577 protein-coding genes, 6 tRNA genes, 1 rRNA gene, 2 pseudogenes and 2 riboswitches are annotated in these 715410 nt (G+C 74.2%); of the genes and pseudogenes, 362 read left to right on the forward strand and 224 right to left on the reverse strand.

Going from position 1 to position 715410, the window contains the following annotated elements; all coding sequences use genetic code 11:
• Nucleotides 1–81, forward strand: a 5S ribosomal RNA gene (gene rrf / locus NHH00_RS21240); the annotation flags it as partial.
• 277 nt (nucleotides 82–358) lie between these two features.
• Here the strand turns inward: rrf and NHH00_RS12270 are convergent.
• The 5 genes from NHH00_RS12270 to NHH00_RS12290 all read right to left on the reverse strand — a co-directional run bounded on the left by NHH00_RS12270 (nucleotide 359) and on the right by NHH00_RS12290 (nucleotide 5831).
• Nucleotides 359–1330 carry an alpha/beta hydrolase gene (locus NHH00_RS12270; RefSeq protein ID WP_253052542.1) on the reverse strand — a complete coding sequence of 324 codons (972 nt, stop codon included), beginning with the start codon at nucleotides 1328–1330 and terminating at the stop codon, nucleotides 359–361.
• On the reverse strand, nucleotides 1327–2286 hold the full coding sequence (locus NHH00_RS12275; RefSeq protein ID WP_253052544.1) for a zinc-binding dehydrogenase: 960 nt from the start codon (nucleotides 2284–2286) through the stop codon (nucleotides 1327–1329). The genes NHH00_RS12270 and NHH00_RS12275 overlap by 4 nt, the downstream gene beginning before the upstream one ends.
• 74 nt (nucleotides 2287–2360) lie before the next feature.
• Nucleotides 2361–3071, reverse strand: coding sequence for a maleylpyruvate isomerase N-terminal domain-containing protein (locus NHH00_RS12280; protein ID WP_253052546.1), 711 nt, complete (start codon nucleotides 3069–3071; stop codon nucleotides 2361–2363).
• A gap of 61 nt (nucleotides 3072–3132) precedes the next feature.
• A complete protein-coding gene (gene metX / locus NHH00_RS12285; RefSeq protein ID WP_374614901.1) occupies nucleotides 3133–4392 on the reverse strand; it encodes a homoserine O-acetyltransferase MetX in 1260 nt (419 codons plus the stop codon).
• A 101-nt stretch (nucleotides 4393–4493) separates the two neighbouring features.
• Nucleotides 4494–5831, reverse strand: a complete 1338-nt coding sequence (locus NHH00_RS12290; protein WP_253052548.1) for a bifunctional o-acetylhomoserine/o-acetylserine sulfhydrylase — start codon at nucleotides 5829–5831, stop codon at nucleotides 4494–4496.
• A gap of 375 nt (nucleotides 5832–6206) precedes the next feature.
• Between NHH00_RS12290 and NHH00_RS12295 the strand changes: the two genes are divergently transcribed.
• On the forward strand, nucleotides 6207–7628 hold the full coding sequence (locus NHH00_RS12295; protein ID WP_253052550.1) for a C40 family peptidase: 1422 nt from the start codon (nucleotides 6207–6209) through the stop codon (nucleotides 7626–7628).
• Nucleotides 7629–7714: 86 nt separating this feature from the next.
• The gene (locus NHH00_RS12300) at nucleotides 7715–10957 is read left to right on the forward strand and encodes a cell wall-binding repeat-containing protein (RefSeq protein WP_253052552.1); all 3243 of its coding nucleotides are present in this window, start codon (nucleotides 7715–7717) and stop codon (nucleotides 10955–10957) included.
• A 114-nt stretch (nucleotides 10958–11071) separates the two neighbouring features.
• On the opposite strand, the gene NHH00_RS12305 is transcribed toward NHH00_RS12300, so the two are convergent.
• On the reverse strand, nucleotides 11072–11575 hold the full coding sequence (locus NHH00_RS12305) for an inorganic diphosphatase (protein ID WP_034655165.1): 504 nt from the start codon (nucleotides 11573–11575) through the stop codon (nucleotides 11072–11074).
• Between the two features lie 159 nt (nucleotides 11576–11734).
• Between NHH00_RS12305 and dacB the strand changes: the two genes are divergently transcribed.
• On the forward strand, nucleotides 11735–13234 hold the full coding sequence (gene dacB, locus NHH00_RS12310; RefSeq protein WP_308202302.1) for a D-alanyl-D-alanine carboxypeptidase/D-alanyl-D-alanine endopeptidase: 1500 nt from the start codon (nucleotides 11735–11737) through the stop codon (nucleotides 13232–13234).
• Between the two features lie 10 nt (nucleotides 13235–13244).
• Here the strand turns inward: dacB and NHH00_RS12315 are convergent, their stop codons facing one another.
• Entirely contained in the window at nucleotides 13245–13667 is a 423-nt protein-coding gene (locus tag NHH00_RS12315) for a type II toxin-antitoxin system VapC family toxin (RefSeq protein WP_253052554.1), read from the reverse strand.
• Nucleotides 13664–13897: a type II toxin-antitoxin system VapB family antitoxin gene (vapB, locus tag NHH00_RS12320; RefSeq protein ID WP_253052556.1), complete on the reverse strand. Its 234-nt coding sequence runs from the start codon at nucleotides 13895–13897 to the stop codon at nucleotides 13664–13666. Before vapB ends, NHH00_RS12315 begins: the two co-directional genes overlap by 4 nt.
• Nucleotides 13898–13978: 81 nt before the next feature.
• Here vapB and NHH00_RS12325 point away from each other — a divergent pair, with 81 nt between their 5' ends.
• The 20 genes from NHH00_RS12325 to mshA all read left to right on the forward strand — a co-directional run bounded on the left by NHH00_RS12325 (nucleotide 13979) and on the right by mshA (nucleotide 36724).
• A complete protein-coding gene (locus NHH00_RS12325) occupies nucleotides 13979–15178 on the forward strand; it encodes a zinc-dependent metalloprotease (protein ID WP_253052558.1) in 1200 nt (399 codons plus the stop codon).
• Between the two features lie 4 nt (nucleotides 15179–15182).
• Nucleotides 15183–16325 carry a tRNA lysidine(34) synthetase TilS gene (gene tilS / locus NHH00_RS12330; protein ID WP_253052560.1) on the forward strand — a complete coding sequence of 381 codons (1143 nt, stop codon included), beginning with the start codon at nucleotides 15183–15185 and terminating at the stop codon, nucleotides 16323–16325.
• A gap of 5 nt (nucleotides 16326–16330) precedes the next feature.
• A complete protein-coding gene (hpt, locus tag NHH00_RS12335) occupies nucleotides 16331–16885 on the forward strand; it encodes a hypoxanthine phosphoribosyltransferase (RefSeq protein ID WP_047233909.1) in 555 nt (184 codons plus the stop codon).
• A 201-nt stretch (nucleotides 16886–17086) separates the two neighbouring features.
• Complete coding sequence (ftsH, locus tag NHH00_RS12340; protein ID WP_253052562.1) at nucleotides 17087–19189, forward strand: ATP-dependent zinc metalloprotease FtsH; 2103 nt, start codon at nucleotides 17087–17089, stop codon at nucleotides 19187–19189.
• Nucleotides 19189–19848, forward strand: coding sequence for a GTP cyclohydrolase I FolE (gene folE / locus NHH00_RS12345; RefSeq protein ID WP_253052564.1), 660 nt, complete (start codon nucleotides 19189–19191; stop codon nucleotides 19846–19848). The genes ftsH and folE overlap by 1 nt, the downstream gene beginning before the upstream one ends.
• A gap of 64 nt (nucleotides 19849–19912) precedes the next feature.
• Nucleotides 19913–20797 (forward strand): dihydropteroate synthase, encoded by an 885-nt coding sequence (folP, locus tag NHH00_RS12350; RefSeq protein ID WP_253053625.1) that lies wholly within the window; start codon nucleotides 19913–19915, stop codon nucleotides 20795–20797.
• A 128-nt stretch (nucleotides 20798–20925) separates the two neighbouring features.
• Complete coding sequence (gene folK, locus NHH00_RS12355) at nucleotides 20926–23649, forward strand: 2-amino-4-hydroxy-6-hydroxymethyldihydropteridine diphosphokinase (protein WP_253052566.1); 2724 nt, start codon at nucleotides 20926–20928, stop codon at nucleotides 23647–23649.
• A complete protein-coding gene (locus tag NHH00_RS12360) occupies nucleotides 23649–24158 on the forward strand; it encodes a DUF3180 domain-containing protein (protein WP_253052568.1) in 510 nt (169 codons plus the stop codon). The genes folK and NHH00_RS12360 overlap by 1 nt, the downstream gene beginning before the upstream one ends.
• 72 nt (nucleotides 24159–24230) lie before the next feature.
• Nucleotides 24231–24749, forward strand: coding sequence for a PH domain-containing protein (locus NHH00_RS12365; protein WP_253052570.1), 519 nt, complete (start codon nucleotides 24231–24233; stop codon nucleotides 24747–24749).
• Nucleotides 24746–26356: a PH domain-containing protein gene (locus NHH00_RS12370; RefSeq protein ID WP_253052572.1), complete on the forward strand. Its 1611-nt coding sequence runs from the start codon at nucleotides 24746–24748 to the stop codon at nucleotides 26354–26356. Before NHH00_RS12365 ends, NHH00_RS12370 begins: the two co-directional genes overlap by 4 nt.
• Nucleotides 26353–27360, forward strand: a complete 1008-nt coding sequence (locus NHH00_RS12375; RefSeq protein ID WP_253052574.1) for a Rossmann-like and DUF2520 domain-containing protein — start codon at nucleotides 26353–26355, stop codon at nucleotides 27358–27360. The genes NHH00_RS12370 and NHH00_RS12375 overlap by 4 nt, the downstream gene beginning before the upstream one ends.
• Nucleotides 27357–28373 carry a pantoate--beta-alanine ligase gene (gene panC / locus NHH00_RS12380; RefSeq protein ID WP_253052576.1) on the forward strand — a complete coding sequence of 339 codons (1017 nt, stop codon included), beginning with the start codon at nucleotides 27357–27359 and terminating at the stop codon, nucleotides 28371–28373. The genes NHH00_RS12375 and panC overlap by 4 nt, the downstream gene beginning before the upstream one ends.
• Before the next feature lie 53 nt (nucleotides 28374–28426).
• The gene (gene panD, locus NHH00_RS12385; protein WP_253053637.1) at nucleotides 28427–28894 is read left to right on the forward strand and encodes an aspartate 1-decarboxylase; all 468 of its coding nucleotides are present in this window, start codon (nucleotides 28427–28429) and stop codon (nucleotides 28892–28894) included.
• Nucleotides 28891–30591, forward strand: coding sequence for an L-aspartate oxidase (locus NHH00_RS12390; protein WP_253052578.1), 1701 nt, complete (start codon nucleotides 28891–28893; stop codon nucleotides 30589–30591). Before panD ends, NHH00_RS12390 begins: the two co-directional genes overlap by 4 nt.
• Nucleotides 30592–30731: 140 nt before the next feature.
• The gene (nadC, locus tag NHH00_RS12395) at nucleotides 30732–31688 is read left to right on the forward strand and encodes a carboxylating nicotinate-nucleotide diphosphorylase (protein WP_253053639.1); all 957 of its coding nucleotides are present in this window, start codon (nucleotides 30732–30734) and stop codon (nucleotides 31686–31688) included.
• Between the two features lie 198 nt (nucleotides 31689–31886).
• Nucleotides 31887–33347, forward strand: a complete 1461-nt coding sequence (gene lysS / locus NHH00_RS12400) for a lysine--tRNA ligase (protein ID WP_253053641.1) — start codon at nucleotides 31887–31889, stop codon at nucleotides 33345–33347.
• A gap of 26 nt (nucleotides 33348–33373) precedes the next feature.
• Nucleotides 33374–33553, forward strand: a complete 180-nt coding sequence (locus NHH00_RS12405) for a hypothetical protein (RefSeq protein ID WP_253052580.1) — start codon at nucleotides 33374–33376, stop codon at nucleotides 33551–33553.
• A 175-nt stretch (nucleotides 33554–33728) separates the two neighbouring features.
• Nucleotides 33729–34064, forward strand: a complete 336-nt coding sequence (locus NHH00_RS12410; protein WP_253052582.1) for a histone-like nucleoid-structuring protein Lsr2 — start codon at nucleotides 33729–33731, stop codon at nucleotides 34062–34064.
• A gap of 137 nt (nucleotides 34065–34201) precedes the next feature.
• On the forward strand, nucleotides 34202–35398 hold the full coding sequence (locus NHH00_RS12415; protein ID WP_253052584.1) for a lactonase family protein: 1197 nt from the start codon (nucleotides 34202–34204) through the stop codon (nucleotides 35396–35398).
• Between the two features lie 69 nt (nucleotides 35399–35467).
• The gene (mshA, locus tag NHH00_RS12420) at nucleotides 35468–36724 is read left to right on the forward strand and encodes a D-inositol-3-phosphate glycosyltransferase (RefSeq protein WP_253053643.1); all 1257 of its coding nucleotides are present in this window, start codon (nucleotides 35468–35470) and stop codon (nucleotides 36722–36724) included.
• 25 nt (nucleotides 36725–36749) lie between these two features.
• Here the strand turns inward: mshA and NHH00_RS12425 are convergent, their stop codons facing one another.
• Nucleotides 36750–37196: a nitroreductase family deazaflavin-dependent oxidoreductase gene (locus NHH00_RS12425; RefSeq protein ID WP_253052586.1), complete on the reverse strand. Its 447-nt coding sequence runs from the start codon at nucleotides 37194–37196 to the stop codon at nucleotides 36750–36752.
• A gap of 124 nt (nucleotides 37197–37320) precedes the next feature.
• Between NHH00_RS12425 and NHH00_RS12430 the strand changes: the two genes are divergently transcribed.
• The gene (locus tag NHH00_RS12430) at nucleotides 37321–38058 is read left to right on the forward strand and encodes a phosphoglyceromutase (protein WP_253052588.1); all 738 of its coding nucleotides are present in this window, start codon (nucleotides 37321–37323) and stop codon (nucleotides 38056–38058) included.
• A gap of 172 nt (nucleotides 38059–38230) precedes the next feature.
• Here the strand turns inward: NHH00_RS12430 and phoU are convergent, their stop codons facing one another.
• Entirely contained in the window at nucleotides 38231–38914 is a 684-nt protein-coding gene (gene phoU, locus NHH00_RS12435) for a phosphate signaling complex protein PhoU (RefSeq protein ID WP_053370239.1), read from the reverse strand.
• A 218-nt stretch (nucleotides 38915–39132) separates the two neighbouring features.
• On the opposite strand from phoU, the gene NHH00_RS12440 reads away from it, so the two are divergent.
• The 6 genes from NHH00_RS12440 to pstB all read left to right on the forward strand — a co-directional run bounded on the left by NHH00_RS12440 (nucleotide 39133) and on the right by pstB (nucleotide 45498).
• On the forward strand, nucleotides 39133–40431 hold the full coding sequence (locus NHH00_RS12440) for a sensor histidine kinase (protein WP_253052590.1): 1299 nt from the start codon (nucleotides 39133–39135) through the stop codon (nucleotides 40429–40431).
• On the forward strand, nucleotides 40428–41132 hold the full coding sequence (locus tag NHH00_RS12445) for a response regulator transcription factor (RefSeq protein ID WP_253052592.1): 705 nt from the start codon (nucleotides 40428–40430) through the stop codon (nucleotides 41130–41132). The genes NHH00_RS12440 and NHH00_RS12445 overlap by 4 nt, the downstream gene beginning before the upstream one ends.
• 321 nt (nucleotides 41133–41453) lie before the next feature.
• Nucleotides 41454–42593 carry a phosphate ABC transporter substrate-binding protein PstS gene (gene pstS / locus NHH00_RS12450; RefSeq protein WP_253052594.1) on the forward strand — a complete coding sequence of 380 codons (1140 nt, stop codon included), beginning with the start codon at nucleotides 41454–41456 and terminating at the stop codon, nucleotides 42591–42593.
• Between the two features lie 113 nt (nucleotides 42594–42706).
• Entirely contained in the window at nucleotides 42707–43720 is a 1014-nt protein-coding gene (pstC, locus tag NHH00_RS12455; protein WP_253052596.1) for a phosphate ABC transporter permease subunit PstC, read from the forward strand.
• The gene (gene pstA, locus NHH00_RS12460; protein WP_253052598.1) at nucleotides 43720–44703 is read left to right on the forward strand and encodes a phosphate ABC transporter permease PstA; all 984 of its coding nucleotides are present in this window, start codon (nucleotides 43720–43722) and stop codon (nucleotides 44701–44703) included. The genes pstC and pstA overlap by 1 nt, the downstream gene beginning before the upstream one ends.
• 15 nt (nucleotides 44704–44718) lie before the next feature.
• Nucleotides 44719–45498: a phosphate ABC transporter ATP-binding protein PstB gene (gene pstB, locus NHH00_RS12465; protein ID WP_047233890.1), complete on the forward strand. Its 780-nt coding sequence runs from the start codon at nucleotides 44719–44721 to the stop codon at nucleotides 45496–45498.
• 100 nt (nucleotides 45499–45598) lie between these two features.
• Here the strand turns inward: pstB and NHH00_RS12470 are convergent, their stop codons facing one another.
• Both NHH00_RS12470 and NHH00_RS12475 read right to left on the reverse strand, forming a co-directional pair.
• Nucleotides 45599–46126: a septum formation family protein gene (locus NHH00_RS12470; protein WP_253052600.1), complete on the reverse strand. Its 528-nt coding sequence runs from the start codon at nucleotides 46124–46126 to the stop codon at nucleotides 45599–45601.
• Between the two features lie 108 nt (nucleotides 46127–46234).
• Complete coding sequence (locus NHH00_RS12475) at nucleotides 46235–46741, reverse strand: hypothetical protein (RefSeq protein ID WP_253052602.1); 507 nt, start codon at nucleotides 46739–46741, stop codon at nucleotides 46235–46237.
• Nucleotides 46742–47054: 313 nt separating this feature from the next.
• On the opposite strand from NHH00_RS12475, the gene NHH00_RS12480 reads away from it, so the two are divergent.
• The 3 genes from NHH00_RS12480 (at nucleotide 47055) to ispF (ending at nucleotide 48954) form a co-directional block, all read left to right on the forward strand.
• Nucleotides 47055–47537 (forward strand): CarD family transcriptional regulator, encoded by a 483-nt coding sequence (locus NHH00_RS12480; RefSeq protein WP_024841917.1) that lies wholly within the window; start codon nucleotides 47055–47057, stop codon nucleotides 47535–47537.
• A 95-nt stretch (nucleotides 47538–47632) separates the two neighbouring features.
• Nucleotides 47633–48412 (forward strand): 2-C-methyl-D-erythritol 4-phosphate cytidylyltransferase, encoded by a 780-nt coding sequence (gene ispD, locus NHH00_RS12485; RefSeq protein ID WP_253052604.1) that lies wholly within the window; start codon nucleotides 47633–47635, stop codon nucleotides 48410–48412.
• Nucleotides 48409–48954: a 2-C-methyl-D-erythritol 2,4-cyclodiphosphate synthase gene (gene ispF, locus NHH00_RS12490; protein WP_253052606.1), complete on the forward strand. Its 546-nt coding sequence runs from the start codon at nucleotides 48409–48411 to the stop codon at nucleotides 48952–48954. The genes ispD and ispF overlap by 4 nt, the downstream gene beginning before the upstream one ends.
• A gap of 2 nt (nucleotides 48955–48956) precedes the next feature.
• Here ispF and NHH00_RS12495 read toward each other — a convergent pair whose 3' ends face one another.
• Nucleotides 48957–49535 carry an LpqN/LpqT family lipoprotein gene (locus NHH00_RS12495; protein ID WP_253052608.1) on the reverse strand — a complete coding sequence of 193 codons (579 nt, stop codon included), beginning with the start codon at nucleotides 49533–49535 and terminating at the stop codon, nucleotides 48957–48959.
• 164 nt (nucleotides 49536–49699) lie between these two features.
• On the opposite strand from NHH00_RS12495, the gene NHH00_RS12500 reads away from it, so the two are divergent.
• A complete protein-coding gene (locus NHH00_RS12500; protein ID WP_253052610.1) occupies nucleotides 49700–50338 on the forward strand; it encodes a TetR/AcrR family transcriptional regulator in 639 nt (212 codons plus the stop codon).
• A gap of 28 nt (nucleotides 50339–50366) precedes the next feature.
• Here NHH00_RS12500 and NHH00_RS12505 read toward each other — a convergent pair whose 3' ends face one another.
• Entirely contained in the window at nucleotides 50367–51788 is a 1422-nt protein-coding gene (locus NHH00_RS12505; RefSeq protein ID WP_253052612.1) for a D-arabinono-1,4-lactone oxidase, read from the reverse strand.
• A gap of 44 nt (nucleotides 51789–51832) precedes the next feature.
• Here NHH00_RS12505 and NHH00_RS12510 point away from each other — a divergent pair, with 44 nt between their 5' ends.
• From NHH00_RS12510 to rlmB, 3 genes are all read left to right on the forward strand, one after another.
• Complete coding sequence (locus NHH00_RS12510) at nucleotides 51833–53113, forward strand: alanine racemase (RefSeq protein ID WP_253052614.1); 1281 nt, start codon at nucleotides 51833–51835, stop codon at nucleotides 53111–53113.
• Between the two features lie 91 nt (nucleotides 53114–53204).
• Nucleotides 53205–54635 carry a cysteine--tRNA ligase gene (gene cysS / locus NHH00_RS12515; protein ID WP_253052616.1) on the forward strand — a complete coding sequence of 477 codons (1431 nt, stop codon included), beginning with the start codon at nucleotides 53205–53207 and terminating at the stop codon, nucleotides 54633–54635.
• A gap of 230 nt (nucleotides 54636–54865) precedes the next feature.
• On the forward strand, nucleotides 54866–55873 hold the full coding sequence (gene rlmB / locus NHH00_RS12520) for a 23S rRNA (guanosine(2251)-2'-O)-methyltransferase RlmB (protein WP_253052618.1): 1008 nt from the start codon (nucleotides 54866–54868) through the stop codon (nucleotides 55871–55873).
• 57 nt (nucleotides 55874–55930) lie between these two features.
• On the opposite strand, the gene NHH00_RS12525 is transcribed toward rlmB, so the two are convergent.
• The 5 genes from NHH00_RS12525 to NHH00_RS12545 form a co-directional block, all read right to left on the reverse strand.
• Entirely contained in the window at nucleotides 55931–57196 is a 1266-nt protein-coding gene (locus NHH00_RS12525) for a DUF4032 domain-containing protein (RefSeq protein ID WP_374614917.1), read from the reverse strand.
• A 111-nt stretch (nucleotides 57197–57307) separates the two neighbouring features.
• Nucleotides 57308–58978 (reverse strand): discoidin domain-containing protein, encoded by a 1671-nt coding sequence (locus NHH00_RS12530; RefSeq protein ID WP_253052620.1) that lies wholly within the window; start codon nucleotides 58976–58978, stop codon nucleotides 57308–57310.
• A gap of 221 nt (nucleotides 58979–59199) precedes the next feature.
• Nucleotides 59200–60324 carry an ABC transporter ATP-binding protein gene (locus tag NHH00_RS12535; protein WP_253052622.1) on the reverse strand — a complete coding sequence of 375 codons (1125 nt, stop codon included), beginning with the start codon at nucleotides 60322–60324 and terminating at the stop codon, nucleotides 59200–59202.
• A gap of 250 nt (nucleotides 60325–60574) precedes the next feature.
• Entirely contained in the window at nucleotides 60575–61441 is an 867-nt protein-coding gene (otsB, locus tag NHH00_RS12540; protein WP_253052624.1) for a trehalose-phosphatase, read from the reverse strand.
• Complete coding sequence (locus NHH00_RS12545) at nucleotides 61438–62931, reverse strand: alpha,alpha-trehalose-phosphate synthase (UDP-forming) (protein ID WP_253052626.1); 1494 nt, start codon at nucleotides 62929–62931, stop codon at nucleotides 61438–61440. The genes otsB and NHH00_RS12545 overlap by 4 nt, the downstream gene beginning before the upstream one ends.
• A gap of 161 nt (nucleotides 62932–63092) precedes the next feature.
• Between NHH00_RS12545 and NHH00_RS12550 the strand changes: the two genes are divergently transcribed.
• From NHH00_RS12550 to NHH00_RS12565, 4 genes are all read left to right on the forward strand, one after another.
• Nucleotides 63093–64814 carry a serine/threonine-protein kinase gene (locus NHH00_RS12550; RefSeq protein ID WP_253052628.1) on the forward strand — a complete coding sequence of 574 codons (1722 nt, stop codon included), beginning with the start codon at nucleotides 63093–63095 and terminating at the stop codon, nucleotides 64812–64814.
• A gap of 75 nt (nucleotides 64815–64889) precedes the next feature.
• Nucleotides 64890–65462, forward strand: a complete 573-nt coding sequence (locus tag NHH00_RS12555; RefSeq protein WP_253052630.1) for a hypothetical protein — start codon at nucleotides 64890–64892, stop codon at nucleotides 65460–65462.
• Nucleotides 65463–65565: 103 nt separating this feature from the next.
• A complete protein-coding gene (locus NHH00_RS12560; RefSeq protein ID WP_253052632.1) occupies nucleotides 65566–66420 on the forward strand; it encodes a DsbA family protein in 855 nt (284 codons plus the stop codon).
• 93 nt (nucleotides 66421–66513) lie between these two features.
• Nucleotides 66514–66589 (forward strand) — tRNA-Thr (locus tag NHH00_RS12565).
• 149 nt (nucleotides 66590–66738) lie between these two features.
• Here NHH00_RS12565 and NHH00_RS12570 read toward each other — a convergent pair.
• Nucleotides 66739–67605 (reverse strand): SGNH/GDSL hydrolase family protein, encoded by an 867-nt coding sequence (locus NHH00_RS12570; protein WP_374614921.1) that lies wholly within the window; start codon nucleotides 67603–67605, stop codon nucleotides 66739–66741.
• Nucleotides 67606–67727: 122 nt separating this feature from the next.
• The gene (locus NHH00_RS12575; protein WP_308202325.1) at nucleotides 67728–68387 is read right to left on the reverse strand and encodes a uracil-DNA glycosylase; all 660 of its coding nucleotides are present in this window, start codon (nucleotides 68385–68387) and stop codon (nucleotides 67728–67730) included.
• 243 nt (nucleotides 68388–68630) lie between these two features.
• Here NHH00_RS12575 and NHH00_RS12580 point away from each other — a divergent pair, with 243 nt between their 5' ends.
• From NHH00_RS12580 to NHH00_RS12595, 4 genes are all read left to right on the forward strand, one after another.
• On the forward strand, nucleotides 68631–68951 hold the full coding sequence (locus NHH00_RS12580) for a DUF3263 domain-containing protein (RefSeq protein WP_253052634.1): 321 nt from the start codon (nucleotides 68631–68633) through the stop codon (nucleotides 68949–68951).
• 79 nt (nucleotides 68952–69030) lie between these two features.
• Nucleotides 69031–69684 (forward strand): LytR C-terminal domain-containing protein, encoded by a 654-nt coding sequence (locus NHH00_RS21100; protein WP_253052636.1) that lies wholly within the window; start codon nucleotides 69031–69033, stop codon nucleotides 69682–69684.
• Between the two features lie 181 nt (nucleotides 69685–69865).
• Nucleotides 69866–70069 (forward strand): cold-shock protein, encoded by a 204-nt coding sequence (locus tag NHH00_RS12590; RefSeq protein ID WP_205206970.1) that lies wholly within the window; start codon nucleotides 69866–69868, stop codon nucleotides 70067–70069.
• Nucleotides 70070–70088: 19 nt separating this feature from the next.
• Nucleotides 70089–71588: a phytoene desaturase family protein gene (locus NHH00_RS12595; protein WP_253052638.1), complete on the forward strand. Its 1500-nt coding sequence runs from the start codon at nucleotides 70089–70091 to the stop codon at nucleotides 71586–71588.
• Nucleotides 71589–71674: 86 nt separating this feature from the next.
• Here NHH00_RS12595 and NHH00_RS12600 read toward each other — a convergent pair whose 3' ends face one another.
• Entirely contained in the window at nucleotides 71675–73132 is a 1458-nt protein-coding gene (locus tag NHH00_RS12600) for a glycoside hydrolase family 15 (RefSeq protein WP_253052640.1), read from the reverse strand.
• A 300-nt stretch (nucleotides 73133–73432) separates the two neighbouring features.
• Between NHH00_RS12600 and groL the strand changes: the two genes are divergently transcribed.
• The 8 genes from groL (at nucleotide 73433) to NHH00_RS12640 (ending at nucleotide 81582) form a co-directional block, all read left to right on the forward strand.
• Complete coding sequence (gene groL, locus NHH00_RS12605) at nucleotides 73433–75058, forward strand: chaperonin GroEL (RefSeq protein ID WP_253052642.1); 1626 nt, start codon at nucleotides 73433–73435, stop codon at nucleotides 75056–75058.
• Nucleotides 75059–75258: 200 nt separating this feature from the next.
• Complete coding sequence (locus NHH00_RS12610) at nucleotides 75259–75561, forward strand: urease subunit gamma (protein ID WP_253052644.1); 303 nt, start codon at nucleotides 75259–75261, stop codon at nucleotides 75559–75561.
• Nucleotides 75562–75611: 50 nt separating this feature from the next.
• Nucleotides 75612–76064, forward strand: a complete 453-nt coding sequence (locus tag NHH00_RS12615) for an urease subunit beta (protein ID WP_253052646.1) — start codon at nucleotides 75612–75614, stop codon at nucleotides 76062–76064.
• Nucleotides 76065–76067: 3 nt separating this feature from the next.
• A complete protein-coding gene (locus NHH00_RS12620; protein WP_253052648.1) occupies nucleotides 76068–77786 on the forward strand; it encodes an urease subunit alpha in 1719 nt (572 codons plus the stop codon).
• A 2-nt stretch (nucleotides 77787–77788) separates the two neighbouring features.
• Nucleotides 77789–78697, forward strand: a complete 909-nt coding sequence (locus NHH00_RS12625; RefSeq protein WP_253052650.1) for an urease accessory UreF family protein — start codon at nucleotides 77789–77791, stop codon at nucleotides 78695–78697.
• 4 nt (nucleotides 78698–78701) lie between these two features.
• A complete protein-coding gene (gene ureG, locus NHH00_RS12630; protein ID WP_253053650.1) occupies nucleotides 78702–79508 on the forward strand; it encodes an urease accessory protein UreG in 807 nt (268 codons plus the stop codon).
• A gap of 21 nt (nucleotides 79509–79529) precedes the next feature.
• Entirely contained in the window at nucleotides 79530–80534 is a 1005-nt protein-coding gene (locus tag NHH00_RS12635; RefSeq protein ID WP_253052652.1) for an urease accessory protein UreD, read from the forward strand.
• A gap of 1 nt (nucleotide 80535) precedes the next feature.
• Nucleotides 80536–81582 carry an energy-coupling factor ABC transporter permease gene (locus NHH00_RS12640; protein WP_253052654.1) on the forward strand — a complete coding sequence of 349 codons (1047 nt, stop codon included), beginning with the start codon at nucleotides 80536–80538 and terminating at the stop codon, nucleotides 81580–81582.
• 127 nt (nucleotides 81583–81709) lie between these two features.
• Here the strand turns inward: NHH00_RS12640 and NHH00_RS12645 are convergent, their stop codons facing one another.
• Entirely contained in the window at nucleotides 81710–82204 is a 495-nt protein-coding gene (locus NHH00_RS12645; protein WP_253052656.1) for a GNAT family N-acetyltransferase, read from the reverse strand.
• A gap of 418 nt (nucleotides 82205–82622) precedes the next feature.
• On the opposite strand from NHH00_RS12645, the gene urtA reads away from it, so the two are divergent.
• The 7 genes from urtA (at nucleotide 82623) to uca (ending at nucleotide 92640) form a co-directional block, all read left to right on the forward strand.
• Nucleotides 82623–83888, forward strand: coding sequence for an urea ABC transporter substrate-binding protein (gene urtA / locus NHH00_RS12650; RefSeq protein ID WP_253052658.1), 1266 nt, complete (start codon nucleotides 82623–82625; stop codon nucleotides 83886–83888).
• A 190-nt stretch (nucleotides 83889–84078) separates the two neighbouring features.
• A complete protein-coding gene (gene urtB, locus NHH00_RS12655; RefSeq protein WP_155097878.1) occupies nucleotides 84079–84963 on the forward strand; it encodes an urea ABC transporter permease subunit UrtB in 885 nt (294 codons plus the stop codon).
• On the forward strand, nucleotides 84960–86195 hold the full coding sequence (gene urtC / locus NHH00_RS12660) for an urea ABC transporter permease subunit UrtC (protein ID WP_253052660.1): 1236 nt from the start codon (nucleotides 84960–84962) through the stop codon (nucleotides 86193–86195). Before urtB ends, urtC begins: the two co-directional genes overlap by 4 nt.
• Nucleotides 86192–87136 (forward strand): urea ABC transporter ATP-binding protein UrtD, encoded by a 945-nt coding sequence (urtD, locus tag NHH00_RS12665; protein WP_253052662.1) that lies wholly within the window; start codon nucleotides 86192–86194, stop codon nucleotides 87134–87136. Before urtC ends, urtD begins: the two co-directional genes overlap by 4 nt.
• On the forward strand, nucleotides 87136–87828 hold the full coding sequence (urtE, locus tag NHH00_RS12670; RefSeq protein WP_253052664.1) for an urea ABC transporter ATP-binding subunit UrtE: 693 nt from the start codon (nucleotides 87136–87138) through the stop codon (nucleotides 87826–87828). The genes urtD and urtE overlap by 1 nt, the downstream gene beginning before the upstream one ends.
• Nucleotides 87829–87948: 120 nt before the next feature.
• Nucleotides 87949–88647 (forward strand): GntR family transcriptional regulator, encoded by a 699-nt coding sequence (locus NHH00_RS12675; protein ID WP_155097874.1) that lies wholly within the window; start codon nucleotides 87949–87951, stop codon nucleotides 88645–88647.
• A 207-nt stretch (nucleotides 88648–88854) separates the two neighbouring features.
• Nucleotides 88855–92640 (forward strand): urea carboxylase, encoded by a 3786-nt coding sequence (gene uca / locus NHH00_RS12680; RefSeq protein WP_253052666.1) that lies wholly within the window; start codon nucleotides 88855–88857, stop codon nucleotides 92638–92640.
• Between the two features lie 22 nt (nucleotides 92641–92662).
• Here the strand turns inward: uca and NHH00_RS12685 are convergent, their stop codons facing one another.
• The 4 genes from NHH00_RS12685 to NHH00_RS12700 form a co-directional block, all read right to left on the reverse strand.
• A complete protein-coding gene (locus NHH00_RS12685) occupies nucleotides 92663–92956 on the reverse strand; it encodes a WXG100 family type VII secretion target (RefSeq protein WP_237840153.1) in 294 nt (97 codons plus the stop codon).
• Nucleotides 92957–93079: 123 nt separating this feature from the next.
• The gene (locus NHH00_RS12690; protein WP_253052668.1) at nucleotides 93080–93811 is read right to left on the reverse strand and encodes an HD domain-containing protein; all 732 of its coding nucleotides are present in this window, start codon (nucleotides 93809–93811) and stop codon (nucleotides 93080–93082) included.
• Between the two features lie 247 nt (nucleotides 93812–94058).
• A complete protein-coding gene (locus NHH00_RS12695) occupies nucleotides 94059–95753 on the reverse strand; it encodes a sensor histidine kinase (protein WP_253052670.1) in 1695 nt (564 codons plus the stop codon).
• The gene (locus tag NHH00_RS12700; RefSeq protein WP_253052672.1) at nucleotides 95750–96487 is read right to left on the reverse strand and encodes a response regulator transcription factor; all 738 of its coding nucleotides are present in this window, start codon (nucleotides 96485–96487) and stop codon (nucleotides 95750–95752) included. The genes NHH00_RS12695 and NHH00_RS12700 overlap by 4 nt, the downstream gene beginning before the upstream one ends.
• A gap of 117 nt (nucleotides 96488–96604) precedes the next feature.
• On the opposite strand from NHH00_RS12700, the gene NHH00_RS12705 reads away from it, so the two are divergent.
• Complete coding sequence (locus tag NHH00_RS12705) at nucleotides 96605–97852, forward strand: winged helix DNA-binding domain-containing protein (RefSeq protein WP_253052674.1); 1248 nt, start codon at nucleotides 96605–96607, stop codon at nucleotides 97850–97852.
• 60 nt (nucleotides 97853–97912) lie between these two features.
• Here the strand turns inward: NHH00_RS12705 and NHH00_RS12710 are convergent, their stop codons facing one another.
• Entirely contained in the window at nucleotides 97913–98512 is a 600-nt protein-coding gene (locus NHH00_RS12710) for an NYN domain-containing protein (RefSeq protein WP_253052676.1), read from the reverse strand.
• Nucleotides 98513–98604: 92 nt separating this feature from the next.
• On the opposite strand from NHH00_RS12710, the gene NHH00_RS12715 reads away from it, so the two are divergent.
• A complete protein-coding gene (locus NHH00_RS12715; protein ID WP_253052678.1) occupies nucleotides 98605–99363 on the forward strand; it encodes a type 1 glutamine amidotransferase in 759 nt (252 codons plus the stop codon).
• A gap of 77 nt (nucleotides 99364–99440) precedes the next feature.
• On the opposite strand, the gene NHH00_RS12720 is transcribed toward NHH00_RS12715, so the two are convergent.
• The 7 genes from NHH00_RS12720 to NHH00_RS12750 all read right to left on the reverse strand — a co-directional run bounded on the left by NHH00_RS12720 (nucleotide 99441) and on the right by NHH00_RS12750 (nucleotide 111646).
• Nucleotides 99441–100244 carry a PspA/IM30 family protein gene (locus NHH00_RS12720; protein WP_253052680.1) on the reverse strand — a complete coding sequence of 268 codons (804 nt, stop codon included), beginning with the start codon at nucleotides 100242–100244 and terminating at the stop codon, nucleotides 99441–99443.
• Nucleotides 100245–100342: 98 nt separating this feature from the next.
• Nucleotides 100343–102391, reverse strand: a complete 2049-nt coding sequence (locus NHH00_RS20735; protein ID WP_308202304.1) for a TPM domain-containing protein — start codon at nucleotides 102389–102391, stop codon at nucleotides 100343–100345.
• A gap of 142 nt (nucleotides 102392–102533) precedes the next feature.
• The gene (locus tag NHH00_RS12730) at nucleotides 102534–104732 is read right to left on the reverse strand and encodes an adenylyl cyclase (protein WP_253052682.1); all 2199 of its coding nucleotides are present in this window, start codon (nucleotides 104730–104732) and stop codon (nucleotides 102534–102536) included.
• 407 nt (nucleotides 104733–105139) lie between these two features.
• A complete protein-coding gene (locus NHH00_RS12735) occupies nucleotides 105140–106819 on the reverse strand; it encodes a DNA repair helicase XPB (protein ID WP_253052684.1) in 1680 nt (559 codons plus the stop codon).
• A 105-nt stretch (nucleotides 106820–106924) separates the two neighbouring features.
• On the reverse strand, nucleotides 106925–109408 hold the full coding sequence (locus NHH00_RS12740; RefSeq protein WP_253052686.1) for a helicase-associated domain-containing protein: 2484 nt from the start codon (nucleotides 109406–109408) through the stop codon (nucleotides 106925–106927).
• Nucleotides 109409–109524: 116 nt separating this feature from the next.
• A complete protein-coding gene (locus tag NHH00_RS12745; RefSeq protein ID WP_253052688.1) occupies nucleotides 109525–110478 on the reverse strand; it encodes a hypothetical protein in 954 nt (317 codons plus the stop codon).
• 229 nt (nucleotides 110479–110707) lie between these two features.
• Nucleotides 110708–111646 (reverse strand): NAD-dependent epimerase/dehydratase family protein, encoded by a 939-nt coding sequence (locus NHH00_RS12750; protein ID WP_253052690.1) that lies wholly within the window; start codon nucleotides 111644–111646, stop codon nucleotides 110708–110710.
• Between the two features lie 120 nt (nucleotides 111647–111766).
• On the opposite strand from NHH00_RS12750, the gene NHH00_RS12755 reads away from it, so the two are divergent.
• The 4 genes from NHH00_RS12755 (at nucleotide 111767) to NHH00_RS12770 (ending at nucleotide 117172) form a co-directional block, all read left to right on the forward strand.
• The gene (locus NHH00_RS12755) at nucleotides 111767–112495 is read left to right on the forward strand and encodes a TetR/AcrR family transcriptional regulator (protein WP_253052692.1); all 729 of its coding nucleotides are present in this window, start codon (nucleotides 111767–111769) and stop codon (nucleotides 112493–112495) included.
• Between the two features lie 120 nt (nucleotides 112496–112615).
• Nucleotides 112616–112999, forward strand: coding sequence for a cold-shock protein (locus NHH00_RS12760; protein WP_253052694.1), 384 nt, complete (start codon nucleotides 112616–112618; stop codon nucleotides 112997–112999).
• A 1-nt stretch (nucleotide 113000) separates the two neighbouring features.
• Entirely contained in the window at nucleotides 113001–114029 is a 1029-nt protein-coding gene (locus NHH00_RS12765) for a DUF3027 domain-containing protein (RefSeq protein ID WP_253052696.1), read from the forward strand.
• Entirely contained in the window at nucleotides 114026–117172 is a 3147-nt protein-coding gene (locus tag NHH00_RS12770; RefSeq protein ID WP_253052700.1) for a sacsin N-terminal ATP-binding-like domain-containing protein, read from the forward strand. The genes NHH00_RS12765 and NHH00_RS12770 overlap by 4 nt, the downstream gene beginning before the upstream one ends.
• On the opposite strand, the gene NHH00_RS12775 is transcribed toward NHH00_RS12770, so the two are convergent.
• Nucleotides 117148–117411: a DUF2530 domain-containing protein gene (locus tag NHH00_RS12775; protein ID WP_253052702.1), complete on the reverse strand. Its 264-nt coding sequence runs from the start codon at nucleotides 117409–117411 to the stop codon at nucleotides 117148–117150. The genes NHH00_RS12770 and NHH00_RS12775 overlap by 25 nt on opposite strands.
• Before the next feature lie 447 nt (nucleotides 117412–117858).
• Here NHH00_RS12775 and NHH00_RS12780 point away from each other — a divergent pair, with 447 nt between their 5' ends.
• From NHH00_RS12780 to NHH00_RS12805, 6 genes are all read left to right on the forward strand, one after another.
• A complete protein-coding gene (locus NHH00_RS12780; protein WP_253052704.1) occupies nucleotides 117859–119373 on the forward strand; it encodes a sugar transferase in 1515 nt (504 codons plus the stop codon).
• Between the two features lie 40 nt (nucleotides 119374–119413).
• Nucleotides 119414–120160 (forward strand): hypothetical protein, encoded by a 747-nt coding sequence (locus NHH00_RS12785; RefSeq protein ID WP_253052706.1) that lies wholly within the window; start codon nucleotides 119414–119416, stop codon nucleotides 120158–120160.
• An 85-nt stretch (nucleotides 120161–120245) separates the two neighbouring features.
• Entirely contained in the window at nucleotides 120246–121721 is a 1476-nt protein-coding gene (locus tag NHH00_RS12790; RefSeq protein ID WP_253052708.1) for an NCS2 family permease, read from the forward strand.
• A gap of 9 nt (nucleotides 121722–121730) precedes the next feature.
• Nucleotides 121731–123086: a mannose-6-phosphate isomerase, class I gene (gene manA / locus NHH00_RS12795; RefSeq protein ID WP_253052713.1), complete on the forward strand. Its 1356-nt coding sequence runs from the start codon at nucleotides 121731–121733 to the stop codon at nucleotides 123084–123086.
• An 86-nt stretch (nucleotides 123087–123172) separates the two neighbouring features.
• Nucleotides 123173–123631, forward strand: a complete 459-nt coding sequence (locus NHH00_RS12800; RefSeq protein ID WP_253052715.1) for a MarR family winged helix-turn-helix transcriptional regulator — start codon at nucleotides 123173–123175, stop codon at nucleotides 123629–123631.
• The gene (locus NHH00_RS12805; protein WP_253052717.1) at nucleotides 123628–124974 is read left to right on the forward strand and encodes an MFS transporter; all 1347 of its coding nucleotides are present in this window, start codon (nucleotides 123628–123630) and stop codon (nucleotides 124972–124974) included. The genes NHH00_RS12800 and NHH00_RS12805 overlap by 4 nt, the downstream gene beginning before the upstream one ends.
• A 107-nt stretch (nucleotides 124975–125081) precedes the next feature.
• Here NHH00_RS12805 and serC read toward each other — a convergent pair whose 3' ends face one another.
• A complete protein-coding gene (gene serC / locus NHH00_RS12810) occupies nucleotides 125082–126224 on the reverse strand; it encodes a phosphoserine transaminase (RefSeq protein WP_253052719.1) in 1143 nt (380 codons plus the stop codon).
• A 252-nt stretch (nucleotides 126225–126476) separates the two neighbouring features.
• Between serC and NHH00_RS12815 the strand changes: the two genes are divergently transcribed.
• From NHH00_RS12815 to NHH00_RS12825, 3 genes are all read left to right on the forward strand, one after another.
• Complete coding sequence (locus NHH00_RS12815; RefSeq protein ID WP_253052721.1) at nucleotides 126477–127187, forward strand: metal-dependent transcriptional regulator; 711 nt, start codon at nucleotides 126477–126479, stop codon at nucleotides 127185–127187.
• Between the two features lie 167 nt (nucleotides 127188–127354).
• A riboswitch (cyclic di-AMP (ydaO/yuaA leader) is annotated at nucleotides 127355–127515 on the forward strand.
• 2 nt (nucleotides 127516–127517) lie between these two features.
• Entirely contained in the window at nucleotides 127518–128318 is an 801-nt protein-coding gene (locus tag NHH00_RS12820) for a C40 family peptidase (protein WP_253052723.1), read from the forward strand.
• 186 nt (nucleotides 128319–128504) lie between these two features.
• A complete protein-coding gene (locus NHH00_RS12825; RefSeq protein ID WP_253052725.1) occupies nucleotides 128505–129452 on the forward strand; it encodes a universal stress protein in 948 nt (315 codons plus the stop codon).
• Nucleotides 129453–129536: 84 nt separating this feature from the next.
• On the opposite strand, the gene NHH00_RS12830 is transcribed toward NHH00_RS12825, so the two are convergent.
• From NHH00_RS12830 to ddaH, 5 genes are all read right to left on the reverse strand, one after another.
• Nucleotides 129537–130388: an ABC transporter permease gene (locus tag NHH00_RS12830; RefSeq protein WP_253052727.1), complete on the reverse strand. Its 852-nt coding sequence runs from the start codon at nucleotides 130386–130388 to the stop codon at nucleotides 129537–129539.
• Nucleotides 130388–131389: an ATP-binding cassette domain-containing protein gene (locus tag NHH00_RS12835; RefSeq protein WP_253052729.1), complete on the reverse strand. Its 1002-nt coding sequence runs from the start codon at nucleotides 131387–131389 to the stop codon at nucleotides 130388–130390. The genes NHH00_RS12830 and NHH00_RS12835 overlap by 1 nt, the downstream gene beginning before the upstream one ends.
• A 262-nt stretch (nucleotides 131390–131651) precedes the next feature.
• Nucleotides 131652–132935, reverse strand: a complete 1284-nt coding sequence (locus tag NHH00_RS12840) for an aminotransferase class I/II-fold pyridoxal phosphate-dependent enzyme (protein WP_253052731.1) — start codon at nucleotides 132933–132935, stop codon at nucleotides 131652–131654.
• Between the two features lie 10 nt (nucleotides 132936–132945).
• Nucleotides 132946–134205, reverse strand: a complete 1260-nt coding sequence (rocD, locus tag NHH00_RS12845) for an ornithine--oxo-acid transaminase (protein ID WP_308202306.1) — start codon at nucleotides 134203–134205, stop codon at nucleotides 132946–132948.
• The gene (gene ddaH, locus NHH00_RS12850) at nucleotides 134202–135116 is read right to left on the reverse strand and encodes a dimethylargininase (protein ID WP_253052733.1); all 915 of its coding nucleotides are present in this window, start codon (nucleotides 135114–135116) and stop codon (nucleotides 134202–134204) included. The genes rocD and ddaH overlap by 4 nt, the downstream gene beginning before the upstream one ends.
• A gap of 305 nt (nucleotides 135117–135421) precedes the next feature.
• Here ddaH and NHH00_RS12855 point away from each other — a divergent pair, with 305 nt between their 5' ends.
• A complete protein-coding gene (locus NHH00_RS12855) occupies nucleotides 135422–136318 on the forward strand; it encodes a PadR family transcriptional regulator (protein WP_253052735.1) in 897 nt (298 codons plus the stop codon).
• Nucleotides 136319–136460: 142 nt separating this feature from the next.
• Here the strand turns inward: NHH00_RS12855 and NHH00_RS12860 are convergent, their stop codons facing one another.
• The 4 genes from NHH00_RS12860 to NHH00_RS12875 form a co-directional block, all read right to left on the reverse strand.
• A complete protein-coding gene (locus NHH00_RS12860; protein ID WP_253052737.1) occupies nucleotides 136461–137009 on the reverse strand; it encodes an SRPBCC family protein in 549 nt (182 codons plus the stop codon).
• Nucleotides 137006–137947 carry a hypothetical protein gene (locus NHH00_RS12865; protein ID WP_253052739.1) on the reverse strand — a complete coding sequence of 314 codons (942 nt, stop codon included), beginning with the start codon at nucleotides 137945–137947 and terminating at the stop codon, nucleotides 137006–137008. The genes NHH00_RS12860 and NHH00_RS12865 overlap by 4 nt, the downstream gene beginning before the upstream one ends.
• 39 nt (nucleotides 137948–137986) lie before the next feature.
• Nucleotides 137987–138481: an OsmC family protein gene (locus tag NHH00_RS12870; protein ID WP_253052741.1), complete on the reverse strand. Its 495-nt coding sequence runs from the start codon at nucleotides 138479–138481 to the stop codon at nucleotides 137987–137989.
• Nucleotides 138482–138587: 106 nt separating this feature from the next.
• The gene (locus NHH00_RS12875) at nucleotides 138588–139994 is read right to left on the reverse strand and encodes an NAD(P)/FAD-dependent oxidoreductase (RefSeq protein WP_253052743.1); all 1407 of its coding nucleotides are present in this window, start codon (nucleotides 139992–139994) and stop codon (nucleotides 138588–138590) included.
• A gap of 222 nt (nucleotides 139995–140216) precedes the next feature.
• Between NHH00_RS12875 and NHH00_RS12880 the strand changes: the two genes are divergently transcribed.
• Both NHH00_RS12880 and NHH00_RS12885 read left to right on the forward strand, forming a co-directional pair.
• On the forward strand, nucleotides 140217–141056 hold the full coding sequence (locus NHH00_RS12880; RefSeq protein WP_253053661.1) for a thymidylate synthase: 840 nt from the start codon (nucleotides 140217–140219) through the stop codon (nucleotides 141054–141056).
• A gap of 5 nt (nucleotides 141057–141061) precedes the next feature.
• Entirely contained in the window at nucleotides 141062–141661 is a 600-nt protein-coding gene (locus NHH00_RS12885) for a dihydrofolate reductase (protein ID WP_308202307.1), read from the forward strand.
• A gap of 68 nt (nucleotides 141662–141729) precedes the next feature.
• Here NHH00_RS12885 and uriH read toward each other — a convergent pair whose 3' ends face one another.
• Nucleotides 141730–142680 carry a uridine-preferring nucleoside hydrolase UriH gene (uriH, locus tag NHH00_RS12890; protein WP_253052745.1) on the reverse strand — a complete coding sequence of 317 codons (951 nt, stop codon included), beginning with the start codon at nucleotides 142678–142680 and terminating at the stop codon, nucleotides 141730–141732.
• A 119-nt stretch (nucleotides 142681–142799) separates the two neighbouring features.
• On the opposite strand from uriH, the gene NHH00_RS12895 reads away from it, so the two are divergent.
• A tRNA-Arg gene (locus NHH00_RS12895) sits at nucleotides 142800–142872 on the forward strand.
• Between the two features lie 33 nt (nucleotides 142873–142905).
• Here the strand turns inward: NHH00_RS12895 and NHH00_RS12900 are convergent.
• Genes NHH00_RS12900 through NHH00_RS12910 form a run of 3 tightly spaced genes read right to left on the reverse strand, consistent with a single transcriptional unit; the run spans nucleotide 142906 to nucleotide 144375 of the window.
• Nucleotides 142906–143067 carry a hypothetical protein gene (locus NHH00_RS12900; RefSeq protein WP_253052747.1) on the reverse strand — a complete coding sequence of 54 codons (162 nt, stop codon included), beginning with the start codon at nucleotides 143065–143067 and terminating at the stop codon, nucleotides 142906–142908.
• A gap of 3 nt (nucleotides 143068–143070) precedes the next feature.
• Nucleotides 143071–143277, reverse strand: a complete 207-nt coding sequence (locus tag NHH00_RS12905; protein ID WP_253052749.1) for a hypothetical protein — start codon at nucleotides 143275–143277, stop codon at nucleotides 143071–143073.
• A gap of 39 nt (nucleotides 143278–143316) precedes the next feature.
• Nucleotides 143317–144375 (reverse strand): hypothetical protein, encoded by a 1059-nt coding sequence (locus tag NHH00_RS12910; protein ID WP_253052751.1) that lies wholly within the window; start codon nucleotides 144373–144375, stop codon nucleotides 143317–143319.
• A gap of 799 nt (nucleotides 144376–145174) precedes the next feature.
• On the opposite strand from NHH00_RS12910, the gene NHH00_RS12915 reads away from it, so the two are divergent.
• Together NHH00_RS12915 and NHH00_RS12920 are read left to right on the forward strand one after the other, a co-directional pair.
• Nucleotides 145175–149260 carry a hypothetical protein gene (locus NHH00_RS12915; RefSeq protein WP_374614944.1) on the forward strand — a complete coding sequence of 1362 codons (4086 nt, stop codon included), beginning with the start codon at nucleotides 145175–145177 and terminating at the stop codon, nucleotides 149258–149260.
• Between the two features lie 434 nt (nucleotides 149261–149694).
• Nucleotides 149695–149934 carry a hypothetical protein gene (locus tag NHH00_RS12920; RefSeq protein ID WP_253052753.1) on the forward strand — a complete coding sequence of 80 codons (240 nt, stop codon included), beginning with the start codon at nucleotides 149695–149697 and terminating at the stop codon, nucleotides 149932–149934.
• A 133-nt stretch (nucleotides 149935–150067) separates the two neighbouring features.
• Here NHH00_RS12920 and mscL read toward each other — a convergent pair whose 3' ends face one another.
• The 3 genes from mscL to NHH00_RS12935 all read right to left on the reverse strand — a co-directional run bounded on the left by mscL (nucleotide 150068) and on the right by NHH00_RS12935 (nucleotide 151885).
• Nucleotides 150068–150535 (reverse strand): large conductance mechanosensitive channel protein MscL, encoded by a 468-nt coding sequence (gene mscL, locus NHH00_RS12925; protein ID WP_253052755.1) that lies wholly within the window; start codon nucleotides 150533–150535, stop codon nucleotides 150068–150070.
• Between the two features lie 157 nt (nucleotides 150536–150692).
• Complete coding sequence (locus NHH00_RS12930) at nucleotides 150693–151421, reverse strand: SAF domain-containing protein (protein ID WP_253052757.1); 729 nt, start codon at nucleotides 151419–151421, stop codon at nucleotides 150693–150695.
• Nucleotides 151422–151579: 158 nt separating this feature from the next.
• A complete protein-coding gene (locus tag NHH00_RS12935) occupies nucleotides 151580–151885 on the reverse strand; it encodes an FmdB family zinc ribbon protein (protein WP_253052759.1) in 306 nt (101 codons plus the stop codon).
• Between the two features lie 166 nt (nucleotides 151886–152051).
• Here NHH00_RS12935 and NHH00_RS12940 point away from each other — a divergent pair, with 166 nt between their 5' ends.
• The gene (locus NHH00_RS12940; RefSeq protein WP_374614947.1) at nucleotides 152052–154715 is read left to right on the forward strand and encodes a penicillin acylase family protein; all 2664 of its coding nucleotides are present in this window, start codon (nucleotides 152052–152054) and stop codon (nucleotides 154713–154715) included.
• A 536-nt stretch (nucleotides 154716–155251) separates the two neighbouring features.
• Here NHH00_RS12940 and NHH00_RS12945 read toward each other — a convergent pair.
• The gene (locus tag NHH00_RS12945) at nucleotides 155252–155884 is read right to left on the reverse strand and encodes a 5-formyltetrahydrofolate cyclo-ligase (protein WP_253052761.1); all 633 of its coding nucleotides are present in this window, start codon (nucleotides 155882–155884) and stop codon (nucleotides 155252–155254) included.
• Nucleotides 155885–156063: 179 nt separating this feature from the next.
• On the opposite strand from NHH00_RS12945, the gene NHH00_RS12950 reads away from it, so the two are divergent.
• The 5 genes from NHH00_RS12950 (at nucleotide 156064) to NHH00_RS12970 (ending at nucleotide 163072) form a co-directional block, all read left to right on the forward strand.
• Nucleotides 156064–158310, forward strand: a complete 2247-nt coding sequence (locus NHH00_RS12950; RefSeq protein ID WP_253052763.1) for an NTP transferase domain-containing protein — start codon at nucleotides 156064–156066, stop codon at nucleotides 158308–158310.
• Between the two features lie 73 nt (nucleotides 158311–158383).
• The gene (locus NHH00_RS12955; protein ID WP_253052765.1) at nucleotides 158384–160840 is read left to right on the forward strand and encodes a GH36-type glycosyl hydrolase domain-containing protein; all 2457 of its coding nucleotides are present in this window, start codon (nucleotides 158384–158386) and stop codon (nucleotides 160838–160840) included.
• A 132-nt stretch (nucleotides 160841–160972) separates the two neighbouring features.
• Nucleotides 160973–161623, forward strand: coding sequence for a GNAT family N-acetyltransferase (locus NHH00_RS12960; RefSeq protein WP_253052767.1), 651 nt, complete (start codon nucleotides 160973–160975; stop codon nucleotides 161621–161623).
• Between the two features lie 61 nt (nucleotides 161624–161684).
• Nucleotides 161685–162935, forward strand: a complete 1251-nt coding sequence (locus NHH00_RS12965; protein WP_253052769.1) for a hypothetical protein — start codon at nucleotides 161685–161687, stop codon at nucleotides 162933–162935.
• Nucleotides 162936–162999: 64 nt separating this feature from the next.
• Nucleotides 163000–163072 (forward strand) — tRNA-Ala (locus tag NHH00_RS12970).
• Nucleotides 163073–163175: 103 nt separating this feature from the next.
• On the opposite strand, the gene NHH00_RS12975 is transcribed toward NHH00_RS12970, so the two are convergent.
• The 8 genes from NHH00_RS12975 to NHH00_RS13010 form a co-directional block, all read right to left on the reverse strand.
• Complete coding sequence (locus tag NHH00_RS12975; protein WP_253052771.1) at nucleotides 163176–164537, reverse strand: hypothetical protein; 1362 nt, start codon at nucleotides 164535–164537, stop codon at nucleotides 163176–163178.
• A 236-nt stretch (nucleotides 164538–164773) separates the two neighbouring features.
• Entirely contained in the window at nucleotides 164774–165448 is a 675-nt protein-coding gene (locus NHH00_RS12980; protein WP_253052773.1) for a Pr6Pr family membrane protein, read from the reverse strand.
• Nucleotides 165445–166332, reverse strand: a complete 888-nt coding sequence (locus tag NHH00_RS12985) for a hypothetical protein (RefSeq protein WP_253052775.1) — start codon at nucleotides 166330–166332, stop codon at nucleotides 165445–165447. The genes NHH00_RS12980 and NHH00_RS12985 overlap by 4 nt, the downstream gene beginning before the upstream one ends.
• A 1-nt stretch (nucleotide 166333) precedes the next feature.
• Nucleotides 166334–167395: a hypothetical protein gene (locus NHH00_RS12990; protein WP_253052777.1), complete on the reverse strand. Its 1062-nt coding sequence runs from the start codon at nucleotides 167393–167395 to the stop codon at nucleotides 166334–166336.
• Complete coding sequence (locus NHH00_RS12995; RefSeq protein WP_253052779.1) at nucleotides 167392–168846, reverse strand: hypothetical protein; 1455 nt, start codon at nucleotides 168844–168846, stop codon at nucleotides 167392–167394. Before NHH00_RS12995 ends, NHH00_RS12990 begins: the two co-directional genes overlap by 4 nt.
• The gene (locus NHH00_RS13000; RefSeq protein WP_253052781.1) at nucleotides 168843–169679 is read right to left on the reverse strand and encodes a hypothetical protein; all 837 of its coding nucleotides are present in this window, start codon (nucleotides 169677–169679) and stop codon (nucleotides 168843–168845) included. Before NHH00_RS13000 ends, NHH00_RS12995 begins: the two co-directional genes overlap by 4 nt.
• Nucleotides 169676–170353 (reverse strand): hypothetical protein, encoded by a 678-nt coding sequence (locus NHH00_RS13005; RefSeq protein WP_253052783.1) that lies wholly within the window; start codon nucleotides 170351–170353, stop codon nucleotides 169676–169678. The genes NHH00_RS13000 and NHH00_RS13005 overlap by 4 nt, the downstream gene beginning before the upstream one ends.
• Complete coding sequence (locus NHH00_RS13010) at nucleotides 170343–171116, reverse strand: hypothetical protein (RefSeq protein WP_253052785.1); 774 nt, start codon at nucleotides 171114–171116, stop codon at nucleotides 170343–170345. The genes NHH00_RS13005 and NHH00_RS13010 overlap by 11 nt, the downstream gene beginning before the upstream one ends.
• 212 nt (nucleotides 171117–171328) lie before the next feature.
• On the opposite strand from NHH00_RS13010, the gene NHH00_RS13015 reads away from it, so the two are divergent.
• Together NHH00_RS13015 and NHH00_RS13020 are read left to right on the forward strand one after the other, a co-directional pair.
• A complete protein-coding gene (locus NHH00_RS13015; RefSeq protein ID WP_253052787.1) occupies nucleotides 171329–172519 on the forward strand; it encodes an OmpA family protein in 1191 nt (396 codons plus the stop codon).
• Nucleotides 172520–172866: 347 nt separating this feature from the next.
• Nucleotides 172867–174225, forward strand: a complete 1359-nt coding sequence (locus NHH00_RS13020) for a hypothetical protein (RefSeq protein ID WP_253052789.1) — start codon at nucleotides 172867–172869, stop codon at nucleotides 174223–174225.
• On the opposite strand, the gene NHH00_RS13025 is transcribed toward NHH00_RS13020, so the two are convergent.
• Complete coding sequence (locus tag NHH00_RS13025) at nucleotides 174117–174605, reverse strand: hypothetical protein (RefSeq protein ID WP_253052791.1); 489 nt, start codon at nucleotides 174603–174605, stop codon at nucleotides 174117–174119. The two genes, NHH00_RS13020 and NHH00_RS13025, sit on opposite strands and share 109 nt — an antisense overlap.
• Before the next feature lie 192 nt (nucleotides 174606–174797).
• On the opposite strand from NHH00_RS13025, the gene NHH00_RS13030 reads away from it, so the two are divergent.
• The 4 genes from NHH00_RS13030 (at nucleotide 174798) to NHH00_RS13045 (ending at nucleotide 178003) form a co-directional block, all read left to right on the forward strand.
• Nucleotides 174798–175631: a helix-turn-helix domain-containing protein gene (locus NHH00_RS13030; RefSeq protein WP_253052793.1), complete on the forward strand. Its 834-nt coding sequence runs from the start codon at nucleotides 174798–174800 to the stop codon at nucleotides 175629–175631.
• A gap of 418 nt (nucleotides 175632–176049) precedes the next feature.
• Nucleotides 176050–176439, forward strand: a complete 390-nt coding sequence (locus NHH00_RS13035) for a hypothetical protein (protein WP_253052795.1) — start codon at nucleotides 176050–176052, stop codon at nucleotides 176437–176439.
• A gap of 88 nt (nucleotides 176440–176527) precedes the next feature.
• On the forward strand, nucleotides 176528–176893 hold the full coding sequence (locus NHH00_RS13040) for a hypothetical protein (RefSeq protein WP_253052797.1): 366 nt from the start codon (nucleotides 176528–176530) through the stop codon (nucleotides 176891–176893).
• A 252-nt stretch (nucleotides 176894–177145) separates the two neighbouring features.
• A complete protein-coding gene (locus NHH00_RS13045) occupies nucleotides 177146–178003 on the forward strand; it encodes a formylglycine-generating enzyme family protein (protein WP_253053685.1) in 858 nt (285 codons plus the stop codon).
• An 82-nt stretch (nucleotides 178004–178085) separates the two neighbouring features.
• Here NHH00_RS13045 and NHH00_RS13050 read toward each other — a convergent pair whose 3' ends face one another.
• Complete coding sequence (locus tag NHH00_RS13050) at nucleotides 178086–178583, reverse strand: DUF4190 domain-containing protein (RefSeq protein ID WP_253052799.1); 498 nt, start codon at nucleotides 178581–178583, stop codon at nucleotides 178086–178088.
• 189 nt (nucleotides 178584–178772) lie between these two features.
• Between NHH00_RS13050 and NHH00_RS13055 the strand changes: the two genes are divergently transcribed.
• Together NHH00_RS13055 and NHH00_RS13060 are read left to right on the forward strand one after the other, a co-directional pair.
• Nucleotides 178773–180401 (forward strand): hypothetical protein, encoded by a 1629-nt coding sequence (locus tag NHH00_RS13055; RefSeq protein WP_253052801.1) that lies wholly within the window; start codon nucleotides 178773–178775, stop codon nucleotides 180399–180401.
• A 109-nt stretch (nucleotides 180402–180510) separates the two neighbouring features.
• Complete coding sequence (locus NHH00_RS13060) at nucleotides 180511–182031, forward strand: family 20 glycosylhydrolase (protein ID WP_253052803.1); 1521 nt, start codon at nucleotides 180511–180513, stop codon at nucleotides 182029–182031.
• A gap of 4 nt (nucleotides 182032–182035) precedes the next feature.
• On the opposite strand, the gene NHH00_RS13065 is transcribed toward NHH00_RS13060, so the two are convergent.
• The gene (locus tag NHH00_RS13065; protein ID WP_253052805.1) at nucleotides 182036–183814 is read right to left on the reverse strand and encodes a dolichyl-phosphate-mannose--protein mannosyltransferase; all 1779 of its coding nucleotides are present in this window, start codon (nucleotides 183812–183814) and stop codon (nucleotides 182036–182038) included.
• Between the two features lie 34 nt (nucleotides 183815–183848).
• Here NHH00_RS13065 and rsmI point away from each other — a divergent pair, with 34 nt between their 5' ends.
• Complete coding sequence (gene rsmI, locus NHH00_RS13070) at nucleotides 183849–184739, forward strand: 16S rRNA (cytidine(1402)-2'-O)-methyltransferase (protein WP_253052807.1); 891 nt, start codon at nucleotides 183849–183851, stop codon at nucleotides 184737–184739.
• 19 nt (nucleotides 184740–184758) lie between these two features.
• Here the strand turns inward: rsmI and NHH00_RS13075 are convergent, their stop codons facing one another.
• Entirely contained in the window at nucleotides 184759–185358 is a 600-nt protein-coding gene (locus NHH00_RS13075; RefSeq protein ID WP_253052809.1) for an isochorismatase family protein, read from the reverse strand.
• A gap of 131 nt (nucleotides 185359–185489) precedes the next feature.
• On the opposite strand from NHH00_RS13075, the gene NHH00_RS13080 reads away from it, so the two are divergent.
• The 6 genes from NHH00_RS13080 (at nucleotide 185490) to NHH00_RS13105 (ending at nucleotide 191264) form a co-directional block, all read left to right on the forward strand.
• Nucleotides 185490–185870, forward strand: a complete 381-nt coding sequence (locus tag NHH00_RS13080; protein WP_253052811.1) for a lactococcin 972 family bacteriocin — start codon at nucleotides 185490–185492, stop codon at nucleotides 185868–185870.
• 95 nt (nucleotides 185871–185965) lie between these two features.
• Nucleotides 185966–188023, forward strand: a complete 2058-nt coding sequence (locus NHH00_RS13085) for a hypothetical protein (RefSeq protein WP_253052813.1) — start codon at nucleotides 185966–185968, stop codon at nucleotides 188021–188023.
• Nucleotides 188024–188025: 2 nt separating this feature from the next.
• Nucleotides 188026–188703 carry an ATP-binding cassette domain-containing protein gene (locus NHH00_RS13090; protein WP_253052815.1) on the forward strand — a complete coding sequence of 226 codons (678 nt, stop codon included), beginning with the start codon at nucleotides 188026–188028 and terminating at the stop codon, nucleotides 188701–188703.
• Nucleotides 188704–188771: 68 nt separating this feature from the next.
• On the forward strand, nucleotides 188772–189398 hold the full coding sequence (locus NHH00_RS13095) for a ScbR family autoregulator-binding transcription factor (RefSeq protein WP_253052817.1): 627 nt from the start codon (nucleotides 188772–188774) through the stop codon (nucleotides 189396–189398).
• A gap of 78 nt (nucleotides 189399–189476) precedes the next feature.
• A complete protein-coding gene (locus NHH00_RS13100; protein WP_253052819.1) occupies nucleotides 189477–189941 on the forward strand; it encodes a MarR family winged helix-turn-helix transcriptional regulator in 465 nt (154 codons plus the stop codon).
• Between the two features lie 138 nt (nucleotides 189942–190079).
• Nucleotides 190080–191264: an aminotransferase class I/II-fold pyridoxal phosphate-dependent enzyme gene (locus NHH00_RS13105; protein WP_047232459.1), complete on the forward strand. Its 1185-nt coding sequence runs from the start codon at nucleotides 190080–190082 to the stop codon at nucleotides 191262–191264.
• Here the strand turns inward: NHH00_RS13105 and NHH00_RS13110 are convergent.
• Nucleotides 191248–192057 (reverse strand): SDR family oxidoreductase, encoded by an 810-nt coding sequence (locus NHH00_RS13110; protein ID WP_253052821.1) that lies wholly within the window; start codon nucleotides 192055–192057, stop codon nucleotides 191248–191250. The two genes, NHH00_RS13105 and NHH00_RS13110, sit on opposite strands and share 17 nt — an antisense overlap.
• A 276-nt stretch (nucleotides 192058–192333) precedes the next feature.
• Between NHH00_RS13110 and NHH00_RS13115 the strand changes: the two genes are divergently transcribed.
• The 6 genes from NHH00_RS13115 (at nucleotide 192334) to NHH00_RS13140 (ending at nucleotide 200389) form a co-directional block, all read left to right on the forward strand.
• Nucleotides 192334–193602, forward strand: coding sequence for a PQQ-dependent sugar dehydrogenase (locus NHH00_RS13115; RefSeq protein ID WP_253052823.1), 1269 nt, complete (start codon nucleotides 192334–192336; stop codon nucleotides 193600–193602).
• Nucleotides 193603–193974: 372 nt separating this feature from the next.
• The gene (locus NHH00_RS13120) at nucleotides 193975–195246 is read left to right on the forward strand and encodes a G5 domain-containing protein (RefSeq protein ID WP_253052825.1); all 1272 of its coding nucleotides are present in this window, start codon (nucleotides 193975–193977) and stop codon (nucleotides 195244–195246) included.
• Nucleotides 195247–195382: 136 nt separating this feature from the next.
• Nucleotides 195383–196102 (forward strand): hypothetical protein, encoded by a 720-nt coding sequence (locus tag NHH00_RS13125; protein ID WP_253052827.1) that lies wholly within the window; start codon nucleotides 195383–195385, stop codon nucleotides 196100–196102.
• A 76-nt stretch (nucleotides 196103–196178) separates the two neighbouring features.
• Nucleotides 196179–197972 (forward strand): methionine--tRNA ligase, encoded by a 1794-nt coding sequence (gene metG, locus NHH00_RS13130; RefSeq protein ID WP_253052829.1) that lies wholly within the window; start codon nucleotides 196179–196181, stop codon nucleotides 197970–197972.
• A 2-nt stretch (nucleotides 197973–197974) separates the two neighbouring features.
• The gene (locus tag NHH00_RS13135) at nucleotides 197975–199036 is read left to right on the forward strand and encodes a TatD family hydrolase (protein ID WP_253052831.1); all 1062 of its coding nucleotides are present in this window, start codon (nucleotides 197975–197977) and stop codon (nucleotides 199034–199036) included.
• Between the two features lie 186 nt (nucleotides 199037–199222).
• Nucleotides 199223–200389 carry a ubiquitin-like domain-containing protein gene (locus NHH00_RS13140; protein WP_253052833.1) on the forward strand — a complete coding sequence of 389 codons (1167 nt, stop codon included), beginning with the start codon at nucleotides 199223–199225 and terminating at the stop codon, nucleotides 200387–200389.
• Nucleotides 200390–200453: 64 nt separating this feature from the next.
• Here the strand turns inward: NHH00_RS13140 and NHH00_RS13145 are convergent, their stop codons facing one another.
• Entirely contained in the window at nucleotides 200454–200840 is a 387-nt protein-coding gene (locus NHH00_RS13145) for a VOC family protein (protein ID WP_253052835.1), read from the reverse strand.
• A gap of 143 nt (nucleotides 200841–200983) precedes the next feature.
• Here NHH00_RS13145 and NHH00_RS13150 point away from each other — a divergent pair, with 143 nt between their 5' ends.
• The 5 genes from NHH00_RS13150 to NHH00_RS13175 all read left to right on the forward strand — a co-directional run bounded on the left by NHH00_RS13150 (nucleotide 200984) and on the right by NHH00_RS13175 (nucleotide 206211).
• The gene (locus NHH00_RS13150) at nucleotides 200984–201994 is read left to right on the forward strand and encodes a helix-turn-helix transcriptional regulator (RefSeq protein WP_253052837.1); all 1011 of its coding nucleotides are present in this window, start codon (nucleotides 200984–200986) and stop codon (nucleotides 201992–201994) included.
• Between the two features lie 362 nt (nucleotides 201995–202356).
• Nucleotides 202357–203736 carry a transglycosylase family protein gene (locus tag NHH00_RS13155; RefSeq protein WP_308202309.1) on the forward strand — a complete coding sequence of 460 codons (1380 nt, stop codon included), beginning with the start codon at nucleotides 202357–202359 and terminating at the stop codon, nucleotides 203734–203736.
• Between the two features lie 115 nt (nucleotides 203737–203851).
• Entirely contained in the window at nucleotides 203852–204790 is a 939-nt protein-coding gene (rsmA, locus tag NHH00_RS13165) for a 16S rRNA (adenine(1518)-N(6)/adenine(1519)-N(6))-dimethyltransferase RsmA (RefSeq protein ID WP_253052839.1), read from the forward strand.
• Complete coding sequence (locus NHH00_RS13170; RefSeq protein ID WP_253052841.1) at nucleotides 204787–205737, forward strand: 4-(cytidine 5'-diphospho)-2-C-methyl-D-erythritol kinase; 951 nt, start codon at nucleotides 204787–204789, stop codon at nucleotides 205735–205737. The genes rsmA and NHH00_RS13170 overlap by 4 nt, the downstream gene beginning before the upstream one ends.
• Before the next feature lie 60 nt (nucleotides 205738–205797).
• The gene (locus NHH00_RS13175) at nucleotides 205798–206211 is read left to right on the forward strand and encodes a hypothetical protein (protein WP_253052843.1); all 414 of its coding nucleotides are present in this window, start codon (nucleotides 205798–205800) and stop codon (nucleotides 206209–206211) included.
• On the opposite strand, the gene NHH00_RS13180 is transcribed toward NHH00_RS13175, so the two are convergent.
• The gene (locus NHH00_RS13180; RefSeq protein ID WP_253052845.1) at nucleotides 206208–207230 is read right to left on the reverse strand and encodes an acetylxylan esterase; all 1023 of its coding nucleotides are present in this window, start codon (nucleotides 207228–207230) and stop codon (nucleotides 206208–206210) included. The two genes, NHH00_RS13175 and NHH00_RS13180, sit on opposite strands and share 4 nt — an antisense overlap.
• Before the next feature lie 258 nt (nucleotides 207231–207488).
• Here NHH00_RS13180 and NHH00_RS21105 point away from each other — a divergent pair, with 258 nt between their 5' ends.
• The 6 genes from NHH00_RS21105 to NHH00_RS13210 all read left to right on the forward strand — a co-directional run bounded on the left by NHH00_RS21105 (nucleotide 207489) and on the right by NHH00_RS13210 (nucleotide 215766).
• Nucleotides 207489–209486 carry a DUF1349 domain-containing protein gene (locus NHH00_RS21105; protein ID WP_253052847.1) on the forward strand — a complete coding sequence of 666 codons (1998 nt, stop codon included), beginning with the start codon at nucleotides 207489–207491 and terminating at the stop codon, nucleotides 209484–209486.
• A 260-nt stretch (nucleotides 209487–209746) separates the two neighbouring features.
• Nucleotides 209747–210889 carry a LacI family DNA-binding transcriptional regulator gene (locus NHH00_RS13190; protein WP_253052849.1) on the forward strand — a complete coding sequence of 381 codons (1143 nt, stop codon included), beginning with the start codon at nucleotides 209747–209749 and terminating at the stop codon, nucleotides 210887–210889.
• Complete coding sequence (locus NHH00_RS13195; RefSeq protein ID WP_253052851.1) at nucleotides 210886–212517, forward strand: FAD-dependent oxidoreductase; 1632 nt, start codon at nucleotides 210886–210888, stop codon at nucleotides 212515–212517. The genes NHH00_RS13190 and NHH00_RS13195 overlap by 4 nt, the downstream gene beginning before the upstream one ends.
• A gap of 51 nt (nucleotides 212518–212568) precedes the next feature.
• The gene (locus tag NHH00_RS13200) at nucleotides 212569–213915 is read left to right on the forward strand and encodes an ABC transporter substrate-binding protein (RefSeq protein WP_253052853.1); all 1347 of its coding nucleotides are present in this window, start codon (nucleotides 212569–212571) and stop codon (nucleotides 213913–213915) included.
• A 2-nt stretch (nucleotides 213916–213917) separates the two neighbouring features.
• The gene (locus NHH00_RS13205; RefSeq protein ID WP_253052855.1) at nucleotides 213918–214805 is read left to right on the forward strand and encodes a carbohydrate ABC transporter permease; all 888 of its coding nucleotides are present in this window, start codon (nucleotides 213918–213920) and stop codon (nucleotides 214803–214805) included.
• A complete protein-coding gene (locus NHH00_RS13210) occupies nucleotides 214795–215766 on the forward strand; it encodes a carbohydrate ABC transporter permease (protein WP_253052857.1) in 972 nt (323 codons plus the stop codon). The genes NHH00_RS13205 and NHH00_RS13210 overlap by 11 nt, the downstream gene beginning before the upstream one ends.
• A 10-nt stretch (nucleotides 215767–215776) precedes the next feature.
• Here the strand turns inward: NHH00_RS13210 and NHH00_RS13215 are convergent, their stop codons facing one another.
• Nucleotides 215777–216949: a WXG100 family type VII secretion target gene (locus tag NHH00_RS13215; RefSeq protein ID WP_253052859.1), complete on the reverse strand. Its 1173-nt coding sequence runs from the start codon at nucleotides 216947–216949 to the stop codon at nucleotides 215777–215779.
• Between the two features lie 130 nt (nucleotides 216950–217079).
• Here NHH00_RS13215 and NHH00_RS13220 point away from each other — a divergent pair, with 130 nt between their 5' ends.
• Nucleotides 217080–218954, forward strand: a complete 1875-nt coding sequence (locus NHH00_RS13220) for an ABC-F family ATP-binding cassette domain-containing protein (RefSeq protein ID WP_253052861.1) — start codon at nucleotides 217080–217082, stop codon at nucleotides 218952–218954.
• 19 nt (nucleotides 218955–218973) lie between these two features.
• On the opposite strand, the gene NHH00_RS13225 is transcribed toward NHH00_RS13220, so the two are convergent.
• On the reverse strand, nucleotides 218974–219459 hold the full coding sequence (locus NHH00_RS13225) for a MarR family winged helix-turn-helix transcriptional regulator (RefSeq protein ID WP_253052863.1): 486 nt from the start codon (nucleotides 219457–219459) through the stop codon (nucleotides 218974–218976).
• Between the two features lie 118 nt (nucleotides 219460–219577).
• Between NHH00_RS13225 and NHH00_RS13230 the strand changes: the two genes are divergently transcribed.
• Nucleotides 219578–220180, forward strand: coding sequence for an NADPH-dependent F420 reductase (locus NHH00_RS13230; RefSeq protein WP_253052865.1), 603 nt, complete (start codon nucleotides 219578–219580; stop codon nucleotides 220178–220180).
• A gap of 108 nt (nucleotides 220181–220288) precedes the next feature.
• On the opposite strand, the gene NHH00_RS13235 is transcribed toward NHH00_RS13230, so the two are convergent.
• The 9 genes from NHH00_RS13235 to NHH00_RS13275 all read right to left on the reverse strand — a co-directional run bounded on the left by NHH00_RS13235 (nucleotide 220289) and on the right by NHH00_RS13275 (nucleotide 229536).
• On the reverse strand, nucleotides 220289–221308 hold the full coding sequence (locus tag NHH00_RS13235; RefSeq protein WP_253052867.1) for a TetR/AcrR family transcriptional regulator C-terminal domain-containing protein: 1020 nt from the start codon (nucleotides 221306–221308) through the stop codon (nucleotides 220289–220291).
• Nucleotides 221309–221444: 136 nt separating this feature from the next.
• The gene (locus tag NHH00_RS13240) at nucleotides 221445–222272 is read right to left on the reverse strand and encodes an ABC transporter permease (protein WP_253052869.1); all 828 of its coding nucleotides are present in this window, start codon (nucleotides 222270–222272) and stop codon (nucleotides 221445–221447) included.
• Nucleotides 222269–223216, reverse strand: a complete 948-nt coding sequence (locus NHH00_RS13245; protein ID WP_253052871.1) for an ATP-binding cassette domain-containing protein — start codon at nucleotides 223214–223216, stop codon at nucleotides 222269–222271. The genes NHH00_RS13240 and NHH00_RS13245 overlap by 4 nt, the downstream gene beginning before the upstream one ends.
• A gap of 218 nt (nucleotides 223217–223434) precedes the next feature.
• Nucleotides 223435–224808: an MFS transporter gene (locus NHH00_RS13250; protein ID WP_253052873.1), complete on the reverse strand. Its 1374-nt coding sequence runs from the start codon at nucleotides 224806–224808 to the stop codon at nucleotides 223435–223437.
• 62 nt (nucleotides 224809–224870) lie between these two features.
• A complete protein-coding gene (locus NHH00_RS13255; protein WP_205207463.1) occupies nucleotides 224871–225371 on the reverse strand; it encodes a MarR family winged helix-turn-helix transcriptional regulator in 501 nt (166 codons plus the stop codon).
• 473 nt (nucleotides 225372–225844) lie between these two features.
• On the reverse strand, nucleotides 225845–227053 hold the full coding sequence (locus tag NHH00_RS13260; RefSeq protein ID WP_253052875.1) for an ABC transporter permease: 1209 nt from the start codon (nucleotides 227051–227053) through the stop codon (nucleotides 225845–225847).
• Nucleotides 227050–228030 (reverse strand): ABC transporter ATP-binding protein, encoded by a 981-nt coding sequence (locus tag NHH00_RS13265; protein ID WP_253052877.1) that lies wholly within the window; start codon nucleotides 228028–228030, stop codon nucleotides 227050–227052. The genes NHH00_RS13260 and NHH00_RS13265 overlap by 4 nt, the downstream gene beginning before the upstream one ends.
• A gap of 105 nt (nucleotides 228031–228135) precedes the next feature.
• On the reverse strand, nucleotides 228136–228822 hold the full coding sequence (locus tag NHH00_RS13270; protein WP_253052879.1) for a hypothetical protein: 687 nt from the start codon (nucleotides 228820–228822) through the stop codon (nucleotides 228136–228138).
• 111 nt (nucleotides 228823–228933) lie between these two features.
• On the reverse strand, nucleotides 228934–229536 hold the full coding sequence (locus tag NHH00_RS13275) for a TetR/AcrR family transcriptional regulator (protein ID WP_253052881.1): 603 nt from the start codon (nucleotides 229534–229536) through the stop codon (nucleotides 228934–228936).
• 252 nt (nucleotides 229537–229788) lie between these two features.
• Between NHH00_RS13275 and NHH00_RS13280 the strand changes: the two genes are divergently transcribed.
• The 10 genes from NHH00_RS13280 to NHH00_RS13325 all read left to right on the forward strand — a co-directional run bounded on the left by NHH00_RS13280 (nucleotide 229789) and on the right by NHH00_RS13325 (nucleotide 240107).
• Nucleotides 229789–229860, forward strand: a tRNA-Gln gene (locus NHH00_RS13280).
• Nucleotides 229861–229890: 30 nt separating this feature from the next.
• On the forward strand, nucleotides 229891–231567 hold the full coding sequence (gene glmU, locus NHH00_RS13285; RefSeq protein ID WP_253052883.1) for a bifunctional UDP-N-acetylglucosamine diphosphorylase/glucosamine-1-phosphate N-acetyltransferase GlmU: 1677 nt from the start codon (nucleotides 229891–229893) through the stop codon (nucleotides 231565–231567).
• 68 nt (nucleotides 231568–231635) lie between these two features.
• Nucleotides 231636–232619, forward strand: coding sequence for a ribose-phosphate diphosphokinase (locus NHH00_RS13290; RefSeq protein ID WP_253052885.1), 984 nt, complete (start codon nucleotides 231636–231638; stop codon nucleotides 232617–232619).
• A 26-nt stretch (nucleotides 232620–232645) separates the two neighbouring features.
• A complete protein-coding gene (locus NHH00_RS13295) occupies nucleotides 232646–233242 on the forward strand; it encodes an SIMPL domain-containing protein (protein WP_308202310.1) in 597 nt (198 codons plus the stop codon).
• A gap of 91 nt (nucleotides 233243–233333) precedes the next feature.
• Nucleotides 233334–234062: a GOLPH3/VPS74 family protein gene (locus NHH00_RS13300; protein WP_253052889.1), complete on the forward strand. Its 729-nt coding sequence runs from the start codon at nucleotides 233334–233336 to the stop codon at nucleotides 234060–234062.
• 315 nt (nucleotides 234063–234377) lie between these two features.
• Nucleotides 234378–234974, forward strand: coding sequence for a 50S ribosomal protein L25/general stress protein Ctc (locus NHH00_RS13305; RefSeq protein ID WP_253052891.1), 597 nt, complete (start codon nucleotides 234378–234380; stop codon nucleotides 234972–234974).
• A gap of 152 nt (nucleotides 234975–235126) precedes the next feature.
• Complete coding sequence (pth, locus tag NHH00_RS13310) at nucleotides 235127–235729, forward strand: aminoacyl-tRNA hydrolase (RefSeq protein ID WP_253052893.1); 603 nt, start codon at nucleotides 235127–235129, stop codon at nucleotides 235727–235729.
• A 114-nt stretch (nucleotides 235730–235843) separates the two neighbouring features.
• Nucleotides 235844–237010, forward strand: a complete 1167-nt coding sequence (locus NHH00_RS13315) for a glycosyltransferase (protein ID WP_253052895.1) — start codon at nucleotides 235844–235846, stop codon at nucleotides 237008–237010.
• Entirely contained in the window at nucleotides 237007–238908 is a 1902-nt protein-coding gene (locus tag NHH00_RS13320) for a polysaccharide biosynthesis tyrosine autokinase (protein ID WP_253052897.1), read from the forward strand. The genes NHH00_RS13315 and NHH00_RS13320 overlap by 4 nt, the downstream gene beginning before the upstream one ends.
• The gene (locus NHH00_RS13325; RefSeq protein ID WP_253052899.1) at nucleotides 238905–240107 is read left to right on the forward strand and encodes a glycosyltransferase; all 1203 of its coding nucleotides are present in this window, start codon (nucleotides 238905–238907) and stop codon (nucleotides 240105–240107) included. Before NHH00_RS13320 ends, NHH00_RS13325 begins: the two co-directional genes overlap by 4 nt.
• Here NHH00_RS13325 and NHH00_RS13330 read toward each other — a convergent pair.
• From NHH00_RS13330 to NHH00_RS13350, 5 genes are read right to left on the reverse strand one after another with little or no spacing between them, the layout of a single operon-like run.
• On the reverse strand, nucleotides 240061–241245 hold the full coding sequence (locus tag NHH00_RS13330; RefSeq protein WP_253052901.1) for a glycosyltransferase: 1185 nt from the start codon (nucleotides 241243–241245) through the stop codon (nucleotides 240061–240063). The genes NHH00_RS13325 and NHH00_RS13330 overlap by 47 nt on opposite strands.
• A complete protein-coding gene (locus NHH00_RS13335; protein WP_253052903.1) occupies nucleotides 241242–242273 on the reverse strand; it encodes a glycosyltransferase family 4 protein in 1032 nt (343 codons plus the stop codon). The genes NHH00_RS13330 and NHH00_RS13335 overlap by 4 nt, the downstream gene beginning before the upstream one ends.
• Nucleotides 242270–243442, reverse strand: coding sequence for a glycosyltransferase family 4 protein (locus NHH00_RS13340; protein WP_253052905.1), 1173 nt, complete (start codon nucleotides 243440–243442; stop codon nucleotides 242270–242272). The genes NHH00_RS13335 and NHH00_RS13340 overlap by 4 nt, the downstream gene beginning before the upstream one ends.
• The gene (locus NHH00_RS21110; protein ID WP_253052907.1) at nucleotides 243439–244848 is read right to left on the reverse strand and encodes an O-antigen ligase family protein; all 1410 of its coding nucleotides are present in this window, start codon (nucleotides 244846–244848) and stop codon (nucleotides 243439–243441) included. The genes NHH00_RS13340 and NHH00_RS21110 overlap by 4 nt, the downstream gene beginning before the upstream one ends.
• On the reverse strand, nucleotides 244845–246848 hold the full coding sequence (locus NHH00_RS13350; RefSeq protein WP_253052909.1) for a glycosyltransferase: 2004 nt from the start codon (nucleotides 246846–246848) through the stop codon (nucleotides 244845–244847). The genes NHH00_RS21110 and NHH00_RS13350 overlap by 4 nt, the downstream gene beginning before the upstream one ends.
• Before the next feature lie 167 nt (nucleotides 246849–247015).
• Between NHH00_RS13350 and NHH00_RS13355 the strand changes: the two genes are divergently transcribed.
• Nucleotides 247016–247972, forward strand: coding sequence for a glycosyltransferase family 2 protein (locus NHH00_RS13355; RefSeq protein WP_253052911.1), 957 nt, complete (start codon nucleotides 247016–247018; stop codon nucleotides 247970–247972).
• On the opposite strand, the gene NHH00_RS13360 is transcribed toward NHH00_RS13355, so the two are convergent.
• From NHH00_RS13360 to NHH00_RS13380, 5 genes are all read right to left on the reverse strand, one after another.
• Nucleotides 247946–249046: a hypothetical protein gene (locus NHH00_RS13360; protein ID WP_253052913.1), complete on the reverse strand. Its 1101-nt coding sequence runs from the start codon at nucleotides 249044–249046 to the stop codon at nucleotides 247946–247948. The two genes, NHH00_RS13355 and NHH00_RS13360, sit on opposite strands and share 27 nt — an antisense overlap.
• Nucleotides 249043–250074: a glycosyltransferase gene (locus NHH00_RS13365; RefSeq protein ID WP_253052916.1), complete on the reverse strand. Its 1032-nt coding sequence runs from the start codon at nucleotides 250072–250074 to the stop codon at nucleotides 249043–249045. The genes NHH00_RS13360 and NHH00_RS13365 overlap by 4 nt, the downstream gene beginning before the upstream one ends.
• On the reverse strand, nucleotides 250071–250901 hold the full coding sequence (locus NHH00_RS13370; RefSeq protein ID WP_253052918.1) for a polysaccharide deacetylase family protein: 831 nt from the start codon (nucleotides 250899–250901) through the stop codon (nucleotides 250071–250073). Before NHH00_RS13370 ends, NHH00_RS13365 begins: the two co-directional genes overlap by 4 nt.
• Nucleotides 250898–251599, reverse strand: a complete 702-nt coding sequence (locus NHH00_RS13375; protein WP_253052920.1) for a hypothetical protein — start codon at nucleotides 251597–251599, stop codon at nucleotides 250898–250900. The genes NHH00_RS13370 and NHH00_RS13375 overlap by 4 nt, the downstream gene beginning before the upstream one ends.
• A gap of 82 nt (nucleotides 251600–251681) precedes the next feature.
• Nucleotides 251682–253073: a hypothetical protein gene (locus NHH00_RS13380; RefSeq protein WP_253052922.1), complete on the reverse strand. Its 1392-nt coding sequence runs from the start codon at nucleotides 253071–253073 to the stop codon at nucleotides 251682–251684.
• Nucleotides 253074–253301: 228 nt separating this feature from the next.
• Between NHH00_RS13380 and NHH00_RS13385 the strand changes: the two genes are divergently transcribed.
• Nucleotides 253302–257822: a LamG-like jellyroll fold domain-containing protein gene (locus NHH00_RS13385; protein WP_253052924.1), complete on the forward strand. Its 4521-nt coding sequence runs from the start codon at nucleotides 253302–253304 to the stop codon at nucleotides 257820–257822.
• A gap of 9 nt (nucleotides 257823–257831) precedes the next feature.
• Here NHH00_RS13385 and NHH00_RS13390 read toward each other — a convergent pair whose 3' ends face one another.
• The 7 genes from NHH00_RS13390 to NHH00_RS13420 are packed head-to-tail and all read right to left on the reverse strand — an operon-like array spanning nucleotide 257832 to nucleotide 265363.
• Nucleotides 257832–259040 carry a GNAT family N-acetyltransferase gene (locus NHH00_RS13390; protein ID WP_253052926.1) on the reverse strand — a complete coding sequence of 403 codons (1209 nt, stop codon included), beginning with the start codon at nucleotides 259038–259040 and terminating at the stop codon, nucleotides 257832–257834.
• Nucleotides 259037–260278, reverse strand: a complete 1242-nt coding sequence (locus NHH00_RS13395; RefSeq protein WP_253052928.1) for a GNAT family N-acetyltransferase — start codon at nucleotides 260276–260278, stop codon at nucleotides 259037–259039. Before NHH00_RS13395 ends, NHH00_RS13390 begins: the two co-directional genes overlap by 4 nt.
• Complete coding sequence (locus NHH00_RS21115) at nucleotides 260275–261489, reverse strand: glycosyltransferase family 4 protein (protein ID WP_253052930.1); 1215 nt, start codon at nucleotides 261487–261489, stop codon at nucleotides 260275–260277. The genes NHH00_RS13395 and NHH00_RS21115 overlap by 4 nt, the downstream gene beginning before the upstream one ends.
• Nucleotides 261486–262472, reverse strand: coding sequence for a glycosyltransferase family 2 protein (locus NHH00_RS13405; RefSeq protein WP_253052932.1), 987 nt, complete (start codon nucleotides 262470–262472; stop codon nucleotides 261486–261488). The genes NHH00_RS21115 and NHH00_RS13405 overlap by 4 nt, the downstream gene beginning before the upstream one ends.
• Nucleotides 262469–263311 carry a hypothetical protein gene (locus NHH00_RS13410; protein WP_253052934.1) on the reverse strand — a complete coding sequence of 281 codons (843 nt, stop codon included), beginning with the start codon at nucleotides 263309–263311 and terminating at the stop codon, nucleotides 262469–262471. Before NHH00_RS13410 ends, NHH00_RS13405 begins: the two co-directional genes overlap by 4 nt.
• Entirely contained in the window at nucleotides 263311–264147 is an 837-nt protein-coding gene (locus tag NHH00_RS13415) for an ABC transporter permease (RefSeq protein WP_253052936.1), read from the reverse strand. Before NHH00_RS13415 ends, NHH00_RS13410 begins: the two co-directional genes overlap by 1 nt.
• A 1-nt stretch (nucleotide 264148) precedes the next feature.
• Nucleotides 264149–265363, reverse strand: coding sequence for an ABC transporter ATP-binding protein (locus tag NHH00_RS13420; RefSeq protein ID WP_253052938.1), 1215 nt, complete (start codon nucleotides 265361–265363; stop codon nucleotides 264149–264151).
• Nucleotides 265364–265538: 175 nt separating this feature from the next.
• Between NHH00_RS13420 and NHH00_RS13425 the strand changes: the two genes are divergently transcribed.
• Nucleotides 265539–268916 carry a hypothetical protein gene (locus NHH00_RS13425; RefSeq protein WP_253052940.1) on the forward strand — a complete coding sequence of 1126 codons (3378 nt, stop codon included), beginning with the start codon at nucleotides 265539–265541 and terminating at the stop codon, nucleotides 268914–268916.
• A gap of 26 nt (nucleotides 268917–268942) precedes the next feature.
• Here the strand turns inward: NHH00_RS13425 and NHH00_RS13430 are convergent, their stop codons facing one another.
• Nucleotides 268943–270016, reverse strand: coding sequence for a glycosyltransferase family 4 protein (locus NHH00_RS13430; protein WP_253052942.1), 1074 nt, complete (start codon nucleotides 270014–270016; stop codon nucleotides 268943–268945).
• A 179-nt stretch (nucleotides 270017–270195) separates the two neighbouring features.
• On the opposite strand from NHH00_RS13430, the gene NHH00_RS13435 reads away from it, so the two are divergent.
• Nucleotides 270196–271389 carry a glycosyltransferase family 4 protein gene (locus tag NHH00_RS13435; protein ID WP_253052944.1) on the forward strand — a complete coding sequence of 398 codons (1194 nt, stop codon included), beginning with the start codon at nucleotides 270196–270198 and terminating at the stop codon, nucleotides 271387–271389.
• Here NHH00_RS13435 and NHH00_RS13440 read toward each other — a convergent pair.
• Nucleotides 271370–272086 carry a phosphatase PAP2 family protein gene (locus tag NHH00_RS13440; RefSeq protein WP_253052946.1) on the reverse strand — a complete coding sequence of 239 codons (717 nt, stop codon included), beginning with the start codon at nucleotides 272084–272086 and terminating at the stop codon, nucleotides 271370–271372. The genes NHH00_RS13435 and NHH00_RS13440 overlap by 20 nt on opposite strands.
• Nucleotides 272087–272420: 334 nt before the next feature.
• Here NHH00_RS13440 and mfd point away from each other — a divergent pair, with 334 nt between their 5' ends.
• A complete protein-coding gene (gene mfd, locus NHH00_RS13445; RefSeq protein WP_253052948.1) occupies nucleotides 272421–276167 on the forward strand; it encodes a transcription-repair coupling factor in 3747 nt (1248 codons plus the stop codon).
• 7 nt (nucleotides 276168–276174) lie between these two features.
• On the opposite strand, the gene NHH00_RS13450 is transcribed toward mfd, so the two are convergent.
• A complete protein-coding gene (locus NHH00_RS13450; protein ID WP_141390373.1) occupies nucleotides 276175–276393 on the reverse strand; it encodes a PLD nuclease N-terminal domain-containing protein in 219 nt (72 codons plus the stop codon).
• A gap of 363 nt (nucleotides 276394–276756) precedes the next feature.
• On the opposite strand from NHH00_RS13450, the gene NHH00_RS13455 reads away from it, so the two are divergent.
• From NHH00_RS13455 to NHH00_RS13505, 11 genes are all read left to right on the forward strand, one after another.
• Complete coding sequence (locus tag NHH00_RS13455) at nucleotides 276757–278961, forward strand: carbohydrate-binding module family 20 domain-containing protein (protein ID WP_253052950.1); 2205 nt, start codon at nucleotides 276757–276759, stop codon at nucleotides 278959–278961.
• 175 nt (nucleotides 278962–279136) lie between these two features.
• Nucleotides 279137–283219: an endo-1,4-beta-xylanase gene (locus tag NHH00_RS13460; RefSeq protein WP_253052952.1), complete on the forward strand. Its 4083-nt coding sequence runs from the start codon at nucleotides 279137–279139 to the stop codon at nucleotides 283217–283219.
• 131 nt (nucleotides 283220–283350) lie between these two features.
• Nucleotides 283351–284073: a MazG family protein gene (locus NHH00_RS13465; RefSeq protein WP_253052954.1), complete on the forward strand. Its 723-nt coding sequence runs from the start codon at nucleotides 283351–283353 to the stop codon at nucleotides 284071–284073.
• A 206-nt stretch (nucleotides 284074–284279) separates the two neighbouring features.
• A complete protein-coding gene (gene eno / locus NHH00_RS13470; protein WP_253052956.1) occupies nucleotides 284280–285566 on the forward strand; it encodes a phosphopyruvate hydratase in 1287 nt (428 codons plus the stop codon).
• Between the two features lie 558 nt (nucleotides 285567–286124).
• Entirely contained in the window at nucleotides 286125–286637 is a 513-nt protein-coding gene (locus NHH00_RS13475) for an FtsB family cell division protein (protein ID WP_253052958.1), read from the forward strand.
• A 41-nt stretch (nucleotides 286638–286678) separates the two neighbouring features.
• Nucleotides 286679–287206: a DUF501 domain-containing protein gene (locus NHH00_RS13480; protein ID WP_253052960.1), complete on the forward strand. Its 528-nt coding sequence runs from the start codon at nucleotides 286679–286681 to the stop codon at nucleotides 287204–287206.
• A gap of 21 nt (nucleotides 287207–287227) precedes the next feature.
• Nucleotides 287228–288262, forward strand: coding sequence for a Ppx/GppA phosphatase family protein (locus NHH00_RS13485; RefSeq protein ID WP_253052962.1), 1035 nt, complete (start codon nucleotides 287228–287230; stop codon nucleotides 288260–288262).
• Between the two features lie 200 nt (nucleotides 288263–288462).
• Nucleotides 288463–288795: a PadR family transcriptional regulator gene (locus NHH00_RS13490; protein WP_253052964.1), complete on the forward strand. Its 333-nt coding sequence runs from the start codon at nucleotides 288463–288465 to the stop codon at nucleotides 288793–288795.
• Nucleotides 288795–290204, forward strand: coding sequence for a hypothetical protein (locus tag NHH00_RS13495; RefSeq protein ID WP_253052966.1), 1410 nt, complete (start codon nucleotides 288795–288797; stop codon nucleotides 290202–290204). The genes NHH00_RS13490 and NHH00_RS13495 overlap by 1 nt, the downstream gene beginning before the upstream one ends.
• A gap of 188 nt (nucleotides 290205–290392) precedes the next feature.
• On the forward strand, nucleotides 290393–291877 hold the full coding sequence (locus NHH00_RS13500; protein ID WP_253052968.1) for an NAD(P)/FAD-dependent oxidoreductase: 1485 nt from the start codon (nucleotides 290393–290395) through the stop codon (nucleotides 291875–291877).
• A gap of 154 nt (nucleotides 291878–292031) precedes the next feature.
• Nucleotides 292032–292105, forward strand: a tRNA-Leu gene (locus NHH00_RS13505).
• A 6-nt stretch (nucleotides 292106–292111) separates the two neighbouring features.
• Here NHH00_RS13505 and NHH00_RS13510 read toward each other — a convergent pair.
• The 3 genes from NHH00_RS13510 to NHH00_RS13520 all read right to left on the reverse strand — a co-directional run bounded on the left by NHH00_RS13510 (nucleotide 292112) and on the right by NHH00_RS13520 (nucleotide 294192).
• Nucleotides 292112–292513, reverse strand: coding sequence for a VOC family protein (locus NHH00_RS13510; protein WP_253052970.1), 402 nt, complete (start codon nucleotides 292511–292513; stop codon nucleotides 292112–292114).
• 111 nt (nucleotides 292514–292624) lie between these two features.
• A complete protein-coding gene (locus NHH00_RS13515) occupies nucleotides 292625–293269 on the reverse strand; it encodes an alpha/beta hydrolase (RefSeq protein ID WP_253052972.1) in 645 nt (214 codons plus the stop codon).
• Nucleotides 293266–294192 carry a VOC family protein gene (locus tag NHH00_RS13520; protein ID WP_253052974.1) on the reverse strand — a complete coding sequence of 309 codons (927 nt, stop codon included), beginning with the start codon at nucleotides 294190–294192 and terminating at the stop codon, nucleotides 293266–293268. Before NHH00_RS13520 ends, NHH00_RS13515 begins: the two co-directional genes overlap by 4 nt.
• Nucleotides 294193–294280: 88 nt before the next feature.
• Nucleotides 294281–294405, forward strand: a riboswitch (TPP riboswitch).
• Here NHH00_RS13520 and NHH00_RS13525 point away from each other — a divergent pair.
• The 3 genes from NHH00_RS13525 (at nucleotide 294396) to NHH00_RS13535 (ending at nucleotide 296822) form a co-directional block, all read left to right on the forward strand.
• Complete coding sequence (locus NHH00_RS13525; RefSeq protein ID WP_253052976.1) at nucleotides 294396–295148, forward strand: TenA family protein; 753 nt, start codon at nucleotides 294396–294398, stop codon at nucleotides 295146–295148. Its footprint overlaps the riboswitch before it by 10 nt.
• A 104-nt stretch (nucleotides 295149–295252) precedes the next feature.
• Nucleotides 295253–295741: a helix-turn-helix domain-containing protein gene (locus NHH00_RS13530; RefSeq protein WP_308202311.1), complete on the forward strand. Its 489-nt coding sequence runs from the start codon at nucleotides 295253–295255 to the stop codon at nucleotides 295739–295741.
• Between the two features lie 103 nt (nucleotides 295742–295844).
• Complete coding sequence (locus NHH00_RS13535; RefSeq protein ID WP_253052978.1) at nucleotides 295845–296822, forward strand: DUF6882 domain-containing protein; 978 nt, start codon at nucleotides 295845–295847, stop codon at nucleotides 296820–296822.
• 96 nt (nucleotides 296823–296918) lie between these two features.
• On the opposite strand, the gene NHH00_RS13540 is transcribed toward NHH00_RS13535, so the two are convergent.
• From NHH00_RS13540 to NHH00_RS13560, 5 genes are all read right to left on the reverse strand, one after another.
• Nucleotides 296919–297524, reverse strand: coding sequence for a ClpP family protease (locus tag NHH00_RS13540; RefSeq protein ID WP_087469679.1), 606 nt, complete (start codon nucleotides 297522–297524; stop codon nucleotides 296919–296921).
• Complete coding sequence (locus NHH00_RS13545; protein WP_253052980.1) at nucleotides 297524–298195, reverse strand: ClpP family protease; 672 nt, start codon at nucleotides 298193–298195, stop codon at nucleotides 297524–297526. The genes NHH00_RS13540 and NHH00_RS13545 overlap by 1 nt, the downstream gene beginning before the upstream one ends.
• A 93-nt stretch (nucleotides 298196–298288) precedes the next feature.
• Nucleotides 298289–304309, reverse strand: a complete 6021-nt coding sequence (locus NHH00_RS13550) for an Ig-like domain-containing protein (RefSeq protein WP_253052983.1) — start codon at nucleotides 304307–304309, stop codon at nucleotides 298289–298291.
• 224 nt (nucleotides 304310–304533) lie between these two features.
• Complete coding sequence (locus tag NHH00_RS13555; RefSeq protein WP_253052985.1) at nucleotides 304534–304782, reverse strand: hypothetical protein; 249 nt, start codon at nucleotides 304780–304782, stop codon at nucleotides 304534–304536.
• Nucleotides 304779–305393 carry an ArsR/SmtB family transcription factor gene (locus NHH00_RS13560; RefSeq protein WP_253052987.1) on the reverse strand — a complete coding sequence of 205 codons (615 nt, stop codon included), beginning with the start codon at nucleotides 305391–305393 and terminating at the stop codon, nucleotides 304779–304781. Before NHH00_RS13560 ends, NHH00_RS13555 begins: the two co-directional genes overlap by 4 nt.
• 122 nt (nucleotides 305394–305515) lie before the next feature.
• On the opposite strand from NHH00_RS13560, the gene NHH00_RS13565 reads away from it, so the two are divergent.
• Nucleotides 305516–306361 (forward strand): oxygenase MpaB family protein, encoded by an 846-nt coding sequence (locus tag NHH00_RS13565; RefSeq protein WP_253052989.1) that lies wholly within the window; start codon nucleotides 305516–305518, stop codon nucleotides 306359–306361.
• A 49-nt stretch (nucleotides 306362–306410) separates the two neighbouring features.
• Here the strand turns inward: NHH00_RS13565 and NHH00_RS13570 are convergent, their stop codons facing one another.
• Nucleotides 306411–306950 (reverse strand): MarR family winged helix-turn-helix transcriptional regulator, encoded by a 540-nt coding sequence (locus NHH00_RS13570; RefSeq protein WP_253052991.1) that lies wholly within the window; start codon nucleotides 306948–306950, stop codon nucleotides 306411–306413.
• Between the two features lie 104 nt (nucleotides 306951–307054).
• Between NHH00_RS13570 and NHH00_RS13575 the strand changes: the two genes are divergently transcribed.
• The gene (locus NHH00_RS13575) at nucleotides 307055–308287 is read left to right on the forward strand and encodes an MFS transporter (RefSeq protein ID WP_253052993.1); all 1233 of its coding nucleotides are present in this window, start codon (nucleotides 307055–307057) and stop codon (nucleotides 308285–308287) included.
• 48 nt (nucleotides 308288–308335) lie between these two features.
• On the opposite strand, the gene NHH00_RS13580 is transcribed toward NHH00_RS13575, so the two are convergent.
• Entirely contained in the window at nucleotides 308336–308818 is a 483-nt protein-coding gene (locus tag NHH00_RS13580; protein ID WP_253052995.1) for a MarR family winged helix-turn-helix transcriptional regulator, read from the reverse strand.
• A 113-nt stretch (nucleotides 308819–308931) separates the two neighbouring features.
• Here NHH00_RS13580 and NHH00_RS13585 point away from each other — a divergent pair, with 113 nt between their 5' ends.
• On the forward strand, nucleotides 308932–312126 hold the full coding sequence (locus tag NHH00_RS13585; protein ID WP_253052997.1) for an efflux RND transporter permease subunit: 3195 nt from the start codon (nucleotides 308932–308934) through the stop codon (nucleotides 312124–312126).
• 627 nt (nucleotides 312127–312753) lie between these two features.
• Here the strand turns inward: NHH00_RS13585 and NHH00_RS13590 are convergent.
• Genes NHH00_RS13590 through NHH00_RS13605 form a run of 4 tightly spaced genes read right to left on the reverse strand, consistent with a single transcriptional unit; the run spans nucleotide 312754 to nucleotide 316806 of the window.
• Nucleotides 312754–313455 carry a response regulator gene (locus NHH00_RS13590; protein ID WP_253052999.1) on the reverse strand — a complete coding sequence of 234 codons (702 nt, stop codon included), beginning with the start codon at nucleotides 313453–313455 and terminating at the stop codon, nucleotides 312754–312756.
• Complete coding sequence (locus NHH00_RS13595) at nucleotides 313452–314951, reverse strand: ATP-binding protein (RefSeq protein ID WP_253053001.1); 1500 nt, start codon at nucleotides 314949–314951, stop codon at nucleotides 313452–313454. Before NHH00_RS13595 ends, NHH00_RS13590 begins: the two co-directional genes overlap by 4 nt.
• On the reverse strand, nucleotides 314948–315820 hold the full coding sequence (locus NHH00_RS13600; protein ID WP_253053003.1) for an ABC transporter permease subunit: 873 nt from the start codon (nucleotides 315818–315820) through the stop codon (nucleotides 314948–314950). Before NHH00_RS13600 ends, NHH00_RS13595 begins: the two co-directional genes overlap by 4 nt.
• Complete coding sequence (locus NHH00_RS13605) at nucleotides 315817–316806, reverse strand: ABC transporter ATP-binding protein (protein ID WP_253053005.1); 990 nt, start codon at nucleotides 316804–316806, stop codon at nucleotides 315817–315819. The genes NHH00_RS13600 and NHH00_RS13605 overlap by 4 nt, the downstream gene beginning before the upstream one ends.
• Before the next feature lie 388 nt (nucleotides 316807–317194).
• On the opposite strand from NHH00_RS13605, the gene NHH00_RS13610 reads away from it, so the two are divergent.
• The gene (locus NHH00_RS13610) at nucleotides 317195–318088 is read left to right on the forward strand and encodes a Bax inhibitor-1/YccA family protein (RefSeq protein WP_253053007.1); all 894 of its coding nucleotides are present in this window, start codon (nucleotides 317195–317197) and stop codon (nucleotides 318086–318088) included.
• A gap of 2 nt (nucleotides 318089–318090) precedes the next feature.
• The gene (locus tag NHH00_RS13615) at nucleotides 318091–318609 is read left to right on the forward strand and encodes a hypothetical protein (RefSeq protein ID WP_253053009.1); all 519 of its coding nucleotides are present in this window, start codon (nucleotides 318091–318093) and stop codon (nucleotides 318607–318609) included.
• Between the two features lie 82 nt (nucleotides 318610–318691).
• Here NHH00_RS13615 and NHH00_RS13620 read toward each other — a convergent pair whose 3' ends face one another.
• Nucleotides 318692–319393: a DUF5701 family protein gene (locus NHH00_RS13620; protein ID WP_253053011.1), complete on the reverse strand. Its 702-nt coding sequence runs from the start codon at nucleotides 319391–319393 to the stop codon at nucleotides 318692–318694.
• A gap of 125 nt (nucleotides 319394–319518) precedes the next feature.
• Between NHH00_RS13620 and NHH00_RS13625 the strand changes: the two genes are divergently transcribed.
• Nucleotides 319519–320928 (forward strand): cystathionine beta-synthase, encoded by a 1410-nt coding sequence (locus tag NHH00_RS13625; protein WP_253053013.1) that lies wholly within the window; start codon nucleotides 319519–319521, stop codon nucleotides 320926–320928.
• 101 nt (nucleotides 320929–321029) lie between these two features.
• On the opposite strand, the gene NHH00_RS13630 is transcribed toward NHH00_RS13625, so the two are convergent.
• The 3 genes from NHH00_RS13630 to NHH00_RS13640 form a co-directional block, all read right to left on the reverse strand.
• Nucleotides 321030–321728 carry a hypothetical protein gene (locus NHH00_RS13630; RefSeq protein WP_253053015.1) on the reverse strand — a complete coding sequence of 233 codons (699 nt, stop codon included), beginning with the start codon at nucleotides 321726–321728 and terminating at the stop codon, nucleotides 321030–321032.
• A 69-nt stretch (nucleotides 321729–321797) separates the two neighbouring features.
• On the reverse strand, nucleotides 321798–322388 hold the full coding sequence (locus NHH00_RS13635) for a TetR/AcrR family transcriptional regulator (RefSeq protein WP_253053017.1): 591 nt from the start codon (nucleotides 322386–322388) through the stop codon (nucleotides 321798–321800).
• A complete protein-coding gene (locus NHH00_RS13640; protein WP_253053019.1) occupies nucleotides 322381–323274 on the reverse strand; it encodes an alpha/beta fold hydrolase in 894 nt (297 codons plus the stop codon). Before NHH00_RS13640 ends, NHH00_RS13635 begins: the two co-directional genes overlap by 8 nt.
• A gap of 138 nt (nucleotides 323275–323412) precedes the next feature.
• Here NHH00_RS13640 and NHH00_RS13645 point away from each other — a divergent pair, with 138 nt between their 5' ends.
• Nucleotides 323413–323823 carry an FKBP-type peptidyl-prolyl cis-trans isomerase gene (locus NHH00_RS13645; RefSeq protein ID WP_047232052.1) on the forward strand — a complete coding sequence of 137 codons (411 nt, stop codon included), beginning with the start codon at nucleotides 323413–323415 and terminating at the stop codon, nucleotides 323821–323823.
• 64 nt (nucleotides 323824–323887) lie between these two features.
• Here NHH00_RS13645 and NHH00_RS13650 read toward each other — a convergent pair whose 3' ends face one another.
• The gene (locus NHH00_RS13650) at nucleotides 323888–325102 is read right to left on the reverse strand and encodes a class I SAM-dependent methyltransferase (RefSeq protein WP_253053021.1); all 1215 of its coding nucleotides are present in this window, start codon (nucleotides 325100–325102) and stop codon (nucleotides 323888–323890) included.
• A gap of 156 nt (nucleotides 325103–325258) precedes the next feature.
• Between NHH00_RS13650 and NHH00_RS13655 the strand changes: the two genes are divergently transcribed.
• Together NHH00_RS13655 and NHH00_RS13660 are read left to right on the forward strand one after the other, a co-directional pair.
• Nucleotides 325259–326653: a DUF2252 domain-containing protein gene (locus NHH00_RS13655; RefSeq protein ID WP_253053023.1), complete on the forward strand. Its 1395-nt coding sequence runs from the start codon at nucleotides 325259–325261 to the stop codon at nucleotides 326651–326653.
• A gap of 30 nt (nucleotides 326654–326683) precedes the next feature.
• Nucleotides 326684–327055 (forward strand): SelT/SelW/SelH family protein, encoded by a 372-nt coding sequence (locus NHH00_RS13660; protein WP_253053025.1) that lies wholly within the window; start codon nucleotides 326684–326686, stop codon nucleotides 327053–327055.
• A 4-nt stretch (nucleotides 327056–327059) separates the two neighbouring features.
• Here the strand turns inward: NHH00_RS13660 and NHH00_RS13665 are convergent, their stop codons facing one another.
• Complete coding sequence (locus tag NHH00_RS13665; protein ID WP_047232055.1) at nucleotides 327060–327440, reverse strand: DUF5997 family protein; 381 nt, start codon at nucleotides 327438–327440, stop codon at nucleotides 327060–327062.
• A gap of 54 nt (nucleotides 327441–327494) precedes the next feature.
• Here NHH00_RS13665 and NHH00_RS20755 point away from each other — a divergent pair, with 54 nt between their 5' ends.
• From NHH00_RS20755 to NHH00_RS13685, 4 genes are all read left to right on the forward strand, one after another.
• Nucleotides 327495–328379: a LysR substrate-binding domain-containing protein gene (locus NHH00_RS20755; RefSeq protein ID WP_308202312.1), complete on the forward strand. Its 885-nt coding sequence runs from the start codon at nucleotides 327495–327497 to the stop codon at nucleotides 328377–328379.
• Between the two features lie 103 nt (nucleotides 328380–328482).
• Nucleotides 328483–328869 (forward strand): ArsR/SmtB family transcription factor, encoded by a 387-nt coding sequence (locus NHH00_RS13675; RefSeq protein ID WP_253053027.1) that lies wholly within the window; start codon nucleotides 328483–328485, stop codon nucleotides 328867–328869.
• Nucleotides 328866–329522: an SRPBCC family protein gene (locus NHH00_RS13680; RefSeq protein ID WP_253053029.1), complete on the forward strand. Its 657-nt coding sequence runs from the start codon at nucleotides 328866–328868 to the stop codon at nucleotides 329520–329522. The genes NHH00_RS13675 and NHH00_RS13680 overlap by 4 nt, the downstream gene beginning before the upstream one ends.
• Before the next feature lie 164 nt (nucleotides 329523–329686).
• Nucleotides 329687–330538 carry a phosphatase PAP2 family protein gene (locus tag NHH00_RS13685; protein WP_253053033.1) on the forward strand — a complete coding sequence of 284 codons (852 nt, stop codon included), beginning with the start codon at nucleotides 329687–329689 and terminating at the stop codon, nucleotides 330536–330538.
• 19 nt (nucleotides 330539–330557) lie between these two features.
• Here NHH00_RS13685 and NHH00_RS13690 read toward each other — a convergent pair whose 3' ends face one another.
• From NHH00_RS13690 to NHH00_RS13705, 4 genes are all read right to left on the reverse strand, one after another.
• Complete coding sequence (locus NHH00_RS13690; protein ID WP_439159171.1) at nucleotides 330558–331409, reverse strand: CPBP family glutamic-type intramembrane protease; 852 nt, start codon at nucleotides 331407–331409, stop codon at nucleotides 330558–330560.
• Nucleotides 331410–331461: 52 nt separating this feature from the next.
• Nucleotides 331462–332298 carry an aldo/keto reductase gene (locus NHH00_RS13695; protein WP_253053035.1) on the reverse strand — a complete coding sequence of 279 codons (837 nt, stop codon included), beginning with the start codon at nucleotides 332296–332298 and terminating at the stop codon, nucleotides 331462–331464.
• Nucleotides 332299–332430: 132 nt separating this feature from the next.
• Nucleotides 332431–333111, reverse strand: a complete 681-nt coding sequence (msrA, locus tag NHH00_RS13700) for a peptide-methionine (S)-S-oxide reductase MsrA (RefSeq protein WP_253053037.1) — start codon at nucleotides 333109–333111, stop codon at nucleotides 332431–332433.
• A gap of 145 nt (nucleotides 333112–333256) precedes the next feature.
• Nucleotides 333257–334051 carry an SDR family NAD(P)-dependent oxidoreductase gene (locus NHH00_RS13705; protein ID WP_253053039.1) on the reverse strand — a complete coding sequence of 265 codons (795 nt, stop codon included), beginning with the start codon at nucleotides 334049–334051 and terminating at the stop codon, nucleotides 333257–333259.
• Nucleotides 334052–334248: 197 nt separating this feature from the next.
• On the opposite strand from NHH00_RS13705, the gene NHH00_RS13710 reads away from it, so the two are divergent.
• The 3 genes from NHH00_RS13710 (at nucleotide 334249) to ilvA (ending at nucleotide 338172) form a co-directional block, all read left to right on the forward strand.
• Nucleotides 334249–335490, forward strand: coding sequence for a cystathionine gamma-synthase (locus NHH00_RS13710; protein ID WP_253053041.1), 1242 nt, complete (start codon nucleotides 334249–334251; stop codon nucleotides 335488–335490).
• Nucleotides 335491–335614: 124 nt separating this feature from the next.
• Nucleotides 335615–336910: an AI-2E family transporter gene (locus NHH00_RS13715; RefSeq protein WP_253053043.1), complete on the forward strand. Its 1296-nt coding sequence runs from the start codon at nucleotides 335615–335617 to the stop codon at nucleotides 336908–336910.
• A complete protein-coding gene (gene ilvA, locus NHH00_RS13720) occupies nucleotides 336907–338172 on the forward strand; it encodes a threonine ammonia-lyase (protein WP_253053045.1) in 1266 nt (421 codons plus the stop codon). The genes NHH00_RS13715 and ilvA overlap by 4 nt, the downstream gene beginning before the upstream one ends.
• Nucleotides 338173–338256: 84 nt before the next feature.
• Here ilvA and greA read toward each other — a convergent pair whose 3' ends face one another.
• Nucleotides 338257–338739 carry a transcription elongation factor GreA gene (greA, locus tag NHH00_RS13725; RefSeq protein WP_047232065.1) on the reverse strand — a complete coding sequence of 161 codons (483 nt, stop codon included), beginning with the start codon at nucleotides 338737–338739 and terminating at the stop codon, nucleotides 338257–338259.
• A 299-nt stretch (nucleotides 338740–339038) separates the two neighbouring features.
• Complete coding sequence (locus NHH00_RS13730; protein WP_253053047.1) at nucleotides 339039–339473, reverse strand: DUF4307 domain-containing protein; 435 nt, start codon at nucleotides 339471–339473, stop codon at nucleotides 339039–339041.
• Between the two features lie 196 nt (nucleotides 339474–339669).
• Between NHH00_RS13730 and mca the strand changes: the two genes are divergently transcribed.
• From mca to NHH00_RS13745, 3 genes are read left to right on the forward strand one after another with little or no spacing between them, the layout of a single operon-like run.
• Nucleotides 339670–340611, forward strand: coding sequence for a mycothiol conjugate amidase Mca (mca, locus tag NHH00_RS13735; protein ID WP_253053049.1), 942 nt, complete (start codon nucleotides 339670–339672; stop codon nucleotides 340609–340611).
• Nucleotides 340608–341000 (forward strand): hypothetical protein, encoded by a 393-nt coding sequence (locus tag NHH00_RS13740; RefSeq protein ID WP_253053051.1) that lies wholly within the window; start codon nucleotides 340608–340610, stop codon nucleotides 340998–341000. The genes mca and NHH00_RS13740 overlap by 4 nt, the downstream gene beginning before the upstream one ends.
• A 2-nt stretch (nucleotides 341001–341002) precedes the next feature.
• On the forward strand, nucleotides 341003–341809 hold the full coding sequence (locus NHH00_RS13745; protein WP_253053053.1) for a carbon-nitrogen hydrolase family protein: 807 nt from the start codon (nucleotides 341003–341005) through the stop codon (nucleotides 341807–341809).
• A 13-nt stretch (nucleotides 341810–341822) separates the two neighbouring features.
• Here the strand turns inward: NHH00_RS13745 and trhA are convergent, their stop codons facing one another.
• Nucleotides 341823–342530, reverse strand: coding sequence for a PAQR family membrane homeostasis protein TrhA (gene trhA, locus NHH00_RS13750; RefSeq protein WP_290445446.1), 708 nt, complete (start codon nucleotides 342528–342530; stop codon nucleotides 341823–341825).
• A gap of 363 nt (nucleotides 342531–342893) precedes the next feature.
• On the opposite strand from trhA, the gene NHH00_RS13755 reads away from it, so the two are divergent.
• From NHH00_RS13755 to NHH00_RS13765, 3 genes are all read left to right on the forward strand, one after another.
• Entirely contained in the window at nucleotides 342894–343655 is a 762-nt protein-coding gene (locus NHH00_RS13755) for an isoprenyl transferase (RefSeq protein ID WP_253053055.1), read from the forward strand.
• Nucleotides 343656–343715: 60 nt separating this feature from the next.
• Complete coding sequence (locus NHH00_RS13760; RefSeq protein WP_253053057.1) at nucleotides 343716–344261, forward strand: MarR family winged helix-turn-helix transcriptional regulator; 546 nt, start codon at nucleotides 343716–343718, stop codon at nucleotides 344259–344261.
• A gap of 69 nt (nucleotides 344262–344330) precedes the next feature.
• Nucleotides 344331–345539, forward strand: a complete 1209-nt coding sequence (locus tag NHH00_RS13765; RefSeq protein ID WP_374614998.1) for a glycerate kinase — start codon at nucleotides 344331–344333, stop codon at nucleotides 345537–345539.
• 47 nt (nucleotides 345540–345586) lie between these two features.
• Here the strand turns inward: NHH00_RS13765 and NHH00_RS13770 are convergent, their stop codons facing one another.
• The gene (locus NHH00_RS13770) at nucleotides 345587–346798 is read right to left on the reverse strand and encodes an AAA family ATPase (RefSeq protein ID WP_253053061.1); all 1212 of its coding nucleotides are present in this window, start codon (nucleotides 346796–346798) and stop codon (nucleotides 345587–345589) included.
• 211 nt (nucleotides 346799–347009) lie between these two features.
• Here NHH00_RS13770 and NHH00_RS13775 point away from each other — a divergent pair, with 211 nt between their 5' ends.
• A complete protein-coding gene (locus NHH00_RS13775) occupies nucleotides 347010–347666 on the forward strand; it encodes a manganese efflux pump MntP (RefSeq protein WP_253053063.1) in 657 nt (218 codons plus the stop codon).
• A gap of 85 nt (nucleotides 347667–347751) precedes the next feature.
• On the opposite strand, the gene NHH00_RS13780 is transcribed toward NHH00_RS13775, so the two are convergent.
• The 4 genes from NHH00_RS13780 to NHH00_RS13795 are packed head-to-tail and all read right to left on the reverse strand — an operon-like array spanning nucleotide 347752 to nucleotide 353183.
• Complete coding sequence (locus tag NHH00_RS13780; protein ID WP_087469635.1) at nucleotides 347752–348159, reverse strand: RidA family protein; 408 nt, start codon at nucleotides 348157–348159, stop codon at nucleotides 347752–347754.
• A gap of 56 nt (nucleotides 348160–348215) precedes the next feature.
• Complete coding sequence (locus tag NHH00_RS13785) at nucleotides 348216–349589, reverse strand: alanine racemase (protein ID WP_253053064.1); 1374 nt, start codon at nucleotides 349587–349589, stop codon at nucleotides 348216–348218.
• A 52-nt stretch (nucleotides 349590–349641) separates the two neighbouring features.
• Nucleotides 349642–351354 (reverse strand): N-acyl-D-amino-acid deacylase family protein, encoded by a 1713-nt coding sequence (locus tag NHH00_RS13790; protein ID WP_253053066.1) that lies wholly within the window; start codon nucleotides 351352–351354, stop codon nucleotides 349642–349644.
• A complete protein-coding gene (locus NHH00_RS13795) occupies nucleotides 351351–353183 on the reverse strand; it encodes a beta-N-acetylhexosaminidase (protein WP_253053068.1) in 1833 nt (610 codons plus the stop codon). The genes NHH00_RS13790 and NHH00_RS13795 overlap by 4 nt, the downstream gene beginning before the upstream one ends.
• Nucleotides 353184–353458: 275 nt before the next feature.
• On the opposite strand from NHH00_RS13795, the gene NHH00_RS13800 reads away from it, so the two are divergent.
• The 5 genes from NHH00_RS13800 to NHH00_RS13820 all read left to right on the forward strand — a co-directional run bounded on the left by NHH00_RS13800 (nucleotide 353459) and on the right by NHH00_RS13820 (nucleotide 360396).
• On the forward strand, nucleotides 353459–354490 hold the full coding sequence (locus NHH00_RS13800) for a LacI family DNA-binding transcriptional regulator (RefSeq protein ID WP_253053070.1): 1032 nt from the start codon (nucleotides 353459–353461) through the stop codon (nucleotides 354488–354490).
• Nucleotides 354491–354982: 492 nt separating this feature from the next.
• A complete protein-coding gene (locus NHH00_RS13805; protein WP_253053693.1) occupies nucleotides 354983–356677 on the forward strand; it encodes a glycoside hydrolase family 13 protein in 1695 nt (564 codons plus the stop codon).
• Between the two features lie 123 nt (nucleotides 356678–356800).
• Nucleotides 356801–358201, forward strand: a complete 1401-nt coding sequence (locus NHH00_RS13810; protein ID WP_253053072.1) for an ABC transporter substrate-binding protein — start codon at nucleotides 356801–356803, stop codon at nucleotides 358199–358201.
• 159 nt (nucleotides 358202–358360) lie between these two features.
• Nucleotides 358361–359326: a carbohydrate ABC transporter permease gene (locus NHH00_RS13815; RefSeq protein ID WP_374615002.1), complete on the forward strand. Its 966-nt coding sequence runs from the start codon at nucleotides 358361–358363 to the stop codon at nucleotides 359324–359326.
• Nucleotides 359323–360396, forward strand: coding sequence for a carbohydrate ABC transporter permease (locus NHH00_RS13820; RefSeq protein ID WP_253053074.1), 1074 nt, complete (start codon nucleotides 359323–359325; stop codon nucleotides 360394–360396). The genes NHH00_RS13815 and NHH00_RS13820 overlap by 4 nt, the downstream gene beginning before the upstream one ends.
• A 115-nt stretch (nucleotides 360397–360511) precedes the next feature.
• Here NHH00_RS13820 and NHH00_RS13825 read toward each other — a convergent pair whose 3' ends face one another.
• Complete coding sequence (locus NHH00_RS13825) at nucleotides 360512–361543, reverse strand: DUF2804 domain-containing protein (protein ID WP_253053076.1); 1032 nt, start codon at nucleotides 361541–361543, stop codon at nucleotides 360512–360514.
• 204 nt (nucleotides 361544–361747) lie between these two features.
• Between NHH00_RS13825 and NHH00_RS13830 the strand changes: the two genes are divergently transcribed.
• Both NHH00_RS13830 and hemQ read left to right on the forward strand, forming a co-directional pair.
• Entirely contained in the window at nucleotides 361748–362977 is a 1230-nt protein-coding gene (locus tag NHH00_RS13830) for a ferrochelatase (RefSeq protein ID WP_253053078.1), read from the forward strand.
• A 43-nt stretch (nucleotides 362978–363020) separates the two neighbouring features.
• The gene (gene hemQ / locus NHH00_RS13835) at nucleotides 363021–363755 is read left to right on the forward strand and encodes a hydrogen peroxide-dependent heme synthase (protein ID WP_253053080.1); all 735 of its coding nucleotides are present in this window, start codon (nucleotides 363021–363023) and stop codon (nucleotides 363753–363755) included.
• Nucleotides 363756–363876: 121 nt separating this feature from the next.
• Here the strand turns inward: hemQ and NHH00_RS13840 are convergent, their stop codons facing one another.
• Nucleotides 363877–365754, reverse strand: coding sequence for a M48 family metallopeptidase (locus tag NHH00_RS13840; protein WP_253053082.1), 1878 nt, complete (start codon nucleotides 365752–365754; stop codon nucleotides 363877–363879).
• A gap of 138 nt (nucleotides 365755–365892) precedes the next feature.
• On the opposite strand from NHH00_RS13840, the gene NHH00_RS13845 reads away from it, so the two are divergent.
• Nucleotides 365893–366723, forward strand: a complete 831-nt coding sequence (locus NHH00_RS13845; RefSeq protein WP_253053084.1) for a tryptophan-rich sensory protein — start codon at nucleotides 365893–365895, stop codon at nucleotides 366721–366723.
• Between the two features lie 84 nt (nucleotides 366724–366807).
• On the opposite strand, the gene NHH00_RS13850 is transcribed toward NHH00_RS13845, so the two are convergent.
• The 3 genes from NHH00_RS13850 to NHH00_RS13860 all read right to left on the reverse strand — a co-directional run bounded on the left by NHH00_RS13850 (nucleotide 366808) and on the right by NHH00_RS13860 (nucleotide 369915).
• Entirely contained in the window at nucleotides 366808–368136 is a 1329-nt protein-coding gene (locus NHH00_RS13850) for a Glu/Leu/Phe/Val family dehydrogenase (protein WP_374615006.1), read from the reverse strand.
• A gap of 86 nt (nucleotides 368137–368222) precedes the next feature.
• Entirely contained in the window at nucleotides 368223–369029 is an 807-nt protein-coding gene (locus NHH00_RS13855) for an aldo/keto reductase (RefSeq protein ID WP_253053085.1), read from the reverse strand.
• Between the two features lie 136 nt (nucleotides 369030–369165).
• Complete coding sequence (locus NHH00_RS13860) at nucleotides 369166–369915, reverse strand: helix-turn-helix transcriptional regulator (RefSeq protein WP_253053087.1); 750 nt, start codon at nucleotides 369913–369915, stop codon at nucleotides 369166–369168.
• A 53-nt stretch (nucleotides 369916–369968) separates the two neighbouring features.
• Here NHH00_RS13860 and NHH00_RS13865 point away from each other — a divergent pair, with 53 nt between their 5' ends.
• Nucleotides 369969–373601, forward strand: coding sequence for a bifunctional proline dehydrogenase/L-glutamate gamma-semialdehyde dehydrogenase (locus NHH00_RS13865; RefSeq protein WP_253053089.1), 3633 nt, complete (start codon nucleotides 369969–369971; stop codon nucleotides 373599–373601).
• A 23-nt stretch (nucleotides 373602–373624) separates the two neighbouring features.
• Here NHH00_RS13865 and NHH00_RS13870 read toward each other — a convergent pair whose 3' ends face one another.
• The 7 genes from NHH00_RS13870 to NHH00_RS13900 all read right to left on the reverse strand — a co-directional run bounded on the left by NHH00_RS13870 (nucleotide 373625) and on the right by NHH00_RS13900 (nucleotide 381910).
• On the reverse strand, nucleotides 373625–374821 hold the full coding sequence (locus NHH00_RS13870; protein WP_253053091.1) for a DNA glycosylase AlkZ-like family protein: 1197 nt from the start codon (nucleotides 374819–374821) through the stop codon (nucleotides 373625–373627).
• A 79-nt stretch (nucleotides 374822–374900) separates the two neighbouring features.
• Nucleotides 374901–375917, reverse strand: a complete 1017-nt coding sequence (locus NHH00_RS13875) for a LacI family DNA-binding transcriptional regulator (protein WP_141389217.1) — start codon at nucleotides 375915–375917, stop codon at nucleotides 374901–374903.
• A gap of 55 nt (nucleotides 375918–375972) precedes the next feature.
• Nucleotides 375973–377508 (reverse strand): glycoside hydrolase family 1 protein, encoded by a 1536-nt coding sequence (locus tag NHH00_RS13880; protein ID WP_253053093.1) that lies wholly within the window; start codon nucleotides 377506–377508, stop codon nucleotides 375973–375975.
• Nucleotides 377509–377647: 139 nt separating this feature from the next.
• Nucleotides 377648–378568 (reverse strand): carbohydrate ABC transporter permease, encoded by a 921-nt coding sequence (locus NHH00_RS13885; protein WP_253053095.1) that lies wholly within the window; start codon nucleotides 378566–378568, stop codon nucleotides 377648–377650.
• On the reverse strand, nucleotides 378565–379689 hold the full coding sequence (locus NHH00_RS13890; RefSeq protein ID WP_253053097.1) for a carbohydrate ABC transporter permease: 1125 nt from the start codon (nucleotides 379687–379689) through the stop codon (nucleotides 378565–378567). The genes NHH00_RS13885 and NHH00_RS13890 overlap by 4 nt, the downstream gene beginning before the upstream one ends.
• 123 nt (nucleotides 379690–379812) lie before the next feature.
• On the reverse strand, nucleotides 379813–381147 hold the full coding sequence (locus NHH00_RS13895; RefSeq protein ID WP_253053099.1) for an ABC transporter substrate-binding protein: 1335 nt from the start codon (nucleotides 381145–381147) through the stop codon (nucleotides 379813–379815).
• A gap of 262 nt (nucleotides 381148–381409) precedes the next feature.
• Nucleotides 381410–381910, reverse strand: coding sequence for a DUF2505 domain-containing protein (locus NHH00_RS13900; RefSeq protein WP_253053101.1), 501 nt, complete (start codon nucleotides 381908–381910; stop codon nucleotides 381410–381412).
• Nucleotides 381911–382065: 155 nt separating this feature from the next.
• Here NHH00_RS13900 and NHH00_RS13905 point away from each other — a divergent pair, with 155 nt between their 5' ends.
• Nucleotides 382066–383547, forward strand: a complete 1482-nt coding sequence (locus tag NHH00_RS13905; protein ID WP_253053699.1) for a sensor histidine kinase — start codon at nucleotides 382066–382068, stop codon at nucleotides 383545–383547.
• Nucleotides 383548–383728: 181 nt separating this feature from the next.
• On the opposite strand, the gene NHH00_RS13910 is transcribed toward NHH00_RS13905, so the two are convergent.
• Nucleotides 383729–383977: a WhiB family transcriptional regulator gene (locus tag NHH00_RS13910; RefSeq protein WP_021481972.1), complete on the reverse strand. Its 249-nt coding sequence runs from the start codon at nucleotides 383975–383977 to the stop codon at nucleotides 383729–383731.
• 237 nt (nucleotides 383978–384214) lie between these two features.
• On the opposite strand from NHH00_RS13910, the gene NHH00_RS13915 reads away from it, so the two are divergent.
• Nucleotides 384215–384676, forward strand: coding sequence for a hypothetical protein (locus tag NHH00_RS13915; RefSeq protein ID WP_253053103.1), 462 nt, complete (start codon nucleotides 384215–384217; stop codon nucleotides 384674–384676).
• A gap of 14 nt (nucleotides 384677–384690) precedes the next feature.
• Here NHH00_RS13915 and NHH00_RS21120 read toward each other — a convergent pair whose 3' ends face one another.
• The 5 genes from NHH00_RS21120 to NHH00_RS13940 form a co-directional block, all read right to left on the reverse strand.
• A complete protein-coding gene (locus NHH00_RS21120; RefSeq protein WP_253053105.1) occupies nucleotides 384691–389103 on the reverse strand; it encodes an FtsK/SpoIIIE domain-containing protein in 4413 nt (1470 codons plus the stop codon).
• A gap of 113 nt (nucleotides 389104–389216) precedes the next feature.
• Nucleotides 389217–391751: an ABC transporter permease gene (locus NHH00_RS13925; RefSeq protein WP_253053107.1), complete on the reverse strand. Its 2535-nt coding sequence runs from the start codon at nucleotides 391749–391751 to the stop codon at nucleotides 389217–389219.
• A gap of 23 nt (nucleotides 391752–391774) precedes the next feature.
• Complete coding sequence (locus NHH00_RS13930) at nucleotides 391775–392596, reverse strand: ABC transporter ATP-binding protein (protein ID WP_253053109.1); 822 nt, start codon at nucleotides 392594–392596, stop codon at nucleotides 391775–391777.
• A gap of 248 nt (nucleotides 392597–392844) precedes the next feature.
• Entirely contained in the window at nucleotides 392845–393588 is a 744-nt protein-coding gene (locus tag NHH00_RS13935) for a response regulator (protein WP_253053111.1), read from the reverse strand.
• The gene (locus NHH00_RS13940; RefSeq protein WP_253053113.1) at nucleotides 393585–395147 is read right to left on the reverse strand and encodes a sensor histidine kinase; all 1563 of its coding nucleotides are present in this window, start codon (nucleotides 395145–395147) and stop codon (nucleotides 393585–393587) included. The genes NHH00_RS13935 and NHH00_RS13940 overlap by 4 nt, the downstream gene beginning before the upstream one ends.
• A gap of 104 nt (nucleotides 395148–395251) precedes the next feature.
• Here NHH00_RS13940 and NHH00_RS13945 point away from each other — a divergent pair, with 104 nt between their 5' ends.
• Both NHH00_RS13945 and NHH00_RS13950 read left to right on the forward strand, forming a co-directional pair.
• The gene (locus NHH00_RS13945) at nucleotides 395252–395935 is read left to right on the forward strand and encodes a response regulator transcription factor (RefSeq protein WP_031316534.1); all 684 of its coding nucleotides are present in this window, start codon (nucleotides 395252–395254) and stop codon (nucleotides 395933–395935) included.
• A gap of 44 nt (nucleotides 395936–395979) precedes the next feature.
• Nucleotides 395980–397311 carry an ATP-binding protein gene (locus tag NHH00_RS13950; RefSeq protein WP_253053115.1) on the forward strand — a complete coding sequence of 444 codons (1332 nt, stop codon included), beginning with the start codon at nucleotides 395980–395982 and terminating at the stop codon, nucleotides 397309–397311.
• 24 nt (nucleotides 397312–397335) lie between these two features.
• Here the strand turns inward: NHH00_RS13950 and NHH00_RS13955 are convergent, their stop codons facing one another.
• A complete protein-coding gene (locus NHH00_RS13955; protein WP_253053117.1) occupies nucleotides 397336–397857 on the reverse strand; it encodes a GtrA family protein in 522 nt (173 codons plus the stop codon).
• A 139-nt stretch (nucleotides 397858–397996) separates the two neighbouring features.
• Between NHH00_RS13955 and NHH00_RS13960 the strand changes: the two genes are divergently transcribed.
• The 4 genes from NHH00_RS13960 to NHH00_RS13975 all read left to right on the forward strand — a co-directional run bounded on the left by NHH00_RS13960 (nucleotide 397997) and on the right by NHH00_RS13975 (nucleotide 404150).
• The gene (locus NHH00_RS13960; RefSeq protein ID WP_253053119.1) at nucleotides 397997–399238 is read left to right on the forward strand and encodes a 5-(carboxyamino)imidazole ribonucleotide synthase; all 1242 of its coding nucleotides are present in this window, start codon (nucleotides 397997–397999) and stop codon (nucleotides 399236–399238) included.
• The gene (gene purE, locus NHH00_RS13965) at nucleotides 399235–399774 is read left to right on the forward strand and encodes a 5-(carboxyamino)imidazole ribonucleotide mutase (RefSeq protein WP_253053121.1); all 540 of its coding nucleotides are present in this window, start codon (nucleotides 399235–399237) and stop codon (nucleotides 399772–399774) included. Before NHH00_RS13960 ends, purE begins: the two co-directional genes overlap by 4 nt.
• Nucleotides 399775–399903: 129 nt before the next feature.
• A complete protein-coding gene (locus tag NHH00_RS13970; protein WP_253053123.1) occupies nucleotides 399904–402009 on the forward strand; it encodes an acyltransferase family protein in 2106 nt (701 codons plus the stop codon).
• Between the two features lie 104 nt (nucleotides 402010–402113).
• Nucleotides 402114–404150, forward strand: coding sequence for an acyltransferase family protein (locus NHH00_RS13975; protein ID WP_253053125.1), 2037 nt, complete (start codon nucleotides 402114–402116; stop codon nucleotides 404148–404150).
• Nucleotides 404151–404153: 3 nt separating this feature from the next.
• On the opposite strand, the gene NHH00_RS13980 is transcribed toward NHH00_RS13975, so the two are convergent.
• The 4 genes from NHH00_RS13980 to NHH00_RS13995 form a co-directional block, all read right to left on the reverse strand.
• Nucleotides 404154–405602, reverse strand: coding sequence for an LCP family protein (locus NHH00_RS13980; protein WP_253053127.1), 1449 nt, complete (start codon nucleotides 405600–405602; stop codon nucleotides 404154–404156).
• A gap of 4 nt (nucleotides 405603–405606) precedes the next feature.
• Nucleotides 405607–406902, reverse strand: coding sequence for an LCP family protein (locus NHH00_RS13985; RefSeq protein ID WP_253053129.1), 1296 nt, complete (start codon nucleotides 406900–406902; stop codon nucleotides 405607–405609).
• Between the two features lie 101 nt (nucleotides 406903–407003).
• Nucleotides 407004–407408, reverse strand: a complete 405-nt coding sequence (locus NHH00_RS13990) for a DUF2304 domain-containing protein (RefSeq protein WP_253053131.1) — start codon at nucleotides 407406–407408, stop codon at nucleotides 407004–407006.
• Between the two features lie 12 nt (nucleotides 407409–407420).
• Entirely contained in the window at nucleotides 407421–408143 is a 723-nt protein-coding gene (locus tag NHH00_RS13995) for a glycosyltransferase family 2 protein (RefSeq protein ID WP_253053133.1), read from the reverse strand.
• A 140-nt stretch (nucleotides 408144–408283) separates the two neighbouring features.
• Here NHH00_RS13995 and NHH00_RS14000 point away from each other — a divergent pair, with 140 nt between their 5' ends.
• The 4 genes from NHH00_RS14000 to NHH00_RS14015 all read left to right on the forward strand — a co-directional run bounded on the left by NHH00_RS14000 (nucleotide 408284) and on the right by NHH00_RS14015 (nucleotide 413888).
• A complete protein-coding gene (locus NHH00_RS14000) occupies nucleotides 408284–408880 on the forward strand; it encodes an acyltransferase (protein WP_253053135.1) in 597 nt (198 codons plus the stop codon).
• Nucleotides 408877–409977 carry a DegT/DnrJ/EryC1/StrS family aminotransferase gene (locus tag NHH00_RS14005; RefSeq protein ID WP_253053137.1) on the forward strand — a complete coding sequence of 367 codons (1101 nt, stop codon included), beginning with the start codon at nucleotides 408877–408879 and terminating at the stop codon, nucleotides 409975–409977. The genes NHH00_RS14000 and NHH00_RS14005 overlap by 4 nt, the downstream gene beginning before the upstream one ends.
• Entirely contained in the window at nucleotides 409977–410963 is a 987-nt protein-coding gene (locus NHH00_RS14010) for a Gfo/Idh/MocA family protein (protein ID WP_253053139.1), read from the forward strand. Before NHH00_RS14005 ends, NHH00_RS14010 begins: the two co-directional genes overlap by 1 nt.
• Before the next feature lie 126 nt (nucleotides 410964–411089).
• A complete protein-coding gene (locus tag NHH00_RS14015; protein WP_253053141.1) occupies nucleotides 411090–413888 on the forward strand; it encodes an FG-GAP-like repeat-containing protein in 2799 nt (932 codons plus the stop codon).
• A gap of 12 nt (nucleotides 413889–413900) precedes the next feature.
• On the opposite strand, the gene NHH00_RS14020 is transcribed toward NHH00_RS14015, so the two are convergent.
• Nucleotides 413901–415880 carry a SpoIID/LytB domain-containing protein gene (locus tag NHH00_RS14020; protein WP_253053143.1) on the reverse strand — a complete coding sequence of 660 codons (1980 nt, stop codon included), beginning with the start codon at nucleotides 415878–415880 and terminating at the stop codon, nucleotides 413901–413903.
• A gap of 151 nt (nucleotides 415881–416031) precedes the next feature.
• On the opposite strand from NHH00_RS14020, the gene NHH00_RS14025 reads away from it, so the two are divergent.
• The 9 genes from NHH00_RS14025 to NHH00_RS14065 all read left to right on the forward strand — a co-directional run bounded on the left by NHH00_RS14025 (nucleotide 416032) and on the right by NHH00_RS14065 (nucleotide 426351).
• On the forward strand, nucleotides 416032–416487 hold the full coding sequence (locus NHH00_RS14025; protein ID WP_253053145.1) for a GtrA family protein: 456 nt from the start codon (nucleotides 416032–416034) through the stop codon (nucleotides 416485–416487).
• 2 nt (nucleotides 416488–416489) lie between these two features.
• On the forward strand, nucleotides 416490–417452 hold the full coding sequence (locus tag NHH00_RS14030; RefSeq protein WP_253053147.1) for a glycosyltransferase family 2 protein: 963 nt from the start codon (nucleotides 416490–416492) through the stop codon (nucleotides 417450–417452).
• A complete protein-coding gene (locus NHH00_RS14035; protein WP_253053149.1) occupies nucleotides 417449–418696 on the forward strand; it encodes a glycosyltransferase family 4 protein in 1248 nt (415 codons plus the stop codon). The genes NHH00_RS14030 and NHH00_RS14035 overlap by 4 nt, the downstream gene beginning before the upstream one ends.
• A complete protein-coding gene (locus NHH00_RS14040) occupies nucleotides 418693–419850 on the forward strand; it encodes a glycosyltransferase (protein ID WP_253053151.1) in 1158 nt (385 codons plus the stop codon). The genes NHH00_RS14035 and NHH00_RS14040 overlap by 4 nt, the downstream gene beginning before the upstream one ends.
• A gap of 122 nt (nucleotides 419851–419972) precedes the next feature.
• Nucleotides 419973–421049 (forward strand): hypothetical protein, encoded by a 1077-nt coding sequence (locus NHH00_RS14045; RefSeq protein ID WP_253053153.1) that lies wholly within the window; start codon nucleotides 419973–419975, stop codon nucleotides 421047–421049.
• A 35-nt stretch (nucleotides 421050–421084) separates the two neighbouring features.
• On the forward strand, nucleotides 421085–422272 hold the full coding sequence (locus NHH00_RS14050; protein ID WP_253053155.1) for a glycosyltransferase: 1188 nt from the start codon (nucleotides 421085–421087) through the stop codon (nucleotides 422270–422272).
• On the forward strand, nucleotides 422269–424053 hold the full coding sequence (locus tag NHH00_RS21125; protein ID WP_253053157.1) for an ABC transporter ATP-binding protein: 1785 nt from the start codon (nucleotides 422269–422271) through the stop codon (nucleotides 424051–424053). Before NHH00_RS14050 ends, NHH00_RS21125 begins: the two co-directional genes overlap by 4 nt.
• An 82-nt stretch (nucleotides 424054–424135) precedes the next feature.
• Complete coding sequence (locus NHH00_RS14060) at nucleotides 424136–425200, forward strand: glycosyltransferase family 4 protein (protein WP_253053159.1); 1065 nt, start codon at nucleotides 424136–424138, stop codon at nucleotides 425198–425200.
• The gene (locus tag NHH00_RS14065) at nucleotides 425197–426351 is read left to right on the forward strand and encodes a glycosyltransferase family 1 protein (protein ID WP_253053161.1); all 1155 of its coding nucleotides are present in this window, start codon (nucleotides 425197–425199) and stop codon (nucleotides 426349–426351) included. Before NHH00_RS14060 ends, NHH00_RS14065 begins: the two co-directional genes overlap by 4 nt.
• Before the next feature lie 25 nt (nucleotides 426352–426376).
• Here the strand turns inward: NHH00_RS14065 and NHH00_RS14070 are convergent, their stop codons facing one another.
• Nucleotides 426377–427573, reverse strand: coding sequence for a glycosyltransferase (locus tag NHH00_RS14070; protein ID WP_253053163.1), 1197 nt, complete (start codon nucleotides 427571–427573; stop codon nucleotides 426377–426379).
• Nucleotides 427574–427635: 62 nt separating this feature from the next.
• Nucleotides 427636–428721 carry a non-hydrolyzing UDP-N-acetylglucosamine 2-epimerase gene (gene wecB, locus NHH00_RS14075; protein ID WP_253053165.1) on the reverse strand — a complete coding sequence of 362 codons (1086 nt, stop codon included), beginning with the start codon at nucleotides 428719–428721 and terminating at the stop codon, nucleotides 427636–427638.
• Nucleotides 428722–428937: 216 nt separating this feature from the next.
• Here wecB and NHH00_RS14080 point away from each other — a divergent pair, with 216 nt between their 5' ends.
• From NHH00_RS14080 to NHH00_RS14155, 16 genes and pseudogenes are all read left to right on the forward strand, one after another.
• Nucleotides 428938–430206: a cell wall-binding repeat-containing protein gene (locus tag NHH00_RS14080; RefSeq protein WP_253053167.1), complete on the forward strand. Its 1269-nt coding sequence runs from the start codon at nucleotides 428938–428940 to the stop codon at nucleotides 430204–430206.
• Between the two features lie 68 nt (nucleotides 430207–430274).
• Nucleotides 430275–431372 carry an acyltransferase gene (locus NHH00_RS14085; protein ID WP_253053169.1) on the forward strand — a complete coding sequence of 366 codons (1098 nt, stop codon included), beginning with the start codon at nucleotides 430275–430277 and terminating at the stop codon, nucleotides 431370–431372.
• 114 nt (nucleotides 431373–431486) lie between these two features.
• Nucleotides 431487–433628, forward strand: coding sequence for a cell wall-binding repeat-containing protein (locus tag NHH00_RS14090; RefSeq protein ID WP_253053171.1), 2142 nt, complete (start codon nucleotides 431487–431489; stop codon nucleotides 433626–433628).
• Between the two features lie 287 nt (nucleotides 433629–433915).
• A pseudogene (locus tag NHH00_RS14095) lies at nucleotides 433916–434788 on the forward strand (acyltransferase family protein); the annotation flags it as partial.
• A gap of 131 nt (nucleotides 434789–434919) precedes the next feature.
• A complete protein-coding gene (locus tag NHH00_RS14100; RefSeq protein ID WP_253053173.1) occupies nucleotides 434920–435840 on the forward strand; it encodes an SGNH hydrolase domain-containing protein in 921 nt (306 codons plus the stop codon).
• 121 nt (nucleotides 435841–435961) lie between these two features.
• Nucleotides 435962–437272, forward strand: a complete 1311-nt coding sequence (locus NHH00_RS14105; RefSeq protein WP_253053175.1) for a nucleotide sugar dehydrogenase — start codon at nucleotides 435962–435964, stop codon at nucleotides 437270–437272.
• Nucleotides 437273–437410: 138 nt separating this feature from the next.
• Nucleotides 437411–438370, forward strand: a complete 960-nt coding sequence (locus tag NHH00_RS14110; protein ID WP_253053177.1) for a glycosyltransferase family 2 protein — start codon at nucleotides 437411–437413, stop codon at nucleotides 438368–438370.
• Entirely contained in the window at nucleotides 438367–439200 is an 834-nt protein-coding gene (locus NHH00_RS14115) for a glycosyltransferase (RefSeq protein WP_253053179.1), read from the forward strand. Before NHH00_RS14110 ends, NHH00_RS14115 begins: the two co-directional genes overlap by 4 nt.
• 3 nt (nucleotides 439201–439203) lie before the next feature.
• Nucleotides 439204–441264 (forward strand): DUF6541 family protein, encoded by a 2061-nt coding sequence (locus tag NHH00_RS14120; RefSeq protein ID WP_253053181.1) that lies wholly within the window; start codon nucleotides 439204–439206, stop codon nucleotides 441262–441264.
• Nucleotides 441265–441362: 98 nt separating this feature from the next.
• Nucleotides 441363–442550 (forward strand): UDP-galactopyranose mutase, encoded by a 1188-nt coding sequence (glf, locus tag NHH00_RS14125; RefSeq protein ID WP_253053183.1) that lies wholly within the window; start codon nucleotides 441363–441365, stop codon nucleotides 442548–442550.
• On the forward strand, nucleotides 442547–443410 hold the full coding sequence (locus NHH00_RS14130; protein WP_253053185.1) for an ABC transporter permease: 864 nt from the start codon (nucleotides 442547–442549) through the stop codon (nucleotides 443408–443410). Before glf ends, NHH00_RS14130 begins: the two co-directional genes overlap by 4 nt.
• An 11-nt stretch (nucleotides 443411–443421) precedes the next feature.
• Nucleotides 443422–444168, forward strand: coding sequence for an ABC transporter ATP-binding protein (locus tag NHH00_RS14135; RefSeq protein WP_253053187.1), 747 nt, complete (start codon nucleotides 443422–443424; stop codon nucleotides 444166–444168).
• The gene (locus NHH00_RS14140; RefSeq protein WP_253053189.1) at nucleotides 444165–445835 is read left to right on the forward strand and encodes a glycosyltransferase; all 1671 of its coding nucleotides are present in this window, start codon (nucleotides 444165–444167) and stop codon (nucleotides 445833–445835) included. The genes NHH00_RS14135 and NHH00_RS14140 overlap by 4 nt, the downstream gene beginning before the upstream one ends.
• Nucleotides 445835–446731 (forward strand): glycosyltransferase family 2 protein, encoded by an 897-nt coding sequence (locus NHH00_RS14145; RefSeq protein ID WP_253053191.1) that lies wholly within the window; start codon nucleotides 445835–445837, stop codon nucleotides 446729–446731. Before NHH00_RS14140 ends, NHH00_RS14145 begins: the two co-directional genes overlap by 1 nt.
• On the forward strand, nucleotides 446728–447978 hold the full coding sequence (locus NHH00_RS14150; protein WP_253053193.1) for an acyltransferase family protein: 1251 nt from the start codon (nucleotides 446728–446730) through the stop codon (nucleotides 447976–447978). The genes NHH00_RS14145 and NHH00_RS14150 overlap by 4 nt, the downstream gene beginning before the upstream one ends.
• Nucleotides 447975–450197 carry a hypothetical protein gene (locus tag NHH00_RS14155; RefSeq protein ID WP_253053195.1) on the forward strand — a complete coding sequence of 741 codons (2223 nt, stop codon included), beginning with the start codon at nucleotides 447975–447977 and terminating at the stop codon, nucleotides 450195–450197. Before NHH00_RS14150 ends, NHH00_RS14155 begins: the two co-directional genes overlap by 4 nt.
• A 10-nt stretch (nucleotides 450198–450207) precedes the next feature.
• Here NHH00_RS14155 and NHH00_RS14160 read toward each other — a convergent pair whose 3' ends face one another.
• Nucleotides 450208–451047, reverse strand: coding sequence for a glycosyltransferase family 2 protein (locus NHH00_RS14160; protein ID WP_253053197.1), 840 nt, complete (start codon nucleotides 451045–451047; stop codon nucleotides 450208–450210).
• A complete protein-coding gene (locus NHH00_RS14165) occupies nucleotides 451044–451610 on the reverse strand; it encodes a GtrA family protein (protein ID WP_253053199.1) in 567 nt (188 codons plus the stop codon). Before NHH00_RS14165 ends, NHH00_RS14160 begins: the two co-directional genes overlap by 4 nt.
• An 83-nt stretch (nucleotides 451611–451693) precedes the next feature.
• On the opposite strand from NHH00_RS14165, the gene NHH00_RS14170 reads away from it, so the two are divergent.
• The 3 genes from NHH00_RS14170 (at nucleotide 451694) to rfbB (ending at nucleotide 454715) form a co-directional block, all read left to right on the forward strand.
• The gene (locus NHH00_RS14170; RefSeq protein WP_253053201.1) at nucleotides 451694–452698 is read left to right on the forward strand and encodes a glycosyltransferase; all 1005 of its coding nucleotides are present in this window, start codon (nucleotides 451694–451696) and stop codon (nucleotides 452696–452698) included.
• Nucleotides 452695–453654, forward strand: a complete 960-nt coding sequence (locus NHH00_RS14175) for an NAD-dependent epimerase/dehydratase family protein (protein ID WP_253053203.1) — start codon at nucleotides 452695–452697, stop codon at nucleotides 453652–453654. Before NHH00_RS14170 ends, NHH00_RS14175 begins: the two co-directional genes overlap by 4 nt.
• 65 nt (nucleotides 453655–453719) lie before the next feature.
• A complete protein-coding gene (gene rfbB / locus NHH00_RS14180; RefSeq protein ID WP_253053205.1) occupies nucleotides 453720–454715 on the forward strand; it encodes a dTDP-glucose 4,6-dehydratase in 996 nt (331 codons plus the stop codon).
• Nucleotides 454716–454749: 34 nt separating this feature from the next.
• Here rfbB and NHH00_RS14185 read toward each other — a convergent pair whose 3' ends face one another.
• Both NHH00_RS14185 and NHH00_RS14190 read right to left on the reverse strand, forming a co-directional pair.
• A complete protein-coding gene (locus NHH00_RS14185; RefSeq protein ID WP_253053207.1) occupies nucleotides 454750–455376 on the reverse strand; it encodes a dTDP-4-dehydrorhamnose 3,5-epimerase family protein in 627 nt (208 codons plus the stop codon).
• Between the two features lie 2 nt (nucleotides 455377–455378).
• Nucleotides 455379–456890, reverse strand: coding sequence for a DUF2142 domain-containing protein (locus NHH00_RS14190; RefSeq protein WP_253053209.1), 1512 nt, complete (start codon nucleotides 456888–456890; stop codon nucleotides 455379–455381).
• A 73-nt stretch (nucleotides 456891–456963) separates the two neighbouring features.
• Between NHH00_RS14190 and rfbD the strand changes: the two genes are divergently transcribed.
• Nucleotides 456964–457812, forward strand: coding sequence for a dTDP-4-dehydrorhamnose reductase (rfbD, locus tag NHH00_RS14195; RefSeq protein ID WP_308202313.1), 849 nt, complete (start codon nucleotides 456964–456966; stop codon nucleotides 457810–457812).
• A 28-nt stretch (nucleotides 457813–457840) separates the two neighbouring features.
• Here the strand turns inward: rfbD and rfbA are convergent, their stop codons facing one another.
• From rfbA to NHH00_RS14210, 3 genes are all read right to left on the reverse strand, one after another.
• A complete protein-coding gene (rfbA, locus tag NHH00_RS14200; RefSeq protein WP_253053213.1) occupies nucleotides 457841–458704 on the reverse strand; it encodes a glucose-1-phosphate thymidylyltransferase RfbA in 864 nt (287 codons plus the stop codon).
• A 45-nt stretch (nucleotides 458705–458749) separates the two neighbouring features.
• Complete coding sequence (locus NHH00_RS14205; protein WP_253053215.1) at nucleotides 458750–459418, reverse strand: class I SAM-dependent methyltransferase; 669 nt, start codon at nucleotides 459416–459418, stop codon at nucleotides 458750–458752.
• 85 nt (nucleotides 459419–459503) lie between these two features.
• Nucleotides 459504–460307 (reverse strand): TIGR03089 family protein, encoded by an 804-nt coding sequence (locus tag NHH00_RS14210; RefSeq protein WP_253053217.1) that lies wholly within the window; start codon nucleotides 460305–460307, stop codon nucleotides 459504–459506.
• A gap of 179 nt (nucleotides 460308–460486) precedes the next feature.
• Between NHH00_RS14210 and NHH00_RS14215 the strand changes: the two genes are divergently transcribed.
• The 3 genes from NHH00_RS14215 to NHH00_RS14225 all read left to right on the forward strand — a co-directional run bounded on the left by NHH00_RS14215 (nucleotide 460487) and on the right by NHH00_RS14225 (nucleotide 466071).
• The gene (locus tag NHH00_RS14215) at nucleotides 460487–460816 is read left to right on the forward strand and encodes a WhiB family transcriptional regulator (RefSeq protein WP_275892227.1); all 330 of its coding nucleotides are present in this window, start codon (nucleotides 460487–460489) and stop codon (nucleotides 460814–460816) included.
• A 133-nt stretch (nucleotides 460817–460949) separates the two neighbouring features.
• Entirely contained in the window at nucleotides 460950–464315 is a 3366-nt protein-coding gene (locus tag NHH00_RS14220; protein ID WP_253053219.1) for a glycosyltransferase, read from the forward strand.
• A 4-nt stretch (nucleotides 464316–464319) separates the two neighbouring features.
• Nucleotides 464320–466071, forward strand: a complete 1752-nt coding sequence (locus tag NHH00_RS14225) for a DUF5719 family protein (protein ID WP_253053221.1) — start codon at nucleotides 464320–464322, stop codon at nucleotides 466069–466071.
• 13 nt (nucleotides 466072–466084) lie between these two features.
• Here NHH00_RS14225 and NHH00_RS21130 read toward each other — a convergent pair whose 3' ends face one another.
• Nucleotides 466085–466663, reverse strand: coding sequence for a metallopeptidase family protein (locus NHH00_RS21130; protein WP_308202314.1), 579 nt, complete (start codon nucleotides 466661–466663; stop codon nucleotides 466085–466087).
• Between the two features lie 113 nt (nucleotides 466664–466776).
• On the opposite strand from NHH00_RS21130, the gene NHH00_RS14235 reads away from it, so the two are divergent.
• Genes NHH00_RS14235 through NHH00_RS14245 form a run of 3 tightly spaced genes read left to right on the forward strand, consistent with a single transcriptional unit; the run spans nucleotide 466777 to nucleotide 468831 of the window.
• Nucleotides 466777–467130 carry a DUF3499 domain-containing protein gene (locus NHH00_RS14235; RefSeq protein ID WP_047232115.1) on the forward strand — a complete coding sequence of 118 codons (354 nt, stop codon included), beginning with the start codon at nucleotides 466777–466779 and terminating at the stop codon, nucleotides 467128–467130.
• A gap of 43 nt (nucleotides 467131–467173) precedes the next feature.
• Nucleotides 467174–468646, forward strand: coding sequence for a phosphomannomutase/phosphoglucomutase (locus NHH00_RS14240; RefSeq protein WP_253053223.1), 1473 nt, complete (start codon nucleotides 467174–467176; stop codon nucleotides 468644–468646).
• Nucleotides 468643–468831, forward strand: a complete 189-nt coding sequence (locus NHH00_RS14245; protein ID WP_253053225.1) for a Trm112 family protein — start codon at nucleotides 468643–468645, stop codon at nucleotides 468829–468831. The genes NHH00_RS14240 and NHH00_RS14245 overlap by 4 nt, the downstream gene beginning before the upstream one ends.
• Nucleotides 468832–468959: 128 nt before the next feature.
• Here the strand turns inward: NHH00_RS14245 and NHH00_RS14250 are convergent, their stop codons facing one another.
• The 3 genes from NHH00_RS14250 to NHH00_RS14260 all read right to left on the reverse strand — a co-directional run bounded on the left by NHH00_RS14250 (nucleotide 468960) and on the right by NHH00_RS14260 (nucleotide 472262).
• Complete coding sequence (locus NHH00_RS14250; RefSeq protein ID WP_253053227.1) at nucleotides 468960–469907, reverse strand: glycine betaine ABC transporter substrate-binding protein; 948 nt, start codon at nucleotides 469905–469907, stop codon at nucleotides 468960–468962.
• A 127-nt stretch (nucleotides 469908–470034) separates the two neighbouring features.
• Nucleotides 470035–470904 (reverse strand): ABC transporter permease, encoded by an 870-nt coding sequence (locus NHH00_RS14255; protein ID WP_253053229.1) that lies wholly within the window; start codon nucleotides 470902–470904, stop codon nucleotides 470035–470037.
• Complete coding sequence (locus NHH00_RS14260) at nucleotides 470901–472262, reverse strand: quaternary amine ABC transporter ATP-binding protein (protein ID WP_253053231.1); 1362 nt, start codon at nucleotides 472260–472262, stop codon at nucleotides 470901–470903. The genes NHH00_RS14255 and NHH00_RS14260 overlap by 4 nt, the downstream gene beginning before the upstream one ends.
• A 579-nt stretch (nucleotides 472263–472841) precedes the next feature.
• On the opposite strand from NHH00_RS14260, the gene ahcY reads away from it, so the two are divergent.
• From ahcY to NHH00_RS14285, 5 genes are all read left to right on the forward strand, one after another.
• Complete coding sequence (gene ahcY, locus NHH00_RS14265; protein WP_253053233.1) at nucleotides 472842–474404, forward strand: adenosylhomocysteinase; 1563 nt, start codon at nucleotides 472842–472844, stop codon at nucleotides 474402–474404.
• Nucleotides 474405–474439: 35 nt separating this feature from the next.
• Nucleotides 474440–475057 (forward strand): hypothetical protein, encoded by a 618-nt coding sequence (locus NHH00_RS14270; RefSeq protein WP_253053235.1) that lies wholly within the window; start codon nucleotides 474440–474442, stop codon nucleotides 475055–475057.
• Between the two features lie 133 nt (nucleotides 475058–475190).
• Nucleotides 475191–476708: a sensor histidine kinase gene (locus NHH00_RS14275; RefSeq protein WP_253053237.1), complete on the forward strand. Its 1518-nt coding sequence runs from the start codon at nucleotides 475191–475193 to the stop codon at nucleotides 476706–476708.
• Between the two features lie 115 nt (nucleotides 476709–476823).
• Nucleotides 476824–477483, forward strand: a complete 660-nt coding sequence (locus NHH00_RS14280; RefSeq protein WP_253053239.1) for a response regulator transcription factor — start codon at nucleotides 476824–476826, stop codon at nucleotides 477481–477483.
• Between the two features lie 142 nt (nucleotides 477484–477625).
• Nucleotides 477626–479020, forward strand: coding sequence for an acyltransferase family protein (locus NHH00_RS14285; RefSeq protein WP_253053241.1), 1395 nt, complete (start codon nucleotides 477626–477628; stop codon nucleotides 479018–479020).
• A gap of 21 nt (nucleotides 479021–479041) precedes the next feature.
• Here the strand turns inward: NHH00_RS14285 and NHH00_RS14290 are convergent, their stop codons facing one another.
• Nucleotides 479042–479860 carry an RDD family protein gene (locus NHH00_RS14290; protein ID WP_253053243.1) on the reverse strand — a complete coding sequence of 273 codons (819 nt, stop codon included), beginning with the start codon at nucleotides 479858–479860 and terminating at the stop codon, nucleotides 479042–479044.
• Nucleotides 479861–479949: 89 nt separating this feature from the next.
• On the opposite strand from NHH00_RS14290, the gene NHH00_RS14295 reads away from it, so the two are divergent.
• Nucleotides 479950–480939 (forward strand): stage II sporulation protein M, encoded by a 990-nt coding sequence (locus tag NHH00_RS14295; protein ID WP_253053245.1) that lies wholly within the window; start codon nucleotides 479950–479952, stop codon nucleotides 480937–480939.
• A gap of 94 nt (nucleotides 480940–481033) precedes the next feature.
• On the opposite strand, the gene NHH00_RS14300 is transcribed toward NHH00_RS14295, so the two are convergent.
• The 7 genes from NHH00_RS14300 to NHH00_RS14325 all read right to left on the reverse strand — a co-directional run bounded on the left by NHH00_RS14300 (nucleotide 481034) and on the right by NHH00_RS14325 (nucleotide 488314).
• Nucleotides 481034–482335, reverse strand: a complete 1302-nt coding sequence (locus NHH00_RS14300; protein WP_253053247.1) for a winged helix DNA-binding domain-containing protein — start codon at nucleotides 482333–482335, stop codon at nucleotides 481034–481036.
• A 7-nt stretch (nucleotides 482336–482342) separates the two neighbouring features.
• The gene (locus tag NHH00_RS20770) at nucleotides 482343–482465 is read right to left on the reverse strand and encodes a hypothetical protein (RefSeq protein WP_255318720.1); all 123 of its coding nucleotides are present in this window, start codon (nucleotides 482463–482465) and stop codon (nucleotides 482343–482345) included.
• 64 nt (nucleotides 482466–482529) lie between these two features.
• Nucleotides 482530–483822: a DUF58 domain-containing protein gene (locus NHH00_RS14305; RefSeq protein WP_253053249.1), complete on the reverse strand. Its 1293-nt coding sequence runs from the start codon at nucleotides 483820–483822 to the stop codon at nucleotides 482530–482532.
• Between the two features lie 10 nt (nucleotides 483823–483832).
• Complete coding sequence (locus tag NHH00_RS14310; protein WP_253053701.1) at nucleotides 483833–484807, reverse strand: AAA family ATPase; 975 nt, start codon at nucleotides 484805–484807, stop codon at nucleotides 483833–483835.
• Nucleotides 484808–485031: 224 nt separating this feature from the next.
• Nucleotides 485032–486276, reverse strand: a complete 1245-nt coding sequence (locus NHH00_RS14315; RefSeq protein ID WP_253053251.1) for a DUF4350 domain-containing protein — start codon at nucleotides 486274–486276, stop codon at nucleotides 485032–485034.
• A complete protein-coding gene (locus tag NHH00_RS14320) occupies nucleotides 486273–486947 on the reverse strand; it encodes a DUF4129 domain-containing protein (protein WP_253053253.1) in 675 nt (224 codons plus the stop codon). Before NHH00_RS14320 ends, NHH00_RS14315 begins: the two co-directional genes overlap by 4 nt.
• On the reverse strand, nucleotides 486944–488314 hold the full coding sequence (locus NHH00_RS14325; RefSeq protein ID WP_253053255.1) for a DUF7544 domain-containing protein: 1371 nt from the start codon (nucleotides 488312–488314) through the stop codon (nucleotides 486944–486946). Before NHH00_RS14325 ends, NHH00_RS14320 begins: the two co-directional genes overlap by 4 nt.
• 237 nt (nucleotides 488315–488551) lie before the next feature.
• Between NHH00_RS14325 and mtrA the strand changes: the two genes are divergently transcribed.
• The 8 genes and pseudogenes from mtrA (at nucleotide 488552) to NHH00_RS21245 (ending at nucleotide 499421) form a co-directional block, all read left to right on the forward strand.
• Nucleotides 488552–489235 carry an MtrAB system response regulator MtrA gene (mtrA, locus tag NHH00_RS14330; protein ID WP_253053257.1) on the forward strand — a complete coding sequence of 228 codons (684 nt, stop codon included), beginning with the start codon at nucleotides 488552–488554 and terminating at the stop codon, nucleotides 489233–489235.
• On the forward strand, nucleotides 489232–491067 hold the full coding sequence (gene mtrB, locus NHH00_RS14335; protein WP_308202315.1) for an MtrAB system histidine kinase MtrB: 1836 nt from the start codon (nucleotides 489232–489234) through the stop codon (nucleotides 491065–491067). Before mtrA ends, mtrB begins: the two co-directional genes overlap by 4 nt.
• Complete coding sequence (locus NHH00_RS14340; RefSeq protein ID WP_253053259.1) at nucleotides 491064–492809, forward strand: LpqB family beta-propeller domain-containing protein; 1746 nt, start codon at nucleotides 491064–491066, stop codon at nucleotides 492807–492809. Before mtrB ends, NHH00_RS14340 begins: the two co-directional genes overlap by 4 nt.
• Before the next feature lie 151 nt (nucleotides 492810–492960).
• Complete coding sequence (locus tag NHH00_RS14345; protein ID WP_253053261.1) at nucleotides 492961–493809, forward strand: ComF family protein; 849 nt, start codon at nucleotides 492961–492963, stop codon at nucleotides 493807–493809.
• Between the two features lie 194 nt (nucleotides 493810–494003).
• Nucleotides 494004–494657 (forward strand): ribosome hibernation-promoting factor, HPF/YfiA family, encoded by a 654-nt coding sequence (hpf, locus tag NHH00_RS14350; RefSeq protein ID WP_253053263.1) that lies wholly within the window; start codon nucleotides 494004–494006, stop codon nucleotides 494655–494657.
• A 231-nt stretch (nucleotides 494658–494888) separates the two neighbouring features.
• On the forward strand, nucleotides 494889–496121 hold the full coding sequence (locus tag NHH00_RS14355) for a winged helix-turn-helix domain-containing protein (protein WP_253053265.1): 1233 nt from the start codon (nucleotides 494889–494891) through the stop codon (nucleotides 496119–496121).
• A gap of 240 nt (nucleotides 496122–496361) precedes the next feature.
• Nucleotides 496362–498857: pseudogene (gene secA, locus NHH00_RS14360) on the forward strand (preprotein translocase subunit SecA); the annotation flags it as partial.
• Nucleotides 498858–499208: 351 nt separating this feature from the next.
• On the forward strand, nucleotides 499209–499421 hold the full coding sequence (locus tag NHH00_RS21245) for an SEC-C metal-binding domain-containing protein (protein WP_445292767.1): 213 nt from the start codon (nucleotides 499209–499211) through the stop codon (nucleotides 499419–499421).
• Nucleotides 499422–499517: 96 nt separating this feature from the next.
• Here the strand turns inward: NHH00_RS21245 and NHH00_RS14365 are convergent, their stop codons facing one another.
• Together NHH00_RS14365 and NHH00_RS14370 are read right to left on the reverse strand one after the other, a co-directional pair.
• The gene (locus tag NHH00_RS14365) at nucleotides 499518–500114 is read right to left on the reverse strand and encodes an Rv3235 family protein (protein WP_253053269.1); all 597 of its coding nucleotides are present in this window, start codon (nucleotides 500112–500114) and stop codon (nucleotides 499518–499520) included.
• Nucleotides 500115–500142: 28 nt separating this feature from the next.
• Entirely contained in the window at nucleotides 500143–501159 is a 1017-nt protein-coding gene (locus NHH00_RS14370) for a LysM peptidoglycan-binding domain-containing protein (RefSeq protein ID WP_253053271.1), read from the reverse strand.
• A gap of 170 nt (nucleotides 501160–501329) precedes the next feature.
• On the opposite strand from NHH00_RS14370, the gene NHH00_RS14375 reads away from it, so the two are divergent.
• Nucleotides 501330–501869, forward strand: coding sequence for a hypothetical protein (locus NHH00_RS14375; RefSeq protein ID WP_253053273.1), 540 nt, complete (start codon nucleotides 501330–501332; stop codon nucleotides 501867–501869).
• 77 nt (nucleotides 501870–501946) lie between these two features.
• On the opposite strand, the gene NHH00_RS14380 is transcribed toward NHH00_RS14375, so the two are convergent.
• The gene (locus tag NHH00_RS14380) at nucleotides 501947–502162 is read right to left on the reverse strand and encodes a helix-turn-helix domain-containing protein (protein ID WP_087472469.1); all 216 of its coding nucleotides are present in this window, start codon (nucleotides 502160–502162) and stop codon (nucleotides 501947–501949) included.
• Nucleotides 502163–502288: 126 nt separating this feature from the next.
• Between NHH00_RS14380 and NHH00_RS14385 the strand changes: the two genes are divergently transcribed.
• From NHH00_RS14385 to NHH00_RS14395, 3 genes are read left to right on the forward strand one after another with little or no spacing between them, the layout of a single operon-like run.
• The gene (locus NHH00_RS14385) at nucleotides 502289–502990 is read left to right on the forward strand and encodes a hypothetical protein (RefSeq protein WP_253053275.1); all 702 of its coding nucleotides are present in this window, start codon (nucleotides 502289–502291) and stop codon (nucleotides 502988–502990) included.
• A complete protein-coding gene (locus NHH00_RS14390; RefSeq protein WP_253053277.1) occupies nucleotides 502987–504363 on the forward strand; it encodes an AAA family ATPase in 1377 nt (458 codons plus the stop codon). Before NHH00_RS14385 ends, NHH00_RS14390 begins: the two co-directional genes overlap by 4 nt.
• 4 nt (nucleotides 504364–504367) lie before the next feature.
• Nucleotides 504368–504898, forward strand: a complete 531-nt coding sequence (locus tag NHH00_RS14395) for a DUF6912 family protein (protein WP_253053279.1) — start codon at nucleotides 504368–504370, stop codon at nucleotides 504896–504898.
• A 58-nt stretch (nucleotides 504899–504956) separates the two neighbouring features.
• Here the strand turns inward: NHH00_RS14395 and hisN are convergent, their stop codons facing one another.
• From hisN to NHH00_RS14415, 4 genes are all read right to left on the reverse strand, one after another.
• On the reverse strand, nucleotides 504957–505751 hold the full coding sequence (hisN, locus tag NHH00_RS14400) for a histidinol-phosphatase (RefSeq protein WP_253053281.1): 795 nt from the start codon (nucleotides 505749–505751) through the stop codon (nucleotides 504957–504959).
• Nucleotides 505752–505807: 56 nt separating this feature from the next.
• Entirely contained in the window at nucleotides 505808–506881 is a 1074-nt protein-coding gene (gene rsgA, locus NHH00_RS14405) for a ribosome small subunit-dependent GTPase A (RefSeq protein WP_253053283.1), read from the reverse strand.
• Nucleotides 506881–508236, reverse strand: a complete 1356-nt coding sequence (gene aroA / locus NHH00_RS14410; protein ID WP_253053285.1) for a 3-phosphoshikimate 1-carboxyvinyltransferase — start codon at nucleotides 508234–508236, stop codon at nucleotides 506881–506883. Before aroA ends, rsgA begins: the two co-directional genes overlap by 1 nt.
• Nucleotides 508237–508307: 71 nt before the next feature.
• Entirely contained in the window at nucleotides 508308–509000 is a 693-nt protein-coding gene (locus NHH00_RS14415; protein ID WP_253053287.1) for a DoxX family membrane protein, read from the reverse strand.
• A 293-nt stretch (nucleotides 509001–509293) separates the two neighbouring features.
• Here NHH00_RS14415 and NHH00_RS14420 point away from each other — a divergent pair, with 293 nt between their 5' ends.
• Nucleotides 509294–510007 (forward strand): sigma-70 family RNA polymerase sigma factor, encoded by a 714-nt coding sequence (locus tag NHH00_RS14420; protein WP_253053289.1) that lies wholly within the window; start codon nucleotides 509294–509296, stop codon nucleotides 510005–510007.
• Nucleotides 510004–510342 (forward strand): mycothiol system anti-sigma-R factor, encoded by a 339-nt coding sequence (gene rsrA, locus NHH00_RS14425; RefSeq protein WP_253053291.1) that lies wholly within the window; start codon nucleotides 510004–510006, stop codon nucleotides 510340–510342. Before NHH00_RS14420 ends, rsrA begins: the two co-directional genes overlap by 4 nt.
• Before the next feature lie 106 nt (nucleotides 510343–510448).
• Here the strand turns inward: rsrA and NHH00_RS21230 are convergent, their stop codons facing one another.
• Nucleotides 510449–510523, reverse strand: coding sequence for a 50S ribosomal protein bL37 (locus NHH00_RS21230; RefSeq protein ID WP_099052597.1), 75 nt, complete (start codon nucleotides 510521–510523; stop codon nucleotides 510449–510451).
• A 186-nt stretch (nucleotides 510524–510709) separates the two neighbouring features.
• Between NHH00_RS21230 and NHH00_RS14430 the strand changes: the two genes are divergently transcribed.
• From NHH00_RS14430 to NHH00_RS14440, 3 genes are all read left to right on the forward strand, one after another.
• Entirely contained in the window at nucleotides 510710–511639 is a 930-nt protein-coding gene (locus tag NHH00_RS14430) for a DUF4097 family beta strand repeat-containing protein (RefSeq protein ID WP_253053293.1), read from the forward strand.
• Nucleotides 511639–512238, forward strand: a complete 600-nt coding sequence (locus NHH00_RS14435) for a PadR family transcriptional regulator (RefSeq protein WP_253053295.1) — start codon at nucleotides 511639–511641, stop codon at nucleotides 512236–512238. The genes NHH00_RS14430 and NHH00_RS14435 overlap by 1 nt, the downstream gene beginning before the upstream one ends.
• Before the next feature lie 70 nt (nucleotides 512239–512308).
• A complete protein-coding gene (locus NHH00_RS14440) occupies nucleotides 512309–513112 on the forward strand; it encodes a DUF4097 family beta strand repeat-containing protein (protein WP_253053297.1) in 804 nt (267 codons plus the stop codon).
• A 73-nt stretch (nucleotides 513113–513185) separates the two neighbouring features.
• Here the strand turns inward: NHH00_RS14440 and NHH00_RS14445 are convergent, their stop codons facing one another.
• Entirely contained in the window at nucleotides 513186–513788 is a 603-nt protein-coding gene (locus NHH00_RS14445) for a GDSL-type esterase/lipase family protein (protein ID WP_253053299.1), read from the reverse strand.
• A 113-nt stretch (nucleotides 513789–513901) separates the two neighbouring features.
• Nucleotides 513902–514816 carry an aldose 1-epimerase family protein gene (locus tag NHH00_RS14450; RefSeq protein WP_253053301.1) on the reverse strand — a complete coding sequence of 305 codons (915 nt, stop codon included), beginning with the start codon at nucleotides 514814–514816 and terminating at the stop codon, nucleotides 513902–513904.
• A gap of 108 nt (nucleotides 514817–514924) precedes the next feature.
• Between NHH00_RS14450 and NHH00_RS14455 the strand changes: the two genes are divergently transcribed.
• The gene (locus NHH00_RS14455) at nucleotides 514925–515920 is read left to right on the forward strand and encodes an aldo/keto reductase (RefSeq protein ID WP_253053303.1); all 996 of its coding nucleotides are present in this window, start codon (nucleotides 514925–514927) and stop codon (nucleotides 515918–515920) included.
• 189 nt (nucleotides 515921–516109) lie between these two features.
• Here NHH00_RS14455 and NHH00_RS14460 read toward each other — a convergent pair whose 3' ends face one another.
• From NHH00_RS14460 to NHH00_RS14470, 3 genes are all read right to left on the reverse strand, one after another.
• Nucleotides 516110–519934 carry a multifunctional oxoglutarate decarboxylase/oxoglutarate dehydrogenase thiamine pyrophosphate-binding subunit/dihydrolipoyllysine-residue succinyltransferase subunit gene (locus NHH00_RS14460; RefSeq protein WP_308202318.1) on the reverse strand — a complete coding sequence of 1275 codons (3825 nt, stop codon included), beginning with the start codon at nucleotides 519932–519934 and terminating at the stop codon, nucleotides 516110–516112.
• A 349-nt stretch (nucleotides 519935–520283) separates the two neighbouring features.
• Nucleotides 520284–521486, reverse strand: a complete 1203-nt coding sequence (locus NHH00_RS14465; protein ID WP_253053307.1) for a sensor histidine kinase — start codon at nucleotides 521484–521486, stop codon at nucleotides 520284–520286.
• On the reverse strand, nucleotides 521483–522286 hold the full coding sequence (locus NHH00_RS14470; protein WP_253053309.1) for a response regulator transcription factor: 804 nt from the start codon (nucleotides 522284–522286) through the stop codon (nucleotides 521483–521485). Before NHH00_RS14470 ends, NHH00_RS14465 begins: the two co-directional genes overlap by 4 nt.
• Nucleotides 522287–522436: 150 nt before the next feature.
• On the opposite strand from NHH00_RS14470, the gene NHH00_RS14475 reads away from it, so the two are divergent.
• The 4 genes from NHH00_RS14475 (at nucleotide 522437) to NHH00_RS14490 (ending at nucleotide 526409) form a co-directional block, all read left to right on the forward strand.
• Nucleotides 522437–523813 carry a hemolysin family protein gene (locus tag NHH00_RS14475; RefSeq protein ID WP_253053311.1) on the forward strand — a complete coding sequence of 459 codons (1377 nt, stop codon included), beginning with the start codon at nucleotides 522437–522439 and terminating at the stop codon, nucleotides 523811–523813.
• Nucleotides 523810–524853 carry a hemolysin family protein gene (locus NHH00_RS14480; protein WP_253053313.1) on the forward strand — a complete coding sequence of 348 codons (1044 nt, stop codon included), beginning with the start codon at nucleotides 523810–523812 and terminating at the stop codon, nucleotides 524851–524853. Before NHH00_RS14475 ends, NHH00_RS14480 begins: the two co-directional genes overlap by 4 nt.
• 132 nt (nucleotides 524854–524985) lie before the next feature.
• Nucleotides 524986–525795, forward strand: a complete 810-nt coding sequence (locus NHH00_RS14485) for a M15 family metallopeptidase (protein ID WP_253053315.1) — start codon at nucleotides 524986–524988, stop codon at nucleotides 525793–525795.
• Between the two features lie 50 nt (nucleotides 525796–525845).
• Nucleotides 525846–526409: a hypothetical protein gene (locus NHH00_RS14490; protein ID WP_253053317.1), complete on the forward strand. Its 564-nt coding sequence runs from the start codon at nucleotides 525846–525848 to the stop codon at nucleotides 526407–526409.
• Between the two features lie 36 nt (nucleotides 526410–526445).
• Here NHH00_RS14490 and NHH00_RS14495 read toward each other — a convergent pair whose 3' ends face one another.
• Together NHH00_RS14495 and NHH00_RS14500 are read right to left on the reverse strand one after the other, a co-directional pair.
• Nucleotides 526446–527078, reverse strand: coding sequence for a CYTH domain-containing protein (locus tag NHH00_RS14495; protein ID WP_253053319.1), 633 nt, complete (start codon nucleotides 527076–527078; stop codon nucleotides 526446–526448).
• 108 nt (nucleotides 527079–527186) lie between these two features.
• Nucleotides 527187–527259, reverse strand: a tRNA-Arg gene (locus NHH00_RS14500).
• 150 nt (nucleotides 527260–527409) lie between these two features.
• On the opposite strand from NHH00_RS14500, the gene argS reads away from it, so the two are divergent.
• From argS to nucS, 29 genes are all read left to right on the forward strand, one after another.
• The gene (argS, locus tag NHH00_RS14505) at nucleotides 527410–529095 is read left to right on the forward strand and encodes an arginine--tRNA ligase (RefSeq protein ID WP_253053321.1); all 1686 of its coding nucleotides are present in this window, start codon (nucleotides 527410–527412) and stop codon (nucleotides 529093–529095) included.
• Nucleotides 529092–530480, forward strand: coding sequence for a diaminopimelate decarboxylase (gene lysA / locus NHH00_RS14510; protein ID WP_253053323.1), 1389 nt, complete (start codon nucleotides 529092–529094; stop codon nucleotides 530478–530480). Before argS ends, lysA begins: the two co-directional genes overlap by 4 nt.
• A 316-nt stretch (nucleotides 530481–530796) precedes the next feature.
• Nucleotides 530797–531879 carry a heme/hemin ABC transporter substrate-binding protein gene (locus tag NHH00_RS14515; RefSeq protein WP_253053325.1) on the forward strand — a complete coding sequence of 361 codons (1083 nt, stop codon included), beginning with the start codon at nucleotides 530797–530799 and terminating at the stop codon, nucleotides 531877–531879.
• 68 nt (nucleotides 531880–531947) lie between these two features.
• The gene (locus tag NHH00_RS14520; RefSeq protein ID WP_290445496.1) at nucleotides 531948–533021 is read left to right on the forward strand and encodes a FecCD family ABC transporter permease; all 1074 of its coding nucleotides are present in this window, start codon (nucleotides 531948–531950) and stop codon (nucleotides 533019–533021) included.
• Nucleotides 533018–533839, forward strand: a complete 822-nt coding sequence (locus tag NHH00_RS14525; protein WP_253053327.1) for a heme ABC transporter ATP-binding protein — start codon at nucleotides 533018–533020, stop codon at nucleotides 533837–533839. The genes NHH00_RS14520 and NHH00_RS14525 overlap by 4 nt, the downstream gene beginning before the upstream one ends.
• Nucleotides 533836–535221 (forward strand): hypothetical protein, encoded by a 1386-nt coding sequence (locus tag NHH00_RS14530; protein WP_253053329.1) that lies wholly within the window; start codon nucleotides 533836–533838, stop codon nucleotides 535219–535221. Before NHH00_RS14525 ends, NHH00_RS14530 begins: the two co-directional genes overlap by 4 nt.
• Nucleotides 535218–536603, forward strand: a complete 1386-nt coding sequence (locus NHH00_RS14535; RefSeq protein ID WP_253053331.1) for a hypothetical protein — start codon at nucleotides 535218–535220, stop codon at nucleotides 536601–536603. The genes NHH00_RS14530 and NHH00_RS14535 overlap by 4 nt, the downstream gene beginning before the upstream one ends.
• A 164-nt stretch (nucleotides 536604–536767) precedes the next feature.
• Nucleotides 536768–538150, forward strand: a complete 1383-nt coding sequence (locus NHH00_RS14540) for an HtaA domain-containing protein (protein ID WP_253053333.1) — start codon at nucleotides 536768–536770, stop codon at nucleotides 538148–538150.
• A gap of 8 nt (nucleotides 538151–538158) precedes the next feature.
• Entirely contained in the window at nucleotides 538159–539439 is a 1281-nt protein-coding gene (locus NHH00_RS14545) for a WxL protein peptidoglycan domain-containing protein (RefSeq protein ID WP_253053335.1), read from the forward strand.
• Between the two features lie 175 nt (nucleotides 539440–539614).
• A complete protein-coding gene (locus tag NHH00_RS14550; protein WP_253053337.1) occupies nucleotides 539615–540955 on the forward strand; it encodes a homoserine dehydrogenase in 1341 nt (446 codons plus the stop codon).
• Complete coding sequence (thrC, locus tag NHH00_RS14555; protein WP_253053339.1) at nucleotides 540955–542058, forward strand: threonine synthase; 1104 nt, start codon at nucleotides 540955–540957, stop codon at nucleotides 542056–542058. The genes NHH00_RS14550 and thrC overlap by 1 nt, the downstream gene beginning before the upstream one ends.
• On the forward strand, nucleotides 542058–542984 hold the full coding sequence (thrB, locus tag NHH00_RS14560; protein ID WP_253053341.1) for a homoserine kinase: 927 nt from the start codon (nucleotides 542058–542060) through the stop codon (nucleotides 542982–542984). The genes thrC and thrB overlap by 1 nt, the downstream gene beginning before the upstream one ends.
• A 261-nt stretch (nucleotides 542985–543245) precedes the next feature.
• Nucleotides 543246–545384 carry a transcription termination factor Rho gene (gene rho, locus NHH00_RS14565; protein WP_253053343.1) on the forward strand — a complete coding sequence of 713 codons (2139 nt, stop codon included), beginning with the start codon at nucleotides 543246–543248 and terminating at the stop codon, nucleotides 545382–545384.
• Between the two features lie 166 nt (nucleotides 545385–545550).
• Nucleotides 545551–545769 (forward strand): 50S ribosomal protein L31, encoded by a 219-nt coding sequence (gene rpmE, locus NHH00_RS14570; protein ID WP_253053345.1) that lies wholly within the window; start codon nucleotides 545551–545553, stop codon nucleotides 545767–545769.
• Between the two features lie 162 nt (nucleotides 545770–545931).
• On the forward strand, nucleotides 545932–547035 hold the full coding sequence (gene prfA, locus NHH00_RS14575) for a peptide chain release factor 1 (protein WP_253053347.1): 1104 nt from the start codon (nucleotides 545932–545934) through the stop codon (nucleotides 547033–547035).
• Entirely contained in the window at nucleotides 547028–548017 is a 990-nt protein-coding gene (prmC, locus tag NHH00_RS14580; protein ID WP_253053349.1) for a peptide chain release factor N(5)-glutamine methyltransferase, read from the forward strand. Before prfA ends, prmC begins: the two co-directional genes overlap by 8 nt.
• On the forward strand, nucleotides 548014–548718 hold the full coding sequence (locus tag NHH00_RS14585) for an L-threonylcarbamoyladenylate synthase (protein ID WP_253053351.1): 705 nt from the start codon (nucleotides 548014–548016) through the stop codon (nucleotides 548716–548718). The genes prmC and NHH00_RS14585 overlap by 4 nt, the downstream gene beginning before the upstream one ends.
• Nucleotides 548715–549971, forward strand: a complete 1257-nt coding sequence (locus tag NHH00_RS14590; protein WP_253053353.1) for an MraY family glycosyltransferase — start codon at nucleotides 548715–548717, stop codon at nucleotides 549969–549971. The genes NHH00_RS14585 and NHH00_RS14590 overlap by 4 nt, the downstream gene beginning before the upstream one ends.
• Nucleotides 549968–550450 (forward strand): hypothetical protein, encoded by a 483-nt coding sequence (locus NHH00_RS14595; protein WP_253053355.1) that lies wholly within the window; start codon nucleotides 549968–549970, stop codon nucleotides 550448–550450. The genes NHH00_RS14590 and NHH00_RS14595 overlap by 4 nt, the downstream gene beginning before the upstream one ends.
• Before the next feature lie 229 nt (nucleotides 550451–550679).
• Nucleotides 550680–551474 (forward strand): F0F1 ATP synthase subunit A, encoded by a 795-nt coding sequence (gene atpB / locus NHH00_RS14600; protein WP_253053357.1) that lies wholly within the window; start codon nucleotides 550680–550682, stop codon nucleotides 551472–551474.
• 110 nt (nucleotides 551475–551584) lie between these two features.
• Entirely contained in the window at nucleotides 551585–551821 is a 237-nt protein-coding gene (locus NHH00_RS14605; RefSeq protein ID WP_047232897.1) for an ATP synthase F0 subunit C, read from the forward strand.
• Nucleotides 551821–552420: a F0F1 ATP synthase subunit B gene (locus NHH00_RS14610; RefSeq protein WP_253053359.1), complete on the forward strand. Its 600-nt coding sequence runs from the start codon at nucleotides 551821–551823 to the stop codon at nucleotides 552418–552420. Before NHH00_RS14605 ends, NHH00_RS14610 begins: the two co-directional genes overlap by 1 nt.
• The gene (locus NHH00_RS14615; protein WP_253053361.1) at nucleotides 552420–553235 is read left to right on the forward strand and encodes a F0F1 ATP synthase subunit delta; all 816 of its coding nucleotides are present in this window, start codon (nucleotides 552420–552422) and stop codon (nucleotides 553233–553235) included. The genes NHH00_RS14610 and NHH00_RS14615 overlap by 1 nt, the downstream gene beginning before the upstream one ends.
• A 109-nt stretch (nucleotides 553236–553344) precedes the next feature.
• Complete coding sequence (gene atpA / locus NHH00_RS14620) at nucleotides 553345–554976, forward strand: F0F1 ATP synthase subunit alpha (RefSeq protein ID WP_253053363.1); 1632 nt, start codon at nucleotides 553345–553347, stop codon at nucleotides 554974–554976.
• Nucleotides 554977–554978: 2 nt separating this feature from the next.
• Nucleotides 554979–555875 (forward strand): F0F1 ATP synthase subunit gamma, encoded by an 897-nt coding sequence (locus tag NHH00_RS14625; RefSeq protein ID WP_253053365.1) that lies wholly within the window; start codon nucleotides 554979–554981, stop codon nucleotides 555873–555875.
• A 91-nt stretch (nucleotides 555876–555966) separates the two neighbouring features.
• On the forward strand, nucleotides 555967–557448 hold the full coding sequence (atpD, locus tag NHH00_RS14630) for a F0F1 ATP synthase subunit beta (RefSeq protein WP_253053367.1): 1482 nt from the start codon (nucleotides 555967–555969) through the stop codon (nucleotides 557446–557448).
• Nucleotides 557449–557581: 133 nt separating this feature from the next.
• Entirely contained in the window at nucleotides 557582–557848 is a 267-nt protein-coding gene (locus NHH00_RS14635; RefSeq protein WP_047232903.1) for a F0F1 ATP synthase subunit epsilon, read from the forward strand.
• 13 nt (nucleotides 557849–557861) lie between these two features.
• Nucleotides 557862–558278 (forward strand): DUF2550 domain-containing protein, encoded by a 417-nt coding sequence (locus NHH00_RS14640; protein WP_253053369.1) that lies wholly within the window; start codon nucleotides 557862–557864, stop codon nucleotides 558276–558278.
• A 64-nt stretch (nucleotides 558279–558342) separates the two neighbouring features.
• On the forward strand, nucleotides 558343–559038 hold the full coding sequence (gene nucS, locus NHH00_RS14645; protein WP_253053371.1) for an endonuclease NucS: 696 nt from the start codon (nucleotides 558343–558345) through the stop codon (nucleotides 559036–559038).
• A gap of 99 nt (nucleotides 559039–559137) precedes the next feature.
• Here nucS and NHH00_RS14650 read toward each other — a convergent pair whose 3' ends face one another.
• The gene (locus NHH00_RS14650) at nucleotides 559138–562518 is read right to left on the reverse strand and encodes an MGH1-like glycoside hydrolase domain-containing protein (protein WP_253053373.1); all 3381 of its coding nucleotides are present in this window, start codon (nucleotides 562516–562518) and stop codon (nucleotides 559138–559140) included.
• A gap of 186 nt (nucleotides 562519–562704) precedes the next feature.
• Between NHH00_RS14650 and NHH00_RS14655 the strand changes: the two genes are divergently transcribed.
• The 14 genes from NHH00_RS14655 to nrdF all read left to right on the forward strand — a co-directional run bounded on the left by NHH00_RS14655 (nucleotide 562705) and on the right by nrdF (nucleotide 579909).
• Nucleotides 562705–563436 carry a TetR/AcrR family transcriptional regulator gene (locus tag NHH00_RS14655; protein ID WP_253053374.1) on the forward strand — a complete coding sequence of 244 codons (732 nt, stop codon included), beginning with the start codon at nucleotides 562705–562707 and terminating at the stop codon, nucleotides 563434–563436.
• Complete coding sequence (locus NHH00_RS14660) at nucleotides 563433–564482, forward strand: YndJ family protein (protein ID WP_253053376.1); 1050 nt, start codon at nucleotides 563433–563435, stop codon at nucleotides 564480–564482. The genes NHH00_RS14655 and NHH00_RS14660 overlap by 4 nt, the downstream gene beginning before the upstream one ends.
• Nucleotides 564479–565000: a DUF1990 family protein gene (locus tag NHH00_RS14665; RefSeq protein ID WP_253053378.1), complete on the forward strand. Its 522-nt coding sequence runs from the start codon at nucleotides 564479–564481 to the stop codon at nucleotides 564998–565000. The genes NHH00_RS14660 and NHH00_RS14665 overlap by 4 nt, the downstream gene beginning before the upstream one ends.
• A gap of 80 nt (nucleotides 565001–565080) precedes the next feature.
• Nucleotides 565081–566358 carry an N-acetylglucosamine-6-phosphate deacetylase gene (locus tag NHH00_RS14670; protein WP_253053379.1) on the forward strand — a complete coding sequence of 426 codons (1278 nt, stop codon included), beginning with the start codon at nucleotides 565081–565083 and terminating at the stop codon, nucleotides 566356–566358.
• Between the two features lie 297 nt (nucleotides 566359–566655).
• On the forward strand, nucleotides 566656–567711 hold the full coding sequence (locus tag NHH00_RS14675) for a LacI family DNA-binding transcriptional regulator (protein ID WP_253053381.1): 1056 nt from the start codon (nucleotides 566656–566658) through the stop codon (nucleotides 567709–567711).
• 72 nt (nucleotides 567712–567783) lie between these two features.
• Nucleotides 567784–569085, forward strand: coding sequence for an ABC transporter substrate-binding protein (locus NHH00_RS14680; RefSeq protein ID WP_253053383.1), 1302 nt, complete (start codon nucleotides 567784–567786; stop codon nucleotides 569083–569085).
• Nucleotides 569086–569186: 101 nt separating this feature from the next.
• Complete coding sequence (locus NHH00_RS14685) at nucleotides 569187–570176, forward strand: carbohydrate ABC transporter permease (RefSeq protein ID WP_253053385.1); 990 nt, start codon at nucleotides 569187–569189, stop codon at nucleotides 570174–570176.
• A complete protein-coding gene (locus NHH00_RS14690) occupies nucleotides 570176–571099 on the forward strand; it encodes a carbohydrate ABC transporter permease (RefSeq protein ID WP_253053387.1) in 924 nt (307 codons plus the stop codon). Before NHH00_RS14685 ends, NHH00_RS14690 begins: the two co-directional genes overlap by 1 nt.
• A gap of 77 nt (nucleotides 571100–571176) precedes the next feature.
• A complete protein-coding gene (gene yicI / locus NHH00_RS14695; RefSeq protein WP_253053390.1) occupies nucleotides 571177–573474 on the forward strand; it encodes an alpha-xylosidase in 2298 nt (765 codons plus the stop codon).
• A gap of 158 nt (nucleotides 573475–573632) precedes the next feature.
• Nucleotides 573633–575123 (forward strand): GH1 family beta-glucosidase, encoded by a 1491-nt coding sequence (locus NHH00_RS14700; protein WP_308202320.1) that lies wholly within the window; start codon nucleotides 573633–573635, stop codon nucleotides 575121–575123.
• A gap of 752 nt (nucleotides 575124–575875) precedes the next feature.
• Nucleotides 575876–576121, forward strand: a complete 246-nt coding sequence (gene nrdH / locus NHH00_RS14705; RefSeq protein WP_047232913.1) for a glutaredoxin-like protein NrdH — start codon at nucleotides 575876–575878, stop codon at nucleotides 576119–576121.
• Between the two features lie 81 nt (nucleotides 576122–576202).
• Entirely contained in the window at nucleotides 576203–576634 is a 432-nt protein-coding gene (nrdI, locus tag NHH00_RS14710) for a class Ib ribonucleoside-diphosphate reductase assembly flavoprotein NrdI (RefSeq protein ID WP_205205938.1), read from the forward strand.
• Nucleotides 576631–578790, forward strand: a complete 2160-nt coding sequence (gene nrdE, locus NHH00_RS14715; protein ID WP_440674301.1) for a class 1b ribonucleoside-diphosphate reductase subunit alpha — start codon at nucleotides 576631–576633, stop codon at nucleotides 578788–578790. Before nrdI ends, nrdE begins: the two co-directional genes overlap by 4 nt.
• A 138-nt stretch (nucleotides 578791–578928) precedes the next feature.
• On the forward strand, nucleotides 578929–579909 hold the full coding sequence (gene nrdF / locus NHH00_RS14720; RefSeq protein WP_253053393.1) for a class 1b ribonucleoside-diphosphate reductase subunit beta: 981 nt from the start codon (nucleotides 578929–578931) through the stop codon (nucleotides 579907–579909).
• Between the two features lie 78 nt (nucleotides 579910–579987).
• Here the strand turns inward: nrdF and NHH00_RS14725 are convergent, their stop codons facing one another.
• The 3 genes from NHH00_RS14725 to NHH00_RS14735 all read right to left on the reverse strand — a co-directional run bounded on the left by NHH00_RS14725 (nucleotide 579988) and on the right by NHH00_RS14735 (nucleotide 582236).
• On the reverse strand, nucleotides 579988–580827 hold the full coding sequence (locus tag NHH00_RS14725) for an alpha/beta fold hydrolase (protein ID WP_253053395.1): 840 nt from the start codon (nucleotides 580825–580827) through the stop codon (nucleotides 579988–579990).
• Between the two features lie 19 nt (nucleotides 580828–580846).
• Nucleotides 580847–581413 carry a DJ-1/PfpI family protein gene (locus NHH00_RS14730; RefSeq protein ID WP_253053397.1) on the reverse strand — a complete coding sequence of 189 codons (567 nt, stop codon included), beginning with the start codon at nucleotides 581411–581413 and terminating at the stop codon, nucleotides 580847–580849.
• 82 nt (nucleotides 581414–581495) lie between these two features.
• Nucleotides 581496–582236: a GntR family transcriptional regulator gene (locus NHH00_RS14735; RefSeq protein WP_253053399.1), complete on the reverse strand. Its 741-nt coding sequence runs from the start codon at nucleotides 582234–582236 to the stop codon at nucleotides 581496–581498.
• 185 nt (nucleotides 582237–582421) lie between these two features.
• Here NHH00_RS14735 and NHH00_RS14740 point away from each other — a divergent pair, with 185 nt between their 5' ends.
• From NHH00_RS14740 to NHH00_RS14770, 7 genes are all read left to right on the forward strand, one after another.
• On the forward strand, nucleotides 582422–583690 hold the full coding sequence (locus NHH00_RS14740) for an iron-containing alcohol dehydrogenase (protein WP_290445369.1): 1269 nt from the start codon (nucleotides 582422–582424) through the stop codon (nucleotides 583688–583690).
• Entirely contained in the window at nucleotides 583687–585162 is a 1476-nt protein-coding gene (locus tag NHH00_RS14745; protein ID WP_253053403.1) for an NAD-dependent succinate-semialdehyde dehydrogenase, read from the forward strand. Before NHH00_RS14740 ends, NHH00_RS14745 begins: the two co-directional genes overlap by 4 nt.
• A 141-nt stretch (nucleotides 585163–585303) precedes the next feature.
• On the forward strand, nucleotides 585304–586656 hold the full coding sequence (locus tag NHH00_RS14750; protein ID WP_253053406.1) for an extracellular solute-binding protein: 1353 nt from the start codon (nucleotides 585304–585306) through the stop codon (nucleotides 586654–586656).
• Nucleotides 586657–586660: 4 nt separating this feature from the next.
• Entirely contained in the window at nucleotides 586661–587599 is a 939-nt protein-coding gene (locus tag NHH00_RS14755) for a carbohydrate ABC transporter permease (RefSeq protein WP_253053408.1), read from the forward strand.
• Nucleotides 587599–588489 carry a carbohydrate ABC transporter permease gene (locus tag NHH00_RS14760; protein ID WP_253053410.1) on the forward strand — a complete coding sequence of 297 codons (891 nt, stop codon included), beginning with the start codon at nucleotides 587599–587601 and terminating at the stop codon, nucleotides 588487–588489. The genes NHH00_RS14755 and NHH00_RS14760 overlap by 1 nt, the downstream gene beginning before the upstream one ends.
• Entirely contained in the window at nucleotides 588489–589556 is a 1068-nt protein-coding gene (locus tag NHH00_RS14765) for an ABC transporter ATP-binding protein (RefSeq protein ID WP_253053412.1), read from the forward strand. The genes NHH00_RS14760 and NHH00_RS14765 overlap by 1 nt, the downstream gene beginning before the upstream one ends.
• Nucleotides 589556–590632, forward strand: a complete 1077-nt coding sequence (locus tag NHH00_RS14770) for an ABC transporter ATP-binding protein (RefSeq protein ID WP_253053414.1) — start codon at nucleotides 589556–589558, stop codon at nucleotides 590630–590632. The genes NHH00_RS14765 and NHH00_RS14770 overlap by 1 nt, the downstream gene beginning before the upstream one ends.
• A gap of 84 nt (nucleotides 590633–590716) precedes the next feature.
• On the opposite strand, the gene NHH00_RS14775 is transcribed toward NHH00_RS14770, so the two are convergent.
• On the reverse strand, nucleotides 590717–591277 hold the full coding sequence (locus NHH00_RS14775; RefSeq protein ID WP_253053416.1) for a phosphoribosyltransferase: 561 nt from the start codon (nucleotides 591275–591277) through the stop codon (nucleotides 590717–590719).
• Nucleotides 591278–591425: 148 nt separating this feature from the next.
• Complete coding sequence (locus NHH00_RS20780) at nucleotides 591426–592397, reverse strand: FKBP-type peptidyl-prolyl cis-trans isomerase (RefSeq protein ID WP_308202321.1); 972 nt, start codon at nucleotides 592395–592397, stop codon at nucleotides 591426–591428.
• A 202-nt stretch (nucleotides 592398–592599) separates the two neighbouring features.
• On the opposite strand from NHH00_RS20780, the gene NHH00_RS14785 reads away from it, so the two are divergent.
• The 3 genes from NHH00_RS14785 to NHH00_RS14795 all read left to right on the forward strand — a co-directional run bounded on the left by NHH00_RS14785 (nucleotide 592600) and on the right by NHH00_RS14795 (nucleotide 594656).
• A complete protein-coding gene (locus NHH00_RS14785) occupies nucleotides 592600–592905 on the forward strand; it encodes a hypothetical protein (RefSeq protein ID WP_047232918.1) in 306 nt (101 codons plus the stop codon).
• A gap of 33 nt (nucleotides 592906–592938) precedes the next feature.
• On the forward strand, nucleotides 592939–593790 hold the full coding sequence (locus tag NHH00_RS14790; RefSeq protein WP_253053419.1) for an alpha/beta hydrolase: 852 nt from the start codon (nucleotides 592939–592941) through the stop codon (nucleotides 593788–593790).
• Nucleotides 593791–593867: 77 nt separating this feature from the next.
• On the forward strand, nucleotides 593868–594656 hold the full coding sequence (locus tag NHH00_RS14795; RefSeq protein WP_253053423.1) for an alpha/beta fold hydrolase: 789 nt from the start codon (nucleotides 593868–593870) through the stop codon (nucleotides 594654–594656).
• A gap of 46 nt (nucleotides 594657–594702) precedes the next feature.
• Here the strand turns inward: NHH00_RS14795 and NHH00_RS14800 are convergent, their stop codons facing one another.
• Both NHH00_RS14800 and NHH00_RS14805 read right to left on the reverse strand, forming a co-directional pair.
• Nucleotides 594703–595149 carry a hypothetical protein gene (locus tag NHH00_RS14800; protein ID WP_253053425.1) on the reverse strand — a complete coding sequence of 149 codons (447 nt, stop codon included), beginning with the start codon at nucleotides 595147–595149 and terminating at the stop codon, nucleotides 594703–594705.
• A 3-nt stretch (nucleotides 595150–595152) separates the two neighbouring features.
• Nucleotides 595153–596577, reverse strand: coding sequence for a hypothetical protein (locus tag NHH00_RS14805; RefSeq protein WP_253053426.1), 1425 nt, complete (start codon nucleotides 596575–596577; stop codon nucleotides 595153–595155).
• Between the two features lie 375 nt (nucleotides 596578–596952).
• Here NHH00_RS14805 and NHH00_RS14810 point away from each other — a divergent pair, with 375 nt between their 5' ends.
• From NHH00_RS14810 to NHH00_RS14820, 3 genes are read left to right on the forward strand one after another with little or no spacing between them, the layout of a single operon-like run.
• Nucleotides 596953–598161 carry a hypothetical protein gene (locus NHH00_RS14810; RefSeq protein WP_253053427.1) on the forward strand — a complete coding sequence of 403 codons (1209 nt, stop codon included), beginning with the start codon at nucleotides 596953–596955 and terminating at the stop codon, nucleotides 598159–598161.
• A complete protein-coding gene (locus NHH00_RS14815; protein ID WP_253053428.1) occupies nucleotides 598158–599195 on the forward strand; it encodes a hypothetical protein in 1038 nt (345 codons plus the stop codon). The genes NHH00_RS14810 and NHH00_RS14815 overlap by 4 nt, the downstream gene beginning before the upstream one ends.
• A 20-nt stretch (nucleotides 599196–599215) precedes the next feature.
• Complete coding sequence (locus NHH00_RS14820) at nucleotides 599216–600163, forward strand: tetratricopeptide repeat protein (protein ID WP_253053430.1); 948 nt, start codon at nucleotides 599216–599218, stop codon at nucleotides 600161–600163.
• 241 nt (nucleotides 600164–600404) lie between these two features.
• Here NHH00_RS14820 and glgB read toward each other — a convergent pair whose 3' ends face one another.
• On the reverse strand, nucleotides 600405–602636 hold the full coding sequence (gene glgB / locus NHH00_RS14825; RefSeq protein WP_253053432.1) for a 1,4-alpha-glucan branching protein GlgB: 2232 nt from the start codon (nucleotides 602634–602636) through the stop codon (nucleotides 600405–600407).
• Between the two features lie 88 nt (nucleotides 602637–602724).
• On the opposite strand from glgB, the gene NHH00_RS14830 reads away from it, so the two are divergent.
• The 9 genes from NHH00_RS14830 to NHH00_RS14875 all read left to right on the forward strand — a co-directional run bounded on the left by NHH00_RS14830 (nucleotide 602725) and on the right by NHH00_RS14875 (nucleotide 615825).
• Nucleotides 602725–603741: a LacI family DNA-binding transcriptional regulator gene (locus tag NHH00_RS14830; RefSeq protein ID WP_253053434.1), complete on the forward strand. Its 1017-nt coding sequence runs from the start codon at nucleotides 602725–602727 to the stop codon at nucleotides 603739–603741.
• A gap of 169 nt (nucleotides 603742–603910) precedes the next feature.
• Nucleotides 603911–605212, forward strand: coding sequence for an ABC transporter substrate-binding protein (locus NHH00_RS14835; RefSeq protein ID WP_253053436.1), 1302 nt, complete (start codon nucleotides 603911–603913; stop codon nucleotides 605210–605212).
• A 79-nt stretch (nucleotides 605213–605291) separates the two neighbouring features.
• On the forward strand, nucleotides 605292–606230 hold the full coding sequence (locus tag NHH00_RS14840; RefSeq protein ID WP_253053437.1) for a carbohydrate ABC transporter permease: 939 nt from the start codon (nucleotides 605292–605294) through the stop codon (nucleotides 606228–606230).
• A 47-nt stretch (nucleotides 606231–606277) separates the two neighbouring features.
• Nucleotides 606278–607144, forward strand: a complete 867-nt coding sequence (locus tag NHH00_RS14845) for a carbohydrate ABC transporter permease (protein ID WP_374615086.1) — start codon at nucleotides 606278–606280, stop codon at nucleotides 607142–607144.
• Nucleotides 607141–609660 carry a glycoside hydrolase family 2 protein gene (locus NHH00_RS14850; RefSeq protein WP_253053440.1) on the forward strand — a complete coding sequence of 840 codons (2520 nt, stop codon included), beginning with the start codon at nucleotides 607141–607143 and terminating at the stop codon, nucleotides 609658–609660. The genes NHH00_RS14845 and NHH00_RS14850 overlap by 4 nt, the downstream gene beginning before the upstream one ends.
• Entirely contained in the window at nucleotides 609657–610937 is a 1281-nt protein-coding gene (locus NHH00_RS14855) for an AGE family epimerase/isomerase (RefSeq protein ID WP_253053442.1), read from the forward strand. Before NHH00_RS14850 ends, NHH00_RS14855 begins: the two co-directional genes overlap by 4 nt.
• A complete protein-coding gene (locus tag NHH00_RS21135; protein ID WP_308202322.1) occupies nucleotides 610934–612820 on the forward strand; it encodes a PfkB family carbohydrate kinase in 1887 nt (628 codons plus the stop codon). Before NHH00_RS14855 ends, NHH00_RS21135 begins: the two co-directional genes overlap by 4 nt.
• Before the next feature lie 280 nt (nucleotides 612821–613100).
• A complete protein-coding gene (locus NHH00_RS14870) occupies nucleotides 613101–614372 on the forward strand; it encodes a cellulase family glycosylhydrolase (protein WP_253053444.1) in 1272 nt (423 codons plus the stop codon).
• Between the two features lie 106 nt (nucleotides 614373–614478).
• Nucleotides 614479–615825, forward strand: coding sequence for a cellulase family glycosylhydrolase (locus NHH00_RS14875; RefSeq protein ID WP_253053446.1), 1347 nt, complete (start codon nucleotides 614479–614481; stop codon nucleotides 615823–615825).
• A gap of 99 nt (nucleotides 615826–615924) precedes the next feature.
• On the opposite strand, the gene NHH00_RS14880 is transcribed toward NHH00_RS14875, so the two are convergent.
• The 3 genes from NHH00_RS14880 to NHH00_RS14890 all read right to left on the reverse strand — a co-directional run bounded on the left by NHH00_RS14880 (nucleotide 615925) and on the right by NHH00_RS14890 (nucleotide 621467).
• The gene (locus NHH00_RS14880; protein WP_253053448.1) at nucleotides 615925–617490 is read right to left on the reverse strand and encodes an aminoglycoside phosphotransferase; all 1566 of its coding nucleotides are present in this window, start codon (nucleotides 617488–617490) and stop codon (nucleotides 615925–615927) included.
• 81 nt (nucleotides 617491–617571) lie between these two features.
• Complete coding sequence (gene treS / locus NHH00_RS14885; RefSeq protein ID WP_253053451.1) at nucleotides 617572–619365, reverse strand: maltose alpha-D-glucosyltransferase; 1794 nt, start codon at nucleotides 619363–619365, stop codon at nucleotides 617572–617574.
• Nucleotides 619362–621467: an alpha-1,4-glucan--maltose-1-phosphate maltosyltransferase gene (locus NHH00_RS14890; protein ID WP_374615064.1), complete on the reverse strand. Its 2106-nt coding sequence runs from the start codon at nucleotides 621465–621467 to the stop codon at nucleotides 619362–619364. The genes treS and NHH00_RS14890 overlap by 4 nt, the downstream gene beginning before the upstream one ends.
• A gap of 170 nt (nucleotides 621468–621637) precedes the next feature.
• On the opposite strand from NHH00_RS14890, the gene glgP reads away from it, so the two are divergent.
• Complete coding sequence (gene glgP / locus NHH00_RS14895; RefSeq protein ID WP_253053453.1) at nucleotides 621638–624235, forward strand: alpha-glucan family phosphorylase; 2598 nt, start codon at nucleotides 621638–621640, stop codon at nucleotides 624233–624235.
• A 54-nt stretch (nucleotides 624236–624289) separates the two neighbouring features.
• Here the strand turns inward: glgP and NHH00_RS14900 are convergent, their stop codons facing one another.
• Nucleotides 624290–625342, reverse strand: a complete 1053-nt coding sequence (locus NHH00_RS14900; RefSeq protein WP_253053456.1) for a zinc-binding dehydrogenase — start codon at nucleotides 625340–625342, stop codon at nucleotides 624290–624292.
• A 114-nt stretch (nucleotides 625343–625456) separates the two neighbouring features.
• Here NHH00_RS14900 and NHH00_RS14905 point away from each other — a divergent pair, with 114 nt between their 5' ends.
• Nucleotides 625457–627016 carry an FGGY-family carbohydrate kinase gene (locus NHH00_RS14905; protein ID WP_253053458.1) on the forward strand — a complete coding sequence of 520 codons (1560 nt, stop codon included), beginning with the start codon at nucleotides 625457–625459 and terminating at the stop codon, nucleotides 627014–627016.
• 63 nt (nucleotides 627017–627079) lie between these two features.
• Here NHH00_RS14905 and NHH00_RS14910 read toward each other — a convergent pair whose 3' ends face one another.
• From NHH00_RS14910 to NHH00_RS14920, 3 genes are all read right to left on the reverse strand, one after another.
• Nucleotides 627080–628354 (reverse strand): RuBisCO large subunit C-terminal-like domain-containing protein, encoded by a 1275-nt coding sequence (locus NHH00_RS14910; protein WP_253053460.1) that lies wholly within the window; start codon nucleotides 628352–628354, stop codon nucleotides 627080–627082.
• Nucleotides 628351–629202, reverse strand: coding sequence for an HAD family hydrolase (locus NHH00_RS14915; protein ID WP_253053462.1), 852 nt, complete (start codon nucleotides 629200–629202; stop codon nucleotides 628351–628353). The genes NHH00_RS14910 and NHH00_RS14915 overlap by 4 nt, the downstream gene beginning before the upstream one ends.
• Before the next feature lie 79 nt (nucleotides 629203–629281).
• Nucleotides 629282–630214 carry a hypothetical protein gene (locus tag NHH00_RS14920; protein WP_253053465.1) on the reverse strand — a complete coding sequence of 311 codons (933 nt, stop codon included), beginning with the start codon at nucleotides 630212–630214 and terminating at the stop codon, nucleotides 629282–629284.
• Between the two features lie 246 nt (nucleotides 630215–630460).
• Here NHH00_RS14920 and NHH00_RS14925 point away from each other — a divergent pair, with 246 nt between their 5' ends.
• On the forward strand, nucleotides 630461–631966 hold the full coding sequence (locus tag NHH00_RS14925) for an FGGY family carbohydrate kinase (RefSeq protein WP_253053467.1): 1506 nt from the start codon (nucleotides 630461–630463) through the stop codon (nucleotides 631964–631966).
• Between the two features lie 62 nt (nucleotides 631967–632028).
• Here NHH00_RS14925 and NHH00_RS14930 read toward each other — a convergent pair whose 3' ends face one another.
• Nucleotides 632029–633705, reverse strand: a complete 1677-nt coding sequence (locus NHH00_RS14930) for a glycerol-3-phosphate dehydrogenase/oxidase (RefSeq protein WP_253053469.1) — start codon at nucleotides 633703–633705, stop codon at nucleotides 632029–632031.
• Nucleotides 633706–633906: 201 nt separating this feature from the next.
• Here NHH00_RS14930 and NHH00_RS14935 point away from each other — a divergent pair, with 201 nt between their 5' ends.
• From NHH00_RS14935 to NHH00_RS14945, 3 genes are all read left to right on the forward strand, one after another.
• Nucleotides 633907–634680: a triose-phosphate isomerase family protein gene (locus NHH00_RS14935; RefSeq protein WP_253053471.1), complete on the forward strand. Its 774-nt coding sequence runs from the start codon at nucleotides 633907–633909 to the stop codon at nucleotides 634678–634680.
• A gap of 134 nt (nucleotides 634681–634814) precedes the next feature.
• Nucleotides 634815–635687 (forward strand): class II fructose-bisphosphate aldolase, encoded by an 873-nt coding sequence (locus NHH00_RS14940; RefSeq protein ID WP_115942919.1) that lies wholly within the window; start codon nucleotides 634815–634817, stop codon nucleotides 635685–635687.
• Nucleotides 635684–636442, forward strand: a complete 759-nt coding sequence (locus tag NHH00_RS14945; protein ID WP_253053473.1) for an HAD-IA family hydrolase — start codon at nucleotides 635684–635686, stop codon at nucleotides 636440–636442. Before NHH00_RS14940 ends, NHH00_RS14945 begins: the two co-directional genes overlap by 4 nt.
• A 65-nt stretch (nucleotides 636443–636507) precedes the next feature.
• Here NHH00_RS14945 and NHH00_RS14950 read toward each other — a convergent pair whose 3' ends face one another.
• The gene (locus NHH00_RS14950) at nucleotides 636508–637242 is read right to left on the reverse strand and encodes a GntR family transcriptional regulator (protein ID WP_253053475.1); all 735 of its coding nucleotides are present in this window, start codon (nucleotides 637240–637242) and stop codon (nucleotides 636508–636510) included.
• Nucleotides 637243–637560: 318 nt separating this feature from the next.
• On the opposite strand from NHH00_RS14950, the gene NHH00_RS14955 reads away from it, so the two are divergent.
• Together NHH00_RS14955 and NHH00_RS14960 are read left to right on the forward strand one after the other, a co-directional pair.
• Nucleotides 637561–639732, forward strand: a complete 2172-nt coding sequence (locus tag NHH00_RS14955; RefSeq protein WP_253053477.1) for an alpha-ketoacid dehydrogenase subunit alpha/beta — start codon at nucleotides 637561–637563, stop codon at nucleotides 639730–639732.
• A gap of 20 nt (nucleotides 639733–639752) precedes the next feature.
• Nucleotides 639753–641168, forward strand: coding sequence for a dihydrolipoamide acetyltransferase family protein (locus NHH00_RS14960; protein WP_253053479.1), 1416 nt, complete (start codon nucleotides 639753–639755; stop codon nucleotides 641166–641168).
• 163 nt (nucleotides 641169–641331) lie between these two features.
• On the opposite strand, the gene NHH00_RS14965 is transcribed toward NHH00_RS14960, so the two are convergent.
• From NHH00_RS14965 to glgX, 5 genes are all read right to left on the reverse strand, one after another.
• The gene (locus tag NHH00_RS14965) at nucleotides 641332–642711 is read right to left on the reverse strand and encodes an iron-containing alcohol dehydrogenase (RefSeq protein WP_253053481.1); all 1380 of its coding nucleotides are present in this window, start codon (nucleotides 642709–642711) and stop codon (nucleotides 641332–641334) included.
• Nucleotides 642708–643586 carry an HAD-IIA family hydrolase gene (locus tag NHH00_RS14970; RefSeq protein WP_253053491.1) on the reverse strand — a complete coding sequence of 293 codons (879 nt, stop codon included), beginning with the start codon at nucleotides 643584–643586 and terminating at the stop codon, nucleotides 642708–642710. Before NHH00_RS14970 ends, NHH00_RS14965 begins: the two co-directional genes overlap by 4 nt.
• Before the next feature lie 153 nt (nucleotides 643587–643739).
• Nucleotides 643740–644909, reverse strand: coding sequence for a hypothetical protein (locus NHH00_RS14975; protein ID WP_253053493.1), 1170 nt, complete (start codon nucleotides 644907–644909; stop codon nucleotides 643740–643742).
• Between the two features lie 58 nt (nucleotides 644910–644967).
• Complete coding sequence (locus NHH00_RS14980) at nucleotides 644968–646722, reverse strand: FAD-binding dehydrogenase (RefSeq protein WP_253053495.1); 1755 nt, start codon at nucleotides 646720–646722, stop codon at nucleotides 644968–644970.
• An 84-nt stretch (nucleotides 646723–646806) separates the two neighbouring features.
• Nucleotides 646807–649077 (reverse strand): glycogen debranching protein GlgX, encoded by a 2271-nt coding sequence (gene glgX / locus NHH00_RS14985; protein ID WP_253053724.1) that lies wholly within the window; start codon nucleotides 649075–649077, stop codon nucleotides 646807–646809.
• A gap of 204 nt (nucleotides 649078–649281) precedes the next feature.
• Between glgX and NHH00_RS14990 the strand changes: the two genes are divergently transcribed.
• The 3 genes from NHH00_RS14990 (at nucleotide 649282) to NHH00_RS15000 (ending at nucleotide 653399) form a co-directional block, all read left to right on the forward strand.
• On the forward strand, nucleotides 649282–650097 hold the full coding sequence (locus tag NHH00_RS14990; protein ID WP_253053505.1) for an electron transfer flavoprotein subunit beta/FixA family protein: 816 nt from the start codon (nucleotides 649282–649284) through the stop codon (nucleotides 650095–650097).
• Between the two features lie 13 nt (nucleotides 650098–650110).
• Nucleotides 650111–651118 carry an electron transfer flavoprotein subunit alpha/FixB family protein gene (locus tag NHH00_RS14995; protein ID WP_253053507.1) on the forward strand — a complete coding sequence of 336 codons (1008 nt, stop codon included), beginning with the start codon at nucleotides 650111–650113 and terminating at the stop codon, nucleotides 651116–651118.
• A 145-nt stretch (nucleotides 651119–651263) separates the two neighbouring features.
• Nucleotides 651264–653399, forward strand: a complete 2136-nt coding sequence (locus NHH00_RS15000; RefSeq protein WP_253053509.1) for a PhoX family protein — start codon at nucleotides 651264–651266, stop codon at nucleotides 653397–653399.
• A 96-nt stretch (nucleotides 653400–653495) separates the two neighbouring features.
• On the opposite strand, the gene NHH00_RS15005 is transcribed toward NHH00_RS15000, so the two are convergent.
• Nucleotides 653496–654542 carry an aminoglycoside phosphotransferase family protein gene (locus NHH00_RS15005; protein ID WP_253053511.1) on the reverse strand — a complete coding sequence of 349 codons (1047 nt, stop codon included), beginning with the start codon at nucleotides 654540–654542 and terminating at the stop codon, nucleotides 653496–653498.
• 220 nt (nucleotides 654543–654762) lie between these two features.
• Between NHH00_RS15005 and NHH00_RS15010 the strand changes: the two genes are divergently transcribed.
• Together NHH00_RS15010 and mnmA are read left to right on the forward strand one after the other, a co-directional pair.
• Nucleotides 654763–656046 carry a cysteine desulfurase family protein gene (locus NHH00_RS15010; RefSeq protein WP_253053513.1) on the forward strand — a complete coding sequence of 428 codons (1284 nt, stop codon included), beginning with the start codon at nucleotides 654763–654765 and terminating at the stop codon, nucleotides 656044–656046.
• Nucleotides 656043–657221: a tRNA 2-thiouridine(34) synthase MnmA gene (gene mnmA / locus NHH00_RS15015; RefSeq protein WP_253053515.1), complete on the forward strand. Its 1179-nt coding sequence runs from the start codon at nucleotides 656043–656045 to the stop codon at nucleotides 657219–657221. The genes NHH00_RS15010 and mnmA overlap by 4 nt, the downstream gene beginning before the upstream one ends.
• Here the strand turns inward: mnmA and NHH00_RS15020 are convergent.
• Nucleotides 657194–657622 carry an ester cyclase gene (locus NHH00_RS15020; RefSeq protein ID WP_253053517.1) on the reverse strand — a complete coding sequence of 143 codons (429 nt, stop codon included), beginning with the start codon at nucleotides 657620–657622 and terminating at the stop codon, nucleotides 657194–657196. The genes mnmA and NHH00_RS15020 overlap by 28 nt on opposite strands.
• A gap of 173 nt (nucleotides 657623–657795) precedes the next feature.
• Here NHH00_RS15020 and NHH00_RS15025 point away from each other — a divergent pair, with 173 nt between their 5' ends.
• The 4 genes from NHH00_RS15025 to NHH00_RS15040 all read left to right on the forward strand — a co-directional run bounded on the left by NHH00_RS15025 (nucleotide 657796) and on the right by NHH00_RS15040 (nucleotide 663041).
• Nucleotides 657796–658845, forward strand: coding sequence for a hypothetical protein (locus NHH00_RS15025; RefSeq protein ID WP_253053519.1), 1050 nt, complete (start codon nucleotides 657796–657798; stop codon nucleotides 658843–658845).
• A gap of 169 nt (nucleotides 658846–659014) precedes the next feature.
• On the forward strand, nucleotides 659015–659794 hold the full coding sequence (locus NHH00_RS15030; RefSeq protein ID WP_253053521.1) for an HAD family hydrolase: 780 nt from the start codon (nucleotides 659015–659017) through the stop codon (nucleotides 659792–659794).
• Nucleotides 659791–662268 (forward strand): glycoside hydrolase family 65 protein, encoded by a 2478-nt coding sequence (locus tag NHH00_RS15035; RefSeq protein WP_253053523.1) that lies wholly within the window; start codon nucleotides 659791–659793, stop codon nucleotides 662266–662268. The genes NHH00_RS15030 and NHH00_RS15035 overlap by 4 nt, the downstream gene beginning before the upstream one ends.
• A gap of 446 nt (nucleotides 662269–662714) precedes the next feature.
• Entirely contained in the window at nucleotides 662715–663041 is a 327-nt protein-coding gene (locus tag NHH00_RS15040; RefSeq protein ID WP_253053525.1) for a hypothetical protein, read from the forward strand.
• A gap of 7 nt (nucleotides 663042–663048) precedes the next feature.
• Here NHH00_RS15040 and NHH00_RS15045 read toward each other — a convergent pair whose 3' ends face one another.
• Nucleotides 663049–665268, reverse strand: coding sequence for a prolyl oligopeptidase family serine peptidase (locus tag NHH00_RS15045; RefSeq protein WP_253053527.1), 2220 nt, complete (start codon nucleotides 665266–665268; stop codon nucleotides 663049–663051).
• Between the two features lie 209 nt (nucleotides 665269–665477).
• On the opposite strand from NHH00_RS15045, the gene adhE reads away from it, so the two are divergent.
• Nucleotides 665478–668222, forward strand: coding sequence for a bifunctional acetaldehyde-CoA/alcohol dehydrogenase (gene adhE, locus NHH00_RS15050; RefSeq protein WP_253053529.1), 2745 nt, complete (start codon nucleotides 665478–665480; stop codon nucleotides 668220–668222).
• 207 nt (nucleotides 668223–668429) lie between these two features.
• Complete coding sequence (locus NHH00_RS15055) at nucleotides 668430–670658, forward strand: hypothetical protein (RefSeq protein ID WP_253053531.1); 2229 nt, start codon at nucleotides 668430–668432, stop codon at nucleotides 670656–670658.
• On the opposite strand, the gene NHH00_RS15060 is transcribed toward NHH00_RS15055, so the two are convergent.
• Nucleotides 670637–671311, reverse strand: coding sequence for a response regulator (locus NHH00_RS15060; protein ID WP_253053726.1), 675 nt, complete (start codon nucleotides 671309–671311; stop codon nucleotides 670637–670639). The two genes, NHH00_RS15055 and NHH00_RS15060, sit on opposite strands and share 22 nt — an antisense overlap.
• A 101-nt stretch (nucleotides 671312–671412) precedes the next feature.
• Nucleotides 671413–672636 carry a sensor histidine kinase gene (locus NHH00_RS15065; protein WP_253053533.1) on the reverse strand — a complete coding sequence of 408 codons (1224 nt, stop codon included), beginning with the start codon at nucleotides 672634–672636 and terminating at the stop codon, nucleotides 671413–671415.
• 196 nt (nucleotides 672637–672832) lie between these two features.
• Here NHH00_RS15065 and NHH00_RS15070 point away from each other — a divergent pair, with 196 nt between their 5' ends.
• Together NHH00_RS15070 and ligA are read left to right on the forward strand one after the other, a co-directional pair.
• Nucleotides 672833–673417: a M15 family metallopeptidase gene (locus NHH00_RS15070; protein WP_253053535.1), complete on the forward strand. Its 585-nt coding sequence runs from the start codon at nucleotides 672833–672835 to the stop codon at nucleotides 673415–673417.
• A 317-nt stretch (nucleotides 673418–673734) separates the two neighbouring features.
• Nucleotides 673735–676200, forward strand: a complete 2466-nt coding sequence (gene ligA, locus NHH00_RS15075; RefSeq protein WP_374615073.1) for an NAD-dependent DNA ligase LigA — start codon at nucleotides 673735–673737, stop codon at nucleotides 676198–676200.
• Nucleotides 676201–676234: 34 nt separating this feature from the next.
• Here ligA and NHH00_RS15080 read toward each other — a convergent pair whose 3' ends face one another.
• The 3 genes from NHH00_RS15080 to NHH00_RS15090 form a co-directional block, all read right to left on the reverse strand.
• Entirely contained in the window at nucleotides 676235–677140 is a 906-nt protein-coding gene (locus NHH00_RS15080; protein WP_253053537.1) for a dihydrodipicolinate synthase family protein, read from the reverse strand.
• A gap of 35 nt (nucleotides 677141–677175) precedes the next feature.
• Complete coding sequence (locus NHH00_RS15085; RefSeq protein WP_253053539.1) at nucleotides 677176–677841, reverse strand: ThuA domain-containing protein; 666 nt, start codon at nucleotides 677839–677841, stop codon at nucleotides 677176–677178.
• A 70-nt stretch (nucleotides 677842–677911) separates the two neighbouring features.
• A complete protein-coding gene (locus tag NHH00_RS15090) occupies nucleotides 677912–679093 on the reverse strand; it encodes an ROK family transcriptional regulator (protein WP_253053541.1) in 1182 nt (393 codons plus the stop codon).
• 409 nt (nucleotides 679094–679502) lie between these two features.
• Here NHH00_RS15090 and NHH00_RS15095 point away from each other — a divergent pair, with 409 nt between their 5' ends.
• The 16 genes from NHH00_RS15095 (at nucleotide 679503) to NHH00_RS15170 (ending at nucleotide 711517) form a co-directional block, all read left to right on the forward strand.
• Nucleotides 679503–681023: a sugar ABC transporter ATP-binding protein gene (locus NHH00_RS15095; protein WP_253053543.1), complete on the forward strand. Its 1521-nt coding sequence runs from the start codon at nucleotides 679503–679505 to the stop codon at nucleotides 681021–681023.
• Nucleotides 681020–682060, forward strand: a complete 1041-nt coding sequence (locus tag NHH00_RS15100) for an ABC transporter permease (RefSeq protein WP_374615076.1) — start codon at nucleotides 681020–681022, stop codon at nucleotides 682058–682060. The genes NHH00_RS15095 and NHH00_RS15100 overlap by 4 nt, the downstream gene beginning before the upstream one ends.
• A gap of 102 nt (nucleotides 682061–682162) precedes the next feature.
• On the forward strand, nucleotides 682163–683230 hold the full coding sequence (locus tag NHH00_RS15105; RefSeq protein WP_253053545.1) for a substrate-binding domain-containing protein: 1068 nt from the start codon (nucleotides 682163–682165) through the stop codon (nucleotides 683228–683230).
• A 135-nt stretch (nucleotides 683231–683365) separates the two neighbouring features.
• Nucleotides 683366–684538, forward strand: a complete 1173-nt coding sequence (locus NHH00_RS15110; RefSeq protein WP_253053547.1) for a Gfo/Idh/MocA family protein — start codon at nucleotides 683366–683368, stop codon at nucleotides 684536–684538.
• 278 nt (nucleotides 684539–684816) lie between these two features.
• On the forward strand, nucleotides 684817–689799 hold the full coding sequence (locus NHH00_RS15115; protein WP_253053549.1) for a ThuA domain-containing protein: 4983 nt from the start codon (nucleotides 684817–684819) through the stop codon (nucleotides 689797–689799).
• Between the two features lie 256 nt (nucleotides 689800–690055).
• Nucleotides 690056–690784 carry a hypothetical protein gene (locus NHH00_RS15120; RefSeq protein WP_253053551.1) on the forward strand — a complete coding sequence of 243 codons (729 nt, stop codon included), beginning with the start codon at nucleotides 690056–690058 and terminating at the stop codon, nucleotides 690782–690784.
• A 41-nt stretch (nucleotides 690785–690825) separates the two neighbouring features.
• The gene (locus NHH00_RS15125; protein WP_253053553.1) at nucleotides 690826–691827 is read left to right on the forward strand and encodes a sugar phosphate isomerase/epimerase family protein; all 1002 of its coding nucleotides are present in this window, start codon (nucleotides 690826–690828) and stop codon (nucleotides 691825–691827) included.
• 275 nt (nucleotides 691828–692102) lie between these two features.
• Nucleotides 692103–693350 (forward strand): Gfo/Idh/MocA family protein, encoded by a 1248-nt coding sequence (locus tag NHH00_RS15130; RefSeq protein WP_253053555.1) that lies wholly within the window; start codon nucleotides 692103–692105, stop codon nucleotides 693348–693350.
• Nucleotides 693347–695020: a sugar ABC transporter ATP-binding protein gene (locus NHH00_RS15135; protein WP_253053557.1), complete on the forward strand. Its 1674-nt coding sequence runs from the start codon at nucleotides 693347–693349 to the stop codon at nucleotides 695018–695020. Before NHH00_RS15130 ends, NHH00_RS15135 begins: the two co-directional genes overlap by 4 nt.
• Nucleotides 695017–696063 carry an ABC transporter permease gene (locus NHH00_RS15140; protein WP_253053568.1) on the forward strand — a complete coding sequence of 349 codons (1047 nt, stop codon included), beginning with the start codon at nucleotides 695017–695019 and terminating at the stop codon, nucleotides 696061–696063. The genes NHH00_RS15135 and NHH00_RS15140 overlap by 4 nt, the downstream gene beginning before the upstream one ends.
• The gene (locus NHH00_RS15145) at nucleotides 696060–697142 is read left to right on the forward strand and encodes an ABC transporter permease (RefSeq protein ID WP_253053570.1); all 1083 of its coding nucleotides are present in this window, start codon (nucleotides 696060–696062) and stop codon (nucleotides 697140–697142) included. The genes NHH00_RS15140 and NHH00_RS15145 overlap by 4 nt, the downstream gene beginning before the upstream one ends.
• 127 nt (nucleotides 697143–697269) lie before the next feature.
• A complete protein-coding gene (locus NHH00_RS15150) occupies nucleotides 697270–698499 on the forward strand; it encodes a substrate-binding domain-containing protein (protein WP_253053572.1) in 1230 nt (409 codons plus the stop codon).
• Between the two features lie 235 nt (nucleotides 698500–698734).
• Nucleotides 698735–699634, forward strand: a complete 900-nt coding sequence (locus tag NHH00_RS15155) for a sugar phosphate isomerase/epimerase family protein (RefSeq protein ID WP_253053583.1) — start codon at nucleotides 698735–698737, stop codon at nucleotides 699632–699634.
• A gap of 105 nt (nucleotides 699635–699739) precedes the next feature.
• Nucleotides 699740–705322, forward strand: a complete 5583-nt coding sequence (locus NHH00_RS15160) for a ThuA domain-containing protein (protein ID WP_253053593.1) — start codon at nucleotides 699740–699742, stop codon at nucleotides 705320–705322.
• A gap of 111 nt (nucleotides 705323–705433) precedes the next feature.
• Entirely contained in the window at nucleotides 705434–706324 is an 891-nt protein-coding gene (locus tag NHH00_RS15165) for a hypothetical protein (protein ID WP_253053595.1), read from the forward strand.
• A gap of 201 nt (nucleotides 706325–706525) precedes the next feature.
• Nucleotides 706526–711517, forward strand: a complete 4992-nt coding sequence (locus NHH00_RS15170; protein WP_253053605.1) for a ThuA domain-containing protein — start codon at nucleotides 706526–706528, stop codon at nucleotides 711515–711517.
• 81 nt (nucleotides 711518–711598) lie between these two features.
• Here NHH00_RS15170 and NHH00_RS15175 read toward each other — a convergent pair whose 3' ends face one another.
• Nucleotides 711599–712204 (reverse strand): GNAT family N-acetyltransferase, encoded by a 606-nt coding sequence (locus NHH00_RS15175; protein WP_253053615.1) that lies wholly within the window; start codon nucleotides 712202–712204, stop codon nucleotides 711599–711601.
• Nucleotides 712205–712285: 81 nt separating this feature from the next.
• Between NHH00_RS15175 and NHH00_RS15180 the strand changes: the two genes are divergently transcribed.
• Nucleotides 712286–713080, forward strand: coding sequence for a LamB/YcsF family protein (locus NHH00_RS15180; RefSeq protein WP_253053617.1), 795 nt, complete (start codon nucleotides 712286–712288; stop codon nucleotides 713078–713080).
• A complete protein-coding gene (locus NHH00_RS15185; RefSeq protein ID WP_253053619.1) occupies nucleotides 713077–714906 on the forward strand; it encodes a 5-oxoprolinase subunit B/C family protein in 1830 nt (609 codons plus the stop codon). Before NHH00_RS15180 ends, NHH00_RS15185 begins: the two co-directional genes overlap by 4 nt.
• Nucleotides 714907–715410 lie beyond the last annotated feature (504 nt).

Genomic DNA, 715410 nt, shown 5'->3' on the forward strand with positions numbered 1-715410 from the left:
ATACCGAACCCGGAAGCTAAGCCCTTCAGCGCCGATGGTACTGCCCTGGAGACGGGGTGGGAGAGTAGGACGCCGCCGGACAACCCTTCACCGAAGGCCCACCCCACACGGGGTGGGCCTTCGGCATACCCAGACCCAGACCCAGACCCAGACCCAAACCCGGGCCGAGACAGAACCCCCTCCCGCAAGACAGAACCCGGCCACGCCAGGTAGAGCCACGGTCACGCGAGGTAGAGCCACGGTCACGCGAGGTAGAGCCCTGGTCGGTCGAGGTTGAGCCGTGGTCGGCCGAGGTAGAGCCCTGGTCGCGTGGGGTAGAGCCGTGGTTCTTGGGCTGGACGCCGTGTGGTCGTCGACGTCAGGCCCACCCGTAGGCCGCCGACCAGCGCACGATCTCCGTGAAGAACCGTGCCCGCGGCTCCGGGGCGGAGAGGGAGAGGTCGTGCATCCCTCCGGGGATGCGGACGATCGTGACGACCTGGCCCAGGTGCGCAGCGCGGCGCGCCAGCGGCTCGACGTCGAGCACGATGTCGGCGGAACGCATGTCCTCGGACCAGCGGGTGCTGAACAGCGACTTCTCGGCGAGGAGCACGAGCACGGGGCAGTCGATGGCGAGCCCGGCTGCGACGCGAGCATGGCCGGAGATGACGGCACGGAGCCAACCGGCGCGGACGGGGAACGACGGGACGGGGCGCCAGGCGTCGTCGATCATCCAGGTGCCGTCGTCGCGGTCGCGCAGCGTCCGGGCGTAGTAGCCGGGGTCGACGTTCGGCAGCGGCGTGCGGGGCTGGAAGCGTGCGAGCTGGCGGATCGCGGGGCCCGAGACGGTCCGGGCGACCGACGATCCCTGGAGCTCGAGCCACGGGCTGTTGAGCACGAGCCCCCGGACGGCGCCCGGGTGCCGGTGCGCCCAGAGCGCCGCGACGAGCCCTCCGGTGGAGTGACCCATGAGCATGATCGCGGCGTGCGCGCCGAGGTCCGCCCGGACGACGTCGAGCGCGGCCGCGATGTCGGCGTCGTACTCGGTGAGGTGGTCGGCGTACCCGGGCGTCTGGTGGGGGCGCAGGCTGCGCCCGTACTTGCGGAGATCCACGGCGTAGAACGCGGCGCCGAGCGCGCGCCACGTCTCGGCGAGCTCGGTCTGGAAGAAGTAGTCGCTCCAGCCGTGGACGTACAGCACGGCGCGCGCCGGTCGGATCGGCTCGTCGGTCGCCGGAGCGTGGCGCACGACGGTCACGACGACCTCGCCCTCGTCGTCGGGTTCGAGCTGGACCGTGCGCTGCTCGTACCCGGCGCCGAGGACGTCCGGGCCCCAGTCCGACGACGTCACGGCGTGAGCACCACCTTGCCGAACTGCTCCCCGGCGGCGAGTCGGGCGAGGCCGTCGCGAGCCCGGGTCAGGGGCAGCACCTGGTCGACGACGGGCCGCACCTCGCTCCGGGCGAGAAACCGGAGCAGCGCCGCGAGGTCGTCGCGCGTGCCCATCGTCACGCCCTGGATGCGGATCTCGTGGAAGAACACGCGGGTCAGCTCGGCCGGTGACGCGTCGCCGCTGGTCGCCCCGGCGACGACGACGGTCCCGCCCGGGCGCACCGAGCGCAGCGAGTGGCGCCAGGTCGCCTGGCCCACGGTCTCGACGACGACGTCCACCGGCGCGGGAAGCCGGGCGCCGGGCTCGAACGTCGCCGCGGCCCCGAGCCGGGCAGCACCGGCGCGCTTGCCCGCCGAACGGGAGGTCACCCACATCTCGAGTCCCGCGGCGGCACCCAGGGCGACGGCCGCCGTCGCGACCCCGCCACCCGCACCCTGGACGAGGACGCGGTCCCCGGGTGCGGCACCGCCGGCGGTGAACAGCATGCGGTACGCGGTGAGCCAGGCCGTCGGTACGCACGCGGCCTCGACGAAGGTCAGCTCCGACGGCTTGGGCACGAGGTTGTGGGTCGGGACGGCGACGCGCTCGGCGAGCGTGCCCGGATAGCGCTCGGACAGGAGCGACCGGCGCTCGGTCGGTCCGACGCCGTGCCCGTCCGCGCCCACCACCGCGTGCACGACGACCTCGCTGCCGTCGGGCGCGACGCCCGCCGCGTCCGTCCCGAGGATCATGGGGAGCCGGTCGGCGGGCAGCCCGACGCCGCGCAGCGACCAGAGGTCGTGGTGGTTGAGCGATGCCGCACGCACGTCCACGGTCGTCCAGTGCTCGCGGGCGTCGGGTTCGGGGCGCTCCTCGACGACGAGCCCGGCCAGGGGGTCGTCGGGGTCGAGGTGGTCGGCGTAGGCGGCGAGCATGCCCCCAACCTACGGTCCGGCCAGCGCCGTAACCACGGGAGGCCGCGTGCCGCGCGTCACCCGCCCGGGAGCGGTCAGAGGAGCGGGAGCATCCGGCCGAGGTCGGGCACCGCCTCGGAGGTGTGCACCGGCTCCAGGGCGTGCGCGAGCTCGTCGACGTCGTAGGGGACGCGGCCGCACGCGACCCGCAGCCAGAGGCGGGCGTCGTGCACCTCGAGCGCCCAGCCGCCGCGCGTGACGACGACGCGCAGCAGCTCGGCCGCGACGGCGTCGAGCGCGGCACGGTCCACGGGGTCGGCCGGGACGCCGGGGAACGTGCGGGCGAGGTCGTCGGCGTGCACGACGAGCTCGAGGACGCGCGAGCGCACCATGTCGAGGAGCGTGATGGGCCCCCGTCGCGCCTGCACGACGCGCTCGTCGGCGAGGTCGTCGAGACGCGCGAAGCCGGCGGCGGCGAAGGCCTCGACGTGCCCGAGGCGGTCGTCGGCGATCTGCTCGTCGAGGGCGCGCGTCGCGTGCTCGATCTCCTCCGCGCGCTCCGGGTACGTGCCGAGGTACTCGGCGAGCGTGAGGGGGACGGTCCCGGCGGGTACCGGCCCGCACAGCGCGAGGGTCTCCATGACGCGGCCGAGATGGGTGACGAGCTCGCCCACGGTCCAGCCGTCGAGCACGCTCGCCCGACCGGCGTCGCGGTCCAGCTCGTCCCCGAGGTCTCGCAGCCACCGGTCGAGCCGGTCCCACTGGGCGCGCAGGTGCTGGGCCGCCTCGGTCACGTCGCTGTCCATCTCCTCATCGTGCCAGGACGGCGCGGGCACGCCCGCCACGGCGCCATCCCGTGGACGGTCCTCAGTCGCGGACGCCGGCCCGTTCCCCGAGGAAGTCGGCGACGATCGGGCCGAGCTGGTCGAACTCGATGAGGAACCCGTCGTGCCCGAAGTCGCTCGTGAGCGTCCGCATCGGCTCGGCTCCGGGGATGCCGGCCGCGATGCGCGCGCAGTCGGCGGGGAGGAAGAGCCGGTCGGTGTCGACCGCGACGACGAGCGCGTGCGCCGTGACCTGGGCGAGCGCCGCCTCGACGCCGCCGCGGTCGCGCCCCAGGTCGTGCGTGAGCATCGACTCCGTGAGCACGACGTACGAGTTGGCGTCGAAGCGCCGCGCGAGCTTGTCGCCGTGGTGGTCGAGGTACGACTGCACCGCGTAGCGCCCGTCGGTGAACGGGTCCTCGCCGCCCTGCGGGAGGCGGCCGAACCGGTCGTCGAGCTCGCGCGCGGACCGGTAGGTGGCGTGCGCGATCTGCCGGGCGATGCCGAGGCCGACGTGCGGGCCCTCGCCGTCCGCGGCGTCGTAGTAGTCGCCGCCGCGGAAGCCGGGGTCGGCACGGATGGCGCCGAGCTGGGGGTGCGCCCACGCGATCTGGTCGCCGGTGGTCTGCGCGGTCGTGGCGATCGCGGCGAGCGAGACGACGTCGATCCCGGCCTCGGGGCCGAGGAGCGCCCACTCGAGGACGCGGTGCCCGCCCATCGACGCGCCGACGACGAACGCCCAGGACGAGATGCCGAGCGACCGCGCGAGCTCGATCTCGACGGCGACCTGGTCGCGGGTCGTGACGCGCGGGAAGCGGCTGCCCCAGGGGAGCCCGTCGGGCGCGGTGGACGCCGGGCCCGTGGTGCCCTGGCACCCGCCGAGCACGTTGGGCGCGACGACGAACCAGCGGTCGGTGTCGATCGGCGCGCCGGGTCCGACGAGCGACTCCCACCAGCCCGCGGTGGCGTGACCCTCGCCCGCGGGGCCGCTGACGTGGGAGTCGCCGGTGAGGGCGTGCAGGACCAGGACGGCGTTCGACCCGTCCGGTGCGAGCGTGCCCCACGTCTCGTACGCGACGCGGACGTCGGGCAGGCGGGCGCCGGACTCGAGGTCGAACGTGCCGACGTCGGCGAAGCGCCGTCGTCCGGCCGGGTCGCCCTCGCGCCACGCTCCCGTCGCCGGGACCGGAGCCTTCACCCGGGCGCGGGACGGCGCGACCCCGTGACCCGCCGCGGCGTCCGCGCGGGGACCGCGCGGACCGTCGGGGGCGGGGGAGAGGAGGTCGTCGTTCACAGGGCTCACCGTCGGCCACTGTACGGCCGGGGCGCGCAGGGCGCCCCGGCTGTCCAGATCCGTCATCGCAGTCCTCGTCGTGGCTCTGCCGCGCGTGCGGGCGTCGTCGCTCAGGCGCCCAGCGACGACTTGGCGGCCGTGAACCCGAGCTCGAGGTCGGCCAGGATGTCGTCGACGTGCTCGATGCCGACGGCGAGGCGGACGAGGCCCGGCGTCACGCCGGACTGCGCCTGCTCCTCGGGCGTGAGCTGGCTGTGCGTCGTCGACGCGGGGTGGATGACGAGCGAGCGCACGTCGCCGATGTTGGCGACGTTGGAGTGGAGCTGCAGCGCCGAGACGAAGGCCTGCCCCGCCTCGCTGCCCCCGTCGAGCTCGAACGCGAGCACCGCGCCGGCGCCGCGCGGCAGGTACTTCTGCGCGTTGGCGTGCCAGGGGCTCGAGACGAGCCCGGCGTAGTGCACGGTGCGGACGTCGTCGCGCGCCTCGAGCCACTCCGCGACCTTCTGCGCGTTCGCGACGTGGCGCTCGACGCGCAGCGACAGCGTCTCGATGCCCTGCGCGATGAGGAACGCGTTGAACGGGGAGATCGCGGAGCCCAGGTCGCGCAGGAGCTGGACCCGGGCCTTGAGCACGTACGCGAGGTTCGCGCCGAGGATGCCGTCCACGCCGAGGTCGCGCGCGTAGACGAGACCGTTGTACGACGGGTCGGGCGTGTTGTAGTTCGGGAACCGCTCGGGGTGCGCCGCGTAGTCGAACGTGCCGCCGTCGACGATCACGCCGCCGATCGCGGAGCCGTGGCCGCCCAGGTACTTCGTCGCGGAGTGCACGACGACGTCCGCCCCGTGCTCGAGCGGGCGCAGCAGGTAGGGCGTGGCGACCGTGTTGTCGACGATCAGCGGGACGCCGACCTCGTGCGCGACCGCCGCGACGGCCTCGATGTCGAGGACGTCGGCCTGCGGGTTCGGGATCGTCTCGCCGAAGAACAGCTTCGTGTTCGGGCGGACGGCGTCGCGCCAGGCCTGCGGGTCGTGCGGGTCGGCGACGAACGTCGTCTCGACCCCGAGCTTGGCGAGTGAGTACTGCAGGAGGTTGTAGGTGCCGCCGTACAGGCTCGGGGAGGCGACGACGTGGTCGCCCGCCTCGGCGACGTTGAGGATCGCGAACGTCGTCGCGGCCTGCCCGGACGCGAGGAGGAGCGCGCCGACGCCGCCCTCGAGCGACGCGATGCGGTTCTCCACGACCTCCTGGGTCGGGTTGCCGATGCGCGTGTAGATGGGGCCGAGGTCCTTGAGCGCGAAGCGGTCGGCGGCCACGGACGCGTCGGGGAAGACGAACGACGTGGTCTGGTAGATCGGGAGCGCGCGGGCCCCGGTCGTCGGGTCGGCGGTCTGGCCGGCGTGGACCTGGCGCGTCTCGAAGGACCAGGCGGGGGCGTTCTCGGTGCTCATGGTGCTCTCCTGCGGGGTGGTGGGGTGGGACGACGGCGCACGGCGCGCCGGACGGGCTGGTGCGGCGCGGGCGAGAGGCGGGAGGCCGGCCGTCGACCGCGGCGAGGGGCGCACACGGGACGGGATCGCCACGGCGAGATCGTCGTCGACGACGTCTCGCGGGCAGGCGAACGTGTGCGGTGGTCAGCGACACATTCGACGGGACATGCTCGTGAGGCTAGGCCGGATCCGCACTGCCCGACAGAGGCGTCTCGCGATGCGAGACCACATCCTGAGAAGCTCGACCGCTCTCCGATGGCGCATCGCGGACGTTCTGGGCAGACTCGTGCGGGTGCTGTCAACGGGACACGCCGAGCGAGCGGTCGAGGAGGTGCGATGGGCGACGTGACGTCGGCGCGCGACGCGCGGCCGGAGATCGCCGACGGGGCGCGGCGACGCCCGTCGGCCGGGCCCCGCCGCCTCGCCTCCGCGACCTCGGCGGGCCTGCTCGTGCTCGGGCTCGCCGTCGGGCTCGCGCCCTCCGCGTCCTCCGACCCGCCGTCCGACGACGACGTCCGCGCCGCGCACGAGGCCGCCGACGGCGCGGCCCGAGACGTCGCGACGGTCGAGGGCGAGCTCGCGTCGCTGCGGGACCGGCAGTCCACCGCCGAGGCAGCGGTCGAGACCGCGGCGGAGGAGTACGCGGCGGCGCAGGACGCGCTCGCCGCGGCCGACGCCGAGGTCCGCGACGCGCAGGAGGCGCTCACGACGGCCCGGGCGGGCGAGACGGATGCCCGCGCAGCCGTGGGTGCGCTCTTCCGCGCGTCCCGGCAGGGCTCCACCGACCTCGACGCGCTGCGCGCCGTCCTGGACGCGGACGGCGTGGACCAGGTCGTCGAACGGGAGAACGCCGAGCGCGTCGCCGGGCGCACCGCGGGTCGGGCGGTCGACGCCCACGCGACCGCGCGCGCCCTCGCCGACACCGCCCGCGCCCGGTCCGACGCGGCGCTCGCGCACCAGAGCGAGGTCGAGGACCGCGCCCGCGACGCGCTCGCCGCCGCCCAGGTCTCGTCCGACGCGCTCGCCGACGCGGTGCAGGAGTCCGCGGCCCGTCGTGAGGCGCTCCTCGCCGAGCTCGCCCGCGCGCGGGCCACGAGCGTCGACGTCGAGCGCCAGCGCCAGGACGCCCTCGACGCCCAGGCCGCGAGCGAGCGCGAGGCCGCCGCCCGGGCCCGTGCGGAGGCCCCGGCGACGGGAACGTCGTCGGCCGCGCCCGCGGCACCGCCGGCGAGCAGCCCCGCCCCGGCGAACCCCGCGCCCGCGCCGGCGAACCCGGCCCCGCCCGCACCCGACCCGGCGCCGAATCCGGCCCCGGCGCCGAACCCGGCCCCCGCGCCGACGCCGGACCCGCCGCCGGTCGTCACGCCGCCCCCGGGGACCGGCGTCGGCAGCGCCGCGCAGGGTCAGGCCGCGGTCGCGTGGGCGCGTACCAAGATCGGCGCCCCGTACGTGTTCGGCGGCACCGGGCCGGGCTACGACTGCTCGGGACTCACGTCGCGCGCCTGGGCCGCGGCGGGCGTCGACATCACGCGCACGTCGCGGTCGCAGTACCAGCGCGTGCAGAAGATCTCCTACGACCAGCTCCGGCCCGGCGACCTGATCTTCTACGCCAACGACACCTCGAACCCGTCGACCATCCGCCACGTCGCCCTGTACACCGGGAACGGCATGATGATCGAGGCCCGCCAGCCCGGCAGCCCCGTGCACGAGGTCGCGATGCGTTGGGCCGACGCGATGCCCTACGCGGGCCGTCCCTGACCGCATCGGCGTCCCGCGGGGCCGCGTCTTGCTCGACGCGGGACCGGTGCTCTACGTTTCCGTCATCCTGACCAGGAGGGGGATCCGTGAGCACTGCTGCGCACGAGCACACCGACCGATCGAGCGCACAGGGAGCACGGGCCCGCATCCGACGACGCGCGCGACTGACGGCCCTCGCCACGGCTGCCCTCGTCGCGGTCGGGATCGTGCCGGGACCGGCGGTGACGACGGCGGCGGCGACCGAGCACACGGAGGTGGTGCCCGTCCCGAAGCTTCCGGGAGGGCGACTCCAGGCGTGGGGCGACCCGCAGCGCCGGACGGCGGGCGAGCTCGACGTCCCGCCGCTCCCCGAGGGGCTGGACTACGTGGACGCGGCCGCCGGGCACGGGTTCGGCCTCGCGCTGCGCAGCGACGGCCAGGCGGTGTCGTTCGGCGCCTACAGGGGTTCGCCCGTCACGGTCCCGGCGCTGCCGGACGGTGTCCGGTACGCGGCGGTGGGAGCGGGGGAGCACGGCATCGCGTACTTCCTGACGACCGCTGGTGACGTCGTCGTGGTCGGCGCGCGGCCGGACGGGGCGGGAGAGGACGCCGTCCCGTCCCTGCCGAGCGGCGTCTGGTACACGGAGGTCGCCGCCGCCTACCGGAAGTTCGCCGCCCTGCGCAGCGACGGGACGATCGCAGCATGGGGAGACGACTCGACGGAGGTCCCGGCGCTGCCGGACGGGCTGCGCTACGTCGACCTCGTGGCGGGCGAGTACCACTTCCTCGCGCTGCGCTCCGACGGGCGCGTCGTCTCCTGGGCGACCCGCTCCTGCGGCGAGGGCGACCTGCCGGTGTCGGCGTCGAGCCCGTACGTGGCTCTCTCGGCAGGGATGGACACGTCCTTCGCGCTCCGTTCCGACGGTTCGCTCGTGCGGCGCGGATGCGGTGCTTCCGTCGTCCAGGACGGCCCGGTGCTCGACCCGGGTGAGCGCGCCGTCGCCGTCACGGCCACGTACCGCCACGGCTTCGTCGTCACGGACCAGGGCAGGCTGGTCTCGTGGGGCGCGCCGCTCTACGGGTACTCCGTCCCCGAGCGTCCGGCGGGCGAGTCGCCCGTGGTCGACGTCGCGGCGCAGGCCTGGGGCCTGGGGGCTGCCGAGAGCCTCGTCCTGACGCTGACCGCTCCCGAGTCCGCGACCGTGCCGGACGCCCCGGTGCGCGACGAGCTGCACCCCGGTGCCGCGGGCGTCGTCGTGTGGGGAGCGCGGCCCGAGGACGAGCTCCCGCCGCCGCTGCCGACCGGGGTCCGCTACACCGGCGTGAGCGTCGGACCGGAGCAGGTCGTCCTGGTCCGCTCCGACGGCGGGGCGGTGGGATACGGCGACGACGCGGCGGGAGGGAGCAGCATCAGGGTGCCGACGGGGAGCCGCGTCGTGGACGTCTCCGCCGGGACGACGCACGCCGCGTTCATCACGGCGCGTCCGGGTGGGCCCCCGGAGACCTACCTCTCCTTCAGCGGGCGCGGAAGCGACCATGTGATGGACGACGACGTCGCGGTCGAGGCGGGGGACGGCGTCTCGCTGCTGCTGTCGAGCGAGGGGGCGACGGACAAGGGGGCCGTGTCCGTCCACGGCCCGTCCACGTCCTCCTGGCTCCCGCTCCCGGAGCAGCCGGTCCAGGTCCCGACGGTCGACGTGTCGCTCGGCACCCGGCACGCGCTCCTGGCGCGAGCCGACGGGACCGTGGCGGGCTGGGGAGACCCGGCGGAGGGCGCGACCGCCGGGCAGCAGCCGCCCGCAGGGCTCAAGTTCGTCCAGGTGGCCGCCGGCGAGGGGTTCTCTCTCGGGCTCCTGTCGGACGGGACGCTGCGGGGGTGGGGGCGTGACACGTTCGGCCAGGCGAGCCCGCCGGCGCCGCCGCGCGGAGAGCGGTTCGTCGCCGTCGACGCCGGGCGCGACCACGCCGTCGCCCTCGTCTCCGACGGCTCCGTGGTCGCCTGGGGCCGTGACGACGCGGGGCAGGCCTCCGTCGAGGGTGTGCCGGCGGGCACGCGATTCTCCGCGGTGTCCGCGGGCGGGGACACGACGGCTGCCATCGTCGGGGAGCAGGCGGCGGTCGAGCTGTCGGCTCCCTCGCACTGGCCGGCGGACGACGCGCTCCCGCTGGCCGCGACCGTGCGGGCGGACGGCGGTCCTGCGGAGGGCGACGTGGCTTTCGTGGTCGACGGCCGGACCGTCGCGGTCGTGCCGCTGCGTGACGGGACCGCCGTCGTGCGGGCCTGGCCGGGGGCGACCGAGGCGCCGGAACGCTCCGTGCAGGCCGTCTATCTCGGGGCGCCGGGTGTCGCGCCGTTCTCGGCGACGGCCGCCGTCGGCGTCGGTGCCCGCTCTGCTCCGCAGCCCTCGGCAACCTCTGCGACCCCGACGGTCGATCGGCTGCAGGGCAAGGACCGCTACGCGACGGCGGTCGCCGCGACGAGCGAGCTCGGCCCGGACATCCCCGTGCTGTACCTCGCGTCGGGCGAGGCGTTCGCCGACGCGCTCTCCGCCGCCCCCGCGGCCGCGTACGAGGGCGGAGCGCTGCTCCTCACGCGTCGTGACGCGATCCCGTCCGTGGTCGAGCAGGAGATCCGGCGGCTCGCGCCGCGGAGGATCGTCGTCGTCGGGGGACCGGGGGCAGTCTCCTACGCGGTCGAGTCGCGTGCGGGGACGCTCGCCCCGGTGGTCTGGCGGTACGCAGGGCAGGACCGGTACCAGACGTCCCGACGAGTCGTCGAGCACGCGTTCGGGACTCAGGTCGGGGGAGTGGTTCTCGCCGACGGAAGGTCGTTCCCCGACGCGCTCGCCGCCGGGGCTGCGTCCGGGGCGTCCGGCGTCCCGGTGCTCCTCGTCCCCGGGAACGCGACGACTCTCGACCCCCGGGTCGTTCAGATGTTCCAGACGCTCGGCGTCCGGGGCGTGACCGTCGTCGGCGGCTCGGGCGCGGTGAGCCCGGCGCTCGAGCACGCTGCCGGACGAGTGCCCGGTGTCGTCGGGACGGAGCGCCTGGGCGGGGCCGACCGGTACGCGACGGCGATGGCGGTCAACGACGTCGTCTTCGGCACGTGGCACGATCAGGGAATCTGGTCGCCAGCGGCCGCCAACCTCGCCGCAGGGTCCGACTTTCCCGACGCGCTCGCGGGAGCCGCTGCGGCGGGCCTCCGGCGCGAGCCGCTCTTCGTCGTCCCGTCGAGGTGCCTGCCGCCCGCAGTCCGGACGGCTCTGCGCGCCACCGAGGTCGCGCACGTGCGCCTCTACGGCGGCACGGGGTCGCTGTCGCCGGCGGTCGAGCGTCTGGAGCAGTGCTGAGGCGAGCGTGCCTTCCCGGGCGCGGCCCGTCCCGCGCCCGGTGACGCACGACGGCGGCCGCTCACCTCCCCGAGGTGAGCGGCCGCCGTCGTGCGTGCTGCCGGGGGCCGGGCGTCAGTGGCCCGGCGTGTGGTACCCGGAGTCGATGGCGCGCTGCAGGGAGCGCTCGATCTCGGCCTCGGCGTCCGCGCGGCCGACCCAGTGGGCGCCCTCGACGGACTTGCCGGGCTCGAGGTCCTTGTAGACCTCGAAGAAGTGCTGGATCTCCAGGCGGTGGAAGTCGGAGACGTCGTCGATGTCCTGGCGCCACGCGGCGCGCTGGTCGCCCGTCGGGACGCAGAGGACCTTGTCGTCGCCGCCGGCCTCGTCGCGCATGCGGAACATGCCGAGCGCGCGGCAGCGGATCAGGCAGCCGGGGAACGTCGGCTCCTCGAGCAGGACGAGCGCGTCCAGCGGGTCGCCGTCCTCGCCGAGCGTCCCCTCGATGAACCCGTAGTCGTCGGGATACCGCGTCGAGGTGAAGAGCATGCGGTCGAGGCGGATGCGACCGGTCGCGTGGTCCACCTCGTACTTGTTGCGCTGCCCCTTGGGGATCTCGATCGTGACGTCGAACTCCACTGCTTCCTCCAGTCGTACCGGCACCGCGACGCTCGGGCGGTGGCTGGGTCTGTGGACGACGGACCACGCCGTCGTGCGGGAACTAGTGTGACACGTGCCGTCCGCGCGAGAGGGTTCCCACGGGCCCCGCGGGCTGGCGGGCTGAGTGATAATGCGCACGTGCCCGCACCCGACGTCCCGGTCCAGGCACCGGTGCCCACCGGTGCCGAGCAGGCGCGCCCGGACGGGACGGGGCGAGAGAGGCGCATGGGCCGGGGAGCGCGCACGGGCGTCGCCGTCGGCGTCGTGCTCGCCCTCGCGGGCGGGTACGTCGTGGCGGACGCGTACGACGTCGTCCCCGGCGTGCTCACGACCGCAGCGCCCTCCCCGGAGCCGAACCCGTTCCCCGAGGCTCCGGGCGCCGTCGCGGCGCCCCCGCTCGGGCCCGGGCTGCCGACGCTCGACGCCGCGGCCCCGGTCCCGGCCGCGGGCAGCGTGCAGGACCTCGTCGACGCGCTCGCGGCGGACACCCGGCTCGGGCCCCGGGTCGGCGTCCTGGTCACCGACGCGGCGACGGGCGACGTGCTCGGCGCGAGCGGCGACACGGTCGGTCACGTCCCGGCGTCGACGCTCAAGACCTTCACCGCGGCGGCCGCCCTCACGTCTCCCGGCGCGCACGCGACCCTCCCGACGCGCGCCGTCCTCGAGGGGCAGGAGACCGTCTACCTCGTGGGGGGCGGCGACATGATGCTCGCCGCCGGCGCGGGCGACCCGACGGCGGTCAACGGCCGGGCCGGCCTCGGCGACCTCGCGGCCCAGGTCGCGGGCGAGCTCCGGCTCACGGGTCGCACGACGATCTCTCTGCGTCTCGACGACACGCTCTTCACGGGCGCCGCGGTCGCGCCGACGGTCGACCCGGCGAGCGTCCGGAACGGCTACGTCGCGCCCGTCGCCGCGCTCGCGGTCGACATCGCGCGGCTCGAGGACGAGGAGTACGCGCCGCGCGCCGAGGACCCGGCGATGTCCGCCGCGGAGGCGTTCGTCGCCGCGCTCGCCGAGCAGGGGGTCACCGTGGCGGGCGACGTCGTGCGCGCCCCGGCGCCCGACGACGGCCGCACGGTCGGTGAGGTGGAGTCCGCGCCGCTGAGCGAGGTCGTCGCGTACCTGCTGCAGCACTCCGACAACACCATCACCGAGGTCGTGGGGCGGATCGTCGCGATCGACGCGGGGCTGCCCGGCTCGGCGGCGGGCGCGACGCAGGCCGTCCGCACGGCCGTCGAGGGGCTCGGGGTCGACCTCACGGGCGCGGCGCTCGCCGACCTCTCGGGCCTCGGCGACGGCTCGATCGTCACGCCCGCGCAGCTCGACGAGGTCGTCGGCCTGCTCGCGGACCCGGCGCACCCGTCGCTGCGGCCCGGCGCGGTCGGGCTGCCGGTCGCGGGACTGTCCGGGACGCTCGGCGAGCGCTACCTCGAGAACGCGGGCCGCGGCGTCGTGCGGGCCAAGACGGGCAGCCTGCCGAACGTCACGTCGCTCGCGGGGACGGTCGTCACGGCCGACGACCGCCTCCTCGTGTTCTCCCTCATGGCCGACGCCGTCCCCGACGGCGGCACGTACGGCGCGCGCCTCATCTTCGACGACTTCGTCGCGTCGCTCGCGGAGTGCGGCTGCACCGCCTGAACGGTGTTGCTCACGGTTCGTCCGGCGTTTCCATGAGCCAGTCCTCGACCTCGAGACCGGGGACGCGAGAGAACTCGCGGACGTTGTTCGTCACCATGACGAGCCCGAGCGACCGGGCGTGCCCGGCGAGGAGGGCGTCGTAGGGCCTGATGGGCGTGCCGCGGGCGGCGAGGAGGGCGCGGACGCGGCCGGCGTGCATCGCCGCGAGACCGTCGAAGGGGAGCACGTCCACGAGCGACAGCAGCTCGTCCACGGCCTGACGGTTGCGATGCGGGTCGTCCGACCGCTCGATGCCGTACTCGAGCTCCATCTCGCTCACCGTCGAGACCGCGACGCGTCCCTCTGCCTCCCGAAGCCTCGGTCGCGCGGCTGCGCCGTTCCTCCGCAAGAGCGCGATCAGGACGTTCGTGTCCAGCAGGTAGAGCGTGCTCACAGGGCGCCGCGCTCCTCTGCGGTCCCCTGGTCGCGGTCGGGGAGGAAGTCGTCGGCGACGCGGAGCCCGTGGTCGAACCACTCGTCCCACCCGGAGCCGGCCGGCGTGATCACGCGGGACCTGCCGACGGCCCGGACCTCGACCTCGCGGACGTCGTCGGGCAGCGCGACCGCCTTGGGCAGGCGGACCGCCTGCGTCCGGTTGCTGCGGAACACCGTCGTGCGGACCATCGGGAAGCCTCCTCGGTCGTATATCCCGGGAGTATATCCTTACTCCTCACACGACCCCTGGTCCCGGGATACGGTGAGACGGTGACACTCGTCGAGCAGGACGGCCGTTCGGGCAGCGACCCGTCACGTGGTGACACCTCGATCGTCGACTGGTCGGCCGCCGCCCAGATCGCGGGCCGGCTCGCGCGCCCGGGACCCCAGGCGTCGCGCGACGAGCTCGCCGACCTGGTCGAGGGGCTGCGCGGCGCGGCGCAGGCCGCCGTGCCCCACGTGCTCGACGTGACGCGCATGAGTCCCGCCGCGGGCGGGTCGACGGCTGGGCCCACGACCGCACTCGGCACCGTGTACGTGGTGGACCGTGCGCGCTGGGCGCGCGCCAACACCGAGATCATGGCGTCGCTCACCGACGGCGTGACGGACGCGCTCGTCGGCGAGCGAGGACGCGTCCCGCAGGCGACGGCGCTCGTCGGGGCCGCCCAGGTCGGGTCGGTCCTCGCAGTCCTGTCCAGCCGGGTCCTCGGCCAGTTCGACCCCTACAGCGGGCTGGGAGGCACCGCGCCAGCGGCCGCGATCGGCGTCGTGCCCGACGGCGGCCCGTCCCCGGCGGCCACCGGCTCGCCCGGGCGGCTCGTGCTCGTGGCGCCGAACGTCCTCCAGGTGGAGCGCGCGCTGGATCTCAAGCCTGCCGACTTCCGCCTCTGGGTGTGCCTGCATGAGCAGACGCACGCGCTGCAGTTCGCCGCCGCGCCGTGGCTCGCCGACCACCTGCGCACGCGCGCGAGCGCGCTGCTCACCGAGCTCTCCGCGTCGTCGCGCCGGCTCGCCGAGGCGCGGCTGCGCGAGAAGCTCGCCACCGTGGGGCGCGCCGTCCTCCACGCCGTGCGCGGCGAGGAGGGGACCTTCGTGGACGGTCTGCTCACGCCCGAGGAGCAGGACCGCCTCGCCGACGTCACGGCCGTCATGGCCCTGCTGGAGGGCCACGCCGACGTGGCGATGGACGCCGTCGGGCCCCGCACCGTGCGCACGGTGCGCAGCATCCGCCGCAAGTTCGAGGCCCGGCGCGACGGCGAGGGGCGCTCCGGGTTCGACGTCGTGCTCCGGCGGGTGCTCGGCATGGACGCCAAGATCGCGCAGTACCGCGACGGCGCCGCGTTCGTGCGCGCGGTCGAGAGGGAGGTCGGGCGCGACGGGTTCAACGCCGTGTGGGCGGCGCCCGAGAACCTGCCGACCGCCCGCGAGATCGCCGACGCGCGCGCCTGGGTGCGCCGCGTCCACGGCTGAGCCGGTGGGCGGGCCGGCACCCGTCGTCGCCACCGCCCGGCGGGCCGTGCGCGGCGCGCTCGGGGACCTGGATCGCGGGGATCTCGTGCTCGTCGCGTGCTCGGGCGGCGCCGACTCGACGGCGCTCGCGGCCGCCACGGCGTTCGTCGCGCCCCGGCTCGGGCTGCGCGCGGGCGCCGTCGTCGTGGACCACGGGCTCCAGGCCGGCAGCGCGGGCGTCGCGGCGGACGCCGCGGAGCGCTGCCGGGGCCTCGGGCTCGACCCGGTCGAGGTGCGCCGCGTCGTCGTCCCGGCGTCGGGCGACGGCCCGGAGGCCGCCGCGCGCGCGGCCCGCTACGCGGCGCTCGACGCCGCGGCGAGCGAGCACGGCGCCGCCGCGGTGCTTCTGGGCCACACGTGCGACGACCAGGCGGAGACGGTGCTGCTCGGGCTCGCCCGCGGGGCCGGTGCTCGCTCGCTCGCCGGGATGGCGCCCCGACGCGGCGTCCACCGGCGCCCGTTCCTCGCGCTGCGGCGCGGGGACACCGAGGCCGTGTGCCGCACGCTCGGGCTCGCGTGGTGGGACGACCCCACGAACGGCCTGCCGGGCGACGACGCGACGCTGCCGGGCGCGACGGCGCCGCCCCTGCGCTCCCAGGTGCGCGCGCGCGTCGTGCCCCCGCTGGTCGACGTGCTCGGGCCCGGTGCCGTGCCGGCGCTCGCGCGCACCGCGGACCTGCTGCGCGACGACGCCGACCTGCTCGACGCGCTCGCCGCGGACCTCCTCGTGACCGCCCTGGTGGCGACTCCGGACGACGGCGAGGGCGGCCCGGTCGGCGAGCCCGCGGCGTCGGGCGCCGAGAACGTGGTGCTGGACGCCGGGGTGCTCGCCACCGCGCACCCGGCCCTCCGGCGTCGCGCGCTGCGGACGGCGGCGCTGCGCGCGGGCTGCCCCGCGGGCGACCTCTTCGCCGTGCACGTCGACGCGCTCGACGCGCTCGTCACGGCGTGGCGGGGTCAGGGACCCGTGCACCTGCCGGGCGACCTGAGGGCCGCGCGCGCGTGTGGCAGGCTTTCCCTGGGCCCGGACGCGACGCCCCGGCGCAGCATCCCCCCGCGAACCCCCACGATCCTCATCACCCCCACCACCCCCACACCTCAGGAGTGACCCCCGTGGAAGCATCGGACGTCGCAGGCGACCTCGAGAACATCCTGCTCACCGAGGAGCAGCTCGGAGCGCGGCTCGACGAGATCGCGGCGCAGATCGACCGCGACTACGCGGGCAAGGACCTCCTGCTCGTCGGCGTCCTCAAGGGCGCCGTCATGGTCATGGCGGACCTCGCGCGGCGCCTGCACAGCCACGTCGAGATGGACTGGATGGCGGTCTCGTCGTACGGGTCGGGGACCAAGTCCTCGGGCGTCGTGCGCATCCTCAAGGACCTCGACGCGGACCTCACGGGCCGCAACGTGCTCATCGTCGAGGACATCATCGACTCGGGTCTCACGCTCTCGTGGCTCCTGTCGAACCTGCGCTCGCGCGGGCCGGCGTCGGTCGAGATCGCGGCCATGCTGCGCAAGCCCGACGCCGCGAAGACCGACGTCGACGTCCGGTACGTCGGGTTCGACATCCCGAACGAGTTCGTCGTCGGCTACGGCCTCGACTACGCGGAGAAGTACCGCAACCTGCCGTTCGTCGGGACGCTCGCGCCGCACGTGTACTCGAGCTGAACGAGAGGCGGCCGCGCCCCCGGCCACGGGGGCGCGACGACCGCCCGCGTCCGGGCGGCGTGCCGCCCGCGCCCAGGCGACGTGGGCCACGCCCTGGGCGAACAGAGGCGTGATCCCCAGCAGGCGTCAAGGTCCAGAGTGTAGTTTCGAGCCCGAACACTTGCGCGAGCGGAGGGATCCGGGGCGCACGCCCCGTCGCCGATGAACATCAAGAAGATTCTCAGTGGGCCGATCGTCTGGATCGTCCTGGGCCTCGTGATCCTGTGGATCGCGTTCGCGACGCTGTCGCGCCCGACCGTCCAGCGCATCGACACGTCCCAGGGCCTCGAGCTGCTCTCGGGCGACACGGTCGAGCAGGCCCTCATCGTGGACGGCGACCAGCGCGTCCGGCTCACGCTGTCCAAGGACTACGTCGTCGACGAGGGCACGGACACCGAGGAGAACAAGGGCAAGAACGTCGAGTTCTACTACGTCCAGCCGCAGGGCGAGGCCGTGGTCGACGCGGTCGTCGCGGCGGAGCCGAAGGACGGGTACAACTCCGAGGTCGCGCAGCCGTCGTTCTGGTCCTCGCTGCTCGGCCTGCTCATCCCGTTCCTCATCATCGGCGTGCTCTTCTGGTTCCTGCTGTCGCGCATGCAGGGCGGCGGCTCGCGCGTCATGGGCTTCGGCAAGTCGCGCGCCAAGCTCGTCTCCAAGGACACCCCGCAGGTGACGTTCGCGGACGTCGCAGGCGCCGACGAGGCCGTCGAGGAGCTCCACGAGATCAAGGAGTTCCTCGCGGAGCCCGACAAGTTCCAGGCGGTCGGGGCCAAGATCCCCAAGGGCGTGCTGCTCTACGGCCCACCCGGGACGGGCAAGACGCTGCTCGCGCGCGCCGTCGCCGGCGAGGCCGGCGTGCCGTTCTACTCGATCTCCGGCTCGGACTTCGTGGAGATGTTCGTGGGCGTCGGTGCGAGCCGCGTCCGCGACCTGTTCACCCAGGCCAAGGAGAACTCGCCCGCGATCATCTTCGTCGACGAGATCGACGCCGTCGGCCGCCACCGCGGCGCCGGCATGGGCGGCGGTCACGACGAGCGCGAGCAGACGCTCAACCAGCTCCTCGTCGAGATGGACGGCTTCGACGTCAAGACGAACGTCATCCTCATCGCGGCGACCAACCGCCCCGACATCCTCGACCCGGCGCTCCTGCGCCCGGGCCGGTTCGACCGCCAGGTCGCCGTCGAGGCGCCCGACCTCAAGGGCCGCGAGGCGATCCTCCGCGTCCACGCGCAGGGCAAGCCGATCGTCCCCGAGATCGACCTCGCCGCCGTCGCGCGCCGCACGCCGGGCTTCACCGGCGCCGACCTCGCGAACGTGCTCAACGAGGCCGCGCTCCTCACCGCGCGCAGCGGCGCCCAGCTCATCGACGACCGCGCGCTCGACGAGGCGATCGACCGCGTCGTGGCCGGACCGCAGAAGCGCACGCGCGTCATGAACGTCAAGGAGCAGAAGATCACGGCGTACCACGAGGGCGGCCACGCCCTCGTCGCCGCGGCGATGCGCTACACGGACCCCGTCACCAAGGTGACGATCCTGCCGCGCGGCCGTGCGCTCGGGTACACCATGGTCATGCCGACCGAGGACAAGTACTCCACGACGCGCAACGAGCTGCTCGACCAGCTCGCGTACGCCATGGGCGGTCGCGTCGCCGAGGAGCTCGTCTTCCACGACCCGACGACGGGCGCCTCGAACGACATCGAGAAGGCCACGGCGATCGCGCGCAAGATGGTCACCGAGTACGGCATGAGCGAGCGCGTCGGCGCGATCAAGCTCGGCACGGGCTCGGGAGAGCCGTTCCTCGGCCGTGACATGGGCCACCAGCGCGACTACTCCGAGTCGGTCGCGGGCACGGTCGACCACGAGGTGCGCAAGCTCGTCGAGGCTGCGCACGACGAGGCGTGGGAGGTGCTCACGCAGTACCGCGACGTGCTCGACGCGCTCGTGCTCGAGCTCCTCGAGAAGGAGACGCTCAACCAGGCCGAGCTCGCGCGGGTGTTCTCGCCGGTCGAGAAGCGCGCGCCGCGCGACGTGTGGCTCTCGAGCGAGCAGCGCGCCGTCTCGCAGCGCGGGCCGGTCCTCACGGACGCCGAGAAGGCGGCGCAGAACGGCGCCCCGGTGATCCCGCAGGACGAGGCCGCGGCCGCGAACGACGAGCTGCCGCCCGAGCGCATCGGCGAGGTCCCGGCGGACAGCCCTCTCGACCGGGCGCTCGGCCGCGACGGCACCACCGACGTCACCGACGTGCGCGAGCCGGGGCAGGACTGATGGGCACCCCCACGGGCGCTCCCGCGGGCACCACCACGGGCGCGATCAACCGGGCCCGCTCGGCCGAGGACCTGCGTGCCCCCGCCGACGTGCCGCCGTACGACCAGGAGCGGGCCGAGGCCGCCGTGCGCGAGCTGCTGCTCGCGGTGGGGGAGGACCCGGACCGCGAGGGCCTGCGGGACACCCCCGCCCGGGTGGCGCGCGCGTACCGCGAGATCTTCGCGGGCCTGCGCCAGGAGGCGGCGGACGTCCTCACGACGACCTTCGACCTCGGCCACGAGGAGATGGTGCTCGTCAAGGACATCGAGGTGTACTCGACGTGCGAGCACCACCTCGTGCCGTTCCACGGCGTCGCGCACATCGGCTACATCCCCAACGTCGACGGGCGCATCACCGGCCTGTCGAAGCTCGCGCGTCTCGTCGAGGTCTTCGCGCGCCGCCCGCAGGTCCAGGAACGCCTCACGTCGCAGATCGCGGACGCGCTCGTGGAGCACCTGCAGCCGCGCGGCGCGATCGTCGTCGTCGAGTGCGAGCACCTGTGCATGTCGATGCGCGGCGTGCGCAAGCCGGGGTCGCGCACGGTGACGTCCGCGGTGCGCGGCCAGATGCGCGACGGCGCGACGCGGGCCGAGGCGATGAGCCTCATCCTGGGGCGCTAGTCCCGTGGACCGCTTCGTGGTCGCCGGGCTCGAGGAGCTGGCCGACGTGGGCCGCACGCTCGTCATGGGCGTCGTCAACGTCACGCCCGACTCGTTCTCCGACGGCGGGGAGTGGTACGAGCCCGACGCCGCGGTCGCGCACGGGCGCGAGCTGCTGGGCGAGGGCGCCGACGTCCTCGACGTGGGCGGCGAGTCGACCCGGCCCGGCGCCGGCCGCGTCCCCGTCGAGGCGGAGCTCGCGCGCGTGCTGCCCGTGATCTCCGCGCTCGCGGCGGAGGGAGCGGTCGTCAGCGTGGACACGACGCGCGCCGTGGTCGCCGAGCGCGCGGTCGCGGCGGGCGCGCGGATCATCAACGACGTCTCGGGCGGGCTCGCGGACCCGGCGATGGCCGACGTCGTCGCGCGCACGGGCGTCGCCTACGTCTGCATGCACTGGCGCGGGCACGCGGACGTCATGGACGACCTCGAGGACTACGACGACGTCGTCACGGACGTGCGCGACGAGCTCGCCGCGCGCGTGGACGGGCTCCTCGCGGCGGGCGTGCGGCGCGACCAGGTCGTCCTCGACCCGGGCCTGGGGTTCTCGAAGGCCGGGTCGTCCAACTGGCCCCTGCTGGCCCGCCTCGGCGAGCTCGAGGAGCTCGGCCTGCCGGTGCTGGTCGGCGCGTCCCGCAAGCGGTTCCTGGGCCACCTCCTCGCACGGTCCGACGGGCAGCCCGTGCCGCCCCTGCTGCGCGACGACGCGACCGCCGCGATCACGACGCTCGCCGCCGCCGCGGGCGCGTGGTGCGTGCGGGTCCACGCCGTCCGGGCCTCGGCCGACGCCGTGCGCGTCGCGGCGGCATGGTCCCGCGCAGGCGGGGCGGGGTGGGGCCCCCAGGACGGGAGCACGGGCGCGACCGACCGACCGAGGACCGGGAGCGACTCGACGGCGCGGCCCACGACCTAGCAGGATGGGCGACGGGCCCCGCGGCGCGGCCGGCCCGGCGCAGCACGACACACGCAACGAGACACGGTGCCGAGAGGTCCGTCCGCCCGACCGGCGGGCGGCGACGGAGCACCGGACGGGAGCACGACGTGACCACAGCGTTCGCAGGAGCGGTCCTCGACGCGGACGGACGGCCGTTCGACCGGATCCGGCTCACGGGCCTGAGCGCCACGGGGCACCACGGTGTCTTCGAGCACGAGAAGGCCGAGGGCCAGCTCTTCCGCGCCGACGTCGTGCTCCACCTCGACACGCGCGCCGCGGCGAGCGGGGACGACCTCGCCCAGACCGTGAGCTACGCGGGCGTCGCCGAGGACGTCGTGGCCGTGCTCGCGGGCTCGCCCGCCGACCTCGTCGAGACGGTGGCCGAGCGCATCGCCGCGACGATCCTCACCCACGACGAGGTCGTGGCGGTCGACGTCGCCGTGCACAAGCCCCAGGCGCCGATCACGGTCCCGTTCGAGGACGTCGAGGTCGTCATCCGCCGCGACCGCGTCGTCGTGCCGGTCGTCGGGCCGCTCGCCCGCCGGTCCGAGCAGCACGGCCTGCGCGACGGGCAGCCCGTCGCGCCGATCCCCGTGGGCTCGGTCGCCCCGGCGCTCATCCACGGCGTCGGGGACGCCCCGGTCTCCGAGGACCGCGCCGAGCTGGCCCCCGCGCCCGACGTCATGCCCCCGAGCATCCCCCCGGGCACGACGCCGGTCCCCGACGTCCCGTCTCCCACGGCCGAGGACCTGCCCGAGCCGCCGTACGGGACCGCGCACGAGGCGGCGCACGAGCCGGGAGCGGGCGGACCGCTCCTCGACGACGCGTCCGACGCGACGCGGGAGGCGCCGGTCGTGGACGCGCCGACGGCGCCGACCGGCGACGACTCGACGGCCGCGGCGCCCGCCGCGGCCGCACCGGAGGAGCCGACCTACGTCGCCCGGCCCGCCGAGGAGCAGAGCCCGGCGTCGTACGACGCGCTGCTCGAGGCCGTCGCACCGCCGGCCGCGGTCGCGCCCGCCCCGGAGCCGATGCCGGGCGCGTCCGCCGCACCGGAGCCGACCCCGGCCGCTGCCGAGCCCGTCGCCCCGGCGAACCCGGCCGCCGACGCGGTCGCCGTGCCCCTGCCGGAGCGGGGCACGGAACCCGCGCCCGAGGCTGCTCCCGCTCCGTTCGACGAGCCCGCGCAGCACGCCGGTCAGCCCGAGCCCGCTGCGCCGACGTCCGCGCCGCTCGCCGCGGCCGCCGCACCGCTCGCCGCGGCCGCCGCGCCGCTCGCGGCGTCGCCCGACGCGGGCGCTCCGGTCGCGGCACCCGAGGAACCGGCTGCGCCGGGTCCGGCGGACGAGGCGCCGCCCGCCGAGCACGACCGCATGGACGACGTCCCCGCCGGGTTCGTCGAGGTGGTGCTCGCCCTCGGAGCGAACCTCGGCGACGCGCAGCAGACCCTGCGCGACGCGATCACCGACCTCGACCGGATCTCCGGGCTCGAGATCACGGAGGTCTCGCCGCTCGCGCGGACGGCCGCGGTGGGCGGCCCCGACCAGCCCGACTTCCTCAACATCGTCCTGCTCGCGCGCACGCGACTCTCGGCCCGTGACCTGCTGCACGCGTGCCAGGCCGTCGAGCACGCCCACGGCCGGGTGCGCGACGAGCGCTGGGGGCCGCGCACCCTCGACGTCGACCTCGTCGTGTACGGCACGCTGACGGCCGTCGCCGACGACCTGGAGCTGCCGCACCCGCGCGCCCACGAGCGGGCGTTCGTGCTCGAGCCCTGGTCGCAGATCGACCCCGACGCCGTGCTGCCCGGTCTCGGCGGGGGACCGGTCGCCGCGCTCGCGGCGACCGCGCCCGACCGGGGCGGGATCCGGTGGCTCGCGCTCGACTGGCTGACCGACGCCGCGCCCGAGCCCACCGGGGCGGTCCCGGTCGCCACCGGGGGCTCCGACGCCCCCGCCCCGTCGGCCCCCGCGCCGGCAGAGCACGGGGTCGTCGACGACCCGTACCGGCAGCCGTCGGACGACGCCGCGACCGGACCCCAGCACGCGCCCTCGACCTCGGGGCCGACGCCCGTCGGCGCGCAGGCGGCACCGGCGGACGGCCCCGCGCCGACCGGGCTCCCGCACCCGCCCGTCCCGCCGCAGACCCCGCAGCAGCCGCAGGCGCCGCACCCGGCGGTGCCCGAGCGTCCTGCGGCCCCGCAGCAGCCGCTGCCCCAGCGGCCCCCGACCCCGCAGCAGCAGCTGCCCGCTCAGCCGGTGCCGCCGCAGGAGCCCCTCGCCCCGGGCGCGGCGCTCCCCGTCGCCCCGCCGCAGGCCGCGGTCCCGCCGCAGGCGACCGCCCCGTCGGAGGCGCCCGTGGTCCGGCCCGTCTTCGCCCCGGTCTCCGAGGGCGTGGTGCCCCCCGCGGAGGGGCCGTCCACGACGGTCGTCCCGGACGGGTCGTTCGGGACGCAGCAGGACGGGGCGGGCGTCGCGCCGTTCCCCGGGCCGTCGCACCGTCCGGCGACGCTGCCCGACCCGGAGCCCCCGGCGCAGGACGTGGTCCGGCCCGCGGAGCACGGTGCCTCGGCGTTCACCTCCTTCGCGCCGGTCCACCCGGCGGCGCCGCCGGTCGCGGCACCGCACGCGCCGGCCCCCGCGGGCCCGGCGGACGCCGTCGACGACGGCATGATCCGGTCGGTGCCGTTCGCCCCGGTCCAGCCGCCCGTCCACTCGCCGAACCAGGCGTCGGCCCCCGGGCCGCTCGCCGACGCGTCGCTGCCCCCGGCGACCGACCCGTGGCCGCCGTTCGGTCCGGTCTCGGGCGCCGCGAACGACGCCCAGCGCTGATGCGGCGCACCTCGGTCCGCACCCTCCTGCTCGTGGCGGTCGCCACGGCGGTCGTGGGCTGGTTCGTCGTACGGCTCCTCCAGGGCCGAGGCACGCACCTGCCGGCGGTGCCGTGGATCGTGGACGTCGCGGTCGTCGCGCTCGCAGGGGCGGTGTTCTGGGCCGGGTGGACCGTCCGCGCGTACCAGCGGGGCAAGCGGCCCTCGCTCGACGCGATCCGCGCGGCCCGCACGTTCGTGCTGGCCAAGGCCGCCGCGCTCACGGGCGCGCTGCTCGCGGGCTGGTACGGCGCGCAGGTGCTCGTGACCCTGCCCGACCTCTCGATCGAGGCGCAGCGCGACCGCGCGGTGGCGGCGGGCGTCGCGGTCGCGTGCGCGGTGCTGCTCGCCGTGGTGGGGCTCGTGGCGGAGCGGTTCTGCCAGCTCCCGCCCGACGACCGCGGCGAGGGTCGCGAGGGCTCGACGACGCGCGAGGACCCGGAGACGCCGGGCGCGAGCACGCCCGCCTGACGCCGCGGCGCGTGGGCGTGACGCACGACACGTGACCCGGGGCGCACCGGGACGGGATGGGAGAATCGACGCATGACCGACCCTGCACGGGACACCGATCCCCGCGGCACCGGCCCCTTCGACCCGCCCGGCGTCGAGTGGACGCGCGTGTCGCCCCGGCTGATCACCGCGCGCCTGCTGTCGGTCGGCATCACGCTCGCGGTGCCGGCCGTCGCGGCGGTCGTGCTGGCGATCCTCTTCCCGCACTGGTGGCAGTGGCTCGTGCTCGGGGTGCTCGTGCTCCTCGGGCTGTGGGCGCTCGTGCTCGTCCCGCGCCAGGTGCGCGCGATCGGGTACGCCGAGCGCGACGACGACCTGCTGATCCGCCACGGCATCATGTTCCGCCAGCTCGTGGTCGTGCCGTACGGCCGCATGCAGTACGTCGACGTGCAGGCCGGGCCGCTCGCGCGCAAGCTCGGCATCGCGCAGGTGCAGCTCCACACGGCGTCGGCGTCGACCGACGCGACGATCGACGGTCTCGAGCCCGCCGAGGCGGAGCGCCTGCGCGACCGTCTCGCGTCGCGCGGCGAGGCGAGGCTGGCGGGCCTGTGAGCGAAGCACCGGCCACCGACGACCTCGTGTGGCACCGGGTGCACCCGGTCACCCCGCTCGTGCGCGGCTGGACGGTCATCGCGGTGCTGCTCGTCGTCGTCGGGCAGCAGACGCTCAACGGCCTGCCGGAGGGCGAGAACCTCCTCGAGGGGAACCGCTGGTGGATGATCCTCCTCGGCATCCTCGTGGTCGGGCTCGTGGGACTGGGGTACTCGGCGCTCGCGTGGCGCATGACGAGCTACGCGGTCGACGACGAGTCCGTGCACCTGCGCACGGGCGTGCTGTTCCGGCAGCAGCGCAAGGCGCGGCTGGACCGGCTCCAGGCGGTCGACGTCGTGCAGCCGCTCCTCGCGCGCTTCTTCGGCCTCGCGGAGCTCAAGCTCGAGGTCGCCGGGGGCGCGGACTCGGGCGTGAAGCTCGGCTTCCTCAAGGAGGTGGAGGCCAACCGGCTGCGCAACGACCTGCTCGCGCGCGCCGCCGGACTGCGGGTCGCGCGCGAGCGCCCGGTCGGCGTCCCGACGGCGGACGCCACCGGGACGGAGGGGACCGTCGCTGGCCCGCCCGGCGCGACGCCCGACGCCGGGGCGGACGCACCCGGGCCGGTGGCCGACGGGCTCCTGGTCGCCCCCGAGGCGCCCGAGCAGCCGGTCACCGCGGTCGGGCCGGGGCGGCTCGTCGCCTCGCTCGTCCGGTCGGGCGCGACGGTCGGCCTCGTCCTCGGTGTCCTGGGGATCGCCGGGGTCGTCGTCGGCACGCGCGAGATCGGGATCCTGTTCAGCGCCCTGCCCGCGGTCCTCGGGTTCGGCGGTTTCCTGTTCTCCCGGTTCTCGGGCGAGTTCGGCTTCCGCTCGGCGATCTCGCCCGACGGCATCCGGCTGCGGCACGGCCTCCTGGAGACCCGGTCCCAGACGATCCCGCCCGGGCGCGTCCAGGCCGTGCGGCTGCGGCAGGGCCCGTTCTGGCGCGGGCCGGACTGGTGGCGGGTCGACGTCAACGTCGCGGGCTACGGCGTGAGCTCCGACGGCTCGGACACGACGAGCGTGCTCCTGCCCGTCGGGACGCGCGACGAGGCGCTCGCCGCGCTGTGGCTCGTCCTGCCCGACCTCGGCACGTCCGACCCGCGCGCCCTCCTCGACGAGGGCCTGTCCGGCCTCGACGCGGGCGAGCACTTCACGGTGACCCCGCGGCGCGCGCGCCTGCTCGACCTCGTGTCGTGGCGGCGCAACGGCTTCGCCGTGACCGACCGCGCGCTCGTGCTGCGCGGCGGGCGGGTGTTCCGCAGCCTCGTCGTCGTGCCGCACGAGCGCACGCAGTCGCTCGGGCTCGAGCAGGGCCCGCTGCAGCGCCGGTTCGACGTCGCGACGTTCGCGGTGCACTCCACGCCCGGCCCGGTGTCGCCGAAGGTCTGGCACCTCGACGCGGGCGACGCCGCGCGCCTCCTCGACACCCAGGCCGAGCGCGCTCGCGAGGCCCGTGCGCACGCCGGCCCGGAGCTGTGGATGCGTCGCGACGACGTCCCGCTGGTACCCGCCTCCGCGCCCGGTGCCGGGGGCGCACCCGGCGCGCACGCCCCCGAGCCGCGGGTCGGCGACGGGGAGCAGCCGTGAGCGCGGCGGGATCGCGGCCGGGGCGCCTCGGCGTGGGCGTCGTCGGCGCAGGCCGCGTCGGCGCCGTGCTCGGCAGCGCGCTGCGCGCCACCGGCCACGCGGTCGTCGGCGCGAGCGGCGTGTCCGACGCCTCGCGCGAGCGGATCGAGACCCTCCTGCCCGGCGTGCCGGTGCTGGAGGTCCCGCAGGTCGTGGAGCGCGCGGAGCTCGTGCTCCTCGCCGTGCCCGACGACGCGCTGGGCGACCTGGTCCGCGGCCTCGCCGACGTGGGGGCCTGGCAGCCGGGGCAGATCGTGGTGCACACGTCCGGTCGCTACGGGACCTCGGTGCTCGACCCGGCCCGCGCCGCAGGGGCGATCCCGCTCGCCCTGCACCCGGCCATGACCTTCACCGGCACGTCGCTCGACCTCGCGCGGCTCGAGGGCACGACGTTCGCCGTCACCGCGCCGGGGCCGGTCCTGCCGATCGGGCAGGCGCTCGTCGTCGAGCTCGGCGGGGAGCCCGTCGTCGTGGCGGAGGAGTCCCGCGGCCTCTACCACGCGGCCCTCGCGCACGGGGCGAACCACCTCGTCGTCCTCGTCGCCCAGGCGGCGCAGGCGCTGGAGGCCGCGGGCGTCGACCGGCCGGGGCGCGCGCTCGCCCCGCTGCTCGCCGCCGCGCTCGACGGCGCGACCCGCGGCGCCGACGCGGGCGCCGAGTCGGGGACCGGGTCGGGCGCCGGCGCTCTCCTCGGCCTCACCGGTCCCGTGGTGCGCGGCGACGTCGGCACCGTCCGCGAGCACCTGGCCGCCCTCGACGCGCTCGCGGCGACGAGCGACGCGGCCGACGTGCCGCCGTCGTACCGGGCGCTGAGCCGCGCCGCGACCCACCGCGCGCTCGCGGGCGGTCGCCTCGACGAGCGGACGGCCCGCGCGCTGCTCGACGCGCTCGGCGCGGACCCCGACGAGCCCGCCGCCCCCTCCGACCCTGAGGGTGCGCGGCACGACGACGAAGGAACGGCATGACCACCACCCCCCGCCCGGCCGCCTCGGCCGCCTCGGCCGACGTCTCGACCGCGACCCCGCGCGTCGTCGCGACCCGTGCCGACCTCCGCGCGACGCTCGACGCCTGGTCCGCCGAGCACCCGGGCGCGCGCCGCGCCGTCGTCATGACGATGGGCGCGCTGCACGCCGGGCACCTCGAGCTCGTGCGGCGGGCGCGGGCCGAGGTCGGGCCGCACGGCCAGGTCGTGGTCACCGACTTCGTCAACCCGCTCCAGTTCGGGCCGGGCGAGGACTTCGAGCGCTACCCGCGCGACGTCGCGGCGGACGTCGCGCTCCTCGCGGCCGCCGGAGCCGACGTCGCGGTGGACGTCGTCTTCGCCCCGACCGTCGAGGAGCTGTACCCGGACCTCGGGTCGACGGGCGGCACCGGCCCGATCGTCCGGGTCACCTCGGGCCGGATCGGCACCGTGCTGGAGGGCGCGTCGCGACCCGGCCACTTCGACGGCGTGCTCACGGTCGTCCTCAAGCTGCTCCACCTCGTGCGCCCGGACGTCGCGGTGTTCGGGGCCAAGGACGCGCAGCAGCTCCTCGCGGTGCGGCGCCTGGTCGCCGACCTCGATCTCGACGTGGAGATCCTCGCGGTGCCCACCGTGCGCGAGGCGGACGGCCTCGCGCGCTCGTCGCGCAACGCCTACCTGTCGCCCGCCGAGCGGGACCGGGCGCTCGCGCTGAGCCGTGCCCTGCGGGCCGGGCAGGGCGCCGCGGCGGCGGGCGCCGACGCCGGGAGCGTCCTCGCCGCGGCGCGGGGAATCCTGGACGCCGCCGACGGCGTTGACCTGGATTACGTGGTGCTCGTCGATCCCGCTACCGTGGAGGACCTGGCGCCCGGCGCCGTCGGCCCCGGGCTCCTCCTGGTCGCGGCACGCGTGGGCACCACCCGTCTCATCGACAACGCGGCCGTCGAGATCGCGCCGCCCGCGACCCGGGCCGCCGACCCCGTCGGCCGTGCCCCCGCACCTGGAGGTACCGCGTGACCGCGCCGACCCCGCCGAGCCGGCACCGTCGTCCGGCGTCCCTGCAGCGCCCCATGATGATCGGCAAGATCCACCGCGCGACGGTGACGCAGGCCGACCTGCACTACGTCGGCTCGATCACCGTGGACGCCGACCTGCTCGACGCCGCGGACCTCTACCCGGGCCAGCAGGTCGACGTCGTGGACGTCACCAACGGAGCCCGCCTGACGACGTACGTCATCCCGGGCGAGCGCGGCGCGGGGCAGGTGTGCATCAATGGCGCCGCCGCGCACCTCGTGAAGCCGGGCGACGTGGTCATCCTCATCGCCTACGGCATGCTCGACGACGCCGACGCGCGCACCTACCTGCCGAACGTCGTCTTCGTGGACGCGCAGAACCGGATCGTCGAGCTCTCGGACGAGCCCGGCCTCGTGCCCGCGGGTCACGGCCTCGAGGCGAGCGGGCTGCCGTTCGGCCCGTTCCGCGCCGGGGGCGGCGCGGGGGCGGCCGGCGGCGACGCGTCCGTGGTGCGCCCCGCGTGAGCGGACGCGGCGGGTCCTCGACGCCTGCGGTCGTTCGGACGCTCGCCCGGACCCTCGCCGCCCCGGCGCCGGGCTGGACGACGACGACGGACGTCGTCGTCGTCGGCTCGGGCATCGCGGGCCTCACCGCCGCGCTCGAGCTGCGCACGAGAGTGCCGCGCGTCCTGCTCGTGACGAAGGGCGAGCTGTCGTCGGGCTCCACGGTGTGGGCGCAGGGCGGCATCGCCGCGGCGCTCGACCCCGAGGACTCGCCCGAGGCGCACCTCGCGGACACGCTCGTCGCGGGCGGCGGCGTGTGCGACCCGGCCGCCGTCGAGGTGCTCGTCACCGAGGGTCCGGCGCGCGTGCGCGAGCTCGTCGCGCGCGGCGCGAACTTCGACCGGGCCGAGAACGGCGACATCGCCCTGACGCGCGAGGGCGGTCACCACGCCGACCGCATCGCGCACGCGGGCGGCGACGCGACCGGGGCCGAGATCTCGCGCGCTCTCGTCGCACAGCTCGAGGCGGTCCGCGCCGACCCGGGCATCGAGGTCATCGAGAACGCGCTCGTGCTCGACGTCCTCACCGGTGCAGGACCGGACGGCTCCCCGCGTGCCTGCGGTGTCACGCTCCACGTGCGCGGCGAGGGCACGCGCGACGGCGTCGGGGCGGTGCTCGCGCGCGCGGTCGTGCTCGCGACCGGGGGAGTGGGGCAGGTGTTCCGCTCGTCGACCAACCCGCCGCAGGCCACGGGCGACGGCATCGCCGCGGCGCTGCGTGCGGGCGCGACGCTCGGCGACCTCGAGTTCGTGCAGTTCCACCCCACGGTGCTGTGGCTCGGCCTCGGCGCCAAGGGGCAGCTCCCGCTCATCTCCGAGGCCGTGCGGGGCGAGGGCGCGATCCTCCTCGACACCGACGGCCACCGGTTCATGCCCGCGCAGCACCCCATGGCCGAGCTCGCGCCGCGCGACGTCGTCGCGCACGCGATCGTGCGGCAGATGGCCGCGACGGGCTCGGACCACGTGCTGCTCGACGCGCGCCACCTCGGCGCCGACTTCCTGCGCTCGCGCTTCCCCACGATCACCGAGCGGCTCGCGGAGAACGGCCTCGACTGGACCGAGGAGCCCGTCCCCGTGGCGCCCGCGCAGCACTACCACTCGGGCGGTGTCGTGACCGACCTGCACGGGAGGTCCACCGTCGACGGCCTCTACGCCATCGGCGAGGTCGCGTGCACGGGCGTCCACGGCGCCAACCGGCTCGCCTCCAACTCGCTGCTCGAGGGCCTGGTGTTCGCGCACCGCGCGGCGCGCCAGATCACCGACCGGGTCGCGGCGGGCGAGCTCGAGCAGGTCGAGCCGTCCGGCCGGCCGGGGCCGTCCGCGCTCGTCGCGGCCGCGGCGCGCTCACGCATCCAGTCGATCGCCTCGGCGGGCCCCGGCGTGATCCGCGACGGCGACGGCCTCGCCGTCGCCGCGGCCCGGCTCGCCGCGGTCCGGACCGACGCGCACGAGGCGAGCGACGTCGTCGCACAGCCGCAGGCCGCGGAGTGGGAGACGACGAACGTCCACCAGGTCGCGACCGCCCTCACCGCGGCGGCGGCGCTGCGCACGGAGAGCCGCGGCGGCCACTTCCGCACCGACTTCCCGGACACGGACCCGGCCTGGGAGCGCCGCGTCTTGGTGTCGCTCGACGCCGACGGAACGCTCCGCGTCGGCTGACGGACCCCGCGCCGAGCACGACGTTGCGGTCGTCATCCGCCGGATAACGACCGCAACGTCGTGCTCGACGGAGCGCAGGGTCGTGCTCGGCGCCACGCGGGGCCGACTACCGTGGGGGCGTGAGCAGCCCTGCCGAGCCCGTGCCCGCCCTTCCGTCCGACGGCGGAGCGCCGCCCGTCCCGTCACGCGTCGAGCCGGGGCTCGACCCGGCGTGGATCGCCGAGACCGTCGAGCGGGCGCTCGACGAGGACCTGGGCGTCGCGCCGGGTCGCGACGTCACGACGCAGGCGACCGTGCCGCCGTCGGCCACGGGGACCGCGCACCTCGTGGCGCGCGCGGACGGGGTCGTGGCGGGGCTCGTCGTCGTCGAGGAGGTGACGCGGCAGGTCGCGGAGCGGTTCGGCCTCCCGCTCGTCGAGGTGACGTTCGTCGCGTCCGACGGCGAGGCCGTCGGCCGCGGCCGCGTGCTCGCCGCGCTGACCGGCCCCGTCCAGGTGCTGCTCACCGCCGAGCGCACGCTGCTCAACCTCGCGAGCCGCGCGTCGGGCGTCGCGACGGCGACGCGTGCGTGGGCGCGCGAGCTCGCCGGGACGGGCGCGCAGGTGCTGGACACGCGCAAGACGACGCCCGGCCTGCGCGCGCTGGAGAAGTACGCCGTGCGCGCCGGGGGCGGGACGAACAAGCGCATGGGGCTCTACGACGTCGCGATGGTCAAGGACAACCACGTCGTGGCCGCCGGGTCGGTGAGCGCCGCGATCGACGCGATCCGCCGCACGTTCCCGGACGTGCTCGTCCAGGTCGAGGCCGACACGACGGCACAGGCGCTCGAGGCCGTCGCGGCGGGCGCGGACTTCCTGCTGCTCGACAACATGCCGACCCCGGTCCTCGCCGAGACGGTCGCAGCCGTCCGGGCGCGCGAGGGGACGGACGGCGTCCCGGCGAAGGTCGAGCTCGAGGCGACGGGCAACCTCACGCTGGACCGCGCGCGCGAGGTCGCGGGCACCGGCGTCGACTACCTCTCGGTCGGCGCGCTCACCCACTCGGCCCCGATCCTGGACCTCGCGCTCGACCTCCTCCCCACCCTCCCGCCGAGGTAGAGCCCTGGTCTCGCGAGGTAGAGCCCTGGTCATGACCACGGCTCTACCTCGCGCGACCATGGCTCTACCTCGCCAGACCGGGGCTCTACCTCGGCGACGCGGGAGCGTCGGTAGAATCCTCGGGTGACCTCCCCCGACGGAACCCCCTCTCCTGACGCGCGCCAGCCCGAGGAGCACGTCGACGACGTGCCGGAGCAGATGCAGGTCCGCCGCGAGAAGCGCGAGCGGATCCTCGCACGGGGCGACGAGCCGTACCCCGTCTCCGTCCCGCGCACGACGACGATCGCCGACGTCCGGGCCGCGTACGCGCACCTGGGGACCGGCGAGGAGACGCAGGACGAGGTCGGCGTCGCCGGCCGGGTCGTGTTCCTGCGCAACACCGGCAAGCTGTGCTTCGCCACGCTGCAGGACGGCGAGGGCAACCGCCTGCAGGTCATGCTCAGCCAGGCCGTGGTCGGGGAGGAGTCGCTCGCGGCGTTCAAGTCCGACGTCGACCTCGGCGACCACCTGTTCGCGCACGGCCGCGTCATCAGCTCGCGCCGCGGCGAGCTGAGCGTGTTCGCCGACGCGTGGCAGATCGCCGCGAAGGCGCTGCGCCCGCTCCCGGTGCTCCACAAGGAGCTCTCGGAGGAGGCGCGCGTGCGCCAGCGCTACGTCGACCTCATCGCGCGCCCGGCCGCCCGGGACACGGTGCGTCTGCGTGCCGCCGTCGTGCGCTCGATCCGCGAGAACTTCTGGGAGCGCGGTTTCGTCGAGGTCGAGACGCCGATGCTGCAGACGCGCCCGGAGGGTGCGGCGGCACGCCAGTTCGAGACGCACATGAATGCATTCGACATCGACCTGTTCCTGCGCATCGCCCCGGAGCTGTTCCTCAAGCGCGCGGCGGTCGGCGGTGTCGAGAAGGTGTTCGAGATCAACCGCAACTTCCGTAACGAGGGCGTCGACTCCACGCACTCGCCGGAATTCGCGATGCTCGAGGCGTACGAGGCCTACGGCGACTACGACACGATGGCCGTGCTCACGCAGAACCTCGTGCAGCGCGCCGCGCAGGACGCGCTCGGCACGACTCTCGTCACGCTCGCCGACGGCACGGAATACGACCTCGGCGGCGAATGGACGCAGCTGAAGATGTACGACTCGCTCTCGGACGCGCTGGGCGAGGCGATCACGCCCGAGACGTCGGTCGAGTCGCTGCGGAAGTACGCCGACACGTTCGAGCTCACCTTCGACCCGAAGAACGTCAACCACGGCAAGCTCGTCGAGGGCCTGTGGGAGCACCTGGTGGGCGACCACCTCGTCGCGCCGACGTTCGTGCGCGACTTCCCCGTCGAGACCTCCCCCCTCACGCGTGACCACCGGGCGGTGCGCGGCCAGGTCGAGAAGTGGGACCTGTACGTGCGCGGCGTCGAGCTCGCGACCGCGTACTCCGAGCTCGTGGACCCGGTGGTCCAGCGCCAGCGCTTCGAGGCGCAGGCGCTGCTCGCGGCCGCCGGCGACGAGGAGGCCATGCGCATCGACGAGGACTTCCTGACCGCGATGGAGTACGCGATGCCGCCGTCGGGCGGCATGGGCCTGGGCATCGACCGTCTGCTCATGGCGCTGACCGGCCTCGGCATCCGCGAGACCATCCTCTTCCCGCTCGTGAAGCCCGCGCAGTAGCGCGGCCGAGACCTAGGATCGACAGCATGGACATCTGGCCCACCGTCGCGGCGCTGATCCCCTCGATCGGCGTCGGCGTGCTCTTCTACGTCGCGATGCGCGCGATCGTGCGCGCCGACCGCAACGAGCGCGCCGCGCTCGCGCGCCTCGACGCGGAACAGGAATCGGCCGTCGACGGGAATGTCACGGCCTCGCGCGACTCCTGATTCCCGCACGGTGCCGCGCGCAAAGAGCGAGAAAATGACGTACCCGCGTCCAGGAATGGTGGGCGCCGTGCCGGGGCGACACGCGCCGGACAACGGCGTGGCCAATTGACGGTCCCGACTTTTCGATGGCATCCTGACGAGGACAATCATTCCTGTGAAGCGTGAGGTAACCACAGTGGCCCAGAAAGTCCAGGTAATTCTCGTCGACGACCTCGACGGGGGCGCGGCCGACGAGACCGTCACGTTCGCACTCGACGGCGTCTCCTACGAGATCGACCTCAGCACCAAGAATGCACAGGAGCTGCGCGACGCCTTCGCGTCGTGGGTCGGCAACGCGCGCAAGGTCTCGTCCCGCACGAGCACGGCCCGCCCCGCGCGCCGCAGCAGCCGCTCCGCCGGTTCCGCCCGCGCGACCGAGGTCCGCGAGTGGGCCCGCGCCAACGGCTACACGGTCAACGACCGTGGCCGCATCTCCCAGGAGATCCAGACGGCCTACGACGCCGCGCACTGACGCGACACCGCACGAGCACCGGAGCGCCCCGCCGACGAGCCCGTCGGCGGGGCGCTCTCGCGTCCACGGGCGTCGTCCCGCCGGCCCGGTGGTCGGCCGGTGCCGGAGGCACCCGCCCGGAGAACTAGGCTCGGGTCATGACCTCCGCGACCCGCGCTCTCTGGATCGGCACCTACCCGCACCCGGCGAACGGCGGTGCGGAGGGCGTGTGGCGCGTCGGGCTCGACGTCGACGCCGCGGCCGGGACGGGGTCGTTCGTGGGCGGGGTGCTGGCGGCCGAGACGCCGTCGCCGTCGTTCCTCGCGCTGGACGGCGACACCCTGTACGCGGTGGGGGAGACGGCGTCGGGCTCGGTGTCGGCGTTCGCCGTCGTGCCGGACGGCGGCCTCGCACCCCGGGGCGGGCCCGTCGCCACGGGCGGGACGTACCCGTGCCACGTGGCCGTGAGCGGCGACGTGCTCGTCGCGAACTACGGGGACGGCGTCCTCACGACCGTCGCGAGGGCCGCGGACCGCGCGCTCGCCACGGCGCCGGACGACGGCGCGGCCGTCCTCGTGCGCCGCCAGGGGCACGCGGGCGCGGGTCCGGTCGCCGACCGCCAGGAGGGGCCGCACGCCCACTTCGTCGCCCCGCTCGCGCACCTCGGCGCGGCCGACGACGGCCGCGGCGACGTGCTCGTCGTCGACCTGGGCACCGACGAGCTGCGGCGCCACGACCCCGCTGCCCCGGACGGCGCGGCCCCCCACGTCGTCGCGACCTTCCCGCCGGGGACCGGACCGCGCCACCTCGCCGCGCTCCGGTCGGGTCACCTCGTCGTGGTCGGCGAGCTCGACCCGGCCCTGTTCGTCCTCGCGCCGGTCGACGGCCCGGACGGCGTGCGCACGTACGACGTCGTCGCCCGCTACGACGTCACGCACGCCGCGCCGCCCGCCGGCGGCGGGAACTACCCCTCCCACGTCGCGGTCTCGGCGGACGGGTCGCGCGTCCTCGTCGCGGTGCGCGGCGCCGACGTGCTCGCCGTGCACGCCGTCGAGCCGGGGCACGACGGCGGGGTCCCCTCGCTGCGCCACCTCGCCGACTCTCCGGTGGGTGGCGCCTGGCCTCGACACTTCGCCGTGCTCGCCGGCCCCGCGGCGCCCGAGGAGCCGCTGCACGACCTCGTCGTCGTCGCGAACCAGAACGACGACCCGCTCATCGAGCGTCCGGAAGCCGACTCCACGGCGGAGGAGCCGACGTCGAACCTCGCGCTCCTGCGCGTGCGTCGTTCGGACGGCGCCGCCCACGTGCTCGACGTGCTCGCGCTGCCGGCCCCGGCGTGCGTCGTGGAGGCCTGACCCGCCGTGACCGCGCTCGAGCTGCCGGAGGGCGTCTCCCCGGACCCGGCGACCCCGCTGCGGGTCGCGATGCTCTCCGTGCACACGTCGCCCCTCGACCAGCCGGGGACCGGCGACGCGGGCGGCATGAACGTGTACGTCACCGAGCTCGCGCACGCGCTCGCGCGCCGCGGCACGCAGGTCGAGATCTTCACGCGCGCCACGGCGTCGAGCCAGCCCCGCAAGGTCGAGGTGTCCGACGGCGTGACGGTGCGCCACGTCGTCGCCGGGCCCTTCGAGGGGCTCGACAAGAACGACCTGCCCGGCCAGCTCTGCGCCTTCACGGCGGGGGTGCTGCGCGCGGAGGCGCGGCACCACGAGGGCTGGTACGACGTCGTCCACACCCACTACTGGCTCTCCGGCCAGGTGGGCTGGCTCGCGGCCGACCGCTGGGACGTCCCGCTCGTGCACACCATGCACACGCTGGCGCGCGTGAAGAACGCCGCGCTCGCGCCGGGCGACGCGCCCGAGCCGCTCGGCCGGATCATCGGGGAGGAGCAGGTCGTCGCCGAGGCGGACGCGCTCGTCGCGAGCACCGACGCCGAGGCGGACGACCTCGTGCGCGACTACGCGGCGGACCCCGCGCGCGTGCACGTCGTGCCGCCGGGCGTCGACCTCGACCTGTTCTCCCCGGACCCCGGCGCGTCGGCGGGCGACGGCGCCGCGCGGCGGGAGCGTCGCCGGGTGCTGCGCGCCGGGCTGGGGCTGCCCACCGACGGCGGCCTCGTGCTCTTCGCGGGCCGCGTGCAGCCGCTCAAGGGGCCGGACGTGCTCGTCCGGGCGCTCGGCGTCCTCGCCGAGCGCGGGGATCCCGTGCCGACGCTCGTCGTGCTGGGCGGCCCCAGCGGGCGCCCGACGGCGGTGCGCGAGCTCGAGGCGCTCGCCTACCAGGTCGGGGTGAGCGACCGGCTCGTCGTCCGCCCGCCGGTCCCGCGCGACGAGCTCGCGCGGTGGTACCGCGCCGCCGACGTCGTCGCCGTGCCGTCGCACAACGAGTCGTTCGGGCTCGTGGCGGCCGAGGCCGAGGCGAGCGGCACGCCCGTCGTCGCGGCCGCCGTCGGCGGGCTGAAGACCGTGGTCGAGGACCAGGTGTCCGGCGTCCTCGTCGCCGACCACGACCCCGTGACGTGGGCGCGCGTGCTCGGCGACCTGCTCGCCGACGACCAGCGCCTCGCCGCGCTCGGCGACGGTGCCCGGCGCGCCGGCGCGCGGTTCGGCTGGGACACCGCCGCGCTGCGCATGCTCGACGTCTACGCGCAGGCGCGCAAGGTGCGCGCGGCGCGCTGATGCCGCGCGCACCCCTCGCTGCGGGTCAGGCGTCCGGCGCGGCGCGCTCCAGGACCAGGACGGGGATCTCGCGCGACGTCTTCTCCTGGTAGTCCGCGTACGGCGGGTAGGCGGCGACCGCGCGCTCCCACCAGAGCGCCTTCTCCTCGCCGTGGACCTCGCGCGCGACGTAGTCGTGGCGCTCGGCCTCGTCCTGGAGCTCGACCTGCGGGTGCGCGAGGACGTTGTAGTACCAGACGGGGTGCTTCGGGGCGCCGCCCAGCGACGCGACGACCGCGTACACGCCGTCGTGCTCGACCCGCATGAGCGGCGTCTTGCGGACCTTGCCGGTCCGGCGCCCCAGGGTCGTGAGCACAACCACCGGCATCCCGTTCAGGGTCGTGCTGCGCGTCCCGCCGGACGACTCGTAGGACTCGGCCTGCTTGCGGGACCAGGCGCTCGGGCTGGGGGCGTACTCTCCGTCGATCGGCATGTCCGGGGCAACGTGCGCGACGCCCGCCCGATTCCCGGACCTTCGTCCCACGCCCGACGGCGACGGTCACCACCACGTGGGACGCGGGTGCCCGCGCGCCGGGCCGTGCGGCAGGATGGAACCCATGACCTACACCCTCGTGCTGCTCCGCCACGGCGAGAGCGAATGGAACGCCAAGAACCTGTTCACCGGCTGGGTGGACGTCGCCCTGTCGGAGAAGGGGACCGAGGAGGCGAAGCGCGGCGGTCAGCTCCTCACGGAGGCCGGCGTCCTGCCCGACGTCGTGCACACCTCGCTCCTGCGCCGCGCCATCACGACGGCGAACCTCGCGCTCGACGCCGCGGACCGCCACTGGATCCCGGTGAAGCGGTCGTGGCGCCTCAACGAGCGCCACTACGGTGCGCTGCAGGGCAAGAACAAGAAGCAGACGCTCGACGAGTTCGGCGAGGAGCAGTTCATGCTCTGGCGCCGCTCGTACGACGTCCCGCCGCCCGCGATCGAGCTGGGCTCCGAGTTCTCGCAGGACACGGACCCGCGCTACGCCGACGCGCCCGTCGTGCGCACCGAGTGCCTCAAGGACGTGCTCGAGCGCGCCCTGCCGTACTGGGACGGCGAGGTCGTGCCGGACCTGAAGGCGGGCAAGACCGTCCTCGTCGCGGCGCACGGCAACTCGCTGCGCGCGATCGTCAAGCACCTCGACGGCATCTCCGACGAGGACATCGCCGCGCTCAACATCCCGACCGGCATCCCGCTGCTCTACGAGCTCGACGAGGACCTCAAGCCGGTGACGAAGGGCGGCCGCTACCTCGACCCCGAGGCCGCCGCCGAGGCCGCCGCCGCGGTCGCCAACCAGGGCCGCTGACCGCCCGCACGCACAGACGACCGTGGCCCGTCCGGATCTCCCGGACGGGCCACGGTCGTCTGTGCGCAGGAACCGAGACGGCGAGGTAGAACCACCGGCACCGAGGTAGAGCTCCGCGGGTCCTACGTCGAGACCTGAGGCTCTACCTCGCGGCAGGGCCGTGGCGCCGTCGTCAGGCAGACGCGCGGGCGGAGCCGGCGGGGGTGCCGCGGTCGTCGGCGAAGTCGCCGGTGACGAGGTACGTCACGCGCTTGGCGATGGAGACGCCGTGGTCGCCGAAGCGCTCGTAGTAGCGGCCCACGAGCGTGACGTCGACGGTCTCCTGCGGGGTCCCCGTCCACGTGCCGTCGAGCAGCGCGGTGAAGGTGTCCTGGTGGAGCTTGTCGAGCAGGTCGTCGTCGCGCTCGATGTTCGCGGCGACGGTCAGGTCGCGCGTCGTGAGGAGCGTCGTCGTCCGGCGGGCGACGCGCACGGCGGCGTCGTGCATCTGCTCGAAGGTCCGGTGCAGGGACGGCTCGATCGCCCGGGCCGGGTAGCGGCCGCGCGCGACCTGCGCGATGTGCCGTGCGAGGTCGCCCATGCGCTCCAGGGTGGCGCTCATGCGCAGCGCGCTGACCACGACCCGCAGGTCGGTGGCCACGGGCTGCTGCTGCGCGAGGAGGAGCACGCAGCGCTCGTCGAGCTCGCGCTCGAGGGCGTCGATCGTGTGATCGTCGCCGATGACCGACTGCGCGAGCTGCAGGTCCGCCGTGAGGAGCGCCTGCCCCGCGCGGTTGACGGCCGACTCCACCAGCCGGCTCATCTCGGCCAGGTCGTCGCCGACCTGCTTCAGCTCGGCCTCGAAGATCTCCCGCATCGCTTCCCTCTCGTCGTGACCGGTCCGTCCGGTCCGTGACGGCGTGCGCCCCTGCGCGCCGGGCGGCGCCCGGGCACGCCGTCGGCTCCCGTCACGCTCGCAGGTGCGGTCGACCGGGCGGTGAACTCCAGGGCGCCGCCAGGTGAACTCTTGGCGGCTCACGCCCGTGGAGCGCCGGATCGACGGGTCGGGCGCGCGGGCGACCGTACGCTGGACGTGTGCAAGCCGAGAGTCTCATCGAGGGCGCGACCGTGCTGGCCGCCGGCGTCGTGGGCGTCGTCGTCGGCGTGATCGCGGCCATCGCGTTCCGTGTGAGCGAGCGCCAGCAGCGCGCCGCCCGGGTGGAGCCGACGCCCGAGCTCGACGAGGGTCTCGTCCGCGTGCTCGCCGTCCTGCGGTCCGCCGCCGTCGTGCTGGACGAGGAGGGCGAGGTCGTGCGAGCCAGCCCGCCGGCGTACGCGCTGGGCGTGGTGCGCGGCGACGCGGTCGCGCACGCGGCGATCCGGGACATGATCGACGACGTGCGCCGCGACGGCGTGATCCGCGACGAGGAGCTCGAGCTCCCGCGCGGGCCGGTCGGCCGGGGCACGGTCATGCTCCAGGTCCGCGTCGCCCAGGTGGGCCCTCAGCACATGCTCGTGCTCGCGGAGGACCGGACCGAGGCGCGGCGCGTCGAGGCGATCCGGCGCGACTTCGTCGTGAACGTGTCCCACGAGCTGAAGACGCCGGTCGGGGCGCTCGCGCTGCTCGCCGAGACGGTGCAGGACGCGGCCGACGACCCGGTGGCGGTGCGGCGGTTCTCCGCGCGCATGCAGTCGGAGGCGACGCGTCTGTCCGCGCTCGTGCAGGAGATCATCGAGCTCTCGCGGCTCCAGGTCGCGGGCGCGCTCCAGGAGGTCACGGTCGTGCCGGTGCGGGGCGTCGTCGAGGAGGCGGTGGACCGCGCGCGCACGACGGCGCAGGGCAAGGGCATCACGCTCACGACCGGGGGAGAGCTCGACGCCGCGGTGTACGGCGACCACAACCTGCTCGTCACCGCGGTGCGCAACCTCCTCGACAACGCGGTCGCCTACTCGGGCGAGAACACGCGCGTCGGGGTCGGCGTCTCGCTCGCGGGCGACCTGGTCGAGATCGCGGTCGTGGACCAGGGCATCGGGATCTCGGCCGACGAGCAGGCCCGCGTGTTCGAGCGGTTCTACCGGGTGGACCCCGCGCGCTCGCGCGACACCGGCGGGACGGGCCTCGGCCTGAGCATCGTCAAGCACGTCGCCGCCGACCACGGCGGCGAGGTCACCATGTGGTCCGAGCCGGGACGCGGCTCCACCTTCACGCTCCGGATCCCCGCGGCGGACGTGCCGGTCGAGCGGGCACGTGCCGCGGCGTCGGGCACGACCCACGACGCTCCGGGGGACGAGGGCACGGCCGGGGCGGACCCCGGGACCGTGCAGCACGACGTGCGGCGGGCCGCGCAGGCCCCCGCACCCGACGACGTACAGAACAAGGAGGTAGGCGCGTGACGCGCATCCTGGTGGTGGAGGACGAGGAGTCGTACCGCGACCCGTTGACGTACCAGCTGCGGCGCGAGGGCTTCGACGTCGTCGAGGCGGCGACGGGCACCGAGGCGCTGGAGCGGTTCGACGCGGACGGGGCGGACCTGGTCCTGCTCGACCTCATGCTCCCCGGGCTCAGCGGCACCGAGGTGTGCCGCGAGCTGCGGCAGCGCGGCGACGTGCCCGTCATCATGCTCACGGCGAAGGACTCGGAGATCGACAAGGTCGTGGGCCTCGAGCTGGGTGCGGACGACTACGTGACGAAGCCGTACTCGTTCCGCGAGCTGCTCGCGCGCGTGCGCGCCGTGCTGCGCCGCAAGGGCGGGGAGAACGGGGGCGAGGTCGTCGCGGAGAGCGCGCTGGAGGTCGGTCCGGTGCGCATGGACGTCGAGCGGCACACGGTGAGCGTCGACGGCCAGGTCGTGCCGTTCCCGCTCAAGGAGTTCGAGCTCCTGGAGCTGCTGCTGCGCAACGCGGGGCGCGTGCTCACGCGCGGGCAGCTCATCGACCGGGTCTGGGGCACGGACTACGTGGGCGACACCAAGACGCTCGACGTCCACGTGAAGCGCATCCGGTCGAAGATCGAGCCCGAGCCGGCGAGCCCGCGCTACCTCCTCACGGTCCGCGGGCTCGGCTACAAGATCGCGGACGGCGTCGGCCAGTCCTGAGGAACGACCGCCCGGCACGGGCGCACGGCCGGACCGACGGCCCCGGCACGTCCTCTCGACGAGCGTGCCGGGGCCGTCGCCGTGCCCGTCCCAGTGCCCGTCCGGCGCCCGTCCGGCGCCCGTCCGGCGCCCGTCCCCGTGCCGTGCCCGTGCCCGTGCGACGTCGGCCCACCCCGCCCGGCGGGTGGCACGGAAGGTCTGTGCACTGTTCATCCCTCGTTCACCCGCTCTCGGGGAACGCGTCACCCGGCGCTCCTAGCGTCGGGCTCGTCACCGGCGCTCGCTGGTGCCACGAGACGCTTGAACAGGATGGAACGAAGAGTGAAGCTCAGCCGATTCTCCCGTGCTGGATCCGCCGTCGCGATCGGTGCGCTCGCGCTGACCCTCGCCGCCTGCGGGTCGGACGACCCCGTCGGCAGCGCCGACGGCGCCACCGACGGTTCCTCCGAGGGCTCGTCCGAGACCGCGAGCGACCTCAGCGGTGAGCTCAACGGTGCGGGCGCCAGCTCGCAGGAGTCCGCCATGGAGGCGTGGCGCGCCGGGTTCCAGAGCGCGAACCCCGACGTCACCGTGAACTACGACCCGGTCGGGTCCGGCGGCGGCCGCACCCAGTTCCTCGAGGGCGGCGTCGCGTTCGCCGGCTCGGACGCGGTGCTCAAGGAGGAGGAGATCACGCAGTCGCAGGCCGTGTGCGGCCCCGACGGCGCGATCGACCTCCCGGTCTACGTCAGCCCGATCGCCATCATCTACAACCTGCCGGACGTCGCGGAGCTCAACCTCGCGCCGGCCACCATCGCGGGCATCTTCAACGGCACCATCACGCAGTGGAACGCGCCGGAGATCGCCGCCGACAACCCCGACGCGACGCTCCCGGACCTCGCGATCACCCCGGTCCACCGCTCCGACGAGTCGGGCACGACCGAGAACTTCACCGAGTACCTCGCCGCGACGGCGGGCGACGCGTGGGGCCACGAGCCGAGCGGCGACTGGCCGACGCAGGGTGGCGAGTCCGCGCAGGGCACCTCGGGCGTCGTGCAGACCGTCCAGGGCGGCGAGGGCACGATCGGCTACGCCGACGCGTCGAAGGCCGGCGACCTCGGGACCGCGAAGATCAAGGTCGGCGAGGAGTGGGTCGCGTACTCGCCCGAGGCCGCGGCCAAGGTCGTCGACGCGTCGCCGCGCGTCGAGGGCCGCCACGACCACGACATCGCCGTCGAGCTGGACCGCACGACGACCGAGGCCGGCGCGTACCCGCTCGTGCTCGTCTCGTACGCGGTCGCGTGCCTGAACTACGAGGACGAGGCGACGGGCAACCTCGTCAAGGCGTTCCTCACCTACATCTCGAGCGAGGAGGGCCAGTCGGCCTCCGCGTCGGCCGCGGGCAACGCGCCGATCTCGGAGGACCTGCGCACGGACGTCCACGCGGCGATCGAGGCCATCACGGTCGGCGCCGCCGGCTGACGACCGCCGGGAACCAGGGGGCGGCGGGGCCTACGAGCCCCGCCGCCCCTGACCCGCGAGATCGCCCGCGACCCAGACCTCACGCAGCAGGACCGCATGCACCGGGAGCACGAGTGACCACCACAGCCCCACCCACGACGCCGGGCGCCACGCCGGGCCCGACGCCTCGCGCGGGAGCCCCGCGCCGCCGGGCACGGAACACCGACCGCGGCGTCAACCGCGCGTTCCGCTGGACCGCGACGGGCGCCGGAGGGCTCATCCTCGCCGTCCTCGCCGCGGTCGCGATCTTCCTCGTGCTCCGCGCGTGGCCCGCGCTCACCGCGGGCGGGGACGTCCTCGGCGAGGAGGTGTCCTGGTTCCCGGAGGGTGCCTCGCTGCTGTCGTTCGTCGGTCCGCTGATCTTCGGCACGCTCCTCGCGGCCGCGCTGTCGCTCCTCCTCGCGACGCCGGTCGCGATGGGCATCGCGCTCTTCATCTCGCACTACGCGCCGCGCCGGCTCGCGTCGACCCTCGGGTACGTCGTCGACCTCCTCGCGGCGATCCCCAGCGTCGTCTACGGCCTGTGGGGCTCGCTCGTGCTCCCGCCGATCGTCGTCCCGGTGTGGTCGTGGCTCGCGGACACGTTCGGGTGGTTCCCGCTCTTCGCCGGCCCGGCCTCGCCGACCGGCCGCGTCCTGCTCACCGTCGCGCTCGTGCTCGCGGTGATGATCCTGCCGATCATCACCGCGGTGAGCCGCGAGGTGTTCCTCCAGACGCCGAAGCTCCACGAGGAGGCGGCGCTCGCGCTCGGCGCGACGCGCTGGGAGATGATCCGCACGGCGGTCATCCCGTTCGGGCGGTCGGGCGTCATCTCCGCCGCGATGCTCGGCCTCGGCCGCGCGCTCGGCGAGACGATGGCGGTGCTGATGATCCTCTCGCCCGGGCTCCTCTACTCGTTCAAGATCCTGCAGGCCGGGCAGCAGCAGACGATCGCCGCGAACATCGCGGCCGACTTCCCCGAGGCCAACCCCCTCGGGGTGAGCACCCTCATCGCGACGGGCCTCGCGCTGTTCCTCATCACCCTGCTCGTCAACATGGGCGCCCGCGCGATCGTCGCGCGGCGCAAGGACTTCTCGGGAGCCAACTGATGAGCGCCCTCAGCACCAGCCCCGCGCGCGGGGCCTCCGCCCCCGACCCGGAGCGCACCGCGTCCGTCCGCGCGCTCCTGCGCGGCGCGGACGCCGGCCGCCGCCGCAAGGACCGCACGATGACGGTCCTCATGTGGAGCGCGTTCGCCCTCGCGATGGTGCCGCTCGTGTCCGTCGCGTGGACCGTCGTCGTGCACGGCATGGAGCGGTTCGACGCCTACTTCCTCACGCACTCCATGCGCGGGGTGTTCGGGGGCATGGACGCGGGCGGCATCTACCACGCGATCCTCGGCACGCTGCTCATCACGCTCGGCGCCGCGGTGATCTCGGTCCCCATCGGCCTGCTCGCGGCGATCTACCTCGTCGAGTACGGCCGCGGCCCGCTGGCACGTGCGGTGACGTTCTTCGTCGACGTCATGACGGGCATCCCGTCGATCGTCGCCGGTCTCTTCGCCTACGCGCTCTTCGCCGTGGTCTTCGGTCCCGGGGTGCGCATGGGCATCGTCGGCTCCGTCGCGCTGTCCGTGCTCATGATCCCCGTCGTCGTGCGCTCGTGCGAGGAGATGCTCCGGCTCGTGCCCAACGAGCTGCGCGAGGCGGCCTACGCGCTCGGCGTGCCCAAGTGGCTCACCGTCGTGCGGGTCGTGCTGCGCACGTCGATCGCGGGCATCACGACCGGCGTCATGCTCGCCGTCGCGCGCGTCATCGGCGAGACCGCGCCGCTGCTCATCACCGTCGGCGTCGTCGACTCCATCAACGGCAACCTCTTCGAGGGCCGCATGATGACGCTGCCCGTGTACGTGTACCGGCAGTACAGCCAGGGCCTGGTGCCCTGCAGCAACGTCACCGACGTCGTGTGCATCCCCGACATCAACTACGACCGGGCCTGGGCGGCCGCCCTGACGCTGATCCTCATCGTCATGCTGCTCAACCTCGTCGGGCGACTCGTCACCCGCTGGTTCGCCCCCAAGACCCTCCGCTAGAACAGGACAGCTCCGATGGCACAGCGCATCGACGTCAAGGACCTCAACATCTACTACGGCGACTTCCTCGCCGTGCAGGACGTCGGCATGACGATCGACCCCAAGTCCGTGACCGCCTTCATCGGCCCGTCCGGGTGCGGCAAGTCGACGTTCCTGCGGACGCTCAACCGCATGCACGAGGTCATCCCCGGCGCGCGCGTCGAGGGCACGGTCGCCATGGAGGGCGTGGACCTCTACGGGGACGACGTCGACCCGGTCGCCGTGCGTCGCCAGGTCGGCATGGTCTTCCAGCGGCCGAACCCGTTCCCCACGATGTCCATCAAGGAGAACGTGCTCGCGGGGGTGAAGCTCAACAACAAGCGCATCTCGAAGTCCGACGCCGAGGACCTCGTCGAGTCGTCGCTGCGTGGCGCGAACCTGTGGAACGAGGTGAAGGACCGCCTCGACCGTCCGGGCTCGGGCCTCTCCGGCGGCCAGCAGCAGCGCCTGTGCATCGCGCGAGCCATCGCCGTCAAGCCCCAGGTGCTCCTCATGGACGAGCCGTGCTCGGCGCTCGACCCGATCTCCACGCTCGCGATCGAGGACCTCATCGCCGAGCTCAAGGACGAGTACACGATCGTCATCGTCACGCACAACATGCAGCAGGCGGCGCGCGTGAGCGACCGCACGGCGTTCTTCAACATCGCGGGCACCGGCAAGCCGGGGCGCCTCATCGAGATGGACGACACCGCGACGATGTTCTCCTCGCCCACCCAGCAGGCCACCGAGGACTACATCTCCGGCCGTTTCGGGTGACCTGAGCCCGCACCGGGCCCAGCAGGCGCGGCCTGCCCGGCCGGACGACGGACGGCGCCCCTCCCGGACCGGGAGGGGCGCCGTCGTGCGTGGGCGGGGGTCAGGACGCCGAGCCCTGGAGCGACCCCGTGACGTCGGTGCCGTCGGTGTCGATGACGCACTGGACCACGCGGTCGTCGACCGTGTTCCAGCCCTCCTCGCGCGGCGTGAAGGGCCAGAAGTAGTAGGCGGACTCGTCGTAGGACAGGCCGACGAAGGCCTCGAACTCGCCGAGGCAGAAGTCCTCGGCGCTCGCCTGGACGGCCTCGTCGCCGGGGTAGTCCCCCTCGGGGAGCTCGGTCTCGGCGTAGACCTCGGCGTCGTGCGGCTCGGAGCAGGGGACGACGGGCACGGACTCGACGTTCTCGCCGTCGGGCAGCTTCGACGTCACGATGCAGTCGCCGACCTGGATCGAGAAGACGTCGGCGTCCGACGCCTCGGTCACCTCGCCGCCGGGCTCGTCGCGCTGGGCCTCGGACGGCCCGGTGAGCTCGTCGAGGATCGCGCCGCAGCCCGAGGCGGTCAGGGCGAGCGCGACGGCGCTCACGACGAGGAGGAGCGGCCGACGGGTGGTGCGGGACAGGGTCACCTGGATTCCTTCGTGGACGTGCCCCGACCACGACGGTCAGGGCGGCACGCGAAGGCTAGCGCCCACCGGTGACACGGCCCGAGCCCATTTCCGGCCCGGGCCGGCACGTCACGGCAGCAGGTGCGCGTACTCCTCGAGGGTGCCGTCGAGGACGGGCAGCGACATGCCCTGCTCCTCGCCCGAGGTCACGCTGACCGTCACGGGCAGCACGCCGCCCGGGGCCGCGTCGACGCGGCCGATCTGCGCGTCGAACCCGTCCTCGGTCCCGAGGTAGACGGTCTCCCCGGCGGCGACGGGGATGGTCACCGGGTCGCCGCCCTCCGGCGTCACGTCGAACTCCACGTCCTCGGTCGAGTCGTTGGCGAACGCCCCGACGAGCGCGCCGGCCTCGCCGTCGGCGGCGCTCACGACGAGGAGGTTGAGGCCGCGCAGGTCGTCGGTGAGGTCGACGCGCAGGCCGTCCGACGGCGAGTAGGGGCGGTTCGTCTCGATGGGGGAGCACGCGGAGGCGACGGCCACGCTCGCGACCACGAGGGGGACGGCCCAGTAGCGCGCGCGGCCGGTCGCTCGGGACGCCGCACGGGTCGCTGCTCGGTGGGTCGGGATGCGGGTCACGTGCACTCCAGGGCTGCGAGAGGGGGGACTGGATTCCGCGCCCAGCCTAGTGCGTCGGGCGCGGCGGGGCGGCCGGAACCGGCTCTCCGGGAGCGTGGCGTGAGCGGCGTCACGCGGGGTCGCGCGCCCGCGCGGCGCGCGTGACGGCGGTCGGCGGGGCCCTGTGGCCCGCTCGGCGAGGTTCGTGAGGCGCGCTGACACGGCGCTGACCTGCGAAGACGCTGCTCCGGGGCGCTTGTCAAGGGGCCCAGGGGCTCGGATTTCCGGCCTTCCGCGTGGTAAGGTGGACCACCGCGAAAGGGGACATCTGCAGATGACGTTCACAGTAGGCGAGACCGTTGTCTACCCGCACCACGGAGCCGCACTGATCGAGGAGATCAAGACGCGCACCATCCGCGGAGAGGACAAGATCTACCTCAAGCTCAAGGTCGCGCAGGGCGACCTGACCATCGAAGTCCCAGCCGAGAACGTCGACCTCGTCGGCGTGCGTGACGTCGTCGGCCAGGAGGGTCTCGACCGCGTTTTCGAGGTGCTGCGTGCACCCTACACCGAGGAGCCGACCAACTGGTCGCGTCGGTACAAGGCGAACCTCGAGAAGCTGGCGTCGGGCGACGTGATCAAGGTGGCGGAGGTCGTGCGCGACCTGTCGCGCCGGGACGCCGACCGCGGCCTCTCGGCCGGCGAGAAGCGCATGCTCTCGAAGGCCCGGCAGATCCTCGTCTCGGAGCTCGCGCTGGCCGAGCACACCGAGGAGGAGAAGGCCGAGGCCATCCTCGACGAGGTGCTGGCCTCCTGACGTCCCGGGCCTCGGCCCGAGCGACAGACCACCGGGGAGGGCGCCGTCCGTGCGGACGGCGCCCTCCCCGTCGTCGTGCCCGGTAGCGTGTGCCCGTGCCGACTCTTGCCGTCCTCACCGCCGCGGGCTCCGGGACCCGTCTCGGGCTCGACCTGCCCAAGGCCCTCGTTGAGCTCGACGGCCTGCCCCTGGTCGTCCAGGCGGCGCGCCGGCTGTGCGCGTCCGGGGCGGTCGACACGATCGTGGTCACGGCACCACCCGGCCTGCGGGAGCACGTCGCGGCGCTGCTCCGGGACGACCCGGCGGTCGACCGGCCCGTGCGGGTCGTCGACGGCGCGGGCACCCGCCAGGCCTCCGTCGCCGCGGGCCTGCGCGCGGGCCTGGACGCCGACGCGCCCGACGCCGGGACCGGGGGGCGCTCGGCCCCCGCGCAGCCCGCGGTCGACGTCGTGCTCGTCCACGACGCGGCGCGACCGCTCGCGCCGCCCGCCCTCGTCCGCCGCGTCGTCGAGGCCGTGCGGGCGGGCCACGGCGCCGTCGTCCCGGGGCTGCCGGTCACGGACACGATCAAGCGCGTGACGGCCGCACGGGCGGGCGACCCGTCCCGCGCGGAACCCGTCGCCGAGACCGTGGACCGGGCGGCCCTGCGCGCGGTGCAGACCCCGCAGGGGTTCGACCGGGCGCTCCTGGTCCGGGCGCACGAGGCCGCGTCCCACCGGGCGGACGACGAGCGGTCCGCCGCGACCGACGACGCCGGACTCGTCGAGGCGCTCGGGCTCCCCGTCCACGTCGTGCCCGGAGACGCCGCCGCCGCCAAGATCACCACCGCCCACGACCTGCGCGTCGCCGCGCTGACCCTCCGGGAGGACCGATGACGACGCCCGCCGAGCACGCCGAGGTCGCGCCGCACCGCGCCCCCGTGGCCCCGCTGCCGCGCACGGGGGTCGGCGTCGACGTGCACGCGTTCGCCCCCGAGGGCGAGGAGCGCGAGCTGTGGCTCGGCGGGCTGCTCTGGCCGGGCGAGCGCGGCCTCGCCGGGCACTCGGACGCGGACGTCGCCGCGCACGCCGCCGCGGACGCGCTGTTCTCGGCGACGGGGCTCGGCGACCTGGGGTCGAACTTCGGCACGAGCGCGCCCGAGTGGGCCGGGGCGAGCGGGTCGCGCCTCCTCGCCGAGGCGGCCCGCCGGGTCCGGGCCGCGGGGTTCGAGATCGGGAACGTGGCCGTCCAGGTCATCGGCAACCGACCGCGCCTCGGGCCCCGCCGCGCCGAGGCGGAGGCGGCCCTCGGGGCGGCCGCGGGAGCCCCGGTGACGCTCACGGCCACGACGACCGACGGTCTGGGACTCACGGGCCGCGGGGAGGGCGTCGCGGCCGTCGCGACGGCCCTCGTCGTCGCCGTCGGGACGTCCGCGTGACCTCAGCCCGTGGGGGCGAGCCGCACGCTCTCGAGGACGGCACGCGCCTGCGTGGCGCCGTCGGCGTCGGCCTCGGCGTGCGAGGCCGTGAGGTCGACGACCCAGGCGTCCGGCCCGTCGCCGGTCCGGACCGCCACGATCTCCTGCGCGACGACGGCCCCGGCCGTCTCGTACGTGCCCGCGACCCGGAAGGCGGGGAGCTCGCCGAGGGTCGTCGGGCCCTGGCCGTCGACGCCCGGGGCCCAGCCGGGGATCGCGCTGACGGCCGCCGCGGTCGCGGCGCCGGCCTGCTCGAGCGTCTCCGTGGACTGCTCGCCCGTCACGACGACGTTCGCCCGGAACTCCTCCGGGCCCGTCCCGCTCGGCGCGCGCAGCACGAACGCCCCGTCGCGGGTGACGCGCTCCCAGCCCGGGGGAGCGGTGACCTGGACCGGGACCTCGGGGACGTCGTAGGTGACCGGCGCGTCGTCGCCCCCCGTGTCCGCGGGACCGCCGCAGCCCGTGAGGACGAGCACCGCGGTCACCGGGACCACGAGGGGCGCGGCGGTCCAGGAGGTGCGGGGGTGGCGCGGTCGGGGCACGGTCGTCCTTCGTCGGGAGCGGGCATGACGGGCTGGGTGGGCCCGGCTCGCCATTCTCGCCTTCCGGCGTCCCGGGTGCCAGGCCCACGAGCAGACACTACGATCGCTGAGAGCGCATCGATGTGTTTGACTTTCCCAAGAACGACACATGGGATGAATCGCACATGAACCGAATGTCCGTCGAAGAACGCCGGGCCCAGCTCGTCGACGCGGCGATGACCATCGCCGTCCGCGAGGGCGTCGAGGCCGTCACGATCCGTGGCGTCGCGGCCGAGGCCGGCGTCTCTCTCGGCGTCGTGCACTACTGCTTCGAGGACAAGGACGAGCTCCTTCAGGCGATGGGCAACAGCCTCGCGCTCGTCGCGTCCGAGCCGGTGCGCGCCGCCCTCGACGTCGACGGCGACGTCGTGGAGCTCGCGCACGCCGCTGCCGACGGCCTGTGGAGCGGGCTCACGCCGCGCCGGCACATGCGCCTCCTCACGTTCGAGTTCGCGACGGCGGGCGTGCGCAGCCGCGCTCTGCGCTCCGTGGCGCACACGCACCTGGAGCAGACGTGGGCGATGACCCGCGGATTCCTCGAGAACGTCGCCGAGCGCGGGAACGTCACCTACTCGATGGACATGGGCTTCCTCTCGCGCATCGTCGCCGGGTACATCGACGGCATCGAGATCGCCTGGCTCGTCGAGCAGGACGACGAGACCGCGGTCCGCAGCTTCCACGCGCTCGCCGAGTACGTGCTGTCGCTCATGGTCCGACCGGACGGGTCGCCCGTGCGCGAGCACGGCCCGGAGCCCGTCGCCTGACCGCCGCGCCCGTCGGCCGCGCGAGCGGTCAGCCGCGCGCGGCCGCTCCCGGCGCACGCCCGAGCACCCGGTCCGTGTACGCGTTCGCGAAGACCCCGTCGGGGTCCGCCGCGTCGCGGACCGCCACGGCGTCGTCGAACCGGGGGTAGAGCTCGCGGAACCGTTCGGCGTCGAGCCCGTGCAGCTTGCCCCAGTGGGGGCGCCCGCCGACCTCGGCGACGATGCGCTCGACGGCGTCGAAGTACCGCGCGTGCGGCAGCCGGGCGTACTGGTGCACCGCCACGTACGCGGTCTCGCGACCGTGCGCGGTGGACAGCCAGACGTCGTCAGGCGCCGCGAACCGGACCTCGACGGGGAAGGGCACGTGCTCGCCGGACCGGTTCAGCCAGCCGTCGATGCTCGCCAGGACGTCGACCAGGCGCTCGCGCGGCACCGCGTACTCCATCTCGCGGAACCGGACGCGGCGCGAGGTGACGAAGACCTGGTGCGACGGCGCGACGTAGGTCCGCGGCGCGAGCGCACGGGCCGAGACGGCGTTGAGCCGCGGGGTCACGCGCGGCACCGCGGTGGCGAGCCGGTTGACGAGCTCGAACGCGCCGTTCGACAACAGCTCCTCGTCGACCCACGTGCGCGCCCGCGCGACGGGCCCGGGGCCGGACGCCCGCAGCCGCTCGAGCTCCGCCGCCTCGTCGTCGGGGGCGAGCCGGTTGTTGCGCTTGGTCAGCGCCCGACGCGTGTGGGGGAACCAGTAGAACTCGAAGTGGTCGTTGCCCCCGACGAGCCCGTCGGGGTCGTCCGGCGTGCCGAGGCCCTCCAGCACGCGGTCCAGCGGCCACGGCTCCTCCTGCGCGCGGAGCAGGAACGCCGGCACGACCTCGAGCGTCACCGCGGACAGGACGCCCGTGACGCCGAGCCCCAGGCGGCTCACCTCGAAGAGGTCGGGGTCCTGCGTCGCGGACGCCTCGCGGACCTCGCCGTCGGCCCCGACGACGCGGACGCCGCGCACCTGGGTGGCGAGCCCGCCGAGCCCGGCGCCGGTCCCGTGCGTGCCCGTCGAGATCGCGCCGGCGATCGACTGCCGGTCGATGTCGCCGAGGTTGCGCATGGCCAGGCCCGCGGCAGCGAGGGCCTCGTTGAGCCGGTGCAGGCGGATGCCCGCCCCCACGGTCACGAGGATCGCGTCGGCGTCGGCCCCACCGGGCGCGCCCGTGCCGCGGGTGATGCGCTCGACGAGCCCGATGCGGTCCAGGTCGAGCAGGAGCCCGTCGGTGACGGCCGCGGGGGTGAACGAGTGGCCCGCGCCGACGGCGCGCACCCGCATCCCCTCGGCGGCCGCCCCGGCGACGAGCCGCCCCAGCTCCGCCTCGTCGCGCGGGGAGGCCCGGCGGCGCGGGGTCGCGGAGGCCGTGCGGGCCCAGTTGGTCCAGGAGAGGGCGTCGTCGCTGCTCACAGGTCGTACTGTCTCACGCCCCCCGCGTGGCGTACGTTCTCCCCATGACGACCGACGCGGCGCCCGCACCGGGCTCGGGGACGAGGACGGGGACGGCCGACCCTGCCGGGGACGAGCGCGGGGCGACGCCGTCGCTGCTCGCCCGGTTGACGCGCGCCACCGCGGACCTCGACGGTCCGCTCGCCGTCGTCGACCTCGACCGGTTCGACGCCAACGCCGACGAGCTCCTGGCCCGCGCCGGAGGCGTGCCCGTGCGCGTCGCGTCGAAGTCGGTCCGCGTCCGCTCGCTCGTGACGCGCGCCGGCGAGCGCGGCTTCCGGGGCGTCATGGCGTTCTCGGTCCGCGAGGCGCTGTGGCTCGTCGACGCGGGCGTCCGCGACGTCCTCGTGGGATACCCGTCCGTGGACCGCGGCGCGCTCGCGGCGCTGGCGCGGCACGAGGCCGGGCGGCGCGAGATCACGCTCATGGTCGACGACGCGGCGCACCTCGAGCTCGTGCGGCACGCGCTCGCGGAGGCGGGCACGGGCGACGCGCCGCCCGTGCGCGTGTGCCTCGACGTGGACGCCTCGCTGCGGGTCGGGCTCGGGCTCGTCACGGTCCACCTCGGCACGCGGCGCTCGCCGCTGCACGACCCCCCGGACGTCGCGTCGCTCGCCGCCCGGGTCGTCTCGACGCCCGGGCTCTCGCTGCGCGGCCTGATGTTCTACGAGGCGCAGGTCGCGGGCATGCCCGACTCGAGCCTCGCCGTCCGTGCGGTCAAGCGGCTCTCGGTGCTCGAGCTGGGCGAGCGCCGGGGCGAGGTCGTCGCCGCGGTGCGCGACGTCGTCGGGCACGACCTCGAGCTCGTGAACTCCGGCGGCACCGGGTCGCTCGAGACGTCGTCCGCGGACGGCGTCGTCACGGAGGTCACCGCGGGGTCGGGGCTCTACGTGCCCGGGCTGTTCGACGAGTACCGCTCCTTCCGTCCGCGCCCCTCGGCGTTCTTCGGCCTCGACGTGGTGCGCGTCCCCGCGCCCGGGTGGGCGACCGCGTTCGGCGGCGGGTACGTCGCGTCCGGCCCCGCGTCGCGCAGCCGGCTGCCGCGCGTCGCGACGCCCGGCTGGTCGCTCACGGGGCGCGAGGGCGCGGGCGAGGTCCAGACGCCGCTGCACCGGACCCGGGGCGTCGCGGGCGCCCCGGAGCTGGGCGTGGGCGACCGCGTCTGGTTCCGGCACGGCAAGGCGGGGGAGGCGATGGAGCGGTTCGACCGCGTGCACCTCGTGCGCGGGGACGAGGTGGTCGACGTCGTGCCCACGTACCGCGGCGAGGGCAAGAACTTCGGCTGACCGGCGCCGGTCGGGGCTGCACCGGGATCGGCCGCGAGACCTGCCCGTGCCGCTTCGGCCGTGGTGGTGCGTCCCCGGTACCCTTGCGGACGTGACTCTTCGCCTGTTCGACACCGCCACGCGGGACGTGCGCGACTTCGTGCCCCTGACTCCGGGCGAGGTCGGCATCTACCTGTGTGGCGCGACCGTCCAGGCGGCACCCCACATCGGCCACATGCGCTCGGCCGTCGCGTTCGACGTGCTCGTGCGCTGGCTGCGGCGCGGCGGGTCGCGCGTGACGCTCATCCGCAACGTCACCGACATCGACGACAAGATCCTCGTGAAGTCCGCCGACGCGGGCGAGCCGTGGTGGGCCTGGGCCGCGACGTACGAGCGTGCGTTCACCGCCGCGTACGACGCGCTGGGCGTCCTGCCGCCCACGTACGAGCCGCGCGCGACCGGGCACGTGCCGGACATGGTCGAGCTCATGGAGCGCCTCGTGGAGCGCGGCCACGCGTACACGACCGGCCCTGGCGACGTGTGGTTCGACGTGCGGTCCTGGTCCGAGTACGGCTCCCTGACCAACCAGCACCTCGAGGACCTCAACCCCGTGCCCGACGACGTCCCCGCGGACGCGGAGGAGGCCGCCGCCAAGCGCGACCCGCGCGACTTCGCGCTGTGGAAGGCGCCCAAGGAGGGCGAGCCCGAGACGGCGTCGTGGCCCACGCCGTTCGGTCGCGGGCGCCCCGGCTGGCACCTCGAGTGCTCCGCGATGGCGCGCCGGTACCTCGGCGACACGTTCGACATCCACGGCGGCGGGCTCGACCTGCGCTTCCCGCACCACGAGAACGAGCAGGCGCAGTCGCGCGCCGCGGGCTACGGGTTCGCGCGGCACTGGCTGCACAGCGCGTGGGTCACGCAGGGCGGCGCCAAGATGAGCAAGTCGCTCGGCAACGGGCTGCTCGTGCGCGAGGTCCTCGCGACCACGAGCCCGGCCGTGCTGCGCTACGCCCTCGCCTCCGTGCAGTACCGCTCGATGCTCGAGTGGACGCCCGCGACGGTCGTCGAGGCCGAGGCCACGTGGGAGCGGCTCGCCGGGTTCGTCGAGCGCGCGACCGAGCGCGTGGGCGACGTCGGCGACGTGACCGAGGCCGAGCTGCCGACCGCGTTCACCGCGGCCATGGACGACGACCTCAACGTCCCGGCGGCGCTCGCCGTCGTGCACGAGCACCTGCGGGCGGGGAACGCGGCGCTCGCCGACCGCACGACGGCCGCGGACGCCGTCGCGCGGCACCACCTCGTCGCGGTGCGGGCGATGCTCGACGTCCTGGGCCTCGACCCGGCCGACGCCCAGTGGGCCGACCGCGGGGACTCGCGCTACGCGGCGGTGCTCGACGCCGTCGTGGGCGCGGAGCTCGCGGCACGCGCCGAGGCGCGCGCGGCGCGCGACTTCGCGACCGCCGACGCGATCCGCGACCGACTCGCCGCGGCCGGCGTCGCGGTCGAGGACTCGGCCGACGGCGCGCGCTGGACCCTCGCCTGACGACCGTCCCCGCGAGGTGGAGGCTGGGTACCACGAGGGAGAGGCGTGGTCGTGACCAGGCCTCTCCCTCGGTGGACCACGGCTCTCCCTCGGCGGGGTGTCTGAGGGACACTGGACCCGGTGGCGCACCGGCGCCCGCTCGCACGAACCGACCGACCTGACCGACCGGACCGGTGTCGATCCGCCTGACCGACACCGACCGACCTGACCACGACACGACGGGTACTCCCATGGCTGGCAACTCACAACGACGCGGCGCGACCCGCAAGCCCGGCAGCAAGAAGGGCGCGACCGTCGGCTCCGGCGGGCAGCGGCGCAAGGGCCTCGAGGGCCGCGGGCCGACGCCGAAGGCCGAGGACCGCGTCTACCACGCGGCGCACAAGCGCAAGGTCGCCGAGGAGAAGCGCGTGGCGACCGGGCGCGGGGGCGCCTCGCGGGGTGGCGGAGCCAAGGGCGGAGCCTCCCGGGGCGGCGGGCCGAAGGGGCGCGGCTCGGTGCAGGAGGTCGTCGCGGGGCGCAACTCCGTGCTCGAGGCGCTGCGCGCGCGCATCCCCGTCGAGGTCGTCTACCTCGCGTCACGCCTCGACGCCGACGACCGGACCCGCGAGATCGTCGACATCGTCGCGGGCCGCGGCTACGACCTCCTCGAGGTCGGCAAGCCGGAGCTCGACCGCCTCACCGACGGCGCCGTCCACCAGGGCGTCGCGATCAAGGTGCCGCCGTACGAGTACGCCGACGTCGACGACCTGCTCGACGCGGCCGAGGCGACGGGTCGTCCGCCGCTGGTCGTCGCGCTCGACGGCGTGACCGACCCCCGCAACCTGGGCGCCGTGCTGCGCTCGGCGGGCGCGTTCGGGGCGCACGGCGTGCTCGTCCCCGAGCGGCGCGCCGCGGGCGTCACGGCGTCCGCGTGGAAGGTCTCGGCCGGCGCGGCCGCCCGGGTGCCCGTCGCGCGCGCGACCAACCTGGTCCGCGCCCTCGGTGAGCTCAAGAAGGCGGGCTGCTTCGTCGTCGGTCTCGACGCCGGCGGGGAGACGGCGATCGGCGACCTCCAGCTCGCGACCGAGCCGCTCGTCGTCGTCGCCGGGTCCGAGGGCAAGGGGCTCTCGCGCCTCGTGCGCGAGGCGTGCGACGTCGTCGCGTCCATCCCCATCGGGTCGGACACCGAGTCGCTCAACGCCGCCGTCGCGACGGGCATCTCGCTCTACGAGGTCGCGCGCCTGCGCCGCGAGGCCTGACGTCCCTCGACCTGTCGGCGCCCCACCGGTCCTGGACCCGTGGGGCGCTGACTGGTCTCAGCCGTAGTACTCGGGGTCCTTCTCGCCCGGGGCGAGGCCGAGGATCGCCTTCTCGTCCGGGCGGTGGCGCAGGACGTTCTCGACGTACGACTGCGTCGCCTCCGCCATGGGGACGTCGCGGCCCGCGCGCTCGGAGATGAACCAGCGGTGGTCGAGGATCTCGTGGAAGAGCTGCGCCGGCTCGAGCTTGCGGCGCAGGTTCCGCGGCACGGCCTGGATCGTGGGCTCGAACACGCCGCTGAGCCAGTCGTGGGCGACGAACTCCTCGTCGTCGTTCTGCCGCTCCGCCGCCGCGCGGAACGAGTCGAGGTCGTTGAGCAGGCGGCGCGCCTGGTTCTCCTGCACGTCGAGGCCCGTGAGGCGCAGCAGACGCCGCGAGTGGTGCCCCGCGTCGACGACCTTGGGCTGGATCTGGACGGTCGTGCCGTCGATGTCGGTCGTGATCGCGAGCTCGTCGACGTCGAAGCCGAGGTTGTTGAGGTGCTCGATGCGGGCCGCGACGCGCCACCGCTCGTTCGCGTCGAACGACTCGGACGTCGTCAGCGCGGCCCACAGCTCCTCGTAGCGCGCCACGAGCGCGTCGCCGATCGCGACCTCGTCCACGTCCTCGTCGAGCAGCTCGCCCGCGGAGAGGTCCATGAGCTCGCCGATGATGTTCGTGCGCGCGAGGTCGACGTCGTACGAGCGCTGGCCGGGGGAGAGCTCGCGGTGCAGGTCACCCGTCTCCGCGTCCACGAGGAACGCCGCGAAGGTCTCGGCGTCGCGCCGGAACAGCGTGTTCGACAGCGACACGTCGCCCCAGTAGAAGCCGACCAGGTGCAGGCGCACGAGCAGCACGGCGAGCGCGTCGATGAGGCGCGTCGCCGTGTCCGGGCGCAGCGACTGGCTGAACAGCGCGCGGTAGGGGAGCGAGAACTGCAGGTGCTCCGTGATGAGGACGGCCTCGAGCCGCTCGCCGTTCGCGTCCTGGCGCCCGGTGATGACCCCCACCGGGACGACGCTCGGCACCTCGAGCCGGCGGAGCTGGCGGAGCAGCTCGTACTCCCGGTAGGCGACCGTCTCGCCGATCTCCTTGATGGCGATGACGCGCCCCGAGAGGCGCACGAACCGCACGATGTGCCGGGAGATACCGCGCGGCAGCGCCGCGAGGGTCTCGGCCGGCCACTCCTCGAGCGGGATGTCCCAGGGCAGGTCGAGGAGAGCCGGGTCGGGGGCCGACGCGGTGATCTGCAGGTTGTGCACCGTCACGGGTCCATTGTCCATGGTCGACGCGAGGGGCCGTGCGGTCGCGGTGCTTCCGGTGCTCGGCTCGCCGGGCGGGGCGCGCCCGACCCGTGAGGTCGGACGCGCCCCGCACCGAGGGACGGGAGGAGATCAGGAGCAGGCGAGCGCGTCGTGGTCGACGTCGAACGTCGAGGTGACGTCCTCGCCGTCGACCGTCGCGGTGCCCGTCACGGTCACCGACCCGCTCTCGACCGAGGCCGAGCGCACCGCGAACGACTGGTACGCGTTCGTGCCCGGGGCGACGTCGGCGAACTCGCGGGTGCCGTAGGCCGTCGCGAGGGTCACGTCGACCGGCGAGTCCTCGCCGTTCGCCGCGCGGACCGCGAGGTACGCCTGGCCGGCGAGGCACCGGGGCTGCACCGTGACGTCGAGGTCGAGCTGCCCGCTCGGGGTGCCGTAGACCTCGAGCTCGTAGAGCGAGAAGCCCCACTGCGTCGCGCGCTCGGTGAGGTAGAGGCGCACGTACCGGCCGGTGCCGGAGACGTCCAGCTCGTCGTACCCGCCGTCACCGTCGGCGACGGTGTGCACCGTGGTCCAGGTCTCGCCGTCCGGCGAGGTCTGGACCTCGTACCCCGACCCGTACGCGGTCTCCCAGTCGATGACGACCTGGCTGAGGTCGTAGCTCGCGCCGAGGTCCACCGCGATCCACTCCGGGTCGCTCCACGCGCTGCTCCAGCGGGTGCCGGCGTTGCCGTCGACCGCCTTCTCGGCCTCGTGGCCGGCCTCGTCGATGCTGGAGGCCGTCACGGGGCGGCCCAGGGCGAGCGACTCGTCGCCCTCGTTCCCGCCCCCGCCCTCGGACTCGAAGCAGCGGAGGTAGCGGTAGGACTCCGCGGACGTCTCGAACGACGGCGCCCAGTCCCACTCGTAGGTGTAGTACTGCACGTACGGCTCGGCCGCGGCGATGATGGCCGGGAGGTCCAGGTCGCCCCGCCCGAGGGCGACCTGCCGCATGTCGCCCGGCGCGTTCACGTTCACGGCGTCCTTGATGTGCAGCAGCTCGATGCGGTCCCCGTGCTCCTCGATCCACGCGGGGACGTCGAGGCCGGCGTCGGCCGCCCAGCCGACGTCGAGCTCGAACGTGACGTAGCGCGGGTCGGTGTTCTCCTCGATGACCTCCCACGCGCTGACCATCTCGCCGGTGACCGGGTCGGGGTACCGCGTGGTGAACTCGCTCTGGTGGTTGTGCAGCACGATCTTGTTCGCGCCGTTCTCGTGCGCGTACTGGCCGAGCTGGTTGACGTAGGCCGCGGTCGCGACCGCCTCGTCGTAGGTGCCGTAGCCGCCGGCCATCCCGCCGGTCCCGATGTAGTCCTGATCGAGCGCGACGGCGTACGCGACGGTCTGGGGCCACGAGCCCCAGTCCGTGCTGCCGTGGCTGGACGACACCTCGAGACCGTACTTGTCGAGGATCGCCCGGTACTCCTCGACGGGCATCGAGTAGGGCTGGTTGTACGGCTCGACGTTGGTGAAGCCCGCGTCGGCCACCTCCCCGAGCACGCGGTCGATCGTCTCGGCGGACGGCGTCCCCGAGCCCCCGAGCTCACCGACGTGGGTGTAGAGCTGGATGGAGATCTTGGAGTCGGGGAGCCCGTCGTCCGGGCCGCACGTCTCGGCCGCGGCGAGGGTGGTCGGTGGGCTGGTCTCGGCTGACGGGGTCGCGACGGCGGGGGCCGCGGCGAACGTGCCCGCCACGAGCGCGCCGCCCGTGAGCGCGGCGCCGAGGCGCCGGGCGCGGGACGAAGGGTGGGAGATCTGCATGAGGCTCCAATTGACAGCGTTGTCGATTTGGCTGACGAACATGCGACTTCTGATGTCACGTGTGCAAAAGTAGTCTTGTGGTCGGCCATGACCCTGTCAAGGGCGAGCCGCGCCGCCCACGGGCGGCGCCGTGCCTCGCGCAGCGCACCCCCGCGAGACGACGAAGGGCGGGCCCTCCCCTCGGGGAGAACCCGCCCTTCGGCGGTGCGGCGTGACGGGTGTCAGCTGATGCGCTGGCCCGACGCCGCGCCGAAGACGTGCGAGTGACCCGGGCGGATCGTCACGTAGATGCGCTCGCCCTTGGCCGGGACGTTGCGCGGGTCGACGCGGACGATGACCTGGTTGTCGCCGGCGCCCGAGTGGACGTCGGCCTGCGCGGCCAGGTCGCCCTTGAGCGTGCCGTAGACGAACGCGTCGGAGCCGAGCTCCTCGACGATGTTCACCTCGACCGGGAACGCGGCCTCGTTCGCCTGCGACACGACGTCGAGCGACTCGGGGCGGAAGCCGATGGTGACCTTGCCGTTGTCCGCCTCGGTGATCTTCGCGGCCGTCTCGCGCTCGAGCGCGATGCGGGCCGGGCCGACCTCGGCGACGCCGTTCTTGACCACGAACGTGCCGATGTTCATCGCCGGCGAGCCGATGAAGCCCGCGACGAAGACGTTGGCCGGCGTGTCGTACATCTCGCGCGGCGTGCCGACCTGCTGGAGCAGACCGTCCTTGAGGACCGCGATGCGGTCGCCCATGGTGAGGGCCTCGGTCTGGTCGTGCGTGACGTAGACGGTCGTGACGCCGAGACGACGCTGGAGCGACGCGATCTGCGTACGGGTCTGGACGCGGAGCTTGGCGTCGAGGTTCGACAGCGGCTCGTCCATGAGGAACACCTGCGGCTGGCGGACGATCGCACGGCCCATGGCGACGCGCTGGCGCTGACCGCCGGAGAGCGCCTTCGGCTTGCGGTCGAGGTACTCCGTGAGGTCGAGGATCTTCGCGGCCTCCTCGACGCGCTGGCGGATCTCCGCCTTCGGCGTGCCGGCGATCTTCAGCGCGAAGCCCATGTTGTCCGCGACGGACATGTGCGGGTACAGCGCGTAGTTCTGGAACACCATCGCGATGTCGCGGTCCTTCGGCTGGACGTCCGTGACGTCGCGGTCGCCGATGTAGATGTGACCGCCGTTGACGTCCTCGAGGCCCGCGAGCATGCGGAGCGAGGTCGACTTGCCGCAGCCCGAGGGGCCGACGAGGACGAGGAACTCGCCGTCCTCGATGTGCAGGTTGAGCTGGTCCACGGCGGGACGCTCGGTCCCGGGGTAGAGCCGGGTTGCGTGGTCGTAGGTGACCGTAGCCATGACTGGTACATCCCTCCACCGGCAGGTACGTGCCGGACGATCCGTTGTGCAGTGACGTGCCACGTCGACGTAGCTGTTCGCGATGGCGGACGAGCGTGTCTTCGACGACACAGAAGAAGTCGGACCCCCTCTTACCCGAGCAGGGGACCCGACGTCATCGTGGACCCGATACTACTCCCGGTTCTGAGTGCTTCGTCACAGGGCCGGTCACGATCGGGTAGCGGTTTCGTGGTGCCCCGGGCCGGGGCCCTCAGGCTCCCGGGCGCCCCAGCAGGTCGGCGAGCAGGTCGAGCACCGCGGCCAGCGCGTCCGCGTCCGGCACCCGCTGCGCCGCGAGCGTCTCGCCGTCGCCCACCTTGATCCCGAGGTCGCCCGGGCCGAGCACGGCGAACGCGGTCTCGTCCGTCGTGTCGTCCCCGGCGTACAGCACGCGCGTCCGCGCGTCAGGGAGCCCGGCGTCGTGCCCGACGACGTCCCGCAGCCGGTCCACCGCCTCGCCCTTCGACGTCTCGACGACGGCGACCTCGACCACGTCCTTGCCGTGCATCGCGTGCAGCCCGAGGCGCTCGGCCACCGCGTCCGCGGCGTCCTCGGCGGCGCGCGTGTCCGCCGCGGACGCGAGCCGCGTGTGCAGGACGGCGGCGCTCGGCTTGTCCTGCACCCAGGCCCCCTCGCGCCCCGCGACCGCGTCGGCGAACCCCGCACGCAGCGCGTCGAGGAGGTCCGCCTGGTCCCGGGTGAGCTCCACGGGGACGGCCTCGACCCCCGCGGGCGTGGCGACGCCCGTCTCGGCGCCGTGGCTGCCCACGAGGAAGGTCCCGACGGGTGGCCGGCTGCGCTCGGCGAGGTCCGCGAGGTGGCGCCCGGAGACCAGGGCGAGGCGCGTCGTCGTCCCGGCGAGGACCGCCCCGAGGCGGTCGACGGCGGCCCGTGCGGCGGGCGCCATGCGTGCCGCGTGCGGGTCGTCGACGAGCGGCGCGAGGGTCCCGTCGAAGTCGAGCGCGACGAGCCGGGGGTGCGGGGCGTCGCCGCCGTCCGCCGCGAACGCGCGCGCGGCCTCGGCGACGGGACCGGGCGGCGTCACCGGCTGCGAGGCGACGTCGTCGGGCCGGGTCACGCGCCGGCCCCCGCGGCGAGGTCGGCCTGCGCGCCGTCCTGGCCCGCGTCGTCGGGCCGCCGGTGCGGCACGCGCGAGGGCATGGCCGTGAGGACCCCCAGGAACGACTCCGACCACTTCGCGACGTCGTCGTTGAGGACCTTGCGCCGCAGGCGGCGCATGCGCTTGCGCTGCTCGCGGTGGTCCATGTGCGCGGCCGCCACGATGATGTCCTTCATCCCGTCGATGTCGTGCGGGTTGACGAGGAGCGCGCCGGAGGAGAGCTCGTCCGCGGCGCCCGTGAACTCCGAGAGGACCAGCACGCCGCGGTCGTCCGAGCGGGCGGCGACGTACTCCTTGGCGACGAGGTTCATGCCGTCGCGCAGCGAGGTGACGAGCATGACGTCCGCCGCGAGGTACAGCGCGGCCATCTCCTCCGGCGGGTAGGAGTGGTGCAGGTAGTGGATCGCGGCGTGCCCGATCTCCGCGTACTCGCCGTTGATCCGCCCGACCGCGCCCTCGACGTGCTCGCGCAGCTCCTGATAGGCGTCGACGTTCTCGCGGCTCGGGCTCGCGACCTGGACGAGCGTGGCGTGCTCGACGTCGAGGCGGCCGTCCTGCAGCAGCTCGCCGTACGCCTTGATGCGGTGCCGGATGCCCTTGGTGTAGTCGAGGCGGTCGACGCCGAGCATCATGACGTCCGGGTCGCCGAGGTCGGCGCGGATCTCGCGCGAGCGCTGCTGGACCTCGGGCGTGCGGGCGAGCTCGTCGAAGCGGCGCGAGTCGATCGAGATGGGGAACGCGGCAGCGCGGACGTGGCGGTCGCGCCCGTCCTCGCCCGGGACCGTGATGATCGGCCCGCGCGTCGTGTGGGCGCGCAGCCGCCGCACCGCACGGATGAAGTTCGCGGCGTCGCCCGCGCGCTGGAAGCCCACGAGATCCGCGCCGAGGAGGCCGTCGAGCACCTGCCGGCGCCACGGGAGCTGCTGGAACAGCTCGAGCGGCGGGAAGGGGATGTGGTTGAAGAACCCGATCCGCACGTCGGGGCGCTGGGCGCGGATCATCTGCGGCACGAGCTGGAGCTGGTAGTCGTGCACCCACACGACGCCGCCCGGCGACACCTGCGCGACCGCGGCGTCGGCGAAGCGCTGGTTGACGCGGCGGTACGCCTCCCACCACGTGCGGTGGTACGTGGGCGGCGAGATGACGTCGTGGTACAGCGGCCAGAGCGTGTCGTTGGAGAAGCCCTCGTAGTAGCGCTCGATCTCGTCCGCGGAGAGGGTGACGGGCACGAGCCGCATGTCGTCGGCGTCGAACGGGTCGCTCGCGAGGTCGGGCGCGCCGGACCAGCCGACCCAGGCGCCGTCGGACGCCTGCATGACCGGCTCGAGCGCCGTGACGAGACCGCCGGGCGAGCGGTTCCACTCGACGTGGCCGCCGGGTCCGACCGTGAAGTCCACGGGCAGCCGGTTGGCCACCACGACGAGATCGAATCCGTCTTTGCCTGTCAATGGACTTCTCCTTGAGCTTCGATGGATCGCGCCTGGGCGACCCAGGGTAGTCGTGCCGCCCGGCGCGCGGACGGGACGTCCGTCCCGGGCCGACCCGCCCACCAGGTCGGCCGGGCCCGTCCGGAAGGCGACGACCGGCCCGCTGCCGCTACCTTGTCACCATGGAGGAGCCCACGCAGCGCGTCGACGCGCGGACCGCCCCGGGCGGCCCGGCGCGCGGGCCCGCACCGGGGAGCGAGGTCGGGGGCTACCTCATCGGCTCGCGCCTCGGGTCGGGCGCCATGGGCACCGTCCACAGCGCGCACGACGGCGGCGGGAACCTCGTCGCGATCAAGCTCCTGCACGCGCACGTCGACCTCGACGCCGCCGCCCAGGGACGCGAGCGGCTGCGGCGCGAGGCGCTTGCCCTGCAGCGCCTGCGCCACCCCGCCGTCGCGCAGATCCTCGACGTCGAGCTCGACGGACCCGACGCGTTCATCGTCACCGAGCTCGTCGACGGCCCGACCCTCGAGGACGAGGTCGCCGAGGGCGGCCCGCTCGACCCGTGGGACCTCTACGAGCTCGCCGACCAGCTCGCCGCCGCGCTCGAGTCCGTGCACGCGGCCGGCGTCGTGCACCGCGACCTCAAGCCGAGCAACGTCATGGTCTCCTCGCGCGGCCCGGTGCTCATCGACTTCGGCATCGCGCAGGGCCTGGAGGACGCGCGCGTCACGTCGACCGGCCTCGTCATGGGGACGCCGGGCTACCTCGCGCCCGAGCTGCTCGAGGGCGCCGCCCCGAGCGTCGGGAGCGACTGGTGGGGCTGGGCCGCGCTCCTCGCCTACGCCGCGACGGGCCGTGCCCCGTTCGGGGTGCGACCGACCGACGTCGTCCTGGCCCGTGCCCGCAGCGGGCGGCCCGACCTCGCCGGCCTCGGGCCGGTCACGGCCCGCGTGCTCGCCGGGGCCCTGCACGCGGACCCCGCGCAGCGGCTCGGCCCGACGGAGGTCGTCGCCGCCCTGCGGCACGCCGCCGACACGGGCGACGCGGCCCCCGCGACCCAGGTCGTCGGGCCGCCCACCGGTCCCACGCAGGTCGTGCCGCCGGTCGCCGTCGTCCCGGGCGGCACCGGCGCCCAGGCGTGGACCGGCCGGGCGCAGGTCGTGCCACCGCCCCTGCCCACCTCGCAGTCCCAGGTCAACGACGGCCGCACCATGGCCGTGCCGACGGGCCACGACCTCCTGGACGACCTCGGGGCCCCGCCCGTCGGGGAGGACGGCGAGCCGCTCTACGTGCGGCCCGTGCCCGCCGCGCGCCGCACCGCGCTGCTCCTCCTCGCGGCCCCGCTCGTCCTGCTCGGGATGCTGCACCCGGGCGTCGCGTTCGTCGTGCTCTCCGTGCTGGTCGTCCTCGCGCGCGTCGTCGGGGTGACGACGGAGTCGCTGCACGCACGGCGCGAGCGGCGCGGCGTCTCGCCCCGGGACACGGTGCGGGCCGTCGCGGCCTCGCCCTGGTACGTCGTGCGCGCCACGGTCGGGGCGCTCCCGTCGCTGCTCGTCGCGGCCTGCGCGGGGGTGCTCGTCGTCGTGGCCGGGTGGTGGCTGCTGGAGTCCGACCGCTGGGTCGTCGTCGAGGGCGCGGACGGCGGGAACTCGCCGGTCGTCACGACCGTGGTCCTGGGACTCGCGTCGTTCGCGGCCGTCGTGCTCGCGTGGTCCGGGCCGCTGACCCACCTCACGCGCTACGGGACGCGGACCGCGCTCGCGCGGCTCGCCCCGGGCCGCACCGGGACCCTGGTCCTCGCGGGACTCGGGCTCGCCCTCACGGTCCTGTGCGTCGTCCTCCTCGCCGGCGACCCCGAGGTGACGTGGTGGCCGTTCCCCGGGCCCCCGTCGCTGCGCTGAGCGCCCGGCCAGGTCGACCGACCCGTCCTGGACGTTCCCAGCCCGCTACCAGCACGCATGCGTAGGATGGGCGCCGTGCTCCGGACGACGGTGCCGCGCGCGTGGTCGCGCGGCGTGACGCGCACGTCCGTCGTGCCCGTGACCGGCCGGTTCCTCGGCCCCGCCCTCCTGCTCCTCACGCTCCTCGCCGCCCTGGTGACGCAGCTCGCCGACCGCGGGTACGCCGTCGTGCACCAGTGCGTCACGGTGCCGGGGGCGTGGGGCGTCGCCGGGATGCACCTCGCGCTCGTCCACGAGACCCCCGACTGCCCGTCCGGTACCGCGCTCGGCGGCGACCCCGCAGCCATGGTCACCGTGGTGGGCGTGCTCGCGCTCCCCGTCGTGGTCGCCCACGCGGTGGCCGCGGCCGTCGCGTGGGGCGTCTCGGCGTGGGCGCGGCGCGCCCACGAGCGCTCGCGGGCCGTCGTGAGCGGCGCGGCCCGCGCGCTGCGGACGGTCGTGCGCGGTGCGGCGCGCCCGGTGGGCGCGCTGGTGGGTGCCCGGCGGGTCGTCCGCCCGGTGCCCGACGCCGTCCCCGCCGCGCTGCACCACCTCGCGGACGCGGTGGTGCGCACGCGGCGCGGGCCGCCGCGGCTCGCCCTGGTCTGACGCCGCCGTCTGACGACGCCGTCGGACGCACGGCCCAGCGCGACCCCCGTCGGCGCGCACCCCGACACATCCCCAGCTCTCGGAACTCCCTCGGAGGACGACCATGCCCAGCAACGAAGCCCAGACCAAGGCCCAGCGCCGCGAGGCCGCGCGCGCGGAGGCCCTCGCGCTGCGCGAGGCGCAGGCCAAGCGCGACAAGCGGAACCGCCTCATCACGATCGGAGCGCTCGTCGCGGGCGTCCTCGTGCTCGTCGGCGTGTTCCTCGCCGTGTGGATCCCGGCCATGAAGGACCAGAACAAGACGATCGACGCCGTCGCGGCCGGCAACCTCGCCGACGTGACCAGCCCGTCCACCGCGCGCGACGACGGGGGCATCCCACTCGGCGCCGACGGCACCGCCGGGACGGAGAACGACGGCGCGGTCGAGGTCGGCGTGTACCTCGACTACATGTGCCCCATCTGCGGCCAGTTCGAGGAGACGAACGGCCCGACGCTCGACCAGCTCCGCGAGTCGGGCGACGTGACCGTCGTGCTGCACCCCGTCGCGATCCTCGACCGCATGGCGAACGCGCAGCAGTTCTCGACCCGCTCCGCGGCGGCCGCCGCGTGGATCGCGGACCGCGCGCCGGAGCAGATGAACGCGTTCAACGCGATCATGTTCCAGAACCAGCCGGAGGAGAACAAGGAGACGCTCACCGACGAGCAGATCGCGGACCTCGCCGAGCAGGCCGGCGTCCCGGCCGACGTCGCCGCGGGCATCGCCGACGGGACCGCGGTCGAGACGTTCGGCGACTGGGCCGCCACCGCGACGAGCCTCGTCACCCAGGACGAGGCGCTCGCCAACCCGCAGTCGGGCGGCTTCGGCACGCCGACGATCACGATCGACGGCAAGCGCTGGGACGGCAACTGGAGCGACCCGAACGCGCTCTCCGCCGCCGTCACGGCCGCGCAGGGCTGACCTCGCGGGCCGGCGCCGCGAGCGGCGTCGGCCCCCGGTCCCCGGCCGTCGGGCGAGCAGGTAGTCTGTTCGCTCGCCCGGCAGCCCGGGCACGCCGCCTTAGCTCAGCTGGTAGAGCACTCGCCTTGTAAGCGAAAGGTCGTCGGTTCGAACCCGACAGGCGGCTCCACCACGACGCCCCCGGTTCCGTGCGGAACCGGGGGCGTCGTCGTGTCGGCGCGCTCCGTGAGATCGGCAGCTTCTGCCCGGATCGGCAGTTGCGACCGCCGATCTCGGCAGACACCGCCGATCTCGTACGCGCTCGGCGGTCGGCACCGCTCAGCGGTCGGCGAGCGGGACCGGGAGGAGCTCGGGCGCCTTGGGGAGCCGCCCGTCGCCCGACGACGTCCCGCGGAGGCGGCGCTGGGCCCACGGCACGACGTGGGTGCGCACCCACTGCGCGTTCTGCCGGGCCCGGTCCAGCGCCGGGACCGGCGGCAGGGGTGCGAGCGGGTCGTCCCACGCCGCGTCGTCGGGCGCCTGGCCCAGCCCGACGAGCGCCGCCTGCGCGACCCGCCGGTGCCCCTCGGGCGTCAGGTGGATGCGGTCCTCCGACCACACGCGCCAGTCCTGGAGCGCGCGCATGCCCCAGAGGTCGAGCACGTACGCGCCCTGCCGGCGCGCGATCGACCAGACGTGCGCGTTGTACACCCCGACGCGCGGGCGCGTGAGGCTCACGAGCGGCGACTGCGACGCGTCGAAACCGGTCGCCATGAGCACCTCGATCCCCGCCCCGCGCAGGCGTGCCACCGCGTGCTCGAGGTTGCGCGCGAGGCGGTCCACGTCGGCGTTCGGCCGCAGGATGTCGTTCCCGCCGCCCACGAGGCTCACGAGGTCCGGCTTGAGCTCGAGCGCCGCGGGGACCTGCTCGGTGAGGATCGAGCGCAGCTTGCGCCCGCGGATCGCGAGGTTGGCGTACCGCAGCGGCTCCTCGCCTGCCGCGACGCGCCGCGAGGCGAGGTGCTGCGCGAGGAGGTCGGCCCAGCCGCGCTGGTGGTCCTCCTCGCCGGGGTACGGGTCCCACAGCCCTTCGGTGAACGAGTCGCCGATCGCGAGGTAGCTCGACCAGCGGGGCGGTGCGTCGGGTCGAGGGACGTCGGAGGCGTCACCGGCCAGGGGAGTGGTCGTCGGGTTCTGCGTCGTCACCCGCCCATTCTGCTCCCGCCGCACCATGCCCCGTCGACCAGGCACCCTGGCGGGTCGAGCAGGCGATGTCGGCGCGTCACGCGACGAGGACGGGCCAGGACCACCTGCTCGGCGGGGTGGGGTCAGGTCGTGGGGAGGGTCCAGACGACCGGGGCGGCGCCCTGGGCGACGAGGAGCTCGTTGACGCGGGAGAACGGGCGGGAGCCGAAGAAGCCCCGGCGGGCCGAGAGCGGGCTGGGGTGGGCGCTCGCGACGACGGGGGTGTCGCCGAGCATCGGGCGCAGCGTGGCGGCGTCGCGACCCCACAGGATCGCGACGAGCGGGGCGTCGCGGGCGACGAGCGCGCGGATCGCGGCCTCCGTCACGGTCTCCCAGCCCTGGCCGCGGTGCGATCCGGGCTCGCCCGGACGGACGGTGAGCACCCTGTTGAGGAGCATGACGCCCTGGTCGCTCCACGCGGTGAGGTCGCCGTTCGCGGGCGTGGGGGCCCCGACGTCGTCGGCGAGCTCGGCGAAGATGTTCTGGAGCGATCGCGGCACCGGCCGCACGTGCGGCTGCACGGAGAACGACAGTCCCATGGGGTGCCCCGGGGTGGGGTAGGGGTCCTGCCCGACGACGAGGACGCGCACGTCCGCGAGGGGCCGCGAGAACGCGTTGAGGATCGCCGACGGCGCGGGCAGGTACTCGCGCCCGGCTGCGACCTCCGCGCGCAGGAAGTCCCCGAGCGCGTGGAGCTGCGGCTCGACGGGCGCGAGGGCCTCGGCCCAGTCGGGCGCCATGATGCTCGCGAGCGGGGGGCGGGGGCTCGGCGTCGGTCCGGTGACGGCCGGGGTGCTGCCCGGGGCGACGTCGACGGGCTGGGCGGGTGCGCTCTCCACGGCACCGAGCCTATCGGCCGGCCGGAGCGCCCCGTCACGCCTCCGGCGAGGACGAATGACACTCGTGTGGTTCGTGCGTACGCTGAGAGGCGGCCGCGCGCACCGAGGTGCGCAGGTCCCGTGACGAGAGAGTGCAGGGAGGGAACGATGAGCGAGGCGGCGTACGTGCTCGACGGACCCGACGCGGTCGGCGACCCGACCGTCCAGGAGGCCCCGTCGTCGGGCCTGAGCGAGCGCGACCAGGAGATCCTGGCGTTCGAGCGGCAGTGGTGGAAGTACTCGGGCGCCAAGGAGCAGGCGGTGCGCGAGCTGTTCGACATGACGGCGACGCGCTACTACCAGGTGCTCAACGCGCTCATCGACTCCCCGGCGGCGCTCGCGCACGACCCGATGCTCGTCAAGCGCCTGCGCCGGATGCGTTCCACCAGGCAGCGGGCTCGCACGGCCCGCCGGCTCGAAGGCCTCTGACGTGCGGACCGCCGTCGCCCGTGAAGTCCGGGCGAACTGGGCGTTTAGCCAACGGGCCTGACCGGGCTACCCTGTCGCCGTGACGAAGAGCCGCTACCCCTACGCGCCCGACGAGTTCGACGCGCCCGCGCAGCAGGGTGCGCCCGTCGGGGTGCACCGCACGCCGCGCAGCGGGTGGAGCAAGACGTGGCCGTTCCTGCTGGTCGCCGTCGTCTTCGCCGGTCTCGCCTACGGGGGCGTCGCGCTGCTGTCGGACAACGGGGCGACCGAGAACCCGCCGCAGGCGCAGTCGACCGACCCTGCCGCGGAGGAGACCGAGGCGCCTCCTGCCGACGAGACCGAGGAGCCTCCCGCGACGGAGGAGCCCCCCGCGGCGGAGGAGCCCCCCGCCGACGAGACTCCCGCGGCGCCCGACCTCGCCACGCTCATGGCGGCCGCCGACCCGAGCGCCTACGTCCGCGTGCTGAACGACGGTGGGCCGGAGGGTGAGTCCCGCGTCGGCAAGGACGCTCTGGAGGCCCAGGGCTTCACCCACGTCGAGTTCGCGGCCTACCCCGACGGCGGCTCCGGCCAGGAGGCCAACACCGTCTGGTACGTGCCGAACCGCAACGACACCGCGGCTGCCGTGGCGGCGACGCTGGGCATCCCGGCGGAGAACGTCCAGGAGGTTCCGTCGCTTCGCGAGGGCGACGTCGTCGTCGTCGTGAAGTCCGCGCTCGCTCCCGTCGGCTGACGCCTCGAGGCTCGGGGCCACCGGGCGGGGTCTGCGCGCCGCGCTGACCTGGCGGTTCACTCTCCTGCGACGGTCGAACCCGCGTCTCGTCGACCTTTCGCGCACGCCACGGTCGGGCTAGGCTCGGGCTACCACGGGGCGGGGGTCGCCTCGCGGGCGACGATGCACGAGGAGAACGTCAATGGCTCAGGGCACCGTGAAGTGGTTCAACGCCGAGAAGGGCTACGGGTTCATCACGCCTGCGGCCGGCGGACAGGACCTCTTCGTGCACTTCAGCGCGATCCAGACCGACGGCTACCGCACCCTCGACGAGGGCCAGGAGGTCGAGTTCGAGCTCGGCCAGGGCACCAAGGGCCCGCAGGCCGAGCAGGTGCGGCCGCTCTGACGCCGCTCACGAGGGTCGCGTGACGGAGAACCTCGACGCCGTCGTCGTCGGTTCGGGCCCCAACGGGCTGGCCGCCGCCGTGACCCTCGCACGCGCCGGTCTCGCCGTGCGCGTCCTCGAGGCGCAGCCGACGATCGGTGGCGGCGCGCGCACGCTCGACCTCGGCCTCGCGGACGGAGTCGTGCACGACGTGTGCTCGGCCGTGCACCCGATGGCGTGGGCGTCGCCGTTCTTCGAGGCGTTCGACCTGGGCGCGCGCGGCGTGGAGCTGCTCGTGCCGGAGGTGTCGTACGCGCAGCCGCTCGACGGTGGCCGCGCGGGCATCGCCTACCACGACCTCGACCGCACGGTGGAGCGTCTCGGCGTCGACGGCGCCGCCTGGCGCGCGCTGCTCGGCCCGCTGGCGGAGGGCTGGCGCGACGTCGTCGCGCTCGCCCTGGGCGACAAGCGCTCCGTCCCCGGGCGGGCGCTGACGCCGGGCGGGGCCGCGGTCGCCGCGCGGTTCGGCGCCGCCGTCCTCGAGCAGGGGAGCGCGGCCTGGGGGCGACGCTTCCGCACCGAGGAGGCCGGAGCGCTGCTCACGGGGGTCGCGGCGCACGCCATCTCGCGGCTGCCCTCCCTGGCCGCCGCGGGCACGGCGCTGCTGCTCGCCTCGCTCGGCCACGCGCCGGGCGGCTGGCCGCTGCCGCGGGGCGGGTCGGGCGCGATCGTCGCGGCACTCCTGGACGACCTGCGCGCGCACGGCGGCGAGGTCGTGACCGGCCACCGCGTCGGTGCGATCCAGGACCTGCCGCGGGCCCGGGCGTACGTGTTCGACACCGCGCCCGGCGTCGTCGCGGAGGTGTTCGGCGACCGGCTGTCTCCCCGGGCGGAGTGGGCACTGCGGCGGTTCCGGCACGGCGACGCGGCCGCGAAGGTCGACCTCGTGCTCTCCGGTCCGGTCCCGTGGGCCGATCCCGAGGTGGGGCGTGCCGGGACCGTGCACGTCGGCGGGACGCGTGCCGAGATGGCGCGTGCCGAGGCGGACGTCGCGGCCGGTCGGCACGCGGCCCGGCCGGTCGTGCTCGTGAGCGACCCGACCGTCGTCGACCCCGCGCGCGAGGTCGGCGGGGCGCGGCCGTTGTGGACGTACGCGCACGTGCCCGCCGGATCGACGCGTGACGTGACGGAGGACGTCCTCGGTCAGCTCGAACGGTTCGCCCCGGGGGTCCGGGACCTCGTCGTCGCGTCGCGGTGCGTGCCGGCGGCGGAGATGGCCGCGCACGACGAGAGCTACGTGGGTGGCGACATCGCGGGTGGCGCGGTGAGCATGTGGCAGATGGTCGCGCGCCCCACCCCCCGGCTCGACCCGTACGCCGTCGGGCTGGAGGGCGTCTACCTGTGCTCGGCGTCGACGCCCCCCGGGCCGGGCGTGCACGGGCTCGGCGGCTGGTACGCCGCGCGGCGCGTGCTGCGCCGGGAGTTCGACGTCCGCGCGGAGCCCGATCTGGCTCCGACGGCGGACGTGGGCGCCAGGTAGCGCTCGCGGTCGACGCCACGTCGCTCCCTCACGTGACCACGCCTCTACCTCAGGTGACCACGCCTCTACCTCAGGTGACCTCGGCTCTACCTCGCCGGGTCGGCGGTGGTCGTGTCGAGCTCCACGAGCGCGAGCACGACGAGCGCGGAGCTCCAGGAGAGCGGCGCGACGGCGGCCGGGGAGCCGTCCGCCAGGACCTTCTCCGGGATCGCGCCGGACGCGGTGCGGTGGTCGTCCACCCAGCGGAGCCACTCCCCGGCGTCGGCCCGGTCCTCCGGGTCCGACGACGACGCGGCGGCGAGCGCGTAGAGCGTCGTCTGCGGCGTCCAGGAGATGCCGTCCTCGCGCCAGCCCGCCCCGGGCGCGAGGCCGCCCGCGGGTCGCAGCATCTCGGTGACCGACGCGCGCCACGCGACGTCCGCGCCCGCGAGCGGCTCGGGCTGGAACGGCGGCAGCACGAACGCGGTCGACGCGTCCCGCGCGCCGCCCGTCACGTGGCGCGGGTAGCCCTGCGACCCGAACGACCGCTCGACGGCCATGCGCAGCCGCGCGGCGGCCAGCGTCGCGTCGGTCGCCCGGCCGGTCTCGCCCGCCGCGGCGTAGACGTCGGCCGCGGCCTCGAGCCCGGCGAGCAGGGGGCCGGCGGTCCCGAGGGTGAGCGCCGTCGGCTCGACCTCCCAGTAGTCGCTCGACGGCGGGGGCAGCGGGTCCTCGCCGTCGACGAGCGAGAGCGCGTGGTCGGTCGCGGCGTCGACGAGGGGCCGCAGCTCCGCGGCGACCTCGCGCCGCTCGGCGGCGGGCGTCTCCTCGAGCACGACGTCGGCCGCCCACAGGACCCAGCCGACGCCGTCGGACTGGAGGCCGCGGTCGTCGGGCACGCCCGAGCCGTCGGGCAGGTAGCGCGCGTGGAACGACCCGTCGTCCTCCTGGACGCGGCCGAGGAAGCCGAGGACGCGCCGCGCGTCGTCGACGTGCCCGGTGCGCGCGAACGCCGCCGCCGTGAACGACGCGTCGCGCGGCCACACGTAGCGCCACTTGGGCGAGGCGGCGGCGAGCGCGGCGCCGTCGTCGAGGGTGAGGGCGCGCAGGTCCAGGAGCGCGGCCTCGCCGAGCGCGGCGAACGGCCCGTCCCCGCCGGGGACGACGCCGGACGCGAGCCAGGCGCGCGACGCGGCGGCGGCGTCCTGCGCCCGGTCGGGGTCCAGGAGCGCCGACGCGTCGAGCCGCGGTCCGGCGACCTGCGCGAGCCGGTCCGCCTCGCCGTCCGCGGGGTCGATGCCGTCGGCGAGCGCGACAGGGTCGAGCGCCGCGGGGTCGAGCACACGGCTGCCGGGGAGGTACGTCACCGCGGCCCCGGGGGCGAGGCGCAGGAGCGCGGTGCCGCCGTCGGGGGTGGCCGCGACGGCGACGCCGTCCTGGTACAGGTCGATGTGCTCGCCCGTCGGAGCCGCGACGGCGGTCGCGGCGGTGAGGCCGAGGGCAGGGACCAGCACGAAGCCGGCCAGGGCTGCTGCGAGGCGCCACGACGGTGTTGCGCGGATCACACCGCGCATCCTAAGGGGCGGCGCGGCGCGGTGGGTTTCGCCCGTCGCGATACGGGGGGCGGGCGCGGACGGGCTGTCTTGCACTCGCACGGTGCGAGTGCCAATAATGGCGTTAGCACTCTCGTCATGAGAGTGACAGAAGTGACCAGCGCAGGCAGCCGCTCACGCGGCTGCGGCGCAACCCACCAGGTCGACAGGTGAGGCCCGCCCCGGCGGCGTGACATGAACGCCGCCCGTCGCGGGCCGTCCGTCGCGGGCGCCGGCCGACCGCCATACGCCACCAGCGGAGGATCATTCCCCATGGCCAAGATCATCGCCTTCGACGAGGAGGCTCGTCGGAGCATGGAGCGCGGGCTCAACGCCCTCGCCGACACCGTCAAGGTCACCCTCGGCCCCAAGGGCCGCAACGTCGTGCTCGACAAGAAGTGGGGCGCGCCGACCATCACGAACGACGGCGTCTCCATCGCCAAGGAGATCGAGCTCGAGGACCCGTACGAGAAGATCGGTGCGGAGCTCGTCAAGGAGGTCGCCAAGAAGACCGACGACGTCGCGGGTGACGGCACCACCACCGCGACCGTGCTCGCCCAGGCGCTCGTGCGCGAGGGCCTGCGCGTCGTCGCGGCCGGCGCCAACCCGATCGCCGTCAAGCGCGGCATCGAGAAGGCCGTCGACGCGGTGACGGAGCAGCTGCTCAACGCCGCGAAGGACATCGAGACCAAGGAGGAGATCGCCGCCACGGCCGCCATCTCCGCCGGCGACCCCGCGATCGGCGAGCTCATCGCCGAGGCCCTCGACAAGGTGGGCAAGGAGGGCGTCATCACGGTCGAGGAGTCGAACACGTTCGGCCTCGAGCTCGAGCTCACCGAGGGCATGCGCTTCGACAAGGGCTTCCTCGCGCGCTACTTCGAGACGGACCCCGAGCGCCAGGAGGCCGTGCTCGAGGACCCGTACGTCCTCATCGTCGAGTCCAAGATCTCGAACGTGAAGGACCTGCTCCCGGTCCTCGACCAGGTCATGAAGGCCGGCCGCTCGCTCCTCATCATCGCCGAGGACGTCGAGGGCGAGGCGCTCGCGACCCTGGTGCTCAACAAGATCCGTGGCACGTTCAAGTCCGTCGCCGTCAAGGCCCCGGGCTTCGGCGACCGCCGCAAGGCCATGCTCCAGGACATCGCGATCCTCACCGGCGGCCAGGTCATCACCGAGACGGTGGGCCTCAAGCTCGAGAACGCGACGCTGGACCTGCTCGGCCAGGCGCGCAAGGTCGTCGTCACCAAGGACGAGACCACGATCGTCGAGGGCGCGGGCGACGCCGACCTGATCCAGGGTCGCGTCAACCAGATCCGTGGCGAGATCGAGAAGTCGGACTCCGACTACGACCGCGAGAAGCTCCAGGAGCGCCTCGCGAAGCTCGCCGGCGGCGTGGCCGTCATCAAGGCGGGTGCCGCGACGGAGGTCGAGCTCAAGGAGCGCAAGCACCGCATCGAGGACGCCGTGCGCAACGCGAAGGCGGCCGTCGAGGAGGGCATCGTCGCCGGTGGTGGCGTCGCGCTCATCCAGGCCGGTGCGGTGGCGTTCGAGAAGCTCGAGCTCGAGGGCGACGAGGCGACCGGTGCGCAGATCGTGCGCGCCGCGATCGACGCCCCGCTCAAGCAGATCGCCGTCAACGCGGGCCTCGAGGGCGGCGTCGTCGCGGAGAAGGTGCGCAACCTCCCCGCCGGCCAGGGCCTCAACGCCGCGACCGGTGAGTACGAGGACCTCCTCGCCGCCGGCGTGAACGACCCGGTCAAGGTCACGCGCTCCGCGCTGCAGAACGCCGCCTCCATCGCGGCGCTCTTCCTCACGACCGAGGCCGTCGTCGCCGACAAGCCGGAGAAGGCTCCGGCCGCCCCCGGTGGCGACGGTGGCATGGGCGGCATGGACTTCTGATCCACGCCTGACCCTCTCCCGGCTGGTCCGGGAGGTCGCAGGACATCGAAGGCCGTCGGCCGGGTTCGCCCGGTCGGCGGCCTTCGTCGTGCCCGCGGGACTCCTCCTCCCGTCGCCGGCGGCTCCGGGGGAGTCGCGGTACACGCACGTATAACGCCATGTATACACGCCGGAAACGAACGCCCGGCAGGATCGCCGCCATGCACCTGACGCCCGCGGACACCGAGAAGCTGCTGCTCGCCGTCGCGGGCATGGTCGCGCGCGACCGCCGCGACCGCGGCGTGCTGCTCAACTACCCCGAGACCGTCGCCCTGCTCACCACGTGGGTGATCGAGCGCGCTCGCGAGGGGGCGGGCGTCGAGGAGCTCATGGTCGCCGGGCGCGAGGTGCTCGGGCGCGACGAGGTGATGGAGGGCGTCGCGGAGATGCTGCCCGACGTCCAGGTCGAGGCGACCTTCCCCGACGGGCGCAAGCTCGTCACCATCCACCAGCCGATCGCCTGAGCCGGACCGGTCCGGCGCACGCACGAGGCTCAGCGAGAGCGAGGCGACACATGGCAGGCATCCGTACGAGCGGCCCGGGCGCGGTCCGGCTCAAGCGCGGCACCGAGGGCGTGCCGGTGGTGCTCAACGCCGACCGCAGCGACGACGAGCGGGTGACGCTGGTCGTGACGAACACCGGAGACCGCCCGGTCCAGATCGGCTCCCACCTGCGCCTCCCCGACGCCAACGCCGCGCTCTCCTTCGACCGCGCCGCCGCGCACGGCTTCCGGCTCGACGTCCCCTCCGGCACGTCGCGCCGCTTCGAGCCCGGCGCGTCCGCGGAGGTCGAGGCCGTCGCCCTCCGGGGCCGACGCCGCGTGCCCGGCCTCCAGCGCGGCAAGCCCGACGGCGGCGCCCTGGACCACCCGACCGAGCCTGCCGAACCCGGGGTCGCTCCCCAGGACCCCGCAGACGTGGGGAGAGATCCAGGGTTCGGCGGGCGGAGCACTTCCGAGGAGGACTGATTCATGGTCGCGATCTCGCGCGAGCGTTATGTCGCGCTGTACGGGCCGACGACGGGGGACCAGGTGCGCCTCGGCGACACCGACCTGTGGATCGAGGTCGAGGAGGACCGCACGTTCGGGGGCGAGGAGGCCGTCTTCGGCGGTGGCAAGTCGATCCGTGAGTCGATGGCGCAGGGAACCACGACCCGCGCCGAGGGCGCGCTCGACACGGTGGTGACGAACGCCGTCGTGCTGGACTGGTGGGGGATCGTCAAGGCCGATGTCGGGATCCGGGACGGGCGGATCGTCGCGCTCGGCCGCGCGGGCAACCCCGACGTCGCGGACGGCGTCCACCCGGACCTGCACATCGGCCCGTCGACCGACGTCGTGAGCGGCGAGGGCAAGATCCTCACCGCGGGCGGCATCGACTCGCACGTGCACCTCATCTCGCCGTCCCAGGTGGTCGAGGCGCTCGCGACGGGCATCACGACCGTCGCGGGCGGCGGGACCGGGCCGAGCGAGGGCACGAAGGCGACGACGGTCACGCCCGGTGCCTGGCACCTCGAGGCGATCCACCGCGCGCTGGACCGGCTCCCCGTGAACGTCCTGTTGCTCGGCAAGGGCAACACGGTGAGCGCCGAGGGCCTGCGCGAGCAGGCCATGGCCGGCGCGGGCGGCTACAAGGTGCACGAGGACTGGGGCTCGACCCCGGCCGCGATCGACGCCGCGCTGCGCGCCGCCGAGGACTGGGGGCTCCAGGTCGCGCTGCACTCCGACTCGCTCAACGAGGCCGGGTTCGTCGAGTCGACTCTCCGGGCGATCGGCGGCCGCTCGATCCACGCGTTCCACGCCGAGGGCGCGGGCGGTGGCCATGCGCCCGACATCCTCACCGTCGCGAGCCACCCGAACGTCATCCCCGGCTCGACGAACCCGACCCTCCCGCACACGGTCAACACGGTCGCCGAGCACCTCGACATGCTCATGGTGTGCCACCACCTCAACCCGCAGGTCGCGGAGGACCTCGCGTTCGCCGAGTCGCGCATCCGCGACACCACCATCGCGGCCGAGGACGTGCTCCACGACCTCGGCGCCATGTCGATCACGTCGTCCGACGCGCAGGCCATGGGCCGCATCGGCGAGGTGGTCACGCGCACGTGGCAGGTCGCGCACGTCATGAAGGCCCGGCGCGGCGCGCACCCCGGCGGCGCGCGCGGGCCAGAGCTCCCGGCCGACAACCTGCGCGCCCGGCGCTACGTCGCGAAGTACACGATCAACCCCGCGGTCGCGCACGGGATCGACGCGTACGTGGGATCGGTCGAGCCGGGCAAGGTCGCGGACCTCGTGCTGTGGGAGCCCAAGCTCTTCGGCGTCCGGCCGAGCGTCGTCATGAAGGGCGGCGCGCTCGTGTGGGGCGCGCTCGGCGACCCCAACGCGTCCATCCCGTCGCCGCAGCCCGTGCTCATGCGTCCGGCGCTCGCCGACGCGATCGGCGCCGACGTGTCGATGTCGTTCGTCTCGCCCGCCGCGCTCGACGACGGCCTGGAGGAGCGGCTCGGGCTCGCCCGGCGGCTCCTCCCGGTCGCGGACACGCGCGACGTCGGCAAGGCGCAGATGAGGAACAACGACTACCTGCCGCGGATCGACATCGACCCCGAGTCGTTCGCGATCGAGGTCGACGGCGAGCTCGTCGTTCCCGCTCCCGCCGACCGGCTGCCCCTCGCGCAGCTCTACTCGCTGTTCTAGCCATGAGCGCGATGCCGGAGGTCGACGGGGAAGGACGCGCGGAGCTCATGCTCGCGCTGCTCGCGGACGCGCGCCTGCCCACCGGCGGGCACACGCAGTCCGCGGGCCTCGAGCCCGCGCTGCGGGCGGGCATGCCCGCGGCGCAGGTTCCCGACTACGTGCGCGCGCGCCTCGCCACGGTCACGCGCGTCGAGGCGGCCACGGCGGTCGTCGCGCGGCACGTCGCGCTCGCGGCCGGTCCTGTGCCCGACGGCGGGGGGTCGCCCCCCGCGGGCGGCGCGTCGTCCGCCGGGGTGCCTGACGGCGTCGCGTCGGCGTCGCGCGGTCTCGCCGACACGTGGCTCGCCTGGGCGGCCCGGACGCCGTCGTCCGCGCTCCGTGAGACGTCGCGACGGCTCGGCCGCGGCTACCTCCGGCTCCTGCGCCGGCTGTGGGAGGGGCATCCGGCCGTCGTCGCGCTGGACGAGGCGGCGGTGCTGGTCGCCGACGCGCGACGTGCCGACGGGGTGTCGGACCCGGGCGCGGGCGCCACGTCGGCCACGCGAGCGGTGCCGGGTGCCGGAGCCGACCCGGGCGGCCGCGCGGCGACGGGCCGCAGGGCGCCGCAACCCCCACGACCCGTGGTGCTCGGCGTGACGGCCGCGTGCGCGGGGCTGTCCGCGCGGCAGGTCGCGCGTCTCGTCGGGTACGAGGACGTGCAGACCGTCGCCGCGGCGACGCTCAAGCTCGAGCCCGTCGACCCGGTCGTCGCGACCGGCTGGGTCGTCGCCGCCCAGCCAGCGATCGACGCGCTCGCCCGCGCCGTGGCCGACCTGACCGACCCCCGCGCGATCCCCGCGCACGGCGCACCGCTCGTCGAGCAGTGGGCCGAGCTCCACTCCCGCACCACCGAGAGGCTGTTCAGTGCCTGACATCCTGCCTGAGACCACTCCCGACACCCGCTCGCTGCGCCTCGGCGTCGCCGGTCCTGTCGGCACGGGCAAGAGCTCGCTCATCGCGCTCCTGTGCCGCGAGCTGTCCGGCGTCCTGCAGCTCGGCGTCATCACCAACGACATCTACACCGACGAGGACGCGCGGTTCCTGCGCTCTGCGGGCGTGCTCGACCCGGAGCGCATCCGCGCCGTCGAGACCGGAGCGTGCCCGCACACCGCGATCCGCGACGACGTGACCGCCAACCTGCTCGCGGTCGAGGACCTCGAGGAGGACTTCGCGCCGCTCGACGTCGTGCTCGTCGAGTCGGGCGGCGACAACCTCACCGCCACGTTCTCGCCCGCGCTCGTCGACGCGCAGATCTTCGTGCTCGACGTGGCGGGCGGCGGGGACGTGGCGCGCAAGGGCGGCCCCGGCATCGCGCGGGCCGACCTGCTCGTCGTCAACAAGACGGACCTCGCGCCCTACGTGGGCGTCGACGTGCCGCGGATGGTCCTCGACGCGACGGCCGCGCGCGACGGCGCTCCGGTGCTCGCGCTCTCGCGCCTCGACCGCGAGTCGATCGACGCGCTCACCACGTGGGTGCAGACGCTGCTCGCCGCGCACCGCGCGGGCGCGCACGTGCCGCAGGACCCGGGGCCGATGGCGCCCCACTTCCACGCGGACGAGGACGGCAACGGGTTCCTCCACACGCACGAGGAGGGCGACGCGGCGCACGCGCACGACCACTCCCACGCCGACGAGCACGACGGCGCGGCGGCCGAGCCGGTGGCCGCCGCCGGGCGCGACTGAGGCGCGGCGGGCGAGGCGCCGATGGACGACGTGACGCGCGTCGGCGCGTACCGGGAGGCGGGTCGCGTGCGGTGCGACCTGCGTCCCGGCGCGCTGAGCCCGCGCGTCCTGTCCGCGGGGCGCGGCGTGGCCCGGGTCGCGCTCGTCGCGACGCGCGCGCTGCTCCTCGGGGGCGACCACGTGCGGGTCGAGGTGCACGTGGGGAAGGGCGTCGAGCTCGAGCTCGTCGAGGTGTCGGGCACCGTCGCGTACGCCGGGCGCGGCCGGTCGGCGTCGTGGGACGTCGACGTGCGGGTCGACGCCCGCGGCCTCCTCGTGTGGGACGCGCTGCCGTTCGTCGTCGCGGACGGGGCCGACGTCGCGCGCTCCACGCGCGTGACGCTCGCCGCGGGCGACGCGCACGGTGCAGGGGGCGCCGCGCTGCTGCGCGAGACGCTCGTCCTGGGCCGCTCCGGAGAAGCAGGAGGGCGGCTGCGCTCGCGCACGCGTGTCGACGTGTCGGCGCCGGGTGCCACCCGGACATCCGGTGGTGTCGGCGGGACCGGTGAGTCGGCGGCGCCGGAGGGGTCGGGACCTCCATGGCAGAACGACCCGGCAGGGCCGGAGCACGTGCGCGAGCTCTTCGTCGAGGACCTCGACCTCGGCGACGACCGCGCACTGCCCGGGATCCTCGGCGACGGTCGCGTCGTCGACTCGGTGCTGTGCCTCGGCACCCGGCCGCCCGCGCCCGCCTCGGTCCCCGAGGAGACCACCGCGCCTCGCCGTCCACCGCCGCGGACGTCCGCACCCTTCGGGCCTCTGCGGCTCGACCTCGACGGACCCGGCGCGGTCGCCCGCCACCTCGGCGCGAGCACCCACGACGCCGGCATCGACGTCGTGGTGGCGGCCTGGACGACGGCGGCCCGGGCGGCCCGGGCCGACCTCGCCGGCCCGCCACGCGACGCGACGCCGTCCCCGAACGTCGCCGCACCCGTGGACACCGACCACACCGAACCCCGCACGACACTGCTGACGACAGGAGCCTGACATGCACGTCCCCGACCACTTCCTGAACGACCCCACGTCGGCGACGACCGCCGTCGTCTCCCTCGCCGCCGTCGGCTACGCCGCGTACCGGGCGCGCGAGGACCTCACCCCGCGCCGCATCGCCCTCACGGCGGCGACGACCGGGTTCGTCTTCGCCGTCCAGATGCTCAACTACCCCGTCGCGGCGGGCACGAGCGGGCACCTCATGGGCGGGGCGCTCGCGGCGGCGCTCGTCGGGCCGTGGCTCGGCGTGCTCTCGGTGACGCTCGTGCTGCTCGTCCAGTCCCTCGTCTTCGCCGACGGCGGTCTCACCGCGCTGGGGACGAACGTGCTGCTCATGGCGGTGGTCGGGACCCTCGTCGGCTGGGCGATGACCCGCGGGGTCCTGCGGCTGACGCGCGGCCGGGGCGCGGCCGGCGCCGCGGGCGTCGGGGCGCTCGTGAGCGTCCCCGTGTCCGCGGCAGTGTTCGCCGGGCTGTTCGCCGTCGGCGGGACGGTGCCGGTCCCGGTGGGCGAGCTCGTCGGCCAGATGCTCTCCGTGCACGCGGTGATCGGGCTCGGCGAGGCGCTCATCACGGCGGGCGTCGTCGGGCTCGTGCTCGCCGTCGCCCCGGGAGCCGCGGCGGTCGAGGGCGTGGCGCGCTCCGCGGCGAGCCGCGCCGTCGTGCCCGACGCCGCGGCCTCGTCGGGTGCAGCGATCTCGCCTCATCCTGTCGGGTCGCTCGCGGCGGCACCCGCAGGAGCGGTGCGCCGCGCCGTCCTCGCGCTCGGCTCGGGCGCACTGCTCGCCGCGGTCGTCGTGTCGTCGTTCGCGGCGGCCACGCCGGACGGCCTCGAGGCGACGGCCGCGTCGGTCGGCTTCGCCGACGCGGCGCGCGACCACGCGTTCGCGGGGATGCCGCTCGCCGACTACGGCGAGGCCGGCGGGATCTTCGTCGGCGTCGCGGGCCTCGTGGGCGTGGCCCTCGTCGTCGCGCTCACGGCCGGCTTCCTCGCCACCGCCCTGCGCGCGACCACCCGCCGCGCGGCGACCGCACCGGCTGCCTGACGAGCGTGCGCACCCGCGGAAGACCACCGAGGGAGAGCCCTGGTCGGCCGAGGTAGAGCCCTGGTCGGCATCGGTTGATGAGCACGCTGCACCTGGCGCCCCCGCGCTGCCGCTCCTCAGCCTCGCCCTACCGGACCAACCGGATCTCGACGATCCCGCCGAAGCGGGTGTCGGCATGCCGAGGCCCGTCGGGCTCGAACCCGTTGCGCGCGTAGAAGCGCCGCGCGCGCGGGTTCTCCTCGGCCACCCAGACCTGAGCAGGCCCGGGCGGGACGACGACGTCGAGCAGGGCCTGTCCCGTCCCCGTCCCGTGGTGCTCGGGCAGCACGTACAGGGCGTACAGCTCGACGTCCCGCACAGGCGCGTGGCCACCGACTTCCCGCGACGGGCCGCCGATGCCGAACCCGACCACCGCGTCGTCCACCTCCGCGACGATGATCCGGCTTCGGCCAGGCGGAGCCTCCGGCCCGAGCCGGCGCTTCCACGACGAGGTGCGTTCCTCGAGGGTGGCGGTCTGCCAGAACGAGTCGGGCACGAGGTCGGCGTAGGTCGCGCGCCACACGGTGTGGTGCACGAGCGCGAGACGCGTGGCGTCGTCGGGCTCGGCGGATCGGAGCAGCACGGGGCGAGCGTAGTCGCGAGGTAGAGCTCCGGTCGCGCGAGGTAGAGACGAGGTTCGAGAACCCTCCACGACCACAGCTCTACCTCGGCCGACTACGGCTCTACCTCGGCAGACCCAGGGCTCTACCTCGGCTGACCAGGGCGCTACCTCGGCCGACCGGGGAGTCTGCCTCGAGAGACGTTCCCGGGCGCGTGACCGGATCGTGACCGTGTGACACGTGCCGTTAACAGGACGGGCAGATCGGCCGAAACACGGCGTCACTAGCGTCGACATCAGTGGGCACCGCTACGGGCACAGCAACGTATACATGCCTGTACCCGGTGCTCGCGGCGAGCGACCGCCTGCCCGGCGGCCGCCGGCCCCCTGCTGAGAAACCTGCGGAGAACTCCGCTGTGCGACCCTCGCTGAAAGGACTCTCGTGACACCTTCACGCGCCACGACCCGTCTCGCCCCGGCTGCCGCTCTCGTCGCCCTCGCGCTCACGCTCACCGCGTGCGGCGCGAGGACGGAGACCGGCGACGGAGCGGGCGCCGCGACCAGCGCCGCCGAGAGCTGCGTCGACACCTCCGGCGACACCGTCAAGATCGGCTTCCTCAACTCGCTGTCCGGCACCATGGCGATCTCCGAGCAGACCGTCGCCGACTCCCTCGCCCTCGCCGCGGAGGAGATCAACGCCGACGGCGGCGTGCTCGGCAAGCAGCTCGAGATCGTCCAGGAGGACGGTCAGTCCGAGCCCACCGTCTTCGCCGAGAAGGCGGAGAAGCTCATCACGAGCGACTGCGTCGCCGCGGTGTTCGGCGGCTGGACGTCCGCCTCGCGCAAGGCGATGCTCCCCGTCTTCGAGGCGCAGGACTCGCTGCTCTTCTACCCGGTCCAGTACGAGGGCCTCGAGTCGTCGCCGAACATCTTCTACACCGGCGCCACGACCAACCAGCAGATCGTCCCCGCGCTCGACTACCTGAAGGAGCAGGGGGTCGAGTCGATCTTCCTCGTCGGCTCCGACTACGTCTTCCCCCGCACGGCGAACAAGATCATCAACGCCTACGCGGAGGCGAACGGCATCGAGGTCCTCGGCGAGGAGTACGCGCCGCTCGGCCACACCGACTTCTCCACGATCGTCAACAAGGTGAAGTCCGCCGGGGCGGACGCCGTCTTCAACACGCTCAACGGCGACTCCAACGTCGCGTTCTTCAAGGAGTACAAGAACGCGGGCCTGGGCCCGGACACCATGCCCGTCGTGTCGGTGTCGATCGCGGAGGAGGAGGTGGGCGGCGTCGGCGTCGAGAACGTCGAGGGCCAGCTCACGGCCTGGAACTACTACCAGACCATCGACAGCCCGGAGAACGCGACGTTCGTCGAGGCGTTCCAGGCCAAGTACGGCGCCGACCGCGTGACGTCCGACCCGATGGAGGCGGCGTACACGTCGCTCTACCTGTGGAAGGGCATGGTCGAGAAGGCGGAGTCGTTCGACGTCGCCGACGTCCAGGAGGCCGCGGACGGCGTCACGTTCGACGCGCCGGAGGGCTCCGTCACCGTGAACGGCGACAACCACCACATCGCCAAGACCGCCCTCATCGGCAAGATCGGCCCCGACGGCCTCATCTACACCGAGTGGAGCTCGGGCGAGCCGATCGAGCCCGACCCGTACCTCGAGGGCTACGACTGGGCCGAGGGCCTCTCCTGACGACTTCGTCGCTCCCGACCCGCTGAGTCCGGCGGGGACCGGGGGTGTGCGTGCCGGGTCTACCATCCGCCCGCTCGTTCCTCGCGGGCTCCCGCCAGTCCCGCCACGACCCGGCACGCACACCCCCGGCCCCCACCTCGGCGGTCACGTCACCCGTCCTGCTACGCACCCACCGGAAGGCACGACGCCCATGGATGTGCTGTTCTCGCAGCTCTTCGCGGGGCTGAGCCTCGGCTCGGTCCTGCTCCTCGCCGCCCTCGGGCTGGCGCTCACGTTCGGCCAGATGGGCGTCATCAACATGGCGCACGGCGAGTTCATGATGGCGGGCGCCTACACGGCGTTCGTCGTGCAGGGGGTCGTCGGCAACGCCGGCGTCTCGCTGCTCGTGTCGCTGCCGCTCGGGTTCCTCGTCGGCGGTCTGCTCGGCCTGCTCCTCGAGGCGACGCTCATCCACCGCATGTACAAGCGGCCGCTCGACACGCTCCTCGTCACGTGGGGCGTCGCGCTCGTGCTGCAGCAGGTCGCGCGCGACGTGTTCGGCGCTCCGAACGTCGACGTGCGCGCCCCGGCCTGGCTGAGCGGCGCCGTCGACCTGTTCGGCCTGGCCGTGCCCAAGACGCGCCTCTTCATCCTCGCGCTCGCGGTCGTCGCGGTCGTCGCTCTCGCCGTCGTGCTCAAGGTGACGCCGCTCGGGCGGCGGATCCGCGCCGTCGTGCAGAACCGCGACCTCGCCGAGGCGAGCGGCGTCTCCACACGGGCGACGGACCGCCTGACGTTCTTCATCGGATCCGGTCTCGCCGGCATCGCGGGGGTCGCGCTCACGCTCCTCGGGTCCATCGGCCCCACGCTCGGCACGAGCTACATCGTCGACGCGTTCCTCGTCGTCGTCGCGGGCGGCATCGGGCAGATCAAGGGCACGGTCATCGCGGCGTTCGCGCTCGGGCTGCTCCAGGCGACCTTCGAGTACTCGACGACGGCGAGCATCGCCAAGGTGCTCGTGTTCGTCGTCATCGTCGTCTTCCTCCAGGTGCGACCCCAGGGCCTCGTGTCGGTCCGGACGAGGAGCCTCGCATGAGCGCCGTCACCACCGAGAGCCCGTCGCGGCTCTCCGCCCTGTACCGCTCGTCACGCGCCCGCGTGATCGTCGGGTTCGCCGTCGCCGCGGTCCTGCTGTTCGCCGTCGCGCCCGCGACGCTCTCCACGTTCCGGCTCGGCCTGCTCGGCAAGTTCCTGTGCCTCGCGATGGTCGCCGTCGGCATCGGCCTCGCGTGGGGCCGCGGGGGGATGCTCACGCTCGGGCAGGGCGTGTTCTTCGGCCTCGGCGCCTACCTCATGGCGATGCACCTCAAGCTTGCCGACGCCGGGCCGGTCGAGGGATCCGGTGGCGTGCCGGACTTCATGATGCTGTACGGCTCGGGCGAGGTGCCGGGCTGGTGGGAGCCGTTCCGGTCGCCGGTCGTGACGATCCTCGCCATCGCGATCGTGCCTGCCGGTCTCGCGGCGCTGCTCGGGTTCGCCGTCTTCACGCGGCGCGTGCGCGGCGCGTACTTCGCGATCCTCTCCCAGGCGCTCGCGGCGGCGTTCGCGATCCTGCTCATCGGCCAGCAGGCGACGACGGGTGGCACCAACGGCCTCAACGGGTTCCGGTCGTTCTTCGGGTACGACCTCGCGGACCCGGTGAACAAGCGCATGCTCTTCTTCCTCGCCGCGGGCGCCCTGCTCGTCATGGTCGCGATCGCGCGCCAGCTCATGGTGTCGCGGTACGGCGAGCTGCTCGTCGCCGTGCGCGACCAGGAGAACCGCGTCCGGTTCCTCGGCTACGACCCCGCGAAGGTCAAGGTCGTCGCGTACGCCGTCGCCGCGTTCATGGCCGCCGTGGGCGGCGCCCTGTTCGTCCCGATCGTCGGCATCATCTCGCCCGCCGACGTGGGCGTCGTCCCGTCGATCGGGTTCCTCGTCGGCGTCGCGATCGGCGGCCGGGCCACCCTGCTCGGCCCGGTGCTCGGGTCGATCGCCGTGAGCTGGGCGCAGACGAGCCTCTCCGAGGCGTTCCCGTCCGGCTGGATCTACGCGCAGGGCGCGCTCTTCATCGTCGTCGTCGCGTTCCTGCCCGGCGGGCTCGCCGAGCTGGTCACGCGGTGGCGCCGCTCGCGCCGCGGCACCGTGCCCGACGGCGGCGCACCCGCCCCGGCAGACGGCGGCACCCCGGCCGGGGGCCGCCCGGGCGAGCCGGACCCTGGTGACCCGACGGCCGAGGCGCCGACCGCCGTCGACCACGACCCCGCCACCTCCGGGAGGACCGCATGACCACGCAACCCACCGGACCGGCGTCGGGCACGGCGCCGGCGCCCGAGGCGGGCGCCGTCCTCGAGACCGGCGTCGCGGGCGACGGGCTCGACCTCGAGGCGGCGCAGTCCGTCCTCGGCGTCGACGACTCGCGCTTCCGGCACGACTACCTCGAGGTGCGCGACCTGCGCGTCGAGTTCGACGGGTTCGTCGCCGTCCAGGGCGTCGACCTCACCGTCACCGCGGGGGACCTCCGGTTCCTCATCGGGCCCAACGGCGCGGGCAAGACGACGATCGTCGACGCGATCACGGGCCTCGCCGCGGCGTCGGGGTCGGTGCAGTTCGGCGGGGTCGACATGCTCGGCAAGAAGACGCACCGCATCGCGCGGGCCGGCGTCGGGCGGACGTTCCAGACGGCGAGCGTGTTCGAGGAGCTCAGCGTGCTCCAGAACCTCGACATCGCCGCGGGGGCGGGCCGCGGGCCGCTCGCGCTCCTGCGGCGTCGGACGTCGACGCCCGAGGCCGTCGAGCAGGCGCTCGAGACCGTGGGCCTCGCGCACCTGCGCGACGTCCAGGCCGGGATCCTCGCGCACGGGCAGAAGCAGTGGCTCGAGATCGGGATGCTGCTCGTCCAGGACGCTCGCCTGCTGCTGCTCGACGAGCCCGTCGCGGGCATGAGCCAGGCCGAGCGCGAGCAGACCGGGGAGCTGCTGCAACGGATCGGCGCCCAGCGGACGGTCGTCGTCGTCGAGCACGACATGGAGTTCCTCCGGGCGTTCGCGTCCTCAGTGACGGTGCTGCACCTCGGGCAGGTGCTCGCCGAGGGCACGTACGCCGAGGTGCAGGCCGACCCGCGCGTGCAGGAGGTCTACCTCGGCAGCGCGGGCGCGACCCGCGGTGCCCGACGGCGGGGCGCGGCGCCCACGTCGGCGGCCCCGACGACCGACGAGAAGGAGGCGTGATGCTCGAGCTCACGGGCCTGCACGCGGGCTACGGCCGGACGATGGTGCTGCACGGCGTCGACCTCGCGGTGCCGACGGGCGGTGTCGCCGCCGTGCTGGGGCACAACGGCGCCGGCAAGACGACGCTGCTGCGGACCGCGCTCGGGCTGCTCAAGGCCCGGTCGGGGCGCGTCGTGCTCGACGGCGAGGACGTCACCCGGCTGCCCACCTACCAGCGGGTGCGGCGCGGTCTCGCGTACGTGCCGCAGGGGCAGCAGTCGTTCGGCGACCTCACGGCGCGCGAGAACCTCCAGCTCGTCGCCGACACGTCGCGCGAGGGGCCGCGACGCCTCGACGAGGCGCTCGACCTGTTCCCGGCGCTGCGCGGGCTCCTCGGCCGACGGGCCGGGCTCCTGTCCGGCGGGCAGCGGCAGCAGCTCGCGATAGCGCGCGCCCTCGTCACCGGCCCGCGCGTGCTCGTGCTCGACGAGCCGACCGAGGGCATCCAGCCGTCCGTCGTCACCGAGATCGAGGACGCGATCCTCACGCTCACCGACGCGGGCGGCCTGTCGGTGCTGCTGGTCGAGCAGCACGTCGGGTTCGCGCTCGGCGCCGCGCGCGACTACGTCGTCCTGCAGTCCGGGCGCGTGACGAGCCGGGGGTCCGGCGGCGAGGCCGCCGAGGAGAGCGTCCGTGCCGCGATGGCGGTGTGACGGTCCGGGCGGCGTCGACCGGTCGCGTGCCGCGCGACGGCCGGACGGGGCGGCGCGGTGCGAGAGGATGGAGGCAGGGCAGGAGCACGACGCACGGGCCGGACGACCAGGAGACGCCGCATGGACATCGTGACCGCGCCGGAACCGGCAGCGACCTCGCTGCGCGACGCCGTCTACACACGGCTCCGCGCGGAGATCCTCAACGGCCGGGTCGACCCGCGCGAGCGGCTCACCGAGCCCAAGCTGAGCCGGCGGTTCGAGGTGTCGCGCACCCCGGTGCGCGAGGCGTTGTCCCGGCTCCTGTCCGACGGGCTCATCCAGCGCACCGACTTCGGGTACGCCGTCGTCGTGCCCAGCCTCGCCGAGCTGCGCGACCTCTACGAGCTGCGCGTGACGCTCGAGCTGCGCGGGGTCGAGCGCATCATCGAGAACACCGAACTGCGCTACGACGCCGACGCGCTGCGCGACGAGCTCGCCCGGTGGGTCGAGCTGCGCGCCGCGCCGCCCGAGCCCGACCCGAGCTTCGTGCTCCTCGACGAGCGCTTCCACACCGTGCTGTCCCGGGCCGCTGGGAACGAGCGGCTCACCGAGGCGCTCGTCGAGGTCAACGAGAAGGTGCGCGCGGTGCGCATGTACGACTTCGTCGAGTCCGAGCGCATCCGGATCACCATCGACGAGCACATCGAGATCCTCGAGCTCGCGCTCGCCGACCGCCTCCCCGAGGCCCGCACCGCGCTCCACCTGCACGTGGGCGAGTCGCTCGCCGTCGTCATGGAACGAGCGGCCCGAGCCCTCTCCCGCATGGCCCTCGCGGTCTGAGGGCCCTGCGCCGAACAGGTGGTCCGGGCTCCTCCTGCTCGGCCGACGCGCCGGGATCGCCTGTTCGGCCTGCCGGGTCGCCTGTTCGGACGTGGTGACCTGACGTCGTGCGGACGACGCCCGGGCGGCACGGACGGGTTCTAGGCTGGGGCCGTTCTGTCCGACGGCGAGGCGCGGCCTCGTCCGCGCACCGGCCCGGGGAGGGCGATGGCCGCCACGCTGCTCGTCGCGAACCGCGGCGAGATCGCCTGCCGCGTGCTGCGCAGCGCGCGGGGGCTCGGGCTGCGCACCGTCGCCGTGCACTCCGACGCGGACCGCGGCGCCCGCCACGTCCGGCTCGCGGACCAGGCGGTGCGGATCGGTCCCGCTCCGGTCGCCGAGTCCTACGACGACGGTCGCCGGCTGCTCGACGCGGCGCTCGCCGCGGGCGCGGACCTCCTGCACCCGGGCTACGGGTTCCGCGCGGAGGACGCCGACTTCGCCGCGGCGGTCGAGGCGGCGGGCGTGGCGTTCGCAGGGCCGACGCCCGAGCAGCTCCGCGTCCTCGGCGACAAGGCGCGCGCCCGGGTGCTCGCGCAGGAGTGCGGCCTCCGGGTGCTGCCCGGGTCGCCGGTGCTGGGCGGGCTGGAGGACGCGCTCGGCTGGGCGCAGGAGATCGGCTTCCCGCTCGTGCTCAAGGACGCGGGCGGCGGGGGCGGGACGGGCGTGCACGTGAGCCGCGACGCGGAGGGGCTCGCCGCAGCGTGGCGGCGGGAGTCGTCGCGCCCGGGGTCGTCCGGGCGGTTGTTCGTCGAGCGCCACGTCGACCGGGCGCGGCATCTCGAGGTGCAGCTCTTCGGCGACGGCGCGGGTCGTGTGGTCTCGCTCGGGGACCGGGACTGCTCGCTCCAGCGCCGCCACCAGAAGGTCGTCGAGGTCGCGCCCGCGCCCGGACTCGACCCCGGCGTCCGCAGGGCCCTGCACGACGGCGCCCGTCGCCTCGCGGCGCGCGTCGGGCTGCGCTCCGCCGCGACGCTGGAGGCGCTGCTCGACGTCGGTTCCGGCGAGGTCACGTTCCTCGAGGTGAACCCGCGGATCCAGGTCGAGCACACCGTGACCGAGGAGGTCACCGGTGTCGACCTGATGGGCTGGATGCTGCGCCTCGCCCTCGGCGACACGACCGTGCTCGACGACGTGCCGCCGTCGGGACCCGCCGTCCGGGGGGCGGCGGCGCAGGCGCGCGTCTACGCCGAGGACGTGCGGCACGGCCGACCCGTCGCGGGCACGCTCGCGCGGCTCGACCTCCCGGCCGGGCGCGCGGCGACGGACGACGGCGGCACCACCGCGGACCGGCGGCCCGCGGTCCGGGTCGAGACCGGCGCGAGCGTGGGCGACGAGCTCGGTCCGCACGCCGACCCGTTGGTCGCGAAGGTGGTCGTGCGCGCCGTGTCGCACGAGGCCGCGGTCGCGGGGCTGCGCGACGCGCTGGGCGACGTGCGCGTCGACGGGGTCCCGACGAACGTGTCGCTGCTGCGCGCGGCGCTCGCGGACCCTGCCGTGGTCGCGGGCACGGCGACCACGGCGACCCTCGCCACGGTGCGGGACCCCGCACCCTGGATCGACGTGCTCGACCCGGGAGTCCTCACGACGGTCCAGGACTGGCCGGGACGCACGGGCTACTGGGGCGTGGGGATCCCGCCGTCGGGACCGATGGACGACCTGTCGTTCCGCGCCGGGAACCGCGCGCTCGGCAACCCCGAGGGCGCGGCCGGGCTCGAGTGCACCCTGGCCGGCCCGACCCTCCGGTTCTCCCACGAGGCCACGGTGTGCGTCACCGGCGCGCCGGCGCCCGTCACGGTCGACGGTGCGCGCGTCCGGCAGTGGGAGCCGGTCGTGGTCCCAGCGAGCGGCGTGCTCGCCGTCGGCGCGCCGCACGGCGTCGGGCTGCGGACCTACGTGCTCGTCAGGGGCGGGCTGGACGTCCCGGCGTATCTCGGGTCGGCGGCGACGTTCGTCCTCGGCGCCGTCGGCGGCCAGGCCGGGCGCGCGCTCGGGGCGGGGGACGTGCTGACCCCGGCGGACGGCGCCGCGCTCGCGAGGCATACAGGACCCGCTGCGGGGCGCCACGCCGGGGCCACCGGTGCGCTGCCCGCGGCGACCGGTGGCCGTCGTCCGGGGACGACGCACGGGCCGGGCCCCGTGCCGACCGGCGACCGCCCTCGGATGGGCCACTCGTGGGAGCTCGCCGTGACGACGGGACCGCAGTCCGCGGCGCTCACGGCGGCGGCGCTGGGCCGGCTGCGGACGTCGTGGTGGCGCGTCCTGCCGCACGCGGACCGGACCGGCGTCCGGCTCGCGGGTCCGCCGCTGACGTGGGTGCGGCCCGACGGCGGGGACGCGGGGCTCCACCCGTCCACCGTGCTCGACAACCCGTACTCGGTGGGTGCGCTGAACATCAGCGGGGACACGCCGATCCTGCTCGGACCGGACGGGCCGAGCCTCGGCGGCTTCGTATGCGCGCTCACCGTCGTCGCGGGCTCCCGGTGGAAGCTCGGGCAGATGCGCCCGGGAGACGTCGTGCGGTTCGTGACCGTCCACGACGACGGCGCCGACCGGCTGCGTCGAGACGACGCCGCCCGCGCGGCGGCGCGCGTCCCGACCGACGTGCGTGCCGTGCGGGGGCGTGACGCCGACGCGTTCCGCGGGGACGACGTCCCGGCGGCACCGGACCCGGCGCCACGCGTCGGCGGCCGGCCAGCCGTCCGCTACCTGCGTGGCGCCGACGACGCGGTGCTCGTCGAGTACGACGGCGGCGCCGGGCTCGACCTGCACGACCGGCTGCGCGTCCACGCGCTCGCGCAGGGGCTCGAGGCAGCGGCCCCCCGGGGGCTGCTCGACGTGACGCCGGGGGTCCGCACGCTCCACGTGCACGTCGACCCGGACACCCTGCCCGTACCGACCCTGGTGGGGCTGCTGCGCGAGCTGGAGCAGGGCCTGCCCCGCAGCGACGCGATCGAGGTCCCGAGCCGCGTGCTCCGGCTTCCGCTGAGCTGGGAGGACCCCGCGATCCGCGACGCCGTCGAGCGGTACGCGGCCGGGGTCCGGTCCGACGCGCCGTGGCTGCCGTCCAACGTCGACTTCGTCCGGCGGGCCAACGGGCTCGCGACCGTCGACGACGTGCGGCGCACCGTCCTCGACGCCGAGTACCTCGTGCTCGGCCTCGGCGACGTGTACCTCGGCGCCCCGCTCGCGGTGCCGGTCGACCCCCGGCACCGCCTGCTCACGACCAAGTACACCCCCGCTCGCACGTGGACCCCGTCCGACGCCGTCGGGCTCGGGGGCGCGTTCCTGTGCGTGTACGGCATGGCGAGTCCCGGGGGCTACCAGCTCGTCGGCCGGACGATCCCCGTCTGGTCGGCGCACGCCCAGCGGCCGCCGTTCCGCCCGGGCGTCCCGTGGCTCTTCCGGTACTTCGACCGGATCGTGTGGGAGCCGGTCGACCCGGACGAGCTCGCCGAACGACGCGCGGCGGCCCGCGCGGGGGTCCTCGAGGTCCCGGTGGAGGACGGGGTCTTCTCCGGTCGCGAGCACGCCGCGCTCCTCGCCCGGGAGGCGGACGACATCGCGGCGGTCGTGGCGGCGCGGCGCGCTGCGTTCGGGCGCGAGGCCGCAGCCTGGGCCGAGGCGGGGGAGCTCGTCGGATCGGCCGCCCGCGCGATCGCGCGCGGCGGACGCGCGTCCGCCGGCGCGCGCGACGCCGCTGGTGCCTCCGCCGACCTCGACGACCCGTCGCGCACCGTCCTGCGCGCGCCGCTGGGCGGGGTGGTGTGGCGCGTGGAGACGCCGCCGGGGCGACGCGTCCACGAGGGCACGCCCGTGGTCGTGCTCGAGGCGATGAAGCTCGAGCTGCCCGTGCTCTCCCCGTCCGACGGCCACGTCCTCGACGTCGTGGTGCGCCCCGGCGACCACGTGCGCGCCGGCGACCCTCTCGCCGTCGTCGACCTCGACACCTGACACGCCGCCGACGCTCCGGCGCCTAACGCGTCGTGAAGAGCCGCGCGGCCTGCGACTCGGCGTCCGCGTACGTCTGGGCGGCCGCGCCGAGCGCCGCCGTGATGTCGTCGAGCGCGAGCTCGACCTGGTTCTGCGTGGTCTGCCACTGCGTCATCACGCCCGTGAACGACGTCGCCGCCCCGCCGCGCCACGACGCCTGCAGGTCGGTGAGGTGGCGCATCATGGCGCCGACCTCGGCCCGGATCGCGGTCACCGACCCGTTCACCGCCGCGCTCGCCTGGGCCACCCGTGCGCTGTCGACCTCGTACCGGCTCATGTCGTCTCCGTCGTCTCGTCGGCCCGCGGACCGTCCTGTGCCCGACACGCGCCGGGCGACGACGACGCTAACCAGGAGACGCCGGGCGCTGCGGGCAGCGACGGCGTCCCTGTGGACGACGGGTCAGGAGGCGGGGCCTGTGGACGGCGTCGACGCCTCTGCCAGCTTGCGCTGCTCCTTGCGCAGCCGCTGCAGCTCCGCGTCGAGGTTCTGCCGCGCGGGCTCCTCCCACGCCGCGCCGAGCGGGCTCGAGAAGAGCGAGCGGCGGTCGAGCAGCTTCGTGAGGATCGCGATCCGGGCCCGCACGTAGTCGGGCTTCGGGATGTGCGCGTACTCGTCGCGCACGTCCTTGAGGTACTCCTTGTAGCGCTGCGGCTCGGCGGCGAGCATCGCGAGGTCGGCGTCGCACAGCACCGCGCAGTCGAAGTCCGACGCGTCCGGCGCGTGCCGCACGAGGGCGTTCACGAGGTACGCGACGCGGCGGACCGCCGGCTCGGGGACCCCCAGGCTCGTGAGCTCGGCGGTCGCGAGCATGGCGCTCGCGGACTCGTCCTCGCCGCCCTTGTTCGCGTACGTCGCACGGCCCTTCGCGTCGAAGATCGCGCCGTGGTACCAGGCGGCGAGCCGCACCAGGTCGGGGTCGTGAGTCTCCTCGGAGAGCTCGTCGACCCGGCCGAGCACGTCGGCGAGGTGCCGCAGGTTGTGGAAGTGGCGGTCCGGCTGGTCCCAGCGGTCGAGCAGCCCCTGCCCGACGGCGCGGACCTCGTCGTCCGGGGCGGTCGCCCCGGCGCCGCGGGCGCTGCGGACGAACGAGGAGAGGAACCACTGCGGTGCGTCGGCGCTGTAGACGCCCATGAACTTTCGCCTTCTTCGACGGACACTTCGACGGACACGAGGAGATGACGGAGGTCGTCGTCACCAGGTGGGCACCTGGCGCGGAGGCCCCCGCGTCGCCGCGCGGCCTCACGACCAGCCTAGGTCTCGCGGGACGACCCGCCATCGTAGCCGCACTCGGCGCCGGCTCGGGACCGCGGCGAGGACCTCCGCGCGTCACGTCGTGCGGACCGGGGCAGACCCGCAGGTGGGACGGGGTGCGCGTCCGTCAGGAGGCGAGCGGGAGGTCCACGCGGACGGTGAGGCCGCCGCCCGTCGTCTCACGCACCGACACCCGCCCCCGGTGCGCGCCCACGATCGCGGCGACGATGGCCAGGCCCAGGCCCGAGCCGCCCGAGGCGCGGTTGCGCGAGGAGTCCGCGCGGTAGAACCGCTCGAACACCCGGCCGCGCTGCTCGTCGGGGACGCCCGGGCCGTGGTCGCGCACCTCGAGCACGGCGACCGTGTCGCGGGCGCCGTCCGGCACGTCGTCGGGGGGCGTCGCGGGGCGGACGGTGCCCAGCGCGATCTCGACCGGCGTCCCCGCGGGCGTGTGGCGCGCGACGTTCCCGACGAGGTTCGCGAGCACCTGGCGCAGGCGGTCCTCGTCGCCGACCACGCGCAGCGCGTCCGGAGCCTGCGCCCCGGCCGACAGGCCGACCAGGCGGACGTCCCGGGTCGGGTCGAGCGCGTGCAGGTCCTGCGCGGAGTCGCGTGCGAGCGACACGAGGTCCACGGGCTCGTGCCGCAGCGGTCGACCCTCGTCGAGCCGCGCGAGCGCGAGCAGGTCGTTGACGAGCGTGCCCATGCGGGTCGCCGAGTCCTCGATGCGCCCCATCGTGTCGTCGACCTTGTCGGGCGTGTCGAGCGCCCCCATCCGGTACAGCTCGCCGTAGCCGCGGATCGTCGCGAGCGGCGTGCGCAGCTCGTGGCTCGCGTCGGACACGAACCGCCGCATCCGCTCCTCGGACGCCTCCTGGACCGCGAACGCCTCCTCGATCTGCGAGAGCATCGCGTTGAGCGACGCGGCCAGCGAGCCCACCTCGGTCGTCGGCGGGGCGGGGCGCACGCGCCGCGACAGGTCGCCCGCCGCGATGTCCGCCGCCGTCTCCTCGATCTCGCGCAGCGGGCGCAGCGAGCGGTGCACCGCCAGGAAGGCGATCGCGCCGCCGACGAGCGCGATGCCCAGGGCGGACAGGGCGAGCGTGCGCCCCAGGATCTTCACCGTCTCGTGGATGCCTGTCAGCGGCAGCGCCACGAACGCGCTCTCCACCGCGCCGTCCTCGGTAGGCCGTGTGAGGGCGATGACCCGCCACTGCGTCGGCTGGACGGCCACCCCGAGAGTCGAGGTGGTGGCATCCACGGTGAACGGTTCGCCGTCGAGGGCTCGCAGCTCCGGTTCCGACAGCGCGGGAATGTCGGGGACCCCGTACCGGAGCAGGGTGACGTCGGTCTTGCGCTCGACCTCGGAGCCGTCCGCGAACCGATACAGCACGTAGTAGTCGGAGGGCATGGTCGAGGCTGTCCCGGGCAGGCTCTGGAACGGCTCGTTCGCGAGGTCCTGCGCCGTCCGGTTGAGCTGGTCGTCGACCTGCTCGACCAGATAGCTCGACACGACCGTCGTCGTCACCACCGACGCCAGCCCGAGCCCGGCGGCGAGCAGGAGCACCGTGATCGCGACGAGCCGGGCGCGCAGCGGCACCCGCGCGAACCAGCCCCACCCCTCGGTGGGGACGGGTCGGCCGAAGGGGCGCTCCGCCGTCGGGCCGCCGTCGCCCGGCGAGGAGGGAGCCTCCGCCTCGGAGGTGTCGCCCGTGCCCGACGGCGCGGGGCCGGCTGGGGTCGTGCGCGACCCGGGGGGCGGGGGAGGGGGCGGTGGGACCGGTCGGGACCCCGTCGTCGTGCGGTCGGGGCCGGACGTCATGAGGTCGTCGGCGGCTGGCGCAGCAGGTAGCCCACGCCGCGCTTGGTGTGGATGAGCGGCGGGAGGGCGACGGGCTCGCCGTCCGGACCGGGGACGGTGAGGTTGTCGATCTTGCGGCGCAGGTACGAGATGTACGACTCGACGATGTTCGCGTCGCCGCCCCAGTCGTACTGCCACACGTGGTCGAGGATCTGCGCCTTCGAGAGCACGCGGCCCGCGTTGAGCATGAGGTAGCGCAGGAGCTTGAACTCCGTGGGGGACAGGTCGACGTCGATGCCCGCGCGGCGGACCTCGTGCGAGTCCTCGTCCATCTCCAGGTCGGCGAACCGCAGCACCGCGTCCTCGACGGGCTCGGCGTGCGTGCGGCGCAGCACCGCGCGGATGCGCGCCACGACCTCCTCCAGGCTGAAGGGCTTCGTCACGTAGTCGTCGCCGCCGACGGTGAGGCCGGTGATCTTGTCCCGCGTGTCGTCCTTCGCGGTGAGGAAGACGACGGGTGTGTGCTGCCCCTTCTCGCGCAGGCGCCGCGTGACGGTGAACCCGTCCATGTCCGGGAGCATGACGTCGAGCACGACGAGGTCGGGGTCGACGTCGCGCACGAGCCGCAGGGCGCTCTGCCCGTCCGCGGCGGCGTGCACCTCGAACCCGGCGAAGCGCAGGGACGTGGCCAGCAGCTCGCGGATGTTCGGCTCGTCGTCGACGACGACGAGGCGTGCCTCAGGCGTGGTGCTCATGTCCTCCAGTGTCCTCCCGCGGTCTGGGAGTCGCCTGGGAAAGGGCTCCACCCGTGGTGGGTTCCGGAGACGCCGTCCGCGCGGTGCGCGTGGGCGGCGTCGGGCAGGATGGCGGACGTGCGGATCACGGTGGACCAGAGGCGGCGGCGACTCGTCGCGCAACAGCTCGCGCTCGCGGCGGACCTGCCCGGACGGCCGGCGGCCCGCACCCCCGAGGACGTCGTCGACCGGCTGCTCGCCCTGCACGCCACCGACGCCCCGAGCGTGTACCTCTCCGTCCTCGCGCGCGTCCCCGGCCTCGTGCTCGACGACGTCCGCGACGCCGTGTTCCGACGGCGCACCCTGGTCAAGGTGCTCGCCATGCGGCGCACGATGTTCGTCGTGCGGCGCGAGACGGTGCCCGTCGTGCACGCGGCCGCGGCGCTCGCGGTGGCCCGCCGGCTGCGCGCCCACCTGCTCAAGCAGCTCGCGACGCTGCCCACGGACCCGCCCGTCGACGACGCGGCGACCTTCCTCGCCGCCGTCGAGGCCCAGGTGCACGGCGCGCTCGCGGAGCACGGTCCGATGGACGGTGCGAGCCTGTCGAAGGCCGCGCCGCTCCTGCGCACCGCGTTCCTGCCCACCACCGCCAAGACCTGGGACGTGCGCCGCACCATGACGTCCCCGCTCACGGCGCTGCTCTCGGCCGAGGGCGCGGTCGTGCGGGGCGAGCCGCGCGGGTCGTGGTCGTCCAACCGGCACGTCTGGTCGCCGGTCGAGGACTGGTTCCCGGGCGGCATCCCCGCGATGGACGAGGCGGTCGCGCGCACGGCGCTGGCCCGGTCCTGGCTCGAGGTGTTCGGCCCCGCGACGGTCAAGGACCTGTCATGGTGGACCGGCTGGAACCTGCGGGACACGCGCGCCGCGCTCGCGGGGCTCGACGTCGTCGCCGTCGAGGTCGAGACGGGCACGCCCGACGACCCGGCCCCGCAGGCCGGCGTGATGCTGCGCGGGACCGACCTGCCCGGCCCCGAGGAGGCCCCGCTGGAGGGGAGCGTCGCGCTCCTGCCCGCCCTCGACCCGACGACGATGGGCTGGGCCGCGCGCGACTGGTACCTCGGCCCGCACAAGGCCGCGGTCTTCGACACCATCGGCAACGCCGGCGCGACGGTCTGGTGGGAGGGCCGGATCGTCGGGGCGTGGGTCGTGCGCCCCGGCGGGGAGCCCGCGTTCCGGCTGCTCGAGGACGTGGGGTCGGACGCCGAGCGCGCCGTCGCCGCGGAGGCCGAGCGCATCGCGGCGCTCCTCGGCGGCGACGGCGTGACGGCGTCGTTCCCGACGCCCCTGTACCGCGAGCTCAACGCCGGAGGCCACGGCATCCCGTGAGTGCTGGGTGGTCGTCCCGGAAGCGCTGCGACGACGACTACCCGGCACTCGACAGGGCGGTCAGAGGTAGCGCATCGGGTCGAACTCCTCGAGCGGGATGATGCGCACGCGCGGCAGGACGGTCGTGAACGCCCCCGCGTGGTCCTCGAGGTCGAACACCTGCAGCCCGCGCCCCGTGAGCTCGGTGAGCCGCACGTTGACGAACTCGCGGAAGGCGAGGACGCCCACGCGGCGGTCGGGGTCCTCGAGCAGCGTCTCGACCTGCGGCAGGAAGTCGCCGTCGTGGCTCGCGAGGAGCACGTCGCCCGGCTGGTCGACGATCGCGTCCAGCATGCGCTGGATACCGATGTCCACGACCTTCTCGCTGCTCGACCCGGCGAGCGGGATCGGCCGGTAGCCCATCGCGAGCAGCGCCTGCACGAACGACATCGGCATCTGGCCCGACGACGCGTTGAGGAAGAACAGCGGCGTGACGTCCTGGCCCCAGGCCTGACGGGCGAACTCCACGATGCGGTCCCACCGTGGCCGCTCCTCCGGCGCGGGCCGGTGCCCCAGGACGTTCATGCCGAGCGTCGCGTCGATGTTCTCGCCGTCGACGACGAGATAGGTGCGGCGCGGCGTCGTCAGCGTTCGGCCGTCGGGGGTCTGGAGGTCGGACATGCTGGTCAGCCTATCCGCGCGACGGTCGCCTGCCATGTCCACGACGTGGGTGTTTGCGTCGGGGTACCCCGGAGTGGGTACCGTCGGACCTCGTGACCACGTACGACACCGACGCCACGGCCGCAACCGGAACCGTCCGGATCACGGTCGTCCAGAACTCCCCGGACGTCACGCTCGACGGCTTCGCCGAGCTGCTCGCCGCCGACCTGCGGGTCGTGCGCGCGGACGACGGCGACGCGATCCCGTCGGCGGACGAGGTCGGGGACGGCCTGGTCGTCCTCGGCGGGCACATGTCCGCGCACGACGACGAGCGCGCCCCCTGGCTCCCCGCGCTGCGCGAGACCCTGCTCGCGGCCGCGACGACCGGCGTCCCGACGCTCGGCATCTGCCTCGGCGCCCAGCTCCTCGCCGTCGCCGGCGGCGGCCAGGTCCAGGTCGCCGCGCCCCCGGGGCGCGAGGCCGGCGCGACCCGCGTGTTCTGGCGGGCCGACGCCGAGGCCGACCCCGTGCTCTCCGCGCTCGCCGCGGGCGACGCACCGGTGCGGTACGTGACGAGCATGCACGCCGACGCGATCGTCGACCTCCCGCGCGGCGCCGTCTGGCTCGGGTCGTCCAACATGTACCCCTACCAGGCGTTCCGCCTCGGCTCCGCGCTCGGCGTGCAGTTCCACCCCGAGACGGCGCGCGCGGGCTTCGAGGCGTGGTGCGACGCGTACGACGACGTCGACACCGCCGCCGCACTGTCCGGGTTCGACGAGCACGCGCCGGAGATCCTCGACGGCGGCCGACGCCTCGCCGAGGCCTTCGTCGCCGAGGTCCGCACGACCGTCGGACGGAGCGTCCCGGCCTGACCTCACGCCGCGGCCCTTCCGCGGGGGAGCGCGCGACCTGGGTTTCTCCTTCGGCGGACCGGGGGGCTAGCGGGCCGTCACCAGTCGGAGGTCGGGGCGTCCTGGGTCGTGGTGCCGGACTCGATCGCGGGCGTGACCTGGGTGGGCGACACCTGCGGCGCGGGTGACGACCCCTGCTTGAGCGCGGCGAGGCGGGCCTCGATCTCGACGGCCTCGCCGGACGTCTCGAGCTCGGCGAACTGGGAGTCGATGCTCGATGCCGCGACCTCGGCCTGGCCGATCGCCTGCGCCTCCTCGCGGCGGACGATCTCCTCGTAGCGCGAGATCTCGCTCGTGGGGTCCAGCACGTTGATCGAGCTGATGGCGCCCTGGACGGTCTGCTGGGCCTGCGCGCTCTTCTGGCGCGCGACGAGGGAGTCGCGCTTGGACTTCAGCTCGCCCAGCTTGTCCTTCATCATCGCGAGGCCGGACTTGAGCTTCTCGACGGACTCGCGCTGAGAGGCGATGAGCGGTTCGGCCTGGCGGACCTCGCCCTCGGCGGAGATCTGCTTGCCGAGCGCGATCTTGGCGAGGTTGTCGAACTTGTCGGCGTTGGCGGTGTCGCCCTGCTGCCGGTAGCGGTCGGCCTGCGCGGACGCGGCGGCGGCCTTCTGACCCCACTCCTGCACGGCGGCGACGTCCTCGTTGTAGTCCTGCTCGGCGAGGCGCAGGTTGCCGATGGTCTGCGCGACGGCCTGCTCGGCGTCGGCGATGTTGTTCGTGTAGTCGCGCACGAGCTGGTCCAGCATCTTCTGCGGGTCCTCCGCGTTGTCCAGGAGCGCGTTGATGTTCGCGCGGGCGAGCTGCGCGATCCGTCCGAAGATGCTCTGCTTCTCCGCCATGGTCGTCCCTCTCTGATGAGCCGTCTCGTGCTGGTCGGTGCTGTGTGCTGGTCCGTCTCGTCCGTGGTCCGGTCTGGTCCGGGGGGCTCGCAGTCTGGTCAGAAGCGCCCGCCGCGGCCTGAACGCCCGCCCGACGAGCGTCCGCCCGAGCGCCCGCCCGACCGGCCGCCGCCGAAGCCGCCGCCGCCGGAGCCGCCCCCGAAGCTCCCGCCCCCGAACCCGCCGGACCGGCCGCCGCCCCCGCCGCGCAGGATCGAGTCGAGCAGGATCCCGCCGAGCACCATCCCCCCGACGTTGCTCCCGCCGCCGCCACCGCCGAACATCCCGCCGCCCTGCGACGACTGCCAGCTCGACGCGTCCTGCTGGGCGCGCTGCGCGGCGGACTGCGCCTGCGCGTCGGCCTGCTGCGCGCGCTCGAGCGCGGCGACGGGGTCGGTCGGCTGGAGTGCGCGGGCCTCGCCGAGCAGCCGGATCGCCTCCGAGAGCCGGGTGCGTGCCTCGGGCCCGACGGCGCCGCGCCGGGTCTCGATGAAGTCGTTCGTCGCGCGGACCTGCGAGTCGACGCGCGCCAGCGTGTCGCGCAGGAGCGCGTTCGCGCGCGCTGCCTGCTCGGCACGCTCACGGAACGGGGCGAGCGCGGCGTCGAGCGCGGCCTCGGCCTCGGTGAGGCGCCGCAGCGCCGTGAGGGGGTCTCCGCCGTCGCGCGCGGTCCCCGCCGCGGCCGCGGCGGCCTGCGCCTCCGCGAGAGCCGGGGCGACGGCGGGGTCCGCGGGGGCGAGCCGGCCGGCGTCGGCGATGTCCGACGTGATCGAGGCGAGGCCCCGGTCGAGGCGCGGGCCCGACTCGGCGAGGTCCGCGCCGGCCCGGTCGACGGCGTCGAGCAGCGTGACCGCCTGCCCCACGGCGTTCTGCGCCGCCCGGGCGAGGGCCACGGCCGCGGCCCGGTCCTTGCCGGCCAGCGCCTCGCGGCCCCGGGCGACGGACTCGCGGGCGTTCGCGACGAGCGCCTGTGCCTGGTCGGGGTTCTGCGCGACGGACGCGAGCGACGTCGGCGGGTACGTGCGAGCGAGCGCGTCGAGCGTCGCGCGCGCCGGCTCGACGCGGGCGAGGACCTCGCTCGCGCGCTGGTCGGTCTCGTCGAGCACCTGCGGGGCGCGCGCCTGGAGGTCGCGCAGCTCGTCGAAGGTGCGCGACTGGGCGTCGAGGGACGCCGCGACCTCGTCGCACAGCGCGACGATGCGGGCCATCGCGTCCCGGGCCTGCGGCTCGGTCTCGGGGCGGTCGTCGTCGAGCTGCTGGCGCAGCATGAACGCCTCGGAGACCTTCTGCTTGCCCTCGGCGAGCGCGGCGGAGAACTGTCGCGTCGCCTCGAGGCCGAACTGGGCTTGCGCGAAGCCGAGCTCCTGCTCCGAGGTCTTCACGGCGTCGTCGATCGCGACGAGCGCGGCGCTCGCGCGCCGGTTGAGCTCGTCGGTGGGCAGGGCCGCGAGACCACCCTCCGCAGGGACCCCGCCCGGGGTGGTGCGGCGGCGCTTCGCGACCGACCGGACGACCAGCACGACCACGAGGACGAGCACGCCGAGGCCGAGCAGGACCCAGAACCAGGACACGCCCCCGGAGCCTTGGCTCGCGCCGCGCGCGACCTCGGCCGCGGCGATCGCGGCGCCCGCCCAGTCGTCGTCCCGCAGCTCGTCCTCCACCGCGGCGGAGATCCGGTCCAGCTCGGCGTCGGTGAGGGACACGTTGTTGTCGTAGGAGAGCCCGTAGCGGCGGTCCTCGGTCGCGACGGCGAGCAGCAGGTCGTCCACGCCGAGCCCGGACGCGTTCGCCGTGGCGTTCGCCCAGTCGACGCCGTCCATGCCGTCGAAGCTCGCGACGTACACGACGAAGAGCTGGAGGTCGGTGTCCTGCGCGAGGCGGTCGAGCGCGTCCTGGACCGCGTCGGTCCGGTCGCCGAGCACGCCGTCGGGGTCGGTGATCTCGTCGGCAACGTCCATCGGGGCCACAGCGTGGGCGGTCGCGGCGGGGAGGAGCAGAGCGAGGCCGGTCACGAGGGCGACGAGCGCCGCCGCGACGAGGGCGAGCGACGCGCGCGCGCCACGGTCCGCGGCGGCGCGGGGGAGCGAGGGACGGTGGGCCGTGCTCACGCGCCGATCCTTTCCCAGCCCCTGGGGTCCCGCAATCGGGGCCGGGGCGCCGTGGGGCGCACCGCCGTCGGCCGGCACGACGGCGGAGGCCCGCCTCCCTCTCGGGGAGACGGGCCTCGTGACGCTCGACCGGTGCGGTCGGTCACCCGCAGGTCAGCGCCGCGTAGGGCGCGCTGACCTCGCTCGTGACGCCTCCGGCGACCGCGCTGACGACAGCGTCGCCCGCCGCCACCGAGGCGGCGCGCACCGCGAACGACTGGTACGCGTTCGCGCCCGGGGCGACGCTCGCGACGGTGCGCGACCCGAACGGCGTCGAGAGCGTCACCGCGAGCGGCGCGTCGCCGCCGTTGGTCGCCCGGACCGCGACGTACGCCGTGCCCGCGAGGCAGCGCGTCGTGGCCTCGACCGTGACGTCCGCCTCCGCGGGGAGGTCGGTCGGGTACGCCACGACCTGCGGGGACGCGAACGAGCCGACGGCGGGAGCGCCCGTGTCGTTGACGACGTGCTCGATGCCGCCCGACCCGTTGAGGAAGACGCTCGTCATCGACCGGAACGTCACGCCTGCGCGGACTGGCGTCTGGATGCCGCTCGCGACGCGCACGTCGACGCCCTGGTTGAAGAACGAGTACACGCCCACCCCGACGGCGTCGTGCCGCCGGACGTGGTCGCCCACCCGGTACGACGCGTACCCCGTGCGGTCGCCGTCCATGAACGCGGCCTGGCTCGGCACGTCGTAGGGGATCTCGCTCTGGTAGAAGACCGTGCGGCCGCGCTCGCCGTTCCAGATCGTCTGGTTCTTCTGGTAGTGCTCGACGAACAGGCCCGTGGCGGTCACGTCGTCGCCGTTCACGACGACGCCGTGGTCGCCCGTGTTCTGGTCCCACCCGATGCCGCTGCCGTGGTCCCCGCGCCAGGCCCAGATGTGGTCGAGCAGCACGTGGTCGCTGTTGACCTCGATGCTCGTCGTCGCCTTGCCGACCCATGGCCCGCCGACGCGGACGAACACGTCGGTGAGCGTCGTCGGGTCGGCGGCGTCCGCCACGTGCGCGTCCGCCGGACCGACGCGCACGAGGACGTCCGACTCGACGGGTCCGGCGTCGACCGTGATGCCCGCCACCTTCACGCCCGCGACGTCGCCGATCTCCAGCGCCGCGGTGCCCGACGTCGGGGCGAGGGACGCGTAGCCGAGGCCCAGGACGACCGTGCCGGGGTTCTCGACGCGGATCGCCTCGTCGAGGTGGTAGACGCCGGGGGTGAGCAGGAGGTTCTTGCCGGTCGCGAGGGCCGCGTTGATCTCCGCCGCCGAGTCGCCCTCGTGGGCGACGAAGAAGGCGTCGAGGGAGAGCTTCTGGCCCGCGTCGGCGTCGGTCGACCAGTCGACGCCGCGCGTCTCGGTCCGCGCGTGCGGCACGAACACGGCGAGGTCCTCGCCGTCGCGGAACAGGAACGGCGCCTCCCGGCTCAGCGGGGTCGTGTCGAGCGTCGTCTTGTTGCCGGTGGTGCCGTCGGGCCGGGGCCCGAAGTCCGTGGCCGGGGCGCCCTCGACGCCGGAGAACACCATGTTCCACACGCCGCCGTCCCAGGTGCCGACCTCGGAGTTGCGCGTGTACCACTGCTGCTGCGAGCCGGTCACGAGGCGGCCCGAGACGCGCGAGTTGGCGAGGTAGCCGCCGCTCGCGTACTCGCCGAAGCGCCCGAACACCGTGAGGTCGCCCTGGATGTCGACCCGGCGCAGCGGCGCGGCCTGCGACACCGCGAACCGGAGCTGGTGCGGGTCGGTGATCCCCGCGGGGAACGGGCGGTTCACGTCCTCGTCGACCGGGCGCTGGATCGGGTTGATCGCGACGTTGCTCAGGGAGCGCCAGAAGCGCGTGAGCGAGCCCGGGTCCTGGCAGCTCCACGGGTTGCTCGGGCAGCTCACGACGGGCTGCACGCTCAGCGCGCCGTTGACGAGCACGTCATCGGGCTGCGCGCCGAGGCCGGCGATCGCGGTGTAGTAGCCGACCTCCGCGTTGACGATGCCGGTCGCCGTCGCCGGGTCGTTCGCGCCGGACGCGTCGCCGTAGACGCCCGGCTCGAAGAACACGGCGTGCCGGTCCTGGCTGAACTCCGCCTCGTCGTTGATCGACGCGAGGTAGGTGTTGATCTGGTCCACCGACCACGAGTCGTCGATGAAGACGACGTTCGGTCCGAGGTCGGGGTCGGTGGCCGGGGCGGCCGTGGCGGGCGCACCGAGCGCCACGCCCGTCGCGGCCACGGCGAGCGCCGCCACGCCCGCACCGGCGGCGCGGGCTCGACGGGCTGTCCTGCCCGCGCCGGGGATGGTCGTCGAGAGGGTCACGGTGGGTGTTCTCCTTCGAACGGGGAGTCGACGCCAGCGCGCCGACGCCAGCGCGTCGTCGCGCTGATGCGGGGAGCCTAGGCCACGACTGACTGTCTTGTCAGTAACTTCTTGGGAGCGCTCTCACATCGTGGGACGTGCGCCGAGTGCTGGGGATCTGTCGGCAGAACCGCCCCGGGACGACACATCCCCAGCACTCAACGGAGCGGGGGCCGCGTCACTGCACGACGCCCAGGTCCTGTGCGTTCTCGGTCAGCTCTGGGCGTCGTTCCGTGCCGGGCGGGTACCTTGCTGCGCTGCGGTCCCCACCCGTCACTGCACGACGCCCAGGTCCTGTGCGTTCTCGGTCGGCCCTGGGCGTCGTTCCGTGCCGGGCGGGTACCTTGCTGCGCTGCGGTCCCCACCCGTCACTGCACGACGCCCAGGTCCTCCGCGTCGACGATGCGATAGGCGTACCCCTGCTCCGCCAGGAACCGCTGGCGGTGGGCCGCGAAGTCCTGGTCGACCGTGTCGCGCGCGACGACGGCGTAGAAGTGCGCGGTGCGGCCGTCGGACTTCGGGCGCATGACGCGGCCGAGGCGCTGGGCCTCCTCCTGGCGCGACCCGAACGACCCGGACACCTGGATCGCGACCGAGGCCTCCGGCAGGTCGATGGAGAAGTTCGCGACCTTCGACACGACGAGCCGCGAGATCTCGCCCGAGCGGAACGCGTCGAACAGGCGCTGGCGCTCGCGGACCGTCGTCGCGCCCGTGATGAGCGGCGCGTCGAGGTGCTGCGACAGCTCCTCGAGCTGGTCGAGGTACTGGCCGATCACGAGCACCTGGTCGTCCGGGTGCTGCGCGACGATCTGCTCCACGACCCGGTTCTTGCCCGCGGCGGTCGCGGCGAGCCGGTACTTGTCCTCGGGCTCGGCGACGGCGTACGTCATGCGGTCGGACTCGGGCAGCGTGAGGCGCACCTCGACGCAGTCGGCGGGCGCGATGTAGCCCTGCGCCTCGATGTCCTTCCACGGGGCGTCGTACCGCTTGGGCCCGATGAGCGAGAACACCTCGTCCTCCCGGCCGTCCTCGCGCACGAGCGTCGCGGTGAGCCCGAGGCGGCGGCGCGCCTGCAGGTCCGCCGTCATGCGGAAGATCGGCGCGGGTAGCAGGTGCACCTCGTCGTACACGACGAGCCCCCAGTCGCGCGCGTCGAGCAGCTCGAGGTGCGTGTACACGCCCTTCCGCTTGGTCGTCAGCACCTGGTAGGTCGCGATCGTGACGGGCTTGATCTCCTTGCGCGCGCCGGAGTACTCGCCGATCTCGTCCTCGGTGAGCGTCGTGCGCCGCACGAGCTCGTCGCGCCACTGGCGCGCGCTCACCGTGTTCGTCACCAGGATGAGCGTCGTCGTCCCGGACTTCGCCATCGCGCCCGCGCCGACGATCGTCTTGCCCGCGCCGCACGGCAGCACGACGACGCCGCTCCCGCCGTGCCAGAACCCGTCCACCGCCTGCGCCTGGTACGGGCGCATCTCCCAGGGCTTCGGCTCCTCGCCCTCGGCGCGGGGCGGCGTCGTCGGGCTGAGCGCGATGGCGTGCTTCTCGCCGTCGACGTACCCCGCGAGGTCCTCGGCGGGCCAGCCGAGCTTCACGAGGACCTGCTTGAGGTGGCCGCGCTCGGACGGGTGCACGACGACGGTCGTGTCGTCGATCCGCTCGCCCACCAGGCCGGCGGTGCGCTTGGACTTGAGCACCTCGGCGAGGACGGCGCGGTCCGTCGCCTCGAGCACGAGCCCGTGCGTCGGGTGCTGCGCGAGCGTGAGCCGCCCGTACCGCGACATCGTCTCCGCGACGTCGATGAGCAGCGCGTGGGGCACGGGGTAGCGCGAGTACTCGATGAGCGTGTTGACGACCTGCTCGGCGTCGTGCCCGGCCGCGCGCGCGTTCCACAGGCCGAGCGGCGTGAGCCGGTACGTGTGGACGTGCTCCGGGGCGCGCTCGAGCTCGGCGAACGGCGCGATGGCCCGCCGCGCGTCGTCGGCGCGCGGGTGGTCGACCTCGAGCAGCAGCGACTTGTCGCTCTGGACGATGAGAGGTCCGTCGGTCATGTGTCTCCTTGCCGAGGTAGAGCCGTGGTCGCGCGAGGTGGAGCCGTGGTGCCGCGAGGTCGAGGCGTGGTCGTGACCACGGTTCTCCCTCGCGCTACCAGGGCTCTACCTCGGCGGAGCGTCAGGGGTGACGGACGCGATGCGGTGGACCGCGACCGTCAGCTCCGCGTCGCGCGCGGGATCCTGCGCGCGCAGCCGTCCCGCGTCGAGGGTCAGCGGTCGGACGCGGCGGCGGTCCTGCGAGCCCGTCGGACCGACGACCTCGAGCCAGACCAGCGCCCCGTCGGCGATCGCCTCGCGCAGCAGACCCAACGCGGCCACCGGGTCGGATGTTCCCTCCGCAGGGCCGTACCCGTCGGCGCGTCCGTTCGTGCCCGACGGCGTCCGCTCGCCCGCGCGCGTCCCGTCGCCCTCCGCGAGGGCCGTCCGTCCGGGCCGCCCGCCCGCGCCGTCCCCCGCGCGCTCGGCGGAGCGCGCGTCCTCCGCGCGCAGGCGGGCGACGAGGTCCGCGAACCGCTGGGTGCGCTCGGCGGCGCCGCCCGGCTCGTCGACGCGCGCCCCGGAACCGGGGACGACGCCGGTCCGCGCGCGCCCGCCCGCGCGCCGCCCCGCGGTGGCGACCCGGCCGCGTCGGGACGGTGCGACGCCGTCGGGAGCGCCCCGCCGGCCGGCCCGGTCCGCGACGAGCACACGCCCGTCCGGCCCCTCGACGACCGCCGGCACGCCGCGGGCGCGCAGCGCCTCCTGGAGCTCCCCGGCGGGCGCGGCCGACGCGAGCACGGTCGGCGCGAGGAGCACGAGGCCCAGCCCGCGCAGCGCCGGGTCGTCCGCGATCCCCGCGAGCAGCACCGGGTCCTCCGCGCGCACGTACGACGACGCCGTCCCCACGCGGACCCGGCCGTGGCGGCGCGCCGTGTCGCGCACCAGGTACTCGAGCGGCTGCGGCACGGGGGTGCGCGAGTGTGCCGCGAGCTCGGCGAGGAGCTCGTCGGCCGTCGCGCCGCGGTCGAGCGCGCGCAGGACGGAGTCGGGTGTGAACCGGACCGTCGTCGCGGCGCCGCGCGACTCGACGTCCGCCGCGACCTCGACGAGCCGCTCGAGCGTGCGCGACGGCCGCCCCGGCACGATGCCCGTGAGGTCGCCCTGGAGCAGCAGGTCGTCGACCTCGGCCGGGAGCACCGCCTCGAAGGCGGCGCCGAGGTCCGTCGGGCCGGTCCCGGACGACGCCTGCACGTCGTCGGCACCGAGGAGGACACGTCCCGGGGGAGCGAGCGCGCCCGCACCGGTGACCCCGAGCAACGCGGCCTCGCGCAGCAGCCCCGCGACGGCCTGCTCCGGTGGCACCGCCCGCGGCGTGCGCCACCGCAGCACCGCGACGACGTCGGCCGCGGCGAGCGGGCGCCCGGGGGCGAGGTCGAGGACGTCCAGGACGGACCGCCGCAGCCGGGGCACCCAGGGGCGCCACAGCTCCGGGTCGAGCGCGGCGCGCAGGGCGCCCTTCTCGTCGCGGCTGCCCACGAGCCAGGGGGTGCGGCGCGAGCGCCACCAGCCGCGGGCGAGCGTCGCCCAGCGGTCGCCCAGGTCGTCGTCGAGCCAGTCCTCCGCGGCGAGCGTCGGGGCGAACGTCGGCGGGTCGTCGCCGTCGTCGGCCACGAGCCCCGCCGCCGCGGCCAGCTCGACGACCGCGGCCGCCGTCGGGTCGTCGACCTCGAGCGCGACGGCGGCCCGCCGCAGGTCGCGCACCCCGAGCCCGCCGGCGCGCAGGACGCCCGGCGGGTGCTCGGTCCAGTGCGTCACGAGCCGCGCGACGAGCCGCACGGCCTCGAGCCCGGCGCTCGCGGACTCCGCGTCGACCGTCGCGGGCGGGAGGTCGCGGACGTCCGGGACCGGAGGAGCCGTCCGGACGTCGCGATGGGTGCGGCCACCGCGCAGGGCGAGCCCGACCTCGCGCGGCAGCACGACGTGCCGCTCGTCCGTCGCACGCAGGTAGCCGTGCTCGACGAGCCAGTCCGTCGCGCGCCGCGCGGACGCGTCCGCGCGGGGGGCGACGCCGACGGGCGGTCCCCACGTCAGCGCGTCGAGGATCGCCCGGGTGCCGGGCGGGGCGTCGTCGGGCAGGTCGCCCCTCCCCGCCGCGCCCGCGTCGCCCGCGGCGAGGGCCGCGACGGGGCCGAGGCCGGCGGGGTGAGAGCCGAGGACCTCCGCGACGCCCGGCGCCGGGCGGAACCCGGCCGACCGTGCGCCGGGGGTCCAGACGAGCGCGAGCTCGTCGAGGAGGGCGAGCGCGGAGGTGACACGCGCGCGGTCGACGCCCGTCGCCCGCGCGACCGCCGCCGCCGTCGCGGGCGACCCCACGGAGTCGAGCACCAGCACCGCCTCCAGGACGTGGAGCGTCAGCTCGTCCAGCCCGGCGAGCGCACGCTCCAGGCTCGTCCGGTTCATCGCGCGCGCGGCGAGCGAGAGCAGGGTCGAGGGCGACGGCGTCGCGAGGTCGGGCCGCCGCCGGAGCAGCGCGACCAGGGCGGCGTCGTCGCGCTGGCGCAGCGACTCGCTGTACGTCGGAGCCCGCTCGGGCCGGGAGGTGGCCATCCGTTCGATGTTACGCGCCGGGCCCGGTCCCACGAGATCGGTGATCGCGGTCGAGATCGGCAGTCAGGACCGCCGATCTCGACGGAACGTGCCGACCTCGTGCCGGACCGCCGAGCTCACAGAGGCGGGAGGAACGGGTCGGGGCGGAGGCCGCGGACGACGTCGGGCGGGACGTGCCGCAGCACCCGCGCGACGACGTGGGACGGCCGGTCCCGGGAGGTGACGCGCAGCAGGCGGTTCCCCGTGCGCTCGATCGCCTCCTGCCGCAGCTTCTCCTGGACGAGCACGCGGCCCGGGTCCTCGCGCGGCGCCAGCCCGGACGGGCCGGTGCGGTACTTCACCAGGCCGTCGAACTCCAGCAGCAGCCGCCACCGCGTCCAGCCCAGGTCGACCCGCACCGGACCGACCTCGGTGCGGAGCGGCACCTGGGTCTCCGGGCGCGGCAACCCGGTCCGCAGGAGGACGTACCGCAGCCAGGTCTCGCGGGCCGACTCCGCGCCCGGGTCCGCGAGCTCGAGCACGTGCCGGGCCCGACGGGATCCGCGACCTCGCGGTGACCGGTCGAGGACGGTCGCGACGTCGGACCGCCGGACGCCCCGCGCGAGCGCCGCGTCCGCCACGACGAGTCCGTCGAGCGCGGGCATCGTGCGCAGGCAGTCGGCGACGGTGCGCGCGAGCGAGGTCGCGGTGACGCCGCGGATCGTCGCCCGGTCCTCGGCGCCCACCTCGCCGACGTGCCGCGTCACGTCGCGCGCCGCGGATCCCGACCTGCGGTACGGCTGGACCACGTGGGTCGTCGTGGGGAGTTCCCACACGGGCAGGCCGTGCAGGAGCGCTGCGGACGCGTGGCTCACGACGGGGTCGGCGCGCAGGGCTCGGGCGACGGCACGGGCTCGGGCGACCGCGAGGGTCCGCGCCGCCGCGAGGGGCGGGACGTCGGGCGCGGGTGTGTCGCGGTACGCACCGCGCCGCACCCGTTCCCACTCGCCGGTGGCGAGCCGGCGCCGGACCTCTTCCGGGAGGTGCTCGTGCGCGAGGTGGAGGGGGGTCGGGGGCTCTCGACTCGGCATGGGGAGAGATCGTGCCGTTCCTGAGACCACCGCGGGCCGGGCGGTACCGGAGCTGTGGACGACGACCGCGCGGTGCGGAGGTTGTGGACGGCGCCCCGGAGCGTCCCTGTGCCGTTCAGGGCCGCAGCACGCGTTCGGCAGGTTCTGCCGACGTCGGCACGTACGACCGCCGACCTCGACTCGGACCGCCGAGCTCGACTGTGTTCGCCGATGTCGACGGGTCCGGTGATCAGCCGCGGGCGGTGCGGCGGCAGACCTCGTCCCAGGGCGTCGGCTCGATCCCGAAGCGGGCGCGTGCCGCGGTGTCGTCGAGGACGTAGGGCCGCTCCCACTGGTAGGCGAGGTCGCGCAGCTCGCGCAGCAGCGGCGAGAACAGGCCGGCGGCGGCGAGGCCGGCGCCGCGCAGGGAGCGGACCCGGACGGGCGGGTGCCCGACGCTCGCGAGGACGTCGGTCAGCGCCTCGCGCTGGGTGCGGGGCGGGTTGCTCGGGGTGTGCCACGTGCGGCCGTGCGCGTCGGGGTCGGCCGCCGCGGCGACCAGGGTGCGGGCGGCGTCCTGGACGTCGGTGAACGAGTGCGGCAGGTCGGTGCGCCCGATCATCGTCACGGCGCTCCCGCGCAGGGCTGCCGGCACGACGCGCGAGACGTGCCCGTTGCCCCCGACGCCGGGCCCGACGAAGTCGGAGCTGCGCACCTCGACGACGCGCGCGCGACCGGCACGGTGCGCGGCCAGCGCGTCGGCCCACAGCCGGGCGCGCAGGACCCCCTTGTGGTCGGTCGCGACGTCGGGCAGGTCCTCGGTCATCGGCCCGTCGACGGGGCCGTAGGGGTAGAGGTTGCCGGTGATCGCGTAGACGGCGCCGGTGCGCTCGGCGGCGGTGAGCAGCGCGGTCGCGAGGGGCGGCCAGACGCGCTCCCACTGCGTGTAGTCGCCGGGGTTGGCGCAGTTGTAGAGCACGTCGGCGCCGTCGGCGACGCGGGTCAGGGCGTCGGCGTCGGAGGCGTCGAGGGCGCGGTGGGTGGCGCCCGCGACGCCGGTGTCCCGGCCGCTGCGGGTGACGACGGTGACGTGCGACCCGCGGGCCGCGAGCTCGGCGGCGACGTGCCGGCCGACGGGCCCGGCGCCGACGACGACGTGCCGGTCGGACGAGGACGGTGCGTTGGTCATGAGGTCTCCTTTCCGAGAGCAGTGCTCTCGCTTCGTCGAGGAGCATGGCACGGGTCGGCATCCATTGCAAGAGCACCGCTCTCGTTTGTGGGCGCCGCTCTCGTCTGTCACCCTGTCGGAATGACGGCTCCTCGCACGGCACGCGCCCTGGCGCGCGAGACCCTGACGCGCGACATCCTCGACGCCGCCCGCGCGCGCCTCGTCGCCGACGGCCCCGCCGGGCTCTCGCTCCGGGCCGTCGCGCGCGACGTCGGCATGGTGTCGTCGGCCGTCTACCGCTACTTCCCGAGCCGCGACGCGCTCCTCACGGCGCTCCTCGTCGAGTGCTACGACGAGCTCGGCGCCGCGGTCGAGGCGGCGGAGGCCGCGGTCGCGCGCGACGACCTGACCGGCCGGTGGCTCGCCGCGTGCCGCGCGCTGCGGGCCTGGTGCGTCGAGCGTCCCGGCGACTTCGCCCTGCTCTACGGCACGCCCGTCCCCGGGTACGCGGCGCCGCAGGACACCGTCGAGCCCGCGACGCGCGTCGTGCGGACCCTCGTCCGCGTCGTCGCCGACTCCTGGGCGGGCGGCGAGGGCCCCGCGCCCGCCCCGCCGTCGGCCGGGGACGCGGACGCGCTCGTCGCCCCCGCCGTCGCGTACGTCGCGTCCCGCGGGCTCGTCGCGGCCGACGCCCCGGCGGAGGCCGTCGTGCGCACGCTCATGGCCTGGACCACCCTGTTCGGCACCGTGTCCTTCGAGCTGTTCGGCCACCTCCACCGCACGGTGGCCGACTACGCCGACTGGTTCGACGCCGTCGCCCTGCGGGCGGGAGCGGACGCGGGCGTGGTCGCCCGGTCGGCGGCGCGCTGACCGGACCGACGGCGCGGCACGGCGGGCTCCGGGAGCGCGCCCGCGGTATGGATGCGGCTTTGCCGCCGCGTGGCCGGTAGCCTGGGGGTTCTGGTTCCTACGAGCACGAACGAGGTTCACGTGCCCACCGGCAAGGTCAAGTGGTTCGACACCGAACGCGGGTTCGGCTTCATCGCCAACGACGACGGCGGCGAGGTCTTCCTGCACGCCTCCGCGCTGCCCGCCGACGCCCCCGCGCCCAAGCCGGGCGCCCGGGTGGACTTCGGCGTCGCCGACGGACGGCGGGGCCCGCAGGCGCTCGCGGTCACGTTCCTCGACCCGGCGCCGTCCGTGGTCAAGGCGAAGCGCCGCTCGGCGGACGAGATGGCGGTCATCGTGGAGGACCTCATCAAGGAGCTCGACCGGATCCGCGACGGGCTCGGCAAGGGCCGCTACCCGGAGAAGGGCAAGGCCACGATGGTCGCCAAGGTCCTGCGCGTGGTCGCCGACGAGATCGAGGGCTGACATGGTCGCCGTGGCTGCTGCCGAGGAGCGTTCCCGGGGAGTGTCCGCGCGTGCCGCGCGCGACGCCGTGCTCACGGGCGCGGTCGAGCTCGCGCGCGCCGCGGCCCAGGAGGTCGCCGAGCGACCCGAGGACGTCGGGGAGCACCTCGGCACCTTCGCCGAGGCGGACCGCCTCATCTCCCACCGGTTCGCGTGCACGATGCGCGGCTACCGCGGCTGGCACTGGACCGTCACCCTCGCGCGCGTGCCGCGCGGGCGGACGGCCACGGTGTGCGAGGTCGAGCTGCTGCCGGGCGACGGCGCGCTGCTCGCGCCGTCGTGGCTCCCGTGGTCCGAGCGCCTGCAGCCCGGCGACGTGGGGCCGGGCGACGTGCTCCCGTTCCGCGCCGACGACCCGCGCCTCGAGCCCGGCTACGTCCCGACGGGCGACGAGGAGCAGGACGCCGTCGCGATCGACGAGCTCGCCCTCGCGCGCGCCCGCGTGCTGTCCCCGCAGGGTCGGGACGAGGCCGCCGAGCGCTGGTACCGCGGCTCGCGCGGCCCGACGGCCCGCGGTGCGGTCGCCTCGGCCGCGGAGTGCGGGTCGTGCGGCTTCCTCGTCACCCTCCAGGGCAGCCTCGGCCAGGTGTTCGGCGTGTGCGCGAACGAGTGGTCGCCCGACGACGGCAAGGTCGTGAGCCTCGACCACGGGTGCGGTGCGCACTCGGAGACCGACGTCGAGCCGCAGCGGAGCGACTGGCCCGACGCCGACCCCCTGGTCGACGAGCTGCACGTCGAGATCGTCTCCCTGCTCGAGTCCGTCGCCCCGCCGGCGGTGCCCGCCGAGGACGGGGCGACGGCCGACGAGGCGGCGACGGCCGAGCCGGAGGCCGCGGTCGCAGCCTCCGGGGCGCCGGCGGAGGTTGCCGACCCGGAGACCGCTCCGGAGGCCCCACCGGCCGACGCCCCCGACCCGGGGACCACCCCGGAGGCCCCGGCGGCCGACGCGCAGCCGGCCCCCGAGCGGGCGGCAGACGAGCCGCAGGAGTGACGGACGACGTCTTCGGGACGGCCGCGCTGCGCCGTGCGGTCCTGGAGGCGTGGCGGTCGTCGCCGACGCGGCTGCGCGAGGACGCGAACACCGAGGAGGACCACGCCCACGGGTCGTACCGGGGGCGCGTCGTCGTCGAGCTCGCGCAGAACGCCGCGGACGCCGCGGCCCGCGCCGGGGTCCCGGGGCGGCTGCGCCTGAGCCTGCACGCGCCGTCGGGACCGGACGAGCCCTGGGTGCTGCGCGCGGCGAACACGGGCGAGCCGCTGGACGCCTCGGGCGTCGCGTCGCTCGTCGCGCTCCGTGCCTCCGCGACCGGACGCAGCCCGCGCGACGCCGACGGTCGGACGCCCACGGTGGGACGGTTCGGGGTCGGCTTCGCCGCGGTCCGCGCGGTCTCCGACCGGGTCCGGGTCGGGACGGGCGAGCGCGCCGTCGAGCTCTCGGTCGCGCGCACGCGCGCCGCGCTCGACGACGTGGTCGCCGACCGTCCGGACCTCGCCGCCGAGGTGGCGCGCCGCGGCGACCGGCTCCCGGCGCTGCGGCTCCCGTTCCCGGCCCGCGTCGAGGTGCCGCCGGGGTACGACACGGTCGTCGAGGTCGAGCTGCGCGACGCGGACGCGCTCGCCGCCGTCCGCGCGGAGCTCGCCGACGTGGGGGACCCGCTCCTGCTCGCGCTCCCGGCGCTCGCCGAGGTCGTCGTGGCCGGGGACGGCGTCGAGGAGCGACGGGTCGCGGACGTCGCCGACCGGTGGACCGTCCTGCGGCGCGAGGGGACGATCGACGCGGCGCTGCTCGCGGACCGCCCGGTCGAGGAGCGCGCGTCGACGCGGTGGTCGGTCACGTGGGCGCTCCCGGACGACGGGGCGCGCACCGACGTGCTGCACGCCCCGACCCCCACCGACGAGCGCCTCACCTTCCCCGCGCTGCTCCTGGCGACCTTCCCGCTGGACCCGGCGCGCCGGCACGTCCCGCCCGGGCCGGTCACCGCGCACGTGGCGCGCGCGGCGGGGCGTGCGTACGCGGAGCTGCTCGGCGAGCTCGCGCCCGAGCGCGGTGCCGACGTGCTCGCCCTCGTCCCGACCGGGCTGCCGGCGAGCGCCGTCGACGCGGAGGTCCGCGCGTCGGCCGAGGCGGCGCTCGCCCGGACCCCGCTCCTGCCGCTCGACGCGCCGGTCGCGCGCCCCGCCGCGGGGGTTCTCCGTGCCGACGACGACGTGCTCGAGGACGGGGGCGCGGCGGCGACCGTGCGGCAGGCCCTGGTCACGCCCGCCGAGGCGTGCGTCCTCGCGGGGGACGTGGGCGACGCGCGCGTGCGGTCCGAGCTGGGGGTCGCCCACCTGGTGGACGTCCCGGGGCCGCTCCGTGCGGTCGCGCGGTCGCTCGGCACACGGGTCGTGGACCTCGCGGACGTCGTGGACGACCTCCCGCTCGTCGCCGACCCGGCGCGCTGGCGGTCGCTGTACGACGCGCTGGCACCGCACGCCGGTGACAGGTCGGTGCTCGAGGTCCTGGGGGCGCTCCCCGTGCCGCTGCTCGGCGGGCAGGTCGTGCGCGGCGCGCGCGGGCTCCTGCTCCTGGACGCCGGGCCGGGCGAGCCGTCGGACGGCGGGGCGCTCGACGCGCGCGACGCGGCCGAGCTCGGGCTGCGCGTGGTCGACCCGCGGGCCGCGCACCCGCTGCTCGAGCGGCTCGGGGCACGGGCGACCCACCTCCGGACGGTGCTCTCCGAGGGGGCGGTGCGCGAGCGCGTCCTGGCGGCCTCGGACGCGGCGGACGCGGGCGACGACCCGACGGCGGACGTGGACCGGCTGCTCGCGCTGGTCGCTGCCGCGGTGCGCGCGGCACCGGACCCGGCGCGGGCGGGCCTGCCGTTCTGGTGGGGTGAGCTGCCCGTGCCGACGGCGGACGGTGGCTGGTCGCCCGTGCGCGGCTGCGCGCTGCCCGGGACGTGGGCCGCGGACGCGCTCGACACGCTCGACCTGGTCGATCCCGCGGTCGTCGACCGCTGGGGCGAGCCGGTGCTGCGCGCGGTGGGCGCGGCCGACGGGCTCGGGGTGCTGCGCGTGCGCGACGTGCTCACGCCGGCGTCGGACGACGAGCCGGACCTGGACCCGCACGCCCCGGAGGGCTGGCTGTCCGACTGGGGCGGGTACCTCGCGTACCTCGCGGCGACGCTCGGTCCCGAGGCGTACGTGGGCGACGTCCTCGCGGTCGCGGACCTCGACGCGGTCGCCGACGCGGCGTGGCCGGACGCGCTCGCGCGCCTCGCCACGGAGCCCGGGACCCGGGAGGCGCTGCTCGCCCCGGTGCGGGCCGAGGGAGGTCGGACCACCACGGCGCGCTCCTACACCGCGTGGTGGCTGCGCGAGGAGCTCGGCGGCGCGTTCGCGCTCGGGTCGGGCCTCCGGCACGTCCCGTTCCTGCGCCCGGCCCCGCCGGACGTGGCGGGGCTCGACGACGAGGTGCTGGCCGCGCTGGGCGGCGTGCGGGACCTCGCGGAGCTCGCGCCGGACGAGTGGGTCGAGCTGCTGGACGACCTGCCCGACGTCGGAGAGGCGGTCGACGCGCGGGCCGCGCTGACGCTCTGGCGCGCGCTCGGCGCCCTCGCGGCCCGGGGCGAGCGGCTGGATCCGCCGCCCGAGCGCCTGCCCGCGCTGCGTGCCGGGGCGGTGCGGGTGGTCGGCGCGGACGACGTCGCCGTCGCGCCCGACCCGATGTGGTCACCCGTCCGCGCGGTCCTCCCGGCGCCGCCGGGTCTGCTGGCCGAGGTCGCCGACCTCCTGGACGTCCGGACCGTCCCGCGCATCGCTCCCGCCCCCGACGCCCCGGGCCGTCGTGGCGACGTCCCCGAGGCGGTGCGCGCGGTCCTCGACGGCGCGGCGCCCCGCACCTGGGAACGTCACGACGACCTGCGCGTGGGCGGGGTCGCGGTGCCGTGGTGGGTGGAGCACGGCGGGGGAGCGGACGCCGTGGTCCACGCGACCGGCCCGGCCGGGCTCGCGGCGGGGCTCGCGGTCGCGACGGGACGCCACGGCGCGCGGTTCGTGCTCGAGCAGGCGCTCCGCGACCCCGACGCGGCGCAGGACGCGCTCGCGCGGACCGCCTGGGACGACCCTCAGTCGTCCGAGGACGCGCGGTAGCGGGTGCGGTTCCGGCGCTCCCACACGAGGCCGAGCAGGCCGAGGACGAGGCCGACGCCGCACGTCGCGACGGCGCGCGGCGTGATCGCGCCGGTCGCGAGGAGGGCCGTGCACACGACGAGCGCGACGGTCCAGAGGCCCATGCCGACGAGGATCACGACGCGCAGGTCGACCCGCCAGGGCCCGGGGTCGGGGCGGCGGCGGTCGGGGTGGAGCAGCAGCGTGACGAACGAGGGCACAGGGGCATCGTAGCCACCGCGCGGTTTTTCACCCGCTCCTGGCTGTCACACCCGTGACCTGCACCACATCTCCTTCTGGTGTGAACACACGTCGGGACCGCTCGCAACGGCACGCTAGGATGCAGGCGCCGCGCTACGGCCTCCACACATGGTCACTCGTCCAGGTGGATCTGGTCGGCGCCGGGCCGCACATCGCTTCGGGACCTTCGTCCGATGTATCCGGACCTTCGGCAGAACGTGGAACCTGGACACCCGTCCAATCTATTTCTCCGAGCGGCTAGCGCGGCACGAGATCCGCAGGATCCTGCCCCTCAGGACGACTCCGACCGTGACGGTGCGGAACGTCTTCTCACCCGGGTGAAACCCCCTGGCAACCCTCGTTCCCGCAGTTTCTGAACCCTAGGATGAGTCGCCATGCAGGGTGTGGAACCGACCGGAGGTGGACGCATGTCCCACAGCGTCACCGAGGACGCCAGGCGGAGCCTGCGCACCCTTCTCGCCACGACTCCCGCGGCGCGGATCCGCGCCGCGCGCGCCGCGTTCGCGGCCCAGGGCTGGGAGGTCGCCTACCGGCGCCGGCTCCTGCTCACCGACACCGCCGTGATCGTCGTCGCCGTCCTCGTCGCCTACTTCCTGCGCTGGGACCAGTTCATCGACGAGCCCGTCCGTGAGGCACGCGTTCCGTACGTCGTGCTCAGCCTGCTGGTCGGGGTCGCCTGGTCCGTCTCGCTCGTCGCGAGCCGGACGCGCGACCCGCGGGTGATGGGGAGCGGCCCCACCGAGTACCACCGGATCTTCGACGCGTCGTGGCGCCTCTTCGCCGTCCTCGCGGTCCTCGCGTTCCTGCTCCGCTTCCCGGAGGCGCGGGGGTACCTCGCGTTCGCGTTCCCGATCGGCCTCGGCGGCCTGCTCCTCGGCCGGTACGCGTGGCGGCAGTGGCTGCACGGTCAGCGGGCCCACGGTCGCATGCGGTCGGCTGTGCTCGCGATCGGTCACCGCGACCAGGCCGAGCGGCTCATCCGCGACCTCAACGGCCGCGACGAGTCGGGGTACCGCGTCGTGGGCGTGTGCGTCCCGTCGGGCGGGTTCGGGGCGGGCGAGGAGATCCGCGGCGTCCCCGTCCTCGGGGAGCTGCGGCACGCGGGCGAGGTCGCCACGCGGGTCGGCGCGGACGTCGTCGCCGTCTCGGGCTCGGACGCCATCACGGCCGAGGTCGTCCGCCGGCTCGGCTGGGAGCTCGAGCCGTACGGCGTCGACCTCATGCTCACGGCCGAGCTCGCGGACGTCGCCGGCCCCCGCATCACCATCACGCCGGCGGAGAGCGTCTCGCTCCTGCACGTGGACGCGCCGCGCTTCACCGGCCCCAAGTTCGCCGTGAAGTCCGTCATCGACTGGACGGGAGCGGCGCTCATCACGCTCGCCGCGCTCCCGGTGCTCGTGATCGTCGCGCTCGCCGTCCGCCTCACCAGCCGCGGCCCGGTGCTCTTCCGTCAGGAGCGCGTCGGTCGCAACGGACGGACGTTCCCCATGTTCAAGTTCCGGTCGATGCGCGCCGGGGCCGACCGCGAGGTCCAGCACCTCGAGGAGCAGAACGACGGTGCCGGCCCGCTGTTCAAGATGCGCGACGACCCGCGCGTCACGCCCGTCGGCCGCGTGCTGCGCCGCTACTCGCTCGACGAGCTCCCGCAGCTCTTCAACGTGCTGCGCGGCGACATGAGCCTCGTCGGGCCGCGGCCGCCGCTGCCGCGCGAGGTGCAGCAGTACGAGAAGAAGGTGCGTCGTCGCCTCCTGGTCAAGCCGGGTCTCACGGGGCTGTGGCAGGTCGGGGGCCGGTCGGACCTGTCGTGGGAGGAGAGCGTCCGGCTCGACGTCTACTACGTCGAGAACTGGACGATGTTCGGCGACTTCCTCATCCTCGCGCGCACGGCGCGCGCGGTGTTCTCCGGCTCCGGGGCCTACTGAGGCCCGCCGGGATGCAGGGTCGGGCGCGGGGAGGTGCGTCGTGCGGGTCTCGGTCTCGGGATGCGGTCGCCGCGGCGTCCTGCACGCGGCGTCCCTCGCGGCCGCCGGCCACGAGGTCGTGCTCCACGACACGGACCCCGCTGCCCTCGACGCGCTCCGCACGGGCCTGGGCCACGCGGCTGAGCCGCGGCTGCACCGGCTCCTCGCGCTCGGCCTCGTGAGCGGGCGGCTGCGCCCGACGACGGACCGCACGGCGGTCGCCGGTGCGCGGGTGCACGTCCTGTGCGTCGGCGCGGGACCCGACCCCGACCCGGACGGCGTCTCGCGCGTGGTGACGCTCCGCGACGCGCTCGACGACCTCGCCCCGCACCTCGGCCCCGGGGACCTGGTCGTCGGGCGCGCCCGCGTCCCCGCCGGGACGGCCGAGTGGCTCGCGGCGGGCCTCGTCGCCGACGGCGTCCGCGCGACCGTCGCGTGGGTCCCCGACGAGCACCGGACCGGGCACGCGGTCGTCGACCTTCTCCACCCGGCCCGGCTCGTCCACGGGGTCCCTGCCGGCCCGGCCGGCGAGCGGGCGGCCGCGATCCTCGACGCGCTCCACGCCGTGCAGCTCGCGACCGGCGCTCCCCGGACCGTCACCGACCTCGCGACCGCGGAGCGGCTCGGGCACGGGGCCGGCACGCCGCGCCCCACGGCGCTCGGCGGTCGCGGCAGGACCGGCCACGACGGCGCGGACGTGGCGTCGAGCACACCCGGGGCGACGCTGGCCGTCGTCGGGGCCGCCTGACGTGGGCGGACGCCCACCGGGGACGATGCCGGACCGTGTCCCGCGTGTTACCGCGCGGTCACAGGGTTCTGGCAGCATTCTCACCATGTCCACACCCACCCCCGTCCACGAGGACGAGCACGCGCCTGCCCCCGCGTCCGGCGCGATCGACCGCTTCTTCAAGATCACCGAGCGCGGCTCGACGGTCGGCACCGAGATCCGTGGTGGTCTCGTCACGTTCTTCGCGATGGCCTACATCATCGTGCTGAACCCGCTGATCATCGGGACGGTCCAGGACGGCACGGGCCAGTTCCTCGGCGGCGGCGACGCGCCCGACTTCGGCAAGATCGCCGCGGCGACCGCGCTCGTCGCGGGCGTCATGACGATCGCCATGGGCGTCTTCGCGAACTTCCCCCTCGGCCTCGCGGCCGGGCTGGGCCTCAACGCGGTCGTGGCGTACTCCATCGCCTCGCTGCCGGGGGTGACCTGGGCGGACGCGATGGGCCTCGTCGTCATCGAGGGCCTCATCATCCTGCTCCTCGTGCTCACCGGGTTCCGCGAGGCGGTCTTCCGCGCGGTCCCTGTCGAGCTGAAGACGGCCATCAGCGTGGGCATCGGCCTCTTCATCGCGCTCATCGGCCTCGTCAACGCGGGCTTCGTCACCGCGGGCAGCGGCACGCTCCTCGCACTCGGCAACCTCGGCACGTGGCCGATCCTCGTGTTCGTCGTGGGCCTCGTGCTGACGATCGTGCTGTGGGTCCGCAAGGTCAAGGGCGCGCTGCTCGTCGCGATCCTCACCGCGACCGCGCTCGCCGTCGTGCTGGAGAACACGCTGCACATCGGCGCCAAGGCGCCCGACGGCTCCAACCCGAACGGCTTCAACCTCAACGCGCCCACGTTCGACGGCGTCGTGCAGGTCCCGGACTTCGGCCTCCTCGGCCAGTTCTCGCTCCTGGGCTCGTTCCAGAACATCGCGACCGTCACCGTGATCCTGCTGGTGTTCTCGCTCCTGCTCGCGGACTTCTTCGACACGATGGGCACCATGGTCGCCGTCGGCGCCGAGGCGCGCCTCAACGACGCCGACGGCGTCCCGCCGCGCTCGCGCGCGATCCTCGTCGTCGACTCGCTCGCCGCGGCCGCGGGCGGCGCGGGCTCGGTGTCGTCGAACACGAGCTTCGTCGAGTCCACGACCGGCGCGGGCGAGGGTGCGCGCACCGGTCTCGCCTCGGTCGTCACGGGCGTCGCGTTCCTGCTCGCGACGTTCCTGTCGCCGCTCGTCGCGCTCGTGCCCTACGAGGCCGCCGCACCGGCGCTGGTCTTCGTCGGGTTCCTCATGATGACCCAGATCGCCGGCATCTCGTGGAAGAACGTCGAGATCGCGATCCCGGCGTTCCTCACGATCATCGTCATGCCGTTCACCTACTCGATCGCGGACGGCATCGGCGCGGGCTTCCTCGCGTTCGTCGTCATCAAGCTCGCGCTCGGCAAGGTCCGCGCGATCCACCCGCTCATGTGGGTCGCGTCGGCGATGTTCCTCGTGTACTTCCTCCTCGGCCCGATCCGGGAGGCGCTGGGCCTCTAGGCTCGGCCCATGACGAGCGCGGCGGACGAGCGGTCGGGGAAGGCGTCGGTCGACGCCCTCCCCGCCGCTCGTCCGCCCGCGTTCTACCGGCTGGAGAACACCGTCCAGCCGTATGACTGGGGCTCGACGTCGGCGATCCAGGACCTCCTGGGGGTGGCACCGGACGGTCGTCCGGCGGCCGAGCTGTGGATGGGCGCGCACCCGCTCGCGCCGTCGCGCGTCGTGCCCGACGGCGAACGGCGCCCGGCCGAGGCGCGACCGGGCGTGCCGGCGGCATCGGGCACGACGCTCGCGGACCTGGTGCGCGCGGACCCGGTGGGGGTCCTGGGCCAGCGCGTGCTCGACCAGCACGGGCCCCGCCTGCCGTTCCTGCTCAAGGTGCTCGCCGCCGAGCGCGCGCTCTCGCTGCAGGTCCACCCGCGGCCGCACCTCGCGCGCGCCGGGTTCAACCGCGAGAACCGGGAGGGCGTGGCGCGCGACTCGCCGCTGCGCAGCTTCCACGACGACCAGCACAAGCCCGAGATGGTCGTGGCGGTGACGCGCTTCGAGGGGCTGTCGGGCTTCCGCCGTCCGACGCGCATCCTCGAGCTCCTCGACGGCCTCGACGGCGACCTCGTCGGGCGCATGCGGTCGGCGCTCCTCGCCAGCCCCACGGAGGCGGGCGTCCGCGCGGCGTTCACGCTCGCCCTGCACGCGCGTTCCGAGCCCGACGTCGCGGCGGACCTCGCGCGGACCGTCGCGTCGGTGCGGGCCCGGGCCGAGGCAGCGTCCGGGACCGGTGCCGCTCCGGCGTCCGGGGCTCCTCGTCGGACGTCGCAGCGTGCCGACGCCACGGTGCTCTCGCTGGCGGACCAGCACCCGGGCGACCCGGGCGCCGTCGTCTCCCTCATGCTCAACCGGGTCACGCTCGCCCCCGGGGAGTCGATGTTCGTGCCCTCGGGGCACGTGCACGCCTACCTGTCCGGGTGCGCGGTCGAGATCATGGCGAGCTCGGACAACGTCCTGCGTGCCGGGCTCACGACCAAGCTCGTCGACGTCGACGCGCTGCTCGAGTGCGCCACGTGCACGCCCGGACCCGCCGCACGGCCGCGGCTGGTCGAGGACGGTTCCGGCCTCGTCACCTACCGCCCGCCCGTGGCGGAGTTCGCGCTCCGGGCGGGCCGGGTCACGGGCCCGGTGGCCCTGCCCGACGCCGGTCCGCGCGTCGTGCTGTGCCTGGACGGTGCGGTGACGCTCGCCGGAGGCTCGGGTGCGCGCTCCGTCGAGGTGCGCCTGGCGCGCGGCGAGTCGGTCTTCGTCCCGCACGGGACGGGGCCGGTGGTCGCGCACGGTGACGGCCGCACCGTCGTCGCCTACGTGCCCTGACCCGGGTCGCACCGCTCACCGCTCTGCCCCGCGGGGGTGACGTGCGCCCCTTTCTTTACTCAAGGTAATGAGTTAAGGTAACTATCATGCCTGCTGCGGACCCCACTGCCCCCTCCCGGAGCCAGTGCCGGCCCGCGACGCTCGGCGGCGAGCTCCGCGTCGCGCTCACCCGCATCTCGCGCCGCCTGCGCGCCCAGCGCGGGGAGGCAGACCTCCCCGAAGGGCGGTTCGGCGTGCTCACGGTCCTGCACAAGCACGGCGCCATGTCGCCGAGCGAGCTCGCCGAGCACGAGCGCGTCAGGCCGCCGTCGATGACCCGGGCCGTCAACGCCCTCGTCGAGATGGGGCTCGTGGAGAAGACCGAGCACCCGAGCGACCGGCGTCAGGTCGTCGTGCGGCTCACGGACGCCGGCGTGCGCGAGGTCAAGGAGACCCGCCGCCGCCGGGACGCGTGGCTCACGCAGCAGCTGTCCTCCCTCACCCCCGACGAAAGAGAGACCTTGGCCCGCGCCAGTGAGCTGTTGACCCGGATCGCCGCCCGATGAGCGCGACGTTCTCCTCCCTGAAGTACTACAACTACCGCGTCTGGTTCGGCGCCGCGCTCGTCGCGAACGTCGGCACCTGGATGCAGCGCGTCGCGCAGGACTGGCTCGTCCTCACCGACCTCACCGACAACTCCGGCATCGCCGTCGGCGTCGTGACAGCGCTGCAGTTCGCGCCCGTGCTCGCCCTGTCCGCGTGGGCGGGCCTGCTCGCCGACCGGCTCCCGCGCCGTCGGCTCCTCATGGCCACGCAGGGTGCGATGGGCCTGCTCGCGCTCGGCCTCGGTGCCCTCGTCCTGTCCGGGCGCGTCGAGCTCTGGCACGTCTACGTGTTCGCGGGGCTGCTCGGCGTCGTCACCGCGTTCGACAACCCGGTGCGCCAGACGTTCGTCGCCGAGATGGTCCCGGCGGACAAGCTGTCCAACGCCGTCGGGCTCAACAGCGCGTCGTTCAACGCCGCGCGCCTCGTAGGACCGGGCGTCGCGGGTCTGCTCATCGCGGCCGTCGGCTCGGGCTGGCTCTTCATCCTCAACGGCGTGACGTTCGGGGCGACGATCCTCGCGCTCGTGTACATGCGCACGCGCGAGCTCCACGTCCTGCCCAGCGCCCCGCGCGAGAAGGGGCAGATCCGCGAGGGCATCCGGTACGTCCGCAAGCGCACCGACATCATCGTCATCATGGTCGTCGTCGGCGTCGTGTCGACGTTCGGGCTCAACTTCCAGCTCACGTCCGCGATGATGGCCAAGGTCGAGTTCGGCAAGGGCCCGGGGGAGTACGGGATCCTCGGGTCGATCCTCGCCATCGGGTCGCTGACCGGTGCTCTGCTCGCCGCGCGGCGCGAGCGCCCGCGCGTCCGGCTCGTCATCGGGTCCGCGTTCGGGTTCGCCGTCGCGACGGGCGTCATGGCGCTCATGCCGACCTACCCGAGCTACGCGATCGCCTGCATCCCCGTCGGCCTCGCGTCGCTGACGATGATGACCGCCGCCAACTCCACGATCCAGATGTCCGTCGACCCCGTCATGCGCGGGCGCGTCATGTCGCTCTACATGATCGTGTTCCTCGGCGCGACGCCGGTCGGGTCGCCGCTCGTCGGCTGGATCGCCGAGGCCTGGGGGCCGCGCTGGGCCATCGGCGTCGGATCGATCACCGCCGGCCTCGTCGCCGTGGGCGCCGCCGTCTGGGCCGTGCGCAACTGGCACCTCGAGGTCCGCTACCGCGTCCTCCAGCGCCCGCACCTCGTGGTCCGCTACCTCGACGCGGGCACCCCGGCGGACCGCTCGGCCCGCGCCGAGACGAGCCGTCGCCTCGGGATCGAGGACGCGGAGGAGGCGGCCCGCGCCGCCTGACGCCCGTCACCCCGCGCCGAACACGACATGAGGGTCGTCATGGAAGCCATGACGACCCTCATGTCGTGCTCGACGCGGGGTGGGGGGCGTGCTCGGCGGTTCTCGGGTCAGGCGAGGTGCGCGACCACGTGGTCGACGCACGCCGTGAGGGCGCGGACGTCGTCGGGCTCGATCGCCGGGAACATCGCCACGCGGAGCTGGTTGCGGCCGAGCTTGCGGTAGGGGAAGACGTCGAGGACCCCGTTCGCGCGGAGCGCGGCCACGACGGCGGTCGCGTCGATCGCGTCGTCGAGGTCGATCGTGCCGACGACGGTGGAGCGCTGCGCCGGGTCGGCGACGAACGGCGTCGCCCACTCGCGCGCCTCGGCCCAGCCGTAGAGGTGGGCTGCCGACTCGGCCGACCGGGCCGCGGCCCAGGGGAGACCGCCGTTGCCGAGGATCCACTCGACCTGCTCCGCGAGCATGACGAGCGTGGCGATCGCGGGCGTGTTGAGCGTCTGGTCCAGCCGCGAGTTGGCCGCCGCCGTGCGCAGCGAGAGGGACTCCGGCACCCAGCGCGTGCCGCTCGACTCGACCTCCTCCGCGCGCGCGAGCGCGTCGGGCGAGCACAGCGCGAGCCACAGACCGCCGTCGGACCCGAAGACCTTCTGCGGCGCGAAGTAGTAGACGTCGGTCTCGGCGACGTCCACGGGGAGCGCCCCCGCGCCCGAGGTGGCGTCGACGAGCGTGAGCGCGCCGCGCTCGCGCGACCCCTCCACGCGTCGGACCGGGGCCATGGCGCCCGTCGAGGTCTCGTTGTGCGGCCACGCGTGCACGTCGACGTCGTCGGCCGGCTCGGGCAGCGCGACGGACCCGGCGGGGGCCGAGATCACCTGCGAGGGCTCGAGGAACGGCGCCGACGTCGTCGCGGCGGCGAACTTGGCGCCGAACTCGCCGAACGCGGCGTGCTGCGCCTTGGTGCGCACGAGGCTCGCCGTGGCGACGTCCCAGAACGTCGTGGAGCCACCGTTCCCGAGCACGACCTCGTACCCCTCGGGCAGCGCGAAGAGCTCGGCGAGCCCGTCGCGCGTCCGGCGCACGACCGCGCGGACCGGCGCCTGACGGTGGGACGTCCCGAGCAGGGACGCACCGGCGTCGGACAGGGCGCGGACCTGCGCGGCGCGGACCTTGCTCGGCCCGGAGCCGAACCGGCCGTCGGCCGGCAGCAGGTCCGAGGGGATCGTGATGGTGGCGTTCGCGGGATCGGGCACGCCGTCACCCTACGCGCGTGGCGCCCGGGTCGGGAGCGGTGTCCGCGGACGGGCGACGACGGCGGTCGCCGGGTCGCGGAGGGGGCGCCGGAGCCGTGGGGCGGGACCGGCGCCACGGGTTCTCCCGCGCCGTCCCCAGGCCGGGTCACGGGCTCGCCATAGACTGTCCCCCAGCGGCCCGCCGGTGCGGGCAGGCGCCCCGCGGCGACGACGACCGGGCGCCCCGAGCCGACGAGCGACTGGGAGCGTGACGTGACCGATCTGATCGATACCACCGAGATGTATCTGAAGACGATCTACGAGCTCGTGGAAGAGGGCATCGTCCCGCTGCGCGCGCGCATCGCGGAGCGCCTCGGCCACTCGGGACCCACGGTGTCGCAGACGGTCGCGCGCATGGAGCGCGACGGCCTCGTCGTCGTCACGGGCGACCGCCACCTGGAGCTCACGTCCGTCGGCCACGACAAGGCGACGCGCGTCATGCGCAAGCACCGGCTCGCCGAGCGCCTGCTGACCGACGTGATCAAGCTCGACTGGGAGTACGTGCACACCGAGGCGTGCCGGTGGGAGCACGTGATGAGCGAGCTCGTCGAGGAGCGCCTCATCGGGCTGCTCGACCACCCCCACTTCGACCCGTACGGGAACCCGATCCCGGGCCTGCCGGAGCTGGGGGAGCAGTTCGAGGAGGTCGACTTCCTCGACGGCGTCGTCTCGCTCCCGGTGTTTCTCGCGGAGCACGGCCGTGACGGCGCGGAGACGCGCGTCGTGCTGCAGCGGATCGCCGAGCCGATCCAGGTCGACGTCGAGCTGCTCGCGCGCCTCGCGGAGGCCGAGGTGCTGCCCCGTCGCACCCTCGTCGTGCGGTCGACGGGCGACGGCGGCGCGACCGTGCAGGGGGAGGGTGCGGCGGTCGTGCTGGACCTGCCCGACGACGTCGCGCGTCACCTCTTCGTCGCCCGGGGCTAGCCGCCCGTTCACCGGCAAATGGGCGCTGACCTGGGGCGATATGATCGTCCGCGTCGATTCGTAATGGGAACGTGACTTTTGCCGGGGCGTCCTGTACGGTCGGTGCTGCTCCATCGGAATACCCATTCGACGGAGTCCTCGCGCGGAACGCCTAACCCTGTCACCGCAAGAGGCCAACGACGACCCGATGACAGGGACGGGGGACCCACTTCCGGGTGCTGGAGACAGCGCCCTTGGGGTGAAGCCCGACGGACCTCGGTCCTGACGGCCGGGTGACTCTTCCACCCGAACCCGACAGCTGACCTCGCAGGCGTCTTGGAGAGGCACAAAGTGACCGTGAGCACGACTCGCGCCCGCCACCGCGCGGCGCGGCGTCCCGTGACGCCACTCAGCTCCATCGCCCAGGCCGCGTCGGACCAGATGTCGACCGTCGGTCGCCGCACCGCCGTCGTCGCCGCGTCCTCGGGCCTCATCGTCTCGATGATCGGTGCCGCCGCCCCCGCGACCGCGGCCCCCGTCGACAACGAGTCCGGCAAGCTCAACGCCGTCGACCTCAGCGCCCTCACCGCGCAGGCGCGCCAGGCGCTCGAGGCCGCTCCCGCGGTGACCGTCGCGGCCGACGCGGCGTTCACGATCGAGCAGGCGGCGGCCCCCGTCACCGTGACCCCGGCCCCCGAGCCGGAGCCGGAGCCGGAGCCCGTCCGCACCACGCAGACGAGCCGCACGCAGGAGCGTCAGTCCACCCAGTCCGAGGCTCCTGCCCAGCAGGAGGCGGCCGTCGAGGTTCCCGCCTCGGCCTACGGCTCGACCATCGTCTCGATCGCCGCGCGCTACGTGGGCGTCCCCTACGTCTACGGCGGCACCACCCCCGACGGCTTCGACTGCTCGGGCTTCACCAGCTACGTCTACGCGCAGGTCGGCATCAGCCTGCCGCGCACGTCGAGCGCCCAGGGCTCCGTCGGCACCAAGGTGTCGCGCGACCAGGCGCAGCCGGGCGACCTCATCTGGACGCCGGGCCACATCGCGATCTACGCGGGCGACAACATGATGATCGACGCCCCGCGCCCCGGGAAGACCGTCCAGTTCCGTCAGATCTGGCAGTCGAACCCCACGTTCATCCGCGTGGCCTGATCGCCCACGCCCCAGGGCCCTGGCGGTCACTGGCCTGACGAACCCCGTCACCTCGCGCATCGTCGCGAGGAGGCGGGGTTCGTGGCATTCTTGACGTGTTCGTGACTCGTGGCAGACGGACGGGCGCGCTGGTCTCGGCTAGGTTGGTCGTCCGATGGCACCGGGCCGTCGAGAGGAGAGTCGCTCATGACCCGCACGGAATCCGTCCTCGTCGGCGTCGACGGCTCGGCACCGAGCCTGCACGCCCTGGACTGGGCCGCCGCGTACGCGCTGCGGGTGGGCTGGCCGCTCCACATCGTCTGTACCTACTCCTTGCCGTCGTTCACCGCTGCGTCGCTGGACGGCGGCTACGCGGCGCTCGACGACTCGGCCATCCAGGAGGGCGCCCGGGCGGTCCTCGAGGAGGCGCGTGCGCGGTCCGAGGCGGCCGGGGTCCGCACGACCGCGACGGTGACGACGGGCGACGCCGCGGGCGTGCTCGTCGAGATGTCGCGCGAGCACTCGCTCGTCGTCGTCGGCACGAGGGGCCGGGGCGGCTTCACCGAGCGGCTGCTCGGCACCGTCTCCTCGGCGCTGCCCGCGCACGCCCACTGCCCGACCGTCGTGGTGCCCTACCGCTCCGAGGCGAAGAGCGAGGAGGGAGCGCCGCAGGAGCCCCTCACCGTGAAGCCCCTGCGACGCATCGTCGTCGGCGTCGACGGGTCGCCGTCGGCGGAGATCGCCCTGCGCCACGCGATCCGTCAGGCCCAGGCCTGGGACGCGGAGCTCGTCGCGGTCGCCGGTGTCCCGGTCGGTGCCGGTGCCGGCCTCCTGGCGTGGCTGCCCGCGTCGATCGACCACGAGCAGGTGCTCGCGGACATCACCGAGGGCCTCAACGTCATCATCGACCGCCACGAGGCGGAGCATCCCGGGCTCACCATCAAGCGGATCGTCCTCGACGGCACGGGCGCCGAGCTCCTCACGGAGTTCTCGACGGCCTCTGACCTGGTCGTGGTCGGTTCCCGCGGGCGCGGCGGCTTCCGCGGGCTGCTGCTCGGCTCCACGAGCCAGGCCGTCCTGCACCACTCGGCGTGCCCGGTCATGGTCGTGACCAAGAAGTGCGAGGACGACGCGCCGACGGCCGAGGACGGCTGAGCGCCCGAGAACCACCAGGAGGGCCGGACGCGGGCGGCGGTGCGCCTCGCGCGTCCGGCCCCGCGGCGGGTGCCCGGCGGCCGATCAGCTGCGGTTGCGGTAGAGGCGCATCGTGATCGGGGCGAGGACCGCGGTCAGGACGACCGACGCGACGAGGACCCACACGATCCCCTCCGTCGCGGGCTCTCCCGCCATGAGGCCGCGGACCGCGGTCACGAGGTGGGTCACCGGGTTGACGTCGACGAAGCGCTGCAGCACGACCGGCATCGTCGACGGGTCAACGAAGATGTTGGACGCGAACGTCAACGGCATGAGCACGAGCATCGACGTCCCCATGACGGCGTTGGGGGAGCGCAGCACGAGCCCGAGGGCCGTGAACACCCAGCTCAACGCGAACGCGAAGACGAGCAGCAGCACGACCCCGAGGACCACACCGACCACCCCGCCCGGCGGGCGGAAACCCAGGACGAGGCCGAGCGCGAGGGTCACGGCCGACGCGATCGTGTAGCGCACCGTGTCGCCGAGCAGCGCACCGACGATCGGCGCGGGCCGCCACACGGGCAACGACCGGAACCGGTCGAACACGCCCTTGCTGATGTCGGTGTTCATCGTGTAGCCGGTGTAGATCGTCGTGAAGAGCACCGCCTGCACGAGGATGCCCGGCAGCAGGAACTGGAGGTAGCTCTGCACGTCCCCGGCGAGCGCGCCGCCGAAGAGGTAGGTGAACATGAGCGTGAAGATGATCGGCGAGACCGTGACGTCGAAGAGCTGTTCTGGCACGTGCTTGATCTTGAGCAGCGCACGCCACGTGTAGGTGAAGGTCGCCGACACCGCGGACGGCCGCGAGGGCCGTCGATCGAGCGCGACCGCGGCCCGCAGCGCGTTCGCCTCGGGCGCGCGCAGCTCCGCGGCGGTGATGGTGGGGTCCGCGGCCATCAGGCCACCTCCTCGGTCGTCTCGTCGTCGTCCATGGGCTGGCCCGTCAGGGCGAGGAACACCTCGTCGAGGCTCGGCTGGCCGAGCGTGAACTCGGGGACCACGATGCCCTCGTCCCCGAGCGCGGGCAGGATGCGCGCGACGTCCGCGGCGCCGTCGTCGGGAACGCGCGCCGTGAACGCGTACGGGTCGTTCGCGAGCGTGATCTCCGTGCCGAGCAGCGCCCCCACGACCTCCGCCGCGCGACCCCGCCGGGTCGCGTCGGCGAGCCGGACGTGGACCGCGCCCTCGCCCACGGAGCGCTTGAGCTCCGTCGCGGTGCCCTCCGCGATGACCTTGCCGTGGTCGATCACGGCGATCCGGTCGGCGAGCTGGTCCGCCTCCTCCAGGTACTGCGTCGTCAGCAGGACCGTCGCGCCGTCCGCCACCAGCACGCGGACGATGTCCCACACCTGGTTGCGGCTGCGCGGGTCGAGCCCGGTGGTCGGCTCGTCGAGGAAGATGACGCGCGGGCTCATGACGAGGCTCGCCGCGAGGTCGATGCGTCGCCGCATGCCGCCCGAGTACGTCTTCACCTGGCGGTCGCCCGCGTCGCCCAGGCCGAACGCCTCCAGGAGCTCGGCCGAGCGCCCGCGCGCCGTGCCGCCGAGGAACCCGTAGAGCCGTGCGAGCATCACGAGGTTCTCCGTCCCCGTGAGGTCCTCGTCCACCGACGCGTACTGCCCCGTGAGCCCGACGACGGAGCGCACCTTGTCGGCGTCGTGCACCACGTCGTGGCCCAGCACGCGCGCCGTCCCCGCGTCGGGGCGCAGGAGCGTCGCGAGCATGCGGACCGCGGTCGTCTTGCCCGCGCCGTTCGGCCCGAGCACGCCGAACACGGTGCCCTCGGGGATGAGCAGGTCGATGCCGTCGACCGCCTTGGTCACGGACTTCCCGGTCGTGAAGTGCTTGACGAGGCCGCGTGCCTCGACGGCGAGGTCGCCACGTGCAGTGTCGGTCATGTCCCCTCCGCGGGTGGTCGTTCGCCGGAACCGACGAGCCGCCCGGCTCCCCGGGCCACCCACCCACCGACCGTCGGGGCCGGCGGAACTCATCGGTCGCGCGTCCTCCATCCTGCGCCGCGCGGCCGCCCGACGACCAGTGCGATTCGTCAGAAACAGAGCGGAGTGTGGCCGAGCGAAGGAGAGCCTCCGGTCGCGAGGTAGAACCCGTGGGGCCTCTACCTCGCGACCGGAGGCTCTCTCTCGCGGGGTCGGAGACCCTCTACTGCGCGGCGGTCTCCGCCGCGGCGAGGAGGACGCACGTCGCGACGCCGTCCATGGCGACGCGGACCTCCTCGATCGGGGGGAGGGTCGGGGCGAGGCGGAGGACCTTGTCGTCCGGGTCCTTGCCGTAGGGGAACGGGGCGCCCGCGGGCGTGAGGGCGATGCCGGCGGCCTTCGCGAGCTCGACGACGCGTGACGCGGTGCCGGGGACGACCTCGAGGCTGACGAAGTAGCCGCCCTTCGGCTCGGTCCACGACGCGACGCCCGTGCCGCCGAGGCGCTCGGCGAGGATGCCCGTGACCGCCTCGAACTTGGGCGCGATGATGTCGCGGTGCTTGCGCATGTGGGCGCGCACGCCGTCGGCGTCGCCGAAGAACAGCGCGTGCCGGAGCTGGTTGACCTTGTCCGGGCCGATGGACTGGGCGGACAGGTGCTTCTTGTACCAGGCGACGTTCGCGGGCGACGACGCGAGGAACGCGACGCCCGCGCCGGCGAACGTGATCTTCGACGTCGAGGCGTAGAGGATCACGCGGTCCGGGTGACCGGCCTCGGCGGCGAGCGCGATCGCGTCGGCGCTGCGGACCTCGTCGTCGGTGAGGTGGTGCAGGGCGTACGCGTTGTCCCAGAGGATGCGGAAGTCGGGGGCGGCGGCGGGCACGGACACGAGCGCTCGCGCGACCTCCTCCGTGACGACCGAGCCGTCGGGGTTGGCGTACGTCGGCACGACCCACATGCCCTTGATCGTGGGGTCGTCGGCGACGAGAGCGGCGACGGCCGCGGCGTCGGGCCCGTCCGCCGTCATGGGCACGGTGACCATCTCGATGCCGAGGGCCTCGCACACGGAGAAGTGCCGGTCGTAGCCGGGCACGGGGCAGATCCAGCGGACCTTCTCCTCACGGCCCCACGGGCGCTCGGAGCCGGGGACGCCGAAGAGCGTCGCGTAGGCGAGCGTGTCGTACATGAGCGTGAGGCTCGCGTTGCCACCCGCGAGGAGCTGCTCCACGGGCACGCCGAGCAGCTCGGCGAAGATCTCCCGGAGCTGCCGGAGGCCGTCGAGGCCGCCGTAGTTGCGGACGTCGGTGCCGTCGGCGTCGGTGTGGACGCCCTCGCCCGGGAGCGCGAGCAGGGCCTCGGAGAGGTCGAGCTGCTCGGCCGAGGGCTTGCCGCGCGTGAGGTCCAGCTTCAGCCCCAGGGCCTGCAGGTCGGCGTACGCGCGACGCAGGTCGTCCAGGGACGACGCGAGGGTGGTGGTACCGGGTGCGGTGTGCTCGGGCGTGGTCACCCTCCGGACTCTACCGACCCCGCGCAAGGTCCGTGAGCGCGTTCTCCAGGGCGGACAGCCCGGTCTCGAGGTCGGTGGCCGAGATGGTCAGCGGGGGAGCGAGACGGATGGTCGAGCCGTGCGTGTCCTTGGCGAGGACGCCGCGCGCGAGCAGCGCCTCGCACAGGTCGCGACCGGTCCCGCGCGCGGGATCGAGGTCGAGTCCCGCCCACAGCCCGAGGCCGCGGACGCCGTCGAGCAGCCCGGCGCCCACGAACCCGGCGAGCCGGTCCTGGAACCGCGCGCCGAGCTCGCGCGCCCGGCGTTGCGGCTCGCCGGTGGCCAGGAGGTCGACGACGGCGAGGCCGACCGCGCACGCGAGCGGGTTGCCGCCGAACGTGCTGCCGTGCGTGCCGGGCGTGAGGACCTCCAGCACGTCACGACGTCCCACGACGGCGGACACGGGCAGGATCCCGCCGCCGAGCGCCTTGCCGAGCGTCACGAGGTCGGGGCGAACGTCCCACGTCTCGACGGCGAGCGTCGTGCCGGCGCGGCCGAGGCCGGACTGGATCTCGTCCGCGATCAACAGCACGGCGCGCTCGGCGGTGAGCGCGCGCAGGCGCGGCCAGTAGTCGGCGGGCGGTACGACGACGCCGGACTCGCCCTGGACGGGTTCGAGCAGCACCGCGACGGTGGTGTCGTCGATCGCGGCGGCGACGGCGTCGGCGTCGCCGTAGGGCACGACCCGGAAGCCGGGCGTGTAGGGGTCGAACCCGCGGCGCGCGTCCGCGTCGTCGGAGAACGATACGATCGTCGTCGTGCGGCCGTGGAAGTTCCCGGAGCCGACGACGATCGTCGCCTCCCCGGGGCGGACGCCCTTGACGTCGTACCCCCACTTGCGCGCGGTCTTGATCGCGGTCTCGACGGCCTCGGCGCCGGTGTTCATCGGGAGCACGAGCGAGTCGGTTCCCCCTGTGGTGAGCGGCCCGACGAGGCCGGCGAGCGCGGCGGCGAACGGGTGCAGGAGGTCGTGGTCGAACGCGCGCGACGTGAGCGTGACACGCCCGAGCTGCGCGGTCGCGGCCGCGACGAGCGCGGGGTGGCGATGCCCGAAGTTGAGGGCCGAGTAGCCCGCGAGGAAGTCGAGGTAGCGACGCCCGTCCACGTCGGTGACCCACGATCCCTCGGCGGTCGAGACGTTGACGGGCAGCGGGTGGTAGTTGTGCGCGAGGGCGTCGCGCGGCGTCTCGTCCGCCGGCCCGGCGACCGGGCGGACGTCCTGCGCGGTCACGACGCGCTCCCCGACGTCGCGACCGGCCCGGCGCCCATCTCGCGGATCTCGAGGGTGCAGCACTTGGCACCACCGCCCCCGCGCAGCAGCTCGGACGTGTCGACGGCGAGCGTCTCGTAGCCGCGCTCGCGCAGCGCCGCGGCGAGCCGCTCGGCGCGCGGGGCGTGCACGACGTGCGCGCCGTCGCTCACCGCGTTGAGGCCGAGCACGACGGCGTCCTCCTCGGTCGCGAGGAGCGCGTCGGGGTAGCGCTCGCGCAGGACCTCCTGCGCCGCGGGCGAGAACGCGGGCGGGTAGTAGGCGAGGTCGACGGGCGGCGGGCCGGTGAGGCCGGGGTGCGCGCCGCCGTCGGGCTGCGTGCCCCCCGGGGCCGTGCCGGAGCCTCCGCGCAGCACGGTGAGCGCGGTGTCGAGGTGGTAGAAGCGCGGGTCGACGAGCTCGAGCGTCACGACCTCGCGTCCCCACAGCGCCGCAGCCTCGGCGTGGGCGGCGCGGTCGGTGCGGAAGCCGGTGCCGGCGAGCACGACGTCGCCCGTGACGAGCAGGTCGCCCTCGCCCTCGTTGACGTGCTCGGCGAGGTGGGTGACGTACCCCTGGTCGGCGAACCACTTGAGGTAGGCGGGGCCCTCGGGGCCGCGCTCGGGGTGGGCGAAGCGCGCGGAGTAGACGAGGCCGTCGACGACGGTCGCGCCGTTCGCGGCGTAGACCATGTCCGGCAGACCCGGGACGGGGTCGATCGTCTCCACGGTGTGGCCCAGGTCGCGGAAGGTGTCGCGCAGGCGCTCCCACTGGGCGACCGCGAGCGGGGTGTCGACCGGGGTGCGCCGGTCCATCCACGGGTTGATCTCGTAGCTCACGGTGAAGTACGTGGGCCGGCACATGAGGTAGTGCCGGGGCTGGCCTGGGCGCATCGCCGCCTCCTCGCGGGAGCCGGGCCTGCCGGGGTGGTGCGGCCCGGGTGGTGGTCGGACGGGGGTGGCGTCCGATGGTGCTGGTGGGCTGCCGGTTGGCTGCTGGATGCCAGCGTACGTCCGCGGCCTGCCCGCGTCCTGGGACACGGCGCTCCATGGCAGGGCGTTGACAGCGATACTCTATCGATATATCGTTAGCGTATCGCTGAGAGTCGAACCGACGACTCGCGACCCTCGCGAGGCCGCCACGGCCCGCCACCGCTCCGCGGAACATTCGGAGCCCACGAACACAGGAGACGCATCCCATGAGCTACGCACACCAGCACCGGGGCAGGACCCCGGAGAACGTCCAGAACATGTCCCAGCCGTTCGGCGAGCGACCCGGGCCGCGCCCGGACCGCCGTCGTCGCGACGGCTTCCCGCCCGTGCCCGACGACGCGGCCTGGTTCCGCGGCGACGGTCCCCGTGGTCGGGGCGGCGCGCGCCGCGGCGGTGGCCGCGGGTTCGGCGGCCCGGCCGACGGCGGACGCGGCTTCGGCCCCGGCTCCGGCGAGCGTGGGTTCGGCCCCGGCTTCGGGCCGGGCGGGCCGGGCTTCGGCCCCGGCGGTCCCGGGTTCGGCCCGGGACACGGCGGGCGTCGTCACGGGGGCCGCGGTCGCGGCCCGGGGCGCGCCGGCCGCGGCGACGTCCGCGCCGCCGTCCTGCTGCTCCTCGCCGAGCAGCCCATGCACGGCTACCAGGTCATCCAGGAGATCGCCGAGCGGAGCGAGGGCCAGTGGCGCCCGAGCCCCGGCGCGGTCTACCCCGCGCTGAACCTGCTCCAGGACGAGGGGCTCGTCGAGCTCTCGGCCGACGGTGGGCGTCGCCTCGCGACGCTCACCGAGGCGGGCACCGCGTACGTCGCGGAGCACGCCGCCGAGCTGGGCGACCCGTTCGCCGAGGCGGCCGGTCGCGGCGGCCGCTCGCGGCGCGAGCTGCGCGCGGGCGTCGAGGCCGTCGCCGCGGCGGTCCACCAGGTCGCCCGCACGGGCACCGACGAGCAGGCGCAGGCCGCAGCAGAGCTCCTCGAGCGCACGCGCCGCGAGCTCTACCTGATCCTCGCCGGCCCCGCAGCCACGACTCCCGCGCCGGACGCGGGCGCCCCCGCGTCGTCGGGCACGCCCGTGGAGGACGCCCCGGTCGAGGACGCGCCGTCGGCCTGACCTCGCCGATCTCGCCGACCCTGCCGAACCCGGGTTCGCTCCTCACCCGCAGCCGTGGGTCGGGAGCGACCCCGGGTTCGGCGCGTCTGGGGCGCGCGGCCGCGAGGCGTCGACCCGGGCCCCTGGCATCGGTCGACCCGCGTCAGCGGTGGGTGAGCAGGCGGGCCTCGAGGCGGCGCAGCGACGTCCGCATCATCCAGCGCAGCGCGAGCCCGACGAGCGGCGCCGTGGCGGCGCGGGGGAGCGGGCCGGCGAGGTACGCCTCCTCCCACCAGACGACGCGGCAGCGTCCGCGGCCGAGCGGCACGACGTCGAACCCGGCGTCGCCGAGCAGGACGGGGCCGAGCTTGTGCACCCGCGTGCTCCCGGTCCGGCCCGCCGCGACGGACGGGCGGTCGAGCGACTCGACGACCATGCGGTCGGTGAACCCCCGCCCCGTACGACGGGCGGACGGTCCGCTCACCATCGTGAAGCGGTCGCCGACCTCGGGACCGCGGACGGCCGGGGTCGCCATGGCCGTCAGCGGGATCCAGCGCGGGTGCGTGCGCGGGTCCGCGACCCACGCGAACGCGACGGTCGCGTCGACGGCCAGGTCGCGCGCGACGGAGACGCGCCGAGCCGCGCCGTCTCCCGCCCGCCGGGCGATGCCGGCATGGTCGTCCGCCGGGTCGTCAGGCGCTGCGGGCGTCACTCGGCGTCGCGCGCGGGGGAGTGGTCCCGCCGGCCGCGCCCCGGCAGGAGGCGATGACGGCGCCGAGGGCTCGCGGCGTCGTCGGGCACCGGGACGAGCCGTGGCGGCGCGTCCTCGACCGGAGACTCGACGACCTCCAGGAGCCGCCCGAACACCGACGGCGGCGGCCCGAACGCGCGCCGGGACTGGCCGATCACGCCGTGCCCGAGCGCGCGCGCCCCGGCGACGCCGACGACCGCCCCGACCCCGAACGGGACGAGGCGCCCGATCGCGAGGCCGGACTGCTTGGCGAGCTGGGTGCGCAGGAAGCGGTTGCCGAGCGCCTTGTTCACCTTGACGAGCGTCCCGGCGGGCATGCTCGTGAGCAGGACCTTGCCCCACGCGAGGCCCGAGCCCTGGGTCGCGCGCTCGACGTCGCGCGCGCCCTTCTCGCCGAGCACCGTGGCGAGGAGCAGGGCGCGGCGGCGTGCGACGTCGTCCACGGCGATCCCGTGCACGTCCGCGACGGCGAGCGCGAACGCCGCCGACGACGCGAAGAACGTCGCGATGTCGCTCGACGTCAACGCGATCCCGACACCCGTCCCGACCGCCGGGAAGGCCGCCGCCGCACCGACGGCGCCGCCCGCGGCCTGGATGACGAGCAGGTACTCGCGCTCGAGGATCCGCACGATCTGCGCGGGGCTCGCCTCCGGGTTCCGGCGTCGTACGCCGTCCACGTGCGACCGGATCACGTGGGAGGGGATGGTCACGGCCTTGTCGAGCGCCGCGTCGAGCAGCGGCGTGGGCCGGTAGGCGGCCCAGTCCGTCGCGTCGACGGCCGGGTCCTGGGGCGCCCGGACGGCGCGACGACCCCGCCGCGCGACGGCGTCCGACGTGGGGGTCCCCCGGGGGTCCCACGTCCCGTAGTCCGGCGTACCGGACGGCTGCTCGTGCGCCATCACGCCTCCCGTCGTCGGTCGGGCCTCACGGCCCGGTCGTCACTCGACGCTGCCGCCCGGCTGCTGGAACACCGTGTGCACGGTCGCGCCGGCCTTGATCGTCCGTCCCACTGTGCAGGTCTTCTCGATCGCCCGCTCGGCGACCGTGAGCAGGCGCTCGCGCGCCTCGTCGTCGAGCGAGGACAGGTCGATCTCGAACCGCTCCGTGATCTCGGGGTAGCGGTCCTCGGGCAGGTCCTTGACGCCCTCGGCGTGGATCGTCACCGCGTAGTCGTCGCCCAGGCGGCGCGCGAACGTGCGGTCCGAGCTCATGCCGGCGCACGCGGCCAGCGCGATCTTCAGCAGCTCGCCCGGCGTGAACACCGCACCCGCGCTCGCGGGGCCGATGAGCACCTGGGCACCGCGCGCGGAGTAGCCGGTGTACGTGCGCACGCCCGTGCGCTCGACCCACAGGGCGTCCGTGGGAGACGGCGACGACGGGGCGATCTCGTCGGTGCCCGTCTGCGGGGTCGTGGTGGCTGGCTCGGTCGTCATGCGTCGATCCTCGCACTCGTGCGGTGCCGGTGCGCTCGTCGCCCACCGGTCGGTCGACCGGAGAACGCGGACGGCGGTCGCGTGATTCCCCGTCCGGACGGCGGTCTCAGGCCGCGCGGAGAGGTCCGGGCACCGCGGGTTCCGGTGCCGGCCGCGCCGGCGCCGTCGTGGCGCTCGTGGGGGCGGCGGTCGCCGTCGCCCCGGCGACGAACGCCGCGCGAGGGCGCTGCACCGCGGCGAGGGAGACGACGTCGCGCCCGAACAGCGCGCCCGTCGCCCACACGGCGAGCACGCGGGCCGTCCGCTCCCCGGTCGGGATGGCGAGCACGTGGTAGCCGCGGTGCATGAGCCACGCGAGGCGCCCGCGCACGACGAGCCGGCGGTACTCGAACACCCCCGAGCCGAGACCGAGCGTCGCGACGACGCCGAGGCTGCCGTGCACGTACGGTCGCGTGGCCCGACCGCGCCGGGCCGCGACGAGGTTGCGCGCCAGGCGCCGGCCCTGCCGCACGGCGTGCTGCGCGTTGGGGACGGTGAGCGCCCCCGGCCGGGGGACCGCGAGGTCGGGCACGGCGGCGCCGTCGCCCGCGGCCCACGCGTCGGGGACGGTGTCGTCCACCGTCCCGACGCGCAGGTCCGGCCGCGTGACGAGGTAGCCGCGCGCGTCCACCGGCAGGTCCGTGTGCGTCGCGACGACGGGGTTCGCCGCGTTGCCCGCCGTCCACACGAGCAGCCCCGTGGCGAACGACTCGCCCGTCGAGAGCGTCACGACCCCGCCCTCGGCGGACACGATGCCCGTCTCGAGGTGCACGTGCGCACCCCGGCGCTCGAGCTCGCGCACGACCCACCGCCCCGGACGCTCCGTCACCTCCGGCAGGAGGCGCGGGGTGCGCTCGACGAGGTGGAACCGCAGCTCCGCCGGGTCGATCTCGGGGTAGACGCGCGTGAGGTCGTGCGCGAGCGACAGGAGCTCGGCGAACCCCTCCACGCCGGAGAACCCGCCGCCGACGAACGTCACCGTGAGCAGCCGCTCGCGCTCCGGGCCCGGGGGCAGGCTCGCCGCGCGGTCGAACGACGTGAGCATCCGGTCGCGGATCGCGACGGCCTCCTCGACGTGCTTCATGCCGATCGCGTGCTCGGCGACGCCCGGCACGGCGAAGACGCGCGTCACCGCGCCCGCGGTCACGACGACCGTGTCGTACGTCAGGTCGTACGGCTCGCCCGAGCGCGGCCGCACGACGACCGTGCGGCGCGCGTGGTCCACGCGCTCGACCGTCCCGTCGACCAGGCGCGTGCGGCGCAGGTGGCCCCGGTGCGCGACGGCGGCGTGCCGCGCCTCGACCGAGCCCGCGACGACCTCGGGCAGGAACGGCTGGTACGTCATGTACGGGCGCGGGTCGACCAGGACCACCTCGACCTCGCCGCGGCGCAGCTCGCGCCGCAGGCGCTTCTCGAGCTCCCGGGCCGCCGTGAACCCGGCGTAGCCCCCACCGACGACCACGATGCGTTCCATCACTGCCTCCTGTGCCCACGAGCGTCCGGTCCGGCGCTCTACCCCTCCGACCGTCCGGGAGCGCGCGGCGTGACATGACGTGCGTCACCCTCGTCGACGAGCGCCCGCAGTCGTGCGCGGTCGAGGTCGGGACAGGCCGACGGCAGTGGTTGACCCGCCCCGCGGCGACGACCCACACTGACGACCGTGGCCCCCGACTCGACCTCCCCGACCCTCGCCGTCGTGACCGAGGGCGAGCGTGCGCCGTCGGGCAGCCCCGCCCGGCCGGTCCCGACCCCGTACGAGGACCTGCTGCGCGACGTCCTCGCCCACGGCACCCACAAGGGCGACCGCACCGGGACGGGCACGCGCAGCGTGTTCGGGCGCCAGCTCCGCTTCGACCTGTCGCAGGGCTTCCCGCTCGTCACGACCAAGCGCGTCCACCTCAAGTCGATCGCGTACGAGCTGCTGTGGTTCCTGCGCGGCGACTCGAACGTGCGCTGGCTCCAGGAGCGCGGCGTGAGCATCTGGGACGAGTGGGCGGACGCCGACGGCGAGCTCGGCCCGGTCTACGGCGTCCAGTGGCGCTCGTGGCCGACGCCGGACGGGCGGCACGTGGACCAGGTCGCGCAGGTGATCGAGCAGATCAAGGCGAACCCCGACTCGCGCCGGCACATCGTCTCGGCGTGGAACGTCGCGGAGATCGAGAACATGGCTCTGCCGCCCTGCCACGCGTTCTTCCAGTTCTACGTGGCAGACGGCAGGCTGTCCTGCCAGCTCTACCAGCGCTCGGCCGACCTCTTCCTCGGCGTGCCGTTCAACATCGCGTCGTACGCGCTGCTCGTCCACATGGTCGCCGCGCAGACCGGGCTCGAGGTCGGCGACTTCGTGTGGACCGGCGGCGACGTGCACATCTACGACAACCACGTCGAGCAGGTGCGCGAGCAGCTCACGCGCGAGCCGTACCCGTACCCGACCCTGCGCCTCGCGCCGCGCGACTCGATCGACGCGTACGAGTACGAGGACATCGAGGTCGTCGGGTACCAGCACCACCCGACGATCAAGGCCCCGATCGCGGTCTGACGGCGGTGGGGGAGGAGACGCTCGGGCTGGCCTGGGCGCAGGCGCGCGACGCCGCGGGGCGGCCCGTCATCGGTGCGGGCGGCACCATGCCCTGGCACCTGCCCGAGGACCTCGCGCACTTCCGGCGCGTGACGTCCGGCCACCCCGTCGTCATGGGCCGCCGCACGTGGGACTCGCTCCCGCCCCGGTTCCGGCCCCTGCCCGGGCGCGTGAACGTCGTCGTGACGCGGCAGCCCGGGTGGTCACCGGGCGACCCGTCGCCGCGCGTCGGTGCGTCCGGCGGTGCGGTGCCCGACGGCGGTCGCCCGGCCGAGCAGGCCGGCGCGCCCGTGCGCGTGGCCGGGTCGGTCGCGGCGGCGCTCGCGGTGGCCCGCGTAGCGGCGAGCGAGACCGGGTCGGGCGAGGTGTGGGTCATGGGCGGCGCGCAGCTCTACGCCGCGACGATCGCGCTCGCGGACCGCTGCGTCGTCACCGAGATCGACACCGTCGTCGAGGGCGACACCTACGCGCCCGAGATCCCCGACGGCTGGGCTGCGCACGAGGGCGACTGGGCGACGTCGTCGACCGGCCTGCGCTACCGCTTCGTCACGGCGATGCGCCCCTGACCGGTTGTGGGCATGAGATGGGCTCGGTTTCCTCGACGGAACCGGGCCCATCTCATGCACACAACCCGTCAGGCGAGGGCGTCGAGGACGAGGTCCCAGAGGCGGGTGTGGTCGAGGGTGACCGCGACCTGCGTGCGGCACTCGTCGGGCCCGGGCTCGTCGCCGCGCAGGTCCGCGACCGTCATGCCGGTGGTCAGCGCGCCATGGAGCTCGACGTCCAGCGGGACGCGGCGCGTCGTCATGACCTCCGGGTCGATCACGCACGCGACGGCGCACGGGTCGTGGACGGGCGGGTAGAGGAAGCCCTGCGCCGAGCGGTACGTCGCGCCGTAGAAGTCGAGCAGCTCGCCGACGAACCGGGCGGCCAGGGTGTCGAGCGCGGAGAGCCGGTCGCGCACGTCCGGCGTCGCGACGGCCTGGTGGGTGAGGTCCAGGCCGACCATCGTCACCGGCCACGGCTCGTGCAGCACGACGTGCGCCGCCTCCGGGTCGGCGAGCACGTTGAACTCCGCGACCGGCGTGCGGTTGCCCCCGTGGTAGCCCCCGCCCATCATCACGACCTCCCGCACGCGCGGCACGATGCGCGGCTCCCGGCGCGCCGCCATCGCGACGTTCGTCAGCGGCCCCGTCGGCACGAGGGTGATCTCGCCGGGCTCGGCGCCCATGACCGTCTCCACGATGAGGTCGACCGCGTGGCGGCGGTCGACGGCGCGGCGCGGGGCGGGCAGGACCGGACCGTCCATCCCGGACGCGCCGTGGATGTCCGGTGCGACGATCCGCGGCCGGACGAGCGGCCGGTCGCACCCGGCCGCGACCGGGACGTCGATCCCCGCGAGCTCGGCGACGGCGAGCGCGTTGCGCGTGACCTTCTCCAGCGTCTGGTTCCCGGCGACCGTCGTCACGGCCACGAGGTCGACGGCGGGGCTGCCGTGTGCGAGCAGCATCGCGATCGCGTCGTCGTGGCCGGGGTCGCAGTCGAGGAGGACGCGTCGTGGCGCGTCGGCACGTCCGGTGGGCATGGGCCCATCCTCGCCCGCCGGCCGCGCTCCGGCCCGGTGGCCACCGCCGGCGCGGGCGCGCTTCGCCTCCGACGGTCGCCGACGGCTAGGCTGTCCTCCGGCCCATTCCCCGGGGCCGCGCGCCTGTAGCTCAGGGGATAGAGCACCGCTCTCCTAAAGCGGGTGTCGCCAGTTCGAATCTGGCCAGGCGCACCGAACGACACCGTGCTCGCCGGGCGAGCCGGCTCAGCCGACGACGCGGACGGCGAGCACCTGGCACTGCACCGGGGACGACTCCGCGCAGACGTCGGCCCACACCTCGACGACGTCACCCTCGTCCAGGGCGTCGCCGTCGACCCGCCCGCCGTCCGCGTCCAGGACGACGGTGCTCGCAGACAGGAGCGCCATGCCCTAGTAGGGGTCGGAGGCGTCGACGAGCCGCGGACCGCCGTCGTCGCGGTCGACGGCCCCGGCGACGTCCGCGGGCCGGTCCGGCGGCACGGCGGGCCCGTCGGGGCGGTCGGCCGTGCACCCGGCCAGCGCCAGGGCGAGCGCGGTCGCGAGGGGGAGCGCGAGGGCGGTCGCGCGACGGGTGGTGGCGTGGGGAGACCGGCGCATCCTCGGATCCTCCCACCGCCGTCGTGCGGCCGGACGGTCCTACGCGGACGCGGACGCGGACGCGGGCGTGGACGGCGCGGGGGTCGGCGCCGTGCCGGTGCTCCCGCCCGTCTCGGCCTCGGCGCCCTCACCCGTTCCCGCGCCGGTCCCCTCGCCCGTGCCGGGGTCGGGCGTGGTCGAGGGACCGGGGTCCGGCGTCGTCGGGTCCGGCGAGGGCTCCTGGGTGGGGCTCTCGGTGGGGTCCGGGGTCGGGGTCGTCGACGGCTCGTCCGTCGGCGTCGTCGACGGGGTCGGGGCAGGGTCCTGGGTCGGCACGGTCGACGGGTCCACGGCCGGGCCCGACGGCGTGGGCGTCGCGGGAGCGTCGGTCCCGGTCGAGCGCTCGCGGCTGATCGTCGTCCCCGAGCCCTCCACGCCCCGCACGGCGTCCGAGATCGGCTTGCCGATCGCGAGCTCGACCACGAGGACGACACCCATCACGACGACGAACAACGCGAGCGCCGACACGGTCAGGACCCGCCCGCGGCCGTAGCGGTCGACGAGCCGCAGCCAGGCGTTCTGCGGCTGCTCCGGGGCCACGGGGTCGCCGTCGGCCTCTTCGGTGGCGTCGCAGTCCGGAGCGAGGGCGGCCGTCGCCCCCGTGCCCGCCCCCGCGTCCGGCGCCGAGCCGTCCACGACGACCGTCCCGCGCGGCACGCTCGCGACGGCGGTCGTGACGGTGGTGGTCGTGGCGCGGTCGCGCGGGGTGCTCCCGCCGGTGGTCACCTGCACGACCTTGCCGACGACGGGCACGAGCTGCTCGCGCGTCTTCTGGATCGAGCGCGTGTAGACGTAGTTCGCGACGACGGTGAGGGCGCTCGCGATGCCGGCACCGATGATCGTCCCTGCGGTCCCGAAGTACGACAGCAGCACCGTGGTGCTCACGGCGGCGAGCGCGCTCGCGACGACCTGCGTGAGGGAGAGCCGGGCCGGGGCCTCGCGCTCCTTCGCGGGCGCGGTCTCCGCGGCGGCACGTCCTGCCTCGCGGCCGGCGTCGTGGGTCGCGGGGCGCGGGGCGGAGTCGTCGCTGTCGGGGCGGGGTGCGGGGGGCGTCGTCACGTGGTGCGGGTCTCCGGTCGTCGGCGGGCAGGACCGCCCGCCGCCACCGGCCGTGGACGACGGCCGCGCGCCAGGGACCGGCGTCGGGCCACGGGCGTCCTCCCACGGTAGGCCGCCCGTGTGGACCTCGCTCAGGGGCGTCGTGCCGGGGGCTCAGAGGAACGGGAGAGATCCTGTGACGCCGCCGGTCGGAGCGCCGCGGCGGTGCGCGCCGGCGTCGCTCGTCGCGTCCCCGGGCGGGACGAGGCCCGGTGCCGCGGGCGGCGACGTATCCTGCCGAGGGTCGCGTCGGCGCGTCACGGGGGTGCGCGAGGACCTCGGGGTGTGGTGTGCGCCACAGGCCGCCGCGGCCGTCGCAGCCGTCGAATTCGCGGAATCCCGCGCATGTTGTGGACGCTCGTCCAGGTGGTTCTCAGGCGCTTCTGGGCCGCGCGGGTGATTCACCCGTCCAGTGCCGTGGGCCGTGTTGACGCCTGGCATCTCGCCGTGCAAGATTGTCCTCGACAGCGCGCATCGCCTGCCCCCTGCGCGGTGCGCGCTGTTTCACACTTCTCCGGGAGAACGCCCCGGAATAGTTCGGAACGACGGCCTCGGAACACGAATTCTCGTGATCCGGGGCCGTTCGTCGTCCTGCCTCCTCGTGACTTCGCGCACGACCGGCGGTCGGGCGGCCCCGGCACGCCGCCGCCCGGCGGCCCGGGTCGTCGACCCTCCGGCGCGCCGCGCCGGGCCTCGCGAGGCGGCCGGTTAGCGTCGGAGGGTGAATGCCGCAGCCCGCACCAGCTCAGCCGCCCGGAGCGTGGCCGATCCTGCTCGGCTGCCCGCGACCGCTCCCGGCGAGACCGACCAGCCCTCCGCCGAGGCGGCCGACGTGACGCCGCCCCGCCCCGTGCTCGTCCCGGAGCCCACGACCGCCGACCTCGTCGACGAGGCCGTGGCGCGGTGGCGCGCCGGGCTCGTCGAGCTCGCCGGCGGGTCGTCGCTCGCCGACGTCTCGCTGCTCGGCGACGCCGTCGTCGACCTGACGGCGGCCCACCCCTCCGGCGTCGCCCAGCTCTTCGCCGGGCGGCCGACCCGGCTCTCGAACCTGTTCCGCGAGGGCGGGTCGCTGCCCGCCGCGCGGCGCCGTGCACGGGCCGTCGTGGTCCGCGCCGCCGAGCACGCCCAGCGCTACGGCGTCGCGCCCACGTACCTGGCGATCGGCGTGGCGACCTGGACCCAGAGCCTCTCGGCGCCGCTGGCCGAGGACGACGTCGCAGCGCTGGCCCGGGTCGCCGGCCGCGCCCCCGCGACGGTCGTCCCGAGCGGGGACGACGACGTCGTCGGCCCCGCAGCGGCAGGACCCGGCCCCGGCGACGCCACGGGCGAGGACGGTCGTGCGGTCTCCGACGAGCGGGACGGGCCCGACGGCGCGCACGTCCCCGACGCGGGCCACCGGCCCCCGGGCGCGGTCGAGGAGACCGAGCAGGAGCCGACGTCCCGCACCGTGCGCGCCCCGGTGCTCCTGCGTCCCCTGACCGTCACCCCGCGCGGGGACGGCGAGACCGACTACGAGCTGACCCTCGAGCCGACGGCCGAGATCAACCCGCTCCTCGCGCGCACGCTGCGCGCGCACGGCGCGCTCCTCGACCCCGTGACGCTCGCGCGCTCCACGTTCACCGGCGCGGGCTTCGACCCCGGCGACGCGACCCGCCGCATCGCCGCGCTCGGCGAGGCCGTCCTCGACGACTTCGACCTGACCCACCGCGTCCTCGTCGGTACGTTCGTGCACCCGGGGCAGGTCCTCGTCGACGACCTCGACGAGCTCGCGCCCGCCCTCGAGCGGCACGAGGTCGTCGCCGCCCTCGCCGGGGACGAGCGCTCCGCGACCGCGCTGCGCACCGAGCTGCCCGCGCCGCGCGTCGGCGACGCGGACCCCGTGCACGAGCGCGGCGCCGGCGACCTCGACCCGTCCCAGCGCCACGTCGTCGACGTGCTCGCGAGCGGGTCGCACCTCTTCGTCGACGCGCCCGCCGGGTCCGACGTCGCGGGCACGCTCGCGGCCGTCGTCGCCGAGGCCGCGGCGTCGGGGCGCCACGTGCTGTACGTCCCGGGCCACCGCCGGGCCGCGGACGCGCTCCTCGCGCGGCTCGACGAGCTCGGCCTCGGCGGCCTCGTGCTCGACATCGTCCCCGAGCCGACCTGGCGCGAGACCGCGTCCCACCGCCTCCTGTCCGCGATGGCGACCGAGCCCGAGCCGGGCGAGGACGAGGACCTCGCGCGCACGCGCGACGCGCTGCTCGGCGCGCGCGCCCGGCTCGCCGGGTACATCGAGGCGCTGCACCTCGTGCGCGACCCGTGGGGAGTGTCCGCCTACGACGCGCTCCAGGCGCTCGCCCGCCTCACCGCCGAGCGACCGGCGCCCGACACCCGGGTACGCCTGACGACGGAGGTCGTGCTCGGCGTCGGGCCGCAGCGCGAGCGTGTCGCGGCGGAGCTGCGCGAGGCCGCCCTGCTCGGTGCCTTCACCACGCGCGCGACCTCGACCCCGTGGTACGGCGCCGCCCTCACGACGCCCCAGGAGGCCCACGACGCGCTCGTGCGCGTCGAGCGCCTCCGCACGCACACGCTCCCGCAGCTGCGCGCGCAGGTCGAGCAGGTCGCCCAGCGCACCGGGCTGACGCCCGCGACGACGCTGCGGCAGTGGGGCGACCAGCTCACCATGCTCGGCGGCATGCGGGGCACGCTCGACGTGTTCCAGCCCCTCATCTTCGAGCGCACCGCGCAGGACATGGTCGAGGCGACCGCGACGAAGCAGTGGCGTGCGGAGCGCGGCATCGAGATGGGCTGGTTCGCCCGCAGGCGGCTGCACCGCCAGGCGCGCGACATGGTCCGTCCCGGCGTCCGCGTGCCCGACCTGCACGCCGCGCTCGTCGAGGTGCAGGCGCAGCGCGCGGTCTGGCAGGAGCAGTGCCCGCGCGGCGGCTGGCCCGTGCTGCCCGAGGGGCTGTCCGCGATCGAGGACACGCACGAGGCCGTGCGCATCGACGTGGAGGAGCTCGAGCCCGCGCTCGACGGGACCCCCGGTGGCCGGGACCTCCTCGACACGCCGCTCGACGCCCTCGCGGCGCGCCTCGACGCGCTCGCCGAGGACGCCGAGTCCCTCGACTCCCTCCCGGCGCGCACCGCGATCCTGCGCCGGCTCACCGACCTCGGCCTCGGCGAGCTCCTCGCCGACCTCGCGGCCCGCCGCGTCGAGCCCGACTTCGTGGGCCCCGAGCTCGAGCTCGCGTGGTGGAGCTCGGTCTTCGAGCAGGTGCTCGCCCAGGACCAGGCCCTGGCCGGGCAGGACGGCGCCGGCCTCGACGCGCTCGCGCGCCGGTTCCGCGACCTCGACCGCACGCACGTCGCGTCGCTCGCGGCACCCGTCCGCGCGGCGGTCCGCGAGCACCTCGGGACCGCGATGCGCGAGCACCGCGACGAGGCCGAGGACCTGTTCACCGAGCTGCTCGAGGGTCGCCTCGTGAGCCTGCGGGAGACGGCCGAGAAGCACCCCGCCGTGCTGCGGCGCCTGCGACCCGTGCTCGTCGCCACGCCGACCCTCGTGCCGCACCTCGTCCCCGCGACGCGCACCGTCGACCTCGTCGTCCTCGACGCGATCGAGCACGCACCCGTCGAGCTCGTGCTCTCCGCGCTCGCCCGTGGCCGACAGGTCGTCGCGGTGGGGGACCCGCGCGCCGCCTCGACCGACACCGTGCGCGAGCTCGCCGAGCTGCTCCCGACGGTCGAGCTGCTCGCCGACGGCTCGCGGCGCGACCCCTTCGTCACGACCTTCCTCGCCGAGCACGGCTACGACGGCGTCCTGCGCCCCGCGCCCCTGCCGCGCGCCGAGGTCCTCGTCCAGCTCGACGTCGTCGACGGCGCCGGCATGCCCGACCCGGCGTCCGGGGCGGTCGAGAGCACCCAGGCCGAGGTCGACCGGGTCGTGGAGGTCGCGATCGAGCACGCGCTCACGCGGCCCGACGAGTCCCTCGCGATCGTCACCGTCACGCCCCTGCACGCCGACCGCATCCGCGACGCCCTCCTCGTCGAGGTGCGCCAGAACCCCGCGCTCGCCGGCTTCTTCTCCGGGGCGCGGGAGGAACCGGTGGTCGTCGCCGACGTCTCCGGCGTCGCCGGGCTCGTGCGCGACACGATCGTCCTGTCCGTCGGGTTCGGCCGCACCCCGCACGGGCGCGTGCTCCACCGGTTCGGCATCCTCAACACCCCCGGCGCCGAGGCCATGCTGCTCGACTCGGTCGGCGCGACCCGCCGCCGGCTCCACGTCGTGTCGTGCTTCACCGCGGGCGACCTCGACCCCGAGCGGCTGCGCGGCGCCGGCGCCCGGCTGCTCGCCGAGGTCCTCGACCTCGCCGAGCAGCGCAGCGGCGCGGCCGACCAGGTGACCCTCGGCAACGGCGTCGACCTCGGCGGCAGCCCCGACCGGCTCGTGCTCGACCTCGCCGAGCGCCTCTGGCGAGCCGGCCTCGTCGTCGAGACCGACTACGGCATCGGCGACGGCGACCGCATCCCGCTCGTCGTCGGCCACCCCGACCTGCCCGGCGAGCTCCTCGTCGCCGTCCTCACCGACGACGCCGCCTACGTCGCCGAGCGCAGCGTGCGCGTGCGGGACCGGCAGGTGGCCGAACGCCTCGAGCGCATCGGGTGGACCGTCGCCCAGGTGTGGTCCGCCGCCGCGTTCCTCGACCCCGCCAAGGAGGCCGAGCGCATCCGTCGGGTCGTGCAGGCGGTGCGCGACGCGCGGCTGCCCGAGGCGGGTGGTGTCGCGCAGACCGGTGGCGGCGACCGGATCGTGGTCGTGCCGGTGATCGACGACGACGAGCAGCACGGCGACGACGACCTCTGACTTTCGGCCGACCCGTTCGGGGTCGTCACCGTGGGCGCGGGGACGGGGGAGCGACTGCCCGCCTGGTCGGGTCGGGTGCGGGGTGGGAGGCGGCGCCGGGTCTACCATCCGCCGCTCGTTCCTCGCGGCTCCCGCCAGGCCCGCCACGACCCGGCGCCGCCTCCCACCCCGCCACGTCGTCTCACCGTGGGCCGGTTGCTTGCGATCTCGTCGCTGAGCCGCCGCCGTCCGTCGCACCGTGGCTCTGGTGCGCGGGCCCGGCGTAGTCCGCGCTGTCGAGCACGCGTGCGACCACGGCAGCGTCGCCTGGGTCACGTCCTGGCGTCGTGCAGGTCACCCTGTCGCGGCTCCCGCGTGGGCTGTCCTCGCGTGTCTCAGTGGCCTGAGCAGGTGGTGGCTGACGTCGGGCGCTCCGGCGGTGCGACGATGGAGGCGTGAGCACCACGTCCGACCCGAGTCCTGACCGCCCGCACGACGTGCCCGACGGCGCGGTGCGGCGTCGGCGGCCGCGGCGGGCCGTGCGACGGGGGACGGAGAGCGAGGTCGTGTCCGGGGTGAGCGCCGACGAGCGGTCCGAGGGCTGGGGCGACGAGGCGGCGCCCGGACGTGGGGGCCGGGGCGAGAACGACGACCGGCTGCTCGGGGACGTCCCGCCGCACTACGGGCGGAACTGACCGCACGCCACCGACCGCGCGCTGATGCCCCGAACCCGGGGTCGTTCCCCACTCTCGGCGTGAGGTGAGGAGCGACCCCGGGTTCGTCCGAGGGGCGCCGCGGCGCGTGGGGTCAGGTGGCGGTGGGGCGTGCTCAGAGGTCGCGCGGCGGCGTCGGGCCGCCGGGTGCTCCGCCCGGGCCGCTGCCGGCCTGGGCGGCGAGGAGGTCGCGGATCTCCTGGAGGACGCGCACGTCCTCCGCCGGTGCCTCGGGCTCGGGCTCGACGTCCTGCTTGCGACGCTCGGCGAGCTTGTTCATCGGGAGGACGATGACGAAGTAGAGCGCGATCGCGATGATGAGGAACTGCAGGATCGCGTTGAGGATGCCGCCGACGGAGAGGACCGAGGCCTCGACGTCGCCGTGGGCGGGCCGCAACGTGATGTCCCACAGGTTGGAGATGTCCGGCTTGCCGAAGATGGCGCCGATGATCGGGTTGATCAGGTAGGTGACGATCGCGTCGACGACCGAGGAGAACGCCGCGCCGATGACGACGCCGACCGCCAGGTCGATCGCGTTGCCTCGGAGCACGAACTCCTTGAATCCCTGGAACACGCCCTTCATGTGCTGCTTCCCTCTCCGGTCGGTGGTCCGCGTGGCGGCGGCGCCACGGCAGGTGCACGCGCGATCCTCCCAACGCGGGCGCCGCCCGGCAACGGCCTCGCCCGGCGGGTCGGGCACCGGTCGTCGGTTCACCCGTCGGTGCGACCGGGGCCGTCCGTCAGGGGACGAGGACGGCCGTGACGCTCGCCTGTCCGCTCACGGCGGCGAGGCGGACGGCCTCCTCGGGACGCACGGCGACGAGCGTCACGACGTCCGTGCCCGACCCGCCCGTGCCGAGCAGCCCGCCCCCGTCGTCGGGCTCCGGTGCGGGCACGACGACGGCCGTGCGGGCGAGGTAGGGATCCGCGGCCGGCGGCAGCTGTCCGTCGGTCGGCGCTCCGGCGAGCGCCGTCGTCAGCGCCTGGTCGCCGGCGGCGAGGAGGTCGACGCGGTCTCCCGGGCCGAGGAGGGCGGCGACACCGGGGTCGAGCCGGACGGGTGCGACGACCGTGCCCGCGGGAGCCGCGGCGGCGAGCTCGCCGCCGGCCACGAGCGCGTCCTGCAGCAGGGTGCCCGCGGGCAGGGCGACGGTCGCGCGGCGTCCGACCACGTCGTCGGGCCGGGCCGCGGAGCCCGCAGGGACGAGCTCCGCCGCCACGGGGTCCACGCGGAGGTCCGCGTCCGTCAGCACGGCGCCCGCGGGCACCTCGCGCGTCGTGACGACCGCCGGCGCGGTCGGTGGTGGGGGAGGGCGGAGCGCCCCGACGGCCACGGACGCCGCGACCCCGCAGCACAGCGCGGCCACGACGAAGCGGGAGCGCCACCACACCCCGCGCAGCAGCCGACGCCGCGCGGGCGAGCGGTCGGGTCGCGGGCGGGGATCCGGCGGGCGGGGCGAGCGCAGCATGGGCGCGACCGTAGCGGCGCGCGCGCCCGGGGCAGACGCGGGCCGGTCCGGCCCTGTGGACGGGGCGCGTGGTCGAAGCCCGCCGACGCCGACCGGTGCGGGGCTGTGGTCGACCGTCGTCGTCCGGGGCGCCTCGGTCTGACGCCCCGGGCGTCAGGTCAGGAGGACGCGGTCGAGCCGCTCGGCGACGAGGTGCTGCTCGTGCCGCCGGACGCGCTGCTCGTGCCGGACGCCGCGGAGGAAGCGGCGGGCTTCGCGGCGGCCGGCGCCGTCGACGACTTCCCGCCCGAGCGCGAGTCCGTGCGGTAGAAGCCCGAGCCCTTGAACGTCACACCGACGGAGGAGAACACCTTGCGCAGGCGCCCCGAGCACTCGGGGCACACCGTCAGGGCGTCGTCGCTGAACGACTGGTGGATGTCGAAGGCGTGACCGCAGGCGGTGCACGTGTACGCGTAGGTGGGCACGGGTTCTCCTCGTTCACGAGACGGCCGTCGGGGCGGCCACCGGCAGGTCGGGATCGGGTCGGTCTCGGCCGGGTCGTCGGTGTCAACACCGCCTGGCACTCGAAACTTCCGAGTGCTAATCATACGCGGAGCGGCGCTCGCCCAGGGCCGGGGTAGTCTCGCATCCGTGTCTGCGCACGAACCCGCCGAGGCCCCCGCCGGTGACGCCGTCCCCGGTACCGACCCCGCGAACCCCGTCGAGACCGCGGCCCCGCCCCGGCGTCGTCGGTCCGGCCGTCGGCGCGTCCTGATCGGCGTGGCCGTGCTGCTCGTCCTCGCGCTCGTCGCGGGGGCCGCGCTCGTCGTCGTCACCGTGCGCCGGCCGCTGCCGCAGACCTCCGGCCAGGTCGAGCTCCCCGGCCTCGACGCCCAGGTCACGGTGCTGCGCGACGCCCAGGGCGTGCCGCAGATCTACGCCGACACCCCCGAGGACCTCTTCCGCGCCCAGGGCTACGTCCAGGCGCAGGACCGCTTCTTCGAGATGGACTACCGCCGGCACGTCACCGCGGGTCGGCTCGCGGAGCTCGTGGGCGACAACCCCGACGCGATCGCCGCCGACACCGTGACGCGGACCTTCGGCTGGCGGCAGGTCGCCGAGGAGGAGTGGGACGTCGTCTCGCCCGAGACGAAGGCGTACCTCCAGGCCTACGCCGAGGGCGTCAACGCGTACCTCGAGAACCGCAGCCCGTCCGAGATCGCGATCGAGTACACCGTGCTCGGCCTCCAGGTCGACGTCGCCGAGCCCGAGCCCTGGGACCCCGTCGACTCGCTCGCCTGGCTCAAGGCGATGGCGTGGGACCTGCGCGGCAACTACGACGACGAGCTCGAGCGCGCGCTGTCGTTCAGCACCCTCCAGGACACGGCCCGCGTCGCCGCGCTCTTCCCCGCCTACCCGTCCGAGGTCAACGCGCCGATCCTCGACCCCGGCGAGCTCGACAACCCCCAGCAGGTCGCGCTCGAGCTCGGCCCCGAGGCGCGCGCCGCGTACGGCTCGGACCACCTCCGGGGCGCGCTCGAGGCCGCCGACCGCGCGCTCGACGCCGTCCCCGTGCTCGTCGGGCGCGGCGAGGGCACCGGCTCCAACTCGTGGGTCGTCTCCGGCGAGCACACCGTCAGCGGCAAGCCGATCCTCGCGAACGACCCGCACCTCGCCCTCGGTGCCCCCGGGATCTGGGCCCAGGTCGGGCTGCACTGCAACGAGGTCGGGCCGCAGTGCGGGTTCGACGTCGCGGGCTTCTCGTTCGCAGGCTTCCCCGGCGTCATCATCGGGCACAACGCGCAGCTCGCGTGGGGCCTGACGAACATGGGCGCCGACGTCACCGACTTCTTCGTCGAGCGCGTGCGGGACGACACCTACCTGCGCGGTGACGACTGGGTGCCGCTCGAGACCCGGACCGAGACGCTGCACGTCGCCGGCGGCGAGGACGTCGAGCTCGAGATCCGCTCGACGCTCCACGGGCCGATCGTCTCCGAGGCGATCCCCGCGACCGAGTCCGCCGTCGACACCCCTGCCCTGGACACCCGCCTGGGCGAGTACGCCGTCTCGCTCCAGTGGACCGCGCTCGAGCCGGGCCGCACCGCCGACGCCGTCTTCGCGTTCAACCTCGCCCAGGACGCCGACGACATGCAGGCCGCCGCGGCGCTCTTCGAGGTGCCCGCGCAGAACATCGTCTTCGCGACGGCGGACGGACACATCGGCTACCAGGCACCCGGCAAGATCCCCGTCCGCCAGGCCGTGCCCGACGCCGAGGTGCCCTCCGACGGCACGTGGCCCCGCGACGGCTCCGACGAGCGCTACGACTGGCAGGGCTACGTCCCGAGCGAGCAGATGCCGCGCGTCGTCGACCCGGCGGAAGGGTTCGTCGTCGCCGCCAACCAGGCCGTGCTGCCCGCCGGCGTCGCGCCGTTCCTCACCACCGACTGGGACTACGGCTACCGCTCGCAGCGCATCCGCCAGCTCCTCGAGGCCGAGATCTCCGCCGGACGACCCGTCGACGTCGACACGATGAACGAGATCCAGACCGACGACCGCAGCCCCTACGCCGAGGTGCTCGTGCCGCTCCTGCTCGACCAGGAGATCGACGACGGCTTCGCCGCCGAGGGCCAGGCACTCCTCGCCGACTGGGACTACCGGACCGACACCGACTCCGCCGCGGCCGCCTACTTCGCCGCCGTCTGGCGCAACCTGCTCCAGCTCACCTTCTGGGACGACCTGCCCGAGTCGGCGCGCCCGAACGGCGGGAGCCGCTGGCTCGCGGTCGTGCAGAACCTCCTCGAGAACCCGACCGACCCGTTCTGGGACGACCGTCAGACCGTGAGCGTCGTGGAGACGCGCGACGAGGTCCTCACGCAGGCGCTCGTGTCCGCCCGCCTCGACCTGACCGTCGAGCAGAGCAAGCAGCCCTCCGACTGGGCCTGGGGCAAGCTCCACGTGCTCGCGCTGGAGCACCCGATCCTCGGCGGCGAGTCCATCCCCGGCCCCGTCCGCAACTGGGTCAACCCCGACCCCGTCGGCATGCCCGGCGGCTCCTCGATCGTCAACGCCACCGCGTGGGACGCGGCCTCCGGGTCGTTCGACGTGACGGCCGGCCCGTCGATGCGGATGGTCGTCGACCTCGACGACCTCGACCGCTCCACCTGGGTCACCGTCACGGGCACGTCCGGCCACCCCGCGTCCAAGCACTACTCCGACCAGCTCAAGACCTGGGCCCGGGGCGAGACCTACGACTGGCCGTTCTCCACCCAGGCCGTCGCCGACGCGAGCAAGGACGAGCTCACCCTCGTCCCGTAGTCCTGGGTCGGGTCGGCCGGTCGGGTCGCGTCTGCTGCCCGCTGGGTCGGGTTCGCTGGTCTGCTCGGGTCGAGTGCCCGCGGGTCGGGTCCGCTGGTCTGCTCGGGTCGAGTGCCCGCGTGGTCGGGTCCGCGGTGGGGTCGGACCGTGTGCTGGGACTGGCGCACCGTCACCCTGGTCATTCGGGCGGGGGTTCTAGGAGTGCGCCTCTGACGTCCTGCACACACGGTCCGACCCCACCGCTCGTCCTGTCCGTCACCGCACGACCCGCGGCCCGGGTCCGGCGGTCACGCTCGGCCCGGGCGCGCTGCCGTGCCACCGATGGCGGGATGGCCCCCGGCGGAGATGCGAGAAGTTGCCCCTCCGGGCCCCGTACCAGGGGCCACTTCTCGCGTCTCGTCACCCCACGCGCGGCCCGTGGCGACGGAGCGGCAGCCCGAGCGGTCACCCACGTCAGCCCGACCGCGCGGGCGGCGGGTCTGTACCGACCGAACCAGCCCGACCGCGGGGTCGTGGAGCCGGCCCGGGTGGCGGGGCTACGGGAGCCAGCGCCAGCCGAGGGGGGTCGCGACGGCGTCGACGGTCTTGTCGTGGGGCTCGACCGGGAGCGGGCGGTCGGAGGCGTCGTAGACCTCCTCGGGGAAGACGACGGCGACGACCTTGGTCCCGGGGCGCAGGTGCTCGAGCGCGCGGTCGTACCAGCCGCCGCCCTGGCCGAGCCGGACGCCGCGCGAGTCGACGGCGAGCGCGGGGGCGACGACGACGTCCGCCTGGGCGATGGCTTCGGCGCCGAGCGACGGGGTGCCGGGTTCGGGGGGTCGGCCGGGGGCGCGGACCTGGAGGTCGGCCGGGCCGTCGTACAGGGCCCAGTCGCGCTGCAGGCCGGCGCCGAGCACGGGCAGCAGGACGCGCACGCCGCGCGCGGAGAGGCGTTCGAGCATCTCCGTGGTGCCGGGCTCGGCGGGCCGGGCGGCGTAGGTCGCGACGCACGTGGCGGCGGCGACCTCGGGGATGGTCTCCACGACGTCGGCGATCGCGGCGGCCGCTTCCTTGCGGAGCCGCTCGGACCGCGCCTGGCGGTTGGTGCGGATGGCCTTGCGGAGGATCTCCTTCGCGTCCTCGGCTTCGATGCTTCCGTGCAGGGGGTACGGCTGGACCGGGCCACTCATGTCCCTATTGTCACCCGGCTCGGGGTTCCTCGCGGACGCAGCGCGGGTGACCTTCGGCCCTGGTGGTCCGGATCGGGTTCCTTCGACGGGTCTCGGGTGCCTATGATCGGGGAGAGCCAGTAGTTCGGACTCCTGACAAATGAGTCGTTGTCCGACAGAGGTCGACCAGTGAGGACGCCATGACCGCGACGACGCCCGCGAAGCCCAGCGCCACGACCCCGCGACCGCGAGGGGGCGCGCACAGCCGGACCGCGAGGGCCGCCGTCGTGCTCGCCGCGGGGCACGACGCCGCGTCGCGCGACCTCCTGTCCCAGCCGCTGGGGAGCGCGACCGTCGTCGAGCTGGCCGTGGCGAACGTCCGGCGCGTGGTGGACGCGAGCCGCATCGTCGTCGTCGTGGCGCCCGACGACCCGACCGTGCGCGAGCTGCTCGGCGAGGACGTCGTCTATGTGGAGCAGGAGGCGCCTCTCGGCACGGGTGACGCGGTCCTCGCGGCGCGCGGGGCGGTCGCGTCGGTGCTGGGGCTCGGCGTCGACGAGCCGGTGCTCGTCGCGTACGCGGACACGCCCCTGCTGCGCTCGGAGTCGCTCCTGGGCCTGCTGACCCGCCACACGCTCACGGGCGCCGACCTGTCGCTCCTCTCGGCCGTCGTGGACGACCCGGACGGCTACGGGCGCGTGGTGCGCGCCGAGGGCGAGATCACCGCGATCCTCGAGTCGTCCGAGGCGGGCGACGTGGCGGAGCCGCGCACGGAGATCAACGTGGGCGCCTACGTCGCGGCGCCGGGGCTGCTGTTCGGCGAGCTCGAGCGCATGGCGTCCGACGGCGAGCACCGGCTCACGGAGCTCGCTCGCCGCGTCATCGGCGCGGGGAAGCGGATCTCGTCGTACCGGATCGTCGACGTCGACGAGGTCCGCGGCATCAACACGCCGGACGAGCTGGCGCAGGCGGCGGACATCGTCCTCAAGCGCCTGTTCGTCCCGAAGAAGAACACGGACACCAAGATCGTGTTCGGCACGGGCGGCTGGCGCGCGGTCATCGGCGAGGGGTACACGCTCGCGAACGTGCGCCGGCTGTGCCAGGCGATCGCGAACGAGACGATCCGCCGCGGCCTCGACGGCAAGGGCGTCGTGATCGGCGGCGACCGGCGCTTCCTCTCGCGCGAGTCGGCCATCGCCGCGGCCGAGGTCTTCGCGGGCAACAACATCGCGGTCACGCTCCTGCCCGACGACGTCCCGACCCCGCTCGTGACGTTCGCCGCGCCCTACCTCGGGGCGGCGTACGGGATCATCGTCACGTCGAGCCACAACCCGCCCGAGTGGAACGGCATGAAGGTGTTCCGCCAGGACGGTTCGCTGCCGCTCGACGACGAGACGGACCGCTACCAGGACGAGGCCAACGCGCTGTCCGTCGACGACGTCATCACGCTCGACATCGACGTGGCGCGCCGCACGGGCGTCGTCGTCGACCGGTCGCTCACCGACCCCTACGTCGACGCGATCGAGAAGATCATCGACGTGGAGGCGGTGCGCGGCTCCGACCTGCAGGTCGTCGTCGACCCGATGTACGGCACGAGCCAGCTCACGCTCGGCACGATCCTGTCCGACATGCGCGTGCGCTCGGAGTTCATCCACGCGGCGCACAACCCGCTGTTCGGCGGCGTCGCGCCGGCGCCGGACCTGCAGCGCCTGAGCACGCTCGTGACGATGATCCAGCAGGGCGGGGGTCGCTACGACCTCGGCATGGCCACGGACGGCGACTCCGACCGCATCGGGATCGTCGACGAGACCGGCGAGTACATCTCGACGAACGACCTCCTCCTCCTCCTCTACTGGTACCTGCACGAGGTCCGCGGAGAGAAGGGCGGCGTCGTGCGCAACCTCGCGACGACGCACCTGCTCGACCGCCTCGCGGCCCACTTCGGCGAGGAGTCGCGCGAGGTCAAGGTCGGCTTCAAGCACGTCACGGCGGGCATGGAGGAGATCGGCGCCGTGCTCGGCGGCGAGTCGTCGGGCGGTCTGACGATCCGCGGCTGGATCCTCGGCAAGGACGGCATCTTCGCGTGCGCCCTGGTGGCCGAGATGCTGGCCCGCACGGGCAAGCGGATCTCCGAGCTGCGCGCGATGATCTACGAGATCACGGGTCGCCTCTACACGCTCGAGGCGGGCGTGCCGGCGACGCCGGAGATGCGCGTCGAGGTGCCGCGGCGCCTCGAGGCGGAGCCGCTCACGCACGTCGGCCCGTACCCCGTCGTCTCGGTCTCCCACCTCGACGGCACCAAGATCCTCCTCGAGAACGACAACTGGGCGCTCCTGCGGTTCTCCGGCACCGAGCCCGTCCTGCGCATGTTCGTCGAGGCGGACTCTCCCGAGAAGGCCGCCGAGCTCCTCGAGTGGCTCCAGGGGTTCGTCACCGCCGGCGTGTGACGGCGCCGGACCTCCCCACCCTGCCCGACCCCCCGCCCCCAGCCCCACCCCCACGACAGGAACCAGAGCAACGATGCGCTACGGCCACTTCGACACCGCGCACGACGAGTACGTCGTCGAGCGCCCCGACGTCCCCGTCTCGTGGACGAACTACCTCGGCACCCGGGACATGTGCACGGTCCTGTCGCACAACGGCGGCGGGTACTCGTACTTCAAGAGCTCGCAGTACGGGCGCATCTCGCGCTTCCGCCAGAACGGCGTCCCCCTCGACCGCCCCGGGCACTACGTGTACCTGCGCGACGACGCGGACGGCGACTACTGGTCGGTGTCGTGGCAGCCGGTCGGCAAGCCGTTCGTCGGTCCCGACGAGGAGCTCGACCCCGCGGGGGGCGCGGGCCGCTGGACCACGCGGCACGGTCTGAGCTACACGACGTTCCGCTCCGAGTACAAGGGCATCGACGCCGAGCAGACGGTCTTCATCCCGCTCGACGACGACGTGGAGCTGTGGGACGTGCGGGTCACCAACACCACCGACGAGGTGCGCGAGCTCACCGTGGGGTCGTACGTGGAGTTCAGCTTCCACACGATCACGATCGACAACCAGAACCTGCAGATGTCGCTCTACGCGTCCGGCTCCTCGTACGAGGACGGGATCATCGAGTACGACTTCTACTACGAGCCCTGGACGTACCACTACTTCGCGTCGAGCGAGACGCCGTCGTCGTACGACTCGCTGCGCGACAGCTTCATCGGGCCGTACCGGACCGAGACCAACCCGGTCGCGATCGAGCGCGGCGAGGGCTCGAACCAGAGCGCGACGACGCAGAACCACTGCGGCGCGCTGCTGCACAAGGTGACGCTCGCGCCGGGCGAGACCAAGCGCCTCGTCTTCATGCTCGGGTACGGCTCGCGCGACGCGGCCGGGCGCGCGATCCAGGCGAAGTACTCCGACGTCGCCGCTGTGGACCGTGAGCGCGAGCGGCTGCGCGACTACTGGCGCGCCAAGCAGGACAAGCTCCGCATCCGCACCCCCCACGAGGGCATGAACACGATGATCAACGCCTGGACGCTGCTCCAGGCCGAGACGTGCGTCGTGTGGTCGCGCTTCGCGTCGTTCGTCGAGGTCGGCGGACGCGCGGGTCTCGGGTACCGCGACACCGCGCAGGACGTCATGAGCGTCATCCACTCCAACCCGACGAAGACGCGCCAGCGCATCGTCGAGCTCCTGCGGGCCCAGACGGAGGCCGGCTACGGCCTGCACCTGTTCGACCCCAAGGCGTTCGACCCCGACGCCGAGAAGCTGCCCGACGTCCCGTCCCCGACGATCGTGCCCACGGTCGACCCGAAGGACCTCATCCACGGGCTCGAGGACACGTGCTCGGACGACCACCTGTGGCTCGTGCCGTCGGTCGTCGAGTACGTCAAGGAGACGGGCGACCGCGCGTTCCTCGACCTGGAGATCCCGTTCGCCGAGGGCACGCCCGCCACGGTGTACGACCACCTGGTCCGGGCGCTCGAGTTCTCCGCGCAGCAGGTGGGCCAGAACGGCGTGGCGCTCGGTCTGCGCGCGGACTGGAACGACTGCCTCAACCTCGGCGGCGGCGAGACGTCGCTCGTGACGTTCCTGCACGCGTGGGCGATCGGCGCGTTCCTCGAGATCGCGGAGCCGCTCGCGGCCGCGGGCGTCGAGCGGGCCGAGGCCGACGTCGCGCGCTTCACGGCCGAGCGCGAGCGCATCGCCAAGGTCGCGGACGCCCAGCTCTGGGACGGCCGGTGGTGGATCCGCGGGTACACGCGCGACGGCGTGAAGATCGGCTCGGCCGAGAACGAGGAGGGCAAGATCTTCCTCGAGCACCAGGCGTGGCCCGTCATCGCCGGGATCACGAGCCAGGAGCGCGGCGAGGCGTCGATGGACGCGGTGCGCGAGCTGCTCGGCTCCGAGTACGGCAACCACCTCAACTGGCCGGCGTTCACGAAGGTCGACGACACGGTCGGCTTCGTCACGCGCGTGTACCCGGGCATCAAGGAGAACGCCGCGATCTTCTCCCACCCCAACGCGTGGCCGATCATCGCGGAGGCGATGCTGGGCCGCGGGGACGAGGCGGTGCAGTTCTACGACGCGATCCTGCCGTACCACCAGAACGACAACATCGAGGTGCGCGGCGCGGAGCCGTACGCGTACGTCCAGTTCCTCTACGGCCGCGACCACGAGTGGTTCGGCAAGGCGCAGAACCCGTGGCTCACGGGCACGGCCGGCTGGATGTACACCGCGGTGACCAAGTACGTCCTCGGCGTCCGCCTCGCGCTCGACGGCCTGGTGGTCGACCCGTCGATCCCGAAGGACTGGGACGGGTTCGAGGTGCGCCGCGAGTGGCGCGGCGCCGTCTACGACATCGAGGTCCGCAACCCCGACCACGTGTCGAAGGGCGTGCGCTCGGTGACGGTCGACGGCGTCGAGCACGACCCGGCGAGCCCGATCCCCGCGCTGCCGGAGGGCGCCGAGGCGAAGGTCGTCGTCACGCTCGGCTGATCCCCTGGTCGCACCACCGGGTGCCCCCGTCACCGGTCGGTGGCGCGCGGGCGCCCGGTGGTGTCACCCTGTGCACCGAGGACCGGGCACCCGCCCGGGCCCGCCGACAGCTCCGAGGACGGTCACCGCCGCATGACGCACAAGATCACGCGCGGCTGGACCGTCACCAAGCCGTGGCCCGTGACCCTGCGGGACGACACGCTGGGCGGGTCGATCGTCCTGCGGCCGCTGCGCCGTCGGGACGCGAACGCGTGGATGCGCCTGCGCGCGCACAACGCGGACTGGCTCGAGCGCTGGGAGGGCACGTCGCCGCGCCCGGGCACCGGGGGAGGGCCGCCGACGTTCGCCGAGTACGTCCGCGTGCTGTCCGCCCAGGCGCGGGCCGGCTCGTCGCTGCCGTTCGCCGTGGAGCTGGACGGCGAGCTCGTCGGGCAGCTCACGGTCTCCTCGATCACGTACGGGTCGCTGTGCGGCGCGAGCATCGGCTACTGGGTGAGCGAGCACGTCGCGGGCCGGGGCGTCATCCCGACGTCCGTGGCCATGGCGACGGACTACTGCTTCGCGGTCCTCGGCCTGCACCGCATCGAGATCAACATCCGGCCGGAGAACGGCCCGAGCCTGCGCGTCGTGGAGAAGCTGGGCCTGCGCGACGAGGGCGTGCGCGAGCGGTACCTGCACATCCAGGGGGCCTGGCGCGACCACCGCACGTTCGCGATCACCAGCGAGGAGGTCCCGGACGGGCTCCTCGCGCGGTGGCAGGCGACGCGCCGCGAGAGCATCTGAGCCGACCGACACGCCGGAGCGCGTGCGGACCGTGGCCGCACGCCTCGCCTACGGTCGTGATGTGGAATCGGCCTCGGGGATCGTCGCGCTCGCGGTGTTCCTGCTGTGGGTCGGGTTCTACGTCCCGCACCGGGTGCGTCACCGGCAGCAGCTGCTGGAGGCGCGCACGGACGACCGCTTCTCCGGTTCCCTGCGCGTCCTGGCCGTCGCCGGCCCGGGTGGCGGGGGCTCGGGCGGCTGGGACGCACGGCTCGACGGCGTCGCGGCCGTCGCGTCGATCGGCCCGGGGCCGTCCGCGGACGGTGGTCGTACCCTCCTCGGGGGTGCGGGGGCGCAGGACCGGCCGGACGGCCGGACGCACGAGGAGGAGGGATCGCACGCCATGGGGAGCACCGACAGCGCGTCACCCTCGCGCGGGGCACCGCCGCGCCGTCAGCCGGCGTCCGAGCAGTCCCGCCTCGCCCTCCTCGAGCGGCGCGCCGCCGCGGCGCGCCGCCGTCTCGCGCTCACGGTCGTGCTGCTGCTCGCGAGCGTCGCGGTGTGGGCCGTCGTCGCGCTCGGGTACCTCCCGTGGTGGGCCGGCGTGGTCCCGACGGCGTTCCTCGGGCTCGTGCTCGTGCTGGGCCGTCGGGCGGTGCTCGCCGCGCAGCGGTCCGACGCCGCGTGGCTGGCCGAGCGTCGCGCCGCCGCCCGTGCCGCGCGCGGGACCGTCCTGGGGGCGCCGCCCGCGCCCCGGGGAGCGCGTCCCCGCGTCACCGGCCGCGCCGTGCACGGCTCCCAGGTGAGCACGCAGATGATCCCGCGCGTCACGCCCCGGGACCTCGCGCGGGCGAACGCCACGGCGGCCGCGCTCTCCGCAGAGGGCCCCTTCGGGGCATCGCCGCGCGAGCGTGTCACGGCTCCGAGCACGACCACGGCCGAGGACTCCGGCTCCGAGGAGCCTGCGTCTGCGCGCGTCGGGTCGTCCGAGGCTCCGGCCGTCGCGACCGACGTCGCGGACGAGGTCGAGCGCGTCGACGAGGACCGCGTGCCCTCGGGCCGTGCGTGGGACCCGGTTCCCGTGCCCCCGCCGACGTACACGATGAAGCCCACGGCCCCGCGTCGCGAGCCCGCGCCGCTCACGGACGACGACGTCGTCTCGCCGGCCCGGGCAGGCGCCGCTCCCGCTCCGGTCGCCGCGGCGGACGTGGTCGTGGACGTGCCGTCCGGCGCGCCCGAGCCCGCCGCGGGTGACGAGCGCAAACCGTCGACCGAGACGCTGGGTCTCGACCTCAACGAGATCCTCGCGCGGCGTCGGGCGGCGGGGCAGTAGCTCCCCCGGGGACGGCCGGTTTGGTAGACCCCGCCCCCGGGGTGCTAGTCTGTTCCTCGCTTGAGGGGCTATGGCGCAGTTGGTAGCGCGTCTCGTTCGCAATGAGAAGGTCGGGGGTTCGAATCCCCCTAGCTCCACCCTTCGAAGGCCGTTGACCAGGACTCTGGTCAACGGCCTTCAGCGTTCGCAACGGTTCTCAGGGGGTGAGAGCCACGGACACCGCCGGTGTCCGTGCGGGAATCACGTGCGCGCGCGGCCGACCAGAGCGACGCCGAGGATCGAAACGAGGGTCGCGCCCAGCGCTTCCATCGCTCCATCGCTTGTCGAGGTGAGTGGCAGCTGGGGCAGGAGCAGCCGACAGCCGACATAGCCGACGAGCGCGCCGAGCACGGCCCCGACGACCACGCCACGAAGGCGCCACCGTCGGCGCCCGGTCACCAGAACGCCGAGCAGGGCGCCAGGTAGGGGAAGAAGCAGCGCATGCGGGCCGTCCAGTGCGATGCCTCGTTCGGAGAGCCATCCGCTGAGGAAGGGGATGGTGAGGAGGGCGCTGACCCAGTATCCGCCGACGAGACCGAGGAGGACACCACCTGTGTTCCATCGTCGTGCCCGCTCCGGTCGGGTACGGGGGACAGCAGCGTCCTTCTCGTCAGGCGAGCGCTCGACGGTGGCCTCGGTGCCCTTCTCGACGAGGCTTCTCAGCTTCTCGGCCAGCCCGCGCCCCTTGGGGTAGTACCTCGTGAGCGAGACGCGGCCGTACGCGCTGAAGTCGGCTGCACGGCGCGGCTCGGTGATCACCGTCACGGTCGTCGCCGTCGAGTGCTCGGCGTAGGCGCCGAAGTCCAGCCCGACGAGGAACTGGTCGAAGCTCGTCAGGGGGACGGGCTCCCAGCGTCCGTCGTCGCGGTGGATCAGCTTCCCGGCCGGAAACACCCCGTTCCCCTGCTCGGCGAAGACGAGCTCCTCCTTGCGCTCCTCCAGCACGAGGTCCCCGGTCGCCCGGAGCACCCAGCGGTACGTGGTGACGGTCTCCTCGCGGACGGACGAGTCCGTGGTGTCGAACCTGCTGAGGGCCGTCGTGAGCTCCCAGAACGCGGTGGCCCGCGCACGCTCGGGGACGGTCTCCACCAGTCGGTCGATGAGTGCCTGGATCTCGCCGGGCTGGTCGTCCCGCGGTTCGGACCAGTACTGCTCGACGTCCTGCGGGGTGGCCGCGACGCCGCGCCGGGTGCCGGTCCCACCGCACGCGGTGCAGCGCGGGGCCCGCGGGGCGGGGGCCGGGTCGTCGGGCCGGAACGACGTCGTGCTCGTCGGGAGCGTCTGCGTGCCGCTCCCGCCGCACGCACCGCACGGGGCGGTGAAGCGGGACGCGGCGTCACGACGCGCCGCTGCCCCGGCCGAGGTTCCGGCGGGCTCGACCGACATCTCCGTGCGGATCGACGCTGTCCCCCCGTGGCGCTCGACGGCGCGCACGAACGCGGACGCTCTCTTCTCCCTCGTGAAGCGTGGCGTCCCCGACGGGTCGACGCCGAACTCGCTCCTCAGCTCGGCCAGCGCCGCGTCGCGCGATCGCGGCGGGAGGGTGAAGTCGACGAGGTACACGGGTGGCTAGCCCCACACGATCCCGCACACGGGGCACCGGACGAACGCCCCTTTGTTCGCGATCTCCGTGCCGCAGCCGCGGCACACGTAGGCGGCGGGGGAACTCACCAGGGCAAAGTGCTCGAACATGATCATGTCGTCGGTCCTCTCGTGGCTTTTCGGCTCGCTGTCGGGAACATGCTCGTCCATGCGCGGTTACCGGTCGGGGCGGCGTGTTCAGCGGTGCTGAAAGCCGGCTATCGCGCGGGGTGGCCAGGGCTTCCGCGTCCCAGCCGACGGTGCAGCGCGACGAGCGCGGCGCCGAGCCCGAGCACGACGACGAAGAGCCCGGCCACGGCGCCCAGCACGGCAGTCCACCCGGCCTCGTGCACGTCGAGGAAGGGATAGGGGACGTGCGCCTGGCCCGCGAGGTCGAGGGGGAGCACGACCGCGAAGTACACGAGCGGCCACAGACACCAGCGCAGGGCTGTGCCGAACGTCCCGCGACGCCCTCGCTGTGGGCGCACGAGGTAGTCGGCGGTCGCGAGGACGGGCCCGACGCCGTGCAGCAGCACGTTCGCGACCCGGACCCAGGCGTCGTCATGGGGCTGGATCCACGTCCCCGTCGGCGTCGCCGGCGCGATGACGGTCGCGAACACCAGGCCGGAGAGCACGACGCCCGAGGTCGCGGCCCCACGGGCGCCGTCGACCCACGCCCAGCCCGGACGGGCGGACGCCACGATCAGCGTCGCGGCGAGCAGGATCGCGGAGTCGACGGTGTAGTAGGTCAGAGCGGGGGCGGGGTCGGTGCCCTGGACCAGCTGGCACACGACGCCGACGACGAGCACGGCGACCGTCACGCCGCGCAACCACGCCCGACCCCGGTCGGGCGTCCGGGCGCGCGCCGTTGTGCCGACGTCGGACGCGGTCACCCGTGGTCCTCCGCGACGTCGGCGACGAACCGGCCCAGACGCCGCACGCTCGGCAGGGAGTGCCACAGCGCGTGCGTCCCGTGCATCGTGAGCTCGTCGACGCGCCGCCCGGCGGACCGTGCCGCGTCCACGACGTCCGCGACCGCGCCGGGCAACGACAGACGGCTGTCCTTGCCGCGCACGACGACGACGTGGGTGGCGCCGCTCGCGACGACCTGCGCCCCGAGCCGGCCCGCTCGCAGCGCGTTGGCGAGCAGCAGCAGGTCGACCCGGTGGTGGTCCGGCGTGCTCGGTTCGGGTCGTCGGTCGGGCGGACCGACGGCGCCCGCGACGTCGTCGTTCTGGGCGAGCGCGTCGTCGACCAGGCCGTCCTCCGCGCGGGTGGCCCCGGCGAGGTCCAGCGGTCGCCACGGACGTCCGGCGACGGGCTCGACCAGGACCAGCAGAGGGACCGGCGTGCCCGTGCCCTCCCGCAGCACGGAAGCGATCGCGGTGCCGATCGAGGCACCGAGGGAGTAGCCCAGGACCGCGGCGCGCGCGGAGCAGACCGACGGCTCCGCCGTCGTGGCGGCCTGGAGCATGCGCCGCGCGACCGGACGGAAGTCCGACCGCGCGAGGAGCGCCCAGCGCTCGCGCGGGGTCAGCCGGGAGGCGTCCGCTCCGTGCCCGGGCGTCTGGACGACGACGAGGCGGGCGCGCAGCAGCGGGGCGAGCAGGCGAAACCGCTGGAGCTCGAACTCGTCGAGCCGGGCGGCGTACCCCAAGGCGACGACGAACGTGCGATCCGCGTTCACGGGGCTGACCACGGCGACGGGGAGCGGGCCGCCGCAGGTCGGGACGGTGCGGAGGGAGAACGTGACGTCCTCGGGGAGCACGGTCAGCACCTCATCGCCTCGCTGTTCCGGCGGGAGCACCGGGACCGGCCCGGAAGAGGTCGAGCGCCACCGAGACGTCCTCGGCGCGCCAGAACTCCTGGGTCTGGTCGAGCTCGTCGCGCAGGGCCCCTCGCACCGCGTCGCGGTCGTACCCGGCCTCGTTCCCGGCGCGGTCGCCGTCGAGGCCCAGGGGCCAGTCGTCGACGAGGTACTGGTCGTAGCAGGCCACGAAGTTCTTGACGCGCTGGTAGAGCCGACCGACGAGCCGGTCATGGAGCTGGCGGACCTTGTCGACGGTGACGGGCTCGACCGCGCGGGTCCGTCGGTTCGGCCGCAGCGCCCGCGAGATGAGCCCGACGCGTCGGTAGGCCTCCACGTCCTCGGAGAGCTTGTTCTCCTGGAGGACCCGCAACCACTGGTAGGCGTCGCTCCCGCGCCCCTCGGTCACCCAGCCCAGTTGGCGCCGGGCGTGCCGGAAGTACTCGAGAAGCTCGTCGAGAGCGTGCGCACCGTCTGTCACCCTCTCCTGGTCGACGCCGGCGTGCCCGAGCCTGCGCAGCTGCTCCGGCATCCCCTTGGGGCGGATGGAGAAGACCGGGACGCCGAACCACGACCACGCCGCGGCGGCGAAATAGCGGGACGTCTGTTCGTCGAGGTCGACGAAGGTGTAGAGCGCGGTGACGGGTCGGGCGCCGCGCGCCGCGACGTACTCCTCCGTGGCGAGGAGCCGGGTGAGGTGGAGCAGCACCCCGATCCCTGTGGAGAGCTCGACCTCCTCGACCCGTACGGCCGCACCGTCGGCTGGCGCGGGGTGCTCGACCGCCACGACGGGACCCAGCCCGCCGTACCGGTGGGTGTTCAGGCTGAAGTCGACGAGGATCACGTCGAGCTCGGCCAGGCTCGCCACCCCTCCCTCCTCGAGCGCCCGTACCAGCCGCTGCGCGCTGCTGTGGTGGACGACGTCGTACCGGGTGCTCGCGTCCCGGTCCTCGGTGTCCTTGACGACCGCCGCCACGATGTCGGCCTTGGCCTCCAGGTCGTCGACGAGCAGCACACGTCGGGTCCGGGTCATCGGTCGTCCTCCTCCATGTCGAGCAGCGAGCGGTACGTGTCAGGCCAGCGGGCCTCGATGGTCTTGCCTCCGGCCGGGCGAGGGACCTGGCGCAGCGTGCCGCCACGGTCCGTCACGGTCGAGCGCACGTTCCGGAGGTTCCCTCGGGGGTTCTCCCACACGGCGTCGGGCACGAGGTCGAGCGCGTCCGTGACGGCGACGACCACGGCGCCGTCGACCATGCGGACCGCGATCCGGAGCGTTCGCGACCTCCGTGGCGTGCCGGCGTCGTCGTACGCGTCGACCGCGTTGAGGGTCAGGGTGGACACGACGTCCCGGGCGAAGTCCTTGTTGACCTTGTGCGGCACGCCGCCGGTGGTGCGCCGCGGGCCGGTGCCCGCGTCTCCTTCCGGACCGTCGACCAGCAGGTCCAGGTCGAGGTCCACCTGCACGCCGCGGGGTCCGCATGCCTGGCGGACGGTCGTGCGCAGGTCCGGGAGCAGGGACTCGTCGATGCTCAGACCGTCGCGGGCCTTGGCGTGCAGGTACTTGAAGTCCTCGACGAAGGCGGCGAGCCGGACGGCGTCGGCCGGGTCGACCTCCTCGACGGCCATCAGCCGTTCGAGGAGCCGCACCCGTGGGCTGACCACGTCGTGCAGCCCGCGGGCGAGCCGGGACGCGGCCTCGTCCTGCGCGTGCTTCGCCACGAGCCCGCCCGCGCCGACCGCGCGGTCGTGCTCGCGGGTGCGCAGGCCCAAGTAGGCCGCGGCGCCGCAGGAGAGGTAGGCGTAGGGCACGGCCGAGGCCGGCCAGGCGCCGATCGCGGTGGAGAGCGCCACGACGACCGCGGCGAGGACGACGAGCGCCGGCCAGGCTGCCCACCGAAGACTGCGCATCACCGTGCCCCCGCGGGAGAGCGCGGAGTACGTCGTCGACTCGAGCAGCGGGCCCGCGCAGGCGGACGTCGCGTACAGGATCCCGACCAGGAAGGTGGCGACCTTCAGCCATCCCGTTGGGGCACCCGCCGTGGTGCCGAACGCGACGCCGAGCACGGTGGCCGCGGCAGCGACCCCGCCGAGGATCCCGGTCACGTTGAGCCAGCGCCGTTCGTAGGCGCCGCGCGCGACGCCGCTCAGCGCGGCGTCCAGCCCGGCGACCGGCGCCCGCGCGGCGTCCCGCGCGCTCGACGCGCGCACGAGCGGCTCGAGCCTGACCTCGAGCACCCCCTGTACGACCGGGAGGGCGAGCAGCGCCCACGCCCACCACGCGACCGACGGCAGCGCGAGGTATCCCGTCGCCACGACCGCCGTCAGCGTCAGCCGGGTCAGGTAGGGGCGGATCCGGTCGTAGACGAACACTCGGCGGTGCGCGACCTGCCGGAACCAGTCCGACGACGGCGCGGGCGCGACGAGGTCCGCGAACGGCTGGACCCAGCGGCTGCGCCGGGGTCCGACGACGTCGAGAGTGATCACGCCTGCTCCTCACGGCGCCCGCGGGCGCGCTGCCCAAAGGGATTGCTGGGGTGCCGGGGACTGGTGATACCGGTCGTCGCCGGGTCCCCGAGACCCACGGCGATCTCCTGTCGGACGAGCTGCTCGAGCTCCGCCGCGAAGGCGGCGTTGCTCGTGGTGGCAATGATGGCATCCGCGGCGAGGCGGTCGATCTCCGCGGTGCGCTTGTGGTGGTTGGCGAGCAGGTGCTGGTAGGACGCCTCGTGCTCGGTGAGCTCGTCCTGGCACGCCGTCAGCTCGGCGACCGCGCGCCGGCCGGCGGTGTAGGCGTCGTTGCGCCAGTGGTAGAGGTCGCCGAACGTGAGCAGGCCGCACAGCACGTACACGGCCAGGAAGACCCCGGCCGCCAGGGCGTCGAAGCCGCTCTCCGCCGGCTGCGGGACGGCGCCCTCGTAGGCGACGGTCGTCGCGACGTCCGACACCTGCAGGCGCAGACGCATGAGCAGGAGGGCGAGCGCCGCCCACGCGGCGAGCAGCAGGACCGGGAGCAGGAGCGGCGCCCAGGACCCGGGATGGTTGCCGGTCGCGCCGCGCCAGGTCCAGCCCGAGACGCCGGCCGTGAGCAGCGCGACCAGCCCCAGGCCCAGCGCCGTGAGCCAGGTCATGACCGGGTCGTGGCCCATCGACCGGGCGACGGCCGGGTACATGACCAGGACGTCGACGAGCGTGATCGCGACCGCGAGGACGACGAGCCCGACCGGGGCGAGCCGTGACCGGGGTCCCAGCCCGGCGAGGGCCGGGTCGGACCAGCGCAGGCGGTGGACGCGCGCGGACTCCGTCGGTGTCGTGCTCATGGGCGGTTCTCCTTCTCCAGCTCGTGGAACAGGTCGTCGGGGCTCAGGAACGGCTCCGGACCGGCGAACGGATCAGGCGCGAAGCCGGGCTCGGGCACGCCGCGGGGCGCCACGGACGGAGCCGTCGCCGCGTCGATCGCCTCGCGCAGGTCGACGGCGGCGGGTGCCGTGGGCGCGCGGTGGGGCCGAGCGTGGCGTGCCGGGTCGTAGGCGTCGCTGCCGGTCAGCACCGCGCGCCATGCCGTGACGGAGGCGGTGAGCTCGGCGTCGCGGGTGCGCAGCCGCGCGACCGAGGCCTGGGCGCGCGTCAGATCCTCGAGCTCCATCGCGCGCAGCAGGGCCGACGTCACGACCCGGGACGCGTGCTCGCGGCGCACCGCCTGGTCCCACCCCTGCCGCAGCGTGTCGATGCGGGCGTCGAGGAAGTCGGCGGTCAGCTCGTCGAGCGCGCGGGTCGCGAGCGCCTCGTGGACCCACCCCCGGACCTGCTCGACGACCGCGAGCCGGTCCACGGGCGCGGTCGCCGCGGCGTGGTCCAGGGCGGAGTACTGGTCCGGGCGCTCGACGTGGGTCGTCGTGCCGCGGCGCCGGTCGGCGAGCGCGCCGAGGTCAACCCGACGGGTGAGGGTCTGCGCGGTCGGGGAGTGCTGCGGTCGTCGCTTCCTACCGAACATCGGTGTGCTTCTTCTGCTCCGGACCGGGGGTGGCCGTCAGGCTCGGTGGGGCGTCTGCGTCGCGCAGGCGTGCGCCCAGGCCGTCCGGCAACCAGGGGCAGGGCCGTCCGGTCCACGTGGCTTCCGACGCCTCCCAGGGGGAGGGCCACGGCGTCGTCCCGTCGGCGGGGGCGACGCGCAGCGCGCGGGCGTACGTCTGCAGCCTGCGGGTGTAGTACCAGCGCAGCCGGTCGGACACCTCGCGGGCGAGCTCGATCTCCTCGAGCAGCAGCGACCGCAGCCGCACGCACTCGTCGAGCGCGTCCGCGCGGCGGGCCCGGACCTGGTCCGCGCGGGCGCTCGCGGCGGCACGAGCCGCGGCGTGCTCGCGTGCCCGACGAGAGGCGACCTGCTCGGCGGACAGGTGCACCTCGCCGCCGCCGGACCCGGAGCGTGGCGCCGGGAGGACGGCGGCACGCGCCTCCAGCTCGGCCAGCTCCCGGTCCAGGCGTTCGACCTGGCCGAAGGCGCGGTGGAGCCCGTCGATCGCCGGGGCCAAACGGTCGGTGGTGGCCGACAGCTGCCGGAGGTCGTTCTCCCGCCAGGTCGCGTCCAGGCGCGCGGGCCACGGGAGGTGCCGTGCCTCGACGCCGAGGGGGGCCGCGCGACGGCGGTCGGTGCGGCCGGCCATCCGGTCGGCCAGCCGCAGCAGGGGCCCGTAGGACCGCGCGTGCTCGACCGACCGACGGGCCCGGGGTGCCGGGGGAGGCGTCCTGCTCGTCATGGTGGGCTCCTCGTGCTCGGACGTCGTGCTCGGGACGTCGTGACGAGATGAACTGTGCCGGGAGCGCACGGCCCCCGACCACACCCCTGTTTCAGCGGTGCTGAACCTCGGGCGTCGATCCGGTCCCCGGTCCCGTGGTTGCCTCGGTGCCCCGGCCCGCACCGGGTCGGGGCGGCGCCGCCGCCTGGTCCCACCGCTCGAAAGGCGACCTCATGCCACTCGTCTCTCGCCCTCGTACCGCGGCGACCGTGCTCGGTCTGAGCGTGGTCACCGCCGTGGCCCTCACGGGGTGCGCCACCGGTGCGGCCTCGTCCGGCGCCCCCGACGTCGACTGCCTCCACGGCGGCTCGCTCGCCCTGGTCGTCCCGGTCCACGCCGGTGCCCAGGCGCCGGGCGTCCCGCCCGAGTGGGACTGCGCGCTCGACGCGGCGATCCGGCGGTCGGCGCCGATCAGCGTGGTGACCGTGGAGGGGAACCCTCAGGTGGTCGTCTCGGGCTTCCGGGCCGACGTGAACACGTCCAACGAGCTCGTCGCGGCCGACGACGTCACGGCCGCGAAGAACGTGGTCGTCGGCGCCGTCTCGGGCGCGACCGCGACCTCCGACGGCGTCGACCTGCTCGCCGCGCTCGCGCTGGCGGCTGACCTGGCGCCCGGTGGCCAGGTCATGTCGCTGGACAACGGCGCGACGGACTCCGGGGTCGTCCGGACCGTCGAGGACGGGATGACCACGGTCGTCGACCCGGCCGACGTCGCCACGCTGGTCGTCGACTCCTCCTCGTGCCCGTCGGTCGAAGGGGCGCGCGTCGAGCTGTACGGGCTCGGGTACCAGGTCGCCCCGGCCGAGCCGCTGTCGCCGCGCCAGCACGACCGGCTCGAGCAGGTCTGGCGGGCCACGCTGGAGGCGTGCGGCGCCGAGGTCGCCGTGGTCGCGCTGCCGCGGACCGGTGACGGGCCGACGACGGCGCGCACGGCGCGGGCGGTCACGCCTGAGGAGGATCCCGCGATGCCGACGCCTGCCGCCGGAGCGGCGGCGTGCGAGGCGGTGCTGCCCGACGCCGTCGTCGGGTTCGTCGCGGACGAGGCGACCTTCCTCGACCCGGCGCGCTCGATCGAGGTGATCGCGGACGCCGCGGACCGGGTAGCGGCGTGCCCGGGCACGATCGAGGTCGTCGGGACCACGAGCTCGGCGGGCACGCCGGACGGGCGCGAGCGCCTGTCGACGCAGCGGGCCGAGGCGGTCCGCGCGATCCTCGCGGACCGGCTCGGGGTGCCCGAGTCCGACGTCGTCGCGCGCGGGCTCGGGTTCGACCGCGACGAGTGCGTCGAGGACCGCCCGGACGGCGTGCTCGACCCGGTCCTGGCCGCCCAGAACCGCAAGGTCGTCATCCGGGTGGGTGCATGATCGGCAGTCGCGACGTCGCCGACGCCTTCTCGTCGGTACGTAGGTGCTTCAGAACCGCTGAACGAGGGGCCGTGCGCCGACGGGTGCGGCGCGACAGGATGGGATCCGTCCCACGGGAGAAGGTGGTGACGATGGCACACGCCTGCGAGAAGTCGGGCGCGCAGAGGTGCGCGTGGTGCAAGACGGCCGAGAAGGACGGGTTCTCGACCCGCACGTGCTCGTACTACGGCACGTGCGACGAGCGTCCCGTCTCGAGCCGTCCGGAACCGGTCCCGCGCGGCCGGGCTCCGGGTCCGGTGACGGGCACGTGCGCAGCAGTTCCGGTGGACGCGATGGGGAGGACGAACATGAGCTCGGACGTCGTCGAGCAGGTCGAGAGCCTGATGGTCAAGACCGACCGCGGCATGCTCACGCCCGACGAGCTCTTCCAGGAGGCCGGGGACGCCCTCGCCCGGGCTGCGGACGTGCGGGACACCCGGCTCTGCGAGGCCGTCGCACGCCTCGCGCTCAGCCCCGATCTCCCGGCGGAGCACGTCGTCCCGCTCGCACGGTCCACCTTCCTGTGGACCCGGCTCGACTGGGGGCGTGCCGAGACCGGCGAGGAGGTGCTCGACGCCGCGAGACGCGCGCTCCTCGCGCGGGTCGAGGACGACGTCGCCGACGCCGACCCCGTGACCGTGGCGACACTCGTCGGCGGGTTCCCGTCCGTCTGGTGCCCGCCCGTCTGGATCGACCGAGCGATGGAGTCCGATCTCGGGCCGGAGGCACGAGCGACCGCCAACGCGGCGCTGCTCAGGACCGTGGTCGACCACCGCGGTACCGAGTACGCGTTCCGGCACCTGGTCGAGCCGTTCCTCGACACGGCGACGCGTCATGGCGTCGACCTGGCGCTGAGCGCGCACGAGCACGTGGGGTGGAGGGCGCACCGGGTCCCGCGGGCGCGCCGGGCGCTGCGGGCCTACCTCCTGGCGTCCGTCGAGGGGGACGAACCCGGCGCCGTGCCGCTGGCCACCCGGCTGTCGATCGACCTCGACGACGCGGCCGCCGTCGAGGTCGTCCACCGCGTCACGCGCACCGACCCCGCGGCGTGGCGCGAGGACGCGTCCGTGCTCGCCTTCGTCCTGTGGGTGGGTGGCAGGCGCGACGCCGCAGGCCGGGTGCTCGAGGAGTTCGACGCGCACGCGTGCAGCGGGGGGTGGGCGTGCGTCGCACGGCACAGCCTCGCCGACTACCTCCGGATGAGCTCAGGGGTCGTACCGCCCCAGGTCGTCGCGTCGACCCGTGGTGCACAGGAGTACCGGACCGGGATAGCGAGCGTCGGGGCGCTCGTCGGCAGGCTCGCCCTCATGCGCCGGGACGCGTGCGCGGAGGTCGGCGACGCGGAGCAGGCGAGGCTGTCCGGCGTCGCCGTCCTGCGCTACCACGGCTACCGCGAGTACGACCTGCACCTCCAAGCCGCCGACCTCGAGTTCGACGTGCGTCTCGTCGACCGCGTCGCGGTCACCCCGGACGAGCTCTTCGCGACCCGCGTCGCCGTCGACGCGTGTCCGCCGACGCCGGACGACGGGTTCCCGCGCCTGGTCGAGGGCGTCGTCCTCTACTCGCGTCCGAGCTCGGCAGCGACGACGAGCAACGGGCGCCGCACCGCGTCCTCGACAGGTGCTCCGATCTCGGCGAAGGGCGTGTCCTCGTCGAACCCGCCGTAGACGCAGCGCTCGTAGGACGCGAGGAGCCGGCCGGCGGCGAGCAGCCCGGCCTGTGCCGGGTGGTCCCGCCAGGCATCGCTCAGAGCCGCCATCGCACGCCTCTGGTCGTCGAGACTCCACCCGTCGGGGTACTCGAGACCGCGCGGGTACGGCCGGAAGTCGCCGGGGAAGAGCATCGTGCCGGTGCAGCCGAGCGGGTCGAGCGCAGAGTAGGCGGGCCGAGGCCCGTGCTCGACGACGAACGTCACCGGCCCCTGCGAGGTCTCGACCACGAGCGGGTCGGGGAGCCAGGCGACGATCTTCTCGCTCAGCGCCCTGGCCTGGCGCGGTGTCCGGGGGATCTCGAGGTCCGCGAGGCTCAGCGGCGGGGTCGGCGGCACACACCCAGTGTGCCGGGACGCACGACCTCCGTCGTCGTGGCCGAGCTCCACCCGTGGAATTCACCCGACGAAGCGGTGCCCGCCGAACGAGGACGACGGTACGTTCCCCCCGCTCCGTGAGGTCGCGACCGTCGCGGCCGGAACGAACGATCGGTTCGCCCCAGGCGGTGCGCCGGAACCCGAGGAGGTCGCATGTCCGCTGCGCCAGAGTTCGACACGCTCGACGAGTTCGTCGGGGACCTCCGCGCGCTGCGCGCCCGGGCGGGAGACCCCACCCTGGAAGCCTTGGCCCGCCGCACCGGCGTCTCCAAGAGCGTCCTTTCCGACGCGCTCGCCGGCAAGCGCCTGCCGACCGCCCGTACGGTCGAGGCACTGGTTCGAGAGCTCGGAGGGGACGTCGGGGTGTTCGTGGCCCGACGCTCCGACCTGGATACGACGAGCCGTTCGAGCGCGGGTGCCCCGACGAACCACCCGACGGCGTCACCGTCGGTGCCGGTGCGCATGGTGCGGCGGACCACGTCGACCTGGCTCGCGGTGGCGGCAGGCCTCGTGGGCGTCGTGGTCGGTGCGGTCGGTGCCGCAGTGGTCGGCCTGGTGACGGAGCCGGCGGGAGTTGCCGAGACGGCGTCGCCACCCGCCGTCGCCGAGAGCAGCTCAGCACGGATCACCGTGGCGACCGGCGAGGACCCGGCGGCGACCGAGTGCGTCGAGGACGCAGCGGTGGTGGCCGCCGAGGACCGCACGAACGACACGTTGCTGGAGATCGTCTGGTCGGACGCGTGCCAGGCCGGCTGGGCACGGATCACGCGGTACGACGGCAAGGCGGCCGGCAACGTCGTCTCTGCGAGCATCTTCCGAGAGGTGGCCCCGGCGGGCGCCGACCGGCAGGACACCACCGAGCCCGGCGTCCAGGGGGCGTACACGACGCTGCTCGTCCGCCCCACTCCCGACACCCGCGTGTGCGCCGTCGGAGAGATCACTCTCGCCGGTGAGCACATCTCCTTGGGCGAGCCGATCTGCCTCTAGGGAAGGGTGAGAACGCGGCTGGCGGCGCCCTCGAGACCGTTGAGATCTCGGCCTTCCGGACGTTTCCGGATGCCGGACGGAACGCTCGGACGATTGAGGTCTTCTGGGTCTCGAGCCGATTCGTGAAGATGTGAGCGACCCGAGGTCCAGGTCGAGATCTAGGACCCGCCGGCTCGCCCTCCAGGCGGTCGGTAGGTCCCACGAGACGGGAGCAAGACGATGACGTGTACCAAGTGCGGCAGGCCTCTCCACGACTGCCCGGACTGCAACGGCGGGCGTGCCAGCGGTCTGCTCGGCAGGCTCACGTGCTCGACCTGCCGCGATACCGGCGCGCTGTGCCGGGAGCACGGCGGTCACTGGAAGTGACGTCGTCCCCCCGCCCCTGGACCCCCGCGACAGCTCCGAGAGAGGACCCCACGTGACCACCTGGTCCGACGTCACACGGTTCGTGCACACCAACTACACGGCGGAGAGCATCAACGACGCCACCATCAAGCTGGTCTTCGACACCGGGAACCTGCGCTCGCAGCTCGTCTTCGTCGAGCACACCTGGAACGACACGGGGGCGGACTGGGTGAAGGTCAACTCGCCCATCGGCACGATCGCCGAGGTCGACGTCCGTCGTGCCACCGAGATCGTCGGCGGGATGCTCGTCGGCGGGATCATGAGCGACGGCGAGTACGTCTACGTGACCAACGCGATGCCCCTGCGGAACCTCGACGCGAACGAGATCACCGAGCCCCTGGTCAGGGTGACGACCATCGCCGACAGCATCGAGGCCGAGCTTCTCGGCAAGGACACGGTCTGATCAGACGTGTCCCCGGGCGGGGACGGCCGAGAGGTGCCCACGACGACGTGGGTGCCCGACAGAAGAGAAGGAGAGCAGTCCCGTGGGAATGAAGCAAGAAGAGAGCGTGTACCGCTCGCGCCTCGACGTGGGGTCGCTCCGGCAGGTCCTGCGTGGCGCGTGCGGGAAGGCGGAGATCAGCCCAGTCCAGTTCGACGCGCTCGACGACCCGCCCGACTTCTCGATCCTGGCCGAGAAGCGAGGCTTGATTGGGGGAGACTCGGCGATCCAGGTGCACATCAACGACAACGGTGATCACCGCCTGGTCCTGCTCGTCGCCCTCGGGGACTCCGGGTTCGCACGTGCGATGCAGGGAGCCAGGAACTCTCTCAGCTTCGGGGGATCCAAGAAGTTCGCGGCGACCGTCGCGGAAGCGATCCGCTCCGCCGACCCGTCGTTCCAGCAGGTCGGCTGACGCGAGCGGGGCAGCCCGTGCACGTCGCGCGGGCCGCCCGTGTACCGCGCTGCTTGCTCAAGGGAGGTTCGGTTCGCGGCACCTTGCCGGGACGGCGTCGTGGCCGACGCGCGGCTGTCGCCCGGGCAGCGTGCGTCTGCCGGGCACGTCCGCCGAGGGGGGGAGCGGGACCGCCCGCCGCCCTCGGCGCGACCCTATGCTGGCCGCGTGGCCCTCACCGAGCTCGTCCCCGTCCCTGGTGGGACGTTCCGCATGGGTTCCGACCGGCACTACCCCGAGGAGGGGCCGGCGCATGACCGCGCGGTCGAGCCGTTCCTGCTGGAGCGGCACGCGGTGACGAACGCGCAGTACGCGGCGTTCGTCGCGGACACGGGGTACGTCACGGTCGCGGAGCGCCCGCTCGACCCGGCCGACTTCCCGGGAGCGGACCCGGCGGACCTCGTGCCCGGGGGTCTCGTGTTCACCCCGACGGCGGGCCCGGTGGACCTGCGCGACTGGCGGCAGTGGTGGCGGTGGCAGCCCGGGGCGTCGTGGCGCTCGCCGCAGGGGCCGGGGTCCGACGTCGCCGACCGTCCGGACCACCCGGTCGTGCTCGTCGCGTTCGAGGACGCGTCGGCCTACGCGGCGTGGGCGGGGCGCCGTCTGCCGACGGAGGCCGAGTGGGAGCGGGCCGCTCGCGGCGGGGTGGAGGGGGCCGAGTACGCGTGGGGCGACGAGCTCGCGCCGGGAGGGCGGCCGATGGCGAACACGTGGCTCGGCCGTTTCCCCTATCTCAACGAGGGCTGGGGCGGGACGTCACCGGTCGGGTCGTACGAGCCGAACGCGTACGGGTTGCTCGACCTGATCGGCAACACGTGGGAGTGGACGGTCGACACGTTCGCGCCGCGCCACGTCGTCCCCGGCACGCGCGGGCCGGACGCCGGGGCACGGCCGAACCTCCTGGCGCCGACGACGTCGCCGCAGGTCATGCGCGTCACCAAGGGCGGATCCCACCTGTGCGCGCCCGAGTACTGCCGCCGGTACCGGCCGGCGGCCCGGTCGCCGCAGTCGGACGACAGCGCGACGACGCACCTCGGGTTCCGCTGCGCCGCCGACGTCGACGCCGCCTGACGGACGACGAAGGCCCCCGCCGGACGGCGGGGGCCTTCGTCGTGCATGGAGAGCAGACAGAGCTCTCCGAACAGCGTGAACGTCAGCCGCAGGTGTACGTGACGCCGTCCTCGAAGTGCGTGCCCGGACCGAGCTCGGCGCACTTCTCGAGGACCGCGGAGGTGGTGACGCCGATGATGATGCCGACGACGATCGAGATCACCAGCATGATGGCGCCGACGATGATGCCCGCGAGGGCGACGCCGTTCTTGTAGCCGGCCTTCTTCGACTTGTTGAAGGCGATGATGCTGAGGATCAGGCCCACGATCGACAGGCAGCCGAGGAACGACAGCACGAGGCCGACGATGCCCATCGTCTTGCCGGGGTCCTGGGCCGGGGCGGAGTACCCCGGGGTGCCGCCCTGCGGGGCGTTGTACTGCGGCGCCTGCGGCGCGCCGTACTGGGCTGCCTGCGGGGCGCCGTACTGCGGGGCCTGCGGCGGCTGCTGGGGCTGGCCGGGCTGCGGCGCGCCGTACGCGGGCGGTCCGGACGGCGTCCCGCCAGGCTGCGGGTTCTGGTCGGGCTGGTCGGGGGTCGACATGCGATCTCCTCGGCGATGGGTTCGGGCCCGGCCAGTATGCCGGTCGAGGCCGCCCGGCGTCCCGCGCACCCGCGGCGCGTCCCGAACACGGGTCGCCGGTTCGTCCGCCGTCCACCCGACGGGCCGACCGTCACGAGTCCCACACATCCGTGTGTCGGCGGGGCGTGGGGCATGCGCGATGATGGGGGCGTGAACTCTCGGAAGGTCCGATTCGTCCCTGTCGCCCTCCCCGTCGTCCTCAGCCTCGGTGCCGTCACGGCGCTCGGCGGCTGTGCCGCGGAGAGCGCGAAGGCCGACGGGCCGTCCGCGGCCGAGACCGGGCTCGTCGCACGCGCGGCGGAGCCGAGCGACGGCGTGCTCGTGCTCGACTCGGTCGACCCGGCGGAGCTCGCGCTGACGAGCAGCCAGGCTTTCTTCACGTCCGCCCCCGTGGTCGTCCTCGCCGTCGCCGACGACGAGGCCGCGCAGGCCACGGCGGCCGCCGCCGCGGTCGAGCTCGCGGCGCCCGTGCTCCTGGTCGGTGGTGCCATCTCCGACGGCGGGCTGCGCACGGAGCTCGCCCGGCTCGGCACGGTCGCCGTCGTCGAGGTCGGCGAGGCGGACGCGCCCCCGGGGCAGGACGACGCGGGCGAGGTCCCCGAGCGCGCGACGCTGGGCGACGTCGAGGGCGTCGAGCGCGTCCTGCTCGACGTGGGCGCGCTCGGTGCGGACGGGTCGCTCGACCAGCACGACCTCGACGACGTCCGGGACGCGCTCCCCGAGCGCGGCGAGCCGGAGACGCTCACGGAGGTCCTCGCGCTCACCGAGCCGGGGAGCCTCGACGCCGCGGGCGGCCCGCAGTCCGCGGCGATCGCGACGGCGCGCGCGGCCGGGGCGGTGCCGCTCGAGGTGCCGCAGGGTGACCCGCGGTCCTCGGCGGAGGTCGTCGACGCGCTCGCGGCGGCGAAGGCGCTCGCCGTCGTGGGCATCGGGGCGAGCTTCGGGTCCGCGGACGACCTGGCGTGGCGGCTGCGCACGGCCGAGGCGGGCATCCTGCTCCCGAGCGGGTCGCAGCTCGTGCTCGCTGACGGGGTGCGGTACGTGGCGGTCGAGGCGGACGCGGTGACCTCGGGGCTCGTGGCGGTGGGGGACCGGGCGGTGTCCGACGCCGTCTCGCGCGCACAGGACGCGGCGGCCTCGTACGCCGAGGCGGCCCCGGGCGACGTCGTGGTCCCGGTGCTCGAGGTCCCCGCGACCCGGGCGTCGTCGAGCGCGGGGACGGACCGGGACTACTCGACGGAGCTCCCGGCGGACGAGCTGCTGCCGCTCGTGGACGCCGCCGCGACGGCGGGGGTGCTCGTCGTCCTGCGGTTCGAGCCGGGGCGCGCGACCTTCGACGAGCAGGTGGCCGAGTACGCGGACGTCCTCGCACGCCCGACCGTGGGGGTCGCCCTCGACGTCGACGCCCGTCGCGCCGGCGGGGGCGTGCCGACCGGCACGGTCGACGCGACCGAGCTGGGCGCGGCGATCGACGCGGTGGGGGAGGTCGTGCGCACGGCGGGGCTCCCGCAGAAGCTCGTCGTGCTGCAGCGCTCGGACGCGGACGCCATCCGCGACGCGGCCGGCCTCGACCTCGGGTCCGGCGAGACGGCGGTCGTGCTGCAGTCCACCTCCGGCGACGGCTACGGCGCGCGCGTCCGCGACTGGGGCGTGCTGCTCGACGGCCTGCCGCAGGGGCTGGTCGGCGGGTGGACCACCGGGTCCTCCGACCCGGCGCGCGACGTCGAGGGCGTGCTCTCGCTCGACCCGAGCCCGCGCTACGTCGCTCCCTCGCGCTGACCCGAGGTGCGCCCCGAGGCGGTTGGTCGGGGCAGGAGGCCCGGGTTAGGGTGTGGTGCTCGCAAAAGCCGAATCGATTCGATCCCAGCCCCAGACGACGAGGTACCCGATGGTCTCGATCATCCCCCAGCCCCTGCAGGTCGAGCCCGGCGCGGGCCACGTCCCCGTCTCCGCGCTGGAGGTCCACACGCTCGGCGTCGAGCGGACCGCGCCCTGGCTCGGGGACCTGACCGCCTCGCTCCTGAGCGGACTCGACGGCGTCGTCGCGACGCACGAGGACCCGGCGTCCGGCGGCACCGGCCCGTCGGCCGCAGCGGGTGCGGTGACGGGCCCCGCGGCCCCCACCGCCGTCGTGCTCCGGATCGACGCGCAGGCGGGTCCCGCGGGCTCGACGAGCCCGGAGCGGTACAGCCTCGTCGTCGACGACGGCGGCGTGACCGCGACCGCGGCCGAGCCGGCCGGCCTGTTCCACGCGGTGCAGACGCTCCGGCAGCTCGTCGAGACCCCCGGCCCGGGCGACGTGCCCGCGCGGGTGCCGCACGTCGTCGTGCACGACGCGCCGCGCTACCCCTGGCGCGGCCTGTCCGTCGACGTCGCGCGGACGTTCTTCGGCCTCGACGCGCTGCGCGCCGTGATCGACGTCGCCGCGGCGTACAAGCTCAACGTGCTCCACCTGCACCTCACGGACGACCAGGGCTGGCGCATCGAGTCGCCGTCCCGGCCCGAGCTCGCCAAGCTCTCCTCGGGGAGCGACACGTCCGGTGGGAAGGGCGGGCACCTGTCCCTCGCGGACTTCCGGGCGCTGCAGGACCACGCGGCGGAGCGCTTCGTGCGCGTCGTGCCGGAGATCGACGTCCCCGGCCACATCAACGCGGCGACGCACGTGTACGGCGACCTCATGCCCGACGGCGTCGCGACGGAGGCGTACGCCGGCATCGAGGTCGGTTTCTCGCGCCTCACGTTCGACCTGCCCGCGACCGAGCCGTTCCTGCGCGACGTGTTCACCGACCTGGCGCACGCGACCGACGGCGAGCACGTGCACCTCGGCGGCGACGAGGTGCTGAAGATGGAGCCCGCGGAGTACGCGCGGTTCGTCGAGCTGTGCGAGCGTCTGATCCTCGACGCCGGCAAGAAGCCGGTCGCGTGGCAGGAGGCGGCCAAGGCGCCGCTGCGCCCGGGCACGCTCGTGCAGTACTGGGACACGCACCCCATGGACCTCACGTACCTGGTCGACGCCGCGAAGGCCGGGGCGCGCATCCTCCTGTCGCCGGCGAACCGCGTCTATCTCGACATGCGGTACACGGCGGACTTCGATCCCGCGCTGGGTCAGGACTGGGCCGGCCTCGTCGAGGTGCGCGACTCCTACGACTGGGAGCCCGAGGAGGTCGTGCCCGGTCTGCCGGCCGACACGATCGAGGGCGTCGAGGCTGCGGTGTGGACCGAGCGCATCCCGACGCTCGACGCGCTGTTCACCATGCTCCTGCCGCGCCTGAGCGCCGTCGCGGAGGTGGGCTGGACCGCGCCGGAACGCAAGGACTGGGACGGCTTCCGTCGCCGCGTCGCCCGCGAGGCGCACGCCTGGCGCCGCGCGGGGATCGCCTTCCACGAGTCGGCGCAGGTCGACTGGTGACGCGTCAGATCCAGGTGGGCAGCCACATGTGCAGGCGCCAGAACCAGTACGGCACCTGCCACGCCGTCCAGATCGGGTAGAAGAACACGCTGACGGCGCCGATCGTCGTGAGCAGGACCGTGAGCCCCACCCGGACGCGCGCCCGCGCGACCGGGCGGTGCTCGGTGCGTTCGAGCGCGAGCGTCATCGCGTACACGAGCGTGAGCACGACCCACGGGGTGAACACGATCGAGTAGAACGTGAAGATGGTCCGCTCGGCGTAGAGGAACCACGGAGCCCACCCGGCGACGATCCCGCTGAGGACGGCGAGCGCCCGCCAGTCCTTGAGGCGGACGAGCGCCCAGAGCGCGACGAGGATCGCGAGCGCCGCCGTCCACCACAGCACGGGGTTGCCGAGCGACGTGATCGCCCGGGCGCACCGCTCGACCTCGCACCCCGCCTCGCCGGGGTCGTAGGAGCGCCAGTAGAACGACGTGGGGCGCCACTGGACGATCCACCCGAGCGGGTGGGCCTCGTACGTGTGCTCGGACGTGAGCCCGTTGTGGAAGTCCCACATCTTGAGGTGGTACTCCCACAGCGACCGCAGCGCGGGCGGGAGCCACGGGACGCCCTCGCCGGGGTGCTCGAGCGCCCACTGGCGCATGTACGCCCCGGGGGTGCGGAACCACGACGTCCACGCGCCGAGGTAGGCGAGCGCCGCGGTCGGGAGCATGACCAGCGCGGCGGGGATCGCGTCGCGCACGAGCGCGTCCTCCCACCAGCGCCCGATGCCCGCCGCGCGCCGCGCCGTCGCGTCCCACAGCACCGACACGACGGCGAAGACCGCGAGGAAGTACAGCCCCGACCACTTGACCCCGCACGCGAGACCCAGCGCGACGGCCGCCGCGAAGCGCCACCACCGCCACCCGAGGCCGGGCCCGTAGCGTCCGATCCGTCCGCCGGCGTCGAGGATCGCGCCGCAGCGGTCGGCGAGCCGCCGGCGCGCCTGCTCGCGGTCGAGCAGCAGGCACCCGAAGGCGACGAGCACCCAGATCATGAGCATGTTGTCGAGCAGACCCGTGCGGGAGTGCACGATCGCCTCGCCGTCCACCGCCATGAGCGCGCCCGCGACGATCCCCATCGCCGTCGAGGCGAACAGCCGCCGCGCGATCCGCGCCACGAGCACGACGGCGACCACCCCGACGACCGCCGACGCGATCCGCCACGACCACGGGTTCTCCGCCCCGCCGAAGAACCTCATCCCGAGCGCGATCATCCACTTGCCGAGCGGGGGGTGGACCACGTAGTCGGCGGTCGGGAGGAACGAGTTCACGTCCCCGGCCTCGAACGCCGGGTTGGGCTCCTCGGGCCAGTCGGCCTCGTACCCGACCTGGAGCAGCGTCCACGCCTGCTTGACGTAGTACGTCTCGTCGAACACGAGCGTGCCGGGCCGGCCGAGGTTCCACAGCCGCAGCACCGCGGCGACGGCGGCGACGATCGCGACCCCGAGCCACCCCCACAGCCGGTCGTGCGCAGTCGCTCCGAGGGCCAGACGGCGCGGCCCGAGCAGCGCGAGCAGGAGCCGCTCGCGGTGCGTCAGGTCGGACGCGGCGTCGTGCTCGATGCCCGCGGCCTCGTCGGCCCGCTCACCCGGCGACTCGGCGGCCGGGTCGTCCGACGGGTCGGACGCCTCGGCGTCGGGCGGCGGCCGGGTCCCGGCGTCGTCCGAGCGGTCGTCGGGGGCGTCGGACGCGGGCCGGGGCCCGGGGTGCGCGTCGGCGGGCGGCTGGGACACGCTGGCCATCGTAGGGGCACACGGGTGTGGAACCCTGGGAGCCATGTCCTCCTCGACCGACGTGCCCGACGCCGACCGGCCCACGACCCCGCGGGAGGCCGGGCACCTGGTGCTCGGCGGCACCCCCATCGGCAACGCGGAGGACGCGAGCCCGCGCCTGCGGCGCCTGCTCGCGGAGGCCGACGTCGTCGCGGCCGAGGACACGCGCCGCCTGCACGCGCTCGCGGGCCGGCTGGGCGTGCAGGTCGGCGGTCGTGTCCTCAGCTTCCACGAGCACAACGAGACCGACCGCGCGGACGACCTGCTCGACGTCGTCGACGGCGGCGGGACGGTCCTCGTCGTCTCGGACGCGGGGATGCCGAGCGTGTCCGACCCCGGCTTCCGCGTCGTCGCGCGCGCGGTCGAGCGCGGGGTCCCCGTGACCACGGCGCCCGGGCCGAGCGCGGTGCTCACGGCGCTCGCGCTCTCCGGGCTCCCGACGGACCGCTTCTGCTTCGAGGGGTTCCTGCCGCGCAAGGCGGGCGACCGCACGCGCACGCTCGCGGCGCTCGTCGACGAGCCGCGCACGCTCGTGTTCTTCGAGGCGCCGCACCGCGTGGCGGAGACGCTCGCCGCGATGGCCGAGGCGTTCGGCGCAGACCGGCCGGCCGCCGTCGCGCGCGAGCTCACCAAGACCTACGAGGAGGTGCTGCGCGGGCCCCTCGCCGAGCTCGCGGAGCGCGCCGCCGAGGAGCAGCTCCGGGGGGAGATCTGCGTCGTGGTGGGGGGCGCGCCGCCGCGCGGGCCGGTCCCGCTCGCCGAGCTCGTCCCGGGCGTGCTGGCGCGCGTGGACGGCGGCGAGCGGCTCAAGGAGGTTGTCGCGGACGTCGCCCAGGACGCGGGGGTCGCGAAGCGCGACCTCTACGCGGCCGCGCTGGAGGCGCGCCGCCGCTGAGACCGCGCGGGCCGGGTCGTCAGCGCCCGACGGCGGTGCTCGGCTCGAGCGCGACCCCGGCCGCCGCGAGCTCCTCGCGCGCCGCGGCGCCCAGCTCGGGCGTGACCGGCACGGTGAGGTCGGTGAGGACCCGGGTCGCGAGGCCGAGCGCGTGGGCGTCGAGCGCCGTCGCGCGCACGCAGTGCGACTCGGCGATGCCGACGACGTCGACGGCCTCGATCCCCGCGTCGCGCAGGACGTCCGCGAGCGGCCGGCCGCCGACGTCGACCCCCTCGAACCCGGAGTAGGCGGCCTGGTACTCGCCCTTCTTGACCCCGGCGTCGGGCGCGAGGTCGGCCAGCGCGGGGTGGAGCTCGGCGTTCGGCGTGCCCGCGATCCCGTGCGGGGGCCACGTGTCGACGAAGTCCGGCTCCGGGCTCCAGTGCTCGCCCGGGTCCACGTGCCAGTCCTGGGTCGTGACGACGAGGTCGTAGGCGTCGCGGTGGTCGCGCGCGTGGTCGGCGATGCGCTGCGCGACGGCGTTCCCGCCCTCGACCCCCAGCTCGCCGCCCTCGCAGAACGTGGGCTGGACGTCGACGACGATCAGCGCGCGGCGCGGCGCGGAGGTGCTCTCGCTCATACGCCCACTCTGCCACGGCGGAGACGAGAGACGGCGGGGTGGCGGCCGGGAGAGTTGACTGACCGACCGACCGATCAATAAGGTCTCCGCGGGGGGCAGCAGCCTCACCTCACGATGACGAGAGGAGAGACATGTCAGTCATGACGAGCGACGTCCGGCGCGGCGCGCACGAGATCGAGCACACGAGGGCGCGTCGCCCGAGGCAGGGCCGCGTCCGCAGGGCGCTCATCGGCGCGACGCTGAGCCTCGGGCTCGTCGCGGCCGGTGCGACCGCCGCGTACGCGACGCGGGTCTCGGCCGGCGGCGGGACCTGGGACTACGGCGTCACGAGCCTCGCCGCGAGTTACAACTGGTCGGACTACTACCACTCGTCGCGCGTGCACGGATCGAGCGTGACGGGTGACTCGGGCCTCGTGCGCTCGCTGTGCCGTGGCGGCGGGAGCTGGTCGACCGCCAGCGCGTGGGACAGCAACCCGTTCCGCATCGACAAGGCGTACTGGCGCCACTGCTGAGCGCTGCGGCGAACGGCCCCGGTCCCGGTCGCGCACGCGTCGGGGCCGGGGCCGGACGGCTGACCGAGCACGGTACGAGCTGAGGAGCGCATGGGGTGAGGAGTCGAGGGATCCGGCTCGCGTACGCGATCCTGGCGGTGTACGCGTCGCTCGCGGCGTTCCTGTTCCTGCGCGCGATGGACGACCTGGGGCCGCTCGGTGCCACCGACATCCTCGTCGTGAGCGGGGAGGCGCCGACGTCGTCGAGCGCCCACGTGGTCGAGACGATCGAGCAGGTCGCCGCGCAGCGGCGCGTGAACGTCGTGCGCTTCGTCGAGGACCTGCACGACCCGGCCCGGTCCCGGCACCTGTATCTCACGGTCGGCAACCCCGGGCTCGCCTCGGGCTCGTGGCTCGAGGACGGGTACCCGGCGTTCAGCCAGGACGTGCGCACGGCCGTGCACCCCCTGGCGGAGCGTGCGGACGTGGACCCGCGCGGGCACTACTTCACGTTCGGCGACCACGCCGCGACGCCGTTCCTCGCGGAGGCTCTGCGCGAGCAGGGGTACGTCGTCGAGACCCGGACCTACTACGCGCCCCCGCAGATCCTCGGGTGGCTCGTGACGCAGCCGCTGGCGCTCAGCGCGCTCGTCGCCGCGCTGCTCGTGGTCGTGGTCGTGGCCACGAGCGTGCTGACGAACGTCCGCGGCTACGCGGTCCAGCGGCTGCACGGCGTGCCGCCGGCCCTGATCCTCGGCCGCGACCTGAGCCGGTCGTTCCCGGCGCTGGCCGTCACGCTCGTCACCGTCGCGCTCGTGGACGCCGGGCTGCTCGCCCTGTACAACGGCGGGGCGCAGTGGCGTACGTTTGCCGCCGCGGCGGGAGTCCTGACCGCCGCCTTCGTGCTCCTCGCGCTCGTCACGCACGCGCTCGCGCTCGCGCTCGCGGGCGAGCGGCCCGTCCTCGAGGCGCTCAAGGGCAGGCTGCCGGCGCTCGCGACAGGCGTCGCGGTGTACCTCGTCCGCGTCCCCGCCCTCGTCGTCACGATCGCGGCCGTCGTCGCGTCGAGCGTCGCCGCGGTCCAGCTCGCCGGGCAGGTCGAGGCGAGCGAACGCTGGGCGACCGCGGGGGACGGGGTCCACGTCCTCTTCTCGCCGAACCTCTCCCAGGAGGAGTTCGACGCGCTCGCCGTCCCCGCGGGCGAGTGGTTGCTGGCGGCGGAGGGCGACGGCGACGTCGTCCTCGCGGGTCAGGGCGAGGTCTCCTGGGGGCGGGGGCTGCCGGGGCGGCACGACTCCCTTCTGGTCAACAACGCCTACCTCGCGCAGCAGGACGTGCGTGACGCCGACGGCGAACGGGTCGTCGAGCTTCCCGAGGACGTGGTGACGGTCCTGGTCCCGAGCCGCTACGAGGACGCGACCGCCTCGATCGTCGACGACGTGCGGTCCTGGCTCGACGGGTTCTCGCGGGGCGCCCAGGACGTGGAGGTCCGCACCCGTGTGCTCGCGCCGGGACAGGAGCTGTTCACGTACGGGGCCGCCACCCGTCCGAACGAGCCGGCCCTGCTGCGCGACGCCCTCGGGGTCGTCGTGAACGGTGGGTCCGGGGTCTTCGTGCCCGACGACCTCACCTCGCTGGGGACGAGACGGGGGCTCGTCCTCACCGACGCCGCGACGGCGCGTGACGGGCTGGCCTCGGTGGGTGCGCAGGAGATCGCGATGGCGTACCAGCCGGTCGCGCTCGCCGCGGCGCAGGAGCACGCGGCGCTCGTGAACGACACCCGCCTCCAGGTGTTCAACGCCGTCGCCGCGCTCGCGGTGCTGCTCGGCACCTCCGTCGCGGTCGCGCAGGTCTCGACGCGCAAGAACGCCCAGTCGATCTTCGCCCGGCACATCAGCGGGTGGGGCTTCGTCCGCACGCACCGCGGCCTGCTGGGGGCCGAGCTCGCGCTGGCGCTGGCCGTCGTGACGTGGTCGGTGTGGACCACGGTGGCGGGGCTCACCGCGACCGTCCGCCCCGGGGCGGACCCGACGACCTCGCAGGCGCTCGTCGTCCTCGGCCACTGGCAGCCGGTGCTCCTCGCCGCCGTCGTCGCGGTGAGCCTGGCCGCGCTCGTCGGCGCGCTCGCGGTCCTCGGCCGCCGTCTCGTCCGCACCCGATCCTCGGAGGCCTGACCATGACCGGACCGACGACCCTCGTGGTCGACGAGCTCAGCAAGGCCTTCGGCCGCCGCACCCTGTGGGAGGGCCTCTCGTTCACCGTGGAGCCCGGGAGCATGGTGGCGCTCACGGGCCGCAGCGGGTCGGGCAAGTCGACGCTCCTCAACTGCATCGGTCTGCTCGAGCCCGTGACCGCGGGACGGATCGTCGTGGACGGCACCGACCTGACCAGGCTCGGGCGCCGTCGTACCCGGCACTTCCGCCGGGACGCGCTGGGGTACCTCTTCCAGAACTACGCACTGGTCGACAACGCGTCCGTCGACGAGAACCTCGCCATCGCCGCCCGCGGACGCAGGGCGAGCCGGCGGGCGACGTTCGAGGCTGCGCTCGAGCAGGTCGGGCTGGCCGGCCGCGGCGGGGAGCCGGTGTACCAGCTCAGCGGCGGGGAGCAGCAGCGGGTCGCGCTCGCACGGCTGGTCGTCAAGGACCCGTCCGTCGTGCTCGCCGACGAGCCCACCGGCGCCCTCGACCACGACAACGCCGAGATGGTCGTGTCGTCGCTCCGGTCGTTCGCCGAGGGCGGCGCGACCGTCGTCATCGCGACCCACTCCGAGCAGGTGGCCTCGGCGTGCGACCGTCGCATCGACCTCGACGGGATCCGCGCGGGCGGGTTGACGACCTCGATCGGCGCGTGACGCGCGCGGCCACGTCATCTCGTACCCTGACGCAGGGGGAGCGATCCAGGACGACGTGAAGAGGTGCCGTGCCCCCGACGACCCGCAGCGAGCAGAAGGCGGCGACCCGCCGGAGGATCCTCGAGGTCGCCGCGGCGCACTTCGCCGCGAAGGGCTACGCCGCGACGTCGTTGAACGACCTCTCCGCGGCGCTCGGCCTCACCAAGGGCACGATCTTCTTCCACTTCAGCTCCAAGGCGGAGCTCGCCCGCGCGATCTCCGAGGACGTCGTCGAGCAGTGGGTCCCGCTGCGCGCGGCGCACGAGGAACGAGGGACCCGGGGCCTGGCCGCGCTCGTCGACGCGTCGCGCCAGGTAGCGACCGTCTACCGGGAGAGCGCCGTGTTCCGCGCGGCCTCCCGGCTGCGGCTCGAGGCCGAGAACATCGACGCGGACCTCCCCGTCCCGTTCGTCGGCTGGATCGACCTGGCGCGGACGTACCTCGCCCAGGCGGCCGCCGACGGCGAGCTCGTCGAGGGCGTCGACGTCGACGAGGCCGCGTGGCACGTCGTCGCCTGGTTCGACGGGGTGCAGACGGTGTCGACCCACCTCACGCACCTGGACGACCTCACGGACCGGGTCGACGGCATGTGGCGGATCCTCCTGCGCGCCGTCGCACGCGACCCGGAGGGTGTGCTCGGCGCGCGGGAGGACTGAGCGTCGCGTGACGTGGCGGGTGGGAGGTCGCGGTGCGACAGTGGACGGACCCGCCGACGACGAGCACGGAGGTCTCCCGTGAGCGACCAGGAGTCGACACCGTCCGGTCTGCCGGAGCGCCCGATCGGGTACTGGCTCAAGCTCGTCGACCGGCTCATCGACGAGAGCTTCGACGACGTGTTCCAGCACTCGGGGCTCACGCGCCGGCACTGGCAGGTGCTCAACACCATCCGGGACGGCGTGAGCGAGGAGACGAGCGTCGACGGCGTCCTCTCGCCCTTCACGGGGGCGGCGCCCGGGCCCGGGCACGGGGCGAGCGCCGTGACGGCGGAGATCGACGACCTCGTCCGCCGCGGCTGGGTCGCGCGCGACGGCTCGGGCAGCCTGTCCGTGACCGTCGCGGGCAACCACGCGTACCACGACCTGCTCGACGCGGTGTCGGTCTCGCGCGAGCGGGTCGCTGACGGCATCAGCCGCGCGGAGTACGCGCAGACGGTCGCGACGCTCGAGCGCATGGCGCGCAACCTCGGCTGGGACGGCTGAGCCGCTCCCCCGAGGAGCCGGCGCGCGCCGTCGCGACGAGACGGGACGCGCGGCGTCCGGGAGCAGGCGTACCCTGCGAGACCCGCGACCCGCGCGCACCCCGCGCCCGGGAGCGCCGCACAGAGCTGGAGCACTGCGATGGAGTTCCGCCGGATCCCCGGTCTGCCGCCCTACGTCTTCACCATCATCGACGGGCTCAAGATCGAGGCACGCCGAGCGGGCCGCGACGTCGTCGACCTCGGCTTCGGCAACCCGGACCTGCCCAGCCCGCAGGTCGCCGTCGACAAGCTCGCCGAGGCCGCGCAGAACTCGCGCAACCACCGCTACTCCGCGTCGCGCGGCATCCCCAAGCTCCGCGAGGCCGTCGCGGGCCTGTACCAGCGCCGGTTCGGCGTGAGCCTCGACCCGGACACCGAGATCATCTCGACCATCGGTGCCAAGGAGGGCTTCAGCCACCTCATGTGGGTGCTGCTGCAGCCGGGCGACGTCGCGCTCGTCCCCACCCCGAGCTATCCCATCCACATCTGGGGCCCCTACTTCGCGGGCGCCGACGCGCGCCAGGTCCCCATCGGCGACGGGACCGACGCCGCGGGCTACATCGACCGCATCATCGAGGCGTGGGAGCTCGGCTGGCCCAAGCCGCGCGTCGTCGTGCTGTCGTTCCCGCACAACCCGACGACGACGGTGGCGACCAAGGAGGACCTCCAGCGCCTCGTCGACTGGGCGCGGGACAAGGACGTCGTGCTCGTGCACGACCTCGCGTACGCCGACATGACGTTCGACGGGTTCGAGCCGCCGTCGATCATGGAGTGCGAGGGCGCGCGCGAGGTCGCGGTCGAGCTGTACTCCATGACGAAGTCGTTCTCCATGGCGGGCTGGCGCGTCGCGTTCCTCGTGGGCCGCCGCGACGTCGTCGGGGCGCTCGCGAAGCTCAAGAGCTACCTCGACTACGGCACGTTCCAGCCCATCCAGATCGCCGCGACCGTCACGCTCAACGAGGCGACGGAGTTCCCGCAGGAGATCTCGTCCGTCTACGCGTCGCGGCGCGACGCGCTCTACGACGGCCTGCAGCGCATCGGCTGGGACATCCACAAGCCCGGCGGGACGATGTTCGCGTGGGCCCGCATCCCCGAGCCGTACCGCGACATGGGCTCGATCGAGTTCGCGACGCACCTCGTCGAGGAGTGCGACGTCGCGGTGTCCCCGGGCGTCGGGTTCGGCCCCGGCGGCGACGAGTTCGTGCGGTTCGCGCTCATCGAGAACGAGCACCGCATCGGTCAGGCGATCCGGGGCCTCAAGCGCGGGCTCACCCGGCTGGCGTAGGCGTCGTCCCCGTCCACACGTCGTCCCCGCGCAGGACGGCGTCGGCGCCGCCGTCGTCGTAGATCGTCTGCCCGGTGACGTGGGTGTTCACCGGGTCGGTGAGCCACAGCAGCAGGCTCGCGACCGACTCGGGGGACTGGTGCCCGTGCAGGGGCATCGGGACGGCGGCGTCGACCATCGCGGCGGACTCCGGGGTCGCGAGCAGCGCGGTCGTCATGGGCGTGAGCACCGTCCCCGGGGCGACGGCGTTGAGCGGGATCCCGCGGCCCGCCCACGCGGGGGTGACGCTCTCGCGCCGCACCCACCGCGAGAGCGCCCGCTTGGACGACGGGTAGCTGAGGTAGCCGACCTCGGGCCCCTCGTCCGCGAGCGCCGCGGCGACGCGCAGCGCCGTGTCCTCGTCGTCCGCGAGGCACGCCGCGACGAGCTCGTCGGACACCGGCTGCAGGGTCGCCATCGACGACACGACGGCGGCGCGCGGCGCGTCCGACCGTTCGAGCGCCGGGAGCAGCGCGGTGAGGAGCCGTGCGACGCCGAAGAAGTTCACCGCGACGGTCTTCGGCACCGGGGCGGCGATGCCCGCGCACGCGATCACGGCGTCGACGCGCCCGTCGGCGAGCGTCATGACGCGGTCGGCGGCCTGCGCCCGGCCGTCGGGGACGCTCAGGTCGGCCTCGACCTCGGCGTCGCGCAGGTCGACACCGATCACCCGGTCTCCCCGGTCGCGCAGCAGCGCGGCGGTGGACGCCCCGACCCCCGACGCCGAACCCGTGACCACGTACGTCCGCGACATGCGTACCGACCTCCTCGCCGGCTCCTCCGGGCCTCGGGGGAGCTCCCGGTACCAGCGTGCCTCGCCGCGGGCGGGCGTGCGGCCGCCGAAGGGCCGCGCAGGCGGGCCGGAGGTCCCGAGCCCGGGCACGCTGACGATGCCCCCGTCCAGGCGCGGAGGTGCTTGCCGAGCAGGCGCACCACGAGCAGGTGCAGGAGAGTGGTCGGCACGGTGGGGAGCGCGACCGCGCCGAGCCCGGCTCGTGCGGCGGCGCGCGCGGCGCGCGACGATGGGCGCATGCCTGCCGACCGGTCGTCCGTGCCCCGGGCGTGGCCCGCGGTCGTGGTGGGGGCCGCCGTCGTGCTGTTGGCGGCGTGCACGCCCGACGACGGTCCGGAACCCGCACCGGGTCCGTCGGTCACGACGGCCGCACCGGGTCCGTCGGTCACGACCGCCCCCGAGACCGGCGGCGTCGAGACGACCGCGCCGGTGCCCGCGCCCGCCCTCGTCGTCGTGCCCGAGGTGCGCGTGGACGTGACCGAGGTGGCGGCCGGGCTCTCCGCGCCGTGGGGGCTCGCGGCGCTCGCGGACGGGACGCTGCTCGTCTCCCTGCGCGACGAGCGCGGCCTGGTCGTCGTCGACCCGGCGACGGGCGCCGTCGAGCCCGTCACGGGCCCGGGGGCGGACGACCTGCGCGACGGCACGGTCGCGACGGGCGAGGCGGGCGTGCTCGGGGTCGCGGTCGGGCCCGAGGGCGGTGCGGCCCCGGGTGAGGTGTTCGTCTACCGGACCGCCGACGGCGGCAACGAGGTGCTGCGGGGGACGCTCGCCGGTCGCGAGCTGTCGAGCCTCACCCCGGTCCTGCAGGGTGTCCCGGCGGCGTCGACGCACGACGGCGGCCGGCTCGCGTTCGGGCCGGACGGCTTCCTGTACGTGACGACGGGGGACGCGCAGCAGCGCGGCGCGGCGCAGGTCGCGGGTGCGCTCAACGGCAAGATCCTGCGCCTGACGGTGGACGGCGCGCCCGCGCCGGGGAACCCGGACCCGGCCTCGCCGGTGTGGAGCCTGGGGCACCGCAACGTCCAGGGGATCGCGTGGGACGTGACGGGCCGCATGCTCGCGTCGGAGTTCGGCCAGGACACGTTCGACGAGCTCAACGTCGTCGTGCCGGGCGGGAACTACGGCTGGCCGGAGGTCGAGGGAGTGGGCGGCGCGGCGTCGGGGTTCGTGGACCCGGTGGCGACGTGGTCGACGGCGGAGGCCTCGCCGAGCGGGCTGGCCGTGACCCGTGAGGGCGCGTACCTGGCGGGGCTGCGGGGGCAGACGTTGTGGCGCGTGCCGTTCGCGACGCCCGACGGCGGAGGGTCGGCCGACGCGTTCGGCCCGCCCCAGGCCGTGCTCACGGACCGGGGTCGGCTGCGCGCCGTCCTGGTGGACCCCGCGACGCCGCCCGGCGACGACGGGAGCGCCGTGCTGTACGTGCTGACCAACAACACCGACGGACGCGGGGACCCGCGCGACGGCGACGACCGGCTGCTGCGGGTCACGGTGACGCCCGCCGGGTGAGGCCGCCGCGCGTCCGCGGGTTGTCGGGGATCGCCGTCGCGAGATCGGCCCGAGCGTCCGAGATCGACCCTCGGGAGGCCGACCTCGCGACGGCGGGGTCGATCTCGGCGGACGTGCGGGCTGAGCAGGTGGTTTGGAGCGTGATAACGAATCGGTTACGGTCGAGTGTCTCGCGTTGCCGCTCACCGGGGACAGGTGTAAGGGCCGGCCGTGGGACGCGGTCTCCGTCGAGCACCCAGGGTGCCGGGGGTCCGCAGGACGGCCGGATCGGCTGGTCGAACCGGGTGTCGCCCGCGCAGCGGTGCGGAGCGCCCCGGGGCGCGCGTGCGCCGTCGACCCCCGTGCCCGGGACCCCCGACGACTTGGACCAGAGTGCACAACCCCTTCCGCTTCCGCGCGCCCCGCCACCGTGACGTCGAGACCGACGCCCCGGACGTCGCCCCCACCGAGACCGCCCAGACGCCCAGCCGTCGCGCCGCCCGCTCCGCGCGGACCCTGCGCGCGACACGTCGGCGCCGCTGGTCCGTCGTCGGCGCGGCGACCGCCGTCGTGCTCGTCGGCTCGGGCGCCGTCGCCTACGGCGAGGCCAGCAAGACCGTGACGATCGACGTCGACGGCGAGCTGACGACCGTGAGCACGCTCGCCGGCTCGGTCTCGGGCGCGCTCGACGCCGCCGGCGTCGAGGTCGGCGCGCGCGACCAGGTCGCGCCCGACCCCGGGTCGGCCCTCGACGACGGCGACGAGGTCGTGGTGCGCCTCGGCAAGAAGGTCACCGTCCAGACCGACGGTGAGCAGTCCGACGTCTGGCTCACCGCGCTCGACGCGGACGAGGCGCTGCAGACCCTCGCCGAGCGCGGCGGCGACGTGCGCCTCGTCGCGTCCCGGTCCGGCGAGCGCGCGTCGCTCGACCTGCGCCTCGACACCGACGGCCCGGTGAACGTCGTCGCCGACGGCACGACGACGGTCGCCCCGGACGGCAGCATCGGCATCCCCGCCATCCTCGACCAGCAGGGCATCGAGCTCGGTGAGCTCGACCGCGTGAGCGTGCAGCGCGTCGACGCGCCCGAGCCCGGCGCGCCCACGGTCTCGCTCGTCGTCCAGCGCGTCGTCGTCGAGCAGCAGCAGACGACGACGCCCGTCCCGCACGGGACCGTCCAGCAGCCCGACGACTCGAAGTACACCGACGAGTCCGCCGTCGCCCAGGCCGGGGCCGACGGCGTGACCACGACGACGTTCGAGGTCACGCTCGTGGACGGCGTCGAGGAGTCGCGCGAGCAGCTCTCGCAGGAGGTCACGACCGCGCCCGTGGACGAGGTCGTCGTCACCGGCACGCAGGAGCGCCCGAAGGACCCGCGCGCGATCGGGCAGGCGATGGCCGCCGCGCGCGGCTGGACCGGTGCGCAGTGGACGTGCCTGGAGAAGCTCTGGACCAAGGAGTCCAACTGGAACCCGACGGCGGACAACCCGACGTCGAGCGCCTACGGCATCCCGCAGTCCCTGCCCGGCTCGAAGATGGCGAGCAAGGGCGCCGACTGGGCGACCAACCCCGCGACGCAGATCGCGTGGGGCCTGGACTACATCGCCGGCTCGTACGGCTCGCCGTGCGGCGCGTGGTCCCACTCGCAGGCGGTCAACTGGTACTGACGGACGTGCCGAGCCGACCCGGCTCCGCACGGGCCCGCGACCCCCAGGTCGCGGGCCCGTCGTCGTCCCCGGTTCCTCGGCAGGTTCTGCACGTCGCCGCCACCGGGGCGAGCGCCTGGCCCGATACCGTCCGGGCGTGGGGCGACGAGGACGGCGCGCGAGCGACCGGCGGGCGCGCGCGGTGCTCGTGCCCGCGACGGCGCTCCTCCTTCTCGTCGTGTCGGTGGCGGCGATCGGCGGCGTGCTGCTGGGACGCGTGCTCGACCGCTCCGTGCCGGCTGTCGAGGACGGGTGGCGCGCGTGGCGCGGGGTGGACGAGGACGACGAGCGGTACGTCGCCGACCTGGTCGCCGACGCCGGGACGTGGCCCGGGACCGGCGACGTGACCGGTCCGGACCGGATCGGTCGAGGGTTCCTCGAGCCGACGGTCCGGGTCGCCCTGAGCGTGACCGTCGACGAGCAGCCGAGCCGTCCCGACCTCGACGCGCTGAGCGAGCGGATCTGCGGGTCGACGCGCGCGGGGGAGGCGCAGGGGTTCGAGGTCTCCGTCCTGCTGGTGCGCGACGACGCCCTCGTGGACGTCCGTTGCCTCGACCCGGCGGGGGCGCCGCTGGTCGCGGCCGTGCTCGCCGGCGCCTTCGCCACCGCGTCGGGCGACCTCGACCTCCTCGGGGCGAGCGTCTTCGTCCCCGAGCCGCCGGCCGAGCCACGACCCGACCAGCCCGGAGGAGCGAGCGTCCGGATGACGCTCACGCCGACGGGCCACGAGGTCGCGGGTCCCGCGGTGCAACGGTGGGTGCTGCTCGCCCGGGAGGTGGGGTTCTCCACGGTCGACGTCCGGGTGGGCGACGCGTGACCTCGCGCCGACCACGCGTGGTCACGACCCGGACCGCGCCGCGACCGGACGTCCGTCCCGACTAGGATCGGGCACCATGACCCACATCCTCTCGGCCGTGGCGTGGCCGTATGCCAACGGGCCGCGCCACATCGGCCACGTCGCAGGTTTCGGTGTCCCGTCGGACGTCTTCAGCCGGCACATGCGCATGGCGGGTCACGACGTCCTCATGGTCTCGGGCACCGACGAGCACGGCACGCCGATCCTCGTGCAGGCGGACAAGGAGGGCGTGAGCCCGCAGGAGCTCGCGGACCGGTACAACCGCGTCATCGTCGAGGACCTGCACCAGCTCGGGCTGTCGTACGACCTCTTCACGCGCACCACGACGCGCAACCACTACGCCGTCGTGCAGGAGATGTTCCGCACGGTCCACAAGAACGGGTACATGGTCGAGCAGACGACCCTGGGCGCGATCTCGCCGTCCACGGGCCGTACGCTGCCCGACCGCTACATCGAGGGCACGTGCCCCATCTGCGGCTACGACGGCGCGCGCGGCGACCAGTGCGACAACTGCGGCAACCAGCTCGACGCGATCGACCTCATCAACCCGCACAGCCGCATCAACGGCGAGACGCCCAAGTTCGTCGAGTCGAACCACTTCTTCCTGGACCTGCCCGCGTTCGTCGACGCGCTGGGGGACTGGCTGCGCACGCGCACCGCGTGGCGCCCGAACGTCCTGAAGTTCTCGCTCAACCTGCTCGACGACGTGCGCCCGCGCGCCATGACGCGCGACATCGACTGGGGCATCCCGGTCCCGCTGCCCGGGTGGGAGGAGAACTCGAGCAAGCGCCTGTACGTGTGGTTCGACGCGGTGATCGGGTACCTCTCGGCATCGATCGAGTGGGCGCGGCGCAGCGGCGACCCGGACGCGTGGCGCGCGTTCTGGAACGACCCCGAGGCGCGGTCGTACTACTTCATGGGCAAGGACAACATCACGTTCCACTCCCAGATCTGGCCGGCCGAGCTGCTCGGCTACGACGGCCGGGGGAGCAAGGGCGGGGCGCCGGGCCCGTACGGGAACCTCCAGCTCCCGACGGAGGTCGTGTCGAGCGAGTTCCTCAACGTCGAGGGCCAGAAGTTCTCCTCCTCGCGCGGCGTCGTCATCTACGTGCGCGACATGCTCGCCCGCTACCAGCCGGACGCGTTCCGGTACTACGTGGCGTCGGCCGGTCCGGAGACGCAGGACGTCGACTTCACGTGGGCGGACTTCCAGCGCCGCACGAACGACGAGCTCGTGGCCGGCTGGGGCAACCTCGTCAACCGCACGGCGAACCTCGTGCACAAGAACTTCGGCGCGATCCCGGAGCCGGGGCAGCGCCAGCCGATCGACGAGGGCGTCCTCGCGACGACGACGACCGCGTTCGGCCGCGTGGGCGAGCTCATCGCGACGCACCGCCAGCGCGCCGCCGTCGCCGAGGCCATGAAGACGGTCGGCGAGGTGAACAAGTACGTGTCGGACACCGAGCCGTGGAAGCTCAAGACCGACCCGGACCGGCTCGCGACCGTGCTGCACACCGTGACCCAGGCCGTGAGCGACCTCAACACGATCCTGTCGCCGTTCCTGCCCCACTCGGCGCAGCAGGTGCACGAGGCGTTCGGCGGCACGGGCACGTTCGCCGCCCAGCCGCGCATCGACGAGGTGACCGACCTCGACGACGACTCGCGCCACTACCCGGTCATCACGGGCGACTACCGCGCCGAGGGCCTGGCGACGTGGGAGCCGAAGGCCGTCGTGCCGGGCACGCCGGTCGGCAAGCCGACGCCGGTGTTCACCAAGCTCGACGACTCGATCGTCGAGGAGGAGCTCGACCGCCTGCGCGAGACCGCCTGACGGTGGCCAAGCAGCGCGAGCGCGGGTGGCCGCCGGACCCGGAGCCGCTTCCGGTCCCGGTGGTGGACAACCACACCCACCTCGACTCGATCCCTCACGTCCTCCCCGATCCCCGGGGCCCCCGCGAGTCCCCGCAGCGGAGCGAGGACGACTCGTGGGGGTGGGGCGACGTCCCCGCCCCGACCGTCACGGACCACCTGGCCCGGGCGGCGGCCGCGGGGGTGGACCGCGTGGTGCAGGTCGGCTGCGACCTACCGTCGGCCCGCTGGACCGACGCCCTGCTGCGCGGCGACCAGACGGTCTGGGGGGTCGAGCAGGCGGATCCGGCGCGTCCCGGCGCCGGGACGAGCCACGATCACCTGGTCGGCCGTGGGGGGACGGGGGTGGGGCGGGTGCTCGGGGCCGTGGCCATCCATCCGAACGAGGCCGTGCTGCACGGTGGGGTGCGGGAGGTCGGGCCGGACGGGCTCGCGCCCGACCCGCGGCCGCACCACGACGTCCCGCTCGACGACGCCGTCGCCGAGATCGCGGCGATCGCGCGCGCGAACGACCGCGTGCGGGCGATCGGCGAGACGGGGATGGACCTGTTCCGTACCGGACCGCAGGGCGAGGCTGTACAGCGGGAGGCGTTCCGGGCGCACGTCGCGCTCGCGAAGGAGCTCGGCCTCGCGCTCCAGATCCACGACCGCGACGCCCACGCGCAGGTGCTCGACGTCCTCGCGCGCGACGGCGCGCCGGAGCGGACGGTCTTCCACTGCTACTCGGGCGACGCGGCCATGGCCCGGTTCTGCGCGGAGCAGGGCTGGTACCTGTCCTTCGCGGGCCCGGTGACGTTCCGCGCGAACGACGAGCTGCGGGCCGCCCTGCGGGAGGTGCCGCTCGGGCAGGTCCTCGTCGAGACGGACGCGCCCTACCTCACGCCGCACCCGTACCGGGGCCGTCCCAACGCCCCGTACGTGCTGCCGACGACGGTCCGTACCGTCGCCGAGGTGGTGGGGCTCCCGCTCGCGGACGTCTGCGCGCGGCTCGCCGCGACGTCGGTCGCGGTCTACGGGCCCTGGTGAGGCGGGCACGACGGAGGGGGACCCGTCGCCGCGCGGCACCGCCCGTTCCGGGGCGAACCGGAGGTTTCGTCCTGGGTCACGTTTCGGCTACGGTCAGGTCCGTGCGTCGCGCGCCGTGCGCCGACGACGTGCCCCACCTCGCTCTCGGCGCTCGCCGAGGGCCGCTCCCCAGAAGGGACCGCGCGCGTGCTCGCACCTGACGGAACCGGTCGCCGGCGCCTGCAGCGGCTGGCGGCCCGGGGCGTCGTCGTCGCGAGCCTGGTGGTCGTCACCGGTGCGTTCGCCTCGCTCCAGAAGAGCGTCACGCTCGACGTGGACGGCGAGCTGTACGACGTCTCCGCGTACGGGCGGACGGTCGCCGAGGTGCTCGACTACCAGGACGTCACGGTCGGCGCCGAGGACCTCGTCGAGCCGGGCCTGACGGACTCCGCGCACGACGGCGGCACGATCGTCGTCCGGACGAGCCACGACGTGACGATCGAGATCGACGGCCAGGTCCAGACGATCTCCACGACGGCGCGCACCGTCGGGGAGCTCCTCACGTACCTCGGGCCGCGCGCCGAGGGCGCCGTCACCGAGGTCTCGCGCACCCACGCGCTCGGTCGCGACCCGATCCGGGTCTCCACGCTCAAGACCGTCCACGTCGCCGTCGACGGCGCGGTCATGCCCATCACGACGGCGGAGCCCACGGTGCGCGGCGTCCTCGCGACGGCGGGCATCGTGCTGGCCGAGGGCGACAGCACGTCCGCGCCGCTCGACGCGGCCGCGGTCGACGGCATGCTCGTCCTCGTGAGCCGCGCCGCAGCGTCGGCCACGACCGTCACCGAGGTGCTGCCCTTCACCACGGAGGAGGTCGAGGACCCGAACCTGCCGAAGGGGCACCGGGTCGTCGTCCAGTCCGGCCGCGTGGGCGAGGCGACCACGACGTACGCCGTCCAGACCCTCGGCGGTGCCGAGGTGTCGCGCACGGTCCTCACGCGCACGGTCACGACGGAGCCGCGCAACGAGATCATCAAGGTCGGGACGATGGACGTCTCGGTCTCGGTGGACCCCGGCTCGGCGCGGGCGATCGGCCGCTCGCTCGCGGCCCAGCGCGGGTGGGGCGACGACGAGTTCACGTGCCTCGACAAGCTGTGGACCAAGGAGAGCAACTGGCGGGTCGACGCCGACAACCCGAGCTCGAGCGCGTACGGGATCCCGCAGGCGCTGCCCGGGTCCAAGATGTCGAGCGCGGGCGCCGACTGGCGGACCAACCCGGCGACGCAGATCACGTGGGGCCTCGGCTACATCGAGGGCCGCTACGGCACGCCGTGCGCGGCCTGGTCGCACTCGGTGGCCAAGGGCTGGTACTGAGGCCCGTCGCGGCGCCGGTGCGGTGCCGGCGCCGGTAAGGCGCCCGCGGTCCGCGGCGCCCGGGCTAGCGCTCGAGCATCTCGAGGTAGTGCGGGTTCTGCATGATCCCCAGCACGTTGCCGAACGGGTCGACCACCGACGCCGTCACGAAGCCGGTGCCCTCGCCGCGCTCGACGACCCCCTCGTACTCGGTCGCGCCGAGCGCGAGGAGCCGGGCGAACGCGTCGCGCACGTCGTCGACGTGCCAGTTCACGATCGCGCCCCCGGGGGTCTCCGGCTGGGGCCGCGGGGACCAGGACCGAGCGATGATGCCGAGCTCGTCCTGGCGGTCGCCGATGCGGAACTCCACGTACCCGCCGGGCACGACGTAGTACGGGTCCGTCCCCAGGACCTCCGAGTACCACGCGGACGCGGCCTCCAGGTCGTCGGCCCACAGGTTCAGCGTCGCCATCCCACGCAGCATGCTCGTCTCCCTCGTCGTCGTCCCCGGGATCCGTCCCGGGGACCGCGGTCGTCGACCCAGCGGGACCGACACCACGACAGTAGGACCCCATGCGGAACGTGCGGTTCCGCATGGTGCGAGAGGATGGATCCGTGCTCGACACCTCGGTACGACTCCTGCGCCTGCTCGCGCTCCTCCCGACGCGCCCGACGTGGTCGGGGCCCGAGCTGGCGGAGCGGCTCGGCGTCACGACCCGCACGGTCCGCAACGACGTGGAGCGGCTGCGGCTCCTCGGGTACGAGGTGCGGTCGGCGCCGGGGACGGCGGGCGGCTACCGGCTCGGGTCCGGGACCGCGCTGCCCCCGCTCCTGCTCGACGACGAGGAGGCCGCGGTCGTGGCGGTGTCGCTGCGAGCCGCTGCGACGGGGTCGATCACGGGGGTCGAGGACGCCGCGCGGCGCGCGCTCGTCAAGCTCGACACGGTGCTGCCCGCGCGGCTGCGCGCCCGGGCCGACGCGCTGCGCGCCGCGGTCGCGAGCGCGCCGGTGGGCGGGCCGGCGGTCGACGCCCGCGTGCTCGCCGACATCGCGGCGGCCGTCGCCGCCCGCACGGGCCTCCGGATCGAGTACCGGGCCCACGACGGGACGACGACGTCCCGGGCGGTCGAGCCGTACCGGCTCGTGCACGTCGGGCGGCGGTGGTACCTCCTGGCGTTCGACCTGGGCCGCGACGACTGGCGCACCTTCCGCGTCGACCGGCTGCGCCTGCGCTCGCCCGGCGGGCCTCGCTTCACGTCCCGCCCCGTGCCGGGCGGCGACGCGGTCGCCCACGTCGTCCGCGGCGTCGGCTCGGTGGCGTGGGCGCACCCCGCGCGCGTGCGCCTGCACGCGCCGGCGAGCACGGTGGCCGACCGGATGGAGCCGGGCGCCGGCGTGCTCGTCGACGACGGGCCGGACGCGTGCGTGCTCGAGACCGGGGGCACGTCGCTCGCCCGGCTCGCCGGGTTCCTGCTGGGCCTCGACGTCGACCTGACGGTGCTCGACCCGCCCGAGCTGGCGGCGACGCTGGCTCGGGTCGGGGAGCGGGCCGCGCGATCAGGGCGTGCGACGTCGGGCGCGGTGGACGACGTCCTCGCGCGTGGCGGCGTCGGTGACGCCGGGTGAGAAGCGCGTGGAGGTGGCCATGACATACATGATGAAAACCGGACAGAACCTCCCAGTCTAGCGGCGCAGGGGTTGGACTTGGATAACGGATCGGTTACGGTCGAACGTCGCTCGCGTGCGAACGGCATGCCCCACGGTCCGTCCGGACCGCGGGAGACGTGCCCGGACCTCGCGGGCGGTGCGCCGTCGTCGGGCCCTGGGGAAGGGGCGCCGGGGTTGGCGCCGGCAGCCGGATCGGCCGCTCGAGACCCGCGGACGCACGTGTGCGCCCGCCGCGGAGGACGCACGTCCCCCGCGGGCCGCGGGTGGCGCGCACGCGCCGTCGAGCCGCCGTGCCCGGGACCCCCGACGACTGGACCCGAGTGAAGAACCCCTTCCACCGGACCGCTGACGCGGCCGGCGCCCCCGAGAGCGCCGACACGACCCTCCAGAACCCCCCGACCCTCACCGACGGCCCCGCGGAGAGCCCCCAGAGCCCCGCGACCACGGCCCGCCGTCGCCGCCGCTGGCCCCTCGTGGCCGGCGCCACCGCCGTCGTCCTGCTCGCGACCGGCGCCGTCGCCTACGGCAACGCGCGCAAGACCGTCCAGCTCGACGTCGACGGCCAGATCACCACCGTCACGACCTTCGCCGGGTCCGTCGAGGGCCTGCTCGCCGAGCAGGACGTCGCCGTGGGCGACCGCGACCTCGTCGTGCCCGACGTCGACTCCGCCCTGCGCGGCGGCGGCGACGTCGTCGTGCGCTACGGGCGCGAGGTGCCCGTCCAGGTCGACGGCTCCCAGTCCTCCGTCTGGCTGACCGCGCTCGACGCGGACGAGGCCCTGACGACCCTCGCCTCGCGCGGCAGCGACGTGCGCCTCGTGGCCTCCCGCTCCGGCGAGCGCGTGTCGCTCCCGATCCGCCTCGACGCGGACGGCCCCGTGAACGTCGTCGCGGACGGCGAGACCAAGGTCGCGCCCGACGGCAGCATCGGCATCGACGCGATCCTCGACCAGCAGGGCATCCAGCTCGGCGAGCTCGACCGCGTCCACGTGGAGAAGTCCGAGCAGATCGCCGCGGCTCAGGCCGACGCCGCTGCCGAGGCGGCACCCGCCGAGGCCACCGCCGCCGCGACCGAGGACGCCGAGGCGGCGGCCGACGCCGCGCCGGTCTCGCTCGTCGTGCAGCGCGTGAAGGTCGAGGAGGTGCCCACCACGGCGGCCGTCCCGTTCGAGACGGTCACCGAGGAGGACGCGAACCGCTTCAAGGACCTCGACCCGGTCGTCAAGCAGGAGGGCGTCGAGGGCGTCCACACGACCGTGCACCGTGTCACCACGGTCGACGGCGTCGAGGAGTCGCGCGAGCTCGTCTCCGAGGGCGTCACCACGCCGCCGGTGAACAAGATCCTCGTGCAGGGCACCAAGGAGCGCCCCAAGCCCGAGCCGAAGGCCACGACGCAGCAGCGCTCGTCGACCCCGTCGTCGGGCGGCTCGTCCGCGCCGGCCGCCGACCTCGGCTCCGCCCCCGGCGGCGTCTGGGGTGCGCTCGCGCAGTGCGAGTCCGGCGGCAACCCCGCGACGAACACGGGCAACGGCTACTACGGCCTCTACCAGTTCTCGCTCTCGACGTGGCAGGCGATGGGCGGCTCCGGCCTCCCGTCGGAGGCCTCGGCCGCCGAGCAGACGCAGCGCGCCCAGGCGCTCCAGGCCCGCTCGGGCTGGGGCCAGTGGCCCGCGTGCGCCCGCAAGCTGGGTCTTCTCTGACCCGGTAGCACGACACACGGCCGCACCAGGGAGGGCGGGGCGCACGGCGCCCCGCCCTCTCGTCGTCCCCGCGACGTCCGGACCGTCCCCGCCCCGGTCGGTAGGCTTGCCTGTCATGAGCGACACCCGCGGTGCCCTGCTGGGTCCGGCCGAGATCCGTGACCTGGCGGGTCGCCTCGGCGTCCGCCCCACCAAGACCCTCGGCCAGAACTTCGTGCACGACGGCGGCACCGTCCGCAAGATCGTGCGGGCCGCGGACGTGCGCCCGGGGGAGCGCGTCGTCGAGGTCGGGCCCGGGCTGGGCTCGCTGACCCTGGGGCTGCTCGAGGCGGGCGCGAGCGTCGTCGCGGTCGAGATCGACCCGGTCCTCGCGCAGCAGCTCCCGACGACGGTCGCCGCGCACGTGCCCGACCTCGGCGACCGCCTCGAGGTGGTCGGCGCGGACGCCCTGGAGGTGACGACGCTGCCCGGGGAGCCCCCGACGGCGCTGGTCGCCAACCTGCCGTACAACGTGGCGGTGCCCGTGCTGCTCACGTTCCTCGAACGGTTCGACTCGCTCGAGCGCGTGCTCGTCATGGTGCAGGCCGAGGTCGCGGACCGGCTCGCCGCCCCGCCCGGGTCGCGCACGTACGGCGTCCCCTCGGTCAAGGCCGCCTGGTACGCCGACGCCCGCCGCGCCGGGACGATCGGCCGCAGCGTGTTCTGGCCGGTGCCGAACGTCGACTCCGCGCTCGTCGCCCTCGACCGCCGCGAGCCGCCGACCACGACCGCGACCCGGGAGCAGGTGTTCGCCGTCGTCGACGCGGCCTTCGCGCAGCGGCGCAAGATGCTGCGCTCCGCGCTGTCCGGCCTCGCGGGCTCGGCGAGCGTGGCCGCCGAGGTGCTCGAGGCCGCCGACGTCGACCCGCAGGCGCGCGGCGAGGTGCTGGACGTCGCGGCCTTCGCGCGCGTCGCCGAGCAGCTCGTCCTGCGCGGCGGCCTCGGCGAGCGCCCCGCCCGTGGCGCCGCACCCGCGGAGCGTCGCACCGGACGACCTGGCACAGTGGACGCGTGACACCCCCGCGACCGCCGCGCATCGCCCTCGCGCCACCCCCGTCCGTCCGCGTGCGCGCACCCGGCAAGGTCAACCTCTCGCTCCGGGTCGGGGCGCTGCAGGACGACGGCTACCACCCGCTCGTGACGATCTTCCAGGCCGTCGGGCTGAGCGAGGACGTCGTCGCCCACCACGTGTCGCCGGGCTCGGGCGTCTCGCTCGGCGTGACCGGGCTCCAGGCCGACGTGGTGCCGACCGACGAGACGAACCTCGCGTGGCGGGCCGCCGTCGCGCTCGCCGAGCACGTGGGCGTCGACCCCGACGTTCGGCTCGAGATCCACAAGGAGGTCCCCGTCGCGGGCGGCATGGCGGGCGGCTCCGCCGACGCGGCGGCCGCCCTCGTCGCGTGCGACGCGCTCTGGGAGACGGGCGTGCCCCGCGCCGACCTCGTCCGCCTCGCCGCGGGGCTCGGTGCGGACGTCGCGTTCGGTCTGGTCGGGCACACCGCCGTCGGGACGGGGCGCGGCGACGTGCTCACGCCCGCGATGACGCGCGGCGAGTTCCACTGGGTCTTCGCCGTCCAGGCCGACGGACTCTCCACGCCGGAGGTGTACCGCACGTTCGACGAGACCGTCGGCGGCCCGGCCGAGCTCGACCTCGCCGAGGACACCGCGCTCATGCAGGCCCTGCGCGCCGGGGACGCGGTCGGGCTCGGGCAGGTGCTGCGCAACGACCTCCAGGGCCCCGCGCTCGCCCTGCGCCCCGAGCTGCAGCGGACCCTCGACGTCGCGACCGAGGCCGGCGCGCTCGGCGCGATCGTCTCCGGCTCCGGCCCGACGGTCGCCGCTCTCGCGCGCAGCCGCCAGCACGCGCTCGCGATCGCCGCGTCGTGGACCGCGAACGACGCGTGCGACACCGTCTGGTGCACCACCGCGCCCGCCGCCGGCGCCCGCGTCGTCGCCCACTGACCGCCCGCCGACGCGAGGCCCGCCACGCGCCGGACGGGGCGTTCGCGTAGTGTCGCCGTCATGTCAGGGGACAGGTTCGGACTGCTCAGCCTGCGGCTCGACGCCGCGTACTGCCTCGTGCTCGGCGGCGCGGTCGCCGCACTCTCTCCGTCGTGGGCGCCGGCGCTGGGAGTGCCGGTGCCGGTCGTCGCGGGGATCGGGGTCGCGGTGGTGGTCTGGGCGGCCGCCGTCGCCTGGATGGCTGCACGGCTGCGGCTGCGCGTCGCCCTCCGCACGGTCATGGTCGCGAACGTCGTCGCCGCCGCTGCCGTCGCCGCGTTCTCGGCGACGACGGCGGGCGTCCTCGTGCTGCTCGCGGTCCTCGCGGTCGCGGCGGACGTCGGGCTGTTCGCGGGCTCCCAGGCCGTCGCGCTGCGCCGGTTGGGCGCCGCCCCGGGCGGCGCGTCCGCGCAGTCGCCCGGCCCGGCGGTCTAGCGGTCGCGCAGCCAGGCGAGCTGACGGGCGAAGCGGTAGCCCTGGCCGCCCTCGTGCTCGTTGTAGCGGTAGACGTCGATCGCGCGCTCGGCCTCGGGCGCCGCCCCGGCGGCCGCGCCCCAGCCGTTGTACGCCGCGTAGACGGTGGACGGCGGGCAGACCTGGTCCATGAGCGCGACGGAGAACAGCGCCGGTGCGGTGGCGCGGCGGCCGAGCACCGCCCCGTCGAGGTAGGACAGCGTGCGGAACACGGTCTCCTCCGCGTCGCGGTGGACGGCGAGGTAGCGCGTCAGCTCGCGGTACGGGTCGCGGTCGGTGATCTCGACGGCGCGGCGGTAGTGGCACAGGAACGGGACGTCCGGGAGGGCCGCGACGAGCCCGTCGGCGAGGCCCGCGACGGCGATGGCGATGCCGCCGCCCTGGCTCACACCGTGCACGGCGACGCGCTCGGGGTCGACGCCGGGCACCGAGCGCACGGCGTCGACCGCCCGCACGCCGTCGGTGAAGACGCGGCGGTAGTAGTGGTCGTGCGGGTCCTCGATGCCGCGCGTGAGGACGCCCGGGACGGCGGGCCCCGACCCGACCGGGTCGGGCGTGCCGCCGCCGCTGCCCCACTGGCTGCCCTGCCCGCGCGTGTCGACGACGAGGTGCGCGTACCCGGCGTTCGCCCACGCGAGGTGCTCGTGGGGCAGCCCGCGACCGCCGCCGTACCCGAGGAACTCGACGACCGCGGGCAGCGGGGCGTCGTCGCCGGCCGCGGCGGCGCGGGCGGCCTCGGCGGGCCGCACGAGCCACGCCTTGACGGGCTGACCGGCGAACCCGGGGAACGTCACGTCGTCGACGACGACCAGGTCGAGGCCGGTCTCCACGCGCTCCAGCCGCACCGTCCCGGCCGGGTCCCTGCCTGCCTCGCGCGACTCCGCGAGGGTCCGCGCCCAGAAGGCGTCGAGGTCGGCGGGCTCGTCGAGCACGGGGGCGTAGGTCTCGAGCTCGGCGAGGGGCAGGTCGAAGAGCGGCACGGGGCGATCCTCCGGTCAATACGTCTGATGTCCGACATTCAGGTGCGGTCGGGACGACTCTAGCGTCGAGGCCCGGCGCACCGTGAGGACGCTAATAATGCGCATCATCCCTTTGACCTGCGCCGTGCCCGTCCGGCGACACTGCCAGCAGCCCACGTCTCCACGTGGCGCCCGGCGGCGACGACGCCGCCGGCGAGGAACCGACGGAGGTCCCCTGTGAGAACCCGAGCAGCAGCACCACGCCGCAGACCGCGCGCCGTGGCGACGGCGGTCGCCACCCTGACGGCGGTCCTCGCCGCCGGGGCGGTCGTCCCCGCGGCGGCCCTCGCCGCGGGACCGCCGCCCGCGGTCACGGCCGTCACCACGACCGGGGCGACGACCGGGGTGACGGTGACGGCCGACGGCCCGTCCGCGTCCGACCTGCCCGTGTTCGAGTACCGCGGCGTGGTCACCGACAAGGAGTCGATGATCTACAACCCGACGGACGAGTTCATCTTCCCGAGCGTCTTCCACGCGGGCGCGTACCTCGACGACCCGCTGGGGGAGTGGTACCTCTACTACGCCCCGCACGACTCCCCGGGCGGGATCTCGCTCATGTACGCCGACTCGCTCGAGGGCCCGTGGACGGAGTACGCGCACAACCCGATCGTCGCGAACGAGTGGCTGCCCTTCTACGAGCGGGTCTCGCACGTCTCGTCGCCCGACGTCCTGTGGGACGACGCGGCCGACGAGGTGCTGCTGTACTTCCACGGCGAGAACTCGACGACGCGGTGGGCGACGTCGCCCGACGGCGTGACGTTCGACGACTCCGGGGTCGCGGTCACCAACGCCGACGGCGGTGCCGGGACCACCGAGACGTCGTACGCGCGCGTCGTCGAGCACCCGGACCCGTCGTCCGGCTACCGGTTCGCCATGACGTACATGCAGAACCGGACCGACAACATCCGGCGCATCAAGGTGGCCGAGTCGGTCGACGGCAAGACCTGGGTCGTGCGGCCCGACCCGCTCGTCGTGCCCGACGCTGCGACCGGCACGAACGTGTCCGGCGGCAACCTGTGGGAGTGGGAGGGCCAGCTCTACGTGGTCTACCACGGGTCCACGGGCATCACGTTCGCCCGCACGCTCGACCCGACGATGACCGAGGTCGGGCCGCGCTGGGAGCTGCACCGGGCCAGCGGCGTCGGTGACGACACCGGGCGGGTGGCTGCGCCCGAGATCGTGACCGACGGCGACGAGACCTACCTCTTCTACGAGTCCGGCGACCGGCTGGGCGCGACGATCGCGTGGGCGCAGCGCGACCCCGACGCCGTCCGCCCGCCCGAGCCAGGCCAGGACCCCGACCCGCTGCGCGAGCAGTGCAGCGGCGCCGCGTCCGACGAGTTCGACGGCGAGTCCCTCGACCCGGCGCTCTGGTCGGTCGTCCGCGCGGGCAGCGCCCGGCACGAGCTCGTGGACGGCGCGCTGCGCGTCCCGACCTACCCGACCGGCGTGGCTGGCGCCGCGCTGCCGCTCCAGGCGGTCCCGGACGGGCCGTGGGAGGTCACGGCGGCCGTCTCCGTCTCCCCGACCGAGCGCTTCCAGCAGGGCGGGCTGCTCCTGTACCGCGACGACGCGAACTACGCGAAGCTCGACCTCGTGCACGGCTCGCTCGGCCCGCGCCTCGAGTTCATCTGGCGCCAGAACGGCACCGACCGCAACACGGGGTTCGACTCGGTCGTCCCGCCGGCAGGGCTCGGCGAGACGTTCTGGTTGCGCCTCACGAGCGACGGGAGCGCCGTGCAGGCGTCGGTGTCGGTCGACGGCGTCGAGTTCGCGCCCTGGGGCCGCACCGTGGACGTCGCGCCGCTCGGCGCGACGGGCGTCGGGCCGTTCGCGATGCGCGGCTCCGCGACGCCGCCGGAGATCGTCGCGTCGTTCGACTGGTTCCGGTGGACCCCGACCGCCGAGGAGGCGGCCGCGTGCGACGACGACGCGCCCGCCGTCGAGGTGCAGGCCGTGACGCGCTGCCTCGCGGGCCGCGCGTACGTCGCGGTGACCGCGCGCAACGAGGGGGACGCCGCGGCGACGGTCCGGCTCGTGACGCCGTTCGGCGAGCGCACCGTGGCCGACGTCGCGCCCGGGCGCAGCGCCTACCAGTCCTTCGCGACGCGCTCGACGTCGGTCGCGGCCGGGGAGGCGAGGGTCGACGTCGCCGGGCCGGACGGCGTCGGGCGTGGCTCGACCTCGGCGACCTACGACGCGCTGACCTGCGGGTAGCGCGGCCGACGAGCACCGCACAGCGGGCCCAGGGATGCACCTCGGAGGTGCGTCCCTGGGCCCGTCGTGCATCCTCCGGCGGACGCCCACCGGGGCGGCGGCGACCGTCACGCCGCCGATTATGCGAATCACCGGCGACGGACCGAGGCACCGGAGTGCCAGCGTTCGCGACGTAATAATGCGTATTACTGCGTTGACCCGCACGCGCCGCTCTGGCGAGACTCCTCGCACGTCATCGACGACGTGATCGAGGAGGATCCATGCCGAGGCACCGCATCACCCAGGCCGACGTCGCCGCCATGGCCGGCGTCAGCCAGGCGACGGTCTCGTTCGTGCTGAACGACAGCACGCCCGCCGGGGTGCGGATCAGCGAGGAGACCCGTCAGCGCGTGCTCGACGCGATCCGCATCACCGGCTACTCGGCGAACCCCGTGGCCCAGCGCCTCGCGGGCGGGCACAACCAGATCCTGGGCGTCTTCACCTACGAGGCGACGTTCCCGCGCGCCGGCCGTGACTTCTACGGCCCGTTCCTGGTCGGCATCGAGCACGCGGCCGAGAAGCTGGGCATCGACATCCTGCTGTTCACGAGCGCGCGCGTCGTCGACGGCCGGCGCCGGCTCACGCGCGACGGCTGGCAGCGCCTCGGGATCGCCGACGGCTGTCTGCTGCTCGGCCAGCACGAGGACCGGGGCGAGCTCCAGCACCTGCTCGACACCAACTACCCGTTCGTCTTCATCGGCAAGCGCGGGAGCGACGGCGGGCGCCTGCCCTACGTGGGCGCCGACTACGTCGCGGCGACGGCGCGCCAGGTCGAGCGCCTCGTCACGCTCGGCCACGAGCGCATCGGCTACGTCGGGCCGCGCGGCACCGACCAGCCGACGCTCGACCGCGTCGACGCCTACCGCGCCACGATGAAGGCGCACGGGCTCACCGTGCGCTTCGTCGAGCTCGACGACGTCCCGGCCACGGCCGCGGAGATCGTCGACCAGCGCCTCACGGCCGTCGTCGTCGCCCCCGAGAACTACCCCGAGGAGCTCGTCGACGAGCTCGAGGGGCGCGGGGTCCGCGTGCCCGACGACGTCTCCTTCCTCCTCCTGGGCCAGCCCCACCACGGGCGTCCGGGCGGTCGCCGGTGGTCCGGGTTCTCGATCCCGCGCGAGGAGATGGGGGCACGCGCCCTCGTCCTGCTCTCGCGTCTCGTCGCCGAGTCCGGCTCGGGCCGTTCCGACCGCAGGTCCGCGCGCGCCGCCCGGGTCCCCGAGGACGAGCTGCACCAGCTCCTCGAGTGCGTCGACGTCGACGGCGAGACCGTCGCCGCGCCACCGCCCGCGCCGCCCCCCGGGGCCAGATCGTCCTTGCCGACCTCAGAGCACCCGAGCACCAGAGAAACGGAACCAGCGTGACCCATCCAGACCTCCAGGCAGACGTCCTCGTCGTCGGCGGCGGGCTCGGCGGCGTCGCCGCCGCGCTCGCGGCCGCGGAGCGGGGCGCCCGCGTCGTCCTCACCGAGGAGCACCCGTGGATCGGCGGGCAGCTCACGTCCCAGGCGGTGCCGCCGGACGAGAGCGCGTGGGTCGAGCGCTTCGGCGTGACCGCGCGCTACCGCGCGCTGCGCGACGGCATCCGCGACGTGTACCGCCGCTCGTACCCGCTCACGGACGCCGCGCGCTCGTGGGACGCCCTCAACCCCGGCGCGGGCTGGGTCTCCAAGCTGTGCCACGAGCCGCGCGTCGCGGTCGGGGTGCTCGAGGAGATGCTCGCCCCGTGGCGGTCCGCGGGCCGTATCCGTCTCCTGGAGCGCGTGCGCCCGACGGCGGCGACCACCGACGGCGACCGCGTCACCTCCGTGACGCTCGCCCCGGTCACCGCCGACGCCGCGGGCGCAGCCGTGACGGTGCACGCGGCGTTCGTCGTCGACGCGACCGAGACGGGCGAGCTCCTGCCGCTCACGGGCACGGAGTACGTCACGGGGTTCGAGTCGAACCGCGAGACCGGGGAGCCGAGCGCGCCGGACGAGGCGCAGCCCGACAACGTGCAGGCGCTGAGCGTGTGCTTCGCCGTCGAGCACGTGGACGGCGACCACACGATCGACCGCCCCGAGCGCTACGACTTCTGGAGCACGTACACCCCGGGCCCGTGGAACGGGCGGCGCATGCTGTCGTGGGAGGCGCCGAACCCGCGCACGCTCGCGATGGACGTGCGGTCCTTCACGCCGAACCCGGGCGACGACGCACGGGCCGTCGACGCCGACCAGTCGAAGAACCCGGGCGACGGCAACCTGTGGACCTTCCGGCGCATCGCGGCGCGCGACCTGTTCGCGCCCGGCCACTACGCGAGCGACCTGTGCCTCGTGAACTGGCCGAGCATCGACTACTTCCTCGCGCCGGTGCTCGACGTGCCGCGCGACGTCGAGGAGGCGCGGATCGCCGACGCCCGTCAGCTCAGTCTGTCGATGCTGTACTGGATGCAGACCGAGGCACCCCGCCCCGACGGCGGGACGGGGTTCCCCGGACTGCGCCTGCGGCCCGACGTCATGGGCTCGGCCGACGGCCTCGCGCAGGCGGCCTACCACCGCGAGTCCCGCCGCCTGCGCGCGGTGACGACGGTGACCGAGAACGACGTCTCCTACGCCGTGCGCGGCGACCGGGGTGCGACGCGCTACGACGACTCGGTCGGCGTCGGCATGTACCGGATCGACCTGCACCCCTCGACGGGCGGCGACACGTACATCGACGTCGCGTCGACGCCGTTCGAGATCCCGCTCGGCGCGCTGCTCCCGCAGCGCGTGACCAACCTGCTCGCGGCCAACAAGAACATCGGCACGACGCACATCACCAACGGCTGCTACCGCCTGCACCCGGTCGAGTGGAACATCGGCGAGGCCGCCGGCCACCTCGCGGCCCACTGCCTCGCGACCGGGCGCACGCCGCACGCCGTCCAGTCCAAGGCCGACCTGCTCGCCGACTACCAGGACGAGCTCGTCCGGGCCGGCGTCGAGCTGCGCTGGCCCGCCGAGGCGCACCCCTACTGACGCGGGCCCCCGCCCGCACCGACACGCCCACCTCAGTCCGAAGGAGAACTGATGACCCCCCTGACCCCGCGCCGTGCACCCCGCCCGGCCCGCCCCCGACACCGCCTCGTGAGCGCACCCCTGGCCGCCGGCGGCGTCGCGCTCGCCCTCGTCCTCACCGCGTGCTCCGGCGGCGGCGACGACGTCGCGGGCGAGCCGAGCACGCCGAGCGAGCCCGTCGAGCTGCGCATGACGGTCTGGACGGCCGACGAGACACAGCTCGCGCAGTTCCAGGAGATCGCCGACGCGTACGTCGCCGAGAACCCCGACCTCGTCTCGGGCGTGACGTTCGAGACGATCCCGTTCGAGGACTACACGACGTCCCTCACGACGCAGCTCGCGGGCGGCAACGCCCCCGACCTCGCATGGATCCTCGAGAGCTACGCGCCCGAGTTCGTCGCGAGCGGCGCCCTCGTGGACGTCGCCCCGAAGCTCCAGGAGACCGAGGGGTACGAGTTCGACGACCTCCTGGACTCCTCGCTCGCGCTGTGGGAGAAGGACGGCGGCCTCTACGCCTATCCGTTCTCCAACTCGCCGTTCGCGATGTTCGTCAACACCGACCAGGTCGCCGCCGCGGGCCAGCCGAACCCGGCCGACCTCGTCGCGTCGGGCGAGTGGACCTACGACCAGGCCCGCGACATCTCCGCGGCCGCCGCCGCGACGTCGGGCAAGCAGGGGCTCGTCGTGCGCGACTTCGACTTCAAGGTGTGGGAGAACCTGTCGACGATCTGGGACGGCTGGGACGCGGCGCCGTGGAGCGAGGACGGCACGCAGTGCACGTTCACCGACCCCGAGATGGTCGACGCGCTCACGTGGGTCCACGACGCGACGTTCGTCGACAAGGCGATGCCCGGTCCGGGCACGACGGCCGACTTCTTCGCGGGCGACTCCGCGATGACGATCACGCAGATCAGCCGCGCGTCCGCGCTCGACGACTCGTTCGCGTGGGACGTCGTGCCGCTCCCGGCCGGTCCCGCGGGTCAGCAGAACGTCATCGGCCAGGCGGGCATCGGCGTCTTCGCGGCGGGCGAGCACCCGGACGTCGCCGCCGACTTCCTGGCGTGGTTCACCAACCCCGAGAACGCCGAGACGCTCGCCGCGTACTTCCCGCCCCCGCGCGAGTCGCTCCTGAACGCGGAGACGCTCGGCGCGGCGAACCCGAAGCTCAGCGAGACCCAGCTCCAGGCGGTCGTCGTCGACGGCATCCAGGGCGCCGTGACCAAGCCGTCGCACCAGAACTTCGCCAAGCTGCAGGACACGGTGCGGGCCCAGCTCGACGCGCTGTGGACCGCGGACGCCGACGTCGAGGGCGTGCTCGCCGACACGTGCGCGGCGATCCAGCCCCTGCTCGAGGACTGAGCGTGGCGTCCTCCGCACTCGCACGACGGGACGCGGCCGTGGGGTACACCATGGTCGCGCCCGCCGTGCTCGGCGCGCTCGCGTTCGTCGTCGCGCCGCTGGTCGCCGTCGTCTGGTACTCGCTGCACGAGTGGAACGTCCTCGCGAACACGTTCACGTTCGCGGGCGCCGACAACTACGAGCGCATGCTCTCCGACCCCGGCCTGCGCGACTCGCTCCTCGCGAGCCTGTGGTTCTCGGTCGGGCTCGTGGTCCTCAACATCTCGCTCGCGCTGCTCCTCGCGGTGCTGCTCAACCAGAAGCTCCCGGGCACGACGACGTTCCGCACGTTCTTCTTCTCGCCCGTGGTCGTGTCGCTCGTCGCGTGGACGATCGTGTGGAGCTTCCTGCTCCAGGCGGACGGCGGGATCAACGGGTTCCTGTCGCTGCTCGGCATCGAAGGACCGAACTGGCTGCGCGGCGAGACGACGGCCATGATCTCGGTGATCGTCGTCCAGGTGTTCAAGAACGTCGGCCTCAACATGATCCTGTTCCTCGCGGCGCTGCAGGGGGTGCCGGAGGAGGTCCAGGAGGCCGCGCGCCTCGACGGCGCGGGCGCGTGGCGGCGCTTCCGGTCGATCACGCTCCCGCTCATCAGCCCGACCGTGCTGCTCGTCTCGATCCTCACGATCGTCGGCTCGCTCGAGGTGTTCGCCCAGATCGCCGTGCTCACGGGCGGCGGCCCAGGGAACTCGACCACGGTGCTCGTCTACTACCTGTACCAGCAGGCGTTCCGCTTCAACGACTTCGGCTACGCGAGCGCGATCTCCGTCCTGCTGTTCGTCATCGTCCTCGTCCTGACACTCGTGCAGTGGCAGACGCGCAAGAGGTGGGTCTTCCATGAAGTCTGACGTGATGCCCGGCCCGGCCACGCTCCCGGGCGCGGACGCCGACGCTGCCCGGCCCGCGGCGTCGGGCCGGGGCGGCGAGGGCCCGGACGGGGGGCGGCACGCCCCCGCGCGCCGCGACCGCGCCGCGCGCTCGCGGCGCCGGTGGGGACGCTGGGCGCTCGTGGCGCTGCTGGTCGTGCTGAGCATCCCCTTCGTGTTCCCCACGTGGTGGATGGCGACGTCGAGCCTCAAGCCGATGAGCGAGATCCTGCGGGCCGTGCCGACGCTGTGGCCGCAGGACCCGTCGTTCGCGGCGTACGGGGACGTCTTCCGGCTGCAGCCGTTCGCGCAGCAGTACTGGAACAGCCTCTACATCGCGGCGCTCGTCACGGTCGGGACCATCCTCGTGTCCTCGATGGCCGGGTACGCGTTCGCGCGGATCCGGTTCCCCGGGGCGAACGCGCTGTTCCTGCTCGTGCTCGTCGGGCTGCTCGTGCCCTCCGAGGTGACGATCGTCCCGCTGTTCCGGATGGTCAACTCGCTCGGGCTCATCGACACGCACTGGCCGCTCGTGGTCATCCCGATCCTCGGGGCACCCAGCGTCCTCGCGACGTTCATCATGCGCCAGTTCTTCCTCGGGCTCCCCGGCGAGCTCGAGGAGGCGGGGCGCATGGACGGCCTCGGGCGGTGGGGGATCTTCTGGCGCATCGCGTTCCCGCTGTCGCGCTCGGCGATCTCGGCCGTCGCGATCTTCACGTTCCTCAAGTCGTGGAACCTGTACCTCGAGCCGATCGTGTACCTGTCCAGCAAGGACCGGTTCACGCTCCCGCAGGCGCTCACGCAGTACGTCGACGCCTACGGCGGCCCGATGTGGAACGTCCAGCTCGCCGCGACGACGCTCACGGTCCTGCCGGTCCTCGCGGTGTTCCTCGTCGCGCAGAAGCAGTTCGTCCAGGGCCTGGCACACACGGGACTGAAGTAGGGGCCGCCGATCAGCCCTGGCCGGGGTACTCGGTGCGGGTGCGCGTCCCGCCCGCCGTGACGCTCCCGCCGCCGACGACGGGCAGGGGCGTGCCGGCGGAGAACCCGAGTCGCTCCTCCTTCACGACCGTCCCGCCGGGGGGCGTCGTGACGAGGGAGCTCGGCGGGTTGGGCACGACGTTCCCCTGCGCGTCGTACGTGACCGCGTAGACCCCGGGCCCTCCGACGTCCTGGCTGCCCGGGATCATCCCGGTCCCCTCGATGCTCGCGCCCGCCTCGCCGCGGACGTAGACGGTCGTGAGACCCGTGCCGTGCTCGACGCGCGTCCCGACGAGGCCCTCGACGGGTACCTCGGCGCTGCCACCGGCCATGGGCACGATCGCCGCCCCGCCCGAGCCGGTCGCGTAGGCGCCGCCCTCGACGATCGTGGCGTCGGGGGCGGGGGGCTCGTACGACCCGAGCTGCGGGCCCATGTAGTGCATCGTCTGACGCCGCTGGTAGGCGAGGAACTCGTCGACCTCGTCCTGGGACTGGAAGGTGTACTCGGTCCCCACGTTGAGCACGGCGCCCCCGGACGCGCTCGCCTGGCCGCCCAGGTTCACGTCGTGCTCGTTCGCGTGGGCCTCGACGTACGGGGTCGGCGTGCCCGCGCCGACGCCGCCGGTCATGCCGGCGAGCTGCGTGACCCGGAACGTCCCGTCGGAGAGCTCGTCGATGCGGTACTCGACGCCCGCGGTCCCCTCGAACGGACCGACGCCCCCGCCCTGCTCGTACACGACGTGCTCCGTCGCCACGATCGTGGGCGGCGGCTCCTGCAGCGTCGGCGGTCGAGGGATGCCGGGAAGGCTGGGGATCCACGGCGGGTCGGTGCGGCCGCCGCCGGCGCCCCCGGAGCCGCCACCGCCGGAGAACCCGCCGTCCGCGGCGCTCGCGCCCTCCTGCTGCTCGGCCTGGGTGCGCAGCCGCTGCGCGCCGTCGTCGAGCAGGCCGGACGCCGAGCGCAGGGCCGCCTCCATCTCGCCGTGCCAGCGTGCGCGCAGGGCGTCCGCGTCCGGACCGGCCCACGGGGTCGCGGTCACGGCGGCACGCAGCGACGCCGTCAGGGCGTCCAGCGCCGCCGCGCGGTCCTGGAAGGTGTTCGCGAGACCGCGGAGCGCGGCGACGTCGGCGCCGTAGAACGACATGGGATCCCTTGGTCGGACGAGACGGATGCTCCAGCCACCCTCGGACACCTCGACCGCCGCGGCAAGGGGGAGGGGTCCCCATCGCCGGCGCGGGCACGACGCGGTCGCCCGTCCGACTACCCTCGACGGCGTGGCTCACCTTCTCGGCGCCGACGGCATCTCGCTGACCGTCGGCACCCGCACCCTGCTCGACGACGTCTCGCTCGGCCTCGACGACGGCGACCGCGTCGGCATCGTCGGCCCCAACGGCGCCGGCAAGTCCACGCTCCTGCGCCTGCTCGCGGGCACGCAGCAGCCCGACGGCGGCCGGGTCACCCGGGTGGGCGGGCTGCGGGTGGGCCTGCTCGACCAGCGCGACGACGTCGGCACCGGCGCGACGATCCGCGACCTCGTGCACGGCGACGCCGCGACGCACGCCTGGGCGTCGGACGCGAGCGTCCGCACCGTCCACGCGGGGCTGCTGGCCGACCTCGACCTCGACGCTCCCGCGGACACGCTGTCGGGCGGGCAGCGGCGCCGCGTCGCGCTCGCGGCCCTCCTCGTCGCCGACCACGACGTGCTGTTCCTCGACGAGCCCACGAACCACCTCGACGTCGAGGGCGTCGCGTGGCTCGCCGCGCACCTGGGCGACCGGTTCGCGCGCCCGGGCGCGAAGGGCGCGCTCGTCGTGGTGACCCACGACCGCTGGTTCCTCGACGCCGTCTGCTCGCGCATGTGGGAGGTGCGTGGCGACGGCTCCGGCGCGGTGGAGGGCTACGAGGGCGGGTACGCCGCCTACGTGCTCGCGCGCGCCGAGCGCCAGCGCACCGCCGCCGTCGCGGCGGAGAAGCGCGACAACCTGCTGCGCAAGGAGCTCGCGTGGCTGCGTCGCGGTGCGCCCGCGCGCACGTCGAAGCCCAAGTTCCGCCTCGACGCGGCCGCGGCGCTCATCGCCGACGTGCCGCCCCCGCGCGACACGCTCGAGCTCACGCGCACCGCGACCAAGCGGCTCGGCAAGGACGTGCTCGACCTGGAGGACGTCACCGTCGCGGTCCCGCGGCGAGGGGCGGCTGGTGAGGACGCGGGCGAGCGCGTGCTGCTCGACGACGTCACGTGGCGCCTCGGGCCCGGCGACCGGTACGGCGTCGTCGGGGTCAACGGCGCGGGCAAGACGACGCTCCTCGCCCTGCTCGCCGGACGGCGCGAGCCCGACGCGGGACGCGTCAAGCGCGGCAAGACGGTCCACGTCGCCGAGCTGTCCCAGGACGTCGGCGAGCTCGACGACATCGCCGGGTCCCGCGTGATCCAGGTGATCGAGGACGAGAAGCGGTCGGTCGTCGTGGACGGCAAGGAGCTCACGGCGTCCCAGCTCGTCGAGCGGCTCGGGTTCACGCGCGAGCGGTCGCAGACCCTCGTGCGCGACCTCTCGGGCGGCGAGCGCCGCCGCCTCCAGCTCCTGCGACTGCTCGTCGCCGAGCCCAACGTGCTCCTGCTCGACGAGCCGACGAACGACCTCGACACCGACACGCTCGCCGCGCTCGAGGACCTGCTCGACGGCTGGCCCGGCACGCTGATCGTCGTCTCGCACGACCGCTACCTGCTGGAGCGCGTCGCGGACCGCCAGGTCGCGCTGCTCGGGGACGGCAAGGTGCGGGACCTGCCGGGCGGCGTCGAGCAGTACCTCGAGCTGCGGCGCGCGGCGCTCGCGGGGGCGGGAGCGTCGTCGAGCGGCTTCGCGCCCGCGGCGGGCGCCGGGGCCGACGGCGGCGCGGACGGCGCGCAGGACGCGCCCGACCTGGCCGGTCCGAGCGCCGCCGAGGTCCGGGCCGCGAAGAAGGAGATCAACCGCATCGAGCGGAGGCTGTCGAAGATCGCCGAGGCCGAGGGCCGCCTGCACGAGAAGATCGCCGCGAACGCGACGGACTTCACCGCGGTCGCGGAGCTCGACGCCGAGCTGCGCGCGCTCGCGGCCGAGAAGGACGAGCTGGAGGCGGCCTGGCTCGAGGCGGCGGAGGTCGCGGGCTGACGAGTCCGGGCGCCCGCGGTCAGCGGCGCAGGAAGCCCATGCGGTCGTCGGGGTCCACGCGCTGGAGGATCGCGCCCGCGATGGCGTCGAGCTGCTCGACCTGGTCGGGTGTGAGCGCGTCGATCACGTGGTCGCGGACGGTCGCGACGTGGCCCGGCGCCGTCGCGACGAGCTTGGTCCACCCGGCGTCGGTGAGGTGCGCGTTGGTGGCGCGCCGGTCCTCGGGGCACGGGACGCGCTCGACGAGCCCGCGCTTCTCGAGCCGGGCCACGACGTGGGAGAGCCGGGGGAGGGTCGCGTTGGTGGCCCCCGCGAGGTCGGTCATGCGCAGGGTGCGGTCGCGTGCCTCGGAGAGCATGGCGAGCACGTAGTACTCGAAGTGGCTCAGGTCGGCGTCGCGCCGGAGCTGGGAGTCCAGGACGCCCGGGAGCAGCTCGACCACGGCCACGAGCCGCTTCCACGCGTCGAGCTGCCGGTCGTCGAGCCAGCGGGGTTCTGTCGTCATGGTGCCTCCTCCGGTGTGACCATCGTAATAGTTGACGCTACAAGTTTAGCCCCGTACGGTGATGGTTGTAGCAACAACTAAGAGCCGACCGGGCGGCCGGCAGAGGAAGGAAGCCACCATGAGCAGCATCACCATCATCGGAGCCGGCACCATGGGCTCGGCGATCGCCGGTCTCGCGCTCGCCGCGGGCAGCGCGGTGCAGGTCCTCACGCGCGAGGCGACCGACCTCGACCCCCGGGTCGCGGCCGGCACGATCGGCGACGAGCTCACCGGCGACGTCGTCGTCCTCGCCCTCCCGTACGGGGCCGTGGCGGAGGTCGTCGACCTCTACGCCGACCGCCTCGACGGCAAGGTCGTCGTCGACATCACCAACCCGCTCGACTTCGCCACCTTCGACTCCCTCGTCGTGCCCGACGGCTCGTCGGCCGCGGCGCAGCTCCAGCAGCGCGTTCCCGGCGCGCGCGTGCTCAAGGCGTTCAACACGAACTTCGCCGCGACCCTCGCCTCCGGGCAGGTCGGCCCGCTCCCGACGACGGTCCTGGTCGCGGGCGACGACGCGGAGGCCAAGGCGGCGCTCGCCGGCGCCGTCTCCGGCGTCCGGGTGGTCGACGCCGGGTCGCTGAAGCGCGCTCACGAGCTCGAGGCCCTCGGCTTCCTCCAGCTCACGCTCGCCGCGGCGGAGAAGACGTCCTGGACGACGGGCTTCGCGCTCGCCGAGTGAGCTCGTCGCCGAGAGAGCGACGCACCGCCGCGAGAACGACCCCTGGTTCCCAGGGGCGCGATCTCGGCGGTGCGTCGCTCTCTCGCGGTGGCGGTGCCGCCCCCTGGGTCAGCCGCGTGCCTTCTCCACCGCAGCCCGCGCCGTCTCGCGCTCGGCATTCTCCGCCTCGCGCAGCGCCTTCTCGAGCTCGCGCACCTTCTTCTGCGCCTCGCGGACGCGGCGCTCGGCGTCGCGCCGCTTGAGCGTCGCCTTCTTCACCTTCGGGTCCTTGACGTGCACGGCCATCTCGACCGGGGCGACGGCGTCGCGCGGGTCGGTCCCCGCGGCCTCCGCCGGGGCCGGCGGGTCGTCGGACGCCGGGGCGCGGCGCCCCGCGCCCGGGGCTCCGGCCGCGCGGGCGTCCACGTAGACCGCGATCCCGTCGAGCACGCGCTCGAGGCCCCACGCGGTGTCGTCGATCGCGCCCTCCTCGGCGTACGTCCCCGCCTCCACGAGGGGGCGCAGGTAGGGGAAGCGCACCTCGTCGACGAGGTCGCGCAACGCGCCGCCCCAGCCGCCACCCAGGACGGTCTCGTCGGCCCCGGCCTCGGTGACCGCGCGGGCCAGGTCCGACTGCAGTCGGGCGGCGTTCCGCGCGTAGCCGCTCACGAGCAGGATGACCGACATCTTCTCCTCGTCGTCGAGCGGCGTGGAGCGCAGGGCGCGCAGGGCGCTGTCGGCCCCGCGCAGGTTGTTCGGCGTGAGCGGCGCGCCGGTCACCGGGATGTCGAGGAACCACGGGTGGGACGCGAACACCGCCATGGTGAACTGCGCCCACTCGCGCAGCTCCGCGCGCCAGTCCGCGGGCTCGTGCGCGGGCGGGTACTCGACGTCGAGCGCCGCCTCCTGCATGAGCAGCAGCAGGTCGTCCTTGCTCGTCACGTACCGGTAGAGCGACATCGTCGTGAAGCCGAGGCTCTGCGCGACCTTCGCCATGGAGACCGCGCCGAGCCCGTCGGCGTCCGCGATCTCGATGGCGGTGTCGACGATCCGCTCGATGCTCAGCTCGCGCTTGGGCGTGCGCTCGGGCCGTTCGGCGACGCCCCACGCGAGCGCGAGCCGGGGCGGGAGGTCGGGTGCGTCCGTCATGGGTTCATCCTCCCCCGACCGGTGCCGAACCAGTGCGTACCGGTGGCCGACCAGGCCGTCCCGGTGCCGCGAGCAGGTGGTCCTGGCTCGTCCGGGTCGGCTGGACGTGCCAGGACCACCTGCTCGGCGGAGGGGGTCAGCGGGCCGTTCGGCGGCGGTAGAGGACGGAGCCGGCGGCGCAGCTCACGACCAGGAAGCCCACGAGCCACGCTACGGCCGTGAGGACCGTCGTCGCGTCGGGCGACCCCGCGAGGAGGCCGCGGAAGGTCTCGATGATCGGCGTGAACGGCTGGTTCTCGGCGAAGCCGTGCAGCCACGAGGGCATCGTGTCGATCTCGACGAAGCCCGAGCTGAGGTAGGGCACGAACAGGAACAGGAAGTTCACCGACTGCGACGCCTCGACGCTCAGCACCAGCCCGAGCGCGACGCTCAGCCACGTGAACGTGAGCACCGCGAGCACGGCGAACGCGACGAGGCCCAGCCAGTCGCCGAGCCCGGCGTCGGGCCGGAAGCCCAGCGCGAGCGCGACGGCCACGACGACGACCGCGGACGCGAGGTTGCGCGCCACGCTCGCCACGACGTGCCCCCACAGCGCGGACGGTCCGAAGATCGGCAGCGTCTTGAACCGGTCGATCGTGCCCGAGGTCATGTCCTGCGCGACCCCCACGGCGGCCGTCGCCGAGCCGAACCCGAGGCACATGACGAGCACGCCCGGGACGACGTAGTCGATGTAGTCGTCCCCACCGATCGCGCCGCCGAAGATGACGACGAAGACCAGCATGATCATCACGGGCAGCACGAACGCGGTGATGAGGCCGTCGACGCTGCGGAGCTGGCGGCGCGTCTCGCGCGCGACCATCGTCCGCACGTCGCGCGCGGCGGTCGCGGGTGTCTGCCGGGCGCGTGCGGCGGTGCGCGGCGGGCGCGCGGGCGACGTCGCGAGCGTGGGCGTGGTGGCGCTCATCGGGCGCCCTCCTTCCGGGTCAGAGCGAGGAAGACGTCGTCGAGCGTGGGCTTGACGACGCTGACCCCGACGACGGCGAGGTCGTGGGAGTCGGCTGCGGCGAGGACGTCGCGGATCGTGCGGACGGGCTCGTCGCTCGGCGCGGTGAGCGACAGGTCCTTGTCGTCCGTGGTCGGGCGGGCGAGCCCCAGCGTCGGCGCGAGCCCGACGGCGGCCGCGAGGCTCGCGGGGTCGTCGAACGCGACCCGGACGTGGTCGCCGGCGACGAGGGCCTTGAGCTCGGCGGCCGTGCCGCGCGCGGCGACGCGGCCGTCGTGCAGGACGGCGATCGTGTCGGCGAGGCGGTCGGCCTCCTCCAGGTACTGGGTCGTGAGCAGGACCGTCGTGCCGTCGGCCGCCAGGCCGCGCACCACGTCCCAGAGCTGGGCGCGCGAGGCGGGGTCGAGCCCCGTCGTCGGCTCGTCCAGGACGAGGACGGCCGGGTCGGCGACGAGGCTGATCGCGAGGTCGAGGCGGCGCCGCATGCCGCCCGAGTACGTCCCGACGCGGCGGTCGGCGGCGTCGGCGAGGTCGAAGCGGGCGAGGAGCTCGTCCGCGCGTCGACGCACCGAGCGCCGGGGCAGGTGGGCGAGCTCGCCCATCATCACGAGGTTCTCGCGGCCCGTCTGGAACTCGTCCACCGACGCGTACTGGCCCGTGAGCGCGATGGTCTCGCGCACGCGCGCCGCGTCGTGCACGACGTCGGCCCCCGCGACGCGGGCCGTGCCGCCGTCGGGGCGGACGAGGGTCGTGAGGATGTTGACGGTCGTGGTCTTGCCGGCGCCGTTGGGCCCGAGCAGCGCGAAGATCTCGCCGCGGCGCACGGTCAGGTCGACGCCGCGCAGCACGGCGTGGTCGCCGTAGGACTTCTCGAGCCCCTGCACGGCGATCATCGGTTCGGTCATCGCCTTCTCCTTCTCGGTCGGACGTGCTGGCCGGTGTGCGGCGCACACGGGCGTGTATGGCATAAACGATGTGTACACCATAAACACGCCTCGACGCGCGGGTCAAGGGCGGGGTGCCCGCCGAGGGGGCGGGGCACGAGGGAGAACCCTGGTCGCGCGAGGTAGACCCGTGGTAGCGCGAGGTGGAGCCGTGGTCTCCCGAGGTAGAGCGGTGGCGGCTACCTCGCGTGAGAGCGGGGGGATCCCGTGAGGGCGAGTCCGATCCCCGTCATGAGCACGAGCGCGCCGAGCACGACGGCGACCGGCGTCGTCCACGTTCCGGTCGCCGTGTGCAGGGCCCCGGCCAGGGTCGGGGCGACCGCCGCGAGGCAGTAGCCCACCGACTGCACCGTCGCCGAGGCCTGACGTCCCCGGCGGACGGTCGGGAAGCGTTGCGCGACGAGCGTGAAGATGACCACGAAGTTCGCCGCCTGTGCGATCCCGGCCATCGACGCCCACACCGCCCACAGGTCCGGCGCGACGAGCAGACCGACCGGCAGCGTCAGCCACAGCACCGCGATCACGGCGAAGCTCTGACGCAGCGACCATCGCCGCACCGCGAGCGGCACGGCGAGCCCGCCGACGATCGCGAACCCCTGGAACAGCGACGCCGCCCCGCCCGACGCCGCGCGGGGGATCCCCGCCAGGTCCTCCAGGATGAGCGGCAGCCACGCCGTGAGCGCGTAGAAGCTCGACGACTGGAGCGCGAACATCGCGCACAGCCACCACGTGAACGGCGTCGCGAGGACGTGGCGCTCGCGGGCGGCGGCGGGGTCGGTGCCCGTGACGCCCTCCGCGGCCGCGGAGGCGAGCCTGCCCGGGTCGGGGGAGGCGCCGTCGTCCCCACCACCCGCGTCGTGCGGTGCGGGCCGCTCTCCGGGGTCGGGTGCCGTCGTGCCCGACGCCGGCCGGCTCGCCGGGGTGGTCGTCGCCCGCCCGGGCCTGCTCGGTTCGCGCGGGACCGCGCGCAGCCACCACGCGAGCGCGACGACCGCGAGGACGGACCAGGACGCGAGCGCCCAGCGCCACCCGACGGCGTCGGCCAGGGGCGCGGTGAGCGCGGTCGTCGCGACGGTCCCCACGTTGATCACCGCCGTGTACAGGCCCGTCACCGTCGCGACGTGCCCGGGGAAGTCGCGCTGCGCGATCATCGGGACGGCGAGGTTCGCCGTCGTGATGCCGAGCCCCAGGAGCACCGTCCCGGCGAACGTCCCGGCGGTGCCGAGGCCAGCCGTGCCGAGGGCGGAGAGGTCCGCCGAGCGCAGGAGCGTCCCGGCGAGGATCAGCCCGAGCGCGACCGCGATCGCGGTGCGCAGCGACGACCGCCCCAGCAGCCCCGCGACCGCTGGCGTCGCCACGGCGAAGCAGAGCACGGGGATGCCCGTGAGCAGTCCCGCGGCCGCCGCGGTGAGGTGCAGGTCCGCCGCGACGTCCGCGACGACCGGCGGCAGCGCCGTGAGCGGCGCGCGCAGGTTGACCGCGACCAGCAGCACCGCGACGAGCAGCACGCCGTCGATCCCGCCGCGGAACGTGATCGGGCGGGGCGGCGGCATCGGGCGGTGACCTCCGGGTGCGGGCGCGTCGACGCCGCCCGCCCGATCAGCCGGGCCGTCGGTCAGTCGTCGAACTGTCCTACGACTGTACGCAGGAGCGCCGCGAGCGCAGGGCGGCCCCCGGGCTCCAGCGCGTCGAGGATGCGGGCCTCCACCGCGAGCAGGTCGGTCATCGCCGTGTCGACGCGCTCCAGCCCCTCGGGCGTGAGCTCCACGAGCACGCCGCGCCGGTCGTCGGGGGACCGGCGGCGCACGACGAGCCCGCGCTCCTCGAGCCGGTCGATGCGGTTCGTCATGGTCCCGCTCGTCACGAGCGTCTGCGTGACCAGCGCCCCGGGCGACAGGCGGTACGGCTCGCCGGCCCGACGCAGCGCCGACAGCACGTCGAACTCCCACGTCTCCAGGTGCCCCCGCGCGAACGCCGTACGCCGCGCGCGGTCGAGGTGCCGGGCGAGCCGGTCGACGCGCGAGAACACCGTGAGCGGCTCGACGTCGAGGTCGGGGCGCTCGCGCTGCCACGCCGCGACGATGCGGTCGACCTCGTCCTCGTGCTGCTGCTCCATGACGCGAGGGTACTCGATGTGTCTCGACATCAAGACTCTTGACGGCCCGCCTGTCGTTACCGCACGCCGTCGGAGAACCGGCGTCGCGAGGTAGAGCCCTGGTCGCGCGAGGTAGAGCCGTGGTCGCGCGAGGTAGAGCCCTGGTCGACCGAAGCAGAACCGCGGTTGCCGGCCGCGTCGCGGACCGTCGTCGCGAACCTGTCACCGCGGGCAGCTGCCCGGGTGAGCGACGACCAGGGTGAGACGACGTCGGGCGGGGTGGGTGGTGGTGCCGCGTCGTGGTCGGGCCTGGCGGGAGCCGCGAGGAACGAGCGGCGGATGGTAGACGCGGCACCACCACCCACCCCGACCACCCAACGCGACCACACGCCGTCGGGCATGGCCACGGCTCTACCCCGCGCGACCACGGCTCTACCTCGGCCGACCAGGGCTCTACCTCGGCCGACCACGGTTCTACCTCGCGTGGCCCCGGGTCAGGTGGTGCGGAGGGCGTCCTTGAGCCGGACGCGGGCGCCGGTGCGCAGCACCGCGTTGGAGTAGATCTTCGCGGCGAGCCACACGAGCACGGGGACGACGGCGAGCGAGAGGCCGAGCGCGAGGAGCGCCTCCCAGGTCTCGGCGCTGCCGAGCGCGATGCGCACGGGCATGAGGAGCGGCGAGCACAGCGGGACGAACGACAGCCACACGACGAGCGGGTTGTCCGGGGCCCAGGGCGCGACGGAGATGCCCACGACGTACGGCACGATCATGAGGAACGTGACGGGGGTCGTGACGGCGCCGACGTCCTCCTGGCGCGAGACGAGCGCGCCGAGGCCGGCCATGAGGAGCGCGTAGCTCACGAACCCGACGACGAACCACACGAGCGCCCAGACGGCCGCGGTGCCGAGGTCGATCGTCGACGTGTCGACGAGGCCGAGGCCGAGCGCGGTCCCGACGCCCGCGAGCACGACGAGCGCGACCTGCCCCAGCCCCACCAGGCCGATCCCGAGCACCTTGCCCGCCATGAGCTGCCAGGGCCGGACGGTCGAGAGCAGGAGCTCGACGACGCGGCTCGTCTTCTCCTCGACGACGCCCTGCGCGATGAGCTGGCCGCTGATCATGATGGCCATGAAGAGCAGGATCCCGGTGACGAGGCCGGTGACGTAGCGGGTCGGGTCGAACTCGCTGGGTTCGCCGATCGTGCGGACGGTCGGCTCGGCGGTCGCGATGTCGCCCGCGACCTGGGCGGGGTCGCCGCCGAGGCTCGCGACGGCGTCGGACAGCGCGGTCTGCTGGGCGAGGGTCGTGAAGACGGCCGTGAGGCCGGGGGAGAGCTCGGTGTCCACGACGACGGTGGGCGCGTCGGCGGAGCCGGTGACGAGGGCGTCGAGGTCGCCGTCGCGCACCTGGGCCTCGCCCGCGGCGTCGTCGGCGACGTCGACGGTCTCGACCTCGGTGCCGAGCGTGCCGCCCGTGGCCTCGATCGACTCCGCGAGCGCGGCGGTCTGCGGCGTGACGCCGACGCGCTCGGCGGTCGGGCCGGACGAGCTCGCGGCGTTGAGCACGAGCCCGCCGAGCACGACCGCGCCGACGAGGATCACGGTGAGCCAGACGAACGACTTCGAGCGGAGCCGCGTCATGATCTCGCGGCTCGCGACGAGGCGGATCGCGCCCCAGGACGTCAACGAGGTCCCCGTGCTCATGCCCCCACCTCCACGGTCTCGGCGGCCGCGGCGGCCGGCTTCTCCTCGGCGCTCACGACGTCGCGGTACAGCTCGGTGAGCGACGGCCGGACGAGCGAGAACTCGTGCACCGGTCCGGCGGCGAGCGCCGCGCGCAGCACGGCCTGCTCGCGCCCGCTCGCCCCGTCGACGGCGGCGCCGTCGCCCGCGGTCCGGTCGTCCTGCGCGAGCTCGACGACGGTGCGGGAACCCTCCAGGCTGACGGCCCGTGCGTCGGGCACGGCGCCGATCCACGTCGCCCCGGGCGGCCCGTCCACGACCCACCTCTCGGTCTCGGTCCGGCGGAGCTCGTCGATCGTGCCGACCTCGACCATCGCGCCGTCCTTGATGATCCCGACCCGGTCGCACAGGCGCTCCACGAGGTCGAGCTGGTGCGAGGAGAAGACGACGGGGACGCCCGCCTCGGCGCGGTCGCGGAGCACGTTGCTCATGACGTCGACGGCGACGGGGTCGAGCCCGCTGAACGGCTCGTCGAGCACGAGCAGCTCGGGATCGTGGGTGAGCGCGGCGGCGAGCTGGACGCGCTGCTGGTTGCCGAGCGAGAGCTTCTGCACCTCGTCGCCGCGGCGGGCCTCGACGCCGAGGGTCGTGGTCCAGCGTTCCATCGCGTCCTTCGCCTCGGCGGCGGACAGCCCGTGCAGCCGCGCGAGGTAGACGAGCTGCTCGCCGACCTTCATGCGCGGGTAGAGCCCGCGTTCCTCGGGCATGTAGCCGATGCGCCGCCGCGCGGCGAGGTCGATCGGCCGCCCGTCCCAGCGCACCTCGCCGCCGTCGGCGGCGAGCACGCCGAGGACGATGCGCATGGTCGTGGTCTTGCCGGCGCCGTTGGAGCCGACGAAGCCGAAGATCTCCCCGGCGCGCACGTCGAACGACGTCCCGCGCAGGGCGCGCACGTCGCCGTAGGTCTTGGTCAGCGAGTCGATCTCGAGTGTCGCCATGCGCCCCAGACAACCACGGGGTCGCGCGTCCGGCACGGGACAGATGTCACGTCCTGCACCCACCCGACGGCCCGGGCGGGCCGTCCCCGGGACCGGGGCGGGCGCTCAGCCCCGGTGCTCGTCGCGCACGGGCGGCAGGGGGGAGCGCGCGGCCCGCACGGTGAGGCGGAGCATCGCGCCGGTCGCGTGGTCGACGTCGGCGACGTCGTCGCGCCGGACGGCGTCGAGCGCGGCCCAGAGGAGCTCGCGCGCGATCGCGGCCTCCCGCTCGTCGAGACGCGCGGAGACCGACTCGACGGCGCTCATCGCGACGAGGACGCGCATGCCCGCGGACGTCGGGGGCGCGATGCGCACGCGTCGGATCTCGACGGCGTCGCGCAGGGCCCGGCGCTCGACGCGCGAGAGCCGGGGGCCGGCGACGTGCAGGAGGACGCGCGTGAGGAGCGCGGCCGAGACGCCGAGGACCGCGGCGACGAGGACGAGGGCGACGGGCTCCAGGGCGTGCCCGACGAGGACCGCGGCGATCGCGGTCGCCGCGCCCGCGACGAGCCCCAGGCGCACGCCGTCGACCGACGCGTGCCACTCGGCGTGCCGCCGCACCCGGTCGAGCTCGCGGGGGGTCAGGCCGGGGACCAGCACGTCGGTGCGCTGGACGATGCGGTCCGGCGCCCCGGCGACGGCCCCGTGGAGGCAGCGCGCCGTCGTCCAGGTCGAGTACCCCCAGACCGTGGGACGGATCTCGTCCCGACGGTCCTCGTGCGTGCGGTCGGTGGACCGGTCGTGCCCGTGCATGAAGTGCCCCCGCTTCGTCGGTCTCGTGCTTCCGCAAGGAGAGACGGGTGCGCCCGGGCGCCATGACGCGGGTTCGGAGAAGTTTCCCCGGGCGCCCCGTGGACGGACGCGTCAGGACTTGGTCGTGATGAGGTGCGGGCGCTTCTCCATGTCCGCGAGGCCGTTCCACGCGAGGTTGACGAGGTGCGCCGCGACCTCGGTCTTCTTGGGCGAGCGCACGTCGAGCCAGTACTGCCCGGTGAGCGCGACCATGCCGACGAGCATCTGCGCGTAGATGGGCGCGACCTTCGGGTCGAGACCGCGCGTGCGGAACTGGTGGGCGAGCAGGTGCTCGACCTGGGTCGCGACGTCGCCGATGAGGCTGGAGAACGTCCCCGTGGCCTGGGCGACGGGGGAGTCGCGCACGAGGATGCGGAACCCGTCCTCGGACGCCTCGATGTAGGACAGGAGCGCGAGCGCGGTGCGCTCGAGCAGGACCTTGGGGTGGCCGCCCTCGTCGAGCGCGCCGGAGAGCGCCGCCGTGAGCGCCTGGACCTCGCGGTCCACGACGACGGCGTAGATGCCCTCCTTGCCGCCGAAGTGCTCGTACACGACGGGCTTGGACACCTCGGCGCGCGCGGCGATCTCCTCGACGCTCGTCCCCTCGAACCCCTTCTCGGCGAAGAGCCCGCGGCTCACGGCGAGCAGCTGCTCGCGCCGCTGGCTCGCGGTCATGCGGGATCGGGGGGTGCGTCTGGACTCGGCCACGGGGTCCATCATGCCGTGCACCCGCCGCCGCGCCCCGCGTGCGCACGCGCACGGGTGTGGCGCAGGCAACTACCACGGTGAGCGGGGACCGGGGTGCGGACCGGACGAGACGGGCACGACCGGCGTCGGGCACGGGGAGCGACCTGGCAGACTGTTCCCGGACCCACCCCGCCCGTCGTGGCCCGGGAACGCACCGGGCGCGAGCGTCGCCGGGTCCGATCCGCCTTGGTGTAATCGGCAGCACAAGGGTTTTTGGTGCCCTTGGTCCAGGTTCGAGTCCTGGGGGCGGAGCTCGTGCCACCGATCCCGAGGGGAACACCCATGGAAGCTCAGCAGGGAACCGACCCCGCCGTCGCCCCCGCTGCCGTGATCGTCCTCGCCGCCGGCGAGGGCACGCGGATGAAGTCGTCCACCCCGAAGATGCTCCACACGCTCGCGGGGCGCAGCCTGCTCGGGCACGTGCTCGTCGCGGCGCGCTCGCTCGACCCGGCGCGGCTCGCCGTCGTCGTGCGGCACGAGCGCGACCGCGTCGCCGAGCACGCCCTCTCGGTCGACCCGGACGCGGTGGTCGTGGACCAGGACGAGATCCCCGGCACCGGGCGCGCGGTGCAGTGCGCGCTCGCCGCGCTCGACGCCAAGGCCCACGCGCAGGCGCTGCTGCACGGCGTGCCCGACGGCGAGGAGGGGCGCGGCCTCGGCGACGGGCTCGAGGGCCCCGTGGTCGTGACCGCGGGCGACACCCCCCTGCTCGACGGCGGCACGCTCGCCCAGCTCCTCGCCGCGCACGTCGTGGACGGCAACGCGGTGACGATGCTGACGACCGAGCTCGAGGACGCGACCGGCTACGGGCGCGTCGTGCGCGACGGGTCGGGCGACGTGCAGCGGATCGTCGAGCACAAGGACGCGTCGGCCGACGAGCGCGCGATCCGCGAGGTCAACGCGTCGATCTACGTGTTCGACGCCGCGGTCCTGCGGCGCGGCCTGGGCACGCTCGGCCGCGACAACGCGCAGGGCGAGGTCTACCTGACGGACGTCGTCGCGGCGGCGCGCGCCGAGGGCGGCACGGTCCGGGCGCTCGTCTCGGCGGACCCGACGATCGTCGAGGGCGTCAACGACCGCGTGCAGCTCGCGACGCTGCGCGCGGAGCTCAACCGCCGGATCCTCGAGGACTGGATGCGCGAGGGCGTGACCGTCGTCGACCCGGCGACGACGTGGGTCGACGTCGACGTCGAGCTCGCGCGCGACGTGACCCTGCTCCCCGGCACGCAGCTCCACGGGGCGACGGTCGTCGCCGAGGGCGCGACGATCGGTCCGGACACGACGCTCACCGACACCGAGGTCGGCGCGGGCGCGACGGTGACCCGGACGCACGGCAGCCTCGCGGTCCTGGGGGCGGGCACGTCCGTCGGCCCGTTCGCCTACCTGCGGCCCGGCACCGTCCTCGGCGCCCAGGGCAAGATCGGCACGTTCGTCGAGACGAAGAACGCGGAGATCGGCGAGGGTTCCAAGATCCCGCACCTGTCCTACGTGGGGGACGCGACGATCGGCGAGCACACGAACATCGGCGCCGCGTCGGTCACCGTCAACTACGACGGCGTCCACAAGCACCGCACGGTGATCGGCTCGCACGCGCGCACGGGCGCGGACAACATGTTCGTCGCGCCGGTGTCCGTGGGCGACGGCGCCTACACCGCCGCCGGCTCGGTCATCCGCCGCGACGTGCCCGCGGGTGCGCTCGGGGTGAGCGGCGGGCAGCAGCGCAACATCGAGGGCTGGGTCGAGCGCCGCCGCCCCGGCACCCCGGCGGCCGACGCCGCGGCCGCCGCGCGCGCGAGCGACCCCGAGGCGCCGCCGCTCGGTGCGCAGGCCCAGGCGCAGCTCGCGGACCAGAGCGCCGCCGCGACCGCCGAGCGCCCGACCCCGCCGCCGCCCGGGCCCGAGCTGGAGCACACGCTCGAGGCGCTGCGTGGCGGTCGCCCCGCGACCACGGCAGACTGACCGCGACCGGCCGAGACCTCCTCAGACCTACCCCGCACCCGGAAACACCACCGAAGGAACCCACTGGTATGAGCAGCACGATCGCCGGCAACGGGGAGAAGTCCCTCGTCCTCGCCTCGGGGCGCGCGCACCCCGAGCTGGCCAACGACGTCGCGCGGGAGCTGGGCATCGACCTGCTGCCCACCACCGCGTACGACTTCGCGAACGGCGAGATCTACGTCCGGTTCGGCGAGTCGGTGCGCGGCGCCGACGTCTTCATCCTCCAGAGCCACACCGCGCCGATCAACCAGTGGATCATGGAGCAGCTGCTCATGGTCGACGCGGCCAAGCGCGCCTCGGCCCGGACCATCACGGTCGTCCAGCCGTTCTACGGCTACGCCCGCCAGGACAAGAAGCACCGCGGCCGCGAGCCGATCTCGGCCCGCCTCATGTCCGACCTGTTCACCGCCGCGGGCGCGGACCGCCTCATGAGCGTCGACCTGCACGCCGCCCAGACGCAGGGCTTCTTCGACGGCCCGGTCGACCACCTGTGGGCGATGCCGATCCTCACCGACTACGTGCGCACGCGCGTCGACACGTCGAACGTCACGGTCGTCTCTCCGGACGCCGGCCGCATCCGCGTCGCCGAGCAGTGGGCCGCGAAGCTCGGCGGCGGGCCCCTCGCGTTCGTGCACAAGACGCGCGACGTGACGCGCCCGAACCAGGCGGTCGCCAACCGCGTCGTGGGCGACGTCGAGGGCCGCGACTGCGTGCTGGTCGACGACCTCATCGACACCGGCGGCACCATCGCCGAGGCGGTGCGCGTCATCCTCGCCGCGGGGGCGCGGTCGGTCATCGTGGCGGCGACGCACGGCGTGCTGTCCGACCCGGCGGCGCAGCGCCTCTCCGAGTGCGGGGCGAGCGAGGTCGTCATCACCGACACGCTGCCCATCGCCGCGGACAAGCAGTTCCCGCAGCTCACCGTGCTCTCCATCGCGCCGCTCGTCGCGCGCGCCATCCGCGAGGTGTTCGACGACGGGTCGGTCACCTCGCTCTTCGACGGCAACAGCTGACGGGAGGGGTCGTGGGCGGCTCGGGAGTGACGACCACCGGTCAGGGGGCGGTGACCGCGGCACCGGACGTCGCGGTCGTCGAGCTGGGCGCGGAGTCGAGCGCGCCCGGCGTCCAGGAGGCCCTCGACCGGGCGAACGCGGGGCTCGCCGCGGCGCGTGACGCGCTCGTCGCGGCGGGCGTCGACGCCGCGGACGTGCGCACGTCCCAGACGTCGACGTGGACGGAGCAGCGCGACGACGGCCCGCGCACGACGGCACGGCTCACCCTGCGCGCGACCGTGCGCGACGTCGCGGCGTGCGGCGAGATCGTCCGCGCCGCGCTCGACGCGGCGGGTCCCGTCGCGCGCCTCGACTCGACGAGCCTCGCCGTCGGCGACCCCGGCCCGCTCGCCGTCGCGGCGCGTGACGCCGCGTTCGCCGACGCCCGTGCGCGCGCGGAGCAGTACGCCCGGCTCGCGGGCCGCTCGCTCGGCCCGGTCGTGGAGGTCCGCGAGGACGTCGGCGGGCCCGGCCCGGTGCCGCGCCTGATGGCTGCCAAGGCCGCGAGCGACGCGCTCGTCGTCGAGCCGGGCACGCAGGAGGTCCGTGCGAGCGTCACCGTCCGCTGGGAGCTCGCGGACTGACGTCGCGCGGCGGGCGACCGTGCGCCTCGCACGCCTCGGCCATGACAAAAGGCAGGTGTCCCCGGCCGGTGCGCGCCGTAGCGTGAGGACCATGCTCATCCTCGAGGACTACCTGCTGCTCACGCTCGACGACGTGACCGGGAAGGCCGTCGTCGACGCCTCGTACCGCGAGCAGGTCGCCGCGGGGGCGCTCCTCGTCGAGCTGGCGCTCCTGGGGCGCGCGGACCTCGCGGGCGACGGCGACGGCGGGCGGATCGGCCGCATCGTCGTGCGGGACGCGTCCTCGACCGGCAACGCGCTGCTCGACGAGGCGCTGACCGTCGTGCGGTCGCGCGAGGGGTCGAAGCCCAAGGCGCTCGTGGCGCCCCTCGCGAAGCTCAGGCCGGCGTCCCGCGCGATCGCCTCGCTCGCCGAGCGCGGCGTCCTGCGACGTGAGGAGGGCCGCGTGCTCGGGATCTTCCCGACCACGCGCTGGCCCGCGGCGGACACGCGCCACGAGGAGGGCGTGCGGGCCGACCTGTGGCGCGTCCTGGTCGACGGCGGTGCGCCGGACCTGCGGACGGCCGCGCTGGTCGCGATCCTCGCGGCGACCGGGCAGGCGGGCCGGGTGCTCGCGGCGGGCGGGGCGCCCGGCGCACCGGCCGTGGCCGACGCCGGGCACGAGGCGACGGGGCCGCGGCGCCGCGCCGTCGACGCCCGTGCGCGGGAGATCGCGCGGCAGAGCTGGGCGAGCGAGGCGGTGCGCGCCTACGTCGAGGAGGTCACCGCGGCGATCCTCGTGGGCGCCACGGTCGCCGCGACCGCGGCAGCGACGAGCTGACCCCCGGTCCTCGGCGGGGAGCGGGCGCGGGTTTCGTCCGGCCGTCCCGCCCGGGTACAGTAGTCAGGTTGCCTCGGCGAGGGACGTCTGACGGCCGGCAGCGCTGGACCGGTGAGCACACCGGCGGCGCGGGACCGCGAGTGTCAGCCAGACCTGTTGGATCTCCGTTATCGACTGGGCGGTCGTCCTCCTGCGCGCCCGTCATTCGTCCCGCGCCGACGCAGCCGCCCGTCCGGGTGGCCCTCTCAACCGTCCGGACAGCCGACCGCTCCCCACTGGCGGCCGGCCCGCAACGTTCTTCCAGGAGTGATCCACGTGTCTGAGATCAAGCTCGCCGCCGAGGCCCGCACCGAGTTCGGCAAGGGTGCCGCCCGCCGCGTCCGCCGCGCCGGCAAGATCCCCGCGGTCCTCTACGGCCACGGCACCGACCCGCTGCACGTGACCCTGCCGGGTCACGAGACGATGATGGCGCTCAAGCACTCGAACGCGCTGTTCTCGATCGAGCTCGACGGCAAGGCCCAGCTCGCGATCGCCAAGGACGTCCAGCGCGAGCCGGTCCGCAACGTCATCGAGCACGTCGACCTCCTCATCGTGAAGAAGGGCGAGAAGGTCGAGGTCGAGGTGCCGGTGCACGTCGTCGGCGAGCCCGTCCCCGGCACGATCCACCTGCTCGAGCAGCTCACCCTCGTGGTCGAGGCGGACGCGACGCGCCTGCCCGACGCGATCGAGGTCTCCGTCGACGGCCTCGAGGCCGGCTCGGTCGTGTACGCGGGCGACGTCACGCTGCCGGAGGGCGTCACGCTCGTGACGGACGCCTCGGCCGACGTCCTCATCGTCAGCGAGCCCAAGGTCGAGGCTGCCGAGGACGAGGCCGCCGAGGACGCCGCCCCGGCCGAGGCCGCCGCGGAGTGACCCTCCCCGTCGTCGGCTGACGCCACGACGACCCGCGTCGGACGCCCGGTACCGTGACGGTGCCGGGCGTCCGTGCGCCCGCACCACCACCTGCACCACCTCCCGCCGGCGTGCCGCCCGGGGCGGGACCCGGACGAAGGACGAGGGACGACATGACCGACCAGCCGTGGCTCGTCGTCGGGCTCGGCAACCCCGGGCCGACGTACGCGGGCAACCGCCACAACCTGGGCCACATGGTCCTCGACGTCCTCGCGGGGCGCGCCGCCGCGCGGTTCGCGCGCCACCCGCGGGCGCAGGCCGCCGTCGCCGAGGCCCGCATCGGCATGCTGCCGGGCGGACGGCCCGGGCCGCGCGTCGTCCTCGCCAAGCCCACGACGTACATGAACGTCTCCGGGGGCCCCGTGTCCGGGCTCGCGAAGTACTACGGGATCGACCCGGACCACGTCGTCGTGGTCCACGACGAGGTCGACATCCCGTTCGGCGCCGTGAAGCTGAAGATCGGCGGCGGCGAGGGTGGGCACAACGGCCTGCGCGACATCAGCAAGGCCCTGGGCACCAAGGACTACGTGCGCGTGCGCGGGGGCGTCGGGCGCCCCCCGGGCCGCCAGGACACCGCGGACTTCGTGCTCAAGGACTTCAAGGGGCCCGAGGCCAAGGAGCTCCCGTTCCTGCTCGACGACGCCGCGGACGCCGTCGAGATGCTGCTCACCGAGGGCCTGCTCGCAGCCCAGGGGAAGTTCCACACGAGGGCGTAGGCCGCGTCGAGTGCGTCGTGACGCCCCTTTTCACCCGGGTGAGGTCCCTTCGTCCCCCTCTCCGGCCCGCCCCTCCGACCTAGGCTGGTTGCCTGCGTTCGCGAGGGAGGACCGATGACCCACGGTGTCGCGCTCGCGCACGACTACGCGACCCAGCGTGGCGGCGCGGAGCGGGTCGCGCTGCTGCTCGCCGACGCGTTCCCCGGCGCGCCGATGTACACGACGCTGTACGACCCGGCCGGGACGTTCCCCGAGTTCGGCTCGCTCGACCTGCGCACGTCCGCCCTCGACCGGGCCGCGCTGCTGCGGCGGCACCACCGGGTCGCGCTCCCGTTCCTCGCGCCCGCGGTCGACCGCCAGCGCGTCGAGGCCGACGTCCTGCTCGCGTCCTCCACCGGGTGGGCGCACGGCTACCGCGGGGCGCGGCGCACGGTCGTCTATTGCCACGCCCCGGCGCGGTGGCTGTACCAGCGCGACCGGTACCTCGGCCCGTCCGAGGGCTCCGCGACGCACCGGGCCCGACGGCGCGCCGCGGCGACCGCGCTCGGTCTCCTCTCCCCGGGGCTGCGCCGGTGGGACGGTGCCGCCGCGCGGCGCGCGGACGTCTACCTCGCCAACTCGACCGTCACGCAGCGCGCGATCCGTGACGCCTACGGGATCGAGGCGGAGGTGCTCGCGCCGCCGCCGGCGATGCTGCCCGACGGCGAGGAGCGTGCCGTCCCCGGCGTGGAGCCCGGCTTCCTCCTGTGCGTGGCACGCCTGCTGCCGTACAAGAACGTCGACGTCGTCGTCGAGGCGGCGCTCTCGACGGGGCGTGAGCTCGTCGTCGTCGGGGACGGCCCCGACCGCGCCCGGCTGGAGGCGCAGGCGGCGCGCGGGGGCGGCCGGGTGCACCTGCTCGGCCGTGTCGACGACGCGACGCTGCGCTGGGTCTACCGGAACGCGTCGGCGCTCGTCGCGGCGTCGTACGAGGACTACGGGCTCTCGCCGCTGGAGGCCGGGGCGTTCGGTCGGCCGAGCGTGGTGCTGCGCGACGGGGGCTACCTCGACACGGTCGTGGACGGCGTCAACGGGGTCTTCTTCGACGCGCCGCGGCCCGACCTCGTCGCCGAGGCCGTCGAGGTGGCGGCGGGGCGCACGTGGGATGATGACGCGGTCACGGCGCACGTCGCGACGTTCGGCCGTGAACGGTTCGTCGCGCGGCTGCGTGGCGTGGTGGCCCAGCAGCAGGGCCACACCGTCGGTACGGGTCGGCCCGGTGGGGGGAGAGCGCAGCGATGACCATCAGGGAGTTCCTCCGCACCGTCTGGGCGGGCAAGTACTACGTGCTCGCCGCGATCCTCGTCGTGGTCGGCGCCGCGCTGTTCTACGTCGACCGGCAGGAGACGATGTACCGCGCGACCGCGACGGTCCAGCTCTACGGCGTGCAGAGCGCGCAGGGCGGGGAGTCGCTCGTCGAGGTCACGGTCGTGACCGACGCCGAGGACGTGACGTCGCCCGAGGTCGCGGCCGCCGCGGCCGCCGCGCTCGGCGAGCCCGAGGCGGCGGACGAGCTGGCGGACCAGGTGTCGGCCGACGTCGACGGCGAGACCAAGACGGTGGCGATCCACGCCACGACGACCGAGGAGGCGCGGTCCGTCGAGGTGGCGAACGCGTTCGCGGACGCCTACGCGGCGCAGCTCGTCACGATCCAGGCCGACCAGGTCGCCGAGCTCGAGGCCCGTCGCCAGGCGCTCGCCGACCAGCTCGCGGGCGTCCGCCAGCGGCTGGGGGCGGACCCGGAGGACCCGCTGGCGCTCGCCGAGCAGGACATCATCGTCGGCGACTACTCCGCGCTCACCGTGCAGATCAACTCGCTGCGCGGCATCGCCGTGCCGGGCGAGGTCGCGGCACCGGCGACGGGGGCCGAGCCCCTCGGGCTCTCGCGGCTCACGGTGCTGGCGCTGGCCCTGCTCGTGGGCCTCGTGGCGGGCATCGGGCTGGCGTTCGCCCGGCGGGGGCTCGACGTCCGGGTCCGGAGCGCGGCCGAGTCCACACGGCTCACGGACACGCCGGTCCTCGCGGAGCTCTACGGCACGCGGCCTGCGGAGAAGGAGTTCACGCACACCCAGGCCCTGCCCGTCGCGAGCAAGGTCGCGACGCCGTTCACGGAGTCGATCCGCGAGCTCCGCACCGCGGTGCAGGTGTCCACGGCCGGCATGAAGCACACGGTCGTCGTCGTCACGGCGGCCGACCCGTCGGCACCGCGCTCGTTCATCACGGCGAACCTCGCGGCCTCGTTCGCGCTGAGCGGGCGCCGCACGGTGGCGCTGTCCGGCGACCTGCGGCGCCCGCAGCTCGACCGCATGCTCCCGGCCCCCGACGACTGGGACGGGAAGGGCCAGGATCAGGAGCTGCGCCCGACCGCGGTGCCGAACCTGCGGGTCATGCCGGTGCCGGAGGAGGAGATGGACCCGGCGGACTTCCTCGCCACGGAGCGTGCGCGGGCGCTCGTCCGGAGCCTGCGCGACCATGCGGAGGTCGTCGTGGTGGACGCGCCCCCGGTCCTGGCCGCGGCCGACGCGACGATCCTCGGCGGCTACGCGAACGGGGTCGTGCTCATCGCGTCGGCCGGACGTACCGACCGTGCGGTGCTCGCCGAGGCGACGGAGCGGCTGCGCGTCAGCAACGTCCCGCTGCTCGGCATCGCGCTCACCGGGGTCACGGGCGACCGGCGGATGCTCTACGCGTCCACGTACGGCGACGACACGGAGCAGGAGACCGGCGCCGGCGAGGCACGGGCCGCAGCGCCGGCGCCGTCCGACCCGTCCCGGGCGACCGGGCGCCCCGCGGCGCAGGCGCCCGCCCCCGCCGAGCCGTCCGGGCCGGCGCGGTCCGGCCTGCCGGAGGAGGAGCCCGCCCGGGACGAGGCCGCGCGCACGGTCGGCACGCGACGTGCGTCGGTCGCCGCGGCGGCGGTCGCGGTCGACGAGGCCGCGGGGCGCGCCGCGCCGCCCGCCGGGGCCGTCGGCAGCGCGTCCACGACGCCCGACGGTCCCGTCGCGCCCGGCGCCTCGCAGGGTCCGGGCAAGCGGAACGCCGTGCTCTCGCCGGCGTGGAGCAAGGTCGAGCCGGCCACACCGGACGACACCGGTGACGAGCCCGCGCCCGACGAGCGCAAGCGCCCGTTCCGGTGGTGACCGCCCCGGGCGGTCCGCCGCTCCGGGTCCTCGTCCTCGACCACACCGCGGAGCTCGGCGGGGCGGAGCTCGCGCTCCTGCGCACGTGCGCGGCGCTCGGGCCCGAGGTGGACGTGCGGGTCCTGCTCTTCGCCGACGGCCCCCTGCGCGCGCGCCTCGAGGAGATCGGCGTGCGGGTCGACGTCGTCGCGCTCGCGCCGTCGGTGGCGACCGCCGACCGGGAGCGCGCCGGGCGGTTGTCGCCGTCGACGCTCACGGGCGCCCTGCGGACGCTCCCGTTCCTCTGGCGGCTCGTGCGTCGGGTGCGCGCCCTGCGGCCCGACGTCGTGCACACGACGTCGCTCAAGGCCGACCTCCTGGGGATCGTGCCCGCGGCGCTCGCGCGGCGGCCGCTGGTGTGGCACGTCCACGACCGCATCGCCCCCGACTACCTGCCCGGACCGCTCGTCCGGGTCGTGCGCGGCCTGGCGCGCCGGGTCCCCGCGGCGGTGGTCGCGAACTCGCGCGCGACGGCAGAGACGCTGCCCGTGGTGACGGCCGTCGCGTACCCGGGATTCGCGCCGGAGCAGGTGGCGGGCGCCGAGCGCGCGCACGCGGCCCGCTCCGGGGCCCCGGAGCCCGTGGTCGTCATGGTCGGACGGCTCAGCCCGACCAAGGGCCAGCTCGAGGTCGTGCGCGCGCTGCGCACGGTCGTGGACGCGGTGCCGACGGCGCGGCTGCGGGTCGTCGGAGAGCCGGCGTTCGGGGCCGAGGACTACGCGGCGCTGGTCCGGGCCGAGGTGACCCGGCTCGGGCTCGACGACCACGTCGAGCTCGTCGGCTTCGTGCCGGACCCGCGGGCGGAGCTCGACCGGGCGGCGGTGTGCGTGCACGCGTCGCCCGTGCCCGAGCCGTTCGGCCAGGTCGTCGTCGAGGCGATGGTCCGGGGCGTCCCGGTCGTCGCGACGCGGGCGGGCGGCGTCGAGGAGATCCTCGACGACCCCGAGGAAGGACGTGACCCGCTCGGGCTCCTCGTCCCGCCCGGCGACGCCGAGGCGATCGCGGCGGCGCTGCTCGACGTGCTGCACGGCCCGGCCGCGGCCCGCGAGCGCGCGCTCCGGGCGCGGGCGTCGGCGCTCCGCAGGTTCCCCGTGGGGCGCACGGCGGGGGTGCTCACGGACGTCTGGACGTCCGTGTCCGGGCCAGCGCCGCGCGCATGAGCGCGGCCTGGCCGCGCCAGGTCGGGACGTCGGGCGGGTCGGTGGCGAGCCGGTCGGCGCGCGGGGGCGCCGCGTCGCCGAGCGCGGCGAGCACCGCCGTCGGGAAGCCCTCGCCGGCGGCGACCCGCACCCCGGGCTCGTCCCGGAACCCGGCCACGGGCGTCGACACCACGGGCCGCTCGACGGCCCGGTACTCGTAGAGCTTGATGGGGTCCAGGCTGTCCGTGAACGCGTCGACGACGTGCGGGACGAGCAGGACGTCGGCGTGGCGCAGGTAGGCGGGAACGTCGGTCCAGGGACGGGGACCGAGGAGCACGACCTCGGCGCGCGCGAGGTCGGCGTGCTCGGCGGCGGAGAGGTCCACCACCGGGCCGACGAGCACCACGCGGGCGTGCCCGTCGAGCGCGCGGGCCGTGGCGAGCAGCAGCGGGACGTCGAACCGGTCGGGGTGCACGGTCCCGACGTAGAGCGCGACGGGGCCGGCGGGGAGGTCGGACGGACGGTCGTACGCGCCGCGGTAGCGGTCGAGGTCGACGCCGTTCGTCAGGAGCGTCACGTCGCGGATCGCCCCCTTGCGCGCGACCAGGCCCGAGGAGCACACCGTGACCTCGGCGCACCGCTCCAGCAGCGTCGCCTCGTCCTCGACCAGCCGAGCGTGCTCGGCGGGGGAGCGGTCGGCGGCGAGCCAGTCGTCGGTGACGTCGTAGAGCGCGGGCCAGCCCGTGCGCCGCACGACCGCGGCGCCGGAGGGGTCGTTGACCCAGAGCACCGGGCGGCGCAGGCCGGCGCGGGCCACGGCGCGCTCGACCGACCGTGCGAGCCGTGCGTCCGCGCGCGGGTCGACCCTGCGAGGGAGCCACTTGGTCGGCTCGTGGAGGAGCACGCGCCCCGGGGCGATCCCGTCCACGTCGGGCGCGGCGCGCAGACCGCGGCCGGGGCGGGGGACGCCGCGCCGGCTGAGCCGGTGGAGCGGATCGGCCGCCGGCTCGACGAACAGCACGCGGGCCGTCGGGTCGGCGCGGCACAGCTCCGCGACGAGGTACTGGTTGCGGCGCCACACGTCGTCCCAGCGCTCGAGCGACAGGACGACGACGTCGCCCGCACCCACATCGCCCACGGCGCCCGCGGCGGCCGTCACGCGAGCACCGCGCGGTAGACCGCGTCCGTCCCGGCGACCTGCGCCGCGGGCGTGAAGCGCGCGCGCTGCGCGGCGCGGCCGGCGGCGGCGCACGCGTCGCGGCGTCCGGGGTCGGCTGCGAGCGCGGCCAGGGAGCGGCCCGCGGCGACCGGGTCGAGCGCGGGGTAGAGCGTGAGCGGGTCGATCCCGCCGAGCGTCTCGCGGTGCCCGCCCGCCGCGGACGCGACGACCGGCAGGCCGCTCGCCATCGCCTCGAGCACGCTCAGCCCCAGCCCCTCCACGGGGCACGGCGCGACGAGCAGGCCCGCGCGGCCCAGGAGGGCGTCGACGTCGTCGCGCGCCCCGAGGAACGACGTGGCGCCCTCGATGCCGAGCGACCGGGAGAGGCCTTCGAGCGCCGTCCGCTGCGCGCCGTCGCCCGCGACCTCGAGCCGCCATCCGCGGTCCGCGAGCCCGGAGGCCGCGAACGCCTCGAGCGCGAGGTCGGTGCGCTTCTCGGCCTCGAGCCGCTGCACGACCAGCACGACGTCGTCGCGCGCGGCGGCGTCGCGCCCGTCGGGACGGTCCGCCACGCCGGGGTGCACCACCACGCTGTCCCCCTCCACGTGGTCCGCGACGTACCGGCTGATGGCGATCTGGGCCCGTACCGACGACGCGGCGACGACCGCGACGAGCCGTCCCCGCGCCCCGGTGCCGCGCCGCCGGGCGAAGTGGCGCGTCGACACGACCGGCGGGAACCCGCGCGTCGTGCGGGCCGCGACGGCCGCGGCGACCTCGGCCGCCGTCATGTGCACGTGGACGACGTCCGCCGTCGCCGCGTGCCGGCGCAGCGCCCGCACGACGTCGCCGGTCGAGGCCGCCGGGAGGAGGGGGACGGTGGGGTCGTCCACCGTCGCGCGCATGCCGTCGGGCGCTCCGCCGACGACCGCGACGTCGTGGCCAGCGGCCGACTGCGCGCGCGCGAGCCGCGCCACGTGCCGCTCGACGCCGGCGAAGCCGTCGGACCGGACGGCGTGGAGGATCCTCACGGGCGGGGCTCCGATCGTGCGGTGGCGAGCGCCGCCGCGAGCTCGAGGTAGCGACGTGCGACGGCGTCCCAGTCGTGCCGCACGGCGGCGGCACGCGCGCGCGCCGAGACCTCGGCACGCTCGTCGTCGTCCAGGGCGGCGACGGCCGCGAGCCCGGTCCGGACGCCCTCGACCGTCCGGTCCACCAGCCACCCGGTGACCCCGTCCTCGACCACGTCGGGCGCATAGCCCACGGGGGTCGCGACGACCGGGACCCCGCACGCGAGCGCCTCGAGGACGACGAGCGCGTTCGCCTCGTACGCGCTGGGCAGGGCGAGGGCGTCGGCGGCGTGCAGCCAGGGCCGGGGGTCGGGCACGCGGCCCGCGAGGTGCACGCGGCCGGCCGTCCCGAGGCGGGCGACCCGCGCCCGGACGTCGGCGAGCATGTCCGGCGTCCCCCCGACGACGCTCACGTGGACGTCCGGCAGGTCCAGGGCCGCGGCGAGCACGAGGTCGAGGCCCTTGCGGTCGAACTCGTGCCCGACGAACACGACGTGGACGGCGCCCGCGGGCACGCCCGCCGCGGTCCGGGCGGCGGCACGCTCGGCGGGCGTGGGCGGCGCGAAGCGTGCGACGTCCACCCCGTTGCCGATGACGACCGCCCGGGCGCGCAGCCGCGGGTACGTGCTGCGCAGCGCGTCGCGCTCGGACCGCGTGAGGTTGACGACGACGCGGTGGGCGCGGCCGCGGTACCGGAGCGCGTCGCGGGCCGCCGTGAAGAGGTGCAGCGGGTTGCGCGCCATGCGCCACGCGTACCCGCCGCGCGCCCGCATGGCGACCCGGAGGATGCCGTGGTTGACGTAGACGTCGCCGGCGAGGACGTCGTTGTGGCAGATCGAGACCACTGCGTCCCCGGCGCCCCGGCTCGCGCGGCGCTCGCGGGCGACCCGGCGACGGGCGAGGACCGTCCCGACCGTGGAGAACCACACGACCCGCGCGAGGAGCACGAGCCGGCCCCGGACGCCCGGTCCGGGCTCGGGGAGCCACGTGCCGCGCGCGTCGGCGAGCGTGAAGCGCGCGGTCGGTACCCCGGCGCGCTCGAACGCCTCCTCCAGGTGGTGCGCGACGCCGCCGACGCCGCTGCCCGGGGCGATCTCCGGGGCGATCTGCAGGATCCGCAGGTCGGTCATCGTTCGGCCATCTCCCGCACGGATCGCAGCTCGTCGAGAGGGAGCTCTCGACCGGTCACGTCGCGGGCGCGCTGCCGCGACTCGGCGTACGCCTCGGCGCCCAGGCACACACCCACGATGACGAAGGGCACCGTCACCTGGACGGACACCCAGAAGAGGTCGAACTGGCCCTGGACGAAGCGCATCATGAGCATCGAGAACGCGAGGGTCCCGAAGCGGGGGTTGATCCGCCACAGCACGATCATCCCGCCGAGGAACAGCACGAGGAACCCGACGAGCCCGACGATCCCGGCGGACGTCAGCACCTCGAGCTCGACGTTGGGCGGCTGGAAGACGAACTCCGTGACGCCCGCGGTCCACCACCGCAGCCCCATGCCGACCCAGGGACTGCGCTGCCACACGTCGATCGAGTCGGCGTACCAGGTGAGCCGCTGGTTCGCGGAGTTGAACTCGTTCCCCGACTCGAGCTGCTCCTGCACGGCGAGCACGACGAAGTAGATGGCCGGGACCGCGGCGAGCAGGATGAGCTTCGAGCGCTTGCGGTCGGGGTCGCCCCGCAGCGTGATGAGCATGATGCCGATCGCGAGCCCGATGAGCGCCTGCCGCGCTTGGGCGGCGAGCACGCCGAGGGAGCAGAGCCAGAACGCCCCGAGCGAGAACCAGCGCGGCCAGCCGACCCACCACGGTCGCGCGTAGGCCGTGAGGGCGGCGAACGCGAGCACGCACCCGATGAAGTTCTTGTGCATCGCGATCGGCCAGTCGACGTACACCGGGCCGGTGTTCCCCACGGCGAGCTGCTGGAGCGCGACGAGGCACGTCTGGGCCGCGATCGCGAGACAGGGCAGGAGGAACAGGGTCAGGCCGAGCCGGGCACGCCCCGAGCGGCCGACGGCCCAGCCCAGGACGAGGGCGCCCGCGACCGAGACCCAGGCGTGGAACCACTCGACGACGTTCGCGCTGAAGGGGTTGACGATCACCGTGAAGAGCGTCGCGACCTGGTAGACGAACGACAGCCAGAGCATCGCCCGCATGGGCCGCGAGAACGGCCGGGGCGAGAAGAAGAGCGCGAACCAGAACGCGCCGAACAGCGCGAAGTCGCTGAGCGAGAGGTCGACCCCGCCGCCGCCGACGCGCTGGACGACCACGAGCGCGGGCATGGCGAGGATCGGCAGGGCGACCGGCTCGTACGCGGTGAGCCCTACGATCAGGACGATCACCGCACCCCCGACCGCGGCCGTCTGGAGCTCGGGGACGACGAAGCCGAGGAGCGCGAGGAGCGCGACGACGACGGCTCCCCCGAGGAGCCAGGCGGCGACGGTCCGGCTGCGCGCGGCGAGCGCGCCGGGGACGCGCGGCGCACGGTAGAGGACGGGCCGACGCCGGAGGAGCGGGACGCGCTGCGTCACAGCGCCGACTCCGCGCGGACGGGCCCCGCGAGGTAGAGCCGCAGCCGCCGCCGCGCGGACGCGCGACCGTTCCCGCGCAGCGCGACGGAGCGGGCCGCCGCCCCGACGACGGCCCCGGCACGCGCGAGCGCCCAGCCCGCGCGACCGTGGTGCTTGCGCAGGTAGCGCTCCTGCGACGCGTGGAAGTGCGTCTCCCTGCGGCTCGGGTCGCTGCTCGTCGCGCCGCCGAGGTGCAGCGCGTGCGCCTCGGGCACGACGGCGTGCCGCCACCCGGCCCGCACCGCGCGGTACGCCCAGTCGGTCTCCTCCGCGTAGAGGAAGAACCGCTCGTCGAAGCCGCCCACGTCGTCGAGCGCCGCCGCGCGGAGCAGCAGCACCGAGCCGATGACGAACGAGCGCTCCGCCGGGGTCCGGCGCAGCCGCGCGAGCCCGACGGCCTCCGTCCACGTGGCCGCCGGGGACGGGAACGGCCAGACCACGCGCGCCCGGGTGCCGTCGTCGTCCACCTGCTCCGGCCCCACGCTCGCGATCCCCGGGTCGGCGTGGAGCGCGCGGTGGAGGGCCTGGACGTCCTCGGAGGTCACGACGGCGTCCGGGTTGAGGAGGAGGACGTCGGCGCCGGGCACCTGGCGGTGGGCGAGCGCGTGGTTCACCCCCGCGGCGAACCCGCCGTTGCGGCCGGGGTCGAGGTAGCGCCCGCCCGCGAGCTCGGTGATCTCCCGGATCTCGGGCAGGGACGAGTTGTCGACGACCGTGATCGGGTACTTCCCGGCGAGCGGGGCGAGCGCGTCGCGCACCATCGCGGGGGAGCCGTAGGCGACGACGACGACCTCGGGCGGCACGCCCGCGGACGGGTCGCGCTCGTCGGTCGGCCGCGCACGCGCGGAGCCCGGCCCGCCGTCGACCGCCGTCCGGTAGAGCCCGGCGTAGCGGCGGGCGACCTCGGCCCACGAGCACGCCGCCGCGCGCTCCGCCCCCGCTGCGCGCAGGCGGTGGGCCAGGCCGTCCTCGTCGCGGACGCGCACGAGCGCGGCGCGCAGGGCGGCCGGGTCCTCGGAGGCGACGAGCAGGCCCGCGCCGCCCACGACGTCGGGCAGCGCTCCCGTGCGGGTCGCCACGACCGGCACGCCGCACGCCATCGCCTCGACCGCGACCCGCCCGAACTGCTCGACCCAGCCGGGCGTCTCGCGCGACGGGACGGCGAGCGCGTCGAGCGAGCGGTAGAACGCGACGAGGTCGGCGTCCGCGAGCGCGCCGACGAACCGGACCCGGTCGCCGAGCGGTCGCGCCGCCTCCTCGAGCGCCGCGCGGTCCGGGCCGTCGCCCGCGACGACGAGGTCGAGCCGGTCGTCGCCCGCGACCGCGGCGAGGAGCACGTCGACGCCCTTGTGGTGCGCGAGCCGTCCGGCGTACCCCACGCGGAGGCGATCCGGGGCGCGGTCGTCCCGACCGGCGTCGGGCGCGAAGACCGCCGGGTCGACGCCCAGCGGGACCGTCTCGACGCGCCCTCGGGCGCCCTTGGCGCGCACGATCCGGCCGGCCTCGTCGTTGCAGACCGACACGGCCGCAGCACCGCGCAGCGCGCGCGCCTCGAACCACCGGAACGGCCACGGGTAGCGCTTGTCGAGGTTCTGCGCGGAGTAGAGGAGGTACGGCGGGGCGGGGCGGCGCGAGACGACCGCGCGCAACCGGCGCAGCAGGAGGACCTGCGCCGTCGCGAGCGCGAAGGGCTCCTCGTGCACGTCGAGCACGTCCCACTCCTGCCCGAGCGCGCGCCACAGGGGGAGCGGGTCGTACACGAAGAGGGCGGGGTGCGACCCGATCGTCCGCACCCCCCGCACCGGCTCGCCCGGGCGGGGCACGAGGCGGACGGTCGTGCCGCCCTCGTCCCACGCGCGCGCCGACAGCAGCCGGACGTCGACCCCCCGCGCGCGCAGCTCGCGCTCGCGCTCGCGCCAGGCGTCGACCACGGCGCTGTGCGAGACGCGGAGGACCCTCATGTGGGAGATTGTCCCCCAGCAGGCCACGGATCCCGCGGGAATCCGCCGATTTCACCCCATCCGTCCGCGGGTCGGGTACGGAGCGGCCGCACAGGACGGGACACGGCCGAGACATGGCGGTGACATGCGGTGACATGCGGAGACATGCGGAGACACGGAGGAGCGACGTGGGCGAGGTCCGGCAGACGGACGGGGACGGCACCGCCCTCCCGAGCGTGAGCGTCGTCGTGGCGACGAACCGCGGCGGGCCGTTCCTCGCGGAGGCGCTCGCGGCCGTCCTCGCGCAGTCGTACCCCGCCGTCGAGCTCGTCGTCGTCGACGACGGCTCGCCCGACCCTGACGCCCTGCTCCGGATCGTCGAGGGGGCGGCGGCGCGGGGCGCCGCGCCGCGTCCTCGCGTGGTGCGACGGGCGCCCGCGGGCGTCTCGGCCGCACGCAACGCGGGCGTCGCGCTGACGTCCGGCGACCTCGTCGCCTTCCTCGACGACGACGACCGCTGGCACCCCGACCGGCTGCGGCGGCACGCCGAGGTCATGGCCGCCCGTCCGGACGCCGTGGTGAGCTACTGCGGGATGCGGACGATCGACGTCGACGGCGCGGAGCTCGTCGCCGCGGACCAGCGCGCCGCGGTGGACCGGCGCGCCGTGATCCGCGGACCGGGCGTCATGCTCCCGAACCTCGTGATCCGTCGGGAGGTCTTCGACGCCGTCGGCGGCTTCGACCCGGGGTACCGGCAGGGAGAGGACCTCGACCTCGTGCTCAAGGCGGCGGCGCTCGGCCCCTTCGCGTTCGTCGACGACGTCCTCGTGGACTACCGCCACCACGCGACCAACACCACGCGGTCCCACCGCGACCTCGCGACGAGCCTGCGGACGATCCTGCGGCGGCACCGGGCCGACGCGCTCGCGGCGGGCCGTCGCGACCTCGTCGACGCGTACGACGACCGGCTCCGCGCCAACGACCGGTTCGCGTGGTGGAGCGCGGCGCGCGCGGCGTCCGCCGCGACCGCACGCGGCCACGTCCCGGCGGCGCTCGGGGACGCGGCGTGGGCAGCCCGCTTCGCGCCCGCGACGCCGCTCCGCGTCCTCGTCGACCGCCTAGGCGGTCGCGCCGGGAAGCGCTAGCTCGAGCTCGTCCCACTGCTCGGCGAGCAGGGAACCGACCCGGTCGACGTCGTCCACGGCCGCGAGCCGCCTCGCCTCGTACCAGCACGTCACGGCCGCCCACAGCGCGAGCACGAGGACGCGGTCGCGCGGCGTCGCGTCGAACGCCGCCCGACCGGACGCGAACAGGTCGCCGACGGCCGCGTCCAGGTCGCCGTCCAGGTAGGCCGCGAGGACGGCCCCGTGGGCGGACGCGATCATCCCGACGGGGAACACGAAGAACGGCGCGAGGACCATGACGCCGAGGTCGATCGGGACCGGCGTGCCGTCGGGTGCGACGACGAGGTTGTTCACCTGGGGGTCGGCGCCCGACGGGACGGTGCCCCACTCGGGGGTCCGTGCGACGAACGCGGCGAGCTCGGCGGGCGACGGGAAGCCGTCCGGCAGCGGGCCGCGGAGGACGAGGTCCACGGCGCTCTCGACGATGCGTCGGGGATCGGGCTCCCACTCGCCGCGGGCGAGGTGCGCGTAGTCGAGCACGAGCCTGCGCACCAGGGCGACGCGCTCGTCCTCGCCGAGCTCGAGCGGGTGCCGGCCGGCGACGAACTCCTCGACGAGCAGGTCGTCGAGCACGCGGTACGACGGGCACCGGACGTGCTCGGCGAAGCGTCGGCGCAGCACCGCGTAGCGCTCGGTCGCGCTCGCCGCCTCGATGGTCCTGGCGACGGAGCGCCCCGGCTCGAGGAACAGCAGCCCGCCCTCGAACGTGGTGGTGACCACGGTGTAGGGGCCGGACGGACCGTGGCTGACGAAGAGCCAGGGCGGGGGGAGCCGCCGTGCGACCTGGAGCAGGGCGTCCCGGACCGGGTGCCGGGACGGTTCGGCGCCGACGACGTCGACGTGCTGGCGCGACCGGCGCAGGTGGCCGGGCAGCGGCGTGCCGAACCGGTGCCAGACACCGTCCGACGTGCTCACGAAGACGCCGCGAGCGAGCAGGTCGACGTGCCCGAGCGCACCAGCACGCGTCGCGCGACGCCGCGCTCCCACGGCGTCCCAGCGGGCGATCGCCGCGCGTGCCCGGGCCGCGACCGTCATCGCCGCAGGTCGCCCTGCAAGGACGCGGGGTGGGCCCGGCTCACCTGGGGCGTCGCGGGGTCGACCCGGGTCAGGCTCCAGCCGAGGGACCAGCACACGCGCCATGCGACGTCCGACAGGTCGCCCGGGTGGCGCACCGTCGAGGCCTTGCGGAGCGCGCGACCCGCGACGCGCCCGACCCGACGGACGAGGGCGAACCCCTTCGCCGTGACACGACGGAGGGCGCTCGGGCCGCCCGCGGCGGTCGGGCCTCCTGCCGACGGAGGCTCGGGCGCCTCGGGCGGCGCCGCCTGCGCCTCCGCGACGAACTCGGCGTAGCGGTGCAGCAGCCGCCGCTCACCGCCCCCGTAGGCGTACGCCTGCTTGCAGACGTCCCAGAGCCCGTCCCGACGACGGACGTGCAGCACGATCGCGGGGTCGAAGGCGAGCGCGTGCCCGTGCAGCTGGACGCGCAGGCAGAAGTCGTCGTCCTCTGCGGTGCGCGCGCCCTCGTCGAACCCGCCGACCTCCTCGAAGACCTCCCTGCGGACGCCCATGTTCCCCGAGCCGGCGGTGACGAACTGCGGCAGGAACGGCTTCACGGTCAAGCCGTGCGCCTGCGCGGTCCACGTGACGGCCGAGCGCATCCCGGCGTTGAGCAGCGCCCCCTCGAACGGGCCGGCGACGAACTCGTGGACGTCGAGCGCCCGGCGCACGGCCGCGACCCAGCCCTCGCCCACGCGGTCGTCGGCGTCGCAGAACGCGATCCGCGGGGCGCGCGCGGCCGCCACGCCGATGTTGCGCGCCGCGCTCGGCCCGCGGCGCGCGGAGGCGTCGACGAGGCGCAGCTCGGGCATCCGGGTCGCCGCCCACGACCGCACGAGGTCCGCGGTCCCGTCGCGCGACCCGTTGTCGGCGACGAGCACCTCCCAGGGCCACTCCGGGCGCTGGGCGAGCAGCGCCTCGAGCTGGGTCGGCAGGGTCTCGACCGCGTCGTACGCCGGGATGACGACGGAGAGCTCGGGCACCGGGCCCCGGAGGTCGTTCATCGTCGGGCCATCCGCTCGCGCGCGACGCTGCGCACGCGCCGGTAGCGCGTCGTCAGCGCACCGGTCGTCACCTCGGCGTAGCCCTGCGCCCGCGTCGAGGCGAGGATCCGCTCGAGGACGTCGGCCCGGTCGAACGCGGGCAGCCGCTCGCCCGGTCCCAACGTCTCGGGATCGGCCCGGGTGTCGTGCAGCAGGAGGATCGCGCCGGGGAACACGGACGACAGGGCGCGTGCCGCGACCGCCGCCTCCTCGTCGTGGACCCAGTCGAACGCGTCGCCGGACCAGATCGTGAGCTCGAGTCCGAGGCGGCGCACGCCGCGCGCCTGGCCCCACGTGTGCTCTCCGTACGGGGGCCGGTACAGCCGGACGGACGTGCCCGCGACGTCCTCGACCACGGCGCGTGCCTCGCGGATCGTCGCGACGGCCGTGTCGTCGTCCAGGGTGAGCAGGGAGGTGTGGTCCTTGCCGTGCAGCGCGAGCTCGTGCCCCTCCTCGACGATCCGCCGCACGATCTCCGGGTGGCGTCGTGCCGGCTCCGAGAGCACGAAGAACGTCGCGGTGGCGCCGTGCCGGGCGAGCACGTCGAGCACGCCGGGCGTCGTCCGGGGGTCGGGACCGTCGTCGTACGTCAGGGAGTACACCCGGTCCGGGGTGTCCACGCAGAACGTCCCGAGCGACCGCGTGAGGAAGGACGGGACGAGGCCGCGCGCGTAGGAGACCCCGCGGAAGGCGCCGGCGGGCGGGTCGTCGCGCTCGATGTCGCGACGGCGGACGACGAGGTCGGGTGCCGACCGTCCCCTCGGCGCGCGGGTCGTCGTGGGGGTCATGCCGTCCGCCCGTCCAGCGCGGCGAGCCGGCGGCGGGACGCGTCGTCGTCCGCCGCGGCCAGGCGTGCGCGCAGCGCGCGCACGGCGTCGTCGAGCGTGACCCCCAGGACGTGGTGGAAGGACCAGTCGTCGTCGGGGTCGAACGCCGGGTCGAGCGGCCGCGGTCGAGGGGCGGGGTCGTTGCCGGTGACGTCGCCCGAGTCGAGGAACGGGATGCCGGAGGTCCGGCGCGAGAAGGTCTCGAAGTCGGTCGCGACGAGCCGGCCGTCGAGCAGCCACACGTTGTGCGGCTGGAGGTCTCCGTGCAGGTACCCCTCCAGGTAGATCTCGAGGAGCACGTCGAGCGCCCACGCCCCCGCCTCGACCCGCTGCGCGCGGTCCATGCCGCGGCACGCGAGGTCGAGCCGCGCCTCGTCGGGCAGCCGCGGCACGGTGAGACCGCGCCGGTGCCACCGGACGACGGGCATGCGCCACGCGCGGTCGCCGAGGACGTCTGCCGCGAGACGTTCCGCCGCGAACCCCTCGCGCCCGAGCTCGCCGCGCGCGAAGAACTTGCCGACGGTCGGTCGCCCGCGGGTCGTCGTGTAGACGGTGACCGCGTAGTCGGTGCTCTTGACGAACGTCGCCCCCACGGGGCACCCGAACAGGTAGACGAGCTTCGCGCGCCCCAGGACGCGGCTCACGAGCGTGCGCCGCACGCCGGGCTCCGGCCGCACGTCGCGTCCGATCGGCGCCCCCGTGCCGACGGGACCTCCCTCCGCCGGACCGTCAGGCCGGGTGTCAGCCATCGTGCCGCCCCCGTCCGATCACGCGTCGGGCGACCGACCGGGCACCCCGGAACGCGCCGCGCAGGACCGACGAGCGTGCCGCCGCCCGGGCGACGCGCGAGCCTCGAGCCGCCTGCCAGAGCTCCGTGCGGGCGAGCGCGAGCGTGCTCGGCTCCACCGCGGTGAGCCGGAACCGCTCGACGAACGCGTCGTTGCGGTGCACCCCCGCGTCCTCGCTGCGCGGCAGGCCGTAGCCGTGCGCGGAGAGGAAGCCGTCGAGCACGGACGCCGCGACGTCGTCGTCGGTGACGCGTGCGGCGACGTCCTCGGGCAGGCCCACCGCGCGCGCGAGCTCTCGCAGGCGGGGAACGTAGACCGGCTTGACCGCGGGCTTCTGCACCTTCGCGTGGTAGAGCAGCGAGAAGAGGTGGTCGTCGGCGCGGGGGACCGCGACGGTGCCCGCGTGCCAGGTGCGCCGCCGCAGCAGGTCGTCCTGCCAGCGGCGGTCGAGGTAGCCGTCGCCGACCTCGCGGACGTCGAGGACGACCTGCTCGCCCGCCACGAGGCAGCCGTGCTGGACGCCGTCGCCGCCCGGGTCGAGGGGGCGGGCGCCGGCGACCGCCGCCAGGTCGGTCCGGTCGCGCGCGAGGACGTCGATCTCGCGGTCGTCCTCGAGGCGCAGCGGCAGGTCCTCGGCGTTGCGCAGGACGACGTACTCGCTCGTCAGCCGCAGGACGCCGAACAGCTCGGCCAGGTCGCGCCAGCCGCCGCTGCCGACGACGTCCTCCACCACGACCTCCCGGTAGGGGGCGTCGCCGGTGTGCTCGAGGACCGCGCGGAGCCGCTCCTCGCCGAGGACCAGCGTCGCGTCGTGGAAGAACTCGCGGATGTTGTTGCTCGAGTGGATCCGGTACCCGCCGACGAGCGCCCGCGCGGCCGCCTTGGCGCGGGCCACGGCGAGGTTCGTCAGCTCGACGTACCCGGTGACGTTCTGCCCGTACCCGTAGCGCGGGTCGGGATCCTCGACGACGACGAGCAGGAACGGCCCGGCACCGACCTCGAGGTGCTTGGGCGACGTGCCCCAGAGCTCCTGGCCGTAGAGGCGCTCGAAGTTCGTGACGACCTCGTCGGGGGACCAGCGGACCTCGATCTCCGCGACGACGCGCAGCTCCCGCCGGAGGATCTCGAGGACCTCGGCCTCGTGCGCGCGGGCGGCCGACCACACGACGACGAGCTGGAGGTCACGGTCGTACTGGTGCGCGAACGTGCCGCGCCGCGCGTCGTGCACGTAGCTCAGCTCGGACGGGGAGAACTCGCCGACGGGCGTCGTTCCTCGCCGCGCCGCGACGCCGTCGGTGGTGCCGACGTCGGCGGGACCGACGTCCAGCGTCCGGGGTTCCGTCATCTGGGACCTCCCCTGTGTCTCCGGTACACGTGTGTGCCGGCGACCGACCAGCAGACAGTAACGTACGACCCTCGGCAGGCGGTCAGTAGCCCTCGCGCGGGTGAACTTGCCCGAGCGCCCTCCCGCTCCTGGTCCGCGCATGGTTCGATCAGAGGTGGTACGTGCGCCCGGGGGGCGAGCGCTGTTTCCCTCGCTGAGAGTCCGAGCACACACGACTGGCAGGTCATCATGTCCGTTCCCGCGCGACGACGCCGTCGTCCCGTCCGCGCCGTCGCCGCGCTGCTCGCCGTCACCCTCGGCGTCGGCGTCCTCGTCACCGCCTCCGAGCACGGGGGCTGGGGCGCGGCACCGGCCGCCGCCGCGGCGGACGACGTCGTCGGGGACGTCGCCGCGGAAGCACGAGTCGTCGGCGGCACGGTCGGGCAGGACGTCGCCCCGAACTTTCCGGCGTCGCACCGCGGGCCGGAGTCCCCGAGCACGGTCGCCCGGTCCCTGTGGTGGTCCTGGACCGCGCCGCGGTCCGGCCCGGTCACGTTCTCCACGGCGGGCAGCGAGCTCGACACCGTCCTGCGCGTGCGCGAGGGGTCCGGCCGGGGCCCGGTCGTCGCGACGAACGACGACGACGGCGACGTCTCGACGTCCGCCGCCATGGTCGACGCGAGGGCGGGCGAGCGGTACCTCGTCGAGGTCGAGGTGCCGGCGGGCGACGGACTCGTCGGCCTGTCGTGGCAGCCCGCCGCCGCGACGGCGGACGAGCCCGCCGGACCGGCTCCGGCCCCGGACGCGGCGACCGCCCTCACCGCGCCCGGGATCCCGCTCACGGGCAACACGGGGGAGAAGCCGCAGTCGAAGGTGTGGTTCGCGCACGGCTCGTGGTGGGCCGTCCTCGCGTCGGCGTCCACGACGCCCGCGGGCACGTGGGTCTGGCGGTACGACGGCGCCGCGTGGACGAACGTGGCGTCCGTGTCGACGCGGACCGACGTGCGGGCCGACGTCAAGCAGGTGGGGGACGTCGTGCACGTGCTCCTCCACGGGTCGTCGAGCTCGCTCGTCTCGCTCCAGTACGCGGCGGGCACGAACTCCTACGTGCCGTGGACCTCGCGACCGACGGCGACCGCGCTCTCGCTCCCGGGGAGCGAGACGGCGACGCTCGACGTCGACGGCGCGGGACGGATGTGGGTCGCCTACGACACGGCCTCGGCGGTGCAGGTGCGCTACGCCGACGCGCCGTACGCCTCGTTCTCGTCGGCGATCACGCTCGCGTCGGGCATCACCGAGGACGACATCGCGCTCGTGACCGCGATGCCCGGGGGCACCGTCGGGGTGCTCTGGTCGAACCAGGCCACGGAGCGCTTCGGGTTCCGCACGCACGTGGACGGCGCGTCGCCGTCCACGTGGTCGGCCGACGAGAAGCCCGCGCAGTCCTCGGCGCTGCCGATCGGCGACGGGTTCGCCGACGACCACCTCAACGTCGCGGTCACGTCGGACGGGACGCTGTACGCGGCGATCAAGACCTCCTACGACTCGCCGTCGGCGACGACCCTCGGCCTCCTCGTCCGACGGCCGGACGGCACGTGGGACCCGGTGTACGAGGTCGACCGCCGCGGCACCCGGCCCATCGTGCTCGTGGACGAGCAGACGGGGTCCCTGCGGGTCGTCTACACCGCGAGCGAGCAGCTCGACGACATCCTCGAGAAGGTCACCCCGCTCGACGACATCGACTTCTCCGGCGCGCCCGACCTCGTGCTCGACGGGTCCTACAACAACGTCACGAGCTCGAAGGCCAACGTCCCCGGCGAAGCGCTCGTCCTCGCGGCGTCGAGCGCGACGACCGGCACGGCGCGTCTCGCGTGGACGGCTCTCGGAGCGCCCACGGCGACCGACGGCGCCGCCTCGACGGTCGCGGGCGGCGTCGCGACCGGCGTGCTGCGAGGGTCGTCGCCCACGGACGCGCCGCTGCACTTCGAGATCGTGCAGGCACCGGCGCACGGGACGGCCGCGGTGACGGACGCGTCGACCGGGGCGTTCACGTACGCGCCCGCGGCGGGGTACGTCGGGCCCGACGCCTTCACCTTCCGGGTGCGCGCGGGGGAGCTCTGGTCGAACGTGGCGCGGGTGAGCCTCGCCGTGACCTCCGAGGCGGGCGCCCGCGGGCGCTGGGACCTCGACGAGGGGACCGGGCTCGTCACTGCCGACACGTCGGGGTGGGGGCAGACGGGCGCCGTCTCGGGCGGGACGACCTGGGTCACGGGGCGCAGCGGCACGGCCCTGCGGTTCGACGGCTCGACGGGCAGGGTGACCGTGCCGGACGCGGCGTCGTTGGACCTGGCGGGGACGATGACGGTGGCGGCGTGGGTGCGTCCGGAGCGGGTGGCGACGCAGCACGTGGTGAAGAAGGCGCGGTCGTACGAGGTGGACGGGTACGAGCTGAGCGTGGCGAGCACGGGTCGGCCGTTCTTCCGGGTGAACCAGGCGTCGTCGGGGGATGCGTTCCGGGTGAACGCGACGTCGGTGCCGGTGGCGGACGGGTCGACGTGGACGCACCTGGTGGGGACGTTCGACGGTGCGCGGCTGCGGTTGTTCGTGAACGGGGTGGAGCAGGGTTCGGTGGCGGGTCCTGCGGCGGTGGGGACGAATGCTCTGCCGTTGGCGATCGGTGACCAGTCGGGTGGGGGGTATCCGTTCCAGGGTGCGGTCGACGGTGTGCGGTTGTACGACCGGGCGCTGAGCGCGGCGGAGGTCGCCGCCCTCTACGCCGGGTCGCCCCCGGGGCCGGTCGCGCCCGTCGCGACGCCCGGGTCGCTCACGACCGTGACGGGGACCGCGGCGCAGGGCGTGCTCGCCGCCCAGGCGTCGGGGGCTCCGACGTTCGAGGTCGTGCAGGCGCCGGCGCACGGGACGGCCGCGGTGACGGGCGCGTCGACCGGGGCGTTCACGTACGCGCCCGCGGCCGGGTACGTCGGTCCCGACGCCTTCACGTTCCGGGTCCGTGCCGGGGGTGTCTGGTCGGCCCCCGCGACGGTCGACGTCCGGGTCCTGGCCGAGCGCGGGACGCGGGGCATCTGGGACCTCGACGAGCAGTCGGGCACGACGGTCGCGGACCGCTCGGGCTGGTCGCAGACCGGGACGCTGTCCGGCGGGACCTCGCGCGTCGCCGGGGTCGCCGGGTCCGCGGTCCGCTTCGACGGGACGAGCGGAAGGATCACCGTCCCCGACCGGGCGTCGTTGGACCTGGCGGGGACGATGACGGTGGCGGCGTGGGTGCGTCCGGAGCGGGTGGCGACGCAGCACGTGGTGAAGAAGGCGCGGTCGTACGAGGTGGACGGGTACGAGCTGAGCGTGGCGAGCACGGGTCGGCCGTTCTTCCGGGTGAACCAGGCGTCGTCGGGGGATGCGTTCCGGGTGAACGCGACGTCGGTGCCGGTGGCGGACGGGTCGACGTGGACGCACCTGGTGGGGACGTTCGACGGTGCGCGGCTGCGGTTGTTCGTGAACGGGGTGGAGCAGGGTTCGGTGGCGGGTCCTGCGGCGGTGGGGACGAATGCTCTGCCGTTGGCGATCGGTGACCAGTCGGGTGGGGGGTATCCGTTCCAGGGTGCGGTCGACGGTGTGCGGTTGTACGACCGGGCGCTGAGCGCGGCCGAGGTCGCCGCGCTCTATGCCGGCGGCACCTCCGACGCCACGGCACCGGGGACGGACCCGACGGACCCGGGCACGGGACCGACCGATCCGGGGGCCGACCCGACCGACCCGGGCACGGGACCGACCGACCCGGGGAGCGACCCGACCGACCCGGGCACGGGACCGACCGATCCCGGGACCGACCCGGTCGACCCCGCCGTGCCGCCCGTGGTGGAGGACCTCGCGCTCTCGACCGTCGCCGGCACGGCGGTCGACGGGACCGTGGCGGTCTCGGGCGCCACGGGCACGACGCTCGAGGTCGTGACCCCGCCGGGCTCCGGTACCGCGGAGGTGCTCGACCCGTCGGCGGGCACGGTGCGGTTCACCCCTGCCCCGGGCTTCACCGGGACGACGTCGTTCACGGTCCGCGCGGGTGCGCAGGGTGCGTGGTCCGCGCCCGCGACGGTCGAGGTCCGGGTGCTGCTGGCCGCGGGGGCGCGCGGGGCGTGGCGCTTCGACGAGACCGGGCAGACGGCGTCGGACGGCTCCGGATGGGGGACGGACGGCGCGCTCGCGTCGAGCGGGGTCGGCCGCGTCGCCGGTGTGTCGGGCAGCGCCGTGCGGTTCGACGGCACGGCAGGACGCGTGAGCGTGCCCGACGCCGCCGCGCTCGACGTGTCGGGTCCGATGACGGTGGCGGCCTGGGTCCGGCCGGAGCGGGTCGCGACGCAGTACGTCGTCAAGAAGGCCGTCCTCGCGACCCACGACGGGTACGAGATCGGTCTGTCGAGCGCGGGCAAGGCGTTCTTCCGGGTGAACCAGGCGACGTCGGGAGACACCTTCCGGGCGAACGCGACCTCGGCCTACCCGGTGGACGGGACGACCTGGACCCACCTGGTCGGGGTGTTCGACGGGGGCCGGGTGCGCCTGTACGTCGACGGCGTCGAGCAGGGCTCGGTCCCGGGTCCCGCCGCCGTCGGGACGAACGACCGGCCGCTCCTCGTGGGCGACCAGCCGGGCGGTGGATACCCCCTGAAGGGCGCGGTCGACGACGTGCTGCTCCTCGACCGGGCGCTGAGCCCCGCCGAGGTCGCGGCTCTCGCGGGCGGTGGCTTCCCCGGGTCGTGAGGACCCGCGTCAGTCCGCGCCGGGTGCCGCCTCGGTGACCGTCCGGTCGGACGGGGCCGGACGCACGAGGCGCCGTCGGACCCGTCCGACCACGGGGATCGCCCGCAGGAGCCAGCCCACGGGCCGTGGACCGAGCGCGGCCGTGTACGACGCCGTCCGGAGCCGGGACGGGTAGAGCTCGTTCTGGTCCGGGTACATCGACGGGTGCATGCACGAGTCGAGGAACGTCACGCTCGGGTCGGTCGCGAACATCCGCACGGTCAGCAGGCGGCCGACGACGCCGGGCGCGAACCGCGCGAACCGGTCGGCGTACTCGTCGTACCAGGCGAAGACGTGCGAGCCCGAGCGCAGGAACCCGGCCATGTACAGGGTCACGCCGGCGACCGCGAGCGCGACGATCGAGGCGTTCCCGGACGCCGCGTAGGCGGTGAAGACCTCGCTGAACCATGCCTCGCCGCCCTCGACGCGGGAGAAGCCGGGTCCGTTGCGCTCGGGGTCCGCCTTCCACGTCTCGTGCTCGAACGCGAGGAAGGCGCCCGGGTCGGAGACCGGGACGAGCGCGGCGGCGGAGAGCGTGACCGGGGCGCCCAGCTCGTCGCCGAGGCGGCGCACGCGCCGTCGCACGGCGCGGGCGCGGGACCTCGGGACGTGGGCGAGCGGGTCCTCGTCCTCGGGCAGCTCGGCGAACCGCACGGCCGCGCGGTCGTCACCGCCCCACACGTGCAGCGTCACGTGCGCGTCCTCGAGCGCCCGGTGCAGCGCGCCGCCCGCCGCGCCGTCGTCGGCGACGTAGGCGAACGCGAAGGCGCGGCCGAGCGCGCGTCCGTGGGCACGCAGCGCGGAGACGAGCGCGGCGGCGGCCGCACCGGGGTCGGCCGCGTCGAGGAGCGGCGAGCCGAGCGAGGTCACCTGGTTGAGGACCGGTCCGTCGTTCGACGCGTGCCGCCGGGGCCAGTGGCGGTCGCCCGGCACCATCTCGTAGGGCATGACGGCGATCCAGGTCCCCGCGTCCTCGACGACCAGGAGCCGCACTCCTCCGTCGCGGTCGAAGTGCGCCACGGTCGGCAGGAGGAAGTCGGGCTCGAAGAACACGTTCGGCTCGGCCGCACGGTGCGCGAGCGCCCGCCACGCCGCGACGTCCCCGTCCGAGATGCCGCGCACCGCGATCGTGCGGGACGTGAACGGGCGTGCCGTCCGGGCCGGTTGCGTCGTGGTCATGACGGCTCCTCCTGCTCGATGCTCGGTGCCCGCGGCCCGGGGGACGCGGCGGGTCCCGCGGTCGTCCCGGATCGCGAGAAGAGGCCTCGCACCCGGGAGGGGACGCCGCGGAGCCGTGCGGCGGCGTCACCCGCGCGGGTGGCGAGGACGCGCAGGCGGGCCGAGCGGCGCAGCAGCGCGCGGGCGACGACGCCCCGGGGGGCGATGACGATCCCGCGGAGCGTCCGGCGGTCGCGGTAGAGACCGGAGGGCACCGTGTACCGCGGGTGGAGGCACGGGTCGAAGAGGGTCGCGTCGGTGTGCTCGAGCACGTGCTCCTGCTCGACGACCCGACCGAGGGAGCCCGGGCTGAACTTCGCGAACCGCTCGTCGTACGTGTCCATGAGGGAGTAGAGGCGGTCGCCCGCGCGCAGGACGACGGAGATGAAGACCACCTCCTCGCCGGCGGTGAGGACGAACAGGTGCAGCCGTCCGCGCGCGCGCAGGTCGTCGGCGACGTCGGTGAACCAGTCGAGCGCGCCGGGGACCACCTGGAGCGCCCCGCCCTCCTCGGTGGTGCCCTTCCACCCGGCTGCCTCCAGCCGGACGAACAGGTCGAACGCCTCCGGGTCGAGGCCGGCGTCGGTCATGACGAGCGGGCCGACGTCGCGCTCGATGCGGCGGCGGAGCCGTTCGACCTGCTTGCGCCGCGACGTGCTCAACGCCTCGCGCGGTGCGGGCGCGCCCGCGGCCGGGACGAGCGCGGCCCGCTCGAACCGGTAGCGCTCGACGAGCGGCACGTCGTGCTCGCGGCACGCGGCCACGAGGGCCTCGTCGAACCGCCCGCCGACGGGGACCAGCGTGAGCTCCACGAGCCCTGGCAGGCGCGACTCCCGGGTCGCGAGGTGGGTGAGCAGCGCCCCCAGCGCCTCGGCGGGCCTCTCCTCGTCGACGAGAGGGACGCAGAGCGGCGACTCCGCCCCGAGGAAGGGCCCCGCGGTCGTCGCGTACGGCAGCGGGGTCCGGGCGAAGCGTCGCGCCCTGCTCAGCGGCAGGAAGGCGTGCATGGCGTCGTCGTCCTCGACGAGGACGGCGACGATTCCCCGCGCGCTCGGCAGGTGCCGCACGGCGGTCGCGAGGTACGCGGGCGAGACGAAGGGGTTCGGCTCGAGAGCGCGGTCGACGAGGTCGGCCCACCGGTCGTGGTCGCTCGCGGTGAGGTCCTCGAGCGCGACGGTCCGTGCCCGCAGCGGTCTCATCGGGCCTTCCCCGTCCGCTCGCCGGCCCCGGTGAAGGGCGCGAGGACGTCGTCGAGCCGCGCGGCGGACGCCCGCCAGTCGTGCAGCCGGGCGTGCTCGACCGCGGCTCGCGCCGCCCGGTCGAGCACGCGCGGGTCGTCGGCGAGCGCCTCCAGCGCGCTCGCGAGGGAGGCCGCGTCGTCGGGCGGGACGAGGATCCCCGCGTCGCCGACGGCCTCGGGGACGCCCCCGACGGCGGACGCCACCACGGCGGCGCCGGCGGCCATGCCCTCGAGCGCGGTGAGCGCGAACGGCTCGGGCCAGGTGGACGGCACCACGACGACGTCGGCCTCGGCGAGCCGCGCGGGAAGCTCGGTGCGCGGGACGAACGAGCCGAAGCGGACCGGACCCGCGGCGCGTCCCGCGGTCCTGCGCAGGGACCGCTCGTAGGCGGTCAGGGGTGCGTCCGCCGCGAAGCCGGGCCGACCGAGGACCGTGACCTCGACGTCGCGACGGCCGAGCGCGACGACGGCGTCGAGGAGCACGTGGACCCCCTTGTCGGGGATGACCCTGCCCACGTACACCACGCGCAGCGTGTCGCCCCGCGGCGGTCGTGCGACGGCGAACGCGGCGGCGTCGACGCCGTTGTGGACCGTGCGCACCCGGTCGCGCAGCCGGACGGGGAGCCTGCCCGCGACGGCGTCCGCGAGATGGTCGCTCACGCACACGATCGCGCCGGCGGGGTCGAGGGCGCGTCCGGCGTCCCGCGCGGACCACGTCCCCAGCACCTGGTTGTGCGCGTAGAGGACGGGCACGTGCCGGTCCGCGTGGACGAGCGGGACGAGCGCGGGCGCGTTGTGGGCGAGGACCACGGCCGGGTCCCACCCGTCCTGGGCCGAGACCGTGGCCCCCAGGACCCGGCGTGCGCCGGGGCGGGCGAGGCCGAGGCGCCCCGCCGCGGCGTCGAGCCAGCGGTCGGACCGTCGCGGGGCGGCCGGCGCGTACTCGAGGACCTCGGCGCTGTCGTAGCGGTCGGGGTAGGTACCCGCGGCGACCACGACCGCCGGGCGCGGCCCCTCGGCGCGGGCGTGCCGGCTCAGGCCGTCCACCACGGTCGGCACGGCGCTCCCCGTCCGCGGCGAGAAGTGGTCGCCCGGGGTGATGACGTGCACGAGACGGCGAGGACGCCCGGCCTCGCCGGTCGTCCCGCCGCGCCCCCTGCGAGCGGTCACGGGGTCGCGACCCCGTCCGCACGGTCGCGCCGCGTCGCCACGAGCGCCGCCGGGACGCCGGCGACCAGTCCCCACAGCTCGGCCGCGGCCCGGGAGAGCACGACGGGCGCCGTGACGCGCCGGAGCAGGGGCCGCGGCGAGCCGTCGGCCATCGTCGGCCCGAGGCGGCTGCGCACGGCCCAGAGATAGCTCGACTGGGCACGCCAGGTGGTCCGCGCGTAGCGGCGCACCATCGGGTCGCGCCAGCCGAAGTTCCGCACGAGCATGACGACGTGGTTGCGTCGGGCGTAGTAGAGGTAGCGGCGGTCGAAGCGCTTCCCGCCGATCCCGTACGGCGCCGCCATGTGCCGGACGACGGCTCGGGGCGTGTACAGCAGGCGTCCGCCCGTCGCACGCAGCCGCAGGGAGATGTCGGACTCCTCGCACAGGCACGTGCCGGGGTAGTTGCCGCGGATCCCGCCGATCGCCGCCAGGGCGCTGCGGCGGAACGACATGTTCGCCCCGAGCAGGTGGTCGACCTCGATGACGCGGCCCGTGTCGGCGGCGAAGTAGCCGGTGAGCCGCCCGTCCGGCAGGAGTCGGCCGACCCGGTCGAGCCCTTCGCTCTCCTCGCCCGGGATGCCGTTGTCGGCGCGCCCTCCGACGGCGACGACGTCCGGGTCGGCGTAGGGCGCGACGAGCGCGTCCAGCCAGTCGGGCGCGACGTACGCGTCGTCGTCGACGAAGGCCACGACGTCGCCGCGCGTGACGGCGAATCCCTGCTGACGGGACTCCGGCGTCGTGCCGCGCCCGAGGGTGCTGTGCAGGAGCCGGACCTCCGGGAACTCCTCGCGGACCAGGCGGCGCGTCGTGTCCGCCGGGGTGGAGTCCACGACGACGACCTCGAGGGGCGGCGTGTCGAGACGCCGCAGGTGCTCGAGGCACTCGCGCACGCTGTCGGGCCGCCCGTACGTCACGACGACGACGCTCACGGTCGGGGTCACGGTTCGCCTCCGGGAGGCTCGGGGAGGGTGACGAGACGGTACCAGTCCGAGCGTCGCAGGGGGGAGGTGAGGACGGCGCGCCGCGGGTGGCGCGTGCGTCCCGCCCACGCCTCGTAGACGCCGGGGCGCGAGTAGTGGGCCGTGTGGCCGGACCACCCGAGCTTCTGGCGCATGGTCTCCGGTCGCCGGACCCAGGAGAAGTGCAGGACCGCCGAGCCGGGGTCGACGACCTCGTGCACGATCGTGTCGCGGCGCCGCGCGGGGTCCGTGTTCCAGGGACCGAGGTCGACGCGGTACAGGGGCACGTCGGCCTGCCGGGCGTGCACGAGCCGGGTCCCGGCGCGCACGGCGAGCGGGCCCGGGTACGACGCGGCGGGTCGCCCGAGGCGCGTGCTGGCCTCCAGGTAGCGGCCCGGTGCCACGCGCGAGTAGAGCCAGCGCGAGGGGAAGTCGAGGCCGGACGCGCCGGCGGCGTCGGCACGGCGCACGGCGCCGACGAAGGCCGCGGGGTCGAGCACGACCTCGTCGGTGTCGAGCTGCAGGACCCAGTCCGCCCCGTCGGACGCCTGGTCGAGCGCGGCCTGGCGCTGCAGCGTCTCGCTGTCGAGCGGCGGCGCGTCGGGGCGGGCGTAGCGCCCGGGCGCCCGGACGCACTTGCCGTCCACGTCGAGCGCGTCGACCAGGGCGAGGCACTCGTCGACGGGCAGCGGCGTGCCGGTCCAGGACGTCGCGGTCTCGTCGTAGGACAGCACGATGCGGTCGACGTGCGCGTAGTACGAGCGGAGGCTGGACTCGAGGTAGCTCGGGTCGGCGACGAGCACGTACGCGGTGCGGCGCATCAGATGAAGTCCGCGAACTCGCGCTCGTTCTTCTGGAAGACGAGCGTGCCGCCGAGCAGGATGAGCGGCGCCGCGACGACGAGGGCCACGACCTGCCACGTCACGGGCGCCTCCGTGCCGAGCAGGGACCAGCGGAAGCCCTCGAGGAACCACGTGACCGGGTTGATGTCGAACAGCCACCGCAGGTTCGCCGGCACCTCCGACAGCGCGTAGGCGACGGGGCTCGCGTAGAGGAGGATCTGCACGAGCCAGGGGAGCACGTAGCCGACGTCGCGGTACTTGACCATGTACGCGGCGGCGGCGAGGCCGATCCCCGTGCCGATCATGAGGATGAGCACGATCCACACGGGCAGGAGGAGCACCGCCCACCCGGGGTTCACGCCGTAGACGAACAGGAGCACGACCGCGAGGACGAGCGCGACGAGGAAGTCCACGACGACCGACGCGAGGCTCGAGACGGGGACCAGGAGGCGCGGGAAGAACACCTTCTGGACCAGCGACTGGTTCCCGACCATCGAGCTCGACGCGCGGCCGAGCGACCCGTTGAAGAGGTTCCACGCCAGCATGCCGGCGAGCGTGAAGAGGAAGTACGGGATGTGCTCGTCGCCGGTCGACAGGTCGGCGATCTGCCCGAACACGACGGTGAAGATGCCTGCGCTGACGAGCGGCTGGGCGATGACCCACGTGATGCCGAAGATCGTCTGGCGGTACCGCACGATGATGTCGCGCAGCGCGAGGCGGACGGCGACCTCGCGCGCGTTCCACAGCTCGCGCCACGACGGCAGGTTGAGGCGGCCGGGCGGCGTGATGACGGTGCGCTGCACGGTCTGCTCCACGTCAGCCTCCCTCGTAGTCGAAGTTCACGAAGACCATGCCCTTCTCGGTGCCCGACGACTCCGTGAACTCGGGGTAGGGGAGGTCGGGCAGCACCTCGAAGCGCCACGCCCCCTCCCACGCGTCGAGGACTCCCGCCTGGCACGCGTACACGTCCACCGTGTACTGGCCGGGCTTGAGCCACAGGTCGCGGACCACGAGGCGGCCCTTCTGGGGCTGCTCCGGGTCGAACCACTTCCCGACGAGGCGCGAGTCGCACTGGGCGATGACGGTGCCCTGGTCGTTGTTGATGTGCATGGAGACGAAGTACGTCCCGATCAGGTCCTTGCTCGCCGGCGCCTCGAAGTCGACGACGATGTCCTGCGACGACTTGACGAACTCGTCCTCCATGCGGACCGAGGACAGACGGAGGTTGCCGTTCCCGGGGCGCTTGGTGGGGTCGGACTGCGCGGCCGCGAAGCTCTCGAAGCTGTCGCGGTACGCCTGGAGCGTGCCCTCGACCGTCCCGGAGTACGTCAGGGTCCCGCGGTCGAGGAGGACCGCGGACGTGCACAGGGCCTGGACCGTCTGGAGCTGGTGGCTCACGTAGAGCACGGTGCGACCGCCCTGGGCGGCCTCGCGCATCTTCTGGATCGAGCGGCGCTGGAACTCGGCGTCGCCGACGGCGAGCACCTCGTCGATCGCGAGGATCTCGGTGTCGAGGTGGGCCGCGACGGAGAACGCGAGCCGCACGTACATGCCGGACGAGTAGCGCTTGACCGGGGTCGCGAGGAACTTCTCGATGCCGGAGAACGCGACGATCTCGTCGTAGCGCCGGGTGATCTCCTTGCGCGTCATGCCGAGGATCGCGCCGTTGAGGAAGATGTTCTCCTTGCCGGTGAGCTCGGGGTGGAACCCCGTGCCGACCTCGAGGAGCGACCCGACGCGCCCGGTGAGCTCGATGCGCCCGCGCGTGGGCGCCGTGACGCGCGTGAGGATCTTGAGCAGCGTCGACTTGCCGGCGCCGTTGCGCCCGACGATCCCGAGCGCCTCGCCCTGCGGGACCTCGAAGGAGACGTCGTCGAGCGCGTCGAACAACGTGTACTTCTGCTTGCCGGTGGACCGCACCCACTGGATGGCGGCGGCCGCGGCGGTGGACGGTCGCTCGCCGAACGCGCCGAGCCGGTAGGTCTTGCCCAGCCCGGCGACGCGGATCGCGGGTTCCGTGGTCGCCTGCACACCTGAAAGATAGTCGTCCCGCCGGGGCCCGAGGCCGGGTCGATCGGGTGAATCGAGCCCAGAACCGGACGAACGCGGGTGAAAGTACCGCCAGGCCCTCGGTGCTGGGGCCGGGCCGACCTACGATCGCGGGAGCGGCACCTGTGCCGGGCCCGACGACGGCAAGGGCGGCGAGATGGCTTCGGACGAGGACGGCACGGGGGCTCGGGGCGGCGCGGACCCCACGGTCGTCGGCGGGGTCGTCGCCGCGGTCCTGGGCGTGGTCGCCGCCGTCGTGATCGGCGGCACCGGGACGGGGAGCACGTCGGGCGCGCAGCCGTTCACCGCGTCCCCGGTCCCCGGGACGGCACCCGTGACGCAGACGGGCGCGCTGCCCCTGTGCGGGTTCCCCCGCCTCGAGCAGGTGACCGACGACGGCGTCGACACCGACGAGCTGGACGGGATCCGCACGGTCGTCGACGACGTCGTCACGCTCGACGACGGCGAGCTCGTCACGTTCCGCGTGCTCGACGGCGCGGCGTACGTGCTCGAGTGGGACCGCGAGGCGACGTACACGGTGACGCGCTACGACCTCGCGACGGGGGACGCGGAGGCGACGACGCCGGTGGAGCTCGACTGGGACGGCGCGAGCGAGACGTTCCGCACGGACTCCTTCGAGGTCGACGCCGACGGGAGCGTCTACCTCCTCGACACGCTCATGCACCGCCGCGACCTGCTCAAGGTCGCGCCCGACGGGACCACGACCTGGTCGACGACGATCCCCGAGGGCGAGCACACGGCAGGGGACCTCCTCGACCTGTACGGGACCGTGCGCTGGACGGACGGCGGCCGGACCGTCGTCGGGGTGCAGGAGGCGGGCGAGGTCCTGCACGAGGTGTCGGGCGACGGCGACCTCCTCGCGGAGATCCCGTTCGAGGGCGCCGTCCTCGCCCAGCTCCCGGACGGCGCGGCCCTGGTGCAGACCGACGTGCGCGACGACGAGCGCCGCACGCTCGACCTGCGCGCCGTGGGGCCGGAGGGCGACGAGGGGTCCCTCCACCTCGGTGCCTCGTGGGAGCGCGGGCGGCCGTTCGGCGTCCCGCGCGTGCCCTGGCTCGACGACACGACGGGCGCGACCACCGGCCCCTCGTCCGGACCCGAGGGCGACGGCCTCGTCGTCGCCGACGAGAACCTCGGGTTCCGGTGGTGGGGGAGCGACGGCGTGTTCCGCGGCGTGTGGCCGGACACGCACAAGGACCTCGAGCAGCCGTTCGCGCTGTGGGAGAGCACGCCGGTGCTGCGCGACGGCACCGCGGGCGACGCGCCGTACTACGTCCTCACGCACGGCGACGACGGCGGGTTCGCGCTCACCGAGATCTCGGCCGACCGGATGGCGTACCAGCTCGGCGCCCCGGTGAAGTACAACGCGGCGAACGAGGAGCTGTTCGGCGGCCTCGGGCTCGGCGCCGGGCTGCTCGTGGACGTGCCGTACGGCGTCTTCCCCGACGGGACCGCGCCGCGCGTGGTCGCCGCGTTCGACGACGCCTGGGCCGCCTCCGCCGGGACGTACCGCTTGCGCTACCAGGTGCGCGGGGACCCGCGCGTGTGGGACCCGGTGGTCGGCGAGGAGACCGTGGTGGACCTCCCCGCGGAGGGCGGAGAGCTCGCGCTCGACCTGCCGCCGACCCGCCCGGGCGTGTACGAGGTCGACGCCGCGCTCGTCGACGCCGCGACGGGCGAGGCGGTCTCGGGGACGTGCCTGCGCTACACCGTGGCCGCGGCGGGCAGCGGCCTGGACCCGGCGGCGCTCGCGGACGGCGCGGACTGGGGCGGCGCCGGACCGCTGCGCGGCGTGCAGCTCGCGGACCAGCTCGGGGTGGGCAGCCACCGCACGCAGCTCGACTTCGGGGCGATCGTGCCCGACCCGACCGCCGAGCCGGACGCCGCCGCGCTCGTCTGGGACTCGCTGCCGAACGCGGCCTTCGAGCCCGACGAGGAGGAGGGCGAGGAGCCCGCCGACGTCGACCCGTTCACCGAGCTCGCGGCCGCCGCCGAGCTCGCCGAGGAGACGGGCGTGATCCTCACGCTCCAGCTCGGCTCGGGCGGCGAGGCGGAGCAGGCCGCGGTCGAGGCCGGGACGTGGGAGGGATGGACGCGCGAGATCGTCGCCGCGGTCCACGAGCACGCACCGCAGATCCGCTACTGGCAGCCCTGGAACGAGCCGAACAACACGGGCTACGAGGACGCGGCCGCGTACGAGGAGGAGGTCGGCGCGCCGTTCGCGGCGGGCGCTCGCGACGCGTCGGCCGACGTCGTCGTGGTGGGCGGCAACACGCTCGGGATCGAGCCCGCGTGGTGGGCCGACCTGGTCGCGGCGGGCGGCTGCGACTCGCTCGACGTCGTGGGGATCCACCCCTACACCGGGTTCAACCGGTCGTGGGAGGAGGAGGGGTTCTCCGCGGACGGTGCCGAGCTGGACCGGCTGCGCGAGGCGATCGGGCCGTGCGGCGACGTCCCCGTGTGGGACACCGAGAGCGGCTGGTGGTCCGACGGCGTCGCGAACTTCTGGGCGGGCGGGTCCGACGTCGTGCGCAAGCTCCTCTGGTACGGGGTGGAGGGCGTCGACGAGTGGACGTACTTCTTCTCCGAGGGCGGGTTCGGCGAGGCCGGGAACTCGTGGTCGCTCCTCCAGTACGGGCAGTACGTGAAGCCGGCCGGCGCCGCCTTCGCGGCGAGCGCGGCGTTCCTCGACGGGTTCGCGCCGCCCGAGGCGGTCGAGACCGGGACGCCCGGCGTCCACGCCGTGCGCGCGCCCGGGGCCGGGGAGGCCGCGGGTGCGGAGCTGCTCGCGCTGTGGAGCGAGGACCTGTCGACCACCGTGCGGCTCACCGCGCCGGGCGGTGCGGTCACCGTGACCGCGCGGGACGGGTACGGCGCCCAGCGCGGCCTGGAGGTCCCGCCGGGCGGCGTCGAGGTCCCCGTGAACGGCGCACCCGTCCTGCTCGTCGCCCCCGCGGGGACGGCGCTGGAGGTGGCCCCCGTCGAGGCGTTCGGCGACGACGTGCTCGAGGGCCGGCCGGTGACCGCGACGTCGACGCACGAGGACGCGAGCGACCCCGACGTCGTCACGTCCGGCACGTTCGCCGTGCGCGAGCCGTGGCGGTCGGGCCGACTGGCCGACGGCTCCGTCGACGAGGCGCCCGGCGTCGAGGTCACGACGGACGGGCCCCGCACGATCGACCGCGTCGCCGTCGCGACGGCCGGCATCCGCTGCTGCACGTCGGGGCTGCGCGACTACACGGTCTCCGTGCGGACGCCCGACGGCGGCTGGCAGGACGTGGCGCGGCAGACCGACCAGTTCCTCGACCGCGTCGCGCTCTTCTCGTTCGAGCCCGTCGAGGTCACGGCCGTGCGCGTGACGCTCCCGATGACGACCGAGCGCGACGTGCCCGTCCTGGCCGCGAACTACACGGGGATCGTCGGCGGGCTGCACCCCGACTTCGTCCCGCTCGCGACGGAGAGCGAGTGGATCGCGGCGATCAGCGCGGTCCAGGCGTGGGAGCCGGCCGGGTGACCGTCGTCACCGGGGGGCGGGCCCGGTCAGCCGCGCGCGGCGACCGCGCGCCAGATCGCGGCGTGCTGCGCGGCGCTGCGCTCCCACGTGAACGTGGCGGCGCGCTCGCGCCCGCGCCCGACGAGCGCCTCGACCTCGGCGTCGCGCGTCGTCACCCACAGCAGCGCCTCCGCGAGGCTCGCGCCGTCCGGCTCGGCGAGCACGCCGCCGTCGCCCACGACCTCGGGCAGCGAGCTGGTGCGCGCCGCGACCACCGGCACGCCCGCGGCCATGGCCTCCAGGGCGGGGAGCCCGAAGCCCTCGTAGCGCGACGGCACGACGACGGCCGCGGCCCCCGCGACGAGGCCCGGCATGAGCCCGCCCGGCAGGCGCCCGACGAGCCGGGTGCCGGGCAGCTCCGCGAACAGCCCGGTGCGGCGCGGGTGCGGCGGACCGCTCATGACGAGCGTGAGGTCCGGCCGCGCGGAGCGGACCCGTCCCCACGCGACCGCGAGCTCCTCCAGGTTCTTGCGGCGCGACGCGCCGCCCGCGTGCAGGACGTACGGGCCGTCCACCCCCAGCTCCGCGAGGCGCGCGCGGGGCAGCGGCTCGGCCGAGAAGTACACCGGGTCGACGCCGTTGTACGCGACCGCGGGGCGCTCGGCGAGCCCGAGGACCTCCGCGGCCTCGTCCGCGCTGAACTCCGAGACGCACACGACGGCCGCCGCGCGGCGGACCTCCTCGGCCGCGGCGCGGACCGGTGCGGACTCGTCGTCGTAGCGCCACGACACGACGTCCTGCACGGCGACGACGTCCCGCGTCGGGTGCGGCGGCAGGTCGAGCCCCACGCGGTGCACGACGGCGCCCCGCGGGTAGACCGCACGGCCGACGGCCCGGCGCACGGCCGGAGCCGCGGATCCGAGGCGACCGAGGGGGAGCCGGTGGGTGCCGGGCAGCGGGGAGCGGAGCGAGCGGAAGACGGCGCGGTCGACGGACCAGGCGCTCGCTCCGGCGCCCCCCTCCGCGAGCGCCCCCGCCGCGCGCGCCGCGACCTCCTCCTGGTACACCTGGGCGCCCATAGGCACCTCGACCGCGACGGTCGCGACGACGAGCTGCGGCATCGGGCGGGTCCCCCTCGGGGCGTGGTGCGCGGCGGGTGCGGCACGGTCGGGACGACCGGATCGGTCGGTAGAGTGGCCCACTCTAGTGGCGCGGACGCCCCGCCGGACCTGCGGGAGCGGGTGATGAGCGGGTGATCGTGGACCGGGCGCGGGCCGTCCCGCGAGAGGGTGAGGGACGCATGGCAGGGCGTCGTCGGGTGGCGCTGGTCGCGAGCTCGTTCGACCCGCACACCGGGGGCGTCGAGTCGCACGTGCGTCACGTCGCCCGCGTGCTCGCGGCGCGGGGGACCGCGGTGGAGGTCTGGACCGTCGACCGGGGCGAGCGCCTCGGCACGCGCCGCGTCGACGGCGTCCTCGTGCGCTACCTGCCGACCCCGCAGCCCTCGAGCCGGCCGGGCGACGTCGCCCGGTTCGCCCTCGCCGCGCCGCGGGCGGCGCTCGCGTGGGGCCGGGCCTTCCGCGCGTTCCGGCCCGACGTGCTGCACGTGCAGTGCTTCGGCCCCAACGGCGCGTACGCCCTCGGCCTGCGCACGCTCACGCGCACCCCGCTCGTCGTCAGCTCCCACGGGGAGACGTTCGCGGACGACCACGCCGTGTTCGAGCACTCGCGGCTGCTGCGGGCGGCGTTGGAGCGCTCGATCGACGTCGCGGGCGTGGTGACGGGGTGCTCGCGCGTCGTCGCGGACGACCTGGTCCGCTTCGGGGCGCCCGACGCCGCGGTCGTCCCGAACGGCGTCGACCTGGCCGGGTACGACCCGGTCGATCACGGTCCGCGGGACGTCGCCGCGGGGGAGCCCGCTCGGTCGGTCGCGGTGCGCGCGCCCGTGGTCGTCGCGGTGGGGCGGATCGAGCACGTCAAGGGGTTCGACCTGCTCGTGGACGCGTTCGCGTCCTCCGCGCTGCGCGACCGCGCGCGGCTCGTCGTCGTGGGCGACGGGAGCGAGGCGGGCGCGCTGCGCCGCCGGGTCGCGACGGCGGGGCTCGCGGACCGCGTCGAGCTCCCCGGGCGGCTCGACCCCGCCGAGGTGGCGGCCCGGCTCGCGGAGGCGGACGTGGTCGTCGTGCCGAGCCGCGCGGACGCCGCCCCGCTCGTGGTCCTGGAGGCGTGGCGCTCGGGCCGGCCGCTCGTGGCGACCGTGCGGGGCGGGCCCCCGGAGATCGTCACCGACGGCGTCGACGGCGTGCTCGTGGACCCCCAGGACACACAGGCGCTCGCCGCGGCCGTGCTCGGCCTGCTCGACGACCCGGAGCGCGCGGGGCGGATCGGGGCTGCCGGGCGCCGACGGGTCGAGGACTTCACCTGGGAGCGGGTCGTGGACCGGTACGAGGACCTCTACGCGGGGCTCGCCGACGTCACGCCGAGGGGTCGCTGACGCGGGGCGAGCCGGTCGTCCCGTCGGGCAGGACGGGAGGGCCGCCGGGGCGCGCGCCCGCCGTGCGCGCTCCTCGCGGGACGTCGAGCAGCCACACGACGGCGACGGTGACGGCGGCGGCGACGAGCAGCGAGCCGACGACGTCGCTCGGCCGGTGCGCGTACGTCACGACGGACGCGAGGGCGGCGACCGCGGTGACCACGAGCCCGGCCCAGCCCGCGACCGCGCGGGACGCCGGCCACGGCCACAGGAGCCAGATCGCGACGCACAGGCCGCCGACCACGGCGACGTGACCGCTCGGGAAGGTCTGGTAGGCGTAGCCGTGCTCCCCGAGGTCGGGCCGCACGAGGACCTCGCGGAGCCCGAGCGCGATCCCGACCGTCCCCAGCACGACGAGGACCGCGGCGAGGAGGTCGCGCCACGCGCGGCGCACGAGCGCGACCACGCCCAGGACGGCGACGACGGCCGCGCACGCCACCGGGAGGCCTCGGCGCAGCGCCCCGGCGAGGTCGCGGCCGGCGTCGTGCAGGGGCGCGAGGGTCCGGAACGCCCCGGCGTCGGCCTGCTGCCCGGCCACGGTGAGGTGCGAGGCGGCCCAGAGCGCGACGAAGACCGCGACGACCAGCGCGAGCAGCACGAGGAGCGCGGACGAGCGAGGCCGGGGCGGCACGGGGTCCGGCGCCCCCGAGGTGGACACGCCCCGAGCATGACGGAGCGGCGGTGACCCTGTCACCGGTCGTGGGCGGATCGCGCCGGGTGAAAACGTCGCGTCCCCGGTCGCCTGCCGGACGTCCGAGGGTCGGCTGCCGGTCGGCTGCCCTCGGTCGACGTGTGGGCGCCGGGGCGTACGCTGGGAGCCGTCGTCTCGCACGGCTCCAGCCCGGACCCGCTCGCCACCCGGTGAGCCTCGGTCCGGGCCGTTCGTGCTGCCCCGTCGTGTCCTCAACCAGCCCCGGCACCGTCCTCGACCCGGGCCCGCCTCGTGCGGCCGCCGACGCCACCGACCACCGTCCTCGGAGGGACCCCACCGCATGAACCTCACCGGCATCCTGCCCGCGCTGCTCGCCGACCCCGCCGCGACGGCGGCGGTCGAGCACGTGCGCGCCCGTGGCGAGGCGGACGTGGTCGGCCCGGCCGGCGCGCGCCCGCCGCTGCTCGCCGCGATGGCGGGGGCGCGGGCGACCGGGCCGGCCGACGGGGTGCCCGGCGGCGACGAGCGCGCGGCCTCGGGCGACGCGTGGGCGACGGGCTCGCGTCCCCTCGTGGTCGTGACGGCGACCGGGCGCGACGCGGACGAGCTCGCGGCGAGCGTGCGCGCCTACCTGCCCGACGAGCTGGCGGACGTGGTCGCGGTCCTGCCGAGCTGGGAGACGCTGCCGCACGAGCGCCTGAGCCCGCGCGCGGACACCGTCGCCAAGCGCATCGCCGTGTTCCGCCGCCTCGCGCACCCGGACCCGGAGGTCGGGCCGTCGGGCCCGGTCCGCGTGCTCGTCATGCCGGTGCGCGCGCTCCTCCAGCCGGTCGTGGACGGGCTGGGCGAGCTCGAGCCGGTCGAGCTGCACGCCGGGTCGACGGCCGACCTGACCGACGTCGCGGAGCGGCTCGTCGCGGCCGCGTACACGCGCGTCGACATGGTCGAGCGCCGCGGCGAGTTCGCGGTGCGCGGCGGCATCCTCGACGTGTTCCCGCCCACCGAGGACCACCCGCTGCGCGTCGAGTTCTGGGGCGACGAGGTCTCGGAGATCCGCTGGTTCGCCGTCGCGGACCAGCGCAGCCTCGAGATCGCCGAGCACGGGCTGTGGGCGCCGCCGTGCCGCGAGATCCTGCTCACCGAGTCGGTGCGGTCGCGGGCCGCGGCGCTCGTCGAGGACCTGCCGGGCGCCACGGAGATGCTCGACAAGCTGGCCGCGGGCGTCGCGGTCGAGGGCATGGAGTCGCTCGCGCCGGTGCTCGTGGACCGCATGGTCCCGGTGCTGGAGCTCGTGCCCGACGACGCGCTGCTCGTCGTCGACGACGCCGAGCGCGTGCGCCGCCGCGCCCACGACCTCGTCGCGACGACGGAGGAGTTCCTCGCCGCCGCCTGGACCGGCGCCGTCGCGGGCGGCAAGGCGCCGGTCGACCTGTCCGCGGCGTCGTTCGAGACGTTCGCCGAGGTCCGTGCGGTCGCGCAGCGTCGCGGCCTGGGCTGGTGGACGCTGTCGTCGTTCGCGCTCGACAACCCGGACCTGGACGTGGCGCCCGACGCCGGTCCGCCGGACGCGGCCGGAGCGGGCGCGGCGTCGGGCACGACCGCCGCGCACGTGGGCGAGAGCGCCGACGGCGTGCCCACCTTCACGCTGGGCGCGCGCGACGTCGAGTCCTACCGCGGCGACGTGGCGCGCGCGCTCGACGACGTGCGCGGTCTGCAGCACGCCGGCTGGCGGCTCGTGCTCACGACGGAGGGTCACGGGCCGGCCAAGCGCATGGTCGAGCAGCTCGGCGCGGCGGACACCCCGGCGCGCCTCGTGCCGCGGCTCGACGACGAGCCCGAGGGCGGCATCGTCCTCGTCACCCCGGCGATGGTCGGCAAGGGCTTCGTCGCGCCCGAGCTGCGGCTCGCCGTCTTCTCCGAGGCCGACCTCACGGGCCGGGCCGGCACGAGCACGCGCGACATGCGCAAGATGCCGAGCCGGCGCCGCAACGTCGTCGACCCGCTCCAGCTCAAGGCGGGCGACTTCGTCGTGCACGAGCAGCACGGCGTGGGGCGGTTCGTCGAGCTCGTCCAGCGCACGCTCGGCACGGGCGGCAACGCGGCGACGCGCGAGTACCTCGTCATCGAGTACGCCAGCAGCAAGCGCGGCCAGCCGGGCGACCGGCTGTTCGTGCCCATGGACCAGCTCGACCAGGTCACCAAGTACACGGGCGGCGAGTCGCCGAGCCTCAACAAGATGGGCGGGGCCGACTGGGCCAAGACGAAGACCCGCGCGCGCAAGCACGTCAAGGAGATCGCGGGCGAGCTCATCCGCCTGTACTCGGCGCGCATGGCGACGCAGGGCCACGCGTTCGGCCCGGACACGCCGTGGCAGCGCGAGCTGGAGGACGCGTTCGCGTACGTCGAGACGCCGGACCAGCTCGCGACGATCGACGAGGTCAAGGCGGACATGGAGAAGACGGTCCCCATGGACCGGCTCGTGTGCGGCGACGTCGGCTACGGCAAGACGGAGATCGCGATCCGCGCGGCGTTCAAGGCGGTCCAGGACGGCAAGCAGGTCGCGGTGCTCGTGCCCACGACGCTGCTCGTGCAGCAGCACCTCGAGACGTTCTCCGAGCGGTACGCGGGCTTCCCGGTGACGGTCAAGGCGCTGTCGCGCTTCCAGACCCCCAAGGAGTCCGAGGAGGTCGTGGACGGGCTGGCCAAGGGGACGGTGGACGTCGTCATCGGCACCCACCGCCTCATCACGGGCAGCGTGCGGTTCAAGGACCTGGGTCTGGTCATCATCGACGAGGAGCAGCGGTTCGGCGTCGAGCACAAGGAGACGCTCAAGCAGCTGCGGACCAACGTCGACGTGCTCGCCATGTCCGCGACCCCGATCCCGCGCACGCTCGAGATGGCCGTCACCGGCATCCGCGAGATGTCGACGCTCGCGACCCCGCCGGAGGAGCGCCACCCCGTCCTCACGTACGTCGGGGCGTACGAGGAGAAGCAGATCGCCGCGGCGCTGCGCCGCGAGCTCCTGCGCGAGGGCCAGGTGTTCTACGTGCACAACAAGGTCGAGACGATCGAGCGCACCGCGGCGCGGCTGCGCGAGCTCGTCCCCGAGGCCCGCGTGGGCGTCGCGCACGGCAAGATGAACGAGCACCAGCTCGACCAGGTGATCCGCGCGTTCTGGGAGAAGGAGCTCGACGTCCTCGTCTGCACGACGATCATCGAGACGGGCCTCGACATCTCCAACGCGAACACGCTCATCCTCGAGCGCGCGGACATGCTCGGGCTCTCCCAGCTCCACCAGCTCCGCGGACGCGTGGGCCGCGGTCGCGAGCGCGCGTACGCGTACTTCCTGTACCCGCCCGAGCGGCCCCTCACCGAGACCGCGCACGACCGCCTCGCCACGATCGCGGCCCACACCGACCTCGGCGCGGGCATGCAGGTCGCGATGAAGGACCTCGAGATCCGCGGCGCGGGCAACCTGCTCGGGGGCGAGCAGTCCGGGCACATCGCGGGCGTCGGGTTCGACCTGTACGTGCGGATGGTGGGGGAGGCCGTGGCGAACTACCGCGGCGACGGTCCGGAGGAGCAGCCCGAGATCTCCATCGAGCTCCCCGTCGACGCGCACCTGCCCGAGTCGTACATCGCGACCGAGCGCCTGCGGCTCGAGGCGTACAAGAAGATCGCCGCGGCGACCGACGCGCCCGAGCTCGCCGAGGTCCGGGCCGAGCTCGTCGACCGGTACGGCGCCCTGCCGGACGTCGCGTCCGCGCTGTTCGACGTCGCGGACTTCCGCAACCACGCGCGCCGCGCGGGGCTCACGGACGTCACCGCGCAGGGCAAGTTCATCCGGTTCGCGCCCGTGGACCTCGCGGAGTCCGCGCAGCTCCGGCTCAAGCGCCTCTACCCGGGCACGCTCCTCAAGCCCGCGATCCGCGCGTTCCTCGTCCCGTACCCGACGACGGCGCGCATCGGCGGCCGCCCGCTGCGCGGCGCCGAGGTGCTCGAGTGGGCGCGCCAGCTCATCGACGCCGTGATCGTCGGCGAGGTGAGCGCGGCGGCGACGGTCGGGACGTCGTCGGCCGCCCGCTGAGCGGGGGTCAGCTCTTCCGGCCGTCGAGGAAGTAGGCGATGGGGCCGACCCAGTTGACGAGCAGCGCGAGCCCCCACGCGAGCTTGGTGCCGTTGACCTGCTCTGCCGGGCGGCGCAGCAGGTCGCGGTACGCCGCGGCGGTGAGCGTGACCTGTGCCGCGCCCACGACTCCGACGGCGATCTTCTGACCCGTGGTCAGGTCCTTCCAGCGGCGCTTGGTCCCCATGTCGTCGTCTCCTCCCGTGTGCGTACGGCTCGACGCTATGCCGTCCGGGCGCACGGTGCATGGCTCGTGGGCGGCCCGAGGTCCCGCCGGTGCGCGCTGCCTCCCGGCCGAGGGATGCACCCCGACGTGCGTCACTCGGCCGAGAGCGCCCTCGCTCGACGTGGGCGTGTCGACCGGGCGCCGCGTACGAGGTCGTGACAGAGCACCGAGCGCTCTGTAAGGTTGCAGCAACATCCGGAAACTCTCTGCAACGCCGCCGAGTCCCGGACGCGCCCGACACCCCGGGGCGCAGTCAGCACCGCGTGGCCCTCCCGCGCTCGAGGCCGAGCGCGCCGTCGGTCGCAGCACCTCGAAGGAGCAGCAATGACGCGCACCACCGATCCCGCCGGTCCGCCGGCACCCACTCCCGCCGCACCCCCCGCCGCGGACCGCGGCCGAGCGCGAGCCGACCGACGCGACGGTCGGCTGCGGCGCCTCGTCGCCACCGTCGCCTCGGCGGCCCTCGCGCTCGGGACGGCGCTCGCCGCCACGGTCCCGGTCGCCGCGCCCGCCGCGGCCGCGCCGCCCGTGCCCACGCCCGTCGTCGACTCCCCGAACGGCCGGGGCGACGTGATCCTCAACCTCTTCCAGTGGACCTGGGACTCGGTGGCCGCCGAGTGCACCAGCACGATCGGCCCGGCCGGGTTCGGCTACGTCCAGGTCTCCCCGCCGCAGGAGACGATCCAGGGCACCGCGTGGTGGACCTCCTACCAGCCCGTGAGCTACCGGATCGACTCGAAGCTCGGGACTCGGGCGGAGTTCGAGAACATGGTCGACACCTGCCGCGCCGCGGGCGTCGGCGTCATCGCCGACGCCGTCCTCAACCACATGGCGGGTGCGGACCAGGGCGGCGGGACGGGTGTCGCGGGCTCGTCGTACGGCGTCGAGAACTACCCCGGGCTCTACGGGCCGAACGACTTCAACGACTGCAAGGAGAACATCGGCAACCGGTACGGAGACCGGTACGTGGTGCAGAACTGCCGCCTCGTCTCGCTCCAGGACCTGCGGACGGGCTCCGACTACGTGCGCGGCCGGATCGCGGGCTACCTCAACGACCTGCTCTCCCTCGGGGTCGCCGGGTTCCGGATCGACGCCGCGAAGCACATCCCGGCCGCGGACCTCGCGGCGATCAAGGCGCGGCTCACGAACCCGGACGTCTTCTGGGTGCACGAGGTCATCGGCGCGGGCGGCGAGCCCATCCAGCCCTCGGAGTACCTCGGCTCCGGCGACTCGCACGAGTTCGACTACGCGCGCGAGCTCAAGTCCCGGTTCGACGGCCAGATCAAGGACCTGCGCACCATCGGCGACAACAAGCTGCCCTCGGACCGCGCCGGCGTGTTCGTCGACAACCACGACACCGAGCGCAACGGCGAGACCATGAACTACAGGTGGGGCGCCAAGTACAAGCTCGCGAACACGTTCATGCTCTCGTGGCCGTACGGCGCGCCGAGCGTCTACTCGGGCTACACGTGGAACGACAAGGACGCCGGTGCCCCGGGCGCGTCCGCGACGTCCGTGCCGGACGCGAGCTGCTCGAACAGCGCCTGGGTCTGCACGCAGCGCTGGACCGAGATCGCGGGCATGGTCGGCTTCCACAACGCCGTCGCCGGGACCGCGGTGACGAACTGGTGGGACGACGGGAACAACCACGTCGCGTACGGTCGCGGCAGCAAGGGGTACGTGACGATCAACAACTCCGCGAACGCGGTCACGCGCACCTACCAGACGTCGCTCCCGGCGGGCACGTACTGCGACGTCGTCGCGTCGAAGGACTGCGCCAAGACGGTCACGGTCTCCGGCTCCGGCACCTTCACCGCGACGGTCCCGGCGTACGGGGCGCTCGCGCTGCACGTCGGCGCCGTGGACGACGGTGGCACCGGCGGCCCGGGTCCCGTCGACCCGAGCGCCACGACGACCGTCTACTACGCGACCGACAGGGGCTGGAACGCGTACAACGTCCACTACCGCGTCGGCACGGGCGCCTGGACCGCCGTGCCCGGGGTCGCGATGACCGCGGCCTGCACCGGCTGGGTCGCGAAGGAGATCGTCCTACCGGACGGCGCGACCGGTGCCGGCGCGACCGTCACGGCGGCGTTCACGAACGGCTCGGGCGCGTGGGACAACAACGGCGGCAAGGACTACTCCCTGTCGGGCGCCGCCGTCGCGGTCTCGGGCGGGACGGTCACGGCGGGCGACCCGTGCGACGACGGCGAGGGGCCCGGCCCCGTCGAGGGCCAGGGCGACGCGTCGTTCTCCGTCACGGCGACGACGACCTGGGGGCAGAACGTGCTCGTCGTCGGGAGCATCCCGGCGCTCGGGTCATGGGCGCCCGCGAACGGCGTCGCGCTCTCGGCGGCGAGCTACCCCGTCTGGACCGCGACCCTCGACCTCCCGGCCGGGACGACGTTCGAGTACAAGTACGTCAAGCGCGACGGCGGCGGGAACGTCGTCTGGGAGAGCGGCGGCAACCGCACCGCGACGGTCGGACAGGACGGCTCCGTGACGCTGTCGGACACCTGGAGGTCGTGACCTCGCGGCCCCGCCCCGGTCTCACCCAGACCGGGGCGGGGTCTGCCGCTACCGTGGCGGGAGATAGTTCAACCATTGTCTGAACCTGGTGGGTGCCCCTAGGGTGTGGCCCGGGCGCGCCGGTGCGCCCGGGGGCGACGTGCCCCGTGCAGCCGATCGCAAGGGAGCGACGACGATGAGACGCACGTGGAGGACCGCCGTGGCGGGGGTGCTCGCCACCCTCGTGGCGAGCGGGGGAGCGAGCGCGGCGATGGGGATGGATGCGATGGGCGTGTCGACGTCTGCCCAGGTCGATATCGATATCGATATCGTTCTAGAGAACGATTTCGAGTCGGCGACGACGGCGCCGTGGACCGCGCGCGGGCCGGTCACCGTCGCCCTGACCGATGCGGAGGCGCACGGCGGGTCGTCGAGCCTCGCGGTGACGGGCCGGACCGCGGACTGGCACGGCGTCGCGACGGACGCGCTCGCCCTGCTCGAGCCGGGCGTCGCGTACGACGTCGAGGCGTGGGTCAAGCTGCCGGCGGGCGCCACCGGGTCGTCCGGCGTCCACTTCACCGTGCAGGAGACCGGCGCGGCGGGAGACGCGTACACGTGGGTCGGCGGGGCCGTCGCGACGACGGCCGACGGGTGGGTGGAGATCGGGGGGACGTACACCCTGCCCGCGGGCCTCACCGCGGCGACGCTCTACGTCGAGGCCGCGCCGGTCGCGGGTGCGCACCCGTCGTTCCTGCTGGACGACGTCCGCGTGACGACCGTCGCGACCGACCCGGGCGACGTCGTGCCCGGGGGAGCGGTGAACCCCGTCCCGACGCCGGTGCGCCTCGCCGAGGGGACCGGCGACGTCGCGGCCCTGACGTTCGACGACGGTCCGAACCCCGGCACGACGCCCGCGCTCCTGGACTTCCTCGCCGAGCACGACCTGCACGCGGTGTTCTGCGTCATCGGCCAGAACGTCCAGGCGCCGGGCGGCGCCGAGCTCCTGCGCCGCATCGTCGACGAGGGCCACGTGCTGTGCAACCACTCGACCGGCTACGCCGACATGGGCGCGTGGTCGGCCGACCAGGTGCGCGCCGACCTCGTCGAGAACCTCGGCATCCTGCGCGACGCGCTCGGCGACCCGGCGTACCCGGTCCCGTTCTTCCGCGCCCCGAACGGCTCGTGGGGCGCGACCCCCGAGGTCGCGGTCGCGCTCGGCATGCAGCCGCTCGCGGTCGTCAACACGATCTCCGACTGGGAGACCCAGGACGTCGAGACCCTCACCGCGAACCTGCGCGCCGCGATGAGGCCCGGCGAGGTCGTGCTCGCGCACGACGGCGGCGGCGACCGCGCGGGCACGCTCGCGGCGGTCGAGACGGTCGTCGCGGAGCGGCTCGCGGCCGGCTGGGACTTCACGTTCCCCGTCGGCACGCCGCCGCGCGGCGGCGAGGTCCTGCTGGAGACCGGCTTCGAGGACGGCCTCGGCGGCTGGGTGCCGCGCGCGGGCGACGCGACGACGCCGTCGCTCGACCTCACGGACGTGGCCCACGGCGGCGCGCAGGCCGCGGTCGTCTCCGGTCGCGACGGCCAGGGCGACGGCATCGGGCACGACGTGACCGGGCTGCTCGCCGCCGGCACGACGTACGAGCTCAGCGCGTGGGTCCGCTTCGCCGAGGGCCAGCCCGCGGACGACGTGTGGCTCAGCATCGCGCGCACGGTCGACGGGACGACGTCGTACTCGACCCTCGCACAGCTCTCGGGGATCACGAGCACCGGCTGGACGCAGATCACCGCGACGTTCCCGGGTGCCGCCGCGGACGAGGCGCTGCTGTACCTGGAGACGGACTACAACGGCGACAACACGAGCGACCTGCTCGTCGACGACGTCGTGCTGCGCGTGCCGCCGCCGCCCGCGGTCGAGGACCTCACGGGCATCAAGGAGACCGTCGACGTGCCGGTCGGGGTCGCGATCGACAGCCGGGAGACCTCGGGCGCGTCGTCCGAGCTGCTCCTGCGGCACTTCGACCAGATCACCGCCGAGAACCACATGAAGCCCGAGGCCTGGTACGACGAGGACCGGACCTTCCGGACGCACCCCGAGGCGACCGCGCTCATGGACTATGCGGCCGCCCACGACCTGCGCGTCTACGGGCACGTGCTCGTGTGGCACTCGCAGACGCCGGACTGGTTCTTCGAGGGCGCCGACGGCGCGCCCCTGACGACGTCCGAGGCGGACCGGCAGGTCCTGCGCGACCGCCTGCGGACCCATGTCTTCTCCGTCGCGGGGGCGCTCGCCGACGCCTACGGCCCGTTCGGCGGCGACAACCCGCTCACGGCGTTCGACGTGGTGAACGAGGTCGTGTCGGACGGCGGGGAGAACCCCGACGGCCTGCGCCGCTCGGAGTGGTTCCGGATCCTCGGCGAGGAGTACCTCGACCTCGCGTTCGCGTACGCCGACGAGGCGTTCAACGACGTCTACGCCGACCCGGCGGCGAAGGAGCGCGGGGAGCGTCCGGTCGCGCTGTTCATCAACGACTACAACACCGAGCAGGGCGGCAAGCAGGACCGGTACCGCGCGCTCGTCGAGCGCCTCCTGGCGCGCGGCGTGCCCGTCGACGGCGTGGGCCACCAGTTCCACGTGAGCCTCGCGATGCCGGTCTCCGCGCTCGAGGGCGCGATCGAGCGGTTCGCCGACCTGCCCGTGACGCAGGCCGTCACCGAGCTCGACGTGACGACCGGCACCCCGGTCACGCAGGCGAACCTCGTCGAGCAGGGCTACTACTACCGGGACGCGTTCCGCGTGTTCCGCGAGCACGCCGACGACCTGTACTCGGTCACCGTGTGGGGCCTCACCGACGGCCGGAGCTGGCGCGTCGACAGCGGTGCGCCGCTCGTCTTCGACGACGCCCTGAAGGCCAAGCCCGCGTACCACGGCGTGGTCGACGGCGAGCTGCCCGCCCTGCTGCGCACGGCCGACGTGTTCGCCGGGGACGTCCCGCTCGACGGCGACGCCGCCGCGGCCCCGGACTGGCAGCGGCTCCCGCTGCACACCTTCGCCGCGCCGGGCGGGGCCGCCGGGGGAGAGGTCGGGTTCCAGCTCCGCTGGGCCCCGGACCACCTCACCGCGTTCGCGAGCGTCGACGACGCGACCGCCGACGCGGCCGACGCCGTGACGTTCGCGCTCGCCGGCGCGGAGCACGTCGTCGGGCGCGACGGGACGACGAGCGTGGGGGTCGCCGCGGAGGTGACCAAGCGCGCGGGCGGGTATGACGTCGTCGCGCACCTCCCGCTCGCCGGCGCCGCGCCCGGGGGCACGCTCGCGCTCGACGTGCGCGCGACCGACGGCGGCGCGACGTCCGCCTGGAACACGCCCGGCGCGACGGGCACGCTGCGCCTGCTCGAGGAGCTGTCCTACCTCGAGGTCGCGCACGCGTCGGCCGCGCCCGCTGTCGACGGCGACATCGACGCCGTGTGGGCGGAGGCGAACGCGCCCGTGACGACCGCGAAGGAGGTCCAGGGGAGCGGCGGCGCGGTCGCGACCGTCCGCACCCTGTGGCGCGACCGGACGCTCTACGTGCTCGCCGCGGTCGCCGACCCGGTGGTGGACGTGAGCGGCTCCGACCCGTGGGTGCAGGACTCGGTCGAGGTCTACGTCGACGCTGGCAACGCCAAGAACGGCGCCTACCGTGACCTGGACACCCAGATCCGCGTGAGCGCCGAGAACGCGGTGTCGTTCGGCACGGGCGACGAGGCGGCGCAGCGGGCGCGCGTCACGAGCGCGACGACGCGCACGGCCGACGGGTACGTCGTCGAGCTCGCGGTCGACCTCGCCGACCAGGGGGGTGAGGGCACGTTCCACGGGCTCGACCTCCAGGTCAACGACGCGTCCGCGGGCACGCGCACCGCGATCCGCAACTGGGCGGACCCGTCCGGGGCGGGCTACCAGTCGACGGCGCGCTGGGGCGTCGCACGGCTCGTCGGCGCGGGCGCGGCGCCCGAGGTCGCGCTCGACGTCGAGGCGTCGGCGCGCTGCCTCGCGGGCAAGGCGTACGTCGCGGTCCGGGCCACGAACCGCGAGGACGTGCCGGTCGACGTGACGCTCACGACCCCGTACGGGACGCGGACGTTCCCGGCGGTGGCGCCGGGCGCGAACGCGTACCAGTCCTTCGCGGTCCGCGCGACGTCGGTCCCGGCCACCACGGCCACGATCACGGCAACGCTCGAGACCGGCGGCCCCGCGTCGACGCGCGACATCGCGGTGGAGGCACGCACCTGCTGACCCGCTGACCCGCCAACCCGTCGCCCGCCGACGGCGAGCAGGTGGTCGTGGCCCGTCCGGAGATCCGGACGAGCCGCGACCGCCTGCTCGGCGGGCACGGATCGCCTGGTCGGCGAACCTACGATGACGTGGTGACCGCACCCGTGCCCCCGGCTCCTCAGCCCGTGTCCGCGACCGACCCGCTGCGCGACGTCGTCGCCGTCATGGACCGGCTGTACTCGCCGGGCGGGTGTCCTTGGGACCGCGAGCAGACGCACGAGTCGCTCGTGCGGTACCTGCTGGAGGAGGCGCACGAGCTCGCCGACGCCATCGAGACCGGCGACCGCGCGGGGATGCGCGAGGAGCTCGGCGACCTGCTGCTCCAGGTGCTCTTCCACGCGCGCATCGCGAGCGAGGAGCCGGACCCGTTCACGGTCGACGACGTCGCCGCCGACCTCGCGGCGAAGCTCGTGCGACGCCATCCCCACGTGTTCGCCGACGCCGACGCGACCGACCTGCACGAGCAGTGGGACGCGATCAAGAAGGCCGAGAAGCAGCGCACGTCCGTGCTCGAGGGGATCTCGCACACCCAGGGCGCGCTCGCCCGCACGCAGAAGGTCCTCTCCCGCGCCGGTCGCGGCGGCCTCGGCGACGTGGTCGGCACGGCGCTCGCGGCGCCGTCGGGCGGTGCGCCCGCCGCGGTCGGCGACGAGGGCACGACGGCGGACGAGCGGCTGGGGCGCGAGCTGCTCGCCCTCGTCGCGCGCGCCGAGGAGGACGGGCTCGACGCCGAGGCGGCGCTGCGCGGGGAGCTGCGGCGCGTCGAGGGCGAGATCGTCGCGGCCGAGACGCGGCGCGCGGAGGGGACGGCCTGACCGGGACGTTCGTCCCGATCGTCGTCGCGCAGGTCCCCGACCCGGGGCCCACGGACCGGACGCAGCGGCGCAGGTCACATCCGGGCACTAGGCTGTGGTCGTAAACCCACCATCGTCGCGGGCGCGCACGCGGCGTCCCGGGTTTCCCTGCCCGGGTCCGCCACCACCGTTCGAAGCGCCCGCAGCCCTGCCCCGAAGGAGCACCTGTGGCCAGCATCGAAGCCGTTGGAGCGCGCGAGATCCTCGACTCCCGCGGAAACCCGACCGTCGAGGTCGAGGTCGTCCTGGACGACGGGACGTTCGCCCGCGCCGGAGTGCCGTCGGGCGCGTCGACCGGTGCGTTCGAGGCCGTCGAGCGTCGTGACGGCGACAAGTCCCGCTACCTGGGCAAGGGCGTCGAGGGCGCGGTGAACGCCGTGATCGACGACATCGCCCCGGAGCTCATCGGCTTCGAGGCCGAGGACCAGCGCCTCATCGACGCCGCCCTCATCGACCTCGACGGCACCCCGAACAAGGGCAAGCTCGGCGCGAACGCGATCCTCGGCGTCTCGCTCGCCGTCGCGAAGGCCGCCGCGAAGAGCGCCGGCCTGGACCTGTACCGCTACGTCGGCGGCCCGAACGCGCACGTCCTGCCCGTGCCGATGATGAACATCCTCAACGGCGGGTCGCACGCCGACTCGAACGTCGACATCCAGGAGTTCATGGTCGCCCCGATCGGCGCGTCCTCGTTCCGCGAGGCGCTGCGCACGGGCGCGGAGGTCTACCACTCGCTGAAGTCCGTGCTCAAGGGCAAGGGCCTCGCGACGGGCCTCGGCGACGAGGGCGGCTTCGCTCCGAACCTGCCGAGCAACCGCGACGCGCTCGACCTGATCCTCGTCGCGATCGAGCAGGCCGGGTTCGTCCCCGGCAAGGACGTGGCCCTGGCGCTCGACGTCGCCGCGACCGAGTTCTTCTCCGACGGCGCCTACCAGTTCGAGGGCAAGGCGACGAGCTCGGACGACATCATCGCGTACTACGAGCAGCTCGTGCGCGACTACCCGCTGGTCTCCATCGAGGACCCGCTGTCCGAGGACGAGTGGGGCGCCTGGTCGCAGCTCGTGGCCGAGGTCGGCGACAAGGTCCAGATCGTCGGCGACGACCTGTTCGTCACCAACCCGGAGCGCCTCGCGAAGGGCATCGAGCTCAAGGCGGCGAACTCGCTCCTGGTGAAGCTCAACCAGATCGGCACGCTCACGGAGACGCTCGACGCCGTCGAGCTCGCGCAGCGCAACGGCTTCACCGCGATGGTGTCGCACCGCTCGGGCGAGACCGAGGACACGACGATCGCCGACCTGTCCGTCGCGACGAACGCCGGCCAGATCAAGACCGGTGCCCCCGCCCGTGGCGAGCGCATCAACAAGTACAACCAGCTCCTGCGCATCGAGGAGGCGCTGGACGACGCCGCGCGCTACGCCGGTCGCGGCGCGTTCCCGCGCTGGACGGTGCAGGGCTGACCCTCGGGTCACGCACGCCGCCGGGGCGACCCGGCACCCGGAGCCCGGAGGGCCGCTCGTCGGCCCGCCGGGCTCCGGCGCGTCCGGGGCCCGGGCGGGCACCCGCACCCCGCCGCAGGTCACGGCCGCGGGTGAAGATGTCGTGTCGATCGGCTCACGTTCGCGGACGCACCGCGCGTGCTCCCGGGGCCGGGGCCGTCGCGGCAGCACAATCGGGCCATGCCGTCCTCGCGCCGCCCTCCGCGCCCCGGTGCCCCCGCGCGACCGGGGACCGGGCCTGCGCGCGGGTCCGGGTCGAAGCCGGTGCCCCGGTCCGGCTCGACGGCGTCCGGTGCGCCTCGTCCCGCGGCCTCGAAGCCGGCCGCGCCGAAGGGCGCGTCGGGCGCGCGGCCGACGTCCGGGAAGAGCGCGGCCACGGGCCGCGCGACCGGGGCGAAGGCCTCGGCGGGGGCGCGTCGCCCCGCCACGCGCGCGCAGCGGGCACCCTCGCGACGGGCCACCGGCCCCGCGCCGGAGGACCGGCGCCGCAGCCGGTACGGCTTCCTGCTTCCCGAGGTCGTGACGGTCCGGACCCTCGTGCTGTCCGTCGTCGTGCTGCTCGCCGTGGTGCTGCTGCTGCCCACCCTGCGGGCGTACGTCAACCAGACGGGGGAGCTGCGCGAGCTGCGCAACGACCTCGCGCAGGCGCAGGCCCAGCACGACGACCTCCAGTCCGAGCTGGACCGCTGGGACGACCAGGCGTACGTCGAGCGCGAGGCCCGCGACCGCCTGAACTTCGTCATGCCGGGCGAGCGGCCGTGGCGCGTGCTCGACCCGGAGACCGTCGTCGACGACATCGACCCGCAGACCGGGCAGACGATCACCGACGGCCCCGTCCAGGGCTACGAGGACGGCACGCCCTGGTACGAGGCGATCTGGGCGTCGGTGCAGGTCGCGGGCGAGCAGCCGGTGTCGTCGGGAACGGGCGAGGGGGCCGGGGCGGCCGACGACGGGGCTGGCGAGGAGTCCCCGCCCGCGGACGAGGACCCGGCCGGCGACGGCGCGGCGCCGTCGAGCGGGGAGAATGGGTGACGCGTCGACCCGACGCGCCCGACCGACCCGAAGGAACACCCGTGCCCGACGCCCGCCTGGCCATCCCCGCCGACGACCCGGACGCCGTCGTCACCGAGCGCGACCTCGAGACCCTCGCGGAGCAGCTCGGGCGCACCCCGCGCGGGGTCGTCGGCATCGCCGCGCGGTGCCCGTGCGGGCGCCCGCTCGTGGTCCGCACCGCGCCGCGGCTCGAGAACGGCACGCCGTTCCCCACGACCTTCTACCTCACGCACCCCGGTGCCGTGGCGGCCGCGTCGACGCTCGAGGCGAACGGCGTCATGAAGGAGATGTCGCAGCGCCTCACCGAGGACGAGGAGCTCGCCGCCGCGTACCGGCGTGCGCACGAGCACTACCTCGCGCAGCGCGAGGCGCTCGGCCACGTCGAGGAGATCGACGGGATCTCGGCCGGGGGCATGCCCACGCGCGTCAAGTGCCTGCACGTGCTCGTGGGGCACGCCCTGGCCGCGGGCCCCGGGGTGAACCCGCTGGGCGACGAGGCGCTCGAGCGCGTGCGCGACGTCTGGCGCCCCGACCGCTGCACCTGCTGACGCCGTGGCACGCTTGGTCGCATGACCTCTGGCTCCACCTCTCCCCTCACCCGTGACCCGGGCGCGCTCGCCGCGACGGCACCCCCGCCGGCTCCTGCCGGGCCCGGTGCCTCGCGCGTGGCCGCGATCGACTGCGGCACCAACTCGATCCGCCTGCTCGTCGCGGACGTCGACGCGGCGGCTGGCACGCTCGTCGACCTCGACCGGCGCATGGAGGTCGTCCGGCTCGGCCAGGGGGTCGACCGCACGGGCCGCCTCGCGCCGGAGGCGCTCGCGCGCACGCTCGACGCCGCGCGCCGCTACGCCGACGTGATCGCGGAGCTCGGCGCGACGCGCACGCGGTTCGTCGCGACGTCGGCGACGCGGGACGCCGAGAACCGCGACGAGTTCGTCGCGGGCGTCCTGGCCGCGCTGGGCGTGGAGCCCGAGGTCGTCTCGGGCGAGGAGGAGGCCGCGCTGTCGTTCCGCGGCGCGACGTCGACGGTCGCGGCGCTGCGTCCGGGCCCCTACGCGGTCGTCGACCTCGGGGGCGGCTCGACCGAGCTCGTGCTCGGCACGACCACGCCCGACGCCGCGTTCTCCATGGACGTCGGGTGCGTGCGCATGACGGAGCGGCACCTGCGCTCCGACCCGCCGACCGCGGACGAGGAGGCCGCGGCCCGAGCCGACGTGCGGGCCGCGCTCGACGAGGCGGCGGCCGTCGTCCCGCTGGGCGAGGCGGCGACGCTCGTGGGCCTCGCCGGGTCCGTCACGACGGTGACGGCCCACGCGCTGGGCCTCGCACGGTACGAGCGGGAGCGGATCGACGGCGCCGTGCTCCCGGTCGACGCGGTCCTCGCGGCGTGCGACGACCTGCTCCACCGCTCGCGCGCCGAGCGCGCCGCGCTCGGCTTCATGCACCCGGGCCGCGTGGACGTCATCGGCGCGGGCGCGCTCGTGTGGTCGGAGGTCGTGCGCCGCGTGCGCGACGACGTCGCCGCCGCGGGCGGTTCGCTCACCGAGGTCGTCACGAGCGAGCACGACATCCTCGACGGGATCGCCTGGTCCCTCGCCTGACCCGCCCGCCGAACCCGGGGTCGCTCCCCACCCACGCCGAGGCCTGGGGAGCGACCCCGGGTTCGGCTTCTCCCCGACCAGCATCGGAGTGTCGGTGTGCGTGGTACTGCGCATCGCGCGGTAGTGTGCATCGCGTGAGCCCGTCGTGTCGGCGGGCCGAGTGCCGGGACGGACCAGGGCCACGCCCGACGGAGGGTCGGATGGACACCACGCAGCTGCTCAAGGGGGTGCTCGACGCCGCGGTCCTCGCGGCGGTCGAGGCCGAGGACGGGTACGGGTACGACGTCGCGCGACGCCTGCGCGCGGCAGGGCTGGACGACGTCGGCGACGCGTCGGTGTACGGGACGCTCCGGCGCCTGTACGCGAGCGGGGCGCTGACGACGTACGTCGTGCCGTCCGACGCCGGCCCGCACCGCAAGTACTACGGGATCAACGCGCAGGGGCGGGCGATGCTCGACCTGCACCGCAAGGAGTGGCAGACGTTCGCGGGCACCGTGTCCGCGCTGCTGCGGACCGGAGAGGTGGCCGCCTGATGAGCACGACGACGCCCGCGCAGCAGCCCGCCGGGGCGCCCGTGGGCCTGGCCTTCTACGGGCACGTCCACGCGTACGCGCAGCAGGTGCGCGCGCACCTCGCCGACCTGCGGCCGGAGCAGGTCGAGGAGCTCACCGACGGGCTCGAGGCCGACCTCGCCGAGGCGGTCGTCGACGCGCCGGGCGCGCTGCCTCGCCGCAGTGGTCCCGCTCGTCCGCTGCCCGACGGCGGCCCCGCCGACCCGGGCGGAGCCGTCGCCGACGACACGGGCCTCGACCTCGTCGCGTTCTTCGGCCCGCCGGCGGAGTACGCCGCCGAGCTGCGGGGCGCCGCGGGGCTCCCGTCCGTCGCCGCGCCGGGCGGCGCGCGCCGCCCCCGCATCGGGCTGCGCGGGCGGCTGCTCGTGCTCGGCGGGATCCTGTCGTCCGGGTGGCGCTCCCTGTGGCGGCCCGTCACCTCGACGTCCCAGTGGGCCTCCGTCATGGAGTTCCTGCGGACCCTGACGCCCGCGTGGTGGATCCTGCGCGGCTGGGTCGTGGCGACGCTCCTGCTCGCGCTGCTCGGCGGCTACCAGGTCGCGGTCCTGCCGCGGGACCTCTCCGCACGGGTCGTGGTGCTCGCCGCCGTGGTGGTGAGCGTCCAGTGGGGTCGGGGTCGTTGGCTGCCCACGACCTGGCTGCCCAAGGTCGTGCGCCCGCTGTCCGTCGCGGCGGCCGTCGCGGCGGTCCCGACCGTGCTCTACGTCACCGCGGCGAGCGCCTCGGTCTCCGTGTCCGGGTGGGACAGCGGCTACCAGCAGGGGTGGGCCGACGCGAGCGGCGGGACGCAGCCCGTCTCCTACGGCGGCCCCTCGGGGCCGGGCGGCGACGGCGTGTGGGTCGACGGGATGCAGGTCTCCAACCTGTTCGTCTACGACGCCGCGGGAGACCCCGTGCGCGACGTCCAGATCTTCGACGACCGCGGCCGCCAGGTGCGCACCGTGACCGAGGAGGGCGCCTACGGACCGTGGTCGGTGCCCGACGTCGAGGGCGCGTGGTACTTCCAGCCGACGCTCTCGACGGACGGTCGCGAGCGCTGGAACGTCTACCCGCTGCGCGCGGTCGCGGAGGAGGACGTCGAGTACGCGGACGGCGACGGGCGCCCCGTCCCGGCGACGGGCACGCGCACGCGCGAGATGCCGTGGCCGTTCCTCAAGGCGCCCACCGCCGTGCCCTCCAGCGTCGGGGCGGACGACGCGACGTCGGGCACGGGCGAGCCGGGCGCCGGCGACGCCGACGACCCCGCGCCGTCCGGCGACGCGACGGACCCGGCCGAGGGCACGGCACCCGAGCCCGCGCCGACCCCGCCCGCGGGCGGCACGCAGCCGCAACCGACGGGACCGACCCCCGTCGTCGGCGCGATCGGCTGACGGAAAGGCGCCGAGCCCGGGATCGCTCCCCAGCCGGGGGTCGCCGTCGGGAGCGACCCCGGGTTCGGCCCGTCGGGCCGCGCGGAATGTCGGGTCTGCCCGGTGCGCAGGGCGGGCGTGGGGCGCGTCACGCCCGTCTGACGGACGCTCCGGCTCGCCTGTGCCGCAACCGGTAATACTCTGGAACCATGCCTCAGAATGACCTGACCTCGGTCAGCCGTGCCCAGACCGCTTCGCCGCGGCCCCGCAAGGTGCCCCGCGTCGTCGTCCTCGGCGGCGGCTCCGTGGGTCTGTACGCCGCGCGCCGACTGCGCAAGAAGCTCGGTCGCCGCGAGGCGGCGATCGTCGTTGTCGACCCGCGCCCGTACATGACGTACGCGCCCTTCCTCCCCGAGGCGGCCGCGGGCTCGATCGACGGCCGCGACGTCGTCGCGCCGCACCGCCGCGCCCTCAAGGGCGTCGACGTGCTCCAGGGCAAGGTCGTCTCGATCGACCACGCCGCGCGCCGCGTGACGATCCACCCGGAGGAGGGCGACGACTACTCGGTCACGTACGACCACCTGATCGTCGGCCTCGGCTCGGTGTCGCGCACGCTCCCCATCCCCGGGCTCGCGGAGAACGCGATCGGCTTCAAGAACGTGGAGGAGGCCATCGCGGTCCGCAACCACGTGCTCAACCGCATGGACGTCGCGTCGTCCACGTGGGACGAGGGGCTGCGTCGTCGCATGCTGACGTTCACGTTCGTGGGCGGCGGGTTCGCGGGCGTCGAGGCGATCGCCGAGATCGAGGACATGGCGCGCTACGCGACCCGCAACTACGCGACGATCGAGGAGAAGGACCTCCGCTTCGTCATGATCGAGGGCGCCGGGCGCATCCTGCCCGAGCTCAGCGAGCCCATGGCGGGCTACGCGCTCGAGGAGCTGAAGAAGCGCGGGATCGAGTTCCACCTCAACACGTTCCTGTCGTCGTGCGTCGACGGCCACGTCGTCACGTCGACGGGCGTCGAGTTCGACTCCGACACGATCGTGTGGACCGCGGGCGTCAAGGCGAACCCGGTCATCAAGGAGGCGTCCGACCTCCCCGTGGACAAGATGGGCCGCGTCACGGTGCTCCCGACGCTCCAGGTCGCCGACGCCGACGGCAACGTCGTGCCGAACGCCTGGGCGGCGGGCGACTGCGCCGCCGTCCCGGACGTGCTCAACCCGGGCAAGTTCTGCCCCCCGAACGCGCAGCACGCGATCCGCGAGGCCACGCGCCTGGCCGACAACCTCGCGCTCGAGCTGCACAGCGAGAAGCCGGTCGAGTACCGCCACAAGAGCGTCGGCACGGTCGCGTCCCTCGGCCTGTACAAGGGCGTCGCGGAGCTGTTCGGCGTGTTCAAGCTGCGCGGCGTGCTCGCGTGGCTCATGCACCGCAGCTACCACGTCATGGCGATGCCCACGGGCAACCGCAAGATCCGCATCTTCATCGGCTGGATCGGGCAGTTCCTCCTGGGCCGCGAGCTCGTGTCGCTCGGCTCCCTGCACGACCCGCGCGCGGAGTTCCGCGCCGCGTCGGTGCCGCCCAAGAAGGACGGCGAGCCGGTCAAGCAGACCGCGCAGGGCTCGGCCGCCGCGGCCGAGGCGGGCGTCTCCGCCGACGCGGACGAGAAGGTCCCGGCCAAGGCGTCCTGACCGCCGTCCGGGGGCGACCCCGGAGCCGTGCCCGACGACGAGGGGCGAGCCGCCGGTGCGGCTCGCCCCTCGTCGCGTCCCGACGTGTCCGGCGCGTCCTCGGCAGGCGTCGACCGTCCCGGCTCGGTCCGCGGTCGCGGTAGATTCGGGCCGCGCCCCCATGGCCCAACTGGCAGAGGCGGCCGGCTTAAACCCGGCGTGTTCCGGGTTCGAGTCCCGGTGGGGGCACCGACGTCACGAGAGCCCGGTCGGGCCCTCGGGCTCGGGCGGCGGCGCGGCCTCCTGGCCGAGGATCACGACGGTGCCGTCCGGGTCCTGCACGCGCGCGACGCGCTCGCCCCACGGCTGGTCCGTGGGCGGCTGGAGCACCGGCACTCCGGCCGCGGCGAGGTGCTCGACGGCCCGGTCGCAGTCGTCGACGTACACCCACAGCGCGGTGCGCGCGACGCCGGCGGGCATCGTGCCGTCGTCGAGCCCGATCCCGAGCGGCGAGCCGCCGACGTGCACGCTCACGTACACGGGCGGGCCTTCGTCGGGGAACGCGTACTCGACGGTCCCGCGCAGCAGGTCGCGGTAGAAGACGAGCGACTGCTCCACGTCGGCCACGGAGAGGATCGGGAAGAGGCTGCGGAACATCGGCCTGGCTCCTCGGTGCGCACGGGTGGGTGCTCCCATCGTGCGCGCCCGGCGTCGGGTGCGCTCCCCGGGCCGGGCCGCCGCCGTCGGGTCGGCCGCCCGCGCCTGCGGTCAGGCGGCGGTCCGCCCCAGGGCGTCGTCGAGAAACGCGCGGACGTCGGCGAGCTCGCGCGCGTCGATGCCGTGCGCGAGGCCGGGGTAGACGCGCTCGACGAGCGTCGAGCGGCCCGGCAACCACGCGGTCGTCCGCTCGATCGCGTGCGGCGCGATGACGCGGTCCTCGGCCCCGCGGCCCCAGAACACGGGCGGCCGGGACGCGGCGAGCGCGGCGTCCGCGGGCTGCTCCGCGGCCTGGACGAACCCGCCGAGGACGACGGTCGCCGCCACGCGCTCGGGGCGCGTGCGCAGGAGCTGGGACGCCATGAGCCCGCCCTGGGAGAACCCGACGGGGACGACCGGCCGGTCGGTGCCGAGCTCGGCGTCGACCCACGCCCAGACGGCCTCGGTCGCGCGCGCCACGGACTCCGGGTCGGGGTCGCCCGGCGTGACGATCGGGAACCACGCGAAGCCGCCGTGGGGGAGGGGGAGCGGGGCGCGCAGCGAGACCCACGGCGCGCCCAGGTGCGGGCCGAGGCCCGCGAGGTCGTGCTCGTGCGAGCCGTACCCGTGCAGCAGCACGACGACGGGCCCCGCGGCGGGCTGTCCTGCCGGGCCCGGGTCGGGGCGGACGGCGACGAGCGCGGTGGCCGCGCTCATCGCGCCAGGAGCTCGTCGGTCGTCGTGCCGGGCACGGCCAGCGTGACGCGCGTGCCCCACGGGTCGTGCACGACGACGGAGCGGCCGTCGTCGGCGTGCTGCAGGCCGCGGGCCCGCAGGCGGGCGACGAGCGCGTCGAGGTCGTCGCGACCGGGGACGGTGACCGCGACGTCGCCGAGCCCGAGGCTCGCGGCGCGCGGGCCGGCGCCGGCGCTGTTCCAGACGTTCATCGCGACGTGGTGGTGGTACCCGCCGGCGGACGCGAACAGGGCGCCGCTGTACTCGGTGACCGTGGCCTCGAACCCGACGGCGTCGACGTAGAAGTCGCGCGCGGTCGCGATGTCGCCGACCTGGAGATGGACGTGCCCCACCCGCCCGGCGAGCGCGGGCCCGGCGTCGAACGTCTCCTGGTCGAGGTGCGTGCGCAGGTACGCGTTCGGGTCCAGGTACTCGGTCGCCATGACGATCTGGCCGCGCTCGCGCACCCACGTCTCGCGGGGGCGGTCGGTGTACAGCTCGACCCCGTTCCCCTCGGGGTCGGTGAAGTAGAACGCCTCGCTGACGAGGTGGTCGCTCGACCCGACGAACGCCCCGCGACGGTCCTGCGCGGCCCGGTAGACGGTCGCGGCGAGGCTCGCGGCGTCGTCGAACAGGAACGCGGTGTGGAACAGGCCGGCCTGACGCCGGTCGACGGCGGGCAGGCCGGGTGTGTGCACGAGCCGCAGCATGGGCGTCGTGCCGCGGCCGAGGACGCGGTGCACCTCGGTGCCGCGCGAGCGCTCCTCGAGCGGGGCCAGCGCGAACGCGACCGTGTAGTAGGACGTCATCTGCTCGAGGTCGCCGACGCGCAGCGTGACGGCGTCCATGCTCGTGGACGGGGACAGGAGGCGGTCGGTCGGCGCGCCCGGGGTGCTCGTGGTCATGTCTGCTCCAACTGTTGTCGCTACAACTATATTCCACCACGCCGCCGGACGATCCCGACACGCGGGGCGCTTCCTTGCTAGGGTCGCCGCGAACCACGCGGGGCGTCCCGCCCGGGTGACCGGGCCGAGGGACTGAGACGAGCGGTACGGCCGCCCGGACCCGTCGAACCTGATCTCGCTAGCACGAGCGGAGGAACGTGGGCATGACGACGCCTGCTGCCATCACCCTGAACCCTGTCCTCGCGGACGACCCGACCGCGCTCGTCCGGCCGGGGGAGACCGGCTTCACGGTCGACCTCGCGCGCCGGTACGCGCACCTCTTCGACGAGTTCTACGACCACCCGTTCCTCGCCGGGCTGCGCGACGGGTCGGTCGAGCCGGACGCGGTGCGGCACTACGTCGGCCAGGACCACCAGTACCTCACGGCGTACCTGCGCTGCTACGGGCTCGGCATGGCGCTCGCGCCGGACCGCGAGTGGGCCGCGTACTTCCACGAGAAGGCCGGGTTCCTGCTCGACGACGAGTCGCACGCCCACCACGCGATGTGCGACTTCCTCGGCGTGGCCTACGAGGACGCGCAGACGAACCGCCTCGCCCCGAGCGCGCAGGCGTACGTCGACCACATGCTCGCCGCGGGCCGCGACTCGCTCGGCGTGCTGCTCGCCGCCCTCCTGCCGTGCCCATGGACCTACATCTGGTCGGCGCGGCGGTTCTGGCTCGCCGAGCGCGAGACGACGCCCGGCGCGATCGGGGACGACCACCCGCTCGCGGGCTGGTGGGAGTTCTACGCCGCCGAGCGCACCGAGGGGGTCCTGGCCGACCTGCGCGAGCGGCTCGACGCGCTCGCCGCCGACGCGGGCGAGGCGGAGCGCGCCCGCATGGAGCGCGCGTTCGAGCTGAGCTGCCGCCACGAGATCCGGTTCTGGCAGATGGCGCGGTCGCTCGAGCGGTGGTGACGTCCCTCCCGGACCGGTGAGCGCCCGACGTCGGGCCTTACGCCAGGAGCAGATCCTCGCCCGGGTGCCTCGGCACCCGGGCGGGGCGCGGGTAGCGTGACCGCATGGACGCGACGAGCGCGGTGCCGAACGCAGGGCCGAGCGGAGTGCCGAGCGGAGTGCCGGCGAGCCCCCGGCCCCGGGAGGGCGGTCGGCCGGAGCCGCTCCTGCGCCACGTCATCGGCGGCATCCTCCGACGGGCCCGGCTCGCGCAGGGTCGGACGCTCGTCGACGTCGCGGCTGCCGCACGGGTCTCGACCGCTTACCTTTCCGAGGTGGAGCGCGGCCGCAAGGAGGCGTCGTCCGAGGTCCTGGCCGCCGTCTGCGGCGCCCTCGGCCTACGCCTCGTGGACCTCGTGGCTCGCACGGGGGAGGAGCTGCGCCCGCTCGCCCCCGTGCGCGTGCTCTCCTCCGTCCGGGAGCGCGGTGCGCTCTCCGCGCCGCGGGACCCCGCACCCGCCGGCGAACCCGTGCGCGACCTCCCGGTCGCGCGCACGACGCTCGAGGCGCGGGCGACCGTGCGGGCCGCCGACGTGCTGCTCCTCGCGGCCTGAGCCCGGCGGGGTCGGGCCGCACCGGCCGGCGCGGGGCCGACACCTGCCCGGCACCGCGTGTCGCGCCCCGGCGCGGCGCGGCGGGCGCCGCTACCGTCGAGGGATGACGGAGCCGCAGACCGCGCACGGCACGGCAGAGCAGACCGCCCCGGCCCTCCAGGAGCTCGTCGACGACGCCGCGTTCCTCTCGCACGAGCACCAGCTCCACCTCGTCGACCGCCACGGCGACGACGCGTGGGGCGCCGAGATGGCCACGGGGACGTTCACCTTCACCGCACCGGACGGCGGGACGACGACGTGCCGGCTCCAGTTCCTCGGCACGGCCGCGCCCGGCCCCGGGAGCTGGATGTGGGCGTGGAACAACGTCAACGACTTCCCGGACGACGTGCTGCGCGCCGCCGAGAAGACCCGCGAGACCGGCCTGCGCGAGGCGACCGAGGCGGAGCTGCCGCTCACCGACGACCTCCCGTACCGCCTCGCGCTCGCGGCGAAGGCCGTCACCGGGACCTGGACCCACTACAGCGCACCCGTCGGCGGCGGGACGCGCGCCTGGTTCCTCCTCGACGCCGACGATCTCGCGCTGCCCGCGCCGAGCGTGCCGCGCGTCGTGCGGGTGCTGAGCGAAGGCCTGCTGTCCGTGACGGTCGTCGACCACCGGCGCGCCGTCGCGTCCTACGCCGTCGCTCGCGGGCTCCGGACGGCGCAGGGCGACGGCGCGGTCGAGCTCGCCCTGCCCGACGGGAGCGTGACCGTCCGGTTCGACGAGCGCGGCCGCATCGCCGGCATCGCGGCGACGGGGCGCGCGGTGTCCGCGCCGGCGCACGATCCCGAGCCGGGAGCAGCGGATCCGGACGCCCACGCGCCCGGCGCGGACACCGCCGTCGACCCTGACGTGGACTCCGCGGACGTGCCCGACGCGGACACCGCCGACGTGCCCGACGCGGACACCGCCGACGTCCCCGACGCGGACGCTGCCGAGGTGCCGGAACCCGGAGAGCCCGCGGCGACGGAGGAACCGGGCCCGGCGGCCGAGCCCGCGCAGGAGCCGCGTCGACGCTCCTGGTTCCGGCGACGCGGGTAGGCCCCGTGCGGCGGGCGCACCGCGAGTGCTGCGTCTGCGGCCGAGATCCGTCCCGGGACGCATCCGTCGACCACGGACGCAGCGCTCGACCCGGGTTCAGGCGGCCGCGGCGAGCTTCCGCGAGGTGACGACGGCGTCCGCGACGCCGTACTCGACGGCCTGGCGCGCCGTGAGCACGAGGTCACGGTCGGTGTCCGCGCGCAGGCGCTCGACGGTCTGCCCCGTGTGACGCGACAGGACCTCCTCCGTCTCGGACCGGATCCGCAGGATCTCCTCGGCCTGGATCGACAGGTCGGAGATCGTGCCCTCGCCGCCGCCCGAGGGCTGGTGCAGCAGCACGCGCGAGTGCTCGAGCACGAACCGCTTGCCCGGCGTCCCCGCCGCCAGCAGCACGGCCGCGGCCGAGGCCGCCTGGCCCATGCAGATGGTCGACACGTCGCAGCGGACGAACTGCATCGTGTCGTAGATCGCCATGAGCGCGGTCGCGGAGCCGCCGGGGGAGTTGATGTACAGACCGATCTCCTGGTCCGGGGCGTCCGACTCCAGGTGCAGGAGCTGCGCCATGACGACGTTCGCGACGCCGTCGTCGATCTCCGTGCCGAGGAACACGATGCGCTCCGACAGGAGGCGGGAGAAGACGTCGAACGCGCGCTCCCCGAGCGGGGTCTTCTCGACGACGGTCGGGATCGTGTAGCTCGCCATCACAGTCCCACCTTCCGGGCCGCGCGGGCGGGACGGACGTCGTCGACGGACTCGACGATCCGGTCGACCATGCCGTAGTCGAGCGCCTGCTGCGCCGTGAACCAGCGGTCGCGGTCGGAGTCGTCCGCGATGGTCTCGACGCTCTGGCCGGTGCTCTCCGCGGTCAGCCGGTGCATGAGCCCCTTGGTGTACACGAGGTTCTCGGCCTGGATCGCGATGTCGACGGCGGTGCCGCCGATGCCCGCCGACGGCTGGTGCATCATGATGCGCGCGTGCGGCAGCGCGAACCGCTTGCCCGGCGTCCCCGCGCACAGCAGGAACTGCCCCATGCTCGCGGCGAAGCCCATCGCGACGGTCGAGACGTCGTTGGGGATGAGCCGCATCGTGTCGTAGATCGCCAGCCCGGCGCTCACCGAGCCGCCGGGGGAGTTGATGTACAGCGCGACGTCCGCGCGCGGGTCCTCCGCCGAGAGCAGGAGGAGCTGCGCGCACAGACGGTTCGCGACGGCGTCGTCCACGGCCGAGCCGAGGACGACGATGCGCTGGTGCAGCAGGCGCGTCGTGAGCTGGTCGTCGAAGGACGACGACGCCGGGGCGGCGGCCTCCGCGCGCGGTCTCCGGGCTTCGCCCAGCGGGTTATCGGTCTGGTGGTGGGTCGGGTGCGTGGTCATGCGACCAGCGTGCGCCCCGGCGCGGATCGGAGGAGCGACGATCTGCCGTGGGCTCATCTGCCGACGGCAGATCGTCGCGTCCTCGACCGTGAATCACCAGATCGGCCACGACCGGCGTTCGACGGTGATCCCGTTGGCGGGCGAGATGCTCACCCAGACCTGCGCGGTGCGCTGCGTGCCGTACGGGTTGCCGAGGACACAGGGCAGGTCGACGTAGCTGCCGGCATTGAGCTGGCGCATGTAGCTGTTGCCGGAGACGCTGTTGCCGTCCCAGAAGCACTCGAACGTGTAGGAGCCCGACGGGAAGTCCGCGTTGGCCTGCACGCGGAACTGGGTGCACATGGACCCGACGCAGCCCGACACGTCGGAACGTGGCCCGCGGACCACCCACGCCCGCGGGTCCGGGGGCGGCGGCGGGGCGTCGGTCTGGATCCGCTTCTTCGCGCTCCAGTCGCCGCACCCCGCGGCGTTGCACGCCCGCGCGTCGAGGTAGACGTCCTGCGAGTATCCGCTGATCGCGACGCTCGTCGTGGTGCCGGTCTTGTTCTGGGTCCCGGTGAGCCGCCACTCGTACCGCGAGATGGTGTTGCCGCCGTTGGAGGACGGGGCGGTGATGGTGAACGTTCCCGCGGTGCCGCTCGACTTCGTCGCGGTGACGCCTGGCACGCCAGGCTTCTGGTAGGCGTTGATCGATGCCGACGCGGGGCTGGACGTCGAGGTGCCGCCGTTGTTCGTCGCGACGACCGTGAACGTGTACGACCCGGGTGCGAGGTCGGTGAAGTCGACCGAGGTCCCGGTGACCTGCTTGGTCGTCCCACCAGGAGTGGCCTTGACCGTGTACGACGTGATCGGGCTGCCGTTGGCGTCGGCGGCTCCCCACGAGACGCGCGGGATGCCGCTGTCCTGCGAGGACGACCCGACGTTCTGCACGGTGGGCTTCGGCGGCGCCTCGGGACGGCCGTACGGCACGACCGCGGCGGACTGCGGGCTCTCCGCCGTCACGCCCGCCTTGTTCTCGGCCGTCACGGTGAACGTGTAGGACGACTCGTTGTCGAGCCCGGTCGCCTTGTGGCTCGTCCCCGTGAGAGAGGTCGGCGCGCCGTCGCGCGCGCCGTTCTTGTAGCGCTGCAGGCTGTACGCCTTGATCGCGTCGCCGTTCTCGAACGGCGGCTCCCACGACACGTCGATGGACCCGCCGTTGAGCGGGGAGTCGGAGGCGCGCGTCGCGCTGGGCGTCTTCGGGACGTCGGGCAGACCCGCCGGGATCTCCTCGGCGGAGTAGTCGCCCCACTCCGAGGGGTCGGGGGCGAGGTTCACGGCCTGCACGCGCACCCGGTACGCGACGCCGTTCTTCAGCCCGGTCCAGACGGTCTGGTTCCCGGTGAGGGACTGCATCTGGATGGCGCCGCTCGGCGGTGCCGGGGAGATCTCCAGGTTGACGGTCTCGATGGGCGAGCGGTCGGTGTAGGTCTTGTTGGTCCAGGTGACGGTGAGGGACTGGTCGCCGAACTCGAGGGTGGGTGCGGCGGGCGGGTCGGGCTTCTCGTCGGGTCGGGCCTCGGCCGAGGGCGGGGAGGCGGGTCCGTCGCCGACGGCGTTGGTCGCGTACACGGTGAAGGTGTACTTGACGTTGTTGGTGAGGCCGTCGAGGGTGCAGGTGGTGGTGCCGCAGGCCTTCTCGTAGCCGTTCTGGGAGCGCACGGTGTAGCCGGTGATCTCGGCGCCGTTGTTGTTCGGCGGGTCCCAGGACAGCACGACCGTCTTGGACCGCACCTCCTCGACCTGCGGGGTCGCGGGGGCCTCGGGCTTGCCGAGCACCTTGACCTGGACGCGGCCTTCGACCAGGCGGTCGGCGTCCTTGGTCGCGTCCTGGACGCGGTACGTGACGACCATGATGCCGACGTAGTTCTCGGCCGGGGTGATCGTGACGTCGTTCCCGGCGTAGGAGACGTCGCCCTGGCCCGTCTCGACACCGGCACCCACGATCTCCAGGGGCGTGTCGGGGAAGGGGTTGGCGTCGTTGGCGAGGACGTTCACCGTGGTGGCCTTGCCCTGGTGGGCGTCGTCGACGGTGTCCTGGTTGGCCCGGGCGAGGGGTCGGGTGGAGGCCACGACGGTGAGGGTCGCGGTGCCCTCGACCGGGGGGTGCTCGCCGTCGGTGACGGTGATCGGGACCTGCACGACCGAGCCCTTGGGCACGTCCGGGGACGCCTGGGCGTGCAGCGTGCTGCCCTCGACCGTCACGGTGACGCCCTGGGCCTGGCCGGTGGCCTTGAAGGTCAAGGAGTCGCCGTCGGGGTCGGTCGCGAAGCGTGCGAGGTCGATCGAGGCCTCCTCGCCCGCCGCGACGTCGAGCGTCGGGGTGGAGAGCTCGGGCGGCAGGTTCTCCGGCGGGACCACGCTGATCGGCAGCGTGAGCAGCGCGGTGTGGCCCTCGGGGTCGTCGGGGCCGGAGCCGTCGGTCACCTCGAAGGTGACAGCGGCCGGCCCGACGTACTCGGCATTCGACGTGTAGACGATCTCGGTGGTCGAGGGCACCTCGCGGGTCCCCTCGAGCGCGGTGACCTTCTCCTCGGTCGTCAGTCGCGGGGTCTTGCCCTCGACGACGAGCACGTAGTCCGTGATGTCGATCGGCAGCGGCTCGCCGCTGACGACCTCCAGAGGCGTGATGCCCGGACGCAGGGTCGGTGCCTGGTCCGTCATCCCCGGCACCTTGACGAAGGCCTTGGCGGTGAGGCCGTCGATGTCGGTGGCGGTGTAGGTGATGACCTGGCGGTTCTCGGTGAGGGTGACGACGAGCTCGCCGGTGTCGGTGACGGTGGCGGTGGTCGCGTCGGTGGTGACGGTGAGCTCGGTCGCGGCGCCGTCGGGGTCGGCGTCGTTGTCCAGGACGGGGACGGTGACCTCGGTCTTGCCGAGGATGTCCTCGACGGGCACGGTGTCGTCGCGGGCGACGGGGGGCAGCAGGGGTGCGTCGGCGGCGACGTTGACGGTGACGGCGCCGGTGGCGCGGGCGCCGTAGGTGTCCTGGACCTGGTAGTAGAACGTGTAGGCGCCGTCGGCGTCGGGGGAGGTCAGGACGATGCGGTCGGTCACGACCTCGGCGTCCAGGTCGTGGGTGTCCTCGATGGCGCCGGGGACCAGGCCGACCTGGTCGCCGTCGGGGTCGGTGTCGTTGGCCAGGGCCGCGACCGAGACCGTGCGCCCCGGGCGCACCGTGATCTCGTCGTCCACCGCCACGGGAGGCTGGTTGGTCTCGGCGGGCCGGGCGATGCCGACCTGGACCGTCCCGACGGCGGTGGCCCCGCGGGCGTCGAGCACGGAGTAGGTGAACGTGTCGTGCCCGGTGGCGTTCTTCGACGCCGCGTACTCGATCAGTCCGTCCACGACCCGGGCGGTGCCCTTGGCGGCGGGGGTCGCGATGCCGGTGACCTGGACGGAGTCGCCGTCGGGGTCGATCCCGTCCAGGGGGACCGCGATGCGCACGCTGGACCCGGACAGCACGCGCGCGTCGATCTCGCGGGGCTGCGGGGGTGCGTTGTCCTCCCCGTCGCGGATGCGGATCGTGACCTGGGCGGAGTCCTCCTGCCCGTTGACGTCGCGCACCCGGTAGATCGCGTACGCGGTCCCGGCCTCGGGGCCGGCCTTGAACCGCAGCGTGTCCTCCGAGACGAACGCCTCGCCCAGGGCGGGGTCCACGTCCTGCTCGAGCTCGGGCTGCAGGAACAGCTCCAGCCCGTCGGGGTGGGTGTCGTTCTTCAGCACCGGGATCGTCACCACGTCCCCGGCGTGCACCGTGACCTCGTCCGCCGCCGCCTGCGGCGGCTGCAACCGCGTCGGCGCCGGCACGGGGATCACGCGTACCTGGCCGGTCGCCGTCTCGGTCCCGTTGGAGGCCGTGTACTCCACGGTCACGGGCGTGTCCAGGCGCCGGATCTCGGTCACCCGGAGCATCTGGTGCGCCAGGATCGCGACCGACACCCCGGCGTCGGCCGGGACGCGCACGGACTGCACGACGAGGACGCCGCCGGCGGGGTCGGTGTCGTTGGCCAGCACGTCCACGAGCGTGCTGCCGCCCGCCGGGAGCAGGGCGGTGTCGGTCACCACGATCGGGGCACCCTCGGCCTCCGACGGCGCCAGCACGTCCACCCGCACCAGACCCGTCGTCGCGTTCGGACCGTCCGTGACCTGGTACGTCAGGTCGTACGACCGCGGCTCCATCGACACGAACGTGAACGTGCCCGCGTCATAGTTCGGCGTGATCTCCGCCGGCGCCGACTCCGACACCGACGCCAGCCGCAGCTCGTCACCGTTCGGATCGGTGTCGTTGCGCAACGGCTCCACCGTCACCGGCTGACCCGCCGGCACCACCACGTGATCGTTCACCGCCACCGGCGGCTGCGGACCCGGCACCACGTCCACCAGCAGCTTGCCCTCGAAGGACATCTCGCCGTCGGAGACGAGCAGGGTCACGATCTTGCGGCCCGTCGAGCCGCCGCCGTCGCGGAACTCGACCGTGCCGTCCGGGCGCGAGCGCACGTCGTCCCCGGCCACCGTCGCCGCGGCCGACGCCAGGTAGAGGTCGTCGCCGTCCGGGTCCTTGAAGTACGGCAGGACCTTGATCGTGGCCCGACCACCCTGAGCCACCCGCAGCACCGGGTCACCCGTCTGCTCCGGCGGCGCGTTCTCCCCCCACGGGGAGACCTTCAGCGTGACGCCGGCCTCGGCCACGCCCCCACGCCCGTCGGCGACCGAGTACCGGAAGGTGCCCGTCCCCTGCGCGTCCTCGGGCACCACCGCCTGCAGCGCGGCACCGCCCATGATCGCCTGCACCGTCGCGTTGGCCGGGGAGTCCCCCGCCAGCGACGCGGTCATCACGTCCCCGTCCGGGTCCACGTCGTTGCCCAGCACCGGCAGGATCGTCGTGCGCCCCGGACGCACCCCGAAGCTGTCGTCCTGCGGCTGCGGCGGCTTGTTCGGCTGCGACCGGTCCGCGATGAACTGGTCCACCTGCTCCGGGTTCGTCAGCTCCGCGTCGGACTCCTCACCCTCGGCCTCCTCCGGCAACTGCACGTCCCAGTCGTCGACCTTCTGGTACTCGTCCGCCGCCATCCACAACGTCCCCGCCGACAGGTCGTTCAGCACGATCACGCGCCGGTTCACCCGGTACTCGAGGCGGGTCTGGGGGTCCAGGCCCTCGAGGCGCTCGTCGACGTCCCGACCCGTGCCGTCGCAGTCACGGATCACCTGACCCGTCGAGGCCCACGCCCCGTACGTGCAGGCGCCGAGCTGCACGGGCGCCGCCGGCACGCCCTGCGCGGCACGACGCTGCGCGTCCCCGCCCTTGAGCGGCTGGGAGACGAGGGCGTCCGTCGTGGCGACCACGACGACGTCCGAGGACTGTGACGGCTGCTGCAGGCGCGCGTCCCCGCCCCCCTCGATCGCCACGCTCTTCCCGCCGGGCAGGATCAGGTGGGACGCGGACCGGTCGAGCACCACGGGCTTGTCACCGACCGCGGTCACCTCGACCTCCGCGCCCTTGCTCACCGGCAGGGGCGCGGAGGAGGCCTCACCGTCCACCGTGCCCTTGGACGTCGTCGCCACCGTCCACAGCGTCCCCGTCGACGGGATCGCCGCGAACACCGTCCCGTCCTGCGACACGGTCAGCGCGCCGTCACCGCCGACCTCGGCCACGGGGTCCAGCTTCTCCGCGTCGAACGACGTCGCCCCGTCGAACGGCAGCACCCACAGCAGACCCTCCTCGCCGTCGAGGATCGCCGTCGTCGCGCCACCGGAGACCACCTGCGCCCCCGCCGGCAGACGAACCTGCCCGTCCAGCTTCAGGTGCGCGACGTTCACGGGGGACGCGGAGCTCGTCCCGGAGTCGTCCAGCAGCACCCGGCCCGCGTCCTGCTGCACGTCGAACGACGCGCTGCCCGCGTTCAGCGTCCCGTCCATCGCCTGCGACTCGTAGTTGAACCGACCCAGCAGCCCGGCCGACGACTTCGTCACCCACACGCCCGAGTCGTTCAGGTCCACGTCCGCCGTGGCCTCGCCCTCGTAGAACAGCGCCATCCCGACCAGCGCCGTCGAGAACACCGACACGGTGCTCACCGACGCGACGGTCCGACGATGCTCGCGGATGCTCGAGAGAAGGCCCACCAATGCTCCCTAAGTACGTGGTCGGGGCACACGAGACCGCGTCGTCCTGTCGAGCCGGGTGGCGAGAGAGGGGGAGACGCGCGTCTGTGCCCACAGAACGCCCCGTCGAGGGTAACCGAGCGGTCGGGGTCGCCGACATGGTGACCACTCCCCATGCGGGTGGAATCTCCGGGTGTTCAGGGCAGAAGGGACGCTCGCGACAGCGCCGCACGGTCGAGCGTGTGCTCCGCGGCGGCGTGGAGCGGGTCGGACGAGCGGGTCGACGTGGTCCCCGGGGCGACGGCGAGCCGGTCGCCTCGCGCCTGTGCGCGCGCCGCGGCGCGGCGGCGCCCGAGGTCGCTCAGCGCCGAGCCGACGACGACGAGCAGACGGTCGGCGCCGCGCGGCTCGGCGGTGCGGGGCAGGGTGGGGGAGTACGCGCTCATGAGGGGTTCTCCTTGCCGTCGATCGTGGGGAAGACGTTGAAGTGGATCTGCACGGGTCGCGCGCCCGGCGCCTGCTCCTGGCCCTCGAACCGGTGGAGCGTCGCGTCGAGCGCGTCCCAGGCGTCCGCGACCTCGTTCATCTGGTCAGCGGTGAGCCACATGCTGGCGGTCGTGAGGCGCGCCCCGTCGAGCCAGCGGGTCGGGAGCTCGGAGGAGCGCTCCAGGAACGCCTGGATCTTGCGGGCGCGCGCGTTCTCGAACTCCCGGCTCACCATCGCGGTGGCGAGCGTGGTCGCCGTGTCCTCGGTCTCGTCGGGCGTGCTCACGGTGAAGCCGCCCGGCGGCCGTTCCCACCACCGCTCCCGCGCCGTGCCGCGGCCGGCCACCTCGCGGACGAAGCCGTGCCGGGCGAGCTGGCGCAGGTGGTAGCTCGTCGAGCCGCTGGACTCGCCGACGAGGTCGGCGAGGCGGCTCGCGGTGAGCGCGCCGTGGGTGGAGAGCAGGTCGAGGATCTGCACCCGCAGCGGGTGCGCGAGCGCCTTGAGCTGCGCCGGACCGAGCGCTGGGTGGCGCTCGGCGCTCGGGGGTGTGGTGTCGCCGTCGGTGCTCATGGCACGAGAGTAGCCATGCAAAGACACCTTTGCAAGAGGTTCTTTGCAACGAGTTCTTGGGACGCGTTGCGAGACGAGACGCGAGGGGGCGAGGGGCGGCGCGAGGTGCGAGCATCGGTCGCATGGCCCACGTGGTGGAGCGGGTGCGCGGGGCGACGGAGCGCGCGATCTTCCTCCGGGTCGCGGGCCCGGACGCGACCGCCACGAGGGCGCGCATCCACGAGACGCCGGGTCCGCGCTGGTTCGACCGGGGCTCGCCGGTCCAGCGCGTGCACGGCGACGCGTCGATGTTCGTCGGAGGGCTGCGCGCCCTGCTCCTCCAGAGCCTGCACCCGCTGGCCATGGCGGGCGTCGCCGCGCACTCGGGTTACCGGGGCGACCCCTGGGGCCGCCTCCAGCGCACGTCGACCTTCATCGCCGTGACGACGTTCGGCACCGCCGACGACGCCGAGCGCGCGGTCGCGGCGGTCCGCGCGGTCCACGAGCGCGTCCGGGGCCGGGCGCCCGACGGCCGCCGCTACCGGGCGAGCGACCCCGACCTGCTGCGGTGGGTCCACGTCGCGGAGACCCAGAGCTTCCTCGTCGCGCACCAGTCGTTCGGTCGACGCCCGCTCGACGCGCAGGGGTGCGACGAGTACGTCGCCCAGGCCGCCGTCGTCGGGCGCGCGCTGGGGGTCGTGGACGCGCCCCTGACCCGTCGGGAGCTGGACGCGGCGGTCGAGGAGTACCGGCCGGCGCTCTCGTTCACGCCGTCCGCGCTCGACGCCGCGCGGTTCCTGCTCGTCGAGCCCCCGCTCCCGTGGCCGGTGCGACCGGCCTACGCCGGGCTGGCCGTCGCCGCGCGCGAGTCGCTGCCCGCGTGGGCCCGCGCCGGGATGCCGCGGGTGCGCGGCCTGCCGGCGCGGTGGGCGCGGCCCGCCGGCGCCACGGTCACGCGGCTGATCCGCTGGGCGCTCCCTGTGTCGTGAGGTCGCGGCGCCGTGAGGTCGCGCCCTCCGTGCGGGCTCACGGCGGTGGTCACGGCGTGTCGCGCCGCCGGCGGTAGGCGTCGAGGTCGCCGTTGAGGCGGCCCAGCAGCTCGGCGAGCAGCGCGCGGTCCAGGCGGGACCAGTCGCCCAGCACGTCGGCGTACAGCTCCGTCCGCGCGACCCGGTGCGCGGCGAGCTCGTCGAGGCCCTCGCTCGTCGGCTCGACGACGACCGCGCGGCCGTCACGGGGATCGCGCGCGCGGCGGACGTGACCGGCCCGTTCGAGCGCGACGACCTGGCGGGTGACGGTCGACGCGTCGAGGCCGAGGCGCTCCGCGAGCGCGTTCACGTGCAGGGGGCCGTGCGTCCCGAGCGTGTGGAGCAGGAGGTAGCCGGAGCGGTCGAGCGTCCCGCCGCGGCGCGAGGTGCCCGGCGTCCCCGACGCGCGGGTGCGCTCGGCGCGCCGCAGGAGCTGCGCGACCTCCAGCTCGATCGCGCCGAGCACGTCGTGCGCGGTCGCGTCGTCGCGCGCCGACGCCCCGCCGGACGACGCACCGGCTCCGTGATCGTTTCCCTCGGCAACCGTCATAGGTGTATTCTACAGATACTTACCTGTCAGATACAGATAAAAACTGCCGCCGAGTCCCCTCGGGCCGAGCGGCACTCTCCCACCGACCAGGAAGTACGAACGCAGTGGCCTCCACGCGCAACGAACCGAACCGCACCGCCATCTACGCGACCGCTCTCACGGCGTTCTTCGCGATCGCCGGCATCGCGGTCGTCGACCCGATCCTGCCCGTCATCGGGGAGGAGATCGGGGCGTCGACCTGGCAGATCGAGCTCCTCTTCACGGCCTACATCGCCGTGATGGCGCTCGGCATGATCCCTGCCGTCATGGCCACGGGTCGGTTCGGCTACAAGAAGATCCTCGCGACCGGCGTGAGCCTCGTCGCCGTGGCCGCGGTGCTCGCGGCCCTGAGCACGAGCATCGGCCAGCTCGCCGCGCTGCGCGGGCTGTGGGGCCTCGGCAACGCGATGTTCTTCGCGACCGCGATGGTCCTGCTCGTCTCGCTCGCCAACGACCGCGAGTGGGTCGTCGAGCTCTTCGAGACGTGCGTCGGGCTCGGCTTCGCCGTCGGCCCGCTGCTCGGCGGCCTGCTGGGCGGCATCTCGTGGCGTGTCCCGTTCTTCGTCTGCGGCGTCTTCATGCTCGTCGCGCTCCTCGTGTCGGTGACCCGACTCAAGGACCCTGCCGAGAAGCCCGCACCCCTGCGGCTCGGCCAGGTGTTCCGCCTCTTCCGCAAGCCCGGATTCCTCGCGCTCGCCGCGGTCACCGCCGCGTACAACTTCTGCTTCTTCATCGTGCTCGGGTACACGCCGGTGTTCCTCGGCCTCGACGTCGTGCCGCTCGGCCTCGTCTTCACCGCGTGGGGCGTGGGGCTCGCGGTCGGGATCCTCGTCGTCGGGCACCGCCTCGCCCACCGCGTGGGCGCGGTCCAGACGCTCGGCGTCGCGATCGTGGGCGTGCTGGTCGCGCTGGTCCTGCTGGCGCTCGACCTCGGGACCGCGTGGTCCGTCGTCGTGCTCGTGGGTGCCGGCGTCTTCATGGGCATCGCGAACGCGAACCTCACCGACCTGTCGCTCGCGCTCGGCGACCCGGACCGGCGCGTCACGACCGGGGCCTTCAACCTCGTGCGCTGGGGCTTCGCCGCGCCCGCGCCGGTCATCGCGGGCCTGCTGCACCCGGTCTCCGCGACGGCCCCGTTCTGGCTGGGCGCGGGGATCCTGGTGCTCGGCGTCGTCGTGTTCGTGGCGTTCGGCCACCGGATGGCGGGCGAGCTCGGCGAGCGCGTGCTGTGGTCGCGCTGGAACCGCCGCGCGCGTGCCGTCGAGGGGACGCCCGAGGAGGCGCTCGGCGAGGTCTGAGCACCGACGACGACGAGACGGGAGTCCCGGGCCTGCGGCTCGGGTCCCTCAGTCCTCCGGGGCGGTCGGGGTGTCCGCGGCCGACGTCTCCGCGACCTGGGTGAGGGCCTCGATCCCGACCGTGAGCGCGCGCAGGTCCGCGACGTCGAGCCGGTCGAGCAGGTCCGTGAGGGGCTCGTCCTCCTGCGCCGCGATCCGGCGCACGGCCGCGGCGCCGCGCGGCGTCGCGGCGACCAGCCGCACCCGACCGTCCTGCGGGTCGGGACGGCGCGCGGCCATCCCCGCCGCCTCCAGCCGGTCCACGATCCCCGAGAGCGTCGCCGGGGAGATGCCGAGCACCTCCGCGAGCCGGTGCGAGCTCGTCTCGCCGTCGAGCTGGAGGACCGCGAGCGCGCGCAGCTGGGGGACCGTGAGGGTCGTGCGCAGCAAGGGCTCGAGCCGTTGGGCGAGGAGCAGCTCGGCGAGGCGGCGCTGCGCGTCCTCGAGGCGCCGCGCCAGCGCCGCGCGCTCGTCGTCGGCGGGGTGGGTCACGGCGCAGACTCTATCGGTGGGAGCGGGAACCATCCCGAGATGCTTCGCGTTACGCTAACGAAATCGCGACGCCGACGTCGTCTCCCACCCGACCTGGAACCCTTGGAGGCTCCGTGTCCCGTCTCGCCCGGCTGTCGCTGGCCAACCGCGCGCTCGTCGCGCTCGCCACGGTCGCGATCGCGATCTTCGGCGTCATCAGCATGGGGTCGCTCAAGCAGGAGCTCATCCCGAGCCTACAGATCCCGACCGCCGCCGTCGTCGGCGTCTACCCGGGCTCCGCCCCGGCGATCGTCGAGCAGCAGGTGACCGTCCCCGTCGAGACGGCCGCGCGCGCCGTCAAGGGCGTCGAGGACGTCACGTCGACGTCGTCGACCGGCATGTCCGTGACGACCGTGCAGTTCGCCTACGGCACGGACATGGACGCCGCGGCCTCCCAGCTCCAGACGGCGATCACGCGCCTGCAGTCCCAGCTCCCCGAGGACGTCGAGCCGCAGGTCGTCACGGGGTCGGTGGACGACCTGCCCGTGATCCAGCTCGCCGTGTCCGGCGGCTCCGACGACGCGGCGCTGGCCGACACCGTCACGTCGAGCGTCGTCCCGGCGCTCGAGGACGTCGAGGGCGTGCGCAGCGTCGCGGTGAGCGGCATCGCCGACCAGCAGGTCACGGTCGACCTCGACCCGGCCGCGCTCGCCGCCGCCGGGCTCAGTCCGGCGCAGGTCTCCACGATCCTCCAGGACAACGGGGTCGTGATCCCCGCCGGGACCGTCGCCGAGGGCGACCGGACCCTCAGCGTGCAGGTCGGCACCGCTGTCACGACCGTCGACGAGCTCGCCGCGCTGCCGCTCGTGTCCCCGACCGCGGCGCCCGGCACCGCGCCCGTCGCGCTCGGCGACGTCGCGACCGTGACCGCGGGCCCCGAGCCCGCGACGTCGTACTCGCGCCTCGACGGCGAGAACGCGCTCGCGGTCGCGATCACCAAGACGCCCGCGGGCAACACGGTCGAGGTGTCGCACGCCGTCCAGGAGGCGATCGACGACCTCTCCGGCGTGCTCGACGCGCAGGACGTGCGGGTCGACGTCGTGTTCGACCAGGCGCCGTTCATCGAGGAGTCCATCGAGGGCCTCGCGACGGAGGGCCTCCTCGGCCTCCTCTTCGCCGTCGTCGTGATCCTGCTGTTCCTCGCGTCGCTCCGCTCGACGCTCGTCTCGGCCGTGTCGATCCCGCTGTCGCTGTTCGTGACGTTCATCGTCATGAACGCCACGGGCTACACGCTCAACATCCTCACGCTCGGCGCCATGACGGTCGCGATCGGCCGCGTGGTCGACGACTCGATCGTCGTCATCGAGAACATCAAGCGGCACCTGTCGTACGGCGAGGAGAAGGTGGGCGCCATCATCGGCGCCGTCAAGGAGGTCGCGGGCGCGATCACCGCCTCGACCGTGGCGACCGTCGCCGTCTTCCTGCCCATCGCGCTCGTGGGCGGCATGGTCGGCGAGCTCTTCCGGCCCTTCGCGCTCACCGTCGCCATCGCGATGCTCGCGTCGCTCTTCGTGGCGCTGACGATCGTCCCGGTCCTCGCGTACTGGTTCATCACGTCCCCGCCCGTCCCGGCGGACCCGGAGGCCGCGCGCCTCGCGGGCGAGCGGGCGCGCGCCGCGGCGGAGGCCAAGGAGCGCCGCGGTCTGTGGCAGCGCGGATACGTCCCGACGCTGCGGGCGGCGCTGCGCCACCCGGCGATCACGCTCGGCGTGTCCGTCGCGATCCTCGCCGGGACGCTCGCGCTCGTGCCGCGCCTGGAGACCAACTTCCTCGGCGACACCGGCCAGGACACGCTCACCGTCACCGAGTCGTTCGCGCCCGGCACGTCGCTCGAGGCGCAGGACGCCGCCGCGCGCGACGTGGAGCAGGCGCTCATGGGCGTCGACGGCGTCGCGACCGTGCAGACGACGGTCGGCACGGCGGGCGGCCCCGAGGCCGCGTTCTTCGGCGGCGGGGGCTCCCCGACGGCGACGTTCGCCGTCACGCTCGACCCGGACGCCGACGCCGTCGCCGCCCAGGAGGACGTGCGCGACGCCGTCGCCGGGCTGGGCGGAGACGCGAGCGAGGGCATCGAGGTCGCCGGTGCGGACGCCGCGTTCGGCAGCTCGACGGTCGACCTCGTCGTCCGCGCCCCCGACACCGAGACCCTCACGGCTGCCGCAGCCGACGTTCAGGAGCTCGCCGAGGACGCCGACGGCGCCGCGCAGGTGACCAACAACCTCGCCTCCGCGCAGTCCACGGTCCAGGTGACCGTCGACCGCGACGCCGCGGCCGCCGTCGGGCTCACCGAGACCCAGGTCGCCGGGACGGTCGCGGGGACGATGTCTCCCGCGCCGATCGGCACCGTGAACCTCGGCGACGGTCCGGTCCAGGTCCGCGTCCTCGCGGGCGAGGCCCCGGCGACGGTCGCGGAGCTGGAGCAGGTCGTGCTGCCCACCGCGGCAGGACCCGTCCCGCTCACGCAGGTCGCCGAGGTCGCGGAGGTCGACGTCCCGACCTCGATCACCCGGGTCGACGGCGAGCGCAGCGCGACGATCTCCGTCACGCCCGCCGGCCAGGACCTCGGCGCGCTCACCGCCGAGCTCACGACCGCGATCGACGGCCTCGACCTGGAGGGCGGGGCGACCGTCGAGATCGGCGGCGTCGCGTCCGACCAGGCCGACGCGTTCGCCGACCTGGGGCTCGCGCTGCTCGTCGCGATCCTCATCGTCTACCTCGTCATGGTCGCGACGTTCCGCAGCCTCCTCCAGCCGTTCATCCTGCTCGTGTCGATCCCGTTCGCCGCGACGGGCGCGCTGCTCCTGCTGCTCGCCACCGCGACGCCGCTCGGCGTGCCGGCCCTCATCGGCCTGCTCATGCTCGTCGGCATCGTGGTGTCCAACGCGATCGTGCTCATCGACCTCATCAACCAGTACCGCGAGCGCGGCCGGTCGCTCGACGACGCCGTCATGGAAGGTGCGCGCAAGCGCCTGCGCCCCATCGTCATGACCGCGGCGGCGACGATCTTCGCGCTCACCCCGATGGCGATCGGCATCACCGGCGGCGGGGCGTTCATCTCCCAGCCCCTCGCGCTCGTCGTCATCGGCGGCCTGCTGAGCTCGACGCTGCTGACCCTGGTCGTCGTCCCGGTGCTCTACACGCTCGCCGAGCGCCGCGGCGAGAAGCGCGCGGCGAAGAAGGCCGCCAAGCAGGAGGCCGCTGCCCAGGCCGAGGCCGACAAGGCCGAGCAGTCCGAGAAGGCCGCCGCCCAGCCCGTTGCGGAGGCGTAGCCCGCCGAGGTAGAGCCCTGGTCTACCGAGGTAGAGCCCTGGTCGGTTTTCAGGCCGCGGGGTCGGGTCCGCGGTGGGGGTGGGCTCGGTGCTCGGGGCTGCGGCGCCGTCACCGTGGCCTGTCGGGCGTGGGTCTTTGGAGCGCCGCTCTGACGCCCCTTCGCATCCGAGCCCACCCCCACCGCTCGGCCGTCGCGGCACCCTGGCCCGGGCTCACCCGAGCCAGCTCGCCGACGTAGACCCGTGGTCCGCCGAGGTAGGCCCGTGGTCCGCCGAGGTGGGCCCGTGGTCCGCCGAGGTAGAGGCCTGGTTCGACGACGTCCGCTCGCACTGCGTTGCACCGACGGCCAGATCGCCTGGGAGACGCCGGTTGGCGGCCCTCGGTCGAACCGACACCGCGGGCGGTCGCCCGAGGCGGGCCAAGACCAGGGCGAGACGACGCCGGGCGGGGTGGGTGGTGGTGCCGCGTCGTGGTCGGGCCTGGCGGGAGCCGCGAGGAACGAGCGGCGGATGGTAGACGCGGCACCACCACCCACCCCGCCACCCAAGGTGACCAGACCGCCGTCGGGCACGAAACCAGGGCTCTACCTGGGCGGACCACGCCTCAACCTCGGCGGGCGGACGACCTCAGGAGGGGCGGGCCACGCCCGTCTCGTAGGCGAGGACGACGGCCTGGACGCGGTCGCGGAGGCCGAGCTTGCCGAGGACGCGGCCGACGTGGGTCTTGACGGTCGCCTCGGACAGGACGAAGCGCTCGGCGATCTCGGCGTTCGTCAGGCCCTCGCCGAGCGCCTCGAAGACCTCGAGCTCGCGCGCCGTGAGCTCGGCGAGGCGGGGGTCGTGCAGGCCGGTCTGGCTCGGCTCCGGAGCGACCGTCCCGTCCTGGGGGAGCTGCCCGGAGAACATCTCGAGCATGCGGCGCGTGATGCGCGGGGACACCGCGGCGTCGCCGCTCGCGACGGCGCGGATCGCCCCGACGAGCTCGCCCGGCTTGGCGTCCTTGAGCAGGAACCCGCTCGCGCCGGCGCGCAGGGCGGCGAACGCGTACTCGTCGAGGTCGAACGTCGTGAGGATGATGACCCGCGACTCCGGCTGGGCCGCGACGATGCGCTCGGTCGCCTCGATGCCGTTGGTGCCGGGCATGCGGACGTCCATGAGCACGACGTCGGGGCGCAGGGCGGCGGCCTGCGCGATCCCGGTCTCGCCGTCGCCGGCCTCGCCGACGACCTCGATGTCGTCCTCGGCGGCGAGGATCATGCGGAAGCCCATGCGCAGCAGCGCCTGGTCGTCGACGAGCAGCACCCGGGTCGGTGCGCCGCTGTCCGTCATGTGCGTTCCCGTCCGTCGTCGCGTGCGCCGGTCTCCCGGCCGGGGTCGAGGTCGAGGCGCAGGCTCGCCCGCACCTCCCAGCCGGTCCCGCTCGGCCCCGCCGACACCGTACCGCCGTACACGGCCGCCCTCTCCCGCATCCCGATGACGCCGCGGCCCGTCCCGACCGGGACGCCGGGCGGGTGCTGCTCCGCGACGGACGGCGGGAGGCCGCGCTCGTCGACGCTCGCGCCCTCGCCGGGCCGGCGCCCCGCCTGGTTGACGACCCGCAGCTCGAGCCAGTCCGCGCCGGGCTCGGCGCGGCGGGAGACCTCGACGAGGACCATGGGGGACAGCGGCGCGTAGCGCAGCACGTTCGTCAGGGACTCCTGGACGATGCGGTGCGCGGTCTGGCGCAGCGCCGGCCCGGGCGTCGGCTGCGGGCCGGAGCGCACGAGCCGGACGGGCAGACCGGCGGTCCGGAAGCGCTCGACGATCTCCTCGAGCTCGGGCGTCTCGTGCGCCGGGGCGAGGGGCACGGTCTGCTCGCCGCCGGGCTCGCGCAGGACGCCGAGCACGCGCCGCATGTCGGCGAGCGCGGCGCGCCCGGTCGCGGTGAGCTCGTCGAGGGCGTGCCCCGCGAGCTCGGGGTTCTTGGGGCCCGACGCCTTGGCGCCGTCCGCGAGGGCGACCATCACCGTGAGGGAGTGCGCGACGACGTCGTGCATCTCGCGCGCGATGCGCGTGCGCTCGGCGGCCGCGGCGAGCTGGGCCTGCTGGTCGCGGTCGCGCGCGATGGAGTTGGCGCGCTCGACGAGGTCGGACACGTGCTGCCGACGGGCGCGCACGTTGGTGCCGATCGCGAGGGCGACCAGGCAGAGGATGGTCGTGACGAGGATGCCGACGACGCGGTCAACGGTCGCGCGGCCGGGCTCGACGCTCTGGCGCAGGATCTCCCCGTCGGCGGTCGTGACGATGTCGTACCAGAGGAGCGTCGCGCCGGACAGGGCGAGGACGACGATGGCGAGGACCGGCCACGCGATGCGCGACGGCCGCGAGGCGGCGACGGCGTAGACCGCGAACATGGCCGCGACCTCGAAGCCGGCGGTGTCGCCGGTGACCGCGATGGCGAGGACGCCGAGGACGGTGAGGCCGAGCGCGACGGTGACGGGTCGGCGGCGGCGCCAGTACAGGAGCGCCCCGCCGAGGAGGAAGAAGACGAGCGACAGCGGGGTCGAGCCGCGGGGCTGCTCCGCGAAGAGCGCGTAGAGCACGCCCGGCACGACGAACACCGCGACGATGACCCAGTCCATGACGACCGGGCGGCGGGCGAAGTAGCGGCGCACCGGGCCGAGGCGCCGCGCGTCGAGCTCGGTGAAGGGCTCTGGCGCGGGCCGCATCGGCAGGGGCGCCGTCCCCGGCGCGCTCGCCGAGACGGCGTCCGGGCGCGCCACGGCCGACGCCGGACGAGCGGGCTGCTCGTCCGGCGTCGGCGGGGTGGTAGGCCGGGAGGTCACGCGTCCCGGCGCTTGAGCACGACCGCCGCGGCGACGGTGAGCGCCGCGGTCCAGCCGGCGAGGACCGCGAAGCCGGGCCACGGGCCGATCGCGTCGGGGGACGACATCCCGCCGCCGAGCACGACCTGCTCGCCCGCGGACGCGGGCAGCGAGTTCATGAGGGTCTGGACCCAGTCGGCCCCCGTGACGCCCATGACGATGTTGAGCACCATCGAGAGGACGAAGAACACGGCGACGAGCGTGAAGATCGCGCCCGCGGAGCTGCGGAGCAGGACGCCGACCGCGACGGAGAACAGCGCGACGGCGGTGAGGTACAGCACGACGCCGATCAGGGCGCGCTGGTCGTCGGCGGACGAGAAGTCGACCGTCATGTCCTTGCCCGACAGGATCGGGTAGGTGACGAGGTAGGACAGCCCCACGGCCACGACGGTCGAGACGGCCGTGACGATGCCCACGACGATCATCTTCGCCGCGAGCGCGGGCGTGCGGCGCGGGACGGCGGAGAGCGTGGAGCGGATCATGCCCGTGGAGTACTCGCCGGTGACGGTGAGCGCGCCGAGCACCGCGACGGCGAGCTGGGCGAACGAGTAGCCGACCGTGATCACCATGACGCCGACGCCGTCGGTCGAGCCCATCCCCGCCTCCTCGGGCGAGACGCCCGCGGAGTCCATCGAGGTCATGACGGCCGCGAACATGAGGGAGAAACCCACCATGACCGCGACGGTGATGCCGAGCGTCCACCACGTGGAGCGCAGCGAGCGGAACTTGATCCACTCCGAGCGCAGCACGTGGCCGAAGGTGAGGCGGTACGGGGACGTGCGGGACGCCGTCGGGCTGGTGGCGCCCGGGGCGAGGGTCGTGGCGCTCATCGCTGCGCTCCTTCGAGGGAGTCGGTGGGGGCCGGTGCATCCGCGGGCGCACCCGCCGCGCCGTGGCCGATGTGGATCTGCGCGGACTCGGTCTGGTACTCGACGGAGTCGGCCGTGAGGGCCATGTAGGCGTCCTCGAGCGTCGACGTGACGGGCGTGAGCTCGTGCAGGACGAAGCCCTTCGCGGCGGCGAGCTCGCCGATCCCGGGCGCGTCCGCGCCGGTGACCACGAGCAGGCTCGGCTCGTCGCTCGTGACGGTCGCGCCGTCGCTCGTGAGGATCTCGGCGAGCTGCGTGGCGTGCGGCGTGCGGACGCGGACCGTGCGCTGCTGGGTGCCGTTGACGATGTCGCTCACCGGGGCGTCCGCGATGATGCGGCCCTTGCCGATGACGATGATGTGGTCCGCCGTGAGGGCGACCTCGCTCATGAGGTGGCTCGACAGGAAGACCGTGCGGCCCTCCGACGCGAGGTACCGGGCGAGGTTGCGCACCCACAGGACGCCCTCGGGGTCGAGGCCGTTGACCGGCTCGTCGAGGATGAGCGTCTTGGGGTCGCCGAGCAGCGCGGACGCGATGCCCAGGCGCTGGCCCATGCCGAGCGAGAAGCCGCCGACGCGCTTCTTCGCGACCGACTGCAGGCCGGTCATGTCGATGACCTCGTCCACGCGCTTGGTGGGGATGCCGTGCGTCGCGGCCATCGCGAGGAGGTGGTTGTAGGCGGTGCGCCCGGTGTGGACGGCCTTGGCGTCGAGCAGCGCGCCCACCTCGGTGAGGGGGGAGCGGTGCTGCGCGTACGGGCGCCCGTTGACGGTGACGTGCCCCGCGGTCGGGCGGTCCAGACCCATGATCATGCGCATGGTCGTGGACTTGCCGGCGCCGTTGGGGCCGAGGAAGCCGGTGACGGTCCCGGGACGCACGGTGAACGAGATGCCGTCCACCGCGGTCTTGGGCCCGTACCGCTTGGTCAGGCCGCGTGCTTCGATCATGACTTCGCCCCTCCGAGGGTCGTTCGTCCGGGATGGTTCTGGTGCTCGCGGGCGGGGGTCGCACCGGGTCCGACCGGGGGCCTCACCGCGAGGTACGTCACGAGCCTAGGGACGTGGACGACGTCGGACAGCCCCCGTGCGACGTATCTTGCCCGGGGCGTGGGCCGGGCGACGTACGCCGCGCGGCGTACGTCACGCCGCGCGGGATGGTCCGCTGGTCGGGACTTCGCGCTCGCAGGGGCGAAAACCGGTGAGAAACCGGCGGGAACAGTGGCCACGGCTCGCACGTTCCCTAGGATGAACACAGGCCAGCGACACCCGACTCGAGGCGAGACGCCGATGACGAGGCCCGCTGAGAGGTAGTGGACGCCGCGACCAGGAGGAGCTCATGAGCAACCCCGTCTTCAACAACAGCGCGGTCTTCGGGGATCCGAAGAACCAGCGCGGTGGGGCGGCCACGCAGGCCGGACCCGCCTACGGGAGCCCGCCCCCGCAGGGCCAGGGCCCCGCCTACGGCACGCCGCCGCAGCAGGGTGCGCAGTGGGGCGCGTACGGCGCCCAGACCGCCGACGCCGCGTCGCTCGACGCGATGTACAACGCGCCGTCGGCGACGACCGCGGACACCAAGCGCCTGACCTACGACGACGTCATCATGAAGACGGGCGGTCTGCTCGCCCTCCTCGTCGTGGTCGGTGCGGGCTCGTGGATGGTCACGCCGCAGATGCCGGCGCTGTGGATCGTCGGTGCGGTCGTCGGCCTCGTGCTCGGCCTGGTGAACTCGTTCAAGCGGAACCCGAGCCCCGCGCTCATCGTGCTGTACACGGTCGCGCAGGGCCTGTTCCTCGGCGGCATCAGCCGCTTCTACGAGACGGCGTGGAACGGCGTCGTGCCGTCGGCCGTCGTGGCCACGGTCGCGACGTTCGCCGCCGCCCTGTTCCTGTTCAAGTCCGGCCGCGTGCGCGTCACGCCGAAGTTCATGCGCTGGCTGCTCATCGCGATGGTCGGCTACCTGGTCTTCTCGCTGGTGAACGTCGTCCTCATCATGACGGGCGTCCTGGGCGGCTGGGGCCTGTACAGCGGCTGGGGCATCATCGCCAGCCTCCTCGGGGTCGGCCTGGCCGCCGCGTCGCTCATCGTCGACTTCGACTCGATCAAGCGCGGTGTCGAGGGCGGCGTGCCCGCCAAGTTCGCGTGGTCGGCGGCGTTCGGCCTGCTCGTCACGCTGATCTGGCTCTACCTCGAGTTCCTGCGCCTCTTCGCGATCCTGCAGAGCAGCGACTGACGGTGGCGCGCAGCACCCGTGAACCGGCACCCGCGGCGGACCTCCCGCCGCGGGTGCCGGTCTTTCTCGCCGGCCTCGTCGTCGCCGCGGCGGCGATGCTCGGCGTCCAGGTCCTCTACATGGTCGTCTCCGGCGCCCCGCCCGCGTGGCTCGCGTTCGCGGCGCTCCTCATCCTGCTCAGCGTCCCGACCGCGGGCGCCGCGGTGGCCTGGCTCGGCACCCGGATCACGCGCGACGCGTCCGAGCGCCGGGCCGCGCTGGTGTTCGCCGCGCTCGGCCTCGTCGCGGGCGCGCTGTGGGGGTCGCTGCTCGCCGGCGGCCTCGCGCGGCAGCTCGCCGACGCCGGCGCGAGCGGCGGGGGAGCGCTGGTCGCGGGCGCGGCCGCCGTCGTCGGTGTCACGGCCGCGATCGGGGCCGGGCTGGGTCGCCTCACCGCGCGCGAGGCGTCCGACCGGCCGCTCCTCGTCGTCGTGCTCGGCGTCGTCGTGGTCCTCGTCGCCCTCCTGGGCTTCTTCGGCTGAGCGCCCGTCGTCGTGGGCAGGGAATGGGCCCGGTTCTCGACCGAGAACCGGGCCCATTCCCTGCTCACACGCGCAGGCTGCGTCAGGCGGGGAGGCGGCCCGTCGTCGAGGCGAAGCCGAGCCAGGTGTGGCGGTTGCCCGCCCAGCACCAGCCGACCTTCGGGGCGCCGCGCCGCTCGCGACCGTCGCGGCCCGTGCCGTTCGAGATCCACAGCGCCGGGGTGCGGGCGTCGAGGCGGCCGTCGGGCTTGCGCAGGCGCGACCCGATGGTCATGTAGCAGAGGTTGCGCGTGAGGACGCTCGGGGCCTGGAGCGCCCAGTGGATGCCCTCGTGCAGCAGCATGGGCGTGCGCCCGCGGGCCGTGAGCTCGGGCAGCGCCTCGTCCGGCGACCAGTTCGCCAGGTCGTCGCCGCGGTCCGGACCGGCTACGAGGTAGAGCGGGCCGTCGGGGACCTCGACGCCGTCGATCGGCGCGAACCGGTCGACATCCGTCATGTCGACGACGACGAAGCCCTCCTTCTCGCCGTCGCGCGCCGGGAGCCGCAGCAGGGGTGCGAGGGCCGACGGCGGCGCGAGCCTCCGGTCGACGACGAGCAGCGCCCCGGCGGGTGCGGTGGCAGCGAGACCGGCCGCGGCGGTGCGGAACGCGTCGGGCGTCAGGCCGGCGATCTCATGGACGCCGAGCGCGACGAGGCGCTCGGCCTGGGCGACGACGTCGGGCAGGTCGGGGAGCGTCGTCGCGGGGGCGGTCGGCTGCGGGGCGGCGGTGGTCGTCTCGGGCACAGGTCACCTCTCGGTCGGGGCGGTCGGAGGGCTCAACGCTGTACACCGTACGGAAATTCCCGCCGTCGTGCTGCCGGAGGGCCGCACGACGTACGCGTACCGCGCGGATCGGGGATGATCGGGGCATGAGATACGCAGAGCACGTGTCCGAGCTCGTCGGCGGTACCCCGCTCGTCCGGCTGTCCCGTGTCACCGAAGGCCTCAGCGCGACGATCCTCGCCAAGGTCGAGTACGTGAACCCCGGCGGCTCGGTGAAGGACCGCATCGCGCTGAAGATGGTCGAGGCGGCGGAGGCGTCGGGCGAGCTGGCCCCGGGCGGCACGATCGTCGAGCCCACGTCCGGCAACACGGGCGTCGGCCTCGCGCTCGTCGCGCAGCGCAAGGGGTACGACTGCGTGTTCGTGTGCCCCGACAAGGTGAGCCAGGACAAGCGCGACGTGCTGCGCGCGTACGGAGCGCGCGTCGTCGTGACGCCGACCGCCGTCGCGCCCGACCACCCGGACTCCTACTACTCGGTCTCCGACCGGCTGGTCCGCGAGATCCCTGGGGCGTGGAAGCCGAACCAGTACGCGAACCCGAACGGCCCGGCGTCGCACTACGAGTCCACCGGCCCCGAGGTCTGGGCGGACACCGACGGCCGCGTGACCCACTTCGTCGCGGGCGTCGGCACGGGGGGCACCATCACGGGCACCGGGCGCTACCTCAAGGACGTCTCGGCGGACCGCGTGGAGGCCGACGGCGGTCGCGTGCGCGTCGTGGGCGCCGACCCGGCGGGCTCGGTGTACTCCGGGGGCGACGGGCGGCCGTACCTCGTCGAGGGCGTGGGCGAGGACTTCTGGCCGGCCGCGTACGACCCGTCGGTCCCCGACGAGGTCATCGCCGTGTCGGACGCCGACTCGTTCGCGATGACGCGGCGCCTCGCGCGCGAGGAGGGCCTGCTCGTCGGCGGGTCGTGCGGCATGGCGGTCGAGGCGACGCTGCGGCTCGCGCGCCGGCTCGAGGAGGAGGACCCGGAGGCCGCGGCGCGAGCCGTGATCGTCGTCCTGCTGCCGGACAGCGGCCGCGGCTACCTGTCGAAGATCTTCAACGACGCCTGGATGCGCTCGTACGGGTTCCTGCCCGACGAGGAGGGCGTGACCGCGGGCGACGTGCTGCGCGCCAAGGACGGCCGGCTGCCCGACCTCGTGCACACGCACCCGAGCGAGACCGTGCGCGACGCCATCGAGATCCTGCGCGAGTACGGCGTCTCCCAGATGCCCGTCGTGGGCGCCGAGCCGCCGGTGAAGAGCGGCGAGGTCGCGGGGTCGGTGAGCGAGCGGGAGCTGCTCGACGCCGTGTTCTCGGGCCGCGCCTCGCTCGCCGACCGCGTCGACCAGCACATGGAGCCCCGCTTCCCGCTCATCGGCGCGGGCGAGGGCGTCGAGGCGGTGCGCGCCGCGCTGCACGACGCCGACGCGCTCCTCGTGGTGGAGGACGGCGACCCGGTAGGCGTCCTCACCCGGCACGACCTCCTGGGCTTCGTCGCCGCCCGCTGACGCTCCCCGGCGCCGGCCGAACACGACATGGGTGTCGTTATCCGTGGGATAACGGCACCCATGTCGTGCTCGGCAGCGATCGGGGTCGTTCTCGGGAGCGGTCAGGGGCGTGGTTGGCGGAGCGCCACGATGGCGAGGAGAGCGCACCCGGCGCCGAGCAGGACGCCGTGCGCGACCCGCAGCCCCGGCCCGCCCCAGAACTGCGGCAGCAGCAGGACGAGGCCGAGGGCGAACGGGAGGGTGAGCCACCAGGGCGCGACGCGCCGGAGCGCGACGGCGGTCAGCGCGCCGCCCGCCGCCAGGAGGAGCAGCCCCGCACCGAAGAGCGTGACCGCGAGCGGTCCCGTGCGCAGGTCCGTCACGACGGCGAGGAACCCGGACGCGGCGGGGTCGCTCGTGGCGGTCGCGGCGCGGGCGACCGCCTGGATGCCGAACATCTCCGCGCCGAAGAAGAGCGCGGCGAGGAATCCTCCCGCCCACGCCAGCCCGGTCGCGGACGCGAGCAGGGCGGTCGTGCGGCGCGGGGCGCGGGCGGCGAGCGTGGACCGCAGGCCCAGGAGCGCCGGGGCGAGCAGGCCGATCGCGAGGATGCCGCACAGGTGCGCGACGACCCAGCGGTCGGACGCGAACGCGGCCGCGAGCCCAGCCGTCGGGCGCGCCTCGTCCGGCCACGGCCGCAGCACGGGGAACAGGACGAACCCGGCGCCCGCCGCGACGAGCGCGGCGGCGGTCAGGCGTCGGGTGCGGGTCGAGGCCGACGGCGTGGTCGTGCCGGGCGCGGTGGCGGTGGTCGAGCTCACGGGAGCCTCCGGGGTGGTTGCGCTGGACGGGTGGGGGTCTTCGTTGGGGCCGGTCTGCGGCGCGGGGCGTCAGGAGCCGCCGGAGAGCGACTCGAGGCCGGCGAGCACCGAGCGGACGTGGAGGTCGAAGCTGCGGTCGAGGTCGTCGGGCAGCCGGTAGCCGCCGCCGAGCTCGAGCGCGACGAACCCGTGCAGGCTCGCGCGCACGGACCGGATCGCGTCGATCGTGCGCTCCTCGGGGAGGTCGAACCCGCGCAGCACGGCGGCGACGACCTGGACGCTGCGGCCGGCCGCCGCGGAGAGCGTGGCGTCGGCGGGGTCGTCCGGGTCGGGCGCGACCTGGACCGCGGCGTACCGGCCCGGGTGGGCGCGCGCGTAGCGGCGGGTCGCGTGCGCGAGGGCCGCGACGGCGTCGGGCCCGGCGAGGCCGACGGTGGCGTCGGTGAGGGCGCGCGTGTAGTCCTCGACGGACACCACGGCGACCTCGCGCCGCAGGGCCGCGAGCGACCCGACGTGCTTGTAGAGGCTCGGCGTCGCGACGCCCGCCTGGGCGGCGACCTTCGCGAGCGTGAGGTCGGCGAACCCGGTCGGGCCGCCCGCGTCGACGAGGTCGACGGCGATCCGCACGACCGCCGCGTGGGAGAGCCCCGCCCTAGCCACGGGTGCCCTCCGGCCCCTGCGACCCTCCGCGGCGCGCGCCCGGGCGTGCGGCGTCGTCCGGCAGGTCCGCGAGGAACGCGAGCGTCGCGGCGACGACCTCCTCGGGCGCCTGGAGCTGGGGGTAGTGGCCCACCTCGGGGAGGACGAGGGTGGTCGCGCCGAGCGACTCCTGCGCCCATGCGGCCTCGGCCGCCGGGTCGGCGTAGTCGGGGTCGAGCGCGCCGAAGATCGCGAGCGCGGGCGCCCAGACCTGCGCGACGCGCGGCTCGACGACACGGTGGTCGAGCTGGAGGGCCAGGTCGCGGAAGGAGCGCAGGCGTCCGGGCTCGGCGAGGTTGGCGCGGATCGCGGCCTGGTGCGCCGCGAGGCGCGCGGGCGTGCGGCCCTTGTTCAGCGACCCGTAGAACGACGCCCAGAACGCGGCCCCCCACGGGCGGGCGAGCGCGAGGCGGTAGAGGACGCGCATCGCACGGAGCTTCGCGGGCGAGGACGGCTCGCGCAGGAACCCGTCGAGCAGGACGAGCCCGCGCACGAGGTCGGGGCGCTCGGCCGCGGCGATCACCGCCGCGGATGCCGCCATCGAGCTCCCGAGCAGCACCGCAGGCCCGGCGTCCAGGTGCTCGACGAGCGCGACGTAGTCGGACGCGGTCGCCTCGTCGCCGTGGGTCGAGAACGTCGTGTCGCTGTCGCCGTGGCCGCGCAGGTCCACGACGACCACGCGGTAGCCCGCAGCCACGAGGTGCGGGGCGACGTCGTCGTAGGTGGCGCGCAGGTCGCCCATGCCGGGCGACGCGACGACGAGGGGGCCGGTGCCCTCGTCGGTGTAGGCGAGACGCCCCTCGGCCCGGGCGAGGTGGTGCACGGCTGGTCGCTGGCTCGTGTTCATAGCCCTGACGCTAATGCCATTAGCCAGCGATGGCAAGGGCGCGGGCCGTGGTCGTCCCCGTCGCGCCGGGGCGACCCCGCGTAGGGTGGAGAGACCCGCGTCCGCGCGGGCTTCCTGCACCCGACGAGAGGCACCCTCGTGACCGACCAGCCCACCCTTCCCACCGCCTCCGGATCGTTCGGCGACAAGCCGACGCTGACCTTCCCGGAGACGGACGCGCCCAGCGGTCTGCAGGTCGTCGTGCTCAGCGAGGGCGACGGCCCGGCCGTCACGTCGGGGCGCAACATCGTCGTGCACTACCTCGGCCAGACGTGGGGCGGGCACGTGTTCGACAACTCCTACGACCGCGGCGACACGATCGCGTTCCCGATCGGCGTCGGCGCCGTGATCGGCGGCTGGGACAAGGGCCTCGTCGGCCAGAACGTCGGCTCGCGCGTGCTGCTCTCGATCCCGCCGGAGCACGGCTACGGCCAGCGCGGCGTGCCGCAGGCCGGCATCGCGGGCACGGACACGCTCGTCTTCGTCGTGGACGTCGTCGACGTCCAGTGACACCTCCCTGCTGAGTGCGGGTGTTCGTCGCCGCGGAGCCGTCCCGACGACGAACACCCCGCACTCAGCGGCGCGTCGAGCGGGTCACCGTGAAGCGCGGGCCGCGCGCGACCTGGGTGGTCGGCCCGACCGTGCGCTCCAGCGCCGGCCGGTAGCGCAGGTGCGAGTTCCACACGCACCACAGCTCCCCGCCCGGCCGCAGGACCCGCCCCGCCGTCGCGAACATGCGGTGCGCCGCGTCGGTGCGCAGGGCGGCGCCGTCGTGGAACGGCGGGTTGAGCAGCACGACGTCGGCGCTCGCCTCGGCGAGCGTCGCGCCGGCGTCGTCGCGCACCGTGCGCACGCGGTCGCCGACCCCGTTCTCGCGCGCCGTGAGCGCCGCCGACCGCACCGCCGCGTCGGAGCGGTCCGCCGCGACGACGTGCGCCCCCGGCCAGCGCCGCGCCGCCCACGTGGCGAGCACGCCCGTCCCGCACCCGAGGTCGACGACGTCGCGCGGACCCGTCCCGCCGGGCGCCCGTCCGTCCGGGCCCGCGGCGTCGAGCTGCTCGAGCAGGAACCGCGTCCCGAGGTCGAGGCCGGCCCCCGCGAAGGCCGCCCCGAACGCGACGACCCGCAGCCCGAGGTCGGGCAGCTCGGCCGTCACGGGAGAGGTGAACCCGCCGCGCGCGGGGCGCGGGGACGACGCGACGAGCGCGCGCGACTTCCCGCGCGCGAGGCTCGCCCGCACGTCGACGAACGACTCGGCGAGGACGTCGTTCATCGCGCGGGTCATGTGCTTGACGCGTCCGCCCGCCAGCAGCACCACGTCCGGGCGGGCCTCGCGCGCGACGTGCTCCGCGACGTCGCGGAGCGCCGCGAGGCTGCGGGGGAGGCGCAGCAGCACGACGCGCGCCCCGGACAGCAGGTCGGGGCCCAGGGCGCGGTGCACGACCGTCCCCTCCATGCCCACCGCGGTCGCGTTCGCGTCGAGGGCCGCCTCCGCGGTGCACGCGTCCTGGTGGACGCGCACCCGCGCGCGGCCCGGCGTCGACCCCGTGGCGGTCGACGGCGCGGCGAGCAGCGCGGCCCCCAGCGTGAGGGCCCCGTACCGGTCGTCGACGACCGCCACCGACTCCCGGCCGGCGCTCGCCAGCCACGGCGCGTCCTCGACCAGGAGGTCGAGCAGCAGGCGGTCCACGGGGTCGACGGCGACCGGCGCGTCCTTGCGGGCCGGGCCGGTGTCGTCGGTGCGCAGGCGCGCGAGCAGCGCGGCGAGGTCGGGCGGCGAGGTCGTCACCGGACCAGTCTCCCCGACGGTGCGAGCATCCCGCCCCGGCCCGCGCCGCCGCGCCGCCGCGGTCGCGCCGTCGCGCTGCGGCTCGGGGTCGTCGTCCTGTCGCCGTGCCGTGCGGCGCGCGCTACTGTGCGGTTCCCGGACAGCGAGGAGGCACCCGTGGACGTCCCGCGAACCCTGGCCGAGTCCCGCGCCGCGGGCCGCGCCCTGCGCGACCGGGTGCCGCGCCGCACGCAGGGGGCGCTCCTGCTCCCCGAGCGCGACCCGGTCGCCGTCATCGAGGAGCAGAACCGCGACCGGCTGCAGGACCTCGTCCCGCTCCGGATCGGGCGGATGCTGGAGTCGCCGTTCGCGTTCTACCGCGGCACGGCGGCCACGATGGCCCATGACCTGCGCGACGGTCCGCGTACCGGTGTGCACGTCGTGGCGTGCGGCGACGCGCACGTCTCCAACTTCGGCCTGTTCGCGTCGCCCGAGCGCCGGGTCCTGTTCGACCTCAACGACTTCGACGAGGCGTCGGACGCGCCGTGGGAGTGGGACGTCAAGCGGCTCGCCGCGAGCATGTACGTCGGCGGGCGCGACAAGGGGCTTTCCGAGGCGGACTGCGCCGACGCGGCGCGCAGCGCGGTGCGGGGCTACCGCGAGACGCTCGCCGAGGCGTTCGCGCGCAGCGCCCTCGACCGCTTCTCGTTCCAGATCGACACCGACCTCATCGAGCCGCTGCTGCTCAAGGAGGGGCGGCAGGAGCTGCAGCGCACCCTGAAGAAGGCGCGTCGACGCACGTCGGAGCAGGTGGTCCAGAAGATCACCGGGCAGACCGAGGACGGGCGGACGCGAATCGTCGACCAGCCGCCCGTCACCCAGCACGTCACGACGGCGACCCTCGACGAGCTGACCGCGCTGTTCGAGGCGTACCGCGAGCCGCTGCGCGCCGACGTCCGCCTGCTGCTGAGCCAGTTCACGGTCGTCGACTACGTGCTGCGGGTCGTCGGCGTGGGCAGCGTGGGGACCCGCTGCTACATCGTGCTGCTCGAGGGGCCGGCGGGCGAGCCGCTCGTCCTCCAGGTGAAGGAGGCGACGACCTCCGTCCTCGCGACCTACGGGGGGATGGTCGACGCGCTGCCGTCGGGCCTGGTGCCTGCCGGGAAGGTGCCCGCCCAGGGCCGCCGGGTCGTGGCCGCCCAGCGGATCCTCCAGGCGCAGTCGGACCCGTTCCTGGGCTGGATCACGGTCGAGGCGCCCGCGCGCACGGGCCGCCCGCGCGTCGACTTCTTCTGGCGGCAGTTCCGCGACATGAAGGGGTCGGTCGAGCTCGACCGGCTCTCTGCCAACCAGTTCGTGCGGTACGGCGAGCTGTGCGGGCGCGTGCTCGCCCGTGCGCACAGCCAGTCGCCCGGCACGCGGGTGGCCTCCGGGTACCTCGGCCGCTCCGACGCGTTCGACGACGCCATCGCGCGCTGGTCGCGCGCGTACGCGGACGTCGTCGAGAGCGACTACGCCGCGCTCGAGGCCGCCGTCGCGAGCGGCCGCCTGCCCGCCGAGCGGGACGCCTGAGGCGGGCCGCGCGACCGTAGGCTGGGCGCCATGACGGACGACGCCGGGCTCCCCGGACCCGAGGCTCCCACCGCCGACCCGCCGCGCGGGACCGCACGCGTCGCGGTGGAGTACTGCACGCAGTGCCGGTGGCTCCTGCGGGCCGCGTGGGTCGCTCAGGAGCTGCTGCAGACGTTCCGCACGCGGCTCGGCGAGGTCGCCCTGGTGCCGGGGACGGACGGCGTCTTCCGCGTCACGCTCGACGCCGGCGACGGACCCGTGCTCCTCTGGGACCGCAAGGCCGACGGCGGGTTCCCCGAGATCCCGGACCTCAAGCGGCGCGTGCGGGACGCCGTCGCGCCGGACCTCGCGCTCGGCCACACGGACCGGGCCGCCGCCCGGTCAGGGTCCGGCGAGGGCTGAGGGCTCAGCCCTTCTTGGCGCGGGCGGCGGCGAGCCGCTCCTCCTCGGCGCGGACCTTCTTCTGCACCTCGCGCTCGGTCGCGAGCCACGCCGGCGGGTCTTGGCGCAGGGCGTCGATCTCCTCCGTCGTCAGCGGCTCCGTGAGGCCGCCGCGCGTGAGGCCGGAGATGGAGACGCCCAGGCGACCCGCGACGACGGGGCGAGGGTGGGGGCCGTTGCGGCGCAGGTCGGCGAGCCACTCCGGCGGGTTCTTCTCGAGCTCCTCGAGCTGGGCCCGCGTGATCGTGCCCTCCTGGAACTCCGGCGGCGTGGCGGGCAGGTACACCCCGAGCTTCTTCGCCGCGGTGGCGGGCTTCATGGTCTGCGCGGACTGCTTGGGGGTCATGGGCTCCAGGGTAGTCGGCCGGTCGGGCATCGGCGGCGCGCCTAGGCTGGTCGGGTGGACGACGACGCGGGCACGGCCCCCGAGGTGACGAACGGCGCGACCCCCGGCGACGGCGGTGCGGTGCGGCGGTTCCGCCTCGCGTACGTGCCGGGCGCGACGCCGGCGAAGTGGGTGCGCACGTGGCGCGAGCGCCTCGCCGACGTGCCGCTCGACCTCGTCGCCGTCGAGGCGCGCGATGCCGAGCGCGCGCTGCGCGACGACGAGGCGGACGCCGCGATCCTCCGTCTGCCGGTCGACCGCGACGTCCTCAGCGCGATCCGGCTCTACGACGAGGCGCCGGTCGTGCTCGTCTCGCGCGACCACCTGCTCGCCGCGCTCGAGCCCGACGAGCCCGTCGCCCTCGCCGACCTCGCCGACGACGTGCTGCTGCGACCGCTCGACGACGTCGTGCCGTGGGCGGGCCAGCCCGGCGCCGCGGACGACGCCCCGGAGCCCCCGGGCACGCCGGCCGTCGAGCGTCCGGCGACGACGGGCGACGCCGTCGTGCTCGTCGCGGCGAACGTGGGGGTGGCGGTCGTGCCGCAGTCGCTCGCGCGCCTGCACCACCGCAAGGACGTGACGTACCGGCGCCTCGACGACGCGCCGACCGCCCCGGTCGCGCTCGCGTGGGTCGCGGACCGGGACGACGAGCTGGTCGAGGAGATGGTCGGCATCGTGCGAGGCCGCACGGTCAACAGCTCGCGCGGCCGTCGTGCCGAGGCGGCCGCCGCGGAGCCGGAGGCTCCCCGTGGCGCGGGCCGCGGTGGAACCCGTGGACAGGTCGGTCGCGGGGGAGGGCGCGGAGCGTCGGCGCGCGGGCGTTCCGGCGGGGGGAAGCCGGGTCGCGGCGGCGGCCAGAAGGGGCGCGACGCCCGGGGGCGCGGCGGAAAGCGCCGGTGAGGTCCGCACCGGGCTCGCCGGCCGGGCGCCGGGAGCGCGCTGACGTTCCTGGACGCTTAGATCGGCCTTGACTTATATAAGCACCAGGTGAAACATGGGTGCCATGGAAGCGTTCGACGTCCTCGGCGACCCGGTCCGGCGGCGGATCCTCGAGCACCTCGCCCGCGGCGAGCGACCGGCGGGGGAGCTCGCCGCGCTCGTGGGCGAGGAGTTCGGGATCAGCCAGCCCGCCGTGTCCCAGCACCTCAAGGTGCTGCGCACGAGCGGCTTCGCGACCGTGCGGCCCGAGGGGACCCGGCGCCTCTACGCGCTCGACCCCGCGGCGCTCGACGAGGTCGAGGACTGGGCCGCGGGCCTGCGCCGGTTCTGGGAGCAGCGGCTCGACGCGCTCGGCACCGAGCTCGCTCGCGGTGCCCGCGAGCGGCGCCGCGCCGCGGCCGCCGACGAGGACGCCGGACGCCCGACCGACACCACCAGGAGGACAGCATGAAGGACTTCATCGCCGAGCTCGAGGCCGCGCGGCGCTCCGTCGGGACGGGGACGCTCCCTGCCGGCGAGGCCCGCGTCCTCACGATCGAGCGGACCTACCCGGCCGACGTCGAGGACGTGTGGGACGCCGTCACCGACCCCGAGCGCATCCCGCGCTGGTTCCTGCCCGTCACGGGCGACTTCCGCGTCGGCGGCACGTACCAGGTCGAGGGCAACGCGGGCGGCGAGATCCGCGCGTGCGACGCGCCGACCCTCCTCCGGCTCACCTGGGTCATGGGCCCGCCGACGCCGGAGGACTCGTCGGTCGTCGAGCTCCGCCTCGCGCCCGCGCCCGACGGCGGCACGACCCTCACGCTCGAGCACACCGCCGTCGTGCCGCCGGAGATGTGGGACGTGTACGGGCCGGGGGCGGTCGGCGTCGGCTGGGACGGCGCGCTGCTGGGCCTGGCGCTGCACCTCGACGGCGCCGGGCCGCTCGACCCCGAGCAGGTCCTCGCGAGCCCCGAGCTGCGGGCGTTCAACGTCGCGAGCAGCGCGGCATGGGGCACGGCGCTCGCGGCCGCGGACGGGCTGGGCGCCGACGAGGTGGCGGCGCGCGTCGCCGCCACGACGGCCTTCTACGTCCCCGCCGACGACGCCCCCGAGCCGAGCTGAACCGGGTCGCACGCGCGCGGGGCCGGTCGTGAGCGTGCCTCACGCGCGTGCGATCGTGTCTCGGAGTCGTCGCGCGAGTGTCCGGCCCTGGGGGGAGGGCCGACGGCGGACATCCCCCGTGGGGCGGATGTTCACCTGTCGTTCACCCGGCATACCCTCGTGCGATGACCCCGCCCGATTCGTCCCGTACCTCGACCCTGCTCGACCGCCCCGCCGCACCCCTCGGCACCACGTCCGGCACGGTGCCGGGAACGGCGTCGCGCCCGCTGCCGGAGCCGTCCGCGGACGCGTCGAACCGGGCCGCCGGTCAGGTCCTCGTCGCGGTGTCGTGGCTGGTCGGAGCAGCGCTCGTGGTGCTGGTCGCACGGCTCCTGCGCGGGCCGAGCGAGGCGCTCTACCTCGCGATCACGGCCCGGACCGCCGATCTCCCGGGGTCCGAGCTCGTCGCGGAGGGCGGGGTCCTCGTCCTCCTCGGCCTGTGCGCGGTCGTCGCGTGGCGGTCGCGCCGTGCGGGGGCGTCCGCCGTCGGGACGACGCTCGTCGCCGGAGCGGGCGCCGTCGTCGCCTACGCCGCGAGCGAGGCCGTGAAGTCGCTCGTCCGCCAGCCGCGAGGGTGCTGGGAGCTCGTGGAGGTCGCGCACTGCCCGGCGGCGGGGGACTGGTCGTTCCCCAGCAACCACACCGCCATCGCGTTCGCCCTCGCGACGGCGGTCGTCCTCGCGGGTGCGCCTGCCGTGCGCGTCCCGGGGGCGGTGCCCGCGCGGCACGCCTACCGGTCGCCGCTGCGCGACGTCGCGCTGTGGGTCGTGCTGCCCGTGGCGCTCGCCGTCGCCGTCGCGTCCGCGCGGGTCGCCCAGGGGGTGCACTTCCCGCACGACGTCGTCGCGGGCGCGGCCGTCGGGGTCGCCGTCGTCGTCGCGACGGTGACGGTCCTCGCCGGCCCGGCGACGGGCGCGGTCACCGCGGCGTGCCGCGTGGACGGGGTCCGTCGGGTCCTGCTGGCGCGACCGTCCTGAACCGGCTCGGGCGGCACCGTCAGCGTGGCGCGGTGACGAACACGTCGAACAGCTCCGGGTGGTGGGCGTGCACGAGCACGGCGAACACCACGACGTCGAAGAGCAGGTGGACGGCCACCACGTAGGTGAGCGACTTGCTCCAGGAGAAGATCCAGCCCTGGACCAGGGCGAACGGGACGGTGAGGAGCGGACCCCACTCGCGGTACCCGAGCTCCCACAGGAACGACACGAAGACGGCCGCCTGGAGCAGGTTCGCCGTCCACAGGCCGAAGTGCTCGCGGTACAGCGCGAACACGACGCACACGAAGAACAGCTCGTCCCAGATCCCCACCGCGTTGACGCCGACGAACAGCCGGGCGATCTCCTGCCCGCCCGTGATCTCCGGCCAGTTGAGGTACGCGCCCGAGCCGATGAAGTAGAACGGCAGGATCAGGTACCCCGCGACGACGACCACGACGAGGTAGACGATCTGCCCCCGGGTCCAGCGCCGCCCGGTGGCGACGGGGAACCGGACGACGTCCTCGCGGAACGCGAACCGCGAGAGCGCCCACGGGACGAGCACGGCGAGGGACAGCACGACGGCGAAGCGCACCATCCCCGCGTCCGACAGGTCGGCCTCGAGCGAGATCGTCGAGATGATCGCCATGCCGGTGCCGACCAGCGCGAGGTCGCGCCCGAGGCGGCGGTCCACGGCGAGCCCGAGCGCCACACCGAGCACGAGCGGCACGTACCCGAGCGGGCGCACGTGCACCGCGAACAGCAGCACCGCGGAGCCGGAGACCAGCACCGCGGCGAGCAGCCGCAGCGGCGAGCCGACCGCCCAGGGCGGTCGGGCGGCGTCGGGCACCGGGGCGAGGGCGGGGGACGTCACCCGCACACGGTGCCACGACCGGCGGCGCGGGGCACGTGCCGCGCCGCGGGAGTCAGAGCTCCTCGTACACCGCCGGGTCCTGGTCGTTCGTGCGCCCGTCGGGCCGGGCGAGGCCCGTGAGGGCGTTCATCTCGTGGGTCGTGAGCTCGAACGAGAAGACGTCGAGGTTCTCGCGCTGGCGCTCGGGCGACGACGCCTTGGGCAGCGGCACGACGCCGAGCTGCACGTGCCAGCGCAGGATCGCCTGGACGGGCGAGACCCCGTGCGCGGCGGCCACCGCCGTGACGACGGGGTCGCGCAGGAGGTCGTTCGCACGACCGATCGGGCTCCACGCCTCGGTGACGACCCCGCGCTCGGCGTCGGCGGCCCGCTGCGCTGCCTGCGGGAAGTACGGGTGCAGCTCGACCTGGTTCACGAGCGGGGTCACGCCCGTCGCGGCGATCACCGCGTCGAGGTGCTCGGGCAGGAAGTTCGACACCCCCACGTGGCGGACCAGCCCGCGCTCGCGGCACTCGACCAGCGCCTCGTACGCCTCGACGTACCTCCCCACGCGCGGGTTCGGCCAGTGGATCAGGTACAGGTCGATCCGGTCGAGGCCGGTCCGGAACAGCGACTCCTCGACGGTGCGGACGGCGTCGTCGTGGGCCTGGTGGCGGCCGGGGAGCTTGGACGTGACGAGCACGTCGTCGCGCGGGACGTCCGCGCGTCGCACCGCGGCGCCGACCGCGCCCTCGTTCTCGTAGCTGAACGCCGAGTCGATCAGCCGGTAGCCCGCGTCGATCGCGCGGGCGATCGAGTCCGCACCCTCCTCGCCGCCCAGCCTGTAGGTGCCGAAGCCGATCGCGGGGATCGTCGTGCCGTCCGGGGCGCTGAGGGTGGGGATCGTCATGGGCCCATCCTGCGTCGGGCCGGGCGCGGCACGCACCCCGACGGGACCGGTCGCCGGGACCCTCGGGCGAGAAGCGAGAAGTGGCCCCGATCCACGGGGGATCAGGGGCCACGACTCACCTCTCGGCGGGCGCTACGCGGCGCTCGGGAACGGGACGCCCGTGGTCGCGTGGCAGCGGTAGCCGTTCGGGTTCTTGGCGGGGCTCAAGTACTGCTGGTGGTAGTCCTCGGCGTAGTAGAACGGGCCGGCCTCGGCCGCGGGGCGCATCTCGGTCGTCACCGGGTCGTAGCCCTTGGCCTCGAGCACCGCGGAGTAGCGCGCCGCGGTGTCGCGGACCGCCTGCTCCTGCTCCGGCGTGGTCCAGTACACGGCGGACCGGTACTGGGTGCCGACGTCGTTGCCCTGGCGGTAGCCCTGCGTCGGGTCGTGGCGCTCCCAGAAGATCTTGAGGAGCTCCTCCTCGGAGACCTTCGTCGGGTCGTACGCGACGAGCGCCGTCTCGGTGTGGCCCGTGCGCGCGGTGCACGCCTCCTCGTAGGTCGGGTTCGGCGTCGTGCCGCCCATGTAGCCGACGGCGGTGCTCACCACCCCCGGGACCTGCCAGAAGATCTCCTCGGCGCCCCAGAAGCAGCCCATCGCCAGGTAGAGCACGCGCGTGCCCTCCGGCCACGGGCCGGTGATCGAGGTGCCGAGCACGGTGTGGGGACGCGGTGCCTGCAACACGGGCGACTGGCGCCCGGGCAACGCGTCCTCGGGGGCGACCATCGTCGTCTTGCCGGACGAGCCGAAGATCGCGTCGAAGATCGAGTTCATCGCTTACCTCCTGAAGGACCCGGACGACCGGGGCGCTGGCCCACGACGCATCGTCCTGGCACGGGGTAGAACGCCGCGGGGGCGGCGGGTGTTCCGGGCCGACGCCGGCCCGTCGCGAGCCGGGCGGGCGCACCGCACGAGCCTCTCACGGGACGATCGAGTCGATGTAGCCGCCGTCGACGCGCACCGCCGCGCCGGTCGTCGCCGACGCCAGCGGCGACGCGAGGTAGGCGACCAGGTGCGCGATCTCCTCCGGCTCGATGAGGCGCTGGAGCAGCGACTGCGGGCGGTGCTCGCGCATGAACACGCGCTGCGCCTCGTCCCAGGGCAGGTCGTCGCCGACGAGCTCGCGCGCGAACGCCTCGACCCCGCCCGTGTGCGTGGGGCCGGCGAGCACGCTGTTCACCGTGACGCCCGTGCCGGCCGCCGCCTTGGCGAACCCGCGCGAGACGCCGAGCAGCGCCGTCTTGCTCACGCCGTAGTGGATCATCTCGGCCGGGATCACGACCGCCGAGTCGCTGCCCACGAACTGCACGCGGCCCCACCCGTGCTCGATCATCCCGGGCAGGTAGGTGCGCGTGAGCCGCACGCCCGCGAGGACGTTCACCTCGAAGTAGCGGCGCCACGTCGCGTCGTCGATCGCGAGCGGGTCTTCGCTCGAGAAGATCCCGAGGTTGTTCACCAGGACGTCGACGTGCGGCACGGCGTCGAGCACCGCGGCCGTGCCCTCGTCGGTCGCGAGGTCGGCCGCGACGCCGAGCACGTCCGCGCCCGGGACGTGCGCGCGCACGTCGTCGGCCGCGCGGGACGAGGTCTCCTCCGAGCGTCCGTTGACGACGACGGCCGCCCCGCACTCCGCGAGGGCGCGCGCGATCGCGAGGCCGATGCCCTGCGCCGAGCCGGTGACGAGCGCCCTGCGCCCGCCGAGGTCGATCTCCATGCGTGCTCCCTCCGCGCCCGGGCGACGCGCGCCGCCCCACCCACCGTCCCGCGCGACGACGCCGGTCGCCACCGCGGCGCTCCCGGCGGGCCGAGCAGGCGCTCTCGGCAGGCCGAGCAGGCGGTCCCGGTTCGTCCGGGCAGCGGGACGGACCACGACCACCTGCTCGGCGCAGGGCGGCGCCGTAGGGTGGGTCCGTGAGCACCTCGAGCGAGCACCCCGACTGGACCACCACCGGCTTCTCCACGCGGGCGATCCACGCGGGGCAGGACCCGGACGCGACCACCGGCGCCGTCGTGCCGCCGATCCACCAGGTCTCGACGTACAAGCAGGACGGCGTCGGCGGGCTGCGCGGCGGCTACGAGTACTCGCGCTCCGCGAATCCCACGCGCACCGCCCTGGAGGAGGCGCTCGCGGCCGCGGAGTCCGGCGGCCTCCGCCCGACGGCGGACGGGTCGCCCGCCGCGCGCGGGTTCGCGTTCGCGTCCGGCCTGGCCGCGGAGGACACGCTGCTGCGCGCCGTCGTGCGCCCCGGGGACCACGTGATCGTGCCCGACGACGCGTACGGCGGCACGTACCGGCTCATCGCCCGGGTGTTCGGGCCGTGGGGCGTGGAGCACACGCCCGTCGACCTCACGGACGTCGAGGCGGTCCGGGCCGCGGTGCGCCCCGAGACGCGCGTCGTGTGGGTCGAGACCCCGACGAACCCGCTGCTCGGGGTGTCCGACATCGCGGCGCTCGCGGGCGTCGCGCACGACGCCGGGGCGCTGCTCGTCGTCGACAACACCTTCGCGACCCCCTACCTGCAGCAGCCGCTCGCGCTCGGCGCGGACGTCGTCGTGCACTCGACGACCAAGTACGTCGGGGGCCACAGCGACGTCGTCGGGGGAGCGCTCGTCGTCGCGACGGGTGCCCAGCTCCCCGGCGGGCTCGCGTCGCCCGCGGGCGGGAGCGACGTCGCCGGGGCGGTCGGCTTCCACCAGAACGCGTCCGGCGCCGTCGCCGGGCCGTTCGACGCGTGGCTCACGCTGCGCGGCCTCAAGACCCTCGCGGTGCGCATGGACCGCCACCAGGCGAACGCCGCCGCCGTCGCCGACTTCCTCGCCGCCCACCCCGCGGTCACCGAGGTGATCTACCCCGGCCTCGCGTCGCACCCCGGGCACGAGCTCGCGGCGCGCCAGATGCGCGGGTTCGGCGGCATGGTGTCGTTCCGCCTCGGCAGCGAGGCGAAGGCGCTCGACGTGTGCGCGCGGACCCAGGTCTTCACGCTCGCGGAGTCGCTGGGCGGCGTCGAGTCGCTCATCGAGCACCCGGGCCGCATGACCCACGGCTCCGTCGCCGGGACGGCGCTCGAGGTCCCGGACGACCTCGTCCGCCTCTCCGTGGGCATCGAGGACGTCGAGGACCTCGTCGCGGACCTCACCCGGGCGCTCGGGTAGGCCGGGGCCGACCCGGCCGGGAGATCCCGCGCGCACCGGGCGCGGTGGGGAGATCCTGCGCACACCGGGCGCGTCGCGGGTCTTCGGCGCCGCGAGCGGAGGGGCGCTCACCTAGGGTGGCGCTGTGAGCGCGCAGACGGACCAGCACAGGACCCCCGACCCGCTTCCCCCCGGGCGCCCCGGCGCGGCGGCGGTGCCCGACTCGGTGCGATCGGCCGCCGCCTGGTCGTGGCGGCTGCTGCTCATCGGCCTGACGATCGCGGCGGGCCTGTGGCTCGTCACGCAGCTCAAGGTGATCGTCGTCCCCATCGCGGTGGCGCTCCTGCTCACGGTGCTGCTCACGCCCGTCCAGCGGTTCTTCCGCCGTCACCTGCGCATGTCGCGCGGGCTCGCGTCCGGCGCGGCGCTCATCGCGCTCATCGTCGTCGTCGCGGGGCTCGTGGCCATCGCGGGGCAGCAGATCGTCAGCGGCTTCCAGGACCTGCGCGACCAGGCGGTCGAGGGGTTCGAGCAGTTCACCGAGTGGCTCGCGGACGGCCCGCTCGGCCTCGACTCGACGACGATCTCGCACTGGCTCGACCAGGCCGGGACCGCGGTCTCGGAGAACCAGGACTCGATCGTCTCCGGCGCGCTCGGCGCGGCCACGACGATCGGCCACGTGGTCGCCGGCGCCCTCATCGCGCTGTTCTGCACGTTCTTCTTCCTCCTCGACGGGCGCACGATCTGGTCGTGGGTCGTGGGGCTGCTGCCCCTGCGCGCGCGCGACGACGTCCACCAGGCGGGCCGCCGCGGCATCGTCACGCTCGCCGCGTACACGCGCACGCAGATCCTCGTCGCGGCGGTCGACGCGGTCGGCATCGGGATCGGTGCGGCGTTCTTCGTCCCGTCCCTCGCGCTGCCGCTGGGCATCCTCGTGTTCGTCGGGTCCTTCATCCCGATCGTCGGTGCGATCGTCACCGGGTCGATCGCGGTGCTCGTGGTGCTCGTCGCGCAGGGCTGGGTGCAGGCGCTCGTGATGCTCGGCATCGTGCTGCTCGTGCAGCAGATCGAGGGCCACATCCTCCAGCCGTTCCTCATGGGCCACGCCGTCTCGCTGCACCCGGTCGCCGTGCTGCTCGTCGTCGCGGCGGGCAGCTTCGCCGCGGGGATCGTGGGCGCGCTGTTCGCGGTCCCGATCGCGGCGGTCCTCAACACCGTGGTGCTGTACCTTCACGGGCACGACAAGTTCCCCGAGCTCGGCACGGACGACCGCGTCGTGGTGCGCGGGAGCCCGCAGCCGCCGGTCATCGCGCGCGCGGAGGCCGACCTCGAGGACGTGGCCGCGCGCCGTCGGACCCGCGAGGGCGCCGGCGAGGACTCCGCCGTCGTCGGGCCGCAGGACGCCGGACCCGTGGAGGACGCTCCCGGGGAGGTGCGGTGACCTCCGGGCCGGTCCCGGTCACGCTCGACGACGTCCGCGACGCGGCCCGCCTGCTCGACGGCGTCGCGTACCGCACCCCGGTCCAGACGACGCGCGCGATCAGCGAGGCCGCCGGCGTCCGCGTGCTGCTCAAGTGCGAGAACCTGCAGCGCGCCGGGTCGTTCAAGGTGCGCGGCGCGTACGTGCGCATGGCGCGCCTGAGCGCCGAGGAGAAGACTCGCGGCGTCGTCGCGGCGAGCGCGGGCAACCACGCGCAGGGCGTCGCGTTCGCCGCGGGCCTGCTCGGCATCCGGGCCGTCGTGTACATGCCGGTCGACGCCGCGCTGCCCAAGGTCGCGGCGACGCGCCAGTACGGCGCCGAGGTCCGGCTCGTCGGCGCGGACGTGGACGAGACGCTCGCCGCCGCGCGTGCCGAGGCCGACCGGACGGGCGCCGTGTTCATCCACCCGTTCGACCACCCCGACGTCGTGGCCGGCCAGGCGACGATCGCGCTGGAGATCCTCGAGCAGGTGCCCGACGTCCGGACCGTGATCGCGCCGCTCGGCGGCGGGGGGCTCGTCGCGGGCCTCGCCGCGGCGTTCGCGCAGACGGCGCCGCACGTGCGCGTGATCGGGGTGCAGGCGGAGCGCGCCGCCGCCTACCCGGGCTCGCTGGTCGCCGGGGCGCCGACGACGGCACGGCTCGCCGCGACGATGGCCGACGGCATCGCGGTCGGGACGCCCGGGCACGTGCCGTTCGGGATCCTGGCCCAGCACGGCGTCGAGGTCCGCACGGTGACCGAGGAGGAGATCTCCCGGTCGTTGCTCATGGTCGCCGAGCGCGCGAAGCTGCTCGTCGAGCCCGCCGGCGCGACCGGCGTCGCCGCGCTCCTCTCGGGGACGGCCGCGGTCGACGCGGGCGCGGCGGACCCGGTCGAGGGCCCGGTCGTCGTCGTGCTGTCCGGGGGGAACATCGACCCGCTCGTGCTGCTGCGGGTCGTGCGGCACGGCCTCGCGGCGGCCGGCCGGTACATCCAGCTCCAGGTGCTGCTCGACGACCGCCCCGGCGCCCTCGCGCGCCTGCTCGAGGTCATCGCGACCACGCGCGGCAACATCATGCACATCGACCACGACCGCACCGACGTCGGCCTCGCGATCGGCGAGGCCTGGGTGCGCATGCAGGTCGAGACCAAGGGCCCGGAGCACTGCGACGAGCTCGTCGCGCACCTGCGCTCCGAGGGCTACCGCGTCGAGCGCAGCGACGGCGGCTCGCCCGGCCTCTGACGAGACGCGAGAAGTGGCCCCTCCGAGACGTCTCGGAGAGGCCACTTCTCACGACTCGCCGGCGGCGTGGCCGCCGGTGGCGCGTCAGCCCTCGAAGGGCTTCGCGGCGACGATCTTCACGGCGATCTCGTTGCCGTTGGGCGCGGTGTAGCTCGTCTCGTCGCCGACGGTCTTGCCGTCGATCGCGGCACCGAGCGGCGACGTCGGCGAGTACACGTCGAGGTCGGTCGTGCCGGCGATCTCGCGCGAGCCGAGCAGGAACGTCATCTCGTCGCCCGCGACGACCGCGGTGACGACCATGCCGGCCTCGACCATGCCGTCGTCCGGCGGGGTCCCGACCTGCACGTTGCGCAGCTTCTCGGTGAGCTCGCGGATGCGGGCCTCGTTCTTGGCCTGCTCCTCACGCGCGGCGTGGTAGCCGCCGTTCTCCTTGAGGTCGCCCTCGTCGCGCGCGGCGGCGATGCGCTCCGCGATCTCGGTACGGCCCTCGCCGGACAGGTGGGCGAGCTCGGCCTGCAGCCTGTCGTACGCCTCCTGGGTCAGCCAGGTGACGGTGGTGTCGGTCACGGTTCGCTCCTTCCTTTCCATGGTCGACGGCCGGGTCGGTCGCACGGCCGTGCGGGTACGGGCAGCCGGGGCGCGTGCGTTCGCGGTGCGCCTGCCTGCCCGGGTCGGTGACGCTGGCCGGGTGGCAGCGCGTAGGACTGGTCTCCCGCCGGGAACCGGGGCGCCCGGCGGACGGCGTGCTTGTCACCGGCACGCAGTCTCGGGCTCCACACGGTCGGGTGCGGGAATCCCTCAGGATAGCAAAGCACCGGGCACCGACAGCGACGCCGCAGGTCAGCCGGCGCGCGGACCGGGGGGCCTCACGGCGCGACGCGGCAGGACTGGACGATGCCCGTCGTGGCGAGCTCGGAGGTCGCGACGCTCACCGTGTACCGGGACTCGGCGACCTCGACCGGCCCGACCGTCACGTCGACGGTCCCGACCTGGGCGAAGCTCTCCGCGAGGGCGTCGAGCGTGCACGTCGCCGTCGTCCCCGGGTCCATGTAGACCTCGAACGTCACGTCGACGCGCTCCGGGCTCACGACCGTGTACCCGAAGTCCTTGAACCGCACCGGCTCGTTCGCGTACCGCAGCCCGATGACGAGCGTGATCGCGAGCCCGACGATCGCGACGAGGACGATGCCGACGACGGCCAGGCGCCGACGTCGCTCGGTCGGCTCGGGTCCGTAGCGGCCCGCCGGCGGTCGCAGGGGTGCGCCCGGGCTCGGCTGCGGGGCGGTGGTCTCGTTCGTCATGGTGCGGTCCCGTGGTCGGTGCCGCCGCGCCCGGTCGCGGGCCCGGCGTCGCGCCGGTGGTTCCCGGCGGTTCGTCAGGTGTGGGCGCGGTGGGGGATCATGTCCTCGACCCATCTTCGCAGAGCCCGGGCGCTCGTCGTGCACCCACGACAGGTCCGGGCGTGCGAGGAGACGTACGACGCACCCGGGAGGACCAGTGGCCGAACCCGCGGCCGGATCGACCACCCACCGCGAGCAGCCGGAGACGCTCCGTCTCCTGGCCGTGCACGCCCACCCCGACGACGAGTCGAGCAAGGGCGCCGCGACGGCCGCCCGCTACGCGGCCGAGGGCGTCGACGTGCTCGTCGCGACGTGCACGGGCGGTGAGCGCGGCGACATCCTCAATCCGAGCTTCGGCGAGGGGCCCGACGACATCGAGGGCATGCGCGCCCTGCGTCGCGTCGAGATGGCGTCCGCGGCGCGCGCGCTCGGCGTGCGCCAGCAGTGGCTCGGCTTCGTCGACTCGGGCCTCCCGGAGGGCGACCCCCTGCCCCCGCTGCCCGAGGGGTCGTTCGGCCTGGTGCCGCTCGAGGAGGCCGCTGCGCCGCTGGTCGAGCTCGTGCGCGAGTTCCGCCCCCACGTCGTCACGACGTACGACCCGTCGGGCGGCTACCCCCACCCCGACCACGTCATGTGCCACCGCGTCGCGTTCGAGGCGTTCCACGCCGCGGGCGACCCCGAGCGCTACCGGCGCGAGGGCGGGGCGGCGCCCTGGGCGCCGCTCAAGCTCTACTACAACCACGACTTCTCGATGAACCGCATCCGCACGCTGCACGAGGCGATGCAGGGCGCGGGCCTGGAGTCACCGTTCGGCGACTGGGTCGAGTCGCGGTCCGCGCGGGAGATCCCGGAGCGCGAGGTCACGACGCGCGTCCACGTCGCGCGCTACTACGCGCAGCGCGACGCGGCGCTCATCGCGCACGCGTCGCAGATCGACCCCGAGGGCTTCTTCTTCGCGATCCCGCGCGACCTCGAGGTCGACGTGTGGCCGTTCGAGGAGTTCGAGCTCGCCGAGTCGCGCGTCCCCACGCAGCTCCCCGAGGACGACCTGTTCGCGGGCGTCCGTGAGCTCGTCGCGAGCGAGGAGGCGGCCTCGTGACCACGACGACGTCCCTCGTGGACTCTCTCGCGCCGACCGTCGCGGGCGGTCCGGGCTGGGCGGCCGACGTCGTCGCCGAGACCGCGACGCCGAGCCCCTCCGACGACCCGCTGCGCAAGGACCTCGACCCGAACGACGTGTCGCCGGGCCTCGTCGGCTTCCTCGCGATCTTCGCGGTGGCGCTCGCGACCGTGGGCCTCTTCTTCGCCCTGTCCCGCCAGCTCCGGCGCATGCGGCACAACGCCGAGGTGCAGGGCATCGGCGCGGACGGTCCGCTGGAGACGGGCACCGACGGCGCGGCTCCCGGAGCCGAGAGCCCGGACGGGACGACGTCCGACGGCGGCGCTCCCGACGGTGCGCCCGGCGGCGGTCCCGCCCGGCAGGGCTGACCGTGGCCGCCGGGGCGCGCGTCACGATCGGCCAGATCGAGGTCTCCGCCGACCATGCGGCGAACCTCGTGACGGTCGGTGCCGCGTTCCGGGAGGCGGGGCGCGTGCACGCGGACCTGCTCGTGCTGCCCGAGTACGCGGCGGGCTTCGACCCCCGGGGCACGGGCGTCGAGCACGCCGAGCCGCTCGACGGGCCGTTCGTGACCACCCTGCGCCGGCTCGCGCGCGAGCACGGGGTCGCCGCGATCGCGGGGACCCTCGTGCCGGGCGGCGCCGCGGGACGCGCGGTGAACGTCGTCGTCGCGGTGGACGCGTCGGGCGAGCTCGTGGGCACGTACCGCAAGGTGCACCTCTACGACGCGTTCGGGCACCGCGAGTCCGACCGGCTCGACGCCGGCGACCCGGCGGCGCCGCCGCTGGTCGTGCGCCTCGGTGACCTGACGTTCGGCGTCATGACGTGCTACGACCTGCGGTTCCCCGAGAGTGCGCGGCGGCTCGTCGACGCCGGCGCGGACGTGCTCGTCGTGCCCGCGGCGTGGGCGGCGGGCGACCTCAAGGCGGACCAGTGGCGCACCCTCGCGCGGGCGCGGGCGATCGAGAACACCGCCGTCGTGCTCGCGGTCGGGCAGGCGGGCAGGGGCGTGACCGGCCGGTCGCTCCTCGTCGGCCCGGACGGCCAGGTCGGCCTGGAGCTCGGCGAGCGCGCCGAGCTGCGCAGCGCCGACCTCGACCCCGCGGCCCTGGCGAGCGTGCGCGAGCGCAACCCGTCGCTCGCCAACCGCCGGTACGCCGTCGTCCCTCGGGACTGAGCTCGCGGCGCGCTCAGCGGGCCGCGACCGCCGCGAGCATGATCGCGATGTAGTGGCACGTGAAGCCGACGACGGTGAGCACGTGGAAGATCTCGTGGAAGCCGAACCAGCGGGGGCTGGGGTTCGGCTTCTTGATGCCGTAGACGACGGCGCCGAGCGTGTAGGCGAGGCCGCCCGCGGCGACGAGCCAGACGATCGCCGGCCCGTTCGTCGTGGTCCAGAACTGCGGCATGTAGCCGACGGCGACCCAGCCGAGGGCGACGTAGATCGGCACGTAGACCCAGCGCGGGGCGTCGAGCCACAGGATCCGGGCGAGGAGGCCGAGGACGGCGCCGCCCCAGACGATCGCGAGCAGGATCGTCGCGGTCCGCCGGGGGAGCAGGAGCACCGCGAGGGGTGTGTAGGTGCCCGCGATGATGAGGAAGATGTTCGAGTGGTCGGCGCGGCGGAGCACCCCGGCGACGCGTGGCGACCACGTACCGCGGTGGTAGACGGCGCTCGTGCCGAAGAGGAGGCACGCGCTGAGCCCGAAGATCGCGCACGACACCTTGCCCGCGACGGGCGGGGCGACGACGACGAGGACGATGCTCGCGACGAGCACGACGGGGAACGTCCCCGCGTGGATCCAGCCCCGCAGGCGCGGCTTGACCGCCTCGGCGACCTTCTCGACCGCGTCGCCCACGCTCTCGCGGACGTCCTTCACGGCGTCGGCACCCGGCAGGCGCGCGCGTCCGGTGTCGGTGGCGGGCGCGCTCGGGGTGGGGTCGCTGTCGTGCGGTCGGTCCACGGCGTCTCCTCGGGGTCGGGCCGGGTCGGGCGGTGGTCTGCCGGTGGTCGGGTGGTCGGGCGGACGCGCACGCGGCGTCGTCCGTCGAACCTACGCCATCGTAAGTTACGCGAGCGTAGGTTCGCGAGCCCTCGTCGCGCCGCGGGTGTGAAGATCCTGGGCAGGGCCGTGCGCGGTCGCGGGCGCCCTGCCGTCCGGACGCTCCGGAGCGGTAGCGTGTGCGGGTTCGGCCCGCGCGTCCCGACCAGGGACCAGCCCGCCGGGCGACACCCGTCCTTCCACCGTCGAGGAACCGTCGTGCGCCTGCCCCGCCCCGTCTACGGACTCTACGAGCGTCGCCTCGCCGCGACCCTCTCGCACGAGAGCGTGCCCCGCCACGTGGGCGTCATCCTCGACGGCAACCGGCGCTGGGCGCGCTCGTTCGGCGAGTCGACGGCGACCGGGCACCGTCGCGGTGCCGACAAGATCGCGGAGTTCCTCGGCTGGAGCGAGGACCAGGGCGTCGAGGTCGTCACGCTGTGGATGCTCTCGACCGACAACCTCTCGCGCTCCCAGGAGGAGCTCTCCGCGCTGCTCGACATCATCGAGGACGCGGTGCGCGACCTCGCCGACTCGGGCCGCTGGCGCCTGCGGGTCATGGGCCGCCTCGACCTGCTCCCCGAGCGCCTCGCCGGCGCGCTGCGCGAGGCGCAGCAGCGCACGGCCTCGGTCGACGGGCTCCAGGTGAACGTGGCGATCGGCTACGGCGGGCGGCACGAGATCGCCGACGCGGTGCGCTCCTATCTCCGCGAGCAGGCGGCCGCGGGCGCGCGGCTCCAGGACCTCGCGGAGAACCTCGACGTCGAGCACATCGAGGAGCACCTGTACACCAAGGGCCAGCCGGACCCGGAGCTCGTCATCCGCACGTCGGGCGAGCAGCGCCTCGGCGGCTTCCTGCTGTGGCAGAGCGCCCACTCCGAGTTCTACTTCTGCGAGGCGTACTGGCCGGACTTCCGGCGCGTCGACTACCTGCGCGCGCTGCGCGCCTACTCCCAGCGCGAGCGTCGCCTCGGCCGCTGAGCCGGCTCCCGACCCGGTAAGGTCGATGCGAACGCATCGATCGAGCCGTCCGGGGGTGTCATGGTCGAGCAGGGCCGGCGCGAGGACGAGCCCGTCACGGCGCCTGGTCACGGGAGCCCGCGGCTCGCCGTGGAGACGTGGGAGTCGCTCTTCCGGGCGCAGGTCACCGTCATGCGCCGGCTGCAGGCCGACCCGGTCTGGGACGGCCTCACCCTGCGCGAGTACGACGTGCTCTTCTCGCTCACCAAGGGCCCGGACGAGGGGATGCGCCTGCGCGACCTCAACGTCTACATCCTGCTCAGCCAGCCGTCGCTGAGCCGCATGGTCGACCGGCTCGCGACGCGCGGCCTCGTCGAGCGGACGTCCGCGCCCGACGACGCGCGCGGCACGCTCGTCCGGCTCACGCGGGCGGGCCGGGACCTCCAGCGGGCGACCGGGCGCGCGCACGCGCGAGCCATCGCGACCTACGTGGGCGGGGCGCTCGACGACGACGATCTCACGACCCTCGGCGAGCTCCTCGAGCGGTTGCGCGCGGCCCAGCAGACGATCCCCGACGTGGTGCGCGAGGCCGTCCCCGAGCCACCGGCGGACGGGCGGCGTCCGTGAGCGCTGTGGCGGGAAACACGTCCGGTCCGTCCGTTCCCGGGCGGACCGGGAGGTCCCGCGCTGCCTAGGATGCGAAGCGTGTCCTCAACGCCGAGCACCATCCAGACCGGTTCCCCGCAGCGCCCCGACGGCCCGCTGCGCGTCGTCGTCGCGCCCGACTCGTTCAAGGGCAGCCTGAGCGCCGCGGACGTCGCGCACGCCGTCGCCGCCGGGGTGCGCGGCGTCGTCCCCGACGCCGAGGTCGTCGAGCTGCCCATGGCCGACGGCGGCGAGGGCACCCTCGACGCGCTCCTCGCCGTGTGGGGCGTACCGGCGCGCGAGGTCGCGACCGTCGACGCGATCGGACGTCCGCGCACCGCGCGGTACGGGGTCTCCGCCGACGGGCGGCTGGGCGTCGTGGAGCTCGCGGAGGCGAGCGGCCTGCCGCAGGTGAGCGACGTCGCGCTGCAGCCCCTGCACGCGCACACGCTCGGCACCGGCGCGGCGGCCGCGGCCGTGCTCGACGCGGGCGTGGACGAGGTGATCGTGTGCCTCGGCGGGTCGGCGTCGACCGACGGCGGCGCGGGCATCCTCACCGGCCTCGGCGCGCGGCTCCTGGACGCCGCCGGGGACCAGGTGCCCGACGGCGGCGAGGGGCTCGCGCGGGTCGCGCGCCTCGACCTGTCCGGGCTGCACCCGCGCGCCCGCGACGTGCGCTGGCGCCTCGCGGTCGACGTGACCAACCCGCTGCACGGCGAGCGCGGCGCGGCGCACGTGTTCGGCCCGCAGAAGGGCGCCCAGGAGGCCGACGTCGCGTTCCTCGACGACGCGCTGCGCCGCTGGGCGGGCGTGCTGGTCGAGGAGGCCGGGTTCGACGTGTCCGAGCTCGCGGGGGCGGGCGCGGCGGGCGGCGTGCCCGCGGCGATGGTCGGCGTCCTCGGCGCGGAGCTCGAGCCCGGCGCGCGCCTCGTCGCCGAGGCCGTCGGGCTGCCGGACGCGATCCGCCGTGCGGACCTGGTCGTCACGGGCGAGGGGTCGTTCGACTCGCAGTCGGTCAACGGCAAGGTCGCCGACGCGATGGGCGCGCTCGCCGCCGAGGCACCGCACCGTCCGCCGGTCGTCGTCCTCGCGGGGCGCGTGCTGCTGCCGGCGCACCAGGCGCGCGACGCCGGCATCGCCGCGGCGTTCAGCATCGCCCCCGGCCCCATCGAGCTCGACGAGCTGCTCGACCGGACGGCCTCCCGGCTGACCGACCTCGCCGCGACGGTCACGAGCCTCCACGTCGCCTCGCGGCGCTGACCGCCGCTCCGGGGCGGGGCTCGAGCCCGAGGTCCGCGCCGCCGGCGTCACCGCCGGGGCCAGGTCCACGGCGGCTGGTCGAGCAGGCCCTCGCGCCCGGCGACCGTCGTCTCGCCGAACGGTGAGCGGACGAGCTCGACCTCGAGGAGCTCGTCGGAGCCCGGCAGGTCGGCCGTGCCTGACGCCGTCGCGTCCCGCAGCGCCTCGACGAGCGGCGTCGCGTGGGTCACCACGACGACCTGCGTCTCCCGGGCCGCGGCGTGCACGAGCGTGCCGAGCGCGGGCAGCAGGTCCGGGTGCAGGCTCGTCTCGGGCTCGTTGAGCACGAGGAGCTCGGGCGGGCGCGGCGAGAGCAGCGCGGCGACGAGGAACAGGTACCGCAGCGTGCCGTCGCTCAGCTCGGCGCCCGTGAGGGGTCGCAGCAGCCCGTGCTGGTGGAGGGCGATCTCGAACCGTCCGTCGTCGGCGTGCACCGCGAGCCGGCTCCCGGGGAACGCGCGGGACACGGCGGCGTCGAGCTCGTCGCCGCGGCCGAGGTCGCGGACGGTCTCGAGCGCGGCCGCGAGGTCCGCGCCGTCGTGCGCGAGGACCGGCGTGCGGGTGCCGACCTGCGGCGCGCGCGCCGGGGCGCCGGCGTCGGTGCGCAGCTGGTCGTAGAACCGCCACGAGCGCAGCGTTTCCCGCACCGCGACGACCTCCGGCGCGCCCACCGGGTCGACGAGCTCGGTGAGCACGCTGTCGAACGACCGGAGCCGGGCGGGGGTGGAGACCCAGCGTCCGGCGTCGTCCCGCACGCGGACCGCGGGCCCGCGCCGCTCGACCTGGAGCGTCGCGGGACGCGGGGAGGGACCGGACCAGACCGTCTCGACCTTGATCTCGGGGTCGAGCCCGAACGCCGACCCGGGGTGCTGCGGGAGCCCCAGGTCGACGGCGTAGCCGAGGTCGCCCGGTGCGCCGCCCGCGAACCCCAGCCGCAGCGCGACGGGCGCGGTCCGCCGCGTGCCCTGCACCGGGCCACCGTCACGCAGCGCGCGGCTGCCGCCCTGCTCCGGCCCGGCCCACAGCGTCGAGCGCAGCCCGCCCTCGCGCGCGACCGCCCCCACCGCGCCCCCGAGCGCGCACTCCGCGAGCAGGCGCAGCGCGCGGTACAGACTCGACTTCCCGGTCCCGTTGGCCCCGGTCACGACCGTCAGCCGGTCGAGCGGCAGCACGAGGCTGCGCAGGGAGCGGTACCCCTCCACGGCGATCGTCGCGAGCATCGTCACCTCCGCCGCGCACGCTACGCGTGGCCTCCCACGCGGGCGTGGCCGGGCGCCGCGGACGCCCGTACCCGAGGTTGCGGGCACCCGCATCCAGGAATGCGGGAATGCGCGTCCGGGAATGCCGGAATCCACGTCCGGAAATGCCGAGACCAGCGTCACCACGACGCACCTGGACGCATTCCTCGGGCGCTTTCTAGGCTGCTTTCTCGTGGGAATTCTCGAGCTCGCGGTCGTCGCGGTCGCGCTCGCGGCGGACGCGTTCGCCGTGGCGCTCGCGCAGGGCACCCGGATGCGCCGCCCGACGTGGCGCGAGACCGCGCGCGTCGCGGTCCTCTTCGGCCTCTTCCAGGCGCTCATGCCGCTCGCCGGCTGGGCGCTGTCCACGTGGTTCGCCGACGCGGTCTCCGGCGTCGCGCCGTGGATCGCCTTCGGGATGCTCGCGTTCGTGGGCGCGCACATGGTCAAGGAGGGCCTCCAGGACGAGGCCGAGCACGCCGTCGAGCACGTGGAGGGGCCGGCGGACGAGCGGGCCGCCGGCGGGGAAGCCGGGACGCCTGGCGAGCCGGCCGCCGTCGCGACGCTCGCGCTGCCCGTCACCCGCCCCCGCGTGGCCTACCGGGTGCTGCTCCCGCTGGCGATCGCGACCTCGATCGACGCCGCCGCGTCGGGCGTCACGTTCGCGGTGCTCGGCGTCCCGATCGTGCCCGCGGTCGTCCTCGTGGGCGCCGTGACGCTCGTGCTGTCCGCCCTGGGGGTGCGGATCGGCGCCCGTGTGGGCGAGCGCCTGGGCCGCTGGGCGACCGTTGCGGGCGGCGCCGTGCTCGTCCTGCTGGGCGTGCGCATCCTGCTCGCACACCTCCTCTGACCCGCCGACCCGCTGTGGGCGTGACATGGGCCCGGTTCTCGACCGAGAACCGGGCCCATGTCACGCCCACAGTGCGGGGCGGGGATCAGTCCGTGATCGCGAAGGCGTCGATCTCGACGAGCATCTCCTCGCGCGGCAGGCCCGTGAAGACCGTGGTGCGGCTGGGGAGCACGCCCTTCGTGGTGTGCTGCGCGACGAACGCGCCGTAGGCGTCGTTCATGATCGGGAAGTCCTCGCGCTTCGTGAGGTAGACGCGCAGCATGACGACGTCGTCGAACGTCGCGCCGGAGGCCTCGACGATCGCGCGCACGTTCTCGAGCGTGCGCGTGGTCTGCGCGGCGACGTCACCGGGGTACAGGTACTCGTTCGTCGCGGGGTCGACGGGGCCCTGGCCGGAGACCTGGACGAACGGGCCCTTGCGCACGCCCTGGTGGAACGTGTGGGCGGGCGCCGGGGCGTCGGGGGTCGAGATCGCGGTCTTCTCGCTGGTCATGGTGTCCTCTCGGTCGTTCGGGGGTCGCGGGGGGTGAGCGTGGTCTCGGGCGATGGTCAGAGGTCGACGGTCGCGAGGTCGACGACCTCGTCGCCGCGCACGACCGCCGCCACGCGCCAGCGGTCGAACGTCGTGCACGGGTGGGAGATGCCGAACCCGACGACGTCGCCCGGGCGGACCTGGGCGGTCGCGGGGCCGGTCACGTGGCTGGCCCCGGCCTCGCCGGCGTCGAGCGCGAGGTAGAGGTGCTGGTCGTTGAGCGCGGTGACGCGCGTCCCGGCGAGCTCGCGCGCGGGCAGCCAGCCGTCGTCGGACTGCGTGCGCAGCCACAGCGCGACGGGCAGGTCGATGTCGAACGACACGTCGCGGCGCCCGATGCCGCAGATCGCGAGACCCGGCTCCGGGACGGACAGCACCTGGCCCCAGACCGTCGCGGCGCCCCGGAGCTGCTCTGAGCCGGGGATGCGGCTCCACGGGTCGGTGCGCGAGTAGAAGCCGTGGTCGTGCGTGACGTAGGCGCCCGAGCGCACGACGACGCGGACCTCGACCTCGCGGCCGTCCGCGCCGACGACCGGCCCGGGCAGCTCGGCGAGCACGACGTCGAGGAACGAGCTGCCGCCCGCCGACAGGACGAGCGGCTCGTCGACGCCCGCGAGGCCCTCGCGCACGAACGTCGCGCCGAGGTCGCGCAGCCCGTCGCACCACGCGGCGACGGCGGCGAGCTCGTCGTCGCTCGTGCCGCCCGCGACCGAGCCCTCGTACCCGGTGACGCCCAGCAGCCTCAGACCCGACGCCCGCACCGCGCGCGCGAGGTCGAGCGCGGCCGCGGTGCTGCGCACGCCCGTGCGCCCGCCCGGGACGCCGAGCTCGACGAGCACGCCGACGCGCGCCCGCACGGCGGCGGGCGCGTCCGCGAGCCCGCGCGCGAGGAGGTCGACGCCGTGCGGCGAGTCCACGCACAGCCACACCTCGTCGGGGGAGCCGTCGACCACACCGGTCAGGTCGTCGCGCAGCCAGGCGATCTCGCGCGGGTCGAGCAGCTCGTTCGCGAGCAGCACGCGCGGCACGCCCCAGTCCCGCACGGTGCGCAGCTGCGACGGCGTCGCGACCGTCGCCCCCCACGCGCCCGCCGTGGCCTGGCGCGCGTAGAGCGCGCGCGACATCGTCGTCTTCACGTGCGGCGCGTGCTCGACGCCGCGCTCCGCGCACACGCGCGCGACGACGCCGACGTTGTGATCGAGCGTCGCGTCGTCGAGCGTGAGCAGCGGCCAGGAGAACGCGCCGTCCGTGACGCGCGGCGAGCCCGCGAGCACGTCCGCGACGGTCGCCGGGGCGTCGAGCCGCAACCCCTTGGTCCGGGGCCCGACGACGTCGCCCGCCCAGGGTCGGTCGGGTGCGGGACGCGCGGCGTCGTCCGTCGTGCCGGTCATGTGATCCTCCTCGGGAGTGGGGCTCTCGTGCTGGACGGGGCGGGCAGGCGGGTCACGCCGACCGCACGCCGGTGCCCGGACGCAGCGGCCGGCCCGGCAGGGCGGTGGTGAGCGAGCCGTCGCGCAGGACGGGCACGCCCGCGACGAGCACGTCGTCCACGCCGGACGCCGGGCGGCGTGGTTCTTCGTAGGTCGCTTCGTCGCGCACCCGGTCGGGGTCGACGAGGGCGAGGTCCGCGACCGCGCCGGGCGCCACCGTGCCGCGCCCGGCGAGGGCGAACCGTGCGGCGGGTCGGGTGGACAGGTGCGTGACGGCGTCGTGCCAGGTCCAGTCCCCGAGCGTACGCACGTGCTCGGCGAGGAAGCGCGCGAAGGCGCCCCAGCCGCGCGGGTGGGGTCGGCCGCCGCCTGCGACGGGCGCGTAGATCGCGTCGGACCCGCCGACGTGCGCCGGGTGGCGTAGCAGGGCGCGCACGGAGTCGGGTGAGTTGGTCGGGGGTTGGGCGAACACGCACGAGGCGCGCAGGCGGGTCGCGACGAGCAGGTGCACGGCGGCGTCGGCGGGGGTCAGGCCCAGGTGGGCGGCGACGTCGGGCAGGGTCATGCCCTCGGTCCAGGTCAGGTCCTCGGCGGGTCGGGCGTCGGGGGCTCCGGCGGCGGTGCCGGTGGGGACGGCGGCCATGGTGATGCGGGGCCACAGGTCGGTCAGGGTGGGGAAGTGCTCGCGGTGCAGGCGGTCCAGGATGGCGGGGTCGGTCAGGGCGGTCACGGTCGCGTCGACGTCGGCGACGGGCAGCCAGGTGGGCAGGGACACCATGGACAGGATGGAGCAGCCGCGCAGGTAGGGGTAGGAGTCGAAGGTGACGTCCAGGCCTTGGGCGTGGGCGTCCTCGACGTACCCGAGCAGCTCGGCGGCGGGGCCGTGGTAGTGCGAGACGTGGGTCGCGACGCCCGTCGCGCGCGCGAGGCGCACGAGCTCGGCGAACGCGGGCCCGGCTTTGTCTTCGTAGCCGCGCATGTGCGACACGTGGGGGAGGCCGCGGGCGGCGAGGATGCTGGTGAGGGCGACGAGCTCGGTCTCGTCGGCGTACGTGGCCGGGACGTACTCCAGGCCGGTCGACATCCCGAGGGCGCCGTCGTCGAGCGCGGTGGTGAGCAGGGCGTGCATGCGGTCGGTCTCGGCGGGCGTCGCGGGGCGGGCCGCGGGGCCCAGGACCGCGTAGCGGATCGTGCCGTGCGGGGCGAGGTAGCCGACGTTGACCCGGGTCGTGCGGTCGTAGGTCGCGAGGAGGTCGGCGACGGACCCGCCGCGGAAGGTGGGGTGGGTGCCGTTGATCGCGGCGAAGTACCCGCTCGCCCAGGCCGCGGCGTCGTGCAGGCCCGACGCCGTCTCGGCGCCCGGACCGCGTGCCTCGCCCGGGCCGCGGGCCTCGCCCGGGCCGCGGGCCTGGCCCGGGGCGGGCGAGGGCGCGTAGGACACCCCGTCCTGCCCGACCACGACGCTCGTCACGCCCTGACGCAGCATCGCGAGCTGCACGTCCTCGTCCAGGACCGCGGCCTCGCCGTGCACGTGCGCGTCCACGAACCCCGGCAGCACCAGCCGCCCGCCCGCGTCGAGCACCACCACATCCTCGGGCAACGCCCGCGCCCCGGCCGCAGGGCCGACGCTCTCGACCCGGCCCCCACGGACCGTCACGTCCACCGGAGAGGAGGCACCGCCGTCGGACCCGACCAGCCGGGCGCCACGGACCACGAGCGCGCTCACGCGGGGCCTCCCTCGTCCTCGTCGCGGCCCTCGACCCAGCCGCCCACACCGCGCAGGCCGCCCGCGGCGAGCTCGGCCGCGCGGTCGCGCGGCCAACCCGCGACGCCCGGGCGAGTCTGCCACGGGTGCGGCCCGTCGAGCGGGCGGTACTCCACGCCGGCCGCGTCGAGGCGCGGCAGGTGATGCGTCACCAGTCGCTCGCGGAACGCGCGCGACGCGGGCGAGCCGGGGGACCGGTCGGCCTCGGGTGACCACATGACCTCCGCGAACGCCGCGAGGCGCGGGAACGCGGCGTAGTCGACCCGGCGGGCGGAGTCGAGGTGCTCGGACCAGAGCTCGGCCTGGCCGCCGAGCAGGGCGCCCGGCCGGTCGCCGCTCCCGTGGGGCTCCGAGTCCGCTCGCGAGCCGGCGAGCTCCGACGGCAGCGGCTCGAACGCGTACACGTCGTCGAGGGTCGTGAGGAAGCCGACGGGCACCGGCTCGTCCGGGGTGTCGCCGCCGCGGTGGTCGAGGTAGACGACCTGCTCCGGGGCCATGACGACGTCGTGGCCCGCGGCGAGCGCGTCCGCCCCGACCGCCCAGCCGCGCCACGACGTCACGACCACGTCGCGCGGGAGCGCGGGGCCGAACGCCTCGTCCCACACGACCGCGCGGCGCCCGCGCGACGCGACGTGCTCCGCGAGCCGAGCGAGGAACCAGCCGTGCAGCCCGCCGACGTCGTCGAGGCCGAGCGCCTCGGCGCGCGCCACGATCGTGGGGTTCTCGCGCCACAGCGTCGTCGGCACCTCGTCGCCGCCGATCGCGACGAACGGCGCGTCGAACACCTCGAGCACCTCGTCGAGCACGTGCCGGAAGAACGTCAGCGACTCCTCGGACGGGTCGAGCACCTCTGTGCTCACCCCCCACGTGGTGCGGACCTCGTGCGGCTGCTTGCGCGTGCCGAGCTCCGGGTACGCCGCCACGGCGGCCTCGACGTGACCCGGGGCGTCGATCTCCGGCACGACCGTCACGCCGCGCTCGCGCGCGTACGCGACGATCTCGCGCAGGTCGTCCTGCGTGTAGAAGCCGCCGTGCGGGCGGCCGTCGAAGACACCGGCGCGCCACGTGCCGACGCCCGACTCGCTGCGCCACGCCCCGACCTCGGTGAGCCGGGGGTAGCGCGCGATCTCCATGCGCCAGCCCTGGTCGTCGGTGAGGTGGAGCTGCAGCACGTTGAGCCGGTGCGCGGCGGCGAGGTCGACGAACCGCAGGACGTCGGCCGTGGGCAGGAAGTGGCGCGCGACGTCGAGCAGCACGCCGCGCCAGGGGAACCGGGGGTGGTCGGCGATCGTGACGTGCGGGAGGGCGAGCGTCGGCGTGGCCGCGGCGTCGGCCGGGGCGCGGCGGAACGCGCCCGGGCCGGCGAGCTGGCGGAGCGTCTGCGCGGCGGCGTGGGCGCCGTCGAGGTCGCCGGCGTCCACGCGGACCCCGGCGGCGTCGACCGTGAGGCGGTAGCCCGACGGCGGCAGGTCGCCGTCGAGCCCGAACCTCACCACGGGAGGGGCGTCGGAGGACGCTGGTGCCGTGCGGTCGACCGGGAGCGGGGTCGGGGGCCCGACGGGGAGAGGGGTCGAGGGACCGGCCGGCACGAGATCGAGGCCGAAGGCGTCCTCGGTCGTACGGCGCCACCAGCGGGCGGCGGCGCGCAGCGCCGGGTCCGCGACGACCCGCGTCCCGTCGAGGATCGCCGTCGTCCCTGCGCCGGGCGTCAGCGCCACCGGAGCAGGGAGGATCCCGAAGGGGTCCGTGATGGGCTCGGGGCGTGGCGCGGGCACCTTTTGAAAGGACACCGAACGAGCCTAGCCGCAACCCCCGTCGACTCCCCACCCCTCACCCCCACCCGCGCCGCCCCCACCCCCGTCCCGTCCCGACCACGCCCCGACCACGCCCCGACCCCGCGCCGAGCACGACATGGCGGTCGGTATGAGCGCCAGAACGACCGTCATGTCGTGTTCGGCAGAGGCGTGGGGCGGCGGGGAGCCGCGCGAACCGTCTTGACGCAAGCGTGCGTTCGGGTGGGCCGGAATCACGCAAGCGGCTTGCAATGGCGCGTATAGTCGACGGCATGTCGAGACGTCTGGCGGAGGTCGCCACCAAGGTCGGTGTCAGCGAGGCCACGGTGAGCCGCGTGCTCAACGGGAAGCCCGGCGTGTCGCAGGCGACGCGCGACGCGGTGCTCACCGCGCTCGACGTGCTCGGCTACGAGCGGCCGACCAAGCTGCGCGGCGAGCGCGGGCGCCTCGTGGGGCTCGTGCTCCCCGAGCTCGTCAACCCGATCTTCCCGGCGTTCGCCGAGGTCATCGGCGGCGCGCTCGCGCAGCAGGGCTTCACCCCGGTGCTGTGCACGCGGACCGCGGGCGGCGTGACGGAGGCCGAGTACATCGACCTGCTCCTGGGGCAGCACGTGTCGGGCGTGATCTTCGCGGGCGGCTTCTACGCCGAGCGCCTGGCCGACCACGCGCACTTCCGCCGCCTCGAGAAGCTCGGCCTGCCGGTGGTGCTCATGAACGCCTCGATCGAGGACCTCGACTTCCCCCGCGTCTCGTGCGACGACCTCGTCGCGATGAACCAGGCGCTCGGCCACGTGCTCTCGCTCGGCCACGAGAAGGTCGGCCTGCTGCTCGGGCCGGCGGACCACGTGCCGTCCGAGCGCAAGCTCGCCGCGGCGCAGGCGTTCGCCGAGCGGCAGGGCCACGTGCTCGACCCGGCGCTCGTCGTGCACAGCCAGTACTCGCTCGAGAGCGGGCAGGCCGCGGCGAACCGGCTGCTCGAGGCCGGCGCGACGGCGATCGTCTGCGCGAGCGACCCGCTCGCCCTCGGCGCCGTCCGCGCGGTGCGGCGCGCGGGTCTCGACGTGCCGAGCGACGTCTCCGTCGTCGGCTACGACGACTCGAACCTCATGAACTCCACCGACCCGGCGCTGACGACGGTCCGCCAGCCCATCGAGCCGATGGGCCGGGCCGCCGTCGACCTGCTCGCGAGCATGATCGCCGGCGCCGACGTCTCGCGCGACGAGCTCCTGTTCGAGCCCGAGCTCGTCGTGCGCGGCTCGACCGCCGCCGCGCACGCCGCCGGCCGCGAGGCCACCTCCTCCTAGCCTGCACCCCACCCCTCCAGGGCCTCGGCCCGGCCGCTCGCGCGCCGGCCCGGGGCCCTCGTCGTCGTGCCCTCGCGTCGACGTCGAACCCGGGATCTCTCCTGACCCGTGCTCGTGCGTGGGGAGAGAGCCCGGGTTCGGCGCCGGCGGGACGCGTCGTCGGCGCGGGCGGGCTCCCGCGAGGAGGGCTTCGCAAGCGGGCGTAGGTCTCTCGACGTCGAGAGATAGCGTTTCGATAACGGTGCTGTCAGATTCTTGCGCGCATCCTGTCGTCTAGTTACAGTCGTCCACGACGGCGCGGTCGGGCACCCGGTGCACGACGGCCGTCCCGGGGACCCACCCGGTCGGAACGGACGCAGTGCGCAGCAGCTGGCGAAGGCACGGACCCACGGACGTGCAGCCCACGAACTCACGGAAGAGGACGCGGTGAGCAACGATCACCCCCGAGTCGCCGACGGCGAACCCATCCCCGACGCGACCCTCGCGCAGGCGGTGCGGGAGCCGGGGGCGGCGTCGCCCGACTGGTGGCGCAGCGCCGTGATCTACCAGGTGTACGTGCGCAGCTTCGCGGACGGGAACGGCGACGGCACGGGCGACCTCGCGGGTGTCCGCCAGCACCTCACCTACCTGCGCGACCTCGGCGTCGACGCGATCTGGTTCACCCCCTGGTACGTGTCGCCGCTCGCCGACGGCGGCTACGACGTCGCGGACTACCGCGCGATCGACCCCCAGTTCGGCTCGCTCGCCGAGGCGGAGCAGCTCATCGCGGAGGCGCGCGAGCTCGGCATCCGCACGATCATCGACGTCGTCCCCAACCACGTCTCGTCCGAGCACGAGTGGTTCAAGGCCGCCCTCGCCGCCGGCCCCGGGTCGCCCGAGCGCGAGCGCTTCTGGTTCCACCCGGGCAAGGGCGAGGACGGGTCCCAGATCCCGACGCGCTGGGTCTCGGAGTTCCAGGGCAGCACGTGGACGCGCACGACGAACCCCGACGGCACGCCCGGCGAGTGGTACCTGCACGTGTTCGCGCCCGAGCAGCCGGACCTCAACTGGAACCACCCCGACGTGCGCCGCGAGCACGAGGACATCCTGCGGTTCTGGTTCGACCGCGGCGCCGCGGGCATCCGCATCGACTCGGCGGCCCAGCTCGTCAAGGACCCGGCGCTGCCCGAGGTCCCGGCCCACCCCGGCCCGGGCGAGCACCCGCACGTCGACCGCGACGAGCTCCACGACATCTACCGCGGCTGGCGCGCCGTCGCGGACTCCTACGAGGAGCCCCGCGTGCTCGTGGGCGAGGTGTGGCTCGCGGACCGTGCCCGGTTCGCCCAGTACCTGCGCCCGGACGAGATGCACACGGCGTTCAACTTCGACTTCATGGCCCGCCCGTGGGACGCGAAGGCGCTGCGCGAGTCCGTGCAGACGACGCTCGACGCGCACGCCCCGGTCGCGGCGCCCGCGACGTGGGTGCTCTCGAACCACGACGTCACGCGCCCGGTGACGCGGTACGGCCGCGAGGACAGCTCGTTCGCGTTCGCGACCAAGCGCTTCGGCACGCCGACGGACCTGGAGACCGGGCGCCGTCGGGCCCGCGCCGCCGCGCTGCTCTCCGCCGCGCTGCCCGGCTCGCTCTACCTCTACCAGGGCGACGAGCTCGGGCTTCCCGAGGTCGAGGACCTGCCGCTCGACGCGATCCAGGACCCCATGCACTTCCGCTCCGACGGCGTCGACCCCGGCCGCGACGGCTGCCGCGTCCCGCTCCCGTGGACGCGCGGCGGCACGAGCAACGGGTTCGGGCCCGACGGCGGCGCGCGGCCCTGGCTGCCCCAGCCCGCGGGCTGGGGGGAGCTCTCGGTCGAGGCGCAGGCCGACGACGAGACGTCGATGCTCGCGCTCTACCGCCGCGTCCTCGCGACGCGGCGCGCCGAGCCCGCACTGCACGGCGAGGCGTTCCGCTGGCTCGACTCCCTGGGCGGGGTCGCGCTCGGCGACGACGTGCTCGCGTTCGTCCGCGAGGACACCCGCGGTGACGACGACCGCGCGGTCACGTGCGTCGTCAACCTCGGGGCCGAGGACGTGCCGCTGCCCGCGGACGCCGAGGTCCTCCTCCACAGCGGCACCTCGCACGGGGCGGACGTGTCGGAGCCACCGACGCGCCTCGCCCCCGACACCGCGGTCTGGCTGCGCGCATGACACCGCGCACGGGCCGGCACGCGGCCTGACCGCCACCAGTCCCCGGGCCGCGAGCCGGTCGGCCCGGACACCCAGCACCCACCCAGCACACCCAACCAGCACCACCGGAACACAGGAGTGACGATGAAGTCCACACGTCAGGCGATCGCCTTCACCCTCGCGGGGGCGCTCGCGATCAGCACGCTCGCCGCGTGCTCGAGCGGCGGCTCGGGCAGCGACGACGAGAGCAGCGGCTCGGACGGCGACGGGAAGGTCACCCTCAAGGTGGTCTCCCTCCTCCCGGGCTCCGAGCAGGAGGCGATCGACGCCTTCAACGCGCAGGTCGAGGAGTTCGAGGCCGCGAACCCGGACATCGACATCGTGCCGGAGGAGTACGAGTGGAAGGCGACGACGTTCGCCCCCCAGCTCGCCGGCGGCACGCTGCCCGACGTCTTCGAGATCCCGTTCACCGACGCGAAGACGCTCGTCGAGAACGGCCAGCTCGCCGACCTCGACGAGCAGTTCCGCACCCTGCCCTACGCCGACAAGTTCAACCCGGCGATCATCGAGGCCGGGACGGGCGCCGACGGCCACGTCTACGCGATCCCCGCGAAGAACGTCTACGGCGTGGGCCTGCACTACAACCGCGCGCTCTTCGAGTCGGCCGGGCTCGACCCCGACCAGCCGCCGACCACGTGGGACGAGGTCCGCGAGGACGCGAAGAAGATCGCGGACGCCAACCCCGGCGTCGCGGGCTACATGCAGATGTCGCAGAACAACACGGGTGGCTGGCAGCTCACGGTCAACACGTTCGCGCGCGGTGGCCGCACGCAGGAGGTCGCGGAGGACGGGACCGCCACCTCCACGCTCACCAACGACGGCACCAAGGAAGCGCTCGAGTGGCTCAAGGCCATGCGCTGGGAGGACAACTCCCTCGGGAGCAACTTCCTCCTCGACTGGGGCACGATGAACCAGGCGTTCGCCGCCGGCCAGGTCGCCATGTACACGTCGGGCTCCGACGTCTTCACGTCGCTCGTCCAGACGAACGCGGTCGACCCCGCCACCTACGGCCTCGCGGCGCTCCCGCTCGAGGGCGACGACGCGGGCGTCCTCACGGGCGGCACGCTCGCCGCGATGCCGGCCAACGTGGACGAGTCCAAGAAGGAGGCCGCGATCAAGTGGATCGACTTCTTCTACCTCGCCAAGCTCGTCGACGAGAAGCGCGCGGTCGCCGACGCCGAGACGCTCGTCGCGAACGACCAGCCCGTGGGCACCCCGGTCCTGCCGATGTTCTCCCAGGAGCAGTACGAGCAGAACCAGGAGTGGATCAAGGACTACATCAACGTCCCGCTCGACCAGATGACGAGCTACACGGACACGATGTTCGACCTGCCGCTCGTCGGTGAGCCGTCGCAGAAGACGCAGGAGATCTACGCGCTGCTCGACCCGGTCGTCCAGGCCGTCCTGACGGACGAGAACGCCGACGTGGACGCGCTGCTGGAGCAGGCGAACACCGAGGCGCAGGCCCTGCTCGACCAGGGCTGACGCCCCGCGGTCTCACGGTCCGTACGGGCCGCGCGACCCGCAGACCCGGGTCGGCCGGCAGCGCCCCCTGCCGGCCGACCCGAACCCCGCCGGTGCCCGACGGCGCGACGCACCTCGCGTCGTCGGGCACCTCCCCACCGCACCGAAGGACGTTCGCCCGTGACCGCCACCACCGCCCCGCCGCGACGGGGACCCGCCTCCCACGCGCGGGCCGACCGCGACGGCCGACGCCGCAGCCCCGTGACGTGGTTCCGTGGCGGCGGCCTGAGCAACCTCGTGTTCCTGCTGCCGCTCATCCTGATCTTCGGCGTCTTCTCGTGGTTCCCCATCGTGCGCGCGGTGATCATGAGCTTCCAGGAGACGAACCTCGTGAGCGACCCGACGTTCGTCGGGCTCGACAACTTCCGTCAGGTGCTGAACGACCCGCTCCTGTGGAAGGCCGTGAAGAACACGCTGTACTTCGCGTTCCTCGCGCTCCTGTTCGGGTACCCGATCCCGCTGATCGCGGCCGTCCTCATGCGCGAGGTCCGCCGGGCGCGCGGGCTGTACTCCGCGCTCGCCTACCTGCCGGTCGTCGTGCCGCCGGTCGTCGCCGTGCTGCTGTGGAAGTTCTTCTACAACGGCAGCCCGACGGGCGTGTTCAACACGATCCTCGGCTGGGTCGGCCTCGGCCCGTACCCGTGGCTCCAGGACGCCTCGACGGCCATGCCGTCGCTGGTGCTCGCCGCCACGTGGGCCGGCGCGGGCGGGACGATCATCATCTACCTCGCCGCCCTGACGAGCGTGCCGCCCGAGCTCTACGACGCCTCCGAGGTGGACGGCGCGGGGCTGTGGCGCAAGATCTGGCACGTCACGCTCCCGGCCCTGCGCGGCGTCCTGTTCATCACGCTGATCCTCCAGGTCATCGGGACCGCGCAGGTGTTCCTCGAGCCCTACCTGTTCACGGGCGGCGGGCCGAACAACGCGACCCTGACGATCCTGCTGCTCATCTACCGCTACGCCTTCCAGAACAGCCTCGGCGGCGACTACGGGGCCGCGACCGCGCTGTCGATCATGCTCGCGGCCGTCCTCGCGGTCTTCTCGATCCTCTACTTCCGGCTCACCCGGTCCTGGAGCACGTCATGACTCTCTCGCCCACCGACAACCCGAGCGAGATCGGCGTCGTCTCGCAGGACTCCGCGGCGTCGGCCGACAGCACGCCGGCGGTCCCGACGGACGGCACGGGCACGGCCCGACGCGCCGCCGAGGCGAGCCGCTCCCGGCGCGAGTCCGAGCGCCGCAGGGTGCGCGCCCGCCGTCGCAAGGCGCTCGACGGCGTCGAGGACCGTGGCGCGCTCTCCGAGGCGGACTGGCGCCGCCCGTCGATCCGGTGGGGGATGGGCAGCACGCACGTGCTGCTGCTCGTGATCCTCGTGGTCGCCGGGCTCGGCCCGATGCTGCTGCTCGCCAAGTACGCCGTCACGCCGACCCAGGACATCCTGCGCACCCCGATGGCGATCTTCCCGAACGGCATCGCGTGGGACAACCTCGACAAGGCGTGGAACGACGTCCAGGTCAGCCGGTACTTCCTCAACACGATCTGGCTCGCGGTCGGGTCGTGGGCGTCGCAGATCCTCGTCGCGACGACGGGCGGCTACGCGCTGTCCGTCCTGCGGCCGAAGTACGGGAAGGTCGTCCAGGCGCTCGTCCTGTCGACCATGTTCGTCCCCGCGATCGTGCTGCTCGTCCCGCTGTACCTGACGATCCTCGACCCGCCGCTGCTGGGCCGGTCGCTCATCAACAGCTTCTGGGCCGTGTGGCTCCCGGCGGGTGCGAGCGCGTTCAACGTGCTGCTGGTCCAGCGGTTCTTCGACAGCCTCCCGCGCGAGGTGTTCGAGGCCGCCCGCATGGACGGCGCCGGGCCGTACCGGCTGTTCTGGTCGATCGTGCTGCCGATGTCCAAGCCGATCATCGGCGTGGTCTCGGTCTTCGCGGTCATCGCGGCGTGGAAGGACTTCCTCTGGCCGCTGCTGGTCCTCAAGGACCCGGCGATCCAGCCGCTGTCCGTGCGCCTGCCGTCCATCGAGGCGTCGACCGACCTCGGCGTGTTCCTCGCGGCCCTCGCGATCTCGACGCTCATCCCGGTGGGCCTGTTCCTCGTCTTCCAGCGCATGTTCCTCCAGGGCGCCGGCCTGGGCGGAGCGGTCAAGGGCTGACCTTCGGCCCGCTGCCGAACACGACTTCGGTGTCGTCGTCCGAGGGATGACGACACCGAAGTCGTTCTCGACCGAGAGCAGGGTCGTCGGGGGAGCGGGGCCCGACGGCGGGTTGTCACCAGCGGTTGTGGACCTCCTCGGCCCAGCCGACGAGGCCGTCGAACCGCACCGGCTCCGGTGCGGCGTCGCCGTCGGTCCCCGCGGCGGGTGGCGTGAACGTGCCGGACCAGTGGCCGAAGCACTGGTCGGTCGACGACGACACGACGCCGAGGTGCGTCCTTGTGACCTTCGTGTGGAAGGGCTCGAACGTCGCGTCGAGCCCGCCGCCGGTGACCCGCCACGGCCGGTGCGGGTCGCCGAGGTCGTAGTCCCACGCGAGCTCGTCGGGGAGGTGCTGGATCCGCCCGTCGACGAGGACCGCGTTCTCGGTCGACCCCGTGCCGACGGTCCACCGTCCGCCCACCTGGATCCCGACGACCCGCCCGTGGCTCTCGCCCGAGCCCGCGCCCCAGTTCCACCGGACGTCGTACGGCCAGCGCCCGCGGCCGTGGTCGAGGACGGCCCACGACGACCCGGCGGGAACGTCGACCGTCCGGCCGTCGACCCACAGCGTGCCGTGCGCCGGGCGGGCGACGTCCTTGACCGTGTACTGGAAGCGCGAGTCGCTCCACGGCACGACGACGGCGAGCCGCTCGTGCCCGGGCGGCAGCTCGGCGACGACGTCGAACGAGACGTCGCGGGTCCGCGCCCGCAGGCGCGTCCCGCCGTCGACCTCGTCGAGGTCGATCGCGAGGTTCTTCGCCCGTGCGCGGGCGGGACCGTCGCCGAGCGAGCCGGGCAGCTCGACGCCGCGCGCGGGCACGACGGTCGCGCCCGCGCCCCACGTGCGGCCGGACTCCCGGTCCAGTGCCCAGACCTCGTGCACCGCCGCGTAGTCGAGCGAGGACACCGTCAGCGAGAGCACGTGCGTCGGGGTGACGACGCCCCAGTACTCCCAGCGCTTGTTCCGGCCCGCATGGCGGCGGCCGTCCCGCGCGACGCCGGACGTGTCGACGAGCGGCCGGCGCGCCCAGCCGATCGAGCGGCGGTCGAGCAGGCCGTCGGGCAGGGTGAGCGGCACGCGCTCGGTGATCTCCGGGAGCGGCACCGCTCCACCTCCACGTCGTCCGGCTCGGGCGATCCTGCGCGGCGGGCGACGGTGCCCGGTGCCCGGCCCGAGGAGCGAGCGAGGCCGAGTCTAGGGGGCCGGGCGAGGTGACCGGACGAGGTGACACTCTGTCCCGTCAATGTCACGTCCCTCCGGTCCGCTTCCGGGCGGGCGGGGGTCGGAGCAGGTGCCATGATCGGGAGCATGCCCCCGTTCTCCCCCCAGGACGTCGCTGCCGACACGGGCCGGGCCGCCGCGCCCGCTGCGTCCGCCAGCGCCCCCACGAGCGACGTCGACCCCGGTCCCACCCCCGACCTGCGCCCCTACGACGCCCTGCTGCTCTACTCGTTCGGCGGGCCCAACAAGCCCGAGGACGTCGTGCCGTTCCTGCGCAACGTCACCGCGGGCAAGGGCATCCCGGACTCGCGCCTCGAGGAGGTCGGCGAGCACTACTACGGCTTCGGCGGCAAGAGTCCGATCAACGAGCAGAACCTCGCGCTCAAGGCGGCGCTCGAGGCCGAGCTCGCGCGCCGCGGCGTCGACCTGCCGGTCGTGTGGGGCAACCGCAACTGGGAGCCGTACACCACCGACGCGATCGACGAGCTCGAGGCGCTGGGCGCGAAGAACGCGGTCGCGCTCGTGACGTCGGCGTACTCGTCGTACTCCGGGTGCCGTCAGTACCGCGAGGACCTCGCGGTCGTGCTCGACGGGCGCGGCCAGCTCGGCCCCGACGGCTCGACGGGCGTGCAGTTCGACAAGGTGCGCTCCTACTTCAACCACCCCGGCTTCGCGCAGGCGAACGTCGACGCCGTCCTCGACGGCTACGCGGCGCTCGCGGCCAAGGGCGGCGACGGCGCCGCCGCGCGCCTCGTGTTCGTCACGCACTCCATCCCGGACACGATGGAGGCCGCGTCGCGCGTCTCGCACGCGACGTACTCGGAGCAGCACCTCGACCTCGCGCGCGTGATCGCCGCCGAGGTGTCGGCGCGCCTCGGGCACGACGTCGCGTGGGACCTCGCGTACTGCTCGCGCTCGGGGCCGCCGAGCCAGCCGTGGCTCGAGCCCGACGTCAACGACCACCTGGAGGCCCTCGCGCAGGACGGCGTCCGCGACGTCGTGCTCTCGCCGATCGGCTTCGTGTCGGACCACATGGAGGTCGCGTACGACCTCGACACCGAGGCGATGGAGACGGCGACCGGGCTCGGGATGACCGCGGTCCGTGCCGGGACCGTCGGCACGCGCGAGCCGTTCGTGCGCGGGCTGGTCGACCTGCTCGTCGAGCGCGCGGCCCTCGCGCGCGGCGAGGCCGTCGAGGAGGCCACCGTCGGCGACCTCCCGGCGTTCCGGTCGGTGTGCGCGCCGGGCTGCTGCCTGCGTCGCGACGGCGAGCCGAGCGGCGTCCCCGCGCTGTGCAGCACGGACATCCACAGCTGAGCCACCGCGGCGAAGATCCCGCACCGACCAGGGAGGAACCCCGATGAACGACGCCGCGCGCGTCCCCGCGGACCACGAGCAGATCAACACCACCATCCGCTACGCGATGTGGTCCGTCTTCGCGACGGCGGCGCCCCTGCCCGCCGACGCCGACGAGCGGGCGGGCCTCGTGGCCGACGCGCTGACCGCCGTCGGCGGCGGTGACGACCCGTCCGCGACGGACGGCGACCTCGTCGTGCGCGGCTGGTACGACGTCGCGGGCCTGCGCTCGGACGCCGACCTCATGGTGTGGTGGCACGGCCCGACGATCGAGTCCGTCCAGGGCGCCTACCAGCGCCTGCGCGCGAGCGGCCTCGGGGCGCACCTGGAGCCGGTGTGGTCGAACGCGGCGCTGCACCGCCCGGCCGAGTTCAACCGCGGCCACGTGCCCGCGTTCCTCGCGGGGGAGGCGCCGCGCGACTACCTCAGCGTGTACCCGTTCGTGCGCTCCTACGACTGGTACCTCCTGCCCGATGCCGAGCGCCGCACCATGCTGCGCGACCACGGCCTCGCGGCGAAGGACTACCCGGAGGTGCGCGCCAACACGGTCGCGTCGTTCGCGCTCGGCGACTACGAGTGGATCCTCGCGTTCGAGGCCGACGAGCTGCACCGGATCGTCGACCTCATGCGCGAGCTGCGCGCCACGGAGGCCCGCCGCCACGTGCGCGAGGAGGTCCCGTTCTTCACGGGCCCGCGCACGACGCTCACGGCCTGGGCCGACCGCCAGCCCCTGTCCTGACCCCACGGCGCCGAGCACGACATGAGGGTCGTCATCCCGTGGATGACGACCCTCATGTCGTGCTCGACGGCGCGTAGGGGTCGTTCTCGGCGTGGCCGCGGGGCGCAGGCGTTCCTGGGGGTCAGCCCGCGGGGACGGTGTTCGGCTCGCCCTCGCGGACGTAGGGCGCGACGTGCGCGACGAGCGCCTCGTCGCTGTCCTTGGTGAGCCGCTCGCCCGACCACGTCTCGTGGAGCGTGAGGGTCGTGCCGTCGTGCAGCGCCAGGTCGACGCGCGCAGGCGTGACCTTGCGGATCGCGGCCGCGGCGATCTGCTCGTAGGGCACGTACCGGTACCGCGCGGCGAGGTCGGCGACGGGCGCCGAGCGCAGGAGCTCCACGAGGCGTGCCTTGCCGCCCTCCGTCTTCTTGGGGCAGGGCGCCAGGATCAGCCCCACGTCCAGCACCAGGACGTCGTGGTACGTCCCGTCCACCTTGACGTTCGCGAGTCCGCCGACGACGTCGCCGCCGTGCGCGGTCGCCTGCGCGGTCTGCTGGACCGCGCCCGCGACGTCGATGCCGAGGGCGTCGAGCCGGGCGCGGGCCTCCGCGGTGGTCGCGGGGTCGGCCGCGAGGCGCGCGACCTCCGCCAGGTCCAGGACGGTGCCGTCGGGCGTCTCGAGCGTCGCCGGTCCCGTCCACGACGCGCGCCACCGGGCCGCGCCGGACCGGACGGCGGCCGCCGCGAGGGCCGAGGAGATCGCCCCCGTGATCGCGTCCCGGGCCTCCTCGGCGGGGGCGCCGGGGACGATGTCGCGCGCGATCGCGTCGAGGCGGCCGGTGCCCAGCAGGTCGAGCAGGGTCGCCAGGTCACCCTGCGGGCGACCGGCCGCGCGACCCACCGCGCGGTAGAGCGTGTCCGCGGTGCGCTGGTCGTGGATCGGCATCGCCGCCGCGACGAGCGCGTCCCACGGGAGCTGCGCCCGCGTCCCGAACGCGACCTCCTCGACCGCGACGCGCTCGGCCCACGTCGGGAAGCCCGGGACGAGGGCGGTGGCGCGCCGCTCGTCCGTGGCGACCGTGCCGCCGTCGGGCATGGTGTCCATCGCGGCGACGCGCCGCGCGATCGACGGGTGCGTGTCCCACGCGGACTGCTCGGCGGGCGCGTCGTCGGACCGGAGCTCGGCGAGGTCGCCGGCCCTGCCGCGCAGGAGCTCGTCGAAACCGCCGAAGACGCCCGCCGGCGTCGGGGCGAGGCCGTGCTCCCAGCCGAGCCCGACGTACTGGCTGGTGTAGAAGCCCCACGCGGCGTCGATCACCGGGACCTCGCGCAGCGCCGCCTGGGCGGTCGCGCGGCCCGCGACGCGCACGGACAGCTCGTCGGCCTCGAGCTCCTGGCGGCGGCTGACCGCTGCCGACACGAGGACGTAGAGCTTCGCGTACTGCTTGAGCAGCCAGCCGACGACGTTCCCCTGGAGCTGCCCGACCGTCGCCATGATCGCCTCACGGCCCCGGTAGGCGAGCGGGCCGAGGCGCGTGTGCGAGCGGGAGTAGTGGCCGAGCTCGTGCGCGAGGACCGAGCGGAGCTGCGCGGCGGTCAGGCCCTGCAGCAGCGGGACGCCCAGGTACAGGCGGCGCGTCCCGCCGACGAGACCGAGCAGGCGCGTGTCCTCGCTGACGGCGGCGTTGACGTCGGCGACGAGCCGGATCTCGTCGGGGGCGCGCGTGTCCGCGACCTGCGCGAGCTCGCGGACGGCGGCCCAGAGCTCGGGCGCGTCGCGCTCGGCGAGCGGCACCCCGCCCGGTCCCTGCTTCTCCGCCCTGGCGACGCGCACGAGCGCGACGACGAGGCCTGCCGCGACGACGATCGTGAAGAACCCGAGCTTCGCGGCACCACCGCTCGCGTGCTCCGAGAAAGCCCACACGGTCGCCGCGCCGAGGCCGACGACGGCGCCGAGCGCGAGGACGTAGAACCCGACGAGGAGGAGGACCGACAGCGCGGCGCGCAGGGTCGTGGTCATGGGCGTGCCTCTCACGATGCGCCGCACCCGCGCGGCGGTCTGGCGCCGGAGCATAGTGGCCCGTGTGCCCGGGGCACCAGTTCCGTCCGCCGGCCCCTCCCCGGATGCTCAGCATGCTGATCGATGCGACGGTGGAGCATGACCACCGCAGCCGTCCCGGCGGGCGCCGTCCCCGCGCCCGCGCCCTCCGACCGCGTCCGTCAGGTCGTCGTCCTCGTCGGCTCGCTCGTCGCCGCCGGTGCCGCGGCCTACGGCGCGGGCGCGTTCGGCGGCACGGCCGTCGAGCAGACCGCCGGAGGCGCGCTGTCCTCGACCGCGACGCCCGTGGCGCCCGACAACCCGGCGTTCCGCATCTGGTCCGTGATCTACCTCGGGCTCTTCGCGTTCGCGGTCTACCAGGCGCTGCCGCGGCAGGCGACCAGCCCGCGCCTGCGCGCGACCGCGTGGTGGGTCCTCGTCTCCATGGTCCTCAACGCCGCGTGGATCGGCGTCGTGCAGGCCGGGTGGATCCCGTTCAGCGTCGTCGTCATCGCGGCGCTGCTCGCGGTCGACGCGGTGGTCGTCGTGCGGCTCGTGCGCCGGCGGCCCGAGTCGACCGCGCAGGCCGTCGTCCTCGACGGGACGACGGGCCTGTACACCGGCTGGGTGAGCGTCGCGACGCTCGCGAACGTCGCCGCGGCGCTCGCGGACGCGGGCGTCGGCGAGCTCGGCCTCGGCGCGACGGGCTGGTCCGTCGTGCTCGTCGTCCTCGCCGCGGCGCTGTCGGTCGCGTGGGCGGCGTTCGCCGCCGGGCGTCGCGCGGTCGCCCTCGGCATCGGCCTCGCGATGTCGTGGGGTCTCGCGTGGATCGCCGTCGGGCGCTTCCAGGGCGAGCTCGTGGACGCCACCGTGGCCTGGGCGGCCGTCGGCGCGTCCGCGGTCGCGCTCGTCGCCGCGGTCGTCGCGGCGACCCGCCCGGCGCGCGCCTGATCACCCGCCGAGCACGGGATCCGCGACCGGATCGAGCCCAGGACGGTCGCGGAGACCGTGCTCGGCGGGGCCGAGCGTCGCGGGTCAGGGGTAGAGGCCGCGGATCTGGTGCGCCTCCGCCACACGCTGGACGCCGATGACGATCGCGGCGTCCCGCAGGCTCAGCTCCTCGCGGCGCGCGAGGGTCGCGACCTCCTCGTACGCGTGGAGCATGCGGTGCTCGAGCTTCTCGCCGATCTCCTCCGCGGTCCACCAGTACGCCTGGTTGGCCTGCACCCACTCGAAGTAGGACACGACGACGCCGCCCGCGTTCGCGAGCACGTCCGGCACGACCGTCACGCCGTTCTTGGTGAGGACACGGTCGCCCTCCGCGGTCGTCGGACCGTTCGCGCCCTCGACGACCCACCGGGCGCGCACGGTGCGCGCGGTGTCGCCGTCGAGCACGCCCTCGACCGCGGCGGGGACGAGCACGTCGACGTCGAGCGCGAGCAGCGCGTCGTTGTCGACCGGGTCGGCGCGGTCGAACCCCACCACGCTGCCGGTCGCGGCGACGTGCTCGAGCAGCCCGCGCACGTCCAGCCCGTCCGGGTCGTACACGCCCCCGTACTGGTCGGACACCGCGACGACGCGCGCCCCGCGGGCCGCGAAGATCGCGGCGGCGTGCGACCCGACCTTGCCGAAGCCCTGGATCGCGACGCTCACGTCGGACAGCGGCACGCCCGCCTCGTCGAGCGCCGCGGCGGTGACGTGCACGACCCCCGCGCTGGTCGCCGTCGTGCGGCCGAGCGACCCGCCCACGGTGATCGGCTTGCCGGTCACGACGGCCGGGATCGTGTAGCCCTGGTTCACCGAGTAGGTGTCCATGACCCAGGCCATGGTCTGCTCGCTCGTGCCCATGTCGGGCGCCATGATGTCCCGCTCCGGGCCGATGACCGGCATGATCTCCGACGTGTAGCGGCGCGTGACGCGCTCGAGCTCGGCCTCGGAGTAGCAGCGCGGGTCGATCGCGACGCCGCCCTTCGCCCCGCCGTACGGCAGGTCGACGAGGGCGCACTTCCACGTCATCCACATGGCGAGCGCGCGCACCTCGTCGATGTCGACGCTCGGGGAGTAGCGCAGCCCGCCCTTGCCGGGGCCGCGCGAGACGTTGTGCTGCACGCGGTAGCCGTGGAAGAGGACGGTGCGGCCGTCGTCGCGCCGCAGCGGGACGGCGACGTTCACCTCGCGCCGCGGCGTCGCGAGCATCTCGTGCAGGCCCTCGTCGTAGCCGAGGAACCCGACCGCGCCGGCGAGCTGCGCGTGCGCGGTGTCGAGGGCGGACGCGGGGGCGTGCTGCGGGGTCGTGCTGGGGGTGGGGTCGTGCGGGGTGGGTTCGCCGCTCGTGAGGGTGGGCGGCACGGACGTCGTCGTCACGGTTCCTCCGGTTCGAGGTTCTCCTCGGTGCCGCGGGGGTGTGCGGCACCGAGGGTCACGCTACCCCCGGCGCGGGCGCTCGCCGCTCACGCGCCCCGGTGGTGCCCGAGCGCGTCGATCGCCGCGAGCTCGTCCGCCGTGAGCCTGAACCCGGTCACCTGGAAGTTCGCCTCGATGCGCTCCGGCGTCACCGACTTGGGGATGACGACGAACCCGTGGTCGAGGTGCCAGCGCAGCACGACTTGCGTGGGCGTGACGCCGTGCGCCGCGGCCACCTCCGCGAGGACCGGCGCGTCGAGGTCGGTGCGCTTGAACGGGCTGTACCCCTCGAGCACGACGCCGCGCTGCGCGAGCTCGTGCGCGAGGCGGTGGTCGTAGTCGGCGGGGCTCCAGGGGATCTGGTCGACGGCGGGTGCCTCACCGACCTGCTCCGAGACGACGTCGACCTGCTCGACCGAGTAGTTGCTCACCCCGATCGACCGGGCCTTGCCCTCGTTCCGCAGCTCGACGAACCGCTCCCACACCCACGGCGACGCCTCGCCCGCCGGCGGCCAGTGGATGAGCCACAGGTCCACGTGGTCCGTGCCGAGGTCGCGCAGCGACGCCTCGAGCGTCTCGCGCTCGCGCCCCGCGGCGTCCGGCGGGAGCTTGGTCGTGACGAACACGTCGTCGCGGTCCACGGCCGAGTCGGCGAGCGCGCGCCCGACCTGCGCCTCGTTGCCGTAGCCCGTCGCCGTGTCGACGTGCCGGTAGCCCACGTCGAGCGCGTGGCGCACGGCGCGGTACGCGTCGTCGCCCTCGGACTGCCACGTCCCGAGCCCGAGCAGCGGCATCGCCCCGCCGGGCAGGTCGACGGTCGGGACAGGGCCGGGGGAGGAGCTGGAGGAGGTCATGCCGCCAGTCTCCGTGCCCGACGCCGCCGCGCGCCACCGCGCGGCCCCCACCGGGTCCTCGCCGAGCCCTGGATCTCTCCCCAGGACTGGCAGGCGGTGAGGAGAGAACCAGGGTTCGGCGGCAGGGCGCGGGCGGTCAGCGGCGCGTGCGGCGGCGGTACTGGGCCGGGGTCTCGCCTGCCAGGCGCGCGAACGTGCGGGTGAACGACGGCTGGTCGTAGAAGCCGCTCTCGGCCGCGACCTCACCGATCGAGACCGTGGTCCCCGCGAGCAGGCGCGTCGCGTGGTCGACCCGGGTGCGCAGGACGAGCTGGCGCGGCGTCACGCCGTACACGCGCCGCACCCGCCGGTCGAGCACCGCGGGCGTGCACCCGGCCGCCTCGGCGAGCCGCGCCGTCGTCCAGCGCGCCCCGAGGTCCGCCTCGACCGCGGCGACGAGCGCGGCGAGGGAGTCCATCGTCGCGTCGTCCGCCGCGCCCGCGCGCAGGTCGTGCGAGACCGAGACGATCCCCACGAGGTGACCGGCGTCGTCGTGCACGGGGAGCTTGGACGTGAGGAACCAGCCCGACGTGCCGCCGAGGCGCCGGATGCGCTCGAGCTCGCCGCGCAGCGCGCGCCCGCGCAGCACCTCGGCGTCCTGCTGCTCGTAGCGCTCGGCGAGCTGCGCGACGAACAGGTCGCGCGCGCGTCGGCCCAGCACCGCGCGGCGCGAGCGCTCGTTCGTCCGCGCGACGAACACCGGGTTGACCGCGACGTACCGGCCCGTGACGTCCTTGGCGCAGAACATCGTGTCCGGCAGCTCGTCCATGAGCGCGACCATGGCGGGGCTGAGCGCTCGGAGCAGCGCCGCGCCCTCGGGCCACGGTTTGTCGCGGACGGGTGCCATGTCGCCCCGGATCGTACAAGACGAGTCACCGCGACCCGAGGCACCCTGGAGGGATGAGCAACGACGCGCCTGCCCGGCCGCTCCCCACCCCCGGAGCCGTCGGCGACACGACCCTCACCTCCCCGGACGACCTCGTCGAGGAGGCCGTCGCGCTGGCCCGCCGCTGGCTCGCCGCCAGCGAGGGAGCGGGCGACGCCCGCGCCCGCAAGACCGCCGAGCGGCTCGGTGCGCTCGTCTCCGACCCCGCGGGCCTCGAGCTCGCGGTCCGGTTCGTCGACGACGTCGCGCGCCCCCAGGACGTGCACGTCGCCGCACGCGCGCTCGGCCGCCTCGGCGAGCTCGCGGGCAGCGCGGGGTCGTTCCTCGGGCCGGTCGACCGGTCCCTCCTGCGCGTCGGGGCGGGCGTCGCGCCGGTGCTGCCGCGCGTCGTCGTCCCGGCCGCGCGGGTGCGCCTGCGCCAGCTCGTGGGCCACCTCGTGGCCGACGCCGGCCGCGGCCTCGGCCCGCACCTCGCCCGGACCCGCGCGGAGGGCTACGCGCTCAACGTCAACCTCCTCGGCGAGGCCGTGCTCGGCGAGGCCGAGGCGGACGCGCGCCTCGAGCGCACGCTCGCGCTCGTGCGGCGTCCCGACGTCGACTACGTGTCGGTCAAGGTGTCGTCCGTCGCGTCGCAGCTCGTCACGTGGGACCTCGACGGGTCGTGCGCGCGCGTCGTCGCGCGGCTCCTGCCGCTGTACCGGGCGGCGCGCGACCACGGCGTCTTCCTCAACCTCGACATGGAGGAGTACAAGGACCTCGCGCTCACGACCGCGGTGTTCCGCGAGATCCTCGCGCACGACGACCTGCACGACCTCGAGGCCGGGATCGTGCTCCAGGCGTACCTGCCCGACGCGCTCGGCGCGGTCGACGGGCTCACCCGGTTCGCGACCGAGCGCGTCGCCGCCAGCGGCGCGCCGATCAAGGTCCGCCTCGTCAAGGGCGCGAACCTCGCGATGGAGGCCGTCGAGGCCGAGCTGCACGGGTGGCCGCAGGCGCCCTACCCCACGAAGCCCGACGTCGACGCGAACTACGTCCGCCTCCTCGACCACGCCCTGCGCGCGCCGCGGACCGACGCCGTCCGCATCGGCGTGGCGAGCCACAACCTCTTCCACGTCGCGCTCGCCGTGCTCCTCGGCCGGGCCCGCGGCGTGAGCCACGCGCTCGACGTCGAGATGCTCCAGGGCATGGCCCCCGGCGAGGCGCGCGCCGTGCGCGACGAGGTCGCGGCCGACCGCGTCGAGTCCGGCCCGCACGCGGGGCGTGGTGGGCGCGTCGTGCTGTACACGCCCGTCGTGCGCGACGAGGACTTCGACGTCGCGATCTCCTACCTCGTGCGCCGCCTCGAGGAGAACGCCGCCGAGCAGAACTTCCTGCACGCCATGTTCGCGCCCGACGGGTCGCCTGCGGGCAGCCCTATGGAGCGCCAGGAGGCCGCGTTCCGCGCGTCCGTGCGCCACGGGGTCCACTACGCGGAGGCCGACGTGACGCCGCGCCGCCGCCCGCGTGCGGACGCCCCGACCGCCGTCGGTCCGCACCAGCCCGCCGAACCCGTGGTCATCGGCCACGATCGCGCCGAACCCGCCCGTAACCCCGGGTTCGGCACCGGGTTCGCGAACGCGGCCGACACCGACCCCGCCGTCGCCGCCTCGCGCGACTGGGCCCGCCACGTCACCGGGACCGGCTCCGGGTACGTCCCCGTCCGCACGCCCGAGCTCACCACGACCGCCCAGGTGGACGACGCCGTCGCGACCGCCGTGCGCGCGACCGCCGCGTGGTCGCAGGTCGCCCCGGCGGCCCGCGCGGCCGCCCTGCGCGCCGTCGCCCGGCGCCTGGAGGAGGCGCGCACCGACCTCGTCGCCGCGATGGTGCACGAGCCCGGCAAGACCGTCGCCGAGGCCGACCCCGAGGTGAGCGAGGCCGTCGACTTCGCGAACTACTACGCCCGGTCGGCCGAGGACCTGGAGCGCGTCCCGGGAGCGCGCTTCGCGCCCGCCGGCGTCACGCTCGTCACCCCGCCCTGGAACTTCCCCGTCGCGATCCCCGTCGGCGGGGTCCTCGCGGCGCTCGCGGCCGGGTCGGCGGTGCTCGCCAAGCCCGCTCCGCCCACGCCGCGCTGCCTCGAGGTCGCCGTCGAGGCGATCCACGCGGGCCTGCGCGACGCCGTCGCAGCCGCGCCGGGGGACTTCGCCGGGCTGGACGCAGGCTCGGTCACCGAGGTCGTGCAGTACGTCCGCGTGCCCGACGACGAGCTCGGCACGCGCCTCGTCACGCACGACGACGTCGCGCGCGTCGTGCTCACGGGCTCGATCGAGACCGCGCAGCTCTTCGCGCGGTGGAAGCCGTCGCGCCCGGTGCTCGCCGAGACGTCGGGCAAGAACGCGCTCGTCGTCACGCCGTCGGCGGACCTCGACCTCGCGGTCGCGGACCTCGTGCGGTCGGCGTTCGGGCACGCGGGGCAGAAGTGCTCGGCCGCGTCGCTCGCGATCCTCGTCGGCTCGGCGGGCGACCCGCGGACCGAGACGGGGCGCCGCGTGCGGCGCCAGCTCGTGGACGCGGTGCGCTCGCTCGCCGTCGGTCCGGCGACCGACGTCGCGACGACCGTGGGCCCGCTCACCGAGCCCGCGTCGGGCAAGCTCTTGCACGCGCTGACGACGCTGGAGCCGGGGGAGTCCTGGCTCGTGCGGCCGCGGCTGCTGGACGGCAGCCCCGACCTGGAGTGGCGCCTCTGGACGCCGGGTCTCAAGGAGGGTGTCGCGCCCGGCTCGCCGTTCCACCTCACCGAGTACTTCGGGCCGGTCCTCGGGATCATGACGGCCGCGACCCTGGACGAGGCGATCGCGCTGCAGAACGCGGTCCCGTTCGGTCTCACGGGCGGCATCCACAGCCTCGACGACGCTGAGGTCGAGCGCTGGCTCGACGCCGTCCAGGTGGGCAACGCCTACGTCAACCGGCACATCACCGGCGCGGTCGTGCAGCGGCAGTCGTTCGGCGGCTGGAAGCAGTCGGCCGTCGGACCGGGCGCCAAGGCGGGCGGCCCGAACTACGTCGCGCAGCTCGGCCGCTGGGCCGACGCGACGGGCGGGGCCGCGGACGAGGGCGCGGGCACGTCGTCGGGCACCAGGGCGCCCGGGCGAGCCGCGCCCGCCGACGCCGCACCGCCCGCCCGCGACGCCGCGCCCGAGGCGTGGCTCACCTGGGCGCAGGCCGACGACACGCGGTGGTGGGAGCAGGAGTTCTCCGTGGCGCACGACCCCTCGGGCCTGCGCGCCGAGTCGAACGTCTTCCGCTACCGGCCGGTGGACGTCCTCACCGTGCGCCCCGGAGCGGACGCGCTCCCCGTCGAGGTCGAGCGGGTCCTGCACGCCGCCCGCACGGCGGGCGTGCCGGCGGTCGTCGTGCCGAGCACGGGCGACGCCGCGGTGAGCGACGAGGAGTTCGCGCGCCGCGTCGCGTCGGGCGCGGTCCGGGGTCGCGTCCGCGTCGTCGGGTCGGCACCCGGGCTGCACGAGGCCGCCGCCGAGCGCGTCGGCGAGGTCACGGTCCTGGACCACCCCGTCGTCGCGAGCGGTCGTCGCGAGCTGCTCACGGTCCTGCACGAGCAGGCCGTCAGCCGCACCACGCACCGCTACGGCCACGTGAAGCGCTGATCCCGGGACCTCGTGGGTGCCGTCTACGCCGACGAGACGGTGACGGAGGCCGCGTCGCGGAACGCGCGCAGGCGCTCCGCCTGCTCGGCCACGGCGTCGGTGAGCCCGGCGTCCCACGGGACCCAGGGGTCGGTGAGGACCGAGAGCCGTCGCCCCGACGCGCGGGGCCGCCAGGTCCCGACGACCTCGCCGCCGGCGAGCACGGCTCCGGGCCGGCCGAGGACACGCCACAGGTCCTTGGCGCGGGCCGCGTCCGGGACGAGCGTCGGGCGGTCGCGGAGCTGGAGGTACAGGTCGTACGGCCCCACGAGCCGGACGACGGGAGCGCCGTCCCCGGGCTGGGCGTCGCGGACGCGCGCCGTGGCGCCCGCGAGGTGCTCGACGTCGTCGGCCAGGACCCAGCGCTCGACCGGGCGCGCGCCCGGGTCCGCGTCGGCGACCTCGACGCGCACCGCGTCGTCGGGCCAGTGGGCGCGGACGTCCTTGACCGGCGCCTCGAGGAACCCGGCGACTTCCTGGACGCTCGCGGCGGGGAAGAAGCGCAGGTACCCGCGCACGACGTCGAGGCGCGGCACCGCCTCGGCCCCGAGCCGTCCGTACAGCGACGGCTCGAGGTCGGGGACCCGTCGCAGGACCGGCGGCGACGTGCCGGGCTCGAGCTCGAGCCCGGCCTGGAGCGCGGCGAGCCGGAACGTCTGCTCGTAGCTGTGGGTCGCGCCGCACGACCGGCACCAGCGCAGGTGCGGCTCCGGGAGGTGCTGCGTCAGCCGCGTCGACAGGTCGCCCTTGACCGTGGGCTCGACGACCAGCTCGCGCTCCCACCGCGCCTCGGTGCGCAGCGCGTCGAGCACGGCGACGCCCGCCGCGCGCAGCGGCGCGCTCGCGTCGAAGACCCGCTTGGCGGCGTCGGCCTCCGAGAGCGGGGCGGTGGCGACCGCGACGTCGGCGAGGTCGGCGCGACGGTAGACGTGCGGGGCGCCGCGCAGGGTCCAGGCGAGAGCAAGGGTCGGCGGCAGGCTGCCCGGCCGCACGCCCGGGACGCCGCGCACCGCGAGGGCCCAGGCCGCGCCGTCGGGCCCGGTGTCCTGCACCCCCAGGTCGAGCACCGCGACCTCGTCGGGCGCGGCGGCCGTGCCCGGTGCCCGGTCGAGCTGCTGGGCGTGCCAGCGTGCCGCGAGGACGTCCGCGCGGAGGAGCGTCATGACAGGTCGTGAGGTCACGGGCCCAGGCTACGAGCGACCACCCACCCGGCGGCCGGGCCGCCGCGGCACCCGACGCACGCGCCGCCGCCCGACCGCGTCAGACCGAGTCGCGCTCGACGAGCTCGGGAGAGAGGACCTGCGACGCGATCTCGTCCCCACGCCCGCCGACGAGGTCGAGCAGGAGGTCGGTCGCACCGCGGACCATCTCGACCATGGGGTTCTGGACCGTGGTGAGGGGCGGGACCGTCGAGGCCGCGGTCGCGAGGTTGTCGAACCCGACGACGGACACGTCGCGCGGCACGTCGCGCCCGTGCGCCGCGAGGACGCGCAGCGCACCCTCCGCCATGAGGTCCGAGGCGACGAACAGCCCGTCGACGTCGGGGTGCGCGGCGAGGATGCGCTCCATCGCGGCGGCCCCGCCCGCGACGGCGAAGTCGCCGATCTCGACCGCGTCGTCGGGCAGGCCGGCGCCCTGCAGCACCTCGCGCCAGCCCGTGAGCCGGTCGACGCCGGCGGTCATGTCCTGCGGTCCCGCGATCGTCGCGATGCGGCGGCGGCCCGCCTCGACGAGCCGGCGCGCCGCGAGGCGGCCGCCCTCGACGTTGTCGACGTCGACGTAGAGGAGGTCGGGCGTCGGGCGGAACGGCCGCCCGACGAACACCGCGGGCAGCCGGGCCGCGAGCAACGCCTCCTCGAGCTCGTCGTCGCGGTGGTGCGACGCGACGATCGCGCCGTCCACGTGCCCGCTGCTCAGGTACCGCACGATGCGGCCCGGCTGCTCGTCGGGCCGCGCGAAGAGCAGGACGAGCTGCAGGTCCGTGCCGCCGAGCGCCGCGCTCACGCCGCGCATCGTGCCCGCGAGGAACGGGTCGGTGAGGATGCGCTCGTCCGGCTCGGGGACCACGAGGGCGATCGAGTCGGTGCGGCGCGTCACGAGGGAGCGGGCGGCGCGGTTGGGCGTGTAGCCGAGCTGGGCGACGGCGGCGTCGACCGCCGCCTGGGCCTCGGGCGACACGCGCAGGCCGCCGTTGATCGCGCGCGACGCGGTCGAGCGCGAGACGCCCGCCGTCTGGGCCACCTCGTCCAGGGTCGGCGCGGAGCGCAGGCTGTTCATCAGGACAGTATCCCGCGCGCGCCCGGCCGACCGCACCGCCCCGCTCACCGTGTCGTCACTCCCCGACGGTGGCGTCCGCGGCGGACGCGCCGCGCGCGGGCACCGCGTTGTCGCGCGCGACCTGCGCGTACCACGCGCCGCTCGCCTTCACCGTGCGCTCCTGCGTCTCGTAGTCGACGCGGACGATGCCGAACCGCTTGGTGTAGCCGAGCGCCCACTCGAAGTTGTCGAGGAGCGACCACGCGAAGTACCCGCGCACGTCCGCGCCGGCGTCGATCGCGTCGCGCGTGGCGCGCAGGTGCGCGTCGATGAACTCGAGCCGGTCCTGGTCGTCCACGGAGCCGTCCTCTCCGACCTGGTCGGGGTAGGCCGCGCCGTTCTCCGTGATGTACATCGCCACGCCGCGCGGGCCGGTGAAGTCCCGCTGCAGGCGCGTGAGCAGGCGCGTCAGCCCCTCGGGCTGCACCTCCCAGCCCATGTCCGTGCGGGGCAGCCCGCGCGAGCGGTCGTGCGCGTCGTCGGCGGCGGGGAACGGGGACGACGTCGCGCGGACCGGCGCGTCGTCCGCGGGCTCGTCGCGCACGCCCTCGGGGCGCGTCCCGCCGCCGGACTCGGCCGCGGGCAGCGGGTGCCCCGAGACCGCGCCGCCGTTGTAGTAGTTGACCCCGAGCGTGTCGATCGGGGTCGAGATGATCTCGAGGTCGCCGTCCTTGACGTGGTCGAGCAGCCCGTAGGGCGCGACGTCCTCCAGGACGTCCGCGGGGTACTCGCCGTGGAAGACGGGGTCGAGGAAGATCCGGTTGAACTGCCCGTCGATGCGGCGCGCGGCGTCGACGTCGGCCGGGTCCTGCGGGTCGACCGGGTCGGAGACCGTGAAGTTCAGGGTCAGGCCGAGGTTCGCCTCGGGCGCGCGCTCGCGCAGCGCCTGGACGGCGAGACCGTGGCCGAGCAGCAGGTGGTGCGCCGCGGCGAGGCCGTCCTCGCGCGACTGACGACCGGGCGCGTGCACGCCCGCGGTGTACCCGAGGAACGCCGAGCACCACGGCTCGTTGAGCGTCGTCCACACGCCCACGCGGTCGCCCAGCGCCTCGTGCATCGTCACCGCGTACTCGGCGAAGAGGTACGCCGTGTCGCGCGACGTCCAGCCGCCCTTCTCCTCGAGCGCCTGCGGCAGGTCCCAGTGGTAGAGCGTGAGCCACGGCAGGATGTCCGCGCCGAGCAGCTCGTCCACGAGGCGGTCGTAGAACGCCAGCCCGGCCGGGTTGACGGCGCCCCCGTCGGGACGCACGCGGGCCCACGAGGTCGAGAACCGGTAGGTGCCGAGGTTGAGGTCGCGCATGAGCGCGACGTCCTCGCGGTACCGGTGGTAGTGGTCGCACGCGACCATGCCGTCGTCGCCGTTCACGACGGCGCCCGGGACGCGGGCGAACGCGTCCCACACGGAGTCCGTCCGACCGTCCGTGTGCCCGGCGCCCTCGATCTGGAACGCGGCGGTCGCGGCGCCCCAGAGGAAGCCCGGGGGCATCTCGACGCGCCCGGTCGCGGTCGCCGGGTTCGGGAGGAGGGGCGCGGACGGGACGAAGCTGGTCATGGGTCGATTGTCCTTCGAGAGGTCGAGGAGTGGCACGCGGGAGGGCCGGTGGGCTGCCCGCGCGACGGTCGGCCGCACGGCCGGTCGCGCGCCACGCCGAGGTGGCGCGCGACCGGGTGCCGCGCGGTGGCGCCGGGCGTCAGCCCTTGACGGCGCCCTGCATGATGCCCGCCACGAGCTGGCGGCCGGTGAAGATGAAGATGACGATCAGTGGCAGGGTCACGAGGAAGATCCCCGCCATCACGAGCGAGTAGTCGACGAAGAAGTTCGCCTGGAGGGACCGCACCACCAGCGGCAGCGTCGGGTTGTTCTGGTTGAGCACGATCGACGGCCAGAAGAAGTTCGTCCACTGCTGCACGAACGTGAACAGGCCGAGCATCGCGGCGGCGGGTCGCGCCGCGGGGAGCGCGATCGACCAGAACGTGCGGAACATCGACGCGCCGTCGACGCGGGCCGCCTCGATGAGCTCGTACGGCAGCGCCTCGCCCAGGTACTGCGTCATCCAGAAGACGCCGAACGCGGTGACGAGCGCCGGCACGATGACGGCCTGGAGCTTGCCGATCCAGCCGAGGTCCGACATGAGGATGTACATCGGGATGACGCCGAGCTGCGTCGGGACCGCCATCGTCGCGATGACGAACACGAGCAGCGGCCCCCGCCCGCGGAACCGGAGCTTGGCGAACGAGAAGCCCGCGAGCGTCGAGAAGAGCACGACGGACAGCGACGTGAGCACCGCGACGACCACCGAGTTCCAGGCGGCCTTCCAGAAGTTGATCGCGTCCGAGTTCATGACCTCGGCGAACCGGTCGAACAGGCTCGCGTCCGGGAGGAGCTGGGGCAGCGCGCTGCGCGAGATCTCCTCCGGCGTGGAGGAGCCCAGGATCAGCGTGAAGTACAGCGGGAAGATCGAGACGAGCAGGACGACCCCGAGGATCGTGTACGTGACCCACCGGGGGCGGCGCTGGGTGCCGCCGACGTTCTTCCCGGCGCGGCGGCGTCGGGCGGCCGCGCGGGCCGCACCCGGCCCGGCGGTCTGGGCGATGACGGGGACGGAGCTCATCGCTTCCTCCGGTCGGTCGTGCTGGCGGCGGTCGTGTCGGCATCCGTGTCACCCGTGCTCGAGCGCTGCGCCGACATGGCGCGCTCGGCGCGCAGGCGCTTCTGGGTCTCGCGGCGACGACGGACCCACCGCGGCGGTCGTGGTTGGGCGTTCGACGTCGCGATCCGTCGGGTGACGAGGAAGTTGACGATCCCGACGAGGATGATGAGGAGGAACAGCAGCCAGGCGACGGCGGCCGCGCGGCCGAAGTTCTTCTGGTTGCCCCAGGCGACGTCGTAGAGGTAGAGCACGGTCGTCATCCACTGGCGGTCGGCGCCGCCGAGGCCCTGCGCGTCGAACATGCGCGGCTCGTCGAAGATCTGCAGGCCGCCGATCGTCGACGTGATGACGACGAAGATGATCGTCGCGCGGATCTGCGGGACGGTCACGGAGAAGAACTGGCGCACGCGACCGGCGCCGTCGATGATCGCGGCCTCGTAGAGCTCGCGCGGCACGGCCTGCATCGCGGCGAGGAAGATCAGCGCGTTGTAGCCGGTCCAGCGGAAGTTCACCATCGACGCGATGGCGACATGGCTCGCGAGCGCGTCCGCGTGCCAGCGGATCGGCTCGATGCCGACGACCCCGAGGAGCTCGTTGATGAGGCCGTACTGGTCGGCGAAGAGGCGGCCGAAGATCATCGAGACCGCGACGGGGGCGACGACGTACGGGAGCAGGACCCCCATGCGCCAGAACGTCGCGGCGCGGAGGTTCTGGTCGAGCAGCGCGGCGATCGCGATGGCGGCGACCACCTGCGGCACGGACGACAGGACGAAGATCGAGACGGTGTTGCGCAGCGACTTCCAGAACGTCGGCTGCGCGAGGACGTCCGTGTAGTTCTGGAGGCCGACGAAGTCGCCCTGGCCGCCGAGCAGGTTCCAGTCGTAGACCGACACCACGGCCGTGTACACGAGCGGGAAGAGCCCCGTGATCGCGAACAGGATGAAGAAGGGCGAGATGTAGAGGTAGGGCGAGACCTTGACGTCCCAGCGGCTCAGGCGCTGGGAGAAGCCGACGCGGCGCGGCGTGCGCGGCGTCGGCCCGCTGAGCCCCGGGGAGGGCTGGGTGGGCGAGAGGACGGCCATGTGAGGTTCCTGGGCTGCTGGTGACTGCGGGTGGCGGTCGGGCGGCCGCCGGGGCGGCGGCGCCCGGCGGTGGACGCGAGCGGGGCCGGGGCGGCACCGTGGTGCCGCCCCGGCCCCGTCAGGTCACAGGCCCAGGTCCTGGAAGGACTGGAGCGTCTTCTGCCACGAGGACGCGGCGTCGTCCGTCTTCTCGACGTCCACGCGCTTGATGCCGTCCTGGACGGTCGTGTGGATCGCGAAGTAGTTCGCGCCCTTGAACGGAGCGCTGTCGATCGACGACGCACGGGCGGAGAAGATCGCACCGACCGGCGCGTCGTTGAAGAAGTCGTTGGTCGTCGCCTTGACCTCCTCGGAGTTCGCCACCTCGACCTGCGAGGGGAACGTGCCGGCGTTCGAGTACGCGATCGCCTGCTGCTCGGGGGCGGTCAGCCACGCGGCGAGCTCCTTGGCCGCCTCGGCGTTCGGGCCGGAGGCCGGGACGGTGAGGAACGAGCCACCCCAGTTGAGGCCGCCGCCGGGGAAGACGTCCGCGACGTTCCAGCCGGTGACGCCGCCCGCGCGCTCCTCGATCGGACCCGTCATCCACGACGGGCAGATCATCGTCGCGAAGCCGTCGTTCTGGAACGCGGCGTTCCAGTCGTCGGTCCACTGCTCGAGGCCCGCGGAGAGCTCGTTGGTCGTGGACTGCTCGACGACCGTGTTGTAGATGTCGATGATCGGCTGGTTCGTCGCGAGGTCCTTGGGCGTGCCGTCGGACTCCTCGTAGGCGTTGTCGATCTGGTTGACCATGCCCTGCGAGATCGACATGGCCGAGTCGTACCAGGCCGCGTCGCTCGCGGCGACGAAGGTCTTGCCCGCCGCGAAGTAGTCGTCCCAGGTCGCGTCCGCGCCGCCGAGGAGCTCCGCCACCTCGGCGGGATCGGTCGGCAGGCCCGCGGCCTCGAAGAGGTCCTGGCGGTAGCAGATCGCGCTCGGGCCGATGTCGGTGCCGTAGCCGATGAGCTTGCCGTCCGGCGTCGTGGCCTGCTGGACCTTCCAGTCCAGCCAGCGGCCGTCGAGCTCGGGGTCGGCCAGGTCGGTGAAGAGGTCGGGGTACTGCACGAGCTCGGGGATCCAGTCGACCTCGATGGCCTCGATGTCCGCCAGGCCCTCGCCGCCGGCGGCGAGCTTGGTGGTGAGGTTGGTGCGCGCGTCCTCGGACTTCGCGGCCTTGGTCTGCTTGACCGTGACGTTCGGGTGCGACTCCGAGTACGCCGCGAGGAGCTCGTCGCTGTAGCCGAAGTCGTTGAACGTGGCCACGGTGAGGGTGATCTTCTCGCCGTCGCCGGAGCCCGTCTCGTCGTCGTTCGAGCCGGAGCCGCTCGAGCACGCGGTCAGGGTGAGGGTGATGGCCGCGAGGCCTGCGACGGCGGTAATCGCCTTGCGGGGCCGGCGGGTCGTACGGGTGCTGCTCAGCACGGTGACTCCCTTGTCGGTGGGGCGGGGTCGTGGCAGCGCTCCCACCTCCAAGTGGTAGCGCTTCCACACAACGGCCTGATCGTGCTTTCCCCGCGGAACCCGTGTCAAGCGCCGGAAGGTCGTGACGCAGTGTGGTCGCGCTCCCACTCACGCATCGTCGCAGGTCAGGGCGTTCTCGTGACCTACCGATCGGCCGGGTTCGGGGGAAATCGTTACCGGTTCGAGACCGGCTCCGCCGGCGCGTGCGAGTCCGCGAGCGCCCTCAGCGGGCGAGCCACTCCCGGCCCGCGGCCTCCTCCGCCGCCAGGGCGGCCCGGACGGCCTGCGCGGCGGCCTGCTCGATCGCGCCCCCGAACAGCGGCACCGACGCCTTCACCTCGCCCGCGTAGCGCTCGACGGTTCCCTCGCCGTCCGGGGCGAGGCTCACCGTGCCGGTGAGCCGCACCGGGGCGCCGGTGATCTCGAGCGACACGGTCCCCGACCGCTCGCCGTCGCGCTCCGGCTCCCACGCCTCGGCCTGCCGGATCTCGAGCTGGCCGCCGACGAAGGACCGGACGTGGGCCGGGATCTGGTCGGTGGGCAGGGTGCGGCGGACCGTCACGGTGAAGCCCTCGGCGGCGCTGCCGGTGACGTCGACCTGCTCGACGTGGGCCCCGTCGCCGCCGGAGCGCGCGGCGCGCCAGCGCACGAACTCCTCGTCGGCGAGCATCGCGCCGACCACGGGGACGGCGGCGGGGTAGCGGAGCTCGACGCTCAGGTGCACGGGACCTCCTCGGGCCCTGGGTCGACCTGCCGCCGGCCCGGGCGGGTCGGCCACGGGTCGGTCGCAGGTCGGTCGACGGGTTCGGGCGACCGCGCGCGCGGGCGCTGAGGGGACTCTACCTGTCCGACCCCTCTACGCTGGGGTCCGTGTCTGCCATGAGTGACCTCATCTCCCGCCACGCCGACCTCAGCCCGGCGGACAACGAGTGGTTGCACCTGCTCGTGGGCGACTGGCAGGTGATCTCCGACCTCGCGTTCGCCGACCTCGTGCTCTGGCTGCCCACGACCGACGGCAACTTCGTCGCGGTCTCGCAGTGCCGCCCGTCGACCGGCGCGACCGTCCACTACGACGACATCGTCGGCTCGTTCGCGCCGGAGGGTCAGCGACCGCAGCTCGAGCGCGCGCTCACCGAGGTGCGCTCGCAGCGCTCGCGCGAGCCGCGCTGGTTCGGCGCGTACGCCGTGCGCGAGGAGGCCATCCCGGTCGTGCACGACGGTCGCGCGATCGCCGTCGTCGCGCGGCAGACCAACCTCGGCAGCGGGCGCACGCCCAGCCGCCTCGAGCTCAACTACGTCGAGGCCGCGGACGATCTCGTCGCGATGATCTCGCGCGGCGAGTTCCCCTTCCCGAACGCCGCGACCGGCCCGCGCCGGGGTGCCCCGCGCGTCGGCGACGGCCTCATCCGGCTGAACTCCGAGGGCGAGGTCCTCTACGCCAGCCCCAACGCGCTGAGCTGCTTCCACCGCCTGGGCGTCATCGGCCCGCTCGTCGGGCGGTCGCTCGCCGAGGTGACGGCCGACCTCATCGAGCACCAGACCCCCGTCGACGAGTCGCTGCCGCTCGTGGTCATGGGCCGGGCGCCGTGGCGCACGGAGATCGAGGCGCAGCGCGTCGCCCTGTCGCTGCGCGCGCTGCCGCTCACCGAGTCGGGCCAGCGCATCGGCGCCGTCCTGCTGTGCCGCGACGTGTCGGAGCTGCGCCGCCGGGAACGCGAGCTCATCACCAAGGACGCGACGATCCGCGAGATCCACCACCGCGTGAAGAACAACCTCCAGACCGTCGCGGCGCTCCTGCGGCTGCAGGCCCGGCGCATGGACGTGCCCGAGGCCCGTGCCGCGCTCGAGGAGGCCATGCGCCGCGTCGCGACGATCGCGCTCGTGCACGAGAGCCTGTCGCAGACGCTCGACGAGGAGGTCGAGTTCGACGACATGGTGGGCCGGGCCCTGCGCCTCGCCGCCGACGTCGCGTCCGCGGACACGAGCGTGCGCACGGTCCGGACCGGGAGCTTCGGCCTCGTGCCCGCGGAGGACGCGACGCCGCTCGCGCTCATCCTCACTGAGCTCGTCACCAACGCCGTCGAGCACGGGCTCGCGAAGCAGGACACGGGGACCGTCGAGGTCGCGGTCGAGCGCGAGGGCTCGGCCCTGCGCATCGTGGTCGCGGACGACGGCGTCGGCATGCCCGACGGCGACGTCGCCCGGGCGGGCAAGGCCGCGAAGAGCGGGCTGGGCACGCAGATCGTGCGCACGCTCGTGACGAACGAGCTCGGCGGCACCATCGAGTGGTCGCCGCGTCCCGGCGGGGGCACGCAAGTCGTGCTCGCCCTCGTCCTGCGCGACGGCAACCGCCAGGCCTGAACGCGCGCGTCCCGGCGGGACCGCCTGGCGCGACCGCCTGGTGGGCCGGCCGGAGGGACGGCCCGGTGGCGCCGCGTGGCGCGACCGCCCGGTACGACGACGGGCCGTCACCCCGGAGGGTGACGGCCCGTCGTCGACCTGCTGCTCGACGCCCGTGGCGGGCGGAGCGCGGTGGAGCGTGTCAGCCGGCGCGGCGCGCGCGGGCGGTGCGACGCTTGAGGGCGCGGCGCTCGTCCTCGGAGAGGCCGCCCCAGACCCCGGCGTCCTGCCCGGACTCGATGGCCCACTTGAGGCACGTGTCGACGACGTCGCAGCGGCGGCACACGGCCTTCGCCTCCTCGATCTGGAGGAGCGCGGGGCCCGTGTTGCCGATCGGGAAGAAGAGCTCGGGGTCTTCGTCGAGGCAGGCTGCGCGGTGGCGCCAGTCCATGGTCGTCGTCTCCTTGGCAGAGGGGAGCCTGGTCGCGAGGTGATGACTCGTCGCGGTGATGCCCGGCAGGGGGCTGCCTGGACCAGGGCTCGAGGCGGGGGGTGATTGATGCTTGAACCAGGTTCACACCTCGTGAAGCGCAGCACAAGGGGTTACGAGAAAGTTTCCGTCGCATGAATCGTGAGGTCTTCGTCACACGGGTGTGAAGCCGCAGGTCGGCGCGTACGCTGGGTGATCGTGCCTCCCCGCAAGCCCTCCGGACACTCGCCCGAGCAGCCCCCGACGACGCCCGACCCGGCGCCCGACGGCGGGGTGCGGCCCCCGGCGCTGACCGCGCTCCTCGTCGGGGTCGGGATCGAGGTCGCGGTCCTCGTCGTCGGCGCCGTCCTCCTCCTCGTGGAGCTCGCGCGCGGCGGGTCGCAGTCGTTCGGGGTGAGCGTGTTCCTCGTCGTCTTCGCGCTGGGCGTCGCCGCGGTCCTCGCCGCGAGCATGCGCGGCCTGCTGCGGGGGCAGCGCTGGGCGCGGTCGCCCGTCGCGACGTGGCAGATCCTGCAGGGAGTCGTCGCGATCAGCTCGCTCCAGGTCGGCGTGACGCCGTGGGTCGTCGCGGCGCTCGTGCTCGCGGTCGTGGTCCTGGTCATGCTCATGCTGCGTCCGGTCGTCGAGGCGACGACCCGCGACTCCCGGGCCGCGGCCTGACCCCTCCCGGCGCGTCACGACCGAGGCTCCGACGGCTCGTCCCCGCCCGCCTCTGAGCGTCGAGCGCCCGCCGGGGGCAGCGCGAGCTGCACCGGCGCGAGCCGGGCGCCCTGGACGAGCACCCCGCGCCCGGGCCGCGGCCGCCCCGGCTCGGCGAGCCACTCCAGGCCGCGGCCGAACACCTCGGCGCTGCCGCGCTCGGCCGGCGCCAGCACGATGCCGGCGCGCACGCCGCGCAGGTCCGCGAGCGGACCGCGCAGCGCCGACGCCGCCCCGCCGGTCGTCGCGGACGCGACGAGCACGAGGCCGTCCCGGCACGCCGCCGCGAGCCGCTCGCCCTCGACCACGCAGAGCTGGGCGAGGACGTCCAGGTCGTCGACCACGACCACCCCGGGCGGTCCCGGCAGCTCGCCCGTGCGCTCCCACGGGGTCCTGCGGGTGCCCTCGCGCGTGCCGGCGGTGACGGCGTCGAGGAGCGCACCCACGTCGGCAGGCGCGTAGCGCCGCACGACGGTCGTGCTGGTGCCGGCCTCCGCCGCGAGCGTGTCGTCGCGCGCGACGACCGCCCGGAGGACGCCCTCGCGCGCCAGGTGCCGCGCGAGGAGGGCGAGCGCGCTCGTGCGCCCCGAGCCGGGCGGTCCGACGACGAGCGCTCCCCGCGACACGTCCAGCGTGACGGCGCCGGCGGTGTCGCCGCCCCGGCCCACCGGGACCCGGAGCGTCACGGCCCCGGCCGGGCGTGGTCCGGACGTTGCGGGGCGTGGGGCGGGTGACGCGAGCTCGGCGGTCACGACCCGCTCGGGCACCGGCAGGAGCCGGAACGCGCCCGGCCGCCCCTCTCCGCCCCCAGGACCCGTCCCGGTGCGGCCGGCCGGGGTCGCAGGGCTCCCCGGCGTCGGCCCCGGCGTCGGCCCCGGTGGTCGCTGCGGGGGCAGGGCGACCTGGCACAGGAGCGGCTCGCCGGGCCCGAGCCACACCGCACGCCCCGCCGGACCTCCCCGCCCCGCGAACGGCGACGGCACGCCCAGCGCGACGTCGTCGTGCCGGTCGCGCGACACCATCGCCGCACGCACCGCGACCAGCGACGACAACCCCGCGACCGTCGGGCCGGCGCACCCGACGGCGACGGCGGTGGGGCCGGCGAGCACGTCCGCGAGCGCGTCCGCGCCGGCCCCGCCCGCCGTCCCCGCGAGCACCGACCGGACGGCGTCGGCGTCGTCCACGAGCAGGAGCGTCCTGTCGGCGCCGTCGATCCCCGCGGGGCGCTCCTGCCCGTCGTCGTGACCCGCGAGCAGCCGCAGGAGGCGGGCGAGGCGGCGCGGGTCGCGGCGGTCGACGACCGTCCCGGTCCCGGGGTGGGACGCGAGGTCGGCGAGCCCCTCGCCGACGGCGTGGACCGTCCAGCCGCGCTCGAGGGCCGCCCACCCCACGGTGCGCAGGGCCGTCGTCCGACCCGAGCGCGCGCGGCCCAGCACCGCGAGGTGCCCGTCGCGCGGGTCCCACCGGACGACCGTCCGGCGCTGGAGGTCCGGCGCGTCGCCGAGCGCGACGGGGAGCGTCGTGCTCTCGGTGCGCGCCGCACCGTCCACGAGGTCGGCTCGTCCGCCACCCCGGTGCGCCGGGTCGTCGGGGAGCCCGCCCGGCCCGAGGGCTGCGTCGTGAGCCGCCGCCGCGGCCGTGCGTGCGACGTCGGCGAGGTCGTCCTGCGCGACCCGGTCCGGCAGGGCGGGCAGCCACGGCGGCGGCGCCGGGCGCAGGCCGGCGCGCTCCGCGACGTCGCGGGCCGCGGTGACGATCCGGGAAAGCCGGTCGTCCCGGGCTCGGGGCGCTCCTGCGTCGGGAGCGTCGTCGTCGGCCCGGGAGGTGCGACGGGGGAGCCTGCGTGCGACGGCCCACGGGGGAGCAGCGCGGGCACCCGACGCCGGGACGGGAGACGGCGCCCCGGCGCGGGCGCACTGCACCGCGAGCGGCGGTTCAGCGCCCCGGCGCAGGACGAGCCGCCCCGGCACCGAGGCCGGGACGAGCGCCGCGAGCGGCGACTCGACGACGTCGCGCGAGTCCGCGACGTCGACCACCCGCAGGGCGAGGCGCAGGGTGATGTTGGCCCGCACGTCCGGGCTCACCGCCCCGGCGGGCCGCTGCGTCGCGAGCACCAGGTGCACGCCGAGCGAGCGGCCCTGGGCCGCGACCCGCAGCAGGCCGGGCAGCAGGTCGGGCAGGTCGTCGGCGAGCGCGCGGAACTCGTCCACCACGACGACGAGCCGCGGCAGCCGGCCCCGGGGCAGCTCGTCGACGCTCGTCGCCCCCGCGGCCGCGAGCACGCGCTCGCGCCGGTGCAGCTCCGCCCGCAGCCCGGCGAGCGCGCGCCCGGCGAGCCCCGGGTCCAGGTCGGTGACCGTGCCCACGACGTGGGGCAGCCGGCCGCACGCCCCGAAGCTCGCGCCGCCCTTGAAGTCGACGAGCGCGAACGACAGCTCCTCCGGAGAACGGCCGAGCGCGAGCCCCGCGACGAGGGTCTGCAGGAGCTCCGACTTGCCGGCGCCCGTCGTCCCGGCGACGAGCACGTGCGGGCCGTCGCGGACGAGGTCCACCGTCGCCGGTGCGCCCCCGGGCCCGACCCCGAGCACCGTGCACAGCCCGGAGCCGTCGCGTCGCGTCGCGTCCCGCCAGCGTGCGCCGACCCACGCGGCGAGGTCGTTCGGCGCGTCCGGCAGGCCGAGGAGGTGTCCGAGCGAGACGTCCGGCGGCAGCGAGGGCGCCGTCGGGTCGCCGGGCTCGTGACCGTCCGGGTCGGTGCCGACGAGCCGGCCGAGGTGGTCCGCCGCCGCGAGCCGTCGGGCGAGGGCGCAGGCCCACTCCGCGCTCGCACCGACGTGCTCGCGCACGGTGCGCGCGTCGTCGGGGCCGGCGACGACGGCGGTCGGGCCGGAGACGTCCACGACCGTCCGGCACCACGCCGGGACGCGCGCCGCGTCGTCCAGCACGAGGAGCACGTCGATCGCAGCAGGCGCGAGCCGTTCCCAGGCTCGTGAGAGCTCGCCCGCGGTGGGGGCGCCGTCGACGACGAGGACGGACGCCGCACCGGGCTCCGGCCGTGCGTCGTCCAGGGACCTGACGACGCCGGCGCGCGGGAGCCAGCGGCACCAGGCCCAGTCGGCCGCGGCGTGCGACGGGTGCCGGACCGTCGGCACGGCACCCGTCGTCAGGAGCTCCCCGAGCACGGCCCGTGCCGCGGCGAGCGCGGCGGGGCGCGGGCCCACGACGGCGACGCACCCGTCGGGCAGCCGCACCGGGAGCACCGGGGAGCCCGCGGTGCCGTCGCCCGGCCCGGCGGGGAGCGTGGCCGGAGCGGCGCCGACCACGGGCGGAGCCGTGGCGCGGGCCGGGACGACGGGGGCGATGCGGGCGACCGTCGCCCAGGTGAGCGCGTCCGCGGGCCGCGGTCGCAGCGGGTCGACGGGGGTCGCTGCGAGCGCGCGGCCGGCGTCCGACGTCGGCCGGGCGACGGACGCCGGTCCCGGCGCGCTACCGGGCCGTCGGCCCGCGCGGCGTCGGCGGGCCTCGACGAGGGCGGGGACGAGGAGCGCCAGCGGCCCGGCGAGCGCGAGCAGTGCGTAGAGGGGCTGGCGGAACGCCACGGCGAGGGTGAGCGACGCGACCGCGGGCGCGGCTGCGGCCGCGAGATGGCTCCCGCTCGGTCGGCCCGGCGACGTGTCCCGTGCGGCGGGGTCGGCGGGGCCGGTGCGCGGACCGTGCACGAGATCGGGGCGCGGGCGCAGGGCGTAGCCGCCGCGACGCGTCACGAGCGCGTCGCCCTCGCGCCAGCGGACCTCGCGCCACGACGGGACCCGGCGACCGGCCCGGGCCGGTCGCGCGAGGAGGACGGCCGCGTCGTCGGGGACGCGTCGGGTACCGCGCGGTGCGCGGACGCGGACCCGTGCGCCCCGGCGCGTGCTGCGCCAGCGGACGCGCAGGTCGTCGACCCGGGCCAGGCCGCGACGCGCCTCGTGGCGGCCCACGGGCACCAGGCGACCGGCGTCGGCGCCGCCGAGCACCGCGACGTGCCACGGCGCGGCCAGCACGGCGTCCGGGCGCGCCGCCCCTGCTGGGGTGGCCCCGGCACGACCGCGCGGCGCGAGCGCGACCGTCGCCCCGGGGAGCAGGGGCCGGGTCCCGCAGCGCTGGTCGTCGTCGACGGGGACGCCGTCCACGAGCAGGGCGGCGGTGCGCAGCTCGGGTCGGCACACGAGGTCGGCGAGACCGGCGCGCACGTCGCCCAGGCGCGCCCCCGCAGGGAGCAGGACGTCCGTCGCGGGGTGCACCGTGACGCGGAGCCAGGCCTCGCCCGCGGGTGCGGTACGCGCCGGCGGGGACGGGGACGCGGCGGGATCGAGGGAGCGCGACGGAGGGGCGAGAGCGGGCGGCACCCGGCGAGGGTGCCCGACGGAGCGGCCTCGTGCCCGGGAACGCGCGCGCCCCTGTGGACGGAGGTCCGTCCACAGGGGCGCGCGTCGGCCGTGGGGCCCGGGCGAGCCGCGTCTCAGTCCACGGCGAGCGCCGCGACGGGCGACGTGCGGGCAGCGGTCCGGCCCGGCACGACGGACGCGACGAGCCCCGCCACGAGGGCGACGACGAGCACGAGCGCGACGTCCCGCCACGGCACGGCGAGCGACACGTCGCCCATGACGCTCAGCGCCGTCGCCGCGCCCGCCCAGCCGTACAGGACGCCCAGCACGATGCCCAGGACCGCGCCCACGCCCGCGATGAGCATGCCCTCGATCGCGAGCATCCACCGCAGCTGCGCCCGGCTGAGGCCGATCGCGCGCAGCGTCGCCGACTCGCGTCGCCGCTCGATCACGGAGAGCGACAGCGTGTTCGCCACGCCGATGAGGGCGATGACGACGGCGACCGCGAGCAGCCCCACGATGACCCCGAGGATCGTGTCGATGACGCTCTGCATGGCCGCACGCTCGACGGCGATGCCGGCCACCTCCACCGGCGTGTCCGACTCGACGATCGCGTCCTGGATCGCGGGCACGACCTGCGTCGCGTCGCCCGTGTCGTCGAGCCCGACCCACAGCCGGGACACGAGGGCGTCCGGGGCGAGGGTCTTCGCGTCGTCCGCGTCGAGGAGCCAGCCGTCCCCGATGGCCCCGACGTGGGCCGTCACGTCGAGGGTCGCCCCGTCCGGACCGGTGAGCTCGAGCGTGTCGCCCTCGGCGACGTCCCAGGCGTCCGCGTCGGCCTCGGGGACCATGACCGTGCCCGGGGCGAACGCGGCGAGCACGTCGGGCGAGCGCACGACCGCGCGGGCCTGGTCCGGGTCCACCCCGTGCATCGTGATCTCGGCGCCGTCGAGCAGCGTGACCGTGACCCCGGAGAGCTCGACGACGCGCGAGACGCCCTCGGTCCCCGAGACCGCGCGCACCACGTCGCTCGGCACGGCGTCCTCGGTCGACCCGTAGGCGTCCGTCGCGACGAGGACGTCGACCGGGTACTGGTCGTCGAGCGCGGCGTCGAGGGACGTCCGGGCGCTCGCGGCGCCGGTGGACATCATCGCGACGAGCGTGACGCCGATGAGCAGCGCGGTGCTGGTCGCCGTGGTGCGGCGCGGGTTGCGCAGCGTGTTCGCGGTGGCGAGCCGCGCCGTCGATCCCGTGCCGGCCAGCAGCCGGCCCACGAACGACACGACCCCGGGCAGCCAGTACACGGCGCCGACGAGGACGCCGACGAACGACAGGGCGCCGCCCGCGACCCCCGCGAGGAGGCCGATCTCGGGGCTGCCGGTGCTGCCCAGCCAGATGCCGCCGCCGAGGACGGCGAGCCCCCCGAGGGTGAGCAGGGTCGCGACGACGAGGCGCGCGCGCCCACCACCGCGCGCGAGGTTCGGCGCGTCCGAGGGGCGCAGCGCCTCGAGCGGCGCGACGCGCGTGGCGGCGCGCGCCGGGGCGAACGACGCGACGACCGTGACGAGGGTCCCGACGAGCAGCGGGACGAGGACGACCGCGGGCGTCACCGTGATGGTGGCCGGGATCGGCACGCCGAGGTCGGCGCCACGGGCCACGAGGAGCGCGACCTGCGTGAGCAGGCCACCCAGCAGGATGCCGCCGACCGACGCGAGGACGCCGAGGATCGTCGCCTCCGTCAGGACCGACCGGGCGAGCTGCGACCGGTTCGCGCCGACGGCGCGCAGGAGGGCCAGCGTGCGCGTGCGCTGCGCGACGAGCACCTGGAACGTGTTGGCGATGACGAGCGCGGCGACGAGCAGGGCCACGGCGGCGAAGCCGAGGATGACGTACGTGAAGACGTCCTGGTCACCCGTCATCTTGCGGGTCTGCGCCTGGGCGTGCTCGTCGGGCGTCACGGCCTGGGCATCGTCGGGCGACGCCGCGACGAGCGCGGTGCGCGCGGTCTCGAGGTCCGTGCCGGGCGCGAGCCCGACCATCGCCGCCGAGTACAGGCGCTCCGGGTCGTCGGGGCTCGTCTGCGCGGCCTCCCACGCGGCGACGTCCTCCGCCGTCACGACGACGGCCCCGCCCATCTGGGCGTACGCGCCGTACGGGTCGTCGGTCGTGCCGACGACGGTCAGCTCGTCGTGGACCTCCTCGTACGCGCCGCCCTCGGGGGCGGAGGCGTCCCACACGTTGCGCGAGCTGGTGACGGCGTCGCCGATCCCGACGCCGAGGCGCTCGGCCACGGCCGTGGGCAGCGAGACCTGTCCCGAGGCGGTGGGCATCGAGCCCTCGACGACCTCGAGCGCCTCGAAGCGCGGGTCGGAGGGCGCGGGGACGCCGAGCTGGAACACGCGCTTCGAGCCGTGCGACAGGTCGAGGTAGGTGAACTGGACCGCGTCGACCGCGTCGACGCCGCTCACGGAACGCAGGGCGTCGACGTCGGACGCCGTGAGGTCGCTCGGCGCGGACACGACGAGGTCCGCGTCGGCGAACTGCGCGGCGATCGAGTCGTTCGTGGTCTGGGTGATGACGTTGCCCGCGATCAGGGTCGCCGTGACGAACGCCGTCCCGATGACGATCGCGACGCCGGCCGCGACGAGGCGGCCGATGCTGCGGCGCATCTGCGCCAGGGTGAGGCGGAGCATCAGGCGCGCACCGCCTGCGACGCGGGGGCGGAGCCGTCGGCGCCCGGCGCCTCGAGCGTGCGCAGGGCGTCGAGCCCGGCGAGCACCGACTCGGGCGTCGGGTCGCTGATGTCGCCCGCGATCCGCCCGTCGGCGATGAGCACGACGCGGTCCGCGTACGCGGCGGCCGTCGGGTCGTGCGTCACCATGATGATCGTGCGGCCGAGCTCGCGGACCGACCGGCGCAGGAAGCTGAGCACCTCCGCGCCCGAGCGCGAGTCGAGGTTGCCCGTCGGCTCGTCCGCGAAGACGACCTCCGGACCGGCGATGAGGGCGCGCGCGATGGCGACGCGCTGCTGCTGGCCGCCGGACAGCTCGCTCGGGCGGTGGCTCAGGCGTGCCTCGAGCCCGAGCGTGCGCACGAGCGTGTCGAACCACGGCCGGTCGACCTTGCCGCCCGCGAGCTCGACGGGCAGCGTGATGTTCTGCTCCGCCGTGAACATGGGGAGCAGGTTGAACGACTGGAAGACGAAGCCGACCCGGTCGCGGCGCAGCTGCGTGAGCGCGTTGTCGTTCAGGCCCGTGACCTCGGTGTCGCCGATGAAGGCGTGGCCGCTCGTCGCGGTGTCCAGCCCTGCGAGCAGGTGCATGAGCGTCGACTTGCCCGAGCCCGACGGCCCCATGATGGCCGTGAAGTGGCCGCGCTCGAAGTCCACGTCGACGCCGTCGAGCGCGTGCACCGCTGCCTCGCCCGTGCCGTAGGTCTTGCGCAGCGAGCGGGCCCGCACCGCGGGCGGGCCGGCAGGGGCGGGGTCGGCGGGTCGGTACACGGTCGTGTCCACGTCATCTCCTGAGTGCGTCGAGTTCGTCGTCGGGCCGTCGTGCGGCACGCCGGTCCGGTGGTCGGAGGCGTGCGCCGGGGATCGTGGACGACGCTACGGACCCGGCCCGCCCCGCCGCGTCCGGCGAGGGTCGGGTCCTGCACGCGAGCAGGGTCATCCCGTGGTCGTACCCGACCCTGGCCGAGGGCTGACACGACGGCGCCCCACGGGTCCGAGGACCGGCGGGGCGCCGTCGGGACGGTCGGGAGTCAGGAGCCCGGGCGGACCAGGCCCGTCTCGTAGGCCGTGACGACGGCCTGGACGCGGTCGCGCGCGCCGAGCTTGGCGAGGATGCGGCCGACGTGGGTCTTGACCGTCGCCTCGGCGACGAACAGGTCGCTCGCGATCTCCGTGTTGGACCGGCCGCGCGCCATGAGGACGAGCACCTCGCGCTCGCGCTCGGTGAGACCCTCGACGGCGGCGTGCGCGGGGGAGTCGTCGGCCTGCTCGGCGGGCAGCGCCGTCACCAGGTGCTCGAGCAGGCGCCGGGTGGACGACGGCGCGATCACGGCGTCGCCGCGGTGCACCGTGCGGATCGCCGCGAGCATCTCCTCGGGCGGCGCGTCCTTGAGCAGGAACCCGCTCGCGCCGGAGCGGATCGCCTCGAGCACGTACTCGTCGAGGTCGAACGTCGTGAGCACGATCACCTTGGGCGCGTGCCCGCCGTCGGCCGCGGCGGCGGTGAGCCGGGCCGTCGTCTGGAGGCCGTCCAGGTGCGGCATGCGGACGTCCATGAGCACGACGTCGACCGGGTGGTCCGCGAGGAGGCGCAGCGCCTGCAGGCCGTCGCCCGCCTCGACCGCGACCGTGAGGTCGGGCTGCGAGTCGATCACCATGCGGAAGCCCGCGCGCACGAGCTGCTGGTCGTCGACGAGCGCGATGCGCACGGGCTCGACCGGCGCGAGCGGGTCGGCGGCGTACGCGCCGCCGGGGTCGGGGAGGGCGTCGGTCATGGTGTCCTGTCGGTCGGTCGGTCGAGGGCCGGGTGCGGGGGCTCCGCGTCGACGGCCGGCGGCGGCGGAGGGGCCGTCGCGGCGGCCGGGTGGCCCGGGGCCATCCTGCCCGACGGCGCGGGCGCGGGTGCGGGGACGACCCGACCCGGGGGCCGGGGGAGGGCGGCCGGTCCGGGGGCCGCGCCGGGCAGGGCGGGCACGGGGATGCGCAGGTGCACGCGGAACCCCCCGCCGGGACGCGGGCCCACCTGCACGGACCCGCCGAAGAGCGCGGCCCGCTCGCGCATGCCCAGCACGCCGTAACCGCCGGGCCGGGCCTCCTGGTGCGCCGCGGCGGCGGCCGAGGCGCCGCGCCCGTCGTCCTCGACCTCGAGGTCGAGCGTGGTGGCGCCCCAGCGCACGACGACGGTGACCTCCGGGTCCGGGCCGGCGTGCTTGAGCACGTTGGTCAGGGCCTCCTGGCACACGCGGTAGACCGTGAGCCCTGCCCCGGGGGGCAGCGGTCGCGCCTGGCCGACGCGGACGAAGGACACGCGCATGCCGCTGTCGCGCACCTGTGCGACGAGCGTCTCGAGGTCGGCGGTGTCCGGCTGCGGGGCGCGCTCGAGCGCCGCCGTCGCGCCGCTCGCGGGCGCCGGGTGGCCGGGTGCGGCGGGCCCGTACGGCGAGCCGGCGGGCGGCGCGCCCGCCGGCCCCCGTCCCGGCAGCGCGAGGGTGCCCCCGGGCCCGACGGCGGCCCGCGGCGGCGCGGCGACGCGCGGCTGCTCCGTCCGGAGGACGCCGAGGAGCCGGCGCATGTCCGCCAGGGCCGTGCGGCCCGTCTCGGACACGGTCGCGAGCGCGCGCGTCGCGGCGTCGGGGTCGTGGGCGGCGGCGTACCGGCCGCCGTCGGCCTGGGCGATGATGACGGAGAGGGAGTGGGCGACGATGTCGTGCATCTCGCGCGCGATGCGGGCGCGCTCGGCGGCGGTCGCGATCTGCGCCTGCTGGTCGCGCTCGACCTCGAGGCGTTCCGCGCGGTCGACGAGCGCGGCGATCGTCTCGCGCCGGGAACGGCGCACGAGGCCGAACGCCCACACCGCGAGGAACGTCATGCCCCCGAACGCGGACGTGAAGAAGACCATCGTCGCGAGGTCGGTGAGGCGACCGGACATCAGGCCGAGCGCCACCCCGAGGACGACCGCGCCCACGAGCGAGGACACGATGGCCGTCCGGTGCGCCCAGCGTGGCCCGTAGACCGTGACCGAGTAGAGCGCGACCAGCACCGCGAAGTCGGCGGGGAAGATCAGGAAGTAGCCGGCCAGCAGGTGCACCAGCGCGACGGAGTACACGGTGATCGACGACGCGAGCGGGTTGGACCGGCGCCAGGGCAGCGGGGCGAGCAGGAGGGCCGCCCAGAACGCGGCCCAGCCGCCGCTCGTGCCGACGCCGCTCGCGCCGGCCGAGGAGAACGCCGCGGACGCGGGCACGAACACGACGGCGAGGACGAGCGTGACGGTGAGGTCCACACCGAACCGGTGCTCGTCGGACCACTGCCCGAGCCGCTCGTACCATCCCATGCGTCAAGCCTAGGCAGAGGGCGGCGGCGAGGCGTCCGACCAGGGTCGCAGAGTTCACGAGACACGATGGGACCGAAGTCGTACTGATGCCCTAGCATGAGCGAATGACCCACGTACTGCTAGCGGAGGACGACCCGGCGATTGCCGAACCTTTGGCGCGCGCACTGACACGTGAGGGTTACAACGTCGTCGTCCAAGGAACTGGTCAAGGAGCGATCGACTCCGCGAGCGGTGCGGACATCGTGGTGCTCGATCTGGGCCTTCCGGACATGGACGGCCTCGACGTCGCGCGCGAGATCCGGCACAAGGGTCTCACCACCCCGGTGCTCGTGCTCACCGCCCGGGCCGACGAGGTGGACCTCGTCGTCGGCCTGGACGCCGGTGCCGACGACTACGTCACGAAGCCGTTCCGGCTCGCCGAGCTGCTCGCCCGGGTGCGGGCGCTCCTGCGCCGCTCGCACGGTGAGCAGGTGGACGAGGAGGAGCTCGCCGCGCAGGACGTGCGCATCGACGTCTCCGCGCACCGCGCGTTCCAGGGCGAGCGCGAGCTGCACCTGACCACCAAGGAGTTCGAGCTGCTGCGCGTGCTCGTCGCCAGCGCGGGCTCGGTCGTCGTGCGCGACGCCCTCATGCGCGACGTGTGGGGCTCCGAGCCGGTCGGCTCGACCAAGACGCTCGACATGCACGTGTCGTGGCTGCGCCGCAAGCTCGGCGACGACGCGAACGCGCCGCGCTACATCTCGACCGTCCGCGGTCTCGGCTTCCGCTTCGAGACCGGCGAGAGCTGACCGACCCCGACCGGGGACGAGGGATACGGGGAGCGAGGAGCAGCGTGCGGCGTCGGATGCTGCAGGCGACGGTGGCGGCCGTGGCCGTCGCCGTCATCCTCCTCGGGTTCCCGCTCGCGTTCTACGGCGCGCGGTTCGTGCTGCAGGGTGAGGTCGACGACGTCACGTCGCGCGTCGAGCGCCTCTCGCGCTCGATCGACGCCCGCCTCGCCGCGGGCGACGAGATCCCCGACTACGTCATCACGGACGCGGTCCAGCCCCGCGCGAGCGACCCTCCGGCGCAGGTCTACGTCACCCTGCCCGACGGGACGGTGCTCACGGCGGGCGAGGAGATCACCGGGCGGGGGATCGAGCAGCCGCTGCACTCCGAGTCGGGTGCGCTCGTCACGCTCACCGTCTCCTACTGGGACGCGTACCTCCAGGCGGCGCAGGTCGTGCTGCTCGTCGTGGCCGCGGCCATCGTCGCGTTCGCCGCGGGCATCGGGATGGCGGTGTGGCAGGCGAACCGCATCTCGGCGCCGCTGGTCTACCTCGCGGCGTCCGCCGAGCAGCTCGGGTCGGGACAGGTGCGCCCGCGGCTCGAGCCGTCGGGGGTCGAGGAGATCGACCTCGTGGCCGCCGAGCTCGCGCGCAGCTCCGACCGGCTCGCGGGTCGGCTCGCGGCGGAGCGCCAGTTCGCCGCCGACGCGTCGCACCAGCTCCGCACGCCGCTCACGGCGCTCAGCATGCGGCTCGAGGAGATCTCGATGGCCTCGGACGACCCGGCCGTCCAGGAGGAGGCCCGGATCTCGCTCGAGCAGGTCGAGCGACTGGTCGGCGTCGTCGACGACCTCCTCGCCTCGTCGCGGCGCGCGCAGGGCGGGACGACGGAGGCCGTCAGCCTGCTCGACGTCGTGCACCAGCAGGAGGAGGAGTGGGTCCCGACGTTCGCGAAGGCGGGCCGTGAGCTCGTCGTCGACGTCCCCGCGGAGTACCAGGTGCTCGCGACGCCCGGGGCGCTCGCGCAGGTCCTGGCGACGCTCATCGAGAACTCGCTCAAGCACGGCGGCGGGACGACGACGGTCCGCGCGCGCCCGTCCGGCACGAGCGGTGCGATCGTCACGGAGGTGTCGGACGAGGGCGCCGGTGTCCCCGACGACCTCGCCCCCCGCATCTTCGAGCGCGAGGTGACCTCCGGCGCCGGCACGGGCCTGGGTCTCGCGCTCGCGCGCGACCTCGCGGCGTCCGACGGCGGTCGGCTCGAGCTCGCGCAGCGTCGGCCCGCGGTGTTCGCGCTCTTCCTCGCGGGGGTGCCGCGGCGCCTCGACCCGCGGGTCGTCCTGCCGACGGGGGTCGCGGTCTCCGCGCACGGGCGTCGTCGCCGGCGCCGCGGCTGACGCGAGCGGGCCCCGGCGGGGGCGTCAGGGAGTCGCGGTCTCCCGGCCGGCGACGTCGTCCCGCGCCCGGTCGCCCGTGAACACGAGGCGTCGGTAGGCGACGTAGCGGAACGCCGTGCCGAGCGCGAGCCCGACGACGTTCGCGGAGACGTTCTTGGCGAGCGGGGACGTGAGGCCCAGCGCGTACGTGGAGATCGCGAGGCAGCCGACCGCGATGAGCATCCCGCCCACGTTGACGACGACGAACGCCGCGAGCTCGCGGCCGCGCGCCTGGGTGCGGCGTGCGGAGAACGTCCAGTAGCGGTTGCCGATCCACGCGACGAGCGTCGCGACCGTGACGGACACGATCTTGGCGGTGAGCGGCTTGTGGCCGAGGACCTCGCCCGGTCCGAAGCTGAGCAGGTTGAACAGGCCCAGGTCGACGACGTACGCGACCGCGCCGACCGACCCGAACTTCGCGAGCTCCCGCACCCGGGCGAGGACGCGCTCGCGCCGCGGCAGGGCCGCCGCGTTCGCCTCGGCTCGCCGGTCCAGGTCGCTCGTCACCCTCCGAGGCTACCGGCCGCTCCTGAGCGTCGCCCGGGTGCCGGGGGGGCGGCCACCGGGTCGCGGGGCCGAGGAGCCGACGGTCCGGAGTCCGGGCGACGCGCGGTCCCGCGCCGCCCAGGCACTAGGGTGGGTGCACGTGGCAGCCCCAGTGATCGCCGTGGTCGGCGGAGGACAGCTCGCGCGCATGATGGCCCCCGCGGCCGGAGAGCTCGGCGTGCACCTGCGCGTGCTCGTCGAGGCCCCGGACACGTCCGCGGCCCAGGTGGTGGTCGACGCGCCCGTGGGCGCCGCGTCCGACGAGGCCGCGGTCCGCTCGCTCATCGCCCCCGCGGGTGCCGCCCCGGCGGACGTGCTGACCTTCGAGCACGAGCACGTCCCGAACGCGCTGCTCACCGACCTCCTCGAGCACGGCACGCCCGTGCGTCCCGGACCCGACGCGCTCGTGCACGCGCAGGACAAGATCGTCATGCGGCGCCGGCTCACCGAGCTCGGCGTGCCGTGCCCGCGCTGGGCCGCGCTCCCCACCGCGCCCGACGCCGCCCGCACCGCTCTCGCGGACTTCCTCGCCGAGGTCGGGGGCGAGGCCGTGGTGAAGACGGCGCGCGGCGGGTACGACGGCAAGGGCGTGCGCGTCGTGTCGGTCGCCGAGGGCGGCGCCGAGCAGGTCGCGGAGTGGATCGAGGCGGCCGCCACGGGCGGCCCCGAGCTCCTCGTCGAGGAGAAGGTGCCCTTCACGCGCGAGCTGGCCGTCCTCGTGGCGCGCCGCCCGTCCGGAGGGATCGACGGTCGGGGCGAGGTGCGGACCTGGCCCGTGGTCGAGTCGATCCAGCGCGACGGCGTGTGCGCCGAGGTGATCGCGCCCGCGCCCGGTCTCACGGAGGCCGAGGCGGAGCGCGCCCGCGACGCGGCGGTCCGGATCGCCGAGGGCCTCGGCGTCACGGGGGTGCTCGCGGTCGAGATGTTCGAGGTCCCGGGCGACGACGGGCCGCGCGTGCTGGTGAACGAGCTCGCGATGCGCCCGCACAACTCCGGGCACTGGACCATCGACGGCGCGGTGACCAGCCAGTTCGAGCAGCACCTGCGGGCCGTGCTCGACCTGCCCCTCGGCGACACGACGGCCACCGCCCGCTGGACCGTCATGGCGAACGTGCTCGGCTCGACGCTCGGCGAGCTGACCGACGCGCTGCCCGACGTCCTCGCCGCCTTCCCCGACGCGAAGGTCAACCTGTACGGCAAGGGCGTGCGCCCCGGGCGCAAGCTGGGCCACGTGAACGTGAGCGGCGACGACCTGGGCGAGGCCCGGCGTCGGGCCCTGGCCGCGGCCGCGATCCTGCGGGGCGAGGGCCCCGAGGGCACCCCGAACGAGGAGCGAGCATGAGCGAGAACCCCGTCGTCGGCATCGTCATGGGGTCGGACTCCGACTGGCCCGTCATGGAGGCCGCGGCCGACGCGCTCGCCGAGTTCGGCGTGCCCGTCGAGGTCGACGTCGTCTCGGCGCACCGCATGCCCGTCGAGATGATCGACTACGGGCGCAGCGCCGCCGAGCGCGGCCTGCGCGTGATCGTCGCGGGCGCCGGGGGAGCGGCGCACCTGCCGGGCATGCTCGCCGCCGTGACGCCGCTGCCGGTGATCGGCGTCCCCGTGCCGCTGCGCCACCTCGACGGCATGGACTCGCTCCTGTCGATCGTGCAGATGCCCGCGGGCGTCCCCGTCGCGACGGTCTCCGTCGGCGGGGCGCGCAACGCGGGCCTGCTCGCCGCGCGCATCCTCGCGGCCGGCACCGACGACGACTCCGCGCGGCTGCGGGAGAAGATGGTCGCCTTCCAGGCGGACCTGGGCGACCAGGCGCGCGCGAAGGGTGCGCGCCTGCGCGCGTCGAGGTCCGGGGAGCAGCGCACGGGCTTCGGCGCCTGACCGGCGCGCCGCGGGTTTCTGCGGCAGGCGGTTGTCGGGTTAGCCTGCGGGCGCGTCTCGCGACGCAGGGGGCTGGACCGACGACGGTCCGTGGCGGGTCGGTCCGACACCCACCCGGAGCAGTTTCACGTGGCAGCACCGCAGGCAGCATGGGCGCCGACGGCGTCGTCCGACGCGACCCCCGGTGCGGTCCGACGGCACGCCCGCCCGAGGACCGCGACCTCGCGCGACGGCTACCGCTACGACCTCGACGGCCTCCGGGCGGTCGCGATCCTCCTCGTGGTGGTCTACCACGTCTGGCTCGGCAGGGTGTCGGGTGGCGTGGACGTGTTCCTCATGCTCTCGGCGTTCTTCCTCACGGGTTCGTTCGCGCGCCGCCTGAGCGCCGGGCGCGGGGTCGCCGTCGGGGCGTACTGGGCGCGCACGTTCAAGCGCCTCGTCCCCGTCTCCGCGGTGGTGCTCCTCGGCGTCCTCGGGACCGCGTTCCTGCTCTACCCGCCGTCGTCGTGGCCGTCGGTCTGGACGCAGACCTGGGCGTCGCTGGGCTACGTCCAGAACTGGGAGCTCGCCCGCGAGTCCGTGGACTACTACGCCCGGGACGGCGCGGTCGCGAGCCCGCTCCAGCACTACTGGTCGCTCTCGGTCCAGGGCCAGGTCTTCGTCCTCTGGCCGCTCCTCCTGCTCCTGTCCGGGCTCGTCGTCCGGCGCCTGAGGCTCTCCGTCACCCCTGTGCTCCTCGTGGTGTTCGGGACGGTGTTCGCGGCCTCGCTGGCCTTCTCCGTCGTCGAGACGGCGTCGGACCAGGGGCTCGCCTACTTCGACACGAGGGCGCGGCTGTGGGAGTTCGCGCTCGGGTCGCTCGTCGCGGTCGCCCTGCCGCTCGTGCGCCTGCCGGCACGGGTCGCCCTGATCGTCGGCTGGGCGGGGCTCGCCCTGATCGTGACGTGTGGGCTCGTGCTCGACGTCCAGGGCGGGTTCCCGGGCTACTTCGCGCTGTGGCCCACGATGGCGGCCGCCGCCGTGATCGTCGCAGGCACGGCGGCGCACCCGTGGGCCGTGGGCAACGTGCTCGCGCACCCGGTGCTGCGGTCGCTCGGGCGGGACGCCTACGCCCTCTACCTCGTGCACTGGCCGCTGCTCATCACCTGGCGGGTGGTCACGGGACGTCAGGTCCCGTCCTGGCACGAGGGTGCGGTGATCGTGGTCGTGTCCCTCGTCCTCGCCCGCCTCCTCACCTCGCTCGTCGAGCGCCCCGTCCGGGACCTGGCGTGGGCGCGGACCGTCCCGTGGCGCGGTGCGGTCGCCGTGCTCGTCGCGGTCACGGTCGTGGCCGTTCCCCTCGCCGCCTGGCAGTCGGCCGAGCGCGCGCGGGCCGCCGAGGCGCTGGCGGGCGCCTCCGCCGACAACCCGGGCGCGCGCGTGCTCCTGCCGGGATACCAGGACGCGTCGGACCCGACCGCACCTCCCGTCCCCGTGGCGACCGCGCTCGACGCCCAGTGGGTGTCGCTCACGGAACGCTGCTCGGGAAGGTTCGCGCCCGACGTCGCGGAGCTCGCGAAGCGGTGCGGGCAGCTCGTTCCCCCCGCTCCGGAGGGTCCGACGGTCGTGGTGGTGGGCGACTCGCACAGCGAGCAGTTCATGGGTGCGCTGATCCCCGTCGCCGAGCGCGAGGGCTGGACCCTGGTCTCGGTCCTCTACGGGGGATGTTCGTTCGGCACGGCGGGCCACCCCTGCCGCGAGTGGAACGAGCAGGTGCTCGACTACGTCCTCGAGCTCGGTCCGGACGCGGTCTTCACCGTCACGACGGCCGCCGAGGCCGACGGCACGGGCGAGACCGTCGTCGTCGGGCTCCAAGAGGCGGTCGACGTGCTCTCCGACGCGGGGATCGCGCTCCTCGGGGTCCGGGACAACCCGCGGTTCTCGACGGACATGTTCGTCTGCGCCGAGCAGCACGGTCCCGATGCGGACGTGTGCCGCCACGACCTCGCGTCCCGCTCCGCCTCACGGAACCCCGCCGAGGACCTCCGGGTGGGCGACGGGTCGGTGCTCGTCGACCTCTCTGGGGCGGTGTGCCCCGACGGGTGGTGCGTCCCGGTGGTGGGGAACGTGCACGTCTACCTCGACGACAACCACCTCACGTGGGACTACGCTCGTTCGCTGGCCCCGTTCCTCGAGGACGAGCTGTCACCGTGGACCGACCGCGCGACGTCGACGCGACACGGGGAGCCGTCATGACCGGACCTGTCGGAGCGAGGGCTCGCTCCGTCGGCCCGACCCGGCCGACGACGCCGCCCCGTCATGCGCGGTCACGTGCGGCGGACCGGTCGACAGGCGCTGCCGTGCCCTACCGGCACGACCTCGACGGCCTGCGCGCGCTCGCGGTCGTGCTGGTCGCCGTCTACCACGTGTGGGTCCACCGCGTCTCGGGCGGGGTGGACGTCTTCCTCATGCTCTCGGGGTTCTTCGTCGCCGGGGGTCTGCTCCGCTCGTTCGCCCGCGGGACGCCGGTGCGGCTGCGAACCTACCTCCCGCGGCTCGCCCGCCGGCTCCTTCCGGCGCTCGTCCTGGTGCTCGCCGCGGTGCTCGTCGCGAGCGCGGTGCTCCTCCCGCGCACCCGGTGGACGGGGGTCTCGGGCGACGTGCTCGGGTCGCTGCTCTACGCCGAGAACTGGCGGCTCGCCGCCGCGGAGCAGGCCTACGGTGCGGCCGACGTGGGACAGAGCCCGCTCCAGCACGTCTGGTCCCTCTCCGTCCAGGGACAGCTCTTCGTCGGGCTTCCTGTCCTTCTCCTGCTCGTCTGGTGGTCGGCAGGTCGCGCGGGGATCGCGACGCGCCTGGCGATCGTGCACGCGACGGTGGTGACCGGGGCCGTCGCCTCGTTCGTCTACGCCGTGGTCGCGGTGCGCGCCGACCAGGCGTTCGCCTACTACGACACGGTGGCCCGCGCGTGGGAGTACCTCGCGGGTGCGCTGCTCGCGCTCCTGGTGACGCGCGTGCGCCTGCCCGGTGCGTCGGGGCTCGTCGCGGGCTGGGTCGGGCTCGCGCTCGTCGTCGCCAGCGGCCTCCTCGTGGACGGCGCGGCGCTCTTCCCCGGCCCCGCCACGCTCGTTCCTCTCGCAGGCGCCGCGCTCGTCGTCGTCGCGGGGACGCCCGACCCGCGCGGGATCGCCGTCGCTCCCGCGTGGTCGGTCTCGAGGCTCCTCGCGTGGGCTCCGGTCGCCCGAGCCGGCGGGTACGCGTACGCCTTCTACCTGTGGCACTGGCCCGTGCTCGTGTTCACGATCGTCCTCCGCGACCGGCCGGTGGGCTGGCTCGCAGGGATCGGCGTGCTCGGCCTCTCGGCCGTGCTGGCGGTCCTGACGAAGCAGCTCGTCGAGGACGTGCTCCGTCGGGACCCTCGAGATGCGCGAGGCGCCACGCGCACACGGCCCCGGCGGGGGGTGCTGCGTCCTCTCGTCGCTGTGGTCACCGTGACCGTCGCGGTCGTGCCGCTCGCGTGGCACGCCCACGTCCTGTCGGTCCAGCGCTCGTACCAGGGCGCCCTGCAGGACGTCGACGTCGCTGCGTACCCGGGGGCGCTCTCCGTCCTCGAACCGGGCGCGTACGCGGCGGCGGCTGCCGACCCGGTGCCCGCCGTGGAGGCCGTGCTCGAGGACACGTCGCGGGTCGTCCTGGACGGCTGCATGACGGGGGACGGGGAGAGCGACGTCAAGCGGTGCTCGTACGGCCCGGAGGATGCCGCGACGGTCGTCGCGCTGGTCGGTGCGTCGCACAGCGAGCACTGGTTCGCCGCGCTCGAACCGATCGCCGACCGTCGGGGCTTTCGTGTCGTCCCCGTCCTCAAGGCGGGGTGCCTCTTCCTCGACCCCGAGGACGGCGACGTCGACGGCGAGTGCGCGACCTGGCAGCGCGACGCGATGGACTACGTCCTGTCGCTCGAACCTGACGTGGTCATCACGACCTCGACGCGTCCGACGAAGTCGGACGGGCCCCGTGAGGTGGTCCCCGACGCGTACGTCCGTGTCTGGGAGCGGCTCGCCCTGGAGGACGTCCCGGTCGTGGCCATCCGCGACAACCCGTGGCTGCCGTTCTGGATGCCCGAGTGCGCGGCCGTCCACGGCTCGGAGTCGGACGAGTGCGCCGTGGCGTGGGAGGACGTCCTGGACGACGTGGACCCGTCGCTCGACGCCGTCCAGGAGCTGTGGAACACGACGATCCTCGACTTCAACGACGTCCTCTGCCCGGACCGTGTCTGCCGGCCGGTCCAGGGCAACCGGTTCGTCTACCGCGACGACAACCATCTGACGGCGACCTATGCCGTGACGCTCAGCCCGGTGTTCGACGAGCGGCTCGGTGTCGCGACCGGGTGGTGGTGACGACTACTGCGGCAGGCCGCCGACCTGCCCCGGGGTGAGGTTGCCGTCACGGATGTCGATCCAGAACTGCCCCACGGTCTCGGGGTTCAGCTGCACGGTGGACCCGACGTTGCCGCCCGGCCGGTAGTCGGGGTTCGAGATCGGCGGCGTGCCCGTGATGCCGTCGGGACCGTTGGCCTTGCGGAACGCGAGGGCGAGCTTGCCGAGGTCGACGATGCCCGTGCTCTCGTCGACGGTGAGCGACCCGAGGCCGGAGTCCAGCAGCGAGACCTGGTCGCCGGGGCGGAACAGGATGCTCGGGTTCGCCGCCTTCGAGCTGATGGCGCCGATGACCTGGCGCTGGCGCTCGGCGCGGCCGATGTCGCCCTTCGGGTCGGAGTAGCGCATCCGCGAGAACGCGAGCGCGGTGTGGCCGTCGGCGACGTGGCACCCGGCGGTCCACACGAGTTCGCTGCGTTCGTCGTTCACGTCGTAGTCGAGGCACAGCTCCACGCCGCCGACGGCGTCGACGATGCCCTCGACCCCGCCGAACCCGACCTCGACGTAGTGGTCGACCGTGAGGCCGGTGAGCTGCTCGACCGTCTGCACGAGCAGCGGCGGGCCACCCCACGAGTACGCCGAGTTGAGCTTGCTCGCGCCGTTGCCCGGGATCTCCGCGTACGTGTCGCGCGGCAGGCTGATGAGCGCGACCGGGCCGCTCGGCGGGGCGTGCAGGACCATGATCGTGTCCGTGCGCGCGCCCTCGGTGCCGTCCTCGCTGATGCCTTCGCCGCGCGCGTCGGAGCCCGCGAGGAGATAGGTGTTCCCGGGCGTGCCGGGCGCACCGGAGAGGGCCTCGACGTGCTGGATCTTGCCGTTCGCCCAGATGAGCAGGCCGACCGGCCAGGCGAGGAGCGCGACGATCACGACGCACGCGACGAGCCCGACGACGCGGCCCTTGCGGACGCGGAACCCGCCCCCGCCGGCTCGAGGGGTCCCCGTGCCCGACGGCGGTCGCCCACCCCCGCCACCGGGTCGGCCGGTGCTCGGCCGCGGCGCCGCGCCCGGACGGCTCCGCGTCGTCGTGGGCACGGCCTGCGCACCCGCGTGGGGCGACGACGAGACGCGCGGAGGTGCCGCCGTCGCCTGGCGGGGCTGGCGCGACGGCGCGACCGACGGCGGGAGCGCGGACGACGCGGAGCTCGTCCGCGGGCGTGCGCCGCGCGCGGGCGGCGCCGGCGGCGGCGTGCCCTTGCGTGCGGGGGTCACGGGGATCTCGCGCGACGACTGGCGCTTGATGCGGGGCTCGAGGCGCACGGCGTCGTCGGGCACGGCGGGGCGGGGGCGCGCCGGGGCGCGCCCGCTGTTGCCCACGGCGATCGCGTCGTCGACGGACGACGGACGCGGGGCGCGGCCGCCCTGGGGCGTGAAGCTCGGGGGGAGCGACCGGGGGTCGCGCGAGGGGTCGGTCATGGCGTCACCCGCACTGCGCGGTCTCGTCGGCGGCGGAGAACGCCTCCTTGCCGGCTTCCTTCGTCTGCACCGGGGCGGGCTCGGCGGCCGCGTCGCCCGTCGGGTCGGCTGCACCCTCCCCGGTCTGCGACGGCGGCTCGGTGGCCTCGGCGGCGTCGGTGGACCCGCCTGCGGCCTCGTCGGTCGCGGGTGCGGGCGCGGCGATCGGCTCGTCGGCGCGCACCTTGGCCCAGAGCTCGTCGGCCTCCGACGTCCAGACGACCTTCGCGTCGGGGTCCTGCGGGTCCGGCGCGTTGGGAACGGTCATGAAGGTGATGTTGCCACTGGTCGCGCCCTTGAGGCTGAAGGCGAGCCCGGCGAGGCTCGGGATCGACGACAGGTTGGCGCTCATGGTCAGAGACTTGGTGCCCGCGTCGACGAACCCGTAGATCTGGCCGAGGTCCGAGAGCACGTTCTTCGAGAGCACCTGGTTCACCGTCGCGGCGAGGAGCTGCTGCTGGCGGCCGATACGGCTGAGGTCCGACCCGTCGCCCACGCCGTAGCGCGCCCGCGCGAACCCGAGCGCCTGGGCGCCGTCGAGCGTCTGCATCCCTGCGTCCAGCCGAAGGTCCGCCTTGGGCGAGTCGATCGGCTCGGGGATGCAGATGGGGACGCCGCCGATCGCCGTGACCATGTTCTGGAAACCCGCGAAGTCGACGACGACGAAGCCGTCGACGAACACGTCGGTCAGGCTCTCGACGGTCTGGGTCGCGCACGCGGCGGCCGAGTCGACGTCGCCACCGACGGTCGCGCCGTTCGCGAACGCGGCGTTGAAGCGGGTGGTGGCCGGCGCGGTCGTCTTGCCGTTCGTCGTGTGGCACGCCGGGACGTCCACCCGTGAGTCGCGGGGGATCGAGATCATCTCCACGCGCGTCCGGTCTGCCGAGACGTGCACGAGGATCGTCGTGTCCGAGCGCATGCCCGCGACGCCCGCGACCTCGTGGCCGTTCTCGCCGCCGCGCTCGTCGGAGCCCATCACGAGGATGTTGAGGGGCTTCCCGGCGTTGGGGTCGCTCGGGTCCGGGGTGGGCTGCTCAGGTCGGTCCGTCAGGAGCTCGAGCCCGTCCGACGGCGCGATGTTCCCCTGGATTCTCGACACCGCTGCGGCGCCGCCGACCGCGCCGAACGCGAGCACCGCCGTGGCGACGAGCCCGACGGCGCGGGCTGTCCCGCGGGACCTCATGGCCCGCGCGTGCGCCGGACCGCGCGACGGCTCGGCAGCCGCCGCGTCGCTGGTCTGGGCACGGGAACGGGAGGTCACGGGAGTCGAGCATAGGCGTGCGGTGCGACCTGGCCGCGCGGGCCGCGGGCTCGCGGGGTGGAGGAGTTGTGCAGGCGCGTGCGGTGCGAGGACCGGTCGGGTCAGCCCGCGGCGTCAGCGTCCGGGCGGCCGCCCTGGCCGTCGCGCTGCTCGAGCTCGTCGACCGACGCGTCGACCCGGCTGAGCCTCGCCTCTGCGAGGCTCAGCTCGCGCGTGAGCAGCGTGATCTTGCGGGCGAGAGCGTTCGCACGCCGGTGGCTCGTGGCGATGTAGCTCACGAACGCGATGACGAGGGCGTAGAGGAGGAGGTCGGTCCCGCGGCCGACGCCGAGCATGTTGGCCAGCCGGGTGAGCCACTCGGGGAACAGGACGGAGAGCCCGGCGACCACGACGAACCCGACGAGCAGCAGGCGGCGGATCGCCTGGTGCCGGGCGTCGACCGTGGAGCGGGTGAGCAGGACCGTGACCACGGCGATCGCGGCGACGAGGACGATCTGGATGAGCATGTGCGCTCCCGTCTACTTGAACACGAGGTCGACCAGGATGTTCACGGAGTTCCAGAGCGACTGGCCCTTGGCCCGGGAGTAGTCCGTGTAGAGGACGTGCACGGGGTACTCGCGCCAGGGGAGCCCGGTGCGTCCGAGCTGCAGCACGATCTCGCTCGCGTGCGCCATGCGGTCCTGGCGCAGCTCGACCTGGCGCGCCGCGTCGACGCGGACGACCCGCAGCCCGTTGTGGGCGTCGGTGAGCCGCAGGCCGGTGCTCTGGTTCGTGAACCAGACGGCCGTGCGCAGGACCGCCCGCTTGAGGAGCCCGGGCCGGGTCCGCGCGTCGAGGAACCGCGAGCCGAAGACGATCGCGACGTCCTCGCGCCGGGCCAGCTCGACCATCGCGGCGGCGTCCTCCACCTGGTGCTGACCGTCCGCGTCGAACGTGACGAGGTACTTCGCTCCCGGCAGGTCGCGGGCGAACTCGATCCCCGTCTGGAGGGCGGCTCCCTGGCCGAGGTTGACGGCGTGGCGCAGGACCGTGGCGCCCGCCTCCCGAGCCCGCTGCGCGGAGTCGTCCGAGCTGCCGTCGTCGACGCAGACGATCCGGGGGAACGTCCCGAGCGCGTTCTTGACCACGTCGGCCACGACCGCGCCCTCGTTGTACAGAGGGACGACGAGGCAGGCGTCCTCGACGGGGCCGATGGCCTCGACGGGCGGGCGGCCGGGTCCCGCCGCGTCCGATTCGTGCATGTCGCTCATTGTTGCAGGCGACCGGGGAAGGTCGGGACCTTCGCCGCTCTCGGAGGGGCAGCGGCGGCAGGTAACCTTGCCGACGCGGCGTCCGCGTCCGACGTGGTCGCTGCGCACCGTCCCGACACGAAGGAGCCCGCATGGGAGTCCGGATCGCCCCGAGCGCCGACGTCGCCGACGACGCGTCGATCGGCGACGGCAGCCAGATCTGGCACCTCGCCCAGGTGCGCGAGGGGGTGTCGATGGGAGAGTCGTGCGTCGTGGGGCGCGGGGCCTACATCGGTACCGGAGTACAGATGGGCCGGAACTGCAAGGTGCAGAACTACGCGCTCGTGTACGAGCCGGCGTCTCTCGCCGACGGGGTGTTCATCGGCCCCGCCGTGGTGCTCACCAACGACACCTACCCGCGGGCCGTGAACCCCGACGGATCGCTGAAGAGCGCGGACGACTGGCACGCGGTGGGCGTGACGATCGGCGAGGGCGCGGCGGTCGGGGCCCGTGCGGTGTGCGTCGCGCCCGTGACGATCGGAGCCTGGGCCACGGTGGCCGCGGGCGCGGTCGTGACGAGGGACGTCCCCGACCACGCGATCGTCGTCGGGGTCCCGGCGCGGCGCGTCGGCTGGGTGGGGCGCGCGGGCGAGCCGTTGCGGCGCGACGGGGAGCACTGGGTGTGCCCGGTGACGGGTACGCGCTACGAAGAGCACGACGAGACCATCAGAGAGGTTGCGGCCGAATGAGCCAGACACTGATCCCCGCGGCGAAGCCGATCGTCGGGGACGACGAGCGCGCGGCCGTGGACCGCGTCCTGCGCAGCGGGATGATCGCGCAGGGACCTGAGGTCGCCGCGTTCGAGCAGGAGTTCGCCGAGGTGCTCGTCGGCGGGCGCACGTGCGTCGCGGTGAACTCCGGGACCTCGGGCCTGCACCTCGGCCTCCTCGCCGCGGGCGTCGGCCCCGGCGACGAGGTGATCGTCCCGTCCTTCACGTTCGCGGCGACCGCCAACTCGGTCGCGCTGACCGGTGCGACGCCGGTCTTCGCCGACATCGAGCCGGACCAGTTCTGCCTCGCTCCCGACGCGGTGCGGGCCGCGATCACGGAGCGGACCAAGGCCATCATGCCGGTGCACCTCTACGGGCACCCGGCGGACATGACGGCGCTGGGCGCGCTCGCGGACGAGCACGGTCTGCTCCTGTTCGAGGACGCGGCACAGGCGCACGGGGCGACCCTCGACGGACGCCCGGTGGGCTCGTTCGGCGCGTTCGCCATGTTCAGCCTCTACCCGACGAAGAACATGACGTCGGGCGAGGGCGGCATGGTCTCGTGCGCGACCGACGAGATCGCGCGCAACGTCCGTCTGCTGCGCAACCAGGGCATGGAGCGCCAGTACGCCAACGAGGTCGTCGGCTTCAACGCCCGCATGACGGACGTCCACGCGGCGATCGGCCGGGTGCAGCTCACCAAGGTCCAGGGCTGGACGGCGGACCGCCAGCGCAACGCGGCCTTCCTGTCGGAGAACCTCGAGGGCGTCGTCACGCCTCCGGTCGCGGACGGGGCGGTGCACGTCTACCACCAGTACACGATCCGTGTCGCCGACGACCGCGACCGCGTGGTGACGGCTCTCCGCGAGGAGCACGGTGTGGGTTCCGGGGTCTACTACCCGATCCCGAACCACCGCCTCGAGAGCCTGAAGCACTTCGCGCCCGGTCTCGACCTGCCCGAGACCGAGATCGCGGCGCAGCAGGTGATCTCCCTCCCCGTGCACCCGTCGCTCACCCAGGGCGACCTCGAGCGCATCGTCACCGCGGTCAACTCCGTCGTGAAGGCAGGTGCGTGATGGCAGACCTGCGTGCGGGCCTGATCGGGCTCGGAGCGATGGGGCGGCACCATGCCCGGGTGCTCCGCGAGATCGACGGCGTCGACCTCGTCGCCGTCGCCGACCCCGGCGGTGACCCCTACGGAGTGGCGGGCGACCTGCCGGTCCTGCCCGACGTCGACGGGCTGATCGGCGCCGGCATCGAGATGGCCGTCGTCGCGGTCCCGACCGTGTACCACGAGGAGATCGCGCTGGCCCTCGCTGCCGCGGGCGTGCACACCCTCGTGGAGAAGCCCATCGCGGCCACGAGCGCGGCCGGTCGCAAGGTCGCCGAGGCGTTCGCCGCGGCCGGGCTCGTCGGCGCGGTCGGGCACATCGAGCGGTTCAACCCGGCGCTCCAGGAGCTGCGTCGCCGCATGGAGGCGGGCGAACTCGGGGAGGTCTACCAGATCGCGACCCGGCGGCAGGGGCCTTTCCCGGCGCGCATCGCCGACGTCGGCGTGGTGAAGGATCTCGGCACCCACGACATCGACCTCACGGCCTGGGTCGCCCAGAGCGCGTACCGTGCGGTCGCCGCGCAGACCACGCACCGCAGCGGGCGCCCGCACGAGGACATGGTGACCGCGACCGGCCGCCTGGAGAACGGCGTCGTGACCAACCACGTCGTCAACTGGCTCTCCCCGATGAAGGAGCGCGTCACGATCGTCACGGGCGAGCGGGGTGCGTTCGTCGCCGACACGGGCACGGCCGACCTCACCTTCTACGCCAACGGCGTCATCCCGACCGAGTGGGAGGCCGTCTCGGCGTTCCGCGGCGTGTCCGAGGGCGACATCACGCGCTACGCGTTCGCGAAGCGCGAGCCCCTGCGGGTCGAGCACGAGGCGTTCCGGGACGCCGTCCGGGGGATCCGCCAGGACGTCGTGACGATGGAGGAGGGCCTGCGCACCCTCGAGGTCGCCGAGGCCGTCCTGGAGTCGGCCGCGTCGGGGCAGACCGTCACGCTCTGAGCCGGCGCCCGGCGGCCCCGTGGTGGGGTCGCCGGGCCGACTCCCGACTCTCCCGGCGATCGTCCTGCGAGAACGTGCCCGCCTTGTGATACTGGCCGGGTTCGTCGGGGCGCGAGCAAGCCCTGGGTGATCTCTGCGACGACCGGGGTGAGCACGATGGCCAAGAGGTGGACGACCGTCCTGACGGTGCTGGCGGTGACCGTGACGTCGGCGGTGACGGGCAGCACCACCGCCGTGGCGGCCGGCCCCGCGACACGGGCCGCGACCTCTGTGGCTCCACGCGTCGCACCCGCCCCGCCGGCCGTGCCCGCACCGGTCGCCCCCGAGATCGACGAGACACCGCTCGAACCCGTCGACGCGTCCGGAGACGCCCCCACGGCGTCGGTGCCGTCGGAAGCGGGCGCTGCCGAGGGGCCCGGTGAGCAGGTGCTCCCCGAGGTCCCGGCCGACGACACGCCGAGCCCGGAGGGGACCTGGTCCGCGACCAGCCCGGCGACCGGTGCGACGACCGTCGTCGGCGTCACCTGGGACCTCGGGTCGGCAGGGGACGACGTCGTCGTCGAGGTGCGTTCACGTACCGGGACCGTCTGGACCGGGTGGAGCGACGTCCACGCGGAGGACGCCGAGCCGACCGGGGGCGCCGGGGAGCAGCGCGACGGTACCGAGCCGCTGTTCGTCGGGGACGTCGACGAGGTCGAGGCGCGGATCCTTCCCGGGACCGGGCCGACGCCCGTCGACCCGGTCCTGGTCGTGGTCGACCCCGGCGCGGACTCGGGGACCGCGGGAGGGGGAGCCGGCGGTGCGGGCGGGCTCGGTCGGTCCGCGACCGCCGGGCTCGCGACTCCCGCCGCCGCACCGGCGGCCGCGCTGCCGACCGCCACGACCCGTCCGGCGATCTACTCGCGCGCCCAGTGGGGTGCCGACGAGCGGCTGATGACGTGGACGCCCCAGACCGGCAACGTCGTCGGCGCGGTCGTGCACCACACGGCCGGGTCGAACGACTACACCGCGGACCAGGTCCCGGCACTCATCCGGGGCATCTACGCGTACCACGCGCAGTCCCGCGGGTGGGGCGACATCGGGTACAACTTCCTCGTCGACAAGTACGGGCGCATCTGGGAAGGGCGCGCCGGAGGGATCGACCGGGGGATCGTCGGTGCGCACGCGTCCGGGGTCAACTCCCAGCGCTTCGGCGTCTCCGTGATGGGGAACTTCGACGCCGCGCAGGTCTCGGGGGCGGCCGTCGACGCCGTGTCCTCGGTCATCGCGTGGAAGCTCGACATCCACGGCGTTCGCGGAGCGGGCGGGAGCATCGTCGTCGGGCACCGGGACGTGGGCCAGACGTCGTGCCCCGGAGCCACGCTCTACGCGGCGCTCCCGCAGATCCGCTCCCTCGCGGCGGCGCGCCAGGGTCCCGTGCACGACCGTTCCCTCCGGAGGGACCTCGGGCTCGACGGCTACCCGGACCTCGTGTCGCGCACCGCGACCGGGGTCTCGATGCTCACGGCCACGGCCTCGGGGTGGGGGCAGACCCGGACGGTCGGTTCCGGCTGGCCCGGTTCCCGGGTGATCGCCCCCGGTGACTGGAACGGGGACGGTTCCCCGGACCTCATGATCGTCGACCCGGCGTCCGGAGACCTGTGGCTGTACCCGGGCACCGCGAACGGCGGCTGGGCCGCGAAGCAGAGGATCGGGGTCGGCTGGGGCGTCGCGAACCTGATCGTCGGCGGGCACGACTGGAACGGCGACGACACGACGGACCTCCTCATGAGGCGGCACGACGGGACTCTCTGGCTCTACCCCGGCAACGGGCGCGGCGGCTTCGGCACACCGCGGCAGGTGGGCACCGGCTGGAACGCGATGAGCTCGATCGCCATGGTGGGAGACCTCGGCAACGGGCGCCCGGCGCTCGTCGCGCGGACCGGCGGCAACCTCTACACGTACACGGGTGACGGGCACGGCGGGTTCGCCAGCGGTCGGACGTTCGTCGGGTCCGGCTGGGACGTGATGACCACCATCGTCGGCCCGGGAGACCTCAACGACGACGGCCTGCCCGACGTCGTGGCACGGGACGTCCAGGGGAATCTGTGGCGCTACGTGGGGGACGGTGCCGGACGGCTGCTCGGACGGTCGCAGATCGGGCACCAGTGGCAGGGGTTCACCGCGGTGCACCCCGCCGGTCGTGCAGGTCGGGGCGAGGACTTCTTCGCGGTGGGTGCAGACGGCGCGCTGCACCGCTACTCCTATCTCGGTGGCGCGGGCTTCACGCGGGCCGTGGGCACCGGCATCTCCGGTTCGGCCGTCGCCGAGGCCATCGCTCCCGGAGACTGGAACGGTGACGGTCGGCCCGACCTCATGACCCGCCGGAGCAACGGCGACCTGTTCCTCCACGCCGGCACGGCGACCGGCAGCTTCGCGACGTCCGGGACGCGCGTGGGGACGGGCTGGGAGGTCATGACCCAGGTGATCGGAGCGGGCGACTGGCTCGGGACGGGCGTCCCGGGTCTGCTTGCCTTCCAACGGGGCACGGGGCAGATCTGGCTGTACCCGGGGGACGGCCGGGGCGGGTTCGGGACCCGCGTCCTGATCGCCCAGGGCGCACAGTTCCTCGACCGGATCGTCTCGGCGGGCCACTGGCGCGGCGGTGCGGCGCCGGACCTCGTCGCGCGCGAGGCCGGCACCGGGCGGCTCCTGCTCTACCCGGGCAACGGCGGCGCACGGCTCGGGGCGGCCTCGGTGATCGGGACCGGGTGGGACGTCATGTCGAGCATCGTGGGTGCGGGCGACGTGGACGGCGACGGGCGACCCGACCTGGTCGCCACGCGCTCGGACAGGTCGATCGTCCTGTACTCGGGCAACGGGTCGGGAGGGTTCCGGACGTGGCGGACGATCGCCACGGCCCCGTCGGGCGCTTCCGTCTCGTGAGCCGGTGACGCCTCAGAACGTCCTCGTGATGCCGTTCCACCCGGAGCCCACCTGCATCCGGGCGGCGAACCGCGTGCCGGTCCACGGATAGAGGTAGAACCGGCCGGCGGCGTCGGCCGCGAGGAGGTCGGGGATCCCGTCCCGGCCGAAGTCGGCCACCGGGGTGAGGAGCCGCATGCCCTGCCACCCGGAGCCGATCTGCACCGGGCTGAACCCGCCCGCCCCGTCGCCGCGGTAGAGCAGGAGCCGTCCGGCGGCGTCGACCGCCAGCAGGTCCGACCAGCCGTCGCCGTCCCAGTCACCGCCGCCGCCGACCCACGAGATGACGTCCCAGCCGCCGCCCACGAGCACGGCGCTCGCGAGCCTCCCGTCGCCCAGACCGGGGTAGAGCCACATCCGGCCCGACGTGTCGACCGCCAGGAGGTCGGCCGACCCGTCGCGCCCGACGTCCCCGGGGGCGACGAGGAACCGCATGGAGCCCCAGCCATGGCCAGCCTGGACACGGGCGCCGAGCGTCCCGGCCGCCGTCGTCGGGTAGCGCCACAGGCGCCCGGCCTGGTCGACGGCGAGGACGTCGTCGCGCCCGTCGCGATCGAGATCGTTGGCGCGGACCGCGAGCCGCATCGTCTGCCAGTCGTGGCCCGCCGGGCGGCTGCCGACGAACCGGCCGTCCCCGTCCCCGAGGTATGCCGTCAGACTGCCGTCCGCCCGCTGGCCGAGGACGTCTACGCGCCCGTCGTTGGTGGAGTCGCTGTCGAGCCGGCTCGTGCCGGTGAGCTTCCACCAGTCGGAGCGCAGACCGAAGGCGCTGCGGAACTGCGCGCCCGTGAGCGTGACGGAGCCTGCCGAGCCGGTGACGACGACCCGGACCACGCGCCCGCCCCACTCGCCGTCGCCGGTACGCGACATGACGTCGATGCTGCGGGGCGAGCCGATCTGCGGGTACCGCGCGCCGACGTCCGCGGCTCGGAGCGAGACGCTCCACGCGTGCACCGGGTTGCCCTGCGCGTCCCACGGGTCCGGTCGGGACGGGAGGTAGGGGAAGGACCCGGCCGCGCTCCAGCCGCCGTTCGACGAGCCGAACTGGGTGAAGGCGAGGCTGCCGCCGTAGTGACGCACCTGCCCCGAGGTCGCGGCGACGGCGGCGTCCGTCGAGGCCGCCTCGTGGTGGCGCGTCTCGACCCCCGCCGAGGTGAAGCTCTTGTGCCCGGGATAGACCTGGCAGGCGGTGGTGTCGCACGTCTGCCACGAGCCCGACCGGTGCGCGCGGTCGTACGACGCGTAGGTGCGCGCGGCGACGGCCTGCGCCCGCAGCGCGTCCGCCGGCCAGCTCGACGGCGACTCCGCCGGCACGACGGAGCGCAGGTAGTCCTCGAGGCCCACCACGTTGACGGTCTGCTGCCCGGGGCTCGCCCCGGAGGGGACGGCTCGGACCGTGCCGCGGTAGTCCGTCTGCGTGCCGTCGGGCCTGATCAGACGGATGAACCCCGATGGCGCGGCGATGCTCAGGAAGCCGGGGGAGGCGCCCTGCGACCACTGTCTCCAGGTCCCGCCGACGAGCCCGTGCAGCACGAACCCGCCGGACCCTCGGACGATGCGCCACTGCTGCGGTGTCACGCCGCCGAAGCTGATCGGGGTGCCGGTCGAGACCGCGTCGCTCGCCGTCATGCCCGGGACCGCGAGGATGCGGACGTCGTTGTCCGTGTCTCCGCTGATGAGGACGCTGATCGTGCTCGCGGGCTGGGTGACCCGGGCCGTACCGGGGTAGTACGCGTCCAGGATCTGCTGGTAGCCCACCCCCTGCGAAGCGGCCGCGCGTGCCCCCCACTGCGACATCCCGCGGCCGTGACCGAAGCCCCGCCCCGCGACCGTGACGGTCGTGCCGGTGCCGAGAACCACCCGTTCCTGGGTGAGCGTGTCCGCGCGTGCGACGACGGACTGCGTGACGAACGACGTCCCGACCAGGACGGCCGTCAGGAGCGACGCCGTCATCCTCTTCCGTGCCCCCATGGGTGACCTCCGTAGCTCTCGGTCCGATCCACGGTAGGTCGGGTGACGGGAGGGCGCCCGGCGGGCAGGTACCCTGGTGCGTCGTCGGGCGCCGTGCCCGACCCGAGACGAGGGGGAAGACCTGGCCGGCGTCGTGCGGACAGTGCTCGGGCACTCGGCGTTCCGCTACCTGCTGGTGGGCGGCTTCGCCTTCCTCCTCGACCTCGGGCTGCTCGCCCTGAGCTACCGGGTGCTCGGTGCGCCGCTGTGGCTCGCGACGGCGGTCGGGTTCTGGGGCAGCTTCGCGTTCAACTTCACGCTCCAGCGGCGCTATGCCTTCGGCGGTGCCATGCCGACGGGGCCCGCGTTGTGGCGGTACGGCGTCCTCCTGGCGGTGAACTCGCTCGCGAACATCGCGGTGGTCGGTCTCTTCGAGCACCTCGGTTGGGGCTATGCCGTCGGCAAGGTCGCCGTCACCGTCGCACAGACCGTCTGGAACTACTTCGCCTACCGCTACTGGGTCTTCGGCGGGCGCGCGGCCCCCGCCGCACCCGGCGACGACCGAGCCGGGCCTCAGGTGCCCGTCGAGCACGACCGCAAGGAGAGCTGAGGATGTACAAGGGTGCGCGGATCGCCGCCGTCGTGCCGGCCTACCGTGAGGAGGCCATGATCGCGACGGTCGTCACCACGATGCCGGACTTCGTCGACGACATCGTCATCGTGGACGACTGCAGCCCCGACGGGACCTCCGACGTCGTCAAGGCGCTGGACGACCCGCGCGTGACGCTCGTGCGCCACGAGGTGAACAAGGGCGTCGGCGGGGCGATCATCACCGGGCACCGCACCGCGATGGGGCTGGGCTCGGACGTCAACGTCGTCATGGCCGGCGACGCCCAGATGGACCCGGACTACCTTCCCGACCTCTTGGACCCGGTGACGTCCGGCGGCTACGGCTTCGCGAAGGCGAACCGGTTCTTCCGCCCGGACTCGTACACGGGCATGCCCCGATATCGCGTGTTCGGGAACATCGTGCTCTCGTTCCTCACGAAGTTCGCGTCGGGGTACTGGCACCTCTTCGACCCGCAGAACGGGTACACGGCCATCCGGACGTCCGTGCTGGAGAAGCTCGCGCTCGACCGCGTCGCGGAGCGCTACAGCTTCGAGAACGACCTGCTCATCCACCTGAACGTGGCCGGCACCGCGGCGGTCGACGTCCCGATCCCCGCCGTGTACGGCGCCGAGGTGTCGAGCATCCGTCTGGGCAAGGTCGTCCCCGAGCTGCTCAGCCTGCTCTTCCGCGGGTACTGGTACCGGATCTGGTACCGGTACGTCCTCTGGTCGTTCTCCGCCGTCGCGCTGCTGCTGTTCTCGGGCCTCCTCCTCACGCTCTTCGGCGTCGTCGCCGGGGTCTGGATCATCGCCGCGACCTGGGACTCGCCGCCGGCCACGGCCGGGACGGTCCTCCTCGCGGTCACCCCGTTCGTGCTCGGCGTCCAGATGCTCGTGTCGTCGTTGCAGCTCGACATCCAGGAGAGCCCCGACACCCCGACGCTCGCACCGTTCGACGAGGGATGAGCCCCGAGAAGGAGCTCCGCGGCGAGGGCAGGGACGTTCGCCGCGGGGGGCGACCGGCCCGCGTCACGATCGCGTCGCGGATCTTCCTCCCGGAACCCGCCGCGGCGTCTTTCCGGCTCGCGGCGCTGGCCTCGGCGCTCGCGGACGAGGGGGCGGAGGTCACCGTCGTGACGGCCTCGGTGCCCGCGTCGATGGTCCCTGGCCCCGAGCACGAGCGCGTCCGTGTGCGGCGCCGCCCCGTGCTCCGGGACGCCAGCGGGTACGTCCGGGGATACGTCCCCTACCTGAGCTTCGACGTTCCCCTCTTCTTCCGCCTGCTCGCCGGCCGACGGCCCGACGTGGTCGTGGCCGAGCCACCGCCGACCACGGGCGCGGTGGTGCGCCTGGTGTGCGCTCTCCGACGGGTCCCGTACGTCTACTACGCCGCAGACATCGTCTCGGACGCCGCCGGGTCGACCGGTGCGCCTCGGCTCGTGGTGGGCGTCGTGCGCGCGCTCGAGCGATTCGCCCTGCGCGGCGCGACATCGGTCCTCACGGTGACGGACGCGGTCGAGGCACGGGCGTCGCAGCTCGGGGCCTCGCGGACGACCATCGTGCGGCACGGCGTCGACACCGCGACCTTCAACGCCGACGTGGTGCCGCTCGGGCCCGAGGGCCGGGGCCCGTTCGCCGTGTACGCGGGCAACGCCTCGGAGTGGCACGGTGCCGAGGTCTTCCTCGAGGCCTGGTCCGGCGTCGTGCGAGCCGTCCCGCGCGCACGCCTCGTCTTCCTCGGACGAGGCAGCATGCACAGCCGTCTCGCCGAGATGGCTGCCGCGCTGCCCGACGGCGGAGCGAGCGTGACGTTCCTGCCGCAGCAACCGGCAGCCCAGGCAGCCCGTTGGCTCCGCGGCGCCGACGTCGCGCTCTCGAGCATCCGACCCCGGTCGGGGTACGAGTTCGCCATCCCGACCAAGGCGCTCGCGGCGATGGCGGTCGGCACGCCGGTCCTGCAGGCGGGTCCCGGTCCGGTCGGGCAGATCATCGAGCGGGCGGACGCGGGACGCGCGGTACCGCACACGTCCGACGCCGTCACGCGCGCGCTGGTGGACATGCTCGAGGCGCCACCGTCTCCTGACGAGCGGCTCCGGATCGCGACGTGGGCCGACGAGCACCTCTCGGTGCGCTCGACGGCGGCGGTCGCCGCTCGGCGTGTCCTGGCCTCCGCCGTCCGCGGGGGCGGCGATCTCGAGGAGGGCGGATGACGACGCGTGCATGGGGCGACGAACCGGTCGTCGACGTCTTTCTCGGCGTGCACAGCACGTCTCGACCTGTCGAGCGAGCGGTGCGCGCCGCGCTGCGGAACACCGTTCCGGTCCGCGTCACGGTGGTCGCGCACAACGTCGGGTCGCAGGCGGTGCGTGACCGTCTCGGGGCGCTCGCGAACGACCGGCGCGTGCGCATCGTCGAGCTGCAGGACGGCGTGCGCTCTCCGGCGAACGCGTTCAACAAGGGTCTCGAGGTCTCGACCGCCACGTACGTGAGCGTCGTCGGTTCCGACGACGAGCTCGCGCCAGGTGCGCTCGATGCCTGGGTCGCGCTCGCCGAACGCCACTCTGCCGACGTCGTCGTCGCGCCGATCTTCCGCATCCCGACCGGGCCCGTGCCGTCCCCTCGGGTGCGGGCGTGGCACCGGGGTCCGCTGGACGGTGACCGAGACCGTCTCTTCGAGCGGACCGCGCCTCTCGGCCTGCTGCGCCGGGTGCGCTTCGCGGACCTGCGCTACCCCGAGGGTCTGCCGCGCGGCGTGGACCAGGCGTACGGACTCCACCTCTGGTTCACGGGTGCGCGCATCGTGTTCGACCCTTCGAGCCCCGCGTATCTCGAGCACGACGACCAGCAGGACCGGGTGACCCGCGCGGGCGGGCGCGCGCGCGACGACCTGGCGTACCTGGGGTCGATCGAGCAAGGAGAGGCGTTCCGGAGGATGTCGACGGCCGCGAGACGGGCCGTCGCCGCCAAGATCGTGCGCGTGCACGTGCTCAGTGCCGTCGAACGGCGGATCGGCGCGGACGGGCTCGACCCGGAAGACCGTGAGGACGTCGCGTCGGCGGTCGCCCGGCTCACCTCCTGGGCACCGGGTGTCCTCGGCCTCCTCGCGATCCGTGACCATCGAGCCCTCACCCGTGCGCTGAGTGCCGACGCGTCGGCCGAACAGCTGCGAGCGGCGTTCGGCGGGCGGTCGCGGTACCTCTCGCCGGGGGCGCTCGTCACACGAAACCCGCTGAGACTGCTCCATCGCCACGCGCCCCTGCGGTCGCTCGTCGCCGGCTACGTGGTCGCGCGGCGCATCCGTGAGGCGCGGGCGGCAGCGGCGCGCACGGATGCGCAGTCCCCCGCGGGGGACGTGGGCGCGTGACGGGAAAGCCCTCTGCGCGGTGGCGACGGGTGCTGTCGTGGATCGTCTCCTGGCTCCCGCCGGCGTTGTTCCTCCGGGTCGTGCCGTGGTTCGGACGCAGGGAGCGGGGCGCGGCTCCTCGCGTGCAGGTCCCGTCGACGCCGGTGCGTCTGTTCCTCGGCCCGGCGAACTCGGCGGGCCAGGGCTGGGAGTGGGCTCGTGCCGCTGAGCGGGGCCTCGAGGGGGTCGGTGCCCGGAACATGGCCTACCGGCGTCCGCTGCCCTTCGAGGCCGACGTCGACGCGCCCCGCGTGCTGCGAGGCTCGCGGGCCTGGCAGCATGCGCAGCGCCGTGCCGTGCGGAAGTTCACCCACGTCGTCGTCGAGGCGCAGCTTCCGCTGTTCCCCGCTCTCGGGCAGGACGTCGAGGCGGAGATCCAGAGCCTGCGGGCCGCGGGGATCTCGGTCGCGACGTTGTGCCACGGCAGCGACATCCGTCGTCCGAGCGCGCACGCGGAACGCGACCCGTGGTCGCCGTTCCTCCTCGAGTCGTACACCGACACGGCGGCACTGGAGGCGCGCACCGGACGTAACCACGACCTGCTGCGGCGCCTCCACGACGCGGGGGTCCCCGCGTTCGTCTCGACGCCGGACCTGCTCCTCGACGTCCCGTGGGCGACGTGGCTGCCCGTGGTCGTCGACGTGCCGCGGTGGAGGTCCACGACCGTCCCGCTCGAGCGCGCAGTCCCCGTCGTCGTCCATGCCCCGAGCCGTGCCGCGCTCAAGGGCACCGATCTCGTCGAGCCCGTCCTCCGGGACCTCGAGCGGTCCGGACTCGTGGAGTACCGCCAGGCGACGGGGCTCGACCGCGACGAGATGCTGGAGCTGTACCGCGGGGCCGACGTCGTCGTCGACCAGCTCCGTCTCGGTATCTACGGCGTGGCGGCCTGCGAGGCGATGGCGGCGGGCAGGGTCGTCGTCTCGCACGTCGACGAGCACTCGCGTCGGCTGGCGAAGGAGGCGGCCCACCACGACCTTCCCGTGGTCGAGGCGACGTCCGACACGCTTCGCGGCGTCCTCCTCGACGTCCTCGAGCATCGGGACCGGGCTCAGCGGGTCGCGGCCCGGGGCCCGGTGTTCGTCGAGACGCTCCACGACGGCCGCGCGTCGGCGCGGGCGCTCGCCCCCTTCCTGTCCGGACCCCCGACCGCACGTCGGTAGACTCGATCGGTTGCTGAACCCCGACCTGGAGCGTCATGCGTATCGCGTACATCGTCCACAACGACACCCATGGTGATTCGCGGGTCCTGAAGTATCTCGACTCCGCAGCAGGGCAGGGGTACGAGGCACGGTTGTTCGCGGTCGGCGGCGGCGAGTCACGGTTTCCTCCGGGCGAGGAGCACCGAGCCGGCGGCGGCGTGATCGTCCGGCTCGGTCCTCGCGCTCGGCGTGAGGGCAAGGCTCGACCGGCACGGAAGTCTCGGCTCCGCTGGTTGCAGCTGGGCGTGCGGCAGTGGACCTTCGGCTTTCGGGCCGCGGCGCGGATCCGGCGGTGGAAGCCCGACGTCGTGCACGCGCACGACGCCGACACGTTGTTCGCAGCGCTCCTCGTGCACATGGTCGGCAGGACTCCGTTCGTCTACGACGCGCACGAGCTGTGGGAGGGGCAGAAGCTCCCCTCGTGGATCGCGGCCTACTATCGGTGGATCCTGAACAGGTCTGCGAGGAGATGGGCGGGGACGATCACCGTGTCAGGCGGGATCCAGGAGTGGATGGTGCAGCGGTTCGCTCTCGCCTCGCCGCCCGTCCTGGTCCGGAACGTCCCTCTCGCGGCCTCGGTGCCGGCACCGGGGAGCACGGGGAGCCTGCGATCGCGTGGTGAGGTGCCCGCGGGGAGCCGCGTCGTCGTGCACGTCGGGCTCATGGGGCCCGCACGCGGCGTCGTCGAGACCGTGCAGGCGATGAAGCTCCTCCCCGCGGACGTCTATCTCGTGCTGATCGGCCCGGCGCCGCAGCGGTCTCGGGACTCGATCGCCGCCATCGCCGAGGAGCACGGTGTCGTCGACCGTGTGCGGTTCGTCGACCCGGTGCCTCCCGACGACGTGCCGACGGTCATCTCGGACGCGGACGTGTCCGTCGTGTACCCCCAGCCGGTGACGCTCAACGCCCTGTACAGCCTGCCCAACAAGCTGTTCCAGTCGATCCAGGCGGGACTGCCCGTCGTCGCGTCCGACACCCCGGACGTCGCCGACGTCGTGACGACGCTGGGCGTCGGACCTGTCGCCCCGGCGCGAGACGTCCCCGCGCTCGCCCACGCGATCGCGGACGTCCTCGACGGGGGCGACCAGTACCGCGAGGCGTCCCGCCGTGCCGCGCCGCTCACGACCTGGGAGCACGAGTTCGAGCGCGCGGACTCCCTCTACCGTTCGGTGGTCGGCGCGTGAAGCGGATCCTCGACCAGTACCGGTCGATCTCCCCGTACCTGCCGCGCAGCGCGCACCGCTTCCTGATCTTCTTCTCCATCGCCACGGCGTTCCTGTCGGTGCTCGACGTCGTCGCCCTCATGCTGCTGTCGAGCGTGCTCGCCGCCGCGGTGGGCGGTGACAGCATCACGATCCCGTTCGTGGGATCCCTGTCCACCGACTACATCCCGACGCTCATCCTCGTGCTGTCGGGAGTCGTGCTCCTCAAGTCCGCGCTCGGCGTCGCGCTCCAGTGGAAGGCGACCCGGCACTTCGCCAAGTTCGAGCTCTCGGTCGGCGACCACCTCTTCCGGTCCTACATCCACTCGCCGTGGACCGAGCGCATCAACATCAGCACGCCACGGGTCATCCAGCTCACCGACGGAGGAGTGGCGAGCGTGGTCGGCGGCCTGCTGCTGCCTCTGACGACCGTCCCCGGGCTCGTGGTCACGGCCGTCGGCGTCGTCGTGATCATCTTCCTCCAGCAGCCGATGACCGGTCTCATCACCCTGACCTACCTCGGGGCCATCGGCGTCCTCCAGTACTACGTGCTCGGGAAGCGGACGCGCGTGGCGGCGCGGGTCGCCCGTGACTCGTCCCTCAAGGTGGCGGGACTGCTGACCGGCATGATGGCCGCCCTCAAGGAGATCACGCTGCGTGAGAAGGAGGACGAGGTCGCGCAGGCGATCGCCGTCACGCGTACTCGGACCTCGACGGCTCGGTCGAACCTCTACTTCCTGAGGTCGGTCCCACGCTTCGTCCTCGACGCCGCCGTCATCGGCGGGTTCGTCCTCACGGGAGGCGTGGGCTATCTCTCGGGAGGGATGACCGAGGCGATCGCCGCGCTGGCGCTCTTCGGGATCGCCGGATTCCGTCTGGTCCCCTCGATCACGGCGTTCCAGTCGATCGCGACGAGCTCCGTGTCTGCGGACCCCTACATCAAGACCATCATCGGCGACATCAAGCGCTCCCAGGAGCGCGAGATGCCTGCACCGCCCCAGGCTGGGCACGTGGGGGAGAGCGCACCGGCGTCGACGGCCATCGAGATGAGAGACGTCTCGTACACCTATCCGACGGCGACGGAACCCGCGCTGCGCGACGTGGACCTCACGATCCCGTTCGGCTCGACGGTCGGGATCGTCGGAGCCTCCGGTGCGGGGAAGTCGACCCTCGTCGACATCCTTCTGGGCCTGCTCGTACCCAGCGACGGGACCGTGTCCTTCGGCGGGGGAGCGCACGCGCAGAGCGCGGAGTCGTGGCGTCGGCGGGTCGGCTACGTGCCTCAGGCGGTCGCGCTCTTCGACGGGTCGATCGCCCAGAACGTCGCCCTGACGTGGGGCGGGGACTTCGACCGGGACAAGGTCGAGCAGGCGCTCCGACGCGCCCAGCTCTGGGACACGGTCACGGCACGGCCGCGAGGCATGGACGAACGGATCGGTGAGGGAGGACTGGCGCTGTCAGGTGGGCAGCGGCAGCGGCTGGGCATCGCCCGCGCTCTGTACTCCGACCCGCTCGTCATCGTGCTCGACGAGGCGACCAGTGCGCTGGACACCAAGACCGAGGCCGACGTCACCTCCGCGATCAGAGAGCTCGCGGGAGACGTGACGGTGATCTCCGTGGCACACCGGCTCTCGACCATCCGCGACGCTGATCTCGTCCTGTACATGGAGACCGGGGAGATCATCGCGTCGGGATCGTTCGACGAGGTCGTCGCGGCGAACCCGGCGTTCCACGTGCAGGCCAGCCTGGCGGGTCTCGTGTAGTGAGGTTCCACATCGGCAGGACAGGGGTGAGCACGTGCGCGTGACCATGGTGACGGCGTGGTATCCGAGCCAGGCGTCTCCGGTGTCCGGTGTGTTCGTGCAGCGGGACGCCGAGCTCGTGGCGACGGCGCACGAGGTCGAGGTGGTTCACCTCGTCGATCCGGGCCTGCTGTCGCCCGCGGACCGGGAAGCGGACGCCGAGGCCGCCCGGAGCGGTGCGGTCCCCGTCACGCGGATCGAGATGTCGCGGACCAACCCGTTCGACGTCGGGCGCGCGGCGCGCGTCCTTCGCCCTGTGCTGGCCGGCGCGGACGTCATCCATACCCACGCGTTCCCCACGCTCTTCGCCTTCGCGGGACGGCGCCCCCCGCGGCCGTGGGTCCACACCGAGCACTGGTCCGGCATCGGGGACCCCGGCTCTCTCAGCCCCCGCGGACGCGCGGTCATGCGGCTGACCGCGCCGCTCCTGCGACGCCCGGACGTCGTCACCGCGGTGAGCAACCACCTGGCCGACCAGGTCCGGATCCACCGTGGCTCCCGCCCGGTGTCGGTCGTTCCGTCGGTCGTTCCCGGAGCGCCCGTGGTGCCACCGCCGCGTGACCCGGACCAGGTCCGGCTGGTGGGTGTCGGTGGGCTCCACGAGGGGAAGGACCCGCTCCTCGCTCTCCGGACGGCGCAAGAGCTCCGACGGCAGGGTCTTCCGGCGAGTCTCACCTGGGTGGGTGACGGGCCGCTCCGCTCCGTGCTCGAGAGCGCCGCCGGTCCGGACGACCGGCTGGTCCTGCTCGGCCACGCCGACGCAGCGGGGGTGGCCGCCGCGCTCGACGCCGCCGACATCTTCATCCTCCCCACGCGAGGAGAGACGCTCTGTCTCAGTGCGATCGAGGCCATCACGCACGGGCGTCCGGTGGTCCTCGGCGCCCGCGGCGGGCAGCGTGACTACGTCGTCGACGACAACGGCGTGCTGGTCGAGGAGCGTTCGGCGGCGGCGTACGCGGCCGCTGTCGTCGACCTCTGGAGCCGTCGCGAGGAGCTCACCCCCGAACGAGTCGTTGCGACCATCGGTGACAGGTTCCACGGCCCGCGAGTGCTCGACGGCTACGAGTCTGCGTACGAGCGCGCGATGTCCACCAGGAGACGACGATGACGGACGAGCTGCTCATCCTGTCCTTCTCCCGGCTCGAGCAGGACGCCCGGCTGCGCCGCCAGATCGCGCTGTTCGCCGAGAGGTACCACGTGGTCACGGCGGGGTGGGGGCCGCCGGTACCAGGCGCCGAGCGGCACATCGAGCTCCCGGTGCCGCCCTCGGCCGGCTGGCGCCGGCGGGCGCGGTTCTACGTCGAGGCACTGCTCCTGAGACTGCGGGCGTACCGCCTCCTCTACTGGAGCCAGCCTTCCGTGCGCTCGGCGCGCCGGGTGCTCCGCCGGGAGCGGCCGGGTCGCGTCCTCGCGAACGACATCGACAGCCTGCCCCTCGCGCTCTGGCTGGCCCCGGGGAGCAGCGTGCACGGGGACCTGCACGAGTTCTACCCGGGCCTGCACGACGACAATCCTCGCTGGGTGCGGGTGCGCAAGCCCTACCTGGAGTGGTTGATCCGGCGGTACGCACCCCGCGTCGGCAGTCTCACGACGGTCGGCGAGAGCGTCGCCGAGGCCTATCGGCCCTTCGGGCTCGAGCCGGGCGTCGTGACGAACTCACCCGCGTACGTGGCCATGGAGCCGACCCCGCTCGACGGCGCCGTCCGGATCGTCCACCCCGGCGCGTCGCTGCGGAGCCGGCGGCTCGAGAACATGGTGAGGGCGGTGGCGTCCTCGACCGCGGACGTCCGGCTCACGCTCTTCCTCACGGGGAACGACCCCGCCTACGTCGCGGAGCTCCGGACGCTGGCCGAGGGCCTCGGAGGACGGGTGCGTGTCGAGGACGCGGTCCCGCACGACGAGCTGCTCGCGGTCGTCAACTCGTACGACGTCGGCATCCACGTCCTGCCCCCCACCGTCACCAACAACGCGCTCGCGCTCCCGAACAAGTTCTTCGACTACGTCCAGGCGCGCGTCGGGGTCGTCGTCGGCCCGACGCCCGCGATGGCGGGCCTCGTGCGGGAGCACGGTCTCGGGGCGGTGACGGACGGCTTTGACGCGGACGCGATCCGCGCGGTCGTCGACGAGCTGACGCCCGAGCGTGTCGCCGGCTGGAAGCGTGCCGCGGCCGCGGCCGCGCGCGAGCTCTCCGCGGAGGCGCAGCTGCCGGTATGGCTGCGAGCCGTGGAGGGGCTCCCGTCGGCCCGAGCGTCGCACTGACCGCACCGCTCGCCGACGCTCGCTCTCAGTCGGGCCGGGCGGCGCTCTCGATGGCGGCGAGGAAGGCCTCACGCTCGACCTCGGCGTTGAGCAGGCCGGCGGCACGGTCCGACGCGGCCTTGGCGCGGGCGACGTCGTCGGGGGTGAGGTCCGCCAGCGCCGTCGCGAGGTCGGCGGCGTCGAAGCCGGGAACCACGATCCCGATCCCGTGCTCGCGGACGAGCTCGGCCATGGCCGGGCTCTCGCCCACGACGACCCCCAGCCGCCCCTGGACAGCTTCGAAGAACTTGTTCGGGAGGGCGAGCTCGAGGTTCCGTTCGAGCGGTCGGTAGAAGATGATCTCCAGGTCGTACTCGTTGATCCGCTGCGCCAGCTCGCGCATCGGTGCCGGAGGCACGATCCGGATGCGGTCGCGGGCCGGGTGCGCGTCGACCTGCTCCCGGAGCCGTGCGTGGACGGCGGGGTTCGGCATGAGCATGAACGTCATGGTGAAGTGCTCGGGGAGCACCCTCATGGCCTCGAGGATCGCGTCGAATCCCCGCTTCCAGGACGCGAGGCCGTGGAAGAGCAGCCGGATCTCGCCGGGGTCCACCGGGCTGGGCCCCTGCTCGACGAACGGCGGGATGTTGCGGACCGGGACCGGGGGCTCGATGCCGAACTCGTCGACGTAGAGCCGGCCGATCGGGTCGTTCACGACTGATCGAGAGGTGAAGGCGCGATGCCCGATGAAGCCGCGCACCCACCTGTAGTGCGAGCCGGTGATCCGTGCGCCGAGGGTCTGACGGCGCTGGACGGGGTTGTGGTACTCGTGCAGGTCCAGGTGCAGCCGTGCCTGCAGCGCCGCCGACGTGAAGACGGTCGGGTCGGCGAGGAGCGGACCGAACTCGGTCTCGTTGAACACGACGAGGTCGTACCGTCCGGAGCGCAGCCCCTCCCGTGCGGCGCGCGGGATCCGGTCGACGATCTGTCGCCGGAAACGCGCCCTGGCCGGGAGCAGGAGCTGCGACGCGAGCACGCCGGACCGCGTCGTCACCCAGCGGGACGGCTCCTCGAGCGCGAAGTGCTGCCTGACGGTCGTGGTCGGTCGGCCGCCGAGCCCGAGCGTGTCGACCTCCCATCCCGCACCGGTGAGCCAGTCCACCTGCCGTCGGACCCGCGGGTCCGACTCGATGACCGAGTACGAGAGCACGAGGGCTGATCGCGGTCCGTTCGGGCTGCTCACTCTTGCCTCATCTCTCGTCGACGGGCGCCCGACGACGCCGACCGCGATCCTATCGGAGCGCGTCAGGACCGGTCGGACACCGCCGGGGCACGCTCCACGAGCGTCGTCACGACCCGCCGGGCGGCGTCCCCGTCGCCGTAGGGAGCCTCCTCGGTCGCGGCGGGCACCGGCCGGGCGACGGCGTCGCGGATCGTCTCGACGTCGTTGGCGAGCACGTTCCAGCCGAGCTCGACCGTCTCGACCCACTCGGTCTCCGTCCGGATCGTGGTGCACGGGACCCGCAGCAGGAACGCCTCCTTCTGCAGGCCCCCCGAGTCGGTGACGACGCCGCGGCTGCGCAGGGACGCCGCGACCAGGTCGGGGTAGGCGAGGGGCGCGTGGGAGCGCAGCGCGCCCGTGTCGAGCGAGAGACCGTGCTCCGCCGCCTTCGCGACCACCCGGGGATGGGCGAGCAGCACGACCGGCCGGTCCAGCCCGGCGAGAGCCTCGACGATCATCGCCATCCGCGACCGGTCGTCGGTGTTCTCCGCGCGGTGGATCGTGGCGAGGTAGAACTCGCCCGCGACCAGGTCCAGCTCCTCGAGGATCGGGACGTCGCGGTCGGCGACGGCGTCCCGCACCTGGAAGAGCACGTCGGTCATCACGTCGCCGACGAGGACGGAGCGACCGGCGAGCCCCTCGGAGCCGAGGTGGTCCATCGCGACCTGGGTCGGTGCGAGGCAGAGGTCGGCGGCGTGGTCCGTGAGCACGCGGTTGTGCTCCTCCGGCATCCGCCGGTTGAACGACCGGAGCCCGGCCTCCAGGTGCGCGAGCGGGACGTGCAGCTTCACCGCCGAGACGGCGGCCGCGAGCGTGGAGTTCGTGTCGCCGTAGGCGAGCACCCAGTCGGGGCGGTGCTCGTCGAGCACCCCGTCGAGGGCGCCGAGGATGGCACCCGTCTGCACGCCGTGGCTGCCCGACCCGACCCCGAGGTGCACGTCCGGGGCAGGGATGCCGAGGTCTCGAAAGAACACGTCCGACAGCATCGGGTCGTAGTGCTGCCCGGTGTGGACGATGACGTGCTCGACGCCCGCGGCAGCCGCTGCGTGGGCGATCGGTGCGAGCTTGACGAACTGGGGGCGCGCGCCGACGACGCTGAGGATCTTCACGGTCGTCGATGTTATCGGGGGCCGCGAGGAGGAGCGCTGGAGGAGGCTCTGCCGGCACCCGGGGAGCCGGTGCCGACTGCGAACGGGCCGCACGCCGCGACTTACCTGAAACTGCCTTCTCTCGCAAGTGCGAAGACGCTACGATCACGGCGCTCGGGGGCCGTCGTCGACGGGATCACCCCGTCGGAGCGATTCGTCGAGGAAGTCGAGACACAGATGGCAACAGGAAGTTCGCGCACGGCCCGATCCCGGGTCGTCGCGCTGGCGTGCGCGGTGGCGACCGTCGCCGCGGGTGCGTTCGTGGCGGCACCCGCCCAGGCGGCGCTCAGCACCCCCGAGGGGGCCGAGGCGGCGGTCGTCGCGGCAGCCGAGGCCAGGGCGGAACGCCTGGGGACGGGCCGACCGGCACCCGTCGCCGAGGAGGCGATCGACGGCCTCGCCGCACAGGCGTTCGGGGCCGAGGCCGCAGCCGTCGCACCGGGCGAGAGCGTGCATCGCGTGTACGGGCAGAACCGCTGGCAGACCGCGGTGGCCGTCTCGTGGCTGTACGGGCTCGGCGACGGAGGCCTCACCGGAGTGGTCGACGGAGTCCTCGACGCCGACGAGCAGGCCGCCCCGGTCGTGTACGTCGCGAACGGCATGGGCTATGCCGACGCGCTGTCGGCAGCGCCCGCCGCGGCGTTCAACGGGGGCCCGCTGCTGCTGACGCCGGCCGGGGCGCTCCCGACCGTCGTGCGCGAGGAGATCGAGCGTCTTCACCCGGAGCGGATCGTCGTCGTGGGTGGCACCGCCTCGGTGTCCGACGCGGCGTACGCACAGCTCGCGGCGATCCAGCCGAACATCCGGCGCGACGCCGGCCGTGATCGTTACGAGACGTCGCGTGTCGTGGTCCAGCGTGGCTTCGACTACGCGGCGGACGGTGTCGCTCCGTCGGAGATCGCCTACCTCGCCAGCGGGACCGGGTACGCCGACGCCCTGGCGGCCAGCGCCGCCGCGGCGACCGTCAGCTCGCCGGTGGTGCTCGTGAACGGGAGGGCGTCCGCGGTCGACGCTGCGACCACGGCGCTCCTGCGGGACGAGCTGGGCGCTCGGTACCTCTACCTCGCCGGGGGCGACGCCTCGATCTCCCCGGCCTACGAGAGCACGCTCGCGTCGGCGCCCTGGGTCGCAGGCGGAGCCCGCTTCGCGGGCCAGGACCGGTACGGCACGGCGAACGCGATCAACGGCGACCTCTTCGGTCTGCTCTATGCGGAGGGAATCTGGGCGCCGGCGTCGGCCAACTACACGTCGGGGCTCGACTTCCCCGACGCGCTGTCGGCGGGTGCCATGGCGGGCTACTACGGCGAGCCGCTGTACCTCTCGCGTCCGTCGTGCATCCCGGCGCAGGCGGTGAACGACCCCCGCTCGTGGGGTGTCGGGGCCTTCTACCTCGTCGGCGGCCCGGGCGTGCTCGGTGCCGGCGTCGAGAGCCTGACCACCTGCTGAGGCACGTGCGGCCAGACGGTGGCCGGGGTCCCGGACGCGTGCTCCGGGACCCCGGTACTGTCCTGCCCATGTCTTCGTCCGCCGTGCCGACCCGCACCGCCCGGGTCGGTCCGTCGGGGCTCGAGTGGGTGTCCTGGCTGCGTGTGCTCGCGATCGTCGCGGTCGTGTGCATCCACGTGGTCGGTCACGACGCGATCGTCGCCGGTGCGCGCGAGACGTTCCACGGCAACCTGGCGATCTGGCTCGACTTCGGGTCCGACTTCGCCGTGCCCGTGTTCGTCATGGTCAGCGGCGCGCTGCTCCTCGACCCGGCGCGGTACGTCGGGACCACCGACTTCCTGCGCAAGCGCGCGCTGCGCCTCCTTCCCGCCGTCGTCGTGTGGCACCTGCTCTGGTGGGTCTTCCTCGTGACCGTTCTCGGGGAGGACGTCGGGGTGCGTGCGTTCGTCGCGCAGTCGGCGACGGGCCGCCTCTACACGGCCCTGTACTTCTTCTGGATCGTCCTCGGTCTCGCTCTCGTGACGCCGGTGCTGGTGCCCTGGGTGAGCTCGGCGGGTCGTCGAGCCGTCGGCGTCGCCGGCGCCGTCCTCGTCGGGATGACGGCGGCGTCCGCCGCAGGCGAGGGCCTCCTCGGTCTGCCGACCGCGTGGGTCCAGACCGCCTGGACCTGGTGGATCCCCTATCTCGGTCTCTATCTGCTGGGTTGGGCGCTGCGCGACGTCGTCCTGCGCGGCCGGTGGCTGGCCGCCGCCACCGTCGGAGCCGTCGGGATCGGTCTGCTCCAGTGGTGGCTCTGGGAGAACCCGGCGGCACCGGAGCTCGTGCGCCTGCTGTTGCCCACGACGTACTACGGCTTCCAGGTGCAGCTCTACGCCGTCCTCGTCTACCTCGTGGTCAAGAGCGTGGTGCGGCCCGGTGGTGCGCTCGGCACGCTCGCCCGACCCCGCGTCGCCGCCACGGGACGGGTCCTGGGAGACGCCACGCTCGGGGTGTTCGTGCTCCACCTGATGGTCTGGAACCTCATGCTGTCGCTCCCGGTCGTCGGGGGCGACGAGGCAGCGGGTTCGGTGCCGCAGATGCTCGGGCGCGTCGCGTTCGTGCTCGTGGTGACGTACGCGATCGTGCTCCTGCTCCGTCGGGTCCCGGTCGTCCGCCGGGTCGTGTAGCCCAGGCCGCGGCGAGCCGGTGCTTTGCGCGGGTGACGATCTGGGCTAGGTTCGGCGATCGTCCGCATTCTGTGTCGAGGCGGACATTCCACGCACCCTCCAGGAGGCGACCTCGTGGCGCGTCACGCTGCACCGACCATCCCCACGGCCACGGCGCGGGCGGTGACGTCCACGCGCTCCGTCGCGGCGAAGGCCCTCGCCTACGGCGTGGCGCCGCTGCTCGTGCTCTCCGTGACGCTCGCCCCGGCGGGTAGCGCGCTGCCGCGGACGTCGGCACCCGAGCCTCCCGCGGGCCAGGCCGACGTGCCGGCGATCGCCGCCGCACTGCCGCGCGTGGGCGAGCAGGCCGTCGTCGTCGAGACGCACGACGTCACCGAGAGGGATGCCGTCGCCGTCGCGGAGGGCTTCCAGACCGCCGCCGTGAGGTGGCCGTCGGAGCTCGACGCGGCGGTGCCGGAGCTCCGGTTGCGCGCGAGGTCGGTCGACGGATCCTGGGGGCCGTGGACCCACGTGGACCGGGCGACCGACGGTGCAGACTTCGGGGCGAGCGACGTCGTGTCGTCGAGAAGCGTGTACGTGGGCGAGTCGGACACGGTGGAGGTCGCCACCGTCGACCCGGCCCTCGAGCTGCCCGAGGGCGTCCAGGTCACGACGGTCTCGTCGGAGCTCACCGAGCTGCCGGCCGTGCAGAGGTCCGGGACGGTCACGGCCACGACGTCGGGCGCCGGCGGACCGACGATCATCTCGCGGGAGCAGTGGGGGGCCGCGCCCGCGACCTGTGCCTGGGGCTCGGCCCCCGCGCTCAAGGGCGGAGTCGTCCACCACACGGTGAACGCGAACGACTACGCCACGGTCGACGAGGCGATGCAGGCCATCCGCAACGACCAGGCGTACCACCAGCAGGGGAACGACTGGTGCGACATCGGCTACAACTTCCTCGTCGACAAGTGGGGCAACATCTACGAAGGCGCCGACGGCAGCCTCGAGTCGGCGCTGATCGGGGCGCACACGGGCGGCTTCAACACGGGAACCGTCGGGGTCGCCATGGTCGGGACGTACACGAGCCTCGCGGCCCCGGAGGACCAGCTCGACGCCGTCGCACGGATCATCGCCTACCGCCTGGCACGGTACGGCGTCGACCCGGCCGGGACGGCGACGTTCACGGCGGCGAGCAAGACCTCCGGCGGCCGGTTCGAGGCGGGCCAGTCGGTGGTCCTTCCCAGGGTCTTCGGCCACCGGGACACCCACCAGACCGAGTGCCCCGGAACGCTCGCCTACGGGCAGCTGGCACGCGTGCGGACGCTCGCCGCCCAGCACTTCCAGGAGTTCCGTGCGTCGGTCCAGCGGATCGCCGGAGCGAACCGGTACGCGACCTCCGCCGCGATCTCGGCAGCGACCTTCGAACCGGGCGTCGAGGTCGCCTACGTCGCGAACGGCCTGGCGTTCCCGGACGCCCTGTCCGGTGGGCCGGCTGCGGCCGCGTCCGGTGCGCCGGTCCTCCTCGTCGCCCCGACCGGCGTGCCGACGCCCGTCCTGACGGAGCTCCAGCGGCTCCGTCCGCAGAGGATCGTCGTCCTCGGCGGCGAGGGCGTCGTCTCCGAGCCGGTCGTCGCGAAGCTCCGGGGGTTGACGACGGGGACGGTGACGCGCGTCTACGGCGCCAACCGGTTCGCGACGTCGGCGGCGATCTCGGCCGCGACGTTCGATCCAGGCGTCGAGGTCGCGTACGTCGCGAACGGTCTCGCCTTCCCGGACGCCTTGTCCGGGGCCCCTGCCGCGGGCGCGGACGGCGCTCCGGTGCTGCTCGTCGCCCAGACCTCGGTCTCGTCGGCCGTCGTCGAGGAGCTCGAGCGGCTGCACCCGAAGCGGATCGTGGTGCTGGGCGGCGAGGGTTCGGTGTCCGAGGCCGTCGCCGGGCAGCTTGCGGGCCTCGCGTCGGAGGGGTTGTCCCGTGCGTCGGGGGAGGACCGTTACGGGACCTCGGCGGCCGTCTCGGCGGCGACGTTCGATCCGGGCGTCCCTGTCGTGTACGTGGCGAACGGTCTCAACTTCCCGGACGGGCTCTCGGGCGCACCCGCGGCCGGTGCCGGAGGTGGGCCGGTCCTGCTCACGGCGAGCAACCGCATCCCCGCATCGGTGGCGGCGGAGCTCGAGCGGCTCGACCCCGCACGCATCGTCGTGCTCGGAGGCTCGGGAGTGGTCTCCGACTCCGTCGCCACGTCGCTCGCAGGATTCCTGAGCCCGTCGGGCTCGTGAGCCGCGCCGGACGCTGTGCCGGCGCACCGACGCGGACCACCCGGGGGACCGGCGGCCTGCGGGATGAGCGAGAGTAGTCTTCTCGCTCGTCCGTCCCGTCGTCGCGCAGAGAGTCTGCCCACCTCGTGCACCCGTCCACCGCCGCGCACCGCCCGCAGGGAGTCGTCGACACGGCGCCGGCTCTCGCGCCGCGCCACGGGCGGGTGCCGGCTCCGGACCGGTTCCGCCTCGACGTCCAGGGTCTACGGGCGGTGGCGGTGGGTGCGGTCGTGCTCTACCACGCAGGCGTGCCGTGGCTGCCGGGAGGCTACGTCGGCGTCGACGTCTTCTTCGTCATCTCGGGCTTCCTGATCACGGGCCACCTGCTCCGCTCGCTCGAGAGGGACGGGCGGGTCGGGTTCGCCGAGTTCTACGCCCGCCGCGCCCGCCGCATCCTGCCGGCGTCGTTCGCCGTGCTCCTGGTGACCCTGGCGGTGGCGGCGCTCACGCTCGGACCGGTGCGCGTCCGAGAGGCGGCCGTCGACGCCGTCGCCACCGCCGTCTACGTGCCGAACCTGCTCTTCGCGTACCAGGGGACGCAGTACCTCAACGAGACGGATCCGCCGTCCCTCTTCCAGCACTACTGGTCGCTCGGGGTCGAGGAGCAGTTCTACCTCGTGTGGCCGGTGCTCCTCGTGGGCTTCTTCGCCCTGCGGCGGTCGCACCGGGCACGGACGGTGCTGGTCGGCGCCGTCGTCGTGGTCTCGTTCGTGGCGTGCCTCGTGCTGACCGTCCGTGCTCAGCCGTGGGCGTTCTTCGGCCTTCCCACGCGGGCCTGGGAGCTCGCGGCCGGAGGCCTGGTGGCGGCGGTCGTGGGTCGTGGCTCCGTCCTGCGCCGGTCGCTCGCCGTCCCGGTGGGTTGGGCGGGGCTGACGGCGATCGTCGCGGCGGTCCTCCTGCTCGACGCGTCGACGCCGTTCCCCGGACCCTGGGCCGTGCTCCCCGTGGCGGGGACGGCGCTCGTGATCCTCGCCGGTGCGAGCGCCGGGCCGGGCGGTCCGGCCGCGGTGCTCGCGCGGTCGCCCATGGTCTGGGTCGGCGGGATCTCCTACTCGCTCTACCTGGTCCACTGGCCCGCGATGACGCTCCCGCAGGCGATCCTCGGACGGACGGAGCCCGTGCCGCTGCCCTGGCAGCTGCTCGTCGCTGCAGCGTGCGTCCCGCTCGCGTGGGTCTCGTACCGGTTCGTGGAAACCCGTTCCGCACCGCGCGGCGACTGCGGTCGGCCCGGCCGCGGAGGGTGGGGCTCGCGGTGCTCGCGGCGACCGTCGTCGTCGTCGCGTCGGCCGGGCTGGCGATCTGGGGGGCGGACCGCGCGCCGCAGTCGTCGGCGACCGTGGTCACCGCCACCGAGCTGCGACGCGCTCCCGTCGGCACGCCGGTCGTCCCCGCGAACCTCGAGCCGTCGCTCGCCGAGGCCGCGGACGACCTTCCGGTCGTCTACGAGGACGGCTGCCAGCTCGACGTGTCCGAGCAGGAGCCCCGCTCGTCGTGCGTCTACGGCGCCGACCCGGCCGCTCCGCGGGTCGTCCTCTTCGGCGACTCGCACGCCAGCCAGCTCGTCCCTGCGCTGAGCCCGCTGGCGGACGCCGGGTCGATCCGCCTGGACGTCATGACCAAGAGCGGCTGTCCGGCATCGGACCTCGATGTGGTCACGGGCAGGGGGCAGCCCTACCCGACGTGCCCGCCGTGGCGGGCGGCTGTCCTCGATCTGCTGCGGACCGATCCGCCCGCGGTCGTGGTCGTCGCCGACTCCGCGGGCGAGTCGAGCGACGCGGACGGCACGCGCTTCGGCGCGGACGAGTGGGGCGAGGCGCTCGGGCGGACGCTCCGAGCGCTCCCGTCGACGACCCAGGTGCTGGTCGTGGGGGACACCCCGACGCCCGGCACGGCGCCCGGCGCGTGCCTCTCCGAGCACGTGCAGGACGCGGCGGCGTGCGACCTGGGCGTCGAGGCGCGCAACGTCGCCGTGCAGGAGGGGCAGCGAGCCGCGGCACAGGACGCCGGGGCGCGGTTCGTCGACCTCGACGAGTACCTGTGCAACCCGGAGGCGTGCCCCGTGATCATCGACAGCACCTTGGTGTACCGCGACGGGACGCACCTGACGGCCACGATGGCGGCGCGTCTCGGCGAGGTGCTGGGTCCCGAGGTCCTCGCGCTGCTGCCGCGGTGACCCTCGCCTCGCGTATCCTGCACGGTGGTCCGACCGCTCGACGCTGAACGACACCGTCGCGGTCCCCCGGATCCGGGACACGCTGCCGGACCGACCACCCGCTCGCCGGAAGGAACACTCGATGCGCATCGCCGTCGTCGCCCTGGGGAAGATCGGCCTTCCCCTGGCCGTCCAGTTCGCGTCCAAGGGACACGAGGTGATCGGAGTCGACGTCAACGCCGGTACGGTCGCCACGGTCAACGAGGGCCGGGAGCCGTTCCCGGGCGAGGCGTACCTCGCCGAGAAGCTCGCGGAGCTGGTCCCGGCCGGACGGCTGCGCGCGACCACCGACTATTCCGAGGCGATCCCGGGTGCCGACGCCGTCGTGCTCGTGGTCCCGCTGTTCGTCGACGAGGAGACGGCAGCGCCGGACTTCGGCTGGATGGACGCCGCGACGAGGTCCCTCGCAGAGCACCTGACGCCGGGGACGCTCGTCTCGTACGAGACGACGCTCCCCGTCGGCACCACGCGCAACCGGTGGAAGCCGATGCTGGAGGAGATCTCGGGCCTGGTGGAGGGCGAGGACTTCCACCTCGTGTTCTCGCCGGAGCGCGTGCTGACCGGTCGCGTGTTCGCGGACCTCCGCAAGTACCCCAAGCTGGTCGGCGGGCTCTCGCCCGAGGGGGCGGAGCGGGCGCGGGCGTTCTACGAGGCCGTGCTCGACTTCGACGAGCGCCCGGACCTCGACCGCCCGAACGGAGTCTGGGACCTCGGCTCGGCCGAGGCGTCCGAGCTCGCGAAGCTCGCCGAGACGACGTACCGCGACGTGAACATCGGCCTCGCCAACCAGTTCGCCCTGTTCGCCGACAAGCAGGGGATCGACGTGCACGCCGTCATCGACGCGAGCAACTCCCAGCCGTACAGCCACATCCACCGTCCGGGCATCGCCGTCGGAGGGCACTGCATCCCGGTGTACCCGCGGCTGTACCTGTCGGTCGACCCGGACGCGTCGATCGTGCGCGAGGCCCGCGCGGTCAACGCGTCCATGCCGGAGCGCGTCGTGGGACGTGCGGTCGACCTCCTGGGGTCGCTCGACGGGCTGGACGCCGTGGTGCTCGGCGCCGCGTACCGCGGCGGCGTGAAGGAGACGGCGTTCTCCGGGGTCTTCGCCACCGTGAAGGCCCTGGAGGCGCGGGGCGCGTCGGTCCGCGTGCACGATCCCCTCTACTCTGACGCCGAGCTCGCCGCGCTCGGCTTCGCTCCCTTCCACCTGGGGGACCGGGCGGACGTCGTCGTGGTCCAGACCGACCATGCCGAGTACCGCGAGACCGGCCGCGAGAGCGTGCCCGGGGCGCGGCTCGTCGTCGACGGTCGCGGCGTCACGGACGCCGGGCGCTGGGCGGGGGTGCCGCGCGTCGTGCTCGGGCGGGGCGACGCCCCCGACGAGGCCTGAGGCGCGCAGGGCGCCCTCCCGCACGTCGCCCGGACGTCGCCGGCAGACCTCCTGACCTGCGCATCCACCCGTTGCGGGTGGACTATCCTGCACGAGCGCCTTCGCGCGTCTCCATCCAGCCGATCCCCGAGGTTCTCCATGCGAATCGCCGCGGTCGTCGTCGCCTACGACCGGCGTGACCTGCTCGTCGAGGCGCTCGACGCGCTCGCTGCGCAGACCCGTCGGCTCGACGCGGTCGTCGTCGTCGACAACGCGTCCCACGACGACTCGGCGGTCGTGGCGGCCGAGCACCCCGTCGGGGCCGAGGTGCTCGAGCTGCCCCGGAACACGGGCGGTGCCGGCGGCTTCGCGGTCGGCATGGCCCATGCGGTCGAGGCCCTCGACGCGGACCTCGTCTGGCTGATGGACGACGACACGATCCCGACACCGACCGCCCTGGCCGAGCTGCTCGCCGCGCGGGAGGCGTACCCGGGTCCGGTCGCGCTGCTCGGGAGCCGCGTCGTCTGGCACGACGGCCGCGACCACCCGATGAACACGCCGCGCCGTCGCCCGGGGGCGTCCGCGGAGCAGATCGCGCGGGCCCGGGAGTCCGGGGCTCTTCCCGTGCGGTCCTCCTCGTTCGTCTCGATGCTGGTCGACGCGCGGGCGGTCCGGCACCACGGCCTGCCCGTCGCGGACTACTTCATCTGGAACGACGACTTCGAGTACTCGGCCCGGTTGCTGCGCCGGGGGACGGGCCTGCACGTGCCCGCGTCCGTCGTCGAGCACCGGACCAAGAAGTTCGGGGCCACGGACGCCGACCCGGGCGAGCGCTTCTACTACGAGGTGCGGAACAAGCTCTGGATGCTCCTGCGCTCGCCCTCGCTCTCGCCGGAGGAGCGGCTCCTCTACCTCGGGGCGTCGCTGCGGCGCTGGGCGCGCACCTTCCGTGGCTCCCGGAACCGCGACGTCCTGCGCTCGGCAGGTCTGCGCGGTGCGCGGGACGGGCTGCTCCGCGGTCCCCGGCGCAACGCGGCGGTGCTGGCGGACATGGGCCCGCTGACCGCGGAGGTCGACGCTCTGGACGCGGGGCGCGGGCGGCGGGGGCCCGCGGCATGACCACCGTGTCGCTGCCGCCGTTCTCGCTCCTCCTGCCCGTCTACCACGGCGACGACGCCGCCCACCTGCGCAGGGCCTTCCGGTCGGCGACGTCGGAGCAGCACCTCCCGCCCGACGAGGTCGTGCTCGTCCAGGACGGCCCGGTGGGTCCTGCCCTCGGCGAGGTCGTCGCGGAGATCGAGTCGGCGGGGCAGGGGGTGACGGTCGTCCGGCTCGAGCGCAACGTGGGGCTCGCGCTCGCGCTCGAGGCGGGGCTCGCACGGTGCAGCCACGAGATCGTCGCCCGCACGGACGCCGACGACGTGTGCCGGCCGGAGCGGTTCGCGCGCCAGATCCCGCTCGTCGCCGAGGGGTACGACATCGTCGGGACCGCCATCCAGGAGTTCGTCTCCGAGGACGAGCCGGGCCTCGTGCGGGTGCCCCCGCTGTCGAGCAGGGACATCGAGTCGGGGGCGCGCTTCCACTCGCCGTTCAACCACCCGACGGTCGTGTACCGCCGGTCCGCGGTCGAGGCCGCGGGCGGCTACCAGGACCTGCCGCTCCTCGAGGACTACTGGCTCTTCGCCCGCATGCTCGCCCGCGGGGCCCGCGGCCGCAACCTTCCCGAGCCGCTCCTGCTCTACCGGGTGGGTGCGGGCGCGTACGCGCGGCGCGGCGGGACGCGCCTGCTGCGGTCGGAGATCGAGCTCCAGCGCCGGATGCGGCGCATCGGCTTCACGTCGCGGGCACAGGCGCTGCGCAACGTCGTCGTACGGGGTGGGTACCGTCTCGTCCCGGAGAAGGTCCGGACGGCGCTGTACCGCACGTTCCTGGCGGACAGGAGAGGTTGAGCGATGGCCGAGTGGCTCGCGACGTGGCCCGTCGCCGTCGCATCCCTGCTCGTCCTGTTCCTGCCGGGCGTCCTGCCCGCGTACGCGCTGGGACTCCGCGGCCTCGTCGCGTGGGGCTCGGCGCCCCTGCTCGGCGGCGGCGTGATCGGGATCGTCGCGGTCGTCGCGGGTGCCGCCGGGGTGCCGTGGGGGATGTGGCCGGTCGTCGCCGGGAGCGTCGTGCTCGCCGCCGTCGCGCTCCTGCTCCGGCGGGCGTGCGGCCCGTGGACGCCCCGCGTCCGCGGCGCCCACCCGTCGCGACGCCTGCTCGCGGCGGTGGTGCTCGTGACGAGCGTGACGGCGGTGGTGCTCCAGGTGCGGCGCACGCTCGTCGCGGTCGGGGGACCGGATCGCGTGGCCCAGACCTTCGACACCCCGTTCCACCTGAACTCGGTCGCCCTCGTCCTCGATCGAGGCGACGCGTCCTCGCTCCACATGAACCTGACCGTCCCGGACACCCCGACGGCGTTCTATCCCGGTCTGTGGCACGGGATCGTCTCCCTGGTGGTCCAGCTCACCGGTACGGACATCGCCGTCGCGGCGAACTGGGTCTCGGTCCTCGTCGGCTCGGTCGTCTGGGTCGCGGGACTGCTCGCCCTCGCCCGGACGATCCTGGGCACGTCGCCCGTGCTGCTCGGCCTGGTCGCGCCGCTGTCCTTCGCGTTCACGCAGTACCCGAACCGGCTGTTCTCGTTCGGCCTGCTGTACCCGAACTTCCTCTCCTACGCCGTGCTGCCCGCAGCCCTCGCGCTGTGCGTCCTGGCGCTGGTCCGCAGGACGGGTCCCCGCCGCCTGCCGCCCGCGGCAGGTGCCCTGCTCGGCATGGTCACCCTCGTGCTCGCCCAGCCGAACGGGCTGTTCGCGCTGTGGTACGTCGTCGTCCCGGTGGTCGTGACGGCCCTCGTCCAGACGACGGGGCGGTTGCGGCGCCGTGGCCGGGGCCCGGTGGTCGCGGCGCTCCCGGCGGTGCTGACGGTGGTGGGTGCGGGGATCGGCTACTGGGCTCTGGGACGGGTGTCGATGGTCGACCAGTTCCGCGAGAAGAGCTCCTGGGAGGTGACGGCGTCGTGGCGGCACGCGGCGCGCGAGGTCCTCGACCTGACGGCGATGCACCCGTCGACCACGCCGAACTTCCCCGAGCCGGAGAACCTCGCGGCGGGGGTCCCCAACCTGGTCGTGGCGGGTCTCGTCGTCCTCGGTGCCGTGGTGTGCCTGACCGTCGCGCGCTGGCGGTGGCTGCCCTTCTCCTACGGGATCGTCGCGGTCCTCTACGTCGTCGTCCGCGGCGTCGACAGCCCGCTGCGCCCCCTGCTCACGGGGTACTGGTACGCGGACCCGCAGCGCATCTCGGCGCTCCTGCCGCTGCTCGGCGTGCCGCTGGCGGTCGTCGGTGCGGGCTGGGCGGTGACCGCGCTGCTCCGCCTCGCGCGGGTGCCGACCGGCCCGTTCGCGCTGCACCCGGACGGACGGCGCGCGGCGCTCGTCGTCGCTGCCGTCACCGTGGTCCTCGCGGTCGCCGTGTCGGTCCTGCTCCCGCGCACCGCCACGATGCGCGAGTCCTTCGCCTACGTGTCCCACGTGTACCGGGTCGACCCGTCCGCCGAGGGGTCCGCCGGGCTGCTCGACGCGGACGAGATCGAGATCCTGGAGACGGTGGCCGAGGTCGTCCCGGAAGGCGTGGCCGTCGTGGGCAACCCGTGGGACGGAAGCTCGCTGACGTGGGCGCTCGCCGGGCGCGAGTCGGTCTTCCCGCACACCGGGATCCGGCTCGACGAGGACCGGCTCCTCGTCGCGGGCCACCTGCGCGACGCCCTCACCGACCCGAGCGTCTGCGAGGCCGTCGAGGACCTCGACGTCGGGTACGTCATGCGCGGCGGTCGGCTGCTGTGGGGGACTCCCCCGGCAGGGTTCGAGGGTCTCGACGGCCTCGTCGAGGCCGGTGTCGGCGAGCTCGTCGCCCAGGAGGGCGACGCCCGTCTCTACCGCATCACCGCGTGCGGGCTCGAGGACGACGGCGGCTCGTGAAGGTCCTGTGGCGGCTCCGCGAGGCCGACCACGTCGTCCGTCCGGCACCTGTCGAACGGCTACGCTAGTGCGGCTGTCTTCCAAGACTAGGAGTATGTGTGGACGCGGATCTTGTCGTCGTGGGCTCGGGGTTCTTCGGCCTGACGGTCGCTGAGCGGATCGCCGAGGAGTACGGCCGGAAGGTCCTCGTGATCGACCGACGGCCGCACATCGGGGGCAACGCCTTCAGCGAGGCGGAGCAGACGACGGGGATCGAGGTGCACCGCTACGGCGCCCACCTGTTCCACACGTCCAACGAGCGCGTCTGGGAGTACGTGAACCGCTTCACGGCGTTCACGAGCTACGTGCACCGCGTGTACACCACGCACCGCGGCGAGGTGTTCCCGATGCCGATCAACCTGGGCACGATCAACCAGTTCTTCCGCTCTGCGCACGGCCCCGACGCGGCGCGCGCGCTCGTCAAGGAGCTCTCCGCGGAGCTGGGCGGCAAGAGGCCGGCGAACCTCGACGAGCAGGGCGTCTCCCTCATCGGACGGCCCCTCTACGAGGCGTTCATCCGTGAGTACACCGCGAAGCAGTGGCAGACGGACCCGCGCGACCTGCCCGCGTCGATCATCTCGCGGCTGCCCGTGCGCTACACGTACGACAACCGGTACTTCAACGACACGCACGAGGGCCTGCCCGTCGACGGCTACACGGCCTGGCTGGAGCGGATGGCCGACCACCCGAACATCGAGGTCCGCCTCGGCGTCGACTTCTTCGACACGACGCAGCCGGTCAACAAGGAGAACGTCGTCGGCAACGTCCCCGTGGTCTACACGGGGCCCGTGGACCGCTACTTCGACTACGCCGAGGGCGACCTGTCGTGGCGCACGCTCGACTTCGAGGAGGAGGTGCTCCCCGTCGGCGACTTCCAGGGCACCTCCGTCATGAACTACGCGGACGCGGACGTCCCGTACACCCGGATCCACGAGTTCCGGCACTTCCACCCCGAGCGCGACTACCCGACGGACAAGACCGTCATCATGCGCGAGTTCTCGCGGTTCGCGCAGCGCGAGGACGAGCCGTACTACCCGGTGAACACGGCCGCCGACCGTGAGCGCCTCCTGCGGTACCGCGACCTCGCCGCCGCGGAGCGCGACGTCCTGTTCGGGGGGCGTCTCGGCACCTACAAGTACCTCGACATGCACATGGCCATCGGCGCTGCCCTGTCGATGGTGGACAACAAGCTCGCGCCGCACTTCGGTGGCGGCGCCGCGATCCAGAGCGGAGGAGTCGAAGAGTGACCGTCGCCCCCCAGGAGGCGTTCGTCGAGCCCGGCAAGGGAGCCGGGCTGCTCGACGTCCTCCGCCGCCGATTCCTCGCGCGCCTGCTGGTGCGCAAGGAGCTCCGGGTGCGGTACCGAGGATCCTTCCTCGGCCTGCTCTGGTCGTACGTGAAGCCCGCCGTCCAGTTCGTCGTCTTCTACTTCGCCGTGGGCGTGTTCCTGCGGATGAACGAGAACGTCGAGGACTTCGCCGTCTACCTGTTCTCCGGCGTCGTCGCCGTCAACTTCTTCAGCGAGGCGTTCGGCAACGCGACCCGGTCGATCGTGGGCAACGCCGCCCTGGTCAAGAAGATCTACCTGCCGCGCGAGCTCTTCCCCGTCGCGTCGGTCTGGGTCGCCGTCGTGCACTTCCTGCCGCAGCTCGTCGTGCTGATCCTCGGTGCGCTGATCGCGGGGTGGCAGCCGTCGCTGTTCGAGCTCGGTGCGGGCGTGCTCGGGATCGTCATCATCGCCGTCCTCTCGCTCGGTCTCGGACTGCTCTTCGGGGCGCTGAACGTGCTGTTCCGCGACGCCGAGAACATCGTGGACCTGATGCTCATGGTCGCCACCTGGCTCTCGCCCGTGCTGTACCAGTGGCAGAACGTCAGGGACGCCATCGGGGACGGCGTCCTGTGGTGGATCTACCAGGCGAACCCCATGACCGCCGCGGTCGAGCTGTTCCACCTGTGCTTCTGGTTCCCCGGGACCGACCGGACGGGTGCCATGCCTCCGGGCCTCCTGTGGTCGACGATCTCCGCGGTCGTCCTCTCGTTCCTCGTCCTCCTCGCCGGGCAGGTCGTCTTCCGGCGACTCGACGGCCGATTCGCCCAGGAGCTCTGACGTTGTCCACCATGGTCGAGACACAGCAGGCACGGATCGTCGTGGCCGGGATCGGCAAGCGGTTCGTCCTGCAGCACACCCACACGCTGAAGGACCGTGTCGTGCGCGCCATCGTCCGTCGCGGCGAGAAGCAGTCGTCCGACTTCGTCGCGCTGCACGACGTGAGCTTCGAGGTCGACGACGGCGAGGCGGTCGCGCTGCTCGGTCTCAACGGCTCCGGGAAGAGCACGCTGCTCAAGCTCATCTCGGGCGTGATGCGGGCCGACTCCGGCCGGGTCGGGGTCCGGGGGAAGATCGCCGGCCTCATCGAGGTCGGAGCCGGGTTCCACCCCGACCTGACGGGGCGGGAGAACGTCTACCTCAACGGCGCGATCCTCGGCATGACCGAGGCGGAGATCGACTCGAAGTTCGACGCGATCGTCGCCTTCAGCGAGATCGAGTCGTTCATCGACACCGAGGTCAAGTTCTACTCCTCCGGCATGTTCCTGCGGCTCGCGTTCGCCGTCGCCGTGCACACTGATCCCGACGTGTTCCTCGTCGACGAGATCCTGGCGGTCGGCGACGAGCCCTTCCAGAAGAAGTGCTTGGCGAGGATCCGCGAGCTCAAGGCGAGCGGCAAGGCGCTCGTGATCGTGAGCCACGACCTCAACATGATCGAGCAGCTGTGCGACCGGGCGATCCTGCTCGAGCACGGGCACGTCGTCAGCGACGGGCCGGTCGGAGACGCGATCGCCCACCTGCGAGGAGGAAACGGATGAGTGGACCCGACGTGAGCGAGACGCAGGGCGTGGAGGTGGAGATCGCTGCCGCGCTGACGCGTCGACTAGGGGGACGCGTCGCACGGGTCAGCCTGACCGAGACGGGACGGGGGATCGCGCAGCGGCTGGGGGCCGCGTGGTTCGACGCTGCGGTCCGCAGCCTCGCCCTGGCTCACCCCGGGGCTCCGCTCGAGCTCCTCGTCGTCTCGAGCGAGCACGAGCCCTTCCCCGCCCCGATCGACGTGGACCCAGCCGTCGCCGGCGGCCGCTTCGCCGAGGGCGACGCGGTCGGACGGGTCTCGGTCGAGGGTGAGCCCGGACGCCAGGACGCGGTCGGCCGTACTCTCGTGGTCCCGACGACGACGCTCCTCGACGAGGCGGGCGAGTTCCACTTCCTCCAGCCCGACTCGCTCAAGCGTCGGGTCGTCGGCGGCGTGTACAAGAAGATCTACGAGAAGGCGCCGCTCCTTCTCGACGAGTGGCGTCAGGGGCGCAACACCCGTGTCGAGCACCGGCGTTCGGTCCTCCGCCCCCAGGTCGAGCACCTCTCCACCGCCGGCGGCTCCCCGCTGACGACGGGGGAGGAGCCGGTGGCGTGGATCGCGATGCACTGGTTCGAGTCCGGCGGGGCCGAGTCCTGGGCCGTGCAGTCCGCCGAGCTCGCCGCGGCCGCCGGCTACCGGGTCGTGGTGACCGCGGACGTGGCCGCTCCGCAGCGCCAGCTCGACAGGATGCTCGAGATCACCGACGACGTCTTCGTCGCGGCGAACGCCCTCGCCGAGGAGGACTGGGGCGCGTTCCTCACCGCCCTCGTCCGCACCTACCGGCCGACGCTGCTGCACGTGCACCATTCGCGCCGGGCGTACGCGTTCCTGCCCGAGCTCCGTCACGTGGCGCCGTCCGTGCAGGTGCTGGACAGCACCCACATCGTCGAGCACCGCACGGGTGGGTTCGTCCGTCAGAGCATCGAGCTCTCCGACCTGATCGACGAGCACCACGTGATCTCGCCGGAGCTCCGAGACCTCTATCTGCTCGACTCCGAGGTCGACCGGCGCAAGCTCGTCTACCGGCCCCTGACCTCCGGTGTCTCGCCCGTCCCCGCGGTACGACCCCGGTCGGGCGGCCCGCTGCGGATCGGGTACCTCGGGCGCCTGGCGCCGCAGAAGCGGCCGTTCCTCTACGTCGCGCTCGCCGCACGGCTGCACGCGAAGGCACCCGCCGACTTCTCGTTCGTCATGCAGGGCAGCGGAGTGCTCGGCGCCATGACGAGCGACCGCATCCGCAAGGAGGGTCTCGAGGGCGTCATCGAGCGGCGCCCCTGGGGGCCCGTCGGCGACTTCATGGACGACGTGGACGTGCTCGTGATCTCGAGCGACAACGAGGGACTGACGCTCACGTCCCTCGAGGCGGAGGAGCACGGCGTCCTCGTGCTGTCCGCGGACGTCGGGAGCCAGCGGACCGTCGTCGCCCCGATGCTCCTCGTCCCCCGCGCGCCCCGTGGCTTCCTCAGCGGTGCGACGCAGGCTCTCGTACGCCTGGCCGGAGACCCGGACGCCTACGAGCGCGCACGACGTGAGCAGACCCAGCTCATCCAGGCACTGCACGAGGTCGAGCCGGCCAGCGCGTTCCTCGCGCGACGGCTCGAGGAACTGAAGGAGAAGAACTGATGCGCGTCGCCGCTGTCGTCGTGACCTACAACCGTCGAGCGCTGCTCGAGCAGACGCTCGACGCGCTCGAGGCACAGGACCGGCTGCCCGATCGCCTGGTGATCATCGACAACGCCTCGGACGACGGCACGGCCGAGTTCCTCTCGTCGCGCGAGTTCTCCGTCCCGGCCACCGTGCGCCGGCTCCCGGAGAACACCGGGGGCGCCGGGGGCTTCGCGACCGGGACCGAGCTCGCGTACGAGCTCGGGTACGACGCGATGTGGCTCATGGACGACGACACCGTCCCGCAGGTCGAGGCGCTCGGCGAGCTCGTCTCCGGGCTCGACCGCGCCACGGAGACGCTCGGGTACCTGCCGAGCTTCGCCTGCAGCATGGTCCTGTGGAAGGACGGCTCCCTCTGCGAGATGAACACCCCGGAGCCGACGTGGGACTTCGCGCGCCCGCTGGCCATGGGTGCCGACTTCACCCTGATGAAGTCGTGCTCGTTCGTCTCGGTCCTCATCACGCGAGAGGCCGTGCACGCGGTCGGCCTGCCGAGCGCGAACTTCTTCATCTGGTACGACGACGCGGAGTACACCCAGCGCCTGGCGAAGTACCGCCCGGGGATCTTCCTCCCGTCGTCGAAGGTCAACCACCTCCTCCCGCAGAACCGCGGGGTCAACTTCGGCGACGTCAACGACGGCAACATCTGGAAGTTCGAGTACGGGGTCCGCAACCAGATCGCGTCCGCCCGTGCCTTCCGCAGCCCGACGCTCGCGGCGTCGCTCGTCGAGAACATGACGAAGCAGCTCACCCGGTCGAGCGTGCCGTGGCGGCTGCGCCTGCGGCTGGTCAAGGCGGCCGCGAAGGGCGTGGTGTTCCGTCCCGAGATCGAGAAGCCGAGAACGACGCGATGACGAACGGCGCGGCGGCGTCCGCCTCTCCGGGGGCGGACGTCCCGACGACGGAGATCGGGCACGTCCGTGCCCTCACCGGCGTGCGGATCGTCGCGGCGGTCTGGGTCGTCGTCTTCCACATCCGGGGAAACCTCTACAGCGAGTTCCCCGGGACGGAGTCCTGGGCGGGGCCGCTGCTGTCGCACGGCGAGCTCGGCGTCGACCTGTTCTTCACGCTCAGCGGGTTCGTGCTGGCGCTCAACTACTCGGCCCGGATGGGTCGCTCGATGCAGCGGGTGTCGACGGCGCGGTTCTACTGGGCGCGGATCGCCCGCGTGTGGCCGGTGTTCTTCGTGACGCTCTTGGCGGCGGGTCTCTGGCACGGGCTGATCATGCGTGTCAGCACCGACCCGGTCCCGCCCCGGGACTTCACGGTGCCGAGCTTCCTGCGCCAGAGCTTCCTCGTCGCGCTGTGGACGGAGGGCGACACCGACCGCCTGATGTGGAACGGCCCGGCCTGGTCCGTCTCCGCCGAGGCCTTCGCCTACGCGCTCTTCCCGATCATGGCGCTCCTGTTCCTCCGGCTCGGCCGCTCGCTCCGGGCGACCAGCCTCTTCGTGCTCGCGTTCGTCGCACTCGTCCCGTTGCTGGTCTTCGTCGTCGCGTACGGCACCATGTACTACCCCTGGGCCTGGATGCTCCGCATCCTGTGCTGCTTCGTCGCGGGCGCCCTGGTCTACGAGGGCGTGCGACAGCTTCGGCTCACCACCCGCTCGCGCGCCGTCGCGAGCCACGCCGCGCTCGGCGTGATCCTGCTGATCCTGGCCTGGCTGTACGGGGTCGACGCTGTCGGCCACCCGGAGCTCGCGCCGCTCGTGACGCCGCTGTTCGTCCTTCTCGTCGGTCTCCTGGCGATCGGCGACCGGCACGTCGTCACGCTCCTGGGCACCCGCTGGTTCGTGATCGGCGGGGCGGCCTCGTACAGCGTCTACATGGTGCACATGCTCCTCATCGAGCCGGTGTGGTGGGCACAGGGCCGGTTCGCGTGGATGGCGCCCGGGACGCTCGGGTCGAAGATCGCGTTCGTGCTGCTGCCGTTCGCCGCGCTCGCCGTGGGCTACGCGCTCTGGCGCTGGTTCGAGGAGCCTGCGCGGCTGGCGATCAAGCGCATGTCGTCGTCCGGGAGGACGCCGCCGCCGGGCCAGGTCGAGCGACCACGCCCGTCCGTCGGCGTACCCACGACGGCGCCCGAGGAGCGGGTCGGATGAGCGCCGGGACCGAGACACCGCGGACGACGTCCGCCGCTGGTACCGGCGCGGCCGCCGCCTCACCGCGGGCAGGGCGGGCCGTCGAGGTCGCGTGGGCGGCCTCGGGGGCGCTCGTCGTGATGCTGCTCGCCCTGGTCCCGCTCGTGCGAGCGCCTCGTTACTACTTCAACGACGACACGCAGATCGGCGCGTACGGGATCTGGTTCCGCATCGGCGAGCTCGTGCGCGAGGGCGGGTTCTCGTTCCTCGAGACGGACACCTGGGCGGCCGGGAACTACTTCGTCGAGGGGCAGTGGGGGCTGCTGAATCCCGTCGTGCTCCTGATCGGTCTTCTGGCGTCCTACGCTCCGGACGCCGTCGTGTTCTCGACCGCGGTGAAGGCGGTCGTGATGGGCGTCGCAGCCGTCGGCGCGTACGGCCTGGTCCGCGACTTCGGGGGGCACCGCCACTGGGCGCTCCTCGCGGGCATCGGCTTCCCGCTGGCGGGGTTCACCTTCTACATGGACGCGACCACCTGGGTGACGGGACTGTTCACCTCGGCGGGCATCCCGTGGTTCTGGTGGATGGCGCGCCGCGCGGCCCGCGGTCGCAACCCGGTCGGGATGCTCGTCGCCGGGTATCTCGTCGTGACGGTCGGCTACGTCCACGGCACGATCGCGCTGGTCTTCGTCATCTGTGCCGTGCTGGTCGACGCGATGATCGCGGGCCAGCGGCGGGGCGCTCTCGTCGTCCTCGGCGCGAGCGTCCTGCTCGGGCTCGTCGCCGTGGCGGTCTACCTCCCCGGCGTCCTCTCCGCCGACGTCACGGTGCGCCAGGGAAGCTCGATCCTCAACGACGGCTTCCTCGTCGCCGACCTCAACGGACTTCTTGCCTCCGCGATCTCGACGGCGAGACCGGAGGTCTCGGCCTGGTGGGGCGCGTTCGCCGTCGTCCCGATGCTCTACATCTCCTGGGCGCTCCCGCTCGTCGCGTTCGTCGACGTCCGCAAGATCGTCCGCGACGCCCGGGACCTCGTGGGGATCGGGCTGTTCCTCCTCGTCATGGTCCTGTGGGTCGTCGGGCCGAGCTATGCCGGCCCGCTCCGCATCCCGGTGCGGATGATGCCGTACGTCTCGCTCGCGGCGCTCGTCCTGCTCGCGGTCGTGCTCAGCCGCGCGCTCGTCGCGCGCGTGACCCTCGCGCGGGGCGCGGTCTTCGTCGCCCTCGTCCTGATCGGCGCCTACCTGGCGTTCGTCCAGGTGCCCGGGTGGGGCAGGCCGCTCGCCGTCGCGGTGGCCGTCCTGCTCGTGGTCGGCGCGACGTACTTCGTCCTCCTCCGGACCACCTCCGGGCGGCGCGCACTGCCGCTCGCGCTCGTGGCAGTCCTGGCGACCTCGGCGAACGTCGTGGTGCAGCACCGCTACCAGCCGGACCCACCGCTCGCCGACTTCGGCATGCCGTCGGCCGTGGCCGACTACCAGCGCCAGCTCGAGGGGGTCGAGGAGAACGTGTTCGTCGTGGGCGCCCCGACGCAGGCCCCGGGCCCGGAGGTCTGGGAGGAGACGCTGCTCGCGAACACCTGGTACCTCAATCCGGCTCCGGTGCAGAACGTCTACACGCCCGTGGGGTTCGCGGCGTACTCGGAGACCCTGTGCGTGAGCAACCGGGGGGAGTCGTGCGCCGGCTCGCTCGACGCGCTGTTCGCGGAGGTGGAGGGGACGTCGTCCCCGCTCGTCGACCTCATGGGGATCGGCAACGTCCAGCTCGTCCTGTCGGCGTTCCCGGACGGTGTTCCCACGCCGCCCGCGGGCTGGCACGTCGCGACGACCGGGCACTCGACCGAGCTGTGGACCCGGGACGTCGCGGTGCCCGGACCCGGCCACGTGACCTACGCCTCCGACGGGGTCGAGGTGGTGGAGGAGTCGGTGAGCGACGACGTGACGACGCTCCGCGTGACGGACGTGCCCGAGTCCGGTGGGACGATCGTCCTCAGCCGGATGGCCTGGCCCGGGTACCGCGTCGCCGGCGGTGAGCTGGCGGCACCGACGGGAGACTTCCTCCTCACGGTCGAGCTCGACGGCGACAGCGTCGGCGAGACGGTCGAGGTGTCGTTCCGGCCGCCGGGGTGGACGCTGGAGCTCGGTGGCCTGGTCGTGGCGCTGCTGGGCGCGGTGGGGCTCTGCGCGTTCCAGGGGTTCCGGAGCCGACGGAGCACGACCCCCGCCGGCACCGAGGTGTGAGCGCGGCGGGTCAGTCTCGAGGGCGCATCCGGCGCCCGAGGACGACGTACGCCGCCCGGCGCTGCAGAGCGACGACCTTCGCCAGACGGTCACCGCGGCGCACGTCCTGCTCGGTGATCGTGGCGGGCGCCAGCTCACGCGCCAGGCGGTGGAACTCCGCGGCCTCCTCCGCCTGCTGCCGCATCAGGCGGACGGACCACTGGCTCGCGCTGACGCGGAACGACGCGAGGGACTCGCGCAGTGCGACGACCCGTCCCTGGACCATGACGTGGGCGTACGAGCCGGCGTCGATGTAGTACCGCAGGTCCTGCCACCACCCCGCGCGTCGCAGGGCGTCGGTGCGCATGAGCACGCACGCGGGCTCGCCGAAGAGGTTCGTGCCGGAGCGCACGGTGGCCCGCAGCGCCTCGGCGCCGTCCACGACGCCGTCGAGGTCGCCCAGGCCCCGCGCACGGACGAAGACGTCTCCGCGCGCGTCGACGAGGTCTCGCTGCGACGCCACGAGCACGGCCTCCGGACCTGCCGCGTCGATCGCCGCGACCTGGCGGGCGAGCATGGTGGGGTGCACGAGGTCGTCCCCGCAGACGAGCTTGATGAGCTCACCCCGGGCGAGCTCGCTCACCCGGTTCCAGTTCCTCCGGGCTCCGCCGCCCGCGTCCGTCTGCACGAGCCGCACCCGGGGGTCTTCCGCGAACGCCTGGAGCTGCTCCCACGTGTCGTCGGTGGACGAGTGGTCCGCCACGACGAGCTCGAAGTCGTCGAAGGTCTGGTCCAGCACGGAGCGCATCGTCGCGGCGATGTAGTCGCCGTTGTTGTACGCGGGCACGACGACCGAGACGCGAGGGCTCACGTGGGGGCGTCCTTTCTGCTGTGGCTGTCGGCGGCACCGGTGTCGGCGACGTCGGGGGGCGTGGCCGCCGGCTTCTTGCGTCGGAACGAGAAGCCCTTGTGGCCGAAGTAGCTGATGAGCGCGGTGACGCAGGTGATGAGGAGCTGGGCGGGGATCGGCGCGAGCCCGAAGAGCTCGACGACGAACGGCAGGGCGACGAGGTTGACCCCGAGCGCGCTGAGGTTCACCACCTCGAAGCGAGCCAGGTCGAGCCAGACGTGCCCCGTCACCCGGAAGACGAACTTGCGGTAGAGCACGAACGCGCAGAGCACGGCCGCGACGTGCGCGCAGACGAGGCTCGCCATGTAGCCGAACCGGCCGAGCTGGTCGCGCAGGAGCATCTCGAAGACGACGAACCACGCGGTGCCGATGACGGTGTTGAGGCCGCCCACGATGAGGAACGCGACCCGCTGGTCCTTGACGAGGGTGAAGAGGGGGCCGAGCGACCCGTGCATCCCTGCGGGAGGGGCCGGGGTCGGCGATCCGGGGGCGTCCGTCGTCGGGGGCTCCGGGTCCATGACCATCGGGCGGGGTACCTCTTCTCGGAGCTCGCGGGCGCACCCGAGGGCGGACGGGCTGCGACGACCCAACGACTATAGTCTCCAGCGTGACGAACGAAGACCTCGACGGCGTCCTTCACAAGATCTCCGTCGTCGTTCCCGTGTACCAGGGTGAGCGCACGCTCCCGGCCCTCCTCGAGGAGATCGAGAGGCTCTGCGTCCCGTTCGCGACACCGGCGGGGGCGCAGGCCCAGGTCACCGAGGTCCTGCTCGTCTTCGATCACGGACCCGACGGTTCCGCCGCGGTCATCCGCGACCTCGCCGCGAAGTACGACGTCGTCCGACCCGTCTGGCTGAGCCGCAACTTCGGGCAGCATGCCGCGACCCTCGCCGGGATGGCCTCCTCGGGCGGCGACTGGATCGTCACGCTGGACGAGGACGGCCAGCACGACCCCGCGGACATGGGCGTGCTGCTGGACGCGGCGCTCGCGCAGCGGGCGACCGTCGTCTACGCGGCGCCGACCAACGCCCCTCCGCACTCCGCGTTCCGCAACGTGACGTCCAAGGCGGCGAAGCGCGTGATCGAGGCGCTCGCGGGGGGTACCGACACGTCGCTCTACCAGAGCTATCGGCTCGTTCTCGGGGAGATCGGTCGGTCCGTGGCCGCGTACGCGGGCCCCAGCGTCTATCTCGACGTCGCGCTCGGCTGGGTCGCGGGAACCGTCACCACGGCCCCCGTCGCGCTCCGTGACGAGGGCGAGCGTCGGTCCGGGTACTCGCTGCGGCGCCTCCTGTCGCACTTCTGGCGGATGGTGCTCTCGAGCGGTACCCGGGGGCTGCGGATCGTGAGCGTGCTCGGCGCGGTGTTCGGCGTCGCGGGCGTGGTGGTCGCGGTCGCGCTCGCGATCGCCCGTATCGCGGGCGAGTCCGTCCCTGCCGGCTGGACGTCGCTCATCGTCGTGATGCTGCTGGCGACCGGTCTCATCCTCTTCGCGATCGGTGTGGTCGCGGAGTACATCGGGGTGGCCGTCAACATGGCGATGGGCAGGCCGCTCTATCTCATCGTGAGCGACCCCGCGCAGGGCCCGCTCGGACGCGCACGCGATCGATGAACCGTGCGGGGGGCGCGACGACCCTGGTCGTGGGCGCGGGGGGCCTGCTCGGCCGGGCCGTGACGCGCGAGCTCGACCGCCGCGGGACGTCGTCCGTCCGGGCGCGGGTGCGGTGGGGCGTGCGTGCCGACGCCGTCGAGGACCTCGGGCGCGCGGTCGACGAGCTCCTCCGGACGGCGGGAGACGGCCCCTGGGCCGTGGTCTGGGCCGCGGGAGCAGGGGTCACCGCGTCGACGGCCGACGCGCTCGGTGCCGAGCTCGACGTCATCCGCGACGTGGTCTCCCGGCTGCGGGCGCTGCCGACCGATGTCGCGGCACGGGGTGCGCTCCTCTTCGCCTCGTCGGCCGGCGGCCTCTACGCCGGGAGCGACGACCCACCCTTCACCGAGGAGACCGCGCCGCGGCCGCTGGCGGAGTACGGGCGTGCCAAGCTCGACGCGGAGGACGCCTTCCGTACGCTCGGCGGGGCGGGCACGCGCGTGGTGCTGGCACGCATCGCGAACATCTACGGTCCGGGGCAGAACCTGGCGAAACCCCAAGGGCTCATCTCCCAGCTCTGCCTGGCGCACCACACGGCGCGCCCGATCGGGATCTACGTCCCGCTGGACACGCTGCGCGACTATCTCTTCGTCGACGACTGCGCGGCGATGGTCCTCGACACGCTCGACCGCGCGGCCACCCTCCCGCCGGGGAGCGAACCCGTGGTGAAGATCCTCGCGTCGCAGCAGTCGGTCTCGATCGCGACCCTGCTCGGCGAGATGCGCCGCATCTACAAGCGACGCCCCCAGGCGGTGCTGGCGGCGTCGCCGTTCACCTCTCGTCAGGCGCTCGACCTGCGGTTCCGGTCCCGCGTGTGGCCCGAGCTGGACCACCGCGCGTTCGTGCCGCTCCCGGTGGGCATCGCCGCGACGGGAGCCGACATCGGCCTCGCGCTGCGGTCACGGACGCGAGGCTGAGACCGGGGGACCGGTCGTCTAGAGTGGTCGGTCGGCCGCACGACGACTTGGCAGGAGCAGCGCACATGAAGATGCTGGTGACCGGCGGAGCCGGTTTCATCGGGTCCAACTTCGTCCACCAGAGCGTCCGGGAGCGCCCGGACGTCCAGATCACCGTCCTGGACGCGCTCACCTACGCGGGCGACCGCTCGTCGCTCGATCCTGTGGCGGACCGGGTCCGCCTGGTGCAGGGCGACATCGCGGACACCGACGTGGTGGACCCGCTCGTCGCCGAGCACGACCTGGTCGTGCACTTCGCCGCCGAGTCCCACAACGACAACTCGCTCAACGACCCGTCGCCCTTCGTACGGACCAACGTCGTCGGGACCTTCACGCTGCTCGAGGCCGTCCGTCGGCACGGGGTGCGCTTCCACCACATCTCGACGGACGAGGTGTACGGCGACCTCGAGCTCGACGACCCGGCGAAGTTCACACCGACGACCCCGTACAACCCCTCGAGCCCGTACTCCTCCACGAAGGCGGCGAGCGACCTGCTCGTGCGGGCGTGGGTCCGGTCCTTCGGGGTCGAGGCGACGCTCTCCAACTGCTCCAACAACTACGGCCCGTACCAGCACGTGGAGAAGTTCATCCCGCGCCAGGTGACCAACCTCATCGACGGGGTGCGCCCCCGGCTCTACGGGGCGGGGCTGAACGTGCGTGACTGGATCCACGTCGAGGACCACAACAGCGCCGTGTGGCGGATCATCGACGCGGGCCGGATCGGGGAGACGTACCTGATCGGTGCCGACGGGGAGACGAGCAACCTCGACGTGGTGCGGACGCTGCTCGAGATCTTCGGGCGACCCTCCGACGACTTCGACCACGTGGCCGACCGCCCCGGGCACGACCTGCGGTACGCGATCGACGCCTCGCGGCTCCGGGAGGAGCTCGGCTGGGAGCCGCGCTACACCGACTTCCGGGACGGTCTCGTCGCGACGGTCGACTGGTACCGGGAGAACGAGTCGTGGTGGCGCCCGGCGAAGGCCGGCGTCGAGGCGACCTACGCCGCGTCCGGGCAGTAGGACGGCAGCTCGCGGTCGGCGGGCGCCCGGGCGCTCAGGCGCCCGTGCCCCGTCGGTCGGCGAGGAAGGACCGCACGGCGTCCCAGGTGGGCAGCAGACCCTGCGCGTGCGCCTCGTCGAACGTCGGGGCCTGGGAGTCCTTGTCCGAGAGCCGCGGGGTGAGCGCACGGCCACGGCGGTCCGTCGTCGGCCACTCGATCGCGAGACCCGGGTCCAACGGGTGGATCCCGTGCTCTCTGCCCGGCGCGTAGGGTGCCGAGCAGAGGTAGGCGACGGTCGAGCCGTCCTCGAGCGAGCAGAACGCGTGCCCGAGGCCCTCGCTCAGATAGACGGCGCGGCGGTCGACGTCGTCGAGCAGCACCGAGTCCCAGCGGCCGAAGGTCGGCGAGCCGACGCGGATGTCCACCACGACGTCCAGCACCGCGCCGCTCACGCAGGTCACGTACTTGGCCTGGCTCGGCGGGACGTCGGCGAAGTGCACCCCCCGGACGACCCCGGCGGCGGAGACCGACAGGTTCGCCTGCCGGAGGTCGAGGTCGTGTCCGACCGTCGCAGCGAACTCGCTGCCCTGGAACCACTCGAGGAACACGCCTCGGTCGTCGCCGAACTGGCGCGGCGTGAGCTCCCATGCGCCGGGGATGTCGAGCTCTCGGATCTTCACGGTCATCTCTCCGTCGGTCGGGGTCGGGGCTCGTCGTCCGTCGCTCGTTCGCCGGTGGGAACGGCTCTGCCCAGCCGCTCCGCGAGGAGGAAGACGCCGAGCGCGGCGACCGATCCGGTGACGAGCACGGTCAGCGGGGTCGGGGCGAGGACGTCCCACCACCAGCGGGGGTCGCCGTCGAGGTTCGCCACCGGCGTCTCGATGCCGACGGTGAACCTCCGGATCGTGGTGAACAGTGCGACGGCCGCAGCGAGCGCCAGCGCCACCGCTCCGGTGACGCCTTGTGCCCGGGTCCACTCGACCTTGCCGCGGGCGGTCGCCACGGTGAGGACGCCGACGAGCAGGACGAGCACGGGCAGGAGGTAGCGAGGCTGGACGAACGAGCCGGGGAGCACCCCCGACTGCTGGTGCAGGAGCGTCGGCATGCCCCACAGCGCGCCGAGGGCGACGATCGCCGCGACCAGGGTCCGGGGCGTGGCCTTGCCGAGGCCGAGGAACACGGCGGCGGAGAGGACGGCCCAGACGAGGACGGGGACGAGGGCCGGGAGGGGGACGTCGAACCAGCCGAGGCCCCACCCGCCGACGGCTCCGATCCACAGGTCCGGGACCTCGAGCACGGTGCGGAAGGTGTCCCACACGCCGAGCGGCGGTCCTCCGGGTCCGTCGCTGAAGCCGCCGCTCACCTGACCGCCCTGCGTCGAGCTCAGGTAGAAGAGCGCGCCGACCGCCGCGATGACGGCGCCCGCCACGGCCGGGACGACGAGGCGGCGGTCGCGGCGGAGAGAGAGGATCGCGACGATGCCGACGGCGAGGCACGCGTAGACGCCCGCGTCGCCTCGTGCCCCCGCGCCGAGGAAGCCGGCGAGCACGGCGAGCAGGGCCAGCCCGATCTGGCGGCGGCCCTCGACGAGCGTGCTCGCGTAGAGCGCGAGCCACGTCACGCCCGCCGCGAGGTACGCCCACGAGCTGGGGTTGGTCGACGGGACGACGAACAACCCGAGCGGGACCGCCGTGACGGCGAACGGCAGGACGGCGCTGCGCCGGAGCGGCCGCGGGACCAGGGCGGCCACCCCGGTGACGAGCCCGACGAAGAGGAGCGCGTTGAACCCCCGCATGAGCAGGACGGACGTCTCGACGTCGGTCGACGCGAACGCCGACATCGTCGCGTAGAAGACCGGGGGATAGAGGTGCACCGTGTTGACGCGGTCCGTCTCGACGAGCTCGGTCGAGTCGGACCAGCAGGACGCGTCGCGAGCGGCGTCCCGGGCGTAGCAAGGCTCGCCCGCGACCGCTGCCGGGACGAGTCGCGTGAGCTCCTCGGAGCCCTGCTCGCACAGGCCGTCCCGCTCGCCGAGCCCGCACCAGATCGACGGGAGGTGGAAGTCGTCGTCGGGGCTCGAGCCGACCGGCGTGGCGAATCCCCATGCGAGGAGGGCGACCAGGGCGAGGAGGGGGAGCGCGACCCAGGTGGCCGTCCGGCGGGCGCGGGAAGGTCCGCCGATCTCAGGGGTCATGGTTGGTCATCCTACGAGACCGGGGCCTCCACTACGCTCGTCTGGTCATCGCCCACAGGATCGGAGGTCGCTCGTGCACTGGTTGGTCACGGGAGGGACGGGCATGCTCGGCACGGACCTCGCGGGTCGGCTCGCCGAGCGGGGGGAGCAGGTGTGGGCTCCGTCGTCCCGGGAGCTCGACGTGCTGGACGCCCGGAGCGTGGAGGACGCGGTCGCCGCGGTCGACGTCGTCGTCAACTGCGCCGCGTGGACGGACGTCGACGGCGCGGAGCAGCACGAGTCCGACGCTTTCGCCGTGAACGCCCTCGGTGCCGGCGTCCTCGCGCGAGCGTGCGCCCGTGCCGGGCGCCGCCTCGTCCACATCTCGACCGACTACGTCTTCGCGGGCACGGCCGACGCGCCCTACCGCGTCGACGACGCGCCGACGCCCGTGTCCGCGTACGGGCGGACGAAGCTCGCGGGCGAGTGGGCGGTCCTTGCGGCGTCTCCGGCGAACCTGGTGGTGCGCACGGCGTGGCTCTACGGCGCGCGGGGCGCCTGCTTCCCCCGGACCATCGCCCGGCTCCTGCGCGAGCGCGGTGGGGTCGACGTCGTGGCCGACCAGGTCGGCCAGCCCACCTGGACGCGGGACGTGGCCGAGGCCGTCGACCGCCTCGTGGTGACCGGCGCCCCCGGTGGCGTGTACCACGCGACGGCGAGCGGCGCGTGCTCCTGGTTCGAGTTCGCGCGCGCGGTCGCGGTCGCCGCCGGCCAGGACCCCGAGAGCGTGCGGCCGACGACCAGCGAGGCGTTCGTGCGTCCGGCGCCGCGTCCTGCGTACTCGGTGCTCGACCACGCGCCCCTGGCGGCGGTCGGGGTGCCCGTGATCGCCCAGTGGGAGGAGCGGTGGCGGACGGCCGCCGCCGAGGTCCTCGCGGGCTGACGGTCGGCGCAGCCGCCGACCGCCGTCGTCAGGGGGTGAGGAGGCCGAGCAGATAGCTCCCGTAGCCGGACTTCACGAGCTTCTCGGCGCGGGTGCGCAGCTCGTCGTCGGTGAGGAAGCCCCGGCGCCACGCGACCTCCTCGGGCGAACCGACCTTCAGGCCCTGCCGGTTCTCGATCGTACGGACGAAGTCCGACGCCTCGAGGAGGGAGTCGAAGGTCCCGGTGTCGAGCCAGGCCGTGCCGCGGGGCAGCACCTCGACGTGGAGCCGCCCCTGGCGGAGGTACTCCGCGTTGACGTCGGTGATCTCGTACTCGCCCCGGGCCGACGGCTCGAGGTCGCGGGCGATCGCCACGACGTCGTTGTCGTAGAAGTACAGTCCGGGCACCGCGTAGCTCGAGCTTGGGTGCTGCGGCTTCTCCTCGAGCGAGAGGGCCTTGCCGTCCTCGTCGAACTCGACGACACCGTAGGCGGTCGGGTCGGAGACCCGGTAGGCGAACACCGCGCCGCCGTCGAGGCCCTCGAACCGCGAGAGGCGCGTACCGAGGCCCGGGCCGTAGAAGATGTTGTCGCCCAGGACGAGCGCCGCGGAGTCCGACCCGATGAAGTCCGCACCGAGGACGAACGCCTGCGCGAGCCCGTTGGGCTCCGCCTGGACGGTGTACGAGATGGAGATGCCGAACTGCGAGCCGTCGCCCAGCAGCCGACGGAACTGCTCGGCGTCGTGCGGGGTCGTGATGACGAGGACGTCGCGGATGCCCGCGAGGATCAGGGTCGACAGGGGGTAGTAGATCATCGGCTTGTCGTAGACCGGCACGAGCTGCTTGCTCACACCGAGCGTGATCGGGTGCAGTCGCGTGCCGGAGCCGCCGGCCAGGATGATTCCACGCATGGGCGCCATCCTCCCACGCGCGCGATCTCGACGGGCTCGTCTCGCTCATGCCGGCACGTGCCCGTGCACGACGAACTCGTTGTAGACGAAGTACCGGCCCGTCCAACGGGGGAACGGGAAGGACCGCGACCCGTCCACGACGACACCGAGCGCGTCGAGCGCCTGCGCGATCCTCCGGTCGTCGACGAAGTCGGTGTGGGTGGGGTCCGACGCGAAACCGCGCTCCTGGGGGCACACCACGAGCACCCGGGCGCCCGCCGCGAGCCGCTCGACGTACGGGCGCAGCATCTCGACCTGGCTGCCCTGCTCGACGTGCTCGAGCACGTGCGAGACGAGGAGGGCGTCGAAGGGCGGGAGCCGCCCGTCGGCGCTCGCGTCCAGGAAGCCCTCGGGGGTGAGTGCGTCCATCCCGAGGCTCCGGCAGAAGGCGACCGACGCGGGGTTGTGGTCCACCCCGAGGCTGCCCGGGGAGAGGTGGCGGAGGTTGCGCCCGATGCCGCACCCCAGGTCGAGCGTCCGGCGCGCCCCCAGGTGGTGTCGGACGATCCACCGGTACGGGGCCTGCACGTGCAGGATCCGCTTCCAGCGGGCGCCCTGGAGCTCGCGCAGACGACGCGTGTACTCGGCGTCCTCCGTGCTCGCGGCGCGTGCCGTGGCGTCGCCCGGCCCGCTGGGTACGGGGTCTGCGGCCGGCTGGTCGTCGGGTCGGGTCACGGGCACCTCGCTCGGGGTCGCACCTGTCCTCGATCCGCCCACGATAGCCGCGCGGTCTCTCCGAGGGGAGACACCACCAAGGCGGTCAGGCCGGCGTCACCTGCTCCTGGGCGAGGAGCCGACGAAACCGCTCGGGGTCGGAGCCCAGAGCCGTCGCGGTGGCGGGGGAGACGAGGACGACGGACCCGTCGGCAGCCCAGGTCGCGAGCACCCGGCGCAGGATCGAGGCCGTCGCCGGGTCCCCGTCGTCCCCGTCCCCGGAGGGCGGCGTCGGGGACAGGAGCTGCCGACCGCCGGCGGCCCGGTCGACCAGGTGCGCGTGGTCCCACGACGAGGGGGGTGCGGAGAGCGCCTCGAGCCCGGGCTCGACCGCGGGCGCCCAGCCGATCCGGTCGCCGTAGGTCATGACCGCGGACGCGGCGTCGATCGCCCCCGCCGGGAGGTCGCCGTCGAACCGGCGGGCGAGCGCCGGCAGCGCGACGGCGACGAGCTCGGCGCGCGTCCCGGTCCAGCGGTCGGGGCGCGTCGTCACGACGACGTCCGGTCGCGTGGTGCCGTCGTCCGGCATAGCGTCGTCCTCGACGGGCGCGAGCACGACCGTCGTTCCGACGCGCCATGCGGCGAGCGCCCAGACGACCGTGCGCCAATGGACCGGAAGGTCGAGAACGACCCGCGTGCCGGGGCCGGCGTCGAATTCTTCGACGAGAAGGTTGGTCGTCTTGTTGACCCAGTTCTCGAGCACCGCGCCGGAGAGCTCGACGCGCTCGCCGTCGTCGCCGTACCACGTGAGCCGCGGTCGGCCGGGGTCTCGCGTGAGGAGACTCAGCAGGTCAGCGACGTGCGTGGGGCGGTCGTCGCGCGGGGTCGGGGGATGGGGAGCGGTCACCATGGACACCACCCTAGAGCGCTGATATCGCGTCCCGACATGTCGGAATTTCACCCCTCGCCTCCTCGTCGCTATCACATTTCGGCTTGACGCCCGCGGACGACACGCGTGTAATTTCTTCAATGCAGTTTCCGGCGGGGTTCTCGCCACGAGGCCCGGCGAACGGCATGAAGGGGCGCACGATGTGGAACATGCTGGACGGGACGGGAGGGGCTTTCCCCTCCGACGCTGAACGAGAGGTGGAGCGCGTGGCACCGGTGCTGCCGCTCTTCGGCGAGCCGGTCGACGACTCGCTCATGGGTTGGCAGGAGCGGGCGCTCTGCGCCCAGACGGACCCGGAGGCCTTCTTCCCGGAGAAGGGCGGGTCCACGCGCGAGGCCAAGAAGGTCTGCACGGGCTGCGAGGTCCGCGCGGAGTGCCTGGAGTACGCGCTCGAGAACGACGAGCGGTTCGGCATCTGGGGCGGCCTCTCGGAGCGGGAGCGCCGCAAGCTCAAGCGCCGCGTCGTCTGACGACGAGCGTCGCCCGGTCCGGATCGGCCGCGTGCCGCACCGGGCCGCCTCGTGACGGGGTCACGACACCCCGCCACACCGGGGCGCGCAAATGCCGCGCCCGGAGCCGTGTCCGTCGCATGATCGACGGGACATGACTTCCTCCGACCTGACCACGTCCGCGCGCAGCGCCCGCCCCGGCGACGTCACGCCGGGGGCGGCCGCGCGTGCCGCTGCGGTGCCGGGCGTCGTCGCGGCACCCGAGATCGTCGCTGCCGTCACCGGGGCGCTGCCCGTCGTCACGACCGTCACCGCAGTCGTCGTCACGCGCGGGAGCACGCCGTTCCTCGCGCAGACGATGGCCGCCCTGCGCGCCCAGACGACGAGCCCGCACGCGGTCGTCGTGGTCGACGCCGCCACCGGTGACGCGACGCGCGAGCACCAGGGGCTCCAGCTCGGCGACGCGCGGTTCGTCGCTGCTCCGCGCGCCCGCTCGTTCGGGGACGCGGTCGACGCCGCGCTCGCGCACGTCGAACCGGGCACGTGGCTCTGGCTGCTCCACGACGACTCGGCGCCCGCTCCCGACGCGCTCGCCGAGCTCCTGCGCGCGGTCGAGCACTCGACCGCGGTCGCGGTGGCGGGACCCAAGCAGGAGCGGTGGACGGTCGGCACGGGAGCCGAGCCCGCCGCGCCGTTCGAGCCGGGCACGGCGAGCCGCCTCGTCGAGGTCGGCGTCACGACGACGCCGCTGGGGCGCCGCATGACCGGGATCGACGACGACGAGATCGACCAGGGCCAGCACGACGCGCGCGACGACGTGCTCGCCGTCGGGCTCGCGGGCGCGCTCGTGCGCCGCACGGTGTGGCTCGAGCTCGGCGGGACCGACCCCGAGTACGGCCCGTTCGGCGACGGTCTCGACCTGTGCCGCCGGGCACGGCTCGCCGGGCACCGCGTGATCGTCGTGCCGTCCGCGGTGGTGCGGCACGCCCAGGCGTCGCTGCTCGGTCTGCGGGACCGGCGGCGCGGGGCGACCACGCTCCCCGCGCCGGACCCCGGCTCGTCCTCCGCCGCGCGGCGCCGGTCGCAGCTGCACGCGCGACTCGTCGGGGTCGCGGCACCGTGGCTCCCGTTCGTCGCGCTGGCCATGATCCTCGGTGCGCCGTTCCACGCCGCGTACCGGTTGCTCGTCAAGCAGCCCGGCCACGCGCGGGACGAGCTGCTCGCGCCGCTGTGGGCGCTCGCCCGGGTCGGGCCCGTGTGGCGCGCGCGGCGCGCGGCCCGACGGACCCGCAGGCTCCCGCGCGGTGCGCTGCGCCCGTTGCGCGGCACGTGGCGCGAGGTGCTCGCCGAGCGGCGCGACCGTCGTCTGGCGCGGGCGGAGCAGCGGCGCACGGCGTGGGCCCCGACCGACATCGAGCGGCGCGAGCTGCGCGCGCTCGCGCTGCGGCGACGGGCGGGGCTCGCTGCGACGGCCGTCGCCCTCGTGGCGTACACCGCCCTCGTGTTCGGCCCGCTCGCGGGGGCGCTGCTCGCCGGCGGGCGCCTCGTCGGCGGCTCGTTGCTGCCGGCGACGGGCACGCTGGGCGACGTCTGGCGTGCCGCGACGACCGGGTGGGTCTCGACCGGCCTCGGGGCGCCCGCCCCGGCCGACCCCTACGTCACGGCGCTCGTCCCCGCCTCGCTGCTCGCGGGGGGCGCGACCCAGACCGCCGTCAACCTGCTCGTGCCGGCCTGCTTCGTCGCCGCGGGTCTGGGCGCGTGGTTCGCCGCGGGCGCCCTGGTCCGCTCGGTCCCGGCGCGCGCCTGGGCCACGCTCGTGTGGGTCGCCGCGCCGGCCCTGCTCGCCGCCGTGGGCGCGGGCCGGGTGGGCGCCGTGCTCGTGCACGCCACGCTGCCGTGGCTCGCGCTCGCGGTGGTCCGCGCGCTCGGGCTCCAGCGTGTCGACACGGTCGCGCCGGCCGCGCCCGACGCCGCGCGTCCGGTCCCGCGGCGCGAGCCGGGGTCGCTCGCCGCGGCGGCGACCGCGGGCCTGCTCTTCGCCGTCGTCGTCGCCGGCTCGCCCGTCCTCCTCCCGGTCGGCGTCCTCGTGCTCGTGGTGGTCGCGGTCGGGGTGCCCGCGCACCGCCGCTACCTCGCCCTCGTCCCCGTCCCGGCCCTCGTGCTCTTCGCGCCGTTCCTCGTGCACGTGGCGAGGACGGCGGGCGACGGCGGGTGGCGCCTCCTGCTCGCCGACCCCGGTGCGCCCGTCGCGGCCGCGGCCGCGCCGCCGTGGCAGCTGCTCCTCGGTCTGCCGGTGTCGCCGGGCGCGTGGTTCGGGCTCGACGGCTCGGGCGCCGTCGACCTGCTCGCGCGGTGGGCGCCGTTCGCCGCCGGGGCGGTCGTCGTGGCGCTCGCCGCCGTGGCCGTGCTCCGCGGGCGCCGCCTCGCCGTCGGCGCGTGGTTCGTCGCGGCGATCGGCCTCGCGACGGCGATCCTCGCCGGCTCGACCGTCGTCGGGGCGGGCGCGTCGCCGGACGCCCCCGTGACGGGCTGGCCCGGCGCGGGCACCTCGCTCGCGCTCCTCGCGCTCCTCGGAGCCGCGCTCGTGGGTGCGCCCCGACTGCCCGACGGCGGCGCCCCGCCCTGGCGGTCCGGTGCCGTCGTCGCGCTCGGCCTCGTCGTCACGCTGCTCCCGCTGGGCACCGCGGCGTCGTGGACGGCGGGCGTCCTCGACCGGGACGACGCGCGGGTCGGCGACGTCCGCGCGACGACCCAGCCCGTCGTCCCGCCGGTCGGCCGCCAGATGCAGTCCTCCCCGCGCCAGGCCCGGGTGCTCAGCCTCGAGATCGGTCCGGGCGGCGTGGTCGAGTACGCGGCCCTGCGCTCCGACGGCCCGCAGGCCGTCGACTCCTCGGTCGTCGTCGAGGCGTGGCAGGCCGCGGACCCCGGCGCGACCGAGGGCGAGCTGCCCCGGGTGGTCGCCGACCTCGTCTCCGGCACGTCCGCCGACGTGAGCGACGGCCTCGGGCGCCTCGGCGTGGGCGCCGTGCTCCTACCGGCGTCGGCGGAGCAGGACCAGGCGCGCGCGGAGCTCGTGGCGCGGCTCGACACGGTGCCCGGTCTCGAGCGCATGACGGAGGGGCAGTCGGGGCTGGTGTGGCGCGTGGCGCCCGACGGCCTCGACCCCGCCTACGCGCGGGTCGAGTCGTCCGCGGGGTCACAGCCGCTCGACGCCGACCGCCAGGCGCTGCGACCGGTCGACGCGGTCGTGCCGGCGGGGGCCGAGGACCGCGTGGTCGTGCTCGCGGAGGACGCCTCGCCCGGGTGGCGGGCGACGCTCGACGGCCGACCCCTGGAGGCCGTCGACCCGTCGACCACCGGCGGGCTCCAGGCGTTCGCTTTGGGAGGCGCGGACGGTCGGCTCGAGGTGTTCCACGCGGCCGACCACCGGTCGGGCTGGATGACGGCGGCAGGGATCACCCTGCTCGTGTACGTGCTGCTCGCGGTGCCGGTGCGGCGTCGTCGGGCGGGGACGAGGTAGCGCGGTGACGACGGAGAACGAGACGGGCGAGGGCCGGGCGGCGGCGGACGGGGCGACCGTCGGGACGTCCCGCAGCCGGCGGCGCGGGGTGGTGCGCCGGGTCACGACGACGGGCGCCGGCCTGGTCGGGATGCTCGCGGTCGGCGCCGTGGCCGCGTTCGGGAGCACGGGTGCGACGCTGGTCCCCGCCGCGCCGCCCCCCGCCGACCCGGTCGAGCGGGTCGCCGTCGAGCCGGCCCCGGAGGTCACGGTCTGCCCGGGGCCCGCGCGCCTCACCGACCCGGAGACGGTCGGCGACGCGCAGTTCGGTCCCGCGCCGGTCGGCACCGAGAGCAGCCTGCGCGCGGTCGTGGCGGGCGCCGGGTCGGCCGAGATCGGCACGTTCGACGGCACGGCCGCGCGCACCGGCGCCCGGGCGCTGGATCGCGCCCCCGACGCCGACGTCACGGTGAGCACCGTCGAGGACCCTGGCGCGGGCAGCGTCCTGACCGTGCGCCCGGGCGACGGGGCGGCGCCGCGGGTCGCGGCGTCGGTCGGGTCCGTGACGACCGCCGGCGACCTGCGCGGCCTCGCCGCGGCGAGCTGCGCGCGGCCCGGCATCAGCCAGTGGCTCGTGGGCGGGAGCACCCAGATCGGCAGCAGCACCCAGCTCGTGCTGCAGAACCCGGGGCTCACGCCCGCCGTCGTGCAGGTCGACGTCTGGGGCCAGGGCGGGGCCGCGGTGCTCTCCGGGGGCGGGCAGCAGCTCGTGGGCCCGGGCGAGGAGGTCGTGACGCTCGTCGAGGCGGCCGCCCCCGAGCAGCGGCGTCTCGTCGTGCACGTCGCGGCGACGGGCGGGCTCGTCTCCGCCTACCTCCAGCACTCCACGCTCGACGGGCTGGTCCCGCTCGGCGTCGACTACGTCGTCCCCGGCGCGGACCCCGCGCACGACCTGGCGCTCGCGGGCGTCGCGAGCATCGGCGAGGCCGTCGACGACCCGCACGCGCCGCAGCTCCGCCTCCTCGCCCCCGGCGACCAGGCGGGGACCGCGCAGGTGACGGTCTACGGGGCGGACGGGCCCGTCCCGCTGCGCGGCGTGGAGGACGTCGCCCTCACGCCGGGGGTCGTCACCGACGTCTCGCTCGGGGGGCTGCCCGCGGGGTCGTACGCCGTGGCCGTGCACGCGGACGTCCCCGTCGTCGCGGGGGCGTCGGTCGACCGGCGAGGCGAGGCCGACCCCGACCTGCTGCACGAGGAGCGTCAGTACGACCGGGCGTGGATCGCCGCGCGGGCGCTGGTGCCCCCCGCGGAGGACGCCCCGGCCGTGGCGGACGACGCGCGGGCCGGTCAGGTCGCGCTCGTCCCCGGCACGACGTCGGTCCTGACGCTCGCGGCAGTCCCGGCGACGGGCCCGGCGGAGGACGGCGACGACGCGGCCGGACGCCTCGAGCTCCGCGTCCGCGCCTACGACGAGGACGGCGCCGAGGCCGGGACGACGACCGTGGCGCTCGCCGCCGGCACGACGCAGACGCTCGACCCGTCCGCGCTGGTGGCGGAGGGATCCGACGCCACGGTCGCGGCCGTGACGGTCGACGTCGTCGGTCCGCGCGGGGACCTGGAGCCGGTCTGGTCGGTCACGGCGAGCGCGGGTCACCCGAGCGGGGACGACGGCGACGAGACCCCGAGCCTGCTCTCGGTGCTCCTGCCCGTGGCCGACGCCCCCGCGCCCGGGACCGTCGCGGTCCGTGCCTCGGGCACCGCGGGCCTCGGGGGCTAGGGAGCGACGCGGGTCAGCGGTCGCCGGTGTACCGGGGGTCGATCTCCTCCGGCGTGCGCGCGAGCAGGTGGGCGACCTGCTCCACGAGCACGTCGCGGACGAGGTCCTCCAGGTCCTCGGCGTCGAACGCGCGGGCCTCGACCGGCCGTCGGTAGACGACGATGCGCGCGGGCTGACCCGACTCCGCGGGGAAGCACCGGCCGAGCGGGACGCCGCCGTCCTCCCAGGGGGCAGGGTCGGACGGCGGCACGTCCTCGACCGCGAACTCCGTCCCGCGCAGCTGCTTGGCCCACGAGCGCTCGACCCGCTCGACGACGTCGACGACGACGTCGTCGAACTTCTCCGCCCGCGTGCGGCTCGCCGGTGCGGTGGGCGGCAGGAGCGGCCCGCGGATCCCGCGACCCCGGCGGTCCCGGCGTCGCGGCACCGGACCCTGACCGCCCGGGCCGGGCGCCCGAGGCAGGATGACGAGCTCGTCGAACGAGACGGGGGGCGGGGCGGGGGTCGCCCGGCGCGACCAGCGGTCGCGGGCCCGGCGCCCCTTGCCGGCGGGCTCGGGCCGCGAGCCGGGGGACGGAGTGTTGCCACGCACACCACGACTCTAGCCCGCCGCCGCCCGGCGCAGCGCGCCCACCTGCGGCGGCGCGGGCGCTCGGACGGCGTGTGGCGGCCCCACGACACGCCAGGAAGGCGTAAGGTCAGCGCGTGAGATCCGTCAGGCAGTGCTCGCGCACGGCGTGCGTCCGTGCCGCCGTCGCGACCCTCACCTACGTCTACGCCGACTCCACGGCGGTCCTCGGCCCGCTCGCGCACCTCGCCGAGCCGCACTCCTACGACCTGTGCGCCGAGCACGCGGAGCGCCTCACCGCACCGCGCGGCTGGGAGGTCGTGCGGCTGTCGCCCCAGTTCGTCGAGACCGGCCCGAGCGACGACGACCTGTCGGCGCTCGCGGACGCGGTGCGCGAGGCCGGCAAGGTCCGGACGGAGCCGGAGCCGCCGGACGTCACCGAGGTGGGGCGACGCGGCCACCTGCGCGTCCTGCGCGCCGAGGGCGACTGACCCCGACGCACCCCCGTGCCCCCGCCTCGGTAGGGTGGGCGGCGTGACGACCGACCTCTCCCACCTCATCAAGGCGTACGACGTCCGCGGCACCGTCCCGGACCAGCTCAACCCTCAGGTGGCGAAGGCCATCGGTGCCGCGTTCGCCCGTGCGGTCGTGCTCCCCGAGGCGCCGGCCCCCGCAGGCGACGCGCCCGCCCGGGCGAGCGTCGTCGTCGGGCACGACATGCGGGACTCCGGGCCGGAGCTCGTGGACGCGTTCGCGGCGGGTCTCGTCGAGGCCGGGGTCGACGTCGTGCGCATCGGGCTGTGCTCGACGGACGGGCTCTACCACGCGTCCGGCGTCCTCGGTGCGCCCGGCGCGATGTTCACCGCGAGCCACAACCCCGCGGTCTACAACGGGATCAAGCTGTGCCGCGCGGGCGCGCGCCCGGTGGGCCAGGACTCGGGGCTCGCGGAGGTCCGCCGGCTCGCGGAGGGGTACCTCGACGACGGCCTCCCCGCCGCCGCGGACGAGCCGGGGACGGTCACCGACCGCGACACGCTCCCGGACTACGCGGCGTTCCTGCGCTCGCTCGTCGACCTGTCGGGGATCCGGCCGCTCAAGGTCGTGGTCGACGCCGGCAACGGGATGGGTGGCTACACCGTCCCGGCCGTCCTGGGCACGGGCGCGGGCCTGCCCGCGCTGCCGCTCGACGTCGTGCCGCTGTACTTCGAGCTCGACGGCACGTTCCCGAACCACGAGGCGAACCCGCTCGACCCGAAGAACCTGCTCGACCTGCAGGCCGCCGTCGTGGAGCACGACGCCGACCTCGGGCTCGCGTTCGACGGGGACGCCGACCGCTGCTTCGTCGTCGACGAGCACGGCGACCCGGTGTCGCCGTCGGCGATCACGGCGCTCGTCGGGCTGCGCGAGGTCGCGAAGGAGGTCGAGGCGGGGCGCACGCCGACCGTGATCCACAACCTCATCACGTCGCGGGCCGTGCCCGACTTCCTCGGGGCCGCCGGCGCCCGGACCGTGCGCACGCGCGTCGGCCACTCGTTCATCAAGGCGCAGATGGCCCAGAACGACGCCGTGTTCGGCGGCGAGCACAGCGCGCACTACTACTTCCGCGACTTCTTCTTCGCCGACACGGGGATGCTCGCGGCGATGCACGTGCTCGCCGCCCTCGGGTCGCAGCCGCACCCCCTCTCGGCGCTCGGGGAGATGTACGAGCCGTACGTCGCCTCGGGCGAGATCAACTCGACCGTGGCCGACGTGCCGGCGGCCCGGGCGCGCGTCGTCGAGGCGTACGTGACGCAGCAGGGCGGCGGGCCGGTCGAGGTCGACGAGCTCGACGGGCTGACCGTCTCGCACTGGGACTCCCACCCGCAGTGGTGGTTCAACCTCCGCGCCTCGAACACCGAGCCGCTGCTGCGGCTCAACGTCGAGGCCGCCGACGAGGACATCATGGAGAAGGTGCGCGACGACGTCCTGTCGCTCGTGCGCACGCACGACGACGAGGAGCGAGCATGAGCCTGGAGATCGACCCCTGGGTGCGCGAGGCCCTGCGCTGCCCCGTGACCGGCGCACGCCTGGTGGACGGCACCGGCCCCTCCGGGGAGCCGGAGCTGCACTCCACCGATCCCGACCGCCCCCTCGCGTACCCGGTGCGCGACGGCATCCCGGTCCTGCTGGAGGACGACGCGCGCGAGCTCTGAGGACCGCACCGGTCCGAGGACGACAGGAGGCCGGCTCCCCGTGGGGAGCCGGCCTCCTGTCGTCAGCACGCCCGGGCGCGGAACCGACGGCGGCGAGCCGAGGACCGCGGCCCGTTCGTCGCGCGACGTCAGACGCCCGCGGCCTCCTTGAGGTCGTCGACGAACGTCGGGTTCGCCTCGAGCCAGGCCTGGACGGCCTCGGCCTCGTCGGCGTACTCGTCGGAGTTGAACATCATGTTCTCGAGCGAGAAGAGCTGCTCGTCGTCGAGGGAGAAGGCGCCGAACAGCTTGGTCAGCGTCGGGTAGCGCTCCTCGAAGTCGGACGAGCCCCACATGTGGATCTTCTCGGCCTCGCCGAGCGCGCCCTCGGGGTCCTCGAGGTCGCGGACGGGGAACTCGTCGTAGGCCCAGTGCGGGCGCCACAGCGTGACGGCGATGTTCTCGCCCGCGTCGGTCGCGCCCTTGAGCTCGGCGAGCATCGCGGGGGTCGAGGAGATGGAGTAGTCCATGCCCTCGAGCCCGTAGGTCGGGATGACCTGCTCCTGGGTGATCTCGGTCAGGCCGGCGCCGGCCTCGATCCCGACGAGCTTGTTGCCGTACTCGTCGGCCATGCCGGCGAGGTCCTCGAGCGACTGCGCGGGCGAGTCCTCGTTCACCGCGATGGTGAGCTTGGCGTCGTCGTACCAGTAGCCGAGGTCGGTGACCTGGTCGCCGTACTCCTCCTCGTACGAGGCGTGCGTGTAGGGGAGCCAGACGTCGAGGGTGACGTCGAAGTCCCCGCCGGCCAGGCCGGTGTAGACGACGCCGATGTCGGCGGTCTGGGAGGTGACGTCGTAGCCCTCCTGCTCGAGGATCGCGGTCCACAGGTGGGACACGGCGATGCCCTCGTCCCAGCCGGAGGGGATGCCGATGGAGACCGACGTCTCGTCCTCGCCGGTCGAGCCGCCGGCGTCCGAGCCGCCGGAGCCGGAGTCGGAGGCGCAGGCGGTGAGGGCGAGGCCGAGGACGGCCGAGGCGGCGACCGCGGTGGTGCCACGAGCGAACCGGCGGGTGCTGCGGGTGCGTGCGGGGGTCATGCTGTCCTTCCCTGGGTCCGGGCGGACCCGGTCGGTGTGCCCGACGCCGGGGGTGCGGCGGGCGGGTTCCCGGCGCTGCGGCCGGGCACGGTTCGGGCGCTCCTGAGACCGGCTCAGACGCGCTCGCTCAGACGCGCGCCGCGGCGAGGGCGCGCGAGACGGGGGCGCGGTTGCCGAGGGCGGACGTCACGCGGTCGAGGAACATCGCGAGGATGACGACGGCGAGGCCTGCCTCGAAGCCGAGCGCGACGTTGACGCGCTGGAGCGCGGCGACGACGTCGTTGCCGAGGCCGCCGGCGCCGACCATGCCCGCGATGACGACCATGGACAGCGACAGCATGATGACCTGGTTGACGCCGGCCATGATGGTCGGGAGCGCGAGCGGGAGCTGGATCTGGCGCAGGATGCGGCCCGGGGTCGCGCCGAACGCCTGGCCTGCCTCGACGACCTCCTTGTCCACCTGCCGGATGCCGAGCTCGGTGAACCGCACGCCCGGCGCCATGGCGAAGATGATCGTCGCGATGATGCCCGGGACGGGTCCCGTGAGGAAGATGACGACGGTCGGGATGAGGTAGACGAAGGCCGGCATGGTCTGCATGAAGTCGAGGACCGGCCGCACGACCGCGGAGACGCGGTCGTTGCGCGCGGCCCAGATGCCGACCGGGATCGCGACGACGAGCGCCAGGACGGCGGACAGCAGGACGAGCGCGAGGGTGTCCATCGCGTTGTCCCACTGGTCGACGCCGGCGATGACGACGAAGCCGACGAGCGAGCCGAGCGCGAGCTTCCAGCCCTTGGCGAGGAGCGCGAGGGCGGCGAGCGCGAGCGCGACGACCCAGAACGGCGGGCTCGACAGGATCGTGTCGAGGCCGTCGTAGATGCCGACGAGCACGTCCTTGACGAAGCGGAAGAGCGGCCGGAACGTCGTGGTCATCCAGTCGACGAACGTGTCGACCCACTCACCGAGCGGGATGCGGGGGACGAGGGTGTCGTTCACGCGGCACCTCCCTCGGTCGTCGGGTGGGCTCCCACGGCGGCGTCCTCGACGGTCTCGTCCTGCACCGCGGGCGCGCCGAGGTCGATCTCGCCCGTGCGGGGCTGCTCGGTCGGGACCATGGCCTCGAGCAGGGTGACGCGCGGGACGACGCCGACGAGGCGGCCCTCGGCGTCGGTCACGGGCACGGGGAGCGAGGACTCGGCCGCGGGCGCGAAGATCTCCGCGAGGGGCGTGTCCGGGGAGACCGGGGCGACGCCGTCGTGCACGAGGTCCCCGATGCTCTCCTTGCCGGCCTTGAGGGCGGCGACCGCGTCGTCGTCGCGCACGACGCCGTGCAGCACGCGCTGGCGGTCGACGACGTACGCGGCCGAGACCTGCGCCTCGCGCATCGCGCGGCTCGCCTGACGCGGCCCGCCGCTGACGGGCACGACGACCGCGGGTCGCACCATGACGGACGACGCGGTGAGGACGCGCGTCCGGTCGACGTCGGCGACGAACTGCGCGACGTAGTCGTTCGCGGGGTCGGACAGGATCTGCTCGGCGGTGCCGATCTGGACGATCCGGCCGTCGCGCATGACGGCGATGCGGTCACCGAGGTGCATGGCCTCGTTGAGGTCGTGCGTGATGAAGACGATCGTCTTGCCGAGGCGCTGCTGCAGGTCGAGGAGCTGCTCCTGCATCTCGCGCCGGATGAGCGGGTCGAGCGCGCTGAACGCCTCGTCCATGAGCAGGACGTCGGTGTCGGCGGCGAGCGCGCGGGCGAGGCCGACGCGCTGGCGCATGCCGCCCGAGAGCTGCGACGGGAGCGAGTCCTCCCAGCCGCCGAGCCCGACGAGGTCGAGCGCGGTGCGGGCCTTCTCGCGGCGCTCGGCCTTGCCGACGCCCTGGATCTCGAGCGGGTACGCCGCGTTGTCGAGCACCGTGCGGTGCGGCAGGAGCGCGAAGTGCTGGAACACCATGCTCACGCTGCTGCGTCGCAGGGCGCGCAGCTGCTTGGCGTCGGTCGCCGCGAGGTCGGTGCCGCCGACCACGACGTGCCCGGCCGTCGGCTTCCACAGGCCGTTGAGCATGCGGATGAGCGTGGACTTGCCGGAGCCGGAGAGGCCCATGACGACGAAGATCTCGCCGCGCCGGACGTCGAAGCTCGCGTCGATGACGGCGGCCGTGCCGAGCGCCTTGACGTCGTCACGGGCCGCGCCCTGCTCGAGCCGGCGGATCGCCTCGACCGGCCGACGGCCGAAGACCTTGTAGACGTCGCGCACGGAGACGGCGACGTCGGTGGGAGGAGGGGTCGACGGTGCGGGGGAGCCGACCGTCGTGTCGCTGCTGTCGGGCGGGGTGATGCTGGGAGCGGTCATGCGGGCGGGTCTCGCCACCTTCCGTGCGGGGACCGGCACGCCCCGCGCGAGGACGGCGCCAGAGGATTCCGGCGGCGGCGTCTCGGGAGCGTGGCACGCGGCCGTGATCGCGTCGCGGTCGGACGCCCGAGGGCGACCTCCGCGCTCGGCGCGCAGCGGGCCACATGCTGGTCCGACGTCAATCGGTACTCCAGCACCCTGCCTGATTCGAGGGTCAACTTCTACCTACGACCCCGGGATCGGGGACTGTTCCAGGACGATTCTTGACCCATCATCGTTGGAACGGTGCGGATGCCGACGGATCGTGGATCGTTATCTCTTTGTGATCTTGAGATGGTCAAGCATTCGTGTTACGCGCGCGCCCGGGCGCGCGCGCTGGACGAACGGTGCGGCGAGCCCGGGGCGCCGTGCTCGCCGGGGCCGGGCGGCGCCGTCGTCGGTAGGCTGGGACCGGGTGGGCTGCGGTCCCGCCCGGCGCGGACGGGAGCCCCCAGCGCAGCCACCGGCCGGCCAGTCGGCCAGCCACCGGCAGGACCGGTACCACCGGCCCGACCGGCACCGAGAACGCACAGGAGAACCATGTCCACCACAGCGCCAGCCCCGACGACCGGCACCTCGGGAGCCGCTCCCGGCTTCGACGAGGTCCCCGGCCGCTACAAGGTCCGCGACCTGTCCCTCGCGGAGGCGGGCCGTCACCAGCTCCGTCTCGCGGAGCACGAGATGCCCGGCCTCATGGCGCTGCGCGCCGAGTACGGGGAGTCGCAGCCGCTCGCGGGCGCCCGCATCGCCGGCTCGCTCCACATGACCGTGCAGACCGCCGTCCTCATCGAGACGCTCGTCGCGCTCGGGGCGCAGGTGCGCTGGGCGAGCTGCAACATCTTCTCCACGCAGGACGAGGCCGCGGCCGCCGTCGTCGTCGGGCCCCACGGGACGCCCGACGACCCGCAGGGCGTCCCGGTGTTCGCGTGGAAGGGCGAGAGCCTCGAGGAGTACTGGGACTGCACCGAGCAGATCCTCCTGTGGCCCGGCGACGAGGCGCCGAACCTCATCCTCGACGACGGCGGCGACGCCACGATGCTCGTCCACCTCGGCCTGCAGTACGAGCGCGCGGGCGTCGTCCCGCCCGACACGCTGCCCGGCGAGCCCGACCACACGCACGAGATGAACGTCGTGCGCGCCGTGCTGCGCCGCGCGCTCGAGGCCGACCCCCTGCGCTGGACGACGATCGCCCAGGCGATCCAGGGCGTCACCGAGGAGACGACGACGGGCGTGCACCGTCTCTACCAGCTCGCCGAGGCGGGCGAGCTGCTCTTCCCGGCGATCAACGTCAACGACTCGGTCACCAAGTCGAAGTTCGACAACAAGTACGGCATCCGCCACTCGCTGCCCGACGGCATCAACCGCGCGACCGACGTCCTCATGGGCGGCAAGGTCGCGTTCGTCGCGGGGTACGGCGACGTGGGCAAGGGCGCTGCGGAGGCGTTCCGCGGCCAGGGCGCGCGCGTCATCGTGTCCGAGGTCGACCCGATCTGCGCGCTCCAGGCCGCGATGGACGGCTACCAGGTCGCCCGGATCGAGGACGTGCTCGGCGAGGCGGACTTCTTCATCACGACCACGGGCAACAAGGACGTGATCCGCGCCGAGCACCTCGTCGCGATGAAGGACAAGGCCGTCGTCGGGAACATCGGGCACTTCGACAACGAGATCGACATGGCCGGCCTCGCCGAGGTGCCCGGGGTGACGCGCACCGAGATCAAGGCCCAGGTCCACGAGTGGACGTTCGCGGAGCCCGGCCCGGGCGGGCAGCCCGCGGGCCGCTCGATCGTCGTCCTCTCCGAGGGGCGCCTGCTCAACCTCGGCAACGCGACCGGCCACCCGTCCTTCGTCATGAGCAACTCGTTCTCCAACCAGGTGATCGGCCAGATCGAGCTGTTCCAGGACGCCACGTCCGCCGCGCGCGAGGGCCGCGAGCGCTCCTACGCCCGCCAGGTGTACCGCCTGCCCAAGGTGCTCGACGAGAAGGTGGCGCGCCTGCACCTCGACGCGCTCGGCGTGCGGCTCACCGAGCTCTCGCCCTCCCAGGCCGACTACCTCGGCGTCCGGGTCGAGGGCCCGTACAAGCCCGAGCACTACCGCTACTGAGCGCCGACAGCCCGCTCGCGCCACGAGGAGGTCGCATGGACCAGTCGCCCGACGAGCGTGGCCCCGTCGCGCCCCCGCCCACCGCGGGCCGGGGCGCGACGGGACAGGTCGGCCCGCAGGCCGACGGCGAGCCCGCGGGCCCGCCCCCGGGCGTCCGTCCGCTGTGGCACCGGGTCGGTGACCGGTGGGAGCGCGAGCCCCCGCACGACCTGCTCTACGGCGCGATCGTCGCGGGGTTCGTCATGGCGGTGTCCAGCGTGCACGCCCCGACGGGCGACCGCGTGGTCGTCGCGACGGGCCTCGTCGCGGTCGGGTACTGGCTCGCGCACTGCTACGTCGACGCGGTCAGCGGGCGGTTCCGCGACAGCGGTCACTCCCTGTGGGACCGCACCCGCGCGGCTCTCCGCCTCAACGTGGGGGTGCTGCTCGGTGCGGTCCCCGGGATCGTGGTCTACCTGGTCGCGTACGCGTTCGGCCTCGACGTGGAGGACGCCGCGCTCGTCGCGGTGTGGTTCACCGTCCTCCTCCTCGGCGTCGTCGGCTTCCTCGCCGCGTACCGGGCGGGTGCCCGGGGCGCACGGCTCGTCGGGGAGACGCTGCTCGCCGCGGCGTTCGCGGGCGTGGTCATCGGCGTCAAGTACCTCCTGCACTGACCCGGACGGCGTGGTGACCGTGCCGGCGACCGCTCGACGGGTCGCCGCGCCGGGGCGACACGGGGGATGTCCCCACCCCGGCGCGGCGGACGCCACCCTGTCGCCGTGACCGCGGCTCGCCGAGACTGGCACCATGACTGCCGTGACCCCTGACCAGCCGAGCGTCGTGCCGACGGGCGACCCGCCGTCGGGCACCCCGACCCCGGGTGCGGCCCACGGCCCCCTGGCCCCGACCGTCCCCGCGACGGGGGATGCGCCCACGGGCGTCGCAGCGGCGGACGCGACGACGTTCGCCGGCACGCAGCCCGACCCCCGGTACGTCGACCACCGCGAGCGCGTGGCGTTCGCGGGCGCGCCGTTCCACCGGCAGACGTGGCGCGCGTACGGATACCTGTGGCTCGCGATCCTCCTCGCGCCGTTCGCGTTCACCTACGGGCTGTTCGCGGTGGTCTTCCTCGTGGCGATGCTGGTGCCGGTCATCGGCCTCGTGGTCGCGGGGTGGGTCGTGGTCGGCGGGCGGGGCTGGGGCTCGATGTACCGGTCACTGGCACGCTCGGCGCTCGGCATCGACGTCGCCGCCCCCGCGCCGTACGTCCGGCGGCGCGGTTTCTGGAGCACCCTGTGGGGCGGCATCGGCGACGGGACCGGCTGGCGGGCCGTGCTCTTCCTCGTCGTCACGTTCCCGCTCGCGATCGTGTCCTTCGTGGTGAGCACCGTCTTCCTCGCCGTGGGGCTCGGCGGCACGACGCACTGGATCTGGTCGCGCTGGCTCCCCCTGCAGCAGGCGAGCGACGGGTCGTGGCACCGCGGCGCGTCGTTCGGTGTCGACTGGTACGTCGACACCCCGGTGCGCCAGCTCGGCCTCGTCCTGGTGGGGCTGCTCTTCCTCTGGCTCTGGGCGCAGGTCACGCGGGGCTTCGCCCAGCTCTTCCGGGCGCTCACCGTGGCGCTGCTCGGCCCGACCCTCTCGAGCCTGCGCGTCGCCGACCTCGAGGAGTCGCGCGGCCGCACCGTCGAGGACGCGGACGCCAAGCTGCGCCGCATCGAGCGCGACCTGCACGACGGCACGCAGGCCCGCCTCGTCGCCGTCGCGATGCAGCTCGGGGAGGCCAAGGAGCAGCTCGCCGGGGGCGGCGACCCGGGCGAGGCGCTCGAGCTCGTCGACCTCGCGCACTCGTCGACCAAGGAGGCGCTCGTCGAGCTCCGCGAGCTCGCGCGCGGCATCCACCCGCCCGCGCTCGACAACGGGCTCGCCGTCGCGCTCGAGACGCTCGCGGCACGTTCGCCGCTCCCGGTGACGGTCGACGTCGACCCCGCCGTCGAGGCGTCCGGCCGGCTCGCGCCGGCCGTGGAGTCGATCGCGTACTTCTGCGTGGCCGAGCTCGTCACGAACGCGGTCAAGCACGCGCGGGCCACGGGCGCGTACGTGCTCGTCGAGCGGCAGGGGAGCGGGCGCGGCGCGCGGCTGCGCCTGCGGGTGCGCGACGACGGCCAGGGCGGCGCGCGCGTCGTGCAGCCCGGGTCCGACGGCCAGCGGTCCGGCCTCGCGGGCCTCGCGGAGCGCGTGCGCTCCGTGGACGGCTCGTTCGAGCTCACCAGCCCGGTCGGCGGCCCGACGGTCGTCACCGTCCTCCTGCCCGTCCGGGTCTGACGTGCGCACGGACCACCGTGTCCTGCCCGAGCGGGCGGGCGCCGTCGGGCACGATGTCCCCGGGGCATCCCGCCCGCCGGGGCCGTCGCACTGCCCGCCCGACCGGAAGGACACCATGCGGCTCGTCATCGCCGAGGACTCCGCCATCCTGCGCGACGGGCTCGTCGCGCTCGTCACCCGCCGCGGACACGAGGTCGTGGCCGCGGTCGCGGACGGCGACGAGCTCGTCGCGCGGGTGGCCCGGCTCGCGGCCGAGGACGCGCTGCCCGACGTCGCGGTCGTCGACATCCGGATGCCTCCGACGTTCACCGACGAGGGCCTGCGCGCCGCCCTCGCGCTGCGCGCGACGCACCCCGACCTCGGGGTGCTGCTGTTCTCCCAGTACGTCGAGACGCGGTTCGCGAGCGAGCTGCTGACGGGCGGCGCTCGCGGCGTCGGGTACCTGCTCAAGGACCGCGTCGCCGACGTCGGCGAGTTCGTCGACGCGCTCACGCGCATCGCCGCCGGTCAGACCGTGCTCGACCCCGAGGTCGTCAGCCAGCTCATGGGCGCCTCGCGGTCCGACGACGGGCTGGCGCGCCTCACGCCGCGCGAGACGGAGGTCCTGGAGCTCATGGCCCAGGGGCGCTCGAACTCCGCCATCGCGGAGGCGCTCTTTCTCTCCTACGGCGCGGTCGAGAAGAACGTCACGTCGATCTTCGGCAAGCTCGGCCTGCCCCAGGACGCGGGCGACCACCGGCGCGTGCTCGCCGTGCTGCGCTACCTCAAGGTCTGAGCGGGGCGGGGGACAACCCCCGCCGGACCGGGTGGACCGCCGCGCCGGGGTCGGGGGACCGTCCCGTACCGGGACGAACGGGATGTTTCGAGACTGGTGAGCACCGGGGATCCTCCCGGGCTCGCCGACCTTGGAGCATCCCGTGGCCGTCCTGTCGCCGCCGCCGTCCCCGACCCGCGCGCCGTCCCGCGCGCGCCCCGTCCCCGCCCGACCGGCGTCCGCGGGCGGGCCGCACGCCCGCCGGGACCGACCGCCGTCGGGCGCCGCCCGGACGCCCGGCACCGCCCCGCTCCCCGGAGAGGACGGGCCGCGCCGACCTCGACGCGACGTGTTCGTCGACGCCGTGCGGGCCCTCGCGACGCTCAGCGTCCTCACGGTGCACTGGCTCATGGCGGACGCGACGTGGGACGGCGAGCACCTGCGCATCGGCAACGCCCTCGCGCACGGCGCCGGCTGGACCGTCACCTGGGCGCTGCAGGTCCTCGCGCTCCTGTTCTTCGCCGCCGGGGCCTCGGCCGCGTACGGGCTGCGGAGCGGGCCCGACGGCGGTCGCGCGCCCGGGCTCGCGGGCGCCGGGCGGGTGGTGGCGCGCCCCAGCGTCCTCGCCGACCTCGCAGCGGGAGCACGGCTCGCCGGGCGGCGCGTGCCCCGGCTCCTGCGGCCCGTCGGGGTGTTCGTCGGGGCGTGGGTCGTCGCGATCGGGGTGCTGCTCGCCGCCGGCCTGCCGGGGGACGCGGTCCGCTCGCTCGCGACGCTCGCGCCGCAGCTGCTGTGGTTCCTCGCGGTGTACCTCGGCCTCGTCGTGCTCACGCCGCTCCTGCGGCGCGCGCTGCACGCCGCGGGCTGGTGGACCGTCGGCGCGCTCGTCGCCGCGCCGCTCGCCGTCGAGGCGCTCCGCTTCGGCGCCGGGGCGGAGCGCCTCGCGCTCGTCGACGTCGTGCTCGTGTGGGCCGTCCCCTACGCCATCGGGCTCCTGTACGCCGACGCGCGCTCGGGGACGCGGGTCGTGCGGCGGGGGCGCGTGGTGCCCGTGGCCGTCCTCCCGCGGCCGCTCGTGCTCGTCGGGGTCGCGCTCGCGTCGGCGGCGCTCGCGGTCCTGCTCGTCGCCGTCGGGCCGTATCCGGTGTCGCTCATCGGCATGCCGGGCGACGCGATGTCGAACCTCGGGCCGCCCACGGCGCCCGTCGTCCTGCACGCGGTCGCCTTCGTCGCCCTCGCGCTCGCCGCTCGAGGACCGCTCGTGCGCTGGGCGGACGGGCGTGGCCGCGCCGTCGTCGCGGGCCTCGCCCGACGGTCGATGACCGTCTACCTGTGGCACCTCACGGCGATGATCGTCGTCGTCGGGACGGTGCTCGTGGCGCTCGGCCAGCAGCTCCCGGCCCCGGGGAGCGCCGACTGGTGGGCGAGCCGCCCGGTCTGGTTCGGCGCCTTCGCGCTCGTGCTCCTGGGGATCTCCCGCGTGGTGGGTCGCTTCGAGGACGCCCGCCCCGCGCGACGTGCCGGCGCCGCAGGGGCCTCGGGACCCGCGGGGCGCTGACACCGTGCGCGGGCGTCGGCGTCAGCGCGTGGGGTCGGGGATCGAGTAGGGGAGCCGGTGCAGCAGCTCGGCCTGCTCGCGGGCGAGCGCCTGCGCGCGCTGCGCCGTCGCCCAGTCCCGGTCGCGCCGCTCGGCGAGCACCGCCAGGAGGAACGTCTCCGGGTGCGTGCCGGGCGGCGGGCCGGGCGCCACGTACCGCTCGACCTGTCCCGCGAGCTCCTGGCCGAGCCGCGCCCGCGACGCCGGGTGGAGCGTGTTCGACCGCGCCAGGAACTGCCGCGCGGCGAGCGCGAGACCGTCGGGCAGGCGGCGCATGTCGGCGTGGGACGCCCACGCGGCGAGGTACGGCGGCATGACGAGCGGGGCGAGCGTCGGCCGCCCGCCCCGTACCCGGATCGCGTACGTCCCCGCCGCCATGTCGCCGAGGCGCTTGCCCTTGTCGTTCGTCAGCGACGCGACGAGCGCGACGGAGCCGAGCGTCAGCCAGATCTCGCCGATGCCGACCAGCGCGCGCAGGAAGGCGTGCCGGAAGCGGACCGGGCCGCCGTCGTCGCGCACGACCCGGATGCCCAGCGCGAGCTTCCCGAGCGAGCGCCCGCGCGACAGCGTCTCCACGGTCGTCGGGACGACGACCATGACGAGGACGGCGAGCGCGATCCCGATGGCCGGGGCGAAGTCCGGGTCGACCAGCTCGAGCGAGCCCGACGTCGCGAAGAGCAGCGCGAACAGCGCGACGAACAGCGTGAGCATGTCGAGGAAGAGCGCGAGGCCGCGGGTGACGAACGACGCCGGTCGTGCATCGAGGACCACGCCCTCGCCGATCAGGATGCCGTCCCGCACGCTGCTCCTCGCCCTCGCTCCGTCACGGGTCCGTGCCCGCGCGCCGGTCGGCGCACCGGCGGCACGCCCTGTGTGGCAGGGTATCGGTCGTGGACCTCGACGCCTTCACCGACGTGCACCGCGCGCAGTGGGACCGCCTGGAGACCCTCACCTCGCGGCGCACGCTCGACGGCGCCGAGGCGGACGAGCTGGTCCGGCTCTACCAGGCCGTCGCGACGCACCTGTCGACCGTCCGGTCCGTCGCGCCCGACCCCGTGCTCATCTCGCGCCTGTCCGTGCTGCTGGGCAAGGCCCGCACCCGCATCGCGGGGGCGCACGAGCCCGCGTGGCGCGACGTCGTGCGGTTCCTCACCGTGTCCCTGCCCGCCGCCCTGTACCGGATCCGATGGTGGTCGGTCGGCGTGACGGTCGCGTGCGTCGTCGTGGCGCTCGTCGCCGGGGTCTGGGTCGCGACGACGCCCGAGGGGCTCGCGTCGATGGGCCCGCCGAGCGTCCAGGAGAACTACGTGAACGAGGCCTTCGCGTCGTACTACGACCCCGGGCTCGACTTCGCGACGGTCGTCTGGACCAACAACGCCTGGATCGCGGCGCAGTGCATCGGGCTGGGGATCACGGGGATCTTCCCCGCGTACGTGCTGTTCTCGAACGCCGTGGCCATCGGCTCGACCGGCGGCATGATGGCCGCGCACGGCGAGCTGGGGCTGTTCCTCCAGCTCATCGCGCCGCACGGACTGCTCGAGCTCATGTCGGTGTTCGTCGCCGGCGCCGCAGGGCTCCGCATCTTCTGGGCCTGGGTCGATCCCGGCCCGCTCCCGCGCTCGCGCGCGCTCGCCCAGGAGGGCCGCGCGCTCGTCACCGTCGCGATCGGGCTCGTCATCGCGCTCGCGATCTCCGGGGTGATCGAGGGCTTCGTCACGGGCTCGACCATGCCGTGGTGGCTCAAGATCGTCATCGGCGCGATCGCGCTCGCCGGGTTCTGGGTCTACACGATCGTGCTCGGCCGTCGTGCGGTGGCGGCCGGGGAGACCGGCGACCTCACCGCCGACCACGCGGGCGACGTCGCCCCGGTCGCGGCCTGACGGTTCTTCCCCGGCTCCAGCCTCCCGGCTCCTCCCCGGCTCTGGGCTCCTCGGCTGCCGGCCATCGGCTCGGGGCCGGGGAGTCGTGAGGGGGTCAGTCGTGCACGACGACGCGCGCCCGCGCACCCGGCCACGCGCACCGGACCCAGTCCTCGGCTCGCGCGACGACCGCGTCGCGCACGCCGGGCTCGCGGAGCCGGTCCGCGGGGGAGCGACGGACGTCGGCGCCGCCCAGCCCGCCCGCGCCCGTGCCGCGTCCGGCCGCGTCGCCCGCGGGTCCGTGCAGCGGGCGCACCTCGACGTGCACGACGTCGCCCGCAGCCTCGTCGGGCGAGGTCGCCCCGGTCGTCGCCCGGCTGGGGGCGGACGGGGTGGTCGGGCGCGCCGTCCACGCCCCGGCCACGCGTCCGTCGACGAGCACCGTCGCCGCGACCTGCCCGTTGATGCTCACGACGCTCTTGACCGGCACGTCGCCGAGGATCCGCGTCCGGTCGTCGTGCGCGAGGACGAGGTTGTCGAAGTCGCCCGCGAGGACCGTCGGCACGGGCGCGTCGCCGGGCGGGCGGGGCGCGTCGGGGAGGTCGAAGAGCTCCTTGCCGTCCGGGCCGGTGAACGTCACCAGCTCGGGACGCAGCACCTCGAACGCGGCCTTGAGCCGGGTCAGGCCCGACCACCGCTGCGCGTCGACCACGGAGGCCGGGCCGAACGCCGCCAGGTAGCGCCGCACGAGCCCGACGCGGGTCGCGAGGACGGCGTCGGGGTCCGTGTCGTGCGCGACCGCGTCGAGGACCGGGTCGGAGCGGCCCAGCCAAGCCTGCGCCGTCGTCCACGTGGTGGTGGTCCCCGGCCCGCTCGCGCCCCAGAGCCCGCGCGGCGGCACCTGGACCAGCGGCAGCAGGCAGCGCGCACCGTACGCGAGGTGCTTGGGGTCGACGTCGGGCCACCGCACCGCGAGGCGCCTGCCGAGCTCGACCGAGGTGAGCGGCTCGTCGAGCAGGTCGCGCGCGACCTCCTCGAGGTCGTCGAGGTCCACGTCCGCGAGGGCCGCGCCGTGCTGGTTCTTCGCCCGCAGGTACGCGGCGAGCGTCGGCCGCACCAGCGCCGTGACCCCCAGCGCGTCGTCCGCGGCGACCAGGTGCACCGTCCCGCGCAGCGCGCCCACGCGCACGACCGCACGGTCGGTGAGCAGCGCGCCCAGGTCGTCGGGCGCGAACGCCGCGAGCCGCGACCACAGGGCGGGGTACGGCGACGACGGCACCTGCGACTGGAGCCCCACGAGATGCCGCACCTCGTCCAGCACCGACGCCTCGCAGGGGGCGTCGAGGTGCTGGCGCGCGAGCAGCGCACGGTTGAGGTCGTCGTGGCTCAGCCGCGGCCCGAACCGCCCGTCGCCCATCGGCGGGTCAGGACAGCACGATCGCGAGCGCAGGGATGAGGAACGTCGCGAGGAGCGCCGCCACGACGATCATCGCGACGCGACGGTTGCGCCGTGCGCGCTGTCGGGGATCGGTGGGCTGCCAGGCCACGGGGTACTCCTGAGCTCGGTGGAACGACCCGCACGACCCTACCTCGCGGTCGGCGGCCTGGACGTCAGAGGCGGCCGGCGGCCTTGAGGGCGAGGTAGGTGTCGGCGAGGCGGGGGGCGAGGTCGTCGGGGAGGGCGTCGACGACCTCGACGCCGCGCTGGCGCAGGACGGTCGTCACGGCGGCGCGCTCGATCTCCCCGCGGGCTGCCGCGGCGGCGTCGTACGCCTCGGCGGTGCCGCTGCGGTCGGCACGCAGGGCGGCGACCTCGGGGTCGCCCGCGGCGGCGAGCACGACCTGGTGCTTGGCCGTGAGCTGCCCGACGACGGGGAGCAGCCCGGTCTCGACGGCGGCGGGGTCGAGGGTCGACAGGAGCACGACGAGCGCACGCTGCGACAGGCGCTCGTGGACGGTGCCGACGAGTCCCGGCCAGTCGGTCTCGAGGAGCGCGGGTTCGAGCGGTGCGAGGGCGTCCGCCATGGCGGGCATGAGGCGCGGGCCGGCGGCCCCGGCGACGCGCGAGCGCACGGTGCGGTCGTACGCGACGAGCTCGACGCGGTCGCCCGCGCGGCCGGCGAGCGCGGCGAGCAGGAGCGCGGCCTCGATGCTCGCGTCGAGGCGCGGCTCGTCGCCGACGCGGGTCGCGGACGTGCGGGACGTGTCGACGACGATGAGCACGCGCCGGTCGCGCTCGGGACGCCACGTGCGCACGACCATGTCCCGACCGCGGGCGGACGCGCGCCAGTCGATCGAGCGGACGTCGTCGCCGAGCACGTACTCGCGCAGCGAGTCGAACTCGGTGCCCTCGCCGCGCACCTGCACCGCGGCGCGACCGTCCATCTCGCGCAGGCGCGCGAGCCGGCTCGGCAGGTGACGGCGGGACGCGAACTCGGGGAGCACGCGCAGCCGGCCGGGCACGGTGATCGAGGCCTGGCGCGCGGCGAGGCGCAGCGGGCCGAACGAGCGGATCGTGACCCGGTCGGCGACGCGCTCGCCGCGACGGGTGGGCACGAGGACGGTCGTGACGCGCGTGGCCTCGCCGGGCGGCAGGTCGACCGGGTGCCGGTTGACCTGGGTCCCCGCGGACGGCGGCCACGCGTCGCGCACGAGCGCGCGGAGCCGCCGGGGCGCGAGGTTGGTGAGGGTGAGGCGCGACGTCGTCGTGTCGGTGAGGCGGACCGAGCCCGGGACGCGCCGCTCGATCGCGACGCGCCGCGGGGACGCGGCGAGCGAGGCGTCGAGCGCGCACAGCGCGACGACGAGCAGCGTCCACACGAGCACCGTCCCCGGCACGGGGAACAGCAGCACGGGGACGATCCCGAGCGCCGTGAGCACGACGGCGCGCCACGTCAGGGCCACGTGCGACGCCTCAGCGGGGGACGGGGACGGACGCGAGCACGGTGTCGAGCACGCTCTCGGCGGTCACGCCCTCGAGCTCGGCCTCGGGCCGGAGCTGCACGCGGTGGCGCAGCGTCGGGTGCGCGAGGGCCTTGACGTCGTCGGGCGTCACGTAGGAGCGGCCCGAGAGCCAGGCCCACGCGCGCGACGTGGCGAGCAGCGCCGTCGCGCCGCGCGGGGACACGCCGAGGGACAACGAGGGGGAGTGGCGCGTCGCGCGGCACACGTCGACGGCGTAGCCGAGGACCTCGCGCGCGACCTGGACGCGCGCGACCTCCGCGCGCGCCCGGTCGAGCACGTCGCGCCCGGCGACGGCGCGCACGCCCGCGCCCGCGAGGTCGCGCGGGTTGAAGCCGGCAGCGTGGCGGGCGAGCACCTCGACCTCCTGCTCGCGCTCGGGCAGGGGCAGCACGACCTTGAGCAGGAAGCGGTCGAGCTGCGCCTCGGGCAGCGGGTACGTTCCCTCGTACTCGACGGGGTTCTGCGTCGCGATGACGAGGAACGGGTCGGGCAGGGGGCGCGGCGTGCCGTCGACCGAGACCTGCCGCTCCTCCATGGCCTCCAGGAGCGACGCCTGGGTCTTGGGGGGCGTGCGGTTGATCTCGTCGGCGAGCAGCAGGTTCGTGAAGACGGGGCCCTCCCGGAACGAGAACTCGGCGGTCCGCGCGTCGTACACGAGCGAGCCCGTGACGTCGCCGGGCATGAGGTCGGGCGTGAACTGCACGCGCTTGGTGCCGAGGTCGAGCGACGCGGCGAGCGTGCGCACGAGCAGCGTCTTCGCGACGCCGGGCACGCCCTCCAGCAGCACGTGGCCCTTGCACAGCAGCGCGATGAGCAGGCTCGTCACGGCTCCGTCCTGCCCGACGACGGCCTTGCCCACCTCGGTGCGCACGGCGGCGAGGGCCTGGCGCAGCTCGGGGGACGGCGCGGGCGGTGCGTCGTGCACGGGTGCCGGCGCGGGGACTCCCGGCTGACCGTAGGCCGCCGGGGGAGCGGCGGCGTCGCCGGGCGCCGTGACGCCCGGGCCGTGCGGTCCGGGCTCGTGACCGGGGGCGCCGGCGGCCGCGCTCACGCGGTCGGCGACGCTCGGGTCCTGGGTGTACGGCTGCTCCTGGTGCGGTGGCGGCGCGTAGCGGTCGGGCTGCGGCACGGAGCCGTCGGGGTGGTGCGTCACGAGTGGTAGACCTCGCTCTCGATCCGGTCAAGGTGACGCGCGAGCTCGAGCAGCGCCGCGTCGTCGGCGGGTGGTGGTCCGTACAGGAGCTGGGCGACCTGCTCGCCCGGGCGGCCCGTCGCGCGGGCGACCGCGTCGACGAGGGCGGGCGCGTCGGCGGAGCGCGGGAGGCCGAGCCGGTTCGCGAGCCGGTCCGCGGAGCTCGCGCGCAGCCCGGCGGCGGCGTGCCCGCGCGCTCCGGCGCGCCGGTAGAGGCGGCCGCGGCCGCGCGTCGTCTCGGCCGCGCGCACGACGACCGGCAGGTCCTCCGTCACGAGCCGGCCGAGCCGGCGGCCGCGCCACAGCGCGACGACGAGCGCGACGACGAGCACCTGGAGCGCGACGACGCCGAACCACGGCGGGAGGGAGAGCGCCGGGGTCTGCTCGTCCTCGCCGCCGCCGAGCGACGTGTCGAACGGGTCGGGCACGAGCCACACGAGGCGGTCGTGCGCACCGAGCGTCCACAGGGCGAGGGCGGCGTTGCCGTCGTCGGTGACCGAGTCGTTGCGCAGGACCGCGGCCGTGTCGACGGCGCGCACGCTCCGCTCGTCGGTCTCGTGCACGAGGTAGGCGCCGATCGACGGGTCGTCGGCGGAGGGGAAGCACAGGACGGTCGTCCGGTCGAGCGCGTGGAAGCCGACGCCGTCCGAGCGCAGCGCCCCGGCCGCCTCCGCGGCCGGGTCGTCGCAGCGCGCCGACCGGGCGGACGACCCCGACCCCCAGTCGTAGGCGAGCTCCGCGCCGCCGTCGGTCGCGGACGAGAGCAGGACGTCGGGCGGAGCCACCAGGACGAGGTCGGTCGGCGTGCGGACGAGCGCGTCGACCTGCTCGTCGAGCAGGAAGTCGCCCTGCGCGACGAGCAGGGTCCCCCCGTCCGCGGACGCCGCGACCGCGTCCGCGACCGTCGTCACGTACGTGATCTCGACGCCCCGGTCGCGCAGCACCTCGGCGACGGCGCGCGCGCCGTCGGGGCCGGGGTTGTCGGGTGCCAGGGGCGTCGCCGAGGTCGTGGGGCGTGCGATCGCGGACAGGCCGGCGAGCACGAGGAGCGCGACGACCACCGCGACGGGCCAGCGGGCGCGTCGCCACCGGCTCCGGGCCCGCGACCCGGCGGTCGTGCCGTCGCCGACGACGGGCACGTACGCCGTCGTGACGGCCCGGGTGCCGTCCCTGGACGGGGGCGCGGACGTCGTGGTGCTCATGCGTCGTCACCGCCCGGGGCCGGCGCGGCCGTCGTCGCGAGCTCCGGCCGCAGGGCGGGGCGCGTCGCGAGGGTGCGCTCGTCGAGCGCCCGCAGGAACGCGTCCGCCTCGGGCCCGACGGCTGCCTTGCCGTACGCGACGTCGTCGAACAGGTGCGCGCCACGGGCGAGCCCGTCCGCGACGTCGGGCACGCGCTCGCCCGCGGCCTCGGCGGCCTCCCACGCGGTCCGCCCGGGACGGGCGTCGAGGACGGCCCGCTCCTCGAGCGAGCGGACGACGGCGCGGAAGCGCTCGAGCGTGGCGGTCGCCCAGTCGGCCCGGGACGCCGCGGCGTCGGCCGCCGCGCGCATCTCGGCCGCGGTCCGCGCGTCGTCGTCCTGCACGACGACGGACGACGTCGCCCGGCGCGACAGGCGCACCGGGCCCGCGACCCAGTAGGCGATGCCGGCCACGAGGAGCACGACCGCGACGACGAGCACCGCGGTGAGCGGGCCGCCCAGGTCGATCGTGGGTGCGCCGTCGAAGAGCCCGAGCAGCCAGTCGAGGAACCGCTGCAGGAGCGACGGCTCCGTGCGGTACTCGGGCTTCGCGAGCTCCTCGACGAGCCACCGGCGCGCCTCGTCGGCGTCCGGCTGCACGGGCACGTCGGCCGCGAGCGACCGCAGCGTCATGCCGGCGGCTGCGCGTTCGCCGCGGCGGCGAGCTCGACGTCCAGGCCCTCGCGCCGCATGCGCACGTCGATGTAGAGCAGCGCCACGACGCTCCCCAGGAACAGCGTCATGACGATCGTCGAGAGCGCGACGCCGAGCGCCAGCAGGGCGTTCGCGACGAAGCCCTGGCCGGCGGCGAGGAGGAACGTGCTGACGATGCTGAACGGCGAGACGACGATCTGCACGACGACGTACATCGCGACGTAGGCGAGCAGGTAGATGCCGAACAGGCGCCAGAAGCTGCCGCGCGTCAGGAGCCACGAGCGCCGGACCGTCGCCCAGAACGGCTGGCCCTCGAGCGCGAGCGCCGGCGGGACGAGCCCGGTGCGCGTGCCCACCCAGACGGCCAGCACCAGGAGACCCGGGAGGGCGACGACGAGCAGGACCACCCCGAGCCCGGTCGTGGCGGCGAAGCCGAGGGCGACGAGGAGCACGACCAGCGCGACGGCGACCGCCCACGCGAGGCCCAGCAGGAGCGAGAAGCCGATGAGGAACCACGCGCGGCGGCCCACCTGGGCCCAGACCTCCCCGATCGTGGCCTTGCGCCCGATGACGGACTGCCCGATGGAGACCGTGAGCAGCCCGCTGACGATGGGGGTCGCGAGGCTCGTCGTGAGCCCGGTCCCGAGCGTGCTCGAGTAGAGCATCGCGAAGTCGTTCTCCATCCCGCCGAGCCCGGACTCGCTGGGCAGGGAGAGGAAGAGGTCCGCGAAGTAGCCGGAGAACGCCCATCCGAGCAGCGCCCCGATGACGGTCGCGACGACGACGACGAGCGTGCTCATGCCGAGCATGACGCGCGGGTTGTGGCGGATGGCGCCGAACGCGCCGTCGAAGATCTCGCCGAGCGACAGCGGACGCAGCGGGACGATCCCCGGCTTCGCGGCGGGCGGCACGTAGGGCGCGCCCGCGAACCCGGCGGGCGGACCGTAGCCGGGGGCGCCGTACTGCTGCTGGCCGTACTGCTGCTGCCCGTACTGCCCTTGGCCGTACTGCCCCTGCCCGTAGGCCGGCTGGCCGTACCCGCCCGGAGCCTGCGGCTGTCCGGACGACGGCTGCCCCCACCCGCCGGGTGCGGCGGGCGCGGGCGGCTGGTCCGCCGTCGGGACCTGGCCGGGCCCGTACCCGGGGGCGTACTGGCCGTACTGGGGCTGCGGCGGCTGCGGGGCGGTGCTGCCCGGCGCACCGTAGCCGGGTGCGCCGTACGCGGGGGCTCCCCAGCCGCCGGCGTCGTCGCCCGGGGTGGGGCCGACGGGCGTCGTCGGACCGGGTGCCGCCGTCGGGTCGGGCGTGGCACCGTCCGGCGTGCCGGAGGTGTCGGGTGTGCTCATGTGCTCGTGGTCCCCCGGGTCGGCTCGGGCGTCGGTCCAGGCCGCCGTGCGAGGATCGGGCGACGGCGGCGAGGCCACCCTAGTACGCGGCCCTGCACGACGGCGGTCGCGGCCCGCCGCGTCCCACCGGCACGCGCGGCTGCACGACGGGTCGGCACGAGGTGGCGGGTCGGGTTCACCCGCGCCGGGGGCGCGGGGCCGCTCCGAGCCGCGGCCCGTCGATGGCAAGATGTCCGCATGAAGGTTCGTGTGCTCGTGGTCGACGACGACACCGCTCTGGCCGAGATGATCGGGATCGTCCTGCGCTCCGAGGGATTCGAGCCCGTCTTCTGCGCCGACGGCGACCTCGCGCTCGAGACGTTCCGCAGCACCCAGCCGGACCTCGTGCTCCTCGACCTCATGCTCCCGGGCAAGGACGGCACCGAGGTGTGCCGCCTCATCCGCGCCGAGTCGGGCGTGCCCGTCATCATGCTCACCGCGAAGAGCGACACGGTCGACGTCGTGCTCGGTCTCGAGTCGGGCGCCGACGACTACATCTCCAAGCCGTTCAAGCCCAAGGAGCTCGTGGCCCGCATCCGCGCGCGCCTGCGCCGCACGGAGGAGCCGGCCCCCGAGCACCTGTCGATCGGCGACGTCGAGATCGACGTGACGGGCCACCGCGTCTCGCGCGGCGGCGAGCAGGTCTCGCTGACCCCGCTCGAGTTCGACCTCCTCGTCGCGCTCGCGCGCAAGCCGTGGCAGGTCTTCACGCGCGAGGTGCTCCTCGAGAAGGTCTGGGGCTACCGGCACGCCGCGGACACGCGCCTCGTCAACGTCCACGTGCAGCGCCTGCGCTCGAAGATCGAGCACGACCCGGAGAACCCGGAGATCGTGCTGACCGTCCGCGGCGTCGGGTACAAGGCGGGCGCGACCCGCACGTGAGCGCGACGGCCGGCTCCACCGACGGGCGCTGGCGGGGGCTCTGGCGCCGGGTCCGACGCCGCGCGCGCGCCACGGCCCGCCGCGTCGTGTGGCGCTGGCGCTCCTCGATGCAGCTCCGCGTCGTCACGTCCGCGCTCGTCGTGGGCGTCCTCACCGTCGGCGCGCTGGGCGCGTACCTCACCGACGCGATGCGCGACGGGCTCTACGAGCGGCGCGCGGACGAGGTCGACCTGGAGAGCGCGCAGTCGACGCAGCAGGCGCGCAACACGCTCGACGCGTCGCCCGCGGCGAACGCGACCGAGGCGCAGTCGCTGCTGTTCGACCTGTTCTCGATGCTGCAGAGCACGGGCTCGTCGCGCGACGTCTTCCTGTGGCAGGCCGGCGGGTCGAGCACCGTCGGGTTCCTCGACCTGTCGACGAACCCGCAGCTCACCGACCTCGTCACGCCTGAGATGCGCGCGGCCACGGTCTCCGCGGACGGCGAGCAGTACCTCCAGTCGGTCGCCATCCCGGTCGACCCGGCGGACCCGGACTCGCCGGTCGTGCCGGGCATCGTCGTCGGCTCGACGGTCGAGGTGCCCGTCGCCGGGACCTGGGAGCTCTACTACCTCTACGACCTGAGGGCGGACCAGGAGACGCTGCGCTTCCTGCAGTCGGTCCTGCTCGTCGGTGCGCTCGTGCTGCTCGCCCTGCTCGTCGGCATCACCGCGCTCGTCACGCGCCAGGCCGTCCTGCCCGTGCGGCAGGCGGCGACCGTCGCGGAGCGCCTCGCCGACGGTCGCCTCGACGAGCGGCTCCCGGTCAAGGGGCACGACGAGATGGCGTCGCTCGCGCACTCGTTCAACGAGATGGCGCAGGGGCTGCAGGAGCAGATCGGGCGCATGGAGGAGCTGTCGATGCTCCAGCGCCGGTTCGTCTCCGACGTCTCCCACGAGCTGCGGACGCCGCTCACGACGATCCGGATGGCGTCCGAGGTGCTGTACTCCTCGCGCGAGGACTTCGACCCCGTCTCGAGGCGCTCGACCGAGCTGCTGCAGGCCCAGCTCGACCGGTTCGAGGACCTCCTCGCGGACCTGCTCGAGATCAGCCGGTTCGACGCGGGCGCCGCGGTCCTGGACGCCGAGCGGCGCGACCTGCGCGACGTCGTCAACGCCGCCGTCGACCACGCCGCCCCGCTCGCCGAGCGCAAGGGCGTGTGGCTGTCCGTCCACCTCGGGGACGAGCCGGTCACGGCCGACATCGACCCGCGTCGCGTCGAGCGCATCGTCCGCAACCTGGTCGTCAACGCGATCGAGCACGCCGAGGAGCGGCCCGTCGAGATCACGGTCGAGGGCGACGGGCACGCCGTCGCGATCGCGGTGCGCGACCACGGCGTCGGCATGACCCCGGACGAGGTCCAGCACGTGTTCGACCGCTTCTGGCGCGCGGACCCGGCCCGCGCCCGCACGACCGGCGGGACGGGCCTCGGCCTCGCGATCTCGCTCGAGGACGCGCACCTGCACGGCGGCTGGCTCGAGGCGTGGGGTCGTCCCGGCCGCGGCGCGAGCTTCCGGCTCACGCTCCCTCGGCGCGCGGGCATCCGGCTCCAGTCCTCGCCGCTGCCGCTCGTCGCCGAGGCCGCCGTCGGCCGCGGTCTCCCCGCCGAGTGGAGCGCGACGACCCCGGTCGTCGAGGACGTCGAGGGGACGGCGGGTCCTGCCGACCTCCCGTCGGTCACGGGCGGCATCCCCGTCGTCCTGCCGCGCGACCACGCCGGGCACCCCGGCCGAGGGGCCGAGCCCGGGACCGGCGACGAGCACCTGATCGGCGACGACGTGCGGGAGGCGCGATGACCACCACCGGGACCCTGCACGGTCGAACCCTGCGGCGGCGGGCCGGGCACGCGCTCGCCGCCGGGCTCGCGACGGCGCTGGTCGCCGCGCTCGGCGCGTGCGCCTCGATCCCGATCTCCGGGCCCGTCACGGAGGGGCAGGCCACCCCCGAGGACCCGGGCCAGCCGTTCGTGAGCGCCGCGGCCCCGATCCGGGACGCGTCGCCGACCCAGATCGTCCAGGGGTTCCTCGCGGCGCAGGCCCAGGGCGCGCGGAGCTCGTTCGACGTCGCCTCGGAGTTCCTCACGTCCGAGGTGCAGGAGGAGTGGTCGCCGCTCGCGCAGGTCGCGATCCTCGCGGGAGAGCCGGAGCTCGTCGTGGACGAGTCGACGCTCGAGGACGGGGTCACGACGGTCCGCACGACCGCGGAGCTCACCGGCACCGTCGACGAGCACGGCGTCTACACCGAGCAGGCCCCCGGGCAGACGATCGAGATCTCCTACGGGCTCGTGCGCGACGACGACGACCAGTGGCGCATCGACGCCGTCGACGACGGCCTGACGATCACCGAGGCAAACTTCGCGCAGACGTACAAGCAGGTCAACCTCTACTTCCCGACGGTCGACCGCGCCTACCTCGTGCCCGACGCGCGCTGGTTCCCGAGCCGCAACTGGCAGGCGCTCGCGGTGCGCGAGACGCTGAACGGTCCCTCGGAGTGGCTCGCGGGCTCCGTGGCGACCGTCGCCCCCGAGGGCACCGCGCTGAGCATCGACTCGGTCCCGCCGGGCGAGGGCGCCGTCATCGTGCCGCTCAACGAGCCCGTGACGGAGGCGCCGCCCGCCGACCGCGCCCTCCTCCTCGCCCAGCTCCAGGCGTCCCTCGGAGGACGCGTCGAGATCACGATCGGGGTGGGCGGGTCCACCCTTTCCGCGGACGAGGTCCCGACCATCGGCGTCGCGACCACGCCCGACGATCCCGTCGTCCTGTCCGGGGACCAGATCATGAGCCTCGAGGGGCGCACGACCAAGGCGGTCGCGTCCGCCGCGCCGCTCACCGGGCTCCAGCCCACGGCCCTCGCCTTCCGCGGACGGTCCTCCGACGCGACGTACGTGGTCCGCGACGGGGGCGGCCGCATCGTCACGGCGCCCACCGCGGAGTCCGGGCCGACGACGCTGCTCACGGGGTCGAACCTCCTCGCGCCGACGATCGACCGCTTCCAGTACCTGTGGAGCGGGCCGCAGGTGCAGGCGGGCACGCTCCAGGTCGTCGACCTCCGCGGGGCGGGGTCCGACGCGGCGGTCTCCACGGTCGCGGCCCCCTGGCTCGAGGGCCGCACGATCATGTCGGTGCGCGTGGCGCCGGACGGCGCGCGGGTCGCCGTCGTGAGCGACGCCGGGAGCGGGGCGCAGATCCAGGTCGCCGGCATCGTCCGCGACGAGGCAGGTCGCCCGACCCAGCTCTCGGAGCCGGTCCGCGTGGGGCAACCGGTGGTCGCCGCCACCCAGGTCACGTGGGTGGACCGGGCCCTGCTGGGGGTGCTCGGCCGCACCGTCGGGACGGCGGACCCCGTCGTGCAGCGCGTCCCCGTCGGTGGGCCGACGATGGCCTCGTCGCCGGTCGAGGACGCCGTGTCCCTCGCCTCGGCGACGGGCATCGCCACGACCCTCGTCGGGACCAGCGACAGCAGCCTCTACGCGGCGGGCACCTCGACGCTCTGGACGAAGGTCGCGACCGAGGTGCGCCTGCCCACCTACCCCGGCTGACCGGGGCCTCGGCTCGCCCTCGTCGGGGCCCGACCACAGGCCCTGGCCCCAGGACCCGACGCCGGGCGCCGGTCCGGGGCGCGGGCCGTCGTCGTCCACAGGGCTCGCCGCCGCACCCGCGCGCAGGCCGCGCCCCGGGCATGCTCGTCCGGTGCTCCTCCGTGCTCTCGACGACGTCACGCGCCTCGTGCTGCCGGTCGCGTGCCCGGGGTGCGACCGTCCCGACGTGCGGTGGTGCCGCGACTGCCTCGCGCCGCTGGGCGCACCGCTGCGGCGCCGCGAGCAGGCGGCTCCCCGCCTCGACCGGCTCGACGGCGTCGCGCCCCTTCCTGTCTGGGCCCCGGCGCACTACGCCGGCCCGGTGCGCGGCGTGGTCGTCGCCTGGAAGGACCGCGGGCGGGCCGACCTCGACCGCCCGCTGGGAGCCGTCGCCGGACGGGCGGGTGCCGACCTGGGCCAGGCCCTCGGCGCCCGTCCCGGCGCCCCGGCGGGGCCGGTCCTCGTCGTGCCCGCGCCGACGTCCGCCGCCGCGCGCCGGGCCCGCGGGCGCGACCCCGTCGTCGTGCTCGCGCGGGCGGTCGCCGCGGGTCTCGCCACCGCGGGGACGCCGGCGCGGGCCGTGCCCCTGCTGACCCAGCGGGGACTGGTCCGCGACCAGGTCGGGCTCGGCGCGCGGGCGCGCGGTGCCCGCCTCGGGGCGGTCGGCCTCGCGGCGGGACCCGTGACCGGGCGCCGGGCGCGGGCGGTCGTCCAGGAGCGGTTCGCGTGCCTCCTCGTCGACGACGTCCTCACCACCGGGGCCACCCTCGCCGCGTGCGAGACCGCCCTCTCCCGCGCCGGGATGCCCGTGCTGGGAGCCTTCGTGCTGGCCGCGACGCCCGCGCCGTCGACGCGTCGCCGGGCGTCGGGGGAGGCGGGTGGCGCCCGTCGGACGGGCGGGGCCGAAGGTCCTCCGGTTCACCTCCCGTTGGTGCTGCCGACACCCCGGGGCGCGGGTTAGTCTGAGGGCCAGTCGCCGCGGACGACGGAGGTGCAGGGCACGTCCGACGCCGCGCGAGCGTACCGAGCGCGCGGCCTCGCGCCGCAAGGAGGTGGTAGCCCACCGCACCCGGGAACGGGTGCTCCTACCGAATCCGAACGAGGCGCTCGGACGCATCGAGCCGGGCGCCGCACAAGATCCTCGCGGAGGCTCACATGGAGATCGTCGTCGTCGGCAGGCACACGGAAGTGGCAGACCGCTTCCGCCGGCACGTGGAGGACAAGCTCGCCAAGGTCCAGCAGCTCGCGCCGACGGCGCAGCGCGTGGACGTCGAGGTCACCCACGAGAACAACCCGAGGCTCTCCGGAGTTCGCGAACGCGTCGAGCTGACCGTGCGCGCCAAGGGACCCGTCGTCCGTGCCGAGGCTGCGGCGGACGACCGGTTCGGCGCCCTCGACCTCGCGATGGACAAGCTCGCCGAGCGCCTGCGCCGTGCCCGCGACCGTCGCAAGGACCACCGCAACCACACCGTCGTGCCGCCCGTCGACGTGCGCCCCTACGACCCGGCCACGCACGCCGCACCCCCGCCGCCGGCGCCGACCGCGCCCACCGCGCCCGGGGAGGCCGTCGAGACCACCCTCGGCGACTCGCCCGTCGTCATCCGGCAGAAGCTGCACTCCGCGGAACCCATGACCGTGGACGACGCGCTGTACGAGATGGAGATGGTCGGCCACGACTTCTTCCTCTTCGTCGACGTCGAGACCTCGCGCCCGTCCGTCGCCTACCGGCGCCGCGGCTGGACGTACGGGGTCGTCGCGCTCGACACGTCCTGCGACTGCGCCGACGCCGCGGTCGAGAAGACCGCCTGACCCTCGCCGACGCGCCCGGACCCTCCTCGGGTCCGGGCGCGTCGCGCTGCCAGCCCGTCCCGTCCGCCGTCTCCGTCCCGCCACGACCGGGCCCTCCGGGGTGGCCGAGCAGGTGGTCGTGGTGCGTCCGGTGACCGGGACGCGCCAGGATCGCCTGTTCGGCACGGGGCGGGTGTGGGTGGGGTTCGGCAGGATCGGGGGGTGGTCGTCATGCCGTCGAGGTCCGAGTCGATGTCCCTGTCCCAGGCACGCCGTGTCGCGCTCGCCGCCCAGGGCCTGCACCGGGAGCGTCCGTACGACGGGACCGTCGGGCGGGCGCCGACGATGCGGCAGGTCCAGGGCGTGATCGACCGCCTCGGGCTGCTGCAGATCGACTCGGTGAACGTGCTCGCGCGGGCGCACCTCATGCCGCTGTACGCGCGCCTCGGCCCGTACGACACGGCGCTGCTGGACCGCGCGGCGGGTCGCGCCCCGCGACGGCTCGTGGAGACGTGGGCGCACATGGCGTCGTACGTCCCGCCGAGCACGTGGCCGCTGCTGGAGTGGCGCCGCCGTCGGTACCGGACCGAGGCGTGGGGGACGATCAGCGCGGTGGAGATGAGCCACTCCGAGGCGGTGGTCGACGTGCGTCGCCTCGTCACGGAGCGCGGCCCGATCACGGCGAGCGAGGTGCACGAGATCCTGGAGGCCGAGGGCCGGGCGCACCCGCGCGACCGCTCGCAGTGGGGCTGGAACTGGACGGTCGCCAAGCGTGCGCTCGAGTTCCTCTTCTTCACGGGCGAGATCACCTCGGCGCGTCGCAACGGCGCCTTCGAGCGCTGCTACGACCTCACGGAGCGCGTGCTCCCGCCGGAGGCCCTCGCGGCCCCGCCCGTCGCGGACGCGGACGCCGTGCGCGCCCTGCTCGAGATCGGGGCCCGCGCGCACGGGGTGGGGACGTTGCGCTGCTTCAAGGACTACTTCCGGCTCCGGGGGCCCGCGGTGCGCACCGCGTTCGACGAGCTCGTCGAGGCCGGGACCCTGCGGCCCGTGACGGTGCGGGGCTGGGACGAGCCGACGTACCTGCACGCGGACGCCGCGCTCCCGCGTCGCGCGACGGCGACGACGCTGCTCAACCCGTTCGACCCGCTCGTGTTCGAGCGCACGCGGCTCGAGCGGCTGTTCGACGTGCACTACCGGATCGAGATCTACGTGCCGGCACCGAAGCGGGTCCACGGCTACTACGTCCTGCCGTTCCTCGAGGGCGAGGACCTCACCGCGCGGGTCGACCTCAAGGCCGACCGGCGGGCGGGCGTCCTGCGGGTGCTGTCGGCGCACCGCGAGCAGTCGGCGGGGGAGCAGACGGCGGCCCGCCTCGCGGCCGAGCTCCGCGTGCTCGGAGGGTGGCTGGGCGTGCCCGAGGTCGACGTCGCGCCGTCGGGCGACCTCGCGCCGGCGCTCGCGGCCGAGGTGGCGGGCGCCTGACGGGCCGACCGCCGTCGGTGGGCGGGCCTGCCGGAGGGACCCGTGCCGTCGTAGGCTGGCGCGCGTCTCGCCGGCGAGGTTCGTCGTCGGCGAAACCCGGGCGGGTCCGACGTCGCTCCGACTCGCCTACGATGTTGTGTGACGTTGCCGACGTCCGCTGCCGTGCGCGCCCGCGCGGGAGAGCGTCGGCGCTGCTCCCGGACCACCCGGCCCGGGCACCGATCGATACGGGAGTCCTGCGTGCCTTCGATCCTCGACAAGGTCCTTCGCATCGGCGAGGGCCGGATCCTCAAGAAGCTGTCCGGCCTCGCCGACCAGGTCAACAAGCTCGAGCCGGGCTTCGAGGATCTCACCGACGAGGAGCTGCGGGAGGAGACCGACCGCTTCAAGGCGCGCCTCGCGGCCGGCGAGACCCTCGACGACCTGCTCCCCGAGGCGTTCGCCGCGGTGCGCGAGGCCTCGCGCCGCACGCTCGGCCAGCGGCACTTCGACGTCCAGCTCATGGGCGGCGCGGCGCTGCACCTCGGCAACATCGCCGAGATGAAGACCGGTGAGGGCAAGACGCTCGTCGCGACGACGGCCGCGTACCTCAACGCGCTCGAGGGCAAGGGCGTCCACGTCGTCACGGTGAACGACTACCTGGCGAAGTACCAGAGCGAGCTCATGGGCCGCGTCTACCGCTTCCTGGGCCTGACGACCGGCGTCATCCTGTCCGGCCAGACGCCCGCGCAGCGCCGCCAGGAGTACGCCGCGGACATCACGTACGGCACGAACAACGAGTTCGGCTTCGACTACCTGCGCGACAACATGGCGTGGTCCACGGACGACCTCGTGCAGCGCGGCCACCACTTCGCGATCGTCGACGAGGTCGACTCGATCCTCATCGACGAGGCGCGCACGCCGCTCATCATCTCCGGTCCCGCGTCGGGCGACACGAACCGCTGGTTCGGCGAGTTCGCGAAGGTCGTGCGCCGCCTGAGCCCGGGCTCGGACTACGAGGTCGACGAGAAGAAGCGCACGGTCGGCGTGCTCGAGCCGGGCATCGAGAAGGTCGAGGACTACCTCGGCATCGACAACCTCTACGAGTCCCTCAACACGCCGCTCATCGGGTTCCTCAACAACGCCATCAAGGCGAAGGAGCTCTTCAAGCGCGACAAGGACTACGTGGTGCTCAACGGCGAGGTCATGATCGTCGACGAGCACACCGGGCGCATCCTGCCCGGCCGCCGGTACAACGAGGGCATGCACCAGGCCATCGAGGCCAAGGAGGGCGTGCAGATCAAGGCGGAGAACCAGACGCTCGCCACGATCACGCTCCAGAACTACTTCCGCCTGTACTCCAAGCTCTCGGGCATGACCGGTACCGCGGACACGGAGGCGGCCGAGTTCCAGGGCACGTACAAGCTGGGCGTCGTGCCGATCCCGACGAACCGGCCGATGCAGCGCGTCGACCAGCCCGACCTCGTGTACAAGAACGAGGAGGGCAAGTTCGACGCGGTCGTCGCGGACATCGTCGAGCGGCACGCGCAGGGTCAGCCGGTGCTCGTCGGCACGACGAGCGTCGAGAAGTCCGAGCTGCTGTCGTCCAAGCTCAAGAAGCAGGGCGTGCCGCACGAGGTCCTCAACGCGAAGCAGCACGAGCGCGAGGCCTCGATCGTCGCCCTCGCGGGCCGCAAGGGCGCCGTGACGGTCGCGACGAACATGGCCGGTCGTGGAACCGACATCATGCTCGGCGGCAACGCCGAGTTCATGGCGGTCGCGGACCTCGCGGCGCGCGGCCTCGACGCCGCGGAGAACCCGGAGGAGTACGAGGCGGCCTGGCCCGACGCGCTGGAGAAGGCGAAGGCCGCGGTCGCGGCGGAGCACGACGAGGTCCGCGAGCTCGGCGGCCTCTACGTGCTCGGCACCGAGCGTCACGAGTCGCGCCGCATCGACAACCAGCTCCGCGGTCGTTCCGGCCGTCAGGGCGACCCGGGCGAGTCCCGGTTCTACCTGTCGATGCAGGACGACCTCATGCGCCTGTTCAACTCGACCCTGGCCGAGTCGATGATGAACCGCGCCGGGTTCCCCGACGACGTGCCGCTCGAGTCGAAGATGGTCACGCGCGGCATCGCGAGCGCGCAGGGCCAGGTCGAGTCGCGCAACTTCGAGATCCGCAAGAACGTCCTCAAGTACGACGACGTCCTGTCGCGCCAGCGCACCGTCATCTACGACGAGCGCCGCCGCGTGCTCGAGGGCGAGGACCTGCAGGAGCAGGTGCAGCACTTCCTCACCGACGTCGTCACGGCGTACGTCGAGGGCGCGACGGCCGAGGGCAACCCGGAGCACTGGGACCTGGACGGCCTGTGGACCGCGCTCAAGGCGGTCTTCCCCATCTCGATCGAGCCGGACGAGGTCGTCGAGCAGGCGGGCGGGGCGACCCGGCTGTCGCAGGACCTGCTGCTCGAGGAGATCCTCTCGGACGCCCGCATCGCCTACCAGAACCGCGAGGAGCAGCTCGGCGCGGCGAACATGCGCCAGCTCGAGCGGCGCGTGACGCTCTCGGTCCTGGACCGCAAGTGGCGCGAGCATCTCTACGAGATGGACTACCTCAAGGAGGGCATCGGCCTGCGCGCGATGGCGCAGCGCGACCCGCTCGTCGAGTACCAGCGCGAGGGCTTCCAGCTCTTCCAGGCGATGACCGAGGCCATCAAGGAGGAGACGGTCGGGTACCTCTTCAACCTCGAGGTCAAGGTCGCCGAGCCGGGCGCCGCCCCGGGCCAGGCGCCGGCGATCTCGGTCGCGGACGCGGCGCAGGCCGCGCAGTCGGCGGCCGGCCAGGCGCTCGGCGGGGCGGCCGGCGCGGCCTCGGCCGGTGCCGCGGCGGGTCTCGCGGCAGCAGCCCAGCAGGCCGCCGCTCCGGCGCAGGACGCCCCCGTGGCGGACGCTCCCGCCGAGGGCGCACCCGCGACGGACGACGCCCCGGCGCAGGACGCTCCGGTCGAGGCGGAGCCCGCCCCGGTCGCGACCCCGGCGGCGTTCGGAGGCCCGAGCGGCGACCGCCCGGGGACGCTCATCGCGAAGGGTCTCGACGGCCCCGACCGCCAGGTGCCGCTCTCCTACAGCGCGCCGAGCGAGGACGGCACCGGCCAGGCCGTCGTCTCGGGTGACGCCAGCCGGCGGTCGCGCCGGGCGCTGCACGGCGAGGCGAGCGCGATCGAGAGCGACGGCCGCACGTTCCCCGGGACGCCGCGCAACGCGCAGTGCCCGTGCGGCTCGGGCAAGAAGTACAAGGTCTGCCACGGCCAGAACGAGGAGTGATCCGCGCCCGTCCGGCCTGCGCCGAGACGGGAGCGACGACGGCGGGGCGTGCCACCGGGGGTGGCGCGCCCCGCCGTCGTCTCGGGCGAAGGTCGGTCACCCGATCTCGAGGGCGACGACGCGCCACGTGCCGCGGCGCGCCTCGAGCCGCGCCGCGGCGGCCCGCACGCGGTCACCGTCCTCGACCACGACGGTGCCCTCGGCGACGCCGTCGCCGATCCGCAGCACCCGGGCACGGCGCACGGTGACGGGCCGGGTCGTCGTGGGGCGTGGGCCGTCGGCGACGAGGCGCGACCGTCGGGCGAGCGTCTCGTAGATCTCGGGGGACACCCACCGCGCGAGCTGTCCCACGGTGCGCTCGCCGCGGACGACCTCGACGGCGGCGCGCACGACCGCGCAGCACAGGGCCGTCGGGTCGGGGAGCGGGAGCGGCGCCGTCGGCGGCGCGAGAGGACGTCCCCGCACGACGTGCTGCGGTGCCCGCGCGGTCGCGATGTCGCGCAGGTCCACGGTCGGGACGGCGCGATCGCCGACGCACCGCAGCAGGCGAGCGGGCGGGTCCGCGGGGACGCTCGTGGAGCGGGCGGGGCGCGCGGGCCGTTCGGGCGGGGCGGGGGCGGCCCGGCGGTGCGACGGGGCGGCGACGTCGGTCGCGAGCTGGACGTCCGCGGTGGTCAGCAGGGGAGCGGTCACGGTCGGGCTCCTTCGTGGCAGGCGGTCGTCAGGCGCTCGGTGCGACGAGCACCTGGCCGGGGCGGACGAGGTCGGGGTCGTCGCCGACGACCTCGACGTTCGCGGCGTACCAGCGCTGCACCGCGTCGGCGACCTGCGCGTCGGTCGCACCGTCGGGCAGGTGGCGTGCGGCGATCGACCAGAGCGAGTCGCCGCGCACGACGACGACCTCGCGCGGCTCGTCCGGGGCGACGTCCCGCACGACCGCGAGCGCGGCGTCGCGCTGCTCGGTCGTGGCGCTCCCGCCCTCCGGCGCGCGTGCGGGTGCGGAGCTATCCGTCGTCGCGGTGCCGGGGGCGGTCGCGCCCGCCGGTTCCCCGGTAGAAGGCATGCTCGGCACGGCGCCCGGCGCGCTCGGCGTGCCCGGGGTGACCGGTGTAGCCGTCCGCGCGTCCGGCACGACCACGTCGAGACCGGAGGGCTGCGCGGCCGGGGCGGAGACCGCCGGCCCGGGCCGTTCTGCGGCCGTCGGCGGCGCGGAGCGGGTGTGCGGCGCCGCAGGGGCCGACTCGTCCGTCGGGAGGGGAGCAGGAGGCTGCGTGGGCCCGGGAGGTCCGGGCGCCGGGGCCGAGGCCTGCCATCCCAGGTCGACCGCCACGACGCCGGGGTCGGCGTCCGGCGTGGTGGCGGCCTGCGCCGTCCCCCCGGCGAGGACCAGGCCCGCGCCGACGGTCAGCCCCACACCTGCCCGCACGGCCCGGCGGACGACGGCCGGCGCCACGCGCAGCACGAGCCGTTCGCCGGCTCCCCACGAGCTGCCCAGGGCGCGCACGACCACGCATCCCAGCCCGACCAGCGCGCTGATGCCGACCCAGGTGGCCGCCACGGCCCCGAGGGCCACGGCGAGAAGCTCCACGAAGGGCTCCGGGCGGGTGCCGGAGAGCGTGGTCACGAGGTGCGCGGCGCGCAGCGCGAGCACCGTCACGGCGCCGCTCATGACGAGGAGGAGCGCGAGGAGGACGGCGACGCCTCCGGCTCGTGCGGGTACGGCGGTGCGACGGTCCATCGGTGTGCCCCCTGCGTGGCCGTCCGTCGAGGACGGCCGTTGATGTCGTTTGATGTCGTTTGATCGCGACAGATCGATCTAAGCGTGACCTGGCCCACCTGTCCAGAGGGGCTTCTCGTGATGTGGACACGGCGCGCGGCGCCGGCGCGGTGGACCGCTACGGTGTCCCGGTGCGATGGGACGCCCTCTTCGACGACCTCGCGGCACAGCTCGCGGCCGCGGAGACCCAGGACCGGGCCGCGGCCGTCGCCGACCTCACGCGCGCGGAGCACGCGACGATCACGCTCGTCGAGCGGCTGCGCGGCACGCCCGGCACCGTCACGCTCGAGCTGCGCGACGGGTCCGCCGTCACCGGCGAGCTGCGCGAGGCGGCGGAGGAGTGGGTGCTCGTGGGCGAGGCCCGGCGCCAGCACCTCGTCCCGACCGTGGCGATCGCCGCCGTCCAGGGCCTCGGCCGCCACGCGCAGCCGGCACCCTCGACCCGGTCGGCACGGCTCGGCCTCGGCCACGCCCTGCGCGCGCTGATGCGCGACCGACGACCCGTCCAGGTGCGCACCCCGGCCGGGACGTACCCCGGCTGGGTCGCGCGCGTCGGCAAGGACCACGTCGACCTGGAGGTCGCCCCGGGCGGTGGGCACGGCTCGCGGGTCGTGCCCTGGTCCGCCGTCCTGTGCGTGAGCGAGTCGGAGCCGGGGTTCGTCCCGCGATGACGAGCGTGCAGGGGGAGCGCGTGAGACTCGCGGCGGTGTCCGCCCAGGTCGGCTCAGGTCGAGGCCGCGCCGGTCGGTCAGCCGTCGAAGTCGCCGGCCTCGATGCGCTGGCGCGTCTGGGCGTACATCCGCTGGATGTAGGCCTCGAGCTCGCTGACCTCGACGCGCCACTGCCCCCGGCCACCCACCTGGATCGCGGGGAGCTCCCCGGAGCGGACGAGCGCGTACGCCTGCGCCGCGGAGATGTTGAGCTCGTCCGTGACGTCGGCGAGGGTGAGGAACCGCTGGGCCATGGCGTCAGTCTGGCACGCGCGCGCCGCGGCACGGCGCTCGTCCACAGGGCCTCCCGCGCGCGCCGCGGACCGGGGATCATGGAGCCGCGGCACGGCTGACGTGCCGGACCACCGAGGGGGAGATCGATGACGACGACCACGGAACGACCCGTGCGGGCCGAGCCCGCACCACGGCCCGCCGCGCGCCTGAGGCGACCCGGCTGGAAGGACCCGCGGCTCCTCGTGGGGATCGTCGTGGTCGCGCTGTCCGTGGCCCTGGGGTCGTGGGCCGTGAGCACCGCGAGCCGGACCGTGACCGTCTACGCGGCCGGGGCGGCGCTGACCCCCGGGACCGCCGTGACCGCGGCGGACCTGAGGACGGTCGAGGTGCGGCTCGGCGCGCAGACGGACCGCTACCTGCTCGTGGCGGACGGGCTCCCGGACGAGTCCGTCGTCCTGCGGACCGTCGCCGAGGGCGAGCTGGTCCCCGCGTCGTCGCTCGGTACGGCGGCCGACCTCACGGTGCGCGCGGTCGCGGTCCCGGTGACGACGGGTCTCTCGGAGCGGATCGTCGCCGGCGCGGCGGTCGACGTCTGGTACGTCCCCGAGGCGCCCGGACCGACGGCCGGCGCCGAGCCCGGTGCCGCCGCGGGAGACGAGGCGCCGCAGCCCGCGCTGCTCGTCGGCGGCGTCACCGTCGCGCAGGTCGACGAGGGCGAGGGGACGCTCGTCGTGGGCGGGCCGACGACGGTCCATCTCCTCGTCGGGGTCGACGACCTCCCGGCCGTGCTCGCGGCGGTGGCCGGGGACGGGACGATCGCGCTCGTCCCGGTCGGGGCTGCGGGATGAGCGGCGCGACCACGGTCGCGACCGTCCTGTGCGCCGTCCGGGGCGCGCGCGAGGCCGAGGTGGTCACGACGCTCGCCGCTCCGGGGCTCCAGGTCACGCGGCGGTGCGCGGACCTCGTCGAGCTGCTCGCCGCTGCCGCGGCGGGCGCGGGCCGGGTCGCCGTCGTGTCGTGCGACCTGCCGGCGCTGGACCGGCAGGCGATCGTCGACCTGCACGCCCACGGCGTCCGGGTCGTCGCGCTCGCCCCGGGCGGGACGTGGGAGGAGGGGCGGCTGCGCGCCTTCGGGGTCGACGCGGTCGTGGACCTGGACTCCGCCCCGGAGGCGCTGTGCGACGTCGTCCGTGCGATCCTGCCGCTGCGCGAGGCGGCGCCGGGTGCGCCCGGCGTCCCCCGGTCGGTCGCGGGCGGGGCCACGGCGGACCCGGGGCCGGAGCACCGCCTCGGACGGACCGTCGCCGTGTGGGGCCCGACCGGCGCCCCCGGTCGCACGACGGTGGCCACGAACCTCGCCGTCGAGCTCGCGGGGCCGGCGCCCGCACGGCGCTCTCGCCGCCCCCGCCGGGAGCGGCGCCCCGACGACGTGGAGGTCCCGGCCACGGTCCCCTCGTCGCCCGACGCGGAGGTCCTGCTCGTCGATGCGGACACCTACGGCGGGAGCGTCGCCCAGCGCCTCGGTCTGCTCGACGAGTCGCCGGGGCTCGCGGCGGCCGCCCGCAGCGCGGGTCAGGGCGCGCTCGACGCCCCGGGGCTGGTCGCGCTCGCCCCGACGGTCCTGCCCCGGGTCCGGGTGCTCACGGGCCTGACCCGGGCGGCGCGGTGGCCGGAGCTGCCCGGGGCGTCGCTCGACGCCGTGTGGGAGGTCGCGCGGTCGGTCGCCGACTGGACGGTCGTCGACTGCGGATTCGGGATCGAGCGGGACGAGCTCCTGACCTACGACACCCGCGCTCCGCAGCGCAACGACGCGACGTGGAGCGCGCTCGCGGCGGCGGACGTCGTGGTCGTCGTCGGCGCGGGCGACCCCGTCGGGCTCCAGCGGCTCGTCCGCGCGCTCGACGAGCTCGCCGAGACGGGCGCGTGCGTCGGCGCGGCGCGCACCGTCGTGGTGAACCGCGTGCGCGCGAGCGTCGTCGGCCCCCGGCCGGAGCGCGCGGTGCGCGACGCGATGTCCCGCTACGCGAGCGTCGACGACCTGCACGTCGTGCCGGAGGACGCCGCGGTCGACCTCGGCCTCCGGGAGGGTCGCACGCTCGCCGAGTCCGCGCCCACGAGCCCTGCCCGCCGCGCCCTCGCGCACCTCGCCGCGCACGTGCGGGAGGCTGCGCCGCCCGGGCGTGGTGCGGCGCACGGACTCGCGCTGGAGGCGGCACACTGAACCCATGCGCATCTACCTCCCCGCGACGCTCGACGAGCTCGACGCCGTCACCGTGACCGCCGACGCCGCCCGCTGGACCGTCGCCCCGCGCGGCGCCCACGCCGTGACCGCCGCGCTGACGCGCGCGCTGCCCGACGAGGACGAGGAAGGGCTGGAGTACGCGGCCGCGCTCGAGGCGGCGGACGACTCGCTCGCGCTCGTCGCGGCGCGCCCGGACGCGCCGCGCCAGCGGCTCGTCGTGACGCTCGAGGTGCCCGACGGCGCGGTGCAGGTCGTGGGCGGGGACGACTCCGACGACGAGGACGCGCCCGCGCCCAGCGCCGTCGAGGTCCTGCGGACCGTGCCCGACGTCGCGATCGTGTGCGTCCACGTCGACGAGCCCGAGGCGGTCGAGGACGTGGAGGCGGTGCTCGCCGCGGCCGACGACGACGGCCCCGGCGCCGACGAGGCGCTCGACGCCGCGATCGACCGCGTGGGCGAGCGCGACCTGCTCTGGTACGACTGGTCGGAGCTCAAGGACGTGCCGCGCGGCTGACGGCCGCGCGGGGCGCCGCCCGGCCCGGGGGCCGGGCGGGACCCGGCGGCGGTCCGCGTCAGCCGAGGCGGCCGAGCACCTCGTCGTGCAGCAGCCCGTTCGTCGCGACGGCGTTGCCGCCCCACGGGCCGTCGGCCCCGTCGAGCGACGTGAACCGGCCGCCGGCCTCGGTGACGATGGGGACGAGCGCGGCCATGTCGTAGAGCTCCAGCTCGGGCTCGGCCGCGGCGTCGACCGCGCCCTCGGCGACGAGCATGTACGACCAGAAGTCGCCGTAGCCGCGCGTGCGCCAGGCGCCGCGCATGAGGTCGAGGAACGGTTCGAGCTTGCCGCGCTCCTCCCAGCCGTCGAGCGACGCGTAGGCGAGCGACGCGTCGGACCAGGACGAGACACCCGACACCTGCAGCCGCGAGGCGGCCGCGAGCGACTTCCCGGTCCACGCGCCGGTGCCCTTCGCCGCCCACCAGCGCCGGCCGAGCGCGGGCGCCGAGACGAGCCCGACGACGACCTCGTCCCCGTCGGCGAGCGCGATGAGCGTCGCCCACACGGGCACCCCGCGCACGAAGTTCTTGGTCCCGTCGATCGGGTCGACGATCCAGCGCCGTGCGCCGTGACCGGTCTCGCCGTACTCCTCGCCCACGATCGCGTCGCGACCGCGCGCCCGGCCGAGCTGGCCGCGGATGATCTCCTCGGCGGTGCGGTCGGCGTCGCTCACGGGCGTCGAGTCCGGCTTCGACTCGACGTGCAGGTCGAGCGCCTTGAAGCGCGACATCGTGTGCGCGTCGACCTGGTCGGCGATCACGTGGGCGAGGCGCAGGTCGTCGTCGTAGCCGCGCGTCGAGGGGGGCGTCATGGCTCACACCGTAGCGGTGCCCGCCCGGGCGGGGGAGGCGCCGCGCTGGCGAGGGCTCAGGCCGCGCCGGAGCGCGAGGCGAGCACGCGGCGGAACGACTCGAGCCGTGCGGCGCGGGCCGCGCGGGTCTCGTCATCGGGCGAGGCCTCGACCCACTCGTCGAGCGCGCAGTCCGGGGCGTCGTCGAGGTGGGTGCACCCGCGCGGGCAGTCCGCGGCGACCGCGTCGAGGTCCTCGAACGCGTGCAGCAGGTGGTCGACCTGCACGTGCGCGAGGCCGAACGACCGCACGCCGGGCGTGTCGATGACCCAGCCGCCGCCGGGCAGGCGCAGCGCGACGGCCGACGTCGACGTGTGACGGCCGCGACCCGTGACGTCGTTGACGTGGCCCGTCGCGCGCTGCGCGTCCGGGACGAGCGCGTTGACGAGCGTCGACTTGCCGACGCCCGAGTGCCCGACGAACACAGACGTGCGCCCGGCCAGCGCCTCGCGCACCGCGTCGAGCGGCTCGATCGCCCAGCCGTCCGGCGCGAGGCCGTCGGGCGCACGCCGCGTCACGACGACGGAGACGCCGAGCGGCTCGTACAGCGCGCGCAGCGGGCCGGGGTCGGCCAGGTCCGCCTTGGTGAGGCAGAGGAGGACGTCCATGCCGGCGTCGTACGCGGCGACGACGCAGCGGTCGATCATGCGCGTGCGCGGCTCGGGCTCGGCGAGGGCCGTGACGACGACGAGCTGGTCGGCGTTGGCGACGATCACGCGCTCGTAGGGGTCGGTGTCGTCGGCCGTGCGGCGGAGCACCGACGACCGGTCCTGGATGCGCACGATCCGCGCGAGCGAACCGTCGTCGCCCGTCACGTCCCCGACGAGGTCGACCCGGTCCCCGCACACGATCCGCGTGCGGCCGAGCTCGCGCGCCTTCATCGCGAGGACCGTGCGCTCGTCCTCGCCGGCCGCGTCGCCCCCGTCCGGGCCGTCGTGCCCGACGAGCAGCGTGTACCGGCCGCGGTCCACCCCCGTGACGAACCCCGTGACCGCGTCCGCGTGCTCGGGCCGCTGCTTGGTGCGGGGACGGCTGCCGCGCTTGCCGGGGCGCGAGCGGAAGTCGGACTCGTCCGGGACGCGGCGGGCCATCAGCGGGCCGCCGCTCCCTCGCCGGGACCCGTCCCGCCGCCGAGCATGCGCTGCCACATGTCCGCGAACCCGGGCAACGTCTTGGCCGTCGTCTCGACGTTCTCGACGCCGACCCCCGGGACGCGCAGGCCGATGACAGCGGCGGACGTCGCCATGCGGTGGTCGTGGTAGGTGCGGAACAGCGCGCCGTGCAGGGGGCGCGGCGTGATGACCAGGCCGTCGCGCGTCTCCTCCGCCTGCCCGCCGAGGCGCGTGATCTCGGTCGCGAGCGCCGCGAGCCGGTCGGTCTCGTGCCCGCGCAGGTGCGCGATGCCCCGCAGGCGGCTGGGCGAGTCGGCCAGGGCCGCCAGCGCGGCGATCGTCGGCGCGAGCTCGCCGGCCGCGTGCAGGTCCACGTCGACGCCGCGCACCTCGCCCGTGCCCGTCACGGACAGCACGTCGCCGTCCAGCGACGCGGTCGCGCCCATCGACTCCAGCAGCTCGGGGACCATCGCGCCGGGCTGCGTCGTCGCCGTCGGCCAGCCCGTGACGCGCACGGTGCCGCCCGCGACGAGCGCGGCCGCGAGGAACGGCGCCGCGTTCGACAGGTCCGGCTCGACCTGCACGTCGCGCGCCGCGATCGGACCGGGCTCGACCCGCCAGATCGCGGGCCGGGAGTCGTCGACGACGACCCCGACCTCCCGCAGGACCTCCACCGTCATCTCGATGTGGGGCATGCTCGGCAGCGTGTGGCCGATGTGCCGGACGGTGAGCCCCTGGTCGTAGCGCGCGGCCGCGAGGAGGAGGCCGGAGACGAACTGGCTCGACGCCGACGCGTCGACGTCGACCGACCCGCCGCGCACCCGGCCACGGCCCCGGATCGTGAAGGGGAGCGTCGTCGGCAGCCCGTCGCCGTCGCCCTCGACCGGGACCTCGAGCGCGCTGAGCGCGGCGAGGACCGGGCCCATAGGGCGCACGCGCGCGCCCTCGTCGCCGTCGAACCGGACCGTGCCGTCGGCGAGCGCCGCGAGCGGCGGGAGGAAGCGCATGACCGTGCCGGCCAGGCCGCAGTCGACCTCCGCGGGACCGCGCAGCGGACCGGGGGTCACGTGCAGCTCGCTCGGCGACGCACCCTCCTCGACGCCGACGCCGAGCGTGCGCAGGGCGGCGATCATGAGGTCCGCGTCGCGGCTGCGCAGGGCACCGCGCAGCGTCCCGGGCCCGTCGGCGAGCGCGGCCAGCACGAGCAGCCGGTTCGTCAGCGACTTCGACCCCGGGACCTCGACGGTCGCGTCGAGCGGCCCGCCCGCCGTGGGCGCGGCCCAGCCCTCGTCGACGGAGGGGGGCACGGGCGCGGCGGAGGGCGTGGTCGTCATGGCCTCCAGGCTAGTGGAGGGACCGCGCCCGACGGCGGAGGGTCCCGGCGCGCGGACGCGTCCCGACCTCGTCAGGCGACCTTCGCCCGGACCGCCGCCTCGGCGTCGTGCACGGCCCCCGCGGCGAGGCCGGCCGCGTGCTGGGCCGCCTCCTGGGCGGCCTTCGTCGCCCGCCGCGCCGAGCGCCCCGCCTCCTTGGCCGCGTTCTTCGCGGAGCGACGAGCCTCCTTCGCGGCTCCCCGGGCCGAGGCCGAGACGTCCTTCACGGCCCCCTTCGCGCTCGCGACCGCGGCCTCCTGCTTCGCCTGCTTGGCGAGCGCGAGGTCGTGCCGGGCTTTTTCGAGGCGCCACTGCACGCCGGGCCGGCCTTCGTAGTCCGCGCCCGCGATGAGCGCCGCACCGATCGCGCCGACGTTCGCCACGAACTTCCGCGTGCGCTCGGCGCGCGTCGCCTCGCCCGAGGTGAAGGGCTGGTTGACGACCGCGAGGGGCACTGTGAGCGCGGCGAGGGTCAGGGCCGCCGTGCGGGGCGCCTTCCCGACGGCGAGGAACAGGCCGGCGACCGCCGTGGCCGCGCCGTGCGCGCGGACCAGCGTCGCCACCTGGCGGTCGCTCAGCGGCACGTCCACCCCGGCGCCCTTCTCGACGAGGTCCACCCCGCTGCGCGCCGCACGGACGTGCTCGGCGGGCTTGAGGGCGGCCTGGACGCCGTCGTAGACGAACCAGGAGGCCAGCATGGGCCTCGCGAGGTGACGCAGCAGCATCGGATCTCCTTCGTGAGCCGGACGGTCCCAGCCTGCCCTCCGGGGGACGCCCGCGCCACCCACGACGCGCGTGCGCGCCGCGCTGCCGGGCCGCCCGGGGCCGCGGGAATGCGCGAGGGCGCCCGCGGGTTGCACCACTCGTGACCGTCCTGCTCGAGACTCCCGCACCCGCCGCCCGGGCCGTGTCGTCGACCCCCGAGGCGCCGACGGCGGACGCGGCGTTCGCCGCCGCGTGGTCGGCACCGGTCACGTCACCGGACACCCAGACGAACAGGGGACTAGGCTCGTTGTTGATGACAGAGCGAATCTCCGGCAGCGACGTCTCCGGCAGCCCCGCGACGACGTCGGGGACGACGCCGGTCGAGGGCGCGCTGCCCACGGACACGGACGCCGAGGACACGAACCGCGCGCCGCAGACCGAGAGCGACGCCGCGCGCGCCGCGCGGTTCGAGCAGGACGCGCTCCAGTACCTCGACCAGCTCTACTCCGCGGCGCTGCGCATGACGCGCAACCCGTCGGACGCCGAGGACCTGGTGCAGGAGACCTTCGCGAAGGCGTTCGCGGCGTTCCACCAGTACCGGCCGGGCACGAACCTCAAGGCGTGGCTGTACCGCATCCTCACGAACACGTTCATCAACACGTACCGCAAGAAGCAGCGCGAGCCGCAGCAGGCGCAGACGGACGACGTCGAGGACTGGCAGATCGCGCGCGCCGCCTCGCACACGTCGCAGGGGCTGCGCTCCGCCGAGGCGGAGGCGCTCGACCGGCTGCCGGACTCGGACGTGAAGCGTGCGCTGCAGGAGCTGCCCGAGGACCGGCGCATGGTCGTGTACTACGCGGACGTCGAGGGCTTCCCCTACAAGGAGATCGCGGAGATCATGGGGACACCGATCGGCACGGTCATGTCCCGCCTGCACCGAGGCAGGCGCCAGCTGCGCGAGCTGTTGGCCGACTACGCCGTGAGGCGAGGACTGGTGGGGGCCAAGACCCCCGGAGGTGAGTCGTGAGCACGTCAGAGAGCCGGATCCCGGGGCGCGGCCCGGTCGAGGAGTCGGTGACGCCCATCCCGCACTCGACCGCTGGCGAGTCGGAGTGCGAGCACGCGCTCACGCACCTCTACGAGTACCTCGACTCGGAGATGACGCCGGACGACGAGCTGCGCATGCGCGCGCACGTCGCGCACTGCTCGCCGTGCCTCGCCGAGCTGAGCGTCGAGGAGCTCGTCAAGCAGCTCGTGCGCCGCTCGTGCCACGAGAAGGCGCCCGCGGGGCTGCGGGAGCGCATCCACACGCAGCTCACGGTCATGGTCACGACGACGACGACGGTCGTCGAGACCCGCTGAGGCCCGCCCGCGGAGGCGCGGCCACCGCGGGGGTGAAGAACGAGAGAGGGTCCGGACCGACGTCGTCGGTCCGGACCCTCTCGCCATCCCCGGAGGGGTGCGCGTCTCAGGCGTTGGGGCGCTTGCCGTGGTTCGCGGCGTTGCCCTTGCGGCTGCGACGCTTGCGTCCGCGCTTGCTCATGATGTTCTCCTGACGATCGGGGGAGCCCCGCCGGTCTCGGCGGGTCAAGTCCGCCCACCATCGTCCCACACGCGACCCCTTGCCTCGGCCGAGCACGCGATATATCGTGTCTGACGGACGAGATATATCGCGAGTGCCCCGCGATCGCCGCCACGGCGCCGGGGCGCGACCAGGACGGAGCGCAGGATGACGCAGGAGAGCTGGACCGTCACCGGGCCGCAGGCCATCGACCTCGCGCGCGTGCGGACGCTCGACGCGACCGTCATCGGCGGGCGCATCGACGTCGTCGCGCACGACGACCCGACGCGCACCGACACGCGCGTCGAGGTCCACTCGGTCGTGGGCCGCCCCCTGGAGGTGCGCCTCGAGGGGACCACGCTCCGGGTCGGCTACGGTCCCTTCGTCGCGGGCTGGAAGGGCTTCCTCGAGCGCTTCCGCACCTACACGGGCAAGGACGCGGCCGACGTCCACGTCGCCGTGCCGGCGACGACGACGGTCAAGGTCGCGACCGTGCAGGGCGAGGCCCTCGTCGCGGGCGTGCGCGACGGCGCCCGGCTGGCGACCGTCTCCGGCTCCGTGATGACGAGCCGCACGCGCGGCGAGCTCCGGGTCGACACGGTCTCGGGCGAGGTCTCGGCGAGCGAGCACGACGGCCCGGTCCGCATGGACTCGGTGTCCGGCGGCCTCACGGCGACCGGTGCCCTCCGGTCGCTGCGCCTCGACTCGGTCTCCGGCTCCGTCACCGTCGACACCCGCACCACCCCGTCCGAGATCACCGTGAGCGCCGTCTCCGCCGACGTGCTCGTGCGCCTGCCGGACCCCGACGCGATGGACTACGCCATCCGCTGCGTGAGCGGGCGCCTCCTCGTGGACGGCACGGAGCAGCGCGGGTCCGCGCGCTCGTTCCACCAGCCCGCCCGGTCGGGTGCCGGCTCGCCGGTCCGGGTCTCCGCCGTCTCCGGCGACGTGACCGTCCTGCGCGGGGCGCCGGACGAGACGTCGTGGGACGCGGCCGGGCACCCGGTCGAGGACGCCCCGGTCGATGCCGACGCTCCCGCGTGGGGGAGCCCGGGGGCTCGCGGCGCCGCGCCGTCGAGCGGGCCGGTGGACCGCTGATGGCCACAGTCTTCGCGCACGGCGAGCTCCGGCTGTACCTCCTGGCGCTCCTCGACAGCGGTCCCAAGCACGGCTACGAGCTCATCACCGAGCTCTCGGAGCGCTTCGGCGGCACCTACCGGCCGAGCGCGGGGACGATCTACCCCCGCCTCGCGCGGCTCGAGGACGAGGGGCTCGTGCACCGCAGCGCCGACGGACGCAAGACGACGTACGAGCTGACGCCCGCCGGGCGCGCGGAGATCGAGGCGCGCCGCGGGGACGTCGCCGCGCTGGAGCACGGCATCGCCGAGACGGTGCGCCAGCGCGCCGAGGCGCTGCGCGCCGACGTGCAGGGATCGCTGAAGGGTCTGCGCGCCGAGCTCGCCGCCGCGGCCCAGACGGCGCGCGCCCGCCCGCGCGACGGCCGGCCGGACCCGCGCCGCGGCGAGTCCTACGCGTGGCGCATGGAGGCCGAGGCGCTGCTCCAGCGCTTCCGCGAGGACGTGCGCGCGGACCTGCGCCGGGCGGACGCCGCGAGCGTCGTCTCCGAGCTCACGGTCGACACCCTGCGCACCGTGCTCGACAGCGCGCGCAAGGCCGTGCGAGCGACTCTGCCCTGACCGACGATCACGAGAACCCCTCGACGCACGCACCGCACCCCGAACCAGAGAACCGAACGAGGAGAAGCGCATGAGCACCGAGTCCTGGGTCATCAACGCCCCCCAGACCGTCGACGTGGCCGACGTCCGACGCGTCGTCGTCCAGCTCACCGACGGCGCGGTCGACGTCGTCGCCGATCCCGCGCGCGAGGCCGGGGCGCACCTCGACGTCAGCGAGGTGTCCGAGCGCCCGCTGCAGGTGAGCGTCCACGACGGCGAGCTGCGCGTCGGCTACGACTTCGCCGGCGTCGAGGGCCTCGTCGAGCGGGCCAAGGGCCTGCGCGACAAGGACCGCGCCGTCGTCCGGCTCACCGTCCCGGCGCACGTGCCCGTCAAGGTGACGACCGCGCGCGCCGCGGCCTCCGTCGTCGGGTCGCGGGCCGACCTGTCCGTGACGACCGCGACGGGCGCCGTACGCGTCCAGGGGGTCTCCGGCACGGCGTCGATCAAGACGGCCACCGGCGCGGTCGACGTCGGCGAGCACGTCGGCGACGTCCACGTGAGCACCGCGTCCGGGGCGGTCACGCTCGGCGGGACGCTCGGCCGGGTGTCGGTCAACACCGTGACGAGCGGCGTCGAGGTCGTGGCGCGCGAGAGCACGCCGCTCGTCGACGCGCGCACCGTCTCCGGCGACGTGGCCGTGCGCCTCGGGGCCGGGTCGCCGGTCAACCTCAAGGCCCGCAGCGTCACGGGCAAGGCCGTGCTCGACGGCGTCCGCCTGGACTCGGCCGCGCAGCGCACGACGTCGGTCGACCACGTCGACCAGCCGGGCGCGGGCGGCGCGTACGTCTCCGCGAACACCGTCTCCGGCGACCTCACGGTCTCGCGCGGCTGAGTCTCTCCCGCGAGGTAGAGGCCTGGTCGCTACCGGGCCTCTACCTCGCGCTACCGGGCCTCTACCTCGCGGGTCAGACCGTGTCGTCGGGGAGGCCCAGCCAGGCGTGCCAGCCGGTGTGCAGCACGAGCCACGCCATGAGCCCGTAGCCCGCCTGGCCCGGGAAGCCGTTGCCGCTCTGCGCGAGGTCCGCGAGCCACTGCTCGTGCGTGACGAGCGGGCTGAACGTGTCCACGTACGGCACGCGGCGCCGGTTCGCGACGTCCGAGAAGGCGTGCGAGAGCTCGGCGAGCCGCTCGGCGTCCTGCGCGTGGCCCGGCGGGGGGCCGACGACGAACGTCGGCAGGCGGTGCGACTCCGCGACGTCGAGCACGTTCGCGAGGTTGAGGCGCGAGCGGGCGACCGAGAGCCCCGCGTCGAGGTCGTGACGGCCGAGGCCGATGACGAGACGGTTGTCCACGTCCGGCTCCGGGGCGAACCGCCGCGCGGTCTCCGCCTCCCAGCGCTGGCTGAGCGCCGTCGTCGTCTCGCCGGGGATGGCGAGCGGGAACACGTACGCCGGCTGGGGGAAGCGGGTGCGCGCGACGACGCGCCCCGCCCACCCCAGGGCCTTCGCGTCGCCGACGCCGGCGCTCAGCTCGTCGCCGACGACGCAGATCCGTACCTCTCGACTCACGGCGTCCTCCACGGGCGCCATTCTCCCCGACGCGGACGGCGTGGGTCGAAACGATCCCGTGGCGACGGCGTGTCCAGCCGGGCATATCGGACGGACCGCCCACCGCCCGCCGATCAGAGCAGCGTCGCGCCCCAGACGACCTCGTGCGAGGCGCCCGGCTCGAGCCGCACGAGGCGCTCGCCGGTGCGGAACGCGTCCGCGACGCAGCTCATCGGCTCCGCCGCCACGCCGGACCGGCGGAACGTGACGTCGCCGACGTGGTCGCCCGTGCAGACCTGCCACGTGTCCATCGAGCCGTCCATCCAGACGGCGGACGTGCGGCCGTCGGGCGCGGACAGGCGCATCCAGGACAGGCCGTCGGCGTCGCGCAGCACGTCGACGTAGGCGTCGTCGAGGTCGACGCCCGCGAGCAGGCGCGGCTCGCGCAGGTCGTAGCTCCCGGCGGCCGGCTCGGTGCCGGTGGGCAGGAGCCGCTCGTCGGTCGTGACGCGGGTCGCGGCGTCGAGGCGCAGCGTGCACTCGTCGAGGTTCGCACCGTCGGCCGACAGCCACGGGTGGAAGCCGATGCCGTACGGCGCGGTCGCGGTGCCGACGTTCGTCGTCCGCACGTGGACGCGCAGACCGGCGTCGTCGAGCGAGTAGGTGACGCGCGCGACGAGGTCGAACGGGTAGCCGGGCGACGGCGGCAGGTGCAGCTCGAGCGTCGCGCGCGAGGCCTCGTGCTCGACGACGACCCAGCGCTGCCAGCAGGCCAGCCCGTGCAGTGCGGTGCCCCGGTCGGGCTCCGACACGGGCACCTGGTACGTGGTGCCGTCCACCTCGTACGCGCCGTCGCGCAGCCGGTTGGGCCAGGGGAGCAGGACCGCGCCGTTGAACGCGGGCGCGACCTCGTCCTCGGGGAAGGAGGTGAAGACGGGCCTGCCGCCCACCGCGTACTCGCGCACGGCCGCTCCGACCTCGGTGATCGTCGCTGCGTGCTCGCCGTGGGCGATGCGGACCTGGGTTCCCGAGGGGGCATGGGTGTTCACGCTCACATACGGTACTCGGCGTGCGAGCGTGCGCGATGCGCTCTCGGCAGTCAGACTCGGTGCCCGGGTGTGTCTCCCGGCGCACCCGACGGAGCACGAGGAGGAACGATGGAACGACAGGTGCTCGGACGCACGGGACGGCTCGTCTCGGTCGTCGGACTGGGAACCTGGCAGCTCGGCGCCGACTGGGGCGACGTGAGCGAGGACGACGCGCGCGCCGTGCTCGACGCCTCGGCCGAGGCCGGCGTGACGTTCTTCGACACCGCGGACGTCTACGGCGACGGGCGCAGCGAGCAGATCATCGGCGGCTACCTCGCGGACAACCCGGGCCACGCGATCACGGTCGCGACCAAGATGGGGCGTCGCGAGGCGCAGGACGCGGACAACTTCACGCTCGCGAAGTTCCGCGAGTGGACCGACCGGTCGCGGCGGAACCTCCGGACGGACCGCCTCGACCTCGTCCAGCTCCACTGCCCCCCGACGGCGGTCTACTCGCGCGACGAGGTCTACGACGGGCTCGACACGCTCGTCGCCGAAGGCGCGATCGCGAGCTACGGCGTGAGCGTCGAGACGGTCGACGAGGCGCTCACCGCCATCGCGCGCCCTGGCGTCGCGACGGTGCAGATCATCCTCAACGCGTTCCGGCTCAAGCCGCTCGACGCCGTCCTGCCCGCGGCGTCCGCGGCGGGGGTCGGGGTCATCGCGCGCGTGCCGCTGGCGTCGGGGCTGCTGTCCGGGAAGTACACGAAGGACACGACCTTCGCCGCCGACGACCACCGCACGTACAACCGCGACGGCAGCGCGTTCGACGTCGGCGAGACGTTCTCGGGCGTCGACTTCGAGACCGGTGTCCAGGCGGCGGGCGAGTTCACCACGCTGGTGCAGGACGTCGTCGGGCAGGAGCTCACGCCCGCCCAGGTCGCGATCGCGTGGGTCTGGCAGCAGCCGGGCGTGTCGACCGTCATCCCCGGCGCGCGCAACGTCGAGCAGGCCCGCTCGAACGCCGCCGCGGGCGACGCGGACGTCCTCGGCCCGCTCTTCACCTCGGGCGTCCGCGAGATCTACGACCGCTACCTGCGCGAGAAGATCCACACCCGCTGGTGACCCGCGAGATCGACCCGCACGTCGCCAGATCGACCTCCTGAGGGCCGATCTCGGACGCACGGGTCGATCTCGCGCTGCGCGAGCCGCCGTGCCCCACCCCGGGCGCGACGGCGTCGGACGCACCGACGACGAAGGCCCCCTCCGCACGGAGGGGGCCTTCGTCGTGTCCGGTGCGAGGAACCCGCGACGTCAGCGGGCGAACGCCTGCTCGAGCAGCACGGCCTGCTGGGCCTGGTGCTTCTTCGCCGTGCCCGCGGCGGTCGACGCCGACGCCGGGCGCGAGACGACGCTCACGCGCGGCAGGTCCTCGGGCAGGTTGATGTGCACGAACGACCAGGCGCCCTGGTTCTCCGGCTCGTCCTGGACCCACACGACCTCGGCGCCCGGGTACTTCGCGAGCTCGGCCCGGATGCCGTCGACGTCGAGCGGGTAGAGCTGCTCGAGGCGGACGAGCGCCACGCCCTCGTCGCCGCGCTTCGTGCGCTCGGCGAGCAGGTCGTAGTAGACGCGGCCCGTGCTCAGGAGCACGCGGTCGACCTTCGCCGGGTCGGCCGCCGTGTCGGGGAGGACGGGGCGGAACGTGCCGGTCGTGAAGTCCTCGACGCTGGATGCGGCCGCCTTGAGGCGCAGCAGCTGCTTCGGCGTGAAGACGATGAGCGGACGGCGCGGGCGGGCGTACGCCTGCTGGCGCAGCAGGTGGAAGTACGACGCGGGCGTCGACGGCTGCGCGATCGTCATGTTGTCCTCGGCCGCGAGCTGCAGGAACCGCTCGATGCGCGCGGACGAGTGGTCCGGCCCCTGGCCCTCGTAGCCGTGGGGGAGGAGCATGACGACCGAGGAGTGCTGGCCCCACTTCTGCTCGGCGGACGAGATGAACTCGTCGATCACCGTCTGGGCGCCGTTGACGAAGTCGCCGAACTGCGCCTCCCACAGCACGAGCGCGTCCGGGCGCTCGACGGAGTAGCCGTACTCGAAGCCGAGCGCGGCGTACTCGGACAGGGACGAGTCGTAGACCCAGAACTTGGCCTGGTCCGCCGACAGGTACAGCAGCGGCGTCCACTCGGCGCCCGTCTCGCGGTCGTGCAGGACGGCGTGGCGCTGCACGAAGGTGCCGCGGCGCGAGTCCTGCCCGGCGAGGCGCACGGGCGTGCCCTCCACGAGGAGCGAGCCGAACGCGGCGAGCTCGCCGAAGCCCCAGTCGATGCCGCCCTCGACGGACATCTGCCGGCGCTTCTCGAGGAGCTGCGCGAGCTTGGGGTGGACGGTGAAGCCCTCCGGCGGCGCGACGTGCACCTGGCCGACGCGCTCGAGGACCGAGCGGTCGATCGCCGTCTTCCAGCCGACCATCGTGCCCGCGTCCTCGAGCTGGGACTCCGGGCGCTCGAGGCCGGCGATCGGCTCGCGGTCCGCGGCGGGCGTGAAGCCGCCCTCCTTGGTCTCGGTGAACACGCGCTCGAGCTGGGCCTGGTAGTCCTGGAGGACGTGCTCGGCCTCCTCGAGCGTGATGTCGCCGCGCGCGACGAGGTTCTCGGTGTAGAGCTTGCGCACCGAGCGCTTGGCCTCGATGAGGTTGTACATGAGCGGCTGCGTCATCGAGGGGTCGTCGCCCTCGTTGTGACCGCGGCGGCGGTAGCAGATCATGTCGATGATCACGTCGCGGTCGAACTGCTCGCGGAAGGCGAAGGCCAGCTCCGCGACGCGCACGCACGCCTCCGGGTCGTCGCCGTTCACGTGGAAGATCGGGACCTGGTAGCCCTTGGCGACGTCGGTCGCGTACGTCGTCGAGCGCGACGACGACGGGCCGGTGGTGAAGCCGACCTGGTTGTTGATGAGGACGTGCACCGTGCCGCCCGTGCGGTACCCGCGCAGCTGCGCGAGGTTGAGCACCTCGGGCACGACGCCCTGGCCCGCGAAGGCCGCGTCGCCGTGGATGAGGATCGGCAGGACGGAGAACCCGTCGCCGCCCAGGTCGATGCGGTCCTGCTTGGCGCGCACGATGCCCTCGAGCACCGGGTCGACCGCCTCGAGGTGCGACGGGTTGGCGGCGAGGTAGACCTTGGTCGTCGCGCCGGTCTCGGCGGTGAAGACGCCCTCGGTGCCGAGGTGGTACTTGACGTCGCCCGAGCCCTGCACGCTCTTCGGGTCGAGGTTGCCCTCGAACTCGGCGAAGATCTGCGCGTAGCTCTTGCCCGCGATGTTGGCCAGCACGTTGAGGCGACCGCGGTGGGCCATGCCGATGCCGACCTCGTCGAGGCCGTTCTCCGCCGCCTTCGACAGGATCGCGTCGAGCAGCGGGATGAGCGCCTCGCCGCCCTCGAGGGAGAAGCGCTTCTGCCCGACGAACTTCGTCTGGAGGAAGGTCTCGAACGCCTCGGCCGAGTTGAGGCGGCGCAGGATGCGGAGCTGGTCCTCGCGCGGCGTGCGCGCGTACCCGGACTCGAGGCGCTCCTGGAGCCACTTGCGCTGCGTGCGGTCGGCCAGGTGCATGTACTCGACGCCGACGGTCCGGCAGTACGAGTCGCGCAGGAGGCCGAGGATGTCGCGCAGCGAGGACTTCGTCTTGCCGCCGAAGCCGCCCGTGGGGAACGTGCGGTCCAGGTCCCACAGCGTCATGCCGTGGTTCTGGATGTCCAGGTCGCCGTGCTTGCGCTGCCGGTACGCGAGCGGGTCGGTGTCGGCCATGAGGTGCCCGCGCGACCGGTACGAGTGGATGAGCTCGGCGATCTTGGCGGGCTTGGCCGCCTCGATCTCGGCGTCCGTGGTGTTGTCGCGGACCCAGCGCACCGGCTCGTACGGGATGCGCAGCGCCGCGAACACGCGGTCGTAGAAGCCGTCCTCGCCGAGGAGCTTCTGCGACAGGATCCGGAGGAACTCGCCGGACTGCGCGCCCTGGATGATGCGGTGGTCGTAGGTCGACGTGATCGTCAGGACCTTCGAGATGCCGAGGCGCGCGAGGCGCTCGGTGGACGCGCCCGCGAACTCCGCGGGGTAGTCCATCGCGCCGACGCCGATGATCGTGCCCTGACCCGTCATGAGGCGCGGCACCGAGTGGACGGTGCCGATGCCGCCGGGGTTGGTCAGCGAGATCGTGGTCCCGGCGAAGTCGTCGACGCCGAGCTTGCCGCCGCGCGCCCGGCGGACGAGGTCCTCGTAGGCCGCCCAGAACTGGGCGAAGTCCATCGTCTCGGCCTTCTTGATGCTCGGCACGAGGAGCTGGCGCGACCCGTCCGGCTTGGCCAGGTCGATGGCGAGCCCGAAGTTGACGTGCGCCGGCTGGTTCACCGCGGGCTTGCCGTCGAGCTGCGTGTAGCTCGCGTTCATGATCGGCATGTCCGCCAGCGCCTCGACGAGCGCGAACCCGATGAGGTGCGTGAACGAGATCTTGCCGCCGCGGCCGCGCGCGAGGTGGTTGTTGATGACGATCCGGTTGTCGACCATGAGCTTGGCCGGCACCGCGCGCACCGACGTCGCCGTCGGCACCTGGATGCTGGCCTCCATGTTCGTCACGACGCGCGCCGCGGGGCCGCGGAGCTTCTGCACGTCGTCCGCCACGGTCTCCGCCTCGGCCGTCGGCGCGCCGGCGACCTTGCGGGCCGGGACCTGCGCGTACGGCGCGGTCGCGGGCTGGGCGGTCGCGACGGGCCGCGTCGCCCGGACGGCCTCGGCGGCGGCGTTGACCGCGGGGTCGGCAGGGAGCTTCGGGGGCTTGACGCGCTGCGCCGCCTCGGCGGCGGCCGAGCCGTCCGTCACGGCGGCGGGGGCGACCGGCGCGGAGGGGGCCGCGGCGGGCGCCGCGGAGGACCCGTTCACGGGCGTCGACGGCGCGGCGGCCGTCGTGGCTGCTGCCTCGGCACGCTCCGCCGGACGGTAGTCCTCGAAGAAGTCCCACCACGCGGGGTCCACCGCGTTCTTGTCCAGGAGATACTGCTCGTACAGCTCGTCGACCAGCCACTCGTTCGCTCCGAACACGGAGCTTGCGTCGCTGATCGCCTCTGACTCAGCCTTCGGGGACACGCGAGGATCGCCCACTTTCACACACAGGTCGCTGTCGGTCACAGTCTGCGAGCAGGCGTGCGGCGGCACGCGCGAGGCGTGCGGCCGACGTCGGCGCAGACTCGTCCGGATTCCGGACCACTCCAGCCTAGGCCCTCGGCGGCGGCCCGGGGGGCTGCGCGGGGCGTTCGCGCGCGGCCTGTTCGCGGGTTCTTCACGCCGCGTCTGGGCAAGGCAAAAGTGACCCCACGCGGACCTCGTCGGACGGCAAGATCGCGGAATTCCACGCCATCGCGAGGTATCCGGGGCGGGCGGTGTGACGGATCTCACGCACGCCCGCGCGGGCGTGCGCGCGCTGTCAGCCGCGGGCTCAGGGGGTCGTCGGGCCCTCGGGGCCGGGCGCCGGCTCGCCGAGCAGGTCGGGCTCGACGGCGTGGGCGTGCGCCGGGAGGGTGACGCGCATCGTCGCGCCGCTGCGCGAGTCCGCGACCTCGATCCGCCCGCCGTGCAGGTCGATCGCCCACCGGACGATCGCCAGGCCGATGCCCGTCCCGCCCGTCGAGCCGCCGGTCGTCGTGTGCGTGCCGGTCGCGCTGGCCCGGGCGAAGCGCTCGAAGATGCGCTCGCGGTCCTCCTTCGCGATCCCCGGGCCCTCGTCCACGATCTCGAGCACGACGTCGTCGTCCACGGGGTACGCCTCGAGCCGGATCTCGCCCCCCTGCGGGGAGTGCCGGATCGCGTTCTGCAGCAGGTTCGTCACGACCTGGTGCAGCCGCTCGCGGTCCGCCTCGAGCACGAGGTCGGGGGGCGTGACGTCCACGACGTACCGGAGCTGCTTCCCGGCCTCCACCATCGACACCGCCTCGGCGTTCTCCTCGAGGAAGTCGCCCACGTCGATCTCGGTGATGTTGAGGGCCGCCGCGCCCGCCTCGATGCGCGACAGGTCCAGGAGGTAGGAGACGAGGCGCGTGAGGCGCTCCGTCTGCGCCAGGGCCATCTCCATCGTCGCGGGCGTCGGCTGCGTGACGCCGTCGACGACGTTCTCGAGCTGCGCCTGGAGCGCCGCGATCGGCGTCCGCAGCTCGTGCGACACGTTCGCGATGAGCTCGCGTCGCACCTGGTCGCTCGTCGCGAGGTCCTCCGCCATGACGTTGAACGCGACGGCGAGCTGGCCCACCTCGTCGCGGCTCGTCGCCCGCACCCGCCGCGTGTAGTCGCCGTCGGCCATCGCGCGCGCCGCCGCCGTCATCTCGCGCAGCGGCGACGTCATGCCCCGCGCGAGGAGCTGGGTGAGCAGCAGCGACAGGACGATCGCGAGCGGGAACGTGCGCGACGGCCCGAGCTGGTTCTGCAGCCCGATCCACGTGATGAGGACCGCGAGCGTGACGGTCGCGGCCACGAGCACGCCGAGCTTGATCTTCAGCGAGCGGAACGAGTCGAGCGGACGGACGTCGGGCAGGTGCGGGCGGATCGTGTGCGCGCGGTGCGCGCCGTTCCGCGCCGCGCTCGACCCGCCCGGGCCCCGGCCCGCGCCGTCGACCGGGTCGGCAGGGTCAGCGGGGTGGGAGGTCATCCGGCGGGCGGCTCGAACGCGTAGCCGACGCCGTGGACCGTGCGGATGAGGTCGGCGCCGAGCTTGCGGCGCAGCGCCTTGATGTGCGAGTCGACCGTGCGCGTCCCGCTCGCGTCCGCCCAGTCCCAGACCTCCGCGAGGAGACGCTCGCGCGTGAGCACGGTCTTGGGCGAGCTCGCGAGCATGACGAGGAGCTCGAACTCGGTGGGCGTGAGGTGGACCTCGTCGCCCGCGCGGTAGACGCGGCGCTGGGCCTTGTCGATCGTCACGTCGCCGACCGTCATGGGCGGGTCGGTCGGGGCGGCGCTCGCGGCCTGGGTAGCGCGGTCGACCCGGCGCAGCAGCGCCTTGATGCGCGCGACGAGCTCGCGCATCGAGAAGGGCTTCGTCATGTAGTCGTCCGCACCCACGCCGAGCCCGATGAGCATGTCGGTCTCGTCGTCGCGCGCGGTGAGCATGAGGATCGGCACGGGCTGCTCGGCCTGGATGCGCCGGGTGACCTCGAGGCCGTCGATGCCGGGCAGCATGACGTCGAGCACGATCACGTCCGGGCGCAGCCGCGTCGCGGCGTCGACGCCGGAGAGCCCGTCGCGCGCGACCTCGACGCGCCAGCCCTCGGCGCTCAGGCGCTGCGCGATCGCCGTCGCGATGGCGGGCTCGTCCTCGACGACGAGGACCGTGGCCGCCTGCTGCGGGGTGCCGCCCGTCAACGGCGCCGTCGTGGGCACGGGCCCGCGGCCCGGGACGGGACCGGCGCCCGCGCCGGTCGGTGATGCGCTCGCTGCCCTCGGATCTGCCATGGGATACAGCGTGGCACACGTCGGCCCAGGTCGGCCGGATTTCCCCGCCGCCGGGCGGCCGGGCGCCGCACGGCCGGGCGGCCCGGGGGGAGCGGGCGCTAGCATCGTCGGCACGATGAAGAGCACCTCTCGATATCGGTGGAGCACCTCGTGGTAGGCGACTGGGTCATGGTCGCGCTCGGGGTGCTCCTCACCGCAGGCACCGCCGTCTTCGTGGCCAGCGAGTTCTCCCTGGTCACCCTCGACCCCGCCGTCCTCCCCGCCGGCGACGACCCCGACCAGGAGGGCGACAGACCCGGATCCCCGCCCTCCGGCGGGAAGCCGCGTGCCGACCGGCGCGACCGCAGCGTCCGGGCCGGCCTCAAGCACCTGTCGACCGAGCTGTCGTCCGCGCAGGTCGGCATCACGCTCACCACGATCCTCCTCGGCTACACGGCGCAGCCGGCGCTGCTCTCGCTGTTCGGCGCCGGGCTGGGCGCCACCGCGCTCGGGCAGGCGGCCTCGGCGGTCCTCGCCGGGGTCCTGGCCCTCCTCGTCGTGAACTTCGTCTCGATGCTCTTCGGCGAGCTCATCCCCAAGAACTTCGCCCTCAGCGCGCCCTACGCGACGGCCCGGCAGGTCGTGCCCGTGCAGCGCCAGTTCACCAAGCTGTTCCGGCCGGTGATCGCCGTGCTCAACGGGTCGGCGAACGCGATCCTGCGCCGCGTCGGCGTCGAGCCGCGCGAGGAGCTGTCGGGCGCGCGCTCGGCCTCCGAGCTCGCCGCGCTCGTCCGCCGCTCGGCCCAGGAGGGCACGCTCGACGTGTCCGTCGCGACGCTCCTCACCAACTCCATCGAGCTCGACGAGCTGAGCGCGGTCGACGTCATGACGGACCGGATGCGGATGGTCGTCGTGGACCGCGACGCGACGGCCGCGGACGTCGTCGACGCCGCGCGCCGGACCGGTCACTCCCGCTTCCCGGTCATCGGCGAGGACCGGGACGACGTCGTCGGCCTCGTCCACCTGCGCCGCGCCGTCGCCGTCCCGTACGAGCGGCGCGAGGAGGTCCCGGCGGCGGCTCTCATGGTCGAGGCGCCCCGGGTGCCGGAGACCGTGCGCCTCGGCCCGCTGCTCGTCGAGCTGCGCGGCTTCGGGCTCCAGATGGCGGTCGTCGTCGACGAGTACGGCGGCACCTCCGGCGTCGTGACGCTCGAGGACGTCGTCGAGGAGCTCGTGGGGGACGTGGCGGACGAGCACGACCCGCGGCGCGCCGGGGCGGCCCGCCGTGCGGACGGCTCCTGGCTCGTCCCGGGCGTCATGCGGCCCGACGAGCTCACCGAGGTCACCGGGCTCCGAGCGCCCGAGGACGGCGCGTACGAGACGCTCGGCGGCCTCGTCATGGCGCGGCTCGGGCGCGTGCCGGAGCCGGGCGACGAGGTCGTCGCGGGCGACGGCCGCGACCGCGTCGTGCTGCGCGTGGAGGCGATGGAGGGTCGGCGGGTCGAGCGGCTCTCCGTCCGCGCGGCCCCCGAGGAGGTGGAGTCGTGAGCTCGACCACCGCGCTCCTCGTCGCCGTCCTCCTGCTCGCGGGCAACGCGTTCTTCGTCGGCGCCGAGTTCGCCGTCATCTCCGCGCGCCGCTCGGCGATCGAGCCGCTCGCCGCGCAGGGCAACCGCCGGGCGCAGACGGTCCTGTGGGCGATGGAGAACGTGTCGCTCATGCTCGCGTGCGCCCAGCTCGGCGTGACGGTCTGCTCCACGGGCCTCGGCGTGGTCGCCGAGCCGGCGCTCGCGCACCTCATCGAGGACCCCTTGCACGCCCTCGGCGTGAGCACGTCGCTCGCCCACCCGATCGCGTTCGTCGTCGCGCTCGCGGTCGTCGTCTACCTGCACGTGGTGCTGGGCGAGATGGTCCCGAAGAACCTCGCGGTCGCGGGTCCCGAGACGGCGGTCATGTGGTTCGGGCCGCCGCTCGTGTGGATCGGGCGCGTGCTGCGCCCCGTCATCGTGGCGCTCAACTGGCTCGCGAACCACGCGGTCCGGGCGACGGGGGTCGAGCCCAAGGACGAGGTCGCCTCCGCGTTCACCGCGGAGGAGGTCCAGTCGATCGTCGAGCACTCCCAGGCGGAGGGCGTGCTGCGGGACGAGCAGGGCCTCCTCTCGGGTGCGATCGAGTTCTCCGAGCGCACCGCGCAGGACGTCATGGTGCCGGTCGCGGACCTCGTCACCGTCACCGAGGGCTGCACGCCCGAGGAGGTCGAGCGCCTCGTCGCCAAGACCGGGTTCTCGCGGTTCGCGGTCGCCGACGTCTCGGGCGAGCTCGTGGGCTACCTCCACGTCAAGGACGTGCTGTACGCGGACGAGACGACGCGCGGGGCCCCCGTCCCGTCGTGGCGCGTGCGCGCGCTCGCGACCGCCGCCCCCGGCGACGAGGTCGAGGACGCGCTCCGGGCGATGCAGCGCTCGGGCGCGCACCTGGCGCGCGTCGACGCGCCCGCGGGCGGCGGAGCCCTCGGCGTCGTGTTCCTCGAGGACATCCTCGAAGAGCTCGTGGGGGAGGTGCGCGACGCGATGCAGCGTCGTCCGTGAGGCACGCGCGGGCCTCCGGCCCCGCCCCCGAACAGGGGACTTGGCATCGTCGGAGTGCTTCGTTACTGTTCCGTGATTGATCGGTCGTCGGTGGCCCGAGAGCCACCCCGAAGGGTGAGAGGCAGGTGGCGGGTGGAGTCGCAGCAGGCCGACGCACCCGCCCTCGAGTCCCGACGGGCCCGGCGCGAGGCGGAGCAGGGTTCCCGCCGTCGTCGCCCCCAGGCACAGGTCTCCAGCCAGCACCGCTGGATGCCGCGCATCGCCGTTCTCGGGACGCTCGCCGCCGCGACGATCGCGATGCCCCTCTCCGCCGGCGCGGACGACGGGCTGGGCACCGGTTCGCCCTTCGAGCCCGACACGCGACCGCTGGGTCCCAGCGCCCTCGACCTGGCGACCGCCGCGTCGACCGCACCCGCGGTCTCGCAGAGCGTCGCCGCCGCCCCCCGCGTCGAGGTGCGGCGCGAGGCCGCCTCCCGGTCCGCCGCGCGCGACCCGCTCCCGGGCTGCGACCCCACGGTCCGCCCCGCGGGCACCAACGGCAAGCTCGACGAGCACGCGCTGTGCGAGCTCTGGCAGGCGGGCGAGCACCTGCGGCCCGACGCCGCGGTCTCGCTGTCGGCCATGAACGAGGCCTTCCGGGCGACGTTCGGTCGTGACCTGTGCCTCGTCTCGTCGTACCGCACGCTCTCGACGCAGGTGTCGCTCAAGTCCTCCCGCGGCGCGTTCGCCGCGCCCCCCGGCTGGTCGATGCACGGGTGGGGGCTCGCGATCGACCTGTGCTCGGTCGAGACCGGCTCGCGCGAGGTCTACGCGTGGATCAACCAGAACGGTGCCACCTACGGCTGGGCCAACCCCGCCTGGGCCAAGCGCGGCGGCAGCGGCGCCTACGAGCCGTGGCACTTCGAGTTCGTCCAGGGCGTCGAGGAGATCCAGAACTCCTGACGCGGCCCGGGACCCTCCGCCGCGGCCCTCTCCGCCGTATCGTCGGAACCGTGGCCGACCTGCTCCTCGCCGCGGTCGTCCTGCGCCGTCCCGAGCACGCGCTCGCCGCGCAGGTGCTGAGCCTCGCGCTCGCCGGCCTCGTCCGGGTGGAGCCGACGGCGGCCGGCTCGCCTCCCGTGCTCGTCCTCCTCGACGCGTCGCCCGCGTCCGAGCGCGAGCGCCTCGCACTGACCGCGCTGCTGGGCGACGACGCCCGTGCAGGCGCGCGCGTCGCGCTCGACCCCCGGGACGACGCCCTCCGCGACCGCGTGCACGCCGCGTCGCGCCGGGTCGTGCAGGGCGCGCGTCGCGACGGCTACCTCGAGCCCGGCCGGGCGCGTCGCCTCACGGAGAAGGGCGAGGCCGTGCGGGCCGAGCTCGTGGCGCTGGAGGACGCGGTCGAGCGAGAGGTCGCGGACGCCCGGGCGCGCGACCACGCGCGCGAGCACGTCTCCTCCGGCGCGCTGCCGTGGGCGGTGCTGTTCGGGCACGAGCCCGGGTGGGTCCCGGTCGACCGCCGGACGGTCCGGTTCGACGTCGCCGCCGTGTGCGCCGCCGCGGACGCGCTGCGCTGACCGGGGTGCCGGCGGGCGCCACGCGCAGCGCGGTGGCTACGGGCCGGAGAGCCGCTCGTTGCGGCCGAAGTCCTGGAGGAACCGGGGACCGGCCGCCGCGAGCTCGGCCTCGAAGTCGTCGCGCCACGCGCCGTAGGGCCGGCTCGCGAGGGCGTCGTTGGAGAACCGGGGGTCGTCCGTGAGCTCGGTGACGCAGAACGCGGGGATCTGCAGGTCCGTCACGGGTCCGGTCCGCTCGCACTCCGCGACGACGAGCGGGTGGTTCGCCCCGCCGAACACGTCGACCACCCAGCCGTCCGCCCCGACCCAGACCGAGTACCGCGTCTTGACGACGCGTGCGCCGCCACGGCGGATCATCTGCACGCCCACCGCGACGTCGACCTCGCGCTCCGCCTCGTAGCGCGTGCCGCCCGCCATCGGACCCTTGACGGTGAGGGTGCACAGGTCGACCGCGGGCGCGTAGCGGTCCAGGAGGTGCACGGGGTCCGTCGCCGGGTCCATCGTCGCGTCCACGGTCGGGACCTTGGCGCGCAGCCGCAGCGCGTAACCCTCGTCGGCGAGGTAGTAGCTCTGCACGATGAGCGCCGGTGCGTCGCGCAGGTCCTCGGGCAGGTCGCGCACGAGGAACCGGCGCTCGAACTCGAAGTCCCCGTAGCCGCCGTCGGTCATGGCCCCACCGTAGCGGGCGCGCGGGACGGGGCGCGGGAGCAGCCGGGCCCGGAGACGACGCGAGCCCGGCCGCCGGAGGCGGGCCGGGCTCGTCGGAGCGGAGCGCGGTGCCCTCGATAGGATTCGAACCTACGACCTTCTGCTCCGGAGGCAGACGCTCTATCCACTGAGCTACGAGGGCGAGCGCCGACGGTGTCCGCCGACGCGATGCACGAGACTACCAGCACGTCCGGGGTGCGTGCGCCCGTCGGCGCCCGGTGGTCGGGACGCCCCGCGGGCCTCGCGCGAAATGCCGCGACGGAGGGTGCTCGTGCCTCGGTAGAATCGCCCGGTGACCCCCGACGAGCTCTCCGAAGCGCTGAGCGCTGCCCTGGCCGCCGCCGTCGCCGACGGCACCCTCGCCCTGGACCCGACCGCGGTCCCCGAGCGCGTCCACGTGGAGCGACCCCGCCAGCGCGAGCACGGCGACTGGGCCACGAACGTCGCGCTGCAGCTCGCCAAGAAGGCGGGCACGACGCCGCGCGCCCTCGCCGAGGACCTCGCGACGCGGCTCGCCGCGACCCCGGGCGTCAAGGCCGTGGACGTCGCCGGCCCGGGCTTCCTCAACATCACGCTCGACGCGGCCGCCGCGGGCGAGCTCGCGCGCACGATCGTCGACGCGGGCCCGGCCTACGGGCGCAACGACTCGAAGGCGGGCACGAAGGTCAACCTCGAGTTCGTCTCGGCCAACCCGACCGGCCCCATCCACATCGGTGGCGTCCGCTGGGCCGCCGTCGGCGACTCGCTCGCGCGCGTGCTCGAGGCGAGCGGCGCGGACGTGACGCGCGAGTACTACTTCAACGACCACGGCGCGCAGATCGACAGGTTCGCCCGCTCGCTCCTCGCGCGCGCCCGCGGCCTGGAGGCGCCCGAGGACGGGTACGGCGGCGAGTACATCACCGAGATCGCGGAGGCGGTGATCGCCGACGCGCTCGCCGCGGGCGACCCCGACCCGCGCACGCTCCCGGACGCCGAGGCGCAGGAGGTCTTCCGGTCGCGGGGCGTCGAGCGCATGTTCGGCGAGATCAAGGCGTCGCTGCACGACTTCGGCGTCGACTTCGACGTGTACTTCCACGAGGACTCGCTGCACGAGTCGGGCGCGGTGGAGCGGGCCGTCGAGCGCCTGCGCGCGTCCGGCCACATGTTCGAGCAGGACGGCGCGACCTGGCTGCGCACGACCGACTTCGGCGACGACAAGGACCGCGTCGTCATCAAGTCGGACGGCGACGCCGCGTACATCGCGGGCGACATCGCCTACTACCTCGACAAGCGCGAGCGCGGCTTCGACGAGGTCATCATCATGCTCGGCGCCGACCACCACGGGTACGTCGGCCGCATGATGGCGGTCTGCGCAGCGTTCGGCGACACCCCGGGGAAGAACCTCCAGCTCCTCATCGGGCAGATGGTCAACCTCGTCAAGGACGGCCAGCCCGTGCGCATGTCCAAGCGCGCCGGGACCGTCGTGACGCTCGAGGACCTCGTGGACGCCGTCGGCGTCGACGCGGCGCGGTACTCGCTCGCGCGCTCGTCGACGGACCAGAACATCGACCTCGACCTCGACCTGCTCGCGCGGGCGACGAACGAGAACCCGGTCTACTACGTGCAGTACGCGCACTCGCGCACGGCGGCGGTGGACCGCAACGCGGCCGACCGCGGCGTCGCGCGCGCCGACGGCTTCGAGCCCGCGCTGCTCGACCACCCGAGCGAGGCCGCGCTCGTCGGTCGCCTGACGGAGTTCCCGCGCATCGTGGCCCAGGCGGCGGAGCTGCGCGAGCCGCACCGCGTCGCGCGCTACCTCGAGGCGCTCGCCGGCGACTACCACACGTGGTACCAGCAGAAGTCGCAGCGCGTCCTGCCCTACCCCGACGAGGAGGTCACGGACACGCACCGCACGCGCCTGTGGCTCAACGACGCGGTGCGCCAGGTGCTCGCCAACGGCCTCGGCCTGCTCGGCGTCTCCGCGCCGGAGCGCATGTGAGCACCGGTCTGCCGGGGTACCCCGGCGAGCCGTGGTCGCGGGGCGTGCGCCGCGGCGAGGACGGGGTGGTGGAGGTCGCGGGCGTCGGCGTCCACGACCTCGCGGCCGAGCACGGCACGCCCGCGTACGTGCTCGACGAGGCGGACTTCCGCGCGCGCGCCCGGGCGTACCGCACGGCGTTCGAGGCGGCGTTCCGCGCCGTCGGGTCGGACGTCGACGTGTACTACGCGGGCAAGGCCCTGCTCACGGTGGCCGTCGCGCGCTGGGCGCGCGAGGAGGGACTGCGCGTCGACACCGCGAGCGGGGGAGAGCTCGCCGTCGCGCTGCGCGCGGGCGTCCCCGGCCCGGAGATCGGGCTGCACGGCAACAACAAGTCCGACGCCGAGATCGGCCGGGCGCTCGACGAGGGCGTGGGCCGGATCATCGTCGACTCGCTCGTCGAGGTCGAGCGGGTCGCGCGCCTCGCGGGGGAGCGCGGCGTCGTCGCGCCCGTCATGGTGCGCGTGACGACGGGCGTCCACGCCGGCGGGCACGAGTACATCTCGACCGCGCACGAGGACCAGAAGTTCGGCCTCTCGATCGCCGCGCCGCGCACGGCGGACGGCAGCCGGTCGGGAGACTCCCCGGCGATGACCGCGCTGCTCGACGTGGTCGCGCGCCCCGAGCTGCACCTGCTGGGGATCCACTCGCACATCGGGTCGCAGATCCTCGACCCGTCGGGGTTCGAGGTCGCGGCGCGCGCGGTGCTGGAGATGCGTGCCGAGCTCGCCGCGCGCTCGGGCGTGCTCGTCGACGAGGTCGACATCGGCGGGGGCTACGGCATCGCCTACCTCCCCGGCGAGGTCGCGCTCGACCCCGAGCGTGTGGCGAAGGACGTCGCCGCCGCCGTCGACGCGGTGGCCGCGGAGCTCGGCACGCCGCTGCCGCGGTTCTCGATCGAGCCCGGTCGTGCGATCGTCGGGCCGGCCGGCCTCACGCTCTATACCGTGGGCACGGTCAAGCCCGTGACGCTCGACGACGGCCGCGTGCGCACGTACGTGTCTGTCGACGGCGGCATGAGCGACAACATCCGCCCGGCGCTCTACGCGGCGCGGTACCACGCGGAGATCGTCGGCCGGGCGTCGGACGCGGAGCCGGTGCTCGCGCGCGTCGTCGGCAAGCACTGCGAGAGCGGCGACATCGTCGTCCACGAGGTGCATCTCCCGGGCGACGTGCGTGCGGGGGACCTCCTCGCCGTTCCGGCGACGGGCGCCTACGGCCGCTCGATGGCGTCGAACTACAACCTGCTGACCCGCCCGCCCGTGGTCGCGGTGCGCGACGGCGCGAGCCGGGTGCTCGTGCGCCGCGAGACCGTCGAGGACCTCCTCGCGCTCGACGAGGGCTGACCCGCCCCGAACGCACCTCGTGCGACGGCCCGTGACCTGCCAAGGTCACGGGCCGTCGCCGTGCGTGGGCGCGGTCCGAGCGACGCGGGCGCGGCCCAGGGTGACGGGTGCCACAGTTCTGGCGCTCTGTCAGATACTTGTCAGGTTAGGCTTCACTAAATAAGGTAAGGCACGGCTTACTTCAGATCGTCCGCGTGCGCACCCCCGGTGGAGCGCGCCGAACCGGAGCACCGCACCCATGCCTCAGGACCCTCCCCGTCCGACCCGCACCGCCCCGTCCTCACGCCCCGCCCGTCGCAGCGCCTGCCCCGTCCCGGTGGTCGTCCTCGGTGCGGTGCTCGCCGTCCTGACCGCCTGCTCCCAGACCGGCGCGGCCGGCAACGGTGCCGCCGCCGGGGCCGTCGACACCACGCCGCTCACCGAGCTCGACGCTCTGGACGACCCCCGGTCGTACGTGGGGGAGTCGACCGCGGTCCTCGCGGACGCTGCGGTCGATCCCGTCGCGGACGACCCGCAGCCGACGCTGCCCGCCACGGTGACCGACACGCAGGGCACCGAGGTCACCGTCACCGACACGAGCCGCATCCTCGCGCTCGACCTCTACGGCTCCACGTCGCGCGTCGTGTTCGAGCTCGGCCTGGGGGACAACGTCGTCGGGCGCGACCTGTCGTCAGGGTTCGAGGAGATCGCCGACGAGCCGCTCGTCACGACGAACGGGCACGAGCTGAGCGGCGAGGCGATCCTCGAGCTCGCCCCGACGGTGATCATCACCGACACGACGCTCGGGCCGTGGGACGTGGTCCTCCAGATGCGCGACGCGGGGATCCCCGTCGTCGTCGTGGACTCGCACCGGAACCTGGACAACGTCGGCACGCTGATTCAGCAGGTCGCCGACGCGCTGGGCGTCCCCGAGGAGGGCGCGGTGCTCGCGGAGCGCACGCAGGCCGAGATCGACGCGAAGCTCACGGAGATCGCGGCGCTCGTCCCGCAGGACCCGGCGGACCGCCTGCGCATCGCGTTCCTCTACGTGCGTGGTCAGGCCGGGGTGTACTACCTGTTCGGCTCCGGCTCCGGCGCGGACTCGCTCGTCAGCGCCCTGGGCGGGGTCGACGTCGCGACCGAGATCGGCTGGGACGGGATGCGACCGGTCAACGACGAGGGCCTCGTCGCGATGCAGCCGGACCTCCTCCTCATGATGACGAAGGGCCTCGAGTCCGTCGACGGCGTGGACGGCCTGCTCGAGCAGCTCCCGGCGATCGCCCAGACGCCCGCGGGCCAGCACCGACGCATCGTCGACATGGCGGACACCGAGATCCTCAGCTACGGCCCGAACACCGCGGGCGTGCTCGACGCCCTCGCCCGCGCGATCTACGCCCCGGCGCCCGGGGGCGCCTCGTGACGACGACGCACGTCCCGCGGGACGCGACCACCGCCGCCGACACCACCACCGATACGGCCGTCGCGACGCTGCGGGACCTCGACGGACCGGTCGCGCTCCCGCCGGCCCGGCCCGCGCGCGTGACCGCGCTCTTCGTCGCCCTCGCCCTCCTGCTCGTCGTCCTCGGGCTGGTCTCCGCCGGGATCGGGCAGCTCCACGTGCCACCGTTCGAGGTGCTCGGATCGGTCCTGCACCGGCTCGGGCTCGACGTCGGGCCGATGCCCTCGCACCCCAACGGTGACGCGGCGCTGTGGACCATCCGGTTCCCGCGCGTCGTCATGGCGATGACGGTGGGCGCGGCGCTCGCGACCGCGGGCGCCGTCATGCAGGGCGTGTTCGGCAACCCGCTCGCCGAGCCGGGGGTCGTGGGGGTCTCGGCGGGGGCCGCCGTCGCCGCGTGCTCGACGATCGTCTTCGGCATCACCGTGCTCGGCCCGTGGACCATCGCGGTCGCCGCGTTCGTCGGCGGGCTGCTCACGACGCTCCTCGTCTACGCGCTCGCGCGGTCCCAGGGCCGCACCGAGGTCGTCACGCTCGTCCTCACGGGCGTCGCGGTCAACGCCGTGTGCGGCGCGGGCCTGGCTTTCCTCACGTTCCTCGGCGACACGCAGGCGCGCGAGCAGATCGTCTTCTGGCAGCTCGGCAGCCTCAACGGCACCCGGTGGCCGTACGTCGCGATCGTCCTGCCGCTCGTGCTCGTCGGGATCGGCGTGGCCGTCGTGCTCGCGCGCCGGCTCGACCTGCTCTCGCTCGGCGAGCGCGCCGCGCGCCACCTCGGGGTCGACGTCGAGCGGCTGCGGATCGTGTGCATCGTCGCGGTCGCGCTGCTCACGGGCGCGGCGGTCGCGTTCTGCGGGATCATCGCGTTCGTCGGGCTCGTCGTGCCGCACCTCGTGCGCATGGTCGTGGGGCCGGGGCACCGCGTGCTGGTCCCCGCGAGCGCGCTCGGCGGCGCGGTGCTGCTCACCGGCGCCGACCTGGTCGCCCGCACCGCGGTGCCGTACGCGGACCTGCCGCTCGGCATGCTCACCGCGCTCGTCGGCGGGCCGTTCTTCTTCTGGCTCCTGCGCCGCACGCGCCGTACGGCGGGGGGCTGGGCATGACCGCGACCGTGAACCCGCCCGTGCTGTCCGCCCGGGGCGTCGGCGTGCGGATCGAGGGCGCGACGATCCTCGCGGACGTCGACCTCGACGCGCTCGCGGGCGAGGTGCTCGTGCTCGTCGGACCCAACGGCGCGGGAAAGTCGACCCTGCTGGGCGTCCTCGCGGGCGACACGGCGCCGACGAGCGGGACCGTCGCGTGGGAGGGCGAGCCCCTCGCCGCGGTCGGCGTCGCCGAGCTCGCCCGACGTCGGGCGGTGCTCCTGCAGGAGACGCGCCTCAGCTTCCCGTTCCGCGTCGTCGACGTCGTCCGCATGGGTCGCGCGCCGTGGCGGGGCACGGCGCGCGAGGAGCACGACGACGAGGCCGTGGCGCGCGCGCACGTCACCGCCGACGTCCTGCACCTCGCCGCGCGCCGGTTCCCGAGCCTGTCGGGAGGGGAGAAGGCCCGCGCGTCGTTCGCGCGCGTCCTCGCCCAGGAGCCCCGGCTCCTGCTCCTCGACGAGCCGACCGCCGCCCTCGACATCCGCCACCAGGAGCACGTCCTCGCCCAGGCGCGCGAGCGTGCCCGGGTGGGCGACGCCGTCGTGGTCGTGCTGCACGACCTCTCGCTCGCCGCCGCGTGGGCGGACCGCGTCGTCGTGCTCGACGGCGGTCGGGTCGCCGGCGTGGGGACGCCCGACGAGGTGCTCACGGACGACCTCTTGACCCGCGTCTACCGCCATCCCGTGCGCACGCTGCGCCACCCCGAGACCGGCGAGCTGCTCGTCCTCCCGGCCCGCACCGCCACCCTGCCGACCCCGGAGCCGTCCCTCCCATGACCACCTCGACGATCCCGACAGCACACCCTCCCATCCGCGCCCCGCGGCGGCCCGTCGCGCGCATCGCGCTCGCCGCGCTGCTCGCCCTCGTCGTGACCACGTCCGCGACCGTCGTCGGCACGGTCGTCGGTGCCGCTCCCGCGCACGCGGCGGCGCGCGTGACCGTGACGAACGACCAGGGCCGCGCGGAGGCTGATGCGACGTACGCGACGACGCTCACGCTCAGCGGCTCCGGGTTCCAGTCGATCCAGGGGGCGTTCGGCGGCGTGTACGTGTTCTTCGGCTGGGTGTCCGACCCCGCGGGCGGGTCGTGGGCACCGAGCCGCGGCGGCAGCACCGGCGCGGACTACCGGTACGTGCCCGACTCGGAGCAGGCCGACAACCAGGGCTTCCAGAAGTTCGTCGCCTTCCCGGGCTCGGACACGGAGTACGCCGCGAACGGCGGCGTGGTCGCCGCGGACGGGACGTGGTCGACGCGGCTCGTGGTCCCGGGCCCGACGTTCCAGGCGCTCGACCGCGGCGGGAACGCCGTGACCGTCGACTGCCGCGAGGTGCAGTGCGGGGTCATCACGATCGGCGCGCACGGCGTGCCGAACGCCAACAACGAGACGTTCACGCCGGTCGCGTTCACCGACGCCCAGGCGGGAGGCGGCACCGCCGCCGGCACGACGCCGGGCGCAGCGGACCAGGGCACGGTGGCGCAGGGCGAGACCGGCGATGCCACGCCACCGCCCGCACCCGCGGCCGCGGCCGGCACGGCGACGATCGGCGTCGACCAGGCGACCGCCGTCGCGGGCCGCGCGCTGAGCTTCGTGGCGCAGGGCTTCCAGCCGGGGGAGCAGGTCGTGGGGGTCCTGGACGACGGCGTGCTCGCCATCGGGCCGCTCACGGCCGGGAACCAGGGCGAGGTCGCGGGCCTGCTCGAGCTGCCCGCGGACCTACGGGTCGGGACGCACGTCCTCCGCCTGACGGGTGCCGGGTCGGGCCTCGCGCCCGAGGTCGAGATCACGGTCCGCAAGGACCCCGCCGCGGTGGCCGCGGAGGAGGCCGCGGCCGAGGCCGCCGCGAGCGCCGGGCAGGGGTACTCGCCGGCCGAGATCGCCGTCGGCGTGGCGGCGCTCGTCCTGCTCCTCGTGCTCGTCTCGTCGTTCGTCTCCGCACGTCGGCGGCGCCGCGCGGCGCGCCCGGGCGCGGCAGCGTCCGGCGAGGCCGAGGCCGCGCAGGAGGCGACGGCGGACGTCGGACCCGGGGGCGGGGCGGTGGCACCACCGGTCCCGGCCTTCCACGGCGGCCCGCGCGTCGACGCTCGCGACGACGCGCCGACCCAGAGCCTGCCGCCCGTGGTCGTCCCGCAGGGTGAGCCCGTGGGACGGCACGCATGAGCGCCGGGACGCGCGCGCGGCGCTGGGTCGCCCGGGTCGCGGCGCTCGCGGGGATCGGGCTGGTGGCGCTCGCGGGCACGGTCGGGCCCGGGGCGGCCGCCGCGACCGCGACTGGTGGGAGCCTCGGTACGGGGCTGGGCATCGACGACGACGGCCGACCGGACTCGGCGGGGCTGCCGGTGACGGTGACGGTCCCGACGCTGGACGCCGCCGGCGGGCCGTTCACCGTGTCCGACGCCCAGCTCCGGTGGGGCCTCAACCACGAGGCGGGCAGCGCCGCGTTCTTCGGTGGCTGCAACTTCCTCATGGCGGGCGTGCCCGGGAGAGACGGCGACACGCACGGCGGCACGGTCTGGACCGAGGCCCACGGCTTCTACCGCGCGAGCGAGGGCGACGTCCGCGTCGTGCGCACCGACGCGTCCGGCGTGGAGCGCACCGCGAGCTTCGCGACGCGGTGCCAGGCGCCCGACGGGCAGCAGGTGTCGCTCGCGAACAACCTCAGCACGGGCGGGCAGGTCGTCGTCGACGGCGGCGTCGGGACCGTGGACCCCGAGGCCGGGACCGCGACGATCCGGTGGAAGGGCACCTTCACGACCGTCTTCTACGGCGGCCTGACCTACTGGTGGGCCAGCGATCCCGTGCTCACCGTCCGGGCCGACGGCACGGGCGAGCTCACCGCGACCGCGGGCGGGTTCGGCACGTCCATGGAGGACATGACCCGGTGGGAGCGGCTGCCCGCGACGCAGGTCGTGCTCGCGGACCTCGAGAAGGTCCTGCTGGGCGACCGCGCCGGCTTCCGCGCCGTGCCGCGCTACCTCGGCGTCACGACGGCCGCGACCGGCCTCACCGTGCGGCAGGCGGCACGGACGAGCGACAACGCCGCCCACTGGGGGGCCTTCCCCACGAGCTTCGTGCAGTTCCAGGTGCGGACCGGGCAGGCCGCGTACTGGTACACGTCGGGCGGCCAGCGCGACTGGGCGAAGGTCGCGGCGCCGCTGTACGTGAGCTACGACGCCGACGCGCCCGTCCCGCAGGAGCCGGGCGGCGGGGCGACGCCGCCGGTGGGGACGGTGTCCAACCCCGTGCTCACGCCCCCCGGCGTCCGCACCGGGCCCGGCGCGGGGACCGGGAGCGGCTCGTCCGTCCCCCGGGCGCCGTCGTCGCTCGGACCGCCGACGGACACGGCCGCGCCCGTCGCGTTCCTCGCGAGCCCCGCCGCCACGATCGGCGCAACGCGCACCGGGCTCGTGCCTGAGCTCGCGGACGCCCTGCGCGACCCGTCGCAACGGCTCGCGCTCATGACCACCGGGCTGCTGCTCGCCTCCGCGGGCACTGTCGTCGGGTTCCGGAAGGGCTGGCTCGTCCTGCCCTTCCGGGGATAGAGGTCCGCCCCGCCGTCGGACCCGGGCTGGCACCCGGACCCGACGGCAGGGCGGTCGCGCCGGCTCGTCCGGCATCGCGCACGCGGGCAGCGCGCGCGCCCACCACTCACGAGAGCACCACTCACGGAGCACAGGAGCCGGCACGGCCGGCACGAGAGGACATCATGCACACGCACAGACATCGGACGCGACCCACGCACCGGCTGGTCGCCGGCGCCGCCGTCGCCGCGATCGGCCTCGGCACGGTCTGGGTCGCCGCGCCCGCCCAGGCGGCCGAGCAGACCGTCGAGGGGGCCTCCTTCGTGTGGGGCCTCAACGGCTACGCGCAGAAGGGCATCTTCGGCCCCTGGTCGTACAAGAACCTCACGGGCGACGCCGCCCAGCTCGTCGGGAGCGTCTCCGGCGGGACGCAGTCCGAGTACGTCGTCGACCCGGTCCCGGCCACGTCGTTCCCGGCCGAGCACGCGGGCAAGACCCCCAACGCGGTCAAGTTCACCGAGGGCTCCGGCACGTACGACGCGGACACGCACGAGCTCGCTCTCGCGTGGTCCGGCAGCTACACGGTCAACGCCTACCCGGCCCAGTTCGGCGCTCCCGACGAGATCTACGCGAACCCGCAGCTCGTCGTCGAGGCGGACGGCTCCGGCTCGTTCAGCGCGGAGTTCACGCTCGGCGCAGGCATCGACATGTCCGGCAACCCCGTCGACGAGCAGAGCTACGGACGCCTCGACCTCGTGACGTTCTCCCCGGGCTCGGTCGATGTCGTCGACGCCGACACGGTCCGCATCACGCCCGACTTCCAGGGCATCGAGGTCGACCCCGCCGACAGCTCGCCGCAGACGCGCAACTGCGTCGCGTCGGGCACCGCGACGGGCTGGTGGGGCTCGTGGGCGCCCGAGTTCGTCAACACGCTGCCGGGCAGCGTCCGCCCGCACTTCTACTCGACCGGCTGCGGCGGCATGCAGGACCTCAAGCCGGCCCTGCCGATCGACGTCACCTACGCGGTCGACGCCGGCCCCGTCGACCCGGGTGGTCCGGGTGAGCCCGAGGAGCCCGGCGAGGGCGACGTGCCGATCGACGTGACCGTGCCCGAGGTCGAGGAGCCCGAGGAGCCGGGCGAGTTCGTCTGGACGATCGAGGGCGGCACCCCGGCCGTGAGCCTCGGCACCGCGACCGTGCGCGACGGCTCGTTCGTCGCGAGCGGCGTGCTGCCGAAGGTGACGATCACCGACACGCGCGCGGGCCAGCCTGCGTGGGCGATCAACGGGTCCGTGAGCGACTTCGCGTCGGGCAGCAAGACGTTCTCCGGCAAGTACCTCGGCTGGGGCCCGGCGCTCGCCGGGGACAACACGGTGGGCGCGGGCAACGGCCGCGTCGTCGTCGCGGGCGAGGGCGAGGGCCTCAAGGCGTCCTCCACGCTCGCGTCGGCTCCTGCCGGCCACCCGAAGGGCTCGGTCCAGGCCGAGGCCGCGATCGACCTGCGCCTGCCGCTCGACACGGGGGCCGGGGACTACACCGGCATCCTGACCCTCACCGCGGTGGGCTGACCGGACCGATGAACCGAGACGCCGCCGCCCCCGTCCGTACGCACCGCCCCGCACGGGGCGCGGCGGCGCTCGTCGGTGCGCTCGCCGCCCTGCTCGCGCTCGTCCCTGCCGGGGCGGCGCGGGCGGGGGGCGAGGTGCCCACGGTGCCCGTGGCGCCCGTGGTCTCCGCCCTCACGGGGGACACCACGGGCGACCTGAGCTGGGGTCTGCTGCCCGCCGACAACGACCACGGCACCGACCGGCCCAACTTCTCCTACGCCGTCGGACGCGGAGACACGATCTCCGACACCGTCGTCCTGACCAACCACTCCGCGCAGCGCCTCGAGCTGCGCACCTACGCCGCCGACGCGTTCACGACGACGTCCGGGCAGCTCGACCTGCTCCCCGCCGGGGAGACGTCCTCGGACCTCGGGTCGTGGATCGCCCTGGGGGCCGGCACGGTCACGGTCGACCCTGGCCAGTCCCTCGACGTCCCGTTCACGATCACCGTGCCCGACGACGCCTCGCCCGGCGACCACTCCGCCGGGGTCATCACCTCCCTCGTCCAGCAGGCGTCCGCGTCCACCGTCGCGCTCGACCGGCGTCTGGCGCTGCGCGTGCACGCGCGCGTCGAGGGTGCCCTGGCCCCGACGGTCGAGGTGAGCGACGTGGAGGTGGTCCACCACGACGTCGCGAACCCCTTCGGCACGTCGTCAGCGACCGTGCGGTACACCCTGACCAACACGGGGAACGCGCGCGTCGTGCCGGCCGAGTCCGTCACCGTGACCGGGCCGTTCGGCTGGGCGACCATCACCGGGGGTGACGGTGAGCTGCCGGAGCTGCTCCCCGGCTCGGCGCTCGAGCGCGAGGTCGCCGTGACCGGGGTGCGACCCCTGGGCCGCGCCGACGCCTCGGTGACCGTCACCGCCACAGCCGTCGGGATCGGCGGGGGAGCGACGGCGAGCGACGACGGCGGCGCGCAGACCTGGGCGGTCCCGTGGGCCGCTCTCGCGCTCGTCGGTCTGGTGCTGCTCGTCGCGCTGCGCGGCCCGGCGCTCGTCGCCGCGCTCCGTCGTCGTCGGGCCGCGAGGGCCGCCGCGGGCGGCGGCCGGGCGGCCGGCCCCGCGACCTCGACCTCGGGCGCGGTCCCGGAGAGCTCGGCGGCGGACCCCGCCCCGGAGGCGGGTGCCGCCGCGCCGGACCCGTCCGCGCTGACCACCGACCAGCTCGAGGAAGCCCTGGAACGCGCCCGCGCCGAGGGCCGCGCGCAGACGCTCGCGGAGCGCGGCGGCCGCGAACCGGAGGCCTGACTCCCGCGGTGGTCCGACACGTGGTCGGGCGGCGCCGTCGCGAGGGGTGGACACGTATCCTGTCGCTGCCGCTCCCACGCCCGACCCGTCGCCCCGCGCGACGGCGCGGCACCGGTCACCCGTGACCGGTCCCGGGCCCGGGAGCTCGCCCGCCCGTCCCCGAGGAAGGTCCGTCGTGCCCCCTGCCGCCGAGTCCCACCCGCCCCTGCGCGTCGCCCTGCTGGGGTGCGGCGTCGTCGGCACCCAGGTCGCGCGGCTGCTGACGGAGCAGGCGGACGACCTCGCCTCGCGCGTGGGCGCCCGCCTCGAGCTCGTCGGGATCGCGGTACGGAACGCGGCCGCGCCGCGCGCCGCGTCGGTCGACCGCTCGCTCCTGACCGAGGACGCGGAGGATCTCGTCGCGCGCGCCGACATCGTCGTCGAGGTCATGGGCGGCATCGAGCCCGCCCGGTCGCTCCTGCTGCGCGCGATCGACGCCGGCGCTGCCGTCGTCACGGCGAACAAGGCGCTGCTCGCCGAGGACGGACCGACGCTCTACAAGGCCGCCGACGCGGCCGGCGTCGACATCTACTTCGAGGCCGCCGTCGCGGGCGCGATCCCCATCGTGCGCCCGGTGCGCGAGTCGCTCGCGGGCGACCGCGTGCGCCGCGTGCTCGGCATCGTCAACGGGACCACGAACTACGTCCTCGACCAGATGGCCACCACGGGCATGGACCTCGAGGAGGCCGTCAAGGAGGCGCAGGACCTCGGCTACGCGGAGGCGGACCCGACGGCCGACGTCGAGGGCTACGACGCCGCGGCCAAGGCCGCGATCCTCGCGAGCCTCGCCTTCCACACCCGCGTCTCCCTCGACGACGTCGCGCGCGAGGGCATCATGTCCGTCACCGCCGACGACGTCGCGTGGGCGGCGCAAACCGGCCACGTCATCAAGCTCCTCGCCATCGCGGAGCGGCGCGAGGGTGCCTCGGTGGGCGCGTCGGCCGGCGTCTCGGTGCGCGTGCACCCGGCGCTCGTGCCGACGTCGCACCCCCTCGCGAACGTCCGCGGGTCGTTCAACGCGGTGTTCGTCGAGGCGGAGTCCGCGGGCGAGCTCATGTTCTACGGGCGGGGCGCCGGCGGCGCGCCCACGGCGTCGGCGGTCCTGGGCGACGTGGTCTCGGCCGCGCGCCACCGCGTGCTCGGGGGCAAGGGCCCGCAGGAGTCCACCTACGCCGAGCTCGCGATCCTCCCGGCGAGCGCGGCCGTGACCCGCTACCAGGTGCGCCTCGACGTCGACGACCGCCCGGGCGTGCTCGCGCAGGTCGCGCACGCGCTCGCCGAGCACGACGTCTCCATCGAGGCCGTCCGCCAGCCCGCGGCACCGGGCGGTGCGGGCGTCGCGGAGCCCGGGGTCGCCGAGCTCCTCATCACCACGCACGCGGCGCCGGAGTCGGCGCTGTCCGCGACCGTCGCGGCGGTCGCCGAGCTCGAGCCCGTCCGCACGATCACGTCCGTCCTGAGAGTCGAGGGAGCCTGATGGCCCACCAGTGGAGAGGCATCATCTCCGAGTACCGCGACCGTCTGCCGGCGCACGTCGCCGAGCGGATCGTCACGCTCGGCGAGGGCGGCACGCCGCTCGTCGAGGCCCCGGCGCTCTCGGAGCGCACCGGCGCGCAGGTCTTCGTCAAGGTCGAGGGCATGAACCCCACGGGGTCCTTCAAGGACCGCGGCATGACGACGGCGATCTCCGCGGCCGCGGGCCGCGGCGCCCAGGCGGTCGTGTGCGCGTCCACGGGCAACACGTCGGCGTCGGCCGCCGCGTACGCCGTGCGCGCCGGGATGACGTGCGCCGTGCTCGTCCCGGACGGCAAGATCGCGATGGGCAAGCTGAGCCAGGCGATCGCGCACGGCGCGCGCCTGCTCCAGGTCGACGGCAACTTCGACGACTGCCTCGTCGCCGCGCGCAAGCTCGCCGACTCCTACCCGGTCGAGCTCGTCAACTCGGTGAACCCCGACCGGATCGAGGGCCAGAAGACCGGCGCGTTCGAGATCGTCGACGCGCTGGGCGACGCGCCCGACATCCACGCGCTGCCCGTCGGCAACGCGGGGAACATCACCGCGTACTGGAAGGGCTTCCGCGAGTACGCGGGCCAGGGTGCGCCGGGGCACGCGGGCGAGGGGCTGCCGGCCGTGTCCACGCACGTCCCGCAGATGTGGGGCTTCCAGGCCGCGGGCGCCGCGCCGATCGTCGCGGGCCACCCGATCACCGAGCCGGAGACGATCGCGACCGCGATCCGCATCGGCAACCCCGCGTCGTGGGAGCTCGCCGAGGCGGCGCGCGACGAGTCGGGCGGCCTCATCGAGGCCGTCACGGACGAGCAGATCCTCGCGGCCCACCGGGTCCTGTCGAGCGAGGTCGGCGTGTTCGTCGAGCCCGCGTCGGCGGCCGGTGTCGCCGGGATCCTCTCGCGCGCCGAGCGCGGGCTCGTCCCCGCGGGCGCGCGCATCGTCGTCACGGTCACGGGCCACGGGCTCAAGGACCCGCAGTGGGCGCTGCGCACGCTCGACGGGAGCGAGGTCACCCCGACGCGCGTGAGCGCCGACGTCGTGTCCATCGCCGACGCCCTCGGGCTCGACTGATGCAGCTCGGCGCGGACCACGTGCGGGTGCGCGTCCCGGCGACGAGCGCCAACCTCGGCCCCGGCTTCGACGCGCTGGGGCTGGCGCTCGCTCTCCACGACGTGCTCGAGGTGCGTGCGCTCGCGAGCGACGACGTGGTCGTCGACGTCGAGGGAGAGGGCGCGGGGGAGGTGCCCGGCGACGCGTCCCACCTCGTGGTGCGCGCCCTGCGGTCCGCGCTCGACGTCGCGGGCGCGCCGCAGACGGGCCTGCACCTGACCTGCGTGAACCGCGTCCCGCACGGGCGCGGCCTCGGGTCGTCGGCGGCGGCCGTCGTCGCGGGCATCGTGGCCGCGCGGGCGCTCGTCGCCGACCCGTCGGTGCTCCACGACGACGTGGCCCTCGACCTCGCGACCGCCATCGAGGGGCACCCGGACAACGCGGCGCCCGCGCTCCTGGGCGGTGCCACCGTGGCGTGGGACGCCGGGTCCGAGGCGGGCGCCCGCGCGGTGCGGCTCGACGTGCACCCCGAGCTGCGCGCGACCGTGCTCGTGCCCTCGGCGCGGCTCGCGACCAGCCGGGCGCGGGGCGTGCTCCCGGCCCAGGTGCCGCACGCCGACGCCGCCTTCAACGCCGGGCGCGCCGCGCTCCTCGTCGAGGCGCTCACCCGGCGGCCCGACCTGCTGCTCGACGCCACGGACGACCGTCTGCACCAGGCGTACCGGGCGGACGTCATGCCGTCGTCGTTCGAGCTCGTCCAGGCGTTGCGCACCCGCGGCCTCGCGGCGACCGTCTCGGGAGCCGGCCCGACCGTCCTCGTGCTCTCGGCGGCCGACGGGCTGGAGGAGGTCGCGCGCGTCGCGGACTCCCTCGTCGGGGGGACCGCCGACTGGGCCGTGCGCCGCCTCGACGTCGACACGCGGGGCGTCGTGGCCGAACGGCTCTGACCTCGGTCGCGCCGGTGCTAGGATGATTCCAGCCTTCGGTCACGCTCTCGCACCAGTACGTCCGCCCGCAGAGCGCGCTCTCATCCACCGGGTGTGCTGCGACCGAGCAGTCCGAGAGAAGGCAATCCAGCCCCGCGTCAGATGACGTCGTCGTACCACTGACGCGTGGCGACACCTACGCACCGGCCGTCACGGCCGGGCGTCGACCACCCGCGGCCCGCCCTCTGAGCGGCGGGCGCAAACGAGGGGGAAGGGTCCTTCGTGACAGACACCATCGACACCGCCACGAGCAGCGCGACCGGTTCGGCCGCTGCCGGCGGGACCGCCCGGACCGGCGCGCTCTCCACGCTGCGCCTCCCGGAGCTGCAGGCGCTCGCCTCGCAGCTCGGGGTCAAGGGCACGTCCAAGATGCGCAAGGGCGATCTTGTGGACGTCATCCGCGCCCGCACCGGCGAGCAGAGCGCCTCCGAGCGCCCCGCCGCGCCGCGGCGCGACACGGACGGGGCGAACGCCTCGGGCCGTGAGACGAGCGAGGCGCCCGCCGCCTCCGGGCGCGGCCGCAGCCGCCGCGCCGAGCGTCCCGCCGCGAGCCCGGCGGCCACCACCGACAGCGCCGCGACGGCGCGCCAGGACGCGCCGTCGGCCGCGAGCCGCGAGGAGCGGACGGCCGCCCCCGTGCTCGACCTGCCCGTGCGCGCCGACGAGCAGCGCACGGAACAGCGCGGCGAGCGTCGCGACGGTCGTCGCGACTCCCGCTCGGAGGCCGCCGCCGCGGTCGCCGAGGCGCTCGGCGAGCAGGGCGTGCGCACGCGCGACACCTCGAACGAGTCCGCCGACGAGCGCGCCGCGCGCGCCGCCGCGGCGGTCGGCCTCGTCACGGGCGAGCGCGGCTCGCGCCGTGCGGGTCGCGGCGCCGGCGCACCCCGGGCCGGCGAGGGCGACGGCGACGCCACGCGCGCCGACCGTCAGCGCGACCAGCAGGGCGGCGAGCGCCAGCGCGACCAGCAGGGCGGCGCCCCGCAGCGTGAGCAGCAGAGCGGTGGCCAGGGTCGCGGCGAGCGTCAGGGTGACCGGCGGGACGACCGCCAGCTGCTGGACGACGAGCGCGGCGGCCGACGCCGCCGGGGTCGCGACCGCGGCCGCGAGCGCGACCGCAAGCGTGGCCGCAACCGCCAGGGACCGGACCTCGCGGGCCTCGACGACATCGAGGTCAACGAGGACGACGTCCTGCTCCCCGTCGCCGGCATCCTCGACATCCTCGACAACTACGCGTTCGTGCGCACGAGCGGGTACCTGCCGGGCCAGAACGACGTCTACGTCTCGCTCGGCCAGGTGAAGAAGGCCGGCCTGCGCCGCGGTGACGCCGTCACCGGCGCGGTGCGCCAGCCGCGCGAGGGCGAGAACCAGGGCAACACGGCGCGCCAGAAGTTCAACGCGCTCGTCCGCCTGGACTCGGTCAACGGCATGTCGCCCGAGGAGGCGCGCCAGCGTCCCGAGTTCACCAAGCTCACGCCCCTGTACCCGCAGGAGCGCCTGCGCCTCGAGAACTCCGAGGCCACGCGCCTGACGCCGCGCGTCATCGACATCGTCGCGCCGATCGGCAAGGGACAGCGCGGCCTCATCGTCGCGCCGCCCAAGGCCGGCAAGACGATCATCATGCAGCAGATCGCGAACGCGATCACGGCCAACAACCCCGAGGTCCACCTCATGGTGGTGCTCGTGGACGAGCGGCCCGAAGAGGTCACGGACATGGAGCGGACGGTGAAGGGCGAGGTCATCGCCTCGACGTTCGACCGCCCCGCGTCCGACCACACGATCGTCGCCGAGCTCGCGATCGAGCGCGCGAAGCGCCTGGTCGAGCTCGGCCAGGACGTCGTCGTGCTCCTCGACTCGCTGACCCGCCTGTCGCGTGCGTACAACCTCGCGGCGCCCGCCTCGGGCCGCATCCTGTCCGGTGGTGTGGACGCGTCCGCGCTCTACCCGCCCAAGCGGTTCTTCGGCGCGGCCCGCAACATCGAGAACGGCGGCTCGCTGACGATCCTCGCCTCGGCGCTCGTGGAGACGGGCTCCAAGATGGACGAGGTCATCTTCGAGGAGTTCAAGGGCACGGGGAACATGGAGCTCCGCCTGTCCCGCAACCTCGCCGACAAGCGCATCTTCCCGGCCGTGGACGTCAACGCGTCCGGCACGCGCCGCGAGGAGATCCTCCTGTCGCCGGACGAGCTGAAGATCGTCTACAAGCTCCGCCGCGTGATGGGCGCGCTCGACCAGCAGCAGGCGATCGAGCTGCTGCTCGGCCAGCTCAAGAAGACCCAGACGAACGTCGAGTTCCTGCTCCACGTCCAGAAGACGACGCCCGGCGGTCTCGCGGACGACGAGAACGTCGGCCGCACGATCTGACGGTCGGTCGGCAGGAGCCGACGGCGGGCGGCCCCGGGAAGTTCTCGGGGCGCCCGCGCGTTCTGGCACAATGGTTCGTCGGCCTGCGTCCGTCAGGCCGTGTGTCGCCGGTTCACAGGTGCGGTCGCCGCACCTGACCCGGAGACGTCACCCCAAGGAGAAAACCGTGAAGTCTGGTATCCACCCCGAGTACGTCGTCACCGAGGTGACCTGCACCTGTGGGAACACCTTCGTGACGCGCAGCACCGAGGCGTCGGGCAAGATCAGCTCCGACGTGTGCAGCGCCTGCCACCCGTTCTACACGGGCAAGCAGAAGATCCTCGACACCGGTGGCCGTGTGGCCCGCTTCGAGGCCCGCTACGGCAAGAAGGCCGCCGACAAGTAGCGACACCGCAGCGCCGGTGGTCCGATCCCGACAACCTCTCCAGGGGCAGTCGGCGAGGTCGGACCACCGGCGCTGTTGCTTTGCCCGAGCGATCCTCCCGATCCTCGCGCGGTCGCGCCTCCCGCCGACGACCGCGACCCGCCCGTCACCGAGGAGCCGTCCGTGACCGAGTCGTTCGCCGCCGTCGAGCCGCTGCTGGCCGAGCACGCCGACATCGAGACCCAGCTCGCCGACCCCGCCGTCCACGCCGACGCGGGCCGCGCGCGCACGCTGGGGCGGCGCTACGCCGAGCTCAACCAGGTGGTCGGCGCGTACCGCGCGTGGCGCGAGGCGAGCGACGACGCCGAGGCCGCCGCGGAGCTCGCGACCCTCGGCGGGGAGGACGGGGAGGCGTTCGCCGCGGAGCTCCCCGGACTGCGCGCCGCCGAGGAGGAGGCGCGCGAGCGCCTGCGCCGCGTGCTCGTCCCGCGCGACCCGGACGACGGCCGCGACGTCATCCTCGAGATCAAGGCGGGCGAGGGCGGCGAGGAGTCGGCGCTGTTCGCCGGGGACCTGCTGCGCATGTACCTGCGGTACGCGGAGCGACGCGGCTGGAAGACGGAGGTCCTCGAGTCGACCGACTCCGACCTCGGCGGCTTCAAGGACGTCCAGGTGGCGGTCAAGGCGCGCAGCACGCCGTCCGACCCCGCGGACGGCGTCTGGGCGAACCTCAAGTACGAGGGCGGCGTGCACCGGGTCCAGCGCGTCCCCGTGACCGAGTCGCAGGGACGGATCCACACGTCGGCGGCCGGGGTGCTCGTCTTCCCCGAGGTCGAGGACGCGGGCGAGGTCGAGATCGACCCGAACGACCTGCGCATCGACGTCTACCGCTCGTCCGGCCCGGGCGGGCAGTCCGTCAACACCACCGACTCCGCCGTGCGCATCACGCACCTGCCGACCGGCATCGTCGTGTCGATGCAGAACGAGAAGTCGCAGCTCCAGAACCGCGAGCAGGCGATGCGCGTCCTGCGCGCGCGCCTGCTCGCCGCCCAGCAGGAGGCTGCCGCCGCCGAGGCCGCCGACCTGCGCCGCTCCCAGGTCCGCACCGTCGACCGCTCCGAGCGCATCCGCACCTACAACTTCCCGGAGAACCGCATCGCGGACCACCGCACCGGGTACAAGGCGTACAACCTCGACCAGGTGCTCGACGGCGACCTCGACCCGGTCGTGCGCTCGGCGGTCGAGGCCGACGAGGCGGCGCGTCTCGCGAGCGCCGGCGATGCCTGAGCCGCTCGGTCCGACCCCGCCGTCGGACGGCGGCACCTCCGCCTGGCTGCGCTGGGCGACGGCGGTGCTCGACGCCGCCGGGGTGCCCTCGGCGCGCGCGGACGCCGAGCTCCTGCTCGCCCACGCCCTCGCGGTGCCCCGCGCCGAGGTGGCCCGTCGCGCAGTCCTCGGCACGCCCGTGCCGGACGACGTCGCGCCCACCCTCGCGCAGCTCGTCGCCCGGCGCGCGCAGCGCGTGCCGCTCCAGCACCTCGTGGGCACCGCGCCGTTCCGGCACCTCGAGCTGGCCGTCGGACCGGGCGTCTTCGTCCCGCGGCCGGAGACCGAGCAGGTCGCGCAGGTCGCCGTCGACGAGGCCCGCGCGGTCGTGGCCGGAACGGGGCGCGCGACCGTGGTCGACCTGTGCACCGGCTCGGCGGCGATCGCGCTCGCCGTCGCGACGGAGGTCGCCGGGACCGACGTGCACGCGGTCGAGCTCGACGCCGCCGCCCACGCCTGGGCCGAGCGGAACGTGACGGCCGTGCGGGAGGCGAGCGGCGTCGTCGTGCGCCTGGTGCGGGGCGACGCCCGCACGGCGCTCGCCGGGCCCGCCGCCGACGGTGGTCTCGACGGCGTGGTCGACGTCGTCGTGTCCAACCCGCCGTACGTGCCCCCCGGCGCCGTCCCGCGCGACCCCGAGGTGGCCGACCACGACCCCGGCGTGGCGCTCTACGGCCTCGGGCCCGACGGTCTCGAGGTGCCGCGGGGGATCACGGCCGCGGCCGCGCGGCTCCTGCGTCCCGGCGGCCTCTACGTCATGGAGCACGCCGAGGTCCAGGCCGCCGCCGCGCGGGACATGGTCGCGGCGACCGGCGCGTTCGTCGACGTCCGCACCGTCGTCGACCTCACGGGACGCGACCGCATGGTCGTGGCCCGGCGCTCGGGACCCGAGCACGCCGGTGACCCGGAGCCCGCCCCCGAGCGTGGAAGGATGGACCCGTGAGCTCCGTCCACCCCGTGACCGACCCGAACACCTGGGGCGCCGGCATCGACGAGGCGGTCAACGCGATCTCCCGCGGTGGCCTCGTCGTGCTGCCCACCGACACCGTCTACGGCATCGGCGCCGACGCGTTCGACGCCGAGGCCGTCGCCGCGCTCCTCGCGGCCAAGGGCCGCGGCCGGCACATGCCGCCGCCCGTGCTCGTGCCCGACGCGCGCACGCTCGACGGTCTCGCCACCGACGTGCCCGACGCCGCGCGCCGCCTCGTCGAGGCCTTCTGGCCCGGAGGCTTCACGATCATCCTGCGGGCGCAGCCCTCGCTGGCCTGGGACCTGGGGGAGACGCACGGGACCGTCGCGCTGCGCATGCCCGACCACCCGGCGGCGCTCGCGCTCCTGCGCCGCACGGGCCCGCTCGCGGTGTCGTCGGCGAACGCGACCGGACGTCCCGCGGCCCTCGACGTCGACGACGCGCGGGCACAGCTCGGCGAGGCCGTGGCGGTCTACCTCGACGGCGGCGCGGCGACCGGCGGGGTGGCGTCGACCATCGTCGACGCGACGTCCGACACGCTGCGCGTCGTGCGCCAGGGCGCGGTCACGCTCGACCGCCTCCGCGAGGTCGCGGACGTCGCGGGCCCGGACGACCCGCCCGCCGACGCCCAGACCGCCGACGACGCCGGGGAGCCGGAGGCGAACGGCGGGTGAGGGTCTACCTGCTCGTGATGCTCGTCGCCGCCGTGGTGACGTTCCTCACGACGCCCTTCGCGCGCTGGGTCGCGCTGCGCACCGGTGCGATCACCGCCGTGCGCGACCGCGACGTCCACACGATCCCGACCCCCCGCCTCGGCGGCCTCGCGATGCTGCTGGGCCTCGTGGTGGCGGTCGTCTTCGCGTCGCAGATGCCGTTCCTCGAGAGCGTGTTCGTCGGCGAGGTCGCGGGCCGGCTCGTGGCCGACCCGCGGATCTGGGGGATCGTCGGCGGGGCGGCGATCGTCTGCCTGCTCGGGATCGCCGACGACATCTGGGACCTCGACTGGATGACGAAGCTCGCGGGGCAGGTGCTCGCGGCAGGGCTGATGGCCACGCAGGGCGTCGTCCTGTACCGGCTGCCCCTCGGGATCGGGGACCAGCAGCTCATCTGGTCCTCGCGCCTCCAGCTCGCCGCGACGATCCTCGTGGTGGTCGTCGCGATGAACGCGGTCAACTTCGTCGACGGCCTGGACGGCCTCGCCGCGGGGCTCGTCGCGATCGGCGGCACGGCGTTCTTCGTCTACTCGTACGTGCTCACGCAGAAGGCGAGCGCCGACGACTACTCGAGCCTCGCGACGCTCGTGATCGCCGCGCTCGTCGGCATCTGCGTCGGCTTCCTGCCGCACAACTTCCATCCCGCGCGCATCTTCATGGGGGACTCGGGCTCGATGGTCCTCGGGCTCGTCATGTCGGCCGCGGCGATCGTCGTGACCGGCAAGATCGAGACCGACGCGCTCTCCGGCGCGCAGCAGATACCGGCCTTCATCCCGATCCTGCTGCCGCTCGCGGTGATCCTCCTGCCCCTGCTCGACATGGGCATGGCGGTGGTGCGCCGCGTCGCGCGGGGGAAGTCGCCGTTCCACCCGGACCGCATGCACCTGCACCACCGGATGCTCGCGATCGGGCACTCGCACCGGCGCGCCGTGCTCATCCTCTACGTCTGGACGGCGGTGTTCGCCTTCGCCGCCGTCGCGCTGGTGCAGTGGCACTGGCACGGCGTCGCCGTGGGCCTCGCCGTCGCCGTCCTGATCGCCGCGGTCCTCACCCTCGGCCCGCTGCGCACGCGTGGCCGGTTCCTGGACGACGACGCCGCGACCACGACGTCGTCCGTGCCCGTCACGACCACCACCTCCGACGACGACCCGAGCCCGGCCGCCCCGTCGGCCGCGCCCGCCGTCACGACACCGCCGAAGGAAGCCCTGAGATGACCACGAGCCAGCCCGATCCCGCCCAGCCGGACGGCGGGCAGCCCGCCGAGCAGACGATCGGCCCGCACGGCCAGGCCGTGCGCGCGGTCTTCCGGACCGCGCTGCGGGACGTCCTCGTGCTGCTGGGCGCGCTCACGGTCCTCGGCGTCGCGATCGGTGCGCTCGTCGCCGGGCTGCCGGGAGTGTGGGGCGCGCTCCTGGGCGTCGGCGTCGCGCTGCTCTTCTCGGCGACCACGGTCTGGGCGATGCTGCGCACGGTGGACGCGAGCCCGACGACGACCGCGGCGGTCGTCATGGGGAGCTGGCTCGCGAAGATGGTCGTGCTCATCGTCATCCTCGTGGTCCTGCGCGGCATGGACTTCTACGACCGGTGGGTCTTCGCCGGGGTCCTGCTCGTCGGCGTCGTCGGCTCCGCGGTGCTCGACTACCGGGCCGTGAGCAGGGGGCGGATCCCGTACGTCGAGCCCGACGCCCGCTGACCGACCACGCCCCTACCAGGTGGGCGGCGCCCGGGCCAGGGACCAGTTGCCCGGAGCGCATGAGCAAAATGTCACAAGCGCCGCCAGATCGGCGTGAGCACGCCGATCCATACGTTAGGCTACTGGCGAATCCATGACGGCCAGGTCCGACGGCGTGCCCACCAACGAGTGACGGCTGCCCGGACCACACGACCATTGGGAGTCCACCCTGTCCACGCTTGCGACCCCCGTGCTCCTCGCTGCTTCCGAGAGCGAAGGTGGCTTCCACGCGCCGTCGATCGCCGACTTCTTCCCGCCGGCCATCCTCTTCGAGGGCACGATCTTCCAGATCGACCGCATCTGGATCGTCCGCGTCGTCGCGACGATCGTCCTGCTGTCGATCTTCGTCATCGCGGCGCGCCGCGCGAAGCTCGTCCCCGGCCGGTTCCAGAACGCCATCGAGATGATCCTCGACTTCGTGCGCGTGCAGGTCGTCGAGGAGATCATGGGCAAGGAGAACGCGAAGCGCTTCGTGCCCATGATCACGACGATCTTCTGCGCGATCCTCGCGTTCAACATCACGGGCATCATCACCGGCCTCAACATGGCCGGCACCGCCCGGATCGGCATCCCGCTGCTCCTCGCCCTCTGGGTCTTCGTGACCTACTGGTACGTCGGCATCAAGAAGCACGGCCTCGGCGGCTACCTCAAGAGCAACCTCTTCCCCCCGGGGATCCCGGCGCCGATCTACCTGATCGTCACGCCGATCGAGCTGCTCCAGATCCTCATCATCCGGCCGGCCTCGCTGGCCATCCGTCTCGTCGCCAACATGGTCGCCGGGCACATCATGCTCGTCCTGTGCTTCGCGGCCACGCAGTACTTCTTCTTCGAGGCGGCTCCCGCGATGAAGGCGCTCGGGGTCCTCAGCCTGGCCGGCGGCTTCGCCTTCACGCTCTTCGAGATCCTGGTCGCCGCGCTGCAGGCGTACATCTTCGCCCTGCTCGCCGCGGTCTACATCAACATGTCGCTCGAGGAAGAGCACTGACCTGACGGTCGGCGCGCCTCGCCGCTCGCACCACCAGCTCGCTCCAGACGCATCAACCCACGCGACGCCGGACCACCCAGGGCCGGCGCCCAACGGAAGGAACACCCATCGTGGACGTCACCACCCTCGCCGAGGTCACCGGTAACCTCAACTCGGTCGGCTACGGCCTCGCCGCGATCGGCCCGGGCATCGGCCTCGGTATCCTCATCGGCAAGACCATCGAGGGCATCGCCCGCCAGCCTGAGGTCGCCGGCCAGCTCCGCGCCACCATGTTCCTCGGTGTCGCGTTCGTCGAGCTCCTCGCCCTGCTGGGTCTCGTCGCCGGCTTCCTCTTCCCCGCGGCGTGATGTCGGCGCTGACGAGCGCCGCCGGTTCGCTGGTGGCGCAGACGGAGGAGCCGGAGGGGATCGACCTCTTCCTGCCGGCCGGCTACGACCTGCTCTGGTCGGCGGTCGTCCTCGTCGTCATCGCGATCGTCTTCTACAAGGCCGTCCTGCCCAAGTTCCAGGCGGTGCTCGACGAGCGCACCGCGAAGATCGAGGGTGGCCTCGCCAAGGCGGAGTCCGCCCAGGCGGAGGCCGCGGCGGCGCTGGCGGAGTACCACCAGCAGCTCCAGGAGGCGCGCACGGAGGCGGCGAAGATCCGCGAGGAGGCGCGTGCCGAGGGCACGGCCATCGTCTCGGACCTGCGGGCGAAGGCGTCGGACGACGCCGCGCGCATCGTCGAGACGGCGCACCGCCAGATCGAGGCCGAGCGCCAGCAGGCCGCGGTCTCGCTGCGCAACGACGTCGGTCTGCTCGCGACGGAGCTCGCCTCGAAGATCGTCGGCGAGTCGCTCGCCGACTCGGCGCGCCAGAGCCGCGTCGTCGACCGCTTCCTCGACGAGCTCGAGGCCGCGGGTCCCGCGGCGGCGAGCGCGGCGGGCACGGCCTCCGAGGAGCGCTGATGCGCGGAACGAGCGGCGAGTCCCTGACGCAGGCGCGGGACCGGTTCGAGCCGGTCCTGCGCTCGGCGGGCGAGGGCGCGCTGGCGCTGGGCGAGCAGCTCTTCGCGGTCACCGCGGCGTTCGACGAGTCCGCGCCGCTGCGGCGCTCGCTCGCGGACCCGTCGCGGTCCGGCGCGGACAAGGCGGCCCTCGTGACCGCCGTCCTCGCGTCGGGCTTCGACGAGCGGGTCGTGGACCTCGTGGCCGGTCTCGTCCGGTCGCGCTGGACCCGCGAGGGTGACCTCGCGGACGCGACCGAGCGCCTGGGCCTGGACGCGGTCCTCGCGTCGGCCGAGGCCCGCGGTGCTCTGGAGAAGGTCGAGGACGAGCTGTTCCGGACGTCGCGCGCGCTCGTCGGGCAGCGCGAGGCGCGACAGGTCCTCTCCGACGACACGACCGACCCCGAGCGTCGCGCCGCGTTCCTGCACGCGCTGCTCGACGGCAAGGTCGACACGGTCACCGAGGTGCTCGCGGTCCACGCGACGCGCGCGCTGCGCGGTCGCCGGTTCGTCCCGACGCTGGGCTGGATCGGGGAGATCGCGGCCGAGCGCCGGCAGCGTCTCGTCGCCTCGGTCACGTCGGCCACGGTGCTCACGCAGGTCCAGCTCGACCGTCTCGCGACGCTGCTCGAGCGGGCCTACGGCCGCGCGGTGCAGCTCAACGTGACGGTGGACCCGGCCGTGCTCGGCGGGCTCCGCGTCCAGGTGGGCGCCGACGTCGTGGACTCCACCGTGCTCTCCCGGCTCGCCGACGCGCGCCGACGTCTCGTGAGCTGACGAGCCGACCCTTCCGACCGACGACCGTCCTGCCGGCCACCGGCCGCACAACCGACAAACGTTCGACCGCACCCGAACCACGAGGTGCGGCCACGACAGGAGAAGAGCAATGGCTGAGCTGACGATCCGGCCGGAGGAGATCCGGGCCGCTCTGGACAGCTTCGTGAAGTCCTACGAGCCCGAGGGCGCCGTGTCCGAGGAGGTGGGCCGGGTCACCCTGGCCGCCGACGGCATCGCCCAGGTCGAGGGTCTCCCGGGCGCGATGGCCAACGAGCTGCTGCGCTTCGAGGACGGGACCCTCGGTCTCGCCCTCAACCTCGACGTCCGCGAGATCGGTGTCGTCGTGCTCGGCGAGTTCACCGGCATCGAGGAGGGGCAGGAGGTCCGTCGCACGGGCGAGGTCCTCTCGGTCCCCGTCGGCGACGGCTACCTCGGCCGCGTCGTCGACCCGCTGGGCAACCCGATCGACGGCCTCGGCGAGGTCGCGACCGAGGGCCGCCGCGCCCTGGAGCTCCAGGCGCCCGGCGTCATGGCCCGCAAGTCGGTCCACGAGCCCCTCCAGACCGGTCTCAAGGCGATCGACTCGATGATCCCGATCGGCCGTGGTCAGCGCCAGCTGATCATCGGCGACCGCCAGACGGGCAAGACGGCGATCGCGATCGACACGATCATCAACCAGAAGGCGAACTGGGAGTCGGGCGACCCGACCAAGCAGGTCCGCTGCATCTACGTCGCGATCGGCCAGAAGGGCTCGACCATCGCGTCCGTCCGCGGCGCGCTCGAGGACGCCGGCGCGCTCGAGTACACGACGATCGTCGCGGCTCCCGCCTCGGACCCCGCGGGCTTCAAGTACCTCGCCCCCTACACCGGCTCGGCCATCGGCCAGCACTGGATGTACGGCGGCAAGCACGTCCTCATCGTGTTCGACGACCTGTCGAAGCAGGCCGAGGCCTACCGTGCGGTGTCGCTGCTGCTGCGTCGCCCGCCGGGCCGCGAGGCGTACCCGGGTGACGTCTTCTACCTGCACTCCCGCCTCCTCGAGCGTTGCGCGAAGCTCTCCGACGAGCTCGGCGCCGGCTCGATGACGGGCCTGCCGGTCATCGAGACCAAGGCGAACGACGTGTCGGCGTACATCCCGACGAACGTCATCTCCATCACGGACGGCCAGATCTTCCTCCAGTCCGACCTGTTCAACGCGGACCAGCGCCCCGCCGTCGACGTCGGCATCTCGGTGTCGCGCGTCGGTGGTGACGCGCAGGTCAAGGCGATGAAGAAGGTCTCGGGCACGCTGAAGCTCGAGCTCGCCCAGTACCGTGCGCTCGAGGCGTTCGCCATGTTCGCGTCCGACCTCGACGCGGCCTCGCGCGGCCAGCTGCAGCGCGGCGCGGTCCTCATGGAGCTGCTCAAGCAGGGCCAGTACTCGCCGTTCCCGGTCGAGGAGCAGGTCGCGTCCATCTGGGCCGGCACCAAGGGCAAGATCGACGACGTCCCGGTCGAGGACGTGCGTCGCTTCGAGTCCGAGCTGCTCGACCACCTGCGCCGCAACACGGACGTCCTCTCGACGATCGCCGAGTCCGGCAAGCTCGAGGACGAGACCGAGTCGCAGCTCGCCGCGGCGGTCGACGCGTTCCGCTCCGGCTTCCTCAAGGGTGACGGCTCGCCGCTCGTCGGCGGCGACACCGAGGACGAGGCCGAGACGGAGATCGAGCAGGAGCAGATCGTCCGGCAGAAGAGGGCCTGAGCATGGCCGGATCCCAGCGCGTCTACAAGCAGCGGATCAAGTCGACGCAGTCGCTCAAGAAGATGTTCCGCGCGCAGGAGCTCATCGCTGCGTCGCGCATCGGCAAGGCGCGCGACCGCACGGCCGCCGCGTCGCCGTACGCCCGGGCGATCACCCGGGCGGTCTCGGCCGTCGCGACGCACACGTCGACGAAGCACCCGCTGACCAGCGAGCGCACGGACACCAACCGCGTGGCGGTGCTCGTCGTCGCGTCCGACCGCGGCATGGCCGGCGCCTACTCGGCGTCGATCATCCGCGAGACGGAGCGCCTCGTCGAGCGGCTCGTGGCCGAGGGCAAGGAGGTCGCGCTCTACGCGGCCGGACGTCGTGCCATCTCGTACTACACGTTCCGCGGGCGCGAGCTCGCCGGCTCGTGGTCGTACGGGTCGGACGCGCCGAACTCGGAGGTCGCGGGGGAGATCGCGGACGCCCTGCTGGGCGCGTTCCTCGCCCCGGCCGCCGAGGGTGGCGTGAGCGAGCTGCACATCGTCTACACGCAGTTCGTCAACATGGTCACGCAGCGCCCGCGCGTCGTGCGGATGCTCCCGCTCGAGGTCGTCGAGGGCGTCGCCCCGGCGGGCAAGCACGACGTGCTCCCGCTGTACGACTTCGAGCCCTCGCCCGAGGCCGTGCTCGACGCGCTGCTCCCGCGCTACGTGCGCAGCCGGATCTTCAGCTGCCTCCTCGAGGCGGCGGCGTCCGAGCTCGCGGCACGTCAGCGGGCGATGCACACGGCGACGGACAACGCGGAGGACCTCATCCGCAACTACACGCGGCTGGCGAACCAGGCGCGTCAGGCGGACATCACCCAGGAGATCAGCGAGATCGTCTCGGGTGCCGACGCCCTGGCGGCGTCATGACGGGCCGCACGGCCCGCGCGGCCAGCACCATCATCGACAACCTGACCGACACCGCCGGGGACCACTCCGGCACTGCGAAGCGAGGCCAGCAATGACCGCCACCACCGTGGAAGCACAGGTCGAGCACTCCAGCGGTCCCGGCGTGGGCCGAGTCGCTCGTGTGATCGGCCCCGTCGTGGACATCGAGTTCCCGGCGGACGCCATCCCCGACATCTACAACGCGCTGACCGTCGAGATCGACCTCTCGTCGCAGGGCGAGGGCGAGAAGTCCTTCACGCTCACGCTCGAGGTCGCCCAGCACCTGGGCGACTCGCTCATCCGCGCGATCGCCCTCAAGCCGACCGACGGCCTCGTCCGCGGCGCCCAGGTGACGGACACGGGCGCGCCGATCAGCGTCCCCGTCGGCGACGTCACCAAGGGCAAGGTCTTCAACGTGACGGGCGACGTGCTCAACGCCGCTCCGGGCGAGACGGTCGAGATCACCGAGCGCTGGCCGATCCACCGCAAGCCCCCGGCGTTCGACCAGCTCGAGTCGAAGACCACGATGTTCGAGACGGGCATCAAGGTCATCGACCTGCTGACCCCCTACGTCCAGGGTGGGAAGATCGGCCTCTTCGGCGGTGCGGGCGTCGGCAAGACGGTCCTCATCCAGGAGATGATCCAGCGCGTCGCCCAGGACCACGGCGGTGTCTCGGTGTTCGCCGGCGTCGGCGAGCGCACGCGTGAGGGCAACGACCTCATCCACGAGATGGAGGACGCGGGCGTCTTCGACAAGACCGCCCTCGTCTTCGGCCAGATGGACGAGCCGCCGGGCACGCGTCTTCGCGTCGCGCTCTCCGCGCTGACGATGGCGGAGTACTTCCGCGACGTGAAGAAGCAGGACGTGCTGCTGTTCATCGACAACATCTTCCGCTTCACGCAGGCGGGTTCCGAGGTGTCGACGCTGCTCGGGCGCATGCCCTCCGCGGTGGGCTACCAGCCGAACCTCGCGGACGAGATGGGTCTGCTCCAGGAGCGCATCACCTCGACGCGTGGTCACTCGATCACGTCGCTCCAGGCGATCTACGTCCCGGCGGACGACTACACCGACCCGGCGCCGGCGACGACGTTCGCGCACCTCGACGCGACGACCGAGCTCTCGCGTGAGATCGCCTCGCGTGGTCTGTACCCGGCCGTGGACCCGCTCGCGTCGACGAGCCGCATCCTCGACCCGCGCTACGTGGGCCAGGAGCACTACGACGTCGCGACGCGCGTGAAGTCGATCCTGCAGCGCAACAAGGAGCTCCAGGACATCATCGCGATCCTCGGCGTGGACGAGCTCTCGGAGGAGGACAAGACGGTCGTCGCGCGTGCGCGCCGCATCCAGCAGTTCCTCTCCCAGAACACCTACATGGCCGAGAAGTTCACCGGCGTCGCGGGCTCGACCGTGCCGCTGAGCGAGACCATCGAGGCGTTCAAGAAGATCGCGGACGGCGAGTTCGACCACATCGCCGAGCAGGCCTTCTACAACATCGGTGGCCTCGAGGACCTCGAGCGCAACTGGGCGCGCATCCAGCAGGAGTACGGCGCCTGATCCGACGCACGCGCGGGGCCGGGCCGGTCGGTCCGGCCCCGCGGGCGTCGCACCCGGACCCGGACCGCGGCACGCGGGCCGGGCGTCGTCCCGGACACCACACCGGGCATGAACCGCCCATGAAGGAGTTCCCGTGGCACAGCTGAACGTCGACCTCGTGGCGGCGGACCGCAAGATCTGGTCGGGCCGCGCACAGCGGGTCACGGCCCCCGCGGCGGACGGTGAGATCGGCATCCTCGCGGACCACTCGCCGCTGCTCTCCGTGCTGCGCGAGGGGTCGGTGCGCATCGTGGCCGAGGGCGAGACCCTCGACGTGCGCGTCTCCGGAGGGTTCCTCTCCGTCGACTCGAACCAGGTCACGATCGTCGCGGACTCGGTCGAGTCCGTACCGGCCCGCTGACCTTCGCACGACCATGACGCCCCTGGCCTGGCTCGCGATCGGACTGCTCGTCCTCGTCCTTCTCGCGATCGGGCTGGGGGCGTGGCGTCTGCGCGCCCTGTCCCACCGCGTCGGCTCGTTCGAGTGCGGGGCGCGGCGCGCGGGTGCGGCCGGTGCGCCCTGGGTCGCGGGCATCGCGCACTACGGCGTCGGCCGCATCGACTGGTGGCGGCTGTGGTCGGTGTCGATCCGCCCCGCCCGGACGTGGTCCCGCTACGACCTCGTCATCGCGGGCCGCGAGCCGTTCGCCGGCGACGGGCCCGACACCTACCTCGTCCGGTGCCGGTACCACGGTCAGGACTTCGAGCTCACGATGTCGCGCGCCGCGTACGAGGGGCTGGCCTCCTGGCTGGAGGCCGCGCCGCCCGGCCGCCGCGACGTCGTCGTCTGAGGCGTCGCCCGTGGGCTGACGCCGCGACCCGGACCGCCCACCACCGACCCGGAGGACCTGCCTCATGCGTCTCGTCGTCGCCCGCTGCTCCGCCCGCTACACCGGCCGTCTCTCGGCGCACCTGCCGCTCGCGACACGCGTGCTCATCGTCAAGGCCGACGGGAGCGTGCTGCTGCACTCCGACGGCGGGTCGTACAAGCCGCTCAACTGGATGAGCCCGCCGTGCTCGCTCGCGGTGCGCGAGCCGTCCGAGGAGGCGCGCGAGCGCGGCGTGACCGAGGTCTGGGCCGTGCAGCACGCGAAGAGCGACGACCGCCTCGAGATCGAGCTCCACGAGGTCCAGCACGACAGCTCTCACGAGCTCGGCATCGACCCGGGGCTGGTCAAGGACGGCGTCGAGGCGCACCTGCAGGAGATGCTCGCCGCGCAGATCGAGCTGCTCGGGTCGGGCCACACGCTCGTCCGCCGGGAGTACCCGACCGCGATCGGCCCGGTGGACATCCTCGCCAAGGACGCGACCGGGGCGACCGTCGCGGTCGAGATCAAGCGCCGGGGCGACATCGACGGCGTCGAGCAGCTCACGCGGTACCTCGAGCTCCTCAACCGCGACCCGCTGCTCGCGCCCGTGCGCGGCGTGTTCGCCGCGCAGGAGATCAAGCCCCAGGCGCGCGTGCTCGCGACGGACCGGGGGATCGGCTGCCTCGTCCTCGACTACGACGCGATGCGCGGCGTCGACGACGTGGACTCCCGCCTCTTCTGACGCGCGACTCGCCGAGCAGGCGGTCGTGGCTCGTCCCGCAGCGAGGACGAGCCACGACCGCCTGGTCGACGAGTCAGGGCCGTGGGATCGGCCCTGCGGTCAGCAGGTGACGGCCCCGAACGGCGCCGTGTGCTCGGTGACCGTCCCTGCGGCGTCGGTCACGCGGACCGTCGCCGTGCCCGCCGCGAGCGACGCGGCGCGCGCCGAGAACGACTGGTAGGCGTTGGCACCTGGCGCGACGCCCGTGACCGTGCGCGTCCCGAACGGCGTGACGAGCTCGACGTCCACCGCGTCGCCCGCCCCGGCGCCGCCCGTGCCGACGTACGCCGCCCGGACCGCGACGTAGGCCGTGCCGGCGAGGCAGCGCGGGACGGCGGTGACGTCGACCTCGGGCGCGGGCGTCGCGGCGGACCGGGAGCGCACCTCGAACGACGCGATGCTCACCGTCCCACGGTCGGCCCGGAAGCCGATCGTCGGCAGGAGCCCGGCGAGCACGTCGGGGTCGGACGTGTCGAGCGCGCCGCCGGTCGTCGTGCCGCCGTACCAGGCCCACGCGCCGTCCTCCTCGGCGAACACGTCGACGCGCGCGCCGTTCACCTGGAGCGCGATCCGGTCGCCGGGGCCGTAGCCCCGGATGCCGAAGTACGGCGACGACCCGTCCGCGCCCCCGACGTAGTCGAGGCCGGACGCGACGTTCGTGTGGTTGAACCAGGCGAGCGCGTAGGTGCGGTCCGCGGCGGCGAGACCGAGGAACAGCGAGTCCTCCTGCGTCCCCGCGCCGGAGAACGCGCCGATCTCGGCGACCACCACGGACGACGGCGTCGCGCGGGCCGTGCGGTGGCCGTACAGCCCCCAGTAGCGCGCGTCGCCGGTCGCGGCGAGCACCCCGTCCCCGGCCGCGACGGCGGGCAGCGCCTCGCCGGAGGGCTGCAGGGTCGCGTAGTCCGCCGTGGTGTCGGCGTCGAAGTCGTCGTGCAGCACGACGTCGCCGTACCAGGCCGGGTCGAACGCGAGCCGGGTGGTCGTGGTCGCGCGCGCCTCCTCGGGAGCGCTCGACCCGCCCCAGCGCACGACGGCGCCGATCCGCGCCTCGCTGCCGGGGACGGCGTCGGACCCGGGCGTGACGTCCCACGACCGGGTCGCGCGGTCCCACGCCCCGAGGTCGACCGGGCCCGCCTCGCCCACGGCGACGGCCGTCCAGCCGGCCGGGAGGTCGGGCGCGACCTCGACGTCGGCGACGGCGTCCGCGCGCGTCGACACGGTCACGTCGACGCGCGCGGCGCGCCCGACGGCGGGCTCCGCGGCCTCGACGCGCGCGGAGACGGCCCGTGACACGGGGCTCCACGACTCGAGCTCGGTCACCCCGACGGACTTCCCGGGCGCGGCGTCGAACGTGACGCGGTAGCTCGTCGTCTCGAGCGGCGGGAACGTGATGCGGTTCAGGCCGTTGCCGACGGGCTGCTCGGGCACGCGTGTCTGGTCGGGGACGACCTGCCAGGCCGCGCCGTCCCAGTACTCGAGCTCGTAGCCGACGGCGGGCTGGACGGCGTCGGCGTCCTGGTAGCCGTGGAAACGGACGTCGCCGATCGTCGTCGGCTCGGCGAACTCGACGCCCAGCCAGTCGCGGGCGTTCGGCGAGGAGTAGTTGGACCAGCGCGTGTTCTGCGGCACCTCGTCGTACCAGACCTTGCCGTCGAGGACCCGCCACGCGTCGTCGTACCGCCACGTGTACGACGCGACGGGGCGCGGGTAGGCGTTCCGGAGCGGGTTCGCCGACGTGTTGACGGCGTGGGGGAGACGCTGCGGCTCGCCGCTCGGCACCGGCACCTCGACCGGGTCGGCGCCCTCGGAGAGCGCGTCGGCGTCCGCGCGCAGCACCTGCTCGCCGTCCACGTAGACGCGCAGGCCGGAGCCCGCCCCGTAGCGCGAGCCGTCGCGGTCGAACAGGACCGTGACGTTCCGCCCGTGGTACGGCACGTTCTCCGCGGCGAACCAGTCCCAGTCGGCCGGCACGAGCGGGTCGAGCACGAGCGAGTCGTCGGACTGCGGCTGGAGGCCGAGGAGGTCCTGGAGCACGAGGTCCACGTAGCTGGAGTGCAGGTAGTCCTCGGAGTGGTTGTTCCCGTCGTAGATCCAGCGGTCCTCGTCGGGGTGGTGCGCCTCGGCGACGTACGGCTCGCCGTCGCGGAACTGCGTGCGCACGTAGGTGTCGAACAGGTCGAGGTAGTCCGCGCGCGTGAGGTCGCCCGCGGCGTCGTCGCGCAGCGCGGTCGCGACGCCGTCGAGCGTGAGCGACGTCGAGAACGGCCACGACGGCCCGTCCCACTTGCAGCAGCCCTGGTCGGCCGAGCGCCAGAAGTCGGGGGAGCGGCGCTCGGTCACCGTCGGGCCGTACGGCGCCGCGAACCCCTGCGGGTCGAGGAGCTGGTCGAGGGCGACGGCCTGCTCGGGCGAGGCGAGGCCGAACTTCCACGGGACGAACCCGACGTCGAGCCGGTCGCGCAGCCGCTCGTGGTCCGGGTTCTCCCAGTCCACGACGTCGTAGTAGAACGCGCGCTCGTCGTCCCAGAGGTAGGTGTCCACGGCCTCGCGCAGCGCGGCGGCGCGGTCGCGGTACTCGGTCGCGGTCGCCTCGTCGCCGTTGAGCGTCGCGACCTCGGCGAGCGCGAGCATGTCGCCGTAGAGGTAGGCGTTGATCGACGGCCGGAACGTGTGGCGGCCCGCGTAGTCGCGGTCGGTCGCGTACGACGCGGGCGAGCTCTCCTTGGCGTCGTACTCGGGCGTCTGCCAGTAGAGCCCGAGGTCGGCGTCGAACTGGTTCCCCCAGTCCTCGACGAAGGTCTCCAGCTCGGGCTGGAGCGCGCGCAGGCGGTCGAGGTTCCCGGTGACCTTCGCGCGCTCGACGATCGCGGTCACGGCCCAGAACGAGTACTGGTGCGCCCAGTCGGCGGCCTCGGGGTTCTGCGCGGGCTCGATCTGGCCGGGGCCGGTGAGCCAGTAGTCCTCGTAGTCGTCCAGGTAGCGCTGGTCGCGCAGCCACCGGCCCTCGGCGAGCTGGTGGCCCGCCGCGGCGTTGATGGCCTGGTACGGCGCGGCGTAGCCGCAGCAGTCGAGGAACTCCGTGAGCACCCAGCCCGTGCCGGGCTCGGTGTAGCGCAGGTGCTCCTTGAGCACGCGCCAGCGGTAGTAGTAGACCGCCTCGGCGTCCGCGTCGGGGAGGTCCACGACGGGGACGTTGGCTGCGTACCAGTCGGGGTCGGCGTAGCCGTCGAGCTTCTCGCGGACGTCGACGAACGAGGTCCCCGGCCCGACCTCGGGCCGGTCGAGGGGCGTGGTCGGGTCGTCGGTCGTGGCGCCCGGGGACGTGGGCGGGGCTGACGCGGGGACCGGCGGCGTCGCCGCGACCGCCGGGGCCGCGAGGGCCAGGGCCAGGAGGCCGGAGGCGAGCGCCAGGGCGCCCGTCGAGCGTGGTCGTCGCATGCGTGTCCTTCGTCGTCGAAGAGCGGGTCCCGCGCGCTCCAGGGCACGGGGACGTGACTGCGCTGTCGGCCACAGATTCCCACAAGAGCGAACAGAAAACAACAGCCCCCGCCGGTGCTGACCCCTCGCGCCGACCGGATGTCCCACGTGGTAGTTTTTGAACATGTTCAAAAGTGGCCTCGTCGCATGAGCGCGACGCCGAAGTCCGAGCGGACGCGCGCCCACCTGCGCGACGTCGCGGTCCGGATGCTGCGCGACGTCGGGTACGAGCGCACGACCATGCGCGCCGTCGCCGCCGCGGCGGGGGTGAGCACCGGGAACGCCTACTACCACTTCCCGTCCAAGGACGCGCTCGTCCAGGAGCTCTACCTCGAGGTGCAGCGCGAGCACGCCGAGCGCGCCGCGCCCGTGCTCGCCGCGGGCGGCTCGCTCGCCGAGCGGCTGCGCGGCGTCTGGGGAGCGTCGGTCGACGCGTTCGCCCCCTTCCACGCGTTCGGCGGCGAGTTCGTGTCCGTCGCGATCCGCCCGGGCTCGGACGCGAGCCCCTTCTCCGCGGCCTCCGCCGCCTCGCGCGACCTCTCGCGCGACCTGTTCGAGCGGGTCGTCGCCGGGGCGTCGACGCGCGTCCCCGAGCGGCTGCGCGCCCAGCTCCCCGAGCTGCTGTGGTTGGCCCAGCTCGGCATCACCCTGTTCTGGGTCCACGACACCTCGCCCGGGTTCGCGCGCACGCGCCGGCTCGTCGACGGCGGGGCGGCGCTCGTCGGCAGCCTCGTCCGGCTCGCGCGGCTGCCCGTCGCGCGCGGGGTGGTCGACGACGTCCTGCGCCTCGTGCGTGCGGTCCACCCGGGAGCGCCCGGGGCGTCCGCTGCGGCCGATGCGGCCCGCGAGCGCGCGGACGGGCCGGAGGCGGGCGCGTGAGCCCCGCCGGCGCAGCCCTCGTCTCGGGCCTGGTGATCCTCGGCATGGTCGTGGTCCTGCCGCTCGGCCTCCGGCTCCTGGGGCCCGACGTCGTCCCGGCGCCGCGCAGCGTGGCGTGGCCGCTCGCGGGAGTCGCCGGGTCGGTGAGCCTCGTGCTGCCGCACGGCACCGCGTCCGTGCTCCTCGCGCTCGTCCTCGCGACGGCGACCGTCGTGCTCGCCGGCGCCGGCGGGCGTCTGGCGGTGCGCACGGCGCGCGACCTGCGCGACGGGCGGGTCGCCGCGGCAGGTCTCGCCTCGCGCGCGGCGACCGCGACCGCGCTGGTCATGCCGGCGGTCGGCGCGAGCGCGCTGGTCGCCGAGCGCGCCGGGTGGGGGCTCCTCGGGTTCTCCGGGACGTATCTCGCGCTCACGGTCCCGCACATGCTCTACGCCGGGTTCGGCGCGGCACTCGTCGCGGGCACGGTCGCGCGTCTCGCGGTCACCGACCGGCTCGCGGTCGTCGGCGCGTGGGGCGTACCGCTCGGGACGGCGCTCGTGCTCGTCGGCTACCTCGTCGGCGACGCGGCCGAGCTCGTCGGCGCGGGCGTCCTCACGCTCGCCCTGTGGGCGACCGCGGTCGCGGCGGTCCGCTCGCTCGCGCGGACCGCCGGTCCGGCCGGCCAGGTCGGCGGCGTCGGCCCGGACGACGCGCACCGGACCGTCGGTGCGCGCTCCACCGGCTCCGTGAGCGCGGGGAGCGCCGCGGGCGCCCGCGCGCTGCTCGGCACGGGTGCGGTCGTCGTCGGGCTGTCGATGCTGCTCGCGCTCTGGTGGGCCGCGGGCGAGGCGCTCGGGTTCGCGCACCCGAGCCTCGACGTCATGGCGGCGACGCACGGCGTCGCGAACGCGCTCGGGTTCGTGCTCTGCACCCTCCTCGGGCTGCGGGTCCTCGCGGCCCGGCCGGCGCTCCCGCGCGGGGCGGAGAGCGCGGACGAGGAGCACCGCGACGCAGGGCAGGACACGACACGTGGGCCCGGGCGGGCCCCGGAGGGGAGTGCGGCATGACGTTCACGTACCCGGAGGTCGGCGCGACCCGGACCGGCGACCGGCCCGCGGGGTACCGCTACCTGCACGTGCGCCGTCGGCTCACCGACCGGCCGCGCACGCCCGACGACCTCGCGTGGCTCGGCGAGCAGCTCCTCACGTGGCGCGTGCACGCCGCGGCGCGCGTGCGCCTCGAGACCGCGGCGCCCGTCGCCGAGCCCGGTGCGCGCGTGACGACGCTGCTCGGCGTCGGGCGGCTGCGGCTGCACGAACCGTGCGAGGTCGTGTGGGTCGAGCGGTCCGCGTGCCGGGTCGCGTTCGGGTACGGCACCCTGCCCGGGCACGCGTTCGTGGGGGAGGAGCGCTTCGCCGTCGAGCGCGACGACGCGGGCGACCTGTGGTGGAGCATCGACGTGTTCAGCCGCCCGGTGCTGTGGTGGGTGCGCCCGCTCGCGTTCGCCGTGCCCACGTTCCAGCGGCTCTTCGCCCTGCACCTCGGACGCGGCGCACGGCGGCTGCTCGCCGCGCGCGACCGCTGACGTCTCGCCTCACGACCCGTGCGCGTCCACGGCCGCGCGGGTTTGCACGCCGGGTGTACGAAGTGCGCCAGAATGGGGCCATGACCGACGCCCGCAGCCCTCGTCCCGACCAGCAGACCGGCACCGCACGAGTCCTCGTGGGCCGCGTCGTCACCCCGACGGGGGTGCTCGAGGACGGTGTCGTGGCCCTGGAGGACGGGCGCGTCGCGTGGGTCGGGACTCGCGCGCAGGCCGCCGACGCCGGGTACGCGAACCTGCCCGCGGGCGACGGCGCGACGCTGCTCCCGGGCCTCGTCGACGTGCACGACCACGGCGGCGGCGGGTCGAGCTTCCCGGACGCGACGAGCGTCGACGAGGCGCGCGTCGCGGCGCGCGAGCACCTGCGCCACGGCACGACGAGCCTCGTCGCCTCGCTCGTCACCGCGCCGCGCGACGTGCTGCTCGAGCGCACGGCGAACCTCGCGGACCTCGCCGACGCGGGCGAGATCGTCGGCATCCACCTCGAGGGCCCGTTCCTCTCCGAGGTGCGGTGCGGCGCGCAGAACCCGCACGACATGCTCGAGGGCGACCCGGAGCTCGTGCGGGCGATCGCCGCGGCCGCACGCGGCTACCTGCGCACCATGACGGTCGCGCCCGAGGTGCCGGGCGTCGTCGGCGCCGGGGGCGTGATCGAGACCCTCGTCGAGGTCGGGGCGCTCCCGTCGATCGGGCACACCGACGCGAGCACCGAGCAGACCGAGGCGGCGATCGCGGCCGGCGTCGCGGCGCTCGCGGCCGCCGGGCGGCCCGGCGCGCGCCTGACCGCGACCCACCTGTTCAACGGCATGCGCCCCCTGCACCACCGTGAGCCCGGCCCCATCGCGGCGTGCCTCGCGGCGGCCGCGCGGGGCGAGCTGGTCGTCGAGCTCGTGGCCGACGGCACGCACCTCGCGCACGGCACGATCCGCAGCGTCGTCGAGCTGGTCGGGTCGCACGTCGGTGCCGACGGCGCCGTCGCGGGGCCGGACGCCGTCGCGCTCGTCACCGACGCGATGGCCGCGGCGGGCATGGCCGACGGCGCGTACGAGCTCGGACCCATGCGCGTGACCGTCGCGCACGGCGTCGCGCGGCTCACCGAGGGCGGGTCCATCGCGGGCGGCACGTACCACCTGCTCGACGTCGTGCGCGAGACGGTCGAGGCCGGGGTGCCGCTCGTCGACGCGGTCCGCGCCGCCTCCTGGACCCCGGCCGGCGTGCTCGGCCTCGACGACCGCGGCGGCCTCGTCGCGGGCCGCCGCGCCGACGTCGTCGTCACGGACGCCGACCTGCGCGTCCGCGAGGTCCTGCGCGCCGCCGCCCCGGTCGACCTCGCACTCTGACCCCCTGCGCGGCCGTCGCGCGCCCGACTGCACCGCCGAACCCGGGGTCGCTCCTCACCCAGCCCGTCCGGTGAGGAGCGACCCCGGGTTCGGCGCGTCGTCGGCGTGCAGATCGGGTGCGGCGTCGTCGCAGGTCGGGAGTGCGTCCGGAATCGGAGAGCGCGTTCTTGCTCCTCGGGCTTGACTCTCGTCATTTGTTCATCGAATACTCGTAACAGCGAAGCGCTTCGACGATGCGTTTCGACGAAGCGCTTCGACGGCCGAGGCGCGGAACCGGACCACAGGGGAGTGGTGACGATGGCGACGATGCAGGACGTGGCGCGACGCGCGCAGGTCTCGCTGAGCACGGTCTCCTACGCGCTGTCCGGGACCCGTCCCGTCTCCGACGCCACACGGCGCCGCATCGAGGACGCCATGGCCGAGCTCGGCTACCAGCCCAACGCGATGGCCCGCGGGCTCGCGTCGCGCCGCAGCCACGTGCTCGCGCTCATCTACCCCGCGATGGAGAAGGGGCTGGGCGGCACCGTCGCCGAGTTCGTCTCGTCCGCCGCGGAGACGGCGCGCGAGAACGGGTACCACCTCGTCCTCTGGCCCTTCCGCACGACCCAGGCCCCGGAGGTCCGCGACCTCGTGCGCCAGGGGATGGCAGACGGCGTCCTGCTCATGGAGGTCGCGCTCGACGACGCCCGCGTCGACGTGCTCGACGAGGCCGGGGTGCCGTACACGATGATCGGCCGCACGCGCGACGTCACGGACCGGCCGTCCGTGGACATCGACTTCGAGCGCACGACGGACGACGCGGTCCAGCACCTCGTGGACCTCGGGCACCGGCACGTCGCCCTCGTGAACCACTCGCAGGCGACGGCGGACGACGGTTACGCGCCCACGTTCCGGGCCGAGGAGGGCTTCGAGGCGGCGATGCGTCGGCGCGGGCTCGAGCCGGTCTCGCTGCGCGTCGACGAGTCCCCGCGCGCGGGCCGCGACGCGGTCGCGACGCTCCTGGGGCGCGAGCCCCGCCTGACGGCCTTCGTCACCATGAACGAGATCGCGACGTTCGGCGTCGTCGCCGAGCTGCAGCAGCGCGGCGTCGCGATCCCCGGCGACATGTCGATCCTGTCGATCGTCACGTCGCCCGGCGTCGGGGAGATGAGCAACCCGCCGCTGACCACGATGCACGCGCCCGGGGCCGAGCTCGGCCGCCTGGGCGTGCAGAAGCTGCTGTCCCTCGTGGACGGCTCCCGTCCGAGCACGCCGAACGTGCTCATCCCGTGCGTCCTCGAACCCGGCAGCAGCGTCGCCCCCGCGGCCCGCCGGGCGCCGGACGACGACGACCGCGAGCCCCAGGCTCGCTGAACCGACCGGCCGGGCCACGGGCCCGGTCACCCTCCGGCTCCAGCGCCGGAACTCGATGAGGAGGACACGCACATGCTGCGATCCCGGAAGATCTCGCTCGTCGCTGCCGTGGTAGCGCTCCCACTCGCCCTCGCGGCGTGCGGGGGCTCCGGCGGCAGCGGCGGGTCCGACGACCAGACCCTGACGATCTGGCACTACGAGAACGAGGACTCGGCCATGGGCCAGGCCTGGGCCAAGGCGATCGAGATCTTCGAGGAGGAGAACCCGGACGTCGACGTCGTCGTCGAGAAGCAGACGTTCGAGCAGATCCAGAAGAACGCCAAGATCGTCCTCACCGGCGACGACGTGCCCGACGTCATGGAGTACAACAAGGGCAACGCGACCGCCGGCCAGCTCGCGGCGCAGGGCCTGCTGACCCCGCTCACCGACGCGGCGACCGAGCGCGGCTGGGACGAGAAGCTCAGCGGCTCGCTCCAGACGACCGCGACCTACGACGACCAGGGCCTCATGGGCTCGGGCGAGTGGTACGGCGTCCCGAACTACGGCGAGTTCGTGCAGGTCTACTACAACAAGGACATGTTCGCCCAGTACGGGCTCGAGGTGCCGACGACGCTCGACGAGCTCGAGAGCGTCATGCAGGCCTTCAAGGACCAGGGCGTGACGCCGCTCGCCGAGGCCGGCGCCGAGTACCCGATGGGCCAGCTCTGGTACGAGCTCGTGCTCGCGAACTCCGAGCGCGACTTCGTCGACCAGTACCAGCTCTTCGACGGCGACCCCGACTTCCACGGTCCCGAGATGACGCAGGCCACCGAGAAGCTCGACTCCTGGATCAAGGACGGCTACGTCGCGTCCGACTCCGCCGCGCTGACCGCCGAGGACATGGGCGTGTCGTTCATCAACGGCACGTACCCGATGATGGTCTCCGGCTCGTGGTGGTTCGGCCGCATCGTCGAGGAGATGGACGCCGACTGGGGCCAGTTCAACTTCCCCGGCAACACGCTCCAGGTCGGCTCGTCCGGCAACCTGTGGGTCGTCCCCGCGAACGCGGACTCGCCCGACCTCGCCGAGGAGTTCATCGACGTCACGCTGCGCCCCGAGGTGCAGAACATCCTCGCGGAGAAGGGCGGCCTGCCCGTCGCCGGTGACGCGTCCGTCATCACGGACGAGCGCACGCAGCAGCTCACCGAGAACTTCCAGGCGATCCTCGACGACGACGGACTCGCGTTCTACCCCGACTGGCCCGTGCCCGGCTACTACGACGTGATCGTCAGCGAGCTCCAGTCGCTCATCAACCAGTCGAAGTCGCCGACCGAGGTGCTCGACGGCCTCGAGTCCGCCTACGTGGACGGCAAGGCGGACCTGCTCGACAGCTGAGCGGAACCGCCCGTCCCGGGCGGCCGGCCGGCACCTGCGTCGGCCGGCCGCCCGGGCACCACCCGAGCACCGCCCGAGGACCTCCCGCGAAAGAGACCGTCATGACCACCCGCACCGACACCGTGCCCGAGGCCGGGCCCGGACCCGCGCGCGAGGCGTCGCGCGCGACCGCGGCACGCCGCCGTCGTCGCCGGCCCGCCTGGCTCCCGTACCTGCCCTACCTCCTGCCCGGCGCGGTGGCGTTCGTCGTCGTGATCGGCTACCCGTTCGTGATGAACGTCTACTACAGCCTGTTCAAGTGGCGCGGCGGCATGGCGCCGATGCGCTGGTACGGGCTGGGCAACTACGCCGACCTCCTGCACGACTCGGCGTTCTGGACCTCGTTCCAGAACTCGATCGCGATGATCCTCGCGATGGTCGTCGTGCCGACCCTCATCGGCCTCGTCCTCGCGGCCGTGCTGTTCGACTACCTCGGCCGGCGCTTCGGCCCGCGCGTCGCGGCCTTCCTGCGCGCTACGTACTACCTGCCGCAGATCCTGCCCGTCGCCGTCGCCGGCGTGCTGTGGAACTGGATCCTCAACGCCCAGACCGGTGCGCTCAACGTGATCCTGCGCGGGATCGGCATCGAGAACCCGCCGAACTGGCTCGGCGACACGACGACCGCGCTGCCGAGCGTCATGCTCGTGCTCATCTGGGTGCAGATCGGCTACCCCGTCGTCATCTTCATGTCCGCGCTCCAGCGCGTGGACCCCGAGCTGTACGAGGCAGCCGAGCTCGACGGCGCGGGCTGGTGGCGCCGCTTCGGGGCCATCACGATCCCGCAGATCCGTCCCGAGACGTTCGTCGTCACGCTCACGTGCACGGTCGCCGCGCTCAAGGTGTTCGGTCCCATCTACGTGCTCACGCGCGGCGGGCCGGAGAGCTCGACGCTCGTCCCGAGCTACTACTCGTACCTCAACTTCTTCGACAAGTCGAAGGTCGGCTACGGCGCCGCGGTGGCGACCGTGCTGACCCTCGTCATCATCGTCGTCGCCGTCGTGATCCTCGCGCTGCAGAGCCGCGCCGAGCGTCGTGAGCAGGAGGGCCGCTGATGTCCACCGTCACCACCACCCCCGCGGACGCCGTGGCGCCGGGCGCCGACGCGTCCAGCCCCCGCCGCGCCCTGCGCGCCACGCGGCAGGACGAGCGCTACCGCCGCGGCGTCGGCCGCTGGTTCGTGCTCGCCGCCGCGATCCTCGTCGCCCTGCTCATGCTGTCGCCGTTCGTCATCATGGTGCTCAACGCGTTCAAGTCGCCGGCCGAGTACTCCCAGGACGGCCCGCTGAGCATCCCGAAGGAGCTCTACCTCGACGGCGTGCAGAACTTCTGGACGCGGACGAACTTCCCGCAGAAGCTCTGGAACTCCGTCTTCATCTCGGCGCTCGTCGCCGTGTTCGGCACGCTCCTGTCGCTGCTCAGCGCGTACGCGATCGGCGTCGGCCGCATCAAGGGCCGCCTCTGGATCGTCACGCTGTTCCTCGTGGCGAACATGCTGCCGCAGGAGGCGCTCATCTACCCGCTGTTCGACATGGCTCAGAAGGTCGGCCTGTCGAACTCGCAGTGGTCGATCATCATCATCTTCACGGTCATCCAGGCGGCGTTCGGCACGTACCTGCTCGCGTCCGTGCTCGGGACGTTCCCGCCCGCGCTGCTCGAGGCGGCCCAGCTCGACGGCGCCGGACGCTGGCGCATCCTGTGGCAGGTCGTCTACCCGATCGTCAAGCCCACGCTCGGCGTCCTCATGATCTTCTTCTTCATCTGGACGTGGAACGAGTTCTTCATCCCGCTGGTCATGCTGACGACCAACGACACCCAGACGATCCCCATCGCGCTCGCGTCGCTCCAGGGCGACCGGATGATGGACGCCCCGACGACCAACGCGGGCGCGCTCGTGTCGCTGATCCCCGCGCTGGTCTTCTTCCTCATCTTCCAGCGGACCCTCACCCGGGGCGTCACGGCGGGCGCCGTGAAGTGACGCTCTTCGTGTGATGCCGAGCCGCCCCGGGGCGGCCCCCGAGACACCTGAACGCACCGACGAAGGAAGCACCACCCATGAAGTTCACCGACGGGTACTGGCAGGTCCGGCCCGGCATGCACCCGCTCTACGCGGTCGAGGTCGACGACGTCCGCGCGGACGAGGCGGCCGGCACGCTCACCGTGTACGCGCCGACGGCGAAGATCCGCGGCCGCGGCGACACTCTCAACCGCCCGATGCTCACGACGACGTACTCCTCGCCCGCACCCGGCGTGATCCGGGTGCGCGTGGAGCACCACCAGGGTGCGGTGCGCCGGGGCCCGGCGTTCGAGGTGACCGGCGAGCCCGGGTTCCGGCCCGAGGTCGAGGTGCACGACGACGTCGCGGTCCTGCGGTCCAAGGACCTCGCGGTGCGCGTGCACCGGGGCGACCGCTGGCGCGTCGACTTCGAGGCGGACGGCGAGGTGCTGACCTCCTCGCTGCCGAAGTCCGTCGGGCACGTCACGGCCGACGACGGCCGCGCCTGGACGCACGAGCAGCTCGCGCTCGAGCCCGGCGAGCTCGTCTACGGCCTAGGGGAGCGGTTCGGCCCGTTCGTCAAGAACGGCCAGGTCGTGGACATCTGGAACGAGGACGGCGGGACGTCGAGCGAGCAGGCGTACAAGTCCGTGCCGCTCTACCTCACGACCAAGGGCTACGGGGTGTTCGTCGAGCACCCGGAGAAGGTGTCGTTCGAGGTCGCCTCCGAGGTGAACACGCGCGTCCAGTTCTCCGTCGAGGGGCAGTCGCTCGAGTACCTGGTCATCCAGGGCCCGACGCCCAAGGACGTGCTGCGCCGGTACACGGCGCTGACGGGCCGCCCCGCGCGCGTGCCGGCGTGGTCGTTCGGCCTGTGGCTCACGACGTCGTTCACGACGAGCTACGACGAGCAGACGGTGAACGGGTTCATCGACGGCATGGCCGAGCGCGACCTGCCGCTGTCGGTGTTCCACTTCGACTGCTTCTGGATGCGCGAGTACCAGTGGGTCGACTTCGAGTGGGACCCGCGCACGTTCCCCGACCCCGAGGGCATGCTGCGCCGCCTGCACGACCGCGGGCTCAAGGTGTGCGTGTGGATCAACCCCTACGTCGCGCAGCGCTCGCCGCTCTTCGCGGAGGCCGCGGAGCAGGGCTTCCTCGTGAAGCGCGAGGACGGGTCGGTCTGGCAGTGGGACCTGTGGCAGGCGGGCATGGGGCTGGTGGACTTCACCAACCCCGACGCGACCGCGTGGTACGTCGGCAAGCTCGAGGGCCTGCTCGACCAGGGTGTCGACTGCTTCAAGACCGACTTCGGCGAGCGGATCCCCGTCGACGGGATCGCGTGGCACGACGGCTCCGACCCGCGCAAGATGCACAACTACTACGCCCAGCTCTACAACGAGGCGGTCTTCCGGCTGCTCGAGCGCACGCGCGGCGAGGGCGAGGCGGTGCTGTTCGCGCGGTCCGCGACGGCGGGCGGCCAGCAGTTCCCCGTGCACTGGGGCGGCGACTGCGACTCGACGTACGCGTCGATGGCCGAGTCGCTGCGCGGCGGCCTCTCGATGTCGATGTCGGGGTTCGGCTACTGGAGCCACGACATGGGCGGCTTCGAGGGCACGCCGGACCCGGGCGTGTTCAAGCGCTGGACGGCGTTCGGCCTCCTCTCGTCGCACTCGCGCCTGCACGGCTCGGGCTCGGTGCGGGTCCCGTGGGCGTTCGACGACGAGGCCGTCGACGTCACGCGCAAGTTCACGCACCTCAAGCTTTCGCTCATGCCGTACCTCGGGCGGGTGGCCGAGGAGGCGCACACCGACGGCGTGCCGATGATGCGGCCGCTCGTGCTCGAGCTCCCGCACGACCGCGCCGGGTACACCGCGGACACGCAGTACCTGCTGGGCGACGCGCTCCTCGTCGCGCCGGTGTTCCGCGCGGACGGCCGCGTGGAGTACTACGTGCCGGAGGGCACGTGGACGCGTCTCGTGCAGCCCGACGACGGCCCCGCCCTGAGCGAGACCGTGACGGGCCCGCGCTGGGTCACCGAGACCCACGGGTTCGACTCGCTCCCGGTGCTCGTGCGCCCGGGCACCGTCCTGCCGGTCGGCGCCCGCACGGACCGGCCGGACTACGCCTGGGCCGACGGCGTCACGCTGCACGCGTTCGAGCTGCCCGACGGGTACGACGAGCTCGTGGTCGTCCCGCCGTCGGACGGCGCGCCCGGGGCCACGTTCCGCGTCCGCCGGTCGGGCGCGACGCTCACCGTCTCGTCCGACGACGCCCCTGCGGCCTGGTCCGTCCGGGCCGGCTCCGCGGCGGCCGAGGCGCACGGCGCGACGAGCGTGACGATCGACCTCGGCTGAGGACGTATCCTGGGCGAGCATGTCATGGAAGCGCTCCCATGGCATGCTCGCCCTGCACTTCCCGCGCGTGCCGCGCTCGCACCCACCGAGACGCACGCGCACCCACCGACCACCCGTCGCGGACCGCGTCGTCCGACGACCGACCAGCGAGGACCCTCGTGACCACCGACACCACCGCCCCCGTCGCCGTCGACGCGCAGGCCGCGCCCGCGTCGTCGGGCCGCCGCACGTTCCCCACCGACTTCCTCTGGGGCTCCGCCACCGCCGCCTACCAGATCGAGGGCGCCGCCGCCGAGGGCGGCCGCACGCCGTCCATCTGGGACACCTACTCCCACACCCCGGGCCGCACGCTCAACGGCGACACGGGCGACGTCGCGGACGACCACTACCACCGGTGGCAGGAGGACGTGCAGCACATCGCGGACCTCGGCCTCGGGGCGTACCGGTTCTCCATCTCGTGGTCGCGCGTCCAGCCGGGCGGCACCGGCCCGCTCAACCCCGAGGGCGTCGCGTTCTACTCGCGCCTCGTCGACGCGCTCCTCGAGAAGGGCGTCAAGCCCGTCGTCACGCTCTACCACTGGGACCTCCCGCAGGAGCTGGAGGACGCCGGGGGCTGGGCCAACCGCGACACCGCGCACGCGTTCGCCGAGTATGCCCGCCACATGGCGCGCGAGCTCGGCGACCGGGTCGACACCTGGACGACCCTCAACGAGCCGTGGTGCTCCGCCTACCTCGGCTACGGCTCCGGCGTGCACGCGCCCGGCCGCACCGAGCCCGCCGCGGCGCTCGCGGCCGTGCACCACCTGAACCTCGCGCACGGCCTCGCCGTCCAGGCGATCCGCGACGAGCTCGGCGAGGACGCGAAGACGTCCGTCACGCTCAACCTGCACGTCATCCGCCCCGACGACCCGTCGTCGGCCGCGGACCTCGACGCGGTGCGGAAGATCGACGCGCTCGCCAACCGCGCGTTCCTCGCGCCCATGCTCGACGGCGAGTACCCTGCCGACCTGCTCGCCGACACCGCGCACGTGAGCGACTGGTCGTTCGTGCGGGAGGGCGACCTCGAGACGGTGCGCCAGCCGCTGTCGATCCTCGGCGTCAACTACTACTCGACCGTGCGCGTGCGCCACTTCTCCGGCGAGGGCGAGCGGTCCGAGAACGACGGCCACGGCGCGTCGAGCCACAGCCCGTGGATCGGCGTCGACGACGTGGAGTTCGTCCAGCAGCCCGGCCCGTACACCGCCATGGGCTGGAACATCGAGCCCGCCGGCATGACCGAGCTGCTCGTGTCGGTGGCGACGACGTACCCGCACCAGCCGATGATGGTCACCGAGAATGGCGCCGCGTTCGCCGACGAGGTCACGGTCGACGCCGACGGGACCCCCCGCGTGCACGACGACCGCCGCGTCGCCTACCTGCACGACCACGTCGACGCCGTGGGCGCCGCGATCGACGCGGGCGCCGACGTGCGCGGGTACTTCGCGTGGTCCCTGCTCGACAACTTCGAGTGGGGCTACGGCTACGACCGCCGGTTCGGCATCATCCGCGTCGACTACGACACGCTCGAGCGCACGTGGAAGGACTCCGCGCACTGGTACCGCCGCCTCGTGACGTCGAACGAGCTCCCCGCGGTCGACGAGACCGCCTGACCGCGGTCGACGGCACCGCCCGTCGCTGAAGCAGACAGTCGCTGGACGAGGGCCCGCCCGGTCGCACCGGGCGGGCCCTCGCGTGCCCTGGTGGGCCGAGATTGGGCCTTGGTGAACCGAGGTAGAGCCCTGGTGGGCCGAGGTAGAGCCCTGGTGCGCGGAGGTGGAGCCCTGGTCGGCCGAGGGAGCGCGGTGGTCGATGATCGGCGCGAGCGGGGTGACCTTTCTCGCATGCCTCGCACTCGCCGCGCGACACGCCGAAGGAACGCGACACGCCGACGAGTCGGACGTTCGTCGCGCCCGGATTGGGGTGTTTCGTCGGCCGCCGGCGCGGGACCGCGCGACGGCGGAGGTGGCCCCGCAGGGCAGCCTCACCGGACCTCACAGGGTGTGGATCGACGTCGTCCCCACCCTGTGGACGATGCCCCGCGGTCCGCGAGAGGACGCCGTTCGTGGTGCTTCCGAGCGGTGGACGACGGGCTGTGGACGAGGGGCCTCGGAGGCGTGTCAGAGGGTGGTGGGACCATGGACTCATGGCTCCTAGCACACGCGGAGGGGTGAAGTTCGACCACGACATCTAGTGCGGTGGCGCGGTGTCGACCACTAGGTATAGTGGTTGCACACCCAGGGGGCCGGAGGCCTTCTGGCGAATCACACAGACGTAGTTCCACCGGTGTCCTTCGAGGTCAGAGACGTATCTCCCTCCCCGAGGACCGATCCCGGACAGAGCGCGAGAGACGAGGAGTCACCCCATGAGCGTCACGGTCTACAGCAAGCCGGCTTGCGTTCAGTGCGACGCGACGTACCGCGCTCTCGACAAGAAGGGCATCGAGTACTCCGTCGTGGACATCAGCCAGGACGCCGAGGCGCTCGAGCTCGTGCGCGGGCTCGGCTACCTGCAGGCGCCCGTGGTCGTGGCCGGGGACGAGCACTGGTCCGGGTTCCGTCCCGACCAGATCAACGCTCTCGCGCAGAAGGTCTCGCCGGTCGTCGCCTGACCGGCCTCCCCGGGGCGCCGTGAGGTGCCCCGGAACTCGTACGGAAGCAGGCGGAGCAGGGCAGGACGGAGGTGCGTCCCCGTGGGGTCGCTCGTGTACTTCTCCAGCGTCAGCGAGAACACGCACCGGTTCGTCCAGCGGCTCGACCTGCCGGCCCTCGGCATGGACGTGCAGCGCATCCCGCTGCGTCCCACCGAGGGCTTCCTGCGCGTCGAGGAGCCGTACGTGCTCATGGTCCCGACCTACGGGGGCGGCAACGAGGGCGGTGCCGTCCCGCGTCAGGTCGTGAAGTTCCTCAACGACGTGCACAACCGGTCGTTGATCCGCGGCGTCATCGCCGCGGGCAACACCAACTTCGGCGACGCCTACTGCATCGCCGGCGACATCATCTCCGCGAAGTGCCAGGTGCCCTACCTGTACGCCTTCGAACTCCTGGGAACAGCCGAGGACGCCGCGCGCGTCCGCGACGGATTGGGACGATTTTGGCAACGACAGTCACGGATTCCGGCGTGAGCGTGGCAGGCGGTGGCACGGTCACCGAGGTGCCCCTGGCGAGCGCGCAGCTCGACTACCACGCGCTCAACGCGATGCTGAACCTCTACGGCCCGAACGGCGAGATCCAGTTCGACAAGGACCGCGAGGCGGCGCGCGCGTACTTCCTCCAGCACGTCAACCAGAACACGGTCTTCTTCCACGACCTGCAGGAGAAGCTCGACTACCTCGTCGAGAACAAGTACTACGACCCGGCCGTGCTGGCGAAGTACGACCGCGCGTTCGTGAAGTCGCTGTTCGAGTTCGCGTACGCCAAGAAGTTCCGCTTCGAGACGTTCCTCGGCGCCTTCAAGTACTACACGTCGTACACGCTCAAGACGTTCGACGGGAAGCGGTACCTCGAGCGCTTCGAGGACCGCGTCTGCATGGTCGCGCTCGGCCTCGCGGACGGGAACGAGCAGGCCGCGCTCGACATCGTCGAGGAGGTCATCTCGGGCCGCTTCCAGCCCGCGACCCCCACGTTCCTCAACGTCGGCAAGGCGCAGCGCGGCGAGCCCGTGTCCTGCTTCCTGCTGCGCATCGAGGACAACATGGAGTCCATCGCGCGCGGCATCAACTCCGCGCTGCAGCTCTCCAAGCGTGGTGGCGGCGTCGCCCTGCTCCTGTCGAACATCCGCGAGCACGGCGCGCCGATCAAGCACATCGAGAACCAGTCGTCCGGCGTCATCCCCGTGATGAAGCTGCTCGAGGACTCGTTCTCCTACGCGAACCAGCTCGGCGCGCGCCAGGGCGCCGGTGCGGTGTACCTGCACGCGCACCACCCGGACATCCTGCGGTTCCTCGACACCAAGCGCGAGAACGCGGACGAGAAGATCCGCATCAAGACGCTGTCGCTCGGCGTCGTGATCCCGGACATCACGTTCGAGCTGGCCAAGAAGAACGAGGACATGTACCTCTTCTCGCCGTACGACGTCGAGCGCGTCTACGGCAAGCCGTTCGCCGACGTCTCGGTCACCGAGAAGTACGACGAGATGGTGGACGACTCGCGCATCCGCAAGACGAAGATCAAGGCGCGCGACTTCTTCCAGACGATCGCCGAGCTGCAGTTCGAGTCCGGCTACCCGTACATCATGTTCGAGGACACGGTGAACAAGGCGAACCCGATCAAGGGCCGCATCACCCACTCGAACCTGTGCTCGGAGATCCTCCAGGTCTCGACGCCCTCGACGTTCAACGAGGACCTCTCGTACGACCACGTCGGCCGCGACATCTCCTGCAACCTCGGCTCGCTGAACATCGCCAAGACGATGGACTCGCCGGACTTCGCGAAGACGATCGACACCGCGATCCGCGCGCTCACCGCCGTCTCGGACCAGACGAGCATCGAGTCGGTGCCGTCGGTCAAGCGCGCGAACGAGTCGGGCCACGCGATCGGCCTCGGCCAGATGAACCTCCACGGCTACCTCGCGCGCGAGCGGATCCACTACGGGTCCGAGGAGGGCATCGACTTCACGAACATCTACTTCTACACGGTCGCCTACCACGCGATCGCGGCGTCGAACCGCCTCGCGATCGAGCGCGGTCGCGCGTTCGGCGGCTTCGAGGACTCGAAGTACGCGACGGGGGAGTACTTCGACAAGTACACCGACCAGGTGTGGGAGCCCGCGACCGACCGCGTGCGCCAGCTCTTCGCGGACGCCGGCGTGCACATCCCGACGCAGGAGGACTGGACGGCGCTCAAGGCCTCGGTCATGGAGCACGGGATCTACAACCAGAACCTCCAGGCCGTCCCGCCGACCGGCTCGATCTCCTACATCAACAACTCGACGTCCTCGATCCACCCGGTGCCGTCGAAGATCGAGATCCGCAAGGAGGGCAAGATCGGGCGCGTCTACTACCCGGCGCCCTACCTGACGAACGACAACCTCGAGTACTACGAGGACGCGTACGAGATCGGCTACGAGAAGATCATCGACACGTACGCCGCCGCGACGCAGCACGTCGACCAGGGCCTGAGCCTCACGCTGTTCTTCAAGGACACGGTCACGACGCGCGACGTCAACCGCGCGCAGATCTACGCGTGGCGCAAGGGCATCAAGACGCTCTACTACATCCGTCTCCGCCAGATGGCCCTGGAGGGCACGGAGGTCGAGGGTTGCGTCAGCTGCATGCTGTAGTCGCCTGAGGCAACTATCGGTTGTCTCGAATCCCGACGTCGTCGGCCACCCTCCCGCGGAGGAGTGGCCGACGGCGCAGGGTCCGGTCCCACGAAGTCGTCCCGGTCGGTCCGGGGTCAGCAGGAGAGAAGAAGGCAGATGTCGCCCACGGGGAAGCTCAAGCTCATCGATCGCGTGAGCGCGATCAACTGGAACCGTCTCGAGGACGAGAAGGACCTCGAGGTGTGGGACCGCCTCGTCGGGAACTTCTGGCTGCCCGAGAAGGTGCCGGTGTCGAACGACATCCAGTCGTGGAACACGCTCACCGCGGAGGAGCAGCAGCTCACGATGCGGGTGTTCACCGGTCTGACGCTGCTCGACACGATCCAGGGCACGGTCGGCGCGGTGTCGCTCATCCCGGACGCGATCACGCCGCACGAGGAGGCGGTGTACACCAACATCGCGTTCATGGAGTCGGTGCACGCCAAGAGCTACTCGTCGATCTTCTCGACGCTGTGCTCGACGCGCGAGATCGACGACGCGTTCCGCTGGTCGGAGGAGAACCCGAACCTCCAGCGCAAGGCCGAGATCGTCATGGAGTACTACAAGGGCGACTCGCCGCTCAAGCGCAAGGTCGCGAGCACGCTGCTCGAGTCGTTCCTCTTCTACTCTGGCTTCTACCTGCCGATGTACTGGTCGTCGCGCGCCAAGCTGACGAACACGGCCGACCTCATCCGCCTCATCATCCGGGACGAGGCCGTGCACGGGTACTACATCGGCTACAAGTTCCAGAAGGGCCTCGAGAAGCTCAGCCCCGAGGAGCGGGACGAGCTCAAGGCGTACACGTTCGAGCTGCTCTTCGAGCTCTACGACAACGAGGTGCAGTACACGGAGGACCTGTACGACGGCGTCGGGCTGACCGAGGACGTCAAGAAGTTCCTGCGGTACAACGCGAACAAGGCGCTCATGAACCTCGGCTACGAGGCGCTCTTCCCCAAGGACGAGACCGACGTCAACCCGGCGATTCTCTCGGCCCTGTCGCCGAACGCGGACGAGAACCACGACTTCTTCTCCGGGTCGGGCTCGTCGTACGTGATCGGCAAGGCCGTGAACACCGAGGACGACGACTGGGACTTCTGAGCCGCTCTCAGGAGCAGCAGGCCGGAGCACGTCGAAGGGGCCCGGAGTCGCAGGACGCTGCGGCTCCGGGCCCCTCGCTCACCGTCCGGCACCGGACGGTTCGAGCGCCGACCTCGCCAGGAAGTCCCTCAGCAGACGGACGAACTCCGGAGCGTGCTCCACCGCCGGCACGTGCCCGCATCGCCCGAGCACGTGCAGGCGGACGTCGCTCAGGTGATCGAGAAGCGGCAGCGCCGTGGTCCTCAGGGGGGTGACGCGGTCCTGCGCGCCGTGGACGAGCAGGACGGGCGCGCGGACCGCGGAGAGCTGGCGCGTCGACAGGGTCAGGTCCTCGGACCACCGCGCCCGGGGCGGCGGGAACATCGACGCGAACGCCTCCGCCCCGGCGCGCATCGCGGCCGCCCGTGCGTCGACGGCCGACCCGGTGACGTGCGCCGGGTCGAGGAACAGCCGGCTCAGCATCTCCCGCGCCCCGGCTCGGTCGGGGGAGGCGGCCCAGACGGCGTCGAGGTCCGCCGACAGGGGCGCCCCCGGTGCGCCCATCGCCGAGACACCCACGACGGACGTGACGTTCCGGGGGCGTGCGGCCGCCAGCGCCAGGGCCACGGCGCCACCCATCGAGTGCCCGACCACGGCGTAGGACTCGAGGCCGAGGGTGTCCATGAGGCCGGCTGCCTGGTCGGTCCACACGCGCAGCCCGCCCCGCGAGCCCGGTGGGAGGGGGGTCTGCCCGAAGCCCGCGTGGTCCGGGGCCACGACGCGCCAGGAAGGGCTCAGGGCATCGATGATCGCTGACCAGGCCCCGGAGCCGGTCGTGCCGGGGCCCGAGCCGTGCAGCATCAGCACCGCCGGCCCCTCTCCGCCCTCGAGCACGTGGACGGGGGAGCCCGCGACCGCGACGGTCCGACGCGTCGTCACCGGAACCTGTGACCGCCGGTCATGCGTCCGCGCCGACCGACTTGTCGAAGACCTCCATCATCACGCGCCCGAACTGCGGCATGTCCGGCCAGCCACGGCACGACACGAGGTTGCCGTCGACGACGTCGGGAGCGTCGACCACCGTCGCGCCGGCGTTCTCCATGTCTCCCGTGATGGGAGGGAAGCAGGCCGTCCGTCGGCCCTTGAGGAGCCCGTAGACCGCGGGGACCTGGGCGCCGTGGCACACCAGCGCGATGGGCAGGTCGCGGGCGAAGAAGTGCTCCGTGATGCGGCGGACGTGGGCGTCGACGCGGATCCACTCCGGTGCGCGGCCGCCGGGGATGATGAGGGCGTCGTACCGCTCGACGTCGACCTCGGCCCACGGCACGTCGACCGGCAGCTTGCGCCCGTTCTTCTCGACGTAGGCGTCGGAGCCGGGGTCGAACTCGTGGATGACGAGCTGGACGTCGCGCGTCGTCCGCGACGACACGTCGACGTCCCAGCCGCCCTCCTGCACGCGGTAGTACGGATACATCGTGTCGAGCTCCTCGGCAGCGTCGCCGGTCAGGAGCAGAGCTCTGGGCACCTGCTTCTCCTCGCACTCGTCGTCGAATGGGATGATCCGATCCGATCGGATCTGCACAGGATTCACCGGGCCGCGCGATCCGTCAACCCCTCGACGCGTCGTCACCACCCGGTTCCTCGTCGAAGAGCCGGCGGATCCGCTCGCCGGACAGCAGGATGTGCCGGCGCATCGCGTAGGCGGCGGCGTCGGGGTCCCGCGCGGCGACCGCCGCGAGGACCTCCTCGTGCTCGCTCGTGGCGAGGTCGGTGACCTGGGCGTCGTAGACCAGCCGGAAGAGGTGCACGTGCGCGTGCATCCGGGCGAGGGCCTCGTGGATCACGCGGTTCCCGCCGCTCCTGGCGACGACGTCGTGGAAGGCGGCGTCGAGCAGCCCGAACTCGCCGTAGGCCGTGTGCCCGTCGGACAGCGTCGCCATCTCGTCCAGCACCGCGCGGAGCCTGGCCAGCTGCTTCGTCGAGGCGCGCTCCGCCGCCATCCGCGCCGCTGCCGGCTCGAGCAGCAGGCGCGCCTCGAGCATGTCCTCGAACCGGTCGCGCGTGATCTGCGGGGGGATCCGGTAGCCGGCGTTGGGGACGCGGACGACGAGGTCGTCCGCCTCCAGGCGGTTCAGCGCGTCCCGGATCGGCGTCTGCGAGACCCCCAGCTCGCGCGCCAGGGCGTCGACGGTGACGCGGGAACCGGGCTCGATCCGCTGCGACATCAGCTGGGTGAGCAGCGTGTCGTAGACCTGGTCGGCGGGCCGCCTGCGAGCCTTCTTCGCCACCGGCTCGCGCCGGTCCTCGTCGGTCCGCTCGTCGCGCTCGTCGGTCGCTAGCGTGTCCACCTCGTGCGGGCTCCTTTCGTGCGCCGGGCAGAAGAACCTGTTGACACCGGCTGTTCGACTGCTCCATGATCTGGATCGGATCGGATCGGATCCGATCGTATCGGAACGAGTGCACCTGTCGTGACCAAGGGCGGTCGCGAATCGACCGCAGTTCTCACTCCACCCACTATCTCCCGGAGTTTCCCATGGGCATCCTCGGTTTTCTGCGCGGGCCGCGAGAGGTCTTGTTCGGCCCAGGGCAGCGGTACGCCCTCGGGACGGTGACCGCGTCCCTCGGGTCCCGCGCCCTCGTCTGCACCGACGCTCGCTTCGGGGGGACGGACGAGTTCGCGGAGCTGGTCCGGCTGATCGAGGGCGCCGGCGTCCACGTGACCGTGTTCGCGGAGGTGCTGCCCGATGTCCCGGTGCACCAGGTGGCCGAGTGCGCCGCGCTCGCGCGCCGCGTGCGGCCCGACGTCGTCGTCGGCATGGGTGGAGGCAGCTGCCTCGACCTCGCGAAGGCGGTGGCCGTGGTGATCGCTCATGGCGGGCAGGCCTCCGACTACTACGGCGAACTCCGCGTCCCGGGCCCGGTGGTCCCCGTGGTCGCCCTGCCCACCACGGCGGGCACCGGGTCGGAGGTGACGCCGGTGGCGGTGCTGACCGACCCCGGGCGCGTCAGCAAGGTCGGCATCTCCAGCCCGCACCTCGTCCCGCACACGGCCGTGTGCGACCCGGAGCTCACGCTCGGGTGCCCCCCGTCGCTCACCGCGAGCGCGGGGGCCGACGCGTTCTCGCACGCGGTCGAGTCGTTCACCGCGGTTCGTCGGACGGCGACCCCGGAGCTCGCCACCGAGCGTGTCTTCGTCGGCAAGAACGCGCTCACCGACACGTACGCGCTCCTGGGGGTGCGCCTGGTCGCGGAGAACCTGCGGCGCGCCGTGGAGGCTCCGGGCGACGCCGAGGCCCGCGAGGCGATGATGCTCGGGGCGACCGCGGGAGGCTTCGCCCTCGGCAGCGCCGGCACCGCCGCGGCGCACGCGCTCCAGTACCCGGTCGGGGCGCTCACCCACACCCCGCACGGGGTCGGCGTCGGCGCCCTCCTGCCGTACGTGATGGAGTACAACCGACCCGCCCGCGTCCCCGAGCTGGCCGCGGTCGCCGTGGCGATGGGTGCGAACCCCGGCGAGTCTCCCGAGGTCCTGGCCGACGAGGCGATCGAGCGGAGCGCCGCGCTGCTGCGGTCCGTGGGGATCCCGTCGACCCTCGCGGAGATCGGCCTGCCGTCCGACCGGCTGCGCTGGACCGCCGAGCAGGCGTTCCAGGCCACGAGGCTGGTCGAGAACAACCCCCGCCCGCTCGACGTCGACGCCCTGGAACGCATCGTGCGTGCCGCGTACTCCGGCGACCGGCGCTCGCTGCGAGAAGAAGCCCGGCCCCAGGCGGCCACGACCACGACGGCAGGTGTGCGATGACGGTTCTCCACGAGACGATGCGTCCGGTTCTCGACGGGCTCGACGTGCCCACCGACCTGCTGGTGGCGGGGGAGCGGCGCGCGTCGGGCAGCGGGCGGCGCATCGACGTGCGCGACCCCGCGACGGGCGAGGTCCTCGCGACCGTGGCCGACGCCGACCTCGACGACGCCCGGGCGGCGGTGGGCGCGGCCGCCGACGCGGCCGCCGCGTGGGCGGCGACCTCTCCCCGCCACCGTGCGGAGATCCTCGTGCGAACGTTCGAGCTGATGACCGAGCGGAGCGAGGACCTCGCCCGCCTGATCGCGCTGGAGAACGGCAAGGCGCTGCCGGACGCGCGGTCCGAGGTGGCGTACGCCGCCGAGTTCTTCCGTTGGTACGCCGAGGAGGGCGTGCGCCTGCGCGGTCAGCTGGGCCGCTCCCCGAGCGGCGCGAACCGGATGGTGGTGACGTACCAGCCCGTCGGGGTCAGCGTCCTCGTCACGCCGTGGAACTTCCCCGCGGCGATGGCGACCCGCAAGATCGCACCGGCCCTGGCAGCGGGATGCACCGCGGTGCTCAAGCCGGCGACGGAGACGCCCCTGACGGCGTACGCCGTGGCGGCGCTGCTGGAGCAGGCGGGGATGCCCCCAGGGGTGCTCAACGTCGTCACGACCTCGACCGCGGGCCCCGTCGTCGAGGCGATGCTGTCCGACCCGCGCACGCGCATGCTGTCGTTCACCGGCTCGACCGAGGTGGGTCGACGGCTGCTGCGCGTCGCCGCGGACCGCGTCCTCAAGTGCGGGATGGAGCTCGGGGGGAACGCCCCGTTCGTCGTCCTCGACGACGCCGACGTGGACGCGGCGGTCGACGGCGCCATGGTCGCCAAGATGCGCAACAGCGGCCAGGCGTGCACGGCCGCCAACCGGTTCCTCGTGGCCGACGCCGTGCACGACGTCTTCGTCGACGGACTCGTCGCCCGGATGGCGGACGTCACGGTCGGCCCCGGCGTCGATGAGAGCACCGGGTGCGGACCGCTCATCAACGCCGACGCGGTCCGCAAGGTCGACGAGCTCGTCCGCGACGCGATCGACCGCGGGGCGCGTGCCGTGCTGGGCGGGGAGCCCGTCGACGGGCCCGGCTGCTTCTACCCGCCGACGGTGCTCGTCGACGTCCCCCGGGACGCGCGCCTCCTGCACGAGGAGGTCTTCGGCCCCGTGGCCCCCGTCGTCCGCGTCGACGACGAGGAGGAGGCGCTCGCCCTGGCGAACGACTCCGAGTTCGGCCTCGTCAGCTACCTGTACACCGGCGACCTGGCCCGCGGCCTGCGGCTCTCGGAGCGGCTCGAGTCCGGGATGGTCGGGCTCAACCGCGGACTGGTCTCCGACCCGGCCGCGCCGTTCGGCGGCACCAAGCAGAGCGGGCTCGGCCGCGAGGGGAGCACGGAAGGTCTCCTCGAGTTCATGGAGGCCCACTACGTCGCCACGTCCTGGTGACGGTGAACGAGCAGTAGCAGCAACAGTCCGGCAACACCGACCCAGGAAGCAGGAGACTCGATGAGGAGCACGATGCGAGCGGGGCACGGATCACTTCCCCGCCGACGGGGGCGGCTGGCGACGGCCGCGGTCCTGATGGCCATGAGCACCGCGGCGGCCACGGCAGCGTGCGGTGGAGGGGGCGGCACCGCGGAGGCGGGCGGTGGCGCCCAGGCGCCGGCGACCGTCCCGGAGCTGACCGACGAACCGCTGACCCTGAGCTTCATCTGGTTCGAGTGGCCCCCGGCCCAGGCACTCGAGGACTTCGCGAACGCGGAGTACACCAAGGAGCGGCCGAACGTGACCGTCGAGGTCAACACCGTGCCGAACGCCAACTGGCACGACGCGATGTTCACGCAGTTCGCGGCACGTCAGACCGACTTCGACATCGCGGTCCTGGACTCGCAGCACATCGGCGAGGCGGTGACGAACGGCAACATCCTCGACATCACCGACTTCATCGAGGGCAACGTCGAGACCGAGGCCTTCGACCCGTACCTCCTGGCCGCGTACGGCCAGTACCCCCAGGCCGAGACGGGCCAGCGGGACGAGGACGCGAGCATGTACGGCCTACCGCTGCTCGGCGACACCTGGACGATGATCTACCGGAAGGACCTCATCGGCGACGAGCCGCCGGCGACGTGGGACGAGATGATCTCCGTCGCGGCGCAGTGCCAGGCCGAGAACCCGGGCGTGAGCGGGCTGGCCTTCCACCAGGCCAACGGCTCCGACGCGGCGGCCGTCACCTACAACACGGTCAACGGTCTGTACGGCGGGAACCTGTGGGACGCCGAGGAGCGCCAGATCGAGGGCGTCATCAACGACGAGGCCGGCCAGAAGGCCATGGACGTCCTGGTCAACGAGATGAAGCCGCTCACCGCGACGGGCTCCGGGAACTGGTTCATCGACGAGGTCAACGCGGCGGTCGCGCAGGGCAAGGCCTGCATCGCGTTCAACTGGATCGCCGCGAGCGGCGGCCTGCTCGACCCCGCGCAGTCGACGCTGGGTTCCACGCGCGAGGAGATCCTCGACAAGCTCGGCTTCGCGACCCTGCCGACCCAGGAGACGGACCTGGTGCCTCTCGGCGGCATGGGGATGCACATCTCGGCGTACGCGCCCGAGGACCGGCAGGCGGAGGCTCTGAACTTCATGAAGTGGTTCCTCCAGGCCGACACCCAGCAGAAGTGGGCCGCGGCGGGCGGCGTGCCGGCCCGCACCGACGCGCTGCAGTCGCCGGAGTTCCTCGAGGCCGGACCGTTCAACCAGGTGTACGCCGACTCCGTGGAGCGCATGCGCGACATGTGGAACGTGCCCGAGTACGCCCGTCTCGTCGACATCGAGAACACGAGCGTGAACGCGGCCCTCAACGGCGCCATGGACCCGCAGGAGGCTCTCGACAGCATCGCCGTCGAGCAGCAGGAGGTCCTGGACTCCGGCGGCAGCGGCGGGCTGTGAACCCATGGTCCTGACGAAGAACTCCCCGGTGCGGGACGGGACGTCGGCGCCGCCCGCACCGGTCCGGCCCCCTCGGCTCGGCGACCGTGGGCTCGCCGTGGCGTTCATCTCCCCGGCGATGCTGCTCCTGCTGGCCATGTCGGTCTTCCCGCTGCTGTGGGCGCTGTTCCTCTCCTTCACCGACTACTCGGCGACGGGCTCCGCACCCGCGGAGTTCGTCGGGTTCGCGAACTACGTCGACGTCCTGACCTCGCCGGAGGTCCGGCAGCGGGCCCTGACGACCTTGGTGTACGTCGTGTGTGCCGTCACCCTGCAGACGGTGCTGGGCTTCGGCATCGCCTACCTCATCTCCCGGCGGACGCGTGGTCGTGGGCTTCTCACCACGCTGTTCCTCGTACCGATGATGCTGTCGCCCGTCGTCGTCGGGCTGTTCTGGCGCTTCATGCTCGACGCGCAGTTCGGCGTCGTCAACAGCGTGCTCGGCTCGCTCGGGATCGAGCCGGTGGAGTGGCTCACCCGCCGCCAGACGGCGATGCTCTCCCTGGTCGTCGTCGACACCTGGCAGTGGACGCCGTTCATCATGCTCATCGCGCTCGCGGGCCTGACCGCGGTCCCCAGGTACCTGTACGAGGCGGCCTCCATCGACCGGGCGTCGGAGTGGTTCCGGTTCCGCAACATCACCCTGCCGCTGGTGTGGCCGCTGCTCCTCATCGCCGTGATGTTCCGTGCGATCGAGGCGTTCCGGATGTTCGACCTCGTCTACATCCTCACCAACGGAGGACCCGGCGTCTCGACCGAGACCTTGTCGTTCCACGTCTACAAGGTCGCGTTCCTCGGGTTCAACACGGGGACCGCGTCGGCCTACGGGATCCTCATGGTGGTCGTCGTCATCGTCCTCGCGCAGCTCTACCTGCGCTACCTGAACAAGCTCAAGGAGGGCTGATGGCACGCTCTGCTGACCTGGCCGTTCGCGTACGGCCCGCACGCAGCCCCCGCGGCCGGGTCCGCAAGTCGGTCGAGGTCGCGCTCCTGGCCGTGCTGGCGGCCGCCATGCTCTTCCCGGTGCTCTGGATGCTCGAGACGTCCGTCAAGGAGAACCGGGACGTCTACGCCGTCCCGGCGAAGTTCTTCGGCTTCGACATGACCCTGGACCACTACCGAGATGTGTTCGTCGCCTCGGGCGGCGGTGCGTCGGACCTCTCCACCGCGCTGCTCAACTCCGTCGTGGTCGCCGGGACGTCCACGATCCTGGCCACCGTGCTCGGGGTCCCGGCGGCGTGGGCGTACTCGCGCTTCACGCTGAGGGCGAAGAAGGACCAGATGTTCTTCATCCTGTCCACGCGGTTCATGCCGCCCGTCGTCGTCGTGATCCCGATCTTCCTCATGTACCGCACGCTCGGGCTCATCGACACCCAGCTCGGCCTGATCCTCATCTACACGGCCTTCAACGTGCCCTTCACGATCTGGATGATGAAGGGCTTCGTCGACGAGGTGCCACCGGAGTACGAGGACGCGGCGATGCTCGACGGTCACACGCGCCTCCAGGCGTTCCGGCGCATCACCCTGCCGTTGCTCGTGCCCGGGATCGCCGCCACCGCCGTCTTCGCCCTCATCTTCTCCTGGAACGAGTTCGTGTACGCCATCTTCCTGACCTCCAGCCAAGAGGTGCGCACCGCACCGCCGGCCATCGCCGGCCTCATCGGCGGCACGACCGTGGACTGGGGGCTCGTGGCTGCCTCCGCCTGCGTGTTCGCGATCCCGGTGCTCGTCTTCGCCTACCTGGTGCGCAAGCACCTCGTCGCCGGCGTCACGCTCGGGGCGGTGCGACGCTGATGGCGGGCATCGAGATCGCGTCCCTGCACAAGCGCTACCCGGACGGGACCGTCGCCGTGGAGGAGGTGGACCTGTCCATCGGCGACGGCGAGCTGTTCGTCATGCTCGGTCCCTCCGGCTGCGGAAAGACCACCACGCTGCGCGCGGTGGCGGGCCTGGAGCGCCAGACGTCGGGCACCATCCACATCGGCGACACGCGCGTCGACGACCTGCCTCCCGGCGGTCGCGACATCGCCATGGTGTTCCAGTTCTACGCGCTGTACCCGCACCTGAAGGCCCGTGACAACGTGGCCTTCCCGCTCCGCGCCGAGGGCGTCCCGGAGCCGGAGGTGCGTCGTCGAGTCGACGAGGCCGCTCGCATGCTGCAGCTCGGTCCGCTGCTGGACCGGCGGCCCACACGGCTGTCGGGCGGGGAGCAGCAGCGGGTCGCGCTGGCCCGTGCCCTGGTGCGGCGGCCGCGCGCCTTCCTCATGGACGAGCCGCTCACGAACCTCGACGCCGAGCAGCGCGCGGACATGCGGTCGCAGATCAAGCACCTACAGAGAGAGCTGGGGGCGACGATGGTCTACGTCACCCACGACCAGGTCGAGGCGATGTCGCTCGGCCATCGGATCGCGATCCTCAACAAGGGCCGCGTGGAGCAGGTCGGCACGCCCACGGAGGTCTACGACCGGCCCGCGAGCCTGTTCTGCGCCGCGTTCATCGGCTCGCCGCCGGTGAACCTCGTGGACGTCGAGGTCGCCGACGGGGCCCTGCGGGGCGGGGGCGGGCTCGCGCTGCCGGTGCCGTCCGGGCTGCCGGACGGTCGTCGGCTGGTCGCCGGCGTGCGGCCCGAGGCGTTGGAGGTCACCGCGCCGGGAGCGGACGGTGCGGTCCGCGGCCGCGTGGTCTCGGCGGAGGCGCTGGGCGACGAGACCATCTACGTCGTCGAGTGCGAGGGGGAGCACGACGTCCGGGTCCGGATGCCCCCGACCGCACGGTTCGCCGCGGACACGCCCGTCGGCGTGCGCCACGTCGGCGGGCCGCCGCCCGTCTTCGACCGCGACTCGGAGAGGTTGGTGGCCTGATGGGAACCGTCGCGACCTACGGGATCAGGAAGGCGTTCGGGGAGGTCCAGGCCCTCGACGGGGTCGACCTGCAGGTGCCGGACGGCTCGTTCTTCGTCGTCCTCGGGCCCTCGGGGGCGGGCAAGACGACGACCCTGCGCGCGATCGCCGGGCTCGACAGGCTCGACGCCGGGTCGGTGCACCTGGGCGGCCGGGACGTGACCGGGGAGTCCCCCGGCGCACGGGACCTGGCCATGGTCTTCCAGAGCTACGCGCTCTACCCCCGGTACACGGTGTTCGAGAACATCGCCTCGCCGCTGCGCGCGCGCCGTGCCTCCGCGAGCGAGATCGCCGCCGCCGTGGACGACGTCGCGCGCCTCCTGCACATCGAACGCCTCCTGCAGCGTCGACCGGCACAGCTGTCCGGCGGCGAGATGCAGCGCGTCGCGCTGGCCCGTGCGCTGGTCCGTCGCCCGCACGCGTTCCTCATGGACGAACCGCTCACCAACCTCGACCTCAAGCTGCGCGTCGAGATGCGGACCGAGCTCACCCGCATCCACCGGCGTCTGGGAGGGACGTTCGTCTACGTGACGAACGACCAGGTCGAGGCGATGTCCATGGCCGACCAGGTCGCCGTGCTCAAGGACGGCGCGGTGCAGCAGGTCGGGACGCCGGCGGAGGTGTACGAGCAGCCGGTCGACCGGTGGGTCGCGAGCTTCGTCGGGAGCCCGCGGATCAGCCTGCTCGAGTGCCACGTCGACGACGACCGGCTGGTCGGGTCTCAGGGCTGGACCCTGCCGCGCCCCCGGGGAGCCGTGGCGGAGCGCGGTCGTCCGCTGCTCCTCGGCCTGCGCGCCGAGGACGTGTCGGTCGAGCGACGGGGAGAGGCGACGGTCGAGGGCGAGGTCTTCGGGCTCGAGCCGCTGGGCGACCACACGCTGGTCGACGTCAAGGTGGGCACGGAGATGCTCACGGTCAAGGCGCGGCCGACGGTCGCGAGCCGACCCGGGGAGCGCCTGTCGGTGACCGTCGACCTGGACCGTGCGCACCTCTTCGACGCGAGCACGGGGTTGGCGCTGTCCGGGGCCGGGCGGTAGGGCTGGACGAGGTCGTGCTCGCTTGCGGTCGCGAGCACGACCCGTTCGCCTCGCCCGGGCGGCGACGGTCCGTCGTCTGCGTGCTCAGTCGTTCGGTCGCGGCTGCGCGCCCTCGACGGGCGGGTCGGCCGACCACGGGAACGTGATCCAGAGGTCGGTGTCCTTCCACGAGTAGTCCGGCTGGATGATCGTGCGCGGCTTGGTGTACAGCACCGCGGACCGCGCCTCCGCCCCGTGGGTGCTCAGCATCTTCATGACCAGGGCGAGCGTGCGGCCGGAGTCCGCGACGTCGTCGACCACGAGCACGTGCGCGCCCGGCAGGTCGGACGTGTCCATGAGAGGTGGCAGCACGCGCGGGTCGGTGAGGGTCTGGCCGATGTCGGTGTAGAACTCGACGTTGAGCGTCCCGACGCCCTTGGTCCCGAGCGCGTACGCGACCGCGCCGCCCGGCAGGAGCCCGCCGCGCGCGACGGCGACGACGACCTCGGGCCGGAACCCGCTCGCCACGACCTGCTCGGCGAGCTCGCGCGCGGCGACGCCGAACGTCTCCCACGTGAGCACCTCGCGCTCGGGCGGCACGGCGGGGTGCGGCGACGACACGTCGTCGGGCACGGCGGGGACCGGGGTCGTGGAGGCGTCCGTCATGCATCGAGAGTACGTCGCGCGACGCGCGGGGCCCGCCCGTCCCGGTCCCGACGGGCCGGGACCCTCGATCCGGACCCACGACCCGTCCCGGACGCGGCGAGGGCCGCACCCCGTGGCGGGGTGCGGCCCTCGTCGGGTCAGGCGGGGGTCACTGCGCGTCGAGGATGTCCACGACGAAGACGAGCGGGGAGTCGGCGGGGATCGTGCCGCTGCCCTGCGAGCCGTAGCCCAGCTCCGACGGGATGACGAGCAGCACCTGGCTGCCCACGGTCTGCCCGGCGAGGCCCTGCGTCCAGCCCGGGATCACCTGCTGGAGCGAGAAGCTCGTGGGGGCGCCGCGGTCCCACGACGAGTCGAAGACGGTGCCGTCGAGCAGCATGCCCGTGTAGTGGGCGGTGACGGTCTGGTCCTCGGTCACGACCGGGCCGCTGCCCTTGATGAGCGTCTGCGCGACGAGCTCGGTCGGGGCCTCGTAGCCCTCGGGGATCTCGATGGTCGGCTTGCCGGTGTCGTCGAGCGTCACGGTCGGCAGGCCCTCGGCGGGCGTGACCGCCTCACCCTCGGCACGCGACGGGATGGTCTTCACGTCGGTGACCTCACCGATGGTGAGGTAGGTGATCGGCTCGCCGGTCGTCTGGTCCGTCGTCGGGTTGGCGAACAGGAAGCGGGTGCCGACCTTCTTGCCGACGACGACGTCGAGGAGCTGCGGGAAGATCGAGTCGTCGATGAGGAGCTGCTCGGGGGAGCCCGTCTCCCACGTCGACCCCATCTTGGAGCCGTCCGTACCGGAGAACGCGGCCGTGTGCATGGTGATCTGCTGGCCCTTGGCGATCTCGTCGCCCTCGCCGTCGTTCAGCGAGATGGCGGCCGCGGCGGAGACCTCGAACGGCTGGTCGAACTCCACGGTGGGCTCGGCGCCCGGGTCGCCGGTGACCGTCACGGCCTCGAGCGCCGCGACGTCCTCGGGCGACGACGTCGCGGCGTCGCTGGCGCCGTCGGTCGCGGACGGGCTCGACGACGTCTCGTCGCCGGAGCCGCCGCCCTCCGAGGCGCAGCCGGAGAGGACGAGGGCGGCGCCCAGGGTGAGCGCGGCGACGCCGCGCAGGGTGCGGTGCTTCACGAGAGGGGGTCCTTCGGTCGGTGGGACGACGCGGGGCCGTCGGGTCTGGGCCGCACCCGCACGACGGCGGTCGTCGGCGTCCCGGGTCGGGGTCGCCTCGCGTCCGCGTGCCGGGTGCAGCACCGGCGCGGACACTCTAGCGGTCCTGCCTGGACTCCCGCTGGGAGCCGCCCCCGCCGTGTGCCCGGGGGAGAATGGGTGCATGCCGTCCCGTCGACCGTCCCGCAAGCGACCGTGGGGAGCGGAGCCCGCGCCCCTCGACCTGGACCGTGCCCTCGGCGGCGCGCGTCGCGAGTCCGGGGCCGACGGCGAGTGGCAGGTCCGCACGGTGCGCGGCGGGTCCAAGACGTACCTGTGCCCGGGGTGCAACCAGGAGATCCCGCCCGGGACGGGGCACGTCGTGGCCTGGCAGGAGGACTCGTTCTTCGGTGCCGAGACGGCGCTCGACCACCGTCGGCACTGGCACACGTCGTGCTGGCAGGCGCGCGGGCGCCGTCGGCCCCGGTAGAGGTCCGCGGCGGAGGAACTAGGCTCGACCACGATGAGCACCGCACCCGAGCCCACCGGGGCCGACGTCCCGGCCGGTCCTACCCCCATCCGGTCCCTGACGGTCCTGCCCGCGCGGCGCGAGGACGTGGAGCTGCACACCGCGGACGGGCTGACGCTCGTCGGCGAGCTCGCGCTCCCGGCGGACCGCGACCCGGTCGCGACCCTGGTCACGCTCCACCCGCTGCCGACGCACGGCGGCTACATGGACTCGCACGTGTACCGGAAGGCCGCGTGGCGCCTGCCCGCGCTCGCCGACCTCGCCGTGCTGCGGTTCAACACGCGCGGGACCTCGTCGCCGCGCGGCACGAGCGAGGGCGCGTTCGACGGCGGCGAGGCCGAGCGCTTCGACGTCGCCGCCGCGATCGAGCTCGCCGAGTTCCGCGACCTGCCGCACCCCTGGCTCGTCGGGTGGTCGTTCGGGACCGAGCTCGCGCTCAAGCACGGGACCGACCCGGCCGTGGAGGGCGCGATCCTCCTGTCGCCGCCGCTGCACCGCGCGACGGACGAGGACCTCGACCGGTGGGACGCGTTCGGCAAGCCGCTCGTCGTGCTCGTCCCCGAGCTCGACGACTACCTGCGCCCCGACGAGGCGCGCCGACGGTTCGCGCGCGTGCGCAACGCCGAGGTGATCGGCGTCGACGGCGCCAAGCACCTGTGGGTGGGGGAGTCGTCCGTGCGGCGCGTGCTCGACGAGATCGTCGGCCACGTCCGCCCCGGGTTCCCGCTGCCCCTGCCGACCGAGTGGTCCGGCGACGCGACCGCGGCCGTGACGGCCGACCGTGACACCGCGGACTCCGACCAGGCGAGCTACGACGCGAGCCGGTCGGACGGCGTCGACGACTGACGCCTCGGCAGGACGGTCGCGGCCGTGGCACGGTGGGACGAGACCTGACGACGGACGCACGACCTGAGGAGGACGACGTGACGACGGCCCCGCTCGAGACCTTCACGCTGCGCGAGGGGTACGGCACACCGCTCGTGCTGCTGCACGGCTTCCCGCTGGACCACCGCATGTGGGCCGACGTCGCGGCCGCGCTGCCGGGGGAGCCCACCGTCGTCGCGGTCGACCTCCCGGGTCTAGGGGCGAGCCCGCTGGCGGACGAGCCGGCGTCGATCGACACCGCGGCCGACGCCACCGCCACCGCGCTCGCCGCGGCGGGGATCACGCGCGCGGTCGTCGCGGGGCTGTCGATGGGCGGCTACGTCGCGCTCGCGCTCGCGGAGCGGCACCCCGACCTGGTCGCCGGCCTCGGGCTCGTGGACACCAAGTCGACCGCCGACACCGACGAGGCGCGCGCCAACCGGCTGCGCATCGCGGACGAGGCCGCGCGGTCCCAGACCGTCGACGCCGTCCTCGGCATGCCGGGGGTGATGCTCGGGGAGACGAGCAAGGCCGCGCGCAAGCACCTCACGGCACGGCTCGAGGAGTGGATCCGCGGGCAGCGGCCCGACGGCGTCGCGTGGTCGCAGCGGGCCATGGCGGCCCGGCCGGACCGCACCCAGGTCCTCGCGGAGTTCGCCGGACCGGTGGCCGTGGTCGTGGGGGAGGAGGACGCGCTCACGCCGACGGCGGAGGCCGAGCACATGGCGGACGCCGCGCCCACGGCGCAGCTGGTCCAGGTTCCGGGCGCCGGGCACATGAGCGCGGTCGAGGACCCGGCGGCCGTCGCGGACGCTCTCGCCGACCTGCTGGCCCGCGCCTCGGCGTGAGCCCGGTCGACCGCGGCACGACGGGTCGGCGGGCCGTCCCGGCCGATCAGCGGCCGTCGAGCACGAGCGCGAGCGCGTCCGCGAGGTCGATCGACTCGCCGTCCCGTCCGCCCTTGCCGAGCACGAGCGGCGGGTCCGACGGCTCCACGGTCACGCCGCGCAGGCGCCCCAGCACGCTGCCGGGCACACCGAGCACGTAGAACTCGCCGTCCTCGCCGACGGCGACGCTGCGGTTGCGGCGCAGGTACCAGCCCTTGAGCGGGGTCCGGTAGGTGGTCGTGCCGTCGAACGAGCGGGCACGCAGCGGCTCGGGCGCGGGGCCGCGCTCACGGGCGCGCACCACGAACTCGGCGAGGAGCGCCTGTGCCGCGGCGCTCTCCCGCGCGCGCTGGCGGTCGAGCTCGCGCTGCTGGTGCGCCGCGGCCTCGGTCCGCTGCCGACGCCAGTCGTCGGCAGCGGACCCGGAGCGGCCCGTGGGGTCCGCGGAGGACACCGGTCAGGCCGAGGCGGGGGCGTCGGTCTCGGCCTCGGCGTCCACCTGGCCGGCAGGGCGGCGCTTCGTCGAGGCGGCGGGCCCGCCCTGCTGGTCCGACTCGTCGGCGACGACCGGGAACTCCGCCGTCATGAGCGTCGCCGCGCGCGCCTGCTGCGCGGGCGTGCCCGCGGGGACCGCCGACTTCTTCGCGGGAGCCTTCGCGGCCTCGGGCTCGCCGCCGAGGAGCCCGCGCAGCTCGTCGAGGTAGGTGTTGATCGAGTCGTGCTGGCGCGTGAGGTCCTCGAGCTGGCGCTGGGCGACGTTGCGCTGCTGCTCCGCCTCCGCCTTGGCGTCGCTCACGGTCTGGTCCGCGAACGACCGCGCCTCGGCCACGATCTGGTCGGCGTTGCGACGGGCCGTCGACATGAGGTCCTTGACGTAGGCGTCGGACTCCCGGCGGACCTTCTCGGCCTGCTCCAGCGCGAGCGCGACGCGCTTCTCCGCCTCGGTCGCGTGCTCCTCCGCGGTCGAGACGAGCTTCTCCGTCTCGGCCTTGGCAGCGGCGTGCCGCTCGGCGTTCTCGCGCTCCGCCTCCTCGCGGCGGCGCACGACCTCGAGCTCCGCGTCGGCGAGCGCGGTGCGGGCCTTGTCGCGCAGCTCCTCCATCTCCGACGTGACCGCGTTGGCCGCCTCGGTGGCCTTCCGCTGCGCCTCGTCGACCTGGCGCTGCGCCTCGCGGCGCGCGTTCTCCAGGAGCTCGGCGGCCTCGCGCTCGGCGGCCTCGCGCTGGGCGGCGGTCTCCGCCGCGACGCGGGCACGGAGCTCGGCGGCCTCGCGCTCGGTCGTCACGCGCAGCTCCGTCGTCTCGCGCTCCGCCGTCGCGCGCAGCGTGCCGAGCTCGCGCTCGAGCGACGCGCGGCGCTCGCTCTCCTCGGTGGCGATCGCGCTCTGGATGCGGGCCGCCTCGCGCTCGGCGGAGCCGACGAGCTCCTCGGCGCGGCGCTGGGCGCTGAGGAGCGTGCCCTCGACCTCCGACGCGCTCGTGGCCCGGATCTCCTCCGACTCGAGCCGCGCGCTGTTGAGGAGCTCGGCGACCTCGTTCTCGGCGCGGGACCGCACCTGGCCGGCCGAGAGCTTCGCGCGCGCCATGATGTCGGCGGCCTGGGCGTTGGCCTGGGAGAGGATGTCGGCGGACTGCTCCTCCGCCGAGCGCATGAGCTGCTCGATGCGGGAGCCGAGGCCGGCGTACGAGGGGCGCTCCGCCTCGCGGAGCTGACGCTGCGCGTCGGAGAGCTCGCTCGTGAGCTGCATGGCGCGGGCGTCCGCGGCCTCGACGCGCGAGCGCGCGTCCTCCACGGCCTTCTCCAGCTTCGCGAGCTGTGCCTCGACCTGGACGCGGTCGTACCCGCGCATCGTGATGGGGAAGAGCGTGCGCTCGTCGGACACGTCGATGACCTCCGGTGCTGGTTCGTCGCGGCGTCCGCCGCCGGGCGGCGTCCCCTCGCGAGGAGGGAGGGCGCGGCGGTCGTGCCACGGCCCCGCCGTGCTCCGACCAGGATACGGGGATCGGGCTGTCCTGAATACCCGGATTGGAACAGGTGAGACGATGGTCGCAGTGCTGCGGGACGGAGGGCACGGGGGGAGGCCGCAGGTCGTCCGACGGCGTCGCGCGCACTCTTCCTGAATCCCGGCTGACGAGCGTGGGACCGAGGGGAGAGGGGCTCGTGAACGGATCGTGAGGATCCGCGCACGATTCCCCGAGGTCGATCGACGAGGGGTTTCGCACCTATTCTGGAACGTCGATCGACGAAGGGAACCTCGGTGCTCCAACGAATCATCGCTGCCCTCCTGCTCGTGGGAGGGCTCGTCGCCGTCGGCCTCGGCGTCGCGTCCGCCACGGTGTGGCGGGACAGCGACACGGTCGTGGCGACCACGGCGTACACGGGGGACGGCACGATGCTCGTCACCGAGCCCGGGGTCCTGGACCTCGTCGCCGAGGACGTGACGATCCGTGCCACGGCGCCGGGCGAGCAGCAGGTGACCCTCGCGATCGGCCGCGAGGTCGACGTGACGGGCTGGGTCGGGGAGGACGCGCACGGCGTGGTCACCGGGCTCAGCGACTGGGACGCGCTCGCGACGCGCGCCGTCGAGCCGTCCGCCGCGGAGGAGACGCCCGCCGAGGGCGAGACCCCGGCCGACGGCGAGTCTCCGGCCGAGGGGGAGGAGTCGGCGGAGGAGACGCCCGCCGACGGCGAGGCCCCCGCGGAGGGCGAGACCCCTGCCGACGGAGAGACCCCTGCCGACGGCGAGACGCCGGCCGTCGGCGTCGACCCCGCCGGGTCGGACATGTGGTTCGAGGAGTCGACGGGCGCCGGCTCGGCGACCCTGCGCTGGTCCGACCAGCCCGGCCGCTGGCAGCTTCTCGTGGCCGGCGTGGGGGAGGGTGCCGTCGCCCCGACGCTCGAGCTGTCCTGGCCGCGCCAGGTCGAGACCCCGTTCCTGTGGCCCGGCGTGATCGGCGGTGCGGTCCTCATCCTCCTGGGGCTCGGCATCGGCGCGGCGAGCCTGCGCCCCCGGCGCCGGGGGCCGTCGGGACGCGGCACCGCGACGTCGGCCACCCCGGCCGTCGCACCGGCGGCAGCGCCGACCGCGCCCTCGGGCGAGGGTGACGGCGGCACGTCGGACGGCGAGGCGCCCACCGACACCGCGCAGGTGCGCATGCTCACGCGGCGCGAGCTGCGCGAGCGGGAGGAGGCGGACCGCCTCGCCCAGCAGCAGGCGCGCGCGCAGAAGCCGCGTCGTGCCTGGCTCACCGGCCAGATCCCGATCGTCGCGCGCGGCGAACGGCGGCCCAAGACCGCGGCGCAGCCGACCGTCGACGCGACGGACGGGCACCCGACCACGCAGGACAGCGCGGCGACACGTGCCGACGCCTGGCGCCGGGCGTGGGGATTCACCCCCGGCACCGGGGCGGGCGAAGCCGCCGACCCGCAGCGCGACACGGACGAGACGAAGGACAGCACCCGATGACCAGCACCGCCCGCGACACGGCCCGCGCCCACCGCGCCCGCCGTCACCTCGCCGGGGTGGCCGGCGGTCTGGTCGGCGCGCTCCTCCTCGCCGCCTGCACCGCGCCCCTGCCGACGCCGCAGCCGGACCCCACCCAGGACCCGCCGCCTCCCGTCCTCTCCGAGGCGCAGGAGACCGTGGTGCTGGACGCGGTCGCCTCGGCGCTCGCCGCGGCGAGCGAGGCGAACGACCCGGCGCAGCTCGACGCGCGCGTCACCGGACCGGCGCTCGCGATCCGCACGAGCCAGCTCGCCGTCGCCGCCGCGCGCGGCAACGCGGACCTCGTGACGGAGCTGCCGACCGAGGCCCAGCAGGTCGTCATCCCGACGACGCAGACCTGGCCCCGCACGTCCTACGCCGTGAGCGTCCAGCCCGAGAGCCTGCAGACTCCGCGCCTGTCCGTCCTCGAGCAGGCCGGCGCGCGGGACGCCTACCAGCTGTGGGCCTGGGTCCGGCTCCTGCCCGGCGTGACCATGCCGAGCTTCGCCGACCCGAGCATCGGGAGCGAGGCCGTCGCACCCGACGACTCGAGCCTCCTCGTCACGCCCACGGACGCCGTCGCGCAGTACGCCGACGTGCTCAACCTCGGGACCGGCTCCGGCTTCGCCGGGGCGTTCGAGGACGACTCGTTCCGCACGCTGCTCGCCGAGCGCGCCCAGGCCTGGACCACGGCGCTCGAGCCGGCCGCCGGTGCGTACGCGCTGACCTTCACGCCGAACCCGGACGAGCAGGTCCGCGCGGTCCGCACCGCGGACGGCGGCGCGCTCGTCGTGGGCGCCATGACGTCGCAGGAGTCGATGACGGCCGAGGAGGGCGCGCAGGTCCCGCCCGACACGGAGACGATCAAGGCCCTGTACGGGACGACGACCCCGACGAACGTGCTCAAGGTCGGTTACCAGGACGTCGTCGCGCTCTACGTGCCGCCGGCCGGGTCAGAGGAGAAGATCCGCGTCGTGGGCAACGAGCACATCGCGACATCGGTTGCGGCGTCCTGACGCTCCGTAGGATTGCGACCATGAGCGAACCTACCCAGCCCGCGTTCGACGTGCGCGGAGCGGTCGACCTGTCCGCGCTGACCCGCCCGCAGTCCCCGCCGCCGGGGCAGGAGGGCGGCGCGCCCGCAGCCGGTGGCTACGTCGTCGACGTCACGGACGAGACGTTCGGCCAGCTCGTCCAGGACTCGACGCAGTACCCGGTCGTCGTCCTGCTCTGGATCCCGACCGACCAGGCGAACGCCCAGCTCGGCACCGACCTCGGCGCGCTCGCCGACGAGTACGCGGGCCGCTTCCTCCTGGCCCGCGTCGACGCCCAGGCGTACCCGCAGATCACGGCGGCGTTCCAGGTGCAGGGCGTCCCGACCGTCGTCGCCGTCCTCCAGGGCCAGCCGGTGCCGCTGTTCCAGGGCGCCGCGCCCGCCGAGCAGGTGCGCTCGGTGATCGAGCAGGTGCTCCAGGCCGCCGAGGCGAACGGCGTCACCGGCCGGGCGCCGTCCCAGGGCGGCGACGGCGAGCCGGTGCCCGCCGAGCCGGCCCCCGAGCCGGAGCCCGAGCTCCCGCCGCTGCACCAGGAGGCGTACGACGCGATCGAGCGCGACGACCTCGACGCCGCCGTCGCGGCCTATGAGAAGGCGATCAAGCAGGACCCGCGCGACGCGCTCGCCGTCGCCGGCCTCGCGCAGGTCCGCCTCCTCCAGCGCACGCGCGACGCCGACCTCGCGACGGTCCGCGCCGCCGCGGCCGCCGCCCCGCAGGACGTCGACGCCCAGCTCGCCATCGCCGACCTCGACCTCCTCGGCGGTCACGTCGACGACGCGCTCGGTCGCCTGCTCGACCTCCTCCCCGGCGCGGACGCCGACGCCAAGGAGAAGCTCCGCGTCCGCCTCCTCGACTACTTCGAGGTCGTCGGCCCCACCGACCCCCGCGTCGGCAAGGCACGCCAGCGCCTCGCGATCAGCCTCTACTGAGACACGAGCGCGGCGTACGCACCCTTCTCGACGGCGGCCGGTCACCCTACGGTGATCGGCCGCCGTCGTGCTGGCGAGACCGTGCTCCAGGTGAGACGAAGCCGGGTGGGTGGGGTGGTGGCACCGGGTCGTGGCGGGCCTGGCGGGAGCCGCGAGGAACGAGCGGCGGATGGTAGACCCGGCGCCACCACCCCACCCACCACCCAGGGTGACCAGACCTCTACGTCAGCAGACCAGATCTCTACCTCGGCGCCGGGACGAGGTACAGCGCGCCGAGCGGGGGCAGGCGCAGGGTCGCGGAGTGCGCGCGACCCTTCCACGGGACGGCCTCCGCCTCCACCTCGCCGAGGTTGCCGACGCCGGACCCGCCGTAGACCTCGGCGTCGGTGTTGAGCACCTCGCGCCACGCGCCGCCCGACGGCAGCGCGACGCGGTAGCCCTCGTGCGGCGTGCCGGCGAAGTTCACGACGACGGCGACCTCGCTGCCGTCGCGGCCGCGGCGGACGTAGGCGAGGACGTTGTGGTCGGCGTCGTCGGCGTCGAGCCACTCGAAGCCGGCGGGGTCGTGGTCGAGCTCCCACAGGGCCGGGGTCGCGCGGTACAGCGCGTTGAGGTCGCGCACGGCGCGCTGCACGCCCTGTCGGCCCGGGTCGGCCGCGAGGCCGTCCCAGTCGAGGGAGCGGCCCTCGTTCCACTCGGAGTGCTGGCCGATCTCGCTGCCCATGAAGAGGAGCTGCTTGCCGGGGTGCGACCACTGGTAGGCGAGGAACGCGCGCACGCCGGCGCGCTTCTGCCAGTCGTCGCCGGGCATCTTCCCGTAGAGCGAGCCCTTGCCGTGCACGACCTCGTCGTGGCTGATCGGCAGCACGAACTGCTCGGAGTAGGCGTAGACCATCGAGAACGTGATCTCGTGGTGGTGGTAGTGCCGGTTGATGGGCTCCTCGGCGACGTAGCGCAGGGAGTCGTTCATCCAGCCCATGTTCCACTTGAGCCCGAACCCGAGGCCGCCGGACGACGTCGGGCGGGTGACGCCAGGCCAGGCGGTGGACTCCTCGGCGATCATCATGACGCCGGGCGTGCGCCGGTAGGCGGTCGCGTTGGCCTCCTGGAGGAACGCGATGGCCTCGAGGTTCTCGCGCCCGCCGTGCACGTTGGGGTGCCACTGGCCGGGGCCGCGCGAGTAGTCGAGGTAGAGCATCGACGCGACGGCGTCGACACGGAGCGCGTCGACGTGGAACTCCTCGAGCCAGTACGTCGCGTTGGCGACGAGGAAGTTGCGGACCTCGTTGCGCCCGAAGTCGAAGACGAACGTGCCCCAGTCGGGCTGCTCGCCGCGCAGCGGGTCGGCGTGCTCGTAGCAGGGCGTGCCGTCGAACCGGGCCAGCGCCCACTCGTCGCGCGGGAAGTGCGCGGGGACCCAGTCGACGACGACCCCGACGCCGGCCGCGTGCAGGCGGTCGACGAGGTACCGGAAGTCGTCGGGGTGGCCGAACCGTGAGGTGGGCGCGTAGTAGCCCGTGACCTGGTAGCCCCACGACCCGCCGAACGGGTGCTCGGCGACGGGCAGGAGCTCGACGTGCGTGAAGCCCTGCTCCACGACGTACGCGGTGAGCTGCTCGGCGAGGTCCCGGTACGATAGCCCCTGGCGCCACGACCCGAGGTGGACCTCGTAGATGCTGAGGGGTTGCGTGTGCGGGTCGCGGGCGGCGCGCTCGGCGAGCCACGCGTCGTCGGTCCACGCGAACTGCGAGTCGACCACGATGCTCGCCGTCGCGGGCGGCACCTCCGCGCCCTTGGCGAGGGGGTCGGCCTTCTGCCGCCACGAGCCGTCGGGACCGAGGATCTCGTACTTGTACCGCGCGCCCGCGCCGACGCCCGGGACGAACAGCTCCCAGACGCCGCTCGAGCCGAGCGAGCGCATCGGGTGCGTCGCGCCCCAGCCGTTGAAGTCGCCGATGACGCGGACCGCGCGCGCGTTGGGCGCCCACACGGCGAACGCGGTGCCGGTCGTGTCGCCGAGCGCGCTGGGGTACGTGCGCAGGTTGGCCCCCAGCACGCGCCACAGCTCCTCGTGCCGCCCCTCCCGGAGGAGGTGCAGGTCCACCTCGCCGAGCGTGGGCAGGAACCGGTAGGGGTCGTCGGCGGTCGTGGCCTCGTGGCCGTAGCGCGCCCGGACGCGGTAGTCGGGGGCGTGCCGGGTGCCGTCGGCGTCCTGGTGCACCGGGACGACGGCGGCCCACACGCCGTCCTGCTCGTGCGCCGCCGCGTGCTCGCCGTCGGTCGTGACGACGACGACCTCGTCGGCGAGCGGACGCAGGACCCGGACGACGGCGCGCGCGTCGTCGGCGTCGGGCGCGAGGTGCGGGCCGAGCACGGCGTGCGGGTCGAACGTGCGGCCCGCGGCCGCGGCGGCGAGCTCCTCCGCGGGCACGACGACGGGCTGCGGGGCGGGGGATGCGGCGGACCCGGTCATGGGCCAACCTTTCCACGTCTGCGGCACCGGGACGCGACGGGCTCGCCGGGTGGTCGCAGTAGGCTCGCGACCTGGAGGAAGGAGGGCCGTGGCAAGGATCACCATCGCGGACATCGCGCGGGAGGCCGGGGTCTCGACGGGCGCGGTGTCGTACGCGCTGAACAACCGGCCCGGCGTGTCGGAGGCGACCCGAGCCCGGATCCTGGGGATCGCGGCCGACCTGGGCTGGGCGCCGAGCTCGGCCGCGCGTTCTCTCTCCGGGGCACGGACCGAGACTGTCGGACTGGTCCTGGCGCGCGACCCCGGGATGCTCGGGGTCGAGTCGTTCTACATGCAGTTCCTCGCGGGCATCGAGTCCGAACTGTCGAAGCGGTCGTACGCGCTGCTCCTCCAGGTGGTCCCGGACCAGGAGACCGAGCTGCGGGCCTACCGCGCGTGGCGCGCGGCACGTCGGGTCGACGGGGTGATCCTCGTCGACCCGAGCATCGACGACCCCCGGATCGCGATGTTCTCCGAGCCCGAGGCGCTCCCAGCCGTGGTGGTGGGGGACCCGGCGCTCGCGGGTGGTCTGCCGAGCGTGTGGACGGACGACGCTGCGGCGATGCGTGAGTCGGTGCGCTACCTGCACGCCGTCGGGCACCGCCGGATAGCCCGAGTCGCGGGCCTGGAGGGTTTCGGGCACACGGGGATCCGCGACGCGGCGTTCCGCGACGAGATCGCGGCGCTGGGCGCGGAGGGAGTGGTCGTGCGGACGGACTATTCGGCCGTCCAAGGGGCTGCGGTGACGCGGACGCTCCTCACGAGCGTGGACCGGCCGACGGGGATCATCTACGACAACGACGTCATGGCGGTCGCGGGACTGGGGGTCGCGAGCGAGATCGGTGTCCGCGTGCCGCAGGAGGTGTCGATGATCGCGTGGGACGACTCGCCGCTGTGCGAGGCGACGTTCCCGCGTCTCTCGGCGCTGAGCCACGACGTCACGCGCTACGGCGCACACGTCGCTCGCCGTCTGTTCGACCGGATCGCAGGTGAGGTCGGGGGGAGCTTCCTCGACTCGACTCCGACGCTGCGCCCGCGGGGGACGACCGGACGTCCAGCGTCCTGATGCGCTTCAGAGCCTCGTCGCGCGAGGCTGTGTCTTGATATCGGTTCGTTACACACCGGGGTTGGACTTACGGAAACTTAAGCGCTTCACTAGTCGTGTCGCCAGTGATCGCCCGGGCAAGAGGAGCCCGTAGCGGGCGACGTCAACGACGACCAAGGAGTGGAACCCCATGGCAAGGAAGCAGATCGCGGCCGTGCTGACTGTGACAGCGCTGACGCTGACGCTCGGTGCGTGCTCGAGCTCGAACGAGGGCGGCAGCGAGGATGGCGAGCTGTCGGGCACCATCACCGTCCTGACGAACCGCACGGACATCGTCGACACCGCGCTGCAGGACTACGCGGACCTGTTCCAGGCGAAGAACCCGGGCGTGACGGTCGAGTTCGAGGCGATCACCGACTACGAGGGCGACGTCTCGATCCGTCTCAACACGCAGGACTACGGCGACGTGCTCCTCGTCCCGAACTCGGTGAGCAAGGACCAGCTCCCGCAGTTCTTCGAGCCCCTCGGCACGGTGGAGGAGCTCGGGCAGGAGTATCGCTTCATCAACGAGCAGGCCTACGACGGCGACGTCTACGGGATCGCGACGTTCGGCACCGCGATGGGGTACGTCGTGAACACGAAGGTCTGGGAGGCGGCCGGGATCACGGAGCCGCCGACGACGCCCGAGGCGTTCGTCGACGCGCTCGAGCAGATCGGCGAGAAGACCGACGCCGTCCCGTACTACACGAACTACACCGACGGCTGGCCCCTCACCCAGTGGCAGAACAACCAGGGGACGATCGCGGGGACCGACGCCGTGAGCATCCGTACGTCGCAGGACGCTCCGTGGTCCGACGGCAACGAGCAGTACGCGATCGACGGCCTGCTGTACGACGTCGTCGCCGCAGGCGTCACGGAGGAGGACCCTACGACGACCAACTGGGAGGAGTCCAAGACCCTCCTCGGCACCGGCAAGATCGGCGCCATGGTGCTCGGCTCGTGGGCCGTGCCGCAGATGAAGGACGCGGCCGAGGCCGCCGGGGGGTCCGCGGACGACATCGACTTCTGGCCGATGCCGTGGCAGACCGAAGGCACGTTCTCCTCGACCGTCTCGGGCGACTACAAGCTCGCGATCTCGAAGCACTCCGAGAACAAGGAGGCTGCACGCGCCTGGGTCGACTGGTTCCTGAACGAGTCGACGTTCGCCGCCGAGCAGGGCGGCATCTCGCCGGTCGTCGGTGCGGCGGCACCGGACAGCCTGGCCACGTTCGACGCCCTGGGCGTCAACCAGATCGAGCTCTCCCCGGCCCCTGCCGGTGAGGAGACGTGGGACAACGACATCAGCAACGGGGCGGAGATCGACCTCTGGGGCGACAAGTACCGCAAGCAGCTGGTCGACGTCGCCCGCGGCGCCGCCGACGGCGACAAGGAGTCCTTCTTCGCCGACCTCAACTCCCGCTGGGCGGCCGCGCGCGCGAACGTCGTCGGCTGACGCAGGAGCCCTGGTTCGCGTGAGGCCCCCGGCCGCCCCGCCGGGGGCCTCACGCCCGTCCGACCGAAATGAGCATGACATGGCTGTGACCAGTCCGACCGTGGCGACTCCGACCGAGCCGCGCAAGCGGAGTGCTACGTCCCGACCGCCGAGGCGACGGTCCGGGTCGCTCACCCCGTGGCTGTTCCTCGTCGTCCCGCTCGGGCTGCTGCTCGTGTTCACCTACCTGCCGGTGGCGAACATGATCTGGTACAGCTTCACGTCGTGGGACGGCCTCGATGCGGTGAAGGAAGGCGTCGGGTTCACGAACTACGTCGACATCTTCACGCGACCCGAGCTGTTCCGGGTCTTCTTCGTCAGCCTCTACTACCTGGTCGGCGCTCTCGTCCAGCTCGCGCTGGCGCTCTACTTCGCGACGATCCTCAGCTTCAGCACGCGGTTCCGTAACTTCTTCAAGGGCGTCATCTTCTTCCCCTACCTCCTGAACGGCGTGGCGATCGGCCTCGTCTTCCTCTACTTCTTCCGCCCGGACGGGACGTTGGACGCTCTGCTGGGGATCGTGGGCGTGCAGGAGACGCCGCACTGGCTCGGAGACCCGTCGATCGTCAACTACTCGCTCGCGGGCACGTCCGTATGGCGCTACATGGGCCTGAACTTCGTGCTGTTCCTCGGCGCCATCCAGGCGATCCCGGGCGACGTGTACGAGGCCGCGGACCTCGACGGCGCGACGTCGTGGCAGAAGTTCCGCTACATCATCTTTCCGGGTATCAAGCAGATCGTCGGTCTGTCCCTGATCCTCGCCGTCTCGGGTGCGCTCTCGGTCTTCGAGATCCCCTTCATCATGACGAAGGGCGCGAACGGTTCCGAGACGTTCGTCATCCAGACCGTCGACACGGCGTTCCGGTACTCCAAGGTCGGTCTCGCCTCCGCGATGGCCGTCGTGCTGCTGATCATCGTCCTCGTGATCAGCGCGATCCAACGAAAGTTCTTCCCGGACGAGAAGGGAGACCTGGTATGAGCGCCCCCACCGCACCTGCGCCGACCCGGATCACCGCAGCGGACAAGATGCGCGGGGCAGCCGCTCGGTTCTCGAGGGGCGTCGCGCCCGTCGCGGGGCCGCTGGCCACGACGGCGAAGTACATCAGTCTCGTCGTCGCGTGCGCGGCAGCCGTCGTCCCGATCCTCACGATCTTCTTCGCGGCCTTCAAGTCCCGCGAGGAGTACGTGACGACAGGTCCGCTCGACCTTCCCCAGAACTGGTTCAACTTCTCGAACTTCACGAGGGCCTTCACCGACAGCGACATGCTCGCGGGCTTCGTGAACACCATGATCATCCTTGTCGTCGCACTCGCCGGGACGATCCTCATCGGCACCATGACCGCGTACGCCGTCGACCGGTTCGACTTCCGTGGCAAGAAGGTCGTCATGGCAGGGTTCCTGCTGGCGACGCTCGTCCCGGCGGTCACCACGCAGGTCGCGACGTTCCAGATCATCAACGGGTTGGGGCTCTTCAACACCCGCTGGGCCGCGATCGTGCTCTTCATGGGCACGGACATCATCGCGATCTACATCTTCCTGCAGTTCATGCGTTCGATCCCGCGCTCGCTCGACGAGGCCGCGATGCTCGACGGCGCCAACCGCGTCACCATCTACGCCCGGATCATCTTCCCGCTGCTCAAGCCGGCGATCGCGACCGTCGTCATCATCAAGGGCATCGCGATCTACAACGAGTTCTACATCCCCTTCCTCTACATGCCGTCGAGCAAGCTCGGCGTGATCTCGACGACCCTGTTCCGGTTCAAGGGGCCGACGGGGTCGGAGTGGGAGGTCATCGCGGCCGGCACGATCCTCGTGATCGTCCCGACCCTGATCGCCTTCCTCCTCCTCCAGCGACACATCTACAACGGCCTGACCGCAGGAGCCACCAAGTGACACGTACCGCCACTCCCGTCCCCACGACGACCCGTCGCGAGCTGCACGACGGCTGGACGGTGAGCGCCGTCGCGGGGCCCGTCCCCGCGGGGACGGTCGTGTTCGACGTCCCGGCGACGGTCCCGGGGAGCGTGCACACCGACCTGCTCGCCGCGGGCCTGATCGTCGACCCGTACCTCGACGACCACGAGCGGCTGCTCGCGTGGATCGGCCGGACCGACTGGGTGTACACCACCCGCTTCGCGTGGGCGCCGGACGGGCACGAGCGGCACGACCTCGTCTTCGACGGCCTCGACACCGTCGCGGAGGTCCGGCTCAACGGGACGGTGGTGGGCTCGACGGCGAACATGCACCGCACCTACCGGTTCGACGTCGGTCCGCTGCTCGTCGAGGGCGAGAACGAGCTCGTGGTGCGGTTCGCCGCGCCCGTCCCGTACGCGGACCGGCAGAGCCTTCTCCTCGGCTACCGTCCCCAGGTCAACCAGCACCCCTTCAACGCGATGCGCAAGATGGCGTGCAGCTTCGGGTGGGACTGGGGTCCCGACACCGCGACGTCCGGAATCTGGCGTCCCGTCCGACTCGAGTCGTGGTCCGTCGCGCGGCTCGCACAGGTGCGCGTGCACGCCTCCGTCGCCGAGCCCGCCTCGACGAACGGTGCCGAGGCCGCCGCTGGCCGGGTGCGCGTCGTGGCCGAGGTCGAGCGCTCCGGCTCGGGAGGCACGGGGCTGACGCTGGCGGCGACCGTCGCGGGCGTCCGGGCCCAGGTCCCGACGGACGGCGACCGGGCGGAGGTCGACGTCGTCGTGCCCGAGGTCGATCTGTGGTGGCCCCGGACCCACGGGGACCAGCCGCTGTACGCCGTCGACGTCGAGCTGCGTGCGGGTGCGGACGTGCTCGACACCTCGGCGCGCCGTGTCGGCTTCCGGACGGCCGCGCTCGAGATCGAGCCCGACGACGACGGGACCTCGTTCCGCTTCGTGGTCAACGGCGTCCCCGTCTGGGTGCGTGGCGCGAACTGGATCCCGGACGACGCCTTCCCGCACCGCGTGACACGCGAGAGGTACGCGGCGCGCATCGACCAGGCAGTCTCGGCGAACCTGAACCTGTTGCGCGTGTGGGGCGGCGGGATCTACGAGTCGGACGACTTCTACGATCTGTGCGACGAGCGTGGCGTCCTCACGTGGCAGGACTTCCTCTTCGCCTGCGCGGCCTACGCCGAGGAGGACCCGCTACGGTCGGAGGTCGAGGCGGAGGTGCGTGACAACGTCGCCCGTCTCGGGCACCACGCGTCGCTCGTGCTCTGGAACGGCAGCAACGAGAACATCTGGGGCTTCCACGACTGGAGCTGGCGACAGCGCCTCGACGGGCGCACGTGGGGGCTGGGGTACTACACGGAGCTGCTCCCGCGCGTCGTCGCGGAGCTCGATCCCGACTGCGCGTACACGCCGTCGAGCCCGTGGTCCGGCAGCCTGGAGGTGCACCCGAACGACCCGCGACACGGCTCGATGCACGAGTGGGAGCTGTGGAACCGGCAGGACTGGCCGCACTACCGGGACACGGTGCCACGCTTCATGGCGGAGTTCGGGTGGCAGGGTCCGCCGGCGTGGTCGACCCTCACCCGGGCGATCAGCGACGACCCGCTCACCCCTGAGTCACCCGGGATGCTCGTCCACCAGAAGGCGATGCAGGGCAACGACAAGCTCACCGACGGGCTCGTCGCGCACGTCCCGCTGCCCGACGCGATGGAGGACTGGCACTGGGCGATGTCCTGGAACCAGGCGATCGCGGTCCGGACCGCGATCGAGCACTACCGCTCGTGGTCCCCGCGGTGCATGGGGGCGGTCGTGTGGCAGCTCAACGACTGCTGGCCGGTGACCTCGTGGGCCGCGGTCGACGGTGACGGCCGCGAGAAGCCGCTCCTGGTCGCGCTGCGGCACGCCTTCGCCGACCGGCTGCTCACCGTGCAGCCGCGGGGCGAGGCGGGCGAGCTCGTGGTCGCCCTCGTGAACGACAGTGCGGAGGGCTGGCGGGGCGACCTCGTCCTGCGGCGGATCCGGTACGACGGCGTCGAGATCGAGGCGGTCAAGGTCCCGGTCGACCTCGCGCCGCGCACCACGACGACGATCCCCGTGCCGGCGGACGTCGCCCGGGCGCAGGACGCGGCGGGCGAGCTCCTGGTGGCCTCCCTCGGGCACGAGAGCGCGACGTGGTTCTACACCGAGCCTCGCGACAGCGCGCTGAGCAGCCCCGCGCTCCACGTCGAGGTGACCTCGACGGAGGACGGGGCGCGGGTACGCGTCACGACCGACACCGTCGTGCGGGGGCTGTCGCTGCTCGCTGACAAGGTCCACCCGGACGCCGTGGTCGACGACGCGCTCGTCGACCTGCTGGCGGGCGAGAGCGTGACCTTCCACGTGACGGCCCCGACCACGCTGGACAGGTCCGCGCTCGCCGACCCGCGGGTGCTGCGCAGCGTCAACCAGCTCGTGTCGCGCCGGCCGGCGGTGTCGGCATGACGGCGCCGACGATCGACCGCCGACCGCGTGGCGGTGTGCGCGACGAGCTCGCCTGGACCGAGCGCGAGACGCACCTGGCGTGGCTCGACGCGCACACGCGGTCGCTGCTCGGGTTCGGGCGTCGCGTCGTCGCCCCGGGCGGAGGAGCGGCCTACCTCGACGGGTCCGGGACCCCCGACCCGGAGGCAGGCGTCCAGACGTGGATCACGTGCCGGACCGTCCACGTCTACGCGCTCGGTGCGATGCTGGGCGTGCCCGGGTGCGAGCCGGTCGCGCGCGGGGCGCTCGACGGCCTGCTGGGACCGCTGCATGACGCCGAGCACGGCGGGTGGTTCCACGCCCTCGACGCGCAGGGCGCGCCCGACCTCGGCGCAGGCAAGTCCGCCTACGACCACGCGTTCGTCCTGCTCGCCGCGTCGAGCGCGACCCTGGCCGGCCTGCCGGGTGCGCTGGCCCTGCTCACCGACGCGTGCTCGGTGTTCCTCGAGCGCTTCTGGGACGACGCGACCGGGCTCGTGGTCGACACGTGGGACGCGTCGTTCACCGTCCTCGACCCGTACCGGGGCCTCAACGCAAACATGCACGCGGTCGAGGCGATGCTCGCCGTCGCCGACGCCACCGGGGACGTCGCGTGGCGCGACCGCGCCGCGCGCGTCTCCCGGCTCGTCGTGCGGCTCGCCGGGGACCACGACGGGCGGCTGCCCGAGCACTTCGACGTCACGTGGACGCCGGACCTGGAGCTCAACGCCGACCGGCCCGCCGACCCGTTCAAGCCCTACGGGGCGACCGTCGGGCACGGCCTCGAGTGGTCCCGGCTGCTCCTGCACCTCGAGGTCGCGCTGGGCACGCTCGCGCCGTCCGACCTAAGCCCGACTGCGAGCGTGCTGTTCGACCGCGCGGTGGCCGACGGCTGGGCCGTGGACGGCGCGGACGGGTTCGTCTACACGACCGACTGGTCCGGCGCGCCCGTCGTGCGCGAGCGCATGCACTGGGTCGTCGCCGAGGCGATCGCCGCCGCGGACGCCTTGCACCGACGGACGGGTGACGCCCGCTACGCCGACCTGTACGCGACCTGGTGGGACTACGCGGTGACCTTCGTGGTGGACCACGACGGGGGATCGTGGCACCACGAGCTCGACCCGTCGAACCGCCCTGCGGGGATCACCTGGCCCGGCAAGCCCGACCTCTACCATGCGGTCCAGGCGACGCTCCTGCCGCGGCTCCCGCTCGGCCCGTCGATCGCGCGCGCCGTCCACGACGGGCAGGTGGCCTCGTGACGCGCTTCCTCGTGGTCGGCGAGGCTCTCGTCGACATCGTCTCCGACGGTCCGGGAGCCACCCGAGACCTGCCCGGCGGAAGCCCCGCGAACGTCGCGCTCACGCTCGGCCGGCTCGGTCGTGAGGTGGTGCTCGCCACGGCGCTCGCCCCCGACGAGCGCGGCGCCCTGGTCCGTGACTGGCTCGCCGCGAGCGACGTGGAGGTGGACGCGCACGTGCCGTCGACGGGCCGGACGTCGGCGGCGACGGTGTCCCTGGACGCCCAGGGGCAGGCGACGTACGCCTTCGACCTCGCGTGGGACCTCGGGCAGGTGGAGCTCGGCGACGCGGAGGTCGTTCACGTCGGGTCCGTCGCGGCGGTGCTGTCTCCGGGCGCCGACGTGGTCCGGGACGTCGTCCGCCGGGCGCGTTCCTCCGCCGTCGTCTCGTACGACCCCAACGTGCGCCCCGCTCTCGTCGACGACCCCGCGGCGGTCCGGGCCCGCGTCGAGGAGCTCGTCGCGCTCGCCGACGTCGTCAAGGTGAGCGACGAGGACCTCGCGTGGTTCGCCCCGGGGGCCGACCCGCTCGACGTCGCGCGCGGCTGGTCGGCGTGGGGCGCGGCCCTCGTCGTCGTGACGCGTGGGGGCGACGGCGCGACGATCGTCCGCCATGACGGCCGTCTCGTCGAGGTCCCGGGCCGTGCGGTCGACGTCGTCGACACCGTCGGCGCGGGCGACACGTTCACGGGGGCGCTGCTCGACGCGCTCGCGGCGCGCGGGGTGCGCGGCCCGGGAGGCGCGGACGTCCTGCGCCGACTGTCGGACGCGGCGGTGCGGACCGCGGCACGGTCCGCGGCGGTCGCCGCGTCGGTCACGGTGTCCCGTGCAGGCGCGAACCCGCCGACGCGGGCCGAGCTGCGCGCGGTCGAGGGCCCGGTGCGGCCCGCGCCGTTCGCCGGGGCGCCCGTGACCGGCATGACCTGGGGATGGACGGGCGTGCGCGGGGCCTGGACCGGTCCGGGCGCCGAGCGTTCCATGGACGAGCTCCGAGACCTGGGCGTGGACTGGGTCGCCGTGACGTTCTCGGCGAAGCAGGACACGCCGCAGTCGACCACGGTCCGCTACGGCGACGAGCCGACGGTGACCGACGACGAGGTGCGTGCCGCGATCCGGGCGGCGAAGGCTCGGGGCTGGAAGGTGTGCCTCAAGCCGGTGGTCGACTCCGCGGACGGGACATGGCGAGCGTTCATCGGCTTCTTCGACGAGGACGTGCCGGGCGAGCCGTCGTGGGACGAGTGGTTCGCGTCGTACACGGAGTTCGTCGTGCACCACGCGCGCATCGCGGCGGAGGAGGGCGCGGAGATGTTCTGCGTCGGGTGCGAGATGGTGCGGGCCGACGGGCGCGACGCACAGTGGCGGGCCGTCGTCGCGGCCGTGCGCGAGGTCTACGGCGGCCTGGTGACCTACAACTGCGACAAGTACCAGGAGGACCGCGTCACCTGGTGGGACGCGGTCGACGTGATCGGGAGCTCGGGCTACTACCCGGCCGGGACGTGGGAGCACCACCTCGACCGGATCGAGGCCGTCGTCGCGCGCGAGGACAAGCCGTTCGTCTTCCTGGAGGCGGGCTGCCCGAGCCGCGAGGGCTCCCCGGCGCGCCCGAACGACTGGAACCTCGCGGGGTCGCCGTCGGGTGCGGCGCAGGCGGACTGGCTCGCCGAGATGTTCGCCGCCTGCGCCCGTCGGCCCTGGGTCTCCGGGTACTTCCTCTGGGACTGGCCGTCGCCGCTGTACGCGGAGTCCGAGGCCGCGGCGAACGACGACTACTGCATGTACGGCAAGCCGGGCGCGGAGGTCGTCCGGCGCGCCTACGAGGAGCTGCGGACGCGCTCGCGCGACTGAGCTCCCCGACTCCGGCGGGAGAGCGGGGCGGGGCGTCCTTCCGACGCCCCGCCCCGCTCTCCCGCAGGCCACGGGCGGGGCAGTGCGTCGTGGAGGGCGCCGATACGGCCGCAAGACACCCTGGAATTCTCTTCGGGGATGCGCTACCTTCGACATGAAGCGCTTAAGCGCTGACGGTGTCATCGGGCCACGACGGGCCGGATGAGGGTTCGCGGACGAACCCGACGACGACGTCCACCGAGCAGGCCGGGCGACGACGCCCGGTTCGGGAGGAAGATCGATGAGACGACTGTTCGCCATCGCCCTGGGCGCGGTGCTCGCCCTGCTCGCCGTGCCGGCGCTCGCGCAGGGGGCGAGCGTCGCGAGCGACGGGTTCTCCGTCCAGGACGGGAGGATCTACGACGCGAACGGCAACCGCTTCGTGCCGGTCGGCGTCAACCACGCGCACGCCTGGTACCCGTCGCAGACGCAGTCCTTCGCCGACATCCGCGCCGCCGGCGCGAACACCGTCCGCGTCGTGCTGTCGGGCGGCCGGTACGGGACGAGCTCGGCGGCCGACGTGAGCGCCGTGGTCGAGCGCTGCAAGCAGAACCAGCTCGTGTGCATCCTCGAGAACCACGACACGACGGGCTACGGCGAGGACGGCAGCGCCCGGTCGCTCGCGAGCGCGGCGCAGTACTGGACCAGCATCGCGTCGGTCCTGCGCGGCCAGGAGCGGTACGTGATGATCAACATCGGCAACGAGCCCTTCGGCAACTCCGGCTTCCAGAGCTGGACGACGGACACGATCGCGGCGATCCGGACCCTGCGCGCGGCGGGCCTCGACCACACGCTCGTCGTGGACGCCCCGAACTGGGGACAGGACTGGTCGTTCACCATGCGCGACAACGCCCCGACGGTCGCGGCCGCGGACGGGAACGTGGTCTTCTCCGTCCACATGTACGGCGTCTTCGACACCGGGGCGGAGGTGCGCGCGTACCTCGACTCCTTCACGAGCCGAGGGCTGCCGATCATGGTCGGCGAGTTCGGTGACAACCACTCGGACGGGAACCCGGACGAGGCCACGATCATGAGCTACACGCGGTCGCAGGGGATCGGGATGCTCGGCTGGTCGTGGTCCGGCAACGGGGGCGGCGTCGAGTACCTGGACATGGTGAACGGGTTCTCCGCGAGCTCGCTCACGCCGTGGGGGCAGCGGTTCGTCCACGGCGCCGACGGGCTCAGGGCCCGCAACGCGCCCGTGGCCTCGGTGTACGGGGGCGACGGCGGCGATGGAGACGGCGGAGCCGGTACGGCACCCAACGGGTACCCGTACTGCGCGAGCGCGTCGTCGGACCCGGACGGGGACGGGTGGGGCTGGGAGAGCAGCGCGTCGTGCGTGGTGCGCGGCTCCTCCGCGGACACGGGTTCCGGCGGTGGCTCCGGGAGCGGGAGCACGGCACCGAACGGGTACCCGTACTGCGCGAGCGCGTCGTCGGACCCGGACGGGGACGGGTGGGGCTGGGAGAACAGCGCCTCGTGCGTCGTGCGCGGCTCGTCCGCCGACCGCTAGACCGGTCCGCCGCAGCGTGTCACGCGCATGAAGCGGTTCATCTTGGAGTCCATCCGATAGCGGATGGTGAGCGCGCTCGTGCGCGAGCGCAGGACGAAGGAGTTCGATGAGTAGGAACAGCACACGACAGCTCCGTACCCGGGCGACGTCGGTCCCGGCGTACGTCGCTGCGCTCGCCCTCGCCGGGTCGGGAGCGCTTGCGCTCGCCGGTCCGGCAGCCGCCGACGAGGCGACCACGGACGGTCTGCACGTCGTCGACGGTCGGCTCGTCGAGGCGGACGGGAGCGACCTCGTCCTCCGCGGGATCAACCACGCGCACACCTGGTACACCCACGAGTTCCAGGCGTTCGAGGACATCAAGGGCACGGGCGCCAACGCGGTGCGCGTCGTCCTGTCCAGCGGCGACCAATGGACCCGCAACGACCCGGCGGACGTTGCGCGCGTCGTCCGCGAGTGCGACGCGAACCGGCTCGTGTGCGCCCTGGAGGTGCACGACACGACGGGCTACGGGGACGAGTACGCGCCCGCCGCGGTGTCGCTCGACCGCGCTGTCGACTACTGGGAGGACCTGTACCCGACGCTCGCCGGAACGGAGGACAGGGTCCTCGTCAACATCGGCAACGAGCCGATCGGCAACGGTCCGGTCGCCGACGAGTGGGCGGCGCGGACGTCGGCCGCGGTCCAGCGCCTGCGGGACATCGGGTACGAGCACACGATCGTCGTCGACGCCCCGAACTGGGGCCAGGACTGGTCGCGGACGATGTACTCCCAGGCGCGGCAGGTGTTCGACGCCGACCCCGACGCGAACGTCGTGTTCTCCGTCCACATGTACGAGGTGTACGGCGACGGCGCGGTGGTCACGGACTACCTGGAGCACTTCGTCGACGCCGGACTGCCGCTGATCGTCGGCGAGTTCGGCCCGGCGCACTACGGTAACGACGTCGACGAGGACACCATCCTCGCCGAGTCGCGGCGCCTCGGCCTCGGCTGGTTCGGGTGGTCCTGGAGCGGCAACAGCGGTGGCGTGGAGGACCTGGACCTCGTCCAGGGCTTCGACCCGGCCGCTCCGTCCCCCTGGGGCGAGCGCCTGATCTCCGGCCCGGACGGCATCGCCGAGACGTCGCACGAGGCATCGGTCTTCGCGAGCCGCGCGGACGGATGCTCGGCCGAGCTGGAGATCCAGTACCTGTGGCCGGGTGGCTACCAGGGTCAGGTGCGGGTGGAGTTCGACGGCGAGCCCGTCTCGACGTGGTCCACCTCGTGGCGCGTGCCCGCGGGCAGCGAGCTCGTGCAGACCTGGCACGGTGCGCTCTCCGTGGACGACGGGATCGCGACGGTCACCGCCGAGTCGTGGAACGCGCGCGTGCCGGCCGGCGGGACCATCACCTACGGTTTCTCGGGCCGAGGCGACGCTCCGGTGCTGGCACCGGTCGTCGACTGCTCGGCAGGCTAGGAGACCGGCTCGGTGAGGTGGAGGCGCGGTCTCGGCCGCGCCTCCACCTTGCCGTACCCGCCGTCGACCTCACGGGGCGGTGCCGTCCTCGTGGACGGGTCAGGCGTTCCCCGCCAGCAGGCGGTCCACCGCGGCGAGGGGGATGGGCTCCCAGTCGGGGCGGTTGCGCGACTCGTAGACGACCTCGTAGAGCGCCTTGTCGAGCGTGAGCGCCCGGACGAGCGCCTCGGACGTCGCGCGGTCGACGCCGGCCGTGTCGGCCCGGTCGTAGGCGTCGAGGAACGCGGTGCGCGCCTGGACGGCCCACGCGGCGTCGGGCGCGCGTCCGACGGCGGCGGCGTAGTCGAACGAGCGCACGATCCCGGCGACGTCGCGCAGCGCGAGGTCGGGGCGCGTGCGCTCGGCGACCGGGCGCAGGGGCTCGCCCTCGAAGTCGAGCACCTTCCAGCCGAAGCGGCGCGCGTGCAGCACCTGGCCGAGGTGCAGGTCGCCGTGGACGGTCTGCAGCCGGGGGAGCGCGTCGGGGACGCGCGTCACGTTCGCGAGGCGCGCGGACGTGCGGTCCCAGAAGGCGGCGACGTCGTCCGCGCGCCGCCCCAGCGCGCGCGACGACGCGACGGCCTCGTCCGCGCGCCGCCGCAGGTCGGCGACGAGCCAGCGCGCGTCGACCGGCGACCCGACGCCGAACGCCCGCCGGAGCGCGGCGTGGAGGTCGGCGAGCACGCGCCCCAGGTCGGCCGCCAGGTCGGCGAACGACGCGCCCTGCCCGGCGTAGGAGCACGCGAGGTCGAACCCGTCGCGCGCGCCCTCGACGAACTCGCTGAGGATGGCCAGGTGCGCGGAGCGGGGAGCCTCCTGGCCCGGAGCGGTGCCCGACGCCGGTGCCCCGCCTCCCGCGGTCGGCTCGCCCGGTCGGTGGTCCACGCCCGGGTCGACGGCGGCCGGGTCGTCCTCCGCGTCCCACGTCACCTCGAGCCATGCGAGCGGCCGGGGAACCCCGGCCCAGCCCTGGGCCGCCAGCGCGCGGGGGATGGTGACGTCGGGGTTGGGGCCGATCGCGATGGCGCGCAGGACCTTGAGCATGCTCCCGCCGGCGACCCGCGGCAGCAGCACCGAGCTGTTCGACTGCTCGACGCTCAGCGCGCGTCCACCGGTGAGGTCGGTGTCGGCGTCGCGGCCCCCGTCGCGGGGACTCGCCCCGTCCGGTGCTGTGCCTGGGTCCTCCCACTGCGCCACGGCCAGGAGGGCCGCCCAGCACGCGGGGTGCGCGGCGCCGTCGTGCACGACCCACGCGGCGTCGTCGGTGCCGCCCGGGGCGAGCGTCCCGATCGGCGCCGCCCCGCCCGGCGTGTCGCTGCTCTGGCTCTCGACGCCAGGCGTCGCGCCGGTCGGCCGAGACACCGGCTCGAGCACGAGGGGCACCTGCACGACGAGGTCCACGCCGTCCCCGACGAGCCGCAGCAGGTGGAGCTCGACCCGCACGGCCCTCCCGGTGTCGGGTCGACCGGGCGTCGCGGCGGGCGGCGGGGCGTCGAGCGCGAAGGACAGCCAGGGCACGTGGCGCACGGCGACCCCCTTCACGGGGTACCAGCGGCGCGCCGGCAGCCAGGCGTCCAGGAGCCCCATGAGCTCCGTCGAGGGCGGGTCCGTCCGCCGTACCGTCACGCGTGCCTCCTCCGGTCAGGTCGCCTTCATGCCATCACGCGCGCGACGACCCCGCCGCACGAGGACCGGGAGGAGCCGTGCTCACGCCGGGTCGTGCACCACGAGCCAGTAGAAGTCGCGCGACCCCCACGTCATGACGACGCGCCCGTCGTCGTCGACGGCCGGGAAGTGCGCCCCGCCGAACACGTCGGTGAGCGTCGCCCCGGGGTGGTCGGGCAGGTGCACCGCGGCCGAGCGCGCGGTCGCGGAGAGGTTCGCGACGCACAGGATCGTCTCGGCGTCGGTCCGGCGCAGGAACGCGAGGATCGACTCGTTGTCGCACTCGAGCGCGACGAAGTCGCCCGTGCCGAACGCCTTGTGGCGGCGCCGGACCTTGAGCATGCCGTGCACCCAGTGCAGCAGGGACGTCGACTGCTCGAGCTGCGCCTCGACGTTGACGTAGCCGTAGTGGTGCACGAGCGACTGCACGAGCGGCAGGTACACCTTGCCGGGGTCGGCGGTCGAGAACCCGGCGTTGCGGTCGGGCGTCCACTGCATGGGGGTGCGCACCGCGTCGCGGTCGGGCAGCCAGATGTTGTCTCCCATCCCGATCTCGTCGCCGTAGTAGAGGCACGGGCTGCCCGGCAGGGAGAGCAGGAGCGCGTGGGCGAGCTCGACCTCCTTGCGCGAGTTGTCGAGCAGGGGAGCGAGCCGACGGCGGATGCCGACGTTCGCGCGCATGCGCGGGTCGGGCGCGTACCACCCGTACATCGACGCGCGCTCCTCGGTGGACACCATCTCCAGGGTGAGCTCGTCGTGGTTGCGCAGGAACGTGCTCCACTGCGCGCCGGGCGGGATGTCGGGCGTGTCGGCGAGGATCTCCAGGACCTGGTTCGCGCGCTGGTCGCGGATCGCGTAGTAGATGCGGGGCATCACGGGGAAGTGGAAGCACATGTGGCACTCGGGCTCGTCCTCGGTGCCGAAGTAGTCCACGACCTCGCGCGGCCACTGGTTCGCCTCGGCGAGCAGGATGCGTCCCGGGAACTCGGCGTCGACCATGCGCCGCACGCGCCGCAGGAACTCGTGCGTCTGGGGCAGGTTCTCGCAGTTGGTGCCCTCGGCCTCGTAGAGGTACGGCACGGCGTCGAGGCGGAACCCGTCGACGCCCATCTGCAGCCAGAACCGCGCGACGTCGAGCATCGCGTCGGCGACGCGCGGGTTCTCGAAGTTGAGGTCGGGCTGGTGGGAGAAGAACCGGTGCCAGAAGAACTGGCGGCGCACGGGGTCGAACGTCCAGTTGGACGTCTCGGTGTCGACGAAGATGATGCGCGCGTCCTGGTAGCGCGTGTCGTCGTCGCTCCACACGTAGAAGTCGCCGTACGGGCCCTCGGGGTCGGCGCGCGACGCCTGGAACCAGGGGTGCTGGTCGCTCGTGTGGTTCATGACGAGGTCGATGACGACGCGCATCCCGCGGGCGTGCGCCTCGCTGACGAGCTCGGCGAAGTCCGACGTCGAGCCGTACTGCGGCGCGATCGCGGTGTAGTCGGACACGTCGTAGCCGCCGTCGCGCAGGGGCGACGGGTAGAACGGCGGCAGCCACAGCGCGTCGATGCCGAGCCACTGGAGGTAGTCGAGGCGGTCGATGAGGCCCCGCAGGTCGCCCGTCCCGCTGCCGTCGGAGTCGGAGAACGCGCGGACGATCACCTCGTAGAACACCGCCGTGCGGTACCAGTCCGGGTCGTCGGACAGCCCGGGGCGCGCGTCGACGGGCGCCGTCGGCTGGCGCCGGGGCGGGAGCGCCGCGACGGGGACCGGCGCGGTGATGGGCGGCACGGGGGCGGGGCCGGCAGCGGGACCGCGCACGGGGACCGGTGCAGCGTCGCGAGGGAACGTCATGCAGGCCTCACGTGCACGACGTGCGCGACCTGGCGCATCGGCTCGAGCCGCACGTAGACGTCCTGGCCCCAGCCGTAGCTCTCGCCGGACAGCTCGTCGTGCGCGACGAAGGACGGCGCCCACGGGTCCTGGCCGTCCGCGAGGGGAGGCAGCCCGAGGGCCGCGAGGTCGAGGTGCACGTTCGACTCCTGCGGGGAGTGGGGGTCGAGGTTCACGACGACGACGACCGTGTCGGCCTCGCCGGTCGGCGAGTGCTCGGCGGGCAGGTGCCGGGAGAACGCGAGCACCTGGTCGTTCGTCGTCGGGTGGACGGTGAGGTTGCGGAGCTGGCGCAGCGCGGGGTGGTCGCGCCGGACCTCGTTGAGCCGCGTGAGCAGCGTCGAGATCCCGATCTCCTCCGCGAGCGCCCAGTCGCGCGGCTTGTACTCGTACTTCTCGTTGTCGATCTGCTCCTCGACTCCTGGCCGCGGCACGTTCTCCACGAGCTCGTACCCGGAGTAGATCCCCCACGTGGGCGACCCGGTCGCGGCGAGCACCGCGCGCACCGCGAACCCGGCCACCCCGCCGTGCTGGAGGTAGGGCGGGAGGATGTCGTGCGTCGTCGGCCAGAAGCTGGGCCGCATGTACGCGCCGGCCTCGCCCGACACCTCGGTGAGGTACTCGGCGAGCTCGTCGCGGGTGTTGCGCCACGTGAAGTACGTGTACGACTGGTGGAACCCGATCCGCGCGAGCGTGTGCATCATCGCGGGCTTGGTGAACGCCTCGGAGAGGAACACGACCTCGGGGTTCGTCGCGCGCACCTCGGCCAGGAGCCACTCCCAGAAGTCGAGCGGCTTGGTGTGCGGGTTGTCGACGCGGAACGCGGTGACGCCCCGGTCGATCCACACGCGGACCACGCGGAGCACCTCGGCGTAGATGCCCGCGGGGTCGTTGTCGAAGTTCAGGGGATAGATGTCCTGGTACTTCTTGGGCGGGTTCTCGGCGTACGCGATCGAGCCGTCGACGCGGGTCGTGAACCACTCGGGGTGCTCGGTCACCCACGGGTGGTCGGGCGAGCACTGCAGCGCGAGGTCGATCGCGACCTCGAGCCCGTTGCGCCGCGCCTCCTTGACGAACGCGCGGAACGTGCGGTCGCTCCCGAGCTCGGGGTGGATCGCGTCGTGGCCGCCGTCCTTCGAGCCGATCGCGTACGGGCTGCCCGGGTCGCCGGGGAGCGCCGTGAGGGAGTTGTTGCGGCCCTTGCGGTGGGTCGTGCCGATGGGGTGGACGGGCGTGAGGTAGACGACGTCGAACCCCATCGCGGCGATCGCCGGCAGGCGCCGGGCCGCCGCGGTGAACGTCCCGGAGCGCCAGCGGCCGTCCTTCATCCGGCGCGCACCCTCGGAGCGCGGGAACATCTCGTACCACGCACCCGCGAGCGCCAGCGGTCGTTCGACGCGCAGGTCGTAGGTGGCCGACGCCGTCACGTGGTCGCGCAGGGGCGCGCGGTCCAGGACGTCGCGCACCTCGGGCGACGTCGCCGCGGCGAGGCGGGCCTCGGCGGGGCGGCTCGCGTCGGCGAGGGCGGCTGCCGCGTCGGCGAGCGTGCGCGCGTCCTGCGGCGACCGGGTGCCCGGGGTGCCGTCGGCGCCCGGGAGGGGGACCGCGTCGGCCAGGACGCGCTCGAAGAGCCGGACCCCCTCGGCGAGCATGAGGTCGACGTCGACGCCCGCGGCGATCTTCACGGTCGCGTCGTGCGCCCACGTGCCGTAGGGGTCGCTCCACGCCTCGACCCGCAACGACCAGTCGCCGATCGCGTCGGGGTGCAGCGTGGCGCGGAACCGGTCGAGGCCGGGCGCCACGTCCACCATGCGCGCGGTGCGCTCGGCGCCGTCGGGGGCGACGAGGACGGCGGTCGCGGCGACGGCGTCGTGCCCCTCGCGGAACACGGTCGCCTCGACCGGCACCATCTCGCCCACGACGGCCTTCGCGGGCCACCGCCCGCCCTCGACGACGGGCGAGACGTCCAGCACGGGGATGCGGCCGATCGGGGCGGGCGGGGCAGGACGGGGGGCGGTCGCGGGGGTGCGGTGCGGCGCGGGGGCCGGAGAGGTCGACGTCACACGCACAACGTATCGAGGCCCGCGGGGGGCAGGCACCTGGGAGCGGGCTCGGCAGGCGTCGACGAGGTGCGGTGTCGGGCGTGGCGCCGGGGTGAGAGTTCACGCAAGCGTGACGTGCGTGTGACACCGCGAGGGTGTGCACCGGCCTCGGCCTGCGTAGTCTCGTCCCCGTGAGAGCGATCCGACGGTTCACCGTCCGCACCCTGCTGCCCGCCGAGCTGCGCGACCTGGACGAGCTGGCCCACAACCTGCGCTGGTCCTGGCACGCCCCGACGCGCGACCTGTTCGCCGGTATCGACCCCGAGGCGTGGGCGTCCGTGCACGGCGACCCCGTCGCGCTGCTGGGCGCGCTCGGCCCGGAACGGCTCGCGGAGCTCGCCGCGGACGGCGCGTTCGTCGAGCGCGTGCGCGCGGCGGCGGCCGACCTGCGCCACTACCTCGACGACGCGCTGTGGTACCAGCAGCGGGCCGCCTCCGACGAGGACGGCTCGCTCCCGGCCGCGATCGCCTACTTCTCGCCCGAGTTCGGCATCACGTCGGTGCTGCCGCAGTACTCCGGCGGCCTCGGCATCCTCGCGGGCGACCACCTCAAGAGCGCGAGCGACCTCGGCGTGCCGATCGTCGGCGTCGGGCTCCTGTACGGCGCCGGGTACTTCAAGCAGTCCCTCACGCGCGACGGCTGGCAGGTCGAGACCTACCCGCTGCTCGACCCGGACGGCCTGCCGCTGACCCTCCTGCGCGACGACGACGGCACGCCCGCGCGGGTGTCGCTCGCCCTCCCGGGCGGTCGGACGCTGCACGCGCACGTGTGGGTCGCTGCCGTGGGCCGCGTGCCCTTGCTGCTCCTCGACTCCAACGTGCCCGGCAACGACGAGGCCGCGCGCAAGGTCACCGACCGCCTCTACGGCGGCGGCGGCGAGCACCGCCTCCAGCAGGAGCTGCTGCTCGGCGTGGGCGGCGTGCGCGCGCTGCGCCTGTGGTCGCGCCTCACCGGTGCGCCGGCCCCGGAGGTCTACCACACCAACGAGGGGCACGCCGGGTTCCTCGGCGTCGAGCGCATCCGCGAGCTCGTCGAGCAGGGCCTCACGTTCGACGAGGCCCTGGAGGCCGTGCGCGCCGCGACGGTCTTCACGACGCACACGCCCGTCCCGGCCGGCATCGACCGGTTCGGGCGCGACCTCGTCACGCAGTACTTCGGCGGCGACATGGCCGTCGACGGGCTGCCCGTGGAGCGCGTCCTCGCGCTCGGCGCGGAGGACTACGACGGCGGCGACCCGACCGTGTTCAACATGGCCGTCATGGGCCTGCGCCTCGGCGGGCGGGCGAACGGCGTCTCCCTCCTGCACGGCGAGGTGTCGCGCGGCATGTTCGAGGGCCTGTGGCCGGGCTTCGACGCGCGCGAGGTCCCCATCACGTCCGTGACGAACGGCGTGCACTCGCCCACGTGGGTGGACCCGGCGTTCGCGGCCCTCGAGGCCGACCGGCTCGGGCTCGACGAGCTCACGGCCGACGCCGCGTCGTCGGGCTGGCTGCGCGGCGACGGGGACGGCGGCGTGAGCGACGGCGAGCTGTGGGCGGTCCGCCGCGAGATGCGCGGCCGCCTGGTCGACGAGGCCCGCCGCCGCGTGCGCAAGTCGTGGCGCGAGCGTGGTGCGACCCCGGCCGAGCTGGGCTGGGTCGACGACGTCCTGTCGCCCGACGTGCTCACCATCGGCTTCGCGCGGCGCGTGCCCACGTACAAGCGGCTCACGCTCATGCTCCGCGACCCGGAGCGCCTCAAGGCGCTGCTGCTGCACCCCGAGCGCCCCGTGCAGCTCGTCGTCGCGGGCAAGTCGCACCCCGCCGACGACCAGGGCAAGCGGCTCATCCAGCAGCTCGTGCGCTTCACCGACGACCCCGAGGTGCGCCACCGCATCGTCTTCCTGCCCAACTACGACATCGCCATGGCGCAGTCCCTCTACCCGGGCTGCGACGTCTGGCTCAACAACCCGCTGCGCCCGCTCGAGGCATCCGGGACGTCGGGTATGAAGTCGGCGCTCAACGGCGGCCTCAACCTGTCCATCCTCGACGGGTGGTGGGACGAGTGGTTCGACGGCGAGAACGGCTGGGCCATCCCCACCGCCGACGGCGTCGAGGACCCCGACCGCCGGGACGACCTCGAGGCCGCAGCCCTGTACGACCTCGTCGAGCAGCAGGTCGCGCCGCGCTTCTACGACCGCGACACGTCCGGCGTGCCCGGCCGGTGGCTCGAGATGGTGCGGCACACGCTCGCGACGCTCGGCCCGAAGGTCCAGGCGACGCGCATGGTCGGCGAGTACGTGACGCGGCTGTACGCGCCCGCTGCGGCGGCGGGGCGAGCGCTCGCGGCCGACGGCCTCGCCCCCGCGCGCGAGCTCGCGCACTGGAAGGAGTCCGTGCGGTCCGGGTGGTCGCGCGTGCGCGTCGACCACGTCGACTCCTCCGGCATCGGCGAGGTGCCGCAGGTCGGGGACCGGCTCACCGTGCGCGCGTACGTGTCGCTCGGCGACCTGCGCCCCGAGGACGTGCAGGTGCAGGTCGTGCACGGCCGCGTCAGCGAGGCCGACGTCATCGAGGAGTTCACGGCCGAGCCGCTCGCGCTCGCCGAGACGTACGAGGCCGGCCGCTACGCGTTCGCCGGCGACGTCGTGCTCGACGCGTCCGGCCCGTTCGGCTACACGGTCCGCGTCGTCCCGACGCACACCGGCCTCCCCAGCGTCGCCGAGCTCGGCCTCGTCGCCAACGCCTGACCCGCACCGGCGGGGGAGAGCCCGCGCGCGCCGCCCCGGCGCGCGCGGGCTCCGTCATGCTGCGGGGGCGTCGAGGTCGGCGGCCACCTGCACGACGACCTTCTCTCCGCGCGTCATGCGCTCGACGGCCTCCTCCCAGCGGTCGAGCGGGACGACGGCGCCGATGACGGGGCCGAGCCGCACGTGGCCGGACCCGAGGAGCCGGATCGCGGTGCGGAACGACGACGGCCGCTTGCCGCGCGAGCCGACGACCTCGAGCTCGCGGTTGACGACGAGGTCGAGGTCCGTCGACGGGTGCTCGTGGTAGAAGGCGACGAGCACGGCCCGCCCGCCCTTGCGCAGGTGCGTGAGACCGTCGGCGAGGACGGCGGTCGAGCCCGAGCACTCGAACAGCGAGTGGGCGCCGTACCCGTCGGTGAGGCGGCCGACGACCTCGCCGACGTCCTCGGCGTCGGCGTCCACGACGTGCTGCACGCCGAGGGCGCGGGCGGTCGCGAGGCGCACGGCGTGCCGCGAGCGCCCGACGAGCACGACGGTCGCGCCGCACGCGACGGCGACCTGGGCGACGAGGAGCCCCACGGCGCCGGGCCCGGTGACGACGACCACCTCGCCGGCGAGCGCCGGGCTGCGCTCGACGACGGCGTGCACGGCGACGGCGAGCGGCTCGACGAGCGCGCCCTCCAGGAGCGTGACGTCGTCGGGCAGGCGGTGCACGGCGCGCCCCGGGACGGCGAGCTGGTCGGCGAGGCCGCCGTCGGTGGTGGTGCCGATGCCGGTGCGGTGGGGGCAGCGGTTGTACTGCTCGGTGCGGCAGTAGGCGCACCGCAGGCACAGCGAGGCGTCGGTCTCGACGCACACGCGGTCCCCGGGCCGCAGGTCGCGGCGGTCGGCCGCCGGGCCGACCCACCGCACGACGCCGGCGATCTCGTGGCCGAGGACGCGGCGGCCGTCGAAGCCCTGGCCGGACTCGACGGCGGAGCGGTCGGTGCCGCAGATCGCGCACGCGGCGACATCGACGAGCACCTGGTCGTCGCGGGGGACCGGGGCGGGGACGTCGAGCAGCGCGACGTTGCCGGGACCGGGCGAGTGCTTCACGAGGGCGCGCACAAGGCCTCCTTGCCTCTCCTTGCATGTATAGACAGGAGTATGCCAGACCGTGTATGTCTAGGGCAGTACGCGCGCAGCACGCGCGCCTCACCTCGACGAAGAGGAGCACGACGCATGAGCAGGTACCTCGTCGGCATCGACGCCGGCACGTCGGTCGTCAAGGCGGCCGTCTTCGACCTCGACGGGACGGAGCTGACCCGCGCCGGGCGCGGCGTCCCGGTCACCAACCCGGCCCCGCACCTGGCCGAGGAGGACATGGAGCAGGTCTGGACCGCCGCGCACGAGGCGATCCAGGAGGCGGTCGCCGCGTCGGGCGTCGCCCCGGAGGAGATCCTCGCGGTCGGTGCCACGGGCCAGGGCGACGGCAGCTGGCTCGTCGGGCCCGACGGCAGGCCGGTCGGCCCCGCCTACCTGTGGACCGACGGCCGCGCGGGCGAGCTCATCGACGGGTGGTACGCCGACGGCACGGTGAGCCGGCAGTTCCCCGTCTCGGGCACCGGGCCGTACGCGGGGACGACGAGCGCCCTCCTGCGCTGGCGCCTGGAGAACGAGCCGGAGTCGCTGCGCGAGGGGGTCACCGCGCTGTGGTGCAAGGACTGGGTCGAGTACCGCCTCACGGGCGAGCTCTCGGGCGACCCGTCGGACGCGAGCCTCGCGGGCATCGACGTGCGCTCGCGCACGTGGTCGGACGAGGTCCTCGACGCGTGGGGTCTCGGAGCGGCGCGCCACGTGCTGCCGCGCCTCCTCGCGCCGACCGACGTGTGCGGCACCGTGACCCCCGAGGCCGCCGCGCGCACAGGCCTGCGGGCCGGGACGCCCGTCGTCAAGGGACAGGTCGACATCGCCGCGTCGTCCCTCGGCGTGGGCGTCATCGCCCCGGGGGACTGCATGGCGGTCATCGGCACCGCGGGGATCGTCACCGTCGCGACCGACGACCTCTCGGCCGGCTTCGCACCGGCCGACGTCGGGTGGGTCATCCCGCACGGCCCGGACACGTGGGTCCGCGCGATGGGCATGAACTCGTGCACGCCGAACGTCGACTGGTTCCTTCGCGAGCTCGGCCACGGGTTCCACGAGGACGCGCGCGCCCGCGCGGTGTCGCTCTTCGAGCACCTCGACGCGACCGTCGCGAGCGTCCCGCCGGGCGCGGGCGGCGTCGTCTTCCACGGGTACACCGCGCCCGGCGGCGAGCGCGCGCCCTTCGTCAAGCCCAGCGCGCGCGGGTCGTTCAGCGGGCTCACCGCCGGGCACTCGCGCGACCACATGCTGCGCGCGGTGTACGAGGGCGTCGCCTACGGGATCCGCGACTGCCTAGACTCCATCCCCACCGAGGTGGGCACGGTGCGCCTCGCGGGCGGCGGCGCGTCGAGCCCCGTGTGGAGCCAGGTGTTCGCCGACGTCCTCGGCCGCCGCGTCGTCGTCCCGGCGGGCAGCGAGTTCGGCGCGAAGGGCGCCGCGCTCGTCGCCGGGGTCGGCGTGGGGGCGTGGTCGACGCTCGACGAGGCCGTCGCGGAGACGGTCGACGTGGAGCGCTCGTACGAGCCGTCGGCGCACGCGACGCGCGTGTACGACGAGTACTTCGGCGTCTACCGTCAGATCCGCGAGCACGTCGCCGCCACGTGGGACCTCCTGCACGCGGCGGGCCGGCGCACCGAGGCGATGCTCGCCGCCTGACCCGCACGCGAGAGAGGGGCGGGTGGCGACGACCACCCGCCCCTCTCGTCGTGCGTCGACGCGTCAGTCCAGCACGCCGAAGCGCTCCAGCGCCGCGGCGAGCTCGGGGTGCTCGCGCGCCGCGTCGCGCACGTCGCGGCCGGCGACCGCGGCGTCGATCGCCTGGCGCATGGCGCGCACGCCCGCGGCGGGCCCCTGCGGGTGCCCCTGGACCGCGCCTCCCGCGCCGAGGACCACGTCGGTGCCCGCGTCCCGCACGTACCGCGCGACCACGCCGGGGTGCACCCCGCCGCCGATCACGGGCAGCGCGGGGGCGACGTGCGGGCGCGGCAGCGCGAGCTGCTGCAGCGTGCGCAGGTACGGCAGGCGGCGGACCGGGTACCCCCCGTACGGGGTCGTCGTGAGCACGAGGTCGGCCCCCGCGAGACGCGGGAGCATGCCGGCCGCGATCGGGGCGCTCATCCCGGACGCGGGCCCCTCGAAGTACGGGCCGGTGCCGGCGAAGTGGCCGAGCAGGGGGACGTCCACCGCGTCGCGCAGCGCCTGCAGGCCGCCGTACCCGACGGTCGCGTAGGTGATCATGAGCGCGCGGGCCCCTGCGTCGACCGCCCGGCGCGCGGTGTCGAGCATGCGGTCCGGCCGGTCGGTGACGTTCGGGACGTAGACCACGTCCTTGCCCGTCTCCTCGAGCACCTCGCGCGCGGCGCGACCGAACTCGCGCACGCGCTCGACGACGGGCGAGAACGACGTGTCGCCGAGCAGCTCGTCGTCCTTCACGAGGTCCACGCCCCCGAGCGCGGTCTCCTTGAAGATCCGCGCGCCCTCCTGCGGGCTCAGCCCGGTGCACGGCTTGATCATGTTGAGCACGAGCGGCCGGTCCGTGACCCCGACGAGCTCGCGCACGCCGGCGACCCCGAACCGGGGACCGCCGAGATCGCGCGCGTAGGCGTCCGGGAGCTCGAGGTCGACGAGCTTCGCCTGCACGGACGTCGACGCGTCGTTGCCGAGCAGCGTCGTGAGCAGCATCGGGAGCTGCGGCCCCACGTTGACCGTCGGGACGGCGATCTGGACGAGGAAGTCGTGCACCTCGTCGTCGTCGCCCCCGACCTCGACGGGCGGTGCCTCGAGGACGCGCACGACGCGTCCCTCGTGCCGCGCGCGCAGCTCGGGCGTCAGGCCCGGCACCTCGACCCAGGTGCCGGTCGTCTGCCCGACGGCGAACGTCGTGGCCTTGGCCATGACGTCCGTGCCTGCGGGCAGGCGCAGGTGGTACGTCGCGAGCACGTAGTCGTCGCCGCGGACGTCCTCGGGGAGGCGGAAGAGGGAAGCGGTCGTCATACGAGGTCTCCGGTCCGGGGGGCGCCGAGGCCCAGGTGGTCGAGGGCGTGCTCGAGGAAGGCGGCCAGCCCGTCCTCGGCGTGGTTGCCGATGCTCGCGAGCGTGACGGCCTTGACCTCGGGGCGCGCGTTGCCCATCGCGAACCCGTAGCCGATGCGGGACAGCCACGGTACGTCGTTGCCGCCGTCGCCGAACCCGAGCGTGCGGTCCGCGGTCACGCCGAGGCGGTCCAGCACGAAGGACAGGCCCTCCCACTTCGCGCCCCGCTCGGGCGAGAGCTCGAAGAACTCGTCCATCGCGCGGGCGATCCGGGGGACGCGCGAGACCGTGGGGGCGACCTCGTCCAGACGGTCCCCGCGGCCGACGACCATGATCTTGACGATCGCCCGCGGGTCGGTGTCCCGGAGGTCGGCGACGCGCACGTCCTGCTCGTTGAGCGCCATGAGGAGGTCGCGACCGAAGCCCGGCTCGGAGATGAAGATGTCGCGCGACGTCCACCACGTGCAGGTGAGGCCGAGCTCGTCCGCGAGCTCGGCCATCGTCCGGATCTCCTCCGGGGCCAGGGTCTCGACGCGCAGGTCCTCGTCCGTGCGCGGGTCGACCACGACGGCCCCGTTGCAGCAGACCACGGGCAGGTCGAGACCGATCGAGCCCGCGAGAGCGAGGGTGTTGGCCCGTGACCTCCCGGTGACGAGCAGGACGGGGACGCCGGCGTCGCGGACGCGGGCGACCGCGGCCGCGGTGCGCGGCGAGACGGCGTGGTCGGCGCCGGCGAGCGTCCCGTCGACGTCGAGGGCGAGGGCGCCGACGTCGGCGAGCGAGGGGAGGGTGACGGTCGAGGACGACATGCTTCTCCTGAGGTCGGGTGTCATGACGCGCGGGCGGGCCCGGTGGTGGCACCACCGGGCCCGCCCGCGCCGGGTGCGCTCAGACGAGGGCGCTGCCCAGGCCGAGGACGAGCAGGCTCGTGGGCCAGATCGTCGCGGCCGGGGGGTCGATGTGGGTGTCGCCGTGGATGTGCAGGAGGCGCGCGAACAGCTCCGCGCCCCACGCGGCGACGACCGCGAACGCGGCGCCGACGAGCACGGCCGCGAACGTGCTGCCCACGACGGGAAGGAACGTGGCGGCGGCGAGACCGCCGACGACCGTGATGTGGTGCGTCACGGGGACCGGCATCCCGACCGCGAGGAACGCGAGCGAGAACGCGGAGACGCCGAACGCGAACACGTGGGCGCTGCCCTGGAGGTCGGGGAAGCTCTCGGCGAGGAGCACGGTCGTGCCGGCCGCGAACAGGCCGGCGAACGCGCCGAGCACCGTGTTGTCGCGGAAGCGCTGCTGGCCCGGGATCCACTGGTTCTCGGGCGTGGGCGCGAAGCGCTTCCAGCCCTGCGGCGTGCGCGGCACCGCCCCGAGCAGGCCGGTGCGGCCGAACACGAGCCGGGCGGCGACGCCCGAGAGGAACACCGTGACGGCCACGGTGTCCGTGTGGCTCCCGAACCACGGCGTCGCGGCGACCGCGACCTGCACCACGTAGCCCAGCGCGCCGAACAGCGCGCCGACGAGCAGCACGTCGGGGCGTCGGATGCTCGCGAGAGGTGTGACGATGTCCTTGCCGTCGAAGCCGCCGCGCCGTGCCGCGTAGCCCGCGGCGGCGACACCGCCGGCGAACGCGACGTGCGGGCCGAAGAACGGCCCGAACGCGACGGTGTCGAGCATGCCCGAGCCACCACCCGCGGCGAGGGCCACGACGCCGAGCACCACGGCCAGGCCGGTGAAGACGAATGCGAGGAGCGCGCCGAGGGCCGCGCCCACGAACCCTCCGCCGAGCGAGAGCAGGAGGGAGAAGAGATCGATGTCCATGAGTACCTTTCGCGAAGCGCACGTCGTTGTCTGGAGCCGGCACCGTCGCCGGCCACCCCGCGGTCGTGTCGATAGTACGACCACATACAGGTTCGGACAACTAGTTGACTAGACGTGTACTGGCTACTAGCGTGCGGACGTCGGGCACGTATCTCCGGCCCCCGGGGCACCGACGCCTCGGAGCCAGGCCGGACGGGGACGACCCCCGCGTCAGCACTCGGAACTGTCAACAATGAGGTGTGGCACATGACGAAGTACATCCTCGGAATCGACGAGGGAACCACGAGCGCCCGGACGTTCGTGATCGACGAGGAGGGAACGGTCCTCGGACTCGGCCAGGCCGAGCTCACGCAGCACTACCCCCGGTCCGGCTGGATCGAGCACGACCCGCAGGAGATCGTCACGACCCAGTACGAGACGATGCGCGCCGCGATGCGCCAGGCGGGCATCCAGCCCGCTGACCTCAGCGCGATCGGCCTGACCAACCAGCGGCAGACGGCCCTCGTCTGGGAGAAGGACACCGGGCGGCCCATCTACAACGCGATCGTGTGGGCCTCGCGCCACTCGGTCGACATCGTCGAGCAGTGGGTCGCGGAGGGGCACGGCGAGACCATCCGCAGCAAGACCGGCCGCACGCCGGACGCCTTCTACTCCGCGTCGAAGATCCGCTGGATCCTCGACGCGGTCCCCGGGGCGCAGGAGCGTGCCGAGAAGGGCGAGCTGCTCGCGGGCACGATCGACACGTGGCTCGTCTGGAACCTCACGGGCCGGGAGGCGTTCGTCACGGACTACTCCAACGGCGCCGAGACCATGATGATGAACCTCGAGACGCTCGACTGGGACGACGAGCTGCTCTCGATCTACGGCATCCCGCGCGTCATGCTGCCGCGCATCGTCCCGTCCGACACCGTCGTCGGCGACGCGGCGCCGTCGTTCGGGGCCCCGGTCCCGATCGCGGCGAACATGGGCGACCAGCAGGCCGGGCTCTTCGGCCAGGCCGCGTTCAAGCCCGGCCAGGCGAAGATGACGTACGGCACCGCGGGCGTCCTCAACATCAACGCCGGCAGCTCGACGGCGTACGTGCCTGGTCTCACGACGACCGCGGCGTGGGGCGTGGGCGGCGACATCGCGTACGAGATCGAGGGCGTCGTGTACGCCATGGGCAAGACCATGCAGTGGCTGCGCGACGACATGAAGCTCATCCACGCCGCGCCGGACAGCGAGTGGTACGCGGGTCAGGTCGCGAGCACGGAGGGCGTCTACCTCGTCCCGGCGTTCACCGGCCTCGGGGCGCCCGACTGGGACTCCTACGCACGCGCCGCGATCGTCGGCATCTCCAACGCGACGAACCGCCTGCACATCATCCGCGCGGGCGTGGAGTCGATGGTCTACCAGACGCGCGACCTCGTGCAGGCCGCGCTCGACCAGTCCGACATCACCATCCCGGAGATCCGCGTCGACGGCGGGGCGGTGAAGAACAACCTGCTGTGCCAGATGACCGCGGACATCACGGGCATCCCGGTGATCCGGCCGCGCGTGCAGGAGGCGACGATCTACGGGGCCATGCTCATGGCCGGCATCGCGACGGGCGTCTACGGCTCGCTCGACGAGGTGTCGAGCCGCTGGCAGCAGGACCGCGTGTTCGAGCCGGCGATGAGCCGTGACCAGGCGGACACGCTGTACGCCGGGTGGCGCGAGGCGCGCGAGCTGACCAAGGGCTGGGCGCGCAAGGTGCCGGGCGCCGCGGCCTGACGCGACGCACCGGTCACGACGACGGGGCGGCACCCGGTGGGTGCCGCCCCGTCGTGCTGCGCTCACGCGGCGTGCGCCGCGGAGGCCGGGGTCTCGTCGGCGTCGTCGTCGGCCGCGGTGCCGCCGAGCAGACGTCGGACGTAGGTGCGGTGGGCCGCGACCTCCGCGTCCCGACGCTCGGCGTCCCACCCGAGCATGTCGCCGAGCACGTCGGCGACGTCCTCGGCGACGTCCAGGCCGAGCCCGGGCTCGATGCCGACCATCGTGCGGCGCTGCAGGACGTCCGTCAGCGTCGTCGCGTGCTCGCGCTCGACGACGTGCGCGAGCTCTGCGAGCGTCACCGCGCCCCGGCCCTCGCCCAGGACCTGCACGAGCCGCGGGTCGCGCCGTGCGCTCTCGCCGATCTCGCGGGCCACGGCGCCGTAGACGCGGACGAGGCGCTCGGCGACCTCGGCCGGGAACGGCAGGTCCGCGAGCACGCGCCCGCGCTCGTCCTCCCACGACCCCGTGCTCGGGGCGCCGGGGAGCGGGGTGTCGGCCGCGGTGGAGGCGAGGACGTCGAGGCTGAGGAGGCGGGCGACCTTGTCGACGACCTCGCGACCGAGGCTCAGGTGCGGGGTGAGCTTTCCGCCGACGACGGACACGAGCCGCGGCACCTCGACGTGGGTCTCGACGAGGTGGCTGCGCGGGATCGCGCCGGGCTTCGCGCCGGGGCGGTGGGGGAGCGGCCGGACGCCGGAGTAGGTGAGGAGCACGTCGTCGACCGTCAGCCCGGCGGACGGCACGAGGGCGTTCGTCTCCGCCAGCAGGTAGTCGACCTCCTCCCGGGTCCCGCGCGCGGCACCGGGGTCGCCGTCGTAGCGGTCGTCGGTCGTCCCGATGAGGTAGCGGCCGTTCCACGGGATGACGAGGATCGCCCGGTTGTCGCTGCGCGCCTCGAAGTAGATCGCCGCGTCCGGGGCCCCGGGGAAGGGGTCGACGACGAGGTGCGTGCCCTTCGTCCCGCCGATCTGCCGGGGCAGGGGCAGGCCGTGGGCGAGGTGGTCGACCCAGGGGCCCGCGGCGTTGACGACGCACCGGCCCCGCACGACGAGCTCCTCGCCGCTCTCGGCGTCGTGCACACGGACGCCGCGGGCCGCGCCGTCCTCGACGAGGATCTCGGTGACCTCGGCGTGGTTGAGCACGTCGGCGCCGTGCCGGCACGCGTCGAGGACGGTCTCGAGCACGAGCCGCTCGGGGTAGACCACCTGACCGTCGTAGTACCGCACCGCGCCGTCGAGCCCGTCGAGCCCGAGGCCCGGGAGCTCGAGATGGGTCGCGTCGCGCGTCATGGCGCGGTGGCGCGGCACCGACTTGCGCAGCGACAGGCCGTCGTAGAGCACCATGCCGACGCGGAGCATCCACCCCGGGACGTGGTTGTGCCGGTAGAGCGGCACCACGAAGGGGAGCGGGGTGACGAGGTGCGGTGCGACGTGCCACAGGTGCTCGCGGTCGTGCAGCGACTCGTGGACGAGGCGGAGCTCGCCGTGCTCGAGGTAGCGCAGGCCGCCGTGGATCAGGCGGCTGTTCCACGACGACGTCTCGCCGCCGTAGTCGCCGCGCTCGACGAGCGCGACGTCGAGCCCGCGGAGCGCGGCGTCGCGCGCGATCGCGGCGCCGTTGATCCCGGCGCCGACGATCACCATGTCGTAGGTCTTGCTGTCGAGCCGTGGTGCGTCGGCTCGCGGTGTACCACCCATTCGTGTGCCGTCCTCCTCACGCGGCGGTGCGTCTCGACGCCTCGGCGGCTGCGCTCCTGTGCGCGCCGGGCCGGGTGCAGGTCGTCGTCCGCGCGACCACCAACTTGTGTGTACATGGTTGCACACGTATGGCGGTTGCGGCCACAATGTCCGGACGGACACGGACAGCGTCGTCGGGCCGGCGGCGCGGAGAGGGGAACCATGCTTCCCAGGACGCTCGTCGGGTGCAGCACCAAGGGCTATCTCGGGCTCGCGGAGACGCGGTCCTGGGCCGAGCGCGTCGCGAGCGGGCTGGCGGCGCGCGGGGCCGGTGACGGGGTCTACGCGTGCGTCCCCCACCCGCTCGTCACGGTGCTCTCCGAAGGGCTCGCCGGGACCGGCGCCGACGTGGGGGTGCAGGACGTCTCCCCGCACCCCAGGGGCCCCTACACCGGCGAGGTGAGCGCGGAGCTGCTCGCCGAGCTCGGCGTGCGGTACGTCATGGTCGGACACCCGGAGCGCGTGCGGCACGTCGGCGAGACGCCCGAGCTCTTCGGTCGCAAGGTCCGGGCCGCCGTCGGGCACGGCCTCGTCCCGATCCTCGTCGTGGGCGAGCCGGAGCGGAGCGCGGAGCCCGAGCCGGTCCTGCGCGCCCAGCTGGACGCGGCGTTCGGCGGCCTGCCCGACGACGCGGAGGTCGTCGTCGCGTACGAGCCCACGTGGGCCATCGGCGCGGCCGAGCCGGCGCCGGCGGACCACGTGCTGCGGACGGTGGGCGTGCTCCGCACGCTCGTCGACGAGCGAGTCGCGCGCTCGCGCGTGCTCTACGGCGGGTCGGCCGGGCCGGGGACGTTCGCCGCGATCGCGCGAGCCGGCGCCGGCGGGGACCCGCGCGACGTGCCGGACGGCGTGTTCCTCGGTCGCGGAGGCCTGGACCCGGACGCGTTCCTCGCGACGGTGGCCGAGGTCCGCGCCGCCGTGGGTGCGGTCGTCTAGGGAATGCTTGTATAGAGGAGTCTGGACAAGTACGATCTAGTTATCGGGTGCGTGGCCGGTGAGCGGCCGCGCACGGACGACCGACGGCGGTCGGCCAACGGAGGCCCCGTCGTCGCACCACGAGGAGGACATCCATGCCCATCGCCCCGACCCTGGCCCTCGTCGACGAGGCGCAGCGTCGCGGATATGCCGTACCCGCGGTCAACATCGCGGACGACCTCTCCGCGCGAGCCGTCATCGCGGCCGCCGAGGGCGCGCGGTCGCCCGTGATCCTGCAGACGTCCGTCAAGACGGTGAGGAGCATCGGCGCCCGGCACCTGTCGCGCCTCGTGCACTCCGCGGCCGAGGAGGCGACCGTCCCGGTCGCCCTGCACCTCGACCACTGCCCCGACCGGGCCGTCATCACCGAGGTGCTCGCCGAAGGGTGGTCGTCCGTCCTCTTCGACGCGTCCGACCGACCCCTCGACGTCGCGTGGCGCGAGACCGCCGAGGTCGTGCGCGAGGCGCACGCCGCGGGGGCCGCCGTCGAGTCGGAGATCGAGAACATCGTGGGGGTCGAGGACGGCGTCGGGTCCGACGAGGCCCTGCACTCCTACAGCGTCGAACAGCTCGTCGAGGTCGCGCGCGACACCGGCACGGACCTGCTCGCTCCCGCCCTCGGCACCGCGCACGGCCTCTACACGGCCGATCCCGTGCTGCGGGTCGACCGCGTGGAGAGCCTGCGCGCGCTGAGCGACCTGCCCGTCGTGCTGCACGGCGGCACGGGTCTGCGCGACGAGGACTTCCGGGCGTTCATCGCGGCCGGCGTGTCCAAGATCAACATCTCCACCGCCCTGAAGCTCGCCTACATGCGGACCGCAAAGCAGCACCTCGACGAGTGCGAGCGCACCGGCCGGTGGGAGCCCGTGAAGATGTTCGACGCCGTGCTGGTCGCCGTCCGCGACGAGATCGCGACGCACATCGAGGTCTTCGGGTCGTCCCGGGACGCGGCGGGGGCGGCCGCATGACGCGCGCACTGGTCCTGGACTGCGACGGCGTCCTCGCGGACACCGAGCGCGACGGCCACCTCGTCGCGTTCAACCGGGCGTTCGCGGAGCTCGGGCACCCGATCGAGTGGTCGGCGACGGAGTACGCCGCGCTCCTGCGCGTCGGCGGCGGCAAGGAGCGCCTCAAGGCGTACCTGGCCGAGCACCCCGAGGTCGACCTCGCGCGCGGCGGCGACCTCGACGAGGCCGTGCGAGCGGCGCACCTGCGCAAGAGCGAGATCTACGTCGAGCTCGTCGAGCAGGGCGCGCTGCCGGGGCGCCCCGGCGTGCGCCGACTCGTGCACGAGGCGCTCGACGCCGGGTGGCAGGTCGCCGTGGCGTCGACGTCCGCGCAGCGCAGCGTCGAGGCCGTCCTGCGGTCCGTCGTCGGCGAGGAGGACTACGCGCGCGTCGCCGGGGTGTTCGCGGGGGACGTCGTGCCTGCCAAGAAGCCCGCCCCGGACATCTACCTGCTCGCGATCGACCGGCTCGGCCGGTCGCCCGAGGAGGTCGTCGTGGTCGAGGACTCCGCCGCGGGCGCGACGGCCGCGAGCCGCGCCGGGCTGCGGCACCTCGTGACCGTGAGCACGTTCACGACCGAGGACGAGTTCCCGGACGCCTCGCTCGTGGTCGACCACCTCGGCGAGCCGGACCTGCCGGCGACGGTGCTGGCCGGTCCGGACGTGCTGAGCGACAAGCTCGTCGACGTGGCCGCGCTGGAGGCGCTCCTGCGCTGACGACGCACCCGACGCGGCGGGGCCCGGGGACCGTCGGTCCCCGGGCCCCGTGCGGTGCGCGCCGGTCAGAGGTCGTAGTGGAACTCGAGGCGGATCTTGTCGCCCCGGAAGAGGATGCGCGAGTGCTCGAAGGGCGTGCCCGTCGCGGTGGAGATCTGCTGCGTGAGCAGCAGGAGCGGCGCGGTGCGGCCGACGCCCAGGACGCGCGCGTCGGCGGCCGAGGGGGTCGTCGTCTCGAGCGTCTCGACGACGTGGTCCATGCGCAGGCCGTACGCGTCCTCGAGGATCGCGCACAGCTGACGCTCGGCGGGGTCGTGGCGGTCGAGGTCCTCGGCGAGCGCCTGCGGGATGTAGGACGTGTGGAGGCTGATCGGCTCGTCCTCGACGAGGCGCAGGCGGCGCACGGTGTAGGCATGGGCTCCCGACGGCAGCCCGAGCGTGCGCGCGACGTTGCTCGGCGGCGTGCCGAGCTCCATGCCGAGCAGCTGCGTCGAGGTGGCGTACCCCATCTGCTCGAGCTGCTCGCGGATGCCCTTGTACGCGGGGGAGCGCGTGCTGATCTTGCGCGGGGCCACGAACGTGCCCTTGCCCTGGACGCGGAAGATGAGTCCTTCGTTCGCGAGCTGCGCGAGGACCTGGCGCGCCGTCATGCGGCTGATCCCGTAGGTCTGGTTGAGCTCGTTCTCGGACGGGATCTTGTGGTTCACCGCCCACTCGCCGCCCTCGATCTTCTCGCGCAGGATGTTCGCGAGTTGGATGTACAGCGGTGTCGAACCGTCGCGGTCGAGTGTCTGGGGCATCGTGTTCCGTCGGGGTCGAGGTCCGAAAGGTCGCGTCCGTCGTCAGGCGCGCCGTAGACGATCCACGCTAGCGGAACCGGACATGTCATGCCAGGTCCCCCGTATTCACGTCCAGGCTGGACTATACATGTATGTAGCTGTATGGTCGGGCGCAGCGACATGCTCCGAGCCGGCGGTGACGCCCGCGACGAGCGACCTCGACGAGGAGACGGCGTGGGCACCGGTGCCCACGGGTCGCCTCGTCCGGGCCGTTCGTGCCGGCTCGGCCGGACAGCACCCCGTCACGCGACGGACGACACGCCCGAGGAAGGCGATCCTATGCCGAAGACCAAGGCACTCAAGCCGGCCGCCACATGGGTCGAGCTCAGCACCACGACCGCGGACTGGAAGGCCGCCGACCCGCGGCTCCTCGAGACCATGCTCGTCCAGCTCCACCTCGTGCGCGCGTTCGAGGAGGAGGTCCTCGAGCTCGCCGGGCAGAAGCTCATCAACGGTCCGGCCCACTCCTCGATCGGCCAGGAGGGCGGCGCCGTGGGCTCGGTCCTGCCTCTCGTCGCGGCGGACCAGATCAACGGCTCCCACCGCGGCCACCACCAGTTCCTCGCCAAGGCGCTCGGCTACGTCCAGCCGGACGGCTTCGACGCGCGCGCCGAGCTCGGCGACGACGTGCGCACCGTCCTCTACCGGTCCCTGTCCGAGATCGCGGGCCTCGCCGACGGCTACTGCCGCGGCCGTGGCGGGTCGATGCACCTGCAGTGGAAGGAGGCCGGGGCCATGGGCACGAACGCGATCGTGGGCGGCGCCGTCCCCTTCGCGACCGGCTTCGCCTGGGCGGACAAGCACTCCGGCACCGACAACGTCGCCGTCACCTACTTCGGGGACGGTGCGGTGAACATCGGCTCGGTGCTGGAGAGCTTCAACCTCGCCGCCGCCTGGGACCTGCCGGTCTGCTTCTTCATCGAGAACAACCAGTACGCCGTCTCGACGACGGTCGAGGAGGCGACGGGCGACCCGCGCCTGTCCGCGCGCGGGCTCGGCTTCGGCATCAAGAGCTGGCGCGTCGACGGGCAGGACACGCTCGCCGTCTACCTCGCCATGCAGCAGGCCGTCGAGCACATGCGCGCGGGCGGCGGCCCGACGATCGTCGAGGCGGACACGTACCGCTACTTCCACCAGAACGGGCCGTTCCCCGGCAGCGCGTTCGGCTACCGCGCCAAGGAGGAGGAGCAGGCGTGGCGCGACCGTGAGCCGATCCGGACCGTCGAGGCACGCGTCGTGGAGCGCGGGCTCCTCACCACGGACGAGTGCGCGCAGGTGCGCGCGCGGGCCAAGGCCGCGATGAAGGAGATCTCCGCCTCGCTGCTCGAGCCGGTGCCCGGCGGCAAGCCTGGCCAGCAGCAGATCCGTCCCGCGCTGTGGCCCGACACCGACTTCATCGACGTCGGCATCCGCGGCGACCTGTCCGGGCTCGACGGCGCGGACGTCCGCGACGTCGCGGACTTCGGTTCCGAGGAGCTCGAGCAGCGCAAGTTCGTCGACGTCGTCGCCGACGTGATGCACCGCCGCATGTCGGCGGACGAGCGGGTCGTCGTCATGGGCGAGGACGTCCACAAGCTCAACGGCGGGTCGCGCGGCGCGACCAAGGGGCTCGGGACGGACTTCCCCGACCGCACGCTCGGCACGCCCATCGCCGAGGCCGCGTTCAGCGGCCTGGGGGGCGGCCTCGCGCTCGACGGGCGCTACTACCCGGTCGTCGAGCTCATGTACGCGGACTTCATCTGGGTCGCCGCCGACCAGCTCTTCAACCAGATCGGCAAGGCACGGCACATGTTCGGCGGCGACCACGACATGCCGCTGCTGCTGCGCATCAAGATCGGCACGGGCACCGGCTACGGCTCGCAGCACTCGATGGACCCCGCGGGCATCCTCGCGACCTCCGTCGGGTGGCGCATCGTCGCCCCGTCCACCCCGCTCGACTACGTCGGGCTGGTCAACGCGGCGATGCGGCTCAAGGACCCCGTCGCGGTGCTCGAGCACGACGCCGACCTGTACAAGGCCGTCATGGACGCGCCGAAGGACCTCGACTTCTGCCTGCCCGTCGGCAAGGCCGCGATCCGCCGGTCCGGCAGCGCCGCGACCGTCGTCTCCTACCTGTCGATGGTCCAGCGCTGCGTCGACGCCGCGGACGAGGCGGGCGTCGACGCGGAGGTCGTGGACCTGCGCTGGCTCGACCGCGCGAGCGTCGACTGGGACACGCTCGGCGAGTCGATCCGCAAGACCAACAAGGTGCTCGTCGTCGAGCAGGGCTCGGCCGGCACGTCGTACGGCGGGTGGCTCGCGGACGAGATCCAGCGGAGGTACTTCGACTGGCTCGACGCCCCGGTGACCCGCGTGCACGGCTCCGAGTCGTCGCCCAGCATCTCCAAGGTGCTGGAGCAGGCGGCGCTCGCGAGCACCGCCGACGTCGCCGCTGCGCTGCGCGCGCTCTGACCCGACCTGGAGGACGAGAGATGGCAACCTACCTGAGACTGCCCGGCGTGTCCGCCGACTCCGACGAGGCGGCGCTCGAGGGCTGGTCCGTGGAGGCCGGGCAGAAGATCGCCGCGGGCGACGTCGTGGCGACCGTCGAGACCGAGAAGGCGGTCGTCGACATCGAGTGCGACCAGGACGGCGTCGTGCACGCCCTCGTCGTCGAGGCGGGGACGCTCGTCCCCGTGGGCGACCCCATCGCGGTGCTCCTCGCGCCGGACGAGGACCCGGCCGCCGGCGACGCGCTCCTCGCGGAGCTCGGCCTCGGCCCGGCGTCCGACGCGGCGGAGCCCGCGCCGGAGCCGGCGCCGCCCGCTGCCCCGGCTGCGCAGGAGCCTGCTCCGGTCGCACCCGCCCCGGCGGAGCCCGCGCCGGCGGCGCCCGCGGCCGACGCCCCGGCCGCACCGGCCGGGCCGGGCGCGAACGGCGGGCGGATCTTCGCGAGCCCGCTGGCGCGCCGGATGGCGCGCGACGCGGGGCTCGGGCTCGACCAGCTCGACGGCACCGGCCCCGGCGGTCGCATCGTGCGCGACGACGTCCTGCGCGCGATCGCCGCCGCGCAGTCGCCGGCGGCGGCGACCGCGGCCCCGGCGGAGGCGCCCGAGGCGCCGCGACCTGCGACGACGTGCGCGACCCGGGCCGCGAGCGCCCCCGCCGAGCCGCCCGTGGCGGCGACCGCGGCGACGGGCGCACCCGCCGTGCGGACGTCGGCGTACGGGCCGTACGAGGAGGTCCCGCACTCGAAGCTGCGTCGTCTCGTGGCCTCGCGGCTGCAGGCGAGCAAGCAGGAGGCGCCGCACTTCTACCTGCGCGCGCGGGTCCGGGTCGACGAGTTGCTCGCGCTGCGCGCGACCGTCAACGCCTCGTCGCCCGTGCGCGTCTCGGTCAACGACTTCTTCGTCCGGGCGGCGGCGCGCGCCCTCGTCGACGTGCCCGAGATGAACGTCGTGTGGACGCCCGACGCCGTGCTGCGCTTCGAGCGCGCCGACGTCTCGGTGGCGGTGGCCTCCGAGCGCGGGCTCGTGACGCCGGTGGTGCGCGGGGCGGACTCGCTCTCGCTCGGTGCGCTCTCGACGGCCGTCAAGGACCTCGTCGCGCGCGCCGGTGAGGGCCGTCTGCAGCAGGACGAGCTCGAGGGCGGTGCGCTGACCGTGACGAACCTCGGCATGTACGGCGTCCGGGAGTTCGACGCGATCATCAACCCTCCGCAGGTGGGCATCCTCGCGGTGGGGGCGGCGGTCGCGGAGCCGGTCGTCGTGGACGGCGAGGTCCAGGTCGCGACGGTCGTGCACCTGACGCTGTCGGTCGACCACCGCCCGGTCGACGGCGTGGTGGCGGCCCGCTTTCTCGCCCGTCTCACGGAGATCGTGGAGAACCCGTTGCAGGCGCTCGTCTGACGGCGACCGTGCCGCGACGGCCCGCACCCCGACCGGGGTGCGGGCCGTCGTCGTCTCCCGCGGCGTCGCACGACGCGCGCCGGGGGCCGCGCACCCGGTCGCCGCAGGACGACGAAGGGCCGCACCCGCCGGGTGCGGCCCTTTGCCGTGGGGGAGGGGACTCTCAGAGGCCGCCGCCGTGGCGTGCGGCGAGCGCCAGCACCTCGTCGAGCAGGGCGTCGTCCCACAGGCCGGCGAGCAGGAGCAGGTCGGGGAGCGTGAAGCGGTCCCGCATCAGGGGCAGCGAGCGCAGGACCCAGCGCACCTCGTCCTCGCCCACGGTGGGCGTGAGCTCGGAGAACCGCGTCGGCGCGCCCCAGGCCCGCAGCACGTCCGCCGGGACGGCCGGGTCGGCCGTGAGCCCGCGCAGGGTCGCGCGGTGCTCGTCCCAGGCGTCGACGGCGGCCCGCGCCGCGTCCTGCCGCTCGGCCCAGAGCGCGAGCTTGCGCTCGACGGCGGTCCAGCACTCGGCGCCCACGCGTCCGCTCGGGTCGACGACGGCCCACGTGGCCGCGACGCGCCCGCGCAGGTCGGTGGGCGGGGAGAGCACCGCGGTCTCCAGCGCGGCGCGGTCGAGCCGGTCGAGCGCCAGCTGCCACAGGCTCGCCGCGACGACCGTCGCGACGCCGACCTGAGCGCCGTGGAGGTCGTGCGGCTCGTCGCGCGCCATGGCCGCCATGTCGAGGAGGTGGCTCATGAGGTGCTCGGAGCCCGAGAGGGGCGCGGTCGTGCCGCAGATCCCGATCGACAGGCCACCCACGGTGAGCGCGTCGACGAGCGCGGAGAGCGCCTCGGCGGACCCGGCCGGGTGGGCGCGCAGCCGGGCGACCGCCTCCTGCACGGGCCGGAACACCTCGGGGTCGTACCCGGCGTCCATGCCGAACGCGCCGGCCAGGTACCAGTCGGCGGGCGCGGTCCAGGTCGCGGCCGCGTCGCCGACGCCGGAGCGCGTGAGGTGCGGGGGCGCGGCGGCGAGCACGTCGTGGTCGACGAGCAGCGCGGCGGGCCAGGCCGTCGGGGCGGTCCGCTTGGCGCCGTTGCGCACGAGCACGGACAGCGCGTCGGAGTAGCCGTTGACGGACGCCGCGCACTGGACGACCACGAGGCGCGCCCCGGTCGCGGCGACGACCGCCTTCGCGAGGTCGGTGACCGTGCCGCCGCCCGTCGCGACGACGACGTCGTAGCCCTGGCAGCCGATCGTCGCGGCGTCGACGGTGTCCTCGTCGAGCACGACGCCGTGCGCCGTGCGGCGGACAAGGGTGTCGTCGACGAACGTCGTCCCGGCCCGCGGGGACGACGCGAGCCGGAGCACGGTCGCGACCACGTCCCTCCCGTCGTGCACGATCCGCGCGCCGTCGTGGAGCACCGTGACGCGGCGCGCGTCGAGCCGGCGCAGGACGTCGGGCAGCGCGTCGAGCGCGCCGGGCGCGGAGACGACGTCCTGCAGGGGGAGCGCGCGGAAGGCGGCCGGCAGCGCGGTGGCCTCGCTCGGCGTCGTCGTCATGCCCGCACCTCCCGCCGGGCCACGTCCCACAGGTGGCCCGCGGGCTGGAGCAGGTCGTCGACGCGCTCGAGCAGGAGCGTCGGTGCCTGCGCCGCGGGCGTGCGCAGCGCGGTCGCACGGTCGGTCTCGCCGGTCAGGACGAGCGCGGACGTCATGCCCGTCGCGTGGGCGAACGCGACGTCCGTGCTGAGGCGGTCGCCCACCATGACGGTCGTCGCGGGGTCCAGCCCGGTCTCGGCCGCGATGATCTCCAGGAACGCCGGGTCGGGCTTGCCGAAGACCGCCTCGCACGCGACGCCGGTCGCGGCGGTGATCGCGGCGACGACCGACGCGCAGTCGGGCTCGCCGCGGCCGCCCGGGAACGGGCAGAACCGGTCGGGGTTCGTCGCGACGAAGCGCGCGCGGCCGTGGACGAACAGCGTGTCGAACGCGACCTGGAGCTTGCGGTAGTCGAACGAGCGGTCGTACGACGCGACGACGAGGTCGATCTTCTCGGGGTCGTCGCTGATCGTGCAGCCCTCGGCGAGGAGCGCGTCGACGAGCGGCTGCTCGGAGATCGGGAAGACCGTGGCGCCGGGGGCGTGCGCGCGCACCCACGCCACGGTCGCGACGAGGCTCGTGTAGACGTCCTCGTGGCCCGTGGGGATGCCGAGTCGCGTGAGCTTGTCGGCGTAGTCCTGCGGGCTGCGCGTGGGGTTGTTGCTCACGAAGAGCACGCGCGCGCCCTGCGCGCGGAGGGTCGAGACGAGCTCCGCGGCGCCGGGCAGGAGGTCGGTGCCGAGGTAGATCGTGCCGTCGAGGTCGAACAGGTAGGTGTCGAAGTGCCGGTGCGCCGCGCGTCCTGGCGCCTCGCGTGTCGTGGAGGTCAGAGGCATGGTGCTCCTCGTCGAGCAGGTCGGGCGGGCAGCACTGCACCGCTCCATACCGCGTAGGGTGTGTACAGACGTGTCTGTACAACCTTCGCCCGAGGGATGCCCCCTGTCAAGCAGCCGGGGTCGTCGCGGGTCCGTCGCGGGTGCGGTGCGGGGTCAGCGGCGGTCGGCCGCGAGCAGGTCGAGGTAGCGGGCCCGGACCGCGAGCACGTCACGCAGCTGCGTCTCGATGCCGTCCACGAACTCCTCGCGGTACACGGCGTCGACCTGGACGGAGATGGCGTAGTACAGGCCGGTGAACGTCGCGATCGCGACCGAGACGCGCACGAGCGTCTGCGTGACCACGAGGTCCGCGCCCCCGACACCGCCCCCGCCGGCGAGCGAGAGCGTCCGCCGCCACGTGCCGCCGTCGACGTCCCACAGGGCCATGACCTCGGGCGTGACGGTGAGCGTCCCGAGGGCCATGAAGAACACGCCCATGCCGAGGCTCACCACGAGGACCTGCAGGAGCTGGCTCGTGGCGATCATCGTCGCGAGGTTCGCCGTCTGCCCGCGGCTGAACCGGGCCGCCCGCTCGCGCCCGGGCACGTCCCCCGCCGACCCGGCGAGCGCCGCGCGGGCCTCGGCCGGGGAACGCAGGCCGACGAACAGCACGACGAGCAGCGCGAAGAACGCGCCGAGGGCGACGTCGGCGACGCCGTGCGTGCGGTCGAACACCTGCCAGACCTCCGCGTTGTAGAACAGCACGAGCGAGAACACGAGCAGCAGGGGCAGGAGCCGCACGAGCCGCAGGAGCGCGGCGCCGAGCTCGTCGGTCACGCGCGCGAGCCCCCACCACAGCGACGACAGCACGCCGTACCCGACGACGACGCGCACCACGCCCAGCAGCACGAGGTTCCCGACGGCCGTGAGCAGCGCGTCGCCCCACTGGCCCCCGAAGACGACCGGCAGCAGCGCGGGCACGAGCACGAAGAACGCGAGCTCGGGGACCCCGACGGACTGCGGCAGGGTCGACCACGGGCGCCCGCGCAGCACGTTGAGGCCCGCGTACGCCGCGGCGAGGATCGCGGCGCCGCCGACGAGCGCGAGCGCGTTCGCCCAGGCGGGCCAGCCGGACCGGATCGCGCCGCTCAGCTCGGCGAGCAGCACGACGAGCAGGAACGGCGCCGAGCGCCCGAACACGTCGCGGTCGAGCGAGTGGCCCTCCACGAGGAGCGGGAGCCCGTTGCGGCGGAAGACGCGCTCGCACGCACGGGCGTCGAGGTGGTCGACCGCGGCGGGTGCGCCGGGTGCCGCAGTCGGGGACGCGTCGTCGGGCACGGTCATGGTCGCCGACCCTAGCGGCCGGGCACCCGCGCCCGGCGCAGGCCCGCCGCGCCTCGCCTCAGCCGAGCTCGGCCGCGAGGCTGCGGCCGGCGACGCGGCCGGAGTACAGGCACCCGCCGAGGAACGTGCCCTCCAGCGCGCGGTGCCCGTGCACCCCGCCGCCGCCGAAGCCCGCCGCCTCGCCCGCGGCCCACAGACCGGGCAGCACGGAGCCGTCGGCGCGCAGCACGCGCGCGGACGTGTCGGTCCACAGCCCGCCGAGCGTCTTGCGCGTGAGCACGGACAGGCGCACGGCGAGCAGCGGGCCGTCCTTGGGCGTGGTGAGCGGGCGCGGGGGCGAGACGCGGATGAGCCGGTCGACGCGGTAGCGCCGCGCCATCGCCGTCGCGACGACCTGCGGATCCTTGCCGAGGCCGGTGCGGACCTGCTCGTCGCGCAGATGGACGATGCGCGCGAGGGCGTCGGCGTCGACGTGGCCGCGCGATCCTGGGGTCGCGTCCACGAGCGCGTTCATCCCGGCCGCGAGCTCCTCGGGCGTGTCGGCCCACACGAACTCGGGCGACTGCTCCGCGAAGCGTGCCACCGGCCCCACGGCGCCCGGCAGCACGCGCTGCGCGAGCAGCCGGACGTCCTTGCCGGTGAGGTCGGGGTTCTGCTCGGAGCCCGACAGCGCGAACTCGGTCTCCATGATCGCCTTGTTGAGCACGAACCAGGAGTGGTCGTCGCCGCGCTCGGTGACGTGCTGGAGCGCGCCGAGCGCGTCGAACCCGGGGAACAGCGGGGCGGGCAGCCGGTTGCCGTCGGCGTCGAGCCACAGCGAGCTCGGACCCGGCAGGATGCGGATCCCGTGGTCCGTCCACACCGGCGAGTGGTTCGCGATCCCCTCCGGGTAGTGCCACATGCGGTCCTCGTGCACCAGGGCCGCGCCCGCGTCGGCGGCGACGCCGATCATGAGCCCGTCGGTCGAGTCGGGGACGCCGGACAGCATGCGGGCGGGCAGCCGGCCCGCCGCCTGCGGCCAGCGGGAACGCACGAGCTCGTGGTTCGCGCCGATGCCGCCCGACGTCACGACGACGGCGCTCGCCGCGATCTCGACCTCGCCGACGACCTCGCGCGACGACGGCGCGCCGCGCTCGACGTCCGACGGCGCGAGGACCTCCGCGCGCACGCCCGTCACCGCGCCGTCGGTCACGACGAGCGACGTGACCCGGTGCCGGAACCGCAGGTCGAGCAGACCCGCGGCCCGGGCGTCGAGCGCGGCGCGGACGAACGGCTCGAGGATCCCCGGCCCGGTGCCCCACGTGACGTGGAACCGGGGGACGGAGTTGCCGTGGGCGCCGGCCGCGGACCCGTCGGCGCCCGAGCGCACCGGGTACCCGCCGCGCTCGGCCCACTGCACGAGCGGGAACCACCGCACGCCCTTGTCGTGCAGCCAGCCGCGCATCTCCCCGGCCGCGAAGTCGACGAACCCGCGCGCCCAGGCGTACCCGTGGCGGTCGGGGCCCTCGCCGCGGTCCGCGCCGGGCGCGAACCGCGCGGACCCGAGCCAGTCGTCGAACGCGAGCTCGGCGGAGTCCGTGACGCCCATGCGCCGCTGCTCGGGCGAGCCGACGAGGAACAGGCCGCCGAACGACCACCACGCCTGGCCGCCGAGGCTCGCGGCCGGCTCCTGGTCGAGCAGGACGACCCGGCGCCCCGCCGCGGTGAGCTCGGTCGCCGCGACGAGCCCTGCGAGGCCGGCCCCCACGACGACGACCTCGGGGTCCTCGATCCTGGGGGAGCTGACGGGGGAGTCGACCGCGCTGTCACTCATGCGGGAAGAGTAGAGCACGTGTCCAGACCTGGGCGGGCCCGGTGGGCGCGTGCGACAACGCCTCTACCTCGCGCGACCACGCCTCTACCTCGGCGGGGTGGAGACGTAGACGCGCAGGCTCAGGGCCTCGAGCCCGACGACGTCGCCCGCGTGGGCGGTGCCGTCGCCGTTCGCGCGGTCCCGGTCGTCGGGGTGCTCCCAGTCGGAGTCCCACGCGAGGTCCCAGCGCTCGGGGTCGGCGCCGGCCGCCGCGCGCACGCCCGGGAGCGTGACGTCCACGGGGTCGAGGGCGCCGGCGAGGACGACCAGCACGTCGGCGTCGCCGGGCTCGGGCGCGGTCCGCAGCATCTGGAGCGTCCGGACGGCAGGGTCGTGCCACGCCGCGTGGTCCAGGAGCTCGCCGTCGGCGTCGAACCACACGAGGTCGGGCACGCCGACGCCGTCCGCCCCGTGCCGCGTCGCGGCGTCCGTCGCGGCCCCCGTGGCGCGGGGCCGTCCGGTGAAGAACGTGTCGGGCCGCAGCGCGGGGTGCGCGCGCCGCACGGCGAGCAGGTACCGCGCCGTCGCGAGCAGGTCCTCGCGCCACGGCGAGAGGTCCCACGAGACCCAGGACGTCTCGTCGTCCTGCACGTAGGCGTTGTTGTTGCCGCGCTGCGTCCGGCCCATCTCGTCGCCCGCGGTGAGCATGGGGGTGCCCGCGGCGAGGACGAGCGTCGCGAGGAGGTTGCGGATCGACCGGCGGCGCAGGGGCGCGATCTCCACGCCGAGCCCGAGCGCGTCGAGCCCGGCGCCACCGCCCGCCCGTGCGTCCGTGGCCACGACCGGGCCCTCGAGGCCGTGGTTCCACGACCGGTTGTCGTCCGTCCCGTCGCGGTTGTCCTCGCCGTTCGCGAGGTTGTGCTTGTGGTCGTACGCGACCAGGTCGGCGAGCGTGAACCCGTCGTGCGCGGTCACGTAGCTCACCGATGCGACGGGTCCGCGCAGCAGCGGCGGGTCGGAGTGGCCGAACAGGTCGGCCGAGCCCGCGAGCCGGGTTGCGAGGTCGCGCACGCCGTGGCCGGGACGCCCGTGCGACGCCTCGCGCGCGTCGGCGAGCCAGAACTGGCGCGCCGCGTCGCGGAACCGGTCGTTCCACTCGGCGAGCGGCGGCGGGAACTGCCCGGTCCGCCAGCCGCCCGGTCCCACGTCCCACGGCTCCGCGACGAGCTTGAGCCCGCACAGCACCGGGTCCGTCTGGAGGGCGACGAGGAACGGGTGGTCGGGGTCGAACCCGGATGCTCCGCGCCCGAGCGTGACCGCGAGGTCGAACCGGAACCCGTCGACCCCGACGACCTCGGCCCAGTACCGCAGCGAGTCCAGGGCGGCCCGCACCACGGCGGGCCGCCGGAAGTCGAGCGAGTTGCCCGTCCCGGTGACGTCGGCGAGGCGTGCGGGCGAGCCGCCGTCGTGCAGGTAGTACCCGGCGTTGTCCAGCCCGCGCCACGACAGGTGGTAGCCGTCCGCGCCGCCCTCGCACGTGTGGTTGTGCACGACGTCGAGCAGCACCTCGATCCCCGCCTCGTGCAGCAGGTGGACCATGCCGCGCACCTCGTCGAGGACGGCGCCCGGCCCGGCCTCCTGGGCGGCGCGCGTCGCGTACGCGGCGTGGGGCGCGAAGAACCCGAGGGTCGAGTAGCCCCAGTAGTTGGTGCGCCCGCTCGCGAGGAGGTGCGGCTCGGGCACGTTCGCGTGCACCGGGAGCAGCTCGACCGTCGTCACGCCGAGCGACCGCAGGTGCTCGATCGTCGCCGGGTGCGCGACGCCCGCGTACGTGCCGCGCAGGTGCTCGGGCAGGGCCTGGAGCCGCTGCGTGAGGCCGCGCACGTGCGCCTCGTAGACCACGGTGTCGCGCCAGGGGACGCGCGGTCGGGGCGCCAGCGCGCCCGCGGGCTCGGCCACGACCACCGCGTGCGGGACGAACGGCAGCGAGTCACGCGCGTCCGCCGGGCCGTACGGGTCGTCGCCGACCTGCCCGTGGATCGCGGGGTCGTCGACGAGCTCTCCCACGAGGCCTCGCGCGTACGGGTCGACGAGCAGCTTCGCAGGGTTGTGCCGCAGCCCGGCGGCGGGGTCCCAGGGCCCGTGGACGCGGAACCCGTAGCGCTGCCCGGCGCGGACGCCCGGGACGTGGGCGTGCCAGACGCCGTACGCCGGCCCGGCGAGCGGGACGCGGCGCTCGCGGTAGCGGGCGGGGTCGTGCGCGGGCAGCGCGTCGTCGACGACGTCGACGAGGCACAGCTCGACGGCGGTCGCGTGCGACGCGAGGACGGCGACGTCGACGCCGTCGCCCACGACGCGGACGCCGAGCGGCGGCACGAGGGCGTGCCGGTCGACGCGTCCCGGCGCGGCCGGGCGCGCGGGCTCGCCGGTGGCCGGGGGGAGGGGGCTCGGGTCGGAGGGCACGTGCACCCGTCCATTGTGGCGGGTGTCACCGGCTCCTCCCGCCGCCCGCCGGTAGGCTTCCCCGAGCGGGCCGGGAACCTCTCCGGCCGACCGCCCAGCGCACAGGGAGAGCAGCCGATGCGGATCGTCGTCGCCGTGAAGTACGTCCCGGACATCCACGCCGACCGGGGCTTCGAGGGCGGGCGCGTCGTGCGCCGGGCCGACGAGGGGACGCTCAACGAGCTCGACGAGAACGCGGTCGAGGCCGCGCTGCGCCTCAAGGAGGCGCTGCCCGAGGCCGAGCGCGAGACCAGCGAGGTGATCGTCCTCACGGTGGCCGGGCCGGACGCCGACGGCGCCGTGCGCCGCTCCTACCAGCTCGGCGCGGACCGCGGCGTGCGCGTGAGCGACGACGCGATCGCGGGCTCCGACTACTTCGGCACCGCGCGCGTGCTCGCCGCCGCGGTGCGCCGCCTCGCGGACGAGGCGCCGGTGGACGTCGTCGTGACCGGCATGGCGGCGCTCGACGGGCTCGGCTCGGTCGTCCCGGCGCTCCTGTCGGCGGAGCTCGGGCTGCCGCAGCTCACGCTCGCCGGGAAGCTCGAGGTCGAGGGGGAGCCGGGCGCACGCAGCGCGCGCGTGACGCGCGAGCTCGACGGCGTCGAGGAGGTCCTCGAGGCGCCGCTCCCCGCCGTGGTGTCCGTGACCGACCACGCGAACGACCCGCGCATGCCCAACTTCAAGCTCATCATGGCGGCGCGCACGCGCCCGGTGGAGGCGTGGACCCTCGCCGACCTCGGCGTCGACCCGGCGCTCGTCGGCGACGCCGGCGCGCGCACGCGCGTGACCGACGCGTCGCCCCGCCCGCCGCGTCCCGACGCCGAGATCGTCGTCGACAAGGGCGAGGGCGGACGCGCCCTGGCCGAGTTCCTCATCCGCAACGACCTGGTCTGAGAGGCGTCCGCCCATGAGCACCCCCGGGACCCGTACCGTCCTCGTCCTCCTCGACTCCGCCGGCACCGAGCTGCGCTCGCCCGTGCTGGAGCTGATCACCGTCGGCCGCTCGCTCGGGCGCGTCGAGGCCGTCGCGCTGGAGGCGCCGAGCGTCGACGTCCTCGCCCAGCTCGGCGCCCACGGCGTCGCGCTCGTGCGCCAGGCCGAGCCGTCGTCGGGCGGGGAGGTCGTGACCGGTGACGCGCTGCACCTGACGCCCGTCGTGGCCGAGGTCCTCGCCGCCGCGGCGCGCGCGTCCCACGCCGACGCCGTCCTGCTCACGTCGTCCTTCCCGAACAAGGAGGCGGCGGCGCGCCTCGCGTTCCTCACCGAGGCCGGCCTGGTGATCGACGCGTCCGCGCTGACCGACGGCGGCACGCACCTCGTCGCGGACAAGCGCGTCTTCGCGGGGTCGTGGGACGTGCGCAGCGAGATCCTCACCGACCCCGCGGTGCTCACGCTGCGCGCCAACTCCGTCGTCCCGCAGCCCGCGGACGCGGCCGTCGCGACCGAGGTCGAGGCGCTGCGCGTCGAGCTCTCGCCCGCTGCGACCGCGGCGCGCGTCGTGTCCCGCACGGTCGACGAGTCGGCCGGCGCGGGTCGCCCGGCGCTCGGCGAGGCGGCGATCGTCGTCGCCGGGGGTCGTGGCACCAACGGCGACTTCGGTCCCGTCACCGAGCTCGCCGACGCGCTCGGCGCGGCCGTGGGCGCGACGCGCGACGCCGTCTACGAAGGCTGGCACGACCAGTTCGTCGGCCAGACGGGCGTCACCGTCGCCCCCCGCCTGTACATCGGCGCGGGCATCTCCGGCGCCCCGCACCACCGCGGCGGCATGCAGGCCTCGCAGGTGATCGTCGCCGTGAACAACGACCCGGAGTGCCCGCTGTTCGAGATCTCGGACTTCGCGGTCGTGGGCGACCTCGCGGACGTGCTGCCCCAGGCGGCCGAGGTGCTGCGCGAGCACCGCGCGTCGCAGGGGTAGCCGGTCGCCGCCCAGCGGGCGACCAGCCGGTGCCGAGAGTTCACCCGGCGTCCTCCGGGCGGTGGCCCGCTGGTCACCGATCGTTCCTAGCGTCGGGCCGACTCCCCGGTGACGGGGAGGCCCCCCCGACCCGTGGAGACGACCGATGACGATCACGCCTGCCCCCGAGCATCGCCCCCTGCTCTCCGTCGCGCCGCACGCGCGCGGCAAGCGCAGCCCCGTCACCTGCCGGCTGAAGTGCGCGGACGCGTGCTCGCACCCGGTCCCCAACGAGAGCGCCAACGAGACGTTCCGCGACGTCGTCGCCGGCGCGATGTCGCGCCGTGCGCTGCTCGGCGGGCTCGCGGTCGGTGCCGCCGCCGTCGTGCTCGGCGCGCAGACCGTCGGCGCCGCGCCCGCCGCCGCCCAGGGGCTGCCCGGCCACGGTGGCGGCCACGGCGGTGGGCGCCCGCAGAAGGGGCTCGCCTTCGGCGCGATCTCGCCCCAGCCCGCGGCGCGCGACGCGTTCGTCGTCCCCGAGGGCTACCGGTGGCGGCCCGTGATCCGCTGGGGCGACCCGATCCTGCGCGGCGCCCAGCCGTTCGACGTCGCTCGCCAGACGCCCGAGGCCCAGGCGGGACAGTTCGGCTACAACAACGACTACCTCGACATCCTGCCGTTCGAGCGCCAGCACGCCCTCGCGGGCGCCCAGGGCAAGGGCAAGGGCCCCGGCCGGGGCACGCGCGGCCTGCTCGTCGCGAACCACGAGTACACCAACCCGGCGATCATGTTCGACGCCTCGTACGACGCCCCGACGCGCCGCGCCATCGAGCGCGCCGCGCACGGCATGTCCGTCGTCGAGGTGAGCCGCCGCCGCACGGGAACCCCGTGGGACTACGTCGCGGACAGCCGGTACAACCGCCGCGTGCACCTGGCGACCGAGTTCCGCCTGACCGGTCCGGCGGCCGGCTCGGACCTCGTCAAGACCGTCGCGGACCCGTCGGGGACGCGCGTGCTGGGCACGCTCAACAACTGCGCGGGCGGCACGACCCCGTGGGGCACCGTGCTGTCGGGCGAGGAGAACTACAACGGCTACTTCCGGACGTCGGGCACGGGCCACGACGCGCGCTACGGCCTGCGCGACGCCGCGACGGGGTACGGCTGGGAGCTCGACGACCCGCGGTTCGACGCCCGCAACCCCGGCTACGAGAACGAGCCGAACCGCTTCGGCTGGATCGTCGAGATCGACCCGTACGCGCCGGACGAGCCGCCGGTGAAGCACACCGCACTGGGCCGCTTCAAGCACGAGGGCGCCAACGTGATCCTCTCGCGCCGCGGGAACGCGGTCGCGTACATGGGCGACGACGAGCGCTTCGACTACGTCTACAAGTTCGTCTCCTCGCGCACCATGCGCCCCGGCAACAGCGACGGCGCCCGCCGCCACAACAAGACGCTGCTCACCGAGGGCTCGCTGTACGTCGCGAGGTTCCGCGGCGACTCGCCCGCGTCCGAGATCGACGGGTCGGGCGCGGTGCCGTCCGACGGCGCGTTCGACGGCCGGGGCGAGTGGGTCCCGCTCGTCCTGGACGGGCGGAGCCAGGTCCCCGGCATGAGCCTCGAGGAGGTGCTCGTCTACACGCGCGTCGCGGCGGACCAGGTCGGGGCCACGAAGATGGACCGCCCCGAGGACGTCGAGCCCAACCCGGTCACGGGCCGCGTCTACGTCGCGTGCACCAACAACACCTCGCGCGGGCCCGCGGCGGTCGAGGCCGCGACCGAGCCGAACCCCCGCAACACCAACCGCGACGGCCACGTCGTGGAGATCGTCGAGGACGGCGACGACGCCGCCGCCCTGACGTTCCGGTGGAACCTGCTGCTCGTCGCGGGCGACCCGGCGACGAACGCCTCGACCTACTTCTCGGGCTACCCGAAGGAGAAGGTCTCCCCGATCTCCTGCCCGGACAACCTCGCGTTCGACGCCGAGGGCAACCTGTGGATCTCCACCGACGGGCAGCCCAGCACGATCCAGAAGTGCGACGGCCTGTTCAAGGTCACGCTCGACGGCCGCGAGCGCGGTCGCGTCGAGCAGTTCCTCTCGGTGCCGCGCGGCGCCGAGACGTGCGGGCCGCTCGTCGACTCGGCGGACCGCATGGTCTACGTGGCGGTCCAGCACCCGGGCGAGGACGGGTCGTTCGACGCGCAGGCGTCGTACTTCCCCGACTACCTGACGCCGGGCACCCCGGTCCCGACGGGCGCGTTCGCCGGCCCGCGGCCCTCCGTCGTCCAGGTGTGGCGCGACTGACGCGCCTCCCGCACGGCCGAGGGGTCCGGCGTCGCGACGGCGCCGGACCCCTCGTCGTCCGCCGCACCTCCGGGAGACCCGTCCCGTCCGGGAGCCTCAGAGGCCCAGGTGCTCCAGCCACGCGAGGGCGGCGACGCCCTGGGCGCGCTGGAACGCGCGCAGGCGGGGGATCGTCGGGACGGCGGGCTTGCGCGCGGAGTGCAGGAAGTACCCGGCGATCCCGGCGACGACCGACCGCAGGTCGGCGGGGTGCACGTCGCCCCCGAGGGGGTGCGCCGCGAAGGTCGACGCCGCCCACGCGCCGCCGCGCGCGCGGCGCGCCGGGTCGGCACTCACCGTGACCGGTTCGCAGACGTCCACCACGCCCTGCATCACGACGCTCGGCAGGAACATCGCGAGGTCGAGCCACGCCGCGCCGCGCGACGCGTGCGGCCAGTCGACGACGTAGACCTTCTCCGGCGTGAGGAGGACGTTGTCGGCGCGCAGGTCGCCGTGCACGAACGACTCGCCCTCGCACGCCACGAGCGCCCCGCGCTCGGCCTCCGCGAGCGCGTCGAGGTGCGAGGCCGCCCACGGCGCGACGGCGGCCAGTCGCGGGTCGGGGTCGTCGCGCAGCGCACGCCACCCGGTCGCCATGTCGGCGAAGTCGGGCCCGGTCGGCGGCAGCCGCATCGCGCGGGCCCCCGGGACCGACGCGAGGCGGACGAGGGTGGCCAGGACCCGGTCGAGCTCGTCGGGGTCCCAGGGCGTGGCGGGCACGTGCCCGTCGACGACGGCGAACGCCAGCGCGATCCAGTCGCCGTCACCGTGGCCCCACGCGAAGCGCGGGGCGGGGACCTCGCGCGGCAGCCGCGTCGCGACCTTCGCCTCGGCGCGGTGGAGGTTGGCCGCCACGGGCTCGTCCGCGGTCCGCGCCGCCTTGACGAAGAGGCGGGAGCCGTCGTCGAACGTGAGGACGGACGCGAGCCCGGGGCTGAACCCGGCCGAGACGGAGCGCTCCTGCACGACCCGGCCGCCGGCGACCGCCTCGAGCTCGTCGCGCAGCGAGAGCGGCAGGTCTCTCCAGAGCAGGCGGCCACCGCCCGAGGCGACCGGGACGTCTCCGGCGGCCTCGACGGCGGGCGGTGCGGCGTCGTCGGGCATCGAGATGCCACTTCCCCTGTCGGTGGCTGGACGGTCTCGTCGTCGGCGCGCTCCCGTCCCGCGGCGACGTGTGGCGCGCGACGGCGGTCCTGCGACCGGGACGAGCGCCCGGCGACGGCCGGGCGCAGACCTCTGACAACCTAGCGCTTCTCGCCGCGATGTCCAGCGCCGCTCACTCCTCGGACCGGACGCGCCCGGGTGCTCCGTAGACTGGGTGATCGTGACCCACCCTTCCGGCCCCGTCCCCGCGCCGGCGGCCTACCTCGACCACGCCGCCACGACGCCGCTGTCCGTGGCGGCGCGCGAGGCCCTCGTCGACGAGCTGTCGCGCACCGGCAACCCGTCGTCGCTGCACGCCGCGGGGCGCGCCGCCCGCCGCACGGTCGAGGAGGCGCGCGAGTCGATCGCCGCGGCGCTCGGCGCGCGCCCGAGCGAGGTCGTGTTCACCGCGGGGGGCACCGAGGCGGACAACCTCGCGATCAAGGGCCTGTTCTGGGGCCGCCGCACGACCGACCCGCGCCGTCGGCGGATCGTCGTCTCGGCGGTCGAGCACCACGCGGTGCTCGACCCCGCGTTCTGGATGGCCGAGCACGCGGGCGCCGAGATCGTCCTGCTGCCCGTCGACGGCGAGGGCCGCGTGGACCTCGCCGCGCTGCGTGCCGAGGTCGCCGAGCACGCCGAGGAGATCGCGCTGATCTCCGTCATGTGGGCCAACAACGAGGTCGGGACGCTGCAGCCCGTCCAGGAGGTCGTCCAGCTCGCGCGTCCGCACGGCATCCCGGTGCACTCCGACGCGGTCCAGGCAGTCGGTCAGGTCCCGGTCGACTTCGCGGCGAGCGGTCTGGACGCGATGACCGTGTCCGGCCACAAGCTCGGCGGGCCCGTCGGCGTCGGCGCGCTCGTCGCGCGGCGCGACGCGCCCCTCACCCCGGTCCTGCACGGCGGAGGCCAGGAGCGCGGCGTGCGCTCCGGCACGCTCGACGCGCCCGCGATCCGCGCGTTCGGCGTCGCCGTCGCCGAGGCCGTCGCGCACCGCGACGAGCGCGCGGCGCACCTCGCGGCGCTGCGCGACGCGCTCGTGGCGGGGGTCCGCGGGCGGGTCCCGGACGCCGTCCTCAGCGGCCCCGAGCCGGGGGCCGGCGGACGCGACGCCGCCCGCCTGCCGGGCAACGCGCACTTCACGTTCCCCGGGGCCGAGGGCGACTCGCTCCTCTACCTGCTCGACTCCGCGGGCGTGCAGGCGTCGACCGGCTCGGCCTGCCAGGCCGGCGTGCCGCAGCCGTCGCACGTGCTCCTCGCGATGGGCGTGCCGGAGCAGGACGCGCGCGGCGCGCTGCGGTTCTCGCTCGGCGTCACGTCCACGCCCGACGACGTCGCGCGCCTCCTCGACGCGCTGCCCCCCGCCGTCGAGCGAGCGCGGGCGGCGGGTCTCGCGTCCGGCCCGACGCGTGCCGCTGCTCCGACCCGCACCGCGGTCCCGACCCGCGCGGGCGGTGCCGCGTGAGGGTCCTCGCCGCCATGTCGGGCGGCGTCGACTCGGCCGTCGCCGCGGCGCTCGCGGTCGAGGCGGGGCACGAGGTCGTGGGCGTCCACATGGCGCTGTCGCGCAACCGCGACCAGTTCCGCACCGGATCGCGCGGGTGCTGCTCGATCGAGGACGCGGGGGACGCGCGGCGCGCAGCCGACGTGCTCGGCATCCCGTACTACGTGTGGGACCTCTCGGAGCGGTTCGAGGACACGGTCGTCGCCGACTTCCTCGCCGAGTACGAGGCCGGGCGCACGCCCAACCCGTGCGTGCGGTGCAACGAGCACATCAAGTTCGAGGCGCTGCTCGACAAGGCGACGGCGCTCGGCTTCGACGCCGTCGCGACGGGCCACTACGCGCGCGTCGTGACGCGCGACGTGCCCGACGCGTCCGCCTCGGGCGGGGTGCGCAGCGTGCGGGAGCTGCACCGCTCCCCGAACGAGGCGAAGGACCAGTCCTACGTGCTCGCCGTCATGGGGCCGGAGCGCCTCGCGCGCGCGATGTTCCCGCTCGGGGACTTCGCGTCGAAGGACGAGGTGCGCGCCGAGGCGGCGCGGCGCGGGCTGTCGGTGTCCGCGAAGCCCGACTCGTACGACATCTGCTTCGTCGCCGACGGCGACACGCAGGGCTTCCTCCGCGACCGCCTGGGCGCGCGCCCGGGCGAGATCGTCGACGCGGAGGGGACGGTGCTCGGCGAGCACGACGGCGCCTACGCGTACACCGTCGGCCAGCGCAAGGGCCTCGGCATCGACCGCCCCGCGCCGGACGGTCGCCCGCGGTACGTGCTCGACGTGCAGCCCGCGAGCAACCGTGTGGTCGTCGGCCCGGCCGAGCTGCTGAGCGTCGACCGCATCGAGGCCGGCGCGGCGGTCTGGTTCGACGGCGCGCGCCCGGCGCCGGGGGAGCGCGCCGACGTCGAGGTGCAGGTCCGCGCGCACGGTGCGCCGGTCGCGGCCCGGGTCCGGGCCGCCGGCGACGCGATGGAGGTCGAGCTCACGGGCACGACGCTCCGCGGGGTCGCGGCCGGGCAGTCGCTCGTCGTCTACGACGGGCCGCGCGTGCTCGGCCAGGCCACGGTGGACCGTGCCTACCGCGCGGCGGCACGGTCGGCAGACCGGTCGGCCGGTCAGCCGACGCCGACGGGCGCGGGGTGAGCGAGCGCGCGCACGAGAGCCGACTCGTCGCGCACGCACCAGTGCTCGACCTCCTGGCCCTCGGCGAAGCGCAGCACGTGCATCTCGCGCACCCGGAAGCGCCGCCCCGTCGGCGCGACGCCGCGGAAGAACCCGGTGTGACGCGCGCTGAGCTCGACGTGCAGCGCGACGAGGTCGCCCTCCGCGACGGCGTGCAGGACCTCGACGCGCTGGTCCTCGAACGCCTCGTCGTACCAGTGCATCATCGCGAGGAGGGCGTCGACGCCGCCCTCGCAGCCCGGCGAGGTGTCGTGGTTGCGGAACCCGGGCCCGAGCAGCGTCGCGAGCGCGTCGCCGTGGTTGCCGGGGATCGCCCGCGTGTGCACGGCGACCGCCGTGGCCTTGTTCTCGTGCGTGCCCATGTCGGAGCCCTTCCGCACACCCTCGTGCTCGGTGGCCGCGCGGCCCCCGGACCCCGGCGGGGTCGCGGCACGGCTCGGTTTCCCAGTGTGCTCCTGGAGAGAGGTGGACGGCACGTGGTTCGTGACGAGAGGCCGGGCGACGCCCGGGGCGAGCGCTCGCACGGGGGTGCGGCATGACCGCGGTGAGCGGGCTCGGCCCGTGGCCCGGCGGCGAGGGAGCGGACGTGCTGGAGGCGCAGCTCACGGTGCTCGGCGACCTCGCCGAGGTCCCGACGGGCGTGCGCGGGGTGCCGTTCCTCGTCCAGCTCCCGGGGCGCGGACCCGGCGCGGACGCGACCGGGCGCACCGCCGCGCTGCTGCCGGAGCTGCCCGTCGAGCTGGGTCCGCACGGCTGGAAGCTCGCCGACCACGGCGGCGCGGACCGGCGGCGGGCCGAGGCGTTCCTGCGCGAGGACCTGGAGGCGCTCGCCATCGCGGGGGCGGGGTACTCGGGCAGGCTCGCCGTGACCGTCACCGGGCCGTGGACGCTCGCCGCGGACGTCTACCTCGCCCGGGGCGACCGCGTGCTGTCCGACCGGGGCGCCGTGCGCGAGGTCGTCGAGGCGCTCGCGGTGGCCGTGGGCGACCACGTCGCGCAGGTGCGCCGGCAGGTCCCCGGGGCGGACGTCGTCGTGCAGGTCGACGAGCCGCTGCTCGCCCAGGTCGGGGCGGGCGTGCTCCCGTCGTTCTCGGGCTACTCGCGCCTGCGCGCGGTGCCCGGCCCGGACATCGTGGACGGGCTGCGGCCCGTGCTCGACGCCGCACGCGCCGCGTCGGCGTCGACGGTCGTCCACGTGGGAGGCGCCTGGGTGGGCGTGGCGCCCGTCGTGCTCGCAGGCGCCGACGCCGTCGGTCTCGCGCTCGGGCCGTGGGACGAGAAGACGTGGGAGACCGTCGCGCGCGCGGTCGAGCGGGGCGTCGGCCTGTGGGCCGCGCTCCCGCCCGCACAGGTGTCGCAGTGCGCCGGCCCCGCGCTGGGCGAGCTCGCCGACCTGGTGAGCGTGCCGTGGCGCCGGATCGGGCTCCCGCTGCCCGCGCTCGACGACGTCACGCTCCTGGGCGCCCCCCGGGGTGCCGGGGGAGGGCCCGGTCGCGGCGTCGCGGGCACCCCCGACGAGCACCGCGCCCTCCTCGCGAACCTGGGCCGCGTCGCCGACGTGCTGGCGGAGCGCGCCCACGCCTGAGCGCCGCCTGGGCGTCGGCTCGGCGGCTTCCCGCACACCGCCCGTCGTGCGTACGCTTGACCCCGCGCGGCGGTCACGACGGCGACGTGCGGACGGCCGTGCCCCGGCTCTCCGGACGGCACGGACGTGTCCTCCGCGCCGACCCGTCCCCCCACCGCGAAGGACCCCCATGCCCGTCCTGCGAGCCGTGCTGTTCGACCTCGACGGCGTGCTCACGCCGACCGCCGAGCTCCACATGCGCGCCTGGGAACGGCTGTTCGCGCCGTACTGCGCCGCGCACGGCCTCGCCCCGTACACCGCCGCGGACTACTTCGCGTCGATCGACGGCAAGCCCCGGTACGACGGCGTCGCGACGTTCCTCGCGTCGCGCGGCGTCGAGCTGCCGCGCGGCGAGGTCACGGACGCGCCCGGCGAGGGCACGGTGAGCGCGCTGGGCAACCGCAAGGACGAGATCGTCAACCGCATGTTCGCGGACGAGGGCATCACGCCCTACCCGGGCTCCGTGCGCTTCCTCGACGCCGTGACCGGGGCGGGCGCCGCCGTCGCGGTCGTGTCGTCGTCGCGGAACACGCCCGCGGTCCTCGCCGCCGCGGGGCTGGCGGACCGGTTCGACGTCGTCGTCGACGGGAACGTCGCCGCGCGCGAGCACATCGCGGGCAAGCCCGCTCCGGACACCTACCTGCGCGCGGCCGAGCTGCTCGGCGTCCCGGCCGCGGAGGCGGTCGTCGTGGAGGACGCGCTCTCGGGCGTCCAGGCCGGTGCCGCCGGGGACTTCGGGCTCGTGCTCGGCGTCGACCGCGGCGTGGGCACCGACGCGCTGCGCGCGCACGGGGCCGACGTCGTCGTGAGCGACCTGGGCGAGCTGGACGCGACGGTCCTCGACCGCCCGCGCGCCGCCGTGGCCGCGCAGGCCGACGCCGCACCGGCCGGCGAGGAGGCGGGCGCGTGATCCGCAAGACCGCCGACGAGCAGAGCACCGTCGACCGCCTGCGCTTCCCGGCCGAGCCGTGGCGGCTCGTCGAGTCGCAGTTCTCGGCCGAGGACCTCGGCGTGACCGAGACCCTCTTCGCCGTCGCGAACGGCTACCTCGGCATGCGCGGCAACGTCGAGGAGGGGCGGGAGTCCCACTCGCACGGCACGTTCGTCAACGGCTTCCACGAGACCTGGTCGATCCGGCACGCCGAGGAGGCGTACGGGTTCGCGCGCGTCGGGCAGACCATCGTCAACGTCCCCGACGCGAAGGTCATCCGGCTCTACGTGGACGACGAGCCGCTCCTGCTGCCCGTCGCCGACCTGGTCGACTATGAGCGGTCGCTCGACCTGCGCGACGGCGTCCTGCGCCGCGAGCTGCTGTGGCGGACGCCGTCGGGCAAGCGCGTGCAGGTCCGCTCGGAGCGCATGGTGTCGTTCGTCGAGCGGCACCTGGCGATCATGACGTTCGAGGTCACGCTGCTCGACGCCGCGGCGCCCGTCGCGATCTCGTCGCAGATCCTCAACCGCCAGGACGGGCAGGACGAGTACCACGTGCGCTCCGCCTCGCTCGGCGAGGGGTTCGACCCGCGCAAGACCGACCAGTTCTCCGGTCGGGTGCTCCAGCCGCAGTCCCAGTGGGGCGACGACGAGCGGCTCGTCCTCTCCTACCGCGCCACGAACTCGGGCATGACGCTCGCCGTCGCGGCGGACGACCTGCTCGAGACCGAGAACGAGTGGGACGTCCGCACGCAGGTCGACGAGGACCTCGCCAAGCACGTGTTCCGCGTCCACGCCGAGCCCGGCCGCCCCATCCGGCTCACCAAGCTCGTCGCGTACCACACGTCGCGCGGCGTGCCGTCGCGCGAGCTCGTCGACCGCTGCCGCCGCACGCTCGACCGCGCGCGGGAGACCGGCGTCGACGGCCAGCTCTCGCTCCAGCGCGAATGGCTCGACGACTTCTGGGCACGCTCCGACGTCGAGGTCCCCGGCCAGCCCGGCATCCAGCAGGCCGTGCGCTGGAACCTGTTCCAGCTCGCCCAGGCCACGGCGCGGGCCGAGGGCAACGGCGTCCCCGCCAAGGGCCTCACGGGCTCCGGGTACAGCGGGCACTACTTCTGGGACACCGAGATCTACGTCCTGCCGTTCCTCACGTACACGAGCCCCCGGTACGCGCGCAACGCGCTGCGGTTCCGCTACCAGATGCTCGACGCCGCCCGCCGTCGTGCCGGCGAGCTGTCGCAGAAGGGCGCTCTCTTCCCCTGGCGCACCATCAACGGCGAGGAGGCGTCCGCCTACTACGCCGCCGGTACCGCGCAGTACCACATCGACGCCGACGTCAGCTATGCCCTCGTGCAGTACGTGCGCGCCACGGGGGACGTCGACTTCCTGCGCCGCGAGGGCGTCGACATCCTCGTCGAGACCGCCCGCATGTGGGAGGACCTGGGCTTCTGGCGCGCCAACGGCGACGACAACTTCCACATCCACGGCGTGACCGGCCCCGACGAGTACACGACCGTCGTCAACGACAACCTCTTCACCAACGTCATGGCACGGTTCAACCTGCGCGCGGCCGCGATCGTCGTCGAGCGCATGAAGGCCGAGCACCCCGAGGACTACGCGCTCCTCGTGGACCGGCTCGGGCTCGGCGCCTACGAGGCGGCGGAGTGGGTCCGCGCGGCGGACCACATGTCGATCCCGTACGCCGAGAGCATCGGGATCCACCCGCAGGACTCGCACTTCCTCGAGCGCGAGATCTGGGACCTCGCGCACACGCCCGCGGACAAGCGACCGCTGCTGCTGCACTACCACCCGCTCGTCATCTACCGCTACCAGGTGCTCAAGCAGGCCGACGTCGTGCTCGCCCTGTTCCTGCAGGGCCAGCACTTCACGGCGGAGGAGAAGCTCGCCGACTTCGAGTACTACGACCCGTTGACCACGGGCGACTCGACGCTGTCCGGCGTCGTGCAGTCGATCGTCGCGGCCGAGGTCGGGTACCACGAGCTCGCGCTCGAGTACTTCGTGTCGTCGCTGTTCGTCGACCTCGCGAACCTCCACGCCAACGCGGCCGACGGCGTGCACGTCGCCTCCGCGGGCGGCACCTGGTCCGCGCTCGCGTGCGGGTTCGGCGGCATGCGCGACTCCGACGGCGACCTGACCTTCGACCCGCGGCTGCCGCAGGAGTGGGAGTCCCTGACGTTCCGCGTCCAGTGGCACGGCTCGCGCCTGCGCGTCACCGTGCTCCCCGACGCGATCGAGCTCGACGCCGAGACCGGCGACGGCGCCCAGGTCAGCGTGCGCGGCGAGCGCGTCAAGGTCGTCCCGGGCGAGGTCACGCGCGTCGCGCTCGACGGCCAGGGCCCGGTACGTCCCGGCCGCCCGAGCCTGCGCGCGCTCTCGGGCAACCGCCGCGACGACGGCACCCTCATCACCGCGACGGTTCCGCACTCCTGAGCACTCGCGTCTCGCCGAGGTAGAGCCGTGGTTGCGTGAGGTAGAGCCGTGGTTCTTGTGTTCGACGGCGTGTGGTCGGGTGGGGTGGTCGGGGTGGGTGGTGGTGCCGCGTCTACCATCCGCCGCTCGTTCCTCGCGGCTCCCGCCAGGCCCGCCACGACGCGGCACCACCACCCACCCCGCCCTGCTCCGTCTTGCCCTGGTCGTCGCACACCCGGGCGACCGCCCGCGGTGTCGGTCTCGCCCCGGGACCACGCTCGCCGCGGACCCGGTCTGCGGGCTGCGAGCGAGCGCACGCCGCGGCCCGATCACGCCGGCACCGGACCTGGCAACGCGCCGGGTACGCTCGCGGGAAACTGCCCGGAACCTCCTCGTGTCGTCCCAGGTCGCGATGCGCCGACGGCGGTAGGTTGCCGACGAGAGTGGGTCGGGCGCGGGGGGAAGAGATGGGTCGTCGGTACGTGCGCGCGTGGACCGTTGCAGTCGCGGTCGTCGTGGGGGCGGTGCTGTCGGCGTGCGACGGCGGTGGGGACCTGGAGGTCGCCAACGACAGCCGGGGTGACGTGGTCGTCCGTACGGGGGACGAGGAGGCCGAGGTGACCGCCGACGGCGGCGTCGTGCTCCTCGACTACGGCTGCACGCCGGGTGACGTGACGGTCGTGCGGGCGTCGGGCGCCGAGGAGGTCGTCGACGGGCCGGTGTGCCCGGACGAGAAGATCGTGGTCCGCGACGACGAGGTGGTGCTGGTCCCCGTCGCCGCGGACGACTCCTGACGAGGCGTCAGCCGAGACGCTCGGCGAGGAAGCGGTAGTGGACCGCGGCCATGTGGGCGGCCTGGGCGTTGTTGGCGGCGCCGCCGTGGCCGCCCTCGATGTTCTCGTAGTAGGTGACGTCCTTGCCCTCGCCGAGCATCTTCGCGGCGAGCTTGCGCGCGTGGCCCGGGTGGACGCGGTCGTCCTTGGTCGACGTCGTGAACAGCACGGGCGGGTACTCGCGCTCGGCGTCGAACAGGTGGTACGGCGAGAACGTGCGGATGAACTCCCACTGCTCGGGGTCGTCCGGGTCGCCGTACTCCGCCGCCCACGACGCCCCGGCGAGCAGCTTCGTGTACCGGCGCATGTCGAGCAGCGGGACGCCGACGATCACGGCGCCGAAGAGCTCGGGGTACTGCGTGAGCATGTTGCCCGCGAGCAGGCCGCCGTTGGAGCGGCCCTCCATGCCGAGGTGCTCGTGCGTCGTGATCCCGCGGGCCACGAGGTCGCGCGCGACGGCGGCGAAGTCCTCGTAGGCGCGGTGGCGGTTCGCCTTGAGCGCGGCCTGGTGCCAGGCGGGCCCGTACTCGCCGCCGCCGCGGATGTTCGCGACGACGTAGACGCCGCCCCGCGCGAGCCAGGCGCGGCCGAGCGCGCCCGAGTACGCGGGCGTGAGCGAGATCTCGAAGCCGCCGTACCCGTACAGCAGCGTCGGCGCGGCTCCCGTGCCGCCGTCGCCCGCGCCCGCGACGAGGTCCGCGCGGCCGACGACGAAGTACGGCACGCGCGTGCCGTCGTCGGACGTGGCGAAGTGCTGGGCGACGGTCATGCCGTCGGCGTCGAAGAACGCGGGGTTGGACTTGACGACCTCCGGTGCACCCGCGTCGCCCGGCCGCTCGCCGAGCGACAGGAGCGAGAGCGTCGTGGGCGTGAGGTAGTCGGTCGTGACGAGCCACAGGTCGTCGGAGTCGACGGGGTCGACGGCTCCGACGGCGACCGTGCCGAGCTCCGGCAGGCCGGGGATCTCCGACCGCACCCACGGCGCGTCCGCGGCCTCCTGCCCGACGGCGCCCCCGGGGCCGGCGGCGTCCGGCGGCGTCAGCACGTGCAGGCGGTTCTTCACGTCGTCGAGCACGTTGACGACGAGGTGGTGGCGCGTCCACGTGGCGCCGGCGAGCGACGTCGTCGCCGTGGGCTCGAAGAGCACGGTGAAGCCGCGGTCGCCCGCGAGGAAGTCGTCGAACCGCGCGACGAGGAGCGAGCCCGCGCGGTGCGTCGCGCCTCCGACGGCCCAGTCGTCGCGGAGCTCCACGAGCATCCACTCGCGCCGGACGCCGACCTCGGCGGAGTCGGGCACGTCGATCTTCGTCAGGCGCTGCTCGGGCGTGCCGGTGCGCTCGGCGAGGTAGAGCTCGTCGGCGTAGAACGCCTTGGAGCGGTGCACGAAGTCGCGCTCGAACCCGGGCGTGTGCGACCGCCAGGCGGAGATGTACATGTCCTCGTCGGTGCCCTCGTAGACCGTCACGGCCTCGTCGAGCGGGGTGCCGCGCGTCCAGCGCTTGACCACGCGCGGGTACCCCGACGGCGTGAGCGTGCCCTCGCCGAAGTCGGTGAAGACGTACACGGTGTCGGCGTCGATCCAGCCGAGCGAGCCCTTGGCCTCGGCGCGGTGGAAGCCGCCGTCCTCGGGCGCGACGAACCGCTTCTCGACGAGGTCGAACTCGCGCGTGACGTCGGCGTCGGAGCCGCCGGGGGAGAGCTCGACGAGCGCGTGCCGCCACGGCTCGCCTGCGGCAAGCTGCTCCGGCGTCGGGCGCAGGACGCTCGCGCCGTGCCAGACCCACGACTCGCCCTCGGCCGCGGCGAGCGCGTCGAGGTCGAGCACGGTCTCCCACTCCGGGTCGTCGGTGCGGTAGGACTCGAGCGTCGTGCGGCGCCAGAGCCCGCGCTCGTGCTGCGCGTCGCGCCAGAAGTTGTAGTACCGGTCGCCGATCTTCGAGACCTCGGGGATCTTCGCGTCCGAGTCGAGCACCTCGCGGATCGCGCGCTCGGTCGTGGCGAACTCGTCGGCGGTCTCGAGCGTGTCGGCGACCTCGGCGTTGCGTGCACGGACCCAGGTCAGGGCCTCGTCCCCCTCGACGTCCTCGAGCCACAGGTACGGGTCGTGGGGCGCGCCGTCGTCGGGGAGCGGGGTCTCGGTGGGGCTCTCGGGCGAGAGCGAGGGGCTCGTCGTCTGCTCGGCGGTCATGGTCCCCCACCCTACGGCGGCGGGGGCGGTGGTGCGGAGGTCACGAGGGTGCCGGGACCTTGGGCCCCGAACGGCCGCGGGGCCTTGCCGCGCCCAGGGGCTTGTGAAAACATTCACAAGTAGAGAGACCGCTGAAGGAGCCGGGGCAATCCGGCCCCGGCAGCACCCGCGGCCCGACGCCCGGCCCGGCCGGGCACCGGAGGGGACGCATGAGCGCGAAGAGCGCCGGCACGAAGGTCGAGACCCGCACCGAGGACACGCGCACCGCGCACGAGATCGACGTCCTCGTCGAGCGAGCCCGCAAGGCGCTCGACCAGTACATGAGCCTCACGCAGGAGGACGTCGACCGGATCGTCCTCAAGGCCTCGGTCGCGGGCCTGCACCAGCACGGTCACCTCGCGCAGCTGGCCGTCGCCGAGACCGGGCGCGGCGTGTTCGAGGACAAGGCGACGAAGAACATCTTCGCGTGCGAGCACGTGCCCAACTCGATGGCGAACCTCAAGACGGTCGGCATCATCGGCCGCGACGAGCTGACGGGCGTCGTCGAGATCGCCGAGCCGGTCGGCGTGGTGTGCGCCGTGACGCCGGTGACCAACCCGACGTCGACCACCATCTTCAAGTCGCTCATCGCGCTCAAGACGCGCAACCCCGTCGTGTTCGCCTTCCACCCGAGCGCGCAGCGCTCGTCGGTCGAGGCGGCCCGCATCGTGCGGGACGCCGCCGTGGCCGCCGGTGCGCCCGACGACTGCATCCAGTGGGTCGAGCACCCCTCGATCGAGGCGACCAACACCCTCATGCACCACCCGGGCGTCGCGCTCATCCTCGCGACGGGCGGCAACGGCATGGTCCGCGCGGCCTACTCGGCCGGCAAGCCGGCGCTCGGCGTCGGCGCGGGCAACGTCCCCGCGTACGTCGAGAAGAGCGCCGACCTCGGCCGCGCGATCAACGACGTGGTCATGTCGAAGGCGTTCGACAACGGCATGGTCTGCGCGTCGGAGCAGGCGCTCATTCTCGACGACGTCGTCTACGACGACGCGATGCGCGAGCTGGCCCGGCTGCACGCCTACCGCACGACGCCCGCCGAGAAGGCGATGCTCGAGCGCCTCATCTTCGGCGTCGAGGCGAGCGGCACCAACTGCGCCGGCGCGAAGCTCAACCCGAAGGTCGTGGGCAAGTCGCCCGTGTGGATCGCGCGCGAGGCCGGCTTCGAGGTCCCCGACGACACGTCGATCATCCTCGCGGAGATCGACGACGTGGGCCCGCAGGAGCCGTTGAGCCGCGAGAAGCTCACCCCGGTCCTCGCGGTGCTGCGTGCGCGCGACACCGAGCACGGCGTCCGCCTCGCGGAGCGCATGGTCGAGCTCGACGGCCTGGGCCACTCGGCGGCGATCCACACGGCGGACCAGGAGCTCGTCGAGCGCTACGGCGCGCGGGTCAAGGCCGTGCGCGTGCTGTGGAACAGCCCGACGTCGCTCGGCGGCATCGGCGACATCTACAACGCGCTGCTCCCGTCGCTCACGCTCGGCTGCGGCAGCTACGGCGCGAACTCGGTGTCGAACAACGTGTCGGCGGTCAACCTCATCAACGTCAAGCGGATCGGGCGGCGCAACAACAACATGCAGTGGTTCAAGGTGCCCGCGAAGACGTACTTCGAGCCGAACTCGATCCAGTACCTCGCGCAGATGCGCGACGTGCACCGCGTCACGATCGTCACCGACAAGGTCATGAGCCGCATCGGCGTCGTCGACCGCGTGCTCGACGTCCTCGCACGCCGCGAGGAGAAGGTCGCGATCCAGATCATCGACGCGGTCGAGCCGGAGCCGAGCGTCGGCACCGTGAACCGCGGCGCCGAGTCCATGCGCGACTTCGAGCCGGACACGATCATCGCGATCGGCGGCGGCTCGCCCATGGACGCGGCCAAGGTCATGTGGCTGCGGTACGAGCACCCGGAGATCGAGTTCTCCGACATGCGCGAGAAGTTCTTCGACGTGCGCAAGCGCGCGTACAAGTTCCCCGAGCTCGGGGGCAAGGCGAAGCTCGTGTGCATCCCGACGTCGTCGGGCACCGGCGCGGAGGTGACGCCGTTCGCGGTCATCACCGACCCGGAGACGGGCTTCAAGTACCCGCTCGCGGACTACGCGCTCACCCCGACCGTCGCGATCGTCGACCCCGTGCTCACGGACACCATGCCCGCCAAGCTCGCGGCCGACTCGGGCTTCGACGCCCTCACGCACGCGACCGAGGCGTTCGTCTCCGTCTACGCGAACGACTTCACCGACGGGCTGTGCCTCCAGGCGATCAAGATGGTCTTCGAGCACATCGAGGACTCGGTCACGCAGGGTGCGGCGGCCCCGAAGGCGCGCGAGAAGATGCACAACGCGGCGACCATCGCGGGCATGGCGTTCGGCTCGGCGATGCTCGGCATCGTGCACGCCATGGCGCACACCGTGGGCTCGACCTTCCACCTCGTGCACGGGCGCACCAACGCGGTGCTCCTGCCGCACGTGATCCGCTACAACGGCCAGGTGCCCACCAAGCTCACGAGCTGGCCCAAGTACGAGCGCTACGTGGCCCCGGAGCGGTTCCAGGAGATCGCGAAGCACCTCGGGCTGCCGGCCTCCACCCCGGAGGAGGGCGTCGAGTCGTACGCGAAGGCGGTCGAGGAGCTGCGCGCCAAGGTCGGCATCGAGCCGACGTTCGCGGCGCAGGGCGTCGACGAGGCGGCGTTCCTCAGTCGCCTCGACGACCTCGCCCTCCGGTCGTTCGAGGACCAGTGCGCCCCGGCGAACCCGCGGATGCCGGTCCTGGAGGACATGCGCGACATCCTCGTCGCGGCCTACCGCGGCAGCAGCCGCGAGGTCGTGCGGGCAGAGCGTCTCGCGGCCCACGAGGGCGCGAGCACCGAGGACGGGCAGGCGGCGACCCCGCCTGCCGAGACCGTGGCGGCCGGCTGACCCTTCCCGGCCCCACGAAACCCGGAGCCCGACGGCGCGAGTCCCCTTCCGCCGTCGGGCTCCGTCGTGCGTGGCCTGTGGAAAACCCTCGAGGGGCGTCGGAGCCTCGGTAGGTTCTCCGCTCGCGGGACGTCGGTCCCGCGGCGCGCGACGGCGCGGGTCATGACGACGGCGGGGGGCCGCATGGTGCACGGACGAGGACGACGCGTGGCGAGGGTCTTCGCCGCGGTGCTGGCGGGAGCGCTCGGGGTGACGCTCGCTGCGTGCACGCCGGACGCGGAGCCGGAGCGGCGCGACCCCGCGGTGTTCGCCGAGATCGACGTGCCACCCGAGCTCGCCCCGCAGGAGGCCGTCGTCGACCAGGTCGGGATCGTGCCCGCCGCGTCCGGGCTGCCGTGGATCGTGAGCGGTGTGCGGACGGCGCCGGGCGGTGTGCCGGAGGGCGTGGTCTGGACCCTCGGTGAGAGCGGCGCGGTCGCGGGGGAGCCGGCGGTCCTGGACCTTCCGGGCGTGGTGCGCGACCTCGCGGCCGCGGGCGGTGCGGCGCGCACCGTCCTCGCGGGGAGCACGGGGGAGGACGGGCGGACGGCCGGCTTCCTGCTGACCTCGGCGGACCGCGTGGCGTGGGAACCGGTCCGGCTTCCTCCGGAGATCGTGGACGTCCCGTTGACGCACGTCGCCGAGACGGGCGGGACGGTCGTCGCCCTCGGCGTCGACGCGGACGCGCGGGCCGTCCGAGGAGTGCTCGTCCCGACGTCCGGCGACCCCGTTCCGCTGGTCCTGCCGGACGGTGCGGGAGAGCCGACGGTCGAGGGAGTGGCAGGACGCGGAGAGACGTGGGTCGCCGTGGTCTCCTGGGACGACGAGGTGGGGGACGACGTGGTCGTCACCTATCGCTCCGCGGGCTCGGGGACCACCTGGACGACGTCCGACCTGCCCGGTGACGCGCCGCGCGTCGCGGGTGCGGCGACGACCGCGACAGGGTTCGTCCTGACGGGCTCGGTCCGGGAGGCAGGGCTCGGCGGTCCCGTGACGGACGCGGCGGCGTGGTTCTGGGAACCCGGCGACGGTGACGCCTGGGAGTACCTGGACTTCCGCCGCGACGACGCCGGCACCGACGACCAGTCGACCGGGCTGTCGGCGCCTGCCGTGGGCGGCGACGATCTCGCGGCCGTCTACTGGGGCGACGAGCTCAGCGCGAGCAGTCTGGTGGTCGAGGTGGAGCCGGGACACGTCGCGTCCCAGGGCATGTCCGCCGACAACGGAGGGATCGGCTTCGGCGGTCCGTCCGCCTGGGACCCGGACGAGCGTGCGGTGCGGGCCGTCCTCGCCGGGGACGGCGGCGCGTACGTGACCGAGCTCCGCGACGGACGGTGGCGTCGCCTCGCGACCCTCGCGATGCCTCGGCGCTGGTTCCGGCCGACGGAGGTCGACGCGGGCGACGGGTTCCTCGTGGCGCGTCGCGCGGAGGTCTCGACCGCGGGCGACGGCTGGCGGAGGTGGGTCTCGTCGGCGGTGTACACCGTCGATGGTCGTGCCCTGGTCGAGACGTCGGCGGACGTCCCCTGGACCGGGGAGGACCTCGCCCTGGTCCGGTCCGTGGCCGCGGACGGGAGCGAGGTGACGGTCACGTTCGGCTGGGAGGAGGGCGAGAACGCCGTCACGGTGCGGTCGTGGTTCCGTCCTGCGGGCGGTGGGTGGACGGAGGGCTCCGGCTGGCCGTCCTCCGGGCACGCGGAGATCCACGACGTCCGCGCGGTCGACGGGGGGTGGGTCGCCGTCGGGGTGCGAGCCGACAGCCCTGAGGGCGCGAGCGTGCGGCACGCCGCGGCCTGGCGGTCCGAGGACGGCCTCGCCTGGACCCTCGACGAGGGGTTCGAGGGCGGTGACGGTCGGTCCTCCGCGCGGCACGTGTGCCTCCTCGCCGACGGTCGTCCGTGGGTGCTGGGCACGGTCGTCGACGGCGACCGAGAGGTCGACGCGTCCTGGGTCGGCGAGAGCACCGGCTGGGAGCGCGCGGTGATCGACGCGGAGGAGGCGTTCGAGGTCGACGGGTGCGTCCAGGGTGACGGCGACGCTCGCCCCCTGCTCCAGGTGCAGGTCGACGGGCGCTCCGAGCTGCGCGGGACCACGGACGGCACGAGCTTCGAGCTCGTCGGCGCGACGGGTCGAGGCGAGACGTTCGGTCGCGTCGTCCGGGTCGCCGAGGGGTACGCCGCGGTCGGCACGGTCGTCGCGTCGGGCGTGGAACGGTCGGTCCTGTGGTTGTCCGCCGACGCGGAGGAGTGGCAGCAGCTCGTGCTGCCGACGCCCGAGCCGGGAGGTGAGGGGACGGTCCACCCGGACGGGTCGGACGCCGTCGTGACGCTCGCCGGAGAGGGCGGCGTCCGGGCCTGGCGCGTGGGCGACGTCGCTCAGCTCGTCGACGCGGGATGACCGTCGCGTCCCGGACGGACGATGCCTGCCTCGTAGGCGAGGATGACGAGCTGCACGCGGTTGGTCAGGCCGACCTTCGTGAGCAGCGAGCGCACGTGGCTCTTCACCGTCGCCTCGGTGAGGTGCAGCTCGGCGCCGATCTCGCGGTTCGACAGCCCGCGCGCGACGGCGAGCAGCACCTCGCGCTCGCGCGGGGTGGCCGCGCCCAGCCCGGTGCCGGGCTCGCGGTTCCCGTCGGCGCCGTTCCCGTCGGCGTCGTGCCCGAGCGGCGCGAGCCGCGCGAGCTCGACGTACGTCGAGATGATGCGTCCGGTGACGGCCGGGTCGAGCAGCGAGTCGCCCGCGCGGACGCGGTGCACGGCGTCGACGAGCGTCTGCGGGTCCGCATCCTTCAGGAGGAACCCGGACGCCCCGGCGCGCAGCGCGCCGTACACGTACTCGTCGTCGTCGAAGGTCGTCAGGACGAGCGTGCGCACGTCGGCGAGGTCGGGGTCGGCGACGATCCGCGCGGTCGCCTCGATGCCGTCGAGCCGCGGCATGCGCACGTCCATGAGCACGACGTCGGGTCGCAACGCGCGTGCCATCGTCACCGCGGTCTCGCCGTCCCCGGCCTCGCCGACGACGGTCACGTCGGGCTCGTTGTCGAGGATCATGCGCAGGCCCAGGCGGATCGTGGACTGGTCGTCGACGACGACGACGCGGACCGGCGGGAGCGTGGCGGCCCCGCTCCCGTCGACGCCCGGCACCGGGGCGGTCACGCCGGCTCCCGGGGGATGCGTGCCTCGACGGTCCATCCGCCGCGCCCGTCCGGGCCGGCGGCCAGCGCGCCCCCGGCCGCGAGCGCGCGCTCGCGCATGGAGGTCAGGCCGTGCCCCTGGCGTCCCGCGGTGCTCGGGAGGGGCGGACCCGGGTCGTGGACGCGCAGGCGCAGGTCGGCGCCGTCGTCGGTCACGGCCACGGTGACCTCGGGGGCGAGCGAGTGGAGCAGCACGTTGGTCAGGGCCTCCTGGACGATGCGGACGACGGCGAGCCCGGACTCGGCGCTCGTCGTCGGCCACGGGCGGGGGAGCGTGAGGTCGACGTCGCGGCCCGCGTCGCGCAGCCGTCTGGCGACCGCGCGGAGCTCGTCGGGCGCGCGGGCGCCGTCCGGCGTCGGTGCGAGGGCCGCCGTCCCGCCGTCGGTCTCGGTCCCGCGGCGCAGCACCTGCACGACCGAGCGCATCGCGGTCAGCGCCTGCTTGCCCTCGTCGCTGATCCAGCGCACCGCCTCGGCCGGGGCCTCGGGTTGGTTGGCCGCGACGCGGTCGGCGGCCTGCGCCCGGACCACGATCGCGGACATGTGGTGCGCGACGACGTCGTGCAGCTCGCGCGCGATGCGCGTCCGCTCGGCGAGCACGGCGCGCTCGGCGAGCTCCGCCTGGAGAGCCTGGAGCTCGGCGTTGCGCTCGCGCAGCCGCTCGGACGTCAGCGCGAGGCGACGGAAGAAGTAGCCGGCCGCGACCGCGCCCAGGACGAGCGCGAGGGCGAGCAGCACGTCCGACGGCGACTGGGCGAGCCCGATCCATCGTGGGGAGAAGGGCACCGGGGGGAAGGTCAGGTGGGGGCGATCCCAGAGCTGCGTCGCGTAGGCGGAGAGCCCGCCCGCGAGGCCGGCGAGCGCCCACGGGACGGCGCCCGAGCGGGTCGCGGCGAACCCCGCGACGAGGAGCGGGAGGAGCTCGAACGGCGTCTGCATCGGCCACGGCAGGGCGAGGGGATAGAGCATCGCCGTCGCCCAGAAGAGCGGCCCCGGCACGACCCGGCGCAGGGCGAGGGTCAGGACGATCCACAGCCCCGCCACGCGGTACGACTCGGGGTGGCGGGGGTACCAGTAGTCCCCGTTCTCCATCACGGTGATGACACCGAACCACACGAGGCCCGCGGCGAGCGCGGTCCAGAGGTCCTGCGCCCACACGGGCAGACGGGTGAGCCGGTGCACCCGTCCACGGTAGCCGGGTGCCCGTACGGACGGCACCGCCCGGGGGCCGAGGTCGGGAGACCTGGGCTCAGCCCCAGGGCGGAGCCGCGTCGGGCCGGGGGCGGACCCGGGACGCGCGGGTGCGCCGGACGGCGGGGGTCGAGGTGCCGCCGACGGGTCGATGTGGCGAGGGACCGCCGCGGGCGAGCCTCGAGGCATGACCACGACACCGCTTCGCCCCGCCCGTCCCGCCCGCCACGTCCCCGGCCGTCCCGGTCCCCGTCGCGTCGCCCGCACCGTGGCCGGCGTCCTCGCCGTCGGGGCGCTCGGTGCGGCGGGGGCGCTCACGTACCTCACCGTGACGCGCGACGGCGGTGGCGCCGCCGTGGCCGACCCCTCGCCGTCGCTGCGCCCGCAGACCGCGACCGGGCTCGACCCGGAGCTGGAGCGCCGCTTCGACGCGGCACGCGCCGCCGCGGACGCCGACGGCGTCGAGCTCACCCTGACGTCCGGGTGGCGCACGGCGGCCGAGCAGCAGGAGCTCGTGGACGCGGCGCTGGAGCGCTACGGCTCGGCCGAGGAGGCGCACCGCTGGGTGCTGCCGCCCGAGTCGTCCGAGCACGTCGCGGGGCTCGCGATCGACGTCGGGCCGACGGACGGCGCGCTGTGGCTCGAGCAGCACGGGGCCGAGTTCGGGCTGTGCCGCACGTACGCGAACGAGCTGTGGCACTTCGAGGCCGCGACCGAGCCCGGCGGCACGTGCCCGCCGATGCACGACGACGCGTCCCACGGTTGGGGGTGACCGCCCGCCGCCCGGGGTCACGACCCGAGTTGCGGCCTCCTGCCGCTGGAGCCACGCCAGGATCAGGCGGGACGTCTCCTCCGGGAGCTCCTGCTGGATCCAGTGGCCGCAGTCCAGCTCCACGACCTCGACGTGCGGGACGAACGCCTCGAGGTTCGGCGCCCTCATGACCGTGTCCGGTGCGCCCGCGCCGTCGACCGCCTCGCCGCCCACCTCGTCCCCTCGTACCGACCCTGAGCGCGCGACGACCTCGCGGGAGCGGACCCGCACCGCCGACGAGGGCGGCGGATGTCGGCGGTCCGCGCGATGATGTGCGGGTGAGCGAGAGCACCCCCGCGACGTCCGCCCCGACCACCCCGACCGTGACGGACGAGGAGGTCCCCACGGCCACGTCCGCCGCCGAGCTCGACGAGGCCGCCGCGCAGCGACGCTGGGCCGAGCTCGTCGCGCAGGTCGAGGCCGACCAGCGCGCGTACTACGAGGAGGACCAGCCCGTCTCCTCGGACGCCGAGTACGACGCCCGGATGCACGAGCTCCAGGCGCTCGAGGCCGCGCACCCCGCCCTCCAGTCGCCTGAGTCGCCCACCCAGCGCGTCGGGGGCCGCGCCGCGGCGGGCTTCGCGACGGTCCAGCACCTCGAGCCGATGCTGTCGCTCGACAACGCGTTCAGCGAGGAGGACCTCGCCGCGTGGGCGGCGCGCGTGCACCGCGACCTCGGCGTCGCGGAGGACGCGGCGGTCGACTACCTGTGCGAGGTGAAGATCGACGGCCTCGCCATCGCTCTGCTCTACGAGAAGGGCCGGCTCGTCCGGGCGGCCACGCGCGGGGACGGGCGCACGGGCGAGGACGTGTCCGCCAACGTGCGGACGATCGAGAGCATCCCGCAGCGCCTCGGCGGCGACCCGGCGACCCACCCCGACGTCATCGAGATCCGCGGCGAGGTCTTCATGGGCGTCGCGGACTTCGCCGCGCTCAACGAGAAGCTGGTCGCCGCCGGGCAGGACCCGTACGCCAACCCGCGCAACACCGCGGCCGGGTCGCTGCGGCAGAAGGACCCCGCCGTCACGGCGAGCCGCAACCTGCGGATGTACGCGCACGGGGTGGGCGCCCTGCAGTGGGAGGCGGGCGAGCACGCCGAGCTCGCGCGCCAGTCCGACGCGTACGCGCTGTTCGCGCAGTGGGGCGTGCCCGTCTCGCCGCACAACCGGGTGGTGCACGGGCTCGACGAGGTGATGGAGCGCATCGCGTACTTCGGGGAGCACCGCCACGACATCGAGCACGAGCTCGACGGGATCGTCGTCAAGGTCGACGAGCTCGCCCTGCAGCGCCGGCTCGGCGCCACGAGCCGCGCGCCCCGGTGGGCCATCGCGTACAAGTACCCGCCCGAGGAGGTCAACACGCGCCTGCTCGCGATCCAGGTCGGCGTGGGCCGCACGGGTCGCGCGACCCCCTACGCGGTCATGGAGCCGGTGAAGGTCGCCGGCAGCACCGTGCGCCAGGCGACCCTCCACAACCAGGACGTCGTGCGGGCCAAGGGCGTGCGGATCGGCGACATGGTCGTGCTGCGCAAGGCCGGCGACGTCATCCCGGAGATCCTCGGGCCCGTCGCGGCGCTCGCGGACGACGGCTACCCGCGCGAGGACTTCGTCATGCCCGCCGACTGCCCGGAGTGCGGCACGCCGCTGCGCCCCATGAAGGAGGGCGACGTCGACCTGCGCTGCCCCAACGCCGAGTCGTGCCCGGCCCAGGTGCGAGGCCGCGTCGAGCACATCGGCTCGCGCGGCGGCCTCGACGTCGAGGCGCTCGGCGAGGTCACCGCCGCCGCGCTCACCCAGCCCTACGAGCCGGCCGAGCCCCCGCTGCGCACCGAGAAGAACCTCTTCGGCCTCACGGTCGAGCAGCTCGCGCCGATCAAGGTCGTCGTGCGCGACCCGGAGACCGGCCTGCCCCGGCCGTACGAGGGCGTGGGGGAGTCGGGAGAGGTCCCGATGTCCGACGGCTCGGTGCTGCTCGCCAAGGTCGTCCGACCCTTCCAGAAGGTCGCCGCGCGCACCTACCCGCCGGGGTTCGAGGACGCGACGCCCGCCGAGCGCCGGGCTGCGGGCGTCCGCAAGGACTACCCGGTGTACGGGCCGTCGAGCACGGCGCAGACCCTCGTCGACGAGCTGCGGCTCGCGAGGACCAAGGACCTGTGGCGCATCCTCGTGAGCCTCAACATCCGGCACGTCGGCCCCGTCGCGGCGCGCGCGCTCGCGGACTGGTTCGGGTCCCTGGACGCCATCGAGGAGGCGATCCGTGACGGGGGCCGCGAGGCGCTCGCGGCGGTCGAGGGCGTCGGGCCCGTCATCGCCGACGAGGTGATCGCGTGGCTCGAGGTCGGTTGGCACCAGGAGATCGTCGACCAGTGGAAGCGGGACGGGGTGCGGTTCTCCATCCCGGGGCATCCCGGTCCGGGCGCCCGGCAGGCACCCACCGGACCGCTCGCGGGACTCACCGTCGTCGTCACGGGGTCGCTCGAGGGTTTCAGCCGCGACGGCGCCAAGGAGGCGGTGATCGCGGCGGGCGGCAAGTCGTCGGGGTCGGTCTCGAAGAAGACCGACTACGTCGTCGTCGGAGCGAACGCGGGCTCGAAGGAGACCAAGGCCCGCGACCTCGGCCTGCCGATCCTCGACGAGGAGGGCTTCGTCGCGCTGCTCGCCGGCGGGCCGGACGCCGTCGCCGACCGCGTCGGAGGCGACGCGTCCGGCGCGGGCGACGAAGCAGGTTCCGGCGCGGACGGCTGAGGAGTCCGACGCGCCACGACGTCACGGGGGTGGATCAGGGCGTCGACGGGCGTCGGGACACGACCTCCTGCAGCCGCGCGACGCCGTCGGGCGGGACGGGCAGCGACGGGCCGCGCGGGGGAGCGGTCGGCACGCCGAGCAGGTTCGCGAGCGCGTGGAACCCGCTCACCGGACGTAGCGAGGCCAGGACGTCCGTGAGGTCGCGCAGCCAGTCCACGACCTGGGCGTCGGGCGCGGTGCCCCCGGCCCGGGCGCGCCGCAGCGCGACGTACTCGGCGGGCACGAGCGCGGCGAGACCGGTGTGCCAGGCGTCGGCCGCCTCGGCGCCGCCGACGATCGCGGGGTCGCCGCTGAGCCCGACGCTCAGGCCGAGCCCCGCCGTCGCCGCGCGCAGCGCCGCGACCCGGCCGGTCGGCCGCGCCGGCGTGGACGCCGGGTCCTTGACGGCCGCGACGGTCGTGGTGCGTGCGAGGTGGGCGAGCGCCTCGGGCGTGAGGTCGTACGCCGTCTGGACGCTCCGGTTGTAGTAGCAGACCGGCAGGTCGACGGTCCCCGCCACGGCCTCGAACACCGCCACGACCTCGTGCTCGTCGAGCGGCAGGTAGGAGAACGGCGCGAGCACGAGCCCGTCCGCCCCGCAGTCACGCGCCGCGCGGGCACGCTCCAGGACCTCGCGCGTGGACGCGCCGCTCACGGCGACGTGCACGGGGACGCGCGGCGCGCCGGGCGCCGAGCCCGCCGCGAGGGCGGCGCGCACGACGGCGTCGCGCTCGTCGGGCGTGAACGTCACGCCCGCGCCCGACGACGCGAGGACGACGACGCCGTCGACCCCTGCCCGCGCCGCACCGTCCACGAGGGCGGCGAGCGCGTGGGGGTCGGGCGCGTCCGAGGGGGTGAGCGGGGTGATCGGGTAGGCGAGGAGCCCGCAGAACGAGGTCACGTGCTGGGTGGAGGGACCGGGGCGCGCGTCGAGCGTCAGCGGCTCGCCCAGAGGATGCCGCGCTCCACGATGGTGCGGACGGGCGGGACCTCGAGGTCGGCGAGCTGGTGGCCGGCTGCGCACACGAAGATGCGGCCGGCACCCCAGCGGCGCGTCCACACGGCGGGGGAGACGACCGGCTCGTGCCACGGGTCGCCGTCGCGCGGGACGATGGTCGTCGTCGCGAGGACCTCGTTGTACGAGTCGGCGAGCACCCAGTACTGCTCGGAGTGCAGCGAGATCGAGTCGATGCCCGCGACGATCGGGTGGTCCGCGTGCTCCGGCGCGATGTCGATCGTGTGGTCGATGAGGTCGTGCGCGTGCGCGGCGAACTGCCCGCCCACCATCTGCAGGTAGTCGGTCGCGAGGCGGAACGAGTCCACGATCCCGCCGTGCCAGCCGGCGAACCCGGTACCGTTCGCGATCGCGGTGCGCAGCCCGCGCATCTCGTCGGGCAGGATCTCGCCCATCGTCCAGCACTGCACGACGAGGTCCAGGCTCGCCATGAACTCCTCGTCGGCGTACGACTCCAACGATCCCTCGAGCGTCACGTCGTACCCGGACGCCTCCAGGAACGGGACGAACAGCTCCGCCGCCTCCTCGGGTGCGTGCCCGGGCCAACCGCCCCGGACCACGAGCGCTCGACGGTCCCGCTCGGTCATGACTCCTCCTCGTGCCTCGTCACACTCGTCGCGCCCGCATGTCGCGGGCAGCGGCCCCCGGCGACCGCGCTCAGGCGATGAGCGCGTCGATCGCTGCGGGCGAGAGTACGTGATCCACGGCCATGGCGCTCGCACCGAGCACGCCGGCCTGGCCACGCGCCTGCGACGTGACGATACGCAGGTGCTGCGTCGCGAGGGGGAGCGACCGCTGGTACACGATCTCGCGGATGCCCGCGATCAGGTGCTCGCCGGCCTCGGCGACGATGCCGCCGATGACGATGAGCGACGGGTTGAGGAGGCTCACGCACGCCGCGAGCACCGAGCCGATGTCGCGTCCCGCCTGGCGGACGGCCTGGCTCGCGGTGAGGTCCCCGCCACGGACGAGGGTGACGACGTCGGCGCTGTTCGTCGCGTCGAGGCCCGCGGCGGCGAGCGCGGCCGCGACCGCCTGACCGCTCGCGACGGCCTCGAGGCATCCGACGTTCCCGCAGCGGCACGGGACGTCGGCCGCGCTCGGGACGGCGACGTGGCCGATGTCCCCGGCGGCGCCCTGCGCGCCGCGCCGCAGCTCGCCGTCGGCGATGATGCCGGACCCGATGCCGGTGGCGACCTTGACGAACAGCATGTCGGTCACGGCGGGCCAGGCGGTGCGGTGCTCGCCGAGCGCCATGATGTTCACGTCGTTGTCCACGAGGACCGACGCGTTGAACCGCTTCTGCAGGATGCCGGCGACGTCGACGTCGTCCCACGCGGGCATGATCGGCGGGTTGATGGGCCGACCGGACGAGTGCTCGACGGGCCCGGGCAGGCCGACGCCGACGCTCACGAGGTCGTCGAGGCTCCGCCCGGTCGTCGCGACGAGCTTCTCGCCCGTGTCCGCGACCCACGACAGCACCACGTCGGGGCCGTCCGCGATCGCGAGCGCGGCGTCGGTCTCGGCGAGCACGTTGGACGCGAGGTCCGTCACGGCGAGGCGGGCGTGCGTCGCACCGAGGTCGACGGCGAGCACGATGCGCGCCTCAGGGCTGAAGGCGAAGGTCACGGGCGGTCGCCCGCCGGTCGAGCTCGCCTCTCCCGCGGGGGCGATGAGGCCCGCCGACATGAGGAGGTCGATCCGGGCGGCGATGGTGGATCGCGCCTGCCCCGTGATCGCTGCGAGGTCCGCGCGCGTGCGCGGCTGACCGTCCCGGAGCAGCTGGAACATGTCGCCGGCGCCGGTCGGGCGCGGCGCGAACTTCAGCAGTTCCTCCATGGGCACAGTGAATCACGGAGCCTCTCGTCGGTCGTCCGTACGTGCCGGACGAGTCATCGGCTTTTGCTTGACGATCGCCAAAAGGTACCCTACTGTCCCCTCCCAAGGCGACACGGACGTCGTCGGAAGTTGTGGAGACCCGAGGAAGGGTCTCCCGTCCGGGCGAACACCCGCCCCACCTGCTCGTGCAGACCCCGACCCCCAGCCGACTTCTCGGTGGTTCGGCTCGTCAGCCGCCCGTCGTGCCACCCGTCGACCTGACGCGTCGAGCACCGTCCGCCCGCAGCATGGGAGCGTTCCCTCGCCCTGACAGCGCTTGTCCACTTTTGCTGGTAACGAAGTTGTAACGGCAGCAAAAGGCTGCGATCTTATGATTGACCGTCGTCAAAAGGTCGGCTAGGTTCACCGCATGGTCACCGCAGACCCTCCCCAGCCGCTCCTGCAGATGCAGGGCATCGTCAAGGTCTTCCCCGGGGCTCGAGCGCTCGACGGCGTCGATCTCGAGATCCTCCCCGGAGAGGTCCACTGCCTCCTCGGGCAGAACGGCGCCGGCAAGTCCACCCTCATCAAGGTGCTCGCCGGTGCCCACCAGCCCACCGAGGGTCAGATCCTCCTCGACGGCGAGCCCATCACCATCTCCGACCCCGTCGCCGCGCTGAAGCACGGCGTCGCGACCATGTACCAGGAGCTCGACGTCGTCGACGGCCTGACCGTCGCGGAGAACGTGTACCTCGGGCACGAGCTCGCGACGCTCGGGTTCTCCCAGCGCCGCGAGGCCGTGCGCCAGACGCGGGCCATCCTCAAGCGGCTCGGCCACAGCGAGATCTCCCCGAACCAGGAGGTCGAGCGGCTGTCGGCCGCGGGCAAGCAGATCGTCTCCATGGCGCGGGCGCTGTCGCACGACGCGCGCGTTATCATCATGGACGAGCCGTCCGCGGTGCTCGACTCCGAGGAGGTCGGCAACCTCTTCCGCGTGGTCAAGGAGCTGACCAAGGCCGGGGTCGCCGTCGTCTACATCTCGCACCGTCTCGAGGAGATCCGCGAGATCGGCGACCGCATCACGGTGCTCAAGGACGGCCGGACCGTCGCGCAGAACCTCCCGGTCTCCGAGACGCCGACGGCGAAGCTCATCACCCTCATGACCGGGCGCTCGGTCGAGTACGTCTTCCCCGACTCCCAGGAGCTCGCCGCCGACGCGCCCGTCGTGCTCGACGTCGAGGGCCTGTCCCTGCGGGGCACGTTCGAGGACGTGTCGCTCCAGGTGCGCGCCGGGGAGATCGTCGGCCTGGCGGGCCTGGTGGGCGCCGGGCGCTCGGAGATCATCGAGACGATCTACGGGGCTCGGCGCGCGACGGCGGGCACGGTCCGGGTGGACTCGAAGCGGCTTCGCGCCGGCTCCGTGGCCTCCGCCGTGGACGCCGGGATCGGGCTCGCGCCGGAGGAGCGCAAGAGCCAGGGTCTGCTCCTCGACGAGCCCGTCTACCGCAACGTCACCCTCTCGACGTTCGCCCGCTTCGCGCGCGGCGGCTTCCTCGACGAGGGCGCGGAGCGCAAGGCGGCCAAGGAGCAGGCCGACTCGCTCGAGCTGCGGCCCGCCGGCGTCGACCGCGCGATCCGCACGCTCTCGGGTGGCAACCAGCAGAAGGCGATGCTCGCCCGCTGGCTGGTCCACGGCTGCCGCGTGCTGCTCCTCGACGAGCCGACGCGCGGCGTCGACGTCGGGGCGCGCGCCGAGATCTACGCCCTCATCCGCAGGCTCGCCGACGAGGGTGCCGCCGTCGTCGTCGTGTCCAGCGAGATCCCCGAAGTCCTCGGCCTCGCCGACCGCGTACTCGTCGTCTCCGAGGGTCGCGTCGTGCACGAGGGGCCCTCGAGCTCCATCGACGAGCACCAGGTGCTCGACATGGTCATGGAAGGAAGTGTCGCGTGAGCGAGCAGCAGGTGTCGGCCTCGATGCCGACGGACAAGCCGGACGCCGACGAGTCGGCCCGGGTCGAGAAGGCCGCGAGCGAGCGCCGCCGCGCAGGATTCATGTCCGGGGCGGCAGGTCGGAACATCGGCCTGGTCCTCGCGCTGATCCTCCTGTGCGTCCTGGGCTTCGCGACGGCGGGTGAGCGGTTCGCGAGCGTCAGCAACCTGATGACCATCCTCAGCCTCGGCTCGGTCACCGGCGTCCTGGCCATCGGCATGACGTTCGTCATCACGACGGGCGGCATCGACCTGTCGGTCGGCTCCGTGCTCGGGCTCTCCTCCGTGTGGGCGACGACGCTCGCCACCCAGTCGTACGGCTGGGTCGTCATGGTCATCTGTGCGCTCGCGGTCGGCCTCGGCGCCGGGTTCCTCAACGGCCTGATCATCGCCTACGGGCGCGTCGTGGCGTTCATCGCGACGCTCGCGATGCTCGTCGCGGCGCGCGGCCTCGCCGAGCTCATCGCCCAGAAGCGCACGCAGATCGTCAGCGTCCAGGAGTTCAACGACATCTTCCGGGGCAACCTCCTCGGGGTCCCGAAGATCGTCTGGATCTTCGCGATCGTCGCCGTGCTCGGCTGGTTCCTGTTCAACCGCACGACGTTCGGACGCCGGACGGTCGCGGTCGGCGGCAACCCCGAGGCCGCGCGCCTCGCGGGCATCAAGGTCAAGCGGCACCTCATGTACGTGTACGCGCTCTCGGGCCTCACCGCCGGCATCGCCGGGGTCATGATCCTCGCTCGCACGAGCGCCGGCTCCTCGACCAACGGTCTGCTCCTCGAGCTCGACGTGATCGCCGCGGTCGTCGTCGGCGGCACGCTCCTGGCAGGCGGACGCGGATCGATCGTCGGCACCGTCCTGGGCGTGCTCATCTTCACGACGCTCACCAACGTCTTCATCATCAACAACGTCGACAGCTCGGTCCAGCAGATCGCCAAGGGCGCGATCATCGTCGGCGCGGTCCTGCTCCAGCAGCGCATCGCCCGGCGGACCACCTAGCCCGTCGCACTCCCCAGCCATTCCTCGTACGACCCACGACACCACTCACCCCCCACAAGTTCCGCAGAGTTCCTCCCGCAGGACAGCATCGAAGGAGATCCCATGTCCGCACGCACCACCCTGCGCCGCCGCTTCATGATCGCGACGGTCTCGGCCGCCTCGATCGCGCTGATCGCCACGGCCTGCACGTCCAACACCCCGACCACCGAGGACACCGCGGACGGCGACGGAGGCGGCAGCAGCAACGAGGCCGTCTCCGACAACGACGCCCCGGGCGACCCGATCGTCATCGGCTTCTCGGCCCCCGCTGCCGACCACGGCTGGATGGGCGCCATCACGACCGCGGCCGAGGCCGAGGCCGCGGAGTACGAGGACGTCGAGCTCCGCGTCGCGGACGGGACGAACGACGTCAACGTCCAGATCAGCCAGATCGAGGGCTTCATCAACGACGGCGTGGACGCGATCGTGCTCCTGCCGTTCGACGGCGCCGCGCTCACCGAGGTCGCGACCAAGGCGATGAACGCCGGGATCCCGGTCATCAACGTCGACCGCGAGTTCTCGAGCCCGTTCGCGGCCCGGGCCACGGTCCTCGGCGACAACTACGGCATGGGCGTGAGCGCCGGCCAGTACATCTGCGAGCAGCTCGGGGACAACCCCGACGCGGTCGTCGCGGAGATCGCGGGCATCGACTCGCTCCCGCTCACGCAGGACCGCAGCCAGGGCTTCGAGGACGCGCTGTCCGACTGCGGCCTCGACGTCGACAACCGCGTCGCGGCCGACTTCACCGTCCAGGGCGGCGAGGCCGCGACGGCGAACCTGCTCCAGGCCGCGCCGAAGATCGACGCCATCTGGAACCACGACGACGACCAGGGCGTCGGCGTGCTCTCCGCGATCGAGAACGCGGGCCGCGACGAGTTCTTCATGGTCGGCGGCGCCGGCTCGAAGCAGGTCATGGAGCACATCAAGGCCGGCGACTCCGTCCTCCAGGCGACCGTCGTCTACCCGTCGACCCAGGCCGCGGACGGCATCAAGCTCGCCCGCCTCGTCGCGCACGAGCGCAGCATGAGCGACCTCGCGTCGTCCGGCGTCCCCCGCACGATCCAGCTCTTCGCGCCGGTCGTGACGAAGGACAACGTCGACCAGTACCTGCCCACGGCGTTCCAGTCCTGACGGGCCGCTGACGCCCGTCGTCAGCACGCAGCACGAAAGCACGCGGACCACGCCCACGGTCCGCCCGGGACGACCCCGGCCGGACCGTGGGCGTGCTCACGTCACGCGCAGGAACATGCGCACGGAAGGAACGTCATGGCAGGAAACGACGGCGCGCAGCTCGGCGTCGGCATGGTCGGGTACTCGTTCATGGGGGCAGCGCACTCGCAGGCCTGGCGGACTGCCCCCCGGTTCTTCGACCTCCCTCTCGACCCGCGCATGCGGGTGCTCGGCGGCCGCAACCCGGAGGCGCTGGCCGCCGCCGCCCAGCGGCTCGGCTGGGAGTCCACCGAGACGAGCTGGCAGGCGCTCGTCGCGCGGGACGACGTCGACCTCGTCGACGTGTGCACGCCCGGCGACACGCACGCCGAGATCGCGATCGCGGCGCTCGAGGCCGGCAAGCACGTGCTGTGCGAGAAGCCGCTCGCCAACACGGTCGCCGAGGCGGAGAAGATGGTCGAGGTGGCCGAGGCCGCGGCCGCGCGCGGTCAGGTCGCGATGGTGGGCTTCACCTACCGCCGCGTGCCGGCCATCCAGCTCGCGCGCCAGCTCGTCGTCGACGGGCGGATCGGGACCGTGCGCCACGTCCGCGCGCAGTACCTCCAGGACTGGATCGCGGACGAGAACGCGCCGCTGTCGTGGCGGCTCGACAAGTCGAAGGCCGGCAGCGGGGCGCTCGGCGACATCGGCGCCCACGTCATCGACCTCGCGCAGTTCATCACCGGAGAGAAGATCACGAGCGTCTCGGGACTGCTCGAGACCTTCGTGACGGAGCGTCCGGTCGCGACGGAGTTCGCGGGGCTGTCCGGCCAGGGCGGCACCGAGCGCGGGCCCGTCACCGTGGACGACGCGGCGGTGTTCCTCGCCCGGCTGTCCGGCGGGGGCATCGGGACCTTCGAGGCCACGCGCTTCGCGTACGGCCGCAAGAACGCGATCCGCCTCGAGATCAACGGCTCGAAGGGGTCGGTCGCGTTCGACTTCGAGGACATGAACGTCCTGCACTTCTTCGACGCCGCGGACGACGCGGTCGTCGCCGGCTTCCGGCGCATCGTCGTCACGGAGCCGGAGCACGCGTACGTCGCGCACTGGTGGCCCGCGGGTCACGGGCTCGGGTACGAGCACGCCTTCACGCACCAGGCGGTCGACCTCGTCGAGGGGATCGCCTCCGGGACGCACCCGGCGCCGACCTTCGCGGACGGCCTCGTGGTGCAGCGCGTGCTCGACGCGGTCGAGCGGAGCGCGGCGTCGGGCGGCTGGGTCCAACCGTAGTATCGAGTCCGGGTCGGCCCGCGGGGCGGAGGGTCGACCCGGACACCGGCCCGACGGTGCCGGCCGTTGCAGCGCAGCACGGCCGGCCGGAACCGGCTTGGAGAAAGGAGGCTGGACGCGCCGCGACGGCGCGCATTTAGTACGACGGGCAATCAAAATTGTCGGTCGAATATCCCGGGACGGCGGCCGGCCGATGGCGGCACCCGGCGGAGCGCAGCACTGATTCCCCATCTCGACGAGGAGACCTTGTGAGAAACGTGCTAGGAGGATCGCTCGCCATGAGGCGGACGGTCGCGGCAGCCGCCGCGGCAGCGGTCGCTCTCCCTCTGACCATGGCGGCGGCGACGTCGGCGACGGCCGCACCGGTGCCCACGGGCGTCGCGGCGGCGCCCGTCGTCACGGCCGCGGACACCGAACCGTTCGACGTGCTCGTCTTCAGCAAGACCGGTGGCTTCCGCCACGGGTCGATCCCGGCGGGTATCGCAGCGATCCAGAAGCTCGGTACCGAGAACAACTTCGAGGTCACCGCGACCGAGGACGCGGGCGCGTTCACGGACGCGAACCTCGCGCAGTACGACGCCGTCGTGTGGCTGTCCACGACCGGTGACGTGCTCAACGACGACCAGCAGGCCGCGTTCGAGCGGTACATCCAGAACGGGGGCGGGTACGCGGGCATCCACGCGGCGTCCGACACCGAGTACGACTGGCCCTGGTACGGCGGGCTGGTCGGCGCGTACTTCAGCGCTCACCCCCAGAACCAGACCGCGACCGTCAAGGTCGAGGACCACGTCCACGAGTCGACGGCGCACCTGCCCTCGCGGTGGGAGCGGTTCGACGAGTGGTACAACTTCCGCACGAACCCGCGTGACACGGTGCACGTGCTCGCGAGCCTCGACGAGACCACGTACAACGCGGGCAGCGGCGCGATGGGCGCCGAGCACCCGACGGCGTGGTGCCAGGTCTACGACGGCGGCCGCTCCTGGTACACCGGCGGTGGCCACACCGACGAGTCGTACGCCGACCCGGCCTTCCTCCAGCACCTGCTGGGCGGCATCCAGACGGCCGCGGGCGCCGTGGCGTCGGACTGCGCGGCGACGCAGTCCGCGAGCTACGAGCAGATCGCGCTCGACGAGGAGACGCGCAACCCGATGGTCCTGGACGTCGCGGACGACGGCACGGTGTTCTACGCCGAGCGCGACGGCCGTGTGCAGGTCATCGACCCGTCGACCAACACGACGCACACCGCGACCACCCTCCCGGTGACCACCGCCAACGAGGACGGTCTGCTCGGGCTCGTGCTCGACCCGGCCTTCTCGGAGAACGGGTGGGTCTACACCTACTGGGCTCCGTCGAACGTCGGCTCCGACGGCCCGCACAACCGGATCTCGCGGTTCGACTTCGACCCGGCCACGGGCACGATCGACCAGGCCACGGAGAAGAAGGTCCTCACCGTCACGACGCAGCGCAACACGTGCTGCCACGCCGGCGGTGACATGGTCTTCGACGAGGACGGCAACCTGATCCTCGCGACGGGCGACAACACCAACCCGTTCGAGTCGGGCGGCTACTCGCCCCACGACGAGCGCGCCGGTCGTCAGGACTACGACGCCCAGCGGTCGTCGGCCAACACCAACGACCTGCGCGGCAAGGTCCTGCGCATCCACCCGGAGGCCGACGGGACGTACACGATCCCCGAGGGCAACCTCTTCGCCCCCGGCACCGAGAAGACGCGTCCCGAGATCTTCGCCATGGGCTTCCGCAACCCGTTCCGCATCGGGGTGGACCCCTACTCGGGCAACATCCTCGTGGGTGACTACGGCCCCGACGCCGGTAGCGCGAGCCCGACGCGTGGCCCGGGCAACACGGTGGAGTGGAACGTCGTCAGCGAGCCCGGCTTCTACGGCTGGCCGTACTGCACGGGCGCGAACGCGGACTACCTCAAGTACAACTTCGCGACCGGCCAGTCCGGCGCGGCGTTCAACTGCGACGCCGGCCCGGTCAACCAGTCCCCGAACAACACGGGTCTGACCCAGCTGCCCCCGGCCATCGAGGCCGAGATCTGGTACAACTACGCCGGCAACCCGGACTTCCCGGAGATCGGCGGCGGCGGTGCGCCCATGGGCGGCCCCGTCTACCAGTTCGACCCCGAGCTCGACTCCGACGTCCAGTGGCCCGAGTACTGGGACGGCAAGGCGTTCCTGGGCGAGTGGAACCAGGGCAAGCTGTACTCGGTCCAGCTCGACGGGGAGAACCGCGACGACATCGTCGACGTCAACCGCGTCCTGCCCAAGATCTTCGACCCGAGCGCCGGGTTCGACCGTGCGATGGACTTCGACTTCGGTCCCGACGGCGCGCTCTACGTCGTCGACTGGGGCTCGGGCTTCGGCGGCGACAACGACTCGAGCGGGATCTACAAGGTCAACTACGTCAAGGGCAACCCGTCGCCGATCGCGCGGGCGAGCGCCGACGTGACGAGCGGTCACGCGCCGCTGACGGTGCAGTTCTCCTCGGAGGGCACGCGCCACCCGTCCGGAGACGCGCTGGCCCTCCAGTGGACGTTCGGCGACGGCTCGGAGCCGTCGACCGAGGCCAACCCGGTCCACACCTACACGGAGAACGGCTCGTACACGGCTCAGCTCGTGGCGACGGACTCCCAGGGCCAGACGGGGGTCGCGAACGTGTCGGTCGTCGTCGGCAACGACGCGCCGACGATCTCCATCACGTTCCCCGACAACGGCGGGTTCTTCCAGTGGGGCGACCAGGTCCGGTACGAGATCGCGGTCGACGACCCCGACGGTGAGGTCGACTGCAGCCAGGTCGAGCTCTCGACGTCGCTCGGTCACGACTCGCACGCCCACCCGATGGACGTGCTCGGCGGCTGCGAGGGCGTCTTCCAGACGGCGCGCGACGAGGGCCACGGCATCGAGTCGAACATCTTCTGGGTGATCGAGGCGTCGTACACGGACGACGGTGGCGCCGCCGGTGCCCCGCTCACCGCGAACGACCTCCAGGTGCTCCAGCCCAAGCTCCTCCAGGCGGAGTTCTTCACCTCCACCGGTCGCCTCGCGAGCTCCACGAGCACGGGTGACCCGGGCGTGCAGCGCGAGACGACGGGCGACACGGCCGGCGGTGGCCAGAACATCGGCTACATCGAGCCGGGCGACTGGTGGGCCTACGACCCGATCTCGCTCTACGGCGTCGACTCGATCGCGCTGCGCGCGGCGTCGCCGAGCAACGCCACGATCTCCATCCGCTGGAACGCTGCCGACGGGCCCGAGATCGGGACCGTGCAGGTGCCCGGCACCGGGGACTGGCAGGTCTACCAGAACGTCTCCGGCACCCTGACCGACGTGCCCGCGGGCACGGGGACGCTCTACTTCGTCCTGACGTCCGGCCAGGCCAACGTCAACTGGCTCGAGTTCGACGGCCGCGGCGTCACGGACAACGAGCGCCCGACCATCGACTCGTTCGAGGTCACCCCGACGACGGGCACCGCCCCGCTGACGGTGACCGCGACGGCGACCGCCTCCGACCCCGAGGACGACGCGATCACCTTCGCGTGGGACGCGGGTCTCGGTGACGGCTTCGCCGACGGGACCGACTCGTTCGAGGTCACGTACGACCAGCCGGGCACGTACCGGCTCCAGGTGCGTGCCTCCGACGAGCGCGGCGCGTACTCGGTGGAGTACACGACCGTGACGGTGAAGGCGCCGCAGACCGGGCCGGGGATGTGCTTCTCGGGCCGCTCGGACGACTTCCTCGGGACGGACCTCGACGAGAACCGCTGGTCGGTGCTCAACCGTGACCAGAACCTGGTCGTCCGGGACGGCAAGCTCGTCATCCCGACGACGGCGACCGACTTCTACGGCACGGGCAACACCACGGTGCCGAACGTCGTGCTCCAGGACCTGCCGGACGGGCCGTTCACGGCCACGGCCAAGCTCACGCTGCCGGCTCGCCAGCAGTACCAGCAGGCCGGTCTGGTGATCTGGGAGGACCAGGACAACTACGCCAAGATGGTGCTCCAGGGTCGTTCGCAGTCCGCGGACCCGGCGACCCGGATCTTCCAGTTCATCCGTGAGGAGAACGCCCAGCCGAACGAGGTCAGCGCGTCCAACACGGCGAACCTCGGCGCGGACTACCCGGACACGGTCTACGTCCGGTTCGTCAGCAACGGCGAGAACCTCCAGGCGGCGTACTCGGCCGACGGCGTCGACTTCACGACGATGTCGGAGACCAAGTCGATCGCCGACCTGGAGAACGCGAAGATCGGCCTCGTGTCGCTCAAGGGGAACAACACCACGTCCCCGGTGATCGACGCCGAGTTCGACTGGTTCTCGATCACGCCCGACGACACGGCGTCCGCCCCCGGGCCGGACGACGAGTTCGACGGCACCGCCCTCGACGCGTGCCGCTGGTCGATCGTCCGCGAGGACCCGACCGGCTACCGCGTGGCGGACGGCTCGCTCCAGATCGACACGACCCCGACCGACATCTACGGGACGGGCAACACGGACGTGCCGAACATCATGCTCCAGGAGCAGCCGGGTGACGAGTGGACGATCGAGACCGTCGTCGACGGCTCGGCGTTCGACCGCCAGTACCAGCAGGGTGGTCTGATCGCCTACGCCGACGACGACAACTACGTCAAGCTCGACTACGTGGTCGACAACCAGGCGGGCCAGGCCAAGAACGCCCGGATCGAGCTGCGCAGCGAGGTCGGCGGCGTGGTCCAGAACCCGCAGCCGCAGACGGCGAGCCTCGCCGAGTCGGTCTGGCACCTGCGCCTGACCCGCTCCGGTGACACGTTCACCGGTGCGTACAGCGCGGACGGCGAGACCTGGACCACGTTCGACCAGACCGTGGCGAACACGGCCGCGGCGGACGCCCAGGTCGGTCTCTTCGCGCTCGGTGCGTCGGCCGACACCGGTGCGGCGGCGTCGTTCGACTACTTCCGGGTGGTCGGCGACGAGGTCGAGCCGATCGCGGTGACCATCACCGCGGAGACGCGCTGCATGGCCGGCAAGGTGTTCGTCGCGGTCCGCGCGACGAACGACGACGCGGTCCCGGTCGCGATCACTCTCGAGACCCCGTACGGGTCGAAGGAGTTCGCGGACGTGGCGCCGGGTGCGAACGCCTACCAGTCGTTCGCGTCGCGTGCCACGGGGATCGACGCCGGCACCGTGACGGTGACCGCGACCGACGCCGAGGGGAGGACGTTCTCCGGGACGGCGGACTACGCCGCCCGGGCCTGCTCCTGACAGGTTCCGGCGGGCCGGTGCTCTGAGCACCGGCCCGCCGGGCACCGCGCTCGGCGTGCGGGCGCTCGGCGGACGGGCGGCCCATCGGCCGGGCCGACCGTACGCTGCCCGCACGACGAGCACGACGGGGACCTCCGGGTCTCCGGCCCCGGCGCCCGGGAACGGGCGCTCCGGCCCGGCGCCGGGGCACCCCCGGGGTCCGACGACCGCCGTCGGCCCCGGAGCCACCCACAGACCACGACGAGGTGATGACCCGATGTCCCGAACGTCTGCGCAGCCCAGCGGCACCCGCAGCGGCACCAGCACCCGCACCCGACCCCGCGTCGGGGTGCGCGCTCTTCTCACCGCGGCGCTCGGCGTGCTGCTCGGCGCCGTCGTCGCGCTGCTGGGCGTCGCGGCCCCCGCGGCCGCGCACGGCGGCGACGTCGTGATCTCCCTCGGCACCGACGGGGAGGGCGGCATCTCCGCCAACCTCACCTACAAGATCGACGGGCACCCGGTCGAGGAGTCTGCCGACGTCTCCGTGACCGCGGAGTCCGCCGACGGCGAGACCGTCGGACCGCTCACGCTCTCCTCGGCGTCGGAGGGCGTCGGCTGGTACACGTCCGAGCCCGGCGTCCTCGCCGAGGGCAACTGGACCCTCACCGCCACGATCACCCACCCGGCCGAGGCGACCGCCACCGCGCAGGTCGACGTCGTGCCGCTGCCCGAGCTCGCTCCGGATGCGGCCGACGAGGCCGCGGCCGACGCCGAGGGCGGCGCCGCGGACGGGGCCGACGAGGACGCCGACGCCGCGGCGGACGCGTCCGGTACCGCGGACGACGAGTCGAGCGGGAGCGGCGCGGGCGTGTGGATCGCCGTCGCCGTGGTCGCCGCGCTCCTCCTCGTCGGCGGGTACGTCGTCGTCCGCCGCCGTGCGCGCGCTGCCGCCGCCGAGGCGTCGGACGGCAAGCCCCGATCCCTGTCCAGCACGTCCGCCCGGTGACCCCGGGCGCGATACCGAGAACGACCGAAGGAGACACGACCATGGCACGACCGATCACCCTCTTCACCGGGCAGTGGGCCGACCTGCCGTTCGAGGAGGTGGCGCGGCTCGCGTCCGGCTGGGGCTACGACGGCCTGGAGATCGCCTGCTGGGGAGACCACCTCGACCCGTGGCGCTGGGACGACGACGAGTACGTCCAGGGCAAGCTCGACCTGCTGGCCAAGTACGACCTCAAGGTCTACGCGATCTCGAACCACCTCAAGGGCCAGGCCGTCTGCGACGACCCGATCGACCAGCGCCACCGCGACATCCTCCCCGACGTCGTGTGGGGCGACGGCGACCCCGAGGGCGTGCGCCAGCGTGCCGCCGAGGAGATGAAGCACACCGCGCGCCTCGCGGCGAAGCTGGGCGTGAAGACCGTCGTGGGCTTCACGGGCTCGGCGATCTGGAAGTACGTCGCGATGTTCCCGCCCGTCTCGCAGGAGGCGATCGACGCCGGCTACCAGGACTTCGCCGACCGCTGGAACCCGATCCTCGACGTCTTCGACGAGGTCGGCGTGAAGTTCGCCCACGAGGTGCACCCGAGCGAGATCGCGTACGACTACTGGACGACCGTCCGCACGCTCGAGGCGATCGGGCACCGCGAGGCGTTCGGCCTCAACTGGGACCCGAGCCACATGGTGTGGCAGGACCTCGACCCGGTGAGCTTCCTGTGGGACTTCAAGGACCGCATCTACCACGTGGACTGCAAGGACACGAAGAAGCGGATGCACAACGGCCGCAACGGCCGGATGGGCTCGCACCTCGCCTGGGCGGACCCGCGCCGCGGCTGGGACTTCATCTCGACGGGCCACGGCGACGTGCCGTGGGAGGACGCGTTCCGCATGCTCAACACGATCGGCTACGAGGGCCCGATCTCCGTCGAGTGGGAGGACGCCGGCATGGACCGCCTGGTCGGCGCGCCCGAGGCGCTCGCGTTCGTCAAGAAGTACGCCTTCGACGCTCCGGACGCGGCCTTCGACGCCGCGTTCTCGACCAAGTAGCACGCACAGTCTCCCGTCGGCCGGCGCTGCCGGCCGGCGGGTGGGGGAGAACAGTCCGACACGCCACCGCCCCCGGCCCCTCGACGGCCGGGGGCGGTGGCGTGCCCGCGTCCGGGGTCTCGTCCGTCGTCCCGTCGCGCGTCGCCGTCCGCGTCGTCGCTGGCTGCGCCCATGTGATCCTTCACATTTGTTTCGTGGCTTGGGTTATCTAACCGTGACGATCAATGTTCGGCTTTTGCTTGACGCTCGACAGAAGTGGCCCTACGTTGTCATCCATGCGAGCCGACGACGTCGCGCAGGACGTGCGTACCCCGGTGCTGGACCCGGGTGCCCACCTCCCCGGAGCGACCACGACAGGGGCCCCTGCCGCCCGTACGACCTTCCCCGCCAGCGCCCCCGACGCGGGCGGTCTGCCGGCCTCCGGCTATCGCGCGGGGATCCTCGGCGCCGGGTTCATGGGGGGCGTCCACGCGCGGGCCGTGCGCACCGGCGGCGGCCGGGTCGTCAGCGTCGCGGCCGCCGACCTCGACATCGCCCGCGCGGCCGCGCCGGGGCTCGGGGCCGAGCGCGCCGTCGCCACCGCGGAGGAGCTGCTCGCCGACCCCGAGGTCGACGTCGTGCACGTGTGCACGCCCAACCACCTGCACGTGCCCCTCGCGCGCGCCGCGCTCGCGGCGGGCAAGCACGTGGTGTGCGAGAAGCCGCTCGCGACCGACGTCGAGGGCGCGGTCGAGCTCGCCGGCCTGGCCGCCGAGGCCCGCGCGGCGGACGGCCGGGTCGCCGTCGTGCCGTTCACGTACCGGTTCCACGCGATGGTGCGCGAGGCGCGCGAGCGCGTGCGCCGCGGCGAGGTCGGCACCATCTCGCTCGTGCACGGCTCGTACCTGCAGGACTGGCTCCTGCGGGAGTCGGACGACAACTGGCGCGTCGACCCCGCGCTCGGCGGCGCGAGCCGGGCCTTCGGGGATATCGGCTCCCACTTCTGCGACCTGCTCGAGTTCACCACCGGGCAGCGCATCGTCCGGCTCGTCGCGCAGTCGGCCACCGTCAACCCGCACCGCCGGGGCGCGGACGGCGTCGTGCACGAGGTGGCGACCGAGGACGCCGTCACGCTCCAGTACGCGACGGACGGCGGGGCGCTCGGGACCGCGGTCATCTCCCAGGTGTCGGCGGGCCGCAAGAACCGTCTCTACCTCGAGATCTCCGGCTCGGAGTCGACGCTGTCGTTCGACCAGGAGCAGCCCGAGACGCTGTGGGAGGGCCGCCGCGACGTCTCGCGCCTCCTCGTCCGCGACCCCGAGGCGCTCTCCCCGGCCGCCGCACGCTACTCGCGCCTGCCCGCCGGGCACCCCCAGGGCTACCAGGACTGCTTCGACGCGCTCGTCGGCGACACGGCGGCGGCGATCCGCGGCGAGGTCCCGGACGGGCTGCCCACGTTCGACGACGGCCTGCGCGCCGCCCGCCTCGCCGCCGCCGTGGGCGAGTCGGTGCGCTCGGGCGGCTGGGTGGAGGTGCCGGCATGACCGCGACGACCACGCGCGAGCCTCGGCCGCCGACGGCGGGGGAGGGCGGCGACGGGCCGATCCTGCGGCTGCGCGGCATCGGCAAGGAGTTCTTCGGCAACTCCGTGCTGCGCGGCATCGACCTCGACGTGCGACCGGGCGAGGTGCACGCGCTCGTCGGCGAGAACGGCGCCGGCAAGTCGACGCTCATGAAGATCATCGCGGGCGTGCACCGCCCTGACGCGGGCACGATCGAGCTCGACGGCGCGGACACCACCTTCGCGTCGCCGCTCGCCGCGCAGCACGCGGGCGTGTCGACGGTGTTCCAGGAGTTCAACCTCCTGCCCGAGCGGTCCGTCGCCGAGAACGTCTACCTCGGTCGCGAGCCGCGCCGCGCGGGACTCGTCGACCGCCGCCGCATGCACGCCGACACCACGGCGCTCCTCGCCGACCTCGGCCTCACCGGCCTCGCCTCGTGGACGCGCGTCGGCTCGCTCTCGGTCGCGCAGCAGCAGATCGTCGAGATCGTCAAGGCCGTGTCCTACGACGCGCGCATCATCTCGATGGACGAGCCGACGGCAGCGCTGGCCGACCAGGAGGTCGAGCTGCTCTACGAGCTCGTCCACCGGCTCAAGGAGCGCGGCGTCGCGATCCTCTACGTGTCGCACCGCCTCAAGGAGATCTTCGACCTCTGCGACACCATCACGGTGCTCAAGGACGGCAACCACGTCCTGACGACGCCGACGGCCGACATCGACCCCGACCGGCTCGTGCGCACCATGGTCGGCCGCGACTTCGCCGGGTACTTCCCGGACAAGGACCCCTCGACGGTCCCGGGCGAGGTGCGCCTCGCGCTCGAGGGCGTGGGCAACACGCAGGTCGACGACGTCTCGCTCGAGGTGCGCGCGGGGGAGATCGTCGCGCTCGCCGGCCTCCAGGGCTCGGGACGCACGGAGATCGCGCACGGCATCTTCGGGATCGCGGGCTTCACCCGCGGGCGCGTGCTCGTCGGCGGCACGCCGGTCGACGTGCGCTCGCCGCGCCAGGCGGTGCGGGCCGGGCTCGCGCTCGTGACCGAGGACCGCAAGGCGGAGGGCCTCGCGCTCGGCCAGTCGATCCTCGCGAACGCGCGGCTCGTGCTCGACGCCGTCGTGCCCGGCCAGGCGGACCGGCGCGCGAAGCGCATCCCCGGCATCCTCTCCTCCCTGGAGCTCGTCGCGAGCTCGCAGGAGGCCGAGGTCCAGTACCTGTCGGGCGGCAACCAGCAGAAGGTCGTCCTCGCGAAGTGGCTGGTCACCGACCCGCAGGTCATCGTGCTCGACGAGCCGACCCGCGGCATCGACGTCGGCGCCAAGCGCGCGGTCTACGACCTCATGCGCGAGCTCACCGCGAGCGGAGTCGCCGTCCTGTTCATCTCCTCCGAGCTCCCCGAGGTCGTCGCGATGGCGGACCGCGTGCTCGTCATGCGCGACGGCCGCCTCGCGGGCGAGCTCCCCGCCGGCAGCGACGAGGAGACCGTCATGGCACTCGCCACGGGCGCGGGGGAGGACACCTCCGGCGAGCACGTCCAGGTCGACCTCGACGCTCTCGCCGGCGCCGACGACCTTCCGGGCGCCGAGCCCGCCACCGCGCCGGACGGACCGCCCGCGTCCGCCCAGCACCCCACCGACGGCCCGCAGGAGGACCGATGAGCACCGCGGTCGCGACCGCCGCCCCCACCGCGCGCCGCGCCCCCGCGCGTCGGCGCCGCCTGGGGTCGACGGAGATCGTCTACCTCGCCCTCGTCGGGATCCTCGTGATCGCCGGCGTCCTCGTCGCCGTCGGCGGCGGCAACCTGTTCAGCACCGCGAACACGGCGTACATGCTCACGCAGACGAGCCTCCTCGGTTTCGTCGCGATCGGGCAGACGTTCGCGATCCTCTGCAAGTCGCTCGACCTGTCGGTCGGCTACGTCGTGGCGCTCAGCTCGATCGTCGGCGCGACGACCATGGCGGGCGACCCCTCGCGCGTCTGGCTCGGCGTCCTCGCGGCGGTGGGCGTCGCGGCGGTCGTCGGCCTGGTTAACGGGCTCGTCATCGCGAAGCTCCGCGTCAACGCGTTCATCGCGACGCTCGGCGTGGGCCTCATCATCAAGGGCTACCTCGACACGCAGTTCAAGGGCCCGGCGGGCGAGGTGCCCGCCTCGTTCCAGATGTTCGGGTACACGCGCGTCGGCCCGGTGCCGATCTCGACGATCGTCATGCTGCTCGTCGCGGCCGTCGGCGTCGTGCTCCTCACGCGCACCCGGCCGGGTTACCACATGTTCGCGGTCGGCGGGAACACCGACGTCGCGCGGCTCTCGGGCATCCGGACCGACCGGACGCTGGTCCTCGCGCACGTGCTGTGCTCGGTCTGCGCGGGCGTCGCGGGGCTCCTCATCGCCGCGCGCTTCGGCACCGGCAACGCGCTCGTGTACTCCTACGGGCTCGACCTCGACTCGATCGCGGCCGTCGTGCTGGGCGGCACGCTCCTCATGGGCGGGCGCGGCTCGATCGTCGGGACCGTGGGCGGCGTCCTCATCCTCGCGGTGCTCGACACGGTGTTCAACGTCCTCGACGTCGACCCGTTCTTCAAGGACGTCCTGCGCGGCGTCATCATCATCGCCGCCGTCGCGCTGTACGCCCGGCGCCAGATCGACCCGGCGAGCAGCCGGGCCCGCTTCCGCCCGACCCGCACCGGAGGTGCGTCCGCATGACCACCGACACCACGCGCCGGACGATCCCCGCGCGCGCGCCGCGGGCCGGCTGGCTCGAGCGCCTCACCGCGGGCGGGAGCTGGACCGTGTTCGCGCTGCTCGTGCTCGTCTTCGCGGTCATCCTCGTGATGAACCCGTCGTTCGGCGAGCCCATGTCGCTCATGGCCTTCGTCAAGAAGGCGGCGCCGCTGGTCATCCTCGCGATCGGACAGTACTTCGTCATCGTCTCGGGCGAGTTCGACCTCTCGGTCGGGTCGCTCGTCGGAGCCCAGGTCGTCATCGCGGCGAAGCTCATGGACGGCGAGGACTCGATGACGTGGCCCGTCATGGCCCTCATGATCGTCTTCGGTCTCGCGGTCGGCCTCGTCAACGGCCTCGTGACGACGCTGCTCAAGGTGCCGTCGTTCATCACGACGCTCGGCATGATGCTCGTGCTCTACGGCGCGATCCGGCTCTGGACGGGCGGCGCCCCCACGGGCGCGCTGACCGACGGCTTCCGGCAGTGGGGACGCGGGGGCATCCCCGACACGCCCGGCCAGTTCCAGGTGCCGTACGCGCTCATGGTCGTCGTGGTGCTCGGCGTCCTCGCCGCCCTGCTCATGCGCCGCCCGTTCGGCCGCACGCTCGTCGCCACCGGCGACAACGACGTCGCGGCCGGCTACGCCGGGGGCTCCGTGTGGTGGGTGCGCACGCGCGCCTTCCTCCTCTCGGGCTTCATGGCCACGGTCGCCGCCATCCTCATCGGTGGCTACGCGGGCGTCACCGCGCAGGTCGGGCAGGGCCTGGAGTTCATGGCCATCACGGCCGTCGTGCTCGGGGGCGTCGTGCTCGGCGGCGGGCGGGGCACCGTGATCGCCGCGATGGCCGGCGCGCTCACCCTCGAGGCGCTGTTCACGCTGTTCAACCAGCTCAGCCTCCCGTCGACGATCCGGCCCGCCGTGCAGGGCGTGATCATCATCGCGGCCGTCGCCTACGCCGCGCTGCCGCGCCGGTCGCGGCGCCGCTCGTCCACCCCCGACGCCCCGCCTGCCGCGGGCCCGACCCCCGCACCGAAGGAGCCCGCCCCCGCGAACGCCTGAGCACCGGCGCCCCGGCGGACTCCCGCCCGCGCGACCCCGACCACGCCCGAAAGACCCCCTTCCGAGCTGTACCCCTTCCCCCGCACGCTGCGGGACGACGACGTCTCACCCCCAAGGAGAGAAGGACATGCGACGTACACGAGCACTCCTGGCCGGCGCGGCGGTGGCCACGCTGTTCCTCACGGCCGCCTGCACGACCGACACCCCCACCGACACCGGCGAGGGTGGCGAGACCTCGGCCGAGGAGAGCCCCGCGAGCGAGGAGTCCGGCGGCGCCGACTCCGAGTGGTTCGTCCAGGCGGACTACGACCGTCAGCTCGCCCAGCGCGAGGTCGTGCCCGAGGGCCCGGCCGACCAGCCGTGGCTGCAGGCGATCGAGCCCGAGTACGTGGACACGGCCGAGTACGCGAGCGAGGGTGGCGGCAAGACGCTGTGCTTCTCGAACGCCTCGGTGTCCAACCCGTGGCGCGTGACCGGCTGGATCACGATGCAGCAGCAGGTCGACGTGCTGAAGTCCGAGGGCGTCATCGGCGAGTTCCGCGTCTCGGACGCGGCGGACGACGACAACAAGCAGATCTCCGACATCCAGGCGTTCGTCGAGGCGGGCGACTGCGACGCGATCGTCATCTCCCCGTCCACGACGGCGACCCTCACGCCCGCGGTCGAGGCCGCGTGCGAGTCGGGCAAGCCCGTCATCGTGTTCGACCGTGGCGTGAACACCGACTGCATGGTCACGTTCATCCACCCGATCGGCGGCTACGCCTACGGTGCCGACGGCGCCGAGTTCCTCGTCGAGAACCTGGAGCCGGGCTCGAAGGTGCTCGCGCTGCGCATCCTGCCCGGCGTGGACGTGCTGGAGAACCGCTGGGCCGCGGCCGACAAGATCTTCTCGGAGTCCGAGCTCGAGGTCGTGGGCGCGGAGTTCACCGGCGGTGACGGTGCGAAGATCAAGGACATCGTCACGCAGTACCTGCAGCGCGGGGACGTGGACGGCATCTGGATGGACGCGGGCGACGGCGCCGTCGCGGCGGTCGAGGCGTTCGAGGACGCTGGCAAGCCCTACCCGGTCTTCATGGGCGAGGACGAGATGAGCTTCCTGCGCAAGTGGAAGGACACGGACATGACCGCCCTCGGCGCCGTGTACTCGAACTTCCAGTGGCGCACCCCGATCCTCGCGGCGCAGATGATCTGGGCCGGCGAGCAGGTCCCGTCGGAGTGGGTCCTGCCGCAGGCGCCGATCGAGGCCGAGGAGCTGGACGCGTACCTCGAGGCGAACAAGGACATGCCGTCGCTGCACTACGCGAAGTTCGGCGGAGAGGACCTGCCGGGCTTCCCGGAGGCATGGACCGACCGCTGACCGGACCGCTGACCGGACCGCTGACCGGTCGTCCGCACGGGACCTGACAGGTCCCGCAGAACCACCCGGTCCGACCCTCGCGGTCGGACCACCCAGGGGCCGCCCGGTCGCCGTCCGACCGGCCGGGCGCCCCGCCCGCCCGACGACGCGGCGCACCTCCCGTGCGGAGGTGCCCCGCGGCGTCGGGCACGCGGGCGGGACGGCCGAGAGCTCGGACCCGACGAGAGAGAGCGACGTGGCTCTTCCTACCCCGGCCCTGCCGCTGCGCCGCCGTGCGCTCGGCGTCAACACGTGGGTCTGGACCTCCCCGCTCACCGACGACGCGCTGCGCGACCTCGCGCCCCGCGTCGCGGGGTGGGGTTTCGACGTGCTCGAGCTGCCCGTGGAGAACCCCGGCGACTGGGACCCGGCGACCGCCGCGACGGTCCTCGCCGACCACGGCCTCGGCGCGAGCGTCTCGCTCGTCATGGGCGAGGGCCGCGAGCTCGTCGCCGCGGACGCCGCGACGGTGCGCGCCACGCAGGACTACCTGCGGCACGTCGTCGACGTCGCGCGCACGGTCGGCGCCCCGGTGATCGGCGGACCCGCGTACGCGTCGGTCGGGCGCACGTGGCGCCTGACCCCCGCGGAGCGCGAGGCGGCGTACTCCGAGCTCGCCGAGAACCTGGCACCCGTCGTCGAGCACGCGATCGCGGCCGGCGTCGTCGTCGGGCTCGAGCCGCTGAACCGCTACGAGACGAGCCTCGTCAACACCGTCGACCAGGGGCTGGAGGTCGTGCGGCGGCTGCCCGCGGCCGGCATCGGCCTCATGCTCGACGTCTACCACATGAACATCGAGGAGACGGACCTGCCCGCCGCGGTGGCGCGCGCGGGCGAGCGCATCGCGCACGTCCAGGTGTGCGGCAACGACCGGGGCGCACCCGGCAACGACCACCTGGACTGGCGCGCCCTCCTCGCCGCGCTCGACGCGACCGGCTACGACGGACCCCTCGTCATCGAGTCCTTCACGGCCGACAACGCGACGATCGCCACGGCCGCCTCCATCTGGCGGCCGCTGGCGCCGACCCAGGACGCCATCGCCGTCGATGGCCTGGCCCACCTGAAGGGACTGATGCCCACGCCGGAGCACCCGTAGCCGTAGTCGATCCACGACCGCAGCGCCGGCACGCCGCGGGATGACGACCACCCTTCCCGGACGACGACGTCCGGGTCCGCACGTCATGCCCCTGGAGGCAGCACGATGACCGCACGACGCCCACGCAGGGCGAGGTCCGTCGCGGCACTGACCATCGGAGCGCTCGCGTTCACGCTCGCGCCCGTCACGATGGCCAGCGCCGCCGACGACCCCGTCCCCGCGGACGAAGAGCACAAGGTGCTCATCTTCACCAAGACGACCCAGTTCCGGCACAGCGAGGCGATCACGCAGGGCACCCCGGTGCTCGAGGCGGCGTTCGCCGAGGTCGGCATCGCGTCCGACCACACGGAGGACTCGACCGTCTTCAACGACGAGACCCTCGCGCAGTACGACGCCCTGGTCATGTTCCAGACGTCGGGCGACCCGTGGAACGCCGACGAGAAGGCGGCGCTCGAGCGCTACCAGCAGGCGGGCGGCGGCATCGTCGCGATCCACAACGCCACGGACATGCGCGGCAGCTACGGCTGGTGGGACGACATGATCGGGGCGCTCATGCCCGGTCACGCCGCCACCGGCACCAGCCCCGGCCTGCCGGGCACGGTCCGCGTGGAGGACCGCACGCACCCGTCGACCGAGCACCTGTCCCAGCGCTGGACGCGCGCGGACGAGTGGTACAACTACTCGGCCAACGTCCGCGGCAGCGCGCACGTGCTCGCCACGATGGACGAGTCCACGTACGACGCGGGCAGCAACAAGATGGGCTACGACCACCCGATCTCGTGGTGCAAGCCCTACGACGGCGGTCGCGCCTGGATGACCGGCATGGGCCACTTCGGGGCGCACTACACCGACGAGCCCGACCTCGTGCAGCACATCGTCGGCGGCGTCCAGTGGGCCGCGGGCCTCGTCGAGGGCGACTGCGGCGGCACCGACTGGGGCTCGTTCGAGAAGATCGCGCTCGACACCAACACGAGCGCGCCCTTCGGCATGGACGTCGCGCCCGACGGCCGCGTGTTCTACACCGAGCTCGTGCGCGGGCAGATCCGCGTGTACGACCCCCGGACGCAGAACACCACGACCGCCATCACCATCCCGGTGTACTCCGGCGGCGAGGACGGCCTGCTCGGCATCGCGCTCGACAAGGACTTCGCGGAGAACGGGTACCTGTACCAGTACTACGCGCCGGCGAGCTCGAACGACTCCGACCCGGCGAACTTCTTCAGCCGCGTCTCGCGGTTCACGGTCTCCTCCGAGGGGCCCGGCTCCACGGTGATCGACCCGGCGTCCGAGAAGGTGCTCATCGAGATCCCGGCCGGGCGTCTGCCCGACGAGCCGGGCCACACGGGCGGCGGCCTCCTCGTCGACCACGAGACCGGTGACCTGTACATCGGCGTCGGCGACGACGTGAACCCGCACTCCGAGCCGTCGGGCGGCTACGCGCCGATCTCGGAGCGTGACGGCACGTTCCACGACGCGCGCGCGACGTCCGCGAACACGAACGACCTGCGCGGCAAGGTCCTGCGCATCCACCCCGAGGCCGACGGCACCTACTCGATCCCCGAGGGCAACCTGTTCGCCCCGGGCACCGAGAAGACGCTGCCCGAGATCTACGCGATGGGCTTCCGCAACCCGTTCCGGTTCACGATCGACGCGAAGACGGGCAACCTCGGCGTCGCCGACTACTCGCCCGACAACGGGTCGGACAACCTCGCCAACCGCGGCCCGGCCGGCATCGCCGAGTGGAACCTCATCAAGGAGCCCGGCTTCTACGGCTGGCCCCTGTGCATGGGCAACAACGAGCCGTTCCGCGACGTCGACTACCGGACGAACCCCGTCACCGTGGGCGACTTCTTCGACTGCGACAACCCCGTCAACGACTCCGTGAAGAACACGGGCCTCACCGAGCTGCCCCCCGCGCAGCCGGCGGACCTCTGGTACGGCTACCAGCGCTCGTCCGTCCCCGGCGTGATCAACGCCGGCGGCGGTCTCGCGCCCATGGGCGGCCCGTTCTACCAGTTCGACCCGGAGCTCGACTCCGACACGAAGTTCCCGGCGTCGTACGACGGCAAGGCCTTCTTCTACGAGTGGGCCCGCAACAAGATGTACACGATCGACCTCAAGGACCCCGAGGCCGCGCCCGGCGCCACCGACGTCGAGAAGGTCAACCCGTTCCTCCCGCAGGAGCAGTTCCTCGCGCCGATCGACTCCAAGTTCGGCCCCGACGGCGCGATGTACGTGCTCGACTGGGGCGGCGGCTTCGGCCGCGACAACCCGAACTCGGGTCTGCACCGCATCGACTACCTGTCGGGCTCGCGCTCGCCGGTGGCGAAGCCGGTCGCGACGCCCGACTCCGGCATCGCGCCGCTCGAGGTGACGTTCGACGGCACGGGGAGCACCGACCCCGAGGGCGAGGAGCTCACCTACGCGTGGGACTTCGACGGTGACGGCACGACGGACTCGACGTCCGCCGCGCCCAGCCACACCTACACCGAGAACGGCGTCTACGACGCCCGCCTCACGGTGACCGACCCCGCCGGCAAGGTGGGCACGGCGACCGTCCCGATCACGGTGGGCAACACGCGGCCCGAGGTCGACTTCGGCCTCCCGCCCACCGGCTCCTTCTTCACGTTCGGCGACGACATCACGTGGGACGTGTCGGTGACCGACGCGGAGGACTCGCCCGAGGGCGACGAGATCGACGACGAGCAGGTCATCATCCAGCCCGCGCTCGGGCACGACGCGCACGCGCACCCCGCCGAGCCGCTGCACGGCCGCACGGGCACCGTGGCGACGAGCCTCGGTGGCGGCCACGGCGAGGACATGAACGTCTTCTACGTGATCGACGCGCGCTACACCGACCGCGGCGGCGAGGGCGACGTGCCCGCGCTGACCGGGTCGGACACGACGCTGATCTTCCCGAAGAAGCGCGAGGCGGAGTTCCACACGGCCTCCGACGGCACCACGACGATCCCGAGCCGGGACGTCGAGGGCGGCGGCTCCGTCATCACCGGGTCGAACGGTTCCTGGGCGTCGTACGACCCCGTGAGCCTCTACGGCGTGCAGGCGCTGAACCTGCGCGTCGCGGCGGCGGCCGAGGGCACGATCGAGCTGCGTCGCGACGCGGCCGACGGCGAGCTCCTCGGCACGGCCGAGATCCCGCAGACCGGGCTCGGCACGTTCACGGACGTGACCGTCGAGGTCACCGACCCCATGGAGCCGTTCACGCTCTACGTGGTCTTCCCCGGTGAGGGCGAGCGTCGTCTCAACTTCATCGAGGCCGACGGCAAGGGCGTCTCGGACACCACCCGTCCCAAGGTCCGCATCACGTCCCCCAAGGCGGGCGTCCGCCTCGAGCAGGGCGAGATGGCGGTCACCGCGGAGGCGGACGACACCGAGAACACGGTGACCCAGGTCGAGTTCTTCGTCGACGGCGAGTCGATCGGCGTCGACGACACGGCTCCGTACGAGGCCACGTGGAACCCCACGGCGGACAACTACTACGAGCTGACCGCCGTCGCCACGAACGACAAGGGCCTGTACACGCGCTCGCGCGTCGTGCTCGCCCAGGTCGGCGACCTCTTCGCGGGGATGAAGACCTTCACCAACGCGAACGGGACGTTCGAGCAGCTCGCCGAGGGCAAGTACCTCGTCACGTCGGGCGGCGCGAACATGTGGCAGGGCACCAACGAGTACTCGACCATCTACCGCGAGCAGGGCGCCGACGAGAACTGGTCGGCGACGGTGAAGATCAACAGCCAGGGCAACTCGAACGGGTCCGCCAAGGCCGGGATCATCGTCCGCAACGACGTCACGCAGACGGCGAACTCGCAGGGCTACGCGGCCCTGGGCATGCGCCCGAGCGGGGGCTTCGAGTGGCTGCGCGGCAACTCCAGCGGGCAGCTCACGGCGTCGACCGGCGCGAGCACGACGAGCTACCCCGCGTGGGTGCGGATCGTGCGTGACGGCGACCTGTACACGGCCTCCTGGAGCAAGGACGGCGAGAACTTCACGCAGATCGGCGAGCCGCAGGCCCTGCCGGGTGCGGCGTCCGTCCAGGACGTGGGTCTCTTCGTCACGGCGCACAGCACGACGGCGACGAGCGCGGTCGAGTTCCAGGACTTCGTGTTCGACGACGACCCGCAGACCGAGGAGCCCGGTGGCGGGAACCCGCCGCAGTGCCTCGCGGACTCGTCCAACGAGTTCGACGGCGACGCGATCGACCCGCGGTGGACGGTCGTCCGCCAGGCCGACGGCAAGCCGATCACCGTCGCCGACGGCCACGCCGTCCTGCCGGTCGTGCAGGGCGACATCAACGAGGCGCAGACCGGGCCGATCAGCTACCTCGGTCAGCCCGCGCCCGCCGGGGCGTGGACGCTCGAGACCAAGCTCGACGTCCCGCTCGCCCGGCACTGGCAGCACGCCGGCCTCCTGGTCCACGTGAACGACGACGAGTACACCAAGCTCGCGTTCACCAAGAACCAGAGCGGCGCCCGCTTCCTCGAGTTCCAGACCGAGACCGGTGGTGCCCGGACGTGGCACGGCCAGACGGACGTGGCGACGGACTTCCCGTCGTCGATCCACCTGCGCCTCGTCTCGGACGGGTCCGCGATCACGGCGGCGTACTCGGCGGACGGCCAGGCGTGGACGGCGCTCGCGGGCTCCGCGCCCGTCAAGCCCGGCGCCACGTTCGGCGTCATGGCGGGCGGCGACACGGCGACCGCCGACACGGTCGCGAAGGTCGACTACGTCCACGTCACCGGCGCCGAGCCGGACGACGGCGTGCGCGAGCCGAGCGACGAGTTCGAGGGCGACGCCCTCGACGGCTGCCGCTGGGACGCGATCGTGCGCTACGACGGGTCGAAGGTCGCCGTCGCCGACGGCGAGCTGCGCATCACGACCCAGCCGGGCGACATCAACGCCGGGAACAACGGCGACCCGCGCAACTTCGTCCTCCAGACCGCTCCGGAGGGTGACTGGGTCGTCGAGACGCGGTTCAAGGCGCCGCTCGTGCACCGGTGGCAGCTCGCGGGCCTCATCGCGTACGGCGACGACGACAACTACGTCAAGGCCGACGTGCTCGCGAAGAACGCACCGGGTGCGGCGCTCAACCTCGGCGCCGAGCTCGTCTCGGAGAAGGGCGGCCAGTTCGGCAACGGCGGCAACCGCCAGCTCGAGCTCGCCGACTCGACCGAGTCGGGCTACTGGTACCTGCGGCTCGAGAAGGTGGGCAGCACCTACCAGGGCTGGGTCAGCGACGGCGGGGTGACCTGGACGCCGCTGGGCGCCCCGGTCACCAACGACGCGGCGCTGACGAAGGTCGGCCTCATGGCGATCGGCCCGGAGCAGGAGACCCCGGTCACGGTGGCGTTCGACTGGTTCCGTCTCACGACGGAGTCCGAGCCGGAGCCGACGGTCGACGTCGAGGTCACCGCGTCCGCCCGCTGCCTCGCGGGCAAGGCGTACCTCGCGATCCGGGCGACGAACGTCGACGAGGCGCCCGTCGCGATCACCCTGACCACGCCGTTCGGCTCCAAGGAGTTCGGCGCGGTCGAGGTGGGCGGCAACGCCTACCAGTCGTTCGCGTCGCGTGCGACGTCGTTCGACGCGGGCACGGCCACGGTCACGGCGACGCTCGGCGACGTCACGACCGAGATCGAGGTGCCGTACGACGCCGTGAGCTGCGGCTGACGGCAGGCCGGTGACGGGCGACCCGCTCCCGTCACCGGCCACCGCGCCGGCCCGGCCCCGCGGCCGGGCCGGCGCACACCGAGCGGGACGACCCAGGGACAGGAGCGACAGGTGGCACAGCGCACCGCAGGACGGACGTCCGCGACCCGGACGCCGGCGGCGAGGGACGCCCGCACGGGCTCCGGCCGCACGGGTGGCCCGACGACGACGCCCGCCCGCTCCCGCCCCGCCGACCGGGGCGGTGCCGGCCGCCCCGAGCCCCGGCCGCCGGCGCGCGTCCGCGCGCGCCGGTGGTTCGCGGGTCTCGACCCCTGGCGCCGGGTGCTCCTGGTGCTCGCCGCGCTCGCCGTCGTCGCGGTGGTGGTCGCACTCGTCGTGGTGCTGACCCGTCAGGCGCCGGCCGCGACCGACGAGGGCTTCGCCGTCGACCCCGCGCGCGTCGCCGAGCTCGAGGCCGCCGAGGAGGAGCGCGACGCCGACAACCTCGTCGCGTCGATCGAGCACGCCGAGCACGTGCAGGCCGAGCTCGTCCCCGTCCTGCACGGGCTGCACGCGGTGCTCCCCGTCGACGGCTCGACCGCCGTCCCCGCGGACCCCGCCGAGATCGCGGACTGGCGCGCGACCGTCGACGGCCTCGTGGCCGAGACCGAGTCGCTCCAGAGCGGCTCCTCCGAGCACAACATCGTCCGCAACGGGATGCTCACCTCGCTCCGGCTCGTCGGCGACACGCTCGACGCGGTCGGCCTCGCGGCCGCCGCGGACGCGAGCGACCCGACCACCGCCGCGGACCTCTACACCCTCGCCGGCGAGCTGCGCACCCGCGCCGTCGACGCGTGGGGCCTCGCCGCGATCCAGCTCGACCTCCGCTCGACCGCCGGGGGACAGGGGCACGTCCACGTGTTCCTGCCCGTGCACCCGGACGACTCGCTCGACGGCGGCATGGACCTCGGGCACGAGGGCGGTTCCGCGGACGAGGACGCGCACGAGGACCACGACCACTGACCCACGGCGGCCCCACGGACGGGCCGCCCCACCGACCTCCCGGTCGGGCGCCCTCCGGGGTGCAGGCCGAGCCCGACCGGGACCTGACCCCAGCGCTCCGCACGACGACGCGCGGAGCACGACGCACCACGAGGAAGGGGAGCACGACCAGCGGCACGGCGACGTCGCCGAGCCGCACCGATCAGTTCTCAAGGAGGAGAAGTGACAGCACGACCTTCGAGGGGTCGGCGCCAGGGGGTCGCGGCGGTCACCGCCGCGGCCCTCGTCGCGCCGGCGCTCACCCTCGCGACGGCGGCCCCCGCCGCCGCGCACGACGAGTTCTCCGTCATGGTCTTCAGCAAGACCGCAGCGTTCCGGCACGGCTCGATCCCCGCGGGCATCGCGGCGATCCAGCAGCTCGGCACCGAGCACCACTTCGCCGTGACCCCGACCGAGGACGCGGGAGCCTTCACGGACGCGAACCTCGCCCAGTACGACGCCGTCGTCTGGCTGTCCACCACGGGCGACGTCCTGAACGACGAGCAGCAGGGCGCGTTCGAGCGGTACATCGCCGCCGGCGGCGGGTACGCCGGCGTCCACGCGGCGTCCGACACCGAGTACGACTGGCCCTGGTACGGCGAGCTCGTCGGGGCGTACTTCAACAGCCACCCCCAGAACCAGGACGCGACGGTCGTCGTCGCCGACGACGAGCACCCCTCGACCGCCCACCTCCCGGCGGCCTGGGACCGGTACGACGAGTGGTACAACTACCGCGAGAACCCGCGCGGCCAGGTCCACGTGCTCGCGAGCCTCGACGAGTCCTCGTACTCGCCGGGGTCGGGCGCCATGGGCGCCGACCACCCGATCGCGTGGTGCCAGGAGTACGGCGGCGGCCGGTCCTGGTACACGGGCGGCGGCCACACCGACGAGTCGTACACCGACCCGGCGTTCGTCCAGCACCTGCTCGGCGGCATCCAGACCGCCGCGGGGGCCGTCGACGCCGACTGCGGCGCGACGGTCGACGCCTCGTTCGAGCAGGTGACGCTCGCCAAGGGCGCGGCCAAGACGGGCGAGCCCATCGCGATGGCCGTCCTGCCGGACGGCGACGTCCTGCACACCTCGCGCGACGGGCGCGTCTGGTACACGACGGCGGACGCGACGACGGCGCTCGCGGGCACCGTCCCCGTGTACACGCACGACGAGGACGGCCTCCAGGGCGTCGCGATCGACCCGGGCTTCGCCGAGAACCGCTGGGTCTACCTCTACTACGCGCCCAAGCTCGACACGCCGCCGGGCGACGCGCCCGAGACGTCGGCCGACCCGGCCGCGTTCGAGGCGTTCGAGGGGTACAACCAGCTCTCGCGGTTCCGGCTCACGGAGCAGAACCTGCTGGACCTCGCGAGCGAGCAGAAGATCCTCGAGGTCCCGGCCGACCGCGGGCTGTGCTGCCACGCGGGCGGCGAGATCGACTTCGACGCCGAGGGCAACCTCTACCTGTCGACCGGTGACGACACGAACCCGTTCGCGTCGGACGGCTACGCGCCGATCGACGAGCGGGCGACCCGCAACCCGGCGTTCGACGCCCGCCGCAGCTCGGGCAACACGAACGACCTGCGGGGCAAGCTCCTGCGCATCACCGTCGCCGAGGACGGGTCGTACACGGTCCCCGAGGGCAACCTCTTCCCCGAGGGCGAGTACGAGGCCGGCAAGACCCGGCCGGAGATCTACGCGATGGGCTTCCGCAACCCGTTCCGCTTCGCGGTCGACAAGGCGACCGGCGAGGTCCACCTCGGCGACTACGGCCCCGACGCGGGCGGCGCGAACGCGAACCGCGGCCCTGGCGGGACGGTCGAGTTCAACGTCATCTCCGAGGCGGGCAACTACGGCTGGCCGTACTGCATCGGCGACAACCTCGCGTACAACGACTACGACTTCGAGACGAAGGTCTCCGGGCCGAAGTTCGACTGCGCGGCACCCAAGAACACGAGCCCGCACAACACGGGCCTCGTCGACCTCCCGCCCGCCGTGCCGGCGTGGCAGCCGTACGACGGCGGGTCCGTGCCCGCGTTCGGGACGGGCGGCGAGTCCCCGATGGGCGCCGTCGTCTACGACTACGACCCCGCGCTCGAGTCCGAGACCAAGTTCCCCGCGTACTACGACGGCAAGCCGCTGCTCTACGAGTGGGACCGCGCGTGGATCAAGGAGGCGATCCGGAACGAGGACGGCAGCCCCGCGGGCTTCGTGCCGGCGCTGGAGTTCATGGACCTGCGCCGGCCGATGAACCTCGAGTTCGGCCCGGACGGCTCGCTCTACGTGCTCGACTACGGCGGCGGCTACTTCGGGGGCGACGCGCTCTCGGCCGTCTACCGGATCGACTACGTGCGCGGCGGCCGCTCGCCGGTCGCGCAGATCGACGCGACGCCGACGAACGGCCAGGCGCCGCTCGTCGTGTCGTTCGACGGCACCGGGTCCTCGCACCCGGACGGCAAGGAGTTCACGTACGCCTGGGACCTCGACGCTGACGGCGAGACCGACGCCACCGACGCCCAGGTCTCGCGGACGTTCACGGAGAACGGCCAGCACGAGGTGCGGCTCACCGTCACCGACGCCGACGGCAAGCAGGGCGTGGCGACCACGACCATCACCGTGGGCAACACCGCGCCCGAGGTGACGCTCGAGCTCCCGGCCGACGGCCAGTTCTTCGACTTCGGCGACCAGGTCCCGTTCCGGGTCACGGTCACCGACGCCGAGGACGGCGCGCAGGTCGACTGCAGCCGGGTCGTCGTCGAGTACATCCTCGGCCACGACAACCACGGCCACCCGTTGTCCAGCGCCACGGGCTGCGAGGGCGTCCTCACGACCGCCAAGGACGAGGGGCACGGCCTCGACGCGAACATCTTCGGCGTCGTCAACGCGACGTACACCGACGGCGGGGGCGCCGACGGCGTGCCCGCGCTCGCGTCCGACGACGAGGCCGTCCTGCACACGCGCACCAAGCAGGCCGAGTACTTCACCGACAGCCAGGGCGTCCAGGTCGTCGCGAAGGACGTCTCCGAGGGCGGCAAGCAGCTCGGGTACATCGCGGCCGGCGACTGGTTCGCGTTCGACCGGATGAACCTCGCGGGCATCGACGCGATCTCCGCGCGGTACAGCTCGGGCGGCTCCGGCGGCGTGCTCGACGTGCGGGACGGTGCCGTGGACGGCCCGCTCCTCGCGACGCTCACGCTGTCGCCGACCGGGAGCTGGGAGACGCCGGCGCGCGCACAGGCGGTCCCGGTCACCGACCCGGGCGGCACGCGCACGCTCTACTTCGTCGCGCGCTCGACGACGGGGGCGACGGGCGACATGTTCGACGTCGACTCCGTCACCTTCACGGGCCGGGGCGCGGCGAACAACGTGGCCCCGGTGGTCGGCTCCGTGACGGCGACGCCCGCCACGGGCGACGCGCCGCTCGACGTCGCGTTCGCCGCGCAGGCCACCGACGCCGACGACGACGCGCTCACGTACGCGTGGGAGTTCGGCGACGGCGGCACGGCGACGGGCGCGACGGCGCAGCACACCTACGCCGAGGCCGGGAGCTACACGGCCACGGTCACCGTGAGCGACCCGTCGGGCGCGCGCGCGACCGGGACCGTCGCGGTCTCCGTGTACGGCACGCTCGAGTGCACCGAGCCGGACCCGCAGCGCGGGCCCGCGGACGAGTTCGAGGGCGAGGCGCTCGACGGCTGCCGCTGGGACGTCGTGGACCTCCGCCCCGACCTCGCCCAGGTGCGCGACGGGAAGTGGGTCGTGCGCACGACCGACGCCGACTTCGCCGGAACCGGCAACCAGCGCGTGCCGAACATCATCACGACCGACCAGCCGGGCGACTCCTGGACGGTCGAGACGAAGATGACGGCCGCGTTCGCGAACCAGTACCAGCAGGGCGGCCTCATCGTCCGCGCGTCGGAGTCCGACTACGTCAAGCTCGCCGTGGTCCAGCACCCCGGTGGCCTGCGCGTCGAGCTCCGCAGCGAGATCGGCGACGTTGTGCAGTCCACGAACGGCGACGTCCTCGACGTCGCGAAGCCCGTCTACGGCGAGTACCTGCTGCGCCTGTCGCGCGACGGCGACTCGTTCACCGGGTCGTTCTCGCTCGACAACGGGCAGACCTGGGTCCCGACCACGCGCGCGGTCACGCACGCGGGGCTCGGCGACGCGGGCGTCGGCGTGTTCGCGCTCGGCAAGAGCGCGGGCGCGAACCAGATCGACGTCGCGTTCGACCACGTGCGCGAGGTCGACGGCAGCGGCGTCCCCGTGTGCGAGGACGTCACCGCGAGCGACACGTTCGACGGCAGCGGGTCCGGCCTCGGCCTCGACCCGTGCCGCTGGTACGTCGTCGACGCCGACCCGTCGCGGCTCGCCGTCGCGGACGGCGCGCTGCAGCTCACCACGACCGACGACGACGTGTACGGCGCGACGAACTCCACCGTGCCCAACATCGTCCGCTCGAAGGTCGTGACGGGCGACGAGTGGACCGTCGAGACGACGGTGCGCGCCGACCTCACGCAGAACTACCACCAGGGCGGCCTCATGGTCTACAAGGACCAGGCCAACTACGTGAAGGTCGGCGTGATCCACAACGGCGGCACCGCCGGGACGGTCGGCTTCGAGGTCCGCAGCGAGAAGGGCGACGTCGTGCTGCAGCCGCAGCCCGGCGTCGGCTCGCTGCCGCGCGAGGCGGACGGGACGTACCACGTGCGTCTCGCCCGGTCCGGCGACACGTTCGTCGGCTCGTGGTCGCTCGACGGCGAGCAGTGGACCGAGCTCGCGGCCGTGACGAACGACCAGCTCGACGGGATCGGGGTCGGGCCGTTCGCGCTCGGCAAGAACCAGACCCAGCCCACGGTCGTCGCGTTCGAGGACTTCGTCCTCGTGGGCGAGGTGGTCGAGCAGCCGCTCGACGTCACGACCGAGGTCCAGGTCCGGTGCCTCGCCGGCAAGGCGTACGTCGCGGTGCGCGCGACGAACGCCGACGGCGTCCCGATCGACGTCACGCTGACGACGCCGTTCGGCACCAAGGCGTTCACGGCCGTCCGGCCGGGCGCCTCGGCGTACCAGTCGTTCGCCGCCCGGGCGACGTCCGTCGAGGCGGGCGTCGTGGGCGTCGCGGCGACGGGCGACGGCCGCACGTTCGCGGCCGATCTCGCGTACGACGCCGCGAGCTGCGGCTGACGCGGCAGCTCGCGCAGCAGGCCGAGGGCCGGTCGGGGACGTCCCCGACCGGCCCTCGGTCGCGCGGGACGTCGCGCCGCGTCAGGCGCGGGGGAGCGCCATGACCACGTCGGTGTGCCTCTCGCCGCCGACCACGTAGGTGCGCCCGCCGACGACGTCGAAGCGGTGCTTGCGGTAGAACGCCTGCGCCCGAGCGTTGAGACCGTTCGTGCCGAGCCAGACGCGCAGGCCGGGACCGAGCCGAGCGGCCGCGTCGGTCGCCGCGGTCATGAGCACGCCCGCCACGCCCGTGCCCTGGGCGCCGGGGCGCACGTAGATCTTCGAGAGCTCGACCGCCTCGCCGGGCCCGACGGCCGCCGCGACGTCCGGGTCGTCCGGCTCGCCGCGGACGAGGAGCGCGTACCCGAGGAGGCCCGGGTCGTCGTGCGCGTCGGGGACGTCGTCCGTGACGTCGTCGGGCACCGGCTCGACGAGGAGGAGCGCGTGCGCGGCGCTCGCGGCCCACCCGCGGAACCGTTCGGGCGAGAGCTGGGTCGCGACGTGCTCGGCGATCGCCTCGGGCGACGTACCGGGCGGGCACGCGAGCGGGAAGGTCAGGGCGGCGAGCCCGGCGAGCGCGGGTGCGTCGGCGGTCGTCGCGCGGCGCACGCGGACGGCGGCCGGGGCGGTGGTCAGGTCGTCGGGCATGCCTGCGAATCTACGCCCGCGAGCCGGGCGGGCGGGTCCCGCACCCGCCCGCGCGGCGGCGCCTCCGTGCATGATGGACGCGTGACGCGCATCGACCTCAACGCCGACCTCGGCGAGGGCTTCGGCCGCTGGACCCTCGCCGACGACCAGGCCCTGCTCGGCCTCGTGACCAGCGCGAACGTCGCCTGCGGGTTCCACGCGGGCGACCCGGCGACGATGCGGAGCGTGACGCGGGACGCCGTCGCGCGCGGCGTGCGCGTCGGCGCGCACGTGAGCTACCGCGACCTCGCGGGCTTCGGGCGGCGCTTCATGGAGGTCGGCCCGGCCGAGCTCGCCGATGACGTCCTCTACCAGCTCGCCGCGCTCGACGGCTTCGCGCGGCTCGCGGGGGACCGGGTGCGCTACGTCAAGCCGCACGGGGCGCTCTACAACGCGATCGTCCACCACGAGGCGCAGGCGCGCGCGGTCGTCGACGCCGTCCGCGCCTACGACCCCGCCCTCCCCGTGGTCGGCCTCCCCGGCTCCGCGGTGCTGCGCCTCGCCGACGCGGCCGGGCTCCCCACGGTGCGCGAGGCGTTCGCCGACCGGGCCTACCTCCCCACGGGCGAGCTGGTCCCGCGCGGCCTGCCGGGCGCCGTCGTGCACGACGCCGAGCAGGTCGCCCGGCGCGTCGTCGAGCTCGCCACGTCGGGCACGGTGCTCGCCGCGGACGGCGCGCCCCTGCGCGTGGAGGCCGACTCGGTGTGCGTCCACTCCGACACGCCGGGCGCCGTCGGGCTCCTGGGCGCCGTCCGCGCCGCCCTCCAGGGTGCGGGCGTTGAACTGCGGCCCTTCGCCGACGCCCGGCCGGGTGCGGGCGAGGGCACCGCGCCGTGACGGGCGCCGTCCACGGGTTCGGTGAGACCGCGCTGCTCGTCGACCTGCCCGACCTGGCGGCCGTGCGGTCGCTGCACCGGGCGCTCGCGGCCGACGTGCCGCCCGGGATCGTGGACGTGGTCCCGGCCGCGCGGACCGTCCTGGTCCGGTGCGCGGCGCGCGGTGACGTCGCCCGTGCCCGCGCCTGGGTCCAGGAGGCGCTGCTCCGCGCGTCGTCGGACGACGAGCCTCCGGCCGCCGGTCCCGTGGTGGAGATCCCGGTGCGCTACGACGGCCCCGACCTGGACGACGTCGCCCGCTGGGCGGGGGTGAGCACCGAGGAGGTCGTCGCCCGGCACTCCGGGCGCGAGTACGAGGCCGCGTTCGGCGGCTTCGCGCCGGGCTTCACGTACCTCGTGGGCGTCGATCCCGTCATCGCGGCGCCGCGCCTCGCGACGCCGCGCACGCGCGTCCCCGCGGGGTCCGTCGCGCTCGCCGGCGACCTCACGGCCGTCTATCCCGGCGAGTCCCCGGGCGGGTGGCGCCTGCTCGGCCGCACCGGCGCACGGATGTTCGACGTCGACCGCGACCCGCCCGCGCTCGTCGCACCCGGAGCGCGCGTCCGGTTCGTGCCCGTGCGGGGAGGCGCCACGCCCCGACGCCCAGGGCCGAGCGGCGAGCCGCCGACCGCCGTCTCCGCGTCGCCACCGGAGGAGGTGCCGGTCGAGACGCGGGGTGAGCCGCCGCCCGCCGTCCCCACGGCGCCACCGGTCGAGACGCGGGGTGGGCCGGCGACCGCGGCCGCGGGGGAGGACCGGGTGGTCGCGCCGGACGGAGCGAGCCGAGCGGGTGCGGGCGTCGAGGTGCTCGCGACGGGTCCCCTCGTCCTGGTCGAGGACGACGGCCGGCCCGGCCTCGCCGCGGTCGGCGTCGGACCGTCGGGGGCGGCGGACCGGACCTCCCACGGGCTCGCCAACCGCCTCGTCGGCAACCCTCAGGGCGCCGCGGCCCTCGAGGTCACGCTCGGCGGGCTCGCGCTCCGGTTCCGGGGCCGCGCGGTCGTCGCGCTCTCCGGGGCGGCGGTCCCGGCCACGGTCGCCGGGGTTCCCGTGGGCATGAACGCGCCCGTGCGGGTGAACGACGGGGCGGTGCTGCGGCTCGGTCAGGCTGCCCGGGGGCTACGGACCTACGTCGCGGTCCGGGGCGGGATCGTCGCGGACGCGGTGCTCGGCTCGCGGTCCCGCGACCTCCTGTCCGGACTCGGACCGGACCCGCTCGCCCCGGGGGACGTGCTGCGGGTCGGAGCACCGCCCCCGGGCTCGTGGCTGCCGGTCGACGTGGCGCCGGTGCGGCACGTCCCGGGCGTCCTGCGCCCGGGGGAGCGGGCGGGCGCCGTGCTCGAGGTGCTCCCCGGCCCGCGAGGCGACTGGTTCCTCCCCGGGGCGTGGCAGGCGCTGCGGGCGCTGCGGACCGTGGGCGCGGACAGCGACCGCGTCGCGATCCGCCTCGACGGGCAGGCGGTCCCGCGGCGGGCGGGCGAGCTCCCGTCCGAAGGCCTCGTCCGCGGGGCGGTGCAGATCCCGCCCGACGGTCGGCCGGTCGTGTTCCTGGCGGACCGTCCCGTCACCGGCGGGTACCCCGTCATCGGGGTGCTGCGCGAGGAGGACGTCGACCGCGCGGCGCAGCTCCGTCCGGGCGACCGGGTCGTGCTCCGGGGGACGCGGGGGACTGACGAGGACGCACGCCCACGCGCGCACGACGGGTGCGCGCGACCTGGTGCGCAACGCCCGGTGGGCGGCGCGCGGACGGAGGTGCCGGCGGCGCGTGGGCGAGGGCCGAGGCGCTGACCTGGACCAGGACCGACGAACGGGTGCGCGGCGTGTGTGCCGGGTCACCCGGACCCGGCTTGACCCTGGCGCGACGGGCCGCGTAATGTTCTGGATGTCGGCCCGACAGGGAGGAACAGACACCGCCTCGAATGATCGAGGGTGGCTGGTCCCGGGGTCGAAACCCTTCCACCGCATGGCGTAGGATGTTCTCCTGCCCGCAGCGAGGAAGTCCCAGGACGACTGGACCACGGCGAACAGCCGGGGTTGAGGAGTCGGGGAGGGCCTGGTAAGGTTGAAGGGTTGCCCCAAGCGAGGTTCTGCCCGGTCGGGTGGTGCTGAGTTGGTGTGTGTCGGTTGTTTGAGAACTCAACAGTGTGCTTGTTAGTCAATGCCAATTTTTGTCCCTGTGGCATGGCTGATCGTCTTCACCCGTCGGGTGGGGTGGTTGGTTGTGTCTGGGATTCCTTTGGTTGATTTCGGAAGATGATGTCATCTTTCGTGTTGATGCCAGTTTTGTGAACC

This window comes from Cellulosimicrobium cellulans, from assembly GCF_024124905.1.
GTDB classification, from domain to species: domain Bacteria; phylum Actinomycetota; class Actinomycetes; order Actinomycetales; family Cellulomonadaceae; genus Cellulosimicrobium; species Cellulosimicrobium cellulans_G.

Bases quoted from the DNA above. Each gene is read 5' to 3' on its own strand.
- aroA (WP_253053285.1), bottom strand. From the start codon at position 508,236: ATGACGACCACGCCCTCCGCCGCGCCCGTGCCCCCCTCCGTCGACGAG.
- NHH00_RS13040 (WP_253052797.1), top strand. From the start codon at position 176,528: ATGAAGCAAGAAGAGAGCGTGTACCGCTCGCGCCTCGACGTGGGGTCG.
- pth (WP_253052893.1), top strand. From the start codon at position 235,127: ATGACCGACCAGCCGTGGCTCGTCGTCGGGCTCGGCAACCCCGGGCCG.
- NHH00_RS15145 (WP_253053570.1), top strand. From the start codon at position 696,060: ATGACCACCGACACCACGCGCCGGACGATCCCCGCGCGCGCGCCGCGG.
- NHH00_RS12945 (WP_253052761.1), bottom strand. From the start codon at position 155,884: ATGAGTGGCCCGGTCCAGCCGTACCCCCTGCACGGAAGCATCGAAGCC.
- NHH00_RS13320 (WP_253052897.1), top strand. From the start codon at position 237,007: ATGACCATCAGGGAGTTCCTCCGCACCGTCTGGGCGGGCAAGTACTAC.
- NHH00_RS12780 (WP_253052704.1), top strand. From the start codon at position 117,859: ATGTCCCACAGCGTCACCGAGGACGCCAGGCGGAGCCTGCGCACCCTT.
- NHH00_RS13265 (WP_253052877.1), bottom strand. From the start codon at position 228,030: ATGGCGACACTCGAGATCGACTCGCTGACCAAGACCTACGGCGACGTG.
- NHH00_RS13925 (WP_253053107.1), bottom strand. From the start codon at position 391,751: ATGCGCCGCAGCATCGGCCGCCTCGTCGCGGCCGGCGTCGCGATCGTC.
- NHH00_RS13190 (WP_253052849.1), top strand. From the start codon at position 209,747: ATGCCGAGGCACCGCATCACCCAGGCCGACGTCGCCGCCATGGCCGGC.
- rsmI (WP_253052807.1), top strand. From the start codon at position 183,849: ATGTCCTCCTCGACCGACGTGCCCGACGCCGACCGGCCCACGACCCCG.
- NHH00_RS12950 (WP_253052763.1), top strand. From the start codon at position 156,064: ATGACCGCGACGACGCCCGCGAAGCCCAGCGCCACGACCCCGCGACCG.
- NHH00_RS12415 (WP_253052584.1), top strand. From the start codon at position 34,202: ATGACCTCCGCGACCCGCGCTCTCTGGATCGGCACCTACCCGCACCCG.
- NHH00_RS14905 (WP_253053458.1), top strand. From the start codon at position 625,457: ATGAGCAGGTACCTCGTCGGCATCGACGCCGGCACGTCGGTCGTCAAG.
- NHH00_RS13945 (WP_031316534.1), top strand. From the start codon at position 395,252: ATGACCCACGTACTGCTAGCGGAGGACGACCCGGCGATTGCCGAACCT.
- NHH00_RS14760 (WP_253053410.1), top strand. From the start codon at position 587,599: ATGGCACGCTCTGCTGACCTGGCCGTTCGCGTACGGCCCGCACGCAGC.
- NHH00_RS13890 (WP_253053097.1), bottom strand. From the start codon at position 379,689: ATGGCCGTCCTCTCGCCCACCCAGCCCTCCCCGGGGCTCAGCGGGCCG.
- groL (WP_253052642.1), top strand. From the start codon at position 73,433: ATGGCCAAGATCATCGCCTTCGACGAGGAGGCTCGTCGGAGCATGGAG.
- hemQ (WP_253053080.1), top strand. From the start codon at position 363,021: ATGAACGACGCCGCGCGCGTCCCCGCGGACCACGAGCAGATCAACACC.
- NHH00_RS12675 (WP_155097874.1), top strand. From the start codon at position 87,949: ATGGACATCGTGACCGCGCCGGAACCGGCAGCGACCTCGCTGCGCGAC.
- NHH00_RS13380 (WP_253052922.1), bottom strand. From the start codon at position 253,073: ATGACGGAACCCCGGACGCTGGACGTCGGTCCCGCCGACGTCGGCACC.
- nucS (WP_253053371.1), top strand. From the start codon at position 558,343: ATGCGTCTCGTCGTCGCCCGCTGCTCCGCCCGCTACACCGGCCGTCTC.
- NHH00_RS14455 (WP_253053303.1), top strand. From the start codon at position 514,925: ATGGAACGACAGGTGCTCGGACGCACGGGACGGCTCGTCTCGGTCGTC.
- NHH00_RS13030 (WP_253052793.1), top strand. From the start codon at position 174,798: ATGTCCGCTGCGCCAGAGTTCGACACGCTCGACGAGTTCGTCGGGGAC.
- NHH00_RS14105 (WP_253053175.1), top strand. From the start codon at position 435,962: ATGCGCATCGCCGTCGTCGCCCTGGGGAAGATCGGCCTTCCCCTGGCC.
- NHH00_RS13800 (WP_253053070.1), top strand. From the start codon at position 353,459: ATGTCGAGACGTCTGGCGGAGGTCGCCACCAAGGTCGGTGTCAGCGAG.
- NHH00_RS14845 (WP_374615086.1), top strand. From the start codon at position 606,278: ATGCGCGGGGCAGCCGCTCGGTTCTCGAGGGGCGTCGCGCCCGTCGCG.
- glgB (WP_253053432.1), bottom strand. From the start codon at position 602,636: ATGACCGGGTCCGCCGCATCCCCCGCCCCGCAGCCCGTCGTCGTGCCC.
- NHH00_RS13255 (WP_205207463.1), bottom strand. From the start codon at position 225,371: ATGGAGCAGCAGCACGAGGACGAGGTCGACCGCATCGTCGCGGCGTGG.
- NHH00_RS12625 (WP_253052650.1), top strand. From the start codon at position 77,789: ATGAGCGCGATGCCGGAGGTCGACGGGGAAGGACGCGCGGAGCTCATG.
- purE (WP_253053121.1), top strand. From the start codon at position 399,235: ATGAGCGAGAACCCCGTCGTCGGCATCGTCATGGGGTCGGACTCCGAC.
- NHH00_RS13830 (WP_253053078.1), top strand. From the start codon at position 361,748: ATGCCCCCGTTCTCCCCCCAGGACGTCGCTGCCGACACGGGCCGGGCC.
- NHH00_RS15095 (WP_253053543.1), top strand. From the start codon at position 679,503: ATGGTCACCGCAGACCCTCCCCAGCCGCTCCTGCAGATGCAGGGCATC.
- atpD (WP_253053367.1), top strand. From the start codon at position 555,967: ATGACCGCCACCACCGTGGAAGCACAGGTCGAGCACTCCAGCGGTCCC.
- NHH00_RS14115 (WP_253053179.1), top strand. From the start codon at position 438,367: ATGACCACCGTGTCGCTGCCGCCGTTCTCGCTCCTCCTGCCCGTCTAC.
- NHH00_RS13910 (WP_021481972.1), bottom strand. From the start codon at position 383,977: ATGGACTGGCGCCACCGCGCAGCCTGCCTCGACGAAGACCCCGAGCTC.
- NHH00_RS13665 (WP_047232055.1), bottom strand. From the start codon at position 327,440: ATGACCCCCAAGCAGTCCGCGCAGACCATGAAGCCCGCCACCGCGGCG.
- NHH00_RS13290 (WP_253052885.1), top strand. From the start codon at position 231,636: ATGAGCAGCACGATCGCCGGCAACGGGGAGAAGTCCCTCGTCCTCGCC.
- NHH00_RS13760 (WP_253053057.1), top strand. From the start codon at position 343,716: ATGGTCGAGCAGGGCCGGCGCGAGGACGAGCCCGTCACGGCGCCTGGT.
- NHH00_RS14540 (WP_253053333.1), top strand. From the start codon at position 536,768: ATGCACACGCACAGACATCGGACGCGACCCACGCACCGGCTGGTCGCC.
- NHH00_RS14325 (WP_253053255.1), bottom strand. From the start codon at position 488,314: ATGAGCACACCCGACACCTCCGGCACGCCGGACGGTGCCACGCCCGAC.
- NHH00_RS14675 (WP_253053381.1), top strand. From the start codon at position 566,656: ATGGCGACGATGCAGGACGTGGCGCGACGCGCGCAGGTCTCGCTGAGC.
- NHH00_RS14320 (WP_253053253.1), bottom strand. From the start codon at position 486,947: ATGACGCTGCGGTCGCTCGCGGCCGACGTGCCCGTGCAGCCGGACGCC.
- thrC (WP_253053339.1), top strand. From the start codon at position 540,955: ATGGCCCACCAGTGGAGAGGCATCATCTCCGAGTACCGCGACCGTCTG.
- NHH00_RS14135 (WP_253053187.1), top strand. From the start codon at position 443,422: ATGGTCGAGACACAGCAGGCACGGATCGTCGTGGCCGGGATCGGCAAG.
- NHH00_RS14955 (WP_253053477.1), top strand. From the start codon at position 637,561: ATGCCGAAGACCAAGGCACTCAAGCCGGCCGCCACATGGGTCGAGCTC.
- NHH00_RS14815 (WP_253053428.1), top strand. From the start codon at position 598,158: ATGACCAGCACCGCCCGCGACACGGCCCGCGCCCACCGCGCCCGCCGT.
- NHH00_RS14535 (WP_253053331.1), top strand. From the start codon at position 535,218: ATGAGCGCCGGGACGCGCGCGCGGCGCTGGGTCGCCCGGGTCGCGGCG.
- NHH00_RS13065 (WP_253052805.1), bottom strand. From the start codon at position 183,814: ATGGCCAGCGTGTCCCAGCCGCCCGCCGACGCGCACCCCGGGCCCCGG.
- NHH00_RS13495 (WP_253052966.1), top strand. From the start codon at position 288,795: ATGAGCACGACGACGCCCGCGCAGCAGCCCGCCGGGGCGCCCGTGGGC.
- NHH00_RS14380 (WP_087472469.1), bottom strand. From the start codon at position 502,162: ATGGCCCAGCGGTTCCTCACCCTCGCCGACGTCACGGACGAGCTCAAC.
- NHH00_RS13385 (WP_253052924.1), top strand. From the start codon at position 253,302: ATGTCCGTTCCCGCGCGACGACGCCGTCGTCCCGTCCGCGCCGTCGCC.
- NHH00_RS14010 (WP_253053139.1), top strand. From the start codon at position 409,977: ATGGCAGACCTGCGTGCGGGCCTGATCGGGCTCGGAGCGATGGGGCGG.
- ispF (WP_253052606.1), top strand. From the start codon at position 48,409: ATGACGACGCCCGCCGAGCACGCCGAGGTCGCGCCGCACCGCGCCCCC.
- phoU (WP_053370239.1), bottom strand. From the start codon at position 38,914: ATGCGGGAGATCTTCGAGGCCGAGCTGAAGCAGGTCGGCGACGACCTG.
- nrdH (WP_047232913.1), top strand. From the start codon at position 575,876: ATGAGCGTCACGGTCTACAGCAAGCCGGCTTGCGTTCAGTGCGACGCG.
- NHH00_RS13625 (WP_253053013.1), top strand. From the start codon at position 319,519: ATGAGATACGCAGAGCACGTGTCCGAGCTCGTCGGCGGTACCCCGCTC.
- NHH00_RS13510 (WP_253052970.1), bottom strand. From the start codon at position 292,513: ATGTTCCGCAGCCTCTTCCCGATCCTCTCCGTGGCCGACGTGGAGCAG.
- NHH00_RS15030 (WP_253053521.1), top strand. From the start codon at position 659,015: ATGCCCGTCCTGCGAGCCGTGCTGTTCGACCTCGACGGCGTGCTCACG.
- NHH00_RS14980 (WP_253053495.1), bottom strand. From the start codon at position 646,722: ATGAGTGACAGCGCGGTCGACTCCCCCGTCAGCTCCCCCAGGATCGAG.
- NHH00_RS13430 (WP_253052942.1), bottom strand. From the start codon at position 270,016: ATGCCGCAGCTCGTCGTCGCGACCGTCGCGGTCGAGGTGCCTATGGGC.
- hisN (WP_253053281.1), bottom strand. From the start codon at position 505,751: ATGACGCCCCCCTCGACGCGCGGCTACGACGACGACCTGCGCCTCGCC.
- NHH00_RS12295 (WP_253052550.1), top strand. From the start codon at position 6,207: ATGGGCGACGTGACGTCGGCGCGCGACGCGCGGCCGGAGATCGCCGAC.
- NHH00_RS13530 (WP_308202311.1), top strand. From the start codon at position 295,253: ATGGACGCGACGAGCGCGGTGCCGAACGCAGGGCCGAGCGGAGTGCCG.
- NHH00_RS14855 (WP_253053442.1), top strand. From the start codon at position 609,657: ATGACGGCGCCGACGATCGACCGCCGACCGCGTGGCGGTGTGCGCGAC.
- NHH00_RS13855 (WP_253053085.1), bottom strand. From the start codon at position 369,029: ATGACCTCCTCCAGCTCCTCCCCCGGCCCTGTCCCGACCGTCGACCTG.
- NHH00_RS13570 (WP_253052991.1), bottom strand. From the start codon at position 306,950: ATGACGGTTGCCGAGGGAAACGATCACGGAGCCGGTGCGTCGTCCGGC.
- NHH00_RS14035 (WP_253053149.1), top strand. From the start codon at position 417,449: ATGAGCCCCGAGAAGGAGCTCCGCGGCGAGGGCAGGGACGTTCGCCGC.
- NHH00_RS13820 (WP_253053074.1), top strand. From the start codon at position 359,323: ATGACTCTCTCGCCCACCGACAACCCGAGCGAGATCGGCGTCGTCTCG.
- NHH00_RS13115 (WP_253052823.1), top strand. From the start codon at position 192,334: ATGCCTGCCGACCGGTCGTCCGTGCCCCGGGCGTGGCCCGCGGTCGTG.
- NHH00_RS13765 (WP_374614998.1), top strand. From the start codon at position 344,331: ATGCGAAGCGTGTCCTCAACGCCGAGCACCATCCAGACCGGTTCCCCG.
- NHH00_RS14165 (WP_253053199.1), bottom strand. From the start codon at position 451,610: ATGGTCATGGACCCGGAGCCCCCGACGACGGACGCCCCCGGATCGCCG.
- NHH00_RS13905 (WP_253053699.1), top strand. From the start codon at position 382,066: ATGAGTGACCTCATCTCCCGCCACGCCGACCTCAGCCCGGCGGACAAC.
- NHH00_RS14220 (WP_253053219.1), top strand. From the start codon at position 460,950: ATGACTTCCTCCGACCTGACCACGTCCGCGCGCAGCGCCCGCCCCGGC.
- NHH00_RS15070 (WP_253053535.1), top strand. From the start codon at position 672,833: ATGACCACGACACCGCTTCGCCCCGCCCGTCCCGCCCGCCACGTCCCC.
- NHH00_RS13045 (WP_253053685.1), top strand. From the start codon at position 177,146: ATGGGTTCCGACCGGCACTACCCCGAGGAGGGGCCGGCGCATGACCGC.
- NHH00_RS14940 (WP_115942919.1), top strand. From the start codon at position 634,815: ATGCCCATCGCCCCGACCCTGGCCCTCGTCGACGAGGCGCAGCGTCGC.
- NHH00_RS14690 (WP_253053387.1), top strand. From the start codon at position 570,176: ATGTCCACCGTCACCACCACCCCCGCGGACGCCGTGGCGCCGGGCGCC.
- NHH00_RS14430 (WP_253053293.1), top strand. From the start codon at position 510,710: ATGACGCAGGAGAGCTGGACCGTCACCGGGCCGCAGGCCATCGACCTC.
- atpA (WP_253053363.1), top strand. From the start codon at position 553,345: ATGGCTGAGCTGACGATCCGGCCGGAGGAGATCCGGGCCGCTCTGGAC.
- NHH00_RS14020 (WP_253053143.1), bottom strand. From the start codon at position 415,880: ATGACGGCGTCGCTCCTGACGGCCGTCCTGGTCGGGACGTCGTTCGTC.
- NHH00_RS13705 (WP_253053039.1), bottom strand. From the start codon at position 334,051: ATGGAGATCGACCTCGGCGGGCGCAGGGCGCTCGTCACCGGCTCGGCG.
- NHH00_RS12685 (WP_237840153.1), bottom strand. From the start codon at position 92,956: ATGAGCCGGTACGAGGTCGACAGCGCACGGGTGGCCCAGGCGAGCGCG.
- NHH00_RS14525 (WP_253053327.1), top strand. From the start codon at position 533,018: ATGACCGCGACCGTGAACCCGCCCGTGCTGTCCGCCCGGGGCGTCGGC.
- NHH00_RS12835 (WP_253052729.1), bottom strand. From the start codon at position 131,389: ATGACCGACACTGCACGTGGCGACCTCGCCGTCGAGGCACGCGGCCTC.
- NHH00_RS14670 (WP_253053379.1), top strand. From the start codon at position 565,081: ATGACCGACGCCCGCAGCCCTCGTCCCGACCAGCAGACCGGCACCGCA.
- NHH00_RS12800 (WP_253052715.1), top strand. From the start codon at position 123,173: ATGCCTGCTGCGGACCCCACTGCCCCCTCCCGGAGCCAGTGCCGGCCC.
- NHH00_RS14765 (WP_253053412.1), top strand. From the start codon at position 588,489: ATGGCGGGCATCGAGATCGCGTCCCTGCACAAGCGCTACCCGGACGGG.
- NHH00_RS14685 (WP_253053385.1), top strand. From the start codon at position 569,187: ATGACCACCCGCACCGACACCGTGCCCGAGGCCGGGCCCGGACCCGCG.
- NHH00_RS13590 (WP_253052999.1), bottom strand. From the start codon at position 313,455: ATGACGGACAGCGGCGCACCGACCCGGGTGCTGCTCGTCGACGACCAG.
- NHH00_RS12955 (WP_253052765.1), top strand. From the start codon at position 158,384: ATGCGCTACGGCCACTTCGACACCGCGCACGACGAGTACGTCGTCGAG.
- NHH00_RS12405 (WP_253052580.1), top strand. From the start codon at position 33,374: ATGGACATCTGGCCCACCGTCGCGGCGCTGATCCCCTCGATCGGCGTC.
- NHH00_RS12425 (WP_253052586.1), bottom strand. From the start codon at position 37,196: ATGCCGATCGACGGAGAGTACGCCCCCAGCCCGAGCGCCTGGTCCCGC.
- urtD (WP_253052662.1), top strand. From the start codon at position 86,192: ATGACCACGCAACCCACCGGACCGGCGTCGGGCACGGCGCCGGCGCCC.
- NHH00_RS14175 (WP_253053203.1), top strand. From the start codon at position 452,695: ATGAACCGTGCGGGGGGCGCGACGACCCTGGTCGTGGGCGCGGGGGGC.
- NHH00_RS14910 (WP_253053460.1), bottom strand. From the start codon at position 628,354: ATGACGACCGCTTCCCTCTTCCGCCTCCCCGAGGACGTCCGCGGCGAC.
- manA (WP_253052713.1), top strand. From the start codon at position 121,731: ATGACGAGCGCGGCGGACGAGCGGTCGGGGAAGGCGTCGGTCGACGCC.
- NHH00_RS13250 (WP_253052873.1), bottom strand. From the start codon at position 224,808: ATGCCGCCGCCCCGCCCGATCACGTTCCGCGGCGGGATCGACGGCGTG.
- NHH00_RS15130 (WP_253053555.1), top strand. From the start codon at position 692,103: ATGCGAGCCGACGACGTCGCGCAGGACGTGCGTACCCCGGTGCTGGAC.
- NHH00_RS13860 (WP_253053087.1), bottom strand. From the start codon at position 369,915: ATGGCACCCGTCCGCGACAAACCGTGGCCCGAGGGCGCGGCGCTGCTC.
- NHH00_RS13370 (WP_253052918.1), bottom strand. From the start codon at position 250,901: ATGACCCCCACGACGACCCGCGCGCCGAGGGGACGGTCGGCACCCGAC.
- NHH00_RS14080 (WP_253053167.1), top strand. From the start codon at position 428,938: ATGGCAACAGGAAGTTCGCGCACGGCCCGATCCCGGGTCGTCGCGCTG.
- NHH00_RS12615 (WP_253052646.1), top strand. From the start codon at position 75,612: ATGGCAGGCATCCGTACGAGCGGCCCGGGCGCGGTCCGGCTCAAGCGC.
- NHH00_RS13610 (WP_253053007.1), top strand. From the start codon at position 317,195: ATGAGCAACCCCGTCTTCAACAACAGCGCGGTCTTCGGGGATCCGAAG.
- NHH00_RS14750 (WP_253053406.1), top strand. From the start codon at position 585,304: ATGAGCACCGCGGCGGCCACGGCAGCGTGCGGTGGAGGGGGCGGCACC.
- NHH00_RS14415 (WP_253053287.1), bottom strand. From the start codon at position 509,000: ATGCTGCTGCGTCACCTCGCGAGGCCCATGCTGGCCTCCTGGTTCGTC.
- NHH00_RS12580 (WP_253052634.1), top strand. From the start codon at position 68,631: ATGAGCGAGGCGGCGTACGTGCTCGACGGACCCGACGCGGTCGGCGAC.
- mtrA (WP_253053257.1), top strand. From the start codon at position 488,552: ATGAAGGTTCGTGTGCTCGTGGTCGACGACGACACCGCTCTGGCCGAG.
- NHH00_RS13175 (WP_253052843.1), top strand. From the start codon at position 205,798: ATGTCAGGGGACAGGTTCGGACTGCTCAGCCTGCGGCTCGACGCCGCG.
- NHH00_RS12750 (WP_253052690.1), bottom strand. From the start codon at position 111,646: ATGACCAACGCACCGTCCTCGTCCGACCGGCACGTCGTCGTCGGCGCC.
- nrdF (WP_253053393.1), top strand. From the start codon at position 578,929: ATGTCGCCCACGGGGAAGCTCAAGCTCATCGATCGCGTGAGCGCGATC.
- NHH00_RS13980 (WP_253053127.1), bottom strand. From the start codon at position 405,602: ATGACCGACCCCTCGCGCGACCCCCGGTCGCTCCCCCCGAGCTTCACG.
- NHH00_RS14110 (WP_253053177.1), top strand. From the start codon at position 437,411: ATGCGAATCGCCGCGGTCGTCGTCGCCTACGACCGGCGTGACCTGCTC.
- rsgA (WP_253053283.1), bottom strand. From the start codon at position 506,881: ATGGCCCGCCGCGTCCCGGACGAGTCCGACTTCCGCTCGCGCCCCGGC.
- NHH00_RS15090 (WP_253053541.1), bottom strand. From the start codon at position 679,093: ATGGAGGAACTGCTGAAGTTCGCGCCGCGCCCGACCGGCGCCGGCGAC.
- NHH00_RS14250 (WP_253053227.1), bottom strand. From the start codon at position 469,907: ATGACCCCCGCACGCACCCGCAGCACCCGCCGGTTCGCTCGTGGCACC.
- NHH00_RS13315 (WP_253052895.1), top strand. From the start codon at position 235,844: ATGACCCACGGTGTCGCGCTCGCGCACGACTACGCGACCCAGCGTGGC.
- NHH00_RS12765 (WP_253052696.1), top strand. From the start codon at position 113,001: ATGGTCGCCGTGGCTGCTGCCGAGGAGCGTTCCCGGGGAGTGTCCGCG.
- rfbB (WP_253053205.1), top strand. From the start codon at position 453,720: ATGAAGATGCTGGTGACCGGCGGAGCCGGTTTCATCGGGTCCAACTTC.
- NHH00_RS12990 (WP_253052777.1), bottom strand. From the start codon at position 167,395: ATGACCCGGACCCGACGTGTGCTGCTCGTCGACGACCTGGAGGCCAAG.
- NHH00_RS13075 (WP_253052809.1), bottom strand. From the start codon at position 185,358: ATGAGCGAGAGCACCTCCGCGCCGCGCCGCGCGCTGATCGTCGTCGAC.
- NHH00_RS14960 (WP_253053479.1), top strand. From the start codon at position 639,753: ATGGCAACCTACCTGAGACTGCCCGGCGTGTCCGCCGACTCCGACGAG.
- NHH00_RS14875 (WP_253053446.1), top strand. From the start codon at position 614,479: ATGAGTAGGAACAGCACACGACAGCTCCGTACCCGGGCGACGTCGGTC.
- NHH00_RS12740 (WP_253052686.1), bottom strand. From the start codon at position 109,408: ATGGCCACCTCCCGGCCCGAGCGGGCTCCGACGTACAGCGAGTCGCTG.
- folE (WP_253052564.1), top strand. From the start codon at position 19,189: ATGGGCACCCCCACGGGCGCTCCCGCGGGCACCACCACGGGCGCGATC.
- NHH00_RS13360 (WP_253052913.1), bottom strand. From the start codon at position 249,046: ATGACGGTCGCGGCCCGGGCACGCGCGGCGATCGCCCGCTGGGACGCC.
- glmU (WP_253052883.1), top strand. From the start codon at position 229,891: ATGGAAGCTCAGCAGGGAACCGACCCCGCCGTCGCCCCCGCTGCCGTG.
- NHH00_RS13015 (WP_253052787.1), top strand. From the start codon at position 171,329: ATGCCACTCGTCTCTCGCCCTCGTACCGCGGCGACCGTGCTCGGTCTG.
- NHH00_RS14545 (WP_253053335.1), top strand. From the start codon at position 538,159: ATGAACCGAGACGCCGCCGCCCCCGTCCGTACGCACCGCCCCGCACGG.
- NHH00_RS13235 (WP_253052867.1), bottom strand. From the start codon at position 221,308: ATGACGGACGCACCCGACCTCCCGCCCCGGCTCGCGCTCGCGTGGGGC.
- NHH00_RS14975 (WP_253053493.1), bottom strand. From the start codon at position 644,909: ATGACCGTGCCCGACGACGCGTCCCCGACTGCGGCACCCGGCGCACCC.
- NHH00_RS15105 (WP_253053545.1), top strand. From the start codon at position 682,163: ATGTCCGCACGCACCACCCTGCGCCGCCGCTTCATGATCGCGACGGTC.
- NHH00_RS12365 (WP_253052570.1), top strand. From the start codon at position 24,231: ATGACCGACCCTGCACGGGACACCGATCCCCGCGGCACCGGCCCCTTC.
- NHH00_RS13685 (WP_253053033.1), top strand. From the start codon at position 329,687: ATGACCCCGCCCGATTCGTCCCGTACCTCGACCCTGCTCGACCGCCCC.
- NHH00_RS14085 (WP_253053169.1), top strand. From the start codon at position 430,275: ATGTCTTCGTCCGCCGTGCCGACCCGCACCGCCCGGGTCGGTCCGTCG.
- NHH00_RS12430 (WP_253052588.1), top strand. From the start codon at position 37,321: ATGACCTACACCCTCGTGCTGCTCCGCCACGGCGAGAGCGAATGGAAC.
- NHH00_RS13300 (WP_253052889.1), top strand. From the start codon at position 233,334: ATGCTCATCCTCGAGGACTACCTGCTGCTCACGCTCGACGACGTGACC.
- urtE (WP_253052664.1), top strand. From the start codon at position 87,136: ATGCTCGAGCTCACGGGCCTGCACGCGGGCTACGGCCGGACGATGGTG.
- NHH00_RS12960 (WP_253052767.1), top strand. From the start codon at position 160,973: ATGACGCACAAGATCACGCGCGGCTGGACCGTCACCAAGCCGTGGCCC.
- NHH00_RS13240 (WP_253052869.1), bottom strand. From the start codon at position 222,272: ATGAGCGCCACCACGCCCACGCTCGCGACGTCGCCCGCGCGCCCGCCG.
- NHH00_RS12500 (WP_253052610.1), top strand. From the start codon at position 49,700: ATGAACCGAATGTCCGTCGAAGAACGCCGGGCCCAGCTCGTCGACGCG.
- NHH00_RS12735 (WP_253052684.1), bottom strand. From the start codon at position 106,819: ATGACCGACGGACCTCTCATCGTCCAGAGCGACAAGTCGCTGCTGCTC.
- NHH00_RS15085 (WP_253053539.1), bottom strand. From the start codon at position 677,841: ATGACCGAGCGGGACCGTCGAGCGCTCGTGGTCCGGGGCGGTTGGCCC.
- NHH00_RS13525 (WP_253052976.1), top strand. From the start codon at position 294,396: ATGACGACGCCTGCTGCCATCACCCTGAACCCTGTCCTCGCGGACGAC.
- msrA (WP_253053037.1), bottom strand. From the start codon at position 333,111: ATGAACTCGATCTTCGACGCGATCTTCGGCTCGTCCGGCAAGACGACG.
- NHH00_RS14610 (WP_253053359.1), top strand. From the start codon at position 551,821: ATGTCGGCGCTGACGAGCGCCGCCGGTTCGCTGGTGGCGCAGACGGAG.
- NHH00_RS12870 (WP_253052741.1), bottom strand. From the start codon at position 138,481: ATGACGACCGAGCCAGCCACCACGACCCCGCAGACGGGCACCGACGAG.
- mfd (WP_253052948.1), top strand. From the start codon at position 272,421: ATGAACCTCACCGGCATCCTGCCCGCGCTGCTCGCCGACCCCGCCGCG.
- NHH00_RS14995 (WP_253053507.1), top strand. From the start codon at position 650,111: ATGAGCACCCCCGGGACCCGTACCGTCCTCGTCCTCCTCGACTCCGCC.
- NHH00_RS12695 (WP_253052670.1), bottom strand. From the start codon at position 95,753: ATGACGTCCGGCCCCGACCGCACGACGACGGGGTCCCGACCGGTCCCA.
- NHH00_RS13485 (WP_253052962.1), top strand. From the start codon at position 287,228: ATGACCTCTGGCTCCACCTCTCCCCTCACCCGTGACCCGGGCGCGCTC.
- vapB (WP_253052556.1), bottom strand. From the start codon at position 13,897: ATGGTCCGCACGACGGTGTTCCGCAGCAACCGGACGCAGGCGGTCCGC.
- NHH00_RS13410 (WP_253052934.1), bottom strand. From the start codon at position 263,311: ATGCGCCGCACCGCGTACGTGCTCGTCGCCGACCCGAGCTACCTCGAG.
- NHH00_RS14740 (WP_290445369.1), top strand. From the start codon at position 582,422: ATGGGCATCCTCGGTTTTCTGCGCGGGCCGCGAGAGGTCTTGTTCGGC.
- NHH00_RS14155 (WP_253053195.1), top strand. From the start codon at position 447,975: ATGAGCGCCGGGACCGAGACACCGCGGACGACGTCCGCCGCTGGTACC.
- NHH00_RS13500 (WP_253052968.1), top strand. From the start codon at position 290,393: ATGCCTCAGAATGACCTGACCTCGGTCAGCCGTGCCCAGACCGCTTCG.
- NHH00_RS13885 (WP_253053095.1), bottom strand. From the start codon at position 378,568: ATGAGCTCCGTCCCCGTCATCGCCCAGACCGCCGGGCCGGGTGCGGCC.
- NHH00_RS15020 (WP_253053517.1), bottom strand. From the start codon at position 657,622: ATGGGCACGCACGAGAACAAGGCCACGGCGGTCGCCGTGCACACGCGG.
- NHH00_RS13200 (WP_253052853.1), top strand. From the start codon at position 212,569: ATGACCCCCCTGACCCCGCGCCGTGCACCCCGCCCGGCCCGCCCCCGA.
- NHH00_RS13225 (WP_253052863.1), bottom strand. From the start codon at position 219,459: ATGACGACAGAACCCCGCTGGCTCGACGACCGGCAGCTCGACGCGTGG.
- thrB (WP_253053341.1), top strand. From the start codon at position 542,058: ATGCAGCTCGGCGCGGACCACGTGCGGGTGCGCGTCCCGGCGACGAGC.
- rfbA (WP_253053213.1), bottom strand. From the start codon at position 458,704: ATGCGTGGAATCATCCTGGCCGGCGGCTCCGGCACGCGACTGCACCCG.
- NHH00_RS13230 (WP_253052865.1), top strand. From the start codon at position 219,578: ATGAGCAGCATCACCATCATCGGAGCCGGCACCATGGGCTCGGCGATC.
- NHH00_RS14650 (WP_253053373.1), bottom strand. From the start codon at position 562,518: ATGCGACGACCACGCTCGACGGGCGCCCTGGCGCTCGCCTCCGGCCTC.
- NHH00_RS15120 (WP_253053551.1), top strand. From the start codon at position 690,056: ATGTCCCGAACGTCTGCGCAGCCCAGCGGCACCCGCAGCGGCACCAGC.
- rsmA (WP_253052839.1), top strand. From the start codon at position 203,852: ATGAGCGACACCCGCGGTGCCCTGCTGGGTCCGGCCGAGATCCGTGAC.
- NHH00_RS12745 (WP_253052688.1), bottom strand. From the start codon at position 110,478: ATGCCGAGTCGAGAGCCCCCGACCCCCCTCCACCTCGCGCACGAGCAC.
- mscL (WP_253052755.1), bottom strand. From the start codon at position 150,535: ATGAAGGGCGTGTTCCAGGGATTCAAGGAGTTCGTGCTCCGAGGCAAC.
- NHH00_RS13350 (WP_253052909.1), bottom strand. From the start codon at position 246,848: ATGAGGGTCCTCCGCGTCTCGCACAGCGCCGTGGTCGACGCCTGGCGC.
- NHH00_RS14495 (WP_253053319.1), bottom strand. From the start codon at position 527,078: ATGACCGACGGCGGCTACGGGGACTTCGAGTTCGAGCGCCGGTTCCTC.
- NHH00_RS13990 (WP_253053131.1), bottom strand. From the start codon at position 407,408: ATGCTCATCCAGATCGTCCTCGTCGCCGCGATCGCCGTGGTCACGGTC.
- NHH00_RS12755 (WP_253052692.1), top strand. From the start codon at position 111,767: ATGACGGCTCCTCGCACGGCACGCGCCCTGGCGCGCGAGACCCTGACG.
- ddaH (WP_253052733.1), bottom strand. From the start codon at position 135,116: ATGCGCCCAGGCCAGCCCCGGCACTACCTCATGTGCCGGCCCACGTAC.
- NHH00_RS14355 (WP_253053265.1), top strand. From the start codon at position 494,889: ATGTCCCTGTCCCAGGCACGCCGTGTCGCGCTCGCCGCCCAGGGCCTG.
- NHH00_RS13490 (WP_253052964.1), top strand. From the start codon at position 288,463: ATGGACACCACGCAGCTGCTCAAGGGGGTGCTCGACGCCGCGGTCCTC.
- NHH00_RS14150 (WP_253053193.1), top strand. From the start codon at position 446,728: ATGACGAACGGCGCGGCGGCGTCCGCCTCTCCGGGGGCGGACGTCCCG.
- NHH00_RS14440 (WP_253053297.1), top strand. From the start codon at position 512,309: ATGAGCACCGAGTCCTGGGTCATCAACGCCCCCCAGACCGTCGACGTG.
- NHH00_RS12535 (WP_253052622.1), bottom strand. From the start codon at position 60,324: ATGGCTACGGTCACCTACGACCACGCAACCCGGCTCTACCCCGGGACC.
- NHH00_RS13145 (WP_253052835.1), bottom strand. From the start codon at position 200,840: ATGGCGACGCTGAACCTGTGGGCCGACGACCTGGAGGCCGCGTCCGCG.
- NHH00_RS13390 (WP_253052926.1), bottom strand. From the start codon at position 259,040: ATGACCACGACGCAACCGGCCCGGACGGCACGCCCGTTCACGTCCCGC.
- NHH00_RS14770 (WP_253053414.1), top strand. From the start codon at position 589,556: ATGGGAACCGTCGCGACCTACGGGATCAGGAAGGCGTTCGGGGAGGTC.
- NHH00_RS12590 (WP_205206970.1), top strand. From the start codon at position 69,866: ATGGCTCAGGGCACCGTGAAGTGGTTCAACGCCGAGAAGGGCTACGGG.
- NHH00_RS14210 (WP_253053217.1), bottom strand. From the start codon at position 460,307: ATGGTGACCGCTCCCCATCCCCCGACCCCGCGCGACGACCGCCCCACG.
- NHH00_RS13940 (WP_253053113.1), bottom strand. From the start codon at position 395,147: ATGGGATGGTACGAGCGGCTCGGGCAGTGGTCCGACGAGCACCGGTTC.
- NHH00_RS14435 (WP_253053295.1), top strand. From the start codon at position 511,639: ATGGCCACAGTCTTCGCGCACGGCGAGCTCCGGCTGTACCTCCTGGCG.
- NHH00_RS13090 (WP_253052815.1), top strand. From the start codon at position 188,026: ATGACCGGACCGACGACCCTCGTGGTCGACGAGCTCAGCAAGGCCTTC.
- NHH00_RS13880 (WP_253053093.1), bottom strand. From the start codon at position 377,508: ATGACCAGCTTCGTCCCGTCCGCGCCCCTCCTCCCGAACCCGGCGACC.
- NHH00_RS12700 (WP_253052672.1), bottom strand. From the start codon at position 96,487: ATGAGCACCACGCCTGAGGCACGCCTCGTCGTCGTCGACGACGAGCCG.
- NHH00_RS14945 (WP_253053473.1), top strand. From the start codon at position 635,684: ATGACGCGCGCACTGGTCCTGGACTGCGACGGCGTCCTCGCGGACACC.
- NHH00_RS12790 (WP_253052708.1), top strand. From the start codon at position 120,246: ATGTCCACACCCACCCCCGTCCACGAGGACGAGCACGCGCCTGCCCCC.
- NHH00_RS14340 (WP_253053259.1), top strand. From the start codon at position 491,064: ATGACCACCACCGGGACCCTGCACGGTCGAACCCTGCGGCGGCGGGCC.
- NHH00_RS15150 (WP_253053572.1), top strand. From the start codon at position 697,270: ATGCGACGTACACGAGCACTCCTGGCCGGCGCGGCGGTGGCCACGCTG.
- NHH00_RS14395 (WP_253053279.1), top strand. From the start codon at position 504,368: ATGCGCATCTACCTCCCCGCGACGCTCGACGAGCTCGACGCCGTCACC.
- NHH00_RS12865 (WP_253052739.1), bottom strand. From the start codon at position 137,947: ATGGCGCACGAGCAGCCGTCCGGTACGCCGGACTACGGGACGTGGGAC.
- NHH00_RS15160 (WP_253053593.1), top strand. From the start codon at position 699,740: ATGACCGCACGACGCCCACGCAGGGCGAGGTCCGTCGCGGCACTGACC.
- uca (WP_253052666.1), top strand. From the start codon at position 88,855: ATGGCCGCCACGCTGCTCGTCGCGAACCGCGGCGAGATCGCCTGCCGC.
- NHH00_RS13840 (WP_253053082.1), bottom strand. From the start codon at position 365,754: ATGACCACGACCCTGCGCGCCGCGCTGTCGGTCCTCCTCCTCGTCGGG.
- NHH00_RS13535 (WP_253052978.1), top strand. From the start codon at position 295,845: ATGACGGAGCCGCAGACCGCGCACGGCACGGCAGAGCAGACCGCCCCG.
- pstA (WP_253052598.1), top strand. From the start codon at position 43,720: ATGAGCGCCCTCAGCACCAGCCCCGCGCGCGGGGCCTCCGCCCCCGAC.
- NHH00_RS13845 (WP_253053084.1), top strand. From the start codon at position 365,893: ATGACCACCGCAGCCGTCCCGGCGGGCGCCGTCCCCGCGCCCGCGCCC.
- NHH00_RS12805 (WP_253052717.1), top strand. From the start codon at position 123,628: ATGAGCGCGACGTTCTCCTCCCTGAAGTACTACAACTACCGCGTCTGG.
- NHH00_RS15040 (WP_253053525.1), top strand. From the start codon at position 662,715: ATGGGTCGTCGGTACGTGCGCGCGTGGACCGTTGCAGTCGCGGTCGTC.
- NHH00_RS13520 (WP_253052974.1), bottom strand. From the start codon at position 294,192: ATGACCACGAGCACCCCGGGCGCGCCGACCGACCGCCTCCTGTCCCCG.
- NHH00_RS13605 (WP_253053005.1), bottom strand. From the start codon at position 316,806: ATGATCGAAGCACGCGGCCTGACCAAGCGGTACGGGCCCAAGACCGCG.
- NHH00_RS14655 (WP_253053374.1), top strand. From the start codon at position 562,705: ATGAGCGCGACGCCGAAGTCCGAGCGGACGCGCGCCCACCTGCGCGAC.
- NHH00_RS14300 (WP_253053247.1), bottom strand. From the start codon at position 482,335: ATGGGCGACGGGCGGTTCGGGCCGCGGCTGAGCCACGACGACCTCAAC.
- NHH00_RS14925 (WP_253053467.1), top strand. From the start codon at position 630,461: ATGACGAAGTACATCCTCGGAATCGACGAGGGAACCACGAGCGCCCGG.
- NHH00_RS14245 (WP_253053225.1), top strand. From the start codon at position 468,643: ATGAGCCTGGAGATCGACCCCTGGGTGCGCGAGGCCCTGCGCTGCCCC.
- NHH00_RS14595 (WP_253053355.1), top strand. From the start codon at position 549,968: ATGACCACGAGCCAGCCCGATCCCGCCCAGCCGGACGGCGGGCAGCCC.
- NHH00_RS14190 (WP_253053209.1), bottom strand. From the start codon at position 456,890: ATGACCCCTGAGATCGGCGGACCTTCCCGCGCCCGCCGGACGGCCACC.
- NHH00_RS12280 (WP_253052546.1), bottom strand. From the start codon at position 3,071: ATGGACAGCGACGTGACCGAGGCGGCCCAGCACCTGCGCGCCCAGTGG.
- NHH00_RS12875 (WP_253052743.1), bottom strand. From the start codon at position 139,994: ATGGAACGCATCGTGGTCGTCGGTGGGGGCTACGCCGGGTTCACGGCG.
- NHH00_RS13210 (WP_253052857.1), top strand. From the start codon at position 214,795: ATGAAGTCTGACGTGATGCCCGGCCCGGCCACGCTCCCGGGCGCGGAC.
- NHH00_RS12525 (WP_374614917.1), bottom strand. From the start codon at position 57,196: ATGGACAATGGACCCGTGACGGTGCACAACCTGCAGATCACCGCGTCG.
- NHH00_RS12290 (WP_253052548.1), bottom strand. From the start codon at position 5,831: ATGAGCACCGAGAACGCCCCCGCCTGGTCCTTCGAGACGCGCCAGGTC.
- NHH00_RS15025 (WP_253053519.1), top strand. From the start codon at position 657,796: ATGACCGCGGTGAGCGGGCTCGGCCCGTGGCCCGGCGGCGAGGGAGCG.
- NHH00_RS13875 (WP_141389217.1), bottom strand. From the start codon at position 375,917: ATGAACAGCCTGCGCTCCGCGCCGACCCTGGACGAGGTGGCCCAGACG.
- NHH00_RS13105 (WP_047232459.1), top strand. From the start codon at position 190,080: ATGGAGTTCCGCCGGATCCCCGGTCTGCCGCCCTACGTCTTCACCATC.
- NHH00_RS13455 (WP_253052950.1), top strand. From the start codon at position 276,757: ATGACGCGCACCACCGATCCCGCCGGTCCGCCGGCACCCACTCCCGCC.
- NHH00_RS13005 (WP_253052783.1), bottom strand. From the start codon at position 170,353: ATGTTCGGTAGGAAGCGACGACCGCAGCACTCCCCGACCGCGCAGACC.
- NHH00_RS13275 (WP_253052881.1), bottom strand. From the start codon at position 229,536: ATGACCGCGAGCCAGCGGCGCGAGCAGCTGCTCGCCGTGAGCCGCGGG.
- NHH00_RS14950 (WP_253053475.1), bottom strand. From the start codon at position 637,242: ATGCCCCAGACACTCGACCGCGACGGTTCGACACCGCTGTACATCCAA.
- NHH00_RS15115 (WP_253053549.1), top strand. From the start codon at position 684,817: ATGAGGCGGACGGTCGCGGCAGCCGCCGCGGCAGCGGTCGCTCTCCCT.
- NHH00_RS14215 (WP_275892227.1), top strand. From the start codon at position 460,487: ATGTGGAACATGCTGGACGGGACGGGAGGGGCTTTCCCCTCCGACGCT.
- NHH00_RS13050 (WP_253052799.1), bottom strand. From the start codon at position 178,583: ATGTCGACCCCCGACCAGCCCGACCAGAACCCGCAGCCTGGCGGGACG.
- NHH00_RS15140 (WP_253053568.1), top strand. From the start codon at position 695,017: ATGAGCACCGCGGTCGCGACCGCCGCCCCCACCGCGCGCCGCGCCCCC.
- mshA (WP_253053643.1), top strand. From the start codon at position 35,468: ATGCTCTCCGTGCACACGTCGCCCCTCGACCAGCCGGGGACCGGCGAC.
- NHH00_RS13785 (WP_253053064.1), bottom strand. From the start codon at position 349,589: ATGACCGGCACGACGGACGACGCCGCGCGTCCCGCACCCGACCGACCC.
- NHH00_RS13540 (WP_087469679.1), bottom strand. From the start codon at position 297,524: ATGGCGAGCTACACGATCCCGACCGTCGTCGAGAAGACCCCGCTCGGG.
- NHH00_RS14935 (WP_253053471.1), top strand. From the start codon at position 633,907: ATGCTTCCCAGGACGCTCGTCGGGTGCAGCACCAAGGGCTATCTCGGG.
- NHH00_RS12825 (WP_253052725.1), top strand. From the start codon at position 128,505: ATGACCCGCACGGAATCCGTCCTCGTCGGCGTCGACGGCTCGGCACCG.
- NHH00_RS13020 (WP_253052789.1), top strand. From the start codon at position 172,867: ATGAGCTCGGACGTCGTCGAGCAGGTCGAGAGCCTGATGGTCAAGACC.
- NHH00_RS14930 (WP_253053469.1), bottom strand. From the start codon at position 633,705: ATGGGTGGTACACCGCGAGCCGACGCACCACGGCTCGACAGCAAGACC.
- NHH00_RS15000 (WP_253053509.1), top strand. From the start codon at position 651,264: ATGACGATCACGCCTGCCCCCGAGCATCGCCCCCTGCTCTCCGTCGCG.
- NHH00_RS13560 (WP_253052987.1), bottom strand. From the start codon at position 305,393: ATGAGCACCGACGGCGACACCACACCCCCGAGCGCCGAGCGCCACCCA.
- metG (WP_253052829.1), top strand. From the start codon at position 196,179: ATGACCCACATCCTCTCGGCCGTGGCGTGGCCGTATGCCAACGGGCCG.
- NHH00_RS12635 (WP_253052652.1), top strand. From the start codon at position 79,530: ATGGACGACGTGACGCGCGTCGGCGCGTACCGGGAGGCGGGTCGCGTG.
- NHH00_RS14785 (WP_047232918.1), top strand. From the start codon at position 592,600: ATGCCGTCCCGTCGACCGTCCCGCAAGCGACCGTGGGGAGCGGAGCCC.
- NHH00_RS13730 (WP_253053047.1), bottom strand. From the start codon at position 339,473: ATGACGAACGAGACCACCGCCCCGCAGCCGAGCCCGGGCGCACCCCTG.
- NHH00_RS12620 (WP_253052648.1), top strand. From the start codon at position 76,068: ATGGTCGCGATCTCGCGCGAGCGTTATGTCGCGCTGTACGGGCCGACG.
- NHH00_RS15135 (WP_253053557.1), top strand. From the start codon at position 693,347: ATGACCGCGACGACCACGCGCGAGCCTCGGCCGCCGACGGCGGGGGAG.
- NHH00_RS15125 (WP_253053553.1), top strand. From the start codon at position 690,826: ATGGCACGACCGATCACCCTCTTCACCGGGCAGTGGGCCGACCTGCCG.
- NHH00_RS13270 (WP_253052879.1), bottom strand. From the start codon at position 228,822: ATGCACGGGCACGACCGGTCCACCGACCGCACGCACGAGGACCGTCGG.
- NHH00_RS14970 (WP_253053491.1), bottom strand. From the start codon at position 643,586: ATGCCTCTGACCTCCACGACACGCGAGGCGCCAGGACGCGCGGCGCAC.
- NHH00_RS12360 (WP_253052568.1), top strand. From the start codon at position 23,649: ATGCGGCGCACCTCGGTCCGCACCCTCCTGCTCGTGGCGGTCGCCACG.
- NHH00_RS12480 (WP_024841917.1), top strand. From the start codon at position 47,055: ATGACGTTCACAGTAGGCGAGACCGTTGTCTACCCGCACCACGGAGCC.
- NHH00_RS14270 (WP_253053235.1), top strand. From the start codon at position 474,440: ATGGACCAGTCGCCCGACGAGCGTGGCCCCGTCGCGCCCCCGCCCACC.
- NHH00_RS13640 (WP_253053019.1), bottom strand. From the start codon at position 323,274: ATGAACACGAGCCAGCGACCAGCCGTGCACCACCTCGCCCGGGCCGAG.
- NHH00_RS14915 (WP_253053462.1), bottom strand. From the start codon at position 629,202: ATGTCGTCCTCGACCGTCACCCTCCCCTCGCTCGCCGACGTCGGCGCC.
- NHH00_RS12720 (WP_253052680.1), bottom strand. From the start codon at position 100,244: ATGGCGGAGAAGCAGAGCATCTTCGGACGGATCGCGCAGCTCGCCCGC.
- NHH00_RS15175 (WP_253053615.1), bottom strand. From the start codon at position 712,204: ATGCCCGACGACCTGACCACCGCCCCGGCCGCCGTCCGCGTGCGCCGC.
- NHH00_RS15005 (WP_253053511.1), bottom strand. From the start codon at position 654,542: ATGCCCGACGACGCCGCACCGCCCGCCGTCGAGGCCGCCGGAGACGTC.
- NHH00_RS13435 (WP_253052944.1), top strand. From the start codon at position 270,196: ATGGCAGGGCGTCGTCGGGTGGCGCTGGTCGCGAGCTCGTTCGACCCG.
- urtC (WP_253052660.1), top strand. From the start codon at position 84,960: ATGAGCGCCGTCACCACCGAGAGCCCGTCGCGGCTCTCCGCCCTGTAC.
- NHH00_RS12275 (WP_253052544.1), bottom strand. From the start codon at position 2,286: ATGCTCGCCGCCTACGCCGACCACCTCGACCCCGACGACCCCCTGGCC.
- NHH00_RS14390 (WP_253053277.1), top strand. From the start codon at position 502,987: ATGAGCGGCGCGACCACGGTCGCGACCGTCCTGTGCGCCGTCCGGGGC.
- ftsH (WP_253052562.1), top strand. From the start codon at position 17,087: ATGAACATCAAGAAGATTCTCAGTGGGCCGATCGTCTGGATCGTCCTG.
- NHH00_RS12905 (WP_253052749.1), bottom strand. From the start codon at position 143,277: ATGCGCCGGTCTCCCCACGCCACCACCCGTCGCGCGACCGCCCTCGCG.
- NHH00_RS14990 (WP_253053505.1), top strand. From the start codon at position 649,282: ATGCGGATCGTCGTCGCCGTGAAGTACGTCCCGGACATCCACGCCGAC.
- uriH (WP_253052745.1), bottom strand. From the start codon at position 142,680: ATGCCCACCGGACGTGCCGACGCGCCACGACGCGTCCTCCTCGACTGC.
- NHH00_RS13080 (WP_253052811.1), top strand. From the start codon at position 185,490: ATGTCAGTCATGACGAGCGACGTCCGGCGCGGCGCGCACGAGATCGAG.
- NHH00_RS12930 (WP_253052757.1), bottom strand. From the start codon at position 151,421: ATGCTGCGCTCGCCCCGCCCGCCGGATCCCCGCCCGCGACCCGACCGC.
- NHH00_RS13770 (WP_253053061.1), bottom strand. From the start codon at position 346,798: ATGCTCGCGACGATCGCCGTGGAGGGGTACCGCTCCCTGCGCAGCCTC.
- NHH00_RS14530 (WP_253053329.1), top strand. From the start codon at position 533,836: ATGACCACCTCGACGATCCCGACAGCACACCCTCCCATCCGCGCCCCG.
- prmC (WP_253053349.1), top strand. From the start codon at position 547,028: ATGCCTGAGCCGCTCGGTCCGACCCCGCCGTCGGACGGCGGCACCTCC.
- NHH00_RS14465 (WP_253053307.1), bottom strand. From the start codon at position 521,486: ATGACCTCCCACCCCGCTGACCCTGCCGACCCGGTCGACGGCGCGGGC.
- NHH00_RS13245 (WP_253052871.1), bottom strand. From the start codon at position 223,216: ATGACCGAACCGATGATCGCCGTGCAGGGGCTCGAGAAGTCCTACGGC.
- NHH00_RS14140 (WP_253053189.1), top strand. From the start codon at position 444,165: ATGAGTGGACCCGACGTGAGCGAGACGCAGGGCGTGGAGGTGGAGATC.
- NHH00_RS13515 (WP_253052972.1), bottom strand. From the start codon at position 293,269: ATGAGCGCGGCCACCGCGCTCGTCGCCGTCCGCCCCGACCCGGGCCCG.
- NHH00_RS13395 (WP_253052928.1), bottom strand. From the start codon at position 260,278: ATGAGACCGCTGCGGGCACGGACCGTCGCGCTCGAGGACCTCACCGCG.
- NHH00_RS14640 (WP_253053369.1), top strand. From the start codon at position 557,862: ATGACGCCCCTGGCCTGGCTCGCGATCGGACTGCTCGTCCTCGTCCTT.
- NHH00_RS14260 (WP_253053231.1), bottom strand. From the start codon at position 472,262: ATGACCGCTCCCAGCATCACCCCGCCCGACAGCAGCGACACGACGGTC.
- NHH00_RS14050 (WP_253053155.1), top strand. From the start codon at position 421,085: ATGCGTATCGCGTACATCGTCCACAACGACACCCATGGTGATTCGCGG.
- urtB (WP_155097878.1), top strand. From the start codon at position 84,079: ATGGATGTGCTGTTCTCGCAGCTCTTCGCGGGGCTGAGCCTCGGCTCG.
- NHH00_RS13995 (WP_253053133.1), bottom strand. From the start codon at position 408,143: ATGCACGAATCGGACGCGGCGGGACCCGGCCGCCCGCCCGTCGAGGCC.
- NHH00_RS13680 (WP_253053029.1), top strand. From the start codon at position 328,866: ATGAAGGACTTCATCGCCGAGCTCGAGGCCGCGCGGCGCTCCGTCGGG.
- NHH00_RS14030 (WP_253053147.1), top strand. From the start codon at position 416,490: ATGTACAAGGGTGCGCGGATCGCCGCCGTCGTGCCGGCCTACCGTGAG.
- NHH00_RS13565 (WP_253052989.1), top strand. From the start codon at position 305,516: ATGGCCCACGTGGTGGAGCGGGTGCGCGGGGCGACGGAGCGCGCGATC.
- ahcY (WP_253053233.1), top strand. From the start codon at position 472,842: ATGTCCACCACAGCGCCAGCCCCGACGACCGGCACCTCGGGAGCCGCT.
- panC (WP_253052576.1), top strand. From the start codon at position 27,357: ATGACCACCACCCCCCGCCCGGCCGCCTCGGCCGCCTCGGCCGACGTC.
- NHH00_RS13450 (WP_141390373.1), bottom strand. From the start codon at position 276,393: ATGGGGACCAAGCGCCGCTGGAAGGACCTGACCACGGGTCAGAAGATC.
- NHH00_RS13110 (WP_253052821.1), bottom strand. From the start codon at position 192,057: ATGTCGCGGACGTACGTGGTCACGGGTTCGGCGTCGGGGGTCGGGGCG.
- NHH00_RS14120 (WP_253053181.1), top strand. From the start codon at position 439,204: ATGGCCGAGTGGCTCGCGACGTGGCCCGTCGCCGTCGCATCCCTGCTC.
- NHH00_RS14065 (WP_253053161.1), top strand. From the start codon at position 425,197: ATGACGGACGAGCTGCTCATCCTGTCCTTCTCCCGGCTCGAGCAGGAC.
- NHH00_RS14775 (WP_253053416.1), bottom strand. From the start codon at position 591,277: ATGACGGACGCCTCCACGACCCCGGTCCCCGCCGTGCCCGACGACGTG.
- NHH00_RS13460 (WP_253052952.1), top strand. From the start codon at position 279,137: ATGAGACGCACGTGGAGGACCGCCGTGGCGGGGGTGCTCGCCACCCTC.
- treS (WP_253053451.1), bottom strand. From the start codon at position 619,365: ATGACGTTCCCTCGCGACGCTGCACCGGTCCCCGTGCGCGGTCCCGCT.
- NHH00_RS13865 (WP_253053089.1), top strand. From the start codon at position 369,969: ATGAGCAACGACGCGCCTGCCCGGCCGCTCCCCACCCCCGGAGCCGTC.
- yicI (WP_253053390.1), top strand. From the start codon at position 571,177: ATGAAGTTCACCGACGGGTACTGGCAGGTCCGGCCCGGCATGCACCCG.
- NHH00_RS15060 (WP_253053726.1), bottom strand. From the start codon at position 671,311: ATGATCCTCGACAACGAGCCCGACGTGACCGTCGTCGGCGAGGCCGGG.
- NHH00_RS14040 (WP_253053151.1), top strand. From the start codon at position 418,693: ATGACGACGCGTGCATGGGGCGACGAACCGGTCGTCGACGTCTTTCTC.
- NHH00_RS13365 (WP_253052916.1), bottom strand. From the start codon at position 250,074: ATGAACGACCTCCGGGGCCCGGTGCCCGAGCTCTCCGTCGTCATCCCG.
- NHH00_RS14665 (WP_253053378.1), top strand. From the start codon at position 564,479: ATGACGTTCACGTACCCGGAGGTCGGCGCGACCCGGACCGGCGACCGG.
- NHH00_RS13425 (WP_253052940.1), top strand. From the start codon at position 265,539: ATGGCTTCGGACGAGGACGGCACGGGGGCTCGGGGCGGCGCGGACCCC.
- pstB (WP_047233890.1), top strand. From the start codon at position 44,719: ATGGCACAGCGCATCGACGTCAAGGACCTCAACATCTACTACGGCGAC.
- NHH00_RS14755 (WP_253053408.1), top strand. From the start codon at position 586,661: ATGGTCCTGACGAAGAACTCCCCGGTGCGGGACGGGACGTCGGCGCCG.
- NHH00_RS14745 (WP_253053403.1), top strand. From the start codon at position 583,687: ATGACGGTTCTCCACGAGACGATGCGTCCGGTTCTCGACGGGCTCGAC.
- NHH00_RS14315 (WP_253053251.1), bottom strand. From the start codon at position 486,276: ATGAGCACCACGACGTCCGCGCCCCCGTCCAGGGACGGCACCCGGGCC.
- NHH00_RS13010 (WP_253052785.1), bottom strand. From the start codon at position 171,116: ATGACGAGCAGGACGCCTCCCCCGGCACCCCGGGCCCGTCGGTCGGTC.
- NHH00_RS15110 (WP_253053547.1), top strand. From the start codon at position 683,366: ATGGCAGGAAACGACGGCGCGCAGCTCGGCGTCGGCATGGTCGGGTAC.
- NHH00_RS13000 (WP_253052781.1), bottom strand. From the start codon at position 169,679: ATGAGCACGACACCGACGGAGTCCGCGCGCGTCCACCGCCTGCGCTGG.
- NHH00_RS14820 (WP_253053430.1), top strand. From the start codon at position 599,216: ATGAGCGAACCTACCCAGCCCGCGTTCGACGTGCGCGGAGCGGTCGAC.
- NHH00_RS14835 (WP_253053436.1), top strand. From the start codon at position 603,911: ATGGCAAGGAAGCAGATCGCGGCCGTGCTGACTGTGACAGCGCTGACG.
- NHH00_RS13810 (WP_253053072.1), top strand. From the start codon at position 356,801: ATGAAGTCCACACGTCAGGCGATCGCCTTCACCCTCGCGGGGGCGCTC.
- NHH00_RS14920 (WP_253053465.1), bottom strand. From the start codon at position 630,214: ATGGACATCGATCTCTTCTCCCTCCTGCTCTCGCTCGGCGGAGGGTTC.
- NHH00_RS12610 (WP_253052644.1), top strand. From the start codon at position 75,259: ATGCACCTGACGCCCGCGGACACCGAGAAGCTGCTGCTCGCCGTCGCG.
- NHH00_RS14420 (WP_253053289.1), top strand. From the start codon at position 509,294: ATGACAGAGCGAATCTCCGGCAGCGACGTCTCCGGCAGCCCCGCGACG.
- NHH00_RS14370 (WP_253053271.1), bottom strand. From the start codon at position 501,159: ATGGACCGTCGCACCGCCGTACCCGCACGAGCCGGAGGCGTCGCCGTC.
- NHH00_RS12855 (WP_253052735.1), top strand. From the start codon at position 135,422: ATGAGCTACGCACACCAGCACCGGGGCAGGACCCCGGAGAACGTCCAG.
- NHH00_RS13060 (WP_253052803.1), top strand. From the start codon at position 180,511: ATGGTCTCGATCATCCCCCAGCCCCTGCAGGTCGAGCCCGGCGCGGGC.
- NHH00_RS14965 (WP_253053481.1), bottom strand. From the start codon at position 642,711: ATGACGACGACGCCGAGCGAGGCCACCGCGCTGCCGGCCGCCTTCCGC.
- NHH00_RS12560 (WP_253052632.1), top strand. From the start codon at position 65,566: ATGCCCAGCAACGAAGCCCAGACCAAGGCCCAGCGCCGCGAGGCCGCG.
- NHH00_RS12710 (WP_253052676.1), bottom strand. From the start codon at position 98,512: ATGTCCGACCTCCAGACCCCCGACGGCCGAACGCTGACGACGCCGCGC.
- NHH00_RS14385 (WP_253053275.1), top strand. From the start codon at position 502,289: ATGACGACGACCACGGAACGACCCGTGCGGGCCGAGCCCGCACCACGG.
- NHH00_RS14625 (WP_253053365.1), top strand. From the start codon at position 554,979: ATGGCCGGATCCCAGCGCGTCTACAAGCAGCGGATCAAGTCGACGCAG.
- NHH00_RS13545 (WP_253052980.1), bottom strand. From the start codon at position 298,195: ATGACCACGCACCCGACCCACCACCAGACCGATAACCCGCTGGGCGAA.
- NHH00_RS14680 (WP_253053383.1), top strand. From the start codon at position 567,784: ATGCTGCGATCCCGGAAGATCTCGCTCGTCGCTGCCGTGGTAGCGCTC.
- NHH00_RS13600 (WP_253053003.1), bottom strand. From the start codon at position 315,820: ATGAGCGCCACGACCCTCGCCCCGGGCGCCACCAGCCCGACGGCGTCC.
- NHH00_RS12640 (WP_253052654.1), top strand. From the start codon at position 80,536: ATGCACGTCCCCGACCACTTCCTGAACGACCCCACGTCGGCGACGACC.
- NHH00_RS14000 (WP_253053135.1), top strand. From the start codon at position 408,284: ATGGGAGTCCGGATCGCCCCGAGCGCCGACGTCGCCGACGACGCGTCG.
- rlmB (WP_253052618.1), top strand. From the start codon at position 54,866: ATGGCTGGCAACTCACAACGACGCGGCGCGACCCGCAAGCCCGGCAGC.
- NHH00_RS14280 (WP_253053239.1), top strand. From the start codon at position 476,824: ATGCGGCTCGTCATCGCCGAGGACTCCGCCATCCTGCGCGACGGGCTC.
- NHH00_RS14005 (WP_253053137.1), top strand. From the start codon at position 408,877: ATGAGCCAGACACTGATCCCCGCGGCGAAGCCGATCGTCGGGGACGAC.
- panD (WP_253053637.1), top strand. From the start codon at position 28,427: ATGATGATCGGCAAGATCCACCGCGCGACGGTGACGCAGGCCGACCTG.
- NHH00_RS13660 (WP_253053025.1), top strand. From the start codon at position 326,684: ATGACGGACGACGCCGGGCTCCCCGGACCCGAGGCTCCCACCGCCGAC.
- NHH00_RS12900 (WP_253052747.1), bottom strand. From the start codon at position 143,067: ATGGCGCTCCTGTCTGCGAGCACCGTCGTCCTGGACGCGGACGGCGGG.
- NHH00_RS14840 (WP_253053437.1), top strand. From the start codon at position 605,292: ATGGCTGTGACCAGTCCGACCGTGGCGACTCCGACCGAGCCGCGCAAG.
- NHH00_RS13675 (WP_253053027.1), top strand. From the start codon at position 328,483: ATGGAAGCGTTCGACGTCCTCGGCGACCCGGTCCGGCGGCGGATCCTC.
- NHH00_RS14615 (WP_253053361.1), top strand. From the start codon at position 552,420: ATGCGCGGAACGAGCGGCGAGTCCCTGACGCAGGCGCGGGACCGGTTC.
- NHH00_RS14870 (WP_253053444.1), top strand. From the start codon at position 613,101: ATGAGACGACTGTTCGCCATCGCCCTGGGCGCGGTGCTCGCCCTGCTC.
- NHH00_RS12830 (WP_253052727.1), bottom strand. From the start codon at position 130,388: ATGGCCGCGGACCCCACCATCACCGCCGCGGAGCTGCGCGCGCCCGAG.
- NHH00_RS15045 (WP_253053527.1), bottom strand. From the start codon at position 665,268: ATGACCGCCGAGCAGACGACGAGCCCCTCGCTCTCGCCCGAGAGCCCC.
- NHH00_RS12690 (WP_253052668.1), bottom strand. From the start codon at position 93,811: ATGGGCGTCTACAGCGCCGACGCACCGCAGTGGTTCCTCTCCTCGTTC.
- NHH00_RS12550 (WP_253052628.1), top strand. From the start codon at position 63,093: ATGGAGGAGCCCACGCAGCGCGTCGACGCGCGGACCGCCCCGGGCGGC.
- NHH00_RS13215 (WP_253052859.1), bottom strand. From the start codon at position 216,949: ATGTCGTTCTACGGCGCCGACGTCGCCGCGCTCCGCGGTCTCGCGAAC.
- hpf (WP_253053263.1), top strand. From the start codon at position 494,004: ATGGAGATCGTCGTCGTCGGCAGGCACACGGAAGTGGCAGACCGCTTC.
- NHH00_RS13555 (WP_253052985.1), bottom strand. From the start codon at position 304,782: ATGAGCGCGTACTCCCCCACCCTGCCCCGCACCGCCGAGCCGCGCGGC.
- NHH00_RS13695 (WP_253053035.1), bottom strand. From the start codon at position 332,298: ATGACGATCCCCACCCTCAGCGCCCCGGACGGCACGACGATCCCCGCG.
- NHH00_RS14470 (WP_253053309.1), bottom strand. From the start codon at position 522,286: ATGGCAGATCCGAGGGCAGCGAGCGCATCACCGACCGGCGCGGGCGCC.
- NHH00_RS14790 (WP_253053419.1), top strand. From the start codon at position 592,939: ATGAGCACCGCACCCGAGCCCACCGGGGCCGACGTCCCGGCCGGTCCT.
- NHH00_RS12510 (WP_253052614.1), top strand. From the start codon at position 51,833: ATGACGACCGACGCGGCGCCCGCACCGGGCTCGGGGACGAGGACGGGG.
- NHH00_RS13340 (WP_253052905.1), bottom strand. From the start codon at position 243,442: ATGACCGACCTGCGGATCCTGCAGATCGCCCCGGAGATCGCCCCGGGC.
- adhE (WP_253053529.1), top strand. From the start codon at position 665,478: ATGAGCGCGAAGAGCGCCGGCACGAAGGTCGAGACCCGCACCGAGGAC.
- lysS (WP_253053641.1), top strand. From the start codon at position 31,887: ATGCAGGTCCGCCGCGAGAAGCGCGAGCGGATCCTCGCACGGGGCGAC.
- folP (WP_253053625.1), top strand. From the start codon at position 19,913: ATGGGCGTCGTCAACGTCACGCCCGACTCGTTCTCCGACGGCGGGGAG.
- NHH00_RS12530 (WP_253052620.1), bottom strand. From the start codon at position 58,978: ATGCAGATCTCCCACCCTTCGTCCCGCGCCCGGCGCCTCGGCGCCGCG.
- NHH00_RS13260 (WP_253052875.1), bottom strand. From the start codon at position 227,053: ATGAGCACGGGGACCTCGTTGACGTCCTGGGGCGCGATCCGCCTCGTC.
- NHH00_RS14275 (WP_253053237.1), top strand. From the start codon at position 475,191: ATGACTGCCGTGACCCCTGACCAGCCGAGCGTCGTGCCGACGGGCGAC.
- NHH00_RS14145 (WP_253053191.1), top strand. From the start codon at position 445,835: ATGCGCGTCGCCGCTGTCGTCGTGACCTACAACCGTCGAGCGCTGCTC.
- NHH00_RS13780 (WP_087469635.1), bottom strand. From the start codon at position 348,159: ATGACCAGCGAGAAGACCGCGATCTCGACCCCCGACGCCCCGGCGCCC.
- NHH00_RS13935 (WP_253053111.1), bottom strand. From the start codon at position 393,588: ATGACCGACGCCCTCCCCGACCCCGGCGGCGCGTACGCCGCCGACCCG.